General features: G+C 37.9%; 856 protein-coding genes, 21 tRNA genes, 3 rRNA genes, 3 other RNA genes, 22 pseudogenes, 1 CRISPR repeat array and 2 other annotated features (2 of these 908 running past the window's edge). Of the genes and pseudogenes, 511 read left to right on the top strand and 394 right to left on the bottom strand.

The window, feature by feature from the left end; translation table 11 throughout:
- The 12 genes in view from G0028_RS14115 to G0028_RS14060 are tightly spaced (at most 60 nt apart) and all read left to right on the top strand, a layout consistent with a single transcriptional unit that may run on beyond the window.
- Positions 1-2,084, top strand: partial view of a tape measure protein gene (locus tag G0028_RS14115; RefSeq protein ID WP_194088728.1) — the 3' portion only. It extends 2,218 nt beyond the left edge of the window; only the last 2,084 of its 4,302 coding nucleotides appear in the window; the start codon falls outside the window, past its left edge; its stop codon occupies positions 2,082-2,084.
- Positions 2,085-2,495 carry a hypothetical protein gene (locus tag G0028_RS14110; protein ID WP_194088727.1) on the top strand — a complete coding sequence of 137 codons (411 nt, stop codon included), beginning with the start codon at positions 2,085-2,087 and terminating at the stop codon, positions 2,493-2,495.
- A gap of 1 nt (position 2,496) precedes the next feature.
- Positions 2,497-4,566: a hypothetical protein gene (locus G0028_RS14105; protein WP_227554719.1), complete on the top strand. Its 2,070-nt coding sequence runs from the start codon at positions 2,497-2,499 to the stop codon at positions 4,564-4,566.
- A 10-nt stretch (positions 4,567-4,576) separates the two neighbouring features.
- Positions 4,577-6,196, top strand: a complete 1,620-nt coding sequence (locus G0028_RS14100; protein ID WP_180047908.1) for a hypothetical protein — start codon at positions 4,577-4,579, stop codon at positions 6,194-6,196.
- A gap of 55 nt (positions 6,197-6,251) precedes the next feature.
- Positions 6,252-7,547 (top strand): hypothetical protein, encoded by a 1,296-nt coding sequence (locus G0028_RS14095; protein WP_180047906.1) that lies wholly within the window; start codon positions 6,252-6,254, stop codon positions 7,545-7,547.
- Positions 7,544-7,840: a carboxypeptidase regulatory-like domain-containing protein gene (locus G0028_RS14090; RefSeq protein WP_180047904.1), complete on the top strand. Its 297-nt coding sequence runs from the start codon at positions 7,544-7,546 to the stop codon at positions 7,838-7,840. Before G0028_RS14095 ends, G0028_RS14090 begins: the two co-directional genes overlap by 4 nt.
- Positions 7,837-8,235: a hypothetical protein gene (locus tag G0028_RS14085; RefSeq protein ID WP_180047902.1), complete on the top strand. Its 399-nt coding sequence runs from the start codon at positions 7,837-7,839 to the stop codon at positions 8,233-8,235. Before G0028_RS14090 ends, G0028_RS14085 begins: the two co-directional genes overlap by 4 nt.
- A 14-nt stretch (positions 8,236-8,249) precedes the next feature.
- Complete coding sequence (locus tag G0028_RS14080; protein ID WP_194088726.1) at positions 8,250-10,145, top strand: hypothetical protein; 1,896 nt, start codon at positions 8,250-8,252, stop codon at positions 10,143-10,145.
- Positions 10,138-10,368, top strand: coding sequence for a hypothetical protein (locus G0028_RS14075; protein ID WP_180045718.1), 231 nt, complete (start codon positions 10,138-10,140; stop codon positions 10,366-10,368). The genes G0028_RS14080 and G0028_RS14075 overlap by 8 nt, the downstream gene beginning before the upstream one ends.
- Before the next feature lie 60 nt (positions 10,369-10,428).
- Positions 10,429-10,701 (top strand): holin, encoded by a 273-nt coding sequence (locus G0028_RS14070; protein WP_180045717.1) that lies wholly within the window; start codon positions 10,429-10,431, stop codon positions 10,699-10,701.
- Positions 10,691-10,894, top strand: a complete 204-nt coding sequence (locus G0028_RS14065; RefSeq protein ID WP_180045716.1) for a hypothetical protein — start codon at positions 10,691-10,693, stop codon at positions 10,892-10,894. The genes G0028_RS14070 and G0028_RS14065 overlap by 11 nt, the downstream gene beginning before the upstream one ends.
- Positions 10,891-11,436: a lysozyme gene (locus G0028_RS14060; protein WP_180045715.1), complete on the top strand. Its 546-nt coding sequence runs from the start codon at positions 10,891-10,893 to the stop codon at positions 11,434-11,436. The genes G0028_RS14065 and G0028_RS14060 overlap by 4 nt, the downstream gene beginning before the upstream one ends.
- A 96-nt stretch (positions 11,437-11,532) precedes the next feature.
- On the opposite strand, the gene G0028_RS14055 is transcribed toward G0028_RS14060, so the two are convergent.
- The 5 genes from G0028_RS14055 to ssrA form a co-directional block, all read right to left on the bottom strand.
- Positions 11,533-12,054 carry a hypothetical protein gene (locus G0028_RS14055; RefSeq protein ID WP_180045714.1) on the bottom strand — a complete coding sequence of 174 codons (522 nt, stop codon included), beginning with the start codon at positions 12,052-12,054 and terminating at the stop codon, positions 11,533-11,535.
- A gap of 50 nt (positions 12,055-12,104) precedes the next feature.
- A complete protein-coding gene (locus G0028_RS14050) occupies positions 12,105-12,350 on the bottom strand; it encodes a hypothetical protein (RefSeq protein ID WP_180045713.1) in 246 nt (81 codons plus the stop codon).
- A 15-nt stretch (positions 12,351-12,365) separates the two neighbouring features.
- The gene (locus G0028_RS14045) at positions 12,366-12,746 is read right to left on the bottom strand and encodes a hypothetical protein (RefSeq protein ID WP_180045712.1); all 381 of its coding nucleotides are present in this window, start codon (positions 12,744-12,746) and stop codon (positions 12,366-12,368) included.
- Positions 12,747-13,013: 267 nt separating this feature from the next.
- The gene (locus G0028_RS14040) at positions 13,014-14,150 is read right to left on the bottom strand and encodes a tyrosine-type recombinase/integrase (RefSeq protein WP_180045711.1); all 1,137 of its coding nucleotides are present in this window, start codon (positions 14,148-14,150) and stop codon (positions 13,014-13,016) included.
- A 194-nt stretch (positions 14,151-14,344) separates the two neighbouring features.
- Positions 14,345-14,705, bottom strand: a transfer-messenger RNA (tmRNA) gene (gene ssrA / locus G0028_RS14035).
- Between the two features lie 131 nt (positions 14,706-14,836).
- Here ssrA and glpK point away from each other — a divergent pair.
- Positions 14,837-16,318: a glycerol kinase GlpK gene (gene glpK / locus G0028_RS14030; RefSeq protein WP_180045710.1), complete on the top strand. Its 1,482-nt coding sequence runs from the start codon at positions 14,837-14,839 to the stop codon at positions 16,316-16,318.
- 77 nt (positions 16,319-16,395) lie between these two features.
- Here the strand turns inward: glpK and G0028_RS14025 are convergent.
- Positions 16,396-16,572: pseudogene (locus tag G0028_RS14025) on the bottom strand (5,10-methylene tetrahydromethanopterin reductase); the annotation flags it as partial.
- Between the two features lie 295 nt (positions 16,573-16,867).
- On the opposite strand from G0028_RS14025, the gene G0028_RS14020 reads away from it, so the two are divergent.
- Positions 16,868-18,118 carry an SfnB family sulfur acquisition oxidoreductase gene (locus G0028_RS14020; protein WP_180045709.1) on the top strand — a complete coding sequence of 417 codons (1,251 nt, stop codon included), beginning with the start codon at positions 16,868-16,870 and terminating at the stop codon, positions 18,116-18,118.
- A gap of 13 nt (positions 18,119-18,131) precedes the next feature.
- Entirely contained in the window at positions 18,132-19,385 is a 1,254-nt protein-coding gene (locus G0028_RS14015; protein ID WP_180045708.1) for an acyl-CoA dehydrogenase family protein, read from the top strand.
- 226 nt (positions 19,386-19,611) lie between these two features.
- Here the strand turns inward: G0028_RS14015 and panD are convergent, their stop codons facing one another.
- The 11 genes from panD to G0028_RS13960 all read right to left on the bottom strand — a co-directional run bounded on the left by panD (position 19,612) and on the right by G0028_RS13960 (position 25,754).
- Positions 19,612-19,992, bottom strand: coding sequence for an aspartate 1-decarboxylase (panD, locus tag G0028_RS14010; protein WP_004722504.1), 381 nt, complete (start codon positions 19,990-19,992; stop codon positions 19,612-19,614).
- 151 nt (positions 19,993-20,143) lie between these two features.
- Entirely contained in the window at positions 20,144-20,722 is a 579-nt protein-coding gene (gene pth, locus G0028_RS14005) for an aminoacyl-tRNA hydrolase (protein WP_130074594.1), read from the bottom strand.
- Between the two features lie 22 nt (positions 20,723-20,744).
- Positions 20,745-21,041 carry a 50S ribosomal protein L25 gene (gene rplY / locus G0028_RS14000; protein WP_130074595.1) on the bottom strand — a complete coding sequence of 99 codons (297 nt, stop codon included), beginning with the start codon at positions 21,039-21,041 and terminating at the stop codon, positions 20,745-20,747.
- A 100-nt stretch (positions 21,042-21,141) separates the two neighbouring features.
- Complete coding sequence (locus G0028_RS13995) at positions 21,142-22,095, bottom strand: ribose-phosphate pyrophosphokinase (protein WP_130074596.1); 954 nt, start codon at positions 22,093-22,095, stop codon at positions 21,142-21,144.
- A 36-nt stretch (positions 22,096-22,131) separates the two neighbouring features.
- Positions 22,132-22,206, bottom strand: a tRNA-Gln gene (locus G0028_RS13990).
- 102 nt (positions 22,207-22,308) lie between these two features.
- Positions 22,309-22,383, bottom strand: a tRNA-Gln gene (locus G0028_RS13985).
- A gap of 30 nt (positions 22,384-22,413) precedes the next feature.
- Positions 22,414-22,488, bottom strand: a tRNA-Gln gene (locus tag G0028_RS13980).
- A gap of 38 nt (positions 22,489-22,526) precedes the next feature.
- A tRNA-Gln gene (locus G0028_RS13975) sits at positions 22,527-22,601 on the bottom strand.
- Positions 22,602-22,606: 5 nt separating this feature from the next.
- Positions 22,607-23,437, bottom strand: coding sequence for a 4-(cytidine 5'-diphospho)-2-C-methyl-D-erythritol kinase (gene ispE, locus G0028_RS13970; RefSeq protein ID WP_180045707.1), 831 nt, complete (start codon positions 23,435-23,437; stop codon positions 22,607-22,609).
- Between the two features lie 21 nt (positions 23,438-23,458).
- Entirely contained in the window at positions 23,459-24,034 is a 576-nt protein-coding gene (gene lolB, locus G0028_RS13965) for a lipoprotein insertase outer membrane protein LolB (RefSeq protein ID WP_180045706.1), read from the bottom strand.
- A gap of 7 nt (positions 24,035-24,041) precedes the next feature.
- Entirely contained in the window at positions 24,042-25,754 is a 1,713-nt protein-coding gene (locus G0028_RS13960) for a tetratricopeptide repeat protein (protein ID WP_180045705.1), read from the bottom strand.
- A 77-nt stretch (positions 25,755-25,831) separates the two neighbouring features.
- On the opposite strand from G0028_RS13960, the gene hemA reads away from it, so the two are divergent.
- Positions 25,832-27,115, top strand: coding sequence for a glutamyl-tRNA reductase (hemA, locus tag G0028_RS13955; protein ID WP_180045704.1), 1,284 nt, complete (start codon positions 25,832-25,834; stop codon positions 27,113-27,115).
- A gap of 69 nt (positions 27,116-27,184) precedes the next feature.
- On the opposite strand, the gene G0028_RS13950 is transcribed toward hemA, so the two are convergent.
- Positions 27,185-29,083, bottom strand: coding sequence for a DNA primase (locus tag G0028_RS13950; protein WP_130074601.1), 1,899 nt, complete (start codon positions 29,081-29,083; stop codon positions 27,185-27,187).
- Positions 29,084-29,223: 140 nt separating this feature from the next.
- Positions 29,224-30,279: an outer membrane protein assembly factor BamD gene (locus G0028_RS13945; protein ID WP_180045703.1), complete on the bottom strand. Its 1,056-nt coding sequence runs from the start codon at positions 30,277-30,279 to the stop codon at positions 29,224-29,226.
- A gap of 71 nt (positions 30,280-30,350) precedes the next feature.
- On the opposite strand from G0028_RS13945, the gene rluD reads away from it, so the two are divergent.
- From rluD to G0028_RS13925, 4 genes are all read left to right on the top strand, one after another.
- Entirely contained in the window at positions 30,351-31,403 is a 1,053-nt protein-coding gene (gene rluD, locus G0028_RS13940; protein WP_130074603.1) for a 23S rRNA pseudouridine(1911/1915/1917) synthase RluD, read from the top strand.
- Between the two features lie 23 nt (positions 31,404-31,426).
- Positions 31,427-32,167: a peptidoglycan editing factor PgeF gene (gene pgeF / locus G0028_RS13935; protein WP_180045702.1), complete on the top strand. Its 741-nt coding sequence runs from the start codon at positions 31,427-31,429 to the stop codon at positions 32,165-32,167.
- A 39-nt stretch (positions 32,168-32,206) separates the two neighbouring features.
- Positions 32,207-32,761 carry a flavodoxin family protein gene (locus G0028_RS13930; protein ID WP_180045701.1) on the top strand — a complete coding sequence of 185 codons (555 nt, stop codon included), beginning with the start codon at positions 32,207-32,209 and terminating at the stop codon, positions 32,759-32,761.
- Between the two features lie 217 nt (positions 32,762-32,978).
- Positions 32,979-34,220 (top strand): hypothetical protein, encoded by a 1,242-nt coding sequence (locus G0028_RS13925; protein WP_227554821.1) that lies wholly within the window; start codon positions 32,979-32,981, stop codon positions 34,218-34,220.
- Between the two features lie 44 nt (positions 34,221-34,264).
- Here G0028_RS13925 and smpB read toward each other — a convergent pair whose 3' ends face one another.
- Positions 34,265-34,741 (bottom strand): SsrA-binding protein SmpB, encoded by a 477-nt coding sequence (gene smpB, locus G0028_RS13920; protein ID WP_130074606.1) that lies wholly within the window; start codon positions 34,739-34,741, stop codon positions 34,265-34,267.
- Positions 34,742-34,882: 141 nt separating this feature from the next.
- Here smpB and coaD point away from each other — a divergent pair, with 141 nt between their 5' ends.
- The 4 genes from coaD to G0028_RS13900 all read left to right on the top strand — a co-directional run bounded on the left by coaD (position 34,883) and on the right by G0028_RS13900 (position 36,190).
- Positions 34,883-35,374 carry a pantetheine-phosphate adenylyltransferase gene (gene coaD, locus G0028_RS13915; RefSeq protein ID WP_130074607.1) on the top strand — a complete coding sequence of 164 codons (492 nt, stop codon included), beginning with the start codon at positions 34,883-34,885 and terminating at the stop codon, positions 35,372-35,374.
- A 1-nt stretch (position 35,375) separates the two neighbouring features.
- Entirely contained in the window at positions 35,376-35,639 is a 264-nt protein-coding gene (locus G0028_RS13910) for a YfhL family 4Fe-4S dicluster ferredoxin (RefSeq protein ID WP_174492178.1), read from the top strand.
- Between the two features lie 28 nt (positions 35,640-35,667).
- An RNA gene (rnpB, locus tag G0028_RS13905) (RNase P RNA component class A) lies at positions 35,668-36,050 on the top strand.
- 63 nt (positions 36,051-36,113) lie between these two features.
- A tRNA-Met gene (locus G0028_RS13900) sits at positions 36,114-36,190 on the top strand.
- Positions 36,191-36,245: 55 nt separating this feature from the next.
- Here the strand turns inward: G0028_RS13900 and G0028_RS13895 are convergent.
- Entirely contained in the window at positions 36,246-37,184 is a 939-nt protein-coding gene (locus G0028_RS13895; RefSeq protein WP_180045699.1) for an RDD family protein, read from the bottom strand.
- Positions 37,185-37,686: 502 nt separating this feature from the next.
- On the opposite strand from G0028_RS13895, the gene G0028_RS13890 reads away from it, so the two are divergent.
- The gene (locus tag G0028_RS13890) at positions 37,687-37,842 is read left to right on the top strand and encodes a hypothetical protein (RefSeq protein WP_180045698.1); all 156 of its coding nucleotides are present in this window, start codon (positions 37,687-37,689) and stop codon (positions 37,840-37,842) included.
- 399 nt (positions 37,843-38,241) lie between these two features.
- Here the strand turns inward: G0028_RS13890 and G0028_RS13885 are convergent, their stop codons facing one another.
- The gene (locus tag G0028_RS13885; protein WP_174492180.1) at positions 38,242-38,649 is read right to left on the bottom strand and encodes a hypothetical protein; all 408 of its coding nucleotides are present in this window, start codon (positions 38,647-38,649) and stop codon (positions 38,242-38,244) included.
- A 163-nt stretch (positions 38,650-38,812) separates the two neighbouring features.
- Between G0028_RS13885 and G0028_RS13880 the strand changes: the two genes are divergently transcribed.
- A tRNA-Met gene (locus G0028_RS13880) sits at positions 38,813-38,889 on the top strand.
- Positions 38,890-38,972: 83 nt separating this feature from the next.
- Here the strand turns inward: G0028_RS13880 and G0028_RS13875 are convergent.
- The 3 genes from G0028_RS13875 to G0028_RS13865 all read right to left on the bottom strand — a co-directional run bounded on the left by G0028_RS13875 (position 38,973) and on the right by G0028_RS13865 (position 42,512).
- Positions 38,973-40,019 (bottom strand): hypothetical protein, encoded by a 1,047-nt coding sequence (locus tag G0028_RS13875; RefSeq protein ID WP_180045697.1) that lies wholly within the window; start codon positions 40,017-40,019, stop codon positions 38,973-38,975.
- A gap of 5 nt (positions 40,020-40,024) precedes the next feature.
- Positions 40,025-41,650, bottom strand: a complete 1,626-nt coding sequence (locus G0028_RS13870; RefSeq protein WP_130074637.1) for an NAD+ synthase — start codon at positions 41,648-41,650, stop codon at positions 40,025-40,027.
- A gap of 358 nt (positions 41,651-42,008) precedes the next feature.
- Positions 42,009-42,512 carry a hypothetical protein gene (locus tag G0028_RS13865; RefSeq protein WP_174492182.1) on the bottom strand — a complete coding sequence of 168 codons (504 nt, stop codon included), beginning with the start codon at positions 42,510-42,512 and terminating at the stop codon, positions 42,009-42,011.
- Positions 42,513-42,926: 414 nt separating this feature from the next.
- Here G0028_RS13865 and G0028_RS13860 point away from each other — a divergent pair, with 414 nt between their 5' ends.
- The 3 genes and pseudogenes from G0028_RS13860 (at position 42,927) to G0028_RS13850 (ending at position 46,536) form a co-directional block, all read left to right on the top strand.
- Positions 42,927-43,883: a metal-dependent hydrolase gene (locus G0028_RS13860; RefSeq protein ID WP_130074639.1), complete on the top strand. Its 957-nt coding sequence runs from the start codon at positions 42,927-42,929 to the stop codon at positions 43,881-43,883.
- A gap of 25 nt (positions 43,884-43,908) precedes the next feature.
- Positions 43,909-44,754, top strand: coding sequence for an SDR family NAD(P)-dependent oxidoreductase (locus G0028_RS13855; RefSeq protein ID WP_130074640.1), 846 nt, complete (start codon positions 43,909-43,911; stop codon positions 44,752-44,754).
- A gap of 22 nt (positions 44,755-44,776) precedes the next feature.
- A pseudogene (locus G0028_RS13850) lies at positions 44,777-46,536 on the top strand (NAD(P)-binding domain-containing protein).
- A 21-nt stretch (positions 46,537-46,557) separates the two neighbouring features.
- Here the strand turns inward: G0028_RS13850 and G0028_RS13845 are convergent.
- Positions 46,558-47,223, bottom strand: coding sequence for a DUF2306 domain-containing protein (locus G0028_RS13845; RefSeq protein WP_180045696.1), 666 nt, complete (start codon positions 47,221-47,223; stop codon positions 46,558-46,560).
- Between the two features lie 162 nt (positions 47,224-47,385).
- On the opposite strand from G0028_RS13845, the gene G0028_RS13840 reads away from it, so the two are divergent.
- The gene (locus G0028_RS13840) at positions 47,386-48,051 is read left to right on the top strand and encodes a YARHG domain-containing protein (protein ID WP_130074642.1); all 666 of its coding nucleotides are present in this window, start codon (positions 47,386-47,388) and stop codon (positions 48,049-48,051) included.
- A gap of 115 nt (positions 48,052-48,166) precedes the next feature.
- On the top strand, positions 48,167-48,808 hold the full coding sequence (locus G0028_RS13835; RefSeq protein WP_180045695.1) for a hypothetical protein: 642 nt from the start codon (positions 48,167-48,169) through the stop codon (positions 48,806-48,808).
- Between the two features lie 60 nt (positions 48,809-48,868).
- Here the strand turns inward: G0028_RS13835 and gltA are convergent, their stop codons facing one another.
- Positions 48,869-50,143, bottom strand: a complete 1,275-nt coding sequence (gltA, locus tag G0028_RS13830; protein WP_130074644.1) for a citrate synthase — start codon at positions 50,141-50,143, stop codon at positions 48,869-48,871.
- A 1,047-nt stretch (positions 50,144-51,190) separates the two neighbouring features.
- Here gltA and sdhC point away from each other — a divergent pair.
- From sdhC to G0028_RS13780, 10 genes are all read left to right on the top strand, one after another.
- The gene (sdhC, locus tag G0028_RS13825; RefSeq protein WP_130074645.1) at positions 51,191-51,589 is read left to right on the top strand and encodes a succinate dehydrogenase, cytochrome b556 subunit; all 399 of its coding nucleotides are present in this window, start codon (positions 51,191-51,193) and stop codon (positions 51,587-51,589) included.
- On the top strand, positions 51,589-51,954 hold the full coding sequence (gene sdhD, locus G0028_RS13820) for a succinate dehydrogenase, hydrophobic membrane anchor protein (protein WP_130074646.1): 366 nt from the start codon (positions 51,589-51,591) through the stop codon (positions 51,952-51,954). Before sdhC ends, sdhD begins: the two co-directional genes overlap by 1 nt.
- A 12-nt stretch (positions 51,955-51,966) precedes the next feature.
- Positions 51,967-53,865 (top strand): succinate dehydrogenase flavoprotein subunit, encoded by a 1,899-nt coding sequence (gene sdhA / locus G0028_RS13815; RefSeq protein ID WP_130074647.1) that lies wholly within the window; start codon positions 51,967-51,969, stop codon positions 53,863-53,865.
- Between the two features lie 14 nt (positions 53,866-53,879).
- Positions 53,880-54,590, top strand: a complete 711-nt coding sequence (locus tag G0028_RS13810; protein ID WP_130074648.1) for a succinate dehydrogenase iron-sulfur subunit — start codon at positions 53,880-53,882, stop codon at positions 54,588-54,590.
- Positions 54,591-55,168: 578 nt separating this feature from the next.
- The gene (locus G0028_RS13805) at positions 55,169-58,006 is read left to right on the top strand and encodes a 2-oxoglutarate dehydrogenase E1 component (RefSeq protein WP_130074649.1); all 2,838 of its coding nucleotides are present in this window, start codon (positions 55,169-55,171) and stop codon (positions 58,004-58,006) included.
- Positions 58,006-59,220, top strand: coding sequence for a 2-oxoglutarate dehydrogenase complex dihydrolipoyllysine-residue succinyltransferase (odhB, locus tag G0028_RS13800; RefSeq protein WP_130074650.1), 1,215 nt, complete (start codon positions 58,006-58,008; stop codon positions 59,218-59,220). Before G0028_RS13805 ends, odhB begins: the two co-directional genes overlap by 1 nt.
- A gap of 60 nt (positions 59,221-59,280) precedes the next feature.
- Positions 59,281-60,714 (top strand): dihydrolipoyl dehydrogenase, encoded by a 1,434-nt coding sequence (gene lpdA, locus G0028_RS13795; RefSeq protein ID WP_130074651.1) that lies wholly within the window; start codon positions 59,281-59,283, stop codon positions 60,712-60,714.
- A 165-nt stretch (positions 60,715-60,879) separates the two neighbouring features.
- Entirely contained in the window at positions 60,880-62,046 is a 1,167-nt protein-coding gene (gene sucC, locus G0028_RS13790) for an ADP-forming succinate--CoA ligase subunit beta (protein WP_180045694.1), read from the top strand.
- A gap of 12 nt (positions 62,047-62,058) precedes the next feature.
- On the top strand, positions 62,059-62,949 hold the full coding sequence (sucD, locus tag G0028_RS13785; RefSeq protein WP_180045693.1) for a succinate--CoA ligase subunit alpha: 891 nt from the start codon (positions 62,059-62,061) through the stop codon (positions 62,947-62,949).
- Between the two features lie 332 nt (positions 62,950-63,281).
- The gene (locus G0028_RS13780) at positions 63,282-63,638 is read left to right on the top strand and encodes a hypothetical protein (protein WP_180045692.1); all 357 of its coding nucleotides are present in this window, start codon (positions 63,282-63,284) and stop codon (positions 63,636-63,638) included.
- Positions 63,639-63,701: 63 nt separating this feature from the next.
- On the opposite strand, the pseudogene G0028_RS13775 reads toward G0028_RS13780, so the two are convergent.
- Positions 63,702-64,465: pseudogene (locus G0028_RS13775) on the bottom strand (3-oxoacyl-ACP reductase).
- 224 nt (positions 64,466-64,689) lie between these two features.
- Here G0028_RS13775 and G0028_RS13770 point away from each other — a divergent pair.
- Entirely contained in the window at positions 64,690-64,908 is a 219-nt protein-coding gene (locus tag G0028_RS13770) for a hypothetical protein (RefSeq protein ID WP_180045691.1), read from the top strand.
- Between the two features lie 41 nt (positions 64,909-64,949).
- On the opposite strand, the gene rsmD is transcribed toward G0028_RS13770, so the two are convergent.
- Together rsmD and mrdA are read right to left on the bottom strand one after the other, a co-directional pair.
- Entirely contained in the window at positions 64,950-65,510 is a 561-nt protein-coding gene (rsmD, locus tag G0028_RS13765) for a 16S rRNA (guanine(966)-N(2))-methyltransferase RsmD (protein WP_265088096.1), read from the bottom strand.
- On the bottom strand, positions 65,503-67,548 hold the full coding sequence (mrdA, locus tag G0028_RS13760) for a penicillin-binding protein 2 (RefSeq protein WP_180045690.1): 2,046 nt from the start codon (positions 67,546-67,548) through the stop codon (positions 65,503-65,505). Before mrdA ends, rsmD begins: the two co-directional genes overlap by 8 nt.
- Positions 67,549-67,829: 281 nt before the next feature.
- Here mrdA and G0028_RS13755 point away from each other — a divergent pair, with 281 nt between their 5' ends.
- From G0028_RS13755 to G0028_RS13735, 5 genes are all read left to right on the top strand, one after another.
- A complete protein-coding gene (locus tag G0028_RS13755; RefSeq protein ID WP_130074658.1) occupies positions 67,830-68,348 on the top strand; it encodes a hypothetical protein in 519 nt (172 codons plus the stop codon).
- A 52-nt stretch (positions 68,349-68,400) separates the two neighbouring features.
- On the top strand, positions 68,401-69,717 hold the full coding sequence (locus tag G0028_RS13750) for a hypothetical protein (RefSeq protein ID WP_174492189.1): 1,317 nt from the start codon (positions 68,401-68,403) through the stop codon (positions 69,715-69,717).
- 74 nt (positions 69,718-69,791) lie between these two features.
- The gene (gene adk / locus G0028_RS13745; protein WP_217431183.1) at positions 69,792-70,445 is read left to right on the top strand and encodes an adenylate kinase; all 654 of its coding nucleotides are present in this window, start codon (positions 69,792-69,794) and stop codon (positions 70,443-70,445) included.
- A gap of 90 nt (positions 70,446-70,535) precedes the next feature.
- Entirely contained in the window at positions 70,536-70,754 is a 219-nt protein-coding gene (locus G0028_RS13740) for a hypothetical protein (protein WP_174493563.1), read from the top strand.
- Positions 70,755-70,769: 15 nt separating this feature from the next.
- On the top strand, positions 70,770-71,132 hold the full coding sequence (locus G0028_RS13735; protein ID WP_227554729.1) for a hypothetical protein: 363 nt from the start codon (positions 70,770-70,772) through the stop codon (positions 71,130-71,132).
- A 100-nt stretch (positions 71,133-71,232) separates the two neighbouring features.
- Here G0028_RS13735 and nth read toward each other — a convergent pair whose 3' ends face one another.
- Positions 71,233-71,919, bottom strand: coding sequence for an endonuclease III (gene nth / locus G0028_RS13730; protein WP_180045689.1), 687 nt, complete (start codon positions 71,917-71,919; stop codon positions 71,233-71,235).
- 2 nt (positions 71,920-71,921) lie between these two features.
- Entirely contained in the window at positions 71,922-72,716 is a 795-nt protein-coding gene (locus tag G0028_RS13725) for an RnfABCDGE type electron transport complex subunit B (RefSeq protein ID WP_180045688.1), read from the bottom strand.
- 325 nt (positions 72,717-73,041) lie between these two features.
- Between G0028_RS13725 and gdhA the strand changes: the two genes are divergently transcribed.
- Complete coding sequence (gdhA, locus tag G0028_RS13720) at positions 73,042-74,385, top strand: NADP-specific glutamate dehydrogenase (RefSeq protein ID WP_130074664.1); 1,344 nt, start codon at positions 73,042-73,044, stop codon at positions 74,383-74,385.
- Positions 74,386-74,460: 75 nt separating this feature from the next.
- Here the strand turns inward: gdhA and G0028_RS13715 are convergent, their stop codons facing one another.
- The 5 genes from G0028_RS13715 to rlmH all read right to left on the bottom strand — a co-directional run bounded on the left by G0028_RS13715 (position 74,461) and on the right by rlmH (position 78,127).
- Complete coding sequence (locus tag G0028_RS13715) at positions 74,461-75,282, bottom strand: META domain-containing protein (RefSeq protein ID WP_174492194.1); 822 nt, start codon at positions 75,280-75,282, stop codon at positions 74,461-74,463.
- Positions 75,283-75,720 carry an META domain-containing protein gene (locus G0028_RS13710; RefSeq protein WP_180045687.1) on the bottom strand — a complete coding sequence of 146 codons (438 nt, stop codon included), beginning with the start codon at positions 75,718-75,720 and terminating at the stop codon, positions 75,283-75,285. It abuts the gene before it with no gap.
- Between the two features lie 93 nt (positions 75,721-75,813).
- Complete coding sequence (locus tag G0028_RS13705; protein WP_180045686.1) at positions 75,814-76,587, bottom strand: META and DUF4377 domain-containing protein; 774 nt, start codon at positions 76,585-76,587, stop codon at positions 75,814-75,816.
- A 158-nt stretch (positions 76,588-76,745) separates the two neighbouring features.
- On the bottom strand, positions 76,746-77,522 hold the full coding sequence (locus G0028_RS13700; protein ID WP_180045685.1) for a DODA-type extradiol aromatic ring-opening family dioxygenase: 777 nt from the start codon (positions 77,520-77,522) through the stop codon (positions 76,746-76,748).
- Positions 77,523-77,644: 122 nt separating this feature from the next.
- Positions 77,645-78,127: a 23S rRNA (pseudouridine(1915)-N(3))-methyltransferase RlmH gene (rlmH, locus tag G0028_RS13695; RefSeq protein WP_130074669.1), complete on the bottom strand. Its 483-nt coding sequence runs from the start codon at positions 78,125-78,127 to the stop codon at positions 77,645-77,647.
- A gap of 531 nt (positions 78,128-78,658) precedes the next feature.
- Here rlmH and G0028_RS13690 point away from each other — a divergent pair.
- Complete coding sequence (locus tag G0028_RS13690) at positions 78,659-79,591, top strand: IS5-like element IS17 family transposase (protein WP_174894013.1); 933 nt, start codon at positions 78,659-78,661, stop codon at positions 79,589-79,591.
- A gap of 123 nt (positions 79,592-79,714) precedes the next feature.
- On the opposite strand, the gene lon is transcribed toward G0028_RS13690, so the two are convergent.
- The 3 genes from lon to G0028_RS13675 all read right to left on the bottom strand — a co-directional run bounded on the left by lon (position 79,715) and on the right by G0028_RS13675 (position 83,517).
- Entirely contained in the window at positions 79,715-82,144 is a 2,430-nt protein-coding gene (gene lon, locus G0028_RS13685) for an endopeptidase La (protein ID WP_180045321.1), read from the bottom strand.
- Positions 82,145-82,279: 135 nt separating this feature from the next.
- Positions 82,280-82,879: a 5-formyltetrahydrofolate cyclo-ligase gene (locus tag G0028_RS13680; RefSeq protein WP_180045320.1), complete on the bottom strand. Its 600-nt coding sequence runs from the start codon at positions 82,877-82,879 to the stop codon at positions 82,280-82,282.
- Positions 82,880-83,097: 218 nt separating this feature from the next.
- The gene (locus G0028_RS13675) at positions 83,098-83,517 is read right to left on the bottom strand and encodes a hypothetical protein (RefSeq protein ID WP_180045319.1); all 420 of its coding nucleotides are present in this window, start codon (positions 83,515-83,517) and stop codon (positions 83,098-83,100) included.
- Between the two features lie 153 nt (positions 83,518-83,670).
- Between G0028_RS13675 and G0028_RS13670 the strand changes: the two genes are divergently transcribed.
- From G0028_RS13670 to tauD, 8 genes are all read left to right on the top strand, one after another.
- Entirely contained in the window at positions 83,671-83,841 is a 171-nt protein-coding gene (locus G0028_RS13670; protein ID WP_180045318.1) for a BapA/Bap/LapF family prefix-like domain-containing protein, read from the top strand.
- A gap of 25 nt (positions 83,842-83,866) precedes the next feature.
- Positions 83,867-91,645 (top strand): Ig-like domain-containing protein, encoded by a 7,779-nt coding sequence (locus tag G0028_RS13665; protein ID WP_194088725.1) that lies wholly within the window; start codon positions 83,867-83,869, stop codon positions 91,643-91,645.
- 367 nt (positions 91,646-92,012) lie between these two features.
- Positions 92,013-93,203, top strand: a complete 1,191-nt coding sequence (locus G0028_RS13660) for a putative solute-binding protein (protein ID WP_227554820.1) — start codon at positions 92,013-92,015, stop codon at positions 93,201-93,203.
- 265 nt (positions 93,204-93,468) lie between these two features.
- Complete coding sequence (locus tag G0028_RS13655) at positions 93,469-95,046, top strand: Na/Pi cotransporter family protein (protein WP_130074943.1); 1,578 nt, start codon at positions 93,469-93,471, stop codon at positions 95,044-95,046.
- A 189-nt stretch (positions 95,047-95,235) separates the two neighbouring features.
- Positions 95,236-96,270 carry a taurine ABC transporter substrate-binding protein gene (tauA, locus tag G0028_RS13650; protein WP_180045315.1) on the top strand — a complete coding sequence of 345 codons (1,035 nt, stop codon included), beginning with the start codon at positions 95,236-95,238 and terminating at the stop codon, positions 96,268-96,270.
- A gap of 10 nt (positions 96,271-96,280) precedes the next feature.
- Positions 96,281-97,066 carry a taurine ABC transporter ATP-binding protein gene (locus G0028_RS13645; RefSeq protein ID WP_180045314.1) on the top strand — a complete coding sequence of 262 codons (786 nt, stop codon included), beginning with the start codon at positions 96,281-96,283 and terminating at the stop codon, positions 97,064-97,066.
- Complete coding sequence (gene tauC / locus G0028_RS13640) at positions 97,067-97,942, top strand: taurine ABC transporter permease TauC (RefSeq protein ID WP_130074940.1); 876 nt, start codon at positions 97,067-97,069, stop codon at positions 97,940-97,942. It begins immediately after the preceding gene.
- Positions 97,943-97,952: 10 nt separating this feature from the next.
- Positions 97,953-98,798 carry a taurine dioxygenase gene (gene tauD, locus G0028_RS13635; protein ID WP_130074939.1) on the top strand — a complete coding sequence of 282 codons (846 nt, stop codon included), beginning with the start codon at positions 97,953-97,955 and terminating at the stop codon, positions 98,796-98,798.
- Between the two features lie 304 nt (positions 98,799-99,102).
- Here the strand turns inward: tauD and ssrS are convergent.
- The 3 genes from ssrS to G0028_RS13620 all read right to left on the bottom strand — a co-directional run bounded on the left by ssrS (position 99,103) and on the right by G0028_RS13620 (position 100,224).
- Positions 99,103-99,285, bottom strand: a non-coding RNA gene (ssrS, locus tag G0028_RS13630) — 6S RNA.
- Between the two features lie 100 nt (positions 99,286-99,385).
- Positions 99,386-99,670: a cell division protein ZapA gene (locus G0028_RS13625; protein ID WP_130074938.1), complete on the bottom strand. Its 285-nt coding sequence runs from the start codon at positions 99,668-99,670 to the stop codon at positions 99,386-99,388.
- 2 nt (positions 99,671-99,672) lie between these two features.
- Positions 99,673-100,224, bottom strand: a complete 552-nt coding sequence (locus tag G0028_RS13620; protein WP_130074937.1) for a hypothetical protein — start codon at positions 100,222-100,224, stop codon at positions 99,673-99,675.
- A gap of 64 nt (positions 100,225-100,288) precedes the next feature.
- Here G0028_RS13620 and G0028_RS13615 point away from each other — a divergent pair, with 64 nt between their 5' ends.
- From G0028_RS13615 to G0028_RS13590, 6 genes are all read left to right on the top strand, one after another.
- Complete coding sequence (locus G0028_RS13615; protein ID WP_130074936.1) at positions 100,289-100,921, top strand: UPF0149 family protein; 633 nt, start codon at positions 100,289-100,291, stop codon at positions 100,919-100,921.
- Between the two features lie 105 nt (positions 100,922-101,026).
- Complete coding sequence (gene pepP, locus G0028_RS13610) at positions 101,027-102,349, top strand: Xaa-Pro aminopeptidase (protein ID WP_180045313.1); 1,323 nt, start codon at positions 101,027-101,029, stop codon at positions 102,347-102,349.
- Positions 102,350-102,450: 101 nt separating this feature from the next.
- A complete protein-coding gene (locus G0028_RS13605) occupies positions 102,451-103,947 on the top strand; it encodes a hypothetical protein (RefSeq protein ID WP_180045312.1) in 1,497 nt (498 codons plus the stop codon).
- Between the two features lie 108 nt (positions 103,948-104,055).
- The gene (gene ubiH, locus G0028_RS13600) at positions 104,056-105,267 is read left to right on the top strand and encodes a 2-octaprenyl-6-methoxyphenyl hydroxylase (protein WP_180045311.1); all 1,212 of its coding nucleotides are present in this window, start codon (positions 104,056-104,058) and stop codon (positions 105,265-105,267) included.
- Positions 105,264-106,511: an FAD-dependent monooxygenase gene (locus tag G0028_RS13595; RefSeq protein ID WP_180045310.1), complete on the top strand. Its 1,248-nt coding sequence runs from the start codon at positions 105,264-105,266 to the stop codon at positions 106,509-106,511. The genes ubiH and G0028_RS13595 overlap by 4 nt, the downstream gene beginning before the upstream one ends.
- 170 nt (positions 106,512-106,681) lie before the next feature.
- Positions 106,682-106,930 carry a hypothetical protein gene (locus tag G0028_RS13590; protein ID WP_130074931.1) on the top strand — a complete coding sequence of 83 codons (249 nt, stop codon included), beginning with the start codon at positions 106,682-106,684 and terminating at the stop codon, positions 106,928-106,930.
- A gap of 78 nt (positions 106,931-107,008) precedes the next feature.
- Here the strand turns inward: G0028_RS13590 and G0028_RS13585 are convergent, their stop codons facing one another.
- The 7 genes from G0028_RS13585 to yhbY form a co-directional block, all read right to left on the bottom strand.
- Positions 107,009-107,644, bottom strand: a complete 636-nt coding sequence (locus G0028_RS13585; protein ID WP_180045323.1) for a CatB-related O-acetyltransferase — start codon at positions 107,642-107,644, stop codon at positions 107,009-107,011.
- Positions 107,645-107,711: 67 nt separating this feature from the next.
- Positions 107,712-108,596: a class I SAM-dependent methyltransferase gene (locus G0028_RS13580; RefSeq protein ID WP_174492210.1), complete on the bottom strand. Its 885-nt coding sequence runs from the start codon at positions 108,594-108,596 to the stop codon at positions 107,712-107,714.
- Between the two features lie 222 nt (positions 108,597-108,818).
- Complete coding sequence (gene greA, locus G0028_RS13575) at positions 108,819-109,298, bottom strand: transcription elongation factor GreA (protein ID WP_130074928.1); 480 nt, start codon at positions 109,296-109,298, stop codon at positions 108,819-108,821.
- A gap of 94 nt (positions 109,299-109,392) precedes the next feature.
- The gene (gene carB, locus G0028_RS13570) at positions 109,393-112,626 is read right to left on the bottom strand and encodes a carbamoyl-phosphate synthase large subunit (protein WP_130074927.1); all 3,234 of its coding nucleotides are present in this window, start codon (positions 112,624-112,626) and stop codon (positions 109,393-109,395) included.
- Positions 112,627-112,639: 13 nt separating this feature from the next.
- Positions 112,640-113,782 (bottom strand): glutamine-hydrolyzing carbamoyl-phosphate synthase small subunit, encoded by a 1,143-nt coding sequence (carA, locus tag G0028_RS13565; protein WP_130074926.1) that lies wholly within the window; start codon positions 113,780-113,782, stop codon positions 112,640-112,642.
- 843 nt (positions 113,783-114,625) lie between these two features.
- Positions 114,626-115,165, bottom strand: a complete 540-nt coding sequence (locus G0028_RS13560; protein ID WP_130074925.1) for a DOMON-like domain-containing protein — start codon at positions 115,163-115,165, stop codon at positions 114,626-114,628.
- 24 nt (positions 115,166-115,189) lie between these two features.
- Positions 115,190-115,513, bottom strand: coding sequence for a ribosome assembly RNA-binding protein YhbY (gene yhbY, locus G0028_RS13555; protein WP_130074924.1), 324 nt, complete (start codon positions 115,511-115,513; stop codon positions 115,190-115,192).
- A gap of 196 nt (positions 115,514-115,709) precedes the next feature.
- On the opposite strand from yhbY, the gene rlmE reads away from it, so the two are divergent.
- From rlmE to G0028_RS13530, 5 genes are all read left to right on the top strand, one after another.
- Positions 115,710-116,378, top strand: a complete 669-nt coding sequence (rlmE, locus tag G0028_RS13550; RefSeq protein WP_130074923.1) for a 23S rRNA (uridine(2552)-2'-O)-methyltransferase RlmE — start codon at positions 115,710-115,712, stop codon at positions 116,376-116,378.
- A gap of 295 nt (positions 116,379-116,673) precedes the next feature.
- Positions 116,674-118,572, top strand: a complete 1,899-nt coding sequence (ftsH, locus tag G0028_RS13545) for an ATP-dependent zinc metalloprotease FtsH (RefSeq protein WP_130074922.1) — start codon at positions 116,674-116,676, stop codon at positions 118,570-118,572.
- 127 nt (positions 118,573-118,699) lie between these two features.
- The gene (folP, locus tag G0028_RS13540) at positions 118,700-119,557 is read left to right on the top strand and encodes a dihydropteroate synthase (RefSeq protein WP_130074921.1); all 858 of its coding nucleotides are present in this window, start codon (positions 118,700-118,702) and stop codon (positions 119,555-119,557) included.
- A 284-nt stretch (positions 119,558-119,841) separates the two neighbouring features.
- The gene (locus tag G0028_RS13535; RefSeq protein WP_180045309.1) at positions 119,842-121,437 is read left to right on the top strand and encodes a vWA domain-containing protein; all 1,596 of its coding nucleotides are present in this window, start codon (positions 119,842-119,844) and stop codon (positions 121,435-121,437) included.
- A 79-nt stretch (positions 121,438-121,516) separates the two neighbouring features.
- Positions 121,517-121,831, top strand: a complete 315-nt coding sequence (locus G0028_RS13530) for a DUF5713 family protein (protein WP_130074919.1) — start codon at positions 121,517-121,519, stop codon at positions 121,829-121,831.
- A 115-nt stretch (positions 121,832-121,946) separates the two neighbouring features.
- Here the strand turns inward: G0028_RS13530 and G0028_RS13525 are convergent.
- From G0028_RS13525 to G0028_RS13510, 4 genes are all read right to left on the bottom strand, one after another.
- A tRNA-Leu gene (locus G0028_RS13525) sits at positions 121,947-122,032 on the bottom strand.
- A gap of 223 nt (positions 122,033-122,255) precedes the next feature.
- Positions 122,256-122,987 (bottom strand): hypothetical protein, encoded by a 732-nt coding sequence (locus G0028_RS13520; protein WP_180045308.1) that lies wholly within the window; start codon positions 122,985-122,987, stop codon positions 122,256-122,258.
- A gap of 312 nt (positions 122,988-123,299) precedes the next feature.
- Positions 123,300-123,385 (bottom strand) — tRNA-Leu (locus G0028_RS13515).
- 11 nt (positions 123,386-123,396) lie between these two features.
- Positions 123,397-123,470 (bottom strand) — tRNA-Cys (locus tag G0028_RS13510).
- Between the two features lie 152 nt (positions 123,471-123,622).
- On the opposite strand from G0028_RS13510, the gene folD reads away from it, so the two are divergent.
- The 3 genes from folD (at position 123,623) to G0028_RS13495 (ending at position 127,424) form a co-directional block, all read left to right on the top strand.
- Positions 123,623-124,471, top strand: a complete 849-nt coding sequence (gene folD / locus G0028_RS13505) for a bifunctional methylenetetrahydrofolate dehydrogenase/methenyltetrahydrofolate cyclohydrolase FolD (protein ID WP_180045307.1) — start codon at positions 123,623-123,625, stop codon at positions 124,469-124,471.
- Between the two features lie 73 nt (positions 124,472-124,544).
- Complete coding sequence (locus G0028_RS13500) at positions 124,545-125,213, top strand: class I SAM-dependent methyltransferase (protein ID WP_180045306.1); 669 nt, start codon at positions 124,545-124,547, stop codon at positions 125,211-125,213.
- Positions 125,214-125,330: 117 nt separating this feature from the next.
- A complete protein-coding gene (locus G0028_RS13495; protein WP_180045305.1) occupies positions 125,331-127,424 on the top strand; it encodes a DUF4034 domain-containing protein in 2,094 nt (697 codons plus the stop codon).
- A gap of 75 nt (positions 127,425-127,499) precedes the next feature.
- Here the strand turns inward: G0028_RS13495 and G0028_RS13490 are convergent, their stop codons facing one another.
- Positions 127,500-127,928, bottom strand: coding sequence for a hypothetical protein (locus G0028_RS13490; RefSeq protein ID WP_180045304.1), 429 nt, complete (start codon positions 127,926-127,928; stop codon positions 127,500-127,502).
- A 160-nt stretch (positions 127,929-128,088) separates the two neighbouring features.
- Positions 128,089-129,408 (bottom strand): annotated as a pseudogene (locus G0028_RS13485) (MFS transporter).
- A gap of 346 nt (positions 129,409-129,754) precedes the next feature.
- On the opposite strand from G0028_RS13485, the gene glpD reads away from it, so the two are divergent.
- Complete coding sequence (gene glpD, locus G0028_RS13480) at positions 129,755-131,272, top strand: glycerol-3-phosphate dehydrogenase (protein ID WP_180045303.1); 1,518 nt, start codon at positions 129,755-129,757, stop codon at positions 131,270-131,272.
- A 72-nt stretch (positions 131,273-131,344) separates the two neighbouring features.
- Here the strand turns inward: glpD and G0028_RS13475 are convergent, their stop codons facing one another.
- Positions 131,345-131,707, bottom strand: coding sequence for a hypothetical protein (locus tag G0028_RS13475; RefSeq protein ID WP_174492221.1), 363 nt, complete (start codon positions 131,705-131,707; stop codon positions 131,345-131,347).
- Positions 131,708-131,807: 100 nt separating this feature from the next.
- Positions 131,808-133,640, bottom strand: a complete 1,833-nt coding sequence (locus G0028_RS13470) for a phosphoenolpyruvate carboxykinase (GTP) (RefSeq protein ID WP_180045302.1) — start codon at positions 133,638-133,640, stop codon at positions 131,808-131,810.
- 407 nt (positions 133,641-134,047) lie between these two features.
- Here G0028_RS13470 and G0028_RS13465 point away from each other — a divergent pair, with 407 nt between their 5' ends.
- The 4 genes from G0028_RS13465 (at position 134,048) to groL (ending at position 137,901) form a co-directional block, all read left to right on the top strand.
- Positions 134,048-134,986 carry a diacylglycerol/lipid kinase family protein gene (locus G0028_RS13465; RefSeq protein WP_130074910.1) on the top strand — a complete coding sequence of 313 codons (939 nt, stop codon included), beginning with the start codon at positions 134,048-134,050 and terminating at the stop codon, positions 134,984-134,986.
- Positions 134,967-135,728 (top strand): metallophosphoesterase family protein, encoded by a 762-nt coding sequence (locus G0028_RS13460; protein ID WP_180045301.1) that lies wholly within the window; start codon positions 134,967-134,969, stop codon positions 135,726-135,728. The genes G0028_RS13465 and G0028_RS13460 overlap by 20 nt, the downstream gene beginning before the upstream one ends.
- Positions 135,729-135,915: 187 nt before the next feature.
- Entirely contained in the window at positions 135,916-136,206 is a 291-nt protein-coding gene (groES, locus tag G0028_RS13455; RefSeq protein WP_130074908.1) for a co-chaperone GroES, read from the top strand.
- Between the two features lie 60 nt (positions 136,207-136,266).
- Positions 136,267-137,901: a chaperonin GroEL gene (groL, locus tag G0028_RS13450; protein ID WP_130074907.1), complete on the top strand. Its 1,635-nt coding sequence runs from the start codon at positions 136,267-136,269 to the stop codon at positions 137,899-137,901.
- 578 nt (positions 137,902-138,479) lie between these two features.
- Here groL and G0028_RS13445 read toward each other — a convergent pair.
- Positions 138,480-138,854, bottom strand: a complete 375-nt coding sequence (locus G0028_RS13445; protein ID WP_174492225.1) for a hypothetical protein — start codon at positions 138,852-138,854, stop codon at positions 138,480-138,482.
- Between the two features lie 807 nt (positions 138,855-139,661).
- On the opposite strand from G0028_RS13445, the gene G0028_RS21110 reads away from it, so the two are divergent.
- Positions 139,662-141,539 (top strand): YadA-like family protein, encoded by a 1,878-nt coding sequence (locus G0028_RS21110; RefSeq protein ID WP_227554728.1) that lies wholly within the window; start codon positions 139,662-139,664, stop codon positions 141,537-141,539.
- An 83-nt stretch (positions 141,540-141,622) separates the two neighbouring features.
- Here G0028_RS21110 and G0028_RS13435 read toward each other — a convergent pair whose 3' ends face one another.
- Both G0028_RS13435 and G0028_RS13430 read right to left on the bottom strand, forming a co-directional pair.
- A complete protein-coding gene (locus tag G0028_RS13435) occupies positions 141,623-141,997 on the bottom strand; it encodes a diacylglycerol kinase (RefSeq protein ID WP_180045300.1) in 375 nt (124 codons plus the stop codon).
- A gap of 201 nt (positions 141,998-142,198) precedes the next feature.
- Positions 142,199-143,356: a glycerophosphodiester phosphodiesterase gene (locus G0028_RS13430; protein WP_180045299.1), complete on the bottom strand. Its 1,158-nt coding sequence runs from the start codon at positions 143,354-143,356 to the stop codon at positions 142,199-142,201.
- A gap of 253 nt (positions 143,357-143,609) precedes the next feature.
- Here G0028_RS13430 and G0028_RS13425 point away from each other — a divergent pair, with 253 nt between their 5' ends.
- The 4 genes from G0028_RS13425 to G0028_RS13410 all read left to right on the top strand — a co-directional run bounded on the left by G0028_RS13425 (position 143,610) and on the right by G0028_RS13410 (position 149,568).
- Positions 143,610-146,699 (top strand): multidrug efflux RND transporter permease subunit, encoded by a 3,090-nt coding sequence (locus tag G0028_RS13425; RefSeq protein ID WP_180045298.1) that lies wholly within the window; start codon positions 143,610-143,612, stop codon positions 146,697-146,699.
- Between the two features lie 173 nt (positions 146,700-146,872).
- Entirely contained in the window at positions 146,873-148,225 is a 1,353-nt protein-coding gene (mgtE, locus tag G0028_RS13420; RefSeq protein ID WP_180045297.1) for a magnesium transporter, read from the top strand.
- Between the two features lie 103 nt (positions 148,226-148,328).
- A complete protein-coding gene (locus tag G0028_RS13415) occupies positions 148,329-148,904 on the top strand; it encodes a DUF4112 domain-containing protein (RefSeq protein ID WP_180045296.1) in 576 nt (191 codons plus the stop codon).
- Between the two features lie 121 nt (positions 148,905-149,025).
- The gene (locus tag G0028_RS13410; RefSeq protein WP_180045295.1) at positions 149,026-149,568 is read left to right on the top strand and encodes a hypothetical protein; all 543 of its coding nucleotides are present in this window, start codon (positions 149,026-149,028) and stop codon (positions 149,566-149,568) included.
- Between the two features lie 53 nt (positions 149,569-149,621).
- On the opposite strand, the gene htpX is transcribed toward G0028_RS13410, so the two are convergent.
- Together htpX and G0028_RS13400 are read right to left on the bottom strand one after the other, a co-directional pair.
- A complete protein-coding gene (gene htpX / locus G0028_RS13405) occupies positions 149,622-150,527 on the bottom strand; it encodes a protease HtpX (protein ID WP_130074899.1) in 906 nt (301 codons plus the stop codon).
- A 255-nt stretch (positions 150,528-150,782) separates the two neighbouring features.
- Positions 150,783-151,661, bottom strand: a complete 879-nt coding sequence (locus G0028_RS13400; protein WP_174492231.1) for a lytic transglycosylase domain-containing protein — start codon at positions 151,659-151,661, stop codon at positions 150,783-150,785.
- Positions 151,662-152,151: 490 nt separating this feature from the next.
- Here G0028_RS13400 and ttcA point away from each other — a divergent pair, with 490 nt between their 5' ends.
- Together ttcA and G0028_RS13390 are read left to right on the top strand one after the other, a co-directional pair.
- Entirely contained in the window at positions 152,152-153,060 is a 909-nt protein-coding gene (gene ttcA / locus G0028_RS13395) for a tRNA 2-thiocytidine(32) synthetase TtcA (RefSeq protein ID WP_130074897.1), read from the top strand.
- A 221-nt stretch (positions 153,061-153,281) separates the two neighbouring features.
- Positions 153,282-153,665, top strand: coding sequence for an SCP2 sterol-binding domain-containing protein (locus tag G0028_RS13390; protein ID WP_130074896.1), 384 nt, complete (start codon positions 153,282-153,284; stop codon positions 153,663-153,665).
- Positions 153,666-153,729: 64 nt separating this feature from the next.
- On the opposite strand, the gene G0028_RS13385 is transcribed toward G0028_RS13390, so the two are convergent.
- The gene (locus G0028_RS13385; RefSeq protein WP_180045294.1) at positions 153,730-154,842 is read right to left on the bottom strand and encodes a transglycosylase SLT domain-containing protein; all 1,113 of its coding nucleotides are present in this window, start codon (positions 154,840-154,842) and stop codon (positions 153,730-153,732) included.
- Positions 154,843-155,204: 362 nt separating this feature from the next.
- Here G0028_RS13385 and greB point away from each other — a divergent pair, with 362 nt between their 5' ends.
- The 3 genes and pseudogenes from greB (at position 155,205) to G0028_RS13370 (ending at position 157,037) form a co-directional block, all read left to right on the top strand.
- The gene (gene greB, locus G0028_RS13380; protein ID WP_180045293.1) at positions 155,205-155,699 is read left to right on the top strand and encodes a transcription elongation factor GreB; all 495 of its coding nucleotides are present in this window, start codon (positions 155,205-155,207) and stop codon (positions 155,697-155,699) included.
- A gap of 90 nt (positions 155,700-155,789) precedes the next feature.
- Positions 155,790-155,879 (top strand) — tRNA-Ser (locus G0028_RS13375).
- Positions 155,880-156,073: 194 nt separating this feature from the next.
- Positions 156,074-157,037 (top strand): annotated as a pseudogene (locus G0028_RS13370) (IS5 family transposase).
- A 292-nt stretch (positions 157,038-157,329) separates the two neighbouring features.
- Here the strand turns inward: G0028_RS13370 and G0028_RS13365 are convergent.
- Positions 157,330-160,224 (bottom strand): valine--tRNA ligase, encoded by a 2,895-nt coding sequence (locus tag G0028_RS13365; protein WP_180045292.1) that lies wholly within the window; start codon positions 160,222-160,224, stop codon positions 157,330-157,332.
- Between the two features lie 371 nt (positions 160,225-160,595).
- On the opposite strand from G0028_RS13365, the gene G0028_RS13360 reads away from it, so the two are divergent.
- The 5 genes from G0028_RS13360 (at position 160,596) to G0028_RS13340 (ending at position 165,456) form a co-directional block, all read left to right on the top strand.
- On the top strand, positions 160,596-161,288 hold the full coding sequence (locus tag G0028_RS13360; RefSeq protein WP_180045291.1) for a hypothetical protein: 693 nt from the start codon (positions 160,596-160,598) through the stop codon (positions 161,286-161,288).
- Between the two features lie 87 nt (positions 161,289-161,375).
- The gene (locus G0028_RS13355; RefSeq protein ID WP_174492244.1) at positions 161,376-162,164 is read left to right on the top strand and encodes an SDR family NAD(P)-dependent oxidoreductase; all 789 of its coding nucleotides are present in this window, start codon (positions 161,376-161,378) and stop codon (positions 162,162-162,164) included.
- A 245-nt stretch (positions 162,165-162,409) separates the two neighbouring features.
- Positions 162,410-163,672, top strand: coding sequence for a tetratricopeptide repeat protein (locus G0028_RS13350; RefSeq protein WP_180045290.1), 1,263 nt, complete (start codon positions 162,410-162,412; stop codon positions 163,670-163,672).
- 96 nt (positions 163,673-163,768) lie between these two features.
- Positions 163,769-164,761: an NAD(P)H-quinone oxidoreductase gene (locus G0028_RS13345; protein WP_180045289.1), complete on the top strand. Its 993-nt coding sequence runs from the start codon at positions 163,769-163,771 to the stop codon at positions 164,759-164,761.
- A 191-nt stretch (positions 164,762-164,952) separates the two neighbouring features.
- Entirely contained in the window at positions 164,953-165,456 is a 504-nt protein-coding gene (locus G0028_RS13340; RefSeq protein ID WP_180045288.1) for a hypothetical protein, read from the top strand.
- Between the two features lie 70 nt (positions 165,457-165,526).
- Here G0028_RS13340 and G0028_RS13335 read toward each other — a convergent pair whose 3' ends face one another.
- Positions 165,527-166,852, bottom strand: coding sequence for a hemolysin family protein (locus G0028_RS13335; RefSeq protein WP_130074688.1), 1,326 nt, complete (start codon positions 166,850-166,852; stop codon positions 165,527-165,529).
- 125 nt (positions 166,853-166,977) lie between these two features.
- The gene (locus G0028_RS13330; RefSeq protein WP_111860377.1) at positions 166,978-167,967 is read right to left on the bottom strand and encodes a LysR family transcriptional regulator; all 990 of its coding nucleotides are present in this window, start codon (positions 167,965-167,967) and stop codon (positions 166,978-166,980) included.
- Positions 167,968-168,592: 625 nt separating this feature from the next.
- Here G0028_RS13330 and G0028_RS13325 point away from each other — a divergent pair.
- Positions 168,593-170,197, top strand: a complete 1,605-nt coding sequence (locus tag G0028_RS13325) for an isocitrate lyase (RefSeq protein ID WP_180045287.1) — start codon at positions 168,593-168,595, stop codon at positions 170,195-170,197.
- A gap of 95 nt (positions 170,198-170,292) precedes the next feature.
- Here G0028_RS13325 and G0028_RS13320 read toward each other — a convergent pair whose 3' ends face one another.
- Complete coding sequence (locus tag G0028_RS13320; RefSeq protein WP_174492249.1) at positions 170,293-170,778, bottom strand: copper resistance protein NlpE; 486 nt, start codon at positions 170,776-170,778, stop codon at positions 170,293-170,295.
- Positions 170,779-171,146: 368 nt separating this feature from the next.
- On the opposite strand from G0028_RS13320, the gene G0028_RS13315 reads away from it, so the two are divergent.
- On the top strand, positions 171,147-171,734 hold the full coding sequence (locus tag G0028_RS13315; RefSeq protein ID WP_180045286.1) for a 1-acyl-sn-glycerol-3-phosphate acyltransferase: 588 nt from the start codon (positions 171,147-171,149) through the stop codon (positions 171,732-171,734).
- A gap of 217 nt (positions 171,735-171,951) precedes the next feature.
- Here the strand turns inward: G0028_RS13315 and G0028_RS13310 are convergent, their stop codons facing one another.
- Together G0028_RS13310 and G0028_RS13305 are read right to left on the bottom strand one after the other, a co-directional pair.
- A complete protein-coding gene (locus G0028_RS13310; RefSeq protein ID WP_130074692.1) occupies positions 171,952-172,311 on the bottom strand; it encodes a hypothetical protein in 360 nt (119 codons plus the stop codon).
- A gap of 132 nt (positions 172,312-172,443) precedes the next feature.
- Entirely contained in the window at positions 172,444-173,175 is a 732-nt protein-coding gene (locus G0028_RS13305) for a sulfite exporter TauE/SafE family protein (RefSeq protein WP_180045285.1), read from the bottom strand.
- Between the two features lie 266 nt (positions 173,176-173,441).
- Here G0028_RS13305 and G0028_RS13300 point away from each other — a divergent pair, with 266 nt between their 5' ends.
- On the top strand, positions 173,442-173,966 hold the full coding sequence (locus tag G0028_RS13300) for a hypothetical protein (RefSeq protein WP_180045284.1): 525 nt from the start codon (positions 173,442-173,444) through the stop codon (positions 173,964-173,966).
- On the top strand, positions 173,963-174,349 hold the full coding sequence (locus tag G0028_RS13295; RefSeq protein WP_180045283.1) for a lysozyme inhibitor LprI family protein: 387 nt from the start codon (positions 173,963-173,965) through the stop codon (positions 174,347-174,349). Before G0028_RS13300 ends, G0028_RS13295 begins: the two co-directional genes overlap by 4 nt.
- A 585-nt stretch (positions 174,350-174,934) precedes the next feature.
- Here G0028_RS13295 and G0028_RS13290 read toward each other — a convergent pair.
- The 4 genes from G0028_RS13290 to gatC all read right to left on the bottom strand — a co-directional run bounded on the left by G0028_RS13290 (position 174,935) and on the right by gatC (position 179,125).
- Positions 174,935-175,735, bottom strand: coding sequence for an NYN domain-containing protein (locus G0028_RS13290; protein ID WP_180045282.1), 801 nt, complete (start codon positions 175,733-175,735; stop codon positions 174,935-174,937).
- A 70-nt stretch (positions 175,736-175,805) separates the two neighbouring features.
- Positions 175,806-177,281 carry an Asp-tRNA(Asn)/Glu-tRNA(Gln) amidotransferase subunit GatB gene (gatB, locus tag G0028_RS13285; protein WP_180045281.1) on the bottom strand — a complete coding sequence of 492 codons (1,476 nt, stop codon included), beginning with the start codon at positions 177,279-177,281 and terminating at the stop codon, positions 175,806-175,808.
- Entirely contained in the window at positions 177,281-178,759 is a 1,479-nt protein-coding gene (gene gatA, locus G0028_RS13280; RefSeq protein WP_180045280.1) for an Asp-tRNA(Asn)/Glu-tRNA(Gln) amidotransferase subunit GatA, read from the bottom strand. Before gatA ends, gatB begins: the two co-directional genes overlap by 1 nt.
- Positions 178,760-178,810: 51 nt before the next feature.
- The gene (gene gatC, locus G0028_RS13275; RefSeq protein ID WP_130074700.1) at positions 178,811-179,125 is read right to left on the bottom strand and encodes an Asp-tRNA(Asn)/Glu-tRNA(Gln) amidotransferase subunit GatC; all 315 of its coding nucleotides are present in this window, start codon (positions 179,123-179,125) and stop codon (positions 178,811-178,813) included.
- 134 nt (positions 179,126-179,259) lie between these two features.
- On the opposite strand from gatC, the gene G0028_RS13270 reads away from it, so the two are divergent.
- The 6 genes from G0028_RS13270 (at position 179,260) to G0028_RS13245 (ending at position 184,023) form a co-directional block, all read left to right on the top strand.
- Positions 179,260-180,300, top strand: a complete 1,041-nt coding sequence (locus G0028_RS13270) for a rod shape-determining protein (protein ID WP_130074701.1) — start codon at positions 179,260-179,262, stop codon at positions 180,298-180,300.
- Positions 180,301-180,331: 31 nt separating this feature from the next.
- Positions 180,332-181,189 (top strand): rod shape-determining protein MreC, encoded by an 858-nt coding sequence (gene mreC / locus G0028_RS13265; RefSeq protein ID WP_130074702.1) that lies wholly within the window; start codon positions 180,332-180,334, stop codon positions 181,187-181,189.
- Positions 181,176-181,673 (top strand): rod shape-determining protein MreD, encoded by a 498-nt coding sequence (mreD, locus tag G0028_RS13260; protein ID WP_130074703.1) that lies wholly within the window; start codon positions 181,176-181,178, stop codon positions 181,671-181,673. The genes mreC and mreD overlap by 14 nt, the downstream gene beginning before the upstream one ends.
- On the top strand, positions 181,661-182,227 hold the full coding sequence (locus G0028_RS13255; protein WP_130074704.1) for a Maf family nucleotide pyrophosphatase: 567 nt from the start codon (positions 181,661-181,663) through the stop codon (positions 182,225-182,227). Before mreD ends, G0028_RS13255 begins: the two co-directional genes overlap by 13 nt.
- 39 nt (positions 182,228-182,266) lie before the next feature.
- Positions 182,267-183,721: a ribonuclease G gene (rng, locus tag G0028_RS13250; protein ID WP_130074705.1), complete on the top strand. Its 1,455-nt coding sequence runs from the start codon at positions 182,267-182,269 to the stop codon at positions 183,719-183,721.
- Positions 183,722-183,849: 128 nt separating this feature from the next.
- Positions 183,850-184,023, top strand: a complete 174-nt coding sequence (locus G0028_RS13245) for a PA1571 family protein (protein ID WP_165353094.1) — start codon at positions 183,850-183,852, stop codon at positions 184,021-184,023.
- A gap of 93 nt (positions 184,024-184,116) precedes the next feature.
- Here G0028_RS13245 and G0028_RS13240 read toward each other — a convergent pair whose 3' ends face one another.
- Together G0028_RS13240 and G0028_RS13235 are read right to left on the bottom strand one after the other, a co-directional pair.
- Positions 184,117-185,508 (bottom strand): WS/DGAT/MGAT family O-acyltransferase, encoded by a 1,392-nt coding sequence (locus G0028_RS13240; protein ID WP_180045279.1) that lies wholly within the window; start codon positions 185,506-185,508, stop codon positions 184,117-184,119.
- Positions 185,509-185,680: 172 nt separating this feature from the next.
- Positions 185,681-186,415, bottom strand: a complete 735-nt coding sequence (locus G0028_RS13235; protein WP_180045278.1) for a phosphoadenylyl-sulfate reductase — start codon at positions 186,413-186,415, stop codon at positions 185,681-185,683.
- A 194-nt stretch (positions 186,416-186,609) separates the two neighbouring features.
- Here G0028_RS13235 and thrH point away from each other — a divergent pair, with 194 nt between their 5' ends.
- Positions 186,610-187,227, top strand: coding sequence for a bifunctional phosphoserine phosphatase/homoserine phosphotransferase ThrH (gene thrH / locus G0028_RS13230; protein ID WP_130074708.1), 618 nt, complete (start codon positions 186,610-186,612; stop codon positions 187,225-187,227).
- A gap of 77 nt (positions 187,228-187,304) precedes the next feature.
- Here the strand turns inward: thrH and G0028_RS13225 are convergent, their stop codons facing one another.
- Entirely contained in the window at positions 187,305-187,949 is a 645-nt protein-coding gene (locus G0028_RS13225) for an arylesterase (RefSeq protein WP_180045277.1), read from the bottom strand.
- Between the two features lie 16 nt (positions 187,950-187,965).
- Between G0028_RS13225 and G0028_RS13220 the strand changes: the two genes are divergently transcribed.
- Together G0028_RS13220 and G0028_RS13215 are read left to right on the top strand one after the other, a co-directional pair.
- Positions 187,966-188,697 (top strand): ABC transporter ATP-binding protein, encoded by a 732-nt coding sequence (locus G0028_RS13220; RefSeq protein WP_180045276.1) that lies wholly within the window; start codon positions 187,966-187,968, stop codon positions 188,695-188,697.
- Positions 188,694-191,201 carry an ABC transporter permease gene (locus G0028_RS13215; RefSeq protein WP_180045275.1) on the top strand — a complete coding sequence of 836 codons (2,508 nt, stop codon included), beginning with the start codon at positions 188,694-188,696 and terminating at the stop codon, positions 191,199-191,201. Before G0028_RS13220 ends, G0028_RS13215 begins: the two co-directional genes overlap by 4 nt.
- 464 nt (positions 191,202-191,665) lie before the next feature.
- Here the strand turns inward: G0028_RS13215 and G0028_RS13210 are convergent, their stop codons facing one another.
- On the bottom strand, positions 191,666-192,367 hold the full coding sequence (locus G0028_RS13210) for an IS1-like element ISPa14 family transposase (RefSeq protein WP_015586042.1): 702 nt from the start codon (positions 192,365-192,367) through the stop codon (positions 191,666-191,668).
- Positions 192,358-193,233 carry a rhomboid family intramembrane serine protease gene (locus G0028_RS13205; RefSeq protein WP_180045585.1) on the bottom strand — a complete coding sequence of 292 codons (876 nt, stop codon included), beginning with the start codon at positions 193,231-193,233 and terminating at the stop codon, positions 192,358-192,360. Before G0028_RS13205 ends, G0028_RS13210 begins: the two co-directional genes overlap by 10 nt.
- Before the next feature lie 75 nt (positions 193,234-193,308).
- Here G0028_RS13205 and mtgA point away from each other — a divergent pair, with 75 nt between their 5' ends.
- Both mtgA and ppk1 read left to right on the top strand, forming a co-directional pair.
- On the top strand, positions 193,309-193,986 hold the full coding sequence (gene mtgA / locus G0028_RS13200) for a monofunctional biosynthetic peptidoglycan transglycosylase (protein WP_180045586.1): 678 nt from the start codon (positions 193,309-193,311) through the stop codon (positions 193,984-193,986).
- A 121-nt stretch (positions 193,987-194,107) separates the two neighbouring features.
- Positions 194,108-196,183 carry a polyphosphate kinase 1 gene (gene ppk1, locus G0028_RS13195; protein WP_174492268.1) on the top strand — a complete coding sequence of 692 codons (2,076 nt, stop codon included), beginning with the start codon at positions 194,108-194,110 and terminating at the stop codon, positions 196,181-196,183.
- 76 nt (positions 196,184-196,259) lie between these two features.
- On the opposite strand, the gene oxyR is transcribed toward ppk1, so the two are convergent.
- From oxyR to rubA, 4 genes are all read right to left on the bottom strand, one after another.
- Positions 196,260-197,168, bottom strand: coding sequence for a LysR family transcriptional regulator OxyR (gene oxyR / locus G0028_RS13190; RefSeq protein WP_130074716.1), 909 nt, complete (start codon positions 197,166-197,168; stop codon positions 196,260-196,262).
- 13 nt (positions 197,169-197,181) lie between these two features.
- Complete coding sequence (gene estB, locus G0028_RS13185) at positions 197,182-198,120, bottom strand: esterase EstB (protein WP_130074717.1); 939 nt, start codon at positions 198,118-198,120, stop codon at positions 197,182-197,184.
- Between the two features lie 59 nt (positions 198,121-198,179).
- Complete coding sequence (locus tag G0028_RS13180) at positions 198,180-199,367, bottom strand: NAD(P)/FAD-dependent oxidoreductase (RefSeq protein ID WP_180045587.1); 1,188 nt, start codon at positions 199,365-199,367, stop codon at positions 198,180-198,182.
- Between the two features lie 77 nt (positions 199,368-199,444).
- Positions 199,445-199,609 (bottom strand): rubredoxin RubA, encoded by a 165-nt coding sequence (rubA, locus tag G0028_RS13175; protein ID WP_065994895.1) that lies wholly within the window; start codon positions 199,607-199,609, stop codon positions 199,445-199,447.
- A 599-nt stretch (positions 199,610-200,208) separates the two neighbouring features.
- Here rubA and G0028_RS13170 point away from each other — a divergent pair.
- Positions 200,209-200,751: an adenine phosphoribosyltransferase gene (locus G0028_RS13170; RefSeq protein WP_130074719.1), complete on the top strand. Its 543-nt coding sequence runs from the start codon at positions 200,209-200,211 to the stop codon at positions 200,749-200,751.
- A 55-nt stretch (positions 200,752-200,806) separates the two neighbouring features.
- Here G0028_RS13170 and G0028_RS13165 read toward each other — a convergent pair whose 3' ends face one another.
- Complete coding sequence (locus tag G0028_RS13165) at positions 200,807-201,298, bottom strand: YqiA/YcfP family alpha/beta fold hydrolase (RefSeq protein ID WP_174492270.1); 492 nt, start codon at positions 201,296-201,298, stop codon at positions 200,807-200,809.
- A 363-nt stretch (positions 201,299-201,661) separates the two neighbouring features.
- Positions 201,662-202,507 (bottom strand): hypothetical protein, encoded by an 846-nt coding sequence (locus G0028_RS13160; protein ID WP_180045584.1) that lies wholly within the window; start codon positions 202,505-202,507, stop codon positions 201,662-201,664.
- On the opposite strand from G0028_RS13160, the gene lysS reads away from it, so the two are divergent.
- On the top strand, positions 202,496-204,025 hold the full coding sequence (lysS, locus tag G0028_RS13155) for a lysine--tRNA ligase (protein ID WP_130074722.1): 1,530 nt from the start codon (positions 202,496-202,498) through the stop codon (positions 204,023-204,025). The genes G0028_RS13160 and lysS overlap by 12 nt on opposite strands.
- Before the next feature lie 56 nt (positions 204,026-204,081).
- On the opposite strand, the gene G0028_RS13150 is transcribed toward lysS, so the two are convergent.
- Positions 204,082-204,579, bottom strand: a complete 498-nt coding sequence (locus tag G0028_RS13150; RefSeq protein WP_180097308.1) for a DUF2059 domain-containing protein — start codon at positions 204,577-204,579, stop codon at positions 204,082-204,084.
- Between the two features lie 210 nt (positions 204,580-204,789).
- On the opposite strand from G0028_RS13150, the gene G0028_RS13145 reads away from it, so the two are divergent.
- Positions 204,790-206,247: a capsule assembly Wzi family protein gene (locus tag G0028_RS13145; protein WP_174493567.1), complete on the top strand. Its 1,458-nt coding sequence runs from the start codon at positions 204,790-204,792 to the stop codon at positions 206,245-206,247.
- Between the two features lie 185 nt (positions 206,248-206,432).
- On the opposite strand, the gene G0028_RS13140 is transcribed toward G0028_RS13145, so the two are convergent.
- The 4 genes from G0028_RS13140 to G0028_RS13125 form a co-directional block, all read right to left on the bottom strand.
- Positions 206,433-206,960 (bottom strand): hypothetical protein, encoded by a 528-nt coding sequence (locus tag G0028_RS13140; RefSeq protein WP_180045589.1) that lies wholly within the window; start codon positions 206,958-206,960, stop codon positions 206,433-206,435.
- 176 nt (positions 206,961-207,136) lie between these two features.
- Complete coding sequence (locus tag G0028_RS13135) at positions 207,137-207,538, bottom strand: tetratricopeptide repeat protein (protein WP_194088724.1); 402 nt, start codon at positions 207,536-207,538, stop codon at positions 207,137-207,139.
- A 24-nt stretch (positions 207,539-207,562) separates the two neighbouring features.
- Positions 207,563-208,030: a tetratricopeptide repeat protein gene (locus G0028_RS13130; protein ID WP_180045591.1), complete on the bottom strand. Its 468-nt coding sequence runs from the start codon at positions 208,028-208,030 to the stop codon at positions 207,563-207,565.
- Between the two features lie 160 nt (positions 208,031-208,190).
- The gene (locus tag G0028_RS13125) at positions 208,191-208,631 is read right to left on the bottom strand and encodes a GNAT family N-acetyltransferase (protein WP_180045592.1); all 441 of its coding nucleotides are present in this window, start codon (positions 208,629-208,631) and stop codon (positions 208,191-208,193) included.
- 146 nt (positions 208,632-208,777) lie between these two features.
- Here G0028_RS13125 and cysD point away from each other — a divergent pair, with 146 nt between their 5' ends.
- Both cysD and cysN read left to right on the top strand, forming a co-directional pair.
- Positions 208,778-209,686: a sulfate adenylyltransferase subunit CysD gene (gene cysD / locus G0028_RS13120; protein ID WP_171457503.1), complete on the top strand. Its 909-nt coding sequence runs from the start codon at positions 208,778-208,780 to the stop codon at positions 209,684-209,686.
- Between the two features lie 133 nt (positions 209,687-209,819).
- Positions 209,820-211,433, top strand: a complete 1,614-nt coding sequence (cysN, locus tag G0028_RS13115; RefSeq protein ID WP_174492277.1) for a sulfate adenylyltransferase subunit CysN — start codon at positions 209,820-209,822, stop codon at positions 211,431-211,433.
- A 173-nt stretch (positions 211,434-211,606) separates the two neighbouring features.
- On the opposite strand, the gene G0028_RS13110 is transcribed toward cysN, so the two are convergent.
- From G0028_RS13110 to G0028_RS13090, 5 genes are all read right to left on the bottom strand, one after another.
- Positions 211,607-212,011, bottom strand: a complete 405-nt coding sequence (locus G0028_RS13110; protein WP_174492278.1) for a DUF3106 domain-containing protein — start codon at positions 212,009-212,011, stop codon at positions 211,607-211,609.
- Positions 212,001-212,327: a hypothetical protein gene (locus G0028_RS13105; protein ID WP_130074730.1), complete on the bottom strand. Its 327-nt coding sequence runs from the start codon at positions 212,325-212,327 to the stop codon at positions 212,001-212,003. The genes G0028_RS13110 and G0028_RS13105 overlap by 11 nt, the downstream gene beginning before the upstream one ends.
- A complete protein-coding gene (locus G0028_RS13100) occupies positions 212,320-212,934 on the bottom strand; it encodes an RNA polymerase sigma factor (RefSeq protein WP_165353096.1) in 615 nt (204 codons plus the stop codon). Before G0028_RS13100 ends, G0028_RS13105 begins: the two co-directional genes overlap by 8 nt.
- 158 nt (positions 212,935-213,092) lie before the next feature.
- On the bottom strand, positions 213,093-213,869 hold the full coding sequence (locus tag G0028_RS13095) for a TrmH family RNA methyltransferase (protein ID WP_130074732.1): 777 nt from the start codon (positions 213,867-213,869) through the stop codon (positions 213,093-213,095).
- A 101-nt stretch (positions 213,870-213,970) separates the two neighbouring features.
- On the bottom strand, positions 213,971-214,945 hold the full coding sequence (locus tag G0028_RS13090; RefSeq protein WP_130074733.1) for a class 1 fructose-bisphosphatase: 975 nt from the start codon (positions 214,943-214,945) through the stop codon (positions 213,971-213,973).
- Between the two features lie 180 nt (positions 214,946-215,125).
- Here G0028_RS13090 and G0028_RS13085 point away from each other — a divergent pair, with 180 nt between their 5' ends.
- Complete coding sequence (locus G0028_RS13085; RefSeq protein WP_130074734.1) at positions 215,126-215,311, top strand: NF038105 family protein; 186 nt, start codon at positions 215,126-215,128, stop codon at positions 215,309-215,311.
- A gap of 66 nt (positions 215,312-215,377) precedes the next feature.
- Here G0028_RS13085 and pal read toward each other — a convergent pair whose 3' ends face one another.
- The 5 genes from pal to G0028_RS13060 form a co-directional block, all read right to left on the bottom strand.
- Positions 215,378-215,938, bottom strand: a complete 561-nt coding sequence (pal, locus tag G0028_RS13080) for a peptidoglycan-associated lipoprotein Pal (RefSeq protein WP_174492280.1) — start codon at positions 215,936-215,938, stop codon at positions 215,378-215,380.
- Between the two features lie 98 nt (positions 215,939-216,036).
- Positions 216,037-217,323, bottom strand: a complete 1,287-nt coding sequence (tolB, locus tag G0028_RS13075) for a Tol-Pal system beta propeller repeat protein TolB (RefSeq protein ID WP_130074736.1) — start codon at positions 217,321-217,323, stop codon at positions 216,037-216,039.
- Positions 217,324-217,460: 137 nt separating this feature from the next.
- Complete coding sequence (locus G0028_RS13070; protein ID WP_180045593.1) at positions 217,461-218,015, bottom strand: gamma carbonic anhydrase family protein; 555 nt, start codon at positions 218,013-218,015, stop codon at positions 217,461-217,463.
- Between the two features lie 95 nt (positions 218,016-218,110).
- A complete protein-coding gene (dacC, locus tag G0028_RS13065; protein ID WP_130074738.1) occupies positions 218,111-219,259 on the bottom strand; it encodes a D-alanyl-D-alanine carboxypeptidase PBP5/6 in 1,149 nt (382 codons plus the stop codon).
- A 135-nt stretch (positions 219,260-219,394) separates the two neighbouring features.
- The gene (locus G0028_RS13060) at positions 219,395-219,796 is read right to left on the bottom strand and encodes an MCR_0457 family protein (protein ID WP_130074739.1); all 402 of its coding nucleotides are present in this window, start codon (positions 219,794-219,796) and stop codon (positions 219,395-219,397) included.
- Positions 219,797-220,083: 287 nt separating this feature from the next.
- On the opposite strand from G0028_RS13060, the pseudogene surE reads away from it, so the two are divergent.
- The 3 genes and pseudogenes from surE to G0028_RS13045 all read left to right on the top strand — a co-directional run bounded on the left by surE (position 220,084) and on the right by G0028_RS13045 (position 222,850).
- A pseudogene (gene surE, locus G0028_RS13055) lies at positions 220,084-220,852 on the top strand (5'/3'-nucleotidase SurE).
- A gap of 119 nt (positions 220,853-220,971) precedes the next feature.
- On the top strand, positions 220,972-221,823 hold the full coding sequence (locus tag G0028_RS13050; protein ID WP_174492284.1) for a peptidoglycan DD-metalloendopeptidase family protein: 852 nt from the start codon (positions 220,972-220,974) through the stop codon (positions 221,821-221,823).
- Positions 221,824-221,917: 94 nt separating this feature from the next.
- Positions 221,918-222,850: a LysR family transcriptional regulator gene (locus G0028_RS13045; protein WP_130074742.1), complete on the top strand. Its 933-nt coding sequence runs from the start codon at positions 221,918-221,920 to the stop codon at positions 222,848-222,850.
- A 176-nt stretch (positions 222,851-223,026) separates the two neighbouring features.
- On the opposite strand, the gene G0028_RS13040 is transcribed toward G0028_RS13045, so the two are convergent.
- Entirely contained in the window at positions 223,027-224,238 is a 1,212-nt protein-coding gene (locus tag G0028_RS13040; RefSeq protein ID WP_130074743.1) for an aspartate aminotransferase family protein, read from the bottom strand.
- Between the two features lie 162 nt (positions 224,239-224,400).
- Between G0028_RS13040 and grxD the strand changes: the two genes are divergently transcribed.
- Together grxD and sohB are read left to right on the top strand one after the other, a co-directional pair.
- Positions 224,401-224,742: a Grx4 family monothiol glutaredoxin gene (gene grxD, locus G0028_RS13035; RefSeq protein WP_130074744.1), complete on the top strand. Its 342-nt coding sequence runs from the start codon at positions 224,401-224,403 to the stop codon at positions 224,740-224,742.
- Between the two features lie 238 nt (positions 224,743-224,980).
- Complete coding sequence (sohB, locus tag G0028_RS13030; protein WP_174493568.1) at positions 224,981-225,943, top strand: protease SohB; 963 nt, start codon at positions 224,981-224,983, stop codon at positions 225,941-225,943.
- A 62-nt stretch (positions 225,944-226,005) separates the two neighbouring features.
- On the opposite strand, the gene G0028_RS13025 is transcribed toward sohB, so the two are convergent.
- Positions 226,006-226,650 (bottom strand): DUF2238 domain-containing protein, encoded by a 645-nt coding sequence (locus G0028_RS13025; RefSeq protein WP_180045594.1) that lies wholly within the window; start codon positions 226,648-226,650, stop codon positions 226,006-226,008.
- 178 nt (positions 226,651-226,828) lie between these two features.
- Here G0028_RS13025 and G0028_RS13020 point away from each other — a divergent pair, with 178 nt between their 5' ends.
- Both G0028_RS13020 and G0028_RS13015 read left to right on the top strand, forming a co-directional pair.
- Positions 226,829-229,006, top strand: coding sequence for an Ig-like domain-containing protein (locus G0028_RS13020; protein ID WP_180045595.1), 2,178 nt, complete (start codon positions 226,829-226,831; stop codon positions 229,004-229,006).
- Between the two features lie 88 nt (positions 229,007-229,094).
- The gene (locus G0028_RS13015; RefSeq protein ID WP_180045596.1) at positions 229,095-229,337 is read left to right on the top strand and encodes a hypothetical protein; all 243 of its coding nucleotides are present in this window, start codon (positions 229,095-229,097) and stop codon (positions 229,335-229,337) included.
- Between the two features lie 64 nt (positions 229,338-229,401).
- Here G0028_RS13015 and purB read toward each other — a convergent pair whose 3' ends face one another.
- The 9 genes from purB to lipA form a co-directional block, all read right to left on the bottom strand.
- A complete protein-coding gene (purB, locus tag G0028_RS13010) occupies positions 229,402-230,790 on the bottom strand; it encodes an adenylosuccinate lyase (RefSeq protein WP_130074748.1) in 1,389 nt (462 codons plus the stop codon).
- A gap of 59 nt (positions 230,791-230,849) precedes the next feature.
- The gene (hflD, locus tag G0028_RS13005; protein ID WP_180045597.1) at positions 230,850-231,581 is read right to left on the bottom strand and encodes a high frequency lysogenization protein HflD; all 732 of its coding nucleotides are present in this window, start codon (positions 231,579-231,581) and stop codon (positions 230,850-230,852) included.
- A gap of 30 nt (positions 231,582-231,611) precedes the next feature.
- Positions 231,612-232,748 carry a tRNA 2-thiouridine(34) synthase MnmA gene (gene mnmA / locus G0028_RS13000; protein WP_180045598.1) on the bottom strand — a complete coding sequence of 379 codons (1,137 nt, stop codon included), beginning with the start codon at positions 232,746-232,748 and terminating at the stop codon, positions 231,612-231,614.
- 4 nt (positions 232,749-232,752) lie between these two features.
- A complete protein-coding gene (locus tag G0028_RS12995; protein ID WP_130074751.1) occupies positions 232,753-233,238 on the bottom strand; it encodes an NUDIX hydrolase in 486 nt (161 codons plus the stop codon).
- A 174-nt stretch (positions 233,239-233,412) separates the two neighbouring features.
- Positions 233,413-234,831, bottom strand: coding sequence for an amino acid permease (locus G0028_RS12990; protein ID WP_180045599.1), 1,419 nt, complete (start codon positions 234,829-234,831; stop codon positions 233,413-233,415).
- A gap of 251 nt (positions 234,832-235,082) precedes the next feature.
- A tRNA-Glu gene (locus G0028_RS12985) sits at positions 235,083-235,158 on the bottom strand.
- Between the two features lie 48 nt (positions 235,159-235,206).
- Positions 235,207-235,282, bottom strand: a tRNA-Glu gene (locus G0028_RS12980).
- Between the two features lie 430 nt (positions 235,283-235,712).
- Entirely contained in the window at positions 235,713-236,900 is a 1,188-nt protein-coding gene (locus G0028_RS12975; RefSeq protein ID WP_180045600.1) for a sensor domain-containing diguanylate cyclase, read from the bottom strand.
- 331 nt (positions 236,901-237,231) lie between these two features.
- Positions 237,232-238,245, bottom strand: a complete 1,014-nt coding sequence (gene lipA, locus G0028_RS12970; RefSeq protein WP_130074754.1) for a lipoyl synthase — start codon at positions 238,243-238,245, stop codon at positions 237,232-237,234.
- A gap of 194 nt (positions 238,246-238,439) precedes the next feature.
- On the opposite strand from lipA, the gene sthA reads away from it, so the two are divergent.
- A complete protein-coding gene (gene sthA, locus G0028_RS12965) occupies positions 238,440-239,855 on the top strand; it encodes a Si-specific NAD(P)(+) transhydrogenase (protein ID WP_130074755.1) in 1,416 nt (471 codons plus the stop codon).
- 115 nt (positions 239,856-239,970) lie between these two features.
- A complete protein-coding gene (locus tag G0028_RS12960; protein WP_180045601.1) occupies positions 239,971-241,071 on the top strand; it encodes an AAA family ATPase in 1,101 nt (366 codons plus the stop codon).
- Between the two features lie 50 nt (positions 241,072-241,121).
- Here the strand turns inward: G0028_RS12960 and G0028_RS12955 are convergent, their stop codons facing one another.
- Entirely contained in the window at positions 241,122-241,985 is an 864-nt protein-coding gene (locus G0028_RS12955; protein WP_180045602.1) for a pirin family protein, read from the bottom strand.
- Positions 241,986-242,091: 106 nt separating this feature from the next.
- Between G0028_RS12955 and G0028_RS12950 the strand changes: the two genes are divergently transcribed.
- Positions 242,092-243,003 (top strand): LysR substrate-binding domain-containing protein, encoded by a 912-nt coding sequence (locus tag G0028_RS12950; protein WP_174492295.1) that lies wholly within the window; start codon positions 242,092-242,094, stop codon positions 243,001-243,003.
- 200 nt (positions 243,004-243,203) lie between these two features.
- On the opposite strand, the gene G0028_RS12945 is transcribed toward G0028_RS12950, so the two are convergent.
- The 3 genes from G0028_RS12945 to map all read right to left on the bottom strand — a co-directional run bounded on the left by G0028_RS12945 (position 243,204) and on the right by map (position 246,989).
- Complete coding sequence (locus G0028_RS12945) at positions 243,204-244,433, bottom strand: MFS transporter (protein ID WP_180045603.1); 1,230 nt, start codon at positions 244,431-244,433, stop codon at positions 243,204-243,206.
- 315 nt (positions 244,434-244,748) lie between these two features.
- Complete coding sequence (locus tag G0028_RS12940) at positions 244,749-245,828, bottom strand: OmpW/AlkL family protein (protein ID WP_180045604.1); 1,080 nt, start codon at positions 245,826-245,828, stop codon at positions 244,749-244,751.
- 333 nt (positions 245,829-246,161) lie between these two features.
- On the bottom strand, positions 246,162-246,989 hold the full coding sequence (gene map, locus G0028_RS12935) for a type I methionyl aminopeptidase (RefSeq protein ID WP_180045605.1): 828 nt from the start codon (positions 246,987-246,989) through the stop codon (positions 246,162-246,164).
- Positions 246,990-247,219: 230 nt separating this feature from the next.
- On the opposite strand from map, the gene rpsB reads away from it, so the two are divergent.
- Both rpsB and tsf read left to right on the top strand, forming a co-directional pair.
- On the top strand, positions 247,220-247,972 hold the full coding sequence (gene rpsB / locus G0028_RS12930) for a 30S ribosomal protein S2 (protein WP_130074762.1): 753 nt from the start codon (positions 247,220-247,222) through the stop codon (positions 247,970-247,972).
- A gap of 142 nt (positions 247,973-248,114) precedes the next feature.
- Complete coding sequence (tsf, locus tag G0028_RS12925; RefSeq protein ID WP_130074763.1) at positions 248,115-248,993, top strand: translation elongation factor Ts; 879 nt, start codon at positions 248,115-248,117, stop codon at positions 248,991-248,993.
- 58 nt (positions 248,994-249,051) lie between these two features.
- Here the strand turns inward: tsf and G0028_RS12920 are convergent, their stop codons facing one another.
- A complete protein-coding gene (locus G0028_RS12920; protein WP_180045606.1) occupies positions 249,052-249,657 on the bottom strand; it encodes a hypothetical protein in 606 nt (201 codons plus the stop codon).
- Between the two features lie 68 nt (positions 249,658-249,725).
- On the opposite strand from G0028_RS12920, the gene G0028_RS12915 reads away from it, so the two are divergent.
- The gene (locus G0028_RS12915) at positions 249,726-250,277 is read left to right on the top strand and encodes a DUF3465 domain-containing protein (protein WP_180045607.1); all 552 of its coding nucleotides are present in this window, start codon (positions 249,726-249,728) and stop codon (positions 250,275-250,277) included.
- Positions 250,278-250,522: 245 nt separating this feature from the next.
- Here G0028_RS12915 and G0028_RS12910 read toward each other — a convergent pair whose 3' ends face one another.
- The 8 genes from G0028_RS12910 to G0028_RS12875 all read right to left on the bottom strand — a co-directional run bounded on the left by G0028_RS12910 (position 250,523) and on the right by G0028_RS12875 (position 258,122).
- A complete protein-coding gene (locus G0028_RS12910) occupies positions 250,523-250,969 on the bottom strand; it encodes a DUF962 domain-containing protein (RefSeq protein ID WP_180045608.1) in 447 nt (148 codons plus the stop codon).
- A gap of 295 nt (positions 250,970-251,264) precedes the next feature.
- Positions 251,265-251,876, bottom strand: a complete 612-nt coding sequence (locus tag G0028_RS12905; RefSeq protein WP_130074767.1) for a septal ring lytic transglycosylase RlpA family protein — start codon at positions 251,874-251,876, stop codon at positions 251,265-251,267.
- Between the two features lie 283 nt (positions 251,877-252,159).
- The gene (gene mltB / locus G0028_RS12900) at positions 252,160-253,161 is read right to left on the bottom strand and encodes a lytic murein transglycosylase B (protein ID WP_174492300.1); all 1,002 of its coding nucleotides are present in this window, start codon (positions 253,159-253,161) and stop codon (positions 252,160-252,162) included.
- Positions 253,162-253,817: 656 nt separating this feature from the next.
- Positions 253,818-254,666, bottom strand: a complete 849-nt coding sequence (locus G0028_RS12895) for a metal-dependent hydrolase (protein ID WP_373687876.1) — start codon at positions 254,664-254,666, stop codon at positions 253,818-253,820.
- Between the two features lie 265 nt (positions 254,667-254,931).
- Positions 254,932-255,582, bottom strand: a complete 651-nt coding sequence (locus G0028_RS12890) for a hypothetical protein (RefSeq protein WP_130074769.1) — start codon at positions 255,580-255,582, stop codon at positions 254,932-254,934.
- Between the two features lie 22 nt (positions 255,583-255,604).
- Positions 255,605-256,417: an NADPH-dependent 7-cyano-7-deazaguanine reductase QueF gene (queF, locus tag G0028_RS12885; protein WP_130074770.1), complete on the bottom strand. Its 813-nt coding sequence runs from the start codon at positions 256,415-256,417 to the stop codon at positions 255,605-255,607.
- The gene (locus tag G0028_RS12880; protein WP_130074771.1) at positions 256,417-257,190 is read right to left on the bottom strand and encodes an ABC transporter permease; all 774 of its coding nucleotides are present in this window, start codon (positions 257,188-257,190) and stop codon (positions 256,417-256,419) included. The genes queF and G0028_RS12880 overlap by 1 nt, the downstream gene beginning before the upstream one ends.
- On the bottom strand, positions 257,187-258,122 hold the full coding sequence (locus G0028_RS12875) for an ABC transporter ATP-binding protein (RefSeq protein ID WP_130074772.1): 936 nt from the start codon (positions 258,120-258,122) through the stop codon (positions 257,187-257,189). The genes G0028_RS12880 and G0028_RS12875 overlap by 4 nt, the downstream gene beginning before the upstream one ends.
- Before the next feature lie 187 nt (positions 258,123-258,309).
- Here G0028_RS12875 and G0028_RS12870 point away from each other — a divergent pair.
- Positions 258,310-258,385: transfer RNA gene (locus G0028_RS12870), tRNA-Arg, on the top strand.
- Between the two features lie 78 nt (positions 258,386-258,463).
- On the top strand, positions 258,464-259,183 hold the full coding sequence (locus G0028_RS12865; RefSeq protein WP_180045609.1) for a hypothetical protein: 720 nt from the start codon (positions 258,464-258,466) through the stop codon (positions 259,181-259,183).
- 332 nt (positions 259,184-259,515) lie between these two features.
- On the opposite strand, the gene G0028_RS12860 is transcribed toward G0028_RS12865, so the two are convergent.
- From G0028_RS12860 to G0028_RS12850, 3 genes are all read right to left on the bottom strand, one after another.
- Positions 259,516-259,863 (bottom strand): hypothetical protein, encoded by a 348-nt coding sequence (locus G0028_RS12860; protein WP_180045610.1) that lies wholly within the window; start codon positions 259,861-259,863, stop codon positions 259,516-259,518.
- Between the two features lie 204 nt (positions 259,864-260,067).
- The gene (locus G0028_RS12855) at positions 260,068-260,661 is read right to left on the bottom strand and encodes a hypothetical protein (protein ID WP_180045611.1); all 594 of its coding nucleotides are present in this window, start codon (positions 260,659-260,661) and stop codon (positions 260,068-260,070) included.
- A gap of 84 nt (positions 260,662-260,745) precedes the next feature.
- Positions 260,746-261,447, bottom strand: coding sequence for a PolC-type DNA polymerase III (locus G0028_RS12850; protein ID WP_130074776.1), 702 nt, complete (start codon positions 261,445-261,447; stop codon positions 260,746-260,748).
- 571 nt (positions 261,448-262,018) lie between these two features.
- Between G0028_RS12850 and lldP the strand changes: the two genes are divergently transcribed.
- The 4 genes from lldP to dld all read left to right on the top strand — a co-directional run bounded on the left by lldP (position 262,019) and on the right by dld (position 267,615).
- The gene (gene lldP / locus G0028_RS12845; RefSeq protein ID WP_171457501.1) at positions 262,019-263,689 is read left to right on the top strand and encodes an L-lactate permease; all 1,671 of its coding nucleotides are present in this window, start codon (positions 262,019-262,021) and stop codon (positions 263,687-263,689) included.
- A 31-nt stretch (positions 263,690-263,720) separates the two neighbouring features.
- Complete coding sequence (gene lldR, locus G0028_RS12840; RefSeq protein ID WP_130074778.1) at positions 263,721-264,464, top strand: transcriptional regulator LldR; 744 nt, start codon at positions 263,721-263,723, stop codon at positions 264,462-264,464.
- 3 nt (positions 264,465-264,467) lie between these two features.
- Positions 264,468-265,622 carry an FMN-dependent L-lactate dehydrogenase LldD gene (gene lldD, locus G0028_RS12835; RefSeq protein WP_130074779.1) on the top strand — a complete coding sequence of 385 codons (1,155 nt, stop codon included), beginning with the start codon at positions 264,468-264,470 and terminating at the stop codon, positions 265,620-265,622.
- A gap of 295 nt (positions 265,623-265,917) precedes the next feature.
- Positions 265,918-267,615: a D-lactate dehydrogenase gene (gene dld, locus G0028_RS12830; RefSeq protein WP_180045612.1), complete on the top strand. Its 1,698-nt coding sequence runs from the start codon at positions 265,918-265,920 to the stop codon at positions 267,613-267,615.
- 52 nt (positions 267,616-267,667) lie between these two features.
- On the opposite strand, the gene G0028_RS12825 is transcribed toward dld, so the two are convergent.
- Positions 267,668-268,669, bottom strand: coding sequence for a hypothetical protein (locus G0028_RS12825; protein WP_180045613.1), 1,002 nt, complete (start codon positions 268,667-268,669; stop codon positions 267,668-267,670).
- A gap of 91 nt (positions 268,670-268,760) precedes the next feature.
- On the bottom strand, positions 268,761-269,585 hold the full coding sequence (locus tag G0028_RS12820; RefSeq protein ID WP_180045614.1) for a hypothetical protein: 825 nt from the start codon (positions 269,583-269,585) through the stop codon (positions 268,761-268,763).
- Positions 269,586-269,761: 176 nt separating this feature from the next.
- Between G0028_RS12820 and G0028_RS12815 the strand changes: the two genes are divergently transcribed.
- The 3 genes from G0028_RS12815 (at position 269,762) to G0028_RS12805 (ending at position 272,844) form a co-directional block, all read left to right on the top strand.
- Positions 269,762-270,463, top strand: coding sequence for an IS1-like element ISPa14 family transposase (locus tag G0028_RS12815; RefSeq protein WP_015586042.1), 702 nt, complete (start codon positions 269,762-269,764; stop codon positions 270,461-270,463).
- 159 nt (positions 270,464-270,622) lie between these two features.
- Positions 270,623-272,656 carry an NADPH-dependent 2,4-dienoyl-CoA reductase gene (locus G0028_RS12810; RefSeq protein WP_130074789.1) on the top strand — a complete coding sequence of 678 codons (2,034 nt, stop codon included), beginning with the start codon at positions 270,623-270,625 and terminating at the stop codon, positions 272,654-272,656.
- A 98-nt stretch (positions 272,657-272,754) separates the two neighbouring features.
- A tRNA-Ser gene (locus G0028_RS12805) sits at positions 272,755-272,844 on the top strand.
- Positions 272,845-272,908: 64 nt separating this feature from the next.
- On the opposite strand, the pseudogene G0028_RS12800 reads toward G0028_RS12805, so the two are convergent.
- Positions 272,909-273,830, bottom strand: a pseudogene (locus G0028_RS12800) (IS5 family transposase).
- Positions 273,831-273,871: 41 nt separating this feature from the next.
- On the opposite strand from G0028_RS12800, the gene G0028_RS12795 reads away from it, so the two are divergent.
- The 4 genes from G0028_RS12795 (at position 273,872) to G0028_RS12780 (ending at position 275,920) form a co-directional block, all read left to right on the top strand.
- Positions 273,872-274,165 (top strand): hypothetical protein, encoded by a 294-nt coding sequence (locus G0028_RS12795; RefSeq protein ID WP_180046176.1) that lies wholly within the window; start codon positions 273,872-273,874, stop codon positions 274,163-274,165.
- The gene (locus tag G0028_RS12790; RefSeq protein ID WP_180046178.1) at positions 274,162-274,584 is read left to right on the top strand and encodes a hypothetical protein; all 423 of its coding nucleotides are present in this window, start codon (positions 274,162-274,164) and stop codon (positions 274,582-274,584) included. Before G0028_RS12795 ends, G0028_RS12790 begins: the two co-directional genes overlap by 4 nt.
- 160 nt (positions 274,585-274,744) lie before the next feature.
- Positions 274,745-275,197, top strand: a complete 453-nt coding sequence (locus G0028_RS12785) for a hypothetical protein (protein ID WP_180046180.1) — start codon at positions 274,745-274,747, stop codon at positions 275,195-275,197.
- Positions 275,198-275,308: 111 nt separating this feature from the next.
- Entirely contained in the window at positions 275,309-275,920 is a 612-nt protein-coding gene (locus tag G0028_RS12780) for a hypothetical protein (protein WP_180046182.1), read from the top strand.
- A gap of 116 nt (positions 275,921-276,036) precedes the next feature.
- Here the strand turns inward: G0028_RS12780 and G0028_RS12775 are convergent, their stop codons facing one another.
- The gene (locus G0028_RS12775; protein ID WP_180046184.1) at positions 276,037-276,969 is read right to left on the bottom strand and encodes a helix-turn-helix domain-containing protein; all 933 of its coding nucleotides are present in this window, start codon (positions 276,967-276,969) and stop codon (positions 276,037-276,039) included.
- A 158-nt stretch (positions 276,970-277,127) separates the two neighbouring features.
- Between G0028_RS12775 and G0028_RS12770 the strand changes: the two genes are divergently transcribed.
- The 3 genes from G0028_RS12770 (at position 277,128) to G0028_RS12760 (ending at position 280,967) form a co-directional block, all read left to right on the top strand.
- Entirely contained in the window at positions 277,128-278,366 is a 1,239-nt protein-coding gene (locus G0028_RS12770; protein WP_218946321.1) for an acyl-CoA dehydrogenase family protein, read from the top strand.
- Between the two features lie 111 nt (positions 278,367-278,477).
- Positions 278,478-279,341 (top strand): transporter, encoded by an 864-nt coding sequence (locus G0028_RS12765; RefSeq protein WP_180046186.1) that lies wholly within the window; start codon positions 278,478-278,480, stop codon positions 279,339-279,341.
- Between the two features lie 213 nt (positions 279,342-279,554).
- Complete coding sequence (locus tag G0028_RS12760) at positions 279,555-280,967, top strand: aldehyde dehydrogenase family protein (protein WP_180046188.1); 1,413 nt, start codon at positions 279,555-279,557, stop codon at positions 280,965-280,967.
- 133 nt (positions 280,968-281,100) lie between these two features.
- Here the strand turns inward: G0028_RS12760 and G0028_RS12755 are convergent, their stop codons facing one another.
- Together G0028_RS12755 and G0028_RS12750 are read right to left on the bottom strand one after the other, a co-directional pair.
- On the bottom strand, positions 281,101-281,307 hold the full coding sequence (locus tag G0028_RS12755) for a tautomerase family protein (RefSeq protein ID WP_174492326.1): 207 nt from the start codon (positions 281,305-281,307) through the stop codon (positions 281,101-281,103).
- A gap of 21 nt (positions 281,308-281,328) precedes the next feature.
- A complete protein-coding gene (locus tag G0028_RS12750; RefSeq protein ID WP_180046190.1) occupies positions 281,329-282,066 on the bottom strand; it encodes an SDR family NAD(P)-dependent oxidoreductase in 738 nt (245 codons plus the stop codon).
- Between the two features lie 108 nt (positions 282,067-282,174).
- Between G0028_RS12750 and G0028_RS12745 the strand changes: the two genes are divergently transcribed.
- Positions 282,175-283,083, top strand: coding sequence for a LysR family transcriptional regulator (locus tag G0028_RS12745; RefSeq protein WP_180046192.1), 909 nt, complete (start codon positions 282,175-282,177; stop codon positions 283,081-283,083).
- Here the strand turns inward: G0028_RS12745 and G0028_RS12740 are convergent.
- Both G0028_RS12740 and hpaA read right to left on the bottom strand, forming a co-directional pair.
- Entirely contained in the window at positions 283,059-284,279 is a 1,221-nt protein-coding gene (locus G0028_RS12740; protein WP_180046195.1) for a Bcr/CflA family multidrug efflux MFS transporter, read from the bottom strand. The genes G0028_RS12745 and G0028_RS12740 overlap by 25 nt on opposite strands.
- Complete coding sequence (gene hpaA, locus G0028_RS12735) at positions 284,272-285,177, bottom strand: 4-hydroxyphenylacetate catabolism regulatory protein HpaA (protein WP_174492329.1); 906 nt, start codon at positions 285,175-285,177, stop codon at positions 284,272-284,274. Before hpaA ends, G0028_RS12740 begins: the two co-directional genes overlap by 8 nt.
- Before the next feature lie 435 nt (positions 285,178-285,612).
- On the opposite strand from hpaA, the gene G0028_RS12730 reads away from it, so the two are divergent.
- Both G0028_RS12730 and G0028_RS12725 read left to right on the top strand, forming a co-directional pair.
- The gene (locus G0028_RS12730; protein ID WP_180046197.1) at positions 285,613-286,881 is read left to right on the top strand and encodes a p-hydroxyphenylacetate 3-hydroxylase oxygenase component; all 1,269 of its coding nucleotides are present in this window, start codon (positions 285,613-285,615) and stop codon (positions 286,879-286,881) included.
- Between the two features lie 14 nt (positions 286,882-286,895).
- Positions 286,896-287,837: a p-hydroxyphenylacetate 3-hydroxylase reductase component gene (locus G0028_RS12725; protein WP_180046199.1), complete on the top strand. Its 942-nt coding sequence runs from the start codon at positions 286,896-286,898 to the stop codon at positions 287,835-287,837.
- Between the two features lie 326 nt (positions 287,838-288,163).
- Here the strand turns inward: G0028_RS12725 and G0028_RS12720 are convergent, their stop codons facing one another.
- Positions 288,164-288,556: a DUF4440 domain-containing protein gene (locus G0028_RS12720; RefSeq protein WP_130073068.1), complete on the bottom strand. Its 393-nt coding sequence runs from the start codon at positions 288,554-288,556 to the stop codon at positions 288,164-288,166.
- A 480-nt stretch (positions 288,557-289,036) separates the two neighbouring features.
- Here G0028_RS12720 and G0028_RS12715 point away from each other — a divergent pair, with 480 nt between their 5' ends.
- The 4 genes from G0028_RS12715 (at position 289,037) to G0028_RS12700 (ending at position 293,726) form a co-directional block, all read left to right on the top strand.
- Entirely contained in the window at positions 289,037-290,395 is a 1,359-nt protein-coding gene (locus tag G0028_RS12715; RefSeq protein WP_180046201.1) for a spinster family MFS transporter, read from the top strand.
- 142 nt (positions 290,396-290,537) lie between these two features.
- A complete protein-coding gene (locus G0028_RS12710) occupies positions 290,538-291,548 on the top strand; it encodes an AraC family transcriptional regulator (RefSeq protein WP_180046203.1) in 1,011 nt (336 codons plus the stop codon).
- 83 nt (positions 291,549-291,631) lie between these two features.
- On the top strand, positions 291,632-292,738 hold the full coding sequence (locus tag G0028_RS12705; RefSeq protein ID WP_174492332.1) for an NAD/NADP-dependent octopine/nopaline dehydrogenase family protein: 1,107 nt from the start codon (positions 291,632-291,634) through the stop codon (positions 292,736-292,738).
- A 1-nt stretch (position 292,739) separates the two neighbouring features.
- Positions 292,740-293,726 carry a 3-hydroxybutyryl-CoA dehydrogenase gene (locus G0028_RS12700; protein WP_180046205.1) on the top strand — a complete coding sequence of 329 codons (987 nt, stop codon included), beginning with the start codon at positions 292,740-292,742 and terminating at the stop codon, positions 293,724-293,726.
- Positions 293,727-293,826: 100 nt separating this feature from the next.
- On the opposite strand, the gene G0028_RS12695 is transcribed toward G0028_RS12700, so the two are convergent.
- The gene (locus G0028_RS12695; RefSeq protein WP_130073073.1) at positions 293,827-294,294 is read right to left on the bottom strand and encodes a MarR family winged helix-turn-helix transcriptional regulator; all 468 of its coding nucleotides are present in this window, start codon (positions 294,292-294,294) and stop codon (positions 293,827-293,829) included.
- A gap of 145 nt (positions 294,295-294,439) precedes the next feature.
- Between G0028_RS12695 and G0028_RS12690 the strand changes: the two genes are divergently transcribed.
- The 10 genes from G0028_RS12690 to G0028_RS12645 all read left to right on the top strand — a co-directional run bounded on the left by G0028_RS12690 (position 294,440) and on the right by G0028_RS12645 (position 304,625).
- Positions 294,440-295,549, top strand: a complete 1,110-nt coding sequence (locus G0028_RS12690; RefSeq protein WP_130073074.1) for an amidase — start codon at positions 294,440-294,442, stop codon at positions 295,547-295,549.
- 19 nt (positions 295,550-295,568) lie between these two features.
- Complete coding sequence (locus G0028_RS12685) at positions 295,569-296,729, top strand: acyl-CoA dehydrogenase family protein (RefSeq protein ID WP_180046207.1); 1,161 nt, start codon at positions 295,569-295,571, stop codon at positions 296,727-296,729.
- 35 nt (positions 296,730-296,764) lie between these two features.
- Positions 296,765-297,295, top strand: coding sequence for a nuclear transport factor 2 family protein (locus tag G0028_RS12680; protein WP_130073076.1), 531 nt, complete (start codon positions 296,765-296,767; stop codon positions 297,293-297,295).
- A 24-nt stretch (positions 297,296-297,319) separates the two neighbouring features.
- On the top strand, positions 297,320-298,597 hold the full coding sequence (locus G0028_RS12675; RefSeq protein ID WP_174492335.1) for an aromatic ring-hydroxylating oxygenase subunit alpha: 1,278 nt from the start codon (positions 297,320-297,322) through the stop codon (positions 298,595-298,597).
- Between the two features lie 11 nt (positions 298,598-298,608).
- Positions 298,609-299,094, top strand: a complete 486-nt coding sequence (locus G0028_RS12670) for an aromatic-ring-hydroxylating dioxygenase subunit beta (protein WP_130073078.1) — start codon at positions 298,609-298,611, stop codon at positions 299,092-299,094.
- 9 nt (positions 299,095-299,103) lie between these two features.
- Complete coding sequence (locus tag G0028_RS12665; RefSeq protein WP_180046209.1) at positions 299,104-299,841, top strand: SDR family NAD(P)-dependent oxidoreductase; 738 nt, start codon at positions 299,104-299,106, stop codon at positions 299,839-299,841.
- 33 nt (positions 299,842-299,874) lie between these two features.
- Positions 299,875-300,828 (top strand): PDR/VanB family oxidoreductase, encoded by a 954-nt coding sequence (locus G0028_RS12660; RefSeq protein ID WP_174492336.1) that lies wholly within the window; start codon positions 299,875-299,877, stop codon positions 300,826-300,828.
- A gap of 56 nt (positions 300,829-300,884) precedes the next feature.
- A complete protein-coding gene (locus G0028_RS12655) occupies positions 300,885-301,847 on the top strand; it encodes a p-hydroxyphenylacetate 3-hydroxylase reductase component (RefSeq protein ID WP_180046210.1) in 963 nt (320 codons plus the stop codon).
- A gap of 509 nt (positions 301,848-302,356) precedes the next feature.
- Entirely contained in the window at positions 302,357-303,640 is a 1,284-nt protein-coding gene (locus G0028_RS12650) for a Rieske 2Fe-2S domain-containing protein (protein ID WP_180046212.1), read from the top strand.
- Positions 303,641-303,692: 52 nt separating this feature from the next.
- Positions 303,693-304,625, top strand: a complete 933-nt coding sequence (locus tag G0028_RS12645) for a PDR/VanB family oxidoreductase (RefSeq protein ID WP_180046215.1) — start codon at positions 303,693-303,695, stop codon at positions 304,623-304,625.
- A gap of 150 nt (positions 304,626-304,775) precedes the next feature.
- Here G0028_RS12645 and G0028_RS12640 read toward each other — a convergent pair whose 3' ends face one another.
- Positions 304,776-305,681 carry a helix-turn-helix transcriptional regulator gene (locus tag G0028_RS12640; protein WP_180046217.1) on the bottom strand — a complete coding sequence of 302 codons (906 nt, stop codon included), beginning with the start codon at positions 305,679-305,681 and terminating at the stop codon, positions 304,776-304,778.
- Between the two features lie 1,069 nt (positions 305,682-306,750).
- Between G0028_RS12640 and G0028_RS12635 the strand changes: the two genes are divergently transcribed.
- The 11 genes from G0028_RS12635 to hpaR all read left to right on the top strand — a co-directional run bounded on the left by G0028_RS12635 (position 306,751) and on the right by hpaR (position 317,795).
- Positions 306,751-307,410, top strand: a complete 660-nt coding sequence (locus tag G0028_RS12635) for a fumarylacetoacetate hydrolase family protein (protein ID WP_180046219.1) — start codon at positions 306,751-306,753, stop codon at positions 307,408-307,410.
- 2 nt (positions 307,411-307,412) lie between these two features.
- The gene (locus G0028_RS12630; RefSeq protein WP_180046220.1) at positions 307,413-308,177 is read left to right on the top strand and encodes a fumarylacetoacetate hydrolase family protein; all 765 of its coding nucleotides are present in this window, start codon (positions 307,413-307,415) and stop codon (positions 308,175-308,177) included.
- Positions 308,178-308,192: 15 nt separating this feature from the next.
- Positions 308,193-309,653 carry a 5-carboxymethyl-2-hydroxymuconate semialdehyde dehydrogenase gene (gene hpaE, locus G0028_RS12625; protein ID WP_130073087.1) on the top strand — a complete coding sequence of 487 codons (1,461 nt, stop codon included), beginning with the start codon at positions 308,193-308,195 and terminating at the stop codon, positions 309,651-309,653.
- 53 nt (positions 309,654-309,706) lie between these two features.
- Positions 309,707-310,567: a 3,4-dihydroxyphenylacetate 2,3-dioxygenase gene (gene hpaD / locus G0028_RS12620; RefSeq protein ID WP_130073088.1), complete on the top strand. Its 861-nt coding sequence runs from the start codon at positions 309,707-309,709 to the stop codon at positions 310,565-310,567.
- Between the two features lie 21 nt (positions 310,568-310,588).
- Positions 310,589-310,978, top strand: coding sequence for a 5-carboxymethyl-2-hydroxymuconate Delta-isomerase (locus G0028_RS12615; protein ID WP_130073089.1), 390 nt, complete (start codon positions 310,589-310,591; stop codon positions 310,976-310,978).
- A gap of 14 nt (positions 310,979-310,992) precedes the next feature.
- Entirely contained in the window at positions 310,993-311,796 is an 804-nt protein-coding gene (gene hpaH, locus G0028_RS12610; protein WP_130073090.1) for a 2-oxo-hept-4-ene-1,7-dioate hydratase, read from the top strand.
- Between the two features lie 26 nt (positions 311,797-311,822).
- Positions 311,823-312,623, top strand: coding sequence for a 4-hydroxy-2-oxoheptanedioate aldolase (gene hpaI, locus G0028_RS12605; RefSeq protein WP_180046222.1), 801 nt, complete (start codon positions 311,823-311,825; stop codon positions 312,621-312,623).
- Between the two features lie 11 nt (positions 312,624-312,634).
- The gene (locus tag G0028_RS12600) at positions 312,635-314,083 is read left to right on the top strand and encodes an NAD-dependent succinate-semialdehyde dehydrogenase (protein ID WP_130073092.1); all 1,449 of its coding nucleotides are present in this window, start codon (positions 312,635-312,637) and stop codon (positions 314,081-314,083) included.
- Positions 314,084-314,438: 355 nt separating this feature from the next.
- Positions 314,439-315,812, top strand: a complete 1,374-nt coding sequence (locus G0028_RS12595; protein WP_174492344.1) for an MFS transporter — start codon at positions 314,439-314,441, stop codon at positions 315,810-315,812.
- A 151-nt stretch (positions 315,813-315,963) separates the two neighbouring features.
- The gene (locus G0028_RS12590) at positions 315,964-317,196 is read left to right on the top strand and encodes an OprD family outer membrane porin (RefSeq protein ID WP_180046224.1); all 1,233 of its coding nucleotides are present in this window, start codon (positions 315,964-315,966) and stop codon (positions 317,194-317,196) included.
- Between the two features lie 170 nt (positions 317,197-317,366).
- The gene (gene hpaR / locus G0028_RS12585; protein ID WP_130073095.1) at positions 317,367-317,795 is read left to right on the top strand and encodes a homoprotocatechuate degradation operon regulator HpaR; all 429 of its coding nucleotides are present in this window, start codon (positions 317,367-317,369) and stop codon (positions 317,793-317,795) included.
- On the opposite strand, the gene G0028_RS12580 is transcribed toward hpaR, so the two are convergent.
- The 14 genes from G0028_RS12580 to G0028_RS12520 all read right to left on the bottom strand — a co-directional run bounded on the left by G0028_RS12580 (position 317,779) and on the right by G0028_RS12520 (position 329,146).
- Positions 317,779-318,984: an MFS transporter gene (locus tag G0028_RS12580; protein ID WP_180046226.1), complete on the bottom strand. Its 1,206-nt coding sequence runs from the start codon at positions 318,982-318,984 to the stop codon at positions 317,779-317,781. The genes hpaR and G0028_RS12580 overlap by 17 nt on opposite strands.
- Before the next feature lie 333 nt (positions 318,985-319,317).
- Entirely contained in the window at positions 319,318-319,791 is a 474-nt protein-coding gene (locus G0028_RS21375) for a cell envelope integrity protein TolA (protein WP_372403277.1), read from the bottom strand.
- 58 nt (positions 319,792-319,849) lie between these two features.
- A complete protein-coding gene (tolA, locus tag G0028_RS12570) occupies positions 319,850-321,358 on the bottom strand; it encodes a cell envelope integrity protein TolA (RefSeq protein WP_180046228.1) in 1,509 nt (502 codons plus the stop codon).
- A gap of 3 nt (positions 321,359-321,361) precedes the next feature.
- Positions 321,362-321,811 (bottom strand): protein TolR, encoded by a 450-nt coding sequence (gene tolR, locus G0028_RS12565; protein ID WP_130073098.1) that lies wholly within the window; start codon positions 321,809-321,811, stop codon positions 321,362-321,364.
- Positions 321,811-322,509 (bottom strand): protein TolQ, encoded by a 699-nt coding sequence (gene tolQ, locus G0028_RS12560; protein ID WP_130073099.1) that lies wholly within the window; start codon positions 322,507-322,509, stop codon positions 321,811-321,813. Before tolQ ends, tolR begins: the two co-directional genes overlap by 1 nt.
- Before the next feature lie 26 nt (positions 322,510-322,535).
- Positions 322,536-322,943 carry a tol-pal system-associated acyl-CoA thioesterase gene (gene ybgC / locus G0028_RS12555; protein WP_130073100.1) on the bottom strand — a complete coding sequence of 136 codons (408 nt, stop codon included), beginning with the start codon at positions 322,941-322,943 and terminating at the stop codon, positions 322,536-322,538.
- 452 nt (positions 322,944-323,395) lie between these two features.
- Entirely contained in the window at positions 323,396-323,518 is a 123-nt protein-coding gene (locus tag G0028_RS21235; RefSeq protein ID WP_257222243.1) for a hypothetical protein, read from the bottom strand.
- A gap of 129 nt (positions 323,519-323,647) precedes the next feature.
- Positions 323,648-324,349 carry an IS1-like element ISPa14 family transposase gene (locus tag G0028_RS12550; RefSeq protein WP_015586042.1) on the bottom strand — a complete coding sequence of 234 codons (702 nt, stop codon included), beginning with the start codon at positions 324,347-324,349 and terminating at the stop codon, positions 323,648-323,650.
- A gap of 351 nt (positions 324,350-324,700) precedes the next feature.
- Positions 324,701-325,705: a Holliday junction branch migration DNA helicase RuvB gene (ruvB, locus tag G0028_RS12545; protein WP_130073102.1), complete on the bottom strand. Its 1,005-nt coding sequence runs from the start codon at positions 325,703-325,705 to the stop codon at positions 324,701-324,703.
- Positions 325,706-325,750: 45 nt separating this feature from the next.
- Positions 325,751-326,353, bottom strand: a complete 603-nt coding sequence (gene ruvA, locus G0028_RS12540; RefSeq protein WP_180045083.1) for a Holliday junction branch migration protein RuvA — start codon at positions 326,351-326,353, stop codon at positions 325,751-325,753.
- 77 nt (positions 326,354-326,430) lie between these two features.
- Positions 326,431-326,931: a hypothetical protein gene (locus tag G0028_RS12535; protein WP_130073104.1), complete on the bottom strand. Its 501-nt coding sequence runs from the start codon at positions 326,929-326,931 to the stop codon at positions 326,431-326,433.
- 35 nt (positions 326,932-326,966) lie between these two features.
- Positions 326,967-328,307: a deoxyguanosinetriphosphate triphosphohydrolase gene (locus G0028_RS12530; protein ID WP_180045084.1), complete on the bottom strand. Its 1,341-nt coding sequence runs from the start codon at positions 328,305-328,307 to the stop codon at positions 326,967-326,969.
- A gap of 117 nt (positions 328,308-328,424) precedes the next feature.
- Positions 328,425-328,895 (bottom strand): hypothetical protein, encoded by a 471-nt coding sequence (locus G0028_RS12525; RefSeq protein ID WP_180045085.1) that lies wholly within the window; start codon positions 328,893-328,895, stop codon positions 328,425-328,427.
- Between the two features lie 59 nt (positions 328,896-328,954).
- Entirely contained in the window at positions 328,955-329,146 is a 192-nt protein-coding gene (locus G0028_RS12520) for a hypothetical protein (protein WP_180045086.1), read from the bottom strand.
- A gap of 92 nt (positions 329,147-329,238) precedes the next feature.
- Between G0028_RS12520 and G0028_RS12515 the strand changes: the two genes are divergently transcribed.
- Positions 329,239-329,826 carry a hypothetical protein gene (locus tag G0028_RS12515; protein ID WP_180045087.1) on the top strand — a complete coding sequence of 196 codons (588 nt, stop codon included), beginning with the start codon at positions 329,239-329,241 and terminating at the stop codon, positions 329,824-329,826.
- Positions 329,827-329,908: 82 nt separating this feature from the next.
- On the opposite strand, the gene G0028_RS12510 is transcribed toward G0028_RS12515, so the two are convergent.
- Positions 329,909-330,346, bottom strand: coding sequence for an NADAR family protein (locus G0028_RS12510; protein WP_257222168.1), 438 nt, complete (start codon positions 330,344-330,346; stop codon positions 329,909-329,911).
- Between the two features lie 352 nt (positions 330,347-330,698).
- On the opposite strand from G0028_RS12510, the gene purL reads away from it, so the two are divergent.
- The 5 genes from purL (at position 330,699) to G0028_RS12490 (ending at position 336,380) form a co-directional block, all read left to right on the top strand.
- Complete coding sequence (gene purL, locus G0028_RS12505; protein WP_180045089.1) at positions 330,699-334,535, top strand: phosphoribosylformylglycinamidine synthase; 3,837 nt, start codon at positions 330,699-330,701, stop codon at positions 334,533-334,535.
- An 80-nt stretch (positions 334,536-334,615) separates the two neighbouring features.
- Positions 334,616-335,068, top strand: a complete 453-nt coding sequence (locus G0028_RS12500; RefSeq protein WP_180045090.1) for a hypothetical protein — start codon at positions 334,616-334,618, stop codon at positions 335,066-335,068.
- Between the two features lie 164 nt (positions 335,069-335,232).
- Positions 335,233-335,358: a KGW motif small protein gene (locus tag G0028_RS21230; RefSeq protein WP_257222169.1), complete on the top strand. Its 126-nt coding sequence runs from the start codon at positions 335,233-335,235 to the stop codon at positions 335,356-335,358.
- A gap of 77 nt (positions 335,359-335,435) precedes the next feature.
- Positions 335,436-335,933, top strand: a complete 498-nt coding sequence (locus G0028_RS12495; RefSeq protein WP_180045091.1) for a hypothetical protein — start codon at positions 335,436-335,438, stop codon at positions 335,931-335,933.
- A gap of 3 nt (positions 335,934-335,936) precedes the next feature.
- Positions 335,937-336,380 (top strand): hypothetical protein, encoded by a 444-nt coding sequence (locus tag G0028_RS12490; RefSeq protein WP_180045092.1) that lies wholly within the window; start codon positions 335,937-335,939, stop codon positions 336,378-336,380.
- A 35-nt stretch (positions 336,381-336,415) separates the two neighbouring features.
- Here G0028_RS12490 and gltP read toward each other — a convergent pair whose 3' ends face one another.
- The 5 genes from gltP to G0028_RS12465 all read right to left on the bottom strand — a co-directional run bounded on the left by gltP (position 336,416) and on the right by G0028_RS12465 (position 342,857).
- Positions 336,416-337,705, bottom strand: coding sequence for a glutamate/aspartate:proton symporter GltP (gltP, locus tag G0028_RS12485; protein ID WP_130073111.1), 1,290 nt, complete (start codon positions 337,703-337,705; stop codon positions 336,416-336,418).
- Positions 337,706-337,982: 277 nt separating this feature from the next.
- Positions 337,983-339,101: an ABC transporter permease gene (locus G0028_RS12480; protein ID WP_180045093.1), complete on the bottom strand. Its 1,119-nt coding sequence runs from the start codon at positions 339,099-339,101 to the stop codon at positions 337,983-337,985.
- A complete protein-coding gene (locus tag G0028_RS12475) occupies positions 339,094-340,239 on the bottom strand; it encodes an ABC transporter permease (protein ID WP_180045094.1) in 1,146 nt (381 codons plus the stop codon). Before G0028_RS12475 ends, G0028_RS12480 begins: the two co-directional genes overlap by 8 nt.
- Before the next feature lies 1 nt (position 340,240).
- Entirely contained in the window at positions 340,241-341,395 is a 1,155-nt protein-coding gene (locus G0028_RS12470) for an HlyD family secretion protein (protein ID WP_180045095.1), read from the bottom strand.
- A 13-nt stretch (positions 341,396-341,408) separates the two neighbouring features.
- Complete coding sequence (locus tag G0028_RS12465; RefSeq protein ID WP_227554813.1) at positions 341,409-342,857, bottom strand: TolC family protein; 1,449 nt, start codon at positions 342,855-342,857, stop codon at positions 341,409-341,411.
- Between the two features lie 398 nt (positions 342,858-343,255).
- Between G0028_RS12465 and serC the strand changes: the two genes are divergently transcribed.
- Positions 343,256-344,335, top strand: coding sequence for a 3-phosphoserine/phosphohydroxythreonine transaminase (serC, locus tag G0028_RS12460; RefSeq protein ID WP_180045097.1), 1,080 nt, complete (start codon positions 343,256-343,258; stop codon positions 344,333-344,335).
- Positions 344,336-344,419: 84 nt separating this feature from the next.
- Here serC and G0028_RS12455 read toward each other — a convergent pair whose 3' ends face one another.
- From G0028_RS12455 to pyrC, 5 genes are all read right to left on the bottom strand, one after another.
- Positions 344,420-344,572, bottom strand: coding sequence for a hypothetical protein (locus tag G0028_RS12455; RefSeq protein WP_174492361.1), 153 nt, complete (start codon positions 344,570-344,572; stop codon positions 344,420-344,422).
- Positions 344,573-345,057: 485 nt separating this feature from the next.
- A complete protein-coding gene (locus G0028_RS12450) occupies positions 345,058-345,993 on the bottom strand; it encodes a hypothetical protein (protein ID WP_130073117.1) in 936 nt (311 codons plus the stop codon).
- Between the two features lie 199 nt (positions 345,994-346,192).
- Positions 346,193-346,268, bottom strand: a tRNA-Glu gene (locus G0028_RS12445).
- Between the two features lie 20 nt (positions 346,269-346,288).
- Positions 346,289-346,948 (bottom strand): ribonuclease T, encoded by a 660-nt coding sequence (gene rnt / locus G0028_RS12440; RefSeq protein ID WP_130073118.1) that lies wholly within the window; start codon positions 346,946-346,948, stop codon positions 346,289-346,291.
- The gene (gene pyrC / locus G0028_RS12435) at positions 346,933-347,967 is read right to left on the bottom strand and encodes a dihydroorotase (RefSeq protein ID WP_130073119.1); all 1,035 of its coding nucleotides are present in this window, start codon (positions 347,965-347,967) and stop codon (positions 346,933-346,935) included. The genes rnt and pyrC overlap by 16 nt, the downstream gene beginning before the upstream one ends.
- 570 nt (positions 347,968-348,537) lie before the next feature.
- Between pyrC and G0028_RS12430 the strand changes: the two genes are divergently transcribed.
- The 4 genes from G0028_RS12430 (at position 348,538) to epmA (ending at position 353,291) form a co-directional block, all read left to right on the top strand.
- A complete protein-coding gene (locus G0028_RS12430; protein ID WP_130073120.1) occupies positions 348,538-349,569 on the top strand; it encodes a L,D-transpeptidase family protein in 1,032 nt (343 codons plus the stop codon).
- A gap of 277 nt (positions 349,570-349,846) precedes the next feature.
- Positions 349,847-351,154, top strand: coding sequence for a diguanylate cyclase (locus G0028_RS12425; RefSeq protein ID WP_180045098.1), 1,308 nt, complete (start codon positions 349,847-349,849; stop codon positions 351,152-351,154).
- An 89-nt stretch (positions 351,155-351,243) separates the two neighbouring features.
- Positions 351,244-352,311, top strand: a complete 1,068-nt coding sequence (locus G0028_RS12420; protein ID WP_180045099.1) for a 4-phosphoerythronate dehydrogenase — start codon at positions 351,244-351,246, stop codon at positions 352,309-352,311.
- Between the two features lie 8 nt (positions 352,312-352,319).
- On the top strand, positions 352,320-353,291 hold the full coding sequence (epmA, locus tag G0028_RS12415; RefSeq protein ID WP_180045140.1) for an EF-P lysine aminoacylase EpmA: 972 nt from the start codon (positions 352,320-352,322) through the stop codon (positions 353,289-353,291).
- 129 nt (positions 353,292-353,420) lie between these two features.
- On the opposite strand, the gene G0028_RS12410 is transcribed toward epmA, so the two are convergent.
- From G0028_RS12410 to G0028_RS12350, 13 genes are all read right to left on the bottom strand, one after another.
- Positions 353,421-354,131 (bottom strand): hypothetical protein, encoded by a 711-nt coding sequence (locus tag G0028_RS12410; RefSeq protein WP_180045100.1) that lies wholly within the window; start codon positions 354,129-354,131, stop codon positions 353,421-353,423.
- Between the two features lie 18 nt (positions 354,132-354,149).
- Positions 354,150-354,572: a hypothetical protein gene (locus G0028_RS12405; protein ID WP_174492366.1), complete on the bottom strand. Its 423-nt coding sequence runs from the start codon at positions 354,570-354,572 to the stop codon at positions 354,150-354,152.
- Positions 354,573-354,583: 11 nt separating this feature from the next.
- A complete protein-coding gene (locus G0028_RS12400) occupies positions 354,584-354,793 on the bottom strand; it encodes a hypothetical protein (RefSeq protein WP_174492367.1) in 210 nt (69 codons plus the stop codon).
- A 58-nt stretch (positions 354,794-354,851) separates the two neighbouring features.
- Positions 354,852-356,093 (bottom strand): multifunctional CCA addition/repair protein, encoded by a 1,242-nt coding sequence (locus G0028_RS12395; RefSeq protein ID WP_180045101.1) that lies wholly within the window; start codon positions 356,091-356,093, stop codon positions 354,852-354,854.
- 79 nt (positions 356,094-356,172) lie between these two features.
- Positions 356,173-358,452 carry an NADP-dependent malic enzyme gene (locus G0028_RS12390; protein ID WP_130073127.1) on the bottom strand — a complete coding sequence of 760 codons (2,280 nt, stop codon included), beginning with the start codon at positions 358,450-358,452 and terminating at the stop codon, positions 356,173-356,175.
- Positions 358,453-358,587: 135 nt separating this feature from the next.
- Positions 358,588-361,446, bottom strand: a complete 2,859-nt coding sequence (locus tag G0028_RS12385) for an EAL domain-containing protein (protein WP_218946252.1) — start codon at positions 361,444-361,446, stop codon at positions 358,588-358,590.
- 159 nt (positions 361,447-361,605) lie between these two features.
- On the bottom strand, positions 361,606-362,319 hold the full coding sequence (locus G0028_RS12380) for a 16S rRNA (uracil(1498)-N(3))-methyltransferase (protein ID WP_130073128.1): 714 nt from the start codon (positions 362,317-362,319) through the stop codon (positions 361,606-361,608).
- Positions 362,320-362,458: 139 nt separating this feature from the next.
- Positions 362,459-363,295, bottom strand: a complete 837-nt coding sequence (metF, locus tag G0028_RS12375; protein WP_180045102.1) for a methylenetetrahydrofolate reductase [NAD(P)H] — start codon at positions 363,293-363,295, stop codon at positions 362,459-362,461.
- A 185-nt stretch (positions 363,296-363,480) separates the two neighbouring features.
- Complete coding sequence (ahcY, locus tag G0028_RS12370; RefSeq protein ID WP_180045103.1) at positions 363,481-364,863, bottom strand: adenosylhomocysteinase; 1,383 nt, start codon at positions 364,861-364,863, stop codon at positions 363,481-363,483.
- Positions 364,864-365,254: 391 nt separating this feature from the next.
- The gene (locus tag G0028_RS12365) at positions 365,255-365,764 is read right to left on the bottom strand and encodes a tetratricopeptide repeat protein (RefSeq protein ID WP_174492372.1); all 510 of its coding nucleotides are present in this window, start codon (positions 365,762-365,764) and stop codon (positions 365,255-365,257) included.
- A 299-nt stretch (positions 365,765-366,063) separates the two neighbouring features.
- Positions 366,064-366,450 carry a carboxymuconolactone decarboxylase family protein gene (locus G0028_RS12360; RefSeq protein WP_130073132.1) on the bottom strand — a complete coding sequence of 129 codons (387 nt, stop codon included), beginning with the start codon at positions 366,448-366,450 and terminating at the stop codon, positions 366,064-366,066.
- 175 nt (positions 366,451-366,625) lie between these two features.
- A complete protein-coding gene (gene paaI / locus G0028_RS12355) occupies positions 366,626-367,030 on the bottom strand; it encodes a hydroxyphenylacetyl-CoA thioesterase PaaI (protein WP_174492373.1) in 405 nt (134 codons plus the stop codon).
- Between the two features lie 208 nt (positions 367,031-367,238).
- Entirely contained in the window at positions 367,239-368,027 is a 789-nt protein-coding gene (locus G0028_RS12350; RefSeq protein ID WP_130073134.1) for a pseudouridine synthase, read from the bottom strand.
- A gap of 454 nt (positions 368,028-368,481) precedes the next feature.
- On the opposite strand from G0028_RS12350, the gene icd reads away from it, so the two are divergent.
- Together icd and G0028_RS12340 are read left to right on the top strand one after the other, a co-directional pair.
- Positions 368,482-369,735 carry an NADP-dependent isocitrate dehydrogenase gene (gene icd, locus G0028_RS12345; RefSeq protein WP_130073135.1) on the top strand — a complete coding sequence of 418 codons (1,254 nt, stop codon included), beginning with the start codon at positions 368,482-368,484 and terminating at the stop codon, positions 369,733-369,735.
- A gap of 148 nt (positions 369,736-369,883) precedes the next feature.
- A complete protein-coding gene (locus G0028_RS12340) occupies positions 369,884-370,219 on the top strand; it encodes a pentapeptide repeat-containing protein (protein WP_180045104.1) in 336 nt (111 codons plus the stop codon).
- Positions 370,220-370,274: 55 nt separating this feature from the next.
- Here G0028_RS12340 and G0028_RS12335 read toward each other — a convergent pair whose 3' ends face one another.
- Positions 370,275-371,462 carry a YbfB/YjiJ family MFS transporter gene (locus tag G0028_RS12335; RefSeq protein WP_180045105.1) on the bottom strand — a complete coding sequence of 396 codons (1,188 nt, stop codon included), beginning with the start codon at positions 371,460-371,462 and terminating at the stop codon, positions 370,275-370,277.
- Between the two features lie 372 nt (positions 371,463-371,834).
- On the opposite strand from G0028_RS12335, the gene G0028_RS12330 reads away from it, so the two are divergent.
- Positions 371,835-373,226, top strand: a complete 1,392-nt coding sequence (locus tag G0028_RS12330) for an L-cystine transporter (RefSeq protein WP_180045106.1) — start codon at positions 371,835-371,837, stop codon at positions 373,224-373,226.
- A gap of 69 nt (positions 373,227-373,295) precedes the next feature.
- Here the strand turns inward: G0028_RS12330 and G0028_RS12325 are convergent, their stop codons facing one another.
- On the bottom strand, positions 373,296-373,589 hold the full coding sequence (locus tag G0028_RS12325) for a hypothetical protein (RefSeq protein ID WP_174492377.1): 294 nt from the start codon (positions 373,587-373,589) through the stop codon (positions 373,296-373,298).
- 231 nt (positions 373,590-373,820) lie between these two features.
- Here G0028_RS12325 and G0028_RS12320 point away from each other — a divergent pair, with 231 nt between their 5' ends.
- Positions 373,821-374,651 carry a PhzF family phenazine biosynthesis protein gene (locus tag G0028_RS12320; protein WP_180045107.1) on the top strand — a complete coding sequence of 277 codons (831 nt, stop codon included), beginning with the start codon at positions 373,821-373,823 and terminating at the stop codon, positions 374,649-374,651.
- A 152-nt stretch (positions 374,652-374,803) separates the two neighbouring features.
- Positions 374,804-377,572 carry a M16 family metallopeptidase gene (locus G0028_RS12315; protein ID WP_180045108.1) on the top strand — a complete coding sequence of 923 codons (2,769 nt, stop codon included), beginning with the start codon at positions 374,804-374,806 and terminating at the stop codon, positions 377,570-377,572.
- 117 nt (positions 377,573-377,689) lie between these two features.
- Here G0028_RS12315 and G0028_RS12310 read toward each other — a convergent pair whose 3' ends face one another.
- A complete protein-coding gene (locus G0028_RS12310; RefSeq protein WP_180045109.1) occupies positions 377,690-378,142 on the bottom strand; it encodes a DUF2726 domain-containing protein in 453 nt (150 codons plus the stop codon).
- Between the two features lie 57 nt (positions 378,143-378,199).
- A tRNA-Asn gene (locus G0028_RS12305) sits at positions 378,200-378,275 on the bottom strand.
- Between the two features lie 535 nt (positions 378,276-378,810).
- Between G0028_RS12305 and mhpT the strand changes: the two are divergent.
- A pseudogene (mhpT, locus tag G0028_RS12300) lies at positions 378,811-380,014 on the top strand (3-(3-hydroxy-phenyl)propionate transporter MhpT).
- Between the two features lie 356 nt (positions 380,015-380,370).
- Here the strand turns inward: mhpT and G0028_RS21105 are convergent.
- Positions 380,371-381,366, bottom strand: a complete 996-nt coding sequence (locus G0028_RS21105) for a helix-turn-helix transcriptional regulator (protein WP_217431186.1) — start codon at positions 381,364-381,366, stop codon at positions 380,371-380,373.
- A gap of 234 nt (positions 381,367-381,600) precedes the next feature.
- Between G0028_RS21105 and G0028_RS12290 the strand changes: the two genes are divergently transcribed.
- The 4 genes from G0028_RS12290 to G0028_RS12275 are packed head-to-tail and all read left to right on the top strand — an operon-like array spanning position 381,601 to position 385,354.
- Entirely contained in the window at positions 381,601-383,160 is a 1,560-nt protein-coding gene (locus tag G0028_RS12290) for a circularly permuted type 2 ATP-grasp protein (protein ID WP_180045110.1), read from the top strand.
- 22 nt (positions 383,161-383,182) lie between these two features.
- Entirely contained in the window at positions 383,183-383,791 is a 609-nt protein-coding gene (locus G0028_RS12285; protein WP_180045111.1) for an alpha-E domain-containing protein, read from the top strand.
- Positions 383,788-384,570 carry a transglutaminase family protein gene (locus G0028_RS12280; RefSeq protein WP_180045112.1) on the top strand — a complete coding sequence of 261 codons (783 nt, stop codon included), beginning with the start codon at positions 383,788-383,790 and terminating at the stop codon, positions 384,568-384,570. The genes G0028_RS12285 and G0028_RS12280 overlap by 4 nt, the downstream gene beginning before the upstream one ends.
- Positions 384,571-384,619: 49 nt before the next feature.
- A complete protein-coding gene (locus G0028_RS12275; protein WP_174492382.1) occupies positions 384,620-385,354 on the top strand; it encodes a proteasome-type protease in 735 nt (244 codons plus the stop codon).
- An 86-nt stretch (positions 385,355-385,440) separates the two neighbouring features.
- Here the strand turns inward: G0028_RS12275 and alr are convergent, their stop codons facing one another.
- A complete protein-coding gene (gene alr, locus G0028_RS12270; protein WP_180045113.1) occupies positions 385,441-386,514 on the bottom strand; it encodes an alanine racemase in 1,074 nt (357 codons plus the stop codon).
- A 303-nt stretch (positions 386,515-386,817) separates the two neighbouring features.
- On the opposite strand from alr, the gene G0028_RS21225 reads away from it, so the two are divergent.
- From G0028_RS21225 to G0028_RS12260, 3 genes are all read left to right on the top strand, one after another.
- On the top strand, positions 386,818-387,066 hold the full coding sequence (locus G0028_RS21225; protein WP_218946253.1) for a DUF4259 domain-containing protein: 249 nt from the start codon (positions 386,818-386,820) through the stop codon (positions 387,064-387,066).
- A complete protein-coding gene (locus G0028_RS21220) occupies positions 387,063-387,212 on the top strand; it encodes a hypothetical protein (protein ID WP_213072953.1) in 150 nt (49 codons plus the stop codon). Before G0028_RS21225 ends, G0028_RS21220 begins: the two co-directional genes overlap by 4 nt.
- A gap of 315 nt (positions 387,213-387,527) precedes the next feature.
- A complete protein-coding gene (locus G0028_RS12260) occupies positions 387,528-388,097 on the top strand; it encodes a hypothetical protein (RefSeq protein ID WP_180045114.1) in 570 nt (189 codons plus the stop codon).
- Between the two features lie 54 nt (positions 388,098-388,151).
- Here the strand turns inward: G0028_RS12260 and dnaB are convergent, their stop codons facing one another.
- The 12 genes from dnaB to ppsA all read right to left on the bottom strand — a co-directional run bounded on the left by dnaB (position 388,152) and on the right by ppsA (position 400,443).
- Positions 388,152-389,600 (bottom strand): replicative DNA helicase, encoded by a 1,449-nt coding sequence (gene dnaB / locus G0028_RS12255; protein ID WP_130073150.1) that lies wholly within the window; start codon positions 389,598-389,600, stop codon positions 388,152-388,154.
- Positions 389,601-389,777: 177 nt separating this feature from the next.
- A complete protein-coding gene (gene rplI / locus G0028_RS12250) occupies positions 389,778-390,224 on the bottom strand; it encodes a 50S ribosomal protein L9 (protein ID WP_065995237.1) in 447 nt (148 codons plus the stop codon).
- Positions 390,225-390,233: 9 nt separating this feature from the next.
- Positions 390,234-390,461 (bottom strand): 30S ribosomal protein S18, encoded by a 228-nt coding sequence (gene rpsR / locus G0028_RS12245; protein ID WP_004719336.1) that lies wholly within the window; start codon positions 390,459-390,461, stop codon positions 390,234-390,236.
- An 11-nt stretch (positions 390,462-390,472) separates the two neighbouring features.
- A complete protein-coding gene (gene rpsF / locus G0028_RS12240) occupies positions 390,473-390,859 on the bottom strand; it encodes a 30S ribosomal protein S6 (protein WP_035267614.1) in 387 nt (128 codons plus the stop codon).
- Positions 390,860-391,068: 209 nt separating this feature from the next.
- Positions 391,069-391,671: an HAD family hydrolase gene (locus tag G0028_RS12235; protein WP_180045115.1), complete on the bottom strand. Its 603-nt coding sequence runs from the start codon at positions 391,669-391,671 to the stop codon at positions 391,069-391,071.
- A gap of 189 nt (positions 391,672-391,860) precedes the next feature.
- Positions 391,861-392,739: a heme o synthase gene (gene cyoE, locus G0028_RS12230; protein ID WP_130073152.1), complete on the bottom strand. Its 879-nt coding sequence runs from the start codon at positions 392,737-392,739 to the stop codon at positions 391,861-391,863.
- Positions 392,740-392,745: 6 nt separating this feature from the next.
- Entirely contained in the window at positions 392,746-393,075 is a 330-nt protein-coding gene (gene cyoD / locus G0028_RS12225; protein ID WP_065994860.1) for a cytochrome o ubiquinol oxidase subunit IV, read from the bottom strand.
- Positions 393,075-393,695 carry a cytochrome o ubiquinol oxidase subunit III gene (gene cyoC, locus G0028_RS12220; RefSeq protein ID WP_130073153.1) on the bottom strand — a complete coding sequence of 207 codons (621 nt, stop codon included), beginning with the start codon at positions 393,693-393,695 and terminating at the stop codon, positions 393,075-393,077. Before cyoC ends, cyoD begins: the two co-directional genes overlap by 1 nt.
- A 4-nt stretch (positions 393,696-393,699) precedes the next feature.
- Positions 393,700-395,694, bottom strand: coding sequence for a cytochrome o ubiquinol oxidase subunit I (gene cyoB, locus G0028_RS12215; protein WP_130073154.1), 1,995 nt, complete (start codon positions 395,692-395,694; stop codon positions 393,700-393,702).
- 3 nt (positions 395,695-395,697) lie between these two features.
- Positions 395,698-396,750: a ubiquinol oxidase subunit II gene (gene cyoA, locus G0028_RS12210; protein ID WP_130073155.1), complete on the bottom strand. Its 1,053-nt coding sequence runs from the start codon at positions 396,748-396,750 to the stop codon at positions 395,698-395,700.
- 305 nt (positions 396,751-397,055) lie between these two features.
- Complete coding sequence (locus G0028_RS12205) at positions 397,056-397,826, bottom strand: RDD family protein (RefSeq protein ID WP_174492388.1); 771 nt, start codon at positions 397,824-397,826, stop codon at positions 397,056-397,058.
- Positions 397,827-398,067: 241 nt separating this feature from the next.
- Positions 398,068-400,443 (bottom strand): phosphoenolpyruvate synthase, encoded by a 2,376-nt coding sequence (ppsA, locus tag G0028_RS12200; RefSeq protein ID WP_130073157.1) that lies wholly within the window; start codon positions 400,441-400,443, stop codon positions 398,068-398,070.
- 155 nt (positions 400,444-400,598) lie between these two features.
- Between ppsA and G0028_RS12195 the strand changes: the two genes are divergently transcribed.
- Complete coding sequence (locus tag G0028_RS12195) at positions 400,599-401,435, top strand: pyruvate, water dikinase regulatory protein (RefSeq protein WP_111859556.1); 837 nt, start codon at positions 400,599-400,601, stop codon at positions 401,433-401,435.
- A gap of 546 nt (positions 401,436-401,981) precedes the next feature.
- Here the strand turns inward: G0028_RS12195 and G0028_RS12190 are convergent.
- The 4 genes from G0028_RS12190 to G0028_RS12175 form a co-directional block, all read right to left on the bottom strand.
- Positions 401,982-402,758, bottom strand: a complete 777-nt coding sequence (locus tag G0028_RS12190) for a M48 family metallopeptidase (protein ID WP_130073158.1) — start codon at positions 402,756-402,758, stop codon at positions 401,982-401,984.
- A 108-nt stretch (positions 402,759-402,866) separates the two neighbouring features.
- Positions 402,867-403,172 carry a hypothetical protein gene (locus tag G0028_RS12185; RefSeq protein ID WP_130073159.1) on the bottom strand — a complete coding sequence of 102 codons (306 nt, stop codon included), beginning with the start codon at positions 403,170-403,172 and terminating at the stop codon, positions 402,867-402,869.
- A gap of 174 nt (positions 403,173-403,346) precedes the next feature.
- Positions 403,347-404,666, bottom strand: a complete 1,320-nt coding sequence (locus G0028_RS12180) for an adenylosuccinate synthase (RefSeq protein ID WP_130073160.1) — start codon at positions 404,664-404,666, stop codon at positions 403,347-403,349.
- A gap of 72 nt (positions 404,667-404,738) precedes the next feature.
- Positions 404,739-405,905, bottom strand: a complete 1,167-nt coding sequence (locus tag G0028_RS12175) for an ATP phosphoribosyltransferase regulatory subunit (protein WP_180045116.1) — start codon at positions 405,903-405,905, stop codon at positions 404,739-404,741.
- Positions 405,906-406,206: 301 nt separating this feature from the next.
- On the opposite strand from G0028_RS12175, the gene G0028_RS12170 reads away from it, so the two are divergent.
- Positions 406,207-406,779, top strand: coding sequence for an RNA 2'-phosphotransferase (locus G0028_RS12170; protein WP_180045117.1), 573 nt, complete (start codon positions 406,207-406,209; stop codon positions 406,777-406,779).
- Between the two features lie 148 nt (positions 406,780-406,927).
- On the opposite strand, the gene G0028_RS12165 is transcribed toward G0028_RS12170, so the two are convergent.
- Entirely contained in the window at positions 406,928-408,163 is a 1,236-nt protein-coding gene (locus tag G0028_RS12165) for a pyridoxal phosphate-dependent aminotransferase (RefSeq protein WP_180045118.1), read from the bottom strand.
- 220 nt (positions 408,164-408,383) lie between these two features.
- Here G0028_RS12165 and G0028_RS12160 point away from each other — a divergent pair, with 220 nt between their 5' ends.
- Positions 408,384-408,566, top strand: a complete 183-nt coding sequence (locus G0028_RS12160) for a hypothetical protein (protein ID WP_173911279.1) — start codon at positions 408,384-408,386, stop codon at positions 408,564-408,566.
- 357 nt (positions 408,567-408,923) lie between these two features.
- On the opposite strand, the gene G0028_RS12155 is transcribed toward G0028_RS12160, so the two are convergent.
- The 3 genes from G0028_RS12155 to G0028_RS12145 all read right to left on the bottom strand — a co-directional run bounded on the left by G0028_RS12155 (position 408,924) and on the right by G0028_RS12145 (position 412,849).
- Positions 408,924-410,363: a sensor domain-containing diguanylate cyclase gene (locus G0028_RS12155; protein ID WP_180045119.1), complete on the bottom strand. Its 1,440-nt coding sequence runs from the start codon at positions 410,361-410,363 to the stop codon at positions 408,924-408,926.
- Between the two features lie 226 nt (positions 410,364-410,589).
- Positions 410,590-412,002, bottom strand: coding sequence for a GGDEF domain-containing protein (locus G0028_RS12150; protein WP_130073166.1), 1,413 nt, complete (start codon positions 412,000-412,002; stop codon positions 410,590-410,592).
- Between the two features lie 64 nt (positions 412,003-412,066).
- A complete protein-coding gene (locus tag G0028_RS12145) occupies positions 412,067-412,849 on the bottom strand; it encodes a hypothetical protein (RefSeq protein WP_130073167.1) in 783 nt (260 codons plus the stop codon).
- Positions 412,850-412,969: 120 nt separating this feature from the next.
- Here G0028_RS12145 and G0028_RS12140 point away from each other — a divergent pair, with 120 nt between their 5' ends.
- The 8 genes and pseudogenes from G0028_RS12140 (at position 412,970) to G0028_RS12105 (ending at position 421,276) form a co-directional block, all read left to right on the top strand.
- Complete coding sequence (locus G0028_RS12140) at positions 412,970-413,872, top strand: tetratricopeptide repeat protein (protein WP_174492393.1); 903 nt, start codon at positions 412,970-412,972, stop codon at positions 413,870-413,872.
- Between the two features lie 73 nt (positions 413,873-413,945).
- Positions 413,946-415,967 (top strand): excinuclease ABC subunit UvrB, encoded by a 2,022-nt coding sequence (gene uvrB / locus G0028_RS12135; protein ID WP_180045120.1) that lies wholly within the window; start codon positions 413,946-413,948, stop codon positions 415,965-415,967.
- Positions 415,968-416,090: 123 nt separating this feature from the next.
- Positions 416,091-416,681, top strand: coding sequence for a lipocalin family protein (locus G0028_RS12130; RefSeq protein ID WP_320109287.1), 591 nt, complete (start codon positions 416,091-416,093; stop codon positions 416,679-416,681).
- A gap of 89 nt (positions 416,682-416,770) precedes the next feature.
- A complete protein-coding gene (gene rarD, locus G0028_RS12125) occupies positions 416,771-417,700 on the top strand; it encodes an EamA family transporter RarD (RefSeq protein ID WP_130073171.1) in 930 nt (309 codons plus the stop codon).
- 222 nt (positions 417,701-417,922) lie between these two features.
- A complete protein-coding gene (locus tag G0028_RS12120) occupies positions 417,923-419,380 on the top strand; it encodes a glyceraldehyde-3-phosphate dehydrogenase (RefSeq protein WP_180045121.1) in 1,458 nt (485 codons plus the stop codon).
- Positions 419,381-419,458: 78 nt separating this feature from the next.
- On the top strand, positions 419,459-419,680 hold the full coding sequence (locus tag G0028_RS12115) for a hypothetical protein (RefSeq protein ID WP_180045122.1): 222 nt from the start codon (positions 419,459-419,461) through the stop codon (positions 419,678-419,680).
- Between the two features lie 174 nt (positions 419,681-419,854).
- Entirely contained in the window at positions 419,855-420,592 is a 738-nt protein-coding gene (locus G0028_RS12110) for an MFS transporter (protein WP_130073174.1), read from the top strand.
- Positions 420,593-420,596: 4 nt separating this feature from the next.
- A pseudogene (locus G0028_RS12105) lies at positions 420,597-421,276 on the top strand (hypothetical protein).
- Between the two features lie 73 nt (positions 421,277-421,349).
- Here G0028_RS12105 and G0028_RS12100 read toward each other — a convergent pair.
- Positions 421,350-422,207 (bottom strand): SDR family oxidoreductase, encoded by an 858-nt coding sequence (locus tag G0028_RS12100; protein WP_180045123.1) that lies wholly within the window; start codon positions 422,205-422,207, stop codon positions 421,350-421,352.
- 117 nt (positions 422,208-422,324) lie between these two features.
- On the opposite strand from G0028_RS12100, the gene G0028_RS12095 reads away from it, so the two are divergent.
- Positions 422,325-422,702, top strand: coding sequence for a winged helix-turn-helix transcriptional regulator (locus tag G0028_RS12095; RefSeq protein WP_130073177.1), 378 nt, complete (start codon positions 422,325-422,327; stop codon positions 422,700-422,702).
- Positions 422,703-422,762: 60 nt separating this feature from the next.
- Here the strand turns inward: G0028_RS12095 and prfH are convergent, their stop codons facing one another.
- Positions 422,763-423,353 (bottom strand): peptide chain release factor H, encoded by a 591-nt coding sequence (gene prfH, locus G0028_RS12090; RefSeq protein WP_180045124.1) that lies wholly within the window; start codon positions 423,351-423,353, stop codon positions 422,763-422,765.
- A gap of 289 nt (positions 423,354-423,642) precedes the next feature.
- Here prfH and cgtA point away from each other — a divergent pair, with 289 nt between their 5' ends.
- The 12 genes and pseudogenes from cgtA to ssb (G0028_RS12030) form a co-directional block, all read left to right on the top strand.
- Complete coding sequence (gene cgtA, locus G0028_RS12085; protein ID WP_130073179.1) at positions 423,643-424,857, top strand: Obg family GTPase CgtA; 1,215 nt, start codon at positions 423,643-423,645, stop codon at positions 424,855-424,857.
- Between the two features lie 23 nt (positions 424,858-424,880).
- Positions 424,881-426,014 (top strand): glutamate 5-kinase, encoded by a 1,134-nt coding sequence (gene proB / locus G0028_RS12080; protein ID WP_174492401.1) that lies wholly within the window; start codon positions 424,881-424,883, stop codon positions 426,012-426,014.
- Between the two features lie 263 nt (positions 426,015-426,277).
- Entirely contained in the window at positions 426,278-427,468 is a 1,191-nt protein-coding gene (locus tag G0028_RS12075; RefSeq protein WP_180045141.1) for a tyrosine-type recombinase/integrase, read from the top strand.
- A gap of 142 nt (positions 427,469-427,610) precedes the next feature.
- Positions 427,611-428,717: a hypothetical protein gene (locus G0028_RS12070; RefSeq protein WP_180045125.1), complete on the top strand. Its 1,107-nt coding sequence runs from the start codon at positions 427,611-427,613 to the stop codon at positions 428,715-428,717.
- Between the two features lie 127 nt (positions 428,718-428,844).
- On the top strand, positions 428,845-429,138 hold the full coding sequence (locus G0028_RS12065) for a helix-turn-helix transcriptional regulator (protein ID WP_180045142.1): 294 nt from the start codon (positions 428,845-428,847) through the stop codon (positions 429,136-429,138).
- Positions 429,139-429,140: 2 nt separating this feature from the next.
- Positions 429,141-429,350, top strand: a complete 210-nt coding sequence (locus G0028_RS12060) for a helix-turn-helix domain-containing protein (RefSeq protein ID WP_180045126.1) — start codon at positions 429,141-429,143, stop codon at positions 429,348-429,350.
- Positions 429,347-429,853: a Bro-N domain-containing protein gene (locus G0028_RS12055; RefSeq protein WP_180045127.1), complete on the top strand. Its 507-nt coding sequence runs from the start codon at positions 429,347-429,349 to the stop codon at positions 429,851-429,853. Before G0028_RS12060 ends, G0028_RS12055 begins: the two co-directional genes overlap by 4 nt.
- Positions 429,846-430,214, top strand: a complete 369-nt coding sequence (locus G0028_RS12050; protein ID WP_180045128.1) for a hypothetical protein — start codon at positions 429,846-429,848, stop codon at positions 430,212-430,214. Before G0028_RS12055 ends, G0028_RS12050 begins: the two co-directional genes overlap by 8 nt.
- A gap of 227 nt (positions 430,215-430,441) precedes the next feature.
- A complete protein-coding gene (locus G0028_RS12045; protein ID WP_180045143.1) occupies positions 430,442-430,744 on the top strand; it encodes a hypothetical protein in 303 nt (100 codons plus the stop codon).
- 2 nt (positions 430,745-430,746) lie between these two features.
- Positions 430,747-431,058 (top strand): hypothetical protein, encoded by a 312-nt coding sequence (locus tag G0028_RS12040; RefSeq protein ID WP_180045129.1) that lies wholly within the window; start codon positions 430,747-430,749, stop codon positions 431,056-431,058.
- Positions 431,055-433,508, top strand: a complete 2,454-nt coding sequence (locus tag G0028_RS12035) for a DUF927 domain-containing protein (protein ID WP_194088722.1) — start codon at positions 431,055-431,057, stop codon at positions 433,506-433,508. The genes G0028_RS12040 and G0028_RS12035 overlap by 4 nt, the downstream gene beginning before the upstream one ends.
- A gap of 292 nt (positions 433,509-433,800) precedes the next feature.
- Positions 433,801-434,124, top strand: a pseudogene (gene ssb / locus G0028_RS12030) (single-stranded DNA-binding protein); the annotation flags it as partial.
- Positions 434,125-436,712: 2,588 nt separating this feature from the next.
- On the opposite strand, the gene G0028_RS12025 reads toward ssb (G0028_RS12030), so the two are convergent.
- From G0028_RS12025 to G0028_RS12010, 4 genes are all read right to left on the bottom strand, one after another.
- Complete coding sequence (locus G0028_RS12025) at positions 436,713-437,360, bottom strand: HAD-IB family hydrolase (protein ID WP_180045132.1); 648 nt, start codon at positions 437,358-437,360, stop codon at positions 436,713-436,715.
- Positions 437,327-438,532 (bottom strand): DUF1615 family protein, encoded by a 1,206-nt coding sequence (locus tag G0028_RS12020; protein WP_180045133.1) that lies wholly within the window; start codon positions 438,530-438,532, stop codon positions 437,327-437,329. Before G0028_RS12020 ends, G0028_RS12025 begins: the two co-directional genes overlap by 34 nt.
- A gap of 213 nt (positions 438,533-438,745) precedes the next feature.
- On the bottom strand, positions 438,746-439,762 hold the full coding sequence (locus G0028_RS12015) for a YccF domain-containing protein (protein ID WP_180045134.1): 1,017 nt from the start codon (positions 439,760-439,762) through the stop codon (positions 438,746-438,748).
- 56 nt (positions 439,763-439,818) lie between these two features.
- Positions 439,819-440,517, bottom strand: coding sequence for a hypothetical protein (locus tag G0028_RS12010; protein ID WP_180045135.1), 699 nt, complete (start codon positions 440,515-440,517; stop codon positions 439,819-439,821).
- Positions 440,518-441,035: 518 nt separating this feature from the next.
- Between G0028_RS12010 and G0028_RS12005 the strand changes: the two genes are divergently transcribed.
- Together G0028_RS12005 and rapA are read left to right on the top strand one after the other, a co-directional pair.
- Positions 441,036-441,680, top strand: coding sequence for an RluA family pseudouridine synthase (locus G0028_RS12005; RefSeq protein WP_180045136.1), 645 nt, complete (start codon positions 441,036-441,038; stop codon positions 441,678-441,680).
- Positions 441,681-441,819: 139 nt separating this feature from the next.
- Complete coding sequence (rapA, locus tag G0028_RS12000; RefSeq protein WP_180045137.1) at positions 441,820-444,657, top strand: RNA polymerase-associated protein RapA; 2,838 nt, start codon at positions 441,820-441,822, stop codon at positions 444,655-444,657.
- A gap of 148 nt (positions 444,658-444,805) precedes the next feature.
- On the opposite strand, the gene G0028_RS11995 is transcribed toward rapA, so the two are convergent.
- Together G0028_RS11995 and G0028_RS11990 are read right to left on the bottom strand one after the other, a co-directional pair.
- Positions 444,806-445,198: a DUF3144 domain-containing protein gene (locus G0028_RS11995; RefSeq protein ID WP_180045138.1), complete on the bottom strand. Its 393-nt coding sequence runs from the start codon at positions 445,196-445,198 to the stop codon at positions 444,806-444,808.
- A gap of 55 nt (positions 445,199-445,253) precedes the next feature.
- Positions 445,254-445,628, bottom strand: coding sequence for a DUF3144 domain-containing protein (locus tag G0028_RS11990; RefSeq protein ID WP_130073187.1), 375 nt, complete (start codon positions 445,626-445,628; stop codon positions 445,254-445,256).
- A 92-nt stretch (positions 445,629-445,720) separates the two neighbouring features.
- Between G0028_RS11990 and G0028_RS11985 the strand changes: the two genes are divergently transcribed.
- Positions 445,721-446,353 (top strand): hypothetical protein, encoded by a 633-nt coding sequence (locus G0028_RS11985; RefSeq protein ID WP_130073188.1) that lies wholly within the window; start codon positions 445,721-445,723, stop codon positions 446,351-446,353.
- 14 nt (positions 446,354-446,367) lie between these two features.
- Here G0028_RS11985 and G0028_RS21100 read toward each other — a convergent pair whose 3' ends face one another.
- Positions 446,368-446,517 carry a hypothetical protein gene (locus tag G0028_RS21100; RefSeq protein ID WP_227554725.1) on the bottom strand — a complete coding sequence of 50 codons (150 nt, stop codon included), beginning with the start codon at positions 446,515-446,517 and terminating at the stop codon, positions 446,368-446,370.
- Entirely contained in the window at positions 446,498-447,832 is a 1,335-nt protein-coding gene (locus tag G0028_RS11980) for a CHAD domain-containing protein (protein ID WP_227554724.1), read from the bottom strand. Before G0028_RS11980 ends, G0028_RS21100 begins: the two co-directional genes overlap by 20 nt.
- A 194-nt stretch (positions 447,833-448,026) precedes the next feature.
- On the opposite strand from G0028_RS11980, the gene G0028_RS11975 reads away from it, so the two are divergent.
- Positions 448,027-449,733: an ATP-binding cassette domain-containing protein gene (locus tag G0028_RS11975; protein ID WP_180045139.1), complete on the top strand. Its 1,707-nt coding sequence runs from the start codon at positions 448,027-448,029 to the stop codon at positions 449,731-449,733.
- Positions 449,734-449,752: 19 nt separating this feature from the next.
- On the opposite strand, the gene G0028_RS11970 is transcribed toward G0028_RS11975, so the two are convergent.
- The gene (locus tag G0028_RS11970; RefSeq protein WP_130073191.1) at positions 449,753-451,213 is read right to left on the bottom strand and encodes an inorganic triphosphatase; all 1,461 of its coding nucleotides are present in this window, start codon (positions 451,211-451,213) and stop codon (positions 449,753-449,755) included.
- A 259-nt stretch (positions 451,214-451,472) separates the two neighbouring features.
- Here G0028_RS11970 and G0028_RS11965 point away from each other — a divergent pair, with 259 nt between their 5' ends.
- On the top strand, positions 451,473-451,856 hold the full coding sequence (locus G0028_RS11965) for a DUF962 domain-containing protein (protein ID WP_174492412.1): 384 nt from the start codon (positions 451,473-451,475) through the stop codon (positions 451,854-451,856).
- A gap of 245 nt (positions 451,857-452,101) precedes the next feature.
- Here G0028_RS11965 and G0028_RS11960 read toward each other — a convergent pair whose 3' ends face one another.
- Both G0028_RS11960 and G0028_RS11955 read right to left on the bottom strand, forming a co-directional pair.
- The gene (locus tag G0028_RS11960) at positions 452,102-453,427 is read right to left on the bottom strand and encodes an ISNCY family transposase (RefSeq protein ID WP_180048085.1); all 1,326 of its coding nucleotides are present in this window, start codon (positions 453,425-453,427) and stop codon (positions 452,102-452,104) included.
- Positions 453,428-453,577: 150 nt separating this feature from the next.
- Entirely contained in the window at positions 453,578-454,519 is a 942-nt protein-coding gene (locus G0028_RS11955; protein WP_174492413.1) for an ankyrin repeat domain-containing protein, read from the bottom strand.
- 410 nt (positions 454,520-454,929) lie between these two features.
- Here G0028_RS11955 and thiE point away from each other — a divergent pair, with 410 nt between their 5' ends.
- The 5 genes from thiE to dusB all read left to right on the top strand — a co-directional run bounded on the left by thiE (position 454,930) and on the right by dusB (position 459,734).
- Positions 454,930-455,550, top strand: coding sequence for a thiamine phosphate synthase (gene thiE / locus G0028_RS11950; protein ID WP_180045652.1), 621 nt, complete (start codon positions 454,930-454,932; stop codon positions 455,548-455,550).
- Positions 455,551-455,591: 41 nt separating this feature from the next.
- Positions 455,592-456,893 carry a glutamate-1-semialdehyde 2,1-aminomutase gene (gene hemL / locus G0028_RS11945; RefSeq protein WP_130073195.1) on the top strand — a complete coding sequence of 434 codons (1,302 nt, stop codon included), beginning with the start codon at positions 455,592-455,594 and terminating at the stop codon, positions 456,891-456,893.
- Positions 456,894-457,044: 151 nt separating this feature from the next.
- Positions 457,045-457,464 (top strand): GlcG/HbpS family heme-binding protein, encoded by a 420-nt coding sequence (locus tag G0028_RS11940; protein ID WP_130073196.1) that lies wholly within the window; start codon positions 457,045-457,047, stop codon positions 457,462-457,464.
- 298 nt (positions 457,465-457,762) lie between these two features.
- Complete coding sequence (locus tag G0028_RS11935; RefSeq protein ID WP_174492415.1) at positions 457,763-458,365, top strand: GGDEF domain-containing protein; 603 nt, start codon at positions 457,763-457,765, stop codon at positions 458,363-458,365.
- Between the two features lie 343 nt (positions 458,366-458,708).
- Entirely contained in the window at positions 458,709-459,734 is a 1,026-nt protein-coding gene (gene dusB, locus G0028_RS11930) for a tRNA dihydrouridine synthase DusB (RefSeq protein WP_373687881.1), read from the top strand.
- Positions 459,735-459,818: 84 nt separating this feature from the next.
- Here the strand turns inward: dusB and G0028_RS11925 are convergent, their stop codons facing one another.
- Entirely contained in the window at positions 459,819-460,232 is a 414-nt protein-coding gene (locus tag G0028_RS11925; protein ID WP_257222224.1) for a DUF4291 domain-containing protein, read from the bottom strand.
- Between the two features lie 14 nt (positions 460,233-460,246).
- Complete coding sequence (locus G0028_RS21215; RefSeq protein ID WP_257222223.1) at positions 460,247-460,411, bottom strand: DUF4291 domain-containing protein; 165 nt, start codon at positions 460,409-460,411, stop codon at positions 460,247-460,249.
- 195 nt (positions 460,412-460,606) lie between these two features.
- On the opposite strand from G0028_RS21215, the gene G0028_RS11920 reads away from it, so the two are divergent.
- The gene (locus G0028_RS11920) at positions 460,607-461,113 is read left to right on the top strand and encodes a DinB family protein (RefSeq protein ID WP_174492417.1); all 507 of its coding nucleotides are present in this window, start codon (positions 460,607-460,609) and stop codon (positions 461,111-461,113) included.
- A 40-nt stretch (positions 461,114-461,153) separates the two neighbouring features.
- Here G0028_RS11920 and G0028_RS11915 read toward each other — a convergent pair whose 3' ends face one another.
- Positions 461,154-462,197 (bottom strand): NAD(P)H-dependent flavin oxidoreductase, encoded by a 1,044-nt coding sequence (locus tag G0028_RS11915; RefSeq protein WP_180045653.1) that lies wholly within the window; start codon positions 462,195-462,197, stop codon positions 461,154-461,156.
- A gap of 204 nt (positions 462,198-462,401) precedes the next feature.
- Here G0028_RS11915 and G0028_RS11910 point away from each other — a divergent pair, with 204 nt between their 5' ends.
- Both G0028_RS11910 and G0028_RS11905 read left to right on the top strand, forming a co-directional pair.
- Positions 462,402-463,661, top strand: coding sequence for a putative DNA modification/repair radical SAM protein (locus G0028_RS11910; RefSeq protein ID WP_174492419.1), 1,260 nt, complete (start codon positions 462,402-462,404; stop codon positions 463,659-463,661).
- Positions 463,661-464,440 (top strand): TIGR03915 family putative DNA repair protein, encoded by a 780-nt coding sequence (locus tag G0028_RS11905; protein ID WP_130073202.1) that lies wholly within the window; start codon positions 463,661-463,663, stop codon positions 464,438-464,440. The genes G0028_RS11910 and G0028_RS11905 overlap by 1 nt, the downstream gene beginning before the upstream one ends.
- Positions 464,441-464,504: 64 nt before the next feature.
- On the opposite strand, the gene G0028_RS11900 is transcribed toward G0028_RS11905, so the two are convergent.
- From G0028_RS11900 to ahpF, 4 genes are all read right to left on the bottom strand, one after another.
- Positions 464,505-465,716 (bottom strand): YeeE/YedE family protein, encoded by a 1,212-nt coding sequence (locus G0028_RS11900; RefSeq protein ID WP_130073203.1) that lies wholly within the window; start codon positions 465,714-465,716, stop codon positions 464,505-464,507.
- 141 nt (positions 465,717-465,857) lie between these two features.
- The gene (locus tag G0028_RS11895; protein WP_180045654.1) at positions 465,858-466,559 is read right to left on the bottom strand and encodes a VIT family protein; all 702 of its coding nucleotides are present in this window, start codon (positions 466,557-466,559) and stop codon (positions 465,858-465,860) included.
- Between the two features lie 123 nt (positions 466,560-466,682).
- Positions 466,683-467,027: a hypothetical protein gene (locus tag G0028_RS11890; protein ID WP_174492422.1), complete on the bottom strand. Its 345-nt coding sequence runs from the start codon at positions 467,025-467,027 to the stop codon at positions 466,683-466,685.
- 173 nt (positions 467,028-467,200) lie between these two features.
- A complete protein-coding gene (gene ahpF / locus G0028_RS11885) occupies positions 467,201-468,766 on the bottom strand; it encodes an alkyl hydroperoxide reductase subunit F (RefSeq protein ID WP_180045655.1) in 1,566 nt (521 codons plus the stop codon).
- Between the two features lie 404 nt (positions 468,767-469,170).
- Here ahpF and G0028_RS11880 point away from each other — a divergent pair, with 404 nt between their 5' ends.
- From G0028_RS11880 to G0028_RS11865, 4 genes are all read left to right on the top strand, one after another.
- On the top strand, positions 469,171-469,578 hold the full coding sequence (locus tag G0028_RS11880) for a roadblock/LC7 domain-containing protein (protein ID WP_130073207.1): 408 nt from the start codon (positions 469,171-469,173) through the stop codon (positions 469,576-469,578).
- A 264-nt stretch (positions 469,579-469,842) separates the two neighbouring features.
- Positions 469,843-470,199 carry a roadblock/LC7 domain-containing protein gene (locus G0028_RS11875; RefSeq protein ID WP_130073208.1) on the top strand — a complete coding sequence of 119 codons (357 nt, stop codon included), beginning with the start codon at positions 469,843-469,845 and terminating at the stop codon, positions 470,197-470,199.
- Between the two features lie 106 nt (positions 470,200-470,305).
- The gene (locus G0028_RS11870) at positions 470,306-470,518 is read left to right on the top strand and encodes a DUF1653 domain-containing protein (RefSeq protein WP_130073209.1); all 213 of its coding nucleotides are present in this window, start codon (positions 470,306-470,308) and stop codon (positions 470,516-470,518) included.
- 127 nt (positions 470,519-470,645) lie between these two features.
- Positions 470,646-471,239: an O-methyltransferase gene (locus G0028_RS11865; protein ID WP_174492425.1), complete on the top strand. Its 594-nt coding sequence runs from the start codon at positions 470,646-470,648 to the stop codon at positions 471,237-471,239.
- Positions 471,240-471,352: 113 nt separating this feature from the next.
- Here the strand turns inward: G0028_RS11865 and G0028_RS11860 are convergent, their stop codons facing one another.
- From G0028_RS11860 to G0028_RS11825, 8 genes are all read right to left on the bottom strand, one after another.
- A complete protein-coding gene (locus G0028_RS11860; RefSeq protein WP_180045656.1) occupies positions 471,353-471,559 on the bottom strand; it encodes a KTSC domain-containing protein in 207 nt (68 codons plus the stop codon).
- 157 nt (positions 471,560-471,716) lie between these two features.
- Positions 471,717-473,462, bottom strand: a complete 1,746-nt coding sequence (locus G0028_RS11855) for a hypothetical protein (protein WP_180045657.1) — start codon at positions 473,460-473,462, stop codon at positions 471,717-471,719.
- A gap of 14 nt (positions 473,463-473,476) precedes the next feature.
- Positions 473,477-474,154, bottom strand: a complete 678-nt coding sequence (locus G0028_RS11850) for an IS1595 family transposase (RefSeq protein ID WP_180045658.1) — start codon at positions 474,152-474,154, stop codon at positions 473,477-473,479.
- A 640-nt stretch (positions 474,155-474,794) separates the two neighbouring features.
- Positions 474,795-476,168 (bottom strand): nucleobase:cation symporter-2 family protein, encoded by a 1,374-nt coding sequence (locus tag G0028_RS11845; protein WP_180045659.1) that lies wholly within the window; start codon positions 476,166-476,168, stop codon positions 474,795-474,797.
- A 51-nt stretch (positions 476,169-476,219) separates the two neighbouring features.
- Positions 476,220-476,555, bottom strand: coding sequence for a hydroxyisourate hydrolase (gene uraH, locus G0028_RS11840; protein ID WP_180045660.1), 336 nt, complete (start codon positions 476,553-476,555; stop codon positions 476,220-476,222).
- Positions 476,556-477,056 (bottom strand): 2-oxo-4-hydroxy-4-carboxy-5-ureidoimidazoline decarboxylase, encoded by a 501-nt coding sequence (gene uraD, locus G0028_RS11835; RefSeq protein WP_180045661.1) that lies wholly within the window; start codon positions 477,054-477,056, stop codon positions 476,556-476,558.
- Between the two features lie 116 nt (positions 477,057-477,172).
- The gene (gene hpxO, locus G0028_RS11830; RefSeq protein ID WP_180045662.1) at positions 477,173-478,330 is read right to left on the bottom strand and encodes an FAD-dependent urate hydroxylase HpxO; all 1,158 of its coding nucleotides are present in this window, start codon (positions 478,328-478,330) and stop codon (positions 477,173-477,175) included.
- A gap of 202 nt (positions 478,331-478,532) precedes the next feature.
- Complete coding sequence (locus G0028_RS11825) at positions 478,533-479,249, bottom strand: FadR/GntR family transcriptional regulator (RefSeq protein WP_180045682.1); 717 nt, start codon at positions 479,247-479,249, stop codon at positions 478,533-478,535.
- A 155-nt stretch (positions 479,250-479,404) separates the two neighbouring features.
- Here G0028_RS11825 and alc point away from each other — a divergent pair, with 155 nt between their 5' ends.
- Positions 479,405-480,409, top strand: coding sequence for an allantoicase (alc, locus tag G0028_RS11820; protein WP_180045663.1), 1,005 nt, complete (start codon positions 479,405-479,407; stop codon positions 480,407-480,409).
- 63 nt (positions 480,410-480,472) lie between these two features.
- Positions 480,473-481,015 carry an ureidoglycolate lyase gene (locus G0028_RS11815; protein ID WP_174492431.1) on the top strand — a complete coding sequence of 181 codons (543 nt, stop codon included), beginning with the start codon at positions 480,473-480,475 and terminating at the stop codon, positions 481,013-481,015.
- Between the two features lie 165 nt (positions 481,016-481,180).
- Here G0028_RS11815 and puuE read toward each other — a convergent pair whose 3' ends face one another.
- Both puuE and G0028_RS11805 read right to left on the bottom strand, forming a co-directional pair.
- Entirely contained in the window at positions 481,181-482,146 is a 966-nt protein-coding gene (gene puuE / locus G0028_RS11810; RefSeq protein ID WP_180045664.1) for an allantoinase PuuE, read from the bottom strand.
- A gap of 120 nt (positions 482,147-482,266) precedes the next feature.
- Positions 482,267-483,214: a LysR family transcriptional regulator gene (locus G0028_RS11805; RefSeq protein ID WP_180045665.1), complete on the bottom strand. Its 948-nt coding sequence runs from the start codon at positions 483,212-483,214 to the stop codon at positions 482,267-482,269.
- A 162-nt stretch (positions 483,215-483,376) separates the two neighbouring features.
- Between G0028_RS11805 and G0028_RS11800 the strand changes: the two genes are divergently transcribed.
- Complete coding sequence (locus G0028_RS11800) at positions 483,377-484,432, top strand: aromatic ring-hydroxylating oxygenase subunit alpha (protein ID WP_180045666.1); 1,056 nt, start codon at positions 483,377-483,379, stop codon at positions 484,430-484,432.
- A gap of 121 nt (positions 484,433-484,553) precedes the next feature.
- On the opposite strand, the gene ahpC is transcribed toward G0028_RS11800, so the two are convergent.
- Positions 484,554-485,117 (bottom strand): alkyl hydroperoxide reductase subunit C, encoded by a 564-nt coding sequence (ahpC, locus tag G0028_RS11795; protein WP_130073220.1) that lies wholly within the window; start codon positions 485,115-485,117, stop codon positions 484,554-484,556.
- A gap of 339 nt (positions 485,118-485,456) precedes the next feature.
- Between ahpC and G0028_RS11790 the strand changes: the two genes are divergently transcribed.
- The 14 genes from G0028_RS11790 to pstB all read left to right on the top strand — a co-directional run bounded on the left by G0028_RS11790 (position 485,457) and on the right by pstB (position 502,174).
- On the top strand, positions 485,457-485,900 hold the full coding sequence (locus tag G0028_RS11790; protein WP_174492436.1) for a hypothetical protein: 444 nt from the start codon (positions 485,457-485,459) through the stop codon (positions 485,898-485,900).
- The gene (locus tag G0028_RS11785) at positions 485,890-486,339 is read left to right on the top strand and encodes a hypothetical protein (protein ID WP_180045667.1); all 450 of its coding nucleotides are present in this window, start codon (positions 485,890-485,892) and stop codon (positions 486,337-486,339) included. Before G0028_RS11790 ends, G0028_RS11785 begins: the two co-directional genes overlap by 11 nt.
- A gap of 10 nt (positions 486,340-486,349) precedes the next feature.
- Positions 486,350-486,775: a hypothetical protein gene (locus tag G0028_RS11780; RefSeq protein ID WP_180045668.1), complete on the top strand. Its 426-nt coding sequence runs from the start codon at positions 486,350-486,352 to the stop codon at positions 486,773-486,775.
- Between the two features lie 116 nt (positions 486,776-486,891).
- A complete protein-coding gene (gene hrpA, locus G0028_RS11775) occupies positions 486,892-490,713 on the top strand; it encodes an ATP-dependent RNA helicase HrpA (RefSeq protein WP_218946304.1) in 3,822 nt (1,273 codons plus the stop codon).
- A 47-nt stretch (positions 490,714-490,760) separates the two neighbouring features.
- The gene (locus G0028_RS11770; RefSeq protein ID WP_130073225.1) at positions 490,761-491,876 is read left to right on the top strand and encodes a beta-ketoacyl-ACP synthase III; all 1,116 of its coding nucleotides are present in this window, start codon (positions 490,761-490,763) and stop codon (positions 491,874-491,876) included.
- 210 nt (positions 491,877-492,086) lie between these two features.
- Positions 492,087-492,860 (top strand): lysophospholipid acyltransferase family protein, encoded by a 774-nt coding sequence (locus G0028_RS11765; protein ID WP_180045670.1) that lies wholly within the window; start codon positions 492,087-492,089, stop codon positions 492,858-492,860.
- Positions 492,861-492,951: 91 nt separating this feature from the next.
- The gene (locus tag G0028_RS11760; protein WP_180045671.1) at positions 492,952-493,350 is read left to right on the top strand and encodes a GFA family protein; all 399 of its coding nucleotides are present in this window, start codon (positions 492,952-492,954) and stop codon (positions 493,348-493,350) included.
- Between the two features lie 190 nt (positions 493,351-493,540).
- Positions 493,541-495,019, top strand: a complete 1,479-nt coding sequence (locus tag G0028_RS11755; RefSeq protein ID WP_218946302.1) for an OmpA family protein — start codon at positions 493,541-493,543, stop codon at positions 495,017-495,019.
- Between the two features lie 115 nt (positions 495,020-495,134).
- Entirely contained in the window at positions 495,135-495,914 is a 780-nt protein-coding gene (locus G0028_RS11750) for a Rossmann-like and DUF2520 domain-containing protein (protein ID WP_130073344.1), read from the top strand.
- A 79-nt stretch (positions 495,915-495,993) separates the two neighbouring features.
- On the top strand, positions 495,994-496,782 hold the full coding sequence (locus G0028_RS11745; protein ID WP_130073228.1) for a fatty acid desaturase family protein: 789 nt from the start codon (positions 495,994-495,996) through the stop codon (positions 496,780-496,782).
- A gap of 567 nt (positions 496,783-497,349) precedes the next feature.
- Positions 497,350-498,375: a substrate-binding domain-containing protein gene (locus G0028_RS11740; RefSeq protein WP_130073229.1), complete on the top strand. Its 1,026-nt coding sequence runs from the start codon at positions 497,350-497,352 to the stop codon at positions 498,373-498,375.
- Positions 498,376-498,475: 100 nt separating this feature from the next.
- Positions 498,476-499,855 carry a phosphate ABC transporter permease subunit PstC gene (pstC, locus tag G0028_RS11735; protein WP_130073230.1) on the top strand — a complete coding sequence of 460 codons (1,380 nt, stop codon included), beginning with the start codon at positions 498,476-498,478 and terminating at the stop codon, positions 499,853-499,855.
- Positions 499,852-501,246, top strand: a complete 1,395-nt coding sequence (pstA, locus tag G0028_RS11730; RefSeq protein WP_180045672.1) for a phosphate ABC transporter permease PstA — start codon at positions 499,852-499,854, stop codon at positions 501,244-501,246. The genes pstC and pstA overlap by 4 nt, the downstream gene beginning before the upstream one ends.
- 13 nt (positions 501,247-501,259) lie before the next feature.
- On the top strand, positions 501,260-502,174 hold the full coding sequence (gene pstB, locus G0028_RS11725; RefSeq protein ID WP_130073232.1) for a phosphate ABC transporter ATP-binding protein PstB: 915 nt from the start codon (positions 501,260-501,262) through the stop codon (positions 502,172-502,174).
- A gap of 86 nt (positions 502,175-502,260) precedes the next feature.
- Here the strand turns inward: pstB and G0028_RS11720 are convergent, their stop codons facing one another.
- Positions 502,261-504,906, bottom strand: a complete 2,646-nt coding sequence (locus G0028_RS11720) for a Lon protease family protein (RefSeq protein ID WP_180045673.1) — start codon at positions 504,904-504,906, stop codon at positions 502,261-502,263.
- A 182-nt stretch (positions 504,907-505,088) separates the two neighbouring features.
- On the opposite strand from G0028_RS11720, the gene G0028_RS11715 reads away from it, so the two are divergent.
- From G0028_RS11715 to rpmE, 4 genes are all read left to right on the top strand, one after another.
- Positions 505,089-507,260, top strand: a complete 2,172-nt coding sequence (locus tag G0028_RS11715) for an AmpG family muropeptide MFS transporter (RefSeq protein ID WP_373687880.1) — start codon at positions 505,089-505,091, stop codon at positions 507,258-507,260.
- A gap of 231 nt (positions 507,261-507,491) precedes the next feature.
- On the top strand, positions 507,492-507,893 hold the full coding sequence (gloA, locus tag G0028_RS11710; RefSeq protein WP_130073234.1) for a lactoylglutathione lyase: 402 nt from the start codon (positions 507,492-507,494) through the stop codon (positions 507,891-507,893).
- 207 nt (positions 507,894-508,100) lie between these two features.
- Complete coding sequence (locus tag G0028_RS11705; protein WP_180045674.1) at positions 508,101-509,099, top strand: bile acid:sodium symporter family protein; 999 nt, start codon at positions 508,101-508,103, stop codon at positions 509,097-509,099.
- Positions 509,100-509,320: 221 nt separating this feature from the next.
- Positions 509,321-509,548: a 50S ribosomal protein L31 gene (rpmE, locus tag G0028_RS11700; protein WP_130073236.1), complete on the top strand. Its 228-nt coding sequence runs from the start codon at positions 509,321-509,323 to the stop codon at positions 509,546-509,548.
- A 98-nt stretch (positions 509,549-509,646) separates the two neighbouring features.
- On the opposite strand, the gene G0028_RS11695 is transcribed toward rpmE, so the two are convergent.
- The 3 genes from G0028_RS11695 to epmB are packed head-to-tail and all read right to left on the bottom strand — an operon-like array spanning position 509,647 to position 514,667.
- The gene (locus tag G0028_RS11695) at positions 509,647-511,887 is read right to left on the bottom strand and encodes an EAL domain-containing protein (RefSeq protein ID WP_180045675.1); all 2,241 of its coding nucleotides are present in this window, start codon (positions 511,885-511,887) and stop codon (positions 509,647-509,649) included.
- Positions 511,869-513,623, bottom strand: a complete 1,755-nt coding sequence (locus G0028_RS11690; protein WP_130073238.1) for a GTPase — start codon at positions 513,621-513,623, stop codon at positions 511,869-511,871. The genes G0028_RS11695 and G0028_RS11690 overlap by 19 nt, the downstream gene beginning before the upstream one ends.
- 27 nt (positions 513,624-513,650) lie before the next feature.
- Positions 513,651-514,667 (bottom strand): EF-P beta-lysylation protein EpmB, encoded by a 1,017-nt coding sequence (gene epmB, locus G0028_RS11685; protein ID WP_130073239.1) that lies wholly within the window; start codon positions 514,665-514,667, stop codon positions 513,651-513,653.
- Between the two features lie 373 nt (positions 514,668-515,040).
- On the opposite strand from epmB, the gene efp reads away from it, so the two are divergent.
- The 8 genes from efp (at position 515,041) to G0028_RS11645 (ending at position 523,760) form a co-directional block, all read left to right on the top strand.
- On the top strand, positions 515,041-515,610 hold the full coding sequence (efp, locus tag G0028_RS11680) for an elongation factor P (protein WP_130073240.1): 570 nt from the start codon (positions 515,041-515,043) through the stop codon (positions 515,608-515,610).
- A 327-nt stretch (positions 515,611-515,937) separates the two neighbouring features.
- Positions 515,938-518,040, top strand: coding sequence for a carbon starvation CstA family protein (locus G0028_RS11675; protein ID WP_180045676.1), 2,103 nt, complete (start codon positions 515,938-515,940; stop codon positions 518,038-518,040).
- Positions 518,041-518,059: 19 nt separating this feature from the next.
- Complete coding sequence (locus G0028_RS11670) at positions 518,060-518,362, top strand: YbdD/YjiX family protein (protein WP_130073242.1); 303 nt, start codon at positions 518,060-518,062, stop codon at positions 518,360-518,362.
- Between the two features lie 170 nt (positions 518,363-518,532).
- Positions 518,533-519,492, top strand: coding sequence for an AAA family ATPase (locus G0028_RS11665; protein WP_180045677.1), 960 nt, complete (start codon positions 518,533-518,535; stop codon positions 519,490-519,492).
- A gap of 11 nt (positions 519,493-519,503) precedes the next feature.
- The gene (locus G0028_RS11660) at positions 519,504-520,442 is read left to right on the top strand and encodes a DUF58 domain-containing protein (protein ID WP_174492451.1); all 939 of its coding nucleotides are present in this window, start codon (positions 519,504-519,506) and stop codon (positions 520,440-520,442) included.
- Between the two features lie 11 nt (positions 520,443-520,453).
- Positions 520,454-522,448: a transglutaminaseTgpA domain-containing protein gene (locus tag G0028_RS11655; protein ID WP_180045678.1), complete on the top strand. Its 1,995-nt coding sequence runs from the start codon at positions 520,454-520,456 to the stop codon at positions 522,446-522,448.
- A 50-nt stretch (positions 522,449-522,498) separates the two neighbouring features.
- A tRNA-Val gene (locus tag G0028_RS11650) sits at positions 522,499-522,575 on the top strand.
- A gap of 171 nt (positions 522,576-522,746) precedes the next feature.
- Complete coding sequence (locus G0028_RS11645; RefSeq protein ID WP_180045679.1) at positions 522,747-523,760, top strand: tyrosine-type recombinase/integrase; 1,014 nt, start codon at positions 522,747-522,749, stop codon at positions 523,758-523,760.
- Between the two features lie 9 nt (positions 523,761-523,769).
- Here G0028_RS11645 and G0028_RS11640 read toward each other — a convergent pair whose 3' ends face one another.
- From G0028_RS11640 to G0028_RS11580, 13 genes are all read right to left on the bottom strand, one after another.
- On the bottom strand, positions 523,770-524,051 hold the full coding sequence (locus tag G0028_RS11640) for a hypothetical protein (protein ID WP_180045680.1): 282 nt from the start codon (positions 524,049-524,051) through the stop codon (positions 523,770-523,772).
- A 25-nt stretch (positions 524,052-524,076) separates the two neighbouring features.
- Positions 524,077-524,733, bottom strand: coding sequence for a Rha family transcriptional regulator (locus G0028_RS11635; RefSeq protein WP_194088721.1), 657 nt, complete (start codon positions 524,731-524,733; stop codon positions 524,077-524,079).
- Positions 524,726-525,361 (bottom strand): hypothetical protein, encoded by a 636-nt coding sequence (locus G0028_RS11630; RefSeq protein ID WP_180047950.1) that lies wholly within the window; start codon positions 525,359-525,361, stop codon positions 524,726-524,728. Before G0028_RS11630 ends, G0028_RS11635 begins: the two co-directional genes overlap by 8 nt.
- Positions 525,362-525,365: 4 nt before the next feature.
- Complete coding sequence (locus tag G0028_RS11625) at positions 525,366-525,731, bottom strand: hypothetical protein (protein WP_180047952.1); 366 nt, start codon at positions 525,729-525,731, stop codon at positions 525,366-525,368.
- Positions 525,731-526,243: an HNH endonuclease signature motif containing protein gene (locus G0028_RS11620; protein ID WP_194088720.1), complete on the bottom strand. Its 513-nt coding sequence runs from the start codon at positions 526,241-526,243 to the stop codon at positions 525,731-525,733. Before G0028_RS11620 ends, G0028_RS11625 begins: the two co-directional genes overlap by 1 nt.
- Positions 526,244-526,316: 73 nt before the next feature.
- Entirely contained in the window at positions 526,317-526,556 is a 240-nt protein-coding gene (locus G0028_RS11615) for a hypothetical protein (RefSeq protein ID WP_180047956.1), read from the bottom strand.
- Positions 526,556-526,807, bottom strand: coding sequence for a hypothetical protein (locus G0028_RS11610; protein WP_180047958.1), 252 nt, complete (start codon positions 526,805-526,807; stop codon positions 526,556-526,558). Before G0028_RS11610 ends, G0028_RS11615 begins: the two co-directional genes overlap by 1 nt.
- Positions 526,804-527,463, bottom strand: coding sequence for a hypothetical protein (locus G0028_RS11605; RefSeq protein ID WP_180047960.1), 660 nt, complete (start codon positions 527,461-527,463; stop codon positions 526,804-526,806). The genes G0028_RS11610 and G0028_RS11605 overlap by 4 nt, the downstream gene beginning before the upstream one ends.
- Entirely contained in the window at positions 527,463-528,410 is a 948-nt protein-coding gene (locus G0028_RS11600; protein ID WP_180047962.1) for a recombinase RecT, read from the bottom strand. Before G0028_RS11600 ends, G0028_RS11605 begins: the two co-directional genes overlap by 1 nt.
- A gap of 18 nt (positions 528,411-528,428) precedes the next feature.
- Positions 528,429-528,707, bottom strand: a complete 279-nt coding sequence (locus G0028_RS11595) for a hypothetical protein (protein WP_180047964.1) — start codon at positions 528,705-528,707, stop codon at positions 528,429-528,431.
- Between the two features lies 1 nt (position 528,708).
- The gene (locus G0028_RS11590; RefSeq protein WP_227554723.1) at positions 528,709-528,981 is read right to left on the bottom strand and encodes a hypothetical protein; all 273 of its coding nucleotides are present in this window, start codon (positions 528,979-528,981) and stop codon (positions 528,709-528,711) included.
- A 2-nt stretch (positions 528,982-528,983) separates the two neighbouring features.
- Positions 528,984-529,331: a hypothetical protein gene (locus G0028_RS11585; protein WP_180047968.1), complete on the bottom strand. Its 348-nt coding sequence runs from the start codon at positions 529,329-529,331 to the stop codon at positions 528,984-528,986.
- A 185-nt stretch (positions 529,332-529,516) separates the two neighbouring features.
- A complete protein-coding gene (locus G0028_RS11580; RefSeq protein ID WP_180097482.1) occupies positions 529,517-530,221 on the bottom strand; it encodes an XRE family transcriptional regulator in 705 nt (234 codons plus the stop codon).
- 120 nt (positions 530,222-530,341) lie between these two features.
- On the opposite strand from G0028_RS11580, the gene G0028_RS11575 reads away from it, so the two are divergent.
- The 33 genes from G0028_RS11575 to G0028_RS11420 all read left to right on the top strand — a co-directional run bounded on the left by G0028_RS11575 (position 530,342) and on the right by G0028_RS11420 (position 548,673).
- Entirely contained in the window at positions 530,342-530,557 is a 216-nt protein-coding gene (locus G0028_RS11575; RefSeq protein ID WP_180097485.1) for a hypothetical protein, read from the top strand.
- Between the two features lie 44 nt (positions 530,558-530,601).
- Positions 530,602-530,790 (top strand): hypothetical protein, encoded by a 189-nt coding sequence (locus G0028_RS11570; RefSeq protein WP_180097488.1) that lies wholly within the window; start codon positions 530,602-530,604, stop codon positions 530,788-530,790.
- The gene (locus G0028_RS11565; protein WP_227554722.1) at positions 530,787-531,626 is read left to right on the top strand and encodes a replication protein; all 840 of its coding nucleotides are present in this window, start codon (positions 530,787-530,789) and stop codon (positions 531,624-531,626) included. Before G0028_RS11570 ends, G0028_RS11565 begins: the two co-directional genes overlap by 4 nt.
- Positions 531,626-532,951: a replicative DNA helicase gene (locus G0028_RS11560; protein ID WP_180045379.1), complete on the top strand. Its 1,326-nt coding sequence runs from the start codon at positions 531,626-531,628 to the stop codon at positions 532,949-532,951. Before G0028_RS11565 ends, G0028_RS11560 begins: the two co-directional genes overlap by 1 nt.
- A complete protein-coding gene (locus G0028_RS11555) occupies positions 532,948-533,745 on the top strand; it encodes a hypothetical protein (RefSeq protein ID WP_194088719.1) in 798 nt (265 codons plus the stop codon). Before G0028_RS11560 ends, G0028_RS11555 begins: the two co-directional genes overlap by 4 nt.
- A gap of 82 nt (positions 533,746-533,827) precedes the next feature.
- Positions 533,828-534,076 (top strand): MarR family transcriptional regulator, encoded by a 249-nt coding sequence (locus tag G0028_RS11550; protein ID WP_180048100.1) that lies wholly within the window; start codon positions 533,828-533,830, stop codon positions 534,074-534,076.
- Positions 534,073-534,318, top strand: coding sequence for a hypothetical protein (locus G0028_RS11545; RefSeq protein ID WP_180048097.1), 246 nt, complete (start codon positions 534,073-534,075; stop codon positions 534,316-534,318). The genes G0028_RS11550 and G0028_RS11545 overlap by 4 nt, the downstream gene beginning before the upstream one ends.
- On the top strand, positions 534,315-535,106 hold the full coding sequence (locus tag G0028_RS11540) for an AP2 domain-containing protein (protein ID WP_194088718.1): 792 nt from the start codon (positions 534,315-534,317) through the stop codon (positions 535,104-535,106). Before G0028_RS11545 ends, G0028_RS11540 begins: the two co-directional genes overlap by 4 nt.
- On the top strand, positions 535,103-535,315 hold the full coding sequence (locus G0028_RS11535) for a hypothetical protein (protein WP_180047388.1): 213 nt from the start codon (positions 535,103-535,105) through the stop codon (positions 535,313-535,315). The genes G0028_RS11540 and G0028_RS11535 overlap by 4 nt, the downstream gene beginning before the upstream one ends.
- Positions 535,308-535,733: a hypothetical protein gene (locus G0028_RS11530; RefSeq protein WP_227554721.1), complete on the top strand. Its 426-nt coding sequence runs from the start codon at positions 535,308-535,310 to the stop codon at positions 535,731-535,733. Before G0028_RS11535 ends, G0028_RS11530 begins: the two co-directional genes overlap by 8 nt.
- Positions 535,690-536,043: a DUF1064 domain-containing protein gene (locus G0028_RS11525; RefSeq protein WP_320109286.1), complete on the top strand. Its 354-nt coding sequence runs from the start codon at positions 535,690-535,692 to the stop codon at positions 536,041-536,043. The genes G0028_RS11530 and G0028_RS11525 overlap by 44 nt, the downstream gene beginning before the upstream one ends.
- Before the next feature lie 47 nt (positions 536,044-536,090).
- The gene (locus G0028_RS11520; protein ID WP_180047390.1) at positions 536,091-536,525 is read left to right on the top strand and encodes a hypothetical protein; all 435 of its coding nucleotides are present in this window, start codon (positions 536,091-536,093) and stop codon (positions 536,523-536,525) included.
- 142 nt (positions 536,526-536,667) lie between these two features.
- Positions 536,668-536,743: transfer RNA gene (locus G0028_RS11515), tRNA-Arg, on the top strand.
- 176 nt (positions 536,744-536,919) lie between these two features.
- Entirely contained in the window at positions 536,920-537,324 is a 405-nt protein-coding gene (locus G0028_RS11510; RefSeq protein ID WP_180047392.1) for a Gp49 family protein, read from the top strand.
- Between the two features lie 39 nt (positions 537,325-537,363).
- On the top strand, positions 537,364-537,555 hold the full coding sequence (locus G0028_RS11505) for a hypothetical protein (protein ID WP_180047381.1): 192 nt from the start codon (positions 537,364-537,366) through the stop codon (positions 537,553-537,555).
- Between the two features lies 1 nt (position 537,556).
- Positions 537,557-537,742, top strand: coding sequence for a hypothetical protein (locus G0028_RS21095; RefSeq protein WP_180097386.1), 186 nt, complete (start codon positions 537,557-537,559; stop codon positions 537,740-537,742).
- Positions 537,720-538,217: a terminase small subunit gene (locus G0028_RS11500; protein ID WP_180047394.1), complete on the top strand. Its 498-nt coding sequence runs from the start codon at positions 537,720-537,722 to the stop codon at positions 538,215-538,217. Before G0028_RS21095 ends, G0028_RS11500 begins: the two co-directional genes overlap by 23 nt.
- Positions 538,201-539,442 carry a PBSX family phage terminase large subunit gene (locus G0028_RS11495; RefSeq protein WP_194088717.1) on the top strand — a complete coding sequence of 414 codons (1,242 nt, stop codon included), beginning with the start codon at positions 538,201-538,203 and terminating at the stop codon, positions 539,440-539,442. Before G0028_RS11500 ends, G0028_RS11495 begins: the two co-directional genes overlap by 17 nt.
- Positions 539,443-539,449: 7 nt before the next feature.
- Complete coding sequence (locus G0028_RS11490) at positions 539,450-540,898, top strand: DUF935 family protein (RefSeq protein WP_180047413.1); 1,449 nt, start codon at positions 539,450-539,452, stop codon at positions 540,896-540,898.
- A 2-nt stretch (positions 540,899-540,900) separates the two neighbouring features.
- The gene (locus G0028_RS11485; RefSeq protein ID WP_227554720.1) at positions 540,901-542,148 is read left to right on the top strand and encodes a phage minor head protein; all 1,248 of its coding nucleotides are present in this window, start codon (positions 540,901-540,903) and stop codon (positions 542,146-542,148) included.
- A gap of 1 nt (position 542,149) precedes the next feature.
- Positions 542,150-542,386: a hypothetical protein gene (locus G0028_RS11480; RefSeq protein ID WP_180047415.1), complete on the top strand. Its 237-nt coding sequence runs from the start codon at positions 542,150-542,152 to the stop codon at positions 542,384-542,386.
- Between the two features lie 52 nt (positions 542,387-542,438).
- Entirely contained in the window at positions 542,439-543,344 is a 906-nt protein-coding gene (locus G0028_RS11475; protein WP_180047417.1) for a hypothetical protein, read from the top strand.
- 11 nt (positions 543,345-543,355) lie between these two features.
- Complete coding sequence (locus G0028_RS11470) at positions 543,356-543,709, top strand: head decoration protein (RefSeq protein ID WP_180047419.1); 354 nt, start codon at positions 543,356-543,358, stop codon at positions 543,707-543,709.
- Between the two features lie 10 nt (positions 543,710-543,719).
- Positions 543,720-544,700, top strand: a complete 981-nt coding sequence (locus G0028_RS11465) for a major capsid protein (RefSeq protein ID WP_180047421.1) — start codon at positions 543,720-543,722, stop codon at positions 544,698-544,700.
- Positions 544,701-544,707: 7 nt separating this feature from the next.
- Positions 544,708-545,142, top strand: a complete 435-nt coding sequence (locus G0028_RS11460) for a gp436 family protein (RefSeq protein ID WP_180047423.1) — start codon at positions 544,708-544,710, stop codon at positions 545,140-545,142.
- Between the two features lies 1 nt (position 545,143).
- Positions 545,144-545,644, top strand: a complete 501-nt coding sequence (locus tag G0028_RS11455) for a phage virion morphogenesis protein (RefSeq protein WP_180047425.1) — start codon at positions 545,144-545,146, stop codon at positions 545,642-545,644.
- The gene (locus tag G0028_RS11450; RefSeq protein WP_180047427.1) at positions 545,631-546,086 is read left to right on the top strand and encodes a hypothetical protein; all 456 of its coding nucleotides are present in this window, start codon (positions 545,631-545,633) and stop codon (positions 546,084-546,086) included. Before G0028_RS11455 ends, G0028_RS11450 begins: the two co-directional genes overlap by 14 nt.
- 2 nt (positions 546,087-546,088) lie before the next feature.
- Positions 546,089-546,253, top strand: coding sequence for a hypothetical protein (locus G0028_RS11445; RefSeq protein ID WP_227554833.1), 165 nt, complete (start codon positions 546,089-546,091; stop codon positions 546,251-546,253).
- Positions 546,246-546,980, top strand: a complete 735-nt coding sequence (locus G0028_RS11440; RefSeq protein WP_180097389.1) for a hypothetical protein — start codon at positions 546,246-546,248, stop codon at positions 546,978-546,980. The genes G0028_RS11445 and G0028_RS11440 overlap by 8 nt, the downstream gene beginning before the upstream one ends.
- 134 nt (positions 546,981-547,114) lie before the next feature.
- Positions 547,115-547,288, top strand: a complete 174-nt coding sequence (locus G0028_RS11435; RefSeq protein WP_180047239.1) for a hypothetical protein — start codon at positions 547,115-547,117, stop codon at positions 547,286-547,288.
- 21 nt (positions 547,289-547,309) lie between these two features.
- Positions 547,310-547,888 (top strand): hypothetical protein, encoded by a 579-nt coding sequence (locus G0028_RS11430; protein ID WP_180097395.1) that lies wholly within the window; start codon positions 547,310-547,312, stop codon positions 547,886-547,888.
- Between the two features lie 60 nt (positions 547,889-547,948).
- The gene (locus G0028_RS11425; protein WP_180097398.1) at positions 547,949-548,230 is read left to right on the top strand and encodes a hypothetical protein; all 282 of its coding nucleotides are present in this window, start codon (positions 547,949-547,951) and stop codon (positions 548,228-548,230) included.
- A 2-nt stretch (positions 548,231-548,232) separates the two neighbouring features.
- Positions 548,233-548,673, top strand: coding sequence for a hypothetical protein (locus G0028_RS11420; RefSeq protein ID WP_180097401.1), 441 nt, complete (start codon positions 548,233-548,235; stop codon positions 548,671-548,673).
- A 44-nt stretch (positions 548,674-548,717) separates the two neighbouring features.
- Here the strand turns inward: G0028_RS11420 and G0028_RS11415 are convergent, their stop codons facing one another.
- Entirely contained in the window at positions 548,718-548,975 is a 258-nt protein-coding gene (locus G0028_RS11415) for an Arc family DNA-binding protein (protein WP_180097404.1), read from the bottom strand.
- Between the two features lie 137 nt (positions 548,976-549,112).
- Here G0028_RS11415 and G0028_RS11410 point away from each other — a divergent pair, with 137 nt between their 5' ends.
- The 16 genes from G0028_RS11410 (at position 549,113) to G0028_RS11335 (ending at position 563,773) form a co-directional block, all read left to right on the top strand.
- The gene (locus G0028_RS11410; protein ID WP_180097407.1) at positions 549,113-549,283 is read left to right on the top strand and encodes an Arc family DNA-binding protein; all 171 of its coding nucleotides are present in this window, start codon (positions 549,113-549,115) and stop codon (positions 549,281-549,283) included.
- 70 nt (positions 549,284-549,353) lie between these two features.
- A complete protein-coding gene (locus tag G0028_RS11405; RefSeq protein WP_180097410.1) occupies positions 549,354-549,725 on the top strand; it encodes a hypothetical protein in 372 nt (123 codons plus the stop codon).
- Positions 549,722-550,264, top strand: a complete 543-nt coding sequence (locus tag G0028_RS11400) for an antA/AntB antirepressor family protein (RefSeq protein ID WP_180097413.1) — start codon at positions 549,722-549,724, stop codon at positions 550,262-550,264. Before G0028_RS11405 ends, G0028_RS11400 begins: the two co-directional genes overlap by 4 nt.
- A gap of 202 nt (positions 550,265-550,466) precedes the next feature.
- On the top strand, positions 550,467-550,991 hold the full coding sequence (locus tag G0028_RS11395; RefSeq protein WP_180097416.1) for a Rha family transcriptional regulator: 525 nt from the start codon (positions 550,467-550,469) through the stop codon (positions 550,989-550,991).
- 2 nt (positions 550,992-550,993) lie between these two features.
- Complete coding sequence (locus G0028_RS11390) at positions 550,994-551,269, top strand: hypothetical protein (RefSeq protein ID WP_180097419.1); 276 nt, start codon at positions 550,994-550,996, stop codon at positions 551,267-551,269.
- A gap of 81 nt (positions 551,270-551,350) precedes the next feature.
- On the top strand, positions 551,351-554,329 hold the full coding sequence (locus tag G0028_RS11385; RefSeq protein ID WP_194088716.1) for a tape measure protein: 2,979 nt from the start codon (positions 551,351-551,353) through the stop codon (positions 554,327-554,329).
- Positions 554,330-554,740 carry a hypothetical protein gene (locus tag G0028_RS11380; RefSeq protein WP_194088715.1) on the top strand — a complete coding sequence of 137 codons (411 nt, stop codon included), beginning with the start codon at positions 554,330-554,332 and terminating at the stop codon, positions 554,738-554,740.
- 1 nt (position 554,741) lies between these two features.
- Positions 554,742-556,811 (top strand): hypothetical protein, encoded by a 2,070-nt coding sequence (locus G0028_RS11375; protein ID WP_227554719.1) that lies wholly within the window; start codon positions 554,742-554,744, stop codon positions 556,809-556,811.
- A gap of 10 nt (positions 556,812-556,821) precedes the next feature.
- Positions 556,822-558,441 carry a hypothetical protein gene (locus G0028_RS11370; RefSeq protein WP_180047908.1) on the top strand — a complete coding sequence of 540 codons (1,620 nt, stop codon included), beginning with the start codon at positions 556,822-556,824 and terminating at the stop codon, positions 558,439-558,441.
- 55 nt (positions 558,442-558,496) lie between these two features.
- Positions 558,497-559,792, top strand: a complete 1,296-nt coding sequence (locus G0028_RS11365; RefSeq protein WP_180047906.1) for a hypothetical protein — start codon at positions 558,497-558,499, stop codon at positions 559,790-559,792.
- On the top strand, positions 559,789-560,085 hold the full coding sequence (locus G0028_RS11360) for a carboxypeptidase regulatory-like domain-containing protein (protein ID WP_180047904.1): 297 nt from the start codon (positions 559,789-559,791) through the stop codon (positions 560,083-560,085). The genes G0028_RS11365 and G0028_RS11360 overlap by 4 nt, the downstream gene beginning before the upstream one ends.
- Positions 560,082-560,480, top strand: a complete 399-nt coding sequence (locus G0028_RS11355; RefSeq protein WP_180047902.1) for a hypothetical protein — start codon at positions 560,082-560,084, stop codon at positions 560,478-560,480. Before G0028_RS11360 ends, G0028_RS11355 begins: the two co-directional genes overlap by 4 nt.
- 14 nt (positions 560,481-560,494) lie before the next feature.
- Positions 560,495-562,390, top strand: a complete 1,896-nt coding sequence (locus G0028_RS11350) for a hypothetical protein (RefSeq protein WP_194088714.1) — start codon at positions 560,495-560,497, stop codon at positions 562,388-562,390.
- Positions 562,383-562,613: a hypothetical protein gene (locus tag G0028_RS11345; RefSeq protein WP_180047870.1), complete on the top strand. Its 231-nt coding sequence runs from the start codon at positions 562,383-562,385 to the stop codon at positions 562,611-562,613. The genes G0028_RS11350 and G0028_RS11345 overlap by 8 nt, the downstream gene beginning before the upstream one ends.
- A gap of 61 nt (positions 562,614-562,674) precedes the next feature.
- A complete protein-coding gene (locus G0028_RS11340; protein ID WP_130074588.1) occupies positions 562,675-562,980 on the top strand; it encodes a hypothetical protein in 306 nt (101 codons plus the stop codon).
- Between the two features lie 196 nt (positions 562,981-563,176).
- Positions 563,177-563,773 (top strand): lysozyme, encoded by a 597-nt coding sequence (locus G0028_RS11335; RefSeq protein WP_227554811.1) that lies wholly within the window; start codon positions 563,177-563,179, stop codon positions 563,771-563,773.
- Between the two features lie 96 nt (positions 563,774-563,869).
- Here G0028_RS11335 and G0028_RS11330 read toward each other — a convergent pair whose 3' ends face one another.
- Both G0028_RS11330 and G0028_RS11325 read right to left on the bottom strand, forming a co-directional pair.
- The gene (locus G0028_RS11330; RefSeq protein ID WP_180047868.1) at positions 563,870-564,052 is read right to left on the bottom strand and encodes a hypothetical protein; all 183 of its coding nucleotides are present in this window, start codon (positions 564,050-564,052) and stop codon (positions 563,870-563,872) included.
- A 4-nt stretch (positions 564,053-564,056) separates the two neighbouring features.
- A complete protein-coding gene (locus tag G0028_RS11325) occupies positions 564,057-564,479 on the bottom strand; it encodes a hypothetical protein (protein WP_180047866.1) in 423 nt (140 codons plus the stop codon).
- Between the two features lie 318 nt (positions 564,480-564,797).
- Between G0028_RS11325 and G0028_RS11320 the strand changes: the two genes are divergently transcribed.
- From G0028_RS11320 to G0028_RS11255, 14 genes and pseudogenes are all read left to right on the top strand, one after another.
- Positions 564,798-564,905: transfer RNA gene (locus tag G0028_RS11320), tRNA-Val, on the top strand.
- Positions 564,906-565,086: 181 nt separating this feature from the next.
- Positions 565,087-566,292 (top strand): tyrosine-type recombinase/integrase, encoded by a 1,206-nt coding sequence (locus G0028_RS11315; RefSeq protein ID WP_180047864.1) that lies wholly within the window; start codon positions 565,087-565,089, stop codon positions 566,290-566,292.
- Positions 566,293-566,436: 144 nt separating this feature from the next.
- Positions 566,437-567,396, top strand: coding sequence for a hypothetical protein (locus G0028_RS21090; RefSeq protein WP_227554718.1), 960 nt, complete (start codon positions 566,437-566,439; stop codon positions 567,394-567,396).
- 116 nt (positions 567,397-567,512) lie between these two features.
- Positions 567,513-567,722 (top strand): helix-turn-helix transcriptional regulator, encoded by a 210-nt coding sequence (locus G0028_RS11305; RefSeq protein ID WP_180047862.1) that lies wholly within the window; start codon positions 567,513-567,515, stop codon positions 567,720-567,722.
- A 3-nt stretch (positions 567,723-567,725) separates the two neighbouring features.
- The gene (locus tag G0028_RS11300) at positions 567,726-568,112 is read left to right on the top strand and encodes a hypothetical protein (RefSeq protein ID WP_180047860.1); all 387 of its coding nucleotides are present in this window, start codon (positions 567,726-567,728) and stop codon (positions 568,110-568,112) included.
- Positions 568,109-568,324, top strand: a complete 216-nt coding sequence (locus tag G0028_RS11295; RefSeq protein WP_180047858.1) for a helix-turn-helix domain-containing protein — start codon at positions 568,109-568,111, stop codon at positions 568,322-568,324. Before G0028_RS11300 ends, G0028_RS11295 begins: the two co-directional genes overlap by 4 nt.
- Complete coding sequence (locus tag G0028_RS11290; protein WP_180047856.1) at positions 568,321-568,827, top strand: Bro-N domain-containing protein; 507 nt, start codon at positions 568,321-568,323, stop codon at positions 568,825-568,827. The genes G0028_RS11295 and G0028_RS11290 overlap by 4 nt, the downstream gene beginning before the upstream one ends.
- Positions 568,820-569,188, top strand: a complete 369-nt coding sequence (locus tag G0028_RS11285; RefSeq protein ID WP_180047854.1) for a hypothetical protein — start codon at positions 568,820-568,822, stop codon at positions 569,186-569,188. The genes G0028_RS11290 and G0028_RS11285 overlap by 8 nt, the downstream gene beginning before the upstream one ends.
- A gap of 8 nt (positions 569,189-569,196) precedes the next feature.
- Positions 569,197-569,652 (top strand): hypothetical protein, encoded by a 456-nt coding sequence (locus tag G0028_RS21085; RefSeq protein WP_227554717.1) that lies wholly within the window; start codon positions 569,197-569,199, stop codon positions 569,650-569,652.
- Between the two features lie 2 nt (positions 569,653-569,654).
- Entirely contained in the window at positions 569,655-569,966 is a 312-nt protein-coding gene (locus G0028_RS11275; RefSeq protein ID WP_180047852.1) for a hypothetical protein, read from the top strand.
- A complete protein-coding gene (locus G0028_RS11270) occupies positions 569,963-572,098 on the top strand; it encodes a DUF3987 domain-containing protein (protein WP_194088713.1) in 2,136 nt (711 codons plus the stop codon). The genes G0028_RS11275 and G0028_RS11270 overlap by 4 nt, the downstream gene beginning before the upstream one ends.
- A 254-nt stretch (positions 572,099-572,352) precedes the next feature.
- Positions 572,353-572,592, top strand: coding sequence for a hypothetical protein (locus G0028_RS11265; RefSeq protein ID WP_180113115.1), 240 nt, complete (start codon positions 572,353-572,355; stop codon positions 572,590-572,592).
- 52 nt (positions 572,593-572,644) lie between these two features.
- Positions 572,645-572,968, top strand: a pseudogene (gene ssb / locus G0028_RS11260) (single-stranded DNA-binding protein); the annotation flags it as partial.
- Positions 572,969-574,064: 1,096 nt separating this feature from the next.
- On the top strand, positions 574,065-574,646 hold the full coding sequence (locus G0028_RS11255; protein ID WP_180045980.1) for a hypothetical protein: 582 nt from the start codon (positions 574,065-574,067) through the stop codon (positions 574,644-574,646).
- 276 nt (positions 574,647-574,922) lie between these two features.
- Here G0028_RS11255 and G0028_RS11250 read toward each other — a convergent pair whose 3' ends face one another.
- Both G0028_RS11250 and G0028_RS11245 read right to left on the bottom strand, forming a co-directional pair.
- Positions 574,923-575,270 carry a hypothetical protein gene (locus tag G0028_RS11250; RefSeq protein WP_180045978.1) on the bottom strand — a complete coding sequence of 116 codons (348 nt, stop codon included), beginning with the start codon at positions 575,268-575,270 and terminating at the stop codon, positions 574,923-574,925.
- A 129-nt stretch (positions 575,271-575,399) separates the two neighbouring features.
- Complete coding sequence (locus tag G0028_RS11245) at positions 575,400-576,425, bottom strand: AraC family transcriptional regulator (protein ID WP_130073260.1); 1,026 nt, start codon at positions 576,423-576,425, stop codon at positions 575,400-575,402.
- A 145-nt stretch (positions 576,426-576,570) separates the two neighbouring features.
- Here G0028_RS11245 and G0028_RS11240 point away from each other — a divergent pair, with 145 nt between their 5' ends.
- Complete coding sequence (locus tag G0028_RS11240) at positions 576,571-577,341, top strand: 3-hydroxyacyl-CoA dehydrogenase (protein WP_180045975.1); 771 nt, start codon at positions 576,571-576,573, stop codon at positions 577,339-577,341.
- Between the two features lie 181 nt (positions 577,342-577,522).
- Positions 577,523-578,659 (top strand): acyl-CoA dehydrogenase family protein, encoded by a 1,137-nt coding sequence (locus G0028_RS11235; protein ID WP_130073262.1) that lies wholly within the window; start codon positions 577,523-577,525, stop codon positions 578,657-578,659.
- Between the two features lie 140 nt (positions 578,660-578,799).
- Here the strand turns inward: G0028_RS11235 and G0028_RS11230 are convergent, their stop codons facing one another.
- Positions 578,800-579,318 (bottom strand): DJ-1/PfpI/YhbO family deglycase/protease, encoded by a 519-nt coding sequence (locus G0028_RS11230; protein WP_130073263.1) that lies wholly within the window; start codon positions 579,316-579,318, stop codon positions 578,800-578,802.
- 250 nt (positions 579,319-579,568) lie between these two features.
- On the opposite strand from G0028_RS11230, the gene pheA reads away from it, so the two are divergent.
- From pheA to G0028_RS11215, 3 genes are all read left to right on the top strand, one after another.
- Positions 579,569-580,675: a prephenate dehydratase gene (pheA, locus tag G0028_RS11225; protein WP_130073264.1), complete on the top strand. Its 1,107-nt coding sequence runs from the start codon at positions 579,569-579,571 to the stop codon at positions 580,673-580,675.
- Positions 580,676-580,699: 24 nt separating this feature from the next.
- A complete protein-coding gene (locus tag G0028_RS11220) occupies positions 580,700-582,946 on the top strand; it encodes a bifunctional prephenate dehydrogenase/3-phosphoshikimate 1-carboxyvinyltransferase (protein WP_180045973.1) in 2,247 nt (748 codons plus the stop codon).
- A 139-nt stretch (positions 582,947-583,085) separates the two neighbouring features.
- Positions 583,086-583,466: a hypothetical protein gene (locus G0028_RS11215; RefSeq protein ID WP_180045971.1), complete on the top strand. Its 381-nt coding sequence runs from the start codon at positions 583,086-583,088 to the stop codon at positions 583,464-583,466.
- Between the two features lie 281 nt (positions 583,467-583,747).
- Here G0028_RS11215 and rpsT read toward each other — a convergent pair whose 3' ends face one another.
- Positions 583,748-584,014, bottom strand: a complete 267-nt coding sequence (gene rpsT, locus G0028_RS11210; protein WP_111857950.1) for a 30S ribosomal protein S20 — start codon at positions 584,012-584,014, stop codon at positions 583,748-583,750.
- Between the two features lie 212 nt (positions 584,015-584,226).
- Here rpsT and G0028_RS11205 point away from each other — a divergent pair, with 212 nt between their 5' ends.
- The 8 genes from G0028_RS11205 (at position 584,227) to G0028_RS11170 (ending at position 593,270) form a co-directional block, all read left to right on the top strand.
- Positions 584,227-584,892 carry an NAD(P)H-binding protein gene (locus tag G0028_RS11205; protein WP_130073267.1) on the top strand — a complete coding sequence of 222 codons (666 nt, stop codon included), beginning with the start codon at positions 584,227-584,229 and terminating at the stop codon, positions 584,890-584,892.
- A 12-nt stretch (positions 584,893-584,904) separates the two neighbouring features.
- Positions 584,905-585,417, top strand: coding sequence for a ribonuclease E activity regulator RraA (gene rraA, locus G0028_RS11200; protein ID WP_130073268.1), 513 nt, complete (start codon positions 584,905-584,907; stop codon positions 585,415-585,417).
- Positions 585,418-585,451: 34 nt separating this feature from the next.
- Positions 585,452-586,237, top strand: coding sequence for a glutathione S-transferase N-terminal domain-containing protein (locus tag G0028_RS11195; RefSeq protein ID WP_174492459.1), 786 nt, complete (start codon positions 585,452-585,454; stop codon positions 586,235-586,237).
- Positions 586,238-586,370: 133 nt separating this feature from the next.
- Positions 586,371-586,727: a hypothetical protein gene (locus G0028_RS11190; RefSeq protein ID WP_180045969.1), complete on the top strand. Its 357-nt coding sequence runs from the start codon at positions 586,371-586,373 to the stop codon at positions 586,725-586,727.
- A gap of 72 nt (positions 586,728-586,799) precedes the next feature.
- The gene (locus G0028_RS11185; RefSeq protein WP_180045967.1) at positions 586,800-587,561 is read left to right on the top strand and encodes a hypothetical protein; all 762 of its coding nucleotides are present in this window, start codon (positions 586,800-586,802) and stop codon (positions 587,559-587,561) included.
- A gap of 88 nt (positions 587,562-587,649) precedes the next feature.
- Positions 587,650-591,111: a transcription-repair coupling factor gene (gene mfd / locus G0028_RS11180; RefSeq protein ID WP_180045965.1), complete on the top strand. Its 3,462-nt coding sequence runs from the start codon at positions 587,650-587,652 to the stop codon at positions 591,109-591,111.
- A gap of 226 nt (positions 591,112-591,337) precedes the next feature.
- Positions 591,338-591,772: an HIT domain-containing protein gene (locus G0028_RS11175; RefSeq protein ID WP_130073273.1), complete on the top strand. Its 435-nt coding sequence runs from the start codon at positions 591,338-591,340 to the stop codon at positions 591,770-591,772.
- 49 nt (positions 591,773-591,821) lie between these two features.
- Entirely contained in the window at positions 591,822-593,270 is a 1,449-nt protein-coding gene (locus tag G0028_RS11170) for an adenylate/guanylate cyclase domain-containing protein (RefSeq protein ID WP_180045963.1), read from the top strand.
- 118 nt (positions 593,271-593,388) lie between these two features.
- On the opposite strand, the gene fdx is transcribed toward G0028_RS11170, so the two are convergent.
- The 8 genes from fdx to G0028_RS11130 all read right to left on the bottom strand — a co-directional run bounded on the left by fdx (position 593,389) and on the right by G0028_RS11130 (position 599,604).
- Entirely contained in the window at positions 593,389-593,727 is a 339-nt protein-coding gene (gene fdx / locus G0028_RS11165) for an ISC system 2Fe-2S type ferredoxin (RefSeq protein ID WP_130073275.1), read from the bottom strand.
- A 16-nt stretch (positions 593,728-593,743) separates the two neighbouring features.
- Entirely contained in the window at positions 593,744-595,603 is a 1,860-nt protein-coding gene (hscA, locus tag G0028_RS11160) for a Fe-S protein assembly chaperone HscA (protein ID WP_130073276.1), read from the bottom strand.
- A 32-nt stretch (positions 595,604-595,635) separates the two neighbouring features.
- A complete protein-coding gene (hscB, locus tag G0028_RS11155; RefSeq protein WP_130073277.1) occupies positions 595,636-596,151 on the bottom strand; it encodes a Fe-S protein assembly co-chaperone HscB in 516 nt (171 codons plus the stop codon).
- Positions 596,152-596,255: 104 nt separating this feature from the next.
- Positions 596,256-596,576, bottom strand: coding sequence for an iron-sulfur cluster assembly protein IscA (gene iscA / locus G0028_RS11150; RefSeq protein WP_111857963.1), 321 nt, complete (start codon positions 596,574-596,576; stop codon positions 596,256-596,258).
- A gap of 44 nt (positions 596,577-596,620) precedes the next feature.
- Positions 596,621-597,007: a Fe-S cluster assembly scaffold IscU gene (gene iscU / locus G0028_RS11145; RefSeq protein WP_086209207.1), complete on the bottom strand. Its 387-nt coding sequence runs from the start codon at positions 597,005-597,007 to the stop codon at positions 596,621-596,623.
- Between the two features lie 108 nt (positions 597,008-597,115).
- Positions 597,116-598,333 (bottom strand): IscS subfamily cysteine desulfurase, encoded by a 1,218-nt coding sequence (locus tag G0028_RS11140; RefSeq protein ID WP_130073278.1) that lies wholly within the window; start codon positions 598,331-598,333, stop codon positions 597,116-597,118.
- Position 598,334: 1 nt separating this feature from the next.
- Positions 598,335-598,808 (bottom strand): Rrf2 family transcriptional regulator, encoded by a 474-nt coding sequence (locus tag G0028_RS11135; RefSeq protein WP_130073279.1) that lies wholly within the window; start codon positions 598,806-598,808, stop codon positions 598,335-598,337.
- A gap of 142 nt (positions 598,809-598,950) precedes the next feature.
- Positions 598,951-599,604 carry a hypothetical protein gene (locus G0028_RS11130; RefSeq protein WP_130073280.1) on the bottom strand — a complete coding sequence of 218 codons (654 nt, stop codon included), beginning with the start codon at positions 599,602-599,604 and terminating at the stop codon, positions 598,951-598,953.
- Positions 599,605-599,862: 258 nt separating this feature from the next.
- Here G0028_RS11130 and G0028_RS11125 point away from each other — a divergent pair, with 258 nt between their 5' ends.
- The 3 genes from G0028_RS11125 to G0028_RS11115 all read left to right on the top strand — a co-directional run bounded on the left by G0028_RS11125 (position 599,863) and on the right by G0028_RS11115 (position 602,710).
- Positions 599,863-600,294 carry a phasin family protein gene (locus tag G0028_RS11125; RefSeq protein ID WP_227554810.1) on the top strand — a complete coding sequence of 144 codons (432 nt, stop codon included), beginning with the start codon at positions 599,863-599,865 and terminating at the stop codon, positions 600,292-600,294.
- A gap of 148 nt (positions 600,295-600,442) precedes the next feature.
- Complete coding sequence (locus G0028_RS11120; RefSeq protein ID WP_065993948.1) at positions 600,443-600,715, top strand: HU family DNA-binding protein; 273 nt, start codon at positions 600,443-600,445, stop codon at positions 600,713-600,715.
- 129 nt (positions 600,716-600,844) lie between these two features.
- Complete coding sequence (locus G0028_RS11115) at positions 600,845-602,710, top strand: SurA N-terminal domain-containing protein (protein WP_180045961.1); 1,866 nt, start codon at positions 600,845-600,847, stop codon at positions 602,708-602,710.
- A 151-nt stretch (positions 602,711-602,861) separates the two neighbouring features.
- Here G0028_RS11115 and G0028_RS21370 read toward each other — a convergent pair whose 3' ends face one another.
- Together G0028_RS21370 and ychF are read right to left on the bottom strand one after the other, a co-directional pair.
- Complete coding sequence (locus G0028_RS21370) at positions 602,862-603,074, bottom strand: hypothetical protein (protein WP_130073283.1); 213 nt, start codon at positions 603,072-603,074, stop codon at positions 602,862-602,864.
- Between the two features lie 196 nt (positions 603,075-603,270).
- Positions 603,271-604,362, bottom strand: coding sequence for a redox-regulated ATPase YchF (gene ychF / locus G0028_RS11105; protein WP_180045959.1), 1,092 nt, complete (start codon positions 604,360-604,362; stop codon positions 603,271-603,273).
- A 124-nt stretch (positions 604,363-604,486) separates the two neighbouring features.
- On the opposite strand from ychF, the gene G0028_RS11100 reads away from it, so the two are divergent.
- Complete coding sequence (locus G0028_RS11100) at positions 604,487-604,861, top strand: hypothetical protein (RefSeq protein ID WP_130073285.1); 375 nt, start codon at positions 604,487-604,489, stop codon at positions 604,859-604,861.
- A 193-nt stretch (positions 604,862-605,054) separates the two neighbouring features.
- Here G0028_RS11100 and G0028_RS11095 read toward each other — a convergent pair whose 3' ends face one another.
- The 7 genes from G0028_RS11095 to G0028_RS11065 all read right to left on the bottom strand — a co-directional run bounded on the left by G0028_RS11095 (position 605,055) and on the right by G0028_RS11065 (position 612,612).
- A complete protein-coding gene (locus G0028_RS11095) occupies positions 605,055-605,714 on the bottom strand; it encodes a methionine ABC transporter permease (RefSeq protein WP_130073286.1) in 660 nt (219 codons plus the stop codon).
- Positions 605,695-606,765, bottom strand: coding sequence for a methionine ABC transporter ATP-binding protein (locus tag G0028_RS11090; RefSeq protein WP_180045957.1), 1,071 nt, complete (start codon positions 606,763-606,765; stop codon positions 605,695-605,697). Before G0028_RS11090 ends, G0028_RS11095 begins: the two co-directional genes overlap by 20 nt.
- A gap of 11 nt (positions 606,766-606,776) precedes the next feature.
- Positions 606,777-607,613 carry a MetQ/NlpA family ABC transporter substrate-binding protein gene (locus G0028_RS11085; RefSeq protein ID WP_130073288.1) on the bottom strand — a complete coding sequence of 279 codons (837 nt, stop codon included), beginning with the start codon at positions 607,611-607,613 and terminating at the stop codon, positions 606,777-606,779.
- A 4-nt stretch (positions 607,614-607,617) separates the two neighbouring features.
- A complete protein-coding gene (locus tag G0028_RS11080; RefSeq protein ID WP_373687883.1) occupies positions 607,618-608,463 on the bottom strand; it encodes a MetQ/NlpA family ABC transporter substrate-binding protein in 846 nt (281 codons plus the stop codon).
- Between the two features lie 211 nt (positions 608,464-608,674).
- Positions 608,675-610,123, bottom strand: coding sequence for an LLM class flavin-dependent oxidoreductase (locus G0028_RS11075; RefSeq protein WP_180045953.1), 1,449 nt, complete (start codon positions 610,121-610,123; stop codon positions 608,675-608,677).
- Positions 610,123-611,367 (bottom strand): SfnB family sulfur acquisition oxidoreductase, encoded by a 1,245-nt coding sequence (locus G0028_RS11070; protein ID WP_180045951.1) that lies wholly within the window; start codon positions 611,365-611,367, stop codon positions 610,123-610,125. The genes G0028_RS11075 and G0028_RS11070 overlap by 1 nt, the downstream gene beginning before the upstream one ends.
- Before the next feature lie 24 nt (positions 611,368-611,391).
- Positions 611,392-612,612 (bottom strand): SfnB family sulfur acquisition oxidoreductase, encoded by a 1,221-nt coding sequence (locus G0028_RS11065; protein ID WP_180045949.1) that lies wholly within the window; start codon positions 612,610-612,612, stop codon positions 611,392-611,394.
- Positions 612,613-612,989: 377 nt separating this feature from the next.
- Here G0028_RS11065 and G0028_RS11060 point away from each other — a divergent pair, with 377 nt between their 5' ends.
- The 3 genes from G0028_RS11060 to G0028_RS11050 all read left to right on the top strand — a co-directional run bounded on the left by G0028_RS11060 (position 612,990) and on the right by G0028_RS11050 (position 614,945).
- Complete coding sequence (locus G0028_RS11060) at positions 612,990-613,754, top strand: glutathione S-transferase family protein (protein WP_130073293.1); 765 nt, start codon at positions 612,990-612,992, stop codon at positions 613,752-613,754.
- Between the two features lie 382 nt (positions 613,755-614,136).
- Positions 614,137-614,607 (top strand): Lrp/AsnC family transcriptional regulator, encoded by a 471-nt coding sequence (locus G0028_RS11055; RefSeq protein ID WP_065993943.1) that lies wholly within the window; start codon positions 614,137-614,139, stop codon positions 614,605-614,607.
- A 26-nt stretch (positions 614,608-614,633) separates the two neighbouring features.
- Positions 614,634-614,945, top strand: coding sequence for a hypothetical protein (locus G0028_RS11050; RefSeq protein WP_180045947.1), 312 nt, complete (start codon positions 614,634-614,636; stop codon positions 614,943-614,945).
- Here G0028_RS11050 and G0028_RS11045 read toward each other — a convergent pair.
- The gene (locus G0028_RS11045; RefSeq protein WP_180045989.1) at positions 614,940-615,845 is read right to left on the bottom strand and encodes a LysR substrate-binding domain-containing protein; all 906 of its coding nucleotides are present in this window, start codon (positions 615,843-615,845) and stop codon (positions 614,940-614,942) included. The two genes, G0028_RS11050 and G0028_RS11045, sit on opposite strands and share 6 nt — an antisense overlap.
- 98 nt (positions 615,846-615,943) lie before the next feature.
- Here G0028_RS11045 and trpB point away from each other — a divergent pair, with 98 nt between their 5' ends.
- Together trpB and trpA are read left to right on the top strand one after the other, a co-directional pair.
- Positions 615,944-617,158: a tryptophan synthase subunit beta gene (gene trpB, locus G0028_RS11040; RefSeq protein WP_130073295.1), complete on the top strand. Its 1,215-nt coding sequence runs from the start codon at positions 615,944-615,946 to the stop codon at positions 617,156-617,158.
- Position 617,159: 1 nt separating this feature from the next.
- Positions 617,160-617,939: a tryptophan synthase subunit alpha gene (gene trpA, locus G0028_RS11035; RefSeq protein WP_180045945.1), complete on the top strand. Its 780-nt coding sequence runs from the start codon at positions 617,160-617,162 to the stop codon at positions 617,937-617,939.
- A 107-nt stretch (positions 617,940-618,046) separates the two neighbouring features.
- Here trpA and G0028_RS11030 read toward each other — a convergent pair whose 3' ends face one another.
- From G0028_RS11030 to purT, 5 genes are all read right to left on the bottom strand, one after another.
- Entirely contained in the window at positions 618,047-621,175 is a 3,129-nt protein-coding gene (locus G0028_RS11030; protein WP_180045943.1) for an efflux RND transporter permease subunit, read from the bottom strand.
- A gap of 1 nt (position 621,176) precedes the next feature.
- Positions 621,177-622,373, bottom strand: a complete 1,197-nt coding sequence (locus tag G0028_RS11025; RefSeq protein WP_130073298.1) for an efflux RND transporter periplasmic adaptor subunit — start codon at positions 622,371-622,373, stop codon at positions 621,177-621,179.
- A gap of 169 nt (positions 622,374-622,542) precedes the next feature.
- Positions 622,543-623,712: a succinyldiaminopimelate transaminase gene (dapC, locus tag G0028_RS11020; RefSeq protein WP_180045941.1), complete on the bottom strand. Its 1,170-nt coding sequence runs from the start codon at positions 623,710-623,712 to the stop codon at positions 622,543-622,545.
- A 49-nt stretch (positions 623,713-623,761) separates the two neighbouring features.
- The gene (glnD, locus tag G0028_RS11015; protein WP_174492475.1) at positions 623,762-626,428 is read right to left on the bottom strand and encodes a [protein-PII] uridylyltransferase; all 2,667 of its coding nucleotides are present in this window, start codon (positions 626,426-626,428) and stop codon (positions 623,762-623,764) included.
- Between the two features lie 31 nt (positions 626,429-626,459).
- Entirely contained in the window at positions 626,460-627,665 is a 1,206-nt protein-coding gene (purT, locus tag G0028_RS11010; RefSeq protein WP_180045939.1) for a formate-dependent phosphoribosylglycinamide formyltransferase, read from the bottom strand.
- Positions 627,666-628,453: 788 nt separating this feature from the next.
- Here purT and G0028_RS11005 point away from each other — a divergent pair.
- The 3 genes and pseudogenes from G0028_RS11005 to G0028_RS21365 all read left to right on the top strand — a co-directional run bounded on the left by G0028_RS11005 (position 628,454) and on the right by G0028_RS21365 (position 630,486).
- Entirely contained in the window at positions 628,454-628,834 is a 381-nt protein-coding gene (locus G0028_RS11005; protein WP_180045937.1) for a hypothetical protein, read from the top strand.
- 24 nt (positions 628,835-628,858) lie between these two features.
- A pseudogene (locus G0028_RS11000) lies at positions 628,859-629,897 on the top strand (IS3 family transposase).
- Positions 629,898-630,000: 103 nt separating this feature from the next.
- A pseudogene (locus G0028_RS21365) lies at positions 630,001-630,486 on the top strand (transposase).
- Positions 630,487-630,641: 155 nt separating this feature from the next.
- Here G0028_RS21365 and G0028_RS10990 read toward each other — a convergent pair.
- From G0028_RS10990 to cydP, 5 genes are read right to left on the bottom strand one after another with little or no spacing between them, the layout of a single operon-like run.
- Positions 630,642-630,938 carry a cyd operon YbgE family protein gene (locus tag G0028_RS10990; protein WP_130073304.1) on the bottom strand — a complete coding sequence of 99 codons (297 nt, stop codon included), beginning with the start codon at positions 630,936-630,938 and terminating at the stop codon, positions 630,642-630,644.
- A 4-nt stretch (positions 630,939-630,942) separates the two neighbouring features.
- Positions 630,943-631,044 (bottom strand): cytochrome bd-I oxidase subunit CydX, encoded by a 102-nt coding sequence (cydX, locus tag G0028_RS10985; RefSeq protein ID WP_002120988.1) that lies wholly within the window; start codon positions 631,042-631,044, stop codon positions 630,943-630,945.
- 23 nt (positions 631,045-631,067) lie between these two features.
- Positions 631,068-632,213 carry a cytochrome d ubiquinol oxidase subunit II gene (gene cydB, locus G0028_RS10980; protein ID WP_130073305.1) on the bottom strand — a complete coding sequence of 382 codons (1,146 nt, stop codon included), beginning with the start codon at positions 632,211-632,213 and terminating at the stop codon, positions 631,068-631,070.
- Positions 632,210-633,796: a cytochrome ubiquinol oxidase subunit I gene (locus tag G0028_RS10975; RefSeq protein WP_180045934.1), complete on the bottom strand. Its 1,587-nt coding sequence runs from the start codon at positions 633,794-633,796 to the stop codon at positions 632,210-632,212. Before G0028_RS10975 ends, cydB (G0028_RS10980) begins: the two co-directional genes overlap by 4 nt.
- The gene (gene cydP, locus G0028_RS10970; RefSeq protein WP_174492480.1) at positions 633,796-633,987 is read right to left on the bottom strand and encodes a cytochrome oxidase putative small subunit CydP; all 192 of its coding nucleotides are present in this window, start codon (positions 633,985-633,987) and stop codon (positions 633,796-633,798) included. The genes G0028_RS10975 and cydP overlap by 1 nt, the downstream gene beginning before the upstream one ends.
- A 277-nt stretch (positions 633,988-634,264) precedes the next feature.
- Between cydP and G0028_RS10965 the strand changes: the two genes are divergently transcribed.
- Positions 634,265-635,197: an IS5-like element IS17 family transposase gene (locus G0028_RS10965; protein ID WP_174894013.1), complete on the top strand. Its 933-nt coding sequence runs from the start codon at positions 634,265-634,267 to the stop codon at positions 635,195-635,197.
- A 340-nt stretch (positions 635,198-635,537) separates the two neighbouring features.
- On the opposite strand, the gene G0028_RS10960 is transcribed toward G0028_RS10965, so the two are convergent.
- From G0028_RS10960 to G0028_RS10950, 3 genes are read right to left on the bottom strand one after another with little or no spacing between them, the layout of a single operon-like run.
- Complete coding sequence (locus G0028_RS10960; protein ID WP_130073308.1) at positions 635,538-636,146, bottom strand: OB-fold-containig protein; 609 nt, start codon at positions 636,144-636,146, stop codon at positions 635,538-635,540.
- A 19-nt stretch (positions 636,147-636,165) separates the two neighbouring features.
- On the bottom strand, positions 636,166-636,477 hold the full coding sequence (locus G0028_RS10955) for a Rieske (2Fe-2S) protein (protein WP_130073348.1): 312 nt from the start codon (positions 636,475-636,477) through the stop codon (positions 636,166-636,168).
- Positions 636,478-636,496: 19 nt separating this feature from the next.
- Entirely contained in the window at positions 636,497-637,501 is a 1,005-nt protein-coding gene (locus tag G0028_RS10950; RefSeq protein WP_180046118.1) for an adenosine kinase, read from the bottom strand.
- A 488-nt stretch (positions 637,502-637,989) separates the two neighbouring features.
- Between G0028_RS10950 and G0028_RS10945 the strand changes: the two genes are divergently transcribed.
- From G0028_RS10945 to G0028_RS10935, 3 genes are all read left to right on the top strand, one after another.
- Complete coding sequence (locus G0028_RS10945; protein WP_180046120.1) at positions 637,990-638,754, top strand: hypothetical protein; 765 nt, start codon at positions 637,990-637,992, stop codon at positions 638,752-638,754.
- 331 nt (positions 638,755-639,085) lie between these two features.
- A complete protein-coding gene (locus tag G0028_RS10940) occupies positions 639,086-642,025 on the top strand; it encodes an insulinase family protein (protein ID WP_174492485.1) in 2,940 nt (979 codons plus the stop codon).
- A gap of 20 nt (positions 642,026-642,045) precedes the next feature.
- Positions 642,046-643,197, top strand: coding sequence for a phospholipase A (locus tag G0028_RS10935; RefSeq protein WP_180046122.1), 1,152 nt, complete (start codon positions 642,046-642,048; stop codon positions 643,195-643,197).
- 70 nt (positions 643,198-643,267) lie between these two features.
- Here the strand turns inward: G0028_RS10935 and G0028_RS10930 are convergent, their stop codons facing one another.
- Positions 643,268-644,620: a TrkH family potassium uptake protein gene (locus G0028_RS10930; RefSeq protein WP_180046124.1), complete on the bottom strand. Its 1,353-nt coding sequence runs from the start codon at positions 644,618-644,620 to the stop codon at positions 643,268-643,270.
- A gap of 8 nt (positions 644,621-644,628) precedes the next feature.
- Complete coding sequence (locus G0028_RS10925; RefSeq protein ID WP_130073314.1) at positions 644,629-645,282, bottom strand: potassium channel family protein; 654 nt, start codon at positions 645,280-645,282, stop codon at positions 644,629-644,631.
- A 320-nt stretch (positions 645,283-645,602) separates the two neighbouring features.
- Between G0028_RS10925 and G0028_RS10920 the strand changes: the two genes are divergently transcribed.
- From G0028_RS10920 to G0028_RS10845, 16 genes are all read left to right on the top strand, one after another.
- Complete coding sequence (locus tag G0028_RS10920; protein WP_130073315.1) at positions 645,603-646,142, top strand: hypothetical protein; 540 nt, start codon at positions 645,603-645,605, stop codon at positions 646,140-646,142.
- A 104-nt stretch (positions 646,143-646,246) separates the two neighbouring features.
- Entirely contained in the window at positions 646,247-646,747 is a 501-nt protein-coding gene (locus G0028_RS10915; protein ID WP_180046126.1) for a hypothetical protein, read from the top strand.
- A 103-nt stretch (positions 646,748-646,850) separates the two neighbouring features.
- Entirely contained in the window at positions 646,851-647,588 is a 738-nt protein-coding gene (locus G0028_RS10910) for a UTRA domain-containing protein (protein ID WP_373687887.1), read from the top strand.
- 150 nt (positions 647,589-647,738) lie between these two features.
- Positions 647,739-648,734 (top strand): putative 2-aminoethylphosphonate ABC transporter substrate-binding protein, encoded by a 996-nt coding sequence (locus tag G0028_RS10905; RefSeq protein WP_373687888.1) that lies wholly within the window; start codon positions 647,739-647,741, stop codon positions 648,732-648,734.
- Positions 648,735-648,778: 44 nt separating this feature from the next.
- Positions 648,779-649,990, top strand: a complete 1,212-nt coding sequence (locus tag G0028_RS10900) for an ABC transporter ATP-binding protein (protein WP_180046132.1) — start codon at positions 648,779-648,781, stop codon at positions 649,988-649,990.
- Positions 649,984-651,696 carry a putative 2-aminoethylphosphonate ABC transporter permease subunit gene (locus G0028_RS10895; protein WP_180046134.1) on the top strand — a complete coding sequence of 571 codons (1,713 nt, stop codon included), beginning with the start codon at positions 649,984-649,986 and terminating at the stop codon, positions 651,694-651,696. Before G0028_RS10900 ends, G0028_RS10895 begins: the two co-directional genes overlap by 7 nt.
- Before the next feature lie 123 nt (positions 651,697-651,819).
- A complete protein-coding gene (locus G0028_RS10890; RefSeq protein WP_180046136.1) occupies positions 651,820-652,974 on the top strand; it encodes a TIGR03364 family FAD-dependent oxidoreductase in 1,155 nt (384 codons plus the stop codon).
- A gap of 56 nt (positions 652,975-653,030) precedes the next feature.
- The gene (gene phnW / locus G0028_RS10885; RefSeq protein WP_180046138.1) at positions 653,031-654,143 is read left to right on the top strand and encodes a 2-aminoethylphosphonate--pyruvate transaminase; all 1,113 of its coding nucleotides are present in this window, start codon (positions 653,031-653,033) and stop codon (positions 654,141-654,143) included.
- Positions 654,144-654,200: 57 nt separating this feature from the next.
- Entirely contained in the window at positions 654,201-655,016 is an 816-nt protein-coding gene (phnX, locus tag G0028_RS10880; protein ID WP_180046140.1) for a phosphonoacetaldehyde hydrolase, read from the top strand.
- Positions 655,017-655,222: 206 nt separating this feature from the next.
- A complete protein-coding gene (locus G0028_RS10875; protein ID WP_180046142.1) occupies positions 655,223-655,630 on the top strand; it encodes a cation efflux protein, CzcI-like in 408 nt (135 codons plus the stop codon).
- Between the two features lie 50 nt (positions 655,631-655,680).
- Entirely contained in the window at positions 655,681-657,039 is a 1,359-nt protein-coding gene (locus G0028_RS10870; protein WP_180046144.1) for a TolC family protein, read from the top strand.
- Between the two features lies 1 nt (position 657,040).
- Positions 657,041-658,321 (top strand): efflux RND transporter periplasmic adaptor subunit, encoded by a 1,281-nt coding sequence (locus G0028_RS10865; protein ID WP_180046146.1) that lies wholly within the window; start codon positions 657,041-657,043, stop codon positions 658,319-658,321.
- Positions 658,311-661,469 carry an efflux RND transporter permease subunit gene (locus tag G0028_RS10860; protein WP_180046149.1) on the top strand — a complete coding sequence of 1,053 codons (3,159 nt, stop codon included), beginning with the start codon at positions 658,311-658,313 and terminating at the stop codon, positions 661,467-661,469. The genes G0028_RS10865 and G0028_RS10860 overlap by 11 nt, the downstream gene beginning before the upstream one ends.
- A gap of 191 nt (positions 661,470-661,660) precedes the next feature.
- Positions 661,661-663,439: an amidohydrolase gene (locus tag G0028_RS10855; RefSeq protein WP_180046151.1), complete on the top strand. Its 1,779-nt coding sequence runs from the start codon at positions 661,661-661,663 to the stop codon at positions 663,437-663,439.
- A 64-nt stretch (positions 663,440-663,503) separates the two neighbouring features.
- Positions 663,504-664,238 carry an SMI1/KNR4 family protein gene (locus G0028_RS10850; protein WP_180046153.1) on the top strand — a complete coding sequence of 245 codons (735 nt, stop codon included), beginning with the start codon at positions 663,504-663,506 and terminating at the stop codon, positions 664,236-664,238.
- A gap of 111 nt (positions 664,239-664,349) precedes the next feature.
- Positions 664,350-664,463, top strand: coding sequence for a hypothetical protein (locus G0028_RS10845; RefSeq protein WP_130073328.1), 114 nt, complete (start codon positions 664,350-664,352; stop codon positions 664,461-664,463).
- 181 nt (positions 664,464-664,644) lie between these two features.
- On the opposite strand, the gene ilvA is transcribed toward G0028_RS10845, so the two are convergent.
- Positions 664,645-666,183 (bottom strand): threonine ammonia-lyase, biosynthetic, encoded by a 1,539-nt coding sequence (ilvA, locus tag G0028_RS10840; RefSeq protein WP_180046155.1) that lies wholly within the window; start codon positions 666,181-666,183, stop codon positions 664,645-664,647.
- A 116-nt stretch (positions 666,184-666,299) separates the two neighbouring features.
- Here ilvA and rpiA point away from each other — a divergent pair, with 116 nt between their 5' ends.
- Both rpiA and G0028_RS10830 read left to right on the top strand, forming a co-directional pair.
- The gene (gene rpiA / locus G0028_RS10835; protein ID WP_107008774.1) at positions 666,300-666,971 is read left to right on the top strand and encodes a ribose-5-phosphate isomerase RpiA; all 672 of its coding nucleotides are present in this window, start codon (positions 666,300-666,302) and stop codon (positions 666,969-666,971) included.
- 130 nt (positions 666,972-667,101) lie between these two features.
- On the top strand, positions 667,102-667,779 hold the full coding sequence (locus tag G0028_RS10830) for a SprT family zinc-dependent metalloprotease (RefSeq protein WP_180046157.1): 678 nt from the start codon (positions 667,102-667,104) through the stop codon (positions 667,777-667,779).
- Between the two features lie 223 nt (positions 667,780-668,002).
- Here G0028_RS10830 and G0028_RS10825 read toward each other — a convergent pair whose 3' ends face one another.
- The 4 genes from G0028_RS10825 to G0028_RS10810 form a co-directional block, all read right to left on the bottom strand.
- A complete protein-coding gene (locus tag G0028_RS10825) occupies positions 668,003-668,560 on the bottom strand; it encodes a lipocalin family protein (RefSeq protein WP_130073331.1) in 558 nt (185 codons plus the stop codon).
- A gap of 532 nt (positions 668,561-669,092) precedes the next feature.
- Positions 669,093-669,563, bottom strand: a complete 471-nt coding sequence (locus tag G0028_RS10820; protein WP_180046159.1) for a hypothetical protein — start codon at positions 669,561-669,563, stop codon at positions 669,093-669,095.
- Positions 669,564-669,713: 150 nt separating this feature from the next.
- Positions 669,714-670,634 (bottom strand): ornithine carbamoyltransferase, encoded by a 921-nt coding sequence (gene argF / locus G0028_RS10815; RefSeq protein WP_130073333.1) that lies wholly within the window; start codon positions 670,632-670,634, stop codon positions 669,714-669,716.
- Between the two features lie 124 nt (positions 670,635-670,758).
- Positions 670,759-671,415: a TetR/AcrR family transcriptional regulator gene (locus G0028_RS10810; RefSeq protein WP_130073334.1), complete on the bottom strand. Its 657-nt coding sequence runs from the start codon at positions 671,413-671,415 to the stop codon at positions 670,759-670,761.
- Positions 671,416-671,651: 236 nt separating this feature from the next.
- Between G0028_RS10810 and prpB the strand changes: the two genes are divergently transcribed.
- Together prpB and prpC are read left to right on the top strand one after the other, a co-directional pair.
- A complete protein-coding gene (gene prpB, locus G0028_RS10805) occupies positions 671,652-672,536 on the top strand; it encodes a methylisocitrate lyase (RefSeq protein WP_111858393.1) in 885 nt (294 codons plus the stop codon).
- A gap of 2 nt (positions 672,537-672,538) precedes the next feature.
- Positions 672,539-673,675, top strand: a complete 1,137-nt coding sequence (gene prpC / locus G0028_RS10800) for a 2-methylcitrate synthase (RefSeq protein ID WP_180046160.1) — start codon at positions 672,539-672,541, stop codon at positions 673,673-673,675.
- Between the two features lie 135 nt (positions 673,676-673,810).
- Here prpC and G0028_RS10795 read toward each other — a convergent pair whose 3' ends face one another.
- Positions 673,811-674,734, bottom strand: a complete 924-nt coding sequence (locus G0028_RS10795) for an AraC family transcriptional regulator (protein WP_130075431.1) — start codon at positions 674,732-674,734, stop codon at positions 673,811-673,813.
- Between the two features lie 184 nt (positions 674,735-674,918).
- Here G0028_RS10795 and G0028_RS10790 point away from each other — a divergent pair, with 184 nt between their 5' ends.
- Complete coding sequence (locus G0028_RS10790; RefSeq protein ID WP_130075432.1) at positions 674,919-676,136, top strand: alkane 1-monooxygenase; 1,218 nt, start codon at positions 674,919-674,921, stop codon at positions 676,134-676,136.
- Between the two features lie 58 nt (positions 676,137-676,194).
- Here the strand turns inward: G0028_RS10790 and G0028_RS10785 are convergent, their stop codons facing one another.
- Together G0028_RS10785 and G0028_RS10780 are read right to left on the bottom strand one after the other, a co-directional pair.
- Positions 676,195-676,602: a hypothetical protein gene (locus G0028_RS10785; RefSeq protein WP_130075434.1), complete on the bottom strand. Its 408-nt coding sequence runs from the start codon at positions 676,600-676,602 to the stop codon at positions 676,195-676,197.
- A gap of 133 nt (positions 676,603-676,735) precedes the next feature.
- Positions 676,736-678,265, bottom strand: coding sequence for an acetyl-CoA C-acetyltransferase (locus G0028_RS10780; RefSeq protein WP_180046162.1), 1,530 nt, complete (start codon positions 678,263-678,265; stop codon positions 676,736-676,738).
- Between the two features lie 242 nt (positions 678,266-678,507).
- On the opposite strand from G0028_RS10780, the gene G0028_RS10775 reads away from it, so the two are divergent.
- The 4 genes from G0028_RS10775 (at position 678,508) to dnaX (ending at position 684,553) form a co-directional block, all read left to right on the top strand.
- Positions 678,508-679,899 carry a 3-oxoacyl-ACP reductase gene (locus G0028_RS10775; RefSeq protein WP_130075437.1) on the top strand — a complete coding sequence of 464 codons (1,392 nt, stop codon included), beginning with the start codon at positions 678,508-678,510 and terminating at the stop codon, positions 679,897-679,899.
- 164 nt (positions 679,900-680,063) lie between these two features.
- Positions 680,064-680,918 carry a MaoC/PaaZ C-terminal domain-containing protein gene (locus G0028_RS10770; protein WP_180046164.1) on the top strand — a complete coding sequence of 285 codons (855 nt, stop codon included), beginning with the start codon at positions 680,064-680,066 and terminating at the stop codon, positions 680,916-680,918.
- 76 nt (positions 680,919-680,994) lie between these two features.
- The gene (locus tag G0028_RS10765) at positions 680,995-682,257 is read left to right on the top strand and encodes a serine hydrolase domain-containing protein (protein ID WP_180046166.1); all 1,263 of its coding nucleotides are present in this window, start codon (positions 680,995-680,997) and stop codon (positions 682,255-682,257) included.
- 130 nt (positions 682,258-682,387) lie between these two features.
- The gene (dnaX, locus tag G0028_RS10760; RefSeq protein WP_180046168.1) at positions 682,388-684,553 is read left to right on the top strand and encodes a DNA polymerase III subunit gamma/tau; all 2,166 of its coding nucleotides are present in this window, start codon (positions 682,388-682,390) and stop codon (positions 684,551-684,553) included.
- Between the two features lies 1 nt (position 684,554).
- Here dnaX and G0028_RS10755 read toward each other — a convergent pair whose 3' ends face one another.
- Together G0028_RS10755 and G0028_RS10750 are read right to left on the bottom strand one after the other, a co-directional pair.
- Positions 684,555-684,989, bottom strand: coding sequence for an acyl-CoA thioesterase (locus G0028_RS10755; protein WP_174492512.1), 435 nt, complete (start codon positions 684,987-684,989; stop codon positions 684,555-684,557).
- 55 nt (positions 684,990-685,044) lie between these two features.
- Complete coding sequence (locus tag G0028_RS10750; protein ID WP_180046170.1) at positions 685,045-686,202, bottom strand: iron-containing alcohol dehydrogenase; 1,158 nt, start codon at positions 686,200-686,202, stop codon at positions 685,045-685,047.
- 120 nt (positions 686,203-686,322) lie between these two features.
- Here G0028_RS10750 and G0028_RS10745 point away from each other — a divergent pair, with 120 nt between their 5' ends.
- The 9 genes from G0028_RS10745 to rrf all read left to right on the top strand — a co-directional run bounded on the left by G0028_RS10745 (position 686,323) and on the right by rrf (position 695,917).
- Complete coding sequence (locus G0028_RS10745; RefSeq protein ID WP_130075448.1) at positions 686,323-686,826, top strand: low molecular weight protein-tyrosine-phosphatase; 504 nt, start codon at positions 686,323-686,325, stop codon at positions 686,824-686,826.
- A gap of 14 nt (positions 686,827-686,840) precedes the next feature.
- Positions 686,841-687,878 carry a UDP-N-acetylmuramate dehydrogenase gene (gene murB / locus G0028_RS10740; protein ID WP_180046172.1) on the top strand — a complete coding sequence of 346 codons (1,038 nt, stop codon included), beginning with the start codon at positions 686,841-686,843 and terminating at the stop codon, positions 687,876-687,878.
- A 4-nt stretch (positions 687,879-687,882) separates the two neighbouring features.
- A complete protein-coding gene (locus G0028_RS10735) occupies positions 687,883-689,007 on the top strand; it encodes a YdcF family protein (protein ID WP_130075452.1) in 1,125 nt (374 codons plus the stop codon).
- Positions 689,007-690,035 carry an alpha/beta hydrolase gene (locus G0028_RS10730; RefSeq protein ID WP_180046174.1) on the top strand — a complete coding sequence of 343 codons (1,029 nt, stop codon included), beginning with the start codon at positions 689,007-689,009 and terminating at the stop codon, positions 690,033-690,035. The genes G0028_RS10735 and G0028_RS10730 overlap by 1 nt, the downstream gene beginning before the upstream one ends.
- 486 nt (positions 690,036-690,521) lie before the next feature.
- A 16S ribosomal RNA gene (locus tag G0028_RS10725) occupies positions 690,522-692,058 on the top strand.
- Between the two features lie 59 nt (positions 692,059-692,117).
- Positions 692,118-692,194, top strand: a tRNA-Ile gene (locus G0028_RS10720).
- Positions 692,195-692,268: 74 nt separating this feature from the next.
- A tRNA-Ala gene (locus G0028_RS10715) sits at positions 692,269-692,344 on the top strand.
- Between the two features lie 404 nt (positions 692,345-692,748).
- A 23S ribosomal RNA gene (locus G0028_RS10710) occupies positions 692,749-695,641 on the top strand.
- 161 nt (positions 695,642-695,802) lie between these two features.
- Positions 695,803-695,917, top strand: a 5S ribosomal RNA gene (gene rrf, locus G0028_RS10705).
- Together the 16S, 23S and 5S rRNA genes with 2 tRNA genes alongside form the textbook arrangement of a ribosomal RNA operon.
- Before the next feature lie 637 nt (positions 695,918-696,554).
- Here the strand turns inward: rrf and pcaD are convergent.
- The 7 genes from pcaD to G0028_RS10670 form a co-directional block, all read right to left on the bottom strand.
- Positions 696,555-697,334 carry a 3-oxoadipate enol-lactonase gene (pcaD, locus tag G0028_RS10700; RefSeq protein WP_180045772.1) on the bottom strand — a complete coding sequence of 260 codons (780 nt, stop codon included), beginning with the start codon at positions 697,332-697,334 and terminating at the stop codon, positions 696,555-696,557.
- Positions 697,335-697,397: 63 nt separating this feature from the next.
- Positions 697,398-698,600, bottom strand: coding sequence for a 3-oxoadipyl-CoA thiolase (gene pcaF / locus G0028_RS10695; protein ID WP_180045770.1), 1,203 nt, complete (start codon positions 698,598-698,600; stop codon positions 697,398-697,400).
- Positions 698,601-698,733: 133 nt separating this feature from the next.
- Complete coding sequence (locus G0028_RS10690; RefSeq protein WP_174492519.1) at positions 698,734-699,384, bottom strand: 3-oxoacid CoA-transferase subunit B; 651 nt, start codon at positions 699,382-699,384, stop codon at positions 698,734-698,736.
- A 2-nt stretch (positions 699,385-699,386) separates the two neighbouring features.
- Positions 699,387-700,076, bottom strand: coding sequence for a 3-oxoacid CoA-transferase subunit A (locus G0028_RS10685; protein ID WP_174492520.1), 690 nt, complete (start codon positions 700,074-700,076; stop codon positions 699,387-699,389).
- A gap of 130 nt (positions 700,077-700,206) precedes the next feature.
- Positions 700,207-701,127, bottom strand: a complete 921-nt coding sequence (gene catA, locus G0028_RS10680) for a catechol 1,2-dioxygenase (protein WP_130073353.1) — start codon at positions 701,125-701,127, stop codon at positions 700,207-700,209.
- Positions 701,128-701,242: 115 nt separating this feature from the next.
- The gene (catC, locus tag G0028_RS10675) at positions 701,243-701,533 is read right to left on the bottom strand and encodes a muconolactone Delta-isomerase (protein ID WP_130073354.1); all 291 of its coding nucleotides are present in this window, start codon (positions 701,531-701,533) and stop codon (positions 701,243-701,245) included.
- A 14-nt stretch (positions 701,534-701,547) separates the two neighbouring features.
- The gene (locus G0028_RS10670; RefSeq protein WP_130073355.1) at positions 701,548-702,657 is read right to left on the bottom strand and encodes a muconate/chloromuconate family cycloisomerase; all 1,110 of its coding nucleotides are present in this window, start codon (positions 702,655-702,657) and stop codon (positions 701,548-701,550) included.
- Positions 702,658-702,775: 118 nt separating this feature from the next.
- Between G0028_RS10670 and catM the strand changes: the two genes are divergently transcribed.
- The gene (gene catM, locus G0028_RS10665; RefSeq protein WP_130073356.1) at positions 702,776-703,696 is read left to right on the top strand and encodes a cis,cis-muconate-binding transcription regulator CatM; all 921 of its coding nucleotides are present in this window, start codon (positions 702,776-702,778) and stop codon (positions 703,694-703,696) included.
- A gap of 126 nt (positions 703,697-703,822) precedes the next feature.
- On the opposite strand, the gene G0028_RS10660 is transcribed toward catM, so the two are convergent.
- The 5 genes from G0028_RS10660 to dnaE form a co-directional block, all read right to left on the bottom strand.
- Complete coding sequence (locus tag G0028_RS10660) at positions 703,823-705,829, bottom strand: alpha/beta fold hydrolase (RefSeq protein ID WP_180045768.1); 2,007 nt, start codon at positions 705,827-705,829, stop codon at positions 703,823-703,825.
- Between the two features lie 135 nt (positions 705,830-705,964).
- Positions 705,965-706,894 carry an ABUW_2363 family tetratricopeptide repeat lipoprotein gene (locus G0028_RS10655; RefSeq protein WP_130073358.1) on the bottom strand — a complete coding sequence of 310 codons (930 nt, stop codon included), beginning with the start codon at positions 706,892-706,894 and terminating at the stop codon, positions 705,965-705,967.
- 205 nt (positions 706,895-707,099) lie between these two features.
- A complete protein-coding gene (gene cysE, locus G0028_RS10650; protein WP_180045766.1) occupies positions 707,100-707,900 on the bottom strand; it encodes a serine O-acetyltransferase in 801 nt (266 codons plus the stop codon).
- Complete coding sequence (locus tag G0028_RS10645) at positions 707,900-708,736, bottom strand: RNA methyltransferase (protein ID WP_180045764.1); 837 nt, start codon at positions 708,734-708,736, stop codon at positions 707,900-707,902. The genes cysE and G0028_RS10645 overlap by 1 nt, the downstream gene beginning before the upstream one ends.
- Before the next feature lie 34 nt (positions 708,737-708,770).
- A complete protein-coding gene (gene dnaE / locus G0028_RS10640) occupies positions 708,771-712,343 on the bottom strand; it encodes a DNA polymerase III subunit alpha (protein ID WP_180045762.1) in 3,573 nt (1,190 codons plus the stop codon).
- A 176-nt stretch (positions 712,344-712,519) separates the two neighbouring features.
- Here dnaE and G0028_RS10635 point away from each other — a divergent pair, with 176 nt between their 5' ends.
- The gene (locus G0028_RS10635) at positions 712,520-713,410 is read left to right on the top strand and encodes a tetratricopeptide repeat protein (protein WP_130073362.1); all 891 of its coding nucleotides are present in this window, start codon (positions 712,520-712,522) and stop codon (positions 713,408-713,410) included.
- A gap of 75 nt (positions 713,411-713,485) precedes the next feature.
- Here G0028_RS10635 and G0028_RS10630 read toward each other — a convergent pair whose 3' ends face one another.
- The 3 genes from G0028_RS10630 to G0028_RS10620 all read right to left on the bottom strand — a co-directional run bounded on the left by G0028_RS10630 (position 713,486) and on the right by G0028_RS10620 (position 716,949).
- On the bottom strand, positions 713,486-714,544 hold the full coding sequence (locus tag G0028_RS10630; RefSeq protein ID WP_180045760.1) for a type II asparaginase: 1,059 nt from the start codon (positions 714,542-714,544) through the stop codon (positions 713,486-713,488).
- Positions 714,545-714,879: 335 nt separating this feature from the next.
- The gene (locus G0028_RS10625; protein WP_180045758.1) at positions 714,880-715,368 is read right to left on the bottom strand and encodes a hypothetical protein; all 489 of its coding nucleotides are present in this window, start codon (positions 715,366-715,368) and stop codon (positions 714,880-714,882) included.
- A gap of 150 nt (positions 715,369-715,518) precedes the next feature.
- Positions 715,519-716,949, bottom strand: coding sequence for a pyridoxal phosphate-dependent aminotransferase (locus G0028_RS10620; protein ID WP_174492526.1), 1,431 nt, complete (start codon positions 716,947-716,949; stop codon positions 715,519-715,521).
- 228 nt (positions 716,950-717,177) lie between these two features.
- Here G0028_RS10620 and msrB point away from each other — a divergent pair, with 228 nt between their 5' ends.
- The 3 genes from msrB to G0028_RS10605 all read left to right on the top strand — a co-directional run bounded on the left by msrB (position 717,178) and on the right by G0028_RS10605 (position 719,344).
- A complete protein-coding gene (gene msrB, locus G0028_RS10615) occupies positions 717,178-717,597 on the top strand; it encodes a peptide-methionine (R)-S-oxide reductase MsrB (RefSeq protein ID WP_130073365.1) in 420 nt (139 codons plus the stop codon).
- Positions 717,594-718,076 carry a glutathione peroxidase gene (locus tag G0028_RS10610; RefSeq protein ID WP_130073366.1) on the top strand — a complete coding sequence of 161 codons (483 nt, stop codon included), beginning with the start codon at positions 717,594-717,596 and terminating at the stop codon, positions 718,074-718,076. The genes msrB and G0028_RS10610 overlap by 4 nt, the downstream gene beginning before the upstream one ends.
- Positions 718,077-718,423: 347 nt before the next feature.
- Positions 718,424-719,344, top strand: a complete 921-nt coding sequence (locus G0028_RS10605) for a LysR family transcriptional regulator (RefSeq protein WP_180045756.1) — start codon at positions 718,424-718,426, stop codon at positions 719,342-719,344.
- 75 nt (positions 719,345-719,419) lie between these two features.
- On the opposite strand, the gene G0028_RS10600 is transcribed toward G0028_RS10605, so the two are convergent.
- The gene (locus G0028_RS10600) at positions 719,420-720,349 is read right to left on the bottom strand and encodes an alpha/beta fold hydrolase (protein ID WP_180045754.1); all 930 of its coding nucleotides are present in this window, start codon (positions 720,347-720,349) and stop codon (positions 719,420-719,422) included.
- Positions 720,350-720,357: 8 nt separating this feature from the next.
- Positions 720,358-720,909, bottom strand: coding sequence for a PadR family transcriptional regulator (locus G0028_RS10595; RefSeq protein ID WP_174493581.1), 552 nt, complete (start codon positions 720,907-720,909; stop codon positions 720,358-720,360).
- Positions 720,910-721,073: 164 nt separating this feature from the next.
- Between G0028_RS10595 and G0028_RS10590 the strand changes: the two genes are divergently transcribed.
- The 3 genes from G0028_RS10590 to G0028_RS10580 all read left to right on the top strand — a co-directional run bounded on the left by G0028_RS10590 (position 721,074) and on the right by G0028_RS10580 (position 724,979).
- Positions 721,074-723,098: an NADPH-dependent 2,4-dienoyl-CoA reductase gene (locus tag G0028_RS10590; RefSeq protein WP_180045752.1), complete on the top strand. Its 2,025-nt coding sequence runs from the start codon at positions 721,074-721,076 to the stop codon at positions 723,096-723,098.
- A 223-nt stretch (positions 723,099-723,321) separates the two neighbouring features.
- Positions 723,322-723,729, top strand: a complete 408-nt coding sequence (locus G0028_RS10585) for a nuclear transport factor 2 family protein (RefSeq protein ID WP_180045750.1) — start codon at positions 723,322-723,324, stop codon at positions 723,727-723,729.
- Between the two features lie 158 nt (positions 723,730-723,887).
- The gene (locus G0028_RS10580; RefSeq protein ID WP_130073371.1) at positions 723,888-724,979 is read left to right on the top strand and encodes a YheT family hydrolase; all 1,092 of its coding nucleotides are present in this window, start codon (positions 723,888-723,890) and stop codon (positions 724,977-724,979) included.
- Positions 724,980-725,076: 97 nt separating this feature from the next.
- On the opposite strand, the gene G0028_RS10575 is transcribed toward G0028_RS10580, so the two are convergent.
- Positions 725,077-725,589 (bottom strand): internalin, encoded by a 513-nt coding sequence (locus tag G0028_RS10575; RefSeq protein WP_180045748.1) that lies wholly within the window; start codon positions 725,587-725,589, stop codon positions 725,077-725,079.
- Positions 725,590-725,815: 226 nt separating this feature from the next.
- Here G0028_RS10575 and G0028_RS10570 point away from each other — a divergent pair, with 226 nt between their 5' ends.
- The 9 genes from G0028_RS10570 (at position 725,816) to G0028_RS10530 (ending at position 734,594) form a co-directional block, all read left to right on the top strand.
- Positions 725,816-727,456, top strand: a complete 1,641-nt coding sequence (locus G0028_RS10570; RefSeq protein WP_130073373.1) for a CTP synthase — start codon at positions 725,816-725,818, stop codon at positions 727,454-727,456.
- A 28-nt stretch (positions 727,457-727,484) separates the two neighbouring features.
- A complete protein-coding gene (gene kdsA / locus G0028_RS10565; RefSeq protein WP_180045746.1) occupies positions 727,485-728,342 on the top strand; it encodes a 3-deoxy-8-phosphooctulonate synthase in 858 nt (285 codons plus the stop codon).
- 61 nt (positions 728,343-728,403) lie between these two features.
- The gene (gene eno, locus G0028_RS10560) at positions 728,404-729,693 is read left to right on the top strand and encodes a phosphopyruvate hydratase (protein ID WP_180045744.1); all 1,290 of its coding nucleotides are present in this window, start codon (positions 728,404-728,406) and stop codon (positions 729,691-729,693) included.
- 270 nt (positions 729,694-729,963) lie between these two features.
- Positions 729,964-730,380: a hypothetical protein gene (locus tag G0028_RS10555; protein WP_180045742.1), complete on the top strand. Its 417-nt coding sequence runs from the start codon at positions 729,964-729,966 to the stop codon at positions 730,378-730,380.
- Positions 730,381-731,037: 657 nt separating this feature from the next.
- Positions 731,038-731,433 carry a septum formation initiator family protein gene (locus G0028_RS10550; RefSeq protein WP_130073377.1) on the top strand — a complete coding sequence of 132 codons (396 nt, stop codon included), beginning with the start codon at positions 731,038-731,040 and terminating at the stop codon, positions 731,431-731,433.
- Positions 731,405-732,127 (top strand): 2-C-methyl-D-erythritol 4-phosphate cytidylyltransferase, encoded by a 723-nt coding sequence (gene ispD / locus G0028_RS10545; RefSeq protein WP_180045740.1) that lies wholly within the window; start codon positions 731,405-731,407, stop codon positions 732,125-732,127. Before G0028_RS10550 ends, ispD begins: the two co-directional genes overlap by 29 nt.
- 86 nt (positions 732,128-732,213) lie before the next feature.
- Positions 732,214-733,350 carry a rod shape-determining protein RodA gene (gene rodA / locus G0028_RS10540; RefSeq protein WP_180045738.1) on the top strand — a complete coding sequence of 379 codons (1,137 nt, stop codon included), beginning with the start codon at positions 732,214-732,216 and terminating at the stop codon, positions 733,348-733,350.
- 110 nt (positions 733,351-733,460) lie between these two features.
- The gene (locus tag G0028_RS10535) at positions 733,461-733,952 is read left to right on the top strand and encodes a hypothetical protein (RefSeq protein WP_130073380.1); all 492 of its coding nucleotides are present in this window, start codon (positions 733,461-733,463) and stop codon (positions 733,950-733,952) included.
- Between the two features lie 18 nt (positions 733,953-733,970).
- On the top strand, positions 733,971-734,594 hold the full coding sequence (locus G0028_RS10530) for a protein DA1 (RefSeq protein WP_180045737.1): 624 nt from the start codon (positions 733,971-733,973) through the stop codon (positions 734,592-734,594).
- A 3-nt stretch (positions 734,595-734,597) separates the two neighbouring features.
- On the opposite strand, the gene ygaH is transcribed toward G0028_RS10530, so the two are convergent.
- The gene (gene ygaH / locus G0028_RS10525; protein ID WP_180045736.1) at positions 734,598-734,939 is read right to left on the bottom strand and encodes an L-valine transporter subunit YgaH; all 342 of its coding nucleotides are present in this window, start codon (positions 734,937-734,939) and stop codon (positions 734,598-734,600) included.
- Position 734,940: 1 nt separating this feature from the next.
- Positions 734,941-735,696: an AzlC family ABC transporter permease gene (locus G0028_RS10520; protein WP_130073383.1), complete on the bottom strand. Its 756-nt coding sequence runs from the start codon at positions 735,694-735,696 to the stop codon at positions 734,941-734,943.
- A gap of 103 nt (positions 735,697-735,799) precedes the next feature.
- Between G0028_RS10520 and G0028_RS10515 the strand changes: the two genes are divergently transcribed.
- Positions 735,800-736,276, top strand: a complete 477-nt coding sequence (locus G0028_RS10515; protein WP_180045735.1) for a hypothetical protein — start codon at positions 735,800-735,802, stop codon at positions 736,274-736,276.
- A gap of 58 nt (positions 736,277-736,334) precedes the next feature.
- Here G0028_RS10515 and G0028_RS10510 read toward each other — a convergent pair whose 3' ends face one another.
- From G0028_RS10510 to yegQ, 9 genes are all read right to left on the bottom strand, one after another.
- Positions 736,335-736,958, bottom strand: a complete 624-nt coding sequence (locus tag G0028_RS10510; protein ID WP_180045734.1) for an aminotransferase — start codon at positions 736,956-736,958, stop codon at positions 736,335-736,337.
- Between the two features lie 381 nt (positions 736,959-737,339).
- Positions 737,340-739,010 (bottom strand): FMN-binding glutamate synthase family protein, encoded by a 1,671-nt coding sequence (locus G0028_RS10505; protein ID WP_130073386.1) that lies wholly within the window; start codon positions 739,008-739,010, stop codon positions 737,340-737,342.
- 155 nt (positions 739,011-739,165) lie between these two features.
- Positions 739,166-740,029 (bottom strand): SAM-dependent methyltransferase TehB, encoded by an 864-nt coding sequence (gene tehB, locus G0028_RS10500; RefSeq protein ID WP_180045733.1) that lies wholly within the window; start codon positions 740,027-740,029, stop codon positions 739,166-739,168.
- Positions 740,030-740,090: 61 nt separating this feature from the next.
- Complete coding sequence (locus G0028_RS10495) at positions 740,091-741,257, bottom strand: cupin domain-containing protein (RefSeq protein ID WP_180045732.1); 1,167 nt, start codon at positions 741,255-741,257, stop codon at positions 740,091-740,093.
- 169 nt (positions 741,258-741,426) lie between these two features.
- A complete protein-coding gene (locus G0028_RS10490) occupies positions 741,427-742,122 on the bottom strand; it encodes a methionine ABC transporter permease (protein WP_180045731.1) in 696 nt (231 codons plus the stop codon).
- Entirely contained in the window at positions 742,119-743,144 is a 1,026-nt protein-coding gene (locus G0028_RS10485; protein ID WP_130073390.1) for a methionine ABC transporter ATP-binding protein, read from the bottom strand. Before G0028_RS10485 ends, G0028_RS10490 begins: the two co-directional genes overlap by 4 nt.
- Positions 743,145-743,218: 74 nt before the next feature.
- The gene (locus G0028_RS10480; protein ID WP_130073391.1) at positions 743,219-744,091 is read right to left on the bottom strand and encodes a MetQ/NlpA family ABC transporter substrate-binding protein; all 873 of its coding nucleotides are present in this window, start codon (positions 744,089-744,091) and stop codon (positions 743,219-743,221) included.
- Positions 744,092-744,868: 777 nt separating this feature from the next.
- Positions 744,869-745,126, bottom strand: coding sequence for a YfhL family 4Fe-4S dicluster ferredoxin (locus tag G0028_RS10475; protein WP_174492542.1), 258 nt, complete (start codon positions 745,124-745,126; stop codon positions 744,869-744,871).
- A 2-nt stretch (positions 745,127-745,128) separates the two neighbouring features.
- Complete coding sequence (gene yegQ / locus G0028_RS10470; protein WP_180045730.1) at positions 745,129-746,529, bottom strand: tRNA 5-hydroxyuridine modification protein YegQ; 1,401 nt, start codon at positions 746,527-746,529, stop codon at positions 745,129-745,131.
- A gap of 162 nt (positions 746,530-746,691) precedes the next feature.
- On the opposite strand from yegQ, the gene G0028_RS10465 reads away from it, so the two are divergent.
- Genes G0028_RS10465 through arsH form a run of 4 tightly spaced genes read left to right on the top strand, consistent with a single transcriptional unit; the run spans position 746,692 to position 749,275 of the window.
- Entirely contained in the window at positions 746,692-747,012 is a 321-nt protein-coding gene (locus G0028_RS10465; RefSeq protein WP_180045729.1) for an ArsR/SmtB family transcription factor, read from the top strand.
- A gap of 17 nt (positions 747,013-747,029) precedes the next feature.
- Positions 747,030-747,503, top strand: a complete 474-nt coding sequence (locus G0028_RS10460; RefSeq protein WP_130073395.1) for an arsenate reductase ArsC — start codon at positions 747,030-747,032, stop codon at positions 747,501-747,503.
- A gap of 10 nt (positions 747,504-747,513) precedes the next feature.
- A complete protein-coding gene (gene arsB, locus G0028_RS10455; RefSeq protein ID WP_180045728.1) occupies positions 747,514-748,548 on the top strand; it encodes an ACR3 family arsenite efflux transporter in 1,035 nt (344 codons plus the stop codon).
- A 22-nt stretch (positions 748,549-748,570) separates the two neighbouring features.
- Positions 748,571-749,275, top strand: a complete 705-nt coding sequence (gene arsH, locus G0028_RS10450; RefSeq protein WP_130073397.1) for an arsenical resistance protein ArsH — start codon at positions 748,571-748,573, stop codon at positions 749,273-749,275.
- Positions 749,276-749,361: 86 nt separating this feature from the next.
- On the opposite strand, the gene G0028_RS10445 is transcribed toward arsH, so the two are convergent.
- Entirely contained in the window at positions 749,362-749,769 is a 408-nt protein-coding gene (locus tag G0028_RS10445) for a Cd(II)/Pb(II)-responsive transcriptional regulator (RefSeq protein ID WP_180045774.1), read from the bottom strand.
- A gap of 92 nt (positions 749,770-749,861) precedes the next feature.
- Here G0028_RS10445 and G0028_RS10440 point away from each other — a divergent pair, with 92 nt between their 5' ends.
- The 9 genes from G0028_RS10440 to G0028_RS10400 all read left to right on the top strand — a co-directional run bounded on the left by G0028_RS10440 (position 749,862) and on the right by G0028_RS10400 (position 758,052).
- Positions 749,862-750,491: a cation transporter gene (locus G0028_RS10440; RefSeq protein WP_180045727.1), complete on the top strand. Its 630-nt coding sequence runs from the start codon at positions 749,862-749,864 to the stop codon at positions 750,489-750,491.
- A 154-nt stretch (positions 750,492-750,645) separates the two neighbouring features.
- Positions 750,646-750,894, top strand: a complete 249-nt coding sequence (locus G0028_RS10435; protein ID WP_130073399.1) for a hypothetical protein — start codon at positions 750,646-750,648, stop codon at positions 750,892-750,894.
- Positions 750,895-750,935: 41 nt separating this feature from the next.
- On the top strand, positions 750,936-751,118 hold the full coding sequence (locus G0028_RS10430) for a hypothetical protein (protein ID WP_174492547.1): 183 nt from the start codon (positions 750,936-750,938) through the stop codon (positions 751,116-751,118).
- Positions 751,119-751,361: 243 nt separating this feature from the next.
- Positions 751,362-752,000: a vWA domain-containing protein gene (locus G0028_RS10425; protein ID WP_130073401.1), complete on the top strand. Its 639-nt coding sequence runs from the start codon at positions 751,362-751,364 to the stop codon at positions 751,998-752,000.
- Positions 752,001-752,116: 116 nt separating this feature from the next.
- Positions 752,117-752,758, top strand: coding sequence for a TerD family protein (locus G0028_RS10420; protein ID WP_180045726.1), 642 nt, complete (start codon positions 752,117-752,119; stop codon positions 752,756-752,758).
- Positions 752,759-752,807: 49 nt separating this feature from the next.
- Positions 752,808-753,443 carry a vWA domain-containing protein gene (locus tag G0028_RS10415; protein ID WP_130073403.1) on the top strand — a complete coding sequence of 212 codons (636 nt, stop codon included), beginning with the start codon at positions 752,808-752,810 and terminating at the stop codon, positions 753,441-753,443.
- Between the two features lie 74 nt (positions 753,444-753,517).
- Positions 753,518-754,570, top strand: coding sequence for a TerY-C metal binding domain-containing protein (locus tag G0028_RS10410; protein ID WP_130073404.1), 1,053 nt, complete (start codon positions 753,518-753,520; stop codon positions 754,568-754,570).
- A gap of 42 nt (positions 754,571-754,612) precedes the next feature.
- On the top strand, positions 754,613-756,457 hold the full coding sequence (locus G0028_RS10405; protein WP_180045725.1) for a PP2C family serine/threonine-protein phosphatase: 1,845 nt from the start codon (positions 754,613-754,615) through the stop codon (positions 756,455-756,457).
- 65 nt (positions 756,458-756,522) lie between these two features.
- Complete coding sequence (locus tag G0028_RS10400) at positions 756,523-758,052, top strand: helix-hairpin-helix domain-containing protein (protein WP_174492552.1); 1,530 nt, start codon at positions 756,523-756,525, stop codon at positions 758,050-758,052.
- An 88-nt stretch (positions 758,053-758,140) separates the two neighbouring features.
- Here G0028_RS10400 and G0028_RS10395 read toward each other — a convergent pair whose 3' ends face one another.
- The 5 genes from G0028_RS10395 to G0028_RS10375 are packed head-to-tail and all read right to left on the bottom strand — an operon-like array spanning position 758,141 to position 763,135.
- Positions 758,141-759,073 (bottom strand): HpcH/HpaI aldolase/citrate lyase family protein, encoded by a 933-nt coding sequence (locus G0028_RS10395; protein WP_180045724.1) that lies wholly within the window; start codon positions 759,071-759,073, stop codon positions 758,141-758,143.
- A 4-nt stretch (positions 759,074-759,077) separates the two neighbouring features.
- Complete coding sequence (locus G0028_RS10390; protein WP_180045723.1) at positions 759,078-760,232, bottom strand: cysteine protease StiP domain-containing protein; 1,155 nt, start codon at positions 760,230-760,232, stop codon at positions 759,078-759,080.
- Positions 760,225-761,007 carry an HAD family hydrolase gene (locus G0028_RS10385; RefSeq protein ID WP_180045722.1) on the bottom strand — a complete coding sequence of 261 codons (783 nt, stop codon included), beginning with the start codon at positions 761,005-761,007 and terminating at the stop codon, positions 760,225-760,227. The genes G0028_RS10390 and G0028_RS10385 overlap by 8 nt, the downstream gene beginning before the upstream one ends.
- The gene (locus G0028_RS10380) at positions 760,997-762,118 is read right to left on the bottom strand and encodes a phosphoribosyltransferase domain-containing protein (protein ID WP_180045721.1); all 1,122 of its coding nucleotides are present in this window, start codon (positions 762,116-762,118) and stop codon (positions 760,997-760,999) included. Before G0028_RS10380 ends, G0028_RS10385 begins: the two co-directional genes overlap by 11 nt.
- 9 nt (positions 762,119-762,127) lie before the next feature.
- A complete protein-coding gene (locus tag G0028_RS10375) occupies positions 762,128-763,135 on the bottom strand; it encodes an ATP-grasp domain-containing protein (protein WP_130073411.1) in 1,008 nt (335 codons plus the stop codon).
- 359 nt (positions 763,136-763,494) lie between these two features.
- On the opposite strand from G0028_RS10375, the gene G0028_RS10370 reads away from it, so the two are divergent.
- The 7 genes from G0028_RS10370 to G0028_RS10340 all read left to right on the top strand — a co-directional run bounded on the left by G0028_RS10370 (position 763,495) and on the right by G0028_RS10340 (position 769,798).
- On the top strand, positions 763,495-764,700 hold the full coding sequence (locus G0028_RS10370) for a TerD family protein (protein ID WP_180047297.1): 1,206 nt from the start codon (positions 763,495-763,497) through the stop codon (positions 764,698-764,700).
- A gap of 48 nt (positions 764,701-764,748) precedes the next feature.
- On the top strand, positions 764,749-765,324 hold the full coding sequence (locus G0028_RS10365) for a TerD family protein (protein ID WP_130073413.1): 576 nt from the start codon (positions 764,749-764,751) through the stop codon (positions 765,322-765,324).
- A gap of 16 nt (positions 765,325-765,340) precedes the next feature.
- Positions 765,341-766,444 (top strand): DUF475 domain-containing protein, encoded by a 1,104-nt coding sequence (locus tag G0028_RS10360; protein ID WP_130073414.1) that lies wholly within the window; start codon positions 765,341-765,343, stop codon positions 766,442-766,444.
- A 3-nt stretch (positions 766,445-766,447) separates the two neighbouring features.
- Positions 766,448-767,026, top strand: a complete 579-nt coding sequence (locus tag G0028_RS10355) for a TerD family protein (protein WP_130073415.1) — start codon at positions 766,448-766,450, stop codon at positions 767,024-767,026.
- A 133-nt stretch (positions 767,027-767,159) separates the two neighbouring features.
- Positions 767,160-768,470, top strand: coding sequence for a vWA domain-containing protein (locus G0028_RS10350; RefSeq protein ID WP_180047299.1), 1,311 nt, complete (start codon positions 767,160-767,162; stop codon positions 768,468-768,470).
- Between the two features lie 11 nt (positions 768,471-768,481).
- The gene (locus G0028_RS10345) at positions 768,482-769,198 is read left to right on the top strand and encodes a TIGR00266 family protein (RefSeq protein ID WP_180047301.1); all 717 of its coding nucleotides are present in this window, start codon (positions 768,482-768,484) and stop codon (positions 769,196-769,198) included.
- Positions 769,199-769,210: 12 nt separating this feature from the next.
- Positions 769,211-769,798: a TerD family protein gene (locus tag G0028_RS10340; protein ID WP_107008671.1), complete on the top strand. Its 588-nt coding sequence runs from the start codon at positions 769,211-769,213 to the stop codon at positions 769,796-769,798.
- A 153-nt stretch (positions 769,799-769,951) separates the two neighbouring features.
- On the opposite strand, the gene benE is transcribed toward G0028_RS10340, so the two are convergent.
- The 6 genes from benE to catA (G0028_RS10310) form a co-directional block, all read right to left on the bottom strand.
- Positions 769,952-771,169: a benzoate/H(+) symporter BenE gene (benE, locus tag G0028_RS10335; RefSeq protein WP_180047311.1), complete on the bottom strand. Its 1,218-nt coding sequence runs from the start codon at positions 771,167-771,169 to the stop codon at positions 769,952-769,954.
- 397 nt (positions 771,170-771,566) lie between these two features.
- The gene (gene benD / locus G0028_RS10330) at positions 771,567-772,352 is read right to left on the bottom strand and encodes a benzoate diol dehydrogenase BenD (protein WP_130073419.1); all 786 of its coding nucleotides are present in this window, start codon (positions 772,350-772,352) and stop codon (positions 771,567-771,569) included.
- Between the two features lie 79 nt (positions 772,353-772,431).
- Complete coding sequence (gene benC, locus G0028_RS10325) at positions 772,432-773,448, bottom strand: benzoate 1,2-dioxygenase electron transfer component BenC (RefSeq protein WP_180047303.1); 1,017 nt, start codon at positions 773,446-773,448, stop codon at positions 772,432-772,434.
- A 78-nt stretch (positions 773,449-773,526) separates the two neighbouring features.
- Positions 773,527-774,027 (bottom strand): benzoate 1,2-dioxygenase small subunit, encoded by a 501-nt coding sequence (benB, locus tag G0028_RS10320; RefSeq protein WP_107008677.1) that lies wholly within the window; start codon positions 774,025-774,027, stop codon positions 773,527-773,529.
- A complete protein-coding gene (benA, locus tag G0028_RS10315; RefSeq protein ID WP_180047305.1) occupies positions 774,024-775,424 on the bottom strand; it encodes a benzoate 1,2-dioxygenase large subunit in 1,401 nt (466 codons plus the stop codon). The genes benB and benA overlap by 4 nt, the downstream gene beginning before the upstream one ends.
- Before the next feature lie 93 nt (positions 775,425-775,517).
- Positions 775,518-776,438, bottom strand: coding sequence for a catechol 1,2-dioxygenase (gene catA / locus G0028_RS10310; RefSeq protein WP_130073422.1), 921 nt, complete (start codon positions 776,436-776,438; stop codon positions 775,518-775,520).
- A gap of 238 nt (positions 776,439-776,676) precedes the next feature.
- On the opposite strand from catA (G0028_RS10310), the gene G0028_RS10305 reads away from it, so the two are divergent.
- From G0028_RS10305 to G0028_RS10290, 4 genes are all read left to right on the top strand, one after another.
- Positions 776,677-777,594 (top strand): LysR family transcriptional regulator, encoded by a 918-nt coding sequence (locus tag G0028_RS10305; RefSeq protein WP_130073423.1) that lies wholly within the window; start codon positions 776,677-776,679, stop codon positions 777,592-777,594.
- A 551-nt stretch (positions 777,595-778,145) separates the two neighbouring features.
- A complete protein-coding gene (locus G0028_RS10300; protein ID WP_180047307.1) occupies positions 778,146-779,519 on the top strand; it encodes an MFS transporter in 1,374 nt (457 codons plus the stop codon).
- Positions 779,520-779,620: 101 nt separating this feature from the next.
- Positions 779,621-780,922, top strand: a complete 1,302-nt coding sequence (locus G0028_RS10295) for a DcaP family trimeric outer membrane transporter (protein WP_174492562.1) — start codon at positions 779,621-779,623, stop codon at positions 780,920-780,922.
- Positions 780,923-781,301: 379 nt separating this feature from the next.
- Entirely contained in the window at positions 781,302-781,442 is a 141-nt protein-coding gene (locus tag G0028_RS10290; protein WP_180047309.1) for a hypothetical protein, read from the top strand.
- A gap of 10 nt (positions 781,443-781,452) precedes the next feature.
- On the opposite strand, the gene G0028_RS10285 is transcribed toward G0028_RS10290, so the two are convergent.
- Positions 781,453-781,890 (bottom strand): hypothetical protein, encoded by a 438-nt coding sequence (locus G0028_RS10285; RefSeq protein WP_130073426.1) that lies wholly within the window; start codon positions 781,888-781,890, stop codon positions 781,453-781,455.
- A 491-nt stretch (positions 781,891-782,381) separates the two neighbouring features.
- Positions 782,382-782,957, bottom strand: a pseudogene (locus tag G0028_RS10280) (phospholipase D-like domain-containing protein); the annotation flags it as partial.
- A 3-nt stretch (positions 782,958-782,960) separates the two neighbouring features.
- Here G0028_RS10280 and G0028_RS10275 point away from each other — a divergent pair.
- From G0028_RS10275 to G0028_RS10265, 3 genes and pseudogenes are all read left to right on the top strand, one after another.
- A pseudogene (locus G0028_RS10275) lies at positions 782,961-783,703 on the top strand (IS3 family transposase); the annotation flags it as partial.
- Positions 783,236-783,352, top strand: a sequence feature (AL1L pseudoknot). It overlaps the preceding pseudogene by 117 nt.
- 504 nt (positions 783,704-784,207) lie before the next feature.
- Positions 784,208-785,449, top strand: coding sequence for a group II intron reverse transcriptase/maturase (gene ltrA, locus G0028_RS10270; protein ID WP_004826931.1), 1,242 nt, complete (start codon positions 784,208-784,210; stop codon positions 785,447-785,449).
- A gap of 79 nt (positions 785,450-785,528) precedes the next feature.
- A pseudogene (locus G0028_RS10265) lies at positions 785,529-786,014 on the top strand (IS3 family transposase); the annotation flags it as partial.
- Position 786,015: 1 nt separating this feature from the next.
- Here G0028_RS10265 and G0028_RS10260 read toward each other — a convergent pair.
- Complete coding sequence (locus G0028_RS10260) at positions 786,016-787,005, bottom strand: phospholipase D-like domain-containing protein (protein ID WP_180046343.1); 990 nt, start codon at positions 787,003-787,005, stop codon at positions 786,016-786,018.
- A 192-nt stretch (positions 787,006-787,197) separates the two neighbouring features.
- Here G0028_RS10260 and G0028_RS10255 point away from each other — a divergent pair, with 192 nt between their 5' ends.
- Positions 787,198-788,307, top strand: coding sequence for an S-(hydroxymethyl)glutathione dehydrogenase/class III alcohol dehydrogenase (locus G0028_RS10255; protein ID WP_130073428.1), 1,110 nt, complete (start codon positions 787,198-787,200; stop codon positions 788,305-788,307).
- A 140-nt stretch (positions 788,308-788,447) separates the two neighbouring features.
- Positions 788,448-788,882, top strand: a complete 435-nt coding sequence (locus G0028_RS10250; RefSeq protein ID WP_180046345.1) for an I78 family peptidase inhibitor — start codon at positions 788,448-788,450, stop codon at positions 788,880-788,882.
- Between the two features lie 65 nt (positions 788,883-788,947).
- On the opposite strand, the gene G0028_RS10245 is transcribed toward G0028_RS10250, so the two are convergent.
- On the bottom strand, positions 788,948-790,153 hold the full coding sequence (locus G0028_RS10245) for an aromatic amino acid transaminase (RefSeq protein ID WP_180046347.1): 1,206 nt from the start codon (positions 790,151-790,153) through the stop codon (positions 788,948-788,950).
- Positions 790,154-790,443: 290 nt separating this feature from the next.
- On the opposite strand from G0028_RS10245, the gene G0028_RS10240 reads away from it, so the two are divergent.
- The 3 genes from G0028_RS10240 (at position 790,444) to G0028_RS10230 (ending at position 795,284) form a co-directional block, all read left to right on the top strand.
- Positions 790,444-791,208, top strand: coding sequence for an alpha/beta fold hydrolase (locus tag G0028_RS10240; RefSeq protein ID WP_180046350.1), 765 nt, complete (start codon positions 790,444-790,446; stop codon positions 791,206-791,208).
- A 502-nt stretch (positions 791,209-791,710) separates the two neighbouring features.
- Positions 791,711-793,843 carry a bifunctional diguanylate cyclase/phosphodiesterase gene (locus G0028_RS10235; protein ID WP_227554716.1) on the top strand — a complete coding sequence of 711 codons (2,133 nt, stop codon included), beginning with the start codon at positions 791,711-791,713 and terminating at the stop codon, positions 793,841-793,843.
- Between the two features lie 379 nt (positions 793,844-794,222).
- Positions 794,223-795,284, top strand: coding sequence for a 3-deoxy-7-phosphoheptulonate synthase (locus G0028_RS10230; RefSeq protein ID WP_130073432.1), 1,062 nt, complete (start codon positions 794,223-794,225; stop codon positions 795,282-795,284).
- Positions 795,285-795,371: 87 nt separating this feature from the next.
- Here the strand turns inward: G0028_RS10230 and G0028_RS10225 are convergent, their stop codons facing one another.
- Complete coding sequence (locus G0028_RS10225; protein ID WP_180046352.1) at positions 795,372-796,022, bottom strand: hypothetical protein; 651 nt, start codon at positions 796,020-796,022, stop codon at positions 795,372-795,374.
- A 510-nt stretch (positions 796,023-796,532) separates the two neighbouring features.
- Between G0028_RS10225 and G0028_RS10220 the strand changes: the two genes are divergently transcribed.
- Complete coding sequence (locus G0028_RS10220; RefSeq protein ID WP_180046354.1) at positions 796,533-796,775, top strand: hypothetical protein; 243 nt, start codon at positions 796,533-796,535, stop codon at positions 796,773-796,775.
- Between the two features lie 314 nt (positions 796,776-797,089).
- Positions 797,090-798,197: a CRISPR direct-repeat array (repeat unit 28 nt; unit sequence GTTCACTGCCGTATAGGCAGCTTAGAAA).
- 277 nt (positions 798,198-798,474) lie between these two features.
- A complete protein-coding gene (locus G0028_RS10215; protein ID WP_180046356.1) occupies positions 798,475-799,647 on the top strand; it encodes an MFS transporter in 1,173 nt (390 codons plus the stop codon).
- Positions 799,648-800,007: 360 nt separating this feature from the next.
- Here the strand turns inward: G0028_RS10215 and G0028_RS10210 are convergent, their stop codons facing one another.
- A complete protein-coding gene (locus G0028_RS10210; RefSeq protein ID WP_180046384.1) occupies positions 800,008-801,423 on the bottom strand; it encodes a GGDEF domain-containing protein in 1,416 nt (471 codons plus the stop codon).
- A gap of 320 nt (positions 801,424-801,743) precedes the next feature.
- Between G0028_RS10210 and G0028_RS10205 the strand changes: the two genes are divergently transcribed.
- On the top strand, positions 801,744-802,229 hold the full coding sequence (locus G0028_RS10205) for a hypothetical protein (protein ID WP_130073436.1): 486 nt from the start codon (positions 801,744-801,746) through the stop codon (positions 802,227-802,229).
- 91 nt (positions 802,230-802,320) lie between these two features.
- Here the strand turns inward: G0028_RS10205 and accC are convergent, their stop codons facing one another.
- From accC to aroQ, 3 genes are read right to left on the bottom strand one after another with little or no spacing between them, the layout of a single operon-like run.
- Positions 802,321-803,685: an acetyl-CoA carboxylase biotin carboxylase subunit gene (gene accC / locus G0028_RS10200; RefSeq protein ID WP_180046358.1), complete on the bottom strand. Its 1,365-nt coding sequence runs from the start codon at positions 803,683-803,685 to the stop codon at positions 802,321-802,323.
- 16 nt (positions 803,686-803,701) lie between these two features.
- A complete protein-coding gene (gene accB, locus G0028_RS10195) occupies positions 803,702-804,118 on the bottom strand; it encodes an acetyl-CoA carboxylase biotin carboxyl carrier protein (protein ID WP_130073438.1) in 417 nt (138 codons plus the stop codon).
- 18 nt (positions 804,119-804,136) lie between these two features.
- Positions 804,137-804,592 carry a type II 3-dehydroquinate dehydratase gene (gene aroQ / locus G0028_RS10190; RefSeq protein WP_130073439.1) on the bottom strand — a complete coding sequence of 152 codons (456 nt, stop codon included), beginning with the start codon at positions 804,590-804,592 and terminating at the stop codon, positions 804,137-804,139.
- Positions 804,593-805,723: 1,131 nt separating this feature from the next.
- On the opposite strand from aroQ, the gene G0028_RS10185 reads away from it, so the two are divergent.
- From G0028_RS10185 to G0028_RS10175, 3 genes are all read left to right on the top strand, one after another.
- Positions 805,724-805,915 carry a hypothetical protein gene (locus G0028_RS10185; protein ID WP_180046360.1) on the top strand — a complete coding sequence of 64 codons (192 nt, stop codon included), beginning with the start codon at positions 805,724-805,726 and terminating at the stop codon, positions 805,913-805,915.
- A gap of 135 nt (positions 805,916-806,050) precedes the next feature.
- Positions 806,051-806,389, top strand: a complete 339-nt coding sequence (locus G0028_RS10180) for a hypothetical protein (RefSeq protein WP_130073441.1) — start codon at positions 806,051-806,053, stop codon at positions 806,387-806,389.
- Between the two features lie 91 nt (positions 806,390-806,480).
- Entirely contained in the window at positions 806,481-806,837 is a 357-nt protein-coding gene (locus tag G0028_RS10175) for a hypothetical protein (protein WP_227554715.1), read from the top strand.
- A gap of 175 nt (positions 806,838-807,012) precedes the next feature.
- Here G0028_RS10175 and G0028_RS10170 read toward each other — a convergent pair whose 3' ends face one another.
- The 7 genes from G0028_RS10170 to G0028_RS10140 all read right to left on the bottom strand — a co-directional run bounded on the left by G0028_RS10170 (position 807,013) and on the right by G0028_RS10140 (position 812,778).
- Entirely contained in the window at positions 807,013-807,204 is a 192-nt protein-coding gene (locus G0028_RS10170; protein ID WP_130073443.1) for a ribbon-helix-helix protein, CopG family, read from the bottom strand.
- 131 nt (positions 807,205-807,335) lie between these two features.
- Positions 807,336-807,524, bottom strand: coding sequence for a ribbon-helix-helix protein, CopG family (locus G0028_RS10165; protein ID WP_180046364.1), 189 nt, complete (start codon positions 807,522-807,524; stop codon positions 807,336-807,338).
- Positions 807,525-807,948: 424 nt separating this feature from the next.
- Positions 807,949-808,485, bottom strand: a complete 537-nt coding sequence (locus tag G0028_RS10160; protein WP_174492575.1) for a DUF2058 domain-containing protein — start codon at positions 808,483-808,485, stop codon at positions 807,949-807,951.
- A gap of 15 nt (positions 808,486-808,500) precedes the next feature.
- Entirely contained in the window at positions 808,501-809,175 is a 675-nt protein-coding gene (locus G0028_RS10155) for a YoaK family protein (protein WP_174492576.1), read from the bottom strand.
- Between the two features lie 46 nt (positions 809,176-809,221).
- Positions 809,222-810,418 carry a serine/threonine transporter SstT gene (gene sstT, locus G0028_RS10150; protein ID WP_174492577.1) on the bottom strand — a complete coding sequence of 399 codons (1,197 nt, stop codon included), beginning with the start codon at positions 810,416-810,418 and terminating at the stop codon, positions 809,222-809,224.
- Positions 810,419-810,594: 176 nt separating this feature from the next.
- Complete coding sequence (locus G0028_RS10145) at positions 810,595-812,328, bottom strand: SulP family inorganic anion transporter (RefSeq protein ID WP_180046365.1); 1,734 nt, start codon at positions 812,326-812,328, stop codon at positions 810,595-810,597.
- Positions 812,329-812,469: 141 nt separating this feature from the next.
- Complete coding sequence (locus tag G0028_RS10140) at positions 812,470-812,778, bottom strand: ArsR/SmtB family transcription factor (protein ID WP_130073449.1); 309 nt, start codon at positions 812,776-812,778, stop codon at positions 812,470-812,472.
- A gap of 527 nt (positions 812,779-813,305) precedes the next feature.
- Here G0028_RS10140 and G0028_RS10135 point away from each other — a divergent pair.
- Genes G0028_RS10135 through G0028_RS10115 form a run of 5 tightly spaced genes read left to right on the top strand, consistent with a single transcriptional unit; the run spans position 813,306 to position 816,941 of the window.
- On the top strand, positions 813,306-813,935 hold the full coding sequence (locus G0028_RS10135; protein WP_180046367.1) for a 2'-5' RNA ligase family protein: 630 nt from the start codon (positions 813,306-813,308) through the stop codon (positions 813,933-813,935).
- Entirely contained in the window at positions 813,932-814,477 is a 546-nt protein-coding gene (gene cobU, locus G0028_RS10130) for a bifunctional adenosylcobinamide kinase/adenosylcobinamide-phosphate guanylyltransferase (RefSeq protein WP_130073451.1), read from the top strand. Before G0028_RS10135 ends, cobU begins: the two co-directional genes overlap by 4 nt.
- Positions 814,474-815,526, top strand: a complete 1,053-nt coding sequence (cobT, locus tag G0028_RS10125; protein ID WP_130073452.1) for a nicotinate-nucleotide--dimethylbenzimidazole phosphoribosyltransferase — start codon at positions 814,474-814,476, stop codon at positions 815,524-815,526. Before cobU ends, cobT begins: the two co-directional genes overlap by 4 nt.
- 46 nt (positions 815,527-815,572) lie before the next feature.
- Positions 815,573-816,199, top strand: coding sequence for a histidine phosphatase family protein (locus G0028_RS10120; RefSeq protein ID WP_130073627.1), 627 nt, complete (start codon positions 815,573-815,575; stop codon positions 816,197-816,199).
- 1 nt (position 816,200) lies between these two features.
- Positions 816,201-816,941: an adenosylcobinamide-GDP ribazoletransferase gene (locus tag G0028_RS10115; protein WP_180046369.1), complete on the top strand. Its 741-nt coding sequence runs from the start codon at positions 816,201-816,203 to the stop codon at positions 816,939-816,941.
- A 174-nt stretch (positions 816,942-817,115) separates the two neighbouring features.
- Here G0028_RS10115 and G0028_RS10110 read toward each other — a convergent pair whose 3' ends face one another.
- Both G0028_RS10110 and G0028_RS10105 read right to left on the bottom strand, forming a co-directional pair.
- Positions 817,116-817,811 carry an LrgB family protein gene (locus G0028_RS10110; protein WP_174492583.1) on the bottom strand — a complete coding sequence of 232 codons (696 nt, stop codon included), beginning with the start codon at positions 817,809-817,811 and terminating at the stop codon, positions 817,116-817,118.
- Positions 817,802-818,278 carry a CidA/LrgA family protein gene (locus G0028_RS10105; RefSeq protein ID WP_130073455.1) on the bottom strand — a complete coding sequence of 159 codons (477 nt, stop codon included), beginning with the start codon at positions 818,276-818,278 and terminating at the stop codon, positions 817,802-817,804. Before G0028_RS10105 ends, G0028_RS10110 begins: the two co-directional genes overlap by 10 nt.
- A 100-nt stretch (positions 818,279-818,378) precedes the next feature.
- On the opposite strand from G0028_RS10105, the gene G0028_RS10100 reads away from it, so the two are divergent.
- Entirely contained in the window at positions 818,379-819,278 is a 900-nt protein-coding gene (locus G0028_RS10100; protein ID WP_180046370.1) for a LysR family transcriptional regulator, read from the top strand.
- 46 nt (positions 819,279-819,324) lie between these two features.
- Entirely contained in the window at positions 819,325-820,026 is a 702-nt protein-coding gene (locus tag G0028_RS10095) for a hypothetical protein (RefSeq protein ID WP_227554714.1), read from the top strand.
- On the opposite strand, the gene G0028_RS10090 is transcribed toward G0028_RS10095, so the two are convergent.
- Positions 820,013-820,825, bottom strand: coding sequence for an alpha/beta fold hydrolase (locus G0028_RS10090; protein ID WP_180046374.1), 813 nt, complete (start codon positions 820,823-820,825; stop codon positions 820,013-820,015). The genes G0028_RS10095 and G0028_RS10090 overlap by 14 nt on opposite strands.
- Before the next feature lie 12 nt (positions 820,826-820,837).
- The gene (locus G0028_RS10085) at positions 820,838-821,593 is read right to left on the bottom strand and encodes a hypothetical protein (RefSeq protein WP_180046376.1); all 756 of its coding nucleotides are present in this window, start codon (positions 821,591-821,593) and stop codon (positions 820,838-820,840) included.
- A 431-nt stretch (positions 821,594-822,024) separates the two neighbouring features.
- Between G0028_RS10085 and G0028_RS10080 the strand changes: the two genes are divergently transcribed.
- From G0028_RS10080 to G0028_RS10070, 3 genes are read left to right on the top strand one after another with little or no spacing between them, the layout of a single operon-like run.
- Positions 822,025-823,392 (top strand): MBOAT family O-acyltransferase, encoded by a 1,368-nt coding sequence (locus G0028_RS10080; protein ID WP_306669459.1) that lies wholly within the window; start codon positions 822,025-822,027, stop codon positions 823,390-823,392.
- Positions 823,379-824,464: a DUF459 domain-containing protein gene (locus G0028_RS10075; protein WP_130073460.1), complete on the top strand. Its 1,086-nt coding sequence runs from the start codon at positions 823,379-823,381 to the stop codon at positions 824,462-824,464. Before G0028_RS10080 ends, G0028_RS10075 begins: the two co-directional genes overlap by 14 nt.
- Before the next feature lie 36 nt (positions 824,465-824,500).
- Complete coding sequence (locus G0028_RS10070; RefSeq protein WP_180046378.1) at positions 824,501-825,769, top strand: GDSL-type esterase/lipase family protein; 1,269 nt, start codon at positions 824,501-824,503, stop codon at positions 825,767-825,769.
- A 95-nt stretch (positions 825,770-825,864) separates the two neighbouring features.
- Here G0028_RS10070 and G0028_RS21360 read toward each other — a convergent pair whose 3' ends face one another.
- Entirely contained in the window at positions 825,865-825,981 is a 117-nt protein-coding gene (locus tag G0028_RS21360) for a hypothetical protein (RefSeq protein ID WP_372403037.1), read from the bottom strand.
- A 288-nt stretch (positions 825,982-826,269) separates the two neighbouring features.
- Here G0028_RS21360 and G0028_RS10065 point away from each other — a divergent pair, with 288 nt between their 5' ends.
- From G0028_RS10065 to G0028_RS10055, 3 genes are read left to right on the top strand one after another with little or no spacing between them, the layout of a single operon-like run.
- Complete coding sequence (locus G0028_RS10065; RefSeq protein ID WP_130073462.1) at positions 826,270-826,683, top strand: YeeE/YedE family protein; 414 nt, start codon at positions 826,270-826,272, stop codon at positions 826,681-826,683.
- A 2-nt stretch (positions 826,684-826,685) separates the two neighbouring features.
- Positions 826,686-827,099 (top strand): DUF6691 family protein, encoded by a 414-nt coding sequence (locus G0028_RS10060; protein WP_130073463.1) that lies wholly within the window; start codon positions 826,686-826,688, stop codon positions 827,097-827,099.
- Between the two features lies 1 nt (position 827,100).
- The gene (locus G0028_RS10055; RefSeq protein WP_174492590.1) at positions 827,101-827,970 is read left to right on the top strand and encodes an MBL fold metallo-hydrolase; all 870 of its coding nucleotides are present in this window, start codon (positions 827,101-827,103) and stop codon (positions 827,968-827,970) included.
- 56 nt (positions 827,971-828,026) lie between these two features.
- Here the strand turns inward: G0028_RS10055 and G0028_RS10050 are convergent, their stop codons facing one another.
- The 4 genes from G0028_RS10050 to G0028_RS10035 all read right to left on the bottom strand — a co-directional run bounded on the left by G0028_RS10050 (position 828,027) and on the right by G0028_RS10035 (position 831,665).
- Positions 828,027-829,436 carry a PLP-dependent aminotransferase family protein gene (locus G0028_RS10050; RefSeq protein WP_180046380.1) on the bottom strand — a complete coding sequence of 470 codons (1,410 nt, stop codon included), beginning with the start codon at positions 829,434-829,436 and terminating at the stop codon, positions 828,027-828,029.
- Between the two features lie 14 nt (positions 829,437-829,450).
- The gene (locus tag G0028_RS10045; RefSeq protein WP_165353049.1) at positions 829,451-829,612 is read right to left on the bottom strand and encodes a hypothetical protein; all 162 of its coding nucleotides are present in this window, start codon (positions 829,610-829,612) and stop codon (positions 829,451-829,453) included.
- Positions 829,613-829,788: 176 nt separating this feature from the next.
- On the bottom strand, positions 829,789-830,715 hold the full coding sequence (yddG, locus tag G0028_RS10040) for an aromatic amino acid DMT transporter YddG (RefSeq protein ID WP_180046382.1): 927 nt from the start codon (positions 830,713-830,715) through the stop codon (positions 829,789-829,791).
- A 248-nt stretch (positions 830,716-830,963) separates the two neighbouring features.
- Positions 830,964-831,665, bottom strand: coding sequence for an IS1-like element ISPa14 family transposase (locus tag G0028_RS10035; protein WP_015586042.1), 702 nt, complete (start codon positions 831,663-831,665; stop codon positions 830,964-830,966).
- A 145-nt stretch (positions 831,666-831,810) separates the two neighbouring features.
- On the opposite strand from G0028_RS10035, the gene G0028_RS10030 reads away from it, so the two are divergent.
- The gene (locus G0028_RS10030) at positions 831,811-832,698 is read left to right on the top strand and encodes a DMT family transporter (RefSeq protein WP_130073467.1); all 888 of its coding nucleotides are present in this window, start codon (positions 831,811-831,813) and stop codon (positions 832,696-832,698) included.
- 198 nt (positions 832,699-832,896) lie between these two features.
- On the opposite strand, the gene G0028_RS10025 is transcribed toward G0028_RS10030, so the two are convergent.
- Complete coding sequence (locus G0028_RS10025; protein WP_180046792.1) at positions 832,897-834,261, bottom strand: ATP-binding protein; 1,365 nt, start codon at positions 834,259-834,261, stop codon at positions 832,897-832,899.
- A gap of 11 nt (positions 834,262-834,272) precedes the next feature.
- A complete protein-coding gene (locus G0028_RS10020; RefSeq protein WP_130073469.1) occupies positions 834,273-834,941 on the bottom strand; it encodes a response regulator transcription factor in 669 nt (222 codons plus the stop codon).
- A 128-nt stretch (positions 834,942-835,069) separates the two neighbouring features.
- On the opposite strand from G0028_RS10020, the gene dsbD reads away from it, so the two are divergent.
- From dsbD to dsbG, 3 genes are read left to right on the top strand one after another with little or no spacing between them, the layout of a single operon-like run.
- Complete coding sequence (dsbD, locus tag G0028_RS10015; RefSeq protein WP_180046791.1) at positions 835,070-837,019, top strand: protein-disulfide reductase DsbD; 1,950 nt, start codon at positions 835,070-835,072, stop codon at positions 837,017-837,019.
- Positions 837,016-837,855 (top strand): TlpA disulfide reductase family protein, encoded by an 840-nt coding sequence (locus G0028_RS10010; RefSeq protein WP_180046789.1) that lies wholly within the window; start codon positions 837,016-837,018, stop codon positions 837,853-837,855. The genes dsbD and G0028_RS10010 overlap by 4 nt, the downstream gene beginning before the upstream one ends.
- 9 nt (positions 837,856-837,864) lie before the next feature.
- Positions 837,865-838,623, top strand: a complete 759-nt coding sequence (gene dsbG / locus G0028_RS10005; protein ID WP_130073472.1) for a thiol:disulfide interchange protein DsbG — start codon at positions 837,865-837,867, stop codon at positions 838,621-838,623.
- A gap of 85 nt (positions 838,624-838,708) precedes the next feature.
- Here dsbG and G0028_RS10000 read toward each other — a convergent pair whose 3' ends face one another.
- The gene (locus G0028_RS10000; RefSeq protein ID WP_130073473.1) at positions 838,709-839,590 is read right to left on the bottom strand and encodes a LysR family transcriptional regulator; all 882 of its coding nucleotides are present in this window, start codon (positions 839,588-839,590) and stop codon (positions 838,709-838,711) included.
- Positions 839,591-839,765: 175 nt separating this feature from the next.
- Between G0028_RS10000 and G0028_RS09995 the strand changes: the two genes are divergently transcribed.
- The 6 genes from G0028_RS09995 to G0028_RS09970 all read left to right on the top strand — a co-directional run bounded on the left by G0028_RS09995 (position 839,766) and on the right by G0028_RS09970 (position 847,028).
- On the top strand, positions 839,766-841,283 hold the full coding sequence (locus tag G0028_RS09995; protein WP_180046787.1) for a CoA-acylating methylmalonate-semialdehyde dehydrogenase: 1,518 nt from the start codon (positions 839,766-839,768) through the stop codon (positions 841,281-841,283).
- A gap of 38 nt (positions 841,284-841,321) precedes the next feature.
- Positions 841,322-842,212: a 3-hydroxyisobutyrate dehydrogenase gene (mmsB, locus tag G0028_RS09990; protein ID WP_130073475.1), complete on the top strand. Its 891-nt coding sequence runs from the start codon at positions 841,322-841,324 to the stop codon at positions 842,210-842,212.
- Between the two features lie 81 nt (positions 842,213-842,293).
- Positions 842,294-843,952 carry an AMP-binding protein gene (locus tag G0028_RS09985; protein ID WP_180046785.1) on the top strand — a complete coding sequence of 553 codons (1,659 nt, stop codon included), beginning with the start codon at positions 842,294-842,296 and terminating at the stop codon, positions 843,950-843,952.
- Between the two features lie 90 nt (positions 843,953-844,042).
- Positions 844,043-845,170 (top strand): acyl-CoA dehydrogenase family protein, encoded by a 1,128-nt coding sequence (locus G0028_RS09980; RefSeq protein WP_174492603.1) that lies wholly within the window; start codon positions 844,043-844,045, stop codon positions 845,168-845,170.
- Positions 845,171-845,216: 46 nt separating this feature from the next.
- On the top strand, positions 845,217-845,990 hold the full coding sequence (locus tag G0028_RS09975) for an enoyl-CoA hydratase (protein WP_130073478.1): 774 nt from the start codon (positions 845,217-845,219) through the stop codon (positions 845,988-845,990).
- A 12-nt stretch (positions 845,991-846,002) separates the two neighbouring features.
- Positions 846,003-847,028 carry an enoyl-CoA hydratase/isomerase family protein gene (locus tag G0028_RS09970; protein WP_180046783.1) on the top strand — a complete coding sequence of 342 codons (1,026 nt, stop codon included), beginning with the start codon at positions 846,003-846,005 and terminating at the stop codon, positions 847,026-847,028.
- Positions 847,029-847,078: 50 nt separating this feature from the next.
- On the opposite strand, the gene G0028_RS09965 is transcribed toward G0028_RS09970, so the two are convergent.
- Positions 847,079-848,110 (bottom strand): LD-carboxypeptidase, encoded by a 1,032-nt coding sequence (locus G0028_RS09965; protein WP_180046781.1) that lies wholly within the window; start codon positions 848,108-848,110, stop codon positions 847,079-847,081.
- Between the two features lie 132 nt (positions 848,111-848,242).
- Positions 848,243-848,680 (bottom strand): DUF2147 domain-containing protein, encoded by a 438-nt coding sequence (locus G0028_RS09960; protein WP_130073481.1) that lies wholly within the window; start codon positions 848,678-848,680, stop codon positions 848,243-848,245.
- Between the two features lie 348 nt (positions 848,681-849,028).
- Between G0028_RS09960 and G0028_RS09955 the strand changes: the two genes are divergently transcribed.
- Complete coding sequence (locus G0028_RS09955; protein ID WP_180046779.1) at positions 849,029-849,943, top strand: LysR family transcriptional regulator; 915 nt, start codon at positions 849,029-849,031, stop codon at positions 849,941-849,943.
- A 64-nt stretch (positions 849,944-850,007) separates the two neighbouring features.
- Here G0028_RS09955 and G0028_RS09950 read toward each other — a convergent pair whose 3' ends face one another.
- Positions 850,008-850,202: a heavy-metal-associated domain-containing protein gene (locus G0028_RS09950; RefSeq protein ID WP_130073483.1), complete on the bottom strand. Its 195-nt coding sequence runs from the start codon at positions 850,200-850,202 to the stop codon at positions 850,008-850,010.
- Between the two features lie 151 nt (positions 850,203-850,353).
- On the opposite strand from G0028_RS09950, the gene G0028_RS09945 reads away from it, so the two are divergent.
- The 7 genes from G0028_RS09945 (at position 850,354) to G0028_RS09915 (ending at position 859,307) form a co-directional block, all read left to right on the top strand.
- Positions 850,354-852,816, top strand: a complete 2,463-nt coding sequence (locus G0028_RS09945) for a heavy metal translocating P-type ATPase (protein WP_180046777.1) — start codon at positions 850,354-850,356, stop codon at positions 852,814-852,816.
- A gap of 64 nt (positions 852,817-852,880) precedes the next feature.
- Positions 852,881-853,282 carry a Cu(I)-responsive transcriptional regulator gene (gene cueR / locus G0028_RS09940; protein WP_130073485.1) on the top strand — a complete coding sequence of 134 codons (402 nt, stop codon included), beginning with the start codon at positions 852,881-852,883 and terminating at the stop codon, positions 853,280-853,282.
- 457 nt (positions 853,283-853,739) lie between these two features.
- Positions 853,740-854,729 carry a putative oxygenase MesX gene (locus G0028_RS09935; RefSeq protein ID WP_180046776.1) on the top strand — a complete coding sequence of 330 codons (990 nt, stop codon included), beginning with the start codon at positions 853,740-853,742 and terminating at the stop codon, positions 854,727-854,729.
- A 78-nt stretch (positions 854,730-854,807) separates the two neighbouring features.
- The gene (locus tag G0028_RS09930) at positions 854,808-855,851 is read left to right on the top strand and encodes a methionine synthase (RefSeq protein ID WP_180046774.1); all 1,044 of its coding nucleotides are present in this window, start codon (positions 854,808-854,810) and stop codon (positions 855,849-855,851) included.
- 137 nt (positions 855,852-855,988) lie between these two features.
- Positions 855,989-856,489 carry a flavin reductase gene (locus tag G0028_RS09925; protein WP_130073488.1) on the top strand — a complete coding sequence of 167 codons (501 nt, stop codon included), beginning with the start codon at positions 855,989-855,991 and terminating at the stop codon, positions 856,487-856,489.
- Between the two features lie 88 nt (positions 856,490-856,577).
- Positions 856,578-857,378, top strand: a complete 801-nt coding sequence (locus tag G0028_RS09920) for a sulfite exporter TauE/SafE family protein (protein WP_180046772.1) — start codon at positions 856,578-856,580, stop codon at positions 857,376-857,378.
- A gap of 606 nt (positions 857,379-857,984) precedes the next feature.
- Complete coding sequence (locus tag G0028_RS09915) at positions 857,985-859,307, top strand: condensation domain-containing protein (RefSeq protein ID WP_180046770.1); 1,323 nt, start codon at positions 857,985-857,987, stop codon at positions 859,305-859,307.
- Between the two features lie 25 nt (positions 859,308-859,332).
- On the opposite strand, the gene G0028_RS09910 is transcribed toward G0028_RS09915, so the two are convergent.
- Positions 859,333-860,106, bottom strand: coding sequence for an SDR family oxidoreductase (locus tag G0028_RS09910; protein ID WP_180046768.1), 774 nt, complete (start codon positions 860,104-860,106; stop codon positions 859,333-859,335).
- A gap of 147 nt (positions 860,107-860,253) precedes the next feature.
- Here G0028_RS09910 and G0028_RS09905 point away from each other — a divergent pair, with 147 nt between their 5' ends.
- Genes G0028_RS09905 through G0028_RS09885 form a run of 5 tightly spaced genes read left to right on the top strand, consistent with a single transcriptional unit; the run spans position 860,254 to position 865,298 of the window.
- On the top strand, positions 860,254-861,480 hold the full coding sequence (locus tag G0028_RS09905; protein ID WP_180046766.1) for an isochorismate synthase MenF: 1,227 nt from the start codon (positions 860,254-860,256) through the stop codon (positions 861,478-861,480).
- 9 nt (positions 861,481-861,489) lie between these two features.
- Positions 861,490-863,328 carry a (2,3-dihydroxybenzoyl)adenylate synthase gene (locus tag G0028_RS09900; RefSeq protein ID WP_227554713.1) on the top strand — a complete coding sequence of 613 codons (1,839 nt, stop codon included), beginning with the start codon at positions 861,490-861,492 and terminating at the stop codon, positions 863,326-863,328.
- The gene (locus G0028_RS09895; protein WP_227554809.1) at positions 863,229-863,861 is read left to right on the top strand and encodes an isochorismatase family protein; all 633 of its coding nucleotides are present in this window, start codon (positions 863,229-863,231) and stop codon (positions 863,859-863,861) included. The genes G0028_RS09900 and G0028_RS09895 overlap by 100 nt, the downstream gene beginning before the upstream one ends.
- Positions 863,858-864,097, top strand: coding sequence for a phosphopantetheine-binding protein (locus G0028_RS09890; RefSeq protein WP_130073495.1), 240 nt, complete (start codon positions 863,858-863,860; stop codon positions 864,095-864,097). Before G0028_RS09895 ends, G0028_RS09890 begins: the two co-directional genes overlap by 4 nt.
- A gap of 34 nt (positions 864,098-864,131) precedes the next feature.
- Positions 864,132-865,298 carry a type III PLP-dependent enzyme gene (locus G0028_RS09885; RefSeq protein WP_180046762.1) on the top strand — a complete coding sequence of 389 codons (1,167 nt, stop codon included), beginning with the start codon at positions 864,132-864,134 and terminating at the stop codon, positions 865,296-865,298.
- A 66-nt stretch (positions 865,299-865,364) separates the two neighbouring features.
- Here the strand turns inward: G0028_RS09885 and G0028_RS09880 are convergent, their stop codons facing one another.
- Positions 865,365-866,063 carry a DUF1826 domain-containing protein gene (locus G0028_RS09880; protein ID WP_180046761.1) on the bottom strand — a complete coding sequence of 233 codons (699 nt, stop codon included), beginning with the start codon at positions 866,061-866,063 and terminating at the stop codon, positions 865,365-865,367.
- 213 nt (positions 866,064-866,276) lie between these two features.
- On the opposite strand from G0028_RS09880, the gene G0028_RS09875 reads away from it, so the two are divergent.
- From G0028_RS09875 to G0028_RS09860, 4 genes and pseudogenes are all read left to right on the top strand, one after another.
- Positions 866,277-867,496, top strand: a protein-coding gene (locus G0028_RS09875; RefSeq protein ID WP_194088711.1) for an IS3 family transposase whose coding sequence is annotated in 2 segments (ribosomal slippage) — positions 866,277-866,553 and positions 866,553-867,496 — 1,221 coding nt in all. Because the reading frame shifts where the segments join, the coding sequence is not laid out codon by codon here.
- Positions 866,552-866,668 (top strand) — a sequence feature (AL1L pseudoknot). Its footprint overlaps the gene before it by 117 nt.
- A gap of 107 nt (positions 867,497-867,603) precedes the next feature.
- A pseudogene (locus tag G0028_RS09870) lies at positions 867,604-868,304 on the top strand (IS3 family transposase); the annotation flags it as partial.
- A gap of 513 nt (positions 868,305-868,817) precedes the next feature.
- Entirely contained in the window at positions 868,818-870,059 is a 1,242-nt protein-coding gene (ltrA, locus tag G0028_RS09865; protein WP_180047752.1) for a group II intron reverse transcriptase/maturase, read from the top strand.
- A 64-nt stretch (positions 870,060-870,123) separates the two neighbouring features.
- Positions 870,124-870,618: pseudogene (locus G0028_RS09860) on the top strand (IS3 family transposase); the annotation flags it as partial.
- Positions 870,619-870,788: 170 nt separating this feature from the next.
- Here G0028_RS09860 and G0028_RS09855 read toward each other — a convergent pair.
- Positions 870,789-871,007 (bottom strand): annotated as a pseudogene (locus G0028_RS09855) (IS30 family transposase); the annotation flags it as partial.
- 309 nt (positions 871,008-871,316) lie between these two features.
- Between G0028_RS09855 and G0028_RS09850 the strand changes: the two are divergent.
- Both G0028_RS09850 and G0028_RS09840 read left to right on the top strand, forming a co-directional pair.
- On the top strand, positions 871,317-872,249 hold the full coding sequence (locus G0028_RS09850) for an IS5-like element IS17 family transposase (RefSeq protein ID WP_174894013.1): 933 nt from the start codon (positions 871,317-871,319) through the stop codon (positions 872,247-872,249).
- Between the two features lie 378 nt (positions 872,250-872,627).
- A pseudogene (locus G0028_RS09840) lies at positions 872,628-879,722 on the top strand (PLxRFG domain-containing protein); the annotation flags it as partial.
- A 54-nt stretch (positions 879,723-879,776) separates the two neighbouring features.
- On the opposite strand, the gene G0028_RS09835 reads toward G0028_RS09840, so the two are convergent.
- Positions 879,777-880,394, bottom strand: coding sequence for a DUF4124 domain-containing protein (locus G0028_RS09835; RefSeq protein WP_180045208.1), 618 nt, complete (start codon positions 880,392-880,394; stop codon positions 879,777-879,779).
- A gap of 214 nt (positions 880,395-880,608) precedes the next feature.
- A complete protein-coding gene (locus tag G0028_RS09830) occupies positions 880,609-880,968 on the bottom strand; it encodes a hypothetical protein (protein ID WP_227554711.1) in 360 nt (119 codons plus the stop codon).
- Positions 880,969-881,772: 804 nt separating this feature from the next.
- On the opposite strand from G0028_RS09830, the gene G0028_RS09825 reads away from it, so the two are divergent.
- Positions 881,773-882,156 (top strand): hypothetical protein, encoded by a 384-nt coding sequence (locus G0028_RS09825; RefSeq protein WP_130073547.1) that lies wholly within the window; start codon positions 881,773-881,775, stop codon positions 882,154-882,156.
- Positions 882,153-882,779, top strand: a complete 627-nt coding sequence (locus G0028_RS09820; RefSeq protein WP_180045207.1) for a lysozyme — start codon at positions 882,153-882,155, stop codon at positions 882,777-882,779. Before G0028_RS09825 ends, G0028_RS09820 begins: the two co-directional genes overlap by 4 nt.
- A gap of 49 nt (positions 882,780-882,828) precedes the next feature.
- On the opposite strand, the gene G0028_RS09815 is transcribed toward G0028_RS09820, so the two are convergent.
- Positions 882,829-883,047: an excalibur calcium-binding domain-containing protein gene (locus tag G0028_RS09815; RefSeq protein ID WP_130073549.1), complete on the bottom strand. Its 219-nt coding sequence runs from the start codon at positions 883,045-883,047 to the stop codon at positions 882,829-882,831.
- Between the two features lie 120 nt (positions 883,048-883,167).
- Between G0028_RS09815 and G0028_RS21210 the strand changes: the two are divergent.
- Positions 883,168-883,345, top strand: a pseudogene (locus tag G0028_RS21210) (DUF4236 domain-containing protein); the annotation flags it as partial.
- 275 nt (positions 883,346-883,620) lie between these two features.
- Positions 883,621-885,492, top strand: a complete 1,872-nt coding sequence (locus tag G0028_RS09805) for a P-loop NTPase fold protein (protein WP_180045205.1) — start codon at positions 883,621-883,623, stop codon at positions 885,490-885,492.
- A gap of 7 nt (positions 885,493-885,499) precedes the next feature.
- On the opposite strand, the gene G0028_RS09800 is transcribed toward G0028_RS09805, so the two are convergent.
- Together G0028_RS09800 and G0028_RS21355 are read right to left on the bottom strand one after the other, a co-directional pair.
- Complete coding sequence (locus G0028_RS09800) at positions 885,500-886,099, bottom strand: hypothetical protein (RefSeq protein ID WP_165353052.1); 600 nt, start codon at positions 886,097-886,099, stop codon at positions 885,500-885,502.
- Entirely contained in the window at positions 886,092-886,553 is a 462-nt protein-coding gene (locus G0028_RS21355; RefSeq protein WP_130073553.1) for an Arc family DNA-binding protein, read from the bottom strand. Before G0028_RS21355 ends, G0028_RS09800 begins: the two co-directional genes overlap by 8 nt.
- Before the next feature lie 176 nt (positions 886,554-886,729).
- Here G0028_RS21355 and G0028_RS21070 point away from each other — a divergent pair, with 176 nt between their 5' ends.
- The gene (locus G0028_RS21070; RefSeq protein WP_227554710.1) at positions 886,730-887,545 is read left to right on the top strand and encodes a Bro-N domain-containing protein; all 816 of its coding nucleotides are present in this window, start codon (positions 886,730-886,732) and stop codon (positions 887,543-887,545) included.
- A 221-nt stretch (positions 887,546-887,766) separates the two neighbouring features.
- Complete coding sequence (locus G0028_RS09785) at positions 887,767-888,357, top strand: uracil-DNA glycosylase family protein (protein ID WP_180045204.1); 591 nt, start codon at positions 887,767-887,769, stop codon at positions 888,355-888,357.
- Between the two features lie 90 nt (positions 888,358-888,447).
- Here G0028_RS09785 and G0028_RS09780 read toward each other — a convergent pair whose 3' ends face one another.
- Positions 888,448-889,842, bottom strand: coding sequence for an aspartate ammonia-lyase (locus G0028_RS09780; protein WP_180045203.1), 1,395 nt, complete (start codon positions 889,840-889,842; stop codon positions 888,448-888,450).
- A 127-nt stretch (positions 889,843-889,969) separates the two neighbouring features.
- Here G0028_RS09780 and G0028_RS09775 point away from each other — a divergent pair, with 127 nt between their 5' ends.
- From G0028_RS09775 to G0028_RS09765, 3 genes are all read left to right on the top strand, one after another.
- On the top strand, positions 889,970-890,842 hold the full coding sequence (locus G0028_RS09775; protein WP_180045202.1) for a LysR substrate-binding domain-containing protein: 873 nt from the start codon (positions 889,970-889,972) through the stop codon (positions 890,840-890,842).
- 117 nt (positions 890,843-890,959) lie between these two features.
- Entirely contained in the window at positions 890,960-891,766 is an 807-nt protein-coding gene (locus G0028_RS09770) for a hypothetical protein (RefSeq protein ID WP_180045201.1), read from the top strand.
- 340 nt (positions 891,767-892,106) lie between these two features.
- Positions 892,107-894,302 (top strand): OsmC domain/YcaO domain-containing protein, encoded by a 2,196-nt coding sequence (locus G0028_RS09765; RefSeq protein WP_180045200.1) that lies wholly within the window; start codon positions 892,107-892,109, stop codon positions 894,300-894,302.
- A gap of 703 nt (positions 894,303-895,005) precedes the next feature.
- Here the strand turns inward: G0028_RS09765 and G0028_RS09760 are convergent.
- From G0028_RS09760 to paaZ, 5 genes are all read right to left on the bottom strand, one after another.
- Entirely contained in the window at positions 895,006-896,247 is a 1,242-nt protein-coding gene (locus G0028_RS09760) for an OprD family outer membrane porin (protein WP_180045199.1), read from the bottom strand.
- 20 nt (positions 896,248-896,267) lie between these two features.
- Positions 896,268-897,638, bottom strand: coding sequence for an MFS transporter (locus G0028_RS09755; RefSeq protein WP_174492628.1), 1,371 nt, complete (start codon positions 897,636-897,638; stop codon positions 896,268-896,270).
- A gap of 508 nt (positions 897,639-898,146) precedes the next feature.
- Positions 898,147-898,800 (bottom strand): 3-oxoacid CoA-transferase subunit B, encoded by a 654-nt coding sequence (locus tag G0028_RS09750; RefSeq protein WP_130073562.1) that lies wholly within the window; start codon positions 898,798-898,800, stop codon positions 898,147-898,149.
- A gap of 11 nt (positions 898,801-898,811) precedes the next feature.
- Positions 898,812-899,513 carry a CoA transferase subunit A gene (locus G0028_RS09745; RefSeq protein ID WP_180045198.1) on the bottom strand — a complete coding sequence of 234 codons (702 nt, stop codon included), beginning with the start codon at positions 899,511-899,513 and terminating at the stop codon, positions 898,812-898,814.
- A gap of 178 nt (positions 899,514-899,691) precedes the next feature.
- Positions 899,692-901,806, bottom strand: coding sequence for a phenylacetic acid degradation bifunctional protein PaaZ (paaZ, locus tag G0028_RS09740; protein ID WP_180045197.1), 2,115 nt, complete (start codon positions 901,804-901,806; stop codon positions 899,692-899,694).
- Between the two features lie 260 nt (positions 901,807-902,066).
- Between paaZ and paaA the strand changes: the two genes are divergently transcribed.
- From paaA to G0028_RS09680, 12 genes are all read left to right on the top strand, one after another.
- Positions 902,067-903,008, top strand: coding sequence for a 1,2-phenylacetyl-CoA epoxidase subunit PaaA (gene paaA / locus G0028_RS09735; RefSeq protein ID WP_180045196.1), 942 nt, complete (start codon positions 902,067-902,069; stop codon positions 903,006-903,008).
- Between the two features lie 56 nt (positions 903,009-903,064).
- Positions 903,065-903,355: a 1,2-phenylacetyl-CoA epoxidase subunit PaaB gene (gene paaB / locus G0028_RS09730; RefSeq protein WP_068975398.1), complete on the top strand. Its 291-nt coding sequence runs from the start codon at positions 903,065-903,067 to the stop codon at positions 903,353-903,355.
- A gap of 11 nt (positions 903,356-903,366) precedes the next feature.
- On the top strand, positions 903,367-904,122 hold the full coding sequence (gene paaC / locus G0028_RS09725) for a 1,2-phenylacetyl-CoA epoxidase subunit PaaC (protein ID WP_180045195.1): 756 nt from the start codon (positions 903,367-903,369) through the stop codon (positions 904,120-904,122).
- A gap of 27 nt (positions 904,123-904,149) precedes the next feature.
- A complete protein-coding gene (gene paaD / locus G0028_RS09720) occupies positions 904,150-904,650 on the top strand; it encodes a 1,2-phenylacetyl-CoA epoxidase subunit PaaD (RefSeq protein WP_180045194.1) in 501 nt (166 codons plus the stop codon).
- 40 nt (positions 904,651-904,690) lie between these two features.
- A complete protein-coding gene (gene paaE / locus G0028_RS09715; RefSeq protein ID WP_130073568.1) occupies positions 904,691-905,749 on the top strand; it encodes a 1,2-phenylacetyl-CoA epoxidase subunit PaaE in 1,059 nt (352 codons plus the stop codon).
- Between the two features lie 44 nt (positions 905,750-905,793).
- Complete coding sequence (locus G0028_RS09710) at positions 905,794-906,564, top strand: enoyl-CoA hydratase-related protein (protein WP_130073569.1); 771 nt, start codon at positions 905,794-905,796, stop codon at positions 906,562-906,564.
- Positions 906,564-907,355, top strand: coding sequence for a 2-(1,2-epoxy-1,2-dihydrophenyl)acetyl-CoA isomerase PaaG (gene paaG / locus G0028_RS09705; protein WP_180045193.1), 792 nt, complete (start codon positions 906,564-906,566; stop codon positions 907,353-907,355). Before G0028_RS09710 ends, paaG begins: the two co-directional genes overlap by 1 nt.
- Positions 907,356-907,357: 2 nt before the next feature.
- Entirely contained in the window at positions 907,358-908,926 is a 1,569-nt protein-coding gene (locus G0028_RS09700; protein ID WP_180045192.1) for a 3-hydroxyacyl-CoA dehydrogenase, read from the top strand.
- A gap of 12 nt (positions 908,927-908,938) precedes the next feature.
- Positions 908,939-910,150, top strand: a complete 1,212-nt coding sequence (pcaF, locus tag G0028_RS09695) for a 3-oxoadipyl-CoA thiolase (protein WP_180045191.1) — start codon at positions 908,939-908,941, stop codon at positions 910,148-910,150.
- 67 nt (positions 910,151-910,217) lie between these two features.
- Positions 910,218-911,528 (top strand): phenylacetate--CoA ligase PaaK, encoded by a 1,311-nt coding sequence (paaK, locus tag G0028_RS09690; RefSeq protein WP_180045190.1) that lies wholly within the window; start codon positions 910,218-910,220, stop codon positions 911,526-911,528.
- A 62-nt stretch (positions 911,529-911,590) separates the two neighbouring features.
- Positions 911,591-912,532: a PaaX family transcriptional regulator C-terminal domain-containing protein gene (locus tag G0028_RS09685; RefSeq protein WP_174492637.1), complete on the top strand. Its 942-nt coding sequence runs from the start codon at positions 911,591-911,593 to the stop codon at positions 912,530-912,532.
- Positions 912,533-912,591: 59 nt separating this feature from the next.
- The gene (locus tag G0028_RS09680; protein ID WP_130073575.1) at positions 912,592-913,185 is read left to right on the top strand and encodes a DapH/DapD/GlmU-related protein; all 594 of its coding nucleotides are present in this window, start codon (positions 912,592-912,594) and stop codon (positions 913,183-913,185) included.
- A 93-nt stretch (positions 913,186-913,278) separates the two neighbouring features.
- Here the strand turns inward: G0028_RS09680 and G0028_RS09675 are convergent, their stop codons facing one another.
- The gene (locus G0028_RS09675) at positions 913,279-914,397 is read right to left on the bottom strand and encodes a Fic family protein (RefSeq protein WP_130073633.1); all 1,119 of its coding nucleotides are present in this window, start codon (positions 914,395-914,397) and stop codon (positions 913,279-913,281) included.
- A gap of 590 nt (positions 914,398-914,987) precedes the next feature.
- On the opposite strand from G0028_RS09675, the pseudogene G0028_RS21065 reads away from it, so the two are divergent.
- Positions 914,988-915,276 (top strand): annotated as a pseudogene (locus tag G0028_RS21065) (site-specific integrase); the annotation flags it as partial.
- Positions 915,277-915,286: 10 nt separating this feature from the next.
- Here the strand turns inward: G0028_RS21065 and G0028_RS09670 are convergent.
- Entirely contained in the window at positions 915,287-916,000 is a 714-nt protein-coding gene (locus tag G0028_RS09670) for an SGNH/GDSL hydrolase family protein (RefSeq protein WP_180045189.1), read from the bottom strand.
- 128 nt (positions 916,001-916,128) lie between these two features.
- On the opposite strand from G0028_RS09670, the gene G0028_RS09665 reads away from it, so the two are divergent.
- Entirely contained in the window at positions 916,129-916,812 is a 684-nt protein-coding gene (locus G0028_RS09665; RefSeq protein ID WP_180045188.1) for a hypothetical protein, read from the top strand.
- A gap of 67 nt (positions 916,813-916,879) precedes the next feature.
- Here G0028_RS09665 and G0028_RS09660 read toward each other — a convergent pair whose 3' ends face one another.
- The 4 genes from G0028_RS09660 to G0028_RS09645 all read right to left on the bottom strand — a co-directional run bounded on the left by G0028_RS09660 (position 916,880) and on the right by G0028_RS09645 (position 920,828).
- Entirely contained in the window at positions 916,880-917,623 is a 744-nt protein-coding gene (locus tag G0028_RS09660; RefSeq protein WP_174492639.1) for an SDR family oxidoreductase, read from the bottom strand.
- 56 nt (positions 917,624-917,679) lie between these two features.
- Positions 917,680-918,378: a histidine phosphatase family protein gene (locus tag G0028_RS09655; RefSeq protein ID WP_130073579.1), complete on the bottom strand. Its 699-nt coding sequence runs from the start codon at positions 918,376-918,378 to the stop codon at positions 917,680-917,682.
- Positions 918,375-919,496, bottom strand: a complete 1,122-nt coding sequence (locus G0028_RS09650) for a phosphotransferase family protein (RefSeq protein WP_180045187.1) — start codon at positions 919,494-919,496, stop codon at positions 918,375-918,377. Before G0028_RS09650 ends, G0028_RS09655 begins: the two co-directional genes overlap by 4 nt.
- Before the next feature lie 93 nt (positions 919,497-919,589).
- Positions 919,590-920,828, bottom strand: a complete 1,239-nt coding sequence (locus G0028_RS09645; RefSeq protein WP_180045186.1) for an acyl-CoA dehydrogenase family protein — start codon at positions 920,826-920,828, stop codon at positions 919,590-919,592.
- 92 nt (positions 920,829-920,920) lie between these two features.
- On the opposite strand from G0028_RS09645, the gene G0028_RS09640 reads away from it, so the two are divergent.
- The gene (locus G0028_RS09640; protein ID WP_180045185.1) at positions 920,921-921,838 is read left to right on the top strand and encodes a LysR family transcriptional regulator; all 918 of its coding nucleotides are present in this window, start codon (positions 920,921-920,923) and stop codon (positions 921,836-921,838) included.
- A gap of 528 nt (positions 921,839-922,366) precedes the next feature.
- On the opposite strand, the gene G0028_RS09635 is transcribed toward G0028_RS09640, so the two are convergent.
- Together G0028_RS09635 and cydB (G0028_RS09630) are read right to left on the bottom strand one after the other, a co-directional pair.
- Positions 922,367-922,474, bottom strand: coding sequence for a DUF2474 domain-containing protein (locus tag G0028_RS09635; RefSeq protein ID WP_107007692.1), 108 nt, complete (start codon positions 922,472-922,474; stop codon positions 922,367-922,369).
- Between the two features lie 87 nt (positions 922,475-922,561).
- Positions 922,562-922,746: the 3' portion of a cytochrome d ubiquinol oxidase subunit II gene (gene cydB / locus G0028_RS09630; RefSeq protein ID WP_130073583.1), read on the bottom strand. 820 nt of this gene lie beyond the right edge of the window; only the last 185 of its 1,005 coding nucleotides appear in the window; its start codon lies beyond the right edge, outside the window — the gene reads right to left on this strand; it ends in the stop codon at positions 922,562-922,564.

Here is a 922,746-nt window from a genome sequence, read left to right as displayed (position 1 = left end):
GTAACGATGAACTAGCTCGTGAGATTATTTCAAAAATCAAAGAGATTGATGATTTTGAGGATAAGAACAATCAAGCGAGTGCGCAGCGTGATAAAGATCGCTTGAAGTCTGCTCAAGAGTTAGCAGAAGCCTCAATGCAGTTAAATAAAGGTAAATTGGATGACCTAACAAAAGAGGAGTTATTAAGATCAGGCATCATTGCTAAGATTGATGAACAAGGCAAGCTAGAGTTGTCTGTGCATGAAGATAATACCAAAGCCAATGCTGATCGTATGGCAAAGCTGGAAGCTTTATCCGTGAAAGAAAAGGAGCTTGAACAGGGTCGAGTGGTTGCAACACAAGAAACTGGCAATGCAATCGTTCAAAATGAAGCATTTATAGCATCTGAAAAAGTGCGTTTGAATGATGTGGCGAATGCAGCATTGAAGTCGGGTAATTTTGAAGCATACAGTCAAGCAAAGTTAGATTTGGATGCTTTAAGTAACGCTCAGACACAAGCAAATCAACAGCGTTTAGATCAACACCAGCAGTCAAATGATGAGATTCAGCAGATAGATGCATCTTCTTTTGCAATGCAAAAAAATTACTCAGATGAACAGGTTCGTTTATCACAAGTTGCAGCACAAGCGAAAAAAGATGGCAACTTTGAAGCGTATTCACAAGCAATGTTGCAGATTGATCAACTTACGGCATCACAAACCCAAGCTGATCAACTTGTTTCTCAAAGTGATTTAGATACATTACGCAAGAAAGAGGAAATTACCAAAGAAAAAATCACGCTTGCTCAGCAAATTATTGACTCAACAAATGGCATCATCACGAAAGAACAAGAGTTGCAATTTACATCGCAAGGCTTAGTGGTTGAGTATGATGAACAGGGCAAGGCTGCTATTAAGAGAAGTCAGACTTTTTCGGGAGCTGCTAAAGCACTAGGACTGGATGTTAGTCAAGCTTTAAATTTGGTTTCAGAGGAGTTTAATAAATCAGAGGAGAGCCTTGATACTGTTGTTGTTGGCTTAGGAGAAATGGGCGCTACAGGTCAGCAAGCCACTGATATGATTTACCAAGGTTGGCAAAAATGGGTTGAGCAGGCAAAAAACCAAGCTGAAATTGATGCTGCAAAAGCAAAATTAGTGGAGTTTGAAGAACAAGGTGTGTTTTCAGCGAAACAAGTTCAAATGGGAATGGAGTATCTTGACCAAGTAAATGGAAAGATACCTGAAAATATCTCTGAAATCGAAAAAGCCTACAAATTGCTTGGTGTGACTTCGAGTGCTGAAGCAAGCAAAATGGCATCCGCACAAATGAATGCTTTTAATGTAATGCAGCAGTCAGGCACTGCATCAACAGAACAAGTAAGAGAAGCACTCATTAACATGGCGGATAAAATTTATGCTTCAGGTGATGCTGCAAAAATCGCTTGGTATGAAGCAAAGCTTGCATCTGTTGGATTATCTTCTTCAGTAAACGAGGCGGGGAAAGTTACAGTGGATGCTGGAACTCAAATGGAACACTCCATGCACCGTGTCCGTGATGCAGCTCATGGTGCGCAACAAGGTTTTCGTGACCTTGGTGCCACAGCACGTGAAGAGGCATTATCAACAACCGAAGCGTGGGCAAAAGCACTTGATGCAAAAAGCACAGCCAATAGAGGTGTTAAAGGTTCAAAAACCCGTATGGCGTATAATGCTCAAGAAATTGCAGCAGAACTCGAAGCAATGGGGTATGACTCAAAGAAAGCGAAGCAAATTGCCCAAGGCATTTACAATAGTTCTAAAAATCCAATGGATGGATACAAGAGTGCATCTACAACATGGCTTGCTAAAAATGGGTATGATCCAATTGGTGCATTTGCAGGCGGTGGTGGTGGGATTTCTAACACTTATTTTGTCAAAGAAGCCCTGGAGAAGTACCAAAACTATGTACCAAACTCCAATGTTGCAAATTTGAGCGAGCCAAGTAAAACAGTGAAATATGAAATTGCAGCAGGCAATAAGTCAGCTGCTGTTTACGGAAATCCATCAACAGGAAAAGATCTTGAGTCAATGCTCTCAGAACTCGAAGCAATTAAAAAGAGTAGTTAAATGAAACTAATACGTGTAGAAACCAGTGAAACCGTTCAGATTGAGAACGGTTTTTTTTGGTCTGATGAATTTGATTACAAGCCGATTGAGCAGAAACAGCAGTTTGCAGTCGATGGCTCTTTAATTATTCAAGAGGGCAAAAAGAAGGCAGGGCGACCTATTACTTTAGTGCCAGCAAATGACGGAATGGGTTGGATCAAGCGTCGCGAGTTGTCAAAACTACAAGATTGGTCAGCACTGCAAGACGAACAATTCACACTTGAGTTTGATTACCCACACGACAATCGTCGCTTTAATGTGATGTTTAATCACCAAGAAGGTGCAATTTCAAACCCTAAAACGATCAAAGATATTCCGACCGTTTCTGAAGATGACTATTACTCAGCAACACTGAAATTCTTGGAGTTATAACATGCCAATTGAAACCAATAACCTTGTCATTTATAAGTCTGAACGTTTAACTGATACAACTGACGGTGGCGGCAAGTACTCAGGTCAACAGCTTATCGATGGTCAAAGTAATAATTTATTCAATGATATTTCAGAACTTGATCGTACGATGGGCGATGTGTCGATGCGGAAGATTTTCCCCGCTGTGACCACCAATGATACTGACACCTTGATGGGTGCTACGGTATTTATTTCTGAACTACCTGAAGATCCAAACGTTTCGGCAACACTGTTCAGTACTGAAGATTGGACAGACGAGCGCCAAAGTGCGCAAAACCGTGTTGAAAGCTATCTGGCAAAGGGCGGTCAAGCAGTTGGTTTGCCTCTCGATACCCATTGGAAAGGCATGAAGATTATGCAAACGGTGATGTTTCCGAGTGAAACGGAGCTGAGTGTGGGCGATTCATTCGTGGTTATTTCTAATGAAGGTGGTGCTTTAGAGTTTGAGCAATACGTGCGTATCACAAAAGTTGAAACGCGCATTGGTAAAATGATCATTGATAATAAGGAGGTCGAATATAAAGTTGCTACCTATACTTTGAATGACCCACTGCTTATGGATTTTGTTGGAGTATCGGTTAAGCAATGGTACAGCGGACAAAAATCTACTTCGATTTTACGTGAAACATTGGTTGCAGACACAGGCAATTATTATTCAAGCACAGGTGTTGCTGACGATGTAAATGTGGGTACATATACAGTCAATGCAAAGAGTATGTTTACTCAGTTGATTCCTGCTGCTCAGTCTGAAACCCCGATTATTGATGTGAACGTGGCAGGTGAAAGCATTACGCTAGTTGCAGGTAATAATGGAAAGATTACAGCAAGTTTTTCAACAACGGTGGGAACAACTCAAAGCTTATATATCGGCTCAAGCATAATGCCGAAAACTGTATCGTTCTCGCTATTTGGTCAAGAGATTACTGACCAAGGTGGATTACTTAAAAACAGTCAAGGTACACAGGTAGGCACAATTGATTACCAAAAAGGATTGATTCAATGGACTGCATCAGCAGGTACAGGTTCGACTACTCTGGTGATTTCATTTACCCCTGCTGCAACTCCAAAACAATATTTTCATAGCTACTCATTGCCTGTTACTCAAAACAATCAAAGCATGAATTGGACAGGGGTTTTAACGCCAACGCCTACACCTAGCGCTTTGTCTGTGTCATATATGTCGCAAGGCAAGTTTTATGAACTTAAAGATGATGGTTCAGGGCAGTTAAAGGGCGCAAACACTTCATTCGGCTCAGGAATGATTGATTATGAAACAGGGTCATGGGTGTTAACTTGCGGTGCTTTACCTGATGTTGATTCTCCGATCATGTTGTTATGGGGAACACCTATTGCGACTTTTACACGCTCGAATCTGCCTGTATTACCTGCAAAGGTTGAGTTTGAATTAGACAAGACAGGGATTAAAAGCGGCGTGACTGTTAAATGGATGTTGGATGGTTCTGAAAAAACAGCGACATGCAATAATCTAGGTCAATTCAGTGGTGACGCAACAGGCTTAATGAGCCTTGCAACGGGAAAAGGCTTTATTGTGCCGAACAAACTCCCACACAAAGGCACAGTGTTTAATTTTTCATTCAAATATGGCAATGGTGTTACGCAAGATATTCCGAAGATTGTCCCTGATGGTAGTGGTCAGCTTGCATTCACGGTGGGTACAGGCGCAGCTTTGCAACCTAGTTCTATATCGCTAGAAATCCCCGTTAAAGCACCTAACGGAAGGACAGCCGTCTTAGTTGTTACTGACAACGGAATAGGGGGGCTAATTGATGCGTTTGGAAACAATCAAGGCACAATTAACTATTCCACAGGCGCAGTTGCTGTTACTCCAAAAATATCATCAAACTATTTTTATGAAAAAGCGCCTATTACAGCAAGCGCATCTGAAAAAAGCCTTGTTTCAATTAGCGCAACAATAAAGCCGAATCAACCAAAACCACAGCCACCACAAGCAACTCCAGTAACAGAATACAAGCCAAAAGTTAACCCTTGGGCGAATTTAAAGTGGGTATGAGCAGGGTAATATGACTATTTATCAAAGTGATATAAGCAATGTTGCGCTTGCGACAACAACATATCAAGCTATTGGTGAAACCGATGGCATCGTTGCAAACTATCGAGATAGTGCAGATGAAAACTCAGGCATAATTTCAGTTGAAGCAGAGAAACTCAAATTCGATTTAACCTATGGTTTTAGTGAACAGATTTTATCAAGTTCTGTGCGCTTTAAACTTGGCAATGAAGTGTTTATCGACAGGACAGGAACGCTTTATAAAAACATTGATATGTCGAATGGCAGTGGTGTTTTAGCGGGTCAAGTGAATTACGGTAATGGCGAAATCAATATTGATTCGTGGCTTGCAGGTGCAGACAACAAGATTACACTTGAATCACTAACAACGACAACAGATATACCGCCAATCAGTCATGTTTCATTTAGAACACCGATTATCCCGATTCGTCCGCAGTCATTAACTGTTGTTGTGCCTACAATCGAGCATGGTCAACTGACCTTGCGTGCAGATGAAAACGGCATTATTGAAACGCCTTTTGCACATGGTTTTGTGAATTATATTAATGGCACTGTAGTTATTTATTTTTACTCAAAAACCGAAATCACGGATAGTAATCGTGATGAGATTATGGGTAAGGATTGGTACGATGCATTGCTTGAATATACTGAAAACTCAAGAACATACATCAATAAGCCTGTATGGGTTGACGCTTCAACGGCTCGATATAACGCGATTGCCTATACCTACATTCCGCTTGATCCTGAAATCCTTGGCTTGTCTGCAACACGCTTACCGCTTGATGGACGCGTTCCAATTTTTCGCGCAGGCGGTATTGGTATTATTAGTGCGACAAAAATGTATCAAATGGCTGATCATGTTGCGGGTAAAACCTATACATTGGATGACCAGCGGATTGCGTATTGCGAGTTACAAGATAGTGCTGGCACCAAAGTGCCTTATGACATGTATGTTGTAGATTATGATTACGGAAAATTCACGCTAAGCGGTGACTTTGCTTTAAATGCTTTGATTCCGCCTTTGTCTGCAAAATATCGCTATCAAGACATGGGTTTAATCAAGGATGTGCAAATTAATGGGCAAGTGACATTCACTAAGCCTGTAACACACAACTACAGTGCTGCCGACTCGATTGTTGGATCTGCGTTAGTGATTGGCGATATGCAAGCGCGCTACACTCGAAAGTTTGTGCAACAAACATGGAATAATGACTGGAAAGATGCGGCTGTGGGCGGTGCAATTTCAGCACAGTACAATGATGCATTATATCCAATTCAAGTCACCAACAATGGCGCGGCACAGGAGCGTTGGGCGTTGGTGTTCACCGACAATACGAATTTTAGAATCATTGGCGAAACATCTGGGCAAATTGGCACAGGCACTGTGAATACAGATTGTGAGCCAATCAACCCAGTGACAGGTGCGCCATACTTTAGCGTGAAAAAAGAAGGCTGGGGTGCAGGTTGGGTAAGTGGTAATGTTTTACGCTTCAATACGATTGCAGCCACGTTCCCAATTTGGTGTATTCGTACTGTAAAACAATCAGAACCAAGTCAAATTTCGGATCAATTCCAAATCATGTTACGTGGTGATATTGATCGCGTTGTTTGAGTATTAAATGAATTTTATGACCGCTTTGAGCGGTCTTTTTTATGAGTAAATAAAAATGGTCGCAAGTACAGATATCAAGTTTTATGTGCATACAAATACCAATGCTCCGCAACTGACCAATAATTTTGGCTGCATGATTGATGTGCTAGATGCGTGTCTAATTAATGGTTTTGGTGCTCAATCCGTTTCGACGCTTAAAGCCGCAGGCAAGGTGGTCACTGTGACTTTCGGTGCCGCACATAATTTGATGCAATACCAAGTCATTAAAATCACAGGTGCAAACCAATCCGAGTTTAACGGTGAGCATCGAATTTTATCTGTGCCAAATGCGAATTCATTTACTCTTGAACTCGCAAATACGGCAACAGTAACACAAGCCACAGGCACAATTGTTTGCTCGCTACCGCCATTGGGATGGGAGAAACCTTTTAGCAGCAAGCATAGTAGTGGCACAGGTGGGAAAGCAGCATATCGCTCCACTAACCCACTATTGCCGAGCCGCCCTTTTTTACGTGTTGTTGATGAGCTAGATCCTGCATACACAGCAACTTATGCGAAATACGCAAAGGTTGGAATTGTTGAAGATATGACTGATATTAATACAATGCTTGGGGTGCAAGCGCCGTATGATTCAACAAATCCTGATAAAAACTGGGTGGCAACAGGAAGTGGTACAAGTGTAATCAATGGGTGGGCGAGATGGTATTATACGAGAACTAATAATTTAGGTAGTGTAAATGATACTTTCACTATAACTGCTGGTAATCGTAATTGGCTTTTAGTAGGTACTAAAGATTATTTCTATATTTTACCTTGCATCACTCCAGATACGGAAACAGATGCTAGTAAGGCAGCAAGCCCGTATGGTTTTGGCGTATTTGAGCGTTATTATAATGATGATGTGAGTAATACTTTTCTAAGTGCTTCTATAAGGGATGTAGCGGCAAATAGCAATGCCTCCATTGGCTCTATGAGCGGTATATCTTCAAATAGTGTTTCTAATATTTTGTTATTTAAGCCAATTGAGCAGATAAGTAGTTATGCGACTGCTAGAGCAGCATATCAAATAACTAACACAAGTTATCTCTCTGGACGTACAAGCTACCTGTTGGGCAGTGTTGATAAAGTCCCTATTTACCCAATTTCGCTTGATGAAAGTCTAACTCCCTTTTCTAGCAACATAAAAAATATTAGAGGCGGGCTTATTGGTATCTATGCCTTAGCTCAAGTGATGCCTTTTAATGATTATCAGATATTTGTGCGTGATGGCAGTGTATTTATTGCTAAATTTTGCACAGTAAGTAGTGGTAATACCCCTGGTGAAATCGTTTTGAAAATAGGTGAGCTATGACAGAATATGTGGTAGTTGGCGGCGGTATAGTTAGTATTAGAAATCCTAATAGCGACCCTATAGAGAATGGGGAGTATTCAATCAAAGGGCAGGTGAAAGAATTGGGTAACAATATCCCTTGTCGTGTTCGCTTGTTTGAAAAAAGTACAGGGCGATTGATAGCAGATGTTGCAACAGATGAATTTGGGAATTACAAGTTTCTAAACTTAATAAAAGCCAGATTCTTTATTGTTGCCCATCACCCAGCATCTCAATTTAACGCAGTCATTCAAGATAACGTGGTGCCGAAATGAGTAAACCATCTTTACAGACAAGCCTAGCCATGCTGCAAGCAACAGCAAATTTTCTGGATCAGGGTAGCGCAAATGCTACCCTTATTTTTTATGATGATGTTAAACCCACATCAGTGAGTGTTAATGCAAATAGCTCAGCAAAACTTTTAGCGCTAGAACTTCAAAAACCATGTACCAAAGCAGTAAATGAAAGCAATATTGAGTTACACCCAACAAATGCAGGTATTGCAACCAAATCTGGTACTGCACAATGGGCAAGATTATTTAATGGTGAAGGAATTGCTGTTGTTGATATTGATGTAGGGATTGGAATGGATATTGTTTTAGATAATCATGACATCGTCATAGGATCAAGTACAAAACTTGATGTGATTTATTTAAGCCCACAGCTTTAAAAATGAGGTGGTAAATGTCTGACTACACACCACCAGATGCCTTAAATGTTGTTCTAAATTTCACCCAAGAATTAAAGCCAATTGATTCTCACAATTTGGTCTTAAATTTCGGTGCCGAAGATGGGTTTAATTACGCAAACATCAGCATTGATACATCATTTAGATTTAGGGCGATTGGAACAGTTGAGCCACCAATTGATGTACATGGTGCAGCAAATATCCATATTAACACTTCATTTGCTTTTGATGCTGTGGGTACTTTTGATATTAACCATATCGTGGGTGTGACACTAAATAGCGATTTGGGATTTCAAAGCGCTTTTCCAAATCTAAGTGCTGTAAAAGCATCTTGGTCAAAGCCGATTTTTAGAGCGCAAAATAGCGCTTTTTATTTTGAGCAAGCGCAAAGTCTGAGTCGTTATATTTCAAATCAATATGAGCAAACACAGGTTTTACAACGCGATATTCGGGCAGCCTTTGAAGAAATTACAGGTTTAAATGCTGCAAAAAGTGTGTCTTGGAATCATGCTGAAAAATGCGTTATTACTCGCAATGTATTGTTTGATGAAAGCAAAAAATTAAGAATTCAGCGCAACAATCATTGGGATGAATTGGTAAGAAAGCGCAAGCAGTTTACTTTTTCGCATCAAGTCGCTCATGTTTTTGAAAAAAGGATTGGTTTTAGTTGGGATAAAGGCTTAGAGCTCATCACTAAATCAAACATTCCTTGGCAACAAGCGCATTCAATTTATTATCGCAAGCATCCAGTTCTACCTTGGCCACAACCTGAAATCCCTCAATATAGTGGGTCAACCGATCTTAATTTTATCTGCTTACTACATGAAGTGGATTCGCACAATGTTGTTTTGAATTTTGGTGATGAGGACTGCATACCGAGACTTGCGCCTCGAAATTGGTGGTATATCGTGAATAAAGTAGAAGTTAGCCGTCTAGACAATGGTGAGCAAATAAAGGTCATTGATGGCAGCTACAATACAAGCCGCAGCCAGTGGTGCTGGTCTTACAACTTAACTGTACCTGCATCCGAGATTGCTAAACTTGAGCCAATCAATGCACAACCTGTCATTCTGAAAATTCAAGTGAATGACAATATTCATCACATGTTGCTTGAGAATCGTAGTCGCTCAAGACGTTTTGCTGAAGATGTTTGGACACTGACAGGGCGTAGTCAAACCGCATTACTTGACGCACCTTATTCACCAACACGCTCATTTCTACAAGAGAACGAACGTACTTCTGTGCAGTTAGCGCAAGCTGAATTGGATCGAGTGAATAGTGCTACACAATTAAATTGGCAACTAATTGATGAGCTTGGTTGGATCGTGCCAACAAACAGCCTGAGCTATGCCAATCAGACCCCGATTGCTGTGATTAAACAGATTGCAGAAGCAGGTGGTGGCTTTGTTTATAGTGAAAAGGGTTCTAACACATTAAGCATTCGACCCAAATACAAAAAGACATTTTGGGATGCAATGCAATTCGATGACTATGATCGACTACTTCCCGAAAGCCTAGTGACAAGCCAATCCACTGATTATGAGCCTTATCCTGACTATAATGGCGTAACTCTGACAAATGACCGCACAGGTTTTACAGGGCAAGTGAAGCGTACAGGTACAGCAGGTGATTTACTGCAAGAAACAGTAAGTAATCCATTGTTTACAGCAGTATCTATGGGCAGCTATGGCAAAGCGTTACTCGCAAAAGCAGGGATGATCGAAACGCATAGCTTGGAAATTCCTGTGCAAAAAGATGTTGGGGAATGCTTACCAGGTGAAGTCATTGCATTTAATGCAGAATGGTGGGGCATTGTAGAGAGTGTTTCAGTGTCATTTACGCATGCTGTAGTCAATCAAAACTTAACTGTGGAGCGTGTTCTCAATGAGTAATGTTTTACAGCGTTTAATTGATTTGATGCCAAAAGCACCTGAATTTGTTGGCACGGTTACAAGTGTGAATCACCCGAATTACAAGGTTTTAGTTGCAGATGATTCGGGCCTTGTGATGTGCACAAGTAGCACAGTGTACAAACTAAATGATCGAGTTTTTGTATCAAACCAAGAGATTAAACGACTCGCACCAAATGGTGAAGTTGTTCAAATAGAAGTTTAAAACTTAACAAATAAGCGCCCAGTAGGGCGTTTTTTTATTGCCAAAAAATAGGGGAAATGTATGTCTGAAACACAGGCGGTACTTGAAACAAGTGCTGTCGCAATTACTCAAAAAGTCACAGCAGCAAGCGGACTTACATCATTTTTTGCATTCTTAGGAAAGGTTGATGTGATTGCTTGGGGTGGTCTGTGCATTGCATTTTTTGGCTTATTAATTCAATTCTATTTTGCGATTGCTAAAAATAGGCGAGAAAAATTAGAGCACGAAATGCGGATGGATGAATATAGAGTGCGTAAAAACAATCTTAAAAAAGAGATTCAAAATGAACAGTGATCAAACCAAAACATACATCGCTTACATCACGTTAGCGTTATCAGTGCTCGTTGTTATTGGGCTTTTCTTTTTTAATGTGCCCGAAAAAAATAAAGACCTATTAAATATTGTCATTGGTTCACTGATCGGGTGGACAGGGGCAGTAGTGAGCTTTTATTTCGGCAACTCAGATCAAAAGGATAAAGAGAGATGATCAAACAATTCTTTGATGCAGCGCGCCAAATCGCTGGTGGTAAGCTTACACAATCACAAGTGGATCAGCTTAATGTTGTGGTTAGCGAGTTGGCATCAGGTAAAACCACAAGCGCCACAGGTATCGACTTGATCTGTTCTTTTGAAGGGCTGCGCTTGAGTGCCTATGACGACGGTGTGGGTGTATGGACCATCGGTTACGGTACAACGGTGATCAATGGTGTGAAAGTCAAAAAAGGCGACACTTGTACAGTTGAGCAAGCCAAATCCTACATGGCATCTGATCTTAAAAAATTCGAAGCTGCTGTGAATAAAGTCACTGTTGTTTTAAATCAAAATCAGTTCGATGCATTGGTTTCATTAGCTTACAACATCGGCACAGGTGCTTTTGCAGATTCAACATTGCTTAAAAAATTGAATGCAGGTGATTACAAAGGTGCTGCTGCTCAATTTGATGTGTGGAATAAAGCAGGCGGCAAAGTAATGAAAGGTCTTGTGAATCGGCGTGCTGCTGAGCGCAAACTATTTGAAAAGGCAGTCTAATGAAACTGCCTTTATTTTTACTGTGCATCTTACTCTCAAGTTGCACAGCTCATTCAATTGATACAAAAGTTCATGTGACTGTCTGTGTGCAGTGTGTTAATTAAGCGCCTTTTTAGCTGCTTGTTTAGTTAACTCATCAACAGATAATGTAAGCAAATCTATTGCATTTTCTACTTCTAATTTGCGCTGATTTGCTACTTTTTTTAAATCATTCCACACACCATTTGGCACAGGTCTAGTGCATTGAAGCCAGTGTGTTATTCTGCGCTCATCCACCTTTAATGCTTCCGCAAGTGCTTTTTTCCAAGACTTACCAAACAATGACTTTCCGATTTTTTCAAGTTTATCATTGTCACGAAAATTAAAATATTTATTCCAAAACCAATCGTAATGCTCTGAAATTACTATAAGGTTTTTCCCGAAATGATCTTGCTGGACCATTTCTAAAATTTCTTGATATTCGGTTTTGCTGATAGCTTTTTCAACTGCGCGAAGCCCGAGATAATAAATCCCTTTTTGATCATAAAGACGAATATTATCTTCCATATTCTTATGCTGTACGTATTGGATTTCAATATCAATGCGGTTTTCAATTTGTGCTGATATTTGATTATTCATTAATTTATTCCTGCTTTAAGCCCCGCTCAGTAACAAGCAGGGACCTTGTTTTAGTACTTGAAAAACGTAGTCGTTGTGTTTTGGTAATATTTAAAGAATGCTCCCTCATAAATTGCTTCACATGCGATCATGCGGAATGATGCTTTAAACCTATCTTGAATGCGCGATGCAACTGCAAAAACTTCTTGATAGCTCATATGTGAAACTGGGATATGAACAAATCGCATTTGATTTTGAAATTCATCTTGTGCATCCTGTGAGTTAAACTCTACGCGTGTGACTTCGATAGTTTCCATTTTTAATTCCTTTTATTAGATTGATAGTGCCGCAAAATCCATTACAGATTTCTCAGAGTATTTCGGATTTTTAGCTTGTAGTTTAGCTAGTTTAGTTGCAACTGCTGCTTTAAGGCGCTCTACATACGCAAATTCAACTTTAGAGTAGTTAAGTTTTTTACCTTCGATTAACACATAACCTAAATCATCGTTGCTATCTTCTAGGTTTAAGTAAACACGTAACTCGCCTTCTTTTTTATTCCAAGCTTTCAAAACTACTGTGATTTTTTCAACCGCAACAAAACCCTCTTTAACCGCTTTAATTGCTGCTCCGAAAGTTACACGGTAGTTATCGCCCGCTTTAATTACTGATTTAGCTAGTTTGTGTGCTGCTTTGAAAAGTTCTGATTTGTTCATTGGTTCCGCCTCGCGGTTCTGAGTGATGCACTGTGCTTCTCTCTATGTTGTTATTATGTGCAATTATAATTGCACAATCAAGCATTATTTTAATTTATCCTTATTCTCCCGACGAACGGTTAACTCCTCACTTTCGTCACAGCATACTTATCAATATCAGCATGAAATACAAACATTGGATTCATCACGCCATAGCCGTGATATTTAAAAAACGGCTTGGCGAATTTAAGGTTAAATTTTAGGTAGTGGTAAAGCCATGGTTCCATTTTATTTCATCCATTTATCAACTTCATTTGAATACCATTCCATTAATTCTTTTCGTTCTTCCCAATATTCGGCTCTATTATAAATGCCGCGGATTCGATCTTTAGGCACGTGTGCAATTTGGTATTCAATCACATCAGCTCTAAATTTTTGTGAATTATTTGCATGTGTTGAAAAGAGTGAACGAAAGCCATGTGTGACCATTTGTCCACCATAACCATTCCTTTTAATAATTGCTAAAATACTTTCTGATTTTGTTGGTAGCTCTGGATTTCTTGTATTCTTAAATACATAGCCGTTATCAATTCGATTGTCATACAAATCTTGGAACAATTTTTTAGTTTGTTTTGTGAGTGGCACGACATGATCTCTACGCATCTTCATGCGAGATGCAGGAATTACCCACTGATCATTTTTTAAATCAATTTCTCCTGTGTCCCATCGGGCGCTCAATAATTCAGAAATACGAACTGCTGTGTAACAAACGAGTTTCAATCCGTGTAACAGCTCAGGTGTAACATTTGACTGATTTACTCTGCGCCAAAATTCAGGCATTTGATCAGCATCAAGAGATGGCATGTTTTGCACTACTTGTTGCGGAATAACATCGGCAACCAAAGTGCATGGATTTTTTTGCGTGTAATCAGATGCAATCGCAAAATTAAATAACTCATTTAAAAGTCGAAGTGAGCGCTTCGCGGTTTCAAGCGTTCCCTTACTGACCATTTCTTTTACTTTCTTAACAACTTGCTTGCGATCTACTTCATCAATAGATTGTTCTGCAAAATCTTCAGTAATGTAATTCAAGCGATAAATAACAGTATTGATGTATTTTTCACTGGACCATCTTGGTGTCATCATTTTAAGCCATTCATCAATTACAGATTTAACAGTGGGTGAGTCTAAGACTTTGCCTTGAGCCTCTGCTTTATATTGACGTGCAAGTTGACGCGCTTCTTTGCAACCAACATCGGGATATTCACCTAAACTTTTGCGAGTCTGCTTTCCATGCACCCGGTACGACAACACCCATTTCTTTTTCCCAGTGGGATGCACATCAATAGACAATCCCTCACCATCTGCTAGCGAGTATCTTTTTTCTTTGGCTTTTAATGCTTTTACTTGAGAATCGGACAACATATCTTTTACCTGTTACACGCGTGTCACACCTGTGTAACACCTTATCATGATTAACCGTGATTGATAAATGTTGTGTGTGATTGATCGTGATTGATTATGATTAATGAAAGCAACTATAAATACTTGATATATAGTAAATAAAAGGCAAAAAAAATCAACCATGACGAATCATGATTGATCTTAATTAACAAATTTGGTGGAGATGGCGGGAGTTGAACCCGCGTCCGCCAACACTACACTCGAGAATACTACATGCTTAGATATCGTCTATTATTTTAACGCTTAAAGACCCGACGAACAGGATTAAAAACGCGATCCTCTAAGTTTGGTATAAAGCCCCGAGGCTTGACTCTATACGGACTTGTGTGCGTGCGCTTCGGTCGGGTTCACTGACCACAAGTATTCAGTGAAGCGGACAAGCGGCCCTTAGGCAGCTAGAGCGTAAGATTCGTCGTTTGCGACTATTTAAAATGCAAATTTTATTTACGAGAGGAAATGCGCTCTCGGCATGCATCTATGAGCTTCATCATCAGCGTCGAAGCCAAAAACATCCCCTAGATAACAATGCAATCATAACATAAATGTTGAAAATTACGCAGTGAATTTACGACATTTAAGTGAAATGATGCAATTGCTTACATCATTGCGTTAATATAAATATTTTTCAAGGGTCAAAAACAAAAAAGATGAGCTATTTACTCGCACTTGATCAAGGAACAACCTCTAGTAGAGCAATTATTTTTGATGAGCATGGAAAAATCCATGCAACCGCACAACGTGAAATACAAATCAAGACCCCTAAATCAGGTTGGGTAGAGCAAGATGCGCAAGAAATTTGGACGACTCAAATTGCTGTGGTACAACAAGCAATCGCATCTGCACGATTATTAGCCAAGGATGTCAAAGCTTTAGGTGTAACAAATCAACGTGAAACAACGGTGATTTGGGATAAACGCACAGGTCGAGCTTTAGCTCCTGCAATTGTGTGGCAAGATCGGCGGGCAGTAGAGTGGTGTAATGACTTACTACAAAAAAATTATTTAGAAAAAATACAACATAAAACAGGTTTAAGAATAGATCCTTATTTTAGTGCTGGAAAATTAGTGTGGTTATTGGAAAATATTGATGGACTCAGAACACTTGCAGAGCAAGGACATGTGGCTTTTGGTACGATTGATAGCTGGCTGATTTGGAACTTAACGCAAGGTTCAGAACATGTCATTGAAGTCAGTAATGCATCTCGAACAATGTTGATGAATTTAAAAAGTCAGCAATGGGATGATGAGCTAATTGAGTTGTTTAATATTCCAAAATCTGTTTTACCTAAAATTATTGATTCAGATCAATATATTTCCAATACGGCAGCAGGTTTATTGGGTGCTGAGATTCCGATTGCAGGTATTTTAGGAGACCAGCAATCTGCATTATTTGGTCAGTCATGTTTTGAAGTTGGAACAGCAAAAAATACCTATGGTACGGGCTGTTTTATGCTGTTTAATACAGGTTATGACATTCAATACAGTCAAAATCAATTATTAAGTACATTGGCATGGCGCTGTCAAAATCAGTCGAATTATGCACTTGAAGGCAGTGTGTTTATGGCTGGTGCGATTGTGCAATGGCTTAGAGATGGTTTAGGGATTATCCGAAATAGTACTGAAGTCGAAAAATTGGCGTGTAAGGTGAAAGATACCGATGGTGTTGTATTGGTTCCTGCATTTACGGGTTTAGGTGCGCCACATTGGGATAGTGAGGCGCGTGCTTTACTTTGTGGTATGTCACGAGGTACAAATAAATCTCATATTGCACGAGCAGCTTTAGAATCCATCGCATTTCAAGTTTCAGATGTACTGACTGCCATGCAATCTGATATTTCACAACCATTAAAAGAGCTGCGTGTAGATGGTGGTGCAAGTCAAAATGATATGCTCATGCAATTTCAAGCAGACATTTTAAATGTTCCTGTACTGCGCCCTAAACTTTTAGAGTCAACGGCTTGGGGTGCAGCAGCGATGGCAGGTTTGAAAATGGGAGTATTTTCAAATCTAAATGAAATATCTGAGTCTTGGCAATTAGACCGAGCATTTGAACCCAATATGCAAGAAGATGAACGACAGTTCCATTTGCAACAATGGAATGATGCTTTGCAAAGAGCAAAAAGTCATTAACTGATTTACAGGCACGTATTTCATTCATGAATCTAAAAAAGATGCTGATTATTCACAGCATCTTTTAGATCTTGGATTTAAACGGTATTGAGCGCTTCAAAGCGAAATGAAGCGACTCGGTGTTCTTCTGGTAAATACGCCCCACGCCCAAAAAGCTTTTCACGTAAAGTTCCTTCACGAAAATCTTTTTGATAGACGCCGCGTTTTTGTAGTTCAGGAACAACATATTCCACCACATCTTCAAAAGTTTGATAATAAAAATCTTAGTGGATATTTTAATCTTATAAAAAATAAACGCATTATTTTATATTTAAAGCTGAGATATAAATCTGTTTTTTTACTTATGAAAATATTTTTAAATGATATTAGTTAATCATTTAATTCATAAATAAAATCATTTATTTTATTTATAGTATTGATTATTAATGAAATATAACTTAATTTTTATTTTTATTTTATTTAAAGTGAATTACTTTTTATTTTAATATATAAGCGAATAAAAATATTGGTGCTAGTTTGAGTGTAGAAAATCAAACGATGGAAATCTAAATGACAGCAAAGATTAATATCCAATTAAATTCAGCAGAAAATATTCCAAAAGAATTTTATTTATTAAAAAATAAAGCACATATTATTCAAAATGATGCTGAGGCAATCCAAATTGCTCAAAACTTGGCGCAAGAATTTAAAAAGGAAGCAGCAATTCGAGACCACGAACGGCGTTTACCCTTAATCGAAATTGAAAAATATTCACAGTCTGGTTTATGGGGAATTACCATTCCTAAGCAATTTGGTGGAGCAGGCGTGAGTTATAAAACGCTTGCTGAAGTTGTGAAAACGATTTCGAGTGCTGATTCTTCATTGGGGCAAATCGCACAAAATCATTGGGCTTTTGTTGAACATATTCGTTTAGATGCAACACCTGAACAGCAAGCTTTTTTCTTTGATCAAGTGTTACAAGGACATCGTTTAGGTAATGCATTTTCAGAAAAAAGTTCAAAAACTGTTGCGGATTTAACCACAACAATTGAATTTAAGGAGGATCATGCTGTAGTAACGGGTCAGAAATTTTTTGCAACAGGTGCACTTTTAGCGCATTGGATTCCTGTCGTTGCTGTGAGTTCTGAAGGAAAACCTTTTGCCGCTTTGATTCCACAACATCGTGAAGGGTTAACCATTAACAATGATTGGAGTGGTTTTGGACAGCGAACAACGGTGAGTGGTTCTGTCACTCTAGATCATGTAAAAGTAGATTTAAACCATATTGTCCCTATTTACCAAGCCTTTGAACGTCATACTGCAGCGGGTGCTATTTCTCAGTTTATTCAAGCCGCAGTTGATGCGGGCATTGCACGTGGTGCAATTCAAGAAACGATTGATTATGTCCGCCAATATACTCGCCCTTGGATTGATTCTGGTTTAGAAAAAGCGACAGATGATCCTTATACCATTGCCAATATTGGCGAATTAAAAATAAAACTACGTGCTGCTGAAGCTGTTTTAGACTTAGCTGCATTGGCAATAGATGCGGCTTTAGCCGAACCTTCTGAGCATCATGTGAATGAAGCGACTTTGTTAAATGCTGAAGCGAAAGTATTAACCACCGAAATTGCGTTATTGGCAGCCAATAAATTATTTGAACTTTCAGGTACACGTTCTACTTTGTCAGAATTAAATTTAGACCGTCATTGGCGCAATGCAAGAACACATACTTTGCATGATCCTGTACGTTGGAAGTTAAATATCGTAGGCAATTATTATTTAAATGATATTCCACCACCACGTCATGCTTGGAGCTAATAGGAGAATAACAATGACAACATTTACACAAAATCATGAGCTTTCTTTGGGTGGGAACTATGAGCAAGTTGCCCAAAAGTTTCGTCCAATTTTTTCTAAAATTGCAGAGGGCGTTTTAGAGCGAGAAAAAAACCGTATTTTACCAACCGAGCAAATTGAGTGGTTGAAGCATGCAGGCTTTGGTGCTGTGCGTGTCCCTGTACAATATGGCGGTGAAGGTTTATCTCAACGTCAGTTATTTCAGCTACTGATCGAATTAGCAACGGCTGATTCAAATATTGTACAAGCATTGCGTGGGCATTTTGCTTTTGTGGAAGATCGTTTGGTTGCCCATAGAGATTCTTCCCAAGAAATTTGGTTTAAGCGTTTTGTACAAGGTGATTTGGTGGGGAACGCATGGACTGAAATTGGTAAAGTTGAAATTGGCGATGTCATTACACGTGTTTCACAAAATCAACAAGGTAGGTTAGTGGTGAATGGTGAAAAATTCTATTCAACAGGAACTATTTTTGCAGATTGGATCGACCTTTTTGCTTATGATGAAACTTTAGATCAACATGTGATTGCGGCTGTATCGACACATGAGCAGGGTATTGTGATAACAGATGATTGGGATGGATTTGGGCAAAAAACCACGGGCAGTGGCTCACTTAAAATTAATCAAGTTCCGATTGAGCGTGATCATATTTTGTCATTTGAACAGCGTTTTAAATATCAAACAGCCTATTATCAAGTCTTTCATTTAGCCACTTTGGCAGGTATCGCATTGAGTGCAGTTGCAACTTTTTCAGAGGAAGTTCGCCAACGCACACGTATTTTTAGTCATGGAAATGCAGATCTGATTCGCCATGATCCACAAGTCTTGCAAGTGATTGGTAAAGCATCTGCGCAAGCTTTTGCGAGTCAATCTATTGCATTAACAGCAGCAGAAGCCTTAGATGCAGCATATCTGAGCCATTTTCAAAATAATGATATTTTAGACCAAAAAGCCAACAATGCGGCTGAGTTAGAGTCATCACAAGGTCAGGTGGTGATTACAGATTTGGTTTTAGATTTAACTGCATCTTTATTCAATGCTTTGGGTGCATCTGCAAGTACAACAGCAAAACAATTAGACCGTTTTTGGCGTAATGCACGTGTGGTTTCTTCACATAATCCAGTTATTTATAAAGAAAAAGTGATTGGGGATTGGCTAGTAAATCAAACACCTTTGCCTTTTGTTTGGCAGATTGGAAATAGTCCAGCTGCTCGGAAAATTTCTATTTAGGTGAGTTTTGGGCATCAACACGGGTTTTCATCGGAAGGTGAAAACTCTTTTTTTGATGCTGAGCATCTAAAAAGTGAACTGATAAAATAAGTGTCAAATAGAAAATGAAAAAATGGACATTTCACATTCAAAATGTGGATGTGAGTCTAAAAGGTAACCATGAAACGAAAAATAAAACCCGCTTACTTGGGCGGGTTGAATTCAACTCTAGATGAGTATTTTTAGTTTAAGCAACTTGTACAGGAATACAGTTCGCTGTGTGATTGACTGTATTGTCTGGGTTTGCATATACAAGACGTGGTTTATGGGCATCTGCTTCTGCATTGGTAAAGTCACCAAATGTTGCGATAATCATTAAATCGCCAACATCAGCTTGAAGTGCAGCACCACCATTGACTGAAATAATGCCTGAACCTTCTTCACCACGAATTGCATAAGTTGTGAAACGCTTACCATTGGTGACATTCCACATATGAATTTCTTCGTATTCACGGATACCAGCTAAATCTAAAAGAATGCCATCGATTGCACAAGAACCTTCATAATGTAATTCTGCTTGTGTAACGACACAACGGTGGATTTTAGCTTTTAATAAACGAGATAGCATGGCTTGCGTCTCCTAGTTGTCCTACGACAGTTATATGTGGTTAAACAATAACTTTTGCAATGGATGCTTTTTGAAAAGCGCATTTTGCTCTTAAAATTAGCGTATGGCAAGAAAAATTGTTTAACAAAGCTTGATATTTAATGGCTGAGATTTACGGTTTATAGGCATTTATTTGATTCATTGCCTGTTGAATTTCACCGTTAACCAAAAGTTGAATTTTACTTAAAGCATGATCAATTGCATCATCCATTAAAGTCTGTTCACTACTTGGTGCTCGACCTAAGACATGCCCAGAAACTTTTTCTTTAGCACCTGGATGACCGATGCCAATACGTAGGCGATGAAAATTAGCACCAATATGTGGAACAATATCACGTAAACCATTATGACCACCATGACCACCGCCTGTTTTTAAGCGAATGACACCTGGGTTCATATCGAGTTCATCATGTGCAATCAGAATTTCTTCTGGTTTGATTTGATAAAATTTGGCGAAGGGGACAACACTTTGACCAGACAGGTTCATAAAGGTTGTGGGTAATAACAGACGAACGTCTTGACCTTCGATATTACCACGACCACTGATCCCTTTATATTTAGAATCAGTTTTGAGTTGGATGCCATATTGTTCTGCAAGGCGTTCTACGAACCAAAACCCTGCATTATGGCGGGTTTGGGCATACTCAGAACCTGGGTTGCCCAAACCAACAATCAGTGAAAGTTTACTCACACTCATTTACACCATTCAACACTTATGCGCGTTTGAAGTCAGCATGCATAGGTGTGTTTTTAGCAGGGTGACGTTGTAACGCTTGGATTTTAACGCTTTCAGCTTTACCGTCGATGTTTACTTCGATAACTTCTTCAAAGAATGCATTGCTTTCTAAAGCTTTAACAAGCTCACGAAGCTCTAAAGTTACAGCTACAGGTGCAGCGTCACCACCATAGATGATTGCAGGTACTTTGTTTTGAAGACGAAGGCGGCGGCTCGAACCTTTCCCTTGAATTGCTTCTTCACGTGCTACTGCATTTAATACGAAGTTTGCCATGATAGACATTCCTAATTTAAGTTTAATTGACTAGACCTTCGACCAGTCTAGTGATAGAAAGCCCCACCAAAAGGCAGGGCTTTTAAATTTTAGCGCTATATTATAGATAAGAATCAAACATTGCGCTAATAGATTCTTCGTTGTTAATACGACGAATTGTTTCAGCAACCATACTTGCTACTGAAACTTGGCGAATCTTACCAAGTTTTAAAGCTTCTTCTGAAAGAGGAATAGTGTCAGTAACAACCAATTCATCAATTACAGAATTTTTAAGGTTTTCAAGTGCTTTACCTGAAAGTACTGGATGCGTTGCATAAGCAACAACTTTACGTGCACCAAAAGTTTTTAATGCATCCGCTGCTTTACACAATGTACCTGCAGTATCCACCATGTCATCAACAATGACACAATCACGATCTTTTACGTCACCAATCAAATGCATCACTTGTGATTCATTGGCTTTTTGACGACGTTTGTCAATGATTGCAAGGTCAATATCACCCATTTGCTTAGCAACAGCACGTGCACGAACGACACCACCTACGTCAGGTGAAACCACCATCAAGTTGTGATGCTGTTGTTGACGTAAATCAGCAAGCAAAGCAGGTGTACCGTAGATGTTATCTACAGGAATATCGAAGAAACCTTGGATTTGGTCAGCATGCAAGTCGATCATTACCACACGGTCAATTCCGACTGTTGTCAGCATATCTGCTACAACTTTTGCAGTAATTGGCACACGTGTAGAACGAGGACGACGGTCTTGACGTGCATAACCGAAGTAAGGAATCACGGCAGTGATACGACCAGCACTTGCACGACGCAAAGCATCTGCCATCACCAAGATTTCCATCAGGTTATCATTGGTTGGGGCACAAGTAGGTTGTACGATGAATACGTCTTTACCACGCACATTTTCAGTAATTTCAACAGTGATTTCACCGTCAGAAAATTTACCTACAGCAGCAGCTCCCAATGGGATATGCAAATGGCTAACGACTTTTTGGGCGAATTGTGGATGAGCATTTCCACTAAAAACGACAAGATTGGGCATGAAGCACCCTTGGCGGTTGGCATGTATGAAAATAGATGGCAGGGGCGGCTGGATTCGAACCAACGGATGCCGAGATCAAAACCCGGTGCCTTACCACTTGGCGACGCCCCTAATGCGGCAGAACTTTAATATTTTTACTGATATTTGTCAAGGCATTTATGATTTAACCTATCAAAAAATACAGTAATGATGTTCTGTCTTTTTGAAAATAAATGGCAGGGGCGGCTGGATTCGAACCAACGGATGCCGAGATCAAAACCCGGTGCCTTACCACTTGGCGACGCCCCTAATATGATGTGAAATTTCAATGCTTTGTAATGGCAGGGGCGGCTGGATTCGAACCAACGGATGCCGAGATCAAAACCCGGTGCCTTACCACTTGGCGACGCCCCTATTACAAAGATGAAAAACTCATCTACAGATGAAAATGATGGCAGGGGCGGCTGGATTCGAACCAACGGATGCCGAGATCAAAACCCGGTGCCTTACCACTTGGCGACGCCCCTATCATTTATGCTGTGAAATGAACGAGTGGTGATTCATTTAAGCTATTGACCATGTAAGATTTACAAGGAGAATTTGCTAAAATATCATCAATATTCATATTCTCAGTCACCTCAACAAAAACACAAGCACCTGTACCTGTGAGTTTTGCTTTACCGAACTGATCTAAGTAACGCATAGCTTCATCAACTTCAGGATATAATTTTCGAGCAAGTGGCTCAAAGTTATTTCCAAAAACAGATGAGTTCTGTTGATAGGCGCAAAATTTAGTAGGCTTCGTATCTCTTGTCAATGTTTTTTGTGAAAAAAGTAGTTGAGTGCTGATAAAACAATCAGGTTTTAACACAATGTATTGTTTTTGAGCTAAGTCTATGAATGTTAAGTGTTCGCCGATACCTTCTGCCCAAGCATTTTGACCATAGACAAAAATGGGGACATCGGCCCCTAATTTGACTCCAAGCTTTGCCAATTCTGTCCTATTTAAACCACATTGCCACAGTTGGTTGACGACGATCAAGGTGGTTGCTGCATTAGAGGAGCCACCACCTAAACCTGCCCCCATGGGAATGTTTTTTTCTATTTTAATCTTCAAACCTGTCGCTACTTGGTGGGCAAAAGGTTTTAAAATTTGTGTGGCTTTATAGATTAAGTTTTGTTCCAAATTAACCTGATTTAAACCATCTATGATGATTTGATCGTTGTCGGTTTGTTGAAATTCCATCCAATCGCATAAATCAATGAGTTGGAAAATACTTTGTAACTCATGATAACCATTTTCACGGCGACCTGTGATGTGTAAGAACAAATTTAATTTGGCAGGGGAAGGCACACGAATCATAAGAATTTAAGCTTTTGCAAATTAACGATTTTGAATGATCATTGTAATACGATTTTCCTGACCTGCCTCCAACGCTTGTTTTAAAACCAGCTTATTGGGCAACTTTGCTGCATCGTTGTAACTTAAATCAACAGTCCAACCATCTTCTTCAATTTTGATGGGGCGTAGTTGTAAATCTTTTTGTAACGTGGCTGCTGTTGTTGCAGGTTTTGCTTGTACCCAGTCAATAATATGGGTAATGGGTGCAACCCATCCTGTCGCACGTTCAAGTAACTCTTCAGGTGTTTCTGCACTGATTTCACCTGTTTTGGCACTATTGAGCGTCACTTGACCAGGTTTTCCTTCAATAACCGTTTTACCAATGCCTAAAATACCCGTCAGTTGAATGTTAAAATTTTCATTGTCTTGTTGCCATGTATAAAATGCACTGCCTGATTGCTTAGGTGTTTTGACTCCAATTTTACCTTCAAGGCTAAAATGTTGCGCATCTTGCACTTGTGTTGTGGTGGTTGGTGCTTTGACATATTGTTGGCAGCCAGTCAGGGTAAAACTTGCCATTGCAATTGAGGCAAAGAATACTTGAGCAATAAAACGCATAAAAAAATTAACTCTTATTTAAGTGTTGAGGTAATAATAATGAATCAAGTTGCTGTAATTCAGCATCATTTGGGTGATTTTGTTTGAGTTGTTGTAACACTTGATTAAATTCTTCAAGTGCCCCTTGCATGTAGAGGGATTTTGCGTAACGCACACCAATATTGATATTGCCACTCATATTGTAAGCTTTGCCAAGAACCTTAGACGCTGTGCTAAAATCATTTTGTAAGAATGTAATATAGCCTAAAGTATCTAAAATAGAGGCTTGTTCAGGGGCGAAATCAAGTGCTTTTTCAGCATAGCTGCGTGCTTCTTGCAAGCGACGATTTTGTAATGCCAAGGTGTAAGCATAGGCATTTAGATAAGTTGGATTATTGGGTTCTAACTGAAGTAATTGCTTCAATGCTTTATCGAGTTGCTCTTTATTTTGATATGGATCGAGTAAGAGAACTTCTGAATACAAGAGTTCAGGATCATCTGGTAAATTTTGGACTGCTTCGCTCAGCAAGCGCAATGCAGCTTTTTTATTGTCCATTTTTTTTAAGATTTCAGCTTGTGCTTGATACAAAAAACTCGCATGCTGTGGATAATTAACACGTTCTTGGGTTAAAAAGCGTAAAACATCGTTCAATTTACCTTGACTGTCGTAAATTGAAATCAGGTTACGGCGAGATACAGTATAAAGATTGCCATCGACTAAGCGATAGTAAGCTTTGGCTGTTTCCAATTGTTGTTTGCGTTCAGCATTGATGGCTAAATAAAAATAAGCGTCATTTTGATATTTACTTGAATAACGTAACTCGACCAAATGTTGTTCAGCCAAATCATATTTTTTCAGATCAATGGCGGTTAGACCTGCAATAAACAATGCTTCTTCAGCATCAGGCCACACTTTGATAATTTTTTCTAACTTCTCTAACGCTAATTCAGGTTGATTAATTTTGGTTAAATAGCGTACTTCTGCTAAGCGCACTTCAAGATTATATTTGTGCTTACGGCTACTGCGTTCATACCAGTCTAGAGTTTGTTGTTCATCTCCTAAAGCCATGAGTAGATTGGCTTTCATGAGAATAAAACCAGTCACTTTAGGACGTTTACGTAAGGCTTTATTGATCGTTTCCAAAGCCGTTTCAATATTGTTATTTTGCGCTTCTAAGCCTGCGATAAGAATTAAAACGGAAGGATTATTTTTTTCTTTACTTGCATGTAAGGTGTTGAGGAGGTTAAGGCGATCTTCCTCAGATTCAGGGGTAATACCTGCTAAAATTTGTTCTAGATCGGCATTGGCATCAATGTTTAAAATCTGATCTAAGGTTTCGGCAGCAAGCTGATATTCATGTGCTTTGAGTGCAATATGTGCCAAATAAAATTTTGCAGGAACATCATCAGGCTCTTGTACCACCCAATGCGTGGCAATGTCTAAAGCGGCTTGTAGGTCATTGTGTTCAATCGCAATATCAAGTGCACGTTGTTTGATAGACGTAGAATTATTACGGATTGCAAGTACGGTGTAGTTATGCAAAGCTGTAGGTGTATCATGATAGGCCAAGGCAAATTCGGCAATCATGGTTTGTTTTAATGCTTCTGTATTATAATTTGCATGATACAATTCGCTAGCGGCTCGAATATGAGCGCTAGAAGCCATGCTACCGACAAGTAAGAATGTGGTAGAATATTGCCTAATTGTCGTGCCGTTAATGCGGCTGCTTATTTGACGCAATTTTTCTTTATCCAAGTATGCTTTTTATGACACCGTTATTGCACAATAACATAAATTTAGCGAAATGATGATCTGATATGTCTTTCTTTGCATTGGGTGTCAACCATCAAACTGCTTCTGTAGAGCTTCGTGAAAAAGTTGCGTTCAATCCTGAACGCTTAAGCACCTTGCTTGCAGAACAGTGCCAACATCATGAAATGAACGATATGGTGGTGGTTTCGACCTGTAATCGTACTGAAGTTTATGCCATGGCTGAAAATGCTGATATGGTATTAGAGTGGCTCGCTCAAACAAATGGTATTGATGTAAAACAATTGTCAAATCATGTATATCGTTATGAAAATAGCGATGCTGTTTCGCACTTAATGCGGGTCGCGAGCGGTTTGGATTCATTGATGTTGGGTGAGCCACAAATTCTAGGACAAGTGAAAACGGCTTTGGCTTTGGCTAAAGATGCAGACACCGTTTCGCAACAACTCAATCAAATTTTTGAATATGCCTTTTATGCAGCAAAACGTGTACGTTCTGAAACAGCTGTAGGAAGTCATGCAGTTTCAATGGGCTATGCCGTTGCACAATTGGCACTACAAGTCTTTAGCCGCCCAGAAAAACTGACTGTCATGGTGGTTGCTGCGGGTGAAATGAACAGCTTGGTTGCAAAACATTTAGCAGAAATGGGTGTTGCTAAAATTTTGATTTGTAACCGTGGGCGTGAGCGTGCTGAAAAATTGGCACAAGAAATTGCCCACCGTGTGGAAGTGGAAATTATTCCATTTAGTGAGCTTGCTGAAAACTTATACCGTGCAGATGTCATTTCAAGTTGCACGGGGAGTTTATATCAGGTGATTTCATTTGCTGATGTCAAAGCGGCTTTGAAAAAACGTCGTTATCAACAAATGCTGATGGTTGATTTGGCTGTACCTCGTGATATTGATTCAAAAGTCGAAAGTTTAGATGGCGTGTATTTGTATGGCGTAGATGATTTACAGTCGGTCATTGATGAAAATCTTGCCCATCGCCGTCAGGCTGCTGTTGAAGCAGAGGTGATGGTGAACCAATTGGTAACACAGTTGGTGACACAGCAAAAAATTAATAAAGCAGGTGAAACTATTCATCAATATCGTCAGCAAGGTGAGCAACAGAGTCGGCTTGAATTATCATATGCTTTACAGCGTATTCAGTCAGGTGAAAATGCTGAACAAGTATTAAAAGATTTTAATCATCGTTTAACACAAAAATTGTTGCATCCAACCTCTATTTTGCTACGCAATGCTGCCAAAGATGAAGATCCTTCGCATTTTGATTGGTTGAAAGAAAATATTCAGGATATTTTCGCAAGTGGTCGTAAAGTGAATTCTTAACTCAAAAATAAAGTTGGTTTTTATGATTGAAAGCCTGAATGATGAGTAAGTTTTGGATCTGTTCTATTTTTAACTATGCACCAATTTTAAACTAATTTTCTTGGTCAATTCATTGAGTTGTTGACGTAGATTGCGAGATTCACTTAAGGATGCAGGCGCTTTCATTTTCTGACGTAAATATTTTTCTTGCAAAGAAAGAGAGTATTCAGCGGCAACTTTGTCAGCAAGTTCAGGTGTTTCAATGAGGTTTTGAATATTGGTGCGTTGCATAATTTCAGCCAACTCTAAATGATAAGCACCGCAAGCGCCTAAAATATAATAAGTTGCGAGTTCTTGATCATCAGGTAGGTCATCAAAAATAATGTCGAATACAGCAAGTACTTTGGCAAGTAATTCATCGGACTGAATAAATGCACGTAACACTTCAAAATGAATATATAAGAAGGGGTGTTGCATCAAAATTGCCACAGCAAAGTCTTCATCTTTGGTGCGAATATTAAAAGACAAAGAGGCATCTAAACTGATTTGTGGCTGCCATTTTTTATTAAAGCCTAACTTTTCACGGAAAAATTGACGTAATAAATAACGATATGAGCCTTGCTTGGGCAGTAACTCAACCAATTGATTGAGTTCAGCCATCACCTGACTCTTACCTTCGGGTGTGGTAATGGCATAATTTTGACTGAGTAACGCAAACAAAAAATCAGACAACAGCGGTGCACTTTGCCACAAGCGTTGGAAAGTCTCCATGCCTTCTTTACGGATCAGAGAGTCGGGATCATGTTCTTTGGGTAAAACAAAAAACTTGAGTTCACGCCCATCATTGAGTAGTGGTAACGCGATTTCTAGTGTTCGGCGTGCGGCTTTTTGACCTGCGGCATCACCATCGAAAGCAATAGTGATTTGATTATTTTGTTTAAATAAAATGCCCAAATGGTCCGCATTACTTGCTGTTCCAAGTGTTGCGACTGCACCCGAAATACCATATTGCTGTAAGGCGATGACATCCATATAGCCTTCGACCATCAGCCAATCTTGTGCACGCTCTTTACGACCTTCATATAAGCCATAGAGCAATTGATTTTTATGAAATACTTCGGAGTCAGGTGAGTTGATGTACTTCGGTTTAATCTCGTCATTCAGTGCACGACCACCAAATCCGACCACACGACCTTTGGAGTCTCGGATTGGGAAAATAACTCGGTCACGCAGTAGATCAAAATCACGACCACTATCACTAGTACGGATGAGACCAAGCAGTTTTAAGCCTTCAATATCTTGTGGAAAAGCTTTTTCTAAATGTTGCCAATCTTCAGGTGCATAGCCTAAACGCCAATACTGAATGGTGGTTTTGGTTAAACCACGATGCTTAAAATAATGTTGTGCGCTTTTACTATGTGGGAGTTGTTTTTCATAAAACTGGGCGATATTTTCCAAAAGATCATATAAATTTCCATCTTGTGGAATTTGTTCATCGCTAAAATGATCAAACTGTGTTGGATCAAAGTTTTCAAAGTCAGGAGACTGATTGAATGCCTCAAATGGATCAATATCCATAGGCATTGTGTTATCTGTGCTCGGAACGATACTCGGTTGATCTAAAGTTTTATGTTCAATACTTGGTTGTGGTTTTGCTGCTTCACGCTTATATGACAGTTTTTTATTGTCTTGGTTGTCTTTAGGTAGTTCGATACCTGTTTGACTGGCAAGGTCTTTCATGACATCGACAAAATTACGATGGTCAATGTCCATTAAGAAACGAATGGCATTCCCATTGGCTTGACAACCGAAACAATGAAAATATTGTTTGTCACGATAGACATGGAAAGAGGGTGATTTTTCCTGATGAAAAGGGCAGCAACCTGAATAGGTACGACCTGTCTTTTTCAATTTCACACGTTGACCAATCAAATCGACAATGTCGGTTCGATCTAAAATCTGATCAATCGTATGCTGAGGAATAGCCATAAGTACAAGCCAAATCGGCAATAAAAAATAAGTGGGTCGACAAGTTTAGCTTAGATTTGGCAAAGCGTATATGTATATTGGATTTGCTTACACATAAAAAAGGCAGAATAAAAATTCTGCCTTTGTTGTGATCGGCTGACTTATTGTTGGGGTTGGGCAGGTTGTGTACGCTGACCATCGTATAAGCTTTCATTTGCAGAGGCATATTCGCCTGACGTTTTACGATCTGGACGGTCTAACAAACCAAAGGTTGCGCGATTTAACCAACTTGGTTTGTCTTCTGCGGCAGTGTCTTGCTGTATGTTTTTAGCATTCTGTTCGGCAGAACCTGTAGTTTTTTCCCCACGACCAAAAATACCTAAGGTTGCACGGTTCAATAAACTACCGTCTTTACGCGCAGCATTTAGATTTACTTCGCCATTTGACTTCACTAAGTTTGGATAATTTAACTTCAAAATATCAATATATTGTTTTGAAGTGGCTTGATCCCCAAGTTTGTCATAGCCATATGCCATAGTCGCTAAAGCTTCTGGAATTTGAGGTGTTTGTGGATAATGTTCAATCACCCATTGTGCACGTTCAACGGCTGCTAAGTATGCTTTACGTTTGATATTGAAACGTGCTGCATTCATTTCACTTTCAGCCAATTCTTGACCAATGAATTTCATACGTTGTGCAGCATCTACTGCATATTGGCTACTTGGATAGCGGCGAATAAAATCGACAAAATTTTGATATGCCACTTTTAAATAACTAATGTCACGATGCGATTGTTTCAATGAGGTATAACGCATGATGCCGTCATAGTTCATTTCCATATTCGCGACACCACGTACATAGTAGGCATAATCTACATTTGGATGTTGTGGATTTAAGCGAATAAAACGCTCAGCTTGGGCAATGGTTGCCTCATAATCTTTTTGTTTAAATTTTGTGTAAATTAATTCTAATTGCGATTGTTGCGCATATTGTCCAGTCGGGTAATAGGTATCAATCGCTTGTAATGACTTTTCAGCATCGCCATATTGACCTTTGTCTAAGGCTTTCATTGCTTTGTTGTAATAGCTTTGCTCGCTTGATTGAGGACCAGTATCAACCACTTCTTTTTTACTTGGATTGCTGCTACAGCCTACAAATGCCGTTGCGATGCTTAAAGATAAAGCAAGCATTGTAACTTTATAACGTGGTAGCGACATAAAAATTCCTCTGTTTATACGGGCAATAGGCTACAATTGCACTATTAAACCACTTTTGTCCGAATGAGCAAATGACTTCAGCACAATCTTCTAATTCTAATTTCTCAGAAAATGATTTCAATTTACTTGAAGATTCTGAGGATGCAGATAATCATACTTCAGCCTTAACTGCAACACGTTTATCGTTGCAATTTCAATTGGATGAAAGTTATTTAGGTCTACGCATCGACCAAGTTGCAGCCACCGTTTGGAGTGAATTTTCACGCGAAAAACTCAAGCAATGGTTGAAGGATGGTCATTTGTTGGTAAATGGTAACATTGTTAAGCCAAAGTACAAATGCGAAGGCAATGAATTACTCACTTTAGAGGTTGAGCTTGAGGCTCAAACTTCTGCACAACCTGAAAATATTCCATTAGATATTGTCTTCGAAGACGAAGATATTATCGTGATTAATAAGCCTGTGGGCATGATTGTTCACCCAGGTGCAGGCAATCCAAATGGAACTTTGGTCAATGCCTTGCTTTATCATTATCCAAAATCTGCCGAACTGACCCGTGCAGGCTTAGTGCATCGCATCGATAAAGACACCAGTGGCTTATTGGTGGTTGCAAAAAACTTAGAAGCACAATTTGCGCTCAGTAAACAACTGGCAAAAAAATCTGTTTACCGTATTTATGACTTGATTTGCTATGGCAATATTATTGCAGGTGGCACCATTGATGAGCCAATTAAACGTCATCCTGTTGATCGTATAAAAATGGCGATCCTTCCAGGTGGGCGTGATGCAGTGACCCATTATAATGTGAAAGAACGTTTTCAACATTTCACACGTGTACAAGCACAATTGGAAACAGGGCGTACCCATCAGATCCGTGTCCATTTCACTTATATTGGTTTTCCTTTGGTGGGCGATCCAGTGTATATGAGTCGCGTTAAAGTACCTGCGGGTGCATCTGAGCTACTCACAGACACTTTACGTGGCTTTAAACGTCAAGCTTTACATGCGGCAAAATTAGGCTTAGTTCATCCGAGAACCAAAGAAGAGATGTTGTTTGAGGCGCCGTGGCCAGCAGATTTCACCACTTTGGTTGAAGTTTTACGTACTGAAAATAAAGCCTATTAATTACCCGATAAAGGAAAAATCACATGCAATTTATTCAAGGTTTACCTCAAGGTGTATGTGTTGGACAGACACATATACAGCATGACAACGCTTTGCCTTCGGCAACGCCTGAGCTTGCGGGATTTAACTTGGCATTGCATGTGAATGATGACCCGAAACGTGTGCAAAAGCATCGTATGACTTTATTGGATGAGTTTGCGCAATTCGGTGTGGATAAAATCACATGGATGACGCAAACCCATAGCACCATTTGCCACACCATTAATCAACAGATGCCTTTTGAAGCATTGGTGGGTGATGGTTTGGTCACACAGCAAAAAGCCCATGCCTTGATGATGATGACAGCGGATTGTTTACCTGTGGTACTCGGCAATGCTGAGGGTACAGAGGTTGCGAACTTACATGCAGGTTGGCGTGGACTGGCAGGTGGCATTATTGAAAATACCCTTGCTGAGATGCAATCACCACCAACTTGGGCGTGGTTAGGTGCGGCAATCAGTCAGCCATGTTTTGAAATTGGTGCAGAAGTAAAAGCGGCCTTTTGTGATAAATATCCAGAGCTTGCAGTTGCCTTTAAAGATGGCGAGCAAGACGGAAAATATTATGCCGACCTCTATGCCATTGCACGGTTTATTCTCCAGTTAAATGGTATCACACAGGTGCTGGGCGGCGAGCAATGCTCGTATTTACAAGATCAGGACTTTTACTCTTATCGCCGAAATGCCAAAACTGGACGTATGGCGACATTCGTCTTTATGCAGTAATTCATGTAAACTTGAGTAAATCCCTTTGTTTTTATTGATATGTCTTTGAACGCTAAAACCCTTGCTATTGTTTATCATAGTCCCTATGGACACACTGCAAAAGTTGCACAGCATATTGCACAAGGTGCAGCCAAAGTGGGGGTTGCTGTTCATTTGATGAATATTGAACATATTGATTGGGACGTATTAGATCAAGCAGATGGAATTATTTTTGGTTGCCCAACCTATATGGGGAACCTCACCTCAGGCTTAAAATTGTTCATGGAACAATCCTCTAAACGTTGGTTGGCTCGTGCATGGCAAGGCAAACTTGCAGCAGGTTTTACCAATGGCGGCGGACTTAGTGGTGACAAACTTGCCGTCCTGCAACAGATCAATCTATTTGCAATGCAACATGGCATGTTATGGACAGGTCTACCGATGATGCCAACAGGACGTGGCATAGAAGATTTAAACCGTATGTCGAGTTTTTTGGGCTTAATGACCCAATCTGATAATGCATCTGTAGATGTCACACCCCCCAAAGGAGATTTGCAAACAGCGATCTGGTTTGGTGAATATGTTGCTTTATTGTTAATGAAGATAATTAAGTAAATTTTTATTTAAACAAACGGTTAAAAAACAATAAATGTGAAATATACCGCAAAGTAAACAAATTTTATGATTTATGTAAACTTATTAACTTTCATTTGTTTAGTTTTAATGCATAATGCTTCAACGTGTTGATGGAATCTACACGCCATAAATAAAATAAAAATTTGGAGTATTTGTAATGACTAAAATGAGATTGGTCATCTCTGGTGCTTTGCTTATGTTGACCATAGATTCAGCTTGTGCAGATGACACGACTTTCAAACCTCTTTCTGATGCAGAACTTTCTGAAGTGCAAGGTCAGGCACTTATGAATTTGACTTATACAGACCCTTCTAAAGCAAATTCTTCCATGGCATCACAAAATATTGGTTTTTATAAATTGGGTATGGAAGCTGAACTTGAATTAAATGCCAATATTAAAAAGTTACAACTAGGCTGCGGTGGTATCAATGGAGCAGGTGGCTGTGATCTTGATATTGATAATCTAAGTTTATCAGGCATTGCTGAAACACGAGAAGGACGTGCGAGTTCTTCTGCAAAAATGACCAATCCCTTTGTTGAATTTGCGATTAAAAATCCAAACTCAGCTTCTACTCGTGAAATCATGGGCTTTCGTTTGAGTGCAGAAAAAGTCTTGGGGATGTTAACTCTTGGTGAGGAAAACTCTGATAAACCTAATGGGATCAATAGCCTTAGTGGTTATATGAAAATTCAAGATACAACTGGGGTAGGATATACTCAACCAAGAACCATGAGCTACACTGATACAGGAATGAAAATAAATGGTAATGTGAGAGCATGCGTTTTAATTCTTTGTCCAACACTTGGTTTTGACTCTGATAATTATAGTCTGAATTTGGATTCCGCTTCTGCAGATATTTTTATTAATGGAACAACGATTAATGGTCGTAGATTAAATAGTGTTCAATTGAGTGGTTATGCAAATATCAATCAACTGAATTTTTCTGGTGATCTAAGGGCTTCAATCACTATTTTACTAGGATTATTAAAGCTTCAGAAAAAAGTAGATGGAAATATTACAGGCTTGAAGGCTGATATTACAGTTAATGAGAATTTAGGCTACATTCATAAACTTAAATTAAATAATCCTTTTTCACTCTCTATGCAGAAGCAAGATATTTTTTGGAATGGTGCTGCTGCTGCAGCTCAACGTGGATGGTGGTTAGCCATTGAAGATCCAATTGATATTGGTAATGTGAATCCAAGTAAAAAAATTGATATTACCAATGATGTTTTAAAACAAGTTGTGAATCCTATTAGTAACTATATAAAAGCAAATCCTCCAACTTGTGGTGTTATAGATTGTTTATTTGGTGACTCTTTAACTGTTGGAAATGTAAATTTACCAAACACACGTGTTGATTTTCCATTAAAAGACTTACAGCTTCAAAATCAAACATTTGCTCCAAACTGCTACGGTAGTCTAAAATTTTGCTAGTACTGATATAAGAAAACCTCCAATTTGGAGGTTTTTTACCGCTTTTATTTATGCATGATGCGAGCTTTATCACGTTGCCAATCACGGTCTTTTTCAGTTGCACGTTTATCGTGAAGTTGCTTACCTTTCACTAAAGCGATTTCGATTTTGACTAAATGACCTTTCCAATAACAGGCTAAAGGCACACAAGAATAGCCCTTTTGATTGACTGCACCTTGCAGTTTCTCAATTTCACGTCTAGACAGCAATAACTTACGTGTACGTGTTGCCTCAGGTACCACATGCGTAGATGCTGACAAAAGGGGTTGAATTTGTGAGCCAAACAAAAACGCTTCATTATTTTTAAAAATAATATAACTTTCTGTAATCGTCATGCGACCTGCGCGTAAAGACTTGACTTCCCAACCTTGCAAAGCCAAACCTGCTTCAAATTTTTCCTCAATAAAATAATCATGGCGAGCACGTTTATTCTGTGCAATGGTGCCACCATTATTTTTTTTAACTACAATATTTTTAGACATAATTCAAAATTTCCAAGATTAATCTTATTTTGCCTCAAACTTGGCTGTAGGTGAAGTGCTTTCATTTGCATTGAGATAGTTCGCTTAAAAATAAGTTTTTGTTAAACTATGCATCTACATAAACAACTAGAGTAAAAATGGATGTCTAAAACTCGTGTCATCTATCCTGGAACATTTGATCCTATTACCAATGGACATGTCGACTTAGTTGCCCGTGCTTCACGAATGTTTGATGAAGTTGTGGTCGCAATTGCAATAGGACATCATAAAAACCCTGTATTTACTCTAGAAGAGCGTGTGGCATTAGCACAAGAATCATTACGTCATTTACCCAATGTTGAATTTGTGGGATTTGATGGACTTTTAGTGAATTTCTTTAATGAGCAAAAAGCCACTGCTGTTCTGCGTGGTTTAAGAGCTGTTTCAGATTTTGAATATGAGTTTCAGTTAGCAAATATGAACCGCCAGCTTGATTATCATTTTGAAACAGTATTTTTGACGCCATCTGAACAGTTTTCATTTATTTCATCGACAATGGTGCGGGAAATTGCACGTTTAAAAGGTGATGTGCATAAGTTTGTACCACAATGTGTGGTCAATGCCTTTGCACACAAAATTCAACAAGGTTGGTAGAGTGTCTTTAATTATTACTGATGAATGCATCAACTGTGATGTGTGTGAGCCTGTTTGTCCCAATGAGGCGATTTTCATGGGTGAGCTCATCTATGAAATAAATCCTGACTTGTGTACAGAATGTGTGGGGCATCACGACCAGCCGCAGTGTGCATTATTTTGTCCAGTCGACTGTATTCCAAACGATCCCGATCATGTGGAAAGCGAAGAACAACTGATGGACAAATATAAAAAACTGATTGCTCAAAAAAGTGCGAGCAATTAACACAAAAATTTGTTAACATGCGCCCCTTGAAGTGAGCCAGACGATCGCTGCTGTGGAGATCTCCGTGATTGAAGCAGGGGAGGAAAGTCCGGGCTTCATAGGGCAGGGTGCCAGGTAACGCCTGGGCGGCGAAAGCCGACGGCAAGTGCAGCAGAGAGTAGACCGCCATCTTTGCAATTTCCTTTCGGGGAAACCAAGAGAGATGGTAAGGGTGAAAGGGTGCGGTAAGAGCGCACCGCGTGTCTGGTAACAGTTCACGGCAAGGTAAACCCCACCAGAAGCAAGACCAAATAGGAATCCTGAGGCACGGCCCGTGCTGGATTCGGGTAGGTCGCTTGAGCGTATGAGTGATTGTACGCCTAGAGGAATGATCGTTCACGACAGAACCCGGCTTATCGGCTCACTTCAAACAAATTTTTAAAATTAGTGCTTGACGTATTTATCAGAACAGCAGATAATGCGCCCACAGTTTTAGGCTATGTAGCTCAGTTGGTTAGAGCACCGCACTCATAATGCGGGGGTCACAGGTTCAAGTCCCGTCATAGCCACCATTTTTATAGACCATGTTTCCAAAAACATGGTCTTTTTTTATCTAAATTTTATGATTTAAAAATCCAAACTCGACATTTGTTCAACAGCAATGTTCTGTCCTTGCTCATTTTTGTCAACGCTATACATATTGAAATGACTTTTTGATGCTAAACCAAATTGAAATTTTGAAATGAGTACAATCATTGTATTGGTCTTTTCAGCAAATGCTGTAGGTCGAAGACGTTGTAAATTATCTACAAACTGTTGTGCAAAAAATGGATTATTCAAAGTTTTTGGGTCATTGACCTGAATTTCAAACATGCGCAATGTAAATTCAGGGTTTGGATCTCCAATTTCTTTAATCGAGATAATCTCTGGTTGCATACTTTTTAATTGAGGATTTTCAGTAGCACTGAAGTCACCCATCTCAATAAACATCCAAATGCTATAAGTGAAGCTGACAAGGACGAAGGCACCTGCAAAATAGAGATGTTTATTCCACATTTTAGCGACGGTTTGATTTGGCTGAGGTGAGGTGTTAATCACAACACTTTGTGCAATAAAATCATGTACTGAGCGGCGATTGTGGCGATTAAATAGATAAAAATAGACAATCAGGCATTGTAGTATCGCAAGTAGGCTTGTACAGCCCCATGCGAGAGTTGCGGGCATATAATTGCTGATAGACATCAAGCATGTAGGTGCAAATAAAATGGCAGCTCGTAGCAATGATGGCAAGACGGCTAAGTATTCTCCATTGATTTGCGTCACTTGAATTTTAAGTAATTGTTTGGCAAAAGTCTGCCCTTGATGTAAGCGGCTATTGAGTAAACCAAAATATAAAATAACAATGAAATAGCCAACAAAAATACTGACGATAGGGAATTTAAATAATAAATCACCTGAAACACTTGCGATGACCCAACAGAAAATACCAACGAGAATGCTATCAATGAAAAACGCGAAAAATCTGCGCCAAAAACCTGCAATATATGCTTGAGCTGAAGAAGACAAACGAGATCCCTTTAAATTTAATTAAAAATAAAATTGTTAGAATATATGGAAATTGTGCGATAGCTTAATGGATCAGTACATTTTTGTGAATATAACCATTTCATTGAATCATCATCAACATTGAATTGAAATTAGGGTGTGATGAATGGCTTTGCTTGCTCAGCTCCTTGACTAAAATTTATTTTGGTAGTTTTCTTGTTCTAGATGAAATTGCATCTGTGTTTGAAGTGTATATAAATCATGGAGATTTTTTGCTGCTGAGGCAAAGCAAAAAATTGTTGATCAACCAGATTGAGCTTTTTCATAGAAATTTGCTGTGATGCACAATAACGTCCTATAGCACGGTCATGGGTAAGTTGTTTTTTTATCTGTTATTTTTTGATAGGTGGATTTTTTCACCTAATATCTTATTGTTTGATGATTCATTATAAAAATACGAACTGAAATAAAAAAAGATGAGAAAAACGATGACACAAGCACAACGGGGATATTGTGCCACCATTTGAGCCCTGTTTTAGATGAGTTGGCTGAAAAATTAACAGAACAGAAAATTCAGGTGTTAAGTCAGTATTGTTATGGTTGTGAATCGTCTTATGAGGAATTTTTAGCTTATGATCTTTATGATGCAAAATCTAAGCTCATCAAAAATATGGATTGAAAAAGTTTTTCAGCATTTGGAATGAAGAAGATGCAAATAAGCGAAGGTAGGTAAATCTAAAAAATATTTGCATCCCATCGTTTGAAGAGAAAATTATACCATTCAGTAAAAGTGAATTAATATAAATTTAAAGTTTGCATTGCCTTATCCTACAGTGGAAATTTTAAATTTCTATGCGTAGGCGATGCCTTACTCTTGCGCTTCAAACAAAGCAGTGCTTTGTTCTTGCTCAGGATGAAAAGTAACAAAAATCCTTTGTTAGACAAAGGGTACATCCATGTAACCCTTGTCTAACGGCGACATCCCTGTCGCCTCACGATAGCATGATCCTGTTTAAAGCAATTGGTGCAGAAAAGCAAAAGTGGCTGAGTCATATGTAGTTAATTTAACAGATTGGTATTATTCACATTGAATGCTATTGGCATCAAGTTTAATTTTGGGAAATTGTTGATCATAGATGGTTAAAATACGTTGCATGTTTTTTTGATCAAACACCTGTTGTTGTAATTGCTGAATTTTATGTGTGTTGAGATGTTGCTGGGCACACTGTAGCGCAATGCTATTTTCTTTAGCAATGTCGAGCTTTTGATTCTCTTGAATCTGTTCAATGTGAACGAGTTTTTGTTGGGCCTTACTCAGTTGTGCAAGGCTTCTTTTTTGTTGCATGCTGAGCAAGTGTTGTTGATTAATCCAACGGGCAACATCCATACGCACGCCGTTATAATCGACAAAAATAGGGCTAATGAGTTGGCATGCGGGCAGTATCGGCATCAATAGTGCTAACATCAGTATTTTAATTTTCATCATCAAAAACCTAAATTCAATTGATTGGATTTATTTTGCCTGATCATTACAATAAAAATGTATTAATTTTAAACATTTGTTTTTTGGTTGTTTAAACTATGAGCGGTAGTGCATTACAGTGCTTGACGATGCATTAAAAAATTTACATAATGCGCACACAGTTTAAGGCTATGTAGCTCAGTTGGTTAGAGCACCGCACTCATAATGCGGGGGTCACAGGTTCAAGTCCCGTCATAGCCACCATTTTTATAGACCATGCTCACCGCATGGTCTCTTTTTTTTGTGCCGCATAAAAATTAAAAAAAGATCAATAAAATCAAAGAAAATTAGTTTTTATCAAGATATTGGTTGATATAATTTTCAATGAATTTCTGCGTGTTTTCATCTAAATAAAATGGTGCAATGAATGCACTGATGATGTCATCTAACATCCCATTTTTATCTAATGCTGCTAGACAGAAGGGGGCAAAACGTTGAGCTTCTTTGAACAAATCTGCCTGACTTAAACTGACCGCATGTAAAAGTTCTTGTAATGAATATTCGCTAAAATACTCATAAAAAGTATCCACGATATGAAGAATAATCTTTTGCATGTAGGGTATTTGACGTAAATGCTTCCATGTTTCATAGGCCAAAATAAAAAAATCTTCTAAATCTATGGCTTGAAACTGAGAAAATGTTTCTTGTAAGGTTTTAGTTTTAATTTCAGACCACAACTGTAAGGCTATTTCTGCTAATTCGTCATTGGGTAATAAAATAATATTGCCGATTTGATGACGGATTGCGGTGGCAAGTTGTTGCTCTAATTTAAGCTCAATGGAATGTTGTTGATCTTGCAAGTAATTTAATACTTTGCCGCCGATGCTTTGATTACGCACATTGAGTTTACGGAAATAATCTAACCAAGGTGTATTGCTTTCTAAAATCTGATTGGCAAGCTGCAAGCTGATGAGTTTAATTTGTGAATTTTCATTTAAATTTTCTTGTAGATATTGGCGTAATTGTTGTAATTCTAAAATTTTGTATAGCCAAAGCTCAAAATGTTCATCGGATAAAAAATCATTAAATTGAGCTGCACTTAGGGTTGCAGTTTGGTGAATTTTTTGTGCACTAAAACCGATGAACTCTAAAAGATCTGCACCTAGATTAAGTTCAAATGCATATTTTTGTACAACTTCATGCAAAGACTGACACTGAATGACATCTTTTAAATAGATTTTGTCAGCATGATTGTAGACTTTTTCAATAAAGTTTTGGAGATAGCTTTGGTCTTGAGGATCTCGTAATTTTCGTTTAATGAAATGGACTTGCTCAAGCAAAAGTGCTTGAGCAAAGTCTTGGTTAAAACTTGGTGAAAGCTTTAACAAGGGCATGAGGATTAGTTCCCTGCTTTCCAGCCATTGACAATTGGATAGCGACGTTCACGACTAAAAGCACGTGAGCTAATGCGTGGTCCAATTGCACCTTGGCGGCGCTTGTACTCATTGCGATCAACGAGTTTAATCACTTTTTCAACCACGTCTTTATCAAAACCTTTGGCAATAATGTCATCTTGACTTTGATCTTCTTCAATATAGGCATACAAAATGGCATCTAAAATGTCATATGCAGGTAAAGAGTCTTGATCTTTTTGGTCAGGACGAAGTTCTGCTGATGGTGGGCGCGTGATGACACGTTCAGGAATCACCGCAGTTTCACTCAAACTATTACGATATTTTGCAAGTTCAAACACAATTGTTTTATAAACATCTTTGAGGACTGCAAAACCACCGACCATGTCACCATAAAGTGTGCAATAACCCACAGCCAATTCAGATTTATTTCCTGTAGAAAGAACTAAATTTCCAAATTTGTTCGACAAGCCCATGAGTAATGTGCCACGAGCACGTGCTTGAAGATTTTCTTCAGTCGCATCCGCAGGTGAGTTACCAAAGAATGGATAAAGTGTTTGCATAAAGCTGTTGACGATCGGGTGAATTTCCGCGATGCCAAAAGTCACGCCCATACGTTTCGCTTGCTCTGCAGCATCTTCTACGCTGATTTGTGAGGTATAAGTATAAGGCATCATCACGGCTTGTACTTTGTCAGCACCAATGGCATCAACCGCGATGGCTAAAGTTAATGCAGAGTCAATTCCACCTGAAAGACCTAAAATCACACCAGGGAAACCTGAACGTTCGACATAGTCACGTGTAGACATGACTAAGGCTTGATAGATTTCAGCCATCGTATCTAAAGCAGGCGTGGTTTCTACTGCTTTATAGGCTTTGTTTTCAACTTCATAATCAACAATATAAAGTTGTTCTTTATAGCTTTCGGCACGTAAAGCAACATTACCTGTGTTGTTAATAACAAAGCTTGAACCATCAAAGATTAAATCATCTTGACCACCCACTTGATTGGTATAAATCAAGTGAATATTCATTTGTTTTGCTAATTCTTGCAGGGTTGCGATACGGTGCTGTGGTTTACCGACTTCATAAGGAGAAGCATTTAAAACTAAAACACTTTCAACATTTAACTGCGAAAGTTGCTGTACAGTATTGAGTGACCATACGTCTTCACAGATTAATACACCAAATTTATGACCTAAGTATTCAAAAACAAGGTGTTGATGACCTTCATTAAAATAACGTTTTTCATCAAAAACGCTATAATTTGGAAGATTTTGTTTATTATAAATGCCGAGAATTTGTCCGTCTTTCATCACAGCAGCAGCGTTGTAACGTTGACCATCTTCAGTTGCATTTACAAAGCCAAAAACCATCACAATATCTTTAACTGATTGTAATTGTTCAAAAGCTTGAGCTGTACGTTTGTTCACACTTGGGCGAAGCAATAAGTCTTCAGCAGGATAGCCAATAGTGGCAAGTTCTGGGAAAACGATAATATTTGCATTTTGTTTTTTTGCTTGATTGGCTTGTTCAATCATTTTTTGAACATTTGCTTCGATATTACCAATGTGTGGAGAGAATTGCGCGAGAGCAACTTTAAAACTTTTCATTTAAACTTTGTCCTATTCCTATAGGGTAGTAAGAACACAACAGGTTGATTTATATCTATATAGTTATTCAACTGTGTGTAATTTAACATTCACAAACACTGCCAAAAGGCGCAAAATAAAAAATGATTTTCATGATAAAAATCTTTATTTCTTGCATGGCAAAAACTACAGATTTAAGCTATTTTAACGAAAATAAAGCCAGATGCTAGAGATTTAAAAAAAATGTCAAAAACTTATCTATCATCTTGTTAAATTTAACAGATTTTTAATGAAAAAATGAAGAATTTTGAGGATTTATTTTTAAGAGGATCCTAGGTAAACAAGAGCAGGATTTGGGTTGTAAAAAGTAAGCAGTTATCTATTTTATATACATCGCTGAATTTAAAATAATATTGGGTATTTTTTTTAAGAAAATATCCTTGGCAATATCACCTTGTTGTTCAATATTGTACGCCCAGTACTTTTTATTGGCTTCTAGCGTGTAGTGATAAGGATTGTATTTACCATAACTTGCATATAATGCGATTTGTAAAATGGCACCTTTGAGTAGTACATTGACTTGATGTTGATATTGATAAATATGAGCCATTTCATGGATGAAAAGTGCTTGAATAGATAAACTTTCTTTTGAAAAATCATGACAAAAATCGGCATCTTTCATATGAATGCAGCCATTGGGCGCCATTAAAATTCCGACAGGTTGCCATGGGAGATAAGGCTGATTCATGACTAAAACTTTTGAGTAATCAATCAGATCACCAAAAACAGAACGGCTAATTCGGATTTCACCTTCAGTTAAATGACGACATTTAAATAATTCAATTTTTAAAGCTTTATATAGCCATTCATGAAAATCGAACACAGTATAAACCTTGTGATTTAGTGCAGTTAAAATTATAGCGAGAGTTAATGGAGAACTCGATATTTTTATCAAATTGTAATATTTAAAGTTTATGATTTTAAAATAAAAAAATAAATTCAAATACTCGGAATTGTTATCCTTATAATCTGTAATAAACAATAAAAATGAATACACACGCTCAGTTGAAAAATATCCTTAAGGGTCAAAATTTGTTAATAGGTGTTATTTCTAAAAAAATTGTCTGACAAAATTTAATAAAGTCACAAAATGCAAATTGAATGACCTGAAATGCTAATAGCATTTGATAAATCTTAGCGTAATTTTTCATGCATTAAATCGAGTTTTTACTCCAAACATGAGTAAGGCTTCACATAAAGCTGTGCTTATATTAATCCAATAAAAGAGTATATCGCCATGTTATTCGCTAATCCGGTTAAGTCTATATTTTCAAAGGTATTTACAGGTTCTCCATTTGACTTGGAAAAACAAACACCTATTATTCCAATTCGTCATATGAAATTTGATTTTGAGCCGCAGAAACTTGATCCAAAATTTTTTATGGATGCAGAGTTAGCGAGTGCATATTTTGCTTCATTATCAATCTTTTTAACTTATGGTGAAGATTTGGTGATTGATACTGCACGTTATCATCGTGACTTTATTCAAGACCCTTTACTGAAGCAGCGTGTTACCTCATTAATTGGTCAAGAGGCTATTCATTCTAAAATGCATGAGGAAATGAATGATGCATATATGGAAATTGATCTACCTGTAAAATTCTTTCGTTTTTTAGCGAGTAAAGTTTTTGATTATGGTTTTAATCGTTTACCTCAGCCTATGAAATTATCTTTAATGGCAGGTATTGAACATTTCACTGCTGTTTTAGCTGAGTATATGATGAACCATGAAGAAATTTTCTTCCGTTCTCATGATGAAAAACAACGTGCCATTTGGATGTGGCATATGTTAGAAGAATCTGAGCATAAAGATATTGCATTTGATGTTTTCCAAACATTATCAAATAATTATTGGTTACGTATTGCAGGTTTTTTCCCTGCATTAATTACCATTTTGGTATTAATTTCTGTCGCTTCAACCATTGTGCCTTTTTATCGTAAACCGTCTAATTTAATTAGTTGGAGTTATTGGAAAGATATTCCACACAGCTTTAGTTTAATTTTTGGTTTAAAAGATGGTGTTTATGGTAGTACAGTGAAACATATTTTTGATTACTTACGCCCAGATTTTCATCCAAATGACCATGATACAACCGAGTTCTTAGAATATTACAAAGACACTTTATTGAACCCTGAAACAGGTGTGTTAGCACCATATTTTGTTAAAGAATTTATTCCTGCATTACGTAATTAAGTTCATCAAGGATTGGAAAAAATATATGGGAATTTTCTTTAAAACAAAAAAGCCATCACAGAACTCCTATGCTGTCGTGACGGGTGCAGGCAGTGGTATTGGACGTAGTTTTGCTATGGAATTGGCAAAACGCGGTGGAACGATTGTTTGTGCAGATATTAATCTGGATGCTGCACAAGAAACAGTACATTTAATTGCAAGCCAAACTTCAGGTCAAGCATTTGCTGTGCAGTGTGATGTGACAGATCAGACACAAGTTAAAGCATTGTCTGAAAATGCTGAAAAGTTAATGAATCATGCAGTCACTTTAGTCATCAACAATGCCGGTGTAGGGTTGGGAGGCAAATTTGATGAGGTTTCACTTGAGGATTGGCAGTGGTGTGTCAATATTAATCTTTGGGGCGTGATTTATGGTTGTCACTATTTTGTCCCTAAGTTTAAACAACAAGGTTATGGTGCAATTATTAATGTGGCTTCAGCAGCAGGTTATACAGCAGCACCTGAAATGACTGCATATAACGTAACGAAATCAAGTGTGTTAGCACTTTCTGAAACGTTATCAGCTGAGCTACGTAAAGATAAAATCAGTGTTAATGTGCTGTGTCCAACATTGGTACCGACTAATATTATGAAGAATGGTCGTTTGCCAAAACAGTATGCAGGTGTTGCAGATGATTTGTTAACCAATCATGCATTTACAACGAGTGATAAAGTGGCACAGAAAACACTTGATAATCTTGATGCAGGCAAGCTTTATACCATTCCCCAACCAGATGCAAAACTCTTCTGGCTCATGAAGCGTGCATCCCCAAGTTTATATGCAAAAATGCTGGGTATTGGATACCCAATTTTTAATCGATATTTTAAGTAATCTAAAGTTTGAGTAAAGAAAAATGACAACAGAAACATCAGTAGACACTTTATCTGAAGAAAATACGACTGAGAAAAAGTTGAAACAGACCACCGTTGAAGATGTGAAAAAAGTGACACAACCTGAAGTGGTAAAAGCGGATCACACAGTTGCAAAAGTTGAACTACAAGAAAAAGTTGTAGAGAAAGATGTAGTAAAAGCAGAAGTGAAAGTAGACACTCAAGCTGAGCCTAAAGTTGCAGCAAAAGCGATTGAGAAAACACCAAGCAGTGAACAAAAATCAGCAAAAACAGTTGAACAAAAAGCAACTGCACCTAAAAAATCTGAACCAGTACGTGTCTTTGATACGATCGTAGTGGGCGCTGGGATTTCAGGTATTGCTGCTGCATATAAAATGAATCAGGCGGGTTATACCGATTACATCGTACTAGAAAAAGCAGATCGTGTCGGTGGAACCTGGCGCGATAATAATTATCCAGGCTGTGGCTGTGATGTGCCATCTGCATTGTATTCATTTTCTTTTTCACCAAGCCATAAATGGAGTCATTTATTTGCGAAGCAACCAGAAATTCTCAGTTATTTAGAGGAGGTTGTAGAAAAGCATAATTTGGGTGGGAAAATTGAATTTGGTAATGAGTTACTGAGTGCTCAATGGGATGAAGGGCAACAGGTTTGGAATTTAGAAACTTCAAAAGGGAAGTTTCAATCGAAAACAGTCATTTTTACAACAGGTCCAATTACTGAACCATCTATGCCAAAAGTGAAGGGCATTGAAGGCTTTAAAGGTAAAATGTTCCATTCTGCACGTTGGGATCATAATTATGATCTCAAAGGTAAACGTGTAGCTGTGATTGGTACAGGTGCATCAGCGATTCAATTTATTCCGCAAGTACAACCATTAGCAAAAAACTATTTGTATTTCAACGTACTGCACCTTGGGTTTTACCAAAAGCTGATCGTGAATTAGGAGATACCGCAAAGGGTATTGTGAGCCGTTTCCCTGTTATTCAACAAACTTGGCGTAATAGTATTGCACAAATTTTGAATGGTATTAATTTTGGTTTACGCCATCCAAAAATTTTAAAACCTGTTAATTTTTTAAGTAAGCAATTGCTTAAATTACAAATTCAAGATGAAAAATTACGTCAAGATGTAACTCCAAACTTTGATATTGGTTGTAAGCGTTTATTGTTTGCTAACAATTATTATCCTGCTTTACAACAAGATAATGTGAGCTTAATTCCACATGGTTTAGTTGAAATTGATGGTAATACGGTGATTGCTGCCAATGGTGAACGTCATGAAGTTGATGTGATTATTTGGGGAACAGGTTTTGAAGTTTCTCATCCCCCTATTGGGCAGCGTGTCAGGAACTCTGATGGTGTATTGTTATCTGAGTTGTGGAAAGATAGTTCTCCGGAAGCTTATTTGGGTACAAGTATTGAAAAAGTGCCTAATGCATTCTTGGTCTTGGGTCCAAATATTTTAGTGTATGACTCTTTCATTGGTATTGCAGAAGCGCAACTTGATTATATTATCAGTGGCTTATTAAAAATGCGTGACCAGAAAATTAAACGTCTTGAAATTAAGAAAAATGTTGTGCGTTATCATAATTTAAAAGTGCAAAAAAATCTGAAAACGACTGTATTTAATGCAGGTGGTTGTAAGTCTTATTATTTAGATCAAAATGGTCGTAACTTTGCAGCTTGGCCATGGTCATTGCAAGAGTTAAAAAACCAGTTAAAAGATTTAGATTTGAAGCATTACCATACAGCATCATAATTTATTTAAAAAATTTTAGCCCTAACTTAGTTTAGGGCTTTTATTTTTGTTTAATCTAAAAATAATGATTTCAGCAATCAAAAGATTAACTGTCCAACCTAACCATGCTTCAAGTTGGTAAATATGAAGTGGTGTAAGCCAGTCAAAATAGGGTTGTAGGTGATATAAAGCGATTTTCCAAGTTCTTAAACTTAAGGCTGAAAGTCCTAAGGCAAAACTGCGAATCATCCAATTGCGGTGAACTTTCCATTGTTTTTGAAAAATTTTATACAGAGCAATACAGGTAGTTACTCCCCATAAAATACTGAGGAGGATAAAGCATAGCTGTGTTTGCCAACCTCCTGCGGCTGAAAATGCCATAATAAAGCCGCTAGGTAAGGCAAAGGCTAAGACAGTTGTAATGTAAAGCCAACCACTATAACGATGAATTTTGGGAAGTTTTTGTCTAATTTGACTTGAAAATTGAGTGAAGCCAGCGATTAAAATCAATGAACTGACAATGACATGAGCTTGGAAGGCAAAGCGCCAAGGTTGCGTGTGAATGACATCTTGTTTTAAGGCTAGAAAATTAGTGTCATTTTGCCAAGGAAAATACTGTAGGCAAATTTTGACCATGAGTATACCCAAATATAAATAAATCATCAGTATAAAAATTAAGATGACTTGGTTGAATTGTATTTTTTTCATGGTTGTATTCTGCATAATTTATGCATGATTAATACGAGTAAAATAGCGGTGAAATGGTCGCTAAATATCTTGATAAATTTTTACGTTTTCAATCTTAAAAAATTTTAAAGTTGCATTAAAATTATAGTGTAAATTTATATAAATACATACATAGGTATAACAATGAAAAAGCAATTATTTATGTTTTGCTTGCCTTTATTTGCGATGCAATCAAGTTTTGCATTGAATATACAACAGCTTAAAACATCTTGGTCAGGTATTTATGATGGGCAAAAAATAGGAGTGTTTATTGAGTCAATTGATGGTAATCAGGTCAAGGGCTACAGCATTTTAGGTAAAAATAAGCAGAATTTTTCAGGAAAAGTTCAAGCAACTTCACAAGGTTATAAAATCACGGCGGTTGAAAGTGGTCCTAAGGCAAGTAGTGGTACATTTATATTTTTAGTCAATGCAAATCAGCCTAAAACATTACAATCGAGTTGGGAATCTACAACCGCTAAAGTAAAACCTAAATATTTTGAATTAAAACCACAACAGTGTCGTTATGCAAAAAATGAAGGTTCATTTGCAGAGGCTTCAAATCGTTTACTTAAAGATGCAGATTTACAACTTCCACCTGATGAGCTTGATTATATGCGTAATAGTATTTATGCACGTCATGGTTATTCATTTGCCAATAAAGAAATAGCAAATGCTTTTAGTGAAGCAGATTGGTATATGCCATGCAGCACCAATGTTGAAAATCAGCTTACACAAATTGAAAAGACCAATATTCAACGAATTAAAAAAGTTCGTCCTTATATGGAAAAGATGGAGTGGGGGCGCTAATAAAACTGAAATTAGGAAGGGACTTTTAATATTAATCTTTCGATCCATCAGTGATTATTTTGGTTTTTGCAAAAAGTCTATTGTGCTATTGATTTGAAATAGAGAAAGCAAAATTATGATGAAAAAAAGTATTTGTTTGATGGTTGGCATGTTTGTATGTTCTACAGGCTTTGCAGCAGCGCTTACAGCAAAAGACATTATCTCAACGATAACGAATCTAGATGATTCTTATGCGACACCCAAAAATGCAATTGATATTAATAAGACACAGGCTGTACGACTAAAATCAGGAGAAGTTGCCTATTTGTCTGGTGTAGAATTTGAAGATGCAGGACGCAATTTTTGGGGTGGTTATATTTTAACTCGACCAAAGTTAAAGCAGTCACAAATTCTTGAATATGGCGGGCAAGCCAATAGCTTTAAAATCTATAATGCTCAAGCTAAAACCAAGCCGATTCAACTTGTGCAATTGACCTCTGCAAGTTCTGGTCAGGGTGAAGTATCTAGTCGAGATGACTTAGTTTATTTTGATGGGTGGAAAGCTTATGTGGTAGCGACAGCTGAATCGTCAAGTTATCCAGGGCGTTATAGTGAAAAGCTAGGTGAGGAAGATTGTAAAACTGGCGAGAATATTGAAAGTACATTAAAGCTAGTGGCTGATGCAGATTATGTATTAAGAACCACTAAGACATCGAGTGCGTGTAAAGGCGCTAAAGTCACCATAAAAGAAGATAAAATACCTTTTAAAATACGCTAAATTGAAGTGATAAAAAAACCACCAAAAGGTGGTTTTTTTATGGTCAAAGCGTATAACGAATTAACGTTTGATATCGCGTTGAACTTCGCCAGTATAAAGCTGACGAGGACGACCAATTTTGTAAGGTGCGCTGTGCATTTCTAACCAATGGCTGATCCAACCAACAGTACGTGCAAGAGCGAAGATTACAGTAAACATTTCTGTTGGGATACCAATCGCTTTAAGGATGATACCTGAGTAGAAGTCTACGTTAGGGTATAAGTTACGTTTGATGAAGTATTCATCAGAAAGTGCAATACGTTCAAGTTCCATAGCAAGTGCTAATTGTGGATCATTGATACCAAGAGCGCTTAGAACTTCGTCACAAGTCTCTTTCATTACTTTCGCGCGTGGATCGAAGTTTTTGTAAACTCGGTGACCGAAGCCCATAAGTTTAACTTCTTTAGTTTTCACTTTTTCCATGAAGTCAGCAACGTTTTCTACAGAGCCGATTTCATCAAGCATCTTAAGAACAGCTTCGTTTGCACCACCGTGAGCAGGTCCCCAAAGTGCAGAGATACCAGCAGCAATACATGCGTAAGGATTTGCACCAGTAGAACCCGCTAAACGTACTGTAGAAGTAGACGCATTTTGTTCATGGTCAGCATGAAGTGTAAAGATACGATCCATTGCTTTAGCAAGGATAGGGTCTACTTTGTAATCTTTATCAGCAGGTGTAGCAAACATCATGTATAAGAAGTTTTCAGCGTAACTTAAATCGTTACGTGGATACATGAATGGTTGACCTACTGTATATTTGTAACTCCAAGCTGCAAGTGTAGGAATTTTTGCAATTAAACGGATTGCAGTGATTTCACGATGATTAACATCTTCAACATCGAAACCGTTGTGATAGAACGCAGAAAGCGCACCCACAACACCAACCATGATTGCCATAGGGTGAGCATCACGACGGAAACCGTTATAAAAGCGGCTAACTTGATCGTGAACCATAGTGTGGTTACGAACTTTTGCTTCAAATTCAGCTTTTTGTTCTGCTGTAGGAAGCTCACCGCTTAATAATAAATAACAAGTTTCTAAGTAAGATGCTTGAGTTGCAAGTTGGTCAATTGGGTAACCACGGTGTAAAAGAACACCTTTACCACCATCGATGAATGTGATTTTTGATTCACATGCAGCAGTTGCCATAAAACCAGGATCAAAAGTAAAGTGACCTGCGGCCAATACATCTTTAACGTCGATTACATCTGGGCCCAATGTACCACTGTAAATTGGTAATTCAATTTCTTTGCCATCAAGTTGTAAAACGGCTTTTTTGCCAGTTGCTGCAGACATTCAATTGATCTCCTGTCCTGGTGAATGTTTTATCTAACTTGTGATTGTTATTCATTACCAAACAAGTTAGACAGATCAAAAATTGCTATTAGCTTAGTGAGTACTGAAATTTTGTCAATTATACTTATGGATAAAAAGTGACATAAGCACAGTAGCTTAGTCATACAATTTCATTCAAATATTTTCAAATAAACTTGCAGTATCGGCTCAGTATAATAAGACAAATTCTCGAATTGGTGCATAAAAATAATTATTGTTGCTAGACAAAAAAAGCATTTAAAGCCCAAATTTGTTGAAATTTTAAATATTGTGGTGAAAGTGGGAAAAATTTAAAACCATCTAATAATCACAACTTACAAATAATAAAAAATGAAGATGAGTAAAAAATAAGCGTAAAAATAGCAGAAATATTTTTTTTCATTTTAAATATTGATTGACTAAAAAATGGTAAAAAAAAGATTTTAATTGAATGAAAAATAATCTTTGGGTTAAATTTTGAGCTAAAAATTGCTGTTAAAATAGGCAAATATATTTATTTAGCAGTGTTTATTTGATTTATTCACAAACTAAGTGCTTATTTCTAATGATAAACTATGAAGTCAAATCACTTCTTTGTGATGATAGGTATTTATTAAAAAAATAATTATCAAACTTTAATATATCAATACCATTATTTTAAATAAAATAGAAAATGATTATAAGTGATGATTTTTGAATCGAAAAATAGTCTAGGTAAAGTGTTGTGCTTTAGTCTTAATTTCAAGTAATTAAAAAAAGCGGATGGGTTTTTAAATATTGTTTTGAAAAATAATGACATAGCTTAATAAAGGTGGTTAAGTGTTGTGGAATAAGTGTTTAATTTTATGTAAATGATTCTTATTTAGGATTATTTTTATAAAAAAGCTAAATTGCATCGTTTGTATTTTGACAGTGCACGATTTATAATTCGGTGTCGTTTAAAAAGTTTAGGCAATTTGCTTGCCTAATAATGCCAGCTTTCCTTCGAATTAATTCCAACAAACTCCGGATGGAGTTTTTACTTACAGGATGCCCGCTGTGAAAAGCAACAGACCTGTCAATTTGTCCATGGGTCAAGTTTTAGATGTAAACTTAAAATCCCCTGTGGCTATTGCATCAATTCTACACCGTCTTTCTGGTGTCATCGTATTTTTACTCGTACCGGTACTATTGTGGCTTTTAGACAAATCTTTGTCTTCGCCTGAAGGTTTTGCGCAAGTGCAAGCAATCTTTGGCGGCTTTATCGTACGTTTTGTTGTATGGGTGTTTGTAGCCGGCTTATTATTCCATTTGATTATGGGTATTAAGCACTTACTTGCTGACCTCGGTTTTGCTGAAGAACTGCAAAGTGGTCGTGTTGCAGCTACAATTGCATTAATTTTGGCTGCGATTTCAATCATCGCATCATTTGTATGGATTGTTCTCTAATGAAAAGTGCTACAGGTTTAACGGGTTCAGGTTCTCGTGATTGGTATATCCAACGTGTGAGTGCTGTTGTTTTAGCTGTTTATACTGTTGTTGTGCTTGGTTGGATTCTTTGCAATGGCGGATTTGACTACGAACAATGGAAAGGCTTCATGATGACACTTCCAATGAAGATTTTATCTTTATTGGCTGTTTTCTCGCTTGTTGTACACGCTTGGATTGGTATGTGGCAAGTATTCACTGACTATGTGACTACGCGTCAAATGGGTCCTTCAGCTTCAGGTTTACGCATCGTGTTAACATCAGCAGTGATTATTGCTGTAATTGCATATGCAATCTGGGCAATCCAGATTTTTTGGGCGAATTGATAGGAAGATGTCATGGGCGCTATAACCCCTAAAGAAGATTACACAAATATTCCACATCAAACATTCGATGCAGTGATTGTTGGTGGTGGTGGTTCAGGTATGCGTGCATCTTACCAACTTGCTCAAGCTGGTTTGAATGTTGCTGTACTGACTAAAGTATTCCCAACACGTTCGCATACGGTTGCAGCACAAGGTGGTATTGGTGCATCTCTTGGTAATATGCAAGAAGATAATTGGCACTACCACTTCTATGATACGGTTAAAGGTTCAGACTGGTTAGGTGACCAAGACGCGATCGAGTTTATGACGCGTGAAGCACCTCAAGTTGTGTATGAGCTTGAACACCTTGGTATGCCGTTTGACCGTAATGCTGATGGTACAATTTATCAGCGTCCGTTTGGTGGTCATGCAGCGAACTATGGTGAAAAGCCAGTTCCACGTGCATGTGCTGCTGCTGACCGTACAGGTCACGCGCTCCTTCATACGCTTTATCAAAGCAACGTGAAAATGGGTACTCAATTCTTTGTTGAATGGATTGCACTTGATCTTATTCGTAATGAAGAAGGTGATGTCCTTGGTGTAACCGCGATTGACCAAGAAACAGGTAAAATTGCAGTATTCCAAGCAAAAGCAACATTGTTTGCTACTGGTGGTGCTGGTCGTGTTTACCGTGCATCTACAAACGCATATATCAATACTGGTGACGGTCTTGGTATGGCAGCTCGTGCAGGTATTCCATTACAAGATATGGAATTCTGGCAATTCCACCCTACGGGTGTTGCAGGCGCAGGCGTATTGTTGACTGAAGGTTGTCGTGGTGAAGGTGCAATCCTTCGTAATAAAGACGGCGAACCGTTCATGGAACGTTATGCACCAACTTTAAAAGACTTGGCGCCACGTGACTTCGTATCACGTTCTATGGACCAAGAAATTAAAGAAGGTCGTGGTTGTGGTCCTAAAGGTGATTATATCCTTCTTGATATGACTCACTTAGGTGCAGACACAATCATGAAACGTTTACCATCTGTATTTGAGATTGGTAAAAAATTCGCAAACGTCGATATTACTAAAGAAGCGATTCCTGTAGTACCAACAATTCATTATCAAATGGGTGGTATTCCTACGAATATTCATGGTCAAGTGGTTGTTCCTGAAAGCCGTGAAACGACACCGCTTGAAGCGAATTATAATAAATCGACTGATGTATATTCACATAATGGTGGTGAGCGTAACTTCACTAAACCTGTAAAAGGTTTTTATGCAATTGGTGAGTGTTCTTGTGTATCTGTACATGGTGCAAACCGTTTAGGTACGAACTCATTGCTTGACTTAGTTGTATTTGGTAAAGCGGCAGGTGAACACATCATCGACTACGTGACTAAACATCACGGCGATGAATATGCGCCATTGCCTACAACAGTGCTTCAAAATACTTTAAAACGTGTGAAACACCTTGATGAGTCAACTTCAGGTGAAAATGCACAAGAAGTTGCAGATGCAATCCGTGACATCGTTCAAGATCACGCAGGTGTATTCCGTACTCAAGCATTGCTTGACGAAGGTGTAAAACAAATCCTTGCGATTGAACCGCGTGTACGTAACATTCATTTGAAAGACAAATCTAAAGTATTTAACACTGCACGTATTGAAGCTTTAGAAGTTGAAAACTTGTATGAAGTTGCAAAAGCAACCTTGATTTCTGCTGCTGCACGTAAAGAATGTCGTGGTGCACATACGGTTGTAGATTATGAATTACCACCTGATCATGCAGATTACCCATATGGTCGTCGTGATGATGAGTGGATGAAACATACTTTATGGTTCTCTACAGATAATCATTTAGAGTACAAGCCTGTACGCTATAAACCATTACTTGTAGATCCAATTCCACCTAAACCACGTACATTCTAATTGGGAGAACTAAGATGAGTAGAGGTACTCGTACATTCGAAATCTACCGCTATGATCCTGATAAGGATAAAGCGCCGTATATGCAAACTTTTAAACTTGAATTGACAGACAAGCATCGTATGTTGCTTGATGCACTTCTTGCATTAAAAGTACAAGATGAATCATTAACATTCCGCCGCTCTTGCCGTGAAGGTATTTGTGGTTCGGATGGTGTGAATATCAATGGTAAAAATGGTCTTGCTTGTTTGTGGAACTTAAACGATTTACCTGAAAAAATCGTGATTCGTCCATTGCCAGGTTTGCCAGTGATTAAAGATTTAGTTGTGGATATGAATCAGTTCTACGATCAGTATGACAAAATTCAACCATTCCTGATTAACAATCAACCTGCGCCACCGAAAGAGCGTTTACAGTCTCCTGAAGAGCGTGAGCACTTAGATGGTTTGTATGAATGTATTCTTTGTGCATGTTGTTCAACTTCATGCCCATCATTCTGGTGGAATCCTGATAAATTCTTAGGCCCATCTGCATTGTTGAATGCATACCGTTTCATTATTGATTCACGTGACTCTGCAACACAAGAACGTTTGGCTCGTCTTGACGACCCATTCTCATTGTTCCGTTGTAAAGGGATTATGAACTGTGTATCAGTATGTCCTAAAGGTTTGAATCCAACAAAAGCAATCGGTCACATCCGTAGCATGTTGCTCGACCAAGCGGGTTAATATCCTAAAAATAAAAGAGCGCACCTCAAACCAAGGTGCGCTCTTTTTTTTATTTAAGTTAAAATAGTATTTTTATATGAATGGGTTGAATTTTTATATAAACAACTCCATATAGTAATAGATTATAATAGATATGTATTTCGCTATTTTATGAGTGGTATGTGTCAAAAAAATCAATTGAGGCTTAAGTTCATGTTAGGATTTAACAAATCTTTGTAAGTGGAAAAAATAGGGAAATATCGTACATTTTTTAACATAAGTGGGGCGCTGTTGAGTTTATAAAATAGAAATAGCTTATAAAATAAACCGCTTTAGAAAAAGTAAATCATTGCTTTTCTTTTTCTAAGTCGATTTGCAAAAAAATTGCTCAGCTGCGGTTGAGTATATAAGTGAGTGGTGATGCCATTGAGGGCGTTATGATTCATTGTCAGCATTAGTAAAATTCTAATGCCGTATAATGCCCTTTGGTCTTTGAGTAACGAAAGGGTGAGTGCCAATTTACCAGTTTGGCATGATCAATCTTGGGTTTGCTTAAAAAGCATCCTCTAATGTTTTTGCAATAGGAAATGGGTCCACAAATGCAAGAAGTTGCTGACGCACTGCGTCTTGACACTGAACTTTCCGCTGATAGTGCAGCGTATATTGAAGAGCTTTACGAGCAGTACCTGTCTTCTCCAACCTCAGTCGGTGAGGATTGGCAACAATATTTCGATAAATTCCCTAAAGGTGATCAGCCCCACGGTAACATTCGTGAGCAATTCTTATTATTAGGTCGTAACTCTAATCGTGTTCAACCTGTTGTACAAGGTGAAGTCAGTACTGAACATGAACGCCGCCAAATTGGCGTGTTGCAACTGATTGCTGCGTATCGTAATCGTGGACATCAAAAAGCAAAACTTGATCCTTTAGGTTTGGCAAAACGTGAAGACGTTCCAGATTTGGATCTTGCAGTGCATGGTTTAACCAAGTCAGATTTAGATACTGTATTTAATGCAGGTAATCTTGCGATTGGTAAAACTGAAGCAACTTTAGGTGAAATGGTTGAAGCGATGGAAGCAACATATTGTGCTTCTATTGGTGCAGAATATATGCACATTGTTGATACCAAAGAAAAGCGTTGGATTCAACAACGTCTTGAAGGTGCACGTGGTCAATTCGGTTTCTCTGCTGAACAAAAGAAACATGTTCTTGAGCGTTTAACTGCTGCTGAAGGTCTTGAAAAATACCTTGGTAATAAATACGTTGGTGCTAAACGTTTTGGTGTTGAAGGTGGTGAATCTTTCATTCCTATGGTCAATGAACTGATTCAACGTGCAGGTTCTGTGGGTTGTAAAGAAGTTGTTATTGGGATGCCACACCGTGGTCGTTTAAACCTTCTTGTCAATATCATGGGTAAAAACCCAGCTGACCTGTTTGGTGAGTTTGAAGGTAAGGCACTTAATAAGAAAGGTTCTGGTGACGTTAAATATCACCAAGGTTTCTCATCAAACGTCATGACTCCAGGTGGCGAAGTTCACTTGGCATTGGCATTTAACCCATCACACTTAGAAATCGTTGGACCTGTAGTTGAAGGTTCTGTACGCGCTCGTCAAGTACGTCGTAAAGACATCGGTGGTGATGATGTATTACCAATCATCGTTCACGGTGATGCTGCATTTGCAGGTCAAGGTGTCAACCAAGAAACCTTCCAAATGTCACAAACTCGTGGTTACACAGTGGGTGGTACGGTTCATATCGTTGTAAACAACCAAGTCGGTTTTACAACGTCTGATCCACGTGATGCGCGTTCTACAGAATACTGTACTGACATTGCAAAAATGATCCAAGCGCCTATCTTCCATGTGAATGGTGATGATCCTGAGTCTGTATTGTTTATTGCTCAATTAGCACATGATTTCCGTCATACATTCCGTAAAGACGTTGTAATCGATATGTTCTGTTATCGTCGTCGTGGTCATAACGAAGCGGATGAGCCAGCAGCAACACAACCAATGATGTATCAAGTGATCAATAAAAAAGCGACGACTCGTACGCTTTATGCAGATCAATTGGTACAAGAAAAAGTATTGGATCGTGCTGCAGCGGATGCGATGGTTGAACAATACCGTGCTGATCTAGAAGCAGGTAAACATGTTGCCAATGCACTTGTCTTAGAACCAAACAAAAAAATGTTTGTCGATTGGACGCCTTACCTAGGCCATGATTATACAGATGAATGGGATACACGTTTCCCGATCGAGCGTTTAAAAGAGCTTGGTCAAAAAATGCGTCAATTGCCTGAAGGCTTTGTGATGCAACGTCAAGTTCAAAAAGTCATTGATGATCGTTTGAAAATGCAAACAGGTGAAATGCCATTGAACTGGGGTGCTGCTGAAACTTTAGCTTATGCATCTTTACTTGATGATGGTTTCCTTGTGCGTTTAACAGGTGAAGACGTAGGTCGTGGTACATTCTCGCACCGTCATGCGAAACTGCATAACCAAGTAGATGGTTCGGTTTACATTCCACTTTGTCATATCAAAGAAAACCAACCACGTACTGCAATTTATGACTCATTATTGTCAGAATTAGCTGTACTTGCATTTGAATATGGTTATGCAACGACTTTGCCAAAAAGCTTAATCGTTTGGGAAGCGCAATTTGGTGACTTCGCAAACTGTGCGCAAATGGTGATTGACCAATTCATCGCTTCTGGTGAAACCAAATGGGAGCGTGTGTGTGGTTTAACCATGTTGCTTCCACACGGTTTTGAAGGTCAAGGTCCAGAGCATTCATCTGCACGTTTAGAACGTTATCTACAGCTTTGTGCTGAAGAAAATATGCAAGTGATCACACCGACTACACCTGCACAGATTTATCATGTTTTACGTCGTCAAGCGATTCGTCCTTTACGTAAACCATTGATCGTGATGTCACCTAAATCTTTACTTCGTCATAAACTTGCAACATCAACTTTAGATGAGCTTGCAAATGGTACTTTCCAAACTGTGATTGATGAAGTAGATAACATCAACAAAGCAGATGTAACACGTCTCGTATTGTGTGGTGGTAAGGTTTATTACGATTTACTTGAAAAACGTCGTGAACAAAATCTGAATATTGCAATTGTACGTGTAGAACAATTGTATCCATACCCAGAACAACGCATTGCTGAAGTTCTTGCAACTTATCCAAACATTAAAGAACTTGTTTGGTGTCAAGAAGAACCGAAAAACCAAGGCGCTTGGTTGTTCATTGCTCCTCGTTTATACGAAGGCGTAATCAACTCTGGTAAACAAATTCGTATTAGCTACGCAGGACGAGAGGCTTCAGCTGCACCTGCATGTGGCTCACCATACTTGCACGCAAAACAACAAGCTCAGCTCGTACTTGATGCACTTGCAATCGTAGCTGATCAATCAGGAGAATCTAAATAATGGCAACCGAAATTAAAGCACCGGTGTTCCCAGAGTCAGTTGCTGACGGAACAATTGCGACTTGGCATAAGCAACCAGGTGAAGCAGTATCACGTGATGAAGTGATTTGTGATATTGAAACGGATAAAGTTGTTTTAGAAGTTGTTGCTCCTGCCGATGGTTCTATTTCTGCAATCATCAAAAATGAAGGTGATACAGTTCTTTCAGCTGAAGTAATTGCAACGTTTGAAGAAGGTGCTGTTTCTGGTGCTGCGCAAACTCAAGCTGTGCAATCAGAAGAGAAAGTTGAGCAAGCTGCTGCACAAACTCAAGCAGGTAATGCGCCTGTGGTTGAGCGTGCACAAGTTGCTGACCAAGCACCTGCTGTACGTAAAGCATTGTCTGAAACAGGTATCGCTGCATCTGACGTAGAAGGTACTGGTCGTGGTGGTCGCATCACTAAAGAAGATGTCGCAAATCATCAAGCTAAACCAGCAGCTGCTTCTGTAACACCATTAAGTGTTGCCGTAGGTGAGCGTATCGAAAAACGTGTTCCGATGACTCGTCTTCGTAAGCGTGTTGCTGAGCGTCTACTTGCTGCAACTCAGCAAACTGCAATGTTAACTACATTCAACGAAGTGAACATGAAGCCAATCATGGAAATGCGTGCTCAATATAAAGACGCATTTGAAAAACGTCACGGCGCACGTCTTGGCTTTATGTCTTTCTTTGTGAAAGCATGTACTGAAGCATTAAAACGCTATCCAGCAGTAAATGCATCTATCGATGGCGATGATATTGTTTATCACGGTTTCTATGACATCGGTGTGGCAGTGTCTTCTGATCGTGGTTTAGTGGTTCCTGTACTTCGTGATACAGACCGTATGAACTATGCTGAAGTTGAAAATGGTATCCGTGGATTTGCTGGTAAAGCACGTGATGGTAAACTTTCGATTGAAGATATGACGGGTGGTACTTTTACTATTACCAATGGTGGTACTTTCGGTTCATTACTTTCAACACCTATTTTGAACCAACCTCAAACTGCTATCTTGGGTATGCATAAAATCCAAGACCGTCCTATGGCAGTGAATGGTCAAGTTGAAATTCTTCCAATGATGTATTTAGCACTTTCTTATGACCATCGTTTAATTGATGGTAAAGAAGCTGTAGGTTTCCTTGTAACAGTAAAAGAGTTGCTTGAAGAGCCAGCTAAACTGATCCTTGACCTTTAATTCTTTAGAATAACAACACGAGCTTAGGGCGATCCTCTAAGCTCGTTTTTGGAGATAAGCATGTCTCAATTTGATTTAGTGGTAATCGGCGGTGGACCAGGTGGTTATGAAGCAGCGATTCGTGCTGCACAGCTTGGTTTCAAAGTTGCGTGTATCGAAAAACGTGTACACAAAGGTAAACCATCTTTAGGTGGTACTTGCTTAAACGTAGGTTGTATCCCTTCTAAAGCACTTTTAGATTCTTCACATCACTATGAAGACACACTTCATGGCTTAGATGTGCATGGGATTTCTGTTGAAAATGTTCAACTTGATCTTCAAAAGCTTCTTGCACGTAAAGACAAAGTTGTTGATAACTTAACGGGTGGTGTTGCTCAATTATTAAAAGGCAATGGCATCGAGTGGTTACAAGGGACTGGTAAATTACTTGCAGGTAAAAAAGTTGAATTTACACCATTAGATGGTGGTGAAGTTCAAGTTTTAGAACCTAAATTCGTCATTCTTGCGACGGGTTCTGTACCTGTAAATATTCCTGTAGCTAAAGTTGATGAAGACCTTATCGTAGATTCAACTGGCGCATTAGAATTCCAAGAAGTGCCTAAACGTTTGGGTGTAATTGGTGCAGGTGTAATCGGTCTTGAATTGGGTTCAGTATGGCGTCGTCTAGGTTCTGAAGTTGTTGTGTTTGAAGCATTAGATGCATTCTTACCAATGGCGGACAAAGCTTTAGCAAAAGACTACCAAAAACTGTTGACTAAACAAGGTTTAGACATCCGTGTAGGCGCTAAAGTTGCGGGTACGGAAATCAATGGTCGTGAAGTGACTGTTCAATATACTCAAGGCGGTGAAGACAAAACTCAAACTTTCGATAAATTGATTGTTTGTGTAGGTCGTAAAGCTTATGCTGAAGGTTTATTGGCTGAAGATTCAGGCATTAAATTGACTGAACGTGGCTTGGTTGAAGTCAATGATTGGTGTGCGACATCTGTAGATGGCGTATATGCAATTGGTGACTTGGTACGTGGTCCAATGCTTGCACATAAAGCAATGGAAGAAGGCGTAATGGCAGTTGAACGTATGCACGGTCATGCTGCACAAGTAAACTATGACACCATCATTTCTGTGATTTATACACATCCTGAAGCGGCTTGGGTGGGTTTAACTGAAGAGCAAGCAGTTGCTAAAGGTCATGAAGTTAAAACTGGTCAATTCCCATTTGCAGTGAATGGTCGTGCTTTAGCAGCGAATGAATCTGCAGGTTTCGTGAAGTTTGTTGCAGATGCAAAAACTGACCGTTTATTGGGTATGCACATCATTGGTCCTGGTGCTTCAGACATCGTTCACCAAGGTATGATTGCGCTTGAGTTTGTATCTTCTGTGGAAGATCTTCAATTGATGACATTTGGTCACCCAACGTACTCTGAAGTGGTACATGAAGCTGCACTTGCAGTGGATGGACGTGCGATTCACGCGATTCAGCGTAAACGCAAATAAAAAAAAAGAGCGGTTTCGACCGCTCTTTTTACTTTTGATGGTTGTTTTTAAGTGAATAATCATCTATTAATAAAAGAACAAATTTTAATAAATGCCAATGTTTAATGCGATGGAAGTTTAAATATTGGTGGTAATAACAACGTGAAAAGTAGTAAAAGGTAAAAAATGAATCTACATGAATATCAATCGAAAACGCTGTTAAAAAAATATGGTATGCCAGTGCAAGAAGGCATCTTAATTACAAGCCCTGAAGAAGCATCAAAAGCATTTGAACAAATTGATGGCAAATTTGCTGTCATGAAAGCACAAGTCCATGCAGGTGGTCGTGGTAAAGCAGGTGGTGTAAAAGTTGTAAAATCTGCCGAAGAAGCGGCAGACTATGCTAAAAGTTTATTGGGTACAAATTTAGTTACCTATCAAACAGATGCCAATGGTCAACCTGTAAATAGCGTTTTAGTTTGTGAAGATGTTTATCCTGTAGAACGTGAATTATATTTAGGCGCAGTGGTTGATCGTTCAAGTCGTCGTGTAACGTTTATGGCATCGACTGAAGGTGGTGTGGAAATTGAAAAAGTTGCCGAAGAAACACCTGAAAAAATATTTAAAATTGAAGTAGATCCATTGGTGGGTTTATTACCCTTCCAAGCGCGTGAAGTGGCATTTAAATTGGGTTTAAAAGACAAACAAGTGAGCCAATTTGTGACCATTATGACAGGTGCTTACCAAGCCTTTATTGATAATGACTTTGCTTTGTTTGAAATCAATCCACTTTCAGTACGTGAAAATGGTGAAATTCTTTGTGTCGATGCAAAAATTGGCATTGACTCAAATGCGCTGTATCGTTTACCTGAAATCGCAGCAATGCGTGATAAATCTCAGGAAAATGAGCGTGAGTTGAAAGCATCTGAATTTGATCTGAACTATGTTGCACTCGAAGGTAATATCGGTTGTATGGTGAATGGTGCAGGTCTAGCGATGGCAACCATGGATATTATTAAATTGTATGGTGGTCAGCCTGCAAACTTCTTAGACGTTGGTGGTGGTGCGACCAAAGACCGTGTCATTGAAGCATTTAAAATTATTCTTTCAGATACATCTGTTCAAGCTGTGTTGATTAATATTTTTGGTGGAATAGTACGTTGTGACATGATTGCTGAAGCAATTATTGCAGCAGTTCAAGAAGTAAATGTGACTGTGCCTGTAGTTGTTCGCTTGGAAGGGAATAACGCAGAGTTAGGTGCAAAATTACTTGATGAATCGGGTTTAAAATTAATTTCTGCGACAGGCCTTGCCGATGCTGCAGAAAAAGTTGTTGCTGCAGTGAAAGCGTAAGGAGTATCAATCATGAGCGTATTAGTAAATAAAGACACCAAAGTATTGGTACAAGGTTTCACAGGTAAAAATGGAACATTTCATTCTGAGCAGTCGATTGCGTATGGCACAAAAGTAGTCGGCGGGGTAACGCCGGGTAAAGGTGGGACAACTCACTTAAACTTACCTGTTTTCAATACAATGAATGAAGCAGTGAAAGAAACAGGTGCAACAGCAACCTCAATCTATGTCCCTGCACCATTTGTATTAGATTCAATTGTTGAATCGATTGATGCCGGTTTGGAGTTGATCGTTGTCATTACCGAAGGTGTACCGACTTTAGACATGCTAAAAGCAAAACGTTATCTTGAAACATATGGCAACAATGCACGCTTAATTGGTCCTAACTGTCCAGGGATCATCACTCCGGGTGAATGTAAAATTGGAATTATGCCAGGACATATTCACCAAGCAGGTAAAATTGGGGTGATTTCACGTTCAGGTACATTGACTTACGAAGCGGTTGCACAAACAACGAAACTTGGTCTAGGTCAATCGACATGTATTGGAATTGGTGGTGATCCAATTCCAGGTATGAACCAAATTGATTGTTTAAAATTGTTCCAAGAAGACCCACAAACTGAAGCAATCATTATGATTGGTGAAATTGGTGGAACTGCGGAAGAAGAAGCCGCTGAATATATCAAATCAAATGTAACAAAGCCTGTTGTGGGGTATATTGCAGGTGTGACTGCTCCGAAAGGGAAGCGTATGGGGCATGCAGGTGCAATTATTTCAGGTGGTAAAGGTACAGCTGAGGAGAAGTTTGCAGCATTTGAAAAAGCGGGTATGGCATATACACGTAGCCCTGCCGAACTTGGTTCAACCATGTTGCAATTATTAAAAGACAAAGGTTTAGCTTAATCCAAAAATAATTTGGATGTTTAAAAATAAACCTTAGAGAGGAGAGGGCATAATGCTCTCTCTTTTTTATAGAAAACTGATTAAAAAATACATCTAGATTTTTCAAGAATGTTATAGTTTGAAAAGAATAACAAACTAGTTTTATTGGTTATGGGTGGCGCATGAACCTAAAAATATTATGCAGTATCTTGTTGATGTGTATAGGATACGATACATATGCCGATATTACTCTAACCCCTTCAAATAAACGGCTCGAAAATAATTCTTCAGTTAAACCTAAGCCATTCTATAAATATGATTTTTTTAAACAATTGAAACAAAAAAGAACGCAAATGACTGATCTAGAAACTGCAACGAACATTGCCAATGCTGATTTAAATCAGGAACAAAAGAAATTAGCAGAAGAACATGAACAGGGGTTAAAGAAATACTCGGTTTTAAGTAATCAATTTTATGAAGATGAGTATTTTAAAATTTTTAATTACACTGCATTTACTACGGATGATTTTAAAAATCGGGTGAGTGCAGGGCAGTCTGTGCAACAAGAGGTACAAGGTTTAAATATTTCAGTAGGTTATGGTATGGAGTTTAAAATAAATAAAAATAATCGTTTAGGTTATGAATATTTGTCTAGTTTTCCTTATGATCGAGGACAGATGGTGCGCTTATATTGGGTCAAAGCTTTATAAAATCCCTATTGCTACCTGTAGAATAGGTGGTTGAAATGAGGATCTCTAGGAAAATATAGAATATTAACCTTTGACTAAACCGCCATCTGCGATTAAATTTTGCCCTGTTAGTGCTCTAGACCAAGGTAATAAGAAAAATAAAATGACATCTGCAAATTGTTCGGGCGTTGTGACTTCCTTCAGTGGTTTTAAATCAGCAATTAAGTCAAAGACAAAGTTTGGTGTTGTGCCGCTTACATCAGTTTTTCTGAGTAAAGCACCTGAAAGTATATTGACATTAATCCCATATTGCCCCAAATCCTGTGCGGTGGTACGTGTATGCCAATAGGGCTGCTTTTGCTGTAGTGTAGTCATGATAAGGCACGACAGGGTTTTGCACGAGATTTGTTCCTATATTCACAATACAGCCAAAATGGTCTTTTTTCATATCATCTAAAGCGGCCTGTGTGGTATTTAACGTTGCTTTTAATGCGATTTCAATTTGTTGTTGCATGCTTTGCCAGCGCAGAGTTTCAACTTTGGATCTTTCATCTCCATTAAATTGGAAATTTAACAAAGCATTGTTGATCACAGAAGTAATTGCTTGCCCGAAATGGCGGTTGGTTTATGCAAACATATTGTGCACCTGTTCAGGATCAGTCACATCTGATTCATAAATAAAAAACGTGCTGAGGAAATTCTTGGCTTAATTTGAATGCTACTTTCTGTACTTTTCTAATAATTTACGACAACACGCATGCCTTATGCTAATAAACTATGGGTGGTGGCTAAACTAAGTCCACGTGTGCACCACCTGTGACCAAAACAATCTGATCGCAAATTTTCATAAGGGCTCTCTTTGAAAGAAAATAATAGATAACATCATACGGGATTTTAAAGCCAATATTGAGTGGGAAACTTGATCTTAAAAAACTAAGCAAATATCAACTCAAAGCCTGAAATGTGAAAAAATAATGTGCATTTTTCTACAAGATAAAACGTGATATTCAGTGGCTCTACATAACTTCACGTTATTTTGTCATGAGACAAAATAAATTAAGTGAGAAAAGTGATGATCAAGCAAATGATAGTGGTTGGATTACTTGGTGTATCTTTGACAGGATGTATTGTTGCACCATATGATGATGGTGGACGTCATCATTCAGGTTATGACCGAGATCGTACACATTGGAATAGTGATCGTGATCGTTCAAAATGGGACAGAGATCGTCCGAACCGAGCGCATGAAAATCATTTTCCAAATCATAGAGATGGATATAATCATCGTTAAATGAGAAAGATTTTACAGGCTGGGCTGTGATGCTCTGCTTTTTATACCTCATTTTTTTGGAATAGACCTGCTTGAACCACGCCTGCTTTACTTTGTTTAATTAACTGCCAATGTGCGGGTAGCTTTAAAGTATTTAAAGCTCGATCTGCTTCAACATAAATCATTGCTTTGGGGGCAAGTAAGATATCGACTTTTTCAGCAAGTTCGGTCCACAGATCTAAACTATAAGGTGGATCGAGAAACACCAAATCAAATTTTTCATCCAAACTCGCCATGGCTTGTTGTGCTGTTTGGGCTTTGATCTGGCAGTTTTCAGCTTTTAAAAGATGAATGTTTTCTTTTAAAAACTTTACTTGTTGTAAATTGGGTTCAACCATAATGACATGTCGAGCACCACGAGACAGTGCTTCAAAGCTTAAGGCACCTGAACCTGCACAGAGATCAAGCACTTTTGCATTTTGAATATCCCACATCAACCAGTTAAACAAAGTTTCGCGTACACGATCGGGTGTAGGGCGTAAACCGTCGATGTCAGCAAATGGTAAAACTCGACGTTTCCATTCACCCCCAATAATTCGAAGTTGATTTTTTACTTTAGTCACTGAGTTCTGTTCCATGTTGTTCAGGTGCAGGTCGAGCCTGATGGGTATGGGGTTGACGAGAATGTGTAGTCGCTTGACCTGAGGTTGTATTTGGCACGGCATTTGGATCTGCAGATAATGCAACATCACCACTTGGTAATTCACCAGGTTTAATCCCTGCCGTCATTAGACCTCCACTGATTTGATGATTGAGAGGGACAATTGGTTTTTTATTGCGTGTGAGTAACCAATAGTCGAATACAGGGCGTGCAAGTTGTGCAGCAGAACCACCGTGACGACCATTTTCCCAAATCACTGCAATCGCAATTTCAGGATTTTCTGCAGGTGCAAAACCAACAAATAAACCATGGTCAAGTTGTCGCTCAGTTAATAATGCTTCATTATAACGTTTTCCTTGCGCAATACTTTTGACCTGCGCTGTCCCTGTTTTACCTGCAATTTGATACATTGGTGTACGAATACCACGCCCCGTACCTGATTGAATTACGTCTACCATAGCATCACGCATTTTTACCCAGTCGGCATCCGTACCACTAAAATTGATTTTACCTGTAGGTGCATTGAGGACTTTATGTACTTTTGCACCTTTAGACTCACGTAATACATGGGGAATAACATGGGCACCATGGTTTGCAGTAATTGCTGTTGCCATTGCTAATTGCAACGGCGTTGCGGTAAATGCACCTTGACCGATACTCACAGAAATAGTTTCACCTTTGAGCCATTTGGTTTTACGTGTACGCATTTTCCATTCAGGGCTTGGATATAGACCTGTACTTTCACTCGGGAGATCAACGCCAGTTTTTTCACCAAAGCCAAATTGACGCATCCATGCATTCATCTTATCAATACCCATTTGATGGGCAAGAATATAAAAATAAGTATCACAAGAGACCACGATCGATTTGTGCATATTGACACTACCATGACCTGTTTTTTTCCAGTCACGGAACTTATGCGAATCGCCAGGTAAATGGAAATAACCAGGGTCAGAAATTGCAGTTGACCAATCTACAGTTTTATAGTGAATACCACCTAAAGCTTCCATAGGTTTAATGGTAGAGCCGGGTGGATAGCTTCCTTGTACAGCACGGTTATAAAGCGGTTGGTCTAAATTATCACGTAAAGCACTATAGTCTGTGTGTCCAATGCCTGTGACGAATAGATTTGGATTAAAACTTGGGCTAGAGACTAATGCTAAAATTTCACCCGTGCGTGGATCAATTGCAACAATTGCACCACGGCGACCTGCGAGTTGTTCAGCGGCGACAGTTTGTAAGCCATAATCTAAGGATAAAAATAAATCATTACCACGCGTTGATTCTTTACGACCTAAATGACGTAAGACATTACCATGAGCATCTGCTTCAATGGATTCATAACCAGGGCTACCATGGAGTAAATCTTCATAAGATTTTTCAACCCCAATTTTACCGATTAAGTTGGTTCCGGCATAACTGTCTTTATCAATTTCTTTGAGTTCTTTATCGTTAATACGTCCTACATAACCGATCACATGTGCAAATAATTCACCATGTGGATAATAACGTGTCATTTGCGTTTCAATATCGACACCAGGAAACTGAAACTTGACTTCACTGAATCGTGCAATATCGGTTTCAGTGAGGTTTAGCTTGAGTGTGACACGTTCGGTTTTCTTTGATGTTTTAATTCGGCTTGAAAAACGCTCAATATCCTCTTCGTTTAAATTTAGAATGGGAGTGAGGCGTTTAACCGTATCATCAATATCTTCAACATCAGATTTACTTAGTGTTGCTGTAAAAACAGGATAATTATCGGCAAGTAAAATACCATTGCGGTCATAAATATAACCACGTGCAGGCGCAATGGGTTGTAAGCGAATACGGTTTTTATCGGAAGCTTCACTAAATTCTTGGTGATGAAAAATTTGCAAATACGCATAACGTGAGACAAGTAATAGAAGAAAAAATGAAACAATGCCAATAGAAAAGAAAATGCGGCTTCGGAAGATGCGTTTTTCTTGTTGAACATTCTTTAAGGGAAACTGCTGTTTCATATAGACATCGACTTACTTGGCAAATAGGGGGGCAGAGTGCGGGCAGCTATTTTACCTTAGAATTAGGTAGAGAATGGTAATAATCGTTTTGAAACTACATAAAAATCTGTAAAAATGCATCTCTTCATTCAGATCGAACACAATATTTTAGTTGTCCGCTGTTGACCCTAGCGACACTAAATTTCTAGTGTTTTGTATATGAGTTGATTCATAATTCTGTTAAAGTCAGAAAAATATGGAAGATCTGGTTTGACCTCAGATTAGGGACAATGGAGAAAATAATGAAAAAAAGCTTTCCCTTAATATTATTATTAGGATTAGGGAATGTGACCCATGCAGCATGGCAAGATTACTTACCAGAAGCAAAATTACAAAATACAGATGCTGCAACATTTAATGTTGGTGCAGGTCTGACGCAAAAAATTGCTCATTTTAATGGTGAATGGGTAAATCCATACGGAATCGCCTATGCGAAAGTCGGTGCTTTTGTAAACAATGACCATGAATTTGCTGGGCAAGTCGGTTTTCGTTATCCTGCATTTTTAAATGGGGTGGACAAAAATGGCTTTTATGTCGGTGTTTATGGTGGTTCATTAAAAAGTAAAAAAGTTGATAATAAAGATGAGATTCAATATGGCGCAGGTGTAGACTTAGCTTATGTTTTATTGAATAAAGAACGCATCAGTACATTTAGTGTTGGTGTGGGCGCTGGAAGTGAAATACATGACAGTCGTGGCAAAATGATTGAAGAAACCAGACCACAACTGCAATTTGCTTATACTTTAAGTTTTGGGCTTTAAGTTTATATGTCGCCGTTTAGACCGCAAATAGAAATAAATATGAGAGTCATGCATGTTGGAATACGTTAGCGATTTGTGGCACACTTTTTTTAGTCGACCTGATCATCTTGCAATATTAAGTATTGTACCAGTGACAGCTTTTGTGACTTGGATCCATGTGTGGATGGCACTAAAAATGGTGTTTTACCCAATCAAGTTTTGGGGTTTTCATATAGGTCCTCTGCCTGTGGGTTGGCAAGGGATTGTGCCTCGTAAAGCGGGACGTATTTCAGGTATTATTACAGATAACACCTTATCTAAATTAGGTTCGCTCAATGAGTTTTTAAATGCCATGGAACCTGAAGACATGGCACGTATCATTGGTGAACAAGTGGGTTTTGAACTCGAACATCTCATTGATGAAGTGATGATGGATCGTAATGCTGTACTTTGGGAAAACTTACCGTATTCCATTAAGCGCCGTATTTATGCGCAAGCACACCAACAAATGCCTGAGATCTTAAAAGGGTTGGTGACAGAGTTAACCATGAATGTTGAGTCATTGGTGAACATGAAAGAAATGGTTGTACGCCAGATGGAAGGTGACCGCCGTTTAATGGTACGTATGTTCTTAAAAGTGGGTCAAAAAGAAATTAACTTTATTTGGCATATTAGTGCACTCATTGGAACATTCTTTGGTATATTCCAAATGGCGGTTTATATCTTAATTCCTGATCATCGCACTGTGCCCATATTTGCCGCGATTTGGGGCTTTTTAACCAACTGGATTGCTATTTGGATGGTCTTTAATCCAGTTTATCCACATTATGTGCGTTATCCTCAATTTTTTGAACGTACAAAAGATCGAAAATTTCCATGGATTAAACCCGTTATTCCACGTATTGGTACATATAATGTACAAGGCGCATTCATGAAACGTCAAGATGAGGTTTCGGATGTTTTCGCAAGTGTTGTGACAGAAGATTTGATTACGTTAAAATCGATCATGACCGAAATGATGTATGGACCAAAAAAAGACAAGACACGCCGTATTATTAAGCGCCATGTAAATAGTATTATGGAAACGCCATTAATACGAACTGCATTACAACTTTCTATTGGTCCGTCGGAATATGCTAAACTAAAAACAGACTTGATTGATCGTTCCATTGAAATTACGATGGTGCCTGTAAGCGACCCAGTCTTTAATGCGAGCCGTGCACAGAAAATCTTTCAAATGTTTCGAGAGCGTATCCGTGAACTGACACCAACAGAGTTCCAAAATCTATTACGTCCTGCTTTTAGGGAAGACGAATGGCTTTTGATTGTATTGGGTGGGGTCACTGGATTTTTGGCAGGTCTAATCCATTTGTTTGTTGCTTTCTTATAAATAGATGCCAGTGCTCCTCACTAGATGAGGACACCAAGGTATTATACATATTGTTTTAAAAGAGGATGTTTTTTATGCGCATTATCCTACTCGGACCACCTGGAGCAGGCAAAGGTACTCAAGCTCAGTTGATCTGTAAGCGCTACAATATCCCACAAATTTCAACCGGTGATATGCTCCGTGCTGCAATTCGTGAAGGTACTGAATTAGGTCTTAAAGCTAAAAGTGTGATGGAGTCTGGTGGTTTAGTATCAGATGAACTCATCATTGGTTTAGTAAAAGAACGTATTGCACAGCCAGACTGTGTTAATGGCTGTATCTTTGATGGTTTCCCACGTACGATTCCGCAAGCTGAAGCTTTGGAAAAAGAAGGCATTGCAATTGATCACGTGATTGAAATCGATGTGCCTGACGAAGAAATTGTAAAACGCCTTTCTGGTCGTCGTCAGCATGCGGCTTCTGGTCGTGTTTACCATACGATTTACAATCCACCAAAAGTGGAAGGTAAAGATGATGAAACGGGTGAAGACCTTATTCAACGTCCAGATGACCAAGAAGATACGATTCGTAAACGTTTAGGATCTTATCATACAGAAACTGAACAACTTGTTGGTTTCTATCAAGGTCGTGCTGCTTCAGGTGAAAATGCACCAACTTATGACAAGTTAGATGGTTTACGTGAGATCGAAGTTGTTCAGAAAGATTTATTTGCAATTTTAGATAAATAAAACCATTGATCAAAGTTGTTAAAACTTTGACAAAAAAAGAGTCCTGATTCATATTAGGGCTCTTTTTTTATGGCTAAGGAATATATTTTGATCAAAATTGCATTAATTGCCTTGGTTATTTTAAGTGTCGTGGTGGTGTTGAGTTTATTGATGATCAGTTTCAAACTTTTGCGTAAAACACAAAAAGAGGAACTTGCAGAACGTCGTGAAATGCGTAAATCAGGCGATTACCAAATGCATCCTCAAGTGGCTGAAGAGTGGAAAAGACTAGAACAAATGAAAAAAGATTTGGAAAATAAAAATAAATAATCGCTTTGGAGTTTCATGAAGATACAAGCGCTATGCTTATCATTAAGTTTGTTGTTAATGGCGTGTAGTCAAGAGATTGAGATTACACCGAACGTTTTGCCTCATGCTATCGTGGGGCAAGATTACGATGCGAAAATTGAGATTGAAAAAGTGACCTTGATCGATGGTTTATTTGTGGATACCTCTATTCCTATAAATTCTGGATTAAAGATTTATACAGGAATGGGACAGCGCCCTTATCATGATCATGTAATTAAAATCAAAGGCATACCCACTCAACTAGGGACATATCGAGTTGTTTTAGAAGGAGAAACTCGAAATGCGTATGGTGGGAATATTCATTTTCGTAAAGAATATACACTCGTGGTTGCGGACTAAATCAATAATAATAAATGATATTCATTTTATTCTCATGGCTTTGTGTTTAGTGCACAGTTTTATGTTTAACAGTGTGTATCTGAAAACTGAATTTGTATATTTATTCTATATTTTTCACCTTAATTTCTTTAATTGCACCAAACTCATATTTATCAGGCCAATTACATACATCCGACACAATACATTCAGCACATTTAGGTTTACGTGCAATACAACAATAACGCCCATGTAAAATTAACCAATGATGTGAATCTAAAATAAACTCTTTGGGAATGACTTTAATTAAGCGTTGTTCAACTTCAAGCACATCTTTTCCAACCGCTAAGCCAGTACGGTTACCTACGCGGAAAATATGGGTATCTACTGCCATGGTTGGCTGCCCAAAAGCTGTATTCAATACGACATTCGCTGTCTTACGTCCAACACCAGGCAAAGCTTCCAAATCTTTACGGTTGTCAGGGACTTGGCTGTTATGGAGTTCGATCAACATTTTACAAGCTTTAATGACATTTTCTGCTTTGGAATTATATAAACCAATGGTCTTGATATATTCCTTGAGTCCATCTACCCCCAAGGCATAGATTTTTTCAGGGGTATTTGCTACTGCAAAAAGCTTATCTGTGGCTTTATTGACACTGACATCAGTCGCTTGTGCAGATAAGGTTACCGCGACTAAAAGTTCAAATGGCGAGGAGTAATTTAACTCAGTTTCAGGATGAGGTCGTTGTTCACGTAAACGCTCAAAGAACGTCTGAATTTGCTTTTTGGTCATATTCTTTACAGCCATGATCATTCTCCTTGCACATCAGATAATTGCTGTAAAAGTGCCTCGAGTTGCTGCTGTTTTTTTGCATCAGGACGTACGGAAAGTTGCTTTTCTAATTTTTTAATTTGTGTGCGAATCTTTGCCAGTTCAATGGTGCTTTTTGCATCAAGGATTAATTTAGGTTGTTCTGATTTTTCAATGACTTCAATTGCAGTGAGTTGCTGATTTTGTTCAGTATATTGAGCGAATAACTCTGTATCTATTTCAGCACGTACGACAGGCCCTTTACGGTGAATACGACGATTTTCTTCACGTTGAATATGGGCATAATACCGTTGTCTGAGATCGGCTTGTTCATCAAGACGCTGTGACTCTGTAGGAATACTTTGCGTGTCTTCAACCAAATCAATACAGTCCACAGGGCATGGAGGAATGCATAGTTCACAGCCTGTACATAAGTCTGTCAAAATCGTGTGCATCAGCTTTCCAGAGCCAATGATCGCATCGACAGGGCATGCACTGATACATTTGGTACAACCGATACATTCATCTTCACGAATAATCGCTTTCATCCGTTGTGGACGCCCATCACTTTGGATCTCCCACACACTCGGTTCAGCCACTAATTTTGGACGGGACAATAAAGCAGCCAAGGCATCCGCAACAGGCTGACCACCAGGTACACATTTGTTAGCATCTTCTCCCTCAGCAATCGATTTGGCATAAGGCAAACAACCATCTCGATGTCCGCATAATCCACATTGGGTTTGAGGTAAAAGGGCATCAATCTGCTGTATGAGAGAAATAGAAGGAGTCATGTGCTTAAAAATATAACAAGGTGCCAGTTAGGTTTTTGAATTTTAGCATATTCTGAAGATTTTGTACTTGATCCAAAATGGTACAAAAAGTGCGCTGAATGTGGGCAAAAACACCTAAGTAATTTATTAAAAATAAGACTGAATAGACATAAATTTTTTTATTAATTAGAAATTATCACATTGAATTTAATAATTATTTAAAAAAACATTGGAAAAAGTGTTGTAGATTGTTAACAAAAGAGATTAAATACTTTGCGCCAAAATATATCATTCTTTTGAAAAATTTGACCAATTTTGATTCACCCCTTTTGCTGAGGATTGAGCGTTGAAATATACTAGCCTGAATGACTTCCTAAATTACGTTAAAGCACGTGATCCAAATCAACCAGAATTTCTGCAAGCTGTAGAAGAAGTAATGACCAGCTTATGGCCATTTATTGAAAAAAATCCACAATATGCAGATTATGGTTTGCTTGAGCGTCTTGTAGAGCCTGAACGTGCTATTCAATTCCGCGTTTCTTGGATAGATGACCAAGGTCAAACTCAAGTGAATCGTGCTTTCCGTGTTCAGTATAACTCTGCGATTGGACCATTTAAGGGTGGTATGCGCTTTCACCCATCTGTAAACCTTTCAATTTTAAAATTCTTAGGTTTTGAGCAAACTTTTAAAAATGCGTTGACAACATTGCCAATGGGCGGTGGTAAAGGTGGTTCTGACTTCAACCCGAAAGGTAAGTCAGAAGGCGAAATTATGCGTTTCTGCCAAGCTTTAATGGTTGAGCTATATCGCCATCTCGGTTCAAACACAGATATTCCAGCGGGCGATATCGGTGTGGGTGGTCGTGAAGTCGGTTATATGGCGGGTATGATGAAGAAGCTCAGCAATGACACTTCATGCGTATTCACGGGTAAAGGTTTATCTTTCGGTGGTTCATTGGCCCGTCCTGAAGCAACAGGTTTTGGTACAGTGTATTTTGCAGAAGAAATGCTCAAAACACGTAGCGACAGTTTTAAAGGTAAAATTGTCACCATTTCTGGTTCTGGTAACGTTGCACAATATGCTGCTGAAAAAGCAATGTATTTGGGTGCAAAAGTGGTTTCACTTTCTGACTCTAACGGTACGGTTTATGTGAAAGATGGTTTCACAACAGAGCTTTTATGTGAAGTGATGGAACTCAAAAACGTAAAACGTGGTCGTATCTCTGAATTTGCGTCTAAACATGGCTTTGAATACCTTGAAGGTCAACGCCCTTGGTCAATCAAGTGTGACATTGCGTTGCCATGCGCAACTCAAAATGAGCTAAATGAAGAAGATGCAGCAACATTGCTTGCCAATGGTGTGATCTGTGTTGCTGAGGGTGCAAACATGCCTTCTACACTTGGAGCTGTAGAAAAATTCGTCGAAGCGAAAATTCTTTATGCACCAGGTAAAGCATCAAATGCAGGTGGTGTAGCGACTTCTGGTCTTGAAATGTCACAAAATGCAATCCGTTTGGGTTGGACATTTGAAGAAGTTGATGAGCGTTTGCATGCGATCATGAAAGAAATTCACCGTAACTGCGTGAAATACGGTACCGAAGAAGATGGTACTGTGAACTACGTAAACGGTGCGAACATTGCAGGCTTTGTAAAAGTGGCTGATGCAATGTTAGCGCAAGGTGTATTCTAAGCTTTAAAACTTTGAATAAATCTAAAAACCGATGCTTTTGCATCGGTTTTTTTATGGCTTTGCATCAGGTTAATGTCAGGTCTTATTTTTAATGGCTTGAAAAATCATAGTGGGTTGATATTTGGACTCTAAAATTAATTTGGGTAAAGCCGTTGAAAAGTCAAACCTGATACTCATTGGCTTTGACATACTTTGAGCAATCTGTCGCTCATGTTGTCTATTGCCACAAAATTTCACTTGGCTTCTCAAGTTACCTTTTGGAATGATCGTCTTATTTTCAAGTATATAGTTTTGACTTTGACGATTACACCCTGCATAAAACAGCATATGATCGGCTGTGAAATTGATAAGTAAGGGTTGAATTTGGTCAAGGCTTGGTTCATCAGTTTGATGTTGCCATGTAAATTTTTTCAATAATTCAGCATCATAATGGGGGAGATCAGAAATAGAAGGAAGTGCCTGAAAGGTATATATAGCGCCATTTTTTAACGAAACATTCAGCTTTTTTTGGTCTTTGGCATGTGTTTGAATGTCTAAATGTGCATCCGTGAAAATTTGAGTCGCTAACTGTTCTTGATGCTCTAGTGCACCACAGCCCATCAAAGTTTGTACCTGAACAGGATTTGCTTTGAGGTGCTTGCCATTGAGTACATGCATTTTTGAGATTTGATTACAACCGCTATAGATTTGAGTACCTTGAGTTGAAATATTAACCAGAATAGGCACTGAGCTGTTTGGTGGAGTATAGCCCCATGTATATTGTGTTAAGGCATCAGTGAATTGCTGTGTGGATAGCGGAGCAGTAAGGTTTAGAGATTGATTTTGAGTGGGGGAATTTTGACAAGCTGAAACAGATAATAATGCACAGAAAAACAATAATGGCACGATTTTCATCATTTATTCTCCATGGGGGTTTTTATTTTTACTCAAAATTTTTGTACCGATAAATATATACTCTTGTTGGTCTTTTTGGAAAATAAGTTTTGGGTGATGACTTGAGCGTACTGTAATTTTAAAGGGGACAGCTTGCAAAAAAAACATACGAATAAAGTGTTCCTGTTGCATGATATTGGGTGTACATGCTTGGGCATCACCATAAAATAAAGGCGTACTCATTTTCTGTTCAATAATTTTATAAGCTCCTCCCATAGCGTTACAGGACGTATATGTATTGAGATGATCATTGCTAAACGTCAGTTCAATCGAAATGTTACTGTTGGGTGGTGTATATGCCCATGTATATTGACCAAGTAGCTTTTGAGTTTCTTGTGTAGATCGCAGTTTTTCAGTACAAGCCGTAGAGAATAGGACAAGTATCATTATTTTAGTTTTCATGTTCTAATCACACATATTGGAATTATTGAAAAGGATTAAAAAAACCGATGCCTAAACATCGGTTTTAAAAAAGTTATTTTGATATATAAGAAATTAAAGAGAACCTTTAACTGCTTCACGTTCAATGATCATGTCTTGTACATAAGCATATTTAGATTGATCAGCCGCAGGGTTTTTAATTTCATAACGTTTAATGCGTACCACTTGACGCTCATTTGGCGTATGGGTAAAACCTTCAATTTTGTCATAGAATAAAGTCCAATCTTTGTCGACTTGGCTTTTGACTCCATTGTCAGCATATTTAATTTCGCGTACTTGTAAACACGTTTGTGGTGCAACACCTGTACATTGTTTTGTTTCAGGGCTGATTTCTAAAAAGATCGTTTCACCTTGCGTGTTATATTTGGTTTCAGGTGTTAATTGACCTGTAAATACTACTTTTTCACCTTTAGCAGATGTCAGGGTTAACGTTGGTTTTTGTGGATTACTTGTGTTTAATACAAAAGCAGTTTTACCTTTTTCAAACAAGCTTGCAGCAAGACCTTCTTGTTTTGCTGCATCACCTGGACATGCCATAAGCGTAGATGCCACATTAGTGCTAACAATTTGATTATTTTCAATTTTCCAGCTCGTAGACATAGAGTTACAACTCGTAGAAATACCTAAGCTGCCATCTTGAGCAAAATTTAAGACCAATGGTTTAGCTGCGCCAGTATCTACTGACCATTGATAAGCTGGTAAAATTTTATCTGCATTTTGTTGTTGTAACACTGACACTGCTAAATCTCCAACTTTTTGAATATCACTTGATTGACATGCAGCTAAGGTTAAAGGAAATAGGGCAAGTGCAAGATATCGTAATTTCATAATATGATCTGCAAGTATTTGATTTAAATGATAGTAGAGAGCATAACTGATTTAACTTACAAAACAATGGATACATTCGGAGATTTTAGGTTTCAAAATGTATCCATGAATTTATATTTGTTAATTAATAAATATATTTTATGTATTTTTATTAAATATCAATCAAAACGATATATGTCCATGCCGAGCGCACCCATAGAAAAACTACTATGTACTATACTAAATCGCGTACCTGTGCCCATGGCAAAAAACAGCGGTGCGAAATGTTCAATTGTAGGGTGATTACGTTGAACAAAAGGTATATTTGACCAATCTAGTACAGCATCGTAGTCATTATGAGTGAGCTTATTGACCACATAATTACGGAATGTAGATGCCCACTCAGGCACATTCTGATTGTCATTATTCCAAGATAATTCACGTAAATTATGGGTAATACTGCCTGAACCAATCAGTAAGATTTGCTTTTCACGTAGTGGCGCTAAGGCTTGTCCAATTTTATAAATCTCATCCGCATTCATACTCATCGGTAGCGAGATTTCAACCACAGGAATATCAGCATCAGGATACATGTGCAGTAAAGGCATCCATACGCCGTGGTCACGTGGACGTGTACTGTTGGCATGTGCAGGTAGATGTGCCTCAGCAAGTAAATGCAAAATTTCTTCAGCTAATTCAGGATTTCCAGGCGCAGGGTAGCGTATTTCATACAATTCAGGTGGAAAACCACGGAAATCATGCCACGTTTCAGGACGTACCCCTGTACTGACTTCTAGTGCCTGACTCTCCCAATGTGCTGACATGACTACAATGGCTTGAGGTTTGGGTAAATTAAGACTTAAGCGATAGAGGGCTGGTCCCACTTGTTCAGGATTCAGTGCTAACATTGGCGAACCATGTGAAATAAATAAACCTGGAAGTGTTTGTAAATTCATTTGAGATTCACCTATGTTGAATGTAAATGAAGAGGATGCCAAAAAAATGTGCGGATGGAAAGATGAATTATTTCAACATATTGTTCTAAATGTAGAACGACTTATGTGGCATCCTATCTTGTTTAGCCAGCACGATGATAAGGATGGTTGTTATTGATACTCATCGCTCTATAGAGTTGCTCAATGAGCATGACACGTACCATAGGATGCGGTAAAGTTAATTTAGACAATGACCAATGCCATGCAGCCGCTTTACGTACCGCTTCAGAATGTCCATCTGGTCCACCAATTGCAAGGGCAACATCATTGCCTTCAAGCATCCATGTTTTCATGGTTTCAGCAAGCTTTTCTGTGCTAAATTCACGTCCACCGACTTCCAAAGCAATGAGTACTTCATTTTGTTTTAACTGAGTCAAAATACTATCACCCTCAAGATTACGATATTTTAAAATATCTGCTTCAGAGTCATTTTTAGCTCGTTTGGCCATCGGAAGTTCAATGATTTGAGTTTGTACAAAAGGTTGAATACGTTTGAAATAATCTTCAAAGCCAGTCAATACCCAAGCAGGCATTTTTTGACCGATGGTCAGAATGCGGATTTTCATATAAAACTAATCGTGACATGTATAGATCGATATTATAACCCGATATTTTAATGTTCTTAGATTTGGGGTGAAATTTACCAGCAGCAAAGCTAAAAATAATATCCAGTGGATTGTTATAGCAAAGTAGAGCTATGGAATTTTTCTATTGCAAAATAAAGGTGATTACACAATATAAGATGTTATATATCAACGATAAAATAAATTTTTAATAAATTAATTATTTGTAATTATATTTACGCAGTAATCATCATGATGGTTGAATAAAAAGCGCAGTCCTAAAGCCGTTAGGACTGCGTTTTAACATCAATCTATCTGGAGATTCAATTGATGTTAACGAAACGATCTTTGGATGTAGGATCGTATCTATACATTTTATTATGAGGGAAATTGTTGTTATTTCAAGCAAATATATTCAAAAATTTTAACAATCCTTAAAATAATTGCATTATTTTTAATTTTTACTTATCTAATTGAAAAGGCTTTGTTGCACAAACCTATCTGTAAAGGCTTTTTCAGCGATATAATTTTCAAATGAAGAAGCCTACACACAAAATCTACCGTACAACCAATTGGCCCGCATATAACCGAGCACTCATGAGTCGCGGAAATATTGCCATTTGGTTTGATCCTGCTACGCAATGGTATGCTCCATCAAAAGGCAAACAAGGGCGAAATCAAACCTACTCCGACGCAGCTATCCAATGCTGCTTAATGATTAAATCCTTATTCCGTCTATCTTTACGTATGGTCACTGGCTTTGTGCAAAGTCTGATTAAACTTTGTGGATTAAATTGGACCGCACCAGATTACAGTACGCTTTGTAGAAGACAAAAGCATATTGATATTGCAATCAGCTACCAAAAAAGTAGCGATGGGCTGCATCTACTCATAGACTCTACAGGCATGAAGTTTCTAGGTGAGGGCGAATGGAAACGCAAGAAACATGGACCTGAATATCGTCGCCAATGGCGTAAACTTCATATTGGTATAGATGCTAAAACCCTTCAAATACGCGCTATTCAACTCACTACAAATAATGTGAGTGATTCACAAGTGCTTGGTGATTTACTCGATCAAATTCCACAAGATGAGCAGATTGACTCTGTTTATACCGATGGAGCTTATGACACCAAGCAATGCCGTCAGGTCATTGCAGATCGGCAAGCGCATGCAGTGATTCCACCTAGAAAAAATGCGAAACCATGGAAAGATACAAAGAGTAGCTCGCTAGCGCGAAATGAATTACTTCGAACAGTTAAACGTTTAGGCAGGACACTATGGAAAAAATGGTCAGGCTATCATCGCCGCAGTTTGGTGGAAACCAAGATGCATTGCATCAAATTATTAGGCGATAAATTAATGGCAAGAAGCTTTCCTAGTCAGGTGAATGAGATTCATGCACGTGTAGCAGTCCTCAACAGATTTACGGAATTAGGTCGACCACTTACCCAAGTTACGCCTTAAATTTGGCTCAATTAGGGGCGCTTTGCATTTCAAATCTTTGTGCAACAAAGCCAATTGAAAATCATATATTTTAGGTACAATAAAAAAGAGCGCCGTAGCGCTCTCTTTCATTTTCTTTTTAAATTAATGACGAGCTGCTTTTTTGCCGTCATCCACTGCTTTGACAATCGGTGCCTTAACTAAAGGTTTTGGCATTTCAACCAAAGCCAAAGGTAAAATTTCATCGATTGATTTTACAGCTTTAATTTCTAAGCCTTCTTTGACGTTGTCTGGAATTTCTGCCAAATCACGTACATTTTCCTGTGGAATAAACACGAGTTTCACGCCACCACGATGTGCAGCTAAAAGTTTCTCTTTTAAGCCACCAATACGCATTGCACGACCGCCTAAACTGGTTTCACCTGTCATGGCAATATCAGGACGAATTGCAATACCTGTGAATGCAGACACAAGCGCAGTCGTCAGGGCTAAACCGGCCGAAGGACCATCTTTTGGTGTTGCACCTTCAGGTAAATGAACGTGTACATCGGTTTCTTCAAAACGAGAAGCTTCAATACCCAATTCATCGGCACGGGTACGAACCACGGTCATTGCTGCAGTAATCGATTCTTTCATCACATCACCGAGTGAACCCGTTGTAATGAATTTACCTTTACCTTTGACCGCTGCAACTTCAATCGTTAACAATTCACCACCGACTGAAGTCCACGCCAAACCATTAACACGGCCGACTTGAGCTTCTTCTTCAGCCATACCGAAGTCAAACTTATGCGGACCTAAGTATTCAGGAAGATTTGCTGAAGTGACATCCACTTGTAAGTTTTTAGATTTCTTACTTACTGCTTCCTTCACTACTTTACGTGCAATTTTGGACACTTCACGTTCGAGATTACGAACGCCTGCTTCACGCGTATAACGTTGTACGATGTCACGAATTGCTTCTTCATGAACAGTCAATTCTTTAGCACGTAAGCCATTGTTCTTGATTGCTTTCGGAACAAGATAGCGTTCTGCAATATTGATTTTTTCGTCTTCGGTATAACCTGGGAGACGAATCACTTCCATACGGTCAAGCAATGCTTCAGGAATATTCATACTGTTGGCAGTACAGATAAACATCACTTCAGATAAGTCGAGATCAAGATCGAGGTAATGATCATTAAACTTACTGTTTTGAGATGGGTCAAGCACTTCAAGCAATGCCGAAGCTGGATCACCACGGTAGTCTTGTGCCATCTTGTCAATTTCGTCGAGTAAGAATAATGGATTCTTTACGCCGACTTTAATTAAAGACTGCACAATTTTACCTGGCATCGCACCAATATAAGTACGACGGTGTCCACGGATTTCCGCCTCGTCACGTACACCACCTAAAGCCATACGAACAAATTCACGACCTGTTGCTTTTGCAACGGATTCACCAAGAGAAGTTTTACCCACACCTGGAGGACCAACTAAGCAAAGAATCGGGCCACGAAGCTTTTTCACACGTGATTGCACTGCAAGATATTCCACAATACGATCTTTGACATCATCTAAGCCATAATGATCTGTATCTAAAATTTCTTGTGCTTTTGCCAAGTTAATGCTGACTTTGCTCGCTTTATTCCAAGGTGTATCTAAAATCGCCTCAATATAGTTACGAACCACTGCTGCTTCACTTGAAGCGGGTTGCATTGACTTAAGCTTACGGAATTCACTTTCAGCTTTTTTACGAACATGTTCAGGTAGATCTGCTTCCGTAAGACGTTTTTCAATTTCAGCAACGTCATCTTCAGCACCACCATTCATGTCAGAAAGTTCGCGTTGAATGACTTTCATCTTTTCATTGAGAAAGTATTCACGTTGATTCTTTTCCATTTGGCGTTTTACAGAATCATGCAATGTTTGCTCAATCTGTTGTTCTTCAGATTGTTGTAGCAAATAAGTCATGAGTTCTTGTAAATGTGCTTCAAACTCATCGTGCTCTAAGAATTTTTGTTTAATATCGATATTCAAAGGTACACGTGTTGCGACAAAAAATAATAATTGCAATAAATCATCAATTTTATTCGCCGCTGTAATCAATTCACGTGCATTACGTAATTTTGCTTCTGCATATTGAGCAAATAAGGCACGTAATTCTTCAACACGTGTTTTTTGCGTATCTTCATCAATGGATACTGTCATTGGGCTTAAAGCATGCTCTGCTGATAAATACTCATCATTTTCGATGATTTGTACCAGTTTAGAACGATGTAAACCTTCAATTAATACTTTTATACAGTTTTCATCATTTTCGTGATTCACAACTTGTACAATCTTAGCGACAGTACCATATTGATATAAATTGTCGTGATCAATTTCTTCTGTAAGCGAATCTTTTTGCGCAACTACAAATACTAAATTGTCACTGTTACGAGCCACATCAACTGCATTGATCGATTTTTCACGACCTACAAATAGCGCAATTTGCATGTGTGGATAGACCACAACATCACGTAACGCTAAAAGCGGTAATACACTTGGAACCTGTGGCTCTAAGTTTTCTTGATTCATAATAATCTCAGACATGGGCACTCCTAATGAGTGACAACGGTGTTGCCATGTTTTTTATAGTGATGGGTATTTTAAAAATTACAAGGGCTTTAAAAAATAATTTGCATAAAAAATGCCAAGTATTTGTTTATAAATAAATCATAATAGATGCTATTGACTGATTTGACACTTAAAATGGACAAATTTTGTAGGTGTAATCAGTGCATGAAGGGGTTGATCCCAAGGATTTTTTTTCAACCTTTGCTGTAAAAATTGAAAATCATGTGCAAGTCCTAAACGATAGGGTTTAAATGGTGCTGAAGCTAAAGTCCGATCATAAAAACCACCGCCCATCCCCATACGTATTCCAACTGCATCACATGCTAATAACGGCATGAGCAATACATCTAAATGTGAAACATGCGAAGCGCGACTTGCCATGGGTTGTAACATGCCGAGTTTATGTAATACAAACCGTTTATTTCTATATTGTTGATGTGAAATTTTAACCCAACGCAAGGTTTTATTCATGTTACAAATGAGCGGTAAATACACATTTTTGTGATGTTTAAAACAATATTCAATCATTTTTCCAGTATGTAACTCACCAAAACTATGTAGATAAATACCGATATTGTGGGCTGTTTTAAATTTAGGATTTTTAATCAGGCGTTGTAATGTAAAGTTTTCACTATGTTTTTGTTCTAACATAGAAATTTTTCGGCGTTTTGTTCTTAAATCCTTACGCAGAATTTGGTTTTGATTAGACATAATAGTTAAATAAGTGTTAATTACATCACTAAATAATAGCAGATTAAAATGTTTAAAATAAAGTCTAAATAATGAAATGGAGTTTTTATTCTATTGTTGTTTATTTTAAAGTAATTATTCTAATTATTTTTAATATTATTTAGAGAAACTAATTATACTAAAGTGGTTGGTTTTAATTTAAACCCAATTTTCATTTAAATTGGGTTTAAATTTTAATATTATGATTTTTTATTAATAATGAAAGGGCGGTCTTCATTATCTAAAGATAATATAATATTTACACTTTGAAACTGATCATTAATAACAAGTTTTGTGTGATATGTTTTACATTCTTCTTTGCAGTTTTTAACAGATAGTACATATTCATTTGGTTTTAAATAGTAAGTCGTTGTATTGTTGATATAGAAATCACCCGCTTTAAAATCATCAATATAGAACTTAATTGGACAATCTTTATTGTTCTCTTTTTCTTCATCACATAATTTTCCATCACGTTGAACATGGATGGGTTTTGTATTTAATTCTTTGTTTATAAATAATAAATTTTTAGGTTTGTTCTTTTCGCTTACAGTTGTTAATTGTGTGCAAGCAGACAGAGAAGCAATCACTGCAATGGAAATGAAGGCATTCTTAAGCATAGTAGTATCCTGTTAGAAAAATTTAAATATCGACGATTAATATTTTACCAAATAGTAAAATACAAATTATATTGATATGTATTGTTGATTGTACAAAAAATATCGCTCTGATAATATACTTTACCAATTGTTACTAATAATTGGGCATTTAAAATGCAAAAAATCACGTTAATAGATAAGTCTTCACTTGAGAAAGTTAATGTAGAGTCTAATATAATAAAATTAGAAAAATCGATGATTATTCAGCCAAATATTAAAAAAGAAGAAATTTTAGAGATTATTCAGGAAGGTGATAACCTCATAATTAAATTTAAAAAATGGTGAAAACATCACAATAGAAAATTATTTTGTGAAAGCTGCTGATGGTGAAACATCTGATTTAGTTTTTGATGGTACGGTTTGTGCTTTTGAGCAATTGGTTTGGCAAGATGGAATTGCAAGCTTTAAAGAATTAACAGGTCTTGAAGAACTTCTTCCGATCATTACAGGCACAAGTACCGGTGGTGTTGGTCCTTTACCCTGGATTGTCGGTGGATTGGTAACAGGTGGAATTATTGCGGCGACTAATGATGATAAAAGCCATTCAGAGCCAGAAAATGAGCCTAAAGTTGAAATTTTAGATGCACCAAAAGTTGAAATTGCGAATGATCAAAATAATGATGGTCTATTAAATCGTAGTGAAACTGGTGGTGCGTCACAGCTCAATATTATTGTGACGATTCCGACTGGTGCAGTTACAGGCGATATAATCACACTCAAAGATCAAAGTGGCAAAGCTTATACGCATACTTTGACGCAAGCGGATATTGATGCAGGCAAAATCACAGTTCAAGTGGATAAACCTGCTGAAGGGACTGAGCTTAAAGTCACTGCAACCATCACCAATGAGGGGGGAACATCAGCAGAGTCAGTACCTGACCAAGCGGTGATCCATGAAACAGCACCTTCTGTCCAAGTAGAAATTGAAGCAGACTATGCCACAGGCAAAGGTAAAGTTACCTTTACTTTCTCCGAAGATATTGATGATTTTGATATTAACGATATTGTGATTAATGGCGGGAAAATTTATCCTGATTCTTTAGTTAAAAATCCAGATGGTACATATTCAGCAACTCTTTCAGATTTGAAAAAGGGTACTGCTGTTGAAGTTTCTGTCAAAGATGGCAGTTATACAGATCAAGCGGGTAATGCCGGCATTGAAGGTTCAGATGAGGATGTATCTGTAAAAGTCACTGCAATCAAACCTGATACAGTGGGTGGTGGTTCTATCGTGACAGGTGTGACCAAACCCAACACCGAAGTTACGTTAAAGGATCCTGCAACAGGTAAAACCTATACGACGACTTCAAATCCTGATGGAACATGGTCGATGACCACGACTGATCCGTTACAAGATGGTTCATCAATTACTGTCACTGTACCCAATCCAGATAGCTCAAATCCAGATCAAAGCGCATCTGATGAAGTACCTTTACCGTTTGTGAGTATTGATATTGTCGGTGGTGATAATTTTATCAATGAAGAAGAGTTGGCTGAATTAACTGACCCAGCAACTAGGACTGTAAAAATCACGGGTACGGTGAGTAATCCAACTGCTGATATGACCATTACTTTTAATGGTAAAAAATACTCTGGCATTGACGTTAAAGTGAATGCAGATGGAACTTGGGAAATCAATGTTCCTGTTGAAGATATCAATTTAAATGGTAAAAATACCATTATAGCCAAAGGTCAAGTAACTGATTCGACAGGTACGGTTTTCCCATCGAATGATGCAGAGAATCAAGTTGGTACAGATACGACACCTCCGAATGTCAATGTGAGTATTAGCCCAGAGGGTAAAATCACCATTGCTTATGATCCTGATGTAGATCCTTCAAGCATTGAAACAGGTAAAATTACGGTGATCGATCAGGATGGTAATCCTGTTACTGTAACACTAACGCCGAGCGAAGATGGTTTGACTTTTACAGGTCAAGTCCCAGATGGTTTTGATGGCAAAATTACGGTGACTGTCCCTGATGGTAGTTATCAAGATTTGAATGGCAATCAGGGTAATCCTGATCAAGAAAGCAAAGCTGTGGACACTCAACCACCGCAAGTGATTGTGAATATTGATCCAAATGGTAATATCACAGTGACATTTGATCCTGATGTTGATCCATCAACCATTGATCCGAATACTGATTTTGTGATTACGGATAAAGATGGTAACCCTCTGAAAGACAAAGATGAAAATCCAGTCACCGTTCCACCATTAACCTCAACAGATGGTGGGGTTACGTGGACAGGTAAAATTCCTGAAGGCGTAGAAGGCAGTGTTAGCGTCACTGTCCCTGAAGGAAGTTACCAAGATAAAACGGGTAATGAAGGTGGAAAAGGTACTGATACTGAAAATGTAGACACGCTTGCACCAAAATTGACTGTGACTATTGATGCAGATGGGACTGTACATTTTGATTTTTCTGAAGTTGTAAAAGGCTTTACTTCAGAAGATATTTTAGTTGCGGGTTCTAAGCTTGTACCGGGTTCATTGACTGATCTAGGTAATGGCAAATGGACTGCAAAACTAGACTCAATGCCAAAAGATGGCACCACTGTTGAAGTTACAGTAAAAGATGATACTTATACAGATTTAACGAATAACTTGGGTTCAGGTCATCAAGATCAAGTTATTACGATCAAAATTGACAGTGTTAAGCCAAATACCGATGGTAATGCGATTATTTCGGGTAAAACGGAGCCAAATCAAACGGTAACAGTGACTGTGCCAGGTTCAGACAAGCCTTTAATCACCACTTCTGATGTCAATGGTAACTGGACAGTCACCACAGATTTTCCATTGAAAGATGGTAATTTTGTGACAGCAACAACGCCTAACCAAGATCATGTCATTATTGAAGATAAAGTGAAGCTACCATTTATCACCATTGATGTTATTGCGGGTGATGATGTTATTGATCCTTCGGAACGTACTGATATTGACACTCAAACCACAATGAAAGTGACCGGTACAATCAGCAATCCTAATGCTAATGTTACAGTGACTTTTAATGGTGTTGAGTATTCGAGTAATTCAACAGATCCTGTTAAAAAAGTTACTGTGAATTCAGATGGTACGTGGTCTATTCAAGTCCCAGCAGATCAAGTTGGAAGTCAAAACTCTATCGAAGCAAAAGCTTCTGTGGTGGATAATGGTACAACAATTGATTCAGCACCTGCTGTCCGTGATCCAATTACCCAAGGCAGTATTACGGTTGATGTCGATAGTAAAGGTCATATTACAGGTACAACACTCGAAGTCGTTCCAGGTCAAACAGTCGAATTGATTGTGATTGGTAAAGACAAAAATGGCGTTGAAATTGAAAAGAAAATTCAAGCCACTGTAGATAGCAACGGCCACTATACAGCAAAAGTACCTACAGACTTTGAAGATGGTAATATCACAGTTATTGCGACAACCAAGGATGCAAACAATCATCCACTAGATGCAAAAGATGCTGAACCTGCATTAGATCGTACATCGGGCTCTATTACAGTAGATATCACGCCTGACGGTAAAATCACCGGTTCAACCACCGATGTCCCACCGGGTGCAACGGTTGAACTTGTGGTTGAAGGCAAAGATCCAAACGGCAACCCTGTCAGCGAAACCATTACCGTGACAGTCGACAGCAACGGTCACTTCACTAGCACAGTGCCACCAAGCATTGCCGATGGTGGTGTCGATGTCACAGGAACCACAACGGATCGCAATGGCAATCCACTGACGGATACAGACAACGAACCAGCACTTGATCGCACGCCAGGTCAGATCACAGTGGATGTGACCCCTGATGGACAAATCACCGGTTCAACCACCGATGTCCCACCGGGTGCAACGGTTGAACTTGTGGTTGAAGGCAAAGATCCAAACGGCAACCCTGTCAGCGAAACCATGACCGTGACAGTCGACAGCAACGGTCACTTCACCAGCACAGTGCCACCAAGCATTGCCGATGGTGGTGTCGATGTCACAGGAACCACAACGGATCGCAATGGCAATCCACTGACGGATACAGACAACGAACCAGCACTTGATCGCACGCCAGGTCAGATCACAGTGGATGTGACCCCTGATGGACAAATCACCGGTTCAACCACCGATGTCCCACCGGGTGCAACGGTTGAACTTGTGGTTGAAGGCAAAGATCCAAACGGCAACCCTGTCAGCGAAACCATGACCGTGACAGTCGACAGCAACGGTCACTTCACCAGCACAGTGCCACCAAGCATTGCCGATGGTGGTGTCGATGTCACAGGAACCACAACGGATCGCAATGGCAATCCACTGACGGATACAGACAACGAACCAGCACTTGATCGCACGCCAGGTCAGATCACAGTGGATGTGACCCCTGATGGACAAATCACCGGTTCAACCACCGATGTCCCACCGGGTGCAACGGTTGAACTTGTGGTTGAAGGCAAAGATCCAAACGGCAACCCTGTCAGCGAAACCATGACCGTGACAGTCGACAGCAACGGTCACTTCACCAGCACAGTGCCACCAAGCATTGCCGATGGTGGTGTCGATGTCACAGGAACCACAACGGATCGCAATGGCAATCCACTGACGGATACAGACAACGAACCAGCACTTGATCGCACGCCAGGTCAGATCACAGTGGATGTGACCCCTGATGGACAAATCACCGGTTCAACCACCGATGTCCCACCGGGTGCAACGGTTGAACTTGTGGTTGAAGGCAAAGATCCAAACGGCAACCCTGTCAGCGAAACCATGACCGTGACAGTCGACAGCAACGGTCACTTCACCAGCACAGTGCCACCAAGCATTGCCGATGGTGGTGTCGATGTCACAGGAACCACAACGGATCGCAATGGCAATCCACTGACGGATACAGACAACGAACCAGGACTTGATCGCACGCCTCCGGCTGTGACTGTTGAAATTACTCCCGACGGTAATATCAAAGTGACCTTTGATCCAGATATTGATCCAAGCACCATTGATCCAAACACGGACATCGTGATTACCGACAAAGACGGCAATCCACTTAAAGACAAAGATGGTAATCCTGTAACTGTTCCACCACTGACATCAACTGATGGAGGGATTACTTGGACAGGTAAAGTACCACCAAATGTTGACACTGAAGTAAAAGTTGAAGTACCTGCGAAGGACAAAGATGGCCATCCAACTTATGTCGATAAAATAGGTAATCCAGGTACGGGTGGGCAAGCTACAGTAATTGTGGATACCTTGCCGCCAACTGTAAAAGTTGCAATAAGTGAAGATAGAACTTCGGTGAATTTCATCTTTGATGAACTCATTCAAGGTTTTGATGCTTCTGATATCGTGGTTACAGGGGGACAATTAAAACCAGGGACATTAATTGAAAATGCTGATGGCACGTGGACCGCGCAACTTCAAAATACAGAACAAGGCACTACCGTTGAGGTAATGGTTAAAGATCAAAGTTATACAGACTTAGTGGGGAATGTAGGTCTGGGGGCTACCGATACAGATATCACCATCAAGATTACCAGTGTCACCTCAATTGTAGGCTCAAATGATAAGCTGATTACAGGTCTGACAGGGGCAAATCAAGACGTCACTGTAATTCTGCCGAATGGTACGGTAGTTGAAGGAATTCGCTCTGATGAACATGGATATTGGGAATTAACAACAGAAATTCTTGAAGGTACAAATGACCAAATTACTGCACAGACAAAAAATCAAGATGAAAAGCCTATAGCAGATACGATTAGCTTGCCATTTGTTTCGATTGATCTGGTGTCTGGTAATGATGTCATCAATGAAGCTGAATATGCTGATTTTGCTAATACTGTGACCATTACAGGTAAAGTCAGTAATCCAGATGTCAGCATGACAGTAACCATTGCAGGTAAGATATACACAGGTTCACAAGTGACAGTAAATGCTGATGGTACTTGGTCCGTGAATGTACCTAAAGCAGATGTTGCACAAGATTTTGATATTACGGCACAAGCGACATCTAATACATCGGGTGCGACTTCAGATGATGCTTCACGTGATGTAACCGTTGATATTGAACCACCAAAAGTGACTGTAGATATTGATACAACAGGTAAAATTACACTGAAATATGCTCCAGATGTTGATCCAACCAGTATCGATTTATCACAAGTTACTGTGAAAGATACCTTGGGTAATGTGATTCCTGTGAAATGGAACATATCTGACAGTAGTGCATTAAACTTTGACGCCATGATTGAGATGCCTGTCGATGACATTATCACAGTGACGGTGCCTAAAGGCAGTTATCAAGATTTAGTTGGTAACCTTGGTTTAGCAGGCTCAGATGCTGAAGATATTGATAATGCAGCTCCAGATATTCAATCATTTGTGATTAAAACAGATGAAGATACTTCTGTTGTGATTACTTGGGCACACTTAGGTATTCGTGATAACAGTACTGATTTAAGTAAGTTAACTATTTCATTCACGCAGTTACCAGCAAACGGGACTTTGTATTTAAATGGTCAGGCAGTGACCGATGTCAATGTGCTGACAGGCTTAACTAAAGCAGATCTTGATGCAGGTCAATTAAGTTTTCAACCTGATTTAAATGAAGCATCAACAACTGCCGATTCAGCATATACAACGCTTGATTTTGAGGTACATGATGGGATTAATACTTCTACAGGTTCTGTTGATGTGATGGTTGAAGCTGTTGCTGATACACCAAACCTATCACTTGACTTGTTGGATTGGAGTCCAACCGCACTTAATTTAAATATTAAAACATGGGAAGGTTTGAAATCTGTCACCATTGATGGAAAAACCTATAATTTGTTACAAGGTAATGGTAGTGGCATGCCAGCAGATACTTTGAAAACAGTATTTAACTATTTAACCAGTGATAAAAACACAACACATAAACCAGCAACGAGTGGTGAAACTTCAAGCTTGGCAGATAGTAATGTTGCAACCTATAAAGGGGTTGCGATTACAGGTTATGTCTATTTAGAAAAAGGGCATACCTATAATTACAAAGGTAAGGCAGATGACAGTGGTATGCTCATCATTGGGAATGAAGATCCAGTCTATGTAAGTTGGGGGGGATTAAATCAGTCTGTGGATTACAGCTTTGTCGCAGCAGAGTCAGGTTTCTATACCTTTGATTTTTATATGCATAATCAAGCGGGTCAAGGCAACTATGACTTCCAATTAATAGATCAGTCACATGGGGATAAAATCAGTTATTACCCTGATTTAGAGACTGCTTTGTCAAGTTTGAATGATTTTTATCATCAAGCGAATCCATCAGTGGAATGGAAAGTATCAGATCTGATTCAAGGCAGTGCAACTGATAAAGATGAAAATGGTTTCCATCGTCCATACTTCAACTTAAGTGGTGAAGTTGGACAAGATATTTCACTTGGATTGCTTAATACAAGTCTGAATGATATCGATGGCTCAGAAAGCTTGACCTTAAATTTCTCAGGTTTAGTTGAAGGCATGATGATTTATGCATTGGCTGCAGATGGCTCACGTCTTTTATTAGGTACAGCCAATGCCCAAGGGCAATTAAGTTTGGTTGCCGATGGCGTATCTTTAGATGGTGCAAGCTTGGTTGCTGTTGCTCCGGCAGATTTTGTGGTAACAGGTTCATCTTTGGGCTTAAAAGTGAAAGTAGAAGCCATTGCTACAGAACAATCTAATCATTCAGCAGCCAGTTCAGAACTTGAGTTTGATATGACCTTGTATCCATCTTCAAATGCAGCATTTAAAGCAATGGCATTTGTTGAGCATACAGCGGTTGAGCAAGATGCAGATCTAATTTTTAATGTATTAAATGATGATGATTTGGGTGGAAATCGCTTAACGCCTGTCAATGATTTTGCATCTACAGATCAGATAGATGTTTCGGCATTACTTGATCACAATGCGAGTCTTGAAAATATCAATGAATACTTAAAAGTAAGTTATGATGCAGAGCAAGACCAAGCGGTGATTTCAATTGACCGTGATGGTACTGGAACGAATTATCAGTCTGCTGATTTATTGATTTTGAGCAACCAAACGACCGACCTTACTCTTGAACAATTATTGCAAAATAATCAAATCATCATCTGATGATTTGATCAGCACAATATTTTTCTAAATATATAAGCTCCTTCGGGAGCTTTTTATCTTTGCCGAGTGATCACAGCATAATCGGATAAGTGGTAAGTTTTTTATTGGATTTAACATATTGATAAATCATTAAATAATCAAGTGTAAAAAATAAATTTAAAAATTTTACATTTTTGACAAAAGTTGGCTGTTTAGAGTCAATTGAATCTGTGGATACATCGCTTAACTTAAAAAGATAGATCAGGATGATGTACTCGTTGAAGATATTCACGAACATATTGATAAAATGGACAATAAAATGAACATACAAAACTCTAAAAAATGGACAGAATGTACAGTACAGCTGTGTAAAAACATCTCGTTGGCAATGGTTTTTTGGGTACCATTTGCGATGTCAAATTCAGTATATGCAGCGCCTGCTCCGAAGCTCGATTTAACTTTATCTGAGCATTCACAACAAAAAATTAAAAAATTGATGAACGATCCAAAAGTTTGGGCGCAAATTCCTAAACAAGTGACTTTGTGTGTCTATTCGCCTGATGGTGCCAATGGTGAAGCCTTTGAACAAGCAACGAGCTATATCAGTGAATTACCTCGCATTGCACAAGTGGCAAAGCAGTTTGGTGTTGATTTAAAAATTATCCGACCATCGAAGCTGCAAATGCGCATAGATATGGATTATCCACAATTAAAGAAAAAAGCCAGTACTGAACTCAACTTACGCGTATATACCGATGAGCGTGTTTTAACAGAAGATTTTAGAAGTAAACGTTGTGATGGCGCAGGAATTAGTAATTTACGTGCACGCCAATTTAACCCATTTGTTGGCAGTATAGATGCTATTGGTGCAGTACAAAGCTATAAACAATTGTCTGCCGTGATACAACTTTTAGCACGACCTGAGTATGATGCTAAAATGGTCAATAAAGACTATGAAGTGGTCGGAATTGTCCCTTTGGGTGCGGCTTATATTATGGTGAATGACCGCCGAATTGACACCTTAGCCAAAGCAGCAGGTAAAAAAGTTGCAGTGATGAATTTTGATGGTACACAAAAGAAATTGGTACAAAATGTTGGTGCACAGCCGATTTCTGTTGATTTACTCACTGTAGGTGGCAAGTTTAATAATAAAGAAGTTGACATCATGGCTGGCCCTGCTTTGTTGTTTAAACCCTTAGAATTACAAAAAGGGATGAATGATAAAAATGGCAAAACTGTTGGGGGAATTATTCGGTTTCCTCTTATTCAAGTCACAGGGACATTGATCATGCAACGCAATAAATTTCCTGCGGGAATGGGATCAATTGCCCGCGAAATCATTTCTAAACAACTGAGTCCTGCTTTTGAGTTTGTCGATAAAATTGAAAAAGAAATTCCCGCAAAATATTGGATGGAAATGCGTGAAGCAGATAAACCAGGCTATATCAAAATCATGCGTGAAGCGCGTATTCAGATGACCAAAGAAGGTTATTATGACCCTGCGATGATGAAAATTTTGAAGAAAGTGCGTTGTGCACAAAATCCGAGTAGTTTTGAATGTGCTTTAAATGATGAATAATTCATATTGGTTTTGAATGTCGTAATTTTAAATGCTCTGAAAATGGGCATTTTTATTTAAGTGAACTGAGACAATAGTTTGAGTTGCTTTACTTTACTTATTTTTAATATAAGGTTGATTTTAGCTGGTTGCTTGTTAAATCAAGGAACCTGATTTTATTTCACATTTATACATTTGGCTAATATTTAGTCTATACGATTTTCATTATATTGAGCTTTTAAATAGAACAGTTAAATAGATCAACACCATAGATTAAGGGAAAAATGTGTTTCAAGTATTTGCAGAGCTTTGTGGTGGTGTAGGATTATTTTTGCTTGGCATGACATTGATGACGCATGGGCTAAAAAATATTGCAGGCGAAACCTTAAAACATTTATTTACCCAATTTACCAATACTACGAGTAAAGCGGTATTGACAGGCATTGGCTTGACGATTTTGGTCAATTCATCCACTGCAACGACAGTTGCTACAGTGGGTTTTGTCAGTGCAGGGGTGATGACTTTTGCCCAAGCGATAGGTGTGGTTATTGGTGCAAATATTGGGACGACCAGTACAGGATGGCTGGTGGCATTTCTTGGTTTAAAATTTTCCATTTCAATGTTTGCACTGCCATTTATTGGTTTGGGTGCAATGCTGCATTTGATTGCTAAAGATCGCTTGAAACTGTTTGGGCTTATCTTGGCGGGCTTTGGTATGATTTTTTTTGGCATTGCGATTTTACAAGAGGCCATGACGGGGTTTTCAAATCGAGTTGATCTTTCATTTTTAAGTGCAGATGGATTTTGGGCAAAGGTACTGCTCGTTGCCATTGGTATCGTCATGAGCTTGATTTTACAGTCTTCAAGTGCTTCGATCACAGCCACTTTAGCTGCTTTAGCTAGTGGCGCCATTGATGTATCACAGTCTTTGTATTTGGTGATTGGACAAAATGTTGGTGCAGTGGGGATCACAGTGTTGTCTGCCATTGGTGCATCCATCAATGCGCAACGTACGGTTTTGGTCAATGTGATGTTCAATGTTGTGGCTGCACTGGTCGCTTTTTTATTTTTAGCACCTGCTTTGTTGTGGTTATATCAGCATGTGTCTTGGCTGAGTCGTTGGGACAGTTTAGTCATTGTGGCGTTATTTCACACTTTGTTTAGTGTGGTTGGTGCATTGATTTTTATACCGATATTGAAAAAAATTGAGCAATGGGTGATTCTGTTATTATCTGAAGATTCACCAAGTATTTTAAATTGTTTGGATACTGCAAATTTACAAATACCGATCGTTGCTATTGAAGCCGCAGAAACAGTACAGCATCATATTTTATTTGAAATATTTAAGACCTTACACAACGTATTTCGTGATGGTATTTTACCGAGTCCAAGTGAGCTGAAACTTTTAGATGAAATCATTTTACAATTAGAACGTTATTTAGAAAAAATTACCATCACCGATAATCCTGAGTTACAACAGCATTTTCTCGTTATTTTAAGAGTCATGGTGTATGTGAGAGTTCTGCGTAGCGATTTAGCACAAATTGAGAATGCACTTATTCTGCGAATGCATCCCGCAATTTTACAATTAGCATTGGATTATTCACACATTTTAGACAGTTATATTGAAGATATTGCCCATTTAAGTGAGCATCAACAAGTTGAAAAATTGCGTACAGAATTGAACAGTTTGAAGAAATGGGCGAGCAAACATCGAGCACAGATTCGTAGTGAAGTGTTGGAATATACGGTGTTAAATCAGCTGAATGCTGCAAAAAGTTTAGAATTACTGGCAGCACAGCGTTGGATTGAACGTCTGATTGCTCATACTTATCGTTTTTCCAATGTTTTATATGAAGGCTAAAAAACGGAACAATGAGAATATAGAGTCTAGGGTCTTAGCCTTTGTTTGCTATTGATTTCAGAATTTCATCCATTTAAATCATAAATTGATAAATACAAAAATGTGATAACTAAACGTAGTTAAGTTATTTTTCAATTGAAAGTAGAGGGGCTAGCATAATGCTTAGTCCTTGCTTTTCCTGAAAAATATATGAGTAAATCATCTAAACCACTAATTATTACTGCGATTGTTATTGTGGCAATTGTGGCATTTATTTATCTCCAAAAAAATAAAAATGTCACGCCTGAAGCTGCAAGTACTTCTACGCAAAAGTCTGATTCAGCTGTGGTTATTGCTTATCAAACGGGGGTAGATCCTAGTAAAGTTGCACAAGCAAATGGTGAGTATGAAAAAGAGAGTCAACAGGCAATTACGTGGAAAAAGTTTGATACGGGTGCAGATGTTGTGAATGCTTTAGCATCAGGCGATGTTGATATTGGTAATATTGGCACGAGCCCATTTGCTGCGGCTGCTAGTCGTAATTTACCTATTGATGTATTTTTCATTGCAGCAAAATTAGGGGCTTCAGAAGCTTTAATTGTTCGCAATCAAGCGAACATTCAAAAACCACAAGACCTTATCAATAAAACCATCGCAGTGCCTTTTGTTTCGACTGCGCATTACAGTCTATTGTCAGCGCTTAAACATTGGAAGATTGCAGAATCACAAGTAAAAATCATTAACTTACGTCCACCTGAAATTTCAGCAGCGTGGGAACGTGGTGACATTGATGCTGCTTATGTTTGGGAGCCTGCATTAAGCAAAGCAAAAAGTACGGGTCACGTGTTGACGGATTCTAAACAAGTCGGTGAATGGGGCGCCCCAACGTATGATGTTTGGGTGGTACGTAAAGAATTTGCAGAAAAAAATCCTCAATTTTTAAAAGCTTTTGTACAAACGTCTTTAAAGCAAATCGACCGCTATAATCAAGCACCAGAAAAATTTCAACAAGATGCCGAAAATATTAAGAAAATTTCTTCATTAACAGGTTCAGATCCAAAAGACATTGCTTTGTTATTGTCAGGTAATATTTATCTGAATCAGCAACAACAAGCACAACGCTTGCAACAGGAATTTGCCAAAAATATTTTTGATACAGCTACATTCTTAAAAGCACAAGGCAAAGTAGATCAAGTTAAACAAAGTTATCAGGACAATATTAACCCTAAATTTGTGCAGCCTTGAGGAGTAAGCCATGTCTGTTTTAAAAGCTGAAAACATTACATTGCATTATGCAAATCAAGATGTTGCTGTACTGAAAAATATTAATTTAGACGTCCCTGAGTCATCTTTGACGGTGGTTTTAGGCGAGTCGGGGTGTGGTAAAACCACCTTACTCAATATTTTGGCAGGTTTTCAGCACGTTGACGCGGGTGTGGTGAAAATTGATGATGAAATATTGACACAGCCCGATGCACGCCGTGCCGTTGTTTTTCAGGAACATGCTTTATTGCCATGGCTAAATGTGTCTGAAAATGTGGCTTTTTCACTGAAATTAAAAGGTCTAAAAGACTCAGAAATTACAGAGCAAGTTGATGCAATTTTGACAACAGTGGGTTTAGCGCATGTTGCAGAGGCGAATATTTGGCAATTATCGGGGGGAATGAAACAGCGTGTCGGCATTGCCCGTGCATTGATCAGCCATGCACCGTTTATTTTACTTGATGAACCATTTGCAGCGTTGGATGCGTTTACCCGTGAGAACATGCAAGAGTTGGTGTTGAATTTGTGGATTCAGAAAAATAAAGGCTTTTTCTTAATCACGCATGATATTGAAGAGGCTTTATTGCTGAGTCATCAATTGGTGTTGATGACAGCCCGACCAGGAACCATTGTGGAAACGTTGCATTTAGATTTTGCACAGCGCTATCGTCAAGGAGAATCTATTCGTTCAATTAAATCCGATCCGTATTTTATTCAACTACGTGAGCAATTATTTGAACGTTTAAAAGATCAGAAATTACATGCTTTGGAGCTTTAAATGAATAGTCAAATTCAGAAAATTGCTCAAAAATCGTTAGACGATACTACAGCAATTCAGGAGCATAGCACAGCATCAACACAGATTAAATTTCCAAAGTTTATGACGAAAAATTTAAGTCTTTTGATGAGTTTGGGCAGTATTAGTACGATTATTCTGCTGTGGTTCGGGATCAGCGCATTGCATTTAGTCCCTGAGCTCTTTTTACCTTCGCCAAGCGCAGTGTGGCAAAAGTTTGTGATTGTAAGCCAAGAAGGGTTTATGAAAGCCACGCTTTGGCAACATTTGGCAGAAAGTATTAGTCGAGTATTGACTGCATTGATTGCTGCGATCGTAATTGGTGTGCCTGTTGGATTATGGATGGGTTTAAATAAATGGGTACGTGCAGTGCTTGATCCTTTGGTTGAATTATTACGTCCAATTCCGCCGTTAGCATATTTACCTTTATTGGTCATTTGGTTTGGCATTGGTGAAACAACCAAAGTTTTATTGATTTTCTTTTCAATTTTAGCGCCCGTCATTATCAGTTCTGCACATGGGGTCTTGAGCCATCAAAAAAACCGTGAACGAGCAGCGCTTTCTTTGGGTGCAACACACTTACAAGTATTGAAATATGTGATTCTACCGACGGCTTTGCCACATATTTTAACAGGAATACGCATCGGTCTTGGGGTGGGATGGTCAACCTTAGTCGCGGCTGAGTTGGTTGCTGCAGATCGTGGTATTGGTTTTATGGTGCAGTCCGCAGCGCAGTTTTTAATTACCGATACAGTGGTACTCGGTATCATTGTGATTGCTATGGTTGCAGTGAGTTTTGAATTATTTTTACGTTGGCTGCAAAAGCAATTAGCGCCTTGGTACGGTCAACAATTATAGAAGATGCATCATGACATTACATATTCAGCCTATTCAAGCCAATATTGGCGCAGTTATTGAAAATGTGGATTTAAATTTGACCGATCCACAAATCTTGTCAGAGATACATGCAGCTTTATTGCAATATCAAGTGATTTTCTTTAGGAATCAACAGTTACAAGCACAGCAACAGGTCAAACTTGCGAAGTCTTTTGGTCAATTACACATTCATCCAATTTATCCATCGATGAAAGATGCACCTGAGGTGATTATTTTAGATAGTCATGAAACAGATCTGCGAGACAATGAACTGTGGCATACCGATGTGACATTTAGTCATACGCCACCGCTAGGTTGTGTATTGCAAGCCATTAAAATTCCTGAAGTGGGTGGTGATACCTTATGGACGAGTGGTACGGCAGCTTTTAAAGCACTACCTGAAGCACTACAACAAAAGTTACGTGGTTTAACTGCAACACATGATATCCGTAAATCATTTCCATTAGAGCGTTTCGGTACGACACCTGAATCACGTGAAAAACTTGAAGCATCTTTTCGGAACAATCCACCCGTCATTCATCCTGTAATTCGTAGTCATCCTGAAACAGGTGAAGATATTTTATTTATCAATGAAGGTTTTACGACACGAATCAATGAATTGTCTGAAACAGAAAGTGAGACATTATTAGACTTTTTATTTGACCACGCTGTGAAGACAGATTTCCATTTGCGTTGGAAATGGCAACAGGGCGATGTAGCGATTTGGGATAATCGTTGTACACAACATAAAGCATTGTTTGATTATGGCGATGCACATCGGATTATGCATCGTGCAACGATCAATGGCACTGTGCCATATTATCAACAAGCAAGTTAATTTCTTATGGATTATCGGGGCAGTAAATCTTGATTTTAGAGACTCGATTTATTGTCCTTATTGTAAGACTATAGGAGGACAGAGATCATATCTTATGATTTTTTTAAATAAAATAAATAATTGATTCATAATATAAATAAAATAAACTCTGATAGATTAGTTGAGATTAAATTTATTAAAAATATATAAAATAAATAATTGAATATTTTTTAGAGCCTACTATAAGCCTAGTTAATATTAAATTGAGATTTTACTAGATAGTGAAAGTGCGTATTTTTTTAAGTTGTTGTTATGTTTTAAAATCAATAGCTCCGAAGATGCCGCTGCATGGTCGTTACCCTGAACCCGATGAGTTCAAGGTGGACACGACGCGTACTTAATGGGTTTCCCACTCGAAGATGGGCATACACTCAAAATACACAGAACGCATCCGTAAGTTTAAGTATCGGCAGGGGAATAGACGTACTGGCGAACATCCCAGAGTTATACTAAGTATACATATTCTCAGTGAGCAGGCAAATGCCCATCCATATGAAAATGAGCAATTTTATGATCTATAGGAGTTAACTGCACAAACAAAGCTCAATTTATACTGTCTTTTCAACGTCTTTTAGAATCTCTTCTAGCAAACGTTCGCAATGTGTATATTCTTGTAAGGACTTGTTCATGCTTAATACTTCTTGCATGAGTTCCAAAGCCACCATGATCATCAGTTTGTTATGTTCCATGTTGGGCGCTTTACGGCGAAATTCTTGAAATTTTTCATTCAATAAATTACCGGCACGTTCTAACTCTGCTTTTTTTTCAGCAGTCGTGCTTAAACGAAAAATTTGTTCAATTAAACGTAATTCAACAACAACAACCTCAGACATGATTAAACTTCCTCATTGGTTTCAGATGGATGAGCAAGTTGTTGAATTTCTTGCGCATGATGATCTTGTTCAGTGCCTAAAATCGCTAAACGTTGAATAATGGCTTCAACTTTAGATTTGGCATGATCATTTTTCTGAATTAAACGTTCACGCTCATTTAACAAGTCTTTGATTTCTTGTTGCGAATGACGTTGTTCTGTCTGTAATTTTTCTTTGACTAGACGTAACTCGTTGCGTTCAGCCAAAATTTCTTGAAAGCGTGTTTTAAGGTCGGTGCAGCTTTTTTCTAAACGTCCATAACGTTCAGCTAACGAGGTTGCATCGGTATTGAGCTGATTAAACTGTTTTTGCAAAGCAGTGAGTTGTTCGTTCAAGCTTTCAATTTCATCTTGCTTTTGGGTGATAATGCCATTTTTCTGCAAGATCTGAGTATGTGCTTGTTCCTCACTGTGATCTTTCTCTTTTAACAGTGCTACATTTTCTTTCTCAGTCGTTTCGATACGTGTTTTTAAAACACCAATATGCGTTTGTAGACGCTGTAATTGTTCTAGCATAACGGGTCGCACAGATTTGCAATCAAAGGTAATATATACAGAAGTATAGAGATTGGATAAACGAATGCAAGACGATATTTCAGGTTGGTCAGATTGGGATCAAAATTTTGGTCAAATTGAAGAAATTTCAAGTCCAAGTGAGTTACATGGCTTACTCACGGGTATAGTTTGTGTTACCGAAGCACCATCTCGTGATGAATGGTTACAAATTTTATCGAGCATTGATGTACCAAAAGTCAACGAAGATGCATTGGCGATTTTAGCTGAAGAAGCAGAAGACATTGCACATGCCTTGTCTGAAGATGAATTGGACTATTTACCGTTATTGCCTGATGATGAACATCCTTTGGTAGAACGTGTACAAGCACTTGCTGATTGGTGTGCGGGTGTGGTTCTAGGTTTTGGTTTGGCTTCAGGTCATATTCGTTCTGACGAGCAAGAGTTGATTGAAAGTTTACAAGATGTCGCTTCGGTTGAATTTGACGAATCTGACAATGATGAAGAAGGCGAAGAAAGCTACTTAGAACTCTATGAGTTTGTACGTTTAATTCCCGTATCATTGTCAATGGGACGTAAGAAAATTCCTGTGCTAGAAAGTTCTTTGTTGCAAAATTTTCATAACAAAATGAAACCTATCATTGAGGCATCAGACAGTGGTAACGTGGTAGAGGTTTTTACACCGCACCGCCCAAGCTGAAATCTAAAACAAGACTTTTTGAATGAAGATTGTTTCTGATATTTGAAAGGTCTTGGAATTTTTTTAACTTAATTTTCATCCATCTAACAATAAGCTGAATCAATAATGAAATTAACCCAAGCCGATTTTCAAGAACGTCGTGACCGCCTTGCAGCACAAATGGGTCCTAACAGTATTGCGATTATTGCAACTAGTCCTGAAGTGATGCGCAATCGTGATGCAGACTATAAGTTTCGTGCAGACAGTAGTTTTTTCTATTTAACAGGCTTTGCTGAACCTGAAGCGGTTGCGGTCATTGAAACAGATGCGAGCTGTGAAGATTACACTTATAGTCTGTTCTGTCGTGAACGTGATCGTGAGATGGAAATTTGGAATGGTTATCGCGCAGGCATAGATGGCGCTGTGGATGATTATGATGCAGATGAAGCTTATGCGATTGATTTATTAGATGAAGAAATCATCGAAAAATTACTCAACAAAGACAAATTATTTTATCGCATCGGACAACGTGCTGAGTTTGATGCACGTGTGGCACAGTGGATTGCCAAAGCTACGGGTGAAACTCGCCGTGGAACGTCTGCACCTGCACAAATTGTGCAGTTAGATCGTATTGTAGATGAAATGCGTTTGCATAAATCAGCCGAAGAAATTCAGTTAATGCAAATCGCATCGAATATTAGTGCTGAAGCGCATACGCGTGCTATGCAAACGGTACAGCCTAATATGATGGAATATGCTTTAGAGGCTGAACTAAATTATATTTTTGGTAAAAATGGTTGTGTACCGTCCTATAACAGTATTGTAGGTGGGGGCGAAAATGGCTGTATTTTGCATTATGTGGAAAATAATAAACCGTTAAAAGATGGTGATTTGGTTCTCATTGATGCAGCGTGTGAATACGAACTTTATGCTTCGGACATTACACGTACTTTCCCTGTCAATGGCAAGTTTAGCCCTGAACAAAAAGCACTTTATCAAGTGGTATTAGATGCACAAATTGCGGCGATTGATGCAGTACGGATCGGGAATTCTTATAAAGAACCACATAATATTGCGGTACAAATTCTTGTTCAAGGCTTGCTTGATTTAGGTATTATGCAAGGTGATTTTGACGAGATTATTGAAACTGAAAGCTATCGTCAATTTTATATGCATGGTACAGGGCATTGGCTTGGGATGGATGTGCATGATGTTGGTACATATAAGCATGGTGAAGATTGGCGTGTATATGAAGAAGGTATGGTGGTCACAGTTGAGCCGGGGTTGTATATTGCACCCGATGATGAGACTGTGGATGTGAAATGGCGTGGTATCGGCATTCGTATCGAAGATGATGTGGTAGCAACTTCAAATGGTCCTTTGGTCTTGACCAAAAATGTGGTGAAGACTGTAGAAGATATTGAAGCATTGATGGCGAAGTCGAAGTAATTTTTAATGCTAGAGCCGATTTTAGGATCGGCTTTTTTGTACAAATAGGCTTCTAAAATCTTATTTTTAGAAATTATAAAACTTATTAAATACTTATAATTATGAAAACAAATATAGTAATTTTTATAGTCGTTATATCTATTTTTATTTTATCCTGCTCAAAAATAAAAAAAACCAAAATTCTAGGAGAAGGAGATATTGTTACTTGGAAAGTAGCAGAGGGTTCAGAATTAATTGTTCAGGCAAAATTAGGTACACAACTAAAATATTCAGATAAAGATAGAGAGTCACCATTTTACAGACCTAAAGAGGAAAAGTATCTTGGGCAATTCCCAATAAATTATCAACCCCCCAAACTTAAAAAAATAACTATATCAGAAGCAAGTAATTTACCAATTGATAAGGGTAATAAATTAAAGTTTAATCTAATGTTAAATGGTTCAACTGTACAAGCTTCAGGCTATGATTATACCGACAAAGAATTAGATCATTCTGAGCAAGTTAGAGTCATTGTTTCAAGTCAATCACTTAATTTTGATTTATCAGAAAAAACAGTGAACTATTTTGAGTCAATAATTAAAGATCCGAAAAATATACGTGATAACGAATACTCAGGTAAATATAAACTTGATTGTTATAGAAATATTGAAATAAATCAGCGTTATTGTTTTGGAAAATCAAGTAATAAGAACATTTCAGGAGTTTTATTTAGATTCACGGATCGGCATGAGGTTATAGCCCATTCATGGGAACCATTCTATGGTGCAATTGATATAGAATGGCAATTTGATCAACATAATATGCACCAGTGGAAAGAAATAGATCGAAATATCTGGCGTTTATTAGAAGCATGGAATATTTCACCTAAAGAATTAAACGACAATACAAAATATCAAGATAAATATAAAAAGGGAGATATGATTACTTGGCAGGTTTCACCCAAATTATTAATAAAAACGCAAGCAGGAGCATGCTTAGTCACAGACTATAAATATCCATCCAAAAAATATTTTTTAGGACAATTCCCAATATATTATGTTCCTAAGAAGCAAAAACTATTAAATATAGATCGAGTTTCAAATATTGCTGATAGTGAAAATCCTATGGAATTTAACTTGTTGTTGAATGGTCAAAAAGATGCTCAAATCCATGGGTTTTATAATAAAAATGTAGAAAACCAAGTCAAAGTATTAGTCCGAAATTTAAGTAATTTGGATCAAGATTCGCATTATATTAAAAATAAACGTACACCAAGGGATTGGATTAATTATTTGCTTTCAAGTGGATATAGTAAAAATGAAAAACTATCAGAAATGTATGATCTTGAATGCTATACCCCAAATTATCCTGAATACTTATTACCAGCAGATCAATGTATTGGTCGATCAGTAAGCCCAGAAGACAATGAATTTATTTTAAAAATTTACGAGGATTTAGATCATAAAATTATTGTGAGCAGTACAATTGAAACAAAAAAATATGGTCATATTGCTATTGATTGGCGAGTTCCTGTCGAGTCCTTGAAAGACTGGAAGGAAATAGATGCAAATATTTGGAGGTTATTAAAAGCATGGAATGTGAAAGCAGGATTAATATGATGACTTTAATGGTTTACGATATAAAAATTACTGACCTTGATGTAATATGAAATTAATCATCATTATAAGTATTCAGCATGCTGAATCGTATAGAGAAAGGGTCAAGACATGCAACAAGACGTCATTATTGTCGGTGGTGGAATGGTCGGGCTGAGTTTGGCACTCATGCTTGCAAAGTCAAATATCGCAGTGAAATTGCTTGAAGCCATTAAATATCCAAACTATGAAGATGGCACTGTTGCTCCTTACCACTCAAGTTTTGATGCACGAAATACCGCATTATCGCGTCGTACCGTACAGATTTATCAAAAGCTTGGACTTTGGGCGGCATTGCAAGAACATGCAACTCCGATTTTAGAAGTCCATATCACTGAGCAAGGCAGCTTTGGTAAAGCACGTTTAAAAGCGGATGAAGAAAAAGTCGAAAGCTTTGGGCAAGTGATCGAAAATGCATGGTTAGGTCGTGTTTTATTATCGCAAGTGCGCCAACAACCTTTAATTGAGTTGATTGATGGTGTACAAGTCACTTCATTGACACAAGATCAAGACGAAGTCTATATCGAAGCCACACGTGGTGAAGCGTATATCCATTCTTTAAAAGCAAAACTGGTGATTGCTGCTGATGGTCGAGATTCATTCTGTCGTCAGGCTTTGGGCGTGGGTGTGGACGTACATGATTATGAGCAAGTTGCCATTGTGACAGCGGTACAAACATCTAAGCCGCACAATCAAGTCGGTTTTGAACGCTTTAGCCATTTAGGTCCTTTGGCATTATTACCATTACCTGGAGAATGTCGCCGTTCTGTGGTTTGGCCTGTGACCAAAGGTACAGAACATGAATGGCTGGGTGAGGAAAATGACCAACATTTTCTTGATGCTTTGCAAAAAACTTATGGTGATCGTGCTGGGAAATTTATCAAAACAGGCAAGCGCTTTAGTTTTCCATTGTCACAAGTCTTGGCACACAAACAAGCAGTTGGACGTGTGATTTTGATGGGAAATGCCGCACATACTATTCATCCTGTTGCAGGACAAGGTTTTAACTTGTGCATGCGTGATGCGGATGTGTTAGTACGTTATCTCAACCAACAAATTGCCAACGCCCAAGATTTAGGTGAGCCTGAAATGCTGAAAGCCTATGAGCAAGCCCGTTTAGCAGATCAAAAACGTGTAATTAAATTCTGTGATTCTGTGGTGCGTGGTTTTAGTAATCAAAATCCAGTCTTAAAAATTTTAAGAAATACGGGTTTAGTGGCATTTGATGTGATTCCAGGCATTAAACCGTTAGTTGCCAATTATGCGATGGGGTTAAAAGCATGAGTGAATTCAATCCTCAAGATTTGTTAGATGTCGTGATTATTGGTGGCGGTTTGGTTGGTGGTTTAACGGCTTTGTTGCTTGCAGAAGGTGGTGTTCAAGCCACGGTGTTAGATGCTGCACCAATTTTAGATGCTGAAAAAACATTAAGCACTGCCAATCCTCGTGTTTTAGCTTTAAGTCAAGCCACAATTCATTTGCTGAAAACGGTACAAGTTTGGGAAAAACTTGCACGCCAAATGCCTTATACAGGGATGCAAGTGTGGAATAAAAATGGCTATGGTGAAATTAATTTTGGGCAAGCGTCTAATCAATTTCCCTCTGAGCAAAATTGCTTAGGGTCTATGGTCGAGCCGAGTGTTTTAAACCTAGCCATTCAACAGATGATGCTTGAAAAAGTGAAAGATTATCGAACAGAAGTGCGAGTAACTCGTGTTGAGCAGGGCGTAGGCTGTTGGATCATTCAATTGGCAGATGGCACAAAATTAAAAACCAAATTGGTTATTGGTGCAGATGGTGCAAACTCTTTTGTACGAGAACAAGCTTTTATTGATCTTGATGTTTTGGATTATAAGCAAGCGGGTTTAACTTGTGCCATTCGTACTACAGCACCACATCAATATGTCGCGCGTCAGATTTTCCATCCAACAGGACCTTTGGCATTTTTACCGATGGCGAGTTTAAAGCCTGAACAGGCTGAACACTGGGTTTCAATTGTGTGGACATTGCCTGATGATTATGCAGATGAATATGCAAGTTTAAATGATCAAGAATTTTACCAATTGCTCACGCGTGAAAGTCATTACATGTTGGGCGAGGTTTTGGAATCCACGCCTCGTGCCAAATTCCCACTCAAAGCTCGTGCTGCACAGCGTTATGTGAAAAATGGTTTAGCATTAATTGGTGATGCTGCGCATGTGATCCATCCGCTTGCAGGGCAAGGTGTGAATATTGGTTGTTTAGATGCCGCCGTTTTGTGTGATGTGTTATTAAAAGGCCGTGAACGTGGTGTTTGGGCACATGAACAAACCTTGAAGCGTTATGAACACCAACGTAAGGGACAAAATGATGCCATGATGCACGGCATGTCTGCGATTGGTTTCTTAGAAAGTGCTGAGCTTTTTCCATTGGTATGGGCGAGAAATTTTGGCTTAAAACAAGTGGAAAATATCCCTGCGTTAAAAGAACGCTTTATGGCACAAGCCAATGGTTTGGCAAACTTAAGCCATACACGTTATGCACTTTGAAACAAAAGTGATGATTTTTGGACAATCATTTAAAAAAAATGATGAATTTGGGTAAAAAAAATACGATTTTTGTGTATTTAGCACTAGGCGAATGCTTGAGAGATTGGTACATTTCTTCGTAATTAGAACCGACTTTGGTAAATGTATAGTCATTCATGGGGAGATCGTCAATGACGGACACAAATGATTACGATGAAAATACAGAAGACAGCGCTGTAGATGATGATGAAGCGAAAGCTGCCGAAAAAGGTGCGGCTGCGAGTGATTCAACGGTATCAGATGCGGACTTAGCTGAAGCTGAAACTTTAACGGTCACTGCTAAGCTGAAACAGCGTCAAGCATTGGAAGATGAAGTTGCTGCATTTTTAGCACGTGGTGGGAAAATTACTGAAGTGCCACCAGATGAGTCAAAAGACTAAACTGCTTTAGTAGAAATTGCCCAAAGATTTTAGGTAAATGCTTAAAATAGTTTGGGCTTTTTTATGTTTTGAATAAAATCATGATGAATATAAGTGAATGTCATGAAAATGTTGAACCAATTGATTCACATCATCCATCTGTAGCTGTTCTCGCATTTTCAAAAATTGCTTTTCATCGATTTCATACAGTTTAAGCGCAAGCAGTTTTTTAATCTCTTGTTCTGAAAAACGATATTTTATAATTTTTGCTGGAACACCACCCACAATGGCATAAGGTGGAACATCTTTGGTTACCACAGCACCTGTTGCCACCACAGCACCTTCACCCAGTTTTACCCCTTGCATAATCATGGCACGACTGCCAATCCAACAACCATCTGCAATGAATGTATCACCCGCAGGCAAAAAACAACGGGTATCAAAAGGAAAAGCTGAGATCCAATCGGTTCGATGTAGCTGATTACCACCCATCATGATGACGCATTCAGCACCAAAACAAACAAAATTACCGATATATAGCTGATCAATTGGCTTTTCAGGCGTAGACGGTTTGTCATGTAAATAACGTACCACACAACGCTCAAAACCCTGATCCCAATAAGCAGAGTAATAACTGTAATTGCCTTTAATGTGAATATTGGGGTTTTTCACAGTTTTAGAAATAAACTCAAATTCACACCAATGTTTTACAGGTGAGTTTATGGAATCAGTCATATAAAATGTAGCAGGCACGTGGTCACACCATTCTATATGACTTTAGCACAAAGCGTAAGAAAATAGCCTAAGCAACTCTTAAATGAATTAACTGTGCAGCCTTTGTATGTTCAATATAATCCGCACGTTGATAAAAATAACGTGTTGTAATGTCAATACCTGACAAATCTTCAACAACCTCATAACCCATTTTTTCAACGGCTTGATGCAAATCAGATGGAATAAAAGTACCTAATAATGGCTCTTTTAAGAAATGGGTAAAATGTGTTAGTGCAAATGCACCATACCGCTCGATGCCTTGTAACTGCTTATAATCAATAGAATAATCCATGACTAACTCACTGCCTGAGGGTGCAATAGAGACAATATTTTGTAGCGTCGTCAGTGTGGTTTCAGGTGTTAAATAATGAGTAGTGCCGAGCCATGAAAAAAATGCTGTTTCAGAGGGTTGATATTGACTACGAAGTAGGGCATCAGATAATTTTTCTTTTTCAAAATCAATACTGACAAATTCGACATTGGCAGGGAATCGATTTGATTTAGAAATCTTCTTTAATTTTGCAATCTTGGTTTTTTGTGTATCAGGATGATCCAATTCAAAAATTTTTAATTGTGGATATTGACTGGCTAAACGTAAAACAAAGGAATCTAAGCCTGCACCCACTAAAACATATTGTTGAATGTTATGTTGCTCAATGGCTTGAATAAGCAAATCTTCAGCATAACGTGAGCGTCCGACCACTTGTCCTGTAAGTTTACCAAAAGTTTGGTTCATAAAACTTGAATTTAAGGTTTTACGAAATAAACCATTTTTCAGTAATAATCGCCAACGCGCATTGGTGAGATCAAAAGCGTATGGGTCGGAAAATATTGGGTCATTGGCATAGAGATGGTGATTGGCACGTAAGGCTGCTGCGGCTTCGGCGGTACGACTGACGCGTCCTGCTTTCATAATAGTTTCCGTCAATTTTTATTTTCTAATAATTTAAATGAAATTACAGATTTAACAATGGCGAAATGATTTTATGTTGTGAATTTTATTGCAAATACATAAGCTTTAGAGACTTGCCGATTTGTGATTTGAAATGATTAATTTATATTATGGTGATGTGGTTAAAATAAAAAGGGCTGATCAATCAGCCCTAAATTTTATCAAAAATCTTTCATTTAACGCTTATGAAAGATATTCAACTTTTACGATTTCATATTCAACTTCACCGTTTGGTGTTTGAATTTTCGCTTCATCACCCTCATTTTTACCCAAAAGACCACGGGCAATCGGTGAGTTTACTGAGATTTTATTGATTTTAAAATCAGCCTCATCATCACCCACGATCCGATAGGTTTTTTGTTCTTCAGTATCTAAGTTTTCAATGGTTACAGTCACACCAAAAACCACACGACCTGTCTGCTCAAGCTCCTTAACGTCGATCACTTGACATGCACCGAGTTTACCTTCGATGTCTTGAATACGACCTTCACAGAAACCTTGTTGCTCACGAGCAGCATGATATTCAGCATTCTCTTTTAAGTCCCCATGTTCACGTGCTTCTGCAATTGCAGCAGTAATACGTGGACGGTCAACAGATTTTAACTGTTGCAATTCTTTCTCTAAGGCAACTTTGCCTTCAGGCGTCATAGGATAACGTTGCATTGTTGTCCCTCAAATTTGTTAGTTTATAAAAATATAGGTTTAGAAATGAAAAAAGCCCGCCACCGAGAGGTGACGGGACTTCTCGGAAAACGAATTAACCTACAGTTTGTAAATCTTGCAAACGGTATACATCCATTGGCAATTTAATCGCTAAAGCTTGGCATACAGCCTCAGCACCGTTCAAAGTTGTCGTGTAGTACACTTTACCTTGAAGCGCAGAGCGACGAATCGAGAATGAATCTTGCTGAGCTTGTTTGCCTTCAGTTGTATTGATAATGAGGTGAATCTCGCCATTTTTCAAGCGGTCGACAATATTTGGACGACCTTCTGTAACTTTATTCACACGTTCACATTCAATTCCCGCAGCTTTGATGACATCATAAGTACCGCCAGTAGCGATCACTTTGAAACCAAGCTCAGTTAATTGTTTTGCAATACCGACTGCACGAGGTTTGTCTGAATCACGTACGGATAAGAATGCGTGTTTGATTTCACCTTCAGTTGGAAGACCAGGTAAGCGATCATTTGAACCAAGCACTGCTTTATAGAATGCTTCACCAAATGTTTTACCTACGCCCATCACTTCACCTGTAGATTTCATCTCAGGTCCAAGTACAGGGTCGACACCAGGGAATTTGTTGAATGGGAATACTGCTTCTTTTACTGCAAAGTGAGTCGGGATGATTTCTTTAGTAAATCCTTGAGATTCTAAAGATTGACCCGCCATACAACGTGCAGCAACTTTTGCTAAAGATTCACCAATACATTTAGAAACAAATGGCACAGTACGTGATGCACGTGGATTCACTTCTAAGATGTAAACGTCATTACCTTTGACAGCATATTGAACGTTCATCAAGCCAACAACGCCAAGTTCTTTTGCCATTGCAATTGTTTGACGACGCATTTCGTCCTGAATCTCTTGAGACAGAGAATAAGGAGGAATAGAACATGCTGAGTCACCTGAGTGAATACCTGCTTGTTCGATGTGCTGCATGATCCCGCCAATCACAACATCTTTACCGTCAGATACGCAGTCTACGTCAACTTCGATGGCATCATCTAAGAAGTGGTCAAGAAGTACTGGTGCTTCGTTAGATGCTTGAACCGCATCACGTAAGTAGCGTTTCAACTCTTCATCGTTGTACACGATTTCCATCGCACGACCACCAAGCACGTAAGAGGGACGTACCACAAGTGGATAGCCAACTTTAGCCGCTTCAGCCATACCTTCTTCAGCAGATTTTACAATGCTGTTGTTCGGTTGACGAAGTTGTAGACGTTGAATCATTTGTTGGAAACGTTCACGGTCTTCTGCACGGTCGATTGCATCTGGAGATGTACCGATAATTGGCGCACCTGCTTCTTCTAAAGCACGAGCCAATTTCAACGGAGTTTGACCACCGTACTGTACGATAATGCCTTTAGGCTTCTCGATACGCACGATTTCAAGTACATCTTCAAGTGTGATTGGTTCGAAGTACAAACGATCAGACGTGTCATAGTCGGTAGAAACAGTTTCAGGGTTACAGTTCACCATGATTGTTTCATAACCGTCATCACGCATTGCAAGCGCTGCGTGTACACAGCAGTAATCGAACTCGATCCCTTGACCAATACGGTTAGGACCACCACCGATCACCATGATTTTGTCACGGCTAGATGGATTCGCTTCACATTCTTCATCGTAAGTTGAGTACATGTAAGCTGTGTCAGATTCAAACTCAGCAGCACATGTATCCACACGTTTGTACACTGGTGTTACGCCCAAGTTCCAACGATGTTTACGGAATTGTTTTTGTGAAATACCCATCAAGTTCGCAATGCGAAGGTCAGATAAACCTTTACGTTTGAATGAACGGATGTTGTCCGCATTCAAATCACCAAAACCTAAAGTTTTGATTTGATTTTCTGTTTTGATGATGTCTTCGATTTGAATCAAGAACCAACGGTCAATTTTAGTCGCTTCAAATACTTCATCAAGGGTGAAACCGTGACGGAATGCATCGCCTACATACCAAATACGCTCTGGACCTGGAACTTTTAATTCAACAAGAATTTTCTCACGTGCACCTTCCGTACCCACAGCGATTTTTTCATCAAAACCACAAGCACCCACTTCAAGACCACGAAGTGCTTTAGACACAGATTCTTGGAAGTTACGACCAATCGCCATGACTTCACCGACAGATTTCATCTGAGTCGTTAAAGTTGCATCAGCTTGTGGGAATTTCTCGAAGTTAAAACGAGGAATTTTCGTAACAACGTAGTCAATTGCAGGTTCGAATGATGCAGGAGTTGTACCGCCAGTAATGTCATTTTTCAATTCATCAAGGGTATAACCGACAGCCAATTTCGCCGCAATTTTTGCAATCGGGAAACCTGTTGCTTTAGATGCAAGGGCAGATGAACGAGAAACACGAGGGTTCATCTCGATCACAACCATACGACCGTCTTTCGGGTTGATACCGAATTGAACGTTCGAACCACCTGTTTCTACACCAATTTCACGAAGTACAGCTAAAGACGCATTACGAAGTAATTGGAATTCTTTGTCTGTCAATGTTTGTGCAGGTGCAACCGTGATTGAGTCACCAGTATGCACGCCCATTGGGTCAAAGTTTTCAATGGTACATACAATGATACAGTTGTCGTTTTTGTCACGAACAACTTCCATTTCGTATTCTTTCCAACCAATCAATGATTCATCGATCAATAATTGGTGAGTAGGAGAGAGGTCGAAACCACGTTCACAGATTTCAATAAATTCTTCTTTGTTATATGCGATACCACCGCCTGAACCACCCATAGTGAATGATGGGCGGATAATCACAGGGAAACCGAAACGCGCTTGAATTTCAAGCGCATGTTCCATGTCTTCTGCAACGTCAGCACGTGGACATTCCAAACCGATTTTGCGCATCGCGATATCGAAAAGTTTACGGTCTTCCGCTTTTTCGATCGCTTCTTTGGTCGCGCCAATCAATTCAACATTGTATTTTTCTAAAATACCGTTGGCATCCAGTGCAAGCGCACAGTTCAATGCTGTTTGACCACCCATTGTAGGAAGAACTGCGTCTGGGCGTTCTTTTTCAATGATGGCTGCAACAGTTTGCCAAGTGATTGGTTCGATGTAAGTTGCGTCTGCCATTGCAGGGTCAGTCATAATGGTCGCTGGGTTAGAGTTGACCAAAATAACACGGTAGCCTTCTTCACGAAGGGCTTTACATGCTTGTGCACCTGAGTAATCGAACTCACATGCTTGACCGATCACAATCGGACCTGCACCAATAATCAGGATGCTTTTAATGTCTGTACGTTTAGCCATGATCGCTCCTTAATTACTTCTTATATGCTTCGATAAGTTCGATGAAATGATCGAACAACGGTGCGCAGTCGTGTGGACCAGGACTTGCTTCAGGGTGACCTTGGAAACTGAACGCAGGCTTGTCTGTGCGATGAATCCCTTGTAGGGTTTGGTCGAACAATGATTTGTGCGTTGCTTTCAAGTTTGCAGGAAGCGTTTCAGCATCTACTGCGAAGCCGTGGTTTTGAGAAGTAATCATCACTGTACCATTTTCAAGGTTTTGTACAGGATGGTTTGCGCCATGGTGACCATGAGGCATTTTTACAGTTTTAGCGCCACTTGCTAAAGCAAGGATTTGGTGACCCAAACAGATCCCAAACACAGGCACATTACGTGCATCTTCAACAATGGTTTTTACTGCTTCAATTGCATAATCACATGCCGCTGGATCGCCAGGACCATTTGACAAGAATACGCCATCTGGATTTAACGCCAACACTTTTTCAGCAGGAGTTTGAGCAGGAACAACAGTCAGTTTACAACCACGGTCTGCGAGCATACGTAAGATGTTGGTTTTGACACCATAATCGTATGCAACAACATGGAACTGAGTTTCAGGTTGAGAGAAACCTTTGCCAAGTGTCCATGAGCCTTCAGTCCATTCGAAACCTTCAGGATCGCAACATTCTTTGGCAAGGTCTAAACCATTTAGACCACCAAAAGCACGTGCTTTTGCTAAAGCTTCTTCTTCAGTAATGTTTTCACCTGCAAGGATGCAACCATTTTGCGCACCTTTGTCACGTAAAATACGTGTGAGTTTTCGTGTATCAATATCTGCAATTGCAACAACATTGTGTTGTTGTAAATACTCAGCAAGAGATTGTTCTGCACGGAAATTGCTATGTAGTAAAGGAAGGTCACGAATGATTAAACCATTCGCCCAAACTTTATGAATACGACCAGATTCTGCATCTTCATTATTGCAACCTGTATTACCGATATGCGGGTAAGTTAAAGTTACAAGTTGTTGTGCATAACTCGGGTCAGTTAAAATTTCTTGATAGCCTGTCATGGCAGTGTTGAAAACGACTTCACCTGTCGTACTTCCCGTAGCGCCGATTGAAGTACCTTTAAAGATAGTACCGTCAGCGAGGGCTAAAATGGCGGGGATGCTCAAACCAAAGCTCCTGATCTAAAACCACAAAAATAGGGCTGTAAAAAAGCGAGTAGACGAAAAAAAAGGAAGGTTAATTAAATCCTACCCTCCTCATGTCTGCCCGCTTATAACTTAACACTGCATTATACGCACAAGTCGCCCCAAAGTCCATGTAAAAAACCATCAAAATGTGAGATATGCTGCTTGAATTTAGATAGATATTCTGCTTTAAAAAAAATGAATAATTCAGAACGATTTTGAAGAATTTATATATGAAATCAAAATTTAAAATTTATTGTTATAGTTTAGTTTGTTAGCGAATATTTTATCGTAAGTGTGGTGATAGATATAATTGAACGGTTGGTAAAAAATGATTTTTGCATTACTTAAAGTAGATAAAAAGTTAGCTTAAATATACATCATATTTTCCTCGATAGTTTGAATATTATTCTTATATGTGTGAATTTGTGCTATGGAAATAAAGAGGATAAGCCATAATTTTTGTATTGGAAAGTACATGTAAAATAAGCGAGAGGTAAGAATCACTACATCATCATCGTCGAATTTGGTATTGATTTTTAAATGAGTCGTGGGAAAAACATTCTAATTAGAACAAATAAATCTTCCAAAGACATGTATAGAAAAATAAGCGACATTACACGATTTTGCCTGATCGCTGTGATTTTTTGTGATGATCTATGGCGAGGCTAAATTTTGTAGTGTGATGTGGTGCTGTATCTGTGAATATCTGAAGCGTTGGTTAGAGGGTATTCTTTAATTAGAGCTTTATTTTTTTAATGTTTAAGTCGTTAATGCTGAGTGCAAGAAGATAAAGCAAAAGGGAGTACCTTTTGCTGATATATCTTAAAATGTATGCAACCAATCACGTTTGTTATGAAAATCAGCATTTGGACTGCTGTGTTGCATGGCAAAAAAATGTTTACCTTGGGTGGTATTTAAAACTGCCGTTAAGCCAATAAATAGATCATCCCATTTTAATTTATGTTTGAGCATAAACTCGGTCAGATCAAGGCTAACATTTAAACCATAATGCGTACGTTTGAGTTGATTGAGTTCAATATCTTCGGCAGCAACAGGTGGCATCAGCTCAGGATAGCGATATTCTTCAAAAGCATACGCTTGCCATGCCTGAGATGGGGAGAGGTTGATTTCGCGATAGAAATCTTCACCTTTAACCCCAATAAAGACTTCAAAACAGGTATTTTCCCATAAAAAGTCGATACGAGGATGAGAAGCCACTAATTCAGGATATTGAATAAATTGATTGGGATCACGTAACCAATAACCAACATTTAAGGTGAATGGGCTAATGTGTTCAATTGCACCAACCAAAGAAATACTTTGAAAACGGCGATCAAAAGCATTTAGTTCATAACTTGCCATAAGTTTTGCCAGTAAAATGTAATTTTAGTTTGACAAATGTGCGTGGCGAACTAAGTTAGACAACTTTGGATTTTGTTTAGCTGCTTTTTTATAGATCAAAGCAATTTTACCAATGGTTTGTACAACTTCAGCACCTGTAACCTTTGCAATTTCAGTAATCGCAGCAGCACGTACTTCACGGTCTTCGCCAGAAACTTTAATTTTGATCAACTCATGATCATTTAAAGCACGGTTTGTTTCTTCGATGACATTTTCTGATAAGCCTTTATCTCCAATCATCACCACTGGATTTAATGCATGTCCGATTTGACGTAAACGCTTACGTTCTTGGATTGATAAAGCCGCCATAAAGATAACCTAATTTTAAAAACGACTTAGTATAGCAAAACTCAAATTTAAACGCTGCACATTCTCACGAAATAATCGATCAAACTTATTTAAAAAAACATGTCAATAACAATGCATTTAGATACAGTTGTCTACTGCAAAAGCTCAGTTTTTCACGTACAATCTAAAGTTAAATGTCAATTTTATTTAGAGAGTTATGGCTACACGCATTACCAACCAAAAGTTATCTAAAAGTAGTCGTGCGTGGATGAGAGAGCATTTGGATGATCCTTTTGTGAAAAAAGCACAAAAAGAGGGTTATCGTGCTCGAGCTGCGTACAAGCTTCTTGAAATTCAAGAAAAATATAAAATGATTAAACCCGGTATGACCGTTGTTGACTTAGGTGCTGCCCCTGGAAGTTGGTCGCAAATTGCAGGCAAATTGGTCGGTGACAAAGGTTTAGTGATTGCTTCAGATATTCTTGAAATGGATGCTTTACCCGATGTGACCTTTTTACAAGGTGACTTTCGAGAAGAAGAAGTTTTTGAAAAATTGTTAAATATTTTAAATGGACGTACCGTAGACGTTGTAATTTCGGATATGGCCCCCAATACATCAGGTAATAAGGCAGTAGATCAACCTCGCCAAATTTATCTGTGTGAGCTTGCACTTGATTTTGCCAATCGTGTTTTAGGACCAAAAGGGCAATTTGTAGTAAAAGTTTTCCAGGGTGATGGTTTTGATGAGTTTCGTAAGCAAGTCGTCAGTAGTTTTGAGGTATTGAAAACGGCTAAACCTGCTGCATCTCGGGCACGTTCAAAAGAGGTCTTCTTAATTGGACAGGGTCGTAAAAAGGGTTCGCAGCAAGTACAGATTGATGATTAAAATGTGAATTTTTTAAGAATTCTCAGATGCATGTGTTATGTTTGAAATTGTTTCTTAGGGCGTTTGTCGCTTGCGTAATGCGTTAACATTATGCAGTTAAATAACTTTCTTTGAAAAAATTTAAATGAAAAATGTAAATCATGTATGAATTGTCAATAAGTCCTCTTGCCAAGTTGTTAAAAATTGTGCATTTTGTACGTTTTTAAAATTTATTGCGAAATTCATTACTCGCTTTTTTGTTAGGATCACCCTCTAATAGGGCATGATCAAATTAGATTGATATGGGAATAAAGCTTTGAGCGATCTCTTCAAAAACGCCGTTTTGTGGCTTGTGATACTCGGTGTACTGATTTTAATTTTCAGTAACATCAGCGACCGCAATAAGCCTGCTGCGATGAACTATTCTGAGTTTGTTGCTGCGGTAAATGCTGGTCAGATTAAACAAGTCACTATTGATGGTGAAAGAATAAGTGGCGAAAAAACGAATGGTTCAGATTTTGAAAGTATCCGTCCTGCGGTTCAAGATCCTGACCTTATGCCTACTCTAATCAAAAATAACGTTGTTGTTGAAGGTACTGCACCTCAACGCCAAGGTTTGTTGATGCAACTTCTTATCGCAAGCTTCCCTGTACTTTTAATCATTTTGTTATTCATGTTCTTTATGCGCAACATGGGTGGTGGTGCAGGCGGTAAAAATGGTCCAATGAGTTTTGGTAAGTCTAAAGCAAAAATGCTGTCTGAAGACCAAATCAAAGTGACCTTTACCGATGTTGCAGGCTGTGATGAAGCTAAACAAGAAGTTGTTGAAATTGTTGATTTCTTAAAAGATCCTGCGAAATTCAAACGTCTCGGTGCAACCATTCCGAAAGGTGTGTTGATGGTTGGTCCTCCGGGTACAGGTAAAACTTTACTTGCAAAAGCAATTGCGGGTGAAGCGAAAGTACCATTCTTTAGTATTTCAGGTTCTGACTTCGTTGAAATGTTTGTGGGTGTTGGTGCTTCACGTGTACGTGATATGTTCGAACAAGCAAAACGCCATGCGCCATGTATCATCTTTATTGACGAGATTGATGCGGTTGGTCGTCATCGTGGTTCGGGCACAGGTGGTGGTCACGATGAACGTGAACAAACACTGAACCAAATGCTTGTGGAAATGGATGGTTTTGAAGGTAATGAAGGGATTATCGTCATTGCTGCAACCAACCGTGCGGATGTACTGGATAAAGCTTTACTTCGTCCGGGTCGTTTTGACCGTCAAGTGATGGTGGGTCTTCCTGACATTAAAGGTCGTGAACAAATCTTGAATGTTCACTTGAAGAAATTGCCTTCTGTAACTGGTGTAGACGTAAAAGTACTTGCACGTGGTACACCGGGCTTCTCAGGTGCACAATTGGCAAATCTTGTGAACGAAGCTGCATTATTCGCTGCGCGTCGTAACAAGAACACTGTCGATATGCACGACTTTGAAGACGCTAAAGATAAAATCTACATGGGTCCTGAACGTAAGTCGATGGTGATTCGTGAAGAAGAACGTCGTGCAACTGCTTACCATGAAGCAGGTCATGCGATTGTTGCTGAAATTCTTCCAGGTACAGACCCTGTGCATAAAGTAACGATTATGCCACGTGGTTGGGCTTTGGGAGTAACTTGGCAATTACCTGAACATGATCAAACTAGCCATTATAAAGATAAGATGTTGAATGAACTTTCGATTCTTTTTGGTGGTCGTATTGCTGAAGAAGTATTCATTAACCAAATGTCGACAGGTGCTTCAAACGACTTTGAACGTGCAACGAAAATGGCGCGTGCGATGGTGACCAAGTATGGTATGTCTGACAAAATGGGTGTGATGGTTTACGAAGACGAAAACCAAAATGGCTTCTTTGGTAATGTGGGTAGCCGCACAATTTCTGAAGCAACACAACAAATGGTTGACCAAGAAGTTCGCCGTATTTTGGATGAGCAGTATAAAGTTGCACGTGAGATTCTTGAAAATAACAAAGATATCGCACATGCAATGGTGAAAGCATTACTTGAGTGGGAAACCATTGATCGTGATCAAATCCGTGACATCATGGAAGGTCGTGAGCCACAACCACCAAAAGTATATGTTGCAGAAAATCCTGTGATTGATGTAACACCGACAGATGGTGCTGAAACACCACCGCCATTACCGTCATTGCCAAAAGTTTAAAATGATTTAAATCAAACCACCTTCGGGTGGTTTTTTTATATATGGGGAATTTTCAAGTTGAAAGCTCACCACAGATCGGCATTAAAAAGTTAAAATAACATTGGTTATGATGAGGACATGTGGTGATATGAAATTAGTCGCTTTACCGAAACGGATTTTACAGTGTGGTGATCAACAACTTGATTTGTCACAACCACATGTGATGGGAATTTTGAATGTAACACCTGACTCATTTAGTGATGGTGGAAAGCATAATGAAGTTGAGCAAGCAATTGCATTTGCTCAGCAGATGATTGTGGATGGCGCAACTGTAATTGATGTGGGGGGAGAGTCAACAAGGCCTGGTGCTTCTCCTGTTTCTATTCAAGAAGAGCTACAGCGAGTGATTCCTGTCGTACAAGCATTGGCAAAATTAGATGTTGTGATTTCAATTGATACTTCTGAGCCTGAAGTGATTCAAGCAGCCGTGCAAGCAGGTGCACATATTTGGAATGATGTGCGTGCATTGACACGACCTCATGCTTTACAAGTTGCAGCTGATTTGAATATTCCTGTGATCATTATGCATATGCGTGGTGAGCCAACGACGATGAATCATTTAGATCAATATCAAGATGTCACAACTGATGTCATTGATGAGCTAAAGCAACGTGTCGCTGCTGCTTTAGATGCAGGGGTCAAGCCTGAAAATATTATGATTGATCCTGGTTTTGGTTTTGCAAAGAATGCTCAGCAAAATTTAAAACTATTGAATGAGTTATATAAGCTGAATGAAATGGGGTACCCCATACTGTCTGCGCTTTCACGTAAGCGCTTTATTGGTGAGGCATTGGGTGGGGCGGATGCACAAAATCGTGCAGTGGGTAGTGTGACAGCACATCTCATGAGTATTCAGCAAGGTGCATGTATGGTGCGTGCGCATGATGTTAAAGCGATGCATGAAGCTATTTTAGTGTGGAGAGCAACTTTAGCAACAGTGTCTTAACTTTTTGAATCTTGTTTAAAAAGCACGATAAAATTTCACACAATGAGAACATTGTTCTTGTTGTGTTTTTTATTTTGAAGTGAATTTATTAGATTTAGATGTATTTATTTTATTAAATATTTGAAAAATATTAATTTTAATAATATTACAAAAACACTATAAAATCGTGTCAACCTAAATGACATCGCATATTGCGAAAAAAATGTATTGTTATAATATAACAATTGAAATGTATCGATATAAATCAAAACAAATATGAAGAATGATGAATTGAGGGTTGAGTGATGAAAATGAAATATACAATTTTAGTGGCATCAATGCTGACGATATTACTTTCAGGTTGTTCTAAAAAAACCGAAGAAGCCGCAAGTGATCTAGCAGCTACAGAAGCGGTTGCGGCAGATACAAGTGTAGAAGCAGAAGCCTATGGTTCTGAGGGTAATACTGAAAACTATCAGAAAAATGAACAAAATACAGTGAAAAGTGTTGCAAAAGAGCCTGTGTCAACATTTAGTGCTGATGTGGATACAGGAAGTTATGCCAATGTACGACGCTTCCTGACACAAGACAAAACCTTGCCACCTGTAGATGCAGTGCGTGTAGAGGAGATGATCAACTATTTTAACTATCATTATCCGCAGCCTATAGGTCAACATCCATTTTCGGTCAATACTGAAACTGTAGATTCACCTTGGCAAGCCAATGCAAAAGTGATTCGTATCGGGATTCAGGCTAAAAATATTGATCAAAAACAACTTCCTCCTGCAAACTTGGTATTTTTAGTGGATGTTTCAGGCAGTATGGATGAGGAGAAAAAGTTACCTTTAGTGAAAAAAACCTTAACAATTTTAACTGAGCAGCTTCGTCCTCAGGATAAAGTGACTTTAATTACATATTCTGGGCATGAGGAGATTGTGCTTGAGCCAACTTCGGGAAATGAAAAAAGCAAAATTTTAAATGCCATTAATGAACTTTCAGCAAGTGGTTCGACTTCAGGTGAAAGTGCGATTCAAATGGCATATCAAGAAGCACAAAAAACTTTTATCAAAAATGGAATTAACCGTATTTTAATTGCTACAGATGGGGATTTTAATGTCGGTATTACAGATTTTGATACCTTAAAAAATATGATTGCTGAGAAGCGTAAAACAGGTATTTCATTTACCACCTTAGGGTTTGGTCGTGGTAATTATGATGAGCAGCTTATGGAGCAATTGGCGGATGCGGGTGATGGGAACTATAGCTATATTGATAATGAAAATGAAGCGAAGAAAGTCTTAAAGCAACAGCTGAGTTCAACACTGGCAACAGTAGCGCAAGATGTAAAAATTCAAGTGGAATTTAATCCTGCTACAGTCAAAGAATATCGCTTGATTGGTTATGAAAATCGAATGTTGCAGCAAGAAGATTTTAATAATGATCAGGTTGATGCGGGTGATATCGGGGCTGGGCATACAGTGACTGCTTTATATGAAATTATTCCAACAGGTCAAAAAGGTTGGTTGGCTGATTCTCGTTATCAGAATGAGGCGAAAGCACACGGGAGTAAGACAGAGTATGCTCATTTAAATTTACGTTATAAATTGCCAAATACAGCAAAAAGTATTTTGTTAACTCAGCCTATTGCTGCTTCATCTATGCCATTAACACAAGCCAGTGTGGATACACGTTTTGCACTTGCTGTTGCAAGTTATGGGCAGCGATTAAAAGGTGGTAAATATAATGGTGCGATGGGGTGGGATGATATTGTGCAATTGGCGCAATCTGCGAAACAACCTGATGAATTTGGTTTAAAAGATGAATTTATTGGTTTGTTGAAAAAGGCAAAAAGCTTAAGTTCTGATCAACCTACAGTGCAACAGGTGAATAGAGCCTCTTAATTTATGAGGGAGAAGTTTGTTGTTTTGTATGCATTATGTTATATAGATGCGCTTATCGAATGCTAAATATTAGGTTCATATGTTTAACGATTTACTTCTCCCAATGTTTGACGATGACTACTACCCAGATATTTTGGTTGCCGAAGTCAAACAAATGATTGAAAAATTTGCAAAAAATATTGCAAAATCAAGTTTAAGTGATGATGAGCTTTATCATGTAGCACACAGTACTGTGGTGGAAATTAATAAAATGAAGCCACAGTTTGAAGATCTTGATTCATCTTTGGATGATACGGCGGCGGACTATATTGCGGAAGCGATGATGATGGTGGCGCAAGATCAGGGTTATATGGATGTTGAAATGGAAGAATTGATTTCAAATAGAGAGTGGTAATCCGCTCTTTATTTTTGCTTAATTAAATTTATTTAACGTTAAACATAAATTTTAGATATAAAAAAACCTGCATATTGCAGGATTCTTTATTGCACCATTTTAAGAAATATTAAAATGGTGCCCGAGGCCAGACTCGAACTGGCACGCTTTGTGGGCGGGGGATTTTAAATCCCCTGTGTCTACCGATTTCACCACTCGGGCATGAGCGCAATAATAAAGAACAAAATAAATCTTGGCAAGCGCATTTGCGATTATTTGCTTTCTTTTCAATCAATTCGATCATGCTTGCTATAAAAATCAGCATTTTTATCGAAAAAATGCAAAATTTCGTGGAAAATTGAGTTGTATCCCTTTGGTTTGAATGGGGTGATTTGTCGAATTGCTTGGATGGTTGGATTGCGTGAAGGTGTGAGACTTGTTTAGCTTACATTAAACTATCCATATATTCATCTAAGTCGATAAATTTATAACTTTTACACAAATCATTTTCATATTTTAATAGCTTGATATGTAATTCAAGGTATTCGGTCAGTTGTGCTTGTGATTTTTGTGCTTCAGGTGAGTCTTTTTTAGCAAGCTTTAATTTTGATTTCGCTTTTAAGACTTGTTTATATGACCAAAAACAGGCACGGCGCATTTGTTGTAATTGGTAATAATCAATATCACAGGTATTTTCCCTAAACATATTTTCCTTATAAAACTTTACAAAGCCAAAACTTAGAGCGAAAAAGAACAGTACACCTTGTAAAAACATACTTTGCATAAAGGCGATATTGAGCGTTTGTAAAATAATAATAGCAGCAAGTTTTAGGGGGATATTTTTAAATTGCAGATATAAATGTGTGGAGCTGTGTTTAATTTGTTTGATAATGATCGGCACAATCAGCATGAAAAATAACATGATGATTAATATGGCAATACCTTTGGCTTGTGTGGCATCAAATTGTTGAAAATGAGTCTCTATGTAATGTCCAAGTACAAAATCAATGCTCACAAAAATCATTGCCGCAAGCACCCAAGGGATGAATTCCCGTAATTCATCCAAAATTCCTTTGGTTTTAATTTGACTATAAAATAAATAGTTGCGTTTAAACGCTTGCGGGTATTTTTTTTCTAATTGCTGTAAATAGAGAGTGGTTTGCTGGGTTTTGCTCATATTGCTCATGAGAAGTTAAATCGGGTAGAAATAGCTTCTTATCAAATTAGAAAGTTTAGTCGGTGAATATTGTACGTGTTGAATAGAAAAGAGGGCAAGAGATTATCAAGCATTACTGATTTTAAAAAATTGATGATGCGGAAAATTTAAATCATGATTTGCATAGAGATGGATCTGCTGATTTGGTTTTAATCGCTTAAGAGATGTTTTATTGTGATTGGGTTGAGAATGATGGCTGTTGATAAATTTTAGGCATAAAAAAACCTGCATATTGCAGGATTCTTTATTACACCATTTTAAGAAGTATTAAAATGGTGCCCGAGGCCAGACTCGAACTGGCACGCTTTGTGGGCGGGGGATTTTAAATCCCCTGTGTCTACCGATTTCACCACTCGGGCTTAACAAGATGTGGAGGTAGGAGCCGGAATCGAACCGGCATTTACGGAGTTGCAGTCCGCTGCATCGCCATTCTGCCATCCCACCATCTCTTGGTGATGCACATATTATCAATGTTTTAAAAAAAAACAATACTTATGTGAATGTGGATGCACATAATTTCGGCATATAGAATAAAATAGTCAAAATAATCATGTATTATGTGCGAAATTGATTCAGATCAACATTGGAGATGTGCCGTGGCATTAGTTTTAGATGGTCGTGCATTGGCAAAAAAAATTGAAGCTGACTTGTTAACACGTGTAGAAGCGTTAAAAGCAAAAACAGGTCGTACCCCAATTCTAGCAACAATTTTAGTTGGGGATGATGGCGCATCTGCAACGTATGTGCGTATGAAAGGAAATGCATGTCGTCGTGTCGGTATGGATTCTTTAAAAGTTGAATTGCCGAGTGAAACGACAACTGAGCAATTATTGGCTGAAATTGAAAAATTAAATGCCAATCCAGATGTACACGGTATTCTTTTACAACATCCTGTGCCTGCACAAATTGATGAGCGTGCATGTTTTGATGCAATTTCATTGGCAAAAGACGTAGACGGTGTAACTTGTCTTGGTTTCGGTCGTATGGCAATGGGTGAGGCTGCTTATGGTTCAGCAACGCCTGCCGGTATCATGACGATTTTAAAAGAAAACAACATTGAAATCGCAGGTAAGCATGCGGTGGTTGTAGGTCGTTCAGCGATTTTGGGTAAACCGATGGCAGCGATGTTGCTTGAAGCAAATGCAACAGTCACTATTTGTCATTCACGTACTCAAAACCTTGCTGAGTTTGTGAAGCAAGCTGACATTATTGTGGGTGCTGTAGGTAAAGCTGAACTCATTCAAAAAGATTGGATCAAACAAGGTGCTGTTGTGGTTGATGCGGGCTTCCATCCACGTGATGGTGGTGGTGTTGGTGATATCCAACTTGTTGGGATTGAGGAAATTGCATCGGCTTATACGCCTGTTCCAGGTGGTGTAGGTCCAATGACCATTACGACTTTAATTCGTCAAACTGTAGAAGCTGCTGAGAAAGCATTAGGTTAATAAAATACCTTACCCTAACCCTCTCCTAGTAGGAGGGGGACTTTCAAGATTAAAATGAATTAAAAGAAATCTCATGAGCTGTACTTTCCAATTGCCAAAAGCCCCGCAACATTTACTTGATGCTTTGCATGAAGTGATTCCACACTGTGAATTACTTGCACAGCAGTTGCCTGAAACACCGATTTCTTTATGGTTGATTCCGCCTGTATTTCCAACCGATCGTTTAGATGATGAAGTAATTCGTCGTATTTGGAATGATACGCCGTATTGGATCTTCTGTTGGGCTTCAGGTTTGGCAATGGCGCAATGGTTACTTGCTGAGCCTCATCATGTCAAAGATAAAGTCGTGTTGGATTTTGGTGCTGGTTCAGGCGTCGTTGCGATTGCTGCGAAAATGGCAGGTGCAAAGCGTGTGATCTGTTGTGATATTGACCAAGTTAGTCTAGATGCATGTCGTGAAAATGCCTTGCTGAATGATGTAGAACTGGAATATTTAGATGATTTATATCGAGCAGAGCAGGTTGATGTGTTGCTTGCAGCGGATGTTTTATACGATCAATGTAATCGTTTTTTCTTGGATGAATTTTTAAAATTTTCCCCAGAAGTCTGGGTGGCGGACAGTCGCGTGAAAAATTTTAGTCATCCTCATTATCAAAAGTTGGATGAACGTAGTGCCACGACTTGGCCAGATCTAGATGAAGCCAAAGAGTTTCGCAATGTAAGTTTTTACAAGACGCTATAAAAAGCGTCTTTTTTATGACAAGAATTCTTGTTAGATTGCTCAAGCTCACCGTATTGTGATGCAGTTATACCTTTTAAACGATCAATAATTTTAAGCTTACATACGAAGAATTTGAAAATGCTCGAACAAAGAAAATTAGAATTGCGTGAATATCGAGAGATTTTACAGCACATGTTGAATCTATTTCAAAATGCACAATTTACTCAATTAAATCATTTTTATGATGCGATTTATCCCATCAGTTTACAGGCTAAAGTAAAGTCTAATTTACCCATTCAACAGCAGTTTTTTGAATGGTGTGAGGTGGAAAAGTTTCAAAATATAGCCCATTGGGATCAGCAGCAGCTTGCTGCGCAGTTCAATCTATGGCATCAGCAAGCACCCAGTTTATATAGTGCTTATTTGTTAGGGCAGCTTTGGAGCAATATTGCTTCAGCAGAACGTGGCTCAGACTATGCGCATACTGTTAGCCAAGCAGCATGGGATCGGGCAGAAATTGCCAAAGATATGTCTTTTTATTGGTGCATGCAAGCGATTGAAATTGATGATAAATGTCCTTGGGTGTATTTAAGCTTATTACAATTAACCGGTTTTTTGCGTTTGCCGTATTGGTTTTGGAATAGCACTCATGTTGTTTCTGCACAAGAGCATTACAGTGCTGAAAGTTTGGCATTTTTACACAGTTTAGGGCAGGCTATTCCACAAAATCTGCGTGTGCCGAGTCAACTGCCTGCACCTAGTGATGAAGAAAAAGAATATCCTGTGTTGTATTGGTTAAATCGAGCTTTGGCATGCGATGCAGCGTTTAGTCCAATCTTGAGAAATTATGTTTATTATTTATACCCACGTTGGTATGGTCATGAACATGACAGCATAGATGCATTTTTACAAAGTCCAATTTGTCAAAATTTGCCACAAGAAAAATTTAATGAGTTATTAATTACCAAATATTATGATTGGTTGGAATGTGAATATCCTAATATTTCAGATCAAGCACGTGTGTTGCAATATGAAAAATTATTTGAAGACATTATTCAGTTTGACTTAAATAATTTTCGCCATACAGAGGTGCTACTGCAATATACACGCTTTTTAGAGTGGAATATAACCAATGATGAGCAGCAACTTTATGGGCGAAGTTCGCATTTTGCGCAACGTTTGGTTGAAGTGGTCGATTTTTTACTGAAAGAGCATGAGTATGATTTATTTTGGGCAGTAGATGCACATGAACGTTTGGTGAGCAATCTGTGTTGGTTATTTGTCAAATTTCCTGAAATTATTCAAGATCATCTGCATTTACGTTATCGTCTATTGAGTTTGGTGCAGCCTTTTGAAGATAGTGCATTTATCATGACGATTGTAGCAGCAGCTTCTGAGGCAGGTATTTGGGGATTCCGTAAAGGCGAATACGTTTTAGACCCTGAAAAAGTCATTGCACATGATGATGCAAACAGTACCTATACGGCTGAATATGCTTTGCGACTGTTTTATGTTGATCGTCAATATGTGACGGTACATAAAATTTTGTGTGCATTGGCCGTGCAGGGACATGCACATAGTGCCTATGAGCTCAGTCTATTGTTAAAAGGTCAAGGTTTTGGTGAACATAGTGAAATGGCACACTACCGTGATGAGGACTTGTCTCGACAATGGTTAGAACAAGCGGTTGCTTTGGGGCATCCAGAAGCAATTGCTGAGCAGGCTTTACAGCGATATAACACGTTGATGGCGCAAGACAGCAAGCCGCAAACACAAGTACAAGCTATTTTGCAGCAATTAGAGCAGGCAGCACAATTAAAACAAAGTCAGGTATTTAGTTCTTATATTCACCTCATGAATAATGAAGGTACATTCGAACAGCAACAGCGCCTTTTACAGGAGATTATCCCTGAAATCATGTTGCATCAAGATTATGAGCAACATGCATGGTTGGCATATTTATATGCTTTTAGTTGTGAAGATGGTATGGGAATTGAAAAAAATCGCTATTTGGCATTGTTTTGGATCGATCAAGCTTTGCAACTTGCACCAGATGAAGAGGAATATCGGGAATTATTTGAAAAATGGCATAAGCCATCGGGGATATTTTTTGCCAAATCTCGCTTTGAAGAAAAATTAAAGCAGGGCAAAGAACATATTCCTGACTGGATGCTGCATATTGCTGCGCAATTTATGCAATTAAAAGATACAGAAACGGTATATTTTGAATAATGAGAAGATGTGGTGAGTGTTTGTAAAAATAAAAGCGCAAATCAGTTTGCGCTTTTATGTCTAGCAGCAAGAAATTTATGAACAGGTATAGCGCACGACATGTAAGGTACTTGGGCGTGTTTCAAGTGCCTGACGTGTGGCATAATTTTCACTGCTATTCATGCTTTGGGTGTTGGATAAGCCAACAGATGTACGTGAATGCCCCAATTGTACGCCGTACTGTTCTTCTGGAATTGCAGCAGGATTTGCGATTTCATTGGCACTGAGTACTGAAATTTTATAGTTTTTATGCATTCCCAAAACTTTTTGGCAAGCACGTTGTAATTTATTGGCATCAAGTTGTTGGTTTGCTCGACCTGCTAATGTATAGGCAATTGTTGCTGAAGTTGCGGTTTGATTTTCAATTTGATAACCCGTGACACCGTTATATTGGCGTGGGGTAGTTTGACAAGCGCTTAACCCTAAAATAACGAATCCTAAACCTAATAATCCAATTTTTTTCATCTTTAGTCAGTTCCACACTATTATTGTTTTAAGTATGCCATAGCTCTACAGATTTAACGATGACTGATTTGCTTATTCAAAGCATATGACTTTTGAGCAATACGCTTTAAAAAGCCATATGTTTGATTTTAAATTAATCGATATATAGGTGAATATTCAATTAATTATCAGTGATTAAACTGTGTTTTTTGGTGTCACGCATAAAGATATATGTGATGAGAGATAAGCCAATCATAAATGTAATGTAATAAAAGAAATAATTTTCATGTCCTGCATTTTTGAAACTTAAGGCCACAAGTTCGGCTGTTCCCCCAAATAAAGTATTGGCAATTGCATAAGGCAATGCGACACCTAAAGCACGAATATGGGGTGGAAATAATTCAGCTTTTACAACGGCATTGATTGCGGTATAACCTGTCACAATGATCATGCCGCTCATACATAACAAGAACGCCGTGGTTGTATCTGTTGTTGAACCTAAGTGGTTGAAAATCGGTACAGTAAATATTACACCGAGTACCCCAAAGGCGATCATAATGGGTTTACGGCCGATTTTATCTGACAATGCACCAACAGCAGGTTGAATAAGCATAAAAATAAAAATAGCGGCAGTGGTGATTTCAGTGGCTGTGGTTTTTTCAAAACCTGATGTATTGACTAAATATTTTTGTAAATAGGTGGTAAAGGTATTAAATGCTAAAGTTCCCCCAGCGGTGAGCATAATCACAGTGAAAGCTTGTTTAGGATATTTGGTAAATAAAGCCAAAGCACCTGATTTTTCACCACCATTTTTAGTTTGTTCTTGGGCTTTTTTTGAAGACTCGGTTTCAACTAAACCACGACGAATCCAAAATACGACAATGGCAAGTAATGCACCGATAAGGAACGGAATACGCTAGCCCCAAGCATACAATGCTTCTTCACTTAAAGTACGTTGTAATAAGATCAGCACACATAATGCTAAAAGTTGACCTGAAATTAAGGTGACATATTGGAAACTTGAGAAGAAACCACGATGATTTTTTCCTGCCATTTCGGTCAAATATGTTGCACTTGAGCCATATTCACCACCTACACTTAAGCCTTGAATAAGACGTGCAAACAATAAAATGGCAGGTGCTAGCATCCCAACAGAATCATAGGTTGGCGCACAGGCAATCAGAAGGGAGCCGACACACATGAGCGAAACAGAGAGAGTTAAACCTGCTTTACGGCCCTTGCGATCTGCATAAATTCCCATAATCCATGCGCCAATAGGACGCATTAAAAAACCTAAAGCAAAAACAGCCGCTGCCTGTAAGAGCTTGACTGTATTATTACCGTCTGGAAAAAATTGTGATGCAAAATAAAGGGTAAACGCAGCATATACGTACCAATCATACCATTCAACAAGGTTACCTGCTGAACCACCAAGGATTGATTTAAAACGTGTTTTATTATCAAGTGGCGCAGTTGCAACTTGAGTGGAAGATTCTGACACAACAATTCTCCAAGAAATGTTGGCAAAATACATCCTTTTAAATTCTCTAAAGGAAAACTCAAAAAAATATATTTTGTGGGAAAGGGAGATTTACAAAGATCGTTATACGCCGATGTTTTTGAGAAGTCATTCGACTTTAGTTGTAAATTTGCTTTGTAATTGAGCATGTGTATTGATCTAAAATAAATATCAATCAGAGAATAAAAACGGAGGATGCTGATGGAAAATCAGGTATTAAAAAATTGCATGCTATAACAGAAAAATGTTGAAACTGTGTTAGATTGAATCAGATATTAAAATATAAACAATAAAACTATTTCACGATCACGGTTAAAAGGGGAAGGCAATGCAAGAACATTTAACAACATATGATGTCTGTGTGATCGGTGGTGGAATTAATGGCGTTGGAATTGCAAATGATGCTGCTGGGCGCGGGCTTTCAGTATTTTTATGTGAAAAAGACGATTTGGCGAGTCATACCTCTTCAGCGAGCAGTAAACTCATTCATGGTGGCTTACGTTATTTAGAGCATAAAGAATTTCGTTTAGTGCGTGAAGCATTGCTTGAACGTGAAGTGCTGCTGGCGAAAGCACCGCATATTATTCGTCCACTACGTTTTATCATGCCACATCAACCACATTTAAGACCTGCATGGTTGATTCGGACAGGCTTGTTTTTCTATGATCATTTAGGCAAAAGAGAGCAATTAGCAGGCTCAAAACATGTGAAATTTCACACAGAGAATAGCCCACTTAAAAATGAAATTAGCCAAGGTTTTGAATATTCAGATTGTGCAGTAGATGACAGTCGTTTAGTGATATTAAATGCATTACAAGCCAAAGAAAAAGGCGCAAAAATTGTAACACGTTCACGCTGTTCGGCTGTAAAAAGAGAAAATGGACTATGGAAAATAGACATTGAAAACGCAAAAGGGAGTTATAGCATCCAAGCTAAAGTTTTAGTTAATGCAACGGGGGCTTGGGTCACGCAATTTTTAGAACATATCGTCCAAGTCCAGTCTGAATATGCAATTCGTATGATTCAAGGTAGTCACATCATCGTGCCTAAAATGTACCCTGAAGATAAAGCTTTTATCATGCAAAATGATGATCAGCGCATCGTATTTGCGATTCCATATTTAGAAAAATTTACCTTAATTGGTACGACAGATCAGGAATATCATGCAGATCCGAATCGGGTTGAGATTACCCAAGATGAAATTGAATATCTACTCGATGTCTGTAATGATCACTTTAAAAAACAACTGACACAAGCTGATATTTTGCATACATTTTCTGGTGTGCGAGCGCTCTGTGATGATGAGTCTGACCAAGCTGCCGCAGTTACACGAGACTATACCTTAACGTTAGATGATGATGTCAATCAGGCACCACTCTTGGTGATTTTTGGTGGGAAAATTACCACCTATCGTAAGTTGGCAGAAGCTGCTTTAGCAAAAATTCAACCATTTTTTAATGCGGTTGGTCAAGCATGGACTGAAAAAGCTTTGCTTCCTGGTGCTGAAAATTTACATTCAGTTGATACATTGGTGGAGCAGATTTTAGTCAAAGTTAAAGCACTTGCAAAAGAAACAGCAATGCGTTGGGCACATGCTTATGGTACACGTGTCTGGAATTTTTTAGCGCATATTAATCATGCTCAAGAATTAGGACAGGATTTTGGCTTTGGTTTATATGCGCAAGAAGTTAATTATTTGGTTGAACATGAATGGGCAATGAAGAGTGAAGATATTTTAAAGCGTAGAACTAAGCTATATTTGGAGTTCAATGGCGAACAAATTCAAGCATTGAATACATATTTGATTGAACTACATGAAAGAAGGCTGCAAAAAGATGTTGCATAAGAAGAGCTTTATATTTTATTAAGTGGTTTTATTGTGAGGTGAAGGGGCGTTGTTAACACCCCTGAATTGACATTAAATTTCTGTTCCACCAAGGGCTTTACAATTAAATGCAGTATTAATTTTTACCATTGTTCCCATGCCAACAGGACGTACAATGCGCCAAGGCCAAAAGCCAAAACGTTGACTTGCTGTGTAGTTAATTACAGCATTGGCTTGATATTTGTCAGCAATTTGGTGTAAGCGTGGATACAAGTCGGTAAAGCCACCATAAGTACCTTTGCCAACTTTAATTTTTTTAATTGTTTTAAATTCTACAGACGGTGTGCCACTGAATAAGCAAAGTGATGACTGTATTGCTGATGATGTATCTTCATTTGCAAAGGCGAAGCCAGAACAAAGTGCTAGGCTGAGACTGATGAATACAACTTTTTTCATTGTGATCCCCATTAAAAATGTTGTTTGAATAATTTATAGGTGTTTCATCTATAATAAAAAAGACCGCACTTGGCGGTCTTTTATAACTTAATTGTCTAAATTAAGCAGATTTTTTAACAGCTTCTAAAAGTTCGTCTTGGCGAGCTTTAAGTGCTTTAGGTAAACGATCACCCAATTTATTGAACAATTCAGTGTGGCTTTCAAGTTCTTTGATCCATTGATCTTTGTCTTGAGAGGTTACGAGTTCAAATTGCTCTTTAGTGAAGTCAGAACCTGTCCAGTTTAATTGTTCAAATGTTGGAACACGCCCAATTGGTGTATCAACAGCAGTCGCACGACCTTCACAACGGTCAATGATCCACTCAAGAACACGCATGTTTTGACCGAAACCAGGCCATACGAAGTTACCTTCAGCATCACGGCGGAACCAGTTTACATTGTAGATCCCTGGAAGTTTGTTACCCGCAGCTTTCGCTTTAGCAGCAACTTGTTCACCAAGCTCTAACCAATGAGAGAAATAGTCAGCCATGTTGTAACCAGCAAATGGAAGCATTGCAAACGGATCACGACGAACAATACCTTGTTGACCAACTGCAGCAGCAGTCGTTTCAGAGCCCATAGTCGCAGCTTTATAAACACCGTCAACCCAGTCAAATGCTTCTGAAATTAAAGGAACAGTGTCTGCACGACGACCGCCGAAGATGAACGCAGAAATTGGAACACCTGCTGGATTTTCCCAGTCAGCATCAATAGAAGGACATTGACCTGCTGAAACTGTGAAGCGTGCATTTGGATGAGCTGCTTTTTCTTCACCTGTATGAGGTTGACCTTTCCAGTTTGTAAGGTTTGCAGGTACTTCTTTAGAAAGACCTTCCCACCATACTTCACCGTTGTCAGTGACAGCAACGTTGGTATAAATCACATCTTTATGAAGTGTTGCGATACAGTTTGGGTTGGTTTTGGTATTTGTACCTGGTGCTACACCAAAGAAACCAGCTTCAGGGTTGATTGCATATAGACGACCGTCTTCACCTGGTTTGATCCAAGCAATGTCATCACCTACAGTTTCAATTTTCCAACCTTCATAACCTGCAGGTGGAATCAACATTGCAAAGTTTGTTTTACCACAAGCAGATGGGAATGCAGCTGCGATGTAATGTTTTTCACCTTGAGGGTTTGTTACACCCAAGATTAACATGTGTTCAGCTAACCAGCCTTGTTGACGACCCATAGAAGATGCAATACGTAATGCTAAGCATTTTTTACCGAGCAATGCGTTACCGCCATAACCTGAACCAAAAGACCAGATTTCACGTGTTTCTGGGTAATGCACGATATATTTTTCAGGGTTGCAAGGCCAAGCAACATCTTTTTGACCTTCAGCAAGTGGTGCACCAACAGTGTGTACACAAGGGATGTACTCACCATCTGTACCTAACACGTCATAAACAGCTTTGCCCATACGAGCCATTTTACGCATACTTACTGCAACATAAGGAGAGTCGGTAAGTTCAATACCGATATGCGCAATATGAGAACCTAAAGGTCCCATAGAGAAAGGAACAACGTACATCGTACGACCTTCCATTGCGCCATCAAACAAACCGTTAAGACGAGCACGCATTTCTGCAGGAGCTTCCCAGTTGTTTGTCGCACCAGCATCTTCTTGTTTTTCAGAGCAGATGTATGTACGACCTTCAACACGCGCTACGTCGGACGGATCAGAATTCGCTAAATACGAACCAGGATGTTTTTCTTGGTTCAAAGCTTGCATAGTGCCGTTCGCGATCATCAAGTCGATATAACGTTGATTTTCTTCTTCGCTTCCGTCACACCATTCAATTTTTGCAGGTTTAGTTAATTTAGCAATCTCTTCAACCCATGCAATCAGCTTGGGATGACGAACGAATTCTGGTGCGTTCACTTGGGTCATGGTGAGGCCTATCTCAAAAGTGTACAATTGTGCTGTACAAAATAAAACCTAAATGAAGGGTGCTTCATCTAGATTTAAGTATGAAAAAAAGTGGGCGTATTAAACCATATATTCATAAAAAAAATAAGACTAAAGGCGTAAAAGATACTAAAAGTAATATTTTTGATAAACTAATGATTATTAATTAAATAGTGGTCTTTTTGTTGTGAAAATAATCATATCAATAAAAATAATGTATATTATTTTTTTTAGAAATGTTTTTAATTATCAATGCTTATTTATTGAAACATGATTAAGGATAATTATTGATTAAATAAATGGTGTTAATTCAAATTTTACATAAAGGTACTTTTAAACGCTTAAAAAAACATCAAAAATAAACAAGTTACTCTAAAAATAAATGAATTATGAACATTCAGTTAAGACCCCTCTCACTTATTTATAATGAAAAGTCGGGATTTCATGCTCGACATAAAGAACACTTCTATGAAGAAATGATGACGATTTGGACATTGCATGGTTTTGAAATTCAAGTTTTCGAAATTTCATCTCAACCCAATATTCAAAGTTTGATGAAGGAGGTCTTTCAGCGCCATCATCAATATGCACATCAAGGGATCATCGTTGCAGCAGGTGGCGATGGTACCTTGAATGCGGTGGCATCTCAGTTGATGCATCACGATATTCCCATGGGAATTTTACCTTTGGGAACATTTAACTATGTTGCACGGGTGTTAAATATTCCCTTAGACCTTTTAAAGGCAGCACAAGTCATTGCTACAGGGCAACCCCGTGCAGTGCATGTTGCGTGTATTAATGATCAGATTTATTTAAATAATGCCAGTTTAGGTTTATATCCGCTCTTTATTAAAAAGCGCGAAATTTATAATAGAAAATGGGGGAGATTCCCTCTAAATGCTTATACTTCAGGTTTAGATGTCTTAATTCGAGATCGTAAAGAATTAAAATTAGAAGTACAAGTGGATGGACAGAAGTATCCTGTTAAAACACCCTTAATTTTCTTTGGAAATAATCAGTTGCAATTACAAGAAATGAAATTAAAAATTGCCAAATGTGCTGAGGTTGGTTTGATTGCAGGGGTCGTGATTGCCAAAGGAGACAAAGCCACTTTATTTAAAACGTTGTTTCAAACCATACGTGGGAAATTGGAAAATGCTTCAGATGTGTATAGTTTTGGTGCACAAAAAGTCATTGTCTATTCAAAAAAGCCTAAACTTACCGTTGCATTAGATGGTGAAATTGTTGAAATGACGACGCCTTTAAAATTACATGTTGAAAAAAATGCGTTAAATATTATGGTGCCACATGTTACTTCATCTGTCTGACTTGCATTTTGGAACGGAGAGGCAAGTGTGTATTGAGGCCATACAAACATTTTGTGCCCAACATCGACCAGAAGTTATTGTAGTGAGTGGTGATCTGACTCAGCGTGCCAAGTTAAGCCAATTTTATCGTTGTAAACAATTTTTAGAATCATTAAATACGCCTTATGTAGTGATTCCAGGCAATCACGATATTCCGCTTTATCAGCTTTGGAAAAGAACTTTTCGTCCATTTACCTTGTATCAACTGTTTTTTGGCAGTTTAGAAAAAACCTTGATGACCCAGCATTTTTATATTGTGGGGCAAAATAGTATTCGTCGACGTTATCACACACGGGGACATATTTCTTTACAGCAGATTCAGAAAGTCTCTCAGTTGTTGAGTATTGCTCCACAAGATAAATTAAAAATTGTGACGACACATCAACCATTTTTTATTGAACCTACCAGTAAACATGTCAAAGACCGTCCTATTTTGGCAAGGTTGGCAGCAAAAGCATGGGGTGAGAAAGATGCTTATGCGATTTTGCATGGACATTTACATCAAGTCGCCGTACATGATTTAAATCAGATTTTTCATTTAGGACTTTCTCATCCTTTATATGATGTCATTGCGGCAACAGCAACTTCTGACCGTTTACATGGCGCACAACCCAATGGTTTTAATGTGCTGCATATTGATGGCAGTTTTATGCATTATGTTTTTGATGAACGCTCAAAAAGTTTTGTCATAAAAGAAATTTAACTGCCTGTTTTGTTGTGTTTGTTTAAAAAATAAACAAAATACTTGAAATATTTTTGCATTTCCCCTTGAAGCGTTTTTTTCCATCCCCACAACAGTGTCATATCAAAATTTTGTTGATGACCTAGGAATAAGAAGTCATCTTTTCCCTACAATCAATGGCATTTTTTAAATGTCTATGGAGTTTAAAATGAGCAATATTCGTCCTTTACATGACAATGTCGTTATTCGCCGTGTTGAAAAAGAAACAAAGACTGCGGGTGGGTTAATTCTTAGTACTTCAGCAGCAGAGCAACCAGCACAAGGTGAAATCCTTGCTGTTGGTAACGGCAAAATTACAGACAATGGTGTACGTGCATTAGATGTAAAAGTAGGCGATAACGTATTGTTTGGTGCATATGCGGGTACAAAAGTAAAAGTTGATGGTGAAGAACTTCTAGTGATGAAAGAATCTGATATTTTAGCCGTATTAGAAGGTTAATTTAAATTTTTTTCTCTCTCATTCTTGATTGTAAAAAACTAACAATATTTGGAGTTAAATATGTCAGCTAAAGACGTAAAATTCGGTGATTCAGCACGTTCAAAAATGATTGCAGGTGTTAATACACTTGCTGATGCAGTAAAAGTTACTCTAGGTCCTAAAGGTCGTAATGTTGTAATTGATCGTTCTTTTGGGGCACCGCACATCACTAAAGATGGTGTCACTGTTGCTAAAGAAATTGCGTTGAAAGACAAATTTGAAAATATGGGCGCGCAATTGGTACGTGAAGTATCAAGTAAAACCAATGATATCGCAGGCGATGGTACAACAACTGCAACTGTGCTTGCGCAAGCAATTTTGAATGAAGGGATCAAATCTGTAACTGCAGGTATGAACCCAATGGACCTTAAGCGTGGTATCGACCTTGCTGTAAAAGCTCTCGTTACCGAAATCAAAGCAACTGCTAAACCTGCTTCAGATACGAAAGCTATTGAACAAGTGGGTTCGATTTCTGCTAACTCAGATGAAACAGTAGGTAAGTTAATTGCGCAAGCAATGGAACGTGTGGGTAAAGAAGGTGTCATCACTGTTGAAGAAGGTTCAGGCTTTGAAGATGCACTTGACGTTGTAGAAGGTATGCAGTTTGACCGTGGTTATATCAGCCCATACTTTGCCAACAAACAAGACACTTTAACAGCAGAACTTGAAAACCCATTCATTCTTCTTGTTGATAAAAAAGTTAGTAATATCCGCGAATTGATTACAGTTTTAGAAGCTGTTGCGAAAACAGGTAAGCCGCTTTTAATCATCGCTGAAGATGTTGAAGGCGAAGCGTTGGCAACACTTGTTGTGAATAATATGCGTGGTATTATTAAAGTATGTGCGGTTAAAGCGCCTGGTTTTGGTGATCGTCGTAAAGCAATGCTTCAAGATATCGCGATCTTAACAGGTGCGACTGTAATTTCTGAAGAAGTAGGCATGACTTTAGAACAAGCTACACTTCAAGATTTAGGTACTGCACATAAAGTTACAGTGTCTAAAGAAAATACAGTGATTGTGGATGGTGCGGGTGATGCAAATCAAATTGCTGAACGTGTGACTCAAATCCGTGCGCAAATCGAAGAATCTACTTCAGAATACGACAAAGAAAAACTTCAAGAACGTGTTGCTAAATTAGCAGGCGGTGTTGCAGTGATTAAAATTGGTGCTGCAACTGAAGTTGAAATGAAAGAGAAGAAAGACCGTGTTGACGATGCGCTTCATGCAACTCGTGCTGCGGTTGAAGAAGGTGTTGTTGCTGGTGGTGGTGTTGCACTTGTTCGCGCTGCAAAAGCCCTTGATGGTGTTACTGGTGCAAACGATGATCAAAATGTTGGGATCAATATTTTACGCCGTGCAATTGAAGCACCTTTACGTCAAATTGTTGCAAACGCAGGTGATGAACCTTCAGTTGTGATTAATGCTGTGAAAAATGGCGAAGGTAACTTCGGTTATAATGCGGCAACTTCTGAGTATGGTGACATGCTAGAAATGGGTATTCTTGACCCCGCTAAAGTGACTCGTTCTGCGCTTGAACATGCTGCATCTGTAGCAGGTTTAATGTTGACCACTGAATGTATGATTACTGATATTCCAGAAGACAAACCAGCAATGCCTGATATGGGTGGTATGGGCGGTATGGGCGGTATGATGTAAGCTGCTCTGCGTCTGTAATGTCGAGAATCTAATTTTTAGTAGCGTAAGCTTTTGCACTTAATTCTACTTAAAATAATTTTCTTTTTAAAGAAAAAGCCTGATGTCAATCATCAGGCTTTTTTAATTGATATATTTATATTAATTTTAGATATACAAAAAACTGTATATTGTGATAAATTATTTTGAATAAATAAGAACTATATTGCTTATTTGGGTTTGTTTTTTGATTATAAGATGATATTAAGTTACTTGTTTAATGTAAAAAACTTAAACAGGTCTGACTAAACTTTTGTTATATTTAAATATATGAATTTATGAAAATATTTATAATGCTAGATAGGATTTTTTTGATGAATAGCTTGTATTTTTATCAAAATATGGTTTAAAATTGTATCAATGCAAATTTTCTTGACTAAAAATGAAAATTCAAAATAACGAAGATCACATAAGCAATGTACAACCTAGACTATTAGAGTTAGAGAAAGTTGTGATCCCCAAACAAGAGCTTCAATATTTATACTCAAAAATTAGAGAGTACGAAGTTTTAGTTAAAAACTATGAGGATCAGTTGAAAATTTTTATGGAAGGTAAAATTCATCAATCAAGTCTTTAATGATTCTTTTTTGATTTATTTTTAAACTTTTAAATTTGATGAAATAATCTAGATCTGTTGAATCAATAACATCAGAAATATTTGATATTGATGAACTATCTCCAAATCTAAGCCATTGACTGGATACTTTTAGCCAAATTGCTAAAAGAGCAAGTTTATCTTGGTTAGGAATAGCCTTACCTAGTAACCAATTATTCGCTGATTGGACGCTAATGGGTTGTCCACTATAGCGATTATTAAATTCATTGGCTAGAAAAGTAGGGCTAATAGGATGGTTAGATTCATTCAAGGCTTGCTTTAAACGATGTGAAAATAACAGTTTTTCCTGTTGATTACTCATGACAATTTCGAAAATGGGAGATAGTTTAATTTTATACTTTTTTTAAGCAATGTGTTTATATATTTGTATATGTTTTGCTTGTATAAAGAATATCTTAGAAGAATTGAACATAAAAAAAATTGTTAAAAGTGTTATTAAAAACTTATATAAATAGGCTTATATATTCATGATTTTTGTTTTTTATTATAATTATCAGATTCTTATATCTTATTTTTTATTTGCTTAAACATTTTAAGCTAAATCAGAATCACTTGTAAGTTATGTGTAACATTCAACAACCTTGTTATTGAATTTAAATATACAAAGTTTTTATGAAATTGTTTTGGTCTGGAGTCATCAATTGAATGTTTCATCTAATTAATAAATTCTTCAATGAGATGTCTACTTAATTAAATTCTATAAAGCGTATTTGTGCCATATATTTGTTGTTATTCATTATTAACTTTATCTTAATTTTTTTCATATTATTTAATAAAAAATTAATAAAAAGACGAAAAAATCCATTTTTAAACTAAAAGTTGAAAAATATAAGGTTTTTTTATACAAAATATACGTATTTTGTTTTTTTAAGTTATTGATTTATATTTTTTTTTAAAAAAAATATAAAAATAATTATTAATTGTATTTAATTTTAATCAAATTTTGATTGATATTGTAAGTGAATTTTTTTATGATGAGCGAGTTGTCGCTAATAGCGGCTGGGTAAGACGGCGAACTTCCCGAATAACCAAGCATTCGTCTCAGTTTTGCTGGTTTACATCAATCCTAGGGTAAGCCAGTCTTTTTATAAAAATTGAAGGAAATTGTATGAAATTCCAAAAAACGCTTTTAGCAATGAGTTTAGCTGTATTTGCTGTATCAACAGCTAATGCTGAGTTAGTAGCAAACCCTAATGTTCATTCTTACAAAATTAACGGAGTAGAGGTATCACCTCAGTACGCTCCTAAACAACTTAAATCACCTACAGCATCTATAACAGATACCAATAACTATTATGCTCCTACTTTGAGCCATGATATTCGACCTGGTAATTCTGCTCAAACTGGTGAGACTGCTTATACAGATTATGGCAGTGGAAATGTAGTAAATGGTAATGTTAATCAGATTAAGAGTAAATCTGACTTATATTTGTATACTGCTTCAAATGGAGAAACAGTTTACCAGTTTGAAACTCACTATGCGGATGGTCGTTCTACATCAGAATACTACACACGTAATGGTAATGACTTGATCGCATATAAAGGTGATGTAAATGCATTAACTAACTTACGCCAAGGTGGTCAAGTAGAGCGTGAGGATAAAAATGCTATTAGTGGTAATGAAATTAAACGTGTAAATAATGAAGGCGTAAAGTATGGCTATACTGATACTGTAACTGGTACTTCAGAATTTGCATATACAACAACAGATCCAAATGGTCAGACTACTAGTGACAAATTGAATCATACTGGCACACTTAACGCTAATAAAAAATTTGTTGAAGTCGGTATTATTGGTCAAACCAATCACAATGATCCATCATCAAATATCTATGGTATGAGTGCGCGTGATGGACAAAATGTTGTTGTTAGTACTGGTAATGGTATTGCACTTAATACATTCGATATTACTAATTCAGAAATGTTGACTGATGGTAGTGTTATTAAGAGAACTGTTGCACAAGGTTCACAAACTACTGCAACTCAAAAAGTACGTAAATATAACAGTAATGGTACAGAGGTTTATGAAGTATTTGGTGATAACCAACCTTCTAAATTCTATACAAACAATGCTGGTAACTTCACTGAGTTTAAAGGTGATACTTCAAACTTAGTTCCAACTAATCTAGCTGCGCATACATTGACAGGTACAGCAGATACCTCAACAGCTGTTTACAATATCAAAAATGAGCGCAATACAGTAACAAATAAAAACGTTACTTATAGTGAAAAAGATTCTATTGTAAATCAAACTATTGCTAATGTATCTGTAACTAAAGCGAATCAAGGTTCTGGTGTTGCTGACGAAACCTTCAAAGCTACTATTGCAAACGAACCTGAAAAAATCAAATTGGAACAATCAGTCCAAGCAGGTAAACTTCAAAATGAAAATAATGGCGAAGTTCGTAAAAATGAAGATGGGTCTAATCTTTATGGTGTAGAAGTTGTTCGTAAACAAGAAGGTAAAGATGTAGAAAAAACAACTATTACATCTAATGGTATCACTACTACTGGTACAATTAATGCAAAAGACTATCAAATCAATGGCGTAAGTATTGTTGATAACATCAAAACTTCTGTTGACGGTGCGGTAGCTGGTGCAACTGAAGCAATTGATAAAAAAGTTGCTCAAGTTGACGAAAAAATCGTTGAAGTTGATAAGCGTTTAACTGAATTTAATACAACTGCTAGTAATTTAAATAGCCGTGTTGATCAGTTAAATGGCCGTATCGATGATGTTGAAGAAACTGCTTACCGTGGTATTGCAATTGCGTTAGCTGCTCAACAAGCAATTCCTAACATTGGTGCAGGTCAAACTGCAGTATTTGGTGGTGTAGGTCACTATGAAGGTGAATCTGCTGGTGCACTTGGTGTAGCTACTGTATTTGCTGATGGTCGTACATCTGTAAGTGGTGCACTTGGTGTTGCTGGTGGTGGTGAAGTTGGTGGCCGTGTAGGTGTTGCTTATGTATTCGGTGGAAAATAATATTTTCTAAGCGAATGAAATATAAAAAATCCTCGCTTTATGCGGGGATTTTTTTATTGTGCTGTAAGACTTAAAACATTATTTTATAAAAATAAAATAATACACCAAGTGCTAAAAATAATGGTTAGAGCAACGAATTGTGCTGCACTGCCCATGTCTTTGGCATTTTTAGACAACTCATGACGTTCTAATGAGATTCGGTCGACCACTGCTTCTAAAGCTGAATTAAATAATTCAACAATGATTGCAAGTAAGCACACCGCAACCATGACAGCTTGTTCAGCGGCATTGACTTCTAAGAAAAACGTGATCGGAATTAAAATAATATTTAACAAAAGGATTTGTCGAAAAGCAGCTTCGTGTTGAAAAGCAGCTTTGAAGCCCGCAAGTGAATAGCCTGTTGCGTTTAAAATACGTTTAAAGCCTTTTGTACCTTTAAGAGGGGAATAGTCACTCATATTCTTTGTTGCGATTGGAGATTGAACGCGATTTTATAATTTTAAACTTAAAAGTGAATTAATTTTCTGAAGTTATTTGAAAAATATGGAATAAAAACTGCCCAATAGATCTATTTGGTCTATTGAGCAACTTATAAATCTGCGGTCTAAAAGCCCCCTAAGTGATTTAAACTGTCATTATGTACAGGTGCTTTATATTCTTTATTTTATTGATGGATTTTCTTTTAAATAGGCATTCAAGCTTTTACGACCTAAACCTGGATCATCAGTAAACACACCATCAACACCTGCTTTAAAGTACATTTCAAATTCTTTTGCTGCACCTGATTCACAGCGCTGTGCTGCATCTATTTCTTTTTGACTACATTTGAAGTCTTTGGCTAAGAAATGATTCTCAGGACGGAATGTATATGGATGAACTTTTAAACCAACAGCATGTGCATTTTTGACAAAGTCTGATGGTGCGGTAAATGTCTCATTGAAAATATAAGGTTTCCAAGGTCCAACGCCGTCAGCATATTCTGCCACCATTTTTAAACCTTGAGCTGTCGCCATGTCTGCATACTTGGTTTTATTGTTCTGTTCAACGAAGTCAGCAGGTTGTGTCTCTTTGTCATCATAAAGTTGAATGATTTTCGCATGTTTTAAGGTTTTATGGAGTGTAAGTTGATCTTTTAAATATTTTAAATTGCTGACTTCAAAGGATTGTAAGTAAATAGGTGCAATATCACGGGTATATTTATATTTTGCCAAAGTTTTCAGTAAAGTATCTTCCATGGCTAAATTTTGTTTTTGGAAATAAGTTGGATGTTTGGTTTCGATATATAAACCAATAATTTTTCCTGTTTTTTTATAATGAGCATCAGCTAGTTCAATAATTTGTTCTAAGGTTGGAATCGCAAATTGATCATTATATTGGGTATTTTCAGGTCGTTGTTTGGGAATACGTTCACGGGCTTTGACTTGATTAAGTTCAGCCAAAGTAAAGTCTTCGGTAAACCAACCTGTATGAGGTGTGCCATCAATCACTTTGGTTTTCTGACGATCGGCAAATTGTGCTAGGGCACTGACATTTGATGTGCCGCCTATTTCATTTTCATGGCGGGCAACCAATACACCGTCTTGGGTTGAAACTAAATCTGGTTCAATAAAATCTGCGCCATCATCAATGGCTTTTTGATAGGCTGCTAAGGTATGTTCTGGACGTAGGGCACTTGCGCCACGATGTCCCACAATAATAATTTTAGGTTCGCTATATTCGGGCTTTATTGGTGCAGATGTAGAATCATCATTGTTATCATCATTACAAGCAGTCAATGCAGCCAATAGGCTCAAACTCAGCATTGTTTTTTTAAGCATCGTATCCTCTATTTTAAAATCAGTTTAGTTCATTCAATGTGAGGTAATTTTCTTGCAAATTTATGAATTAGATTATTTTACTTACAAAAAATCATTTTTAAGCTTCTTCATATTTCCTACTTATTTGATTTTCTACACAGTTTTTCTGTTATTTATTCTTGTGTTTTTTATATAAGTCACAGAATATCCATATAAATGGAGTTAATGATCAAAACATTGCTACTTTATACAGATCTGACAAAGAACCACACTGATGCTCTCAAAATTTTTTATTCAACGACCTATTTTTGCTGGTGTACTTGCGATTATTGTCATTGCGGTAGGTATTTTTTCTGTCATGAATTTACCTGTAGAGCGCTATCCTGATATTGCGCCGCCTCGCATTACGATTTCGGCAACGTATACGGGTGCAGATGCTGAAACCGTTGAAGAAAGTGTAACTCAAGTACTTGAGCAACAGATTAAAGGAATCGACCATCTGCTGTATTTTAGTTCGAGTAGCGATTCTTCAGGGCGTGCTCGAGTTAGTCTAAGTTTTGAAAATGGCACGGATCCCGATACAGCACAAGTCCAAGTACAAAATAGCATTAATAGTGTCCTGAATCGACTTCCTGAAGAAGTGCAACGGCAGGGGGTGAGTGTCTATAAATCACTCGGTGACACTTTTATGGTGGTCGGTCTTTATGACGCCAATCATAAAAGTAGTAATATTGAACTCGGTGATTATGTTTCCAATCATATTGAACAAGAAATTGCTCGAATTGAAGGGGTGGGTGAAGTTGATGTTTTTGGTTCGTCGTATGCCATGCGTATTTGGTTAAATCCAAATTTATTACAACAATATCAACTGATGCCGAGTGATATACGCTCTGCGATTGAGGCACAAAATACGCAAGTGGCAGCAGGGGGAATTGGTGATTTGCCTGTCGTGGCAGACCAATATTTAAATGCTAAAGTCACCGCAGGTTCTCGTTTAAGAACAGTCGAAGAATTTCAAAACATTGTCGTTAAATCCAATGCAAATGGCAATTATGTCTATTTAAAAGATGTAGCGCGAGTTGAGTTAGGTGCAGAAAATTACCAATCTTTTAATACCATTAACGGTTATCCCTCTTCAGGAATGGGAATTTCTTTGTCTTCGGGGGCAAATGCTTTAGCAACATCGGCACTAATTAAGGCAGAGTTAGCAAAAATTTCTGAAAATTTACCTGATGGCTATAAGATTGTTTATCCAAGAGATAACACACCATTTGTACAAGAATCGATTAAAGAAGTGGTTAAAACTTTGCTTGAAGCAATCGTTTTAGTCGTGATTGTAATGTTCTTATTTCTACAAAGTTGGCGTGCAACCCTGATTCCAACAATTACTGTGCCTGTGGTGGTTTTGGGTACTTTTGCTGTGTTGTATTTACTTGGGATGAGTATTAATACTCTGACGCTTTTTGCCTTGGTCCTTGCCATTGGTTTGTTGGTTGATGATGCGATCGTGGTGGTTGAAAATGTCGAACGTTTGATGCATGAACAAGGCTTAGATGCCAAACAAGCCTCGATTGAATCTATGCAGGAAATTACAGGGGCTTTGATCGGGATTACCGTTGTACTAACCGCTGTTTTTATTCCAATGGCATTTTTTAGTGGTTCTACAGGAGTAATTTACCGACAATTTTCCATTACTTTGGTGGCTGCGATGAGTATTTCACTTATGGTGGCACTGATTTTAACGCCTGCTTTGTGTGCGATTATTTTAAAATCCAATGTGCAACCCGCAAAATGGGCGGTGTGGGTCAACCAAAAACTTGATCAGCTGAAGCATGTTTATATTAAATTGGTCAATAAAACCTTACAACTAAAAGCATTTATTTTGGTTATTTTTGTGGGTTTGGTTGCTGCATTTGGCTTAATTTATACACAGTTACCGACCAGTTTTATTCCAAGTGAAGACCAAGGCATCATTAGTGTCAATTTTCGACTTGCTGATGGTACACCGATGAGTCGTAGCCAAGTGGTGGGAGAAAATATTCGTCAATATTTCCTTGAACAAGAAAAGCAAAATGTCGATATTGTTCTAATGCGTTATGGTCGAAATTTTTCAGGTACAGGACAAAATTTAGGGACAGGTTTTATTGCACTTAAACATTGGGATGAACGTTCGGGAGCGGAAAATTCAGCGCAAGCCATTCGTGAACGTGCCATGAAACATTTTAAGAAAGATCCCAATGCGATTATTAATGTGAATTTACCTTCATCTGTCAGTGGTTTAGGAGATAGTGATAGTTTAGAGTTTTGGCTGCAAGATGTGGATGGTCAAGGGCGAAAATTTTTAGATCAGAAATTTGATGTGTTAAAACAAAATGCAGAACAATTTAGCAGTTTTGAAAATCTAGATAAAAAATCTAATCCTGATAAAGCAAAGTTGAAAGTTCATATAGATCAAAAATTAGCGATGGCAAATGGTCTCACTCAAACAGCCATTAATAGTACATTGGCTACGGCTTGGGGCGGTTCTTATGTTAATGATTTTATTGATCGTGGACGAATTAAACGTGTCATGATGCAAGGTGATGCCGAGTTTCGTTCAAAACCTGAAGATTTAAATAGGTGGACGGTACGAAATGCTCAAAATCAAATGATTCCATTTGGTAATTTTGCGACTATTGATTGGGAGGGGGGACCCGATGTGGTCAATCGTTTCCAAGGCTATACAGCATTACAAATGGAAGCCAATACTGCGGCAAATATCAGCTCAGGTCAGGCGATGCAAGATGTGCAAAAAATGATTGCAGCAGAAAATGGTATTGGCATTGCATGGAGTGGTTTGTCCTATCAAGAGCAACAATCAAGCAGTCAAGCGATTTGGTTGTATCTGATTTCAATTGGTTTTATTTTCCTTTGTTTGGCTGCTTTATATGAAAGTTGGTCGATTCCAACCGCAGTCCTTGCGGCAATTCCGCTTGGGATTGGGGGAAATATTATTTTCAGTACTTTGGCGGGTTTTCCAAATGATATCTATTTCCAAATCGCATTGCTCACCACCATTGGTTTGTCATGTAAAAATGCAATTTTGATTGTGGAATTTGCAGCCTTGGCACAGGAGAAAGGCAAAAGTATTGTTGAGGCCGCAATAGAAGGCGCAGGGTTACGGTTACGCCCGATTTTAATGACTTCTTTGGCTTTTGGTGCAGGGGTCATTCCTTTGGTCTTGGCGTTTGGAGCGGGCGCTGCTAGCCGTCAAGAAATTGGTGTGAGTGTTTTAGGTGGTGTAATTTTTGGGACAGTTTTGGTGCTGATCTTTATTCCCTTTATGTATGTCATGGTGCGCTCAATGTTTAAGAAGAAGGCTTAAGCTTAATACCACGTTATGAGTGGTAAATCTCTTAAGTTAGATGCATTTAAAGTTGCCCACTACAAATCGTCATTCATGTGGCGATTTTTGAGTTTGCTGCACTAAAAATGAGCTAAATTTGCTTTATGGAAACTGCTCATTTTATGATGTAGTAAAAAACGGGTGTGATATTGATGCAATTATCTTCTCAACTTATTTTAGACTTAGAACAAGCCATTCAAAATCACCAAATTGAGGAGATTAAGCGTTTAATTACCCAAGTTAATCGTGCCGATTTGGCAGATTTATTGGCAAATTTAACCTTAGATAAGCAATTAAAATTAATTGAATATTTACCGCATGCCGCTTATGTTTTTGAGTTTTTAAGCTTAACAGAACAACTTGAAATTGCACTGCGGTTACCCAAAGTCCAATTGGTACAATTGATTACAGAGATGCATTCAGATGACAGTACTGATTTATTTAAAACTTTGCCTCTAAAGTTACAACATGACGTCTATGCACAATTAACGACTGAAAAACAAAAACAAATTAAACAGCTTGCTCAATATGCTGAGGAATCAGCAGGGGCAATCATGAGTTCAGATTTTGTGATGTTATCATCTGATTTGACCATGACTGAAGCCATTGTACAACTGAGGTTGCAAGCGGCTGACCGTGAAACTTTATATTTAATTTATATTGTCGATCATGACTTAAAATTATTGGGCGTGGTGTCTTTACGTGAAATTATTTTAGCCGATCCTCATCAGATACTTGGTGAAATGATGACCACAGATTTGGTGGTGGGCTATGTGGATGAAGACCAAGAAAGCATTGCACAAAAACTCAGCCATTATGATTTTATTGCTTTACCTATTATTGATGCAGAACAGCATTTATTAGGCATTGTCACTTATGATGATGCAATGGACATTGCACAAGAAGAAATGACGGAGGACTTTTTGAAGTCAAGTGCTGTCAGTAGTGCGCCAAATTTTAGCTTAAAAACTGCACCAATTTTATTTCTTTATAAAAAGCGTGTGTTTTGGTTGGTCATTTTAGTTTTTGGTAGTCTATTGTCTGGCATTGGTATTGCACATTTTGAAGATATTATTGCTGCAAATATTGTTTTGGTGTTCTTTTTACCTTTATTGGTGGGCAGTGGCGGGAATGCAGGTTCTCAGTCAGCAACACTGATGGTACGTGCTTTGGCAATGGGAGATGTGCAATTAAAAGACTGGCTCCAGTTGATTGGTCGGGAAAGCTTAGTGGCACTCTGCTTGGGGGGCACTATGGCATGTGCAGTATCGATTTTAGGGTATTTTCGTGGTGATGCCATGGTTGCTTTGGTCTTGGCACTGAGTATGATGGGCATTGTATTATTGGGCTGCCTCATTGGTATGAGTTTGCCTTTTATTCTAAATCGTTTGAAGCTTGACCCAGCAAGTGCTTCTGCACCTTTGGTGACTTCCATTTGTGATGCAACAGGTGTGATTGTGTATTTATTTATTGCTTCAATTTTTTTAGGTCAAGTTGCGGCGTAAATTTTAAAACACACCTCATATCGAATATAAATCTATACACAACATGCTGAATTTATTGGCTATCATACTTTTAATAAAAGTCTAAATTGGATTATTTCCCAAGATGAGTATACAAAAAAAATTATCGACTCAAGAAGTGATTCGACTAGAGCGTGACTTGGCAAAATTTGCCAATATGATGGATTCGGTGGTTCGAATTCCATTTACCAAACAAGGCGTTGGTGCAGATGCTGCCTTAAGCACAATTCCTGTGGCGGGCGATGTCGCAGGCTTTGTTTTAACTTGTTACGCCGTGTATAAAGCTAAACAACTAGGTGTACCACAGTCAAAACTTAATGGCGTGATGAAGCTGGCTGTCATGGATGCAGTGGTTGGTTTTGTGCCTGTCGTGGGTACTGTATTTGATATTTTTATTCGCCCAAGTCGTAAAGCTTTAGATGTGGTTCATGAACATATTCAAACAGAATATCAAATAAAAACTGAAGATCATGTGATTCATCCATTTTTACATGAACGTTTAGAGCAAAAACAACAGCATTCAGCTTTTTGGCGTAATCCTGTGGTGGCATGGTTGTGGCTGCATATTCCAGACCTTTTAGGTGCAATCGTTTTAGTTATGATTGGTATGGCAATGTGGTTGGGGCTGACATGGTTATGGGATGTGTATCAAACTTGGTAAAATGATCTCTAAATACATCCTGGGTGTGAGTTACAAATGTCTTTGATTCTAAAATAAATCTTTTGGACGTGTTGAATAAATGTGGTTAATATGCAGCATTTATTTTAAATGGACTTTTTTGATGAAAAATAAGCTATTCACTATGTCATTATTTGCATGTATGGGATTACAAGGCGTTTATGCTGTTGATGAAGTAAATCAAAAAAATTCGATGATTGGTGAAGATGAAAAAGTGATTCAATCTAATACCACAGGTTATATTGCAGGGAAAGCATACAATTATCATGATCATACATGGGAAAATAAGCAATATCGTATCGTCAGGAAAAATAATGAAATGCTTGGTGCTTATACCATTGATCAAGTCGGAGGGGATGGTGAAAGATTAGGTATTTTGTATATGAGTAAATATTTAAAGGATATTCAATTGGCAAGAAGCATAATTAAAAAAGATACCATTGAATATACGCATTTTTATCTGCTGTGTAATAAAGAATTTAAGAAAAATAATCAATTAAAAAACAAATATTATGAAAATGAAAACTTTAAAAGTGCTATTTTTGATGAGAATATGTCTACAGAAATTACGCCAAGCTATGCACAATATCGAGATTTTAATTTAATTTGTAAACATACGTATATAGATAAAACCAATCAGATTTAAAACCTAAAGAAGGTCTTTTAAAAAGACCTTCTTTATGAATAGAAAATAAAAAATTAAGGCAAGTTGAGTTGGCGTAAAGCAGCAACACGTTGCTCAATACTCGGATGCGTTTGGAACAATGCAGCTAAACTGAAACCTTGTTCCTTACCTTCCGCAATCGCAAAAGCTTTCATTTCTTTTGGCATTTGATCAGGCATTTCTGATTCAGCTTGTAAACGTAACAACGCAGAAATCATCGCTTCTTTACCTGCTAAACGTGCGCCTGCTTCATCAGCACGATATTCACGATGACGAGAGAACCACATCACGATGGCAGAAGCTAAAATACCAAACACAATATCTAATACAATAGAAATAATGAAATATGCCATACCCGGTGCTTCACCATCTTCACGACCAAAGACATTACGGTCAATAAAGTCACCGACCACACGTGCAAAGAACATGACGAACGCATTCACAACACCTTGAATCAGCGATAAGGTGACCATGTCACCATTGGCAACGTGACCAATCTCATGAGCAAGTACTGCACGTAGTTCATCCTTATTCATGCGTTCAAGCAAACCTGTCGATACAGAAACGAGCGCATCGTTTTTGTTCCAACCTGTTGCAAAGGCATTCGATTGATAAGATGGGAAGATCCCGACATCAGGCATTTTAATACCCGCGTGTTGAGAAAGTTGTGCAACCTCTTGGACTAACCATGCTTCAGCTTGGTTACGAGGTGCATTAGGATCAATTAATTCTGTACCTGTTGTTTTTAACGCCATCCATTTAGACATGAACAGTGAGATGAGAGAGCCCACCATACCAAAGACAAAACAGATGACCAATAGGTTACCTAAGTTGAGGCCGCCAGCGCCGTGGTAACTGCCAACACCTAAAACTGATAGGATAATGCCAGCTACAACCAGTACCGCGAGGTTGGTAAGCAGAAACAAACCAATCCGCATCATCGAAAAAATCCTCTTAATAATAAAATAGTTTGATCTATAAATGATAAATCTATCAAGGAATATGAGGATAATTATGTGAAAATTCAAGAAGAATTGAAAAAAACCATGTTGATAATTTTATATTGATTTTGTTATGGGTAGAGTCAAGCCAAAAAAATAGCCAAAATAAATCGACTATTTTTATGCATTCTCTTGATGAGAGAATGGGGTTTATTTTTAGATTATTTATTTAAGACATCACTTTAGAATATTTTTTTAATTGGAAATGTAGATTTTAGCCGTTGCACTGGCATTGTTGGTGGTATACGTGCCAGCTGGTGCATCTGTAAAACTATTACCACTTGCGACAATAATTTGCCGCTGTGAATATTGAGGTTTAGTCACTGTAGTATTTTCATTTGACGTATTGTAGTTATTTGACTGGGCAATGACTTGGGGTTGTGATGTACTTGTCGTACTATTCGTTGTATTGCTTGAGCTTAAACCTACGCCATTCGCATATAAATTACTGTAACGGCTTGATACACGTCTTACATAATCTTGGGTTTCACGAAACGGTGGGACATCGCCATATTTTTGCACATTGCCTTCACCTGCATTGTAGCCTGCCAACGCCAAACGAGTACTATTATTAAAACGTTTGAGTAGCCATGCCAGATATTTGGCACCTGCCATAATGTTTTGCTGTGGATCATAAGGATTATTCACATTAAAACGGCGTGCTGTAGCAGGCATCAGTTGCATTAAGCCTTGAGCACCCACAGGGGAGCGTGCGTAAGGATTAAAACCTGATTCAGTATGAATAACCGCTTTAATTAATCCTTCAGAAACGCCATGGGTTGCTGCTGCTTGTCGAATGATATGGTCATAGGTATTTTTGTTGCGGCTGTAGCTTGGTAATACCGATGCTTCAGATTTGCCCCAATTGCTATAACTATGAATATTACTGTCTGGATAATAGGTCACTTTTACTTTTTGTAGTGAGCGATCTGAGCTTTGTTTATTGGTGAGTAAGGTGCTGCCTTGTTCATCTTTATAGATATACATTTGCCCTGCAAAACTCGGCGTAGTCCAGAGTGTAACATTTAAGCAAGCGACACAGCATAAAACCGATGTACGGATAAAATTATTCATTTTAATATTATATTTGTCCCCAATATGCTTGGAGTGTAGCAAAATTCGATACAGAGTAAAACTGTGAATTGTTTTTTATCAATACAAATAGAAAAAATCAAGCACTAACTGTTGTGCATTTGAACAAAAAAAAATTTAATTTTTTTTTAATTCAGATTGCTTGACTATCATAAATAATTGAAAAATATAAATAAAAAACATTGGTTAAAAAATAACCAATCTAAAGAGAACGCCCATCACCGCGGTCATATCGTGTGTCAAGCCCTGAACAATCCACAATTTTATCCACAGCTTTTGTGGAAAACTGTGGAAAAGTTTAAAAGATAAACACTTAGTCGATTATTTATACGCAACAGGCTATTTTAAATGCTGCTATGCGACAACAAAATGACAAATACACATCAGGACAAAAAAACAAAAATCTTTAGATGTCATATGTCGACAAATCAGCTAAAATTGCGCAGTATTTTTTTATGGGTAATTTGCCTCTATGTACTCGCCAGTTGAGTCCGAACAAGGATTTAATTTCAAACCAGAACTTCCTACAAGTTCAGCGTATTATCGTTTGTTAAAAAAACTTCGTCGTCAGGTTGGTCACGCCATTCGTGATTTTAAAATGATCGAAGAAGGTGACAAAGTGATGGTCTGTGTCTCTGGCGGTAAGGACAGTTACACATTACTTGATATTTTGTTGCAGTTTAAACGCATCGCACCGATTAATTTTGATGTCGTTGCCGTAAACCTTGATCAAAAGCAACCAGGTTTCCCTGAAGACGTGTTGCCACGTTATATGGAAGAAAACAACATTCCATATTATATTTTGGAAAAAGATACCTATAGCATTACTAAACGTTTAACGCCTGAAGGTAAAACGTACTGTGCAGTATGTTCACGTTTGCGCCGTGGTTCATTATATGGTTTTGCACAAGAAATTGGTGCAACCAAGGTGGCTTTGGGGCATCATCGTGATGATATTTTAGCCACTTTCTTTTTAAACTTATTTCATGGTGGTAGCTTAAAAGCAATGCCACCTAAATTATTGTCTTCAGATAAAAAGAATATCTTAATTCGTCCACTTGCGTACGTGGAAGAAAAAGACATTATTAAATATGCTGAAATGCGTAAGTTCCCAATTATTCCATGTAACTTATGTGGTTCACAGGAAAACTTACAACGTGCGATTTTAAATGATATGTTGCGTGATTGGGACAAACAGTATCCGAAACGTTTACATAGTATTTTTGGTGCTTTACAGAATGTTTCACCATCGCAATTGGCAGATCGTGATTTATTTGATTTTGAAAAATTAGATGAAGAACGTGAGTTTGATCTGAAATGTGATACTGAAGAAGCGAAAAAACGTTTAGATGTTGTAAATTTAAGTTTCGCAGCAGATTGAGCATTTTTGCTATTTAAATGAAAAAATCAGACATTTATATTGATATGAGTGTCTGATTTTTAAATATAAAACGATAAAATCAATAAAAATAGAATAGCCAGTACAAAAAACTTTAGCCTAAATTGAAATTATCGTGTTATAACCTTTAGCAAGCGAAAAGCTTCATGATGTTGTTCGGATAGACAACACAATAAATGAATAAATATTTTTGAGGAATGAACATGCCTGCATTTTTAACTGATGATTGGTTTGCAACTGTAGAAAAACTAACTGCTGAAGCGGGTGATCTTAATTTACCACCAGCATTGTCTGGTTTGGCAATTAACCTCGTAGTTGCAGATGCAGCTGGAAATACTGAGCTTGCACTTGATGGCGGTAAGATCGTAAAAGGAACTTCGCCAAATGCAAAAACAACTTTAAATATGGATGCAGAAACCTTACGTAAAGTATTCCTAGAATTTGATATGGCTGCTGCAATGCAAGCATTCATGACAGGTAAAATTAAAGTAACAGGTGATATGTCGCAATTGATGGCATTACAAACTGCTAAGCCAAGCCAAGAGCAAAAAGATTTATTTAAGAAAGTACTTGAGCAAACCGCTTAAGTGCATTTTTGAAAAAAGAGCTTACATCAATGTAAGCTCTTTTTTTTCTGCGTTATTACCCAGCTTAGATCGTCATTAAAGCAGGGGTATTTTTAATATGTTCTAAATAGGCACGAATACGTGTGACATATTGAACAGCCTGTTTGTAGCGCCCATTACGTGTTTGATTCTTATTTAAAAACTCATACATATTGATCCAATCATTTGGGTCTTTACCTTGAGATTTTAAACGTTTCTGAATCGAATCCACAGCACCTGGCCCCATATTATAGGCGACCAACGCATACCAGTGACGATCAGGGTTCTGGATATAGTTATAACGCGTTAACATTTGATTAAAGTACTTCGCACCACCTTGAATACTTTGAGTGGGGTCTGTACGGTTAGATACCCCCATGGCACGTGCAGTTGAATTGGTTAACATCATTAAACCACGGACACCTGTGGGAGAAACAGAGTCTGGTTTTAGGTAAGATTCTTGATAACCAATGGCAGCGAGTAAATGCCAATCCATATCGTATTGCTGTGCAGTTTTTTTGAAACTGGCTTTATAAATCGGTAAGCGTTGCTTTAAATCACGTTGAATGACATTCCAATCATTTTGCTTCACCACGTTGCGGTTATAAAAAGAAGCCAAATGTTGAATAGCACCATTTTGTTTGCTTTGACAGACGAAACCACTTGCAGCTTCAGTAAGTGGGTCATCTGCGTGTTTAAATACCCAATTAATTTCAGGATTTAACCCATTTTTTTGCAAACTGTTCAAATCACCACAGGTGGCAGAAAATGAAGTCAATTTCTTGGCTTCAATACGTTCCAATGTTGCAGTCGTGATAGCGAAATTCGCTTTACCTTGTGCAACTATTTTCAATGCTGTTGCATTGTCTGAAACAGTTTTAAAATTGAGTTTTACATTTAAATTTTGCGCATAGTTATGTGCTAAATCATAGCCAAAACCGTGTTGGTATTGACCTTCTTTAAAGACAATTGTTGGTGTAGATACGGCAACAACAGTTAGAGTGTTGGTATTGACAACAGCATTGTATTGATTGGTTTTTGTTGCATTAATGGTATGAAATGGAACAAAAACACTTGCGAGTACTAAAGCTTTCAGTGGGAGTGTGGAAAAAAAAGAATCGAAGTTTAACCTCGACCCAGATGTTGAATTACTGTGCATGTTGTCTCCGCTACAAGCAATTTATGCCCAAAAAGCCGTAGCAAAAAGCTACTCAAACTTTTTAAAGTTGATAAATTCGATAAGGGTGGGCAGGCATGGACGTCATTCAAAAAATGACATTTGGGAAATAAAAAACTTTATGGAAAAACCATAAAGTATAAAAAATAGACAATCTAAAACATGTGCGAATAATAAAGTTGAAAATTTGAAATGTCAAATTTTGTACTAAAAATATTTATTTTATGTGACATAATCTACTGATTTAATTGGTAAAAAAGTTTTATAATATTTTTATGTGTAGAAAATGTGCATTTTTCATTTAAAAATGTTGAGATTATCAGCTGAAATAATAGGGCGAAATCATGAAATCAAACCTAATTACACGCGCTGGACACGATCAATTGGTGGCTGAATTGCAGCATTTATGGCACGAAGAACGTCCAGAAATTACCAAAAAAGTGAATTGGGCTGCAAGTCTCGGTGATCGTAGTGAAAATGCAGATTATCAATATAATAAACAAATACTTAGAAAAATTGATCGGCGTGTACGATATTTAGGTAAGCGTTTGGAAGAACTACGCATTATTGATTTTTCTCCTGAGCAAGAAGGTAAGGTTTATTTTGGTGCATGGGTCGAAATTGAAAATGAGGAAGGGGAACAAAAAAAAATTAGAATTGTTGGTGTTGATGAAATTTACGATCATCATCCACAAAATATTTCTGTTGATTCACCGATGGCACGTGCTTTGTTGTCGAAAGAAGTAGATGATGAGATCGAAGTACTGACACCATTGGGTAAAAAAACTTGGTTTATTAATAAAATTGAATATGAAAAGCCTGAAAATTCATCAAATTAATGATTTTTGATTTTATTTTGTACATTTAAATGCATTTTGATAGAAAAACATTTGCCAAAATTAATTTTTATTTATATGATAGCCGCCATTGGAAGCGTGGCAGAGCGGTTTAATGCACCGGTCTTGAAAACCGACGAGGGTGTGAGTCCTCCGTGAGTTCGAATCTCACCGCTTCCGCCAAATATCTAAATAAGCCCTTGTTTTTACAAGGGCTTATTTTTTGTCTGTAGTTTTACCCCACAACCTACCCCTCATCAAATTTTGGACTCATTTAGCTTTGATCAAATCGCTTTGTATTGAATTAGATTTTAGTTACAGATGGCTTTGTTGCATAAACCTACTCTTAAAGGCTTATTCAACATTATAATTCTTAAATGAATAAGCTCACACCTAAAATCTATCGTACAACCCATTGGTCTTCTTAGAACAGAGCATTAATAAATCGAGGAAATATTTCTATTTGGTTTGATCCCAAAACTCAATGGTACGCTCAACCAAACGGCAAACATGGTCGAAATCAAACCTATTCTGATGTCGCTATCCAATGCTGTCTGATGATTAAATCTCTATTCCGTCTGTCTTTACGTATGGTCACAGGCTTTGTTCAAAGTCTGATTAAACTTTGTGGATTAGATTGAACAGCCGCGGAATATCAGCGATATTCGTATTGCACTGTTTGTAGAAAACAAAAGCATATTGATATTGCGATTAACTATCAAAAAAGCAGTAATGGTCTCCATCTACTCGTTGATTCTACTGGCTTAAAGTTTTTAGGTGAAGGCGAATGGAAACGTAAAAAACATCAGCCTGAATATCGTCGCCAATGGCGTAAATTACATATTAGTATCCATGCTGAAGCCCTTCAAATACGAGCTATTCAGCTCACAACCAACAATGTGAGTGATTCACAGGTGCTTGGTGATTTACTGAATCAGATTCCACAAGAAGAACAGATTGAATCCGTCTATACTGATGGGGCTTATGACACCAAGCAATGCCGTCAGGTCATTGCAGAGCGACAAGCGCATGCGGTGATTCCACCAAGAAAAAATACGAAACTTTGGAAAGATACAAAGACCAGCTCGCTAGAGCGAAATGAATTACTTCGAACAGTTAAACGTTTAGGGAGAACACTATGGAAAAAATGGTCAGGCTATCATCGCCGAAGTTTGGTCGAAACCAAAATGCATTGCATCAAATCTTACGAAACAGTGTTTCTCGGGCGATAAACTCAGTGCAAGAAATTTCCAAAGCCAAGTCGATGAGATGCATACACGTGTGGCAGTATTAAATAAATTTACGGCATTGAGTCGACCTCATACCCGAGTTGTCACTTAAATTTGGATAACTTGGGGGGAGTTTAGCTTTTGAATGTTTGTGTAACAAAGTTAATTTGAATCATAATAATCATTGATATTAATTTTTGAGCCATTCAAGAATAATTTTATAGCCAATAATACAAATCATATGTGAAGGTTTTAAATCGATATTTTTAAGACTTCGACAGTTTTTAATACGTATTTTTGAAATTTTCATCATTAAATATCTGATTAATTTTAATAGATATATTTATAAATCATAAAGCAAAAAAAGCCACCTAAAGGTGGCTTTCTAAGATCAAACTACAGCATCAAAGCGCTGCAATCTGCTCCATATTCGCTTTAATCTTCGCTAACTGGTCAGCAAATTCAGCAAGTTTCACTTTCTCGCCTTCAACCACAGCAGCAGGTGCTTTCGCGACAAAACCTTCATTGGCCAGTTTAGTGGCAATTTGGTCATGTTGCTTTTGAACCTTGTCGAAGTCTTTTTGTAGACGACCCAATTCCGCTTTCGGATCAATTAAACCCTTCATAGGAACGAATACAGACACATGACCGACTACAGAAGACGATGACAATGGCGGTTGCTCAGCATCTGCAAGGAAAGTAATGCTTTCAACTTTTGCCAACGCTTTAAACAACGGTTCAATACGAGCAATCTGTGCTTTTTCAGCTTCAGTGGTATTTTGTAGAAGTACAGGTAACAAACGCGCATTACCTAAGCCCATTTCACCACGAATATTACGCACAGCACCAATCAAACCTTGAAGCCATTGCATATCTGCTTCAGCTTGTTCATTGATTTTTGCTGCGTCGGCAACAGGGTATTGTGCCAACATGATGCTTTCACCTTGCAGACCAATCATTGGGGCAAGCGTCTGCCAAATTTCTTCAGTCAAGAACGGCATGATTGGGTGAGCAAGACGTAAAGATGCTTCCATCACTGCAAGAAGAACACGACGAACTTCCGCTTTACGCTCTTCAGGCACATTTTCATCATTCAGAACAGGTTTAGTCAGCTCTACATACCAGTCACAGTATTCATTCCAAATGAACTCGTAAATCGCTTGTGCAGCCAAGTCTAAACGATAAGTCGCAAAGGCTTGCTGAACCGCTTGTTCCGCTTTTTGTAAACGGCTCACGATCCACTGTTCAGGCAGTTCCCAAAGGTCTTGACGAACGTCTTGACCAATGGTTTGACCTTCAACATTCATCAGAACGAAACGGGTAGCATTCCAAATCTTGTTGGCAAAGTTACGGTAACCTTCAACACGTTTCATGTCGAACTTGATGTCGCGACCCGTATTTGCAAGCGCACAGAACGTGAAACGAACCGCATCTGTACCATAAGCTTGAATACCTTCAGGGAATTCTTTACGGGTAGATTTCTCAATTTTCCCAGCTTGTTTCGGGTTCATCAAACCTGTAGTACGTTTTTGTACCAAAGTTTCAAGGTCAACACCATCAATCAAATCGAGTGGGTCAAGTACGTTGCCCTTAGATTTCGACATTTTTTGACCTTCACCATCACGGACTAAACCATGTACGTAAACCGTTTTAAACGGAACTTGTGGCGTACCATCTTCATTTTTCATGAAGTGCAACGTAAACATAATCATACGTGCAACCCAGAAGAAGATGATGTCAAAACCAGTCACCAATACATCCGTCGGGTGGAAAGTATTTAAGAAATAGTTTTCTTTATCTTTCTCAGCATCGCCAGTCCAACCTAAAGTTGAGAATGTCCATAGCGCAGAAGAGAACCATGTATCAAGTACATCTTCATCTTGGCTCAGTGCAAGATCAGCAGGCAGATTGTGTTTTGCGCGAACTTCGGCTTCATCACGACCGACATAGATGTTGCCATCAACATCATACCAAGCAGGGATACGATGACCCCACCACAATTGACGAGAAATACACCAATCTTGAATGTTGTTCATCCACGCCATATACATATTGCTGTATTGCTCAGGCACAAATTTAATGTCACCGTCTTTAACCGCTTTAATCGCAGGCTCAGCAAGTGGTGCAATTTTCACATACCATTGGTCTGTGAGTAGAGGTTCAACAATCACGCCTGAACGGTCACCACGAGGTGGTTTCAATGTATAAGGTTGAATTTGATCTAACCAGCCTTCAGCTTCAGCTTGTTCAACCAATTTTTTACGTGCAGCAAAACGTTCTAAACCTACGTATTCCGCAGGCGCAGGAATAGTTTTAGAAATTTGTTCGCCCGCTTTTGCGATATATTCAAACTCAGCCAATACTTCAGCATTTTTGTTGAAAATGTTGATGATCGCGAGTTCACAACGTTTACCCACTTCATAGTCATTGAAGTCATGCGCAGGGGTGATTTTTACACAGCCTGTACCGAATTCTTTGTCTACATACTCATCTTTAACAATGGCAACCGCACGACCTGTAATTGGGAGGATAATGTTTTTACCCACAAGGTGTGCATAACGCTCATCATCAGGTGCAACTGCAACTGCTGTATCGCCAAGTAATGTTTCAGGACGAGTGGTTGCCACCACGATATAATCTTTACCATCGTGTGTGCGTAGTGACTTATCTTCAAAGAAATATTTGAAGTGCCACAATGAACCTTGTTCTTCTTTATCAGACTCAACTTCTAAGTCAGACAACGCAGTTTGTAGTTTTGGATCCCAGTTTACAAGGCGTTTACCACGGTAGATTAAGCCGTCTTCGTGCAGTTTTACGAAAACTTCTTTGACTGCATTAGATAAACCTTCATCCATAGTGAAGCGTTCACGTGACCAATCTACAGATGAACCCAAACGACGAATTTGACGCGTGATGTTACCACCAGATTGTTCTTTCCATTCCCAAACTTTTTCAATGAACTTTTCACGACCTAAGTCATGACGGCTAATATTTTGTGCGCCCAATTGACGTTCAACCACCATTTGCGTTGCAATACCCGCATGGTCTGTACCTGGTTGCCATAAGGTATTTTTACCAGACATACGGTTATAACGTGTCAAGGCATCCATGATGGCATTGTTAAAACCATGACCCATGTGCAAGTTGCCTGTGACGTTTGGTGGCGGAATCATGATACAGAATGAGTCGCCTTTACGAGAAGGTTGGAAATAACCATTCTCTTCCCAAGTCTTGTACCATTTTCTCTCGATCTCAGTCGGATCGTAGGTTGTAGCAATATTTTGCGCTGAATCAGTCATAGTAAAAACAGATCAAAAGTGAGTGAAAAATTAGATTCATTGTAGCAAATAAATTTCCTAAGTGGGGGATTCTCATCAAGTGTATAGAACGTGCTGGTTGGGGAGTAAGCTTCACTGAGCGAGTATCAAAGTTTGCGCAACAAAATTTTATCGATGAATAGAGTCATCACAACAGTCATGCAAGTTGAAAAATGACATGAAAAGTTGGTCAGTATTACAATAAATATTTTTAAAAAATAGATAAATCAGTGACTTAATGTATTTTTAAAATGTAAAAACAATGAAGAAAAGCCAATGCATATCATGATAAGCTTTGCTAATATTTTGTCACCATTGATTGCCCCATAATATTAACAAAAAGGAAAATTCGTATGACTTATAAAATTAACTTAGCAATTGAAACTTCAACTTATCAAGCACTGCAAAATGTCACTGAACGTTTAAATCAGGGCGATAAAGAAAATTTATCTAAACAATTAGGCACGATTTTTACAGATATGTCTTGTCAGGTTTTAGATCAGGTTTTTGGGCGTTTGATCGAAGAAAAACGGGGCAAAAACTTAGATGCGAAAGCCCAAAAAAGTTTAAAAGAAGCCGAACAAATTTTTGAGCAAATTGAAAGTGCATTACGAAAATATATGCCATGGTCGATTTCATTTTTTGGAAATGATCGGCTAAAGCCTGTGGCAAATCATATTTTGCAGAAATTTGACCCCTCTAATTCTGAACAGATTTATATGTACTATATGTTAGACCGTCATTTAGGTGAGCAAGCGAGTCAAAATATTCAACAGGTTTTAGACGGGAATCTTCAAGCGCTCCCCGCTACTTTAAAAAATTTAATCAAAATTATTGATTTGGGCATTTCTGAGTTTATTCGAGATCCAAAAACCTTATTAAAATTTAATTTTGTGGTCGATAAAACTTTAAATGGTGTCATTAATATGATTACCAGTACAGGGTATAAACGCCTAGAAAAGGTAGGGGATGAATATAAAACAGGTGATGCTGAAAAAGCACAGCATTATGCAAAACATTTTAACAGCTTCTTGGTACGTGTATAGTTGAGTGGATGCTAACATTTTATAAATGACTTTGCTGGTCATATTTTTCATGGCATATTTAAAATCAAAGCTTTAGAGAGTAGTTTCATGGAAGGAAAAGTAGTTTGGATTACGGGTGCTTCATCAGGTTTAGGTAAAGCATTAGCTAAAGAATGTGCTTTACAAGGGGCACAAGTTGTGCTGAGCGCACGCCGTTTAGACGAGTTGGAAAATGTTCGTGTGAGTTTGCTCAATCCAGATCGTCATATTTCAGTTGCCATGGACATCACCAATGAATCACAAGTTCGACATGCTTATGAGCAAGTGCTCAAAGAAACGGGTCGAATTGATTGGTTGATTAATAATGCGGGTCTCAGTCAACGGGCATTGATTGCAGATACGACTATGCAAACTGAACGTGCTATTATGGAAATTGATTATTTTTCACAAGTCTTTTTAACGAAAACGGTATTACCGACCTTTTTAAAACAGAAATCAGGTCGAATTGCATATGTGTCGAGTATTGCGGGTTTACTTGGTACGCAATATCGTGCGTCATATTCGGCAGCAAAAGCCGCGATTCATATGTGGGCAAATAGTTTGCGTGCCGAAGTTGCCAAAGACGGTGTGAATGTTTCGGTGATTTTTCCAGGTTTTGTCAAAACCAATGTATCTTTTAATGCATTGAATGGTGAAGGTAAGCCGCAAGGTCATCAGGATGAAGCCATTGAAAATGGTTTAGATGCAGATGAGTTTGCACAACAAACAGTAGAGGCTTTACAAAAAGGTGAGGAGTTTATTGTGGTTGGGGGACGCAAAGAAAAACTGGGTGTATTGGTATCGCGCATTTCACCGAAAATTTTATATAAAATGATTCGGAAAATGAAAGTGAAATAAATTTATTGATTGAAACAGGGTGGTAGAAATTTACACGAATATCGTTCTAAAAATAATGTGTGAATTTCTCTTTCACACTTGTCATCGCAACAAAAAATGATCCTATGGTTGGACGGTCACCAGTATCAAGTACTTACATTATATAAGCATAATTATGTTTATTCGATATAAGACGCAGTGGTTAGAGTTTTATATTGTAAAGTTTTTTTATATGATAAAAATTGAATTAAGTGAAAAATGGTAATATGTTAAATAGTGAAATGACCTTAGCACAACTTAATCAATTTTTGGCCAGTAAAGCGCAGCAGATCCAAAAGGCATTTAAAAATCGTGATTATTTGAGTGCTAATCAACAACTTTTAGAGCTGATAGAAGTTGTTCCTTCACATCAAAATGTTTTGTGTGATTTAGCGATCACAGAAATGCGATTAGGAAATTATCAAATCGCATATGATTATTTGCAACAAGCGATACAATACCATCCTCATACTGTAGAAATTAATACTTACGATGCAATGAGTGAAGTATGTTATTTTTTAAATGACAGAAAGCAACAAAAATATTATGGACGTTTAGCAAATCAAGCAAAAAAAGATGCAGTGCAGCATGAAAAAAGATTAAGCCTTCCTCAGACTGCACCACCACAATTCAACCCACAAGAACCATCTGAAAATATTATTAGTTACTCTCTATATGGTGATTTACCACGTTATTGTGAAGGGGCAGTATTAAATACTCAATTTGCGAAGGACATTTTTCCTGAATGGACATGTCGTTTTTATATTGATGAAAGTGTACCGCTCAAAATTGTAGAACGATTAAAAGCATTAGGTGCACAAATTATTTATGTGAATGAACAGCAAAAACAGCTTTCAGGTTTATATTGGCGCTTTTTTGTCATGCATGATCCACAAGTAAAACGTTTTTTAGTCCGTGATGCTGACTCATTTTTATCTTATAAAGAGCGTGCGGCGGTTCAAGCATGGATTGAGTCAGATTGTTATTTTCATTGTATGCATGATTCTTATGATCATGTAGAGTTATTATTAGCAGGAATGTTTGCCGGTTGTTCAGGTATTTTCCCTGATATTGAGCAAGATATACGCCAATTTTTAGCTCGGGATCGACATCTGATTGAACGGGTAATGGATCAGCACTATCTACGATATTGTATTTGGCCTACAGCCGCACAAAGTATTTTGATCCATGATAGTCAAGAGTATGATGCTACAGCGTTAGATTTTCCATTACAAACAAATGAATATGATGAAAATTTTCATATTGGTCGTATTGAAGCGAGATGGAAGGTACAAGTAGAACATTCATTTGAGCCAAATACATGGTTAATTTGGTCTTTAAAAGATGAAAATCAACACACAATTTGTGAATATGATGTTTATGTTGAAAGTAACGTATTTAATATTATGCTTCCTAAAATTTATACCGATCATTTGAATCGTGGTGAATGGTATATTGAAACTCAACCTAAGAAAATAAATAGTTACTGATGTAAGATAAATATACATAAGTCCATTGTTATTCAAACTTATGTGGCTTTATGTTCAAATAGGCATAACTTGAAAAGTTATTTATAGGGAAAATAGATGTCACAAACAAGCATGCAACAGATCATTATTACTGAGCCGGGCGGCGTAGAAAAACTTGCCTATGAAACAGTTACAGTGCCAACAGCACAAGTAGATGAGGTCTTGGTTAAAGTACATGCTTTTGGGATTAATCGCCCTGATATTTTGCAGCGTCAAGGTTTATACCCAATGCCAAAAGGTGTTACACCTGTGCCAGGTTTGGAAGTTGCAGGCGAGGTTGTGGCTGTAGGCAGCGATGTCACTAAGTTTAAAGTGGGTGACAAGGTCTGTGGTCTAACCAATGGTGGAGGCTATGCTGAATATTGTGTTGTACCTGAAAGTCAAACGATTCAAATTCCACAAGGTGTTAGTTTTGTACAAGCAGCAGCGATTCCTGAAACATTTTTTACCGTATGGGCAAATGTATTTCAAATGGGCAATGCCAAAGCAGGTGAAACAGTGCTTGTACATGGTGGTGCAAGTGGGATTGGTACAACTGCATTGATGTTATGTAAATCTTTGGGTCTAAAAAGTTTTGCTACAGTAGGTTCGGATGAAAAAGTCCAAGCCATTTCAGACTTAACAGATGCAATTAATTATAAAACGCAAGATTTTGAGCAAGTCATTAATGAAAAAAATGGCAACAGTGGGGTGGATGTAATTTTAGATATGGTGGGTGCGCCATATTTAGAAAAAAATCTCAATTTGTTACGCCGTGATGGGCGTTTGGTCTATATTGCATTTTTAGGTGGAGCCAAAGCCAAAGATGTGAAATTAGGTCAAATTATGATGAAGCGTTTGACGATAACAGGTTCAACGATGCGTGCCCGCAATACCGCTGAAAAAGCTGAAATTGCCAAAGGATTGATGGAGCATGTCGCTCCACTTTGGGCGAAAGGTGAATGTCTACCGATGATTTATCGCACCTTTAAATTTGACCAAATTCAAGCTGCACATGCCTGTATGGACACAGGCGAGCATATTGGTAAAGTTGTGGTTGAAGTGCTTTAAAACTTAAAGCATTTCAACGTGAAAAGTGTCTAAATGTGTTCTGTGTAGGGGAATGTAATCTACACAGACTAGACCAACGCTATAACAATGCTGTGATGTGTGGATACTACAATTTTCAAATTTTAACTCTGATTTAATTTTAAAATTATGCGAAAATAGCCATTCAAATTTTTTGTATTTTTAGGACTCCCATGACAGATTTTTCTGCTGCACTCAGCGATATTGAAATTTTAGATATTTTACAGTCAATGAAATCTGACCAATTAAATATTGAAGCACAAAAAATCATTCGTGAAGGCGGAAAAGCAGGACGTCAAGAAGCACATAAACAGGCATTGGTAGCCCTTCATCAAAGTTTTGAAGATAAATTCGTTGAAGCAGTTACAATGGCTTTGCATTTAAATGATGCGCAAGCTAAAAAAATTCGTTATAAAAAAGACCGTATTCGTATTTTAAAAGCCAAAGGTATTGATTACTTAGCGATTGATGGTGCCGAAACAGCACAAGTATTAGGACAAGTTGCACAAGCAATTTTACGTGAAGATGCAACAGTCACTCATGATTTACATAATATTTTTCCCTTCTGGAAAGAAGGTTGGCCAATGGTGCAATTTGACAGCGCATTCAAAATTTTAGATGAAGATATTAATATTCACTATCAAGCGGTGTTAGATCGTTTAATTGAAAAACATTAAAAAAGACAAATGAAAAAAGCGCCATTAGATGGTGCTTTTTTTAGACATTGGCGTTATGCGAAAAATCTCGTTATGCACTTGTCTCAGGCGGTTCGACTTCACTTCTTTCTAGTAAGCGTGTGACGAGTAATTGGTCAATTTTAAAATGATCGACATCGACAACTTCAAATTTATACCCATCAAAAATAACTGTATCGGCAGGGCGTGGGATTTTACGTAGTTTATACATCATAAAACCTGCGAGAGTTTCATAATTTTCTTCGTCAGGCATTTCATCAAGTGCGAGTGCATGTTTTAAATCTTCAATCGGGGTGCTGCCATCGATCAACCAAGAATTATTATCGCGCTTAATGATTTGTTGGTCTGCTTCAATCGGTGTTACCCAGTCTCCCATCACCGTGATCATAATGTCTGAAAGTGTGATGACACCGACAACAAGCGCATATTCATTAATCACCACAGCAAATTTTTCTTTGGTTGAACGAAAACGGTCAAGTAATTCAGATAAAGTTAATGTGTCGGGAATGGTTAAAACGTTACGAATAGTATTTTCATTAAGTTGTAATAAAGACTGATTATTTAAAATACGAACCAAAATATCTTTAGCATCAACATAGCCAATGACATCATCAATGTTGTTATTACACACCAAAAACTTAGAATAAGGATATTCGGCAAGTTTTTGACGAATACTTTCTTCTGATTCTTTTAATGTAAAAAATACAACATTTTCACGTGTGGTCATACTTGATGGAACATTACGTTCTTCAAGCTCGAATACATTTTCAATAAAATGGTGTTCCTGTTTTTGCAAGACACCTGCTTGTGCACCAGCATCCATCACAGCTGAGATATCATCAAAAGTGATATTGTCATCTCGAGTCGTATTGATCTTAAATAAACGAAATAATAAATTGGCAATCATGTTAATAAACCAAGCCAAGGGTTTACAAATCACGATAAAAATTTGAATCGGTTCAATCACTGAGACGGCAATTTTTTCAGGTGCAATCATCGCCAAACGTTTCGGCATCAGATCTGCAAATAAAATAAATAATGACGTCACCAAAGTGAATGATAGTGAAAAACTGATGGTGTCAGCCCAAGGACCTGTATAAAAATGAGATACAAACTCAAGGAAGTAAGGTCGGAAAGCACCTTCACCTAAAATACCACCTAAGATGGCAACGGCATTTAAACCAATCTGAGATGCTGCAAAAAAATCTGCTGAATTTTCTTGTAAATCTAGAACCTTTTGTGCTCGTTCATCTCCAGCTTCAGCAAGAATTTTGAGTTTAACTTTACGTGCACCCGCAAGTGCAATCTCAGTTAAAGAGAGAAATCCTGCACCTGTAATGAGGAGTGCCATAATGACAATATTTTGAAATAGGCTCACGAATCCACCTGTGGATCTTGATTATTATGAATATTTTTAACACAAAAGCACCCAAGAGCATAAATTATTTATCCTCTTGGGTGCTTAGTATAAGCTGAAAATGAAGAATCGTAATAATTAGATCATTAATAATGTGAAAATTGTGAGTTATTCAACATAAATTCACGATTTTCTTCTTCGATCATTTGACGTGCAACATATAAAATAAGTTGGCGTAACCAACGATGTGCAGGATGATGGTGAAGTAAAGGACACCAAGCCATTTTTAACTCAAACTCTGGAATATAAAACGGTGGATCTTTGATTAATAAGTTTTGGCTTTTGGCTTGTAAACGTGCAATACGAGTCGGGAGAGTGGCAACTAAGTCAACATTAGATGCCAATAACGCAGGCATTTGATAATGACGGGTAAATACCGAAATTTTACGTTTTTGACCAATCCGCTCAAGTGCTTGATCAATCCAACCTAAGCCTGCTTGTTTCTCAGGATTTACGCCAAAGCCAACGCCCATACCTGTTTTAGATACCCAAATATGTTGTGCATCTAAATAACTTTTTAAGTTTAAATTATTGGCAGCAGGGTGTTTCCCATTTAAAAGACAAGAGAAGCTATCACGCCATACTAAAACTTGGTGAAAACTTTGTGGAATTTCATTAAAACGGTTAATGGCTAAATCAACTTTTCCTTGTTCCATATCACGATAGGACACATCACTCGGTGTTAAAAAGTCGAGTACCACATTCGGTGCTTCAGAACGTAAGGCTTTGACAAGGCGAGGCACTAAAGTTGCTTCAGCATAGTCAGAGGTCATGATACGAAAAACACGATTAGATGTATAAGGTCGGAACTCGGTACGGGGTTCCAAAATCATGGATAAATCTGAGAGCGCATCTCGAATACGAGGCTGTAATTCTAAAGCACGTTCTGTCGGAGTCATCCCTTCAGAAGAACGAATCAAAAGTGGATCATTAAACAAATTACGTAAACGACGTAAAATATTACTCATTGCCGGTTGAGTGACACCCAATTGCTCTGCTGCACGTGTAACATTTTTTTCACGTAACAACACATCAAGATAAATTAAGAGATTGAGATCAACCCGCTCAAGATTCATATAAAAAATACCGAAAATAAATTTTTAAAATCACGAGGATTATGCCATAAGCAAATAGTTTTGTGTTAAATCGAGATAAAAAAACTCAGCTTTGACTTTATTCTAGATTCTAGTGTGGTCAATCTACTTGAAGTGATCGCCTAATAAAGCAATCGTTCATTTCTAATGATTTTAACCTCTATAAAGTTAATTTACATTGAACCATAGTATTTTATTGCTCTATATATGGTGTGAAAAATATATATTTTTTGCAGTCGAAATTATCGGCTGTGAATAAATAGGTATTTAAAAGACAATTTCAACAATTTTTTGCCGCCCCAAGACTTAAGTATAATGCGGTTTAAAATTTAAAAATGCATGAAAATTACACAAAATTAAAAAGTTGTTTAATTTTTAATTTAAATAAAAACAATGAATTAATATTTTGTAATATAATTATAATACGACTTTGATCTACATATTTTTTAAATAAATACTGAGAATTAACGCAAAATATTGGATTAATTTTAGAAGTCACTCTAAGCTAAGTCCATAACAACGAAGCGTACTAAATCTGAACAAATAGATAGTACTAGATTTAGCGATTCGATGGGATGAAATCCTAATATTAAGACAGGAAAAAATCATGACTACATACCAAACAGCGATTGATGCAATCCGCGAATTAAAAGCAAAATTCGGCAACACTTGGGCAGACATCAGTCCTGAAGATGCTGCACGTATGCAAATGCAAAACCGTTTCAAAACTGGTTTAGACATTGCGAAATACACAGCTGCGATTATGCGTCGTGATATGGCTGAGTATGATGCTGATTCTAGCAAATACACTCAATCATTAGGTTGCTGGCACGGTTTCATCGCACAACAAAAAATGATTGCGAACAAAAAATACTTCGGTACTACAAACAAACGTTATATCTATCTTTCAGGCTGGATGGTAGCTGCGCTTCGTTCAGAGTTTGGTCCACTTCCTGACCAATCTATGCATGAAAAAACTTCAGTTCCTGCATTGATCGAAGAAATCTATACTTTCCTTCGTCAAGCTGACGCAAAAGAATTAAACGATTTATTCCGTGCGCTTAAAAAAGCACAAGATGCTGGTGATACTGCAAAAGCTGCTGAAATCACTGCACAAATCGATAACTTTGAAACTCACGTTGTGCCAATTATTGCGGACATCGATGCTGGTTTCGGTAACGAAGAAGCAACTTACTTACTTGCTAAGAAAATGATCGAAGCTGGTGCTTGTGCACTACAAATCGAAAACCAAGTATCTGATGCAAAACAATGTGGTCACCAAGCTGGTAAAGTAACTGTTCCACACGAAGACTTCATCGCTAAAATCCACGCATTACGTTATGCATTCTTAGAAATGGGTCTTGACGACGGTATCATCGTTGCACGTACTGACTCTGAAGGCGCTGACTTGACTCAAAAAATCCCAGTGGTTAAAGAGCCAGGTGACATTGCTTCTCAATACATCAGCTACTTAGACACTGTTGAAATTGATATTGCTGATGCTCAAGAAGATGAAATCTTGATCAAACGTGATGGTAAATTACACCGTCCTAAGCGTTTAGCTTCTGGTTTATATCAATTCCGTGAAGGTACTCAAATTGACCGTGTTGTACTTGACTGTGTAACTAGCTTACAAAACGGTGCTGACCTTCTTTGGATCGAAACTGCAACGCCTAACGTTGAAGAAATTGCTCACATGGTTAACCGTGTACGTGAAGTTGTTCCAAATGCGAAACTTGTTTATAACAACTCTCCATCATTCAACTGGACATTAAACTTCCGTCAACAAGCGTACGATCGTTGGGTTGCTGAAGGTAAAGACGTATCTGCATACGACCGCGCTAAATTAATGAGCGCTGAGTACGATAACACTGAATTAGCTGCTGATGCTGATGAAAAAGTACGTACATTCCAAGCGGATGCTTCTCGTGAAGCGGGTGTGTTCCATCACTTGATCACACTTCCGACTTACCACACAGCTGCTCTTTCTACGCATGAGCTTGCTCAAGGTTACTTCGGTTCTGAAGGTATGTTGGCTTATGTTGCTGGCGTACAACGTAAAGAAATCCGTGGCGGTATCGCTTGTGTTAAACACCAGGCAATGGCTGGTTCGGACATCGGTGATGATCACAAAGAAATCTTCTCTGGTGATAACGCGCTTAAAGCACACGACGATGCTAAAAACACAATGAACCAATTCGCTGCTCACTAAGTCGCGAACTGATTCGAAAAAACCCAGCGAAAGCTGGGTTTTTTATTGTGATCTCATCATTGTAAATAAGTTGTAATGAATTAGACCAAGATGAATTAATTTAATTCTTTTGCTAATTTATAATGTTCAGCGATAGGACCTTCAATTTTTGTACCTGTTTCACGATTGCGCGCCTCAAGAAAATTTTCTCCTACAAAGAATTTTCGTTCATCTGCATTTTTATCTAAAGTAATGATTGAGCCTGTTGAATCAAAAGTAAACTTGCCTTTAGATTCAAATTTTTTCTCGTCACCTTTGCCGCCTTTGTATTCTTCTTCTAATTCATAGGTTTTATCTGCATTTAATGTTAATTCCGTTTCTATGCCTTCACAGTCAGCACAAGGGAGTAAACCTTTATATTTTCCTGCCCAGTCCAAACTATTTTCTGCTTGATGAGCAGAGTCCGCTGCAGTTGTTGTTTGAGTCTGGGTTGTAGTAGCTTGTGTTTTATTTTCGACTTGGTCTGTATTTTTTTCAGTAGATTTGGAACAAGCTGTCAAAACAAGACCTGATAATATTAAAATAAGTACTGTTTTTTTCATACTATTTACTCACTATAAAGATATTCCAAAATTTAAAAGTTTTCTTTTTGGGAAAATAGACAATAAATGTAAGCACTTTGGTGATTTTGTATAAGTATGATTGGTAAGTAGAACTAAAATAAGTCAGATTTAAAATGATTTATTACAAAAAAGAGATGATGGATTTTTATAGATTAATTCTCAATATACGCAAAATTTACATCTAGAATATGTTGGATTAAATCAAAACTTTAAGATAAAAATCATTTGGAAAAATATAATGTACAAATGTGATTTAATTGTTTGAAAAATAATCAAATTTAAGTTTTATATTATGATGATATTGTTACAATCCGCGAAATTTTTATCTTTATAAGTGCGGAATTGTCATGTTCGAAAAATTGGCAGAACAAAGTCTTGGGGCAATGGGGTGGGAAATTGATAATCATTGGGATTTAACCATTGATCAATGTGTCATGATTGCAGCGCCACATACCAGTAATTGGGATGCTTTATATGCACGTTTAGCACTGAAAGCTTTAGGCGTGAATGTACGTATTACCATTAAAGATAGCTATATGAAATTTCCATTTGGACCATTTGTTCGGGCAATGGGAGGAATTGGTATCGATCGTCGACCTAAAAAAGAAGGTGAAGCACGCCCAAGTATGGTTGAGCTTATGACGGATTTATTTAAAACGCATCCTAAATTAGTGATGTTGGTGACACCTGAAGGGACACGTTCAAAACAAGAAAAATGGAAAACAGGTTTTTATCATGTTGCTGTCAATGCAGGTGTACCGATTGCATTGGCTTACATGGACTATGACAAGAAAAAAACAGGTATTGGAAAGATTGTTTATCCATCAGGAGATTATGAAAAAGATATGGCAGAAATCATGGCATTTTATGCACAAATCAATCCAAAATTCCCTGAATTATTTAGTGTTGATACACGTTATTATACTGATAAATAAATAGTCAAGTAAAAATAAAAGACAGGGTTTATTCTGTCTTTTTTCTCATTATTCTATAAATAATTTTTGATCTGCTGTTAGGTGTGTTTACGTCGGTAATAGCATGTGCTGTAAACGAAGTTGTAATTTTTGTTTGATGACTTTGGTGGTTTTTTGGAACGCCACAGCACAGAGATTTAAATGAGGCATAACCACAGCTTTTTATGAAATTGGTCTTTTATTCCTTTTCAAGATTTTCATTTATTTGTGTAGATATTTTTTCACTTTGCACGCCACCTAAAGCCTCACAAGAAGATTTATATACATCATATTGTTGTTGTACAACATGATCTAATGGAATTTGAAATAAAACATCACCTGATTTATAGCTATCAATATATGACATGGCTTTTTCACGGCTTACTGCAAGAGAACGCTCATGGTAAGAGGTGATGGGACTATGTGCCAGTTCTGCGCTTTCGATATTTTTACATTCAAATTGACTGAGTAATTTTTCTGCTGATTTTATTTCGCTAGATGTGCCGATAGCACAACCTGTTAAGATGACAGCTAAACTTAACAAAAATGAGGATTTCATCACATTAGTAGTATAAAAATGAGGATTGAAATTATATGCGTAATATTTTGAATTAAATAGCTAAATTTGATTAAAAATTGACATATTGATCATCTTTTGTCTTAGGGTTTATTTAAAATTGTAAGTAAATATTTATAGCAGTGTAGAAGTGCTTAAAAATAGACCAGACATAAATAATAAACTAAGCACAATTTGTTTAAATTGTTGTTCAGAAATTTTATAAAACAATTGTGCACCTAAAATTGCAGGCATGCTGACGGTAATCATCAAAACAATAATATAAGAAAGATGACTGCTATTGAGCGTGCCATGCCAAAGATAAACCAATAAGGTGAATAATTGAATGGCAAAATTAAAGTGTCGCAGGATATAACGTTGTTGCTCTTTAGAGAGTTGTTTGAGCATGACCCACGCGGAAGGCAGTGCGCCACAGAAACCGCCTAAGCCGCCCAAGATCCCACCGAGAAATCCAACGATACGGTCAGCAGTTTTGCCCATTTTTTTGAGTCGTGGTAAGGCGGGTGCAAAATAGATGATTGGGCACCAAAAAATGAGAAATACACCTAACACAATTTTAAAAATATCTTGGTGAATATAATGTAAAAGTGCTGTACCAAGCGGAACGCCAATTAAACCTGCAAAGATATACGGCTTGACCAAACAAAAGGGTAATGTGTGTTTTTGTTCTTTGCCAAGTGAAATGCAATGACTCCAAAGAGATGCAAAGACTAATAATGGTGCCGCAACTTGTGCGGGAAGCACCCAGATCCAACATGACATAGCGATCAAGGCGAAAGCAAAACCTGTTAAACCTTGTACAAAACCAGCAAGCATGGCACCGATACAAAAAACGACCCAAATCATATGTTATGCCAAGCAATGAAGACATAAAATCGTAGAGATAGAAATTTAGACATGCAACTTTATCGATTTAAATAGACTTTTATTTTAAATGATTTTGATCATTGAACGTATTTTTCATCAAATAACAGGTGATCTATTTGTACTTTATGAAAAATTGAATCTTGATATAAAACTGAACTTATTCTTCACATAAGTTACATAGTTCTAACAGGTCTATTTCAATAAATTATGCTACAAAGAAAGCATATTTTATTGGAATTTGATCTATGTCACAGTTTGTTTTTTCTCATTTAAATCAAACAATTTTACATTATGCAAAATCTGCGTTATTGGTTGGTACTTTATTGGGAACGACTCAATTTGCAGTTGCAGGACAGGCAGTAGATCAACTGAGTGAGTGTTTGGTGAAATCAACGACTGCCGCCGATAAAACGACCGTTTTGCAATGGACATTTACTGCATTGGCACAGCATCCCGATTTAAAAACTTTTGCGCATGCCACAGATGAACAAAAAACGGCTTTAGATAAAAACTTAGCACAAACCTTACAACGCATTTTAACGGAGCAATGTTCTACGCAAGCACAAGCGGTGATTAAGGCTGAAGGTTTACAAGCGGTTGGTGAGAGTTTTCAAGAGCTAGGGAGTATTACTGGTGAGGAAATTTTAAAAACCCCTGAAATTAAACAGCAGTTAAATGGTGTGTTGAAATATATCGATTTAAATAAATTGGTGATGACATTCTTAACCCCTGATATTTGGAATAAATTGGGTGTGGTGAGAGATAAATGATGAAAAAATTAATCATAGTAAGCTCCTTATTCATGCTTGGCTTACAAGCAAGCTACGCTGATTCTAAAATCAGTCAGCAATACACAGCGTGTATGAATAAAGCAAGCAGTACCATTGGTATGGTGCAGTGTACTTCGGCTGAAATTGCTCGTCAGGATGCGCGTTTAAACAAAGCCTATAACGCTTTAATGTCAAAGCAGACTAAAACCCGTAAGCAAGAATTACAAGCAGTACAGCGTTTATGGATCAAATATCGTGATGCCAATTGTAAATTTTATGTAGACCCGAATGGTGGCTCAATTGCTCAGGTTAAAGCTGCGAATTGTGTGATGAATGAAACGGCAAATAGAGCGACTGAGTTGGAGAATTTGGCTGCGCTTTGATCTTTAATTACTTTTTTTATGATTTTAAAAATCTCTCTCCTTGCGAAGCCGTGCTTCTTATCTTCTAAAAGGAGAGAGAACTTTCATTAGTTAACAAATAGCAGAATTAAGTGAGTGATAGAGGTTAGTTTTGCAACTAGGATGATACGCGTAACTTTTGTTAATAATAAATAAACCGACTGCTCTATATAGGTATTTACGTGGGATTTGTTTTAAATTGGGAATACGAAACAGGGCAAATAGCAATACCTCACTTAAGCTATACATAAACAGGACGGCTAAGTCTGCACCAATGTTTGCGTTGACTTTTTTAGTAATCCAATAATGGTTGACCAAAGGAAGATGGTGCTAAAAATGATGAGGGTCGCGAGGTTTTTGTTCATGGATGAGGAGATGTAAAAGGTTGGGAGTGATTTACGCATTTTTGAATGCTCTTTCTCTTGCGAGTTATAACGTTCAGCCTTTAAAAAGGAGATGAAACCACGAATATCAAGAAGGCTAATGTGCAAAATCCCCCTTTTTTAAAGAGGGGGTAGAGAAGATTAGACGTCACATATAAAAAAATGGCTTTAATATTTAAATGTATTATTTAAGTTTTACATATAAATTTTTATGATCGTTGTTCAATCGTTCTTCTGTTTTAAAAATTTGAGGAAAACCTTTTACTAAATCACCTAACTTTTTAAATCCATATGTACGTGGATCGAAATCTACTTGTAATAGTTTCCATTGAGAACCAAGTGATGCAACACTAATCCATTCAGTATCATGGTTATCAAAAACTTGCTTAATAATATTTAAAGGTAGAGTAGAGGTTGTATCATTTTTTATTTCCTGTTTAGGTGCTTCCTTAACAATGTTCTCTTGTTTAACTTCTTTTGTTATAGGTGTAGATGGTTCTTTAATTACTACTGGTTCTTCATAATTACTTAAATTTTCAACATAAGTGAAATGTGAGCAAGCATTTCTAAAAGCTTCAGGTGTCTGCTTTTTACCAAAACCGTAAACAGTTGCACCTTGTTCTTTGATGCGGATGGCTAAAGCAGTGAAATCGCTATCACTTGATACTAGGCAAAAACCATCAAATCTTCCTGTATAGAGTAAATCCATAGCATCAATAATCATAAAACCATCGGTTGCATTTTTACCTGTGGTATATGCGAATTGTTGCATGGGTTTAATGGCTAAGCTATTGATAGCTTGTTTCCAATTCCCATTTTGATTGACAAAATTTCCATAAATACGTTTAACCGTTGCTTCACCATATTTCGTGAGTTCATTTAAAATATTTTCGATATCTTTTGCTGAAGCATTATCTGCATCAATTAAAACTGCTAATTTTGCTGTTTTTTCTTCTGAAACATTAAAAATTGTTTTTAAAGCCATTCTTCTCTCAAAAATAAAACCCCACACGAGGTAGGGGTTTTATCTCATGAATTTATAAATTAATCAATAATCAACCAATCAATTTCTTCATTAATTCATTTACTTGTGCAGGGTTAGCTTTACCTTTCGCTGCTTTCATCACTTGACCAACAAGACCGTTAAAGGCTTTCTCTTTACCAGATTTATACTCTTCAACCATCTTCTCGTTAGCAGCAAGTACGTCTTTAATGATTGCTTCAATTGCACCTGTATCAGTTTCCTGTTTCAAGCCTTTTTCAGCAATAATCTCGTCCGCAGTTTTGCCTTCTTCCCACATAAAACCGAACACTTGTTTCGCAATCTTACCGTTAATGGTGTTGTCCACAATACGTGCAATCATGCCACCCAATTTTTCTGCTGATACAGGAGAGTCCGCCAACTCTAAGCCCGCTTTGTTCAGCGCCCCTGAGAATTCACCCATCACCCAGTTTGCAGCAATCTTACCTTGTGCAGCACCGCCAGCAGCTTTTACCACGTCTTCATAAAACTCTGACATTTCACGAGTCAGCGTAAGCACGTGAGCATCGTACTCAGTCACGCCAAAGTCAGCGACAAAACGTTCACGGCGGGCTTTTGGTAACTCAGGCAGGTTGGCTTTTGCTTCAGCAATTTGCGCATCGGCAATAATCACAGGCAACAAGTCAGGATCAGGGAAGTAGCGGTAATCGTTCGCTTCTTCTTTAGAACGCATTGAACGCGTTTCCATCTTCACAGGGTCGAACAAGCGTGTTTCTTGGTCGATGGTGCCATCCCATTCCAAGATTTCCATTTGACGTTCAATTTCAACATTGATCGCTTGTTCAATGAAACGGAATGAGTTGAGGTTTTTAAGCTCACAACGTGTACCAAATGGCTGACCTGGACGACGTAAAGACACGTTACAGTCAGCACGGAACGAACCTTCTGCCATGTTACCGTCAGAAATACCTAACCAACGTACAAGCGTGTGAATAGCTTTAATGTAGGCAACAGCTTCTTCAACAGAACGCATATCAGGTTCAGAAACGATTTCAAGAAGTGGTGTACCTGCACGGTTTAAGTCGATGCCTGACATACCTTCGAATTGGTCATGGATCGATTTACCTGCATCTTCCTCAAGGTGTGCACGTGTCACGCCGATGCGTTTGACTGTGCCATCTTCAAGTTGAATGTCGATATGACCTAAACCCACGATTGGATTGTCCATCTGGCTGATTTGATAGCCTTTAGGCGAGTCAGGGTAGAAGTAGTTTTTACGTGCAAATACAGAGGCTTGGTCGATGTAGGCATCAATACCTAAACCGAAGCGAATCGCTAAATCCACCACTTCTTTATTTAATACAGGTAGAACCCCTGGCATTGCCAAGTCAACAAGGCTCGCTTGGGTGTTGGGATCTTGACCAAATTCAGTAGAAGAACCTGAGAAGATTTTAGATTTTGTCGCAAGCTGAGTATGAATCTCGATACCAATAACGACTTCCCAACCATCAATTAAGTTTGACTTAGGTTTAGCAGCATTTTTTGACATTATGCGTTCTCCTCAGCAATTGCAGCGCGTTTGGTGTGCCAATCCGTTGCTTGTTGGTATTGATGCACCACAGACAACAATTGAGATTCTGACCAGTAGTTACCAATCAACTGTAAGCCAACAGGTAAATTATTTTGATCAAAACCAACAGGCGCGTTAATCGCAGGAAGACCTGCAAGGTTGACCGCGATGGTATAGATATCGCCCAAGTACATTTCAACTGGAGAAAGGTTTGCACCAATCTTATACGCTGTGGTTGGTGCAGCAGGGGCAGCAATCACATCAACCGATTCAAATGCTTTTAAGAAATCTTGTTGGATGAGACGACGTACTTTTTGTGCTTTGACATAGTAAGCATCGTAATAACCCGCAGATAGCGCATATGTTCCGATCAAGATACGGCGTTGAACTTCTGCTCCAAAACCTTCAGAACGTGAACGTTTATATAAGTCTAAAATATCTTTTGGATTTTCAGCACGATAACCGTAACGTACACCATCATAGCGCTGTAAGTTTGAAGATGCTTCGGCAGGCGCAATCAGGTAATAAGTCGGTACATAAGCGTCAGTCATGTTGAGGTCGATTTCAACCAACGTTGCGCCCATCTCTTCTAATTTTTTCAAAGATTCTTCAACACGTGCTTTAACGTCAGCATCCAGACCTTGTACATTGAAGTATTGTTTTGGAATACCAATACGTAAACCTTTGACTGTCGTTGCATTTAAGTCAGCAACATAATCATCAACGTCTTTGTTGACTGATGTTGAGTCTTTTTGGTCATGACCTGCCATGACATTCATCAAATAGGCACAGTCTTCTGCCGAACGTGCCATTGGCCCACCTTGGTCAAGTGATGATGCATAAGCAATCATCCCGAAACGGGAAACACGACCATAGGTTGGTTTTAAGCCTGTTAAACCACAGAATGATGCAGGTTGACGAATTGAACCCCCCGTATCAGTCCCTGTTGCAAAAGGAGCAAGGTCTGCTGCAACTGCTGCGGCAGAACCACCAGATGATCCTCCCGGTACGCAGTCTAAGTTCCATGGGTTCTTAGTTGCACCATAGTATGAGCTTTCAGAGGTTGAACCCATAGCGAATTCATCCATATTGACTTTACCTAAAGTCACTAAGCCAGCTGCTTTGGCTTTGCTGACTACAGTTGCGTCGTATGGAGAAATGAAGTTGTCTAAAATTTTTGAACCCGCAGTGGTTTTGATGCCTTGGGTACAGAAAATATCTTTATGCGCAAGCGGAACACCTGTTAGTGCACTTGCCATTCCTGATTTCAATAAACCATCAGCAGCATCAGCTTGGGCAAGTGCATGTTCAGGGGTAACCGTTACATAAGATTTCACGTATTGGTCAATCTTTGCAATACGGTCTAAATAATGTTGTGTCAATTCACGAGATGAAAACTGAGCGCTTTTTAAGCCTTCAGCCATTTCACGAACAGATAAGCGATGTAAATCAGTCATGGGAACAATTCTTTACGATTAATTTGGGAAATAGATTTAACTGTTTAAATTTTATTCAATCACACGTGGTACGAGATACAAACCGTCCTGTACAGCAGGAGCAACGGCTTGATATTCTTCACGATGATTACTTTCAGTTACAACGTCTTCACGCAAAGGTTGTGGATTGTCAAATGGACTCTTAAGTGGCTCAACACCTTCGGTATCAATGCCTTTCAGAGTTTCCATCATCCCTAAAATTTTATTTAAACTTTGAGCATATTCAGTAGATTGCGCATCATCTAGCGACAATCGAGCGAGGTTAGCAATCTGCGATACAGTTTGCGCATTTAAGTCTGCAGAATGCTGAGCATCTGAAGTTGACATGATGTCTCACCTAATCAGTTTTAAAAAAAGTTAAAATATCGTGCGTTATAATAAGCGATTGACTTGTCCAAAGCATCACATTTAGTTAAAGTTGCCATCTTGCGTCCATACTAAAGTTTAACTGAGAACGACCCGTGATTCTAAAACGACTAATTGGCTTGTTTTCGCCAGATCTTGCCATTGATTTAGGTACTGCTAATACACTGATTTATGCACCAGGACGGGGCATTATATTAAATGAACCGACGGTTGTGGCAATTCGCCACAGCGGTTCACAAAAAATTGTAGCAGCTGTAGGCTTAGATGCTAAGCAGATGCTAGGCCGTACCCCTGCAAACATTTCTGCTATTCGTCCAATGAAAGATGGTGTAATTGCAGATTTTGAAGTCACTGAAACCATGTTAAATCAATTTATTGGCAAAGTGCACGAAAAACGTTTATTTCCACCTGCGCCACGTGTAGTTGTATGTGTTCCATGCAAATCTACACTAGTTGAGCGCCGTGCGATTCGTGAGGCTGTATTTAATGCTGGTGCGCGTGATGTGCGCTTAATCGAAGAACCAATGGCAGCAGCAATTGGTGCAGGTATGCCTGTTGAACAAGCATGTGGTTCAATGGTCGTTGATGTGGGTGGTGGTACCACTGAAATAGCCATTATTTCGCTACAGGGTTGTGTGTACGCAGATTCTTTACGTATTGGCGGCGATGTATTTGACGAACAAATTATTAACTATGTCCGTAAAGCACATGGTTGTGTGATTGGTGAAACCACAGCTGAAATCATTAAGAAAGAAGTGGGCATGGCGATTCCTGAAGAAAAACCTTTAGAAATTGAAGTGCGTGGTCGTAACTTGGCAGAAGGTGTGCCACGTGCCATTACTGTCACTTCAGATGAGATCTGCCAAGCGATTGCTGATCCATTACAAAGTATCGTTTCTGCTGTCAAATCAGCACTTGAACAAACACCGCCTGAATTATCTTCAGATATTGCAGAACGTGGAATTGTGTTGACTGGTGGTGGTGCTTTATTACGTAATTTAGATAAATTACTGGCTAAAGAAACAGGTTTACCTGTAGTCGTTGCCGAAGATCCTTTAACATGTGTCACCCGTGGTGGTGGAAAAGTCTTAGAATTCTTTGATAATCCGAACCATGATATGCTTTTTGTAGGCTAATCTTCTGTAGACTAAGTTTAAGGACGAGGCGGTGCAACCGAATCTCTTTTCAAGACAACCGCCATCTTTTCGTTCATTCATCATTGCGGTGATTACATGTGTGGTTGTGCTGTTTTTTAATTGGCGTATGCCCCATGTGATTCAACCTGCAAGAGATGTCTTGTATGCCGCATATAACCCCATTTATGCGCTTGCGAGTTATCCTGTATTATCGAAAGAATGGCTTAACCAGCAAACTAAGTCTGAAGCCCAATTGCGCCGTGAAAATACTGCGATGCAAGCGGAATTGCTTCAGGCACAAGTGCGCCTACAGAAATTGTCCGAGCTTTCTGCGGAAAATACTCGTTTGCGTGGATTACTCGATACGCCTTTGATTATTGATGGACGCATGGAAATTGCAGAAGTGATTGGTACAGATGCAGATCCACTACGTCACATCATTATTATTAATCGCGGTTCGTCTAGCCAATTACGTGTTGGGCAGACGGTATTGGATGATAAAGGCATTATGGGACAGATTATTAATGTCTATCCACATAGTAGCCGTATCATGCTGTTATCTGACAAAGAGCATTCGCTTTCTGTGCGTTTAGAACGTTCAGGTATGCGTGCAATTGTGACGGGTACAGGTGATTTGGGGCGCTTGAAAATGGAATATGTTCCAACCAGTGCCAATATTAAAGTTGGGGATAAAGTCTATAGTTCAGGTTTAGGACAACATTTTCCAGCAGGTTATTTAGTGGGAACAGTGTCGAAAGTAATGCGTCATAACTCAGGTGAGTTTGCGAGTATTGATGTTGCGCCTGCAGCACAATTAGCAGGGGGGCATCATGTGGTGGTATTATTTTCTGACTCATTAGCGATGGAGCAGCCGCATGTTGATCGCTAAAAAATTGTCTTCGCAACGTCAGCGTAAAGATCCATTTATTATCATTATCTTGTCGGTGGTGATTGCCTCGATTTTAGTGGTCTATCCTTTGTCTTATGGCATTGCAGGCTGGCGACCTTTGTTTATGCTGTTAATCACCTTATTTTGGGTGTTGTGTCAGCCGACATGGTGTGGTGTTTGGTTCGCATTTTCGATGGGTTTGTTTACAGACTTGTTGCTTGATGCACCACTGGGAATGAATGCGCTGAGTTACGTGGTGTTGGCATTTTTGACACGCTATTTTATTCGAGAAAGACGTGTACTGACGTTTAGTAATTTATGGGTCATTGTTAGTTTAGCTGTGATTGCGCATCTCGTCTTTACCTTGTTGGCACAAACCATGTTTGGGATCAACTTTTCTTTAACACGACATTGGCAACCTTTAGTTGCAAGTATTTTAAGTTGGCCAATCTTATATTATCTTTTGAAAAAATGGCGAATTTAATATTAGCCTCTAGTTCACCTAGACGTAGAGAACTGTTGCAACAATTGGGTTTAAGCTTTGAAGTTTTAAGCCCAGATATTGATGAATCTGTTTTAGAAAATGAACATATAGAACAGTATGTACGCCGTTTGGCAGAAACGAAGGCGAAAACTGTACTGGCAAGTCAACCGCATGCTGTCGTGCTTGCAGCAGATACAAGTTTAGTATTCAATGATCAGATCATTGGTAAACCTGAATCTAAACAGCATGCTTTTGAAATTTGGTCATTATTATCTAATAATGAACATGAAGTTTTGACTGGAATTTCTGTCGCGACAGCTGAAAAATCAGTAACACAAGTGGTTAGCACACGTGTTCAATTACAAAAATTAAGCCTAGAAGATATGGAATATTATTGGGCAACTAGAGAACCTTTAGGTAAAGCAGGTGCTTACGCCATTCAGGGGATTGCTGCACAATATGTCACTCGTATAGAGGGGAGTTATACGAATGTGGTGGGGCTTCCTTTACACGAGACTGTACAGTTATTAAAAGCGGTTAAGGCATTAAATTAACCACTTCAAAAGAATTTTTATAATGTTTTGAGTTTTATTATGTCTGACGAGTTATTGATTAACGTCACCCCTATGGAATGTCGGGTAGCGCTAATCCAAAATGGCACGGTCAATGAATTATTTGTTGAACGTACAGTAAAGCGTGGTCTTGTAGGCAATATTTACAAAGGAAAAGTTGTGCGTGTGCTGCCCGGAATGCAGGCTGCTTTTGTGGATATCGGGCTTTCTCGTACAGCATTTTTACATATTAATGATATGGTTTGGCAAAAAAATCAGCCTACACCCAATGTCTTTGAGTTATTACAACCCGGACAAATCCTGACCGTTCAAGTCATGAAAGACATGTTAGGAACGAAAGGTGCTCGGCTCAGTACAGACCTTTCTATCCCTTCACGTTATTTAGTATTAATGCCATATGGAAGTCATATTGGTGTATCGCAACGAATTGAATCAGAAGAAGAACGAGACCGTTTGCGCTCGATTATTGAACGTATTCAGGGTGAGCATAAATTACCTGGTTCAGTGATTGTACGAACTGCGGCGGACGGTATAGATGAAGCATCCATTGCGCAAGATATGTGCTATTTGGTTAAGCTTTGGGAATATATTCAACGTAAACAAAAAGCGATTGCTGTACCTTCGTTAATTTTTGAAGAATTGCCTTTGCCGCAGCGTGTGATTCGAGATTTGGCAAATGAAAATACGGCTAAAATTTATGTAGATTCACGTGAAATTCACAGTAAATTACAAGAGTTTGTCAAAGAGTTTGTACCGAATATGGAGCAACACTTGCTGCATTATCCGGGTGAGCGTCCATTATTTGATTTATATAATGTTGAAGAAGATATTCAAAAAGCATTGCAAACTCGGGTTGCTTTGAAGTCTGGTGGTTATCTGATGATTGATCAGACAGAAGCCATGACGACCATTGATGTGAATACCGGCTCTTATGTGGGTGGGCGTACACTTGAAGACACCGTATTTAAAACAAATATGGAAGCGACGCAAGTGATTGCACGGCAATTACGTTTACGTAACTTGGGCGGCATTATCATTATAGATTTTATTGACATGCAAGAGGCAGAGCACCGCGAAGCCGTGATGCAGCATTTCGATAAAATGTTGGAACGAGATCATGCTAAAACCAAGATTACCCAAGTGTCGGAACTTGGCTTGGTGGAGATGACGCGTAAGCGTACCCGCGAGTCTTTAGAGCATCTGCTGTGTGAGTCTTGCCCAACCTGTCAAGGGCGTGGTTATGTTAAAACTGCCGAGACAGTATGTTACGAAATTTTTCGAGAAATTTTGAGATATGCGCGGGCTTTTGAGTCACAAAGTGGTTTTACTGTCGTTGCACATCCATCTGTGATTGACCGTTTATTAACAGCAGAAGCGCCTGCTGTGGCGGATTTGGAGCATTTCATCCATCGTGTGATCAAGTTCCAAGTCGAAAATTTATATACGCAAGAGCAATACGATATCATTTTAAGTTAAAATTGTAACAGGATATCGTTAAACACTTGTTACAACTGACATTTTACTTTCTAGCAGATTAATTTCACAATACTAAGCATAACAAGTAGCCATAGATTCGGATTTGAATCTTAGCAAGTGAGGTAAATATGACAGTAAGTGAAAAAATTATCACACGTAATCTACAACATGTGTTGGACAACCAACCGAAGAATACCTGTGTAATGTTAGATGAAAATGGCAAAGAAGTGAGCATTACTAAAGATATGGTCGTGACCATGTGTCATCAATTGCTCAAACAATGTCGTAATATTAAAAACTAAGGGGCAATTTAATCGCCCCTTAATTTATTTGTATCGTTTCAACATCATTTTTCAAAAATAGCAATCAGAAAAATAATTTTAAAATTGCACATTTTAAGCCGATACTGTCTTGGCAATATCTTCCACTTGATCATGTTCTGCAATAAGCTTTTCAAAGCGTTGAATCTCATCTTCTAAATGAGTCAACAGATTTTGCATTTTAGGCAAAGTACGGCGGCAACCCGTTAAACCCACTTCAAGTTTATCTAAATAACTCGTCATTGTGATATTGAGGGCTTGTCCATCGAGTACGATTGATGCAGGGTAGAGGGCATCGAGTTTGGCACCATTCCAATAGAGAGGTTCGCGAGGGCCGGGAACATTGGAAATAATCACGTTAAATGCTTGGCGTTTAGGCAATATCCCTGAAGCAATATTTAAACCTGCAGGCCCATATACAAAGGCACTATAATTTAAAATTTGATTGGCATTCATGCGTTTAAAACGATTTTTTGCATTTTGTACACTGCGTTTAATAATGTCTAAACGCTCTAAAGGCTCATCTTTATGCGTCCCTAAATTTGCCAAAATCATCGTGATCCGGTTACTTACGTCTGAATCATCATCACGTAATGAAGCCGGCACCATTGCAATCAAAGGCTTTTTAGGTAAAGCGTTTTGACTGGTCAAATATTCACGTAAAGCACCTGAACAAACAGCTAAAACCACATCATTAATGGTGACATTTAGGGCTTTGGAAATGGTGCGAAAACGATCTAACTCAAAAGACTGAGCTGCAAAACGACGAGACGAACTTACCCGTTGGTTAAAAATACTACTTGGTGCTTGAAAACTTGATACATAGTCAGGATTTTTGCCCATTTCTTTAAAAATAGTTTGGCAAAGTTCTTGGGTAACTTTTGGTGTAACCTCAATTTGCCCTTTAATGGTGGATAAAATATTTTTAATTTTACTGACTTTAGGTGCTTTTAAGCGTTTGGCACGTTTGCCTTCCACACACCAAGGAGGAATGATTGATTTTGAATTGGGATCTTTGGAAAATGATTTTTCCAATAAACGCATACCTGCGACACCATCGATCATGGCATGGTGGATTTTAAAATACATGGCAAAACGATTACCTTCAATGCCTTCAATGATATGGCATGTCCATAATGGTTTAGCACGGTCAATTAAAGCACTATGTTCTTGTGAAATATAAACCAATAATTCGCGTATTCTTCCGGGATGTGGCAGTGCGATATGGCGAAAATGGTGGTCAATATCAAATTCTTCATCTTCATCCCAAAATAGACCATTTAAACGATTATTAAAGGGTGGAACAGGAATAGATTTCGAGTTTCGTATGTCTGCAACGAGGTCTTGAATAAAAGTAGAGGGTGCATCATCGGGGATTTGAAATAAAAACAATCCTCCAACGTGCATGGGTTGTTGGCGCTTTTCTAGATTTAGAAAAATAAAATCAAGAGGGTGTAATGGTCGCATGGTAATGATTTGCCTCACTGCAAAAACAACAACGACTCAGATAATTTGAGCGCTGATTTTTTAGAATTATCCATCTGATTTTAGTATAAAGTGAAACAAAAAAGAATAGTGAATAAAGTGTGAATACTAGGGCTATAAAAAAAGCCACTGAATATCAGTGGCTTTTTTTGAACTACTTTTTAAGGTTGCCTGCGTGTAAACCACACTCTTTATGGGTTGCTTCTTCCCACCACCAGCGACCCTCACGTTCATGTTGATTTGGCAGTACAGCTCGAGTACAAGGTTCACAGCCAATGGAAATAAAGCCTTTTTCATGCAGGGGATTAAATGGTACTTCCATCATACGGATATAACTCCATACGTCAGCACTTGACCAATTGGCTAAGGGATTATATTTAATCAATTGTTTGCCTTCGCCTGAAAATCCTACATCTGCTTGAATCACAGGAATTTCTGTACGTGTTCCTGGACTTTGATCTTTACGTTGACCTGTAATCCAACCATCTAGCGTTGCAAGTTTTTTGCGTAAAGGCTGAACTTTACGAATACCACAACATTCTTTATGTTCGTCTTGATAAAAGCTAAATAGCCCTTTTTCAGTAACAAGTTTTTGAACGGCTTCTGCTTCAGGAAAGCAGATTTCGATTTGAATATTGTAATGCTTACGAACAGTTTCAATGAACTGATAGGTTTCAGCATGTAGACGCCCCGTGTCTAAGCTAAACACGCGAAAGGGCTTGCCTAAATTTGCAGCCATATCAATCAGTACGACATCCTCAGCACCTGAAAAAGAAATGGCAATTTCACCGTGTTGTGAAAGGGCTAAGGCAAGAATGTCTGATGGAGATTTATCAGCATATTCTGCTGCAAGCGCATCTACATGATCAATTGTAGGAATAACAGTCATTTGTTGCCTCTGGCTTTAGCTTGAAGCTATGTTGTACTTTGAAATTGATCATATTTTAAAGTAAATGAAATAAACTGCTTAGCAGATTAAATACAATGCTTATGAATAAAATAGATTTATAAAGTTTCGTTAAATTGCGCAATCTTTAATGCTATGATAGCGCCAAAATTTACAATTGGCATTTGGGAGAACCCATGGAAATCGTATGTCTTGATCTTGAGGGTGTATTGGTACCAGAAATCTGGATCAATTTTGCTAAGAAAACAGGAATCAAAGAACTAGAAGCAACAACTCGTGATATTCCTGACTATGATGTGTTGATGACACAGCGTTTGAATATTTTAAAACAGCATGGTTTAGGCTTAAATGATATTCAAGCTGTCATCGCAGAGATGGGACCTTTCGAAGGTGCAAAAGAATTTGTGGAATGGGTGCGTACTCATTTTCAACTGATTATTCTTTCTGATACATTCTATGAGTTTGCACATCCTTTGATGCAACAATTAGGTTGGCCAACCATTTTCTGCCATAAATTAGAAACGGATGAAAATGGCATGATCACTGCGTATAAATTGCGTCAGCCAGACCAAAAGCGTCAAGCTGTAAAAGCGTTGCATGGTTTAAATTATCGTGTGATTGCAGCAGGTGATTCTTATAATGATACAACCATGCTAGGTGAAGCAGACCAAGGTTTCTTGTTTGATGCACCTGAAAATGTAATTCGTGAATTCCCTCAATTTCCACCGATTCATGGTTATGCGGCATTAAAAGAAGCGATTCGTAACGCTTCTGTACGTGATATTCCAGCATAAGCTTGTTGCATGAAAAAAGACGCTAAGGCGTCTTTTTTTGGTTTGAGTTTATGAAAAATCATACAGCATGTGCTGAGTTATAATGCCCCTTTGATGATTGGGTAAGCATTATTTAATAAAATTTTCTGTGCAGTTGCATTGGGATGTACTAAATCTTTTTGCATTAAATTTTGATGACCTGCAACTCCTTGCATAAAGAATGGATGCATTTTCACTTTATATTGTTGGCTAAGGATTTTGTAATTATTTTCAAAGGCTTTGCTATAGGCTGTGCCATAATTGGGTGGAATTTTCATTCCCAATAGTACGACAGTGGCTTTACTTTGTTGACTTTTTTGAATCAGTTGCGCCAAATTTTTTTGAATCATTTGTGGTGGCTGACCGCGTAAACCATCATTTCCACCGAGTTCAATAACCACAACTTGTGGTTTATGCGTTTGTAGCAGTTTTGGCAAACGTGCCAAAGCGCCGCTGGTGGTTTCTCCGCTCACGCTGGCATTTACGACTTTATGCTGCTTTGGAAACTCTTGATTTAGGCGTAATTGTAATAAATTGACCCAACCTTGTTGCGGATTTATTCCATAACCTGCACTTAAACTGTCTCCCAAAATCATCACAGTTTTTGCAAAACTACTAACAGGTAGTAGCCAGATCGTGCTAAAAAATAAGCAAGCACTTATTTTTTGAACTTTTTTAAACTGAATTAAATTTTTAGTTTGCATATAGGGTTTCTTTGCCATGTCTTCGGTTTTGCCAAATTCGACTTTTATCATGCCACAAGCAATTATTTCTGCACAGCAACTTACACAAAGCATTCAATTACCACATCAAACTTTAACGATTTTTGAAAATTTAAATTTGGATATTTTAGCAGGGCAGCAGGTGGCGATTACAGGACGTTCAGGTTCTGGAAAATCAACGTTATTGGGTATATTGGCAACCTTAGACCAAGCCAGTTCTGGGCAATTGTCGATCTGTGGTGAAACTGTCCATAATTTAGATGAAGAACAACGGGCTTTGCTACGCCTTAAACATATTGGTTTTGTATTTCAGTCTTTTCAATTATTACCGCATTTATCGGCACTTGAAAATGTGATGTTGCCTTTGCGTTTACATGCCAATTTTAGCTATGCTGATGCCGAAAAAAAAGCGCTAAAACTATTACAACGCGTCGGCTTAGAGCGACAAAGTACACACCCCCCCAAAGTCTTATCAGGTGGTGAACAACAGCGGGTTGCAATTGCACGGGCACTCATTTCTGAACCTAAAATCATTTTTGCAGATGAACCTACAGGGAATCTAGATGGACATACAGCACAAGAGATTGAGCAATTATTATTTGAACTGAATCGTGAATTAGGCACAACTTTGGTGTTGGTTACGCATGATCCCAAGCTTGCTGCACAATGCCAAAGGCATTTTGAACTTAAAGAGGGTCAACTGATTGAGCAGACAGAGGTGTCGCGATGATGGCATTATTTAAGCCGTTGTTTCGACAGAGTTTCGGTACAACAGGTATTTATTTGTTGATCATTGCATTAAGTATTGCCATTAGTGCCACAACCGCCTTGAAATTTAGCAATGAACAAGTACAAGATGCGGTGTCTTTACAAGCAGCAAAAATGCAAGCTGCGGATTTGGTACTCAGTGATAATGCACCTATTGCAGCGCCATGGATCAAGCAAGCAGAACAACTTGGGTTGAAACAGTCGCATGTCACGATGTTTGGTACGATGGCATCTACCGATGATCAATTTGTTATGGTGAATGTCAAAGCCATTGATCAAGCTTTTCCTTTACGTGGTGAATTACGCATTCAACCGCAAGCGCAATATTTACAATCTGGGCAAGTGTGGTTGAGCCCACGTGCGATGGATTTACTCAAGGTGAACGTGGGGGATCAGATTCAAATTGCGGATGGAAAATTCAAAGTGACAGGCAAGATTGAACGTGATTCGAATCAAGAGCTTGGCTTTTCAGCATTTTCTCCTACCGTGATTATCTCCCAAGCCGATGTGGCCAAAACGAACGCCATTCAAGTGGGTAGTCGTATTGACTATCGTTTATTGCTTGCAGGTGATAAACCCCAAACACAGCGCTATGAGCAAATTTTTCAGGCTTTTCAAGATAAACAAAAACAACGTTTAGCAGCCTTACAACACAGTTCGACAGCCCAAGAAAATTTGGCGCAACAAGACATTGCAGCCGCATCAGATTTAAAACTACGTAATGCGAATGAAGGCAATACACGTCTTATTAAACCGATTGAAAATTTGGATACTTTTCTACAATTGGCAAATATCATGACGATTTTGCTTTGCGGTTTAGCGATTGCTTTAACCAGCCAACGTTATGTACAGCAAAATCAAGATTATATTGCTTTGATGCGGTGTATGGGGGCAAGTAAAAAGCAGATTTTTCAAACTTTTATGGCATTGCTTGCGGTGGTGATCGTTATTTCAATGGTGCTTGGCAGTGTTTTAGGGATGCTGTTGGGTTATGGGTTGTTACAACTGATGTTGCAATTGATCCCATCGCTTGAGTTGCAGTTTTCAGTACTTGGCATGTTGTTTGGACCTTTACCTATTGCGATTTTTACCAGTGCAATTGTATTGTGCGGTTTTATTTTGCCAAGTTTATGGCAACTGTTGCGTACCCCCCCGATTCGGGTAATTCGTCAGCAAGAACAGTCGAAAAGTTCTTTATTATGGATATTTGTAACGGGCTTATGCAGCCTAGTGATTTTTAGTTTGGTGTTGACTGAAAATCTAGTCTTGACCAGTGTGGTGATCGGCGCAATCATCGTGCTGAGTATAGTGTTATTTGTTGTGGTTTATGCGATTTTAAAACTGATTAAATCTTTGAAAAATCGTTGGTCAAGTTATGTACGTATCCCTACGCAAACGGCGATTCAGATCACGGCTTTGGCTTTAGGGCTGAGTTTAATTACTGTGTTGAGTGTGTTAAGAACGGATATTTTAGAGCGGTGGCAACAGCAATTGCCTATGGGTACACCGAATCAATTTATTTATGGTTTACCGCCTCAAGATGTTGCAGATTTTAAACAACAGATTGCAGCACACAACTGGACAGCGACACCGTTATATCCCAATGTGCGCGGACGTTTGATTGCGAAAAATGGGCAAGCATTTCCCAATGCTTTGGTGGAAAAGAATAATGCTTTAAAAAGAGAATTAAATCTCACCCAAGCAGATCATTATCCTAAAGACAATGTGATTGTAGAAGGACAAAGCCAATTAGCGGCAGGTGAAGTCTCAATTGAAGCCAAGCTTGCACAAGATTTGGCGATCAAAATTGGTGATCGTTTAACGTTTAGTTTGCCTGAAGGACAGTTTGAGGCTCAGGTGACCAATTTACGCAGTGTGGAATGGCAAAGTTTTAGCCCAAATTTCTTCTTTATTTTTGCACCCAATACTTTGGATGAAAATGCAGGCAGTTTCCTCGGCAGTTTTTATGTACCACCTGAGCAAAAGGGTCAATTGGTAAAGGTTATTCAACAGTTTAGCAATACTGTTTTTATTGATGTCTCAGTGATTTTGGATGAGATCAAGCGTTTGGTGAATGTCTTGGTGCAAATCATTACTGTATTGGCTGTGTTGGTGACGATTTCAGGTATTTTAGTTTTGGTCGCATGCATTAATTTACTTTTAGATGAACGTAAACGAGAAGTCGCATTGTTGCGTTCCTTTGGGAGCACCAAGGCACAATTAAAAAATAGACTCACGATGGAAATAGGTTTTATTGGTTTCATTGCAGGCATTGTTTCGTGTTTCTTTGCTGAAATTATCAGTGCAATTGCCAGTCATCGTATGGATCTGCAGATACAAATGCATTGGCAAATTTGGATGATTCTGCCGATTTTAATGACGGTGATCTGTGCTTTGATTGGGCGTTATCGTTTGAGCTACTTAAGTGATATTCCGCCCTTACAAAGTCTAAGAGAAATGAATTAATCTGTGTAAATGTAGAAAAAGCCAATGGCCCAACCATTGGTTTTTTTATGCATCCATTTTAATTATATTTTGCTGAGTTTAATTGATCTATATGTTTAATACCATTCGATTAAAGTTAGATAATATAATTAAAAGTTTGCACAGACTCGAAATACATTGAGAGGTTTAAATTACTTTGCGTAGTCGATGCCTCACTTTTGAAGGATCAAAAGTGACAAAAATCCTTTATTGGACAAAGGGGATATTCATATCACCCTTGTCCAACGGCGACATCCTTGTCGCCTCACCATAGCATCACCCTGTTTAAATCAATTGATGCTGAAAAGCAAAAGCAACTAAGCTATATAAAGTTAATTTAACAGATTGGCATAAGCTTGCTTCTAAATGTGTTCTAGACTCAAAACAGAAGTGCAAGACATAGTCTGTGTTAAAGATTTGGTGGTGTTTCAAAAAGTATGCTGACATTAAATGAAGCCATTATTGATGTAAAAAAAGGTTAAGTCGAAAGCTTTAAAATGGTTTTCAATCTTTTTTGAAAAATTACAACTCCTTCTAAAACCGCGCCTAATTCGATGCCTTATTTTGCAATTATTACCTTCAATACCTACAGTAAAAAATTTACCAATACTTTGCTTGCAGTTTTTAAAAGCAGTTATGAAACTGTCCCAATGATCACTTGCAATTCGGGTGTAGTGAATACCTAATTGTTTAAGCTTTGCCTTCAATCGTTGAACTGTAGCTAAGTCTCTTTTACCCCAAACATAAGCAACAATCTCACCTGTTTCTCGATGGTAGGCGTAAATAAGCCATTGTTTATTATTTTTATTTCCCACAAAAGTCCAAAACTCATCAACTTCAAGAGACTCATAATGACTTTGTTTAGGCTGAATTTGGTAGGTCGATTCGGTTAAAGTACGTAAAACTTTACCGATACTGATTCGCTCAACTTCAGCGATATCTCGTATACCACTACCTCTGACCATCAACTGTAATATTTTTCGAGTAATGCCTGAATGACATCCTAGATAGCTCAGAGCATGGTCACCAATAAACTGACGTTTACAGTCTTTGCACTGATAGTTTTGTTTCCCATCTACTTTGATGCCATTTTTCTTTATACTGTCACTGAGGCAGGTTGGACATTTGATTTCTAGAGTTATTCGCATTTCTCTATTTTATCAAAATTCAACCTGCTTTGTTTCAGCATACTTTTTGAAACACCACCAAGATTTAATTGGCTTTTTATCTGGATGACTGCATCTTTCCATAAAGGCGTAAGTGGTTGAATTAAATATTGTAAATACAGGTAAATAACATAAGTTATAGCCGCCGCAATGATGAGAATGAGCATCTTTAGTAGAGTGTTGTTTTGATGACGCTGTGTCAAATACCACAATAATGCCAAGATCGCGCCCATGATCATGCCGCCAATATGTGCAGCATTGTTGATGCCTGAGGTGAAAAAACCAAATGCAAGGTTAATTGCTAAAATCGTGAGTAAAGACTTTTTATCTAAAATATAGCGTTGTTGTGGTGTGGGTGGAAAGAGGGACAATAACGTCAGTGCGCCACCGAGTCCCATAACGGCACCTGATGCACCTGCAGATACACGGGGAATTAAGCTTTGATCGAAACTTTGTAACAGTTCATAGCTGTTACGAATATCAATATAACCACTGAGCAAGCTGCCCATTAAACCTGCCAATAGGTACAAGCCGAGATAATAAAATTTGCCAAAGCTTTCTTCTGCAACATTGCCAAATACATAGAGCGCCCACATATTAAAGCCCAAATGCATTAAGCCGAAGTGAAAAAACATACTGCTAAATAAACGAAAAGGTTCTTCTAAAAAGGTTAAAGGTGCATAATCTGCACCCCAAAGTAATGCATCTCGGATACTTGGGTCACTAATGTTGACACCTGAAACAATTTGCCAAGCAAATAAGCCCACATTGAGTACGATTAACATCAAGGTGATTTTACCAATGGCTTGTCGTGGTTGGACTTGGAAGGGTTGTTGCATTTCTGACATAACATTATATTCTGTGCTTTGTTATACACTTAAGCTTAGCATGGATTTTTGATCATTCAGGAGTAACAGACTGACGTGAAAGCCTTTATTGTTCGTACTTTGTTAATCATTGTCAGTATTCTTATTCTGATTCAATTGTGGATTTTTTCAAGTTTGGTGTACTGGCGTAGCCATCCTGTCGAAACCACAATGTTTATGCGTTGGACATACTTATCGGATTTTGAACCGATCAAGCACCAATGGCGTGATTATGATGACATTAGTGATAATTTCAAACATGCTATTGTGGCTGCAGAAGATGCGAAATTTGTTGATCATCATGGTTTTGACTGGGATGGCATTGAAAATGCGCTTGAACGCAATATGAAAAAAGAAAAAGTGGTGGCGGGTGGTTCAACCATTTCTCAGCAGTTGGCAAAAAATTTATTTTTTTATAATCGTCGTTCTTATATTCGTAAGGGGCAAGAAACCATTGCGACCATTATGATGGAGCGTATGTGGTCGAAACAACGTATTTTAGAAGTCTATATGAACTCAGTTGAGTTTGGAGATCACATTTACGGTGTAGAAGCTGCAACACGACATTATTATGGTAAAAGTGCGCAAAGTTTAACCCGTGAACAAGCTGCATTTTTGGCTGCGATTTTGACCAATCCTAAGTATTATCAAGAATATCCTGATGATCGTAAAGTGCAGTACCGTAAAGGCTTAATTTTAAAATATATGCGTTCTACACGGATTCCAGCGGCTTGATAAAGTCTTGCAATTTAAATAAATTGCTCAAGAAAAAGTGCAGTCGATGCACTTTTTTTTATGAAATTGTCACAAAATTGAAGCATACTAAGAGAAAGATTTTTAAATGCAGGCAATTTGCATGACTACCGCAGTAAATCATACAGCAACTGAATATACCTATAATGAACGCTATATTAATCGTGAATTGTCAATTTTAGACTTCCATCTACGTGTGTTAGAACAGGCGGTTGACCCTTTACATCCTATTTTAGATCGGATGAATTTCTTATTGATCTTTTCACGTAACATGGATGAGTTTTTTGAAATTCGTGTTGCTGGGGTGATGGAACAATTGGCTTTAGGCAATGAAAGTCGTAGTCCAGATGGTTTAACGCCAAAACAAGTTTTAGAATCGATTTCAAAAACTGCACATGCTGCAATTGAACGTCAATATCGTATTTTAAATGATGAAATTTTTCCAAAATTACGTGAAGAAGACATTTGTTTCCTACGTCGTGGTGAGTTAACACCTGCACAGTCTGCGTGGATTAAAAAATATTTCCAAGAACAAGTTGCTCCTGTTTTAACTCCAATTAGCCTTGATCCTGCACACCCATTTCCACGTTTAGTGAATAAAAGTTTAAACTTTATTGTGACTCTAGAAGGAAAAGACGCTTTTGGGCGTCAAATTGATCTTGCTGTTGTACCTGCGCCGCGCTCATTGCCACGTGTTGTACGCTTGCCTGATGAACTCACAGGGGGGAAAGAGCACTTTGTTATGCTGTCTGCGATTATTCATGAACATGTGTCTGATCTTTTCCCAGGTATGACAGCAACGGGATGTTATCAATTCCGTGTTACACGAAATGCTGACTTGGCATTGAACGAAGATGTTGAAGACCTCGCGAAAGCCTTAAAAGGTGAATTAAGTTCGCGCCGATTTGGTCGTGCTGTGCGCTTAGAAGTGACTGAAAATTGTCCACAGCATATTTATGAGTATTTACTCGATGAGTTCGATTTAGAAGAAGAGCAATTATATAAAGTAGATGGACCTGTGAATTTGGCACGTTTGGTGTCGAACTTTAAACGTCCGCACATGCGTTATGATGCACATATTCCTGCTATTCCGAAAGTGCTAAAAAAGACTGAAAATATTTTTGCGGCAATGCAAAAGCAAGATATTTTACTACATCATCCGTTTGAATCTTTTGCCCCAGTCATCAACCTATTGCGTGAAGCTGCACGTGATCCACAAGTGTTAGCGATCAAACAAACGTTATACCGTAGTGGTGCGGATTCTGAAATTGTGCAAGTGCTTGCTGAAGCAGCACGTAATGGTAAGGAAGTCACTGCGGTGATTGAGTTACGTGCACGCTTTGATGAAGAATCAAATATTGCAGTCGCCAATGTTTTACAAGAAGCAGGTGCAGTGGTCGTATATGGGATTGTGGGCTATAAAACCCATGCCAAAATGATTTTGGTGGTACGCCGTGAAAACAATAAATTGGTGCGTTATGTGCATTTAGGAACGGGAAATTACCATGCGACTAATGCGCGTATTTATACAGACTATGGTTTAATGACCACAGACAAAGAGCTGTGTGAAGATGTGCATCGCATTTTTCAAGAACTGACAGGTATGGGGAAAATGGCGAAGTTGAAGAAGCTTCTTCATGCACCATTTACTTTGCATGCACAGTTGATCGCATTTATTGATGAAGAAATTGCCAATGCGAAAGCGGGTAAGCCTGCGCAGATTATTGTGAAAGTCAATGCACTCACTGAAGTACAATTGATTAATAAACTTTATGAAGCATCTCAAGCAGGTGTGCAAATTGATTTGATTATTCGCTCAATTTGCTGTTTGCGTCCGGGTTTACCAAATCTGTCGGAAAATATTCGTGTACGTTCAATTGTGGGACGTTTCTTAGAACATACGCGTGTTTATTATTTTAGCAACAATGGTGATGCGCGTATTTATTGTTCAAGTGCGGACTGGATGGATCGTAACTTATTTAATCGCGTTGAAGTTTGTTTTCCAATTGAAGATCCAGCATTGAAAAAACGTATTTATCAACAAGGTTTATTGAATTATTTACAGGATAATCAACAGGCTTGGTTGTTGCAAGGAAATGGTACTTGGGTGCGTGCAGAGCCTAAAGAAGGTGAAAAACTACATAATGCACAACGTGTTTTACTTGAAGCATTTAAATAGATAAAAAGTACGCAAAAAAAATGGAGTCATTAGACTCCATTTTTTTAATCATATTTTCAAAATTGAAAACTTAAGCTTAGTGCAATTCTACAGCAATAATTTTTTGTAAAATTTGGATTAAGACATCAAACTCACTTTGTAGAGGAGTACTTTTACGTGTGACTAAAGCCAACGTGCGTGAGGGTGCATTTTCAATAGGTTTAACGACCAATTGCTCATTACTTTTCAGCATGTTTGTATGCACAGCAATTTCCGGCAGTAAGGTAAAACCTAAGTTAGAGTTAACCATTTCCACCAAAGTTGGCAAAGAGCTTGCTTTTAAACGATGATCATTTTTACGCTCACCGATTGGGCAAGCACTTAAAGTATGATCACGTAAGCAATGACCTTCTTCTAACAACATAAGATGTGATAAATCTAAGTCATCTAAAGAGCGTGCATTGACTGCATTTTGGTCGGCTTTATTACACACTAAAAATAAATTTTCTTTGGAAATTTCAGCAACTTTTAAACCACGTGTGTCAAAAGGTAGTGCTAACATGATCATGTCTAAATTGCCATGCTCAAGTTTTTCTACGATTTTTTCACTTTGTGCTTCATGCAAATGTAACTGAATTTTTGGAAGTTGTTTATGAACTTCACTCAACAGTTGCGACAAAATAAACGGAGCAATCGTTGGAATAATCCCAAGATGTAAATCGCCAGTCAAAGGCTCACTCATCTCACGACTCAAACGCATTAAGTCTTGAGCATCAGCGAGTAGAACACGGGCTCGGGCAACGACTTGCTCGCCAAGTGGGGTTAAACGTACATTTTGGCGGTCACGTTCAACGAGTACGCCACCCAATAAACGTTCTAACTCCATAATCCCGCCTGAAAGGGTGGACTGAGTGACAAACGAACGGCGCGCTGCTTCAGTAAAGTGCAACGTCTCGGACAGCGTTACGAGATATGACAGCTGTCTTAGGGATGGTAATGCAGCCATAGTGTCCTAATGTTTATAATTTAAAATGATGCGCAAATAAACCGCTCAGTTGGGGAATGAAGTGCGGTGGTATATCATGCCCCATTCCTTGAATTAATTCAAATTTAGCGCCTTGAATTGCTTTTGCTACCGCCTTGCCATGACTTGGCGGAAGTAAACGGTCACGAGAACCATGTACCACGAGCGTCGGCTTTTGGATTTGTTTATCCAGTTTCAATAATGAACCTGTACATAATATTGCTAAAAACTGTTGAAGTACACCCGCAGGATGGTAACTACGTTGATATAATTTACGTGCCATCTGCATGGCTTCGACTTGGTTGAGATAACCCGGTGAGCCAATGGTCTTAAAAACTTTCAAAGAATGGTTAATAATGCCATCTTCATCGTGAGATTCGGGTTTGCCGATAAGACTAAAGAGTTGCTTTGGAAATGGTGGCGGTAACAAGGGTTGATTATTACTGGTAAAGAGTAAACCCACTTTTTCTATTTTTTCAGGATATTTTGCTGCTAAGATTTGGGCAATCATTCCTCCCATCGACGCACCAATAATATTGATTTTGTCGAGACCCAAGCGTTCAATCAAGAGGGCAACATCATTTGCCATGTCAAAGAGATTATACGGAGCACCTTGATTTGGCATACCAAAGGCAAAACGTCCCATCATTTTCATCGTATTGAGGCGTGGTCCTTGATGGCGGACTTTAGAGGATAAGCCAATATCACGGTTATCAAAACGAATCACGTGATAGCCTTGATCAATTAAGGATTTACAAAAAAAATCAGGCCAAAATAACATTTGCGCACCCAAACCCATGACCAAAAGAATAGTGGGATGTTCAGGATTACCTCCAGACTCAACATGCAATTGGATGCCATTGCCTAAATCGACTTTGGTCTCTTGCATAAATGTTGTGTAGGGGGAAGCTTCAAATTGGAGTGCGCTATTCATTTTTATTTTCCTTATAGAATGTTCTATTGCTAGAACATTCTTGATTATATCACTTTAACTTATGTTGCAGGAATGAGGTCTGGCACTAGTTTAGTGAGTGCTAAACGTTGTTTACCTGCGGTTGCACCGAGTAGTACAAAGCCACGTAATGTACCGTCAGCATCGGTTGCTTTGGATAACATACCATCATCAAATTCTTCATTGTCCCAAGTGACATCGACACCGATTGGAGCGGGTAATACAGTCAATGGCGCAGCAGGGGTTTTGACGGCAACAGGCATCGCTGGATAATGTACATGGGTACTTTGACCACTGAGTGTTTTTGCCAAGGCACGTGCTTGTTGCATTAATGGCATAACATATGGAAGTAAGGTTCCATTCACTTCAGCACAGTCACCAATCGCATAAATATCGGGTTGGTTGGTTTCTAATAAAGTATTGGTAATGACACCACGACTGGTGGCAATTTCTGCGCTTTTTGCAAGGTTAATATTCGGTTGTAAACCAATTGCAGATAAAACCACATCAGCAGCAAGAGATTGACCATTTGCAAGCGAAATTACATAACCATGTTCAACTTTAGAGACTTTTTCAACCGTCGTGCCTAACGCAAATTTGATGCCTGATTCTTCCAGATTTTGTTGGAAAGCTTGTGCAACATGATTGGGTAATAGGCGACCTAATGGTTGAGGTGCTAAATCGATGACAGTCACTTGATGGCCTGTGTTCTGTAAATCATTGGCAAATTCACAACCAATTAAACCAGCACCTAAAATCACAACACGTTTGTCATCACATTCACCTGTTGCGCAATTTTCAAGGGAATCACGGAATGCACGGTAGTCGATGAGCGAGTTCACCACATGAATGTCATCACTGCCATCACCTGCAATAGCAAGGCGAATTGGGTTTGCACCCACTGCTAAAACCAGTTTTGAATAGTCTTGTGTAGATACTTGCCCATCTTTTTCAATGGTTAACTGATGCTTTTCTGCATCAATTGATTTTACCCATGTTTCTTTTTCGATCCGCATGTTTAATTGTGCTGCCATTTTTTCAGCATCACCTAAACCAATTTGATCAGGTGCTTTTTTGCCCACAAGTGCATTGGAAAGCGTAGGTTTTGCATAATTCACCGCATCATCTGCGCAAATCATCACAAGCTCTTGTTCTGTGCTTAATTTACGAAATTCTCTTGCTAGGGTATAACCCGCCATGCCTGAACCTACGATGACGACTGGTTGCATATGATTCTCCATACTATTGCAATATTATATACGTGATAAAAAAGACCATGTGAACATGGTCTTTTCTGATGTACTGATTACACTTCTACCATCTCAAAATCAGCTTTAGATACACCACAATCTGGGCAAGTCCAATCATCAGGAATATCTTCCCATTTTGTTCCAGCTGCGATGCCATCTTGTGGCCAGCCTTCTGCTTCGTCATAAATCCAACCACAAACGATGCATTGATATTTTTTCATCTAATTCTCCAAAATCTGACAGATGGCTTATGTTTGCTGTCAGTCAAAAATCTTGCTACTACATTGACTCTAGTGATATGCATTGCAATGGGTACATATTCAAATAAATTTTTACGCAGTTCAACAACGAATGTAAAGTAAATATTGGAGTTTACCCAACTAATTGTAAAGCTGAATGGCAGAGTAGGACAAAAGCGTGGTTGTTTGGGCGAATTTCACAGTTTTTTTTGAGTTAATCTGGGTGGATGATATGTGATTTTTCATTTATTTTACGATGTATATAAAATAAATTTTTATGTAGAATTAGAATATTTACACTAAAATCAAACTATTTATCAAAATGTTTGAAATTTGAGTTCTATCTTGATTGCAATACATTAGATGAAAATTACGCTATTTAGACGATGGTCTAAAAGCTTTTTTCTTTAATTTTTAATATAATGGATTATATAAATCTATACCTAATATTTTTTAAATAAATGGTTATTGTTAAATCAATAACTTATAAAAATGAATTGTGCTTTCATTGTCTTAGCGACTTTTAAAAATACATCAATCAAGTTAAAATTGCAGCATCCTTTCATTCATACAGTCTCCCCATTATGAACACGTCTACAGCTTTGTGGTCTCACATTCGTACGGTCCAAGATTTTCCTAAACCAGGTATTTGTTTTTATGATTTAACGCCACTTTTTATGAAAAATCTTGAGCCATTGACAGACGCATTGGTGGCAAGTATTCCTGTTGAGCAATTGGCAGAAGTGGAAAGTTTTGTGGCTGTAGAAGCACGTGGTTTTGTTTTGGCAAGTTTATTGGCACAACGTACAGGCAAAGGTTTATTGTTAGTGCGTAAAGCAGGTAAGCTTCCACCTCCTGTGATTGGTGTGGGTTATAGCCTTGAATATGGTCTAGATCGTTTGGAAATGTCTGCTGATATTCAACCGCAAAAAGTCATGATTGTGGATGATGTGTTGGCAACAGGTGGTACTTTAAAAGCCGTTAAACAGTTGATGAATAAATGTAATCATACTGTATTGGGTGCAAGTATCTTCCTTGATTTGCAAGACTTACATGGCGATTTAGGTTTAACTATTTGGTCAGTTTTGGATGAGCAATCTAAACCTGAAGCAGCAGTTGCTTAAATATTACATAAAGAGATTTTAAAAAGCCTTGTAAACATGATTTACAAGGCTTTTTTTATAGCGCAAAGGTCTTTTGCATATATTCCAGCATGCGATTTAAATTATCTGGTGAGGCTAAGCGATGATGTCCACCTTGCATCATTTCAACATGCATATAAGACTCTAAAATATTTGAAGTTTCATACATATCAAGAATTTCATCACCTAATTCAATATACGCTGTTTGTGGAATATCATGTTCTAAATCATGCACGGTGATGGGAGCATAGTCTGTACGGAAATCAGGCTGCAAACTTGGATTGGCAATAATGGCAGGAATACGAAAAAGTTGTGACATTTTTAATGCCCAATATCCCCCTAGACTATGTCCAACGATGAGTTTGGGTTGAATTTTATGGATAATATTCTGATAGAGCTCTGCGACAGTGTCATAGTTTAAATTGCGATAATCAATATCTATACAATATTTTTGTGCAGCATCTAATGCATGAAATTTGGTTGAATCTTTTGATGAGTCGAGCCCGTGCATAAATAATATTTTTGACATATACATATTCATTTTTTTCACTTTTAAAACTGTCTTTATTCACAAAGATAGAGAAATTGATATGGTTTACTTTTCAACTATTTCTAAAATTATTGTACTCAGTCACTTTAAAAAGCCTAGTTAGATTTTGGTCTAAGATAAAGATTTTCAGTGATAGCGATTGATTGTTTGTAAAAAAATCTTTTTAAATTAAATAATATTTTTTTAAGTAAATTTATGTTTTTAAATATTATTTAATAGTTATTTGGTTGGAATATCTATGTGTTTTATAACGTAAAGGAATGTAGTCCTGTTGCATATTGAGTATTTTGCTCAGTTGAAGCCGACTAAAGTCCTATATGAAGATAGTCATTTTTAGATTTTTTAAGAATGCGGACAAACCAATTGTATCGGTTGTTCGGCTTCAAACTCTATAGGAATACCATTTTCATTGTAGGGTTGAAATTGGGAAGACTTAAGCTCTTCATATACTAAATTATTTAAGCTTATATTAGAGGAAGGATTGAGTAGCTTGACAGAATTCACGACACCGTCGTGGTTGATATGGAGTTTGGCTTTAAAAGTATAGTCACGATCTTTACGGATGATTGCTTGCTCATAAAAAGGATCATCGGCACGCAATTTACAAAATTTTGCTGAAATTTCAGCTAAGCGTTGAAAGCGAGGTTGCTTTTTCCAAGCAACACCTAAAGGGAATTTAACATGTAAAATATAACTTTTTGTGGGTTGTGCTGTGCGGTGTATTGTATTTTGTGTTTGCTCTTCAATAGCAGGGATATTGCTTAATTTTTCCAGCTCTTCAGCACTATAATTTTGTGCGAGTTCTAAAGCACGTCGATCTAACATTGGAAATTTTGCATTTGGGTTGAGTAATTTGTGGGAAATGCTTTTATTCTGTGTATCTATCATTAATTCAATTTGCCAAACATAATTTTCAGTCTTTAAATTGGTGTGTTCGACTTGATTTAAGCTGTAGATGTAGGGGGCGGAAGTGATTGTTTGAGTAGAATTATTTTGCTCAATTGCCCATGCAGCTGTGGTAAAAAGTAACTGACTTAGAAAAATAATAGAAAATTTAGACATAGCTTGAATATTTAATTGGGCTTTATTAGAAATTGCTGCAATTGTGTGCTGCTTATTATGATGTAAATCTGCTATGCTATGCAACTTCCGTTTTTTATTACAATCGAGGCAGAGATGACGCAACATAACGCTCAATCGACTTCTGAACAACACATTTCCGAAAACGATTTAATCGCACAGCGTCATGCCAAGCTCAAGCAAATCCAAGATCACGCCAAGGAAACAGGTGTTAGCCCGTGGCCAAATACATTTAAGCGTGAACATTATGCGCAAGATTTACAAGACCAATTCGCTGATAAATCTAAAGAAGAAATCGAAGCTGGCGAACATGTGCATGTAAAAGTTGCAGGTCGTGTGATGTTGAACCGTGGTTCATTCATCGTGATCCAAGACATGACAGGTCGTATTCAACTGTATGTTGCACGTAAAGAACTTGCTGCTGAAGTATTAGACACGATTAAAAGTTTAGACCTGGGTGATATTATCGCCGTAGAAGGTTATATCGGTCGTTCAGGCAAAGGTGATCTTTATGTTCATATTGAACATTTTGAATTACTCACGAAGTCATTACGCCCACTTCCGGACAAATTCCATGGTTTATCTGACACTGAAGCGAAGTATCGTAAACGTTATTTAGACTTAATTGTGAATGAAGAAACACGTAAAACTTTTGAAATTCGTGCAAAAGTGGTGTCAGGCATTCGCAACTACTTAACCAATGAACGTTTCATGGAAGTTGAAACACCAATGATGCATGTGATTCCAGGTGGTGCATCTGCACGTCCATTTGAAACACATCATAATGCATTAGATATGCCATTGTTCTTACGTATTGCACCTGAGCTTTACTTAAAACGTTTGGTTGTCGGTGGTTTCGAGCGTGTATTCGAAATTAACCGTAATTTCCGTAATGAAGGTGTGTCTACACGTCATAATCCAGAATTCACCATGATCGAATTCTATCAAGCTTATGCAGACTACAAAGACTTGATGGAATTAACTGAAAAGATGCTTGAAAAATTAGCCATTGACATCTTGGGTTCAACCGATGTGCCTTATGGCGAAGAAGTGTATAGCTTCAAAGGTCCATTCAAGAAAATCTCGATGTTTGATGCAATTCTTGAACACAACCCACAGTTCACTCCTGAAAATGTAGCCGACCGTGAATTCCTAGCAGACTTCGTGAAAAATGAACTGAAAGAACAAGTGAAACCAGGTTTTGGTTTAGGTAAATTACAAACCATCGTTTTTGAAGAAACGGTTGAGACTCAACTGCGTCAACCGACATTCATTACGGAATATCCTGCAGAAACTTCTCCATTGGCTCGTCGTAACGATGATAATCCACATATCACAGACCGTTTTGAATTCTTCATTGGTGGTCGTGAGTTGGCAAATGGTTTCTCAGAGTTAAATGACCCGATTGACCAAGCAGAGCGTTTCCAAGCACAGGTTGCTGAGAAAGATGCGGGCGATGATGAAGCAATGCATTATGATGCGGACTTCATTGAAGCGTTAGAATATGGTTTACCTCCTACAGCAGGTGAGGGTATTGGTATTGACCGTTTGGTGATGTTATTTGCCAATGCTGCAAGTATCCGTGATGTGATTTTATTCCCACATATGCGTATTAAATCAAATTAATTTTTAAGTTAAATAGAGAAAAGTCACTGAAATCAGTGGCTTTTTTTGTGTATTGCTTAGTGCGGTGTGGTTAAGTTTTTGAGTTTTTCAATGAACTGTGGCATAAATTTATCAATTTTGCCTTGTACAATGGCATTGCTTTTTTCAGTAGCGAGCGGCATTTTTTTTAGAATACTTTGTCCCATCGGTGTTTGATAGTATTGAATCATGCTATTGATTTCTTCTTGGGTATAAATGTCTTGCCAAATTTGAATGGTTTCAGGTTCAACCTGTGTCCATTGTGATTCTTGCATCATTAAATCAAGCATTTCTGCGCTAAATGTTTGAAACTTCTTTTGTTTGTCCTCATCTAAGTGTTTTGCTTGGCTATCAAGTACTTGTTGCATCATCTCTTGATAACTTTGTTTACTATATTCGAGTTCTTGTTCGTACTGGGTTTGAGCATCAAGCAGTTGCATCAGTTGCTGAATAGACGCCTTTGATGGTGTTTCAGCAAAAGCGCTTGTTGAGAACATAGAGCACAACAGGATTGGATAAATATATTTTTTGAGCATAATCAAAATTCTTTGTCATAGAATAGAAGTTAAGCGTTTTGTATCGTCATTTATAGGGTGTTGAGATGAGATGAAGTATATCGATGTGATGAATTTAATCGTCATTGATAGATTATCGGTAGAATCATAATGATAATACAGTTTCACCATTGAAAAATAGTGTCAAAAAAACTATGGTGGTGCTCAGCAATGTTTAGAGAATAAATGCGCATGTTTTTAAAGAAATCATTATATGCTGCTGTATTGGCAAGCTTATCTTTGCCTATTTTTGCACAAGGGTTGGTGCTCAATAATGAAGATATTCGTACAGATTTAAACTGGTTAAATCAACAAGGCGTGATTCAAATCAGTACATCAACTTGGCCAATGAGCGGTGATGAGATTCAACGTGCGCTCTCCGCAGCTAAAGTGACCAATAACACCCAACAAAAAGTGATTGCTTCAATTCAAAATGCTTTGAAAGCAGACAATCAAATGGCGAAGTTGGGCTTATTTGCTGAAACAGATCAAAAAAATGTGCCGCAGGCATTTGGTGATAGTCAAAAAGCACAATATGTCGGTTCTTTAGAGTTTAATGCGGGCGGTGAAAATTGGGATGCAAAAATTCGTGTCAATGGTGAGAAAGACCCACAAATTGACAATGGTCAAGATGTCAATGTTGAAGGCTCTTATCTTGCAGGTAAACTTTTTAATCAATGGTTAATTGCGGGTCAAATTCCAACCTATTGGGGGCCTGGACATGATGGTAGTTTGATTCGTGGTGATGCAAGTCGTCCTGTTTATGGTTTCACTGCGCAGCGTGCACAGCAAAATGCCTTTGAGTCTAAGTGGTTGTCTTGGATTGGTCCTTGGCAATATCAAGCATTTGCAGGTCGTTTGGATGATTACAAAGCAGTACCAGATGCGAATTTAGTGGGTTTACGTTTAACTGCGCAACCTTTGCCGTATTTAGAGCTAGGTGCCTCACGTACATTCCAAATTGATGGTGAAGGACAACCTGGTAGTGCAAAAGCGTATTGGAATGCATTTATTGGTAAAGATAATGAATGTAATGCACAAGGTTGTTCAGGAGAAGGAAATGCATCAAACCAATTGGCAGGTTTTGATGCTCGTTTGAATTTGCAACAATTAGCCAATGTTCCGATGAGCCTATATGGGCAATTTATTGGTGAAGATGAAGCGGGTTTATTACCTTCTAAAAAAATGTATCTAGCGGGTGCGGATTATTCTTCAGCATATAAAGATATGCCATTCCAAGTGTATGCCGAATGGGCGAATACTGAAACTAATGGTGATGCAAAAGGTATTTCTTATAACCATCACATTTATAAAGATGGGTATTATCAGCATGGTTTCTCATTGGGTCATGCGATGGGGGGCGATGGTGAAATGGTCTCAGTTGGTGGTGATATTCGTTTAGATCTTATGAATCGTTTAAGCGGTCGCGCGATTTTTGCGAAAGTTAATCAATCAAATCGTTTAACCAATGCTGCTTTCCCTGAAGATGATAAAATTAAAGCATTGGATTTAACATGGACGCATTATCTAAAACCGACTGTTCCGTTAAAGATTAATGGTTGGGTAAGTGACTCTGATCGCGAAGGTAATGATGCTGGAGCTTCTATTGGTGTGGAAATTCCATTAGATAAAGCTATATTTGGTTACTAAGTAGACAATTGTCTTTTAGAAATACCTGATTTCAGGGATAGATTGAAAGCAGGTACTGAAATAAAATGATTTTACTTCTTTAATGACCATAAAGAAGTAATTCCTACCATTAAAAATATGATGTTAACGTTATATTTTTAATCGTTTTATAGCTTATCCTATGGATAAGCTTTTTTTTTGCTTCTTTATAAGATGGCTAATTGGATACGTACTTTCATTTCCAGTGCTTGTCTTAACATGAAATCTTTGATCCACGGGATATTGTGCCCATGTGGATCTGTTTTTAAAGCAGTATCTAAAAATTTTAATTCTGTTCGATGAAAGAGTTGCATCTCAAAAACAGCATTAAATTCAGTAGTGTCCGCTGTAAAAGGCATTTTAAGCAGATAAAACTTTTTTGGAAAATTATAAAATGCATAAATTAAGTTAAAAGCACGTTGTTCGCCTTTTAAATTACCTGGCGCAATTTCATAAAGTCGGTCTTGGTTGCTCAAGGTGATCCCAATTAAATAATCGATATGTTGTTCATTGATTTGAATTGCGAACTGTAAACCAATTTGCTCCCCCGAATGTTCATGTTGAGCGAAAACATTGAGTGCTGAACCATCATCTTGATAAGGGGCTTGTAGTACGAGAATGTTGTCTTGTCGATAAATATGACCTGCAAGTTGAGCACGTTCTAGTTGTTGTTGAATTTGAAGTAGATCGAACATAAGTACTTTTAGTTAAATGTTTTAGCGTAAAAAATATGGTACACAAAATTTGCAACTGTATTGAGATTTGATTTTAATAGAAATTAATTTTTTAAGTCTAAATCAACACTATTTGTTGGTGTAGATTAGGTGTAATTTTTATCATAAAGTTATGATTTTCATAAGTAAAAATAAATTTATTTTAAATTTTTTAATCTCTCTTTTGCCTCACGGAGTCCAAGATTTGCGGCATTTTGATACCATTGTCGAGCGAGTTGCAGATCTAAAGGGAAGTCATTTCGACCATAGTGATAGCTTTCTGCCATAAACATAAAGGCTTGAACAGATTTGGAGTCTATTTTTTCTTGGTACATGTCTTGCGCTAAAGCTTTATTTTCAGGTGTAGTTGTACCATAACCGAGCTGATAAAGATTGACGAGATGGAGTTGAGCGGGAGAGTAACCTAAATTGGCTGAATATTTGTACCAATAGATGGCTCGATCAAGGTCTTTTTGAATAATTTTACCCTCATGATAAATGACTCCTAAATCATAAGATGCCACTCGATTGTCATTGTGAGCAGATTTTGTGATCCACAAGATAGCTTTTTGAGGATCTTTTTGTTAAAAATGATCATTCAGATAGAGCTTGCCTAACAAAAATTGTGCTAAAGCATCGTTTTGTTCAGCGGCTTTTGAAAGCCATTTGAAGCTTTGATTTAAATCCCTTTTAACTATTTCACCTTCAGCATAGATCGTTGCGAGTTCTGTTTGTGCCTGAGTATGACCATTTTCAGCCGCTTGCTGATAGTATTTAAACGCCAGTTGATGATTAGTTATACCTTCGAGTCCAAGTCTGAATTGTTCTGCTTTTTCAAAAATTTGATCATTGTCATTTACGACTAGCTCAGGTGTTTGTGCTAAAAAATCTTCGATACATTGGTTAAATTCTTGCATTTTATTTTGATCATCATATGCTTGGCATATGTCTTTAAATTGCAGTTCTCCATTATTTCCAGCATGACTTAATAAGGGCAAAATCAAGCTAAACAGCAAAACGAACAAACGTGTATGAGGATGATGCTGAGGCATGACTGCTCCTTTTATTTTAAATTTTTTAATATGGAATAAAGTGGGTTTTGCTGCCTAAGTGCTTGTAAATCAATTTAAATGTGCAAATCCAACAATAGCGATTCTTACATCGCATGACAAAGCTTGAAAATATATGTATTTAAGCATTCAAATATTGTATTTATAAGCTTTTTTTGTATTGTATAAAGCCTGTTTTACTGGCAATACGATCATATAAATACTGTGCAGTTTGATTGGTTTCATGGGTGAGCCAATACACACGGTCAAAATCTTCTTGGCAATAGGCGTAGACATATTCAATGAGCTGACGTGCTAAACCTTGCTGACGATAGTTTTCATCGACATAAAGGTCTTGTAGGTAGCAATAAGGTAATGATGTCCATGTGCTTAGATGCGAGACTAAGTGTACAAAACCCACAAGTTGATCCTCTTTAAAAATACCAAAACCAAACAGATCTTGTTGTGCAGGATTTGTGATTCTGTTCCAAGAAGTTATGCTTTGTATTCTTGACATTTCTGCTTTATAAAATTTGAGGTAACTCTGCCACAGGGCGAGCCATTGATTAAAGTGAAGATGCTGTAAGGGCTGAATGCTGATCATGCTAAAAACCTTTTTTGTTTATGATGATTTTATATATGTATATAAAAAAACAAGCAAATCAAATCATCTGCAAATCACTATAATGAATATAAATTTTAATATGTGTAATAAGTACACCTTTTTGTGAGCTGGTGCTGTCAATGTCTATATCTGAGGAAAGACTTACTCATCTCAAACAGCTTGAGGCTGAGAGTATTCATATTATCCGTGAAGTTGCTGCTGAGTTTGAGAACCCAGTGATGCTTTACTCAATCGGGAAAGACTCAGCGGTTATGCTGCATCTTGCTTTAAAAGCATTCTATCCTGCAAAACTTCCATTTCCACTGTTGCATGTCGATACAGGTTGGAAGTTTAAAGACATGATTAAGTTCCGCGACAACATGGCGAAAGAACATGGTTTCGATCTGATCGTGCATCAAAATAAAGAAGGTAAAGATGCAGGTGTAAATCCATTTGATTATGGTAGCTCAAAATATACAGACATTATGAAAACTCAGGGCCTAAAACAAGCGCTTGATAAATATCAGTTTGATGCTGCTTTCGGTGGTGCACGCCGTGACGAAGAAAAGTCTCGTGCTAAAGAGCGTGTATATTCATTCCGTGACTCTAAACACCGTTGGGATCCAAAAAACCAACGTCCTGAACTTTGGAATCTTTACAATGGTAAAGTGAACAAAGGTGAAAGTATTCGCGTATTCCCATTGTCAAACTGGACTGAGTTAGACATTTGGCAATATATCTACCAAGAGAATATTCCTTTGGTGCCATTGTATTTGGCTGCTGAGCGTCCCGTGGTTGAACGTAGTGGTACGCTCATTATGGTAGATGATGAACGTATGCGCTTAAAAGAAGGCGAAGTTCCACAAATGAAATCGGTACGTTTCCGTACTTTAGGTTGTTATCCATTAACAGGTGCTGTTGAGTCAACTGCAAATACCTTACCTGAAATTATCCAAGAAATGCTTTTGGCTACAAGTTCAGAGCGTCAAGGTCGTATGATTGACCATGATGAAGCTGGCTCGATGGAAAAGAAAAAGCAGGAAGGTTATTTCTAAATTAATCTCTCCCCTTGCGCAGCAGTGCTGCTCATCTTTAAAAAAGAGAAGAGATTGTCCTTCCTTTATAAGAGGGGGAAACAGGGGGATTAAAAGAAACCGATTTCTAAAGAATATTGTGGAGCTTTGAGCAATGTCTCATCAATCAGAATTGATTAGCCAAGATATCTTGGCATATTTAAAACAGCATGAAAATAAAGACCTTTTGCGTTTTTTAACTTGCGGTAATGTCGATGATGGTAAATCGACTTTAATTGGCCGTTTACTTTACGATTCAAAATTGATTTATGAAGATCAATTACAAGCCGTGACGCGTGACTCTAAAAAAGTCGGTACAACGGGTGATGCACCTGACTTAGCGTTACTTGTCGATGGTCTACAAGCTGAACGTGAGCAAGGGATTACTATTGATGTGGCTTACCGTTATTTCTCAACTGAAAAACGTAAGTTCATCATTGCAGACACCCCAGGGCATGAGCAATATACTCGTAACATGGCGACTGGTGCGTCTACTGCGGATCTTGCGATTATCTTGATCGATGCACGTTATGGTGTACAAACTCAAACACGTCGTCATACTTTTATTGCGAGCCTTTTAGGGATTCGTAATATCGTGGTTGCGATCAATAAAATGGACTTGGTTGAATTCTCTGAAGCGCGCTTCAATGAAATTCAAGCAGAATACAATGCATTCGTGAACCAATTGGGTGACCGTAAACCTGCAAATATCATATTCTCGCCAATTTCTGCGTTGAATGGTGATAACGTTGTCAACAAATCACCAAATACGCCGTGGTATCAAGGTAAAACCTTGATGGAAACGTTGGAAACTGTTGAAATTACACGTGATACTAGTGCGCACGAATTCCGTTTCCCGGTGCAGTATGTCAACCGTCCAAATCTTGACTTCCGTGGTTTCTGCGGTACGATTGCTTTGGGTGAAGTGAAAGTTGGCGATGAAATCGTGGCTTTACCATCGGGTAAGAAATCAACTGTTAAAGAGATCGTGACTTTTGATGGTAATTTAGATCATGCGATTGCAGGTCAAGCGGTAACGTTGACGCTGAAGGATGAAATTGATGTTTCCCGTGGTAATGTCTTGGTGAAAGCGGGTGAGCAACCATCTTTGTCACGTTCTGTACGTGCGACCGTAGTGTGGATGGCAGACCAGCCTTTGGTGGTGGGTAAGTTATATAACATCAAAATTGGTACGCAAACTGTTCCTGCTAAAGTTGAGAAAATTAACTACCGTACCAATGTGAATACTTTGGAAAAAACTCAGGTCGATCAACTGGATTTAAATGCGATTGCAGATGTTGAAATCGAGTTTGATGCACCCGTATTGTTTGACCGTTATCAGGACAGCCGTTATACAGGTTCGTTCATCTTCATTGACCGTTTAAGTAACGTGACGGTGGGTGCGGGTATGGTTGAGGCAGCAGTGGAATGGACTGCGCACAATGAACCTGTGACTGCTGAAGCGCGTGCTGCACGTTTAGGTCAAAAACCTGCTGTCATCACTGTTTCTGCGAAAGTCCTTGAAAATGCACAAGCACTGGAAAGTTTATTGATTCAACAAGGTGTAGTCGCAATTGCTAAAGTAGGTCTGTCTACTGAGCAAGTTGCTTTGCTTCGTGAAACAGGTGTGGTTGTGATCACTGATGTTGAGCAAGGTTCAGATGTGACTTTTGCTCAAGAAACAGTTGAAGAATTGGCTGAGAAAATTGTAGAAACAGTTCGTCTGTAAAAGATTGGATTGATATAAATAAAACCCGCGAAAGCGGGTTTTTTTAAATGCATTATGATGAGAAGAATATACCATAATCAAACTAGCAGTGAAGTTGTAAAAAATGGATCTCATAAAATATTGACGGGTATGATTTAAAGTAGCAATAAAAAAGCCTCTTTCGAGGCACATAGTCAATGTGAACTGACCGAAGAAAGATATTTTTGAATATATTCTTCACGTAACTCATTTCGCTGTACAGCTGTTGTTGCTTTTTGCATTTTGTTGCGCATTTCATTGCGTTCAGAGCTACTCATTTGTTGCCAAACTTCACGCATTTTTTGCTTTTCTTCTTCAGGAAGTTGTGTAAACCAATCCATTCGCTGCTGCAAAGCCACACTTTGCGACTCAGGAATTTCTTTTAGATTTTGATAACGCTTAATTAAAGCACGTTGTTCATCGTCAGATAAGGTATCCCAAGTATCGTTTACTGGTGTATCTGCATCTTTAGAAAAAATCCAAAGACGCTCAAAGCCTGCAAAGCTTGTTTGCAAAAAACCAATCGCACAAAAAGCCAAAACGAATTTTTTAGCTGCCATGGGAATGACTATCCTCACCAAATACAGACAACATCTCTAAATCCTCCATCATTTGTGGTGAAAGTTTAGGGGTAACAACAACATGCTGTGTAGCAGGCGTTGTTTGTTCAGAATGAAAAGCATTCGGTAAAATGACAATGCCTGTTAATGCTGCTGCCAAAGCAAAGCCTGTCATTTTCCAATGAGCAAAACGAGAAGAGGGCTTGTCATGGATATGCTCAAGTACATTATTCATCACCACCGCTTTGTTGCGATGATTACGAGCAAGACCATCAAGTTTAGATGTAACTTGTTTCGTGAAATCATCATTATTCATCCGATGATCCTCCATAAGGATTTAAATGCGATAACATAGTTCTCAATCCTTGAATTGCCCTATGGTAATGGGTTTTAACGCTACCTTCTGTACAGTTCATAATTTCTGCTGTAGTTTGAGTATCAAAACCTTCCCATGCACGCAACATAAATGCTTGTTGTTGACGCACAGGCAAGCGACTGATCGCTTCCTGAATTTCTTCAACGGTCAAATCTTGATTTAAAAACTGTAAAGGATTGGGCGTGGACTCATCTACAATGTCCATTACTTCTTCATCGTCGCTGTTTATATCGACTTTTCGAAACAATGAAAAAGGTGAGGCACGACGAGCTTCTTTACGGCGCCAATCCTGTAACTTATTGTTTAAGATTGTATAAAATAGGGGATACCATTCATCGGTTGACTTTTCAGCATAGGATTTGTGTAAAGAAATAAAGGCTTCTTGTACTAAGTCCATGGCAATACCATTATGACCCTGAGTTGCACTTTCCATCATCACCAAGGCACGACCTGTCACGTCTTGCATAAAAAACTTCAGACGTTGCTCAGCCGTACTCTTTAGAGCAGCAGTTGTTTCAGACTGTGACTTCTTTGGTGCTAAATCCATAGAGATGGAAAATCCCGTCATTGGGCACCCACCATAATTTTATAAACCTACACATATAACGTTTAAAAACTCGGGTGGGTTGACAAACAATACAATTATTTTTATCAGTTTAAAGGATTTTTAAAGTTACAGTTCAAACAATAAAATAATTTAACGAATTAAAGGCGTTGACGTACCATTTCAAAGAAGCAGATTGAACCTGCAACAGCAACGTTGAGCGATTCTTGTCCACCAGGTTGAGGAATAGTCACAGCTTCAGCTTGTTGAAGTGCAAATTCAGATACCCCTTGACCTTCATTGCCTAAGATCCAAACGCACTGTGGGCGTAAGTTTTTGCTGTATAAACTTTCAGACTCGTGGGAACTGGTGACATAGACAGGAATTTTAAACTGTTTAAGAATGTCTTCTAAAACAATATTTTCATAAGTTTGTAGAGAAAAATGAGCGCCCATGCCTGCACGTAGTACGCGTGGTGACCATAAAGAGGCAGAACCTTTGGTGCAGACAATTTGTTCAATACCTGCCGCAGCTGCAGAGCGGAGCAGTGTACCGACATTGCCCGGATCTTGTACATTTTCCAAAATCAGTGTGTCTTCTTTAAAATTTAACGCTTGAGTTGATGTCGGTAAGTCGACAATTGCTAAGCAGGCTAAAGTTGTCCCTAATGTACTCAAGTCTTTGTATAAGGTTTCACTGAGTACAAAAATAACACCTTGATAATATTCTGCAATTTTTTCAAAATCGGCATGTTCAAGGGCATGTTCAGTGGTAAAAATTGATTTGATTTGGCGCTTTTTTTCTAACCACGATAGGCAAAGATGAGTGCCTTCGAGTACGGTTTGACCTTGTTTTTTTCGATAAGCATTTTGTTCAATCAAACCACGTAAATGTTTGATTTTTGGATTGTCGCGAGATTCTAGAAAAATAGTGGGCATGGGAGTGCATCCAAGAGATGTAAATCGGGGTTGTGCAATCGCAACAACCCCTGAATGGACTTACTCCCTGTAATAGAGAGTAAAATAAAAAAGATTACAATTTAGTTGTGATAGCTTGTAACGAGCTCAACTTCATTTTTAGAACCGATCACCACAGGTACACGTTGATGTAATTCAGTGGGTTGAATATCTAAAATACGTACTCGACCTGTAGTAGAAGCACCACCTGCTTGTTCCATCAGCATGCTCATTGGGTTTGCTTCGTACATCAAGCGTAAACGACCTGCTTTTTTTGGATCTTTGGTATCGTATGGATATAAGAAAATACCACTACGGCAAAGGATACGGTGAATGTCACCCACCATACACGCCACCCAGCGCATGTTAAAGTCTTTTTCACGGACAGATGTCTTACCTGCTTGTAATTCATCAATATAACGTTTTACAGGTGCTTCCCAATGACGTGCATTTGATGCATTAATTGCATATTCTTTCGTGTCAGCAGCGACTTGAATGTTTTCAGAGGTGAGTAAAAATTCTTTTGATTCAGGGTCAAACGTAAAGAATACAGTGCCTGCACCGACAGTTAACGCCATCATTGTAGATGGACCATAAAGTACATAACCTGCAGCCGCTTGATCTTTACCTGCTTGCATAAAGTCATCCGCTTGAGTCACGGCATTTTTGGCATTTAAAATAGAGAAAATGGTACCAACACACATGTTAATGTCGATATTACTTGAACCATCAAGTGGGTCAAATAATACGAGGTATTTACCATTTTCTTGTGCAGCAGTGAATTCATCTAATTCTTCAGAGGCTAAGCCACCGACATTTTTATTCACTTTTAATGCATCAATCAAATAATCATTTGAGATAACATCAAGTTTTTTCTGTTCTTCGCCTTGAACATTTTCATGTTGCGCACTTCCTAAAACACCAGCCAATGCACCTTTTTGTAGGAGTTGGTCAATAGATTTACATGTGTTGGCAATGGTTTCAATCACATCTGCAAGTTCAGGTGTTAAGTTCCCTTGTTGTAGTTGTAAATACTGGGATAAAGTGCGATTTGACATAGCAAAGCTGCTCCAATAAAAGCGATAATGTTCTAACAAATTAAACAATCGGGCTATTTTAGATGAGTTTGACACAAAATAAAAATCATCCTGTGTTATTTGTCGTGATTTTGCCCTTGAAAGTATTTTATAAAGTGCTATGTTGAAGGTACAAAAGGATAATATTAAAGGAGCACTGTTATGACCACGCAAAAGTTTGAAGCGACTCCAACACCAAATGATGGTATTGATTTAAATGAAATTAGTGCCGAAAATGTAAAAGATGCATGGAAAGATTACGAAGCAAAACCTGAGTATAAAAAATTCAATAAGCATGACCTTATTGAATCCATGCAAAGTCCCAAGCAAACGGAAACAGAGTCTTAAGTTATAAAAAAGCGCCCATTTAAAATGAGCGCTTTTTTATTCTGATCTATTTTTATTCAATGATCATTATTTTAATAAGGGTGGAACTGCTTCATAGTTAAGTTCTACACGGCGGTTTTCTTTCCAAGCTGCTTCATCATGTCCAGCATTGATAGGCATTTCTTTACCATAACTTACCGCTTCTAATTGACCTGGGTTAACACCGTTGGTGATTAGGTAGCTTTGTACAGCTTTAGCACGACGCTCACCCAAAGCCATATTGTATTCACGTGTACCACGTTCATCTGTATGACCTGTTAAGGCAATTTTAGAGTTCGCATTTGCCACTAAAAATTGTGCATGTGCTTGTAAGGTTTGATAATCTTCGTTTGAAAGATCGCTACTGTCATAGTCAAAATGTACAACACGTTTTGCTAAAAATGCTTTATTGGCTTCAGTCACACCTTTTGATGAAGCACCTGCAAGGTTTTGCGCATTTAATGCTGCATCTTCACTCAAACCTGTTGTATTTACGGTACTTGGGTTTGTTGTTGCATTGGCATCAGTGGTTGGTTTGCGGTTTGCACAACCTGTCATTACCAAAGTTGCGGTAAGTAAAGGTAGTGCTAAGTATTTCATCGTATTCATTATTAACTCCATAAAGTTTTTTAAGTTACAGCATATTTTTGATTAAAGCATTGAAAGTAAAAAATTATCACAATATTAAAAAGTGATATTTTGTTAAGCTATTTCGGAGCCCAAGCGGGTTCACGAACTTCACCTTGTTCACTTGGTAAATTCATACGGAAACGACCATCGGTAGACATAATCGATAACAGTCCTCGGTTGCCTTCACGTGTTGCATACACCACCATTTGTCCATTCGGTGAGAAGCTTGGGGATTCATCTAGGCTTGTCGGTGTCAGAATATTGGTAATGCCTGTTGAAATCTCTTGGATCGCGACTTTATAGTTGCTGCCTGAAGGACGATGTACCAATGCCACGTATTTACCATCGGCACTTAAAGAACCTCGTGCGTTAAATGCGCCACGGAAGGTGAGACGTTTGGTTGTACCATCTGCCAAGTTATAACGATAAATTTGTGCTGAACCACCACGGTCTGAAGTAAAGATAAATGATTTACCATCAGGTGCATAACGTGCTTCAGTATCAATAGCACTATCATGGGTCATACGTTTAACTTGACGTGTTTCTAGGTCCATTTGGTAAATTTCAGGATTGTCATGCATAGACGCTGTGAATAGCATGAATTTACCATCGGGTGAAAAACTTGGTGCGCCGTTCAGTCCACGGAAGCTCGCGTATTTTTCACGTTGACCTGTTGCGAGGTCTTGTACATAAATTGCGGGGCGTTTAGTTTCAAAAGACACATATGCAATTTTTTGTGCATCAGGTGTCCATGCAGGTGATAAAATTGGATCACGAGAAGTCAAAATCGTTTTTGGCTGTTCACCATCGGTATCTGCAATTTGTAAAGTATAACGCTGTTCAGGTGTCGCTGGATTACGTAATACATAGGCAATGCGCCCACTGAAATCCCCTTTAATTCCTGTCAATGCTTGATAAATTGCATCAGAAATCATGTGCGCTGCAGAACGTACACGAGATGCTGGAACAGTCAGTAACTCATTCAATAAAAAGCTTTGTTTTTCGACATCATAGAGTTGGTAATGTACAGCCAATGAACCATCAGGATTGGTTTTAGTATCACCCACAACAACATAAGGTACACCACTGGCTTTCCAAGCTTCTGCATTAATATTGTTTAAACTCGCAGTTGCAGGTAAATTTTTTGATGAACTGCTGAAACGACCTGAACGATTTAAGTCATTTTCAACAATGGGATAAATCGTTTGATCATTGCCAAAAGGGAGAATCGCAATTTTAGGCGCTTCTTCAGGTGCTTTAGCAATTTCTAAATGCAATTGAGCATATACAGGAGTGATCAAGGCAGGGCTAAAAGAAGCCAATATGACTGCCAAACTGAGTAAGTGTTTAGGCGTGATCTTCATGGGTATTCATGTACTCAAATATTGATTTTTTAACTATAAATAGCTTTGTAGCATAAAGACATGATTTTAATCTATATAAAGCATGTAATTATGAATGTTCAGTGAAATGTTGAATGCAAATGTACATTCTTATGATTTTATGATGATTTCGATGCGTCATTCTCTAAATAGTTGTTGGCAACTTTGACATAATGATGCGCTGAATAGGGTAAGAATGCTTTTTCAGCATCGGTGAGCGGTCTCACTTGTTGTACAGGACTCCCCACATATAAGTATCCACTTTTAAGGACTTTACGAGGCGGAACTAGACTTCCAGCGCCAATCATCACGTCATCTTCAATAATCACATCATCCAAAACCACAGTATTAATGCCAATCAGAACACGATTACCAATGCGACAACCATGTAAAGTTACATGGTGTCCAACCGTAACATCTTCACCAATGATGAGTGGAGAACCTTCGGGCTTAGACTCTTTTTTGTGGCTGACGTGTAACATGCAATGATCTTGCACATTGCTATTTTGTCCGATTTTAATCGAATTCACATCACCACGAATCACTGCAAAAGGCCAAACAGATACATTTTTAGCGAGTGTAACTTCACCAATAATGACACTCAAATCATCAATATAGCAGGTTGAGTCGATTTTAGGATGTTGGTCTAAGTACGCACGAATATTCTTTTTCATAAGACCTCGCTATTTATAAATGTAATTGAATTCTATTATAAAAGAAAAGCACTCATATCTTAGACATGAATGCTTTTTTATACTTTTAGATGAACTTAAAATAAGTTGCTAAAGAACATTTTAATGTGGTCAATCATACGCGAGAAGAAACCTGCTTCTTCAACAGCAGTGATTGCGACCAACGGTTTTTCAGTAATGACTTTACCATTTAAAGTTGCAGTCAATTTACCAATGACTTGTCCTTTTTGCAGTGGTGCATTTAAGTTCGGTTGTACCGTAATTTGCGTTTTAATTGCATCTGCTTGACCTTTAGGCATTGTCACATTAAATGCTTCAGGTAAACCTACTTGTACTTCGTTTTCTTTACCAAAGTAAACTTTGGCTTTTGCCATCACTTGGTTTGCAGGTTGTACATTGACGGTTTCAAAGTTTGAGTAACCCCAAGAGAGTAATTCACGTGTTTGAGATGCACGTTCATTCATTGATGGTGCACCAAAAATTACCGAGATTAAACGCATTGGACCACGCTTCGCAGATGTTGTTAAGCAATAACCCGCTTCGTCCGTATGACCTGTTTTTAAACCATCGACACTTGGGTCAGTATAAAGAAGGGCATTACGGTTACCTTGTTTAATTCCATTAAAGGTAAATTCTTTTTCTGAATAAATCGGATAATATTTAGAACTGTCATGAATAATATGTTTAGCAAGGTTTGCCATATCTTTTGCAGTTGAGTAATGGCCTTCAGCAGGCATACCTGTCGCATTGATAAAGTTCGTATTGGTCATGCCGATACGTTTAGCTTCTTGATTCATTTCATGGGCGAAGGTGCCTTCATTGCCTGAAATATGCTCAGCCATTGCTTTTGATGCATCATTTCCTGATTGAATGATAATCCCGCGCAACATTTCTAGTACTGTTGCTGTGCCATTTAAAGGAACATACATACAAGATTCTGTGCTACTGCCACGACACCAAGCAGACTCATTCATACGAACTTTTTCGTCTTCGGTGAGGTCACCTTTTAGTAATTTTTGTTCAATAATATAACTCGTCATCATTTTCGTCATTGAAGCAGGTGCGAGTTTCTCATTTTCATTCTTAGATGCAAGGATTTGCCCTGTTTCATAATCCATCAAAACGTAAGATTTATTATTTAATTCTGGCGGATTCGATAAAACAGTTGCTGCATAGGAAAATGAAGGAAGGAGTAACAATGCAGCGAGGGCGCTTTTTCGGGTCATTCTAGGTAGTTCCAATCTTTGTACGAGCACTAAAAGAGCCTAGCATTTTAGGACAAAGCAAAGCCGACTTCTACGGGTTAAGTCGGCTTATTTGACAGGATTTGTAACTAATTGGTGTATTGGTGAATCGGTCAATTAATTTTGTGGTTGATAGTTGAGCACATCTTCACAAACACCTGTATTGGCTTCTTTTCCTGCTTTTTTCGCATCACTTTGTGCTTCTTTTAAAACACTTTTAAATGATTTCTCTTTTGCTAATTTTTTTATTTCAGCTGCAGGGTCGGCTGATTCTGGTAAAAAGTCTTTGAGTAAACGTGCATAACCTGCTTCAAAAGCATCATTATCTTTGACTAATTTGGGGCAAATATCAGAAAGTACATAAATTGCAGCCAATTCTTCATTGGTGACGCTATGTTGAGTAACTTCAATATTTTCATCTTGTGCATCTGCATTTTTATTGGCAGCAAATGCAGTTGGCATTGCCATAAAAGATGTTGATAAAATCCCCACAGCAAGAGTTTTTAAAAGCGTATGCATAATGAACCTTGTTAACTTAATGATTTGACTAGAATAAACCTATTCTATGAAAATAAAATAGAGAAAATGTATTGAAGATGTTGGATTTAAATAAAAACGGATCATGAGAGAAGGCTACATTGAAAATATGAAATACATCCGTACCACACGGTATTCAAACTTGATCCTATTTTATGTTCAATATTAAATCCATGAAAATCTATCGCTATTTCAAGCTGAAATGATGAGCCACTATTTTTGTTACTATAGCTTGTAATTGTTCAAATTTATTTTTAAAGAGACGTTTTGTGAATATCTTAATTGCCAATGATGATGGTGTATTTGCACCTGGAATACAAGCTTTAGCACAAGCACTGAAACCGTTAGGGCGTGTTGTTATTGTTGCACCTGAAAGTGAGCGCAGTGGTTTTTCGAGTGCTTTAACTTTAGATCGACCATTGCGTCCCGTTGCTATTGCTGAAGATGTTTGGGCGGTAAATGGTACACCTGCGGATTGTGTGTATTTGGCAATGAATGGTTTATTTGATTTTGAATTTGACCTCGTCGTGAGTGGTATTAATAGTGGTGCGAATTTAGGTGACGATGTTTTGTACTCAGGCACTGTGGGTGCAGCATTTGAAGGGCGATTAATGAAACAAGCGGCTATTGCTGTGTCTTTAGCAGGCAGTAATGTGCGCTCGTATCAAAGCCCTGATGATTATGCGGTTGCTGCAAAATGGGTATATGATTTTATTGCTAGAGGGATGCCTATTTTACCTGAACGCCATATTTTAAATATTAATATTCCAGATGTTGCACAACTCAAAGGTGCACAGGTGACTTATCAGGGACGTCGTATTCAATCTAAACCGATTACGAGTCAAGTAGACCCTCGTGGTCGTCAAGTGTATTGGATTGGCTTATCAGGTGAAGCAGTGACTGATCCGAAAAAGAGCGATTTGCACGTTCAGTCTGATTTTTTTTGCCGTTGCCAATGGCTATGTCAGTATTACACCGATTCAAATGGATGCGACCAATTACGGTATTTTAAATCATTTGCAGCAGCAGTTATTTTAAAGCCTGCGTAAGCTTATGTTATAAGTTTGTGAAAAAGCTGGCTTAAACCATCAAAAGCTAAGCTTTTTTGCTAATCTTAGTCGAAATATTTTACAAACTATTTTCTGGAGAGGGAATCAATGCTTTCGTTAGGATCACAGCAACTTTATCTATCACCACGAGGCTGGATAAATGCACTCGTTTTATCATCCGCTGTGATTACAACTTTAGTCATGACAGGATGTGCTTCAAAACCACAAATTAATAATTCTGTCCGTTATGCCAATGCTCCTGACTATTATACAGTTCGTGCAGGTGATACATTGAGTGGTATTGCAGCACGTTATGGATTAAGTTATATCAGTGTGGCAGAAATGAATGATATTGCACCTCCGTATCGAATTTATGTGAATCAATCCATTCGCTTGAAAAAGGGCAGTGGTTCGAATATTCGTCCAACGACACAAGCATTAAATAACAACAATAATGAAATTCAGCGTCAAACCATTAATTTACCAAATAATCAAACAGTAAATACAGTTCCTAAACCTGTGACACCTACACCTGTGCCAGTTGTACCGACGCAGCCGAGTGCGCCTGTTACTGCACCATCTACTTCTAGCAATTTACGTTGGGTGAAACCTTCAAATGGTGCTGTGATCGCTAATTATAATTTAGCACAAAATATTAAAGGTATCCGTTTTGGGGGGAATGTGGGTGATCCTGTACTTGCCGCAGCCAATGGCCAAGTGGTGTATGCCGCAGATGGTCTTAAAGAATATGGTAATTTAGTCTTAGTTAAACATGTGGATGGCTATATCACAGCATATGCACATAACAGTAAAATTCTTGTGAAAAGTGGCGATAACGTCACAGCAGGACAAAAAATTGCCGAAATGGGCTCATCTGGTACGACAAGAACGATGCTTGAGTTTCAGGTTCGTCTTGATGGAAAACCTCTTAACCCAGCAAATATTTTACCATTGTTTTAATTTATTTGGTGCAAATATAAATTTTCTTCGTATAATACAATGAGTTGCTTTTAATAAAAAGTGTGAAGCATCTCATAATTTCAGAGGGAAATTTATGTTAGATCAACTTCGAGCGATGGGTGTTTTTGCTTGTGTCGTTGAAAAAAGTTCTTTCAGTGGTGCCGCGCGTGAACTCGGCATTACGACGAGTGCCGTTAGCCAACAAGTTCGATCATTAGAACAAGAAATGGAAGTGACGCTTCTACACCGTTCTACACGAAAATTGAGTTTAACAGAAGCTGGTCAAGCTTTTTTTCATAGTTGCCAAGAAATGCTCGCTGCAGCAGAACGTGGAAAAATCCGCATTAATGAGTTGCGTGACGATTTGGTCGGAGAGTTACGTATTGCGACAACGCCTGAATTAGGTGCAACTCATGTCGTGCCAGCCTTGTCACATTGGATTTCTGCGCATCGTGGATTAATGGTACATTTTGAAGCAGATAATCAATTTATTGATTTGATTCAAGAGCGTATTGATATTGCGATTCGTATGTGTTCAAAAGACGATGAGTCAAATAATTTGTTATCTATACCTCTAGCACGTGTTGATCAAGTGCTGGTAGCATCACCGAGTTATTTAAACCAAACAGCGCCAATCGCACGTCCAGAAGATTTAAGTCATCATGATTTAATTCCGATTAACGTGATGAAAAATTATCAAAACTTTTCATTTCAACATGTGGCATCGGCTGAAAGTGTAAATGTAGAAATGCAGAATCGCTTGCAAACCAATAATGTCTTTATTGCGAAATCTTTATGCCAAAATGGTCATGGTATTGCACGTATTTTATATTTAGATGTGCAAAAAGAACTTATGAATGGGACATTGGTAGAAGTATTACCAGATTGGAAATTACCAACCTTTACCTTAAATGCAATGACCTTAAAACGTGAACAACAACCGATGAAGATTCATCGTTGTTTAGATGCTTTGAAACAATATTTTAGCCAGTTACCGGGCGGACGCATTTATCAAGAAGCGTCTTAAGTATTAAATTTTTATATAATTAATGCAGTATAACAATACGATTAATGAATTAGCCGAGTTATTTGAATAGCTCGGTTTTTTATGTTTTTATTTATAAAATATCGAGATGAAAAAATGAGTATCAGTGCGATACTCATTTTGATGTGATCAAAATTTCAAATGTTGATGCTTGAAACTTATGCAATAAAGTTTTTGATTGCAGGCACTAAACGTTGAAGTAAATCATCAGCTTGTTCTTTGTTCATGTTTAGTGCAGGGAGTAAACGCACGACATTACCTGAAGTCACATTGATAATCAGTTTATATTCATCACGTGCAATGTTGACTAAATCACCACAGTCTTTTGGTAGTTGAATTCCAATCATCATACCGAAACCACGTACCGTTACATTTTGATCTGCAAGTTGTAAACGGAATTGGTCGACGAGATATGTACCGATTTCAGCAGCATTTGCAACAATATTTTCTTTTTGAATCAAATCAATCACGGTATAGACGATACGAGAACCTAGGTGTGTACCACTATACGTAGAACCATGATTTCCAGCAGTCAACACACCTACACCACGACCTTGCGTCATTACTGCACCAATTGGAAAGCCATTTCCTAGACCTTTGGCAGTTGTTAAAACATCAGGAATGATATTGGTATGTTGATATGCAAAATATTTACCTGTACGACCATTACCTGTTTGCACTTCATCGAGCATCATTAACCAATTATGTTGGTTACAGATATGGCGAATTTCTTCTAAATAGCTAAAGCCCTGAGGTGCAGTATTAACACCGCCTTCACCTTGAATCGGCTCAACCAAGATCGCCACAATATCGGGATGATTGATTGCAGCTTCTTCAATCGCTTCAATATCCCCAAATGGAACACGGATAAAACCTTCAACCAAGGGTGCAAAACCTTCTTGAACTTTTTTGTTGCCTGTTGCAGACAATGTTGCAAGGGTACGACCATGGAAAGAGTGATCTGCGACAATGATTTTTGGATTTGCTACACCTTGCATATGCCCAAATTTACGTGCAATTTTAATTGCGCCTTCATTGGACTCTGCACCGCTGTTAGAGAAGAAAACTTCTTCCATGCCAGAAACTTCGGCAAGTTTTTGTGCAGCAGCAGTTTGCCAAGGGATTTCATAAATATTACTGGTATGAATCAAGGTTGCAGCTTGATCTGCAATAGCTTCTGCTAAAACTGGATGTGCATGACCTAGACCGCATACTGCAATACCTGTTAAAGCATCTAAATACTCAGTACCATCTTCAGTATAAAGATAAGAACCTCGTCCTCGTACAAAGCTGATCGGCTGACGGCTAAATACAGGCATCAAATGCGATGGTTGATCAGGTTGTACCGGAGCGAGGGTAATGTTGTTCATGACTAACTCTTATCTGAGGAGTGAAAAATTAAAAGATTATATAAGCAAAATATGACACAGATTTAAAGTCTAAATACAAATAAAAGTGGAAATAATCTTGAAGACATACTCTTTGCGTTGGATTTAGGTATAATGCACGCAGATGAGTTGAGGATTTAATCAATGACTGAACAAGCGCGTGATACAGAAGCGTTAATTCGCGATCAAATTGCTAAACATGCTGTACTTCTTTATATGAAAGGTACACCACAATTCCCACAATGTGGTTTCTCTGCACGTGCGGTAGAAGCGCTTAGCCAAATTGGTCGTCCATTTGCTTATGTAAATATCTTGGAAAATCCAGATATTCGTGCAACTTTGCCACTAATTGCAAATTGGCCTACATTTCCACAATTATGGATCAATGGTGAGTTGATCGGTGGTAGTGATATTATGCTTGAAATGTTCCAAAATGGTGAGTTAAAGCCATTGGTTGAACAATACAGTCCAGCACCTGAAGCTTAATTATATTGAGCCAAAGTTGTTAAAAAGCACCGATTTCGGTGCTTTTTTATTGTTTATTTTTTGACTGATATCGGTATTTTAATATTCTAAAATCAAATTTTTATTTCAAATCACAAAAATCAATATAGGGTGATGCAATTTTATTCACTGAAATTTTGCAAAATAGTCATTGAATTTATATCTATTTGACCACATCTTAATGGAAAAGCATTTTCTTATTTTAGAGACTAGAATTTATATGTTATTTCATTTACCTAAATTACCTGCTGAAATTCGTGTCAGCCATTTAAATACACGTATTAATGAACAAAGAAAAAAAATTGCGCAAACCACAGCATCGAAGCTTGAGCTTTTACAACTGAGCCAACAATTTGCTAAAGAAGCACGTGCACGTAAAAAAAATAATCAAAAGGTATATGTCTTAGACTTTAAAGGTGATGTGCAAGCTTCAGCCGTTGAAAATTTACGTGAAGAAATCACTTTGATTTTAGCCACTGCAAAAGCAGGGCGTGATCGTGTAGTGTTACGCCTAGAAAGTCCAGGCGGAATGGTACATGGTTATGGTTTGGCAGCAGCGCAGTTGGTGCGTTTGCGAGATGCAGGCTTCCATTTAACCATTTGTGTTGACAAAGTTGCGGCAAGTGGCGGTTATATGATGGCGTGTATTGCATCTGAAATCATTTCTGCACCATTTGCAGTGGTGGGCTCAATTGGTGTGGTTGCACAAGTTCCTAATTTTAATCGTTTATTAAAAGAACATAATATTGATTTTGAACTATATACGGCAGGGCAATATAAACGTACTGTGACCATGTTTGGGGAAAATACTGAAGAAGGTAAAGCGAAGTTTGAAGAAGAGTTACAGCAAACACATGCTTTATTTAAACACTTTGTTGAAAAATACCGTCCGCAACTCAATGTAGAAAAAGTTGCGACAGGTGAGCATTGGTATGGTGAGGATGCTTTAAATCTGAATTTGGTAGATCAGCTACAAACCTCTGATGAATATCTACTTGGTTTGTTGCCACAACACGATGTTTATGTGATTCAAACTCGCCGTAAGCCGACTTTGGGGGAAAAGTTAGGTTTACAAGCGGCGCAAGTGGTAGAGAGTTTGATTCCATCTGTAGTGAATAAATTGGTGGATACTTTGAGTAAAGCCAATGCAAGCTTAGTGCAAATGCGTGATCCAAAGCTTTAATCATCATTTATTTGATATGTTATTTATCAAAAAAGCCAATCTTTAAAAGATTGGCTTTTTCATTAGGTAGAAGTTAAAGGTGATCGGGTGGATTTGTAATAGATAATGAGACCGGTAAATATTGCTCCTACTGTTGCTAAGCACATATCTTTATTTGCATCCCAAATATCCCCTTGTTGCCCATTATAATTTTCAGCTTGTTCTGGAGATAAGCCAATCGCAATCCACCATTCAATCCATTCATACAACAGGCTACTTGCCATAATAAATTGGATCGTGATGAAAAGCAGAGCTTTAGGGCCTAAGTTAGGTAAGAAAACTTGAAATAAGCGGTAAAAAAAAGGATATAAAAAGAGTCCATAAACTAAATGAACCAAGCGATCATACATATTACGTTGCCAGCCCATGGCTTGATTTAAATCAAAATGAAAAATAGATTTAATCCAATCATTATAAGGTACGTATGAGTAGAGGTAATGTGCTGCTGAAACATGAATCAGTAAAAATAAGATATATAATAAAAATGAAGAATAACTGAGTCCAATTTTTTTTAAACAAACCAACAGCATAATAAGCATTAATGCAGTACCGACCTGATGTAAAAGGTAGGATTCCAACTCTAAAGGTTGAATGCTCGCAATGATGATTGCAATTGCAAGTACCGCCAAAGTGAGCCAATGTTTTGTGGTTAATTTATAATAAATCATGTAGATTTTTTCTTGGTCCGATGTTCAGTAGTGTAATAAAAATTTAAATTAAGTGTAGATTTAAATTGAACTTAAATTAGATTTAATTGTTAAGTATTCACGTGTTATTGATTGTACTTTGTAAGGGCTTTTGTTAGCGTAAGCATTTATTTAAATTGCTGTTTTCAACGAGGATATAATGACTGGTATAGTCGTTTTAGATAAATCAACTTTAGTCACATTGCAAAATTCAGAAAATAAACATATTCCTTTAAATCAGCCATCTATTATTCGTTTAGGGTATACCAAAGAACAAATTGCATCCGTTGAGCATATGGGTGATAAAGCTATAATTATTCTAAAAAATGGTGAAAAAATTATACTAGACAATTTTGTTCATCAAGGAAATGAAACACCTCACCAGATTTTACTCAGTAATACGCAAGGAATTTTTGAAGAGCTGGTCATCACTGCTCAAGGTTATCAGATAAATTATGATCCTAAACGAGTGATACAAGAACTTGAAGCAAGTCAAACTTATTTAGCACCTGAAAATATGCAAACATCACAAGTTGCTGAAGAAACCGTTGCTTGGTATGAAAAAGACTTAGTGAAACCTGCTTTAATTTTATTGGGTTTAGAGGGGATTTATCTAGCTGCATTTCATGACAATGATGATGACGGTCATGCAGCAAATACTGATCTAGTTGCACCTTCAGTCCCTACAGCAACTTTAGATTCTGATGGAAAAGTGGTTACAGGTAAAGCAGAAGCAGGTGCGATAGTTTATGTAAAAGATGTGTCAGGCAAGACACTTGGACAGGCAGTCGCTGATGCAGAGGGCAATTTTAAGCTCACTTTAGATCGCGACGTGATCAATAATGAAAAAGTTTTAATCTATGCAAAAGATGCAGCGGGCAATGAATCTCAAGTCACTGTGATTACAGGGACAAAAGACACCCTTGCCCCTGATGCAGCACAGGTGCAAATCAATGAGACAGGCAGTATTGTATCTGGTCAGGCTGAAGCAGGCGCAAAAGTGTATGTCTATGATGCAGCAGGTAAAACAGTCTTGGCAGGGCCTGTCACTGTGGCTTCAGATGGAACATTTTCAATCTCTATAACACCTGCTTTAGCTACAGGTGCTGAAGCTAAAGTAGTTGTAAAAGATGCTGCTGGGAATGAGTCAGATGCAAGTACAGTGATTGTCGGGAAAGATACTTTAGCACCAAAGCAGCCAAGTATTGAAGTCAATGCCCAAGGTGACCAAGTGACGGGTTATGCTGAGGCTAACAGTAAAATTACAATAAAAAATAGCCAAGGTGAAGTAATCGCATTTGCAACTGCTGATGATCAAGGCTATTTTACGGCTCAAATTAAACCTGCTTTAGCCAAAGATGAAACAGCAAATCTGACTGTAACAGATGCGGCGGGCAATGCTTCGAAAGATTTGGTGATAAAAGCAGGAATGGACACGATAGCTCCTGATGCTGTGACTGCAAAGCTTAATGCCGAAGGTAATGAAGTTACAGGACAAACGGGTGCCAATCAAAAAGTAGAAATTTATAATAAAGAAGGGACTTTAATTGGTTCGACTGTCAGTGATGCAGCAGGGAAATTTAGCATAACTTTAAAGAGCAGTTTGACAGATCAAGCGATTGCTCATATTTATACCTTTGATGCTGCAGGTAATAAGTCCGAAAGTACCCAAGTGATAGGTACAAAAGATACCATTGCGCCCAATAAAGTGGTTTTAAAAACGGTCACAGATGATGTTAATGGGGATGGTGATCAAGGTAAAACCATTGCAAATCATGGAGAAACAGATGATGCACGCCCTGAGTTTGCAGGGACAGGTGAGTCTGGCGCCATAGTGACGATTTATGATAATGGTCAGGCAATAGCAACTGTCAAAGTGGAAAGTGGAAAATGGACATTTACCCCAAGTCATGATTTGGCTTTAGGTGAGCATAGTTTTACATTTACACAAATGGATGCAGCAAATAACAGTAGTGTGATGAGTGAAGGCTTTGGTTTTACAGTCATCGCAGCAGAAGCAACAGCGAAAATAGCATCTGAAGCATATGTGGATGAACATGCGATTGCTGCAGTGTTAAACAATGTCGCAGTCTTAGATATTGCACCTGAAAATCAATATTCTGAAAATGCAGCAGTGAATATTTCAAGCTTAATGCAACAAGAATCTGTATCTGAAAATCAAGACATTGAATCAATATTGCAAGATGTGCAGGCGGCGAAAATGGACGCGAATACAGTACAAAGTGCGATCTCAAATCCAAAGAGCGATGTTTTAGCACATATTCGATTCAATGCATTGAGTGATGAGTTATTTATACCTGTACTTGGTTTGGGTTAAAGTTTAAATATGAGTAAGCGATGATTGACATTGTTTTTTCTACTTTTTAAACAGTATGTATGGCATTTCGTAGAATTAGGGATTATGTATGGCGGTTATTGAAGCCTTTATTGCGACGCAAAATTGTTATTTTAATTATGATTTTGAAGAGCTTGATCAACTCGATGGAGATTTTCCTGAAGAGCTTTTAGTGTCTTTACGTGGCATGCTCTATCGACATAAAATCCAATATCCAGATACGACTTATTTTATTTATTATAGTGATATATTGACGGGTGATGAATTAGAAAAAATGAAAGCAGATTGGATGCATTATTGCCCATTACCATAGTGTATACAATATGATTGATAAAAAAAGCGAAGCCTAGGCTTCGCTTTTTATTTTTCTTAATCGATTAGATTTTAGAAATCAAATCTTTGATTTGTTTTGCTTGTTCAGCAGCATTTCCTGTATACGTTGCAGGAGTCATTTGGGCTAAACGTGCACGATCTGCAGCAGGAACGGCTTCAAGTTCATTACCATTCACAAAATCAACCATCATGTCACGTGTCATCGCTTGACCACGTGTTAATGCTTTTAATTTTTCGTATGGTTTTTCAACGTTATAACGACGCATAACGGTTTGAATTGGTTCAGCTAAAACTTCTTGAGCATGGTCTAAGTCTTCAAGAATACGTGCAGCATTTAATTCAAGTTTACCAATGCCTTTTAAGCAAGCTTCAAACGCGATTAAGCTTTGTGCCAAACCAACACCCATGTTACGAAGAACTGTAGAGTCAGTTAAGTCACGTTGCCAACGAGAAATTGGAAGTTTTTCACCAAGGTGAGCCAATACCGCATTTGCAATACCCAAATTACCTTCTGAGTTTTCAAAGTCAATCGGATTCACTTTATGTGGCATAGTCGAAGAACCAACTTCGCCTTCTTTCAAACGTTGTTTGAAGAAACCTAAAGAGATATAACCCCAAACATCACGGTTAAAGTCAATTAATACGGTATTGAAACGACGTAAAGCATCGAACATTTCTGCGATATAGTCGTGTGGCTCAATTTGAGTTGTATATGGGTTAAATGTTAAACCTAGTGATTCAACAAATGCTTGCGAGTGAGCAGGCCAGTTGATTTCTGGGTAAGCAGAGTAGTGCGCATTGTAGTTACCTACAGCACCGTTGATTTTACCTAGAAGTTCAACATTGTTGAATTGTTTGATTTGGCGTGCAAGGCGGTAAGCCACGTTCGCCATTTCTTTACCCAAAGTTGTTGGGCTTGCTGTTTGACCATGTGTACGTGATAACATTGGTTGTTCAGCATGAGTTTCAGCCAAAGCAGCAATCGCATCGACAATTTGTTGCATAGATTCAACAAGAACAGCACGACCATTTTTGAGCATTAAAGCATGTGAAAGGTTATTAATGTCTTCTGAAGTACAAGCAAAGTGAATAAATTCACCTGCATTTTTAAGTTCATCAATATTGGCAATCTGTTCTTTTAAGAAATACTCAACGGCTTTCACGTCATGGTTCGTGGTACGTTCAATTTCTTTAATGCGGTTCGCATTGTCTTCAGAGAAGTTCGCAACAATTGCATCTAAAGCAGCATTTGTTGCAGCTGAGAATGGTGGAACTTCAGTAATTTCAGGACGGTTAGCAAGCGCTTGTAACCAACGCACTTCAACAGTCACACGAGCGTGGATTAAACCAAACTCAGAGAGGAAAGGACGGAGAGCATCACATTTGCTCGCATAGCGTCCATCTAATGGCGAAAGTGCAGTTAAAGCGTTCATAGAGATTCCTTAGACTTTGGAATTAAACGAAAAGCGAAAAAGATGCTGCTTCATTCAAGTTAGGTAACCTGATATTGAAGGCGAGCAAGGTCTTGAAGATCCTGTAGCAATTTACGTTTGCTAAAAATCATTGCCCAAGAACTACCACCGAGCTGACGCCAAAGGTGCGCCATTTGCAAACCTGTAAATAGACAAGCGCGAATACGATTGGTATGTGTAGGGTCTTTAAATGCTTCGGCATTACCACGCACTAAAATACGTGGATTGATTTGTCCTGCGGTATCGACATAGGTCTGTGCAAGATTAGCAATAATACTTGGATGAGTATAATCATTATCAAAAAAAGACAGCTGTTTTAAGATTTTTTGCTGAGATTTTTCAATGATTTCGACAAATTCGGGATTGCTATAAACTTTTTTTTCCAAGCTTAATAATGCCATGGCATAGGACATAGGCAGTTTAGCATTGGATAATTTTGGAATTCTTGACTTTGGTGCAGAATTAAAGGGTTGGGTAATGCTGCCTTCTAAGGTCTTTAAACCCAAAGAAATATCAGATAATTGATGAAAAAAATCTAAAGTTTTTGAGGATTGATTGTCTTGAGGGCGGATATTTAGGCTAGCTTTGATGAGTTGTTCAAAATAGAAATTACCACTTTCACCAATACTTTGACGTCCTGACATTGCAGTCATATGGGTGAGCTGTGTGGCTTGAAACACAGCTGCTAACGCCAAAGTTTTATTTTGGAGTGGATTCAAAGTTTGAGGCTGTTGAAAGGGTAGATCAACCATGCCTAAATTCCTTGCAGTTTGTTGAATGACTTAATCAATAAAATCAGGTTTTGGTGCATTGGTATGATGAATCACACCACCACCTAAGCAGACGTCATCTACATAGAACACGACGCTTTGACCTGGTGTGACTGCACGTTGTGGTTCATCAAACTCTACGCGTACACCATTGGGTGTAGTTGGGTCTTTAAACAAAGTACAGGTCTGATCAGGCTGACGATAACGTGTTTTTGCCGTACATTTAAAACCAGCTTCAGGAATGTCTTGTTCACCAGCGACCCAGTCAATCGCTTCAGACCATAAAATGGTGCTTTGCATGAGTGGATGTTCATGACCTTGACCAATCACTAAACGGTTATTTTCAATGTCTTTATGTAAAACGAACCATGCACCTTCTTCAGCACCTTTGAGACCGCCTAAACCAATCCCACCACGCTGACCGAGCGTATAGTACATTAAGCCATGATGTTCACCAACCTCTTTTCCTGTATCAAGGACAATTTTTCCAGGTTGAGCAGGTAAATATTGCTTTAAAAAGTCATTAAAACGACGTTCGCCAATAAAACAGATCCCTGTAGAGTCTTTTTTCTTGGCTGTGGCTAAACCGAGTTCTTCAGCAATTTTACGTACTTGTGGTTTTTCAATTTCACCGACAGGGAACAAGGTTTTATTGATTTCACGACCATGAACCGCATGGAGGAAATAGGTTTGATCTTTATTTTGATCTACACCACGCAGTAAGGGTGCGTATTGTTCACCACGAGCGTTGGTTAATGTTTCACCACGACGACAATAATGTCCAGTCGCAATAAAGTCTGCACCTAAGTTTACGGCATGGTCTAAAAATGCACGAAATTTAATTTCTTTATTACATAAAATATCTGGGTTAGGTGTACGACCTGCGGCATATTCTTGTAGAAAATGCTCAAATACGCGATCCCAGTATTCCATGGCAAAGTTGGCTGTATGTAATTTGATACCGATTTTGTCACACACAGCTTGTGCATCGGCAAGGTCTTCCATTGCAGTACAATATTCCGTGCCATCATCTTCTTCCCAGTTTTTCATGAAAAGCCCTTCAACCTGATAACCCTGTTGAAGTAAAAGTGCAGCAGAAACAGAAGAATCTACACCACCCGACATACCGACGATGACACGTTGTTGCATAGGACTAGGCATCCAAATTTGAAATGAAAGGAGAGTTTTGATGCTCATAGATGAGCGAAAGTGGGTATTTTTGCCCAGAAAGTGCATCTTGTACAGCTTTAATCACCAATGGACTACGGGCGCGGGCTGACTCGATGAGTTCGTCAAGTGTCATCCACTTTGGTCCAACAATGCCTGTATCAAGCTCGGCTTCTGGGAAATAATCTAAAACATGGGCTAAAAAGCAAAATCTAAAATAGGTGCGGTCAGGAAACATCGGAGGTGTATACGTATACATACCGAGTAAAGCGTCTACTTCGACTGCATGACCTGTTTCTTCCATGGTTTCACGAATTGCTGCTTGTACAATGGATTCACCGCACTCGACATGTCCTGCGGGTTGGTTAAATACCGTATGTGTTACACCTTCCGTATGTTCTTCAACAAAAAGGAATTTTCCATCTTTTTCTACAACTGTAGCGACAGTAACATGAGGAGTCCAAGAGGTCATAACCAAAACCATGGGAAATAAAGCGCTATTCTACAAAATTTAGCCCTTGATGGCTATGTTTGCATTCATTTGAAATGGTATTTAAAAATTACCAATTGATTGGTAGATAAAAAAGAGCAGAGGGTTAGTCTGCTCTAAAAGATTTAGCTAGGAAATAAATGTGCAAGAACATTATTATTCTGAGTCTTTATACAAATATGCATAACTTGCATAACAGCAAGTGATAAAAATTAAACAGCAGATAAAACCCACCACCATGTCAGGGTCGAATACCATACTGATACAAGTAATGAAACAGAACACAAAACCTAAAATCGGTACGATGGGAAATAACGGCGCAGCAAAACCTAATTCTTCTTTACGACGACCTGATTTATACCATTCACGGCGGAAATTAAACTGACTCCAACAAATACTCATCCACACGACGACCATCGTAAATGCCGCAACACCAAGTAAGTTTTTGAAAATGGTTTCAGGTGCAAAATGTTCAGACAATAAACCCGGTAATGCCCCCAGCATAGTGACCATAACTGCAATATAAGGAATACCACGTGCATTCAGTTTAGAAAAAACAGTCGGCAGTTGTTTTTTTGCAGATAATGACCACATCATGCGAGAGGCTGCGAATAAACCTGAATTGGCAGCAGATAACAAGGCGGTAATGATGACGAAACGAATAATGTCTTCTGCATATGGGATACCAATATGATTAAAGACGGTGACAAAAGGACTACTGCTGACACCTTCTGCATTTAAACCTGCCATTTCATGCGGTAAGAGCGCACTAATCACAATGATTGTTCCGACAAAGAAAATCAATAAACGCCAGATAGCAGTATTGATGGCTTTGGGAACATTTTTTGCAGGATCTTTAGTTTCACCTGCTGCAACACCAATTAACTCTGTGCCTGAAAATGCAAAATTAACAATCAGCATGGTGGTAAAAATAGGAATTAGCCCATTAGGAAACCAATCATTACCCGTTAAGTTGCTAAATAATGGCGCGGAACTATAACCTTCATAATTGACCAGACCAAAGATTGCTAACAAGCCTAATACAATAAAGGCAATAACCGTGATGACTTTGACCAAAGATAGCCAAAATTCAGACTCAGCAAACCAACGTGTTGAACTCATATTGAGACCAAACACTACGCCTGCAAAAATAATCGTCCATAGCCACATAGACACTTGTGGAAACCATTCCTGCATCAATAATGCTGCAGCGGTAAATTCAGTGCCTAGGGTTGCTGACCATGTGAGCCAATATAGCCATGTCACCGTATAACCTGTTGCAGGGCCAATATATTTTTGTGCATATGTTCCAAATGAACCTGATTCTGGCATATGCACTGCAAGTTCACCTAAACATAGCATCACCATATAGGCGATGATCCCACCCAAAATATAAGAAATAATGGCACCAATCGGTCCTGTTTGTGCAATAACTTCACCTGAACTTAAAAATAAGCCCGTACCAATGGCACCACCCAGTGAGATCATCACCAAGTGTCGCGTGCTCATAGCACGTTTTAATGGTGCAGAATGTCCTTGATTTGGAGCATCATGCTGTGTGTGAGGTGACTGCATAAAAGTAATTTAGCTAAATAACGAAGCGCAACATTGTAGGTGTTATTGATGCAGAGTTCAAAGAAGAATTGATAAAGTAAAGACAATTGTCATTATTGACAAAGAGGAGTTAACGATTATGAGTGAATAATCATTTGGAAATGCGAGAACATACACAAAGAATGAATGATTAAATTCATTGCGAGAGATTTAAAAATAAAAAAGCATGAATACTAGAATGCTTATGTATTAAGCACAGTATATTAGATATATGGCGACCCTACGGGGATTCGAACCCCGGTTACCGCCGTGAAAGGGCGATGTCCTAGGCCTCTAGACGATAGGGTCAATAAGATGAGGCGTACCTTTGAATTTAGAAACTAAACCATGAATTAATGGCGACCCTACGGGGATTCGAACCCCGGTTACCGCCGTGAAAGGGCGATGTCCTAGGCCTCTAGACGATAGGGTCGTTTCAGAGGTGGGCGTATATTAGGGTGGATATTTAAAAGTGTCAAATATTTTTCTGCATTTAAAATCAAAAAAATAAATAACTGTTTAAAAATAAAACAATATTCACAGCTTTAAAGCATTTGAGTTTAAAAAATACCTATTTTAGGGTGTCATCTAAGTTGTGAGTGATACATCCATTGCTTATATATTGCATCAGTGACAACACTACACTTAAAGAATATGCTGTTGTTCTCAAGGTTTTATTCAGATATTAGTATTTTGTGGAACGACACGACTGCGTGAAAAATCTGAGCGCTTGATTGTTATTAGGTAATTTTTTTGATTGTATGTGACCGATGATACCAAGCTTATCGGCATGTTTGCTTTTTAAGCAGATTCCTGTAACAAATGGATAAATTTTTATCGGTTTTAAAGGCAGATCAAAGTGGTTAAGTTAACGAGTTAGATAAAACCACTCGATCACGTCCCCTTTGCTTAGCAAGATACATTGCCTCATCAGCAACTGCAACCAATGATTCCCACGTACTATTTTGTGTTGGGATGCAGCAGTGTACACCCACGCTAATGGTGATATTTAATTGTCGTGTTCCATCTAAGTCCACCATGATCGAACGAACATGATGACATAGACGTTCTGCTAAAATATGTGCTTCATCTAATGTGGTATGAGGTAAAAGTAGAATAAACTCTTCACCTCCGTAACGGGCAGCTAAATCCATTTCTCGGCATTGTTGTCTTAATATTTGTGCAACGACTTGAATGACACGGTCACCTGCTAAGTGTCCATATTCATCATTAAATTTTTTAAAGTGGTCAATATCAATTACCATTAAAGACAAGGGGGTTAGCTGCTTGGATGCTTGTAAGGTCGCTTCTCGTATTGCTTCAACTAGCGTAGCGCGATTAGGGAGTTGGGTTAAATAATCAAGCCTTGCTTTATCTTCTTCAATTGCGGCTTGACGGTCTCGAAGCATAATTAAAAAACCAAATGACATCACCACCATTTTTAAAAATAAAATTAGACAAATTGCCCACATCGCTAAAATATCTTGTGTAGAGGCTTGTATTGTAAATTCAGGATTTGGGCGAGCTGCTATAAACATAAGGGGGAGTATTGTGGCAAGATGAATTAAGGCACCACCGCTGACCAACAGCCAACCTGTACCAGGGGTCCGTGAGCGCATGCGAAATAAAACCAAAATGGTATATATGGTTTGTAATACGGTGATTACACTTTGCAGCATGTTAAACCATGCAATATTTTGGGGTAGACAGCTTATGGCTAAAGTAAGCGTGGCGAATATCGGAATTAAAATAACAGCACAATCACGATTCCATTGAGTACTTTGGCAAAAGCGTTCTAAAGCGACTGTAAAGGTTGCAATCGCAAAACTGATGAATAATTTGGAAATGACAGGAATGACGAACCATTCCAATATATTTTGTAAAAGGAAACTGATGTAAGCAAAAGCATATAATAAAGTGCTTATCACAGCCCAAGACATGCCTTGTTTCCAATAGTGCTTGCCCAATGCCCACATCACCCATGACACTGTAAAAGCTGTCAATGCTGCCATACTAAATGCAGTTAAAAAATCAGGGGATGGTAGGTTCATTGTGCGACCTAAAGACACGAGTTTATAGAGCATATAATTTTACTTCATGTAATTTTTTTTTATAAGATAATGATTTTTTTAATTTTTATAATTTGATGCTGTTATATTTTATTGAAATTAATGTGATTTTCGTTGCAATAATTGATCAATTTTTTGCACTGCTGTTATATTCAATATGCATGTTTAGTCTTTCGCTGTGCGTATGGTATTTTGTGTCATAAATTGAAGTATTCAATCATTTTATTGTCAATAGCTTGATTAAATAATGTTGTTGATATCAAAAAGCCCATCTTTTTAGATGGGCTTTTTATTTTAAGCTATATATTTTTAATTAAGCTTCAATAGTTTGCACTGCAATTTTCTTCGCAGGATCAGTCTTGCGACGTACTTGTGGAACAGGCTCACCATAATATTGACGGTCTGCAAAATAACTTGAACGCACCATTGGCGCTGCCCAAATGTTTCTAAAACCAAGCTTTTGACCATGTGCTGTATAACGCTCAAACTCTTCAGGCGTGACAAAACGGTCTATCGGTGCATGTTCTTTCGAAGGTTGTAAATACTGACCAATGGTCACATAGTCCACGCCATGTGCGTGAAGATCATCAAGCAAAGCAATGACTTCTTCTTCAGTTTCACCAATTCCCACCATCAAACCACATTTGGTTGGAATTTCAGGGCAGTATTCTTTAAACATTTTTAATAAGTTTAGAGAATGCTGATAGTCAGAACCTGGACGCATGGCTTTGTACAAGCGGGGTACAGTTTCAATGTTGTGATTAAATACATCAGGTGGACATTCAGTCATGATGCGTAAAGCCACATCCATACGACCACGGAAGTCAGGCACTAAAATTTCCAATAAAGTTTTAGGACTTAAAGCACGAGCTTCTTTAATACAATCGACAAAATGTTGCGCACCTCCATCGAGGAGATCATCACGGTCTACAGAGGTAATCACGGCATATTTTAAACCAAGATTGGCAATGGTTTCCGCCATGTGACGTGGCTCATCAGGGTCAAGTGCATTTGGGCGACCATGTGCGACATCACAGAATGGACAGCGACGGGTACAAATATCACCCATGATCATAAAGGTTGCAGTACCACCACCAAAACATTCAGGGAGGTTGGGACAAGCTGCTTCTTCACACACGGTATGTAATTTTTGAGCGCGAAGTGTTGTTTTGATACGCTGAACTTCATCAGGCGCAGCCATTTTCACCCGAATCCAGTCTGGCTTTCGAGGTGCTTCAACCGTTGGTACAACTTTTACAGGAATACGAGCAACTTTTTCTGCACCACGTAATTTTACACCCTGTTCAGGTTTACGGTTTTCTGACATATTCAACTTTTCCACTGTTTTTGACGGTAGGTATTTCGCTATATTATAGCGGAATTGGAAAATGAAAGGGTAAAAACACTATTCATTTTCTAAATGTAGTTATCACAGAATATATGCATGGGAAATACAGAAAATTATGTGAGTTTAGTTCATAATATACATTGCATATAGACAGAATTCGGAAGGAGCTTTGAATGCCACGTAAAAAAGAAGTCGTTAGTGGGAATTATGTGAAATACGATGCAGTCGTACTTGGCTCAGGTCCTGCTGGTGAAGGCGCGGCAATGAAGCTTGCTAAATCCGGTAAGCGTGTTGCAATTGTGGATGTGCGTGAGCAGTTGGGTGGTAACTGTACTCATGTCGGCACAATTCCAAGTAAAGCACTGCGTCAAACGGTATCGAGTATTATTCGTTACCAGCGTGATCCGATGTTTAAAAAGGTTGGGGATTGGAAACAATTCACCATGAAACAAGTATTGCGTAATGCACATAAAGTGATTCAACAACAAGTCGATACGCATTCACGTTTTTATGACCGTAATAATATTGATGTATTTCATGGTCAAGCCTATATTCAGGATAAAAATACAGTCATCATTTTTGGTGAAGATGGCATTAAAGAAACATTAGGTTATGGTCAATTGGTTGTAGCAACAGGTAGCCGTCCATATCATCCACAAGGTTTAGACTTTAATCATCCTCGTGTATTTGATTCAGACAAAATTTTAGACCTTGATTTTACGATTCATAAAATCATTATTTATGGTGCGGGTGTGATTGGTTGCGAATATGCATCGATTTTTATTGGTCTAGATCATAAAGTTGACTTGATTAATACCCAACATCAACTTTTAAGCTATTTGGATGATGAAATTGCTGATGCCTTGTCTTATCATTTGCGTGAACAAGGTGTATTGATTCGCCACAATGAGCAAATTGACCATTTAGAAACCTTTGATGACCATGTTGTACTGCATTTACAAAGTGGTAAAAAAATCAAAGCAGATGCGATTTTGTGGTGTAATGGTCGTTCAGGGAATACCGATGGCTTAGGTTTGGAAAATGTAGGGATCACACCAAACAGTCGTGGTCAGCTTGCTGTGAATGATCAATACCAAACTGAAGTTGAAAATATTTATGCGGCGGGTGACGTCATTGGTTGGCCATCTCTTGCATCGGCTGCCTATGACCAAGGTCGCTGTGCTGGTTCAAATATGTCTGGTGAAAAAGACATTAAACCCGTGAAGGACATTCCAACAGGAATTTATACTATTCCTGAGATTTCATTCTTTGGTAAGACTGAAAGTCAGTTGACTGAAGAAAAAATTCCATATGAAGTGGGGCAAGCATCATTCCGTCATTTAGCGCGTGCACAAATTACGGGCGATACCGTGGGAGAGCTTAAAATCTTATTCCACCGCGACACTTTGGAATTATTGGGTGTGCACTGTTTTGGTAATAATGCAGCTGAAATTATTCACATCGGTCAAGCCGTGATGCAAAGTGGAAATAACACCATTAAGTATTTTGTTGAAACGACATTTAACTATCCAACGATGGCTGAAGCGTACCGTGTAGCGACACTCAATGGTATGAATCGTTTATTCTAAAACGATTTTAAAATTTTTATATCGTATTTCACCCGTAAGTTTAGGCTTGCGGGTTTTTTATGAATTGAGTACAACCATTAGCGTCTCACAAAAAATAGAAGATGTGCACAATACTATGACCATTCAATCTGTCATGATTCAAGGCTTTCGTTCAGTTCGCAAGCTTAACTTGCCCTTAAAACAATTAAATATCATCAGTGGTGCAAATGGTTGTGGCAAATCTAATCTTTATAAAGCGATGCGTTTGTTGCATGAAGCAGCCAATGGACGCTTATCACAAGCGATTGCTGAAGAAGGCGGGATTCAAAAAGTAATGTGGGCAGGTGGTCATCGAGTAGGAGATCGGGCGAAAGATCCAAAACGAATGATTTTAGCTGTAGACATGCAATATTATGAATATCAGATAGAAATCGGTTTTCCTGAGCCATTAATTAGTTTATTTGCTTTAGATCCATTGGTGAAAAAAGAAAACATTTGGTTGAGTGGCTATCAACGTCGCGGTATGAGTGAGCTGATGCAACGGGTTAATCAAGCTGCATTTTTAAAAAATGTTGAGGGTGAAAAAATGAGTTACCCGATGACGTTAACGCAGGAAGATTCTATCTTTGGACAACTGTCTGATCCACATTTATATCCTGAAGTGTCACAAGTACGAGAAAGCATGAAAAATTGGCGTTTTTATCATGAGTTTTCGGTGAGTACTCATTCTCCGATGCGGATCCCTCAGGTGGGTATTCGATCACCTGTTTTGGCGCATGATGGTGCAAATTTGGCAGCGGCTTTTGAGACTTTACGAGAGCGTGGGCAAACAGAAACTTTATATGCGATATTAGAAAAAGCATTTCCTAATACTCAGTTTTATGTGGAAGAATTGGGTGGACGTTTTCAAATGATGATGAAGCGCGAGGGGATTTTGAGACCTTTGGAAAGTGCTGAATTTTCAGATGGGACATTACGCTTTTTGTGTTTAGCAGTGGCATTGCTGAGTCCACGCCCCCCCAACTTTATGGCATTGAATGAACCTGAAAATAGCTTACACCCTGAGTTGTTACCTGCGCTGGCGATGTTGATTGCTGAAGCGAGTCAGTTTACTCAATTATGGGTGACAAGCCATTCATCTGATTTGGCTAAAATGATTAGGCAATATCGTGAATTTCAACATATTGAGTTGGGTCAGAAAAATGGGGAAACGGTTGTTACAGCTGTATCAGGATGATAATCAACCTGCCAAGACAGGTTGATTATTTTATTACATTTGATCTAATTTTAAGCGAGTAAACCACGTTTAAAATCTAAAAATGCCTGTTGAATTTCAGCTTCAGAATTCATCACAAATGGCCCATGAGCAACAATGGGTTCATGAATGGGCTCGCCACTGGTGATTAAAATTTTTGCATCTTCGAGACACTCGATTGCAATTGAATCGGCATCATGGGTTAAATATACAGTTTGCATGCCTGAAAACTCTTGTTCATCAATTTTTACTTTGCCACTTAAAACAAAAATAATATTGTTCCAAAGGGGATTAAACTCAAAGTGTTCAACAGCATGTTGATTTAAACGCACATCTAACAGATTGATTGGGGTGAAAGTGTGAGCTGCCCCTTTGACGAAGCGTTGTCCATTCACATATTGACCTGCAATAACACGCACAATGCCATGGTCATTCGCAAGTTGAACTTCGGGAATATTTTGCTCAGTTAGCTCTTGATAACGTGGTTCAGTCATTTTTGCATGACTTGGTAAATTTACCCAAAGTTGTACCATATCTAAATCACCGCCTTTTTTGGCAAAATCTTTGGAATGATGTTCTTCGTGCATAATGCCTCGACCCGCAGTCATCCATTGCACTTCATTTTTGCCAATTTTACCTTGATTGCCTTTTGAATCATGATGTTCAAGTTCACCATCATAGACAATAGTCACTGTTTCAAAGCCACGATGCGGATGCATACCTACACCTCGCTGATGTGTAGTAGGTGTAAAAGCATATTTACCTGTATAGCCCATCAAAATAATAGGACTAGTGGCAGTGCTGATTTCGTGTATAGGTAACATTGAGTGGGTTGGGAAACCATCACCGACCCAGTTGCTACGATGACTGGTATATACTTTTTCAATAGTTTTCATTGTAATATTCTCAAATCTATATTTCGCTTAATATTTATTATCGAGGTATAAAGACAGGATTAAAGAGCGAAAATAACAACAGATTTTTCTATTTATAGGATAATGAATGCAAAATCTCAATGACTATTACTATTTTGTTCAAGTTGTTAAATATCAAGGTTTTACAAAAGCAAGTGAAACGTTGGGGATAACCAAGTCCAAACTATCTAGACGTATTTCAGATTTGGAAGCTCGTTTAAAAATTCGTTTGATTCAACGCAATACTCGACAATTTACAGTCACTGAGGTTGGGCAACAATTTTATCAATATTGTCTAAAAATCTTAGATAATGTGGATAACGCTGAAAATTTTATTCAAAGTACCTTGTCAGATGAGCCAACAGGTTTGGTGCGTATCTCATGCCCAATCGCATTGGTTGAAATGCCTGTGGGTGAGATGATCGCTGATTTTATGCAGACCAATACGCATGTACGTGTAGATTTGGTGGCAACGAATCGACGGGTAGATTTGATTGCCGAGGGAATTGATCTTGCGATCCGTGTCCGTAATACACCTTTAGATGATAGTGATTTGATTGTACGAGAATTAGATGCATGGGAACATGCTCTCGTGGCAAAGCCTCATTTGTTTCAACACCTGGCGATTCCACAAAGTCCAGAAGATTTAGCACAATTGCCAAGTATTGGTTTTCATGCAGCAAAAGCCATGTGGACATTACATAAATGTGGTGAGGCTAATCTTTTTCATGATATTGAATTTCAACCCCGATTGAAAACTGATAATTTTAGTGCAATGAAAGCCGCCGTATTAAAAGGGGTGGGTATTGCATCTTTGCCACGCGTATTTGTGCATGAGGAGTTAAAACAAGGGACTTTAATTGAATTATTACCTGAATGGCATTTACCAAAAGGTGTGATTTATATTGTTTATACTTCTCGTTTGGGCATGTTACCTGCGATAAGAGTGTTGTTGGAACATTTACTTACGGCGTTTAAGGACTTGAAGCTTGAGTCGTGAAGAGATTTAAAATTTATCAAAAAAGCCTGAATGACAGACACTATTTGATGTGTTTGCCATTCACATGATCATCTTAATGCGCACAGAATGCCATATTAAAATATTCAAAAAGTTCAGGCGTATTTAGCCAAAGCACTGCGGAAAGAGTGAATAAAAAAATTAGCCCAAGTGTGATGCTCAGTTTTAACCATGAAAATGCGTTAGTCATCGACCACAGACTCCTCATTGACAAAGAAATGAACCATTACCCCGAAAACACTCAAGACAATTGAACAAGCCCACATCATATTATAATTACCTGTTAAATCATGATTCAAGCCACCTAGCCAACCACCAAAAAATGAGCCAACTTGATGGGTGAAAAACACGATGCCACTGAGCATGGTTAAATATTTAACCCCAAACATATTGGCCACAATGCCGTTTGTGAGGGGAACCGTCGATAACCATAAGATGCCCATGATGATGCCAAAGCTATAAATTGTCCATATACTCAGAGGTAACATCAAAAACGCGACAATTGCGATACCACGCAAGCCATATAACCACATCAGTAAATGTGGTTTAGAAAATTTATCGCCTAAATAACCTGCACCATAAGTTCCCACGATATTAAATAACCCAACCAAAGCGAGGAAAACAGTACCATTAGAGGCATCAAAACCATGATCGACCAAATATCCAGGCAAATGAATGCCTAAAAATACCACCTGAAAACCGCATACGAAAAAGCCTAAAGCCAAAAATAAAAAGGGTTTATGGGAAAATGCAATTTTGAGAATTTGTTTAAATGTCAAAGCAGGTTGAGTGATTTTTGAAACTGTAGCAGGGGCATTATACGTAGGTGCTTTGAGCATCCATGCTAAAGGAACGATGAATGCAACTAAAATAGCACTGATCACCAAGGCAGATGACCAACCCACATTCTTAATCAATAATAATGTGGTCGGGAGCATGATGAATTGCCCAAAAGAACCTGCAGCACTGGCGATTCCCATTGCCATGCCACGTTTACTTGGGTGTGCAGCACGTCCCACCGCAGACAATAAAACCGAAAATGAGGTGGCAGAAAGTGCAAGTCCAATAATCAATCCAGCACTTAGATCAAGCAGCCATGCTTCGGAGCTGACAGACATCAGGAGTAGACCGATGGTATATAAAACACCACCCACAGCGACCACGATTTTACTGCCATATTTGTCGGCTAATGCACCTGTGAAAGGTTGCACAGCACCCCATAGGAGGTTTTGCATGGCGATAGCAAGGCTAAATACTTGGTGATTCCACTGAAACTCATGACTCATCGGAACAAGATATAGCCCAAAACCGTGTCTCACACCTAATGACAAAGCGAGTATGAAAGCACTGCCAATCAGCATATAAATTAAGGGTTTAGAAAATTTAGTTTCATCAATAGTGTGTGCAGTCATACAACATCCATGGCATAAGGCTGAATAAATTGTATCGGATTCATCACTTTAAAACGACAAAATAAAAATTTAATAATCAATAAAATAAAGTTATCTAGAATATTATGTGGGTGAGGCAAGGGATTTAATTTTTACCTGCATGTATGTTTATCATTTAAGCGACTTTGTCGTGATTTGATTCTTTTAATTTTTCGATGAGATGGGCGTAGTGTAATCTTCTTTAGAAATGATCAGCCTAAGATGAGGTGAATTTTGCAATCAAAACGCCTCATCTATTCCTCTTATTTTGGTTAGATCATCTATTTATTCATAACCTTAGAAGCGATAACCTATTCCTGCATAACCTAAAATGGGGTTAATTTCGATATCGGTTTTAGCATTGATCAGTTCACCTAGTTTTTCATCTTTAACCGCAATGTTTGCTTCAGCGGTCAGTTGTGCATAACTCACAGAGCCCACTGCAAACCAACGATCATTAAAATCATAGGTAAAACCTACAGTGGCTACAGGTGCAATGACATCATTTGCATCCAAACTAACTTCAGGTTTTGCCTGACTTACTTTGCCATCAAGGGCTGAACCTGCTTGTCCTTGTTTAATATTTGCGATCATATGTCCTGCATCAATCAAATCTTTTTCTAGACTTGGATTCATTTCCAGTTCATTAAAATAGGCATACATCACACCTACACCAATATAAGGACGGAATTTATTGACCCCTGTTTTGCCAAAATGATATTGCAACTCTGCAGCAGGTGTCCACGCTCGGGCTTCGGCAACTGCACCCCCATGATTTTCTAAATCAGTGATGAGCAAATTATTTTTCATATCAATTTGGGGCAGTGGAATGCCAATAACCTCAGGTGTCGCTGATGCTTCAAAAGGGGCATAAATTTTTCCTTTACCTTGAATGTCAACTTTTGGGGGAATACCTGCTTTCACTTCTAAGGAAATATGGTCAGTCAAAAAATAATTACTCATTAAGCCTAAAGTGGTGACATCATCTGCCTCCAAACCTGTTCCAGCACTTTCCCATTGACTTAAGCCATGGATTTCAGCCGTACCACTCAAAGCACCCGGCAAAGTATCCATGCCTAAGCCATCTAGAAAATTGACAAAGATTGAAGATAAATTGGGGTCCATATCTGGATCCATATTGTTTTTGACGGAATCAATGGAGATGTCCCCAACTTTGGATTTTTCACCTTCTTTGACAGCAGTATTGATTTGAATAGGCTGTGCTTTGCCTTGAGGCATGACGTGTAAAGCGCCCACCGATACGGAAAAACGCTTAAAGCCATCGCCATCTTTTAAGCTGAAATAAGGAGAATCGGCATAAGACCATGTTGAGAATAGAGGAATGCTACTCATAAAGCATAAAAGTACTTTTTTCATAAAATGGACTCCATGTCCGCTGTTACTCATTGTTATCAGCTTCATTATTTGATTGTTTTGCGGCAGAAGAATGTTGCATTTAACAAGGACTTTATTTAATAAATGTTCTCGTTTTAGGGCTTTTGTTGATGAATTCCTTAATTTTTATAAGGCTTTGTAATGATGTTACAGTTAAATTACATTGTAAAATTCACATGATTATTTTTTCAATATTTTGAAAAATAGATCATTTAACCAATATACACACGCTAAGCAATAAAAAAGGTCACTTAAAAGTGACCTTTTCGACCTAGTGACGAGCAAAACTAGTCAATGACAATCGAATTGTTCAATTTATTGGCCAAAACGAGATAAATCTTCTTCAGGACGAGCAGTCAGCACTTCAATGCCTGTTTTAGTCACTAAAAGGGTATGTTCATATTGTGCAGATAAACTATGGTCTTTGGTAACGACTGTCCATTTATCACCAAGTAGTTTAGTTTTCCAGTCGCCGCCATTGATCATTGGTTCAATAGTAAAGGTCATGCCTTCTTCTAAAATCATCCCAGAGTTTGGCTGACCATAGTGCAGCACTTGTGGTTCATCATGGAAAACTGTACCGATCCCATGACCGCAATATTCACGTACCACTCCAAAACGCTCTGACTCAACATATTTTTGAATCGCAGCGCCAATATCACCAATCGTTGAACCAGGTTTAACTGTTTCCATACCTTTATACATGGCTTCTTGTGCCACTTTACATAAACGTTCAGCAAGAATAGATGTTTCACCACCCACGATATACATCATGTTGGTATCGCCGTGATAACCATCTTTAATGACAGTGACATCAATATTTAAAATGTCACCTTTTTTCAAAATTTTTGATTCTGACGGAATACCATGACAGACCACATGATTCACTGAAGTACAAATCACATGTTGGAATGCAGGACGACCAGGTGCTGCACCATAGCCTAAACATGCAGGAATGGCATTTTGTTTATTGATAATCCAGTCATGACAAATCGTATCCAATTCAAGTGTCGATACACCTGGTTTGATATGCGGTTTGATCATATCCAGAATTTCGGCTGCAAGTCGTCCCGCCACACGCATTTTTTCAATTTCATCTGCGGTTTTGATTAAACGACGGGGAGCTTCGTAAGTACTGTTCATGATCTTTAAAAACTTTTGGAAATTTGTATGTGACTATGGTATAAATAGCCGCCCAAATTATCAAATGCTTTTCGTTACTTTCTCAATGAAAGTCAGACGGGAAAATTGATTAGGGTAATTTAAAAATCCGCACATATGTCGACACATTGCTCTGGGTGCCTTTGTTTTTTAAACCTAGGTGGAGAATGCGGACATATGGAGGCCTAACCCAAACTTTTAAGGTAAAGAAAATGGCAGATTACAACGTAAGTATGCGTGACCTTCTTCAAGCAGGCGCGCACTTTGGTCACCAAACTCGCTTCTGGAACCCAAAAATGCGTCAATACATTTTTGGTGCGCGTAACAAAATTCATATCATTAACCTTGAGCACACTGTTCCTGCGTTAAACGATGCTTTGAACTTTGTTAACAACCTAGCTAGCAAAAAGAACAAAGTATTATTCGTTGGTACTAAACGCGCTGCTTCAAACATCATCCGTGAACAAGCTCAACGCGCTGGTCAACCCTATGTAGATCACCGTTGGTTAGGTGGTATGTTGACGAACTGGAAAACACTTCGTCAGTCAATCAACCGTCTAAAAGACCTTCAAACTCAATCTACTGACGGTACTTTTGCTAAGCTGACTAAACGTGAAGCTTTAGAACGTACTCGTGAAATGGAAAAACTTGAACGTGGTCTTGGTGGTGTTAAGAACATGGGTGGTTTACCTGACGCATTGTTCATCATTGACGTTGACCACGAAGCGATTGCAATTAAAGAAGCTAAGAATCTTGGTATTCCTGTAATCGGTATCGTTGATACAAACTCTAATCCAGATAACGTAGATTTCGTTATTCCTGGTAACGATGATGCGATCCGTGCTGTAACGCTTTATGCGTCTGCTATGGCTGATGCGATTATTGCTGGTAAAGAATACGCTCAAACTCAAGCAAATGCACAAGCTAAAGGCGAAGAAGCTGCTAAAGAAGCGCCTGAGGCTTAATGCGTTTTTGACGCAGGCTTGTCATTTTTGCGACATGTAATGGTGGCAAATTAAGCGTCGAAACAGCAAAACGGCCCAGATTTCATGTTTGGGCCGTTTTTGTTAACAGAATTCAATTTTCTACCGTATTTAGGAGAACAACATGACTGCAGTTACTGCGAGCATGGTAAAAGAATTACGTGACCGTACTGGTCTTGCAATGATGGAATGCAAAAAAGCATTAACAGAAGCAGACGGTGACATCGAGTTAGCGATTGATAACCTTCGTAAATCAGGTCAAGCAAAAGCAGCTAAAAAAGCGGGCAACATTGCTGCTGATGGCGCAATCACAATTGCTCAAGAAGGCAACAAAGCACTTCTTTTAGAAGTAAACTGCCAAACTGACTTCGTTGCAAAAGACGAAAACTTTGCTGGTTTCTCTGCAAAAGTTGCTGCTGCTGCTTTAGCTGCAAACGAAACTGATGCAGCTAAAATTGCTGAATTGAAACTTGAAGATGGCCACACTGTAGAAGAAGCGCGTATTGCACTTGTTCAAAAAATCGGTGAAAACATCCAAGTTCGTCGTGCAACAATTGTTGAAGGTGAAAACCTTGCGGTTTATAAACACGGTTTACGAATCGGTGTTGTTGTGTCTTACACAGGTGATGCTGAAACTGGTAAAGGTATTGCAATGCACGTTGCTGCGTTCAACCCAGTTGCTGTAAATGCTGAAGGTGTATCTGCTGATCTTATCGCAAAAGAGAAAGAAATTGCAGAAGCAAAAGCGATTGAATCTGGTAAGCCAGCAAATATCGTTGAAAAAATGGTGACTGGTTCAGTTGAAAAATACTTGAACGAAGTTGTTCTTGAGCGTCAAATGTACGTGATTGACAATGAGAAAAAAGTTGCTGATGTATTGAAAGCAACAGGTACTACAGTTGCTCAATTCGTTCGCTTCCAAGTAGGTGAAGGTATTGAGAAAAAAGCAGAAATGAGCTTCGCTGACGAAGTTGCTGCTGCTCAAGCTGCTGCTGCACAATAATTTTACTATTTCAGTAAAATGAAGGAACCCCTCATATATTGAGGGGTTTTTTATGCATTCATGTTTGGTTTTTTAATAAAGATTCAAAGGAATAATCTTGCTGATGTGTATGATAGTAAAGTGTGACATCGCTATTGTCATAGATCATTTTGAGTATTTTTTCTAATTTAGATAAAGTTTCAAAAGTCGCCTGACTTAAAATAAAATCAATATTTTCCCCATGCTCAATCACAAGAACGCTTAAATCATGCTGAAGAATATCTGATGTAATATTATCGATTGCAATCGCATATTGTTCTTCAAAACTCAGCTCATCATCGTCAAAAAATGAAGCATCATATTCTAATTCATTCAAGTCAATTAACGCATGATCAGTATGATCTTTAAACTGTTCAATATAGGAAAATATGTCTTTTAAAATATTTGAAACATTATATCCTGATGATTTTACTATTGTTAACTTTTTAAAATTTTGTTCTAAAAGCCAACTGAAATTTGAAAATTCACAGCTCGCAATGATTTTCTCAGAACATTCATAATTAGTTTTCCAATCCATCAACCATGTGCTGCTACTGTCTTTAGGGTTTATTTCAGGAAAATCTTTAATTCTTAGTTCTGGGAAAATTTCGATGAGTATTGTTCTTAATTGTTCTTGTTCAGACATTTGGCTTTCTCATTGTTAGGGAAGTTTATATAATTCGGGTAATATTTTTTAGCATAGAATGATTGTAGATGGCAAATAAGACCAATCTAAGTATCGGCGCGGCGATCGCAGTTCTTGTTGCAGCATATTTTGGGATTGATTTAAAACAAGATCAGCAAAATCCTTCTGCTACAAGTGCTGAAAATGCGCATTTAGAATCACAAAATTTGCAAAAACCACAGCAACAAGCAGTAAATCATCAAAATTCTAGTCAAATAAATGCGACACAAAGTAGTCAAAATCGACATGGCTTAGCGGTGATTCAAAAATCTTTTGAACGCAAACTCAGCAATGTTCAAGTTCAGTCTGAGGGTAAAGTCAAAGCAGTATTGCGTGATGATCACGAGGGTTCACGGCATCAAAAATTTATTTTGACTTTAGATAACGGCTTAACCTTACTTGTTGCACATAATATTGATTTAGCACCACGATTGGAAAATTTGAAGAAAGGTGATCTTGTTGAATTTTTTGGTGAATATGAATATAGCCCGCAGGGTGGGGTGATGCATTGGACTCATCATGATCCACAAGGTCGTCATGAAGATGGTTGGCTAAAACATAATGGTCAAATTTCTCGTTAATTTACAAATGCAGTAACAATTTTTTGCTGTGATACGAGATGCTGTAAAAATAAAATGTCGTACTCAATATCTAATTTTTTTATATTATTTTGCACTTAGATGAAGACAATTGAGTCAGTATATTCTAGAACATGGAAAATCAAAAATAAGCCTGAGATTATTGCATTTTTGATCGCTTATTCGTAGTTTTTTATAAAAAACAAAGGGTAAATTCACTGGTGAAATTTCCCCCTTGTTTATTTGCGCTAAAAAGCCAGTTTTTGGCGACTTTTCCATTTTGGTAGTACTTTACTTAGATAGGCGTCCATGCACCATACAGGGCCAATGAGAAGAAACTGGAGGTCTTTAAAAAATGATGGCTTTTTACCTTCTACTTTATGACCATAAAACTGACCAACCCAAGCCAAAATAAAGACACCGATATAAAATCCTGCACCAACAGGAAGTAAGTAAATGACCCAAGCCATGACTGTCACAAGAGCAACCATTGCGACGGCTAAAACTAAATCTAAGCGAGCATAAAAAACTAATGTGAGAACAATAATTAAAGCAGTCAGTAAGGCGCTAAAATGTGCAAGGATGCCAAGAATAGAAAAGAGGATCGCAGGGACACAAACCCAATGGATCATTTTATTGGTTTTATTTTGATGACTTTCACTGTATTCATCAAACCATTCGGTAATTGATTTCATATTGCACTCCGTGCGCTAGACTTCTTTCATTTATTTTTTAGTCACAATGAAAATATAGATGAGAAAAGACAAATGGTCAAAGGTCAAATGTGCAAAGTTTTGAGTCTTTTAAGCCAATGCAATTTATACACATAAAATAAGGCACTTTAAATATGAGAATAGGTGCTAAATCATGGCGAAGTGTTTTGTTTTAGAGAGCAGGAAAGAATTGAAATGCGGAATGAAATAAAAAATGCCATTTAATTAAAAAAGCCACAGGAGATGTGGCTTTTTCCGTTAAATGGGGAGAGCAAACTTAAGAGTTTGGACCATCCACACGTTCGATACTTACACGACCCGTACCAGAGTTGGTAATACCCAGACGTTTAGCAGCACCGTAAGACAAATCAAGTACACGGTTACCATGGAAAGGACCACGGTCATTTACTTTTACGACCACACTTTTACCATTGTCTTTGTTTGTGACACGAATGTAACAGTTTAACGGTAAGCTACGATGTGCTGCTGTGAGTTGATTCATATCAAATGTATCGCCACTTGCAGTCTTACGACCATGGAATTGACGACCATACCAAGATGCAACACCTGTTTGTGAGAATTTACGAACAGTATTTGATGCAACAGCATTTAATTTATCAATGACTGAAGGCTCGTCTTCTTGCACTTGAACTTTGGCTGCGAGTGTATCACGGCGGATTTTATCGCTAGAACGTTCAGTAATTGACAAACTGTTTAAGTTTGAAAAGTGTGAATTAAAGTTCGTTGAATCTTTGTTCACAACACGTGACGCAAGGCTTGAACTATCTGAATCGTTGTTTAAGTATGATGACTGGACCATTTCTGAGTTGACTTGCGTCATACCTAAACCCATGGTCAGGGCGATCATATATTTTAGTGAAGCATGCATTGTTTAACTCCTGGGAACCTTAAAATCTATTTTTGAACACTCAAAAATAAAAACTAAAGTCTGTAAATTTACTTTTGCAACCACATTTAACGGTAGGGGATAATATTCATGCAGTAACGAATGTGTCTACTAATATTTGATGAATAGTTACAAAAAGGACAAAAACTTACGAATTTTGATTAATAAATATACGTAATTGTAACTAATTATTTAAAATGGTTGTAAAACAACCATTTTAATGGAAAAAAATCTTGACTTATTTAAGCGGGAAGAAAATTAAGCCTCAGCGATTGACAATTTCTGTGCCTAAAAGCCATAAAGCAGTCGCATACATTCTGCTTTTGTTATAGGTCGTGATGACCTGAAAATTAGGGTAAGTAATGTAATATGCAGGCCCATAACTTTCTTGTAATTGGATGACATTGACCAGATCTAAATCATCAATTTTTACAATGGGGTTCATGGGTGCGATGCCTTGATTTTTCAGGACACCATAGGGTGTTGGCTGGGTTAAATCTTTCGCAATAATGGCATCAGGATTGTTTCCTGTGTAACGTGCTTGGAATGCAATGGGTTGATTTCGTTGCCAACCTTTTTGAGCAAGATAATTTGCGATTGAACCAATGGCATCTATAGCCGAATTTCGTAGGTCAACATGACCATTGCCGTCATAGTCTACGCCATAAAGAGGAATGTTGCTGGGCATAAATTGCGGATAACCTACAGCCCCTGCATAAGAACCCACAATCGAATTGGTGGGTACGCCATCTTTATAGGACCAAGCAATTAATGCAGAAAGTTCATCTTGGAAATATTGCGCACGACGTTCATAACCAAAACCTAAAGTTGCAAGAGCATCACGCGTGATAAAAGAGCCTTTATTTGCGCCATATCCTGTTTCAACCCCTAAAATTCCCAGAATAATGGCTTGTGGAACGCCATATTGCTGTTCTGCACGATTTAGGGTGTCGGCATATTGGTTTTTAAAGCGTACACCACGTTGAATTGTACCTTCTGCTAAAAAATTGGTTTTATATTGATACCAAGGTTTACTTTCACCTGGTCTATTCATAATGTTGATAATATTGGGTAAATTTCTTGAACCATTCATTGCCCAATCGACTTGTTCACTGCTCAGACCATAGGTTTGCATTGTTTTTAATTTAAAATTGTTATAGTTCGGATCATTGGCAAAGTCATTTGCTTGACAAAAACTGGTAATAGATAATGCAGCCGCACAGAAGCCAATATTTCTTACTTTCTGAAAAAGCCCAAAATTTAACATGAAAGATAATTTCCTAATTTTCTATGGGTATAAATACGTGTAAATGTGAATGGACATCACCATACCAAAAGTCGCTGATAATGTAATGCTTTGTATGATCAAGATCATGCTAAAAACAGCATAATGAAACGACTTTTGCTAACATATCATTACCGCAGTGCTCATTTACAAATACATAAACAAAACATGACAAAGTCCATGCATCTATCAGCATATTTTTGTGAATTATGAATATACGATGATTTAAATGCTAAATTTATGAAAATTATATGAAAAATAGAGAATATTGTTTAAAATAACGACATTGATTCATGATATTTATCAAGATTCTTATTTATTGAGCGATAAAGTATGTATAAGCTCTGATTTAAAAATGTAATAGTTGAATATTTGGTAAAATATTGTATTTGTATTATGCAACAGCATAAAATTTCATACTTTCATTGAAGTTAAATCTTTTCATTGATGTGTATTGGATATGGATATTTTATTGATCGTTTAATAGAATTTATTTTGCTAATAAGTCGTCTGATCAAATGTGCATGTTATAAAAGTCAAAAAATTAAATACCAACTCAAAATTGTACTTCAATCAAAAGTTGCGCCTTGCAAAAATAGATTGAAATAAAAAAAAATCAAGAGTTTAGAGCTTAAATTTTAATTGGGGTAGAGTAATTGACGTCCCATATCTAATAGATGTTGTTGGTCAAGTTGTTGGGGATGAAAGTCCTGATCATAAAATGCGATATATTCAGGAAATAATCGTATCATCATCAAGCATAACTCACTCAAAGCTTTGATATTTTTCATGAGCTCCACGGGTCGATGCAAGCTATGTTTACGATCTTGCCACAGTAGGTCTGCAGTCATCATGGCTGTGCCACTGATAAAGCCAATACTAATGGTACGCATACTTCTACGACGCTGTGCCAAATGATTAAAAATTGTTTGATAGACATCAAAAGCCACATGTTTATGCTCAATTTCTTCAATAGCATGCCACAACCACAGCTGTTGCATATTTGCAGATAAACCTTTAAACATAACTTCAGGGTGTTTGAGCATATAACCTGCCATCAGCGCAGTAAAATGTTCTAAAGCCACGGTTGCAGCCAATTGACGGCGTTGACTGAGCGTTCTTAAACGTTGCATTTCTTTGTTTAAAGCGGCCTCATACTTTTTTAGATGATAATGTTTAGATTGCACCGCAGCATTAAATTGTTCGTGTGCTTGGGCATGATGTGCTTCTTGACCAATAAAAGCTGAAATATCGGCTTGTAGCTGCGGATCTTCAATTTGATCACGTACATTTCGTACAGTTTCAACAAAAAAGCGTTCGCCTTGTGGAAAGGTGATCGAAAGTGCAGTGAGAAAGTGTGAGATTAAGGTGGCATCAGTATAGTGATGTTGTATCGATTGGGCATTAAAGCGCGTTTTACGGATTTGAATTGCAGAACTTAAACGCTGTTGGTATTTTTGCGAGTTTTGAGCCATATTTTTAAGCATCAGTTCACCTATAACATTTTTGTTTTACTGTATATGTATGGATCGAATTCTTGATCTGTTTTAATTTGCCATGATTGTTCCATTAAGCATTGGCTATAACTTTTTATTTGTAGCAGTATTGGGTAAATTTGCTGAGCTTCTCTATATGACTGAGTTTACCTATATATAGTATAGATAAATTGGAGGCATAAAAAATGCCCTGATAAAAAGAGCATTTTTTGAGAATAGCTTAACTTTGTAAAGCAAGACTTATTGCTAAAAAGACTTAGTTAAAGAACAAAGTATCGTGATATTCCGCAACAGCTTTTAATTCATCTCGGCTGAGATTCGGGATGAGTTTATTGATAGCAATATGCACCGCTTTAGTGACAGCAGCAGCACCGATGTCAGAGGCTTTACGCTTAATCATGCCAAGGTCTAAGGTTTTATTGAAATCAATCATAAAATGACGAATTGCAGCATCAGCAAACTGTTTATACAGTTCAGCTAAAGCTTCTTTATCGACTTTATTTCCTGCTTTAATTTCAGCAAAAGTATGTTTTAAGCTCGTGACTAAACTTGCATCGAGTGTCGTACCAATATGATATGCACCTGTTGGCGCTTTGAATAAACTACGTTCAGAAAACTCAATAGACTGACGAACTACATTATTGTCGGCTTTACTTAAAAGTTGTTTAAGTAAAACAGAAACTGTAGATTTGACATAACCTGCTAATTTTTCCGCCGTATCACGCTTTTCACTAGCAGGAAAGTGCTGCACTAGTTTTACGAGCAATGCATCTATAATTTCATCGTTAATTAATAGCGCAGTTTGGTCACGTAATGGGTACAGTGGTTCATTAGAATTTTTTTTCTCAATACCAGTCTGAATGTTCTTTAAAAGTTCATCAGAAGGTACAAAACCAAAAAAGGGCATGTTAAAACCTCAATGTTTTATCTTATTGTCTCGCCAATCGGATTGGGCTTGGCATCCATGATTCATCGGACACACGGCATGGATTAATATCTAAACCACCACGGCGCGTATAAGTTGCATAGACCATCAACTTTTCAGGTTGTAAATTTTGCCAAATATCGGCAAAGATTTGCTCCACGCATTGTTCGTGAAAACCGTTGTGCTGACGATAAGAGATAATATAAGCTAAAATGCTACGATAACAAGGTTTTTTACCGCGATAACGGATAAAAATCGTTCCCCAATCAGGCTGTCCTGTCACAGGGCAATTACTTCTTAAAAGATGTGAAAATAACTGTTCTTCAACAACTTTTTCTGAATCGTCCAGTTGCAATAATGAGGCATCAGGATGATTGACTAAGCAGTCAGGTTGTTGTTCATCTAGACAAATGCCTTGTGGTTGAGCAATGTCTAATTGATCGACTTGAAACAAGGTTAAAGTGACAGGCGCTTGCGCAGCATGTGATAAGTCTTTTTCTACAGTGTCAATAAAGGCTTGTTGAGAAGCAAACTGAGTAAAGTTCATACTGTTAAAATATAACTTTAAAGACTTTGATTCGATCAAAAATTCAGAACAAGCAGGCAAGGTCATCCGACCAATTGCAACTTGAGGGATGCCATGATCATTTAACCAAGAAATTTCAAAAATATGCCACCAATCTTTGCCTTTATAGATGCCTTCTACATGTTTGTAGTTTTCACGTGCTTGGGCACGTGAAATAGGAAATAAAATATCAGGCTGATAGCTGGTTGGATAATTGGTTTCTTTACCTAAAAGAGAATGTTCAACAGTCATTATTCACGCATTCCTGAACCACGAGAAAGTAAATAGTACGCAATACCATACAGTACAGCACAGAATAATGTCACAACGATGAGTGATAAAGATACATTGACATCACTATGACCTAAAATGCCGTAACGGAACGCATTTACCATATAGACAATCGGGTTGATTAAAGAGAGATTTTGCCAAAATGGGCTTAAAGCACTAATCGAGTAGAATACACCACCTAAGTAGGTAAGGGGGGTAAGTACAAAGGTTGGAATAATTGAAATATCATCAAATGATTTGGCATATACCGCATTAATGAAACCACCTAAAGAAAATAGGAGGGACGTAATGATGACGGTATAGATTGTCACAAAAATATTATGAATGGCTAAGTCGGTAAAAAATAGGCTCATCATGGTGACAATCAAACCCACCAAGACCCCACGACAAACGCCACCAATCACATAGCCACACAGTACCATATGCAGCGGAACAGGACTCATAATGAGTTCTTCAATACTTTTTTGAAATTTTGCACTGAAAAAACTTGATGATACGTTGGCATAACTATTAGTAATCACAGCCATCATGATCAAGCCTGGTACGATAAATTGCATATAGCTGAAACCGCCCATTTGTCCAATACGAGAACCGACTAAGTTCCCGAAAATGACAAAGTACAGACTCATGGTAATCGCAGGTGGTAGTAAAGTCTGTGGCCAGATTCGCATAAAACGGCGAACTTCTTTATGTACAAGGGTAAAGAGCGCAACTTTTAATTGATTAAAATTCATTGCGCAGCTCCTTCAAGGTTTTTCTCTACCATTTTCACAAACAATTCTTCTAAACGGTTAGATTTGTTACGCATACTGCGCACACGAATGCCTTGAGCTTCTAACAGTTGGAATAAATCATTCATTGAATGTGCTTTGTCCATGGTCACTTCAAGTGTGACAGGATCAATCAAGTTAAATTTGACGCCAATAATGTCAATCTTGATCGGTTCAATGGCACTTTCTAAGTCAAAGATAAAAGATTCTTCATTGAGCTGATTTAAAAAGGCCTTCATTGAGGTGTCTTCTTTAATTACGCCTCGGTCGATGATGGCAATTTGACGGCACAACATTTCAGCTTCTTCTAGATAATGTGTAGTTAAAATAATCGCTGTGCCTTTTTCATTCATTTCAGTGAGAAAATCCCACATTGAACGGCGCAATTCGATGTCTACACCTGCTGTTGGTTCATCTAAAATCAATAATTTAGGTTCGTGCATCATAGCACGTGCAATCATTAGGCGGCGTTTCATACCGCCTGAAAGCATGCGTCCTTGGGTGTGTCTTTTTTCCCAAAGTCCCAATTTTTCTAAATATTCTTCAGCACGTTGTTGCGCAATTTTCTTTGGAATACCGTAATAACCTGCTTGTGTTACTAAAATATCAAAGGTTTTTTCGAATTGTCCAAAGTTAAATTCTTGTGGAACGACACCTAAACATTGTTTGGCTTTGGATGGGTTGGTATCTAAATCATGCCCGAAAATTTCAACTGTCCCTGAAGTTTTACGTGTAAGAGAGCTGATAATCCCAATCGTTGTTGATTTTCCTGCACCATTTGGTCCTAAGAGTGCATAAAATTCACCTTCGGGCACTGTTAAATTAATGCCTTTGAGTGCTTGAAAGCCGTTGCGATAAGTTTTAGATAAATCCCTTAACGTCAATGCATCAGTCATGAAATTCTCACATGAATTGGGGAGGGTATATTGTGAGCGAACTTGGCAAATAAACCAAGGGCATTACATGGAATTGTGCATTGCAGAAATAGAACATTGTATAAAGCTTAGACAGCAAGTCATGAGAATGGTAGATATATACTTTACCTCTGTTATTTTTTTGATATGATGTGCGCACTTCTCTTATGCGCTCTTAGCTTAACTGGATAGAGTACGGGTTTCCGAAGCCTGTGGAGTGGGTTCGAGTCCCGCAGAGCGCACCATTATAAAAAATTGCTTATTCAACTAACAATGACATGTAAATTTTATCCATAATTAAAATCACGCTAGGTCAAAATTTGATGAAGAAATTATGTTTTCTACTGTCTGCACTCACATTCTCAACACTTTCATTTGCTCAAGATTTAAGGTGTACACAGGATTATTCGAAGCTTGAACAACAAATTCAAGATGAAGTTAAAATCATCCAAACAGGCACGATTGAAGACTTGATCAAACATTATCAAGCTACAGATTATGCTCAAGTTTTTCGGGCACAGCATGGTGGACAAGTATTTGATGGTGAAGATTGGATAGATGAAAAAGCATATTTAGAAAATACAGAAGAAAGTTTTCATCTGCTCAAAGATGCTTATACTTCACAACATCTTCAGTTTCATGCCGCAAAAGCCAATTTTTTGGCAGCGTATGGTGAAGTCTGTGTGATTCCTATTTCTGCGATAGATCAGATTTACCAAGAAAAAATTTATTCGCAGTATGATGCAATTTTTGTACGAGATTTAAAAACCAATCAGTGGCGAAATTTAGTCTACAGTGGTGTGGAATTAAAAGCGGATATGGACGAGTTTTTTCCTCAATTATCGCAAAAAGTTAAACTGGCGGCTTTTACCACGGATGATGGTCAAAACTATGCGGATCTATCTGAAAAACTAGCCTATTTAATTTTTCCTAAAATCGGCATTGCCATGACCAAAGACATTGTACAAGGGGTGAAACAGGAAACAGATCCCTTAAGACAGCGTTTAAAAGAAAATGGTTTTAATTTAAAAGGTTATTTTTAAATTTGCTGTCTAAATTAAATTATATTTTATCAACTTTAAATGCAATGATTTAAAGCTTGCAAAATTATAATACTCTATAAAATGTGATTCAATGAGATTTTGATAGAGTGTTCGTGCTGAAATGTTAAGCAATCTTGCGCACTTTGCGTGGTAGATTTATATTAAAACTACAGTAGATCATTAAGATGCTACGAAGAAGTTGGACAGATCAATGACAGCTTATTGAGTTTGCAACGTTTAGTTCAGATAAGAAATAGGCACTAGCTTTCCAACATAAAAAGCTCGCAGCGATGCGAGCTTTTTTATTGCTCAGTTTTTATGACCAACGTCTTTTATGCATAATGCACTTCAACATCATAGCGGGCAAAATCATCAATGAGTTGCTGAATAAAATTTTCGGTTAAAGTTGAATTTAGATCTGCTTCGTTCATTTGATCATGTGTACTATCAAAATATTCAATTTTGAGTAATTGCCAGCTGAGTTCTTGTGGTGTTTGTTGAATATGTAATGTACGTAGTTGTAAATCATTAGATATTTGACGCGGGATGACATGGGTAATGGCAAGTTGAATTGGGGCTTTCTCTGCTGTATCTAAAAAAGTAATCACCCAATTTCCAACTTTACTCAACTGTGTTGGATTATCAAATGCTGAAAAGTGTAAGCAGTGTGTCGAATTCATAGCAATCATCCTTCTTTATCAAGCTTATAAAAGTTTCTGACTAGATTGTGGATCATGCTTAAGTGGTATAAATAGAATGATGTGTATATATAAATGCATATAAATTCTTTAAATACATGTTTTAAAAATAAATTTTAAATTTTATTGAGATGTAAAAGCTCTAGGCTAAGCGAAATCAACAATAATTTGTTAGTACACATCAAACTAAAAATGACGCATTGAGTAATTGATGGTTTGCAAATTTTTATTTAATTCTAGAGGGGAAATACGCGTTTCTTGTAAAGCTGTTAACCACTGCATTTGGCAAAGTTTTAAGGCTTGAGAATGTTCAGCATTTTCTATTTTTTGAATGAGTATTTTTGCCATCAAACCACAATTTTGGTGAAGGAGTTGAATCATCAGCTTTTTGGTTTCATAAAAATTTAATTTTGGCAAAATGATTTCATTTTCAAAGGCTAGGTTGACTTGGGCTGCTGAAGCAAGAGGGGCTTGTGAGCGTACAGGTATGTCTTTTGTTGCGGCATCTTCATGTTTTTCTTGAGGACGAACGATTTCTTTTATTTTGCGACTTTCTTGTATATGTGTTTGGTTTTGGGTTTGAATATTTTGGATTAAGCCAAGTTGCTCTAAGTGTTGCAGCATCTCTGGTGTCGCAATATTTTGTTGTAATTGTATTGTTAATTTTTGGAAATCAGGTGTGCCAATTAAAAGTAAGAGTCGTCTGAGTTTTGGGCTTAAACCGAATAAGCGTTGTTGTAAAGCCTGTATACCAAGTTCAGTTTTTATATAATGTTTCATGTTGCTCTATCCCCCGAAAAGCAAACGTTAGGATAGAGCATCAAAATGACATTCAGGTGTCATTTTGATGACAAATACTATAATTTATAACGTAATAATTGCGCTATTTTCGAGTGCTTTACGCAGATATGGATCAAGGTCATCTTGTTTTAATAACCATTTTGTATAATCCGCAGGAAGTTCAGCAATCGCTGTACCACGATGTTTACCAAAATTAATGGTACGTGGAATACGTGCATCTTCAGATGCTGCAAATAGTTGTTCAATATTTTGAATATTTAGTTGATGGATAATATGCATCAAAATATTTGCAGTCAAAATAATATCTGCATCTGCACGATGTGCACCTTTGAGCATACTACGGGCTTTGTCACTGCCTTTGCTGATCTGATAAATTAATGCAGAAATATTATGTGCTTCAGCATTTGGCCAAACTAAACGTGCCAAGGCAAGCGTGCAAATCGCTTTGATCTTTGAGGTATCTACACCGCATTTTTCAATGGCGTGAATATCGTAATCAATATTATGACCGATGATATAGGTTGTTTCGGCAGGCAGGCTAAATGTTGAAAAATCAGGTTGACCCAGTAAATCAGACTCTAAAATATGATGTACAGCCATTGAAGCATAAGAAATTTTCTCATCGCCAATACTATAAAGCTGATCAAAAATTTGCTTACGGTCTAAACTGAGTTTACCTTGTTCTATTTGAATAGGTGCATAAGCAATCTCAATGGGTAAACCATTTAATGTATGGGTTTCTGTATCAAGAATAATGGCTTGCATAACCTATTCCACATCTATAAAAGTCAATTGGCTTACTTTAACATTCAGTTTTTCTTTATGCACAGTTTATTACGGCTTGCTTGCATCATTGAGTGAAATAATACCCAAAATACGAGTGAAATATAAATCAAAATAGCCTAAGTATTTCTAGTGAAAAGTGTGAAGAAACTTTTGGGTTAAGAGCAGATAAATCAATAGAAATTTTAGCCAAACCCTGTAAAAGTTAAAAAGTGGTTAACCAATTTTTAAGAATGCTGGGTGGATCTAATTTAGACAGAAAAATTAGACTAGACTAAAGTCTAATGTGTTGCGGTTTTTAATATTCAATGTAAGAAAAATCAATAATTTATTACATGATTTGTAAGATAAGATATTTAAAAAGTAAGCATATATTGGTATGACCAATTTTTATATTTAATTTTATTATTGATCTTTTATTCTGCGATAAATTAATATTGGTTGATTCTATGGCTGTATATTAATTGTTTATTGAAAAATTGGTATGACCAATTTTAAGATTTTGTATATACATTTAGATCAATTTTAATGTTTTAGCAAGCATTTCAAGGAGATGACAATGCTTCAACAATGGCAACAGATTTATGATCCTATGGGCAACATCTGGATTTCCAGTTTGATTGCTTTGATCCCGATTATTTTCTTCTTTCTCGCACTCGCTGTGTTCCGTATGAAAGGAAGTGTTGCGGGCACAATTACAGTGGTATTGGCACTTTTAGTGTCGTTATTTGCTTATCAAATGCCCGTTGCAATGGCATTTGCATCAATGGTCTATGGCTTTTTATACGGTTTATGGCCGATTGCATGGATCATTATTGGGGCAGTATTTCTTTATAAAATTTCGGTGAAAACGGGGCAGTTCGATATTATTCGTTCTTCGATTCTGTCTATTACTGAAGATCAGCGTTTACAAATGCTGTTTGTGGGTTTTGCCTTTGGTACTTTCCTTGAAGGTGCGGCAGGTTTTGGTGCACCAGTAGCCATTACTGCAGCTTTGTTGGTTGGCTTGGGTTTTAAACCATTGTATGCCGCAGGTTTGTGCTTGATTGTCAATACAGCACCTGTGGCATTTGGTGCAATGGGGATTCCAATTATTGTGGCAGGGCAAGTTTCAGGTGTTGAAACTATGGAAATTAGCCAGATGGTGGGTCGTCAGTTGCCATTTATGGTGATTATCGTGTTGTTCTGGATCATGGCAATCATGGATGGTTGGCGTGGTGTGAGAGAAACATGGCCTGCGGTGATTGTCGGTGGTGGTTCTTTTGCTTTAGCACAATACTTGACTTCGAACTTTGTTGGTCCTGAACTGCCTGATATTACCGCAGCGATTGCAGCATTGGTTTCACTGACTATTTTATTGAAATTTTGGCAGCCAAAACATATTTTCCGTTTTGCCAATGAAGACAGCTCGATTGATGAAAATCTTGCTGCACAAAAACAGCAAAAATACAGCATTGCTCAGATTGCCAAAGCATGGTCACCATTTGCAATTTTAACTGCAATGGTGACAATCTGGAGCGTAAAACCATTTAAGGATTTATTCACCAAAGATGGCGCACTGCATGACATGGTGATTTCGATCAAAGTGCCATTCTTGCATCAAATGATTCAAAAAATGCCGCCTGTAGTCAATGAAATTAAAGACTACGATGCCATTTATAAATTTGACTGGTTGTCTGCAACAGGCACAGCGATTTTTATTGCTGCAATCATTACTATCATTTATTTAAAAATGAAGCCGAAAGATGCAGTCGTCACTTTTGCAGAAACAGTGAATGAATTGAAAATTCCAATTTATTCGATTGGGATGGTGTTGGCTTTTGCCTTTATTGCCAACTATTCAGGTATGTCTGCAACGCTTGCACTTGCACTTGCACATACAGGTCAGGCATTTACCTTCTTCTCACCATTTTTGGGATGGCTGGGCGTGTTCCTGACAGGTTCAGATACATCGGCAAATGCATTGTTTTCTGCATTGCAAGCAACGACAGCTCAACAAATTGGTGTACCTGAGGTTTTACTTGTTGCCGCCAATACCAGTGGTGGTGTGACAGGTAAAATGATTTCACCACAATCTATCGCAATTGCCTGTGCGGCAGTCGGTTTGGTGGGTAAAGAATCTGATTTGTTCCGTTTTACCGTCAAGCACAGTATTACCTTTACGGTGATGATTGGTATTATTATCACATTACAAGCCTATGTGTTCCCATGGATGATTCCATAACACGACATTGAATGTGAGCTGAGGAAAGCAGATGAAAGTCTCTGACAAGATTGTACAAAATTTAAAGTTGTTGATTGAAGACAACAATATGCAAGTCGGAGACCGTTTACCTGCGGAACGTAAGCTATGTGAACAGCTCGAGGTATCCCGTTCCTCTTTGCGTGAGGCCATTCAACAACTGACCAGTACGGGCATGCTGGTCAGCAAAGTTGGAGCGGGAACATTTTTGCAACAGCTCCCAAGTCATTGGTCACAACATCAAATTGTTGAACCTTTGAGTGGTTTGATTGATGAAGATCCAGCTTATCGTTTTGATGTACAGGAAGCTCGAATGGTTTTGGAAGGTGGCACAGCATGGTATGCCGCACAGCGTGCCACCCCACAGGATTTGGAAAATATCCGTCAGTGCTATGACCAAATTACTTATTTTCAAGCATTGGGGGATGACCATCAGGCAGCCATTGCCGATGCCAAATTTCATTTAGCCATTGCTGAAGCCTCGCATAATCTGGTGCTGATTCAGATGATGCGCAGTCTCTTTGATTTGTTGCAATACAACGTGGTTTTAGGCAGACGTAAAGTCTATACCGAAGCCAAACGTTATGATCAGTTGCGTGATCAACACTTTCAAGTGATGGATGCAATTGAACGACAGGATGCCGATGCTGCACGAGTTGCAGTCTGTGGACATATAGAATTTGTAGTACAGCAGGTACGTATGATTGATGAAGAAGAAGCTCGTCGTCAGCGTGCTAGCCGATTGAACAGGATATAAAATATGATTATTTCTTCTGCGAATGACTATCGTGAAGCCGCACGACGTCGTTTACCGCCATTCTTATTTCATTACATCGATGGTGGTGCCTATGCTGAATATACTTTAAAGCGTAATGTGGAAGATTTATCAAAGATTGCACTTAGACAGCGTGTACTCAATGACATGTCACAGCTCAGTTTAGAAACGAAGCTGTTTGATGAAACTTTGTCGATGCCTGTTGCACTCTCACCTGTGGGTTTAACAGGAATGTATGCACGTCGTGGCGAAGTCCAAGCTGCAGTGGCTGCAGATAAAAAGGGTATTCCTTTTACCTTGTCCACAGTGTCAGTTTGTCCGATTGAAGAAGTAACGCCTGCCATTAATCGTCCAATGTGGTTTCAATTGTACGTGTTACGTGATCGTGGCTTTATGAAAAATGCCTTGGAACGTGCCAAAGCGGCAGGTTGTTCCACATTGGTCTTTACCGTGGATATGCCTGTACCGGGCGCGCGATATCGTGATGCACACTCAGGTATGAGTGGTCCTAACGCTGCAATGCGCCGTTATATGCAGTCTTGTTTCCATCCACATTGGGCATGGAATGTTGGATTACTAGGTCGTCCGCATGACTTGGGTAATATTTCAAAATATTTGGGCAAACCAACAGGTTTAGAAGATTATATTGGCTGGTTGGGCAATAACTTTGATCCATCCATTTCATGGAAAGATCTTGAGTGGATTCGTGAATTCTGGGATGGTCCAATGGTGATCAAAGGGATTCTTGACCCTGAAGATGCCAAAGATGCAGTACGTTTTGGTGCAGATGGTATCGTGGTGTCGAATCATGGTGGTCGTCAGCTCGATGGTGTTTTATCTTCTGCTCGTGCGCTTCCGCCTATTGCCGATGCTGTGAAAGGTGATATTAAAATTCTTGCCGATTCGGGTATTCGCAATGGTTTGGATGTGGTGCGTATGCTGGCTTTAGGTGCAGATACCTGTATGCTTGGTCGTGCCTTTGTTTATGCGCTAGGTGCAGCAGGCGGTGAAGGTGTTTCTAATCTACTTGATTTGATTGATAAAGAAATGCGTGTGGCAATGACTTTAACAGGTGCCAACACCATTGCAGATATTACCTCTGATTGTTTGGTCAAGTTAGAGAAAGAGTTAGTAGGATAAATTTTTTTTGATTTTTCAAATATATACTACATCTTTGTATTTGATACGCGTTAAGGTCATCCGCAACTGTTCGAGGCAGGATTATTTTAAAAGAAAATGTTTCTGCGAGTTATTGGATGAAAAAGTGGTATTTAACGAGTTTTGCGGATGACAATGGTTTTGCCTACTTTTCCCGAAAGAAAAGTAGGTCGAACCGAAGGTTTATCCCTACATATAATTAATATTGAAAAGACTCCACTGTAATGAATATTCGCCTCATTTTATTGAATGAGTATTTATGAATAGGATAGGGAAAATGCAAGCCAATTTTGATTCACAACACACCATCCAAAACCTCATTAACATCGTGGGTCAACAACACGTTCTGACGAGTGATCACGACACACGCCTATACCGCCAAGGTCGTCGCTATGGTTCGGGTCAAGTGTTGGCTGTGGTGGTGCCGGGGACTTTGCTAGAACAATGGCAAGTGTTGCAGGCTGCGGTGAATGCAGATTGTATTGTGATTATGCAGGCGGCAAATACGGGTTTGACGGGCGGTTCAACGCCATTTGGTGATGACTATGATCGTGCTGTGATTTTAATGAGTACTCGTCGTTTGGCAGGTATCCAAGTGATTAATGAAGGTAAGCAAGTGATTTGCTTACCGGGTGCAACGCTGGATAAACTTGAAAAAGATTTGGCGCAGTACAACCGTGAACCACACTCGGTGATTGGTTCATCGTGTATTGGTGCATCGGTTTTGGGTGGTGTGTGTAATAACTCAGGTGGTGCATTGGTACGCCGTGGTCCTGCCTATACTGAGCTTGCACTTTATGCACGAGTGAATGAGTCGGGCGAATTGGAGTTAGTGAATCATTTGGGGGTGAATTTGGGGCAAACACCTGAAGAAATTCTGTCGAATCTTGAAAATAAAAACTATCAAACTCAAGATATTGTGAATAATTCAAATTGCTGTGCATCGGATCAGCGTTATTCACATGATGTGAAACAGGTCGATGAAAATACCCCTGCACGTTTCAATGCAGATCCGACACGTTTATTTGAAGCATCGGGTTCAGCAGGTAAAGTTTGTGTTTTTGCAGTACGTTTGGATACCTTTGAAAAAATTCCAAGCCAGGTGTTTTATGTCGGGACAAATTCACATGATGATTTGACTGAAATTCGCCGTTTCTTGCTGAAAGATTTGTTACGTCTGCCGATTGCAGGCGAATACATTCACCGTGTCGCTTATGATATTGGTGCAGAATATGGCAAAGACACGTTCATGTTCATTGAAAAATTCGGCACAGCAAAAGTGCCTGCTGCATTTGCCATGAAAGACAAAGTCGATGGTTATCTGGAAAAGCTGCATTTACGTGGTTTATCCGATAAATTTTTGCAACTGGTCACGAAATTTATGCCAAATCATTTACCAAAACGGATGAATGAATTTCGTGATTTGTATGAACATCATTTGGTGATTCGTATTGAAAATCAAGATGTAGATCAGGTCGACAATTTCCTGAAAGATTATTTCAATAATAAAGCATCGGGCAATTATTTCCGTTGTACCGATGAAGAAGGGCGTAAGGCATTTTTGCATCGTTTTGCGGTGGCAGGTGCAGCCATTCGCTACCGTGATACCCATCGTTCAGAGGTTGAAGATATTGTCGCATTGGATATTGCACTACGTCGAAATGACCGTGAATGGGTGGAAACGCTGCCAAAAGAGATGGATGAGCAAATCATTCATAAACTCTATTATGGGCATTTTTTATGTCATGTGTTTCATCAGGATTATATTGTTAAAAAAGGTGTAGATCCTTTGGCAATGGAGCATGCAATGTGGCATTTGCTTGATGATCGTGGTGCGGAATATCCTGCTGAACATAATGTCGGGCATTTATATGTGGCAAAACCTGCATTGAAAAACCACTATCAAAAACTTGATCCAACCAACAGTTTTAATGTGGGGATTGGGCAGACAAGTAAGTTAAAGTATTGGAAGTAAAAGATAATGAAAAGAATAAGGGATTTTAAAATCCCTTATTCTTGAGGGTAGATTAAAATTTAACTGCAGAAGCAATAGTTTGAGCTGCTTTAGCATTATACAAATGACACATGTTTTGTGTTGCAGCTATAACATAGTTGGCATATGCTTTTTCTTCAGCAGTTCCAGTTTTCAAATCATCTTGATAGCTTTTTAACCACTCATTCATATTGAATTCAAGACCTTTTGGTGTTAAGAACGCAGAATAATAGTTATTTTTATATAAAGCATAACCATATGGGGAATCTGAGTTTGTATTTTCTTTTAAGTAAGCAGTCGTATCCTTGAAGTTTCGTAAGGTTGTTGTCGTATCATTTTTAAATTCAAGCCAACCTTGAGCCAATTGATTTTGCTGTTCTTTATTTTTTAAATCAGCATCTAAATCTAAATATTCTTGAGTATTTGAAAATTCTTGTAGCTGTAGGCAACTTGAACCTTCAGGAAATTTTACTTTAGAAATATTGGCATATAAATCCAATAAGTAGTGTTTAACTGGGTATTTATCAGTTAAATTCCGAGTGATTGCATAGTAATCCGCAGGTGATAACACTTCTAAAAGATTTTTACCACTTAAATTTAAAGTTGTGTATTTCTGTGTATATTGTAGTCCTTTAGAACCAATACTTGAGTATGGGCTTAAAGTCCATTGTGTATTTGAAGCTTGAATGGTACCTGAGTAATGTCCTAATTGAGCATCTACAGGGGCATTAACTTCATCATAGAGACCATCACTTGTTACAGTTATACCTTTATACGAATGATAAGAAGGATCTGTACTGGTTTCTTTTGAATAAGCTTTACCATCTTTAACTGTTAAAACTTCTTTATCAATGAAATAGCCATCTTTCTGATCGGTATAAAAATCATAAGAAGTCCATTGCTGATTACTCGTATTTCCAGAGGTTTGGCCATTGCCAGATGATGGTTGTGATGAATTATTTGAGCTAGATCCTCCTCCACAAGCAGTTAACATAATTGATGATAAGATTGTAAAAGATAATAGTTTTATTTTCATATATTTCTCAATTTTTTGATTTTAGTTGGTGAGTAAAAATCACTCAGGTTTATCTTATTCAAAATGTAAAAAAATACAATTACTCTTAAAATTATTTTTTTTGAATTTTGGACGAAATAAATCCCAAAACAAATGCACTGACAAAAAATACAATCGCTGAATACAGTAGAGAGTGACTGCTAAAATAAACGGCTAGAGTTGCTAAAACGACAATGGCAGTACATAGCCAAATTGCTAAACTTGAAGATCGCGTATCTTGTGTTGTCATGGAAGTAAAACTTTCTGAATTTTCAAAGGGATCGATCTGATTTTTAAGGTCTGATTCTAATACGATTGTTGGAGTTTCACCATAAAAAAAGTAAGACTGATCTTCAAAACGGGCAAAATCTTCACGCTGAAATTCTGCGAAATCTGAGTTTTGTGCTGTATTTGATTGATAATTTTCAAGTTGTTGTAAGGGATGCAGTAAAAATTCAGCATCATCAGGATCTAAAGGCAAGCCACTGGTTCTAAGCAAAATATACTGAGGAAAATGCTGTTCGATCATTGCTTGAAAATCTGCAAAATAGCCTAAATGCTCTGCACCAAAAATTTCAAGAAAAACCGATTTTTGCTGTGCTAAATTAACTAAAGCCTGCTGCTGATCAATGACTAAATAGGCATAGTGTTCATCAGCATATTCCTGTTGATATTCTTCGAAATCATTTTGGTGATGAATATCGTTAAAATCTAAATCTTCAATATATTTTGCCCAATGAAGATTGTCCTGTTTAAACAGCATGAACCATAAAATTGGAATAAAAGCATTTGCTTCAAGTTCAAAAGAAGCAGTCTGAAAAAAATCTTGCCATTGATTTTGGCTGCCTAAAGGCATATGACTAAAGCTTGAACTGGTTAAAAATACAGGATGGCTCATGATCTTGGATGCTCTATTTTTAAGTTTTATGATGATGTGATTTAGCCTAGCCTAACTTTATGATAACAATTGTTGTAAAGCTGTAGGGTTCCGTATACAAGAATCAGTTTTATTTTTGGTGGTGTTTCAAAAAGTATGCTGAAACAAAGCAGGTTGAATTTTGATAAAATAGAGAAATGCGAATAACTCTAGAAATCAAATGTCCAACCTGCCTCAGTGACAGTATAAAGAAAAATGGCATCAAAGTAGATGGGAAACAAAACTATCAGTGCAAAGACTGTAAACGTCAGTTTATTGGTGACCATGCTCTGAGCTATCTAGGATGTCATTCAGGCATTACTCGAAAAATATTACAGTTGATGGTCAGAGGTAGTGGTATACGAGATATCGCTGAAGTTGAGCGAATCAGTATCGGTAAAGTTTTACGTACTTTAACCGAATCGACCTACCAAATTCAGCCTAAACAAAGTCATTATGAGTCTCTTGAAGTTGATGAGTTTTGGACTTTTGTGGGAAATAAAAATAATAAACAATGGCTTATTTACGCCTACCATCGAGAAACAGGTGAGATTGTTGCTTATGTTTGGGGTAAAAGAGACTTAGCTACAGTTCAACGATTGAAGGCAAAGCTTAAACAATTAGGTATTCACTACACCCGAATTGCAAGTGATCATTGGGACAGTTTCATAACTGCTTTTAAAAACTGCAAGCAAAGTATTGGTAAATTTTTTACTGTAGGTATTGAAGGTAATAATTGCAAAATAAGGCATCGAATTAGGCGCGGTTTTAGAAGGAGTTGTAATTTTTCAAAAAAGATTGAAAACCATTTTAAAGCTTTCGACTTAACCTTTTTTTACATCAATAATGGCTTCATTTAATGTCAGCATACTTTTTGAAACACCACCTTATTTTTATATATTGATGAAATTGACATTATCAACATGGAAAAAAATAGAAGTAGTCATCCTAAAATTTCTAAATTTCGATACAGTAGTATGCAACAAGTTGCAAAGCCAAATATTAAAAAAGGATGTGCCATGACAACTCGCTATGCCAATATTTTAAAACCGTTGCATTTAGGCTTTACCACCATTAAAAACCGTGTGGTTATGGGGTCAATGCATACAGGTTTAGAAGACCGTTTTTATAATTATCCAAAACTCGCTGCTTATTTTGGTGAGCGTGCCAAAGGTGGTGTAGGGCTGATTATTACGGGTGGGATTTCACCCAACCGTCAAGGCTGGTTATTGCCTGCTGGCGGTACTATGAATACCTTGGGTGATGTTGCACCACACCGTTTGGTCACCCATGCAGTACATAAGCATGGTGCCAAAATTCTCATGCAAATCCTGCATGCAGGTCGTTATGGTTATCAACCTTTTGTGGTTTCATCAAGTCCAATCAAGTCCCCCATTTCGCCTTTTAAACCACGTCAAATGAGTGATCGTCTGATTTTAGACACCATTCAGGATTATGCCAAAACTGCAAGTTTGGCAAAAAAAGCGGGTTATGATGGTGTGGAAATCATGGGTTCAGAAGGCTATTTGCTGAATCAATTTTTAAGCCGTCATGTCAATCAGCGTGAAGACCGTTGGGGTGGGCCGATTGAAAACCGTATGCGTTTTGCCGTGGAAATTGTCAAAGCCATTCGTGAACAAGTCGGTGAAAAATTTATTATTTGTTTCCGTTTGTCTTTGCTGGATTTGGTTCATGATGGCAACACCATGGATGAAGTCATTACTGTAGCACAAGCATTGGAAAAGGCAGGAATTACACTGCTAAATACAGGCATCGGCTGGCATGAAGCCCGTGTTCCAACGATTGTGACTTCGGTACCACGTGCAGCTTTTGTCGATTATACCGCTGAAGTGAAAAAACATGTTTCTGTACCTGTTATTGCATCAAACCGAATCAATATGCCTGATACAGCAGAAGAAATTCTGGCAGCAGGCAAAGCGGATATGGTGCAGATGGCACGTCCATTACTTGCCGATGCATTTTGGGTGAATAAAACGGCAACTAATCGTGTTGATGAAATTAATACTTGTATTGCGTGTAACCAAGCATGTTTAGACCACAGTTTCCAAAATAAACGGGCGAGCTGTTTAGTGAACCCACGTGCTGCACATGAAACAGAACTGGTCTATCTAAAAGCCAAAAAACCGAAAAAAATTGCGGTTGTGGGTGGTGGTGTAGCAGGCATGTCTGCAGCAACAATTGCGGCTGAGCGTGGACATCAAGTGACTTTATTTGAAGCAGCGAATGAAGTTGGCGGACAATTTAACTTGGCAAAAGTGGTTCCGGGTAAAGAAGAGTTCCATGAAACTATTCGTTATTTCAAAGTTCAGATTGAAAAAACAGGGGTAGATTTACGTTTAAATACCAAAGTCAACCGTGAGCAACTTGAACGTGAAGGCTTTGATGAAGTCGTGATTGCGACGGGTGTGGTGCCTCGTGCATTAAAAATTGAAGGCAGTGATGCACCGCAAGTGTTGTCTTATGCGGAAGTATTACGTGGTGCACCTGTGGGGCATAGTGTTGCGGTCATTGGTGCAGGTGGGATTGGTTTTGACGTATCTGAGTTTTTATTGAAACCAGAACATCAACCTCAGCCACAACCTTTGGCAGACTGGCAACGTGAATGGGGTGTCGACTCAAATCCAAACTATATGACTGAAGGTGGGGCTGTTCCTGCTGAGGTTGAAGCGCCGATTCGCCAGATTTACCTCATGCAACGTAAAACAACCCCGTTGGGCATAGGCTTGGGTAAAACGTCTGGTTGGGTTCATCGTGCACAATTGAAAAAACATGCTGTGAAAATGATGCGTGGTGTGCAATATAAAGCTGTGACCAATGAAGGTCTATGGGTTGAGCTTGATGGTCATGACCAATTATTGCGTGTGGATACGATTGTTGTGTGTGCAGGTCAGGAATCAGTGAAAGATTTAGTGCCAACTGAAGGTGAAAATACCTTAGCAAATTATCATGTGATTGGTGGTGCTAAGTTAGCTGGTGAGTTAGATGCTAAGCGTGCAATCCGTGAGGGTGCTGAAATTGCAGCCAAACTTTAAGCAAAATCTTTGATTTTGATGAAACATTATGCATTTGAATGCTTTGGATGTAATTTTTACTTGTCAGAATTGAAAAAGCTCCGTATTATGGCGCACATGGAAGCGTGGCAGAGCGGTTTAATGCACCGGTCTTGAAAACCGACGAGGGTGTGAGTCCTCCGTGAGTTCGAATCTCACCGCTTCCGCCAAATATTTAAAAAAGCCCTTGTTTTTACAAGGGCTTTTTTATTGTCTATATATTTACCCCACAACTTACCCCAACTCCGTAAATTTATTTAATACTGCCACACGTGCATGCATCTCTTTGACTTGGCTTTGGAAATTTCTTGCACTCAGTTTATCGCCTAATAATTTGATGCAATGCATTTTGGTTTCGACCAAACTTCGCTGATGATAGCCTGACCAGTTTTTCCATAGTGTCCTGCTTAAATTTTTAACTGTTCGAAGTAATTCATTTCGCTCTAGCGAGCTGGTCTTTGTATCTTTCCAAGGTTTCGCATTTTTTCTTGGTGGAATCACTGCATGCGCTTGTCGCTCTGCGATGACCTAACGCCATTGCTTGGTGTCATAAGCCTCATCAGTATAGACGGAGTCAATCTGTTCTTCTTGTGGAATCTGATTCAGTAAATCACCAAGCACCTGTGAATCACTCACATTGTTGGTTGTGAGCTGAATAGCTCGTATTTGAAGGGTTTCAGCATCGATACTAATATGTAATTTACGCCATTGGCGACGATATAAGGCTGATGTTTTTTACGTTTCCATTTGCCTTCACCTAAAAACTTTAAGCCAGTAGAATTAACAAGTAGATGGAGACCATTACTGCTTTTTTGATAGTTAATCGCAATATCAATATGCTTTTGTCTTCTACAAATAGTGGAATACGAATATCGCTGATATTGGGGGCTGTCCAATCTAATCCACAAAGTTTAATCAGACTTTGAACAAAGCCTGTGACCATACGTAAAGACAAACGGAATAGAGATTTAATCATCAGACAGTATTGGATAGTAACATCAGAATAGGTTTGATTTCGACCATGTTTGCCGTTTGATTGAGCATACCATTGAGTTTTGGGATCAAACCAAATAGAAATATTTCCTCGATTTATTAATGCTCTGTTATAAGAAGACCAATTGGTTGTACGATAGATTTTAGGTGTGGGCTTATTCAATTGAGAATTATAATATTGAATAAGCCTTTAACGGTAGATTTGTGCAACAAAGCCATGCTGATTTAAAGGCTATGCGAAATGGGGAAGAGCTAATTATTGATAATGAGTTTATAAAGGTAAATGATCGCATATACTCAACAAAAGGTGATGGTAAACTAAAATTCAAACCTATTTCTGGTCCTGGTATTAATAGGAATGAATATGCAGCATTTAAAATATTGAAAATCAATAAAGGTGATTTAGATAAAGCTATGCTTCAATTGAAAATGCAGTTTAAACAAAATCCTGAAGCTGCTAAAAAAGCAATTGAAGTTTATAAGGAAATTTTTAAATGATGAGTTCATTCGGTGTTATAGTTAAGGAAGTTGTTTCTAATGAATATATAAGAAAATTTAGCTCTTTTATATTTAATGTCACTTCGGATAAAATATTGATACTTTCAAGTGGTGAAATTGAATCTTTTTTTATGATGGAGGAAGGTGAGTTTATTAAAGCTGGTTATGATAAATGTATATATTGTACTATTATCTATCTTGAATGTGATGTTTTTTTGCAGCTTAATTTTAATAATAGCATTCCTAAAGAGGTTGATTTTTTTTATATAAAAAATCGAATAAATCATTGGTCAAAATTAAATGGAAATTTTTTTTATATCGAAGATATTAATACTCCTTGGTATGAAGATGTATATATTGAAATATCTAAATTTGATATAAAGAAAAAATATTGCTGGAAGATAAAGAAAATAATATAAGATTTATTGATATATGAGTGCCGTAGTTGAAGTAAATATTTGTTGGTAGTGATGGTTCAATGTGGTATTCACCAAATCATTATGGTGATATTAGACCAGATATGAGTAAACCAATCTCATCTACGAATAAACCTTATGGCAATACATGGAGAAAACTGAAATGATTAATCAAAAACTATATGGATTATTTTGTGCTGAGAATTGTTATATTGAAGATGAATTTGTTATTAGGATTGATAATAAATTCAATACTATTTATGAAATTTATTCTTTTTTTGGTAGTCAAATATATAAAAAGTATAAATATATAAACTCTATAATGCCAGATAGAATTGGTTTTTTCGGTGGAAGTCCAGATGGATTTTCTGATTGTTTAACTGATTTTCTGAGTCAGAATAATAGAGAGATTTTACGCATTGAAATTATTGAAAAGGGGAATGAAATTTCAGAAGAAGATATTTATATTTTTTTATATATTTTGTCTAGTATTATGGTCAGTTATGATTCCAAATTAAGAGTATTAATTTCAAAAGAAATATTAGATATTTATTTAAAAGAATCAAAACGATTAATTGATCTAGATACTGATCCTAATGATTTTGTGCAGTATTAAATGCTAGTTATTGCCTCGTTCCATCCTTGTAGGGTGGAATGCCAAATAGTTTGGCGTATGATTTATAAAATTCATTTTATATTAAAGAGGTAAATAAAGGTGTTGTTAAACATGATTGATAAGAGAGTATTAATAGATTTTTTTGCATCTAAATGTTCAGAAGTTAAAAGCGTAAATAGGGATGAGGTAGATGATTTCTTACAACTAAATAATATTAAAATACGTTCTGATCATCGTGATTTTCTTGTTAATTTTGGTAATAGTTCAAATTTAATAACTGGATACTTTGGTGATTGTACATTTAATCGATTTAAAAAATATAATTCGGAACCGCTAGAATATTTAGATGGTGATTTACCAAGTGATACAGTTTATTTTGGTCAAGATTTTTCAGATGAACCTATTTGTATATTGAATAGTGATGGTGGGATATATAGTTATGATGGTGAAGAAATTTCAATGTTGTATTATTTAAATGTGGATAGTTTTATATTTTCTTGTTTGATTAACAATTTGTTTTCAAATAATTTTTTTGAAAAAATTACTAGTGATATGAAGATTGGAGATACTCGAGAGTTTGAAATTGAAAATAGTAAGTATAAATTAAAAGATTTAGAAACTTATGAATATAGATATTATTTAAAAAACAATGAGTTTATAGTTTTGGATTATAGACAGGGGTATGTGAATAAATATTTTAATCGTTTATTAGATAGCTTGTAATGGAGTAAATGTTTCCTTCCATCGCTTTGATAGCAATGATCAGTTTGATGAACATTTGACAAATAAGCGCTAAGGTGAAATGTGCAATGGTAAAATGCTAATTTAAAAATATAATTTTATAATTGATTCTTGAAATAGTTTTTAGGTGTTTCATTGAATTTTTTCTTGAAAACTTTATAGAAGTTTGAAAGATCATTAAATCCACTTTTATAAGCAAAGTCAGTGATATTTCCATGATCACCTTTCATATATTCAAAAAATATTTTTAATCGAATATCCGATATGGTTTTACTTAAACTTAGCTCTTCTCTTTCAAAGAGTTTATATATATTTCTTTCTGAAGTATTAAATGCTTTTGCAATATCATTGCAACGTAAATTATGATTTTTAGCATTGATTTCAATGAATTTTAAAATATTGTTTAGTAAGTGGTTTTCTTTAATATGTGTGTTTTCAAAGTTAGATAGAATTAAATCAATGGTTGTTTTAGTGATGATAGTATTGGTTTTTTCGGATAAATCTTTTCCTATAATTTTCTCTAGCGTTAAAATGTTTTCATATAAAATAAAGCCATCAGCCGAATTAATATTATCAATGATTTTAGATAATGGAATCATGCAATTTAAAGCATGATCTAGGGGTATTCTTAAAGATAAACTTTCCCAATTATTTTCAAATTGTTCAATTTCATAAGGATAACGAGTATCAAGTATATAAAGGTCACCAGCTTGTATATGCGTTACCATATTATTTTGTTGGATGCAGGCAAGCCCTTTTTTTTGTAAATTGAAAAATAAATAATGATCTTTAGTATGTGATATTTCAGATTCTGTACGGTGAATTTTTTGTTTTTGGGAAGACAATGACGAAATAATCAACCCTTCAGATAAACTTTGAGATTGAATTTCACACTTAAAATCCTTTTTATCTAATGTTGTTTCAGGTCTTAAGTCTGTAAAAGCATCACACAGCATTTCTCGCCAAAATAAAAACTGTTTATTTGGGACGAGGTCAAGATTACTCCACGTTTTAAACATTTTATTATCCATAAATTTTAACCCAATCCTTTGGGGAAGCAAATTTGATGCCATTATTAAAATAAATTTGTTCAGAATTTACCAAAAAATAATGCGGAATTTGCCAAGCAAAAAAAACCTATATTCTTAATGATTACATTACAACATTGATCAAATTAAGGACAATAGTCGTGTTAAAAAATCTATCAAGTCAGCAATTAGAACTAAGAAATCGATCAAGACAATTCGCCAATGATGTATTAAGTCAGGTGAATCCTGCTATCAAATCATTACACACATCTAGAGAGCGCTTTTTGGCAACAGCCCCTTTTTACGAATCTTTAGTGAAAGAAGGTTTTTTATTTAACATGATTCCACAACCTTTCGGTGGTGGTGCAACCAGTTGTTTAGACATGGCCGTCATGGCAGAAGAGTTTTATGCGGTCGATTCCAATGTTTCATTGACTGCTTTTGCAAGTATTTTGGGGCTTTCTCCTATTTTTATTGCAGGTAATCCTCAACAAGCTGAAAAGCATTTGAGCATATTCTTGAAAAAAGAGGGTAAGCCAATTGCAGCTTTTGCTTCCTCTGAACCAGGTGGTAGTGCCAATGTAAATGCACCTCGACCTGCAGTAGGTTTGAGTACGCGTATTGACGCTGCAAAAGATGGTTGGGTGCTGAATGGCTCAAAACAATGGGTGTCAAGCAGCTGTGGCTGGGACAATAAAGGTGCTGATTTACTGTGTGTTTCAGGCCGCTCTGAATTGAGTGAAACTGATGATCCAGAAGTTTCAATTGTGATTTTACCCAAAGAAAATATCAACATTGAAGTGGAGGACATCTTTGAAACGGTTGGACATACTGCACACATCACACCGCGTATTTCACTTCATGACTGTCATATTCCAAAGGATTATTTACTAGGAAGTCTAGGGCAAGGAAAGCAAATTATTGAGCAAGCCTTTACGGCAACAGCGGCATTGGTCGGTGTTTTTGCCGTGGGTTTAATGCGTGCAGCCTTTGATTTCACTTTGAATTACGCCAAGTCCGAAAACAAAGGCGGTTTACATCGAATTTTAGATTATCAAGCAGTGGGTTATGCACTGAGTGATGCAAAAATGCAAATTGAGGCTGTGCGTGGTTTGGCTTATCGCGCATGTATTGCACAAGATAACAATGAAAAAGGTGCGCATGAATTGGCATTGTGTTCAAAAGTTTATGGCTCGGAAACCGCTGTAAAAATGATTACAGATTTGATGCGTGTGGTTGGTGTGGATAGTTACAACAAGGACTTACCTTTGTCACGTTACCTGATGGATGCATTGGCGTTGCCATTATTCGATGGAGGCAATATGGGCGTACGTCGTAATCAATATCATCAAATTTTAATGTCAGACTCATACAACAGTTTGGATACCTTGTTGGAGTGATCAATCGCATGTAAGGACATAGAATCAAACAATTTTAGGAGGCTTAAAGCAAGCCTCCGAAGCAAGAAATGAAATAAAACAACAATGATATTCACATCAAGGGAAAAGATTATGAATAGACAAATGCTACATAAAGGACTGCTAACTGCTCTGTTTTTATTGCCGCTACAAGGACATGCTTTGGATATTGATGCACAGGATTATCGCCGTGCGCCTAATGGAACCAATATTTTTTTGCTGTATGGGCAATATGCAAATCGAGATGCTTATTACGCAGGCAGTGATAAAGTTAATAATGGGGAATTGGAATCACAAATCGGAATTGGTCGTTTTGTGCATTATTCCGAAATTGGTGGTATCAAAATGGCTCAACAGTTTCTTGTGCCTTTTGGTAAATTAAAAGCATCGGGTGATAGTGCGGCTTTAGGAGAATCATCAGGTGTTTTAGGCGATATCATTTTGGCCAATACTTTTTGGTTGATTGATAAACCACAGGATAAATACCTTGGTTTTACGCCTTTTTTCAGCTTTCCTACAGGAAGCTACAAAGATGAAAATGCTTTAAATATTGGCGAAAATCGTTTTAAAACCATACTCCAAGCCAGTTATTTACAGTATTGGAATGAAAGATTTGGTACCGATTTAACTGCAGATGTGACCTTTTATGGTGATAACAAAGATGATGTCAAAGGAAGAATTGAACAGGATATGGGATATCAGTTACAAGCTGATGTTTTCTATAATTTAAATCCTAAATTTACTTTGAGTGCAGGCGTGTCTTATATGGATGCAGGGGATACGACTGTTCAGGGTATTGATCATGCTGCGAGCACGCAGTCTAAGCTATGGGCAGGTACGACTTATAATATCAATCAACGTTCAAATGTGTTGATGACTGTGGGTCGTGATATTGATGTTGAGAATACCTTTAAAGAAAATTTTCGTTTTAATTTCAGATATGTGTACATCTTTTAAAGGTTTATTTTAAATGATTTGGGTCTGAAAATTAAATCACTGGGAACAAGTTATTCTTAGGGCAGAATTAATTTTAACATATCAACTCATAATATATGACTCAAAAATACTGTAATAATATGCATTTAGTTAATATGTTAAGTAGATAGGAAGGCTTTTTCTAAATAATAGAAGAGTTGGGAAATATTATTTTATATAAGGATTGGAAAAACAATGAATACTGATCTCCTCATTCATGGTGAACGAATTCAAGGTGCAGGTGAAGCTGTGGCTGTGCTTAATCCAGCAACTGAAGATATCATTACTCGCGTAAATTCAGCGACAGCAGAGCAGGTACAGCAGGCAGTGAATGCCGCAAAAACAGCATTCCAAATTTGGAAAAATACTGATGATGAAGAACTTAAAGCAAATTTACTGAAAATTGCTGCAGGTATTGAAGCAGAACGGGACAGTCTTGCGGCCTTAATTACACAGGAGCAAGGTAAGCCTTTATTTTTAGCCAACGCAGAGGTGCATTTAGGTCTGCAATGGATTCAATATATTGCTCAGCTTGATATTCCCGTAGAACATTATACAGAAGCCTCTGGCAAACAAATTCAGGTCTTTAATCGTCCATTGGGGGTAGTGGCTTCAGTGACGCCTTGGAACTGGCCATTTATGATTGCAATTTGGCATTTGTTGCCTGCATTGCGTACCAAAAATACAGTGGTCATTAAGCCGTCAGAATATACGCCGTTAAGTACCATTCGTTTGGTGGAAATTATGAATTCAGTATTGCCAAAAGGTGTGTGTAATATTGTCTTAGGTAAAGGTGATGTAGGTAAATTGTTGACAGAACACCCTGATGTGAACAAAGTTGTTTTCACAGGTTCAACCAAAACAGGAAAATTCATTTTAGGCAGTTCAGTAGACACTTTAAAAAGTGTTGTATTAGAACTCGGTGGAAACGATGTCGGTATTGTTTTGAATGATGTGAATGTGGATCAGGTTGCAGAGAAACTTTTCCAATCTTCATTCTTAAATGCAGGGCAAACTTGCGCATGCCTAAAACGCCTTTATGTACATGCGGATATTTATGACGCATTGACCCAAAAAATAGCAGCGATTGCAGACCAGCAAACGGTAGGAAATGGTTTGGATCAGCAAACCAGCTTTGGGCCTGTACAAAACAAGATGCAATATCAGAAAGTCAAAGACTTGCTTGCAGACGCGTTAGACAAAGGTGCAAAAGTTTTAAATGTAGGCGCAAAGCATCCCGAAAAAGGCTATTTCATTTCACCGACAGTGGTTGTCGATATTCAAGATGGTGTGGCTTTGGTGGATGATGAGCAGTTTGGTCCAGTGCTGCCAATCGTAAAATATACAGATATTGAACAAGTATTACGTGTAACCAATCAAAGTGAGTTTGGTTTAGGTGGCTCTGTTTGGAGCAATGACTTAGACAAAGCGCAAAGCATTGCAGCACGTATGCAAACGGGCTCCGTATGGGTGAATAGTCACGGCGATTTATCACCTGAAGCTGCGTTCGGTGGTTGGAAACAGTCAGGTTTGGGCTATAGCTTTGGCTTGGGAGGTCTGTTGCAGTTTACCCATAAGCAATCGATTCATGTGAGTAAATTGGGATAAGCAATCGTTCCAGATGAACTTTTCATAATCACTACATGAGTGAATCCATGTAATATAAGAATAAGGACTAAAAAAGAGAGAGTGGGGAAACCACTCTCTTTTTAGTATGATTTAGAATGCAGTTTAAAACTGATCAATCTTGCTTGGATTGCAAAATTTCACTCATCATTTTTCCGCCGACACCCCAATTATTGGTATTGATTTCATCAATGATGACATCGACTGTTTCACGTGGTTTATTTAAGACTTGAACCAATAAATCTGTCGCACCTTCAATCAGTGCTTTCTTTTGTTCTATACTCATGCTCTGATCTGTGACTTTGATATTAACGATTGGCATTGAATATTCTCCTTATTGAACTTACCAAACACCTGAAGTAGAACCACCATCGACAGGTAAAATCGTGCCAGTGACAAAGCTAGAATCTGTAAGATATAGAACCGCATTGGCAATATCAGCAGGTTGTCCAACTTGATGCATCGGAGACATGCCTTTTAAAGCATTTCTCACTTCTTCATTTGCACCATGCATCGGTGTTTCAATCAGACCAGGAGCAACAGCATTCACTTGAATATTCAGTGGAGCAAGCTCTAAAGCCAATCCTTTGACTGCGCCATTTAAGCCACTTTTGGTTAAAATTGGGAGTAATGCAGGTTGCTTCGCATTGGGTTGAATTGCTAAGGCTGCTGTAATCACAACAAGTTTTCCACCAATTGTTGCCATATTTTTAGCAACAGCTTGAGAGATATAGATAAAACTGCGTAAATTGATATCAATCATACTGTTGATATCAGTTTCACTATATTCCGTTACAGGCTTACCGATAAAAATACCTGCATTATGGACAACAACATCGACGCGTGAAAATTTTGCTTGAGCAAACTGGAAAAGCTCTTCTACCGTTTTTTGTTGAGAAATATCTCCTGCAAGATAGTGAAAGTTTTCAGCATTGCCTAAGGCTTTATGTGCATTGACTAATTTATCAAGATTTAAACCTGTACCAATCACGTTGTCACCACGATTTATATATGTTTTGGCAATTTCAAAACCAATACCACCTGAAGCACCTGTGACAATCACTATTTTTTGACGATTCATTTTCAACTCTTTACTGATTTATTTAATACAAATGTACGCTGAAGAGACAGCTTGAAAAATTGTCAATTTTGCATTTAACTTATTACATGGTGTAATGAATAAAATAAAATGAACCGACATTTCGATGATTTACAAATTGGTAGTTTAGAAATTTTTTGTTTAACTGTAGAGCTAGGAAGTTTTACAGCGGCAGCAGTGTCGTTAGGGTTGACGCCTGCGGCTGTCAGTCGGTCGATTTCACGTATTGAGGAACGTCTCGGGGCAAAATTATTTGTTCGAACAACAAGGCAATTGCGGGTCACAGAGGAGGGTAAGAATTATTATTATCATTGTAGAAAAGCACTTGAATATTTAATTGATGCAGAAAGTTTGATTTCTGGTAAGCAGCAAGAACTATCAGGAACGTTGCGTATCAGTGTCCCGACAGCCTATGCCCACTATAAATTACTACCTAATTTGTATCATTTTTCTGAGCAATATCCAAAGCTTAAGTTTGAAATTCATGTCAGCAATCAAAATGTTGATTTGATTGCACAAGATTATGATCTCGCGATTCGAGGAAATTATTTACCTGACTCTGGTCTTATTGCTCGCAAGTTGGAAGATGCCGCACTCTGTATTGTTGCGACACCAAACTATTTAAAAAAACATCCTGCACCTTTACACCCAAGGGAATTAAAAGATCATGAATGTATTCAATTTGAAATTCCGAGCACAGGTAAATCAGCAATGTGGACATTTTATGAATCAGGTGCTGAAATTTCTGTTGCAGTTCAAGGACGGATGTTATGTCAAGATGATTATTTATCGACTTTAACTTTGGTCAAAACAGGGGTTGGTTTAATGCAAGTCTATCGGTTTACCGTTGAAAATGAGTTAAAACAAGGGAGTTTGGTCGAGGTCTTGCAGGAGTATAATCAGACCTCAAGACCATTTTATTTGCTCTATGCACAAGCAAAGTATCAACCTTTAAAAGTAAGAGTATTTATGGATTACCTCTTGAGTTCAGTGTATTGAGCATCTAATGAATGCTCTTTATAGCCTCGACAAAATAAATATAGACTGATCGAGCAGAGTAATCCAGCAATACAAATCACTAAATTCATTGCAGTGGGATCATTATTGCGAAATAAAAGACTGACGATATAGCTTAACAATGCGCCCATGAGAAATTGCAGCGACACTGCTAGACCCGATGCTGTACCTGCTTGTTGTGGCAAAAGTTTAAGCAGATTGGCAATAGAATTGGCACCAATCGCACCTGTGACGCCAACGAAAATCATTAAACCAGGAATTAAAAATTGTACGGATGTCAGTTTAAACAGAGTAATGGTTGCTAAATAAACACCTGCGATCGCTGAAATTATTGACATGATTTTTAATAATTGAAATGCGGTATAGCGACGTAAAGCTCGACTATTGATGCTGGTAAAAATAATGATTGAAAAGATATTCAGCGCAAATAAGCCTGAATACTGTTGTGGACTAAACCCGTAATAATGAATAAATACAAAAGAAGACGCTGTAATGTAGGCAAACATGCCACCAAATGAGAAGCTATTACATAATATAAAGCCCCATGCATAACGATTTTTTAAAACGCTCAAATAGTTGTCTATCAAACTCATCTGAATGCGCCTTGGTGGCGGTGCATCAATTTGAAAATTCACCCAAACCATACACAGTAAAGAATAAATGAATAGAAAAATAAAAATACCCGTCCAATTAAAATATTGAATAATGATTGCGCCTGCAAGTGGAGCAACGAGAGTCGCAATCATAGTAATAATATGCATGAGCGAGAGTATTTTAGGAATTTCTTGATTGTTAAATAAATCTCGAACAAGGGCACGTGCTAATACAGATGCGCTCGCGCCTCCCATTGCTTGCAAAAATCGAAATAAAAGTAGCTGTTCAATATGCTGTGAAAAAATACAGCCTAAAGTTGCGGATACGTACAGTACCATCCCAATTAATAAAAGCTTTTTTCGACCGAAACGGTCTGAGAGTGGACCATAAATCAGCATGCCGATACTAAAACCCAATAAAAAAATGGTGATGGTTTTCTGTGTTGCTGCGACAGTTGAATTTAAGTCATGTGCTATTGATGGTAGTGCTGGAAGGTACATGTCAATTGATAAAGGTCCAAATGCGACTAAGGCACTGAGTAGTACAATCAGGAGCTTAGATTGTTTCTTTATAAATTCATTCATATGATTCATCAGATGTATTTAGATGGTGTTGACGATAGTCTGAAGGGGGCATCCCTGCATGCCGAATGAAAAAGCGACTGAAATAGGCTGGATCTTTAAAACCCAATTCATAACAAATTGAATTAATGGATGAGTCTGAAAAAATTAACAATCGTTTTGCCTCTTGCATCAGCCGATAGAAAATTAATTTTTTAGACGAAATATTGGCGATTCGACGACATATGTCATTCAACCGAGTTTCTGTAATCGCTAATTTTTCAGCATATTGCTGTAATGACCAATGTTCATTAAAGTGATTTTCAACCAACTGGTTAAATTGACGGAAAAATTTAAGATCTCCATTGTTATTATTGAGCTGCGGCGTAGTGACATCGTTAAAGCGCATAATTTGAATAAAAATCAAACTCACTAAACTTTTTAAAGCAGCTAATCGATTAGATTTATTGTGCTTAAATTCAATTTCAATATCATCAAAATAGCTTTGAAGTTGTTGTAAATCGGCATGATAGGATGGGTCTAAAGATTGTGTTGAAATGCATAAAGGTGCGACATGCTGAACTTTAAGTTCATTGTGTAATAAAGGCCAAATGATATTCTGCTGAACAGTTAAAACATGTCCTTCACAAATGGGGTCAGTGATAAAAGCATGTACGACCGAGGGCGGGGTCATAAAGCAAACGGGAGCATCATAGACATATTTCACATCATCTAAAAACACTCGTACAGAACCTTTGGTCACGAAGTGAATTTGAAAATAGCCATCGTGACGATGAGCCAATACATTCAGCCCAAAAAATTCTTGTAGCTTCACCAGCTCTTCATAATACACATCCGAGTTAATGTACTTTTGATCGTACACTTCACCCAATTTAATATTGGGAATATATGACTGACTCATACCTTTTGTTCCATAAATAGTATGATGAATATGATTTATTCAATGAGCATACCATGCTCGTTGATAAGTTAATATATTCATTATTACCCTAATTTCTAATCATAAGTACAAATCAAGAAAAGTTATTCAGCATTTAATTTGATCTGTATAAATTAATTTATGCATATTTTTATTTTTTCTATATTTAAAACAATAAATTACGAACTGATATTTTTGATTTAAAAGTTTTTAAGTGGAAAAAAATCAATTATATTTCACTTAGAGATTTTTTATAAAACCATGGAAAGTACAAATTTAAGTTGGGAAAATACATTAAGTTTGCAGAAATAATCCTGAATAATAGGTTTAAATCATCAACATATTGGATGTTGATCAGCAATAAAGGATAGAGCATGTTCTAAATGATAAAGAGCATGCGTATAAGGAAAATAAGTTATGGAAAATACAATGGATTTTAATACCAGTATGGTGAGCACTGAGCTGAGTGACTCGACTCAAAGTGAGATTAAGATGTTTTATACAGAAGCAAAATCTGTGTCATCTGAAACGCCTATGTTGGAAAAAATAAAACAAATTTTGCCACAAATTGCAGCGAATGCTGAAAAAGCAGAGCAACTGCGTCAAGTCCCTGACGAAAATATTGCGCTGCTCAAAAGTATTGGATTACATCGTGCATTTCAACCCAAAGTATATGGTGGTTTGGAAATGAGCCTGCCTGAATTTGCAAATTGTATTGTGACGCTTGCAGGTGCATGTGCGGGGACGGCTTGGGCATTTAGTTTGTTATGTACACACAGCCATCAAATTGCAATGTTTCCAAAGCAATTACAAGATGAAATTTGGTTAGCAAATCCTGATGCAACAGCAAGTAGTTCCATTGCGCCTTTTGGTAAAGTTGAGGAAGTCGAAGGTGGAGTGAAACTGTCTGGCGACTATGGCTGGAGCAGTGGATGTGACCATGCTGAATATGCCATTGTCGGTTTTAATCGTTTTGATGCCGAAGGTCAAAAAATCTATTCATTTGGTGTGATTCCTCGTAAAGATTATGTCATTCATGACAATTGGTTTGCAGGTGCGATAAAAGGAAGTGGCTCAAAACAATTACAGATCCGAGATTTATTTATTCCTGAATATCGAATTCAAAAAGCCAAAGACATGATGGAAGGAAAGTCGGCAGGATTTGGTTTATATCCAGACAGTAAAATATTTTATTCTCCATATCGTCCATACTTTGCCAGTGGTTTTTCTGCAGTCAGTTTGGGTGTTGCAGAACGTATGTTGGAAGCATTTAAAGAAAAACAAAAGACCCGAATCCGAGCATATACAGGTGCAAATTTAGGTGCATCTACGCCTGCGCTCATGCGTTTGGCTGAATCAACGCATCAGGTGGCTGCGGCACGTGCTTTCTTGGAAAAAACATGGGAAGACCATCGTGTACATGGGGAAAATAAAATTTATCCAAACGCAGAAACATTGGCATTTTGGCGTACCAACCAAGCCTATGCTGTGAAAATGTGTATTGAAGCAGTCGATCGTTTATTTGCTGCAGCAGGTGCAACCAGTTGGTTAGATGGACAAGAATTACAGCGTTTATTCCGTGATTCACATATGACAGGGGCACATGCTTATACTGATTATGATGTATGTGCACAAATTTTGGGTCGTGAGTTGATGGGTCTTGAACCAGATCCAACGATGGTTTAAGTGGAGTAATGTCAATGAACTCAATGAATATTCAAATCGAGACTGGCTTCGACTCAAAAGCTTTTCGCCGTGCACTGGGTAATTTTGCGACGGGTGTAACCATCATGACCGCACAAAATGAACAAGGTGAGAAAGTCGGTGTTACAGCCAATAGTTTTAACTCTGTTTCACTCGATCCACCGCTTATTTTGTGGAGTATAGACAAACGATCTTCAAGTTTTGCCGTTTTTGCTGAAGCGACACACTTTGCTGTAAATATTTTATCTGCTGATCATATTGAGCTATCAAATCAATTTGCTCGTTCAAAAGACGATAAATACGCTAACGTAGACTTTGATTTAGGGGCAGGCAATGCACCTTTATTAAAAGAATGTTCAGCAGTATTTGAATGCGAGCGTTATAATATTTTAGAAGGTGGAGACCATTGGATCATTCTTGGGCGAGTGGTGAATTTTCAAGACAATGGTCGTTCACCGTTGCTGTATCATCAAGGTGCATATTCTTCAGTATTGCCACATCCGAGTTTAAATGCGAAAGCTGAAAATGACGCGGAGATTTTCCCAGGTCGTTTATATAACAATCTGTATTATTTATTAACTCAAGCGGTTCGTGCCTATAGTAACGATTATCAACCTAAACAATTAGCATCAGGTTTTAGGACCAGCGAAGCGCGCATGTTGTTAGTTTTAGAAAGTAAAACTGCAACCTGTAAAGATGATTTAATTCGTGAGGTGGCTATGCCGCTGCGTGAAATTGAACAGGCAGCTGAAATCTTAGTACGTAAGGGCTTACTTGTAGATACAGGTCATGCTTATGAATTGACTGAAAAAGGCATAAAAACTGCTCAAATGCTTTATCATATTGGTGAAAGTCATCAAGAAGATGTCTTTGGTCATTACTCTGAACAAGACAAAGCGCTATTCAAAAATATGTTGAAAGATCTGATTGGGATTTAGCTGCAATGGGCATTGGATTATTTCAGAATAGCGCATTAATCCATTGCCTAAAGGATACATCATTTATTGTTCTCTTCAACGTTGATATAAAACTACACACTGAGTTAAAAATATATTGTGTAAGTTAAAAGAGTCTAGAGAGTAATAGGATATGACAAGCTAAAGTAGAGTGAGAAGAGGTAATTGTGCTTTAGCTTGTATATTTATTGGATTACCCTTGTGGGGAAAATCTATATTTAAAGTATCAATAAACCCTAATATTTTACTTTAAATAAATGAGTTGAGTCATTGATTTAAAATAGAATAAATACTGTGTTGATACTCAATTAAGATAAAAATGTTTCTTGTAGGTAACGCCAAAGCATTTTGCCATTAATCTCTTCAATGAGAGCACAAGAACGACGAATGAGTATGCCTGATTCTTTCGTATGTTTTTCAGTATAGGTTAATACGATAGTGTGTTCGGATTGTGAAATAATTTCCTCATCATAGATTTCGATTTTAATATCGGGCATTTTACTTTGATTGTTTGCAAATAATTGTTTAACTTCATCAAACTTAAATTTTTTTCCTGCTGCACCAACCATTTCAAATTGTTCAGAAAAATATTGATTCAATTGTGCTAGATCTTGTTCGGCATGGCGTCCACTAAAAATTTTTTCGATAAGTACATGCATTGTATGAATACTTTCGATTGCCTGAGTTGCTGAAAGAGCCATATATATTTCCTTATGAGAACAGTTAAAAAGAATTGTTTTAGATAATAAATCAAAATTCCATGTAAATTTCAATAATAATTTTATCGATTTATATTTTACTCATTGAGATAGGATATATTAACCTTTTAAGTTTTTGATTTTATTTATTAATAAAGGACAAAGTTATCCAATTAACTCGACTCCTAACAAACATTTTAAATGCTAAAAACATGACTTTGATTTTGGAGGGGGAATCACTCAGATGTTTAGGTGAATTAAAAATCAGATGGAAGGTATGAAATTATACTTAAAAAGATATTGAAAATTACATATAAAAATGAATATATTTTTATTGCTAGTTTTCAAACTAAAGCATTAGTGATGGTTTATTTGAGTTTGATCATTAATCTGATGATGAAAAAGAGTGTGAGTAAGAATTTTTTATGCAAATAAAATATCAACTTATAAGGAATATAAGTTGCCATATAAGGATAAAGCGATATGAATAATTCGACTTATAATCAAGATCAAGATAAACCCATATCCAAGATATCGAGTACTTATGCATGGTACGTTGTTTTACTTTGTATGTTGGCGTATATCTTTTCTTTTATAGATCGTCAAATTTTAGCGTTGATGATTGAACCCATTAAAGCAGATCTGAATCTAACAGATACACAATTTAGCTTATTGCATGGTCTGGCATTTTCGCTTTTTTATGCATTTATGGGAATACCTTTAGCATATTTGGCGGATCGATTTTCACGCCCCAAAATTATTGCGGTTGGTATTATTTTCTGGAGTTTTGCAACAGCATTATGTGGCTTGAGTAAAAGCTTTATTCAATTATTTTTTAGCCGAATGGGAGTAGGTGTGGGTGAAGCTGCTTTATCTCCATCTGCATACTCAATGTTTAGTGATCTATTTTCCAAGGAGAAGTTGGGTAGAGCAGTCGCTGTTTATTCGATCGGCTCTTTTGTCGGAGGTGGTGTTGCATTTCTTGTTGGAGGGTATGTCATTGGTTTATTAAAAGATATGACATTAATCCAAATTCCTGTTTTTGGGGCAGTGAAGGCTTGGCAAATGGCTTTCATTTTGGTTGGACTGCCTGGTGTTTTTATTGGTTTATTATTTCTTCTTACTGTTCGTGATCCTAAACGCAAGGGGCAGCGTTTGGATGCTCAAGGTCAAGTTGAAAAAACATCTATACAGGAAACATTCAAATTTATTAAAAAGCATGGAAAAACATTCACTTGTCATTATTTGGGTTTCACTTTTTATGCTATGGCGTTGTATTGTTTGATTAGTTGGTCACCTGCATTCTTTATGCGTAAGTTTGGCTTAACTCCAACAGAAGCGGGGTATATGTTGGGGACGGTTTTATTGATTGCAAATACATTAGGTGTTTTTTGTGCAGGCTGGCTCAATGACTTTTTTATTCAAAAAGGGCGTCAAGATGCACCAATGATTACAGGGGTAATTGGTATTGTGGGTTTAATTTTACCATTAATCGCCTTTACTCAAGTTTCTCAACAATGGTTAGCGGTGACTTTACTTGCGCCTGCGATGTTTTTTGCATCTTTTCCAATGCCAATTTCAACGACTGCCATGCAGATGTTGGCACCCAACCAATTACGCGCTCAAATTTCTGCTGTATTTCTTTTAATTAGTAATTTAGTTGCAGTCGGGATCGGGACAACTTTGGTTGCCTTAATTACAGACAAGATATTTGAAAATCCATTAATGGTGGGTTCTTCTTTATCCATCGTTGGAGCTTGTTCATGTGTTTTAGCTTATATTTTATTAAAGAAAGGTTGTGCTGCATTTAGTAAAAGTATGCAAGAAGAACATTCTACTTAAAATATTTTTATTGACATGATGCATTGGAAAACACTCCTCTAGTGTTGAGTGTTTGTCCAAGGTATTTGCCTGGTTGGATGCAGAAGCCTGCTCAGTAAAATAATGAATGTTATTCAGTTATTTGCAAGTATGGAGTATTGTGATGAAAAATGCTTTAAATTTAAACCACTTGCATTATTTGGATGAATGTTTATTGTTTAGTTCAGATGACTATCAAACCATTAAAGATCAAATCAGTCATTATCTATGCCCGCATGAGTTTGATGTAGATGGAGCGCGTGATTTAAATACGAGGTTGAATGGTTTCTGTTTTGGTCATTCAGCTTTATATGATCTGAAATATAGTACATCTGTTGTGATTACGATTGATCAAACATCACAGAATTATTTATTTCGAATAACTTTGGAGGGGCAGTGTCAGGTGGGTAGTCAGCATCATCCTGTGTTGCAATCGGTAGGGATCATGACGGTCACTCATCCTAATCAAGCCCATCGGATTGTCACAGATCAGTGTTGTCGAAATATTATTTTAAAGTTAGCAAGAGAGGCTGTTGAAACTCAATTATTTAAAATGTTAGGTGCAAGTCGACAGGAAATGGTGATTTTTGATCAGGCATTGTCCTGTACCAACGAGGGGATGAGTTCGATTGTTGAAACATTAAATTATTTATGTCATGCCTATTATCATATTGAAAATTGGAGTTTTATTTCAGAGAGTTTTACACAATATCTGATTGAACTCATTTTATTGAAAGTCCCTAATAATTATAGTGAGCAGTTAAATGCACAACGTTTAAATGTATTGCCGCATTATTTAAAAAAAGCACAACACTATATTGATGAAAATATTAAAAATAGCATCACTCTTGCAACCTTAAGTGAATATTGCCATGTATCGATTCGTACTTTACAAAAAGGTTTTAGTCAATATTTGCAGCAAACACCAATAGAATACATACGTGATCAGCGGCTCGCTGTCGTGCATCATGCCTTACAAGAAGCAGCTTCATCTCTCACTGTAACAGATATCCTTTTGCAATATGGTATTCAAAGTATGGGGCATTTTTCCACATTGTATAAAAAGCGTTATGGATGCCTGCCATCACAAACTTTAAAACAACAACTTTATGAGAAAGAAGCAACATCTGCGTAAATGGAATGCTTTGTGCGCATTTGGATGAGCGTGCGGCCTTTATATCTTCTATGCTGATTTTATTCATATCAGGAAGATGAAAAATGAAAATTACAGTACTCGGTGGTGGACATGGGTGTTATGCAGCGGCGGTGGATATGGCCGAGAAAGGTCATGATGTGGTGTTGTGGCGTCGTGACCAAGATGCATTGATTGAACTTGCTCAAGCCAAGATAATGAATATTAAAGATTTTAAAGGTAATCGTTCTGTCTCTGTGGGTTTTGAAAATAGCCAAATTAATTTATCAGTGGATTTGCAGCAGGCAATTCAACATGCCGAATTGATTATTATCCCACTTCCTGCGACGACACACTTAGAGTTGTCAAAACAAGCCGCTCCTTATTTTAAAGATGGTCAAGTGGTTTACTTACCTCCTGCAACATTTGGAACATTTATCTTCGCAAAAGCAGTCCACGATAGTGGAAATACTGCAAAAGTTGCTTTTGCAGAAACGGGTACTTTGCCTTATTTGGTACGTAAACACGGTATAAATCAAATTATCGTCAGTGGTTATGCGACGCGTTTACCCACGGGCGTATTTCCAAGTCAATTTGCAGAACATGCATTTAAAATTTTAAAACAGGCTTATCCAAGTATAGAGCCAATTGAAGATGCTTTAAGTGGCGCATTAATGAATGCAGGACCGATTATCCATCCACCATTGATTATGATGAATGCAGGACCACTTGAGCATTTTGAAACATGGGACATTCATAATGAAGGGACACAACCTGCTATTCGTCGAGTAACTAATCAATTAGATGCAGAGCGTATGCGGGTACGTGAGGCTTTAGGATATGGTGCACCGCATTTTCCACTCTCAGATCACTATAATAAGGAAGGTGAAGGTGATGAGTGGATGTATGGTCGTGGAGCTCACGGTAAGTTGACTGATAGTGGTGATTGGAGAGAAGACATTAATCTGCAAACGCATCGTTATATGCTCGAAGACACACGGTTAGGTTTATCATTTTTAGTTTCAGTAGGTCGTTGGGCTGGTGTTAAAACACCGATTGCAGAAGGCCTACTTAGCCTTGCTTCAGCGATTACAGGTCGTGACTTATATGCAGAAGGTCGTACTTTTGATCATTTGGGTTTGGCGACAAAGTCAAAACAAGAAATGCAGCAGATCTTGCAACAGGGGCTGTGAAATGAATAATCTTCAACAGGTTGCAGTACTTGGTGCGGGGCGTATGGGGAAGGCAATTGCGATTGCTTTTGCTTATGCAGGTCTTCATGTGAAATTAATTGATGCAAAACAACGTTCGGCGCAAGAATTTATACTGTATCAGCAACAGCTTGAGCAAGATCTTGAACAAGAATTAATGTTATTACAAAGGATTCAATTTGTACAAGCAGATCAAATTGCAGAAATTAAACAAAAGATTCAGTTGGTCGCAAAAATGGAATCGACTGAGTTTTTGAAACAGTGTGATTTAATTATGGAAGCTGTACCCGAAAAAATACACACTAAACAAGAAATTTTCAGTTGGTTGGATCAGTATATTTCTCCCCAATGTATTGTTGCTTCAACCACATCAACATTTTTAGTGACTGATATTGCGTTGATGTTGTCACATCCTGAACGTGTGATTAATGCACATTGGTTAAATCCTGCATATTTAATTCCTCTGGTTGAGCTGAGTCGTTCTGAGCAGACCGCAGACGAAGTTGTGGTTGAACTTAAGATGTTTTTAACAACAATAGGTAAGATTCCTATGGTTTGTAATGCTAAAGCAGGTTATATCGTACCAAGGATTCAGGCATTAGCAATGAATGAGGCAGCACGTATGGTTGAAGAAGGGGTGGCATCTGTTGAAGATATTGATATTGCGATCCGCACGGGGTTTGGTTTACGTTTTTCTGTTTTAGGTCTCCTTGAGTTTATCGATTGGGGTGGTGGTGATATTTTGTATTATGCTGCGCAATATTTACAAAAAGAGCTGGGTGAGCGGTATCAAACACCCAAAATAATTGCTGAAAATATGCGTAATAATCGAAATGGCTTAAGAGAAAAGCAGGGTTTTTATGATTATGCAACGAAAGATATTGAGGCATATAAATTATCGGTACTCAAGACTTTTGCAGAACGCATTGCAACAGCAGGTTTAAAACCAAAATTTAATTGTCTCTCATAAGTCATTCGCTTATAGAGATGTAAATGATGATTTTATTTGTTGAAAAAACCATTGTCTTGACAATGGTTTTTTAGTGTTTTTTGAATCTAGTGTGTTGATTTTAGCTTGAAGGCATGAGATCAAATATTTTTTGTAGCTGAGAATTTAAAAGTTTTAATTCATCTTCTTCAAATGCGTGCAAAATCCCTGATAGTGTCACCTGACTAATTAAATTAATTTGTTCTACCATCGCTAAACCTTTTTCGGTGAGTTTCACCATTGAAATCCGCTCATCTAGCTCAGAAGAAAAAACTTCAACAATTTGATCTTCCACCAAGCGATAAACGGCTTTAGTTGCCGTTGTGAGTTTAAGTGTCGATAAATTTGCAATGTCTGTAATACTTGCCTGCCCCAAAGCGTTGGTACTGAGAATGATTTTACGTCGAGTATTGTCAATTCCTAATTTTTTGATTGATTTTTCAATAAGCTGTGAGTATTTCCCATTCACTTGTGAAATCCAGAAAAAAGGATAGTTTTTTAAACTTGCAGGTTCATTATTTGGTAGAAACTGTTCTAAATTTTGGAGCATAGTATTAATTTAGTTAAAAAAATAATATTTTCAATTATACAAAAAAATAAGAAAAAAACTTAGATTTTAAAATAAAAATAACTTGACAATTACATGGCTTTTTCTATTATTGTATTTATATAAATAAAAATACATGGAAAAGTGAATGAATATTATCGCAGAAAAAATGCAAATAGGATCAGGAAAATTCACGGTGATGGTGAAAGATTCTATAGATATTCAAGGTTATAAAACAAAATCAGGTAGCCGTTCACTTGAAAATAGTGCTGTGGCTCAGGTACATGCTCAAGTCATCAAAAATCTTTTGGCACATGATTGCACTATCACGGCAAAAACCAATCTACACGAACTTGCATTTGGAATTACAGGGATTAATCATGCATTGGGCACACCGATTAACCCTAAGTACCCGGAGTTGATTCCTGGTGGTTCTTCAAGTGGTTCAGCAGCAGCCATTGCAGCTCATTTGGCAGATTTTACGCTAGGCACAGATACAGGTGGTTCTGTACGTATGCCAGCAGCATGTTGTGGTGTATATGGACTTAAACCGACTTTTGGTCGAGTGAGTCGTAAAGGTGTACATCCTGAACATAGTTCATTGGACTGTGTGGGACCCTTTGCAAATTCGGTGGAAATGATTGAAACCGCAATGCAATTTATTGATCCTAGTTTTCATGCGATGACACAGGATGATTTACCTCAACTGGCTATTTTAAATGTTCAGGCAGATGTTGTTGTTCAAGACACAATTCAAGATTTTTTAAAAAAAGCTCAAATGCAGCTACCCACTGTAGATATAAAGACTTTCAATTCAGCTTATGACGCAGGCATGCAAATCATCAATTATGAAAATTGGCAAGCCTATGGTGAGTTAACAAAAACAGGTTTGATTGGTGCTGACGTACAAGGGCGTTTATTAAAAGCTGCAGATACAACATTGGTTCAAGTAAAACAGGCAGAAAAAGTGAAAGCCCAATTTACTCAAGAAATCGATGCCTTACTTGAAAAATATGATGCATTGCTATTACCCACTTTACCTCAGATTCCCCCACGCGTTATCGATGCAGAAAATACCGTAGCATTTTTGAATTTAACTGCATTAGTTCGTCCTTTTAATCTATCTGGACATCCTGCCATCACTATTCCGTTGGAAACAAAGCAAGGTTTACCTGTAGGGCTGCAAATTATCACTAAAAGATCTGCAGACGAGCAATTGTGTGCGATTGCAAAATTTATTGTTAACGCAGCACATTAAAGAAACAAGGAGTTAGCGAATGAATGATTTATCTAAAGTGTTTAACTCTGATCAGAGCGGTGCTGTTGATATTCTCTGTCAGGAAATACGTGAACGTGCAGTGACAGGAGAGTTTGATGATCAGGCTTATGTCAGTCAGGATATTATTGAAAAACTAAAAAAAATTGGTGTTTATCGCGCTTTGGTACCAAAGCGATTTGGTGGTATGGAAGTATCACCCAGTGAATTTTGTCAATTAATTGAAAAATTATCTATGGCAGATGGTTCTGTGGGATGGGTGGCAAGTTTCGGTATGAGTCCAGCTTATCTGGGGAGCTTACCTGAAGAAACACTTAATATTTTGTATAAGAACTCACCAGATATCGTATTTGCTGGTGGTATTTTCCCTCCGCAACCTGCAGAAATTACGGACGAAGGTGTTGTTGTTAAAGGTCGCTGGAAGTTTTCAAGTGGTTGTATGGGAGCAGATATTGTCGGTGTGGGTATTTCTCCACGTAAAGATAATGAAGCGCAAGGTTTACCACGGATGGCTGTGATGCCAGCTAAAAAAGTAAAAGTCGACATGACTTGGGACACAGTGGGGCTAAAAGGTACAGGTAGCCATGATTTAGTTGTGGACAATGTACTTGTGACCAAAGCGTGGACATTTGTTCGTGGAGAGCCATCAAAACTGCCTGAACCCTTTTTTAAATATCCTTCATTGTCTTTAGCCACCCAAGTTTTAACTGTCGTCGGAATAGGTGTCGCAGCAGCAGCTTTGGAAGAGTTTAAATTGCTGGCACCTGGTAAATCTTCTATTACAGGCGGTGCTGAAATCGCAAATCGTCCTGTCACACAATATGAATTTGCACAATATGAAGCGGAATTTAAAGCTGCGCGCACTTGGTTTTATCAAGCCATGGATATTGTTTGGCAAGAAATTTTAGCGGGTAATCAACCTACGGAACAACAAATCAGTGATATGCGTTTGTCATGTACTCATGCGGCACGTGTCGCAGCACGTGTTGCACGCAAAATGCAAATGCTCGCAGGTATGACCGCAATTTACTCAAACAATATATTCAGTCGTTTTGTGAACGATACTAATGTTGTCACACAGCATGCTTTTATGGGAGATGCAACTTTATTAAATGCGGGTTCCATTAGTTTTGGTTTAAAGCCAACACCTGGTTATTTATAAGTTTGTATGGCAACAGATGAAGTGAGTATTGCGTGATGAATGAAATGAATTTGACAGCTATTCTAGCGCGTTTAAATCAACTAGAAGCCGAAACTGCTATTCGAAATTGCATCAATCGTTACATGGAAATTTGTGATGGCTTGGATGCTAGTACTGACCTAAATGAATTAATGGATTTATTTGACCAAAACAGTATTTGGGAAGGTATTGGTGAAAAATATGCGAAATCATTTGGACGTTATGAATCATGGCAAGACATCTATGCCATGTTCAAAAGCTATACGCAACAACAATCGCATTTTGTTATGAATGCTCATTTTGTGAGTTCGGAGCAAATTTATGTTGTAGAGCAGCGAGCTCGAGCTTCATGGCTAATGTTGCAAACCTCTACTTTTCGTGATGGGCAAAGCCATCTTAATGCAGCCAAGTTGACCATCAAATTTCAGCAACAAGAGGATGGGACTTGGAAAATTAAACATTTTCAGACTGAAAATATTTTTAGTCGCCCTATATCACACTGGAATAGCACTGCCGAATTGCCAGTACCAAACCAGAACGAAGCTTAGAATCAATTGATAAGGATCATGGATATGAACAGTATTATTCCAATGCACAATGCTGAACACGATTATAACGAACTTGTACAAAGTGATCGTGCCCATACTTCACTTTATAAAGATGCACAAATCTTTGAAGATGAAATGGAAAAAATTTTCTATAAAACTTGGGTTTGGGTAGCACATGCCAGTGAAATTCCAGATGCAGGCAGTTATAAAACCATGAATATTGGGAAACAACCTGTCGTAGCAGTACGAGACCGAAAAAAGAAAGTGCATGTGTTATTAAACCGCTGTCGTCACCGTGCTGCGACAGTGTGTGAACATAAAAAAGGTAAGACCAATAGTTTTGTTTGTCCATATCACGGGTGGAGCTATGCACTTGATGGTAGTTTACGTGGTGTACCATCTCCTGAAAGTTATGGTGACTGCTTAGATAAATCAGAGTTTCCATTAATCAGTCTACGTGTTGAAGAATACAATGGGATGATTTTTGCTTCATTCAACCATGATATTGAACCCTTGGAAGATTTCCTTGGTGGTGCAAAAAAATGGATCGATTTGTTTATGAAACAAGGAGCAGGTTATCCGATAAAAGTTCTTGGTGAGCATCGTTTTACATTCCCAGGCAATTGGAAAATTCAGCTCGAAAATACGACGGATGCATATCATTTTCCATTGGTACACAAATCATTCCTGAGTTCTGTTGATGAAAAAACAGAAGAGCTATTTAACTTTGAAAATCAACCAGGTTTTGTTGAAGACTTAGGTAATGGTCACAGTGTGATGGTGATGATTCCAGAATTGGTTGATTTAGATGAAGAGTTGATGGAGCGTCCGATTCAAGAGCGTTTTGAAGACTTAGCACAAGCGCTACGTGATGAAGGTCATGAAGAACTTGAAGTACGTCGTATTGTCCGTGCAGTTGGTGGTACAGGCTTTAACCTCAATATTTTCCCGAATATTGCATGCTCTATGGCGTTCTTCCGTGTGATGCAGCCAATTTCTGTAGAAAAAACCGAGATTCACCATTCTGTAATTACGATGGATGGCGGTCCACAAGTGGCGAACCAATATCGTTTACGTTTACATGAGCATTTCCAAGGTCCGTTTGGTTTCGGTACACCGGACGATGCGGAAGCATGGGAGCGTGTACAACACGGTGCAAATGCAGGGAATGATTTATGGATCATGTTGAACCGTGGCTTACCGGGTGAAGTGAAAACTGAAGATGGTGTAAAAAGCGATGTAAGTGCAGAAACGGGAATGCGCGCTGCTTATCAGCAGTGGAAAAAGTTGATGACGGCTTAAGGTGGAATAGCATGAAAATTGATTTAAATTTACTCAATGAAGTAACGGCTTTTATTTGGGCTGAAGCAGATATGTTGGATCATTCTGAGCATCATGCTTGGTTAGATTTATGGAATGAAAAGGGTGTTTATATCATTCCGATTGATCCAACATTGACGGATTACGAAAATAATTTGAACTATGCTTATGACGACCATCACATGCGCAAACTACGTGTTGAGCGTTTAGAAAATGGTGAAGCGATTTCAACGGCACCTAAGGCCAATACTGTACGTAGTGTATCTCGTGTGCGTATTTTAAAAGATGAAAATGGTGAAATTATTTTACGTTGTGCACAAAACTTACGTGAGTTTCGTAAAGAAAATTTAAAACATTATACCGCTGATGTCACTTTTCATTTAGTACGTGATGAAGCACAAGGTTTTAAAATTAATCGTAAAATTATTAATTTAGTTAATTCTACCGATACTTTAGCGGGTATCAGTTACATTCTCTAGGAGAAAAAAATGAAACAAGTTGTTTTAGTGACGGGTGCCGCTTCAGGTTTAGGCAATGTCATTGCAGAATATTTCGCAGCTCAAGGGCACCAAGTGATTTTATCAGCAAGTACATTGGAAAAAGCTAAAACTGCTCAAGGAAAAAGCCAATTTGCTGAAAACTTATTTCCATTGAAATTGGATATATCTGTCGAAGCAGATTTTTATGCAGCAGTGCAGTGGATTGAGCAAAAATTTTCAAAACTAGATGTTCTAATTAACAATGCAACTGTGACTAAGGCAACGCCTGTACTTGAAATTACTGCTGCTGACTTTGATTGGGTAACACAAGTCAATCAGCGTGGTACGTTCCAAGCATGTCAGATTATTGGTCAATATATGGCTGACAAGGGATATGGTCGTATTGTCAATATGGCGTCTTTAGCTGGGCAAAATGGGGGAACTGCAACAGGTGCGCATTATGCAGCCACTAAAGGCGCCATTGTGACCTTAACCAAAATTTTTGCCAAGGAATTCGCAGCCAAAGGTGTAACAGTGAATGCGATTGCACCTGGACCAATGGAATCTCCTATTGTGCATAGTGTGGTTTCAGATGAAAAGATGACCCAATTTATCCAAAATATTCCAGTGAAAGCATTGGGAAGCATGGAGTTTATTGCGGAAACTTGTGCTTTGTTGGCGAGTCCAACTGCTGCATTTGTGACGGGAGCAACTTGGGATATCAATGGCGGATTATTTATGCGTTAAGCCTTGAGCTGATGCATTGTTGGGAGATAAAAAATGACTACACTTTATGATGTCGTTGTTAAAAACCGCCATGTAGAAGGGGGAAATGTTGCTGTCATGGAATTTGAGTCAGCAACTGCTTCTGCATTGCCGAAAATTGAAGCGGGTGCACACATTGATGTATATCTACCGAATGGTATGGTGCGTCAATATTCATTGTGCCAAAACCCAGATCAGCAAGGTATTTTTCGTTTAGGCATTTTACGTGATCCTGAATCACGTGGTGGATCAGTTTCTGCATTTGATGATCTCAAAGATGGGATGCAGATACAGGTGAGTGAGCCCAAAAATTTATTTCCTTTAGCTAAAGCGAAACATTCTGTTCTGATTGGTGGTGGAATAGGAATTACGCCATTAATCACTATGGCATATCAATTGGCACAAGAGGGTGCATCATTTGAACTACATTACTGTGGTTCAAGTCCTGAACGATCTGCTTTCGTTGACGAGCTTAAGCAAGGTCAACTTGCTGAGTTCACAACCTTTCATTTTAAATCTGAAGGTGCAAGCCACCGTGAGTTTTTTGAATCCGCAATTCAAAATATTGATGCAGAAAGCCATATTTATACCTGTGGTCCAAATGGATTTATGGATTGGGTGATTAATTTAGCAACTACTCAACATTTTCCTGAGCATCAAATCCATAAAGAATATTTCCAAGTAGATGTGGAAACAGGTGGTGATGCATTTGAAGTTGTTGCGCAACAAAGTGGCAAAATTATCATGGTGAATGCTGAAGAAACGATTTTACAGGCATTAGCACGTGAAGGCATTGAAATAGAAATGTCATGTGAGCAAGGTGTATGTGGCACGTGTATGTGCGATGTGATTGAAGGTGAGCCTGATCATCGAGATGTGTATTTTACCGATGAAGAAAAAGCCAGTAATGAACAAATCCTTGTATGTTGTTCACGTTCAAAATCTGCACGTTTAGTGCTTGATATATAACTGATGAACGACACTAGATTCTAGTAGGAATTGGATTAAAGCTTGAGGAGACAATAATGAATACATTACCAGCCAAGGAAACAGCAACAATAGATCCAATAAAATTCCGTCGAGCACTCGGCAACTTTGCGACAGGTGTCACTATTATGACTGCGCAAAGTGCAACAGGAGAAAAGGTGGGTGTTACGGCAAATAGTTTCAACTCTGTTTCGTTGGACCCTGCATTAATTTTATGGAGCATAGATAAAAATTCATCTAGCTTTCATGTGTTTGAGCAAGCCACACATTTTGCTGTAAATATATTATCGGGTTCGCAAATTGAGTTGTCTAATAAGTTTTCACGCCGAAATATAGATAAATACGAAGGAACAAGCTACCGTGAAGGGGTAGGTTCAGTACCTATTTTAGATCATTGTTCTGCAGTTTTTGAATGTGAACGTCATCAGATTATAGAGGGAGGGGATCATTGGATCATCATAGGAAAGGTGGTTGATTTTCATGATGAAGGTCGCAGTCCGCTCGTTTATCATCAAGGTGCATACTCAGGTGTTACGCCACATCCATTGTTACAGGTGAAGGATACTGTAGAGCCAACAGCGGATAGTGTAGGTGAAATGCATCATGGTCATTTATATCGCAATGTTTGCTACCTGATGAGCCGCGCTTTTAAATTTTATCAGAATGATTATATCCCTAAGCAGTTAGTTACAGGCTTTAGAACAAGTGAGGCTCGTTTATTACTCGTTTTGGGCAGCGGTACTTCGTCTAGTAAAGCTGATTTACCGCGTGATATTGCTATGCCAATGCGTGAAGTAGAGCAATCCGCAGCAATTTTAGCAAAAGAAGGTCTTTTAACTGAACAGAATGGTTTTTATCTTTTAACTGAAAAAGGGAAAAAGACAGCACATTATCTTTTTGATATTGCAGACAGCCATCAAAATGATGTATTTGAAAAATATCCAGAAAGTGAAAAGGAAATTTTCATTAAAATTTTAATGGATATTGCTGGTGTTGTATGAAATGTATTCCGATAAGTGTTTTAGGCGCTTATCGGAATTCAAAATTAGATCTTTTAAGTTGGGTGAGGTGTACTATTTTATATAGGCATATCTCACAAGCTTTATTTGATGGATTTTATAATTTTGGCGTTAAATTTGACTGCAGAAATTTTTACTTTTTTACTGATGTTAAGCTTCGAAAGCATATATTTACCTCACGAAGTGAAAGCCTCTGTTTTGCATAGCCATTAATTTATTCCCCTTATTAATATTTAGAAATTTTTTGAAATAATATGCTCGAATAAAAAAATAAATTTTTAAAGGAAAGAATAGTTTAATTTAAATCAAATGATCAAAAAAAATATTTAAATATGTATTTATAAAACAATATTTTATATTTACTTTTAAATGTGGTATTAATTATTAAAAAGTCTCCATTTGTTAAAAAGTCTCATTCGGCAGTCTATAGGTGAATTTTTCATAGACTTGTAATTTATAGTGATTAGACATTGACAAAGGAGCTAGTCATTATGCTTACCAAAGAACAAAATGAGTTAATTACGGATGTAAGTCCAGGTTCAGCATTAAACAAATATTGGAAAAGATTTTGGTTACCTGTATTACGTGGTGCTGCGCTCGAAGCAGGCGGCACACCTAAAAAGGTAGAAATGCTGTGCGAAAAATATGTGGCTTTCCGTGGTGACAATGGCAAAGTAGGTTTTCTTTATGAAGCGTGTCCACACAGAGGTATTTCCTTGGCGATGGGGCGTAATGAAAACAACCGTTTGACCTGTATTTTCCATGGTTGGAGTTTCGACGCAGAAGGAAACTGTACCAATATGCCTACAGAAAAAGACCAATCTTTCTGTAGTAAAGTCAAAGGACAAGGATTCCCCGTAAGGGAAGCGGGTGGAATCGTATGGGTGTATCTCGGTGAGGGTGAGCCGCCTAAATTTAATGATTATGCATTTACTCAAGTAGACAGCATTCATGTACGTCCACGTGCATCTTATAATGAAGCGAATTGGTTCCAAAATGTTGAAACATTAATGGATTCGGCGCACATTAATTTACTGCATAACGATTCAACTGCAAATGCAGATATTCCACAACATGGTTTACAACTGACAGCTGGAAATAACACACCAAAATATACTTTTGAACCTCGTCCATACGGTCTACGTTCTTATTCACTTCGTGAAAATCCTACGGGTAATCAAGATTATCTGCGTGTGACTGAGTATGTTGCACCAGGAACCGCTTTTATTGGGACAACAGATGCAGAAGCAGGTTTTGTGATCATGGTGATCCCTGTTAATAATACGCGTAGCTTACAGTGGTATGTGTATTGGGATGCTAGACAACCGATTAATGATAATCTTCCTGATTTCTCTATGGATGGTACGGATGAAGACGATGATAACTTTGCTGCTTCACGTCAAGGCTTGCCATTTTATGGACAAGACCGTGAAGCAATGAAAGCAGGCAAAAGTTGGACTGGTGTTCCAGGGGTAATTTTTGAAGATTATGCCGTTGCTGAAAGTATTCCGATTGTAGACCGTACTCGTGAATTTTTAGGGAGTGGTGACTTAGCCATTGTTCGTACGCGTCGTATTTTATTAGAACGAATTAAATTATCTACTGAAGATAAAGAATGCGTTTTTGCAGATGAAATAGATTATCGTTCATTACGTGCCTTGGCTGATTTAATTCCAAAAGGTGCAGACATCAAAGAACATGCTTATGCACGTGAAGCTGAGCGTCGTATTAAATTATATCCTGCGGATGAAAAAACAGAGGAAGCAACAGCTTAAATAGCGGGTTGATTTGTGTTTTTTCACTCAATATTTAGGTAGGAGTAAAGTTATGGAGCGACTAAAGGTTAGAGTAAAAACAATTACTTATTTAGCCGATGGTATTTTGGGTTATGAGTTTTCTGCTGTGGATGGTGTGCAATTGCCATCATTTTCAGCTGGGTCAAATATTGATTTAATTGTAGAGGGTATTCCTGTTCGTAGTTACTCTCTATATAACAACTTTGATGTGACTAACACATATAAAGTTGCGATCAACCGCGATGAAAACAGTCGTGGTGGCTCAATTGGATATCAAAATAATCTAAAAGCTGGACAGATTATCGAAATTTCTGAACCACGTAATAATTTTGAATTTCATGGCGACAAAGATGAAATTGTGTTTATTGCGGGGGGAATTGGGATCACTCCAATCCTTTCGATGATTGAACAAGTCAAGACCGATTATTGGAAGCTCTATTACTTTGCTCGTGCTCAGGATAAATGTGCTTTTTTTGATGAATTAAAAGCACAATATGCAGATCATGTTGAAATTATTCTTAACTCAGAGGGTACAAGTAAACGGATTTCGCATGTTTTTGAAGCACATTCTCCTGAAAATACAGAGTTTTATTGTTGTGGTCCAAAGGCGATGATTGATGATTTTAAATCTCATCACACGTCGTACCCATACTGCTATTATGAATCATTTGTTGCAGAGCATGAAGTATCAACAGAAAACTCCTATACTGTTGAGTTGCGTAAAAGCAATAAATTGATTGAAGTGGTGCAAGGAGAGACCTTGCTTGATGCTTTGTTAAAAAATGGTTGTGATGTGATGAATTCTTGCCGTGAAGGGGTTTGTGGTGCTTGTGAAACACCAATCCTAGAAGGAGAAGCAGATCATCGAGATTCTATTTTAACCGATGATGAAAAAGCAGAAAATAAAACTATTTTCCCATGTTGTTCAAGTGCAAAAGGCAAGCTGCTTGTCCTTGATATTTAAGCCATGTATTTGAGGCTAGATCAGATTATTTTTTATTATTAAAAGATATCTGATCTAGATGATATGGTAGTAATGCTCCTAAGCCCAAATTTGAAAGAGAGATTTTAGTATGGAGGATATTGGGCTTAAATTTTTGAGCTTAGATCAGCACTAAAGTTTTTCTTTGGGATTTTGTTGTAGATATTCTTTTAAAGATATACCCATATGCTTTTGAAATAAATAATTAATCTTATTTATATTTTCAACCCCAGAGTTTTGACAGACTTGATCTATCGGCTGACCTGCTGCAAGTAACTCTTTGATAATACTGAGGCGTTTATGACTCAGAAAATTGTAAGGTGTTGTTCCAAAAGTTTTTTTAAATTCACGAAATAAATGTGAGCGTGACCAATTCATCGTGTTACAGAAGTCTTCGATATTAATTTTAGACATGTAATTGTGTTCTATAAATTCTTGTAATTTTTTGACCTGAAAAGAAGTAAAACCTCCTGTGATGACATTTTTTTCTTGAAAGTTATCTAAATATTTGTCTTTAAGATGGACAAAGCATTCCTGATACATTTTTAAAATAAAGGTTTTTCGTTCTTCGCTATTTTTATAAGATAAAATCATTTTGAATAGACCTTCAACCCAATTATCTTTAATCCCATGTAATTCATTGTTTTGTAGGGCATGTGCAATTTCTTCGGGATTAAAGGCCACAATGTCTTTCCAAAAGTATAAATGGGCATAGCGTAGTTTATTATAGAGATTCCACTCATAACTATTTAAGCCATAGAGCGCGATTGAATTGAATTTAACGTTATTGTGTCCAATCACATTATTTCGTACACGAATGCTCCCTGTAATATGAAAGGTCAAGCAGATTTCTTCTAATTGAGGTTCAATCAATTTGATGTTGTTGGTTTCCCAAATTGCAAAAATGGGTTGCTCACCAACAAAAATACTTTCTAATAAGGTAGCATTGGGATTATTTAAGATGGTTTCGAAAGCAGTTTTACCTTGACTGCTGACTAATTTGCTCGCCGGGAGAGAAGAATCGTTGAGATTATCCATTATCATCCTTGAGATCAATATTTAAAACGATCATTATGGTGGTGTAGCATAATGTTTTATTCGAAACTGTTTTAGGATTCATGTCTGTATTGAGGATAAAATCGACAAAAATAAGCTGGATCTTTAAAGCCCAATGGCTAAGCGATACTCCAGATGGGCAGTGAGGTTGTACAGAATAAACATTTTGCCGCATGAATTGTTCGTTGAGCAATATATTTTTACAGGATTGACTTATTAAATGCTTGAATAAACCATTTAAGCGTAAATCACTGATATACAATATGTTGCTGTGTTCAGATACACACCGATGTTGATCATAATACAGTTCAAATAAGTTTGAAAACTGTAAAAATAGAAATTGATCATCTATGTCGTGTGCTGTAGAGCCCTTGTGTTTGGAAAATGAGCCAATAAAAGCGAATAGCTGTTTTAGGGTTTGATTGAGAAAATTAATCTCAGCATGTGCTTTATTTTTTTGTATTTTATTAATAAATTCAATATATTGCTCAATGCCTAACCAAGTCTGTGCATCAGTCGTTGTTAAATTTTCAAGTGATACAGAGCATGCGCATAATACCCTAATGTCATTATATATCGTTGCAATTTGTAACCATAATATTTCTTCAATCTATATACATAAGCCTGATGTGAATGTATCGGTTTCGTTTGAGGTGCTATAGTTTGTTCTGCAGGGGATGAAAATTAAAGCCCATTTCCATATGTATATCACTGTTTATTGAGCATCAAGTCTGGTTTAAATGCTTTGAAAATAAAAATGTCAATAATACAGTAGTCTGCATGCAAAGTAATGTTGTATAGATCTAGAGCATGTAAAGGATTTGGAAAAGATAGAAAAACTTCGTTATTTATGCTCTAGTGACAGGATTTTCAAAACATAAATTTAGATATTTATTGATTTTCATGCATTTATACCCTTTGGAAACATGATTTTTACAATAATATGTAAAAAGCACTTGCAAATCGTTAATATATTAACTATAAAGTTAATATGTTAACTAAATTGTTTCTTGTCTAGTAGGGAACACTGGAATTTAAGTCGAGAACATAAATGAATGATTTGAACCAAATTGTAAAACAAGGGAATATTTTTGGTATTGCTTTGAATTATAAAAACCTGTACAGCACATTGCAGGCACAATTTAATGAAAAACCTTATGTAAAAGAACCCATTAAACCAGTTCTTTTTATTAAGACACCGAACACACGTAACCAATCAGGTCAGCTTGTGGTTAAGCGTGTGGGTGAGGTTTTACAAGCAGGCGCTGCGGTCGGTATTGTGATTGCAAAAGCAACAAGTCGTGTCAAACAGGCAGATGCCAATGATCATATCGCAGGCTATGTGGTGATCAATGAGCTGAGCTTACCTGAAGATAGTTACTATCGTCCTGCAATTAAAGCAAAGTGCCAAGATGGCTTTTGTGTCATAGGTGATGTGGTTGCTCAAGACCAAGTCAACAATGTTGCAAATTTAGAACTACGTGTCTATGTCAATGGTGAGTTAAAACAGACAGGGAATACTTCGGATTGGATTCGTAGTCCTGCGCAAATCATTGAAGAAATTTCAGATTATATGCCGCTCAATGAAGGTGACATTATCATCACAGGTACACCACTTGGTCGCCCTGCTTTATTAAAAGGTGATGTGGTTCGTGTTGAAGTGGATCAATTGGGTGCTGTGGAAAATACCGTTCAGGAACAGGGAGTGTAATCATGAAAACTGCACGTATTCGTTATAATAATGAAGTTTTAAATGTTGAAGTTCTTGATGATTTACAAGTGAAGTTAGCTTCAGGTGACGTGTTGACTGAGCAACAAGTGGAATGGCTTCCACCTGCACAAGGTACCATGTTTGCACTGGGTTTAAACTATGCAGACCATGCGCGTGAATTGGCTTTTGAACCACCTAAAGAACCCTTGATCTTTATTAAAGCACCGAACACGTATACAGGTCACAACAAAAATACATGGCGTCCAGACAACGTGGACTATATGCACTATGAATGTGAATTGGTTGCGGTGATTGGTAAAACGGCAAAAAATGTCAAACGTGAAGATGCGCTGGATTATTTAGCGGGTTATACCTTGTGTAATGACTATGCGATTCGTGACTATTTAGAAAATTATTATCGTCCAAACTTACGCGTAAAAAACCGTCATTCAACGACACCAGTTGGACCGTACATCATTGATGCTGCCTCAGTGCCGACACCAAATAACTTAAAACTGCGTACCTGGGTGAATGGTGAACTTCGTCAAGAAGGGACGACTGCAGATATGATTTTTGATGTGCCATTTTTAATTGAATACATCTCATCATTTATGACTTTACAACCAGGCGACATGATCGCGACAGGGACACCAGAAGGGTTGTCAGATGTAGTCCCAGGGGATGAAGTTGTGGTTGAGATTGAAGGTGTGGGGCAGTTACGTAACCACATTATTTCTGAAACAGAATTTTTTGCACAAAACGCATAAGAGAAGGAATTTGACATGATTAAGCATTGGATTAACGGTAAAGAAGTTGAAAGCCAAGAAACATTTACCAACTATAACCCTGCAACCATGGAAGCGATTGGTGAAGTTGCAAGTGGCGGACAAGCTGAAATTGATTTAGCCGTTGCAGCAGCAAAAGCGGCAGCACCTAAATGGGCAAGAACGCCTGCCAAAGAACGTGCACGTTTGATGCGCAATTTGGGTGATTTAATTGACCAAAACGTAGCAAAAATTGCAGAGTTAGAAACGTTAGATACTGGTTTGCCGATTCATCAAACCAAGAATGTATTGATTCCACGTGCATCGCATAACTTCAACTTCTTTGCGGAAGTGTGTACCCGTATGAACGGTCATACTTATCCTGTGGATGACCAATTTCTAAACTACACATTACATCAACCTGTGGGTGTATGTGGTTTAGTGTCTCCGTGGAATGTCCCGTTTATGACGGCGACATGGAAAACTGCACCATGTTTAGCATTGGGTAATACTGCTGTACTCAAAATGTCTGAACTTTCTCCAATTACGGCGAATGAATTGGGACGCTTAGCACTTGAAGCGGGTATTCCTGAAGGTGTATTTAACGTAGTACAAGGTTTAGGTTCAACTGCGGGTGATGCACTTGTTAAACATCCTGATGTCCGTGCTATTTCATTTACAGGTGGTACAGCAACAGGTCGTAAGATCATGGCCAATGCGGGTCTGAAAAAATACTCTATGGAGCTTGGTGGTAAATCTCCAGTGCTTATTTTTGAAGATGCTGACTTAGAACGCGCTTTAGATGCAGCATTGTTTACTATTTTCTCTTTAAATGGCGAGCGTTGTACTGCGGGTAGCCGTATTTTCATCCAAGAATCGGTTTATGATGAGTTTGTCAAAGAGTTTGCGCGTCGTGCTAAAAATATCATTGTCGGTGATCCGCAAGATCCGAACACACAAGTGGGTTCAATGATCACGCAAGCACACTATGACAAAGTCACAGGCTATATCAAAATTGGTCTTGAAGAAGGCGCAAACATGGTTGCAGGTGGTTTAGAGCGTCCTCTGAATTTGCCAGCGCATTTACAAAAAGGGCAGTTCATTCAACCGACGGTATTTGCTGACGTAGACAACCGTATGCGTATTGCACAAGAAGAAATCTTTGGCCCTGTCGTGTGTTTAATCAAATTTAAAGATGAAGCCGATGCGCTTCGCTTGGCTAACGATACCGAATATGGTCTAGCGTCTTATATTTGGACACAAGACATTACCAAAGCACATCGTTTAGCGGCAGGCATTGAAGCAGGTATGGTGTTCATCAACAGTCAAAACGTGCGTGATCTTCGTCAACCATTTGGTGGTGTAAAAGGTTCGGGTACAGGTCGTGAAGGTGGTGAATATAGTTTTGAAGTATTTACCGAGCTTAAAAACGTCAGTATTTCAATGGGTACACATCATGTACCAAAATGGGGTGTGTAAACGCCCCCTTCGGGAAATAAATACAGTATTTTAAAATTTCAGGAAGAAAGAATATGGGTAAGCTCGCTTTAGCTGCAAAAATTACACATGTACCGTCCATGTATTTATCAGAATTGCCGGGACCGACCAACGGAATTCGTCAGGCAGCCATTGATGGACATAAAGAAATAGGTCGCCGTTGCCGTCAGTTAGGTGTCGATACCATTGTGGTCTTTGATAGTCACTGGTTAGTCAATAGTGCCTTTCATATCAATGCTGGTGCACATTTTGGTGGTGTCTATACCAGTAATGAATTACCGCATTTTATTCAAAATATGGAATTTGATTACGATGGTAATCCAGAACTTGGTCAGTTGATGGCTGAGGAAATCTGTAAAACAGGGATTCGTGCCCAAGCGCATAATATTGAAAGCTTAGAATTAGAGTATGGCACATTGGTTCCGATGCGCTATATGAACCAAGATAAACATTTTAAAGTGGTCTCTGTTTCTGCATTTTTAACTTCACATGATTTACAAGACAGCCGTAAATTTGGTGAAGGTTTGCTCAAAGCGATTGAAAAATATGACGGTACAGTGGCGGTATTTGCTAGTGGTTCATTATCACATCGTTTTATTTGGGATCGTGAATATAAGCGTGGTATGGATGAATATACCCGTGAGTGGGATCGTCAAGTCGACAAGCACGTGGTAGGCATGTGGGAACGTGCGGAGTGGAAAGAATTTACTGACATGTTGCCTGAATATGCAGAATACTGCTATGGCGAAGGTGGTATGCATGACACGGCAATGCTGCTTGGACTCTTAGGTTGGGATCAATACGACAAAGCTGTAGAAATTATTACACCTGCATTTCCAAGTTCAGGTACAGGGCAGATTAATGCGATTTTCCCACTGCCTGATTCAATGGCTTAAATCATAAAAAGGAGATTTTTGATGCCACATTTTATTGCGGAATACAGTGCAAATTTAGAAGATGCTGTTGATTTTCAGGATTTATTCGAGCAAGTGAATAATTTCTTAGGTGGCACAGGAATCTTCCCTTTAGGTGGCATTCGTAGCCGTGCAATTCGTATGGATAAATTTCGAATGGCAGATGGTTTACATGATTACGCCTTTGTCCATATGACCTTAAAGGTCGGTTCTGGGCGAGATTTAGAAACCCGACAGCGTGTTGCAACAGCATTATTTGAAAAAATTGAAGCATTTTTTCAGCCATTGAAAGATCAGCGTTTATTGGCGATTTCTTTTGAAATGACAGAACTTGATCCTGTTCTTAATTTTAAATCCAATAATATTCACCAGTTTTTAAAAAATAATGGCTAGATAAGGATATCGAGATGTTAGAGAAAGCAAAAATTCAGGAACTTGCGTTACAACTGGATCAAGCAGAAAAATCAGGTACGCAAATGCGTCAGTTTTCTTTGCAATATCCTGAGATCACCATTGAAGATGCCTATGCAATTCAAAAAGCATGGGTGGCGCATAAAATTGCCAATGGGCGTAAATTGGTTGGGCACAAAATCGGTTTAACTTCACGTGCGATGCAAGTGTCATCGAATATTACCGAACCTGATTATGGCGCATTATTAGATGATATGGTCTTTGAGGAAGGCTCTGATATCCCGATGTCACGTTTTATTGTGCCACGTGTGGAAGTAGAGTTAGCGTTTATTTTAGGTAAGCCACTTTCAGGGCCAAATTGTACGATTTTTGATGTGTTGGATGCGACAGATTATGTTATTCCTGCTATCGAAATTATTGATGCACGTTTACACAATGTTGATCCTGAAACTAAAATTACCCGTAAAGTATTTGATACCATTTCTGACAACGCAGCCAACGCAGGTATTGTGTTAGGTGGTCGTCCAATTAAACCGAATGAACTCGATTTACGTCGTATTTCTGCGATTTTATACCGTAATGGCGTGATTGAAGAATCGGGTGTATCCGCTGCAGTACTGAATCATCCTGCTAAAGGCGTAGCATGGTTAGCCAACAAATTACATCCTTATGGTGTGACCTTGGAAGCAGGACAAATTATTTTAGGCGGTTCGTTTACCCGTCCTGTGGCTGCACAAGCAGGTGATACTTTTCATATTGATTATGACCAACTGGGTTCAGTGGCATTTCGTTTTATGTAATTGCGTATTCAGTTGAGGTATAGATCATGTTAAATCCGAAAAATACATTTAAACAAAAGCTTAAAACACAACAACAGATTGGCATGTGGGTCGGTTTAGCAAATAGTTACTGTGCAGAAATTGCTGCCAATGCAGGCTATGATTGGTTGTTGATCGATGGTGAACATGCACCAAATGACATTCGTAGTATTTTAGAGCAGTTACAGGTGATAGCACCCTATGCAAGTCAGGCCGTTGTACGCCCTGTGACAGGCAGTGTGCCACTCATTAAACAATTGTTAGATGTGGGTGCACAAACTTTACTGATTCCGATGGTTGAGTCAGCAGAGCAGGCAGAGCTGATGGTTAGTGCAACGCGTTACCCACCTGAAGGTATTCGTGGTGTGGGCGCAGCATTAGCCCGTGCATCACGTTGGAATAATATTGGTGATTATTTGCAACATGCCGAGGATGAAATTTGTGTTTTAGTGCAAATTGAGTCGAAAAAAGGTTTAGAAAATTTAGATGCAATTTTAGCCGTTGAAGGTATTGATGGCGTCTTTATTGGTCCAGCTGATTTATCCGCTGCTCTAGGCTATCGTGGCAATCCGGGTCATCCTGATGTACAACAGATTATTGTCGATACCATTGCAAAAATTCGACAAGCAGGCAAAGCGGCAGGTATTCTATCTGCAGATGAAAGTCTTGCAAAACAATATTTAGCGTTAGGTACAGAGTTCGTTGCAGTCGGTGTAGATACAAGTTTGTTAATGAAGTCAATGAAGCAACTTCTTGGTAAATTTAAAAACATTGAAGAAAAAGCACCACAAGGACCGAGCGTCTATTAAGGAGAATGTAGATGCAATTGTCAAATTCAGCATTATTGAAAAACCAAGTATTTATTGATGGTCAATGGGTTTCTGCTACAGATCAAAAAACTTTTGTGGTCACTGATCCTGCAACAGGTGAAGAAATTGCACGTGTACCATCGGTCACGACTCAACAGGTAGAACAGGCTGTTGAAGCAGCAGATGAAGCACTTAAAACGTGGAAACTAACTACAGCAAAAGAGCGTTCACTTTTACTTAAAAAATGGTATCAATTGATGATCGATCATCAAGAAGATTTAGCGATTATTTTAAGTACCGAGCAAGGTAAATCGATTACCGAAAGTCGTGGTGAAATTTTGTATGGTGCGAGTTTTATCGAATGGTTTGCTGAAGAAGCTAAACGTACTTATGGCGATGTGATCCCACACGATAAACAAGGTCGCCGTTTGGTGGTGATTCGTCAACCTGTGGGGGTGGTGGCTGCCATTACACCATGGAATTTCCCCAATGCCATGATTACTCGTAAAGTCGGTCCAGCCTTGGCTGCGGGTTGTACGGTAGTGATTAAACCAGCATCAGAAACACCTTTATCTGCATTAGCTTTGGTGGCTTTGGCTGAACAAGCAGGTATTCCAAAAGGCGTTGTCAATGTCGTGACAGGCAGTGCACGAGAGATTGGTGCGGTGTTAACTTCTCATCCTGCGGTGAAAAAAGTTTCATTTACGGGTTCAACACAAATTGGCAAATTGTTGATGGAACAGTGTTCATCCACCATGAAAAAAGTCAGTATGGAACTGGGTGGAAATGCACCTTTCATTGTGTTTGATGATGCTGATTTAGATCGTGCTGTTGAAGGTGCGATTGCCTCAAAATTCCGTAACAGTGGTCAAACCTGTGTCTGTACCAACCGCCTTTTGGTGCAAGACAAAGTTTATGATGCCTTTATTGAAAAATTAGCTATTGCGGTGAAAAAATTGAAGGTTGCACCTGCATTTGAAGAAGGGGCAGAACAAGGGCCTTTGATTAATGAAAAAGCAGTTGAAAAAATTCAGGAACATATTGAAGACGCAACATCAAAAGGGGCAAAAATTGTGGCGGGTGGTCATCGCCATGCTTTAGGTAAAACATTCTTTGAGCCAACCATTTTAGCGGATGTTACACCTGAAATGTTGGTGGCAAACGATGAAACTTTTGGACCATTAGCACCTGTTTTTAAGTTCTCTACCGAAGAGCAAGCCATTCAAATGGCAAATGATACAGAATTTGGTTTGGCTTCTTATTTGTATACTCAAAATTTAAGCCGTGCATGGCGTATGGGCGAGGCACTTGAGTATGGTATGGTGGGCATCAATGAAGGAATTATATCCACAGAAATTGCACCATTCGGTGGGATTAAAGAGTCTGGTGGAGGTCGAGAAGGATCCAAATATGGTATTGAAGACTATATGGAACTAAAATATATGTGTATGGGAATTTAATAGTTTTTTAAATATTTTAAGTAGTATTTTAAAAGCTTAAATCACTCTGAATTAACACAAAAATTCTCTATATATGAGAATTTTTGTGTTTTAATCGTGATTAATTATTAAAAATAAAATTATTAAATATTGCGTATATTTAGTTAATATGTTAAATATATTATTCGCAACCATATACCTTGAACGGATTTTAAGTGTATATGTTGAGTTTTAGAAAAGGGTAGAATTTTTATTTAATTATATAGTTAATATATTAATTAATATTAAATTCTTAGATTTTTAGGTTCGTACGGCTTATTAAACAAGACGACCTATTAATGAAATGGAATATCTGAAAAGGATATGGGAGAAGGAAATGACAACATCATCAGTATATGTTGCTCCTACAGATAAAATGACCACAGATGAAAAGAAAGTTGCATTTGCAACGATTATTGGGACAACTGTCGAGTGGTATGATTTTTTTATTTACGCAGCTGCCGCAGGTTTAGTATTTAAAACTGCATTTTTTGCACCAGCAGGTAATGCACTAGGTACTTTATTGGCTTTTGCAACTGTTGGCTTAAGTTTTCTATTTCGTCCATTAGGCGCATTTTTAGCAGGCCATTACGGTGACAAATATGGTCGTCGTGTGATTTTGGTCTTGACTCTTGTTTGCATGGGGTTATCTACAGCATTGATTGGTTTATTGCCGACTTATGAAACCATTGGTGTAATGGCACCAATCTTGTTATTGATATTACGTATTTTACAAGGTTTGTCGGCAGGTGGTGAATGGGGCGGTGCAGTATTGATGGCCGTAGAACATGCACCTACCCATCGTCGTGGACGTTTTGGTTCATTTCCACAAATTGGCGTGCCATTAGGCTTATTACTTGCATCTGGTATGTTTGCATTGATGAGTGGCGTGATTGCACCAGGTGATGCATTCATGGAATGGGGATGGAGAATTCCATTTTTATTCAGTATTGTCTTATTGTTTGTTGGACATTGGATTCGCCGTACAGTAGAAGAAAGCCCAGTCTTTGAAGAAATTAAAGAACGTAAATCTGCATCTGAAACACCAATCCTTGACTTATTTAAAAAACACTCAACACTATTATTTCTAACGGCTTTATTGTTTGCAGGTAATAGTGCTGTAGGGTATATGACGACAGGTGGTTTTATTCAAAACTATACAACCAATCCTGATGGTGCTTTGCATATGGCACGTACGCCAATTTTGATGTGTGTGGCATTATCAGCAGCAGTTTGGTTGTTATTTACTTGGGTCTCAGGTGGATTATCAGACAAAATTGGGCGTAAAAAAACTTACATCATTGGTTGGATCATGCAATTGGCAGGTGTATTGGCATTATTCCCATTAGTGAACATGGGGACAGTGGCTTCCGTTGCTGTGGCATTGAGTATTTTATCCATGGGAATTGGTTTAACGTATGGCGTAATGTCTGCATATTTTTCTGAATTATTTCCTGCATCGATTCGTTTCTCGGGAGTATCTATTGCCTATGCTATTGGTGCAATCTTAGGTGGTGCATTCTCTCCTTTAATTGCAACATGGTTGATTGATTTGACAGGGAGTACTGCTTCTGTTGCGATTTATCTTTCTGTGATGACCTTGATCGGTTTAGTTGCAACATTATCTTTACGAGACCGTACAGGTATTCCATTAGGCCCTGATCATGAAGCGGAACAAGCTGTTTCTCCCGTGGTCTGGCATAAAAAATAATTTTTAATCAATTCAGGGGTGATTATGCTAATAAACTTAATATGTTAATTATATTTTATTGGCATAATAATTTTAGAAAAGGAAATCTATTGTGTTTGTGCATAAGTGAAAGTTTAAGTTTCACTTAAAAACATAGTAATAAGGATAGATTATGAATAAGAAAATCATCGTTTCATGCATTTGTGTTGCGCAAGGATTAGTGCTAACAAATGCTCATGCTGACTTTATCAAAGATTCAGAAACGACATTACAATTACGTAACTTTTATGTTGATCGAGATTACGATGGTAATGTGGTAAAAGACCATGAAAACTGGTCACAAAGTGTAAGCCTGATTGCGAAATCAGGCTATACCGATGATGAGCTTGTGCAAGTCGGCTTAGATGCATCTATACGCTATGCGGTACGTTTAAATGAAGATAAACATGCACCAAATTACATTATGCCGTATGACCCTGTCACTCAAACGCAAGACCCAGACCAACTAAAATTGGGGGGAACGCTGAAACTGAAAAAGAGCAAGTCTGAGTTAAAAATAGGTGAAATTATTCCTAAAAACCCAGTACTACACACAGATGAATCTCGTCAATTACCGACCACATTTTTAGGTGCGGTATTTGAAAGTAGTGATATTCAAGATACGAAACTTACACTTGGGCATATTACCAAAGTAAATGCACGTGATGATGATCATTATAAAGACCTCAGCTTAACCAATGGTAAAATCGTGGCTCATAGTGATGGCTTTAATATGTTTGGTGTCGAACATAAATTTACCCCGCAAATTACTGGTACTTATTTTTATGGTGGTTTAGAAGATATTTATAATCAGCACTTTGCTGGTGTTTCATATCAACCAAAGTTTTCAGATAATTTATCATTGCGTTCAGATTTGTATTATTTTAATACAAGGGACACAGGGGACAGTGCAGCAGGAAAAATTGATAATGATGTGATTTCAACGCTGAATGTACTGACGTATGGTAACCATAAATTTGGTTTGGGTTATCGTCAACAATTTGGCGAAACAGGATATCCTGCATTAAATGGTTGGGTACCTCAACTTTACCTTGCCAATTGGACGGTTTCAGTATTTTCTAAGCCGAAAGAGCGTTCATTTCAGTTCCGTTATGATTATGATATGAAAGGTATTGGCTTGGATGGATTAAACTTATTATTACGTTATTACACAGCAGATAATGCACATGTAGGTGAAATTCGTGATGGTAAGGAAGATGAATTGGATGTGTTATTGTCTTATAAAATCCCTGAAACTTATATTAAAGGGCTAAATTTCCAATGGTTATATGCGAAAGCAACAACTGATTTTGGCCCTGATTTTACAGAAAATCGTGTTGCATTGACTTATAATTATAAGTTTTAAGATATCCTAAAACATCATTAGGGAAATAGCCACTATTTCCCTTATTTTTGAATGAAATTGCTTTATTTAATTTTTATAAATTGATCTATATGATTATTTAGAGTAAATCCAAGATATATTTCAGATCTGAAAATGTTAAAATCAATTGTGTTTATTGAGAAAATGACTTCATGAAAAAAATTCGTCCTTCATTAACCTTAGCGCTTTTACAGGCAAGAGAAGCGGCAATGTCTCATTTTAGACCTGCTTTAAATGAAAGGGGTTTAACGGAACAACAGTGGCGAATTATTCGTATTTTGTACCAATATGGAACTTTAGAAAGCAATCAACTTGCTGAATTGGCTTGTATTTTAAAACCTAGCCTAACAGGAATTTTAAACCGGATGATCGAACAAGGGAATATCCAAAAAGACAAAGATATTCATGACCAACGAATCAATTTGATTAGTTTAACTGATGCTGGAAAGGAATGCTTTGAACTACAGGCAACCAAAATGGAAGCATCGTATAAAAATATTCAGGAACAATTTGGACCTGAAAAAATGCAACAATTGATGGAATTGTTAAATGATTTATCTAAGATCAAAATGAATTCTTAAGAGCTTTGTTTTGAAAGAAACACACGCATAAATAGATCGTTAAAATCGCACAAAAGCCAAGCATAGTGTATTTTGCACCGAAGAAAGAGGCAATGAAACCCGCTGCCAATCCACCTAAAGCATCAAAGCCAAAGCGGGTAGATGTATAAATTGAGACTACGCGCCCTCGAAACTCTGCGGGTGTATTTTTTTGAATGAGAATGTTGGTGGAAACATTGGCTGTGGAAATGCCGAAACCTAATAAAAATAATGCAATATAATACGAAAATTGTAGATTGAGCGTGCCAAGTAAGAGCAGCCCAATCGCACAAAACCCCATGTTGTATTGAATGCGAGTTTGAGTTTTTTCAAAGTTTTGTGTTTTGGCTAAAATTAAGGAAGAAATCAAAGAGCCAATACCTGCCATTCCCCATAAATAGCCCAAAGTGGTCTCATTGCCTTTTAAATAGTCCTTTGCAAATACAGGAATGAGTGCCACATAGCTGGATGCTGTGAGATTTAATACAGCAATATTTAGCATCATTTTTCTATATTCTTTATTTTTAAAAACAAAGCTATAACCTTGTAGAAATACTTTTTGTATATTCTCCGTTACACGGTGAACTGCTACATTTTTCATTAAGAGCAATGCAATGATTAAAAATAAATAGGAAACAGCATTAAAAATAAAACAGGTCAAGGCATTGCTGACAGCTAAAATCAAACCTGCAATAGGTGGACCAATGAAACGGCATGCATTAAAAATCATGGCATTTAACGCTAATGCATTGGCAATATTACTTCTATCATCAACCAAATCACTGATAAATGACTGCCGTAAAGGAGTATCAATTGCAGTTAAAACACCCAATAAAATCGATAATGCCAAAATGCCAAGCTGATTTAATAGACCCAAATAGGTCAAAACTGCTAACAGCAGTGCTTGGATCAGAAAAAGAAATTGAACAAAAATCAATGCCTTTCTTTTATTGAGTTTATCTATGACTGCACCCACAAATGGACTCACTACTAGTTGTGGTGCTAAAGCAAAAAAAGCAATTAAACCCAATATAGAGGCTGAGTGGGTTAATTCATACGCAAGCCAAGCAAGAGCAACTTGTTGTATCCATGTCCCAAGTGTAGAAAACGTATGTCCAATAAAATAATTTCTGAAATTAGGATAACTTAAACTAGAAAATATGGATGACATATTATTTGGGGACTTGAAATTAAATTAACATGTTAACTGATTTGTGAGGGTATGAATATTAGAATTTATGTAAATTTTAGAGCGCGTTAAATGAAATTGATCAGTTCAACCTGCAGATCAACGAAAGGTGAATCTACCTATAGTTTTATTTTAAAATAAAAGAATTAAAATGGGAATTAAATCAGGGTTATATCATCAACTGATATCTGATATTTAATGATTTAAACACGCATATTCGTTTATTTTCTTATAACAGGATATTGATTTGCAGAATAATGTGATTTTTTGCAAAAAATAATCAACCCGATCGAAGTCAGGTTGATTTTTACCTGATTATTTTACAGTAAAGCTTGCTGTAAAACTGCGTGCTTCACGCCGTGCATCAGGGTCTGACGGCATTGGGAAGGGTGCAGCTGAGTAAACGGCTTGTACTATGCTTTCTTTTAGCATTGGATCAGAGGCATTTACAAGAATAATAGAAGATACAGCACCACTTTCGGTTAAAATAATACGAGCAGTTGCTTTTTGCGCCGAAAGACCTACTGGTATGCTCCAAGCATTATGAATTTTATTTACAAAATCACGTTTGGTAGAAGGTACGATTATTTGAGTTTCAGCTTTTTTATTTACTTCCATAGCTACATTTTCTGTAGTTTGATTTTTAGTTTGGGTTGTAATATCGGACTCAATTAGATTAGATGTATCCAATAGCTTAGAGTAATTCATTTGAGTGAAGTGATCAGTGCTACAACTCTGGATTAAAAATGCTAAAGATAAAATAAACAATACATATTTTTGAATATTCAATATATTTGTCCTGAGATACTAAAAAGAAACCCTGCCGAAACAGGGTTTAATTTCTAAATCATTTTGTTGATGTAAATGTTGATGTAATAACTAAAGCTTCTCTTCTTGCATCAGGGTCTGAAGGCATAGGGAATGGTGCAGCATTATTGATAGCTGATTTAATACTAGCGTCTAATACTTCATCACCACTAGATGAAGTGATGACTATGGATTTAACAGAACCTGATTCAGACAAGGTAAAACGGACTGAAACCCTTTTACCAGTAGTATTATTTGGAACTCTCCATGCTGACTGAACTCTATTTGTAAAATCACGTTTTGCAGAAGAAGCAATTTTTTTCGCTTCAGCACGTTTAGCTGCAGCTTCTTCTTTGGCTTTTTGGGCAGAAGATGCTTTTGCTTCAGCAGCAGCTTTTTCTTTGGCGTCTGCATCTGCTTTACGTTTTGCCTCTGCGTCAGCTTTGGCTTTTTCATTTGCCTCTTGTTTAGCTTTTGCAGCAGCGTCAGCTTTGGCTTGGCGTGCTTTTTCGGCAGCCTCTTGTTTGGCTTTTGCAGCAGCATCGGCTTTGGCTTGACGCGCTTTTTCGGCAGCGTCTTGTTTGGCTTTTGCAGCAGCATCGGCTTTGGCTTGACGTGCTTTTTCGGCAGCCTCTTGTTTAGCTTTTGCAGCAGCATCTGCTTTGGCTTGACGCGCTTTTTCGGCAGCGTCTTGTTTGGCTTTTGCAGCAGCATCGGCTTTGGCTTGACGCGCTTTTTCGGCAGCCTCTTGTTTAGCTTTTGCAGCAGCATCGGCTTTGGCTTGACGTGCTTTTTCGGCAGCATCTTGCTTGGCTTTTGCAGCTTGCGCAGCCTTTTCTTGTGCTAATTTTGCTGCACGATCTTGACGTGCTTTTTCAGCAGCATCGGCTTTGGCTTTTTCATTTGCCGCTTGTTTAGCCTTTGCAGCAGCATCAGCTTTAGCCTGACGTGCTTTCTCATTGGCTTCTGCTTTGGCTTTTTCCGCAGCTTCACGTTTGGCAGCGGCGGCAGCTTCTGCTTTAGCTTTGGCATTTGCTTCAGCCTTCGCACGTTCAGCTTCATTTTTTGCTTGGCGAATTTTTTCATTCGCCTCTTGCCGTGCTTTTTCAGCTTCAGCAGCCTTTAAGCGTGCGGTTTCAACGGCTTTGGCTTGTGCTTTTGCTGCATCTGCTGCCGCTTTTTGTTCAGCTTCAGCGGCTTTTGCCTCCGCTGCTGCTTTTTGCATGTCAACTTTAGGCGTTGGTGTGGGAAGAGGTGGAGATGTAATTGGAATATTGGGTGCATCCACGACAGGTTCCGCAGTTTGCTGTATATTTTCAGCAATATGCGTGTCTGCTGTTTCAACTGAATCTGAGATTTCTAAAGGTTCAGCTTCTAGCGGTGGGATGTCCTCAGGCTTGACCAATACAGTTTTGATCTGCTTCGGTGGTTCAAGTGGTTTACTCATGCCAAGAAAAAGTAAGCCAACAATTGCCACCACATGGACACCAAGGGTGAATCCAAGTGCAATCGCATTTTCTTTCGATTGTGGCTGATTAAAATCTTTCATAGCTTATTTTAAAGGCTCAGTCAGTAGTCCAACTTGGTTCAGTCCAGCTTCTTGCAGGGTAGACATTAAACTCATAACTTCACCATAAGGACGAGATTCACTACCATTAATTAGAACATTAAACTGCTTGTTATTTTCTTGTGCTTCCGCTTGTGAATCAGTTAAGGCAGTTTTCAGCTCTTCTAAGCTCATTACATCATTTTTATGCTGACTATCTTCGAGTTTAATTGTCCCATCTGCTTCTAAAGTCACAATTGCTGGCCGATCTTGTGATTGAATCGGTGTGCTATTGGCTTGAGGTAGGTCGACTTTGACTCCAGTAGTGATCATGGGTGCTGTGACCATAAAGATCACCAAAAGAACTAACATGACATCAATATAAGGAACGACATTCATATCGCTCTTTAACGGTTTTTTGACGCGCTCAAAGCGTCCCGAACGTTGAATTGCCATTAGTCATTTTCCTGTGTTGAACCCACAGACTGACGTTGTAATAGCGCCACCATTTCTTCAGCAAATAATGCACGATCAGAATAGATTTCCTCACCTTTGGCTGTGTAATGGTTAAATGCCAAAACTGCAGGAATTGCTGCAAAAAGACCAATTGCAGTTGCAATTAAAGCTTCAGCGATACCAGGTGCAACGGTTGCTAAAGTCACTTGATCGACTTGTGCAAGACCAATAAAGGCATTCATAATTCCCCAAACGGTACCAAATAAGCCAACATAAGGTGCAACAGAACCAATACTGGCTAAAGCACTTAAGCCTTGTTCTAAGCGACCTTGATCACGGCTTAAACCGACACGTAAAATTCGTTCAGTTCCTTCAATCATTGGAGCTGTGTCTGCATGGCGTTTTTTTAATTTTAAAAATTCACTGAGACCTTGATAGAAAATATCTTCTAAACCATCACGCTTAGAGTTAAGTTGAGCATTGTTATATAAGGTGTTTAGTTCTGCACCAGACCAGAAGATTTTTTGAAAATGATCATCGCCTTGGCGGGCTTTTTTATAGCCCATATGTAACTTGGCAATGAGATACCAACTAAATAAAGACGCGAGTACCAAAACCAGCATGACCAGTTGTACCACAGGACTTGCTTGTAAAATTAAATCAGAAACGTGAAGAGAAGATTCGAGTTGAGTTGCCATAGTTACATGTGCCAAGTAAATTTTTTTTATTCGTGAGCCAATTCTTTTTGAATCAACTCGCGGATTTCATCAGGAATACGACGAGGTTTCATTGCTGTACTTAGACATGCTAATTCTACCTCACCAGAAGCAAGCATGATTTCACCACGATAAATATTTTGTTGCAATACAAAAGACGTTGCTTTACACGAAACTACACGAGCTGTAACAGTAATTAAATCATCCATGAGGATCGGGCGCATATATTTCACATTTATTTTATGCACCACAAAGTGATAGTCTTTTTGATGCCAATAATGATCAATGCCTGATGCCCGTAGCCATTCAGTACGGGTACGTTCCATAAAGCGGATATGATTGGCATGGTATACGATCCCACCTGCATCAGTGTCTTCAATATATACACGGATTTGAAACTCAAATTTGTTTGCCATGACCATTTCCAATTTATACATTTACAATGAAATAAGCATTTGCATTTTGATGTAGTTTAATTGATTGAAAACTATACAAAACGAAGTGCTACAATGGTTTGCAGTTTAGCATTCTGATTTTATTGTCCAATGGCACAAGATTTCAATGCTTAAAAAAATTCTCATTTGTACGATGTTCAGCCAAATATAAAATTTGGAGGATTATTTTTATTTAGGGGTGTTGGATGTTAATAAATGCAATGTATTACCGATGTGCCATAGCAGATTCTGACGTATTTCTATGCAACAATTATATTTGTTTTATGTATATAAATCAGTATAGAAGAATCAACCTATACCTAAAAATGCATCATTGTTAAGTCATGAAAATAAGCAGTTAAAAAAAGAATATACGATGCATATGGTCTGCTTCGTATATTCTTTTTAGGTGAGTAAATGGTGTTAAATATAAATTAACCTAATGATTTCGAAGATAAATATTTTTCTGCATACTCATTGGTTAAGCGTTCTTTTTCAGATTCAGATAAATGTGGATTATTTAAAATTTTATTGATTTCAATATCAAACTCAAGCAAATCATCTGCAATTGATTGTTGAGGAGGAATAGGAGTTGCTTCTAGATGAATTTGATTTGAATGATGATAACGATAAAATAAAAAAACAAAAATAAAAAAACTGGTGGTGTTTCAAAAAGTATGCTGACATTAAATGAAGCCATTATTGATGTAAAAAAAGGTTAAGTCGAAAGCTTTAAAATGGTTTTCAATCTTTTTTGAAAAATTACAACTCCTTCTAAAACCGCGCCTAATTCGATGCCTTATTTTGCAATTATTACCTTCAATACCTACAGTAAAAAATTTACCAATACTTTGCTTGCAGTTTTTAAAAGCAGTTATGAAACTGTCCCAATGATCACTTGCAATTCGGGTGTAGTGAATACCTAATTGTTTAAGCTTTGCCTTCAATCGTTGAACTGTAGCTAAGTCTCTTTTACCCCAAACATAAGCAACAATCTCACCTGTTTCTCGATGGTAGGCGTAAATAAGCCATTGTTTATTATTTTTATTTCCCACAAAAGTCCAAAACTCATCAACTTCAAGAGACTCATAATGACTTTGTTTAGGCTGAATTTGGTAGGTCGATTCGGTTAAAGTACGTAAAACTTTACCGATACTGATTCGCTCAACTTCAGCGATATCTCGTATACCACTACCTCTGACCATCAACTGTAATATTTTTCGAGTAATGCCTGAATGACATCCTAGATAGCTCAGAGCATGGTCACCAATAAACTGACGTTTACAGTCTTTGCACTGATAGTTTTGTTTCCCATCTACTTTGATGCCATTTTTCTTTATACTGTCACTGAGGCAGGTTGGACATTTGATTTCTAGAGTTATTCGCATTTCTCTATTTTATCAAAATTCAACCTGCTTTGTTTCAGCATACTTTTTGAAACACCACCAAAAAACTAATAGAAATAATCACGATTATTGGAAAGTTTAGCATGTGTATGCTCCTTTTTTATATTTGTGCAAGACTATTTGAAAATTTGATTTAAAAGATTGTTAATTATAATTTAATAAATGGGTGGAGTGTTATTTTTTTGTAAGAAAACGACGACTAGCTGAATGAACTACACTTTATTTTTTAATAAAAAAGCATTAATAAATTCAAATGCTAATGTTACATAGGTTTTATAGTCTTAAAAACTGAAGAAGCCTGTATACAGGCTTCCGATGAAAGATTTGATATAATCAGTTCTTGGGTTCGGGTGGTGTCAGACCAAACTGCAAATAGGCTTGATTGGTGGCAATCCGTCCACGTGCAGTACGCATGACATAACCTTGTTGAATCAAATAAGGTTCAATCACATCTTCCAAGGTTCCAGAGTCTTCCGCCATAGCGGCAGCTAAAGCTTCTACACCCGCAGGACCGCCATCGAAACGTTCCAATAACATACTTAAATAACGACGATCCAATGTGTCTAAACCATCTTTATCGACATTGAGCATATCTAAAGCGCGTTGCGCCATTTCCTGTGTGACTTCGCCTGTACCTTTGACTTGTGCGTAGTCACGGACACGACGTAATAAGCGATTTGCAATACGAGGTGTACCCCGTGCACGACGAGCAATTTCTTTTGCACCATCGGAAGTTGTAGGTACATCCATAAGAGAGGCAGAACGTGAAACAATATGGGTCAGATCTTCAACCGAATAAAACTCAAGTCGTTGCACAATACCGAAACGATCACGTAAAGGCGAAGTCAGTAAACCTGCTCGTGTTGTTGCAGCAACGAGGGTAAATGGTGGTAAATCCAGTTTGATGGAGCGTGCCGCAGGTCCTTCACCAATCATGATATCGAGTTGGTAGTCTTCCATCGCAGGATAGAGAATTTCCTCAATGACAGGGGATAGGCGGTGAATTTCGTCAATAAAGAGTACATCACCTTCTTCGAGATTGGTCAGCATGGCTGCCAAATCACCCGCACGCTCCAATACAGGACCTGAAGTAGATTTCAGATTGCCCCCCATTTCACGGGCAATAATATTGGCGAGTGTGGTTTTACCTAAACCCGGTGGTCCAAAAATTAAGGTGTGATCAAGGGCTTCACCTCGTCCGCGCGCTGCACCAATAAAAATTTCCATTTGCTCACGCACCACAGGCTGACCAATATAGTCATCGAGTGAAGTTGGACGAATGGCGCGATCAAAATGATCTTCGGGTTTTTCAGAACCACTGATTAAACGGTCTTGCATTGGATGATTAATCTAACTCTTTATCTTTAATGTATCAGGATTGACTTATTTATTCATTGACTTCAAAGCGGCACGGATGATATCGCTTGCTTCAGTAAAATCACCTTTGGCAGCATTAACCAGCTTTTGTGCTTCCGCAGGTTTATAACCCAAAGATTGTAAAGCGGCTTCGGCTTCTGCAACAGCGGAGTTGCCTGTAAATTGAATTTGTGTGGTACTTGTACCGCTTGCCGCAGCACCTGTGGAAAATGCTTTAAAACGATCACGTAGTTCGATCATTAAGCGTTCAGCAGTTTTTGCACCTACACCCGGAACTTTGACTAAGGTTTTCACATCGCCATTTTCAACAGTATGAATCAGCATTTCCACACTTAAAGTTGAAAGAATGCCTAAAGCCATTTTAGGTCCAACGCCATTTACTTTTAACAAGGTACGGAAAATGATTTTTTCTTGTTGGTTTAAAAAGCCGTAGAGGAGTTGTGCATCTTCACGGACGGCTAAATGCGTCCATAAAGTGACTTTTTGCCCTTTTTGCAGTTGGCAAAATGTGGAAAGTGGCGTGTCGATTTCATAGCCAACACCATTTACATTTAAAAGTACAGTAGGTGCTTCTAAAGCTAAGACTTCACCAATAAGACATCCGATCATTGCATGTGTTCACTTATTTTGTTCATGGTTGAATACTAGTTGCCATTTGCTCTAAACGCAAAAAAATCATTGCTAATTTACAGACAAACACTTTTTTCAGATTTAAATTCTATATACCAACTATTTGCAGTTTTGATGTTGGGTCGGTAAATGCAGCTCAGGGTATGGTTTTTTTCTTGAATAAAAATCATGATTCCAACATTCTTTTTTTCAACCCAACCATTTTTCTTGAATTTAGGAATATAAATTTGTTCAAATTCTATGATGCTGAGTTCATTTTGAGGAATAGTAATTTTCAATGTATGGTTTTTACCATGTGGACCTCCTAGTGATAATGAGAAATTTACGTTATTAGGAGTATGAATAAACTTTGGAAAAATACTTAGTGCCTCGTTATATAATGTAAGAAAAATATCAGGCTTACCCTTTAAAATTTGTTCGATTGTTTGATCTACTACAGGTTGTTTATTCTCAGATTTTATATGCACTAATAAATAGAATGTACCAAAACATATAGAAAAAACTAAAGCAAATGGCAAAAGATAATAAACAAAAGGCGGAAGTTTTCGTTCATTCATTTAATCATATCCGAGATATTGAGTTTTCAATCGAATTAAAAGAACCCAACCTTATTGCCTTGTAGTTCTTGAGCCAAATTATACGCTTGATGATCTGAAAACTTACTCACAATATCCAAAACTTGCATAATATTGTCATAATGATCATCACTAAAACGAGCACCAAAGCGATCTAAAATTGACATTAAACGACCATCTTTAAAACTCAAAGTCTTATTTGGTGTAGTGAGTGGGATAAAGGCATCTAAAATATGTTGCAAACTTTGATGGGCAATAATTTCTAAACCCGACTTTTGCGGATGTTCAAAGATTTTTTCACGTGCTAAATTCTTTGCTTTTTCAATCCCAATTTCAATATCTTCAGCACAATACTGCAATAACGAACCTTTGAGCTGCCCTGAGAGGATTTGGAAATGGTTTTTAGCAAAAGCCGTGGTGACTTCATCAACTAAGCGTTTCATGACACGTCCACGCAAAGCCGCGATTTTTTGTTGCCAAGTGGTATAAGGCATACTCAACTCCGCAGGCACACCATAATCACCCAACAAATTGAGGAAAATTGGTTCAACTTCTTCATAAGACAGCATATTTAAAATAATGCCATCTTCAAGGTCAATGAGGGCATAACAAATATCATCAGCCGCTTCTAACAAATATGTCAGCGGATGACGACACCATTGATATTCACCGAGTTGAATCAAACCGAGTTGATCTGCAATCTGCTTTAAAATTTCTTTTTCTGCTTGGTAGCAACCAAATTTAGCTCGTTTGTTGGCAGGTGTATTGCCTTGTGACTCGATGGTCTTAGATAGCCAAGGGTATTTTAAGTAAGCCCCTAAGGTTGCGTAAGTCAAACGCATACCCCCATCGTTGGGATGATAATCAATTTTAGTGAGTAAACGTAGACCTTGCGCATTGCCTTCAAACTGACGCACATCGGCTTGTTGTTCAGGGCTTAAATCTTTTAGAAAGTCGGTATGTGAAGCATCGTCAAACCATTCACGAATGGCATATTCACCTGCATGTCCAAAGGGCGGATTACCAATATCATGCGCTAAACAAGCCGCTTGAATAATGGCACCCACATCGGCAGGAGAGATCCACATCGGGAGTTCATCTTGAATTTTTTCTGCCGCAAGCATGCCGAGTGAACGACCAATACATGATACTTCTAAGGAATGCGTAAGTCGTGTATGAATGCCATCGTGTTGCGTGAGTGGATGAACCTGAGTTTTACGATTCAATTGTCGAAAACTTTGAGAAAATATAATGCGATCATAGTCTTTATGAAATGGGCTACGTGCCTGTTCTGTACTTTGCTTTTTGCTGCCTAAACGAACTGTGGAAAGCAGTTCTAACCAACGCATTTGAGTCATTTATCATGCTTCAGTATTTTACTTCAATTGATCATGCCAAATTTAGCGTGAATGTACTAGGGTAGTCGTTGGGTTGTGCGACATAATTTGTCTTTTAGGCTTAAATAAAATTTAAATTTAAGGGGATGGTGTTACATGCCCAAAGAGATAATCAAAAGGGCTACATTCTAAAAGTACGAATGTGTCTATAGAGGGTAATGTGTGTTGCTGATATTGAGGGTCAAGCAGAAAGAACGTGACTAAATAACAAAACTCGTCCATAAAGGCAAAAAGATGTTGTTGAAATTGCAAGGTATTTACACGTAGGCAAGGTAAACTGCCTGAAAAATATAAAATGCTCTGAGTCGTTTTCAAAATGCTAAAATGATGATGTTGAATCAATTGTTGTACAACATCATGATCAATAGGGACATTACATGAGAATTCAATTTTTTGTGCAGATGCGCAAGATGAAAAATCCAGTTGAGCTTGCGATCCTCGCCATAAGGGCTCAAGTAAAGTATTGATGTGCGTAGTCACTTCGAATGGAAGGGCTTGATGGTCGATGTGATGGCTGTTTAGAAAGTCTAGTATGTCGTTGTATAACATGATTATCCCAATGTATTGAATGTGTGCTGATGGGGTGCTTTGAAGTGGTGTTGGTATTCTTATGCGTATAAATAGCTTGCCTCACCAATTTTGACCACTGCCATCTTCATTACAGCAAAGGTCGCTTTACGAATTTTTTCCTGATAGGCTGAATCAGTAGTTTTTTTGTACTTGGAAGCAATGTTCTGTGCTATATCATATTTTTTCATCAAGATGAATGGGGACGCAGGTAAAATTGGAAAATGCTCCAAAATCTATCTATCCTCGATAGCAATAAAAATAAAGGCGTTGAGTTGCATAGCATATTCCAATATTCAGATTAAAAAAGAGTAGGAGAGATAGGATGTCAGATGGGCAAGATCCTCATCAGCAATTTCCTGAAGATGATGGCAATATTGTGGATGAGTTAAAAGCACAATTCTTTGCTTTTGCGATCTATGGACTGATTGCATTGTTCTTTTATGGGTTTGTACAATTTTTAGCATCTTTCGAGCCAAAAGTACGCTTAAAATACGATGATATTCCTGTCGAACAGCGTTTAGAACAATTACCCTCACGTTTTTCTTATTTTTATCAGCAAGCACAATTGGGTTTTAGTACCGCTTTACCAACCATAAAGTATTGGGATTTTAGATGGCAACATCAAAAGATGTCATACAAGTTATTTCAGTTTAGTATCGCTGAGCAAAATATGACAGAACAACAGTTTATGCAGAACATAATGCCTCGTTTGATTGCACAAGGTTGGACATTGTTGACACCGCCTTATGAGGAAGAAGTTCATCTTGCACCTGCTGATTTTATATTTTTAGATACAGAACATAATCGTCTATTTGTGACGAAGCCTATGCATAACAAAGAAAATCCACAGTATTGGCAAGTCTCTTTTGTGGAAAATTCAGGGATTTATGAGTATCTAGCACCTGTTTAAAGCGCAAAATAAATTTTCATGCAGATGACGATGAACGTAAGCGACGCTTTGATCCTTATCTGTTGGTTGTTCTATATACAATTTAAGGCGCAATTTCCTTGCGCACTTGCATCAGTAAAAGACCTAACCAATTTTTACCTTTGCCATCACCACCATCGCCCCAATAAGCATCATTTTCTGTATGCTCAATCAGCTTTGCCTCACCTGTAGAAATTAACAAATTTTTTAAATCTTCATGTTGAGTAAATTTAGCAATCAGGACTTTTTTCATCACATTATTTTTTATAGATTCCCAATCGTTGCGAAGCTTTTGTTTACGGTCACGTCCTAGACGTGCTGCAATCATCGGAGATCTTTCCGCACGAATTTTTTCTTGATATTGTGGATCAGCAAATTTCTGTGCTTGAAAATAGTGTTCAGTGGTGTGCCATATTTTTCCATCAAGTTTGATCGGAAAATGTGCAAAGTTGGAAAACTCGCCAAATTCATCTTGTGTGCTATAAAACTTAATTTTGGTCATAGTCATTTCAATTTTTGTTGTGATTTAATAGGTGTTATAGTGACACTATATGGGTTGAAATGCAAATTAAAAAGAATAAAGTAGCTAGATGGCAACGATTTATTAAAGAAGTGACTGAGGGAAAATAAACATAATAAACTGAAAAATGGGCTTATCGTTCTATATTAATCAATTGTTACTAATCATGTTTGAACTTGAAAGTCAAAGTAAATAGCGCATTTTAAATAAAGAAAACTTAATTTTTTAAGCTGTAGATGACTAGCTGAAAATGCGCTTTCACAGTAGAATATGCGCTCTCTTCAAGTCACATTGCGGTGGGTTGTCTAAACCTGCCCGTGGAGCCAAAAACAGCATGTTTATCATTGCCGGTGCACCCGCACATTCTTCTTTTAAGCAAACACAACTATTAACACGTTTATCGTCTATCAGTTCTGTTCAATCAATAGAAAGCCAATGGGTCTATCTGTTTGACCAAGCGCTCAGCGAGCAGCAACAGCAATCTGCGTTACAGCTTTTAAATGACGGTGCTTCATTTGACATTCGCCAAGCTGCAAGTGATGAAGTGCAAATTTTAGTGACACCTCGTGTCGGTACGATTTCGCCGTGGTCATCAAAGGCAACTGATATTTTTGCCAACTGTAATACGCCTGTACACCGCTTAGAACGCGGTGTTTTGTTTACTTTAAAGGGTATTTCTGAAGTATCAGATGCAGTTAAGCAAGTTCTACATGACCGTATGACAGAAAGCGTATTCAATCAAATTGATGACGCAACTACATTATTCTCAGAAACTGAACCAAAACCGTTAAATGCCATTGATATTCTCGGTCAAGGTAAAGATGCATTAGTAAAAGCCAATTCTGAGTTTGGTTTTGCTTTATCTGATGAAGAAATTGACTACTTAGTTGCTGCATTTAATAAATTGGGTCGTAACCCACACGACATCGAACTGATGATGTTTGCTCAAGCGAACTCTGAACATTGCCGTCATAAAATTTTTGGTTCTGAATGGACAATTGATGGTGAAGTTCAACCATTGTCCTTGTTCCAAATGATTAAAAACACGTATAAAGAATCACCTACAGATGTCTTGTCAGCGTATAAAGATAATGCTTCTGTGATCGTAGGCTTTGACACACAACGTTTCTATCCGAAAAAAGATGAAGCGACAGGTCACCACGTTTATAAATACAAGAGCCAAGCGGCTCACATTCTCATGAAAGTGGAAACACATAACCATCCGACTGCGATTGCGCCATTTGCAGGTGCAGCAACAGGTTCAGGTGGTGAAATTCGTGATGAAGGTGCAACAGGTCGTGGTGGTAAACCAAAAGCTGGTCTAACAGGTTTTACCGTTTCAAACTTAAATATTCCAGGTTTTGAACAGCCTTGGGAAGAAAACTACGGCAAACCATCTCGTATGGCTTCACCTTTACAGATCATGATTGATGGTCCTTTAGGTGGTGCAGCATTTAACAACGAATTTGGTCGTCCTGCGCTCAACGGTTACTTCCGTACTTTTGAACAAAATGTCAATGGCGATGTAAAAGGTTTCCATAAACCAATCATGATCGCAGGTGGTTACGGGAATATCCGTCCTGATCACGTTGAAAAAGATGCCATTCAACCGGGTGATTTACTGATTGTACTCGGTGGTCCTGCAATGCTCATCGGTTTAGGCGGTGGTGCAGCGTCTTCTGTAGACAGCGGTAAACTCGGTGAAAACCTTGATTTCGCATCTGTACAACGTGAAAACCCTGAAATGGAACGCCGTTGCCAAGAAGTGATCGATGCATGTTGGAGAATGGAAGACTTTAACCCAATCGTATCTGTACATGATGTCGGTGCGGGCGGTATTTCCAATGCAATGCCTGAACTCGTAAATGATCACGAACTTGGTGCAATCCTTGACTTGCGTAAGATTCCGTCTTTAGAGCCGGGTATGTCGCCAATGGAAATCTGGTCAAACGAAGCACAAGAGCGTTATGTATTGGCGATTCGTCCAAGCTCTTTAGAATTGTTTGAATCATTATGTGCACGTGAACGTTGTCCGTTTGCTGTATTAGGTGAAGCAACTGAAGCACGTCAGTTGACTGTCAATGATCCATTGTTTGACAACAAAGCTGTGGATATGCCAATGCAAGTGATGCTTGGTGGTACACCGCGCATGAGCCGTTCATATGAAACCATTGAGCGTAAAGGTGATGACTTCACTGCTGCGAAAGTAGTGGATTTAAAAGACGCAATTTTCCGTGTTTTGAAAAATCCAACAGTTGCATCTAAATCATTTCTCATCACCATCGGTGACCGTTCAATCACAGGTATGGTTGCACGTGACCAAATGGTTGGTCGTTGGCAAGTTCCTGTTGCCGATGCAGCAGTGACAACCACAAGCTTACAAGGCTACACAGGTGAAGCGATGGCAATGGGTGAACGTCCACCTGTCGCATTGTTAAATCCTGCTGCTTCTGCACGTTTATCGGTTGCAGAATCGATTTCAAATATCATGTCTGCAAAAATCGACCAAATCAGTGACATTAAATTGTCTGCAAACTGGATGGCGGCTGCAGGTCAGCAAGGTGAAGATCAGGCACTGTTCGAAGGCGTAAAAGCCATTGGTATGGAAATGTGTCCTGCACTGGGTATTGCAATTCCTGTCGGTAAAGACTCATTGTCAATGCGTACCACATGGAATGACGAAGGTGAAAATAAATCGGTGACTTCGCCAATGTCAGGTGTGATCACTGCATTTGCACCTGTGACTGATGTACGTAAGACATTAACACCTGAACTTAAAAATGAAGATTCAGTGCTTGTACGTATTGATTTGTCTAAAGGTCAATTCCGTTTGGGCGGTTCGATCCTTGCGCAAGTGTATAAAGCCATTGGGTCTGTTACCCCAGATGTAGATAGTTTTGATGACTTCAAAGCTTTCTTTGCATTGGTACAAGACTGGAACAATCGTGGCTTGATCAAAGCGTATCATGACATCGGTGATGGTGGTTTACTGGCAACAGTTGCTGAAATGATGTTTGCTGCACGTCTTGGTGTAGCTTTAGAAGATCAATCAACTGAAAGTCTATTTGCCGAAGAAATTGGGGCTGTATTGCAAATTTCTAAAGCGGATTGGGCTGCATTGGCAGACGAAGTTGCAGCATCTAAATTAAAAGATGCAATAGCAGTGGTGGGTACGGTTAATGATACAGACACTTTAACTGTGAATGGTTTAAGTTTAAGCCGTGCTGAGTTACAACAAGCATGGACTGAAGTTTCTCATCAAATCCAACGCTTACGTGACAACGTAGAAACGGCAGATCAAGAATACAGCCTAATTGCTAATATAGAACATAAAGGTCTGATTGCATTACCAACATTTGACTTAAATGAACCTGTCGAAGCGCCATACATCAATGAACGTCGTCCAAACATGATGATTTTACGTGAACAAGGCGTAAATGGTCATGTGGAAATGGCTGCGGCATTTGACAAAGTGGGCTTCAACACTGTCGATGTTCACATGAGCGATTTACTCTCAGGTCGTATTGATTTAGACGACTTTGAAGGTCTAGTGGCATGTGGTGGTTTCTCTTACGGTGATGTATTGGGCGCAGGTGGCGGTTGGGCGAAATCTGTATTGTTCAATCCAAAACTACGTGATCAGTTTGAGAAATTCTTTAGCCGTGACAATACCTTTTCTGTGGGTATTTGTAATGGTTGTCAAATGCTTGCACAACTTGCGCCATTAATTCCGGGTGCAGACAATTGGCCACGTTTCCGCCGTAATACTTCAGAAATGTTTGAAGCACGTGTGGTGAATGTAAAAGTTGAAAAATCTCCATCGATTCTTTTAGAAGGTATGGAAGGTTCGATTCTTCCAATCGCCGTGGCACATGGTGAAGGTCGTGCAGAAACGTCTGCTGAAAATTTTGCATCATTGAATGCAGGCAACCAAGTAATTTTACGTTATGTAGATAGCTTGGGTAATGCAACGCAACACTATCCATTGAACCCGAATGGTTCACCTGAAGCAATTTCAGGTGTAACTTCGAAAGATGGTCGTGCAACGATTATGATGCCGCACCCTGAGCGTAACTTCCGTGCAATTCAGCATTCTTGGAAACCTGAAGAATGGACTGAGGATGGTGCATGGTTACGTATGTTCCGTAATGCCCGTAAGTTTATTGGTTAATTGATCCATTCAATTTGCTATAGAAAAGCCCCGAAAGGGGCTTTTCTATGCATAATACATAGATAAAAAGGATGAATATAATGAAAATAAAGCACATGCTTTCTATTATTTTAATGTGTGGGCTATTACAAGCTTGTTATCCTGTTTATAAAACTATTCGGACTCCTGTTCAAGTTGAAGTCGTTGATGAGCAGGGAAAAGCGATCAAAAATGCAAAAGTTGTGATGGAAACCACACAGCGTCCAGCACGTGTTATGCCTGTTTTTAATCGTTTATTTACAGATGCACAAGGTAAAGTTGAGTTCAAAAGACAAAGAAAATGGGTAATGGAAACTTTATTCATACATGGTTTTCAGGTCTATAGTTGGAATCTATGTATTTCAAAACAAGGTTATGAAATGCCTAAATCAATTGATTTGAAAAAGCAAAATGGAAAGTCTATACGTATTATCTTGAAACAACAAAAAGTCATAAAAACTGAAGGAAATGAGTGCTTTGATGAAACGATGGATCCAACACAGATGGCTTATTAACATCGTGTTTCCATTAGAGATGAATGAAGATTGAATATGTATAGGTATTTAAATTGTTACACTTCAAAACTTGGTTTATTTTTTGCTTAATTTACATTGTTTTTATATAGACAGATTTTGCTCCAAAACTTATCAATTCAGTAAAGAATGAATGAGGTGCCAAAATGATTAAAACAGTTAATGATCAAAGTATAGATCGCGTTGCATTGCGCCAACAAGGATGGAAATGGTTTGCAGTCGTTTTAGGATTGCAAATGTTAATCATCATCACTGCTTATATATTGGCATAATTTTTTAAAATCACAAAAACCACAGGTTTGTGGTTTTTTATTGGCTATAATTTATTGAAAATTAAAAAGGTCTTTCTATGTTAAGAATAATATTGGCATTTGTATGTCTTTGGACAACGCAATTTACAACAGCGAAAGATATAAAAATTGAAAGTCTGATTAATCGCCAATCCATAAACTGTGAAATGCCCAATCCTATGATCAACTTTATAAATGATGTGAATCAGCAAAATAAAAAACACATCCAAGTAAATAAAGCTTTGCAAACAGTACAGTTGGATAAAAATAAGTATTTAGGAGTGCAGGGCTACCAACATTATAAAACCAAGAATGTAGATCAAGATGACTTTGCCGTAAATACGCAAGTATATGGTGTAAAGCTGATTAAAATTGCGTTGCAAGGAATACGTACTGTAGAAAGTGAATCAGGTGCTTATTATTTTATTTTCGAGGGTAAACCGTCTACTGTGACGTATCACATACGCAAGGCAATGGCTAATGACTGGAATATTGAGAATACTTTACAAGAAACACCTCAGGGGAATTCCAAGTTAGTATGTGTCTATGCAGGTTAAAGCATGAAGAATGCACTTTTATTTATCATTTTAGCGTTAGGATTGACAGCGTGTTTTCCTGTCTATAAAAAATTAAAACCTGAATTTGAGGTGAATGTCGTTGATGAAAATGGTCAAGCAGTAGCAAATGCGCAAATTATTTTACTGACAGAGGTTCATCCTGCGATAAATACCATAGCAAAGATTCAAAAATTGACAGATGCACAAGGAGTAGCAAAATTTTCAGGACAACGAGAATGGAAAGTTGAGAGTCTAATGATACATGGTTCGAAATATTATCATTGGTCGATTTGTGTGCGAAAATCAGGCTTTATCACTCAAGGTATGATAGATGCAGATCAAAGCAAGATTAAAGTTGTTTTATTGCCACAGAAAGCAGATATTTTGTTGAGTGAGAGTGAAAAAGTATTACAAGACACAGTTGATATTTTATGTGCTATAGAATAAAAAACCACCCGAAGGTGGTTTTTTGATCTTAAAAATTAATGTGTTGCATCAAAGTTATAAGATTTTTGCTTTTCTGTATCGAACTGACCTTCCCATTTACTGATGACAAGAACAGCCAATGCATTACCAATGACGTTTAATACAGTACGTGCCATATCTAAAATACGGTCAATACCTGCAATAAATGCTAAGCCTTCAAGTGGAATACCGACACTACCGAGAGTTGCCAATAGCACAACGAAAGATACACCCGGTACACCAGCAATACCTTTAGATGTAATCATTAAGGTCAATACCAAAACAACTTGTTGAGTAAGCGTTAAATCAATACCGTAAAGCTGTGCAATAAAGATCGCAGCAATACTTTGATAGAGTGTTGAACCATCTAAGTTAAATGAATAACCGATCGGAACAACAAAACTGGTGATTGATTTCGGCGCACCATAAGCTTCCATTTTTTCCATCATACGTGGTAAAACGGTCTCAGAGCTTGCAGTTGAATATGCTAGAATCAATTCATCTTTTAAGATTTTGATAATGGTCCAAATACTGAAACCACAGAATTTTGCAACAAAACCAAGCACGATAAAGATAAAGAAGAAGATTGCACCGTAAACTAATAATGCAAGTTTAATGAGTGGGACTAAAGAACTAAAGCCAAAGTTAGCAACGGTTGCAGCGATCAAACCGAAGACACCAAATGGTGCAAACATCATGATCATGTGCGTAACTTTGAACATGGTTTCAGAAACAGCTTTCAATACATCAATTAGTGGTTGTTTGGTTTCTTTAGCCAAAGAACCTAAACCAATACCGAATATCACAGCAAAGAAGATGATGGGCAACATATGTCCATCATTCATTGCCGCAAAAATATTAGACGGAATCAATGAAAGAACAGTATTGACCAAGCCATGGGCATGTTCACTGACTTCTTGTGTGGTTTGTTGATATTGTGAAATGTCAGAAGTCGTTAACTTCGACATATCAATCCCAGCACCAGGTTGGAAGATATTTGCTGCAACTAAACCAACGATGATGGCTACAGTCGTAATCACTTCAAAGTAGACAATGGTTTTAAAACCCAATTTACCTACACTTTTGGTATCCCCAGCATTTGCAATGCCCAAAATCAGCATAGACAGCACAAGTGGGATCACAATCATTTTAATAAGATTAATAAAAATCTTACCTAATGGTTGTAAAAAATTCGCAACAATATCATCACGTATTTCAGGAGAATTGTGCAAAAATGCCCCGACGATAACACCGAGGAAGAGCGCAATAACAATTTGCCAAGCAAGGCTAATTTTCATTTTCTTCATACTGAGCCCTTAAAATTCAGATTTTGGCGAAAAAGTAAAACTCTATGAAACACACACAAAAAATCCCCCGACAAGAACTGTGGGAGTTATATTTGGGGGCTTTTGAGCGTTTAGAGTATTTCGAAAATGCTGCATTTTGCGCTTATTTAAGTAGTGAGCATAATTTTTTTATGTAAATTTGTTATCAATTGCATAAAAATAATTCAGTTTTATTTAATTATTCAATTCTATTTGTAAGATTAATTAATTTTATAAATTATAGTTGGGCTTTTTATTCTTATTTTTTATACATATAAGCGACCCGATAAAAAGCTAAAACCAATAAAATCAATGCCAAAGTGCTTAAATAAATCAGTTTAGGCATGATCAGAGCGAAGGGGACACCCATTTGATTAAGTTGAATAAACAGATTAATGCCTTGTGTAGAAGGTAAAATATGTGAAAAATATTGCATCCATGTCGGCATAGCAGAGATCGGCCAAGCTGCACCAGACAATAAAAATAATGGAATAGAAGTAAAAACCAACAGATGCCCTGCACGCTCAGACACGTCCAAAAAGCTTGCAAGCAGCATCGCAAGTCCAATCACACAACTGAGATAAATTGGAACAGCAATCAGCATTCCTGTGAAATTTCCACCATGGGGATAATCATACAGCCAATAGGTAAAACCAAATAAATAAAAACAGCCTAGGCAACCAATGGTGAGTGCTGCAAAATAAATTCCGCAGAACTCACTGAGCGATGCACGCCAAAATTTTTCACGATAACCTGCAATGAGCATGCATAAGCCAAGTAAAATGGTTTGGTGAATGATCAATGGAGCTATGGCAGGGAAAATATAACTGCCATAGCCTGAAAGAGTATTAAATAAAGGAATTTGATGGATTGAAAGTGCAGCTTTAAAATGCGAAATTTGTCCAAATTTTGCAGCATGTTCGGCAAGTGTATTTTCGATGGATGTTGCTAAACCTAAACCGATTTGTTTGGTTTTTAAAAAATATGCTGCGCTAAGATAAAGTCCAATCCCACCTGTTTCACCGCGTGCAATGCTATTCGATAAATTTTGAGGTAAATACAAAATCCCATCGGCTTTTTGTTGTTGTAGCAAGTGTTTTGCTTCTTCAAAATTACCTGTGATATCTTGAACTTTCACATTGGGACTTTTATAGACTTGGCTAATAATGGCATGCGTTAAATAACTTTGTTCTTCATCGACAATCACAATAGGCAATGCTTCTGCTTGTTGTGCCTTGTAAGCGGTTGGGTAGAAAAAACTATATAAAAAAATTGACAATACCATTGTGGTTAAAATTGATGAATTTGCTGCAATATTCTTAAAAGTTTGTAGATAATCACGAAAAAGCTGTTTTAAAAAGTTGCTGAACTTAGACATGTGCAGCTCCTTGTGATGATTTCTGTGTCATTTTTTTCAATAAGATTGCCGAGACGAATGCATAAAAGATGCAATATACAGCAAGGATCAGTAGTGGAATGAGTGAAATACTGATTGGGCTACCAACCACCCATTGTTCAGTTTGTAATTTTGCATAAGGCGTGTAGGGAATAATATTCGCCCAAAATTGTGTGAAAATAGGGGCATTATTTAATGGTAATGTCACACCTGCAAAACTCAGAGATGAACCGCCATATACAGCGATAAATCCAAAACTTTTCGACAAATTTTGTGTTGCAAGGACCACTGTGGTACTGATTAAGGCATAAGCCAAATAAAACAAAAATTGCCCAATCAAAATGAGCCACACTTGACCTGCTACAAACCAACCGCGGATTTCAATGAGCCAAAACATCCAAAGCCATGTCCAAGCACTAAAAATGAAAACATAGACTAAATTTTTTGCCAAAATTGCGTGTAGAAAGCCTTGATGATGCTGCCATGTTGAAATGCTTTTAGATTTGAGTTCCTGTCCTACAGCAAATGCGACACAACAACATAGCAGCAAATGCAAGATTGCAGGAATCATAAAAGGTTCTAAATAAAATTCGTAACTGAGGTCTGGATTATATAAAGGAGAAATTTTAATGCTGGCTGTGGGGACATTGGCATAGGGAAGTGTATTTGCCAAATAAGTGTTTTTACTAAAATCTGCCACACCTTGTAAAGTTGATACTAACATGGCTGAAGAAATCGTATTGCCAATACTAAAATAAGACTGATTAAAGGCAATGCTAATACCAGCATCTTGTGCTTGTACGAGACGTTGTTCAGCACCCTCAGGAATATGCACATAGCCCCACACTTTGGTCTGGTTAATCAACTTTTCGATATCATCGACATTGTCAGAAACTTCATAGATTTGTAGTGTGCTGCTATGACTTAAATATTTTTCAATATTTAAACTGAGCTGGCTATGATCCTGATCAATGATTGCAATGGGTAAATGTTCTGCTTTACCTGTATAAAACATGCTGGCAAATAAAATCAGTAAACACAGTGGGGCAAGCGTCACCAGTGCGAGATCCCATTTATGACTGATCAAATAGCGCAGTTCACGCAACATGCAGGCAAACATATTATTGTTGCTCTGGTAGCTTAAAAATGACACTCATGCCAATTTTTAGGTGATCAATCTTTTCCACAGGAAGTAACTTTATTTTAAAACTACGTACATCATAACCTCCTGTTTGACGTGTATTTTTGATGGTGGCAAATTCTCCTTCAGCATCGATACTTTCGATTTTAAAATGGGCAGTTCGGTTTAAAGCAGGAATAAATCCTTGTAGCATTTTGCTCTGATAAACTTGCGCATATTGGTCTTCACGGACATTTAAACTGACCCATTGTTCATCGGTTTCAAGCAAGCTTACGACAGGTACACCCATTGCAACGAGTTCAGAAGGTTTACCATAGATTTTAGAAATTGTACCTGATGAGGGTGCGCTTAACGTGGTTTCAGCTTCTAGTGCATTGGCTTCTTTTACCGCAGCTTGGGCGATTTGCACTTGTGCATCGGCACTCGATTTTTGTTGTGTGGTACTGCCACGTTTGGCACGTGCATATTGTTGATAAGCAGCTTCAGTCATTTGATGAGAGGACTGTGCTGCAGCATGCATTTCATCTCTGCGTTGACGGGAAATAACCCCTTCCTTAAATAAGTTTGCACCACGTTGATAAGTGGTATATGCGAGCGCTTCTTGTGCTTTTAAAGCCTGCCAGTTGGCATATAAACTGTCGATATTTTCCTGTTGTGAGCCACGTTCTGCGGTGGATTGTAAAGCCAATGCCGATTGTAATGTTGCCAGTGCTTGTTGTTTTTTCGCTTCAATTTCAGGACTGGTTAAACGCACCAAAACCTGACCTTGTGTGACATTTTGCCCTTCTTTGACCAAAATTTCTTCGATACGGCTTGGAACTTTAGTGCTGATATGGATGGTTTCAGTTTCTACTCGACCTTGTACATCAATAGTTTTCGGTTGATAAGCTTTCCATAAACCAAAAGCAATCAAGCCGAGAAGGGCAATCAGAAGAATTAAACCGATGATCAATAATCGTGTTTTTTTCGCTGCCTTTTCAGTAGATGTTGTTTGTACTGGTGTGGGGTCAGCATGTATTTGCTCTGATTGTGCGCTATTGGGTGCCGTTAAATCTGGATGCTGTTCAGCAGTCTGCTCTATAGCTGCATCGGTCTTTGCAACTTTATCAAGTTTTGGGTCATGTTGTTGTGTCATTATTTTCCCCATTTTAGCGAATATAGTCAGTATTGGATTGGTTTACATAAGTTTTAAACTGATCAATAGAGCCATGACTCTGTAAAAGTGTGGCTAAAGACATCACGTATTTATAGGCATTGATGGCCATTTCTGTTTGAAGGGCGCTGAGTTGATTTTGTGCATCAATGACTTGTGTGGCTGTACCCATAGCTTCTTTAAAAGATAAACTTTGAATGCGTAGGTTTTCCAATGCTGCTGCTTCATTTTGACGTAATAATTGTTGATTCATTTGTGCTGTTTGCATCGCCTGATAGGCACTATAAATCACATTTTCAATTTCTTGTTTGGTACGAGCCGTACCGAGTTCGGCTGCATAGCGCTGTAGTTCAGCTGCTTGTACATTTTTATTTTTATCAATCCCTGAAAATAAATTATAGCGAGCAGCCACGCCTACAATCCAATTTTGATCTTGGTCTAAACTATATTCGCCAAAAGCAAAAACAGTCGGTTTTTTCGCTGCTTGTTGCAGTTTGATATTTTCATCTGCTAAGCGCATATCCATTTGCATTTTTTGTACTAAATGAGAACTTTGCGGATAAGATGCTAATAGTTGATCAATATTCTGCTGTTGTGAACGGTTAATAAAAAGAGGTGTGGTGAGTTGATCAACCGATGATTTATTCAGTAAATTCTTTAACTGAAATTGACTGGTCGCTAAGTTTGCTGTGGCATTCTGATCGGCACGAGTTGCATTATTTCTAGCAACTTCAAATTGCATACGTTGCCCTTTGCTAATAAAACCTTGCCTTTCAAGTTTTAAAGCATTGTTATAATGTTGTTGCATTGCATTTAAATTAAAAGCACTGGCATTGTGTAATTGTTGTTGTAATTGCACATTAAAATAAGCCTGAATCATTTCAAAGCGTTGCGTATCTTGTTGTTGCTTACTGTTGAGTTGGCTGCGTTCTGCTTTGAGATTGACAATATTTTTGGTGGTGGTGGTTAAGCCACCCGTATAAATGGGCATCATCACTGACACGGTTGGGCGTATGGTTTCATCTTCCATCACCACATGAGTGCTATCTGGAATTAAACCAATACCATTATGAATGCCTTGATTTAAACCTTCTTTTAAAGGGTCTGTGATGGTGTTGGGTATATTCTGCTGTGTTTGCCATTGATCTACTTTTTCATTTACACCATAAGACAATGTTTGTTCTAAATTATTTTTAACACCATCCAAAGGAATATCTGTTTCTGCATGAAATTTATAGGCACGTACATTTAAGTCTATACGAGGTAAGCCGATATTTTTCACAGCATCGGCTTGTAATTTTGAGGCCTGATCTAATGCTGTATTGGCTTGAGAGGTATATGAATTTTCAAGTAAATACTGTTCAGCTTGAGCATAGCTAAGATTCTCTGCATATGTCGGGATCGCTAAACTTAAATTTAGTACACATAAGCAACCCAATTGCATCGATGTATATAACATTTTTTTAGGATAATACGTCGTTAATTTCATCTGCAAAATCATCAGTATTTGTTTAAATTTAAAACTATTCTAACCTTGAATGACTAGAATAAATAATCTAAAAGCGACATTTATCATGTGTAATTTTTGTAGTTAAACACAAGTAATATATAGATCATTATGATGCTTAGTCACCACAATAGCGAGAATGGCTTGGAAAGATCAAAATAATAAGTCGAGTCATCATATTGTGAAAAAATAAGCAGTTGTATTTTTCTTATTGAAATATCAACTCTAAATTCAGAAACATATTGAAAGATTGACTAACAAAGCTGCTGCAACAAAGGGCGATTTGTGGTTAAATGCGCCTATTTCATTCGTTTCACTTTAATAAGGGAAAAATCATGCGCGCGTACAATTTCTGTGCTGGTCCTGCTGCATTACCTACTGCCGTTTTAGAAAAAGCTCAACAAGAGATGTTAGATTGGCGTGGTAAAGGCTTATCCATCATGGAAATGAGTCACCGTAGCAAAGACTATGTGGCTGTCGCTGAAAAAGCAGAAGCAGATCTTCGAAAATTAATGAATATTCCTGACAACTACAAAGTGTTGTTCTTACAAGGTGGCGCATCATTACAGTTCTCTGCGATTCCTTTAAATCTATTGGGCAAAAACTCAAAAGCAGATTATATCCATACGGGCATTTGGTCTGAGAAAGCGACCAAAGAAGCACAGCGTTATGGTGAGATCAATATCATTGAAGCAGGAACAAGTATTAATGGTAAATTAGCCATTGCTGATCAAAGCCAATGGAACTTATCAAATGATGCTGCTTATGTGCATTATGCAGATAACGAAACCATTGGCGGAATTCAATTTGCCAATATTCCTGAAACAGATAAACCATTAGTGTCTGACTTTTCTTCAAGTATTTTGTCTGCACCATTAGATGTGTCTAAATTTGGTTTAATTTATGCAGGTGCGCAAAAAAATATTGGTCCAGCGGGCTTAACGCTTGTCATCGTACGTGATGACTTATTAGATCAAGCAAAACCTGAAATTCCAAGTTTATTGAAATATGCGTCACAAGCGAAAAATGATTCAATGGTGAATACACCTGCAACCTATGCATGGTATTTATCAGGTTTAGTTTTTGAATGGTTACTTGAGCAGGGCGGTGTGGATGCCATGCATCAAGCCAATCTTGCTAAAGCTAAATTACTTTATGGTTATATCGATTCAAGCGATTTTTATGCAAATCCAATTGCAGAACAAAATCGTTCAATCATGAATGTACCATTTACTTTAGCAAATGCTGATTTGGATAAATTATTCTTGAAAGAAGCTGAAGAAAATCATTTGCTTAACCTTGCTGGTCACCGTTCAGTAGGTGGTATGCGTGCAAGTATTTATAATGCTGTACCATTAGAAGGCGTACAAGCATTGGTTAACTTTATGGATGACTTTGCAAAACGTCATGGTTAATTGATTGAATTAACCATTCAAACATCAAGTTATAAAAAATCCCGCATTTCATTTGCGGGATTTTTTTGCATATTCTTGAAAAATTTAAGTTGTTGGGAAGATCCCAAAAATATGAAAAATAATGGCAGCTAAAAATATGCCTAAGACAAAAAAGCAACATGCGCCTTTATCCCAAGGTAAACGAAATCCACTATTTTGTTGAATGAGATGGGGTGATTGTTCAGGTATAATTTTCATCACTGAGCCTGGATTTTAAATTATTGTTAAATCTATCGGTTCGGGCTATTTGTAACATAAAAAAATGTGCAAATAAAGTGCTTATTTATCTGAGTTTTAAAATCAATGCTGCTTTATGCCAAAATAATGATGCAATACTCTTCATTTAAAATGTGTTCAGATATTTATATGGCGTATGTGAATGTCTAAAAATATATTTATTTTATGAAAGATAAATCTTTAGTTTTGATTATTTTAATTTAAGTTTTTGAAAAATATGTTGTTTATTTTTATATTTAGATGCGACAAATGATCTGATAGGTTGATGAATAGGTGTTAAAAAATAATACTGTAGCGTTATCAAGATATTTTGTTCTTGTCTTTTTTTAACATAAAATAAACAATAAAATTAAGCATTGATATTGATGAATTCTGTCCATGATCTTACATAATTAAATTAAAAAGCCCAAATCTAGTCTGGGCTTTTTAATTTAATTGGCATTAGATTAAGCATTTTTAGTTTCAGTATAAATATTGGCCTGAATCCAAATATTGCCACGGATATATTGTCCAATTGCAAAATCTTTATATTCAGGATTTTTTGTAGCGATTCGTACTAAAATTGCAGGCTGATTTTCTTCTAAAATCAAAGTAACGTCATAAAGTGTATAGTCTTGCTGCATAAATTGCATGTGGGTTTTGCCCACGACTTTTCCTTGAAACCACGCCTCATCTTCTTGACCTAACGTTTCACCGTAGAGATAAGCCACCATTTTTGAAAAATCGACCGTCACAGGCTCTTTGTCTGCTTCTGTTTTAGGCTCCCACGCATCTAAGAGTTCTTGTAGATTCTCAGGAGCTACGCCATTATTTTCAGATAAAATATCGTTTAAAGCACGATGGTGTTTAATTGAAGCAGGATCATCAACCACGATTTGTTCGTGATCAGAAACTTTTTCTAACTCATATGCCCATGCATTGAGTTGAACTTGATAACTTTGAGATTGTTGATAATGCGCATGGTTAACACTGTAAAGGCTGTCAAATGCATAGACGGTACTTTGACCGAGTTGGAGTTGTAAAACGGCTTGTGTGTTGGTTTTACAGGTAATAATACGGTCAATTTTAGCTTGGATGGAATAAGGACTTTCAAAACTTGGAAAAGCTGTTTTAACGGCTTTAGGTTTATTATTTTCGACAGCAATAATTTGACTGACTTGGATTTTTTCGCCATTTGGTCCTTGGATGAGCCACGCACTTTCATCCATCTCACATTCTTTTTGGCATAAACCCATCGGCATCACAGGTGCATCTAAAGCAAGACCTAACCATTTTGGTACTTCTGTAGTGGGGTTGTCCGTGAGTAAACTCCAATGTTCAACATGACTACCGAAGTTCTGATCATCAATGGTAATTATTTCAGGTCTGTTTTGATTGTTCATATCATTTCATTTATGCAAAAAGCTTGTCTTGTTCTATTAAATCGAGGGTGATTGCTATTTTTCAAGTCCTGCAATGTAAATTCATCATTCAAAGCAGTGATTTATTGAAATTTGGAGGTAAAAATAGTGCATAAATCATGCAAATGTAAATATGTGAAAATAAAATTGAAAAGTATTTTAAATGCTGAAGCAAAATAGATGGCGACCCTACGGGGATTCGAACCCCGGTTACCGCCGTGAAAGGGCGATGTCCTAGGCCTCTAGACGATAGGGTCGTTTAGAAGATGGCGCTATCTTATTGATCCGCCATCAAAGTGTCAAGTAGATGAGGAGACAGTTTGTTCAAAATATAACAAAACAGTTCAGCCGTCTTTTGCGTATCATATAAAGCAGAATGCGCTTCCTTACCGTCAAACTCGATTCCTGCTTGGATGCATGATTTTGCTAATACCGTTTGCCCAAACATCACAGCACTTAAAGTGACTGTGTCAAAAACAGAAAAACTATGGAAAGGATTCTGATTTTTAGTCCCTGTGCGAGCAATTGCTGCTTTGAGGAAACCTAAATCAAAATGTGCATTGTGCCCAACAAGTACAGCATGTGTGCATTGCTGCTGACGACGAACTTCATTCACGGCCTTAAACATACGTTTTAATGCTGTTTTTTCGTCTTCAGCCATCGCAATGCGCATTGGATTCGAAGGATCGATCCCAATAAAGTCTAATGAACGCCGATCTAAATTTGCACCTTCAAAGGGGTTGATGTGCGCATGATGCGCTTCACCTGGTACAAATTCACCCTCGGCATTATAGATGATTGGAATACATGCAATTTCGAGTAATGCATCTGTATCGGCGTTAAAACCTGCTGTTTCAACATCAACGACGACGGGTAAAAAACCACGAAATCGTTGTGCAATTACAGGCTGTATTTCAGTTGTCACACTTTTCTCCATTGAATGGTCTTACCCGCATACAACGGAATAATTTTTTCGCCATCCAAATAGTCAAAACTTTCAGGAATCACTTGATCTTCTTTTACAAGTGTAATGGTTTCAGTATTTCGAGCTAAACCATAAAAATCTGCACCAAAATGACTTGCAAAACCTTCTAAACGTTCGATTTTATTCACTTGGTCAAAGGCTTGTGCATACAGTTCAATCGCTGTCGGTGCACTATAGCAACCTGCACAACCACATGCATTTTCTTTGGCATTTTTAGAATGTGGTGCACTGTCAGTTCCTAAGAAAAATTTAGGATTACCGCTCGTTGCAACTTCTAATAAAGTTTGTTGATGTGTTTGACGCTTTAAAATAGGTAAGCAATAAAAGTGGGGTTTAACACCACCAACTAACATGTCATTGCGGTTAAATAATAAATGCTGTGGGGTAATGGTTGCTGCAACATTACGATCTTGTTCAAGCACAAAATGCGCTGCTTCACTGGTCGTAATATGTTCTAGAACCAATTTTAAGTTTGGAAACTGTCTTAATAATGGTGCGAGGACCTCATCAAGGAAACGTTTTTCACGATCAAAAATATCAACGTGATTATGTGTAACTTCGCCATGTAACAATAACGGAACTTGATGTTCTTCAAGTTGTTCGATGACTGCATATACTTTGCGAATGTCACTTACACCATTATCTGAATTGGTGGTTGCACCTGCAGGATAAAGTTTAATGGCATTAACATGTGCTGAGTCTTTAATTTTTTTAACTTCAGAAGGTTCGGTATGGTCGGTAAAATACAACACCATACGTGGGTCAAAAGTTAAACCTTCAGGGACGTGCGCCATAATACGCTCACGATACGCCAATGCCTCTTCAACTGTTTTTACAGGAGGAACAAGATTTGGCATACAAATCGCACGTGCGAATTGACGAGCTAAATCTGGAACAGTACGTTTTAAAGCAAGTCCATCACGTAGATGTGCATGCCAATCATCGGGCTGAAGAAGAGTAATCGTGTTCAAGGCAGTTCTTACTGAAAAATAAGGTAGATGATAATCCATTCCAACTAAAATGGTAACCGCTATTTTGGACTTGCTAAAAATCAAACCGATTTGTAGGTCTTAAACAGATATTTTTTAATCAATCTGTAGTTGTTGGTTGATTATATACGCTGAGTTTTGAAAATAACGATGATATATAAGATGACAGGCATACAATTATATTGAAAACAATGGAAAAATGTTTAGATAGAGTACGTATGATTTTATATCAAAACTTTATATTAAATGATCGCAAAAATTAGTTGATTTTTGAATGATAAAAAAGTGAAATAATCGTTCACTTTTTACTTAATAAAGTGTTAAATATGTCGCACTTTTGTAGTGTTTTTGATTTGGGTGATTATTGTGCTTTTTTGAATATTTAGTACAATTAACAAATTGATATTAAATAAAATATTTTAATAAGTTTTACTTTGAATAAAGTATACTATATTGATAAGGTATTTTAGAAAATTGATCCTATATACTGCATATAAGTAGCTAAAGATTTGTTTTTTAATATTTTAAAATGGGATGAATAGAGAGTAAAAAATGCGCCAAACTGTGCCATTCATCATGTTACTTACATGCTTCACGATGTTGAATTCATCTGCTTATGCAACAACAGGCAATACAGCACAAGATGAGAAGAAAACAACACAAGTCAAACCTGCTGCAACTGTGAGTTGGAGTAAAGATGCGATTAACAATGCAGTATGGTCTGCACAACTGGCACGCGGGCAATATCCTGCTTATGCGCGTGCACAGGTGATGCTGAATAATTTGCATGCGTCACCTGGTCCGATTGATGCAAAAAGTGGTAAAAATTTTTTAAAAGCCATTTCCGCTTATCAACAGATGAATGGTCTAGAAATTACAGGTGTGTTAAACCAAACAACTTGGAATAGCCTTGTTGCACGCCAAAAACAGCCAGCATTTATTGAATATAGTATTACTGCGCAAGATCTCAAAGGTCCTTTTGCCAAAAGTATTCCGCGTAATTATGCATTACAAGCCAAAATGAAAGGGTTGTATTACACGCGCATTACTGAGTTATTGGGTGAAAAATTTCATATCGATGAAGATTTTCTAAGACAAATCAATCCCAAAGCTAATTTTAATCAAGTAGGGCAAAAAATTATTGTGCCTAATGTGCGTAATGATTTACCAGATGATATTACTTTGATTGTTGCACATAAAGGCGCACGTCAACTTTACTTATTTAACCATTTAAATCAGTTGGTGGGCTCTTTCCCTGCCACAATTGGTGGTGCAGATACGCCTTCTCCGAAAGGAACGCATAAAGTCGTTAAAGTGGCTGCAAATCCATACTATGGTTATTCACCTAAAAACTTTGTGCAAGGTGGCAATAAAAAGCCTTTGACTCTACCACCCGGTCCAAATGGTCCTGTTGGCAATATGTGGATCGCATTAAGTAAGCCATCTTTTGGGATTCATGGTACTCCCAATCCGTCCTTAATTTCGAAAACAGCATCACATGGCTGTATTCGCCTGACCAACTGGGATGCAAATGATCTAGGGCGAAAAGTACAAGAGGGCGCTGTGGTTAAGTTCTTGGAATGATTAAGCTATTGAATGATGTTGAGATATAGAGGTATTCATATACCTCTATTTTTCTTTTAAAACCACTACATTGGTTAATATTATTTAATTATTATTTAAATTTATTTTTATAAAAAATGTGATTTATATTTTGTTGTAATTTAAAACTGTGATTTATTTTTTATTTTTGTATTATATTCATGTTTTCATTGTATTATTTATAATGTTAATCTTAAGGGGACATGATTTTATTGATCGTTAAAAAATAAAATATAAGATAATGGAATGTATAAAATAAATGGATAATCAATTAGAAGGTGGTGGAGCAAACATTCAAGCATTAGCACGACAACGTGAAGAATACGAGTGCTTACTCAAAAAACAATCAAAATGTATGATGTCTCTTTTTTCTAAAACGCTAGAAGATAAATTTTGGAAAGATCGGGAAGAACGTTTAACAAAGTTAATTATACGTGCATTTTTTCCAGCAACAATTTGCTATTTTTTATTTGAAGTCATCAGCTTACCTATTAACTATTTTACTACAGAAGCGATTTATCGAAAGCATGATGTATTGATGACACTTATTTCCTATACCACAGGTTGGATTGCCTTACTCACTGTATATTTGATGGCAAAGCATCCTATTTGGCGAGCCTATTATTGTTATGTCGTAACAGCTGTGGTCATTGTTGGGCTGAGTATTGTACAAGTCGTTTTATTTTCGATGCAATCAGGCGCTATGACATGGCGCGGCACATTAATTATCATTTTTGCATTAATGTTTGCTTATATTTGTTCAGGTTTACGTCCAAGTCATACGTTTATTGCAGGTATGGTGTCCGCAGGGATTACGTGCCTTTGTCTATGGATGATAGGAAAGTATATTCCACAATGGGTTTTGTTTAATGTCTTGATTTTGGGAAATTTAGTCGGTTTAGGACTTGCCGTTTTGACTATTTCTACAGATCGAATTCGTTTTTTACAGTCCATTATCATTGGTTTAGATAAGAAAATATATGCGGCTTTAAATCAGCATTTAATGCGTTTAAGTCATCAGGACACTTTAACTTTATTGGATAATCGTAGGAGCTTTGAACAAAAATTTGCACAGAGTTTATATCAAGCCAGAAAGCGGCATCGCCCTTTGGCATTATTGTTTATCGATGTTGATTTTTTTAAATTGTTTAATGATCATTATGGGCATCAACAAGGCGATATTGCATTAATTTCGGTGGCTGAAGTTTTAAAAAGTAATATTCGAGAACAGGATATTGCGATCCGTTACGGAGGCGAAGAGTTTATCATTTTATTAAATAATTCTACTGCTCAAGCTGCGATCAATGTGGCACAAAGATTATTAGAACAAATTCGTAAACAAAAAATTCTGCATCAATACTCTAAGATTTCTGAGTATTTAACCATTAGTATCGGGTTAACGTTATATACAGGAAAAGAAAATATTTTAGGAAAAGATATTTTGAAGATTGCAGATAATGCTTTGTATCAAGCGAAAAAACAGGGAAGAAATCAGTACGTTTTTATGCCCATCAATGAATATTGTTATGATTCGGATGTGAATAATCACTCACTGCAAAGTTTCTAGCATAATTCTGTTTGATATTGCACGGTATTCACATAGTCAGTGTTCTTACAAAGCGTTATCATAGTTGTACTATTGCATTGGAATGAATTATGAAAATTATTGCAGATGAAAATCTTGCATTTACAGATTACTTTTTTTCAGAATTTGGGGATATTCAACAAGCAGCAGGGCGTACTTTGAAACATGAGGATGTGAAAGATGCTGAAGCGTTGTTGGTGCGTTCTGTTACAAAAGTGAATGCGGCTTTGATTCAAGATACTGCAATTAAATTTGTTGGTAGTGCCACGATTGGTACAGATCATTTAGATATTTCAAGCTTAGAAAAGCATCATATTGCCTGGTCAAATGCGGCAGGATGTAATGCTCAAGCTGTGGCAGAATATGTGATCACAGCATTATTGCATCTTAACCCACAATTTTTAGATCAGGGTAAACAGTTTACTTTGGGTATTATTGGTTTGGGGAATGTTGGTTCACGTTTGGCGTATATGGCCCAACTTTTAGGTTGGAAAGTGATAGGCTTTGACCCATTGGTTCAGCATGAGAATATTCAACACGTTGCACTCGAAGACTTATTAAAACAAGCCGATGCTGTGACGACACATGTTCCCCTGACTAAAACAGGTGAGCATGCGACTTATCATTTAATCAATGCTGAAACTTTGGCAATGATGAAACCTGAGACAATTTTGATCAACTCAGCGCGTGGTGAAGTGGTGGAAGAAGCAGCTTTGATTGAGGATATTCTCAACACAGGGCGCAAAGTTGTACTTGATGTATTTGAACATGAACCTGAAATTTCAGAACGTCTTTTAGATTTAATTACGATTGTTACACCACATATCGCAGGTTATAGCTTGGAAGGTAAAGCACGTGGTACACAGATGATTTATGAGGCATTTTGTAAAACCTTTGGTTATAGTGCTTATAAAAAATTTGAGTCGCAGTTACCTGTAAGTGAACAATATTTTTACGGGAATAATATTAAAGAAACACTGAAAAAATACCTAACGACCATTTATGACATTTCAAGAGATGATGCAAATTTAAGGGCGACGTTGAAGGAGGGTAAGGTTGATCAAAAAGCCTTTGATCATTTGCGCAAAACCTATCCTTTACGCCGTGAATGGGCTGCACATGGTGGGCCAAAAGCATGAGTGATTCTATGGTGAATTATCAACCGACCTGTGATTTAAAAGCACTGAAAGCACGTGCAAAAATGTATGCTCAGATTCGCCAGTTTTTTACTGAGCGTGATGTATTAGAAGTTGAAACGCCTGTTTTATCACAAGCAGGGGTCACCGATGTTCATTTAGCATCCATTCAAGCGCAACGTCATGTCCAAGGTAAAAAACAAACACATTATTTACAGACTTCACCTGAATTTGCCATGAAGCGTTTACTGGCAAGTGGCAGTGGGGCGATTTATCAAATCTGTAAAGTATTCCGTGATGATGAGCATGGGCGTAAACACAATAGCGAATTCACGATGCTGGAGTGGTACAGACCTGCTTTTTCACTGAAAGATTTGATGCTTGAAGTGACTGATTTACTTAATGTTGTTTTGGCGCAGCGTTTCGGTGAAGTTCGTCCAACCATTTATAGTTATAAACATGCTTTTATGGATCGTTTGGATCTCAATCCACTCAAAGCGACTTTGCAAGAGTTGAAAGATGCTTGTCGCCGTGTAGGTCTAAATTTAGATTTGGGTGATGATCGCTTAGGTTATATAGACCTATTGTTCTCGCACATGGTTGAGCCGAGTTTAGGTTTTGATACACCCGTTTTTTTAACGGATTTTCCACCTGAATTAGCTTCGCTTGCAAAGACACGTACCGATGAAGATGGTGAATTGGTTGCTGCTCGCTTTGAGCTTTATATCGAAGGTTTAGAGCTTGCCAATGCTTATGATGAGCTGATTGATGCCGATGTGTTACGTGGGCGTTTTAAGGCAGATAATGATGAACGTGAGAAGCTTGGTTTGCATGTGATGCCAATTGATGAATATTTACTAGCAGCTTTGCCAGATATGCCTGAATGTTCAGGAATTGCTTTGGGTATAGACCGTTTGTTGATGGTGGTGCAAAATCAGATGCAGCTAGAAAAAGTGGTGAGTTTCACAGCGGATGTGTCGTGATTGAATAAATGAAAACATGTCTGATTGATGGAATTGGACATGTTGATTTAAAAAATAAGATTTTATTTTTATTCAATATGATGATGGGAATGATTGTAGTCTAAGGTGGTATTTCAGCCATTCATAATTTTATGAATAAAAATTAACACACAAAATTTGATTCGAACCATCAAAATGTAAAATCGTATCATTACCGTCAGTAAAAAATTCATATCCTATAATTGAACCAATCACTTTAAAAGTATCTGCGTGATTAATTTCAGGCATTTCATAATGATTCAAACGACCTTTTAAAGTATTTGTGGTTTCATCATAAACGATAGGGCTTGTCTTATTCCCATTAGACCAGTCATCAATAACAGCTCTGAATGTGCCAAACTCTTGATTTAATTCAAAGCAAAGTTTGTTAATAGAAAATTCATAAAACGTTTGTAAATAGTAGTCTAGATCAAAATCATCATGTTTTTTTAAATTTAGATTCCGTTTTTGTTGGTCAATATAGACTTCCGTTTTTAATTTACTTTTCAAATATAATTGACCATTGCGTGTGAAATCATTTTGCAAGTCATGGAAAATATTTTTCGCATGTTCAAAGCCTTGATATAACTTTACATCACCATGAAATTTATATTTATGATCGATAATTTCAAATAGGGTATATTGGAAAGTATTATGTTCAGTTTCAAAATTTTCATTCATCCATAACCCATTGGAAGAAATAAAATGAAAAATTTGATTTGGATATTGATCAAGTATGACGCTACATAAAGGATAGAAAATTCCTTTTAGTGTTTCATCAGTAAAGACGTCGTTAAAGTTGGGATATAGTTCTATTTTCATTTATTTTTACCTTTTGAATTAGATATTTATCAGCTTTTGTAAGAAATTATCTTCTTTAGATAGAAATTCATCAACTGAATGATTGTAAGAGTATGCTGTAAAAATATGGTTTAATATCAATAAAATAATGTCTTTAGTCAATATTCTTGTTTTAGTCAATTTTGCAAAAGCTTCGGATATTTCATTTAAACTCAAACAATATTCACCTTGTCCAATTTCAATCATTTCTAAAATTTCAGGTTGAATTTGATCAATGGAAAAAGATGATTTTGTAATTAAGTTCTCTAAATCATCTGCAACTTGCTCTAATACATCAAATGGATAGTTGCGTTGATAACGAATTGCATATTGAATGAGTGGCTGACGTAAATGTTCAAAATTTTCAAGTTTAGAAGAAGAAATGATTTGCCCGATCTGAGTCCCAGCAACAAAATTTTCCATTTTTCTATTCCTTAATTATTTTGCATATAGTGATTTAGAAATGACTCTGGAACAGCAATCGTTTCATAAAAACGATTTAAATGATCAATAAACTCAACCTCATAGGCAATCTCTAGTTCATGATTATGAATGAATAAAATAGTCCCTATTGTACCTGTAGGAATATTTTCAAAAGCCTTGATCGTTTTAACGACTTGCAATTCTTTAAATTTAGCAATCATTTTTATAAAAGTATTGATTAAAAAGTTAGAACCCTCCCATCACTGAGAGGATTTTTCATTAAACCGTATGATTGTGATGTCCCAACTCATGCTTTAAATGACCAATGGCTTCAATTCGTTTTTGAATCAACATCTCACCAATATCGGGACCTTTAACCTCAACAGGTAGATCTGAAGCTTTGATTGATCGAACTGTTTTCATGGCTTCTAGAATGTACTGAGCTTGAGGATATTCACGTTCTTCTAAACCTAGACGACCCTTGGCATCACATTCACAAGCCTGAACAAAAGCTTCGATACGCTCAGGTCGTCGTAAAACATCTAAACGTTGTAACAATCGCCATAAAGTACCTGCCTTCAAAGTAAATGCTTGATGGCATTTTAAATGTTCCTTACAAACAGCAAGTGCGAGTTGCTTAGTTTGAGTAGGCACTCGTAGACGATCACAAATATCCGTGACAGGTTGAATGCCACGTTCTTCATGTTGAATATGACGAGGTAATTCATCTTTCGGCGTTAAAGCTTTACCGAGATCATGCACAAGTACTGCAAAACGAACGTCTAAAGAATAGTTGGCTTTACATGCTTGTTGCAATGACATCAATGTATGAATACCACAATCAATTTCAGGATGGTATTCAGGACGTTGAGGAACGCCGAACAAGGCATCAATTTCAGGAAATAGCACTTTTAAAGCACCACATTCGCGCAATACTTCAAAATAAACATCAGCACGATCTTCCATCAAAGCGCGTGAGGTCTCTTTCCATACACGTTCAGGAGTTAAAGCTTCTAACTCACCAGATTCAGCCAATTGACGCATTAGTAGCAGAGTTTCTTGTGCAATACTAAAACCATATTGAGTATAACGTGCAGCAAAACGGGCGACACGAAGTACACGTAAAGGATCTTCTGCAAAAGCCTCGGATACATGGCGTAAAATTTTATTATTCAAATCTTCTTGACCGTGATAGGGGTCATAAACCTGTCCAGCTTCATCCATTGCCATCGCATTGATGGTGAGATCACGGCGAATGAGGTCTTCTTCTAAGGTGACAGAGGGGTCGGTAAAAAACTCAAAACCATGGTAGCCATGTCCCGCTTTTCTTTCCGTACGGGCGAGGGCATATTCTTCTTTTGATTCGGGATGCAAAAACACAGGAAAATCTTTGCCCACAGGTTGATAACCTTGAGCAAGAAGTTGTTCAGGTGTTGCACCAACAACGACATAATCTTTTTCGTGATAGGGATGTCCGAGTAAATGATCTCTGACGGCACCGCCTACTAAATAAACTTGCATGAAAAAACCTCTATTCTTCAAGCCATGATGCTACAGAATAGAGGTTTTCTCAAGTCACAAGATGTGAGTAAACGTGCAATTAAAGAGCAGCTTTCTCATTTTCTTGAATTTCAGCAACCGTTAATGCAGTCATATTGACTAAACGGCGAGTTGTCGCAGTTGGAGTCAAGATATGTACTGGTTTCGCGGCACCAAGTAAGATCGGGCCAATCGTGACATTATTACCTGAAGTTGATTTTAACAAGTTGAATGAAATGTTTGCTGCATCAAGATTTGGCATGATCAACAAGTTTGCAGAACCTTTGAAGCGTGAGTTCGGGAATGCAAATTGACGAATATTTTCATCCAAAGCTGCATCGGCATGCATTTCGCCTTCAACTTCAAGCTCAGGTGCGATTTCAGTCAAGATTTCAAATACTTTACGCATTTTTTGTGCGCTAGGATCATTTTGATCTGAACCAAAACTTGAGTGTGACAATAAAGCAACGCGAGGAGTCATACCAAAACGACGAACTTCTTCAGCCGCTAAAATGGTCATTTCAGCAAGTTGTTCAGCAGTCGGATTCGTATTTACATAGGTATCAGCAATAAATAAGTTTCGATCTTCAAGCATTAAAGCATTCAAAGTAAAGAAATTATTACGACCCTCTTTAAGACCAATGATATTTTTAACAAAGTCTAAGTGAATGTCATAGCTTGAATAGGTACCACATAACATGCCATCAGCTTGTCCAAATCTGACTAACATTGCTGCAATCAAGGTTGAACGACGGCGTGATTCACGTTGTGCGTATTCAGGTGTTACACCTTTACGTTGCATGATACTGTAGTATTCGTCTGCAAATTTTTCATAATCAGGATTGTTTTCTTGATCAACAATGGTGATATTGACACCATTTTCAAGACGCAAGCCTAATTTTTTGATATTCGCTTCAATGACTGCGGTACGACCCACCAAAATTGGTTTCGCTAAATCTTCATCTACTGCAATTTGCACAGCGCGAAGCACGCGTAGATCTTCACCTTCTGCATATGCAATACGTTTAGGGTCAGACTTTGCTTGAGCAAAAATTGGCTTCATCATGAGTGCAGAGTTATAAACAAACTCAGACAAACGTTGACGATATGCAGAAAAATCTTGGATTGGGCGGCTAGCAACACCAGAGTCCATTGCTGCTTGTGCAACAGCTGGCGCAATTTCAAGAATTAAACGTTGATCAAGTGGGCGTGGAATTAGATAATCACGACCAAATGATGCAGATTTTTCACCATAAGATGCAGCATCTGCCTCAACATGTGCCATACGTGCAATTGCATGTACACAAGCAATTTTCATGTCTTCGTTAATGGTGGTTGCACCAACATCCAAAGCACCACGGAAGATATAAGGGAAGCACAGTGCATTGTTCACTTGGTTTGGATAATCCGAACGACCTGTTGCCATAATCACATCAGGACGAACTTCATGTGCATGTTCAGGCAAAATTTCAGGATCTGGGTTTGCTAATGCAAAGATGATTGGATCAGCCGCCATCACTTTAACCATCTCTTTGGTTAAAATACCTGCAGCAGAAAGACCGAGGAACATATCTGCATCGGTAATTACGTCTGCAATTTGGGCGCCATCAATATCTTGTACATAACGCTTTTTAGACTCATCTAAACCTTCACGTTTAGTGGTTAATAAACCACGTGAATCGGCGACAATGATATTTTCTTTCTTCGCACCTAATGCACAAAGTAAATCTAGGCAAGACAGGGCAGCAGCACCTGCACCAGATGCAACGATTTTAATTTCATCAATTTTTTTACCATTGAGTTGTAATGCGTTTAAAAGTGCAGAACCTACAATGATTGAAGTACCGTGTTGGTCGTCATGGAACACAGGAATATTCATGCGTTCGCGAAGTTTTTGTTCAATGTAGAAACATTCAGGCGCTTTAATATCTTCTAAGTTAATACCACCAAATGTTGGCTCTAAAGCGGCGACAATGTCTACAATTTTATCAGGATCATTTTCAGCAATTTCGATGTCAAATACATCTACGCCTGCGAATTTTTTAAATAATACACCTTTACCTTCCATTACAGGTTTTGAAGCTAAAGGACCAATATTTCCAAGACCTAAAACAGCAGTACCATTACTGACAACAGCGACTAAATTTCCACGTGCAGTATAAAGTGCAGCTTTTGATGGATCTTTCTCAATTTCCAAACATGGCGCAGCAACACCTGGAGAATAGGCAAGTGCAAGATCATGTTGGTTAACGAGTTGTTTGCTAGGCGTGACACTGATTTTCCCTGGGTTTGGGAATTCATGGTAATAAAGGGCTTGCTGTTTTAGTGATTGATCGTCCATTTACATCTCGTTTGTTACAGTGTACCAGCGGGAGCTGGTGATTTTGGCTAAATTTTCTTGAATATACCATTTGTTGAGCAATACGGACAGTCAGAAAACCACCTTTTTCAATAAGAAGTATATGTCATATCTATATTAAGCATCATAAACTGAAGCAAGTTTGAATTTTAACAGATAATCAAGACATTCCTGTGCAGAGAGCGGTTTTGAATAATAATAGCCCTGTATAATATGACATCCATGTTTTTTTAAGAAGTTGATTTGTTCAATGGTTTCAACACCTTCAGCAACAATACTCATCCCCATGGCTTGACCCATCGCAATAATCGCACTCACAATGGCTTGATCTTTTTCTTGTTCTATTTTTGAAATAAATATTTTATCGATTTTTAACGTATCAATGGGATAATTAGTCAGATAGGCTAATGATGAATAACCTGTACCAAAATCATCCAATGAAATCGAAATATGACGCTGTTTAATTTGTTGTAATAAGTTAAGCACATTATCTGATTTTGCAATGAGGGAAGATTCAGTGATTTCAAGTTCTAACATATCACCTGAAATTTGATATAGCTCTAATGCTTGATCTATATCCTGAATGAGTTCACCACGATGAATTTGCTGCGCGACTACATTCACTGACACACGTAAGAAATCGAAGTTTAAATCTTGCCAAATACGAATTTGTTTACATGTTTCGAACAGTACAAAGCGCCCAATTTCAGTAATGAGGCTAGATTCTTCTGCGATAGGTAAAAATAGGTCAGGCGTGATTAATCCAAGTTTAGGATGTTGCCAACGAATAAGTGCCTCAAAACCGTAAATTTTTTCAGTTTTTGTACAAATTTTTGGTTGATAATATACAAGTAGCTCTTTATTTTTCAGTGCTTGTCTGAGGTCACCTTCTAAGTTCAAACTTTTTTGTAAAAGTTGAGAATTTTTGCTGGTATAAAAATATGCCGTATTACCCCCTAAGCTTTTTGCTTCCGCCAATGCTTGTTCAGAGTGGCTATTGAGTGTATCAACTTGACGACCATGTTCTGGATAAAGGGCGATGCCTAAAGAAATTGAAATAAAATGCTCCTGATTTTGGATATTAAATGGATGTTCAAAAGCAGTTAATAGTTTTTTTGCAATTTGATGAATATTTTTTTTATTTTGTCCATAATTATAAATAATCGCAAAATCATCATTATTTAAATACGAAATTAGTAATGCATCAGGACAAGATTGTCTTAATCGTTTGGCACAGATTTGTAATAAAATATCTCCCGCTTGAGTACTTGCAAACTCATTAAATGAACGGAAACGATCAATATTAATACGGATAACTGCAAGGTTTTGTAATAAATTATTAGGGTCTGTTAAATGATGATGTAATTGTAAATTAAAATAAAAACGGTTAGGTAAATCAGTTAATAAATCATAATTCTCTAAATAAGAAACACGTTGTTCTTGTTTTTTGCGTTCAGTTAAATCAGTAATAATACCAATATAGTGAATAACTTTGTTTTTCTCATCATTTACAGCATTAATATGAATCCATAGTGTTAAATTCTTTCCTGTTAAAAATTCAATTTGCAACTCTCCATCATATTCACCATCATTAACTAATTGTTTTGTAATGTCAAAATGTTGCTCAATAATTTCTTTTTTATTATTTACAGTGATATCAAATAGATGTTTACCCATTAAATCATTTTGACTATAACCAATGAGTTTTTCAAAATAAGGGTTCACTTCTAAATAGCATAAATTATTGTCAAGTACAAAAATACCTTCGGCGACATGTTTAAAAACATTTGCTGCAAGTTTAAGTTGTTCTTGATCATTTTTCTCTTTTTGAATATCACGGTGAATACCCACCATACGAATCGGTTTATAGGAGATTGGATGTCGAGCAATGACCTTACCTGTATCTTGAATCCAACACCATTGATCGTCTTTTTTGATGCGATAACGTGCTTCGAAACGTTCAGACTTACCTCGTAGATGTTGTCGCATTTGATGTTGATAATGTTCAAGATCATCAGGATGAATGAGAGAATCAATTTGAGTATGATGTTCATCAAATTGATTGAATAAAATTTTATTTTTAGTATCAAAAATCTCAATCGTACGTTTTTCGATATTCCATAACCACGAATTAATGCGCGCAGTTTCATGTGCAAATGCTAAATTGGCTTGATGGTTTTCTAGACGAGCATTAATTTGATGAATATCAAAGGTACGTTCTTTTACTTTTTGCTCGAGGAGTTGATTGTTGAGTAATAATTCATTTTGCATCTCAGCAGATTTATCAATTTCATGTTTTAATTTGTTTTGTAATTGATTTGTGTCTTGTATTTGTTGTTTAAATTTAATGAGTAAATTATCATAATCGAAAGAAATTAATCCTAGTTTTTGATGTAGTTTGTGGGTAATAAAACCAATAAGCAAAATAAATAATAAAATAAGATTGAAAGTAAGTTGATAATAAGTATTTAATGGATTTGTAATGATAAAATTATAGAGTAAGCAGGGCGTGATGGATGGAATAAGTAAAAATAAAAAGTAACGAAAACGACAACTCAAATAAAAAATCGCAGTGATTGATGTTAAATACACTAAAATAGTTGATAAAATAAGCAAATGTGTTTCTGTAATTTGAGGTGTATCTAGAATGACATAATAATGTAATGTAAAAAGACCAAAACCTAAGCTACATCCTACAACTAAACAGATCAACTGACATAATGTATCTAAATTAAAGCTATTATAAGCTGCTGTATTTAAATTTGAGCGGATGAATAACCAAGAAGCGCCCAGAAAGAGGCTAACAATAATGCTCCAAAGTGTAAATGAGAATGATAATTCTTCAAAATAACTATAATAGATACTCTGGTTATAGATAATAATGGCAAATAGCCATACAAGAAAACGTTGCAAAAGAATGGCTGCACTTTTAACTTGTGCAGCATATAAAAGTTCATCTTGAACATCTATGACCATTCCTAATGCCTTTTTCTTAATATGGATATTTTTTAACTTTGGTTTTGTATATAACATTTAATATTACTTAAATATTCCATTCTAAAACATGTAAATTACTTATATTCTTTGGCGAAATCAATAGTTTTTGCGACACAACTCACAAAAAAGTGACAAAATTTATTGAAATTTATAGTTTAAAATAGACAGTGCAACGACGGGTGCTGTTTCAGTTCTGAGTACACGCTCTCCTATACACCAATTAGTAAAACCATTTTTGTTTGCAAGTTGGATTTCAGTTTCACTTAATCCTCCTTCAGGACCAATAAGAAGTACTAAATTTTTAGTTGAATTTTCAAGTATATCCAACTGTTCTTTATTTGGGGCAAGCACTAACTTTGTTGTTGGTAACTCAGTTTTGAACCATTGTTCTAAACTGATTGGAGATAAAATTTTGGGAATAATATTCATTCCGCATTGTTCACATGCTGCAATGGCAATACCTTGCCAATGATCCAATTTTTTCTGATCACGGTCATATTTAAGACGCATTTCACAGCGTTCTGAAGTTAAAAGCTGAATTTCAGAAACACCGAGTTCTACAGCTTTTTGAATGGCATAATCCATACGATCCCCTTTACTCATGACTTGACCGAGTAAGGTCGTAAAAGCAGGAGTACGGTTATTGGGATTAAATGCATTGATGGAAACAGAGGCTGATTTCTTGGAAATATCTGTTAGTATCACTTCATATTCGCCACCTTGTCCATTGAACAAAGTGGCTTTTTCACCAGCTTGTGCACGTAAAACTTTTACCCAATGATGAAAAACTGTTTCAGTCAGTTCAACCGTAGTATTTACAGCTAAATCAGTTTCGATATAAAAACGGGGCATTTGGTTTTACTCTCAAAATAGGTGAAATAAAAAACTTCTTTCACTTTTATCCCTCATTCAGTTTCTCTCGCGCTTCATTGAAATACATTTCAATTTGCTCAGGGAAAAAAGAGATTAGGTATGAAAGAAGTTTAAAAACTTATGCTAAACCAAGATCTAGCACAAGTTGGCGGTTGGGTTCTGTGTGGTTCATGGTGTAGAAGTGCAAACTTGGGGCACCACCTACAATGAGACGTTCGCAGAGTTTAACAACGACTTCATGACCAAAGGCTTTGATTGAAGCGGTGTCATCACCATAAGTTGCGAGTTGTTTACGAATCCAACGTGGAATTTCTGCACCTGTACCATCTGCAAAACGAATCAAATTGCTTGCATTGGTAATTGGCATAATGCCGGGTGCAACAGGAATATCCACACCTTCTTTTTGAATGCGATCTACAAAATAGAAATACGCATCTGGATTAAAGAAGAACTGCGTCAGTGCTGCATTTGCACCTGCACGGACTTTATCGCAAAAACGTTGAATATCTTTGTCGAAGCTGTCTGCTTGAGGATGCATTTCAGGATAAGCTGCGACTTCGATATGGAAGTGGTCACCTGAATGTTCACGGATAAAGCGAACTAAATCCTGCGCATACGGTAATTCGCCTAAACCAACTTGACCTGATGGTAAGTCACCGCGGAGTGCAACAATACGATCAATACCTTGAGCTCTATAGATATCTAACAGTTCTGCAATACGAGCCTTGTCATCACCAATACATGAAAGGTGAGGGGCTACAGGTGTACCTTTCCCGTTAAAGTCAGCAATGGTTGATAGGGTACGTTCACGTGTTGAACCCCCTGCACCATAGGTTACCGAGAAAAATTCTGGGTTGAGCAATTGAAGTTCTTGATGAACCACTTTAAGCTTTTCCGCACCAGCATCAGTTTTGGTTGGGAAGAACTCAAAGGAAATCGGGACACGTTTCGTCATGTTTAAGTCCTTTTTTATAAATACTTTTTATTTAAAAAAATCCCCTCATCCTAACCTTTTCCCAGAGCCATATATGGCGCAAGAGAAGGGACTTTTACAATGAAGAGTTCCCTTTCTTGCGCTTAGCTTCAAAGCAGTGCTTGAAGTACGCTCAGGAGAGGGTTAGGGAGAGGTATTTATAAAACTTAGTATTTATAAGCTTCAGATTTAAATGGACCTTCAACAGCAACACCCAAGTAATCTGCTTGCTCTTGAGTTAATGTTGTTAATACACCACCAAAACCTGCAACCATTGCCGCAGCAACTTCTTCATCTAATTTTTTAGGAATAAGTTCTACGCGGATTTTTGCCGCTTTTTGGTCTTCAGGAAGATCAGCAAATTTTTCAGCAAATAAGTGCATTTGACCGAGTACTTGGTTCGCAAAAGAACCGTCCATTACACGTGATGGGTGACCTGTTGCGTTACCAAGGTTGACCAAACGGCCTTCTGAAAGAAGGATTAAATAATCGTTTTCGTTTTCTGAACGATACACTTGGTGAACTTGAGGTTTGACTTCAACCCATTTGTAACCACGTAAGTAGTTTGTGTCGATTTCAGTGTCGAAGTGACCGATGTTACACACAACTGCACCCGCTTTTAAGCTGTCTAACATCGCAGCGTCACATACGTGGTAGTTACCCGTTGTTGTGACGATCAGGTCAGTGTTTTGAAGAAGATCTAAGTTGATGTCTTCTTTCTTGCCAGTTTGTACGCCGTTTTTGTACGGAGCAACAACTTCGTAGCCGTCCATGCATGCTTGCATTGCACAGATAGGGTCAACTTCAGTGACACGTACAATCATGCCTTCTTGACGAAGAGATTGTGCAGAACCTTTACCCACGTCACCATAACCGATGACAAGCGCACGACGACCAGATAAAAGCATATCTGTACCACGTTTGATTGCATCGTTCAATGAGTGGCGGCAACCGTATTTATTGTCATTTTTAGATTTAGTCACAGAGTCATTTACGTTGATCGCAGGAACTTTTAAAGTACCATCGCGGTGCATTTCATACAGACGTTGAACACCTGTTGTTGTTTCTTCGGTAATACCGTGGATTCTAGCAATCACTTCAGGATATTTTTCATGAACAAGCGCAGTTAAGTCACCGCCATCGTCCAAAATCATGTTGGCATCCCAAGGTGTGCCGTTGACATTAATTTGTTGTTCTAAACACCAAACGTATTCTTCTTCAGTTTCGCCTTTCCAAGCAAATACAGGAATACCTGCAGCAGCAATTGCAGCAGCAGCGTGGTCTTGCGTAGAGAAAATATTACAAGATGTCCAACGAACTTCTGCGCCTAATTCAACCAGTGTTTCAATGAGAACAGCAGTTTGAATGGTCATGTGGATACAGCCAAGAATTTTTGCACCTGCAAGTGGTTTTGCAGCAGCATAACGCTTACGAAGACCCATTAAAGCTGGCATTTCTGCTTCAGCAAGTTTGATTTCTTTGCGACCATAGTCTGCAAGTGAAATATCGGCAACTTTATAATCTGTAAATGAAGCATTAACCGCGTTCATCACGATCTCCTTAATAAAAATAAAAATTGATCAGTATGTTCGCGGATGCCGTTGTTGGTATATCTGAATAGAATACCGATGGTCGAGCCTAGCGATCTTACATTTAGTGCCTGTAAGAAAGTCGCAGCATCCCTCGACTGTGGCGTATTGTACTTGGAAATTGCTTTGATTCCAATGTGATCTTGTTGCTTTATTCATCGAGCTGTATCTCAATGCCTAATTTTGTAAGCTGAGATTAGATAGCTTCTTCTATTCTTTGAAATCACAATGTTCGTTCTGTTAAATTATGTCTTTCATTATATTTTTGAATTAAGCGATCAGTTTAATCTTGAAGCTTTTTGATCAGAATGAATAAGCTCATTGAAAAACATATTCAATGAGCCTATTACCTTTATTCTGCAGCTTGCACTTTTTCTGCCCAAAAATCAGCTTTTGCTTCATTAATATCCACACCCAAACCATGTTCATAAATGGCGACAAGATCACGCATGGCTTGTACTTCGCCAAGTTTAGCGGCTTGTTCTAGCATTTCGATGGATTTAAGCACATTTTTTTCTACCACATCACCACGGCGGTAAAAATTGGCTAATTCAAAAATGGCAGCAGGGTGATTGTGTTTAACAGCTTGTTCTAACCAACGATGTGCATGTTCAAAGTAGGCTTTCGCTTCTTCAGGATCTTCTTCTAACATGTCTTTTGCATAGACTGCATAGCCTTCGCCCAACCAGTACATCGCTTCAACATGCCCCAATTGTGCGGCTTTGAGTGCCCATTCTTCTGCCAATTCAACATGTTCATCTTTTTCACTTTGCATATAAATTTCAGCAAGTTCAAATTGAGCATTACGGTTGCCAGCCATTGCACGGTTATATAATTCAGTTGAAATAGGGAGATCAGACATATTCAAAAATCCAAAGCATTAGAGCGTTATAGCCTAAAAGGTTACCACAAAAAAGCCAATCCGAAGATTGGCATCATTAATAGAATGAGTTGGATCATTGAAGACTAAAAATTAAGATCATGATCATAGTCACCTTTGGACGATTCTGAAGTAATTTTAAGTCAGATAATGAAACCCTCTATAAAGATATTGACTCATTAAATGATGTGTATTTTGGGGGCTTAAAACTACAATTTAGATTTAAAATATATAGTTTATGAAGGCTAGATTGGAACTAGCCTTATTCTGTTATTTCTATTCTATTTAGTTTGTGAGTATTCATTAATTACTTCTAGTGCCGCACGAAAAGCTTCTTGCGTGGCAGGTGCTCCACAATAAGGAAGGCTATGCAACAGAACTTCTTGGATTTCTTCAACAGTTGCTCCATTGTTTAAGGCGCCACGCACGTGGCCTTTTAATTCAGTTGGGCTTTTTTGCGCCGTTAAAAAAGCAATGGTAATGAGAGAGCGATATTTACGTGGTAACACGCCTTCACGTTGCCAAGTAGAACCCCATGCATGTTCATTAATCCAATCTTGTAAAGGTTGTGTGAAAGGCACAGTATTTTCTTGTGCACGTTTTACAAAACTTTCGCCCATGACTTCTGTGCGAACTTTTAAGCCATTTTCATAATCTTGTTGTGACATTGACCTTGATCCTGATCATTTAATAGTATGTGCTATAGCCTAAAGCTTTTTATACAGAAAACCATAAGCGGAACGTCTAAGTTCAGAAAACTATTGTACTTGAGTGCTGTAAAAAAGCTCAAAGGTTTACCGCAATATTGAGTGATCTGTTCTGTCTTATCTGCTTTTGGTCATATTAAGTGTTTTGAATCTTCTTGACCATGCGTGATACACCTCGAAATTCTGCAATAATTTCATTGTGTTGGTTGGTAAGCGTAATATCGTAAATTTCAGAACGACCGCTAGGGGCTTTGAATAGCGCTTTTGCAGTTAATGTATCGCCGACTTTTGCTGGTTTTAAATAGCTAATCGTACAATGTTGCCCAACCGCAGTCGTTTCAGAATTACAGGCAACCGCAAATGCACCATCTGCAAGCGTAAAGATGATACCACCATGGCATGTTCCATGTCCTTGCGTGTGTTGAGTCGTAATGGTTAAGGAAAGCTGTGCTGTTTTATGTGCATAGTGATCAAGATGAACACCTAAATTTTGCATCACGGCATCATTTTCAAAAACATTTTTTTGCAAATCCTGTGTCATATTAAAATCCTATTAGTGATACTTAATTATTTTTAAATATAAAATAATGTATCATAAATAACATTTTGCTAGCGCTAAGACAAGATGAATAGCTGCTGAAATTTAGAGGATTGAAAATCGGTGTATTACAATGATGATCAAAATATGGGCTTATGGGAGTGAGAAAATTAAAAAAGCCCACTGTGTGAGCTTTTTAAAAGCTTAAAAATTAACGTCCGTTACGCCCCCGACCACGTGGTGCTTTAGTGTTTGGACGTGTGGTGCCATTAGTTTTACGTTTTGGTCTTTCACTTTCATCCATCTGCCAAATACGCTTTGTCCCTGACTTTTTCACAGAGCCATCTTTATTTTTACGAACCATCGGTTTACCGCCTGTACCACCCGGTTTTTTCACATAAGAACGTGAACGATAAGGTTCTTCCGCAGGTACATTTTGAAAGTCAGGATATAAAAGAGGTTCGATTTCTTTAGTTTCCCCTGGTTGTAAAGCCATTTGTACTAAATCAATCGCACCAATTTTCGTCCGAATTAAACGCAAAGTTGGAAAACCCACAGCCGAAGTCATACGACGAACTTGGCGGTTACGACCTTCACAGATTGAAATTTCAATCCAAGAGGTTGGAATATTGGCACGGAAACGTACAGGAGGATCACGCTCCCATAACCATGCTGGTTGCTCAACTTTTTCAGCTTTAGCAGGCAAAGTCATACCATCTTTGAGTTCAACACCTTGACGCAGTTGCTCTAAAGCTTCATCAGTCACGTCACCATCGACTTGAACTAAATAGGTTTTAAATTTTTTATTGGCAGGGTTGGTAATATATTGGTTGAGTCCGCCGTGATCGGTAAGAAAGACCAAACCTTCTGAGTCCATGTCCAAACGACCTGCCAAACGCAAAGTCGAATCTTGGACGAAGTCAGACATGGTCATGTGGGCTTCATCTTTACGGAATTGGGAGAGAACCCCATAAGGTTTATTGAGAATAACAATTTTCATAAAATTAACTGTTTAAATAGAAATATCGTGGGGTATGAACGAGGTGAACCGTTGACTTACCCATTTAAAAAAAGGGGCGTGGGAGTGCGGAAAAATTGAAGCCCACAGAATGTTATGGATTATAACAGAATTAAATTTGATGCTCTGCACATTTCTCTATAGATATTTGCTCTTAGAAAGGCTTGACTTAAATAGACATGAGCAATTTGGGGCTATAAACCCTGATGTGATATTGAATTTAAAATAAAAATGATCATAGAAATAGACGTGAATTGAGATCAATGTAAAAACAATGTATTTCATTCAATAGAGAAATGTAGTTATTCCTGATATAAATCTCAAAAGTATGCAAATTCGATTAATCTGTTATAAATAAACACAGATGGAACAAATCGTTTCTGAGCAATTATTTTTATTTTACAAATGCTAATTATAAAAAGGGAGCACCTGCACAATGGGTTATCAAAAGATCGTTGTACCTGCGGATGGCAGCAAAATTACAGTTAATGCAGATTTATCCTTAAATGTTCCCAATCATCCCATTATCCCATTTATTGAAGGCGATGGTATTGGCGTCGATATTACCCCAACCATGAAAAATGTGGTGAATGCAGCCGTACAAAAAGCTTATGGAAGTAAACGTTGCATTGAATGGATGGAAGTGTATTGCGGTGAAAAAGCCAATAAAATTTATGGCACTTATATGCCAGAAGAAACTTTTGAGGCCTTGCGTGAATATGTAGTCTCAATCAAAGGGCCTTTGACTACTCCTGTTGGCGGGGGAATTCGCTCGTTAAATGTAGCATTGCGCCAAGAATTAGACCTCTATGTCTGTGTACGTCCTGTACGTTGGTTTAAAGGTGTACCATCACCAGTACGTCATCCTGAATTGACGGATATGGTTATTTTTCGTGAAAATTCAGAAGATATTTATGCAGGCATCGAATGGCAAGCTGATTCACCTGAAGCGAAAAAAGTCATTAAATTTTTAAAAGAAGAAATGGGTGTTACAAAAATCCGTTTTGAGGACAATTGCGGTATTGGCATTAAGCCTGTGTCTAAAGAGGGTACACAGCGTTTGGTGCGTAAAGCCATTCAATTTGCCATTGATCATGATAAGCCGAGTGTGACGTTAGTTCATAAAGGCAATATCATGAAATATACCGAAGGTGCATTTAAAGAGTGGGGCTATGAACTTGCGATTGAGCGTTTCGGTGGAGAGCTAATCGATGGTGGTCCTTGGGTGAAAATTAAAAACCCTAAAACGGGTAAAGATATTGTCATTAAAGATGTGATTGCCGATGCCTTTTTACAGCAAATCCTGATGCGCCCTGCAGATTATTCAGTGATTGCAACCTTAAATTTAAACGGTGACTATGTTTCTGATGCCTTGGCTGCAGAAGTGGGAGGAATCGGGATTGCACCAGGGGCAAATATTGGTGGTGCAATAGCTGTATATGAAGCCACACACGGCACAGCACCAAAATATGCAGGTCAGGACAAAGTGAACCCAGGTTCAATCATTTTGTCTGCAGAAATGATGCTGCGTGATATGGGGTGGATTGAAGCTGCTGATTTGATTATCAAGGGTATTTCAGGTGCAATTGCAGCGAAAACTGTGACTTATGATTTTGAGCGTTTAATGGAAAATGCTACATTGTTACGTTGTTCTGAGTTCGGAAATGCGATCATACAACATATGGATTAAGATTTAGAACGCAAACAGAGCCTGCAAAATTTGCGGGCTTTTTATTGACGCTGAACTTGTAGAGATAGATGATCAATTGGATTAAGTCTTTCAGTGATTTAAAACTAAGTAATTTAAAAATAATGAGATAAAACGATGAGGGGAGGTAATGATGTATGATTTTATGTTTGAACAAAATTTTAGAAGTTCTGTGTTTATTGGAAAATATCAATTTAATGCGATGAATTTACATCGAGTCAGATTGAATCAGCTGAATTTAACAGGTTTTACATGGGTGAAGAGTAATTTACGCGGTGCATTTATTGCTCAGTCAGAATTTAAAAATTGCCATTTTATTGGTGCGCATTTGATTACACTGATGATTAATGACTGTCATTTTGAAAATTGTATTTTTGAGAATTGTGTGATGAAACATATGCAAATCATCAAAACAAATTTTGTGAATTGTCGTATAAATTCACTGCTTGATTTAGATTTTATGTAGGAAATAGATGGAATATTTCCTACACAGTTCAAATATTTTTGGATCAGAAAATCTCTTAATGCTGTGTATATTTAGGCAAAATAGTTCGTGAACTATAGAAAAAAAACTGTACCGTTCCCAATAATAAAACTGTTGCCGCCAAAACAAATTGTTGATGATAAGACACACCAAAATGTTGCAAAGCACTAAAACATAAACCACCAATCAATTGCGTCAATGCAAAACATAAAGTCGCCATACTCCATAGTTTTTTATATGCTCCACCATATAAATGCATAATGGTATAGGAGGTCAAAAATACCACCGCAGGATTCAGCAGACCTGTAAAAAATGATGAGGTATAAGTCAATATAGGGTGAATATTGAACACCGCAATGATAATTGCAATCACATAAGCGCTATATAAAAGTTTCAAAGCGCTAAAATGCCCAAACTTTCGTGCACAGAGATACGCTGTCACCGCACCTAAGGCACTACCTGAACCGTATAAAATCCAATTTAAATTAATATGATATAAATCAAGACTCAATGTATTCCTTAAATAATCAATCCAAAATAATGAGTGTGGTACATAGGCAAAAGCACTGCATGAATAGACGATCAATAAGCAAAAATACATGCCATCAATGATGCTGCCTTGTTGTGTCACTTTCTGAATACGGCTTAAATGCTGTTGGAAAATGTTGAGTAAATAAGAAAGAATGAAGCAAATAAATAAGGCAAATGCAAATAAAATGAGCCATGCCATCTGTGTGGAGATGCGGTCTAAAAATGGCATAAATAAAGTTGCTAACAGCACCCCAATGCCTATACCACTAAAACCAATAAAATTAATTTTTAAGCGATCTTGAGCAGCACAACATTGCACAACAACACTGGGTGCAAGAATCATCAGCAAACCACCACTGATGCCTGAAATCGTGCGCCAGACGATATACCAAAGCTTGGGAAAGTCAGCAAAGGCACAGCTTAACAGACTGATTGTTCCGGTAAAAGCAGCGTAGCGTAGATATTTTGCCATGCTTTGATTTTGTGGTAATTTCATCGCAACAAATGCACCAATCAAATAACCGAATAAATTGGCACTACCCAAAATACTGGCAAAATTTGTTGTCCATTCATAACTTTCGCGCGTTGAGGGTAATAGGGCTGTGTAGGAAAAGCGAAATAAGCCGATGCCTAGGCATGTACTTAAGCACAGGAAAAGGCTGAGTTTAATTTTACTAATTTGAGTGTCATCCATGCTATTTTTTATCTTTCGGTCAATATTTAAACTCACCCTAAATCTCTTCGTGGTACTTGGCAAGTCATAAACATGATTTATTTAAAGGATATTTCTGTTGTACATGAACGGAGCATCAATGGTGTGAAATATTCATTTCTTTCAATGTAGAAAAATGTGATTGTGGTTTGAGTTTTATGTTAGATTTTTTGCATGATTTATTTTATTTTCAGAAAAGCTTAGCAATTTTTTAGATATATAGTCGAATATATTGATATTGCAAATAATTCATCTGCCAATAAAAAGTACAGTGTTATATATAAAAGTGCTAAAAAATCATGGCTACAGCTGAATTGCAATATAATAGGGCAGTACGAAATTTTGGAAAATTAAATGAATTATCCACTCGTTTTGAATATTTTAATATTCTTAGCTCTCATTTATTTACTTTCACAAACCCGAAAAACCGACTGGAGTTTAGCCAAAAAGGTTTTTGCTGGTTTGTGTTTAGGTGTCGTTTTTGGCTTAGCATTACATTGGATCTATGGCGCACAACCTGAGATTTTAGCTGAATCTATTCAGTGGTTTAACATTGTAGGTAATGGTTATGTGAAACTTTTACAAATGGTGGTGATGCCGTTGGTCCTGGTTTCAATTTTAAATGCGGTAATCAAATTACATGATGCCTCATCGCTCGGAAAAATAAGTATTTATAGTATTGGTACTTTATTAACTACAACATTTATTGCAGCATTAGTGGGAGTATTTGTTACTAATTTATTTGGTTTAAGTGCAGCAGGTTTGATACAAGGTACACAAGAAACAGAACGTTTAGCCAAAATTAATGCCGAATATGTCGGTAAAGTCACTGATCTGAATGTTCCTGATTTTATTCTTTCTTTTGTTCCAACTAACCCTTTTGCCGAAATGACAGGTGCACATCCGACTTCAATTATTAGTGTGGTGATTTTTGCGACTTTTTTAGGTTTGGCAGGTATACAGCTGATCAAAGATGCACCTGAGAAAGGGCAACGTATTGTCACCGCCATTGATACTTTACAAGCATGGGTGATGAAACTTGTACGTTTGGTGATGTTACTGACTCCTTATGGCGTATTTGCTTTAATTACCAAAGTCGTTGCCAGCTCTAAAATGGTGGATATTATTAATCTGGGCGGATTTCTTGTTGCATCCTATCTTGGATTGGCAATCATGTTCGCTGTCCATGCGATTATTTTAACTTTGACAGGAATTAATCCGCTGCGATTCTTTAAAAAAGTATTACCCGTGTTAAATTTTGCGTTTACCAGTCGTTCAAGTGCAGCAAGTATTCCTTTAAATATTGAAGCACAAACACAACGTTTGGGTGTGCCTGAGTCGATTGCCAGTTTTTCAGCATCTTTTGGGACCACGATTGGTCAAAATGGGTGTGCAGGTTTATATCCTGCTATGCTTGCGGTCATGGTCGCGCCAACAGTGGGGATTAATCCTTTAGATCCAGTGTGGATTTTGACGCTGGTTTGTATCGTCACTTTAAGCTCGATTGGGGTTGCGGGTGTAGGTGGTGGTGCAACATTTGCTGCTTTGATTGTATTGCCTATTATGGGCTTACCTGTGACTTTGGTTGCATTACTGATTTCAATTGAACCTTTGATTGATATGGGACGCACAGCATTGAATGTCAATGGTTCAATGACGGCAGGTATGGTCACCAGCCAATTTATGGGGCAAACAGATCAGGCTATTTTGAGCAATGATGCTGATTTGGAATTATCAAATCGTTAAACTTTTGCGTTAAAATGACTAGAATATAAAGTCATTTAAGCCCGTGGAGCATCAGTAAATGAGTGAAATTTACTGATGCTTTTTTGTGTGTACTGCATTACACTGCGCCAATTCAGCAGATTTATAACTCCAAATTTGACCGTGAGTATTTTTATAAAATCGCAAGGGTCCTGTATGTCTTACCAAACCTTGACATGCTTCAAGTGACAACTGCTCACCAAAAGAACCTGTCACACGACACACACTGCCATTACATTTCCATAGTAGCTTTGCATGATTTTGCATGACGACCGTTACTTGTCCTTTATAGCGAGTTCCTGCCATCCATGTGGTATTTTTTGCATGGACAATGGGGCTAATCATAAAAAGACTCAGTATTAAACTGGGTATTAGATGATGGATTATTCTCATAAAATATCTACTATTTTACCAACAATACTGAGTTATAACATTGATTGATCTCTAAAGCAGCGGCTGATTATGACAATAAGTTTAAGTGCATAGGACTTAGATCTGTATCTATTTAAAAACAAATGTTGTATCTGTATTCATTTTTGATTTGGCTTAAAATAAGTGGAAATGAGGAGTTTTACCATGAAAATGTACCAAGTCGATGCTTTTAGCCAAAACTTATTTAAGGGAAATCCTGCTGCTGTATTGGTCTTAGATGAGTGGCTAGAGGATGCTTTGATGCAGAATATTGCTTTAGAAAATAACTTAGCAGAAACTGCTTTTGTGAAAAGAATTGATAACAGTCATTTTGAAATACGTTGGTTTACTCCTGTACTTGAAGTTGATTTTTGTGGACATGCGACTTTAGCAGCTGCATTTGTATTATTTAAAGATTATACCGTTGAAAAAACTATTCATTTTCATGTTAAAAATCTCGGAATATTTATCATTGAGCAAGCTGAAGATGGCAAAATCAAAATGAATTTTCCGATTCGTGCAGCACAACCGCTAAAGGATTATCCAGACTTACTTCATCATGTTATTGATCAGCCTATTCAAGCGGTGTATGAAAATGCACAAGCATTTATTTTAGTGCTTGAATCAGCACAAGCGGTCATTGATGCTGTGCCAAATTTAGTTGCTATCCAAAAGTTAGCAGAAAGTTATAAAGTAAGTACCACGATTACTGCACACGAAGATCAGCCTGATGTCACCATTACGGCCGCATCTGATCAATATGATTATGTTGCACGTTATTTTGCACCTCATAAAGGTATCAATGAAGATCCCGTGACTGGTTCTATGCATACAGGTTTAGCCCCGTTATGGGCTGAAAAATTAGGCAAAAATCAACTGATTGCTTATCAAGCATCTGCACGAGGCGGACAACTATATTGCAAAATTTTGGATGAAAATCGTATTGAAATTTCAGGCTATGCCAAACTGTATATGCAGGCAGAGCTTTATATTTAATCTGAATTTAATTTTCATGTAGCAAGAATAGAACAAAAGCCGTTGAAAAAAACGGCTATGCTTTCAAAAAATTACTGTTTATTTGTTTCAGGCTTTTTTAAGATAAGCTATCTATAAGTTTTTAAAATTTCTCAAAAAAATCTGGAATTTCTATGTTAATGCGGTTCAAAAAACTCACTTTATCACTTTGTTTGTTGGGAATCAGTGCAACAGGCTTTGCACAAACGGTTTTAGTTAAAACTGAACATAATATTGAAGAATATAAGCTAGACAACGGCTTTCGGGTGTTATTGGCACCCAATGATAAAGAGAGTAAGGTCTTTGTGAATACTGTGTATTTCACAGGTTCTTTAAATGATCCCAAAGGCAAAGGCGGTTTAGCACATTTACTTGAACATTTGGCATTTAAAGGCACAGAAAATGTCAAAGGCGAAGAATTTCAGCGCCGTTTAGACCGTTATACCTTAATGACCAATGCAAGTACGGATTATTATTCAACAAAATATACCAATATCGTACGTCCTGAAGCGGCTGCTTTAAATGAGATCATTTATTTAGAAGCTGAACGTATGGATAAATTAGTTCTACAAGAAAAATATGTACCGTCTGAAATTAACATCGTCATGCGTGAGCGTGAAGTGCGTATGGATCAGCCTTTTGCGGTGTTGATGGATCAAATGTGGAAAGCCGCTTATGGTAATCAGTCCTTAGGGCGTTTACCTATCGGTGATTTATCTGAATTACAATCGATTAAAATGAATGAGTTAAATAAATTTTATAAAGATTGGTATGCACCGAATAATGCGGTGATGGTGATTTCAGGTAAGTTTGATAAAGCCGAAGTGTTAAAGCAAATTGATAAAAACTTTAGCCCGATTCCTGCACGTGCCTTACCACAGCAAGCGCAAGTTCCGCTGTTAGATTCTGCGGTCGTGAAAAGTCGCCAATTTTTAGTACAAAAGGGCAGTGATTTAGCCAAGTTTAATATCTATATGAATGGGAAAAACCAAGCGATTCAGCCAGCACTTGCACTAGCGCCTTATTTATATACCTTACAACCCAGTGGTCATTTATATTCCAATATGGTGGAAACAGGCATTGCCACCAATGTGCAATCGACCACATGGTTAGATGATGACTTTAACTTGGTCTTTATGGGGGCAATTTATTCACCAAAACATGATGAAAAACGCATTAGTCAATCTTTGATTTCAGAGATTGAAAAAAATCCAAGCTTTACTGAGGTTGAGTTAAAGCGCGTAAAAAATCTTATGAAAAATGCCCAAGATAATCTGCTGAGTAGTGCCACTTCTGTCGGTTCTATGCTGAGTGAATATGTGGTGTCTTCGCATGGTGATTGGGCGCAATATTTTAAAGATCAGCAAGCGATTCAAGCCCTAACCGTAGAGCAAACCAATAAAACGTTGAAAGAATTTTTAAGCGCACAACATCGTTTTAGCGGTGACATTCAACCGACACCTGAAGCACAAAAGAAAGCCTTGGAACAGAAACAAAGCACTGAAAGTAGTAAAACTTTAGATCAGCAAATGGTTGCAGAAGAACCATTAAAATCAGTCGATGAATATAAAAGCGAAGTTGCTGACTATGTAAAAACGTCTCAGCAATTGTTAAATCAAACTGAGCAAAAAATTCAGCGTGGTACGCTAAAAAATGGCATGCAATATGCGTTATTTCCAACCACAACCCGTGATGACAAAACCTATGCCACAATAAATATCGGTTTTGGTACAGCGGAATCTTTATTTAATAAAGATGAAATTATTGAATTTACATCTTATTTATTATTAAGAGCGTCGGATAAATATAGTTTGCAAGACATTGCCGATAAATCGATTGAAGCAGGTGGCTTGGCGACAGCAACTTCGGCAGACAATGGGATTCAGATCCAAATTTCAGCGAAAAGTGAAAAATTTGACGACTTTTTCCAATATATTGTTGAGGTGTTGAAAAATCCTAAATTTGAACAATCACAGTTTGATTTGATTAAATTGCAAAGTTTAGCCACTTTAGATCGACCTTATACAGAGCCTGAAACAGTGGCAGCTTTGACCATTTCTCGTTTATTGGAAACCTATAAAGCGGGGGATTTGCGTTATCACTATGAACCTGAGCTTGCAAAAAAACAAATTAAGGCAATGACCAATCAGCAAGTGAAGGATTTGTATAAAAAATTCTTTGCAACGCAACATGCCCAAATTGCGATTACAGGTAAATATGATGCAAAGCACATTGAAAATATTTTGAATCAGCAACTTGGAAATTGGAAAAGTAAAGAAAAATATGTGCGTTTAAGTGGCGATTTTGATCAGTACAAAGCACAAAAAGTACATGCTTTATCAGAGCAACGAGAGTTTGGTAATTATCAAAGTATTTTAACGATTCCTGTTGGCGCATATCATAAGGATGCTCCAGCTTTGATTGTATTGGACAGTATTTTAGGTGATTCACAACTGTCTTCACGTTTAGGTAAAGAATTACGTGAAAAGAATGCTTTGGTATATGGTTTTGGTAGTCAGTTACAACTAGATGATGTGGTTGACTCGGGTGCAATTAAAGTTGAAGCCAACTATACAGCAGGTAAATCTGCACAAGTTTCACAAGTGATTCATCAAGTCTTTACTACACTTTTAAATCAAGGTGTAACCGAGCAAGAAGTGGAAGCAGCCAAAGCACGTATTATGAAAAAACGAGTCACTTCACTTGAAGATGATCGTATTATTCATCAAATGCTTGTGCCACAAATGCAAAACCAAAAGACTTTAAAAGATCGGGCGATACGTGATCAAGAATTTGCTCAGTTAAGCAAAGCGGATATTGATGCGGTGATTAAAAAATATATCAAATTAGATCAATTGGTTGAAGTCATGGCAGACCAATATGGCACTGCGCAAAAGCCTTAATTAAATGAAATAAATATTCTCTCCTTGTAAAGCACTGAAATATGCTTGAGCAAGGAGAGTTTTTTATGTATTGAGTCATGAGCTCAAAGTTATATACGACCCATGAGGGGGGTGACCTTATTGTATATTTTTAAAATCTTTTCTTAATTGTTGCAAGGTTGGAATTTGGGTATATCGGAACACGGTATAACCCGCTTCATGCAACATGTCATCGCGTTCTGCATCTCGTTGCTCTTGTCCGATGTGGCTTGGGTCATCTAACTCAATAATTGCTAAGACTTGAAAATGATCATTCACAATCACAAAATCAGTGACTTTACGATTAAAACGAGCACGAAACTTATATTGTTTACTGGTCAATAGCGCACTAAAAGCAACTTGAGCCAAGATATGATATTGGGGGAAGGCATCTTTTAAACGCACAAACATTTTTTGTTCAAAATGGGTAAGAATAGGTTTTGAATAATATTGTTGTTTTTTAAATAAATGGTGACCAAAACAAATCATGAAAAAAGCGAGGCAAGCAGCACAGCCGATAACAAAAAATACAATTTCATGTAAATCAAACATAAAAGACAATCTTAAAAAAGAAAAAACCCACTCAATCTAGAGTGGGTTTTTAGAATTTGGCTCTCCAACCTGGGCTCGAACCAGGGACCTGCGGATTAACAGTCCGTCGCTCTACCGACTGAGCTATTGGAGAATCTGAGACGCATTTTAGTGATGGAACTGAAGATGGTCAAGGGAAATATGCAATATTTCCCTATAATTGCTTGCGTTTGATATAAATTTAACCATTTCAAGGGGTTTATAGACAATGGCGGTGAAGAATTGGCTGAAGAATTGGTTTTAAATACAAATTCGAATGAGATGAGGATTATTCTTACGTTGTTCTAAGAATATCGTGGAGAATTTATTGAAAAAATTATTGCAATCGTCATGACAACGTCGATGAACTTGCAATTCATCAACGAAAAGTAAGTGTATAGATTTTATCTATGGCTCAATTAGTGAAAGCTTTTATTTGAATAAGTATTTGAATCATAATATAAATATATCTATTTATTTGTAATAGCGATTAATAATTTAATTTTTAAGTCTTATTTATTTGAAAAATTAGGCTATTTCCTACGGCAAATCCGACCATTGTCGTGCTATGTCTTCTTGGGATTTGATTCCACAATAGCCGAGCAAATCACTTAGGTATTCGGTTTGTTCACTATTGATGGAGATCAATCATGGCACAACAGTCAACAAAGGTGCAAAAAATACTCACTGTATTTTTATGTTTCTGGGTCGCATTTTTTGAGGGATTCGATTTACAAGCACCTGGCATCGCTGCAAAAGGAATCGCAGCGACATTTGGTTTAGACCAAGTACAAATGGGCTATGTCTTTAGTTTAGGTGTTTTTGGAATGCTTTTTGGGGCATTCTTTGGGGGACGCATCGCAGATTATTTAGGGCAAAAGAAAGTATTGATGCTATCTATTGCAATTTTTGGTGTGTTTTTCAGCTTATCTGCACTCGCGCCCAATTTAGAAGTTTTATATATTTCACGTTTTGTAACGGGTTTAGGTCTAGGGGCAGCAATGCCGACGATGATTTCAGTCGTAGGGGGATGAAGCCACTGAGACGAATCGAGGCAAATTAAATAGTCTCATGTATTGCGGTTTGCCTGTCGGTGCAATTTTTGTGGCAGGGCTCGCCATTTTCTTTCCAAATATACAATGGCAAACGATTTTCTTGATTGGTGGAATTACCCCTCTGATTTTGCTTCCATTTATGGCAGTGATTTTAAAGGATAAAGTAACATCAGCGGAAAATGTTACAGTAACAGCAGAACCTGTTCCAGCCATGCACGAGATTTTATTTAAAAATAATACTTATAAACAAACATTGCCATTGTGGGTGAGCTTCTTTTTCACCTTAATGATTAATTATATTTTAATCAGTTGGTTACCAAATTTATTGATGGATCAAGGTTTAAGTAAAAGCGAAGCATTTACGGTAATGTTAGTATTCCAAGTGGGTGCTGTCATTGGAACCTTAGGACTTGGATATTTACTAGATCGTCTTAAATTGTGGCAAATGGCTGTGATTATTTATACGGGTTTATTTGTTGCTGTGTTGATTTTATTTACCACACATTCGCTGGCGCTGTTGATTGTAGCAGGGGTGTTGGGAGGTATGTTTTCTACGGGTGGTCAGTCAATTTTATATGGTATTTCCCCAATTTTTTACTCACCTGCTGGCAAGGTAACGGGCGTGGGGAGTGCAATTTCTCTTGGACGTTTGGGGGCAATGACAGGACCATTATTAACAGGGAAAATTCTAGCTTTAGGCTTAGGAACGACAGGTATTTTAATCGCAAGTGCACCAGGCATTATTTTATCTGCGGTCGCAGTGACAGTACTCTCACGTTATAAAGCCAAGCAAAAGTAATTCATGGATTTTGCAATGTTGAGTGAATAGTGATCATGAAAATGGTCACTTTTTTATTTGTAAGATAAAAATATCAGGATAATTGTTTAAGATAAATTAAGAATAGAATTTCTAAATTGGTTATTTCACAATCAAAATAAACTCGGCTAAATTAAAATTACATTCAAACGAGAGGTAACAGACATGACAATGAAGAGCATTCGATTTAATACAGGCGATTTAGCTTGCTGATATTCAGGCGCTATTTTTCATTCTCCAATATTTTAAATGCAAGTATCAAATGAAAATTTGAAACTCGCATCTTTTAAAACAAGAATAAATTAAGAATATTGAAGAGCCTGCGGGGGCTCTTTTTTTTATTCTATTTCATGCACTGCATTAAACACTTCTACAGGTTCAATACGAATCAATTTTTTACCAAAACTCCTTAGCCACCAAACCAATTGTGAGGTGAAAGGAACAACCGCGCTGACTTCGTAAAGTTCATCATTGAGCTTCTTCACTTTTTGTGCCTTACTCAGCTGGCTCTCAGTAAAATATTGAGCATCATCTTCATGCATGACCAATTTTAATTCAATATTTTCAGTGGGTTTATTGAAATTAACACGGAAACCCAATGCGCCTGAGTCAATATAGACATCAATATCAAAATCCACAGGATGCAGGGCCCGGCTGTCTAAAACATGTGCTGATTTAAAACGATGTAATGCAAAAGTTTGCACTTCGGATTTGTCATGACGGGTACAGATCAGGTAAATAATGGCTCCTTTTTGCACCAAGCCAAGTGGATTTAAAATATAGGTTTTCTCTTCACCTAGATGTCCACGCGCACGATAAACGCATTCGATTTGTTTGTCTTGTAATAAACCTTCATAAATCGCTTGTTGTGCTTGACGTTCGACCATTGGGGGAATCACAGGTTGATTGGCAGGGACGATGCGTACTCGGTTAACCCACTGACGCACATTATTTTGTGTGGAAAGACTCCGCCGTGCGAGATCAAACCATGGATTCATTTCTTCGATCAGACTCGGTGGTAATAAATGGTTAAGATGTTCTTCAACCATCATAAAGGTCACTGCCTGTGAACTGGTCATGTGTGGTAAGCTCTGAATCGGTGCATCTGAGCGCCAACGCCAACCTTGTGGCACTGTTTTGTTGTTTTCGATTGGAAAGCGCTGTGAGATTTGATTCAAGTCACGTTGAATGGTACGTAAGCTGATTTCAATACCTTCACGTTCTAAAGTTTCTTGCAATTCACGGGTGCCCATCCATTTTCCAGTAGAAAGGCGAGATAAAATTTGCCACTGACGGTACAGGCTGTTTGAAGTTTCTTTTTCTTGGGAAGACATAATCCGATTACGAAAATAAGTGAATGAAAGATAAAACCTGAATAACAATAGAAAATATCAGCTCGTTAAGCAAGGCTTATCCCTAAAAAGTCTGTCTATATTTTGAAACAAGTTCATGCAAAATTGCACTTGAGTCTTTAAATAAATGCTGAATAAATAATCAATGTGTTTAGTCTATTTGGCATTGTTTTTGCTACTACAAAGTAACATTTTATAACAAAAGTAGAGGTTTATATGTTTAAAGAAGATCACCCTACAAATTTAAGTCTTGAACATTTTGCACTGCCTGTAGAGGCATTAGACAATTTAGAAAAACAAACTACTTTGGATGTAAACATAGCATCCATATATCAAGGCAAAGCTTTATTGGCGCAAATTCAAACCCAATTTTTTAACGAATTGACAGATGATGTACATTTGTCGGTTGAGATCCGTCAAAAATTAGAAACTTGGTTAGCACAACATAGTTTAGATGAATTGCATCAACTCAATGATTTGTCTAAGTCTCATTTTATGTATCACGGCATCACATTTGCAGTGTATAGCGAGTCTGAAAATATTGAACGTACCATTCCATTTGACTTGATCCCACGTATTATTGCGAAAAAACAATGGGTGAAAATAGCAGCAGGCTGTACGCAGCGGATTCAAGCATTGAATTTATTTTTAGATGATATTTATCATCATGCTGAAATTCTAAAAGCTGGAATTATTCCAAAACTACAAGTGTTTAGTCATGAAGCATTTCAACCCCACATGTTGAATTTTCAAGTCAAAGGTAAAGTGTATAGTCAAATCAGTGGTGTGGATTTAGTACGAGATCAAGCGGGTGAGTTTTATGTACTGGAGGATAATTTAAGAACACCTTCAGGCGTATCTTATATGCTTGAAAGTCGTAAAATTAGCCAAAAGATCATGCCTGAATTGTGTCAACTTAACTTACAAGGTATTGAGCATTATCCAAATTTATTAAAGCAAATCTTGACCGAAAGTGCTTATGTCGACTCACCTTGTATTGTGGTTCTTACCCCAGGTCGTTTTAACAGTGCCTATTATGAACATGCTTTTTTAGCAAGGGAAATGGGTATTCCTTTAGTAACATCAAGTGATCTTTATGTTGAGAACGACAAGGTTTATGTGAAAACAGTCCGAGGTAAACAACGAGTTGATGTAGTTTATAGGCGAATTGATGATGCCTTTCTTGATCCATTGTGCTTTAAACCTGAAAGTGTATTAGGTGTGGCGGGACTCATGTCCGCATATTTAAAACAACAGGTTGTAATTGCCAATGCACCTGGTACAGGTGTTGCTGATGATAAATCGATTTATCCTTATGTGGATAAAATGATCGAGTTTTATTTAGGTGAACAAGCGATTTTAAAGAATGTTCCAACCTATTCATGCCGAGATCCACAACATTTAGATTATGTTTTATCGAATATGGAGCGTTTAGTGGTCAAGGAAGCACAAGGTTCAGGTGGGTATGGGATGCTCATAGGTTCTCAAGCTACTGATGCTGATATTGCTTGTTTTAAACAAAAGTTGATTGCTGAACCACATGCTTATATCGCTCAACCTATTTTAGATTTATCTATTTCGCCAACATTGACAGAATATGGCATTGACGCACGTCATGTTGATTTACGTCCTTTTATTTTAAGCTCGCCTGAACGGACAGAAATTGTACCTGGTGGTTTAACGCGTGTCGCGATGCAAAAGAACTCATTGGTGGTTAATTCTTCCCAAGGTGGTGGAATTAAAGACACGTGGGTATTGGATCAATTGCATAACTGACACTCACCTGAGGAGAATAACAATGATTTTATTAAGCAGTAATGCACAACATATTTTTTGGTTAGGACGCTATCTGACACGCATTCAATATACATGCAGTTTATTTCCATTTACAGAAGATGAATCAGCAAGGCACTATGCCCATGCATTTTGTCTGCCTGCGTTTGATGCATGTTCATTAAATGAATTGATTTTAGACCCAGAACAACCGTTTTCATTTCACCAACAATTTCAAAATGCCAAGAATAATATTCATGATTTACGTGGCGTATTGTCTGCACATTGTTTTGCTGAATTGAATCAATTGTTACGACAAGCTGAAAATCATGCGGGTTATATTTGTGATGTTGCTGCTGAGTGTAATGATGTACTTGATGCAGAAGCTGATGAAGATATCTTTATGTTTTTCTGTTTAGGTCAAAAAGTGGAACAATTAGATCGCCATATTCGCTTACAACAAAACCGACAAGCCGTATTAACAGAATTAGATGTGTTGATTGAACAATTCAGGGTGTTGGGATGGACAAGTTTAGCTGCAGCTTGGCAACAATTAAAAGAGAAGCCTGATTGTAATCATTTTTATCATTTTAGCGACCACATACAAAACCTTTTTGAGATGGATGCCGCATGAAACTTATGATCAATCATCAGACCTATTACCAATATACTGCACCTGCAAAAAACAGTATTCAGTATATTAAAATGATGCCACAGAGTAATCGGCATCAGGAAGTATTGCATTGGAATATCAGTGTTCCTGGGCAAAATACTTGTCAAAAAGATCAGTTTGATAATATGTGGATGACTGCAACACAGCATTTTGAATATATGGACTTGATGATTATGGCGCAAGGTGTGGTGGATATTGATGAACATAATTTGTTTGGCATAGACACGGCATTGGATCCGATGCACTTTTTACAAGTGACCCCATTTACGCAGTGTTCATCTGAAATGTTGCAATTTGCTCAGCAATATGTGACGCACATTAATGTGCAAAATTTACAGCGTTTAGCGGCAGCGATTTTAAATGAAATGCCATATATGCCTGCGACAACTACAGTGAGGCATCAGGCAAGCGAATCTTTTGCTGCAAAACAAGGTGTTTGCCAAGATCATAGCCATGTATTTATTGCGATGGCAAAGGCATTGGGTGTACCTGCACGTTATGTTTCAGGTTATTTGTTTGTCAATGATCAGGCACACTTAGCGAGTCATGCATGGGCAGAGGCTTTTATTCAAGGAAAATGGTATTGCTTTGATGTGAGTAATCAAATTTTTCAGCCAAATTCACATATTTATATCGCAACAGGACGAGATTATTGGGATGTTGCACCTGTACGAGGAGTACGTTCACATGGGGGACTCGAGTCGATGCATTCTATTGTACAAGTCTTGGCTTGTGCCTAGAATATGGGTGAATAAAATCTGTATCAGTAAGAAAAAATAAGGAAGATCTATGACCTATTGTTGTGCGCTCCGTTTAAAAGATGGCTTGGTCTTTATCAGTGATACGCGAACCAATGCAGGCGTCGATCATATTTCTGTTTATCGAAAATTGTATACCTTTGGAGTTGACGGTGAGCGTTTTATTTGTATACAGACTTCAGGCAATTTGGCGACAACACAAGCAGTGATTGGGCATTTAAATAATCATTTAACCTTAAAACAAGAGCCGAATCTCTATAGCGTCAATACCATGTTTGATGTGGCCGGTTTGGTTGGACAAACTTTGCGTAAAGTCATTGCTGATGTTACAGAAGATACACAGGAACAGAGTAACTATTTTTGTAGTTTATTGGTCGGTGGTCAAATTAAAGGTGAAGAGATGCAGCTTTATAATATTTACCCACAAGGTAATTTTATCTCTGCGACTAGTGATACGCCTTATTTTCAAATTGGTGAAAGTAAGTATGGTAAACCAATTTTAGACCGTGCTTTAAGCTATGAAATGCCTTTAGATGAAGCCTTGCGTTGTAGTCTTATTTCGTTTGATTCAACGCTACGTTCAAATGTCTCAGTGGGTATGCCATTAGATAGCTTGGTGTATCAAAAAGATGCTTTTAATATTCCGCAAGGGAAACGAATCAATGAAGAAGAGCCTTATTTTCAGCATATTAGTAAGCAATGGTCAGAAACTTTGAAAAAGGGTTTACAGGATTTACCAAAACCAAATGAGGATTTTTTTCAGTAACTAAAAATATTCTAAACTTAAACTTTTTACTGAAAATTGTGAAGAAAAATCCAAGCATTTGCTTGGATTTTTAAGTCAATAAATATTTAGATTTTCTTACGAACAGGGCGGTTACTTAGGCGACAGAGTAATTCATAACCAATTGTACCATTGGCTTCTGCGACATCATCAACCCAACGATTTTTACCCCAAAGTTCAACTTGGGTTCCTAAAGGTGCATTTAAACCCGTAATATCGATCGCAATCATATCCATGGCAACACGACCAATCACTGGAGTGAGTTTCCCGTCGATTGCGACATAATTTTGCTTTGGAAATGCGCGTGGGTAACCATCGCCATAACCAATTGAGACAATGGCAATATCCATGTCTGTTTCGGCAATAAAGGTAGAGCCATAACCGACAGATTCACCTGCTTGAATCGAATTTAAGGCAATAATTTCAGCCGTAAAAGTCATCACTGGTTTGATATCTAAATCTTGGACAGACTGATCTGCAAAGGGTGATGCACCGTACAACATGATGCCCGGACGGACAAAATCAAAATTAAGCTCAGGCCATTTAAAAATAGCAGCAGAGTTACAGCAAGACCCCATGATGGGCGCGCAGGCTTCTTTTACATGAAGAAATTGATTTTTTTGTTGTTCATTTAAGGGATGATTTTCAGCATCTGCATTGGCAAAGTGCATGGCAAGTACACAGGTAAAACCATCGGCTTTGAGTGCGTTGATGACGTCAATAATTTCAGGTACTTTAAAACCCAAACGATTCATTCCGCTATTCAATTTGACCCAAACTTTTAAGCCTTTAGCAATATAGGCATCTTTTTGAGTGCGTAACCAGTCCAATTGTTCTTGCTGATGTACGATCACTTCAATGTTATTTTCAACCACCACTGCCATTTCATCGGCACTAAAAATACCTTCGATTAAAGTAATGGGCTGTTGATAACCCAACGCACGAATTTCTAAGGCTTCTTCAAGACAAGCAACACCAAATGCATCTGTTTCAGCGAGGGCGGCTAAACAGTCTTTTACGCCGTGCCCATAGGCATTGGCTTTGACCATACTGACAATTTTAGCAGTTGGGGCAAGTTGTTTAACACGGTTTAAATTATATTGCAGAGCTTCGCTATCAATATAAACTGTTGCTTGGCGCACCCTGATTACTCCTTCAGGAAGATGAAAAACATAAACGAGCAGTCAAAGCTGCACGTTTTTTGAATGATCAGATTGGATCTTTCTACTAGCGTCTATTGTATGCCGTTCATTATGAAATAAACATCAACATTTATGTTTTTGATGATCTCCATATTTTATATCGGGAAAATAGAAAATCATTTATCTATCATCACCATGATTTTACATTTGCTTAAATAAATAAAACGCTTGGCTCTATTGTATCCGTTGATTTTTTAATACGCTATCAATTTGAAAATACATCATTGTATATGAGGAATAAAAATGGGCGCTTGGTCACACGAACCGTTTGGAAATGATGATGCTTTAGATTGGGTGGATCAGCTTGTCGAGGGTGGAAATGATGAGTCTGTTTTAGCCCGTGTTTTTAATCGTGCAATTGAAAATCAAAAAGATTATTTAGAGGCAGATGAAGCTTCTATGATTGTGGCTGCTGCTGAAGTTGTGGCTAAATTATTAGGTAAAGGAATACAAAAGATAATGCTTCAACAGCACAAGTTGATGAATGGGTGAGTTCTATTGGGTTTCAACCCTCAGTAGAAGTATTAGAAAAAGCGCAAACTGCATTAGATTTGGTTTTAAGTGATGACTCAGAATTAAATGAACTTTGGGGTAAACCGAAGATTATGCTGTTTGGCGTAATAGTATTGAACGTCTAAAAGCAGCATTATCAATCTTGTAGATTTAAAAATCGAATGGGAAATCATCAGGCTGTTAACACAAGGCGATAAAGCATTTTTAGATGAAATGTTGAAAATGGCTGATGCAGTATGTGTATAATGATCGATATTGGATCAAATTTTTGAAAATATGGACAATGCTGGAATGCGGAGTTTGATATGTATTTATAACGATAAAATATTGATTTGAATCACTAAAATTTTTATAAAAATAGAGTCTACTTTATGCAGCTTTATATTTTGTTAGTTTTTTCATTGTTTACGATATTTTCAATACAACAAAGCATGGCTTGTATGCCGCATACTCCAAAAGATGTTTTTATCGCACGTTTCCAAGCCTCTCAAGCTGCACAGGGGGATTCAAGAAGTTTTACAGTTCAATTGAGTGCAGATCAATTTATTTTTCGTTCTTGGATTGATCAATTTAACTATGCAAAACCTACACAATGGCAAAGTACATTTTCTAGTCAAAATATTAAAAAGGACAGTTTGATCATAGGTTTAGCCTATACTCCCGATGGCGCTAAACCTGAGCAATATCAAATTGCTTCATTTGCAACTTTGAGTTGTGCTCATAATCAGCTCAGTGTTTCTAAACCCGTGCAGCCGTTTTTAGCTTGGAATCGACAGACAGCAAATTGTGCAATTGGGGATCGGAAAACGATTGGTATCTTAGACGGGTTTATACAATACGATCAATCGCATTACTTAGCACAACTTCAACAAAAATATCCAACATGTGAACAACTCAATAAAGCATTTCCACCGCTAAAAATGAATGAAAATATTCAGCATCCTCAATCATTTTTAAGTTTTAAACGATGGTGGAAAGACTTTGTAAATAAGTTGCAGTCACTGTTTTAAAGTGAAGATTTGAAAAAATAGGTTTAAAAAGTAAGCAAGATTTATGCTTCATTTTTACTCTTCATCATCATATTGTGCGTAATATTCAGGTGATAAATTACTAAAACGGGTATATTGACCTTCGAAAGCTAAACGAACAGAACCAATAGGGCCATTACGTTGTTTACCAATAATAATTTCCGCTGTGCCTGCTTCTTTTGATTCTTTGTTATAAACCTCATCACGATAAATAAACATAATCAAATCGGCATCCTGCTCAATCGCACCTGACTCACGTAAGTCTGACATGACAGGACGTTTGTTTGGACGGTTCTCTAAAGAACGGTTGAGCTGTGACAATGCGATCACTGGACATTGCATTTCTTTCGCCAGTGCTTTTAAGCTTCGTGAAATTTCACCGATCTCACCCACACGGTTATCACCCATGCCAGGCACTTTCATCAGCTGAAGATAATCGACCATGATACAGCCAAGCTTACCGCCATGTTGTTTGGCAATACGTCGTGCACGTGCGCGCATTTCTGTTGGGGGTAGGGCAGAAGAGTCATCGATATACAGATGCTTTTCTTGCAGTTGTAAAATGGTTCCTGTGACTTTTGACCATTCATCACCATCGAGTTTACCTGCACGTAAATGACCTTGGTGGACTTTACCGTATGAGGAAATCAAACGCATGGCGATGGAGTCGGCAGGCATTTCCATTGAAAAAACGAGGGCGGGTAAATCACAGTTAAAGAGAACACTTTCGACCAAATTCATGGCAAACGTGGTTTTACCCATCGATGGACGTGCTGCCACGATGATCATGTCACCTGCTTGCATGCCCGAAGTTTTATTATCAAGTTCAACAAAGCCTGTCGTTAAACCCGTGATATTACCTTCGAGTTGAGAAAGTTCATTGAGTTTGTCAAATACATCTGCTACAACCGAAGTAATCGGCTTTGGACCTTGTGCTTTGGCATTGTTATTATGTTGTTCAGCAATCGAGAAAATATTAGTTTCAGCTAAATCTAAAATTTCACTGACTTCACGACCTTTGGTGTCATAAGCATTTTGTAAAATTTCATTGCCCACTTTAATCATATTTCTTAAAGTCGCAAATTCACGAATTTTAGTGGCATAAGTTTCTAAGTTATAGAAACTTGCAGGAGAGTCTGCCATTAATTGAACAAGATATTCTTCACCACCAATCGCTTCGAGGAGATTTTGTTTGATTAGCCAGTCATTGACCAAAACGGCATCATAGGGTGAACCATCTTTGTTAAGTTGTTCAATGGCACGAAAAATATATTTATGGCGAGATGCATAAAAGTCATTTTCATGTAAAACATCACTGACTTGTTCAAACGACTCAGCAACGGTCATGAGTGCCGCAAGTACCGCTTGTTCAATGGCTAAATTATGCGGAGGCGTGCGAAATTCTTTGAGTTGTTGTGATGCCTCGGTAGATTTTGCATCTTTGTTAAAAGGAGTTGCAGAAGCTTTGGCTGGTGCCTGAGACATAGCGTGAGAACCTTTGGTCAAATGATTAGTCAGTTTGACTGTATTTATTCAAAATAGGCTAAGAGCATAACCTAAATAGGGTCATAAATGGGATATAAACTACGAAATAAAAAAGAGGTTAAAACGTGTAGATAAAAAAAGAGCATACTAAAGTATGCTCTTTTTTTTGGTACGAAATTACTCAGATACGATAGTAACGAGAACTTCTGCAACAACATCGTGATGCAATTGGATTGCGATGTTGAATTCACCAGTGTTACGAAGTGCACCGTTTGGTAAACGAACTTCTGCACGGTCAACTTCAAGACCAGCATTTGTTAACGCGTCAGCGATGTCGCGCGTACCGATTGAACCGAATAATTTACCTTCGTCACCCGCTTTCGCAGTGATTACGATATTTACTTCGTTCAATTGGTCAGCACGAGCTTGAGCAGCAGCTAATACTTCAGCTTCTTGTTTCTCAAGTTCAGCACGACGTGCTTCAAAAGCAGCAGTATTTGCTTCAGTCGCAGCAACTGCTTTACCTTGAGGGATCAAGTAGTTACGGCCGTAACCAGCTTTAACTGATACTTTATCGCCTAATTTACCAAGATTTTTAATACGTTGTAATAAGATAATATCCACAGCTCAACCTCACTTATGATTGTCAGTGTAAGGAATCAACGCTAAGTAGCGAGCTTGTTTAATCGCAAGCGCTAATTGACGTTGGTAACGAGCTTTAGTACCTGTAATACGGCTAGGAACGATCTTGCCATTTTCAGTGATGTACTGTTTTAAAGTGTCGATATCTTTGTAGTCGATGTACGTAACGTTCTCAGCTGTAAAGCGGCAGAACTTGCGACGACGGTAAAAACGTGCCATGTGTGTTCTCCTTATGCTTCAGCAGAGTCTTGAGCTTGTTGTGCTTCTTCACGTTGAGCTTTACGCGCACGTTTTTCTTCAGCACTCTTAGCCAATAAAGACTCTTCAGTGATAGCGTTTTCACGACGAATAATAACGTTACGAAGAATAGCATCGTTGTAACGGAATAATTCTTCCAATTCGTTAAGCGTAGTTTGATTACATTCAACGTTCATTAAAATGTAGTGCGCTTTGTGAATTTTGTTAATTGGGTAAGCCAATTGGCGACGGCCCCAATCTTCAAGACGGTGAATTTGACCTTCAGCATCTTTAATGTGAGAGATATAGCGTTCTACCATACCTACCACTTGATCGCTTTGGTCTGGGTGTACCAGAATTACGATTTCGTAGTGACGCATTGTCAGCTCCTTACGGTTTATGCAGCCCCATCCAAATATGAATGAAGCAAGGAGTCACAACTGAACTGTAAACAGACAGGTTGTGTCGCAAAATTTGCGAGGGCTCATTATAGGAAAGTTTGCTATTAAATACAAATAAATCGTGAAATATTTATCAATACATCGTATTGAAGTGGAGAAAATATAAGTTAATGTCTTTTCCTTAGGTTTTATAAATAGTCGTTTAAAACATCATGTAACGTTTGACCATTTTTACGGTCAATTAATTTGGCAGACATCCCAAAGGCTGTTGGACCTTGAATATCCGCCAGTGGTGTATCACCAACAAATAAGACCTCTTTGGCTGTGCAATGGAGTTGATCTACAATAAATTGATAAATATTAGGATCTGGTTTGCAAGCATGGACTTCATAACTCCATGCATATATGTCAATCTCTGTAATCAATGAACGAATGTGAATCCCATAAGGAGTTGCTGAATTGGAACACAGCACGATTTTATAACCATTTTCTTTTAGCTGGTTTAAGGTGGGAAGGGTATCTGCAAAAAGTTCAATTTGCGCTAATTCTGTCTGAAGTTCAGTATTGAGTTCATCTAAAAATGCTGGTGGAATTTGATAACCTAAATGTGTCGCAATGTCTTGAAAATCACCATTTATAGACATGACGGTGACAGCATCGCTTATTTGTGATGTATGTCCTTGCCTGTGTAACCATTGAATGAATTTTTTATAAGGGGATATTTTCTGTTTTATTCTAGCGAGTGTGCCAAAAACATCGAAAGCAATGACTTTGATCTGGTTTTGTGACATTGGATTGATCCTCTCATTTTATTGATATTTTATTTTCCAGTGTTTATATAAACTAAAAGACTTAGGGGGGCTTTGGAAGTTATTTTCAAGTGTGATTTATTGATGTATTTGAATTGATAAAAAAGAAAGGCTGAGTTTCTTTTGGTAAGAGATTACATTGATAAAAAAGATAGAGTGACCTCTATCTTTTTAAAACAGGGGTAAATGTGGTGCAGGGGAGGTGTAAGTAAAACTAAAGCTAAAACTTAAAGCCGTAATCAGAATTACTGAATATAAGAAATAACGTTTTGCCCAAACTTGGTCATTTTCAGCTTTGAAGCCAATAATCGACAGATAGACCCAATATGCAGACATCGCATTAAAGATAATCAAGAAGAAAATATTGGTATAGCCAAAACAATATAAACCATTCAACACCGCAGCAAACAAAATCACATAAATCAAACTTTCAACTTTAGTGCGATAAATTGAACGTGCCACAGGAAGGATGGGAACACCCGCATTTTTATAGTCATCAAAACGGTAAACTGCAATTCCCCATGAATGTGGCATTTGCCAAAGCGCGTAAGCTAAGAAAACCAATAGCGCAGCAACATCAAATTCATTTGAAACAGCGGTATAACCGATTACAGGAGGACTTGCACCAGAAATACTGCCAATCACAGTTTGGTGAATGGTTGTACGTTTTGTCCAAAGACTATAAAAAATCACATAAACGACAAAGCCCAATACCGCAAAGCCAAATGCGTAGGCGTTGACAAAAAACCACAACAAGCCAAAGCCTAAAAGACCTAAAACTGCTGAAAAGATTAAAGCAATTTGTGGGCTAATGGTTTTTTTGACTAAAGCACGGTTCATCGTGCGTTGCATTTTTTGGTCAATGTCTTGGTCAATGACATTATTCACTACACAACCTGATGCAACCACCAGTGTTGTACCGAGTAATGTAATGAGAAGTAAGAGGAAATCTACAGAACCTTGAGCGGCTAAGAAAAAGCCGCCCAAAGTGGTAACGAAGTTACCGAAGAGAATTCCTGGCTTAGTCAGGAATAAATACTTCTTCAACATGACACCCTAGAGCATCATGTTTGAATGTAAGTAGTTCATGATCCATACAGAACCAATCAGAAGAACTGCGATACACAAGATTGTGTAAATGAATGCAATTACGTTCCAACGTTGTTCTGATGAAGAGTTCATGTGCAAGAAGAAGACTAATTGAACAAGAACCTGTGCTACAGCTGTAATCGCAATGGTCGCTACAATTGCACCACGACCGAAGTCAGCTGGATGCATTGCCATATAGAATGGAACAATGGTCAGTAATACAGAAACAATAAAACCAATCGTATATTGTTTCACATTACCATGTGAAGCACCTGCAGAATTATGATCGTGACTCATTAGATAACTCCCATTAAGTAAACGACGCTGAATACACAGATCCAAACGATGTCAAGGAAGTGCCAGAACAAGCTTAAGCAAGCAAGACGACGTGTATTTGGTAGAGTCAAACCATTTTTCTTGATTTGAATCATTAACACGAGCATCCATACCAAACCAGAAGTCACGTGAATACCATGCGTACCCACTAGAGTAAAGAACGCAGATAAGAACGCACTCGTGCTTGGACCATGACCAGCATGAACTAAATGATTAAACTCATAAAGTTCCATACCGATAAAAGATGCACCAAATACCCAAGTAATTGCTAGCCAAGTTAAAACTTGACCTACATTTTTCTTGTATGAAGCAAGTACTGCAAAACCAAAAGTCACAGAAGAGATCAAGAGAGCAAAAGTTTCAGTTAAAACGAAACCTAAAGACTCACCAAATAAATCTTTTGGACTTGGTGTTCCAGGTGGAATATGACTGCTTAATACAGCGAACGCGATGAAGAGTGTACCGAATAAAATCAAGTCACTCATCAAGTAGGTCCAAAAACCAAAGACAGTGATGTCGGTATCATCGTGGTGATGATGTTCATCATGTCCATGGTTATCGTGATGAAGTACTTCAGCCATCGTCTTAGTCCTTCTTCAAGTGTTTTTCAAGTAAAGCATAACGTTCATTTTCGATACGTTCTACTTCAGCAGCAGGTACATAGTAATCCACTTTTTTCGTAAATGAACTTACGATGAAACTGATTACGGCACCTAAGAAAGTTGCAATAACAAGCCACCAGATGTGCCATACCAAAGCTAAGCCCATTACTGTGATGAACATTGCTATCACAAAGCCAGCAGCTCGGTCAGTTGGCATATGAATATCTTCATATTTCGTAGGACGTGCATATGCTACACCATTTTCTTTGTCATTCCAGAAAGTATCAATACCATTGATCTTAGGAAGTTGCGCAAAGTTATAGAATGGCGCAGGTGATGAAGTAGACCATTCAAGAACACGACCATCCCATGGGTCACCTGTGTGGTCCATGTTGTTTTCGCGTTGTAAGAAGCCCACAACAATTTGCATAACGAAGCAGAAGATACCAATTGCAACAAGGATAGAACCAAAGAATGCAATTGCAAGGTATGGATCCCATTCAGGGTTGTCATATGTATTCAGACGACGAGTCATACCCATGAAACCAAGGATATAAAGTGGCATGAATGCAAAATAGAAACCGAAGAACCAGAACCAGAAAGAAGCTTTGCCCCAAGTTTCATTTAACTTCCAACCAAACATTTTTGGCCAGTAGAAAGTGATCCCTGCGAACATACCGAATACCACACCACCAATAATTACGTTATGGAAGTGAGCAATCAAGAATAATGAGTTGTGTACTAAGAAGTCAGCTGGTGGAACAGCCATTAATACACCAGTTAAACCACCGATACCGAAAGTCACAAGGAAGCCAAGTGTCCAGTACATTGGTGATGTAAATGTAATACGACCTTTATACATGGTGAATAACCAAGAGAAGATTTTCACACCTGTAGGGATCGCAATAATCATGGTCATGATACCGAAGAACGCGTTAACGTTGGCACCAGCACCCATCGTAAAGAAGTGGTGTAACCATACCACGAACGCAAGAACTGTGATCGCGATAGTCGCATATACCATTGATTTGTAACCAAACAATGTTTTGCGAGAGAATGTTGAAACGATTTCTGAGTAAATACCAAAAGCAGGTAAGATCAGAATATATACTTCTGGATGACCCCAAGTCCAAATCAAGTTCACATATAGCATTGGGCTACCGCCAAGCTCATTGGTGAAGAAATGGAAATCGAAGTAACGGTCAAGCGTTAACATTGCAATTGTTGCAGTTAACACAGGGAAAGATGCAATGATCAATACTGCTGTACAAAGTGCAGTCCAAGTAAAGATCGGCATATCCATAAGACCCATGCCAGGTGCACGCATTTTGATGATGGTAACAAAGAAGTTAACACCTGTTAAAAGCGTACCTAAACCTGAAACCTGAAGTGCCCAGATATAGTAGTCAACCCCAACACCAGGAGAATATTGAATACCTGAAAGAGGAGGATAAGCCATCCAACCTGTTGCAGCAAATTCACCCAATACAAGTGATGCCATCATCAGACCCGCAGCACCAGCAAATAACCAGAAGCTTAAAGAGTTCAATAATGGGAATGCAACGTCACGTGCACCAATTTGTAAAGGTACAGTGATGTTCATCATACCAACAACAAGACCCATTGCTACGAAGAAGATCATGATCACGCCATGCGCGGTAAAGATCTGGTCGTAATGGTCAGGATGTAAGTAACCTTCACCGCCACCTTTTGCAAGGAACAGTTGAAGACGCATCATGATCGCATCCGCGAAACCACGCACAAGCATGACAACAGATACGATAATATACATGATACCAATTTTTTTATGGTCTACAGAAGTGAACCAAGTATTCCACAAGTAGCCCCATTTTTTAAAATAGGTGATACCACCAAGAAGCGCAGCAGCACCGATTGCCATGATGATCATGGTCACCAGTACGATAGGCTCTTGATAAGGGATCGAGTCCCAGTTGAGTTTACCGAATAATACAGACATGTCTTATTCCTCTACTGAAGCAGTTGCATGTTCAGCATTAACATGTTCAGCGCCCGCTTGCGCAGAATGATCTGCACCGTGGTAGTTGCTCATGTATTTATTGATAATGCTTTCGAACAAATTAGGCTCAACTGAAGAATAGTAAGTTACAGGATACGGCTTAGTAGGGAATGGACCTTTACGTTCAGCTTCTTCTGCAAGTGCTTTTTCTTCTGGAGTATGCGCATTTTTGACCATGTTCTCAATCTGATGTTTTGAACGGTCACCATCTTTAAGCGCTGCAAACTCTGCTGCATCTAAAACAGTTTTTTGTTGAGCTTCAGGATTAATTGAAGTTCCTTGACCTGTTTTAACTGCTTCTACCCAGCTGTTGAATTCTGGTTCAGTAACAGAATGAGCCAAGAAGCGCATTTGTGTGAAACCATAACCACTATAGTTAGAAGAGAAACCACGATATACGCCAGTTTCATCAGCTAATACGTGTAACTGAGTTTGCATACCTGCCATTGCATAAATTTGACCTGCTAACTTAGGAATGAAGAAAGAGTTCATTGTAAAGTTAGAGGTAATTCTAAAGTTAACTGGCGTTTTTTCAGGGAAACGAATTTCGTTAACAGTTGCAATTTGTTGTTCAGGATAGATAAAGATCCATTTAAACTGTTCAGCAATAACTTGAATAGTTACAGGCGCTTTGTCAGATTCGAGCGGACGGTATGGGTCATATTTATGTGAACCCCACCATGTTAAATACGCAAGAATACCAATAATAATTACAGGAACACCCCATACTACAATCTCAATTGCAGTTGAATGTGCCCATGTAGGTTTATAGTCTGCGTCTTTATTCGATGCGCGATATTTCCAACCAAACCACAATGCCATAATGATCGAAGGAATTACAACCAATAGCATTAAATAGATCGCAGTCATCATCAGGTTACTTTGACCTTCAGCAACTGGACCTTTAGAGTTTAGAAGTACCATATCACCACCACACCCTGTTAAAAGTGCGGCAATCGTAGATAAAGACAATACAGCTAAAATCGTTTGTCTCATTTTACAACCTCGGTGAAGAGTCCCATTCCCTATTAAATATGGGATAGCGATTAAAGTGTCGCATGATTGAAAATGACTATTAATTACAAATAGTAAACATTCTCAATGATCTGACACCCAGACGTTGTAGGGCATTATGCCTCATATCAACAAACTTAGCTATATGTAAAAAGGCTTTAAATAACTGTAACAAAAACCAATTTTTTTACTCGGATTTATTTGTTTATCTAGTATTTTGTATTTTCAAATCAAAGCTATAGCATTAAAAAAGGATGCATTTGCATCCCTTAAAAAAAACTAAAAAATTATTGCTTAATGACTTTGGTCTTAACTAACTTATCATGTAAAGTTTGTCGTTTTTTACTGAATGCGAATAACAAATCGACAATCGCAAATAAACCTAAAAAGCGATAAATCACAATAAACAAAATCGAACGTAAAACGAACACGCGTAAAAAGCTGACCTTTTCATTGCTTTCTTCATCGACAATTTTAATTTTTAATGCTTTTTTACCAATGCTTTGTCCGGATTTTGAAAGAAAATAAGCTTGTACTGCTAACATGATAAAAATATAACCAAACATTGCAATCCATGCTTGATCAGGGAAGAGTGCAAGCATTTGCGATTGGATTTCCAAAACTTGGTTGACATCATTGCTTTGTGCTTTGCTTAGCATTTGGTCTTGCAAGCTAGTAAGCTTTTGAATTTCGGTGGTGTTTAAAAATAAGCCTAAAATAATTGATGTGGGTAACCAAAGTAAAAGGTCAATAATTTTGGCAAAAAAACGAGAATGCAATGGTGCAAGTTCAACATTTTGCTGTGTTTTGCTAGATTGGGTTGGTGTAGACGTATTTGAAAAAGGCTCAGTTTTATTCAATGAAATAGGAGCCGTATAACCTACAGGTTCATAAACAAGTTTACCTTGCGTAAGTTCACCCAAAGCTTTCCATTCCGTCATCCCTTGATGCCAAGCCAAATCGGTAAGTAAGATTTGTTGGTCGGCAAGCATCTGGTTGACTTGCTCTAGTGTATATGGTCCAGCCTGTTGATTATTTCTCGCCAAGTAAATTTGCATAAAGCGTCATTCTCAAAAAAATCTAAAACGTAAAAATTGTAGATAAATAGGTATATCGTAGCATTAAATTAACCCATCTACTTTTTTGAACCCTTATGTATACTCGATTTTTCACCTGATGAAAATTAAATTTACATCAAATTTAAAATATCGATGAAAAATAAAAAAATTTACTAGAACTTATTATTTATGTTTACACATAAAAAAAGACCCTACGAGAGGGTCTTTTGATGGTGCTTAATTAAGCTTTAGATTTTTCTTCAGCAAGGAAGAACCAAGTGTCGAGCACTGAGTCAGGGTTCAATGAAACTGATTCAATACCTTGTTCCATGAGCCATTTTGCAAGATCTGGGTGATCGGAAGGACCTTGACCACAGATCCCTACATATTTACCTGCTTTACGACATGCGTGGATTGCCATAGAAAGTAATACTTTCACAGCAGCATCACGCTCATCAAACAAGTGAGATACGATACCAGAGTCACGGTCTAGACCAAGTGTTAACTGAGTTAAGTCATTAGAACCGATTGAGAAACCATCAAAGTGTTCAAGGAATTGTTCAGCCAATAATGCATTGGTTGGTAATTCACACATCATGATCACTTTAAGACCATTTTCACCACGTTTTAAGCCATTTGCAGCCAATAATTCAATCACACGTTTCGCTTCGTTTACTGTACGAACGAAAGGAATCATGATTTGAATGTTGGTTAAGCCCATTTCGTCACGTGCTTTTTTCAACGCACGGCATTCAAGCTCAAAACAGTCACGGAAGTTGTCTGATACATAACGGCTTGCACCACGGAAGCCTAACATTGGGTTTTCTTCTTCAGGTTCGTACAATTTACCGCCGATCAAGTTCGCATATTCGTTAGATTTAAAATCTGACATACGAACAATGACAGGTTTGTCAGCAAATGCAGCAGCAAGTGTAGAAATACCTTCAACTAATTTTTCAACATAAAATTCGATCGGTGAAGAGTAGCCCGCAGTACGTGCCATAACAGCAGCGCGAGTTTCACGAGGTAAGCTGTCAATGTTCAACAACGCTTTAGGATGCACACCGATCATACGGTTGATGATGAATTCTAAACGCGCTAGACCAATACCTGCGTTTGGAATTTGTGCAAAGTCAAATGCACGGTCAGGGTTACCGACGTTCATCATTACTTTAAATGGAAGTGCAGGCATAGACTCAATTGAGTTACGTTGAATTTCAAAATCTAATGCACCTTCATAGATAAAGCCAGTATCACCTTCGGCACAAGAAACAGTCACTTCTTGACCATCAGTGAGGACTTCAGTTGCGTTACCACAGCCTACAATCGCAGGAACACCTAATTCACGTGCAATAATTGCAGCGTGACAAGTACGACCACCACGATTCGTTACGATTGCAGCAGCACGCTTCATCACTGGTTCCCAATCTGGGTCAGTCATGTCAGATACAAGAACGTCACCTGGTTGTACTTTGTCCATTTCTTTAATAGACGTAACAATACGCACTTTACCAGAACCGATACGTTGACCGATTGAACGACCTTCACAAAGCACTGTACCTTTTTGTTTAAGTAGGTAGCGTTCCATTGTGCCGACATTTTCACGGCTTTTTACTGTTTCAGGACGGGCTTGAACGATATAGATTTGACCGTCATCACCGTCTTTCGCCCATTCGATGTCCATTGGCGCTTTATAATGCTCTTCAATAATGAGGGCTTGTTTAGCCAATTCTTGAAGTTCTAGATCATTTAAAGCAAATTGTTGACGTTCAGCTTTTTCAACGTCGACCACAACAACAGATTTACCTGCAGCACCTTCTTCACCATAAATCATTTTTTGGTGTTTAGAGCCAAGGTTACGACGGATTACTGAATGTTTACCTGCACGTAGAAGTGGTTTAGAAATATAGAATTCGTCAGGGTTGACTGCACCTTGTACTACCATTTCACCCAAGCCATAAGAAGCTGTGATAAATACAGCTTCACGGAAACCAGACTCTGTATCCAGTGTAAACATGACACCTGCAGCACCTGTTTCAGAACGTACCATGCGCTGAACACCTGCAGATAATGCAACAATGTCATGTGCAAAGTTTTGGTGTACACGGTAAGCAATCGCACGGTCATTATAAAGTGATGCAAATACTTCTTTAATCGCGATCAGAACGTTGTCTATTCCACGGATGTTTAAGAACGTTTCTTGTTGACCTGCGAATGAAGCATCAGGCAAGTCTTCGGCAGTTGCAGAAGAACGTACAGCAACGGCAATGTCTGGATTACCATTTGAAAGTGCAGTGAAAGCTTCACGGACTTCTTGTTCAAGTCCCGCTGTAAGTGGAGTATCTACAATCCATTGACGAATTTTTGCGCCTGTTTCAGCAAGTGCGTTTACATCGTCAACATTTAATGTCGCAAGTTCAGCATTAATTTTAGCATTAAGACCGCTTTGCTCTAGGAATTCACGATAAGCGTCAGCAGTTGTTGCAAATCCACCAGGTACGGATACACCAGCATTTGCTAAATGACTGATCATTTCTCCAAGTGAAGAGTTTTTACCACCCACGATCTCAACGTCGTGTTTCCCTAGTTTTTCTAGACCGATTACGCGTGCTTCCAAAGTTGTTACTCCACTTATGCAGTATTAATCACTATTTTGGCGTGAAATTATAACAAAAAACTCAGCTTTTTGATTCAACTAAGTCATAGTCATGTAAGATGGGCATTACTATAAAGATTATACATCGCTAAGACAAATGTTTGAGGAGATTTTTAATGTCAGAAAGTAACCAAATAAAGCGTAGCGTTTTTTTTATTTCTGATGGTACTGCGATTACTGCTGAAACCCTTGGGCACTCATTGTTAGCACAATTTCCTCATGTCAAGTTTGATATACATATTATTCCATATATTAGCTCTGAAGAAGCAGCCATGAATGTAGTAGAGGAAATCAATATTCGCGCAGAAAAGGACGGTCAACAACCTTTAGTTTTTGATACTTTGGTTGACCCTTATGTACGAGATATTATTAATACTGCAAATGCTGTAAATCTTGATGTTTTTGAAGGACTTATTAGTAAGTTGTCAGATGTTTTGGGGACACAACCTACAACTTTAGTCGGACAAACCCATGCGGTGACTGATTCTGAGTCCTATAAGGCGCGTATTGATGCTGTGCATTTTGCTTTGGATAATGATGATGGTGCCCGCACTCGCCACTATGATAAAGCAGATTTAATTTTGATCGGTGTATCCCGTTCAGGTAAAACTCCAACCTCAATTTATTTGTCATTACAATTTGGAATTCGTGTTGCAAATTATCCACTTACGGAAGAAGATTTGGATGATAATCGCTTGCCAGCAGTGCTGAAAGAGCATAAACATAAGTTGTTTGGATTGATGATTGATGCTGAACGTTTGGTTGCAATTCGTACTGAACGTAAGGCAAATAGTCGCTATGCAAGTTTTTCACAATGTCAAATGGAACTACGTGCAGTTGAAGGAATTTACATTTCTGAAGGAATTAAATACTTAAATGTATCAGAAATGTCAATCGAAGAAATCTCGACGCGTATTTTACAGATGACAGGTTTGAAACGTAGAATTGTTTAAATAAAATACAATTTTATGGTTGTTTTAGGTGGAAAAAGCTGAATGTAAATTCAGCTTTTTTGATTAAAATGATCAATTTTATAATATAAAATTTCTATTAATTTGAGTGTGAAAATTAACTTTTTGAGGTATTTTTTGTTTAATAAATAGGCATTTTATGTCAAGAATCTCGGTAAGTTTAAAGTAATATTACTTAAAAAAATAGCTCATAATTATATAAAAAATGGTATTAGTATTATTTATTATGATATTAAGTATCACAACTATTTAAAATCTAAATAGTGAAAATCGCAAAATAGAATCATTTTTGTATATTAAATGCACAATTTTTTAAAAAGAAATTATCTAAAATAAGTGTTGTAATTTTTTTGATGCGATAAAAAATCATTTTTTAGTCCATGTCCAATGGTATTAATTCTCATGGAGCTGTATTGAAAGATAATAATGAGCTGATTACATCAATTTATGTGCAAAATCCTCATTAAAAAACCGAGCAAAAGAGGCTCGGTTTTTGTAAAAAGCAAAGTTTCTATCTTGAGTGGATCATTAACGTTTGTTGTAAATTGCTTGTGCCGCAGGTAGGTTTTCACGCATTGCAGCGATACGTTGAGCGTTAGATGGGTGGGTAGATAAGAATGATGCACCACCTGCACCTTCTAATTTATTCATTTTTTCCCAAAGTGTAATAGCAGCTTGCGGGTTATAGCCTGCTTTTGCCATCAGCATTAAACCACCTTGGTCGGCACGACTCTCTAAGCTACGTGAATAAGGTAAACCCACGCCAACTTGTGAGCCTAATTGTGCTGCAGCTGTACCAAGTTGACCTACACGATCACCTGCTGCACTTAAGCCAATTTGTAAGGCTAAATCAGTCAATGCTTGCGCACCAATTTTACTTTTTGCATGTTCTTCTAAGGCATGAATCATTTCATGTCCCATGACAGCTGCAATTTCAGCATCGGTGAGTGCTAATTTATTGACAATGCCTGTATAAAATACAACTTTACCCCCTGGGGCAACATAAGCATTGACTTGGTCTGATTTGAGTACAGCCAATTGCCAATCAAATTTTGTCCCTGTTTGGTTCATTTGATCTGCATAAGGTTTTAAACGTAAAAATACTGCATTGATACGTTTGTAGGTCGAGGATGATGTATCCAATGTCTTATTGCTGCGTGCTTCTTGCACAGTTTTATTAAAACCTTGCGTTGCTGCAACATTGAGTGTTGCGCTATCGGCACCTGCCATATCAGCCATGGTGGTACAGCCAGAAAGCGAAATTAAACCTGCTGCACAAATGCCCATCATGAGTTTATTATTCATTATAATGTGCTCCAACAAATATAAAGTAATAAGTATGATTATATTGATTTTAGCTGTGAACGAGTATGTAAAATTGCTTCATAATCATAGTATTTGTGTAAATTTCACTTATAAAAACTGAATTATTAACCAATACACTAGGCATAGGGCATCAAGGACGAAATAGAATGTGCATAGGGGTTTAATTTTTTCATTTAGATTGGGCTTGTTGCGATGAAAAAAGATGATGCTGTTTTGAATGAGAATAATCGGAATCAAAAGGCATGCTAATGAAATTGTTAAACTTAACAGAACATTTTGAATAATTTCAGGGTTATTGGTTTGTGCTTGGATGATTAACATCGCCAGTGTTGGTGCACCCCCGATGGCAAAGAGGGATGAATAAAAAATGGTTCCTGAAATATTTTTTTGCATTCCATATTCTCAAAATTTTAGTAGGGGAAAAATCTGATTTAAGATTTATTGTAACAAGCTCATGCGTAGGATATAAGGCATAGAGCGCCTAACTTTAGTCTTGAATTTTCACATATTTTTATTAAGACAAAAAAAGAGCCTCATAGAGAGGCTCTTTTTAAAAACTGATCTGTATTAAGCATCAAATGGATGACGTAATACGATTGTTTCATCGCGGTCAGGACCAGTTGATACGATGTCGATTGGACATTCGATCAATTGTTCAATACGTTTGATATAGTTGATTGCATTTTCAGGCAATTGATCAAGTGATTTTGCACCGAAAGTAGATTCAGACCAACCTGGCATTGTTTCATAAATTGGTTTTAAAGTTTCAAATGCAAGCGCATCAGAAGAACCCACACAACCAGAGTCAGCAGCTTCATAACCTACACAGATTTTTACTTCTTCTAAACCATCTAAAACGTCAAGTTTAGTTAAGCAAATACCAGAAAGTGAGTTTACATCAACTGAACGGCGTAAGATTTCAGCGTCAAACCAACCACAACGACGTTGACGACCTGTAGAAGCACCAAACTCAGCACCTACAGTACCGAGGTGTTTACCAATTGCATCGCCGACATCGTTCGCAGCGTCATAAACCAATTCTGTTGGGAATGGACCTGAACCAACACGTGTTGTGTAAGCTTTAGTAATACCCAATACATAGTCAAGGTGCAAAGGACCTAAACCAGAACCCGAGCTTACACCACCCGCAGTTGTATTTGATGAAGTTACATATGGATATGTACCGTGATCCACGTCAAGAAGTGAGCCTTGAGCACCTTCAAACATCACGTTTTGACCATTTTTACGGTAGTTGTGCAATTCAGTTGTGACATCAATCACTAACGGAGCAACCACTTCACGCCATTGGTCACAAAGTGCAAGTACGTCTTCAACTTTAACCGCTTCAACACCAAAGAATTGAGTTAACTGGAAGTTATGGTACTCAAGTAATTCTTCAAGTTGTGCTTTAAGATGTTCGCCACCACGGACTAAATCTGCAACACGGATCGCACGACGAGCAACTTTATCTTCATACGCAGGACCAATACCACGACCTGTCGTACCGATTTTCGCATTACCACGTTTTTTCTCGCGTGCTTGGTCTAACGCAATGTGATGCGGAAGAATCAAAGGACAGTTTGGAGAAATACGTAAACGCTCACGAACAGGAACACCTTCTTTTTCAAGAATGTCCATTTCTTTGATCAAAGCTTCAGGAGAAAGTACAACACCATTCCCAATTAAGCACAGTACGTTTTCACGTAAAATACCAGATGGAATGAGGTGAAGAACTGTTTTCTTACCACCTACGACGAGCGTATGACCTGCGTTATGTCCACCTTGATAACGAACAACCGCAGCCGCCTGATCTGTGAGCAGGTCAACGATTTTACCTTTACCTTCGTCGCCCCATTGGGTACCAAGTACCACAACATTCTTGCCCATAATAGCCTCATTACATCATGCTGTTAAAATTGAAAACCACACACCAATGACATGAACATTGGTGTGAAGCGATTAAATTTGTTCGACTTTCCATTCACCTGCAACATTCACTAACTGATGTGTTGCATTGGGAATTGATGTTAAGTCATCTTCACCTAATAACTGGATTACGCTTAGACCGTTGTGACGTACTTGTGCAATTGCGGCAAGTAGAGCAGTGTCTGTGCCTTTAGGTGCAACAACTTGCTTCATTGCTTGGAATTGACCTGCGCTGAGTGCATATAAGTCACACGAGAAACCTGTTGCAGGACGTGCACGACCAAAGTGCTCGCCAATACCATCATAACGACCGCCCTGTGCTAATGGTGCAGCACGATTTGGTGCATACACGGCATACATTAAGCCTGTGTGATAATGATATGAGCGTAACTCAACAACATCGATGCCGATGTGAAGATTTGGCCAGCGTGCTTGAATTTGTGCTTGTGTGGTTGCGAGTGCATTGAAGGCTTGCTTAAATGCTTCGTCTTGTAAAATTTCAGCACTTAAATTGCTTTGTAATGCAGTTAAATCACTTGCATAACGACCTAAAGCATAAAAATCTGAACCGAATTTTAATGCTTGGGTAAATTCGGCAAGTTCTGGGAGTGCTTTACGTTGATATAAATCTGAAAGTTGACGCTCAGTGGTTTTGCTCAAATTGGCATGTTTCACTAAACTGCGGAATAAACCGACATGCCCTAAATCGAGATGAACACCTTCAACTAAATTTGCGGTTTCGATCAAACTGAGCATGACATCGATCATTTCAACGTCCGCGTCAATGCTGTCCGAACCAAATAACTCTGCACCCAACTGAAGTGGGGCACGTGTGGTATTAAAACCCTGTGGTTTAGTATGAAGTACTGTTCCTGCATAGCAGTAACGAGCCACACCTTCTACTGGATGTACATGCGCATCAATACGAGCCACTTGTGGTGTCATATCGGCACGCACACCAAGTAAACGACCTGAGAGTTGGTCGATGACTTTAAAAGTGGCTAAGTCTAAATCTTGATTCGATTCTGAAAGAGAAGAGAGAGATTCGATGTATTCGATAAACGGCGTGTACACCAATTGATAACCTCGAGAAGCGAGGAAATCTAAAGCGCTACGGCGCAAAGTTTCAATTACTTGCGCTTGCTCTGGTAATACATCAGCTACACCATCAGGTAATAACCATGTCTCTGAAATGGGCATGTTGTAAACCTAAATCCTGTCAGCGCGGAAGTAATCCGCATAAAAAAATCGGGAGCACACCCGATTTCTCTTATTTTAGCACGATCATTGTTGCTCTGCATTAGACTTTTGCAGAAAAGATGCTTTTCGGTGCTAATTAAATCTTTTTTGTGGGTAGAAAATTGATATTTTAAATTTTATATATAAAATTTGAAATCTTTAATGTTCGAATTTATGACGTGATAGTTGATCACTTTAGACTGTTTACTTAACTAATAATGTGTCATAATAACACTATATTTTTAAAAAATAGAAAACAAAAATGAAACCGAATGAAAAAGTGATTCGACAACGCAGTAAATTTTTAAGCCTTGTCCTGCGTCATCAGCCTGCAAGTATTGGTATACAACTCGATCGCGAAGGTTGGACAGACATCCAAATTCTCCTCAGTCAAATGAGTAAGCATCGGCAAAAAATGAGTTTTGGTGAATTACTTGATATTGTAGAAAATAATGATAAAAAGCGCTTTCAATTTTCCGCAGATGGTCAAAAAATTCGCGCAGTGCAGGGACACTCTTCTGCACAAGTACAACGTGATTACAACCCTATTACTCCGTCCGATGTGCTTTACCACGGCACAGCAACGCGCTTTGTTGAGTGCATTTTACAACAGGGTTTAATCGCAGGTACCCGGCATCATGTGCATTTATCAGCAGATTTAGTCACTGCTAGGAAAGTCGGTCAACGACATGGCAAAGTGGTGATTTTTCAAGTTGATAGCATTCAAATGCATCAAGATGGCTTCAAATTTTATCAAGCTGAAAATGGTGTTTGGTTGACTGAGCATGTACCCGTCAGCTATTTAAAAATATTAGACAATGACTGGAGCAAATGATTTCATTAAAAAGAGATTGAAATTTTTATCTCATTAGCTGTTGAGTGGTATTTTTGATTTTTGAACAGCTAAAATAATTTTGAATGAATGTTCTTTATGTAATAAAAAATCCGCCAACGTTGACGGATTTTTTACTTAAATCTTTAAATTATTTTGCAGCTTTTTCAGCAGCAATTGAAGCAATCGCAGCGTCTACGCCTTCGATTGAGTCAGCGGCTTTTTTGATACGCGCAAGTGCATCAACTAACACTTCGTCAGCAGTTGCATAAGAAATACGCATGTAACCACCTAAACCGAATGCATCACCCGGAACAACGGCAACACCAGTTTCTTCCAATAACCACGCAGAGAATTCTGTGCAAGATTTTAAACCTTTGGCACGAATCAATGGACGGATGTTTGCATAGGCATAGAATGCACCATCAGCAGGAAGGCAAGTAATACCGTTGATGTCGTTCAAGCCTTTAACCACTAAGTCATGACGACGTTTGAATGCTTCAATCATTGGCTCAAGAACGTCTTGAGGACCATTTAATGCAGCTTCAGCAGCAACTTGTGAAATTGAAGTTGGGTTTGAAGTTGATTGTGATTGGATTTTTTTCATCGCACCGATGAGCTTAGCAGGGCCTGCTGCATAACCAATACGCCAGCCTGTCATTGCATATGCTTTAGATACACCGTTAAGCACGATCACGCGGTCGTAAAGGTCTGGTGCAACAGTTGCAATGTTATAGAACTCATCATCCCAACGGATTGGTTCATACATATCATCAGACGCAACCATAACTTCAGGGTATTTACGAAGCACTTCAGCCAAAGCTTCTAATTCAGCTTTAGTGTAGATCATACCTGTTGGGTTTGAAGGGCTGTTCAATACCACTAAACGAGTTTTGTCTGTGATTGCTGCTTCAAGCTGCGCTGGTGTGATTTTGAAGCGTTGTTCTTCACCACACTTCACAATAACAGGCACGCCTTCAGCGATGATCACCATATCTGGATAGCTTACCCAGTAAGGTGCAGGGATGATCACTTCATCACCTTTGTTTAACAAAGCAAGTGCCAAGTTAAAGAAAGATTGTTTACCACCACAAGACACCAAAATTTGGTTTGCAGCGTATTCTAAGTTGTTATCACGTTTTAATTTCGCAATGATTGCTTTTTTAAGGCCAGGCGTACCGTCAACAGCAGTGTATTTGGTAAAACCATTATTAATCGCTGCAATTGCTGCGTCTTTGATGTGTTGTGGGGTATCAAAATCAGGTTCACCAGCGCCCAAGCCAATAACATTCTTGCCAGCCGCTTTGAGTTCAGCAGCTTTATTGGTCACAGCAAGCGTTGGAGACGGTTTGATGGCATTTACACGATCAGAGAGACGTACGTCCACGGCAGTATTCCTTCTTATAGGGATTTAAAAATAAAAAGCACATTATCATAGCTTAAAAAGCTGCTTTGAGTCGCCCGAAATTTAAGCAAATTCGCCAAATAATCACGAAAATCAAACTTTAATGTATCAATAAAATACAAATGAATATGAATGTGAATGAGAACTCGCATCATTTCTAAAATTTTCGTACAATGTGCGCAGTTAAAATTGAGTGAATCTGATGAGCACCCAAAATACTCCCAAGAAAAAAGCTGTGGCAAAGTTACCTTTCCCAGTGAAACAAGCCAATGATGCCAAGCCAGCAGATGAGGATGTGGAGGGCATGCGCCCAAAACCACAACAATATGCAGATCGGACATGGATGCCACCGCGTGGTACACGCCGTTCGATGGGTAAGCGTTAATAAAAAACAGGCAATTGCCTGTTTTTTTTATCTATGATTTTTTACTCTCCGTAATGATATTCGATATTTAATTTTTTTTAGCTGCTATTTTAGTTGTGTTTCTCGTTGGTCTGAGCTATGACGGGTTGATCAGGAGAAATGAGTGAATGTTCGAGGCTTTGTGATCGTTGGTTATTTCCCTTTTGAGATTTTAGTTGATCATATTCAACCTCAATCAAAGCTTGAATCATATTTTCTTGATGAGGTGTGATGAGTTGAGCAGAAGTATTTCAACTTATTCAATAAAATAGAAACAACAGACAAGGTTTCATGACTTTTATTTTCATTTTTAAACTACATTAATATAGAGCATATAGTTTAGGGGATGAGGTTTAAATTTGCATAATATGCTTTTTTCTTTTGATACATAAAATGATCGGCACGTTTAAGCATGTGTTCAATGGTTTCGGTGTTTTGTGTTGTCGCATAGCCAATCGCAATGTTAATCGGTTGAGAAGCATAATATTGATTATCAATATTGAGTAATTCTTTAACAATTAACTTTTGATTTTTAACCATTTCCTCATCTGCACCTGCCATTAAAATAACGAATTCATCGCCACCAATGCGTGATGCTGAGAATGGGGTGTTGGTAATCGCACGATTTAAAAGATTACCCATGCGACGCAGTTGTTCATCACCAACATCGTGTCCAAATTCATCATTAATATATTTTAAGCCATTCATATCAATGAAAATTGCAGAGATTGGGCGAACTAAACTGCGTTCTAAACGGTTAATTTCTTCGGTATAAAAAGAACGATTGGTCAGTTTGGTGAGTACATCATGTTTACCTAGATACTCTAAGTAACTTTCAGCTTTTTTACGCGCTGTAATATCTGTCAGGGCGAGTTGCACTAAACCCCAATTGTCTTCATAACCAGGAAAAACGGTAAATTGCAGCAACACATGACGAATAGAACCATCTAAAGCATAATTGATGGCTTCACGCTGATGATGAATATTGCCATTCCATAGCTCGATGAGTTGTTCACGAAAAGTTTGGTGCATTTCTTTAGATAAAACTTTATGTAAATTTTTAAATAAAGTGTCTTTATCTGGGGCTTTTAATAAATCTAAAGTAGCTTGATTGACATCAAGTAAAATAATGTCATCGACACATTGATTAATAAAATCTGCATGTACATCTAAAAAAGTGACAAAATCGTCAATTCCGAGTCTACGTAATTGGTCAAGTCGCATTTTAACTCGGCTAAAATCTTCTACCCATAAGGACGTTGGGGAATAAATAAAACGTGACTCTGCCAAACGACGATTTTTTTCTTCTAAACGACACGCATTTTGATAGTCGCTAATGTCTTCTGTGGTAAGTAAAACACGTGATAAATCGTGTTGTGCATCGGGCAAAACCACACCACGTAGTTTGATGTCTAATTTTTTACCTGAAATAGTATAATTGGTGGTCGTACTTGAAAACTCTGTTTCATCTTGCCATAAAGCGACTAGCTCTGAAATATGTGAAGGAAACATTTCTTGCTGAAAAATAATATGTAAATTTTCACATAAATGTTGTTGATCTTGTGCTTCAAAAACCGCTAAGGTTTTAGGGTTGACTTGTAAAATTTTAATTTTATGGGCGCATTGGGTCACCCGTTCTAAATCTTCTTCTAAAAAGGCTTTTAAGTCTGTGATGCCTTGCTCTTGCCAAATTTCAAACTGTTTTTTAACGTCACTATAGTCTTCTAACCACATAGGAATAGGTGAAAGATTAAAAATTGATGATTCTAAAATCTCCATTTTATATTCCTAGTAATTGAATGAGTTTGTTGAGTGATGTTGGAAATATATCATTAATTATAACGTGATAGCAAAGAACTTTAGAGTGAAAAATGAGATTTAAGCCTCATTTTATTAAAGTTATATGGTTATATTTAATTGATATTAAATTTACATTAACAATTTGTTTAGAATATATTTATAATCAACATAGTGTGAAAAATCACATAACAAACTCATGTAAAATTCAAGAACGATAATTTTGATAATACTGATTTTTTTGTTCATACATGTCTAAGTCGGTCATACGGACTAAATTTTCAATATTCGGCTCGGCATCTGTACATCCAATACCTGCAGCAACACTGATTATGGTATGTTCATGCAGTCGATTATCTTCGTTAATATAATCCTGAATTTTTTCAAATAATTGATAAGCCATGCTGGCCGTGGCTTGTGGCATTAAAATCACGAATTCATCTCCCCCAATGCGAGAAATAGAATAAGCTGTATTTTCCGTAGCTTTACGTAAAATATTGGCAAAACGTTTTAACAATAAGTCACCACAGTGGTGACCTTTAAGGTCATTAATGGTTTTGAGCCCATTAATATCTAAATAAATACATGCCGTTGGGAAAACTGTTTCGTGTTGTAAGCGTTTTATTTCAGCATTAAAAAAGTTACGGTTATATAACTGTGTGAGTTCATCGCGATGACTCATAAATTCTAAATATTCTTCAAGTTGTTTACGTGCGGTAAAATCGGTATAGGCGATTTGTACCGTATCCCATGTGTGATGTGCATTTGGGAAAATCATAAATTGTTCACGCACATGAATGGTTTTGTCATCTAAGGTTTTATATTCACAGTCACGTTCTAAATGGTAATGTTCTTGCCATAAATACAGGAGTTCATTTTGAAAATGCTGTTTGCTATTTTCATTCAACAATGTATGTATGTTTTGATAAAAATGCTGTTTACTGCTGGCATGAAAAAGATTTAATAAAGCTTGATTGACATCAATAGAACGAATGTTTTGGAAGCACAGCATTAAAAAATCAGGCTGTTGTTGTAAATAAAGCTCTAAATTTTGAACACCTTGAGTTTGTAACTGAGTAAATAATGTTTTGATCCCGCTATAATCTTTGACCCAAAGTGCCGTAGGTGAGTGAATAAATAATGATTCTGCAAAACGGCGTGCATTTTGATAGTCAGATACATTTTCAGTCGTGAGCAATAAGCGTTCCCAACTGTCTTCATAACCCGGTAGAACACTGGCTTTAAGCAAAATATCAATTTGTTTACCTTTGCAGGTAAAGTTAATTGAAGGGCAGATGCATTGTGCTTCTTTATTCCAAAGAGCAACAAAGAATTTGACTTTTTCAATGCTAATTTTTTCGTAATGCAAGCGTGCAAAACTTTCTAAGATTTCATTTAAATCTGCTGCATCATACAACTCTAAAGTACTTTGATTGACCTGAATAGTCTTGATCACCCTCAAACAAGGTTGTAAACGTTCAGGGTCTTCTAATAAATATTGTTCTAAATCTTCAATACCTTCATCTTGCCATTGTTGGAAGATTTTTTTGACCGCACTAAAATCTTGAATCCACATTGCCATGGGAGCTAAGTTGAAAATGGATAAATTAATCTCTCCCATCGTAAAACTCCTTTAAATTTGTATGATTCAAGTGATATAAAAATTATGTAATAAAAGTAAATAACTATTTTTGAGCATGGTGCGCTGCCTTGGGAGGCATGATCGCTTTTTGCCCTTGCCAAGCTTCTATGAAATCATGTTCATTGATATTATACAATTCTAAAATTGCTAAAATAACACCTCCTAGTGTTTTCGTTTCATCACTGCGTAAGTCTAATTCTAAAACATGTTTATTGTTAAGTGTATTTAAAATATCACTAATTTCATAGCTACGATCACGCCCATTACTGTCGGTTGGGTACATTGGGGTATTGATCACGATTTGTGCTAATGCTTTTTCAGCTTCACTAAGATCTAAAGCTTGTACGGCTTGCGCAATATCTTCATTAAAAATAACAGAACTTTGAATAAAAGACTGCAATACATGTTGGTTGAGTTTAGGCAGTGTTTTTTCGACAAAAGGGCGAAAAGATATTGGAAAAATAACATTGTGTGAAATGCCTTTAAACATTGGGGCAATTTCTTCAACTTTATAACCAGCAACCCCACAGCCAACCGCAGTCACAAAATATTTGGTTTTAAGATGATTTTTGGTATAAATTTTAAAATCTTCAACATAATGTTGTATTTGTGATAAGGGCATTTGTTGTAAATGCTCATTCATGGTTGGAATGGCAAAACTTTGACCTGCCCAACCTCGTCCTACACCTTTGGTGGCTCCAAAATGATGGAGTGCGATTTTTGCTGCACCACCTTGATGTGTACCTGCCATATTACTGCCAAAAACAAAAACCGTATCTTCAGGTAAGTTTTTAATAATACTTTCATCATGATATTGATAAGTCATTTTGCTATAATTCCATAATATGGCTATGCTTCATGTTGCAATTGAATTGCGCAATGGTCAAGTGATCTGATGATGATATTGAAAGAAAATAACATATTGAAAATAAAAAAGAGACATGAAATGCGAACTGATTCATATTCTCAACTCGGTTTTAATCGAGATGATTTTGCCATATTGATTGATGCTGAGAACAATAACCGTTTTGGTGTACCTATTCAGATTATTGAGTTTTTAGGAGAAGATGCTGAAGCATCTGTACATTTTAAACAACTTGGGCAAAACAATAAGCGCATTCTTTCTGAACAATTAAGGCTTGAATACTTTGCATCGAATGCAGGGACTTTGGCTGAGTTTTATCGTGATTATCTGCAATATTTACAAGAGATTGCAGATAAAGGAGAGGTTGACGCTATTCTTCAAGCGGCGACATTATTTTATACATGGGCATTTCGAGGGACTGAAGATTGTATGCAGGCAATGGGGTTCGCCCTTGAATATTTTCAGCGTGCAAGTGAGCAAGGTGCTGCCGAAGCCAGTTATCAGTTGGCTGAGATGTATCGACGGATTATTAATCCCGATTATGATCTGTATTTTCAGCATCATCGTGAGAAAAATTTACAATATTATTTACGTCAAAGTGCGCAGCAAGGGCATTGTATCGGGCAATATCAGTTGGCTTATAGCTTCGAGTATGGTCAACATGGCTTTACCCAAGATGATGGAAAAGCATTATATTGGTATCAACAAGCTGCAGATCAGGATAATCCACAAGCTTTAAATAATTTAGGTGATAAATACGAACGAGGAAAAGGCGTCAAACGAGATTATACACAAGCTGCTCATTATTATCAGCGTTCGGCAAATCATGATATTGTCGAAGCAATCTATAATTTAGGTCGTCTATATTTGCGTGGTTTGGGTGTGGAGAAAGATGAAGTGAAAGGGCGAGCGTTACTGACCCAAGCAGCAAATCGTTATTATCTACCCGCGCGACGCAAGTTAAAAAGCTTAGATAAAAAGTAGCGTAACGTGATATTGTATCTAGCAACTTTGCCCTCATAATAAAGGCATTGTCATTTGATGCCGAAGTATTTATATGCAAGAAGGTCAACCTTTTCAACTTGTCACTCATTATCAACCTGCGGGTGATCAGCCACAAGCAATTCAAAAATTAGTGGATGGTGTCAATAGAGGCTTGCATGATCAACTTTTGCTTGGGGTAACAGGTTCTGGAAAAACCTATACCATGGCAAATGTCATTGCACAAACGCAGCGTCCAACCATTGTCATGGCACATAATAAAACCCTTGCTGCACAGCTATATGGTGAATTTAAAGCATTTTTCCCCAACAATGCGGTGGAATATTTCGTCAGTTATTATGACTATTATCAGCCTGAAGCTTATGTGCCATCGTCTGATACTTTTATCGAAAAAGATTCTTCAATTAATGATCATATTGACCAAATGCGACTTTCGGCAACCCGTGCATTATTGGAGCGTCGAGACAGCATTATTGTGGCATCAGTTTCAGCGATTTATGGTTTGGGTGATCCAAATGCCTATATGAGTATGTTATTGCATGTCGTACAAGGGGATCGGATTGCTCGTGATGACATTATTCGCCGTTTGGTCGAAATGCAATATACCCGTAATGAACTTGAGTTTTTGCGTGGTACATATCGTATTCGGGGTGAAATTTTAGATATTTTCCCTGCGGAATCGGACCAGCATGCCATTCGTATTGAACTGTTTGATGACGAGGTCGATTCAATTCGTTGGTTTGATCCTTTAACTGGAAAAATGGTGCGTAAAGTGCCACGTATTACCATTTATCCAAAAAGCCATTATGTAACACCTAAAGATAATTTGCAGCGTGCAATTGGTACTATTCAAGAAGAACTCAAGGAACGCCAAGCTTATTTTAAGGCGCATGATAAATTACTTGAATTACAGCGCATTGAGCAACGTACACGTTATGACTTAGAGATGATGCAACAGCTAGGCTATACCAATGGCATTGAAAATTATTCACGGCATTTATCGGGACGTCCATCAGGCGAGGCTCCACCGACTTTATTCGACTATGTACCTGAAGATGCATTATTGATTATTGATGAGTCACATGTCACCGTGCCACAGATCGGTGCAATGTACAAAGGTGACCGTTCACGTAAAGAAAATTTGGTCAATTATGGTTTTCGTTTGCCAAGTGCATTGGACAATCGTCCAATGAAATTTGAAGAATGGGAAAGAATTGCGCCAACGACCATTTATGTCAGTGCCACACCTGCCAAATATGAACTGGAAAAATCAGAGCAAGTTGCTGAGCAAGTGGTGCGTCCAACAGGACTGATTGATCCTGAAATTGAAATTCGTCCTGTATTAACCCAAGTCGATGATGTTTTGTCGGAAATTAATATTCGCAAAGATTTGAATGAGCGTGTTTTAGTTACGACATTGACCAAACGTATGGCAGAAGATTTAACTTCTTATTTGAAAGAATATGGGATAAAAGTAGCTTATTTACATTCTGATATTGATACTGTTGAGCGTGTAAAAATTATTCATGAGTTGCGTTCAGGTGTGCATGATGTCTTGGTCGGGATTAACCTTTTACGTGAAGGTTTAGATATGCCAGAAGTGTCTTTGGTTGCTATCTTAGATGCTGATAAAGAAGGTTTTTTACGTTCTGAACGATCATTGATTCAAACCATTGGTCGTGCAGCACGAAATGTCAAAGGTAAGGCGATTCTATATGCAGATCGAATTACTGATTCGATGCAAAAAGCGATCGATGAAACGGAACGCCGTCGTAATAAACAAATTCAGTTCAATGAACAGCATGGTATCGTACCACGGAGTGCAGTACGTCAAGTGATCAAAGAGATTGATACAGGTGAAGTGTTAGATGACGATCAAATCGATGAAAAAATTATTGATCAAGCACAAGTGATGAATGCAGATGAGCGGCATTTATTGTCTAATCCAAAACTACTCGCCAAACACATTGCCAAGCTTGAAAAAGAAATGTTAAAAGCGTCGAAAGAATTACAATTCGAGCAGGCTGCTCGAATTCGTGATGAAATCGTGCGTTTAAAAGCCTTGATGTTACAATAGTCGAACTCAGCTTTACTTGGATTGTGGCTTTGATGGAATCAAAAGATACATAAAGCTACAATTTAAGCTTAAATTTATGATTATTTTAATAATTATTATTCTGAATAAATGTGAGGATAGCGTGTGAATTTAATCAAAAAAATACCCATAATCTGTCCTAAAAATAGCCAAATATTTTTACAGTGTATATTGTTGGCAAGTGTAGCAATGAGTTCATCATTGTATGCACAAGACCGTTCGCTACCCACTGTACCCCGTGTTGAATTAGATAAATATTTAGGGCTTTGGTATGAAATTGCACGTAAGCCATTATTTTATCAAAAAGATTGTCATAAAAATGTCACTGCACGTTATACCATTAATGAGTATGGTAATGTTGAAGTCGATAATCGTTGTCTCAATCGAGAGGGCAATGAATTACGCTCTTTGGGTGAAGGCTTTGTGAGTAATGCACCGTACAATTCTAAGATCAAAGTCAGTTTTTTACCCGAAACCATTCGTTGGATGCCTTTTGGGCGTGGCGACTATTGGATTTTAAAAATAGATCCTCAATATCAAATGGCACTGGTGGGTGAGCCTAAGCGTAAATATCTTTGGGTTTTGTCGCGGACACCACATCCTGACGAGCAAAAAGTCACGGAGTATTTACGTTATGCACAAACCCTCGGTTTTAGTATCAAAGATTTAGTGCGCTCTGAGCAAACGCAACCTTAGTTTTAACTGAATTATTTATATTTGAATGTGCCATTAGATGGGTATAAATATGCTTATAATACCTCTGTAAAATAAATGAGAGGTGATAGATGTTTAAAGGTGTTGCATTATCCATTTTGGCATCGATCACTTTTGGGGTTTTATATTTTTATAGTCAGTTACTTCATGTTTTTGATAGTCAGCAAACCTTTGGTTGGCGCATCATTTCTACTTTGCCTTTTTTAACACTTTTTATGTTTTATAGTGGCGATTGGCAGCATGTTAAAACCATTTACCAACGCATTATTGATCAACCAGCGCTATTACTCATTTTAATGATGACTTCAGCTTTAACCTGTTTTCAACTGTGGTTATTTTTATGGGGGCCGATGAATGGGCGCGGGCTACAAGTATCATTGGGCTATTTTCTATTGCCGCTGTTTTTGGTACTGATGGGGAGCGTCTTTTTTAAGGAAAAATTATCTAAGTTGCAAATACTGGCGGTACTGTGTGCAGGATTTGGTGTTGGACATGAAATTTGGCGTTTAGGAAGCATTGCATGGGAAACCATGGCAGTCGCAGTAGGTTATTCATTGTATTTCCTGATTCGTAAGCATATTCAAACGGATAATTTGGGTGGTTTTTGGTGGGATATTCTCATTTGTATGCCTGTCGCAATTTATTTGGTACAAATCGGGCATACGCCTTTTCTGATGTTTGCTGAGCGTTGGTATTTATGGCTTGTGGTGGCAGGTTTGGGTTTACTTAGTGCGATTGGTTTAGGCAGTTATATTTTAGCGAGTCGTTATTTGCCTTTGGTGTTATTTGGTTTGCTGAGTTATTTAGAGCCTGTGTTGTTGGCATTGGTCTCTTTGGCGTTGGGAGAAAATATAAGCCAAGATGAATGGTTAACTTATATTCCAATTTGGTGTGCAGTGGGGATATTGGCCATCGAAGGTAGTCTGCATTTGTATAAACAAAAGCGAAATGCGCAAAATTTAAAAAGAAATGTTGAAAACGTAGAGCAACGCCTTGGATAAAGTAGGTTAGGCTTTGTTATGGTAGATGTATTTAAATATGTGATTTGATGATTAAAATGAGAAATCATTAAAATAATGACGACTATTTTGTAAAATTATAATGAATATACAACAAAAAGTACTTTGCTTGATCAGCTTTCGATTCATTCTTTGACAGAATTCCATTACAATGTTGGGGTTTTTAAACTAAGTCTAGATATACATAAAATAGAGGACGTATCTGTGAGCAAAGACACTATCATCGCCCTACACGCAGAGCATCAAGGTCGTTGGAAAAACCGCGAAGAAATCGCGGAACGTATGATTGCTTTAATTGGGCAATTATACCGTGAAAAAAATATTGTCACTTCTGTTTACGGTCGTTCTTTAGTGAACCGTTCAGTGATTCAGATTCTTAAAACACATCGTCGTACACGTGTGTTAGATGTTGAACTTTCTGTCGTTCAAACTTTCCCAATTTTAGAAGCTTTGGCAAAAATTGAAAACATTGGTTCTGCTGAGGTTGACTTAGGTAAACTTGCAGTTGAATTTAAAGAAAAAGGCGGCGATGTTGACGCATTTGTTGCAAACGCTGTTCAATCATTAGCGGGTAATGCTGCATCTGTAGAACCGAAAGATGTTGTTCTTTATGGTTTTGGTCGTATCGGTCGTATTCTTGCACGTTTAATCATTAGTCAATCTGGTTTGGGTCGTGGTTTAAACTTAAAAGCAATCGTTGTACGTAAATCATCTGACGGTGACTTAGAAAAACGTGCGTCTTTATTACGTCGTGATTCTATTCATGGTCCATTTGCAGGTACAATTTCTGTAGATGAAGAAAATGAAGCAATTATTGCAAATGGTAACTTCATTAAAGTGATCTATGCATCTAGCCCTGCTGAAGTAGATTACACAGCATACGGTATCGAAAATGCATTAGTGATTGATAACACAGGTAAATGGCGTGACAACGACGGTCTTGCACAACATTTACAATGCCCAGGTGCTGCACGCGTGATTCTGACTGCACCAGGTAAAGGTGACATGAAGAACGTTGTATTTGGTGTGAACCAAGCAGATATCTTAGATGAAGACAAAATCATCTCTGCTGCAAGCTGTACAACCAATGCAATTACACCAACATTAAAAGTATTGCATGACAAATACACCGTGATTAATGGTCACGTTGAAACAGTTCACTCGTTCACAAACGATCAAAACTTAATTGACAACTATCATAAAGCTGATCGTCGTGGTCGTGCTGCAACATTAAACATGGTGATCACTGAAACTGGTGCTGCAAAAGCGGTTGCAAAAGCATTGCCTGCACTTCAAGGTAAATTGACAGGTAATTCTGTACGTGTACCTACACCAAACGTTTCTCTTGCAATCTTAAACTTAACTTTAGATAAAGAAGTTGATCGTGAAGAAGTGAACGAATACATTCGTCAAATCTCAATCAATTCAAACCTTCAAGGTCAAATTGGTTATACAAATTCGACAGAAGTTGTATCGTCTGACTTTATCGGTTCGCGTACTGCAGGTGTATTTGATGCGCAAGCAACAATTACTTCAGGTAACCGTTTAACTGCATACATTTGGTACGATAACGAAGTGGGTTATAGCTGCCAAGTATTGCGTATTGCTGAACAAATGGGCGGCGTAAGCTATCCAAAAGTTCCTGCTGAAACAAATGCTTAATTTGTAAATCAGTGATAAAAAAAGAGCTTCAATTGAAGCTCTTTTTTACATCAATAGCAACGATGTAATGACATTAAAATGTTTTATAACAGCTTAGCTGTAAAAAATGAAATTCTCATGGGGAAATCTCGTAATTTAGGTGAATTTTTATATTTCGATCTTTCTACACCAGCGGCAAAACAACAGTTGAATCAAATTAAATCGAATAAAAACCAACAAGCAGAAGGAGCAGGCTTAGTGATTGCTAAAGATGGTAAGCTTACAACAGTACAATGTTATTGGTCTGAAGTTTTTCACTAAAACAAGGCTCCCATTATTTATAATGATGAATAATGGGGTAAAGTAAAAAATGAATATAATTAGATTGTTTTATGCACAAATAGACATTTTATACACACAATAAAACGATAAAAATATCACATTTATGGATAAAATAATGATAAGTAAAACAAATGTTGAATTTAAGGATAAATTTTGCAAATTAAGCATATTGTCGGTGGTCTATTTTTTATTGTCTGTGCTGCAATTTGCGGTGTAGCCATTGCGATTTGGGTATTTAAAAATTTTAATATTTACATTCCACTTGAAAACCAAGCCGTCAATATCGACTTGAAAGAACCTTTACAAGCCAAAGTTAAAATTCATGAGGCTTTAGATGTCGATGTGACGGGACGTGTGAATGCAGAAATTCCAATTAATGAAAATTTAAATTTACCTGTAACACAGGCTCTTACACCTCATGTGTATTTTGATAATATTGTTCCAATTCAAACCACAATTCCTGTTAAGGAAGTGTTGAAAGTCGACCAAAATATGCCGATTGACACTAAAGTTCAGGTTAGAGTGATGGGGCGAGATATTACTTTACCATTGAAGGGGATTATTCCCATTAAAATTGAGGTGCCGATTGACCTGCAAGTGCCTTTAAATCAAAGAGTACATTTAAAGTTTGATGCCCCTGTACGGACAGTGCTCAAAGAAAATTTGAATATTCCACTGCAAGCGACTTTAAAAACCAATATCCCGATCCAAGGACATCTCAATGTACCAATCAAATCAAGTTTGGATGCAACTGTAGATGTAAAAAATACTCTACCTGTAAAAATTCAAAAGGGTGATTTAAAAATTCCTTTAAATAGTATTCGACTTTCTCAACATGAAGCAGAAAATATCAAAGCTGTAAGTCCAGCTCCTGAGTCTGCAAAGGAGTAAGTCCATGGCTGTGTTTTTGACTGTACGTAATTTGCTGATCAGCTTTATTTTGATTGTGCTATTGGTGGCGGCTTTATTTTGGCTGTATTTAAATATGCAAGCGTCTTTGCAGGTTTCAGCTCACAATGCAGAAATTCAACTCTCTAATGAGTTACCTACACAAATTCATGTCGGCAATTATTTAGAAACCCAAGCCATGGGGCAATTAGATACGGAATTGGATATTGACCGTAAGCTTCAATTACCTTTAAAAGGGCGTTATGCAGCAGATTTAAGTTTTGTGGTGGAAACGCCAATTTCAGTAGATATTGATTATCAAACTAGTATTAAAATTAATACCATCATGCCTTTAGATGCTACAACAGATTTAATTTATCAAAGTAAATTATTACCAAAATTTCCAATCAAGGTGGATATCCCGATACAACTTGATGTGCCATTTCATCTTAAACGAACGTATCAATTACCGATTAAGATTATGTTTAGCGGGCAAGTTTTTTTGAATTTAATGAGATGTTAAATGTTTATGTGAAGCATAAATTTAAACCTATGTTAAATATTAATGACCCAATGACCATGAAAAAAATCGCCAAATTCAATGCAACGATGTACAACAGTAAACGCCAATCATTGGCAGATTTAGATTTACAGATCAATTTGCCTGTAAAAAATATTCACCCATAACTGAGTCAAAATCACAACCAATACGCCCTTACTAATCGAGGGGTATTGGTTGTTTTAAGATATTGAAAATGATTTAGGCTTTAAAGAGCGCTTGGATTTGATCTTGAATAGGTGTTGTTTTACGTCCAATTAAATTTTCTAAATCTTGGCTTTGACTATACATTGCACCTTTTGCTGTTTGCACATCTGCATCCACAATGACATCCACCAAAGCAGGAGCTAAACCTGCAGCATTTAAGGCTTGGGTATAATCTTGCGCACTGATATTTTGATAGCTGACAGGTCTATTTGCTGCTTGCGAAATATAGCTTGCAAGATCTGTTAATGTAAAACTTGCTGAGCCTGCTAATTCATAAGTTTTATGGTCATGTCCGACACTGGTCAAAACTTTGGCAGCAGCTTCAGCATAATCTTCGCGGGATGCTGAACTGATTTTTCCATTTTCTGCACTGCCATAAAGTATGCCTGATTCAGCAGTGTGTTGCACATTTGCTAAATAGTTTTCACTATACCAATTGTTTCTTAAAAATGTGAAAGATAAACCACTTTCACGGATCAATTGTTCAGTTTCACGATGTTCCTGCGCTAAACCGAGCGGATTGCTATCGGCATTTAACAAACTTGTATATGCAATATATTGAACATTGGCTTGTTTGGCTGCATCGATGATCGCTTTATGTTGTGGTGTGCGGCGACCAATTTCATTGGCAGAAATCAGTAATAATTTATCGATACCAATTAAGGCAGGTACCAGTGTTTCAACGTGATCATAATCAAAATGACGAAGTTCAATGCCTTGATTTTTTAAATCTTGAGCTTTTTGTTGGTTACGCACCAAAGCCACAATATTTTCAGCTTGTGTGTGTTGAAGTAATGCCTTGATGACTAAGGTACCGAGTTGACCAGTTGCGCCTGTAACTGCAATTTTCATATTTTCACCATTTTAGTTGTGTGTTTTTTAAACTTGGTGATATGATCTTAAACCTATAACTAACAAATTGTAAGTACGTACCTAAAAGTAAGTTATTTACCAAATGGAGAGATTTTGATGAGCGCTTATGGTCATAGTGATTTGATTGGTGAAGTTTTATCCAGTGAATGTCCTTCCCGTGAAATTTTAGAGCATGTGACAAGTAAGTGGGCTGTGCTTATTTTAAAGAGTTTAAGTGAAGGGGTATTGCGTTTTAGTGAACTGCGTAAGCGTATAGAAGGGGTGAGTGAAAAAATGTTGGCACAAACACTGAAAACTTTGGAACAAGATGGGTTTATTTTGCGGACGGTTTATCCTGAAGTGCCCCCCAAAGTAGAATATCAATTGACTTTCTTGGGGGCACAAGTGGCTGAAAAGTTAAATTATTTGATTGCGTGGATTGAGCGTAATTTACCCGAAATTTTGCAGAATAAACAAAACCTTGTCCAAGCCTGAGTACATTCATATTGCGCTCTATTCGTTTGTTTAACTTGTATATGCTGCAAGTGATAACGTTTATTTTTTAAAGCTGCGTATCGGATTGCCACGTTCAATCAAAGCATGTTGCTGATGTTGTAATTGCTTCTGATTTGCTTTGGTGCTTTGACTGTGCTGTTGAAGTTTGAGCATAATCAGTTCTTTCGCCAACCGTTTGTTGGCATGTTGACTGCGCTCAGACATGACTTTTACGCTGATGCCAGATGCAATATGTGTGGCATGAACAGCAGAATCGGTGGTATTGACATGTTGTCCACCTGCACCTGAGGCGCGACAAGCTTGGAAGTGAATCATGTCATCCGTAGGAAGTTGTTGTGGTGTGTCAAATTGACTAATGCCCACAAACCAGTTTTTACGTTTATGCTGTGGACGAATTTTACTTTGAAATGTCCATTGAATTGTACCAAGCCACGTATTTAACCATATTTGTGCATCTTCAGGAACATTACATAATATAGAAGAATAACCCTGTTGGGTTTCATGAGATTCAAGGATTTCAAAAGCTATTTTTTGATTTTTTGCTTCTTTTTGCATTTCTTGAAGCGTGTATTTTACAGCAAGCTCACATTCTGCAGGTCCAAGTGCAGCACTTATTTGCACGATCGGCAATCTTTTTTCCTTATCAGTATGAATTTTCATTGGTGATTTTACGCACAATTAAATGTGCTGTCAAAATGGAGTTGGAAAGTGAGCAATGGTGTAAATTTCATCTTATGAAATCATTTGAAAATGCAAATTATGCATGCGAGCTAAACTGTATTTGTATGAATTTAAGAAATTTATGTCTTAACTTTCATAAAATGAATCAAATTTAGGGTTTTGCTGAATAATACTATTCGAGAATTTTTTCAAAATATGGCAGAATATGCGGTTTTAAAGATTTTAGAGGATTGGCAGCATGCGCTTTGTTGATGAAGCAGTCATTACCGTAGAGGCTGGCGACGGTGGCAATGGCGTAGCTAGTTTTCGCCGTGAAAAGTTCGTACCGTTTGGTGGTCCAGATGGTGGTGATGGTGGTCGTGGTGGTAGCGTTTATATCGAAGCCGATGACAACACCAGTACACTTGTAGATTATCGTTATACCCGTAGATTCCGTGCTGAGCGCGGTAAGAATGGTGCGGGTGCAAACTGTGCAGGTCGTAGTGGTGAAACAGTTACGCTAAAAGTACCTGTAGGAACAACCATTGTTGATACTGAGTCAGGCGATATTATCGGTGACTTGGTTGAAAATGGTCAAAAAGTTTTGGTTGCACAAGGGGGGGATGGTGGTTTAGGCAATACCCATTTCAAATCATCAACCAACCGTTCTCCACGTAAGTGTACACATGGCATCAAAGGCGAGTTTCGTGAAATTCGTTTAGAGCTGAAAGTATTGGCAGATGTAGGTTTACTAGGTATGCCAAATGCGGGTAAATCGACGTTTATTCGTGCAGTATCGGCAGCGAAACCAAAAGTTGCAGATTATCCATTTACCACGATGGTGCCAAATTTAGGCGTAGTCGATGCAGATAGTCATCGCTCATTTGTTATGGCGGATATTCCAGGATTGATCGAAGGTGCGGCAGAAGGTGCAGGTTTAGGGATCCGTTTCTTGAAACACTTGGCACGTACACGTATTTTATTACATATCGTAGATGTGCAGCCAATTGATGGTTCTGACCCTGCTTATAATGCTAAAGCAATTTTGGAAGAATTGAAAAAATTCTCTCCGACATTGTCAAAGTTACCGATTGTGTTGGTGCTGAATAAACTTGACCAAATCGCTGAGTCTGAACGAGAAGAATGGTGTAATCATATTCTTACAGAATTACAGTGGGATGGACCTGTATTTAAAACTTCAGGCTTAACGTCTGAAGGGACAAAAGATGTTGTGTATTACTTAATGGATCAAATCGAACAACAACACGAACGTGAAGTTGAAGATCCTGAATATGCAGCAGAAATCAAAGCTTTCCGTGATCAGCTTGAAGCTGAAACACGTGAGCAAACAATTGCTGCAAAAGAAGCTTATCGTGAAATGCGCCGTCAACAACGCCTTGCAGGCATGTTGGGTGATGACGACGAAGATGACGATGGTGATGATGGCGAAATGGAAGTGTATTACGTACGTTAAGCAAACGTACAACTGAGGACAAGATGATAGAAGTGGTAGATGGGCAACGTCAGCTCAAGGCTTTAAAACGTATCGTTGTTAAAATCGGATCATCTTTACTCACAGCAAATGGGCAAGGTTTAGATTTGGATGCTATTTCGCATTGGGCGAAACAAATTGCAGATTTACACGACGCAGGACATGAAATTATTCTCGTGTCATCAGGTGCTGTGGCTGAAGGTATGGTTCGCATGAAGCTAGAGAACCGACCCACCGATCTACCCAGTCTGCAAGCTTGTGCTGCCATTGGTCAAATGGGTTTAATCCAAACTTGGTCAAGCGTTTTGGAAAATCATGCCATTCAAACTGCGCAAGTGTTACTGACCCATGATGATTTGGCAGATCGTCGTCGTTATTTAAATTCATGTGATGCTTTACAACATCTGATTGACTGGCGTGTCATTCCTGTGATCAACGAAAATGATACGGTTTCTACCGATGAAATTCGCTTCGGGGATAATGACACGCTTGCGGCAATGGTTGCAGGGCAAGTGCATGCGGATTTACTGATTATCTTAACCGATCAGCAAGGGATGTTTGACTCTGACCCTCGTTCTAATCCAAATGCAAAATTGTTCCATACAGTTCGTGCGATGGATGAATCGCTGTTTGATATGGCAGGCGGTGGTGGTAAGTTTGGTCGTGGTGGTATGTTGACCAAAGTACGTGCGGCACGTTTGGCTGCAAAATCAGGCTGCCCAACTTTAATTGCCAGTGGTGAAAGTGACAATGTACTTGCTCGTTTAATGTCGGGTGAGTTGTTGGGTACTTTATTCATCACCGATGATGATCGTGTCACGGCACATCAACAATGGCTCGCAGCACATTTGCAAACAGCAGGGCGTTTGGTTTTGGATGATGGTGCTGTTAAAGCCATCAAAGAAAACCATCGTAGTCTGTTACCTGTAGGGGTGAAAGCGGTAGAAGGGCATTTTGATCGTGGTGATGTAGTTGAATGTGTTGATACACTTGGACATCGTGTTGCGGTGGGGCGTGTGAATTTTAGTTCTCGTTCGGCTGAAATCGTGAAAGGCTTAGCTTCAGATAAAGTCCATCAGGTGTTAGGTGAAGCACGTTCTTTGGAAATGATTCATCGCAATCATATGGCAATTTACTAGCAAAAACCCACCATAACCAAACATAACGCTAAGGCTTGATTCTATAAGGGATTAAGCCTTTTTTGTTGTGTGGTGCAATAACATGCAATAGACTAGGAGGAGGTTAAAGTTGGAGGTTAAAATGGAGGTTAAAAATTATTAATCGCCATAATTGAGGCAAAACCATTCATAAATGAAATTATTTCTCTTAAATCTCATATGAAAAAATTAATTGCCATAAATTTAAAAGCTTCTTAACTATATGAATTATTGAGGAAATAATGATGCTGTCTAAATTGCAAATTGACGCTATAAAACCAACCTCCAAGCTACAAAAAATCAATGATAGTGAGATGCTGTATTTATTCGTATCTCCGACAGGTCGAAAAACTTGGAAAGTGCTATATACGCTCGATGGAAAGAAAAACACCATCACTTTGGGCGAATATCCAAAGGTGCTGAATGCTAAAGATGCACGTTTAAGACGTGATGAGATAAAAAAACAAATATCAGAGGGCATTAACCCGACTGAGCAAAAACGACAAGAAAAGATTAAAGATTTATCAGAAATGAGCTTTGCCGACTTGATAAGGCTTTACATGGAAAAGGTCACACCACACAAAAGGGGTGGACGTGTGGAAACCATTATTTTGAGTAACTATATAAAATCATTTCCCCGATTGATGAAAAAACCAGTAAACCAACTGGGGCAGCTAGATATGATTCAATTTAGGGATGAACGGCTAAAAAAGGTTAAGGGCGCAACAGTCGCTAGAGATTTAGGCTTATTGAGTGCTGTATTCAAGTATGCACGACAAGAACTAAGAATTATGACCAACTCCCCATTGGACGACATAGCAAAGCCGAAGCAGTCAGCAAGTAGAAATAGACGTATATCACAAGATGAGATAGATCGAATCTTAGAGGCATTTAAATATAATGGGCGTTCACAACCTATCACTAAGAAACAACAAACGGCGTGGGCATTTCTTTTTGCAATTGAAACAGCAATGAGAGCAAGTGAAATTACAGGCTTAAAGTGGGCGGATGTTTACGACAAGCATGTTGAACTTGAAATCACAAAGAATGGCACGGCGAGAAAAGTCCCATTATCAAAAAGAGCAATTGAGCTTTTGAGTTATATGCGTGGCATTGATGAAATAGATGTTTGCACTGTCAAAAATAAGGTTGCTGATGGTGAAACAGGTAGGGGAAATCTATCTGCATATTTTAATCAAGTGGTCACAGGTCAATTAAAAATAGAAGATTTAACTTTTCACGATACACGACATGAAGCCATTTCCCGAATGGTTAAAAATGCAAAGCTCCCAGTAGAGGTATTAGCAAAGATTACAGGGCATAAAACAATAAGTATTTTAATTAATACCTACTACAACCCTGATATTGAAGAACTTGCCAACCATCTACACAAAGAAGATGACCCAGATATTATCCCATTTAAAAAGTCTGTTTAATGCGACAAGCTAGGGCGTACAATGACTAGCAATGAAGTAGTTTATTGATTAAGATCAGGTGGCTAGGTATAGGAGGCATCCGACAAGCACATACCCAATGTGTTTACCTAGTCAATTTTTTGGGGTGCTGTGGGAGGCATGAGTGGGCTTAGCTCAAACTATATTTAATTCTATTAAGAAAAATTACTTTTCGGTATGGGATATTATTTCCTTAATAGAGCAGAAAACTAATAATGATTTATTTGATATTGGGCTATTTTTAGGTCATATCAATATAGAAGAACATATAGCTATATATCAAAGAGATAGATTCTATAATTTGCATGAAATTGACATTAACTATAATAAAAATCCTTTAGGGGAAATTATTGATTGTTTAATGAATATTATGCCTTTTGATTCCGATGAAGAACAACAAGAGGGTAGGATGAGAGTACGCTCGGAATCTGATAAATTATTTTTTTCTAAGCAAGATATTTATAATTTTAAGCCTATTATGGATTTAGGCTTTATTGAAAAACCAGTACCTCAGGTTATTGAAGCTGAATCAATACAAGAAGCAGAGCCAAAAGATAAGTATAAATTTCTTTTATATAAACAACACCTATTTAGTATAGATGAATGTGCGTGCATAATTTCAGATTATGACCCATTAGAAATACAAAAGTTTCCTCATAATGATGTTGATGAAATTGCCCCAGACTACTCAAGAGCTTACAGCTTTATCGGATCGGCAATAGAGGCAGATAAGTTAAATGTGTTTAACTATAAAATTTATGCTGATGAGTTTAGGGAGTATTTAGTCAGTGAAAATATAATTATTGCTGGCTTTAATGATGACCTACAGGGTGCTGAATTAGAGAAAAATACAGGTGCAAACAACACCGAGTTGCAGCAGTTAAAACTAGAAAATGAAAAGCTGAAAGCAGAACTTGCAGAGAAAGACCAAAAAATAAAAGAGCTTGAATCATTAAAACCAAAAAATGATATGGATTTATTGAGTTTAATTTTTAATGAATCTGCTACAGAGATTTACGCCCCTGATTTAGCCAACGCCATTAAGTTATGGAAACACCTTTATGTGGAAAATAAAGGTGTAAAGGATAGTCACAGCAGCAGAGCAAATCACTGGATAGACAAGAACACCCCGTATAAAGGCGAATCCAGTGTTGAGGTAAAAAGGCTGAGAGAGGTAACTTCACCCTTTAATAGTTGGCACAGTGAAAGAAAAAATAAGCTAAATAAGTAATTGATATTTAATAAGGTAGCTAAGGTTAGGTTAGCTACTTTTTTCATTTAGGTAGCTAGGCTACCTTTATTTTTATTTGTTCTCATGCACCCAAGCAATAACGCTTTACAACTTGCAAGGGTGCAATATGTCAGCACATGAAAAATACGCTCGAATTAAACAATTAGCGAGCGCACCACCTACCCCCGAAAAAATCTACACCATTAAGACAGGCGAGAACGCAGGCATGAAGCGCAAAGTTAATGCCAAGCCTGAGCGCATCGGACTGTTACCAGTGACCGAAAAAACTATATGGACTTGGGTGCGTGAGGGGAAATTTCCGAAGCCTCTAAAACTCTCAAGCAACGTCACTGTATGGCGCATGTCAGAGGTTGAGGCTTGGATTGAAGAACAAGCCGACATTGTAACGATGGAGGCTTAAACATGAACCACCAAACCCAAGTTTTAGACCACCTCAAACAGGGTAAAACCTTGAGCCAAGCAGAGGCAATACATCACTTTGATTGTTATCGCCTGAGTGCTGTTATTCAGCGTTTACGCCGTTTAGGTCATGACATTGTGACCCACCAAGAGCCGAACTTAAACAACAAAGGTACACACGCTCGATATGAATTAAATGAGATGCAAGCATGAACCCATCTATTTTTAATTTTAATGAACACGGCGTTCGAGTTGCCTTTGATGAAAATGGACAGCCTTTATTTTGCTTGGCTGATGTTTGTAAGGCATTAGATATGCAAAGAGCAAACCCAAGCCGATTTAATTTAAATCCAAAGGGTACACATAGTTTGTGTACCCCTACCACAAGCGGAAATCAATTCATTACTTTCATCAGTGAAGAAAATCTTTACCGCATTGTTTTCCGATCTACCAAAAAAGAAGCATTAAATTTCCAAACTTGGGTATTTAAAGAGGTATTACCAAGCATTCGTAAGACTGGCAGTTATTCAGCGCGACAAACCGCCTATGAAGAATTAAACCGCTTATGTATGCAGGCAAAGACCCAAAAGGCTAAAGGATCATTTCATGGCACTGGATTAGTGAACCATCGTTATTCAATGCGAGATTTAAACCTAAGAATTGAAACATGCAAAAACAATTTGCAGCTAACTTTTGAGGGGTTACACAATGACTGAGCATGTAAACCCTGAGTTTTTCAAAGCCTTTGACCACTATAAAGCCATGATTGAACAGTATGGGGAACACCACCCCATCACTGAACAGGCTTTTATGATGACCTTGCATTACACGCCTGAACACATCAAAGCGGAAATGAATGCCAAAGCCAAAGAATTAAACCTACTACCACCGCCAAGCGGATACACCGATGAGGGCGACCCGATGTATAGCCTTGAAGATATTGCCAAGCATTTTGGTATCAGTTTTGAAGAAGCTGAACAGCAGTTATTGAAAATGATGGACAACCGTCAACAGATCGGGCTATCCAATGACGGCATTTTGATTAATTCAGACATTCATATTAACCGTGTGCAGTAGGTGAAAGTATGAATCAAATAATAGATTTTAAAGCCAAAACTCAAGCCTTAGATGCACTCAGATTTGAGCGTATCTATTTAGATATGAGCAAATTTGCTCACATTTATTCTGACAGTATTTTAAATCCTATGGGGGTATGCCCAAAACTGGATACACCCCTACAATATTTTGAGGCATATAACATGCTGTTTTCAAAGACCAATCCAAAATTGGCTTTACGCTTAAACATGAAAAATAAATCACTTAATATTGCCAACATGCCCAAGTATGGTTATATTTGTCGGGCTTTGAGCAAAATCTCAAAGTTAGCTTTAGCAGGCTATAAATTCTCACTAGGCGTACAGTCCGTAAGGGCTTTTTTTGTACGTAATATCTCTATGCGTCCGCATATTTGTTATGTGGAGCTTGGGAGGGACATCTTTGGATGTGCAGGTAACCTAGTGAGCCTGTCTGCTAACCCTTTCAGGCTTCACACCAATCATTTAGCAGTGATTTGTGAAGCTCCCTTTAATACACTAGGAGCGCATTAATCATGCCTAATCAAATCAATTCTACAAACACGCCTAAAATTTATAATGCTGGTGACATGCATGATTTAGCTTCAATGGCTGAGTGCGATATGGATTGGATGAGTACCGCCCTATCAGATGTGCAACTCAAAGTTAAACAAATCAAAAAAGATTTAATGGCTCGCTATCCAAATGCTGAATACCATTTTTCCGACTTGGAGAAAGTCTTAGAAATGTTTGTATATTTAGCAGAAGATCGTTGCCGTTATCATGAAAAAGAAGCTGAAAGATTCAGAGAAGAATACGAAGCAAATAAAAAGGCGGTGACACTATGAATATCACCACCTCCACCATCAAACCCGATTCGATTCTAGCAAATTGTACGTTGCTTAATCCATCGGATGACACATATTTAAACCACCCCATCATTGAACGCTTTGGCAGCCCATCACAGCCGATCTATGTCGATCAATGCAAGGTAGACATTAACGGCGTGACCTATGAACAGCCTTTGATTCTACCTATCGTCAATGGACAGCTTAAGCTTGTACAATGCGCCGTATTGCAGAATGAACAACGTATTCAAGTCATACCTGATGGTTTAGCAAAAGGCTTTGCTTGCTATGGTGAAATGCAGAAAGATAAACCTGTAATCATCACCCATAACTTAGAGGCATTTTTTAAACTTGCCTCCAGTATTGCCATTGGTTTTGAACCACCATTACAGCCGTTTTCCGTTGTATTGGTGATATTGCCTAACCTATGCAATATCAACCTAACAGAACTCAAAGCCTTTGATTTTGAGCAAATACAATATGTTATTCAGCAGTTATCTAAAGCAGGCTATCAACAGTTATACATGCCTGTTAGACCTGAACAGATGCAGCTTGAGCCATTTAAACAGCTTGAGCAAAACACGGCTGGACGTTTACTAAATCAATATTTGAGATATGGCGAAAATGAGTTTTTCACTGAACTGATTAAAGAAAATGATGCTGCAGAAGCACAGGCATTTATTCATGAGGCAATCAGTCAATTACCTGAACTCGACCCATTACCTAAAGGACATTTAGCCAAGCCATTTCGTTATGGTGATGGTGTATTTCATCTTTTAGACAGTGGTTTGTATTACATTGAACAGACCAAAGATGATGAGTATAGACGCTATATCTCCAGTCCGATTCGAGTATTGGCACAAACAAGGGACACCACCAATAACGCATGGGGTCGCTTGCTTGAATGGTACGATGCTGACGGTGTAAAGCACACACAAGCCTTATCAATGGAGCTATTTCAATCTGATGGTGTGGAACTCCGCAAGGCTTTGGCTTATCAAGGGGTCATCATTGCACCCGATGGCAAAGCAAGGAACTTATTGCAAAGTTATTTGATGAGCTACCCGACCCATACAAGGGCATTATGTGTTGACCGTGTTGGATGGCATGACCATGTATTTGTGTTGCCCAATGAGCAGATCGGACAGCATGAACAGGATGATTTAATTGTTTATCAAACCACACAAGGCATTGATAGTAACTATCAGATCAAAGGCAGTTTAGAACAATGGCAAAGTCATATTTCTATGCCACTTGCTGCTCATTCCAAATTAGTTGTGGCGTTGAGTTCGGCTTTTGCAGGGCAATTACTCACACCACTGGAACAGCAGACAGGTGCAGGCGTTCACTTCAAAGGGCAATCCTCTAAAGGCAAAACCACCGCTTTATATGTCGGTTGTAGTGTATGGGGAAAGCCTAGCCAATATTGCAAAACATGGAAATCAACAGGCAATGCTTTAGAACATACCGCATATATTCACAATGACGGATTCCTCGCCTTAGATGAGATTGGAGAGGTCGCCAATCCTAAAGAATTAGGTAACATTGCCTACATGCTTGCCAATGGTAAAGGCAAAGCAAGGCTAACTAAGGAAATCAAAGCCAAGCCCTCTTATGCTTGGAAAGTCATTTTCCTATCTACAGGTGAAAAGAGCCTGAAAGAAATCATGCAAGAGAACGGACAAAAGACCAAACTAGGGCAAGAAATCCGTTTGATTGATATTGATATAGATCAGTCTGAATATGGTTTATTTGATCAGATCGACTTTGCCGAAGATGGTGCAAAACAATCAAGGGTATTGGTTGAGCGTTCTAATCAGTTCTACGGCGTTGCAGGCATGGCATGGTTGAAATACCTCACCCATGACAAAGACACTGTCATGCAACAGGCTAAACAGCTATTAGAGCAATATCACCGTGAATTAGTAGCAGAACACAATCAAGGTCATATTGTCCGTGTTGCAAATGCCTTTGCCTTGATTGCCGTTGCAGGTGAACTCGCTACACAGGCAGGAATTACAGCGTGGCAAACAGGTACAGCATTCAACGCCGTGAAAGACGTATTCAATGCTTGGGTCAATGACTTTGAATATGTCGGGGACTACCAAACCAAAGAATATATTTTGCATGTTAAGGCATTCTTTGAGGCAAATGAATCAAGTCGTTTTGAATCTATCACCCCTGACCCTGACCAAATCGAAAAGATCATTAACCGTGTGGGGTACTGGAAGATCGAGAACGGCGAAAAATTATTTCTTGTGTTGCCTGAACAATTCAAAAATGAAGTGTGTAAAGGGCATGACAATAGAAAAGTGGCAAAGGCTTTATTGCTTGAGCAACTCTTAGAGCATGACACAGGCAAGACCAGTAAGACAGTTAGAATCCCATCAAAGAAAAATGCCGTTAAGGTTTATGCCGTTAAAGAAGCTATTTTTAGTTGGGAAGCCTAAAAAAGCGAGGTAACAGAGGTAACACAGGTAACAACCTTATAAATAAAGGCTTTGAGGGCGTTACCTATAGTAAAAATGGAGAGGTAACAACAGGTAACAAAGGTAACACGTTAAGAATTTATTAACACTAAGTTTAATTTTTTATCGCTTGTTACCCATGTTACCCCACGTTACCTATTAAAAAATCAGTAGGTAACAGGCTGAAACCCTTTAGTAGCAAGCATGTTACCTATGTTACCCATGTTGCCCCTTAAAAATAGACATTCTGAGAGAATTTAAGAGATTTAGAACAATGCCAAATGTGAACAAAGTTATTTTAATGGGCGTTTTAGGTCGTGACCCTGAAACAAAGAATTTTCCCAATGGTGGCAGTATTACCAATTTCAGCATAGCAACGACTGAGCAATGGAAAGACAAAACCACTGGAGAACGTAAAGAACACACCGAATGGCATCGAATCAGTACCAATAACCGATTGGCAGAGATTGCAGGCAAGTACCTTAAAAAAGGCAGTAAGGTTTATATTGAGGGCAGTTTAAGGACACGGAAATGGAAAGATCAAAGCGGTGCAGATCGGGAGATAGTCGAAGTTCGGGCGGATGTATTGCAGTTGATTTAAAAAAGAAGCTCCTTAAATATGAGGAGCTTTTTAGTATCTGCATGGTCATTTTAACCATTGAGGCTTAACTTGCTGCGATTCTAAATGTGACCAAGTGGATCTATCACTGAAATCATGATGATTGAAAGCTCGTCTTTTTTGACGACCTTAATAAACTACAAAACGTATTTTTGCGCTTTGGTATTAAATCAATCATTTAGTGAAGTGGGATAATTTCATATCACAAAGCTCAATTTTGAGCTTTGCTATGAAAACAATAATTTGATTCTTAATTTAGGTTGACAGACCACAAATCAAAACACGCCCAAAAGAGCCTTAAACGATTACATAGAAAGGCTTTCAGCTATTTTTCATAACATACGTTTCGTCAACCTACGTCAACGTAAATTATTTAAATTTAGCAATACAGCACCTTTGAAATCTACCTTGACAGCAACTCGCCAAAAAATACTATAAAACTCGACCAAACCCTTGTTAGACAAGCATTACAGCTATTTTATTAAAACTGCATTCCATCAAGGTACATCAAGGTAAATAGATTAATTTCGTATCACTACGTATCACAAAATCTTGCATGACAGACCTAATTATATTTCCTTGACAAAGTACTCAGAAAAGCACCTATAGAAACACACTCAAAGTCAAGCTATATAAGGCTTACATCATTTTTCATAAATATTCTTTTTGTCAAAGTATGTCAAAGAAAAAAGTGGTTTTGTCATGCTACGTCAAGCAAGATTCACCAGTAATCAATAAAACAGCACAGCATAAAAACATGAATAGTTTTCTATTTCATCAACGTACATCAACGTAATTTTTTTGTTTTACGAGAAAACCCTATAAATATAGCTCAAGCCTATATACATCAATGCTTACAGTAGCTTTTTAAATATCCCATTCGTAAAACTACGTAAAACAAGATTGATTTAATGACTGGTGCAGTATGGTGGATATGTGCATACCATGAGCGTGTTTTATTTTGCTTTACAGCCTCTATTAATAATTCTTATAAAACTACCCTCTAAGCCATACACACCAATGCTTTCACACACTTTTATAAATTTTCATTTCGTAAAGCTACGTAAAGCAAAAATAGCAAGAACACGCCCTATTAGATTTGAAATCTCAAAGGGTCACATTTCAAATGGCATCCAATACGTTTATTTATTATTCAATTAAAAGTTGTTGTTTTAGGTTTAAAAATTTTATATATATTAGTAATTGTAAGTTATTGAAAACATTATTTAAAAGGGGTAAAAAATGTTTTTAGATATATTAAAATCTTTGTTTTGCGCTCATAAGTATGAGGTAGTGAAAACCCTAGATGGGAAGCAAGTCTATCATTTCGATGCAGTCAGTGAATGGAAATGTCATAAGTGCAATAGAATAACCTACAGTAAACACATGGATAGGCTTAGTTAATGCACTGGTCACATTTCAAATGGCATCCTATATTTAGTCTTACAACCCAATGCTAAAAATCATCTTAACTTATGCTCAAAGCTATATGGTGTAACCTTTACGCCACCTTTGACGAATATTCATTTTGTAAGACTAAATGTAGGTACATGCTATGAGGGTAGTATTTTGATGAGCCATAAATAAAAACAATTAAACGCACCCTATAACCTACATACAGTAAGGTTTACGCTTAATTTGACGGTTATCTATTTCATCAAGAAAACTGGTGTAATTACACCTAATTCAAACCGATAGATATTTTCCTTGATGAGCTATCAATTAAAAATGATATAAAACAGCCTATAAGCTATACGTGGCAAGGTTTAATCCTATTTGATGGTTGTTTGATTTTTTCAAGGAACTTCAAGGAAAACTGTCATTAAGCGAGTTCAAGTCAAGCAACAGGCAAATATGTTGTTACCATCACCGATATGGTTTTAAAGGTATCGAATTCGATAGGTTTAAATAGAGTGAACTTACTGTTATGTGTCATTTCTACTATTCCATCCAAGAAGAATGAAAAAGCACTGCCGATAAATGGTACTGCTATTATCTCATCCTCCATTTAAGGGAGCAGCTTGGATATACCTGTCCGTCTTTTTTGACGACAAGTTCTTAGGCGGTTGTTTATAGTTGTCATTGCCTACAGATCAAGGCGATTGAACTCACCATTTTAAATGTGAAAAACATAATGAACCCGAACAAGTCACCAGTAGAATAAAATGCACTGGAGCGCATGAGGGATAGCATTCCAACCACTCATTTATTATTCATCAAGTCAAGACCCTCAATTTTTAATTTCGGGCGTATAAAAATATGTTTATAGGTGCGGTCATTTACTAAATGGGTGCTGAGTATTTGAATATCCCCCCTATATCTACACTTGAATATCTATTTTTTGTACAGTAAATAAAAATAATTTTTCCTCATAAAAGAGGGGAGTATAGAACACGATTGGAGGTTAAAATGGAGGTTAAAAAATTAAAGTTATATAAATAATATAATTAAAACAATATCTTATTAAAATAATATATCGCAATCATATGGCGATTTATTAAAACCTATTGTCTTAAAGATATGATTAAGGCTTGATTCTGTAAGGAGTCGAGCCTTATTTGATTTAACTAAGCCAATTTCATTTTATTCTCTAAACTGGGTAACTGTGTATCCTCACCCACCATAAATTTATAATCTGCCAAACTTAACATCTCTAAATCCTCAATGCTATTGCCATAAGCATAAATTTTATCATATTGATCTAGATCATATTTTTCTAAAATTCGGATTTTTTTCTGCTCGCTACTACAATCAAGTGTGGAATAATTCCCCGTATATTTTCCAGCAACGATTTCTGTTTGAGTACAGATCAAATCAATATCTAGTAGATGACAAATGACTTCTAAGTAAATATCGACAGAAGCCGAAACTAAAACAATATGATCACCTTGTTCTTGGTGCTCTAATAACTGTTGATAAATTTTAGCATCAAGTTGTCCTATCAACTGATAGGCATATTCTTCGGCAATATCTTGAATTTCTGAAGCCTTGGCATCTTTAAACATGGCTTTAAATAACTTATTTCGCATTGAGTGTGCTGGGTAAATATTTAAATAATAAGCTTGAATCCAAGGTAAAATTTTAATGCCCTGTTTGACGATGTGACGCTTTTTTAGGGCATAGAAAATGAACCCTGTGAAACTGTCTTTTTTGCACAAGGTTCCATCAAAATCAAATAAAGCTAAGTTCTTATACGTTTTGCGCGTTGCATGCATGTTTCATAGCGTCCATTTACACGACTTGCATACCAGTTGGTATTGTAATCACGACTGAGTTTAGGGCCTGAAATCACCACTTCAGGCATGATTGCATACATTGGCTCTTTGCCTGTTTTCTCTTTATACAGTTTTGAAATAGCAATATAAGTTTGCGTTTTTTCAAAGCCTTTTTCTTTCTCTTTTTTTAGGTCATTACGTAACTGACGCGGTGTTACTAAAATATTATTTTTCGCAAATAAACTGATAATGGTTTTTTCAGTCGTGGTTGTTGCTGCCCGAGGGTTGCCATTTTTATCATAAGAGAGTAAATCACCATCTAAAGCTAAATCAGCATCGGCAAGTTTATCAACCATTTTTTGAAAAGCAGCATTTCGACTTGAATACATACCTGAATTGTAGTCAGCAAAACGATAAATCGCTTTATCATAATCTGCAGGGTATAACATGAGACGATGAATGCCATAATATAAACTGCCATATTCTGTATAGAGGTCATCACGTAATTCATTGGTGCTCATACTACTGCGTTTGTTATCTTTTGCATAATTGATATGGACTTGCATTGAACCCAATGTGGTGATTGGATTCATTTTTTCACCAATATCTTGTCCCACCAATTTTGCTGCACCTGTTAAAGCACTGACATGATAATGCTTGGCCATATACGCAAAAATTTCACGATACAACACGTCTAAGTCTTTTTCAGTTCTGACTTTACGCATTTGTTTGAGATAGTTGTCTTCAGGTGTTGGTTGGGTTTTGAGTACTTGTTCAAAATAAGTGGCAACGGTACCACCAATCGTTTCACCGAGTTTATCTTCAAATTTTTCATTTAAACGCGTTGTGACTTCTTTTACAGCTTTGTCGCCTAAGCCTGGTACAACAGGATTGGCAACAAAATTTGATTCCTGATCAACGACGGCGATCATGGTACAAACATTGTCTTTGGTAGTTGGAATATTGAGTTCTTGGGAAATATCAAACATATCTTTTGCCCAAGACTCACGGTTTTGGACACGATTAGGAATTAATTTTCGGATTTGCTCGCTTTCAAGTTGTGGCTCATCATCGCCAAACCATGAGCCTTTCCCACATGCAATCAGACTGACGGAAATTGATAAGATACTGAAAGATTTAATAAAAGTTTGCGATAAACTGGAATTTTTCATAGCGATGAAAATGCACTCAGAAAGAGATGAGCTAAATAGGTTCTAGCAGTATACTATGTCGAATGAAAAATGTAAGAAAATATATGTATAACAATTTTGAATGAACTCAGAAGCGAAATATGTATTCAAATAAATTTCACATGCGTGATTGTATGAGAAACCAATCTTTAATTTGTATGTATCACATTGAAAAAATAATATCATGGTTTTTATTTAATGATTGCTTCTGCGGTACATGATGCTGTCATCATAAGCACTGAGAACTTTTAAAACTTGCCCATGACTAGTGTGTAAAATCGCTTGTTGATCTGTATAAGTCGTGCCATCTTTGGCTTTTGCTGTTTGGTTTGTAGGAGGGATCAGTAGCCAAGTTTCTTGGTCTTTGAGTAATGGGTGTAGTAATAAACTCAACTCAGTACCTTTCGGGTAGTCAATTCCACCTAAATGCATTTCATTGGCAAGCGTACCATTTTCTATACCCAGCACTTTATGATGTGTATCTAAATAGACTGTAGCCCATTCTAAGGACATATTTTTATAGTGGGTGATTGGATTTTTAATCTGCCACAGATCTCGGGCGATGAAGCCATCGGGATATTTCGGATATTGGCTGCGTTGAATCTCTGCTTGAGCTTGCAAAGTGATGTGTTTCAGTTTGACAGGATGGGCCAAAGCGCAATATTCCAAACCTGAAATATTAGCTTTTTCATCTAAATAGACTTTTATATAATTTTCGAGCTTACATTGCCAACCTTCGACTTGATCTGTGCCTTTACCACGTAAAGTGATTGAACGATCATCAAACATTTCTAACTCAAATCCTCTTGGGATTTGTACATTATCAATTTGAAAATTGCCAAAAGCCACAGGGGTAGGAAAAGTCGCTTCACGAAATGAATTTAAATTGTTGGGTTCGAATAAATACAGCTCTGTGCCTGTAGGCATGGGAATGCCTAAAATGGTTTGTGGTGCAGTCAGCGTTTTATAGGTTGCTTCATGTTCAGTTTGACTTTCACGTTTTGCTGTTTCAACTAAAAAAGCGAGTCCAAACGCAAGCACTACACATAAACAACTACTGACAAATAAAGACTGTATAAAAATATTGCCATTTTTAAGTTTTATACGGCATTGTTTACTGAACACTAGTCCAATGGCAAACAGGCAAAAAACCAAACTGCCAATTGCTGCAACTAGAAAAATCCACAAATATGCAAATGAAAAAGGAATCATAAATAGATGGGCATGATGCAGGAAATCTGATGATCATCCTGCATAGATTTAAGGGATTAATCAAATATTTTATGAATGGCTTGGAAAGGTAAAGTCACCACATCAAATGCGACAGCAAATGGGAATAACATCAGTTTATTTGCAGCATTGCTGCTTGCTTGAGAATAGTCCTTTTCCTGTGTTTGCGTATAAATACTAATGCGATAAGGTTTACTCAAGGCTTTGAAAGAGTCACGGTTGCTTGCAGCAGGGTAGACCACACCTGCGAGTTTAATATCGAAACAAAAACGTTGTGCCTTTAAGCGCTGATCACTTGAGTTGGTACATTCTTCGGCACCATTTTCAATGAAAAACTCTCGGTCAGCTTTGCTGACATCTTCAGCGAGTTTGATATAAGACAGATCCAATGAACCTGAAAAATTTCCATCATTTTTTGCTGAATAAAAGTCGAGGGAACGGGTGACTTGAATGTTTTTCGGGTCAAGGGCTGAGATGACTTTAGCAAATTTTGCACCGCCGTGTGTAAGGACATAGTTATATTGTTGACCCACAATAACAATGCTGTCTTGTGGAATGTTGGGGAGTGTTTGTGCAGGCTTTCCAAAAGCAACAACATAGTCATTAATTAAGACATTTTTAACAGTTTTGGTGCGAATACCATCATCTTTATCAAGAAGGGTTGCTGTTGCACAGCCTGTTAAAATGCTAGATGTGCCAAGTGCAAGTGCAACAAGAGAATTTTGGATCAACTTCATTATTATACTCATCAGTTTGTTCTAACCTATTTATAGCAGCTCATGGTGAATGAAATAAGTTTGAAAGATGCCAAAATTTGCTATAAATAAGCCAGTTTTGAGCATTTTTTATCAATTTCTTGGCAAAAGATATGATTTTGTCTCTGGCTGTTCATATGTTGATTGCATCAAAGTACAATAACGATATTGATGCTTTTGTTTGTCATACGATCTTTTTGTGTGGAAGTAATCAATGATTTTCAAAATTTTTTCAAAGGCTATTCAATCAAATTTTTGATGTCGTTGTGATGTTCCTATGATGCATTTTTATTTTTATGGTGTGAAAGCTTAGGATATTTTAAAACTATTTTTTATTGTGATAGCAGCAATTAAAACCCTGTAGAGACTTAAAAGCATTTTCTATTTTTTAGATGAGGAAAATTGACGTAATCAATCGAAAAAACGAAAATATTCATTGTATTTTTAGGCTAAGATTCTTATCATTGCCTGCTTGTTTGCACGATCAGCGGAATTGAACCTTGAGTAATTTTCTTACCGAACACCTGATACATCGTGATGAAGATTTTATGGTGATCGCAAAACCAGCAGGTATACTCACAGTTCCCGGAAAAACAGCAGATTTACAAGATTGTGTGATCAATCGCTTATTAAAAATAGAACCCAAAACTTTACTGATCCATCGTTTAGATCGTGATACTTCAGGCATTTTAGTGTTTGGACTGTCTAAATGGGGACAAAAATGCATTTCTCGTCAGTTCCAAGAACGTCAAACCTCAAAAATTTATCAAGCTGTTGTGGCTGGACATTTACAAGGTCAAGGGATCATCGATGTCCCTGTGGTGTATGATCCAAGTCGTCCTCCTTTACATATTGCTGACCCTGAGCACAATAAACCTGCCATTACTGAGTGGCAGGCAATAGAACATTTTGAAATACAAGAACAGCCTGTCACGCGTGTCAAATTAACACCGATTACAGGACGTTCTCATCAACTGCGTGTACATTTACAGTTTTTAGGTCACCCCATTATTGGTGACACGTTATATGCAACAGTTGAGCAACAAGCGCTCATGCCACGTCTGTGCCTACACGCAGAACAGCTGCGCTTTCATCATCCTAAAACAGAGGAGCCTGTACAATTTCATTGTCCTGTGCCTTTTTAGGTTGTTTTATTAATCAAGATTGAAAATGCTCATTATTTTAGTGGGCTTTGTGTCAAAAAGTATTGCGTAATGGGGTAAAACTTTGTTCAAATATTCTCCTGATTTGAGCAACTGTTTTCAGTCCTAACATGAGATAAAGGTGGAAAAATTGCAACAATTTGCTATAGGTCAACGTTGGTTATCTGATACAGAAACAGAACTTGGTTTAGGTGTTTTAATTGACGTTGATGAGCGTTCAATTAGCATTCTCTTTCCCAAAAGTGACGAAACACGTGTTTATGCACGCAACAACGCGCCTTTATCTCGTATTGTTTTTAATGCAAATGATGAGCTGCAAGATCAAGAAGGCGTGACTTGGACTGTCGAGTCGGTTGAAGATCGTCATGGTGTATTGCGATATAATGTGATTCGCACACTTGCGGACGGTACACAAGAACGTAAATCACTCAATGAAACCCGTATTGGGGCATCTATTCAGCTTTCAAAACCGCTTGATCGTTTGCTTGCGAGCCAAGTCGATTATAAAGAATGGTATGACTTGCGCATCGAAGCCATGCAAATGCAAGCCAATATGCAAAATTCTCCTTTACGTGGCTTGATTGGCGCACGTGTCGGGTTGATTCCACATCAGCTTTATATCGCCCATGAAGTCGGTAAACGTTTTGCACCGCGTGTCTTACTTGCCGATGAAGTGGGTTTGGGTAAAACCATTGAAGCAGGTTTGATCATTCACCAACAACTAAAAACGGGTCGTTCTGAACGTATTTTGATTTTGGTGCCTGATTCATTGCAATATCAGTGGATGATTGAAATGCGCCGTCGTTTCAATTTGAATTTTTCATTGTTTGATTTGACGCGTACTGCTTCGATCAAAGAGCATGATCCTGAACTTAATCCATTCCTCACTGAACAATGCATCATTGCCTCTGTTGACTTGATGATCGACCATGATGATTTACGTGAGCAAGCGATTGAAGCAGGTTTCGATTTACTTGTGGTCGATGAAGCACATCATTTGATGTGGAGCGAAGAAGAAGGTGGTAATGATCGTTATGACCTTGTTGAAGAGTTTGCTGAAAAAACCGCAGGCGTTTTATTGTTAACCGCAACACCTGAACAATTGGGTGTAGAAAGTCATTTTGCACGTTTGCGTTTACTTGATCCACAACGTTTTAGCTCGCTTGATCGTTTCTTAGATGAAGAAGAGCAATATCATCATACTGCGAAAATTGCAGAAGCATTGATGTCTGATCTGCCGCTTGAAGCTGAACATTTGGCTGCGGTAGAAACTTTACTTGGTCATGCGATTGAAGATCAACCTGAACAACGTTTCCGTGCCATTCATGAGTTGTTAGACCGTCATGGAACAGGGCGTATTTTATTCCGTAATACCCGTGAAGCAATTCAAGGTTTCCCTGGTCGTGACTGTCAACCTGCGCCACTTCCTGCACCAGAAAATTGGTCGAAAGATGGTAAATTACGTGAACAAATGTGGCCTGAAGAAGCTCAACTTGATGGGGCTTGGATGGAAACTGACCCACGTGTAATGTGGTTGATGGAGCGTTTACGTACAGATTTAAAACATAAAAAAGTATTGCTAATTGCACGTAGTGGCCCTGTGGTTGAAGCTTTGGAAAATGCTTTACGTATCCATGCTGGGATCCGTACTGCGATGTTCCATGAAGGTATGAGCCTACTTGAGCGTGACCAAGCCGCAGCTTATTTTGCTGAAGATTCTTATGGTGCACAGATTTTACTTTGCTCTGAAATTGGTTCAGAAGGACGAAACTTCCAGTTTGCTTCAGATTTAGTCTTATTTGATTTGCCTGCAAACCCAGATGTACTCGAGCAGCGTATTGGTCGTTTAGACCGTATTGGTCAAGAAAACCGTATTCAAATTCATGTGCCTTATTTACTTGGTACCGCACAAGAGCGTATGTTCCGTTGGTATAATGAAGCATTGAATATTTTCAGTAATATTTCACCAACTGCACAAACCTTACAAGAAAACTTTATTGTTGACCTTAAAGATTGTCTATTGACCGACAAAGGTCAAGCATTTGAAGATTTACTTGAAGCTGTAAATGTACAACGTCAAGCGCTTGAAGATGAACTGCAAGAAGGGCGTGACCGTTTGCTTGAGTATAATTCTTGTCGTCCAATGGTGGCACAAGAGATTGTCAATGCACTTGAAGATTACGATGATAATACCTTATTGCCAATGTTTATGAAGCGCTTTATGGCATCTACAAACATTGATTTTGATGAGCAAAGCAATGGTACAGTGATCATCAAGCCAACGGATCAAATGCAAGTGCAAGGCTTAGACATTGATGAAGAAGGGATGACCGTTACTTTCTACCGTGACCAAGCACAAATTCGTGAAGATGCACAATACATCACTTTAGAGCATCCATTTACTGAAAGCGTGATGGAAATGATCCGTACACAATCTTTTGGTAGTACCAATGTTGCTGTGCTTAAATCAGCGGCTTTACCACAAGGTTCAGTTCTGCTTGAAGTGTGGTTTAAAGTTGATGTTGTTGCACCTAAGGCCTTGAATTTACCTTCAAGTTTGCCAAAGCAGTTGATTCGCGTATTGTTAAGTGAAAAAGGTCAGGATCTATCCAATAAAATCGCGCCTGAAATTTTAAAACCTTATTTACATCATTTAGATAGTAATAGTTGTCGTCAAGTGGTGAAAGCACGCCGTGAAGTGATCGAACAGCGTTATGCACAGGCACTTGAGCTTGCTAAAGGTGCATTACCTGAGCTGAAACAACAAGCCAAAGAAATGTATGGCAGTAAATGGCAATACGAGATTGACCGTTTGACTTATTTAAAACAGTTCAATCCAAGTATTCGTGAAGATGAAATTAGCCGTTTGCAAAAGCTGCAAAAAGAAGGTTTAGATCTGTTAGAAGGTTTGGCAGTTACACCTGAAGCGATTCAAGTCTTGGTTGTTGTAAAACCTTAATCACCTCATAAAATTAAAGCTCCCTCGGGAGCTTTTTTATTTTTCATAGACGATGAGTATAAATAGTCGATCTATAGTGACTGATGATTTAGAGTTTTATAAAAAAGCCCTGCATGGTGCAAGGCTTTTCAATAATATAAGAACGAAATTAATGATGATCGTGATCATGTTTATGTGTATGAAATTCTTCATTTTTACGGAAACGTAAATAATTTTCGAATTGTTCACAATATTCATCATAATTGTCTTCTAACATCATTTGAAACTGTTGAAGAATATAAGACATCACTTGTTCTTTCGCATCACGCATTTCGTTGCCATCTTTAAAGGTATTGGCTGCTACCCAAGTGTTAAAGCGGGCAGTACCAAACAACATCGCTGCACTCACTTGTCCACGTAACTCATTTGGATCAGGCTTTTGCCCTTTAGGCGGACGACAAAACTCATTGGCTTGTTTAATAAATTCGTCAGCACGCTCAAAAAAAACCGCATTTAACGCTTCTTCTTCGGTGACATCCGTAGCATCAATTTTTTGAGACATGAAAATTTCCACAACAATGATTTAAATATGACAGCATTATAGGATAATCTTACGATTAAACGAAATGTTTCACTTCATCTTCAGGTGGATTCATATATTCATCAAAATTGTTGGCATATTCATCAAAATTGTCTTCAAGCATCAGTTGATATTGTGCTAAAAAATAACTCAAAACTTGTTCTTTATTGGCTTTTAAATCTTCAGCTTTACTATAACCACATGCAGTTAGCCAAATATTAAAGCGAGCATTGGCATACATCAATGAAGCACTGACTTTAGAGGCTGATGTTGCAAATTCTTCATTATCTGTATTGTCTGAAAGTTCATTGGCAAGGGCAATAAATGCATCTGCACGTTCATAAAACTGTTCATCGGCAACGCTTTCAACAGGTTCTAATAAACCATCAAAATCATTTGAATTTTCAGCCATTTTAAAATTTCTCAATTACTTGTATGTATAAGCGAACTATAGCATACTTAAAATAGCCTAAGTAATTAAATCAAGCTTTTTAAGGATTTCTCATGCAAGATGCAATCGCAGTACAAAGTTTAAAAAGTGACATTGCTTTATTACGTCAAAATATTTGGCCACCTGTGGATTTGGCAAATGTTGAAGGTTTACCGATTTATTATGGTTCTAAACAACAAGTTGCAGATTATTATCAACAATGGACAGGTTTGATTGAACGTGCACAGGATTTGTTTCAACCCTTTATGGAAGATGAAGTCCTAGATGCCATTCATCTGCCCAGTCATTTAAATTTACCCTTATTTTTCTTTCATGTAGACCGTATACGCATCAATAAAACACGTGCTAAAGAGTCAAAAACCTTTCGTGGTCTTGCCAGTTTAATGGAAAAATGCGGGCAGTTTGAGCCTGAACAAGTACTTGCGATGAAGCAATGGTTAGAAAGTGATGACACGGCTGCATTGGTTGCACATCGTGAATTTATTGATTTACGTACTTATATTTTCCAACATGGACAAACAGAATATACACGCACGCGTTTTTATGTGAATGGTTTAGTGCTCAGCACAGAGCAGCATTTTGAATTGGTCGACGCACGTGATAAACCAAGAAAACAGCGTAATGATAGCTATAGTGACCCTTTAGCAGACAACAATACTTGGAAGGTTTTTGGGAAATATCGCTAGGTATATTGTCCCAATCATGACCAAAAAGGCTGTGTCGCTGAAAAATGCGATAAATCTTGTGCAGTTTGTTCTAATAAACGTTGTTCACGTGCAGCAAGCCAACCGATCGCAAACCATGCTTTAGGCTCTTGTTGCACAATGTTTTTAAAGACATTTTTCAGCAACGATTACATCATTATATTGACCTAAACTTTCCTGTACAGGTTTAAGCGTTTTAAGATATTGATTCACTTTTTTAGGCGGGTAAATTGATGCCATAAACTCAATACTATAACGCAGACGTTTTAAACGTTTACGGGTACGATGACGCTCATCAATACTTAAATCTAAATAATGTTGTGCATCGTGCATAATTTGTTGATGCAGTTTATTGATCTCTTTTCTAAATTTTTTCTTTAAATTTGCTTTGTTTGCTTGATGTATATCTTCATTAACAAATTGAATGAGAGATAAAATCAACAGATTAAACGGCGTAGACTGAAACACCATCTCTAAGTGAGCGCTATTTTCATTTATATCTTGTGGTCGTTCAACATCAGGAGCACCTGCTGCTTTGAGTTGCGGGCATAATTCTTCTTCAATCATATCAAGATCACGACGTGTACTGAGTTGTCTAAACAATTGTGCAAGTTGTTCTGTCCAAGTAGGGTCAATATGATTCGACCATGTCGAAAACGTTTTGAAGGCACTACGCAAACGTCGAATCGCAACACGTGCTTGGTGCACATGTTCACTGCGAAAATTTCCTGACGCGATTGCGCTACTATTGGGTAATAAATGCTGTAAGGTATTGTTAACTATATCTTTTAAGGCTTGCTCAGGTGGGTCGTCAGCATGCAAGATAAGCGGTGATTGAAATTCGATAGGAGAATCAGCATGATTTTGTGCCAATAAAAAACCACGTTGCGCTTTACTGCGTACATCTATCCAGAGCCCATAACGTTTTACCCGTGGTAGAACAAAGGAAATTAAATCTTGAATAGAGCCTTGCTTTAACTCAAATTCAATTTCACATACTTCAATCATTTGCTCTTGGTGTTGGATGTTCCCAACATCGATACTGACTTCTATTTGGCTGTTTTGAAAATTAAATAATGTGTTGGATCGCTTGATTCGAGTTTCAAACTGCACATGTAAATCAGCATGCATACTGTTTAGAAGTTTCAGGGTTTTTTTATCGATGTGCTTTTGTGTTTGATAAAAAGCCAAATTTAAAGCCGTAGGTTCTACCTCACTGAGCTTATTTTCAAACTCTGCGCGTTGTAACTGCTGTGCTGTGGGTAGTTTAAGGGTTTGAATCCATATTGTATTTTCTAAACGTTGGCGTAGCGAAATGTGTTTGCCTGAAAGGGTAAATGTATTGGTATCAAAATATTTTGCGTTCAAATTTAAGATCTTTGGATTTTTTCTTTGTAGTGTTTTAAGTAATACATTCTGTTGATCTTTGGCAATTTGAAATTTTAATTCAACTTCAAACATCGTAATCCATCCTTTTTTGAGAACAATGGCTTAACTTAACAATACCTGACTGTTCGCTATAGGTGACTAAAATATTGTATGTAAACATGTCGATCTGCTTTTGTTTTGATTGGTTATTTAAAGCGCATTTTGCTGTGCTTTTATACAATTTGGTGGTGAAATAAAAGTAAACCATGATAAAAAACAGGTTAAACATGGATTTGAAAATATTTAAAACTTACCGTTTAGTTTGGAATGTGGTCAAAATTCAATATCAGCATCCGTTCAAAGACATGCTGATTCTCGGCATTATTTTACTCATTCATACCTTATTGTCGGTTGCAGTGCCTTATATTTTAAAAGAAATTGTGGATCAATCGAAATCAGGCTCAACACAACTTGAAATCGGACAGTTTTTTTCATGGATGAATTTATATATCTTGGCAACCGCATACGCATTGGGCTGGTTGTTGATGAATATTTTAAATCATGTACAAAATTTTTTGAGTGCAAATTTACAAACGAAATTTAAAATTGCATTACTACATGGTGGTGTACAACAATATTTTAAGACGACTTTTGCAGAACAGAAGAAAATTGAGCTAGGTGTCTATCAAACCGATATTTTGCGTGGGGCGGCCTCATTTGGCACAATTACCTATGTCATCCTTTTTGTATTAATTCCCATTATTTTTCAAATACTCAGTATGGTGTGGGTGTTAGCACAGTCTATTGCTTTAAATTATGCGATTTATTTTATGTTATTTGCCTTTGTTACATTTGCATTGAATATTTATTTTACAGCCAAAGGCAATGATATTTTTACTGCGATGTACAATGCACAAAATCAAGTTGGGCAGTTCTTTGTAGAAAAAATTCAAGCTAATTATGATATTAAGGTCAATGGTGCACAGCAATATGAAATGAATTTATATGAGAAGCGGTTGAGCAGCTATAAAAATGAAATGGTCAAAAGTTATAGACGATTAGCTGTGATTATGATGATACAGGTCTTCTTTGTGGGCACATTCCTGTTGACATTCATGCTTTTTACGGTCTATTTATTTAAACATCAAAGTGTTACTTCGGGTGATTTTGTACTGATCAGTACTTATATTATTGCTCTGACCATGCCTTTACTCATGGTGTCACAAAGTATTATCCACTTAAAAGGTGACTTTATTGCCATCGAAAAATTTTACCAATATTTTGACTTGGACACCGATCAATTTAGCTGTGAAACGATTATTGATTTGCCAATTTTATATCACTTTGAAAATGCAAAATTTTATTTAGGTAAAAACCTCATTGAAAACTTTAATTTAGACATTGAACAAAATAAAACCTATGTCGCAATTGGACAAACAGGCATAGGAAAAACCAGTTTTATCAACTATTTAATTGGCTTAGAACGTATTCAAGCAGGGCAATTGTTCTATAAAAATATCGAGATTAGCCAGCAATTTTCGAAAAATATTTTTCAAGAAATTGCTGTTGTGAGTCAAACACCGGTGGTGTATTCGGGGACATTACGAGAAAATTTAATTCATAATAGTCAGTATTGTTATCGTGATCATGAATTAATCATGTATTTATCAAGATTTAATTTATTGAATCTGCTAGAGAAAAATAATTTAACTTTGGATGATGATTTAAAACATATTTATAAAAGTTTTTCAGGTGGTGAAAAACAAAGAATTAGCATTATTCGGGCGCTATTAAAAAAACCAAAATTACTCATTATGGATGAGCCGACAGCAGCTTTAGACGAGCAGACCAGTGTGGAGGTGATGCAATTTATACGTACCGAAGTGCCTTCAATTTTTATGATTTCTCATGCAAATTTTGCCATGCAGTATGCAGACGAAGTCATTAATTTTGATGAATGGGTAGCAAAAAATCAATGCAGCGTAGATCCGTAGATGACGCTGCAAAATAGATTTATTTTAAGAATTTACGGCTCACTAAAAATTGCTCAGTCGCTTCAAGTAACTTTTCTGCATAGACTTCTTGTTTCGCGGTGAGCCAACCTAAGGCAAACCAATCACTCGCTTCTAAATCGGTTTGTTGTAAATACGATGAAGATGATGCAAGCACCTGATATTGCTCAGATGCATGTTGTGCATCATTGAGTGCTTTGCCATATTTCTGTAGATTTTTCACATCATAAATAGCAGTTAAAATGGGGAAGCTAAATTTTAACTCACTGAGTCTTAATGCCAGTTCCTCTAAGGTTTCGAGGTCAGCAAGATCGGCATGATTTAAGCTGTCTTGCAGTTGTTTATATTGATTTTGCAAAGTATTTTGTGCAAACCATTTTAAATCGTGGCTTTGGGTTTTCTTTTCATTATTTAAACTAAACATTAAAAGTTCTAAATAATGTTGAACGTTCAGTGTAGATTTCACTAAATTATTCAATTTTTCTTTGGCATATAAAATGTCTTTGTCCAAACTCTCTGCTGTTTTCGGATTTTGTAGCAATGCACCTAGGGTATTTTGCATATGTTCAAAATGCGCAAGATTTTGGAAATGGCTTTTAAATGCTGCCAATTGATATGCCCATTTATCCGAAATATCAGTACTCCATTCTTTGAATAATGAAATGCTTAAATGTAAATGATGTAAGGCGATTTGTGCTTGTTGTAAGTGTTCAGGTTCAGCAACATGTGCTGAAATTGCGGCAATATTGGGCAGTAAATGCTGTAATTGATTGGCAATCAATAGTCGTAAATTAAAATCAGCAGATTCTTTTTTATTTAACATGAGCTCTTTGGCAAATTTAGCTGGGCTGACCGATTTATTTTCAACCAATAAATGACCAAATTCAGCTTTGCTACGTACATCGAGCCATAGTTGATATTTTTTTACCCATTCAAAACTAAACGCGAGTAAAGACTGGATTGAACCACTTTTGAGTTCAAATTCAACTTCATAAATCTCTTGTTTGGCAGTTTCTGTGCGAATTTCACCGACATCGATACTGATTTCGATTTCGGCATCTTGATATTGCATCACACGAAAGGTACGTTGAATGTCAGTTTCAAACTGTAGTTTGAGTTGCTCTGTGTGTTCGCCGAGGGTATTTTTTAAAATCTCTAATGCTTCGGGATATTCTTGATAAATGTCTAAATTTAATTCAGGGGCTGTTTCTAGCTCACCAAGATCATGATTATGTTCAAAACGGTGCAGCTGAGTTTTACCCATGGCTTTGAGCGTTTGAATCCAACGTGTGCCTTCGAGGCGTTGACGCAGTGCAGCCGAATGTTGTGACAATAATTGGTTTTCAGTATCGTAATATTTAGCTTGTAGGTGAACGGTTTCAGATTTTTTGGGGTCTAATGCTTTGAGTAATGCATGGCGGCGAGCTTCTGGAATCTGAAATTTTAACTCAACTTCAAGCATGAAATTTTCCTAAACAACAAATAATGAAAACAATAAAAATATAAATTTGAGCAAATTTTTCAATAACAACGTTGAAAAATGACTGCGCAACATTTTACGACTGATCTTGTTAAATTGTAACGGATATTCACACAATAAAGCAGTTCAATCCTGTGCCGATTTTGCTGCTATGGATGATATTGTGCCGAAAAAGGACATTGCCTTTTTTAAATGCAAACTATACAGTGAAAGGCATAAAAAATATTCAAAAGGATCTACGATGAATAGCCAGATTGAGCCAAAACGGGATGTATCTGTTCAGCCACAATTTCAACTTCCAATTAAAAACTATGCTGAATTTTACCGTTTTTATTTAACAGAGCATCGTAATATCACGAGTCGCCGTCTACATGCGGTAGGGAGTAGTGTCGGGATTTATTTTTTTAGTAAAGCAATTCGTCAACGCAAAGCGAAATATTTTGTGTATGGATTAGTGTCTGGCTATGCCTGTGCATGGGTGGGGCATTTTATGTTTGAAAAAAACAAACCCGCAAGTTTTAAACAACCATTATATAGCTTTATTTCAGATTGGCGCATGTTATCGGATATTGTTCGAGGTAACTTAAGTCTGAAAGATCGTCAGTTGGATAAGATCGAGAGTTAGATTTTATTTTTAATAAAGGCTTAGTATGTTTTAGCATTTTAAATTTCATCCGATAATTAAATTAGGCTAAACAAAAATGTGGAATAATCCATAAGAAGTAAGCGTGGAACGTGATCAACCATATAAAAAGTCTGATTTGCACAAGTCAGACTTTCATGGACTTCAACTTATTGAAATAATTAAATTAATATAGATGTGTTATTCCCAAGTAGAAATGTCCTACCTAATAACCAAATAGAAATGTCCTATATGGACATTTCCAAGTCAAGCACAGGATTCAGATTTCGTTGTTCAATCGCTGTTTTCTGTGCACGTCTACTTGGCATCTTTTGAGAACGATTGCGTTTGTTTTGTTGTTCCAGTTCTTCATGCTGTTGTTGGATATGATTCAGAACAGCACCCAACCGTTTATTCTCAACAATCTCTCGCTGATTCAGCTGACTTAATTTATCGAATAGGCTGTAATTGATCTTTCGGCCATCATGCATGAGGGCTACAGTACCATCCGGGTATTCCAGGAACTCAAGATACTTACCGATCAACCTTTGATTTTCTTCGGTGTTTTCTAGGAGATATACGCATTTATCATAAGTAATCGTCAGGCTATTCGTGACTCTGCGGGGTTCACGCCAAGTAAAAATATCATCTAATTCTTCGGCTGTTTCAGTGATAGGCCGATGTAGATTCTTAGGATTAAAAGCCATCTTGGCGAACTTCTGATTGAACTGCTCAATGAAGCAGGGTAGCCAGGCATTCGCTTGCTCAATCGAACAGATACCTTCCAAGCGCATTTCTTTGATCAGACGGTCCTGAAGCGTTCTATTCGCCCGTTCTACACGGCCTTTAGCTTGTGGTGAGTTGGCGAAGATGATATCGATATTGAGGGTACTGAGCACACGTCCAAATTGCGTGATCTTGGTGTCTTTATTGCTGCTTTGATTCACCCTGAAGACTGAATGTTTGTCGCTGTAAAATGCTAAAGGCTTACCGTGCTGTTCGACATATAAGCGTGTTGAAATCATATAGTCAAAGGCTGATTCTGATTCACAGAAGCGTAAATGCTGTAATTTTCCTGTGGCATCATCGATAAATACCAGTAGGCAGCACTTGGCAGAACGGCCTTCAAACCAGTCATGATATGAGCCATCAATCTGGATCAGTTCACCGACGCAATCTCGGTTATAACGAGGCTGATACGGTCGTTTCAGACGCTTGGCGCGAGGAATCCATAAATTAGCTGCAATCATCCAAGAACGTAGTGTTTCCACTGAAATATCAAATCCATGAACAGTGGTGAGCTTTTCATGCGCTAAAGTGGGTCCAAAACCGTGGAATTGCTCAGCAACAAGATTGAGGCACTTGAGCCTGATTTCTTCAGGAAGCCTGGAGTTGCTGGTTTGGCCACGTGCAGCATGTGCTAATGCAGCTGGGCCTTGAGCTTTATATTTCTGCAGTAATCGTCTGATTTGACGTTCTGAGATATGAAGTAGCTGAGCAGCCTGAGGTTGAGTTATGCGTTGATCGCAGATTTCCTGCAAGACCGACAATCGTTTAAGTTCTTTATCCGACATAGACACCAACATATCAAACCGTCCGCTTAGATAATCGCAAAAGCGCATATTCTAAAAGCGGACATTTTTACTTTGGAGAAACCGGACATTTCTATTTTGGAGTTACATAGATGCTTTCGCATAAGGTGTATTATGTTAATTTTAGAAAACCTAATTAAACGCTTCTAGGTAGTTCATTAATTCAGTTTTTCCTTGCTTCTGTGCTCTTTCAAATGCTGTTTCCTTGTATTTATTTTTGTGTTTCATATCTATTCCATATTCAGCTAAGAACTGTAATCCGTATAAATTATTATAATCTACGAAAACATGAGGCATTTGGAAAACTGGATCTTTACCGAGTGGATTACAACCTAAATCTATTAATAATTTATAAATTTCAGTATTTTTATTGAGCCCAGCAATAGCTAAGCCCTTTTGTGTTATCGTTTTAATAAAATATTCTTTAAAATGCTCAAAAAAATAGAATACCATTTCATCTGAATATCTAAAGGCCAATTCAAGTGGCGTATATACAAATGATTTTTTCTTTGGGTCTGCACCAAGTTCTAATAATTTCTTAGCTAAATCAGTATTATTTTCCTGAATGCTCAATCCTAAAGGAGTTCCTACACCTTTAAGCTCTCTATTTAACTCACCTTTACTTATTTTTTTTGATAATAAAAAATCTATCTGATCTACTAAATTAAGATAGCAAGCATATACTAGGGTCTGCTTTATTTTTTCTTCTTGAAGGCTTGTCTGTAATTGAATTTTTCTTTCTTCATCAGATGGCGTTACCCCATAAGTTTGATATAAGATCAATTCCATTGCATCATCCCAAAATAACTCAGGATTGTAATCAGTATGATGTATTACTTTTTTATCAATAGAATAATAGCTATAAATTCCATTATCTAATTCTGAACTATCCATAAGGTCATATATTTCTTGAAATATATCTTCAGTATTCCCTAGATTTCTGAATCCTATTTCATCTGTTTCATAAATAGTTGCATACCTTAAGTGAATGGTTTTATTCATCACAAAGAAGAAATCTTGAGTAAGCTTTAATCCATCTACTTTTCTTAAAATTGTATCTATTGTTGGATTCATAAGTTGAATTAAATATCATAAATTTTGTTTTAGTATAAAAGAAAATTACTCGAATATTGATTTCATTTAACATAATGGGGGGAGGTTGTGCGAAATTATTCATTAAAATTATTTTTATTTCAATGGTTTATGTTGTTTAACAACCGCTACTCATCCGCAAAAAAAAGCCGATCCAGTTACATTTCAGCCCTTTTAACAGTTTTGGTAGCTTTTTTTTATAAAATTGATCATAAAGTCGTCTTTTTGCCTAATTTACTATGAGTCAAATTACTGAAATTATTTGCAGTCAGTTTTATCAATAAGTTCAGTAAATGATTAAGTTTTTTAATTTCTACATTTAATCAATGTGTTCTCATAACGCTTTGTCTTATAATAATCAAAGTTTTGTATTTGTTTTGAGTTTTTGACTTATGCGCGGTTTATATTTAATCACCAATGATGATCCAATTGAGCTTTTATTGGCAAAGCTTGAAGGTGCAATGTCAACTTATGAAGTGGCAGTATTGCAATATCGCCGTAAAAAAGTGGCAAAACAAGATCAGGACTATGAAATCGAATATATGAAGTCGATGTGTGCGCAATATAAAGTCCCTTTTGTCATTAATGATGACTTAGATGCTGCGGTAAAATATGGTGTGGGTGTACATTTAGGGCAAGATGATGGTTCTATCGTAGAAGCAGTTACTCGTCTGCCGAAAAATATTTTGATTGGTCGTAGTTGTAATAATTCGATTGAACTTGCAGAACAAGCCATTGCTGATGGTGCAAACTATGTAGCTTTTGGTGCAATTTATGCGACTGAAACCAAGCCTGAGGCAGGTAATATTGGTTTAGAGACTTTAAAACAAGCCAAAGCAAAATTTAATGTGCCAATTTGTGCGATTGGTGGTTTAACTGTTGAAAATTCAAGTGAAGTGATTGATGCTGGTGCCGACCTTTGTGCCGTGATTAGTGATATATTGGGACAATCATTATCAGGCGTTACTGTGCGTACCCACGAATGGGCTGATTTATTTGCATCAAAAGCATAAGCTTTTTTGAATGCCATTGTATTTTTAAGTTGAGCATTTCCATGACTTTATCTGCCAAGCAAGAACAATTGTTTAAACAAGCAAGCAAACACATTCCAGGTGGGGTGAACTCTCCTGTACGTGCGTTTAATGGTGTCGGTGGTACGCCAGTTTTTATTGAAAAAGCCAAGGGTGCTTATTTGTACGATGTCGATGGCAAGCGTTATGTCGACTATGTGGGTTCATGGGGGCCGATGATTTTAGGGCATGCGCATCCTGACATTATCAAAGCAGTGCAAGATGCTGCTGTCGATGGTTTAAGTTTCGGTGCACCGACTGTGCATGAAACAACACTTGCAGATATTATCTGTGAAATTATGCCTTCAATTGAATTGGTTCGTATGACCAACTCAGGGACTGAGGCGACCATGACGGCGATTCGTTTAGCGCGTGGTTATACAGGGCGTGACAAAATTGTCAAATTTGAAGGCTGTTATCACGGTCACTCAGATTCATTGCTTGTAAAAGCAGGTTCAGGTTTATTAACCAAAGGTGAAGGGGAAGCGACTTCTGCTGGTGTTCCTGCTGATTTTGCTAAACACACTTTAACATTGCCATACAATGATATTCCCACTTTAAAAGAATGCTTTGCCAAGTTTGGTGCTGAAATTGCAGGGGTGATTGTTGAACCTGTCGCAGGCAATATGAATCTGGTTAAACCGATTGATGGATTCTTACAAGCCATTCGTGATGTGTGTGACGAGCATGGTTCAGTTTTCATCATTGATGAAGTGATGACAGGTTTCCGTGTGGGCCTGGGCGGTGCGCAAGCACATTATGGTGTAACCCCTGACTTAACCACTCTGGGTAAAATCATTGGTGCAGGTCTGCCTGTAGGTGCCTTTGGTGGTAAACGTGAAGTGATGGAATGCATTGCGCCACTTGGTAAAGTGTATCAAGCAGGGACATTGTCAGGCAATCCATTGGCGATGCGTGCAGGAATTGAAATGTTTAAGCATTTACGCCAAGACGGCTTTTATGAAAATATTACTGCACAACTCGAAAAATTACTTATAGGTTTACAAGCTGCTGCGAATGAAGCAGGCATTGCCTTTAAAACTCAGCAAGTGGGTGCAATGTTTGGCTTGTACTTTACAGATCAAGAAGATATCACAAGCTTTGACTCGATGTTGAAATGTGATGTCGACGCTTTCCGTAAGTTCTTCCACGGTATGTTAAAACGTGGTGTCAATCTTGCGCCATCGGCTTTTGAAGCGGGCTTTATTTCAGCTGCACATAGTGATGAAGATATTCAATTTACCATTGATATGGCAAAAGAAGTTTTTGCAGAAATGAAAGGTTAATGACTCACTTATATTGCATTTAAGGCATTGCTTTAAATGCAATTGAGTATTTTACCTTTGGCTAACCCTCACTTTGGCATCATTTTTAAAGTAGTGCTTAAAAATTCGCTCAGGAGAGGGAACTCCTTTAAATTTTAACAGGAATGAATGGATGCAAACCAAACATTATTTGACCTTGGCTGATGCCGAGTTTTTATTGGATCAGGCATATCAATATGCAGTTCAAAAACAATTTAATGTCAGCATTGCAATTGTCGATGAAACAGGCAATTTACTTGCTATGAAGCGTATGGATGGTGCTTCACCAATGACTGCAAATTTATGTTTAGAAAAAGCCAAATGCTCTGCGATTAGCCGTCGTCCTTCGGGCTTATTTGAAAATTTAATTAAAAATGGTCAGATGGGTTTTCTCACTATGGATACCTTTTCGGGCATGTTAGAAGGTGGTGAGCCGATTTTATACCAAGGACAGTTGGTCGGTGCTGTGGGGGTTTCAGGTGTTAAATCATTTGAAGATGCAGAAATTGCACAACATGCTATTGAATTATTTTTAGCACAATGTGGCGCTTAGCAGTATTTGGGTTATTGGCTGTAAGATTTTGATCATCATTTTGTTTCGATTATATGAAATTCTCTGCTTTGAGTTGATGACTGATAAAAGTCAGAGAACAATGATGATGAGAAAATGAAAAACATATATCCATAATATTTTTATTAAATTTTTAAACTTTATGTGATATGTTTCGCTTAAATTTTTTTTACTATTATGTGTGTCAGTAATTTGTAGGAAAATAAGTTTGGAAATTTTTGAATAAATTGCTACATTTATGCGATGAAAACAAAAAAAATGTCACCGCTAGGGGATTGTTATGAGAAATAAAATCTATTCAGAAAAGCGCCGTAAACTGTATAGATTTGTGAATCAGGTTTTGAAAAATTCATTTATTACGAAACTGATTCATAAAGATACAAAAGATCAAAGTATAGAAATTGACGCTTTGACTGGGGTTTACAATCAGTTTGGAATTAATCAATTTGTCAAAGAATTGCACCCACAAGAAACAACGCATTATGGCATTCTATTGATTAATATTGATAATTTAGATGAAATTCGTACGCAATACAATCAAAAATCTGGTGATAAAGTAATCTACGAAGTTGCTCAAAAACTTGCTCATAATATTCGTGAAACTGATTTGATTGGGCGTTTGAGTGATTCAGAATTTATTTTGATTTTAAATGATATTAACCAAGCCCAAATGGCGCAAATTGCAGGACGTTTATTGAATGCAATTCAGGCACATCCTATAAAGCTCAAAAATAAAGAAATTTTACCAATGTTGAGTTACGGTATTTCTGTTTCAGATCATCAGTCTAAGAGTCAGGATGTATTACAACAAGCGGATCACAATCGCTTTATGATGAAAGATCAATCAAATCCATTCTATGCAGAGTCACAAACTTTGTCTTAAATGAATGCGCTTAAAAACTTTAGGTTTCGGTGACAACTCAACAATCCTAAACTATCTGTCAGATGACTTATATTTTAAAAAACTATAAGTCATGCTTTTGCGCGATTAATTATTCCAAAGTTTTTTACACAAATATAACGTCAAGATTTACAATAGCCTAATAAATGATTAGCGCCAATGTTGATTGGGATGCTAAGCCCTTTTTTGTGCTGTGTAAATAACGATTTAACCACTTTTGGCAGGGTATTCTATCTATGCAAATTGTATTTTAAATAGAATATGAAGAGGGTGTAGTGGATTTAAAACGTTAAATGAGGTTATACAATTGAGTCAATATCAGGTCATTCAAGACTTATTTGATAGATCAAAGCATTCTCCTGTTTTTGTTGCCCCGATGGCAGGTGTCACTGATCGGCCATTTCGCACATTGTGCAAATACTTTGGTGCAGGACATGCGGTCAGTGAAATGATGACCTCTGATCAAACTTTACGTATGACCAAAAAAAGTTTATATCGTGCCAATTTTGACGGTGAACTTGCGCCTATTTCAGCGCAAATTGCAGGTTCAGAGCCTGAGCAGTTGGCTGAAGCGGCACGTTATCAAGTCTCGAATGGCGCTCAAATTGTCGACATTAATATGGGGTGTCCTGCTAAAAAGGTTTGTAATAAATTGGCAGGTTCGGCATTACTCAAAGATGAAGACTTAGTGGCTCGAATTTTGGATGCAGTTGTCGCTGCGGTCGATGTACCTGTGACCTTAAAGACCCGTTTAGGTTTTTTAAATGGGCATGAAAATATTATGCGTGTGGCAAAACGTGCAGAAGAAGCAGGGATTGCAGCACTTGCTTTACATGGGCGTACTCGTGAGGATATGTATTTAAATACAGCACGTTATAGCTTGATTAAAGATGTAAAAAGCATGCTGTCGATTCCTGTGATTGCCAATGGTGACATTGATAGTCCTGAAAAAGCCAAATATGTTTTGGATTATACAGGGGCTGATGCCGTGATGATTGGACGTGCTGCCCAAGGTCGCCCGTGGATTTTCCGTGAAATCGCACATTATCTCGAAACAGGTGAACATTTAGTCGCACCTGATATTCAGGAAGTGAAAGATGTGTTGCTGGGGCATTTGTCTGAGTTATATGAATTTTATGGTGAGTATTCAGGCTGCCGTATTGCACGAAAACATATTGCTTGGTATACCAAAGGTTTACGTTCAAGTAATGAATTCCGTCAAAATATGTATAAAGTGGAAAGTACAGCAGATCAAGCAAAAGTTGTTGAGGCCTATTTCAATCATTTATTAGAACAAGGAAATATCATGAGTGATGTGCAAGTTGAGAAAGTGAATTTACTTGATGTCTAACTGTGTTCTGTCTTAGCGGATTCTATGGAAGATAGAATGGGAGCATGCTCTCATTCTATAAATGCTCATCTCAGCAAGACGGATTTAATCAATCCCTAAATGCCTTTTCAGTGCAGTGCTTAAAGGATAGATACGTTCTTTGGGCAGCAGTTTTTCTGCATGTTTATATTGTCCATCTTTACGCAACTGTGCCATTTTTCGAACCAAAGGCGTGATGTCATCGATGGCAAGAATTGCCTCATCGTTAAACTTTTGAATCAGAAAACGACTGATGCCGATCTGAATACTACGATGTTCCAGTTTGGCACTTTTCAGATTACGTTCAGGATCCCATTGAACACGAACCTGTGCCTGCTCAAAAAGATCAATCCATTGTTGATCTTTGTGTGTTTGGAATAAGCTCGGATTAGTATGTACGCTTTGAGCAAGTAGACGTTCCCAAAAATATGTTTGATGCGTATGGCAAGAATGTGTTCTTGCCCTGATTGACGTGCCCAATGACTGCGTCCCATTCACCATAGAAATGAGGGTTTAATCCATGTCATTCTGTGAAAGGAAAATGGCGCAACAAATTTCTGATGTTGCACTGCCAGTTGAGCGATCTGTTGATTATAGGCTTGATAGACCGCGATGCTGTCACGATCATATACTGCACGAATTTCATGATATGCAGGCATGATAAATCTCACTTAAACATTGAACCAAGTTTTTGAAAAATAAAAACCGAGTTAAATAAGTGGGAAATGATTTACCGCAAGGCAAAAAATTGGATTTATCATGAGAGAAATATGGTAATAATAAAAATATGTTGTTATTTTAATCAAAATTGTGTTTGTATCAAGATAAATTACAAGTATTGATGACGTGAAAAAATGAATAAAGAGACATTTCAACTTTTTGCCGAATACAATGTATGGGCAACTCAGCGTTTGGATAAGCACTTGGCTGAAATGTCAGATATAGATTTTAATCAAAATGTTGGATTATATTTTAAGAGTATTGCAGGAACTTTAAATCATTTATTATTGGGCGAACATAGCTTATGGTACGCACGTTTTAAACATGGTATTTCACCCATTGTGTCTTTAGACACCATTTTACATACGGAAAAACAGCGATTATTGAATGAGTTGGTACAAAAAGCTCAGCATTGGGTTGAATTTGTCGATGGTTTAGATGACACAAAACTCAAAGGAAATTTAACTTATCAGCGAGCCTCAGGTACACCAATGAGTTTACCTTATGCAGCAACATTATTGCATGTATTTAATCATGGCACGCATCATCGGGGACAGGTCACGGCTGCCATGACAGCTTTGGAATATCAATGTCCTGAGTTAGATTTAGTGTATATGCTGGCGGAACGATATCAGGTCTAAATCCAATTAAGACTTAGACCTGATTGTTGCAATCATCAATTTAAGCTTGATTCATTTCCAAGACCAATTGATTGATTAAATCTTGTGCTTCTAATGGGCGGATTTGAGCAACATTTGAACCTGCCCAAAAAGCTCCATAACCAACCTCACCATTTTGCACAGCTAAAGCATTCAATTGTTTTGCTAAATCATAAGCATAAGGATATGGTGCAACAGGTGGACGATCAGGTAGATCAATAAAGGAAGCCCATTGATTAATTAGACCACGTGCAGGACGTCCTGAAATACTTGCTGTGATTTGGGTAATTGGGTGGTCAAATAATGCTTTGCGATAGGCTGTATTGGCATTAGAGCTTTTACATTGAACGAAAGCGGTGCCGAGTTGTACAGCTTCCGCACCCAAGTTCAGTGCTTGTTTGGCTTGTTGACCGTTCATAATACCGCCCGCAGCGACGACAGGTGTCTGACAGTATTTTTTAATCAGTTGAATGAGATCAAAAGTTTTAATTGCACCATCCAAATCAGGATTAAAAATACCACGATGCCCACCTGCTTCTACACCTTGTGCAATGATGATATCAATACCTGCTGCTTCGATGGCTTTGGCTTCTGCAAGATTGGTGGCAGACACCATGGTAATAATATTTGCATCTTTTAATTGTTGAATTTGATAAGCATGTGGAATGCCAAAATGAAAACTAACGGCTTTGGGTTGTGTCTGCAAAACTAAATTTAAAAAATCATCATTGTCCAGAAAACTAGGGTAAATGCATTTCAAATCTTGTGGCGCTTCTGCATTAAACTTTGCAAATTCAGGTTTTAAATGTTCAATCCATCTTTGATTTGCTGTTTCATTCAATGCTTCAGGCTGATGGCAAAAAAAGTTCACTTGAAAGGGCAAACTTGTCAACTCTTGGGTTTTTAAGATTTGCTCACGAGCAGCACTGACTGAATTTGCCCCTAAACCCAGTGAGCCAAGACCTCCTTGATTTGCCACTTCGGCTGCCAATTCAGGTGTGGAAACACCTGCCATTGGGGCTAAAAAAATAGGGTGCCGGATTCCTAAGCGTTCTAATATATTCATCACTGTGCTCCTTCAAGATATTCCTAAATTAGCTGAACTAGATGAAGGATGGCAAATAATAATCGTTATTTAGTCATGAAATGTTTATCCACTCATACTTAAAATTTAAAACGACACAATACGACGTTCAAAAGATAAGAGAACACATGATCTTGCCTATGAATTTTATAATACATTACCCTTAAGCAAAACAGGTGACAATGTATGTCTGATCGTATCAGTGAAAAATTACAGATTTTAGCTGATGCTGCCAAATATGATGTGTCATGTTCGTCGAGTGGCAGCAATCGCAAAAATAAAGAAAAAGGTTTAGGGAACACAGGCTCAGGTATATGTCATAGTTATACCGAAGATGGTCGTTGTGTTTCTCTACTCAAAATTTTGTTTTCAAATGTCTGTATTTATGACTGTTCTTATTGTGTGTCTAGGCGTTCTAATGATGTGAAACGAGCTTCTTTTACTGTACAAGAGGTGGTGGACCTCACCATTAATTTTTATCGTCGTAATTATATTGAAGGATTATTTCTGAGTTCAGGGATCTTTAAGTCGGCGGATTTTACGATGGAACGTATGCTACAAGTGGTTAAAAAACTCAGACTTGAAGAAAATTTTAACGGCTATATTCATCTCAAAACCATTCCAGGTGCCTCGTCTGAGATTATTCATGAAGCGGGTTTATATGTAGACCGTATGAGTATTAACTTGGAAATGCCGACAGAAGCAGGACTGAAGAAATTTGCACCTGAAAAAACCCATCAAGAAGTTCAAAAAGATTTAGGAATTGTGCGTGATCGTCTCATTCAATTGAAAGATGAGCGAAAAATGATTAAATCTGTACCTAAATTTGTGCCAGCGGGTCAGACCACGCAAATGGTGATTGGTGCACATCACGAAACAGATCAAGATATTATTTTAATGGCAGATCATCATTACAAAGCATTTAACTTAAAACGCGTATATTTTTCAGGTTATATTCCTATTAATGATGATGAAAAAATGTTACCTGCCATTGGCTCAGCGCCCCCATTACTACGTGAAAATCGCTTGTATCAATCTGATTGGTTAATGCGTTTTTATGGTTTTGATGCCACTGAAATTGTCGATGATCAGCATCCTTATTTGGATTTGGATGTTGATCCTAAGCTAGGTTGGGCGTTAAGGCATCCGGAACAATTTCCTGTGGATATTAATACTGCCGATTATCGAATGATTTTACGTGTACCTGGTATTGGTGTACGTTCCGCAAAAAAAATTGTGCAGGCACGGCGGTTTGGTAAAATTCATATTGATCAATTGAAACGTTTAGGTGTGGCTTATAATCGCGCACAACATTTTATTTACTGTGTAGATACGCCGAAATTTTTAAAGCAGCAGTTACCAAGCCAAATTCGTCAACAGATTTTGCAGTCAGGTCACTCGAAATACCAGAAACAACTTTCGCCACAGTTAGGTTTTGGTTTTTAATGACAATTTATATTTTTGATGGAACACTCACGGGACTATTGTGCTGTGTATTTCGAGCATTTCAATTTAAAGAATTTGAGATTGAAATTTGTCATCAAGCTCAATCACAAAATAGCTTATTGGGTGATACCATTGTTGTACCTTCAGATGATGTGCAAGCGCAGCGGGTGTGGCAAGGTTTAAAGCAAAAAATTTCCATAAGTGCATTAAGAAACTTTTATTACACTTTTTTATCTGAAAATGCAGAAGCTTTTCAGCATTTATTCAATTTTAGTGTCTATGTATTTTCATCACAAAAAAATATTGATCAAAATTATGGGCATCCTTCAGTTTTAGCTTTATCAAAATGGGCAAAACAAGTTGGACGTGAAAAGCACCGCATGGAAGCTTTTGTAAGATTTAAAAAGTGTAAAGATGCTTTATTTTTAAGTTTGATTAAACCCGATTTTAATGTGCTACCTTTAATCGAGCGGCATTTTAAAGCCCGTTATCAAGATCAAAAATGGTTGATTTATGATGAGCAGCGTAAATATGGGATTTACTATGATTTAAATGAAATCCATCAAATCCAGATGAATGCGTGTGAAATTGACTCAAATAATATGATTGGATCAAGTCAGAATTTTACGATTGAATTGGACGATGAAGAAGTTTTATATGACAAACTTTGGAAAGATTATTTTAATAGTGTCAATATTCAAGCACGACAAAACATGAAGTTGCATATTCAATATGTGCCAAAACGTTATTGGCGCTATTTAAATGAAAAAATACTATAAATCATAATTTTAATCTGTTAAAAAATGCCCACTCTGATGGGCATTTTTTAATGGCACTGAGTAGCTAACATCCGCTGAGTTTGGTTGGCAGGGGTTTTTCATTTGGAAAGAACGTCGGGCGCAGTTTTACCCCGACACTATTGCCTATAAATGCAAAAACGAGCCATAGCCAACCATGTAAACTACCTGATGCAATACCACTAAAATACGCACCAATATTACAACCATATGCCAAACGTGCGCCGTAACCCAACATTAAACCGCCGAGTACAGCAGCAAGTAATGAACGTTTTGGAATATTTAAATTTGGTGCAAATTTTCCAGCCAAACTTGCTGCAAGTAATGCACCAAGCATGATGCCAAAATTCATCATTGAGGTGACATCAAACCACAGGGACTGTGTTAAAGCTTTAGCATTTGAAGCTTGTTGCCAATATGCCCAAGATGCGACATCGACACCTACAAAACTTGCAGTTTTTGCAGCCCAAACAGCAAGTGCAGAGGTGACACCCCATGGACGACCCGCCAATGCTAAGGTAGCAAAGTTAAGTAAAGTGAGAATAATACCACCCCACACCAAAGGCCAAGGTCCACGTAAAAAACGACGAAAGCCGCGTTGCTTGGTTTCAGGTTCTGATTCCAATTGACCATGACGTTTTTTCTCAACATAAATTGTAATTGCAGCAATGATAGAAAAAATGACAAGATTCAGTACAAGCGCAGGTATCACTCCCAAACTGTGTACCAATGAAATAGGTGCAAGATGAGGTAGATTAAACCACCAATCCAAATGCGATGTTGCGATCAAAGAACCTAAACAAAAGAAGATGAGTGTGACCACCATACGTGCGCTACCACCTCCTACCGTATAGAGTGTACCAGAAGCACAGCCACCGCCGAGTTGCATGCCGATCCCAAAAATAAAAGCACCGATCATGACGGAGATAGACACAGGATTGACATTGCCTTTGACAGGATTGCCAAATAACTCTCCTGCACCAAGTGCAGGGAAAAATAATAATACCGCTACAGCAAGCATGATCATTTGTGCACGTAAACCACGTCCACGGCGTTCGTTTAAAAAGACACGCCAACTGGAGGTAAAACCAAAAGAAGCATGATATAAGGTCATACCTAAAGCACCGCCAATTAAAAATAACAGTGCTTGTGTGGTACCAACAACATGATAAGCACCTAAGGTGCCTAAAATGATAAGAATAAATGCGACCCAAACCGAAGAATTTGATCGATCGGATTTCGCTGCAACAATAGACATGGGAGTAGTAAATATAACGAATTGAGTGAGCGTATTTTAAGTGATAATTATGTGATTAATATATTGAATAATCACATATTATGAAGTATTTAATTGAGAATATCTGATGGTATAAATAAGATATTCTGATAATAAAATGTTTTACAGTGGAGTGACATCAAATAAAGAACCGATCCACATGGCAAAGAGCATAGCAATTAATCCCCAAACCGTAACACGGGCACTACCACGGAACATCGAAGTACCTGCAAAATAGCTAGATAACGCACCTAAAATTGCTAAAGAAAGAATGCCCACAACCATTACAATTTGTGCCATCCACTGTTCAGGACTGAGGAGTATTGCTAACATTGGACATAGCGCACCCAATGAAAATGAAAGTGCAGAAGAGCCTGCGGCTTGCAATGGTTTGGCTGTCGTCATTTCATTGATACCAATTTCATCCCGAGCATGGGCTTCGAGGGCATCTTTTTCACTCAGTTGTACTGCAACTTCATGTGCAAGTTCAGGCGTTAAGCCTCGTTGGATATAAATTTGAGTCAGTTCCTTAAGTTCATGATGAGGATTTCTGGCTAACTCTCTTGCTTCAACAGCTAAATCTGCTTCTTCAATATCCACTTGAGATTTAACTGAAATATATTCACCTGCTGCCATTGAGGTTGCACCAGAAATTAGACCTGCTACACAAGTAATAAATAGTGTTTGTGCGGATGCACCGCTTGCTGCCATTCCAACAACTAAACTTGTGACGGAAATGATGCCATCATTTGCCCCTAAAACTGCGGCACGAAGCCAACCTGCGCGTTGGATTAAATGATGCTCATGATGGGGGAGATATGACATAGTATATATTCAAATGAGAAATATTCTTATCAATATAGTAGAACACACATAAAAATCAAATACTTTATTCGATTTTGATCATAAAAAAACTCCCGCAGGAGTTTTTTTATTGTTGGAATGATTTTAGTTTTTAGCAGCTTCTTTTACATTTGCAGCACCTTGCTCAACTGCACCAGCAGTTGCAGCAGTTGCATCTTTTGCAGCATCTACAGTAGCATCAGCAGCATGAGCGGTCGCCGTTGCAGCATGATTTGCAGCATCAACAGTTGCGCTTGCAGCATTGTCTACAGCAGTTGCAGTTGCGTTAGCAGCATTCTCAGTTGCATTTGCAACATCGTGACCTGCTTGTTGGGCAGCATTTTCTAAATGTTCACCAGTTGATGCACCTGTTTCAGGTGCTTTGTCTTTATTACAACCCACAAGTGCAACGGTAGCAGCAAGACCTAGAGCAACAAGTAATTTATTCATTTGTTTTACCTTCTTAACCTATTATTTTTCATCCAAACATATGGATATTTTCAATATAAACAAAATAATGAGAAATGAATATTAAAAATTGTTAATGTCGCAAAAATATAAAAGCTCTTCATTTCTAAAAATAAAGAGCTGATTGATTGGATTATGCTGTAACTTTGAAAATATTATTGTCCTGAACGAATGATATAATCAAATGCAGACAATGCTGCTTTCGCACCTTCACCTGAGGCAATAATGATTTGTTTATAAGGAACAGTCGTACAGTCACCTGCAGCAAATACACCTTTGACATTGGTTTCGTTACGATCATTGACGACAATTTCATTGCGGTTTGAAAGTTCAACTGCTGTGTCTTTCAAGAAGTCAGTATTTGGTAATAAACCGATTTGTACAAAGATTCCAGCCAATTCAATCGTTTTGATCTCATCCGTTGCACGATCTTTGTATTTCAATGCAGTCACTTGTGAACCATCACCAACCACTTCAGTTGAAAGCGCATTCATAATCACAGTGGTATTTGGTAAGCTGTTCAATTTGTCTTGAAGCACTTGGTCTGCACGTAATTTAGTATCAAACTCCACTAACGTGACATGTTCAACAATACCAGCAAGGTCGATTGCTGCTTCAACACCTGAGTTACCACCACCGATGACCGCAACACGTTTACCTTTGAAGAGTGGACCGTCACAGTGAGGGCAGTAGGCAACACCACGTGTTTTATACTCTTTCTCACCAGGAACATTCATTTCTCTCCAACGTGCACCTGTAGATAGGATCACAGTTTTCGATTCAAGTTTAGCACCATTTTCAAGTTCAATTTCGACTAAACCATTGGCAGTTTGGTCTGCACCAACAATATGTTTTACTTTCTGTAAGTTCATGATGTCCACACCGTATTCACGGACATGGGCTTCCATATCAGCTGCAAATTTAGGACCTTGTGTTTTTTGCACTGAAATAAAGTTTTCAATGTCCATAGTATCCATCACCTGACCACCAAAGCGTTCAGATACAACACCTGTACGGATCCCTTTACGCGCAGCATATACAGCGGAAGTCGCACCTGCAGGTCCACCACCAATCACGAGTACATCAAATGCATCTTTGGCATTTAATTTTTCTGCATCTTTTGCCGCCGCACCTGTATCCAATTTAGCAACAATCTCTTCCAATGTCATACGACCTTGGCCAATGTGTTCACCATTTTGGAAGACCATTGGTACAGCCATGATTTTGCGTTCTTCAACTTCATCTTGGAAGAAAGCACCATCAATCATAGTCGCGGTTGTACCTGGGTTATTGATCGCAATCAAGTTCAATGCTTGAACAACATCTGGACAGTTATGGCAACTTAAAGATACAAATACATCAAAGTTTGCTGTTAAGTTTAAACCTTTCACTTGAGCCAAAATTTCATCTGAAACTTTAGGTGCATAACCAGAGACTTGTAATAAGGCAAGAATTAAAGATGTGAACTCATGCCCCATTGGTAAGCCAGCAAAATATACACGTGGTTGCTCACCAACTTTCGCGATACCAAAACTTGGTTTACGATCATTTTGACCATCAAAACGTGCAGTCACTTGATCAGATAGTGCAGCAATTTCTGTCACCAATTCTTTAATCTTGTCTGATTTATCAGAACCATTTAAAGAAGCAACAATTTCGATTGGGCTTTCGAGACGCTCTAACAACGTTTTTAATTGAGCAGAAGTATTTGTATCTAACATGCTAACAATCTCCAAGGGAGTAAATTTATTCATTGAGCTTATAGTAAGCTAAAATCATTAACAGGTAAAACAGTTTGTTTTTATTTTAATAATCTGTTTTTTCGATTTTATTTTAATTGTATTTTAATTTTATATAAGTGAAGTAATGATAAGGTACTTATGTTTATTTCTTCTACATAATTGTGTTAGAAAAGTAGAAAAATAAATTAATTTATTTTAATGTGCTCATAAAGAGCAGAAAAAAATAACTGAAATTTACTAAAATATATGTGATAAATATATTTTAAATTACAAAATATGTGATATATTTTGCATTAATTGGGGCGAATAATAAATTAACAACTTAATCATGGAAAAAAAATCTATGAAAAGTGTATTAATTTAAATAAATTTATAGGTGGATTATGTTAGATGTAAATCTATCAAGAAAAATTCCAGAAGACTTTGCAAAATATGGGGAACAAAAAATCCGAGAACTGCTGAACAGCGTTTCTGGTGTGGATTTTGTGATGCTGTGTTCTTCAGATGGATTTGAGATAGCCTTGGCAAATAAAAAAAATGTGGCTAACTCAAGTAAAATTGCGGCAGTTAGTAGTTCTATTTTAGCGATGGTCACCGCATTTATTTCTGAAATTAATCTTGTAGGTTGTCAAACGATTACGTTGGATGCTGATAATGGTAAAGCACTCTTAACGGCAGTACCTCATGCGCAATATCCAATGGTTTTAGTATCCTTAACATCGAAAGATATTTTAATTGGACAGATGTTGTATGAAACCAAAGAAACTGTTGAAAGTTTGGTGAAATATTGAATTTTATTCAATGTTTGTATGAATGAATGTGTGGACTAAAAAATTTCAAAATAAACTATATACAGACAGTTATATATTGATATAGTAGTTAAAAATTAAGTAGAGATAAAAATTTAATATTGATGTGGATAACATTAAAGAAACTCAATATTAGTTTTTAAGAAAGAGCTCGATTAACGATCGAGTGTGGATCGCTGTAATGATATTGTAAGAATATCACTATAGCAAAATAACATGTTAAACAAGAAAACAATGGGGAATCCTATGGCTCGTATTACTTTAGAACCTTTATCAGATATTGATGGTTTTGTTTGTGCTGCACTCGTTGACAGTGAAAGCGGTTTATCACTTGCAACAGCAGGTGCAGGAATTGATTTAGAACTAGCTGCTGCTGGTAATACAGAAGTTGTTCGTGCTAAACGTAAAGTTGCAAAAGCATTAAAATTAGATGACCAAATTGAAGATATTTTGATTACTTTAGGTAAACAATATCATTTAATCCGTCCTTTAGAAACAAATGAAAATCTATTCCTTTATTTGGTATTAGATCGTTCTAAATCAAACTTAGCAATGGCTCGTCACGAGTTAAAAGGTTTTGAAAAAGAATTAGATTTCTCTTGAGTTAGAGTTTCAAAAAATCCGCTCTCGTAGCGGATTTTTTGTGATTAAAATTTGTATAGCGTAATGCTTAACTTTATACTGACCTTTTATTAAGTAGTGAAGGCACATGGAACAGGGTATTTATCGTCATTATAAGGGCAAGCTATATCAAGTATTGCATGTTGCACAGCATAGTGAAACACAAGAAAAATTGGTCGTTTATCAGTGTTTATATGACGATTATTCGATTTGGGTGAGACCGCTTGATATGTTTAAAGAAACTGTCGAATTGGAAAATGGTCAAATCGTCTCTCGTTTTGAATTCTTACATAAAGTCTAAGCATTGCTACAAATTATTTGCATAGAAAATACTTGAATAACAGGAATTAAATATAAGGTATAGTTGTCATTGGAATGACGTAAATAATTGAAATAATACGAATAGAAAAGATGAGGATGATCTGAATATGAGTTTAAGTAGCCCATTTTTACAACGATTAAATGAGTTATACCAATCCTTTATCAAATTTGATGCTACGCAATGTGAGCGTATCAAGCGTTATCGAAATATAGAGCCAGAGTCGGCATTATTTCTCGCCATGCAGATTCGAATTCAGCAGTCTAAACGTATTTTAGAAATCGGCACGTCGACAGGTTATTCAACTTTATGGTTAGCAGATGCAGCACAAGTTACAGGGGGAAAAATAACAACGCTTGAAATTGAAGAATGCCGTACTGAACAAGCCAAGAGTTATGCAAAAGAATTACAGGTCGATGATGTTATTGATTTTTGGGTAGGAGATGCAGAACAGTTTCTAGCCAATGCAGCAGAAAAATATGATTTTATTTTATTAGATGCGGAGCGTGAGGCATATCTAAATTATTGGGTATATTTGCAAAAAATGATTTCGGAACAGGGCGGCGTGTTGATCGTAGACAATGTGATTTCACATGCTGCTGAAGTAAAGAGTTTTATTGCTGAAGTCAAAAAAGATGAACGTTTTATGACTACGACTTTGCCAATTGGTGCAGGTTTATTTGTGGTGACATTTAAAAAGTAAAAGTTTGAACTTATAACATTGCCAACTTTAATTTTATTCAGTTGGCATCATCGAGATCAGGGAAGGAAGTTCCCTGATCTATTAAAAAATAATGATTTGAATAAATGTATAAATTATAAAATCAAAAGCCTTTTAAAATGTAAGTCATATTCTAAATATTTATGTACAAAGGCTGTTTTATCACTACATCGAAGTAAATTATCATAAATAAATTCTGGTACAGGATGGTAAAGTTCACCAGAACCATTGTTATAAAAAATTTTCAAATACCGCGAAGAAGCATTGTACTTCCAAGAAGTCACGGTAATCATTGATCCCATAAGCAACCCCTTCATTTCTGATTGTTTTTACAGAAAAATATTTTCTGTATACGTTGAAAGTAGTCTATTTGAATCAATGAATGTATTGCAGATTTGTAATAAAAAAGCTTCGTATTCATTGATGGAATACAAAGCTTAGTAAAATATGGAAATGAATTTATACTCCCATAGTTGCTGTCCACTTTTGATTCATTTTACTTAAATCAAACTCCATTGTTCGATAAAGTTCTTGTGGGTTGAATAAACTTCGATCTTCAGGTAATTGAACAAGAATAGGAAGACGTGTAATCCAATTTTTCCCAGTTGGGAAAGCATAATGCCGCTCTTTATCATTAAGTGAGATCAGAGACTCAAACTCTAAATATACTGTCATCGATGGGTATTTTTTAGGGATACGTACAATTTCAAAATAAGTATTTTCTTTTAAAGTAAAAGTCTGATGTTTTAAATCATCAAGTTGGGCCTGAACTTTAGCTTGGTTATTTAATATTTTGCTGAAAAAAGAGTTTTCCTTTTCTTTTAAACTTCTTTGTTTTTCTTTGATTTCTGTAACTAGAACTTTATTTTGATCAAGACCATCTTTACAAACTGTCTTGAGTTGAGCAATAGGCTCAGAAATCAATTCTATTGCTTTAAGCCAGTCTTCATCTGTTGAAACTACAAAAACATCATATTTACGTTTAGAAATGAGAGTGAGATATGCTGTTAATCGCGCTGAAAAAAGATCAGCTTGCTGATCAAACATAATTGCTGGTTGGCTCTGAAAATCTTTGTAATAACTAATAATATCTGCAAGTAATTGACGCATACTAATAAATAAATATTCTGCTTCATCGTTATTTTGCATGATATGACGTAGAGCATTTTCTAAAGGTTCTAAAATATTGACACTCAACATCTGCTCAAAATCCCACAAACGTTGTTGTACCACTTTTTCAGCAATAAGTCCTGATGCATCAAGAGGTTGAAATAGAAGAGGGAAAAGATGGTTAACACTATATAGTTCAAACTTATCAATTAAGTCAATGATTTGTTGGGAAATAAGTTTTTCTATTGTAATAATCCGAATGATTTGTTCTAAAAAAGTCGTGGTAGCATTATTGTCTTGAAGCTGTGTTAAGTCAAAAGCAACGCCATTTAAGTAAACATTATGAGAAAAAGCAATTTTTTCTTCTAACAAGAAACGACGGATTGAAAAAGGATTTACATTAAGGTCACGACTAGGTGCGAGTGCAAAAATAAATTTGGAGGTTTTGACGACTTCAAGTTGGCGAATTTTTTGTTCTTTCAGTAAATGTTCGTTAAATAATGGATGGGATTGCCCTTTTAAATGACGTGGACGTAATGTTTTGAACCAAAAACCTAATAACTGTTGTTTAAGATAGACTTCTAAAATAAACGATTTGACGCATTCTAAAGTTAAATTTCGATAATTTGGAGGAATAATGAGTTCAGATTTATTTTTGATAATAGCACCAGCTGCATAAATAAATTCTTTTCGAATGCTTAATTTTAAACGTTGTAATTCAATATTTTCTTCAACATCAATTTTATCAATTTGATTAAGAATACTTTCTAAATAATCCGCAACTTCTATGACACTGTTATATTGCTTTAATTGTTCTAGAGACAGTAAAATTTTTTGAGCAAGAGTTTTCATGCCTGTGTGAGGGATTTGTTTAATAATACTTTCTAAATCATTTCTTATATGGTGGGAGAAACGATGTTGTTCACGATCCCAGCGAATATCTTTGGGTTGTAGAATTTGTTGAAAAATATTTTCTTGATCTTTTGGATCTATTTTGGTGAAAATGGTTCTTAAGTTATCTTCCCAATACATATCTAATGAAGGATCAATTTGTATAACAAGTGTTCTCAGTTGAAAAGGGATATAGTTTTGCATAGGGGCTTAGGAAGCTAAAGAGGATTTTCACGGAGTAGTTTAAGCAAATTGAGGTACAAATTATTGTGCCGATGATTGAAGCGATACTCCGTCTCTTTAAGATGCAGATAAAACATTTTCTTGTCAATTCCATTGAATTTAATTAAACGCTTTTTTGCATATCCCCAAAATGATTCAATCCCGTTTATATGCCGATCACCACATGCAAACTCATTGTTGCCATGATTAACACGTAGATGTTTATTGAAGCCCAAATCTACCAGACCATCATAACCACGCCATCCATCAGTATTAATCACTGAGTCCAGCTCAATATGACCTCTGACAATCCCTTGCAGCGTGGCTTTGGAGCAATCGGGTATAATTTCTGTGTAGACATTACCTTCTCGTTTTAACAGTCCAAAAACGATAGTTTTTCCTGAAGCACCACGTCCCCGTTTACCACGAACACGACGTGCCCCAAAGTAAGATTCATCAAGCTCAACCACACCTTCAAAAGGAGAAACCTCTTCACAAGCTTGGGCTATTTTATGACGAATTTTGATGAAGATCGAATTGATGGATCGGACAGAAATATTGGTTAATTCAGCGGTGTCTGTAGCAGTAAAATCCATGGCAAAAAAGTGAATAATCTGTCTGAATTTCGCTTCTGTAATTTTAGAACGTAAATAGTATCTATTTTTATGTTTCATATTAGGAAGTTACCATATAATTTAGATATGTTTGCTTCCTAAGCCCCTTGCATATTATCTAAGATCTTATATATGATATTTAACTAAAATATGGAAACAAAACCAACTATTTTGGTTGTAAATAAATTATACATTTATTCAATATTTTCTGTACAGTATGTTAGGGTAGTATTTAATTATTTATAACTAAAAAACTGTAATAAAAATAAATGATATTCACTTTTAGTTATAAATAATTTTTGAAGTATTAATTCATTGAGTTTTTAATAATAATGACATCATTGTTAAACAACTAGCTTATAAAAATACTGGTTTTTTATTCGCTTATTTAAAAAATATAAAGGCCTAACACCGATCCAATGACGAGAACGTTATGCTTAAAATAATTCAAAAACTCCCCTAAAAGCGTAGTTTTTTATGAGTTCAATCTAATTCATTCAAATGAATAATTAGATTTTACCTGTCTAGTCGATTGAAGGAGCTAAAGTAGCGTTGTCTTTTTTCCATTGAGTAGGGCAACTTCACTTGAATGTATGTACAACACTAAACTATTTTTAACTTTAAAAAATAGTTTAGAAATATCACGACAGATACCAGTTTATAATTTGCATTGTTTGTATTTACATTGACTATAGATCAGTTAATGACTTGAATTTACCGTTAAAGTAGTCACATTGGGTGTTTTTTTGGTAAAGGGTAAATGGTTAAAAATAATATTCAGTAAGATAGCACTGAGACAAGCTGAACTGATGCCAGAATGCAGTAAAGTTTTGACCCAAGTTGGAAATTGTGCGTAAAATTCATGATTTATAATCGGAATCATGCCAATTGCAAGTGAAGTTGCCACAATAATGAGGTTTTTATGATTGTCATAGTCGACTTTTGCCAGCGTGCGGATTCCACTTGCAGCAACAGTACCAAATAACACAATGCCTGCACCACCTAAAACAGGTAGTGGAATGGCTGCGACTAAACGTCCAACGATGGGTAATAAACCTAAAACAATTAAAATACAGCCTGCTGTCGCCACAACAAAGCGGCTTTTAATGCCTGTAATTGCAACTAAACCTACATTTTGTGCAAAAGCTGTTTGCATAAATGAACCGAAAATAGGGGAAATAGCACTAGATAACATATCAGCACGTAAGCCATCACCGATGCGTTTCGCATCTATTGGAGTGTCTACAATTTCTCCAATGGCAATAATATCTGCTGTGGTTTCAGTCATAATGACTAAGGTGACGATCACCATGGCTAAAATGGCAGAAAACTCAAACACAGGTGCACCAAAATGAAAAAAACTGGGTAAGGCAAATACTGCCCCAGTGGTGACATGTGAAAAATCAGCAAAACCTGTCATATAGGCAAACAGTGTACCCAGTACAATGGCAATAAGGATCGCAAGGCGGCGTAGAATTTGGTGTTGAAGCATACTAAAAATGATGACAATGGCTAAAGTAAGTACCGCTAAGCCGACATTGGTCGGATCACCCCAATTCGCAGCTTGAGGATTTCCCCCCATAATCCAGCGAATGGCAACAGGGATCAGTGAAATACCAATCATGGTAATCACACATCCAGTCACAACAGGAGGGAAAAACCGAATAATTTTTGCGAAAAAAGGCGTGAGTAATAAGCCAATGACCGATGCGATAATCACGGCACCAAAGGCAGATGCAAGTCCACTACCTGTGCTGACAATGGCTAAAATTGTGGCAACCCCTGCGAAAGAAACCCCTTGAACAATTGGAAGTTTTGCACCAAAGTGTTTAAAACCAATCGTTTGTAGAATTGTTGCAAGACCACCTACAAAAAGTGCAGCAGCAACCAATAATCCAATTTCTGTTGCATCTAAACCAGCAGCCGAACCAATGATTAAAGGTGGAGCAATAATACCGCCATACATGGTTAATACATGCTGCAAACCATACATGATATTTTTGTGCATGCCTAAATTTTCATGTTCAGCACTGAGGCTATTCTCATCGTGAGTTTGTGTTTTATCGTGATGCATGGGGGAGTTCCTTAAATTTAAATCATCATTTTTCCGCTGAGTTACAAGAGATTAGCTACCACGGTAAGTGGAATAAGAGAATGGGCTGATTAATAACGGGACATGATAATGTTGCTCAATGTCTTTTACATAAAAATCGATACAGACTTTCGGGTAAAAACTGTCCACATTTAAAGATTGGAAATATGCTGCAACTTCAAAGCATAATTGGTAACTGCCACATGGTGTTTGATCGATTTGAAATGTCTGAATCCGACCATCAGCATTGGTAAATTGTTGATCAACTAAAGTACTTTGATCGGCTTGAATGTAAAATAATTTCACTAAAACTTGCGGCGCAGGCTGACCCAGAGAAGCATTTAAAATATGTGTACTGATGGTTAACATTTATTGAATCTCCTGTTTTAAGCGCAACATTGCGATTTCAGTCAATTGTTTTTTGACTTCAACTTGTTCTTTTTCAAACGTATTTTTTAACCTGTGTTGTAGTGCTGATAATATTTCCTGTCCAGTACGACCAGCAGCTCGTATTAAAAAAATATGTCCAAATTTATGCTCATACGCTAAGTTACCTTGATAAAGTGCTTGTTGTAATTCTTCATCTGTGCTGACCTGAGCTTGCTCATGTTGAGAAAATTGTTGTTCTTTTTCAGATAGCTGTACTGCTGCTTTTTTTTCGCCAATGCGGGGATGTAGTGCCAAAGCTGCCGCAATTTCCGCCCATTGCCAAGTTAAGGCATGTTGGTCAGCAGTTTGATATAACTGTTCTAAAGCCGCATAAGGTCGCTGATCGCTAAGATCTGATATCCAACGCGGAATATGTACGCAAGCTTTTAAAACAATGTGAGCTTCATGGGCTTCGAGTTGATTAAATGTTTCTAAATGCATATTTGTTCCACTTCGACTTATTTTAATGTCTGACAGGTCAGACCAGATATTTTAAATACGCAATGACTATGCCATTTTGAGTGATCATTGATTTTTAAGATCGGTAGAATGATGAATCAATCGAGTGGATTACCCACAATATTACTGATAATACCTTGCATAATATGATTGCCTTGTTCTTGATATAAAGATTGATACCATTCTTGGGTTATTGCTGGGTCTTTCATGTGGGTAACATCACAGCGTTTACGTGCTCTTAAAACCATTTCTTTTGTACGATCATTACGTTTATTCTGATAACGAGCCAAAGTATCTTCCAGTCCAAAGGTATTGATTTGTAGGGCACGTGCGAGATAAATCGCATCTTCCATCGCTTGGCAACCTCCTTGACCAATATCAGGTGTTGTGCTGTGAGCTGCATCACCGAGGAGTACGACACGATCTTTATAGAAATTCATAAAAGGTTCGATATCATGGATTTCGACACGGTTGGTTTTTTGTTCATCTAAATGATCAATCAATGTTTGTACAGGTTCACACCATTCAGAAAAATATTTTTTTAAATCTTGTTTGTATCCTTCACGCTGATTGGGTTGTCCAAGTTCAAGAGGAACATCAAAGAAGAAATAAAAACGATTTTGTGCTACAGGCATGAGAGAGACACGCTTTCCTTCGCCAATAAATGTCGTCCATTGTGTGGCAGGAGCAATATTTTCATTGATCTCAACTAGTCCATTCCAATTGACATATCCTGCGTAGCGACGCTCAACTTGATAGCCTAGGACAAATTGACGTGTGAGTGAATGTGTACCATCTGCACCAATGAGTAAGTCGGCTGTGATCTCTGTACCATCTTCAAAATGAATATTGACATGGTCGGGATGGGAGGAAATATCTGTCATTTTCATTCCAAGCTGAATGTCATCAAGCCCAAAATATTGCATCAATAAATGTTGTAAATCGGCTCTAGCCACAGGATAGGCACGTTGTCCAACTTCTTGATATAGCGGTGTTAAACTAAATTGAGTCATGGTTTTTTGACTCAGTCCATCCACATAGGCGAGTGTATCCATTTGCCCACCTAAGGCCTGAATTTGATCGGTTAAACCCAAATAATTGAGGCATTTCACCCCATTAGACCAAAGTGAAATCGCAGCACCAACAGGTAAAATTTCTGCGGCTTGTTCATAAATAGTGACTTGATGCCCAAATTTTTTTAAGGCAATACCTGCGGTTAAACCGCCCATTCCTGCACCAATAATCGCAATTTTCATTATTTAGACCTTCAATCATTATCAAAATTTCTAAACAGTATTAAGCGAGAAGCGTGCCAATTTTTAATCACTGGTTTTACTGGTCTTACCAGTAAAATTGCCTTATGACGAAGCAGAAAATTTGAAATATGGACTTACTGCTCAAATTTTGAAGCAAAAAAGTGCATGTTTTAGGGAATGAGGTGAATTGAGTAATTGCGGATTATATTGTGTTGTCGTAGCGTGAAAAATATACACCTGCTCTTTGAGCTGCACCAATAATATGTGCTCGCATGGCTTTTTCAGCAGCTAAACCATCTTGTTGACATAAGGCTTGTAAAATCAACTTATGTTCTTGAATGGTTTTAAAAGCTAAATTGGCTTGAGTAAACGGTAAAATTTGACTTTTTTTAATGTGATCGATGTGTAATTTAAGGGTTTGAATAATAGTCTGGTTATGACTTAACTCAATTATATATTGATGAAAAGCATAGTCATATTCAGATGCTGCCTGCCAATTTTTCTCATGAATAGACGCTTCAAGTCGTTGCTCATATTGCTGAAGTGTCGCTTTGTCTTGCTCACTTAAATATTCACAAGCAAGTAACGCACAAAAACTTTCGAGAATATAGCGTAATTGATAAAAATCTTTGAGTGAAACAGGATATTCAAGATCCCATTGTTCAGCCATTTGACTATGCTGAGCAATCACATAGACCCCTTTACCTGCTTTGATTTCTAATAAACCTAAAGCGGCTAAACGCGTTAAAGCTTCTCGTAATGAGGCACGACTGATGCCAAACTGAGTTGCAAGTTCACGTTGAGCAGGCAATGCAGCGCCTATAGGGTAAATGCCTTGTTGTATACGTTGGTGAATAAGCTCCACAGCTTGCTCAGTGACCTGAGATGTTTTTCCATTGAGCACGGCGTGTGGATTTATCATACATTTAGCCTAAAATTTAAATAGCATGATTATTCTACACAAAATTTAAATCAGTATTGATGGGCACGATAAAAAATAAATTTTTATAACAGGTCAGACCAGTTGGACTAGATTTTGCATAACACAATGAAAATAACGTTTAGGACTGACCTATGACTGTGCATATTGCAAAAGCGATTACTTTACCTACGCATTTACAGAAACTTACCAATCTTGCCGATGAGCGTATTGGTGCAACCATTGTCAGTTGTTCTGATGAGTTTTTTGCGCAAGCAGAAAGAATATTACACAGTGCATTGCCGCAATTTATTGAGGGGAAATACGATGCGCATGGTAAATGGATGGATGGTTGGGAAACACGACGCAAACGAGAAGCAGGTTATGACTGGTGTATCGTCCGTTTAGGTGTGACGGGGATGGTGTCAGGTTTTGATATCGATACTTCATTTTTTACAGGCAACTATCCAGCTTCGGCATCGATTGAAGGCTGTTATGCACCTGATGGTGCGCTCGAAGGTGCAAAATGGATTGTCTTATTAGAAAACTCAAATTTATTGCCTGATCAGCACCATTTTTTTGATTGTGTGCCACATAAAATCACTCATATTCGGCTCAATATTTTTCCTGATGGTGGAATTGCACGTTTAAAAGTGTACGGCAGCGTGGTGATGGAGCATGTAGATGTGACACAACAAATTGATTTGATCGGGCTGAAAAATGGAGGACGAATCGTGGCCTTTAGTGATGCGCATTTTGGGCATCCGAATAATTTACTCAGCCCTGAAGCTGGATTAAATATGGGAGATGGTTGGGAAACCAAACGACGTAGAGCTCCTGGATTTGATTGGTGCATTATTGCTTTGGGGCAAGCAGGACAAGTTGAAAAAATTGATATTGATACCGCACATTTTAAAGGCAATTTCCCCGCATTTTGTTCGATTCAAGCCGCTTATGTCGAAGATGCAACGGATGCGCAATTGGTCCCACAAAGTATGTTTTGGTCATTTTTACTTGAACAACAACCGTTAAGTATGGATTGTGTGGCGGAGTTTAGTACCGAAATTTTACAGCAGAAAAAAGTAAATTATATTCGGGTCAATATGATTCCTGATGGTGGAATCAGTCGTATTCGTTTATGGGGAAGGGTTCAGTCCTGATTTTTGTGCATGGATCACCTTACTTCTAAAGTGATTGAAAATAAAATGAAAGAGCAAAGGCAGATGATTGAAAAGCAAATCATAATACAGCGCTTAACTCAAGAAAAATTTGCGCAATTTGGTGATGTGATTGAGATCCAAGGAAATGATTTTTTTCCAATCAATCAAGGTTTAACCGAGCGCTATCATGCTTTGGCATTGGCAAAAATAGTTGGAGAAAATGCTGAGGTTGGCATGAGTATTTTCCGCAATTTACACGTCACCCAGCTTCCTTTTCAAGTTAAAATGTTGGAAAGGCATCCTTTAGGTTCACAGGCATTTATTCCTTTGCATCAACAGCCATTTATTTTGGTTGTTGCCCCCTGTTTAAATGATAATCAACCTAATGAACAACAGATTCAGGCATTTATCAGTAATGGGCAGCAAGGTGTGAATTATCATGTCGGTGTTTGGCATCATCCTTTGATGACGTTGGAGTGCCCAAGTGATTTTTTGGTCGTTGATCGAATTGGGACAGGACAAAATTGTGATATTCATTCATTATCACAACCGTATTGGGCAGTAGATGTAGTAGATATTGAGGCATTACAAATATTGAACAAGTAGGTTCTTAAATCATCCCCCGTTTATCTGTACTCGCTCATCATTTTTGAACACGGTTTAATACATGTTATAAAGTTGTATAGCGGCATGTTTCAAATGATTTATTGCAAAAAAATACCGACTTCAAGCACACGTCTTGAAGTCGGTATTTTTATTTCGAGCCTAAGTTCATTCATCTGTAGCATCGGCTGAATATGGATGATATTGATACCAATGTTCTGCAATCTCTTGCCGAGTGCAAATCCAGACATGTTGATGACTTTGGATATAGTCTAAAAACTTTTGTAAGGCTTTAAAACGGGCAGGGCGACCTAAAATCCGACAATGCATTCCGATCGATAGCATTTTCGGATGCGTTGCACCTTCTGCATATAAAACATCAAAAGCATCTTTTAAATATTCAAAAAAATCTTCACTGCGATTAAAACCTGTCGGTGAAGCAAATTTCATGTCATTGCTGTCTAAAGTATAGGGAATAATCAGGTGTGGACGAGTGCGCCCTTGTTGATTACAGAGTGTTGTCCAAAAAGGCAAGTCATCACCATAATAATCACTATCATATTGAATATGATGATATTCAGCCAATAATTGACGTGTATTGGGACTATCACGACCTGTATACCAACCTGTGGGCATTTCACCAAATAGTTCCGTTAAAATTTGTATCGCTTCAGCCATATGGGCTTGTTCAGTTTCGATGTCAATATTTTGATAATGTAGCCAACGTAGTCCATGTGAAACAACGTCATATTGGTGCTGTTTAATGGTTTCGACCACACGAGGGTTACGTTGTAAAGCCATAGCAACAGCAAAAATTGTTAATGGCAGATTGCGTTTGGCAAATTCTTGCTGAATACGCCAAAAACCAACACGTGAACCATATTCATAAATTGAATCCATCGACAGATGGCGAGCAGGGTAGCTTTCTACACCACTCATTTCAGATAAAAATTGTTCTGAACCTTCATCACCATGCAAAATATGTTTTTCCCCACCTTCTTCATAGTTGAGAACAAATTGGACGGCAATTTTAGCTTGGTTGGGCCATTGTGCGTGTGGAGGATGGTCTGCATAACCGATCATATCTCGTGGATATTTTGCGGATTGATGAATAGTGTTTGGAGCGTCTTTCATAGCAATGCCTTAAATTATGCTGTATTCACGTCAGAAAAGGATCATCTGAAATGAGGTTATTGAATGTTTTGATTTCATGCATAAAGATCTAAAGTTAAATATTTATGTGATTGGGTTGAGTCAGGAAAGCTGGGTTTCTTGTTGAAAATACTGCTGTATGTGCGATTTGAGTACTTCCATGTGTTCAATGCTTTGATTCATCATGATCTGAGAAATTTTGGAAAGTTGCCGTTTTGGTGCAACGCATAATGCAACTGTGATCATGTGTAGACCATTTTCAGAGATTGGACGAAATATAAATTCACCTTGTTCAATATAAGGATCAGCATCGAGATAACTCATCATGCCGATGCCTAAATTTTGTTTGAGTAAAGAAATCATCATGCGAATATCGTTACATTGGATTTTATGGGGCGGATTAAAATCGTGCTTTTTATATAACGAAACCACTAAGTCATGAATAATCAAGGGAGCAGCAGGTAAAATATGTGTGCATTCCAAGATATCTGAAAAATAGATTTTGGCTTTGTTGGCTAAAGGGTGCGATTTGGGAATGAGAAATCCCAAGGGTAATTCGATAAAACTATTGATTTGTAATTGATGTTGCTGTTTAGGATTAAGAATGATGCCAAAATCCAGCTCAGCATTCATGACAGCATGCGCAACTTGGTCACTTTCCATGACATGAATATTGAAATTAATCCACGGATATTGTTGATGCATGGAATGGATGACAGTACTGATAAAACTGTCACTCATTGCTGAAATAATGCCAAAATCGATGGCACCACGTTGTAAACCTTGTATTTCATTTAAACGTTTTTGGGTGATTTTAAAATCTTTTTGCCAATTTAAAACATCTGCAAATAAAAGCTCTCCGGCCAAAGTCAGTTTGAGCCCATTCGGCAAGCGTTCAAATAATGCAATGCCTAACTCTTCTTCAGCTAATACGATTTGTCGATGTACCGCGGAAACAGAAATATAAAGTTGATCGGCTGCTTTACGTAAGCTCCCTGTTTGCGCAACCACCATAAAATATTCAGTAAAGCGGGAAAAAGGCAGTACCATCATTTTTCCTTAAAATAAATCTTTCTCATCAAGTACTAAGCAATTTTAATGCCTGAGTGTTCTGATTTTTAGAATGAATCATATAAATCATTCTAATAGACGAAAATAAGGATGTATTCCACACTGCTCAATAGAACAAATATCTTTTAAAAGAGCCAATTTATGAATGCCATTCCGATGCTTCAGCTTCCGAACAAACCTTGTCATAGCCAGTTTAATGATCAAGATTGGTCAATATTGGCGCAACATTGGTATCCTGTGGCTCGCGTGGAAGATGTCAGTCAGCAACCGCAGCAAGTGACATTATTGGATCTGAATTTGGCGCTATATCAAACTGAAAATGGTCAGATTTATTTGGTTCGTGATATTTGTCCTCATCGCGGTGTCCCTTTGAGTAAAGGCTGGGTCGAAGGTGAGACGATTATTTGTCCTTATCATGGTTTACATTTTGATGAAGCTGGAAAATGCATCAAAATTCCAGCTCAACCTGAACTCACCAAGATTTCTGAACGTTTTTCACTGAGCAAATTTCCAGTTGTGATCAAATATGGTTTGGTTTGGACCAGTATTTTAGGGCGTGATGAAAGTTTGGCAAATTTACCCGTGCTAGATACGTGGGAAGCAGAAGGACATCAAGCGATTTTACCGCCATATGTTGATATTGCAGGTTCGAGTGGACGCCAGTTGGAAGGTTTTATTGATGTTGCGCATTTTGCTTGGGTACATCATCAAGCTTTTGCTGATCGGGAAAATCAAGTTGTCCCTAAATATTCAACCGAAAGGACGGACTATGGTTTGCATACGAACTATGTGAGTAATGTGAGTAATTATCCGCATGGCATGCAACATTTAGCACCTGAGGGTTTTTTATGGGAACGCATTTTTGATGTTTATCCCCCATTTTCGGCAGTATTAACAGTACATTTTCCTCATCACGGTATTTTAAAAATTTTAAATGCGTGTTGTCCTGTATCGCATAATAAGACACGTTTATTTGTACCTTTAACCCGTAATTTTGATACAACAGGTGATTTACAGGCAGTTTATGACTTTAATGCGCAGATTTTTGCTGAAGATCAAGAGATGGTTGAAGCTCAAAAGCCTGAAGAGTTACCTTTAGACATCAGTATGGAGGCGCATTTTGAGGCAGATCGTTCTTCTACCATGTACCGCCGTATTTTGGCTGAATGGGGTTTGAGTAAAAATTATACAGTTTAAAGCTGAGTGGGTAGAATAAATTTTCGTGCTTGTCTTTAAATGTATAGTGCAAAATAGATTGAGTTCAATAAAAAACCACGCTAAAAGCGTGGTTTTTTGAATCGGTATGATCTAATAAAAATTAGATTTTACCAACTAAGTCGATTGAAGGAGCAAGAGTTGCTTCGCCTTCTTTCCATTTAGCAGGACATACTTCACCTGGGTGAGCATGTACGTATTGAGCAGCTTTAACTTTACGAAGAAGTTCAGAAGCATCACGACCAATACCACCAGCATTGATTTCGATGATTTGGATTTTTCCTTCTGGATCGATAACGAAAGTACCACGATCAGCAAGACCATCAGCTTCGATTAATACTTCGAAGTTTTTAGCAAGTGTCCAAGTCGGATCGCCAACCATTACGTATTGAATTTTTTTGATTTCTTCAGAAGAATCATGCCAAGCTTTATGCGTGAAGTGAGTGTCAGTAGAAACTGAGTAGATTTCAACACCTAATTTTTGGAATTCAGCATAGTTGTCAGCAAGGTCGCCAAGTTCAGTTGGGCAAACGAAAGTGAAGTCTGCTGGATAGAAGAAAACTACAGACCATTTACCTTTAAGATCAGCTTCTGTAACTTCGATGAATTGACCGTTTTGGAACGCTTGTGCTTTAAATGGTTTAACTTCAGTATTAATTAAGCTCATCATTATCTCCATGATTGAAGTGAGTATCTAATTTATGGAATTAGCATAAAGTATATTTCTTTATTGGGGAAATAGTATTTTTTTATGGTTAATATCGGAAAAAACGAATTAACCAAGCACTAGAACTATTTCTTCAAAAGATCATTTTGTTCATACAAAACTATTTTCAATACTGATTAATATATTAAAAATATGTTAATTGAATGACAAAACAATCGAATTAAATATCTCAATAACATGCAGCCAGTGACAGCACTTTTCAAGGGGATGGTTGCAAAAAAGAAATAAAAAATATTTTAGTGTATATATTTTATTCAGATAAGATGCTCATGGTTTGGCATGAAATTGTATAAAATGATCATTGATCAAAGTATTCGCATTGTTGCTGTATTGGCTTTGCTGATCGCAGCATTATGTATGTTGGGAGGAAACAGTACATTCTGTCTGTATGAATATATGGGGCAGAATACCGTTTGGTCATTGGACGAATTGAATGGGGGCATCAGCAAAGATCCGAATATATTTGATATGAGCGCCATGACGGCATTGATTTTCTTGATCCCCTTACTGTGGTCTTATCATCGGGGATGGTATCTGTTGTTTTTTGTCACACTGATTCTTCTGCAAACGATTTTCCTGAGTAGTATGATCGATTCACCTTCAGTCTTTGGCTTGGTCTATGACAGTATTGTGTATTGTCAAAATTATTGGCTGTTGGCGTGGGTGATTGGAGAATTACTCTTTTTTATTTTAAGTTTAGTGTTTGTTTTTCATGAATTTTAAAAATACAAACATATTTGAAATTAATACCTATAAAATCATCATTTTAGTTTTCTTATATTTGGCTAGTTATTGTGCTTTGCAAGTTGAAGATGCGGGTCTGTGTGTCATGAGCTTTTATGAAGAAGGTATTTTGACCCACTTTCATGAAATTCAAGGTTCTGAAATTGATGATGCTGCAGTTTTTGGTGCTGCGGGACTGTTGGGTTTGATCTTTTCTCCTTTATATTTTTTCAGACTTTCTCGTCCGTGGTTCATTAGATTATTGACTACATTGTGCCTGTTGCAATTCTTTTGTTTAAGTATGGTGGTGATTCCACTCAATCTCATTATTCATGACAGTATAAAATATTGTGACAATGTTTGGTTGCTTGAATGTCTAATTTGTCAATTGATTTTTATGATTTTAAATTTGATATATATCAATATTTCAGCGTATTGAGAATAGAGCAATGACTGCGAAAAAATATCATTTTCTTGCTATTTCTATATTGATGATTGCTTCACTGAGTACCTTTGTCGCATTTGTTTATGATAACGCTTTTTGTGTAACAGGTTATGGTGTTGAAGGCGTAACCTATTTTCGTCAACTGAATGGCTTTACATCAGATGAGCCTTTACTTTTTGTTTTTGCAGGAATCATCGGACTATTTTTTGCTATTTTTCTCGGTTTTACTCAAACTAAAATTTGGTTTTTGGTCATCAATGTGTTCTTACTCGTGTGCCTTGCAATGCCAATGAATATGTTTTTTACAGCACCTTTTTATCAAGTGATGTATGACAGTATTTTTCTTTGCGGTCATTTTATTTTAGCTGTGACTACTGTGCTTTTTTATCTGTATTGGCTTTTTGTAGCTCTCTATTTATTTAAAATCTGAAAGCAAATTCAATTCATCTTTTATTCAAAACGCTTACAGCGTAAAATGTTTCGTTCAAAATTTATCTTTAGGAAAATCTATCTGTGCCAAATCAGTTTAATGTCGATCAATTGGTCATGGTTCGGGATCGTCATCGTTTAAGTCGGCTGAAAAAAGGCAAAGAGGCGAATCCTGAAAAATTTCAAGAATTATTTGAAAAATCTAATCAGCAAGTCAAAAAACGACTGGCGAGTTTACCGACGATTAAACTGAATCAGGATTTGCCTGTTACACAATATGCAGACAGATTGATCAAGGCGATTCAAAATAATCAAATCATCATTGTGGCAGGGGAAACGGGTTCAGGTAAAACCACTCAGCTCCCTCAGATTGCGATGCTCGCCGGGCGTGGCCTGACAGGTATGATTGGTCATACTCAACCGCGTCGACTAGCTGCACGAAGCGTGTCACAACGTATTGCAGAAGAAGTCGGGCAAAAGCTTGGTGAATCGATTTCTTTTAAAGTCCGTTTTAATGAACAAGGCTCGAATGATTCAATCGTTCGTTTGATGACGGATGGGATTTTGTTGGCTGAACTGTCCAATGACCGTTATTTAAATAAATATGACACCATTATTATTGATGAAGCACATGAGCGTTCGCTCAATATTGACTTCATCATGGGCTATTTAAAAACGATTGTAAAAAAACGCCCTGATCTAAAAATTATCATTACCTCTGCAACTTTGGACGTCAATCGTTTTAGTCAGTATTTTAATGATGCACCGATTTTTGAAGTTGAAGGGCGTAGTTTTCCTGTAGAAGTCCGTTATCGTCCAATTTCAGAAATGACAATCGGCGGTAGTGATGATGATGACTTTGATGATTTTGAAGAAAATCTACCGCGTGCGGTGGTCAGTGCGGTAGAAGAATGTTTTCATGATGCGGAAAGTAAAGGGCATCCTGAACATGCCGATATTCTAATATTTGCCAGTACAGAACAAGAAATCCGGGAATTACAGGAAACTTTACAAAAGTATGGTCCTAAACATACTCAAATTTTGCCCTTGTATGCACGTCTAGCACTGGCAGAACAACAAAAAATCTTTAATCCATCAGGTGGTGGACGTCGAATTATTATCGCCACCAACGTTGCAGAAACGGCTTTAACTGTTCCCAATATTCGCTATGTGATTGATAGCGGGTTTGCCCGTATTTCACGTTATAACTACCGTTCTCGTGTGCAACGCTTGCCGATTGAAGCAATTTCTCAAGCTGCTGCCAATCAACGTAAAGGGCGTTGTGGTCGTATTGCACCGGGCGTGTGTATTCGTTTATATAGCGAGGAAGACTTCCAAAGTCGTCCTGAATTTACTGAGCCTGAAATTAAACGAACCAATTTGGCATCGGTGATTTTACAGATGCAAAGTTTAGGGCTTGGTTCAGTTGAATCTTTTGATTTTATTGAGCCGCCTGACCATCGTTTAGTGAATGATGGTCGTAAGCTTTTGATTGAGTTGGGGGCTTATAACGAACAAAAAGATGATTTGACCAAAATTGGTTTGCAAATGGCGAAAATGCCAATTGACCCACGTCTTGCTCGGATGATTTTAGGTGGTGCGCATTTTGGGGTATTGAATGAAGTCCTCATTATCGTTGCCGCCCTTGCTGTACAAGATCCAAGAGAACGTCCTGCTGATAAGCAAATGCAAGCGGATCAAAAGCATGCCTTATTTAAAGAAGCGGATTCAGACTTTTTATTCTATATCAAATTATGGAATACATTGGCTGAGAACCGTGAAAATTTAAGTGAAAATAAGCGTCGTAATTTCGCAAAACAGCATTTTTTAAGTTGGTTGCGTCTGCGTGAATGGAAGAAAACCCATGAGCAATTACTCGATTTAGCACAAGGGTTAAAATTGTCTTTCAATGAAAAGAAAGCCAGTTATGAGAATTTACATCGTGCGTTGCTGACCGGGTTATTGTCTTTTATTGCCAATAAAACCGATGAACGTAATACATTTATGGCAGTACGTCAGCAAAAAGCACGTATTTTCCCTGCATCAACTTTACATAAGACCAATACCCCATGGGTGATGGCATTTGAAATGGTTGAAACCTCACAAGTTTATCTGCGAACTTTGGCAAAAATTGAGCCAGAATGGATCTTGCTGGCTGCACCGAATTTGCTAAAACATCATTACTTTGAACCACATTGGGCAAAAAAACCGGGTGTGGTGAATGCTTATGATCAAATTTCACTGTTTGGTTTAATCATTGAACCAAAACGTGCCACCAACTATGAAAAGGTGGATCAGCCTGCGGCACATGAAATTTTCTTACGTGATGCTTTGACCACAGGAAATTTGGGTACGACACCGCCATTCTTAAAACACAATTTACTGAAACTTGAAGAAGTTGAACGCGTTGAAGACAAATTGCGTCGCCGTGATTTGGTGGTGGATGAAGAGACCATTTATCAATTTTATGCTTCTAAAGTACCTGCTGAAATTGCCAGTCGACGTAGTTTTGAAGATTGGCGTGCAACAGTAGAGCCAAAAAATCCACGTTATTTGTTTGTCGATGATGATGATTTGTGGATGAATGATCGTCCAACGACGCAACAGTTTCCAGACTACTTGCATAATGGTCAGTTACGTTTAGCAGCCAGTTACCGTTTTGATCCAAGTCATGATGAAGATGGGGCGACAGTCAAAATTCCTGTACAAGCCTTGCCACAAGTCGATGAAAATATTTGGTCGTGGGGAATTCCGGGATGGCGTCAGGATTTAATCGAAGCCTTATTAAAAGCTTTGCCTAAAGATAAACGCCGTAACTTGGTGCCGATTCCTGATACAGCAAAAAAATTGATGCAAGCGGTAGATGCACAGCATTTACGTGAGCATATTTTCGACTTTTTAGCATTTCAATTGCGTGGCGAGCAAATTATTGCCAAAGATTTTTCGTTTGAACGTATTGATCAATACCTGATTCCATTCATTAAAGTCATTGATGAAAAAGGCAAATTGATTGAAAAAGGACGTGATCTTGACGAGTTGAAAGCACGTTGTCGCACTGAAACCCATAGTCCTGTCAAACAGTTGAAAGGTGAGTTTAAAACGTTTCCTGAGCAGTTTGTGTTTGAAGCCTCGCAAAAAGTCACAGGCGTGGTGGTGAAGCAGTATCAGGCATTGGTGGCAACCAAAGTATTTGCCCAACTTGATTCTAAAGATGAGTCGGGTGTGGTGATTCAAACCTTTAATGATCAGGATGAAGCGATTAAACAACATCGTGAGGGTGTAATTCGCCTGATTCATATGCAATTGGGTGATTTGATTCGTCAGTTGAAAAAGCAAATTTCCAAACCTTTAGCGCTTGCCTATTCCCCACTGGGTGATCGCGCTCAGCTTGAGCAAATGTTGGTCTATGCAACCTTACAAATGAGTATTGAAAAGTTACCCATTAATGCAGAAGAATTTACGACATTAACAGCAGATGTGAAAAAGTCATTTTTAAGTCATGGTCAGGAAGCATTGAAACTGATCAGTGACATTTATATTCAGTGGCAACAGATTCGTCAGCAGTTGCTGATGCTGGATCAGGATGTATTTGGCAAAAATATGGATGATATTGAAGATCAACTCGATTTGATGAGTTTGGCGAATTTTGTCTATACAAAATCAGCTGACATTTGGCAAGAATATCCACGTTATTTAAAAGCATTGTTATTGCGTTTGGATCGTTTGCCGAATAATCTTAGTCGAGATGATGCTGCAATCAAAGAAGTTGATCCGTGGATGGATAAATTGTTTAAGTTTAAACAGGATCCACGTGTTAAAGATGTGTATTTTATGGTGGAAGAGTTACGGATTTCTTTATTCTCTCAACCGATGAAAACCAAGATGCCAATTTCAGCAACTCGTATACAAAAAGTATGGGAAAAGCTTGGAATCAGTTAGAATAGAAATAATTTGAAATATTTGTGAATTTAGAAAAGGAGTTTTCCATGGGCATCCGTATTACAGGAACAGGCTTGTATCATCCCGAGGAAATCATTACCAATGAAGAATTGGTTGAAAGCTTAAATGCTTATGTAGAACAATTTAACAGTGAAAATGCTGAAAAAATTGAAGCAGGCGAAGTCGTTGCACGTCGCGGTTCGAGTGCAGAATTTATTGAAAAAGCATCAGGTGTCAAACGCCGTTATGTGATTGAGAAATCAGGTGTGTTGGATATTAATCGTTTACGTCCACGTTTGGAAGAACGTTCAGAAGATGAGCTTTCTATTCAGGCAGAATGGGGCGTGATTGCAGCCAAGCAAGCGATGGAAAATGCGGGTGTGACGGCTGAAGATATCGATGTGGTAATTTTAGCATGTTCAAATTTACAACGTGCATATCCTGCGGTTGCAATTGAAATCCAAACTGCGCTGGGTATTCAAGGCTATGCTTATGATATGAATGTTGCATGTTCTGCGGCAACTTTTGGTTTAAAACAAGCCTATGATGCAGTGAAAACAGGTGCGCGCCGTGTGTTGTTGGTCAATGTAGAAATTACTTCAGGTCATACGGACTATCGTTCACGTGATTGTCACTTTATTTTTGGTGATGTGGCAACAGCGTCGATCATTGAAGACACTGAAACTAAGACAGGTTTTGAAATTGTGGATACGCACTTATTCACGCAATTTTCAAACAATATCCGCAATAACTTTGGTTTCCTGAATGGTTCAGAACTGACCTCTCGTGATGATAAACAATTCCGTCAGGATGGTCGTAAAGTCTTTAAAGAAGTTTGCCCATTGGTTGCGAAAATCATTTCTACTCAATTGGAAAAGAACAGCATTCAGCCTGAAAATGTGAAGCGTTTCTGGTTGCATCAAGCCAATGCCAATATGAATGAATTGATTTTAAAACTGATTGTGGGTAAACAAGTGGCGGAAGCTGATCCTGATTTAGTGCCAATTATTTTGGATGAATTTGCCAATACATCTTCTGCAGGTGTGATCATTGCGTTGCATCGGACTGCAGATCAGGTCAATGATGGTGAATATGGCGTACTGTGTTCATTTGGTGCGGGTTATTCGGTAGGTTCGATTCTTGTGCAAAAGCATGTGGTTTGATTTATTCATAACAGATCTTGCGTGAATACTTATACGTAATTGTTATGAAATATAGATTAAAAGTCCCTTCTCCTTGGGGATGAGGACTGAAAGTCAGCAAGAGGATGAGGGAGCTTGATTTAATTAAAACCTCTCCCTAGCCCTCTCCTAAAAGGAGAGGGGACTTCTGGTATAAATATGGAATTATTGAAGTTTTTGTAGGGATACAGTATGGTAAAAAAACAATTAGAAATTAAACATAATTCCAAATTATTACGTGCAATCAGTGCATTGCAACGTTTTTATTTTCGTCCCACTTTTTTAGGCGCAGAAAATCTCAATCCTCAAAAACCTGCCATGTATGTGGGAAACCATACCATTTATGGCGTGCTAGATTCTCCGATTCTCATCGACTATTTATATAATGAACATAAAATTGCCATTGTCAGTTTGGCAGATCATATGCATTTTCATATTCCAATTTGGAAAGGAATGGTTAAGCGAGTCGGAGGGATAGACGGAACTCGAGAATTTGCTAGACAGGCGATGCAACAAGGCTATTCTATTTTGGTTTTTCCTGGTGGTGGTCGTGAAGTCATTAAACGAAAAGGCGAAGCTTATCAACTCATTTGGAAACAACGCTATGGCTTTTTAAAACTGGCGCAGGAATTTGGCTATGACATTGCGCCATTTGTGGCTTTGGGTGGGGATGAAGTTTTTGAGCTGGGTTTTGATGTCAACGTATTGCTTAGACAAAAATGGTTTAATAAAATTTTATCCAATCCTAAAATAGGTTCATTTTTGAGAAATGGCGAGGTGATTCCTTCGATTCCAAGGCATATTATCCCCAAACGAATTCCATTTTATTTTAAATTTATGCCACGTTTAAGTATTGATCAGATTGAAACGATGGAAGATATGATTCAGTTTCGTGATGATTTACAGCAACTGATTTATGCTGAAATTGAAGCTTTAAAAGTGTATCGAGAAAGTGATTGTAAATAAATAATCAAAATTTTCTCTATGGATCATACTTTCATTTACATCAATGTGAGCTAATCTAGTTTGAATCCAAATAAATTAAAATGATGAAATTATGTATACAGCTTCATGTCTCTGTGGCGGAATTCAACTTAAAATTAATACAGAAATTCCTCAAGTGTTCGTTTGTCATTGCGGGCAATGTCAAAAAGCACAAGGTTCAGCTTTTGTTGCCATTGCACCCATTGAAACTAAATACTTAGAAATTTTACAGAGGCAAGCATTATTTTCAGAATATTTTGCTACTGAGAATAAAAAACGCGTGTTTTGTAAAGTATGTGGCTCACCTTTATTTAGTGTGCGTTTAGATTTACCAGAGCTCGTTCGTTTAAGAGTTGGAATCATCAATGAACCATTAAGTGCACATATTGCATCACATGCTTTTACTGACTATAAAGCTGTATGGTTTGAGATTTTAGATGAGGCTAAAAAATTCCACGAAGGGCTCAATTGAAAATGAAAAGAAGAAGACGTTGTTAGGGGGAATTTGTTTTGTTTCTAGTGAGGGAATACGCCATTCGATATTTATATAAGTTTAAGGAAAATAACAAAACTTAAAGAAAATGATGGTTTTTTAAGCGCATACTCATGTAGGTTATAAAAAATTTACATAACAAATAAAATCTCATGTGAGGAGTATAGAAATGGATCTGATTTCATTATTGAAAGAAAGAGTGACCCCGATCGTATTAAAAGGTGAAACAACATATTTAACAGAAAAAAGTACAGCATTGGCTGAGTTTTTTCCTTTTTTGTTAGCGATTTTAAAAGCAAATCCTAATTTAATTTCTGCCCTTCAAAATAATTTAAATCCGAGATTAGCTGATTTATTTCATACACAAAGTACGTTGAAGGAGCAGTATGTAGAGAGCGTGGGTCAACACGTCCCTCATCATGACATTGAAAATGTTTTAAATCGGTCAATTCCAGCAACATTAAATGTATTAGAAGATGAAGCAGGCTCTCATGACCCTGTAGTGATACAGCATTTTTTAGAACAAAATTATGATGCAATTTCTACTGGTTTAGCCCCTTGGGCGCGAGGGATTTTAGCCGCTTTAGGGCTAGGTACTTTAGCTGCAACAGCAAATACCACATCACAGGCTGTTCCTCCAGTTACACCAACACCTGTTGTGGAGGAAAAGAAAAAATCAAGCTTCTGGCCAGCATTAATTGCTTTATTAATTCTATTGTTTCTGGCTTTTTGGTTATTACGTAGTTGTAAGACAGAAGAGCCAACACCTGTTACCAATAGCACAATGACAAGTTCTAGTCAGCAACCTGCATATTTCCAAATCTCAACAGACCAAGCAGGTGCATTAGTCACATGTCAGGCAAAAATCGGTGATGCAAAGTATATTGATATTTTACAAAAAGAAGTCAAACAAATTTTTAGCCATCAAAATGGTTGTGGCGTAGATTCAAGTAATAATTTTAATGCAGCTTTAGTGGATCAGAATGCTTTAGTGAGTGTATTAAAGTTGTTGAAAGGTGTACCAAATGTCAATTTGGTGTGGACAGGAAATCAAATCAGTTTACAAGGTGCAGATACTGCGAGTTTAAAAGCGTTAGCAGATAAAATCACACCGTTGGTTAAAGATGTGCAAGTCGTTGTGGGTGAAGCAGCAAGTTTAGATGAGGGTGCGGCGGTGACAAGCAGCATTGACAAAGCGAAAGCGGCTTTGAGCAATATTGACCCAAATCAAGTTCGTCCCTTAGATATTGCGACTGCATTAAACTTACAGATCATTAACTTTGCGACAGCATCTGCTGAGATTCCTGATGTGAATAAGTCAGTATTAGACCAAGCCGCAGCATTAATGAATAAAGTACCGAATGTACAATTGGTTGTAAAAGGCTATACCGACTCGACAGGAAATGCCGAAGCCAATAAAGCATTATCACAAAAACGAGCGAAATCGGTTGTAGATTATTTGGTTGCAAAAGGTGTAGACCCAAGTAAATTACAAGCGCAAGGTTTTGGACAAGACCAACCTGTCGCAGATAATGCAACCAAAGAAGGGCAATTTAAAAATCGCCGCATTGAGTTTGAAGTGATTAATACTGAAACAGGTACAGTGCGTGAAGTAGATAACAACGGGGTTGAAGAAAAAACGCAATAATCGGCAATAGCATTAAAACGGGCGATTTAGGTCGCTCGTTTTTATTTGCTTTCATTTTAGATTATCTTGAAAATATGCAGCTAGAAATAAAGTCTAAAATTGAGAAATTGACATGATGCGTATAAGTTTTATTGGTTCGGGGCGAGTTGCAACCCATTTGGCACAGGCTTTTGCTCGGCAGTATCAAATCGTACAAATTTTTAGTACTCATTTTGAAAATGCACAAAAACTTGCCAGTCTTGTGCAAGCAGAAGCAATCCATCATCTTCAAGAGTTTCAAGATAATATAGACTTATGTGTCATTGCTGTAAGTGATCAAGCCATTGCGCAGGTGATACAGCAGCTTAAACCTTATTTAAAAAATACACTGGTTGTACATAGTTCTGGAAGTACACATTTAAAAGTATTGGCTGACCATTATGAGAATGTAGGCGTATTTTATCCTTTACAAACCTTCAGTTTTGAACGTGAAATTGACTGGGAAAATACCCCTTTATTTATTGAAGCACAGGCAGCAGCGAGTCAACAAAAACTAGAAATATTAGCAAATAGCCTAAGTAATAGAGTTTATCTCTATTCTTCAGAGCAGCGTTTGAGTTTACATTTAGCTGCTGTATTTGCTTGTAATTTTAGCAATGCATGTTATGACATGGCAAAACAAGTTCTTGATGCTCAACAGGTAGATTTTAGTTTATTGTCTCCTTTGATTTTAGAAACCGCTCAAAAAGCTGTTCAAAATGAACCTAGATTGATGCAAACAGGTCCTGCCATGCGTGGAGACCATGTGATTTTGAATATGCATGAAGCAATGTTAGCTGCTTCACAACAACCTTATTTGACTCATATTTACCGTATGTTAAGTGAGCAAATTATGAGTCGACAAAAAATAGAATAGTCTGAAAGAATATTTGAGCTTGCAATGAAGATTTGTTCATTTTATAGTCACCTAATTCTCTTTATAAAAATTTATAAAAATGAATGATCAGCAATATTTATTAAAAGTCGTGCAATGGAAAGATTTAGTACATTTACGAACAAGAGACGTTATTTCTGAATTATTGATTTCAATACCTTGGTTATGTGCATCTTTGGCTTTTGCGTATTTGGCTTGGTATCCATTGGCATTATTGTGTTCATTTATGTTTTTTTTAACAGGCTTACGTCAAGTGCATAATGCTTTTCATTTTGCGCTTGGAATAAGCCGAGAAAAAACACATTGGGTGATGTGGATACTAAGTATTGTCATGTTAGGTTCAATGCATGCTGTGCAAATTAATCATTTACGTCATCACCAATTTTGTATGCAAGATGAAGATGTTGAAGCCAAAAGTGCACGTATGAAATGGTGGCAAGCATTTTTATTTGGGCCATTTTTTCCAATTATGTTACATAAAAAGGCATTTGCTGTTGGGACAAAAACACAAAGAAAATGGATGAGTGCTGAACTTTTAGCAAATATTATTTTAGTGATTGCGGTGTTTTTTATTTTAGATGTCACCATTTTGAAATATCACGTTGTTGCAATGTTGATTGGGCAATGTATGACAGCATTTTTTGCAGTGTGGACGGTGCATCATGATACTGAAGATCATATTTATATGGCACGAACTGTGAGAAATGAATTTAAGCGAGTTGTGACGTACAACATGTTTTATCATGTTGAGCATCATTTATTTCCTGCTGTACCCACTCGGCATTTACATGTTTTGGCAAAGCGTTTGGATGCTTATGATCCCAATGTGGAAATTAGAGAAGTTTTTTAGTGATCACAATAGAATAAATCTTAAAAGCACATGGCTTGAAAATGAAAATATAGGAACAGGTTTTAAGTCATGCTGCTGAATTTATATCATTTTTTGAGAAAGCCGATGGCTTTAAATTCCCTTTTCTTCGAGATGCAAAGGAAAATCTAAAAAGGCATTGAGTCGTTTTTTCAAATTAATAGAAGCTCTTTTAATATCATTGCCTATGTTTCATATTAGATTTTAAGATTTTGATGTAATTGATCCCATAATCATCTAAAAGTGCTAAAAGATATGTTGTATTGCATCCTATTTACTATTAGTTTGACTTAGATCATCATGACGCTTTCATGAAGGGTTACAATTCAAATCAAAAAATATGAGAAAAATAAATATTGAGTAAAATGTCTTTACACATTGAATTTTAAAGAATTTTAATTAAATCAAAAACAAGTCATTAATTATCATAAAAGCGTCATAAAGCTGTAACTTATTTGTCATATTTTAAAATCAAAATGCAGTTATCCAAAAAGTACGCCATTGTGGAATTTAAGTACTTATAATTGCAATTAAGAAAGAGAGAAAAGAATGCGCTTAAATCATATCGCAATTGCTTTAGCAGTTTCAGGGGCAGCAGTAGCATCTACAACACACGCAGCTCGTGATACGATTCAAATTGCTGGTTCTTCAACAGTACTTCCATACGCAAGTATTGTTGCTGAAGAATTTGGTAATACATTCCCACAGTTTAAAGCACCTGTTGTTGGTTCTGGTGGTTCATCTGCTGGTTTAAAACAATTCTGTTCGGGTGTGGGCGACAATACGATTGATATCGCAAACGCTTCTCGTAAAATTAAAGACACTGAAATTGCTGCATGTAAGAAAGCAGGCGTAAATCAAATTTTAGAAATCAAAATTGGTTATGATGGTATCGTATTTGCTTCAAATTCACATAAAGCAGCTTACAAATTACGTCCACAACATGTATTTGCAGCTTTAGCAGCTGAATTACCTTCAAATGGTAAAATGGTACCAAACCCATATACACGTTGGAATCAAATTGACAAAGCGCTACCAAATGAGCCAATTACTTTAGTCATCCCTGCATCAAATCACGGTACACGTGAAGTATTCCAAGAAAAAATGGTGGATGCTGGTTGTGAAACTTATCAGGCGTTCAAAAACTTAGATAAAGATGCATTAAAGAAAACATGTTCTAATTTCCGTAAAGATGGAAAAGTGATTGAAATTTCTGGTGATTACACTGAAACATTAGCACGTTTAAAAACATCTCCAAGTGCTGTGGGTGTATTTGGTTTAGGTTTCTATGATCAAAACCGTGACAAATTACGTGTTGCAACAGTAAATAATGTTTCTCCATCTGAGCAAACAATTCTTAATGGTTCATACCCAGTATCTCGCCCATTATTCTTCTATGTGAAGGGTGAACACTTGAAATCAATCAAAGGCTTACCACAGTTTGCTGAGTTCTTCTTAAGCAAGAAAGTATCAGGTAAAGGGTCTAAGTTAGAAAGAGCAGGTCTAATTTCTATGTCTGATGCTGAGCGTGCAAAAGTGCTTGCAGCATTTAAAGCAGGTAAGGGTGTTAAGTAATTTTTAAAGATGAAAAGGCTAATGGTAGGAAACTGCCATTAGCGTTTTTTGCTAAGCAGTGTTTTTTCAAGTATGACATTGAGAAAACGGTGGAGAATGCATGAATCTGCTACTTATTGGCGTGTTATTGGCTCTCGTAGCAATCGCGTATCAAATTGGTTTAAGTAAAAGTCGAAACATCGCGGGTAAGGGGAAAAATTCAGCTACCTTACACTCACGTCCAGGCTACTATGGTGCATTGGTTGCATTATGGTGTGGTATCCCTGCATTTTTGATTTTAGTGGTATGGAATCTGGTTGAACCGAATCTATTAAAACAAATTATTTTAAATCATGTTCCTGCATCAATTGTTGCATCTTCAGATCATGCCAGTATTCAAGTTCTCGTTGAGCGTGTCAAAGCCATTGCTTCTGGTTTCGGGGTGAGTGATACACCAGCTGCATACGAAGTTGCGGCAGCTGCAGAATTAAAGAAAGTTCAAACGATTGGCGCGTTTGCCAAGTTTGCAGTGGTGATCTGTGCAGCATTGCTTGGTTTAGTTTGGGCAAAAAAACGTGTCGAAAAACAATACAGAGCACGTAACCAAGTTGAAAAAACGATTAATGTTGCATTAGCACTCTGTTCAGGTGTTGCGATTTTAACAACCGTTGGCATCGTGATGTCAATGTTTAGTGAAGCGATGCGTTTCTTCCAATTTGTGAGTCCTTTAGACTTTTTCTTAGGTACAGAGTGGAATCCTGGTTTTAGTACCTCAGGAAGTGCAGAAGGAAGTTATGGGCTATTACCACTGCTGTGGGGCACACTCATGGTTAGTATCGTGGCACTTCTTGTTGCTGTACCTGTGGGTTTAATGATTGCAATTTATTTAGCCGAATATGCCTCACCGCGCTTACGTGCGTGGGCAAAACCTGCAATTGAGATTTTGGCGGGTATTCCAACCATCGTATATGGCGTTTTTGCCTTAATGATCATTGGACCATTTTTTAAAATGGCAGGTGATCTGGTTGGACTGAATATTAATGCAACGAGTGCATTAACTGCAGGTTTTGTCATGGGCATCATGATTATTCCATTTGTTTCTTCATTATCGGATGACATTATTACCCAAGTACCAAGTGCTTTACGTGATGGTTCTTTGGGACTGGGTGCAACCAAATCTGAAACCATTCGCCGTGTGGTGATGCCTGCTGCATTGCCGGGTATCATTGGTGCATTCTTACTGGCTGCATCACGTGCAATTGGTGAAACTATGATCGTGGTACTTGCAGCTGGCAATAGTCCTTTATTGCATGTCAATCCGCTTGAAGCGGTTTCAACTGTGACGGTCACCATTGTTAATCAATTAACAGGGGATACAGACTTCGCAAGTCCACAAGCATTGGTGGCATTTGCTTTAGGTTTGACCCTCTTTGTCATTACCTTAGGGTTAAATATTGTTGCACTTTATATTGTGCGTAAATACCGTGAGCAATACGAATGAGTACATCAAATACATCTCCAGTGGATCAAAATGTATTTGATCCTCGTGTGGCAGAAGAATTACGTCAAAAACGTAAAGCAAAAATTGAAAAATCGTTGGCATCACGTCATCGTACTGAAAAATCATTTCGATTTTTTGGTTTAGCGTCAGTGATCATTGGTCTTGCATTTGTTGTATTACTCTTTGGTAGTATTTTAGCCAAAGGTCTACCTGCATTTTGGCAAGCAAGTGTGAATATTCCTGTTTATTTTGATCCAAAAATAATTGATGTAGGACCACCGCCGACCCAATCTCAAAATGAATCTCCTGCACAGTTTCAAGAACGTTTTGTTGATTGGCAAACTAAAATGGGCATGGTGGATTGGGATGCATTACTTGTAAATGGCATGATTGCAAAAGATCCAAAGCTGGCAGCACATCGTGATGAATTGGGCAGTATTTACACCAGTTCTGAAGCTTATCGTTTACGTGATATGGTGATGCAAGATCCTGCATTGATTGGTCAAAAGAAAGATGTCAAAGTCTTGGCTGATGCCAATGTAGATGTCTGGCTTGCAGGCAATATTGATCGTAATTTACCAGATGATCAGCAACAATTAAGCCCTGAAGTACGTAAGTTAGCCGATTCGATGAGTGCATCAGGTGATATAGATCGTACCTTTAATATGCAGTTATTCACCAACCCAGATTCACGTAGTTCACCTGCAACAGCAGGTTTAGCGGGCGCATTCATGGGCTCATTGTTCATGATGTTGATTGTGATTTTTATCTCAATACCTATTGGGGTAGCATCTGCGATTTACCTTGAAGAATTTGCTAAACAAAACTGGTTAACCGATGTTATTGAAGTGAATATCAATAACTTGGCTGCTGTTCCTTCGATTGTCTTCGGTTTACTCGGCGCATCGATCTTTGTTAGTTGGATGCACATGCCAATTTCTGCACCATTGGTTGGTGGTTTGGTGTTAAGTTTAATGACTTTACCAACCGTTATTATTACCACACGTGCATCATTAAAAGCAGTTCCACCTTCGATTCGTCAGGCAGCTTTAGGTTTGGGTGCATCACGTGTACAAACTATTTTCCATCATGTTTTACCCTTGGCTTTACCAGGTATTTTAACGGGTGCGATTATTGGTGTGGCACAAGCACTCGGTGAAACTGCACCATTATTGTTGATTGGCATGAGCGCATTTGTTGCCAATATTCCTGCAACACCTTTAGATCAATCAACAGCTTTACCTGTACAAATCTTTTTATGGCAAGGCAATGAACTGCGTAACTTCTTTGAAGGGCGTACAGCGGCTGCCATTATTGTTTTACTTGCCTTAATGATTTTACTGAATAGTCTTGCAATTTGGTTGCGTAAGAAGTTTGAAGTACGCTGGTAATTGAGAACAAACTATGAGTATTCTAGATATTAAAAATTCCTTAGAAAAGGATCCGTCAGTGAATCAAGATCACACACAATATACATCTCAACAAACTGAGCAAAAACGTCCAACGACTTCGTTCGTTTCACAATTTGACTCAAATAGCAGCTCTAAAAAAGAACCAGCGACAACTGTAAAAATCAGTGCTGAAGATACCCATGTTTATTATGGTGATTTTGAAGCAATTAAAGGAATTGACTTAAAAATCTATGAGAATGAAGTCATTGCATTTATTGGACCATCAGGTTGTGGTAAATCAACATTCTTACGTACACTTAATCGTATGAATGACACCATTGATGGTTGCCGTGTTACGGGTAAAGTGACCTTAGATAATCAAGATATCTATGATCCAAACCTTGATGTGGTGCTACTTCGTGCACAAGTTGGGATGGTTTTCCAAAAACCAAACCCATTCCCAAAATCAATTTTTGACAATGTCGCATATGGTCCAAAACTGCATGGTTTGGCACGTGACAAATACGATATGGAAGAAATTGTTGAAAATAGTTTGCGTAAAGCAGGTCTATGGGATGAAGTAAAAGATCGTTTAAACCAACCAGGTACAGGTTTATCAGGTGGTCAGCAACAACGTTTGTGTATTGCACGTACCATTGCGGTGAGTCCTGAAGTGATTTTGATGGATGAACCATGTTCTGCACTAGATCCAATTGCAACGGCAAAAGTGGAAGAGTTAATTTCTGAGTTGTCTAATCAATATACCATTGCAATCGTGACTCACTCGATGCAACAAGCTGCACGTGTATCTGACCGTACAGCATATTTCCATTTGGGTGATTTGATTGAAGTCAACTCAACTGAAAAAGTATTTACGCAACCAGATCATCAATTAACAGAAGCTTATATTACAGGTCGTTTTGGTTAATCATGTCGTTTTAGAATTGACTAAATTAATAAAAAAGCCCCTGCATTGATCAGGGGCTTTGTTTATGGACTTAACTTTATGACTTTTTAGTCTGCTTCTGCTTGCGTCATAGTATTTGCTTCAGCCATCACTTCATCCTTGCTTTCAATAGATGATTCAACGGCTTTTTTCTTGGCAGATTTTTCTTTATTTTTCTTCTTTTTTTTGTTCTTTTTCTTTGGCTCTTCCTCGATTTCGACACCATCTTCAAGTGCTTGCCAATATTCAAGTTGAGCCATTACTGCTGCATAAATCGAGCCTTTGCTATAACGACCTTTTTTATCGAGTGTGCCGACAGGGCGTGCCATTAAAATTTCTAAGGCTTGGTCAATGGTATCAATCGCATGAATGTGAAATTGTCCTTGTGTCACGGCATCAATCACATCTTGTCTAAGCATTAAATGCTGCATGTTTTGACGAGGAATAATCACGCCTTGTTTGCCTGTGAAGCCTTGTAATTTACAAGCATCAAAGAAGCCTTCGATTTTGGCATTCACACCGCCAATTGGTTGTACTTGACCGAGTTGGTTCATTGAACCCGTAATCGCCCAAGATTGGTCAATCGGCAGTTGGCTGATCGCAGAAATGAGTGCAGATAATTCGGCAACCGTTGCACTATCACCATCCACTTGACCATAGCTTTGTTCAAAGGCAAGTGCAGCAGAGAAATGTAAAATTTGTTCACGACCAAAATGTGCTTTAAGGAAACTCGACATGAGTAACACACCTTTGGCATGGAGTGAACCACCGAGTTCTACACTGCGTTCGATGTCTAAAATATCTCCGCCGCCTTGATAGACTGAGGCAGTTAGGCGTGAAGGTAAGCCAAATTCAACATCGGCATATTGAATCACTGAAAGTGCATTGATTTGTCCTAAACGGTGACCTTTGGTTTCAATCAGTTGTGTCCCACGTGATAGATCTTGCCAATATAATTCTCTCAAATAGCCTAAGCGATATTGACGATGTTTTAATGCGGTATTGATATGCTGCGCTGTCACCATTTTTTCTTGTTGCTGTACAGCATGGTGATGTGATTCACGAATCAAATCACCTAAAGTTGAAGCATGTAGCGATAAGGAGCTTTGGTCTTCTGCTTGGCGGCTCGAATCTGTCAGTAGTGCAGATAAGGCAGAGCGGTCAAAAGGCAATAATTTATCTTGCTGAACATAATCAGCAATCAATTGCATATAGGCTTGTTCATTTTCATCATTGCGTTGCAACGTGTCTGTGAAATCAGCACGAATTTTAAATACACTGCCTAATTCGGGTTCTACTTCTAAAATCTCATAATAAATTTCAGGTTCAGCCATTAAAATAACTTTGAGATTCAGAGGAATAGATGCAGGCTCAATGGAAATACTCCCGGTTAACGTCAGCATATGCTCAAGCGATGAAAGTTTGAGTTGTCCAGATTTTAAAGCACGTTTTAAACCTTGCCATGCATAGGGTTGTTCAAGCAGCTGTTCTGCTTCAAGCATCAAAAAACCGCCATTGGCTTGGTGTAAAGTGCCAGGGCGAATCAAGGTGAAATCTGTAGTAATGGTGCCATTTTGCGTGAGTTGTTCTACATGACCCAATAAATTGTAATGGGTTGGGAAATCTTCAAAGATGACGGGTGCACCTGAATTGGCTTTATTGCTAATCACCACATTGGCTTGATAGCGGGCAGGTACTCGATTAAATAAAGAAGGAGAAAACTCAACACCTTCTTGGTCAATCACCGTTTCAACATTGTCGATGATATCTTGTGCGTACAGTTTTAAGTATTGTTCTAAACCTTGCACAGCCTCAAATTTATTTAAAATTTGTTCCATACGTGGAATGATGACTTGTTTAGCAATATCACGGTTGAGCTCAGACACTTGGTCGCGGGCATCATCTTCAAGGTCGCCAAGTTGTAAGCCTAGACGTTCCAGTTTTTTATCCATATAGCGAATATTGGCATTGATTTCTGAACGTTCTTTATTGCTGAGTGCATTCATGTCTTCTTGTGACATTTCTTGAATTTTGTCATCCACATAATGCACAGGTACAAACATATGCTCATCATGGCGATTGATGAGTTTTAAATCTAAAATTTCACCTTCTTTGGTGAGTTCAACCAAAGCTTGTTGTTGTTCATTGCCTGTAATTTGACGAATTTGTTCAATGCGATTGTGATAAGTTTCAGCACTAAAACGACGTTCAAGTTGTTTTAAAATGGTTTGCCAAGCTTGATGCAGCAACGTTTGGAATTTACTGCCTTGTCCTGCGGGAAAACAGAGGGCCAAAGGCTGACGTGCATTTTTAAAATTATTGACATAAACCCAGTCATCAGGGGTTGGCATGGTTTTGGCGTGTTGTTGAAGTAAACGCTTAATCATGGTGCGTTTACCTAAACCTGCTGTACCCACCGCAAAAATATTGTAGCCTGAATAAGGTAGGGCAATACCTGCTTCAACCGAAGCACGAGCGCGATCTTGACCTAAGAAATTATTTAGCGGTTTAATGCGTTTGGTGGAAAATGGAATATTGGAACTGTTGGGAATATGCGTCAGCTGTTCAGGTTTTAAGGCTGTTTTCGTCAAGGTATTTTGAATTTCCGTCTGGTCAAAGACTGAAGTTAAAGTGGATTCGATTTGTTTTGAATGATTTGTTGTGGTTACAGTTGAAACAGTGGTTGAACTTAATTGGTCGTGTCTTTGGGTCACAGGTGAAATCCAAAACTAAATAGAAGTTGAAAGCTTTAAGGTATACAGGTTTACCCTAAAAGATCAAGCATTGATGTTGTAAATAACAACAAATTTGCAGCTTGGTTTCATAAAAGTGATTGAAACCATTTGCATTAAGCGGTTGAATAGCATTATTTCATTTTGCAGAAAATAACAACCGAATGTCTACGCAAAACTCAGCTCAATTGCCTGAGCAAAAAACAGGCTGGAAATCTGCTTTCCAAGCATTTTTAGATCGCCGTGCTTTGATCATGTTGTTCCTTGGTTTTTCAGCAGGGATACCGATTCTACTGATCTTTTCAAGTTTGTCTTTGTGGTTAGGTGAAGCAGGCATTGATAAAAGTGCGGTGACTTTTTTTAGTTGGGCTGCTCTCGGCTATTCATTTAAATTTGTGTGGGCACCCTTAATTGATGAAATTCCACTGCCTATACTGACCAAAAAATTAGGACGTAGACGTGCTTGGTTGTTAATGGCACAAATCCTGATTATTTGTGCGATTTGTATTATGGCGTTTTCTGACCCTGCGCTTGGACAGAGCTATTTATATCAGATGGCAGCAGGTGCGGTTTTACTCGGTTTTTCTGCAGCAACACAAGATATTGTGATTGATGCTTATCGTATTGAGCTGGCTGAAACAGAAATGCAAACAGTTTTGGCATCTACTTATAATGCAGGTTATCGCATCGGGATGATTATTGCTGGTGCGGGCGCATTATTTTTAGCAGCTAAACTGGGCACAGCCAAAGGTAATTATATTTATGAGGCGTGGAAATATACCTATTTAGCCATGGCTGCTGTGATGTGTGTAGGGATTGTGACCACATTAAGCATACGTGAACCGCAGGTGAATCGTGTACATAAAGATTATCAGCGTACAGATTATTTCCGTTTGGTTGCTGTTTTTTTTGTGGCGGTCAGTAGTTTTGTAGCCAGTTACATTTTATCAGGTTGGTTTACATCTGCTTTAATTGAACAATTCACCATTAAAGACAGTTTCTTATTATTTGCGGTGGAAGCAATCCGTTTCATTGGTTCAGGTGCAGTTGCTGTTTTTGCCGCCTATCTATTGATTCAGTTGGGCGCTGTGAACAAGCAAATGGCACATGAAACATGGGTGAATCCAATTGCAGACTTCTTTAAGCGTTATGGGGTCAAACTTGCATTAGTTTTATTGTTATTGATTGGTTTTTATCGTATTTCTGACATCATTGCAGGTGTTATTTCGAATGTGTATTACCAAGATTTAAACTTTACGAAAGAACAAATTGCTGAAGCAGTTAAAATTTATGGCGTGATCTTTAGTTTGGTTGGTGGTTTTTTAGGTGGTTTGCTTGCTCAACGTATGAATATCATGAAATTGATGTTTGTCGGCGCCGTACTTGCGAGCTCAACCAATTTGATTTTTATTGGTTTAGTCAAATCAGGCAAACCGATGGATCAAGTGACTGTGCAAGTGGGGCAGCAACAATTTCAAGCCACACCTGATGAAGTCGGGTATTGGAAAGTTCAAGTGCCGAGTCAAGCTTTAGCTGCAGCATCTGAGTTAAAAATTAGTTCACATTATCAAGACCAATCAGAACGTGTTCATGTGACGATGCCCTATTTACAGGATAATGGCACAGCACAAATTCAACTATTGCCGATCAGCAGCGATAACACGCTCTCGCAGGTTGAGTTAAAGCAAAATATTGTCGTTAAAGGACAATTACTTGGTGTAGATGCGGCAGGTTTAGTGGATGAACAACCCATTACTTTAAAACTGGATACGCAAGAATTCCCTGCAAAATTAGACAAAGATGGGGTCTTTACAGGTTCAATTGACGCGCAAACTTTGCAAAACTCTCCGACTAAAACCATTACAGCTTCAGTGAATTTTAAACAGGCAAGTGAACCGCTTAGTACACAAACAGGTTATAAAATTGCTGAGACACAAGGTACTTTAGCGATGGATGTCAATCCTATTCAAGCAGTCAAAGTAAATGGTGATGATAGCGTTGAAATTAAAGGGAAGCTGATTGAACCGTATAGCTCAGGTTGGTTATATTTTGCAATTATTGTGGATAATATGGCATCAGGTTTGGCAGGTGCAGCATTTATCGCTTTCCTTTCTAGTTTGACCAGTGTTTCATTTACAGCAGTGCAATATGCGATTTTTAGCTCGTTAATGACTTTAACACCGAAAATTTTAGGCGGGTATTCAGGGACGATCGTGAGTAATATTGGTTATCCAAAATTTTTCTTGATGACCACATTTATTGGTATTCCGATCTTAATTTTGGTGGTTTGGGTGGCGAAGCTGTTAAAAGAGCATCAACAGTCACATCATTCCTAACATATGCATTTTAGTCACTAAGTTATTTTTATTTTAATGATGAGCTCATTTTATCCGATGATGAAATGAGCTTTTTTATGTGCAGATGATGAGGATAGGGCAACTCACTTTTTCATGCTTAATAAATAGCAAATAGGTGTGTATTCTCATCGTACTCTAAGGCTATAAATTGAAATTTTAGTCAGTTTTGCCTATATTGATCTGAATGATTTCACCAACGGGAATACAATGATGCGCATGCTACATACCATGTTACGTGTAGGCAATTTAGAACAATCGTTAAAGTTCTATACTGAAGTACTTGGAATGACATTGCTTCGTAAACGTGACTATGAGGAAGGTCGTTTTACTTTAGCTTTTGTGGGTTATGGTGATGAAGAAAATCATACCGTACTTGAGTTAACTCATAATTGGGATACGACAAGTTATGAATTAGGCAATGCCTATGGTCATATTGCGATTGCTGTCGATGATGCTTATCAAGCATGTGAAGCAATCAAAGCTCGTGGGGGCAATGTGGTACGTGAAGCTGGTCCAATGAAAGGCGGCGTGACTGTAATTGCCTTTGTAGAAGATCCAGATGGTTATAAAATCGAGTTAATTCAACAAGACGCTAATGCACGTAATAATTAAGTTATCACGACTTTTATATGTGGTTCATGACGAGATTTAAAACACTTTCATTAATACTTAAGTGTCAGAATTAAATACTGAACATTTAGTGTAAAAAGTAGCTTAATTTGCTGAGCTCAGTAGGATTGAAGTTTACCTTTAGGTAAGTTCATCTTGCTGAGCTTTTTTAATGCCGATCCAATTCATAGATAAGACAGGATGTTCACAATGAATATGTTAAAAATACTAGCCTTAGATCGCTTCACCATTCTTTTAATTGTGATGGTAGTTTTAGCGACTTTTTTGCCTGTTCATGGGCAAGTTGCAGATATTTTTGGTAAAATTACCACGATTGCGATTGCCATTTTATTCTTTTTGCATGGTGCTAAGCTCTCTAGAGAAGCCATTATAGAAGGCGTGTTGCATTGGAGATTACATGCAGTGGTTTTTGCATTTACCTTTGCTGTCTTTCCAATTTTAGGTTTATTGGCTAAACCAATTTTATTGCCACTACTTGGACAGGCGTTATATTGGGGCTTCCTGTTTATGTGTTTTTTACCATCTACAGTACAGTCATCGATTGCTTTTACCTCTGTTGCCAAAGGAAATGTAGCAGCAGCAGTTTGTAGTGCATCCTTTTCTAATTTAATTGGTATGTTTATTACCCCAATTTTAGTGAGTTTTTTTATTTTTGGTCAGTCTAAACATGACTATGATCCAACCTCATCGATTATTGAAATTACTTTGCTATTACTTGTGCCTTTTATTGCTGGACAGTTACTACGACCTTATGTATTTCCATATATGCAAAAAGCACCAAGTATCGTACGTACTTTTGACCAAGGAACCATTTTAATGGTGGTCTATGGTGCATTCAGTGGTGCAGTGGTGGCAGGATTGTGGCATCAAGTGAGCTGGACGACGTTGTTTTATTTAACATTAGTATGTTCAGTTTTTTTGACCATTATTATGTTTCTGGCATTTTATATTCCAAAATGGTTGGGCTTTAACAAACAAGATCAGATCGCAATTTTCTTCTGCAGTTCGAAGAAAACGCTGGCTAGTGGTGTGCCGATGGCGCAAATTTTATTTATTGGACAGCCGCTTGGGATGATTGTATTGCCCATTATGATTTTTCATCAGATTCAGTTAATGGTTTGTGGTGTGATTGCAAACTATTGGTCTAAGCGTAACAGTACCGCTAAAGAACAAGAATCGGGATGGTAATTTAATTATTCGCATATTTATAAAAATTGCCGTATAATACTGCCCACTTGTTGTGCTTAGCTCTGACACTTATAGTCTCGGTGGGCTCAAAAGAAATGGTCTGTTATGGTGTTAGCCTGTTGAATTAATTTTTTAATTTATTCAACCTTGCCTCAGCATTTAAACTGAGAGTGGTTAATTGCGATGACAGCAAAACCTTTCTTAACTTAGGAGAATCGACCATGCGCGCCGATATTCACCCAAAATACGAAAAATTAGTTGCTACTTGTTCATGCGGTAACGTCATTGAAACTCGTTCTGCTTTAGGTAAAGAAACAATTTACCTAGACGTATGTTCTGCTTGTCACCCATTCTATACTGGTAAACAGAAGAATGTTGACACTGGCGGTCGTATCGACAAATTCAAACAACGTTTTGCAGGTATGTCACGTTCTATCAAACGTGGTTAATACAGCAAAACCAAAAAAACGGGCATTTGCCCGTTTTTTTATGACTCTATATTGAGTTTAAAATCGGGTTTATCGTAATATCCCCGATTTTTGAATAGTTATTGATCTTGTACGTCTGTCAATTGATCCAATTTCTTTTGGAAGTATTCACCCTGTAAGAAACGTACATCTACATTCCATGCATTTGCAAAAGAGTTCATATCATCTAAATGAGTCAATAAAAACTCTACAGGTCTGATTTCTATATATTTATGAATCATTTCTTGCAATGATTGCGTTGTGGTCTCTTTGTCTAGCATATGTGTATATTTTTCATCTAGGGTGAAATGGGTAATATCACTTTGCTTTAAGATCGCTTCGCTTGAAATCGTAGAGCCAAAACGACGAATGGCAATATCAGCGCCATATTCACGTAGTATCGAAATATTTTTTTGTGCTTCAATGATGTTTTTAGCAATATCCTCTTCATCAAACTGTAGAATAATAGGATGCGCTGTTCGACTTCCAACAATGGTAATGAGCTTAGCAATAAGTTCAGGGAATTGTTTGTCATGGAATAAAACATGGCGGTTTAAATTAACAATGATTTTTGCCGTCGGGCATTGATGGATAAAGTTATGTAGTTGCTTACAGGCTTCAACCAAAATCCAACGGTCTAATTTAATGGATAATTCAACGTCATCATCGAGTTCAACCAAATTGCTGATTTTTTTCCAGTGATTCTCATAAATAAAACCACTTGTGACTTCATAAGTATACAGATTGGTATCTTGTTTATCATAAAGTTGTTGGTATTTAATACGAATTTCACCTTGTTCTAATTTTTCCGCAATTTGGCGTAGAATAGGTGAATCTGTGAGTTGTACTGTGGTCGGTACAATTTTTTCCTCAGCGATGCTTGGCGTTTCTAGACTGATATTTGCTGTTGGTATTATTTGAATATCTTGTGCCAGTGTTATGCTTTCTAATGCGGGGATATTGTATGGTGCGGTTTCTTCAAGACGAATTTCTTCATGCAGCAATGGGGTCAGTTCAATTTGTGTAGTGTGTAGAGACGCACTCATTTGTAAATCTGATTCAGATGGTTGAGTTGACAATCGTGAATTATACGCTTGAATCAATAATGCGGAAAAATGCGCTTCATTAAACTGATCTGTATCAATCACAGCACAACCAATTTTTAGATAAAATTGATAAGTTTTTTGATCAATTTCAAGTAACTGGGGTTTTTGCAAAACGTTTAAGTTAGAGATGCGTGATTCTAATAATGTATCCGAACCTGCTTGTAATAGAATACCATAGACACCAACATCAATTTGAAGCACAGTTTGATTGGTTTGTTCTTTGATAAATTTTTGAATTCCTTCAAAGTAACGTGAAATATTTTGCCAAGTTAAATTGAGAACTTCATTTGGGCATTGTGCCAAACTAAACACAATCAGCGCATTTACTTTAGCAGGTTGGTCAATCATCGCACGTTGAAGCTGTGAAAAAGTTTGAGCCCTTGTAGAGGTATGTCCTGCCACTTGATCGTTTTGAGAAGACATTTCAATCGTGAGATGTAAGACATCTTCTTCTGAACCTGGTAAAAACTCAATTTTTAAAGGATTTTGTGTTTTTGCATTTTGGTTGAGAGTTTGAATATCAAAACGTGCGTAATCGAACTGTCCTTGGGTAATTTTCTTAAAACGATTTTTAAAATCGTTCAAATCTTCAGGTTTTAAAATATCTAAAACAGGCAAACCAATAATATCATCTTCACGTTTTAAACCGAAAAGTTGTAAATATTCAGGGTTTGCTTGCGTATGTATACCTTCCTCAAGTACAGCACAGGCTTTATGTTGTTCTTCAACTAAGCTTTGTGCTTGGGTCTTAGCACTTTCTAAGTCTTTGAGTAAATGTTGTTTAGACTGAAGCGCACGACTATAAGATAATGCACGGACTAAGCTGATATAACAATGCTCAGGTGCTGTTAAATCGATAATGTCATAGATCCCTTTATGAATAAAATATTCATATTGTTCAGGTTGATACTCTGTTGGGCGTAATAAAATGACAGGAATATTGATTTGTTCAGAGTTTTGAATCAAGGTGATGACTTGTTCCATTTTTAAATCATAAGCACGACCAAAAATGATTAAGTCCCAAGACGTATTGAGTTGTTTTTCAAAACTTTTTAAGTCATCTAATAGCAGACCTTGTGCTAAATGTTCTTTACTTGCAAAAAGTTCCATTAATGAATTATATCGAATTTGATTGTCATCAATAATCAGTACTCGTGTTTCAGAGAGTTTTAACTTTTTAGATAATAATAAATTTCTCACTTCAAACTGTCCCATAAGTCATGATGATTTGAATCATATAATTGTTGTTGGATAAACTGGTCAATCAAGAGCTGCTCTTCATCATTGAGCAATTCAAAATCAAACTGCACAAAACTCTGTGAAATAAATAAGGACTTCAATAAATACACTTTAATTTCTTGATGATTAAAACGTAAGTGCAACGCTTGTTGTTCTTTAAAATTCGGTAAATTCGGTAAAACTAAAGATAATTTTGTCAGTTCATCTTGATCTGTTTGTACCAATAAACAAGGTTGATAAATATAACTATTAATCTCAGAAGGCACTTTAATAGCACAAGGATAGATATCCTGTGACAAAATTTCCACGCCGACCTCATAGCTTTTGCGCTCGGCTTGTTTAATCCAACGAATGACTGCACATTTCCATTTATTTTGTTGTGTTTCACTGACTAAAATCAGTTCACCTGTACGTAAATTTTTCGGTACTTCACCTGACCAAGCAATACGATAACCATTAATACTGATATCTAAGACTTCGGCTTGATAAATTTGTTTAACTTCACGGTCAAGCTGCTTAATTTTTTGCGTTTGCGAGGTATCATGCGCGTTATTTGAAATATTGCCTTGTAAATTGGTTTCGGATCTAAAACTGAAATTTTGTTTGAGTTGTAAGGTTTCATCAAAATTCTTAGCATGAGACAAATAAAAATGTGCAGTTTGTAAGGTAAAGCAAATTTCTAACTGTGCAGAATATTCATAACGTTCATGTTGACGTTCAGAGTGAGTCCCTAACACATTGAGAACATGAAACTTTAAAGCTGAGGATAAATGATCTTTTTCATTTGCAGACAAATATGCAGATTCATTTTGAATCGTGTCATTAATATGTTCAAGTAATTGTTGCGTTGAAATAAAAACATTGGGCTTAAAATCTTCATGATGCTTACGATTGTAAATCGGAGAGTGGTCTTTGCTCGTATCTACAATATAGCGAGAAAGTGAACTTTCACGGGGTAAAATTTGTGCTAATTTCGCCCAATCTAGACTGCATTCATAAAGTGCCTGAATCTCATTTGGACGAATCTGATGCGTATTAAATACATCTAATAACAAAACTTGTGCATAAGCTTGTTGGATGTTTTGCACAGAAAAATGTGTACCCTGTAAATGATTGACATTAATGAGCAGCTCATTATTTTTCAATGCCAATTCATATAGTTGATGAATGGTTTGCCACTGATGAGAAAGTGCAGGGCTATATAACATTTGCTGTTGGGTTAATAACAATCCCAGTTGTTGTAAAGCATAATAATTTGCTAAAATACGTGCCGTTTTAAAACTACGATTTTGAGCAAATTTCAAAATCGAATATTTTTGCTGTGTAAGTTGTTGTGAACTACGGTGTGCAATATTGACATAAATTTTCACAAAAAAAGCGCGCATCAAAGTGGTGAGCTCAATAATGTGCTCATTGCGATCAGAATGTGATAAGCCTTGATCTAGAAAGTATTTTTCTAAACCAATGAGCACATTTTCGATGCTCGGATGCAATACTTGCAATAAATCAAAACGTAAAGTTTCTGAGCAATTTAATTCTGCAATTTCATACATCGCATTTAACAAAGCTTCAGACGTATCTCCTAACTTCATGATGGATAAGCCTGACACCCATTGGTGCAGTGCTTCTACTGAAGCCGAGGAGAAGCTTAACTGTTCACGATTTAAAACCGTTGAAGAGTGGAAAATATTGGAAATTTCCTTATTTATCATATTTATATTAAACTCATTTAAAGAAATCTAAAAAGTTATAGCCCCAAACAGCGGTGTTTTATTTTTCTCTCCCGCAATCTCTCGAACCAACTTTGGAACTAAATATCCAGGGAGGTTGGCCAGAAGATCTGTATAAATCTGATCAATGGTATCTGCTTGTAGATCAAAGTGATGTGCACCTTTAACTTTGTCTAATACATGTAAATAATACGGTAATACACCTGCCTCAAACAAGCGTTGACTGAGTTCAACCAACACTTCTGTGGAATCATTCACACCTTTAAGCAACACAGATTGGTTTAAAACCAAAACTTGCTGTTGAACCAAACTTGAAAGTTTACTACAAGTCGTTGAATCAAGTTCCGCAGCATGATTAGCATGCACCACTAGGATGACACGTAGCCGACTGTTTTTCAATAAGTAAGTTAATTCCTCATCGATTCTTTCAGGAATAACAATCGGGACACGTGAGTGAATTCTTAAAATCTTAATTTGTTGCAAAGATTCAAGACGTTCTAACCATAGCGCTAATTTACGATTGGATAAAGTCAGCGGATCTCCACCACTTAAAATCACTTCATTAATGTCAGGATGATTGAGTAAGTAATTTTTGATATGCTGCCAATCCTCATTTTTAGGCAAATTCTCTTGATAGGGAAAATGACGGCGGAAGCAATAACGACAATGTATTGCACATGCGCCTGTCAGGGTCAATAAAAAACGAGATTTGTATTTATGTAATACCCCAGCCAATTGATTGGCAGCTTCTTCCCCCAAAGGATCTGTAACAAAGCCCGCATGTTCTTCAAGTTCTAAATGATGTGGCAAAACTTGCAATAGGAGTGGGTCGAATGGATTCGACTTTTGCATTTTTGCAACAAAAGCACGTGGCACACGTAATTTAAACTGTTCACTGGCTAAAATTGCGCCTGATAACAATTGTTCAGGTGAAAGTTGTAAAATATCGAGCAGCTCATGAGGATCAGTAATTAACTGATTCATTTGAGATTGCCAGTTTTGCTCTTGGTATAAATAGTTTATCATGCCACATACTAGTTGAAAAAGTTGAGGGTCAAACACGGTTTCACATCGTGATGCTGTATAAAACCTTGAAAATTGATATAAATGTGTAACGAATTAATCTATCGTTCCTAGTTTTACATCCCAGCAAGAGTTGATTTTAACGTGAACAAGATCAAGGATAAATAGTGTTTATTTGTGTCTGTATGCATGATGATCAGCCAGTTTTACAGTGTAACAGAAGAATTTAACATTGCTTCATGACTACTTGCTCATTTACAATATTCTAAAATGACAATTTTAGCTTTTGCTAAGCACTTTTTTTGTTGTTGTACGTTCTCTAACACGGTTTGGACTGTGTTAATAGATTAAGATTAAAGTTTGGAGTGAGCCTTTCATGGCCTATTATTCTACAAATGATTTCAAGTCAGGCCTTAAGGTCATGCTTGACGGTAACCCATGCGCAATCATGGAAAATGAATACGTTAAACCTGGTAAAGGTCAAGCGTTTAACCGTGTAAAATTACGTAACTTACGTTCTGGTAAAGTTTTAGAAAAAACTTTTAAATCAGGCGACTCATTAGAAGCTGCAGACATCGTAGAAGTTGAAATGGACTATCTATATAACGATGGTGAAATGTGGAACTTCATGGATCCTGTAACATTTGAACAGATCGCGGCAGATAAAACTGCAATGGGTGATGCTGCAAAATGGTTAAAAGATGATTCAAATGAAAAATGTACGATCATGTTGTTCAATGGCGTACCTTTAACAGTGAATGCACCAAACTTCGTGGTGTTAAAAATTGTTGAAACTGATCCAGGTGTTCGTGGTGATACATCTGGCGGTGGCGGTAAACCTGCGAAACTTGAAACAGGTGCTGTGGTACGTGTTCCATTATTCGTACAGCAAGAAGAAAGCGTTCGTGTAGATACCCGTACAGGTGATTATTTAGAACGTGCATAATCGTTGAAAAATAGATTATGATCGAAGGGATGATGAAAATCATCCCTTTTTTATTGGGATATTTTCAGAATGCAAATGATTTTGAATCAACTTGTGTATGGAAAGGTATAAGGATTTTACTAAAAGGCATAAATTGTTCGGTACACTCAAAGTCAACGTCATCATCTAGTCATGCTAAATGGGCATATTAGAGCCAATTTGTATGCCAAAGTCGTAGATGAAAATAAAAAATCAAGGAGTAAAGTCATCAGGGAAATGGATCACATAAACTGTATTACGTACATAAAAACAAAGGAATTGCTTTTGTAATCAAGATGTGAGGTATGAATGGAAAATATTCAAAAAAAATCAGGACCATTATCAAAACTGATATGGGTTATCGTTGCGATCGTAGGCGCAATCTCATTTGGAATTTTAGCTGTAAGTCGAGGTGAACATGTCAATGCTGTATGGTTAGTTTTAGCTGCCATTTGTGTGTATAGCATTGCTTATCGTTTTTATAGTTTATTTATTGCAAATAAAGTCTTTGAACTTAATCCCAGACGTCTCACACCTGCACACCGTTTGGCAGATGGCTTGGATTATGTTCCTACCAATAAATATGTGTTATTCGGACACCATTTTGCAGCGATTGCAGGGGCAGGACCTTTAGTCGGTCCGATTCTTGCTGCACAAATGGGTTATTTACCTGGCACAATCTGGCTTCTCGTCGGTGTTGTGCTTGCAGGTGCAGTACAAGATTTCTTGGTTTTGTTCATTTCGACACGCCGTGATGGTCGTTCACTCGGTGAAATGGCAAAACAGGAACTGGGTTCATTTGCTGGTGTCATTGTTATGCTTGGTGCTTTAGGGGTAATGATCATTATCCTTGCAGTTTTGGCATTGGTGGTCGTGAAGGCATTAACCAATAGTCCATGGGGTGTTTTCAGTATTGCTGCAACCATTCCTATTGCCATTTTTATGGGCATTTATATGCGTTATCTGCGTCCGGGAAAAATCGCAGAAGTGTCGATTATTGGTTTTGTGTTAATGATGGCAGCCATTATTTATGGTGGTGATGTCGCGGCACACCCATATTGGGGGCCATTGTTTACCTTGACTGGTACGCAGTTAACATGGGCATTGATCATTTATGGTTTTATTGCATCGGTTCTACCAGTTTGGTTGTTGTTAGCACCACGTGATTATTTATCTACCTTCTTAAAGATCGGTGTGATTGCAGGTTTAGCAATTGGTATCATGGTGGCGATGCCAATGCTAAAAATGCCATCTACAACGCATTTTGTTGATGGTACAGGCCCTGTCTTTGCAGGTTCAATGTTCCCATTCTTATTCATCACCATTGCCTGTGGTGCGATTTCAGGTTTCCATGCTCTAGTTTCTTCAGGTACAACCCCGAAATTGGTCGACAATGAAGTGAATATTCGTGTCATCGGTTATGGCGGTATGTTGATGGAATCATTTGTCGCAGTCATGGCGATGATCTGTGCAACGGTACTTGAGCCGGGTGTATATTTTGCAATTAATGCACCTGCTGCCGTACTGGGTACAACGGTTGAGTCTGCTGCGGAAGCTGTGCGTAACTTAGGTTTTGTGGTGACACCAGAAACTTTAACGCTTTTAGCTAAAGAGGTTGGTGAAACAACGATTCTTTCTCGTACAGGGGGGGCACCCACTTTTGCGATTGGGATGGCACATATTATTACAGAAATTTTTAATAACCGTTCAATGATGGCATTTTGGTATCACTTTGCAATTTTATTCGAAGCATTGTTTATTTTAACTGCTGTAGATGCTGGTACACGTGCATGTCGTTTTATGGTGCAAGATACAGTCGGTATCGTGGTTCCTGCACTTAAAAATTCACACAACTTTGTGGGGAATATGCTAGGAACTGCCGTTGCAGTAGCAGGTTGGGGGTTCTTCGTTTACCAAGGTGTGGTCGATCCACTCGGTGGTATTAACAGCTTATGGCCACTATTTGGTATTGGTAACCAAATGCTTGCGGCGATGGCATTGACTCTAGGTACGGTCATCTTGTTTAAAATGAAGAAAGAAAAATATGTGTGGGTGACGATTCTCCCAACTATTTTCTTAATCATTACTTGTATGACTGCAGGTTGGCAAAAAATCTTCCATGAAAATCCGAAAATCGGTTTCTTGGCACAAGCCAATAAATTCTCTGATGCAATTGCCAAAGGTGAGATTTTAAAACCTGCTAAAACACTGGAAGAAATGCAAACCATTGTATTGTCAAATCAAATTAATGCAGCTTTATGTGCATTCTTTATGATTGTGGCGATTATTATGATTTTTGCTGCGATTGGTGTGATTCGTCGTGCCTTGGCGAGTCCAACACCAACTGTAAATGAAGCGCCTGCGGTTTATGCAGACCCTGAAGATACGGTTGTAACTTCGGCGAAACATTAATGTTTGAGAGGTAAGTCAGATGAATCTTAAATTTGCCAAAAGTGGTAAAACGGTGATTTATAAAATCATCAAAATGACCATCATGTCGCAAAAAGACCTGATTTTTAATCCCAAAAATTGGTCGAGAATCGCAACTTTGTGGACACGTTTGCAGCAGAGTTTTCGGTTAATGGTGGGCGTGCCTGATTATCAAAATTATCTGGAGCATATGAAAAAGCACCATCCTGATATGGATGCGATGGATGAAAAAACCTTTCATCGTTATTGTGTCGATGCACGCTATCCATCGGCAAAAGGTGGTTTGAAGAAGTGTCCTTGTTAATCATTTATGATTAGTTCGCATGAAATGAATGGCATCGTAAGATGCCGTTTTAATTAGAGTTCTATACAAACACTATGTAAAGTTGAAGTCATTATTGTATTCGCTTTGAGTATTCCTTAAAACCGTGTATGTTAATCAAATTGCTTAAAATTTTTATTGGGGAATAAAAAGTGATTTGGGGAAAAACGACACCAAAAGTTATAGAACAAAATAAGACAAATGAACATTTAGATTTAGGTGCATACTACCCAAAAATTGATCAATTCTTAACAAAAATCAATCGTATTATTTTAGATAAGCCTCAACAAACAAAACTTGCTTTGTGCAGCCTACTCGCAGGTGGGCATTTATTATTTGAAGACTTGCCAGGGTTGGGGAAGACGACACTCGCGAGTAGTTTGTCACGCCTTGCTGGCTTAGATTTTCAACGCATTCAATTTACCAATGATATGCTGGCAAGTGATGTGATAGGGATTAATATGTTTAACCAAAAAGAACATCAATTTGAGTTTAAATATGGTCCTATTTTCACGCAAATATTATTAGCAGATGAAATTAACCGTTGTAGTCCTAAAACTCAAAGTGCACTGTTAGAGGCAATGGAGGAGGGTAATGTTACGGTCGATGGAACACGTTATGAATTACCCAAACCATTTTGGGTCATTGCCACACAAAACCCATTATTCCAGAGTGGAACCTACAGCCTACCTGAATCTCAACTCGATCGATTTCTCATGCGACTATCCTTGGGCTATCCATCACGTGCTGCGGAAAAGAGCTTATTACAGCAGGATTCACGACAGAATTTGATTAGCCAATTGCAATCTATTTTTGAACAGCAGGAAATTTTGCAATTACAAAGTCATGCCAATAAAATTACAATAAATGATTTGGTTTTTGATTATTTACTTGATTTGGCGGAAGAAACTCGTAAAGGTCGTCATGGCTTATCTACACGTGGACTTTTGGCATTAAAGAAAGCAGCTCAAGCATATGCACTGATTGAAAAACGTCAGTTTGTCATTACGGATGATGTGCAAGCGGTATTTGTGGCTGTGGTTTCGCATCGAATTGGATTGGGCGAAGCAGAAACACAAGCATTGATGCAAAAAGTTGCAGTAAAAGGTTGACAGGACTGACCATGTTAAAAGAAAGGTTTGTCCGCTGGCTACATTTGCGTTTTCGCTATACAGGCATCCGTACATTAAAACAAAATGAAGTCTTAGTTTTTATCTACCAACAAGGCTTTTTATATTTGGTCTTAATATTCATCACTTTTATAGCGGGAATCAACTATGCCAATAACCTGATTTTAGCTTTCTGTTTTTTAATCAGTGCGATTTTGTGTATCAGTTTTTATTTGAGTTTTAAGCAGTTGCATGGTGTTACTTTACAAGTGGTGGTCGATGAAGTTGGCAAAGTTAATGAAGTTTTTAAGGTTAAAATTATTTTGCAACAAGCACAGGCAAGCGCAAAGTATTTAAATTTTAAAATCAGTGATCCTGAGTACAAAGCATCAAATAAGGATGCTCAAATTCATAGTTTTTTATTTCAAGACAAACAACAAAGCTTTGAAATCCATTTGATCCCAGATCAGCGTGGTCAATTAAAAATCCCACCGATTCAAATTTATTCTACGTATCCGCTCGGTTTGGTGCGTGCGTGGACCTATATTTATTTAACTGAAAACTATTGGGTCGCACCTGAAGCTCAAGCTTTTTCACAGAATTTGCAGCACTTTTCACATACAGGTGACCCTGATTTAGATGAGTTTAAGGAACTGCGTAACTTTAAGTTGGGAGATTCTTTACAAAGCGTTTCGTGGAAACAAGCAGCCCGTGGGCAGGGACTATTTGTTAAACAATTTGAAGATTTGGTGGATCAGCATGTGATGCAGATTGAATATCATCAAATGCCGAGTGCAGACCATGAAAAAAAACTGAGTTTTATGATGGAGTTGGTAGATCAATGTGAGCATTCCCAAACGCCGTATTGCGTGATTTTACCGCATGCACAGATTGAGCAAGGTGTTGGTGAGCGACATTATATTCAAGTCAAAACTTTGTTGGCACAGGCTTAGGGGTGTTGAACATGAATAAATCCATTCAAATTTCCATTCTGTGTGCATTGGGTTTAATTTGGTTAGCACAAGTGGCATTTATGCCGATCGCATTGTCAATTTTATTTTTGCTGAATATTATGGGTTTAGCAGCGTATTATCATAAGAAAAATCAGCATGAAATTTTTGATTTCCCCAAATATCCCAAAATTATTTTTGCTATTTTAGCTTTAGTGATTATTTATTTAGATGCTGGAACATTTTTGGGTGTGGAGGCAGGCACTGCTGTTTTATCGACTTTTTTATTTGCTAAAGCTTTAGAAACTAAAAGTAAACGAGATTTTATTATTCTGTTTAATTTTGCATTATTTGTGAGTGCAAGTTTATTTTTACACAGTCAAGCCTTTTGGATGGCATTATTGGTTTTATGTTGTTTAATCAGTTGTTTGGTTGGGCTTTATCGAGTGCAAACGGTAAATTTTGAAACTTCACAGCCTGTATTAAAATCGCTTAAAACAGATGCTTTACATATTTTAAAATTTATTGGTTTAGCATTACCATTTTTTATTCTACTGTTCTTATTTTTCCCACGATTACCGCCACTTTGGCAGATTCCTATTCCACAAAATAAAGCAGTGACAGGACTTAGTGATAGCATGTCACCTGGTGATCTCGCGGAGTTATCGCAGTCGAGCGCTTTGGCTTTTCGTATTATTGCTAATATGCAAGCACTGCCAGCACGTTCTGAACTGTATTGGCGGGCAATGGTGTTAGATCATTATGATGGTACACGTTGGACCAGTAGTTTTGTGAATCAACAAGTAAAATCGACGCCATCTCTTGTGGCAAATATAGGATTTGATTATCAATATTTGCCCAGTGATCCAAGTCAAACGTGGATTACTGCTTTAGAAAAATCAGTGCCAACGGGAAATAAATATATTTTGCGTGAAGATTGGTCAATTATTCCACGGCGTATGGTGCAGCGAACGCAACCCATTCAGTTGCAATGGATTGGGAATGATGGGTTTGATGTAGAAAATGGCGTAACAAACCAATATATGCTAAAGAACAGTTTGAATTATCCTTTAGATCGTGATGTACAAGCGCAGAAGCTAGCACAAAAATTATATCAACAAAGCCAACACAACCCTGAACGATATATTCATAATGTATTGAATTGGTATAAAAAAGAAAAATTTGTTTATACCCTTGCACCAGGAAAGTTAGCGAATAATCGTATGGATGAGTTTTTATTTCAATCCAAACAAGGTTTTTGTGAACATTATGCTGCAAGCTTTACATTGCTGATGCGTTATGTTGGCATTCCTGCCCGTGTGGTGACAGGTTATCAAGGTGGAGAACTTGCCCCCGATGGGCAAAGTTGGGAGGTTCGTCAACTCGACGCACATGCATGGACGGAAGTTTATGTACAAGGAAAGTGGCACCGTGTTGACCCTACAGCAATCATTGCACCAATGCGGGTGGATAATGGCATGCAAAATATGATGAAGGATGATCAGGTAATTTTTGGGGATACGCATTATTCGAGTTTAAAATTACAACATTCTTCGATTTTGCGTAGTTTCAGAGTGTGGAGTGATTACGCAAGCTTTCAGTGGCAAAGTAAAGTCGTGGGTTATGATGCCGAGAAGCAAAATAGTTGGATGAAAAAACTGGGTTTAACATCAAGCTACAGTTTTGGCTTGGTTTTAATTTTGGGAATGATGGGACTGTTGTTGCTCTATTGGGGAATGAACAAAGTTTTAAATATTCAAAAAATGTCGACTGTGGAAAGACTCATTTTGAACTTTAACCGCCAATTAGATGTGCACCATCAAAAAGCGATCTCTGAAACTTTTCAACAGTGGATGAGTCGTTTGTCTCAGCAGTCACAGCGAGCAGAACTGTTTATGCAGACCAATGAGATGTTTCAAAAAATTGTGTATTTAGCTGATAAAAATCAAAATGATATTCAGAAATTTAAATTTTTGCTTAAAGAGTGTGCGAATGATTTAAAGAGATGAAATTAATACTTGTCAGATGATAGAAAAATGAATAATATTCTCAGCACCTCAGGTTTATAGCTCAGTTGGTTAGAGCGCTACGTTGACATCGTAGAGGTCACCAGTTCGAATCTGGTTAAACCTACCAAGATACAAGCCTTACAGCATAAGGGTTTTAAGACATTTCAATGACTTAAAGCCCTTTTTTTATGCCTGCGATTTATATGTTATTATCCGCAATATCGGCATAATCTGCGCTTTTTACCGATTTTGCGGTTTAATTTACGTCAAATTTACGTCAAAGATTTTGGGCTTTAATATGAAATTACCGAAACCAAGAAAGCGTGGTGAAGCTTATTACATAGAAATAATGATCAACGGCAAACGTTCATCTGCCACACGCGATACAGCAAAAGAATGTGAACAATGGGCAGCGCAAAAATTACTTGAAGTCAAAGCAAATCAAGTTACCGAGGATTTGGGTGTAAAACCGCACTATCCATTCAAGACACTTTTTTATAAATACTATGACGAAGTTGGTAAGAAGATGCGTGGATCTTCATATATCAAACAACAGTTAAATCCATTCGATTTAAAATTTGGTGCACTCGCTGATATGTCAATTCACGACATCACACCAAAGCACCTGACCAATTGGCGGAATAAAAGAGCAAAGGAAGTAGGAGCTAATACTTTGCTGCGAGAGATGGCTTTATATAGTTCTGTCTTTACTTATGCAATTAAAGAGCTATTTATACTAGATGACAATCCGTGGTCAACAGTGAAGAAACCTGTAAAACCAAAAGCTCGACACCGCAGAATCAGAGATGATGAGATTAAAATAATTATAAAATCCTTGGATTATGTCGAGGGTAAAATACCAACAACAAACGAACATTATGTAGCGTGGGCATTTTTATTTGCACTGGAAACAGCAATGCGTCGAGGTGAAATACTCGGTATCAAAATGTCAGATATTTATGATCGTCATGTGCATTTACCAAAAACCAAAAATGGTGATGCACGCGATGTACCGCTAACCAAAAAAGCTTTGGCACTTTTAGAGTTAATCAACCACGATGGCGTTAAATTAATTCCACAATCTGAAAATGCTTTTCGATTAATGTGGGAACGAAGAAAGGCAAAAGTAGGTCTTGAGGATATTCATTTCCATGATGCTCGACATGAGGCTATTACGAGGTTTGTAAACAATCAGAAATTACCTGTGGAGGTTTTGGCAAAAGTGACAGGGCATAAAAACATTAAAATTCTTGTGAATACTTACTACAACCCCGACGTGAATGATATTGCAGACATGCTTGATCGTGAATAAAAAAGAGAGCTAATTTGCTCTCTTTCTGCCTCTTTTTGCTACAGGTTTTGCTGTAAGCATGATGTGTGCTTGATTGGGGTCGTATAGGCATTTGCCTTTTGTGCCTTTATTGATTTCAGCGCAACGATCCCGGACAACATCAGCACTCATATTATATTGCTCAGCAAGTTCGGATGCAGATACAAGTTTTGGACTTACATCCTTGATTGCTACAATCTTTGCACCACCAATGTCAGAACCAATAAAAAGTTGAGGCGCATCACCTGTAACAGTAATTTGAAAAACCCCCATCAACCTTCCTCCTTTTCTTTTACCATCATGCCTCCAACACTCCCTCACTCACCAACTTTTCAATAACCCACGCTTCACCCAAAGTAGTAAACATTGGCTGTGAAAAACCAAGTTCAGTCTGTTTCACTTCACCTAAACCCTTGTCAATAAACCATTGCTGAAAAAGTCGAGCGCGCTTAACACCACGATGATAAACATTGAGCGAATCTAGAATTTTATTCATCTTGATTGCTGACATTTTAATTTTTTGAGCAACTTGTGAAGCATTGAGCAGGGTAGAGCGCTCAACAACAGTGTCATAATAAGTAACTTTTGGCGCAGCAAGTTCAAGTTGTTTTGCCTGATCTGCTGCAAGTTGCAATGCTTCCGAGAAAGTTTGAGGAACCGCACTTTTAGCACAATTCTCCAATTCATGTAATCGTTGAATAACCTGATAGCGCAATTTAATGCTATACCCAGTAATAAGTGTTTCCACTAAATTTTTAGGTAATAAATATTCAGTATAAGTTTGACCATTTTGGGGGTGTATCCAGTTTTGGATATACCCCTTTGGATCTAAATCCAATTCACTAAACATGGTTTCACAATCACGCTTTACATGAAAATGCTCTTTACCTGTCAGCTCTGCAATTAAGCGAGTGGACATAGTGAGCTGCGAACTTTTAACAATTAACTCATTCATGCCCTTGCTCCTGTGCTTCAATTATTGCTTTGAATTCCTCAAAATCGCAATTTTCAGGATCTGTATCAGTAAGTAATTCTTGAATTTTGCAAGCTGTACGCCACCATTCCACCACACGTGGATTTTCAGATTCAAAGGGGTAAACTTTGCTTTTCGGATCACGCTGAAAAACATTTGTTGATGATGCTAAAAGATCAACTAATTTTAAAGTTTGCTCAATGATTTCAAAGTCTGTGCGATATGGATCTGAACCACTTTCTCCAATAAAGCGCTTCTGTTTTTCATGATCAAGAACAACAAATTGTTTAGCAGACTCTTTAAACTCAGATGCCATGTAATTTAAATGATAAAGAACAGTGTCTTTCTCATCTTGATGCTTAAAGCTAAGTTCAGGCACTTTGTTAAATAAGTAATTAGCTGAAAGCTTTGGCACCAAAACAAACCCTTCTGGTACGGCTTGGGCTTTAGATCTTCTCAATCCGATAAGCCATGAGTCCCACGCAACCCGAGTTGGTTCATGCAAATACTCATCACACTCATCAACCTCAAATCCATACCCTGCAAATTCAACAAGACCTGCATCTGTTATATGTTCCTCAAACGCTTCACGTTCTTTATTAATTTCCATCTCATCACCCTAATATCTGAAAATTATGATGCTTCAAGTTGATTGCTGTCATTTTGGTACAGTGTTGGCAGCGTGTTCTTGAGCGCTTCTTTAATTCAGCTTCATCTTCTTTTAGCCTTTCGCGCTGGTCCGCAATATCTTGCTGAATACGAGTGAAATAACTTACTGAATCTTTAATCCATAAAACTGGATTAACTTTTGTGCCACATTTCTTACAAACCAATTCAAGGGCTTTGGTATCAATTTCAACAAACATGTGTTGGCATTTCTTGGTATTTTTTCTAGGAAATTCCAACACATTGTTTTCAATATCAACAACCAAGTGATCTTGAAGTGGATATCTGCTATTCGGTGGGTATGTTTTTTCCATCACGCCACCTTCTTTGCTGCAATATGCAACTTAGATAAAAGTAAGCAAGTTTCGTTGGTTTCAGCATTGGAAACCTTTGAAAACTTGATATTTTTAACAGCAAGCTCCGCATCACTAACAAGCATTAAATTATCAATGCGAATATCGGTTTTATCTTCATTAATAAAAACGATTTTATGATTTTCTGGGATAGGTCCTTTGACCTGCTCCCACAGCCAACGATGTTTTAAAACAAATTGAGGGTGTTCTTCGCGAATCTTTATCAAGACATAACCATCTTTTGCACATGTGCGCTCACTAAATAAAGGCTTGGTGTTGTGTGGTACATTGCCTTTTTTAAAGCTTGTAGCATTTGCGCCCATGTAACCAGTTTTCCCATCATTCCATGCACTTTGACCCTTGATAAATCTTCCTGTGTTTGGAACACCTAAAAAATTATTTTTACTGCACCAGCGCTGCATAGAATCATTTGTGCGATTCTCACCAAATTTGGCATTAAATTTTTCAGCCATTTGAGTACGTGGCAGGTGTGCAATCGACTTTAAAAACTCAACCTGGTCGACTGTAAAGTGTTTTCGACTCATGTCACACCTCAATATTGCCAGTTTCAATGCGTGGCGCTTCTTGGTTTGGATTTAAGCCTTTATAGCCAGCAACAAGCTTTACTGCTTCAAGTTGTGTATTGTGTGCTTTAATGATTTCAGCACTCACAACCTGCATTGTTTCAGCACGCTTTACTTCCATTTCCAAATTGTCTTTGCTAGCAGTAGCAAGTCGATCCAATTGATCGAATAAGTGTTTGTTCAAATCTTTTAATGTGCTCATCACGCCACCTTCCTTAATTCACTGATAAATTCTTTACCAATCGCAAGCCAATGATTTAAATAGTCTTGCCATAAAATTTGACAAGCTTTATTCATTTTTCCGCTTGCCCACAAAACAATTTGTCTGCGCTCTTTCGGCATTTTTGGATTAATACAAAGCATCGAGCCATCGCCATTCATTTTCGCTTTGTAGCCAATTACCGTGAGGAATGCAGCGAATAATTGAAAATGAGTTTTAGGGATTTTTTTCATGCCGCAATTCTCCCTTTGCTTCGTTCAGCAAATAACTTTTCGTAATAAGCCTGACAGTGTGGAATTTTGTCTTTTATCTTCTGAATTATTGACTCATCACGCTCAATAACAACAGTCGTAAGACGTTCACGAATATCGATCATTTCAACAAGATCAATTAATTGCTCTCGATCATCCCAATCTTTTGTAAGTTCAATAGGACAAGGGAATAACCAAAAATCAATGTTTGCTACTTCACAATCGTAAAGCCACATATACGCCTGCATCTGAATGTTGTAACCCGCTTTTTTGACTTTTTCTTGCGCCTCATCCTGGAAAAATGGGTGAGTACCAATATCCCAAGTGCATTTAGTGTCGATGATCAATTTTTTGCTTAAATCAAGAACATCACATTCACCAGTGATCAAATCATTACTGATTCGACCATTGTGTTTTTGATAGTTACGCTTACGTGTACGACCTGACATTTGAATTGCAATATCTTCAAGCATATTGCCTTTTGCTGTGTAACTATTGCCTGTAAATGATCGGAAAGTGTATAAATCCTCTTTAACAATTGAGCGAATTTCTGACTTTGCTGTATCACTAATGGCAGCCGATTTTACTCGACTATCACCAATTAATTTATGCAGAGATGAGGCACGGAATAGTTTCATTATTGAGCCTCCACCGCTACTTTTTGAGCATCTGTCAGCTCGTAACTATTAGAAATGTATGCTTTATCAATTGCACCTGCATTTAATTGTTCGAGTAAATCATTAAATTCACCATCTAAAAGCACAAGCTTCGGAGCTTCGATAGGGGTGACTACTGACTTATTATCAATGTAGTCGGGCGCTTGCTCACCATTAACAGTGCGCATTACTGCCTGATCTGAATCAATGGCTTTTTGAAGATCAACTGACAGTGGTGCCCAGTGAGTTAATAATTTTTTGAGTACAGTTTTCTTGCTCATAGCATCAAAATTTTGATGCCAAGTGCTGTAGTTTTTATCATCATCTACAGCTTTTTTATAAGTCTTGCTGTAGTTGTAAGCATGATTCTTCAGCTCATCAAGAGTCATATTTTCATGAGCTTCAAACCCATCCAATAACTTAAACCAAGCCACATAACCAACAATTTGACCACCGTCAACTCTAGGTGGGAAAAGTGATGTTAAACGACTCATAATCATTTCATTTGTATCACCATAAAATACAGGGCAGACATTGATTGATTTAAACTGATTTGAGCGTAGAGCTAACTGAATGAAACCTTTATAGCCAATTTGCAATTGTGCCTCAGTGTGCCATTCATCCTTCCAACCATTTGCTTTGCACTTTTTATTTACGTTGTAAGGCAAAATATAAGCAAACCCAAAATTTGGATTAACAGGCAAGTCTAGTGTGGCAGCGGTTACAGCAGCAGCATAAACAGTTTCAGGATTTGCACTAGCAAGTTGACTATTTGTTGCTGTTAATTGCAAAACTGTAGTTACAAAGCTTTTTGCTTTTTCACCCAAAATACTTTGAATCTTTTTTAACGCACCTTGATCTTTGAAGTATTGCTGAACAGGGTTGACTTGTGGAGTTGCCACTTGATTTGTATTCACTGGCGCATTCATATTCATCTCCAAGGCGGACTATGCCGCACATTCCAAAATATAGTTTTTGATTTTATTCAATTGATTTAAAACATCAGTCATGTAATAAATTTTTGATTTCAAAGTGAATTCATTACTCAAATACAAATGAATGCTTTCAAATCCACGACCTGTATATGTCATATGTAAAGAACCACCAACCATCTCAATGATGGTGTCATTTGGATCAGAAAGAGCGATTAGTTCATCAGCAATTTGTGATACAAGTGACTCAAGGCGAGCTACTTCGATTGAATCAGTATTGACTTGAATGTTCATCTCAATCCCCTTGATACGCACCCACGACGTTTTTACGTGGGTAAATTGGGTTGTCATAAACAGGTGTTGGATAATATGCACGACCTGAATATTGATTTTTTTCAGTCACTTTTTGCATATTTTTTAAGAAGTCTTGAGCTGAACAACGAATGTCTAACTCAACCCAAGATGCACCATTCCATTTTTGAACCATGTCACCAACTTGGCGATACAAGAATTCACCGTAGCCAGTGCATTCCTTGTGTGTCGCAAGGAGTGAAAGAGGGAGAGGCATGTTCACTTCACACCCCCGACAATCGCTGCGCTGATCCGCTCATATTCAGAGCGATCAAGATAAACTTCGCTTAACTCTTTCGAGTTTTTAAACACGGTTACATCGTCAATTTGCTGCACAGAACCATCAACAAGTTCATAATCCAAGTTGATTGTCAGGTCATCAGCTTTAAGTTGAGCAGGGCAGAAGCCTTTGCAATTTGGCAAGTAGGTCAACACTTCGTACTTGCTTGGGTGGATGTTTACAGGCAATTCCTGAGCTGTTGGCTCCAATGCCCAAGCAGTTGCAAGGATTGCGGAAAGACCAAGGGCGGTGACCGCAGTCTTGTAATGTTGTTTGAATAGAGTCATACTTATCTCACTCTTTGAGTAAAAGCACATTTGATTTCGAGGTCGGTGTGCTTTTTTGTTGTTTGGTGAGATAAATATAAGACAGATTATAATCTTATTCAATAAGAAATCTTATAAAAATATAATTTTTTTTATTCTAAATATAAAAAATGCCTCAAAAGAGGCAATATTTTATAAGCTATATTTTAAAGAGTTCCACCTTTCCAACAAACGCGACCCTCAATCTGTATTGCATGAATTTTATCTGAGCTAATTTCTATATCTGGGTATTGATTTTTATCTGGGTTATCAGATCTTATCACCCAGTGTGTAATCATATTAATCAAGCGCTTAATGTAATACTCACCATCGATACAAAGAAAATAAATTTTTGAATTTTTTGGAATTGTGTCAGATGTATCAACCAATAGAACCTGCCCATCTTCAACAGATGGGTACATACTGTCACCAATCGCATGAATAACAACAAGTTTCTCAATATTAAGATTTTGAGATTTAATCCAATTTTCACTAAAAACCAAACCGCCATCCACATCGACATGATCTATAATAGACCCTGACCCACATGATCCAGCAACATCAAACTTAGGAATTAGAACATACTCATCACTATTTGGCGCTTGACCTTTCTTCCCTCCATTAACAACAATAAAGTCATCAAGGTTTCCTTTTTTCCTATCAATATACTCCTGACCGCTAAGCAGAAAATCAACAGAAACACTTAGAGCTTTTGCCAATTGAGGTAGAAACTTAGATTGATCACTACTGTTATTTTCAATATGAGAAATAGTGGCTTGAGTGACCTGAGCCTCTTTAGCTAGCTTTATTTGCGACCACCCCTTTTGTTTGCGGCACTGGCGAACTCGATCACCAACAGTTAAGCCAACCATGAATATCCCCACCTTTATAAAACTCCTTATAATTTATCAGTAATATTTATAAAATAATTTATTGATTAATCATAAGTCAAGTTATAATATATAATATAGGTTATAAAATGAGTGGTCTTTATGGAAAAGCCTGACTGGTCTTTCTTAATTAAGAGTCTGTTGAGCGAGAAGGGCTTTACAGAGAAAAGCATTGCTGATCGTGTAGAAACTTCTCAAGCAACGATCAATTATTTAAAAAAAGGTTCAATTCAGGAGGCTAAATACAGCACAGGAGTAATGTTGATTGCTTTGTGTATCACAAATGGAATACCCATCAAAACAAAAAACCTCAGCTGATCAGAGCTGAGGTTTCTTTAATTCAAACTTTAGAAGGCATGAATATGAAATCAAATTTAGCACATGAACCACCAAAGCTGCAAGCGACTTATCGGGAGCGAATGATTGATCAAAAAATCAAGCTTCTTGAAATTGCGCTCAAAGCGAATATGGAAAATCCAAATTTAGACAATGCTGTTGGTGTTGCCAAAGCACGTTATGACCTTTTTGATTTTTTAAGAGGTGGGGCATGAATACTGCAATGAAAATTGAACCTGTCGATAATATTGACGTTCACCCAAATACAGTCAAGAGGATCGAGCGGCAAGCTATGGCAAAAAAAGAGGATGGTTATACACCTTTGCCGAATTTCGTTTGTGATGAGGGTTATTTAGCTGTGTTAAGTGGTGAAGCTATTAAATGCTTGATATTTCTTAATCGTCATATCAAGGGATTTCACAAAGAAAACAGTGCTTTTAGTGAGGCATTTATTCTGAAATTAACTGGCTTTAAAGATAAGCGTACTGTTCGCAAGGGCATGTCAGATTTAGCTAAATATAATCTTGTAAAAATCACAAAAGATTTGGGTAAATCTACCACTTACCAAGTAACTTTTGAGTCTAGGTTATCAATTGAACTAGTAACATTAAATGATACTAGTGCATCAAAAGCGGTTACATCAAATGTACCTACACTAGTAACATTAAATGATACTGGAACTAGTAGCATCAAATGTCACTCTGTTAAAGAAATAGTAAAAGAAAATATTAAAGAAAGGGGTGCGCAAGAAAATTCAGTCGATGAAGTTTTGGAAATTTGGAAACCAAACTTACAAGATCTCAATTCTTGGCTACAACGTTCAGGATTACCAAAAATCAATCAAGCCCAAGTGGAAGAAATTTTACTTGAAGTAAATCCTTGTTACGAAGATCGTATTCGAGATGGTTTGTTGAACAACACTCAGATGTATTCAAACTTTGTGAAGTGGATTAAGCGTGACACCAAACTCACTGAGAAACTTTTTGAACAGGCTGCTAAATCTCAACCTGTAATCCCTCAAAACTTCACTGAAGACATGGGGGACTGGTAATGTCACATATTCACAATATCCCGATGGAACAGGCTGTTTTAACTGCATTGATGACTGTTGCTGAATCATTTGAAACTGTTGCGAATGATATTGATGTGGATTGTTTCTTTCCTGAACGTCACAAGCAAATTTTCAACGCAATTCAAGAATTGGCACATGAAAACAAGCCATATGATTTGGTGATGGTTGAGCAGCAACTTAACCAAAAAAATGTAATCCATTTGATCGGTGGCTCTGAATACCTATTTCAAATGACCAGCGAAGCGCCTTCAAGTTTTTACAATCTTGAAACCTATGTTGCTGAACTTAGTAAATTTAAGGCACATCGTGAGGTTGAGAAGATCGGGCATAGTATTTCAGAGATTGCCAAAGATTTAACAATCTCTGATGTGCATATTGCAGCAGAGACCATTCTTGATGGATCAACAGCAAGTGAAAAAGCTGAGAAATCAAGTTTTACTTTTGAGGAAGCTTTGATTTTGTCGGGTAAGCAACTGATCGAAAAAGCAGAAGCAAAGGCAAGCAAAACATTCTCAGGTGTGCAGTTCAATTTGAAATCTGTTGATGATTTGGTGGGTACGATTCAGAAAGGTCATTTTTGTGTCATTGGTGGCAGACCAGGATCAGGTAAATCTACTTTGGCTCAAATGCTGACGATCCAAACAGCGTTGCGCTATCAAGAATCGGTCTTAGTGGTATCGGCTGAGATGGACGTTGAGACGTTCACAAATCGCTGTATTTCGGCTTTAACCAGTATTCCGTACGACAACATCCATAACGCTGAACTTTACGATGGAATGCTTAAGGATTTCGCAGAAGCACAACATAAATTTAGCAAGTTGAAAATTCATATTGAAGATAAGCAAAAGCCAACGATTGCGGAAATTCATTCTTATGCACGTAAAGCGAGACGTAAATACAAAAAGCTTGGTTGCATCGTAATTGATTACTTACAGCTTGTTCGTGATCCAAGCAAGAAAGATCGCTATCAAGAAGTCAGCTCAATCAGTCGTGATTTAAAAGCATTGGCAAAAGAATTTAATTGCCCAGTGATTGCTTTGGCTCAATTGAATCGTGAATCAGAAAAAGGCAAACGCCCAAAGGCTTCTGACCTAAAAGAATCAGGGCAGATTGAACAAGACGCAGATCAGATCATTTTGGCTCACCCAATCAACGGTGAAGATGAGCTGCCAACTGGTGTGACTGAAATTATTGTGGCTAAAAATCGACATGGCAAGCGTGGCGTAGCGAGAGTTAGGGACCGCTTAGACATTTGCCGTTTTGTGTCAATTGTTGAAGGTGGAATGCAAGGAGACGCAGCGTGAAAAATATTGAACGAATCGTTTGTTGGTTTAGTTGTGGTGCTGCATCTGCTGTTGCAACAAAAATCATGCTTCAACAAGCATCGAAGATTTTTCCAAATGTTCCCGCTGTCATTGCGAATAGTCCGATTCAAGAAGAGCACTCAGACAATAAGCGTTTCTTTGGTGAGTGTCAGCAGTGGTTTGATCAAGAGATTATCAAAATCTTTAATCCGAAATATCCAGAAGGTCAAAACTCAATTTTTGAAGTATTTAAAAAAGGATATTTAAAAGGTGTGAATGGTGCGCCATGCACGACTCAACTGAAACGCATCCCTCGCGGCTCATTTCAAAAAGAGGGTGACTTGCATGTTTTTGGGTACGACTTGGATGAAATTGATCGAGCGCAAGATTTTGAAGAAAGAAACCCATCTTTGAATGTGTATTTCCCGTTAATTGAATCTGATTTAACAAAAGCTGATTGCTTAGCGATGCTTCAAGACGCAGGTATTCGCATTCCAAAAATGTATGAGCTTGGGTACATGAATAATAACTGCATTGGCTGTGTGAAAGGGGGGGCAGGATATTGGAACAAGATTCGTAAAGATTTTCCTGAGACTTTTGAGCGCATGGCAATCGTTGAGCGTGAAATTGGGCATTCAATTTTAAAGAATGAAAACGGTCCTATTTTTCTTGATGAGTTGAATCCAAAAATGGGGCGATACAAAGACGAACCAGATATTGACTGTTCTTTCAGTTGTCAGATTGCGAAAGAAGATAACGACTGGAAAGTATTGAAGTTTAAGGAAGAAGCATGAAACAACTCCTAATTTTAATCGCAGTTTGCGCCCTAGTTTGGGTTAGTGGTCAGTGTGAGAACGTTATGCATGGGGGTGGGGTGTGAGTGAGGCTAAAACTTTTTTTGATAATCAGTTGTATTTGCTTTTGTTTGCTTGTCATGCGACTGAGCCATTTTCAGTCAAAGATGTGCAAGAAGCAGTGTTTGATTTTCATCGTGCAACGGTTCACAAGATGCTTCAAAACTTTGAAAAATGGAACTACTTGGAGCGTGTAACTAAAACACATTACAGGGCAACACAGTACGCAAAAGACATCATGAATGTGAACAAGGATGAGGTGGCGCTATGACAACTATAAACAACCTTATTGATCGGGTTGGTGGCATTGATACGGCAAAATCAATGCTTAAAAGAGCTAAAGCAAAGAATCTAACAAAGATTAGCTATCAAATCATGGTTGGTAATGTGCAGTGCACCACTGGTGTATTTGTTGACGATCTCCGCACCGCCATTGCTCAGTATGACTGCATTGATACATGCAGTGATATTGCTAATCACATCTCGCCACTAACTAAGGTGACTGAAAGATGAATGAATTAAATTATGAAGGGAAAATATTTAAGACTAATAACTATGGGTCTTTGATTGTTACCAAGTATATCAATGGCTCCAAGGTACACATTAAGTTCATTGATACAGGCTATGAAACAGTTGCTGATATGGGGCAGATTAAAAAAGGCAATGTTAAAGATAGATTGGTGGCAACTGTGTGGGGTGTGGGTGTTTTGGGCGATGAGCCTGCTTGCGTTAATGGCAAGACACCAAAGGAATATATGCTATGGGGGTCAATGCTGCAACGTTGTTATGACGATAAATATCACAGTAAGCATCCTACTTACAAAGATTGCTATGTATCTGAAAAATTCAAATATTACCCATATTTTAAAGACTGGTGCTCTGAACAAATTGGCTTCAATCAAACTGGGTGGGATCTGGATAAGGACATACTTGTGAGGGGTAATAAATCTTACAGTGAAGACACTTGTGTATTTGTCCCACAGGAGATCAATAAACTTCTTAATAGGCAAGATAAAAACCAAGATAAATATCCACTTGGGGTTTATTACGACAGTCGTGAGAATAATTTTCAGTCGAAAATTCATAATGGAAAAAAGCCCGTCAGACTTGGTAGATTTAGCACGGCAGAAGAAGCTTTCCAGGCTTATAAGCAAGCCAAAGAGGCTCAAATCAAAGCCGTAGCCAATAAATGGAAAGATCAAATTGACACAAGAGCCTATGAGGCTTTGATGGCTTATCAAGTTGAATCACAGGTTGACCCTAGAAACATTAGCCCAAATACGAAGGTGGTGGAGTTATGAATATTAAGATGATTTTTATAGTTTTAAATACTCAATTAATCACGGCTTGTCTTTTTAGTAATGATGCATCAATAACTCGGGATACTGCATTTTTATGGGTTTTTGGCAGCATTATTGTTGATTTGGTTGTGTTTGGTTTATGGGTGAAGTTCGCACGTAAAAGTAACAGCATACCAAAAGCAATCTTGGAGGCGGAACGTCGTGGATGAGTTTAAATCATGTCCTTCCTGTAGAGAACAATTGAACCAATGCCTTTCTTGCGCTTCTTATGTTGTGGATGGTGAGCGCATTTACTACGAGAAGCTAAAGGATTTTGGTGCAACTCAAGATCATGAATTACGTTTTATTAATCGTATTCAAAAACATCGTACAACAGCATTTTTTCATAATGGGAAATTATACATCCCAAGTCGACAAGGCAGATCAGTTCCTCTTGCTATTGGTTTGCAGTGGGAGGCTTGGCAAGAGCAACAGGCTGAGATTGACGAGAAAGATAAGCGGATTGAAGAGCTGCAAGCAAAAGTTGATGCAGTTGAGCATGTTTTAGGTTGCGCAATGATTGCGCCTAAAGAGGTTTTTCAATATGCGGATCGAATTGCTAAAGCTTTGCGAGGCAACGATGCTTAAACCCTGCAAGAAGCCAAAATTTAGAAATAAGAAAGTAGTGCTAGAGGGCGCTACTTTCGATTCTCGTAAAGAAGCAAGGCGATATAGGGAATTGCAGCTATTAGAGCGTACAGGTGAAATCAGTGAGCTACAGACGCAGTTTGCGTTTGTACTTGCTGAGTCGGTCAAGTTTAAGAGTGAGCCGAGAAGAAAGCCTGCTGTGAAGTATGTAGCAGACTTTGTGTATGTCAAAGATGGTCGTCAGGTTGTCGAAGATGTGAAGAGTGTTGCTACTCGGAAAGATAAGTATTTCAGATTGAAAAGCACTTGATGATGTCAGTGCATGGGATAGAAATTTTAGAGGTTTAAGGGGAAATCATGAACGCAGCGGTGACGATTATGGATTGGTCTAAATACACAATTGATGGATGGCTTGAGCAATTTGGTGCTTGGTGTGAAACCGCTCGAATGAAAGGCGGTGAACTACCAGATGGTTTACATATCAATCAAATCTATTGGTTGATTCGTGAAGCAGATAAAACGCCACGTTCTGCAAAATGCTATATCACTTGTGAGATTACAGATTATGAAGCAGGGCAAGTGCAAGCTTTGTTGCGAAGTGTTTTTAAAAGTGAGTCAGTGGACTATCAAGCAAAGTATGCAGTGATGTGTTTGGTAAAGCATAAGGTGGAGAATCGTAGTGTTCAGGCTGTTGCGGACATTACAAATCAGAGTAAACCCATTGCTCACATGATGATTAATTGTGGACGATATTTCATGCATTCGCGTGATAATCGTTTGAAAATTGGTTAAAAGTTGACGGGTATACCGCGCAATGCTATATTTCAGTTATAGTGCACGAAGTATGTAAGTTGCACGGTAAGAAGCTCATCGAAAGGTGGGCTTTTTTGTTGTCTGAATTAAGGGTGTGGCAGATTGCCATACCCTTTTTAATACACCATTAGCTCAGTGGATAGAGCATCCGCCTTCTAAGCGGATGGTCACAGGTTCGAATCCTGTATGGCGTGCCATTTTTTAATAATTTGATCACCACCATTATTTGTATATAAAACATATATTTATGTGAGGTTTTTATGGTTTTGGTCACCACCTTTAATTATGGCGAATCTGCCATTTTTAAACCCATCGAATTCGAAACCTTTAACCCCACATGTTGGGGTTTTTTAATGTCTAGGGGAAAGTGAAGATGTCAAATGAAAAACAAATTGAGCAAGAAATTCAAGCGAAAGGTTTGAGTGCACCACGATTAACGCCTAATCATATTGATTCAGTTGTTCAAAGTGTTCACTACTTTACGGCTGGTGATGGTTACGCAGGCGCGCTTGCATCTTCTGAAGAATTTAACTCATTGCCTGAAGGTGAGCGATTCATCAATCCACCACAGCAACTTGATCTATTAATCTTCTGTGTAATTGTTTTGAAAAATGGTTTCACAGTTACAGGTGAATCAGCATGTGTAAGTCCTGAAAACTTTGATCCTGAAATTGGTAAAAAGATTGCGTACGAAAATGCACGCAACAAAATTTGGATGCTTGAAGGTTATCTATTAAAAGAAAAACTATACCAAGCTGAATTGGATAAACGGTTTTAAATACCCAGAAAGGGGTTTTATTTTGTCTTGGAGGAAGTCATGCGTTTAGGTCGATTTGGGTTGGGTTTTGTTACAGCAATGATGGGTTTTAGCGCTTCATTTCAAGGGTTTACTGATAGTTTCAAGCGCTTATCTGCTCCACATATTTGGACTAAACCACCTAGTTATAAATCAAAACCAAACCGTGTGAGTCAAGCGAAATGTCGCAAATATAAACGGCAGGGTCGATAGTATGGACAAAATCGAAGCACGTAAGAATCTCAACATTCTCAAAGCAAATCGCAAACGTCTTGAAGAATACAATCATTTGTTTAGTAGTCATGCGTTTAAGCAAGAGTGTCAGATTGCTTTAAGAAAAGTGTGTGAACAGATTGGGAATATTGAGGTGAAATTAAATGGAAGACATTCCGCTCGGTAGTTTGCCGCTTGATAACGAGCAGCATGAGCGATTAGCTCAAGGTTACTTTGAAACTGCAAACAAGAAGATTGCAGGTGAGCGCGCAGGCTACACAGACAAATCAAACGCGTGGCGCGCAATACATCGTGAAGATGTTCAGGCACGTATTAAGTTTCTTCAAGATGAGCGTGCTGAGGAATTGGGGCTTGATGCTTATTATGTTTTAAAGAATCTCAAATCTATTGCTGATCGCTGCATGCAAGGTGAGCCTGTGACTGATCGAGATGGTGCACCTGTTTTTGTTCAGGGTAGTGATGGTGAATATGCAGCGCTTTATAAGTTTGATGCACCAGGTGCGACCAAGGCGGTTGAGTTGATTGGTAAACATATCGGGATGTTTAAGGATAAGTTGGAGATTACAGGTGCAAATGGCAAAGATTTAATGCCTCCAACTTTTAATATTATTGGGGTGAAGCCAAATGGGGATCGAGAATGATATTGAAATCCCTGAAAAGCTGTTGCCGGCATTCGATAATCTAAGTAAAGCAATTTATGATGCAATTGTGTGGGAAGGTGGTCGAGGTGGTGCTAAATCAGAAGCCTTGGCCCACATTGGTATCATGGAATCCTACATTGATGATGGTGTAATTCTTTGCTGTCGTGAGATTCAAAAGTCTATTGATGACTCTATTTACTCAATGCTCGTTGCGAAGATTTCACAACTTGGTTTGGATAAACAATTCAAGATTTTAAACAACGAAATCACCAACCTTGTCACAGGTGCTCGCTTTATTTTTGCGGGCTTAAAGTCAAATGTAACCTCTATTAAATCAATCACAAAATTACGAGTTGTGTTGGTAGATGAGGCTGAAAGCGTCTCTCAAAATTCATGGGATGTGCTAAGACCTACGCCACGATACGGAAAAGTCCGTATTTATGTGGTGTTTAACCCGAAGTTTGAAACCGACCCAACTTGGCAAGAGTTTGTCGCTAAAAAAGATGAGCGCACACTGCATATCAATATTGGGTGGCGTGACAATCCTTGGTTTCCTGAGTCATTAAATAATCAGCGTTTGCGTGATGCTAAGGGTGACGCGGGGCGTTATCTGTGGATTTGGGAAGGTAAGTTTTTAAAACTTTCAGAAGCGTCAATCTTTGGTAAAAAACTAAGACAACGTGAATTTGAAATTGATGAAAGTTTTGGTGATCCATTGCTTGGTGTGGATTGGGGGTTTAGTACCGACCCCGTTGCAGCAATCGAGGCTTATGTAAAAGATAGGACGCTTTATATTCGCAATGCTGCAAGTCGAGTGGGCTTGGAATTAGATGATACTGCTGCATGGCTATATCGACATGTTCCAAAACTTAAAACCAATACATCAAGGGCTGATAGCTCAAGACCTGAAACGATCAGCAAGGTTCAAAAAGATAAAGAATGCCCGCTACCACTATTGAAAGCTTGCGTGAAATGGTCAGGATCTGTTGAAGACGGTGTTGTCTATATTCAATCCTTTGATGAGATTGTAATTCATCCTGATGCGGATGACTGTTATGCGGAGTTAATGGCGTACAGCTACAAAAAAGACAAGTTTGACGAGGTTACGACGGAAATCTTGGATAAGGACAACCATTATGCTGATGCGTTGAGATACGCATTGGAACCAAAGATCAAAGGCAAGAGACGAACCAAACCAAAAGGCGCGGGTTCACGAACATATTGAGGCAATTATGGCAAAGTCAAAAAAAGACAAGGTAAAAAATAAGGCTTTGTCTAACGGTGCTTTAAATACACATGAAGCGGTAACGCAGTTTTTTAATAACGTTGGTCGCTTGCCCGACTTGGATGAAACTTTAAGAAAGGCAGGTATTCAGCGTCATAAATTAGATGTATTGCTTACAGATGATGAAATTGCACAAGCAACTGAAACAAGATTAGATGCTTTACTTGCAATGCCATTTCGTATTGAGCCAAGCGACACGCCTGAAGCTGTTTATTTAATGCAAGAACTAAAAGAATGGTTTAGCGAGATTGCTACAGCCTCTTTAAATGCATTGTTTTTCGGGTATTCAGTTCAAGAAGCGATTTGGGATGAGAAAAATGGCTATGTTGGTTTAACATGGATTGGTGAAAAGCCAATGGAGTGGTTTGAGCCTAAAAATGATGGGCGCTTGATTTATCGACCTGATTCAACTGGTGTTGAGCGCGAAGTGGATCAAAAAGTTAAGTTCTTTCTCACCCGAAGGAAAGCCACATACAAACAACCGTATGGCAAGGCTTTGCTGTCTTCACTGTATTGGTTGTTCTTCTTTAAACAAAATGGCTTTAAGTTTTGGGCCAAGTTTTTAGAGCGCTTTGGCACACCTATTTTACTTGGAAAAGTAAAAGACGGTGACAATGATGATATTGATGCAATGAATAATGCGCTTTTATCGGCACACGCGCAGTCTGTTTTATCGATTGGCTCTGAAGATGATGTGCAGATTTTAAGTAATTCACAGGGTAATGCAGGTTCAGCATTTGATACTTTTAACACTGTTTTGCTGCGTCAAATTCAAAAGCTTGTGTTAGGTCAGACGCTCACAAGTGGTACAGATGGTGCAGGTAGTCGAGCGCTTGGTCAAGTGCATGAAAATGTACGTAAAGATAAGCTTAAATCTGACATTCGCTTAGTCACTCCAACACTTCAAGCAATTGTTAATGCAATGTGTTTGCTTAATGGCTGGCAAGACCACAAAATCATTATTGGTGAAGATAAAGCGCTTAATGAAGATCAGGCAAAGCGTGATGTGGATCTGAAGAACTCAGGTGCTGAGTTTACAAATCAGTATTTTATTCGTGAATACGGCTTGCAAGATGGTGACTTAAAGGAATCTACATCTGTGCCTATGCAGTTTAATGCATTACCAAGTCAGGCTTTTAGTTTTGCTGCATCAGTAAACAAGATTGATGCAGGTCAGCAAGAATTAGACACTCTAATTACCAAGCAAAATACCAAGCTGCTTGATGAAAAAGAAATTGAAGCGATTGTATTGAAGTCTGAAACACATGAGCAATTGATTCAAAATCTTTATAGCGCAAACACTCAAGCATCAATTGAAGAGTTTGAGATTAATCTATCCAAGGCTTTGTTTAAAGCTGATGTGATGGGGTATGTGCAAGCAAACAAAGGTAAATAACAATGACTGATTACAGTGATGCGCTGCGTTATGCGCGTGGCCGCAATGTTGTTTTGCCTGATGAGTTTTACATGATGGATTTGGATGCAAGGGCGAATGCTGCAACGATTAGTCGTTTAGCTTCGCTTGACCAAATTAGTCATGTACTTGAGCTTGTAAATAAATCGCTTGAGAGCGGTTCGACTTTTCATGATTTTAAAAAGTTAGTCGAAGAGTCAGGTATTGATTTGCCTGAATATCATCTTGCGAACGTGTACCGGACCAATATGCAGAATGCGTATGCGCATGGACGATGGATTGAACAACAAGCAAATAAAGATTTAAGACCTTATTTGCAGTATTCAGCGATTGTGGATAGCCGAACTAGACCAACACATTTAGCATTCAATAACATTATTCGACATATCGATGATGATTTTTGGAAAAAATACTATCCGCCCAATGGGTTTCAATGTCGATGCACAACACGCTCACTCAGCGAGAAAGCAGCAAATCGAATTGGTATTACACCTGATGACAAGCTATCTGAGTTGCCAGCGAATAAATATGATTGGGATTTCCATCCGAGTCGTCAAGCAACGCATTTAAATGATGTTGTTAATAGCAAATTGGATGATATTGGGATTGAGCGCAATCGAGCGCAAGAACTGCTTAAAATCAAAGATGATGCGATTGTACAGCAAGAAGCAAATCAGGCTGTAAAAGGCGCTCTGAGCGAGTTGGATCAACAAAATAAAAAGCATTTGGATGATTTTCTAAGTCAAAACAATATTGAGCCAAGTTCACCACGTATTATTTTCGAGTTTGCTCAAGATGAAGAAAAGTTGACTGAGCTTGCGCAAGAAGCATTGATTCGTAAATCGCATGATAAAAAATCAAATTCAATTTGGAATACGATTGCAAATGCATTTACTGCAATGTTGAGCAAAGCAAAGAACCTAAAAAACAAGCTTACAGGCAATAATCTAAAAGGCTTTGATGCGTTTAACTTACAAGTGGGAAATGTGATTGGTATTCAAACCCCAACACTTTTTAAAACAGCAGAAAGCACAGGTAAGAGCATCACAATTTTAGACATGAAAGGTCATGCAATTGATTTGTCCAAAATTAATGGCTTGAATGGCTCATTGCTTGCGCCAGATTTAAACCTTGAAGTTGTGAGTGTGACTGATACCGATATTGTGTTGAAGCGCACAGATGAAATTGCGAAGCGGTTGTTTGTGGCGAACAATCAATTGTGTGAGAGATAAAATGAAGAATCTTTTAAAAGGCATTAAACAAGGTGACTTGGTTGAATTCGATCTAATTACCAATCCTATTGAAATTGATGAAGTAGATGATTCAAACGAGCATTATGTGAAACTAACTTTTAAATGCCACTCAGGTTATTGGGTGCTGGATTATAAGTGGGATGGAACACAGAGTAATTGTCTTGCTGAAACTGGCATCCATGATGCCTTTGATATTGTTAAAGTCACTCGAAAATAGAACGAAATAAACAAATGACCACCTTTGGGTGGTTTTTTTATGGAGCATGAAAATGTCTGAACAAGACGAACAAAATAAATACTTATTTGCTCTGTCTGCGATTGATATACCAAAAGCCAAAGATGGTCAGCGACGAGTGTTTGCGGGCACAGCTTACGCAGGTGGTCGAGTGGATGGGCATTGGTATTGGGGGCGAGCAGGTGTTGTATTTGATCTTGATGGTATTGAGATTGCAACACCTACACCGCTGCTTGAAGAGCATTTTAGCGCAAATCGCATCGGTGTTGTAAAACAGGTCAGCACAAGCGGCAGCATCGAAGTTGCAGGACATTTTTTAAAGAACAAAAAAGCTTTGGAAATCATTCAGGATTCTGATGATGAGTTTCCTTTTCAAATGTCTATGTTTATTGATCCTGGTTCGATTGAAGAAGTTTTGCAGGGTCAAACAGTCAATGTGAATGGTCAATCGTTTACAGGCCCAATCGCTGTATTTCGTAATAACCGAATCCGTGAATTTACGATTTGCTCAACAGGCGCAGATCGAAACACATCCATCAAAGCCTTTTCAGGCAAACCAAATCTAATTCAACAAGAGGACACAAGCGTGGACCTAGAACAAGCCAAAGCTCGTATTGTCGAGCAAGATGCAGAAATTGCAGATCTCAAAAAAGAGATGCAGGAATTTAAAGCAAATAAGCGTAATGAAGATATTGCCGCACTTGCAAAAGATGCGGGCAAAGAATTTAGCGCAGACGAAGTAAAAGAAATGCAGGATTTAGATGAAAAATCTTTCGCATTTTCAGCAGCACAGATTCGTAAATTTGCATCAAAGCCTGAACCACAAAAACCAACATTGCCAAGTTACTTGACGCAGCATCAAGCAGTTGGGGATGGACAAAATCAATTTAATGCAGGTCAGCCAAAATCATTGGCGGACATGGCAGCAGAACGAAAATAAGGTGAATACAAATGGTTAAAACTGTAGAAAAAGCGGGTGTTACATCTGATTGGTTGGCTTGGGAGTTGGATGGTAATCACCGCCCAAGTCGTGAAAATGTAAGTGTAGCTGCAAACCAAACAATTAAAGATGGTCAGCCGATTTCATTTGATGCATCAGGTGATGCGGTTGCATTTGATGGTACGGGTGCGGTTGCGGGCGTGATGATTAATGGTGTCACAACCAAAACTGAAAAAGGCGCAGGGGTAATTTTGGCGCGTCAAGCTCGAATTGTTCCTGAAAAACTTGTTGGTGTGGCGGGTGATTTAGCAACAGTGGTTGCGGGTCTTAAAACTTTGGGTATTACTGCTGTACGTTCAGCATAGGATAAAAAAGATGGATGAATTAATTTTTACAACAGAAGAGCTGAGCACAGCAATTACACAATTGCCGACACGCATTGGCAACCCAAATGACATTAATTTGTTTCGCAATATTCCAGGCACTACAAACAACTTTTCGGTTGAGTTTTACTCTGATTCAAACGTGTTAGTGCCAACAACCGAATGGGGTGGTGTGCCGCCTAAAAATTCAAGTGGTAAACGAATTGCTAAATCTTGGGTGGTGCCACACATGCCGCTTGAAGACACTGTACTTGCATCAGATGTGATTGGTGTTCGTGCATTCGGCTCGACTGCTGCTGAAACCGTGCAGGGCAAAGTGTTGGATAAGCTTCAACAAATGAAGAACAAAATCGACACTACACTTGCATATCGTCGCACAAAAGCAAAACAAGGCATCATCTTGGATGCTGATGGTGAAATCATTGTCGACTACTTTGTGGACTTTGGTGTGACTGCGCAAACAGTTGATTTTGAATTGGGTGTTGTGACCACAAACGTTTTAGCAAAATGCCAAGATGTAATTGACTTGGTTGAAGATGGCTTGGGGCAAGAGCTGTATGGCTCAATCGAAGCAGAAGTGGATCGTCAGTTTTATGATGCATTAACTGCACACAAAAACGTGCGTGAAGTATTCTTAAATTGGTCTGGTGCAGAGCAACGTTTAGGTCGTTCAAATACATCAGGTTTTGAATTTGGTGGCATCAAATTTATTGTAAATCGTCAAAAAGTAGGTGAAGTGCCGCTTATTGGCGTGAAAGAAGGGCATGCATACCCAACAGGTACGCAAGATGTATTCTTAAATGCCTTGGCTCCTGCGGATTTCAACGAAACTGTAAACACTTCAGCATTGCCGTACTACGCAAAACAAGAGCCTAAAAAGTTCAATCGTGGTTTTGACTTGCATGTGCAATCTAACCAATTGCCTGTGGTTGCGAAACCTAAAGCATTGGTGAAGCTTACTTCAACAAAATAGGTGATCTATGTACGCAAGCCGTGATGACATGGTCTTGCGTTACGGCTTGACACATATCGCTCAATTAGAAAGAAATCTTACTGTAAATGAGTCTGTGCAATCTTATATCCAAGACGCTTCAGACATTGCAGATGGTTTTATTGGTGTTGCATACACTGTTCCGCTTGAACATCCTCCCAAAAATCTCACGATTTATATTTGTGATATTGCTCGTTACCTGCTTCATCGTCAGCAAGCGCCCGATGAAGTAAGACAGCGATATGAGGATGCTATTGCTTTTTTAAAGCGCGTGGCGGATGGTAAAGCAACACTTCTAATTAAGCGTGAAGACACTCAAGAAGTAACTCAAGCAAAGAAAGTCAAAGCTGTTGCGCCACTTGGTACGACGTACCGAGGCGGTGTATTTGGGGATGATATTTTAAATAACATGCCGAGCGTGTGATATGGCTGACTCTATTCAAATGCATGGGCAGGAAAAGCTACGAGAGTTTTTAGCTAAAGTTCATGCAAAAGTTGAAAATCCTGAATTGCTGTATAGAAAGCTTTCAGTATTACTGTTAGATCAAACTGAAAGACGATTTGATACAAGCATTGGTACTGATGATAAACCTTGGAAACAATCATGGCGCGCAGAGGTTCAGGGTGGGAAAACACTGAGAAATACAGGGCGTTTGCAAGATTCCATTGTTTCTAGGATTCAGGGCAATCGGATCACAATTGGTACAAATGTTAAATATGCGGCATTAATGCACTTTGGCGGCACTGTTAAACCTAAGGGTAAAAAATTTTTAAAGTTTAAAACCCCGCTAGGTGGCTGGATGTTCTTGAGGTCAGTCAAGATTCCTGCGCGTCCATTCCTAGGTATCTCAGTGGATGATTCTCAAGAAATCTTGTTCGAGATTGAAGAATACTTACATGAGGTTTTGACCGATGCAAAACATTGATAATTATTTTGCTCTTGAAGATGACATTTTAAAGCGAATCAAGTCAGAAATTCCTGAAGTTGAGGAAATCGTCACACCTTTTGAAGTAGAGGATTTATTTCAAGCGATTGTAGGTGATGTGGGTATCGGCATTATTTACGTTGGTGATCGACTTGCATCAACCACAGGTGATGGTAAAGCAAATGCAATTTATCAGCAGTGGCTTGTAGCGCTTAGTGTTGCAGATGCTTCAGCACAACTACCTGAAACGGCTTCAATTCGCCAATTGGCAGACCCGATTATTCGGAAGATTCTTGCAGCAATGCAAGGTTATCAACCACAAATTGTGGGATTTAAGCGCTTTCAACGTGTGGATGCAGGTATTTCGGTTGGGAAATCTGTTACCACTGGTCGAGCTTATTTCCCATTTTTATTCGAATCTCAAATGATCAAAGTATGGTGATTATGAAAACATACAAAGCATTAAAACCTGTAGGTCGCTTTAAAGAAGGCGATACGGTTGGCGGTCTGTCAGATGAACAGATTAAAAAATTAGTAGTAGATAAAGTCATTGAAGAAGTGAAGTTATCTGCAACAAAAACCACCAAAGAGGTAAAAACAGATGGCTAATAATTATATCTCGTTGCAAGGTAAATTCTATTTATCTGAAATTGTAAACGGTGTTGCGGGTGCAATGCGCCACATTGGTAATGTTCCTGAATTTGAACTTGAAATTACTACAGATCAAGTAGAACATCAGGAAAGTACTTCTGGACAACGTACAACTGACTTTGTGTTGACAAAAACTACAGGCGTGAACTTTAAAGGTCAGCTTGAAGAAGTTGACGAAGCTAACTTGCAATACATTTTATCAGGCATGAAAACCGAAGTAGCAAGCAAGACTGTTGCAGATCAGGCGCTGGGAACTGTGAAAGTTGGGCAAGAAATTAAACTTAATGGTTATGCATTAACTGATGTGACTTTTAATGCAGGTGCTACACCTGTAGCCAAGGAAAAATACACGCTTGATGCAGTCTTTGGGACTGTGATTTTTCACGAAGCAATCGTAGAACCTGTGACAGCAAGTTACACCACAGGGGTGGTAGGCAATACCACGATTGCAAGTGATTTTGGTAAAGAATATGAGCTATTCTTCAAGGGTATCAACACAGCCACAGGTAGCCACATGGCTGTTAGTTTGTGGCGCACCAAAAAGTCACCTGAAACAACATTCCCATTAATTCATGAGGGATTAGGTCAATATGAAATTTCAGGGCAAGCGCTTTCACATACTGAAAAAGGCTTAGATCCAACGCTTGGCTTATATGGGCATGTTGTAAATATTCCAGCAGCATAAAAAATTATAGGCACAAACGATGGCGCATTTAGCGTCTTTTTTTTGTGCTCTTAAAAAGCAAAAACCCAAGACTGAGAATCTTGGGTTTTTTGTTTTCCGTTGAACAGAGCAAGAACAAGAGGAAAAGATTTTACATGTCAGAAAAGAATACCAAATTTTTAGTGAAGTTTCTAGGAGCAACTATGGAAGCTATGAACTTAAACCCCGAAAGTTTTGTAAAAATATTTTGGAATATTGCATTTATTGTAGCTTTTATCATGATTGTAAATTTCATTTTAAAAGCTACATCACATTATCTAGGAATGTAGTTAAAATAGTGAGTAGAATTAATGAATGATTTTTTTCTTGCTGAAAATAGAACATATTCTGTTGAGCTTGATGAAGATAGCTCGGTTGAGCTTCGTCAATTTATTGTGGGTGAAATTGATAAGATTGAGGTATTTGCATATCCGATTCGCAAGGCATTAAAAAAAGATTGGGCAACTGAAGACCTACATACTGTGGTTGATAATAATCAAATTGCAGCAACAATGTTGTTAGAATCATTATCAAATTTAACTTTTGAAGCAGCATCTAAAATAAAAGACGCAGCACCCGACAAATTTATTGAAATTTTTGAAATGCTTTTGATTGTGAATAAGACATATTTTGAACAAGATGAAGTTAAGAAAAATAATAAGAATGATGATAAGTTTTCTTGGTTTGATTCGTTTCAAACATTGATTAGTAAAGGGCATAAACACGAGGATATTTTAAATTATAGCTTTGGTGCTTTTATGGAATACTTAAAAGCAGCTCAACGTCATGAGCAAAACCATATCTTAAGTCGAAGTGTTGCAATGCGTGTCGCTTATCATGCTGATAAAAAAGGCTTTAGTAGCTATACAAATGAAGTGAATAAAGACTAAGTGGGCATTGCTCAAAAATTAACTTTTAGGTACTCTGCTTTTATAACAAAGGGGAGTTATATGAAAAATTTATTATTAGCATCTTTATTATGTGTTTCTACGTTTGCTGCAGCTACAGAAGTTCGATCAATTCGCACATCAAATGATTTTGTTGAAATCGGTAATTCACAAGCACAAGTACAAAGTAAGCTCGGTAGTCCAAACAATGTTCATCATTATGTGTTGAGAGATCGTCAGGATCGACCACGTGCAGCAACTGACCTAAGCTATACGGTTGATAATGAAAAATACATCGTCACCATTGTAAATGGTAATGTTTATAAGATTGAGTGGGTGCGTTGATTATGAGTAAATGCTCTGCTTGTAATTCAAGTAATACAAAAAAAATGCACATGGTCTGGGCAGGAGGTACGCGAACTGGGCGAAGCAAATCAACAGGGATTGGCTTGTCTTCAAGAGGGACTATTGGTTTAGGTGTTGGTCAGGGGCAGTCATTCTCCCAATCGCATCTTGCTGCTGCGTGTACTCCACCTAAAAATAGTAAAATGCCAACAATTATAGTAGCTATCTTGTTTTTTATGTTTGGTCTACCGTTATTACAAGTTTCACTGAGCGGTTTTGGTGAAGGTAGTATTTTAAGCACTATTTTTGGATTACCACTGTTTGCGTTGGTCTTATATGGTTTATACAAGCTTTATACATACTTATCCCTTAAGAATAAGCAAAAACAAGAACAGTATTTAAGAACTTGGATTTGTTTAAAGTGTGGCAATACTTATGAGTGATCCGTTAATAAATAAAGCACCCTAGGGTGCTTTTTTTATTGAAGTTAATAACCTCTTCCATCAAGGTTGTTCAAGCGGCCTTCTGTTTCGCTTTGGAATGATTCAAGATACTCAACAGCTTCTTCTAATTTTTCAATCCTTTCCCTTAAATCTAGAATTTGATCATCGTGTTCAAAAGTCATTTCAAGACGAAGAATTAATTCAGCAGTTAGGGTTCTACCGTTTTCTTTAGCAGCATTATCTAACTTATCTTTCAGTTCAGCAGGAATTCTAAAATTAACTTGCGGGTCTGTACGTGCCATAGCATTTTCGGTCAATGTTTTTGGCTAACTATAGTGTGCTATAAAAAAATAGTCAAAAAAATATTGACGCCAAATAAAGCAGGTGATTTAATGTGATTGTGATGTTGTTTTACATCATGTGCTATAAGGAGTTAAAAATGGCAAGAAATGACCCACAGGTAAATATTCGTATACCTGAGCAAACTTTGGAACGATTTAAAAAGGAAACTCAAAAAGATCGTAGAACTATTACAGCTCAAGTAAACATGATCATTGAAGAGTGGCTTGAGAAAAGAGCAAAGAAAGAAGCGCAATTATGCAATCAATAGGCAACAAAAAAGCCCGTGATCTTGGCGGACAGGGCTTAATTGAAGTCATCACTTTAGGAAAGTAACTAATATGAATATACCATTTACAATTGAATCTAACAATACTCTTGATATTGAGGACTTGTTACCCAAAATTCCACCTGAGATTATTCTTAAAAGTCTTAAAAACACGGAGCTTTCAGAAAGCGAAGAATCATTGATTAAAAAAATCAATGTTGCCGCTGAAAATGCTATCACTCCTCTGCCATTGGGTATTAGCGCAATTGGTGAACTATTAGCCCACAGTGCTGAACAAGTAGAACCAAATACTATTTGCAACATTGGTTGGTTAATTGAATCTTTGGGTCGCCAAATGTCAGCACTTGGTACTTTAGTTGAAGTGAGCGAGTCAGCACTATCTGAAAATAAAAATATTAAAGGCAAAGGGGGCTTGATGTCATGAATGCAATTGTTAGTCAGAATTCCTTGATTCCAGTTATCGAGCATGAAATTGATGGTGAATTACAACCATGCGTGGATGCCAGAACTTTACATGAATGGCTTAAAAATGGTGACCGCTTTGCTACATGGATAAAAAGCCGTCTAAATACTTATGGTTTTATAGAGAACCAAGACTTTGTTTGCCTTTCGGAAATTTCCGAAACCCAAACCAAGTTAGGTCGAAAAGGAAAATCCATAAGGAGGCAATATATCTTAACCCTTGATACAGCTAAAGAGCTTTCAATGGTTGAGAATAATGAACAGGGGCGAACAGCAAGGCGATATTTTATAAATTGTGAAAAAACCCTTAGACAAACTGCATTTGGTCTTATGAATCAATTTAATAAAGCTTTTTTGGAGGTAGAAAAATTTTCAGAAATTGCATCCAATGCAGGACGTACACTATGTTTGGTTGGCAAGCAATTCAAACCTCAAGCAATTGAGCGCCTAGAAGAGTTAAAGAACAAGATACAACCAATGTTACCACTTGAAGACAAGTAATTAGAAAACCACCTTCGGGTGGTTTTTTACCACCTGAATTTGATCTTTTTCTAACCCTGATCTTTAATTAGTTCAGGGTTTTTAATGCCTGAAATATGGCAACCAAGCCGACTAGGGTAGCTCCTGAAACAATGCATTTTTCATGTTCAATGTATTTGTCGGCTCTTTTCTTTTGAACATGACTTTGTAAGAGGAAAATTTTATGAACATGATAGTCAATTTAAACTTAAAGGCTTTGGTCTCCAATGAGAATGGGGAAGCTAAAACGACAAGTTACGCAGTGGCAGAGGCATTTGGAAAACTACATAAAAACGTAATACGAGATATTGAAAAACTAAGATGCTCCGACAAATTTAAAGCGCTCAATTTTGAGCTTTGCTATGAAAACAACAAGTTACAGAACGGAAAGCCTAGAAAATTTTATCAAATGACTAAAGATGGCTGGATGTTTCTAGTGATGGGCTTTAATGGCGAGAAGGCTGATGCTGTAAAAGAGCAATTTATTGATGCCTTTAACTGGATGGCAAGCCAATTAACCCAAGTCTTTCAATCTAAATGGGCTAGATATAATCATATTGTCGGTTATCGCGAAAATCGCAAACAGCAAGTTAGTTGCTCAGCTAGAGACATGAACGTGTGGAAGCATGAAAAGCATCCACTTGATGATGAAATAGCGCAATTGGAAAGAGAGTTGCAGCCGTCATTGCCATTTGCTAGTGGGGTTTAATCATGAATATTGCTTATGTGGTTGTAGAATGCCGACCAAGCACAGACGAAGAAAATTATGCTGACATTAATATTGGTGATGATAGCTATGTGTTTTGCTCAATAGAGCCAGTACCAAACACAGGTGATTGGCAGAAAAATATTGAAGCAGCCATATTGATTGGAATTGATATAGAGCGAACTAAACCAAAGCATAAGCACATCACACTACATGCTGAAAGCATCTTGAAATTATGCAATGGCATACAAGGTGAGACCATAGATTCAAATCAACATTAAAACCCGCCAAGTGCGGGTTTAATTTTATCCACCTCCTTAGCGGAGGTTTTTTATTGCCTATAGAAAAGTTGAGGATACAAAATGGCTGCAGGATCAATGGATTTTCGCTTAAACCTATTAGCCAACACCACCAGCTTACAACAGGGTATGAATGGCGCAAAGTTTGCTGTTAATGCCTTGGTTGCTGCGATGGCGGCAGTGGGTGTTGGTCTAAGTGTACAAGGTTTAGCGCAAGCAGCCGATTCATACACTAATCTTTCAACACGCATCAATATCGCAACAAAAGAAAGCGGTAATTTTGAGCAAGCGATTTCAGGTGTGCATCAAATCGCACTCAGCACAAACTCAAATCTAACTACGACTGCTGACTTATTTACACGCTTAAATACTGTCACCAAAGACATGGGGATGTCGCAACAACAAGCATTAGACCTAACCAAGACGGTCACGCAAGCGATCCAAATTGGCGGTGGATCTGCTGAAGCAGCCGATGCAGCCGTAACTCAGTTTATCCAAGCGATGCAAGGCGGTGTGCTGCGCGGTGAAGAATTTAACTCAATCATGGAAGGTGGTTACGGTTTAGCTGAGGCACTAGCAAAAGGTCTTGGTGTAACTACAGGCGAACTGCGCAAAATGGCAGAGGCGGGCGAGTTATCTTCTGAACGTGTTGTAACAGCAATTAGTAGTCAAGCTGCATCTGTTCAAGCGACATACGATAAATTCCCAACAACGATTAGTAATGCTTTACAAAGAATTTCTACAAGTTGGGAGATTTTGATTGGGCAGATGGATCAAGCGAGTGGAACATCATCGCAAGTAGCGCAATGGCTAACGATGCTCGCAGACAACATTCAAAACCTAAAAATATTTATTGATGATATTGGGGAGGGTTTTGTTTGGATTGGGGACAAGCTACAGAGCATTGATTCATCCACAATAGACACGCTTAAATCATTACTTAGTGATGTATATGAGAATATTAAGAATAATATATCTGAGGTAGCTATATTTGGAGAAACCATTTGGAGTGCTTTTACATCAGCTTTAGATGCGGTGTCGCCACTTTTTGCCGCTTTATTAAGTGGTGGGGATGATGTAAGCGGTCTTACTACTTTATTAAATTTTTTAAGAATGGCGTTTGCTGCGGTCTCAGATGTAGCTACAGGTTTTAATATTGGCTTAAAGCTGCTTTTATCAGGCATTCAATTTCTTTCGGGTGGTTTGTATGCACTTAGTTCGCAAGTCTTAGGTTTCTTGGGTTTCGATACTTTAGCGCAACAAGCCTTAAATGCATCAGACCGAATGTTTGCTCAAGCCGAAAAGAACGGTAGCGAAGCGGTCAAACTCGCAGAAAACCATAAATGGGCTGTAGTAAAAACCTATGAGGATATTGGAAAAACTGAGGAGCAGAAAAATCAAGAATCAATTGCTAATAATCAAAAAAAATTAGATGAATTAAAGGCACAAGAATCAAAACATGCTGCTGACTATAAGGCTATTAGTGATCAGAGGCTTGCTTTAGAACAGCAATTATTTGAAGCACGAAAGACTGGAAATCAAGCATCTATAGATTTAGCAATGAAAGGGTTGGCTGACCTAGATGCCAAAGAAAAAGCCTATCAGGGTGAAAGTAAAAAGATTCAGGATGCGAAAATCAAAGCAGCTCAAGACTGGGTAAATGCACAGTTAACGGCTGCTGATGGTACGCAAAAAGCTGCTGATGCTGCAACACAAAAAACCTTGCAAACCGCAATGGCAGCACAGGGCTTGAAGGTTGAATTTGATAGTGCAGGGAAAGGCATTGTGTCAGCAATGACAACTGGAACTGATGCTATTAACACTCAAACTGATACCTTGACGAAAGCAAGGAAAGGAGCAGAAGCGTTAGGGCTTGATCTTGACGTTGCTTTAAATAGGGTTTCAGAAAAGTTTGCAGCAAATAGAGTTCATTTAGATAACTACGCAACTGGTATAGAGCAACTAGGCGGTAAAGGAGTTCAAGCAACAGAAGCTTTGTATCAGGGCTGGGAAAAATGGGCTTCAGCAGCCAAGAATCAATCTGAAATCGATGCCGCAAAAGCCAAGTTAGTTGAGTTTGAAAAACAAGGCGTATTTTCAGCAAAACAAGTTCAAATGGGAATGGAATATCTTGATCAGGTAAATGGAAAGATTCCTGAAAACATCTCTGAAATTGAAAAAGCTTACAAATTGCTGGGTATAACTTCGAGTGCCGAAGCAAGCAAAATGGCATCTGCACAAATCAATGCTTTTAATGTGATGAAACAGTCGGGCACTGCATCAGCGGAACAGATTAGACAAGCATTAATTAACATGGCGGATAAAATTTATGCTTCGGGCGATGCTGCAAAAATTGCTTGGTATGAGAGTCAGTTGGCTGCAAGTGGTTTGGCATCAACAGTGGATGAAACTGGTAAAAAATCAGTTCAATCAATGGATAAGCTTACATCATCTGTTGAGCGTCTAAGTCGTACAGCAGGTGGTAGTGCTGTCCAAGGTTTTAGAGCCATGGGCGATGCTGCTAAAGACGCTGCGAGAGAAGCTAAAAACTCTATTGATGAATGGAATGATGCGCTTACAGCAAAATCAGATGCTCAGAAAGCTGAACGTGAAAAAAGTAGCAGCAGCAAGGCTATGGGCGGTTCTTTTAAATCGTATAGTCGAGCAGAAGTACTCGCTGAACTTAAGAGCATGGGGTATGACGAGGCGCAAGCCAAAAAACTTGCTGGATCGATTATGAGTTCAGCACGTGATGCAGACCGAGCAACGATGAGCAAGAATGTTGATCCATTTATTAATGCTCAATTTAACAAATTGCTTGGGCAGGGCTTAACAGCATCAGCAGGTTCAGCGGAAGTACAAAAACGATTGGCAGCTTTAGCAAATGGTAATGGCTTGGCAACAATGGCAAGCCCTAAATCAACTCGTCGATTAGAAGTGTCTAATGGAAAACAAACAGCAACCCTAGAAGGCTCTGATCAAGACGTAGATGTTATGGAAAAAATCATGAGTGAATTTGAAATGCTTAAAAAGAGTAGTTAAATGAAACTAATACGTGTAGCAACCAATGAAACCGTTCAAATTGAGAACGGTTTTTTTTGGTCTGATGAATTTGATTACAAGCCAATCGAACAGAAACAGCAGTTTGCAATTGATGGCTCTTTGATTATTCAAGAAGGCAAAAAGAAGGCAGGGCGACCTATTACTTTAGTGCCAGCCAATGAAGGCATGGGGTGGATCAAGCGTCGCGAGTTGTCAAAACTACAAGATTGGTCAGCACTGCAAGACGAACAATTCACACTTGAGTTTGATTACCCACACGACAATCGTCGCTTTAATGTGATGTTTAATCACCAAGAAGGTGCAATTTCAAACCCTAAAACGATCAAAGATATTCCGACCGTTTCTGAAGATGACTATTACTCAGCAACACTGAAATTCTTGGAGTTATAACATGCCAATTGAAACCAATAACCTTGTCATTTATAAGTCTGAACGTTTAACTGATACAACTGACGGTGGCGGCAAGTACTCAGGTCAACAGCTTATCGATGGTCAAAGTAATAATTTATTCAATGATATTTCAGAACTTGATCGTACGATGGGCGATGTGTCGATGCGGAAGATTTTCCCCGCTGTGACCACCAATGATACTGACACCTTGATGGGTGCTACGGTATTTATTTCTGAACTACCTGAAGATCCAAACGTTTCGGCAACACTGTTCAGTACTGAAGATTGGACAGACGAGCGCCAAAGTGCGCAAAACCGTGTTGAAAGCTATCTGGCAAAGGGCGGTCAAGCAGTTGGTTTGCCTCTCGATACCCATTGGAAAGGCATGAAGATTATGCAAACGGTGATGTTTCCGAGTGAAACGGAGCTGAGTGTGGGCGATTCATTCGTGGTTATTTCTAATGAAGGTGGTGCTTTAGAGTTTGAGCAATACGTGCGTATCACAAAAGTTGAAACGCGCATTGGTAAAATGATCATTGATAATAAGGAGGTCGAATATAAAGTTGCTACCTATACTTTGAATGACCCACTGCTTATGGATTTTGTTGGAGTATCGGTTAAGCAATGGTACAGCGGACAAAAATCTACTTCGATTTTACGTGAAACATTGGTTGCAGACACAGGCAATTATTATTCAAGCACAGGTGTTGCTGACGATGTAAATGTGGGTACATATACAGTCAATGCAAAGAGTATGTTTACTCAGTTGATTCCTGCTGCTCAGTCTGAAACCCCGATTATTGATGTGAACGTGGCAGGTGAAAGCATTACGCTAGTTGCAGGTAATAATGGAAAGATTACAGCAAGTTTTTCAACAACGGTGGGAACAACTCAAAGCTTATATATCGGCTCAAGCATAATGCCGAAAACTGTATCGTTCTCGCTATTTGGTCAAGAGATTACTGACCAAGGTGGATTACTTAAAAACAGTCAAGGTACACAGGTAGGCACAATTGATTACCAAAAAGGATTGATTCAATGGACTGCATCAGCAGGTACAGGTTCGACTACTCTGGTGATTTCATTTACCCCTGCTGCAACTCCAAAACAATATTTTCATAGCTACTCATTGCCTGTTACTCAAAACAATCAAAGCATGAATTGGACAGGGGTTTTAACGCCAACGCCTACACCTAGCGCTTTGTCTGTGTCATATATGTCGCAAGGCAAGTTTTATGAACTTAAAGATGATGGTTCAGGGCAGTTAAAGGGCGCAAACACTTCATTCGGCTCAGGAATGATTGATTATGAAACAGGGTCATGGGTGTTAACTTGCGGTGCTTTACCTGATGTTGATTCTCCGATCATGTTGTTATGGGGAACACCTATTGCGACTTTTACACGCTCGAATCTGCCTGTATTACCTGCAAAGGTTGAGTTTGAATTAGACAAGACAGGGATTAAAAGCGGCGTGACTGTTAAATGGATGTTGGATGGTTCTGAAAAAACAGCGACATGCAATAATCTAGGTCAATTCAGTGGTGACGCAACAGGCTTAATGAGCCTTGCAACGGGAAAAGGCTTTATTGTGCCGAACAAACTCCCACACAAAGGCACAGTGTTTAATTTTTCATTCAAATATGGCAATGGTGTTACGCAAGATATTCCGAAGATTGTCCCTGATGGTAGTGGTCAGCTTGCATTCACGGTGGGTACAGGCGCAGCTTTGCAACCTAGTTCTATATCGCTAGAAATCCCCGTTAAAGCACCTAACGGAAGGACAGCCGTCTTAGTTGTTACTGACAACGGAATAGGGGGGCTAATTGATGCGTTTGGAAACAATCAAGGCACAATTAACTATTCCACAGGCGCAGTTGCTGTTACTCCAAAAATATCATCAAACTATTTTTATGAAAAAGCGCCTATTACAGCAAGCGCATCTGAAAAAAGCCTTGTTTCAATTAGCGCAACAATAAAGCCGAATCAACCAAAACCACAGCCACCACAAGCAACTCCAGTAACAGAATACAAGCCAAAAGTTAACCCTTGGGCGAATTTAAAGTGGGTATGAGCAGGGTAATATGACTATTTATCAAAGTGATATAAGCAATGTTGCGCTTGCGACAACAACATATCAAGCTATTGGTGAAACCGATGGCATCGTTGCAAACTATCGAGATAGTGCAGATGAAAACTCAGGCATAATTTCAGTTGAAGCAGAGAAACTCAAATTCGATTTAACCTATGGTTTTAGTGAACAGATTTTATCAAGTTCTGTGCGCTTTAAACTTGGCAATGAAGTGTTTATCGACAGGACAGGAACGCTTTATAAAAACATTGATATGTCGAATGGCAGTGGTGTTTTAGCGGGTCAAGTGAATTACGGTAATGGCGAAATCAATATTGATTCGTGGCTTGCAGGTGCAGACAACAAGATTACACTTGAATCACTAACAACGACAACAGATATACCGCCAATCAGTCATGTTTCATTTAGAACACCGATTATCCCGATTCGTCCGCAGTCATTAACTGTTGTTGTGCCTACAATCGAGCATGGTCAACTGACCTTGCGTGCAGATGAAAACGGCATTATTGAAACGCCTTTTGCACATGGTTTTGTGAATTATATTAATGGCACTGTAGTTATTTATTTTTACTCAAAAACCGAAATCACGGATAGTAATCGTGATGAGATTATGGGTAAGGATTGGTACGATGCATTGCTTGAATATACTGAAAACTCAAGAACATACATCAATAAGCCTGTATGGGTTGACGCTTCAACGGCTCGATATAACGCGATTGCCTATACCTACATTCCGCTTGATCCTGAAATCCTTGGCTTGTCTGCAACACGCTTACCGCTTGATGGACGCGTTCCAATTTTTCGCGCAGGCGGTATTGGTATTATTAGTGCGACAAAAATGTATCAAATGGCTGATCATGTTGCGGGTAAAACCTATACATTGGATGACCAGCGGATTGCGTATTGCGAGTTACAAGATAGTGCTGGCACCAAAGTGCCTTATGACATGTATGTTGTAGATTATGATTACGGAAAATTCACGCTAAGCGGTGACTTTGCTTTAAATGCTTTGATTCCGCCTTTGTCTGCAAAATATCGCTATCAAGACATGGGTTTAATCAAGGATGTGCAAATTAATGGGCAAGTGACATTCACTAAGCCTGTAACACACAACTACAGTGCTGCCGACTCGATTGTTGGATCTGCGTTAGTGATTGGCGATATGCAAGCGCGCTACACTCGAAAGTTTGTGCAACAAACATGGAATAATGACTGGAAAGATGCGGCTGTGGGCGGTGCAATTTCAGCACAGTACAATGATGCATTATATCCAATTCAAGTCACCAACAATGGCGCGGCACAGGAGCGTTGGGCGTTGGTGTTCACCGACAATACGAATTTTAGAATCATTGGCGAAACATCTGGGCAAATTGGCACAGGCACTGTGAATACAGATTGTGAGCCAATCAACCCAGTGACAGGTGCGCCATACTTTAGCGTGAAAAAAGAAGGCTGGGGTGCAGGTTGGGTAAGTGGTAATGTTTTACGCTTCAATACGATTGCAGCCACGTTCCCAATTTGGTGTATTCGTACTGTAAAACAATCAGAACCAAGTCAAATTTCGGATCAATTCCAAATCATGTTACGTGGTGATATTGATCGCGTTGTTTGAGTATTAAATGAATTTTATGACCGCTTTGAGCGGTCTTTTTTATGAGTAAATAAAAATGGTCGCAAGTACAGATATCAAGTTTTATGTGCATACAAATACCAATGCTCCGCAACTGACCAATAATTTTGGCTGCATGATTGATGTGCTAGATGCGTGTCTAATTAATGGTTTTGGTGCTCAATCCGTTTCGACGCTTAAAGCCGCAGGCAAGGTGGTCACTGTGACTTTCGGTGCCGCACATAATTTGATGCAATACCAAGTCATTAAAATCACAGGTGCAAACCAATCCGAGTTTAACGGTGAGCATCGAATTTTATCTGTGCCAAATGCGAATTCATTTACTCTTGAACTCGCAAATACGGCAACAGTAACACAAGCCACAGGCACAATTGTTTGCTCGCTACCGCCATTGGGATGGGAGAAACCTTTTAGCAGCAAGCATAGTAGTGGCACAGGTGGGAAAGCAGCATATCGCTCCACTAACCCACTATTGCCGAGCCGCCCTTTTTTACGTGTTGTTGATGAGCTAGATCCTGCATACACAGCAACTTATGCGAAATACGCAAAGGTTGGAATTGTTGAAGATATGACTGATATTAATACAATGCTTGGGGTGCAAGCGCCGTATGATTCAACAAATCCTGATAAAAACTGGGTGGCAACAGGAAGTGGTACAAGTGTAATCAATGGGTGGGCGAGATGGTATTATACGAGAACTAATAATTTAGGTAGTGTAAATGATACTTTCACTATAACTGCTGGTAATCGTAATTGGCTTTTAGTAGGTACTAAAGATTATTTCTATATTTTACCTTGCATCACTCCAGATACGGAAACAGATGCTAGTAAGGCAGCAAGCCCGTATGGTTTTGGCGTATTTGAGCGTTATTATAATGATGATGTGAGTAATACTTTTCTAAGTGCTTCTATAAGGGATGTAGCGGCAAATAGCAATGCCTCCATTGGCTCTATGAGCGGTATATCTTCAAATAGTGTTTCTAATATTTTGTTATTTAAGCCAATTGAGCAGATAAGTAGTTATGCGACTGCTAGAGCAGCATATCAAATAACTAACACAAGTTATCTCTCTGGACGTACAAGCTACCTGTTGGGCAGTGTTGATAAAGTCCCTATTTACCCAATTTCGCTTGATGAAAGTCTAACTCCCTTTTCTAGCAACATAAAAAATATTAGAGGCGGGCTTATTGGTATCTATGCCTTAGCTCAAGTGATGCCTTTTAATGATTATCAGATATTTGTGCGTGATGGCAGTGTATTTATTGCTAAATTTTGCACAGTAAGTAGTGGTAATACCCCTGGTGAAATCGTTTTGAAAATAGGTGAGCTATGACAGAATATGTGGTAGTTGGCGGCGGTATAGTTAGTATTAGAAATCCTAATAGCGACCCTATAGAGAATGGGGAGTATTCAATCAAAGGGCAGGTGAAAGAATTGGGTAACAATATCCCTTGTCGTGTTCGCTTGTTTGAAAAAAGTACAGGGCGATTGATAGCAGATGTTGCAACAGATGAATTTGGGAATTACAAGTTTCTAAACTTAATAAAAGCCAGATTCTTTATTGTTGCCCATCACCCAGCATCTCAATTTAACGCAGTCATTCAAGATAACGTGGTGCCGAAATGAGTAAACCATCTTTACAGACAAGCCTAGCCATGCTGCAAGCAACAGCAAATTTTCTGGATCAGGGTAGCGCAAATGCTACCCTTATTTTTTATGATGATGTTAAACCCACATCAGTGAGTGTTAATGCAAATAGCTCAGCAAAACTTTTAGCGCTAGAACTTCAAAAACCATGTACCAAAGCAGTAAATGAAAGCAATATTGAGTTACACCCAACAAATGCAGGTATTGCAACCAAATCTGGTACTGCACAATGGGCAAGATTATTTAATGGTGAAGGAATTGCTGTTGTTGATATTGATGTAGGGATTGGAATGGATATTGTTTTAGATAATCATGACATCGTCATAGGATCAAGTACAAAACTTGATGTGATTTATTTAAGCCCACAGCTTTAAAAATGAGGTGGTAAATGTCTGACTACACACCACCAGATGCCTTAAATGTTGTTCTAAATTTCACCCAAGAATTAAAGCCAATTGATTCTCACAATTTGGTCTTAAATTTCGGTGCCGAAGATGGGTTTAATTACGCAAACATCAGCATTGATACATCATTTAGATTTAGGGCGATTGGAACAGTTGAGCCACCAATTGATGTACATGGTGCAGCAAATATCCATATTAACACTTCATTTGCTTTTGATGCTGTGGGTACTTTTGATATTAACCATATCGTGGGTGTGACACTAAATAGCGATTTGGGATTTCAAAGCGCTTTTCCAAATCTAAGTGCTGTAAAAGCATCTTGGTCAAAGCCGATTTTTAGAGCGCAAAATAGCGCTTTTTATTTTGAGCAAGCGCAAAGTCTGAGTCGTTATATTTCAAATCAATATGAGCAAACACAGGTTTTACAACGCGATATTCGGGCAGCCTTTGAAGAAATTACAGGTTTAAATGCTGCAAAAAGTGTGTCTTGGAATCATGCTGAAAAATGCGTTATTACTCGCAATGTATTGTTTGATGAAAGCAAAAAATTAAGAATTCAGCGCAACAATCATTGGGATGAATTGGTAAGAAAGCGCAAGCAGTTTACTTTTTCGCATCAAGTCGCTCATGTTTTTGAAAAAAGGATTGGTTTTAGTTGGGATAAAGGCTTAGAGCTCATCACTAAATCAAACATTCCTTGGCAACAAGCGCATTCAATTTATTATCGCAAGCATCCAGTTCTACCTTGGCCACAACCTGAAATCCCTCAATATAGTGGGTCAACCGATCTTAATTTTATCTGCTTACTACATGAAGTGGATTCGCACAATGTTGTTTTGAATTTTGGTGATGAGGACTGCATACCGAGACTTGCGCCTCGAAATTGGTGGTATATCGTGAATAAAGTAGAAGTTAGCCGTCTAGACAATGGTGAGCAAATAAAGGTCATTGATGGCAGCTACAATACAAGCCGCAGCCAGTGGTGCTGGTCTTACAACTTAACTGTACCTGCATCCGAGATTGCTAAACTTGAACCAATCAATGCGCAACCTGTAATTCTCAAAATCCAAGTGAATGACAATATTCATCACCTGTTGCTTGAAAATCGCAGTCGCTCAAGACGTTTTGCTGAAGATGTTTGGACACTGACAGGGCGCAGTCAAACTGCATTACTTGATGCACCTTATTCGCCCACACGCTCATTTTTACAAGAGAATGAGCGCACATCTGTACAACTCGTACAAGCTGAATTGGATCGAGTGAATAGTGATACACAATTAAATTGGCAACTAATTGATGAGCTTGGTTGGATCGTGCCAACAAACAGCCTGAGCTATGCCAATCAGACCCCAATCGCAACCATTAAACAAATTGCAGAAGCAGGTGGTGGCTTTGTTTATAGTGAAAAGGGTTCTAACACATTAAGCATTCGACCCAAACACAAAAAGACATTTTGGGATGCAATGCAATTCGATGACTATGATCGACTACTTCCCGAAAGCCTAGTGACAAGCCAATCTACCGATTATGAGCCTTATCCTGACTACAATGGCGTAACTCTGACAAATGACCGCACAGGTTTTACAGGGCAAGTGAAGCGTACAGGTACCGCAGGTGATGTACTGCAAGAAACAGTCAGTAATCCACTGTTTACAGCAGTATCTATGGGCAGCTATGGCAAAGCGTTACTCGCAAAAGCAGGGATGATCGAAACGCATAGCTTGGAAATTCCTGTGCAAAAAGATGTTGGGGAATGCTTACCAGGTGAAGTCATTGCATTTAATGCAGAATGGTGGGGCATTGTAGAGAGTGTTTCAGTGTCATTTACGCATGCTGTAGTCAATCAAAACTTAACTGTGGAGCGTGTTCTCAATGAGTAATGTTTTACAGCGTTTAATTGATTTGATGCCAAAAGCACCTGAATTCGTCGGCACAATTACCAGTGTAAATCATCCAAATTATAAGGTTTTAGTTGCAGATGATTCTGGTCTTGTGATGTGCACAAGTAGCACAGTGTACAAACTAAATGATCGAGTTTTTGTATCAAATCAAGAGATTAAACGACTTGCACCTGCAGGTGAGGTTGTTCAAATAGAAGTTTAAAACTTAACAAATAAGCGCCCAGTAGGGCGTTTTTTTATTGCCAAAAAACTTGGAGAAACCGATGTCAGAAACCACAGCCGCAGTTGCAGAAACCTCAGCAGCAATTGCGGGAAAAGTAACAACAGCAACAGGCACAGGGGTCACATTGGTGTCTTGGGCGGCAGCATTGGATTGGGGGTTTTTAATTGGTGTTGGTATTGGTTTGGCGGGCTTAATTATTAGCTTTATGAACTTTTTATCAAATCGTCAATTTCAAAAACGCAAAGACAAGCGCGAACAAGAGTTACATGAAATTGAAATGTATGAAGCCAAGCATAAACAACGAATGAATGATTTAAAGAGTGAGTTAAAAAATGAAATTGATTGATCAAAATGCGTGGAAATATCTTTCCGTAAAGCTCCCTGCATTGGGAGCTTTTTTATTGCTTGTTGTTATACCAGCTTTGCAGTGGGCAATAGATTTTAAGTTAATTCCTGAAGAATATCATGCATTTATTACGGGTGTTGTGATGGTGGTTTTAGGATTTATTGGTAAGAAAATCTACCAACCTGAATTGCACCAAATCCAAAAATTTACTGCCACACCAAGTACAGGAGCTAATCTAGAAAATCTATTCAATATTTTTCGTCAAATTGCAGGTGGATCGCTCAATAAAAATCAAGTCAATCAGATAAACGAGCTGATTGATTCTTTGAAAAAAAATAAATCCGTATCCAGTAAAACCACAAGCGCCACAGGCATTGACCTAATTTGTTCTTTTGAAGGTCTACGCTTGAATGCTTATGACGACGGTGTTGGTGTATGGACCATCGGATATGGCACAACTGTCATCAATGGCGTGAAAGTCAAAAAAGGCGATACGTGCACACTTGAGCAAGCCAAAAAATACATGGTATCTGATCTTAAAAAATTTGAAGCTGCTGTAAATAAAGTAACTGTTGCTTTAAATCAAAATCAATTCGATGCCTTGGTTTCATTGGCTTACAACATTGGAACAGGTGCTTTTGAGAAATCTACATTACTCAAAAAATTGAATGCAGGTGACTATAAGGGTGCAGCTGCTCAATTTGATGTTTGGAGCAAGGCGGGCGGCAAAGTAATGAAAGGTCTTGTGAATCGGCGTGCTGCTGAACGTAAATTATTTGAAAAGGCAGTCTAATGAAACTGCCTTTATTTTTACTGTGCATCTTACTCTCAAGTTGCACAGCTCATTCGATTGATACAAAAGTTCATGTGACTGTTTGTGTGCAGTGTGTTAATTAAGTGTCTTTTTAATCAACTCATTTATTGCTTCTTCATCTGTAGCATTAAACTTGTCTTTATACGCTTCAATTATTTTCATAGTTTCAGGTAAGAGCCAAATAGCTTTTTGGGTCATACCTAAGGATTTCTTTTCTTCACGTTCCTTTGCTTTACGCTCTGCTGCTGTTTGAGCCATTTCACTATTCCTTAACTAAAATTGATTCACGCCCAAGCATAGGAATGATATAAACACCACCTTGCTCATCTTCATCTAAACAACCATCAAAGCCCATTTTTTTAGCACATTCGCCACGTTTTGCTTGAATATACCAATCATTCTCAGCATCAGCAAAATCATGATTCCAAACACTATCAGAACCATCCAAAAGACTTTCAGCATCATCTAAGTCAATATCGAAACGTTCCGAAATCTCTGCAACGATTTCATCATCAGCCAAGTCGCTGGCATTAACAAAGCTCATGTTTTCAGCATCAATTGAATAAGTGATTACTTCGCCTGCTGACATTGAATAAGGCTCTACTGAGAAGAATAAACAATCATCAAAAGTTCCAAAGCGGTCAATTTTTGTAATTTCTCTTGGGCTTGTGTGAAATAGTTTCATATGTTGCGCTCCCTTGGTATGTCTTAATAATATATTGTGACTAGTCACAAGGCAAGCATTATTTTTAATTTACCGACAAACGGTTAACTCCTTACTTTCGTCACAGCATACTTATCAATATCAGCATGAAATACAAACATTGGATTCATCACGCCATAGCCGTGATATTTAAAAAACGGTTTAGCAAATTTAAGGTTGAATTTTAGGTAGTGGTAAAGCCATGTTTCCATTTTTTGTTTCGCAATTTTTCTCTTTGACTTTATAAAATAAATGGTAAAATGATCTTACACAAGAATCAAAAGGCTTGTGGATAACTCTGTGTTTACGTCAAAATTACGTCAAATTAAATTAAGTCATTGTTTTTACTTGAAAGATACTACGTTGACATCGTAGAGGTCACCAGTTCGAATCTGGTTAAACCTACCAAATTCCTAAAATCGTATAAACTTATATAGTCTTATATGTATATTAAAGCCTTGAATTATAACGGTTCAGGGCTTTTTTATGTCCTCTTATAACCTATCTTAAACTCATATAGCAATAGAATCCGTGTACACAGTGGTGTACACTGAAAGACTACCTTAACTCAGTGTACAAGGTTGTGAGTGTGAAAAGACAAGATATTAAGAAAAGACCTTTATCCGATACAGTTCTAGATAGTTTAGAACCCGAAGACAAAGAATATCGGGAGCTTGACGGCAATGGCTTATATTTTCGTGTACAACCCAATGGCAAAAAGGCTTGGCTATTTCGCTATAAAAAAGACAACGGTAAATGGTCATGGCTTGGGCTTGGTACTTATCCAACTATAAAAGGAGCTTTAGCGAGAAAGAAAGCTGCTGAGTTCTCCGAAAAGATTTCTAACGGCGAATCATTAACGACCAAAAATATGGTTAAACAACAAAATATAGAAAATGAAAATCTACGTTTCAAAGTTTTAATGTTTGACTGGTTAGATACTAAAAAATCCAATTGGGGGACTGACACTTATGATAAGGCAGTGAAGTCGATCAAACGCCACATCATACCAGCGTTTGGAGAAAGGGATTTTACAGCCATATCACCAAAAGAATGGTTTGATTTTTTTCAGGGCTTGCAACGTGATTTAGGAATATATACCCAAGTTGAGAAATTAACCTCGTATGTCCGTAATGCTTATGATTGGGCTAAGTTCCAAGAGAAAATTGTCTTTAATCCACTAGAGGGTATCACTAGGCATTTAGACAAGAATAACGGCGGTAATATGAAATTTGTTGAAATGAACGAATTTCCATCTTTGATCCATGCGATTAGAAGATACCCTAAAAGAGATATGGCAATCGGTTTGGAACTATTTGCCTTGTTATTCCCTCGTCCTGTAGAGCTAAGGTATGCCACTTGGGAACAATTTGATTTTGATCAAGCTGTATGGATTAAGCCAGCCGAAATTATGAAAAAGGATATTGCTCATGCAGTACCTTTACCTAAACAAGCAATTAAGCTGTTAAAAGAATTAGAAACGTATCGAACTGAATCAAATCTATTGTTTGCAGGGAGGGGTAGTCTAACCGAGCCAGTGTCAGATAATACATTCAATCAGGCTTTAAACCGTCTAGGTTATCAAGGGCGACAAAACCCACATGGTTTTAGACATATCGCCAGTACACAGTTAAATAATAAATTCAGTGATAAAGAGCAGGTTGTAGAAGCGTGTTTGGCACACCTGAAAAAAGGCGTGAAAGGGGTATATGACAAAGGCGCACATTTTGAGGAGCGTATAGGAATGATGCAGTGGTGGGCAGATGAAATAGATCGTATGACGAATACGCCGTAATATGTCGTACTAAATAGCCTTATATATTCTTATTTAACTTTTTATCGTTTATATTCAGTTTGCTAAGTCTAGCCTGACGGGGCGAAAGTCGGACACCCATCCGATTGACTTAGTTATTTTATTGGGATGCTTGGGAGGCAAAAGATGAATTTACCACTAAAAATATTTTATACATTAAAAGAAGCATCTGCGGTTTTGAATGAGAGATTAGATTGTACGGAAGTAAACGAAGATTATTTTTTTCATTTAGGCATTAAAGGCAACATACGTTTAGGAATTTTTGCAGACCCTAGTTTTTCAGATGGTAGCAGTGGTGTTTTAATCTTTGATAGTTTTGACGATTTTAATGATTTAAATAAATTAAATTATCTCAAGGCTGTTGACGCAGTAGCTAGAAGTCTTGAAGAGGCTGGGTCGATTCTAATTTTAAATAGTGGCTCAGTGAAAGATATTTATTTTAATTCACTCATTAAGCTTAATGAAACTTATTTTGATAATGTTTATTCTATTGATGCACTTGAGTTTGCAGTAAGTGGCGAGCTAGAAAAAGATTTTAATTGCTGTCAATTCTTTGATGAGTTATCAACCTTAGAAGCTTATGATATTGTTTTTTATTCAAACAAGCATAATGCAATTCATAATGCCACTATGCGTGAAAAATATCTTTCATTTCCTGAACATGAAGAAGATGATGATTGGAAAGTAGCCTTTTGGTTTAATGATGATTTTTCTTTAAGTAGTCAGGATATAAGTACCCTCCAATCTGAAAGAGAGATACATAGGGATAATTGTCTTATATTAGGTGAAGATTTACAGTTATTGCTTGATGGCAAGTGTAGAGAGCCAACAATCAAACATCCCCGCAAACATCTAAACGGAACAAATAACTTAGAACATGATTCTAGGTTGCATCCTAAGCGTGAAAATTCAATAAATAAAATAGTATTAGCCTTAGCTGAAAAGGCTGGCTTGGATTTATCTAATCACATGACTGCTTATGAGAGATTGGATGTATTTGCCAAGAATAATAAATTACCACTACCTAATAAAGATACTTGTGGGAGATTATTTAAAAGTGCATTTGAATCGAAAGAATCTAATTAGATTCTAAATTCCCTATCTAGAATTAATTGACTTCTAAATAGAATCTATTTAGAACAAAGTGATTAAAATCACAAACATACTAGCTCCACGTTATACAACTATGTGGAGCTATGCACATGCAACCTATCCGAGTTACATTCAATCAAACATGCGAGTTATTAAGTATTAAGCGTAATACTTTGCGTGAACTCACGTTGAATGACCCAACATTCCCGAAACCATACAAGGCAGGTACAACACGCCAAGCACCTGTCTATTTTGACTATGCCCAATTAATCGAATGGCATAACAATCAAATGAAAAGCCTTGCTGTAATGGAGGCTTAATCCATGACTAAAAATCAAATCAAAGCCATTGGTTTAACTGCCAGTCGTCAATTAAATGTCATCCAAAAGGACGTTTATAACCGTGATTTAGTTACAGCAATTAATCATGATCAATTAAAAACGGTATCTGCATCACTGGACGATCTATACGGCGTACTCGATACGTTCTATGAGCGTAACCTTAAATCATGTTTTACAGAGGCTATGGAATATACCGAGCTTGTTAAAAAACGCATTGATGCCTTAGCTGAATATATCCGACCAACTCGCCTTAAAACTACGCATATATCACCTAAGCAAGTGATTCAAATGCTTGATACAGAGCAGCAGGCAATGCACCACCTTTCTACCCTTTTGGATGCAATAAAAATAGGGAGTACAGCAACATGAGTACAAACCATCAAACCCAAGTTTTAGCCCACCTCAAACAAGGTAAAACCTTGAGCCAAGCAGAGGCAATTCATCACTTTGATTGTTATCGCCTGAGTGCTGTTATTCAGCGTTTACGCCGTTTAGGTCATGACATTGTGACCCACCAAGAGCCGAACTTAAACAACAAAGGTACACACGCTCGATATGAATTAAATGAGGTGCAAGCATGAACCCATCTATTTTTAATTTTAATGAACACGGCGTTCGAGTTGCCTTTGATGAAAATGGACAGCCTTTATTTTGTCTGCCTGATGTTGGTCAAGCCTTAGAGATTAAGAACGCAACAGCAAGCCGTTTTAAGTTAAATCCAAAGGGGGTACATGAAATGTATACCCTTACAAATGGCGGTAATCAAAAGTTGACTTTTATCAGTGAGGAAAATCTTTATCGCATAGTTTTCCGATCTACCAAAAAGGAAGCATTAAATTTCCAAAACTGGGTATTTGCAGAAGTATTGCCAACCATTCGCAAGACTGGCGGTTACTCAGCAAGACAGACCGCTTATGAAGAATTAAACCGCTTATGTATGCAGGCAAAGACCCAAAAGGCTAAAGGGTCATTTCATGGCACTGGATTGGTGAATCATCGTTATTCAATGCAAGATTTAAACCTAAGAATTGAAACATGCAAAAACAATTTACAGCTAACTTTTGAGGGTATACACAATGACTAAGCATGTAGACCCTGAGTTTTTTAAAGCCTTTGACCACTATAAAGCCATGATTGAACAGTACGGCGAAGATCATCCCATTACTGAGCAGGCTTTTATGATGACCTTGCATTACACGCCTGAACACATCAAAGCGGAAATGAATGCCAAAGCCAAAGAATTAAACCTACTGCCACCAGTAAGCGGATATACCGATGAGGGTGAACCAATGTATAGCCTAGAGGATATTGCCAAGCATTTTGGAATCAGTTTTGAAGAAGCTGAACAGCAGTTATTAAAAATGATGGACAACCGTCAACAGATCGGGCTATCCAATGACGGCATTTTGATTAATTCAGACATTCATATTAACCGTGTGCAGTAGGTGAAAGTATGAATCCAATAATAGATTTTAAATCCAAAACTCAAGTCTTAGATACGCTCAAATCTGAGTGCATCTATTTAGATATGAGCAAATTTGCTCACATTTATTCTGACAGTATTTTAAATCCTATGGGAGTATATCCAAAACTGGATGCACCACTAAAATACTTTATTGTTGTTTTTCTTGTTGCACTACGAAACTTTCGTAGTTATATTTGTCGGGCTTTGAGCAAAATCTCAAAGTTAGCTTTAGCAGGCTACAAACTACGAGGCGTACAGCCCACTTTCCATAGTGGCTTTTTTGTGCGTTATATCTCTATGCGTCCGCATATTTATGTGGAGCTTGGGAGGGACATCTTCGGATGTGCAGGAAACCTTGTAGTCCTGTCTGCTAACCCTTTCAAGCTTCACACCAATCATTTAGCAGTGATTTGTGAAGCTCCCCAACTACAAGGAGTGCATTAATCATGCCTAAACAAAACAACACTACAAACACGCCTAAAACTTATAACGCTGGTGACATGTGTGATTTAGCTTCAATGGCTGAGTGCGATATGGACTGGATGAGTACCGCCCTATCAGATGTGCAACTCAAAGTTAAACAAGTTAAAAAAGATTTAATGGCTCGCTATCCAAATGCTGAATACCATTTTTCAGACCTAGAGAAAGTCTTAGAAATGTTTGTATATTTAGCAGAAGATCGTTGCTGTTATCATAAAGAAGAAGCTGAAAAATTCAGAGAAGAATACGAAGCAAATAAAAAGGCGGTGACACTATGAATATCACCACCTCCACCATCAAACCCGATTCGATTCTAGCAAATTGTACGTTGCTTAATCCATCGGATGACACATATTTAAACCACCCCATCATTGAACGCTTTGGCAGCCCATCACAGCCGATCTATGTCGATCAATGCAAGGTAGACATTAACGGCGTGACCTATGAACAGCCTTTGATTCTACCTATCGTCAATGGACAGCTTAAGCTTGTACAATGCGCCGTATTGCAGAATGAACAACGTATTCAAGTCATACCTGATGGTTTAGCAAAAGGCTTTGCTTGCTATGGTGAAATGCAGAAAGATAAACCTGTAATCATCACCCATAACTTAGAGGCATTTTTTAAACTTGCCTCCAGTATTGCCATTAGTTTTGAACCACCATTACAGCCGTTTTCCGTTGTATTGGTGATATTGCCTAATCTCACCAGTAAGAAATTAACGGAACTCAAGACGTTTGATTTTGAGCAAATACAATATGTTATTCAGCAGTTATCTAAGGCAGGCTATCAACAGTTATACATGCCTGTCAGACCTGAACAGATGCAGCTTGAGCCATTTAAACAGCTTGAGCAAAACACGACTGTCTGTTTACTAAATCAATATTTGAAATATGGCGAAAATGAGTTTTTCACTGAACTGATTAAAGAAAATGACGATGCCGAAGTACAGGCATTTATTCATGAAGCGATAGAGCAATTAAATAAGCCGACTTTATGGGGCGAATTATTACCATTGGCACAAGATGACATAGTGATAAAACCTTACCCTATTGATGCTTTACCACCACTGGCAAAAGAGGCAGTGCAAGCCATATCAGAGCATGTGCAGTCGCCCATTGCCATGACTGCCCAATGTGTTATTGGTGCTTTATCACATATTGCACAAGCCAAAGTAAATGCCCCTCATCCGTTCCAAACACAAGGCGAGCCATGCAGTTTGTTTTTACTTACTGAGGGTCAAAGTGGAAGCCGTAAAAGCACAAGTAAGAACCTAGCAGATCAAGCCATTATTAAACATGAGCGTAAGCAATATGAAGAATATCGCCGTGACCTAGAGCAATGGAAAAGCGGACAGGCATCATTGAGTAAAAAAGACCGTGAGGCTTATTGTGCTGAGAACCCACCACCCAATGACCCAAGTACAATATTCACAGATATTACGCTTGAATCAATTGCAGGCTTATACATTGACGGCATTTTAAGTAATGCTTCAATTTCCAGTGATGAAGCAGGTCAATTCTTTGGCGGTCATACAATGAAAGCCGATACACGGAACCAAGCACTAGGAGGCTATGCCAAGTTATTTGATGACGGTTTTATAGAGCGTACTCGATCTAAGTCAAACTTAAATGGTAGCGGTCGTGCTTATGATGTGAGAGCTACATTTAACCTGCAGGGGCAGCATGAAGTGTTAGCCAGTGCATTAAAAGACCCAGTGTTAAGAGGACAAGGCTTTTTACCTAGATTTATTTTAACCGTACCCGAAAACCTTGCAGGCACACGCTTACAGGATGCGATTCATAGAAATAAGAATGCAAGCATTGACCATAGGCTTATAGCTTACTGGACACGTTGCGAATATCTACTCGATGACTGCCCTCATCTAAAGCCTGAACATGAATTACATAATGGGCGTTTCGTTATGCCTATGAGTGAAGAAGCAGAAGCCATAGATATAGAGTTTTATAATCAAATCGAAGCACTACAAAAGAGAGGAAAGCGTTTTGAATACTTGCAGGCATTCGCAAGCAGAGCAAGCCAACTAGCACGGCGTTTAGCTACTGTATTCGCTTATTTTGAGGGGGCGCAGTGGATTGATGCCAAAACCTTACAGGGAGCTAGTGAGGTTGTAAATCATTCATTAAACGAATGGGCAAGCTATACAGATATTGAAATCAAAACAGAAAGTGAGGCGGAGCGTCTTGCACGTTATTTGATTGATAAGTGTATGGAAGATAAAAGCAACCTATTTTCTAAGACTTTAGCTTTAAAGGGTGCGCCATCAAAACTAAGAACAGTTAAGGAGTTTAACCGCTATTTAGACACATTGATTAATCATAACTATGTCAGATTGGTTACGATTAACAAGACACAATACATAGAATTAAATCCTTTATTGTTAGAATAGCTGCGATTCTGCGATTTTTAGGATGAAAGCCTCTAATAGCAAGGCTTTTAGTGTCGCAATTAGCCTGCGATTCGGTTGCGACACGTTGCGATTCGTAGGGTAGCGATGATGAAAATCTAAATTATGAATCGCAAAGTCGCAATAAATCGCAAATGGATTCCGACACCAAGAGGCAAGCTATACAAGCGATACGGCTATAAAATCGCAAAATCGCACGATTTCCTAGAAGTGAAAAAAATTAAGGCATACAAGATATGAAAAATACGACAAGAACAGAGTTCTTAAAATTAATGAATGATAACTTTGGTTATCCAACAGATAGTTGGAAAAGATTAAAAGATGGTGATGTACTACCTCTTAATGCTCAAGTGATGACAATTGGTAAAGATGATGACGGATATTTTTACCACCTTTGTTATGACACATTTAACGGCGTAAATGTATTTCTTAAAAATATGGGGGTAACTCATTGGCACATAGTAATTAATCGTTAAGCCATTAAGCCACGATTTGATAGATAAGAAAGAATTTAAGAGATTTAGAACAATGCCAAATGTGAACAAAGTTATTTTAATGGGCGTTTTAGGTCGTGACCCTGAAACAAAGAATTTCCCCAATGGTGGCAGTATTACCAATTTCAGCATAGCAACGACTGAGCAATGGAAAGACAAAACCACTGGAGAACGTAAAGAACACACCGAATGGCATCGAATCAGTACCAATAACCGATTGGCAGAGATTGCAGGCAAGTACCTTAAAAAAGGCAGTAAGGTTTATATTGAGGGCAGTTTAAGGACACGGAAATGGAAAGATCAAAGCGGTGCAGATCGGGAGATAGTCGAAGTTCGGGCGGATGTATTACAGTTAATTTAAAAAAAAAGAAGCTCCTTAAACATGAGGAGCTTTTTAGTATCTGCATGGTCATTTTAACCATTGAGGTTTAACTTGCTGAGATTCTAAATGTGACCAAGTTGATCTATCACTAAAATCATAATGATTGAAAGCTCGTTTCTTTTGACGATATTAATAAACTATAAGCACATTTTTGGGGTGGTGGTATTGCTATCTTTCATGAGTTGCCAGTACCTAGACCGCCCACCATCTCACTTATAAAAAAAATTCTGTTTTAGGTTAAAAGTTAAAGCTGATATTGATTAAGTTATTGATTTACAAGTTTTGTCTTTTAACTCTTATATTAAAAGTTAATTATTGAGGTTAAAGAAAGTTAAAGACTTACAAGGCTCAATTTTGAGCTTTGGTATTAAATCAATTATTTAGTGAAGTGGGATAATCTCATATCACAAAACGCAAATTTGCGTTCACCTTAAAAATCATGAATGGATAGATTTTAAATGCTGCCTTTTATTCACCCTTAAAAGGGGTAATTGGCTTATCGTCAAAAGTGACGACAACCCAAAGGGTCGCATTTCAAATACCACCCTCAAATTGAGGTTAAAACCTCCCTAATCCCTAAAATCTTTTCTGAATGGTTGTTTATAGTTGTTATTGGCTACAGATCAAGGCATGGAACTCGCCATTTTAAATGTGAAAAAACATAATGAACCCGAACAAGTCACCAGTAGAATAAAACGCACTGGAGCGCATGAGGCAGAGCAGCCGAACCAATCATTTATCATTCATCAAGTCAAGACCCTCAATTTTTAATTTCGAGCGTATAAAAATATGTTTATAGGTGCGGTCATTTAGCTTTAAACCTCTAGCTTTTTAGCTCCCCCCTACCTATTTACCTAAATCATTAGGAAAAAAATGCAACGAAAACACGCTTAAATTCCTTGTAAGTGTTGCTATATATGGCTTAGAGCCTTGTTATACAAAGTGCAATCCGTCAAGGAAAAATAGCCTGTTTTTAGCTATTCTGTAGGTACTTTTAGCGAGTTCTAGTCATTTTTAACCCTATTTTCATCAAAAATAAGCTTTTTTTAGTCAAAAATAGTGAGTTTTAAGTATGTTTAAGCAATCAAAAATACAAGTTGAGAGCCTAAGAGCAATGGATAGCCGAATAATGCAGAAACAAGGCATTTTTAAAAATGGTACAGGTTCATATAGTTGGTGGGATGCAGATACCAAAAAAATACGCTCATCCATTGATTACAGTTATCAAGATCAACAATTAACGCTTTCTTATCATTGTAATGGTGAATCTTATGACTATGTCATTCGTATAGATCGAACAGCCTGTCACTACGGCGGAACACGGTCATGGTTTATATGCCCATCTCCAGAATGTAGGAAGCGAGTTGCTAAGCTGTATTTATCAGAAAGTGGATATTTCACATGCAGACATTGCAATAATGCAAACTATGCCATTCAGCAAATGAGCGAAAAAGATAAGCCACGTTATCACATGCACAAAATGAGGGATAAGTTAGGTTGGAGTTATAACCATGTGCCATTTATTAAAAGAATAAACAAGCCTTTAAATATGCACCACAAGACATTTAAGGCTATGGTCGCCAAGCATGATGAATATGAAAGGCAATTTTTAGTAAACTTTCAAGCATTCATAGATAAGTTTGAGAATATGTGAATGAGGTATTTAATTTAAAAATAATAAAATGACCATACCTTTAATGTTATGTATTAGGCTTATTATAAAACCTAGCAACAGATAATTTGTACACTGTGGTGTACACTAGAATTTAACTTAAAAATAATTAAATATAAAACAATTATTTATATTAAAGTTCGGTAGAGGTTAAACCTACCAAGATTTTTATTGATATTTGATCAATATTAAAAAAAGGAAAATCATCAAGATTTTCCCTTTTTTATTGTTTAACTTTATAAAATAATTTTTCAATCTTTACATGGGAAAGTCATTCAAAGATTCAGCGATATTCAGTTTTTTCAGAGAATTGGTTTCTAATGCTAAACATAATGCGACAATCTTTGCAGCGTCGGCTAAATGTTCTTTTTGCAATGCAAGACCATTTTGAATTGCATTTAAGTTTTCTTTTTGAATATCTAAAGCACGTGCCAAATCATGACTTTCTTGGCTTGCAATAAACTGCACAATCGCTTGATTTAAATCATGTTGTGGTGCATTTAACATGGCATCAATAATTTCATCGAGTTGTTCAGTTTGAGCAGATAAAGAAACAACAAAATTTTGCACAAGTGAGCGTTCAAGCACGTCAGAAATTTTATTCATGGAAGAACCTGTAAAAACAGTAAGACTAAAGAGGGAGAGATAACTAGCCATAAAGAAGCTAGAAATTGAATGAAAAATAACCTATTTTAATGATTGAATCAACTTGATTCGGACGAATGAACAGTTTCTTTAAAATATTAGGGATGAGTCTCGATAAGAGCCTGGATTTACACCAGTCCATTTTTTAAATGCACGATGAAATGCACTCGGGTCTTGGAAATATAATTCACTACTGATTTCTTGTAGTGTTTTTTGTGTGGTTGTTAAAAGTTCAATCGCAGTATCACGGCGTATTTCATTTTTGAGTTGCTGATAACTTGTGCCTTCGTTTTTTAAGCGGCGTTGTATCGTCGCTTCCGACATATTGAGTTGTTTTGCCAAAACATTCAGCTCAAGCCACTGCTCAGGTGACTGTTGCATGAGGGATTTACGGATGATTGAGCTCAGAGCATGTGGATTTTTAAAACGAACCAATAAGTTTTCAGGGGTATTTTTTATAAATTCATACCAAGACTTTTGGTCTTGTTTGATGGCGATTTTTAAATAATTAGCATCAAATTGGATGTAATTTTCATCTGAATGATAATGAATGTTTTCACAAAACCGTACTTTATAATCATGATCATCTTGTGGAGCGGCACATCGCAGTTGAATTTTGTTAATGATTAAACGTTGTCCACTGAGCCAACAAATTAAACCATGAATTAGCATGAGATAGGTGGCATATGCAAACATATTTTTAGGTGCTTGCCGATCATAAATGACAATATAAGCATAATTTTCTTCAACAAATAGCGTGCTCGAAAAGTCATCTAAAATTGCATTTAAAAACTGTAAAATTTGTGTCAGTGCAATTTTGACATTTTCAGCTTGCATCAGCATTTTTGACAAGAGTTGAAAACTGCCTCTACGCATCGCATGGCTGTCCATACCAAAAAACTCATCATTCATTTGATTTGCGATTTCTGTCCAAAGTAGGGCAAATGTATGAACGGAAACTCTACTTTTATCTGATTGCATTAATTCTGGAGAAATGCCCATTTTTTGGATTAATTGTGCTAAGTCTAAATTTTTATTTTGTGCAGTGGCTAGGGCTTCTTGTACCAATGTAATAGAAATCGTTCCCTTACTGTACTTGGGTAGTTGATTATCCATAGGTTATTCCATTATTTTGTAGCACGACGTCATTGTCCAAATGCATCATTTAAAATGCAACTTTTGGGAATTGTACTGAAGTATTTCTATGTTTACTCTGCTGCTTAAGTCGAGTGCTCATTCAAAAAATGAATAGGAAAATAATATGAAAATTGCAGGAAAAGTTTTTGTTGTCACAGGTGGTGCATCGGGTTTGGGTGCAGCGACCGCAGCTTTTTTAGTTGAGCGTGATGCTAAAGTCATCATTGTCGATATGAATAATGAATTGGGGCAGCAAACACAGCAACAACTGGGTGAAAATGCCAAGTTTGTGCAACTTGATGTGACAGATGAGACCACCGTTGAACAATTTTTTAATGATGTAGAACAAGAATATGGACAGTTGAATGGTCTCGTGAACTGTGCAGGCATTGGTCCATCTGCCAAAGTTCTGGGTAAAAAAGGCATTCATGCATTAACAGATTTTCAGCGCGTATTAAACATCAATGTGTCAGGCACATTTAATATGCTGCGTTTTGCTGCCAATTTGATTGCAAAATATGAGTTACAAGCAGGTGAGGAAGACCGTGGTGTAATTATCAATACGGCTTCAGTTGCGGCATTTGATGGACAAATTGGACAAACTGCTTATTCAGCATCAAAAGGTGCAGTTGTGGCAATGACTTTACCTTTAGCACGTGAGCTTGCACAACATGCTATTCGAGTGATGACCATTGCACCAGGAATCATGGAAACACCTATGCTTAAAGCATTGCCACAAAATGTCCAAGATGCGTTGGGGCAAATGGTACCATTCCCACCACGTTTGGCAAAACCTGAAGAATTTGCATCATTGGTTGGGCAAATTTGTGAGAATAGTTACTTGAACGGTGAAACGATTCGTCTAGATGGTGCAATTCGTATGCAACCTAAATAATGCATTAAAACAAGATTTTTCTAAATTTAATCATCTATTTTTATTTATATACTTCTTTGTATTTAATGAAGAAGTATATGAATTTCTCGTCAAAATCTTAATTTATCTTTGATTCTCTTGGTTATTTTATGGACCAAGTTAGTCAGTTTTTGCCTAAAAAATGTATAGACAGGATGCTGCCATGATTTTAAATGAAGAACAGAAAATGATTCAGGAGATGATGCGTGATTATTCACAAAATAAGCTTAAACCGAGCGCATCAGAACGTGATCAAACATCGCATTTCCCTGCACAAGAGCTCAAAGAACTAGGTGAATTGGGGGCGTTGGGGATGACGGTGTCGGAACAATATGGCGGTGCAGGTTTAGATTATATTTCTTTGGTACTGGCTTTGGAGGAAATTGCCGCAGGGGATGGTGCAATTTCTACCATTGTGAGTGTGCAAAACTCTTTACCCTGTGGCATTACTCAGCGTTATGGTACAGAACAACAAAAGCAAAAGTATTTAACTAAACTCGCAACAGGGGAATGGTTGGGTTGTTTTTGTTTGACCGAGCCACAAGCAGGTTCCGATGCAGGTGCATTGCAATGTAAAGCAGTGCGTGAAGGAGATGAATGGGTACTTAATGGTACAAAACAGTTCATTACAACAGGAAAAAACGCGCAGATTGCTATTGTTTTTGCGGTAACTGATCAAGCCGCAGGCAAGCGAGGGATTTCTTGCTTTTTGGTTCCTACGGATACTCAAGGTTATATTGTTTCACGTATTGAAGATAAAATGGGGCAGCATTGTTCCGATACCGCGACCATTATTTTTGAAAACTGTCGAATTCCTGCTGAAAATTTATTGGGGCAGGCAGGGGAAGGTTATAAAATTGCCTTGTCAAATCTAGAATCAGGTCGCATTGGGATTGCATCACAATGTGTGGGTATGGCGCGTGCAGCATTAGATGCAGCGGTAGAATATGCCAATCAGCGTAAAACCTTTGGTGTCGAGTTGGTGCAGCACCAAGCTGTCGCTTTTCGTTTAGCCGATATGGCAACGCAAATTGAAGCAGCTAGACAGTTGGTTTTACATGCGGCAAGTTTAAAGGATGCAGGATTACCTTGTTTAAAAGAAGCATCTATGGCAAAACTTTTTGCTTCAGAAATTGCTGAAAAAGTGTGTTCAGATGCGATTCAAATCCATGGCGGCTATGGTTATGTTTCTGATTTCCCTGTAGAACGAATTTATCGAGATGTACGTGTGAGCCAAATTTATGAAGGGGCTTCTGATATTCAACGTCTTGTGATTGCTCGTGAAGTCATTCAAGCATAAAAATAATATGCTGTGGGTTGAGGTGACATGTGGGGCATGTTGCCTCAAGGAATAGCTGATGATTTTGCTTGATTTTAACAATGCGTAAAATGCACTTCATTTAAATAAAGTCATTTAGCGTTGAACATACAGCAAAATAATCAAACACTTAAAACATTGAGACATTCACGAATAAATCTAGGTAATTCTTGGGTGGAGCGAGAAGAAATATATAAATTATTGTCATTCACTACGTCATCATCAAAAACTACAGCACCTGCATTTTTTAAGTCGTGAATGATAGTTTGGATAGACGTTAGCCTGCGTCCAATTGCAATTTGTGCATCAATAAGTAAATGTGGACTATAACAAGATAAAAAAATGGGTTTTTGTGCGTTGGCAAAATTACGTAGATATTCAATAAAACGCATATCTTGTTTGAGTAAGTAAGTTGAATTTCCGCCCGGAATCATTAAAGCATCGAAGTCCTGAACTGAAATTTCATCAATTCCATAATCAATGCTGACGGCAGATTTGCGTTGTTGACTATAGACGATATTTCCTGCTGTTTTTTCGATATTGCGTACCGAATGGCTTGCCGCTCTAAATGCTTCAACAGGATCGTGATATTCCACATCTTCAAAATCATGGGTTATCAAAACAGCGATTCTCTTATTCATCTTTTTAGTGCTCGAGTTGCGCTTAACTTATTTATCATAAATGCTGTGGCTTAAACTTCTATAGAGGCTTTGTAAAGTTGAAGGTCTTTGTTGCTTCACTTTGTAGGAAGGAATGAATGTCAGGAAAGGGATTTAAAACGTACATAAAAGCAGTATTGTGCAACAAATTCGCATGAACTATTGTTATACTGTGAGTGGTTTAAAATTTAAACCATCTGTAATTCTAGACTTTTAAAAGGGCGATATAACAATGATCAACGATGATCAAAACACGACTTCTCTCGATCTTGCTCAAATCCGTGATGATATTGATTCAGTAGATCAACAAATCCAGCAACTGATTAATCGCCGCGCAAAGTTGGCAGAAGCAGTGGCTAAAGCAAAATTTGCTGCAGAAGAGAATCCGTTGTTTTATCGTCCTGAACGTGAAGCACAGGTATTGCGTAATGTGATGGAGCGTAATGAAGGTCCATTGTCAGATACAACGATGGCTCGTTTGTTTCGTGAAATTATGTCCGCTTGTTTAGCACTAGAAGCACCACAAAGTATTGCATTCTTAGGACCTGTCGGTACTTATACGCATTCCGCAGTGTTGAAGCATTTTGGTCAAGATGCAGTGGTTCGACCCCTTCCAACCATTGATGAAGTGTTCCGTGAAGTTGAGGCGGGTAGTGCTCACTATGGCTTAGTGCCTGTAGAGAACTCATCTGAAGGTGTGGTGAACCATACTTTAGACTGTTTTAAAGCATCGCATTTAAATGTTATTGGTGAAGTTGAATTGCGTATTCATCACCAGTTCTTGATTTCTGCAAATACCCGCAAAGACAGCATTAAACAAATTTATGCACACCAACAAACACTTGCACAATGTCGTAGTTGGTTAGATGCACATTATCCAGGTGTAGAACGCGTTGCGTTAAGTTCAAACGCTGAAGCGGCACGCCGTATTCGTAATGAATGGCACTCTGCTGCAATTGCATCGGACGTTGCTGCAAGCATTTATGATTTAGAAATTTTACATAGTAATATTGAAGATAATCCTGAAAATACCACACGTTTCCTGGTCATTGGTCGCGAAAAAGTGCCGCAATCAGGTAATGACAAAACTTCATTATTGGTTTCTGCGCATGACCGTGCAGGGGCGTTATTGGAAATTCTTGCACCATTTGCGAAACATAATATTAGCTTAACCAGTATTGAAACGCGTCCTGCATTGCCTGAGAAATGGGCGTATGTGTTCTTCATTGACTTAGAAGGTCATGTTGAGCAAGACAATGTTAAAGCGGCGATTGAAGAAATTCGTCCATTGGTGAAAGAAGTGCGTGTATTGGGTTCATACCCGATTGCAGTACTTTAAAACTGAAGGTCTGAAAACAAAGTCATGACACAAGCTTTATTTAAAAAAGTTGCTTTTATCGGACTTGGGCTGATTGGTTCAAGTTTGGCTCGCGTGATTATTGCAGAGCAACTTGCAGAAAAAATTGTCGCGTCAACACGATCTAAACGAACTTTGGACGATGCAAAAGCACTTGGCATTATTTCAGAAGGGTTTAGTGATCCTGTTGAAGCGGTAAAGGATGCAGATCTAATTGTATTGGCTTTACCTGTACGTGCAACACAAAAAATTCTTGAAACCATCAAACCTTATGTTTTGGAAAATGCCATCATCACTGATGTTGGCAGTACCAAAGGCAATGTGGTTGCTGCTGCCAAAGCGGTTTATGGTGAAAATTTACCAGTGGGTTTTGTTCCAGGGCATCCGATTGCAGGTGCAGAGCATACAGGTGTGCATGCAGGCAAAGTAGATCTTTTTGCCAACCACAAAGTGATTTTGACGCCATTACCAAGCAGTGCGGATTGGGCGGTGGAAAAACTGATCACACTTTGGCAGGCAGCCAAAGCTGAAGTCATTTGTATGGATGTCGATAAGCACGATGAAGTGCTTGCACATACCAGTCATTTACCACATTTAATGGCATTTAACTTGGTTGAGCAACTGGCAAATCGTGAAGATAATCTCGATATTTTCCGGTATGCCGCAGGTGGATTTCGTGACTTTTCACGGATTGCGGCAAGCGATCCGCAAATGTGGCACGATATCTTTTTTGCCAATAAAACTGCCATACTCAAAGCAGTTGATGGTTTTGAAACACAACTCAGAACTTTACGTCAATTGATTGAAAATGAAGATTCACAAGCATTGATGGGTTTGCTCGGTCATGCACAAGCAGCACGACAGCATTTTAATCATATGCTCGCTAAAAAACCTTTGATGGAGAAAAATAAGGTGACACAACAATTTACCATTTTGCCAGGTGAGAAGACATTTAAAGGTAAATTTACCGTGCCGGGTGACAAATCAGTGTCACATCGCTCTATCATGTTTGGTGCGATTGCCGAAGGAACAACACATGTGACAGGTTTCCTTGAAGGTGAAGATGCTTTGGCAACACTTCAAGCTTTCCGTGATATGGGGGTGAGCATTGAAGGTCCTAAGAATGGTGAAGTGACCATTCACGGTGTTGGTATGAATGGTCTAAAAGCACCAAAAACTGCGCTGTATATGGGTAACTCAGGGACATCAATGCGTTTGCTTTCAGGTATGTTATCTGCGCAGGCTTTTGATTCTGTGATGACAGGTGATGCGTCATTGTCAAAACGCCCGATGGAACGCATTGCAAAGCCTTTGCGTGAAATGGGGGCGCAAATTCAGTCTACAGGTGAACGTGGTACGCCACCGATTTCGATCACGGGCGGACAAAAACTTAAAGGTATTCACTACGATTTACCAATGGCATCTGCGCAAGTAAAATCAGGGATTTTATTGGCAGGTTTATGGGCAGAGGGTGAGACATCTGTGACTGAGCCTGAACCGACGCGTGATCATTCTGAGCGTATGCTCCGTGCTTTTGGTTATGACGTGAAAACGGAAGGCAATCGCATTTCACTACAAGGTGGTGGAAAACTCGTTGGAACAGATATTCAAGTGCCTTCTGATATTTCTTCAGCTGCATTCTTTATGGTGGGTGCTGCGATTACTGAAGGTTCAGATGTGACCCTTGAAGCAGTAGGCATTAACCCAACCCGTACAGGTGTGATTGAAATTTTAAAACAAATGGGTGCTGATCTCACTGTTGAAAATGAACGTATTGCAGGTGGTGAACCAATTGCAGACATTCGTATTCGTGGTACACGTACGCTTAAAGGTATTCATATGCCTGAAGATCAAGTGCCATTGGCAATTGATGAATTCCCATCATTGTTCATTGCTGCAGCTTGTGCTGAAGGGCAAACGATTTTGACGGGTGCGGCTGAGTTACGTGTGAAAGAATCTGACCGTATTCAAGTCATGGCGGATGGTTTAAAAACCATGGGCATCGACTGTACACCGACTGATGATGGCATCATCATTGAAGGTAAAGGCAAATCTGGCGAATGGGGTGCAATTTTCACTGGTGGTGAAATTGAATCACATCACGACCATCGTATTGCCATGAGTTTCTCGATGGCAGGTTTGCGTACTTCAGGTGAAATTAAGATCATGGGTACTGAAACGGTTGCAACCAGTTTCCCGACATTTACTCAATTGACAAATCAAGCAGGTTTGCACATTCAAGTCGATGAGTAATCTATGACCAAATACGGGTGACTGAGTAATTGGTCTAATATTTGTATATTTATTCAACAATAGCCAAGCAAATGCTTGGCTGTTTTGTTTATATTGCTTATTCTAAACCCATACAACTATAAAGCCTTTGGATGAAGCAATGAGAACATTACAATTTACAGCAAACTGTGAGAAGCATAGCCCAACGAATGCAAAGGGTGAAAATGCCTGTCTTGTCACTCAAGCCTATGTGACGGATTTATTATCTAAACAGCTTACAGAATATGGTTTTAAAGCTGAGTTGACCCATTCAGAAGAACGTTTAGCGGTCAGTGTGGGAAATCATCCAATTGGTTTGGGCGTGCATTGTCATTTAAATGATGACGGTTTACTGACGTGTCAGATTTCAGCCCATGCCAATGAACAACAAGCATGGTTTAAAAAAATAGAAACGCAAAGCATGGTTAAACAACTTGCAAATGCCGTAGAAAATACCTTGAAAAAAGATGCTTTATTTAGCCAGTTTCAATGGAAAGCATAAATAAAGAATAGGATTTTAAAACATGCTGCTTTAAAAAAATGTTTTGAAGTGGCTGAGGACTTTTGAGGTCGAACAAAAAACTTTTTTCTCGGTGTATGGGTTAAGCCAAAATAAATACTGCTTTGCGCCGTAGGTTAGGATAGCTGCGAGACAAATTTATTTAAATTTCTGAAAAGAGAAGTCTATTTATTCAAGACTGGGTTGGATTGTTTTAAATGAAACAGGATAAATATATTTTTAGGCATAAAAAAAGCCCCAAGGGGCTCTTTTCATGCAACAAATTAGTTAGCTAAAGCTTTAACTTGTGCATTTAAACGGCTCTTATGACGAGCAGCTTTGTTTTTATGGATGATGCCTTTATCAGCCATACGGTCGATTACTGGTACAGCTGTTTTATAAGCTTCAGTAGCTGCAGCATAATCACCAGCAGCGATAGCCGCTACTGTACGTTTAAGATAAGTACGAACCATAGAACGTAAGCTTGCGTTGTGTTTACGTGCTTTAACGTTTTGTTTAGCACGTTTTTTAGCTTGAGCAGAGTTTGCCACTCGTGCACTCCTTGAAATAGATTGGTCTGGGCGGGCTGAAATTACATCTGAAAACCCACATCAGAGAATTTTCACCAGCCCGTAAACAAGTGCCATATTTTGATTAAAGCGCTTAGTAAAGTCAAGTCTTGACATGCTTTGACACCAAATAGATGCAGAAAAAAAGAAAAGAAAGCGGTAGATTATTTCTAAAAGTAGGAGATTGTTTAAAAATGACACAAACGATTAAAAATGCGATCGTTATTGGGGCAACAGGTTTGGTCGGTAAAATATTGGTCAAAAAGCTGAGCCAGTTAGCGCAATGTGAAAAAATTACCGCGATTGTGCGACAAGAAGATATGGAACTTAAACAATTGCCAAAAGTTGAACAATTGGTCTTAGATGATTTTTTATTATTAAATGATCAAGATGTAAATGGTTTTAGTCATGCATTTAGTTGTTTGGGGTCTACTCAGAAAAAAGCAGGTTCTAAAGAAAAATTTTATGCCATTGATTATGAAATTAATGCACATTTTGCAGATCTTTTTGAAAATACCGATACACAATTGATTTTGGTCAGTGCGATGGGGGCAAACGCTAGCTCTAAAATATTTTATAACCGTGTCAAAGGCGAACTAGAAAATTATTTACAAAGTTTAGATTTATTACGTATTTCAATCATTCGTCCCTCTTTACTGATCGGTGAGCGGGACGAGCAACGTGTTTTGGAAGATGTAGGACAAAAAATCTTTCAGAAATTCTCGCATTTCATTCCAAATACATTTAAATATAAGCCAGTGACAGCTGAACAAGTGGCTCATACTATGGTCGAGGTTGCACAAACTCAAACCGATAAATTTGAAATTTATGATAATTTATACATACAAAATGCTAAATAATGGAGAATTAAATTGAGTTCACCCGCTTTTGTAACTTGTGATTTATTGGATGATCATCCTGATAAAGAGATTCAAACTTTAATTCCATCTTTGGATGGTCGCTTCTTTCAAAGTTATGGCGCACGTAAAAGTTTTGGTGGTCAAATCGTCACAGTGAAATGTTTTGAAGACAATTCACGTGTCAAAGAATTGTTAGCAACAGATGGTACAGGGAAAGTCCTTGTTGTAGATGGTGGGGCATCAATGCGCTGTGCCTTGATGGGGGATATGATTGCTGCATCGGCAGTTAAAAATCATTGGAATGGTGTGGTGATTTACGGTTGTGTGCGTGATGTAGATGCTCTCGCTGAGCTTGATTTAGGTATACATGCATTGGCTGCAATTCCACAAAAAAGTAACCGTAAGGGCATAGGCGAAGTGGATCTACCCTTGTATTTTGGTAGCGTAACTTTCAATGCTGGTGATTTTATTTATGCGGACAATAACGGCATTGTAGTTGCAAAAGAAAAATTAGTAGATCTTTAAAATTTAGGGTTAGTCAAACCCCAAGGATAACAAAATGGTGCATCATCAGATTAAAGTTGCTCAAGCATTGGTTTCAGCAATTACCGAGGGTGGACGTGGCGCAAATGGTACGCCATTTCCCAATCAGCCTGAAAAAGCGTTAAAGCTGTACGAGTTTGAAGGTTCACCATTTTGTCGCCGTGTTCGTGAGGTGATGACTTTATTGAACTTGGATTATGAGGTATATCCTTGTCCAAAAGGGGGAACTAAATACCGTAAAATTGTCAAAGAACAAGGTGGAAAAGCACAATTTCCATTTTTAGTCGATGAAAATACAGGCGAAAAGTTGTATGAATCGCAAGATATTGTGCATTATCTTTTTAAAAATTATGGCAAAAATGGTCAAATACCCAAGAAATATGCACATTATCCAAAATTACCGCTTGTAGCATTTGCGGGTACATTGATTAATGGTGCACGCGGTGTGTGGATCAATAAAAAAATTATTCATCGTGCAGCACCTGAGCAACTTTTAGAGTTGTGGGGCTTTGAGGCAAGTCCATATACCCGTGTGGTACGTGGGGTGTTAACTGAACTAGAAATTCCTTTTATTTTTCATAATGTGGCAAAAGAGCGTTGGCAAGATCAAGGGCCATCAGTATTGCGTTTAAAGCCTGGTAAATATGTGCCTTTGGCGGGCGGTAAGCGTGAAAAAGTTGTTCCTGTGATGGGGCGGGTCAAAAAGGATATTCAAGTCCCTTATTTAGTTGATCCAAATACAGGTGCTCAACTATTTGAATCTGAATCAATCGTAAATTATCTACAAAAGCAATATGGTTGAAATAGTACAAAATGAAGCATCCGAAAGGATGCTTTTTTATCATAGAATTTAAAATAGCCTAAGATCTTTGATACTTTAATCTTGGTCTAAATCTGACTAAACTACATGGATTGTTAAAACGTTGGAATACATTATGTTTGCCAAAATTGCTGATTTATTTAAAGGTAAAGAGGCGAAAGCTGAAGTTGAATTTTTAGAAAAACATAATATTCAAATTGATCCTGAGCAGGGTTTTATTGTTGATGGCATCGTTTTAAATACTGAATTGAAAGAACGCCTTGAGTATTTTTCTAATCGTAAGCTTAAAAATTTTGATGATTTAAAAGAGTTGTTTTATAAAGCTATTTTGATTAATGAAAAAATTGATTTGGAAATTGCATCGGGTCGCTATGTCGCGAGATTGGGGAATACTGAAGAAAATTTGAAACAGTTTAAGCTAATTGTGCAAAAGTTAAATGATTATTATAAAGCGTTTAAAAGAGAGCGATAAGTAAAAGTGATTGTTAGGTAAATAATTGTCAAATAACAAAAATCATATAAAGAAGTATATTGGGGAGTTGTAATGGGAACGAATGTTGGTGGAATGATATTGCCATTTAGCGGTAATGAATTACAGGCGGTTGTGTTTATTGAGCAATTAGAAGGGAAAGTTTTATACAAAAGAGAGCATTGGACATCAGATTTCAATACTGGAAGTGAAGAGTATTTTAGCTTTTGTTTGGTGAATGGGTATTTAATATTACATCATGCTTATTATGTTCATAGCATGTTTTATACACCTGAAATTTGGCAAGAAAAATTTAAACAGTTAGGTTTAATGGATCGAATGATTATTTTTCTACGAGTAGATAGTGCTAATGCAGTGGGCTATGCAGTTTATGAAAATGCTAAACAAATTCGTTGTTTTGAACAAAGTGATGGTAAAACCTATCAATTAGGTGAAGAGCTATCGTTTGAACAGCAATGGCTGAATGCTCCTGCTTTTTATGTACATGAATTTGAAGATGAATATGGTGAGTGGCAAACCCAAAATATTCCTGAATCTGAATTTAATGAAGAAAAAATGGAAGAATGGGCAGATTATTATAAATGTCGTTATTTAGATGATTATGAAAATTCAGTACATGAGTCTGGACTGGCAGGCGTCATACTCAATGAACTGTTATTTGAAATGTTTCAGATGGAGTACACGCTAGATAATCTTTATCGTGAAACATTTTTATATAGCACATTGTCTGGACCCCAACAAAGCAAACAATCACATGCTAAGCAAAATTCTAAAAGTAGTTTGTGGAGAAAATTGACAGCCCTATTTAACAAGTAATTTTATTTAACAAGTGATTCAATCATTGCCTAAATTGCAAATTTTGCATGTTAAACTATCGTCCATGTCTTTTTGACCTGATGCGATTATGTTTAAACAAGAAATCTCAGACCTTAATTTAACACAACTGAAAGCGGGTGAAAAACGTTGGATTGGTTCAATGTTGGGTTCATCAGCAGCACTATTATTCAAAGAGATTTCAGAGCAATCTGAGCAATTGTATGTTTTAGTTGCTCGAAACAATCAGCATTTAAACCAACTTGAAAGCGAATTAGAGTTTTATGGCATAAAACCAACCGTATTTCCAGACTGGGAAATTTTGCCATACGATCGATTATCACCACATCAAGATATTGTATCTGAACGACTTTCAATTTTATCTAATATGCCAAGCAAAGGTATTTTACTTGTTTCCGCAACGACTTTGGCACAACGGGTCGCACCAACGTCATGGGTGCTTGGTGAACACTTTGATATCAAAGTCGGGCAGAAATTTGACTTAGAACAACAAAAAATGCGTTTGATTCAAGCGGGTTATCATTTGGTTGATACCGTTTATGATCATGGCGAGTTTGCGGTACGAGGCAGCATCATGGATATTTATGCCTCAGGGCAAAATGCGCCGATTCGTATCGATCTATTTGATGATGAAATTGACAGCTTAAAATTTTTCGATCCTGAAACACAAAGAACAACAACAAAGTTGGATCATTTTACGGTTTTGCCTGCTAAAGAGTTTCCACTTAAAGAAGCACGCTCTACATTTCGTGACCGTTATGCTGAAAGTTTTCCCACAGCAAATCCAAAGAAAAATCCAATTTATACCGATGTTTTAGATGGTATTGCCTCAGCAGGTTTGGATTTCTATTTTCCATTATTTTTTAGTAAAGAGGCGATGCAGTCGCAAAGTAGCCTTATAGCGTACTTACCAAAGCATTGCATTGTCATTACAGATGAGCATCTCGATGATGGATTAACCCAATTTTGGAAAGATGTGACGCGTCGTTATGAAGACCGTCGTCACAATGTTGATCAGCCTTTATTAGCACCTGAAGAATTGTTTATTCAACCGAATCAGGTTTTTGAATATCTCAATAAATTTCCGAGAATTATTGCTTCTGTTGCATCTGTAGATGCTTTGAAGTCAGGTGCAATCAATTTAGCGACAGAACAACCTGCTCAACTTCCTGTTGATCCTAAACAGGAACAACCCTTTAAAGCTGTTAAACAGTATATTGATCATGCGAATCATCCTGTGTTGTTGGTTGCAGAAAGTGCAGGTCGTCGTGAAACCTTAAAAGATGCGTTACGTTCGAGTTTGGGCGAAATTCCTGTGGTTGAAAGCTTTTCAGCATTTCAACGATCTCATTTTTCAGTTGCAATTACCCATGCACCTTTGGATCGTGGTTTGCTGATCACTGATCATTTGTCAGTCATTTCAGAAAATCAGTTGTATGAGCATCGTGTTGTACAGCGTCGTAAAAAACGTCAACAAGAGGTTTCAGAAGAATTTTTAATTAAAAGTCTTACTGAATTAAATATCGGTGCACCTGTGGTACATATTGATCATGGTGTGGGGCGCTATGCTGGTTTAGTGACGCTGAATATCGATGAGCAAGACTATGAATTTTTACAGCTCAATTATGCTGATGAAGCTAAAGTGTATGTGCCTGTGACACATTTACACCTGATTAGCCGTTTTAGTGGTGGTGATCCTGATCTGGCACCTCTGCATAAATTGGGTGCAGATGCATGGAGTAAAGCCAAACGTAAAGCACTTGAGCAAATTCACGATGTTGCAGCAGAATTACTGCATATTCAGGCACGCCGTCAGTCTAAGCCTGGCATCAGTTTTGAGCTTGAGCAAAGCAGTTATATGCAATTTTCAAGTGGTTTTGCTTATGAAGAAACGCTTGATCAGGCCAATGCCATTGAGGCGACTTTACACGATATGCAACAAGCCAAACCGATGGATCGCTTGGTCTGTGGTGATGTGGGCTTTGGTAAAACAGAGGTGGCGATGCGAGCCGCTTTTGTTGCAGTGCAAAATAATAAGCAGGTCGCGGTTTTAGTGCCAACGACTTTGCTCGCACAGCAACATTATGAATCGTTCAAAGACCGTTTTGCAGATTGGCCAATTCGAATTGAAGTGTTATCCCGTTTTGGTACAAGTAAAACCCATACTAAAACTATTGAAGATTTAGCCGACGGTAAAGTTGATATTGTCATTGGTACACATAAAATTCTTCAACAAAATGTCCAATTTAAGAATTTGGGTTTAATGATTGTCGATGAAGAACATCGTTTTGGTGTGCGTGACAAAGAGCGTATTAAAGCAATGCGAGCTGATGTCGATATGTTAACGCTGACAGCAACGCCGATTCCACGTACTTTGAATATGGCATTTTCTGGAATGCGTGATCTTTCGATTATTGCGACACCCCCTGCACGCCGTTTGGCAGTCAAAACATTTGTCAATGAACAGACTGATGAAACGATGAAAGAGGCGATTCTACGTGAATTGCTGCGTGGTGGTCAGGTCTATATTTTACATAATGAAGTCGATAGCATTGAGCGTGCTGCTGAAAATATTCGTCATTTAGTTCCTGAAGCACGTGTGGCAGTTGCGCATGGGCAAATGCGTGAACGTGAACTTGAGCAAGTCATGCAACAGTTTTATCACAAAGAATATAACGTCTTGGTGTGTTCAACGATTATTGAAACAGGTATTGACGTACCAAATGCCAATACGATTATCATCGAACGTGCGGATAAGCTTGGTTTGGCGCAGTTACATCAATTACGTGGTCGTGTCGGTCGATCACATCACCAAGCATATGCTTACCTCATGGTGCCTTCAATCAAGGGCTTAAAAGGTGATGCTGAAAAACGTCTGGATGCGATTTCACGTGCCTCAACTTTGGGTGCAGGCTTTATGTTAGCAACCGAAGATTTGGAAATTCGTGGTGCAGGTGAGCTACTTGGCGAACAGCAAAGTGGTTCAATGAATGCAATAGGTTATAGCCTATATATGGAAATGCTGGAAAAAGCGACCAAAGCTATTCAACAAGGTAAAACGCCAAATTTTGATGCACCATTGTCGCTAACCTCTGAAATTAGCTTACATATGCCTGCATTAATTCCTGATGAATATTTAGGTGATGTGCATCAACGTTTGATGTTCTATAAACGCATTAGTAATACGGATACCCAAGATAAACTTGATAATATTCGTATGGAGTTGATAGACCGTTTTGGCATGCCACCACTTGCCGTCAAACAATTGTTCAGTGTGCATCAAATTCGCATTCAAGCTGAACAGTTGGGTATTACTAAAATTGATATTGGGGCGAATGGTGGTGCGATTGAATTTTCACCTGACACACCTGTACAAGCCATTACCATGATTCAATTGATGCAGAAACATCCAACTTGGTTCCGTATGGAAGGTGGACAACGTCTTAAAGTTATGGTGATGTTAGAAGAAAATCAAAAAAGGATTCAGTTTATTTTAGACCTACTTAGTACGCTTTTAGGTGATTTAAAATAAGCTTAGATTTCTCGTTGTTACATTTTTGAAAAGTGTAATAACGAGAAGGTGAAATAGGCAAAATGGATCAAGAAAATTTTTTATAACTTTTCCTGTCATAAATTTGTGATTGTGTTCAAAACAAACTGTATTTATTTGTACCAAAACACAAGTCTAACAATATTCACGTTAAAACTGATGTGTTAGTATTAGGCATCCTTTTTAATTTTATGTCATTTATAAAGATATGTTTAGTCTGCATCCTCAACTTGCTCAAGATACTTTTTTTGTCGGCGATTTTCCGCTGTCTACATGTCGTTTAATGAATGATATGCAATTTCCTTGGTTAATCCTGATTCCACGTGTACCGGGCATTACAGAGCTATATGAGCTGAGTCAAGCTGACCAAGAACAATTTTTACGTGAATCAAGCTGGTTGTCGAGCCAACTTTCTCGTGTATTCCGTGCAGATAAAATGAATGTCGCGGCGCTTGGCAATATGGTTCCACAATTGCATTTTCATCATGTTGTACGTTATCAAAATGATGTGGCATGGCCAAAACCAGTCTTTGGTTTACCTGCGGTGCCATATTCAAACGAAGTTTTAGCACACATGCGCCAAACCTTGATGTTGGCATTGCGTGGTCAAGGAGATATGCCTTTTGATTGGCGTATGGACTAAACGCTATTGCATATGAATATAAATAATCAATAACGTTCGAGGTTCTCTTTTGCCATTAGATCGTATGTTGGATAAACAACCCAAGCAATTTGAAATATTCCAACGGTTGATGGGGTATAGCATACTTGCAATGTTGTTGGTTATTTATAGTTTTACTACACCGAATGCATATAATCAGCTTTATGTGCCTATTTTTATTTTCTTTATTTTATTAATTAGTCCAAGGTTATCGCGCTGGTTGGAATATCAATATGGTGCATTAGTACGCCGCAATGTTTATTTTTTAATTGATATTATTGTGATTTCAACAGTTTTGGCAGCTGTATATTTAAGTTTAGTGATTACCTTTATCTTGTTGTTTGTCATTATTTATATTGCTGTTAATTATAAAATTTCAATGATGATTAGTTCATTGGCGATTCTAATTAGTATTATTGTTTTCTATTTAAATATTATTTTTGTTTTTGGTTTTGATGATTATTTTCAACAGACTTCAATTGAATTAACAATTTTTAGTTTTATTGGGCTGATTATTTTTATCAATATTGCTAATTATTATCAAAATAGAAGAATAAAGCGTATAAATACACAGCGTCAAAATTATTTTAATGAAATGAATCGTTATATTCAGTTATCTAATCAGTTGAGTCGTTATGCACCTCTGCAACTTTGGCAGTCCATCATGCGAGGTGAAACTGAGGCGAAGCTTGAGTATAAACGTAAAAAAATTACAGTTTTTTTCTCTGATATTCAAGGATTTACTGAATTATCTGAAACATTGATTCCTGATGATCTCGCCTTCGTATTGAATGATTATTTAAGTCACATGACAGAAATCGCTAAGCAATATGGTGCAACGATTGATAAGTTCATGGGTGATGCAATTTTAATTTTCTTTGGTGATCCTGATTCGCAAGGTGTGGAGCAGGATGCGAAAAATTGTCTAGATATGGCACTTGCTATGCGTCAACAGATGAAGTTTTTGCGTGCACGTTGGGAAAAAATGGGGTATGCACCATTACATATTCGTATGGGAATCAGTACAGGATATTGTCACGTTGGGAATTATGGGGCAATGCATCGCATGGCATATACTATTGTTGGGCGTGATGCAAATTTAGCTGCGCGTTTACAGAGTGCTGCAGAAATAGATGAAATTTTAATTTCAGATGAAACTTATAAGTTGGTCAAAAGTAGTTATTTATGTGCACCTAAAGAGCCAATGGAACTGAAAGGCATTCAAGATGCTGTTAAAACTTGGCAAGTGATGGAAAAATATAGCAATATTCATAATGAAAATGAACAATGGTTTGATTATGAATATAAAGGTTTTCATTTGGTTTTAAATATGCAGGAAGTGCAGAATTTTGAATATACAGAATTGGTCAGTGTTTTAGAAAAAATGATCGAACGTATTCAGTTACAACAACAATTAACGAATTCTATGGGTGTTGCACAATTAAATAGCGAAGATGAAATTATTGCTCCGCCTCATTAATTTATTTGTTGTTTGTATTATTTGATTGATTTAGTGCTAAGTTAATTACAAACTCAGAATTAAGTGGAATAAAAAATAAGCTACTTTAAAGGGTAGCTTATTTTTTTATCTTGGAAAATCAGTGATTTTCAGAAGCATGGTTGAGTGTATATTTTGGAATTTCGATTTCCATATCTTCATCAGTAATTTTTACTTGGCATGACAGACGTGAGTCGGGTTCTAACCCCCAAGCACGGTCAAGTAAATCAGCTTCAATATCATCCATTTCTTCAAGATTGTCAAAGCCTTGACGTACGACAACATGACAGGTTGTACACGCTTTTGACATATCACAAGCATGTTCAATTTTGATTCCATTGTCCAACAAGCTCTGACAAAGATTGCTATTTGCTTCAGCTTCAAACTCAGCACCATTTGGGCAAATTGTTGCATGAGGTAGTACTTTAATACGTGGCATAGTCTTTACCTATAAATTAGTTTGAGTTTGACCAGTCATCAAGTTTTGTGCCTTTGAGTGCATGATCAATATGTTGATTCATACGTTCAGCAGCAAAAGCATCACTATGAATTTTGAGTTTTTCCACAGCATCTTCGATGGCTTGAATATCATCTGTTGCAAGTTGAACAATTAAATGAGCTTGAGCTTGTGTGAGCGCATTTAATTGTTCCTTACTCAGCAATTGTGCATCCGCTTTTAGTGCTTGTGTTAATGCTTCGACTTCACGTTGTGCTTCTACTTTGGTTTCATGTAAGTGACGTAAATGTTTGTCTTCTTCGGCAAACTTATAGCCATCTAACAATAAACGCTCAGTATCTGTCTCTGACAAACCATAAGATGGTTTGATGTCAATTTCAGCATGTACACCTGACGTTGTTTCTTTGGCAGACACAGTGAGTAGACCATCTGCATCGACTTGGAAAGTGACTTCAATACGCGCTTGACCCGCAGTCATTGGTGGAATGCCACGTAGTACAAAACGTCCTAGGCTACGACAATGTTCCACCAAATCACGTTCACCTTGTACAACATGGATGAGCATTGCTGTTTGACCATCTTGATATGTGGTGAATTCTTGACGGCGTGCAACAGGGATTGCAGTATTACGTGAAATTAAACGCTCTACCAGGCCGCCCATGGTCTCTAAACCAAGAGAAAGAGGTGTGACATCTAACAGTAATGATCCATCTTGACTATTGCCAATCAATTGATTTGCTGTAATTGCTGCACCAATGGCAACTACTTCATCAGGATTAATCGTACACAATGGTTCTTGGTTAAATACTTCTGCAACAGCTTTTTGTACTGCGTATGAACGGGTAGAGCCACCCACTAAAACGACATTTTGAATATCATCAAGTTCAAGTTTGGCATCACGCAATACACGCTTGCATACGCTAATCGTCTTATCTAAAGCAACTTTAATGATCTGTTCAAAATTTTCACGGTCAAGTGTGAGAACTTGATCTAAAAGTTTAAGTTCAACAGTGGTATTGTCAGACAGTGCTTCTTTGGCTTTACGTGCGGCAACAACAAAATGTGCGTATTCTGTATCATCAAGTTTTTCAATGTTGAGTTGTTTTTTTGCCCACTTGACAATTAAGCGGTCTAAATCATCACCACCCAATGCTGTATGACCACCTGTAGCTAAAACTTCAAACACACCTTGTGCAAAACGTAAAATGGAAACGTCAAAAGTACCACCGCCTAAGTCATAAATGACATAATTACGATTGGTTGCAAGGTTAGTCTCTTGATCTAAGCCATAAGCAACCGCAGCAGCAGTAGGTTCATTCAATAAACGTAAAACATTTAAACCTGCAAGCTGTGCTGCATCACGTGTTGCTTGGCGCTGGGCTTCATCGAAATATGCAGGAACTGTAATGACGGCACCATTTACAGGATTTTTTAAACTAGATTCAGCACGCTCTTTAAGTTGTTGTAAAATTTCAGCAGAAATTTCGACAGGTGTTTTACGACCTTGTGCTGTTTCAAATGCAGGCATTTGATTGTCTTCACCAACAAGGGTGTACGGGTGCTGAAACTTAATATCTGCTTTTGAGCGACCCATAAAACGTTTCACTGAAACAATGGTGTTTTTTGGGTCGGTGGTGATGGATGGTTTGGCTGCATCACCATATTCTGTTGAATTTTTTGAATAATGAACGATAGAAGGAAGTAACACGCGACCCTGTTCATCATTGAGAACTTTAGCTTTGCCTGAAAGCACCGTTGCAACTAAAGAATGTGTGGTTCCTAAGTCGATGCCAATGGCAATACGGTGTTCATGTGGCGCACTTGATTGTCCCGGTTCTGCAATTTGCAAGAGTGCCATTGTGTTACATCCTTAATAAAAAAATAAATAAATTAAAAATCATCATCTAAGTCAAAATCTTCATCATCTAAAAGCCGATCCTCAGCTTTATCAATGTCATTCATGACTTTTTGGAAAAAGCGCAATTTGCGTACAGTGTCACGAGCATCTGCCCAGTCTTCATCGGCATAATCAATTTTGAACTCACGTACTAAACCATCAATCCATTGCTGAACTTCATTTTTGAGTGAATGTAATTGTTCAATATCGTGAGACTCATCCAATTGTTCACGAATTTCTAAAGCTGATTGTAGAAATTCAAAATCATTGATAGATTGGTCTAAATGATGATCTTGCTTTTTCAAAGAGAGAAGATAAGCAGCACGACTGTCAACATTAGATAAGACTTTATAAGCTTGGTTAATCTCACTCGATTTAATCAAGGCTTGGTCTTTATCTTCGGCTTTATCAGGATGATATTGTTGCTGCAATTTTAAAAAATTTGATTTTAATGTTGCTAAATCAATATCGAGTGCTTCTGGGAGATCGAACAGCTCAAAATGACTCATGGGAAATATTCATCCACGATTGGGTTTGCATAAAATAGCAGAATTAAATGTGATTAAAACAGTGTAGGACACTGTTTTAATGCGAAACAAAGCTGAAAATGCTTTTAAACGGTAAAAGATTCACCGCAACCACATTCACCTTTTTTGTTTGGATTGTTAAATTCGAAGCCTTCATTGAGACCATTTTTTACATAGTCCATTTCCATGCCATCCAAATACACCAAACTTTTCGGGTCTACAAAAACTTTTACACCAAACTGCTCGAACATTTGATCATGTGTGTCTGCATCATCTACAAACTCAAGTACATAAGCCAAACCAGAACAGCCTGAAGTCTTCACGCCCAGACGAATACCTTCACCCTTACCGCGATTTTTTAAATAATTGCTGATATGAGTTGCAGCATTTTCAGTTAAATGGATCATGAAAACTCCGTTAATTCATTTTCTGTAAATGGTCAAAAGCAAAGTTAAGCTTTAGATTTTTTGCTGCGATAGTCTTCAACAGCGGCTTTAATTGCATCTTCTGCAAGTACAGAGCAGTGGACTTTGACTGGTGGTAATGCAAGTTCAGTTGCGATGTCAATATTTTTGATCGCTTGTGCTTCGTCTAAAGTTTTACCTTTAAGCCACTCCGTCACTAAAGAACTCGATGCAATTGCAGAGCCGCAACCATAGGTTTTAAAACGTGCTTCTTCAATAACACCATTGTCATCTACTTGAATTTGTAGACGCATAACGTCACCACAAGCTGGTGCACCGACCATACCTGTACCTACGTTTTCAGCATTTTTATCTAATACACCAACATTACGAGGGTTTTCGTAATGATCAATTACTTTTTCACTATAAGCCATGATGCTTCTCCAAACCTCGGGGTCAGCGTTGATAATAAATAATATTGGGGCATCTTTTTGATTTTCAATCAGAACAGCTCAAAAAGATGCGATCAATAATATCTGGAATTAATGTTCAGCCCATTCAACTGAATTTAGGTCAATACCTTCTTTATACATGTCCCAAAGTGGTGAAAGGGCACGTAATTTTTCAACTGCAGCTTTGGTAATTTCAATGACATGGTCAATATCTTCTTCAGTGGTATAGTGACCGAAACTGAAACGAATTGAGCTATGTGCAAGTTCGTCTGAAAGACCTAAAGCACGAAGAACATAAGAAGGTTCTAAAGTTGCAGATGTACATGCTGAACCACTTGACACAGCAACATCTTTTAGTGCCATCATTAATGATTCACCTTCAACAAAGTTGAAGCTTACATTTAAATAGTTAGCAACATTAAATTCTGGGTGACCATTTAAGAATACTTGCTCTAAGTCTTGTAAACCATTCCAAAGTTTGTCACGCAGTACACGTAAACGTGCTTGTTCAGCGTGTAATGATTTACCTGCAAGTTCAAAAGCTTCGCCCATACCCACGATTTGGTGAGTAGCTAATGTGCCTGAACGCATGCCACGTTCATGACCACCACCATGCATTTGTGCTTTGATACGAACACGTGGTTGGCGACGAACATAAAGTGCACCGATGCCTTTAGGACCATATACTTTATGACCAGAGAAACTCATCAAATCAACTTTCATGGTTGAAAGGTCAATTTCAACTTTACCCGCAGCTTGTGCAGCATCTACGTGGAAATATGTTTTATTTGCACGGGTCAATTCGCCGATTGCAGCAACGTCAGTAACTGTACCAATTTCGTTGTTAACCATCATCAGTGAAACAAGAATCGTGTCAGGACGTAAAGCGGCTTGTACCATTTCAGGTGTAATTAAACCTGTACGTTCTTCAGGCTCTAGATAAGTAATCTCAAAACCTTCTTCTTCAAGCTCACGACAAGTATCTAAAATCGCTTTATGCTCAATTTTAGAAGTGATGATGTGTTTGCCTTTCGATGCATAGAACTGCGCAATACCTTTAAGTGCAAGGTTGTCTGACTCAGTTGCACCTGATGTCCACACGATTTCACGTGGGTCAGCTTTGATCAAGTTTGCGACTTGTTCACGTGCATATTCAACTTTTTCTTCTGCTTGCCATCCATAAGCATGTGAACGAGATGCTGCATTACCAAAGATACCATCAAAGGTTAAGCATTCCATCATACGCTCAGCAACTTGAGGGTCGACAGGAGTAGTTGCTGCATAGTCAAGATAAATAGGACGTTTCATGTCAAATACCTGTAGCCGATAAAAGGGCTGAATCTAAACTTGGAGTGTTTTGGCGTAGAGCAACAGTTTGTACGTTGTCTCGTGAAACGAGATCGGCAAGTGTAATATTCGCTAAATAATCGGCGATATGATGGGAGAGTTCTTGCCATAAATCGTGTGTTAAACACATTGCACCATTTTGGCAGTTGCCTTTGTGGTCACAACGCGTCGCGTCAACGGTTTCATTTACGGCTTCAATGATTTCTAATACTGTAATTTCTTCAGCATTGCGCGCAAGAAGATAACCACCGTTGGCACCACGAACACTAGAAACTAAACCATGGCGTTTTAGTTTGGCAAATAATTGCTCAAGATAAGCGACAGAGATAGTTTGGCGAGCTGCAATTTCAGCAAGCGTGATCGTTTTTTCAGTTGGCTGCAAAGCTAGATCAAGTAGAGCAGTCACTGCGTAGCGACCGCGAGTAGTAAGGCGCATGATTCGATACACATGTTATTAGACTAGATATACCGATTTTATGAATCCTGACTAAAATAGTCAAGTATTTTTAAGTTTAATTCAGACTAATTTGGTAAGGTATTTTTACACGAACTTATAATTTATTGTTTCAATAGACTTATTAGGAAAATATCTGCCATAAATTATACACAATTAACGTAATAAAAAGAACCGAAATTACAGATAACAATATATTTACTGTTTTTTGTTTTTGTTCCATGCGGCGAATACGATTTTGATACTGCTTAACTTCAACTTGTAGTGTATTGATTTTAGAGCGTTGTTGATCAATTTTTTCTAAAAGTGGGGCAATACGTTTTCTAGAACCAACACCTGTTTCGTCATGCTTTGGATTTGTAAGCCATTGTTTCCAATCAGCCAATAATTTAGGAATTGTAAAAGGCAGAATTAAATCACGAAATTGGTCTTTGAGTAGCTCATTGCCTTCAATGCGTAATTTTTTCATACTGCGGCGGTTGGCAAATACAAAAATTTGAATGAGGTCTAAGACGGTACTGCTTACAGTTAAATCTACAGGTTTTTCAGGTTCTTTTAGGTCAAATAAAATACCTTTGTCGGTAAATTGAATATAAAAGTCTATGTATGGGATGTAGCTATTTATTTTAATGGTGATTTGTTGTGCTACAAAATGTTTAGCATGCAAGCGAACCACGCGGTCGTGTTTTAATACAAATGAATAGAATGTTTCTAAAATAATCATCAATGTATTAAGCAACAAACGACTTTGGCCTTGATTTTGTTGCGATTCGCTCATAAAGAAATCCTATAATTGATACAGACAATCCGATCTCGTGTTATATGTATGGAGAACTGGTTCACATTTAAATTAAATAAATTACTTTGCTTTGTAGAACAGTTTTGCAAAAGGTTCAAGTAATTTATTTGTTATTATAACGATATTTCACATTTTAATGATGATATTGTATATCAAAGTATACAGGAGAAAAATAGAATGGATTTGGAGCAGCAGAGATCGAAAGGCGATCTAAATACATTGGTTGCAAAAGAAAAAATGTCGATAAAAGAAAAATCTTTACGTAAATCTCCACTTGATTTTAGAAAATATACTAAACAAATTTGGCTTGCAGGTTTAGGCGCTTTTTCACGTGCTGAAGAAGAAGGAAATAAACTCTTTGACTCCCTAGTCAAGGTGGGTGAGGAATTAGAATCAAAAAGTGTTGAAGATCAAGATTCTGATCAATCTAGCAAAAATGTGGTTGAAAAAACCAAAGAAACAGTGACTGAAACCAAAGAAAAAGTTGAAAAAACTTTAGATCAGCACTTAAATCATTCATTAAATCGTATTGGTCTAGTGACTGTTAAAGATATGCAGCATTTAGAGACTTTGATCTTACAATTGCATAAGAAGGTCGATAGTTTGGTGGAAGAAAACCAAAAATTGTCAGATCAGATACAAAAAATGGTCAGTCAGAGAGTTGAATAAATTAATTTTGCATTTTTTGCAGATTATTTTGATGAAAAGCGTTGTTGTAGTCTTGCGTTTTCCCCCAAAGCATTGCTATAAAGTCTGCATGGCCTTTGAAACCACAACCTTAGATCTTAAACGAACGATATAAGAGGACTTAATCTTCATGAATAAATCAGAATTAATTGACGCGATTGCAGAAAAAGGGGGATTGTCTAAGACTGATGCTGGTAAAGCATTGGATGCGACTATTGCTTCAATTGGTGAAGCGTTAAAAGGCGGTGATACTGTAACTCTAGTTGGCTTTGGAACGTTCAGTGTAAAAGAGCGCGCAGCGCGTACTGGTCGTAACCCGAAAACTGGTGAAGAGCTTCAAATTAAAGCAAGTAAAGTACCAAGCTTCAAAGCTGGTAAAGGGCTTAAAGATTCAGTTGCTTAATCTTTGATGCTCCAAAACGCGCCGTAGGGCGCGTTTTTTTATGGAATAAACCAATTAATTGGGCTGAGCACATTCATTCAGATCTGAATATCAGTTAAACTCCCTAGCAAATAAAATATTGGAAGATTTATGGAATCGTTTCGTAAAGTCATAAGAGGTTGGCTCGGAAAAGTCCTACTCGTTTTATTTTTAACTCCATTAGCATTAGTTGGTATCGAAGGTTATTTTAGTGGGGGAAATAAAGCAGATGTGGCGAAGACTGTAAATGGTCAAGAAATATCTAAAAAAGATTTAGAAGCACAGACCAAAGGTTTAAAAGACCAATATTTGACAATGGTCAATGGGGATGAGTCTTTATTAAATAATTCTTTCATTCAAAATACAGCTTTAGATAGTTTAATTGCACGTACTTTGTTGGTTCAGCAAGCTGAAAAATTGGGCATCTCGTTAAGTGATGCGCAAATTGAACAGATGTTGGCACAACAACCGAGTTTTCAAGAAAATGGTCAATTTTCTAAAGCTTTGTATGAAAACTATCTACGTTCTGTAGGCACAACAAGTGCAGGCTTGATTGCAAATCTTCGTCAAGATCATGCATTAAGAATGTTGATGAGTACATTTACAGACAATGCCTTAGTCAGTAAATTAGACTTAGCACAAATTGCCAATTTACAGACTGAGCAACGCAACCTTTATTTGGCAAGCGTAAATCTTGATGAATATAAGCAAAATGTAAAAGTCTCAAATCAAGAAATTGCAGATTACTACAATAAACATCAAAATAAATTTAAACAGGTGGCATCTGTTGATGTGGATTATGTACTTTTAACGCCTGCAATGTTGCCACAAGCGAGCACAGAGGTTTCTGCAGTTGAGTTAGATAAAGCATATGCAGCATTTGTCGAGCAGCAAAAGAAAAATGCAAAACGTGATGTGAAGCATATTTTAATTACCACAGATAATCGTGATGCACAGCAAGCTGAAAAATTAGCCAATGATGTGTATGCAAAAATTAAAGGTGGCATGACATTTGCGCAAGCTGCTGCACAATATTCTGAAGATCCTTCATCTAAAACCAATGGTGGTACATTAGATTATATCGAAGGTGCTTTTGGCAGTAGCTTTGATAATGCGGTGAAATCTGCAAAAAATGCTGAAATTACGCGTCCTGTAAAAACGCAATATGGTTATCATCTGATTGAAGTACACTCTACTGTAGGTCAAATTCCATCATTTGAAGCGAAAAAAGCGGACTTAACAGCAGAAGTATTAAAGTCTAAATCTGCGAATTTATTTGCAGATACAGTGAATAGCCTAAATGAGCAAGTGGTGAGTAATGATGCTTTAGACATTATTCCAAGCGAAGTGAAAGCTGCAAAAATAGAATCTGCAAAAGCAGTGACGATTGCAACCACCAATGCGGTATTGGCTGATCCAAGTGTCAAAGCAAAAATATTTAGCGATGACGTGAAGAATGGTGATAAAAACGTATCAAGTAGTATCCAATTAAAAGATGGTAATACGGTTTGGGTGAAAGTACGTGAGTATCATGCAGCAGGTGTACAGCCTTTAGCACAAGCAACAGCACGTGTAAAAGCGAAATTGATCCAAGAGAAAGCAGCACAAGCTGCAAAAGCGAAAATTGCAGCAATGCTTGAGGATTTCAAAAAATTACCTGCACAGCAAGTTTTAGCAAAATATCCATTTCATTTTGAATCTGCGGGAACATTTACTCGTTCTCAGGGTTTAAAACGTGAAATTGAGCGTGCTGCCTTTAGTGTACCTGCACCGAAAGCAGGTATGTGGTCTGTAACGACGACATCATTGTCTAATGAAATGGTGGTGGTTGCAGTGGCTGAAGTGAAAAAAGCATCTATAGATAGTTTAGATCCTACAGAAGCGAAAGAGTTAACACAGCTTTATCAAAGAATGCGTGGTCAGCAATTATTGGATGACTATACGCAATATTTAAAATCGAAAGCAAAAATTAAGTAATTTTATACTTTAATTTAAACAAAAAAACCTCAGTTTCAACTGGGGTTTTTTATTTGATTTATGATAATAAGTCATGCTTTTCAGCAATGAAACATAGCTTAGGTATTAAGTTGGTGTATGTGTATTTTTTGTTTGCGGATGTAGCGTATTTTCATACTTTATGAACAGGCGGTTGTGCTGTTGTTTTATGAGTGATTTGTTGTTTGGTTGAATGCTGATTATTTTGAATAAGAACGCATTTTCCTCCTTTATGTTTAGGTCCTGTGCCACCTGAGAGTGTTGTTCCTTTGGGGCAGGCAAATGCGGTAGCACTTAATAAAGTAGCAAGAATGCCGACTGAACAAAGTTGTGTGAGTTTTTTCATTATTAGACCTGCATGAAATAAGGTGAAAGTACCTTAAAGCAAATATAAGATAAATGAATGTAGGGTATTAGCTATATATTGTTGTTTAATTATATTGAAAATTTTATATATTACAGTTGCTTAAGTTTGTTTTAAGGATTTAAAAATTAAAGCATCCATGAAGGATGCTTTAAAGACAAAATGAGCGCTTGGGCAATTAAACGTTGAAGCGGAAGTGTAATACATCACCGTCTTGAACGATATATGTTTTACCTTCTAAACGCCATTTACCTGCTTCTTTCGCGCCGTTTTCACCGTTGTATTGAACGAAGTCATCATAAGCGACACATTCAGCACGGATGAAGCCTTTTTCAAAATCAGTGTGAATCACACCTGCCGCTTGAGGTGCTGTTGCACCAATTTTTACAGTCCAAGCACGGACTTCTTGTACACCTGCTGTGAAGTAGGTTTGTAAGCCAAGAAGACCATAACCTGCACGAATCACGACATTTAATCCAGGCTCTTCCATACCTAAAGCTTCAAGGAACTCAGCACGATCTTCATCTTCAAGAAGTGAAATTTCAGCTTCGATTTGGTTACAAAGTGGAACCACAATTGCATTTTCTTCAGCAGCTAATTTTTTAACAGCGTCTAAATGTGGGTTATTTTCAAAACCATCTTCTGCAACGTTAGCGATGTACATGGTCGGTTTTAAAGTCATTAAACCAAAACCACGCACAAGTTTACGCTCATCGTCATCTAAGTCAGCTGCGCGTGCTGGTTTACCTTCTTCTAGTAAAGGTAAGATTTTGTCTAAAACAGCTTTAGTCGCGATTGCTTCTTTATCGCCACCTTTTGCAGATTTTGCTAAACGTGTGATTGCTTTGGTAATTGTGTCTAAGTCAGCAAGTGCAAGCTCTGTGTTAATGGTTGCAATATCATCTAATGGATCAATTTTACCATTGACATGAATCACATTTTCATCTTCAAAACAACGAACGACGTGTGCAATGGCATCTGTTTCACGGATGTTGGCAAGGAATTGGTTACCTAAGCCTTCACCTTTAGATGCGCCTGCAACTAAACCTGCAATATCAACGAATTCCATTGTGGTAGGAATGACACGTTGAGGTTTTACAATCGCTGTTAATTTGTCTAAACGTGGATCTGGTACAGGTACGATGCCTGTGTTCGGTTCAATGGTACAGAATGGGAAGTTTTCCGCAGCAATAGCAGCTTTAGTCAATGCATTGAAAAGTGTAGATTTACCAACGTTCGGCAAGCCGACAATACCGCAATTAAAACCCATGAAATGACTCACAAAGTGTTATCTAAAAATTGTGGATGATTTTACATGAAAGCCATGACAAAGTCAGGTCTAAGACTTAAGATTTAAAGCATTCAAAAAATGACACAGGGCTGCGTATATAAAAATGGCGACTTTCAATTTGCAGGAATACATCGAACAAATAAAATTGGAGTTTCGCAAAGTAGAGCGTTCTTCACGTTTGCAGTGGCTTTTTGAGCATTACCCAATCAGTGCCAAAGATTATTATATTGCCTATTTTTTAATTGCTAGTGATACATGGAAGAAATTCGAACGTAAGGCGATTTTGGAATATTATTTACAAACACTTCCGCATGCATCTGATCAATATTATTTGAAGCTTTTAAAAGTGATTCCGTTGGCTGAATTTATTGAGGTTGTTGATCAAATCAAAACACATTTAGATGATTCGAAATTGGATTTGCTGAACTATTATTTAGAGCCGATCATCAAAAACTCAACGGGAAATATTGATGAATGATCACGTTTATCTTTTATGTTAACTGACAAACTCGATCTAATAAATCCGTTGCATATAAATCATTGTCTGTATAAGGAGGAGAAACCTATTTGAATAGGGTAATCGTCATTTATATTCAAAGATTGCGTTATTTTTTAATCAAAATAGTTGCTCATCTAATGTATCTTTAAACAAATAGATGAGCAATCTAAAATCAAACCTTCCTTTTATCCAACTGACCCGCCAAATGATCCCCAAACGCTTGAACCAACATGACCAGCGCGACTAATACGACAATCACTGCAACCATTATTTGCATGTCAAAACGTTGGTAGCCATAACGATAGGCAATATCACCCAAACCACCTGCACCAATTGCACCTGCAATCGCTGAGGAGTTAATCATGGTGACGATGGTCACGGTAAAGCCTGCGACAATTCCTGGTAAAGCTTCAGGAAGAAGGACATGCCAAATGATTTGTTTGCGGTTACATCCCATGGCTTGAGCTGCTTCAATCAAACCCTGATCAACTTCACGCAAACTCACTTCTGCAATACGCGCAAAGAAAGGTGTTGCTGCTAAAGTCAGTGGAACAACCGCCGCCCAAACCCCATAACTTGTACCGACAATCCAACGGGTCAAAGGGATTAAAGCCACCATTAAGATTAAGAATGGCACTGAACGAGTAATATTAATCACAGTTCCTAAAGCATGATTAATTTTTTTTGATGGATAAATGCCTTGTTCAGAGGTATTGACCAAAATCACAGCCAAAGGCAAGCCGATTAAAAAGGCAACCAATGCAGAAACACCGACCATAATTAAGGTATCAATCGTACCTGTGAGCAATAAATCAATGAGTTGGTCGTGCATAGCCAAGTCCCTCTATTTGTGCGATGTCATGTTTTAATTTTTCTTGTAAATATTCAAGATCGAGATCGGTTTGAGCAATACCCACGATGAGTGTGCCAATCAAATGTCCTTGTATGTTGTCAATATGGCTTTGATACAAATGTACTGAACTTTCAAAAACTTGAAACAATTTGGTTAAATCGGGTGAATGCTTTGGATCGGTTTCATAACGTAGTTTTAAAATGCGATGTGTTGAATCTTCTTGTAAGTCACGACTCACTTGGAAGGGTAAATCCAATTGTTCAAGATTGAGCAGTTCTTGTGTGATTTTTTGCTGTGGTTTTGAAAATACTGACCAGACCTGACCTGATTCCACAATTTCACCATGTTCAATCACCACAACTTGGTCACAGATTTCACGAATCACCTGCATTTCATGGGTAATTAAAACGATGGTAATACCGAGTTCACGATTGATTTTTTTCAATAAAGCTAAAACCACCGAAGTACTTTCAGGATCAAGTGCGGAGGTGGCTTCATCACAAAGTAAAATTTCAGGGTGATGTACCAGTGCCCGTGCAATACCAACACGTTGCTTTTGACCACCAGATAATTGAGCAGGGTAGTTATGTGCCTTATTTTCCAAGCCAACCAGTTTTAAAACTTCATTGACACGTGTTTCGATTTCAACTTTATTTACACCTGAAATTTTCAAAGGCAGTGCAACATTTTCCCACACTGTTTTAGCTGACATGAGATTGAAATGCTGGAAAATCATGCCAATTTTTTGTCGCGTTTGAATGAGTTCAGCATGACTCAGCTCAGATAAACTCTGTTGATGAATATGAATACTGCCTTCAGAAATACGTTCTAAACCATTTAATGTGCGAATGAGTGAGGATTTCCCAGCACCACTTTTACCGATGATGCCGAAAATCTTTCCTTGGGGAATATCGAGATTAATATTTTTTAGCGCATGGATCTGTTGATCTTGTCCGTCATAATATTTATTTAAGTTACGGATTTTAATATGTGGGATTGAAATATCCACCTGTGAACCGAAACTCACCATCTTATTTCTCCTTATTTCCAGCCTGCAAACCACATATCTTTTCCGAAATCTTTATCTAAGATTTCACGGACTTTTTGTGAATTTTGGAAAGCATGAATAAATTTTTCTAACTTTTGATTTTGGTCTTGATAATCGGTACGCGTTACAAAAAGAATGGCGTATTTTTTATCAATAGGGTCTAAAAATAATGCGCTATGTGGATCAGCTTTTTTTGCCATATTTAAATAGTGAGGAAAGCCGAAAATTAAATCTGCATCGTCATAAGCCAAAGCGGTTTGAGGACCTTCAACTTCTAAAAATTTCAATTGTTTAGGATTGGATACAATATCTTGTAGGGTTGAAAGTTCGTTATTTACATCTTTGATTTTTATAAGTCCAGCTCGATCTAGCAAAATCAGTGCTCGTGCAGAATTTACAGGGTCACTTGGAATCACCACACGTGCATTTTGTGGCAATGCATCTAAAGATTTATATTGTTTTGAATATAAACCGACATGGCTACCACTACCTATACCAAAAGCGTGCAAGTCATAATTGGTTTGTTTAATGGCATTTTTTAAAAATACACTTTGTTGGAAAAAATTAGCGTCAATATCTCGGTTTTGAACCGCGATATTGGGCGCTTGCCAATCTGAAAACTCTACCAATTTGACATGGATACCATCTTTTTCAACTTCATTAGCAACGGTTTGTAAAAGCTCTGCATAAGGCGGGCTAATACCAATGCTAAGTACGTTATCTTGCTGCGTCTTTTGGGTATAGCGATAGGCAGCTAAACCCAATATAACAACTACGACAGCAACGCCAATCAGGATTTTCTTTAAATTTGCTTTAGATGTTTGCGACATGATCTTATTTCCAACCTGCAAACCAAAGTTTTTCACCAATATCATCGTTCAGCGCTTTTTTAACTTTGTCTGAAGTTTGGTAAATGTGAATAAACTCTTTCAGTTGTTTGGCTTTTTCAGGATGGGTTTGTTCATAATCATCTTTAACAACAAACAAGATGGCATAACGGGTATTAGTGTTGTCATCCAAAAGCAGTGCTTTATTTGGATCAATGGTTTTAGCAAGACGTAAATAAAGCGGGTAGCTAAATACTAGGTCTGCATCGTCTACGGCACGGGCAGTTTGTGGACCTTCGACTTCAATAAAATTGAAATGTTTAGGGTTCGCTGTAATATCTTGAAGATTAGACAAATGATTTTCAGGATCTTTGAGTGTAATCAGCTTTGCTTGTTGTAAAAGTAACAATGCTCGACCTTGGTTCACTGGATCATTTGGAATAACCACACGTGCATTTTCAGGTACGGCATCTAAAGAATTGTACTTTTTAGAATATAAACCGACATGGGTTGCAACACCTGTTGCAATCGGTTTGAGTTTAAAACCTGTTTCTTTCAGCGCATTGCTTAAAAAGGGTTGGTGTTGGAAATAATTGGCATCAATATCGCCATGATTCAGCGTAATATTGGGTGTATTCCAATCTGAAAATTCAACCAGTTTGACATTAATCCCTTTTTGTTTTGCTTCATCTACAGCAACTTGTAAAGGCACAGCAAAAGGCGGGCTAATACCAATAGTGATTTCTTCTGAGCCTGCTTTTTTATGATGCTTCCAATAGAAAAGCCCTGCAATCACTGCGATGATGATAATGCCGAGAATAATAAATTTATTCTTGGATGCATTATTGTGTATAGAAGAATTTGTTTGAGTCATAAAGTTTCCCGAAATCTGTTAAATCTGCGATATAAAATGTATAAACTCGCTTTAAAGTTTTTTAAATAATGGATATTCCCTCTCCTCAAAGGAGAGGGTTGGGGAGAGGTTCATTTTATAAATACCCCTCATCCTAGCCTTCTCCCAAAGGGAGAAGGAACGCTCATTACTTACTCATATTTCATTTAAATTAAGCACTTTGCTTATGCACATTTACCGAATTTGGCTCGGTGTTTTGTTTATCGGTTGAGCTTTGACATCGAAAGTGTGAGGCAGGGTGTTGTGCTGTTAAATGATCGCCGTGATTGAAAATTTTGCTTCTTAATGTTCCGCTGGCGTATTCAGTTTTAAATCTGCCACGTTGTTGAAGTTCAGGAATCACCAATCGAATAAAATCATGGTGAGATTCAGGTGCGACAGTTCGTGTTAGGTTAAAGCCATCAATCCCAGTTTCATCAATCAGTTGGATTAGGCGTTTTGCTACAGTTTCACCACTGCCAACGATCAAAGGATAACGACCACCAAGTTTATGCTGTGCTTTTAGATCATTGGGCGTGATCTTATTTTCCTTAAACTTGTTATTTACTGACGCAATGCTATTGGTTTGTTGATAGGGAATGGCTTCATCATCTGCATATTTGGAAAGATCAATACCCACAGAACTTGAAAAATGAGCCAAACCTGCTTCAGGACTTGCATAGCTTGCATATTCTGCTAATTTTTCTTGCGCCAATTGATCAGTTTCTGCCGTAACTACGGTGATACCAACAAAGATTTTAATATCTTCAGGATTTCGCCCTTGCTGTACCGTCAATTCACGGATTTTATCGACTTGCTGTTTAATCTTTTCAGGTTGATCACCGCCAATAAATACACATTCCGCATGACGGGTTGAAAATGCCAAGCCACGTGGTGAAGCACCTGCTTGGAATAAAACAGGCGTACGTTGTGGAGATGGTGAAACTTGGAATACGCCTTCACTTTGGTAAAACTTGCCATGATGTTGAATTTGATGAACTTTACTAGGGTCAGTGAAAATACGATTGGTTTTATCTTTTAAAACAGCATCATTTTCCCAAGAACCTTCCCAAAACTTATAGCAAAGCTCTAAAAATTCCTCAGCCTGTTCATAACGTAGATCATGGTCTTTTAAACCTTTTTGACCAATTAATCGTTCGGCGCTGTCTAAATAACCTGTGACAATGTTCCAACCAATACGACCTTGTGTAAGATGATCTAAGCTCGCAAAGCGCCGTGCAAATTGATAAGGCGATTCATAACTTAAATTCACCGTAACACCAAAACCAAGATTTTGAGTGATGCTTGCCATTGCCGAAATCAGGGTGGAAGGATCGTGGCTTGGTAATTGAATCGATTCTTTTAAAGTTAAATCAATGCCATGCTGATAGACATCATAAACTCCTGTAATATCAGCGATAAACAAGCCATCAAATAAACCATCTTCTAAAGTTTTAGCAAGATCAGTCCAATAATTCAGTTCATTAAAACGATGTGATTCATCTCGTGGATGTGTCCATAGTCCATGATTGATATGACCTACACAGTTCATATCAAATGCATTGAGTAGGATCTGTTTTTTCGAGTTATGATTTTCGGGAGTCTGATTTAATTGCGTCATTACAATGTCCCTCTACGTGGTGGAAGGATATTGTTTAAGGCATAGTTCCCAATAAAATAATATTTCCAACGTGATGCATCATGTAGGGTATGCACACGGGCATTACGCCAATGACGATCTAAACCATCGGTACGTTGGCTACCGCGGCTACCTGCAAGTTCAATCAATTTTGACGATGCTTTGAGCGCTGTTTCAGTGCTGTGCGCACGTACTTTTGCAACATCAATTGAAGCTTTGGCAATGTTTTCATCTGTTGGATGGGGCTTGGCTGCATCTATGGACTGAGCCGCTTGTTTTAATAGAACTTCACTGGCACGTACATCCGCAGCAATGCGACCAATTTCATAAATGGTCAGTGGGTCTTGGTCAGCACGTTCAACATTGGAATCGATCCAAGCGCGCGCTTTTTTGACACGTTCAATGGTTTCTTCAAATGCAGCTCGGGCAATGCCTGTTTCAATGGCAGCATGCATGATTTGCGCAAATGGGCCAACTAAGGTTGGAGTCGTAAAGGCAGTATCAAAACGAACTACATCTTCGGCTTCGACAAAGACTTGGTTGAATTTAACCGTGCCACTACCTGTAGTTTTTTGCCCGAAACCCGTCCAATCATTGATGCGTTGTACGCCTTGAGCATCCGATGAAATAAAGGCTAAAAACTCACGCTCTTGATCATCACGCACCAATGTCGGGATACGATGGGCAAATAAGCTCCCTGTGCAATAAAATTTTTCACCATTTACAAGGTATCCATGCTGATTTTTACTTTGAGTTTGCGTGATTTGGGTATGCTTTTGGGCTGCCGTTTTTGTTTTAAATTCTGCTAAAGCATTACCATAACGTGCACCTGCAAGAACCTCTGCATAAAATTTCTGCTTTTGTTGTTCTGTACCATTATTGCGCAATACTTCTAAAGCATAAAAATGGTTTTGCGGAATTTGCCCAATCGAACCATCAACACCGCTGAATAATGCAATGATTTTTGCAACCGTAAGACTTGAGACCTCAGCACCGCCATATTGTTTTGGCACAGTAATCGCCCATAAACCAGACTGGCTAAAGGCTTCAATTTCATCAAAAGGTAAAATACGATTAGCATCACGGAGTACCGCATTTTGTTTAAATTGTTGGCTGAGTTGTTGCGCAATTTCCAACGCTTCTGCATCCGTTTTGATGATGTGTGCTTTGCCAAAAGGTTGGTTTTGAGCTTCTAAAGTTTTGTTAATATTTTGAAATGTGGTCATTTGATTCTCCCTGATTTTTAACCATTAAATCCATGCATGACGTTGGTTTTGGATGCCATTTAAGTAGTAGTTACCAATTGCATAAAATTTCCAACGCACAGGGTCATGTAAGGTATGAACACGGGCATTACGCCAATGTTGATCGAGATTATGTGTTTCTAAACTTGAGCGACTGCCACCGAGTTCGATCAATTTTTCTGAAATGATCAGTGCCGCATTATTGGCATAGACTTTAGCTTCTGCCACGATGATTGAGGCTTTACTGGCTTGTTCTACACTAATACCTGTTTCAGTACTTTGTGACAGGAAATCCAGTTCATCAAGATAGTCAGCGGCTTCATCGAGTAGTAAAATGGCAGCATCCAATAACACATTTAACTTGCCAACTTCTTGTAAGGTATAGGCTTCAAAACTGGCTTTTTCGACATTAGCATCAACAATTGGGCGTGCTTTATGAATGGTAGAAATAGTTTCAGCAAATGCGGCTTCTGCGATCCCGACATCAATTGCGACTTGGATGAGCTGTGAATAGGCCCCACGGTATTTTGTTGCATCTGCTAATACGTGTTCATTCATGATCAGTTCAGGATTGACCACGACATTTTTAAGGCGAACTGTGCCACTCGCTGTAGTACGCTGACCAAAACCATCCCAGTCATCGACAATTTCAACTCCTTGAGATTTGGCATCAATAATAATTAATACAATATGCCCTTCAGGATGGAGGGCGCGAATGGCTAAATAATCAGCAAAATATGAACCCGTGGAATAGAACTTTTCACCATTTAAAAGGTACTGACCATTTTCAAAACTTAAACGCGTTTCGATGGTTTTTGTGTCTTTGCTATAACGTTCAGGCCCACCGTTAGCAATGCGTTTACCTTTTAAAATTTCGCTGTATATAAACTGTTTTTGCGTTTCACTTGCAATACTTTCAATGGCATTGAGTAAACCAAATTGATTCTGAGGAATCTGTCCAACATTTGCATCAGCTTTGCTTAAAATACGAAAAACATGCGCCAAAGTTTTATTAGAAACTTCAGCACCGCCATATTTTTTTGCAATGCGAATTCCACCTAGCCCTTTTTGACTAAATTGCTCAATAACATCAACGGGCAAAATACGTTGTTGATCACGAATATTTCTTTCAACCAATGCAAAATCAGCCACTTGAAAAGCAGAGTTAATCGCTTGTTGATCATTTTCAATGTGATGTGCGAGTTGTGCTGAATTAATATGAGTCATATCGATACCTTTCAATAGATATCAAAACGCTAAGCACAAAAGCATGAAAAATTAAACGAACTATTATGCTATTCTTATATGAATAAAGTTTTAAAATTAAAATTGCATAAAAAATATTTTTTAATTATAAGTTAAGTATTTGTTTAGTATGATGAAAATTAATTTCAAGCGATTAAAGTGGGTCGCGTTGAGAAACTCATATTCAATTTAAGAATAAAGATTGATTAAACTCATATAAATTGATGATGACAATTTGAATAATTGCCCATTTTTTTGAACAAAAAGTACATTGTAATTTTTTAAGTGAAAAGTTAAAGTAGATGTAATCGCTTGGTATTATTCTAAAGCTTTGATTAAAAAAATAATTTGGAGATTATATGCGCACCCTTTACCAATTTCCTTTGTCGCATTACTGTGAAAAAGCACGTTGGTTACTTGATCATAAAGAAATCGATTTTGTAGCACAAAATATGATGCCTGGGGTGCATCGAGCATTTGCTCAATTGAAAACAGGGCAAAATAAACTACCGATTTTAAAAGATGGTGAGCGCTGGATTGCCGACTCTACCCAAATTGCATTGTATTTAGATGATCAGTATCCAGAACATACTTTGCTTCGTTTAGATACGCAACTTCGTCAACACGCATTAGAAATCAATGCGATTGCCAATGAATTGGGATTACATGTACGCCGTTGGGGTTTAGCACAGGCTTTATCGACCAGTGATGAACCTTTAGAGATTATGTTGGGTGAAAAAGGTTATTTACGCCAATTCGAAAAATTTTCCAAACCTATTTTAAAAACGTTGGTTTCAAAAAGCTATCAATTGGATGTGGAAAAAGTTGCTGAATCTAAACGTAAAATCGATGAAATTACGCAACAACTTAATAGTAAACTTGTTGAAAATCAATGTCGCTATTTGGTGGGCGACCGCTTAGGTTTGGCAGACATTGCCGTCTGTTCTATGCTTGCACCCTTGTTATTTTTAAATGGAACACCGTGGGAAGTTGAGTCTGAGCAAAGTGTATCGGAAGAGGTTAAAAATTATAAAAATGAGTTGCTGAATTTGCCAATAGGGCAATATGTACAGCGTATTTATATGACTGAGCGGAACGCACGAGTCGATTGGCGCGGGATCTAATCGTTACATCATCATGTCAGTTAGTGAACAATATGAGGGTGAATTGCGTAGAATCGAGTTATGCATTTTTGCTTACAGGACTAGATGATTTGAAAAATGATCATTTTATTTTGAGTATGACATTATTGAATTAAGCTTATTTTGATTTACCACAAATATTCATGATTGATTTTTTCATATACATATTTTGTTTTATGACGATGGTATCCGAGATATAAACATTAAAATTTGGAAAAAATTATCTTAAAAAGACCATAATAAGAAAAAAATTCTCAGAAACATTGCGATATACTGAAGATCAGAATGAATTTTAAATCAATCCAAAAAGACGATTAGATTCAAAAATACAGATGATTAAATACGGGCTAAGCTGGAGTCAATAATGGAACTAGATCGTTACGATAAGCAAATTTTAGAAATTTTGACGCATGAAGATATTAATCTAAATGAGCTATCTGAGCGGATCAATTTATCGGTCAGTTCTGTACATCGTCGTATTAAGCATTTAATCGAAACAGATATTATGACCAATTTAAAACGTGATATTAATTACGAGAAATTAGGTTTTAAATTACATGTGATTTTGCAAGTCTCACTCAGTAAACATGACACCGATACTTTTGCAAAATTTTTAGAAGAATTAGAAAATATTCCCGAAGTCATTAATGCATTTTTAGTGACAGGTCAGTCGGCGGACTTTTTAGTCGAAGTCGTTGCAAAAGATATGGAAAACTATAGTGAAATTTTACTGAAAAGGATTGGTAAAATTGAGTTTGTCGTGGCACTGCACTCGAGTTTTGTGATTAAAGAATATAATGTTTTTAACTGTAGCGGCTTATTAAGTCGTGTTTAACACCTTAACATGATAAGAAAAATAAGATGAAAATGACGTTGAGATTTTTTGGGGTTGCAAACCTGATTTTGCTGATTTGGTTTGCGGTTGATTTTATGACTGTATATGAAATCATTCCTCATTTTTCAGGTATTTTTAATCTCATTTTTAACGTCATTTTCTTTGTGGTGATGTATTTAATATGGCTATGTGCGACATTAGACTTGTTTCAAAAATACGATAAAATTGAGCGTATTTTTTATAGAATATTACTCGCATTATGTTTATGGATTTGCTCAACTGTTGTGGGCGGTATTTTAGTTGTATGGTTGCATATAAAAATGGGATGGCAACTATAATGAAGCAGAACATGCGCTTGAATTTTGCGTGATCAGCCAATGTTGTAGCGATTGAATATGCTCATTTTTTATTGATTTTTTTAGGTAGCATAAAGAAAATAATAAACCACATTCGACAAAGCCAAATGGAGCAATCAACCGTCCGCTTAAAAGTTCTTTTTCCACTAAACTCTGCGGTGCGATGGCAATGCCAAGATCGGATGCCGCCGCTTCAATCATCAAATTGAGATGTTCAAAATAGCGTTGTTGTTTGGCTTGCGAAATATCGAGTTTATGTTGTGTCGCCCACAGTTGCCAAGCCTGTTGGTTGGATTGGGTGTGTAATAGCGTATGCTGAAAAATATCGGAAATGTGATGTAATTTTCGTGCACGTTGTGGTGTACATACAGGTCCGATCCGGTCTTGAAATAAAGTAATATTTTGAATATGTTCTGGGAGTTTATCCAGTTGGCTATGGCTAAGAATTAACGCATCAATTTGATTTTTTTCGAATAATTTTAGATCATTACTACTCATCAGTTTGATGCAAATTTCAGGATATTGCGCTTCAAAATTTTCTAATTTAGGAATTAGCCAATGTGCCATAAAGCTTGTGGGCGTAGCTAAAACTAACTCATGTTGTGTGGGTTGTTGACGGATTTGTTCAAGGCACTGATCTAATCCGCTAAAAAGTTGTACACAGCTACTAAATAATGCCTGCCCATCTACAGTTAAGGCTGCACCATGTGCATGACGAATCAGTAATTTTTTTCCAACCCAAGCCTCAAGTTGTTTGATTTGATGACTCACTGCGCTATGTGTGACACATAATTCATCTGCCGCCATGCTAAAACTACTATGACGTGCTACAGCTTCAAACATGCGTAGTGCGTTGAGTGGTGGAAGTTGATATTTAGGCATGATGTTAGTTTTTTTCACATAATGATCTGAGTTTATATCAATTTTAATATTCTACAAAATCCATAAAATAACCATCATAAAGTTATAGGATCGTGGTAATGACAGATTTATATACAGGCGATGGACCAGATGAACTTGGGCGTTTTGGGCAGTTTGGTGGTAAATATATGCCTGAAAGCTTGATGTTAGCAATTAATCAACTTGAAACTGCATTTAATGAAATCAAACATGATCCTCAATTTTGGGCTGAATATCAGCAATTATTAAATGATTTTGTCGGGCGTCCAAGTCCATTATTTTATGCAAAAAATCTAACAGCTTTGTGTGGTGGTGCAAAAATTTATTTAAAGCGTGAAGATTTAAATCATACAGGTGCACATAAAATCAATAATTGTATTGGACAGATTTTATTGGCACGCAAAATGGGGAAAAGCCGCATCATTGCTGAAACAGGTGCAGGGCAGCATGGCGTAGCAACGGCGACAGTATGTGCCTTATTTAACATGAAATGTGTCATTTTTATGGGGGAGACAGATGTACAGCGTCAACAGATGAATGTTGAGCGGATGAAATTGTTAGGTGCAGAAGTCCACAGTGTGAAAAAAGGCAATGCAACCTTAAAAGATGCCATGAATGAAGCCTTACAGGATTGGATTCGTCATGTAGACAGTACTTATTATCTGCTCGGGACAGGCGCGGGGCCGCATCCCTATCCGATGATGGTACGTGAATTTCAAAAAATTATTGGAAAAGAAGCCCGTGAGCAAATTTTACTAAAAGAACAAAAACTTCCGGATGCTTTAGTGGCATGTATTGGTGGGGGTTCAAATGCAATTGGTTTAATGCATGCCTTTTTAAAAGATGAACAGGTGCAATGTTTTGGTGTTGAAGCTGGCGGTAAAGGTTTAGATACTGCTTATCATGCAGCTTCATTGTCAGGGGGCAAGCCCGGTGTTTTACATGGAAATTTGACCTATTTATTACAAGATGAGGATGGTCAAATTATTGAGGCACACTCTATTTCAGCTGGTTTAGATTATCCAGGTGTAGGTCCTGAACATGCTTTATTAAAGGAAACAGGACGAGTTAATTATGTCAGTGCAACCGATGACGAAGCCATTGCTGCCTTTAAATTACTCACGCAAAAAGAAGGTATTATTCCTGCATTAGAAAGTTCACATGCCATTGCTTTTGCATGTAAATTGGCGAAAAGCATGCATTCCGAACAGGTCATTATTGTCAATTTGAGTGGTCGTGGTGATAAAGACATGCATAGCGTGAAAAATTACGACAATAACAATAAGGAAGTATAAGATGAATCGTTTAGATGTTCGTTTAGCGCAATTAAAGCAGCAACAACGTAGTGGTTTGGTGTGTTATTTCACGGCAGGGGCGCCTGACTATTCAAGTAATGTCGCATTACTAACCCAAATTGGGCAAGCAGGCGCAGATATTATTGAATTAGGTATGCCATTTTCAGATCCTGTTGCTGATGGTGAAGTGATTGAAGCGGCACATCATCAGGCGATTTCACAAGGACATACATTGGCAAAAACCTTACAATTGGTCAAAGAAATTCGTCTGAAAGATGAGCAAACACCAATTGTGCTCATGGGCTATGTCAACCCAATTTTGCAATATGGCTTTCAACAATTTTTACAAGATGCCAAAGGCTTGATTGATGGGCTTTTGATTGTAGATTTACCTTATGAATATCAAAGTGAATATTTACATGATGTAGAACAGAATCAAATCCACTTTATTTGTTTAACTGCACCTTCAACCCCCAAAGAACGTTTGGCACTGATTGCTCAAAATGCACAAGGATTTTTGTATCACGTGGCAGAAAATGGGGTCACAGGTATGCAGCGGCAGCAGCAAAACTTGGATGAAAAAATTGCTCAGTTAAAGCAATATTTTACGATTCCAATTGGTATTGGTTTTGGTATTAAAACCGAACAGGATATTGCAGCATTAAAAAATAAGGCAGATTTGGTGATTGTAGGAACAACGCTTGTAGAGTGTTTGGCACAATCAGGTGTAGCTGCAACTTTGCAAAAAGTCCAGAAATTTGCAAAAGTTTTAAGGGATTAGACCGAGCCCCCCTACCATTGCCAAAAGATCTAAAGCATATAAACAATAAACGCCTTCTTAAAAAATGAAGAAGGCGTTTATACGATGTAGATCAAAAATGACCTGTCTCAGGCTTTGGACTTTTTAAAGCCTTTGATGATGCGGTAAAGATCATCAATAAAGGTATAAATCACAGGGATGACCAAGAGAGACAAGAATGTACTAGTAATGAGTCCACCAATGACAGAAATTGCCATGGGTGCACGAAAACTTGGATCTGTGCCGATACCAAGCGCAATCGGTAACATACCTGCACCCATTGCCAAGGTTGTCATGATGATAGGACGTGCACGTTTATGACACGCATCCAATAAGGCATTAAAACGAGAGTAATTTTTTTCACTTCTCGCAATAATGGCATAATCGACCAATAAAATTGAGTTTTTACTGGCAATGCCCATCAGCATAATCAGACCAATAAGACTCGGCATGGATAAACTACTTTTAGTTAAAATCAACAACACAAATGCACCACCTAAAGAGAGTGGTAATGCCACCAAAATGGTGATGGGCTGTAAAAAGTCTTTAAATAAAAGAACCAAGACAACATAGATACATAAAATACCTGTGAGCATGGCTAAGCCAAAACTAGAGAATAACTCCTGCATGACTTCAGCATCACCAATGTCTGTACGTTTCACTGTTGGTGGTAAATTTTGCATGGTCGGGAGTTGATCAACTTTAGCCGTGATGTCGCCCAAAGGTTGATTATTCAATTCAATATTAAAATTAATATTGCGCATACGGTTAAATCGATCAATTTGTGATGGACCACTTTCAATATTAATGTCAGCAATCGTGCCGAGCATGACAGGGCCATGACTGCCTTTGACCATAAGCCGTTTAATCAGGTCTTGGTCTTGGCGTGCTTCGAGGCTGAGTTTGATGACCACAGGAATTTGTCGTTGTGATAAATTCATTTTGGCAAGGTTTTGATCAAAATCTCCTGCTGTTGCAATACGCAAAGTTTCTGCAATATCTTGTGTGGTTACACCTAAATCTGCTGCTTTGGCAAAATCAGGACGAATCACCAGTTCGGGGCGCACTAAGGCTGCACTCGAAGTAATACTGCCGATATTGGGAATAGTGCGTAATTCACGTTCTAGTTTTAATGCCGTTGCCATGAGGCTTTCTGAATCATCACCTGAAAGCGCCAACTGATATTGACTATTATTTCCTGCTAAGCCGACTTGAATACGTGCACCGGGAATGGGTGCAAGACGTTGCCGAATTTGCTCTTCAATGCTTTGTAAACTTGTAGAACGATCACTACGTGGTGTGATTTGAATCGTTAAGGTTGCTTTGCGTGGCTCAGAGGATGCACCACCTGAAAAGGGATCTGTACCCGCAGCACCGCCACCAATAGTGGTATAAATACTTTTGATTTCGGGATGATTCTGAATTAACTGTCGTGCATATTCTGCTGTTTTTAAAGTTTCATTAAACTGAGAACCCGGTGTTAACTCCAAACGGACTTGGGTTTGTCCTGTATCTGGCGGTGGCATAAAACCCGTCGGTAATAGACCAATTAAGGAAAGAGAACCAATAAAAAATAAAATAGCAGCCGATAACGTTAACCACCGATGATGTAGACACCATGTCACCATCTGCATATAGCCTTGCATGACACGACCATCTTTTTTTCGGTCTTTTGCAAGCGCAGCTTGACCTTGATCGATTGAAGAATCTTCAGTGGCTATTTGTGCATCTTCGACTTTATGTACCCACGGTTTTAAAATATAAGCTGACATCATGGGGGTGAGTAAACGGGCAACCAATAATGAGGCAAAGATGGCTAGAGCGGCTGTCCAACCAAACTGAACAAAGAAACGACCTGCGATTCCACTCATAAAGGCTGTTGGTAAAAAGACAGCAATCAGGGTAAATGTTGTCGCAATCACAGCTAAGCCAATTTCATCCGCCGCTTCCATGGCTGCTTCATAGGGCGTTTTGCCCATTCGTAGATGCCGTATGATATTTTCAATTTCAACAATCGCATCGTCGACCAAGATTCCGACGACCAAAGACATTGCCAATAATGTGACGACATTTAAAGTAAACCCCAAATAATACATGCCAATCAAAGCAGGTAAAATCGACAAGGGGAGTGCAGTTGCGGCAATAATGGTTGCTCGCCAATCGCGTAAAAATAACCACACCACTAAAATCGCTAAAATTGCACCTTCATACAGTAAGGACATTGAGCCTTTATAATTGTCAGCAACAGGTGTGACAAAGTTAAATGCTTCAGTGATTTTAATGTCCGGATGCGCAGCTTTTAACTTGTCTAAGGCTACTATAACGCCTTTTTCAACATCAACTTCACTTGCGCCTTTGCTTCGGGTAATTTCAAAACCAATCACAGGTTGACCATTGAGCAAAGCGGCTGAACGCCGTTCGGCAAAGCTGTCTTTTACTGTGGCAACTTGGTCTAAACGAATATGTCGTCCATCATTGAGTGCAATGTCCATCGCTGCAATTTCATCTGCAGTCTTGACGGTGGCAATGGTACGAATTGATTGTTCACTACCGCCAATTTTCGTTTGACCACCAGAGGCATCCTGTTGGGTTAGGCGTAGCTGTCGAGTAATTTCGGTGGCTGTAGCATTCAGTGCCAATAATTTTTCAGGTTGAATTTCGACGTCAACTTGACGTGTTACACCACCGACACGTGCCACAGCACCGACACCTTTGACTTGCAGCATGGCGCGTGTAACGTCGTAATCGACAAACCATGACAGTGCCTCTTCATCCATACGGGGTGACTGAATGGTGTAGGTTAAGATTGGTGACCCTGATAGATTGATTTTACTGACAATCGGATCACGTACATCTGTCGGTAAGTCAGAACGTATTTGTGAAACGGCATTACGTACGTCATCGACAGCTTCTTGTAAGGGTTTTTCAAGCTGAAACTCTGCGGTGATGACCACGACACCATCTTGAATATTGGCATATTGGTTCTTTAAACCTTGAATGGTGGCAATCGAGTTTTCAATTTTACGCGCCACTTCTGTTTCAAGTTGTGGTGGAGCTGCACCTGGTAAACTCGCAGTCACTGTGACCATGGGGAGTTCAATGTCGGGGAATTGTTGTATTTTCATCCAATGAAAACACATCAATCCCGCTAGTCCCAACATGATAAACAGTAAAATCGCAGGAATTGGATTTCGGATTGACCATGCAGAAAAATTCATGTTAATTCTCCTGCTGAGTCATCAGTTGTTTGCTGAGAGGTGTTTCAGGAATATTGGCAGCCACTTTGACTAAGTCACCATCGCTAAGAAAGCCTGTACCTGAAGACACCAATTTGACATTTTCAGGCAAATCTAGAATTTCAACCAAATCATTTTGACGACGTCCAACGGTCACTTTTTGCTGTTTCACACGGTTGTTTTGCTGCACGACAAATACATAAGAAAAACCATCACGCAGTAACAAAGCCGACTGTGGAATGGTCAGTGCAGATTGTTCACCGAGTTCAAATTCTCCTTTAACAAACATACCCATACGTACCGCTTGCGTGAGGGGTAAATCCACATAAACTAAACCATAACGTGTTTGTGGGTCGATCACAGGAGCGATCATTCGGACTGTTCCTGTAACCGCATTTTGGTTGGGATCAGGAGAAATGATTTTCGCCTTCATGCCTTGTTTAAGTTTATACAAATCTGTTGTGGTAATTTCTGCACGCCATTCAAGACGATGATCACGGATAAGACGAAAAAGTTCTTGTCCGGTTTGTGCCAATGAACCTACCGTTGCTGAGCGTGCTGAAATCACACCATTGTCAGGCGCGATGACACGAGTTTGAGCTAAGCGCAGTTCATTACTTTTAATTTGTGCATCTGAAGCTTCTAAGCGTGCTTGCGCGGTGGCTTGAGAAGTTTGGTATTGGGTTGACTCTTGGGCTGAAATCGCACCTGTATTGCGCAGTTGTTGAATACGTTTATTGTTAATCACTGCATCATTCAGTACAGCTTGTGCTTCTTTATAATTGGCTTTGGCTGTGGCTAATTCTGCACGAATCGTATCACTATTGATTTCAGCAAGCACTTGACCACGTTTTACTTGATCACCTACATTGACATACACTTTGGTAATACGTTGTCCAGACAGCTCACTGCCGATGACAACTTCTTGCCAAGCGGCAATATTGCCATTGGCTGTGAGTGTTTGTTGCCAATTTTGACGTTCAGGTTGAATGACGGTAACGGTTAAAGCTGCTTTAGGTTGACTTTTTTCAGCAGGTTGCGTGACAAGCGTTTGTTCTGACTTTTTAGCTTGAGATTGCCACCACCAAATTGTCACTAAAATGACAAGAATAAGAACAGCTAAAATAAGCCAATGTTTACGACTAAAACCTTGATGAGAAGAAGGTTCTGAATGATTCATTGTGTTTTTTCAGAGTTATTTACATTTAAGCAGTATAGACAAATTTATGAAAAATGTTGATGTATCGTGTAATCGTTTTGGAAATAAAAAAATCCCCGACAGGTCGAAGATTTTTTAACGCTTGATCTACTGAAATTTAAAGATGTAAGGTGTTTCTAAAATGACACGCTTACAAAATGGCTTTTAAGCGCTGAATGACTTGTTCACACTGTGCAATGTCAGCAACTAATGCCATACGGACATGATTTTCACCTGGATTCCCCTGTGCTGTATCACGAGATAAATAACGTCCCGGCAGCACTTTGATATGCGCTTTTTCCATCAACATTTTGGCAAAATGTTCATCATTGTCGACTTTTAGCCAATAATAAAAGCCTGCATCAGGTTTTTGTAAAGGTAAAAGGTGACCTAATTCATTTTGAAATAATTCAAATTTGGCACGGTACAATTGACGGTTTTCTTCGACGTGTTGCTCGTCATCCCAAGCAGCGATGGATGCTAACTGATGTTGTACAGGCAATGCTGCACCGTGATAAGTACGGAATTTTAAATAAGGTTGTAGTAAGTTGGCATCACCTGCCACAAAGCCTGAGCGCATCCCAGGTAAATTTGAACGTTTAGACAAAGAGTGGAACACGATACAATTTTTGTAATTATCACGCCCTATTTCAGCACAGACTTCAAGTAACCCTACAGGAGCTTCATCGAACCATAATTCTGAATAACATTCATCCGATGCAATGACAAAATTATATTGATCAGACAATGCAATGAGTTTTTTAAATTGTTCTTTTGACAGTACTGCACCTGTTGGATTGCCCGGTGTACAGACAAATAAAAGTGCTGTTTTTTGCCATACTTCGGCAGGTACAGCATCAAAGTCACCTAAATAACCATTTTCTTCAGTACAATTAATGAAATAAGGAGTTGCACCTGCAAGTAGCGTTGCGCCTTCATAAATTTGATAAAACGGATTGGGCATCACCACATATGGGTTTTCATCTCGGTTAATTAATGCTTGTACAAAAGAGAAAATCCCTTCACGTGTGCCTGAAACAGGCAAAATTTGAGATTCAGCACTGATTGTATTGAGTTTAAAGCGGCGCGTTAACCAATGCGCAATGCTTTGGCGTAATTCAGGCAAACCTTTACTATTTGGATAAGTGGAAAGATGCTTAAAATTATCAATAATCGCTTGTTTCACAAACTCAGGTGCAGGATGCTTTGGTTCACCGATGGAAAGAGGAATCAAAGGCATTGCTGCGGGTTGTACATCCTGAAATAACTGATTAAGTTTTTCAAATGGATAAGGATGTAATAAAGACAAACTTGAGTTCATGAAACAATTACCATGATGTGAAAATAAAATTAAATGATCACACTAAACATTAGTGTGGGTGTGAAACTTGATGAGAAGCTTCATCTAAAGCTGCCTTTAACTGTGAGGCAAACAATTCAGCTTCCTCCTCATTTAAAGGTGAGCCATCTTTTTTGGTGACAAAGAAAATATCTTCTGCACGTTCACCTAAGGTTGCAATTCTAGCAGAGTGAATGTCCAAACCTTGCATCATAAATAGACCACCTACTTTGGCAAGTAAACCTGGGTGGTCTAAGGTTGCAATTTCAACCATATTTTGCTGTAAGGCTTCATTCAAGCTGACATCCACAGTATTTTCAATGTCAAAGTGACGCAGTTGGCGTGGAATACGGCGTTGCATTACCCCAGGATATTTATCTGACTGACTTAAGGCTTTCACCAGCGCTTCTTTGACTGTTTCTTCACGATCAGGATCTGTTAATAAAGTTCCGAAACGGTCTAGAACCACATAAGTATCTAAACTAAATGCTTTGGTCGCAGTGATAATCCGCGCATCTTGTACATCTAAATTCATACGATCAAGTACAGCCACCGTGGTTGCAAATAAATTTGGTTGATCACGTGTATAAATAAACAGCTGCACAGCATCTTGTGCTGCTTTTCGGTGCGCACGTAAGAGCACTAATGGTGCAGGATTATCACCATGCTGCAAAATGGCGCGTGTGTGCCATGCAATTTCATCGGCTGATTCTTTAAGGAAATACTCATCGCCCAGTTCTTGCCATACTTTTTCAACTTCATCTAAGGCAAATTCATCGACTAAAATTTCACTGGCTGCAAATTTACTGTCTTCGATCAGCATTTGATAATCGACAGGACGCCCTAAACCTGAGCGAATCACATCGCGCGCATGTGTGTAGAGTTGACGCATTAATGATGAACGCCAAGTATTCCAAAGCTTTGGATTGGTTGCGTTAATATCGGCAACAGTTAAGGTATATAAATAATCCAGATGTTCCATGTCGCCAATTTTTTCAGCGAATTCTTTTACCACATCAGGGTCTGAAATATCTTTTTTCTGTGCTGTGATAGACATCAATAAATGATTTTGAATCAGGTAAGCCACAAGGTTACATTCACGTTCAGTAAAACCATGTGCACGACAGAACTCAATCGCATCGACTGCACCCAATTCACTATGATCACCACCACGACCTTTGGCAATGTCATGGAATAAGGCTGCAAGGAATACAATATCTCGGCGGTTTAAACGTTGGAACACCGAGCTGACCACAGGATAATCTTTAGCGAATTCAGGTTCTTTAAAACGATTTAAATTACGGAGCAACAATAATGTATGTGCATCAACGGTATAAATATGGAATAAATCATATTGCATCAAGCCCATAATTTGTCCAAATGCTGGAATATAATTTCCTAAAACACCATAGCGTTTCATCGCGACCATCGTGTCATACAAACGATAAGGTGAACGAATAATTGCCATAAATAAGGCTTGATGAGTAGGATTACTACGATAATTTTGGTCGATACGTTTAGCCGCCAAAGTCAATAAACGTAAGGTTCTTGCACGAATCCCTTGAATCTCAGGGCGATTTGCCAACAGATAGAAAATTTCTAAAATGGCACTCGGATTTTCAGAAAATATCTTGTGATGTTGTACGGCAAGTTTGCCATCGACCAATTTAAAATGTTCATTGATGATTTCAATATTACGTTCATAATTGGGCAAACGTGGTGTAATGACTGACTCATTAAAATAGGCAAGTAGCATTTCATTTAAGGTAGACACTTGCTGCGCAGTCCGATAATAGCGTTTCATAAACTGTTCAATTGGATAATTGATATGTTTACCTTCTTCTTTTTTATAGCCGAAAATACCTGCAATTTCACGTTGATAATCAAACAATAAACGATTTTCATCACGTTTGGTTAAACGGTGTAAATGGTGGCGAATTTCCCAAAGGAAATTTTCAGATTCTTCTAAAACACCAAGTTCAAACTCTGAAATAAACCCTAAATGGACGAGGTCATAAATGCGATTGACACGGAAATGACGTTTTGCAATCCAACCAATTTGGTTGATGTCGCGAATGCCGCCTGGTGCATTTTTAATATCGGGTTCTAAATTACTTTCAGTATTATTATGTTGCGCATAACGGCGAGCTTGTTCATCCATCTTTGCATCAAAGAAGGTTTTATCTGTCCATGTCTGTGAAACCACACGGCGTGGCCATTTGATCAAGTGCTGATTGCCTGTAATCAAACGCGCTTCGATTAATGCCGTCGCGACTGTGAGATCATTGGCAGCTTGTTCAAAACAAGTTTGAATGCTACGAACGCTAACTCCTGGTTTAAAGTTACCAACGTCCCATAAAGAGGAAATAAAACTCGAAACAATGTGTTCTTGTTCAGCGGTTAAATCATTTTCTGACAAGATCATAATGTCTACGTCAGAGTAGGGTAACATCTCACGGCGACCATAGCCACCGACCGCAAAAAGACTCAAATCTGTTTGATCGAGTCCTGCATGTTGCCATAAAAAAATCAGCGCTTCATCAATAAAATTAGAACGGGTATGGATCACCTCACGAATGGGCTGTCCTTGTTCAAACGCCTCCTGCAGTTGTTGTTCTACATCGGTACGCCATTGGTTAATGGCTTGAATATCATGATTACTACTGACGTAATTCAACAGAGGAGACGTGTTGATCATAAAATTATTGTCCGTAAATTTTTCTAAAACATTAGTTCTGTTGCACTGTGACTTTTGAAGCCGTTTCAAATGCTAACTCACGTGCTTGTTCTGTTGTTTCAGCACGTGCTGTTGCCACACCCATGCGGCGACGTTTAAAACCTTCAGGTTTACCAAACAGTCTTAAATCTGTATTTGGATTTTCTAAAGCAAGATTTAAGCCAGAAAATTCTAAATTTTTCGCATCGACACCTGCATAAATCACAGCACTTGCTGCAACGCTATGACGTGCTGTATTGACAGGTAAGCCCAAAATTGCGCGTGCATGAAGTTCAAACTCACTTTGGAATTGTGAAGCAAGCGTGACTAAACCAGTATCATGCGGGCGTGGTGATACTTCACTAAACCATACTTTGTCACCTTTGACAAATAGTTCTACCCCAAAAATACCACAACCACCGAGTGCAACAGTCACTTTATCGGCAATACGCTTGGCTTCAGTTAAGGCAGCATCCGTCATGGGTTGCGGTTGCCAACTTTCTACATAGTCACCTGCATCTTGGCGGTGTCCAATTGCATCGCAAAAATGGGTTTCAACTTCGCCTGTTTCTGGATTTTTAGCACGTACAGTCAGTAGGGTGATTTCAAAGTCAAAATCAATCTGTGATTCAACAATGACGGTACCTTGGTTAACACGACCACCAGTTTGTGCATATTCCCAAGCAGCATCAACTTCAGCAAATGCTTTAACGCGTGATTGACCTTTACCTGATGAAGACATGACAGGTTTAACGAAGTTTGGATAGCCAATATCATCACATGCTGCACGGAAACTTTCTAAACTATTTGCAAAACGATAAGCAGACGTCGGTAAACCGAGTTCTTCAGCAGCCAAACGACGGATTCCTTCACGGTTCATGGTGAGATTGACCGCTTTGGCAGAAGGAATGACGGTTGCAATATTTTGTTCTTCGATTTCAATGAGGACTTGTGTCGCAATGGCTTCAATTTCTGGCACGATCAAGTTTGGTTTTACTTTTTCGATGAGTTGTTTTAATTGTTCAGGGTCTGCTATATTTAAGGCATAAGCAAAATGTGCAACTTGCATTGCGGGCGCATTTTCATAACGATCTGCTGCATGTACTTCGACACCTAGGCGTTGTAATGAAATCACGACTTCTTTGCCCAATTCTCCTGAACCCAAAAGGAGTACTTTAAAAGCAGAAGATTGGAGTGGAGTACCAATAGTTACGCTCATGCGATTCTTCCGTGTTTAATTATTTATAACCCTAAGCATAGCAGAACTGGGGGAGGTGTTAAGCTTAGATTGAAAGAATTATCAAAGATTTTGTTAGACAATTTTAAAAATATAAATATGTATGTTAATTCAGAATAAAAGTTCCTAAAATATCCGCCTGCACATCAGTGATGATATAAAACAAGATTAGTTATGAGCTTTGACAGAGGTTTAAACAGTGAATGAAATTCGCTCTAGTTCAAATTTTGATTTTTAGTTTGGTTTTTTGTGGTCTGTGGGGTTTTGCTTTGGCTCAGATTCGCACTTTTCAAATTCTAAAAAATCTTAAAAATAACGATCCAATTCTATTGAAGTTGGGCTTAACCATTGCTGTAGGCTTTTATATTGTTTTTTGGGCAAAGACATATTTCCATATCGTATTTAGATGTTTTATGGGTGAACGTTGTCATGCTACACAAAATAGTGAATTAATTTATTTGGCGTTATTTGGTTGTTATGTCGTATTTTTTAAAATAGTATTTTGGCTCTTATATAAGATCTATAAAAAATGTCTTCATCTAAGTTCAAAATACATGGTCTACCTTTTATAGGAACATGTAATTTGAGTTCATTTAACATGACATTAAAAGTTGACCAAGAAATGCCTGTTAGTCTCTTAAATTGAATATCTGTAAGCTTTTGAATATCAATATATCTCATTCTTAAATTATGCATGAAATTTAAGAAATATTGTGATTTAAAAATAAGCAATTAACTGAGCATTTTTTGATTTATGAAAGAGACCTATTGTGAATATAAAAAATATATCAGATAAAAAGATGGCGATTTTATTTATTTTAATAGTCGTTATTTTTTGTATTTCCGAATTTGGTGAAAATTATTTTTTCAAGAAAAAGGCTATGTATTTGGCTGAGAAAGAGTACTTTATACATGGGTGTTTGTCACTACAGAAAGTCTATTTTTATAAAAATTCTTTTAAAGAGTATGATGTAAATATTGATGGAAAAGTTTATTATTATTTGGATGTAAGTTCAATTAATTTCCCTTTTTCAAAGAAAAGTTTTTATTTTTATAAAAATATTAAAAGTAGTGTGAAATGTTACCCTATAAAATATATTGAAGTTGATATTTTAAATAGTCGGAGGGTGTATATTTATGATTTGATTTAAATATCATTATTTTTATATTTAATCATGAGCATTCTAAAACAAGCTGAAGCAGGCACACCTGTACCCAATCTTTGCCGAGAGCATGGAATGAGTACAGCAACATTTTATAAATGGAAGACGAAATACAGTGGTATGGATCTCTCATTGATGACCCGTTTGAAAGAGCTCGAAGCTGAAAATGCACGTTTAAAAAGAATGTATGCTGATGAGCGACTTAAATCAGATGTACTACAAGATGCATTATCAAAAAAGTTTTAAGGCCACGACAGCGCAAATTACTTGCTCAGCAAGCCATTGAGCAATTTAATATTTCAGTCTGCATGGCCTGTTTGGTCTTCAACGTGAGTCAAACCTGCTATCGTTATCAGGCTCGTTTGGATGATGAGAATCAGCAGATTGCGGAATACTTAATACAACTGACGAATACTCATAAAACATGGGGTTTTAAACTGTGCTTTCTATATTTATGCAACGTTAAGCAGTACAAATGGAACCATAAGCGAGTTTATCGAATATATAAGGAGCTTCAGCTAAATTTAAGAATCAAACCAAACGAACGAATACAACGTGAAATCCCTGAGAAGCTTACGGTGCCTGTTGTTCAGAATGAATCATGGTCGATGGATTTTATGTATGATCAGTTGAGTGATGGACGAAGTTATCGTGTCCACAATGTCATTGATGACTATATCGTGAGTCTTTGATCATGGCAGTAGACTTTTCTATGCCTGCCCAAAGAGTTCTGAGAGACTTGGATCAATTGATCGAATGGCGAGGTAAGCCTAAGCGAATACGTAGCGATAATGGTCCAGAATACATTAGCGAATTAATGGATGAGTGGTGTAAACAGCATGAAATTGAGCATGTCTTTACCCAACCAGGTAATCCACAGCAGAATGCTTATGTTGAACGTTTTAATCGAACAGTACGTTATGAATGCTTAAATCAGCATTTATTTGAAAATATTGAGGAGGTTCAAAACTGTACAACAGCGTGGCAGTACTTCTATAATCATGAAAGACCTCATATGGCGATTGATGGTAGGCCACCTAACTTTAAATGATAACAATGGCTTAGAACTTTCTATTTTTGACCTCAATTAATAATGGGGGTATTACCATTTGATTTACAGAAAAAATTACCTAAGGGAGAAGGATTCGATTGGAATGTTATTATTGTCGATGCAACAGAAATTCCAATTCAACGCCCTAAAAAAACAGAAAATAAGCTATAGTGGTAAGAAAAAAGCCCATACGTTTAAAGTTCAAGCAATAATTCATTATAAAACACAAGAAATATTAAGCTTGAGTATGTGCAAAGGTAGTCAACATGATTTTGAATTGTTTAAGAAAAACTTGAAATTGATACCAAAAGATTCATTTATATTAGCAGATAAAGGCTATCAAGGGATTTACGATATTTATGAGAATAGCCTAATTCCAGTGAAGGCAAAAAAGGGACAAAAGTTAGCAGAAGAGCTGAAGTTTTATAACTGAGAAATCAATAAAAGACGTATAGGGATTGAACATGTATTTGGGAAATTAAAAACATTCAAAATTCTATGTGAAAGATACAGAAATAGAGATAAACGTTTAGGATTGAGATTCAATTTAATTGCTGGAATTTACAACTTTCAATTGGCTAAAAAATGATTTATGAAAGAGACCTAATATCCATTTTTATATAAATTGTATAAAATACTTTTTAGTACATGAACTTTCATAACGCGAATATTAAGCCAGCTTACAATCTTAATGATTATCAAAAATAAAAAACCCTGAATAAATCAGGGTTTTCTTTTAAAGGATCAGGTCAAGAACCACGTGTAATAGCCCCAAAGCATGAGTGGCCATGCAACATAAGGGCTAAATAACCATTTCCATAACCAAAACCGTGGCAGAAATCCTACGCCATGAATAAATCCACCTGAGATCCCGATCATCACCAACATTAAAACCGTATGGTTATAGTGACCATTGGCATCGAGCATCATTGCAGGATGGAGTAATAAAACCGCAGCTAAAGGCAATGCCATTAAAAATGAAACTGCCATAGCAAATTTGTTAGGCTTACTTTCTTCTGTTGTCATTGCGATTTCTGTCATGTTGTTATTCCTCATCTAAATCTTGATGATGTTCAATGTAGAGCGCACTGAGCACACCTGCAAAACATGCCATCAAAATCCCAAGAATCCAAGCAAAATACCACATATTTGTTCTCCTTCGACTTTAACTTAGTAAAGACTGTGTGAATTTTCTTGTACATGTTTGTTGGTGATCACACCCCACATTTTGTAATAACACCAAGTGGTATAACACAAAATGATCGGTACAAAGATACATGCAGCAACAGTCATGACAGTTAAAGTATTTTTACTTGAAACAGCATCCCACATGGTCAAGCTTGCAACTGGGTTGATGCTTGATGGCATAAGGAATGGGAACAATGCAAAACCAGCAGTGAGGATTGCACCCACAATCATGAGTGAAGTACCTGTGAAACTCAAGCCTGCTTTGCCTTTAGCCGCTGAGGCAATCACGATTAAGCTACCCAAAATTGCCATAATCGGTGCAATCATGGTAATTGGATAAGTTGAATAATTATTCATCCAACCGTGGTTGTTGTTGGTAATGACTTCTTTAGCCAAAGGATTAGCAACGCCATTGGTATCAAAAGGTTGAGCAAGTGTATAACCTTCGATATTACCAAAGTATAACCATGCCCCCGCACCTAAGAAACATACGAGGAATACGATACCCATTAATTGTGTTGCTTTCGCAGAACGTTGGCGTAATGCACCATCTGTACGGAGCATAAGCCACGCACCGCCGTGGGCATTCAGCATAGAAAGGCTGACTAAACCACAAATTAAAGCAAATGGGTTTAAGAGTGCAAAGAAGCTACCTGTGTAAGTTGAACGTACAGTTTCATCTAAAGTGAACGGTACGCCTAGGAACATATTACCAAATGCAACACCAAATACCAGTGCAGGAACAGCACCACCGATGGCTAAACCCCAATCCCAAGATGTACGCCATTGGGTATTTTCAAGTTTAGAACGGTAGTCAAAGCCTACTGGTCGTAAGAACAGGGCAAACAGTACGAGTAATAATGCCCAATACATACCTGAAAAGGCAGTTGCATAAACCATCGGCCATGCAGCGAATAAGGCACCACCTGCGGTAATGAACCAGACTTGGTTGCCGTCCCAGTGTGGGGCAATCGTATTGATTGCCGCACGACGTTCGTCATCTGTTTTGCCTACAAATGGCATGATGGCCATAGAACCCATGTCGAAACCATCGGTGAGGGCAAAGCCAATCAGTAGAACACCAACAAGCACCCACCAAATGATTTTCAGTAATTCATATTCGATCATGATTGAGCCTCCCCAACAGCTTGGTTTTGAGCTTCTAATTTTTCAAAATGATATTTACCTGTATGCAAAGAACTTGGTCCTAAGCGCGCAAATTTGATCATTAAGTACATTTCGATGATGAGAAGAACAGTATAGAACGCTGCAAGTGCAATGATTGAACCCCAAACGTCACCTGTACTTAAGCTAGATGCTGATAAATGTGTTGGTAATACTTCACCAATGGTCCATGGTTGACGACCACCTTCAGCCACATACCAACCTGTTTGAGTTGCGATCCAGGGTAAAGGCAATGCATACAGTGCAAATTTAAGCAACCACGGTTTATTTTCTGCATTACGTTTAGCCACTGCATATGTTGCCAGAATGAACAGTAATAACATTAAGAAACCAGAAGCGACCATCGCACGGAATGAGAAGAACAATGCAGTGACATTTGGAATCGTATCTTTTGTTGCTGCTTTAATATGATCTTCAGACGCATCTACAACAGTGGGTGTGTATTTTTTAAGAAGTAAGCCGTAACCTAAGTCTTTTTGATTTTGTTCAAATGATGCCAACAACTCAGGAGAGCGATCACCCGCACGTAATTTTTCAAGTTCACTATATGCCACCATACCGTTACGGATACGTGCTTCATGTTGAACCATCAAATCTTTAATGCCCATCACTTCTTTGTCTAAAGAACGTGTCGCAATGATCCCCATCACATATGGAATACGGATAGCATAATCAGTACGCTGTTCTTCTTGGTTTGGAATACCAAACAAAGTAAATGGTGCAGGCGCAGGATGGGTATCCCATTCAGCTTCAATGGCTGCAAGTTTAGTTTTTTGAACATCACCCAACTCATAACCAGACTCGTCACCCAGTAAGATCACAGACAATGTCGATGCTAAACCGAAGATGGCAGCAATGGCAAAAGAACGGCGTGCAAAAGGCATGTCACGTTTTTTCAGCAAGTAAAAACTTGAAATAGCTAAAACGAAAATTGCACCAGTCACATAACCAGAAGAAACCGTATGAACAAATTTGACTTGGGCAACCGGGTTGAAAATCAACGCACCGAAGTCTACAAGTTCCATACGCATAGTTTCATAGTTAAATGCAGCCCCGACAGGGTTTTGCATCCATCCATTAGCGACTAAAATCCACAATGCCGACATGTTGGAGCCTAGGGCGACGAGCCATGTCACGGCTAAATGTTGAACTTTAGAGAGGCGATCCCAGCCAAAAAAGAACAAACCAATAAAAGTTGATTCCAAAAAGAATGCCATTAATCCTTCAATAGCAAGCGGCGCACCGAAAATATCGCCCACATAATGTGAGTAATACGCCCAGTTTGTACCGAATTGAAACTCCATGGTTAAGCCTGTAGTTACACCTAAGGCAAAGTTAATACCAAAGAGTTTTCCCCAGAATTTAGTCATGTCTTTATAAATTTCTTTACCAGAAATCACGTATGTGGTTTCCATAATGGCAAGAATAAAAGCTAAACCTAGAGTTAAAGGCACAAAAATAAAGTGATACAACGCGGTCATTGCAAATTGGAACCGCGAAAGATCGACCACGCTTTCAGAAATCATCAACGTGTCTCCTTAGTTTGGGAAGGACTGCCAGCAATACGCTCAGCAACTTGGTTATCAAAATCTTTAGGAATCGTCGGAGCATCAAACCAAATATGTTTGATGATAAGTAAAAGAATGACCTTAATTATTAAAATGATCGTAATTTCTCTGACTAGACGACGATTTATATCAGTGCGTTTAAAGCTCATAACAAAGCCTATTTTTAAACTCTGTTTATATTATTAAACAAAACACAACAGAAAATAAATAGATAAAATAATTAAAATAAAAATATATTATTATTTTCAATATAAACAATGGTTTGTATTTTAATTAATTAAAAAATAAACTAAAAAATAAAGTTGATTAAAATACTTAGAATTAAAAAATAAAGTAGACTAAAATAGTCTAAATTCATATTTTAAATCAAACGGCTTTGTTGCACAAACCTATCTGTAAAGGCTTTTTCAGCGATATAATTTTCAAATGAAGAAGCCTACACACAAAATCTACCGTACAACCAATTGGCCCGCATATAACCGAGCACTCATGAGTCGCGGAAATATTGCCATTTGGTTTGATCCTGCTACGCAATGGTATGCTCCATCAAAAGGCAAACAAGGGCGAAATCAAACCTACTCCGACGCAGCTATCCAATGCTGCTTAATGATTAAATCCTTATTCCGTCTATCTTTACGTATGGTCACTGGCTTTGTGCAAAGTCTGATTAAACTTTGTGGATTAAATTGGACCGCACCAGATTACAGTACGCTTTGTAGAAGACAAAAGCATATTGATATTGCAATCAGCTACCAAAAAAGTAGCGATGGGCTGCATCTACTCATAGACTCTACAGGCATGAAGTTTCTAGGTGAGGGCGAATGGAAACGCAAGAAACATGGACCTGAATATCGTCGCCAATGGCGTAAACTTCATATTGGTATAGATGCTAAAACCCTTCAAATACGCGCTATTCAACTCACTACAAATAATGTGAGTGATTCACAAGTGCTTGGTGATTTACTCGATCAAATTCCACAAGATGAGCAGATTGACTCTGTTTATACCGATGGAGCTTATGACACCAAGCAATGCCGTCAGGTCATTGCAGATCGGCAAGCGCATGCAGTGATTCCACCTAGAAAAAATGCGAAACCATGGAAAGATACAAAGAGTAGCTCGCTAGCGCGAAATGAATTACTTCGAACAGTTAAACGTTTAGGCAGGACACTATGGAAAAAATGGTCAGGCTATCATCGCCGCAGTTTGGTGGAAACCAAGATGCATTGCATCAAATTATTAGGCGATAAATTAATGGCAAGAAGCTTTCCTAGTCAGGTGAATGAGATTCATGCACGTGTAGCAGTCCTCAACAGATTTACGGAATTAGGTCGACCACTTACCCAAGTTACGCCTTAAATTTGGCTCAATTAGGGGCGCTTTGCATTTCAAATCTTTGTGCAACAAAGCCATTTTAAATCAAACTAAAATGGTATGGATTTAAATTTAAGTCGATTAATTTACACTGGGATAATTTGAAAATTAAGTGTAATTAAATAAATAATGATAATTGATCTTATAAAGATTGTTATATTAAATTCATTGATTGTTGGTTTCTAAAAAATTGAGTACAACATCACCAGGATTAAATCCTCTAACGGGTTTGCCAAAGACAAGATTTAAATTTTTCTGGGAAAATTTAAATTTAACTTAAGATTTTTTAGAGCAATGGATACTGAAGCGCTGTGTTGATTGAAAATTATTCTAAGCTAAATAAATCATTAGAGACTGAGATTTTTTTGGCAATGTAATGTGATTTACGAAAACGGATCAAAATAATTTGCGACTGAAACTCTAATTCACCAAATTCAGGTTCAACTTGTACATAGTGCAGTTGACCAAATTCGTCACGGACACGCGCTTGTGCTGAAAAACCAGGGCGAGCATTGCCACTCGATACGGTTGCTAAACGACCTAACAAATTGACGGTTGTTGAACTGAACTTGGGCTTGATCACCTGATCTAAACAGTGAATCATAAACACCGTAAAGAAAATGGCGATGACTGAGGCAGGTAAAATGACATAATACCAAGGGAAAAACTGTTGTTGACTAGCAAAAATACACAGTTGTAAAAAATAGCCTGCAAAGCTGAAATTAATCAATAAAAATACAAAAATCAGAACTTTAGCAAACTTTACCTGTAGTAGTGGGGCACGGGACAGCCAATGTGGCAAAATACGTTTCAGAAAAGTGCTGGGTCTTAAGCCTACATAATAACCAATCGTTTCCGCCATGCTTAGCAAAATTAAAGCGAGTACACTTAAATGAAAAGGCATTAAGTCATATTCTAAAAAAAATGCAAACATGGCGGTCCCTGCGAATCAATTATTCTTCTACGATGTAAATGCCACCGTCAGAATGTACTTTGATATTCACTTTTTCAAGCGTATCGCCCAAACAAGGGCCAGAAATACATTCGCCTGTTTCAACATTAAATAAAGCACCATGTGTTGAACATTCAATGTATTCACCATCACGATCTAAAAACTGATTTTCTAAAAACTCAAGCTCAGTTTGTAGGTGAGGGCAAACATTTTGATAGGCATAGAATGCACCATCACGCTGAGTAATGAAAATCGTATCACCTGTCATGGTGTCAAATGCACGTGCTTCACGTTCTGGAATTTCTTCCATCATGGCAATTTTTTCAGACATTTTATGCACATTCCTTTTTAAAGCTTGCAAGCAAGTTTGCATAATCTGCAACTGCTAAACGAGGACCAAACTGAGAAACCACTTCACTTGAGATTAAAATTGCCAATTGTGCAGCTGTTTGTAAAGATTCACCCGCATTGAGCGCATATAAGAATGAACCTGCGAAAGCATCACCTGCACCGTTCGCATCTACTGCCACCACTTTACGTCCTTGAATATGGAAATGTTGTTCTTGATTAGCAACAAGCGCACCTTTTTCACTGAGTGTAATGACAACGTCATGGCTAAGTAATTTCAATTTTGCCAAGGCTGCTTCAACTGAATCAGTTTCGGTATACATCATGGCTTCTTGTTCATTACAGAAAATGAGGTCGACACCATCATCAATTAATTCGTCTAAGCCTGTACGTGCATATTGCACCATTGCAGGGTCAGATAATGTGAGTGCGATTTTAACACCATTTTCACGCGCAATTTGTCGAGCAATTTTGACTGCTGCACGTGCAGAGTCACTTGTTGATAAATAACCTTCAATATACAGCCATTTTGCTGTTTTTAAGGGTTCAAAATCCATTTGTACATCTGACAATTCAGCTGTAATACCCAAATACGTATGCATGGTGCGTTCAGAGTCTTCGCTCACTAAAACCATACAGGTTCCTGTTATGCCTTCGCTGATAGACTTTTCTGAGGTTTGAATACCTGCTTCATTTAAACCATTTAAATAAATTGCACCGAGTTCATCATTTCCTACACGGCATGCATAAAATGCAGAAGCACCTAAGGCACTAAATGCCACAGTCGTATTGGCAGCAGAACCACCTGAAGCTTGGCCTTTATAAACTTGACTGGCTTTTAAATTATTATAAAGTTGAGTTTGGGTTTCACCATCGGTGAGTTGCATGGTGCCTTTTTGCAAATTTTGTTCAGCTAAAAATGTATCAGATACTGTAAATTCTTGGTCAATGAGTGCATTACCAATTGCAAAAAGATCAACTGTAGCCATGTTATTCATCACATCTAGGGTTTTAAAAAGCTAAAGTTTACACGAATGCTCAGTTTTACCATAGTTTGTTGAAGAAAATTCAGCTCAATCAGCATTGTTCAGATGGTTTATTCATTTGTGAAGTAAGCAGTTAAATCTAAAAACTTAAATTTTACATTTAAACTACAACTCAAAAAATAAATCAAAGTTCACAATTAAAGCCAATGCGTATTTTACCAACACAATGGTTTGAGCATGAAATCATGTAATTAGATGTTGCTGTAAATCGTGATCAAGTGCAAATGATCGATATTTTATGTGTAGAAAATTGACAACAAGCATGATACGGCTCAGGGAGAGGGGTGGGATTGAGGGCGATTTTTAATGGATAAAGTCTTGATGAGTGTATTAGGTTAAAAATAAAAAAATATTTGTACTTTGAAAATCTTAAGCTCAGATTAAGTTGTTCAGCGAATGATGAGACTTTCTTCGATATTTAGCATACTGTCATGGAAAATCTCAAATCCGAACTTATTTCAAAAGTTCCTCAAGTTACTTTGCTGTTTTGGATCACTAAAATATTTGCCACAACATTTGGTGAAACAGCAGGTGATGCTGTGTCGATGTCCATGAATTTGGGCTACTTGGTCAGTACTTTTATTTTTGCATTTATTTTCATTGCTTTTGTATTTTTTCAAGTCAAGGCTAAAACTTATCAGCCATATTTGTATTGGTTTACCATTATTGCCAGTACGACAGTGGGGACGACTTTAGCGGACTTTGTTGACCGTTCGTTGGGCATTGGTTATTTGGGAGGAAGTACATTATTACTAAGTTTGGTGCTAATTTCATTATATAGTTGGTACAAAGTTGAAGGGACAATTTCTCCGCATTCGATTGATCATCCTCGTACAGAATTGTTTTATTGGTTGACCATTACCTTTTCACAGACTTTAGGTACAGCTTTGGGTGATTGGTCATCAGATACAGCAGGATTAGGATATACAGGTGGTATTTTCTTATACGTGGCTTTATTGGCCGTGATCGTGGCTTTATATTTTTGCACCAAAGTCTCTCGAACTTTATTGTTTTGGGCAGCCTTTGTACTTACACGTCCTTTAGGTGCAGTTGTTGGCGATTTCTTAGATAAACCATTAGATCATGGTGGTTTGGATTTAAGTCGTTTCGCTGCATCTACGGTGCTGTTAATTGCGATTTTAGTCTGTATTTTTCTATCAAAAAAACTCAATCAGACTCAAATACAGCAATCCTAATCTGATTTTTAAAAGTACATAATGACGTTTATTTAGCCTAAGTAATTAGGCTTTACGTTTGTGGTTTAAAACATTTATATGAGGTATTTGTATATTCGGTTCAATTTAAAGCCATAAGACTTTGTAAATGTGCTGATCTGACCTGTTAGTTTGCTAAAAGCAGTCATTTTAAAAGTGTGATCAATAACCTGAAAAATAATTACATTTACAATTCCGAGCATAGAACTAGGGATTTTTGTAATGGCATCATCTTTAATAGATGAATTAGATTGAATTCTGAATGTATAATGCCATATTAAATGTAATATTTTTTTAAATTTTAGGAGATCACATGACTGTAGATGTCACTGAAACCTTAGCCCAACCTGTTCATCCTGCGTTTCAGTTGGTACGTCAACACCATGTTGAAGCTTTAGATATTTTAGTTTCAGAATATAAGCATAAAGTGACAGGTGCTGTACATTTTCATCTGGCAACTGAACATGATGAGAATGTATTCTTAGTTGCCTTCCGTACACAGCCAATGGACTCTAAAGGCGAAGCGCATATTTTAGAGCATACTGCATTATGTGGGTCTGAAAAATTCCCTGTACGTGATCCATTTTTCTTGATGATTCGCCGTTCACTGAATACGTTCATGAATGCGTTTACCGCAGCGGATTGGACAGCTTATCCATTTGCAACACAAAATAAAAAGGACTTCCAAAACCTTTTAGAAGTGTATATGGATGCAGCATTTGCAGCGAATTTGAATCCATTAGATTTTGCCCAAGAAGGCATTCGCATTGAGCTGGAAAATGGCGAACCTGTGTATAAAGGCGTGGTTTTTAATGAAATGAAAGGGGCTATGAGTTCTCCTTCAGATCAGCTTTATCACCAATTGGCTCATCATTTATTTCCCAAAACGACTTATCACTACAACTCAGGCGGTGACCCAAAAGATATTCCTGACCTAACTTATGATGAATTGGTAAGTTTCTATAAATCTCACTATCATCCAAGTAATGCGGTCTTTATGACCTTTGGTAATCAAACTGCTTATGATTTACAAGCGCAATTTGAAACTTTAGCCTTATCAAAATTTGAAAAAGGTGAGACTTTATATTCAAAACCTGAACAACGTTTGACTGCACCGATTGCCGTACAAGAGACTTATGCACTTGATGGTGATGATTTAAAAGATAAAACCTATCATGTTTTGTCTTGGTTATTACCTGAGGCAAGCAACATCAAAGTGCGTTTAGGTATGCGTTTAGTTGAAGGAGTTTTGCTAGAAAATTCGGCTTCACCACTACGTCATTATTTAGAAACGTGTGGTTATGCACAGTCTACAGGTCCGTTTATGGGGGTGGATGATTCTAATTTTGAAATGACATTCTACTGTGCGGTACAAGGTTCAAACCCTGAACATGCGGAAGAATTTAAAAATGGTGTGTTGAATATTTTACAACAGGCTGCGTCTAAACCTGCCGATCCTGAGATTGTTGAAGCAATTTTACATCAAATCGAATTGCATCAACGTGAAATCAATGGCGATGGTACACCGTATGGTTTGTCTTTGATTTTAAATGGTTTAGGCAGTGCGATTCACCATAATGACCCCGTGCATGTTTGGGATGTCGATACCGCCATTGCTGAAGTAAAAGAAGAGCTTAAAGACCCAATGTGGTTGTCAAACTTGATTCAAACTTATCTTTTGGACAACCCACATCGTGTACAACTGACTTTAGTGCCTGATGCACATAAATCAGCACAAGAAGCAGCAGATGAAAAGGCACGTTTAGCGAAAATCGGTGCAGCATTAACAGAAGCTGAAAAAGCAGAAATTATTGCACAAACTGAAGCGTTAAAAATCCGTCAAGAAACACCTGATGATTTAAATTTATTGCCAAAAGTCGGGTTAGAAGATATTCCTGCAGACTTGACCATCGTACAAGGTCAATTGCGTGAAATCATTTCAAATCAGGTGGATACACCTTTAAATCTGTACCATGCAGGAACTAATGGTATTTACTATCAACAAGTGTTGATTCAAATTCCTGATCAAATTGTGAAGTCACCATATTTTAATTTACTGTCGATTTTGATGGGTGAAGTGGGTGCAGGCCAATATGATTATCTTGAGTTACAACAACTGCAAACAGCAGTTAGTGGCGGCTTAGGTATGGGGGCATCTTTACGTTCAAAAACTGATGATAAAGGCAAAATTACGGCTTGGTTGACATTAACCACTAAGTCTTTATCCGACAAACTTGATGCAATTGGCTTATTAAAGTTGGCATTTGAGCAATTACGTTTCGATGAAAAAGACCGTATTTTAGAGCTATTGCAGCAACGTAAAACCCGTTGGGCATCTCGTTTGTCAGGTTCAGGTCATAGTTATGCGATGCAAATTGCCTCTCGTAACAGCAGTGCTTTGGCACAGCGTGATTACCAAAATACAGGTTTAGGGGCATTAAATTGGTTAGCTGAACTTGTGACTAAAATCGAAAATGATGCAGCTGAGTTTGATGCTTTAATTGATGAGTTAAAAGCAATTCATCGCGGTTTAATGTTGGCGCCAAAACAATTTTTGTTGGTGTGTGAAGAACATCATTCTGAACGTTTACTTGAAGAAATTCAAAATGTTTGGGATAAATTAGATGTAGATCAGACCCCTGTTTTATTGACAGAAGTTGAGCGTTCATCCAGTGATGCAGATGAAGCTTGGCTGATTCAAGCCAATGTACAATTCTGCGCCTCGGCTTATCAAGCAGTAGAAGTGTCACATCCTGATGCTGCGCCACTCATGATTTTGGCAGCATACTTACGCAATGGTTTCTTGCATAGTGCGATTCGTGAGAAAGGCGGTGCCTATGGTGGTGGAGCAAGCTATGATGGCAATGCCTGTGCATTCCGTTTCTATAGCTATCGTGACCCTCGCTTAGCAGAAACATTTGCCGACTTTGAAGCAAGTTTAAACTGGTTGATGAATGAAGAACAAAAACCACATCAGCTGGAAGAGGCCATTTTAGGTTTAGTTTCAAGTATGGATAAACCAGGTTCACCTGCGGGTGAAGCAATTACGGCTTGTTATGCGTTATTGCATGGACGTACACCTGCATTTAGACGTCAAATGCGTGAACGTTTACTGAAAGTGAGCTTGGAAGATTTAAAACGTGTTGCACAAACTTACTTAATCGGTCAAAAGCCAACAAAAGCAGTGGTTGCACCATTCGCCAAAAAAGAGGCTTTAGAACAGTTAGGTTTTGAAATCAAAAAAGTCAATTAAAACCCTTTTTGGAGAAGACTATGTCGTTCAAAAATTTTGAACGCACACCATTGAATCTGAGCATCTTAATGATGCTCAGTTTTGGTTGGGTGACAGCGACACATGCTGAGGATACAGCATCTGTTAATCCTGCAAGCACACAAGCCTGTGTGGCTTTAGAATCAAATGCAGATCGTTTGGCATGTTATGATGCACTTTTTAAAGTGGGGACATCTGAGCCAGTTCCTATCATTGTTTCGGAACAACGCGCTGCAAAAGAATTAGAAGCACCAAAAGCTGAGCCACAAGGCATCAAAGCTAAAATTGAAGATAAAGTAGAAAATTTATTCTCAGTACATGGGGCAAAGATTGATCCGAATACCTCACTTTTAGATAAGCGTTGGGAACTTTCGCCAGACAGTAAACTCGGAACATGGAACATTCGTGCACACCAACCTGTGTATTTATTACCTGCTTATTGGACAAGTAATAAAAATGAATTTCCACACAGTCCAAATCCACAGAATACCGTGGAAGAAGCACAAGATTTAAAATCAACCGAAGCGAAATTCCAAATCTCGTTAAAAACCAAAGCGGTTGAAAATATAATCGGTGATAATGGTGATTTATGGGTAGGCTATACTCAGTCATCACGTTGGCAAGTTTATAATGAAGACGAGTCGCGTCCATTTCGTGAAACCAATTATGAGCCTGAAGCGAGCTTAATTTTTAGAACCAATTATGAAGTGTTGGGACTCAATGGACGTTTATTGGGACTGACATTAAATCACCAATCTAACGGGCGCTCAGATCCATTGTCGCGTAGTTGGAACCGAGTGATCATGAATCTTGGTTTTGAAAAAGATAACTTTGCTTTGATGATTCGTCCTTGGTATCGTTTAGATGAAGATGCCAAAGATGATAATAATGCTGATATTGAAGACTATGTTGGACGTGGTGATGTCACTGCATTTTATCGCTGGAAAGACAATGAGTTTTCTTTGATGTTGCGTCATTCGCTCAAAGGTGGTGATGATTCACATGGTGCAGCACAGTTTGATTGGGCATTTCCAATTAAAGGCAAATTACGTGGACATTTCCAACTGTTTGATGGTTATGGTGAAAGCTTGATTGATTATAATCATCGTGCAACTTATGTTGGTTTAGGTGTTTCATTGATGAATGCGTATTAAAAGATACAGCATAAAGAAAACCGTTCAAAATTGAGCGGTTTTTTATTGATTAAGAACAAAAGTTGATATTTTAACCCACCTGAATTTCAGCATTAGGATGGCTAACACGGCTTTTATTGGGTGTTGCAATTAAATATGCCAAGGTTAAAGGCCCTAATCGCCCTGCAAACATCAGCAGCATTAATGTAATTAAACTACCTGTATGTAAGTCTTCTGTAATACCACGAGATAAACCGACAGTACATGCCGCAGATACGGCTTCAAATAATAAATCTAAGAACTTTTTATTCGGTTCAAGCAGCAAAAGGGTAAAGAAACCGATCAGAATCAATAAGGAATTGATGGCAATTACGGCAAGTGCTTTAAATGTCGCTTGATGTGAAATGGAATGTCCAAACACCCTAATTTCATCTGAACGCTTTAAGAAAGTCACCACACTTAAAATCATAATAATAAATGTGCCCACCTTAATACCGCCTGCGGTACTTAAAGAGCCTCCACCAATAAACATGAGTACCATGGTCACTAAGGTGGATGCATTACTCATGTTGCCAACTTCGAGACTGTTAAAGCCTGAAGAACGAGGTACAGTTGCGTGGAACCATGCATTTAAGGCTTGATCTCCTATCGACATAGGGGCAAGCGTTAGAGGGTTGGATGCTTCAATTAACCAAATCGTTACAAAAGCAAATAAGTTTAATCCTGCAATGGTGGAGAGCACTAGCTTACTGTTGGCAGAGAGTTTTTTCCATTTTTGAGCACGTCGAATATCCATTAATACGACAAAACCAATCCCACCAATCATATACAACATACTAATGGTGAACGTGACCATATACTGATCAGAGAAACTCATTAAACTATTGGGGAATAAGGAAAATCCACCATTATTAAAGGCGGAAATACTATAAAACAGGGCGTAGAAAAAGGCATGTTCAATATCGTAGTGATTTGACCATGCAATGGTTAAAATAATCGTTCCAATGGCTTCAAAAAACAAAGAATAAATCAGTACGCCTTTGATGGTCGTTGTGGCTTTAGATAGGCTGGTTTGCCCAATGATTTCTTGTGCCATCACTTGTTGTTTAAGACCAACACGTGAGGACAAACTGAGTGCAGCCAAAATAGCAAAGGTCATAAAGCCTAAACCACCACATTGGATCAGCAACATAACCACCACTTTGCCAAAAGTCGTGAAGGACTCACCAATATTGACCACTGACAAACCTGTAATCGTGACGGCTGACGTTGCAGTAAATAAGGCATTAATCCAAGAAAGTTCCCCGTGATGCGCAAAAGGAAGCTTCAGCAACAAAGTACCAATGATAATGAAACTTAAAAAACCTAAGGCTAATAAACTCGGCGGACTGAGATTAATGCGATTATGCTTTTTATTGATCAATTCTTTTTTAGATAAACGCATAATTCATTCTATAAGAAGCGATTAGAAAGTTGTCGTAATTGTTCCACAGGACCTTCAACAATCAAAATATCTTTTTCTTGTAAAATGGTACCTGGTGCAATCTGATAGAGTACATGCGAGCCACGTTGCAATAACAAGGTATGAATTTCATTATTGCTATCATCCATTAATGTTTGGAATTGTGCACCTTGTAAATTGGATGCAATTTCAATTTTGACAATATAACGCTCATTATTAAGTGCCATATAACGGCGTACCATCGGATAACTTAATGACTGTGCAACACGGATTCCCATGTCTTCTTCAGGATGAATAATTTGATCTACACCCAAATGCGATAAAATCATGTGGTGTGCTTTGGATTTGGCTTTGACCAAGATTTGGTGAATGCCTAAATTTTTTAAATGAAGAACACATAAAATACTGGCTTCAATATCATCACCAATGGCAACGACAACAGCATCACAATTTTGAATATTGAGTTCTTCGAGGACATGTTCATCGGTCGCATCAGCAATCACGGCGTGACTGATTTGATCTGCGATATTTTCGACATTCTTTTTTAGGGTATCAATCCCAATCACATCGTGATTTAAGTGGGTCAATTCTAGCGCTACTGTGCCGCCAAAACTCCCTAAACCAATGACTGCAAATAGTGCCATAATGAATTTATCCTTACGCTTATAGATCAATCAATTTGCATGCTTAAAAGTGTTGATCTGGTATTTTCTCGGGCTATTTTATCGTTAAAGCGAGATTGAGCCAATGAATTCAGGATTTAAACTTTAAAAAACAGTAATTTAATTGTTTTTAAATGAAAAAGATGATTAAATTCAATATTATATTTTTATTTCTATTTTTTAAATAGCATTCATGTGGCTACAGAAAAACAACGCTTTGCGGCTTAAAATCGACATCATGTCATCAGAGTTAAATGCATTTGTCATAAAATTCAAGCACGAAAAAGACTAGAGTTTTTGCCATGGATGATAAAAAAATTTATAAAATTCTACAACATTGGTTTCCATTACTTAAAAATGCTGAGATTCCCAAGAAAAAATATCGGAAAAATTTTTCTGATTTTCTACAATGGATCAAAGAGGAAAATTTTGCCACGCTATTGTATATGATGAAAATGCAGCCTGATTGTTTGTTTGAAAATGAAATGGAACAATCTGCTGTTTTACAAGATTTTCAGATCGATTTAACTGTATTAAAAGACAACATTGCAGCCAAAGCAGATCCAATTTTAGCGTATTTTGAACAGCATAAAGCGGTGATTGGGCGCTATTATGATGTAAATGAACAAATTTTAGATATTGTGTTAGAGGAAGTTCTCACGGTCGCAGAACAGATTGATTACCAACTTTTATTGGTGTATGCCGAAGCTTATTATTGGTTATTGGTACCGAATGATGAAGCTAAAATAGAAAAATTTTGTAAGTCATTCAATCAGCAATTTAAAGATCACAATATTCTGATTGAACATTACGAGCGTTATGTCTGTAGCCGTTCAACCTAATATAAACTGTATTAAAATGAGTATTTTACAAAAAATAATGGTATTTAAGAAATAATTTTGTTTAAATCATCTTTCATTTTTATAACAAACTGAAGCTTAAAAATATGACTCAAAATATTTATGAAATTTTTCAAGAGATTTTTCCTGAATTAAAACAGCAAGATTTACCCGATGATCTAACTGAATTTACTACGTTTAGAGATTGGCTCAATCAAGATCATTCGTTTATTCAATATGTTGAAATCAAAGAATATGAGGACAATGGTATTAATGAAAGTACTGTATTTCAACAAAAACAAGTGGATGCAGAAGCTTTAAATCAAGCGATTGAAAATGAGATTGATATCTTTTTTGAGTCATTTGAATATGAAGACGAAGATGATGATGCAGATGATATTGAAGTACAGCAACAAAAAGTTGAAGCAATCTTATTTGATCAAATCAAACTTTTTGCTGAGCAAAAACAATTGTCATTACTGGTTATTTTTCGAGAAAATCCGTATTGGTTGGTGGTGCCAACGCAAGATGAATTGCAACTACAACGGATTGTAGATGTATTTAATCAAAGTTTTAAACGTGATGATCTCACGATGGGAATGTATTAATTTTTATATTCACTATAGCCTTAAAATCTAAAATAAATATTTTGAGAATTTCATCGCTTGGACATGATATTTGAGTATATTAGAAGAAATTTTCAAAAAATAAATGTTTATGTCTGTTCGTGAAAACACTGCTGCACGTATTCCTAAGTACATTGCCATTCGAGATGCAATTGCCCATGAAATTGAGTCTGGGCAATTAACTGCTAATACTAAACTCACTTCTGAGCGTGCGCTTTCTGAACAGTTTGTAACGACACGTGTTGCAGTTCGGGAAGCACTTTTAGCTTTAGAAATGGATGGTTTAATTTATCGTTTAGACCGCCGTGGTTGGTTTGTACGTGCACCACGAATTATTTATCGTCCACAATCGACTAAAAGTTTTAACCAATATGTGACAGAGCAAGGCGGCATACCAAGTACTGAGTTGATTTCAGCAGAGTTATTACCAGCAACACAGTGGGATGCAACCCATTTGGATATCGCAGTTGGTGATGAGATCTATTCCATTTGGCGTCGACGTAGTATCAATGGTCGTCCTGTTGTTGTTGAGCATTTGCGTGTAAATGCGCGTTTATTTCCTGATTTTTTAACACAATCATTAGAAGATTCAATCACCATCTTGATGGCTGAACATTATCAGCGTCAATTAACACGTGCGCATATTAACCTATATCCAACCGCATTTTCAGAGCAGCAAGCAAAAGCTTTGCATGTCAATGTCGGCAGTATGGGCTTATATATTTGCCGTACCAATTGTGATCAAAATGGTGTAATTACGGATGTCGATCAAGAATATTGGTTACATGATGTGCTTGATTTGCATTTTGAAGCATCAGAATAATATATAAAATAATTAATCTGGTTTAAACCAGATTAATTAAACTGTCATAAACTTTTGTTGAAATACGTATTATCAAGAAGCAGCATTCGTTAGGAATGTCACATGATTCAGTATTTCAAACAGCATCAAAAAAACTTTTTTAGCTTAACGATGAGTCTTACAGCAGCGTGTTTGTCGGTTGCTTGTACTACCTCATCAAGCTCAAATGAGGTTGAGCAAATTACCGTTTATACCGCAGTGGAAGCGGATCAGCTTAAGCGTTATCAATGGGAATTACGCAAGGCACATCCCGAATTAAAAGTAAAATGGGTGCGCGATTCTACAGGTGTTATTACGGCTAAATTATTAGCTGAACAAAAAAATCCACAAGCTGATGTGGTCATGGGTTTGGCATTGACCAGTTTATTGGTTATGGAAAAAAATGACTTATTACAGCCTTATCGCCCTAAAAATGTCGAACAATTAAAAACAGATTTTTATAGCCAAAAAGAGATTCCAACATGGACAGGAATGACAGCTTGGGAGTCGGCAGTATGTGTCAATACCGTTGAGCTTGCCAAGAAAAAATTACCGATTCCATATACATGGCAAGATTTAACCAAACCGATCTATAAAGGTTTAATCGTCATGCCAAATCCTGCATCAAGTGGGACAGGTTATTTAGATGTAACTGCATGGATGCAAATTTTCGGTGAAAAACAAGCGTGGCACTATATGCAAGCGCTCGATAAAAATATTTCCCAATATGTACATTCAGGCTCTAAGCCTTGCAAGATGGCTGCACAAGGTGAAACGGTCATCGGTATTTCGTTTGGCTATCCCGGTTTTAAACTCAAATCTCGTGGAGCACCCTTAGAAATTGTCTATCCAAAGGAGGGTTTAGGTTGGGAAATGGAAGCTTCAGCGATTGTGAAAGGGACGAAAAACCGTAGCAGTGCAGAAAAATTTATGGATTGGACAGTGAGCCAAGCAGCAAATGAAGCCTATGCACAAAATTTCTCCATGGTTGCACATCAAAATGTGCACAGTCAAAACCAAGATTTCCCTAAAAATCTTGCTCAGCAGTTGGTGAAAAATGATTTTTATTGGGCAGCTGAGCAACGTGAATCCATTCTAAAACAATGGTCAGCACAATTTGAAAAGTAATTGAACCATTGATACAAAATAAGGTCTTCAGTCTTAGGTGCAATATGCAAATCCCATCGCATTTACAAAAGAGTCAAACAGGGCATGTTATGCCAAACACAGCAGGACATCTGCTTGCAACGCTTAGAACATTTAAAATGACAGAATCAAAAACAGTGCTTGAAGCGGTTGATATTCAAAAATCTTTTGGGAAAACCAGAGTTTTAGAACATATTAATTTAGATTTAAAAGCAGGTGAATTTGTTAGTTTTTTAGGACCTTCGGGCTGTGGGAAAACCACATTATTACGCATTATTGCGGGGCTAGAACAGCCTGATTATGGAAAAGTCATTAAGCAAAAGATTGATATTACTCATTTTAATACGGCAAAACGTAAATGTGGTATTGTTTTTCAAAATTATGCGTTATTTCCAAACTTAACAGTCACGGAAAATATTGCATTTGGTTTGCATAAAAAACAATGGTCTAAACCGCAAATTCAGGCAAGGATCACTGAAATGCTCGATTTGATTGAGTTACCAAACATTGCTGAGAAGTATCCCAATCAATTGTCAGGTGGGCAGCAACAGCGTGTTGCTTTAGCACGCGCGATTGCACCAAAACCTGATTTGTTATTGTTGGATGAGCCTTTGTCTGCTTTGGATGCCTTGGTACGTTTAAACTTACGTCAAAAAATTCGAAATATTCAACGGTGGTTGAATCTACCTGCCATTATGGTTACGCATGATCAAGAGGAAGCTTTGAGTATTTCTGACCGTGTCGCAGTGATGAATAAAGGTGTGATTGAACAACTGGATACACCACATAATATTTATTACAAACCACAAACGCGTTTCGTGGCGCAGTTTATTGGCAGTATGAATTTTATGCAGGCGGTAGCAGTAGATGCACATTGTTTAAAAATTGCAGCGCAAGATGTACTGGAGTTTCCACATTTAACATGTGCTCAAGGTGAACATTTTGAAATTGCATTTCGACCTGAAAATATAACGTTATTTACACAGCACGATCTTACTGATTTGCAGCAGCAAGCGACAGGTTTAAAATTGCCCATTCGTATATTAAATATGGAGTTTTTAGGGGCAAAGCGTCGTTTATTTTGTGAGTTAAAAAACCAAAATTTACAAGAAAAAGCGACTGTCATTCAGGTCGATATTGATCATCAGCACATGGCAGCGATCGCAGATGATATGTATTTATATGTGCCTATGCATGCTTTACATGTGTTTGATTCACGAGGGCATGCAAGATGTTAAATCAATCTGCGGCAGACGCTTTGTTAAAAAGTCAGACAGCACAGCGTTCTCGTTATTCTTTGCGTTCAAGTCTGGTGCTGGCGGTTGCTGTTATTTTATTGACTTTAAGTTTAATTGCACCGTTATTCATGCTGATGCAAAGCGCATTTTTAAATGAACAACGACAATTTGTCGGCTTAGAAAATTTTATTCAATATTTTGCCAATCCTGCCTTAATGTCATCCATTTTTAATTCAATATGGGTGTCCTTGACGGCGATGTTGATCGCAGTCAGCTTGGCAAGTGTTTATGCTTTTGCACTGACCAATTGTAATATTCGCGGCAAAGCTTTTTTTAAAACCGTGGCATTTTTACCGATCCTTGCACCCTCTATTTTACCCTCTTTGGCATTGGTGTATTTATTTGGGCAACAAGGTGTTTTGAAAGGTATTTTAGGTGATGTCGAAATTTATGGTCCGCTTGGTATTTTAATCAGCTATTGCTTTTGGTTATTTCCAGCCATGGTCATGTTAATGATGGGCGCATTTCGTAATATTGATCAGCGTTTAATTGAGGCATCGCATTCTTTAGGCAAAAATACGTGGCAAACGCATAGGGCAGTGACTTTACCTGCGATCCGTTATGGTTTGGTCAGTGCCTGTTTGGTGGCATTTACTTATGTCATTACCGATTTTGGTATTCCTAAAGTCATTGGTGGCTCATTTAATATGATGGCTTTGGATGTTTATAAACAGATCATTGGTCAACAAAATATGAATATGGGCGCAGTGATTTCAATTTTATTGTTATGTCCTGCGGTGTTGGCATTTATTTTTGATCGTTACCAAAGTCGCCGTCAAGAACGTTATCAAAATTTTCAAATCCAACCTTATCGTATGCACAGTCATCCTACACTTGAAAAAGCTTTAATGGTGTTTTGTAGTTTGATTTCTGGCGGCATTGTACTGATTATTGTGACCGCAGTTTTGGCATCTTTTATTCGCTATTGGCCATATGATTTGTCTTTAACACTCAGTCATTACCGTTTTGATTATGTTGATGGCGGTGGTTGGGCGAGTTATTTTAATTCGATTAAATTGGCATTGTTAAGCACTGTAGTCGGGACGATTTTAATCTTCATCATTGCTCTGTTTACGGAGCGTTTTAAAAGTCATCCGATGTTAAAAAATTATGTACAAATATTGGTGCTATTGCCTTTGGCTGTACCTGGTTTGGTACTCGGAATTGCCTATATCTTATTTTTTAATACACCTGAAAACCCATTGTCATGGCTATATGGCAGCATGATGTTATTGGTGATTTCAACCATTATTCATTATTACACTGTGCCACATTTGACTTTGAGTAATGCCATTAAACAAATTCCGACACAGCTTGATCATGCTGCAAAAAGCTTGGGGACTTCACATTGGAAAATGTTTCATAAAGTGTATTTACCACTTACTTTTCCTGCTTTATGTGATGTATCGGTGTATTTATTTGTCAATGCTATGACCACTGTTTCCGCAGCAATTTTTCTGTACTCGCCTGATACCAACTTGGCTTCAGTGGCGGTGCTGAATATGGATGATGCGGGTGATACCGTGGCAGCGGTTGCGATGAGTATTTTGATTTTACTTACATCATGTGCTGTTAAGTTGGTGCATTGGTTATTCACTCGAAAAATGATGGCGTCAACTCAGCGATGGCGTGAACAAAGCCACTGATCATAGACTGATCATTCAACATTAACTCTTAAATTTTTTAAACCATTTGCAATGAATTAAACGCTTGTTTTTAGGCGCTTGGGATTTTGCGTCCTGAAAAAAGTAAATAAGGTGAAAAGTAGCATGAATACAGCACAATTTGACTTAATTATTGTCGGTGCAGGCATTTTAGGATTATCAGCTGCAATTCAAGCAGCAGAGCAAGGACTAAAAGTACAAGTCTTTGAAAAAGATGCACAACCCGTTGGCGCAACACGGCGTAACTTTGGCATGGTGGGGACATCAACACTGAGCCGCCCAGATGCAAAATGGCGTGAATATGCTTTAGCAACTCGTGAATTTTATCAACGGATTCAGGCACAAACCGATATTTCATTTCAACAACGTGATGGTTTATATGTGGCAAATACGGAACTAGAATGGCAAGTTTTAAACGAGTTTGCACAGGCAGCACCAAATTATCAGATTCCTGTGACCTTATTATCTAAACAGCAACTGTTTGATCAATATCTTTATTTAAATCCTGAAACAACGCTACGTGGTGGCATGCTATTTCATGAGGATTATTCAGTTGAACCACATTTGGTCGGGCTATGTTTATTGCAATATGCAGAAAAGCTTGGGGTACACATTCAGTGCAATGCTTGCGTGGTACAGACGCAGTCGAGTCAAGGTAGAGCGCACATTCGTTTGGCAACAGGGCAAACATTCACAGCAAATAAAGTTTTAATCTGTCATGGTGAAGTGACTCAATTACTTTATCCCGATCTATTACAACAAAAAGGGTTATTGCGTTGTACTTTGCAAATGGCGATGACGAAACCCTTAAAAGTCACTTTGAATGCTTCAATTTATTCAGGTTTATCAATCTCTCGTTATCCTGCTTTTGAAATTTGCCCAAGTCATCAAGAGTTAAAAACTCAATCACAAACAGGCTTAGTCGAAAAATACGGTATTCATATTTTGATCAAGCAAAATCAATTTGGACAACTCATTTTGGGCGATAGCCATGAATATTACTCGATTGATGAAACGCCACAATTTAATCAACGCGAAGAAATTAACCAATTTATTTTGCAATATTGTAAAGAAAATATTGGCTTAGAACTGCCTGAAATTGAGTCACGTTGGAATGGTTATTATCTCACGCATCCTACTGAATTGGCATGTGTGACAGAGGCTGAACCAAATATTTTCTTGGTGAGTGCGATTGCAGGTAAGGGTATGACCACAGGTGCAGGATTTATGAAAGAAATGTTAGAAAATCATGTTTTGTAATCTGGTTTAAACCAGATTGTATTATACTGTATTCAATTGAACAAAGGTTAAGCAAAATGAACGCACATATTGAGTTGGAAAATAAATATTTATTATTAACACCAGGACCATTGTCGACATCTGCAAGTGTTCGCCGTGTCATGCAGCGAGATTGGTGTACATGGGACAAAGAATATAACGCATTGGTGCAAGACATTCGTCACCGTTTGGTGACGTTGGCAACACAACATACTGAAAAATATAGTGCAGTATTGATGCAAGGCAGTGGCAGTTTTTCAGTTGAAGCGGTTTTAGGTTCCGCTATTCCACACAATGGCAAAATTTTAATTCTCAATAACGGTGCTTATGGCGCACGTATGGTGCAAATGGCGCGTTGTTTAAACATTGATGTGGTGGAATTGGCATATGCTGAAACACAAATGCCAAATTTAGCAGACATTGAAAAAGCACTCGAAGATGACAGCATCACACATGTGTCGTGTGTGCATTGTGAAACCACGACAGGTTTACTTAACCCGATTCAAGAGATTGGTAAAATTGTCAAAGCGAAAAATAAAGTGTGGATCGTAGATGCGATGAGTTCATTCGGTGGCGTGCCGATGGATATTGCAGATTTAGAGATCGACTTTTTAATTTCCAGTGCCAACAAGTGTATTCAAGGTGTACCAGGATTTGGTTTTATTATTGCAAAAAATGAACAATTACAATCATGTAAAGGCTTGGCGCGTTCAGTCAGTTTAGACTTATATGATCAATGGAACACCATGCAACAGCATGATGGAAAATGGCGCTTTACATCACCTACACATGTGGTACGTGCATTTTATCAAGCACTTTTAGAACTTGAACAAGAAGGTGGTGTGGCTGCACGTTATCAACGTTACACAAATAATCAACAGCGCTTGGCCGCAGGCATGCAGGCATTGGGCTTTGAATTGGTCTTAGATTCAAACCAACCTCAATCACCGATTATCACCACATTTTTATATCCAAATGAAGCAGATTTTAGCTTTCAAGCCTTGTATGAAAATCTGAAACAAGCAGGGTTTGTAATCTATCCAGGTAAAGTCACCGATTTAAATTGTTTCCGTATTGGCAATATTGGTGAGGTTTATCTAGATGATATTGAAAGACTTTTAAATGCAGTTGAGCAATATCGTCAGGCTTAATTTTATTTTTTACTTATTTATTGATCAATTTAAGACATAAACTTTTAGGACAAACTTATGAACACTTCAAATTCATTATTACAAGCCGTTGTTTTTGATTGGGCAGGTACAACGGTAGATTTCGGATCACGCGCACCAATTTTGGCATTTATGGCATTATTTGCAGACAATAAAGTTGAAATTTCAATTGAAGAAGCACGTGCGCCCATGGGTTTAGAAAAACGTGATCATATTGCTGCTGTGTTAAAAATGCCACGTGTTGCAGACGCATGGCAACAGGCACATGGCACAGAAGTGACAGTGGCGGATATCGACCGTTTATATCAAGACTTTATTCCATACCAATTAAAAACCATTCCACAATGTTCACAATTGATTCCGGGTGCATTGGAAGCATTTGCAGATATTCGTGCACGTGGTGCAAAAATTGGCAGTAACACAGGTTATGCGTCGATGATGATTGGTCAGTTAGTCCAAGATGCTGCTGATCAAGGTTATGTACCTGACTGTATTATTACTGCAAGTGATGTGAAGCATGGTCGTCCATATCCTGAAATGCTCTGGAAAAACCTTATTGAACTTGATGTTTCTGATATTAAAACAGTCATGAAAGTTGATGATACCGTGGTGGGGATTGAAGAAGGCTTAAATGCTGGTTGCTGGACAGTCGGCTTGGCAGTCAGTGGCAATGAAGTCGGTTTAAGTTTTGATGAGTGGTCAGCGCTTTCTAGCGCTGAACAAGCAAACTTAAAAGAAAAAGCCTATGCAAAAATGAATGCTTCAGGTGCGCATTATATCATTGATAGTATTGCTGATCTGCCTGCGGTATTAGAGGCAATTGAGCAGCGCCTAGCAAATGGTGAAAAGCCTTAATGCAGTTTTTGTATAAAAAATACCAGTCTTGATGGCTGGTATTTTTTGTAAAGATTTAGATTGATAAAATATCTCTCATCATGAAGTCTTTGAATAGATGTAAAGTGTTCATTTGTATTTAAAGGTGAGCTAATTTCACGTTTGTAATTTTATAACAAAGCAAATTTCGCTATGCTATAGCGGTTTATAGGTACATTGATCTAAAAATGTTGAAACGAAGTGGTTGGATTACATTGCTCTTTGCTTTGCTGACGTTCCAAAGTCTTTGGAATGTTGCGGCGGCATTTTGCGTGCATGAAGAAACCACATTCAGCCAGAGTTCAACGCAACATTTTGGTCATCATCAAATGACTCAGTCTTGTCAAAGTGAATTTAAAATCTCACATGCACCTAGTCATCTTTCCAGTGATTTTTCATTTTTAGAGGATGATCATCAAGATCATTTACCCTCATTTAATGCCCTGATTTTGGTCGAAGAACAAGACCATTTTATATTTTCAAATCGTCAAATCATTGCATTAGTCAATGCATTGCCTTGGTATAATTTTTATCAATCGCCTGATCTGACATTAAATAACCCGCCTCCAATTTTAGCCCCACTACAGGTGGGGTAGTCGCAAACAGCCCACCACTTTTCTTTATTTTTTAAAAGTGGGGCATGTTCATGTCAAAAAAATATTTTCAACAACAATCACATGTTGTTGCACAGCAATGCTTTAGGCTTAAATATATTGCTTGTAGTGTCGCTTTATTTACACTCGGCTCGTGGGTCAATGCGGCACCAATTTCATTGGAGCAAGCACTTGAAAAGACACAGGCTTATCAAGCATCACAGCATATTTGGACGATACAAAACAATATTGATACTGCCAATGTGAAGCAAAGTCAGTTATGGAAAAACCCTGAGCTGAGTATAGAACAAACAGGTTTTGATTCTCATCAAGAACAAGAGTTATCCATTGGTATTTCACAAGAACTGGATGTGTTTGGTGTCAGAAAAGCCAATCGTCAACTGGCGGTATTGGCACAAGATCAAAGTGCATTACAGCAGCAGATTTATCAGGCACAACTCGAACTCGCAGTAAAATATCTATGGTCACAATTGGCGATTGCTGAGTTAGAAAAGCAGATTACACAAGCTCAATTGAGTGTCAGTGAGGCAAATGTCAATGCGATTCAAAAAAGGTTTCAAGCAGGCAGTGTCGCAGAAGTTGATTTAAAGCGTGCAAAACTCAGCCATAGTGAAAATATGCGTTTATTTAAACAAGCGGATTTACAAGTTCAATTGGCACAGCAACAACTGTCCAGTGTGTGGGGCGACTCAGATAAAACATTAAGTGTGACAATGCGTCCATCATTGTTGTGGCCGAGTGCTAGTCATGACAATGTGCAGCGTTATTTGACAGAAAATTATATTGAAAAGTCTCGTCAATTACAGCTAAAAATCTCCAATGCGCAAATAGCACAAAGTAAGGCAGTCAGTCGTCCAAATCCCACAGTCAGTTTTGGTGTGAATCGTAGTAAATCACCCGAAAACTCAACTGAAAACCAAATGATGTTAGGGCTAAGTCTGCCACTTAATATTTTTGATCGTCAACAATATCGCGTGCAGGTTCAACAACAAAAACAAGAGGCGCTTACCCAACAACAGTCTTTTTATACACAGCAAAATGCTTTACGCATTGGGACTTTATTGACCGAATTACAAGGTTTAGAAGTGCAGTTTAAAGAGATTGAACACACTCAACTTGTGCTTGCCACTGAAGTACAGCAAAAAACTCTACTTGGATTTAGTGCAGGAAAATTTGCTTTAACAGATGTACAGCAAGCGACTTTGCAACTGCAAGAGATTCGTCAACGTAAAGTTGAATTGTTAAAACGCGCATGGCAAAACGCGATCACAGCTGAAAGCTTAAGTCTTGGTTTAGAACCCAGTGCTGTCATGTCAAATGATGGCTTAGCTGGAATCAATCAAAGTCTTTGGGACAATATTCAGTCATTGCCAACGGTAGGGGGAAACTAAAATGATCAAACAAAAATTAGATTTAAATACACAATCAGGAAAAGTTTCTCAGTCTATTTTGATCCTCATTGCGGTCATCAGTACTGCAATTTTAGCCGCAGCATTGATTTGGTGGACGAAAGATCAAGCCAAAACAGATGAACATGGGCATGGTACAGAAGAATCACATGCGGAGGAAAAAGAACATGAAGAAGGTGAAGAAGGGCATGAACATGATGAAGGTGAAGATACAGAACAAGGACATGCTGAAAGTATTGCTTTAACCGCACAACAGTTGGTTGAACAAGGTATTCAGTTAGCTAAAGTTGAACAAGGCAGTGTAATGAAGTTGGCAACTTATCCTGCAAAATTGAAGGTGAATACCGACCAGCAAGCCCATGTTTCACCTAATTTTAGTGGTCATGTTGAGGCAGTTTATGTGCAGTTGGGACAATCTGTTCAGAAAGGGCAAGTGTTGGCAACTTTACTTGTTCCCGATTTGGTCGACCAACAAGCTAACTTAAAATTAGAGCAAGCCAATTTACAACTAGCAAAACAAGATTATGAGCGTGAACGTCAACTTTGGCAGCAAGGTATTTCTGCTCAACAAGATTATCAACGTGCATATAACGCCTATCAACAAGCACAAATTCAAGTACAAGCAGCTCAATCTCGTTTAAGTGCTTTTGGTGCGGCGAGTTCCAGTCGTGGGCAATATCAGCTTAAAGCACCTATTTCAGGTGTGATCAGTAAAAAAGATTTGGTCGTAGGTGAAAATGTGCAACTTGCAGATCAGCTTTTTGTGATTGATCAGTTGAATCAATTATGGCTTGAATTTATTGTGCCGCATGCCGATGTACAACATTTTAGTCCAAACCGAAAAATTAACTTTAAATCATTACAGTCAGGCAATCATTTTCAAGCAGAAGTGCAAAGTTTAAATACTGAAGCAGATGCACAAACAGGACGTTTACAAGTCAGAGCTAAAGTCTTGTCACAGTCGGCAGAGTTGAAGCCAAATTTAATGGTCAATATTTTATTAGAACAAGGCACGACACAAGGCATTCGTATCCAAAAAAGTGCAATACAGCAAGTTGACGGACAAGGTGTTGTATTTATTGCGAAAAATCATGATCAAAAAATCGAGTTTAGCGCCCAGCCTGTACAATTAAATACTGAAATTGATGATCCTGAATGGGTCAGTGTAATTTCTGGCGTTAATGTCGGACAGCAATACGCAGCGCAAGGGAGTTTCTTACTAAAATCAGAATTAGAAAAAGGAGAGGCGACCCATGAACACTAACTCGCCTCAAAACGAACATCATTTACCCAAGCCCGAAGGCTGGTTTGACCGTATTATTCAGTTTTCTATTCAAAATGCGATTTGGGTCATGCTCTTTGTGGTGGCGTGGATGGGTGTAGGAATTTATAGCTATCAAAAATTACCCATCGATGCTGTTCCTGATATTACCAATACGCAAGTGCAAATTAATACCCAAGCCAATGGTTTTACGGCTTTAGAAACTGAGCAACGCATTACCTATCCGATTGAAAATGCGATGTTAGGTTTGCCAAAACTCGAACAAACACGTTCGATTTCACGTTATGGTCTATCGCAAGTCACCATTATTTTTGAAGATGGAACCGATATTTACTGGGCACGGCAGTTGATTAATCAACGTTTACAAGAAGCTGCAAGTGAAATTCCAGTTGGTATTCAGCCCACGATGTCCCCGATTTCTACAGGCTTAGGTGAAATTTATCAATGGGTGATTAAAGCTGAGCCAAATGCAAAAAAACCAGATGGAACGCCCTATAGCGCAATGGATTTACGCGAAATCCAAGACTGGGTAGTACGTCCACAGTTACAGCGAGTTGCTGGCGTTGCTGAGGTTAATAGTATTGGTGGCTTTAATAAAACCTTTGTTGTAACCCCTGATTTAACACGTTTGCAGCAATTACAAATTCCATTAAGTGATTTGCAAACAGCTTTAACTGAAAATAATGAAAACCGTGGTGCAGGTTATATTGAAAAAAATGGGCAACAACTCACTGTTCGTGTACCGGGAACACTTAATAGCCTAAGTGATATTGAGAATATCAGTATCACCAATAAAAATGGTTACCCAATTCGTGTTGCAGATATTGCGACAGTTTCTGTTGGGCACGACTTACGCACAGGTGCAGCAACCTATAATGGCGAAGAAGCTGTACTTGGAATCGCCATGATGATGATGGGAGAAAATAGTCGAACTGTTGCCCAAGCGATTGATGCGAAAGTACAAAGTATTCAAAGCAGTTTACCCAAAGGTGTGATCATCGAAACGGTTTATGATCGTACTCATTTGGTTGATCGTGCCATTAAAACTGTACAAAAAAATTTGGTTGAAGGTGCAATCTTAGTCATCATCATTTTGTTCTTATTTTTGGGAAATATTCGTGCAGCTTTAATCACTGCGTGTGTTATTCCTTTATCCATGTTGTTTACCTTGTCAGGCATGGCAGAACAAAAAATTAGTGCCAACTTAATGAGTTTAGGGGCATTGGATTTCGGGATTATTGTGGATGGTGCGGTGGTCATCGTCGAAAACTGTATTCGACGCCTTGCTGAAGCACAAAAACATCGAGGGCGTTTATTGACACGTTCCGAACGTTTTACTGAGGTTTTTTTAGCAGCGAAACAGGCACGACGTCCTTTAATTTTTGGTCAATTGATTATTCTCGTTGTGTATTTACCGATCTTTGCTTTGTCTGGGGTTGAGGCAAAACTCTTTCATCCGATGGCAATGACGGTGGTTTTAGCCTTACTTGGTGCAATGATTTTATCCGTCACTTTTGTTCCTGCGGCTGTGGCATTATTTGTCAATGGTGCTGTAAAAGAAACTGAAAGTCGTTGGATGCATGGTTTAAAAACACGCTATGAAAAAATGTTGGATTGGGCGTACGAATTTCGAGGTTTTGTTTTAACAGTTGCATTATGTATTTTAGTTTTAACGGGAGTTTTAGCCACAAAAATTGGAAGCGAGTTTGCACCACAACTGAGTGAGGGAGATTTTGCAGTACAACAAATGCGCTCACCAAGTACAGGGCTAGAGCAGTCCTTACGGATGCAAGAAAATACAGAAAAATTATTGTTAAAAAAATTCCCTGAAATAAAAGCAATTTTTGCCCGAACAGGAACAGCAGAAGTTGCAACGGATGTCATGCCACCCAATATTTCTGATGCTGTTCTATTATTAAAGCCACGTGATCAATGGTCAAATCCAAAAGAAAGCATTGATGAATTACGTCAACGTATGATTGCATTTTTGGACACTTTACCTGGAAATAACAGTGAGTTTTCACAGCCGATTGAGCTACGTTTTAATGAACTGATTTCAGGTGTACGTAGTGATGTCGGAATCAAAATTTTTGGTGATGATATAGAAGTTTTGAACCAAGAAGCCAATCGTATTGCACAAAAAGTTCGGGCTATTTCAGGGGCAACAGCCGTCAATGTTGAACAAACCAGTGGGCTGCCTTTATTAAATATTGATATTGATCATACCAAAGCAGCACAATATGGTTTATCTGTAAAATCTATTCAAGACTTAGTGGCGATGAGTATGGGTGGACAAAGTGTGGGCATGATTTTAGAAGGAGACAAACGCTTTGATTTTGTAGTGCGTTTAGATGAAGCACAACGCACACCTGAGCAATTGGCACAACTTCCAATTCAACTACCCAATGGTGGTTTGATCCAACTGCAAGATGTCGCAAAAGTTGAAAATATTTTAGGCATCAACCAAGTCAGTCGTGAAAATGCCAAACGTCGAGTGGTGGTGACTGCCAATGTAGAAGGGCGTGATTTAGGTTCCTTTGTCAAAGAATTACAGAGTACTTTAGCCAAAGATACTTTACCTAGTGGTTACTGGTTAGATTATGGCGGTCAATTTGAAAATCTGATGTCAGCAAAAGCACGTATGCAATGGGTTGTACCTTTGGCTTTGATCACGATTTTTATTTTATTAATGGCTGTATTCCACAGTATAAAAGAAAGTCTTTTAGTGTTTTCAGGTGTGCCATTTGCATTATGCGGTGGGCTTGTTGCACTTTGGCTCAGAGATATTCCATTATCAATGTCGGCAGGGATTGGTTTTATTGCTTTATCGGGTGTAGCTGTGTTAAATGGTTTGGTAATGTTGACGTTTATTAAAGAATTACGTCAACAGTTTGATATTCATCATGCCACATGGCAAGGTGCAGTGATGCGTTTACGCCCTGTATTGATGACGGCTTGTGTCGCAGCTTTAGGTTTTGTGCCGATGGCATTGGCAACGGGTACAGGTGCCGAAGTACAACGTCCATTGGCAACTGTCGTGATTGGTGGAATATTGTCATCTACAGTATTAACTTTAGTGCTTTTACCTGTGCTTTATCGTTGGATCAATGAAAGAAAAGTAATGAGATAAGGTTTTGAAATATTTGAAAAGAGCATAAACGAGGGTTTATGCTCTTTTTCTTTATACATTTAAATCTATTGATCATGAATAAATACAAAAAATCATTTGATAAATCAAGTTTATTTTCGACATGAAAAATAAAAAATATGTTTATAATCAATCAAGCGATAAAAAATGATAATGAAATGAGGATGAGACAAATGATGCAAAATAAATTTTCTCTAGGTTTAAGTGCTTTATTATTTTCACATGTTGCATTGCTCAGTGCATGTAGTTCTACATCTTTTCAAACACAGCGAGATTTGCCACATACTTTATCAGACCAACCGCAAAATCATGGCACAAGCTCACTTCTTGTCTATGGTGGCTCTATTTTAACCATGCAGGGGGATCAGCCGCAGTATGTAGAAGCCATGTTGATTGAAGATGGAATCATTCGTTTTACTGGAAAATTAGTCGATGCTGAAAAAATAGCAGCCCAAGCGCAACGCTTAGATTTAAAAAATAAAACCGTGATTCCTGGCATTATTGATGCACATAGTCATTTAAACTCTGTAGGTATGCAACAAACGGTCGCAAACTTATATTCACCTCCTGATGGTAATGTGGTTAATATTGTAACTTTAGTTCAGGCAATGAAAAACTGGGCAGCACAAAACCCTGATTTTATTCAAGCGACTTCAGGCTGGATCATTGGTAATGGTTATGATGATGCACAATTACAAGAAAATAAGCATCCTACAGCAAGTGATTTAGATCAAGTTTCAACCACACAGCCGGTTTTGATTTTACATCAATCAGGTCATCTTGCTTCTGTGAATCATAAAGCTTTAGCATTGCTCAATATTACTTCTGCGACGAAAAATCCAGATGGGGGTGTCATTCGTCGTGTAAATGGTACAAATGAACCGAATGGCGTATTAGAGGAAAGTATTGTCATTCAAGCGATGATGCAAGCATTTAAAACTGTGCCTCCACAAATGATGGAAAAAATGGCATTAAAAGCAGTCAACACCTATGTAGAAAATGGTTATACCACTGTACAAGAAGGACGTGCAGATCATGGAACCACTGAGTTATGGCGTAGTCTAGCCAATCGAAATCAATTACCAATTGATGTGGTGTCATATCCAGATATCAGTTCTGAACAAAGTTATATGTTACAACACGGTAGCAGTAAAAATTACCAAAATCATTTTCGCATAGGTGGGGTGAAAATCAGTTTAGATGGTTCACCACAGGGTAAAACCGCATGGCTAACACAGCCTTATATAATTCCATCTGAAGGGCAAGATAAAAATTATCGGGGTTATCCTGCATTTGCACAACAACAAGATGTACAGAAAATGATTGATTTAGCATTTCAACATGATTGGCAAATTTTAGCACATGCCAATGGTGATGCAGCGATTGATCAATATCTCAGTGTGATTACAAATTCACAGAAAAATTTTCCAACAGCACAACGCCGTGATGTGATTATTCATGCACAAACGATGCGTGAAGACCAGTTAGACCAAGCTAAAAAATTAAAGCTTATTCCTTCATTTTTTTCATTACATACTTATTATTGGGGCGATTGGCATGTCGCACAAACCTTAGGTGAGCAACGTGCATCACGTATTTCGCCTACAGGTTCAGCACTTAAACGTGGCATGATCTTTACTCAACATCATGATGCACCTGTGATTCCGCCAAAAAGTATGATGGTGTTAGATGCGACGGTAAATCGCACGACACGGAGCGGTAAAGTGTTAGGTGCAGAGCAGCGAGTCAGTCCTTATATTGCCTTAAAAAGTGTGACAGATTGGGCGGCATATCAATATTTTGAGGAAAAGAAAAAAGGTACATTAGAGCAAGGGAAATATGGTGATTTTGTGATTTTAAGTGATGACCCATTGAAAATAGACAGTCAAAAAATTAAAGACATTCAAATTTTGGCAACGTATAAAGAAGGTCAACTGATTTATCAGCGCTAACTTTATATTGAACGAGTTAGCGTAGGTTATAAAATTTGCAGCGATATTGACTAAAATGGATGGCATGATGTCGGTAGTTTTACCCAAAGATTTAATTGATTTTTTAGCGATGCCATTTGAAATGGAAATGATGTGTCTACCTTGTCATTATCCAGATATCGCTTCATTTTTGGACTTTCAAGAGGGCTATCGATTTTGTGGAAACTCAGCAACTGATTTAACTGGACATCAAGCAGGGGATTGGCATCCAGATGCTTATGTTATTGCAGTGAATTATTTTGCTGATCCCTTTGTGATTTATTTGACAACGTCTGCGCAAGGTTTCCCTGTGTATTATGCTCAACATGGCGCAGGGCGTTGGGATTTTGAGAAAATTGCTGAAAATTTAGATCAGTTTCAGCAAGATTTAAAATATTTTCAAACTTTACAACAAGATAAACTAAAATTTGCAGCATATATTCAACAGCATAAAGATTTAAAAATAGAACTATGGAATGAGTTATATTGCTCATTGCAAAATACTCAAACTTCACAGTTAAATGAAAATACTGTTGTTGAAGAATATACACCTTTGATTTATGGAAAATTAATATTAACTGAAATAGGTCAGCATAAATTAAAAGTCGTGAGTTTTATCAAACAGCATTTGAAGCTAACAGGTGCTGAAGCTTTACATTGTATTCAGCAACTTCCTTTAGAGATCGACACAGGTTCACAGCAACATTGTCAATGTATACAAATACAACTCGAAAATATCGGTGCGACGACTGAATTTTTAGTCAATGAAAATCAATTTTAAATACATGTTTTATTATATGATAATGAAATATAAAGTTTTTATTTTTAATATTCGCTTTTTTGAAAACAAATAGTTAGTATGTTCATGCTGAATTTAAATTTGGATTGTAGTATGAATTTTTTAAAAAAGAAAAATAAAGCCAGTTTTGTTTTTTTCATTATTACGCTTTATTCATTTCTTGGTTTTGCTTTAGGATATATCATTTGGGAATTTATCTTAAAGTAAAATAATATTTGAAGTTTGAGTTTCTCTCCCGACCATCAAACTCAATGAAAATGAGTGTATTTCAATATGCTCATTTTTTTATTGTATAAATTTAATGACGATACATAAAAGCAATCAATAAAAAAGCCAGTCTATGATCTATAAACTGGCTTTAATATTTAAAACAATATTTGGATCAATATTATTTTAAGAAACGTTGATAACCTAAGTTATTGGTAATCTCAACATAAGGATAAGTAATCGTTTCCAATGTTTCGACTAAACCATCTGGGTTTTGCTGCGCATCTTCTGCTTCTAAGCCGACTAAAACACGTCCTTCTGCAGCACCGTGATTACGATAGTGGAACAGGGTAATGTTATGTGTTGGACCTAGACGCTCTAAGAACGTCAACAAGGCACCCGGACGTTCAGGGAACTCAACACGGAATAAACGTTCATTTTCAATGTCGGCATGACCACCGATCAAGTAGCGAATATGCAGTTTTGCCACTTCATCATCAGATAAATCATCTACGTCATAATGAAGTTTTAAAGCTTCATAGATATCGTGACGTTCTTTTTCCCCTGATTTTAAGCTGATGCCGACAAAGACTTGTGCAGCGCTCGCATCACTTGCACGGTAGTTAAACTCAGTGATATTACGCCCTTGTAAGGCACGGCAGAAATTCAGGAACGAACCTTTTTCTTCAGGAATAGTCACTGCAAAAATGGCTTCTTTACGTTCACCCAATTCTGTGCGTTCTGCGATATAGCGTAAACGGTCGAAGTTCATGTTTGCGCCACAAACAATCGACACCATGTTTTTATTTTCTAAGCCATGTGCTTCAACGTATTTTTTAATACCTGCCAAAGCCATTGCACCTGATGGTTCAACGATACTACGACATTCATCATAAGTGTCTTTGATCGCTGCACAGATTTCATCGGTATTGACCAATACAACTTCACGTTCAACGATTGGACCTGAGTTATCTGATTTTTGTAATTGAATGACTTCAAAAGGTTTTTCACCAATTTGTGCGACTGCTGTACCATCCGCAAATAAACCGACAGAAGGTAAAATCACGCGTTCATTGGCTTCAAACGCTGCTTTTAAACATGCTGACTCATCATATTCCACAGGGATTACTTTAACATGTGGCGCAACATCGCCTAAATAAGCTGCAACACCTGCGATGAGGCCGCCACCGCCGACAGCAACGAAGACATAATCGACATCACGCCATTGACGTAAAATCTCATTGGCAATGGTGCCTTGTCCAGCCATCACCAATTCATCATCATAAGGTGGAATGAACGCCATATCTTCATCTTTGGCACGTTGGATGGCATATTTATTGGCAACATCAAATGAGTCACCATGTAAAACCACTTCACCGCCTAAGCGTTTTACAGCTTGGACTTTAATGTCAGGTGTGGTTTTTGGCATCACAATAATGGCGCGAATACCCAACTTTTGTCCAGATAATGCCACGCCCTGAGCATGGTTACCCGCAGAAGCAGTAATAACGCCACGTTCCAACTGAGATTTCGGTAATTGACTGATACGGTTATAAGCACCGCGCAGTTTGAAGGAAAAGACAGGTTGCAAGTCTTCGCGTTTAAAGCGAATGTTGTTGTTTAGTTTTTCACTAATTCGTGGCGCTGCTTCGAGTGGGGTTTCGATTGCAACGTCATAGACCGTTGCCTGTAATATTTGTCGAACCAAACGAGACAGCATGTTAATTTTCCATATAACAGTTTAAAATGAGCTTTGATTGTAACAAACCCCCTGCACATTTGCGTTTTTAAATTATGCAAAAAGTGCAGAAATTTGAAAATTTATTGAGAGAAGTCATGAGCCTTTATGCATCCCAAGATGAGAAAAAACAAGCAGCAGCCAAAGCAGCTTTAAAACACTTGCCAAAAGGGGGCATTTTAGGAGTCGGTACAGGCAGTACTGTAAATTTTTTAATTGAACTTTTACCTGAGCTGCAACTTGAAGCTGCTGTGGCGAGTTCAGAAGCAACGGCTCAACGTTTGAAAAAACTCGGCATTGAAGTTGTCGATATGAACCATGTCGGTGGTTTAGATGCCTATGTCGATGGCGCAGATGAGATTGATCGTCATATGCATATGATCAAAGGGGGTGGTGCTGCGCTTACTCGTGAAAAAATTGTAGCATCCATTGCCAAGAAATTCGTGTGTATTGTGGATGATTCTAAATGGGTAGAGCAGTTAGGACGTGAATTCCCGCTACCAATCGAGGTGATTCCAATGGCGCGTTCTGCTGTGGCACGTAAAATTGTCTCTTTAGGTGGCGACCCTGTCTATCGTGAAGGCGTTGTGACTGACAATGGTAATGTGATTTTAGATGTGCATAACCTGAATATATTGAATGCTTTAGAGCTTGAAAAAACCATCAATGATATTCCGGGTGTGGTGTGTAATGGTATTTTCGCCATTAACAAAGCGGATATTGCGGTTGTTGCAACTGACAATGGTATTGAAGAGCGTACAGCGGTTTAACATGCCGTTAGTTCCCTCTCCTTTATAAAGGAGAGGGATAGGGAGAGGATTTATATGAATAATCCCCTCATCCTAACCTTCTCCCTGAGGGAGAAGGGACTCAAAATCAAATGATAAAATTTTAGAATAAATGACCCCAAACCTCCCCGAAATCCAAATCACCCATCATGCACGTGCTACTCGATTACGCTTACGTGTCGAACCGACACAGATTCGTTTAACAGTGCCTCGGTTTTGTACAAAACGTCAAATTACAGATTTTTTAAAACAATCCGAGCAATGGATGATTGAAACATGGCAGAAACAACAGGAAAAAGTCGGGAAAGTTGAGAAAGTATTGCCGACTGAACTAAAACTTTTTAATTTAAATCGTCCTTTACACATTATTTACCAAGATCAGAAAAATTCTTATATTTTTGATGATAAAAATCATCAACTTTTGATCAGTGATCGTGATTCTGCACGTTATTTAAAAGCTTTTGTGATCGCTTATGCCAAGCATTATTTACCGATTTATTTAACACAAGTTAGTGATGAAATTGGTTTAAAGTTTGCTGATTGCTCGATTCGCCAACCTAAAACCCGTTGGGGAAGCTGCACAGCTCGGCACGATATTATGTTGAATAGTGCTTTGGTTTTAGTCGATCAACATATTACTCGTTATGTTTGTGTGCATGAGTTAGCGCATACACGGCATTTTGATCATAGCCCTGCATTTTGGGCAGAAGTTGAAAGACATGATGTGCATTATAAGAATCATCGTAAAATTTTAAAAAGTGGTGTGATGCCATGGTGGTGGGTGGTTTGAATAATTACATTCAATACATAGTTTTCATATTACATAATTTTAGATAGATTTATTGGGTGTATGAAAAATATTCAGATTTACTTTGATTTAAAATAATAGGGTAAAATGGATATTAAAAAATAAACTATTAAATTCAGTTGTTTTATAGATTGTAAATAAGCAGTTTCAAGTCTATTTTCTGAAAAAAGATAGTAGGGAAAATAGACTTGAATAATAACTTTAATTATTTATGTTGAGTGTAAATAATATCATTTAATTCATAGCCTAGAGTTTTTGCATAATTAAGATATTCATCAAGAATAGATTGATCGAGTTGTGGTGTACGACTTAATACCCAAAGGTATTTTTTATTTGGTGTTCCCACTAAAGCAGTTTGGTAGTTTTCATCAAGTTTTAAAATCCAGTAGTCTCCACGTGCGATAGGCAACCAACGGATAATACTAGGTAAAAAACTCACTTTTAACTTTGAGTTTTTAGGTGTATTTTGAACAAAGGCTTCACCAATAGATTGATTTAATTTTCCATTTTTATCAAAGCATTTATTATCAACTTGGACATTACCATTGCTGTTTAATGAATAATTGGCTGTTACATTATAGTCACACATTTTCTGAAAATATAAGGGCTTGCGTGCGACTTCATGCCATTCACCTAAATATTTATTTAAATCGACTTGTTGAACAGTTGGAATGTCATCATTTCCAGCATGTACCAAAGCAGCACTTGCTAATACGATCACACCACCGATAAGTAATAATCTTCTAAAATTTGATTTTAACATGAATAATACCTATGTAAATTTTATATAGATTTAATTTAGCTGAATAAACTCAATTTTAAATTGATTTTTTATAGAGTTAAGGTAAAAATTTGTGACTATATGATTTTTTATCTATGTACATTGATGGATATTTAGATTTCTTAAATAAATTAAAATATTAACTACTAGCCTATGATGGTTATAGGTGTTATAGATATTTTTCATTAAATTTTTTAATATATTTATGATGAAGAAGTGGGGGTGATAAATTTAAATAAATTGGTATTAGTTGATTTTTTTTATATTGTAATATAATGGTTTTATTTAAATGAATATTAATGCTTTGGGTTGTATTAAATATATGAATAAAGATTATATTTCACTATATTTTTTTGTATAACTAATCATTAAAAATATATTTTACGTAATGCAAATAATGGTATGAAAACCTTCATCTAAGCAAGGGCGTTCTAGTGCATAATAATTTTTAATGCCAGAGTTTCTCTGTGGCCAAAGATAATGATTTCACAGAAAAACCCACATTATTTTCAGTTCAAAATTGACAAGAAGAATTCTTCAATTCAACAGAATATTGTTTGTCATCAGTCGATAATTTCATACGTACTTCATACGGATTTACACGTTGAAATTGATGTTCAAATAAATGAGCGCAATTTTTTGTGAGATTATCCGTAAATAGTTTTTTAATTTCTTGTGAACTCATATCTTGGCTAAATTGTTTAAAATCAGGTGAGGTAATAATGCCTTCAATTTCAATGTAATTTGGGTGTAAACGTAATTTTTCAATCAACGTGTTTTGATCAATTTGTAAAGGCAAAGTCCGAGAGTCTTCATCACTTAAATAACTGAGAACATCTTTTAATCTTTGGTTGTTTTTGATTTTATAATTGGCATCCACGATTTTGTGTTGAACTAAATAATCATCAAGTTCAGTCGCTTGGATAGTGGTGAAAAATGAGCCGATCAAAAGGCTAGAACTGAGCAAAATTGTTGTAAGTTTCATAATTAAGTCTTATTCAAAGTATGGTTTTATTATATGCAATATAGAGATGAATACTAGTGTGAAAAGTTAAGTTTCAAGTATTATTGTTTTTTGAGTCGTTGCAAAAAAAAGGCTTTGATTTACAAAGCCTTTTTAAAGTATGTTAAATGCTTATGCTTTTTTTAAATTTTCATTAATTAAAAATTCAACTAAAGCTTTCTGTGCATGTAAACGATTTTCTGCTTCGTCCCAAACCACAGCATTTTTATGGTCAAGCATATTTTCAGAAATTTCTTCACCACGATGTGCAGGGAGGCAATGCATAAATAAGCAATCAGGATGAGCTAAATCCATTAATTTCTCATTAACTTGATAGTCTGCAAAGGCTTTTTCACGGATTTTTTGCTCTTCTTCTTGCCCCATACTTGCCCAAACATCAGTGACAATTAGGTCAGCGTTTACAGCAGCATCTTCAGCAGAATCAACAAGTTCAACACAATGCCCAAATTCAGATAAAAACTCATCCTTAGGTTCATAGCCTTTTGGAGATGCAATCTTGAGTTTAAAGCCCCACATGTGCGCAGCTTCAATATAAGAATTACACATATTATTGCCATCGCCAATCCAAGCAACGGTTTTACCTTGGATTGAACCACGGTGTTCAACAAAAGTTTGAATATCAGCTAATAATTGGCACGGGTGATGGTCATCAGTTAAGGCATTAATGACAGGAACTTTTGAATATTCAGCAAAACGCTCTACGATGTCATGACCAAACGTACGGATCATCACGATATCTAACATACTTGAAATCACACGTGCCGAATCTTCGATTGGCTCACCGCGACCCAATTGTGTATCACGAGAAGATAAGAAAATCGCACTTCCACCAAATTGGCTCATACCCGCTTCAAAAGAAACACGTGTTCGCGTACTCGACTTTTCAAAAATCATTCCCATGACTTTACCAACAAAGGGTTGGAATGTTTCATTGTTATGTTGTTTTCGCTTCAGTTCTTGAGCACGCTCAATAATGCGGTTCAATTCAGCAGTAGATAGGTCACGTAGTGTTAGAAAATGTCGTAGAGCCATGGTTACTCCACAATAATTGTATAGCCAAAACCAATAAGGAGATTGACCAACAATTCATTGTTGGTTGATTAAAAACAAAGAAGAATTTTCTAATATACTATAAGAATGTTGAAATGCAAAAAAACTAGACTTTTTGATGACCTTTTAGAAAGTGATCAACGCAATATTCGATATGTTTGATGACTTCTTGTTCGGGTTTATCTACTTCTAAGCCCATCAGAACACGCCACTCAAAATCTCTTAAAATACCAAAATACATCATGGCAGAGCTATATGGATTAGTGCAGTTTAATATTCCTTGAGCATGTGAATGCTCTAAAGCTTTTGCAATAGTTAATTGAATATAATGCGCTCCCTTTTCATGAATATATAAGGCTAAATTGGGATTTTTTTGAGCTTGTTCGATAATAAGTCGAATAAAGGCAATATTTTCGGGTTTTTTAAGATGAAGATAAAAATTAATTAAGGTTTGAACAAGATAATGGCGTAAATGATCTTCTTCTGAATTATAACAAGCACAAATATCTTTAAAGAATAAGTCACGACGATAATCACAAATTGCGGTAAATAAACCTTCTTTATTACCAAAATATTTATAAATAGAGGTTTTAGAGCCACCTGCATGATTCACAATATCATCTAAAGATACAGCTTCGTAACCATGTTCTAAAAATAATTCATTCGCACTCAATAAAAGCGCTAACCGCCGTTGTTGACCTCGGCGAGTTTGTGGTTGTTCACCACAACTTATAGCGTTAATTTCTGCGAAATGTTTTTGCATAAAAATAATCGAAATACAGAATCTTTGTCATGATTATAGCAAAGAAGTCAAGAAATTTCTGTTGATAAATATAGGCTTTATTTTGTCGTGAAATACTACAATTAAAATAATGAATATAAATTCATTAATTCTTTGACTAAAGTTTTAGAGCTTTTCCCCTAAAAAGTCATGGCGGAGTAAATTTTTATGGATATACTCAAACCTCGATAAATAGATAGACCACTGTGGAAAGGAACATGACACAAGAAACGTCTGCAGGCTTAAGATTTAGACAAGCACTGGAAGTGGAAAAACCATTACAAATTATCGGTACAGTCAACGCTTATGCAGCGATGATGGCGAAACAAGTCGGCTACAAGGCGATTTATCTTTCGGGTGCGGGTGTTGCCAACTATTCTTATGGTTTACCTGACTTGGGTATGACCAGCTTAGACAACGTATTAGAAGATGTGCGTCGTATTACCGAACGTGTAGATACTCCCTTACTTGTCGATATTGACACAGGTTGGGGCGGTGCATTCAATATTGCACGTACTGTGAAACAAATGATTGCCGCAGGTGCAGCCGCTGTTCATATTGAAGACCAAGTGGCACAAAAACGTTGTGGACATCGTCCAAACAAAGAAATTGTGTCTCAACAAGAAATGGTAGATCGGATCAAAGCTGCAGTCGATGCAAAAACTGATTCAAATTTCGTAGTGATGGCACGTACAGATGCTTTACAAAAAGAAGGTTTGCAAGCGGTGATTGACCGTGCATGTGCATGTGTAGAAGCGGGTGCAGATGCAATCTTCGCTGAAGCGATGACGGATATCACCATGTATAAAACAGTCTGCGATGCAGTGGGTGTTCCTGTATTGGCAAATATTACAGAATTTGGTGATACACCGTATTACACAACGCAAGAACTCGGTGAGCAAGGGATTTCAATGGTGTTATATCCATTGTCAGCTACGCGCGCAATGCAAAAAGCAGCACTCGAAGTATTCCGTTCTATTCGTGAAAATGGTACGCAAGTGAATGTGTTAGATACCATGCAACAACGTAAAGAACTGTATGAATTCCTTGATTATCATACATTTGAAAATACATTAGACAAACTATTCACAGAAGGAAAATAAAAATGGCTGAAGGAAAAGTACTTACAGGCGCAGGCTTACGTGGTCAAGTTGCAGGTAAAACAGCATTATCTACAGTAGGTAAGAGCGGCGCAGGCTTAACTTACCGTGGTTATGATGTGCAAGATCTTGCTGAAAATTGCCAATTTGAAGAAGTCGCTTATTTAATCTTCTTTGGTGAATTGCCTACAACTGAACAGTTGACTGCATATAAAGCAAAATTGAAATCACTTCGCCAATTACCACAAGCATTGAAAGAAGTTTTAGAACGTATTCCTGCTGACTCACACCCAATGGATGTGATGCGCACAGGTGTTTCAATGCTGGGTAACCTTGAAACTGAAAAATCATTTGCTGAACAGCAAGATGTTGCAGACCGCATTTTAGCGACTTTACCTGCAATCATTTGCTACTGGTACCGTTTTAGCCATGATGGCGTACGTATCGAAGAAAATACAGATGACGATTCAATTGGCGCGCAATTCTTACATTTACTTCGTGGTGAAAAACCAAACGAATTGCATGAACAAGTGATGAATGTATCACTGATTCTGTATGCAGAGCATGAGTTTAACGCATCGACATTCACAGCACGTGTATGTGCTTCGACGCTTTCTGATATGCATTCTTGTATTACAGGTGCAATTGGTTCACTTCGTGGTCCACTCCATGGTGGTGCAAACGAAGCTGCGATGGAAATGATCGAAAACTGGACGTCACCTGAAGAAGCTGAACGTGAAATGTTGGGTAAACTTGAACGTAAAGAAAAGATCATGGGCTTTGGTCATGCGATCTACAAAGATAATGACCCACGTAACGGCATCATCAAAATCTGGTCTGAGCGTTTAGCGAAAGATGTCGGTGACACTGTACTTTATCCAGTATCAGTACGTTGCGAAGAAGTGATGTGGCGTGAGAAGAAATTATTCTGTAACGCAGACTTCTTCCATGCATCTGCTTATCATTTCATGGGAATTGCAACCAAACTGTTCACACCAATCTTTGTGATGAGCCGTGTAACAGGTTGGGCCGCACATGTAATGGAACAACGTGCAGACAACCGTATTATTCGTCCAAGTGCAGACTACACAGGACCTGAACTACGTAAAGTTGTCCCAATTGCTGAGCGTTCTGCTGCGTAATTTGTATAAAGTTTAGGGTTTGAATAGTTAAAATAGAGCCTCAAAATGAGGCTCTATTTTTATATTAATGGAGAGAAAAATACTGGTTTTTATTATTATAAATAATCTCAGTATTTTTTAGCATTCGTAGTAATTTTAATTGATTTGATTGCGATATTGACTTGGACTGATTTCAAATTGTTTTTTAAAGGCTTGGCTAAATGCAGTTTCTGACGAATAGCCGACTTGATGAGCAATTTGCTGTATGCTAAGTTGCCCTTGTTTTAACAGTTGACTTGCAAGACGCAAACGATGTTGTTGTAAATAAGCAAGTGGTGTTTCACCGACGACTTGATTGAATAAATTGGCAAATTTTGAACGTGACATGCAACATTGTTCCGCTAAGCTTTCAACCGTCCATGCAATATGGGGTTGACTGTGAATGACAGCTAAGGCATTCGATAGTTCAGGATGAATTAAGGCATTTAACCAATTATTTTGATCTTGTAGCTGCTCAATATAGTCACGTACACATTCAATCATCATAATACTCACCAGATGATCTAAAATTTTATTTTTACCTGCCAAAGTCCGTTGTGTATCTGAAGCCACAAAATATAAACCGATACGTAACCATTCAGGTGCTGAATCACTTAAAGCATTTTTAATATGTAAATAAGGGGGAAGCGCATTGACGAGCGGGCGTGCCATGATGGCATTAAGATGGCATCTCACCGTAAGAATTAAAGTTTTTTCATTGCTACCTTGTCCAAATTCAATCGCATCTTGCCTTAAGCCACAAAATAAAGGTGCAATATCTAAAGATTCTAAGAGCTTATGTTCAATTTGATTAGATACTGAATGTGTTAGACCTGCTGGGATTAAAATCATATCTCCAGTGTTTAAATCAATCGTTAAGTTTTTAGAAAACTGTAGATGTGCTGTACCATATAAAACAATATGTGTAATGACAGCATCTTGTGCGCAACTATGGAATGCCCAATCTCCTTGTGCTTGTAGATACAGGTATTCCGAATGGTTGAGATGAATATCATCAAAAATTTTACTGAGCGCATCCATAAACAAATAATAATTTAAATTTCAAGAATAAAATATGAGGTGGATATTAAAACATGTGCTTGAAGGACAATCTCTAGCTTAAATAAGCCAAGGACTTTTTCATAGCTTTTTTGGACGCTGACAACTGTTTTGTCTCGCCTAATTGCATAAATATAGCGATAAGAAATATAAGGAAGAATTTACGATGAATGCACCTATTTCATTGAGTGAACAGCAGTTACAGGAAATATCGACTAAATCTGTTTTACAACTCGACAAAAAACGCTATTTATGGGCAATTAGTCCTGCATTGCCCATTATTGGTATTGGAATTTTAGCAGGCTATCAATTTGCACCAAAGCCATTTAAAAAAGTTTTTGCTTTGGGTGGTCCCATTGTTTTGCATATCATCATTCCAACGATCGACACCATTGTTGGACAAGACAATAATAATCCTTCAACTGAAGATATTAAATTACTTGAGCAAGATCCTTATTATTCACGACTCGTGAAAACGTTTATTCCTCTGCAATATGTTGCCAATATTTATGCATGTTATTTAACGAGTCGTAAAACAACTTCTTTTGTTGATAAAATTTTATTGGGTATTTCAATGGGTGCAATTAATGGTATTGCAGTGAATACCGCGCATGAATTGAGCCATAAATCGAATCGTATTGACCATATTCTATCACATTTGGCGCTTGTACCTACAGGTTATAATCATTTCCGTGTTGAACACCCGTATGGTCATCACAAACGCGCTGCAACCCCTGAAGACCCAGCATCATCTAAAATGGGCGAAACTTTTTATGAGTTTTTACCTCGTACAGTCGTTGGTTCGTTTAAATCAGCGATTGAAATTGAAAAAAATCGTTTAAAACGTAAAGGCTTAGAGTTTTGGTCTAAAGAGAATGAACTTTTACAAGGTTGGGCGATGAGTGCAGGTTTTCACGCTTCAATGCTGAAATTATTTGGAACATCAACGCTTCCTTATTTATTGACGCAATCGGCGTATGGTATTAGCTTATTTGAAATTATTAATTATATTGAACACTATGGTTTACTGCGTCAGAAAGATGAAAATGGTAAATATGAACGTACCATGCCTGAACATAGTTGGAATAATAACAACATCGTGACCAATCTATTTTTATATCAATTACAACGTCATTCAGATCATCACGCATATCCAACACGTCCATTCCAAGCGTTGCGTCATTTTGACGAAGCGCCTGAGTTGCCAAGTGGTTATGCAAGTATGTTATTGCCTGCATTGATCCCATCTTTATGGTTTAAAATTATGGATCAGCGTGTATTTGATCACTATAACGGCGATTTAAACAAAGCCAATATTTATCCAAAACGTCGTGCAAAATTATTTAAAAAGTTTGGTGTCATTGATAAACTATTGAATCAATAGTGCTGTATTCTTGAGTGAAAAAGAGACCCATATTGTAGGTCTCTTTTTATTGAAATTTTTAAGATAATTTTTGAATATGAACGGATAAGTTTCTCTCGTCATCATTAACAACAAAAATAATTTTTTGATTAAAAACAGTCAAATCATATCCTTGATTTAAAATTTTCCATGATTTTATGAAATCCCGCATATTTGAAAATTGAAATTCAACAAAAAACACTCGCTCAAAAGCAATATAGTAGTAATCATATATATCTAATAATTTACTCATTTCCTCCTCTAACTCAATACAATTTAAGATCACTTTCCCTACGGAATTAATTTTATAATATTCTTTAATTTTCTCATAAATTTCAGGATAACCATCAAAATACTCTTTTATGGAAATATTTTCCACGCCTTCAAGTTGGCTCATAAAATGTTTAATTTTGTTTTTCAATACTAATACTTTTAATCTTTCATTCATAGGTAACCTGAATATCACACCCAAAATCAGCCACTCTTAAAAAGTGATAATTTCATTATTAGAAGAATAAAAATCCCCACAAGATTGATCTTATAGGGATTCATATATTCGGGTTTATTTCAAAAGTAGAAGATTATTTCTCTACAATCGCTGTTACACCTTGACCGCCCGCAGCACAGATCGACACTAAAATCTTACCTGAACCTTTTTGGTTTAAGATTTTTGCAGCAGTTGCCAAAATACGACCACCTGTTGCAGCAAATGGATGACCCGCAGCAAGTGAAGAACCATGGATATTGAGTTTCGCCATATCAATTGAACCTAAAGGTGCGTCTAAACCTAAACGTTCTTTACAGAATTTTGGATCTTCCCAAGCTTTTAATGTAGATAACACTTGTGATGCAAATGCTTCATGGATTTCATAATAATCAAAATCTTGAAGTTTCATATTTGCACGTTCAAGCATACGAGGAACTGCATAAGCAGGCGCCATGAGTAAGCCTTCTTTTTTACCCACAAAGTCAACGGCAGCCGTTTCTGAGAATGATAAGTAAGCAAGTACTTCATGACCATTGGCTTTTGCCCATTCTTCAGATGCGAGTAAGACCACAGAAGCACCGTCAGTTAATGGCGTAGAGTTACCTGCAGTCATCGTTGCATTTTCGCCTTTACCAAAAGCAGGCTTTAATTTTGCAAGTTTTTCTACAGAAGAATCAGCACGTAAGTTGTTGTCACGCTCAAGACCCATAAATGGTGTGATTAAGTCATCAAAGAAACCATCTTCGTAAGCTTTTGCCATTTTTTGATGTGAAGATGCAGCAAGCTGATCTTGTGCTTCACGAGAAATACCCCATTCAAGCGCAGTAATCGCTTGATGGTCACCCATAGATAAACCTGTACGTGGCTCACCATTTTTAGGTGCATCTAATAAATCTTTTATGTTGATTTTTGTTAATGCTTTTAGACGATCTTTACCCGTTTTTGCAATATTCAACTCTAGTAAAGCTTTACGTAAACCATCACCAAATGCAATTGGTGCATCAGAAGTTGTATCTACACCACCTGCAATACCGACTTCAATTTGACCTAAAGCAATTTTATTGGCAACGGCAAAAGCAGCTTGTAAACCTGTGCCACACGCTTGTTGTAAATCATAAGCTGGTGTTTCTGGTGCAAGTTGAGTGTTTAATACACATTCACGTGTCATGTTAAAGTCACGGCTGTGTTTAAGCACTGCACCCGCAACAACTTCACCTAAACGTTGATCTTGTAATTTATAACGCTCAACTAAACCATTGAGTGCAGCAGTTAACATGTCAATGTTGGTTGCTTTAAAATAAGCGCCATTTGAACGTGCAAATGGAATACGGTTGCCACCAAGAATTGCAACACGGCGAATAGTATTTTGACTCATGATTTTTCCCTGTGAAACAGAAGTTTGAGACGTCGATGGAGATGTTGCTGGATCAGCTTTTTGTGTTGTAGAAGCAGTGCTTTTACGTGTAGTAGTACTTGTTGTACGGCGTGGTTTACTGTTGCTATTTGTTGTACGAGCAGCAGTGCCAGTGCTTTTAGTTGAACGAGTACGTGGCTTTGATGTATTTGACACTTCTTCCGCAGTAGAATTTTGAACTGTTGGATTTTCTTGAGTTGTTTTGCTCATAAGGCTTTTCCAAGCATGTGGCTAATCTTCTTGATGTTAACATTACCATAATTGAAGAAGTGCGGAATTGACTAAAATGACATTTGCCAAAGCATTCAGGTCAAGACATGAAGTCTTTAACTCAAGTATTATTTAACTGAAACATAATAAGTCTATTAAAATATAAGTATCTGACATTAAACTTGAAGTTAATGGATACCTGCAGACTTATTAAAAAATTTATTTACTGAGAGATTATTACCATGACTGATCAATACCAAGCATTTTCTAAATCCCCAATTGGTAAATTTGTCATCAAAAATTTAGGTTTACCATCACCTGTTTCTTTAGATCGTTTTGAATCAGCAACACCTGTTATCAAAGGTGCAGTGTTGCTAGGTGCTGCACCGAATAGCCTATTTTCAAGTGAAATTGCGCAAGTATTAAGTAATATTCATGCAAATAGTTATGTGGGTAATAATGTTGAGCTACAGCAAGAAGCGGCAAAAGTAGGTTTAACTGTTGGTGCATTTAACGAAGGTGATAAAGAGTCTAAATTTAAAGCTGTTGTTTTTGATGCTTCAGGTATTCAAAACTCAGAACAATTACACGAACTCCATAAATTCTTTAATCCAATCGCACGTCAAATTCAAAACTCAGGGCGTGTGATCGTGATCGGTCTAACACCAGAATCTGCACCTACAGTGAAACAAGCAATTGCTCAGCGCGCTTTGGAAGGTTTTGTAAAGGCAGTAGGTAAAGAATTTAAAAAAGGAATCGCTGCGGATTTAATTCTTGTCGATGCTGATGCGGCAAAAAATTTAGAATCTTCATTACGTTTCTTGATTTCACCACGTTCTGCTTATGTTTCTGGTCAAGTGATCCATGTTTCAAATGCAAAAGTTGTTGATGTTGATTGGGCAAAACCACTTGCAGGTAAAACAGCGTTGGTGACAGGTGCAAGCCGTGGGATTGGTGAAGCAATCGCCCATGTACTGTCACGTGATGGTGCGCATGTGATTTGTTTAGATGTCCCACAACAACAAGCAGATTTAGATCGTGTTGCAAGTGAAATTGGTGGATCAACATTAGCCATTGATATTACAGCAGCAGATGCAGGTGAAAAAATTAAAGCGGCTGCGGCTGCACAAGGTGGTTTAGATGTGATCGTGCATAATGCAGGGGTTACACGTGACAAAACTTTGGCAAATATGAAACCTGAAATGTGGGATCTTGTAATTAACATTAACTTGTCTGCGGCTGAGCGTATCAATGACTATTTATTGGCAAATGAAGGTCTAAATGCCAATGGTCGTATTGTATGTGTCTCTTCAATTTCAGGTATTGCAGGTAATTTAGGTCAAACGAACTATGCGGCGTCTAAAGCAGGTGTGATTGGTTTGGTGAAATTTACTGCACCTATTTTAAAAGATGGCATTACCATTAATGCGGTTGCACCTGGTTTTATTGAAACGCAAATGACGGCTGCAATTCCATTTGCAATTCGTGAAGCAGGTCGTCGTATGAACTCGATGAGCCAAGGTGGTCAACCTGTTGATGTTGCTGAAACTATTGCACTCTTTGCTGCAACAGCTTCTACAGGTTTAAATGGCAATATTGTTCGTGTATGTGGTCAAAGCTTGTTAGGTGCTTAATAACGAGCCTCTAAATTTCCTTTCCTGATCTTTAAAGGAGAGGATTAGGCAGAGGTAGGGTTATTTATAAATTAAAAATGAGATAGTTTTGCCCCTTATCCCAGTCTTCTTTCTGAGGGAGACGGGGTTTTAAATATCGAAATAAAACATTTCAAAGGTCTAGTATGAATACTCGCCATTTTAGTCAACTGCCAAAACCTTATGTTGCTTATGCAAAAGTTGTACAAGGTTTAATCATTAAAAAGCCGAAAGGTGAAAAAGTGCTACCACAAGTTGAATATGTGGTGGATTCTTTACAAGTCGACCAACAACATTTAAGAGCATATAACGAAGTTTGTGGCTTTAAAAATAATGGTTATATTCCAGCGATTTATTTGGCTGTATTGTCACAAAGTTTGCAAATGCATATGATGACAACAGAAGCATTTCCATTTGCAATTTTAGGTTTGGTACATATCCGTAACCAAATTAAACAGACACGTAAAATTGGTGTGAATGAAAAGATCACGTTGTCATGTCAATTTGGTGAAGTACAACCGCATGATAAGGGTCTACAATTTGATTTTATTACCACTGCAAAAGTGGGTAATGAAGTGGTGATGGAAGGATTAACCACCTATTTATCACGCCAAAAAACCGATGGGGCTGCTGTAGAAAAAGCCAAAGAAAGTAAAGCGCCTAATTATCAAGTACAAGCGGTATGGGATGTTCCAGAAAATACAGGTCGCCGTTATGCAAAAACTTCGGGTGACTTTAACTTGATTCATATTCATGCGTTGACAGCAAAAGCCTTTGGTTTTAAACAGGCGATTGCACATGGCATGTGGAGTAAAGCACGTGCTTTGGCAAGCTTAACTTTACCAGAAGCTTATGAAGCCGATGTGTATTTTAAACTACCAATGTTCTTACCTTCAAAGGTTGAGTTTTTGACAGCGACTCAAGGATCAGCAACTGATTTTCTGATTCAAAATGAAAAATCGCATAAACCACATGTTACAGGTGTAGTCAAAGCACAATAAAATCAAATAAGATAGAAAGCCTAAGTCGAGATGATTTAGGCTTTTTTTTGAGTGGAATAAAAATAAGGGTTTGAGTATGAGTGCAATTAAGGAAATTATATTTGCCGATAAGAAAAACTATCAAGGCGATGTTGATGAAAGATTTATAGATTTAGCAGAACAATTTAGTCGTTTACAAGATGGTCGTACTCAATTTGGTGGCGCTGCATTAGTGGTGTATTTTCAAGGTCAAAAAGTTGTAGATATTTTTACGGGTAAAAAATCAGAAACGGAAAATTGGAACAATCAAACATTATCGGTTTGTTATTCAACAGGAAAAGGTGTCTTAGCCACATTAGCACATATTTTAGTGAGTGAAGGTTTTTTAGACTATGAGACGCCAGTGGCGCAATATTGGTCTGAATTTGGTCAAAATGGTAAAAAACAGATCACGTTACGTCATATTCTCAGTCACCAAAGTGGTTTGTTCGATATTCGTAATTTGATTGAACAAGCAAAAGAGATGGCCGATTGGCAACATATGTTAAAAGTGATGGAGCAAGCGACTCCGCGTTTTGCTGTAGGTGAAGATATTGCCTATCAAGCACTTACTTTTGGTTGGCTCGTGGGTGGTGTGTTGGAAAAAGCTACAGGACAACCTTTAAGATGGTTAATGCAAAAGTATTTAGTCGATCCTTTAGCACTTGATGGCGCTTATTTTGGTGTGCCGAGTGGGGAATTGGCACGAGTTGCACGATTAATTCCACAAGTAAAAGCGCACGTGGCAGAGCAGAGTAGCAAGCCTAAGCATCATAAGAAGAAACATAAAACATCATTTTCAGACAAACTGATTGAACTGAGTGGGCAAAATCCACAAGACTTTTTAGATGCAATGGTGCCCAAAGGTATGCGTGATTTTAGCTTTTTTAGTGATGAAGGCTTACAAGCCATTATTCCTGCTGCAAATGGTGTTTTTACTGCTGAAAGTCTAGCGAAAATCTATGCAATGTTAGCCAATCAAGGTGTTTGGAATGATCAAACCTTGATTAAACCTGAAATTTTTAAAGAATTAAGCACGATTCAAACGATCAAACGTGATCGTGTTATGCCAATTCCAATGAAGTGGCGTTTGGGGTATCACCGTGTCATTACCATGGGGAAACGTGCGAAAAAAGGCTTCGGACATATGGGATATAATGGCTCGGGTGCTTGGTGTGACCCACAGCGAGGGCTCAGTTTTGCCTATACACATAACTTTCAAATTGCTTCAATCACAGGTGATTATCGCTTGTGGGGGCTGACTCAAGAAGCTTTGCGTTGTGCTGATGCTGAACTGAAAGGCAGTAAAGGGTGGTTTTAACATCCTTTGATTTTATATTTTACTGATCATAAGATTGTTAGATATTTCAGCGATTACCATCTTCAAAGACATTCTTCATTCACTAATGAGCAAAAAAACAGTATCCTTAACGCTGTAATGAGGAGCTTTCATGTATCAGGTACTTGCACGTAAATATCGCCCGCGAAATTTTAATGAATTGGTTGGACAAAATCACGTTTCACGTGCATTAACCAGTGCATTGGATCGTGGTCGTTTACATCATGCTTACTTGTTTACGGGAACGCGAGGTGTGGGGAAAACCACCATCGCTCGTATTTTAGCCAAATGTCTAAACTGCGAAACGGGCGTAACGTCTACGCCGTGTGAAGTCTGTGCAACCTGTAAAGCAGTCAATGAAGGTCGTTTTATTGACCTAATTGAAATTGATGCGGCGTCACGTACCAAAGTTGAAGATACTCGTGAATTATTGGATAACGTTCCTTATGCACCGACACAAGGGCGGTTCAAGGTTTATCTGATCGATGAAGTGCATATGTTGTCTACGCATTCTTTTAATGCTTTATTGAAAACATTGGAAGAACCGCCTGCACATGTCAAATTTTTATTTGCCACAACAGATCCACAAAAACTTCCGATTACGGTGATTTCGCGTTGTTTGCAATTCACCTTGCGCCCTTTGGCCGTCGATGAAATTACTCATCATTTAACGGATATTCTAGCCAAAGAAAGTATTCAGTCTGAACAAGATGCGATTTGGCAAATTGCGGAATCGGCACAGGGTTCCTTACGTGATGCATTGTCTTTGACCGATCAAGCGATTGCCTATGGTCAAGGTGCGATTCATCATCAAGATGTCAAAGAAATGCTGGGGCTGATTGATCGAACCATTATCTATGATTTGATTCTGGCGATTCATCAAAATCAGCGTGAGCATGTCAGTCAGCTTTTATTGCAATTTAGACAGCAAGCTTTGGATGTCTCGTTGGTTTTAGATCAATTTATTTCAACATTACATGAATTAGCAATGTTGCAATATCTACCTGATTTAAGCTTGAAATATAGTGCTGAGATCAATAAAAAAATCATGACATTATCACAATTGGTTTCTGCACAGGACATCCAGTTGTATTATCAGATTGCCTGTAAGGGACGTGCAGATCTGCAATTGGCGGTGACGCAGGAACAAGGCTTTGAAATGACGGTCTTGCGTTTATTGGCATTCCGTCCTTTGCAAGCCAATGAAATTGTGGTTTCAGAGCCAAGAACTGTTCAGTCGTCTTTAGTTGTGGAACAAGCTATTGAATCTCATCCCATCATTGAGCAAAACCTTGAATCTGAAACAAAACCTGATATTCAAGAACAGCATAACGCTGAACAAAATTATTTTGTTGAACATGTTGATGATCATCAAATTCAGACAGCGACTACACTTTCACATATTGAGCATTCACCTGAAAGTATTGCGCCTGTCGCTGAACAGCTTGAGCCTGTTGAACTAACATCGACAACTGAAATGCCAAATACGCAAGATTTAGCAGCTATTGCAGAATCTGCAAACATTGAGCAGGCTCAGGACTTAAGTATTGGCATTGAATCTGAAACATCGTTAGTACAACGCACTGAAAATATTGAAGTGCTCAATGAAACTCAAGGTTTACAGGATACAGATGAACTCGCTTTAACTTCATTTGGCACGGATTTTTCTGAAAATGTTGCAACAACAAATACTGCCGCAACTGAAGAAGTTTTCTTCCTTGCCTCAGAAATGGATGAAGCAAAACCTGTAGCACAGTTGCATGAGGTGGTTGATGTTGGGACTGAATCCATCACCAAAACTCAGCCGCAGAATCCAGTTACCGCCGAGATCGAACCACATCAACATCATTCACAGCAAACGCCACAAGACATTTTACAGCTTGCGCCACAGCAACTCGAAGGTGAATGGGATGTCAATAAATGGGAATACTGGTTTAGAAACAGTGATTTGTCACCTGCAGTGCAGGAGTTGGCACAACATGGTTTGATGATTGGAATGATTAATGGTCATTCTACGTTTCAAATTTCCAAGCAATATGAAAATTTATTAAATCAAACTCAACATGCGCTAGAGTCATCACTTAAACAACAATGGTCGAGTACTGTGTTTAATGTGCAATATGGTGAGGTCGAAAGTACCACACCATTTCATATGCAAAATGAACGTAAGGCACGTGCCTATGATCGAGCAACAGAGATGTTACATGCTGAGCCTGTGATCAAAAGCTTATTGCAAGCTTTTGAGGGTGAGTTGCAAAATATTCAATTGAAAGTTTAGGTTATTTCATTAAATAATCCTGTAAAGCATCTCGCATTTGATGTGGAATCGGGGTGCTTTTTTTTGTTTCACGCTCAACGAATACATGTACAAAGTGACCTTGTGCAGAGGCTTCATTTTGCCCTTGTTTAAAAATGGCTAAATCATAAGTCAATGAAGAAGTACCTATTTTAGAGATTGCTACACCGACTTCAATGACTTCTGGATAGGTGAGTTCTTGTAAAAAGTCGCAAGCTGAATTGACAACTAAACCAATAATGGGGGACTGGTGAATATCAAAACCTGTTTTTTGAATCAAGAGAGCATTGGCTGCGGTATCAAAATAACTATAGTAAGTGACATTGTTGACATGCCCATAAATGTCATTATCAGCCCATCGGGTTTGAATCGGGAATAAAAAACAATATTGAGTGCGAGTTTTAACTTCTGGTTTCATATTTTTCATCTAATTTAATTAATAATAATTTGGTACGTTACTAATAAATATTCACTTAATAAATTTCTTGGTAAATTTTTAAAGCGTGTGATTGAGTCATTTCTCTTGGATTGTTTTGTAATAAACGTGTTTGTAACATGGCATCTTCAGCTAACTGCTCTAACATATTTTCAGGAACATGGAGTTGATTGAGCTTTAAGGTTAAACCACTGCTGTCTAAATGACGTTGCATATGATCAATAAATAAATCACATAAACCATCTGTACTACCTTTGCTATAAGGGTCTAGATATTGCATTAATTCAGCATAGAGTTGCTTGGCATGTGGAGCATTAAACTTTAAAACTTCTAATAAAACTAAGGCATTGGTATGTCCATGGGATAAATGAAAATGTCCGCCAAGTGGATAAGCCAAAGCATGTACAGCGCCCACAGGCGCATTGGCAAATGCCTGACCTGCAAGCATGGAACCCAATAACATATTTTGTCGCGCTTCTGAGTTTGAGCCATCTTTGAGCACCAAGGGTAAATTTTTATTTAACAGCTTCAAGGCTTGTTTAGCGAGCATATCTGCATAAAAATTCTTTTTAATTTTAGAGGTATAGGCTTCAATCGCATGTACCATGGCATCAATACCCGTTGCCGCAGTAATATGTGCAGGTAAACCGACTGTGAAATTGGCATCCAAAATTGCAATATCTGCATATAAAATAGGTGCCACAATACCTGTTTTGGTGGTTTCTCCAGTCGTCACAATGGAAATAGGTGTGACTTCGGAACCTGTACCCGCAGTTGTTGGCACTAAAATTAAGGGTAAGCGAGGCGCCTGTGCGTTATTTACACCATATAAGTCTTGAATACTTTGTTGTTGTTTTGGGTCTGCTAAAATCGCAATGACTTTTGCGACATCCATTGAGCTGCCACCCCCAAACCCGATGACGACATCCACCTGTTCACGCTTTGCATAACTGACCGCATCTAAAATAATATCTTCAGCAGGGTCGGCTTGTACCTCTGAATAAATCACATAATCTAAGCTTAATTGTTCAAGGATCTCTAAAATTGGACGATGCAAATGATGTTGAATCATCCCAGCATCCGTGACGAGTAAGAGTTTTTTATAATTTTTTATTTTTAAAATGTTGTGTAATTCTTGAATTGAGCCTAAACCTGAAATGATATTGGCAACAGTTTGAAATTGAAAATGACGCATATGTATTATCCTTAATCTATCATCATAAAATAAACATTATTGTTTTGTCGTACTATGGGATTCATTCGTTAAATAACTTAACATAAGCCCTGAAAAAATAAATGATCAATTGAGGTTGTTATGTCATCCAAAACGCCATACAAGGTGTTATGTGTGTGTTTAGGAAATATTTGCCGTTCTCCAACTGCTGAGGTTGTGTTGCGACATTATTGTGATGAGCATCAACTCAATATTCAAGTTGATTCAGCAGGAACAAGTAATTATCACCCTAATAAAGCACCTGATGAACGTAGCCAAAAACATGCGAAAGCACGCGGATATGATTTATCCGCATTACGCGCGCGTCAGTTGCAACAAAATGATTTTTATGAATTTGATTTGATTTTAGCAATGGATTTAGAAAACTTAAAAAATATCTTAAATTTAAAACATGAAGCTGAGCAAAATCTTCAAGGACATCAAGTTCGTGCTGCAGTTGCACTTATGAGCGAACATGATCCGAACTACCTTCAACAAGCATTACCCGATCCTTATTATGGGGGTGCAGAGGGTTTTGAGCGCGTGCTTGATCAGTGTGAATCAAGTAGCCAAGCATGGGTCGAACATTTTAAACGTCAAGCGTAACACTAAGGTTTTGTATGAATATTCAAAAAAACGTTTCTCTAAAAGAATTTAATACATTACGTTTAGATGCAGTAGCGTCACATTATGTGAAAGTTCAATCCAAACAAGTATTGACTGAAGCGCTTGCTTATGCAAAAACACAACATTTAAATGTATTGATTTTATCGGGTGGTAGCAACATGTTACTGCCACAAAATATTCATGCACTTGTCATGCATATGGAGATTCAAGGCATTGAGTTTTTATCCGAAGATGATCATACACAGACTTTAAAAGTCGGTGCGGGACAGGTGTGGCATGATTTTGTATTGTGGACGACCACGCAAAAGTTATATGGTTTACAAAACCTTGCCTTAATTCCAGGGCTTGTAGGTGCGGCACCTGTACAAAATATTGGTGCTTATGGGGTTGAGGCAGGTGAGTTTATTGAATCTGTTGAGGTCTATGATCGTCAGCAGCAACAGTTTAAATTGATCGATGCTGAGGATTGCGATTTTTCTTACCGTCATAGTATTTTTAAGGATGAGCCAAACCGTTATGTCATTGTAGGCGTCATTTTTAAACTGTTAAAACAAGCAGATTTAAAAATCAATTATGGTGATTTGAAAACGGCAATGCAGGATGATCTTTCTGCGGAAAATTTACAAAAACAGGTGATTCATATTCGTCAAAGTAAATTGCCCGATCCTCAAGAATTTCCAAATGTAGGTAGTTTTTTTAAAAATCCGATTATTTCAAAAGATCAATTATCACAATTAATTGTAGAATTCCCTAATATTCCACATTATCCTCAAGCAAATGAACAGGTTAAAATTGCTGCGGGTTGGTTAATTGATCAAACAGGTTGGAAAGGTAAAAAACTGAATCAAGTAGGAATGTTTGAGAAACAAGCACTTGTTTTGGTCAACTATGCTGATGCAACTTTGCAGGATATACAAGCGACATATCGTGCAGTACAGCAGGATGTTTACAATAAATTTAATGTGTTACTTGAGCCAGAACCTGTATTGTTTAATACATTAGGTTTAATTCAGTCTCATTTAGGTAAATAAAAAAATGAAAAAACAGCATTGGATGGTCAAAACAGTACGATGGATTGCAATCCTATTCGTCTTTTTGGCTGCTCTAATGGTTTTTTGGTATACGCCGTTCTATTCCAATATGATGGTGAAATTACTTAATACTTTTGTGCCTGTAGAGGTTAATCAGTTGGCAGCACAAAGCCAACAAAATGCTGCATTGTCTGAGTCGGAAAATTTAGAACCAGGTTCACAACTTTGGATAGCTCGACAAGCCTATTTAAAATTGATGGAACAGGAAATTAATAGTCAAGATGCACAAGGTCTAAGCACTTTGCAGCTTAGATATAAAGCCTTGCAAGAAAAAATTATCGAAAAACAAAAAGAAAAACAGGAAAATGAAGATAAACCCGTTATTCCTTTACTTATAGAACAAGCTGCTTCTGATGTGCAGCACGATGAAAGTACAACAGTCAAAGCTTTACTGGATTTAAACAATGAAAATAATAAAGTATTGATGGATCAATACTTAAAATTTTTGAAAATGCATCATGTCAAAGAAGAACATGTGAAAAGTGAATTGGCAAGTTCTGCCGTTCAAGCAGATATTGAAAGTTTACAAAATCAAAATACTGTTAAAAGCAAGGTGACCAATCAACCTTATGCCATCGTTGTTTTAGGTGGCGGATTAACGCTAGATAAAAATCAAAAAGATATTATCGTCAATGCCTATACCCGTTTAAGATTAGAAACGACTGTGGCTTTAGAAAAAAAAGTTAAATTACCGATTGTACTCAGTGGTGTAGAAGCACCTTATATGCAAGCGTGGCTTAAAGAACGTGGTGTAGATGCTAATCTACTTGAAAATAGAAGTATGAATACCTGTGAAAATACCCGCTTTAGCTCATTACTTTTACAAAAGAAAGGTGGTGCACCCACCGTATTATTGATTACTGACCGTTATCATATGCCAAGAACACGTCGATTATTTGCTTTAAATGGTATTGAAACCATTCCTATTGAAGCACCTATGCCAACGCCATTGACCGACTGGCAACCTAGTCAACAAAATTATAATCACAGCCGCCGTGCCAATTATGAAACATTAGCAACAATTCGAGATGTTTTATTTGGTTCAAGCGGTTGTCGTGAGGTGCCATAATGCCAGACATCCCATTTTTAAATCCAACCATTCTAAAACAGCTCGATTTACCTGTTCCAAATCGAGAGCAAACACCACAACTTTTAGAAGCATTAAATTTAAATAAAGCTTATCAGCCTTCAAGAGAAATCCAAGCTTATCGCCGTTTATATGGTTTAGATCAATTACAAGGGCAGCATTGGCAAGGTTTTATTGAAATGCCATTATTTAAATTACATGTACAGGTTTTTCAACCGAATGTTGAAAAAATAAAAGGCACAGTGTTTTTATTGCATGGTTATCTTGAACATAGTGGTATTTATCAGCCAATTATTCAAGAAATTTTAGAACAGGGCTTTAGCGTACTAACCTATGATTTACCTGGGCATGGTTTAAGTAATGGTTCACCTGCCAATATTGAAAATTTTGACCATTATCAACAGGTATTACAGGCGGTATATCAATACGTTAAAAATGCAGATCAACTTGCTAAACCGTGGGTCGGTATTGGGCAAAGTACAGGTGCAGCAATTTTAATGCATCATTTACTTGACTATGCACAGCGCCGTGAAAACCCAATTGTTGAGCGTGTTTTATTATTATCACCGCTTATTCGCCCAGCAAAATCGGCATGGTGGCATAACTCAGTCGGGCTAGGCATTATTCGTAGAATTAAACGCGAAGTGCCTCGACACTTTAGACGTAACAACCACAATCCTGAATTTTTAAGATTTGTACGTTTAAAAGACCCTTTACAGCCACGTATGATGGGAATGGATTGGATCTTAGCGATGTCTAAATGGATGCAGGAAATGGAAAATCGTCCTGCGTGTCGTATTCCCGTTTGGCTTGCTCAAGGTGCGCAAGATCAAACAGTAGACTGGCGTTATAATATCGAATTTATTCGTCATAAATTTAGATTACAGACTTTGCTCATGTTAGAAGAAGGTTCACATCAACTTATTAATGAACGTGCAGATATTCGTGCAGCTTTAACAGGATTAATTCCTGCTTTCTTACATGCGCACTCTGTTGGTTCATATTACTAAACCTAAATTTAGAAAAATAAAATGATATTTTGAGTCTAAAATATAGAAAATTTGCTCAAAATGACTAAAAAAAGATCACTTGATGCATAAAATTAAAAAACTTTAAAAAAAGGGGTTGCGTCGTATCTGAAATACTGTAGAATGCACATCCATTGGCGGTGATGAAGATTAAAACTTCTGATAAAACAATGACTTGGTTGAATTGATTAAGTTGGGTTTTAGAAGGAAGGATTAAAAATAATTTTCATTACATGTTGACTTTCTAAAGATAGAGAGTAATATAGCCGACCTAGCTTGATGCTGACGAAGCATTAAGAAGATCATTAAGAGAATATGAAGAACAACTTGTGTGGATTTTTACTGGTTGATTGATCGAAATTATTTTCATTGATTGATGGTAGAAATTACTCGAAGTTTATTTGAGAAATTAATGTCAGAAAATTGATGAGCCAGATTTGGTGTTTAGAATAAAACACTATTGATTTTAAACTGAAGAGTTTGATCATGGCTCAGATTGAACGCTGGCGGCAGGCTTAACACATGCAAGTCGAGCGGGGAAAGGTAGCTTGCTACTGGACCTAGCGGCGGACGGGTGAGTAATACTTAGGAATCTGCCTATTAGTGGGGGACAACGTTTCGAAAGGGACGCTAATACCGCATACGCCCTACGGGGGAAAGCAGGGGATCATTTGACCTTGCGCTAATAGATGAGCCTAAGTCGGATTAGCTAGTTGGTGGGGTAAAGGCCTACCAAGGCGACGATCTGTAGCGGGTCTGAGAGGATGATCCGCCACACTGGGACTGAGACACGGCCCAGACTCCTACGGGAGGCAGCAGTGGGGAATATTGGACAATGGGGGGAACCCTGATCCAGCCATGCCGCGTGTGTGAAGAAGGCCTTATGGTTGTAAAGCACTTTAAGCGAGGAGGAGGCTACTTTGGTTAATACCTAAAGATAGTGGACGTTACTCGCAGAATAAGCACCGGCTAACTCTGTGCCAGCAGCCGCGGTAATACAGAGGGTGCGAGCGTTAATCGGATTTACTGGGCGTAAAGCGTACGTAGGCGGCTTTTTAAGTCGGATGTGAAATCCCTGAGCTTAACTTAGGAATTGCATTCGATACTGGGGAGCTAGAGTATGGGAGAGGATGGTAGAATTCCAGGTGTAGCGGTGAAATGCGTAGAGATCTGGAGGAATACCGATGGCGAAGGCAGCCATCTGGCCTAATACTGACGCTGAGGTACGAAAGCATGGGGAGCAAACAGGATTAGATACCCTGGTAGTCCATGCCGTAAACGATGTCTACTAGCCGTTGGGGCCTTTGAGGCTTTAGTGGCGCAGCTAACGCGATAAGTAGACCGCCTGGGGAGTACGGTCGCAAGACTAAAACTCAAATGAATTGACGGGGGCCCGCACAAGCGGTGGAGCATGTGGTTTAATTCGATGCAACGCGAAGAACCTTACCTGGTCTTGACATAGTAAGAACTTTCCAGAGATGGATTGGTGCCTTCGGGAACTTACATACAGGTGCTGCATGGCTGTCGTCAGCTCGTGTCGTGAGATGTTGGGTTAAGTCCCGCAACGAGCGCAACCCTTTTCCTTATTTGCCAGCACTTCGGGTGGGAACTTTAAGGATACTGCCAGTGACAAACTGGAGGAAGGCGGGGACGACGTCAAGTCATCATGGCCCTTACGACCAGGGCTACACACGTGCTACAATGGTCGGTACAAAGGGTTGCTACCTAGCGATAGGATGCTAATCTCAAAAAGCCGATCGTAGTCCGGATTGGAGTCTGCAACTCGACTCCATGAAGTCGGAATCGCTAGTAATCGCGGATCAGAATGCCGCGGTGAATACGTTCCCGGGCCTTGTACACACCGCCCGTCACACCATGGGAGTTTGTTGCACCAGAAGTAGGTAGTCTAACCGCAAGGAGGACGCTTACCACGGTGTGGCCGACGACTGGGGTGAAGTCGTAACAAGGTAGCCGTAGGGGAACCTGCGGCTGGATCACCTCCTTAACGAAAGATTGACGATCGGTAAGAATCCACAACAAGTTGTTCTTCATTGAAGTATCTGAGGGTCTGTAGCTCAGTTGGTTAGAGCACACGCTTGATAAGCGTGGGGTCACAAGTTCAAGTCTTGTCAGACCCACCATTCTGACGAACACATTATTTAATTGAAAAATTAAATATTGAGTACAGGGAATTAGATATTTTAGATCTTAAGCTGGGGACTTAGCTTAGTTGGTAGAGCGCCTGCTTTGCACGCAGGAGGTCAGGAGTTCGACTCTCCTAGTCTCCACCACATTCTTACGGAATGTTAACTAGCTAATAAACAAGCAAATAAAATGATAGCTTATAGAGCTTAGTGATAAAGAAGCGTATAATACGCTGCATTGTTATTAAGCTCTGTGATTTATCACAGTTGACTGCGATCTGACGAAGACGTAGTGAATCATTAACAGAATATATTTGAGTTGAAATAAATTGTTCATACTCATTGAAATCAAAAACGAAGAAGCAATTCTAAGTTTGAGAGATTGATGAGTAACTAGCGATAAAACTGAATCAAGCGTTTTGGTATATGAATTTAGATTGAAGCTGTACGGTGCTTAAGTGCACAAGACGCCAACTGTATGATTGACTGAGTAATTGGTTGATCTGTTGCTCATCCTACTTGTAGGGATGAACGACTGTTTGGGGTTGTATAGTCAAGTAATTAAGTGCATGTGGTGGATGCCTTGGCAGTCAGAGGCGATGAAAGACGTAATAGCCTGCGATAAGCTTCGGGGAGGCGGCAAATATCCTGTGATCCGGAGATTTCTGAATGGGGAAACCCACTTACCATAAGGTAGGTATCGTATGATGAATACATAGTCATACGAGGCGAACGAGGGGAAGTGAAACATCTCAGTACCCTTAGGAAAAGAAATCAATTGAGATTCCCTCAGTAGCGGCGAGCGAACGGGGATCAGCCCATTAAGTTATATGTGTTTTAGCGGAACGCTCTGGGAAGTGCGACCGTAGAGGGTGATAGTCCCGTACACGAAAGGGCACATATAATGATGACGAGTAGGGCGAGGCACGTGAAACCTTGTCTGAATATGGGGGGACCATCCTCCAAGGCTAAATACTCCTGACTGACCGATAGTGAACCAGTACCGTGAGGGAAAGGCGAAAAGAACCCCTGTGAGGGGAGTGAAATAGATCCTGAAACCGCATGCATACAAGCAGTGGGAGCCGACTTGTTCGGTGACTGCGTACCTTTTGTATAATGGGTCAGCGACTTATATTCAGTAGCAAGGTTAACCGTATAGGGGAGCCGTAGAGAAATCGAGTCTTAATAGGGCGTATAGTTGCTGGGTATAGACCCGAAACCGGGTGATCTATCCATGAGCAGGTTGAAGGTTGGGTAACACTAACTGGAGGACCGAACCCACTGTCGTTGAAAAGCCAGGGGATGACTTGTGGATAGGGGTGAAAGGCTAATCAAACTCGGTGATAGCTGGTTCTCCCCGAAAGCTATTTAGGTAGCGCCTCGGACGAATACCATTGGGGGTAGAGCACTGTTTCGGCTAGGGGGTCATCCCGACTTACCAAACCGATGCAAACTCCGAATACCAATGAGTACTATCCGGGAGACAGACTGCGGGTGCTAACGTCCGTAGTCAAGAGGAAAACAATCCAGACCGCCAGCTAAGGTCCCAAAATCTATATTAAGTGGGAAACGATGTGGGAAGGCATAGACAGCTAGGAGGTTGGCTTAGAAGCAGCCACCCTTTAAAGAAAGCGTAATAGCTCACTAGTCGAGTCGGCCTGCGCGGAAGATGTAACGGGGCTAAAATATAGTACCGAAGCTGCGGATGTATACTATGTATACGTGGTAGGGGAGCGTTCTGTAAGCCGATGAAGGTGGATTGAGAAGTCTGCTGGAGGTATCAGAAGTGCGAATGCTGACGTGAGTAACGACAAAACGGGTGAAAAACCCGTTCGCTGAAAGACCAAGGGTTCCAGTCCAACGTTAATCGGGGCTGGGTGAGTCGACCCCTAAGGCGAGGCCGAGAGGCGTAGTCGATGGGAAATTGGTTAATATTCCAATACTTCTGTGTAATGCGATGAGAGGACGGAGAAGGTTAAGTCAGCCTGGCGTTGGTTGTCCAGGTGAAAGGTTGTAGGCATGTATCTTAGGCAAATCCGGGGTACTCTATGCTGAGAACTGATAGCAAGCTGTACTTGTACAGTAAAGTGGCTGATACCATACTTCCAAGAAAAGTCTCTAAGCTTCAGTTACACAGGAATCGTACCCGAAACCGACACAGGTGGTCAGGTCGAGTAGACCAAAGCGCTTGAGAGAACTCTGCTGAAGGAACTAGGCAAAATGGTACCGTAACTTCGGGAGAAGGTACGCTGCTTTTGGTGATGGAACTTGCTTCCTGAGCTGAGAGCAGCCACAGAAACTAGGCCCCTGCAACTGTTTATTAAAAACATAGCACTCTGCAAACACGAAAGTGGACGTATAGGGTGTGATGCCTGCCCGGTGCTGGAAGGTTAATTGATGGGGTTAGCGTAAGCGAAGCTCTTGATCGAAGCCCCAGTAAACGGCGGCCGTAACTATAACGGTCCTAAGGTAGCGAAATTCCTTGTCGGGTAAGTTCCGACCTGCACGAATGGCATAATGATGGGGGCGCTGTCTCCAGCAGAGGCTCAGTGAAATCGAAATCGCCGTGAAGATGCGGTGTACCCGCGGCTAGACGGAAAGACCCCGTGAACCTTTACTGCAGCTTGACATTGAACTTTGATCTTACTTGTGTAGGATAGGTGGGAGGCTTTGAAACCGAGACGCTAGTTTCGGTGGAGCCAATCTTGAAATACCACCCTGGTAATATTGAGGTTCTAACTCTGTCCCGTGATCCGGGACGAGGACCATGTCTGGTGGGTAGTTTGACTGGGGCGGTCTCCTCCTAAAGAGTAACGGAGGAGTACGAAGGTGCGCTCAGCGTGGTCGGAAATCACGCGTAGAGTATAAAGGCAAAAGCGCGCTTAACTGCGAGACCCACAAGTCGAGCAGGTACGAAAGTAGGTCTTAGTGATCCGGTGGTTCTGTATGGAAGGGCCATCGCTCAACGGATAAAAGGTACTCTGGGGATAACAGGCTGATACCGCCCAAGAGTTCATATCGACGGCGGTGTTTGGCACCTCGATGTCGGCTCATCTCATCCTGGGGCTGAAGCAGGTCCCAAGGGTATGGCTGTTCGCCATTTAAAGAGGTACGCGAGCTGGGTTTAGAACGTCGTGAGACAGTTCGGTCCCTATCTACCGTGGGCGCTGGAAATTTGAGAGGATCTGCTCCTAGTACGAGAGGACCAGAGTGGACGAACCTCTGGTGTACCGGTTGTGACGCCAGTCGCATCGCCGGGTAGCTATGTTCGGAAGGGATAACCGCTGAAAGCATCTAAGCGGGAAGCCTACCTCAAGATAAGATTTCCCTAGGACTTTATGTCCTCTAAAGAGCCGTTGAAGACTACGACGTTGATAGGTTGGATGTGGAAGTGCAGCGATGCATGAAGCTGACCAATACTAATTGCTCGTGAGGCTTGACTATACAACACCCAAACAGTTGTATGTTTCAATGAATTCAAAGCAAAATGCTTGATTTAGTTCAAAAGCTAGTTACAATAGCAACTCAAATTATCCTGTTAATAACTCATTTGGTTGAAAGCCGTGGCATCTAAATAAGACCATAGCGAGTATCCATAACAGTTTGCTGGCGACAATAGCAAGAGTGAACCACCTGATCCCTTCCCGAACTCAGAAGTGAAACCTCTTAGCGCTGATGGTAGTGTGGGATTACCCATGTGAGAGTAAGTCATCGCCAGCTTTTAAATTTAAACACCCCCAACTGTAAGGTTGGGGGTGTTTTTTTATGGCGGGTGGGAAAGTTTTAGACTAATTAGAATATAATGAATATTAAATAGCCATCAATAACAGAAACAGGTGATAAAAATTATGCTAAAAATTATTTTAATTGAAATATTTTTTAAATCTTCCTAAGTCCTTAAAATAAATTAGATATAAAAAAGAAACCCCATCATCCTGATGGGGTTCTTTCATATTAGTGAGTTAGATCTGACTCCTGTCGAATCTCACATTCCTGGTGCTCAGACTGTTTATTGTTGTTTTGTGTCTGGGAAACGTCCTGTTCCCTATGTTTATAGAATATGAAATTCATGCTTCTCCGAAAAGCTGCAATTTGCACCACTAACTGTAAGCATTTTCTTACATCGTCATATTATAAGTTTCCACTAAAAAAGCAGATCCTATGATCTGCTCTTTGTTTTCTTCTTGGTCTATTAAATCTTAGAAATGTGCATCTAAGCCTGTATAATCATTGAGTTTAAATTTTAGATTAGGTTTGTCCTGTTTCTCATTTGATATTCATCATAAAGTAGATGCAATATAGAAATATTGCTATTGCACCTTGGGTAAAGACAGAACCAAGACCTTATTATTATCCTTTACAGAGAGATAAAGTTTTTTACCGCCTGAGTAAACTCATTTGGACATTCAATATTTGATATATGTGATGCATTAATTTCAAATAATTCGCTATTTGGGATGCGATCAATCATATATTGACCATCTGTAATTGTGGTTACAGGGTCTTGCTGACCTGCAATCACAAGTATTGGAACTGTAATATTTTTCAATTCTTCACGTAAATCTGCTTTAGCCAAAGCTTCGCAACAACTTGCATAACCTTCTGCGCTGCCAGCTGCTAAGTCGTTACTTAAAGATTGTACAGTTGCGGCTTGGCTTTGGATAAAGCTTTCCGTAAACCATCTTGATGCCGCAGTTGCAGCAATGGTTTGCAGACCTTGTTGGCGTACTAAAGCAGCACGCTCATTCCATGCTTGTTCTTGTCCAATTTTTGCTGCGGTATTACACACAATAATATGATTAAAACGTTCTGGCTTATAAATAGCCAGCCATTGACCTGTTAAACCACCCATTGAAATGCCACAGAAATTTGCTTTTTCAACCTTTAAATGGTCAAGTAAATTTACCACATCTTGTCCAAGTTGTTCAATTTGATATGGCCCTTGAGGTGCAGAAGAGGCACCGTGTCCACGGGTATCATAGCAAATAACAAAAAAATCATTTTGTAATGCATCAATTTGTGGTTGCCACATGGTGTATTTTGTACCCAATGAATTGGAAAAAATAATCGCAGGGTTGCTTGCATCACCAAAAGTTTGGTAATTGATTTGGGCATCATTCGATGTAAAAGTTGGCATTTGAATTCCTAAATCTTTATTTTAAGTTCCTCCCTTTTTTAAAGGGAGGTTAGGAGGGATTCCTTAAACTCTTTCAATAATCAAAGCAATGCCTTGACCCACACCGATACACATTGAGCACAGGGCATATTTGCCACCTGTTGCTTCAAGCTGATTTAGTGCTGTGATCACCAAACGTGCACCTGATGCACCGAGTGGATGACCCAAAGCAATCGCACCACCATTTGGATTGACTTTCTCTGAACCATCAGCAAGACCTAGGTCACGCGTCACAGCCAATGCTTGTGCTGCAAAAGCTTCGTTTAGTTCAATCACATCCATTTGCTCAAGGCTTAAACCTGTTTGAGACAATAGTTTTTTGATCGCAGGTGCAGGACCAAAGCCCATAATGCGTGGCTCAACACCGACTGTTGTTGCACCAATCACTTTGGCACGGGCTTTTAAACCATAAGTTGCAACGGCTTCATCAGAAGCGATGAGCAATGCTGCTGCACCATCGTTAATGCCTGAAGCATTGCCTGCAGTCACTGTACCTTCGGCTTTCACTACAGGTTTTAACTTGGTTAACGCTTCAATCGTGGTTGCACGAGGATGTTCATCTTTTGCAACAACAATAGCATCACCTTTGCGCTGTGGAATGGTCACAGGAATAATTTCTTTGTCGAAGAAACCTTTTGCCTGTGCAGCCGCAGTACGTTGTTGACTGGTCAAAGCAAACTGATCCTGATCGGCACGGCTAATGTTGAATTGCTCAGCCACGTTTTCCGCAGTCTGTGGCATGGTTTCAACACCATACATTTCTTTCAGTTTTGGATTGATAAAACGCCAACCCATCGTCGTGTCTTCAAGCTTTTGTGCACGACCATAAGCAGATTCAGATTTACCCATCACAAATGGCGCACGTGACATACTTTCGACACCACCTGCAAGAATCAAATCTGCTTCACCTGCTTTAATCGCACGTGCTGCCATTGCCACAGCATCCAGTGATGAACCGCATAAACGGTTGATTGTGGTTGCAGGCACTTGATATGGCACACCTGCCAATAGTGCAGACATACGACCGACGTTACGGTTGTCTTCACCTGCTTGGTTGGCACAACCATAAATCACATCATCGACTTTTTCCCAGTTCACAGATGGATTACGTTCAATTAAAGCTTTAATTGGTAATGCACCTAAGTCATCTGTACGTACAGGTGCAAGTCCACCTGCATAGCGACCGAAAGGTGTACGGATGGCATCAATAATATATGCGTTTTTCATTTTTAAATCCTTTACCTCCCTTAATCCCTCCTGAAATGAGGGAGACTTTCCAATGAAAAATAAATATTTATTGGTCAAAGTTCCCCTTTGAAAAAGGGGGATTTAGGGGGATTCTGTATATTTCTAAAGTGCCTTAAGCAGTCGCATCAATCAATTTTGCACCTGTCATCGACTGCAATTCTTCAAATGAAAGACCTTCCACTTTTTCAATCACTTTCATGCCCTCAGCAGTGACATCAATCACGCAGAGGTCAGTATAAATACGGTCTACACATTTTAAACCTGTGGCAGGATAAGTCAGTTCAGCCACAATTTTAGGCTCGCCTTTTTTGGTCACATGATCGGTGGTGATAAATACTTTTTTCGCACCAACGGCTAAGTCCATGGCACCGCCAACCGCAGGAATCGCATCAGGTGCGCCTGTGTGCCAGTTTGCTAAATCACCATTTTCAGCAATTTGGAAAGCACCGAGTACCGCGATGTCTAAGTGACCACCACGCATCATGGCAAAGGAGTCACCATGATGGAAGAAACAACCCCCCGTCAGCATGGTGACAAATTCTTTACCGGCATTAATTAGTTCAGGATCACGATCTTCTTCAGCAGGTGGTGGACCAAAAGCCAAAAGACCATTTTCAGAATGTAAAAATACATCTTTGTCAGAGGGTAAATAATTGGAAATCTTCGTCGGTAAACCAATGCCTAAGTTGACATATGCACCATCAGGAATGTCTTGTGCCACACGCTCAGCAATTTGATCACGGCTTAATTTTGTATAACTCATGTTTAATTCTCCGTAACCAATGATTGAGCAGGTTTTACTTGTACAACGTGTTGTACAAAAATACCTGGTGTGATGATATGTTCAGGATCTAAAGCGCCTAGCTCTACAACTTCAGACACTTGTGCAATCGTTACGTCTGCTGCCATTGCCATGATCGGGCCAAAGTTACGTGCAGATTTACGGTACACGAGGTTGCCCCAACGGTCGCCTTGTTGTGCTTTGATGAGGGCAAAATCCGCTTTAATTGGGTTTTCTAAAACGAAATCTTTACCTTCATAGTTTAAGGTCGGTTTGCCTTCAGCAAGCAACGTCCCAAAACCTGTCGGTGTGTAGATTGGACCTAAGCCCATGCCCGCGGCTTGGATACGGCAAGCCAAGTTACCTTGTGGTACAAGTTCTAACTCAATTTTTCCCGCACGATAAAGCTCATCAAATACCCAAGAGTCAGACTGACGAGGGAAAGAGCAAATGATTTTACGGACAGCACCCGCTTTGAGCAGTTTAGCTAGACCATAGTCACCATTGCCTGCATTGTTATTGATAATGACAAGATCTTTCACACCGAGTTCGATCAAGCCATCGATGAGCTCTGCAGGTTGTCCTGCTGTGCCAAATCCACCAATCATGATGGTTGAACCATCCTTGATTTGGGAAAGTGCTTCTTTCAAAGAAGCTGAACTTTTATCAATCATGTGAATAACCTTGTCTACATTTTCATAAATTGCTATGCATAAATATTTTGAATAAATACTTATGCATAAAAAATTATGGTACAGGGAAATACTGTGAAACTAAGCAAGTCTCACAGTATTCAGGTCAGCATTATGCACTTGCACGGCGACGATCAATTTCAGTTGTTGGTGCAGCTTCTTGATCTTTCACAAGTTCTACATTGAATGTGATGTGTTTGAATGCTTTATCTACACCACGACGTGCAATTTCAGCTTCATCTGTCACATCAACAGCCTCTGCAACAAGACCTTCACGTGTAGCGAATGCAAAGTCATCCCAAAGATATTGGTCACCCTCAATATTGAATTGAGTGGTGAGTTTGCGATAACCCGGTGCAGAAACGAAGTAATGAACATGAGAAGGGCGGTTACCATGACGACCAAGCTTGTTAAGTAATGCTTGAGTTGTGCCTTCAGGTGGGCAGCCATAACCGACAGGCATTGTTGTTTGAGCAACATATTGTCCATTGTTGTCTGATAAAATCGTACGACGTAAGTTAAAGTCAGATTGGGATTTATCAAAGAATGAATAGTTCCCTAAGCTGTTAGCATGCCAAATTTCAACTTTAGCACCTTCGATTACACGGCCTTCAGTATCTGTTACAGTGCCCTCGATAAATAAAGTATCAATTTTGTCAGATTCAGAACCGTCATCCATACGAGCAAAACCTACAGATTCAGGTGCCCCTGCAACGTATAAAGGACCCTCAATGGTACGAGGTGTACCGCCTGTGATTCCTGCTTTAGCATCAGCTTCATCGGCACGTAAGTCCAAATAATGCTCTAGACCTAAACCAGCAGCAAGTAAACCTAATTCATTTGCTTGACCTGCGTCAGTCAGATATTCAAGACCTTTCCACAATTCAGTTTGTGAAATATCGAGGTCTTCAATAGCTTGAAAAAGATCAGAAACTAAACGTACAACAATTTGTTGAACACGAGCATCAACAGGACCTGTTGCTGTGTCTACGTTCATTTTTTTTACTAATTGATCGATCTCTTGACGGTTCATACGGATTCTCCTTAAGTATGAAAAGGTTGCTGTGGGGCTGTGCTTGCTAAATGGTTTTGGCTTACGTCCTTGCCCCAACAATCCTTGTTTTATTACTATAAAATGATATTAAAAATCAGGTGTCATCTTCACGAATTGATGAAGGATGACGGTTTAATGCAACAACTTCGATATCCATGTATGGATACAATGGCAAACCTTGTAAAATGTTGTGTAATTCTTCATTACTCTCAACATCAAAAATACTGATATTTGAGTATTGACCTGTAATACGCCAAATATGACGCCATTTCCCTTGTCGTTGCAAATCTTGAGAATATGCTTTTTCAACGGCTTTAATTTCATTGGCTTTTTCAGATGGCATATCTAAAGGGATATTTACATCCATTTTTACTTGGAAAAGCATGACGACTCCTTCAATTATTGACGACGTAGGTTGTCGATTTTGTCTTCATCTAATTCAATACCTAAGCCCAAACCTGTTGGGATTTTGAGCTCAAAATTTTCATATTGAAGTGGTGTTTTTAAAATTTGTTCAGTCAGTAGTAATGGACCAAATAGCTCAGTTCCATATGCTAAATTACTGAATGTTGAAAATACGTGTGCAGACGCAATCGTGCCCACAGGACCTTCAAGCATGGTGCCACCATACAGGTCAATGCCAGCAAGATTTGCAATTTTGGCAACTTCGCAACCTTCAATTAAGCCACCAGATTGGGCGACTTTGACTGCAAAAACAGAAGCTGCATTGCGTTTAGCAAGTTCATAAGCACTTTGTGGACCCATTAAAGATTCATCTGCCATAATGGCGATATCAAACTTACGAGTTAAGCGTTCCATTGCATCAATGTTATTAATGGCACAAGGTTGTTCAATTAAGTCTATGCCACCGTCTTGTAGGAGCTGAATGCCTTTAATCGCACTGAGTTCAGACCAAGCACGGTTGACATCAACACGAATTGAAACGTCATTGCCTAAGGCTTTTTTGATGGCTAAAACATGTTCTACATCTTGTTCGACAGGGCGAGAACCAATTTTGAGTTTGAAAACATTATGACGCTTGCTTTCAACCATTTTTTGCGCTTCAGCGATATCTTTTTCTGTATTACCAGATGCTAATACCCACAATACTGAAATGCTGTCACGTAAACGACCACCCAACACTTCACTTAAAGGCAAACCTAAACGTTGTGCTTGAATATCCAATAACGCAGTTTGAATGGCACATTTTGCAAAACGATTGCCGTTAATATTACGGTTAATGATTTGCATGGTTTGTGCGACATTTAAACCTGCTAAAGTTTTTAATAATGGAGCAAAATAAGTTTCAATATTGGTTTTTACACTTTCAGGGCTTTCTTCGCCATAGCCTAAACCGCCAATTGTGGTTGCCTCTCCCCAACCCACAAAGCCATCATCTGTGCTGACTTTTACCAATACTAGGGTTTGTGTTTGCATTGTTGCAACCGCCATCTTGTGTGGACGGATGGTTGGGATCTCAACAAGCAATGTTTCTATAGATGTATACATTGCAAATATTTCTTAAGTGTTTAACTGTTTATATACCCTAAATTAATGTAATATCTTAAACTAGAGCTAAATTGGTATTTTTAAATACTTAAAAGGTATATAAAGGGAGTTTGATACAATGGAGTTACGTCATTTACGTTATTTTGTGACGGTTGTTGAAGAACAAAGTATTACCAAAGCAGCAGAAAAGCTGTGTATTGCTCAACCGCCCCTAAGTCGCCAAATTCAAAAATTAGAAGAAGAACTTGGTATCTTGTTATTTGAACGTGGTTCACGCCCTGTGAAAACCACCGAAGCAGGACAGTTTTTTTACCAACATGCTGTACAGATTCTTACGCATACAGCACAAGCCACCTCAATGGCAAAACGCATTAGTTCGGTCAATAAAGTGGTGCGGATTGGCTATGTGAGTTCATTGTTATATGCGTTATTGCCACAAATTATTTATTTATTTCGACAAAAAAATCCTGATACAGAAGTGGAATTGATCGAATGCGGTACCAAAGATCAGATTGAGGCACTTAAACTTGGGAAAATTGATATTGGATTTGGACGTTTAAGAATCAGTGATCCTGCGGTAAAACGTATTTTGATGCGTAGAGAAAAATTATGGGTTGCAGTACATAAAAACCATTTTCTTGCACAACATATTGATAGAGGTGTGTATTTATCTGAGATTAGCAATGAGCTGATTTTTTCTTATCCTGCATCACAAAAACCAAACTTTTCAACTTTAATTCAGTCGATTTTTACTGAGCTTGCCTTAGTGCCTAAAAATATGCAGGAAGTACGTGAAATTCATCTTGCTTTAGGTTTAGTTTCATCGGGTGAAGGTATTTGTTTAATTCCGCAAAGTGCGAGTGAAATCGGGATGCGAAATTTGGTTTATATTCCAATCTTAGACTTAGAAGCTTATAGTCCGATTTCCATGTCAATCCGAAATATGGACCAAAGTGCTTATATTCCAAAGATTTTGGATTGTGTAAAAGAAGTGTTTGAAGCTGAAAATATGACTTTGTTAATGGATGTGGATGAGTAGTTTTTGCAGTTTTACACGTGTTTCACAAATGTAAAATGCAAATAAACAGTTATAAGGGTTTCTTTTATAAATGAAAATGAGTTGTATATAAATTAATAGCCCACATGTTGTGGGCTATTATGTGCTTTATTCAGGTTTATACAAGCCGAGCTGTACAAGGTGTTGACGTAAAATACGTCTCAGTTCTAATACTGCTTCAGGTGTTTCTTGGATCGAATGTCCACCTTTAATAATTTTTTCAGATGCAGCGCCATCTAAATGTGCACTCTGATAAGGGACAATACCATCTGTCATGAGCTTTTCATCTGTGGTATCGGAGTTATTGCCCATAATGGAATGAAAAATCATACCTTGTTTAGGCATGACATTTTTAGTGAGTTTGGTAAATTTGGAATTATGACTTAAATCACTAGGACCATTTTGAATCAATCCATCGCCAACTTCATTCACAAAATTTTTCATATTTAGATTTTGATCTGTCACAGAGTCGGCTAAAGCACCTAAAAAAGCACCTGGGAGCTTAATAATTTTTCGTGCTGCCAATGTAAACCAACGATCTGCAAAAGCTGTACCTCGATGTGGTGCAGAGAGAAAAATTGCACGATCAAAGTTAGGTACAGGTTTAATGATTAGACGTGCCTTGAAAACATCATCATCTTTAAAACGATCAAATTTACGATTATTCAACATTTTTAACGCAGGTTGAGTTAAATCGGCATCACTGACCAATAAACGTGCGATGATGCCGCCCATACTATGACCAATCAAGACAGCATCCTTCGCCGCTGATGTATCTTGACCAATATAGTCAAAAGTTTGATTAATAATGGCATTAATTTGGTAGCGACTTTCTAAAATTGGCATATTGGTTGAATAAAAAACTTGCCAAACTTGATAATGCTCACGTAGAACCTGATCTCCCATAATATCGTTGGTTAAACGAATCCAAGCCTCAGGACTGCTGGCTAAACCATGTACCAATACAATCACTTTTTTCTTTGGATTGAAGGGTTCTAACATGTATAAATGGGGCATGGTCAAACGTTGATCACGGTCAATCAAAGTTAAATATGCTGCAGCACCCAGATTATTTTCTGCTAACCATAGACCATAAGGTGCAGAGAAGTTTGCAGCGAGTGGATAGTCTTTATCTGCGACTTTAATATTTTCAATTAAATAAGGATCATAAATTTTTAAACTAAAATTAGGATTATGTAAAATATCGTTTACGCTGTTGCCTGATTTTGGCTGTGCGGTAATACTAACCGATAAATAACGAGGATCATGAATATTGGGATTAATGCCATTTTGATAATGGTGATGTAATGGATCGACGATGTATTTATTTTCCTCAGCACGTTCAGAATCATCTAAAACTGCAACAAACTCAGCACCGAAACCATCTCTACGGTTCAGAGAGCGTAAACCTGAAAAGTTTAAGTTATAACTCGAAAGAAGGTTTTGAATCTTTTCGGTATTGAGCTGCGGATAATGACTATAGTCAATGCTATAAATACTTTTGCCAATTTTAATTTCTTTAGGAACGGATTTACCTTCGCTACGTAGACCATAGGTGGTAATCATTTTTGCTAAAGCTTGGTTATAAAAGTCTCGAATTTGAACTTGTCTGTTGTCAAAAATACGATCTTGTGGTTGACGTTTAGTTTCAAATAAATAGGCATAACTATAACGAATACTTTTGTCGAGCATGTCTAATTGTTGGTCTAAACAATTGTTATAGTTGGTTTTATTGATTTTTTGTTTTTCTTCTGATTGATGTTTAGACAGGGTGCTGACCTTACAACTTGAAGAATCATTTAAAGCGATTGCTTTGGCAAGATAAATTTCACTTGCAGTTGATAATAATTGCTCATCTTGAATCTGTGGAATTTTTTCCAAGTCTTGTACACACTGATCAGGTTGGTCTGTGCATTTTTTCGCCTCACTACCTGTCATTGACAGTACATTGAGGCTCGCTTCACTCATTTTATTGCGTGTCAGGATACTGTCACGTTCATTGGCAATGGTGACATTGACTTTTTGGCTTTTCACACTAACAACTTGACAGCCACTTAGCAGTAAAGGCGCCATCGCAGTAAGGACTAGCAGTATATTTTTTTTACTGTGCTGCATAAGTATCCTCGATACACATTACATTTAGCGAAATCATACGATATTGCATAGAAAATTCAATTTTTTTTGCAAAAAAATAGGCTGACTCGGATCAACCTACTTTTATATGATGAAATAGTGAGAAATACTGCGTAATTATTTAGATTGGGCAGGATTTTTCAAAATTTGCCATACGTTGTAACGACCTTCTTTTTCGACTTCTTGTACTAAACGGTCAACCACATCAGCTTCTTCTGGATATTTTGTTTTATAATTTTTTAAGGTTTGAATGGCATTTTTTTTCTGATCCATCCATAAATAATTGTTGGTGGCAGATAAATAAGCTTCTTGTACCTCAGATTTCATTGCATTGTTTAAATATGGCATCGCTTCTTTTTGACCGCCACCTTCAGACAATGAGAAACCGAACCATAAGTTGGCTTCTTGGTCATCTTTGTTAATTTTTAAAATGCGTTGTGCATAGTCTAAAGACTTGGTGGTATAAGATGAACCTAAATCTAAGTTACGTCCCATAACACTGGCTTTAAATGCACGAATAAGAATATCGAACGAGGCATTCGGATTTGCAGCAAGAGTGTCTAATTGGGTTGATACTTCTTTAAGTTTGCTTTCAAAACCACGGCGTTCTTGACGGTCAGTAAATTGTGGTGGATAGTGGCGTGCTTTACCTTCTACCATTTGTAAAAAATCATCAATATTGGTGATGTCTATTTCATCTTGACCTGCAATTACCGCATATTTCATTGCGCGTTGCGTACTGTTGACTGTAGGCACGATCAATTTATTGGTATCTAAAATAATTTTAGCATTTAGATTATTTGGGTCAGGCACTTCCATTTTTTGTACAGGTGCTGCAGCAGCTTTTTGTAATTCAATTTCAAAAACAGGAGGTTGGTTATAATTAAATGGATTAAGTGCGTAAAATGGTGGCGAAATTTCAGGTTCAGTGTAGACGATTGGTTCATTATTGACGACTTGATTTTGAGTTTTGTTTATCGTAGTCGTTGAGCAAGCTGCAAGTAATGAAGCTGAAAAAAGAGCGACTGCTAGAGGCTTAATCGTCATATTTATCTTCCAAAGATTTGTTGTATAAGTCAAAAATTAAGTATATGTAGCAGTCTAAGAAAACTTATTTAAACATGCAACGCTTAAAGCTTAAAGTTTTAAAATTTATACAGAAAGCAAACGTGTTTAACGCAATTATTGTTATTTTTTTGTAGATTCAATAACATGAAGAGGGGAGTGCCTAGATCAACTAGGCACTTTGACGCTATTTACTTTGTGCTTCACACTCACGGCGTACATCTTCAATAATTTTTAGTTCTTCTTCACTAAAAGGCGTTTCTTTGGCTTGTTGTTGATTAAACGTCGGGTCAAGCAATGATAAACGATGACATAAATTATTCATTCGCATTTCATTTTGTTGAATACGTTCAAGTAAAACACGCATACCATCAAGCATTGGATCAGATTGATCTTGTGTTGCTGCATAGGGTTGAAAACCAATACTTTCTGCATAATCACGACGTTGTTTTTCTTGCTCGTTGTGATTTTCTTTATCTTTGAAAATTAAACGGGCAGCACTGCCGACAGCCGTTGCACCTTCAGGAATGGCTTTTGTTACAACGGCATTGGAACCCACTTTAGCATTTTTACCGACAGTGAAGGGACCTAAAATTTTTGCACCTGCACCGACAACAACACCGTCTTCTAAAGTCGGGTGGCGTTTGCCTTTATTCCATGTTGTACCACCCAAAGTTACGCCATGATACAAAGTGACATCATCACCAATTTCAGCCGTTTCTCCAATCACCACACCCATACCGTGGTCAATGAAAAAGCGTTTACCAATTTTTGCACCAGGATGAATTTCAATGCCTGTGGCAAAACGACTAAAAGAGGACAATATGCGTGCTGAGGTTTTACACTCTTTTTTCCATAGTTCATGGGCAACACGATGCATAATGAGTGCATGAATCCCTGGATAAGTGGTTAAAACTTCAAATGTATTGCGTGCGGCAGGATCACGCGCAAACACAGCTTGGATATCTTCTTTGAGCTGTTTCAGCATTAGTTTTGATCCTCTTTGGGTTTTGAACTTTTCCATGTGCCATTATTCAAGGCTTGAACTCGGCTAAAAATGCCTCGAAGTAAATGATATTCCATTTTATCTAATTGTATACGTCCAAATAAACGGCGCAAGCGTAATGGTAATAATCTTGGATTTTGAGGATCCATAAACTCAATTTCTGCCAACATTTTTTCAATATGTGGGTAGAATTGTTCCATTTGTTCATGTGTTACAAGTGGTTCATCCCAATGCATGTCTTCAGAATCAGTGACATGCATAACAGCTTGATCGTCATGCTGTTTATCTGCAAAAGCTAAAGTAGCCATACGCATTTCGTAACAGAGTACTTGAATGGCCTGTGCAACATTGAGGACGCCATAGTCACTATTTACAGGAATAGTCACATGATAATTTGCTAAAGCCAATTCTTCGTTGGTGAGCCCTCGATCTTCGCGACCAAAGACAATGGCAATTTCTTGTTGATCATGAATCACGGCTTGCATCGATTTTTCTGCAGCAGGGCGCGCATCAAGCAGTGGCCAAGGAATGGTACGGCTGCGTGCACTGGTACCAAAAACCAAATGGCAGTCTTTGATAGCATCTTCTAAAGTTTCAACAATTTCAATCTGCTCGATCAGATCTGTTGCACCTGCGGCAAGTGCATCAATATCGGGGTGTGGATAGGTCTTTGGTGCAACCAGCACCAATTTAGATAAGCCCATCGTTTTCATTGCACGTAAAGCACTACCAATATTTGCAGGTAAAGTGGTATTAACCATGACAATACGCACATGGCTTAAATGCTGTGAAATAGCAGCATTATCAATAATATCCATGATATTTCCAAAATTTAGCTTGAATGAGAGGATCTTAAGAAAATTGATTGACTTCAGCGTTATACACATCCATTGCATCATCCATGCTCATATTCTCTGGCGGAGGAGCAACTTGGGTGGGTTGTGCAAGTTCACGATGATCTACAGATTTGGCTGCTTTAGATTTCACTTGATAGTGCACATGAATACTTTCTTTACCAAAATATTCACGTAGCTTAAACAGCAGATCATCTAAAGGCGCAACTTTCCATTGCGCACCCAAATGCAGATCTGCACTGGCATAGTCATAATCAATTTGAATTTGGAATGGGATATGCTGACACATATCAACATGACAAAATGGGAGAAGAATTTTTTGTAAATCAGATGCTAAGGTTTTACTGATAACTTCAGGATTTAATTGAATCGAGATCGCATTGGCTCGTTTTTGGCGAATTTCATTGAGACTAAATGCTTTGGTTAGACGTCCCATTGGGCGGTCAAAACCTTCACGTTCATAAATTTCACCTTCGATGACCACGACTTTTTCATTTTGTAAAATGTCTTTAAAACGTTGGAAACGTTCGTGATTTGCAGAGACTTCGATCCGTGCTGTGCCATCATCTAAGGTGATCATCATACGGTTCGGGAAGTTAGCCACATCCACAACTAATCCTGCAAATACAGTCGTTACCCCACGGCGTGTAGGTGTCAATTCATTGATGCGTTGTGAAATAAAGGCTTTTAACTCAGGACGATAAACATCAATAGGGTGACCTGTTAAATACAAGCCTAAAGTATCTTTTTCACCTTTTAAACGGACTTCATCTGACCATGGTTTTACAGGTTTTGCAGGTTTACGCTGAACTTCTTCAACTTCACCAAATAAATCCATAATCCCTGTTTCACGGTTAGAACGCGCTTGTTCTGCGGCTTGGACAGCTTCAGGCAGTTGCGCCATGATGGTTGAACGTTCCATGTCTAAACAGTCTAAAGCACCTGCACGAATGAGTGCTTCAAGGGTACGTTTATTGATTTTTTTCAGGTCAATACGATGACAGAAATCGAATAAATCTTTATAAGGACCGTCTTGCTCGCGTGAGTCAATGACCGATTGCATGGCTTGTTCACCCACACCTTTGATGGCACCTAGACCGTAAATTATGGTTTTTTCATCACTGGCATGGAAATGATAGAATGACATATTAATCGAGGGTGGTAATACCTCTAAACCATTAATTCGGCAGTCATCAATTAAAAATACAATATTGTCAGTATTTTGCATTTCTGAAGACATGACGGCAGCTAAGAACTCAGAAGGGTAATGAGCTTTGAGCCATGCCGTTTGATAAGCCACTAAAGCATATGCTGCCGCATGGGATTTGTTAAAACCATAACCTGCGAATTTTTCCATATAGTCGAAAATATGGTTGGCAGTTTTTTCATCAATGTCTTTTTTAGCAGCACCTTCAATAAAGGTCGCACGCTGCTTGACCATTTCTTCGACTTTCTTTTTCCCCATGGCACGGCGTAGTAAATCTGCACCACCAAGGGTATAGCCTGCACAAAATTGTGCAGCTTGCATAACTTGTTCTTGATACACCATGATGCCGTAAGTCGGTTCGAGCACGCTTTCCAGCAAAGGATGTAAATATTCAAACTCACCACCATGCATACGGTGAATAAAGTCAGGAATCAGATCCATTGGACCAGGACGGTACAAAGATACAAAGGCAATAATTTCCTCGAACTTACTTGGGCGTGCTTCTTTCAGCATTTTTTTCATGCCCACGGATTCAAATTGGAAGACCGCCGTGGTGTTGGCTTCTGCAAAAATTAAATAAGCATCTTTATCGTCTAAAGGAATATGTGCAATATCTAAAGGTGTTTCTGACTGAACACGTTTATTGATATTTTGAACAGCATCCTCAATTACGGTTAAATTTCGTAGACCCAAGAAGTCAAATTTAACCAAGCCTGCGGCTTCTACATCATCTTTGTCGAACTGTGCAACACGGTTTGTTCCATCATCATCACATAAAACAGCGGAATAATCGGTAATTTTGGTAGGTGCAATTACCACACCACCTGCATGTTTTCCTGTATTACGCGTAATACCTTCAAGTTTGAGTGCCATTTCCCAAATTTCAGCAGCATCTTCATTGTCTGGATTTGATGGATTGGTGACAATATCTTTGAGTTGTGGTTCAGCTTCGAGTGACTCTTCCAAACTTAAGCCTAAAGGTTTGGTTGGAATCATTTTTGAAATACGGTCCGCCAAACCATAGGATTTACCTAAGACACGCGCCACATCTCGAATTGCACCTTTTGCGGCCATGGTACCGAATGTTGCGATTTGTGAAACAGCATCACGCCCATAGTGACGTGCCACATAGTCAATGACTTTGTCTCGACCTGCGATACAGAAATCGACATCGAAATCGGGCATAGAAACACGTTCAGGGTTTAAGAAACGTTCAAATAGTAGGTCATAACGAAGCGGGTCTAAGTCCGTAATTTTTAAACTATATGCAACCAATGAGCCTGCACCTGAACCACGACCTGGACCAACGGGAACGCCGTTATTTTTTGACCATTGGATAAAGTCCATGACGATGAGGAAGTAACCTGGGAATCCCATCTTATTAATAATGCCAAGCTCATAGGCAAGACGCTCATCATACGGTTTACGGATTTCAGCCCAGTCTTCATCACGTTTTTCAACGGGATATAAAACCGCAAGACGTTCTTCTAAGCCTTCTTCAGACAAATGCTCAAAGAAGGTATCAATGGTATGACCTTCAGGAATCGGATAATCAGGTAAGTCATGGAAACCTAAACGTAAAGAAACCGTACAACGTTTAGCAATCTCTACGGTATTTTGAATCGCACTTGGAATATCTGAAAAGAGTTCAACCATTTCCGCAGCGGTTTTAAAATACTGCTGTGGACTATAATTTTTTGGACGTTTATCGTCACCTAAAACATAACCGTCAGCAATACATACACGTGCTTCATGTGCTTCAAAATCTTCAGATTTAATAAAATGTACATCATTGTGTGCAACCACACCGATATTATATTTACACGCTAATTTAACTGCTTCTTGGTTAAATTCTTCTTCTCTTGGACGATCAGTACGGGTGAGTGCAAGATAAACACGATTGCCAAATTTTTCGATCCATTCTTCAAGTAAAGGCTCAGCTTTTTGAGGATTAGAGGAGATGAGCATTTGTCCCACATCGCTGTGTAAACCTAGCAGAACAATAATGTCTTGTTGTTGTTCTAAAATCCATTCTTTTTGAATACATGGGATGGACAGTTGTTGCCCCTCAATAAAGCCACGCGACACAATTTCAGTGAGTCCACGCCATCCTTTTTTAGTCATTGCAAGCAATGTAGCTTTATGATGAGCATCGTTGAGACGAATGGTACTGCCGAAAATAGGTTTAATACCTTTGCCTAAACACTTATTATAAAATTTGACAGCGGCATGTAAATTAGAGAGATCTGTGATTGCAAGAGCAGGCATTTCATCCTTTGCAGCAGCCGAAATCAGATCAGGTATACGTACAATCGATTCTGTAATCGAAAACTCTGTATGAATACCAAGATGAACAAACTGCATAGATGAATCCCTTTTATAACAGCCGATGATTTTACCACGCTTCATTTAGATATGCAGACGAAAGTTGATTGAAGTGATTTTGTTAATGAATAGTTGAATATTTTGCAATCAGGAGAAAATATTCATATCATTGATATTAACAATAATTTGACTCAAACTTTCTGAAAAGGAAACAAATGAAAATTAAAACACTTTTACTCTTGGGTTGTTTAGCATTACCTGTTAGCACAATGGTCAATGCTGAAGAAGTACAATACAGCGCGACTTTAGTGAAAAAAGCTGAGTCAGGAGATGCACAAGCACAATATGAATTAGGGGAAGCCTATTATCAAGGTTATGGCGTTGAAGAAGATTTGCATAAAGCCTTAGAGTGGTATAGAAAATCAGCAGCAAAAGGCAATTTAGAAGCGATTTATTCTATCGGTTATATGTACGATGAAGGCGAAGCTGTCGAAGAAAATAATGTAGAGGCCATGAAATGGTTGCTCAAAGCCGCTGAAAAAGGGCATTTGTTGGCACAGTATCGCTATGGGCAAACCTTAGAAACAGGTGAGGAAGGCGTGAAAGCTGACGCCAAAAAATCGATGCAATGGATCAAAAAAGCGGCTGATGGCGGTTTGGCTGATGCTCAATATCATCTAGGTTATAATTATGAAATGGGAGAATACGTTACTAAAGATCTAAATCTTGCTGTGAAATATTATAAAATGGCAGTAGATCAAGGGAATCGTGATGCACAAAATAACCTTGGTGTTTTATATCATGATGGTGAAGGTGTTGCACAAAATTATGCGAAAGCACTTGAACTGTATAGTGCAGCATCTGAGCAAGGCAATGAACTCGCTTCTTCAAATATTGGTCTGTTGTATGAAAATGGCGAAGGCGTGAAAAAAGACTTTAAACGTGCTGCTCAATACTATGAGTTGGCATACGAGCAAGGTGATCATGATGCGCTCGAAAGTCTAGCAAACTTGTATGAAACAGGTGGTTTTGGTTTGAAAAAAGATTTAAGCAAAGCCAAAGAATATCGTGAGGCATCTGAAACATCTGCTGCTGCAGCAGAATAAGCAATTACATACGATCAAGTCAAAATAAGCGCCACATTGGCGCTTATTTTTTATTTGTAATAACAATATGTTGAATTAATATTCCCAAAACATGCGTTGAATTTCTTTGGCATCTTTGGTTTTAGTCAGTGCAAGCGTGGCAAGTAGTTTGGCTTTTTGCGGATTAAAATCGTGAGCAACGACCCAACCGTATTGATCATCAGGTTGCTCAGCATTACGTAATACAAAACCTTGAGGAACACGTGACGAGCGAATAATTTGCACACCTTGTTTTTGTAGATCAGTTAATGTTGGTACAAGGTATTTTGCAACAGAGCCATTTCCTGTTCCTGCATGGATAATGGCTTTTGCACCCGCTTTGGCATATGCCAAATAGGCATCAGGCAGCATATTGCCTGAACCATATACGATTTGGACGAGTGGTAAGGCATCGCCTTGAATATTCTCAATATTAAATTCAGAGCTATTGTTAAAACGCTTAGCGACACTTCTAAACCAATAGGGTTTCGCTTCAACCAATGTGCCTAAAGCACCCCATTGGCTTGCAAAAGCATCGGTGTGAATATTGATGGTCTTGGTCACATCACGTGCTGCAAAAATACTATCATTCATCAGTACAAGTACGCCTTTAGCTTTGGCGCTATCCGCAGCAGCAAGTGCAACTGCACTATAAAGGTTCAAAGGGCCATCGGCAGACAAGGCTGAAGGTGGGCGCATTGAACCGACGACGACGATGGGTTTATCGGTATGGACAGTAAGGCTTAAAAAAAATGCTGTTTCTTCTAGGGTATCTGTGCCATGTGTAATGACCACACCATTGACATCAGGCTTTTTAACCAATTCGTTGACTTTACGGGCAATGGTTAAAAGTTCTTTATCTGTAATGCTTTCAGATGCCACTTGCAGTGCTTGCACGCCTGTGACATTGGCAAGGTTTTGAATTTGTGGGACAGCATTCAGTAAGTCATCGACAGGAACTTTGGCTGCTGTATAGGTTGCACTATTGGTAGAGCTTGCGCCTGCACCTGCAATCGTACCGCCCGTTGCAACCACAACAACATTATTTTTTGCAAAGGTTGAAAAGGGCAATAATAAACCGAGACTTAAAGTCAGAGCAGTCAGTGTTTTTTTCATCTTCTATCCTTATAAAAGTTCTGTACATTCCAAGCATTTTTTGTACCATTTTTAAATTAATATAAAAAATAGGCTTTTGCCCATACTGAATTTAAAATATGTTTTTTTGAATGATCATTCAAATTTATAGTTAAAAAATTGAGTCATGTGAAGGATCCGAGGAACATTTAGCTGGAACTAAAAAAATGACAATTTATAAATGAGTGGAGCTTCGAAATGTAAAACAAATTTTCTATACTAGGCAGAAAACGATTTTGATTAAAAATTAATAACTTCCTTAAAATTAATCGTATTTAAGGAAGCAATTTTAGAGCAAAGCAGTTAACTTTTTGAGGTTATCGCTTACGTGATGAAGTTTCCTGCTTTTTTAAGATATAAATAAAGCCGAATTCGGGGGTAATGTATAAAGCCAACTGTTCATTAATAAATAAAAAGTGTGTTCTGTCTTCTGAATATTCTTGTGCGCGAAAACTAATCGCAGAATATTGTTTCTTAGGGGTAATCATTTTGAGATATTTAGGGGGAATATAAAACTCAGACTCAGGATGCGTATTCATTTGTTGTTTATTAATCTGATCAATAATTTTTTGACCTTGAATATAAACAATCTTTTGATCCATGCTTGCAGGGAAGTTGGTTTCAGATTTGGGGATAGAAGGGTAAGGTGGATAATCTTCCATTCCGTATTTTGATACTTCAATGGTGTCAGTATCGGGATAACCTACCCATTTTCCATAAGAACCAGAGACATGATTAAAGTCAGCAAATATTAAGGTACTCTGGAACATGATGACTGTGAAGAGGAGTATTTTAATTTTTTTCATAGTTAGTGATTTTTTTTAAGTGTTTGGTTTATATGTTTAATTTAGTTTTTAAATAAAATGGATCTAAGCTGATTGTAACGCGTTTTTCTCAATCGTAAAATAGAAGCTAAGTTATTGACTTAACTTCTATTGCATGAATATCTTTGAATCTTAACGCATTTTAGACAAGAAACGACCTAAACGAGTGAGTGCTTCACGTAATTCATTTTCAGCAGGCAAGAATACGACACGGAAATGATCAGGTGTAGGCCAGTTGAAACCAGTCCCTTGTACTAACAACACTTTTTCTGCTTTTAACAAATCCAACATGAATTTTTCATCATCTTCAATCGGATAAATTTCAGGATCAAGTTTAGGGAAGCAGTACATTGCACCTTCAGGTTTAACACAACTTACACCTGGAATATCATTCAACATTTCCCACGCAATATTACGTTGTTCATACAAGCGACCACCGGGGCGAATCAAATCATTAATTGATTGATACCCGCCAAGTGCCGTTTGAATCGCATATTGTGCTTGGTGGTTGGCACATAAACGCATAGACGCAAGCATGTCTAAACCTTCAATATAATCCGCTGCACGTGATTTATCACCTGTGATTGCCATCCAACCTGAACGGTAACCCGCGATACGATAAGCTTTTGATAAACCATTGAAAGAAATACAAAGTTGATTGCCTGCTAAAGCAGCAACAGATACATGTTCAATGCCGTCATACACAATTTTGTCGTAGATTTCATCTGCAAATAAAATCAAATCATATTTTTTAGCGAGTGCAACAATTTGTTCTAATACATGGCGTGGGTAAACTGAACCAGTTGGATTATTTGGGTTAATAATCACGATCCCTCGAGTATTGGGTGTGATTTTACTTTCCATGTCTGCAATGTCGGGATACCAATAATTTTGATCATCACATTTATAGTGAATTGCAGTACCACCTGAAAGGTTGACCGCAGCAGTCCATAAAGGATAATCCGGCATTGGAATAAGCATTTCATCGCCATCATCCAATAAACCTTGCATTGCCATCACAATGAGTTCAGACACACCATTGCCCACATACACATCTTTGACATGCAGGTCTAAAATGCCTTTTTGTTGGTAATACTGACAAATTGCTTTACGTGCAGGAAAAATTCCTTTTGAGTCGGTATAACCAATTGCATTCGGTAAGTTTAAAGCCACGTCATTAATGATTTCTTGTGGCGCTTCAAAACCAAATGGGGCTGGGTTACCAATATTAAGTTTGATAATTTTATGACCTGCTTCTTCCATCTCGTTGGCCGCGCGTAACACAGGTCCACGAATGTCGTAGCATACATGATCGAGCTTAGACGATTTTTTTATTTCGCGTGGGGTTTGGATACTGTTCGGCATTTTGAGATTCTCGGAAAGAGTGGGGTTCACTTTTGCATAACGATATAAGTAACTTTTAAATGTTTCTGTTGTTACGAGATCAAGATTATGTTTGTCTTTGAGTAAAGCAACAATTTTTTCATGTGTAAATCCATCCTGTTGATATTGCTTAATGACAGGGAGTAGATTTTTAAAAATAACGCTCTTTTTTTGTGACATTTCTTCATCCTGAGCAAGAACACGTCTAAGATTAACACTAAAGTTGCTTACAAAAAAGCATTAATTGAATAAATTTGCTCACTTTGTTTTTATATTTGCTTTCTTTTTGCTATTAATGTCGTTGTGAGTCTTTTGTAAATTGTGAATTTAGTACTAGAAATTTTTAGATGAATCACGTAAATATAGGATTATCCTATTTTAAGTGGCATGATGTTAAAGGAAATAATCATGGGAAAACTCAATAAAACAGAAAGAGAATGGCAAAGAGAGTTGTCGCCAGAAGAATTTAAAATAACACGCCAAAAGGGGACTGAGCCGGCATTTACAGGGAAATATTGGAATACCAAGCAGCAAGGTACGTATGTGTGTCGTTGCTGCGGCACGCCTTTATTTTCTTCAGAAACCAAGTATGACAGCGGCAGTGGTTGGCCAAGTTTTTATCGACCGATTATAGCGGCTGCGGTGGAAGAGCATGATGATACAACGCATGGTATGCAACGCACAGAAATCGTTTGTCATCATTGTGATGCGCATTTAGGGCATGTGTTTGAAGATGGTCCGCAACCTACAGGTTTGCGCTATTGTGTCAACTCGGCTTCTTTAGAATTAAAAACAGAAGAAAAAAATGATGAGGAAACCTATCCATGACGAATATTTATCAGTTTGAAGCAGAATTATTAGAAGGAGAAAATAAAGCTTTTTCAGACTATAAAGGGAAAGTTTTATTGATTGTAAATACTGCAAGTAAATGTGGTTTTACACCACAATTTGCAGGCTTAGAAAAATTATATGAAAAATATCATGAGCAAGGTCTTGAAGTTCTAGGTTTTCCATGTAACCAATTTGGTGGGCAAGATCCGGGTTCAAATGAACAAATTGGAGAATATTGCCAACGTAACTATGGTGTGAAATTTCCAATGTTTGCCAAAGTGGATGTTAAAGGTCCTGAGGCACATGTGATCTTTCGTTATTTGACCAATAACAGCAAAGGTGTATTGGGAAATGGAATTAAGTGGAATTTTACTAAATTTTTAATTAATAAAAACGGTGAAGTGATTAACCGTTACGCACCCACGACGAAACCTGAAGCTTTAGAAGAAGATATTGAAAAAGCATTGGCGGAGTGATAGGTATTACTAGATTCCATTCCTACTGAATAATAACTTTATTTATATGCGAACCCTGCATGTGCAGGGTTTTTTTATATGGTTGGATTAAAATAATCATGAAGGTTTATTGATGAGGTGTAGTAATCGCTGATTTAACGGTGAATGGGAAGATGTGGGTTTAGGTTTTTATTGAGTCATCATAATAAATACATTTGTAATGAAAAAATGATGGGCTTTTATTATACGTTTAGATTTTAAATGGTTTATAAATACATCTCTTTAAAATAAATTCATGAATTATATGTTAAGATGAGTGTTATTCATTTTTTACTCAATGTATTACATCTGTCTAATTGGATTTGCTCATGTTGGAAATTCGCCATCTGAAAACTTTAATTGCTTTGCGTGAGCACGGGTCACTTGTTGCAGCAGCAACTGATTTATGTTTAACACCTTCTGCAATTTCTCATCAACTCAAAGAGTTGGATCATTGGTATGGGATTGAAATTGTGAATCGGCGGACACGACCTGTGACATTTTCCAATGTTGGGCAGCGTTTGTTGAAACTTGCAGATGATATTTTGCCGCAAATTCAAATTGCACAAACGGACATCACACGCATTGTACATGGACAAACGGGACGCATTATTTTCTCTTCAGAATGTCATAGTTGTTTTGATTGGTTAATGCCTTTGTTGAATCAGTATCGTCAGCAATACCCTGATGTAGATCTAGATTTCGCTTCAGGTTTTGAGGCGAATCCACATGAATTATTGCAAATCGGTGAGTTCGATTTATTGATTACTGCTGATCCAATTGCACTCAAAGGGATTGAATATTTTCCAATTTTTGAATATGAGTCACGTTTAGTTTTGTCTAACACGCATCCTTTAGTGCGTGCTGAAAATATTACGGTGCAAGAGCTTGCTGACGAAACTTTAATTACTTACCCAGTGGATAAGCATCGTCTAGACATTATGGCAAAGTTGTTTTTACCTGCAAATATCCAACCAAAACAAGTACGAACAACCGATTTAACGCAAATGTTGATTCAATTGGTTGCGAGTGGTCGTGGCATTGCTGCTTTGCCAGATTGGGTGGTGAATGAATATGAACAGAAGGGCTGGGTAACATCCAAGCGTTTGAATTGTGTATCAGAAAATGGCTTGCGCCGTACTTTATATGCAGGTTATCGTATTGATGAAAAAGAAAAAAGCTATTTTGAGGGGTTTTTAAAACAGCTCGATCGTTTTTCAAAAAAACGTGTGATTTATTATTCTGCTTAGAGATGTGATTGCAAATCACCAAGCAAATATAAATTTTGATCAGTTTTTATTTGCTTGGGTGAAATATATTCATGTTTATTGTGTGGGTTTGGATTGTGTGTTTTTAGCTAAAAATGCAGAGATTTCTTTGCCAAATTTCAAAGGTTCAGTGATTAAAGGAGTGTGTCCTGAGTGCTCAAAGATAATACTTTGTGCATTCGAAAGTTGATTGGCGATGCGTTTTTGTCCTTCAGAAGGATATAAAGTTGATTGTTCACCAATAAAAAATGTGGTTGGACAGTCCAGTTGTGCAAGGGCAGTCCGATAATCTTCCTGATGATTGAGATAATTGTCGATATACCAAGTCATATAATCAAGGCGTCGAATCGGGAGTAAATGCTTTTGTAATTGTGGGCGCCTCAGTGCCAGATTGAAAATAAACGGACTGACTTTATTACTGCCTTGAATTTTAATAAAATTAATCCACATTTGCACCAATTCAGTACGGGGTTCAGCAGGTAACTCATCTACAAAGCGATAGTTTTGGTATTGATGCAAAAAGTCTGAATAATCTTTAAGAAAACGTTTGAATTTTAAATGTTTTTTGCCAAATAAACCAAATTTCCAAGACGCATCTGTGGTGATTTTTGGGGTTTGGTCAATATGTAAATAAGCTTTGAGTTTTTCTCTTAAGTTGCCATATTGCATGCCATGCATGGCTGTGGTTGCCCCCATTGAATAAGCAATCACAATAAAATCATCGAGTTGCATTTGTTCAATCAGGCTGTCAATGTCACGCCAATGATTATGAATGGCATCAAGCTCTTGAGGAATTTTACAGGTCTTTGAACCGCCAAAGCCACGCCAATCCGGGATAATAAATTTAAATTTTTTGATATTGGGAAGTAAAAATGGAAGCCATTGCCAACTTTGCATGCCTAAACCGGACAGAACCAATACGGGTTCACCTTGTCCAATTTCTCGAACAAATAATTTTTCACCATCAGGCATTGTATAGTGTGGCATAGTAATCCTTAAGTTTTTTCTTTGTTTTCAAATTCTTTGAGTTGAGGGATGAGTTGACTGAGCCAATCAATCCAGCCATTTTCTAGATCAATTCCCAATTGTAAAATCATTTTATGAATATATAAAGTTCGATCTTGTGGGTCTGCATGAGCAAAGTCTTTATTGAAAATTTGCTGATACAATTTTAAATTTTCTTGATGTAACAGTAAATGACGCTCTAATTCAGGCAAAATGGTATTGCCTCCAAATTGTGCCTCAAGTCTTAATCGCACCATAATTTCTTCACGAAGCTGTGCAGGTTCACCTTGTTTGACCATCCATTCGGTTAACTCTATACGTCCAAGTTGTTCAACCTGATAGGTTTTTTTGCGTCCTGTGTCGGCTTGATCTTCTAAAGTGGAAATCCAGCCTTTTTTCAGCATGCCACTTAATTCACGATAAATTTGTTGGTGTGTGGCATTCCAGAAAAAGCCCATAGAGCGGTCAAAACGGCGTGCCAACTCAAAACCTGTACTCGGTTTTTCAATCAGACTCGTCAATAAAACATGGGCTAAAGACATTTGAGTAATATTTCGCACATAAAATGGGTGTAAATTCATTATGCAACATGTTGCATAAAAATCAAATCTCGATTATAAATAAATTGCATTATGCAACTTGTTGCATTAAAAATTAACTGAGAAATTATAAATATTAGCCAGCGAAAGCACGCCAAGGAGTTCACATGTCTAATTACCCGCATTTACTTGCGCCATTGGATTTAGGCTTTACCACTTTAAAAAATCGCGTATTGATGGGTTCTATGCATGTAGGGCTTGAGGAAGTTGACGGTGGTTATGACCGTATGGCTGCATTTTATGCAGAGCGTGCAGCAGGTGGCGTTGGTTTAATTGTAACAGGTGGTATTTCTCCCAATGATGATGGTGTGACATTTGCTGGTGGTTCAAAATTAGACTCTTTAGAAGAAGCAGAAAAACATAAAGTGATTACGCAGGCGGTACATGATGCAGGTGGGAAAATTGCCTTACAAATTTTACATACGGGTCGTTATTCTTATCAGCCTGAAAATGTTGCACCATCAGCCATTCAGGCACCAATTAACCCAACCAAACCACATGCTTTAACTTCGGCTGAAGTTCAGCAAACCATTGCTGACTTTGCCAACTGTGCCAAGTTGTCACAAATTGCAGGCTATGATGGTGTTGAAATCATGGGTTCAGAAGGTTATCTGATCAATGAATTCATTGCAGCACGTACTAATCATCGTGATGATGAATGGGGCGGTAGCTATGAAAACCGTATCCGTTTCCCGATAGAAATTGTAAAACGTACTCGTCAAGAAGTGGGTGAAAACTTCATTATTATCTATCGTTTATCCATGCTGGATTTGGTCGAAGGCGGCTCAACTTTAGAAGAAGTGATTCAGTTAGCGAAAGAAATTGAAAAAGCAGGCGCAACCATTATCAATACAGGAATTGGTTGGCATGAAGCGCGTATCCCGACGATTGCAACCAAAGTTCCACGTGCTGCATTTACATGGGTGACCAAAAAATTAAAAGGTTCTGTGAATGTACCTTTAATTACCTCAAACCGAATCAATACCCCTGAAATGGCTGAACACGTTTTGGCGCAGGGCGACGCAGATATGATCTCAATGGCACGTCCAATGCTTGCCGATTCGCACTTTGTGGCAAAAGCTGAGCAAGGTCGTGCAGACGAAATTAACACCTGTATCGGTTGTAACCAAGCCTGTTTGGATCATATTTTCTCAATGAAAATAGCAACTTGTTTGGTCAATCCTCGTGCATGTTATGAAACTGAACTCATTTTTAAAGAGAGTGCAACAGTTAAAAATATTGCAGTGATTGGTGCAGGTCCTGCAGGTTTAAGTTTTGCGACCTACGCTGCTGATCGTGGGCATAAAGTCACGATTTTTGAAGCATCCAATCAGATTGGTGGTCAGTTTAATATTGCCAAAACAATTCCGGGCAAAGAGGAATTTTATGAAACTTTACGTTATTTCAAACGTAAAATTGAGCTTCAGCCAAACATTAAATTGGTGTTGAATCACACGGCAACCTATGAAGAACTCAGCGCTGAAAATTTTCATGACATTGTGGTTGCAACAGGGGTTACACCACGTCATTTAAATATTGAAGGTATTGATCATCCTAAGGTTTTAAGTTACATCGACGTGCTGCGTGATCGTAAAGCTGTGGGTCAAAAAGTGGCAATCATTGGTGCGGGCGGGATTGGTTTTGATACTGCGGAATATCTTTCTCATGTAGGTGAGAGCGGCAGTCTGAACCCACAAAAATTCTATGATGAATGGGGTATTGATACCAACTATGCGCATGTCGGTGGTTTAAAAGTCCCTAAAGTTGAGCAATCACCACGTGAAATTTATTTACTGCAACGTAAAACCAATTCAGTCGGTGCAGGCTTAGGTAAAACCACAGGGTGGATTCACCGTACAGGTTTAAAACATCGTCATGTCAATATGATTCCGGGTGCAAGCTACGACAAGATTGATGATCAAGGCTTACATATTACTGTGGCTGATAAAGTCATGGTACTGGATGTAGATAATGTCGTGATCTGTGCAGGACAAGAATCTTATACTGCGATGTTTGATCAGCTCCAAGCAGATGGTAAGTCTGTACATTTGATTGGCGGTGCGAAAGAAGCAGGCGAGTTGGATGCCAAACGTGCCATTCGTCAGGGTGCTGAATTGGCGATGGTGATTTAGTTTTTTATACCTCTCTCTTGCCAAGTACACTTCTCATCTCCTGAAAGGAGAGAGGACTTCATTAATTTTTTAAGAATCTCCCTTAACCCCTCTTTAAAAAGAGGGGAAAGCTCCGTTTTATTAAGGTTATAAAATTCGTGGAGCTCCTCCCTTTTTTAAAGGTGAGAAGCTTGCTTCGCAAGGGGAGGGATTACTGTTCAAAGGATATCAAAAGGACATTAAAATGAGTTACACCCATACAAAAGCTGCGATTCAAAAATGGCACGACATGATTGCAACGCGTGACATGAGTATTTTGAATGAATTATTGGCAGATGATGTGATTTTTCGTTCGCCTGTCGCATTTAAGCCCTATGAAGGTAAGCAGGTTGTGTATTTTATTCTGACGAATGTAATTCAAGTATTTGAAAATTTTACTTATCATCGCGAGTTCTTCACTGAAGATGAGCAAAGTGTTGTTTTAGAATTTTCAGCTGTAGTCACAGAGAAGCAACTCAAAGGAATCGACATGATTCGTTTTAATGAGCATGGTCAGATTGTTGAATTTGAAGTCATGATTCGTTCATTAAGTGGTTTACAGGCATTGGGTGCTCAGATGGGCGAGCGTTTTGCAAAGTATCAACCATCATGATTTGATAAATCTGTTTTGTTTAAATATTTTTACATGAAATGATTTTGAGATTGAGCATGTATGCGTACATGCTCAATCTCATTGATAAACGATCACTTATAACAAACCTGTAATTGAATTATGAATGATTTTGATGTGATCAGTCATAGGAAATCAAAATGTCTATTCTGAATTCTGCATTAAATAAAGCAATACAACTCACGCAAACTGTACTTGATCAAGTGACAGGTGCAGAGCAACCGAAATTGTATTTTAACCCACAAGGTGGAATGTCGAAAATAATTCCACAGTTATCGCAACTGCATGATAAATATCGACCTACGCTGTGGTTGGTCAATACACATGTACATCTTTTGTATTTCGACTTAATCAAGAAAAAAACAGTCAAATTGGATTACGACCGAATCGATCAGCTGACCATGCAAGATGGTGGTATTACCGCAGTCGCGTGGTATGGCTATGATTTACCACACGATACGCCAACCATTGTGATCATGCATACCATTACAGGAACGCCTGAAAGTATGTGTGAGTTAGTCAAAGATTTGCATGAACATACTGGGTGGCGCATTGCATTGTGTCTGCGCCGTGGTCATGCAGGCTTACCGATGCCTGTAGCACAAATGTCGATTTTTGGTTCAACTTCTGATTTAAAAGAGCAATTAAATTTTATTCAGGCACAATTTCCACAATCTGAGCTATATGCTGTCGGCTCCTCCGCAGGAACAGGATTGTTAGTGCGATATTTGGGGGAAGTGGCTGAACATACACCCTTTAAAGCTGCATTTGCCTTGTGTCCCGGCTACAACACGAAAGATGGTTTTGAAAATGTACATCCTTTCTATAGCAAAGTGATGACAAAAAAACTATTTAAAGCCTTTATTCAGCCCTATGAAAGCACATGGCAACACACTCAATCGATTTCACTGGTGCTTAAAACCAAAACTTTACAAGAGTTTCAACAACATTATTTTGAAATGGCAGGTTTTAATGATTATGAAAGTTATGACCAAGCCATTAATCCTATTTATGTGTTCGAAAATGTGAAAATTCCACTGATGATTTTAAATGCAGAGGATGATCCTATTTGTTCAATTAAAAATTTTGAACCTTATAAGCAGATTGTACAAGAGATGCAAAACATCGTAGTTGTGACGACAAAGAAAGGCAGTCATTGTGGTTATTATGAAGGTTTAAATACCAAATCATGGGCAGCGAAGTTGATTGCGGATTTCTTAAAGCAATTTTAATGCGGTCTGAAAAATTTCAGTTGAGCTTGTAGATTTATAGTAATAAAAAACCAGTCACAACAAAGAGACTGGTTTTTGTACCGATGAAAAGCTGAGCTTAGTTTTTCAAAGCAGGTGTAGCCGCAGCAATTGCCGCAGCAACAGCATCATCTTCAGTTTGTGCAGTACCTGAGCTTGCTTTTGGTGCAGCAGGTTTTGGTTGCTCAGCACGTGCAGTTTCGACAGGTGCAGGTTTTGCCTCAGGCTTTGGTGCAGCAGGTTTCGGCTGTTCAGTACGTACAGTTTCAGTGTGTTGAGCAGGACGAGGTTGTTCAACACGTGGTGCAGGCGCAGCAGTTGCTGGTTGTGCAGAATGTTGAGTTTGTGCTGTTTCAGACGAGTGAGTATTCACTTGTTGTGAAGGCGCATCTTGACTCACTTGCGGTTGATCATTTTGATCATGTTCAGCAGTTTCAAGATTTTCAAACTGAGCAGGCTGTTGTGCAGGTTGCTGCGTTTGCGTTGTTTCAACTTTTTCAGTTTCATCGTTTTTAGGTTCTTCTTTTTTCACACATGCTGTTAAAACAAGACCTGTTGCAATTAAACCACAAATTAAAAGTTTCTTATTCATATTGACACAAAATATAGCTTCTAGAGAGTAAGCCTATTATAACAGTAAAATTAGAGATAAAAATCATGTACTGTAATGTTAATTTTTGATTGGAAATGCTGATAGAATAGCCAATTGTTTATTGTTCTATGAATTGATGTGAATTGACTTTGCTTTCTAGGTACAAGGTAAAGTAAAATCGCACAACATTGTAGGCCAATTTAGGCTCCATTGTACGAGAAACTTAATGACCCATTTTATATTCGTCACTGGTGGTGTTGTATCATCACTAGGTAAAGGTATTTCAGCTGCTTCAGTTGCTGCACTTTTAGAAGCCCGTGGTTTAAAAGTGACCATGGTCAAAATGGATCCATACATTAATGTCGATCCAGGGACTATGAGCCCATTCCAACACGGTGAAGTTTTTGTTACAGAAGACGGAGCTGAAACGGACTTAGATTTGGGTTATTACGAGCGTTTCTTACGTCGTGCTAAAATGACCAAATTGAATAACTTTACCTCTGGTCGTGTTTATCAGGATGTTCTGAACAAAGAACGTCGTGGTGATTACTTGGGTGGTACAGTACAAGTTATTCCACATATTACGGATAATATTAAAGAGCGTGTACTTCGTGCTGGCGAAGGCTATGACGTTGCGATTGTTGAAATCGGTGGTACAGTCGGTGACATTGAATCTCTCCCATTCATGGAATCTGTACGTCAGTTAATGGTTGAACTTGGTCATAAACGTACTATGCTCATGCATTTGACTTTATTGCCATATATTAAGTCTGCGGCTGAGTTGAAAACTAAACCGACTCAACATTCTGTAAAAGAATTATTGTCGATTGGTATTCAACCTGACATTTTGATCTGTCGTACAGAACATGATGTCGATGCAGACACGACCCGTAAAATTGCATTATTCACCAATGTGGAAGCACGTGCAGTTGTGGTATGTAAAGATGCCCGTTCTATTTACCAAATTCCACGTACATTCTATGAGCAAAATGTTGATGATTTAATCTGTGAACGTTTTGGTTATGACAATTTGCCAGAAGCGGATCTTTCAGATTGGGACAATGTGGTCGAAGCATTGTTAAATCCGGAATATATCGTTCGTGTTGCGATGGTGGGTAAATATGTCGAACTTCCAGATGCATATAAATCTGTGAATGAAGCACTTTTACATGCAGGTATTCAAAACCGCGTTAAAGTTCAAATTGACTATGTCAATGCAGAAGATCTAGAGGGTCAAAACCCTGCTGAAGTATTGAAAGATGCAGATGCAATCCTCGTTCCGGGCGGTTTTGGTGAACGTGGTACTGAAGGCAAAATGAAAGCAATTCAGTTTGCACGTGAAAATGGTGTGCCATTCTTGGGTATTTGTTTAGGGATGCAATTGGCTGTGATTGAGTTTGCTCGTCATGTTGCTAATATGCCTGAAGCAACGTCTACAGAGTTTAATCGTTCGACTAAATTCCCACTGATTGGTTTAATCACTGAATGGTTAGATGAGCGTGGCGAAATTCAACATCGTTCTGTAAATTCTGACCTTGGTGGAACGATGCGTCTGGGTGCTCAAAAATCAGAATTGGTTGAAGGGACTAAAACGCGTGAAGTTTATGCCAAAGCAGAGATTATCGAGCGCCATCGCCATCGTTATGAAATGAATGATCGTTTTATTCCAGTGATTGAACAAGCAGGGATGAAAATTTCAGGTTATTCAGCAGATCAACATCTAGTTGAAACTGTGGAAATTCCTGAACATCCTTGGTTTATTGCGGTACAATTCCACCCAGAATTTACCAGCTCACCACGTGATGGACATCCATTATTTGCAAGTTTTATTGATGCTGCAAAAAAACAGTATCAAAAAAGCAAATAAGCGAGCAAAACATAACTAGGAAGTTTAAATGTCACAATTAAAACCACAAGAAATTGTACGTTTAGGCGATATACAAATGGCAAATCATTTGCCATTTGTACTATTCGGCGGAATGAATGTACTTGAGTCGAAAGACTTAGCTTTTGAAATTGCAGAAACCTATGTTGAAATCTGTAAACGTCTAGACATCCCTTACGTTTTTAAAGCGAGCTTTGATAAAGCTAATCGTTCGAGTTTATATTCGTTTCGTGGTCCAGGCTTAGAAAAAGGCGTTGAATGGTTAGCAGACATTAAAAAGCATTTTAATGTGCCGATCATTACTGATGTTCACGAACCTTATCAAGCTGCACCCGTTGCTGAAGTTGCTGACATTATTCAACTTCCTGCTTTTTTAAGCCGTCAGACTGATCTTGTTGAAGCGATGGCAAAAACTCAAGCCATCATTAACATCAAAAAAGCACAATTCCTTTCTCCACGTGAAATGAGTCATATCCTGAATAAGTGTTTAGAAGCAGGGAATGACAAACTCATTTTGTGTGAACGTGGTACATCTTTTGGCTACAACAATCTCATTGTAGATATGTTAGGCTTTGATATCATGAAAGAAATGAATGTTCCTGTATTCTTTGATGTGACTCATGCATTACAAACGCCTGGTGGTCGTTCAGACTCAGCAGGTGGTCGCCGTGCTCAAATTACAACTTTGGCACGTGCAGGTATGGCAACAGGTCTTGCAGGTTTGTTCTTGGAAGGTCACCCTGATCCTGAAAAGGCGAAATGTGATGGACCTTGTGCTTTGCGTATGTCTCAACTTGAGCCATTCTTAGCACAACTGAAAGAATTGGATACCTTGGTCAAAGGTTTCAAAAAGTTAGATACACACTAAGTTTTATTCATTAACGCTGCCAATATAAGGCAGCTTTTATTAATCAACTGAGGAATTGTTCATGAGCCAAATCGTTGACATTCGTGCACGTGAAATTTTGGACTCTCGTGGTAACCCAACCATCGAAGCAGACGTTATCCTAGACTCTGGCGTTGTTGGCCGTGCATGTGCACCATCTGGTGCTTCAACTGGTTCTCGTGAAGCTTTAGAACTTCGTGACGGTGATAAATCACGTTACTTAGGTAAAGGTGTTCGCAATGCAGTTCAAAACGTAAATGGTCAAATTAAAGACTTATTAAAAGGTCAAAACGTTTTTGAACAAAAAGCAATTGATGACAAAATGATTGCCCTTGATGGTACTGAAAATAAAGAAAAATTAGGTGCTAACGCAACTTTGGCTGTTTCTTTAGCTGCTGCACGTGCTGCATCTGCTGAAAAGAAAACTGAATTGTTCCAATATATCGCTGACTTACGTGGTCAAACAACTTTGTCTATGCCTGTACCAATGATGAACATCATCAATGGTGGTTCGCATGCAGACAACACTGTAGATATTCAAGAATTCATGATCGAGCCAGTAGGTTTCACATCTTTTGCTGAAGCTTTACGTGCAGGTGCAGAAATTTTCCATTCTTTAAAATCTGTACTTAAAAAACAAGGTTTAAATACAGCAGTGGGTGATGAAGGTGGTTTTGCACCGAATCTTCGCACAAACGAAGAAGCGATTACTGCGATTCTTGAAGCAATTGGTCAAACTGGTTATAAAGCAGGTTCTGACATCATGCTTGCACTTGATTGTGCATCTTCAGAATTCTATAAAAATGGTCAATATGTACTTGCAGGTGAAGGCAACAAAGCATTCACAAGCAACCAATTTGCTGACTATTTAGCAGGTCTTGTGAAACAATATCCAATTATCTCAATTGAAGATGGTTTGGATGAGTCTGACTGGGAAGGTTGGGCTTACTTGACTTCTATCCTTGGTGATAAAATCCAATTGGTTGGTGATGACTTGTTCGTAACTAATCCTAAGATTTTACAACGTGGTATTGATGAGAAAATCGGTAACTCGATCTTAATCAAATATAACCAAATCGGTACGTTGTCTGAAACTTTAGACGCAATTTACCTTGCTAAAGCAAATGGTTATACAACTGTAATTTCTCACCGTTCTGGTGAAACTGAAGATTCTACAATTGCAGATCTTGCTGTTGGTACTGCTGCGGGTCAAATCAAAACGGGTTCACTTTCACGTTCTGACCGTATTGCGAAATATAACCAATTGCTTCGTATTGAAGAATTAACACATGCGGTTTACCGTGGTAAAGCTGAATTTAAAGGTTTAAATTAATCATTATTGATTGATTTAGATTGAAAGAACCACTCTGAAAAGGGTGGTTTTTTATTATTTGTACAATATTTGTCAAATTAAGTTTTACGAAATCTACAATTAGCACTGACTATATTTTAAAATTTTTTTGGCTCATTTAATTCAAATATTTCATTCTTATCATTCAATGTAATGTATTAACATAATAGTTGTTCGCTACACCGTAAAATGATGGAACTAAGCCAAATTTATGCATATTGGCATTAGTAATTCAGGTTTTTGGAGAAAATAGTGGCTTTTTCACTTTATTGTTTAATTAACGAAAATTCAAATCGCTTTTCAATAGAATTTTTTGAAAAGGAATTAAAGAAGTATTTTTTTAAAATGGAGGGATTAAGTCTTAGTTATGAGGAGGATCCATTTGACTCTTCGAATATACATTTATTGCTTTCTTGGGAAGGTTGGTGGATTAGATTTTTTTATGAAACTGGTCAACATGTAATTGATGATTCAGTAGAAATTGCTAAGCATGCTAAAAAAAATCTATCTAGTGAAATTTCTAATATTGATAAAAGAATTATTGTTAGATTTGCTGATGATGAATCAAAGATTTATACAAATCATATAATTTTGATGATGGATTATTTACAAGATATTCCTAATATAATTATATTTAACCCTCGAACTAAAAAATTTATAGTCAGTTAATCATAATTTTAAACAATAAAAATTACTTATTGTACGTAGTTGATATAAATTCAAAGATAATCAAAATATTCTCATTATGTGATAAGAACAATTGCAGCTTAATCGGTTGTATATTAAAGTCCAATTAGTACGTTAGATAGCGGATTAAAATTGACTTATTGATGTTATATACAATCTTATACCATTCAGTAAAAGTTAATTAATATAAATTTAAAGTTTGCCTTGCCTTATCTTACAGTGAAAAGTTTAAATTCCTATGCGTAGGCGATGCCTTACTTTTCAGGGATAAAAAGTAACAAAAATCCTTTGTTAGACATGAGAAGCGAAGCTTCGCAAGATATCCCCTTGTCTAACGGCGACATCCCTGTCGCCTCACGATAGCATGATCCTGTTTAAAGCAATTGGTGCAGAAAAGCAAAAGTGGCTGAGTCATATGTAGTTAATTTAACAGATTGGTATTAAATTCAAAATGAATGGATTTAAAAGTGATATTACATTGTGCTATACCATTTTGATTGATTAATTTTATCAAGTAAAAATCAGAAATATCTTGATTCTTATCCTTTTGCATATTTACCACAGTAAAGCGTTCTCCATCCCTCTGATTTGATGTATATTGAACGCATAATTCAATGTTGCTCTTAACCCACATACACTATGCCAGAAGTCCTCAAATCAACTTCAAGTAAAATTATCCTTGTTATTGCATTGATCATTGTTGCAGTACTCCAATACCGTTATTGGTTTGGTGAAGGGGGATATTTTCCACACCAAGCACTACTACAGCAAATACAGCAACAAACCGAAGTCAATAATGAGCTAAAAGAGCGCAACCGCATTTTAGCAGCAGAAGTGTATGACTTAAAAAATGGTGCTGAAGCCATAGAAGAACATGCTCGCCTTGACCTCGGTTTAATCAAGCCTCATGAGACATTTTTACAAATCAGCACGCTTAGTACGCATTATAAACCGATTTATATCGATCCAAATGCAGATGTAGATAACAGAACCAATGAAGATGAAGATGCAGAAACCATCCCTCAACAACCGTAAAATTTGGGCAATTGTTCCTGCTGCTGGGGCTGGAAGTCGGTTTTCAAAAACAGAATTAAAACAATACCAACGCATTCAAGATCTCACTGTTTTAGAACATACCGTGAATCGTCTGAATCAATTGCCTTTGGCAGGTTGCATCTTAGCTATCAGTGAACAAGATGATGTTGCTCGTCAGCTCAACTTTGAGAAGAATGACAATATTCATTTTTGTTTGGGTGGAAGAGAGCGAGTAGATTCGGTTTTAAATGCATTAATCTATCTGAGCGATATTGCCGCACCTGATGATATCGTCCTTGTTCATGATGCTGCACGACCTTGTGTGACAGTAGAATGTTTAAATGATCTTGTATATACAGTCACTCATCTTGCTACGAGTGCAATTTTAGCGATTCCTGTAAGAGATACTTTAAAACGTGTTGTACAGCAGCAAGAAATCCAACAGACAGTCAGTCGTGAATATCTGTGGCAAGCACAAACCCCGCAAGCTTCAAGCTTAAGCCAACTGAAAAATGCCATTGAAACAGCATTAAAGAATGACGTTGTCATTACAGATGAAGCCAGTGCTTTAGAGTTTATGGGGGAGATTGTACAGGTTGTTCAAGGTCGTTCTGACAATTTGAAAATTACTTATCCTGATGATTTAGAATTGGCACGTTTGATTCTAAATGCACAACATGGCAAAACTGCCTAAATCAAAGAAATATACAGGGAAGGCGCTGTAATCTTGGCTATTTCTCTTTATAATTTTGTTTCCCCGTTTTTGTTGTAGAAAATATCATGCCACCGAATGAGCAATATCGCTTTCTACGGCAGTCTGTAAGAGATGGTCGTAGTTTTAATGAAAGTACATCAAGATGGGATAAATTACATTTAGATCCGTGGTTATTGGTATTTTTGATTATCAATACAATTTTGGGTTTGTTAATGGTTTATAGCGCCTCGGATCAAGATGTTGGAATGTTAGTGCGTCAAGGTTTGAGCTTTGTTGTTGGCTTTATTCTACTGTTCCTGTGTGCGCAAGTTCCCCCAAAAGTTTATCAAGCCATTAGCCCATGGTTTTATGGTATTGCAATTTTATTGCTGATTTTGGTGTTGCTGGTGGGTGATGTTCGATTAGGGGCAAAGCGTTGGTTGACCCTACCGGGGATCGGGAGTATGCAACCAAGTGAATTCACTAAGTTTGCAATGCCGATGATGATGGCATGGTATTTTTCGCGACAACCTTTACCACCTAAATTTAGACATGTGATCGGTGCGCTGATCTTGATGGTTGTGCCTTTTGGCTTAGCATTATTGCAACCCGATTTAGCGATAGGGATTGTCATTGGTGGTGTTTTTGCGTTATTTCTTAGTGGTATGTCGTGGACATTAATCATTGGTGCGATTGCAGCAGCAGGCATGGCCTTGCCTTTAGTGTGGATGTTTGTTTTACAAGCGTATCAAAAGAAACGTATTTTAACTTTGTTTGATCCTGAGTCGGATGCTTTGGGCGCAGGTTGGAATATTATTCAATCTAAAATTGCCATTGGTTCAGGGGGATTTACTGGCAAAGGTTACTTAGGTGGAACCCAATCACAGTTGGGCTATTTGCCCGAACATCATACTGACTTTATCATGTCAACTTATGCAGAAGAATTTGGTTTTATCGGGGTTCTCTTATTGTTTGTATTATATGCAGCAATTATTTTTCGTTGCATGATGATCAGCCTAAATTGTTTCCATAATTATGGTCGAATTTTGGCAGGAACCATTGGTTTATCCTTATTTTTCTTTGTTTTTGTGAATTCAGGTATGGTCAGTGGCATCTTGCCTGTGACAGGTGATCCACTACCGTTGATGAGCTATGGTGGAACGGCTGTCATTACACTGTTAGCGAGTTTTGGGATTGTCATGTCGATTCATACGCATCGATAATCAACAATAAAATGGGGATATTCAAACAATATCCCTATTTTTTTGCAAAATAAATTGAAACTGTGGTTTATTTCATATAATTATTTATTAAAAAATAAAAGGAAATTTTGATGCTTCGCCAATTGTTATGTACAAGCACGCTTATTTTAAGTGGTTTAATTTTTACTACTACCTATGCAGCACCAACGCAACTGGATGGTGTGCAAACACAAAGATCACACGTCAGTCAAAATCATCAAGCAGATTTTAATTTATTTATCAGTTTGATGGAGCAAGTTGACATGCAAAAAATGACGATCATGGCAGAAGAAGACAATGAAAATATAACACAAGAGCAGAAAGCACAAGTGGCTGACGTAATCAAGAATTTACAAGCGTTAAGCCAATCTTTAGCTCAAGCTCAATTTATTACAGTTGAAGGTCAAAAAGTTCAGGCTGCTTTTATGGCTTATAATGATGATTCAATTTATTTACTAAAAAATCAACAGAAATGGGAAAATGATCAAAAACAGAAAGAAAAGTTAATAGCACATTCAATGCAATTAAATCAAACTTTAATCGATGCTTTGCAAAACTTAAAAGTGCTTGCAGGGCAAGAATGATATGCTGAAATCATACCTATGTGGCTAAATTCAAAAACTTTATATCCTTGCTATTACTGCCATCATCAGCATTTTAAACACGATATTTCAAGTTATGCAGATGGTCGGATGCTGTGTAAAGATTGTGTCAGACATATTATTGTGAGTAGTGAAAATTTAAACATTGTGGCGCAATGGGTATTGCAACAAATCGAGAATTTAGGCTTTAAATTTACGCGAGGTTATACTCACGTGAGCCTCATCAGTAAAGAAAAAATGAAAAATTTGGGTTTTGATCATGCAGAAGGTTTAGCAACCAATACCGTGAGTCATCATCTATTTTTGCAAGATCAACATATACATGCACAAATCAATGTGATTTATGGGATGCCTACGGCAAATTTGGTTTGGGTGCTGAGTCATGAGATTGGCCATGTTTTGGTATCCCAACACCAATATAAATTTAACTCTATGGCACAGGAAGAAGGGTTTTGTCAGCTCATGGCTTTATTGGTCAGTCAAAAATCACAAAACCCGTTAATGCCTAGAGTGTTACATAAAGAGTTCAATAATCCTGATCCAATCTATGGCGGGGAATTGAGAAAAGCCTATGCCCAATACCAACAACAAGGCTTTTCAGTTTATTTTAAAAATTTTATTTAAGCGTTAAAGTGGTATATAGGTATAGACCAAACCATAAGAAACAGCCGCAATTAGAGTGGCTAGGACAATTTTTTTAAATTTAAAATAAATACCAATGAGCACCAAAAAACCGATCAGCATGGCAAAGCTTTTATTGGGTGTTTCAATTAAGGGAGGCAAGGTAGCAACGACTAGCATAGAACTAATAGCTGCAATCCCGATGCTACCCAAAGCTATTTTTAACCATGTTGCACCACGTGTTTGCTGATTTTTTTGACTTTTTTGAATGACAAATAATGGACCAAAACGTGAAGCAAAATTGGCAATACCGACAATAATTCCGACTAAAATAATTTCTAGATCCACATTATTCTCCTGAATGACTGATGGCAATTTCATCATGTTGTTTTAATACATAATGTTTAAATATTCCTGCAAATATTCCTGCAAGTATGCCAATAAAAATCGCAGCAGATAAATTGATCAGATAACACGAAATTGCGGCAACAAGCAAAGAGACACAAACCACAAGCGTATGTTTCTTTTCAAAGGCAGCCAATAAAAAACTGAGGAAAAGCGCAGGCAGTAAGAAATCGAGTGCAGCTTGTAAAAATTGAGGTAAATTGGCAACTTGGTCTGAAAATAAACCACCTAAAAGGGAGCCTAAAGCCCAAGACATCCAACTAAATAGGCTTAAACCCAACATCCAAGATTCTGACCATTCTTGGCGTCTTTGTGATAGTTTAATCATACCTGCGGCAAAAACTTCGTCGGTTAAGCCCCATGCCCAAACCGCAGTTTTCTTTAAATTTAAGCGATCTTGAATCAGGTTTTGCAAAGCAGGGCCATATAAAACATGACGAATGTCCAATGCAATCACGGTAAGTGCAGTCATCCAAATAGAGGTGCCACTCCCTAGCAATGCCACCACTAAAAATTGACTGGCGCCAGCATACATAGAGCAGGATAGAAACAAAGCTTCCCAAGGCGTAAAGCCAAATTGGGTTGCAGATACACCAAAAGCAAAAGACACAGGCAGATAAGTAAAAATAATCGCTTGACTATCTTTAGCACCTTGCCAAAAACCTGCAGGTTTGACGGAGGAAGTTGTGTGTTGGGACACGTAACACCTAATTGGGAGTATAAAACAAAAGGTAAAATCAACATTGTGTATTGTACCCGAATTTACTAGCATAGTGCTCAATTGTTTAATTTGGCGATGTGCTATGTTTGCGGTGAAATTTCCTTTGTTGCTTAAGTCAGGCTTAATACTTGGTATTTTGCTATTACAGGGCTGTGGTCATTCATCTTCTGAGCCAAAAGAACCGATTCAGCCTGCACCAAAGCTGAGTAATGATGCAACGGCATATGCACAAGAAGCATGGAAATTACTGAATGATGTAGAACCTTTTGTATATCGTAAGCAGTTGAATTTAATAGAAGAAAAAGTCAGGAAGCCGGTTCGAAAACTCAGTACTGACTGGCGAATTAATGTCAAAATGACAGATTCTGTGACGGAAGGAAAATACGCTTTGTGTCGAAAATCTTTAACGAGTTTGGATAATTTTGCACGTGCAACACTTGAAAAAGATCATGCATTGAGTCAGAAAAAAGCAGATTACGAGCGTGATAAAGCACAATGTAAAGATGCAATTGATAATCCAAATTTAGGCAACACCAAAGCTTACACCAATTTATTTTAAAATAATGGGTTACTGAAAAAGAAGAGATAAAAATGCGCTGATAGAGCGCATTTTTAATTTATTGAGTCGGTAATAATAATACGGGGTCTTCTATCGTATAACCTGTTTCAAAAGGAATACCCAGATATTTTACAGTCACCAGAACTTTATTTTGTTGAGGAATCAGAAATTGCTGTGAGATTGTTAATGGCTGCTGATATGCAGTTGCTTGTTGTTGTAAGCTTTTAAAATTTTGATTTTTCACATGATAGGTATAATGAAACTCAGGTTGTTTTTGTTTGGGATCATACCAAACTGGGACATGTTGAATCGTTTTTTTGTTAATCACAATACGATATTGAGAAGATGTGGCAGTTAATGGTTGTAAACGCTTTGTGATTTTGGCAAGTTCTTGATTAAAGCGAGTATCCTCCTGATCATAATCAATTTTTTTCGTTTTAGGATGGATATATAAAGAATTAACTTGGATCAACTTGTTGGGCTTAGCATTATTTTTAAACTGATAATAATACAATTGTGGCAGTCGACCACGTCCATCTTCATAGTGTTTAAGCAAATAAACTTTCTGCTCTTTGGCTTCGTAGCCCAAAACTTCAATCGTTTGTGGACCACCCACTGTGGCAAATACAGGTAAAGAACAACTAAGACAGCTTGTAAATATTAACTTTTGCGTAATATGCATATTTTTTTACTCACATTTAAATCTGACTTTGATCCTGTCAAAAAATAACCAATAGACCATGGATATAATGTAGATGTTTTGCATCAAATCAGGATGAATTATTGGCTGTGTAGGGGATTAAAACAGCATCATCAATCACATATCCCCGTTTCATAGAGCATCCCTAGATATTGAACAATCACAAGAAAAGTATTGTGTTGGGTAATATGATATGCACCAGTGACATTTAATTCAGCATGGTGATAGCTAACAATTTTTTGCACTGAACAGAACAGCTTTTACACTTAAATCTTAGTCTAGTTTGCATTATTGATATAAAAATAAAAGAGGATTTTTCCTCTTTTATTTAAAATGATTATACAAAATAAGGTATAAATAAAATTAAAACTTTTCAGCAGCAGCTAGATTCCACATTCTAAAATAGAAGTTTTCTTCATCTTTATTTTCACATGAAAGCAATTCGCCATCTTTCATCCAAAAATGTAATTGTGCATAGTTTTTAATTTCACGGTCATTGATACGTTGAGCTAAGTGGTGCGGTTTAATTTCGGTTGGATGCTGTAAACCTGCCGCTGCGATCATTTCAGCTAAAGCTTTGAGCGTATTTTGCTGGAAATGGAAAACACGTTCTGACTTTGTTGGCACATCTAAGGCTTTTTGGCGTTCTTTGTCTTGTGTTGCAACCCCGACAGGGCATTGATTTGTATGGCAACTTTGCGCTTGGATACAGCCTACAGCAAACATAAAGCCACGTGCTGAATTCACCCAATCTGCGCCCATCGCCATGGTACTTGCAATGTCAAAAGCAGAGATAATTTTACCACTGGCACCAATTTTTATTTGCTCACGTAAGCCTGCACCGACCAAAGTATTGTGAACAAAAAGTAAGCCTTCACGTAATGGTGTCCCCATGTGGTCAATTAACTCAATTGGAGCAGCACCTGTACCTCCCTCAGAACCATCAACCACGATAAAATCAGGCACGATTTTAGTGGCAAGCATGGCTTTAACAATACCCATGAACTGCCAAGGTTGTCCGATACACAGTTTAAAACCCACGGGTTTTCCATTGGATAATTCACGTAATTTTTGAATGAAATGCATCATTTCAATTGGGGTACTAAAAGCAGAATGTGACGCTGGTGAAACACAGTCTTCATCGCGTGAAACACCACGAATTTGGGCAATTTCTTCACTGATTTTATTTTTAGGTAAAATCCCGCCATGTCCAGGTTTAGCACCTTGTGAGAGTTTGATTTCAATCATCTTAATCACAGGGTTAGCGGCTTGTTGTTGAAATTTTTCAGGATCAAATTTCCCATCTAGAGTTCGGCAACCAAAATAACCACTGCCCAGTTCCCACACAATATCCCCACCATTTTCAAGATGATAAGGACTTAGGCTGCCTTCGCCTGTGTCATGGTAAAACTGCCCCATTTGAGCACCTTTATTCAATGCACGGATGGCATTCGCACTGAGACTGCCAAAACTCATTGCTGAAATATTCATGATTGAGGCACTATAGGGTTGCGAACATTGCTCATTACCAATATGGATCCGGAAAGTTGTATGATCAGCAGGGTGGCAAGGTGCTAAAGAATGGGTCAGAAAACGGTAATCTTGTTGATAGACATCAATGATTGAGCCAAAGGGTTTGTCGGCATTTTCATTTTTTGCACGTTGGTACACTAGACTGCGTTGTGAACGTGAAAAAGGTAGTGCATCTTCATCGGATTCAATGAAATATTGACGAATTTCAGGACGGAAACTTTCAAAGAAAAAGCGGAAATGTCCCATAATGGGGTAGTTTCTGAGAATGGCATGTTTACTTTGAAGAATGTCATAAATCCCGACACCGCTTAGTGCAATACTGATGACCCACGCAATATTGAGGACTGTATCGGAAAAGAAATAGTAAATAAAATGGGACTCATGTAAAAAAATCGTCCATGTCAGATAAATTGCGATGAATAAACACAAGAACCAAACAGAATAACGTGAAAAGAAAGTATTAAAAAATTTACTTCTTATTGCTTGAGCAGGGCTTGCCATAGGAATAGTTTGTCCAACTTAATATTATGCTGCTAAGTTGCCAATTTTATGCTGTTTTCTCAAGTATTGAATTGTTAGAAATAAGAAAGATTCTATTTTAAAAATCAGAGAGTTCATCCTGAGTGCTCAGCATGGTAGTGAGCATGAAAAAGAGCTTAAATTTTTTGCGCCAATAAGGTTGCGAATCGTTGTTTGATGCGCTTGCCGTGTTCATCTGTCCGATGTAATTCACCGACATTTTCATTGTATTTTAAAATGTTCCATGCTTGATAATATTCACGTAATTGGTTGCTTTTAAATGTGAATGGAAAATCAGCTTGGGCAGGGTAATCCTCTGTATCCATTGCACAGGCGATCAAGTTATAACCATTGGTTTGGGTGACATTTTGCATATTTTGAATTAAAGGTGGAATGGTTTCTGGCTGTAAAAACATCATGACTACAGTAGAAAAGACAAAATCATATTGGCCATTTAAGTTTTGATCTTGATTTAAATCGCGAATAGTCGTGTGAATATGCTCTAACTTTTCCGTTTGAATGATCTCGTTGAGTTTATGGATACTCGTAGGATTGACATCAAAAGCATCTAGCTCAAAGCCATGTTGATTTAAATATAAAGTATTCCGTCCATGACCACAGCCAATGTCTAAAGCCTTACCTATATTGAGGTAAGGCATTGCCATGAGAATTTCGGAATGCGTTGCAGCTAGTTGATATTTTTTAGAAAAATAATTCTCTACATCACAGTAGAAGCTCAGTTGGCACTTTATATCAGCACTTGCCGAGATAATCTTGTGCCAAGTTTGTGGTGCAATAAAAGGGGGTTGGTGTTCTGCATTAAATTGCTGTTGAGAAAGAACATCGCCGTGTTCATTCAGCAGGGCAAAGTCTAGGTGACCTTGTAGAATATCTAATTTTGCCCAAGTGCCTATTTGAGTGTTGTGCGCTTGTTTAAAGCCGTCAGGAATATTGGCAAAATGCCATACAGGTAATTGTTGATAACAACGTAAATCTTGCATTCAATATTCCTTTAGCATGTAAAACTATGTGCTAAATACAGATCTCGGCACATGAAAGATTCTATTCTTCTGCGGTAGGGACGAGCATTAAAATAGATTCATTTAAAAGCATAACCAAGTCTTCTAAAATTTCATCATCGGCTAAATCGAAATTTAATTCAATGCTGTGACCATCTGCAATTTGCTGTAAAAATGGCGTGAATTGTTCAGAAATACACAAAGCTTCACCATTTGCCCAAAATAAAATGTCATGATCTTGGTCAGAATAAAGTAAGCGTGATGCAGGCTCAAGTTGAATGATGTAGCCTTGATCAATGGCTTGTTCTAAATCACCTGTGCCAATTTCTTCAGCTTCTGGAATATTTTCAGGATATTTCGAATCAGACACTAAACTCATAATGGCATCATCTAATACCATTGAGTTTTGCAATTGTTCTAAAATTTTTTCTTTCAAATAAGTGAGTTCATTTTCAGTGACTTCACCTGCACGCGATACTTGGTCACGGATAATATCGACGAGAGGATTTTTCAATTCCACATTTTCTGAAAATTTATCACAAATACGATCCATCATGTCAGGCACATTTGGCATACGGAAGCCAAAAGAATAAGTCAGACAATGGTCTTCTGCCACACCATAATGTGACAGTCCAGGTGGCACATATAGCAAATCACCCGGTGCGAGGACTTCATCAAAATGAACATCCATTTCAGGTAATAATTTGAGTGGTTGACCTACTACAAATTCTGTTTCAGCATCACACATTTGACCCAATTGCCAACGGCGATGACCAAAACCTTGGACTAAAAATACATCATAAAAATCAAAATGTTGACCAACAGAACCACCTTGAGGTGCATAAGACACCATAATATCATCACGACGCCATTGTGGAATAAATGGAAATTTTTTCCAAAGCTCAGCTAAATCAAAAGAGTAGTGGTCTATCGCTTGAATAAGAAGCGTCCAAAGTTTTGGCATTTTTTGAAAATCACCTTTAATCAATGGTGAATTTTTCACTGTCCACTGCTTTGGATCTTTGTCTTTTTGTTTGATCAGACGCGCTGTGATATTTTCATCGAGTGCGAGTTCCATGACATCTTCAGGAACCAAAATATTGATAATTTCAGGGAGTGCATTGCGGACTAAGAGTGGTTTTTTTTGCCAATATTCTGAGAGAAATTGTTCTGCGGTAATCCCGCCTAAAACGTCCAAGGGTTGTGACATAAAATAGCCTAAGCAAATTTAAAACAATAATATGATATTGTCGTATGAGATGCAGTAGGGTGCAAGTTTTGATTTGATTAGAATGTCGAAGTTCAAAAGAATAATTTGATGATCAATTAAAAAACCAGTACATGAAGTACTGGTTTTTAGTTTTGTTTAAAAATAGACATTATCTTAATTTAGATAACCAATCCCCTAGACTTTGTACAAGTTGAACTAAAATCAACAGTACAATCACAGTAAGAATGACTACACTCGTATCAAAGCGTTGATATCCATAAGAAATTGCGAGATCACCAATACCGCCTGCGCCGACAGCGCCTGCCATAGCTGTTGCACCGATGAGGCTAATGGTTGCCGTCGTCAAATTTAAGATGAGTGAACTACGTGCTTCAGGAATGATGAATTTAAAAATAATTTGCCAAGGTGATGCACCCATCGCTTGTGCTGATTCAACAATACCTTCATTGACTTCTAACAGTGACGTTTCAATCAAACGTCCAATGTAAGGTCCCACATAAATAGTTAAAGGGACGATTGCCGCCCAAGTCCCGATGGATGTACCGACAATCATTTTGGTCAGAGGAATAACTGCTATTAACAAAATGATGAATGGAAGTGAACGTAGTGCATTTACAATTGGATTAAGCACATGATAAATCAATTTATTTGGCAAAATTCCATTTGGACGCGTAACCAATAAGATGATGGCTTGAATAAAGCCCCAGATACCACCAAACAGCATTGCAAAAAACACCATATGCATGGTTTCTTGCATGGCCGTCACAAATTGGTCGATAGACAATGAACTTTGCCAATAAGGCGCTGTGACTTCAGTGAGCCATTGAACGATGAGATCTCTCATTCTGCTACTCCTGATTGAGACACTTTAACCCCTTGTAAAGCAAGAAACTGTACCGCTTGTTGGATCACAATCGGATCGCCGAGTAACTGCACAAACATTTGCCCAATCACTGAACCATTGATTTCAGTCATATTGGCAAAGACAATATTAAGGCTAATATCAAATTGTTGAATTAGTTTTTGAATCACGGTTTCTTGAGCAGATGTACCTAAAAATTGTAGATTATAAATGCTATTATGATTTTTATTTTCTAAATTATTCAATATATTAACAGGTAACTGTTGTTGTAAAACAGTTTGAATAAAATTGCGTGTCGTCGCTTGTTTTGGGCGGCTAAAAATATCTAGGGTTGAACCTGTTTCAATAACTTTGCCAAACTCCATCACAGCAACATGGTCACAAACTGACTCAATTACATCCATTTCATGGGTGACCATTACGATAGTAATACCTTGTTCTTTATTGATTTTTTTCAATAATGCTAGGACGGATTTGGTAGTTTGTGGATCAAGAGCAGAAGTTGCTTCATCACAAAGTAAAATTTTAGGATGGTTGGCTAAGGCACGTGCAATTCCGACACGTTGTTTTTGCCCGCCAGACAGTTCATCAGGAAAAGCATTTTTTTTATGTTTAAGGTCAATGAATTCAAGCAATTCATTTAAACGCTTTTCACGTTCAGCCTTAGAAAAACCTAATAATTTCATTGGCATTTCAATATTGGCAGCAACAGTTTTGGTTTCAAGCAAATTAAAATGTTGAAAAATCATGCCAATATTTGCACGTTCTTGACGTAATGCGCGTGCATCTAATGCAGTGAAGTCCTTATCATTGATGATGACTTGCCCTTGGCTTGGACGTTCCAAGAGATTGATCATACGGATTAAGGTGCTTTTTCCTGCACCACTATAACCAATAATGCCAAAAATACTGCCATTCGGAATCTGTAGATTAATGTCATCCAAGGCACGTACGGTTTGACCTTTGAGATCATAATGTTTTGAGATATTTTTAAATTCGATCATGTTGTCAAAAACTATACAAAAATGAAAAAACAGGCAAAATCATTTTGCCTGTTTCATGGACATCAAAAAAGATGTTATTTGTTTTCTGTTAAATAGCTAACAGGTTTATTTACATCTACTTTAGTGCCACCAAAATGTTCTTGAACATATTTGCCTACAGCAGCAACATGGTAGAGTTCACCGACTTTTTTCAAGATTGGATCATCTTTACGTGACTCAGCAACTGCAAGAACATTCACGTTCATTTTGGTGCTTTGGTCAATTGGTTCATAATAGATCGAATCTTTTAATACGTTCAATCCACCTTCCATTGCTAAGGTATTTCCAAGAACGATGGCATCGACTTCATCTTTTGCACGTACCGCAGTTGCCATTTGAATGGGTTTGATCACAATTTTTTTACTATTTTCAATGATATCAGCAGGTGTACCCTTGACGTTATCAAAATCAGCTTTTAATTTTAACAGACCTGCAGATTGTAATAACAATAAGGCACGTGATTCATTTGCACCATCATTTGGAATGGCAATAGTTGCGCCTTGAGAGAACTCTTCAACTTTTTTTACTTTGCTTGAGTAAATGCCCATTGGCTCTAAATAGGTAGTTGAAATGGGTGCAATTTTATCTTTGTTTGAGTCGTTAAATGCAACCAAATATGCATAAGATTGGAATGCATTGATGTCAATTTCTTTGTTAGCAACAGCGGTGTTCATAGACACGTAGTCTGTAAAGTTCTTAACTTCAAGCTTAATACCTGCTTGTTTGGTTTCAGGCAAGGTTGCGATATAACGCCATACATCTGCATCTGAGCCTGTAGACGCCATAACCACTGTATGTTCTTTTGCATCACCTGTAGATGCGGTTTCTGTTTTAGGTGCTTCTTGTTTACCACATGCTGCAAGAGAAAGCACAGATGCACTGAGTAAAACACCAAACAACTTGTTCATGTTTAAATCCTGAATAATAAAATGCACTTAAATGAATACACTTATAAATTAAATCGCTTAATTACCCAATACAGCTTAAAACAAATTTGTGTCTTCTCTAGAAGGCTGATACGACAAGCAAAAATTTTTCAATTTGAAATTGGTTTTGCGTGGCTCTTTATTGACTGCAATTGAAATCAAACAATAAAAATTCAAAAACAATATTTGAACTGAACCATGACGAAAATTTTAATTATCATACCAATAAATTTAACTTATACATAGTCGTGCTAAAGATTTGTATTACTTAGGAAAAAAACTTATAAAAGAATGAATTTACTAAAAAAATAAAGAAAACAAAAGCTTTTGTTGAATTGTGTGGTAAATACGCAAGACTTTCTACTTATTCTTAATATATAAAATATAGTAAAAAGCTTAGCTAAAAAATAAATAAGCCCATTAAATACAATAGTTCAAAATAATCATCTTTTTTATGTTGCCCTTAATTGAGAAAAATGGCGAATAAATTCTGCATTGTTATGCAGTCAGCATGATTGAACTTTATCGTATGTCAAATCATGAGATTTAATGATTGTAAAGTGTATAGAATGATTAGATGTCATATGTGAATTTTTGTGTACGAAAAGACCTAATTTTATTGTTAAATTGAAAGCCAAAGTGTTCCCCAAATTCCCCCAATAACACTTTGGCTTTCGTTTCCCCTACTAAATTTATTGTTTTTGGCGTGAAGTTGATCCAATCAACTTTTTTTATTATTTATCGTTATCTTACTGAGATTTAAGAACGATGAAATAAATTTAAACCATGAAATTTTTCTAACAATTTTGCGTGAGTTTCTCTATATTCGGGATGTGGTTCAATACATTCAATCGGGCAGACATTGACACAGGTTTGATGCTCATAAAAACCAACGCATTCAGTACAGCGCTCAACATCAATTTCATAGAATTTTTCACCTTCAAAAATGGCTTGGTTTGGGCATTCGGGCACGCACATATCGCAATTTGTGCATTGATCTGTAATGAAAAGTGCCATAATTAGCTCGCTATATAGGCTAAAGAAGCAGCAGAAATATCTGCGCTTGAATTGGGGAGATTGCGGATCAGTAATGCAAAATTCATGTCAACATCAGCAGGAATCGGAATTTTAACAATATGCCCTGAGCCTTTGGCATGGGGAATGAGTGTATCTTTCATATCTTTCATTTCTGTTAAAATGAATGTGATATTTCCACTAGTTGTCATGAGCTCTAAGGTGTCGCCTACGACAAAGCGATTTTTCACATCAACCACGATATAGTCTCCATTACGCTCTAAAACCTCACCGACAAATTGTTGATGATCAAAGCGGGATGAACCTGTTTCATAATTTTGATATTCACGATGTATATGACGACGTAAGAAACCTTCGGTATAGCCACGATTTGCTAAACCTTCAAGCTGAGTCATTAGTGCAGGGTCAAACTCTTTGCCTGCATGTGCATCATCAATCGCTTTACGATAAATTTGTGCAGTTCTAGCACAGTAAAAGTATGATTTGGTGCGTCCTTCAATTTTTAAAGAATGTACGCCCATTTGAGTTAAACGATCCACATGCTGTACAGCACGTAAATCTTTAGAATTCATGAAGTAAGTACCATGTTCATCTTCTTCAGCAGCGAACATCTCTTCTTCATTGCGTTGTAGTAAAACCGGCTCGCCAAATTGATGTTGATTTTGGGCGTGTTGCTCGTCGGCATCTTTATTAGTGCAGCAGCTTGATGCTGTCTCCAGTGATTGGACTGGAATGACATCCCCAAATGCATCTTCTGCTGCTTCGTGAACTTTATAATCCCAGCGACACGCATTGGTGCAAGCGCCTTGATTGGCATCACGTTTATTCATATAGCCTGAAAGTAAGCAACGACCGGAATAAGCCATGCAAAGTGCGCCATGTACGAAAACTTCAATTTCCATATCAGGAACATTTTGCTTAATTTCTTCGATCTCTTCGAGGGATAATTCACGTGATAAAATCACACGAGTTAAGCCCATATTTTTCCAAAACTTGACTGTCGCCCAGTTGACTGCATTGGCTTGAACAGATAGGTGAATCGACATGTCAGGGAAATGTTCACGTACCATCATGATCAAACCAGGATCAGACATAATGAGTGCATCAGGTTGCATTGCAACCACAGGTTCAAGATCTCGGATAAAGTTTTTTAGCTTTGCATTGTGTGGTTGAATGTTCACCACAACATAAAACTTTTTACCCAAAGCATGTGCTTCGGTAATGCCAATTTTCAAATTATCATGATCAAATGCATTGTTACGAACTCGCAAGCTATAACGTGGCTGACCTGCATATACAGCATCCGCACCATAGGCAAATGCATAGCGCATATTCTTGAGTGAACCAGCTGGCGAGAGGAGTTCAGTAACGTGGCAAATAGTCATATCACAAAAGGCATAAAAACTTTATGGGTATTATTCTAGTGATAAAAAAAATAGATTCAACCTAGTAAAAAACTCGGAATTTAAAATGATGTGTTGGAAAAATTGGCATTTTGATCATTTAAAGTTTAGTATATATGGAAATTCGTATATCCATATATAAATATGAATCAAGTCGATTTTTTTAAATGCCTTGCCGATCAAACTCGGCTCGATATTTTAATGATGATTGTTAAACAAGGTGAGCGTTGTGTTTGTGATTTGACGGTAGGACTAGATTTGAGTCAGCCGAAAATTTCACGACATTTAGCGCTGTTACGTAGTGCACAAATTTTGCAAGATCGCCGTCAAGGACAATGGGTCTATTATCAGTTACATGATGATTTAGCCCTATGGTGCAAAGAAATTTTACTGCAACTTTCAGCACAGGATCAGCGTTTTGAGTGCGCTCAAGATGCATGCGCTGAAAATCCAAATTGTTATTAATAAATAGTTGAATTAATATGAAAATTTTATTCTTATGTACAGGGAATAGCTGCCGCAGTATTCTTTCGGAAGCTTTATTTAATGCTCAAGCACCAACAGGATTTCAGGCATGCAGTGCAGGTAGTCATCCTTCAGGTCAGGTACATCCATTGACTTTGAAAACCTTACAAAGTTTGAATATCCCGACTGAGCATTTGTCGAGTAAAAATATGCAGGCATGTGAAGCATTTGCGCCTGAGATTGTGGTGACCGTGTGTAGCGAAGCTGCCAATGAAGCATGTCCACTCTATTTAGGAAATGCTTTAAAAGTGCATTGGGGGTTAGATGATCCATCGCATTTAAATTTGCCAGAAGAAGAAAAATTACAAGCATTCAATTTAACTGTTCAACATATTCAGCGCCGTTTTGATGCATTTTTTGCACTAAATTTTGAGCAAATGGATGCACAACAATTAACCAAATCGCTCGAAAATATTGCTCTAATTGGATGAATATTCAACTATGTCAGCTCAGAAACTTTCTTTTTTAGATCGCAATCTTACGCTTTGGATTTTTATTGCGATGGCAGTAGGGATAGCCATAGGACTATTTTTCCCAAAATCTGCACAAAGTTTAAATCAGATGAGCATGGGAACAGTAAATTTGCCCATTGCCATTGGTTTAATTTTGATGATGTATCCACCTTTAGCCAAAGTGGATTATAAAAATTTAAGTCAAGTTTTTCAGGATAAGCGAACCTTAGTTTTGTCTTTAGTACAAAATTGGTTGATTGCGCCATGTCTTATGTTTGCACTCGCGATTCTATTTTTACAGGATTATCCTGAATATATGACAGGGTTGATTTTAATTGGCTTGGCACGTTGTATTGCGATGGTGTTGGTCTGGAATAATCTTGCTTGTGGTGATCAGCAGTATGTTGCGGCGTTGGTCGCATTCAACAGTATTTTCCAAATTCTGTTTTTTAGTAGCTATGCGTGGCTATTTTTAACGTATTTACCGCCATTTTTTGGTGTTGAAGCGCAAGTGATCAATGTGAGTTTTTGGACGATCACGCAAGCGGTATTGATTTATCTTGGTATTCCATTCCTACTTGGTTTTTTAACGCGTTTGATTTTGGTCAAACAAAAAGGCTTAGATTGGTATCAAAATACTTTTATTCCTAAAATCAGCCCACTGAGCTTATTGGCATTGCTATTTACGATTGTTGCGATGTTTAGCCTTAAAGGTGCGGATGTGGTTGCATTGCCACTGGATGTATTGCGAATTGCCATTCCGTTAACGCTGTATTTTATCCTAATGTTTTTCATTAGCTTTTTCATGAGTAAATGGATGGGTAATGATTATCCCAAAACCACCGCAATTTCATTTACCGCCGCAGGTAACAATTTTGAGTTAGCACTTGCAGTGGCAATCGCAACATTTGGTTTGGCTTCTCCTGTGGCATTTACCACTGTGATCGGGCCATTGGTTGAAGTGCCTGTATTGATTCTACTGGTCAGTGTTTCCTTGTGGTTTAGAAAGAAATTTTTTGCCTAAGTGATTTTTAAAGGTTTTAGAAATGAATCTTCCAAATATTGATTTAAATCTGCTTGAGCATCCAACGTTTGAAAAAGTTCAAGCAAGAGAAAATGAGCATCCACCTCGAATTTTATTGCTGTATGGTTCAAATCGAGCGCGTTCGTTTAGCCGTTTAGCTGTACTTGAAGCAGGGCGTATCCTAGAACAGTTTGGTGCTGAAGTGAAAATTTTCCATCCTAAAGCTTTACCTTTACCTGAGGATGCCGACACTTCACATCCAAAAGTGCAGGAGTTACATGAACTGTTAGCATGGTCGGAGGGAATGGTTTGGTGTTCACCTGAGCGTCATGGTTCCATGAGTTCTATTTTTAAAGCGCAGATTGATTGGATTCCATTGGCAGCTGGGGCAATTCGTGCCACGCAAGGAAAAACTTTAGCTTTGATGCAAGTAAGTGGCGGTTCACAGTCATTTAATACAGTCAATCAACTGCGGATTTTAGGGCGTTGGATGCGTATGATCACGATTCCAAATCAGTCATCTATTCCAAAAGCATTTTTAGAGTTTGATGAAAATGATCGGATGAAACCATCATCTTATTATGACCGCATTGTGGATGTCATGGAGGAGTTATATAAGTTTACATTGTTGACACGTGGGCAAGCCGCATATTTGACAGATCGTTATTCTGAACGTAAGGAATCTGCCGAAGCATTGTCAAAGCGGGTAAATCAGAAGTCGCTTTGATATCTAGCATAGACAATCAGCAAAGTCATCTTTTGTGTTGGGTGCAGGCGTATTCCTTAATCCTGTATCCAACGGAAACTTTAGATCTATTCGATTGCAGCGGCTAAATTTTTCACAATCTGACAATGATCAATGGTGCTGTCCGAAGCACAAGATTGGCGCAAAGCAACAAGCTGTGTTTTAAAACTTTGTAATTCTAAAATCCGTGTTTCAACATGTTGAATATGTTCTGCAATTAACTGATCAACAATTTTACAACCTCGTTCAGGGTGTTGAACTTGTTCCAATAAGGCGATGATCTCTTGTAAGGTCATATCCAATGCACGACAACGCTTAATGAAAATTAAACGTTTTAATGTTTCATCATTATAATATTTATAGTTATTTTTAGCTCGAAAACTGGCTTGAATCAAATTTTTCTTTTCATAAAACCGAATCGTATCTGTACTCAATTGGGTCTTTTTAGCCAAATCGCTGATGAGATATTGTTGCATCATGTATGCTCCACAAAAGTACTTGACCTTGGAGTTAGTCCATAGTTTTAAATAGCATAATACAGATAAATCTTTAAGCAAGGGGAATCAGCATGGCATGTACGTGTAGTCATGAACCTGCACCACAAAAACCAAATAGTAAGTTCCGTACTGCGTTATGGATTGCACTCATCATTAACCTTACGCTGTTTTTTGTGGAGTTGGTTGGCGGTGCTTATGCACATTCATCTGCACTTTGGGCAGATTCACTCGATTTCTTTGGTGATGCTGTGAACTATGGCATTTCGCTGGCGGTATTGGGTGCGAGTTTATATTGGCGTGCGACTGTTGCGTTGATCAAAGGCTTGACCATGGCATTGTTTGGTTTTGTGGTGATTGGTAAATCAGCTTATGCCTATATGCAAGGTATTCCCCCTGAAGCCATGACAATGGGAGCAATTGGGATATTAGCATTGATCGCCAATGTGATTGCAGCCGTGATCCTTTATGCATTTCGCGATGGTGACGCTAATATGCGGTCAGTGTGGTTGTGTAGCCGTAATGATGCGATTGGCAATGTTGCGGTGATTTTTGCAGCAGTAGGTGTATTTGGTACAGGCAGTTTATTACCCGATATTATTGTTGCTGTGATCATGGCAACTTTAGGTTTAACAGGCGGGTATCAGGTGATCAAAAAAGCCTTACAAGAAAGACGTGAAAATAAACCAATATTAAATACTTAAAGCGCATATATTTAAAAACCACTTTCGAGTGGTTTTTTATTATGTATTAAAAATAATCCTTTACAGTTTAAAAATAATAGATAAAATTCGCTCCAATTAAAAATAAATAAATAATTTTTATAAATTATTTAATTAAACTGAAGTAGGGGTTAAGGTGAGTTTTAAAAAGTATTTTATAGCAAGTCTTTTAGTGTTTCTGAGTGGTTGTAGTGCCAAAGTCATTACTTATGATGCCGCAGGAAATGCAATTGGGGCGTGTAAAGCCACGCAAGGTTTTATTTTTGGGGCAAAAGCGGTTTGCTATGGTCATGGAAATGCCAAAGGCATTGATTATCGACAAGTGAATATTAAAACAGGCTTATTACCGATTCCACCAGCAAGCACGCAAATTCAATTGGATTAATTGGGTTTATTGACAATTCGTCAGGATTTAGAGGAAAGAAAATGAAAATTTCAGGATTAATTGCACTTTTTACTGCGCTAGTCATGACAGGATGTGCATCAACAGTGACAACGTATGATTCACGTGGGCAAGTGATTGGTTCATGTAAAGCAGAACGTGGTTTTGTCATTGGTGGTGGAGCACATTGCTCAGGTCATGCAAATCAGGAAGGTCGCACAAATTAATTAAGATGTTTTAACTGAGGTTTCGACTTCGGTATGCGCAATATGATGACAAAATCATCATGTTGCTGCTTGAAAATAACAATAATTTTAAAGTAATAAACACAAATTAATGTTGAAATGTGTCCTAAAGAGAAATGATATTAAATTGAAAATTAGAAAATCAGGATATTCTACTATTTTAATATTTAAGCTAAGATGCTTATAACAACAAAGTTTATAAATTGATAACAAGGACAGATAAGCATGAGAAGATTGCCCGTTTATTTATTGCTTGATACATCAGGCTCGATGTTAGGTGAACCTATTGAAGCTGTTAAAAATGGGGTGGAAATGTTGGCCTCCTCTTTGCGACAAGATCCCTACGCCTTAGAAACCGCTTATTTGTCCATCATCACTTTTGATACGACTGCCAAACAGTTGATGCCATTGACTGAACTGGCAATGTTTAATACGCCGAATTTACAAGCAACAGGAACAACACAGCTTGGTGAAGCGTTGTCATTATTGGCGGATAAAATTGAACAAGAAGTGCAAAAAACAACACCAGATACGCGTGGAGATTGGAAACCTTTGGTCTTTATCATGACCGATGGTGCACCAACAGATGACTGGAAGAAAGGTTTTGAAAAACTAAAAAAAGTCAAAACGGGTATGGTCATTGCATGTGCTGCAGGACACAATGCTGAAACAGCAATTTTAAAGCAAATTACGGAAGTCGTGGTGGAGCTTGCAACCGCAGATTCAAATACCATCAAAGCATTTTTTAAATGGGTGTCTGCAAGTATTTCTACAGGCAGTCAAAAAGTCGATGCAGGACAAAAAGAAGTGACAGGTTTGAGTGATTTGCCACCACCCCCCCCTGAAGTCAATGTTGTACTTTAAGTATATAGATGATTTTAGACTTCACTTAAAGATAAAAACGATAGATCGGATGGCTGAAAATTAAGATATTTCGCTGTCCCTAAAGCTTTCAACTAAAAGAAAAAAAGGAAAATAACATGGGGATTACATTAGCAAAAGGACAAGGTCTGACATTAGAAAAGGCAGAAAATAATCTGTCATTGGTCACCATTGGCTTGGGTTGGGACATCGCCGAGCAGAAAAAGGGCTTTTTAGGGGGATTATTTGGCGGACAAACTGCAGAATATGATTTGGATGTGATCGCTTTTTTATGTGATGCTAATGGTAAAGTGCAAAATCTCGGGCGAGATACTTCGGGGCATCCGACTTTAAACAATAGTGACGTTATTTTCTTCAATAATCTTAAGCATCCCTCTGGTCATATTTGGCTCACAGGAGATAACCGTACGGGGGCAGGTGATGGGGATGATGAGCAAATCATTGTTAAATTAAATTCATTAGCACCTGTTTATCATAAAATTGTATTTATTGTGCAAATTTACGAAGGCAATAAAAACAAGCAGCATTTTGGACAGGTACAAAATGCGTTTATTCGTGCTGTTGATGCTTCTGGCAAAGAAATGGTCCGTTTTAATTTGTCAGGTCAGGGACAATATGAACAACAACGTTCCTTACTTTTTGCTGAACTCATGCGTGAGAATGCTGGTTGGAAATTTAACGCCATTGGCTCATCGTCTGAGTCAGATAACTTTGTGGAATGGCTAAAACAATACGTTTAATCATGTGAATGATCCATTTAATCACGACAAATCATCACGAGGAAAAAATATGCGTCGACTACCTGTTTATATTTTATTAGATACCTCAGGCTCTATGCGTGGAGAGCCAATTCATTCGGTAAATGTGGGCTTGCAGTCGATGCTGAGTGCGCTCAGGCAAGATCCTTATGCATTGGAAAGTGTACATCTTAGTGTCATTACCTTTGATATGCAGGCAAAAATTTATTTGCCTTTAACGCCGTTGGATCAAGTGCAATTGCCTGAAATTGAAGTACCGAGTGTTGGTGCAACATTTATGGGGGCAGCCTTGGAGCTGTTAGCAGAAGATGTGCAAAAAAATATCAAGAAAAGCACAGAAGAGCAAAAAGGCGATTGGCGACCACTCTTGTTCCTCATGACGGATGGTTCACCCTCAGATGTATATGCCTATCAACAGATTATTCCAACTATTCAACAGCTTAACTTTGCAACGATTGTGGCATGTGCTGCGGGTCCAAAAGCCAAAACTGAAGCATTACAACAATTGACTTCTCAAGTTGTGGTGTTGGATTCGATGGATTCGAACTCATTTGCCAGTTTCTTTAAATGGGTTTCTGCAAGTGTGGTAGCGGGGAGTAGTAGTGCAGGTGTCGCAGATGCAATTGAGTTGCCGCCGCCGCCTTCGGAAATTCAATTGGTGCTATAAAATCATTCTGAAATGCAATTGAATGTAAGTTTAATAAAAAGGCTTGAAATAATAACAATGAACAAGGTGAGTTTATGCGTCGATTACCTGTATTTTTCGTGATTGATTGTTCCGAATCTATGGCGGGGCAGCCTTTAGTTGCTGTGCAAGAAGGTGTTGACTTTATTATGCGTAGTTTATGCACCGACCCTTATGCACTAGAAACAGTCTATGTTTCATTGATTGCTTATGCGGGAATTGTGCGTACTTTAGTACCACTCACAGAATTATATGCCTATCAACGATGTGAATTACCTTTGGGCGGCGGGACGCATCTAGGCAAAGCACTGACCCATTTAGGTAAAGAAATAGATCGCTCAGTGATCAAAACCACTGCAGATGTTAAAGGTGACTGGAAACCCGTCGTTTATTTATTTACCGATGGTCGCCCGACGGATGATTATCAAGATGCTATTCAACAATGGAAAACGAAATATAGCCATCGTGTGACTTTGATTGTGATTGGTCTTGGACAAGATGTTGATTTTTCTATCTTAAAAGAATTAACGGAACACTGTATTTCGGTTGATCAAATTAACCAAGAATATGTCAAAGGTCTATGTAAATGGATCAGTGCTTCTGTGGTGTCACAAAGTGTTAGCGTGGCAAATTTTCAAAACTCAGAAGAATTAATTCCACTTGATCAGCGTTATATGAACTTAGCTAAGTCAAAACTCACGTTCCGAAAAAGCCATGCTGATGATCGTGTCGTTACTTTTATTGGGCGTTGTCAAAAATTACAACACCCTTATCTGTTGAAATATAGCAGAAATTTACAATATGGCGGTTTATCTGACTTAAATATTAATTTATACAATTTTAAATTAGAGACTTGCGAAGCGATCAGTGAGGAATATTTTAGTTGGACGGATCATAGTGCTGAAAAACCACAAATTAATACATCAAAATTAGAAGGATGGTCGCAATGTCCACATTGTTATGCAGATACTGCTTTTGCCATGTGTGGTTGTGGCAATCTGATGTGTTATGACGGCTATAGTGAATATGTCGTTTGCCCATGGTGCCGCCGTCAAGTGAGTTTTAGTACGGAAGGTGGGGATTTTGATTTGACCCGTGGTCAAGGTTAAATTTTTGATAAATAAAATGATTGATCATTGAAAGGGGGCAGTATGCAAGAATTATTATGTAAAATTAAAAAAATTTTGGCAGTCAATGAACTGGGTTTAGATGATCAATTTATCGAGTTTTTTAAAACAGATGAGCAATTACAACAACTCTCAAAATTAGTGTATGAACTCAAAAAGCAATCTGCAACGCCACCTTTACTGACTGAAATCTTAGAACCCATATATTTTGAGAATAAAGAACATTCACATGAAAATGAGCCGCAGATTCAACAAGCGCAATTAGATTTGGATGACAAGGAGATCTTACCGACTGAACAGAGTGCGCTAACATTGCTTGATGATGCTCAACGTCAAGAACAAAATATTTCTGATCAAATTACTGATATTTTAAAAAATAGCCTAAGTAATACAGATGTTGAGCAAGATCGCTCAGCACAAACTGTACCCGCACACTCAGTCCTATCTGAGACGATTATTTCGCATCAACAACAAGATGATGTACAAGCAGCTCATGAAAATATGTCTGTTGCAGTTGCAGGAGTCAGTGCCCCGATAATGGCGATAGAAGAGATTCTTATTGATTCTGAAGCGCAACAAGTTGAACAAGAGATCTCCATACAGCAACAACAAGCACAAATCGAACAAAATAGAACCGAGATTACAGACGTGTTTATACAGCGCAAAGTAAATGATGTGAAGTTTCAAGTTGATAATGCACGTGCAGGGCAACCTTATACTTCAAAAATTCAAATCTTATCGAGTCAAAAACCTGAAAATATAGAATATATTGAGGAAAGTTTTAAATTTCCAAATGATATTTTTTATTTTGATCAAGCGACACAAAGTATTCAAGGTCAACCCAACCAAGCTGATGAGTTTAATTTTTCATTCCAATATCGTGTCAATGATGAAGTCTATACAGGACAATGCCGTTTAAACGTGATTCCTGATCCACGTAGTTTATGGAAAGTGATTGAACCTGAGGCAGGGCAAGCTTTTGTTAAAACGCATACAGATCAACTGTGTATAGATACAGCAGACTATCAGCTCATTGCGGCAAGTCGCCGTGGTCGTTCCCATGAACATGCAGGAAGTTTCCGAGATGATGATTTTTCATTGATGCACATTGCAAATAGCGATTGGTCGGTATTGGCGGTTGCAGACGGTGCAGGTAGTGCGGAATATTCTCGTGAAGGTTCAAGAATTGCAGTTGAGATTGTACAGAAAGAATTTCAACGTTATTTCAATGAACATACGATTGATGCTTTAAATGAAGATATTAAACAATGGCAATTAGATCAGCCTCAACATGCGGATACACAACGAATTGCCAATAAATTAAATCAACAGTTCTATCATGTTTATTATGAGATTTATCGCTCAATTCTCACACAACTCGATCAGCTTGCAGCTGAGCAGCATGTCGCAACTAAAGCATTTTCAACCACACTTTTGGTTGCGGTGGTCTATCAACATGCAGATAAAAACTTAATTAGTACATTCTCCGTGGGTGATGGTGCAATCGCTGCATTTACTCAAGACACGGTACGATTGATGAATGTTGCCGATGGGGGGGAATATGCAGGACAGACTAAGTTTTTGGATCGTAGTATTCATCAAGAGTTGGGTAATCGGGTCAAAATAGGCTGTTTTAAAGACTTAAAAGCTGTTTTATTAATGACAGACGGTATTTCAGATCCAATTTTTGAAACCGATGCTGGACTTGCAAATCAACAGAAATGGCTAGATTTATATACAGAGCTTGAACCTGTTTTGCAACACGATCAGCCAGAGCAGGCTTTATTAGAATGGATGCATTTTTTTAAAACAGGCCATCATGATGACCGAACTTTAGCGGCTTTATATAAGAAAAATCAAGTAAATTAAAGCTTGAAAAAGTAATCAATTCACACTATTTAGAGACAAAAATTTTAGAAATTAGGTGTTAGCACATGTCGGCAAAAATCGTAAAATGTACTACAGTCGATGGACGTCCAATCGAATTTGTAGATGAAGTGATCGGTTCAGGGGCAATGAAAGATGTGTATTTTTCACCTGACCGCAGTTATGTGGTGTGTTTTTTTAGTAAAGAAAAAAATAAATTTTATCAATCTAAAGCAGCATTTGAACAGCAAAAAGACCGTTTAAAAGAAATTGTTGGTAATAAATGGCAAGGTATTTTTAATGGTGTTGGTGGTGACTATTGGAAAAATATCTTTTGTTGGCCTGATGGCTTGGTTGAGTACAATGATTTATTGGGCATTACCGCACCGACCTATAAAAAGCAATTTTTCTTTGATTATGGCTCAAAGAATAATGATTTTTTAAACATTAAAGGTAAAGAAAAAGAAGGAAAATGGTTTGCGAGTGCCAATAACCAGAACCGTTTTTTAGATGATCGTGAAAAAGGGACATGGCTTAATTATTTAAAAATCAGTATTTTAATTTCACGTGCGGTGCGCCGTATGCATGCAGCAGGTTTGGCACACTCAGATTTATCCTATAAAAATGTGCTCATCGACCCTGTGACAGGGAGTGCATGTGTGATCGATGTGGATGGCTTGGTTGTGCCTGGAAAATACCCACCAGATGTGGTGGGAACGCCTGACTTTATTGCACCTGAAGTCGTGATGACCAGTCATTTAAATAAAGATGATCCAAAACGAATTTTGCCAAGTATTACGACAGATAGACATGCACTTGCAGTATTGATTTATATGTATTTATTGTATCGTCATCCATTGCGAGGCGGTAAAATCCATGACATGGATGATCCTCAAAAAGATGAAAATCTTGCCATGGGAGAGCGCGCATTATTTGTTGAGCATCCAGACGATCAAAGTAATCGGGTTAAGGCCAATCAACTTAAACCTTCGCAGCTCCCTTGGGCTGACCCTGCACAAATTCCTTATACCGTAACAGGTCCTTATTTAACTGAATTATTTAATAAAAGTTTTATTGAGGGCTTGCATGAACCGAGTAAACGTCCATCTGCCAATGATTGGGAAATTGCATTGGTTAAAACAGTGGACTTGGTACAACCGTGTTTAAATCCAGCGTGTAGTCATAAATGGTATGTATTTGATAATACAACACAGCCGAGCTGTCCATTTTGTAAAACCACATTTAAAGGCAAACTACCGATTTTAAACTTATATTCAGCACGACAAGGCTCAAGCTATCGTCCTGATAATCATCGTTTAATGGTGTGGACAGGGCAGTCTTTATTTGCATGGCATGCCAATAGTATGATTGCACCGAATGAGCGTTTAACACCAGAGCAAACCAAACGTAAAGGTTATTTTGTTTTACATCAAGATCGTTGGTGGTTGGTGAACGAAGATTTGCCTGATTTAACCGATGTGACGACGAAGACACCCATTCCAATTGGGGGGAAAGTAGAGTTAAAAGAAGGCGCACAAATCTTATTGTCGAAACAGGATGGTGGGCGTTTGGTTGTCGTACAGATGGTCGAAGTTTGATATTTTTTGAGTAAGCTGAAGTTTATTTTTAAATGAATGGCGAATAGAGACCGCCATTTTATTTGATTATTTCGATTTGCTTTGTGATTTAAGCATTAAATTTAAATACATCACCGTGATGATTTAAATGGGATTTATTTAAGCCAAATGTTTTATAGCGTAATAATACCATTTCAGCCCAATTACGATGTGTTGCAGGTTCTAGCATAGAACCTTGGCTTTTAAATACACTTTTTGCATCCATTGCTAATACTTGCTGTGCTTCTTGAAATTCTTCAGTCGACACTTGAAATGCTTCATGAATAAAATCAATTTGTGTTGGATGAATGGCAGTTTTGGTATAAATTCCATTATTCATATCTTGGATCAGTTCATTGGATAAAATCTGTATATTTTCAATATGTTCACAGACAGGTGAGCTGAGTTGAAAGCCTGCGGGAATATATAAGCCTGCCAGTTGAGAAATTAACATACCTACAGGTGTTTGATAAATAGTGGTATTTTTTGGACGACGCAGGTATAAACAGGAGAGTAAATCATTACCGCCAATCCTTAAACACAAGGTTTTATGAAAGTCATACTTGAGTGCTTGCTGTAATTCAACATTATGCCCCATATCAAAAATTTCTTTGGTTTCAAAGGTTGGCATTAAATTTATATGAGAAGGTAAAACCTCCATCCATTGTTTTAAATTATGTAAGGTAAATTTCGGTAAAATCATACCGCTAATGGTATGGTGTAAATCCCAATCGATAATATATTTCGCCATTTCGATATGACGTGGGCGAATAAACAATGCAGGTGTTTTTAGGTTTGGGTTTTCTGCACGTTTTTGCAAGAGTGCTTTTAAATTGACCATTGCCGTTTGTACATCTTTTTCTAAAACAGCATCTTCCAAGCAGACTGCAATCGATTTTAAATTTGAAAATTTGATGCCCTCAGTCACGTCCCATAAATGTTGATGCGTGGCAGGGATATACATGGTCGCACCAAGCTCAATGGCATGTTGTAATTGTTTCATTGTATTATTTTCCAAAGTTTTTAATTAAGGTCACTGCATGATATGGACCCAATTTTGAACCTAAAATGTCGACTGAGACGTGCTGTTGTTGCGCAAAGTGTAACAGTAACTGAACGTGAGGATTATGTTCATCTCGGATTAAAATACGTTCAGGCACACGTCTAAGTACGGCACGCGTGGCTTCAGCAATACTTGGTTTAATATGGTTAATGTTATTGATTTGGTAGTGTGCAGCAATCCAATCTACCGTGTCTAAGCACAATTTTTGCTGAGTTAGTCGAATCTCGTTATTCCATTCAATCCTCTGTTGAATGGGATGTTGTTCAATAATATTTAAAATATTTTGAATGAATTGTACAGATAAATCGTGTTGTTGAAGATGAGTATAAACGACACAATCATGCCATTTCTCTGGATTAAAACAGTCCAATTTTGCTTCAGCTTGATCTATATCTGCTCGTAAGATACTACGAGAAGTTAAACCTGAAATGACTGAACCTAAGATGCCAAAAGGAATCAGCCAATCTTCACAACTGGCACTAAGCCAAGAATAACCACCTAAATCTGACAATGTTACAAGGCGAGGAATTTCCCAACCTGCATCAAATAATTCAGGATAGTCTTGTAGATTTTTCGTCAGTTCACGGCAAATCGCCCCTTTGCCTGTCCAGCCATCTACAAAGACAATATTTTCAGCACCATGTTGCTGAATGATGGCATTGAGCGCAGCAAAATCAATGCCGCGGTCTCGAATAATACTAATACCATAATGAAAACATGCTTGTTGTTTGGCAATGCAATGTTTTAACAGAACCCCTAAAGGTACGCCTGCTCGAACTAAACTCACTAAAACAATAGGTTGCTTTGGAAAACGTGTCATCAAAGCTTGGCTAAGTTGTTGTACTTCTTGCGCTAGACGTGCTGAACCATGCGTAAAAGCATGCTGAAAATGTTTTAAATGTTCAGGCGAGGGGGCATTTTCTTCACTGATCATTTCAGAATAATGTTTTTGACCAGATTGAATTAAACGTTCTTTTTCTGCGACTGAGGTTGGTGTTAAATCCGTGATATTCAGTAAAAAAGTAATGTCTTGTGGGCGATATGAGCCGTGAAAACCGATATTTGCTAGTCTTTGATCAATCTGATTTAAATTAGACATGCCCTAAGAATCCTTTCTGTCGATGATCATTGCTTAAGTTGTGTGCTAAAAATTGGTCAAGCTGACTGTTTTTTGGCATACCAAACCAATCACAACAGCCTAAGAAGCCCGCATCGGATAGACTGTCACCCCAACCCAAAATGACACGCTCCCCTTGTGGGTCATATTTTTCGATAAAAAATTCAACGGCTTTTTGCTTAGAGACAAACTTTGGAATGACGGCCAAATTATTGCCGTTGATATGTACATAGCAATGTTCTAACACATCTTTGGGTAAATGTTGTACCAATTGATCTAAAAAAAGCCCATCTTCTGGCTGGTTTTGCTTGGCGACAGTATAGATTTTGAGGTCATTTTCCTCGACTGTCCATGTACGAATCGAGCCTAAGTCCTGTGCTGTTTTCAGTAAAATCTCAGGTAATTCATCCAATAAATCATTTAAGTTTGCAACAGCATTTTTTTGAATATTAAACCAATCCATATCGATATTTTGCTGTGCGTCAATAATCGTACCACCATGTGAACATACTGCACCAGATTGAAAAGGTAAATGCACACGTTGTAAGGCTTCAACTGAACGCGCAGTCACAGGCACAACTTCAGCCGAATCTAATAACCAATTTACAAAAACTTGTTGTTTCGGTTTCATATAAGACAGGGGTTGCCCAGACTTATCTGTGGTGGCAATTTTATGTAAATCAGTCGGTGCAGACTTGCGATTGGTCTGAAATAAAGTATCGTCTAAATCGACAAAAACCAAAGGCTTATGGTTCATAATGAATCACTTCCAAATTTTCAATTTGCTCAAAAAGCGTAGGGTCTACACTGTGTTGTTCTGTTTCGATGACCAATAACACACGGTCAAATTGTTGATGTCGAACGTTATAGGCATAATTGTTGATATTGAGCCCATAATTGTCGGTAAAGGCACAAATGCTTTCAATGGCATGCCCTTGCATAATCGGAGAGCGTGTGGTGGAGCTATAATAAACTTCTGCACCTTGTTGCTCTAATTGTTCTGCGATCAGGAACGGAATCCAACTGAACTCCCCTGAGCCTAAGACTAAAATTTTTTCATTCGGTTGGTTAATGTGTACATTTGCCCAAGCTTTGCAATCTAAGTAACTAGGTTCACGTCCCCAATCATGTGGTGCAATAATGCGCTGTGCTTCTTGATTGGTTTTATTGACATCAGGCATATGGATTTCAATCTGATTTTGATTGGCTTGCCAATGCCACGAACCATGCAACAGTGAAACCACTTCAATGGGAATACCGACGTTGAGATCATTCAAATGTTCTTCTGCCCAATTGACCAACGTCACTAAGATAATGTGCTCAACCTGTTCAAGCCCCGAATTTTTCAGGCTCATGATCAGATTTTTAAAAGTTTTACCTGTAGAAATTTCATCATCCACCAAAATTAAAGTTTTTGATTGGATTAAATGTTGATGTTTTTTCGGATCATGACTACTCAAAATAAACTGATCTTGCGCATGGCTATGTTCTTCTAAAAATAAGCCTAAGGTGGGCAACGCATCGACAGGATGACGTGTTGTTGTCACAAAAAGGGCATTTTCAGCAAAATCTTTTTTTAATTCACGATAAACACCTGCACCTAAACCTACCGCCGTTTCCGCCATACCAATCACAGTAATGGGATAAGGTACATCTTTGGGAACTAAAGCACATAAATCTACGTAACTGCGTTGCATGGTAGAGGGTGCAACAGGAATATGCTTGCCTAAGACTTTGGACACAAATAAAAAAGCACGTTTTGGATTAATTCTTTCTGCAAAACCTAATAATTGATCTAAATCCCAATGCGGGTGATGTTGACGAACCGAAACACGAATGCAACCACGACTTAATTCAATTTCTTTCATTAATTAATCTTAATCCATTTTAAAACTTTGTACTAAAGGCAGTACTTTGACGGGTGATATTGTGTTCTCACGCTGTAAATTGAGCGATAACTTTTGTGCAAAAATTTCTGCAACCAAATTCACGCCAGTATGCAAGGTATATGCAAATCCGCCTGCTGGGCGTGCATTAATTTCTAAAATATGCCACTGCTGTTGTTGGTCTTTTTTAAATTGAATATTAATCAAACCGTCACAATTGAAATGTTGAACCAATTGTGTGCAAATTTCATGACAGGGATGTTGTAAAAAACATTCTTGATGAAATTGATATTTAATACGGGTGACTTGAGCCAAGATTTTGCCTTGATGACAGGCAATGTCAACCGAACATTCTCCACCATTCAAATAAGGCATAATTAAGTATTCGATGCCTTGTTCGAGTTGAGCATAAGCTTCGATAAACTGTTGTGTATTTGCAATAAAAGGTGATTTAAAATGTTGAAAATAATCAATATCATCTTTTAAACGGACAAAACCAAAACCATAAACACCATGCACAGGTTTAGCACAAATTTCACTAAACTGTTGTTTCGCTTGTAAAATAGCGGTTTTTAATGTGTCACTTGAATCTGCTTTAATAGCAGGAATATAAGGTAAGTGTAGTGCCTTACATTGCTCCGTAAAAACAAATTTATCATCAATGTCTTCAAGCGCTTGAAGAGACATAGCACCTGTGATCAGTTGAATATTGTGCTTTGCAAATTGTTCACGATAAGGTTCGATACAGTGTGCTTTTTTGCCACAAAATAGTAGGTCTACCTTAAATTGAATGCATTGTTTTAATAACCACTCAGCCGCGTCGAGAATATCAGGTTGTTGAATAAAAAGATCAGCAATATGTTGCAGTTCAGGGCGTAGCAAATGATGTGAGCAAATGATTTTCAAATGGGAAGCAAGAGAAGAATCTTTTAAGGCTTGAATAATATCTTTTTGACAAGAAAAACTTTCAGCAATCCAAACGGTATAATGATCTTTCACGGTAAAATTTATTCTCAATAAGCAAATTTTTTAAAATCAAATCATAAAATATCTTGTTCATCTTTAGTTATTTCTCAATATGAGAGAAAATAAACCATTCAAACAGGGTGTAGACGTTACATTTTAATTAAATGTTTAAAAACTAGAGAAATATATAATTAAAATAGAATAACTTGCAATCTTTTTTTACAGCTTCTTTGTTTATATTTTTGTTAAAAAAAATATTTTTATACTATGGCCTGTCATATTTTTATGGTAAAACTAAGTGATGCAAATATATTAAACTGACTTAGTTTAAATTTTGATTTCATTCAAAAAATCATTTTTTATAGATTTATAACAACGTATTTGAGGATAATATGCAATTGATTGCAGGTGGTAATATTGGTTTAACCCAACAAAATGTGGATATATTAATAAAAACAAACGTTCCTGCGCATATCGATTTAGACATTACAGCCTATCAGTTGGCGCAAACAACACAAAAAGTTCGTGGTGATCAGGATATGATTTTCTACGGGCAAAAGCAGACAATAAATCAAAGCGTAATATTAACTGAATCAAGCAGTAAAGCACCTTATCAAAGTAAATTAAGCTTTAATACGGCTTTAATTGATCCTCAAATTGGTAAAATTGCAATTTGTGCAACTTTAAATGAGCCACATGCAGTCAATAGGCTTGCCCCCATCCAAATCGAATTACAGGAAAATGGGCAAACTGTTGCCACAGCCATTGTGGAAACACAGCAAAAAACTGAAAAAGCTTTGATTTTAGCTGAAGTGTATAAACATAATGAGAAATGGAAATTTCGTTTTGTAAATCAGGGTTTTAATGGTGGTTTAAAGCCATTGGCTGAAAATTTTGGTGTTGAAATTGCAGCAGAAACAACACAAGCTACGCCAACGCCAACGCCAACGCCAACGCCAACGCCAACGCCAAACTCAAGTTTAAATTTATCTAAAATCAAATTAGACAAGACCAATTCCAGTATTAATTTGACTAAAAAAGGCTCAGGTTTCGGTAAAATTTCAGTAAATCTCAACTGGAATCAAGGTCAACAAGCCCAATCAGGTTCATTCTTTAAAAAATTAGTCGGTGGAAATAAAACCATCGATCTAGATCTCGGCGCCATGATTCAGTTTAAAAGTGGTCAAGTTGCTTTAGTTCAACCACTGGGTAATCAGTTTGGTCATTATGACCGCCCCCCATTTATTCATTTAGACGGTGATGATCGTACAGGTGCGACAACGACAGGTGAGAACTTGCATATCAATGGTGATCGTTGGGATGAAATTGAACGGATTGTTATTTATACCTATATTTATTCAGGTGTGGCGCAATGGGCTGCAACAGATGGCGTAGTGACCATTCGTATCCCAAATCAGCCTGAAATAGAGGTTCGTTTAACCGATGGTAATCATTTAACCACCTGTGCCATTGTTGAACTGAAAAATGTGGGCGGTAGTATTCGAGCCAATCGTGAAGTGCGTTATTTCCAAGATCAACAATATTTAGACCAACATTACCGCTTTGGTTTTCGTTGGACACAAGGGTCAAAAGATTAATCTTTAACTTTTTTAACAATCAATTTCATAGATAAAAGGATATGCAATATGGCAATTTCTTTAAATAAAGGTGGTAATTTATCACTAAGTAAAACAGATCCATCACTTTCTCAAGTTCTTGTTGGTTTAGGCTGGGATGCACGTGCAACAGATGGTGCAGATTTTGACTTAGATGCGTCGGCATTTTTATTAGGTGCAAACGATAAAGTTCGTGGCGAACATGACTTTATTTTTTATAACCAAACACGTTCTCCTGAAGGTTCTGTTGAGCATACAGGCGATAACCGCACAGGTGCAGGTGATGGTGATGATGAAGCCGTTAAAATTAATTTAGGTCTTGTTCCTGCAGACATTCAAAAAATTGCAATCACTGTGACGATTCATGATGCAGAGCAACGTGGTCAAAACTTTGGTCAAGTACAAAATGCATTTATTCGTGTGGTCAATGATCAAAGTAACGTTGAAATTGTACGCTTTGATTTAAACGAAGATTATTCAACCGAAACAGCAATGGTATTTGGTGAGTTGTATCGTCATAACGGTGAATGGAAGTTCCGCGCTGTAGGTCAGGGTTATGCAGGCGGTTTGCGTGCCATGTGCCATCAGTATGGCATTAGCATCTAAACGTTGAGTGGAATGAATGAAGCATTTTAGATTTTCGATAATTTTCACCATTATCTGTTTAGCAATTTCTGCCTATTGGGGATTTACCCACGGTCCTGAAGCAGGGCTGATGATGATGTTTAAGGTACTGGCAATTACAGGTATTTTAGCCATCATGGAAGTGTCATTGTCATTTGATAATGCCGTTGTGAACGCCTCTGTGCTTAAACATTGGGATATGTTTTGGCGGAAGTTATTCTTAACCGTCGGGATCATTGTTGCTGTATTTGGTATGCGCTTGGTTTTCCCATTGCTCATTGTTGGCGTCACCGCAGATATGAGTATGGTTGAAGTGGCTAAGTTAGCATTGAATGACCCTAAAACTTATTCAGAAAAACTGATGGCACATCATGCGGAAATTGCTGCTTTTGGTGGTATTTTCTTATTACTTGTGTTTTTAAACTTTCTTTTTGATGATGAAAAGGATGAACATTGGTTTCATTGGGTTGAGTCTAAATTAGCAGATTTAGGCAGTATTCAAGCGATTTCAGTATTTATTTCACTGATTGCATTGTTGGTCATTGCAGGTTTTGTACCTGAGGCACAGCGTTTAGTTGTGGTGATGGCAGGCATCTGGGGGATCGTGGTCTATGTGGGTGTGCAGGTCATTGGACATTTACTTGAAGGCAGTGGTTCTGATGATGAAGCAGATGATGAAAAATCTTCAAATGGCAACGCAACAGTTACAGGTACAGTGGTGAAAGGTGGTATCGGGGGCTTCTTGTATTTAGAGGTTTTAGATGCTTCATTTAGTTTTGATGGGGTTATTGGTGCTTTCGCAATTACCAATGATGTTGTTGTGATTATGTTAGGTTTGGCAATAGGTGCGATGTTTGTTCGTTCTATGACCATTTACCTCGTTGAAAAAGGCACATTGGATGCCTATGTATATTTAGAGCATGGTGCGCATTATGCGATTGGTGCTTTAGCATTGATTATGCTCGCAAGTGGTACAGGTGTGCATGTACCTGAAGTTGTCACAGGATTGATTGGTGTAGCGTTTATTGTATGGGCGGTATTATCATCAATTTCGTATAGCAAGAAACAGCAAAAGTTAGAATCAACACAAGAAGGAAATTAAGACATGGCGATTAGCTTATCTAAAGGCGGTAACATTAACTTATCTAAAACTGCACCTACGATGAATAAAGTAGATTTAGGTTTAGGTTGGAACCCACGTGTAACTGATGGTAAAGCATTTGACTTAGACGCAGTCGCATTTTTAACAGATGAAAATGGCAAAGTCACAGGTGATGGCGATTTTATTTTCTTTAACCAGAAAGTATCTCCATGTGGTTCTGTAACGCATCAAGGTGATAACCGTACAGGTGATGGCGACGGTGATGATGAAACGATTTCTGTAGACTTGTCTAAAGTTCCTGCAAATATTGCGAAAGTTGTCTTTGCAGTTACCATTCACGAAGGTCAACAAAACGGTCAAAACTTTGGTCAAGTGGATAAAGCGTACATCCGTGTAATTAACCAAGATGCAAATGGTGAAGAGCTTGCACGTTTTGACTTGTCTGAAGATGGTAGCACTGAAGTTGCAATGATCTTTGGTGAATTATACCGTCACAGTGGCGAGTGGAAATTCAAAGCTGTAGGTCAAGGCTTTAACGGTGGCTTAGGCGCATTGGCTGCAAGCTACGGTGTTGCCGTTTAATCTGTAAAAATAGTATAAAACAGAGTACTAAAAGAGCAATCTTTTAGTACTTGAAAATAATTTTGCAATCTTTGTATTTTATAAAAATGCTTTTAAATCGATTATTTTCAAGTACTAAAATAGAGAATGATATATGCAACTGGTTTCAGGACAAAAGTTCGCATTGACCCAACTGTTACAATCTACATCAGAATTGAGTGTACGTGTTCAAGTGCAAGCAAGTTTTGAAATTGATATTTCTAGTTTTGGCTTAGGGCGGCATGATCAGCTTTATCATGATGATTATATGACTTTTTATAATCAGCCAAAAACGCCTGAAAATGAAGTGCAATATTTTCAGCAAGCACAGCAACATATTTTTAAATTTGATCTCAGTCAAATTGATACTGAAAAAACGCCCCGTTTTGTGATTTGTGCGACAACAGATCAAACAACTTTAAATCATATCCAATCTATTCAAGTTGATTTAGTCAATGCTAAGCAGCAAGTTTTGGCAAGCTACCACCTGACAAGTGCACATTTTCAGCAAGAAAAAGCGGCTATGTTGTGTGAAATCTACTTTAAAAATGACGCTTGGCGCATGGCGGCGGTTGGGCAAGGTTTTAATGGCGGTTTAAAAGCGTTGGTTGAGCATTTTGGTGGGGAAGTTGCAGATGAAACGGCTCCTACTCCTATCGAAAATACGGTAACTCAAAACCATGTACCTGCAACGACATCCACTTTAGATTTAAAGAAAAAAGTGGTTTTAGATAAAATTGAGAAATCTGCTCCGCAGCTTTTAGAACTCACTAAAAAATCTTTGATCAGTTTAGAAAAGAATAACTTACTCAATGTGAAAGCACGGGTAGCACTTGTTTTAGACTATTCAGGTTCAATGAATCAGCAATATAAAAAAGGTGATGTACAAAAAGTCCTTGATCGGATTATGCCTTTAGCGGTGAATTTTGATGATGATGGGCGTTTTGAATGTTGGGCATTTGCACAGCATGCTTTACGTTTAAGCGATGTACATTTAGGTAATTTAAAAAACTATATCAATACCGAACAGGGCGGGCATAAAAAATGGGATGCTGGCGCACGTTTTAATAATGAACCTGCGGCACTGAATGCGGTGATTGATTATTTTATTCAAGAAAGCCCATCCGATTTGCCTGTTTATGTGGTGTTTATTTCAGATGGTGGTGTATCTGAAACCAAAAAAATTAAACAAATTTTAAAAGATATATCCAATCAAGCAATTTTTTGGCAGTTTGTGGGCATTGGTGGTCGAAATTATGGTGTTTTAGAACAGTTAGATGAGATGTCGGGACGTGTGATTGATAATTGTAATTTTTTTGCAATGGACAATATCGACAGTATGCCTGAGTCGCAACTTTATGATTTGTTATTAAATGAATTTCCAATGTGGCTCAAAGCTGCGCAACAAAAAAATATAATCAAGTAGGACCAAGAGCAATGGCAACATTTACTTTAGTGGGTAGTCCAGAACCTTTTTTACATGTCAGTATGAAACGTGGTGAATCGATTTATTGTGAATCGGATGCCATGGTCATGGTGGAGCAAAATCTCGAAGTGACAGGTAAGTTACGTGGCGGTGTATTTCAGGCGTTTATGCGTAAATTTACCTCAGGTGAGTCTTTGTTTCAGCAGCAAATCAAAGCTTCAAATGGAGATGGTGAATGTTTGTTATCACCAAATTTAGATGGAGATATGCAAATTTTAGATGTTGGGCAACGGCAATATATTTTGTCAGACGGTGCATTTGTCGCTGCAACTGAACAGACCAATATTAAAGCGAAAGTACAGAGTAATATTGGTGGTGCATTATTTGGCGGCACAGGTGGCTTTGTAGTGATGGAAACAGGTGGGCAGGGGCAAGTCTGTATTTCAGGCAGTGGCACCTTGCTTGAGTTAGATATTACCCCTGAACAAGGCGAGGTCACCATTGATAATGGTCATGTTGCAGCTTGGGATGCGTCTTTAAACTATAACATTGGCATGCCGACTTCAGGCGGTGGTGGTATTGTTGGCAATATTTTTAATAGCTTAACCAGTGGTGAAGGTTTAGTGATTAAGTTTCGTGGGCATGGCAAAGTGATTGTATGCTCTAGAAATCGTGCAAGTTATTTACAATGGTTGGCATCGGCTTTAGGTCGTGGAAACTCAAACTGAAGGAAACAATAAATGGGTATTAGTCTAGTAAAAGGTCAAAAAATTTCGTTAGAAAAACCAGATGGTTCTTCATTAACAAAAATTTATTTGGGTGCAGGTTGGGACGTTGCTAAAGGCGGTGGTTTTTTAGGTGGTCTATTTGGCGGCGGTGGTGGCTCTATTGATTTAGATGCTTCAGCAATTTTATTTGATGCCAATAAACAAGTGCTTGATAATGTTTGGTTTGCTCAGCTTCGTAGTCGTGATGGCAGTATTCAGCATTCTGGTGACAACTTAACAGGTGAAGGCGATGGTGATGACGAGAAAATCTTTGTAGATTTGACGCGTGTTCCTGATCAAGTTCAGCAAATCGTATTTACGATTAGTAGTTTTCGTGGTCAAACTTTTGAAAAAGTAGAGAATGCCTTTTGTCGTTTAGTCGATGAAACCACCAACACTGAAGTTGCAAAATATAATTTGTCAGCACAAGGCAATTATACTGCTTTGATTATTGCGAAAGTATATCGTCATAATGGTGCTTGGAAAATGTCAGCGTTGGGTGAGTCTTGTCAAGGTAAAACGATTCATGACATCGTACCTTCGGTACTGCCATTGTTATAATTGATTATTTTTTATGATATAAAAGCCTAATTTTTAGAAATTAGGCTTTTTCTAAAGAGGTTGAATATTTTAACCTTGGTATTATATTCATGGTAAAACTGAGCAAGAATAAAGCCCACCCAAAACTGATTTGAGTGAGCTTCATGCTATTTTTTATTTTGAACTGACAGCTTCAGTCTGGCTTTGTGCTGTGTTCTGATGTTTTGTCAAAATGACATGTGCCACGATACCAATACAAATGCCCCAAAATACTGAACTGAGACCTAAGAAGCTCATCCCTGAAGCCGTTGCTAAAAAAGTCAGTAAAGCAGCATCGCGTTGACTTTCATTTTTCATTGCAGCAGAGATGTTAATCGCAATTGCACCGAGTAAGGCTAAACCTGCTAATGCAGCGACTAACTCTTTGGGCAATAATGTAAAAAGCATCACAATACTTCCTGCAAATAAACCACCTAAGATATAAAAGATCCCATTGGCAATCCCTGCAATATAGCGTTTTTCTTTCAGTTCATGTGCATCTTTACCCATACAAAGTGCCGCAGTAATTGAAGCAAGAACAATGGTAATTCCACCCACGCATGCAACAGCCATAGATGTCAGACTGGTTGCTGTGATGATCGGTTTAGCAGGGGTGTCGTAGCCACTTAACTTCATAATCGCCATACCGGGTAGAAATTGGCCAGATAAGCTCACCAATGTTAGCGGAATAGCAAGGTTAAGCGTTGAGTTCCATGTCCATTCAGGCGTGATAAACTGCGGAATAGCGAGAGAAAAATCGACATCAACAGGATTCATTTTCCCTAAAGCTAAACTTAAAATGACACCTGAAATAAGTACAAAAACCATGGCATAACGAGGGCTGAGTCTTTTTGCCACCAAATAAACTAAAAGCATGCCAAAAACAATCATTGGCATGGTATCTGTGGCTTTAAATAAACCTAGCCCAAACTGAAATAAAATACCTGCCATCATGCCTGCGGCAACATCTTGTGGAATCCACTTGAGTAATTTATCAAAAGAACCTGAAATTCCAATTAAGAAAATAATCACTGCGGACGTGATATATGCAGCAACAGCTTCATTGAGTGAGATATGTGGAAATAGTGTGACCAATAAAGCCGTGCCAGGAGCAGACCAAGCGGTGATCACAGGAACCTTAAACTTAATGGATAAAAATATGCCAGCAACTGCAGCACCAATAGAAATACCCCAAATCCATGAAATCATCATGGCATTGCTGACATGGGCTTGTTGTGCTGCTTGAAAAAAGATAATGAGTGGGCCTGAATATGAAATCAGGACTGCTAAGAAACCAGCAACTGTGGCTGAAATTGACCAATCTTGTTTTAAGGTCTTAAACAGGGTTGCCATTGGCATCTGCCTCCATGCGTGTTTAATTCAATGATCCTGCTGAATTGTGTTTTAAATCATATGTTTTAGAGAAAAAGGAAAATCTACATTGTCATATAGATTTTCTTACTATGCTGTCAATACTTATTCACTTTGATGCTTCGATGGGCACAGCCACATTTTATTTATTCAAAATAAAGACTAATTTATGTAGGCAATCCCTTTCTTTTGACGGATCAAAGTGACAAAAATTCTTTGTTGGTCAAAATGTACATCCATGATACGTTTGACCAACGGCGACATCCATGTCGCCTCATGTGATTAAACCAATGGCATTGGAATTGCTATAAAAGCAACTCATTTTTTATTTGTTTAATCATAAAAAGTGGCATGAAATCTTTTAAAATAAAAGATCAGTTTAACCTTGATCTCCGCCACCCACAGGAACAACAGTACCTGTCATATAAGATGAGTCATCTGAGGCTAAAAATAAAATCGCATTCACTTGTTCTTGGATCGTGCCGTAGCGTCCTAAGAAAGTTCGATCAATGGTTTGATCAACCACTTGTTGCATCCATTGTTTTTCATTTTCAGATAAAGGATTACTATTGCGAGGTACTTTTCGAGGTGGTGCTTCGGTGCCGCCTGTTGCTACAGCATTGATACGGATACCATCTTTTGCATGTTCAAATGCCATTGCAGCAGTTAAGGCATTTACACCACCTTTAGATGCAGAATAAGGTACACGGTTAATACCACGTGTCGCGATTGAAGATACATTAACAATCGTACCTTTCTGATTTTTCAACATTTCTGGTAAAACTGCACGGCAGCACCATAATGTTGGGAATAAAGAACGATTCACTTCCTTAATAATTTCTTCTTCAGAAAATTCTTGGAAGGGTTTCATCCAAATTGCACCACCGACATTGTTGATTAAGACATCAACACGACCGTATTTTTCAATTGCTTTAGCCACAACAGATTGAGCGCCTGCAAAAGTTTCTAAATCTGCATTAATTGTGATCGCATCACCTTGATGCTGCAAAATTTCAGCTAAAACTTCATCTACAATTTCAGCGCGATCTGCGAGGATCACTTGTGCGCCTTCAGCAGCAACTTGCAGCGCAACACCACGACCAATCCCTTGAGCAGCACCTGTAACAATAACAACTTTATTTAAAAATCTTTGACGATCTGACATTTTTTTCTCCATGCTCAATTTTTTAAAACCGAATATTTAAAAACCTCGTTTTGAGTGCAAAACGAGGTTTGTGGAAAGCTTAGTTCGCAGAGAATTTTTCAAATAAGAAGTTTGCAGGTTTTACACCTTCTTGGTCTAACCAGCCACGAACGGCTTCGACCATTGGAACTGGACCACAAAGGTAAACGTCAACATCACCACCATTGAGCCATTCATTGTCAATATGACCTGTCACATAACCTTTACGTTCATGCGTAGAGTCAGCATGTGCTACAACAGTGCGATATTCAAACCATGGTAATTTTGCTTGTAACTCGTTAAGTTTTTCAATGGCAACTAAGTCAAAATCATTGGTTACACCAAAAACAAGACGTACAGGTTGTTCAGAACCTTTTTCTTCTAGAACTTGTAGCATTGACATAAATGGTGCAATACCTGTACCCCCTGCAAGCATAAGAACAGGGCGAACAACATTACGTAAATAGAAGCTACCAAAAGGACCTGTGAATGTCATTTTGTCGCCAGCTTGAGCATTGGCACTTAAAAACTCGCTCATCTTACCATTCGGTACATTACGCACAACAAAGCCTGTTAAGCGGTCGCCTGGTTTTGAACTAAATGAATAAGAGCGTGTTTCTGCTGTGCCTGGTAGCGCAACATTGACATATTGTCCTGCAAGGAAATGAATATCTGGCTGACCTTCATCAAGTTGAATATCAAAGGTAATGGTCGATTCAGATAAGTTTTCTACACGTGCTAAAGTGCCTTGGAACTCGTGAATCTGAGTTTTACAGACATCAGAAGTTGCTTGAATCTGGAATACTGCGTCTGAAGTTGGTTTACATTGGCAAGCTAAAATATAGCCTTCTTCTGCTTCTTCAGGTGTTAAAGCATCTTCAATATAGTTTTCTTCAGGCATGTCATAAGAGCCAGACTCACAAAACGCGCGACACGTTCCGCAAGCACCATCACGGCAATCTAAAGGAATGTTAATTTTTTGACGATATGCAGCATCTGATAAGGTTTCACCTTGAGCGACACTGATAAAACGCGTTACGCCATCTTCAAATTGAAGTGCAACATTATGGTTTGACATGGCTAGAATCCTACTTAAATTTTGATACTTCTGACATTCGCCAAATGGGAGTTTGACGAATGCCATCCTTGTTTGTTTTTAGAGGTGGTAGATATCAATGACTTGATTGATATAGTCATTTTTAAGTACAACGTATTTACTTAAAATCTGTGGTTGTTCACCTGAAAAATCAATTTCATAGCGAGACATACCAAAATAGCTATAACTGTTTTTATAACGGAAGCTCAATGTATTCCAGTTAAAGCGAACAGTCACTTTATCGCCATCACGTTCAACAACTTCTACGTTAGCAATGTTGTGTGCTGTACGTGTATTTGGCATGGTTGCAGAAGAGCGTTCAGTTTTAATACGGAACACACGGTCTTCTAAACCTTGACGGTCAGGGTAATAAATCAATGAGATCTCAGCTTGAGGATCTTCAGTAAGTTTGTCATCGTCATCCCAAGCTGGCATCCAAAATGATGCAGATGGTGCATAACACTGTAACCATTCATCCCATTGTTCATCGTCTAAAAAACGAGCTTCACGATAGAGAAATTGTGCAATATTTTCTAATGATGCTTTGTCTTGCGCGCTCATGCATTTTCTCCTTGTGCAGACGTTTCTAACTCAGCCAATTCTTTTTCAGCTGCGATGGCATGTTTCATGGTTTTTAACCAATATTGATGTTGAGCAAGGTATAAGCCTTCATCTTCAGTTTTGATACAGCTTAATGCTGGTTTTAAACCAATTTCATTTGCAGCATCATCTGGACCTTGAATCCAATGTTTAGAACCACGGCACATGTCGTTCCATTCAAGTTCAATACCTGCATAACCTGCTTGACATGCACGGAATTCTTCAAGGTCATCTGGTGTTGCCATGCCTGAAGCATTAAAGAAGTCTTCGTATTGGCGAATACGACGAGCACGTGCTTCAGTTGCTTCACCAACAGGCGCGATACAGTAAATCGTGACTTCAGTTTTATTGACAGAAATAGGGCGGAGTACGCGGATTTGTGAACCGAATTGATCCATCAAATATACGTTAGGATATAAACATAAGTTACGTGAACGCTCGATCATCCATTTAGACATCGCCGCGCCATATTTTGCGGTATATTCTTCAGCCTTCGGGAAGTTTGGACGGTCCTCTGGATTTGCCCATTGTGTCCAAAGTAACATATGACCGTGATCAAAACCGTAAGAACCACCGCCTTGTTTACCCCAAGAACCTGCGCTCATTGCACGAACATTATCAAGCTCTTGTTGTTTTTCTTTACGTTGTTGCGTTGTTGCTGCATAGTTCCAATGTACCGCAGACACGTGATAACCATCTGCACCATTTTCAGCAGTGAGTTTCCAGTTACCTTCATAGGTATAGGTTGATGCACCACGTAAAACTTCTAAACCTTGTTCAGATTGATCAACAATCATGTCAATGATTTTTGTGGTTTCACCCAAAAATTCTTCTAATGATGGAACATCTGGGTTTAAGCTACCGAACAAGAAACCTTTATAATTTTCAAAACGCGCAACTTTTTTCAGATCATGAGAGCCTTCTTGGTTAAAGCAATCTGAATAACCTGCATCGGCTGGATCTTTAACTTTAAGTAATTTACCTGAGTTATTAAATGTCCAGCCATGGAAAGGGCAAGTATAAGTGGCTTTATTTCCACGTTTATTACGGCAAAGCTGAGCACCACGGTGTGAACACGCATTAATCATTGCGTTCAATTCACCATTACGGTTACGTGCGATCAGAATCGGTTGACGACCAATATAAGTTGTATAGTAGTCATTGTTTTTTGGAATTTGGCTTTCATGTGCCAAATACACCCAATTTCCTTCGAAAATGTATTTCATTTCTAGGTCAAAAAGGGCTTGGTCTGTAAATACTGAACGATGAAGTTTAAATTCACCTGTTTCATAATCATCTACAAGAAGCTCATCAATACGATCAAGATGGCTGGTATTAATCACAGGAATACGTGGCATGTCCGTTCTCCGACTGTCCAAATGTGGGCAAGTCACCGAAATATGTTTTTAAATATATTTCGGTTCCAAAAGTATTTTTAAATAAAAGGGAAATTATGCAGAAGCTCGACGACGATCAACTTCAGTTGATGGTGCTTGAACTTGTTCTTTGACTAACTGAATATTGAATGTAATGTGTTTGAACGCTTTGTTTAAACCACGGCGTGCGATTTCAGCTTCGTCAGTGATGTCGATTGCTGTTGCGACTAAACCGTCACGTGTTGCAAATGCAAAGTCATCCCACAGGTACTGATCACCTTCGATATTAAATTGAGTGGTGAGTTTGCGATAACCTGGTGCAGAAACAAAATAATGCACATGTGAAGGACGGTTACCATGGCGACCTAATTTGTCCAATACAAATTGTGTAGTGCCTTCAGGTGGGCAACCATAGCCAACAGGCAGGGTGGTTTGCGCTGTATAGTGACCATCTTGATCCGAAATAATCGTGCGACGTAAGTTAAAATCAGACTGTGATTTATCAAAGAATGAATAGTTGCCTAAGCTGTTGGCATGCCAAATTTCAACTTTAGCGCCTTCAATGATATTACCATCAGTATCCGTCACTGTCCCTTCAATGAACAAGGTTGGGATTTTATCGGTTTCTGTGCCGTCATCCATACGGGCAAAACCAACAGATTCAGGTGCACCAGCGACATAGAGTGGACCTTCAATGGTACGTGGTGTTCCGCCTAAGACTCCAGCTTTGGCATCGGCTTCATCGGCACGTAAATCTAAATAATGTTCTAGACCTAAACCTGCTGCTAAAAGACCAAGTTCATTGGCTTTACCTGCATCGGTAAAATACTCAAGTCCTTTCCAAACTTCAGTTGCAGATAAATCAAGGTCTTCGATGGCTTGGAATAAGTCACTGACAAGACGAACAACAACTTGTTGTACACGAGCGTCAACATCACCTGTAGCAGTGTCAACATTCATTTTTTTAACAAGTTCATTAATTTCTTGACGATTCATACTATTCTCCTAGAGTATGAGGTCATCCTGAGCGACAAGCATTCCTTTTTGTAGCTGGCTAACAGGCTGGCCCAAATGTGATCGCAATTACATTTAGATTTTTAGATCTGAAAAAATCAGTTTAAAAAAACTTCACTTTGTTGCTAATTTACTTCATGCTATATACCTTAAATGAATAAATTAGGTCTTGTCGAAGATCAATTACGTATTTTTTTATACTTTAAAGGTATTCGTTGTCATGGAACTTAGACATCTTCGTTATTTTGTTGCAGTGGTGGAAGAGCAAAGTTTCACCAAAGCTGCTGAAAAATTATTCATTGCACAGCCGCCATTGAGTCGGCAGATTCAAAATTTGGAAAATGAGCTGGATGTTCAACTATTTATCAGAGGAAGCAGACCATTAAAAACAACAGAAGCAGGTCAATTTTTCTACCAACACGCTGTTAAACTTTTGTCTAATGCTGAAGAAGTAAAGTCTATGACCAAGCGGGTAGGTTTGGCAGATCGGACCTTAAATATTGGTTTTGTAGGTTCATTATTGTTCGGCTTGTTATCAAATATTGTCTATTTATTCAAACAGCAAAATCGAGATGTTAAAATTGAGATGGTCGAAATGACCACAACAGATCAAATTGAGGCATTAAAAGAAGGGCGTATCGATGTGGGTTTTGGGCGTTTACGTATTTCTGATTCTGCGGTCAAACGCGTGTTGTTACGTGAGGAACCCCTCATGGTAGCTGTACATGCGAGTAGCCCTTTAGTACGTCAATATAAAGAAGGCGTTTATTTGGCAGATTTGTTAGATCAACATATTTTATTATATCCAAATCATCATAAACCTAATTTTTCCACTCAAGTACGTCATTTATTTTCTGAATATGGTTTAGATCTAAAAAATGTTCGTGAAGTACGAGAACTGCAACTCGCACTGGGTTTTGTGGCTGCTGCTGAAGGAATCTCAATTGTCCCAAGTAGCGCCCAAAATATTCATTTATCACATTTGCACTTTATACCTTTATTAGATGATGCAGCGGTGAGCCCAATTTTTATGGCAATGCGTAATATGGATGAAAACAATGATATTCACTCATTATTTGACTGTGTTTATCAAGTATATGACCTCGAACATATCGGCTATGAGCGCCGTGTGCTCTAAAGCAAAATCATTTTTTGCTTGAAAATTAAACATATGTGCTTTTTATTGAAAGATAATGAGCACTTGTTTTTTATTATTGTTTATTTTTAGTACATATTAAGTTTGAAGTAGAATAATATTTCACCAGTTATTATAGACCTTTGTCGCAATATAATGATGAACTGATTAGAAAATCGATTCAATATGATTATATTTATAAAAAATATTACAAAAAAGTAGAAGATAATAAAATGAGTTATTTAAAGATTAAAAAATCATATAACAAGAATTAAAATAAAAATGATTTAGAAAAATTGCGAAAAAATACCATTTAAATTCTCTTTCTATGATTTTTTTTAAACAAAATAAAAAAGTGTTGTTAAAACCGTTCATGATTTTATATAAAGGCTTAAAAAACATTTTTTTGATATAAGTTATTGTTATTTAATGAATAAAAATAAAGCCTACTTTTTAGGTATAGATTTATGCGTAATCGGTTTTGGACATTAAAAACACTTTAATTCATTGTTTGATAAATTTTCTACCGTTCACGCGCAGGAGGCGCAAAGTGTATGGCGAATTTAAATATAAATACAATTGTGGATGAAGCGAAGTTCACCCCATTTCATTGGAATGTATTAATTTGGTGTTTACTGATTATTATTTTTGATGGTTACGATTTAGTTATTTATGGCGTTGCATTACCTTTATTGATGCAAGAGTGGGGGTTATCTGCTGTACAAGCAGGTATGCTCGCAAGTACCGCCTTATTTGGCATGATGTTCGGTGCAATGTGCTTTGGAACTTTGTCAGACAAACTTGGTCGTAAAAAAACCATCATGATTTGCGTTGCAATTTTTAGTGGGTTTACTTTTTTAGGTGCATTTGCTTCCAACCCAATTGAATTTGGTATTTTACGTTTCCTTGCAGGCTTAGGCATTGGTGGGGTCATGCCAAACGTTGTGGCACTCATGACCGAATATGCACCCAAAAAGATTCGCAGTACATTGGTGGCTGTGATGTTTAGTGGTTATGCCATTGGTGGGATGACATCTGCATTATTGGGGGCGTGGTTAGTGACAGACTATGGTTGGAAAATCATGTTCTACATTGCCATTATTCCATTTGTTGCTTTACCATTAATTTGGAAGTTTTTACCTGAATCCATCATGTTCTTGACCAATAAGGGGAAAACTGAACAAGTCCGTCAAACTGTACAAAAAATTGCACCAGAAAAAACGATTTCTGTTGATACCGTATTTGTATTGAATGAAACCACTGTTGGCGATGAAGCGCCATTACGTGCTTTATTTCAACAAGGGCGTACGTTCAGTACATTGATGTTTTGGATCGCTTTCTTTATGTGTTTACTGATGGTGTATGCATTAGGCAGTTGGCTACCAAAATTAATGATTCAAGCAGGTTACTCGCTTGGTGCAAGTATGATTTTCTTATTTGCATTAAATATTGGTGGTATGGTGGGTGCCATTGGTGGCGGGGTATTATCAGACCGATTCCATTTAAAACCTGTATTGACCATTATGTTTGCAGTTGGTGCAATCGCATTAATTTTACTCGGATTTAAAAGCCCACAAGTGGTTTTGTATACACTGATTGCAATCGCAGGTGCAGCAACCATTGGCTCACAAATTTTACTTTACACTTTTGTTGCACAGTTTTATCCAGCCGCTGTTCGTTCTACAGGCATGGGATGGGCTTCAGGTATTGGACGTATTGGTGCAATTGTAGGACCTGTATTAACAGGGGCATTATTAACTTTACAATTGCCACATCAAATGAATTTCTTAGCAATTGCAATTCCAGGGGTAATCGCAGCACTCGCAATTTTCTTGGTGAATTTGAAAGTATCGGTAGACCAAAGCAAAGAGACTCGTTCTTCTGCTTCGCTTAAAAATGAATCAGTAATAGAGTCATCTGTCAATTAAACCAAAGAAAAATATTTTAAGTTTTCTTATATTATTTAATCAGATAAATTTATTCATGGCATCAAAGGATGATGCCATAATCATCAAGAAATGAGGTTTGGATGAATACTCATAACAAATTTTTTAAAGTAAAAACGCTTCTATTGGCTATGGGCGTATGTAGTACTGCACTAACGCATGCACAAGATGTGAATCCTGAAATTGAACAATTACGTAATGAGATTAATGAATTACGCCAACTGTTAAATCAGCAAACACAACAGCAACAGCAGCAAGCGGTACAACTGCAAAACTATCAGGAAGAAAAAGCTCAACATGCAGCGAAAGATCATCTTGCACAACGAGGGAGTTTAGCGTTGACGAAAGGTGGGGCTGAAATCAGTGTATATGGAAATGTACGTGCGGATCTTCAATATCAAATAGAAGGTGGTCCAGCAAGTCGAATCTATAACCAAATCAGTACAGTTGCTTTAGATGGCGTTAATGAAAATAGCGACAATCTGAAATCAACCTTGTCGGCGACACGTTTAGGTTTTGATTTTAAAACACCAACCCAAGTCGGGGATGTAGGTGGTAAGCTTGAGGTTGACTTCTTAGGTGGCTCGTCTTTAGATACATTACGTATTCGTCATGCTTATTTAACCTATGGAAATTGGTTGATTGGTCAGACATGGTCAAACTTTGCACCTGTTGATTTTATGCCTGAAGTCGTTGATGCACTTGGCTTTGTCGGTGGTTCAGTCAAACGTACACCACAGCTTCGTTATACGCAAAAATTAAATGCGGATACTAATTTTGTCTATGCTTTAGAAGACCCTAAAGATAGCAGTTCAGATATGCGCTTACCTGCTTTGACAGCACGACTTAACCATAAAATCGTGGATAATCTATCGCTTGGTGCACGTGCAATGGTGACTGAAAAACGTACCAAAGCAGATGAGCAAACAGCATGGGGTGTAGGTGTAGGTTTAAAATATGATGTAACACCAACTACAACATTGAAGGCGGACTACTACCATGTCAATGGTGACAGTAGTTTCGTGTCATGGACGAACCAAGGTTTTGTGACTGATGCGAATAATCAGATTCTTGAAACCAATGAATTTGATTCTATTACTCTAGGTATTACTCAACAATTCAATGAAAAATTGCGTGGTACTTTGGCTTATGGTTATATGAAAGCGGATAAAAATGACCGTTATATCAATGCCCTTGCGGATAAAACCAAAGCCAATAAAGACTTATGGCAAGCATGGGGTAACGTTTTTTATAGTCCAGTTAAGCCACTCAGCTTTGGTGTTGAATATGTTTACGGTGAGCGTGAAGCATTTGGTGCAGCACCAAATGGCAGCAAAACAGGTGAAGATAATCGTGTAAATGCGGTGGCAATGTATAACTTCTAACTTGAAGTGATATGAGTTGAAAAAGTTCCAATAAGTCGAGGTATAACTCTATTTTGGCTTATTGGACTTTTATTTTACATATGATATTTATTAAAAATAACTACATTTTTTAGATAAAAAGTTAAGCATATTTCTTTGCAAGTAGTACACAAATGAAGACCAGACAACTGACCATAAGCATGCTCATCGTGACTTTTTCGCCCAATAAAAAAGCTGAAAGCATTAAGCCAATCAAAGGCTGTAATCATTGAATTTGCCCTATTTTTGCGATACCCCCAAGTGCTAAGCCTTTATACCAAAAGAGAAAACCGATTAACATACTAAAGATAGCAACATAAAAGAGCGCTAAAAATTCAGTAGTTTTAATGCCTGTAAAACTTTGAGGAAAGTAGTTAAGGGTGCCATTAGTCAGTTACCTGATGCAGGACAATTTATGCGTTTTAATGTTGCACAATGTGGGCATAAAAAAGTATTTGATGTTTTAGAAAATGCAATGGAGGAAATGAAGAATATTCAATGAATATCATTGTTTAATCAGTATATTCTACATAATCCCAAAGATTTAAACGGGCTTTAATTTCACTACGAATATTGGGCAATAGGGGTAACAGTGTACCATCGATCCATAAACTAAGTGCTTGAGTTGAGATTTTTCGTTGTGTAGCGTCAACAAGATGTGCACCTTTGACCACAATCAAAGTTTGTTCAGACACAATAGTTTCAATTCCTTTAAACAGAACCTGTAAGCTGTGACCTGTGTCCATGATTTGCCACTCTAGTTCTATTTCTATGTTTTTATTCGACTTTAAAATAGCTTGACCTTCGAGAAAATCATGTGTAGATAGACAGTCATGATCTACTCTTACTTTACTTAAAAACCACTCCTGCATTTTTAACTCATCTAAAGTGTGGTGGGGGACTAAAATATCATCAAGATTAAATTTTTGGCTTAAATCGAAAAATTGCATGGGAGGAAAACTTATAACAAAATAAACAATGAAAAATCATATTTTATGCCAAGCATCGTTGAGAGTAAAACCTTTACAGTATTTGACTATTCTTCTGTATAAAGAAACATCACTGACTGATTGGATTTTATTTTGATGGCGACACAAGACGTTGCAAGCCCTATAGATCTTCATATATTAAAAAGTGTGAAAATATTCATTATAGTACTTTAGATTTTTCTGAAGCCATGCATGAATTTCGACATAAATTTTATGCCTTAAACTTTGATTGTTAAGTCAGAAAATTATTAAAACCTATTAACATTTATTTGGTATGGAATCATATTTTACATCACATGTGATGTAAAATCATGGGTTATATATGTCTACACGAAAACACGTTCAAAGTCAGCAGGTTTCAAAGACATCGACTTGGTAATGCAAAAAGAAAGCTTATGTTTGTTTGAGTGCAAAGCTTGACTGTGATGCCTAACTTTAAATATATGAATAAGTTACATCATCCATTCAATTGGCAAATACGACACACTATGCATCACACCACGCTGAAAACGCGTTGTTTCAGGTTCTTGAGTGTATTTTTTGATACTGCCATCGGGTTGGTGGTCATACCAATTAATTTTGCCTTGTGAGTCGAGTTTAAGTTCATAAGCAACTTTTAATAAATAGGTGTCAAGTAAGAATGACACTTGTTCTTGCAGTTGATCTGACTCAACCACTAAGCCAACTTCAGTATTTAAGTTAAAAGAACGAGGATCAAGATTAAAAGAACCAATAAAAACTTTATTGTCTATATCAATAAATTTGGCATGTAAACTCGATTTGTTTTTACCTTTTTTAGGAATGACATTGCCTGTAACCACTTCATACCAGGTTCGATTTTTACGCTCAATATAAGGTTTAAACTCATAGAGTTTTACACCACTTTTCAATAAATCTGTACGATATTTTTGATAAAAAGCATGTACTAGTGCAACATCATTGGCGACAAAGGAGTTGGTCAAAACGCGAACATCAACGCCTTGAACCGTACCGGGTTTGTCGGAGACCAAGCTTTCTGAGAGAATGTCCCGATGAAAAAAGTAAAATATACCCCTGAAATCAGAGAAAGAGCGGTTGAATTATTGATTGAATCCGAGAAAGATTATCCATCGAATTGGGCTGCGATCACCGCTATTGCTCCCAAGATAGGTTGTACTCCTGAAACTCTACGTGTTTGGTATCAAAAATATTTAGATAAACAAAACCCAATTAAAGTACAGCAACTTTCAGATCAAGAACGTATTAAACAACTCGAACGTGAAAATAAAGAACTGCAACGTGCTAACGAAATTCTACGTAAAGCAGCCGCTTTTTTCGCCCAGGCGGAGCTCGACCGCCCACACAAATAATGGTAGATTTCATCCATAACAATAAGGCGTTATATGGTGTTGAGGCGATTTGCAGGATTTTACCGATCGCGGCTTCTACCTATTATCGAACACTAGATTTCGTTGAAAACCCAGAACATCGAGCAAAGCGAGATCTACATGACTTGCATCATGCTGAACAAATTAAACGAATTTGGAAGGAAAGTTCAGGTCGATATGGTGTGCGTAAAGTTTGGCAAAAATTGAAACGTGAAGGCTATGTTATTGCTCGCTGTACAGTTGCTCGATTGATGCAAAAACTAGGTATACAAGGTGTTTGGCGTGGTAAGAATAAACAAACTACCCGTAGCCGAGAGGATCAAAAACGAGCAGATGACTTGGTGAAACGCAATTTTAGTGCTGATCATCCTGACCAGCTATGGGTCGCTGACTTCAGTGTGCCGCAGCAAGCGGCGTAAGAGATGAGGGTATGGCCCCTCGCTATCGGCTTGCAGGAGCAGGTAGCAAACCACCATAAGCGGCTTGGATCAAAAGTCCCGGTCGTGAGCGTTATGGAAAAGGCGTTGTATAGGCGTCAGGTAAGAATTAGGAAGGCGAACACCAGTGAACTGCCGTTCAAGTGTCGAAAGTACTCAAATGACATCAAAACCGGGGATGGATGTTGCCCCGCGATCAGTTTGGCCGTTACCTGCTTACGGGCCATTCGGTGTCCGGCGTAGAGGCAGCGCGATCCTAATTCAGGCTCTTACGTTGAACTGCGGGAACCTTCGGTGGCGATGTCAAGCGAAAGGCACAAGCTCAAAAGGCAAGGCTGATAATAGCAATGCGTCACCAAGGGGCGGAGCAACTCGTAGTAGTGTTGAAGTTACTGTAATGGTAATGGAGCGAAGGGGTTGCATTATCCAGGTCTACGGATTTGTCAACTGTGCAAGCAGGAGGAGCAAAACTTTATGACCAAACCATTTAACATTCCTAAAGCGTTAATCTGGGAGGCATTTAAAAAAGTCAAAGAGAATGGTGGCGCTCCAGGCGTTGATCATGAATCTATTGAGCAATTCGAAAAGCATTTAAAGAACAACCTATACAAACTATGGAATCGACTTTGTTCTGGCAGTTATTTTCCACCGCCAGTTAAGGCTGTTCCGATTCCAAAGAAGTCAGGTGGCGTGCGTATACTAGGTATTCCAACAGTTGCAGATCGAGTCGCGCAAACAGCAGTTAAGCTCTTATTAGAGCCGAAAATTGATCCATTATTTCATCCAAACTCATATGGATATCGTCCGGGGCGTTCTGCCCATGATGCAATTGCGATAGTGAGGAGACGAAGTTGGGATTATGACTGGGTTGTGGAATTTGATATCAAAGGTCTCTTTGATAACATCGACCATGATTTACTAATGCGTGCACTCAAGAAACACTGTGAAATTCCATGGATTCTTTTATATGTGCAACGTTGGTTAAAAGCACCAATGCAACACATAAATGGCCATCTTTTAGAAAGGAATCGCGGCACACCACAAGGTGGTGTTGTGAGTCCTTTATTGGCGAATTTATTTATGCATTATGCTTTTGATATGTGGATTACGAAACATCTTCAAAGTGTACGGTTCTGCCGTTATGCAGATGATGGCGTAATTCATTGTCGGAGTTTATCTCAAGCCAAACTTGTTTTACAAAAGATCGATGCACGATTTCGTGAATGTGGTCTCGAATTGCATCCAGACAAGACAAAGATTGTTTATTGCCAAGATATTAATCGTCGTAAAGCATATCCCGATGTTCAATTTACTTTTCTCGGGTACACGTTTAGGCCCCGTAAGGCTGTGGACAAGTATAAAAGAGTTTATGTAAATTTCTCTCCTGCAGTCAGTCGTGATGCACTTAAAGCAATGCGACAGACTATTCGGAAATGGCATCTACATCTGATGTGTAATCGCGAATTAAGTGATTTATCTGCAATATTCAATCCAATTCTTCAAGGTTGGCAGCAATACTATGGTCGATTCCATGGTTCAGCAATGTCAGCGATCTGGCAACACATGAATGCTTATCTTATACGCTGGATGAGGCGTAAGTATAAAAACTTGGCCCGTCATAAAAGACGGGCTAGATATGCCTTAGGGCGACTTGCGCGTGATTTTCCAAATGCCTTTGTGCACTGGAAAATGGGATGTTTACCATCGGTTGGATAATGGGAGCCGGATGAGCTGAGAGGTTCATGTCCGGTTCTGCGAGGGGCTAAGGGTGAAATTCCCTTGGTCTACTCACCCGTATATTCAAACAAATTCAGGTTGGGTTTATACTGCATTTATTATTGATGTCTTCTCACGAGCAATTGTTGGATGGAAAGTATCGACACGGATGAATACAGATATGGTGCTCGATGCACTTGAGCAAGCGTTACATGCTCGAGACATGCCAAAGAATGTGATTCACCATAGTGACAGAGGGGTTCAATATCTTTCCATTCGCTATACCAATCGTTTAGAAGCAGCAAATTTACGAGCATCAGTCGGTACGACCGGTGATTCATACGATAACGCTTTGGCTGAAACAGTGAATGGCTTATACAAAACAGAGGTGATTGAATATTTAAAAGCAGACTGGCAAGGTTTAGCGGATGTACAACTTGCGACATTAAATTGGGTAGATTGGTTCAACAAAAAGCGTGTACACAGCGCATTGGGTTATGTATCGCCTTTTGAGTTTGAAGCAATGTACTATGATAAGATTAACCCGTTAGGTCACGTGGCCTAACTTAAATAAAAAGTCTCCGACAAACCCGGTACGGTTCACCTTGCTTGGGGAACTGTGCTAAATATTGTGTACCTATTTTCGTTGGCACAAAATAAGCTGAAATTAAGTCCATTTCTTGTTTTGGTTCACCTAAATGTTGACGAATTTGGTGAGAAATTAATTCGCCATTTTGGGCTTGTCCTAAGGTTTTTTTAGGTGAATCTGCAAGGAAATGAGCACGTGCCCAATTGATACGATTTTGCTTCAGCTCATTTGCGAGTTCTCGTTGTTCAGTATCCACTTTTGTATCGGTTTCAGGTTCTTTTTGTTCTAGTTTTTGATAGTCTAATCTTAACTTTTCTAGATCTTTAGCATTGCCTTGAGTAATAAATTGCTGATTTGGATAGCTTAAATCATTATTCCAAAAGTTTGAAAATACAGTGTTTGCACCATGTACTGCTGTACCAAAAAATAAAATATCCATATCTGTAAACTGGAAGGATTCACTGGCATCAAAATATTCGCTGCTAATATTACGCCCACCAGTGACTGCAATAATACCATCGGCAATGATGAGCTTATTATGCATACGATGATTAATTTGTTTTAAACGAAAAATATAATCTAAGACTCTGAAGTGTCTAAATTTATAAGGATTATAGAGTTTAATTTCAATATTGGGATGCGTGCTTAATGCTTTTAATTGAGGGTCTATTTTTGTACCATTTTGGTCATCAATCAACACACGAACTTTTACGCCACGATCAGCCGCTTTAAGTAATTCATGTAGCATCAGATTGCCAATAAAATCATCAGCCCAAATGTAATACTGTAAGTCTAGACTATATTTCGCTTGACGAATCAGGTGGATGCGAGCAGCAATACTTTGGAATGCATCACTCATTGCTAAATAAGCAGTCAAACCCCGTTGTAACTGAGTTTTAGTATCCTCTCCATTCAGCCAGTGTTCACTGTGAATCTGAGGTTCATTGGTAGGTTTAGACTGATTCATAGGCAAACTGCATCCTGACAAAAAAGTGAAGCTAAGCGTGATGGCGATAAAAGATGGTGAATATTTCATTCTTATTGAATAAATTGTTAAATTTTTATAAATCATAACACTAGTTATTGGTTGAATCATTAAATGAAAAAAGGTTACTGTAGCTAATCTGTTAAAGAACGACCCCATGAAGGATGATGCTATATGAAATCACGTGCAGCGGTGGCATTTGCGCCAGGAAAACCTTTGGAAATTGTGGAGATTGATGTTGCTCCACCACAAAAAGGTGAAGTGTTGGTTAAAATTACCCATACAGGTGTGTGCCATACAGATGCATTTACCTTATCTGGTGAAGATCCAGAAGGTGTATTTCCCGCAGTACTGGGACATGAAGGTGCAGGCATTGTGGTGCAAGTCGGTGAAGGAGTAACCTCTGTTGCGGTGGGTGATCATGTTATTCCACTTTATACCGCAGAGTGTGGTGAATGTTTATTTTGTAAATCAGGCAAAACCAACTTATGTACAGCCGTCCGAGCAACCCAAGGTAAAGGTGTAATGCCTGATGGTACAACACGTTTTTCATATAATGGCGAGCCAATTTATCACTATATGGGATGTTCAACCTTTAGTGAATATACCGTTGTTGCAGAGGTGTCATTAGCAAAAATCAATCCTGAGGCAAATCCTGAGCAAGTATGTTTACTCGGTTGTGGTGTAACTACAGGTATTGGTGCAGTACACAATACAGCGAAAGTACAAGAAGGTGACTCAGTTGCAGTCTTTGGTTTGGGTGGAATCGGTTTGGCTGTAGTGCAAGGTGCTCGTCAAGCAAAAGCAGGGCGTATTATTGTTGTAGATACCAACCCAGAGAAATTTAAACTGGCTGAAGAGTTTGGCGCAACTGATTTCTTAAACCCAAAAGATTATGATCAACCTATTCAACAAGTGATTGTAGAAATGACAGGTTGGGGTGTGGATCATTCATTTGAATGTATTGGTAATACCAATGTGATGCGTTCAGCACTTGAATGTGCCCATCGCGGTTGGGGGCAATCTGTGATTATCGGTGTTGCGGGTGCAGGTCAAGAAATTTCAACGCGTCCATTCCAATTGGTGACAGGACGTAAATGGATGGGAACTGCATTTGGTGGGGTTAAAGGTCGTAGTCAATTGCCAGGTATGGTTGAAGATGCAATGAAAGGTGAGATTCAATTGGAGCCTTTTGTCACACATACGATGAGCTTGGACAAAATCAATGAAGCATTTGATTTAATGCATGAAGGTAAGTCAATTCGTACAGTGATTCATTTTTAAACTTCAAATCACAATTGTTAAAACTTTAAAATGAGCAGAGCTAAAGTTCTGCTCATTTTTATATTAATTTTGCAAGAATTTGACATTAAATTTGTATAAGTTAGCTAGTCTAGAGCCTTTATTTTGACTTTAAATTATTTATGAAAAATATTGCATTTTTAGGTTTAATTATTTCTTCATTAAGCGCATGTTCTATCGTTCAAAATCAACAGGAAGCAGCACCATTGATTGGGATGTCAAATCCTGCAAGTCAATACTGTGTTGAGCAAGGTGGCAAACTTGAAATTGTGAAAGAAGCACAAGGCGAAGTTGGTTATTGTTATTTGAAAGATGGGCAAAAAGTAGAAGAGTGGGCATTGTTTCGTCAAAACCAAGCACAATGTGTTGCAGATGAAGCTAAAAAACTGATTGGGAAAGTTGCTACAGACGATGCTCAGTTAAAGCAACAAACTAAAGCGCAAAGTATTCGTCGTGTTGCACCTCAGCAACCGATGACAATGGATTTTCGTTCAGAGCGTTTAACCTTGGTGATTGATCCAAATACGAAAAAAATTCTGCAAGCGAGCTGTGGTTAAGTAGAAAAATTATCGTTGACGTAAAAAACCCAAGTGAACTTGGGTTTTTTGATCTGATGTAAAAATTAAGCTGTTGCTTTAATGACTGCAGCAAATGCGTTTGCAACTGTGTCAATATTATTTAAGTTTAGACCTGCCGCACACATACGACCGCTACGTACTAAATAAATACCGTATTGATCTTTTAATGTATCCACTTGTTCAGCAGTTAAACCTGTGTAGCTGAACATACCTTGTTGTTTCACAAGATAGCTAAAATCACGTTCAGGCAATGCTGCTTCAAGTTTTGCCTTTAATAGCTCACGCATTTTGATAATACGTTCACGCATTTCTTGTAGTTCAGCTTTCCAGTTTGCAGCCAAAGCTTCATCGTGCAATACATTATCTACAATCAAAGCGCCTGTTGTTGCTGGGCTTGAATAGATACGACGTACAGTTGCTTTTAATTGACCCAAAACTTTCTGTGCAGTTTCTGCATCATCACAAACGAAGCTTAAGCCACCAACACGTTCACCATACAATGAGAAAATTTTAGAAAAAGAGTTACTCACAATAAAGTTCATACCAGATTGGTCTAAGGCACGAATTGCATAGGCATCTTCTTCTAAACCTTGACCAAAACCTTGATATGCAATATCCAAGAATGGAATGAGATCACGTGCTTTTAATACTTCAATCACACGATCCCATTGTGCAGGGGTTAAATCTGCGCCTGTTGGATTATGACAGCATGGGTGCAGCAAAACGATGCCTTTTGCTGGAATTTGATTTAAATCTTCGAGCATTGCTTCAATGTTGACACCATTGGTTGCAGCATCAAAATAGCGATAGAAATGAGAGTTTACACCTGCACCATTAAAAATAGCGATATGGTTTTCCCAAGTCGGTTGGCTCACCCAGATATCAGATTCAGGAAAGTATTTTTTTAAGAAATCTGCACCGACTTTAAGCGCACCTGAGCCACCTAAAGTTTGAATCGTCACAACACGACCGTCTTTACGTGCTTGTGAATTTTCGCCAAATACAAGTGCTTGTGTTGCTTGATTATAAGTTTTAGAACCATCCATTGGTAAGTAAAGTTTTACTTTATCATTTAAAGGTTCAATATTTTTAAGTGCAGTTTTAACCGCTTCAAGCTGAGGAACAATATTGTCCTCATTATAATATAAACCGATACTCAAATTTACTTTTTGAGTACGTGCATCCTTAGTATACTCTTCCATCAACGAAAGAATTGGATCACCTGCATAAGAATCGACGTGTTGAAACATGGTGAAAATTCCTAAATCAAACAAAGTTATTGTGTTTAGATAATATAAGCGAAATTTTGACTGACTCAACTCAGGATTGAAGATAAATTCTTATAAATGATTCAACTTTAGTTTATATCGCGAGTAAATTTTATGCTTTTATAGCAAAAATATAAATTAAAGCTATATTCTTCTTTCAATCACTTTATTTAGACAGGAACATTACGCTATAGATACAATAAAATATTGTTCAAGTTCAGCGATATTCCGATCATAATAGCGGTCTAATTTTGCAAATATTTGGAATTCCTATGTTATTAAATTATCAATGGCATCAACCTGAAGATGATCAGCAACGTACGCCGCTTGTGCTTATTCATGGTTTGTTTGGCAGTTTGAGCAACTTAGGTGGAATTGCACGTGCTTTGTATGCCACACATCCTGTCTTGCAAATTGATGTGCGTAATCATGGTCAATCACCCCATTCGAGTGAAATGAACTACCAAGTGATGGCACAAGATATTTTAGAAAGCTTAGATCATTTAAATATTCAGCAGTTTTCTGTCATTGGTCATAGCATGGGCGGAAAAGTGGCAATGAAACTGACAGAGCTTGCCGCCGAACGTTTAGAACAGTTGGTGATTTTAGATATTGCACCATTTGCCTATCAAGAAAATCATCATGATCAAATTTTTAAAGCTTTATTTGCCGTTAAAAATGCCGCTATTCAGAGTCGCAAAGAGGCGACAGAAATTATGCGTGAATTTTTGAAAGAAGAAATGGTCATTCAATTCCTTTTAAAATCATTCAATAAAGGGCAATGGTTGTTTAATGTTGATGCCTTATATGCACATTACCAAGATATTTTGTCATGGAAAGACATTCCACAATGGACAAAACCAACGCTATTTATACGCGGTCAGGCATCGCCGTATATCGGAAAATCTTTGCATATAGATGCAATTGATTCTCAATTTGAAAGTGTGGAAATTCAAACTGTAGAAAATGCTGGACATTGGTTACATGCAGAACAACCTGAAAAAGTGAATTATTTAATTCAGCATTATTTAAATTAAAAATTAGAATTATTTAAAAAAAATAATAGATGATGTTTTTTGATTAAACTTAACTTAACGTAAACAATAATATTTTATGTAAAGTTAAGTTTATATTGTTTATAAAAAAATATAATGATATTAATGTTTTGAAAGGATAATACTTATATTTTTTATATAGTGTAGAAAATATCATTTTATTTTAAATAAATGTGGTATATTTCACATTATTATTTACTTCGTATTGGGTGAGAAAGTTAATTCTATCCAAAGGCTTAACTTCTTGTATTGTACAAATTTTACAAATCATTTTATCCTGAAGGTTGATTAAGCATCTTTTTAAAACTAAAATTTAGGTAATTTAAAACTTTAAATTATTTTTTATAAATCAAAGTTTAAGGTTTTGAAGCTTATATTGGAAAAGATAGTATAAGTCATGCTTAAATGTTTAGCTTTTAGCTAGACGTTGTAAGATGAAATGTTAGTAAATATATCAATTTAGTTTTTGCAAAAAGGATCGGATATGACTCGATTAGATTTGCTTCATGATACACAAATGGGTCAGACGGATACGTCTAAAACAACGATTGTTCCTGCAAAAACAGTAATTAGTGATGAAGTTAAACTGACATTAGATTTATTGCCTCATCTTGTTTGGATTAAACGAGGCGATGCGGTCTATGGTAACACTGCACTGAGAGAATATTTAGGTGCAGAGCAATCCCTACAGGATTGTGAGTGGTTGAAATTCGTTTATCAAGAAGATGCTGAGCATTTATATAATTTGTGGAATAATGCTCAAAAAACTGGACGAAAATTTGAAAAAGAATGTCGTATTCGTGATGTTAATGATCAATACCACTGGTTTTTATTTGTAGCGCAAAGCCATATTGGCAATGGGCGAGAGTTTGATTGGACGATTACTTGTACTAATATTCATGAACGAGCACTGATGCTACGTGAAACGGCAGATACTTTGCGTGCGCATACCGATATGCTCGATGTGAGTGTTGATTGTATTAAGATTGTACGCCCAAATGGTACAGTTTCACATATGAATCGTTCTGGCTGTATTGCATTATTAGGGCAAGAAAAAGTCAAAAAATTTGATATGGAATGGCTCAGCCTTTTACCTCCAGAAGTACGAGATAAAGGACAAATTGCCATTACTTCGGCTGCAAAAGGTAAAAATGCACGTTTTGCAGGCATGAGTGGTGAAGGTGATGCACGTCAATATTGGGATAATATTTTAACGCCTGTTGTGAATGATGAAGGTCAAACCACAAGTATTTTATGTGTTTCTCGAGATATCACTTTACAGCGTATTGCCGAGAATAAATTACGGATCAGTAGTGAGCTTGATGAATTAACAGGTTTAATGAATCGTCGTTCTTTTAAGCAAAATCTCAAAAAATCTCTAATCAAAGCGAAAAGAAATAAACAAAAAATAGGTTTAATGCTGATTGACCTAGATCACTTTAAACATATTAATGATACGCTTGGTCATCCTGCGGGGGATCATTTGTTACGTATTTTATCTAAGCGTTTAAATCGTAGTTGTGATGAAAATACCTACGTCGCACGCTTAGGTGGTGATGAATTTGCTGTTGTAGTGAATGATTTAAAAGATATTGAACATTTTAAGAGAGCAGCACAAAATGTTTTAAAACAGTTAGATCAACCTATTACTTATTTGGGTAAGTTAATTAATGGTGGCATGAGTATTGGGGGCGCTTTATATCCAGATGATGCGAAAGATAGTTCAAATCTCTTAAAATTTGCGGATACTGCTTTAAATAGCCTAAAAGAAGGTGGCCGCGGAGGGGTACGTTTCTTTAATCAAGAAATGTTAGACATTACCATCCAAAAAGCAGCTCAATTAGAAACAGCCCGTCAAATTGTTCGTGACAATAGCATCCACCCCTATTATCAACCTAAAGTAAATCTGCAAACAGGAAAAATCATTGGTTTTGAAGCATTATTGCGTTGGGAACATCCAGAATTAGGGATTCAATTTCCTAGTTCTGTGGCTGAAGCGTTTAATGATTATGAGCTCGCGACAAAAATTGCTGAAACAATGCATGTTAAAGTTTTTAGTGATATAGAGCAGTGGATTCAATCTGGTTTAGACGTTGTTCCAGTTTCCATTAATGCCTCACCTGTTGAATTCATGCGGGATAATTATGCTGAAATTTTATTGAAACGTCTTGAAAAATACCAAGTCCCATATCATTTGATAGAGATTGAAATTACTGAACATATTTTAGCAGAGCGTGGTTATATTTATGTTGCGCGTGCGCTCAAAAAATTGAAACAAGTGGGTGTTCGCATTGCATTGGATGATTTTGGGACAGGTCATTCATCTTTAACTCATTTACATGATTATCCTGTAGATAGTTTAAAAATTGACTGTGGTTTTGTGCATCGAATGAATAGTGAATTACCTATTCATGCCATTGTGCAGGGTATTTCTCAACTCGGTCCAATCTTATCATTAGATATTATTGCTGAGGGCATTGAAACAGAAGAACAGCTTGAAAGTTTAAAACAAGTAGGGTGTAACCTTGGTCAAGGTTTCTTATTTAGTCGTGCAATTGATGCATCTACTGTTGTTAAGATGTTGAGCAACAAAAAGCTGCAAATAAAAATGAATTAATTTTTCAAAAAGTACTTGTCAAATGAGGTAAGTACGAGTATTTTAATTTCATACAGATTTTTTATGTGAATAAAATGTTAGTTAAACCTTTGATCAATAACGTATCTTATTATTTTTGGCAGTTCTTTAAGTAATTGCCTGAATACGTTTGGGCATAAAGTTGCCCTTCAAAGTTAATACCTGATCGGCAACCCCGATCAGGTTTTTTTATGCATTTAATTTTAGATTTTTGGAGAATACAATGAACACATTTAACAATACATACTTTAGCTACTTTTATTGGTTTCACTTTAGCCGCGCGATGACACGTATTTTGCAATCGAATAGACCCCATAAGCTCAAATAAAAGATTGGACTTGAAGTCCCAAAGGAAAAAATGATGAATATGTTAAACCAAGCTTTACAACACACAGCCAAAGTAGAAACACAACTCAGCACACCCATTCAATTAAAACAACAATTTCCATTAACTCATTCTCTTGCTGTGCAAATTGCAGAACAGCGTCAAACAATTAAAAATATTCTTTCAGGTCAAGATTCACGTTTAATGGTGATTACAGGACCATGTTCGATCCATGATCCTGTTGCAGCTTTAGAATATGCACAAAAATTAAAGCATTTACAAAGCTTGGTATCAGATCAAATTTTCCTTGTTATGCGTACATATATTGAAAAACCAAGAACCACAGTAGGTTGGAAAGGTTATATGTATGACCCTCAGTTAAATGGTTCTTCAAATTTACAATTAGGTTTAGAAAAATCACGAGAATTATTCTTAAATATTATTGAAATGGGATTGCCTATTGCCAGTGAAATTTTAAGTCCAATGGCGACAGGATATTTTGATGATTTACTGGCTTGGGGTGCGATTGGCGCGCGTACAAGTGAGTCACAGATTCATCGTGAAATTTCGAGTCATATGCCTTTCGCGATTGGATTTAAAAATGGTACAGATGGTTCAATTCAGATTGCTTTAGATGCAATTCAATCTGCAATGCATTCACATCAATTTTTGGGAATGGGTCAACATGGCTTACCTTGTGTGTTGGATAGTCAAGGTAATCCTTTGGCGCATTTAATTTTGCGTGGCTCAAACTCAGGCTCAAATTATGATTTAGCTTCAATACAAGCAATTCGTAAACGCCATCAGGGTAATTTACCTGCATTGGTGATTGATTGTAGTCATGGTAATAGTGCAAAAAATCCATTGAAGCAGCCAGAAGTTTTAGCTCAAATTATTGCTGAGCGTAAAGAAAGCCATGTGCGTGGTGTGATGTTGGAAAGTCATTTAGTCGATGGTCAACAGAAAATTTCTGATGATATGATTTATGGTCAGTCTGTGACAGATGGCTGTTTAGGTTGGGAGAAAACGCAAAATTTATTGTTAGAAATGCATGACAATATGCAGACTGCCCAACAAATCATGACTTGTTCTGCTTAAAATGAGAATGATTAAAGCTCTTCTATGGAGCTTTAATCATTTGTTTGTTCTTGCTATTTAATTTTAGCTTGTGATTATTTTACAATTTTATTGCTGAATAATTTTATACAGGAAAAATCCTATCAAAATAAAAAGATATAATGGCCAAATTGAAATCAGAAGAATAAGAAAGTCGAGTAGGAATTGCCAACCGAATTGAATTGCGTAGCGTATTCTATTCCCAAAATGATCACCATTTAATTGAGCAATATCATTAAGATTGACATCTATGCGTTCACGTACAATCGTGGGTTGATCAATGTTTAGATGAATGGTACTAAAATGAATACGGTCTTGTATTTCGAGTTGGGTTAAACGAGAAATTTCATTCAGTTGGGCATTTGATTGTGCCGTAGTTGATATTTGGCTTTGTTGTACTTTTTCTTCTAGAAGCTTTAACTCATAACGCTTTGCAGAGTATTGTTGTTGATTGAAGAAATACATCAGTGGTAAAAGTTGATTCACAAATGTTGCTGCATTTTCACTTGGGATTCTGATAATTAAATCTGCCTCAGGACGGATTTTTTCAAAAATTTTGATTTTACCCTCAGAAATATTTTGAGATTTTGCTTCTAATACTGTGTAATTCACATTTTTGTGTTCAATAAAACCACCCATTTTTAAACCGAGCTGTTCAATGACAAGTGTCGTTTTTACAACATCTTGGGCAGAAAAATTTACACTCGCTTCACGAACCATCTGCCGTGTTGTGTCAACAGTATTTGCTTCTGGGTTTAAGATCGTTTCGGTTTTTTGTGTTGTTATTGGTGTTGTTTGGGCTTGTGGGGGGGTGAAGTATCCAGCTGATTATTTGATGCTGCATGAATAGAGTTTTCTTGGGCTTCATTGCCAGATGGCTCAGCTTCTTGTTTTTTGAGCAAGCCATTAAACATAGACAAGAGAGCGTGATGATTAAAAAGTTGTTTTTCATTTTTTGAATAACTTTAAAATGTTTAGAGGAATTATAATGAAAGCTAAACATTAAATATTATTATTTTGTGAATCGTTGTTCTTGAGAATTTTTAGGTGGGTATACCTCTAATGAGTTTGTGGCTGGTTTTTTAACTGTCGCGCTTGTTCGTTGAGTCCATCATCATATATTAACGAGATATTCTCAGTTTATGCCCACAATCTTTCCACAAAGTTGTGGGTTTTTTTATCAAAAAAATTATTATATATTGATAATAATAGTATGAATTGGAGTGTAAGATGAATATCTGTATAGGTGGTTGTTGGCATGGAAGTAAACTGTTAGTAGATCAGAAATCGGATTATTTTTTAGCGAAAGACAGAGTGACGAGCAAACCTACAAGATATGAAAGATTACAGATATTATGTACGAATGAAATCAAAAATTTTTGGGTTGCAGATAGTTTAAATCGTTTAGAGATTACTCACAAGATACAACCTTATTTGGATAATTTACGCTCAAATTTAGATTATCAAATTTAAAGAATAATTTTTTAAAATGTATATTGAGGCATGTTGAGCATCAAATGGGTGTTAGGAGTGCACTAACATCCTATACGCTTAGCAAAAGAGTGAAGTGATTCATCATGTAAAATAATACAGCTATGTATGATTTTTTATGATAATAGATTGTTAAATTAAGTTATTGGGTAAGAGAAGATTTTAACCAATATTTTTTGAATATTTAATACGTTAATAAAATCAATAATTTATAGACCTGGTTCAAAACTTGGGTATTTTGATATTTTAAGTTTTAACTCACTGTTATATCTTCTTTTTTTTGCTATATTATTACTGTTCACTGCCGTATAGGCAGCTTAGAAAAATTGATGGTTATTTTTATAAGGGTAAAAAAAGTTCACTGCCGTATAGGCAGCTTAGAAATGTTGCGTGTGCGTATGTAATTCTCACCCATCGTTCACTGCCGTATAGGCAGCTTAGAAATGCTAAAGTTGTTTCTTTCGATGCTGCAACGCGTTCACTGCCGTATAGGCAGCTTAGAAACCCGCATCCGAGTCATGTGCATAACTTGGGATGTTCACTGCCGTATAGGCAGCTTAGAAATTATCAAAACAAATCCTTTATTTTTTGTTGTTGTTCACTGCCGTATAGGCAGCTTAGAAAATAACGCAACCAACGATTTACATTTTCCTGTTGTTCACTGCCGTATAGGCAGCTTAGAAATAAACCTGAACCACAACGACCACAGCAACAGGGTTCACTGCCGTATAGGCAGCTTAGAAAGCCAAGCGGAAATATTGAATACGCAAGGGAAGGTTCACTGCCGTATAGGCAGCTTAGAAATTGGGGATGATATGACAATCAAGACAGTACACGTTCACTGCCGTATAGGCAGCTTAGAAATCTTTTGAGGGTTATTATATATCAACGATACTGTTCACTGCCGTATAGGCAGCTTAGAAAATAAGTAAAAGTATATAATTCAACATTCATGGGTTCACTGCCGTATAGGCAGCTTAGAAAACCGAATCTGCTGCATCTAAATACCCTTGCAAGTTCACTGCCGTATAGGCAGCTTAGAAACCCCAAATAAAGATAATGCAAACATTTTAATCGTTCACTGCCGTATAGGCAGCTTAGAAATCAACTTTAAAACTACACTCAACTTTAATCTGGTTCACTGCCGTATAGGCAGCTTAGAAATCTTGCTGACGCTGTGCTGCATTCGCTGCCGAGTTCACTGCCGTATAGGCAGCTTAGAAAAAGTGGTGAGAAATTTCCAACTGGTGAAGATTGTTCACTGCCGTATAGGCAGCTTAGAAAAGACGGTTTACATATCAATCAAATTTATTGGTGTTCACTGCCGTATAGGCAGCTTAGAAATGTACCGCTGTTAGTCTTGACAGAGAGGTCAAGTTCACTGCCGTATAGATAGCTTAAAGTTTGCTTTATGGCCTTAAGTATTTTCTTCACTTGCACGGTGAGAGATTGTTTTAGATAATAGATCATAATTTAGATTTGATTTTGAATAAAAGTAAATATTTTAACTATAATAAGGCTACTCTCCCAAAATGATTGTTTTTGTATGCGTATTCATCAGTCTGAAAACTAAATAATTTTATGATTTATAGATTTTTGAATTACATCCAATGCATTTAAGTGCATATGTATACAACTATTATTTTTATAATTAATTGTAAATACAAAGGTTTACAGCTGAATGCAACCAATGCCAATCCAACACAAACTTGGTGCTTTTTATTTTTTCTACTATTCGATTGTTGGTACATTCATGCCTTATTGGAGTTTATACCTACAAGATCAAGGCTTTGATTTTAATGAAATAGGAATTTTGTCTTCCATCGCTATTATTACCCGATTTTTTGCACCTTTTATTTGGGGATGGATTGCAGATAAATCAGGTAAACGTATGCTTTTAGTCCGTATTGCAACATGGATGGAAGCTGTCATTTGGTTACTGATTTTTATTATTCCCAATAATTTTCAATCAATAGCTTTACTCATGCTGATTTTTAGCTTTTTTCAAAATGCGATTTTGGCACAATTTGAAGGTGTTACCTTATTTTGGTTAGGTGAAAAAAGAGCAGAATTGTACGGTAAAGTGCGTAAATGGGGATCGGTTGGTTTTATTGTTGGGGTTTTTAGTATTGGTCTGTTATTGGAAATTGTTCCAATTTCAATGTTGCCAATTATGCTTTTATGCATTTCATTTACTGCTTTTCTTTGGTCTTTTACCATTAAAGAACCGCGTCATGCACCTCAATCACAAACACAGCTTGAGCCTTTATTGCTGATCTTAAAACGACCTGTTGTGGCTGCATTTTTTAGTATCGAATTCATTATGCTGTTCGCACAAGCGCCATTTTATAGTTTTTATAGCAATTTTTTAAAACAGTCAGGTTTCAGCACGACAGAAATTGGATTGTTATGGTCAGTTGGTGTGATTGCTGAAATTATCATGTTCGCTTATTCGGCATTGTTTCTTAATAAATTTTCGTGGCGTTTTTTGATCAGTCTATGTTTGATCATGACTGGATTGCGTTTTATTGTGGTGGGATTATTCCCTGAATTATTTGTTGCACAGTTTATTGCACAGACTTTTCATGCTTTTAGTTTTGGTCTTTTTCATGTGATTGCGATGCGTATTATTTTCCAAAATTTTAGTTTGGGGCAGCAAGGGCGAGGGCAGGCATTATATAGCACGATGTGGGGTTTAGGGGTAGCAAGTGGCAGTGTGTTGGCGGGACATTTTTGGCAGCAATTGTCAGGTCAGTGGGTGTTTATAATCGCAGGTTGTACAACCATTTTAGGATTTTTATTTCTACAAGCTTTACCCGAGGTGGTTGAACACAATGCGGAGCATTCATCATAATTTATTCCTTTGTCTAAATATAAATAACACTATCTATAATTTTTTTAATCAATCAATCTATTGATGCATATACTCAATCAAAAAAATGACAATATCTTGCTCTTTGTGATGTAGATTTTTTAGTAAAATAGGGTACTTATAAAGATTTTCTAGAAGAATTTTTGCACATTGTATTGTTATTATGTATACAATGTAATGACAATGAGCTTGCATTTATGTGTGATACATTGATAGTTCTGCTAATCACTGTATAGGATCACGTGATTAATGTGTATATGTTTTATAAGCGAATTCTAAATCATCATATTGAATATATTAAGAAAATATTATCTTAATCTTTAAATATATTATGCTAATGAATCAAAACTGTGCGTGTAAGCGATCGGTTGGTTTTTGCAATGCATTCTCTAAACAGAGTTGATTACGACCTTTTTCCTTGGCTTGATAAAGTGCTTCATCCGCACGCTTAATCAGTTGTTGAAAAGGAACACAATAAGGGAGAGTTTGATAGCTTAATCCAATGCTTACACTGATATTTAGACATTCACCTGTTTCCAAATAAATCGGTGTTGCAAAAACTTTATTGCAAATTCTTTGCGCCATTTGAATACTCTGTTGTAAAGTCATATCCTTGAGTAGAATCGCAAACTCCTCTCCACCTAGACGACCAAATAAATCATCGCTGCGAATTTGTTCGCGTACTTGACGACTGAACTCTTGTAATACTAGGTCTCCCGTATGGTGTCCATAAGTGTCATTAATTTTTTTGAAATGGTCTAGATCTAATAATAAAATCGTTACAGTCTGCGCCTGTTTTTTTTGTGGGATTGTTGTGACGGTACGTTCACTTTCTTCATAAAAGAAACGACGGTTCATGGTGGTGGTGAGTCCATCATGGTTGGCAAGGTATAAAATTTGATGATAGAGTTTCTGTCGATTTAGACTGATGATTGTGAGGGTGAGTGGCCCCAGTGCGAGCATCATTAACCCAATACGTACTGAAATTGTGGTCGCAAGATAAGCATTTGGAGACTGTGCAATATAGTATTCTGTTAAAGAATTATAGAGCATCATACAGACAATGCAGTTAATGATCGCAATAAAGAATAAATTATACGTTAATGCAGCCCAAATTAAAGCTGCAATGGGAAACATAATGGCACCGGGACCGACAAAAAAGTGGGTCAAAATTACTGAACCAATAATTGCAAGTAAAGGCATCATTGTGTTGATTTGGATAGGGGCTAGCTGTTGTTTATGCCAATAATTTTTAAAAGTTTGAGTATCAGGAATGGCGAGTAAAATAGGTAAAAATGCAATGACATTGATGATTTCACCTGTCCACCACATACCAAAATCTGTCCATACACGCTCAGGCTTCATAAATGTGTTGGGTACATGAGGAATGGTCAGTGCAGCGAAACTAGCGGCCGCTAAACAGCCGCCAAAGGCAGAGATAAGAAAAAGAAAAAGGAAAGTTAAACCTTTATTGTATTGTTTAAAATCAAGTTTGAAAAAATGTAATAGAGTCAAAGTACATACTGCATGAAGCATATTAGAAATGGTGAGAAAAACAGTAAGGACGAAATAATTGCCTGTCATGAGATCTGCAAGCATAAAGCCACAAAAAGCTCCTAACCATCCACCGATATTGCGTAACGTTGGAAAACGCAAAAACAGCCCTAGTAATACAGCGTTTGCTGGCCAAAAAATCGCGAGGAAAAATAATGGTCGTCCTAAAATTCCAATGAGTGCACAGACGAAAATAATTCCCATGACAATTGCAAAGGCACGGAAGTTGTTAGATAGAAATTGTGCTGATTGATGAATAAATATAGACAATTCAAGATCCTATATATTGCTAAATGTTGCAAAGCACTTTGTTTTTATGACCTCATTTACATGTATTAAAGTATTTCACATAAATGGCTATTTTTATATATGAATTCGATATTTTGTAAAGTGAAAAAGTATATTTTTTATCAATAGAAAATTTTGTCAAAAAAGAAAAATTGTTCATATATGGTTATTTTTACATGCATTATTAATTAAATATGTTAGTTTAAATAGGAACACACTGTAATATACATTTAAGTATGAAAAAAACATTATTATGCATTTCTTTGTTGTTAAGCGCATCACCTTTAAGCTTTGCTGAAACGACAGCGAAAGCAGCACCAGTGGGAGCTGAAAAAAGTACTTTGGCTGAGAATACGATTCGTATTTCCACACGTCCAGAAATTTTAGGCTTATGGGGAATGCAGATTCCAAATAATAAAAAATGTGTTGAATATTATAACTTCCGTGGTGGAAATGAAGTTGTTGTCAATAGTGGCAAAGAATGGTCAGCGGGGCTCTATGACTATCAAGCTTCGCCTGATAATACTCAGGAGAAATTACCTGCATTGATCATGCAAATTAAGTATGAGAATAATGAAGTGGATTGCTCAGGGCGACAGGAAAATCAAGCAGGTGAAGTTTCACAGTATTTTGTACGTTGGCAAAATAGTAATACGATTAATTTCTGTGCTTCAGAAAAAGCAGATCAGTGCTTTGCAACATTGAATCGTGTTTTACCTTAGAGATGAACATAAAAACTGAGATTTGAGAAATAAAGTTGACAATAAAAAACCTCTGCTTTGACAGAGGTTTTTTATTAATTAAATGCTTTTATTAACTATCATTTTCATGACCTTGAACTTGCTTAAGTAAGTGTTTTTCAAGGTAATGAATATCCATGGCTTGTTGACAGAATTTTTTATCTTCTAGAATTAAATCTTTATGCAATGGAATATTGGTTTTGATACCTGTCAAAATCATCTCATCTAAAGCTTGTTTCATACGGGCAATCGCAGTATCACGATCTTTACCATATGAAATAAGTTTAGCAATCATTGAGTCATAATAAGGTGGAATACTATAACCTTGATAAATATGAGAATCTAAACGAATCCCTGCACCACCTGGCGCATAAAAACTTTCAATTTTACCTGGTGATGGTAAGAAAGTTGAAGGATCTTCTGCATTGATACGACATTCAATAGCATGACCTTTGATTTGAATATCTTCTTGTTGAAGGTTTAGCCCAAGCCCCGCAGCAATACGGAGTTGTTGTTCAATAATATCGATGCCTGTCACTTGTTCAGAAACAGGATGCTCAACTTGAACACGCGTATTCATTTCAATAAAGAAGAATTCACCGTCTTCAAATAAGAATTCAAAAGTACCAGCACCACGGTATTGCATGAGTTTACACGCATTTACACAGGCTTCTAAAATGTGTGCGCGAGCTTCCTCAGGCAAGCCTGGAGCAGGTGCTTCTTCAAGTACTTTTTGGTGACGACGTTGTAAAGAGCAGTCACGGTCATAAAGGTGTACAGCATGACCATTACCATCTGCTAAGACCTGTACTTCGACATGACGTGGTTTTTGTAGGAAACGTTCCATATAAACCGTATCATCACCGAACCACATTTCTGCATCACGTTGAGCAGCTTGAACAGATTCTAAAAGTGTGTCGACACGTTCTACAATACGCATACCACGACCACCACCACCTGAGGCAGCTTTGACGATCAATGGAAAGCCAATTTCTTTGGCTTCAGCTAAAGCATTGGTTGGTGTGACAGCATGAGCAGAACCTGGTACAGTTGGAACACCTGCTTTACGCATTGCCATAATCGCTGAAACTTTATTCCCCATGAGGCGAATATGTTCAGGACGTGGACCAATGAAAATAAAACCTGAACTTTCTACAATTTCAGCAAATTCAGCATTTTCAGATAAGAAACCATAACCTGGATGAATGGCATCTGCACCCGTGATTTCTGCTGCTGTAATAATCGCAGGAATATTTAAGTAGCTTTCACTGCTTGCGCCTGGACCAATACATACCGCTTCATCAACAAAGCGTAAATGCATTAAATCTTTGTCAGCATCAGAATAAATACCAACAGTTTTGATCCCTAAAGTTTTGCAAGCACGCGTGATGCGAAGCGCAATTTCACCTCGGTTTGCAATTAAAACCTTTTGCAACATATCAACCCCCTAGCGATTACGCGCGGTAGCGGAATAAAGGTTGACCGAATTGGATTACATCACCATTTTTAACTAAAATTTCTTCAATCACGCCGCTTTGTGTTGCTTCGATTGGGTTCATGATTTTCATTGCTTCGATGATCCCTAAAGTTTCACCTGCAGAAATCGTTTGACCAACATTGACAAATGGAGGCTCTCCTGGATTCGGTGCCGCATAAAATACACCCACCATAGGAGAAGTTTCTACAGCACCACGTGCAGCAGCTTTAACAACAGGTGCTTCAATAGCAGGAGCTGAAACAGGAGCAACGCCAGCAACAACAGGATTACGACGCGTCAATGCAATCGATTGATCTCCTTCTTTAACCTCAATTGCCTGAAGGTCAGATTCGATCATCAAATCGATGAGCTTTTTGATTTTGCGAATATCCATGGATTCGTATTCCTAATGTTATGAATGAGTTGAAGGTTGAATTTTTTCGATCGCATAGTTCAATGCAAAAGAATAACCTTTTGCACCAAGACCACAGATCACGCCAACGGCTTTATCAGATAAATAGGAGTGATGTCGAAATGATTCTCGTGCATGAACATTCGACAAGTGAACTTCAATAAAGGGTAAGGCAACGCCAAGTAGGGCATCACGTAGAGCAACTGAGGTATGCGTAAGCGCAGCAGGATTAATAATGATGAATTGCACACCATCTTGTTGTGCTTGATGAATACGATCAACGATTGCGCCTTCCCAATTACTTTGGAAAGTTTCTAACTGAATATGGGACTGCTGGGCTTGTGCAGTGAGTTGCTGATTAATATCTTCTAAAGTAAGGTGACCATAGACTTCTGGTTCACGCTTTCCTAGCAAGTTTAAGTTTGGTCCGTGAATGACCAAAATGGTCGAACTCATTGAGCCTGCTCCAATTCAAAAGTTGCAAAAAATCTTTGCAAGATCGCTACAAAGTTTGCGTATTATGGCATAATTTTCTACATGTATTTTATAATTTCTTTTAATTGGTGTAGAAATCAGATACCGACTATGCGCTATATATTGAGAACTTTGCGACTAAATAACAATGTTAAAATATGACAAATTTTTTATTTTTTATTTTTGAATGAGTTTAAACCGAATTGACCAAAACTGTTGATGTGATTTATGTAACTATAGCCCAAAGAAGTGTGCTTTTGTAGTTTTCTAGATGGTTTCTGATCTTCTAAAATTTAATAGGTCTAAAGTTCTGATGTGTTTTTATCAATACCAAATTGTTATTTATAGAGATGATATTCAACTATGAACTTTAAAAATAGAGTTGATCATCATTTTGTATACATCACAGTTTGTTCTATAAATTTGAGTTGATTGATTTTTTATTTATCTAAATATTTAATTTTTATTTGTTTTATGAGAGGTTTAGATAAGGTTTTATAGAATATCTTGTTCAGTGAATTTTAATGGATTGAAAAATACTGAGATTCTTAAGATAAAGTGATTTATTAAGAAATTTGCGCTGATTTTTTTGATTGTCAGAAAACAATAAAAGCCAGCATGGTGGCACCTAAATAGCTGAAAAAGCGGAGTGATTTACTTATTTTTCTACAACTTGGTTATTCATTGTATTGTCTGTAAATTCGGCATGAGATTGACCGAATTGCTCAATCTGTGTATGACAAATGAACAGTCAATCAGACCAAGAAAAATTATAGGATTGGCAAAACTTCCATATCATGCAGGGTTACATTTCTTTCTATGATAAAAATGTTGAGCAAGATAAAAATTAAGCCTATTTTTTGTACTTTATTTGCTGAATAAAATGTCAATCAAATAAAATGATGTAAAGAAATAATAACATTTGGCTAGATTGGGTAACCAAAGTAATTATGTCATTTAAAAGTCATCAACATTTGAAGGGCTTATATTTTAAGCTTTACATTGTCTGAAAATGACACATCTATTGGCTTGTTCAAAGAGAAAAAAGTTTTAAAGTAGATTTTGTCGTTGTTCATACGGCATTCCCCTAAATTGCAAAGGAAGATGATGAAAATGGCTAATCAACAAAATCAATCGAACCAACAAAATGATCAACAGCAACAACAATCTAATCAACCGAATCAACAAAATCGTCAACAGCAACAACAATCTAATCAACCGAACCAACAAAATCGTCAACAGCAACAACAATCTAATCAACCAAACCAACAAAATGATCAACAGAAACATAATCAACAGCAATAACTGTTCAATATCGTCCTTAAATGATGCAAAGCCCCGAATGTTCGGGGTTTTGCTATTTTTATTTCATCAAGTTGCATTGTGCATTGAGCATGAAATGCTTAAAATTTGAAATCTAATAGATTGATGTAAAATATTATGTTGCAAGATTTTATTGAAGAACAAAAATTGGTATGTGAAGAATTTGATTCTCGTTATATCAAAGTAAATGAAACAGATGTGATTGCGATTGCCAAACATACCTTAAACCAAGAACCGATTGTAGGTTTACGTAAAGCACCTGATGAGAATCAAGTTGCATGGTTTATTTATGGTGGAGAGTTAGCTGCTGAGCAAGATGACTTTGAATTGGTGACTGTGAAAGAGCTAGAAGATATTTTTCCAGATGCAATTCCATATTTAGCATTGGAGCAGGGGTTTCGCTTCATGATCGATGCGGATGACTATGAAGATGTTTGGAAAGCTGATGCATTTTAATCGAATAAAAAACAAATATTTATCAATTGTTTTGACACAAATATTTTGTATTTGTGGAATATTGTTTACCAGTTCACTCGCTGCACGAGACGTGCAAACTTTAGCGAATCAGTCATTAACACAGCAACAGTATAATCAACTGATAACGCATTTTACCAATCAAGTGAATGCAACCAAAAAGATATTGGATCAGTCTGAAAATGCAGATGCAACTGCACAAAGGCAGGCATTTTGTAGTCGTTTAGAGGCTTATCAGCACATTGCTGCGTTATCAAAAGATAACCTTCAATTAGAAACAGCAAGTGTGATGTTAATGGTTGCTAATCAATTTTTAGATCGACAAAAGCAATCTTTAATTGATTCAGGAATGACAGAACAGGTATTTTGTGCAGCAAAGCCATCTAAATTGTCAGAAAATGATATAAAAATGGCTGAAAATGATAAATAATTCAAAGTAAATTTTAGTGATAATATCTTTTGTTAAAACAAAGCCATAAAGATTTTCCCTGGTCTTATTGTGTCATGTTTTACACATCAACGTCCAAGTTGATGATTTAAACCTGCCTTAAAAAGCGGGTTTTTCTATTTTGGCTTATAAAAGGCATTATGTAAAAAAAGCCCGATTAATTAGGCTTTTTTACATGTGCTACATAGCATTTTAATGCTTCAGCAATGATTTGACCCTGTGATCTATTTAGCTCGCAGGATAGGTCTTTAATATGCTGAACTGTTGATGTGTGTAATTTATATGATTTACTTACAAAACCTCTATTTGCATCACTATCTGCGTTAATTTGGATTCTTGATTTAGCCATTATATTGTCCTCAATTTATTATTTGTGGTGGATCCGATAGTGGAATTTCTTAGTGTATTGTCCCTAGTATATTGATTGATTCATCAGAACGAGGATGACAATGGTGTACTTACCATAAAATGCTCGAAAACTTAGGGCTTTTTTAAGTTTTGCTCATACATTTTTAAAGCTTCGGTAATAATTTGAGCTTGTGAAATTCCTGTTTTTTCAGCTAGATCTTTTACTAGATCTACTGTGCTTTCGTGTAGCTTAAATGCTTTATTTACAATGCCTCGTTTAGCATTACTTTCTTCATTAATTTGAGTTCTTGATTTAGCCATTATATTGTCCTCAATTTATTATTTGTGGTGGATTAGGATGTGCGATCTATTTTGTAACCCTTTGTCCCTATACATTGTTTGATTGACCAGAAATAGAATGACGCTAACAATGAGTTGGGTAAAAAGTTTCATCATGTTTATTCAAGTTTGTAATATTTAACAGCTACTTATCATCAAAACAATACCTAATCTAAAAAAATCCTAAAACAAAGGTACCCAAGTGATTTACAAGCCAAACATGAGTGCGTAATTAAGTACGACCTAAATTGAACGATAATAATCTCTGCGATGCATATACTCGAAAAAGTACACCCACCATATATGCGGTGGGTGTACTGATTATTAAGAATACAGAGCAAGGTACTATATTGAGCAATTTATTTCGCAAGCGTCAATTTGCATAAAAATTGTATTCATGTGGGTATTACCACATTAAATCATCAGGAATGACATAAGCTGCATATGGGTCTTCTTCATCAGTGGTTTGTTGATTATTTTCGGCGTTATTGACAATAATAAATCCTGTCATTTTTTCATTAATACGGTCTGCTAAAGCTTTGGGTAACAATGCATAGCTATTATTTTCTTTGGCAATCACTAAGCTACCCGATACAAGAGCATTATAAACTTGTTGATGAATATAGACTTTTTTGATTTTGCCATCATCAATAAATTGATAGCTGATATCACCATCAGTGTCTTTAATTTTGTGTTGTGCAATCATTTGAATAATCGCAGCAACGAGGGCTTTTTCATCTAAAATACGTTGTTTTTCTTGGTTGAGTGCTTGATCTTTTGCAAGTTTTTCTTGCTTATCTTGCTCAATTTTGGCTTTTATTTCAGCGTCATTGTTTTGACCCGTACGCTGTTCATGTTGTGCTTGTTTCGACAACTTTTTTGCCTTTTTATTATCGACTAAGCCCGCTTTTAATAATTGAGCTGCTAAAGCATTTTTAACCATGTGAACAACCTACCATCACTTTGTAAGATAATGAATACGAAAATAAATAACCCAATAAATGCAACTTAAACTAAAACTGAGTAGTGCTGGCATTAGAAAGGTGTTTAATTTTAAATAAGGATAGACTCCTGTGGCAATTACTCCACCGAAGATAAATCCAAATAAAATCAGTAAATGTAAAATAATGCGCTTTTTTTCAACATAAAGCCCACGAAATAAATAGCCTAAGGCAAGCCCTAGGTCAGTTAAAACGCCAGAAAGATGCGTAGTCCGAATAATCGCACCCTGATAATGGCTCACCATAGCATTTTGGATCCCCATTGCAGCACATGCCCAAAGCAGTCCATAGCGTGGATAATCCTTAATAAAATACCAACTGAGCACAATAAATAATGAAACTAAGCTTAATGGTAATCCATAACGTCGCCCCATTTGAAAGTGACTATTACCTAAAATAAAACCACTATAGCTTGAGCCCAATACATAACTCAGAATCACTAAAATAAGGAAAATGATATTAGGCACATCACCATGTATGATGCTGATTGCCAACATACTGGCATTGCCTGTCATATGCGAAACAGATTGATGCAGTAAAGTGATTAATCCAATCACATTGATCATGCCCGCATTTAATGCAAGCATGAAAGCACCAAGTTGAATCCAAAGAGGGAGCTGTTGAAAAGGCATTAAACTAACTGAATCAAATCTTGATTTGATTCAGTATAGAATGAGATTATTTTTTAGCAAGGTCTACAGCAGCAGTAAACAATACATCGGTCGAAGAGTTTAGCGCGGTTTCAGTTGAATCTTGTAACACGCTAATCACCATACCGATAGCAACCACTTGCATAGCGATTTCACTCGGAATACCAAATAAGCCACATGCCACAGGAATGAGTAATAAAGATCCCCCTGCAACGCCTGATGCACCACATGCAGTCACTACCGCAACCACGGATAAAATCACCATAGTCACCAGATCAACATGAATACCTAAAGTATTTACAGCTGCTAAGGTTAAAACAGTAATGGTCACTGCTGCACCTGCCATGTTAATAGTTGCACCCAAAGGAATGGCAACACTTGCAGTCGCTTCATTTACACCTAAACGTTTTGCAAGGTCTAAATTTACAGGGATATTTGCTGCAGAACTACGTGTGAAAAATGCGGTAATCCCACTTTCTTTTAGACATTTAAAGACCAAAGGATAAGGATTACGGCGCATTACAATTGCAACCAATAATGGGTTAATAACCAATGCGACAAAGAACATGGTTGCCACAAGTACTGCAATTAAATGCGCATAATTTTCTAAGGTTTCTAAACCAGCTTGTGCAAACGTTGCGACGACCAAACCAAAAATACCAATCGGTGCAAGGTTAATCACGATACGAATGATCGAATTAATTGCATCAGCAACATCAGTAATGACTTGTTTTGTTGTATCAGAACCATGACGTAATGCAGCACCCAAACCAACTGCCCAAGCAAGGATTCCAATGAAGTTTGCTTCAGAAAGTGCAGTGACTGGGTTGGTAATAAAGCTTAACAATAAATTTTTCAAGACTTCAGCTACGCTACCAGGTGGTTGTAATGCAATATCACTAGCACTTGTAAAAACCAAGGTACTTGGAAACACGATACTCGCAAAAACAGAGCTGAATGCTGCTAATAGCATGCCCACAGCGTAAAGCATCAAAATAGGTTTTAATTGACGGTTACTTTGTCCTACTTTGAAATTAGCGATGGACGACATCACTAAAACAAAGACTAAAATCGGGGCAACTGACTTTAATGCCTTAATGAAAATATCACCTAAAATACTGACGTATCCAGCAGAATTAGGGAAAAGATATGCAACTATAAAACCAAGTATGATGGCAATAAGAATACGTGTGACTAAACTTAAACGTGCTAGGGCAGCGAACATATTAAAACCTGAGTTGCCTTAAACTGGACTAAAATCAATAAACAAGCCGACTATTCTATACCTAAAAGTGCTTGGAGAATGAAACAATTTCACATAAAAAATAAGATACTAAAAAATATATAATTTTTTAAAAATGAGAAATTGTAGCAGTTTATTGATTCACCAATAAAGAAAAATTAAACTGAATTAAAGGTTTGTGCATCCAATTCATGCATTGCTTGATAATGCGTCAAATAAATATTACCACTGAGTTCGTCCAATAAATTGGATACCTTCAAGCGATCCATCACTGGGCCTTTAATTTCAGATAGATGCAATTTAATTTCGAGTTTAGCAAGTTCAGCATTAATATCCTCGAGGGCTTCTAAAGCGCTGATGTCAATATTACTGATACTTGAGCAATTGATTACAACATGATGTAAATGCTGATTTTTACTGACTTCGGCAATAATAAATTCTTTTAACGTATTGGCATTTAAAAATGTTAAATTTTCATCAATACGAATCGAAATAATATTGGCACTGGTCACAACTTCATGTCGTGAAATATTACGAAAATGTTGTGTTCCTTCAACCAAACCAATTACAGCAATATGTGGACGACTGATTCGCCAAAGCAATAATATAAAGGTTGAAACAATACCAATAATTAAACCTGTTGAAATGTCAATACACAGTACGCCAAAAAAAGTTACCCACATTGCAATACCATCGGCTTTAGAGTAACGCCAAGCTTCAATAAAAGGCTTAAATTCAACCAATTTCCAAATTGAAACAATAATGGTTGCGGCAAGCACAGCCAAAGGTAAGGCTTTGAAAACACCTGTGAAATACAAACTAACGATAACAATCAATAGAGAGGAAAAAACTCCTGCCATCGGCGTTTTAGCGCCTGCATCAGCATTCACTACTGTACGTGACAAACTACCTGTTACAGGAAAAGATGAACTAAAACCAGCACTTAGGTTTGCTAAACCTAAAGCGACCAATTCTTGGTTACTGTTGAGTTCACTTCTTTTTTGAAATGCGGTCGCTTGAGCGATCGAAATAGATTCAACAAAACTGACCATCGTAATCATCGCGGCACCCGGTAATAGTTGCATCACCAAATCCCAAGACCAAAATGGCATTGAGAGTGGGGGAATACCCGAAGGAATTTCCCCTACAGTTTTGATACCAAACTGATCAAGGTTTAAAAGCTGTACCAGTGCAATCGAAAAAAATACCAGTAATAATGGCAATGATTTATTGATAAAAATAATGCTATTTTTATTTAATTTTGCTAAAGAAAAACCAATGATTTTAGGGGCGTAAATTAAGAGTAAAATGGCAAAGCCACCAAAGATTAAACTCGGAAAATGAATCAATGAAATATATTCGGCAGCAGAAATTACAAATTCAACGACATTGCCCGATTGTAACGGTAAATTGACTAAAAATTTAAGTTGACTTAGTGCAATCAAAACAGCAGAGGCAATAATAAAACTTTTGATGACAGGATGACTAATTAGTCGAATTAAAAAACCGAAACGCAAGATTCCCAATAAAGTCGATAAAACTCCGACCAAGACTGCCAATAAACACGCTGCTTGAATATAAACAGGTGAACCTACTTCATACAAGGGTTGTAAGGTCGCAAATGTCATCATTGAAATCAGTGCGACAGGACCAATCGACAATGTTGGACTACCACCGACAATAGCATACACAATCATTGGTAAGATACTGGCATACAAACCTGTGATCGGTGGTAAACCAGCCACCATGGCATATGCCATACCTTGCGGAACAAGCATTGCAATGACAATGAGTGCTGCAAGTAAATCTGCTTTAAAGAAAGGAGCATTATAATATTGCAGCCACTGCCAAGCAGGGATGATAGCATTTAATTTAGATTGAGATTTAGGCATAAAAATCTATATCATATTTTTATATATATTATGCAGAAAAAATGCTAAGGATTATAGTCCCATTTTAAAATACAAATTTTGATCAACTTTAAATGCTTGATTTTCAATTTATTCAAAGTTGATCTGACTACAGATTAAAAATCACTGAGGACAATACAAGTCATAAAGTGTATTTAAAACAAGACTTAGCTTTGGATCTTTAATTGAATAATAAATTTGTTTACCATCACGTCGCGTACTGACCATATCACTTTTACGCAGCATCATCAGTTGTTGTGACAACGTTGGCTGGGTAATTTGAGTATGTTGCTCGATTTGCGAAACATTCAGTTCTTGTTGAACCAAATGACATAAAATCAATAAGCGATCGGTATTCGCCAAAGATTTTAAAATTGAAACCACATCAGTGGCAGATGCTCGCATTGCATCAATTTGAAAACTCTGACTCATAAAGATCAGAAACTCCTAACATTGCCTAATGAGAATAATCGAATACATATATATCGTAAACAGATCAGGCTATTCTATTGCAAGCTCCATCCTAACACGAATACTTTCATATTTATTTCTGATTAATCTTAAGTTTTTTTTATAAGGGATATTATTTTTATGCAATTTAAATATAAATATATCCATATGATAATTTTATATAAGTTTCAATAGATTAAGGTACTATGACCATAATCTGATTGATCCATACTTTACATTGGTGCGTGTGGGTGCGATGGTATTAATATGATGGATTATCGTGTAAATAGCCTAAGCATATTCGTACATGAAAATCGTCGCAAATTGTTATAAATTTAGCATTGGTACGATGCAAAATTTAAAGCAAGCACAAAAAATGAAAGCCAAGCTTAGAATTTAACCTAATGTGAAGATTATTCAGTTTTAAGTTGAAGATTACTCAATGATGATGCGTAGTAATTATTTAAATTTATGTTCTAATAGCATTATTCATTTATGTAAAAATCATCGTGCTGCTACAACCTTTATCCTATGTCATTCCTACACTTTCCCATGACTATGCCGAATGGCATCAGGGCAGGGAAGATTATGCGTTATGGTATATCGAAATTACAGAGCCGACTTTATTAGAATATCTAAATAGCCTAAGAAAATATTTTTCAAATTTTTTATTTCAACCTAATATTCGTCAGTTCCATATTACCTTATTTGTTTGTGGATTTTTAACGGAAAAACAACCTATTTTAAATGATGATTTTTCAATTGCGCAATTTAAACAACAGGTGCAATACATCATTCAACAACAATTTCAAAGTTTTAAGATATTGACGGGAAATCTGCAAAGTTTTGATAGTGCCTTATTTATTGAAATTTTTGATTTTGAAAATAGCCTAAGCAAATTTAGAGATTTATTTTCAAAAACTCAGCACGAAATAGCACCTTTACAATATCTACCACATATTACTTTAGGACTTTACAACCAAGCCTATCATTCCTCAGAGATCTTTCAAACAATTGAAAAGATTCATCAAAAGCATTTTGAAATTCACATCGAGCATTTAACATTTGGTTACTACAAAGCCAAAATGATCCAAGGGCAGTTATATGCCCATCAACAAATACATTTAGGTCAACTATGATTCGACTTATTTTAGGTGGTGCACGTTCAGGCAAAAGTCGTTTGGCAGAACAATTGGCTCAATCCTTTGCTTTGGATGTGACTTATATTGCAACAGCGCAGGCATGGGATGCAGAAATGCAATCACGAATTGAGCATCATCAAAATCAGCGACCAACGGATTGGACTGTGCTGGAAGAACCCATTTATTTGGCAGATTTATTAGAAAAAATAGATCAGCCCGAGCAGGTAATTTTAGTGGATTGTTTAACGTTATGGATGACCAATTTGTTGTTAAACCAAGATGAAAATTCACAGGATGTGCATCTTGCTGAATTACAAATACAAGAATGTGAAAAGTTACTAAAAATATTACCCACTTTACAGGCACACATTATTTTAGTCAGTAATGAAACAGGGCTTGGTGTCGTGCCGATGGGTGAAGTGAGCCGTAAATTTGTGGATGAATCAGGTCGTTTACATCAACAACTCGGAAAAATTGCCGATCAAGTGATTTTTTGTGTCGCAGGTTTTCCAATGTATTTGAAAGGAGAGAAAGAATGAATTGGTGGTTAGATGCATGTAAAAGCCCAAATATTGAAAAGAAACAAGAGGCGGAACAACGTCAATTACAATTGACTAAACCCACAGGTTCACTTTCTACCTTAGAAAATATTGCTGTGCAATTGGCGAGTTTACAAGGTCAAGCTAAACCCAATGTGGATTTTCCTTGGATCTGTATTTTTGCAGGTGATCATGGGGTAATGGAAGAAAATATCTCTGCATATCCACAAGCTGTGACACGACAAATGTTACAAAATTTCGCTACAGGTGGCGCATGTATTAGCGTGATTGCAAAAGAATATAATGCAAAACTACAAGTCATTGACTGTGGCTCTGTAGGCGAAAGCTACGAGTACCAAGGTGTTGAACGACATTGTATCGCTGAAGGTACTGCAAACTTTGCCAAAACAGTTGCGATGACTGAAGCACAATGCCACGCAGCGATGCAACTCGGGAAAGATAGTGTTGACCAAGCATTTACACAAAATGCTTCAATTTATGTCGCAGGTGAAATGGGCATTGGAAATACTTGTTCGGCGTCTGCGGTTGCATGTTTTTTATTAAATGAATCGCCTGAGAAGTTAACAGGTGTCGGCACAGGTATTCGTGCAGAACAATTAGAACATAAGAAAAATATCATTCATCAAGCGCTTGAACTCCATAAAAAGGATGTGAATGGTGATGTGTTTAAGGCACTTTGTGCGGTGGGTGGCTTAGAAATCGCTGCGATGACAGGTGCTTATATTCGTTGTGCACAAGTCGGTTTACCTGTGGTGGTCGATGGTTTTATTAGTAGTGTTTCGGCTTTAATCGCCGTGCGTTTAAACCCTGATGTACGTCAATGGATGTTATTTGGGCATCAATCGGCAGAATATGGGCATCAACGTTTATTGCAAGAACTCAATGCTGAACCTTTATTGAAATTAAATTTACGTTTAGGTGAAGGCAGCGGGGCCGGTGCATCTTTGGGAATTATTAAACTTGCCTGTAGTTTACATAATAATATGGCAACTTTTGCAGAAGCTGCCGTCATCGGTGAAAAAATTTAAGCTTCCGATTAAGTTTATGTTGAATTTGTAGGATGATGCAATGATCGTGGAGATTGATTTACTTCGGCATGGTGAAACCACATTGAGTCATACGCTCAGAGGTTCGACCGATGATGCCTTAACTGAACAGGGACAATTGCAAATGCAGACGACAGTTCAGGATTTTTTAGATCAATCTTCACACGGCGTTCCGTGGCAGGCAATTTATAGTTCGCCATTACAGCGTTGTCAGTTATTTGCTGAACAATTAAGTGCACAGTACGGCAAAAGCTTACGAATCGAACCGAATTTACAAGAAATGCATTTTGGAGATTGGGAAGCAAAATCAACACAATGGATTTATGAAAATTTTCCAAATGAATTGAGTTTATTTTGGCAAAGCCCAACGCAATATACACCGCCCAATGCAGAAACAATGCAGCAGTTTTATTTAAGAATTTGCACAGCATTGAAAAATATACAACATGCAATGCAGCAACAGCATTGGCAACGAGTTTTATTGGTTACACACGGTGGAGTCATTAAATTATTAAAATGTCTTGCAGCACAAAAAAACTTAGATGAAATTTTAACGTTGTCGGCTGAATTGGGCACATTGCATCGCTTTGAAATCGATATTGAACAAAACTCAATACTTTATTTATCAGATACTTTAAACAGTAAAGAACTTTAACATGACCCCTTTTTTAATTGCATTGCAGTTTTTAACAACCTTTCCTATTCAGTTAAAAGCGATGCCCAGCCCACAGCAAAATGGACAATCATTGTTGTTTTATCCCGTTGTGGGTTTATTAATTGGTGCTATTTTATGGGCGATAGCGATATTATTTCAAAGCTTACCAATCATTTTATTGACTTCTATCGTGTTGTGTACATGGATTTGGTTGACAGGCGGATTGCATTTAGACGGTTTGGCGGATACTGCTGATGCCTGGGTCGGTGGTTTTGGTGATCAAGCACGTACTTTAGCCATTATGAAAGATCCAAATTGTGGCCCGATTGGCGTTTTAAGTTTAGTGATGATTTGTTTGTTGAAGTGGTCTGCAATTTATGTGTTACTCCAAGAAAAAATGTTACTCGCTTTACTTATATTTCCAGTCCTTGGACGTATTGCACCTCTGATTTTATTTCTGACCACGCCTTATGTGAGAAAAAATGGTTTGGGTTCGGCATTGGCAGAATTTATTCCGCAAAAAACGGCTGTTTTGCTTATTGTGGTGTGTTTAAGTTTTCCTTTGGTTTTTTCATGGCTTGGTCTTGTCAGCAGTTTTGTATTTCTATTAAGTTTATATTATTTACGGCATAAATTTATACAACGTATTGCAGGGATTACGGGAGATACTGTCGGGGCAAGCATTGAAATTTTAGAAACAGCCACTTTGTTGTGTTTTGTGATTTTAAGTTTTTATTTTTAATCTTATAAATTTGTGTGAAAAATAGAAGAAGAACGTCCACAGCATTTTAAATCTTTATAGGATCTATCACATAGAGATTGGTAAACTTTTTATTGGACATTTTGATGCTTTGTATTTAATGAAATACCAAACATCAACCAAATAGTAGATGATTGGTCATTTCAATTTTCCCGGTCAACCTGCAAACACTAAAATCATTTGTACCAAATAAGGCCCTACAATGACCATGAAAATACCAGCAAGTACCATGGTCAAACTTGCAATCACACCTTCTTGTTGATGACGCATATAGGCTTTGCTTGTGCCAAAACCATGTGCTGCATTGCCTAAAGATGCACCCATGGCAAAGTGCGATTTTAAGTGAATCATTCTTAAAATCACATCACCAAAACACATTCCGACCAGTCCTGTAATAATGGTAAATAAAATCACCAATTCCACCGAGCCACCAATATGTTCCGCCAGTTCCATCGCAAAAGGCGTAGAGATTGAACGTGCCATTAAGCTATACGTGGTCATCTGATCAAAGCGAAATAATTTTGCCAAATAAAATGCACTCAGCATCCCTGCGAACATGCCAAAGATCACCCCCATTGAAATAGATAAAATATGTTGGTAGATCACTTTGCGATATTCATAAATAGGAATCGCAAAAGCCACTGTGGCAGGTCCGAGCATCCATACGATCCATTGACTGTCCAGCATATAAGTTTCATATGTGGTATGAGAACACAGTAAAATCAGGATAATCATCACAGGCACAAGGATTGCAGGTGAAAAAACCAAGTAAGGTAATTTACGATACAGTTTTTTGGCTAAAATGTAGGCAAGTAATGTTCCAACAAAACAGACCATGGAAATTAAAGACATTTATGCTTCTCCTGATCATGTTGCCATTTGTTCTGATGCTCTAATCGCCGTTGCTTAATTTTATGCTCAAGTTTAAAACCAAAATGTACGCTATACGCTGTACAGACCATGACACAAATTGTTCCGATAAACACGGCGATCAGCAGTTGCCAACCTTCAGTCAAAAATAAATCTTTGTATTTCATCAGCCCGATGAAACAAGGAATAAAGAAGAGCACTAATTCTGCCAAAATCATGTCAGAACCTGTCTTAATCCAGTTTAATTTTAAAATACCGCTGAATAAACAGAGCAGTACAAGCATTAAACCAATAACAGCGGCTGAAATAGGGAGATTGAAAGCGTTTTTGATCACGCCACCCATTGCGAAGAAGACCAGTAGTAAAAGAATTTGTAAAAAGACTATGCCGATAAAACTGAACTTTGCAGAGAAATTCAGCTTAGAAAATAAATGGCGTGAATGCGACATAATATGCGGCTTGTTGCGAACAGATGTCTTATTTTATTATGCACTTTTATGTTAAATTATGAATAATTAAATTAATATTATTCTTAAAAAGGAATAATTTATGGATTTAAAAAGCTTAAAAATTTTTCGGACAGTTGTAGATGTACAAAGCTTTTCACTAGCAGCAGAGAAGTTATGTATGACCCAACCTACAATCAGTAAGGCAATCGCACATTTAGAATATGAATTACAGACTGCATTATTTAAAAAGGGTGAAGCAGGGCGTAAACGTGAGGTGTATTTAACCTATACAGGTGAATTAATTTATCAACATGCTGTCACAATTTTGCAAGAACAACAAAAAATTTATGACACGATTCAACATGTACATCATTTAAAAAAAGGCAAACTCACCCTTGGCTTACCGCCTTTAGGTTCAGTCTTATTCAGTCCATTAATTGCATTATTTCATCAACAATATCCAGAGATTGAACTCAAATTTTTAGAAGTAGGTGCAAACGGCGTAGAGGAAGCGATTGCAGAAAAAACAGTTGATGTTGGGATTTTACTCGGAAATCTAAGACCAAACTTTTCAGCGATTCCTGTTTTGGACTCGCCTTTATGCTTATTGTCAGCGAAAAACGCTAAATGGAAAAATCGTAAAAATGTCGATCTAATTGAACTAAAAGAGGAATCTTTTTTACTCTATGCCGACTCTTTTACCTTAAATAATGTGATTATCGCAGCAGCACAAAGCGTTGGCTTTGAACCACATGTGGTATGTAAAAGTGGACAATGGGACTTTATTTCAAAAATGGTTGAGTTTGATATGGGTATTGCACTTTTACCTCAAATCTATTGTGATCAGTTAGATCAAACACATTATCAAACCGTGCTTTTGACACAGCCAAATTTAAATTGGACACTCAGTATGGCATGGAATACCTCTGTCACCATGAGCCCAGCAACACGTGCGTGGTTAAATATTGTCGATCAGCATCGTGATAAAATTCATTTTTAAAATTTTTAAATTTCAAATTATTGAGAAACTGCAAAATTAAAAAATTATGACTTATAGTAAAGATAAAAATAGAACATTCCATGCAATCTTGTTCTACTTTTTCATGCTCAATGTATTTATGGGTATGAAGTTAATTTCAAATGCTGAACATTATCAAAATATTGCCTTTGGGGAATATCGTTTGGTTCATTACCATATTCCGCAACAGTTACAATATGTAGAAAATGATTGGAAAGGAGATCGGAGGCGACTTTATTTTTCTATTAATGGAAAGCAAATTTATGAATTACAGTGTGTTAAATTATCTCAAGACATTTGCAATGAATTTGATCATCCGCAATATAAAATTCAAAACGTCAGTTTTTATGAGCGTTATTTTGCGCAGACACCTCAGCATACGAGAGAATATGAATTAAAACAATTTCAATATTTAGATGAGCATAACCAATTAGTCCAAGTCGATCTACCAATAAAACCATACGAAAATTCACGGCATTTATTGCAAGCCAAATATGATTTGGTATGGACAGCTGTATTTTACAGTGCAGGCATCATATTATTGGCAGGCTTTGTATTTTTTATAAAGTTTGATAAAACACAAGTCGAAAATGCTCAAAAACGACAACGAATTCAATTGGCAGCTACATTTCAATGGCAGCGTAAAGCAATGCTGTTCATCATGTCCATCGCAATGCTTATGGTATGGACTTATGTCATATTTATATTTTATGGATTTAGTCCCGTATAAACGATCTAATCAACTCAACAACAACTTTGGGTTGTTTGAGCCAAACACTATGTTGATGACCTTTTAAACTCTGTGTTAAGTCTAACTGTTGCACTTTGGGCGTGTAAAAATAGCGACTTAGTCCGAGTGTCGAAGACATTGGGGCAAAATCATCTTGTTTGAATTGGATAAATAATGCTGGATTTTTCGATAGAGATTCTTTTGGTAAAATATGGCGATAATTTCCAGTAAAAATCACTTTAGACCAATCATGCATTAATGTTTTTGCTTCTTTATTTCCAAAGCCAATTTTATAACCTGCCAAATACCCATCTTTTAAAATCATGGCATTAAAAATTGCTGCAGCTTTTAAAATATTCAATTTGCCTTTGTAATCCCAATATTTTAAACCAATATTACCTGTGGCAATACCAATGACTTTAACGGTATGATGCTGAGCATAGAGTGTTGCTAAATGTCCACCTAAGCTATGTCCTAATAGGATGGGCGTTTGTGGTGATAATTCTTGTGCAATGTTGACTAATTGTGGAATGAAATACCCCAATAAATCCGCATAACCAAAATCAAATGTTGCAGAAACGGATGGGGTATTACGTCCACATCCGGGATAGTCCGCTGCAATGACATTAAAGCCTTGTTCAATTAAATGTTGAATCAGTGGTTCATATTTTTGAATAGCAACACCAATGGCAGGTAACACAATAATGACATGCTGTTGCTGAGCAACTTGATAAATATCCACTAAAATTTTATCGCTTTGTGGAAATATCAGTTGTTTTTGTAAAGTAGTTCTATTCATCTAGGTATTGCCTTATTTTAATTGATGATTGAATTGAATCATTAATTTTAGCCCGAACGCATTCATGAATGCCGGTCTGGCATGTGGATGGCGTTGAGCTTCTTGTAGCATTAAATCTTGAAAACGTGTTTTGAACTGTGTTCGAGGATAATGCTTTAAAATTTCTGTTTGATAGTGGTGAGAAATGTATTGGGCTTCGCTACCAATCGCATCATAGGCAGTGGCTTGTTGTAAAAGTAAACTTTCTTTTGCCAAACGATGGTCTTTTTCATCCAAATAGCCATTCATATGTAAACAGATTGCATCTGAAATTTTTTGACTTTTATGGGCAGGATAATCATGCCGATGGCAAATGCTTTCTGAACGTAAGGCACTTTCAAAAGTAAAGCATTGGCAACTTTGATATTCAGTTTTTGGATCTGCCAAAGCAACATCATGCAGTAAACTTGCAATTAAAAAAATTTCATCATCAAATTGCCATTGTTTACTCTGCGCAATTGCGACACCCCAAAAATAACAACGCCAAGAATGTAAAATGGTTGCTTGGCAATGGGTCTGTTCTAATTCAAAGAGAGCGTCTTTAACAATCGCGGTGTCAGGAATTTTAATCTCTTGTCGTGTTAAATGATGTGAAGTCGATGTCACATTAAATTGAGATTTTGCAAAATTGAATGTTGCAGGAAGCATAAATTTTTTTAGCAACGTGATTTTGTCTTTAAAGTTTAATTTGCCTTGCGTTAAGGTCATCCATGCACGATCACCAAGCATTTTTATTCCTTTTCTTAAAATTAGAGTAATTACTCTAATTTATTGTGCGTCGAAATTTTCCAAAATGCAATTCTAAAAATAGATTAAAGGCTGAACAGCATCATGCTGTGTGTGCACTTAAATTTGATTAAATTTTAATGCGCTAAAATGTTTTGTATATAAAATGTACAAAATCCACATATTTTGTCTAACAGTTCGATTAAATAAATTTAAAATATTGATAATAATAATTTTATTTTTGTTTTAAAATTGTAACGCAAGTGCTATATTTGCGTCGTTATCGCAGTGCAGTAGCTGAAATGTTTTCGTTTTTGTCCATCGAGTTTTGTCTGTTTTTCATTGCTTTTTTTTGTATTTATTGGTCATTTCGTTTTAGTCCGAAAATACAAAATTTGATTTTGATTCTGTTTAGCTACACAGTGATCTATCTGATGGCAGGTGAATTACCTGTCTTCATTTTATTTGGATTTACCTGTGCTGTTTTTCTAATAAGCGTTTTGATGGAGCGCTATGCACAACATAAAAAGACATTATTATTGATTGGTATTTTGCTGACCATTGCTCAATTATCTTTATTTAAGTTTTATGACTTTTTTAAAGCACAAATCAGCTTTGCATTGAATCATTTAAACTTAGACAGCTCAGGTTTGGTGGCAAACCTGATTCTACCTTTAGGGATTTCATATTATTCATTTCAAGCCATCAGTTATTTAGTCAGCCGTTATCGTGAAGAAGTGGATGTACCTCGTTTTAAATTGAACGAATTATTCATGCACTTTTCATTTTTTGCGACCATTACGGCAGGGCCCATTGCTCGTGCACAAAGTGCCAAAGGCTTAACAGATATTCAAGGACATGCTTGCGGGATGAGTGAACAAATTCGTTCATCGCAGCGTCGTCATATTTTATTTCCAAGTTTAGCTTTTTTATTCATCGCATTGGCATTGGTTAAAAAATGGTGGATTGCAGGGTGGTTGGCAGACAATTGGGTCAATCCTGTCTTTGCAAATCCGATGCAATATCATAGTTTAGAAGTACTTGCGGCGATTTATGGTTATACCTTACAGCTATTTTTAGACTTTTCTGGCTATAGTGAAATGATGATCGCTTTTGGTCTACTGCTCGGTTTTAAACTCCCTGTTAACTTTAGAGCACCTTTGCTTGCACACAATATCCGTGATTTTTGGGACAAATGGCATATCAGCCTGTCAACATGGATTCGTGATTATATCTATATTCCATTGGGTGGTAGCCGTGGCGGTTTTGTACGTACGCAGTTTAATTTACTTCTAGCGATGGTACTTTCAGGTGTATGGCATGGCTCAGGTTGGAATTTTTTCTTATGGGGATTATTTCACGGTTTGGCTTTAGTACTGCTTAATGTTGCCGATAAACTCTATGAAAAAACTTTTAAAGTTTCAGCGAAAGAAGCCCGTGATGCACTCTACAAATCGAGTTGGATCGGTAAGGTTTTAGGTGTATTTGTCACTATTCATTTTGTCTGTTTTTGTTTTGTATTTTTCCGAGCAAAAACTTTTGAAGAAGCAATGCAAGTATTTCAAGCCTTATTCACCAATTATGTTAATGTACAATGGTCGAATAATCCTTTGTATTTACTGACTTTATTGACCATTTCTTGGATTGCCTATCCATTTGTGAAGCGTTTGTTTTCAACGCAAAGAATGCGTTTTGAAGTCTTACCGAAATATGCTCTATTTGTGCCTTTACTCATTGTTTTTATTGTCATTGTGATTTGTGCCCCATCAGGCATTCCAGGATTTATTTATGCCAACTTCTAATCCAAGCGAAATGACACGCTTAAATTTTGACTACGATCACGCAACAACACAGGATCATATTGAAAATGATCATTGGCAAGGTGTGCTGTATACGGTTGTATTTTTAGTGGTCACTGCTGTTTTAGGTATTTGGATGATGCAAAATTCAGTGAATGCCTATTATCAACAGACCTATCATCAAGACAGTCCCCTCAAGGTTTTGGATAAATACCCAATGTGGCAAAAAGGGGGAGAACTAGGCACTTTGTTCTATGCTGAACATAATGCTGTAAAAAATTCAATTCAGCAGCATAATCAATATATTGTTGACACATTTAACCATGATTATGCGTATACCACAGAATATAAACAGCAATTGGCTGAAAAAGCCAAACAGGAAAAAATCCGTTTAGCCAAAGAAGCGGCTGCGCGTGAGCATCAAAATTTACTCAATCAATTTAGTTTAACAAAAAATGATCAAGTATTTTTTGCAGGAGATTCTTTAATGCAAGGGGTTGCACCGTTTGTACAAAAGTATTTACTGGAAAATTATGACATTAAAACCGTGAATTTGAGTAAACAAAGTACAGGTTTATCTTATCCAAGCTTTTTTGATTGGCCAAAAACCATTCAAGAAACCATTGCAAGTCATCCTGAAATTAAAATTTTAGTGGTTTTTTTAGGACCGAATGACCCTTGGGATATGCCCAACCCGAAAGGCGGAACATATTTAAAATTTAAATCGCCTGAATGGGAAGCGGTCTATCGTTCACGAATTAAGGAAATTATTGATACGGCTCAGCAACATAATGTACGTGTCATGTGGTTAACCCCACCAAACATGCGTAAACCACAATTAAATGAGCAGATGATCTACTTAAATCAAGTGGTTGCAGATCAGGTACAAAAAAGCAAAGCATTCTTCATAGATTCTCGCCCTATTTTGGGTAATAAGAACAATGTTTATAGTGATTATTTGGTCAAAGATGGTCAATCCATCAAAATGCGCAGTGCGGACGGGATTCATTTCTCTGCAGAAGGACAAAAAGCGATTGCCAATGTGATCAGTCAGCATTTAAACGTCATTCAGTAGTCGATATTTAATTAGAAATTCGGTTTAGGTACATTCATGACAATGATTAAAAAAGTTTTAAATGTCAGTATTTTAGCAACGCTTGCGATTGGACAAAGTTTTGCAAGCAATTTAAGCAATTTTAATGAACCCAATACGGCCAAGTTAAATGCAGCGATACAAAATCGTGATGTGCATGTTGTGCAATTGGGTGATTCACATACTGCCGCAGATGAAATGACGCATGTTTTACGTCAACAATTACAAAATGCTTTAGGTGATGGTGGCATGGGCTGGGGTATGCCGATGTATTTCTCAGGTCAACGTATGGCACGATTTGGTTATGACAATTCAGGTTGGCGACCTGTTTCAAGCCGCACCCAGCGCAATGATAATTATACTTTAGGTGGTTTAAATGCTGTACCTCAATATGCAGGTGCAACACTCACCATCAAAGCTAAGCAGGTTGAGCAAGTTCAAAAAATTTTAGTCAGTATTCGTCAAGCAGCAAATGATATGCCATTTACAGGGATAGATGCAGACGGAAAAACATTTACCCTCGAAGCACCTGTTAAAAATAACCATTGGCAAACCGTTACTTTTACCGCCAAACTACCGTTTACCATTACAGCACAAAATACTCAAAATTCAGCTTTAGGCGGATGGTGGGCAAAGAACCAAAATGGTTCAGGTGCTGTTGTGTCTGCATTGGGGATCAATGGTGCTGAGTTGTCTTATTGGAACCGTTGGAGTAATGATTGGCAAAATGAGCTGACAGCCGTTGCACCAAATTTAGTGATTTTGGCATACGGCACCAACGAAGCCTATAATGATAATCTGGATGTTGAACAAGCACGTTCTATTTTAGTGGATAAAATTCAAAAGATTAGAGCAAGTTCACCACAAACAGCCGTCATGATTGTGTCTGCACCTGAAAGTTTAAAACGTACAGCAGGTGAATGTGGTAGTCGACCGATCAAATTAAGCGCCGTACAAAGTATGCAGTTGCAAGTCGCTCAGTCGATGCATACTTTGTATTGGGATTGGCAAAAAGCGATGGGGGGAAGTTGCTCAATGAAATCTTGGATTAATCAAGGTTTAGGACGTGCAGACGGCGTACATTTTTCAGCGTCAGGTTATCAGCGTTTAGGACGCACTTTAGCTTCAGACTTGCTCAATCTTTCAGGTGTGAATATTGATACTCGTCCTGCATCAACGACTGAGCCAAATCAGACAAATTCGACACCGCTCACAAATTATGGACAACTTGGCTTTGCACAAATTTGTTTAGAAGGTTCGAGCGAATGTAAAAGCATTGGACGTTAAAATAGACACATAAACCTATAAAATAAACGTAATTGACACGATGTATAAGATTCAATTACGTTATTTTATTCAGGACAATGTCATGCTTACTTTACTTATTTGGAAAGAATAAATTCCCAAATAATATAGCCCAGTGCGAAGCCAAGCAATGAATATGCCGTAATAATAAAAAATACAAAACTTGCTGTATTATGTTTTCTCAAAAAATCCATAGCAACCAGCCTTGAAAAGTTGATCACTTATTGTGGCCGATTCTACTCAAAATAAAAGATATAGAAATACATTAAAAAACTATAACAGACGATGATTTTTGTATCTATTCTATGATTTTATTGATAAATTTTAAGGAAAATAATACATATGTTTAGATTTTTATGCATTAAAACACCTCAAGTTTCAATTTTTTGTCATTCAATAACTATAAAATTACAAATCAAGGGTTGAATAGATATAATAATAATATATTATAAAAACATATAATGTTTATTGAGTGATCAAGTATGCATCCCTATTTAAATGCCTTGCTTGGCGGTGCGCTGTTAGGTATTGCTGTGGTTGGCTATTTATATGTCAACGGTAGAATTGCTGGAATCAGTGGCTTAATTGGACAGCTTTTCAATAAAAAAGGCTTTTTTCAACGTCCTGCAACATGGTTCTTATTGGGTTTATTTGTGACGCCTTTTGTGTATGGTCTATTTTTTAGTCCTGAGATTCAAATCGACGCATCACCCTTAGCCATGATTGTTGCAGGTGTTTTGGTTGGTTTTGGGACACGCTTAGGCTCTGGATGTACCAGTGGGCATGGGATTTGCGGTATGAGTCGTCTGTCTACGCGTTCTATGGTTGCAACGAGTCTATTTATGCTCGCAGGTTTCATCACCGTCTACGTCATGCGTCATTTACTGGGGCTATAAACATGAAAAATATTCTCGCTTTTATTTTTGGTAGCTTATTTTCTATTGGTTTAATGTGGTCAGGCATGGCAAACCCCGAAAATGTGCTGAGCTTTTTAGACTTGTTCGGTGAATGGAATGCAAGCCTCATGTTTGTCATGATTGGTGCAATTTGTGTGGCATTTATTCCATTTCAAAAAGCGATCCGTAAACCTGTAACGCTCTTTCATGAAAAAATTGAATTGCCAACATCAACACAAATTGATAAACGTTTATGTATTGGCGCATTGATTTTTGGTACAGGTTGGGGAATTGCAGGAATTTGTCCAGCACCCGCATTTACTTTAATTGGTTTAGGGTATTATCAAGCCATTTATTTCATTGCCGCGATGTTCTTTGGTGTGTGGTTGTATCGTAAATTTGATGGAGCAAAATAATATGCAAAACATTGTGATACAAGATTTCTTTGATGAAAATACAAATACTTTCAGCTATGTTGTTTCTGATCCCATCACTTCACAATGTGCCATCATCGACAGTGTTCTAGATTATGACTCAGCTTCAGCGAGTACCACTACTACACATGCAGATTTCATTATTGCTTACGTTCAAGCCAATGATTTGAAAGTTCAATGGATTTTAGAGACCCATGTACATGCCGATCATCTGACTGCCTCGCAATATTTAAAAGAAAAATTAGGTGGGCAAGTTGCAATGAGTGAAAAAATCAGTGAAGTACAGAAAACTTTTGCTGACATTTATCATTTTGAAAATACTGCACATTTTAATGTTGCTTTTGATTATTTATTTGAAGCAGGCGAGAAATTTAAAATTGGGCAATTAGAGGCTTATAGCATTGCCACCCCCGGACACACACCTGCATGTTTAAGCTATGTGATTGAAGATTGTGTATTTGTTGGTGATACATTATTTATGCATGACTATGGTACAGCACGTTGTGATTTTCCTAAAGGAAGTGCATCACAACTTTATGATTCCATACAGAAAATATTTGCATTACCTGAACATTTCCGTATATTTTTATGTCATGATTATTTGCCTAAAACACGTACAGAATATCAATGTCAGAGTACGGTGAAAGCACAGAAATTAAAGAATATTCATGTGCATATTGGCATTGAAAAAGCAGATTTTGTGCAGATGCGTGAACAACGTGATGCAACCTTAAGTATGCCCAAGCTGATCTTACCTGCGATTCAAATCAATATGGTGGCAGGGCATTTTCCTAAAGCCGAAAGTAACGGAATCCGTTACTTGAAAATTCCCTTCAATTATTTTAAATCCTAGAATATTCTAGGATTTAGATTTATCTCTTGTGTATCCATGATTTTGTGATTTTTAATCTATTGAATTTTATCTTGGATACGCTCAATTAAACAATCTAAACCATGCTGAATGTCTGTTGTCCATGTAAAAGAACAATTTAAACGCAAATAATGTTGCTGAGAACTCAACATATTAAACAGTTGGCTGGGTGTGACATCTATATTTTGTTGAATAAGATCGTGATAAATATCCATGCTATTCACAAAAATAGGGAGTTTGATCCAAAGGAAAAATCCGCTCGCATAGGAAAAAATTTGACATTGCTCAGGTAAGTTTTTTTCAAGGTAATGAAACATTTGTTTCTTATTTCGTTCTAGGTTGCGTCTTAGTTGACGCAAATGTTTTTCATAATGGTGATGTTGTAAAAACTCAACTAAGGCATTTTGTAGAAGTGAATTGGTTGAAATGGTGCTCATGAGTTGTAAGTGTTGAATTTTATTTGAAAATTTACCTGCATGTACCCAACCTACTCGAAAGTTAGTCCCCAAAGTTTTAGAAAAAGAAGAACAATGTAAAACCCAATTATGCTGATCAAAATGTTTGACTGAAAGTGGCTTTTTTTGACCAAAATACAATTCTTCATAGACATCATCTTCGATCAAATACACTTGATATTGGTGTAAAAGTTCAGCAATTTTTTGCTTGGTTTCATTGTTTGCAGTAAACCCGATCGGGTTATGACTATTGAGCATTAACCAACATACTTTAATCGGGTAGTTTTTTAAAATATGTTCAAATGCATCTAAATCAATGCCCAGACGAGGGTGTTCAGGCACCGTAATGACTTTTAATCCCAATCTTTCAGCGGCTTGCCAAGCGCCGTAAAATATCGTTTCTTGTAAAACAATATAGTCACCGGCTTGTGCAACGGCAGCCAGCGCCAAATTGAGTGCCTCCAAACAACCTGACGTAATGACCAAATCATCGGCTTGAGTCGCAATGCCATGCAGGCTATAGCGCTGTGCAATGATATTTCTCAGCTCAATATTGCCTGGAGGAAAACTATCAACACGCAAATAACTCTGTTTAGCGCGAGAAAGTTGCCCCATAATTTGGGTTAATTTTTGTGAATAGACCAATTCTGATGATGGAAATGCTGAACCTAAACCTAAATTGGTCGAAGGTTGAATTGATTTCAGATATTTAAAAATCAGAGAGTTAATTTCAATTTGATGATTGATTGAGACAATAGTTTGAGAATTTTGTGATTTTTCATTTAAATAATCATTCACAAAATAACCAGATTTTGCTTTTGAATAAATTAACCCTTGTGCTTCTAAGGCTTGATAAGCATTCATCACGGTCATTAAGCTAAAACCCGAACGTTGTACCTGATCCCGTAAGGACGGCAGTTTTTCGTTGGGTTTTAACGTGCCATTTTCAATGAGCTGTCGAAGATGTTGTGCTAACTGGTCAGCTTTATACATAAATTCTCAAAATATTAATTTAAATATGCATGGTCTGCACCGACTGTCAAAATAACACCGATACAAAATAATGCGCAGTAAATAAAAAACCAAATAATCATACGCTTAAATACTTTATCTGAAATAGAGCTGTCTGCGTATTGTGGTACTTTTTTTGAATCATGATCTTGCTTCATCGGTGTGATCTCATTTCAATCTATAAATATAGTATGAAAAAGATGAAAACAAATCACTAGAAACAGAACTGTACTAAAAAAATATAACAGATGAGTCAAATAAAGCGTATCTGTTATATCTACATGTCATTTATACTGAATATTGTTCTACTGTACGATATACCATGTTGGCAAAATTAGAATTGCATTTTAAAGCGTTGAATCCGTGGTTTAATGTGTTCCCAACTCGTTGAAATCCAACAGATCAGTGAACCTAAGGTAACGAGACATACACCGTGCCAAAATTCGATGGATAATGCTGTTTGTAAAATAAGCATGGAAAATAAAGTTGAAAAAATAGGGCTAAAATAAGAAAGTGTGACCAAAAACGTGATATTTCCTTTGATAATACCAATATTCCATGCCGCATAGCCCAAAGCAGTTGCAAAACCAACAGCAAATAAATAGGGAAGCACTGTTAGATCAAGACTTGGCAATGTCTCAAATGGATGTGCCATGAGTAATTTTGTCCATAAAACTACAGTGATCATGATGAAATACAAGGAAATAGGATTATGTCCTTGGCTATATTTTCGGGTGATTACACAATAAATTGCCCATAAAGTCGCGCCGATGAAAGCTAAAATATAACTTAATGGATTTGACATGAAATGCGAGATGAGTAGAGATAACGAAAATTGGTTATTGCCTGTTTGAATCAAGATGATGCCACTCATACTCACCATTAAGCCCAGTACCACAAAAAGGCTAAATTTTAATTCTTTAAAAATGATCAGCATGACTACGGTGAGGCTTGGCCATAAATAATTCACCAAACTAATTTCAATGGCTTGCTGTGGCGTTTGCGCCAGTGCAATCGCATAAGAAAAGCACAACTCGTAGACTAAGAATAATAAAGATGCACAAATCAAATATTTTTTGGGAATGACTCTTAAATTTGGAATTCTAAATATCAGTAATAAGATGACCGCACTTAAACTATACATCAGGGTCACAGCATAATCGGCACCTAATAGACTACTCAGTTTTTTTAATAATCCAACCAAAGAAGACCAAAGCAAAATAGCACTAAAGCCAAGAAGCGTAGCAAGATTTTTTGACATGACAAGACTGCTTTGCCTAGGAAATAGGCTGTTTTAGGGTCAGAAGTGGATGTGCATAGTATAGTGTTTTTTGATTTAATTAGAGGACGGATTTTAAGATTGAAAACGGCTTTTAAATGGTTTATTTGAATGTTTGGTAAAAACTAAACCAAGCAAAATAAACTGACCATGTGATAGGAAAATACGAAAAATTTTAATGCTTGGAAAATAAAGAAAATTTTGGTGGTGTTTCAAAAAGTATGCTGACATTAAATGAAGCCATTATTGATGTAAAAAAAGGTTAAGTCGAAAGCTTTAAAATGGTTTTCAATCTTTTTTGAAAAATTACAACTCCTTCTAAAACCGCGCCTAATTCGATGCCTTATTTTGCAATTATTACCTTCAATACCTACAGTAAAAAATTTACCAATACTTTGCTTGCAGTTTTTAAAAGCAGTTATGAAACTGTCCCAATGATCACTTGCAATTCGGGTGTAGTGAATACCTAATTGTTTAAGCTTTGCCTTCAATCGTTGAACTGTAGCTAAGTCTCTTTTACCCCAAACATAAGCAACAATCTCACCTGTTTCTCGATGGTAGGCGTAAATAAGCCATTGTTTATTATTTTTATTTCCCACAAAAGTCCAAAACTCATCAACTTCAAGAGACTCATAATGACTTTGTTTAGGCTGAATTTGGTAGGTCGATTCGGTTAAAGTACGTAAAACTTTACCGATACTGATTCGCTCAACTTCAGCGATATCTCGTATACCACTACCTCTGACCATCAACTGTAATATTTTTCGAGTAATGCCTGAATGACATCCTAGATAGCTCAGAGCATGGTCACCAATAAACTGACGTTTACAGTCTTTGCACTGATAGTTTTGTTTCCCATCTACTTTGATGCCATTTTTCTTTATACTGTCACTGAGGCAGGTTGGACATTTGATTTCTAGAGTTATTCGCATTTCTCTATTTTATCAAAATTCAACCTGCTTTGTTTCAGCATACTTTTTGAAACACCACCGAAAATTTAACTGTAAAATCATATTTTTTAAATTGAAAGGTGTATATTCAAGCCTGTTTTGAATTTTATGTTTAAAGTTACCGCTTATGACATCATTTTGGATTTTTTTTACAGTTATGGCTGCCTTTATGCAGGCATGGCGCAATGCTTTTCAAAAGCAATTGAGCCTCACGGTTGATGTCTATGGCGTGACTTTAGCACGTTTTATTTTTGGTTTACCGTTTGCGATTGTCTATATTTTTATTTTATATCTACAACAACCTCTAAGCACACACGTTGAATTTACCTCTCGTTATTGGCTATATGTCATCATTGCAGGTATGAGCCAAATTGCTGCCACTGCATTGATGGTAAGGTTATTTAAGCAAAAAAATTATGCGATTGGGGTTGGTTTAGCCAAAAGCGAAGCCATTTTAGCAGCGATGATTGCTGTAGCAGTTTTACATGAAAAGTTAACTGTATTGGGCTGGTTTGGTGTTATGTTGGGGGGAATTGCTGTATTTTTACTGAGTAATGGCAAACAAAAACAAGCGATTTCATTACAAACTTTGACCATAGGTATAGGCAGTGGATTGTGTTTTGCCATTACTTCATTGCTCGTTCGTGAAGCCAGTTTGGAGTTGACGAATTTGCCATACTTACATCGGGCAGCATGGGTATTGCTCAGTATTATTGGTTTTCAGTGTTTGTCTATGTTGTTGTTTTTGATTGTCTTTAGTCGAAAAACATTGCTTGCGATGTGGCAAAAAATTGGACTCACATTTAAAGTGAGTGTCTGTAGTTTTTTAGCTTCTTTGGGGTGGTTTACGGCGATGAGCATGCAATCTGTCGCAATTGTGAAAACATTGGGACAGATTGAAATCTTATTTAGCCTGTTGATTTCAGTGTATTTCTTTAAAGAAAAATTAGCCAAAAAGGAGCATATAGGACTTTTTTTAGTGGTCATTGCTGCAATTTTGGTAATTTGGGCTTAAAATTTTATACTTGAAAATGGCAAATGCCGTCATCAATGATAAAATTTAAATCTTATCCCAAGATATATCCACAGAATTTGTGGATTTATTTTTAATTTAAGTATTTAAAATATAGTTATAAATTATATTTTTGATCAATTATTCATCTGCAATTATTTTGTTTATGATCTGCTGACGATACTGCCAAAATATGACATCTTAATTTTCAATTTTTGAAATCATGACTTTTAAGCCATGAGGTTGATGATGTTGAAAATGGATGGCATAGCCGTTTTTATTTAAAAGCACATTGACTAAAGCTAAGCCTAAGCCATAACCTGTATTTTGTGCAGATTTACGCCAAAAACGTTTGGTTAAGAGTTGTAGTTCTGTATCATTTAAACCGATACCATTATCTTGAATAATCAAGTGATTATTCTGCATGTAAATATCAATCACAGTATAGGATTGGGCATGTAAATAAATATTTTCAAGCAAATTTTTTAAGATAATATGCAAGCTAGAGGCAGGCAATTGTAAGCTTGTCAGTGTGTTCCATTGGATGTGTAAATAGGTGCTTTCAAGCGCATATTTTAGGCTTAATTCTTGAATGACCTGTTTAAGTATGTCTGCAATCAGCGTGTTTTCGTGCGATTGTGTAGGATGTAATTCAGTCTTACTCAGTAACAGTAATTGTTCTAAGAGCTGTTGATAACGTTGAATACTATGATCAGCCTGTTGTAAATTTTGTGCAAGTTTAGACTGCTGTTGACCAGATTGTTGCAGCATCAAGAGACTCAATTGCACGTTGGTTTTGATCGATGTTAAAGGACTACGTAGCTCATGGGCTGCAAAAGCGCTAAAACTTTTTTCATTTTCTAAACTTTCGTGTAAATTGTGAATCAGTTCAATCAGACTGTCGACAAAAGGCTGTATTTCAGTGGGAATATTTTGAGTTTTTAATGCCGATAAATAACTTGCTGCTTCAGATAAACTTTGCTTTTTTTGCGTGACATGTTGTGCAATTTGATCTAAAGGCTGAAATTCCACACGGATAATCCATAAAATTAGAAAAACACATAAAATTAAGGTAAAAATTAAAGGAATGAGCACGGACTTTAAGATTTGAGCTAATAGCGTCGAGCGTAATTGTAATTTTTCAGCAGAAACAACCTGAATCTGTCCCTTTTTCAATGTATAACTGCGCCATTCAGTGCCATGATGTGTCCATGTGCTAAAGCCTGAACTTTGGTTACTCAGGTTATCTGGTGCATCTTGGGTGCGTGCAATCACTTTTTGCGCTGTCGAAATATGTGAACTAAAAAATGAAACTTCACATGCAATTAAGTTGGGATTGGCATTTTCAGCATTTACAGATTCTAAAACATTGGGTAAATCATGCACAGGTAAATGACGAATTAAACGGGCAACCATGTGTGCAGATGCTGACAGACGTTCATCTAAGGTCAGTTGTAATTGTTTTTGTAAATCATAGTATAACCAGCAAAAAACCAGCGACCAAAGTAAAATAAACACCATTAATAAGGTCGACACTAAACGCCATTTTAAGCTATAACTTTTCATGGCTTTGCTTCTCATTGTTCAGTCGGTACTTTTAAAATATAGCCCACACCACGCACGGTCTGAATCAAATCGGGATGGGTTTTTTGTCTTAAATGATGGATATGTACATTAATGGCATTACTTTCAATGCTGTCTTGGAAGCCATAAGTTTTATCAATTAATTGTTCTGTTTTTAATACCTGATTTGGGTAGAGCATAAAAGTTTCAAGTAGGCTATATTCTCGACGTGATAGACTCAAAACTTGTTGTTGATAGTAAGCTTGCTGTGTATCTTGATTAATTTCTAAATCCGCAATACTTAAAACATTTGATGAATAACCACGATGACGCCGTGTTAATGCATGAATACGCGCAATTAGCTCGGTTAAATCAAAAGGCTTGGTCAAGTAATCATCGGCACCTGCATTTAATGCTTCAACACATTGTTGAGTTTGATTACGTGCGGTGAGGACAAGAACGGGGACATGCAATTGATCTGTACGCCAATTTGACAATAACTCAAGACCGTCTTGGTCGGGTAAACCCAAATCCAATAAACATAAATCTACCGCAGTTTTACGAATAAAATAGTCTGCTGCTTGAGCAGTACTGACATGTTCAATTGAAATATTTAAATAATCCAATGCCGCAACAATACTTTGTGCAATAAATGGATCATCCTCGACCAAGACAACAAACATGAAGGTTCCTTTTTATGTAGATAAAATGCCTATAGACCCTAGATTTTACAAAGAAAAACAAGTCTTAATGTTCTCTTAACCCATTTTCGATGATAATGCATTCAGTCACATTATTTAGATTGATAGATATGTTTATCAAAACCTTAACAGGTGTCGTACTGAGCTTAGCTTCGACAGCTATTTTTGCGAATGAGGATTTTTTACCCCCAGATCAAGCGTTTAAATTTCAGGCGCACTCGATTTCACAACAACAAGCTGAACTGAATTGGCAAGTTGCACCACATTATTATTTATATCATGACCAATTTAAAGTCAGTGTAGCGCAAAAAGAGCTTGCACTGAAATTACCACAGGGAAAAGAAAAAGATGACCCCACCTTTGGTAAAACCAATGTGCATTATCATCAAGTGACAACAACCCTTAATGTTAAGCCTAATCAAGAATATCGTGTGCAATGGCAAGGCTGTTCGGAGGATGGGTTATGTTATCCTTTGCAACATACAACAATTCAAACGGATGCATCGGGTTTATTGCCACAACAAAAATTAGCCAAAGTGGGTATAAATCCATCTGCGCCGTTGTTAGAAAATAATACCAGTGAAAATAATCGCTTACTAAAGAATACAGTTGCAGACGATGCTGTGCCGATCAAAGAACAAACAGCTGAATTAGATAAAACAAAAAATATCCCTCCTGAAACAACACTTGTGCAAGAAGATGACTCATCTGCAAGCCAAGTACAAACGATTCAAGCAACATCGAGCAATGCAGCAACACCAATACCTGAGCAACAAAATGAATCACTGCAAAATGAGTTAAACAACGATCAATTTTTCTTAAAACTATTGAATCAGCAAAATATTTTCTTAAATATTTTATTGTTTTTAGCATTAGGAATTTTACTGGCATTTCTGCCGTGTTCTTTACCATTGATTCCTATTTTATCAGGCATTTTAGTACAGCGTAGTAAGGGGTACAAAGCGGCAGCGATTGCCTCAACCTTTGTGATCTGTATGGCTTTGGTCTATGGCTTGATGGGAGTGGTGGTCTCACAGCTCGGTTTCGGTATTCAGCGTTGGTTTCAAAATCCAATATTTATCAGTGTTTTTGCGATTTTATTTGTAGTTTTTGCATTAAATTTATTTGGGCTGTATCAAATTTCTTTACCGCGTGGACTGTTACAACGTTTAGATCAGTTACAACAACGTCAAAAGGGCGGAACCTTAGTCGGTGCAGGTATGATGGGCGCAATTTCCGCACTGATCGTGGGTCCATGTATGAGTGCGCCTTTGGCTGGGGCATTATTGTATGTTTCGCATCTTGAACAGCCTGTCTGGGGGGGCTTTTATCTGTTCTTACTAGGCTTAGGTATTGGTATTCCATTGTTTGTTGCGAGTGTATTTGGTTCGAAATATTTACCTAAGCCTGGATTATGGATGGATCGTTTAAAGTTTAGCTTTGGTTTTGTCATGTTGTTGATGGCAGTTTACTTTGCACGTCCTTTATTACCGTCCATGATCTACTTTGTTTTACTGGCAATTTTACTGTTTGCGATGACGATTTATCTGTTTGCGATCATCCGTCATGTTGTTCAATTACCCTATAAAATCTTGGTGCTAGTGATTGCTTTAGCAACAGCCAGTGCAGGAATTTGGCAAACACGTCAAGCACTTCAACAAATGAATGCTGCGGAAAAATTAGCGCAATTACATCCTTGGATCAAAGTGAGCAATGCACAGCAACTTGAACAAGTATTGGCACAAAATACACAAAAATCCATCATTATAGATGTTTATGCAGATTGGTGTGTGGCATGCCAACCGATTGAAAAAGAAGTTTTTCCTCGTGCAGATGTACAAGCTGCTGTGCAAGATGTGGTACGGATTAAATTGGATTTAACTCATCCTGAAGCTTCACAAGATGCGTTGTTGAAAAAATGGCAAATTTTGGGTCCACCGACCATGATTTTCCTTAATGCACAGCAGCAAGAAATGCGTGATTTACGTTTAACAGGCACATTTACAGCACCACAATTTTTGCAAAAACTTGTTCAGTTAAAGCAAGAGAATACGCAATGATTTCTGCTGAAGCCATTCATTTAGGCCCTTTTATGTTGCCATTTCCACTGCTGTTGGTACTCTTAGGTTTAATTTTGGTCTACATTGTTGGCAAAATTTTACAGAAGAAACAACACTGGTCGGCTGAAACTTGGCAGACTTTTTCTGATTCTTTATGGACGACACTGTGGGTGGGGCTGATTGCAGCACGATTGGTTTTTGTGTTGTTCAATCTAGAGGTGTATTTGGCATCTCCCATCGACATGCTTAAGGTTCAAGACAAAGGCTTCCATTTATATGGTGGTGTAATTGTAGGTATTGTGTGGTTTTTATGGAAAAATCGTGCATTTAAACTTGAAAATAAAGTCATTTTTGTGACTATTTTCACTTTAATTTGTGCGTTCAGTTTGGGCTTAAAACAGTGGCAGAAGCCACACCGTTTTTACCCTAAAATGCAATTTTATAGCCTTGAACAGCAACAAATTCCGTTAAAACAATTTATAGGTAAGCCGACTGTTGTCAATCTTTGGGCGAGTTGGTGTCCACCATGTCATCGTGAGATGCCTGTTTTGGCACAAGCGCAAACTCAATTTAAAAATGTCAATTTTGTCATGCTGAATCAAGGTGAAAATGTGGTGACAATTCAGCAATATTTAAATAAACATCATTTTTCTTTTCAATATGTTTTGATGGATTCGCAAGGTCAACTTGCCAAAGAAATGAAGATGTTTGGTTTGCCAAGTACACTATTTTTTAACTCACAAGGACAATTGATGGATCGTCATATGGGCGAACTGAGTCCTGCCATGCTGCAACAGTATTTAAAGAAAATTTCGAATTCTGATCATTTAAAATAGGTAGAAATTATGCAAAATATTCGTTATTTATCACAAAAAATTGCTTTAACTTTATGTGTATTTGGTAGTGCAAGTACAAGTTTTGCGCTCACGCCATTGCAGCAACAAATTGCAAATGAAGGCTTTGAATTTGTGAAGGAAATTCCTGCACCTACAAATATGACAGGTTGGGCAGGACATAGAGATCAATATCCTGCGACAGTATTCATTTCAAATGATCAAAAATATTATATCGTGGGAGATTTATATAATGCCAAAGGGGAAAATTTATCTGTCGAAGCATTAGAAAAGCATGTCAAAGGCGCTGTTTTAGATGATGTATGGCAGTCATTGGAAAAATCAACGTATATTCAAGATGGTAAGAAAGATGCACCACGTATTGTTTATGTTTTTTCTGACCCGAATTGTCCTTATTGTCATCAGTTTTGGCAAAAGGCACGTCCTTGGGTAAATTCAGGAAAAGTTCAATTACGTCACATTCAAGTGGCTGTGATCCGCAAAGAAAGTCGTGGGCAAGTAGCAACTTTATTAACATCGAAAAATCCTGAGCAAGTTTTTAGCCAACTCAATTTAAAATCAGGTGATCAATCCTTAAAACCAATGCAAAATATTCCTGCTGAAATTGCCAAAAAAATTGATGCTAATCAGGAACTCATGGATAAATATGGTTTCTTTGCAACGCCTGCGGTGATTTGGAAAGACAGTAAAGGTGAATTTAAGTCTGCTCAAGGGATGCCGAAAGACTTAAAAGAAGTTTTTGAACAGTGATGTTAAAATCATCACTTTTTTTAAGTATTTGAAATATAAGACCCTAAGTTTAGGGTCTTATGGAAGTTGTTTAAAAAATAAAAAATTAGTCCATCAATAAATGTTGATATTCATCCGCTTGCGCTCTTAGAAAATCCCAGACCAATTTAATGCGTGGTTCATGTTGTAAATCGACCAAAGTCAGCATCCAAAAAGTATGTACAAAGCGCACTTCATCATGCAAAACTTGTTCAAGTTCAGGCTGATCATTGGCTAAAAATTTGGGCAATATTGCCAATCCTGCGCCTGCGCTGACTGCGATTTGCTGTGCCAAAATACTGCTACTTCTAAAGTTGGCAGCAAGTTGTAATGGTAGCCGTTCTAAACAATATAATTCTGGGCTGTAGACTAAATCATCAATATAATTAACAAAACGATGTTGTTTTAAATCTTCAAGTTTATGAATGGGTTGGGTTTTTGAAAGATAGTCTTTACTGCCATAAATTTTTAAGCAATAGTCGGTCAAACGAGTGATGATATAAGGTCCAGATTTAGGACGGTCAATCGAAATCACAATGTCAGCTTCACGATGTGACAACTTAATCATTTTTGGTACAGGGATTAAATCAATGGTGAGTAAGGGATATTTTTTGGACAATTCTGCCAATAATTTAGCTAAAAATGCAGTGCCAAAACCTTCTGGTGTGCCAATACGCACACGACCTTGTAAAGGTTGATGTGGTTTTTCAATTTGTAAAAAAGCGTGTTCCATTTGCTCTACACGTGGCACAAGTGCTAAACCCTCTATGGTCAGTTCATAACCCGTTGCTTCACGTTTAAATAATGGCGTTCCTAAAGCCAGCTCCAAAGCCTGTATTCTTCGAGAAACGGTACTATGTTCAACACCAATCATACGTGCTGCATTGGTCAGTGTTTTTGCACGTGCCAAGACTAAAAAATATTGTAAATGATCCCAATCCACTTTCATTGTTGCTGTTCTTCCATGTGCATTTTTGCACAACAATCGTGCGTGAATTTCTATTGGTCGTCAAATTTTTCTTTGTTAGTCTCAAATGAAACAGCAATACAGAAAATAAGCTGAATTGAGTTTCAAACTATTTTCAAACAATGAAACAACAAAAAATATTACCTATGGAGAGGTTATGAACAGCATCACAAATATTCAGTCAACGACGGCTAAATTATTAATTAACGGACAGTTTGTAGAATCACAAACTTCGGATTGGCAAGACATTGTTAACCCTGCAACACAGGAAGTGTTAGGTCGTGTGCCGATGGCAACACTGGATGAAGTTGATGCTGCCATTGCTGCTGCCCAAGATGCTTTTAAAACATGGCGTTTAACACCAATTCAAGCACGTATGCGTATCATGTTGAAGTTACAGGACTTGATCCGTGACAACATGAAAGACATTGCAAAAGTATTAACGGCTGAACAAGGCAAAACCTTGGCTGATGCTGAGGGCGATATCCAACGCGGTTTAGAAGTCGTTGAGCATGCATGTTCAATTGGTACGTTGCAAATGGGTGAATATGTCGAAGGTGTTGCACGTGGTGTAGACACGTATACGCTGCAGCAACCACTTGGCGTGTGTGCAGGCATTACACCATTTAATTTTCCTGCGATGATTCCTTTGTGGATGTTCCCAATGGCGATTGTCTGCGGAAATACTTTTGTATTGAAGCCTTCTGAACAAGATCCATTATCGACCATGATGTTGGTTGAGCTTGCCGTACAAGCGGGTGTACCTGCAGGCGTATTAAACGTTGTACACGGCGGTAAAGCAGTGGTTGATCGTTTATGTACCCATCAAGCTATTAAAGCGATTTCTTTTGTTGGTTCAACGGCTGTCGGAACGCATGTATATAACCTTGCAGGACAACATGGTAAACGTGTTCAGTCGATGATGGGCGCAAAAAACCATGTCGTGGTGATGCCTGATGCCAATAAAGAACAAACTTTAAACGCGCTTGTCGGGGCGGCATTTGGTGCGGCAGGTCAACGTTGTATGGCACTTTCTGTTGCAGTGATGGTCGGTGAAAGTAAAAACTGGGTAGATGAACTGGTCGAAAAAGCCAAAACTTTAAAAGTGAATGCAGGACATGAGCCAAATACCGACATTGGTCCAGTGATTTCTCCTCGTGCCAAAGCTCGTGTGATGGACTTAATCAATAGCGGTGTAGAGCAAGGTGCAGAGCTGTTACTCGATGGTCGTGATGTACAAGTTGTGGGCTATGAAAATGGCAACTTTGTTGGTGCGACCATTTTCAATGATGTCAAAACAGATATGCGCATTTATAAAGAAGAAATCTTTGGTCCTGTGCTTGCCATTATCAATGTAGACACTTTAGATGAGGCGATTGAACTGATTAATGCTAATCCATTTGGTAATGGTGTGGGCTTATTTACCCAAAGTGGTGCAACTGCACGTACATTCCAAAATACCATTGATATCGGTCAAGTCGGTATTAATATTCCAATTCCTGTACCTGTGCCATTTTTTAGCTTCACAGGTTCACGTGGTTCAAAACTTGGCGACTTAGGTCCTTATGGTAAGCAAGCGGTACAGTTCTATACACAAACCAAAACCATTACCAGCCGTTGGTTTGAAGACACTCAAGAAAAAGGTGAAGTCAACACCACCATTAACCTACGTTAAAACCTGCGTGTAAATACACAAAATTTAGGAGTTCAAGGATGAATATTGCTTTTATTGGTTTAGGGAATATGGGCGGTAAAATGGCTCAAAACCTCCTCAAATCAGGTTTAACGGTATACGGTTTTGACCTCAGTGAAGTGGCAATTCAGCACTTCACCGAAGCTGGTGGGATTGTGTGTGACAGTCCTCAGGCAGCGGCGCAACATGCTGATGTGGTGATCAGCATGTTACCTGCAGCAAAACATGTAAAAGAGGTGTATTTGGGTGAAAATGGCGTATTGTCCGTGCTTAAAGCAGGTAGCTTATGTATTGATAGTAGTACCATTGACCCACAAACGATCAAAGATATCGCAGAGGTTGGTGCTGAAAAAGGCATTAAAATCTGTGATGCACCTGTGTCAGGCGGTACGATTGGAGCGCAAGCAGGGACATTGACCTTTATGGTCGGTAGCGATGATGCGGTATTTGAACAAGCGAAAACAGTATTGCAGCACATGGGTAAAAACATTGTACATTGTGGTGATGTTGGCGCAGGGCAAATTGCTAAAATCTGTAATAATTTGATTTTAGGCATTTCAATGGCTGCGGTTGCTGAAGGAATGGCATTGGGTGCAAAACTCGGTATTGACCCACAAGCACTTGCAGGTGTCGTGAATAGTTCAAGTGGTCGCTGTTGGAGTTCGGAAGTGTGTAATCCTTGGCCTGATATTTCAGCCAATGCACCTGCGGGTCGTGGCTATACGGATGGTTTTGCTACGCAACTCATGCTGAAAGATTTAGGTTTAGCCATCGAAGCGGCAGGGCAAGTCAAACAACCGATTTTATTAGGTGGTTTGGTGCAACAAATGTATCAACAGTTGTGTTTGCAAGGTAATGCGCACTTAGATTTTTCCAGCATTATTCAGCAATATTTACCACCACAAGCTTAATAGTTGCATGCCAAAGGATGGCATAACGATAAATATTCACTCATGTCATGAATAACAACAAATCTAGACGGAGCTTAAACGATGTTGAATTATCAAGATGTAGCGGCAGCATTTGATTTAAATCAAGCTGCTCAAGAAATGCTTTCGGGTTCATTAGATCAAGTTAATGCTTGCTATGAATGCTGTGACCGTCATGCAGAAGCAGATGCGAATAAAGTCGCATTATATTGGCAAGGAAAAGATGGGCGCAAAGAACAATATACCTTTAGCCAATTGAAAACATGGTCAAGCCAATTTGCCAATTTTTTAAAATCGCAAGGTATACAAAAAGGTGATCGAGTTTCGGGATTATTACCCCGAACACCTGAACTTTTAGTGGTGATTTTAGGGACTTGGCGCATTGGGGCAGTGTATCAACCGTTATTCACCGCTTTTGGACCGAAGGCGATTGAGCATCGTGTGCAGTTAGCACAAAGTAAATTGGTAATTTCCGATGTGGGAAATCGTAGCAAACTGGATGAAATTGCTCATTGCCCACAAATCGTGACAGTGGCAGATCGTGACGGTCATGGGGTTGAACAAAGTGATTTAAACTTTTGGGATGTGGTCAATGCACAATCTGATCAATGTGAATTGGTCATGCAAACGATTCAAGACCCATTTTTACTCATGTTTACTTCGGGTACGACAGGTCCTGCAAAACCGTTAGAAGTACCATTAAAAGCTTTAATCGCTTTTGGCAACTACATGAAAGATGCGATTGGTTTAAAAGCAGATGATTCATTTTGGAATATTGCTGACCCCGGTTGGGCGTATGGTTTGTACTATGGCATCACAGGACCATTACTGTTAGGTCATGCGACTTTATTCTACGAAGGTGGTTTTAGTATCGACAGCTTGTGTCAGATTGTTGATGATTACCAAGTGACCAATTTGGCAGGTGCGCCAACAGCCTACCGTATGATGATGGCGGCTGATCCTCAGCAAATGGCAAAACTCAAAGGTAAATTCCGCGTGGTCAGTAGCGCAGGTGAGCCATTAAATCCAGAAGTGTTTAGATGGTTTAAACAAGTTCTAGATGCCCCAATTTTTGACCACTATGGGCAAACTGAAACAGGCATGGTGGTCTGTAATCATCATGCACTCAGTCATGATGTTCGAGCAGGTGTCGCAGGCTATGCAAGTCCAGGGTATCGGGTGGCGGTTGTAGATGAGCAAGGCAATGAGCTGCCGACAGATACACCGGGAATCCTTGCAGTGGATATCGAACAATCCCCAATGATGTGGTTTGGTGGCTATAAAGAAAGCCGTAAGTCTCCATTTTTAAAGCATTATTATTTAACTGGAGACACCGCAGAATTACATGCAGATGGCAGTATGAGTTTTGTTGGACGTAGTGATGATGTCATTACAACGTCAGGCTATCGTATTGGTCCTTTTGATGTAGAAAGCGCTTTGCTTGAGCATGATGCGGTGATTGAAGCTGCTGTGGTGGGTGTGCCTGATCCTGAGCGAACTGAAATTGTGAAAGCTTTCGTGATTTTGGCAGAAGGCAAAACAGCATGTGATGAACTTGCAGAACAACTTGGACAATTTGTCAAAAAACGTTTATCTGCACATGCTTATCCACGTCAAGTCGAATTTGTTCAGGAATTACCAAAAACCCCAAGTGGTAAAATTCAACGTTTTTTACTGCGTAATCAAGAGATTGCCAAACAAACGGCAAAGCAAGCAGGTTAATCAATATAAGACTTTCATCGAGTATTCAGCGTAAAAAATAATGTGTTAAAACTTGATGAAAGTTAAGGAATTTTTGTAAAGGAAAACAAGATGCAATTTACCGAAGAACAATTGTTAATTCAGGATATGGCGAGAAATTTCGCACAAGAGCAAATTAAGCCAAATGCAGCAGATTGGGATCGTCATGGCACATTTCCAAAAGATGCATTGTCACAAATGGGACAATTGGGCTTTTTAGGTATGTTGATCTCTGATGAATGGGGCGGCTCAGCAACTGGAAATTTAGCCTATGTTTTAGCGCTAGAAGAAATTGCCGCAGCAGATGGCGCAACCTCAACCATTATGAGCGTACATAACTCTGTCGGTTGTGTACCCATTGCCAAATTTGGCACAGATGAGCAAAAAGAAAAATATTTAAAACCTTTGGCACAAGGTGAAATGATCGGCGCTTTTGCTTTGACCGAACCGCATACTGGTTCAGATGCTGCTGCGATTAAAACCCGTGCAGTTAAAGACGGTGATCACTGGGTGATTAATGGCGCAAAACAATTTATTACTTCAGGTCATAACGCAGGCGTGATTATTGTTTTTGCTGTGACAGATCCAAGTGCAGGAAAAAAAGGCATCAGTGCTTTCATCGTCCCGCGTGAAACAGCAGGTTATGAGGTGATTCGCACGGAAGAAAAATTGGGCTTACATGCGTCTGATACCTGTCAAATTGCGCTGACCGATGTACGCGTTCATGAAAGTTTGATGTTAGGTAAAGAAGGTGAAGGTTTAAAAATCGCCTTGTCAAATCTTGAAGGTGGGCGCATCGGGATTGCAGCACAAGCGGTGGGTTTGGCACGTGCCGCACTTGAAGAAGCAACGCAATACGCCAAAGACCGAATCACTTTTGGAAAACCTATTTTTGAGCATCAAGCGGTGGCATTTCGTTTAGCTAGTATGGCAACGGAAATTGAAGCAGCACGTCAGTTGGTACATCATGCAGCACGCTTAAAAGAAGCAGGACAGCCATGCTTAAATGAAGCTTCGATGGCAAAGTTGTTTTCTTCGGAAATGGTGGAGCGTGTTTGCTCAGCAGCGCTGCAAATTCATGGTGGATATGGCTATCTCAAAGACTTCCCTATCGAGCGAATTTACCGTGATGCGCGTATTTGTCAGATTTATGAAGGTACGAGCGATATTCAACGTTTGGTGATTGCACGTAGTTTATAAAGTATTTAAAAAATAAGAGATTAGATTCAAAATCAAGGAATGAAAAATGCAGTTTGAAACGATTTTATTAGAAAAGAAAAATGGTGTAGGTTTAATCACGTTAAACCGTCCAAAAGCACTCAATGCGTTAAATACTGAACTCATTCGTGAAGTCAATTTAGCACTGGATGATCTAGAACAAGACCGTGAAATTGGGTGTATCGTCCTTGCAGGCTCAGAAAAAGCGTTTGCTGCGGGTGCAGATATTAAAGAAATGGCAAATTTAACATTCCCCAATATTTATTTTGATGATTTCTTTAATTTGGCTGATCGTATCGCACAACGTCGTAAGCCATTGATTGCTGCGGTGAGTGGCTATGCCTTAGGGGGTGGCTGTGAATTGGCATTGATGTGTGATTTTATTTACTGCGCAGATAATGCCAAGTTTGCCTTACCTGAAGTCACCTTGGGTGTTATTCCTGGGATCGGGGGGACACAACGTTTGACACTTGCAATTGGCAAAGCGAAAACTATGGAAATGTGCTTAACCGCACGTCAAATGGGCGCAATAGAAGCAGAGCAAAGTGGATTAGTGGCGCGTGTTTTTGCAAAAGAACAGTTATTGCAAGAAACTTTGCAAGCGGCTGAGAAAATTGCTGAAAAATCACTTGTAGCCACCATGATGATCAAAGAATCGATTAACCGTGCTTTTGAAGTTAGTTTGGCTGAAGGTTTACGTTTCGAACGCCGTACTTTCCATTCTATTTTCGCTACTCTCGACCAAAAAGAAGGCATGCAAGCCTTTGTTGAAAAACGTCAAGCGCAGTTTAAAAATCAATAAGAGAATGCTGACATGAATACAGAAAATCACTTAATTATTGAACAACAAGGTGCATTGGGCATGATCACTTTAGATCGTGTACCGAGTTTAAATGCTTTATCTTTAGAGATGATCAATGGCATTCGCAGCCAAGTTGAATATTGGCAAAATGAAGATAGTGTGCAAGCCATTTTAATTAAGTCAAATAGCCCTAAAGCCTTTTGTGCAGGTGGTGATATTCGCTATCTTTATGATAGTTATAAAAATGGTACTAAAGACCATAAAGCTTATTTTAGTGCCGAATATGACATGCTAAATAGCATTCGAGCATCAAAAAAGCCTGTTATTGTTTTACTTGATGGCTATGTTTTGGGTGGCGGTTTTGGTTTGGCTCAAGCATGTCATATCATTGTCAGTAGCGAAAAATCACGTTTTGCCATGCCTGAAACGGCAATAGGCTTTTTCCCTGATGTGGCGGCAACACACTTCTTATCTCGCTTAGATGATATTGGTGTTTATTTGGCAACGACGGGTGATCAAATTAGCAGTAGTGATGCCTTATATTTAGATTTGATTGATTATCATGTGCCAAGCGAGCAACTTGAAGCTTTACAACAAGCTTTAGTTCAAGCTGAACATTTAACGAAAGAAAATATTGGTCAAATGATTACGAAGTTTATTACCCATCCAACACAGAGCGAATTAAGCTTGTTGGCTGAAAATATTCGTAAGCATTTTGGTTTTGAAAGTCTAGCAGAAATTGAAAATAGTCTGGAAAATGAGACTGATACAGAATATCAAGCATGGGCAAGTAAAGTGCTGAATACTTTGCAGCAACGTTCCTTAATTGCTAAACAAGCGAGTTTAAAGTTGCAACATCTTGGACGGAGTTTGTCTCTACAGCAGTGTATGCAAATCGAGCGTGATTTACAGGATATTTGGTTCGAACATGGCGATATTGTTGAAGGTGTTCGTGCTTTGATTGTTGATAAAGACAAACAACCAAAATGGCAACAAAGTAATCCGACACTGGATAAAATTTTAGCTGAGCTGGGTTAATGTCTGTAAAACCGAGTTGATCTAACTCGGTTTTTTATTTTGAAAACGATTTAAAGTTTTTCTTGAAAGATGGAACAATAATCTGAGTCCTGAGGACAAGCAATATGTGCTTTTCCACCTAAAATAAAAGGTTTATTGATTTTTCCATGTCCAAAATAAGGATAATAATACACAGGAATTTGACTTTTTTCGGCAAATGTTCGAATCACTTCTTTGTAAATTAAACGTTCACCATCATTGGTTTTACTTGGATAAAACTGCCCAAACACGATGGCTTTAGGGTGAAAATCCTGCTTAAATAAAATTTGATGTAATAAGCGGTCAAGTTGTTTATAGGTGACGCTAATATCTTCAAGTAACAGAATTTTATTTTGCCAACGACGTTCATATTTGGTCGAAAATAACGTTTGTACGAGCGTTAAATTTCCCCCTGTTAAGGTACCTTGCTCAAAGTGGTTTTTTGCTGCGTGATTTAACGGTAAAAGCCCTTGATAATGCACACCATTTTGTAAGGTTGAAAAGATTTCATCAACTACATCTTTTTGATTTTCACTAGTATCATTTATATTTGTGATTGCTGCCGTTGTTTCAGTAGAAGCAGCAGTCGGTGCATTGATAATTTTACCTGTTGCGGCGGTGGTTCCATGAATACTTTTCCAGCCAATTTCATTGTTGATAAAATAATGAATGGCTGTTACATCACTAAAGCCAATGAGAACTTTCGGTGTGCTTTGCTTGATTGGGTTAATTTCTGCATGTAATTCAGGCAATAAATTTAAAGCCCCCGAGCCACCCCGTACAAACCAAAGATATTTCACGTGATCATTTTTTAAAGCAGCAATCAGATTTTTAGCGCGTTCATGGTCAGTGTTTACATAGCCAAAGTCTGAAAGCTGCTGGTTTAGATATTGTGTATTCACACTAAAGCCTTTACTTTCAAAAGCCTGAGTTATTTTAGGGATGTAACTTTCATCATAGGCAGATGAACTAGAAATGAGGTAGATCGTATCTTTCGCATGTGAAGAGATCGAAACGTAAAGTGAAATTGCCCATATAGATATAAATTTCAAACTTTTCATCATTTCGAGATCGACTTTATTTTCAAAGGTAGAATTGTATGCAAAGGATCAGTATTACAGCTAGATAAATTGCATAAATTAAACAATTTCACTGAGTTAAATATGTCTTTTGTCCACAGCAAAGATAGTGTAATCCTAATTTACCCTTAACCATGTTTGTGAACGTCCAAATGCAGATACACCGATAAAACCACGTCCTTTTAAAACTTGCCCATTTTCAGATAAATTGGCATTAAATTTATATGTTTTACCTGTTTGTGGATCTGTAATACTTCCCCCTGTATATTTCAGATGACCTGAGTTTTTTAAATTGGAAATGATCTTAAGTCCAATTAAAGGCTTATTTTGATATTTTCCGATACATTTTGTACATTTTTGTGCTTGGCTCGCTTCAAAAACTTTTTGAATGCTAGCAGACAATGTGCCATTAGCATTTTCTTTAAATTGGACAAGTGACATGGGTTTTTGTGTTCGATCATCGATGGTTTTCCATACCGTACCGTTTAAGGGGTCACTCGCATAACTGTGTACAGAAATCATAAATAAGGTCAACAAGCTGAAAAGAGGTTTCATTTTTAATCTCTTATAGGATAATAAGGACAGATTATTAAAAAAATATTGAGTTTTTTATTTAATGGCTGTTAATTTTTGAAAATTAATAGATGAATTTTGTATGTGTATAAAGCTTCGCTTTTTGTATAAATAGTAGGTTTAACTGCTGCGTATCAATAGATTGTTGATTAAATCTAAATTTTGAATATTCAAATCTTTGATTATTTCAAGATTGAATTGAATTTCTGTACTTAAGATTCATTTTTACTGAATAATTTTTTTTTATATCTAAAAATAGATTATTCTTTAATGTCAAATCAATATATCAACGATGCTTGATTCAGAAATTTTAAACAGGGATATATAGACATGGAGCTTAGACATTTAAAATATTTTGTGGCAGTGGTTGAGGAACAAAGTTTTACGAAAGCTGCTGAAAAATTATTTATTGCTCAGCCACCTTTAAGTCGACAAATCCAAAACTTAGAAGCAGAACTGGGTGTTCAGTTATTTGAAAGGGGCAGTCGACCCTTAATCACGACTGATGCCGGGGGATTTTTTTATAATCATGCTTTACACTTATTAAGTCAAGCCGATGAATTAAAAAGTATGACAAAAAAAATCGGTATGATTGATCGAACGATTACTTTGAGTTTTGTTGGATCATTATTATTTGGTTATTTATCTAAAATAATTTTTTTATTTAAACAAAGAAATGCTCATCTAAAAATTGAGTTGGTGGAACTGTCTTCAATTGAACAGGTGGAGGCATTAAAAAATCGAAAAATTGATATTGGTTTTGGTCGGATCAATTTTGATGATCCTGAGATTATTCGAACTAAATTACGAGATGAACCTTTAGTATTAGCGATACATGCTGGTCATCCATTAGCATGTAAGAAAGGTATTTTTTTAGAAGAATTGGTCGATGAAGATTTAATTTTTTATCCAAAAGATGATCAGCTTAATTATTCACATTATATAGCGACCTTATTTGAACAGCACAATTTAAAGCCTAGGCATGTGCGTTATGTACGAGAAATGGCTTTGGCATGTGGTTTTGCTGCTGCTGGTGATGGTATGGTAATTGTACCTGAAAGTGCTAAAAATATTTGTTTAACCAATTTGAAATTTATTCCTATTCTAGATTTGAATGCGATCACACATGTCGTTATGGCTGTTCGTAAAGAACAATATACAGAAGATATTAAATCTTTTTTTGATTGTATTTACCAAGTTTATGATTTAGAAGGGATTTCATATAATAAGCATCTCGGTTTTTGATCATTTTATGATGTAAAAAAGCCAAATTAGATGAACAGTTGGCTTTTTAATGAAGTGTAGCGAATTACTGAACTTTGGCAGGAAAACCATCTTCTGCTAAAGCCGCAGTTATTTGATCTGTACTCGCAGTTGTGTCAACAGTGACAATTTTACTTACCAAATCAACCTCAACTTTGGCATGGCTATCCACATCTTGAATGGTTGCAGTGACACCACGCGCGCAACCACCACAGGTCATATTCTCGATCAATAATTTCATGGTTATTCTCCAAGAGAAGTATCGTTTAAAGCAAGTCTAAACCTTAACACCATGGTAAGGTCAAGCTTTAAATCTATTTTTAAAATTCACTTGACCTTACCATGATGTCAATCTGTATGCTTAAAACAGAATTTTAAATGAGAGGTCAAATATGAGCTCACAACAGTATCAGGAAACTTTGTCAATTGAAGGCATGACTTGTGCCTCATGTGTGGGACGAGTCGAAAAAGCCTTGAAAAAAGTCGAGGGGGTAGACACTGCACATGTGAATCTAGCGACTGAAAAAGCCGTTATTCAATCATCTCATCCTTTAGACCGTGAATTGCTGATCAAAGCTGTGGAACGAGCAGGCTATGATGTGACAGCAAGCCCTGCCATTGAACTGACCATCGAAGGCATGACTTGTGCTTCTTGTGTAGCACGTGTGGAAAAGGCACTCAAAAAAGTGGAAGGTGTGCAACAAGCCAATGTTAATTTAGCCACTGAACAAGCTTGGATTCAGGCAGATGCCCATGTCAGCAGTGATCGTTTAATCCAAGCTGTGCAGAAAGCAGGCTATGATGCCAAACTTGTTTCAAGCAATAAAACTCAACAACAAGATAAAAAAAATAGTGAGTTACAGGAGTTAAAACGAGATCTCATTATTTCACTGGTTTTAGCCTTACCTGTTTTTATTTTAGAAATGGGTTCACATATGATTCCTGCATTTCATATGTGGGTGATGCATCATATCGGACAATATCAAAGTTGGCTGATTCAATGTGTACTGACGACCTTAGTGTTAATTTTTCCAGGGCGTAGATTTTATCAAAAAGGGATTCCTGCATTATTGCGCTTTGCACCAGATATGAATTCCTTAGTGGCAGTTGGAACATTGGCAGCCTATAGTTTTTCCTTGGTGGCTACATTTTTACCGCAGCTTTTACCGCAAGGTACAGTGCACGTTTATTATGAAGCCGCTGCGGTGATTGTGAGTTTAATTTTATTGGGGCGTTATTTTGAAGCCAAAGCCAAAGGACGAACATCTCAAGCTATTCAACATCTTATCGGTATGCAGCCAAAAACTGCCCGTATTCACCAAAATGGACAGATTCTAGAAGTACCCATTGCTAATGTAACGAGTGATCTTATTGTCGAAATTCGCCCAGGTGAGCGTGTACCTGTCGATGGTGAAGTTGTTGAAGGGCATAGTTATATTGATGAGTCGATGATTACAGGTGAACCCATCCCTGTTGAAAAATCTGTAGGTCAATCGGTTGTCGGTGGGACGATTAACCAAAATGGGACATTGAATATTCGTGCCACGGCGATTGGCGAAGCATCTGTTTTGGCACAAATCATTCATATGGTTGAGCAAGCACAAGGTTCAAAGTTGCCCATTCAAGCTGTAGTCGATAAAGTCACTATGTGGTTTGTTCCTGTGGTGATGGGTTTAGCACTGCTCACTTTCTTTGTTTGGTTAATCTTCGGTCCTGATCCTGCACTGACTTTCGCCTTGATCAACGCCGTTGCGGTACTGATTATTGCCTGTCCGTGTGCTATGGGCTTAGCAACACCAACGTCCATTATGGTAGGGACAGGTCGTGGTGCAGAAATGGGGATATTGTTCCGTAAAGGTGAAGCCTTACAACTTTTGCAAGATATAAACGTGGTTGCAGTCGATAAAACGGGGACATTGACCGAAGGAAAACCTACTTTAACTGATTTTCAAGTGATGGATAGTTTTGCTCGTGAGCAAGTTTTACAAATTGTCGCATCGGTTGAAGCCAAGTCTGAACATCCGATTGCGTTGGCAATTGTCGATGCGGCACAACAGGAGAATATCCATTTCTTGCCTGTAACCGCTTTTGACTCGGTGACAGGTTCAGGGATTCAAGCTGAAGTTGAGGGTCAAGCAGTCCAAATTGGTGCTGACCGTTATATGCATGAAATTGGAGTCAATGTCAGTGTATTTGCAGCCGAAGCTGCACGTTTAGGCAATGAAGGCAAAACTCCTATTTATGTGGCGATTGATCAAAAACTTGCCGCAATTGTTGCTGTTGCCGATCCGATTAAAGACTCGACCTATGCTGCGATTGATGCTTTACATCAACTTGGTTTGAAAGTTGCCATGATCACAGGCGATCACCGTCATACAGCTAACGCTATTGCCCAAAAGTTAAAAATAGATCAAGTCGAAGCTGAAGTTTTGCCTGATGGTAAAGTTGAAGTGGTGAAACAGTTACAGCAAAAATATGGTCGTGTGGCATTTGTTGGTGATGGCATCAATGATGCACCCGCATTGGCACAAGCAGATGTTGGTATTGCGATTGGCACGGGTACAGATGTTGCGATGGAAGCTGCTGAAGTGGTTCTTATGTCTGGTAATTTGCAAGGCGTACCCAATGCAATTGCGCTGAGTAAAGCGACTATTCGTAATATTCAGCAAAACTTATTTTGGGCATTTATTTACAACATTGCCTTGATTCCCATTGCCGCAGGGATTTTATATCCAAGTTTTGGTATTTTACTGTCACCAATTTTTGCCGCAGGGGCGATGGCGCTGTCTTCCGTATTTGTCTTGGCTAATGCATTACGTTTAAAATATTTTCATGCACTTAAATTTGACGCATAAAAAGTCTTATATTCAGAGTTTAAATGCTTGGATTTAAACTCTGAATATTTATTAGGAGTGGAAGATGAATATCGGTCAGGTGTCTAAACAGTCAGGCATTTCCAATAAAATGATTCGTTATTATGAGCAAATCGGCGTGTTGGATACAGCAAAGCGTGCGGCTTCAGGTTATCGTATCTATTCAGAACAAGATTTAAAAACCTTAAATTTTATTCGACATGCGCGTGATTTAGGTTTTTCCTCTGAGCAAATGAAAGAATTATTATCGCTGTGGAAAAATACCGAACGTCAAAGTGCTGAAGTGAAACAACTGACTTTACAGCATATTCAAGTGTTAAATGACAAAATTGCCCAATTGCAAGCGATGGTTGACTTACTACAACATTCTGCGAATTGTTGTTCTGGCAATGATCAGGCAGATTGTGCGATTTTAAAAAATATTGAGTTGGGTGCTGTTGAAACGTAAAAGCTGTATTGAGCTTGAGTGACACAATATTGATATTTTTTCATCTTAGCAGTATGGACATCCCCCGTTTTTACAATGATCATTGGTTTTTTTCACCCCAATTCAACATGATATTCATGTATCTATTTTAGAAAATGGCGCATTTGAATCGTTAATTTTTTACATAGCATAAATGTAAATACTCAAAATTTCATAAGATTGATCAGTAACAACGTATTTATTGCAAGAAGAATAGATTTTTTATTTGCCTATGGGTGAAAGTTTAATTTATAAAAATAATTAATTATTTCAATGTTTTATAATTGTATTTTTAGGTTTTGTTGTTTCATTTTTATCTTACATGAATTTTACTCAGCTTTACCTTAGATTAAATCATTTTTATTCATCTTGGCTTTGAAGTATAAATATCCTCATTGAAAACATTTAAATTTATTTTTGAAATTCGGTGGTATTTCCCATGAGTAACGCATTTGCATGTTCACTTAAACGTATTCGTTTTGATGAAAACTATAAACCAGCTGACAGCACACGTCTGACCACTAATTTTGCCAATTTGGCACGTGGCGAACACCGTGAAGAAAATCTGCGCCGTACCTTGGCAATGATTAATAACCGTTTTAATAGTTTGGCTAGCTGTGACAATCCGAATGCTGATCGTTATTCACTTGAAATCGATATTATTTCTGCCGAGATTGACATTGAGGGCAATGGTCAAACTTTCCCATTTATTGAAACTTTAAAAAGCACCATCATCGACCATAAAACCAATGAACGCATTGAAGGTATGATCGGCAACAGTTTTTCATCGTATGTACGTGACTATGACTTCAGCGTGGTATTGCCAACTCTCGGCTGCAAATTCAATGAAAAACCTGAAGATTTTGGCGATTTACATGGCAAGCTGTATCAGCACTTGATCAATTCAGAGGTATTCAAAGCTGAATTCAAAAAACAACCTGTCATTTGTTTAAGTGTTTCAACGACAAAAACCTATTATCGTACTGCAAATGTACATCCGATCTTAGGCGTGGAATATACCAATGATGACTATTCACGTACTGATGAGTATTTTGCAAAAATGGGCTTAAGCGTTCGTTATTTCAAACCTGAAAATGCGACTGCGCCATTGGCATTCTATTCTGCTGACAACTTACTGAGCGACTATACAGATTTTGAATTGATCAGTGCGATCAGCACCATGGAAAGCTTCCAAAAAATCTACCGTCCTGAAATTTACAACACCAATGCGACAGCAGGCTTAGTGTATCAACCAAGCTTAAGCTTTGGCGATTACTCATTAACCCGTATTGTGTATGACCGTGTTGAACGTGGTCAGTTGGCGGTTAAACAGGGCAAATGGACGGAAGAAAACTTTATTAAGCCATATCAAAACATTCTGAATGAGTGGGCTGCCAATTTTAATATTGAAAATGCAGACGCAGCTTAATTTTAAATCACGTAAATAGATGAAACACGGGTGAGTTAAACCACCCGTTTTAAAGAAAATAGAGATAGAAGATCGAATATGGCTCATTCAACACATCAAAAGTTACTCCCAACGTCAACTGCTGGCAGCTTACCTAAACCGTCTTGGCTGGCTGAACCAGAAAAACTGTGGTCAGCATGGAAACTTGAAGGCGAAGAATTATTAGATGCAAAACGTGATGCGTTGAAATTATCTTTGCATGAACAAATCCATGCAGGCATTGATATTGTGAGCGATGGTGAACAAACCCGTCAGCATTTTGTGACCACATTTATTGAACATCTTGAAGGGGTAGATTTCGAAAAGCGTGAAACGATGCGTATTCGTAATCGTTACGATGCAAGTGTACCGTCTGTGGTTGGTGAAGTATCTCGTAAGAAAGCAGTGTTTGTTGATGATGCAAAATTCCTACGCAGCCAAACCCATCAGCCGATCAAATGGGCTTTGCCTGGCCCGATGACGATGATTGATACTTTGTATGATGGTCATTACAAGAGCCGTGAAAAATTGGCTTGGGAATTTGCTAAAATCCTGAATCAAGAAGCTTTAGAGCTTGAAGCGGCAGGCGTGGATATTATTCAATTTGATGAACCTGCGTTTAACGTATTTTTTGATGAAGTCAATGACTGGGGGATTGCGACCTTAGAGCGTGCGCTTGAAGGTTTGAAATGCGAAACTGCAGTTCACATTTGCTATGGTTATGGCATTAAAGCCAATACCGATTGGAAACAAACTTTGGGTAATGAATGGCGCCAATACGAAGAATCATTCCCGAAACTGCAGCAATCGAAGCTCGATATCATCTCGCTTGAATGCCAAAACTCTCGTGTACCCATGGATTTAATCGAACTCATCCGCGGTAAAAAAGTGATGGTTGGTGCCATTGATGTCGCAACCAATGTGATTGAAACACCTGAACAGGTTGCAGATACCTTGCGTAAAGCTTTACAGTTTGTAGATGCAGATAAGCTATATCCTTCAACAAACTGCGGTATGGCGCCTTTACCTCGCCAAGTGGCGCAAGGCAAACTAAATGCGTTAAGCGCAGGTGCAGAGATTATTCGTCAGGAATTAGCTCGATAATTCAACATTTAACTTATATGTAAAGTTCCTTTTTCTAAAACGAAGAAGGAACTACAAAGCAATATTTACATCTGAACGGCACAGTATTTTTAACATTACAGTCAAATACAGCGTTTTAGGCGAACAGGAACACGGTCATGGTGAATGCAACAGACTTTAAAAATGCAATGTCTTCGTTAACAAGTGCGGTCAATGTGGTGACCACCGTTGGCGAATCTGGTTTTCATGGTTTTACAGCATCTGCTGTGTGCAGTGTGACGGATACACCACCGACATTATTGGTCTGTATGAATAAGTCATCACGTTCTCATACGCATTTTGTTGAAAATAAAGTGTTGACGGTAAATGTGCTCGGTGCCCAGCATGAAAAACTGTCTAATGCATTTGCTTCATCTAAACTCAATTCAGATGAGCGCTTTGCTTTGGGAAAATGGACTGAGCTTGAAACAGGATCACCTGTGTTAGCTGATGCTTTGGTTAGTTTTGATTGTGAAATTTCAGATATTCAGGAAGTGGGAACACATACGATTTTTATCTGTCCAATTGTCGCAATTCAAAAGAATCAAGAAGATCAGGCTTTGGTTTATTTTAATCGTGCTTATCATCAAGTGGGTCAAACACAGGTTGAAATTGCTTAACTGTGTATGAATGCAATTGGCTATAGAGGTTTCTTGTTATAGATATTTCTCACTTCATTTTTTAATCCCTTTTAAAAGTTAGTATCTTGTGGAACTCATTATATTTTTAGTCATCGGGGCTTTGGCTGGTTTTGCAGCAGGGCTGTTTGGCGTCGGTGGCGGCACCATCATTGTGCCATTGTTATACATTGTCTTTACGCAAATGGGCTATGACCCTAATGTCATCATGCATTTGGCTTTAGGCACGTCATTGGCGACGATTATTGTTACATCAATCAGTTCACTTATGGCACATCATAAAAATGGCGCTGTGATTTGGCCTGTATTTAAAAATTTAGCCCCGCCGATGGCGATTGGCTGTTTTGCAGGTGCTGGGATAGCAGGTTGGCTGTCAGGTGTACATTTACAATTTATTGTTGGTTTGTTTTTACTTTGGGTTGCCTACAATATGTTTATGGGCGCTAAAAAAGCGGTTGATTCCACCAAACAGTTACCCTCTACAGCAAAGCAAATGGGTGCTGGTGCAGGCATTGGGATTGCCTCGGCAATTTTTGGTATTGGTGGAGGAAGTTTAACGGTGCCATATCTGACACATTATGGTGTCGTCATGCAAAAAGCCGTAGGAACATCTGCAGCATGCGGTCTCCCGATTGCCATCGCTGGTGCTTTGGGCTTTATGGTCTTTGGTATGAATGCACAAGTGAACGTGCCAAATACCATTGGTTTTATTCATGTTTATGCTTTTTTAGGCATTAGTATCATGAGTTTCTTTACCGCAAAATACGGTGCAAAAGCAGCACATGCTTTATCACCAAGCGTATTAAAAAAATGTTTTGCTGTGTTATTACTGTGTGTTGGAAGCTTCTTTTTAGTCAAAGGTTTTTTTTAATATTTTGATGCTCAATGAACGTTTCATGTAATATCGTTTCAACAAATGATTCCTTCTCCTCTTAGGTTGCCTCGGGGCTTACGCTAAGAGGAGAAGGGGGGTTGTGATCAATTCAGTGTGGTCATCATCACTTGTTGAGCTTTTCATTAGGCTAATGATAAAATTTTAGAAACAAAAATTCAGTGACGATGACCGTGACCCATCCACTGATCATTAAGATTAAAATAATTTCAAATTTTAAATTCACATTTATGCCTTAAAAAAATCACGGATCGTATACGTGCTTGTAATCGTTTTTTACCTTTAGCCCAAATGATTTTTCTTTGTTCATTACGTGTGGGAAGTATCGTGCTGAGGGAATAGATCTCGACATGTGTCGTCTACTCTTTGAAAAAATGTGGTTCAAGGTCTCATGATTTAACCATCGAAAACGAATCATGTTGGTTTATTGTAATGATAATAAATATCATTTGCAAATAATAATGATTATATTTAATAATTTACATCAATGCTTCCGACACAAAAGTATTCATCATTTTTCTTCAATATATATCGTTCAAATTTTTATAGATCTTGATAAAAATTGTTTGATTTAGGCAATGACTCATGCAAAAAATGCAATCTCTCGTTCCCTTAACTCGTGCACAACACAGTATGTGGAAAGGGCATCATTATCACGGCAGTTATCCATTTCATACCGCAGAATGGTTGGTGATCGAAGGTCCGCTTGATCGGGAAATCTTTCACCAAGCCATTGCATCTACGTTCAAAGAAGCCAAAGCATTACATTGGCGTGCGCTTGACATAGACGGTAAAGCCTACCGCGTTGATGATGTCGCTGTACGAGCAGCACAATTTATTGATTTATCACATTTAGATGAGCAAGCTGTTTTAGCTTGGGCAGATCAAGCCGTTGAACCACCGTTCGATCTCAGCACAGGGCATCTCTACGATTATATTTTTGTACACTTGGATGATGAAAAATACGGTTTATTTTTTAGAGCACATCATGTGGCATTGGATGGTTATGCCTATGGGTTGATGATTCATCGTTTTTTAGATTATTACCAATCTTTAAAAAATTCCACGGCATTGAAGAATAAAGCTTTTGAGCATTTTGATCGCTTTTTGGCAGAGGAACAGCGTTATTTACAATCGCCAAAAGCGCAGCAAGATTTAGCATTTTGGCGTGAAAATTTTTCCAACGAACTTGCTCCAAAGAAACGCCTCAAACGAAAATTAAAACAGCCTTTTTATCAAGGTCCTCGCTATGAAGATGTGATTGATTGGGAAACACAGCAGCACATGAATGATTTAGCTGCACAACTAAAATTACCTAGTGCGATGGTGGTAATGGCAGTCATGATGCGCTATTTAACCAAACAGTCAGGAGATCTTCAGCAATGTTTTGGCGTGCCCATGATGTCACGTTTAGGTACGGCGGCGATGCGCATTCCATGTTTAGTAATGAATATTTTGCCTTTACGTTTGGCAGGTACAGGACAGGAAAATCTAGCGCAAACGGTACAACTATTAGCACAGCGTTTTAATGAAATTCGTCCACATCAGAACAGCTATTTTGAGCAAATGCGTTATGTGCTAGACGGTTTTGAACCAATGGAAAATATTTTATTTGGTCCGATTGTCAATTGGATTCCTTATCCTTTGCCTGAACAATTTGAAGGGTGTAAATTAACCAAAACGACCATTTCTGCAGGTCCAATTGAAGATTTTGATATTGCCATTACCAATAAATTTGTCGATGGTGTCGAGCGTCTATACCTTGCTGTAGATGGTCACAAAGAACTTTATGATGTCGAGGCTTTAGCTGAATACTGGCATGATTTTATGCGGATGTTACGCCTATGGTTACAGCAACCTGAGCTAAAAGCAGACGATTTAACAATTGAAAAAAAACTGCCAGAGTAAATCTGGCAGTGGTGCTGGAAACTCATCAAACCCCAAGTGTTGCACCACCATCTACGACGAGTTCATGCATGGTGATTTGTTTGGCTTGATCTGAAAGTAAGAACAAAACAGCGTTGGCAATATCTTCGGGTTCAGCCATTTTCCCGAGTGGAATACCATTACGGTATTGTTCAAGATTTCCTTCAACAATGCCACGTGGTGGTTGCTCATCTGTCCATAATTGTTTTTGCATTTGTGTTAGGGTTGAGCCAGGCAATACCAAATTACAGCGAATACCATGCGGTGCAAGTTCTAAGGCAAGATTTTTAAAATAATGACTGACTGTGGCTTTGGTGGTGGCATATAGTCCCATATTCATACGTGGAATCAATGCGGCATTGGAGCTGATACTGACGATAGCCCCTGTTTGATGTGGCATCATTTGTTTGGCAACCCACTGTGACAATAGCGCAGGGCCTAGAAAATTGATGGCTAAATTATGCTGCCATTGGGTGGCTGTAGTATCGAGCAAACTGCCCATTTCCAAGATACCCGCAGCATTGACCAAGCCTGTAATGGTTTGATCAGCCCAAGGTGACTGTTGAATCTGTTCAATCAAACCATTTGTTTGAGCAATGTCATGCGCAATCGCATAAAAATTTTGTTGTTGCGATGGCGTAATTTTCTGCATGATTTCCCATGCTGTAAGTTCAGGATTGAGATCAATTCCAATCACTTGATGGTTTTGTTGCAGTAATTTCGCTGCAACAACAGCACCAATACCTTGTGCGGCACCCGTCACAATAAAGACTGAAGACATATTTAAGTCCCTCTGATTTTTACAAAAGATAACAATAATCATTAATAAATGAGAATAATAATCATTATAGTAGTTGCGTTCAGCCCCTAGAGTCAAATGGCTTTAGGCTGAATTGTTAAAAACATAACTGAAAATGCGAGAGCAAATATGTTGCCAGTAGAACCATCAGTATTTAAAAACATGATTGGAATAACCAAGGAAGATTTAATTGAAACCGATGTCGCAGGGTTTGTATTTGCAACACCTACAGGGGCAATTTCAAGCCAAAAGTTACTTGAAAATATTCAATTTGACCGTAATACGGCACTTTCTTTCGAGCAGCAGCAACAGGCATGGTTGCAACATGCACAACAAAAACTTCAACAAAAAATTCAGCAAACAGGAAATGCTGAACTGATTTTGGTTGGGAGTTTACCTTTTGATCATCGTGACTTACCTGAGATGTCCGTTGCTGAAGCGAAAAACAGCTATGTCAGTGATGGTTTAGCGCATTTAGCCGAAAGTAAAGGGCATTCAAACGTTCAAGCCACGTTGGTACCGCCACAAGTAGATTATGTCAACGGCGTGGCTAAACTCGTGGAATTGATGAAAAAGACAGACTTAGAAAAAGCCGTGTTAGCGCGTGCGATCGATCTAAACAGTACGCATAAATTCTCAGTGGTTAAATTATTCTATCGTTTATTTCATAACAATCCCGAAGGCTATACCTTTGCTTTGGCGCAAGATCCGAAAAAATCAGGTTGGTTTATGGGAGCAAGTCCTGAATTACTGGTTGCCAAACAAAATCAATATGTCTTTAGCAATCCTGTTGCGGGTACCTTAGCAAGAAGTGCTGACCCTCATGAAGACCAAGCACAGGCACAGCGTTTACTCGCATCGAACAAAGATCAACATGAACATGCAGTGGTGATTGAAGCTATTGCAGATCAGCTTTCACCTTTATGTCAAAGTTTAACGATTCCAAAAACACCATCGCTGATTAAGACTCAAACGGTATGGCATTTAGCCACACAGATTAAGGGCACATTGAAAGATCCTGAAATGCATGTTTTTGATCTTATTTCTATTTTACATCCTACACCTGCGGTATGTGGTCAACCTGCACCTTTAGCACGTCAGTTAATTTCAGAACTAGAGCCCTTTCAAAGAAATTTATTTGCAGGAACCATGGGCTGGAGTGATGTCCAAGGCAATGGTGCGTGGGCAGTAAATGTACGTTGTGGTCGTATTTTTGAACATTCCGCGCGCTTATATGCGGGTGCAGGAATCGTGGAGGCATCGCAACCGACCAGTGAATTAAATGAAACTATTGCCAAGTTTAACACCATGCTGAATGGCTTAGGTTTAAACGCTGATCAACTCAGCTATCAATAAGGTGAAGCCATGTCTGAATCAAGCGTATTAGAACAAAAGCTGTGGGATGGCATTGTGCAATATCCACCTGAGTTTGTGGACAAATATATTGCAAAGGGGTATTGGCGTGGGCAAACCTTAACTGAGTTTTTCATCGAATGTGCAGATCAATATGCCGAGAATACCGCTTTAATTTGTGGTCAGCGTCATTTTAGTTATCGTCAATTACAAGAACGTATTGATGCGTTCGCCGTCTATTTAACACAAAAAAACTATCAAGTTGGCGACAGTGTGGTGATTCAACTGCCCAATATTGCAGAATTTTTTATTGCTTATTTTGCTGCGTTACGAATTGGTATGCGTCCTGTGATGAGTTTACCTGCGCACCGTCATGCAGAAGTCAGTCATTTTATTACCCAAACGCAAGCAAAATTGTATATCTGTGCCGATCAATTTATGGGTTTTGATTATCGTAAATTAGCGCGTGAATGCTTAAATCGTTGTGAAAGTTTAAAACAGGTTTTAGTGGTCGGTGATGTAATGGGTGATGAATCATGTTTTGAAGCATGGCCAAATACACAGGCATTTCAAACACCGTGTGTGATTGCACCTCAAGTGAGCGCGCGTCATGTCGCATTTTTTCAATTGTCGGGTGGTAGTACAGGCACACCAAAATTAATTCCACGTACACATGATGACTATTTATATAGCGTGCGTGCCAGTGCGGAAATTTGTGAACTGAATCCTCAGACCAAAATGTTAATGGTGCTGCCTGTAGCACATAATTTTAGTCTAAGTTCCCCAGGCTCATTGGGGCTGTTCTATGCAGGTGGCACGTTGGTTTTATCGCCAGATCCTTCAGTAAGCACGTGTTTTGCGCTGATTCAACAGCACAAGATCTCACATGTGGCATTGGTTCCTGCCTTGGCTGCAACATGGGCAGAAGCTGTGCAAAAAGGTGCAGACAATATCTTCGCTCAATTAAAAGTTTTACAAGTGGGCGGTGCCCGTTTGGCAGATGCTTTGGCACAACAACTGATAGAACAATATCAATGCCGTTTACAACAGGTTTTTGGTATGGCTGAAGGCTTGGTGAATTATACCCGCTATACAGATGATGTTGAGCAAATCATTGCTACACAAGGCAGTCGAATCAGTGCGGATGATGAAATCAAAGTGGTCGATGATGATGATCAAGAACTGGCTCAAGGTGAGTTAGGACATTTACTGACGCGAGGGCCTTATACCATTCGTGGTTATTTTAATGCACCAGAACATAATCGGAATGCATTTACTGTCGATGGTTTTTATCGCACAGGAGACTTAGTACGGATTAATGCGGCTGGCAACATCATTGTGGAAGGGCGTAGTAAAGAGCAAATTAATCGGGGCGGTGAAAAAATCGCGACCGAAGAAGTTGAACAAGTCTTAAATCAGCACCCTCAAGTGATTCAGTCGGCGTTGGTGTCGATGCCTGATGCAATGTTAGGTGAAAAAAGTTGCGCTTATATTCAATGGCGTAGCGATGCACAAGACCCGAGTACAACACGCTTAATGATGCAACTTCGACAGTACGTTCAAAACTATGGGTTGGCGATTTATAAGATTCCTGACCGTATCGAATTTGTTGCCGATATGCCTTATACCGCTTTGGGTAAAATCGATAAAAAAAGCGCTCAGACAACGTTTAGTGGCGTAAAAATATTTTTAAATTTTATAAATTACAAGGTAAATCACACATGGCTATTCCACGTATTGCAAGTTATCCGATGCCACAAGCACAAAATTTCCCAACAAACAAAGTCAACTGGACGCTTGATCCAAGTCGTGCCGTACTATTGGTGCATGATTTACAACAATATTTCTTAGATTTTTATGATCAAAGCCAAGCCCCTATTCCTGAGTTGATTCAACATTGCCGTCAGTTGATCGATCAATGTCATGCGCAAGGCATTCCTGTGTATTACACCGCTCAACCTGGCGATCAGAGTGTAGAACATCGTCAATTATTAACCGATTTTTGGGGCAAAGGCTTGGCTGCAGATCCGAATATTGTGCAGATTATTCCGAGTTTACAACCTACAGCACAGGATATTGTGTTGACCAAATGGCGTTATAGTGCATTTAAGAAAAGTGATTTTGAACAACGCATGAAAGATGCAGGGCGTGATCAACTGATGATTTGTGGGGTGTATGCACACATTGGTTGTTTACTAACTGCCGCTGAAGCCTTTATGTTGGATATACAAGCCTTTTTAGTGGGGGATGCGCTCGCAGATTTTAGTTTAGCAGAGCATGAAATGGCACTGAAATATGCGACAGGTCGCTGTGCCAAAGTCGTAGATACAGCAACGGTATTAACTGAATTGCAAACAGAAGCACTCACGATGGAGGCTGTATGATGCATGCAGATTTAACTTTGGAAGGACTGCGTCAAACCATTGCCAAACAACTCGAAATCGACGCAAGTGAAATTCAAAATGATGACAATTTATTCATGCTCGGTCTTGATTCGGTGAGCCTGATGACCTTGGTTGGCCAATGGCGTGAACTTGGTATCAGTGTCGAATTTCAAGATTTAGTTGAAGAACCTACGCTGCAAGATTGGCAGTGCCGTTTAAAACACAATCTCGCTTGATTCAAGCGCCACAAAAAAAGCGAGTAAATGTTTGATGAACTTAGAAAATTATTATTCTTCACAACAATGGCAAAAAATCCAAAATTTTGCTGCAAACAAACCGAGTCCATTTTTAGTGGTGGATTTAGAGCGAATTGAATTTAAATATCAGGAACTGCAAGATAGCTTTCCCAAAGCACATCTATTTTATGCAGTCAAAGCCAATCCAAGTTGTGAAATTATTCAACGTTTAGACCAACTGGGTTCATATTTTGATATTGCCTCCATTTATGAATTAGATCGCGTGATGGCATGTGGTATTGGCGCTGAACGTATTTCCTTTGGTAATACCATTAAAAAAGCAGCAGATGTGAAATATGCATATGACAAAGGTGTTCGCTTATTTGTGACCGATGCACAGGCCGATTTAGAACAAATCGCGCAATTTGCACCCAATGCTCGAGTATTTGTCCGTGTGCTAGTAGAGTCGGGTACGACTTCAGATTGGCCATTATCACGTAAATTTGGTTGTGACCCTGATATGGCGATTGATCTGATGGTGAAAGCCAAACGGATGGGGCTACAACCATATGGCGTATCTTTCCATGTTGGCAGTCAGCAAAATGATGTCACGGTATGGCGGACTGCACTGAAAACCGTAAAGCATGTGTTTGAGACCCTTGAGCAACAACATGGCATTCAGCTTGAATTGATCAACGCGGGTGGTGGTTTTCCTGCACAATATTTGGCAGATATTGATAGCATTCAAAGCTATGCACAGCGAATACAAAGCTATTTAGATGAATATTTTCAGCAAAAAATCACGCTGTTTTTAGAGCCAGGACGCTCACTTGTGGGGGATGCGGGTGTGATTGTCTCAGAGATTGTCCTCATTGCACATAAATCGGAGCAAGATGAAAAACGGTGGATTTATACCGATGTTGGGGTATTTAATGGCTTAATTGAAACATTAGGGGAAATGATTAAATATCCGATTTATACACCCAAAATGCAGAATAATATTGCAAAATCTAACGTCATTTTGGCAGGCCCAACCTGTGACTCGACGGATATTATGTATGAGAAAATCGCTTATCCTTTGCCGCAAAATTTGGTCATGGGAGATCGTTTATATTGGCTCAGTACGGGTGCCTATACCACATCTTATGCATCCGTTGAGTTTAATGGCTATCCACCATTAAAAACCTTTTATTTAGAGTAGCATGTTGATTTAGAACAAAATTAACCCAATCCGCTGATGATTGCATTATCGTATTGGGTTAATGCATTAACAAATTAACAATAGGCGATATTCATCTTCATTTTCCTGAGGCGCGCGATGCACACAAGGCAAAACATGTTGTGTTGGATGGTCTACAGCTAAACGCCAAAGATGTCCTAGACCTAAATTGATTGGTTTGGCATCTGCTTTAGGTTCATAATGTAGATCAAAGAAATATTCTTCAAGAAAGTTTTCAAATTCTGCATCTGTACCATCATGAAGTTCTTTCAGTTTTGCTCTAATTTCAGGGATCAAGATTTTTTGCTGAACCTGAGCATTGGGTAAAATATCACTCGCAGCACCATAATAAGTACATAAAAAAGTATCTGTTTCAATGGGCGAACGGTCTACATGATAGGAATAGACATCGGTTGAAATAAAATCAAGCTCATTGTCACGTTCATAATTTTTTAATAGATTGAGACACGGAGAAGCACCAAAATCGGTCAGTAGTTGTATATCATTGATGATGCGTTCTCGGGCAAGATGGGCATTTTCTGTGAGTTTTAAGGCACACAGATCATCCACAGAAACTTCGGTAATATTTTCAGTCAATTTAAGTTTGTTGACAATTTCTTTAAAATCACCAACTAAATTTCTTTGCCAACACATGGCGTTGACAGCGCCGTGAAACTTTAAGGTGGTGAGTTCAGAAAAAGTAGAAACCACATCAATTTGATGGTGATCAAAAAGTGTATTTTTCATATCAGAATTAAATGGATAAATAACGTTGCATCATACACGCAGCGTCTTATAAATGGAAAATGAGATACGGATATGATGTGTATATAGATTGGAATCAATAGGTTTGCTTTTTGACTATTGTTTATATATAAAAATCAACCAGTTTAGCATTCCACCTGAGAAGTGAACCGTACCGGGTTTGTCGGAGACCAAGCTTTCTGAGAGAATGTCCCGATGAAAAAAGTAAAATATACCCCTGAAATCAGAGAAAGAGCGGTTGAATTATTGATTGAATCCGAGAAAGATTATCCATCGAATTGGGCTGCGATCACCGCTATTGCTCCCAAGATAGGTTGTACTCCTGAAACTCTACGTGTTTGGTATCAAAAATATTTAGATAAACAAAACCCAATTAAAGTACAGCAACTTTCAGATCAAGAACGTATTAAACAACTCGAACGTGAAAATAAAGAACTGCAACGTGCTAACGAAATTCTACGTAAAGCAGCCGCTTTTTTCGCCCAGGCGGAGCTCGACCGCCCACACAAATAATGGTAGATTTCATCCATAACAATAAGGCGTTATATGGTGTTGAGGCGATTTGCAGGATTTTACCGATCGCGGCTTCTACCTATTATCGAACACTAGATTTCGTTGAAAACCCAGAACATCGAGCAAAGCGAGATCTACATGACTTGCATCATGCTGAACAAATTAAACGAATTTGGAAGGAAAGTTCAGGTCGATATGGTGTGCGTAAAGTTTGGCAAAAATTGAAACGTGAAGGCTATGTTATTGCTCGCTGTACAGTTGCTCGATTGATGCAAAAACTAGGTATACAAGGTGTTTGGCGTGGTAAGAATAAACAAACTACCCGTAGCCGAGAGGATCAAAAACGAGCAGATGACTTGGTGAAACGCAATTTTAGTGCTGATCATCCTGACCAGCTATGGGTCGCTGACTTCACGTATATTCAAACAAATTCAGGTTGGGTTTATACTGCATTTATTATTGATGTCTTCTCACGAGCAATTGTTGGATGGAAAGTATCGACACGGATGAATACAGATATGGTGCTCGATGCACTTGAGCAAGCGTTACATGCTCGAGACATGCCAAAGAATGTGATTCACCATAGTGACAGAGGGGTTCAATATCTTTCCATTCGCTATACCAATCGTTTAGAAGCAGCAAATTTACGAGCATCAGTCGGTACGACCGGTGATTCATACGATAACGCTTTGGCTGAAACAGTGAATGGCTTATACAAAACAGAGGTGATTGAATATTTAAAAGCAGACTGGCAAGGTTTAGCGGATGTACAACTTGCGACATTAAATTGGGTAGATTGGTTCAACAAAAAGCGTGTACACAGCGCATTGGGTTATGTATCGCCTTTTGAGTTTGAAGCAATGTACTATGATAAGATTAACCCGTTAGGTCACGTGGCCTAACTTAAATAAAAAGTCTCCGACAAACCCGGTACGGTTCAAAGTGATGTGTGCTGATAAAAATGGAGACTTTAACTTGGTAAACTAAACTTACTCAACAGGAGTTTACCATGAGTAAAAAGCAAAAAATTTATACAACAGAATTTAAAGCTGAAGCAATAAAAGCCATTGAAGAAAACAAAGGTAATGTTTCCGAAACAGCACGACAACTCGGTATTTCCATGCAAACGCTATCGAATTGGCATAAAAAAGCAAAGGCAGGAACATTAGCTGGCACACAACAATATTCGCCTGATCTCGTTGCTCTACTCGAAGAAAATAAGAAGCTGAAACAACAACTTAAAACTTCCGAAATGGAAAGAGAATTTCTAAAAAAAGCAGCGGCGTACTTTGCCAAGGAAAATCAGTGAAGTACGCTTATATGAAAGAGCATAAAAACACATATCCAACAATAATGATGGCTAGGTTGCTAAAAATTTCAATATCAAGGTTTTATGATTGGTTAAAGCGGGGCTTAAGTAAACGAGTTATTCAAAGAAACCAACAGACCATCTTGGTCAAAATTGCCCATCAAGAAACTAAAGAAAGTTATGGACATATTCGCTTAACAAGGTATTTACAGTCACAAGGCATTCAAATTAGCGAGTATGCAGTACGTTGCATTAAACAGCAGAATCATCTGTATTGTAAGCGTCATAAGCGTTTCAAAAGGACAACAAATAGCGATCACAATCGTTCTGTTTACAATAATTTGTTAGAGCAAAACTTTATAGAGACTACCCCAAACATTGCGTGGGTAAGTGACATTAGTGTGCCGCAGCAAGCGGCGTAAGAGATGAGGGTATGGCCCCTCGCTATCGGCTTGCAGGAGCAGGTAGCAAACCACCATAAGCGGCTTGGATCAAAAGTCCCGGTCGTGAGCGTTATGGAAAAGGCGTTGTATAGGCGTCAGGTAAGAATTAGGAAGGCGAACACCAGTGAACTGCCGTTCAAGTGTCGAAAGTACTCAAATGACATCAAAACCGGGGATGGATGTTGCCCCGCGATCAGTTTGGCCGTTACCTGCTTACGGGCCATTCGGTGTCCGGCGTAGAGGCAGCGCGATCCTAATTCAGGCTCTTACGTTGAACTGCGGGAACCTTCGGTGGCGATGTCAAGCGAAAGGCACAAGCTCAAAAGGCAAGGCTGATAATAGCAATGCGTCACCAAGGGGCGGAGCAACTCGTAGTAGTGTTGAAGTTACTGTAATGGTAATGGAGCGAAGGGGTTGCATTATCCAGGTCTACGGATTTGTCAACTGTGCAAGCAGGAGGAGCAAAACTTTATGACCAAACCATTTAACATTCCTAAAGCGTTAATCTGGGAGGCATTTAAGAAAGTCAAAGAGAATGGCGGTGCTGCAGGCATCGATCATGAATCTATTGAGCAATTCGAACACCACTTAAAAGGCAACCTGTATAAACTATGGAATCGACTTTGTTCAGGCAGTTATTTTCCATCGCCAGTCAAAGGTGTACCGATTCCAAAGAAATCAGGTGGGGTACGTATGTTAGGCATTCCAACAGTAGCGGATCGAGTAGCACAAACAGCTGTCAAGCTTATATTGGAGCCACGGATTGATCCTCTATTTCATCCAAACTCTTATGGCTATCGTCCAGGGCGTTCTGCCCATGATGCGATAGCTATGGTGAGGCGACGAAGTTGGGAGTATGACTGGGTTGTGGAATTTGATATCAAAGGTTTATTTGATAACATTGATCATAATCTACTCATGCGTGCACTTAAGAAACACTGCGAAATTCCATGGATTCTTCTCTATGTAGAACGCTGGTTAAAAGCACCTATGCAAAATGTAGATGGTCAAGTTTTAGAAAGGAATCGCGGCACACCGCAAGGTGGAGTTATCAGTCCTCTATTGGCTAATTTATTTATGCATTATGCTTTTGACATGTGGATTACCAAGAATCTTGCGAGTGTAAGATTCTGCCGCTATGCGGATGATGGAGTAATTCATTGCCGAAGTTTATCTCAAGCCAAACTTGTTTTACAAAAGATTGGTGCACGATTTCGTGAATGTGGACTCGAATTACATCCAGATAAGACAAAGATTGTTTATTGCCAAGATGTGAATCGTCGCCAAGCATATCCCGATGTTCAATTTACTTTTCTCGGGTACACGTTTAGGCCCCGTAAGGCTGTGGACAAGTATAAAAGAGTTTATGTAAATTTCTCTCCTGCAGTCAGTCGTGATGCACTTAAAGCAATGCGACAGACTATTCGGAAATGGCATCTACATCTGATGTGTAATCGCGAATTAAGTGATTTATCTGCAATATTCAATCCAATTCTTCAAGGTTGGCAGCAATACTATGGTCGATTCCATGGTTCAGCAATGTCAGCGATCTGGCAACACATGAATGCTTATCTTATACGCTGGATGAGGCGTAAGTATAAAAACTTGGCCCGTCATAAAAGACGGGCTAGATATGCCTTAGGGCGACTTGCGCGTGATTTTCCAAATGCCTTTGTGCACTGGAAAATGGGATGTTTACCAACGGTTGGATAATGGGAGCCGGATGAGCTGAGAGGTTCACGTCCGGTTCTGCGAGGGGCTAAGGGTGAGATTCCCTTGGTCTACTCACCCATATATATGGACAGCTGAAGGCTGGCTGTATTTAGCTGCGTTAAAAGACCTTTGCACTAAACAAGTAGTTGGGTATAGCTTGAGTGCAAGGATGACAACACAACTTGTTTGTAATGCACTGAGTATGGCTATTCGCAATCATAAACCACCTCGAAACTTAATTATTCATTCGGACAGAGGCAGTCAATATTGTAGTCATGAATATCGGAATATGCTTGAAAAATATAGTTTTCAAGGTTCGATGAGTAAAAAGGGTGACTGTTTTGATAATGCACCAATTGAAAGTTTCTCGGGTGAGGAACAACGTTCCGCAAGTAAGAACGAACTTGTACATCATCGGAACTATAAAACGAGGGAAGAAGCTAAGGCAGATATTACAAAATACATAGAGCTCTTCTATAATCAGCAGAGAATTCAGAAAGGACTGAATTTTAAGACACCAAATCAAATGGCAGAGGACTTTTACAAGTTAGTTGCCTAGAATCTCCCAAGTGGAAGTGTCCTGTTATTTCAGCACACATCAATATCATGTATGGTTAATCAATCTAAGCTAGGGGCGTTAGCCTTACAGACTTATCGTAGTATTGTAGAAACTAAAACTCCATCATAAAATGCTTATATCAATTCATTCTTTCAAGCTGATCTTTTAAAACGGATCGCTTCAACAATAAATTTCCAAAGGATTGAATCGATTTTGAGTTTTCTATGACCACGTCTACGTCTAGCGAAGGTGTTATCAGAAGCATATCGAGCTTGATAAACGTCATTGATACTATTTCTTTTAAGTTCACGATAGATCATACTAGGATGTCTTTTAATAAGTTCAGCAAATTTTCTGGGTGAAAAGCCTTCTTTTCTTGATTCAAGCATTAATGCAGTACGATCTTCAAAGTTAAGATGATGGTATGACAATTTTATATACTCCATAAACCTTTTAAATTAATTAGGTGGTTTATGTCGCACTTCAAGTTTTACTCTGCCCAGATACCATACTAATAAAATCAGTGGCCCAAAGTATTAAAGATGTATACGTCTCCTTTTCATCAGTTTTTGAATTATTTATGGCTGACCACATATTATTAAGAGAACTTACAGTATCACCTAAATCTGAAAGCTTTGCATCTCGGCTTTGTTGCACAAACCTATCTGTAAAGGCTTTTTCAGCGATATAATTTTCAAATGAAGAAGCCTACACACAAAATCTACCGTACAACCAATTGGCCCGCATATAACCGAGCACTCATGAGTCGCGGAAATATTGCCATTTGGTTTGATCCTGCTACGCAATGGTATGCTCCATCAAAAGGCAAACAAGGGCGAAATCAAACCTACTCCGACGCAGCTATCCAATGCTGCTTAATGATTAAATCCTTATTCCGTCTATCTTTACGTATGGTCACTGGCTTTGTGCAAAGTCTGATTAAACTTTGTGGATTAAATTGGACCGCACCAGATTACAGTACGCTTTGTAGAAGACAAAAGCATATTGATATTGCAATCAGCTACCAAAAAAGTAGCGATGGGCTGCATCTACTCATAGACTCTACAGGCATGAAGTTTCTAGGTGAGGGCGAATGGAAACGCAAGAAACATGGACCTGAATATCGTCGCCAATGGCGTAAACTTCATATTGGTATAGATGCTAAAACCCTTCAAATACGCGCTATTCAACTCACTACAAATAATGTGAGTGATTCACAAGTGCTTGGTGATTTACTCGATCAAATTCCACAAGATGAGCAGATTGACTCTGTTTATACCGATGGAGCTTATGACACCAAGCAATGCCGTCAGGTCATTGCAGATCGGCAAGCGCATGCAGTGATTCCACCTAGAAAAAATGCGAAACCATGGAAAGATACAAAGAGTAGCTCGCTAGCGCGAAATGAATTACTTCGAACAGTTAAACGTTTAGGCAGGACACTATGGAAAAAATGGTCAGGCTATCATCGCCGCAGTTTGGTGGAAACCAAGATGCATTGCATCAAATTATTAGGCGATAAATTAATGGCAAGAAGCTTTCCTAGTCAGGTGAATGAGATTCATGCACGTGTAGCAGTCCTCAACAGATTTACGGAATTAGGTCGACCACTTACCCAAGTTACGCCTTAAATTTGGCTCAATTAGGGGCGCTTTGCATTTCAAATCTTTGTGCAACAAAGCCGTTTGGATGCTTAAAATAATACTGACAAATCTCAAACTAGTGGCATTGCAGATCAACTTGCGCAACTAGAGCAAAATTTTAATGCGATAAAGGGAAATAGTCTTAAACAGGCTATTGAAAAAAGTAAAATCAAAAAACAAATTGATCAGCTTAAATCTCAGCAGCCTGAAATTACTACAGCACCATTTGGTTCTGAGCAAATTCAAAAACAATATGGTGATACAGCCGAAAGTGTAATGTCTGATGTTGAAATTTTGGGTGATGATTTCACAATTGATTTGCGTGATAAAAATAAAAAGACCAATGCATTAAATAATCCTAATTATAATGCTGTACAGAAAGCTGATGGTTCAGTAGAAATTGTAGGCATGAAACACCCAACTACAGGAGAATGGGTAGGTAAAAAGCCTAATGCTATGAGTATTGATGAAAATGCACATCAGGCTGCAACAAGTTCACAAAACAATACCCCTGAACCAACTCAAGCCCAGATTGAAGCTGGTAACTATAAGAAAGGTCATATAAAAGTTCATGGCTTAGATATATCTATTGAAAATCCAAAAGGTTCAGAACGTCGTGGTACTGATCCCAATGGGAAAGAATGGGCTCATACGATGAGCGATCATTATGGTTATATCAAACGTACCAAGGGTGCTGATAACGAGCATATTGATACCTATATCGGTAATAATCCAGATTCTAATCAGGTATTTATCGTAGATCAGGTTGATCAAGAATCAGGTAACTTTGATGAACATAAAGTTATGCTGGGCTTTGACAGTCAGGAAGAAGCGGCTACAGCATATAAATCAAACTTTGATAAAGGCTGGAAAGTAGGTCCTATTCGTAACATGGATATGGAACAATTCAAAGATTGGCTTAAAAATAAGGATACTTCCAAACCAGCAATACAGAAGAATGTAAAAGACAGTATTGAAAATATACGTGCCGAAAAAATCCGCCAAAAAGATTTAGCTGATATGCACAACAGTGTTTATGGTTTGGCTACAGATGAACAATTACAGGAATCACTGAAACATTTAAATAAAGAAATCAAAAAAGCACAAAAGCAAAGTGAGAATGAAGTTGTCAATGGAAAGCGTAGTACACGTAAAGCTGTTGCTGCAGGTGCTTTGGATCGTTTTTTAAAAAATCGTGTGGATTTGGAAACTTATATTAAGGCGCGTAAGAATGGGGAACTAAAGCAAAGAACAAAAAATATAAAAGATTTTAGCCGTAAAATAGCAGAACAAACACAGGTAAACGTTACAATTCAATCGGATTCTGAAATTGGGCAAGATGGGGTAAAACGACTAGATAACATATTTACTGAAATTTCTACCAACCAATTTAAAGAGAAAGAGAATGATCGATTTACCTCACGAAGTAAAAGTCAGCAGCAGAGTCGAGATCGCTCAGATCATTTACCAACAAGCGACACCAGAGCAAAAAATTCAAATGGAATCACTGCTGAAGCGAGTGATGGAACTTCAAGTGCTGGCCCAAACAGTGACCCAAGGACGCAAGAAGATTCAACACGAACTTCTCAATCTGATATTTCAGATGGGTCATATTTTCACCACAGACAGCGAAGTATTCTTCAAGATTCAGAAAGAGGTCGTGGACAAGCACTGGCAGGAGTATCAGAAAAAAATCAGCGATTAAATTCAACTTTTGGGGTTTTTAATCTGAGTCGTGCTGTTAAGCACATTATTTCGCTTTTTAATCATCTCAAAATGACCGCTACACAAGATGCGTCTTCTAGTGGACGTATCAATGTCAGTCTTCATGATAGGATCAGGGTCAGCAAAGTTGGGGATATGAATACCAATGGGTTTAGTGTTCAGGTTATTTCTAGTTTTATTGATCTTCCGAAAGTCATACAAGATAAGGCAATCTACCAAAATGAAAATGGCGAAACCCAAAATTATGATGTAAGCGGTGTTTGGCATGATGGCACGCTTTATGTGGTTGCTGATCAGGTTTACGGGGATAGCAATAAACAGCTTACTACATTTGATGCTTATGAGGAATTATTGGCACATGAAATTGTTGGGCATTTTGGTGTACAACAGATATTTGGTCGAGAATATAAAACCAAGTTACAACAATTGTTTAATGCACTTGGTGGGCTGGAGGGGATCCGCAAAATAGCCAAAGATAATGGCGTGAATATGCAGCAATTTGAAAGTGCATATATTGAACCATATATCCAAGGTGTAAAAGATGAAATTTATACTGAATATAATGTTCAGCAGGCTTTGGTCGGTGAGCTATTTGCATTTGTTGCACAGAATGCTGAAAAGAAACCCTTTGTGCGTCAGAAATTAAAAGAAGTGCTTGGTTATATCCGCCAATGGTTTCGTGATCGTGGTTTTGATAAATTCCTTTCACGTTATAATGATGCTGACCTCATGATGTTTTTGGCAGAAGCTCGTAAGGCTGTGGTCGATCAACGTTATTTTGGAAAGTATAAAGATCAAAAAATAGAAACAAAACAAGATTCTAATATTCCTCAATATAATCGAAATATCAAACCTACCACGCCTATAGCTATTCAATCTGATTCTGAAATTGGGCAAACGCATTTTATTCCAAGCCACCTAATGGACTCGGTGAATAAATTGGGTGATGTCGTTGATGATTTGGCATTGATGAGAACGGAAGGAGTTGAATATGATCACGACTATGCTGTTCAGTTGCTCAATAAAATTGCTACTTTAAATCCAAATATAGAGGTTATTTTTACACGTAATCCTAAGCTCGCAACAGGATTATCAGAAGGTGGCTATTATCCTTTTAGTCAAGATGGTACTGAAAAAATCTATATCTATCCACAGGGTAATTGGGAAAGTGATATTTTAAGCTTGGTAAATCATGAACTTGTACATGCTGTGACATATCAGGCAATCGCCCAAAATAAAGTTACCAAAGACGATCTAAATTTTTTAAAAAAAATGAGTGAGACGCTTAGAAATTGGATGTTTAAAAATCCAATGGCGTTAGATGAGTGGATAGAATATCGTTTTGATTATGGTATAAATGATCAATATCATAATGAATTAATAGCAGTATTTACCGCTGAATTTGATGTGCGTCAGTCATTTTCTTCATTACAGGAGCAACTTTTCAATGAGTCAAAAGAGCAAGCAACAAATTTTGCAGGAACACAAAAAAATGACCATGCAGAATTTCAACAGACTCCCTCAAGAGATCCAGCAAGTACTGAAAGATCTTCCTCAGCAAGTCGAGAAAGCGCAGAGAATAGGGCAAGTCAATCTGAACGACAGAATAATTCAAATAGAACTAGAGAAACTAGGACTCAAGTACACTTTTTAGATGAGTTTGACGATATTGTTCAAAGAATCATGGCGTTAAACCATGAGCAACACAAACAAAACAGAAGTGCTGAAAAGAATAAGGATAAACCTTTATACAGTCGTCAATCAGCGAGTAACTCAGGTTCTACAACCCAACAAGTACGTGATGTTCTTGTAGATCGTTTTGGTAAAGACACTATTAATGAGTTAGAGCGTCAAGGTAAACTTGAAATCATTCAAGACTATCAGGTTGAAGGTGTTGAGGGCTTTTATCACAATGGTAAAGCTGTACTCGTTGCATCAAATCTGACCGCTGAAAGCACAGTACCAACATTCTTACATGAGTTGGGTGGTCACGCTGGTTTTCAAAATATGATGAACCAGAAGCAATATAATGAGTTGATGCGTCAGTTTGATAAGTTGGTTGAACAGCGGCATCCTGTTGCTTTGGCTGCAAAATTACTTGCGGAGCGTGAACAAGGCTCTGAACGTCAGCAGCTTGAATATTTGCCCTATTTATTGACACTTTCAGCAACAATGCAACAACGCAATGTGATTCAACGAAATGCACTGCAAAAGTTGATAAATAATATCGTTTCGTTTGTCAAAGCATGGGTATTTGATCATTTTGGTATCAATCTTAATTTGAATCCTCGCGATATGCTGGCATTGTCAGAGCGCATGATTGGGCAAATTAAACATCAATCATCGTTGGATCTAGTTCGTCAAAAATATCATGGTACACATCAATGGATGAAAGCACCAAACGGTGCAGCTACCCATCTTTCAGAACAGCAATGGTTACAAGTCCGTACACCCGAGTTTAAAAAATGGTTTGGTGATTGGGAAAATGATGCTGCAAATGCTTCACAGGTATTAGATGAAAATGGAGAACCTAAAGTTGTATATCATGGCACAGCATCTGAGTTTAATGAATTTAAACAAGGCCATGGCATATTAGGTGATGGTATTTACTTAACCGATAGTTTTGATACAGCTGATGTGTATGCCAATATTCGTGGAAAAAATGGCTTTGTATTGCCTTTATTTGTCAATATTCGTAACGCATTTCAGACTACAGCAAATGTATCAAGAGATGAAATTATTAAGGCGACAAGTACTGGAAAATATCAAGGCGTTATTCATCATTTTGATGATCAAGAATATATTGTTGCATTAGAGCCTAATCAAGTAAAAATGGCTGAGGGCAACACTGGCACATTTAATAGTGAAAGTGCAGATATGCGATTTAGTCGATCTACTCAGGGTATGACAGATCGTCTAAGTGAAAATATTAAAAATTTGTACAGTGGCAACTTTAAACTACCAAGTATGGCTGATGCAATGAAATATGGTTTGATGTTTCTGAGTCGTATGCAGATCACAGATATTTATAAAAAAATTCTACCTCAGTTATCTGTATACAATGACTTGGTGCATCAGATGGATGCTGATAAAAATGATATAGCTGCTCATGCAGATAATATTGTGCGTGAATGGGCTAAGTTAAATAAAAGAATCGATAAGAATGACCCTAACTCTAAAACAGAAGAAGAAGCATTGGCTGACTTAATGCATGAAGCCACTTTGGCTCAGATCGACCCAGCCAAGCCACACCAGTCAGGTGATGATAAAGTTAAGTATCAGCAATTATATAAAGCTTACAACGCTTTATCTCCTGAAGCTCGAACAATGTATAAAAAAGCACGTGATGCTTATAGTGGGCATTATGCCAAAGTACGTGAGGCGGTCAGGGAGCGTATTCTACGATCAGCGTTAAGCAGTCAGAAAAAATCAGATTTGCTAAAAAATATAGAGGGTTCTTTTGGTCAAATTAAAGGTGTTTACTTCCCTTTAGCTCGTTTTGGTGAATATATTATTGTAATGCGTAATAAAAATGGTGATGTAGAAAGCGTCAGCCGCGCGGAAACTAACAATGAAGCTGAATCTATACGTTCTGAATTAATGAAAAAATATCCACAATTTAAAGTGGATCCTGTGAAATTAGACAAAGAGTACAATGCAAGTCGTGATGGTGTTGAGCGTGGCTTTATGTCTGAACTTTTTAATGAAGTTGAAAATTTAGGCTTAAGTACGGAAGCTCGGGCAGAATTTGAAGATACTTTAAGTCAATTATATCTATCATCTATGCCTGATTTATCCTGGGCAAAACATGGCATTCATCGAAAGGGTACTGCTGGGTTCAGTCAGGATGCTCGTCGTGCATTTGCTCAGCATATGTTTAGTGGTGCAAATTATTTGGGGAAACTGCGCTATGGAGATCAGTTAGCCCAACAACTTACTGATATGCAGAAACATGCAGACAATGAATTTAATAAAGACATTGGTTACGATCAGCGTTCTGCACAACGCGTTATTAGTGAAATGGAAAAAAGACATGAGCTTTTAATGAATCCTAAAGGGAATCCATTATCAAGTTTTCTCACAAGTGTTGGTTTCATGTATTACATGGGTTTATCTCCTGCTGCAGCTATGGTCAACCTATCTCAGACAGCTTTGATTGCTTATCCAATCATGGGTGCGAAATGGGGTTTTGATAAAGCTGGAAAGGAATTGTTAAAAGCATCACAAGACTTTGGAATTGGTTTAAAAAGTGGATATAAAACGCCAGACTTTTCAAACTTGGAGGGCTTTAAAAATAGTGTTGGTGATATTTATAACCCAGATATCGCATCGATATTAAAAGGTGATGAACTAGTTGCGTATGAAGAAGCTGTAAAGCGTGGTGTGATTGATGTTACGCAAGCTCATGATTTAGCAGGTATTGCTCAAGGTGAAGATAGTAAGGTAATGTGGTATTTCCGACCAGCTATGCGTTTGGCAAGTGGCATGTTTCATCATGCAGAACGGTTTAACCGTGAAGTAACTTTCATTGCAGCCTATCGTCTAGCACGTCAGCATGTTAGTACTAATGGTTCAAAAGCAACACACAGTGAAGCTTTTGAACAAGCAATCGATTCTGTATATAAAGGTCATTTTGATTATTCAACAGGAAACCGAGCACGTTTTATGCAAGGTAATATTGCAAAAGTGGTATTACTATTTAAACAATATGCTCAGAATATGATTTATACCTTGGTACGCAATGCCCATCAGTCAATTTATGCGCTCGACCCTAAGGAACAAAAAGAGGCTCGTCGTGCTTTGGCTGGTATTTTGGGTATGACGACTTTGGCAGCTGGTGCAATTGGATTACCAATTACAGGAATGCTTTTCACTGCCTCTGTTTTAATCGCAAAGAAAAGTAAACTCGGTTCTGCTGCATTTTTTGCGGCTTGGGCTGTGGGGTTCTTTGGTGCTGCGGATGGTGATGACGATGATCCCTATGAATTAGAAATTGTTATTCGAAATTGGTTGGCAGATATTCATCCTAAGTTTGCTGATTTAGTATTTAGTGGTTTGCCTCGTGCATTCAGCCCAGTAGATTTATCTGGTCGAGTTGGTTTAAATAACTTAATTTTCCCTGATGTTCAGGATGGGCTTGAAGGTGCTGATTGGGCTAAAGGAATGCAATCGGCATTACTGGGGCCAGTAGTAGGAATTGGAACAAATATTGCTAAAGGCTTTCAGGAAATCAATGATGGTGATTATGGTCGTGGCATAGAAACCATGTTACCCGTGGTACTAAAGAATGCAATGAAATCTATGCGTTTTGCAAATGAAGGTGTATTAACTAAAAATAAGGATGTGATTCATAATGAAGAAGTGACAGCGGTTGAGTTGTTTTCTCAAGCTATTGGTTTTTCTCCCTCCGATATTAAGACTTCAATGGAGGGGCGTTCAGCAATTTATAAATATAAAACCAAACTTTCAAAACATCGCAGCGAATTAATGCATAAGTGGGTTGTTGCTAGGCAGAATGATGATAGTGATGGAATGAATAAGGCATGGGCTGAAATTTTAAAATTTAATGAAAATGTCAGTGAGAAAAATCCAAAAATGCGGATTAATCGCATGAACCTTATGCAAAGCTATAAAGCTACTGAGCGTAAAGCAAAAGAAACTGGTGATGGAGGAGTATACCTTACTAAACGGCAGAAAGGTGCTGAGGAGCAAGGTGGGTTTGCGTTTAATCGTTAAAGGGAAAAGCCACCTAAAGGTGGCTTTTTTTATTCTTAATTTCTACTCAAATGATTAATTACACTGCATTTGCCCACCAACACTTTGGCATGAGCCACCTGTAGAAGGGAAATAAGTATCACCTGTACCACGATTATAACGTGCACCATCTGATCCCCAGCATCCCGCACTATCACAGTTTGTTATTGTGGATGGTTGACGTTGTGTCACGGGGACAGAGTAAGAGCTATTTGAGTTGGAGTAACTATCACTACTAGATACATTTACACCATTCATTGCTGCTAATGTATTACGTTGGTTGGAGGTTAAACCTCTAGCTCCTGTATATAGTGTGCTAGCTTCCTGAATAATTTTTTGGCGCAATGCTTCATTTTCAGGTGTCCGTTGTGGAGTCATGGCTTTATAAGTAGGTCGATAATATGTTTCACTTGCACTACGATAAGTTGTGGGAATAGATGAATTTGATTTAAATTCATACGGTTTATCTGTTGAATGGCTTTGTGTGGTGCCTAGGGATCGAATGGTTTCGATAGGCTGTTGTTTTACGCCATTTGGTGGTCGTTTACTTGAATATGTAACATTCCCTTTTGCATCGACCCATTTGTAAACTTCTGCATATAGATTTACTGGGATACACAGTAAAAGAAATATTGTAATTTTTAATAAACTCATGTGCATCTCAAAGATAATAATTCTATGAAATTACGATAGATTACTTTTAGAGTAGTATCAATACCTTGAAAGATTTACTAGCTTACTAAATCCTTAGTTTGGCATACACCGTATTGAACAAATAATTTATCACAGAATTTTCAAGATATAAGTGAAGGGAGTCACCTTACTTTTGTGGAATAAAAAGAAGCCACTACTAAGGTGGCTTTACTTCTTATACAGCTAGATCATCTACAAAAGTTTTTACTAAATCAGGATGCTGTTGTTTGAAGTCATTTAATTCTTCTGAACATAGATCACAAAAATTATTTGCCATACTCGACGTTATGCGAGCCAATGTTTGTGCTGTAGAAAAATCATCTGACTTTTCAGCAACAATACTCGCTAATACTTGAATTTCATTAAATTTATGATTTGATGCACTAATAAATGCTAGCAAATTTCGCAATTGCTGTTCACTGACCTGAACTTGCCGACCTTGAGTAAGTTGAGGTATATTACTCAGTGTTGGTATCTCTTTGTCAACTGCAACTAAGCCCCGATCCGCCAAGATATTGTGGGCTTTTTTGTGCAAAAAAATTAATGCTGAATATAAGCAAAAATTTCTTTTTAATGCATCCTTTATTTTGAATATCACATTTATTCCTCTACATGAAATTAAGATTATTAAATTTCTAAAACGTTATTTTGTCAATACGTAAATTTATTATTTTTCCAATGAATCTGTTTTTCTAATAATAAGTACATTATTTTAAATTTTTCCGTTTACTTATTTATTTGGTAATTTTGATGAAAAAGTAAGTCACCGCTGACTTACTTCCATGAAATCATAAATATGATTAACTATAAATATAGTTTTATAGTTTTATAGTTTTATAGTTTTATAGTTTTATAGTTTTATAGTTTTATAGTTTTATAGTTTTATAGTTTTATAGTTTTATAGTTTTATAGTTTTATAGTTTTATAGTTTTATAGTTTTATGATTAATCATAAAATACATTGGCTTAAGGTTTAATTGGTATTTTTTAATACAGCTTTATCTATTGTTTTATTATTAAGATAACGAATGTTTAATTTGTTTCTTTAATTATAAAAAAGCATTCTAATTAATAAAACAAAAATTAATTTTATTTTTTAAATAATAGATACTACATAACATTTATTAAATACAATTAGGAATCGCTTAATATGTTTTTAAAAATAATCAGGTATTAAATAATAATTTATTGAATGTAATTAAGGTATTATTTAATGGTTATTAATATATCTATATTTTAATATAGATTATGTACATATGGCTCCCCCTGTAAGCCTAACTCTATGTTTAAAAATGTTCCTAAGATAAATCACATTTTTTAAAAAAGTTTTGGGGCAAGTCATGCAAGAAAACACAATTCCTTGGATTATCAAAGTCGTACCAGCTGTTGTCGGTGCAATTCTTGCTCTAGTATTGAGTGGTGATATTGATAAAGATGGAAAAATTAAGGTTTCTTTCGGTGTAATTGGTAAGTTTTTAGCAAGTGTAACAGTGAGCTTATATGGTGGTTCAGCCTTTATTGAGCATTTTAATTTATTAACAAAATCGATTATGTACCAAGGTTTTGTAATGCTCATTTTTGCAGTTTTTGGACTATTAGCAATCGGCATTTTTTATCAATCAATTGCATTATTAAAAGGTAAAACAATAGCCGAAATCATTAGTGAAATTAAAGCTGCCTTTATTGCAATTTGGGGTAATGGTAAAGGAGGAAAAAGCGAATGAGCATTCATCAAGATAAGCAAATTGCACAAGCTTTTTCATGGTTACGTGCAATGTCAGGTGGCAAGCTTACCCAAGAACAAGTTATTGCTGGTGATCAAATTATTGCACAAAATGGTTTGAATGTATTTGCACAATTAATTGGCTTTAATGTTCCAAAAACTATGGTTTATGGACAACGAGATATTTCTGAGTGTGGTTATGCAATCATTAGAGATGCTGAGGGATTTCGTTCAAAAGCGTATTTGGACACGGGAGGCGTTTGGACAATTGGCTTTGGTACCATCAAGTACCCAAATGGTACATCTGTTCAAAAGGGTGATGTATGTACGACTCAACAGGCTGAACAGTGGTTAAAAAATGACTGTAAATGGGTCGATGCTTGTCTTGATAAAAATGTCAAAGTTAATCTTAATCAAAACCAATTTGATGCATTGGCTTCTTTTGTCTACAACATAGGCGAAACTGCATTTGTAAAAAGCACAATGCTTACGCTTATTAATCAAAACAGTTTGACCTTAGCTGCAAATCAATTTGATCGCTGGGTGTACGATAACGGTAAAAAGATTCAAGGATTGGTGAATCGTCGCAGTAAGGAAAAAGAATTGTTTAAAAAAGCCCTCTGATGAGGGCTTCCGTTAAGCGAGATCTATTAAAAAATATTTATAAAAATGACTATTTGTTCTTCGGGCATTTTGTCCCGTTTCCACCAGGCAGGCAATCACATGCTTGACCATCGCCATCACGGTCTAAACTTTTCCAACCTGTTTGTCCTGATTTTTTGCGTTGTTCATACCAAGCCTGTGCCTCTTTTTGTGTTTTAAAGTCAGCACATTTTTTGGCATAAGCTTGGATAGAGGTGAATCCCAAAACTAAAATAAGTAAAAATTTCATAAATTATTTTAAAGTCAAAATATTATGTGAAGTCTAGCATTTATTTTGATATGTGGTAAAAATGTAAGAATTTTATTGTGTTATGTAAAAAAATATAAACCTTAATATATGGGGTAAAACATGGGTTTTAATTTTAGAAAAAGTTTAAAGATCGCACCTGGTGTGCGTTTAAATATTACTAAAAAGGGTATTTCGAGTGTTTCACTTGGTGGAAAAGGCGCACGTGTAAATCTTGGGAAAAAGGGAACAAGAACAACCGTTGGTATACCAGGCACTGGGCTTTCATATAGCAGCTTTAGTCCCAAGCGAGCAAAAAAGGAAACTACGCGTAGTGAGTCTGTAAAATCTAGTATGCAAATGAATATGTCTCCAATACAGCAACAGGGGTCACCATTACCATTTATGCCAAAATTTGAGCGGAAAGTTTCGATTCTTTTAGGCATAGGTATTTTTATGATGCCTTATATCTTTGCTTGGTTTACTTTACGTGAGGGTCACTCCAGATCGGCAAGGTTTATCAGCTTTGGATGGCTTTTATTTTTAATATTTTTTAGTATGCAAAAAGATTAAATTATGTTTGAAATCCTTAAGAAAATATATTTCTTTAATAAACCAGAATTTAGAGAGTTACTAGTGTTAGATTTTATTTCAGAACCAAACAAGCATATTGAAGAATACTTAGATTATTATTGTGAAGATAAATTAAATGATTATGCAGTCTTGATCAACGGGAGTTGGGGGTCTGGAAAGACATGGTTTATCAGTAGAATAGAAAAAAAACTAAAAGCTAAACATAAAAATGTCATTTATATAAGTCTAAATGGCGTTGCAAAGAAAGAAGTAATTGATGATGAAATATTCAGATTTTTACATCCGTTTTGGACGGATAAAAAAGTTAAATTTCTTGGAAAGGTTGCTTCAGGATTGGTTAAAGCAACATTTAAATTTGACTTAAATAGTGATGGAAGTGATGATGAGAGAGTAAATCTTTCAATACCATCAGTTAATATAGATGATATTCTTAAAAAAGGAGAAAATTTGGTATTAATTTTTGATGATGTTGAAAGATGCCAAATACCAATATCAGAAGTACTTGGTTATATAAATTATTTTGTGGAACACTTAAATTCTAAAGTAATTTTAATTGGTAACGAAGATGAAATATCTAAAAAAGAAATAAATAAAAACTATTATAATGAAAAAGAAAAAATAATTGGAACAACATTCCTTTTTAATGGAGATATAAATAGTGCTTTTGATTCTATAATTGAAGAATTTTTAGATTCTAAATTTAAAGAAAAAATTTCACATTATAAAGAAAATATTATTGAAGTGTATAATTCTTCGAAATACAATAATATTAGAGTATTGAAGCAGTCTATTCATGAATTTAATAGACTTTTTCAGACGAAAACATTTCGAGATGATGATAAATTATTTCAAGAATTATTAAGACTGTTCTTAATTTTTTCAATTGAAAATAAAAAACATGGATTCAAAGATAGTATATTGAAATTTGAGGACAAGGATGATGAAAAAAAAATTTATGCAAAGTATAATTTAGATAGGTATTCAAAATATATTTTAGATATACCAATTTGGAGTGATATAATTATTAATAATGTTTTAGATAAGGATTTAATTAGTAATAATCTAGAAAGAAATTATTTTTCATATAAAAATGAAAAGCCTGAGTGGTATAAATTATGGCATTATTATGATTTAAATAATATAGAGTTTAATCAATTAATTAATTCTTCAATAAAAAAACTTGAAACAATGAAATATACAGAGTTTGGTGAGGTTTTTCATGTTGTTTGTGCTGTTATTTACTTCAATCAAAGTTTCATTACATCATTTGATTCAGATGAGGTGAAGATTAAAGGTTTAAAAAATATTGAAGTAATTTGTAGTACAATGAAAAGATCTGATTTAAATAACTATATAAAATTTCAGGACAAAACACATTGGGGGGGATATTCCTATTTAGGTTATGATTTAGAAGAAATTAAATCATTTATAAGAGAAGCTTTTGAAAAAATAAAAGAGTTTAAAAACTCTGGTATTCAAGAAGAAGCGGAAGAAATATTACAATTATTATATAAAAATAGTAGCCTTTTTCTACATAGAATTTGTTTAACTAATAGTGCAGACAACATCTACTTTAATGTACCAATATTAAAAGAAATTAAACCAGAAATCTTTTCAAAAGCTCTTTTAGACTTAGACTCGAATAATGTTAGAGTAGTTTTATCAGCGTTAGAGACACGTTATAACGTAGATAAGTATACTCTGAACGATATTCTTGTAGAGAAGGAATGGCTGAAAAGTGTTCTAGAAAATTTAAAATATATAGCAAATCAAAGAACTAGTATTGAAAAATATAGAATTGATAATATTCTTATCTCTCAAATAAATAGAATACTCACAGAATATCTAAATTAAAAGCACCTCACGGTGCTTTTTTACTTAACATTAATTTTTTTAATTGTTTAAAAAATTCTAATTGAATATTATTTAGCTTCTGAATAAGTAGTGCATCTTGAGTGTTAAAATTAGGAATACTGAATCCTGAGTTAATGACTAGAAGTTTCATATAGCTTTGCATAATTTCTTCCATTTCGCTAAAAATAATATCATCCTGAGCAATTTCAAAAAAAATTTCTAATTTTTGTTGGGAGTAGTAATACTTTGTAATTTTATTATTAGTAATATCAAAAAGTCGATATAAATCAGCACTGATATTGCTACTATTTTTATTTATTTCATCTACATTCTCTTTTAATGAAACTAAATTGATTTTTAAATCACAAAAGTTCTCCCATGTTTGATTTATAATTTCTTTGTCTAATTCATATCGAGCTTGATCTTTCCAATTATTGTATAAAAGTACAGCAGTACATGCAGCAGTAAATGTTGAAAAAGCGACAAATAAATTAGTTAGTGTAGATATTTGATTAGAATCTAAATTCACAAAATAAATAGCAAATATATAAATTAATATGAGAACGAAAATAATAGTAAAGCAAAGCCAACCTAGTTTATTAATCATTTTTAGCATCTCTATTACCATAATGATCTTCAATAACCAACCAACCTAAACCTTTCTTACCATTGTCCACAATATTTAGATGACTATTGCCTTGAGCGACAATTACATCTTTAGTGAGGAATTGTAGAGCTTTCCAAATAGAAGAACGGCTTAAAGTCTCAAGTGCCAATTCAATATCAACTTTAAGATCACTGAGTGATTGGGTGTAGTCTAAATCTAATGTGTTTAACAATTTCCCGTAGATAACACGCTTCTTCCCATTACTTAATGGAATAATTTTTATATCAGCTTGTGAATTAGCTGTATCAACTGTTGCTAAAAAACTATCCTCCAAACGAGCCACAATATCCGCATTCATAGAGCGGTTGTGTTCTTTTGCTGATTCAACGATCTTATCTTTAAGATCTTGAGTCATACGCATTTTGTATTCAACATCTGCTAGATTTTTACCCATATCTATTTCGCTTGCAAAAATTCGATTTATTAAATTAATAATAATATCCCTAGTAGGGATTGACAATAGGGTGTGATAAGAATAAATTGAAAAAATCCCTAGCAGGGATATAAAAACGCCCCGAAACTTTGGACGGCTACGGGGCGAGTTACCAATCATTTTCGAGAACAATTGATATGAACAGTCTAACATTTAATGCAACACAATTTCATCCAATTCAACGAAATGATGGTCAAATTTGGATTACATCGTCTGATCTTGCTCGTGCATTGGGTTATGCACGCGAAGATTCAGTTTCACGTATATATGATCGTAATTCTGATGAATTTGCTTCTGATATGACCTTGACCGTCAAATTGACGGTCAAGGGTTTTGGTAATGGTAACTCTGAAAAAGAAACTCGTATTTTTTCATTACGTGGTTGCCACTTAATCGCGATGTTTGCCCGAACCCCAATAGCCAAAGAATTCCGCAAATGGGTACTTGACGTACTAGAAAAAGAAGTCATGCAGCAGCAAATCGACACTCGAGTAAAAATTAACGCAGAACAGCAAGCTGAACTCAAAGAGATCGTAGATCGACGTGCCCAAGGTGAACGTAAACTTCATGCGGAAATATGGTCACGACATAACAAGCATTTCCGTATACCACGCTACAATGAACTTTTGGCAATACATTTCCAAGATGCTGTAGATTACCTAGAAACTTTAGAGATCAAGGCAAAAGGGCAGATTCATATAGATGACACTCAATCTATAGAAACACTGTGTATACATGCCAAACTATTTCAAGCATGGTGGAAAACACACAGTCCAACATTGGGTAAATTAAATCCAATCCTTGAGTCAATGTTACATAACAATATGTTTTATATGACGACTGCCATAAAAGATCTATGTAAAAAATATGATTTAAAACTGCCAGATTATGACTATGAACATATGTTTGAGCTGAATAAGTTACCGCATCAAAGGTACTTATTATTGAAGTAAAAATAGACCGCCTTAAGGCGGTTTTTTTATGATTTTATTTTAATAAAGCACTGTCATTTAAGCTAATGAAATCAATCTTTATAAAAAGCATTTTGTGAAAATATTGTGAAAATTTTGTGAATGACAAAATTAAGGAGCATTCTTAAAAAATAAAAACCGATGTTTATGCACTAAAAGTGCTATGATTTAAGCCATAAATATCAATTTTTGAATTTATTTAAATGTCTGATTTAACTATAGAAACCCATCCTTTAGAACCATTTTTACCTAAAAATGCCAAGCTTTTGATGTTAGGTAGTTTTCCACCACCCAAAACGCGTTGGAAAATGGATTTTTATTATCCGAACTATCAAAATGATATGTGGCGGATTTTTGGTTTAATTTTTTTTCAGGACAAAAACTACTTTTTAGATTTAGCCAATAAAAATTTCAAAGAACAAAAAATACGTGATTTTTTAAACGAAAATGGCATTGCAATTTTTGACACGGCGTATCAGGTCATCCGTTTACAAGGGAATGCTTCAGATAAATTTTTGCAGATCGAAACGCCAACCAATTTAAAATTATTGTTAGATCAGATGCCTGAATGTAGCAACATCATGACCACAGGTGATAAAGCCACAGATACTCTGATGTTGTCCATGCCTGAAGGTACTGACAAACCACAAATTGGTCAGGCGGTACACACGATTTTTGATCAACGACATCTCACTTTATATCGTATGCCGTCATCCTCTCGAGCTTATCCTTTGGCTTTAGATCTGAAAGCAGCAGCATACCGAAATTTATTTCAAGAAATCGGGCTGTTGTAATAGATGAAAACGTAGAGATTCAGATCTTCAACGCAGAACAAAAAAGGAAATGTCCTGACATTTCCTTTTTATTGACTGAATTGCTGATGTTTAGAAATTGACTAGATTTTTAATTGAAAAAATATCATCTAAAGATTGTTTACTCAGGAGTTTTTCATCTTCAATAATCGTAAAAATACTTTTACCTGTTTCATTGGCAGCTTTAGCAATGCGAGTGGTGGTTTCATAGCCCAAGTATGGATTCAGCGCGGTAATAATACCGATGGAATTATCCACGAAATTTTTACATTGCGATGCATTCGCCGTCACGCTATCAATACAATAATTTTTAAACATTTTGACGGTCTTTTCTAACAGATCAATAGATTCAAATAATTTGAGTGCAATTAACGGTTCCATCGCATTGAGTTGTAGTTGTCCTGACTCTGCCGCAAGGGTAATGGCTAAATCATTAGCAATAATTTGATAACATGCAATGTTCACGGCTTCAGGAATAACAGGATTCACTTTACCCGGCATAATTGAACTGCCCGGTTGACGAGGCTCCAAATTAATTTCGTTGATACCCGTGCGTGGTCCACTTGAAAGCAAACGTAAATCATTGGCAATTTTCGATAATTTGGTTGCTGTACGTTTGATTAAGCCTGACAGTAGAATAAAATCACCCATATCAGAACTTGCTTCGATTAAGTGTGGTGCCGTCATCATGGGGCGTTGGGTGATATTCGACAATGCTGCAAGTGCTTCTTTCTTATATTGTTCAGAAGCATTAATTCCTGTACCAATCGCAGTGCCGCCAAGATTTACATAGCAGAGGGTTTCAGATGAAATATCGATGATTTTATCAATGTCTTTCTTTAAAGTGACTGAAAAACCTGAAAATTCCTGTCCGAGTGTCATCGGTACAGCATCTTGTAATTGGGTACGCCCCATTTTAACCACATTTGCAAACTCAATTCCTTTTTGCGCTAGACTTTCTACTAAGGCATTGAAAGGTGGTGTTAATTTTTCCAAGCTTAACAACAACCCAAGTTTAATTGCGGTTGGATAGACGTCATTGGTCGACTGCGACATATTGACATCATTATTGGGATGCAAATATTGGTATTCACCTTTTGCATGCCCCATAAACTCTAAAGCAATATTTGCAATGACTTCATTGGCATTCATATTGGTCGAAGTCCCAGCACCCCCTTGTAACATGTCAATTTGAAATTGATCTTGGTATTTGTCTTGTATTAATTCATTGCATGCAAATTGAATTGCTTTTCGCTTATTTTCAGGGAGTAATTCGGTACGATGGTTGGCTTCTGCACATGCCGATTTTACCATGGCAAGTGCTTTGATAAATAAAGGAAAGTGATATAGTTTTGTTGCACTTAAATTAAAATTTTCGAGTGCTCTTAATGTTTGTACGCCATAATAGGCTTGCGCAGGAATTTCTTTTTGACCAAGTAAATCTGATTCTAAACGATGCTGAGACATGAAGATTGTCCAATGAAGATTTAATAAAAGCATAAAATTAAAAAATCAGCCTGACCAATGCAAAAAATGAAAAATGTATGCATTTTTTGCATACAATGAAGGTGTTTTAACCAAAGGAAAACGTAAAATGAGTTTAGATATTCGATGGATTGAAGATATTTTGGCACTGCATACAATGAAGTCGATTTCTAAAGCGGCAGAAATTCGTTTTGTCACGCAGTCGGCATTTACACGAAGAATCCAGCAAATTGAAATGGATTTAGGGCAAGAAATTCTGATAAGAAACGGCAAAAATATTGAATTTAATGAAGTTGGACAAGTGCTTTTATCCACGGCGAAAAATATCAAAGATCAACTCGATCTGACTTTAGGCTTGCTGAATAAACTCAATACACAAGATAAAATTATTAAATTTTCGGTATCTCATTCATTAATGTCGAATTATTTCTCACAAGTTGTGAAATTTTTACCCGAAAAATTAAAGGATTTTCATCTTGAAATCATTACCAATAACGTAGGTGAAGGATTAAAAAATTTAAAGGAGGGAGGTTGTCATTTTTTAATTTGTTATGCAGATGCCACCTTATTAAATGCTTTGGATGACAGTTTGATTAGTCATTGCAAATTAGGGGAAATGGATATTATTCCTGTATGTACGGTAGAACAAACTTATGATTTTGAGAAAGATAAGCACATCCCATTGTTGATGTATGGCGCTAAAGCTTATTTAAGGAAATATGTAGATCAGATTGTTCATGCCTTGGATTATAAAATTTTATATGAAACTGATAATGCATTAGATTTAAAAGAATTGGTTCTACAGGGCTTAGGAGTGGCTTGGCTGCCTAAAAATGTGGTGAATAATGAAATTAAGCAAAATAAATTAAAAATAGTGGGTAATGCATCTTATTATTCAAGACAAGAAATTCACATTTTAAAAAGTAAAATCAATGCCAATCCCAACTTGCAATTGGTGTGGGAGAGTTTGACGCAACATTAAACAGATCAGTGGAAAAAGTGCATCTGTTATAGGAAATTAGCCGAAATCTGTCTATAGATGAAAGACTATAGGCTTTTTATACTATAACAGTGCAAAATGAATACATTGGAATTATGTATGTTTAAAACAAAAATACTTCAGCAAATCAGCGAAGTTTTTGCAGGTGAAATCTGCTTTAAAACGATTTTAGACCAACAAGATTTCACTCAAGATCGTCTTGAGGCTCAATTATTGCATGCGGCTCAACTTAGAAATCAACAACCTTCTCATTTTAATGCAATTATTCAAAGTGCGATTCATCCTTTCAGTCATGATATTGCCTATTTATTTGCACCTTTTATTTTGTCAAATTTAAATCTAAAAACGCTTTATACCACCCCGAAAACCCCAACGGTATTGACGGTTTTTAATTCATATTTCAATACCAGTGAGATGCAACTGGCACAGCATACTGAAATTTTAAAAGATTTAAATTTTTCCATTCAATTGAGTGATGTAGCGCAAAATGAGGCTGAATTTTTATATCAATATTTACTCGCTGCGTTATGTAATGAAAAAATCAATCATATTTTTATCATTTCAGATGTTCAGCCCAATTTAACTCAATTAAAAACTTTAGAAATACAACTGGGAGTTAGAATTTTTACACTGGCTAAAGTCACTAAAAAATTAGACATTGCAGTGTTAGATATGCGTAAATTATTATTTAAAAACAAAGATACGCAGTATATGCAACTGTGTGCAGATTTTGCAGAAATCAATGCTCAAATTTTAGTTCCTTTGATGACGTTAACGCAGCATCAGGCACAACATTTGATTGATGATATGTTTTATTCAGAGCATATTTTTGAAAAATTATCTGTCTATAGCGAATATATGAGCACCTGTATTTTTAATGCCCAGCAATTGGCTCGGGCACCATAATGGACAGACAAGGAAGAACGATAGAATGTCTTTTTTTGATCGTTCTATCACTTTTCAACTCGCTTTGTTGGTTTTGCCTGCTCAGTAATCGATCTGATAGGGGGAAGCATAAATTTTATAAAATTTAAGCAAAATGATACGGAATTACAGACAAACATTATCAACTGCTTAAAATCCCTTTATAATAGTGCCCATTCTTTTTGAGTGATGGAAATTGAAATATTTCAATTTCATTCATTCGCTCATTTTTCTATTTTTAGTCAATTGCTAAAATTCGACTGATTTAAATATTTTGCAATTTATGTGCTTGTAAATACACATAAAAGCTTTAGGTGCTCACATGGAAATCAAAGTCAATTATCTCGACAATCTTCGACAAGAGGCGAAGTTTGATGACTTCACGGTGATTGCCGATCAGCCGATTCGCTACAAAGGCGATGGCTCTGCACCAGGACCGTTTGATTATTTCCTTGCATCTTCGGCTTTATGTGCAGCGTATTTTGTAAAAGTGTATTGTGCAGCACGTGACATTCCCACTGATAATATTCGCTTGTCGCAAAATAATATTGTTGATCCTGAAAATCGTTATAAGCAAATTTTTAAAATTCAGGTGGAATTGCCTGCCGATATTTCAGACAAAGACCGTCAGGGTATTTTACGTTCCATTGACCGTTGTACCGTCAAAAAAGTGATTCAGACGGGTCCAGAGTTTGTCATTGAAGAAGTGGAAAGCATTGATGCAGATGCTCAAGCTTTGCTCATGCCAGACCTCGCCAAAGAAAGTACCACCTTTATTGCGGGTAAAGACTTACCTTTAGAAGAAACCATTGCCAATATGTCAGCAATTTTGGCAGGTTTAGGTATGAAAATTGAGATTTCTTCATGGCGTAATATTGTCCCAAATGTATGGTCTTTGCATATCCGTGATGCACAATCGCCGATGTGTTTTACCAATGGTAAAGGCTCCACCAAAGAAAGTGCCTTGGCATCAGCTTTAGGCGAGTTTATTGAGCGTTTAAACTGTAATTTCTTCTATAACGATCAGTTTTGGGGAGAAGACATTGCCAATGCTGCATTTGTACATTATCCAGATGAAAAGTGGTTCCAACCGGGGCCAAATGGTGAATTACCGACTGAAATCTTAGATGACTATACCCGTGAAATTTATGACCCTGAAAATGAGTTATTAGGTACACATTTATATGACACTAACTCAGGCAATAAAGCCCGTGGTATTTGTTCATTGCCCTTTGTACGTCAGTCAGATGGTGAAACAGTCTACTTCCCATCGAATTTGATTGAAAATTTGTATCTTTCTAATGGTATGAGTGCAGGCAATACTTTGGCTGAAGCACAAGTACAATGTTTGTCTGAGATTTTTGAACGTGCCGTGAAACGTGACATTATTGCAGGTGAAATCGCATTACCTGATGTTCCTGAAGACGTTTTAGCGAAATATCCGCGTATTGTTGAAGGCATTAAGGGTTTAGAAGAGCAAGGTTTCCCTGTTTTAGTCAAAGATGCTTCACTTGGTGGAAAATATCCTGTGATGTGTGTCACTTTGATGAATCCACGTACTGGTGGTGTTTTTGCTTCGTTTGGTGCACATCCAAAACTTGAAGTTGCATTGGAACGTAGCTTAACAGAGTTGCTACAAGGACGTAGTTTCGAGGGTTTAAATGACTTACCAAAACCGACTTTTAGTCGCAATGCAGTGACTGAACCTAATAATTTTGTTGAACATTTTATTGATTCAAGCGGTGTGGTGTCTTGGAAATTCTTTAGTGCACAGTCAGATTATGAGTTTGTGGAATGGGATTTTACCGGCAAAGGTGATAATGAAGCCGAGGCTGCAATCTTGTTCAAAATTTTAGAAGATATGGGTAAAGATGCCTATATGGCGGTATATCAGCACCTTGGTGCAACAGCTTGTCGTATACTGGTGCCTGATTATTCTGAAATTTATTTGGTTGAAGATTTAATTTGGGACAACACCAACAAAGCCTTAGACTTCCGTGAAGATATTTTAAATATTCACCGTTTAGATGAAGAACAGCTTGAAGCTTTGGTGGAACGTTTAGAAGAAGTTGAAGTTGATGACTACACCGATATTGTCACCTTGATCGGGATTGAGTTTGATGACAATACCGTGTGGGGACAATTGACCGTTTTAGAACTTAAACTTCTAATTTATATTGCATTGCAAGAATTTGAAGCAGCTAAAGATTTGGTGGAACAATTCTTACAATACAATACCAATACGGTAGAGCGTGGTTTGTTCTATCAATGTATGAATGTGGTCTTAGAAGTTGAACTTGATGATGAGCTTGATCTCAATGATTACGAGCACAATTTCCGCCGTATGTTTGGGGATGAACGGATGGATGCAGTGATTGGTTCAATGGATGGCAGTATTCGTTTTTACGGATTAACTGAAACCAATATGCAACTTGAAGGTTTAGATCGTCATTTGCGTTTAATTGAAAGTTATAAAAAACTACACGCAGCACGTGCAAAATTTGTTGCCGCTTCTTAAAAATTAGTAGCGATTTATCTGTAAATAAAACGTCCTATGGGGCGTTTTATTTTTGTAATTTGAGCATCAAATGTTTCGCTTAAATCGGAAATCGTTCAGTCGTCATGATATGACTCATCATTTTAAAAATAAAACTGCTTGAGGCTAAATCCTGTTCAATACAATATTGCTCAACCCAATCATAATAATCTTCAGGTAAATCAGAAGAAACGCCTCGTTCCCAATAATTATTTGCATAAAAAAAGAAACATTATCCAATGATATTCATAATCATGGGAAATCATTGCAGCTCCTAACGCTCCACGAATAGGCTGTTGGCAAACACTTGATTCAGCGACGATTTTGTGCTTCTTGTAGGTTTTTTTGCGCATATTTCGCAATGGTTGCTTCTACAATTCTGACCTATGTATAAAAGTTGAAAATGATTTTTTCATTTGGATCATCTTCACCATTAAAAACCAAGTTATCTTTAATTTCTTGCTGCACTATTTTCCTTATCTTTGTTTTAATTAAATATTTTAAGTATAGAGAATTTTATTCCTGTTTTGAATGGATTAGACATTATCATGAAAAATAGCTAAGTGTACGGTCATAAAAATGTGGAAAATAATTATGGAAAAAATTGAGTGAATTTATTTGAGTTTGGATGTTATGAGTAACCGAATCACATTCTCTATTGACTCAGTTACTCATATATGTGAACTTAAAACTTATATTGATAGTTAATAAAGAAACGATTTTCCATAAAGTCATTGCCATGATCTTGATCATATTTAGCAAATAGATGCTGTATAGAAAGACCTTTTAACTTGGGGGTTTGAAAGTTGTAACTTGTAAATAAGTTAAATTCAGATTCTTCATTTTTCTGCCCATTGGCCATTTTGATATCGCGTCCTGAGGCGTATTTCGCAGTACTTATTAACCCTGGAATATAGTCTTTAAAGTCATAACTATAAATAAAATGCCAGGATTTTTCATTTTTCTTGAAAAAACCTGTAACATTCCAGTTAATAAAATACAGTTCGGGCAAAAAACCATCAGGTAACGGATAGGCATCACCAATAATTTGTTGATAACCCACGCTAACACTATGATTATTTAACTTAACTGTTTCTAATAGCCCAATATTCTGACTGTCAATATTCAAAGCACTGTTATTGTCCTGTGAATTAAAATAGCGCAATTTAGAATGTAGTGCGATATTTTTCGCAATCGGATACTGATATTCGATACCTAAATAATGTTTGTCATACAAATTATCCAAATGCCCATAGTAGTAATTCACATTCAAATCTCTATTTGCATCATAAACTAAGTTGATATAATCCAAACCATCTGAATAGTGTTTTACACCATTCTGCGTATAAGAAAATTTATAAAAATCTTCTTGGTTGCGTGGTGAGTTTTTCGTAACACGCCCAAGCTCAACTTTTAATTTATCCATTACGGGAAATTTTAAATTTGCACCCAAATAAGAAGTTAAAAGTTGGCGACTTGTGTCGACTGTAGTCATGGGAAGATTGAGCCATAGCTCACCCACTCGTAGTTCTGCCTGATCATATTTAAGCTTTAGCGTTCCGCCATATTTCAAATAATCATCTGCTTGTTCTTTTTTGATAGGATCAAAAGGCAATACGGTATCATCAACATGTTTGTCACTGCTGAGGCGTACAGCATATTGCACTGAACCATCAACCCCGATTTGAATAGGCTGATCTAAAATTTGTAACGGTGTATCATGAAATTTTGAATTGTAAAATAATGAGATACCTTGTGACCAACTGCCTGTGTCTTTGATATTTCCCTGATCAAAATTGCGGTCAATATAGGCATTTTTCAAGGTGATTTTCCATTCATCTTCGGCATGCAATTGCTGCATCAAGGCACAAGTGTTGATGAGGATGAGTGCTGAAAAAAGTGTTGAGAATGAGCGTTTTGTTAACATAAGACATCCTTGACTTAAGTTTATTTCCAAATAAAAGGAGATTGTTTTTGAATATCTTCAGCATCAGGCTCTAAAGCTATTCCCGAGCGGTCTTTGAAAATACAAATGGCAAGGAAGGCGATCACCGACATCACTGTTAAATAGGCACTGACCAAATAAATTCCATTTACTTTACCAATCAATGCGGCTGCAATGAGTGGTGCAAATGCGCCACCGATGATTGAACCAATGGCATAAGTAATCGAAATCCCTGAGAAACGGATGGAAGCAGGGAATAGCTCTGAGTAGAAAACCGCTTGTACACCATAAGTCATCCCAATTCCCATGGATAACAATGTCAAGCCCAGCATGATCAAACCGTAACTGCCTGTGCTGATCAGAGGAAATAAGGTAAGAGCAGTAATGACTTGAATGACTGAACCGATGATATAAATCGGTTTTCGTCCAAATTTGTCCGAAAGTACCGCAGATAACCACGTGAAAAATGTCCAGATCACGGCTGAAATACTCACCAAACCTAAAATGGTTGGGCGGTCTAAGTTTAAACCTTTGGGATTGGTGGTGAAGCTTTGAATAAAACCACCCGCCGTCATATAGCCCAATGCAGTCGTGCCTGCAATCAGTAAAGCTGAGCTGAAAATGACTTTTTTGTATTGAGCAAATAATTCACGGATCGGTTTTTGGGTAGTGCCTTTTTGCTTTAATTCCTCAAAAATAGGGCTTTCTTCAACTGAACGACGAATCCAATACCCCAAAGCAAACAGAAAAATGCTGAGTAAAAAGGGGATGCGCCAGCCCCAAGCCATAAACTCTTCACCCGGTGAGACATAGCCTGTCATTACTACAAGCACCAATGATGCAAGCAATAAACCCAATGGCACACCAAGCTGTGGAAATGCACTAAATAGTCCTCGTTTTTCAGTTGGTGCATGTTCAACCGCCATTAATACCGCACCTCCCCATTCACCACCTGCGGAAATGCCTTGTAAGATCCGCAGTAAAATTAACATGATCGGGGCAGCGATACCGATGTGATCATAAGTGGGTAATAAGCCTATCAAGGTAGTGGTACCGCCCATCATAATCAAAGTAATGGCAAGTACCGTTTTACGCCCAAATTTATCGCCAAAATAACCTGCGATAAATGCGCCAAAAGGACGAAAAATAAAACTAATTCCCACCGAAGCAAACACTAAAAGTGTGGCAAATATGGGACCTGCGGGTTTAAAGAACAGTTGATTAAAGACTAAGCCTGCGACTGCGGCATAAATAAAATAGTCATACCATTCGATGGTAGTGCCAACAATGGTCGCCATCGCAATTTTTCGGGTACGTGACGCATGGGGCTGTGCAAGCGTCGGGTTGTGCAGTTCTACGTGAGAATGTTCCATAGCATTTCCTTTTTTTGTACTGTGCGAGTGGTTTCAATCTATTTTTTAGTTTTTTGATTGAACCCAAGTCCTTATCGCCATGATTCGTCATGAATCAAGTGATTTAATTATGCTGAATATTTTTAAAAAAGATACACTATAAATAATATTTATTTTAAATAGTATCTTTTATTTGAATTTAAGAACTTTGTTTTATAGATATTTTTTAATAAATAAAACAATATATATAGATACTTATTGATTTTCATTAAATGAAAATTTTCATTTATTAAAAAATTATGATTTAAAAATAAATATAAATATTTAAATATGTATCATATATTTTTATTTTAACCACAAAAAATCCCCAGATAAAAGAACTTTATCTGGGAGAAAAATGAGAGTGTATTTTATATACATCACATGAAATGTATGCTGAAAGTCAAATCATGGTGATGTTGTTAAGCATAAGGCGTTAGATCCTGATTCCTTTGTCTATGACTATTCAGTAATATAAATAATCACGTCATTATGCAGCATCTTCAGCAATTTCTGCATGTATTAAAGTGGTTCCTGTGGCTTGAATGACCGCTTCAAGGCTGATGTCAGGGGCAAGTTCAACGATATGTACAGTATTTTCAATAATATCGAATACACCATAATTACTGATGATGCGACTGACCACACCTTGTCCTGTTAAGGGGAGTGTGCATTGCTCCAATATTTTGGCTTCGCCATGTTTATTGCAATGCTGCATCATCACTACAATTTTCTTAGCACCTGCGACCAAGTCCATGGCACCACCCATACCTTTGACTTTTTGCCCCGGAATCATCCAATTGGCAATATCACCATTTTTGGAAACCTGCATTGCGCCCAAAATCGCGACATCGACATGACCGCCACGGATCATGGCAAATGAGTCTGAACTTGAAAAAAATGATGCACCTGATTTGGTGGTGACGGTTTGTTTACCTGCATTGATCAAATCGGCATCCACTTCATGTTCTAGTGGAAATTCACCAATGCCCAATAAACCATTTTCTGATTGCAGCCAAATATGTAATTCAGGGTCAATATAATTTGCCACCAATGTGGGTAAACCGATGCCTAAATTGACATAATCACCATCGTTTAACTCTTGTGCAGCACGTTGTGCCATCTGTTCTTGTGTCCAAGCCATGAGCGTCTCCCTTATGCCGCACTTTTAACGGTTCGAATTTCAATATGTTTGGCTGGATTCGGATTGACGACAATACGATCCACATAAATACCGGGCAGGTGAATGTCATCCGGATCTAATTCACCAATTTCAACAAGTTCTTCCACTTCTACAATGGTGAGTTTGGCGGCCATAGCACAGTCGGGGTTAATATTGCGGGCTGTTTTGCGGAAGACCAAATTGCCTGCTTTGTCGGCTTTATAGGCTTTAACTAAGGCGAGGTCAGCATTTAAAGCCTCTTCAAGTAGGTAGTTTTGTCCTTTAAAATTACGCACTTCTTTGCTGTCTTGCACCGCCGTTCCCACGCCTGTTTTGGTATAAAAAGCGGGGATTCCTGCACCTGCAGCACGAAGTTTTTCAGCCAGCGTCCCTTGTGGAGTGAGTTCAACTTCAAGCTCGCCCGCTAAGTATTGGCGTTCAAATTCTTTATTGCCACCAATATAGGACGAAATCATTTTTTTAACCTGACGTGATTCAAGCAATAAACTTAAGCCGATACCATCAATGCCAGCATTATTACTGATACAAGTTAGTTGTTGGGCATTGGAGTCACGTAAGGTTTGAATAAGCAACTCAGGAATGCCACATAAACCAAAACCACCGACAGCAATCAGCATATTGTCCTGAACAATATCAAACAGTGCTGCCTGACTATTTGGGTAAACTTTATTCATTTTAAAATCCTTGTGTGATGCTCCAAAATCCATATTTGGAAGGGTATATTTTTATCCATATGACTCTGAATTCAATATTTTAAAATCTCCCCACTTGCACAGCGGAACACGCCTCCTTTTTAAAAGCTGAGGAACATGTTCGGCAAGAGGGGGATTAAAAACATGAAATCACATAACTTTAGTCACGATTAACGAGTGTTAAAATATCGTAAGTTGCGACCAATTCATTGCGTTGGTTTTTGACTTTAATATCCCAGACCACCACACCATGCGGTTTTTGTTCAGGATCACGCAAGGGTTTAGGGGTTTTTTGCTTACAGGTCAGTTCGACTTGAATGGTGTCACCAATTTTTACAGGTTCAACAAAGCGTAAATTGTCCATACCATAATTGGCAATGACAGGTCCCGGAGCTGCATCGACAAATAAACCTGCTGCTGCCGAAACGATAAAGTAGCCATGTGCAACCCGATCACCAAAGAGTGAGTCTGCTGCTGCAATTTTATCCATATGGGCGTAGAAATGATCACCACTTAAGCAGGCAAAATTGACAATATCTGCTTCAGTCACCGTACGGCGAGCCGTCAACAGGCGTTCACCCACACGCAACTCATCAAATGATTTTTTAAATGGATGTACACGATCTTCAAATACTTCTGAGCCAATGGTCCAACTGTGCCCAATTTGAGTCATTGCATTCGGTGAGCCTTGAATTGCAGTACGTTGCATATAATGTTTCACTGCACGTAAACCGCCCAATTCTTCGCCGCCGCCTGCACGACCCGGACCGCCGTGTACAAGGAGTGGAAGTGGTGAGCCATGACCTGTACTTTCTTTGGCATTTTCAGCATCAAGTACATGTACACGACCATGCCAAGGTGCGATTTTCGCAATGATGTGTTCAACATTTTCATCCGTATTGCGAACAACTGAAGCTACCAGGCTGCCTTCACCTTTAGCCACCAATTGCGCCAATTCTGTCAGGTCACTATAAGGCATTAAGGTGACCACAGGGCCAAATGCTTCAACTTGGTGAATGGCTTGAGCGGTATTGGGTGATTTGCAGACCAAAACCGTTGGTGGATAAAACGCACCTTTTTCAGGGTGTTCCGCAACAATATTAAAGTCTTGGCGTAAATGGCTACCAAAAACAATGTCAGCGTCTTGGCTTAATTGTTCAACCTTTTTAGCCACATCATGTTTTTGTTGAATACTTGCTAATGCACCCATCGTCACATTTTCAAGTTCAGGGTTTCCGACCACGACTTTTTGTAGTTTGGCAATCAGGCGACTTTGTACGGTATCCAATAAATTTTCAGGCACAAAGGCACGGCGAATTGCGGTACATTTTTGACCAGCTTTGGTGGTCATTTCACGGAAAACTTCACGTACAAACAGGTCAATGGTTTCATCATTAGCATGTTGCGTCAAAATTGCACTATTGACTGAATCTGCTTCCATGCTGAATGGAATTGAATATTGATTTAAATGTGGATGCGCACGTAATTTTTGCCCTGTAGCGGCTGAGCCTGTAAAAGTGACGGTATCTTGTGCATTTAAATGTTCAAACAAATCATAAGTCTGACCACAAATGAGTTGTAAAGCACCCTCAGGTAGGAAACCACTTGCCAAAATATCAGCAACCACTGCATGGGTCATTTCTGCACCTTCGGTGGCAGGTTTAACAATACATGGAACACCTGCCAAAAGGGTCGGTGCAATTTTTTCCAGCATGCCCCAAATTGGGAAATTAAAGGCATCAATATGTACTGCAACACCTGCTTTGGGGGTCAGAATATGCTTTGCACCAAAGCTGCCATGCTTAGACAATGGAATCCATGCATCTTCAACCCATGCGGTTTCATCGCTCAGTTCACGACGGACTAAACTTGAGTAGGCAAATAGGGTGCCAATGCCGCCTTCTATATCAATCCAAGCGTCTTTGCGGGTACAGCCTGTTGCTTTGGCAAGCTCATAATAATTTTCTTTGCGTTCAAGTAGATACTGTGCAACTTGCTTTAAGGCATGGGCACGTTCATGAAACGTCATCTGAGCAATTGCAGAACCTTTGCTTTTTGCAAATTCGACAATGGCTTTGTTGTCAATGCCTTGGCTACTGACTTGATAAATTGCATCACCTGTAATGGCATGATGAACCATACGGAAATCTTGCTGTGCAATAAAGCTTTGACCACAGACCAAAGAACTTAATTTTTTCAGCTGAGATGTTGGTGTAGAAACAGTGTCATCTGTCGTGTGCTCGGTTGGATTTGATCCTGCATCTAGCTCAAGCATGGCTAACTCCTTTTATGATACGTGTTACATAATTTTTTAATTTTGATGATTCATAATTTGTTCTTTTATTTTTAAATTGTCAAATATTTTTCCAAAAAAATGCTGTAACAGCAAATAATTAAAAATAAATAATGTTAAAATACAATATCTTAAGTTATTTTAATTAAAAATTAAATATGATACAAATAAAATAGTATTGATTTTTTACACGTATCGTTTTAACTTAAGATGCATAAGCACTTGGGATAAGTGAGGACACAATGAAAAATTATCAGCAAGATTTTGATCAAGCCATGGAAAAGGATATTTCAATTGAACCTAAAGATTGGATGCCTGATGCTTACCGTAAAACTTTAATTCGCCAAATTGGACAACATGCACATTCAGAAGTGATTGGTATGTTGCCTGAAGAGAATTGGATTACCCGTGCACCAAGTTTAAAACGTAAAGCGGTATTGTTGGCTAAAGTGCAAGATGAGGCAGGACATGCACTGTACTTATATAGTGCGGCAGAAACCTTGGGTGCAGATCGTGACGACATGATGGATAAACTCATCGCAGGTCGTATGAAATATTCGTCTATTTTTAACTATCCAACTTTAACTTGGGCTGATGTTGCCGCAATAGGCTGGTTGGTCGATGGTGCAGCAATTGTCAATCAGGTGGCGTTATGTCGTACTTCTTATGGTCCTTATGCCCGTGCCATGGTACGTGTTTGTAAAGAAGAAAGTTTCCATCAACGTCAAGGTTTTGAAGCGATGATGCAACTTGCAAATGGCACACCTGAACAAAAACAGATGGCGCAAGACGCAGTTAATCGTTTTTGGTGGCCTGCGCAAATGATGTTTGGTCCAAGTGATGATAATTCACCAAACAGTGCACAAAGCATGCAATGGAAAATTAAATTATTTAGCAACGATGCCTTACGTCAAAAATTCGTAGATAACACTGTGCCACAAGTACACATGTTGGGTTTGACTGTGCCTGATCCTGACTTACGTTTTAATGAAGAAACAGGACATTACGAGTCAGGAGCAATCAATTGGGCTGAATTCAATGACATCCTTGCAGGCAAAGGTCCATGTAACCACGAGCGTATTGAGGCACGTCGTAAAGCGTGGGAAGGCGGTAAATGGGTGCGTGATTCAGCTGCGGTATATGCACAAAAACAGCATGTAGAAGAAGCTGCAAAAGTCGCTTAATTCACAGCATATTAGATTAGTTCATTATCGTTTTAAATTTCAGGAAGGATTCTCTCATGAACAATAAAAACAACTGGTCATTATTTGAAGTCTTTGTACGAAGTAAACAAGGTTTAAGTCATCGTCATGTGGGCAGCTTACGTGCCCCTGATGCGGAAATTGCTTTGCAAAATGCCCGTGATGTATATACCCGTCGTAATGAAGGGATCAGCATTTGGGTGGTGAAATCTGAACTGATTACCTGTTCACAACCTGAGGAAAAAGAAGAATTTTTCGATCCTGCTTTGGATAAGGTTTATCGTCATCCGACCTTTTACCATATCCCTGATGGCATTGAGCATATGTAAGGAGTAAGCAGATGAATCATTCCGTATTTTCTCAGTATCTTTTGCATTTGGCAGACAGCCAACTGATTTTATCGCACCGTTTGTCTGAGTGGTGTGGTCATGCACCTGAATTAGAACTTGATATTGCACTTGCCAATATTGGTCTGGATTTATTGGGTCAGGCTCGTACTTTACTGAGCCTTGCTGGTGAAGTGGAAGGACTTGGACGTGATGAAGACCAATTGGCATTTTTTCGTACTGAACGTGAATATCGCAATTTATTGTTGTGTGAACAGCCGAACGGTGACTTTGCACAAACCATCGTACGCCAATGGTTGATGGATCATTATCACCATTTACTCTTCGGCGCTTTGACCAATAGCAACCATGCAGAATTACGTGCCTTTGCCGTTAAGTCTTTACGTGAAGTGAAATATCACTTGCGTTTTTCAACAGCTTGGATGGCGCGTTTAAGTTTGGGTACAGCTGAAGCGCATGACAGAACTCAAAATGGTTTAAATGAATTATGGCGTTTTACTGAAGAACTTTTTGATTTAAGCGCAGATGAACAACAATTGGTGAAAGAGGGTGTGATTCCCAATATCACCTTGTTAAAAGCCGAGTGGCAAAATGTGGTGAATGCTGAGGCTGCACATTATGGCTTGATGATTCCTGAACTGGGTGCGTATCGCCGTGGTGCAAAACAAGGTTTACATACCGAACATTTGGGCTATGTTTTGGCTGAAATGCAATATATGCAACGCAGTTATCCAAATATGAATTGGTAATTTGAGTCAGAACAAGGAGCGAGTTCCATGAATTTAATTCGACAATGTACTGATCAATGTTGGGATATATTGGCACAAATTTCCGATCCTGAAATCCCGGTATTGTCTGTGGTGGATCTGGGCATGATTCGTGGTGTGGAATTGAATCAAAACAATGAACTTGTGGTTCGCCTGACACCGACCTATAGCGGATGCCCTGCAACAGATGTGTTAAAAGCTGAGATTGAACAGGCATTTATCCAACATGATTTAACGCCTGTCAATGTCGTGGTGGATTTATCTGAGGCATGGACAACCGATTGGATGAGCCAAAATGGCAAAGAAAAATTGAAAAAATACGGTATCGCACCACCCAAAGGTGAAGCGCATAGCTGTGGTACACATGTCGCATTGACTGATGGCATCGAATGTCCGCATTGCCACAGTGTACAGACCAAATTATTAAGTGAATTTAGTTCGACTGCATGTAAAGCCTTATATCAATGCAAAGACTGCTTAGAACCATTTGACTATTTTAAATGTATTTAATGACGCATTTTTAGAGTCAAACAGAAAGAGGGATTTTCAAATGAGTCAATTTATACCATTAACCATAAAATCAATTACGCCTCAAACTGAGCAGGCCATTTGTATTGCATTTGATGTCAGTCCTGAGCTACAAGCTGATTTTCAATATCAGCCAGGGCAGCATTTAACCATTCGTCATTTAACTGAGGCAGGTGAAATTCGCCGTTGTTACTCAATTTGCAGTGACCGCAATGAAGACATGAGTATTGCCATTAAAAAAATAGATCAAGGGCAATTTTCAACCTGGGCAAATGAGCATTTAAAAGCAGGCGATCAGCTTGAAGTGATGCCACCACAAGGCGTATTTTTCCAAAAAGCAGCCAAAGTCGGTGGAAAAAATTATCTTGGTTTTGCGGCAGGCAGTGGTATTACCCCAATTTTATCCATTGTGAAAACGGTGTTGTTACAACAACCAGATGCCAATTTCACGCTAATTTATGGCAACCGTTCATGGAAACAAACCATGTTTGCAGAGCAAATTATGGATTTGAAAGACCGTTTTCAGTCACGTTTTCAATTGGTGAATATTTTCTCACGTGAAATGAATGACAGTGCTTTGTTTAATGGTCGTATTGATGCTGAAAAATTGCAGTTGTTATTTAAAGCCGATCTGATCAATGCGGACTTTGATCACTGTTTTGCTTGTGGTCCTGACGAGATGATGGATGCAATTGAAACTGTATTGCCTGAACTTGGGATCGGACGTCATAAAATTCACACTGAACGTTTTAATACGGGTTCAAGCAAGAAAGCTTCGGCAGAGCAGATCGAAAGCCGTAACGAAGAAAAGGTCAATATTGTGCTAGATGGTCGTGAGTTAATCATTGAAGTGTCGAAAGAGGATGACAGTATTTTAGATGCAGCATTGCGTGCAGGTGCAGATTTACCTTATGCATGTAAAGGCGGTGTTTGCGCTACCTGTAAATGTAAGGTTTTACAAGGTCAGGTTGAAATGGCAATTAACTACAGCTTAGAGCCTGAAGAAGTTGAAAAAGGTTATGTTTTAAGTTGTCAGGCACGTCCAACAACACCCAATGTACGTTTAAGTTTTGACGAGTAATTTTTAAATACCAACAGAAATACAAGCAAACTTGGAGCGCTGAGATGGAATTCTTAAAAAGCCAACAGGTCAAATCAGGCGTGATGCTGATTGAACTGAATCGCCCTGAAAAGCGTAATGCCTTAAATAATGCCACATTACAAGAATTAGTGACTTTACTTAAACACATCGATGCAGATATCAGTATTAAAACCGTGGTGATTACGGGCAATGAACAGTGTTTTGCGGCGGGTGCGGATTTAAATGAACTGGCAGCTTTGGATGTGGTGTCGATTCAACAAGATCAACGTCCATTGTTATGGAAACAAATTGATGAGTTTTCCAAGCCGATCATTGTGGCGGTCAATGGTTTTGCTTTTGGCGCAGGTTTTGAGTTGGCTTTGCATGGTGACATCGTGCTTACAGGTGAAAATGCACAATTTGCCTTACCTGAAATTGGTTTGGGCATGTTGCCAGGTGCAGGGGGAACACAGCGTTTAGCCCGTTTGGTTGGACAGCAACTGACCATGCGTTGGGCAATGACTGGTGAACGCATTTCAGCGCAAACCGCTTTGCAACACGGCATTAGCAGTCAAATTTGTCCCACCCCGTTGACTGTGCAATATGCGATTGAACTTGCAGAAAAAATTGCCAAGCAGGCACCGCTTGCCATCCGAGTGATTAAACAATCTTTGAAATCCATTCATGAAGTAACTTTAAGCCAAGGCTTGAAGCAAGAACGTCAGCATTTTGTCTGGCTTGCAGCGACTCAAGATCGTCAAGAAGGCATCAATGCATTTTTAGAAAAAAGACAACCAAAATTTAGAGGTGTGTAATGGATTACCAAACAATTCTTGCAGAAGAAAAAAATGCAGTCGGTTATTTAACGTTTAACCGCCCAAAACAACTGAATAGCTTTAATGAAAGCATGCATCAGGAAGTTTCACAGACTTTAAAAGCATGGGCAAAAGATCCAAACATTCGTGCCGTGGTGATTTCGGCAGAAGGTCGTGGTTTTTGTGCAGGGCAGGATTTAGGTGATCGTGTGGTCGATCCAAATGCCGATGCACCTGACTTGGGTTTATCGATTGAAAAATATTATAACCCCTTGATTAAGCTGATTACTGAAATGCCAAAACCTGTCATTTGTGCGGTGAATGGTGTTGCAGCAGGCGCAGGTGCCAATATTGCCTTGGCATGTGATGTAGTGATTGCCGCACAATCTGCTTCTTTTATTCAGGCATTTTGTCGCTTAGGCTTGGTGCCTGACTCTGGTGGCACATGGTTCTTGCCTCGCTTGGTAGGGCGTGCTCAAGCCATGGGGCTTGCCATGTTGGGCGATAAAATCCCTGCTGAAAAAGCGGTGCAATTGGGCATGATTTGGCAATGTGTTGCAGATGATCAATTAAAAGCTGAAGCTGCAAAAATGGCGGAACATCTAGCAACTCAACCGACCTATGGTTTGTCATTGATCAAAAAAGCCATCAATGCCGCAGCAGGCAATAATTTAGATGAGCAACTGCTTTTAGAACGTGATTTACAACGTTTGGCAGGGCGTTCAAGTGACTATAAAGAAGGTGTACAAGCATTTATGCAAAAACGTACTCCTGAATTTAGAGGATGCTGATCATGCAAAGACTGAATTTACAGCAAGCAAGAGTCGCTGTGATTGGTGCAGGGACAATGGGCATGGGTATTGCCCAACTTGCAGCCATGCATGGTCACGACACCTATGTTTTTGATTTGGATGTTGAAAAATCCAATGCTGCATGTGTGCAACTAAAAACACAACTCGAAAAACGGGTGCAGCTGGGTAAAATGACTCAAGCGCTTGTGGATGCAACACTTGCCAATATTCACATTGTTGCAGATTTACAGCAGTTATCAAATGCAGACTTAATTGTTGAAGCAGTGGTAGAAAAGAAAGAAGTCAAACAAAGTTTATTTCAACAACTTGCTGAAATTTGTTCGGAACATACTATTTTTGCTTCAAATACCTCTTCAATTTCAATCACAGCAATTGCCTCCGTGATTCCACATCCTGAGCGCGTGGTTGGGCTACACTTTTTTAACCCTGCACCTGTGATGAAATTAGTGGAAATCATTCGGGGTTTAAAAACCTCGGAACAGGTTGCACAGGCATTATTTGAGTTGATGCACGCATGGAAAAAAGTCCCTGTGACTGCAAAATCCACGCCAGGTTTTATTGTGAACCGTGTTGCACGTCCTTATTATGCTGAAGCATTTCGGGCATTACAGGAAAATGTCACCACGCCTGAACAGCTGGATTTTATCCTGCGCGAATGTGGTCACTTTGCCATGGGGCCATGTGAACTTACCGATTTAATTGGACAGGATGTCAACTTTTCTGTGACACAAAGTGTCTATCAGGAATTCTTTTATGAGCCACGCTATCGTCCATCGTTGATCCAGAAGGAATTGGTTGATGCAGGCTGTTATGGTCGTAAAAGCGGACAAGGTTTTTATGACTATCGCCAAGCGCAACGAAGTCCTGAATATATTTTGCCTGCATTACAACCTGAACTCAGCACGAGCTTTAAAGTGCAACTTTCAGGACAATGGTTACACGATACAGGACTGATTCAACGACTCAAAAATACTTCAAGTGTCAATTCTGTGCAGATCCAATCAGAAATAGACAAAATTCTGATTGATGACATAGAAGTGATGTTGACGCAAGGTCAGTCTGTAGACATTGATCATAGCCATGAAAAAGTGGTGTTGATGGATTGGCATGCAGATTGGGCGACAGCCACAGCAGTGGTTTTAAGTGCTTCGCCATTATGTACACGTTCTGATTGTGACAAGGTTAGTCAATTATTTGCAGCATTGGGTGTGAGCAGTATTTGGGTGAAAGATCATCCTGCATTATTTGTCATGCGTAGTATTGCCATGTTAGTCAATGAAGGCTGTGAAGCGGTATTACATGGTATTGCTACAGAGCAAGACATTGATGCAGCAATGAAATACGGTGTGAATTATCCGCAAGGTCCATTTCAGTGGGCAGCACAAATCGGAACGACCCAGATTTTAACCACGCTTGAAAATTTATACCGTCTTTATGGTGAAGAGCGTTATCGCCCAAGTTTGTATTTACGTCAAAAAGTCGCGCTTGAATCTGTGAAAAATGCACAGCATATGGCAACACAAGCACACACACTGAAACAGGCAGGCTAAGGGAGAACAATAATGGAACAGGTTTTTATTTGTGATGCAATTCGGACGCCAATTGGCCGTTATGCCGGTGCTTTAAGCAGTATCCGTGCCGATGATCTAGCAGCCTTGCCCATCGAATATTTAAAACAGCAACATCCTGACTTGCCTTGGGAACAGTTAGATGAAGTGATCTTGGGTTGTGCCAATCAGGCAGGTGAAGATAATCGTAATGTGGCACGTATGGCAGCATTATTGGCTGGTTTGCCTGATACTGTCCCTGCAATTACAGTCAATCGTTTATGTGCTTCGGGTTTGGATGCGGTCGGTTTAGCAGCCCGTGCGATCAAATCAGGTGAGGCACAATTTGTTTTGGCGGGTGGTGTCGAGTCAATGAGCCGTGCACCCTTTGTACAGTCCAAACCTGAAGCTGCTTTTAGCCGCACCCCAAGTATTTACGATACAACCATTGGCTGGCGTTTTATCAATCCTAAATTCAAAGCCAACTTTGGTGTCGATAGCATGCCTGAAACGGCTGAAAACGTGGCTGAAAAATATCAAATCAGTCGCGAGGATCAAGATTTATTTGCATTGAACAGCCAACAAAAAACCGCAAAAGCTCAGCAAAATGGTATTTTTAAAGCGGAGATTCTGCCTGTAAACATCACAGATCGTAAGAAAAATACCCTTCAGGTGACTGAAGATGAACATCCCCGTGCGGATACCACGCTTGAAGCATTGGCCAAGTTAAAAGCGCCATTTCGTAAAGAAGGTGGTTCTGTGACGGCGGGTAATGCATCAGGTGTGAATGATGGTGCAGCATGTGTGCTTTTAACAAGTGAACAATTTGCCCAAGACTATGCTTTACAACCGCTTGCCAAAGTAATCGCAATCGCAAGTGCAGGGGTAGAAGCGAAATATATGGGCATTGGCCCTGTGCCTGCGGTGCACAAAGTACTGAAATTAGCAGGATTAAGTTTAGCGCAAATGGATGTGATTGAGCTGAATGAAGCTTTTGCCGCACAGTCTTTGGCGGTGATGCGTGAGCTAGGTTTAGATGATGAAGATCCACGCGTTAACCCTAACGGTGGTGCAATTGCACTTGGGCATCCTCTTGGTATGAGTGGTACACGGCTGGTGATCACGGCAATGCATGAGTTAAAACGCCGTCAAGGCAAATACGCACTGTGCACCATGTGTGTGGGTGTAGGACAAGGTGTTGCGCTCATTTTGGAAAATGTTGCGTAAAACAGATTTAAGGACAAAACAGGATTGTAAATGACAGCCAAAGGATGGCTGTTCAAGGAGAAATAAGATGAATAATAATGCTTTGGAACACATCGAAACCGCATCTATAGATGAATTACGCAGTCTGCAATTACAACGTCTAAAAAAGACCTTGCAGCATGCTTATGCTAACAGTAGCGTGTATAAAAAGAAATTTGATGATGCAGGCGTGCATCCTGATGATTTAAAAAGTCTAGCAGATTTAGCGAAATTCCCATTTACCACCAAAAAAGATTTACGTGACAATTATCCGTTTGGCATGTTTGCTGTCCCACAGGAACAAATTGTACGTGTCCATGCCTCTTCAGGGACTACAGGTCAGCCTACAGTCGTGGGTTATACCCAAAATGATATTCAAATTTGGTCAGATGTGGTGGCACGTTCATTACGTGCTGCGGGTCTCAGTCATAAAGACATCATTCAGGTTTCCTATGGTTATGGTTTATTTACGGGTGGTTTAGGCGCGCATTATGGTGTTGAGCGCTTGGGCGCAACGGTCATTCCAATGTCAGGTGGACAAACCGATAAACAAGCGCAATTAATCAATGACTTTAAACCTACAGCGCTGATGGTCACACCTTCATATTGTTTAAATATCATTGAAGCTTTAGAGAAAAAATTTGGAACGGCAAAATGCTCTATTAAAACAGGCGTATTTGGTGCCGAGCCATGGACCAATGAAATGCGTAAAGAAATCGAGGATCGCTTTGGCATTGATGCATTAGATATTTATGGATTATCTGAAGTGATGGGACCTGGGGTGGCGATGGAATGTCTTGAAAGTAAAGATGGCCCGACCATTTGGGAAGACCATTTCTATCCTGAAATTATCAACCCGGAAACAGGTGAAGTATTGCCTGATGGTGAATTAGGCGAATTGGTCTTTACCACTATTACCAAAGAAGGGATGCCTGTCATTCGCTACCGCACCCGTGATTTGACTCGACTTTTAGCAGGCACGGCACGTTCAATGCGCCGTATGGATAAAATTGTGGGGCGTAGTGATGATATGATGATTATTCGTGGGGTGAATGTATTCCCTACACAGATTGAGGAGCAAATTTTACATATCCCACAGCTTTTACCTAATTATGAAATTCAAATTTGTAAACAAGGTCATTTAGATACATTGCATATTCGTACGGAAATGCGTCAGGATATTCATCCTGATTTAACACAACAACTGGCAGCACAGTTAAAAAGTCAGATTAAAACCATGGTAGGAATTTCAGTCAGTGTAGAAATCTTACAGGAAGGAACTTTGCCGCGTTCGGAAGGTAAAGCACAACGTGTATTTGACATTCGACATCTAGTTCAGGAACACTACAAGTCAGCGTAGTGGGTGTATATGCAAATGATGCACTGAATGGGTTGAAAAATATAAGGTAATAGTGAAACAATATGAATCCAAAACTCAAACAAGCAATTGATGATTTTATTGCCAAAGAAGTGCTCAGTGGGACGTCTTTGATCATGACGGTATTTGGTGATTGTGTGTATCACCATGGTGGTATTATCAGTCTTGCCAGTCTGATTCAATTGATGGATGTATTTGGATTCAATGAACGTTCAGTACGCACTGCTGTATTTCGCTTGGTGCAAAATGGCTGGCTAGTGTCCGAAAAAATTGGACGCACCAGCTACTATCGAGTGACTGAAACGAGTCGACAACGGTTTGTGCAGGCCGATGCCAAAATCTATAATTTCACCCATATTGAATGGGATCAGAAATGGGACTTGGTTTTACTAAGTTCGGTTGAGCTTGAAAATAAACTGGTATTGAAGAAAGAATTGGAGTGGTTAGGATTTGCCAATATTGCCAGTAATGTAATGGCGTATCCGGGATGTGATCATTTAAAACTGCAAAATTTATTGCTCAATCTAAAAATGACTGACCAAGTGGTGATTTTCAAAGCGGAAACATTACAACTTTGGCAGGAGTCTTATCCTACTGTGAAACGCATGGTGGAAACCAATTGGCCTGTGGCAGAGTTACATGCGCGCTATGATAAATTTATCAAAGACTTTCGAGAATTTATGAATTTAGTTGAAAATGCCGATGATTTAGATGCCATTCAAGCCTTTCAAATTCGGATTTTATTAATTCATCAATATCGCCGTATTTTACTTAAAGACCCTGATTTACCATCAGAATTATTGCCATCTCATTGGTTGTCTTTAAATGCTCGTAATTTGAGTAGTAATTTATATCAATTGGTGGTCGCAACAGGTGAAGAGTTTTTTATGCAATATGCCCGTACTTCAGAAGGGGCTATGCCACCGCTGCACCCGCAATTTTATAAACGCTTTGGTGGCATTAAGCAAGAAGAGTTAACTGACTGATTTTTAGATATTCTATCTAAAAGATAAAAAAAGATAAAATCGATTTAATGGACTAAAATATGACCTGTTATGCAATTGATGGTGTAATTCCTGTAGTGAGCCCTAAAGCTTATGTGCATCCCACAGCAGTATTGATTGGTGATGTCATTATTGAAGAAGGTGTCTATATTGGTCCTTTTGCATCTTTACGTGCAGATTTTGGCGGCATTCACATCAAAAAAAATGCCAATGTGCAAGATAATTGCGTGATTCATGGCTTCCCCAATAAGGTGACGGTGGTGGAAGAATATGGACATATTGGACATGCGACGATTTTACATGGCTGTCATATTGGTAAAAATGTTTTGGTTGGCATGAACAGTGTCATTTTGGATGATGCAGATATTGGCGAAAATACCATCATTGGCGCCAACAGTACCGTCAAAGCAAAAGCTGTAATTCCAGCGCATGTTTTGGCTTTAGGTAGTCCTGCCAAAGTTATTCGTGATTTGGAGGAAAAAGAAATTGAGTGGAAAAGAAAAGGGACGCAAGAATATATTGTATTGGTACAGCGTTGTTTGAATACATTGCAAGAAGTGATGCCCGATCCACAGGTGAAAACAGGGCGCTTAACACATGAAGTATTTGGTGCAAAGCATGTCTATAAATCATAAATTTTGGCGTAATGAATAGGATATGAGTTGGACCTCAATCACCAAATATAAAAACCCCTACAGAATATTGGGGTTTTTAACTGACTAAAATATCTATAATTGAGTGTTAATCTGATAGCGTGTATTACGGCCACCACCTTCTAATTTTACAATGCATTCCTTTTCTAGTAAGTCTGATAAGTGGCGCGTAGCTGTTGCCTTACTGACTTTCGCAACCTTTTGGTATTGTGAAGCACTGATCCCATGCTCAAATCCATTTTCTCCGCCGTCTAATAAACGGTTTATCACTTTACGTTGTTCTGCACTTAAAGTTAAATTTGAATGTTTATGCCAAAACTGACTTTTAAAGAGTGTTCGATTGATCTGAGCTAAAGTATTTTCAAGGCTATCATCTAAGGTATCTAAGAACCAAACCAACCAATCTGTAATATCAGAATCATTTTTTTGCGTTTTTTCTAATATCTCATAATAACTTTTGCGCTTATTTAATATTGCGGTAGACATTGCATATAAACGAATGCTCTGTTCATCCATTTGAGCCAGAGCAAGGTCGGTAAGTGTACGGGTAATACGTCCATTACCATCATCAAAAGGGTGTAATGTCACAAACCATAAGTGGGTAATACCTGCACGTAATAAAGGATCAAGTAATGAATCATTCAAACTCTGATTAAACCATACGATGAAATGATTTAAACGATGTTCTAAGCCTTCTCTTGGAGGGGCTTCAAAATGTACAGTAGGGTAATCCAATCGACCTGAAACGACTTGCATGGGCTCTGATCCTCTCAATTGACCGATCCTTAAGCGTTGCATTGTCCAATCAGGATCATTGAAAAGCCAATGATGCCATTGTATGAGACGTTCAAATGTGAGGGGTTGCTGAACGTCATTTAGTGCATCCAACATAATATTTGCTAGACCTTCTGAGCGATCTGAGCTGGGATAAGGTTGTTCTAATGTCACTCCTAAACGTTGAGCTAAAGAAGATCGCAACGAGAAAACATTGAGCGTTTCATTTTCAATTGCTGATGAGGCAATAAGATTAGCAAGTAGAGTATCTAGAGTGAATCGCTCTTTGGCTAAATTATGCTGACTTTGTCCAAGAAGAATGCCTATTTTTTGATGTATCTGTCTAGTTTTAGGTAAGATTACTGAATCTTGCCATGTGAAATTGGTCCAATTTTCTGCCTGCCAAATCCATTGCTGCATTTCAATTTCTCTCATCTAAAATCTATGATGAGCTGAATATAACACATATTTGGCTCATTATTTGATTCGAATGTGTTATTGAATTGGCTCGCATCTTTGTCTAAGACTTTTTACTTGGGAATAACATAGTTGTAAGAATTAATTATCTTGATCAAAAAGTACTTAAAAGTACTACATAGTAGTATTTGTACAAACAATAGAGGTAAGAAGAGAGACTTCATATATTTCTAGTCTTATTAGAGATAAATTTGCTAAATAATAACTGAGAAAAAGTGGTATCTATATCATCAGTTCCTCAAAATTCCAACTGGTGTATACGTGAGTTTAAAAACAAGTTAGTAAAACAATTTTATTTTATGTTGTAGAACATGTATTTAATAAAAGGATTATTAGTAATGAAACTATCTAAGCTTTTGGCGATTAAGGCTTAAATATATAATTTCGCATAATGTATATTATGTTAAATACGATACACCTAATAATAACTTCATATCCTTCTTACTTAAACCAAAATTCAATAACTTAAGTGATTTCTATTTCACTTATAAAATATGATATGTTGACCTTAAGAATACTTCATAAACTTTACTATCTTTGCTTTAAAAATAATTCATTTAGAAAAGAAAGTCTCAAACGAAAATCAAATTATTCTTTTATTTGATCTGGATTCATCTTGTTCATGTTTGTACCCTATGCTGTACACAACGAAGTTTCTTAGATTTCAAAGCCTATCTACACAACATGCAGATTTAATAGCACTAAAATTTTGGTATCAGAAATATATTCCACTTTGTTCTGTGAGTCATTTAAAATAATAAGAAGTTAGGAACAAATCTGATTAGGCTTAGATCAAATATAGATGCTAACTATATGACTATTACCTAGCGTTTCAAAATCGAGCCTTGATTTTCCCAATCAATTCACTTGCCCAAAGCTGATAAATTTCTGCACTTGGGTGAAAACCATCTTTTGCCATCTCTAAATTTAATGCTCTAAAATGTGCTAAATCAAATTGAACCAATTGATAGTTCTTTTTTTGTAAAATAAATTTCGTTAGTTTTTGATTCATCGCCGTGGAATATTGTCCAAATAACCATGCCAATGGATTGGGTAATGAAGGAAATAAATGCATGGGCGGTACAGCAGTGACAAGGACTAAATCAGGAGAAAATTTTTGTTCTATCTCTTGATAAAAAAGATGTTGCTGTTGAATCCATTTTTTGGGTGAAATTAATTTGGTGACATCATTCACGCCCACAGAAGTCATCACTATATCAAAATGCTGGTTATTCAATAACTTTGTTCTTTGCAATACCTGTAAAGTGGTATCACCTGTTTTTGCTTCTAGTTGGTAGCGAACCGTAAAGTGATTTTTTAACTCAGATAATAGCGCACCTAATAATGCATCTTCTTGTTTTTGTACTCCCACACCTGCTGCTGCAGAATCTCCCAAGATTAAAATCGACAATGTTTGCCCCTGCCCAATTAAACCTTTGCGCTCCCCGGATGCTTCAGCTAAACGAGGGGTATTTTTTTTGACTTGATAACCTTGCCATAAAAGTGAAGGAAGTAAGCCAAAGGTCAGCATTTTAAGTCGTAGCATAGTGTTGTTTGAAATAAAATTATTGCAGGAGTATTGTTAATTATATGGTAAAAGCTTAGAATATTTGCGTATTTTATCTTGATAATTAAAAACCTACACTCTCTCCGCTATGTTCAAGGAGCACGATCTTGGCTAAAAAACTTGAGCATCATGCAATAGAAGATGAAGTCAATAGCTTTATTCATACGATTGATCGAGCGGATTTAAAACCATTTATTGAAAAATTAAAACAATTTATTCGTCATACCGAAGCAATACCAAGTATTCAGCTACAAGTTGATGATATTTTAAAAAATATTAATGAAATTAAGGCACAGCCTTTTATTTCCATACAATTACAACGTTTGTGTGATGCTGAAAAGCTATCTTCTGATGTACAAAAACATGAGGCGCAATTTAAAGAGATTTTAGCAGACTATGACATTCAAATGAGTGTAGCGTCCAAACTCAGTTTAGATCCTCATTTTAAAACGGATTTATATAATTCTGCTGTCGCAAAATATCAACAGTGGTTATTGGATTTACTCTTTTTATTGTATTGTTTTAATTTTAGTCAGTCTGTATTCAATACATATTTTATTGAATCTTATCTGATTTTTATGCATGAAATTTATCCGGCATCTGTGACGACCAAAATATCCTTACGTGATCAAGCATCTGTGAATGGGACAGTGTTAATTGAGATTCCCCGCAATAGCTTGGTTCATGTTTATGGCAATATCATCAATGACTATTGGTTAAAAATTTCTATTCATATCAATAATTTAGAAATAGAAGGCTATGTGCAAGCGATTTATTTAAAGAAAAAATAATTTTTAGATAAAGGAAAGTGCAAGACTCTCCTTTATATAAATTTTTTGATCTTAAAATTTGAAATCATCAACCAAGTTTATTGACAATTTTCAAGGGTAAAACTTTCATTGCCAAACCAAGTGGTAACCATGGCCATTGAGGGACATAGGCTTTAATGGGCTGTTTTTCAATGGCTTTAACCAATAAATGCGAACCTGTTTCGACATCCACTTCAAAAGGTAATTTTTTTGCACCTTCATTAATTTCGGTACGGATATATCCTGGGAAAATCGTGGAAACTTTGATTTTGGTATCAATCAGTTCCGCACGAATGCCTTCAGCCAATGCAGCAACTCCTGCTTTACTTGCACCATAAGCGGTTAAATGTTTTGGCATACCACGAATGGCACTCATAGAAGAAATTACCACCAAATGTCCAAATTTTTGTTCACGGAAAATTTCAACTGCCGCTTCACATTGTGCCAAAGCAGAAATGAAATTGGTTTCAACGGTCGCACGGTTAATTTCAAATTTGCCATTGCCAATACGACGTCCATCGCCTACACCTGCATTGACAATAATACGGTCAATGGTGCCAAAGTCTTGTTTAAACTCACGGAATACTTGAAATACTTGTTCGTAATCCGTCACATCCAAAACTTTAGCAATGACTTTTACGCCGTATTTAGATTCGAGTTCTTGCTTTAAATCTTGTAAGCGTTCTAAACGACGTGCGCACACTGCCAAATTATAGCCTTTTTGGGCAAATTCACGTGCCATTCCTGCACCAATTCCTGAACTTGCGCCTGTAATTAAAATTGTTTTTGCCATGATATTTTCCTGAATATTTTCTGTTAATTTTTTCAATCTGTTTTAATAAATGAATATCAGATCCAAGTCAGCAACTGAAAATCTTCTGCCTTGATAAAATGATGTTCGTTTAAGCTCAAGAGCTGCGGTTCATTACCCACTAAACGTAAGGTCGTTAAACTTGTATTGGCAATTGCCCAATTGAGAGCAAAGGTTTTATTTGGGCTGAGTTCCAGTAATTTTCCTGCGGCAACCGAAATGACCCCGCCTGAAGTAAACACCACAGCATAACGTGGCTTGCTTTGAGCGAGTTCATTACATAGATTTTGTAAGGCTGTTTCGACACGGTTTTTAAAATTCGGCCATGATTCATCATATTCATGATGATAGTCATCCCCTGTCCAACGTCCAATTGCACCTTCAAAAATTTTGGCTAAATATGCGCGAGGGCTTTCTTCTTTCGCCACTTCTTCACGCAATAAATGCGGCTCATTAAAACGTGGGTCATATTGGGCAAAAACTTGCTGATGATTAAACTCATTCCAAGCGCTGTCTGTGACAATATTGGCTTCAGGAAAACATTCAGCCAATGCAAAATTCGCCGTTTGTTGATGGCGTTGCATAGAACCTGCCACCACATAAGGTTCTTCTTTCAAAATTTTATTGAAATATTGACCCAATACTTTTGCTTGTCGCTCGCCATTGGGTGAAAGTTTGTCATAACTTTCTGCACCGAATGATGCTTGTCCGTGACGAACCAAATAAATCGTGGTCATTTTGCTAAAAGTTCCTTCATTTTTTCCATATATTTGTGTGCAATTTCATTGGCTTCGAGTTTTTGCAAGCCGATTAGTTTCAGCGCACGAATATGTAAGGCATGAATCACAATCCAAAAATCTTTAAATGCAGGATTATTGGTTTGTTTATGATAGTAACGATAATAAATTTGTTGTGCGATTACTGCTAAACGGAAAATACCGAACACTTCATAGAATGTCCAATTTTCAGGCTGTAAACCTGTTTTCTGCAAATAGTAGTCCACCACTTCTTTACGGGTAAACATCCCTTTTAAATGAGTCGGTTGGCGACGGGTCGATTTAAAAATTTGATTGTCAGTGTCTTCGACCCAATAGGCTAAAGCTGCACCTAAATCCATGAGTGGATCGCCAATGGTTGCCATTTCCCAATCCAATACACCAATAACTTGTGTCGGATTTTTCGGATCAAGAATGACATTATCAAAACGCCAATCATTGTGAATTAAACAGCTTGTTGAATCAGCAGGAATATTTTCATTGAGCCATTTACGCACAAACTTAAAACTTGGCACATTGAGGGTATGGGCTTTTTCATAGCGAGAGTCCCAACCCTCAACTTGACGACGACAATATCCATCCCCTTTGCCTAATTGTTCAAGTGGTGTACCTTGATATGGAACTTGATGTAATTCAATCAGTTTGTCCAAAACATTGATGCAGAGTTCACGGACTTCGGTTTCACCAAATTTTAATTCAGATGGCAGTTTGGCACGTGGAATAATGCCTTCAATGCGTTTCATGACATAGAAATCACAGCCAATCACGGATTCATCCTGACATAGTGCCACCATTTCAGGCAAAACAGGATAATATGGTGCAAGCCAAGTCTGAACGTTATATTCACGTGCCATATCATGTGCAGATTTGGCTTTAGTGCCTTTGGGTGGACGACGTAAAATTAAATCGGCATTTTCGTATTTTAAGCGATACGTCCAATTAGAAGCGCCACCTGAATATTGAGTGACTTCTACAGGTCCTGAAATTTCAGAACCATTTTCAATGAGCCAATTACCCACTGCACGAATATCGAGTTCTTCGCCTTCACGGACATTTCCACCAACATCAATCACTGACATGCTTTTTCCCTAATTTTGTAAATTTTGAATGGTGTGTATTTTCCTATGTCTATATTTACATAGGAAAATGACATTTCAAATCATTTAAATAGCTTACTTTTTACTTGAACCATAACCACGTTTTTTAAGTTCGAGTTTGGCAATCATACCTTTATGCACTTCGTCAGGACCATCGGCTAAACGTAACGCACGAGCCTGTGCAAAAAATCCTGTCAATGGTGTATCACGCGATACACCTGCACCGCCGTGAATTTGAATTGCCATATCCACCACTTTTTCAAGGACTGATGGCGCAACGACTTTAATCGCAGAAATTTCAGTCAATGCTGCCATGTTTCCTAAAGTATCCATTTTATATGCAGCATACAAGGTTAATAAACGTGCCTGGTCAATGGCTACCCGTGCTTCAGCAACGCGTTCGAGATTGCCACCGAGTTTTAAAATTTCTTTACCAAAAGCATGACGACTCATGCCACGATCAATCATGAGTTCCAGCGATTTTTCAGCCGCACCGATACAACGCATACAATGGTGAATACGTCCTGGTCCTAAGCGACCTTGTGCAATAGCGAAACCTTGTCCCGCACCGCCAATAAAGTTGGCTACAGGTACACGAACATTGTCAAAACTGACTTCGCCGTGACCATGTGGTGCATCATAATCTCCAAAGACAGGCAACATACGTTCAATGGTCACGCCTTGCGTATCTACAGGAACCAATACCATCGAGTGTTGTTGATGGCGACTTTTTGTTTCGTCAGGTGTATGCGCCATAAAAATAATGATTTTGGCATTGGGATCGCCCAAACCTGAAGACCACCATTTTCGACCATTTAGAACAATTTCATCACCATCTACCACAGCAGTTGCTTGCATATTGGTTGCATCAGATGAGGCAACATCAGGTTCAGTCATACAAAAGACAGAACGGATTTTTCCATCAAGTAATGGTTTCAGCCATTGTTCTTTTTGTGCATCTGAACCATAACGCCACAAGACTTCCATATTGCCACTGTCAGGCGCGTTACAGTTAAACACCGTGGGTGCAATTAAACTGCGTCCTGAAAGTTCTGCAATATGGGCATATTCTTGTACAGATAACCCCTGACCCAGTTCAGGACAAGGCAGAAACATATTCCAAAGCCCTGCTTGTTTGGCTTTATTTTTTAAAATTTCAAGTTGTGTAGGCCATTGCCATTTGGTCCAATCCCCGCCTTGATTAAGATGATGAACTTCATTCCAGAACTCAGTTTCTACAGGTTCGATTTCATTTTTTATAAATACTTTGGTGCGTTCGACAAAATCCTGTGCACGTGCTGAAAGTTCAAACATTTTTGATATATCCTTAAAAGTGCATATGTTGCTTTACAACAGCATACGATCAACTTTACTATGAATAAAATGATTTTATTAGATATACATCTATGAATACAATTCATAATAAAAGTGAGTTAGATTTATCCCTCTTTCATCGTATTGATATTAATTTATATCCACTTTTTGTTGCGATTTATGAACATAGTAGTATTACACAAGCAGCAACAATGTTATGTGTTAGCCAATCTGCAGTTAGCCATGCGCTGCAACGCTTACGTTTACTTTTAAAAGATGATTTATTTGTGCGTCATCAACAAAAAATGCGCCCCACTCCATTTGCTGAACAAATCTATCCGCAAATTGTGCAAGCTTTGGCTTTACTACAACAGCTTTCCAATACACAGCAAGAATTTAATCCCAGCATGGTAAAAACTTTAAAAATAGCCATCCATGATGAAATTGAACCATTAATTTTTCCCAAACTTTTTCAACATTTCCAAAATTTAAATTTGGATATTCAATTTTTGAGTAGCAAACTCGATCGTAAAAATATCCAAACAGAACTTGCTACGCAGCAAATTGATTTTGCAATTGATCTACAACAAAACTATGGGACACATATTGCCTTTAAAAATTTGATTCAGGATCAATTTGTGGTTTGTACACAGCAAAAAACGATGGGTAAGGCACAATATTTTTCGGCAAAGCATATTGGTGTTTCATCGAGACGGACAGGAATTTTATTAGAAGATTTTTTTATTCAACAGCATAATTTCTCACGGCAGATCTTATTGCGTTGTCAGCACTATTCTACAGCTTTACAAATTTTAGCTAGTGATTCTCATGCTGTGCTTACTATTCCAGAACAAGTTTTACAGCATTTATCAATTTCAGAAAATATTCAAATTTTTAAACATCCATTGGATTTACCTTCTGTGAATATTGGTATGTTTTGGTTGAGGGATTTAGATTTAAATTTGAGGCATCAATTTTTGAGAAATGAATTAAGTTCTATTTTTGCTTAGGCTATTTTAAAAGAAAATTTTTTCAGTTTGATAAATCTGCTTATTTTTATATCATTTAACTTTAAAGAATGACTCGCCAAATTTTGAGGATTTAAATGCCATCAAGCATGTAGTCAGTCATCATACTTGATGACAACTTATATGTTGAGTTGAAGTCGATACAGATTGTTTGTCTCTATAAAATTGATGTTTTAATGGAAGCTTATATCCATAATAGCGGTACTCATGCAGAGATACCTGCTCTTTAGACAGCGTGACTGGTGGTTCACATACGATGATGTTCTACATATCTCCTTTTTCGACCCTTGATTAAAATCAAAAATATCGCAGCACAAAAGAGAAAAAGATGAAAATAATCAATTTTTTATCCATGAAACATCAATGATCATACGGCGTTAAAAATAAAAATAAAAAGAAGGACATGATTATTGCTCTTTAGTCGATCTAATGTTTTGATTTTTAAAAATAGCTTAGGCTATTTGTCTTAAAATAAAAGAGCAAACATGCCATATGTCTGCCCTTTCATTTTTAATATGCCAACTGAATCAGCATTCTAAAAAATCCTGCAATGATTAATAAAGTCAGAAAACCACCGATCCAAAGCACAATAAACCATTGAGTCTGAGATAATTTCAATTTTCATCTCCTTTGCGTTTATTTAAGGTGAATGTCTTTGTTTTTAGTCAATCAGACATTCACCCAATTTAAAATAACAACATCTGATTAATGATAACCTTCATCACCGACACGAACTTTGTCACGGAATACCCAATACGACAGTCCTGTATAAATCAAGATGATTGGAATCAAGATTAATGCACCAATCAAGGCGAATAATTGGCTACTTTGCGGTGCTGCTGCTTCCCAAATGGTAATTGACGGCGGAATAATGTATGGCCATAGACTGA

The organism is Acinetobacter piscicola, from assembly GCF_015218165.1.
Lineage (GTDB): Bacteria > Pseudomonadota > Gammaproteobacteria > Pseudomonadales > Moraxellaceae > Acinetobacter > Acinetobacter piscicola_A.
Note: the sequence above shows the minus strand (reverse complement) of the source record. Positions and strands in the feature narration are given on the sequence as shown.

What these genes read in the sequence shown, in the direction of transcription:
- G0028_RS14110 (WP_194088727.1), top strand. Translation starts at nt 2,085, where the DNA reads ATGAAACTAATACGTGTAGAAACCAGTGAAACCGTTCAGATTGAGAAC.
- G0028_RS14105 (WP_227554719.1), top strand. Translation starts at nt 2,497, where the DNA reads ATGCCAATTGAAACCAATAACCTTGTCATTTATAAGTCTGAACGTTTA.
- G0028_RS14100 (WP_180047908.1), top strand. Translation starts at nt 4,577, where the DNA reads ATGACTATTTATCAAAGTGATATAAGCAATGTTGCGCTTGCGACAACA.
- G0028_RS14095 (WP_180047906.1), top strand. Translation starts at nt 6,252, where the DNA reads ATGGTCGCAAGTACAGATATCAAGTTTTATGTGCATACAAATACCAAT.
- G0028_RS14090 (WP_180047904.1), top strand. Translation starts at nt 7,544, where the DNA reads ATGACAGAATATGTGGTAGTTGGCGGCGGTATAGTTAGTATTAGAAAT.
- G0028_RS14085 (WP_180047902.1), top strand. Translation starts at nt 7,837, where the DNA reads ATGAGTAAACCATCTTTACAGACAAGCCTAGCCATGCTGCAAGCAACA.
- G0028_RS14080 (WP_194088726.1), top strand. Translation starts at nt 8,250, where the DNA reads ATGTCTGACTACACACCACCAGATGCCTTAAATGTTGTTCTAAATTTC.
- G0028_RS14075 (WP_180045718.1), top strand. Translation starts at nt 10,138, where the DNA reads ATGAGTAATGTTTTACAGCGTTTAATTGATTTGATGCCAAAAGCACCT.
- G0028_RS14070 (WP_180045717.1), top strand. Translation starts at nt 10,429, where the DNA reads ATGTCTGAAACACAGGCGGTACTTGAAACAAGTGCTGTCGCAATTACT.
- G0028_RS14065 (WP_180045716.1), top strand. Translation starts at nt 10,691, where the DNA reads ATGAACAGTGATCAAACCAAAACATACATCGCTTACATCACGTTAGCG.
- G0028_RS14060 (WP_180045715.1), top strand. Translation starts at nt 10,891, where the DNA reads ATGATCAAACAATTCTTTGATGCAGCGCGCCAAATCGCTGGTGGTAAG.
- G0028_RS14055 (WP_180045714.1), bottom strand. Translation starts at nt 12,054, where the DNA reads ATGAATAATCAAATATCAGCACAAATTGAAAACCGCATTGATATTGAA.
- G0028_RS14050 (WP_180045713.1), bottom strand. Translation starts at nt 12,350, where the DNA reads ATGGAAACTATCGAAGTCACACGCGTAGAGTTTAACTCACAGGATGCA.
- G0028_RS14045 (WP_180045712.1), bottom strand. Translation starts at nt 12,746, where the DNA reads ATGAACAAATCAGAACTTTTCAAAGCAGCACACAAACTAGCTAAATCA.
- G0028_RS14040 (WP_180045711.1), bottom strand. Translation starts at nt 14,150, where the DNA reads ATGTTGTCCGATTCTCAAGTAAAAGCATTAAAAGCCAAAGAAAAAAGA.
- glpK (WP_180045710.1), top strand. Translation starts at nt 14,837, where the DNA reads ATGAGCTATTTACTCGCACTTGATCAAGGAACAACCTCTAGTAGAGCA.
- G0028_RS14020 (WP_180045709.1), top strand. Translation starts at nt 16,868, where the DNA reads ATGACAGCAAAGATTAATATCCAATTAAATTCAGCAGAAAATATTCCA.
- G0028_RS14015 (WP_180045708.1), top strand. Translation starts at nt 18,132, where the DNA reads ATGACAACATTTACACAAAATCATGAGCTTTCTTTGGGTGGGAACTAT.
- panD (WP_004722504.1), bottom strand. Translation starts at nt 19,992, where the DNA reads ATGCTATCTCGTTTATTAAAAGCTAAAATCCACCGTTGTGTCGTTACA.
- rplY (WP_130074595.1), bottom strand. Translation starts at nt 21,041, where the DNA reads ATGGCAAACTTCGTATTAAATGCAGTAGCACGTGAAGAAGCAATTCAA.
- G0028_RS13995 (WP_130074596.1), bottom strand. Translation starts at nt 22,095, where the DNA reads ATGCCCAATCTTGTCGTTTTTAGTGGAAATGCTCATCCACAATTCGCC.
- ispE (WP_180045707.1), bottom strand. Translation starts at nt 23,437, where the DNA reads ATGATTCGTGTGCCTTCCCCTGCCAAATTAAATTTGTTCTTACACATC.
- lolB (WP_180045706.1), bottom strand. Translation starts at nt 24,034, where the DNA reads ATGCGTTTTATTGCTCAAGTATTCTTTGCCTCAATTGCAATGGCAAGT.
- hemA (WP_180045704.1), top strand. Translation starts at nt 25,832, where the DNA reads ATGTCTTTCTTTGCATTGGGTGTCAACCATCAAACTGCTTCTGTAGAG.
- G0028_RS13950 (WP_130074601.1), bottom strand. Translation starts at nt 29,083, where the DNA reads ATGGCTATTCCTCAGCATACGATTGATCAGATTTTAGATCGAACCGAC.
- G0028_RS13945 (WP_180045703.1), bottom strand. Translation starts at nt 30,279, where the DNA reads ATGTCGCTACCACGTTATAAAGTTACAATGCTTGCTTTATCTTTAAGC.
- rluD (WP_130074603.1), top strand. Translation starts at nt 30,351, where the DNA reads ATGACTTCAGCACAATCTTCTAATTCTAATTTCTCAGAAAATGATTTC.
- pgeF (WP_180045702.1), top strand. Translation starts at nt 31,427, where the DNA reads ATGCAATTTATTCAAGGTTTACCTCAAGGTGTATGTGTTGGACAGACA.
- G0028_RS13930 (WP_180045701.1), top strand. Translation starts at nt 32,207, where the DNA reads ATGTCTTTGAACGCTAAAACCCTTGCTATTGTTTATCATAGTCCCTAT.
- G0028_RS13925 (WP_227554821.1), top strand. Translation starts at nt 32,979, where the DNA reads ATGTTGACCATAGATTCAGCTTGTGCAGATGACACGACTTTCAAACCT.
- smpB (WP_130074606.1), bottom strand. Translation starts at nt 34,741, where the DNA reads ATGTCTAAAAATATTGTAGTTAAAAAAAATAATGGTGGCACCATTGCA.
- coaD (WP_130074607.1), top strand. Translation starts at nt 34,883, where the DNA reads ATGTCTAAAACTCGTGTCATCTATCCTGGAACATTTGATCCTATTACC.
- G0028_RS13885 (WP_174492180.1), bottom strand. Translation starts at nt 38,649, where the DNA reads ATGATGAAAATTAAAATACTGATGTTAGCACTATTGATGCCGATACTG.
- G0028_RS13875 (WP_180045697.1), bottom strand. Translation starts at nt 40,019, where the DNA reads ATGCCCTTGTTAAAGCTTTCACCAAGTTTTAACCAAGACTTTGCTCAA.
- G0028_RS13870 (WP_130074637.1), bottom strand. Translation starts at nt 41,650, where the DNA reads ATGAAAAGTTTTAAAGTTGCTCTCGCGCAATTCTCTCCACACATTGGT.
- G0028_RS13860 (WP_130074639.1), top strand. Translation starts at nt 42,927, where the DNA reads ATGTTATTCGCTAATCCGGTTAAGTCTATATTTTCAAAGGTATTTACA.
- G0028_RS13855 (WP_130074640.1), top strand. Translation starts at nt 43,909, where the DNA reads ATGGGAATTTTCTTTAAAACAAAAAAGCCATCACAGAACTCCTATGCT.
- G0028_RS13845 (WP_180045696.1), bottom strand. Translation starts at nt 47,223, where the DNA reads ATGAAAAAAATACAATTCAACCAAGTCATCTTAATTTTTATACTGATG.
- G0028_RS13840 (WP_130074642.1), top strand. Translation starts at nt 47,386, where the DNA reads ATGAAAAAGCAATTATTTATGTTTTGCTTGCCTTTATTTGCGATGCAA.
- G0028_RS13835 (WP_180045695.1), top strand. Translation starts at nt 48,167, where the DNA reads ATGATGAAAAAAAGTATTTGTTTGATGGTTGGCATGTTTGTATGTTCT.
- gltA (WP_130074644.1), bottom strand. Translation starts at nt 50,143, where the DNA reads ATGTCTGCAGCAACTGGCAAAAAAGCCGTTTTACAACTTGATGGCAAA.
- sdhC (WP_130074645.1), top strand. Translation starts at nt 51,191, where the DNA reads ATGCCCGCTGTGAAAAGCAACAGACCTGTCAATTTGTCCATGGGTCAA.
- sdhD (WP_130074646.1), top strand. Translation starts at nt 51,589, where the DNA reads ATGAAAAGTGCTACAGGTTTAACGGGTTCAGGTTCTCGTGATTGGTAT.
- sdhA (WP_130074647.1), top strand. Translation starts at nt 51,967, where the DNA reads ATGGGCGCTATAACCCCTAAAGAAGATTACACAAATATTCCACATCAA.
- G0028_RS13810 (WP_130074648.1), top strand. Translation starts at nt 53,880, where the DNA reads ATGAGTAGAGGTACTCGTACATTCGAAATCTACCGCTATGATCCTGAT.
- G0028_RS13805 (WP_130074649.1), top strand. Translation starts at nt 55,169, where the DNA reads ATGCAAGAAGTTGCTGACGCACTGCGTCTTGACACTGAACTTTCCGCT.
- odhB (WP_130074650.1), top strand. Translation starts at nt 58,006, where the DNA reads ATGGCAACCGAAATTAAAGCACCGGTGTTCCCAGAGTCAGTTGCTGAC.
- lpdA (WP_130074651.1), top strand. Translation starts at nt 59,281, where the DNA reads ATGTCTCAATTTGATTTAGTGGTAATCGGCGGTGGACCAGGTGGTTAT.
- sucC (WP_180045694.1), top strand. Translation starts at nt 60,880, where the DNA reads ATGAATCTACATGAATATCAATCGAAAACGCTGTTAAAAAAATATGGT.
- sucD (WP_180045693.1), top strand. Translation starts at nt 62,059, where the DNA reads ATGAGCGTATTAGTAAATAAAGACACCAAAGTATTGGTACAAGGTTTC.
- G0028_RS13780 (WP_180045692.1), top strand. Translation starts at nt 63,282, where the DNA reads ATGACTGATCTAGAAACTGCAACGAACATTGCCAATGCTGATTTAAAT.
- G0028_RS13770 (WP_180045691.1), top strand. Translation starts at nt 64,690, where the DNA reads ATGATCAAGCAAATGATAGTGGTTGGATTACTTGGTGTATCTTTGACA.
- mrdA (WP_180045690.1), bottom strand. Translation starts at nt 67,548, where the DNA reads ATGAAACAGCAGTTTCCCTTAAAGAATGTTCAACAAGAAAAACGCATC.
- G0028_RS13755 (WP_130074658.1), top strand. Translation starts at nt 67,830, where the DNA reads ATGAAAAAAAGCTTTCCCTTAATATTATTATTAGGATTAGGGAATGTG.
- G0028_RS13750 (WP_174492189.1), top strand. Translation starts at nt 68,401, where the DNA reads ATGTTGGAATACGTTAGCGATTTGTGGCACACTTTTTTTAGTCGACCT.
- adk (WP_217431183.1), top strand. Translation starts at nt 69,792, where the DNA reads ATGCGCATTATCCTACTCGGACCACCTGGAGCAGGCAAAGGTACTCAA.
- G0028_RS13735 (WP_227554729.1), top strand. Translation starts at nt 70,770, where the DNA reads ATGAAGATACAAGCGCTATGCTTATCATTAAGTTTGTTGTTAATGGCG.
- nth (WP_180045689.1), bottom strand. Translation starts at nt 71,919, where the DNA reads ATGGCTGTAAAGAATATGACCAAAAAGCAAATTCAGACGTTCTTTGAG.
- G0028_RS13725 (WP_180045688.1), bottom strand. Translation starts at nt 72,716, where the DNA reads ATGACTCCTTCTATTTCTCTCATACAGCAGATTGATGCCCTTTTACCT.
- G0028_RS13715 (WP_174492194.1), bottom strand. Translation starts at nt 75,282, where the DNA reads ATGATGAAAATCGTGCCATTATTGTTTTTCTGTGCATTATTATCTGTT.
- G0028_RS13710 (WP_180045687.1), bottom strand. Translation starts at nt 75,720, where the DNA reads ATGAAAACTAAAATAATGATACTTGTCCTATTCTCTACGGCTTGTACT.
- G0028_RS13705 (WP_180045686.1), bottom strand. Translation starts at nt 76,587, where the DNA reads ATGAAATTACGATATCTTGCACTTGCCCTATTTCCTTTAACCTTAGCT.
- G0028_RS13700 (WP_180045685.1), bottom strand. Translation starts at nt 77,522, where the DNA reads ATGAATTTACAAACACTTCCAGGTTTATTTATTTCACATGGTTCGCCA.
- rlmH (WP_130074669.1), bottom strand. Translation starts at nt 78,127, where the DNA reads ATGAAAATCCGCATTCTGACCATCGGTCAAAAAATGCCTGCTTGGGTA.
- G0028_RS13690 (WP_174894013.1), top strand. Translation starts at nt 78,659, where the DNA reads ATGAAGAAGCCTACACACAAAATCTACCGTACAACCAATTGGCCCGCA.
- lon (WP_180045321.1), bottom strand. Translation starts at nt 82,144, where the DNA reads ATGTCTGAGATTATTATGAATCAAGAAAACTTAGAGCCACAGGTTCCA.
- G0028_RS13680 (WP_180045320.1), bottom strand. Translation starts at nt 82,879, where the DNA reads ATGTCTAATCAAAACCAAATTCTGCGTAAGGATTTAAGAACAAAACGC.
- G0028_RS13675 (WP_180045319.1), bottom strand. Translation starts at nt 83,517, where the DNA reads ATGCTTAAGAATGCCTTCATTTCCATTGCAGTGATTGCTTCTCTGTCT.
- G0028_RS13670 (WP_180045318.1), top strand. Translation starts at nt 83,671, where the DNA reads ATGCAAAAAATCACGTTAATAGATAAGTCTTCACTTGAGAAAGTTAAT.
- G0028_RS13660 (WP_227554820.1), top strand. Translation starts at nt 92,013, where the DNA reads ATGGTTTTTTGGGTACCATTTGCGATGTCAAATTCAGTATATGCAGCG.
- tauA (WP_180045315.1), top strand. Translation starts at nt 95,236, where the DNA reads ATGAGTAAATCATCTAAACCACTAATTATTACTGCGATTGTTATTGTG.
- G0028_RS13645 (WP_180045314.1), top strand. Translation starts at nt 96,281, where the DNA reads ATGTCTGTTTTAAAAGCTGAAAACATTACATTGCATTATGCAAATCAA.
- tauC (WP_130074940.1), top strand. Translation starts at nt 97,067, where the DNA reads ATGAATAGTCAAATTCAGAAAATTGCTCAAAAATCGTTAGACGATACT.
- tauD (WP_130074939.1), top strand. Translation starts at nt 97,953, where the DNA reads ATGACATTACATATTCAGCCTATTCAAGCCAATATTGGCGCAGTTATT.
- G0028_RS13625 (WP_130074938.1), bottom strand. Translation starts at nt 99,670, where the DNA reads ATGTCTGAGGTTGTTGTTGTTGAATTACGTTTAATTGAACAAATTTTT.
- G0028_RS13620 (WP_130074937.1), bottom strand. Translation starts at nt 100,224, where the DNA reads ATGCTAGAACAATTACAGCGTCTACAAACGCATATTGGTGTTTTAAAA.
- G0028_RS13615 (WP_130074936.1), top strand. Translation starts at nt 100,289, where the DNA reads ATGCAAGACGATATTTCAGGTTGGTCAGATTGGGATCAAAATTTTGGT.
- pepP (WP_180045313.1), top strand. Translation starts at nt 101,027, where the DNA reads ATGAAATTAACCCAAGCCGATTTTCAAGAACGTCGTGACCGCCTTGCA.
- G0028_RS13605 (WP_180045312.1), top strand. Translation starts at nt 102,451, where the DNA reads ATGAAAACAAATATAGTAATTTTTATAGTCGTTATATCTATTTTTATT.
- ubiH (WP_180045311.1), top strand. Translation starts at nt 104,056, where the DNA reads ATGCAACAAGACGTCATTATTGTCGGTGGTGGAATGGTCGGGCTGAGT.
- G0028_RS13595 (WP_180045310.1), top strand. Translation starts at nt 105,264, where the DNA reads ATGAGTGAATTCAATCCTCAAGATTTGTTAGATGTCGTGATTATTGGT.
- G0028_RS13590 (WP_130074931.1), top strand. Translation starts at nt 106,682, where the DNA reads ATGACGGACACAAATGATTACGATGAAAATACAGAAGACAGCGCTGTA.
- G0028_RS13585 (WP_180045323.1), bottom strand. Translation starts at nt 107,644, where the DNA reads ATGACTGATTCCATAAACTCACCTGTAAAACATTGGTGTGAATTTGAG.
- G0028_RS13580 (WP_174492210.1), bottom strand. Translation starts at nt 108,596, where the DNA reads ATGAAAGCAGGACGCGTCAGTCGTACCGCCGAAGCCGCAGCAGCCTTA.
- greA (WP_130074928.1), bottom strand. Translation starts at nt 109,298, where the DNA reads ATGCAACGTTATCCTATGACGCCTGAAGGCAAAGTTGCCTTAGAGAAA.
- carB (WP_130074927.1), bottom strand. Translation starts at nt 112,626, where the DNA reads ATGGCTAAACGTACAGACATTAAAAGCATCCTGATTATTGGTGCAGGT.
- G0028_RS13560 (WP_130074925.1), bottom strand. Translation starts at nt 115,165, where the DNA reads ATGGCAAGTTATGAACTAAATGCTTTTGATCGCCGTTTTCAAAGTATT.
- yhbY (WP_130074924.1), bottom strand. Translation starts at nt 115,513, where the DNA reads ATGGCGGCTTTATCAATCCAAGAACGTAAGCGTTTACGTCAAATCGGA.
- rlmE (WP_130074923.1), top strand. Translation starts at nt 115,710, where the DNA reads ATGGCTACACGCATTACCAACCAAAAGTTATCTAAAAGTAGTCGTGCG.
- folP (WP_130074921.1), top strand. Translation starts at nt 118,700, where the DNA reads ATGAAATTAGTCGCTTTACCGAAACGGATTTTACAGTGTGGTGATCAA.
- G0028_RS13535 (WP_180045309.1), top strand. Translation starts at nt 119,842, where the DNA reads ATGAAAATGAAATATACAATTTTAGTGGCATCAATGCTGACGATATTA.
- G0028_RS13530 (WP_130074919.1), top strand. Translation starts at nt 121,517, where the DNA reads ATGTTTAACGATTTACTTCTCCCAATGTTTGACGATGACTACTACCCA.
- G0028_RS13520 (WP_180045308.1), bottom strand. Translation starts at nt 122,987, where the DNA reads ATGAGCAAAACCCAGCAAACCACTCTCTATTTACAGCAATTAGAAAAA.
- G0028_RS13500 (WP_180045306.1), top strand. Translation starts at nt 124,545, where the DNA reads ATGAGCTGTACTTTCCAATTGCCAAAAGCCCCGCAACATTTACTTGAT.
- G0028_RS13495 (WP_180045305.1), top strand. Translation starts at nt 125,331, where the DNA reads ATGCTCGAACAAAGAAAATTAGAATTGCGTGAATATCGAGAGATTTTA.
- G0028_RS13490 (WP_180045304.1), bottom strand. Translation starts at nt 127,928, where the DNA reads ATGAAAAAAATTGGATTATTAGGTTTAGGATTCGTTATTTTAGGGTTA.
- glpD (WP_180045303.1), top strand. Translation starts at nt 129,755, where the DNA reads ATGCAAGAACATTTAACAACATATGATGTCTGTGTGATCGGTGGTGGA.
- G0028_RS13475 (WP_174492221.1), bottom strand. Translation starts at nt 131,707, where the DNA reads ATGAAAAAAGTTGTATTCATCAGTCTCAGCCTAGCACTTTGTTCTGGC.
- G0028_RS13470 (WP_180045302.1), bottom strand. Translation starts at nt 133,640, where the DNA reads ATGACCCAAGTGAACGCACCAGAATTCGTTCGTCATCCCAAGCTGATT.
- G0028_RS13465 (WP_130074910.1), top strand. Translation starts at nt 134,048, where the DNA reads ATGAACATTCAGTTAAGACCCCTCTCACTTATTTATAATGAAAAGTCG.
- G0028_RS13460 (WP_180045301.1), top strand. Translation starts at nt 134,967, where the DNA reads ATGTTACTTCATCTGTCTGACTTGCATTTTGGAACGGAGAGGCAAGTG.
- groES (WP_130074908.1), top strand. Translation starts at nt 135,916, where the DNA reads ATGAGCAATATTCGTCCTTTACATGACAATGTCGTTATTCGCCGTGTT.
- groL (WP_130074907.1), top strand. Translation starts at nt 136,267, where the DNA reads ATGTCAGCTAAAGACGTAAAATTCGGTGATTCAGCACGTTCAAAAATG.
- G0028_RS13445 (WP_174492225.1), bottom strand. Translation starts at nt 138,854, where the DNA reads ATGAGTAATCAACAGGAAAAACTGTTATTTTCACATCGTTTAAAGCAA.
- G0028_RS21110 (WP_227554728.1), top strand. Translation starts at nt 139,662, where the DNA reads ATGAAATTCCAAAAAACGCTTTTAGCAATGAGTTTAGCTGTATTTGCT.
- G0028_RS13435 (WP_180045300.1), bottom strand. Translation starts at nt 141,997, where the DNA reads ATGAGTGACTATTCCCCTCTTAAAGGTACAAAAGGCTTTAAACGTATT.
- G0028_RS13430 (WP_180045299.1), bottom strand. Translation starts at nt 143,356, where the DNA reads ATGCTTAAAAAAACAATGCTGAGTTTGAGCCTATTGGCTGCATTGACT.
- G0028_RS13425 (WP_180045298.1), top strand. Translation starts at nt 143,610, where the DNA reads ATGCTCTCAAAATTTTTTATTCAACGACCTATTTTTGCTGGTGTACTT.
- mgtE (WP_180045297.1), top strand. Translation starts at nt 146,873, where the DNA reads ATGCAATTATCTTCTCAACTTATTTTAGACTTAGAACAAGCCATTCAA.
- G0028_RS13415 (WP_180045296.1), top strand. Translation starts at nt 148,329, where the DNA reads ATGAGTATACAAAAAAAATTATCGACTCAAGAAGTGATTCGACTAGAG.
- G0028_RS13410 (WP_180045295.1), top strand. Translation starts at nt 149,026, where the DNA reads ATGAAAAATAAGCTATTCACTATGTCATTATTTGCATGTATGGGATTA.
- htpX (WP_130074899.1), bottom strand. Translation starts at nt 150,527, where the DNA reads ATGATGCGGATTGGTTTGTTTCTGCTTACCAACCTCGCGGTACTGGTT.
- G0028_RS13400 (WP_174492231.1), bottom strand. Translation starts at nt 151,661, where the DNA reads ATGAATAATTTTATCCGTACATCGGTTTTATGCTGTGTCGCTTGCTTA.
- ttcA (WP_130074897.1), top strand. Translation starts at nt 152,152, where the DNA reads ATGTACTCGCCAGTTGAGTCCGAACAAGGATTTAATTTCAAACCAGAA.
- G0028_RS13390 (WP_130074896.1), top strand. Translation starts at nt 153,282, where the DNA reads ATGCCTGCATTTTTAACTGATGATTGGTTTGCAACTGTAGAAAAACTA.
- G0028_RS13385 (WP_180045294.1), bottom strand. Translation starts at nt 154,842, where the DNA reads ATGCACAGTAATTCAACATCTGGGTCGAGGTTAAACTTCGATTCTTTT.
- greB (WP_180045293.1), top strand. Translation starts at nt 155,205, where the DNA reads ATGAAATCAAACCTAATTACACGCGCTGGACACGATCAATTGGTGGCT.
- G0028_RS13365 (WP_180045292.1), bottom strand. Translation starts at nt 160,224, where the DNA reads ATGACTGATTCAGCGCAAAATATTGCTACAACCTACGATCCGACTGAG.
- G0028_RS13360 (WP_180045291.1), top strand. Translation starts at nt 160,596, where the DNA reads ATGACTTATAAAATTAACTTAGCAATTGAAACTTCAACTTATCAAGCA.
- G0028_RS13355 (WP_174492244.1), top strand. Translation starts at nt 161,376, where the DNA reads ATGGAAGGAAAAGTAGTTTGGATTACGGGTGCTTCATCAGGTTTAGGT.
- G0028_RS13350 (WP_180045290.1), top strand. Translation starts at nt 162,410, where the DNA reads ATGTTAAATAGTGAAATGACCTTAGCACAACTTAATCAATTTTTGGCC.
- G0028_RS13345 (WP_180045289.1), top strand. Translation starts at nt 163,769, where the DNA reads ATGTCACAAACAAGCATGCAACAGATCATTATTACTGAGCCGGGCGGC.
- G0028_RS13340 (WP_180045288.1), top strand. Translation starts at nt 164,953, where the DNA reads ATGACAGATTTTTCTGCTGCACTCAGCGATATTGAAATTTTAGATATT.
- G0028_RS13330 (WP_111860377.1), bottom strand. Translation starts at nt 167,967, where the DNA reads ATGAATCTTGAGCGGGTTGATCTCAATCTCTTAATTTATCTTGATGTG.
- G0028_RS13325 (WP_180045287.1), top strand. Translation starts at nt 168,593, where the DNA reads ATGACTACATACCAAACAGCGATTGATGCAATCCGCGAATTAAAAGCA.
- G0028_RS13320 (WP_174492249.1), bottom strand. Translation starts at nt 170,778, where the DNA reads ATGAAAAAAACAGTACTTATTTTAATATTATCAGGTCTTGTTTTGACA.
- G0028_RS13315 (WP_180045286.1), top strand. Translation starts at nt 171,147, where the DNA reads ATGTTCGAAAAATTGGCAGAACAAAGTCTTGGGGCAATGGGGTGGGAA.
- G0028_RS13310 (WP_130074692.1), bottom strand. Translation starts at nt 172,311, where the DNA reads ATGAAATCCTCATTTTTGTTAAGTTTAGCTGTCATCTTAACAGGTTGT.
- G0028_RS13305 (WP_180045285.1), bottom strand. Translation starts at nt 173,175, where the DNA reads ATGATTTGGGTCGTTTTTTGTATCGGTGCCATGCTTGCTGGTTTTGTA.
- G0028_RS13300 (WP_180045284.1), top strand. Translation starts at nt 173,442, where the DNA reads ATGTCACAGTTTGTTTTTTCTCATTTAAATCAAACAATTTTACATTAT.
- G0028_RS13295 (WP_180045283.1), top strand. Translation starts at nt 173,963, where the DNA reads ATGATGAAAAAATTAATCATAGTAAGCTCCTTATTCATGCTTGGCTTA.
- G0028_RS13290 (WP_180045282.1), bottom strand. Translation starts at nt 175,735, where the DNA reads ATGGCTTTAAAAACAATTTTTAATGTTTCAGAAGAAAAAACAGCAAAA.
- gatB (WP_180045281.1), bottom strand. Translation starts at nt 177,281, where the DNA reads ATGTCAAAAAATGCTGCTAAACCTAAGTCAAACTTAATTGATGGTTGG.
- gatA (WP_180045280.1), bottom strand. Translation starts at nt 178,759, where the DNA reads ATGACTGATTTACATCGCTTATCTGTTCGTGAAATGGCTGAAGGCTTA.
- gatC (WP_130074700.1), bottom strand. Translation starts at nt 179,125, where the DNA reads ATGTCAACTTCAGATGCTCAGCATTCTGCAGACTTAAATGCGCAAACT.
- mreD (WP_130074703.1), top strand. Translation starts at nt 181,176, where the DNA reads ATGTTGATCGCTAAAAAATTGTCTTCGCAACGTCAGCGTAAAGATCCA.
- G0028_RS13255 (WP_130074704.1), top strand. Translation starts at nt 181,661, where the DNA reads ATGGCGAATTTAATATTAGCCTCTAGTTCACCTAGACGTAGAGAACTG.
- rng (WP_130074705.1), top strand. Translation starts at nt 182,267, where the DNA reads ATGTCTGACGAGTTATTGATTAACGTCACCCCTATGGAATGTCGGGTA.
- G0028_RS13245 (WP_165353094.1), top strand. Translation starts at nt 183,850, where the DNA reads ATGACAGTAAGTGAAAAAATTATCACACGTAATCTACAACATGTGTTG.
- G0028_RS13240 (WP_180045279.1), bottom strand. Translation starts at nt 185,508, where the DNA reads ATGCGACCATTACACCCTCTTGATTTTATTTTTCTAAATCTAGAAAAG.
- G0028_RS13235 (WP_180045278.1), bottom strand. Translation starts at nt 186,415, where the DNA reads ATGACTGTTATTCCTACAATTGATCATGTAGATGCGCTTGCAGCAGAA.
- thrH (WP_130074708.1), top strand. Translation starts at nt 186,610, where the DNA reads ATGGAAATCGTATGTCTTGATCTTGAGGGTGTATTGGTACCAGAAATC.
- G0028_RS13225 (WP_180045277.1), bottom strand. Translation starts at nt 187,949, where the DNA reads ATGCAAACTAAAAATTTAATTCAGTTTAAAAAAGTTCAAAAAATAAGT.
- G0028_RS13220 (WP_180045276.1), top strand. Translation starts at nt 187,966, where the DNA reads ATGTCTTCGGTTTTGCCAAATTCGACTTTTATCATGCCACAAGCAATT.
- G0028_RS13215 (WP_180045275.1), top strand. Translation starts at nt 188,694, where the DNA reads ATGATGGCATTATTTAAGCCGTTGTTTCGACAGAGTTTCGGTACAACA.
- G0028_RS13210 (WP_015586042.1), bottom strand. Translation starts at nt 192,367, where the DNA reads ATGCGAATAACTCTAGAAATCAAATGTCCAACCTGCCTCAGTGACAGT.
- G0028_RS13205 (WP_180045585.1), bottom strand. Translation starts at nt 193,233, where the DNA reads ATGTCAGAAATGCAACAACCCTTCCAAGTCCAACCACGACAAGCCATT.
- ppk1 (WP_174492268.1), top strand. Translation starts at nt 194,108, where the DNA reads ATGACTACCGCAGTAAATCATACAGCAACTGAATATACCTATAATGAA.
- oxyR (WP_130074716.1), bottom strand. Translation starts at nt 197,168, where the DNA reads ATGGCTGCATTACCATCCCTAAGACAGCTGTCATATCTCGTAACGCTG.
- estB (WP_130074717.1), bottom strand. Translation starts at nt 198,120, where the DNA reads ATGAATAGCGCACTCCAATTTGAAGCTTCCCCCTACACAACATTTATG.
- G0028_RS13180 (WP_180045587.1), bottom strand. Translation starts at nt 199,367, where the DNA reads ATGCAACCAGTCGTCATCGTAGGTTCAGGCATGGCGGGTTATACCCTA.
- rubA (WP_065994895.1), bottom strand. Translation starts at nt 199,609, where the DNA reads ATGAAAAAATATCAATGCATCGTTTGTGGTTGGATTTATGACGAAGCA.
- G0028_RS13165 (WP_174492270.1), bottom strand. Translation starts at nt 201,298, where the DNA reads ATGTCAAAAATATTATTTATGCACGGGCTCGACTCATCAAAAGATTCA.
- lysS (WP_130074722.1), top strand. Translation starts at nt 202,496, where the DNA reads ATGACGCAACATAACGCTCAATCGACTTCTGAACAACACATTTCCGAA.
- G0028_RS13160 (WP_180045584.1), bottom strand. Translation starts at nt 202,507, where the DNA reads ATGTTGCGTCATCTCTGCCTCGATTGTAATAAAAAACGGAAGTTGCAT.
- G0028_RS13150 (WP_180097308.1), bottom strand. Translation starts at nt 204,579, where the DNA reads ATGCTCAAAAAATATATTTATCCAATCCTGTTGTGCTCTATGTTCTCA.
- G0028_RS13145 (WP_174493567.1), top strand. Translation starts at nt 204,790, where the DNA reads ATGTTTTTAAAGAAATCATTATATGCTGCTGTATTGGCAAGCTTATCT.
- G0028_RS13140 (WP_180045589.1), bottom strand. Translation starts at nt 206,960, where the DNA reads ATGTTCGATCTACTTCAAATTCAACAACAACTAGAACGTGCTCAACTT.
- G0028_RS13130 (WP_180045591.1), bottom strand. Translation starts at nt 208,030, where the DNA reads ATGCCTCAGCATCATCCTCATACACGTTTGTTCGTTTTGCTGTTTAGC.
- G0028_RS13125 (WP_180045592.1), bottom strand. Translation starts at nt 208,631, where the DNA reads ATGATCAGCATTCAGCCCTTACAGCATCTTCACTTTAATCAATGGCTC.
- cysN (WP_174492277.1), top strand. Translation starts at nt 209,820, where the DNA reads ATGTCTCATCAATCAGAATTGATTAGCCAAGATATCTTGGCATATTTA.
- G0028_RS13110 (WP_174492278.1), bottom strand. Translation starts at nt 212,011, where the DNA reads ATGGCAGCTAAAAAATTCGTTTTGGCTTTTTGTGCGATTGGTTTTTTG.
- G0028_RS13105 (WP_130074730.1), bottom strand. Translation starts at nt 212,327, where the DNA reads ATGAATAATGATGATTTCACGAAACAAGTTACATCTAAACTTGATGGT.
- G0028_RS13100 (WP_165353096.1), bottom strand. Translation starts at nt 212,934, where the DNA reads ATGGATTTAGCACCAAAGAAGTCACAGTCTGAAACAACTGCTGCTCTA.
- G0028_RS13095 (WP_130074732.1), bottom strand. Translation starts at nt 213,869, where the DNA reads ATGCCCACTATTTTTCTAGAATCTCGCGACAATCCAAAAATCAAACAT.
- G0028_RS13090 (WP_130074733.1), bottom strand. Translation starts at nt 214,945, where the DNA reads ATGTCAAATCGCACTTTATCCCAGTATTTACAACTACAACAAGGGAAC.
- G0028_RS13085 (WP_130074734.1), top strand. Translation starts at nt 215,126, where the DNA reads ATGACCACGCAAAAGTTTGAAGCGACTCCAACACCAAATGATGGTATT.
- pal (WP_174492280.1), bottom strand. Translation starts at nt 215,938, where the DNA reads ATGAATACGATGAAATACTTAGCACTACCTTTACTTACCGCAACTTTG.
- tolB (WP_130074736.1), bottom strand. Translation starts at nt 217,323, where the DNA reads ATGAAGATCACGCCTAAACACTTACTCAGTTTGGCAGTCATATTGGCT.
- G0028_RS13070 (WP_180045593.1), bottom strand. Translation starts at nt 218,015, where the DNA reads ATGAAAAAGAATATTCGTGCGTACTTAGACCAACATCCTAAAATCGAC.
- dacC (WP_130074738.1), bottom strand. Translation starts at nt 219,259, where the DNA reads ATGACCCGAAAAAGCGCCCTCGCTGCATTGTTACTCCTTCCTTCATTT.
- G0028_RS13060 (WP_130074739.1), bottom strand. Translation starts at nt 219,796, where the DNA reads ATGCATACGCTTTTAAAAACTCTTGCTGTGGGGATTTTATCAACATCT.
- G0028_RS13050 (WP_174492284.1), top strand. Translation starts at nt 220,972, where the DNA reads ATGCTTTCGTTAGGATCACAGCAACTTTATCTATCACCACGAGGCTGG.
- G0028_RS13045 (WP_130074742.1), top strand. Translation starts at nt 221,918, where the DNA reads ATGTTAGATCAACTTCGAGCGATGGGTGTTTTTGCTTGTGTCGTTGAA.
- G0028_RS13040 (WP_130074743.1), bottom strand. Translation starts at nt 224,238, where the DNA reads ATGAACAACATTACCCTCGCTCCGGTACAACCTGATCAACCATCGCAT.
- grxD (WP_130074744.1), top strand. Translation starts at nt 224,401, where the DNA reads ATGACTGAACAAGCGCGTGATACAGAAGCGTTAATTCGCGATCAAATT.
- sohB (WP_174493568.1), top strand. Translation starts at nt 224,981, where the DNA reads ATGTTATTTCATTTACCTAAATTACCTGCTGAAATTCGTGTCAGCCAT.
- G0028_RS13025 (WP_180045594.1), bottom strand. Translation starts at nt 226,650, where the DNA reads ATGATTTATTATAAATTAACCACAAAACATTGGCTCACTTTGGCGGTA.
- G0028_RS13020 (WP_180045595.1), top strand. Translation starts at nt 226,829, where the DNA reads ATGACTGGTATAGTCGTTTTAGATAAATCAACTTTAGTCACATTGCAA.
- G0028_RS13015 (WP_180045596.1), top strand. Translation starts at nt 229,095, where the DNA reads ATGGCGGTTATTGAAGCCTTTATTGCGACGCAAAATTGTTATTTTAAT.
- purB (WP_130074748.1), bottom strand. Translation starts at nt 230,790, where the DNA reads ATGAACGCTTTAACTGCACTTTCGCCATTAGATGGACGCTATGCGAGC.
- hflD (WP_180045597.1), bottom strand. Translation starts at nt 231,581, where the DNA reads ATGGTTGATCTACCCTTTCAACAGCCTCAAACTTTGAATCCACTCCAA.
- mnmA (WP_180045598.1), bottom strand. Translation starts at nt 232,748, where the DNA reads ATGCAACAACGTGTCATCGTCGGTATGTCGGGTGGTGTAGATTCTTCT.
- G0028_RS12995 (WP_130074751.1), bottom strand. Translation starts at nt 233,238, where the DNA reads ATGACCTCTTGGACTCCTCATGTTACTGTCGCTACAGTTGTAGAAAAA.
- G0028_RS12990 (WP_180045599.1), bottom strand. Translation starts at nt 234,831, where the DNA reads ATGCAGTCACCTCACACACAGCATGATGCTCCAAATCAAGGACATTCT.
- G0028_RS12975 (WP_180045600.1), bottom strand. Translation starts at nt 236,900, where the DNA reads ATGAACCTACCATCCCCTGATTTTTTAACTGCATTTAGTATGGCAGCA.
- lipA (WP_130074754.1), bottom strand. Translation starts at nt 238,245, where the DNA reads ATGTCAGAAAACCGTAAACCTGAACAGGGTGTAAAATTACGTGGTGCA.
- sthA (WP_130074755.1), top strand. Translation starts at nt 238,440, where the DNA reads ATGCCACGTAAAAAAGAAGTCGTTAGTGGGAATTATGTGAAATACGAT.
- G0028_RS12960 (WP_180045601.1), top strand. Translation starts at nt 239,971, where the DNA reads ATGACCATTCAATCTGTCATGATTCAAGGCTTTCGTTCAGTTCGCAAG.
- G0028_RS12955 (WP_180045602.1), bottom strand. Translation starts at nt 241,985, where the DNA reads ATGAAAACTATTGAAAAAGTATATACCAGTCATCGTAGCAACTGGGTC.
- G0028_RS12950 (WP_174492295.1), top strand. Translation starts at nt 242,092, where the DNA reads ATGCAAAATCTCAATGACTATTACTATTTTGTTCAAGTTGTTAAATAT.
- G0028_RS12945 (WP_180045603.1), bottom strand. Translation starts at nt 244,433, where the DNA reads ATGACTGCACACACTATTGATGAAACTAAATTTTCTAAACCCTTAATT.
- G0028_RS12940 (WP_180045604.1), bottom strand. Translation starts at nt 245,828, where the DNA reads ATGAAAAAAGTACTTTTATGCTTTATGAGTAGCATTCCTCTATTCTCA.
- map (WP_180045605.1), bottom strand. Translation starts at nt 246,989, where the DNA reads ATGAACAGTACTTACGAAGCTCCCCGTCGTTTAATCAAAACCGCAGAT.
- rpsB (WP_130074762.1), top strand. Translation starts at nt 247,220, where the DNA reads ATGGCAGATTACAACGTAAGTATGCGTGACCTTCTTCAAGCAGGCGCG.
- tsf (WP_130074763.1), top strand. Translation starts at nt 248,115, where the DNA reads ATGACTGCAGTTACTGCGAGCATGGTAAAAGAATTACGTGACCGTACT.
- G0028_RS12920 (WP_180045606.1), bottom strand. Translation starts at nt 249,657, where the DNA reads ATGTCTGAACAAGAACAATTAAGAACAATACTCATCGAAATTTTCCCA.
- G0028_RS12915 (WP_180045607.1), top strand. Translation starts at nt 249,726, where the DNA reads ATGGCAAATAAGACCAATCTAAGTATCGGCGCGGCGATCGCAGTTCTT.
- G0028_RS12910 (WP_180045608.1), bottom strand. Translation starts at nt 250,969, where the DNA reads ATGAAATCAATTACCGAATGGTTTGATGAATACAGTGAAAGTCATCAA.
- G0028_RS12905 (WP_130074767.1), bottom strand. Translation starts at nt 251,876, where the DNA reads ATGCATGCTTCACTAAAATATATGATCGCCCTGACCATGGGTTTAGGT.
- mltB (WP_174492300.1), bottom strand. Translation starts at nt 253,161, where the DNA reads ATGTTAAATTTTGGGCTTTTTCAGAAAGTAAGAAATATTGGCTTCTGT.
- G0028_RS12895 (WP_373687876.1), bottom strand. Translation starts at nt 254,666, where the DNA reads ATGCTTAAAAATATGGCTCAAAACTCGCAAAAATACCAACAGCGTTTA.
- G0028_RS12890 (WP_130074769.1), bottom strand. Translation starts at nt 255,582, where the DNA reads ATGCCCTTTTTTGGTTTTGTACCTTCTGATGAACTTTTAAAGAACATT.
- queF (WP_130074770.1), bottom strand. Translation starts at nt 256,417, where the DNA reads ATGACTGTTGAACATTCTCTTTTAGGTAAAGAAACCAATTATCCAACC.
- G0028_RS12880 (WP_130074771.1), bottom strand. Translation starts at nt 257,190, where the DNA reads ATGAATTTTAATCAATTAAAAGTTGCGCTCTTTACCCTTGTACATAAA.
- G0028_RS12875 (WP_130074772.1), bottom strand. Translation starts at nt 258,122, where the DNA reads ATGACTGATGCATTGACGTTAAGGGATTTATCTAAAACTTATCGCAAC.
- G0028_RS12865 (WP_180045609.1), top strand. Translation starts at nt 258,464, where the DNA reads ATGAAGAAATTATGTTTTCTACTGTCTGCACTCACATTCTCAACACTT.
- G0028_RS12860 (WP_180045610.1), bottom strand. Translation starts at nt 259,863, where the DNA reads ATGAATTCGACACACTGCTTACACTTTTCAGCATTTGATAATCCAACA.
- G0028_RS12855 (WP_180045611.1), bottom strand. Translation starts at nt 260,661, where the DNA reads ATGAAACATTATATAAAAACTGAACTTGGTATACAGGCTTTACAACAA.
- G0028_RS12850 (WP_130074776.1), bottom strand. Translation starts at nt 261,447, where the DNA reads ATGCAAGCCATTATTCTTGATACAGAAACCCATACATTAAATGGTTTA.
- lldP (WP_171457501.1), top strand. Translation starts at nt 262,019, where the DNA reads ATGACAATGCTTCAACAATGGCAACAGATTTATGATCCTATGGGCAAC.
- lldR (WP_130074778.1), top strand. Translation starts at nt 263,721, where the DNA reads ATGAAAGTCTCTGACAAGATTGTACAAAATTTAAAGTTGTTGATTGAA.
- lldD (WP_130074779.1), top strand. Translation starts at nt 264,468, where the DNA reads ATGATTATTTCTTCTGCGAATGACTATCGTGAAGCCGCACGACGTCGT.
- dld (WP_180045612.1), top strand. Translation starts at nt 265,918, where the DNA reads ATGCAAGCCAATTTTGATTCACAACACACCATCCAAAACCTCATTAAC.
- G0028_RS12825 (WP_180045613.1), bottom strand. Translation starts at nt 268,669, where the DNA reads ATGAAAATAAAACTATTATCTTTTACAATCTTATCATCAATTATGTTA.
- G0028_RS12820 (WP_180045614.1), bottom strand. Translation starts at nt 269,585, where the DNA reads ATGAGCCATCCTGTATTTTTAACCAGTTCAAGCTTTAGTCATATGCCT.
- G0028_RS12815 (WP_015586042.1), top strand. Translation starts at nt 269,762, where the DNA reads ATGCGAATAACTCTAGAAATCAAATGTCCAACCTGCCTCAGTGACAGT.
- G0028_RS12810 (WP_130074789.1), top strand. Translation starts at nt 270,623, where the DNA reads ATGACAACTCGCTATGCCAATATTTTAAAACCGTTGCATTTAGGCTTT.
- G0028_RS12790 (WP_180046178.1), top strand. Translation starts at nt 274,162, where the DNA reads ATGATGAGTTCATTCGGTGTTATAGTTAAGGAAGTTGTTTCTAATGAA.
- G0028_RS12785 (WP_180046180.1), top strand. Translation starts at nt 274,745, where the DNA reads ATGATTAATCAAAAACTATATGGATTATTTTGTGCTGAGAATTGTTAT.
- G0028_RS12780 (WP_180046182.1), top strand. Translation starts at nt 275,309, where the DNA reads ATGATTGATAAGAGAGTATTAATAGATTTTTTTGCATCTAAATGTTCA.
- G0028_RS12775 (WP_180046184.1), bottom strand. Translation starts at nt 276,969, where the DNA reads ATGGATAATAAAATGTTTAAAACGTGGAGTAATCTTGACCTCGTCCCA.
- G0028_RS12765 (WP_180046186.1), top strand. Translation starts at nt 278,478, where the DNA reads ATGAATAGACAAATGCTACATAAAGGACTGCTAACTGCTCTGTTTTTA.
- G0028_RS12760 (WP_180046188.1), top strand. Translation starts at nt 279,555, where the DNA reads ATGAATACTGATCTCCTCATTCATGGTGAACGAATTCAAGGTGCAGGT.
- G0028_RS12755 (WP_174492326.1), bottom strand. Translation starts at nt 281,307, where the DNA reads ATGCCAATCGTTAATATCAAAGTCACAGATCAGAGCATGAGTATAGAA.
- G0028_RS12750 (WP_180046190.1), bottom strand. Translation starts at nt 282,066, where the DNA reads ATGAATCGTCAAAAAATAGTGATTGTCACAGGTGCTTCAGGTGGTATT.
- G0028_RS12745 (WP_180046192.1), top strand. Translation starts at nt 282,175, where the DNA reads ATGAACCGACATTTCGATGATTTACAAATTGGTAGTTTAGAAATTTTT.
- G0028_RS12740 (WP_180046195.1), bottom strand. Translation starts at nt 284,279, where the DNA reads ATGAATGAATTTATAAAGAAACAATCTAAGCTCCTGATTGTACTACTC.
- hpaA (WP_174492329.1), bottom strand. Translation starts at nt 285,177, where the DNA reads ATGAGTCAGTCATATATTCCCAATATTAAATTGGGTGAAGTGTACGAT.
- G0028_RS12730 (WP_180046197.1), top strand. Translation starts at nt 285,613, where the DNA reads ATGGAAAATACAATGGATTTTAATACCAGTATGGTGAGCACTGAGCTG.
- G0028_RS12725 (WP_180046199.1), top strand. Translation starts at nt 286,896, where the DNA reads ATGAACTCAATGAATATTCAAATCGAGACTGGCTTCGACTCAAAAGCT.
- G0028_RS12720 (WP_130073068.1), bottom strand. Translation starts at nt 288,556, where the DNA reads ATGGCTCTTTCAGCAACTCAGGCAATCGAAAGTATTCATACAATGCAT.
- G0028_RS12715 (WP_180046201.1), top strand. Translation starts at nt 289,037, where the DNA reads ATGAATAATTCGACTTATAATCAAGATCAAGATAAACCCATATCCAAG.
- G0028_RS12710 (WP_180046203.1), top strand. Translation starts at nt 290,538, where the DNA reads ATGAAAAATGCTTTAAATTTAAACCACTTGCATTATTTGGATGAATGT.
- G0028_RS12705 (WP_174492332.1), top strand. Translation starts at nt 291,632, where the DNA reads ATGAAAATTACAGTACTCGGTGGTGGACATGGGTGTTATGCAGCGGCG.
- G0028_RS12700 (WP_180046205.1), top strand. Translation starts at nt 292,740, where the DNA reads ATGAATAATCTTCAACAGGTTGCAGTACTTGGTGCGGGGCGTATGGGG.
- G0028_RS12695 (WP_130073073.1), bottom strand. Translation starts at nt 294,294, where the DNA reads ATGCTCCAAAATTTAGAACAGTTTCTACCAAATAATGAACCTGCAAGT.
- G0028_RS12690 (WP_130073074.1), top strand. Translation starts at nt 294,440, where the DNA reads ATGAATATTATCGCAGAAAAAATGCAAATAGGATCAGGAAAATTCACG.
- G0028_RS12685 (WP_180046207.1), top strand. Translation starts at nt 295,569, where the DNA reads ATGAATGATTTATCTAAAGTGTTTAACTCTGATCAGAGCGGTGCTGTT.
- G0028_RS12680 (WP_130073076.1), top strand. Translation starts at nt 296,765, where the DNA reads ATGAATGAAATGAATTTGACAGCTATTCTAGCGCGTTTAAATCAACTA.
- G0028_RS12675 (WP_174492335.1), top strand. Translation starts at nt 297,320, where the DNA reads ATGAACAGTATTATTCCAATGCACAATGCTGAACACGATTATAACGAA.
- G0028_RS12670 (WP_130073078.1), top strand. Translation starts at nt 298,609, where the DNA reads ATGAAAATTGATTTAAATTTACTCAATGAAGTAACGGCTTTTATTTGG.
- G0028_RS12665 (WP_180046209.1), top strand. Translation starts at nt 299,104, where the DNA reads ATGAAACAAGTTGTTTTAGTGACGGGTGCCGCTTCAGGTTTAGGCAAT.
- G0028_RS12660 (WP_174492336.1), top strand. Translation starts at nt 299,875, where the DNA reads ATGACTACACTTTATGATGTCGTTGTTAAAAACCGCCATGTAGAAGGG.
- G0028_RS12655 (WP_180046210.1), top strand. Translation starts at nt 300,885, where the DNA reads ATGAATACATTACCAGCCAAGGAAACAGCAACAATAGATCCAATAAAA.
- G0028_RS12650 (WP_180046212.1), top strand. Translation starts at nt 302,357, where the DNA reads ATGCTTACCAAAGAACAAAATGAGTTAATTACGGATGTAAGTCCAGGT.
- G0028_RS12645 (WP_180046215.1), top strand. Translation starts at nt 303,693, where the DNA reads ATGGAGCGACTAAAGGTTAGAGTAAAAACAATTACTTATTTAGCCGAT.
- G0028_RS12640 (WP_180046217.1), bottom strand. Translation starts at nt 305,681, where the DNA reads ATGGATAATCTCAACGATTCTTCTCTCCCGGCGAGCAAATTAGTCAGC.
- G0028_RS12635 (WP_180046219.1), top strand. Translation starts at nt 306,751, where the DNA reads ATGAATGATTTGAACCAAATTGTAAAACAAGGGAATATTTTTGGTATT.
- G0028_RS12630 (WP_180046220.1), top strand. Translation starts at nt 307,413, where the DNA reads ATGAAAACTGCACGTATTCGTTATAATAATGAAGTTTTAAATGTTGAA.
- hpaE (WP_130073087.1), top strand. Translation starts at nt 308,193, where the DNA reads ATGATTAAGCATTGGATTAACGGTAAAGAAGTTGAAAGCCAAGAAACA.
- hpaD (WP_130073088.1), top strand. Translation starts at nt 309,707, where the DNA reads ATGGGTAAGCTCGCTTTAGCTGCAAAAATTACACATGTACCGTCCATG.
- G0028_RS12615 (WP_130073089.1), top strand. Translation starts at nt 310,589, where the DNA reads ATGCCACATTTTATTGCGGAATACAGTGCAAATTTAGAAGATGCTGTT.
- hpaH (WP_130073090.1), top strand. Translation starts at nt 310,993, where the DNA reads ATGTTAGAGAAAGCAAAAATTCAGGAACTTGCGTTACAACTGGATCAA.
- hpaI (WP_180046222.1), top strand. Translation starts at nt 311,823, where the DNA reads ATGTTAAATCCGAAAAATACATTTAAACAAAAGCTTAAAACACAACAA.
- G0028_RS12600 (WP_130073092.1), top strand. Translation starts at nt 312,635, where the DNA reads ATGCAATTGTCAAATTCAGCATTATTGAAAAACCAAGTATTTATTGAT.
- G0028_RS12595 (WP_174492344.1), top strand. Translation starts at nt 314,439, where the DNA reads ATGACAACATCATCAGTATATGTTGCTCCTACAGATAAAATGACCACA.
- G0028_RS12590 (WP_180046224.1), top strand. Translation starts at nt 315,964, where the DNA reads ATGAATAAGAAAATCATCGTTTCATGCATTTGTGTTGCGCAAGGATTA.
- hpaR (WP_130073095.1), top strand. Translation starts at nt 317,367, where the DNA reads ATGAAAAAAATTCGTCCTTCATTAACCTTAGCGCTTTTACAGGCAAGA.
- G0028_RS12580 (WP_180046226.1), bottom strand. Translation starts at nt 318,984, where the DNA reads ATGTCATCCATATTTTCTAGTTTAAGTTATCCTAATTTCAGAAATTAT.
- tolA (WP_180046228.1), bottom strand. Translation starts at nt 321,358, where the DNA reads ATGAAAGATTTTAATCAGCCACAATCGAAAGAAAATGCGATTGCACTT.
- tolR (WP_130073098.1), bottom strand. Translation starts at nt 321,811, where the DNA reads ATGGCAATTCAACGTTCGGGACGCTTTGAGCGCGTCAAAAAACCGTTA.
- tolQ (WP_130073099.1), bottom strand. Translation starts at nt 322,509, where the DNA reads ATGGCAACTCAACTCGAATCTTCTCTTCACGTTTCTGATTTAATTTTA.
- ybgC (WP_130073100.1), bottom strand. Translation starts at nt 322,943, where the DNA reads ATGGCAAACAAATTTGAGTTTCAAATCCGTGTATATATTGAAGACACT.
- G0028_RS12550 (WP_015586042.1), bottom strand. Translation starts at nt 324,349, where the DNA reads ATGCGAATAACTCTAGAAATCAAATGTCCAACCTGCCTCAGTGACAGT.
- ruvB (WP_130073102.1), bottom strand. Translation starts at nt 325,705, where the DNA reads ATGCAAGACCGTTTAATCAGTGGTTCTGAAAAACCCGAAGATCATTTT.
- ruvA (WP_180045083.1), bottom strand. Translation starts at nt 326,353, where the DNA reads ATGATCGGATGTCTTATTGGTGAAGTCTTAGCTTTAGAAGCACCTACT.
- G0028_RS12535 (WP_130073104.1), bottom strand. Translation starts at nt 326,931, where the DNA reads ATGAATGAACGAAAACTTCCGCCTTTTGTTTATTATCTTTTGCCATTT.
- G0028_RS12530 (WP_180045084.1), bottom strand. Translation starts at nt 328,307, where the DNA reads ATGACTCAAATGCGTTGGTTAGAACTGCTTTCCACAGTTCGTTTAGGC.
- G0028_RS12525 (WP_180045085.1), bottom strand. Translation starts at nt 328,895, where the DNA reads ATGTTATACAACGACATACTAGACTTTCTAAACAGCCATCACATCGAC.
- G0028_RS12515 (WP_180045087.1), top strand. Translation starts at nt 329,239, where the DNA reads ATGTCAGATGGGCAAGATCCTCATCAGCAATTTCCTGAAGATGATGGC.
- G0028_RS12510 (WP_257222168.1), bottom strand. Translation starts at nt 330,346, where the DNA reads ATGACCAAAATTAAGTTTTATAGCACACAAGATGAATTTGGCGAGTTT.
- purL (WP_180045089.1), top strand. Translation starts at nt 330,699, where the DNA reads ATGTTTATCATTGCCGGTGCACCCGCACATTCTTCTTTTAAGCAAACA.
- G0028_RS12500 (WP_180045090.1), top strand. Translation starts at nt 334,616, where the DNA reads ATGAAAATAAAGCACATGCTTTCTATTATTTTAATGTGTGGGCTATTA.
- G0028_RS21230 (WP_257222169.1), top strand. Translation starts at nt 335,233, where the DNA reads ATGATTAAAACAGTTAATGATCAAAGTATAGATCGCGTTGCATTGCGC.
- G0028_RS12495 (WP_180045091.1), top strand. Translation starts at nt 335,436, where the DNA reads ATGTTAAGAATAATATTGGCATTTGTATGTCTTTGGACAACGCAATTT.
- G0028_RS12490 (WP_180045092.1), top strand. Translation starts at nt 335,937, where the DNA reads ATGAAGAATGCACTTTTATTTATCATTTTAGCGTTAGGATTGACAGCG.
- gltP (WP_130073111.1), bottom strand. Translation starts at nt 337,705, where the DNA reads ATGAAGAAAATGAAAATTAGCCTTGCTTGGCAAATTGTTATTGCGCTC.
- G0028_RS12480 (WP_180045093.1), bottom strand. Translation starts at nt 339,101, where the DNA reads ATGTCTAAGTTCAGCAACTTTTTAAAACAGCTTTTTCGTGATTATCTA.
- G0028_RS12475 (WP_180045094.1), bottom strand. Translation starts at nt 340,239, where the DNA reads ATGTTTGCCTGCATGTTGCGTGAACTGCGCTATTTGATCAGTCATAAA.
- G0028_RS12470 (WP_180045095.1), bottom strand. Translation starts at nt 341,395, where the DNA reads ATGACACAACAACATGACCCAAAACTTGATAAAGTTGCAAAGACCGAT.
- G0028_RS12465 (WP_227554813.1), bottom strand. Translation starts at nt 342,857, where the DNA reads ATGCAATTGGGTTGCTTATGTGTACTAAATTTAAGTTTAGCGATCCCG.
- serC (WP_180045097.1), top strand. Translation starts at nt 343,256, where the DNA reads ATGCGCGCGTACAATTTCTGTGCTGGTCCTGCTGCATTACCTACTGCC.
- G0028_RS12455 (WP_174492361.1), bottom strand. Translation starts at nt 344,572, where the DNA reads ATGAAAATTATACCTGAACAATCACCCCATCTCATTCAACAAAATAGT.
- G0028_RS12450 (WP_130073117.1), bottom strand. Translation starts at nt 345,993, where the DNA reads ATGAACAATCAAAACAGACCTGAAATAATTACCATTGATGATCAGAAC.
- rnt (WP_130073118.1), bottom strand. Translation starts at nt 346,948, where the DNA reads ATGGAGAAAAGTGTGACAACTGAAATACAGCCTGTAATTGCACAACGA.
- G0028_RS12430 (WP_130073120.1), top strand. Translation starts at nt 348,538, where the DNA reads ATGCGCCAAACTGTGCCATTCATCATGTTACTTACATGCTTCACGATG.
- G0028_RS12425 (WP_180045098.1), top strand. Translation starts at nt 349,847, where the DNA reads ATGGATAATCAATTAGAAGGTGGTGGAGCAAACATTCAAGCATTAGCA.
- G0028_RS12420 (WP_180045099.1), top strand. Translation starts at nt 351,244, where the DNA reads ATGAAAATTATTGCAGATGAAAATCTTGCATTTACAGATTACTTTTTT.
- epmA (WP_180045140.1), top strand. Translation starts at nt 352,320, where the DNA reads ATGGTGAATTATCAACCGACCTGTGATTTAAAAGCACTGAAAGCACGT.
- G0028_RS12410 (WP_180045100.1), bottom strand. Translation starts at nt 354,131, where the DNA reads ATGAAAATAGAACTATATCCCAACTTTAACGACGTCTTTACTGATGAA.
- G0028_RS12405 (WP_174492366.1), bottom strand. Translation starts at nt 354,572, where the DNA reads ATGGAAAATTTTGTTGCTGGGACTCAGATCGGGCAAATCATTTCTTCT.
- G0028_RS12400 (WP_174492367.1), bottom strand. Translation starts at nt 354,793, where the DNA reads ATGATTGCTAAATTTAAAGAATTGCAAGTCGTTAAAACGATCAAGGCT.
- G0028_RS12395 (WP_180045101.1), bottom strand. Translation starts at nt 356,093, where the DNA reads ATGCAAGTTTATTTAGTAGGCGGTGCCGTCAGAGATCATTTACTCGGA.
- G0028_RS12390 (WP_130073127.1), bottom strand. Translation starts at nt 358,452, where the DNA reads ATGGACGATCAATCACTAAAACAGCAAGCCCTTTATTACCATGAATTC.
- G0028_RS12385 (WP_218946252.1), bottom strand. Translation starts at nt 361,446, where the DNA reads ATGGTCATAGATGTTCAAGATGAACTTTTATATGCTGCACAAGTTAAA.
- G0028_RS12380 (WP_130073128.1), bottom strand. Translation starts at nt 362,319, where the DNA reads ATGCCCCGTTTTTATATCGAAACTGATTTAGCTGTAAATACTACGGTT.
- metF (WP_180045102.1), bottom strand. Translation starts at nt 363,295, where the DNA reads ATGACGAAACGTGTCCCGATTTCCTTTGAGTTCTTCCCAACCAAAACT.
- ahcY (WP_180045103.1), bottom strand. Translation starts at nt 364,863, where the DNA reads ATGAACGCGGTTAATGCTTCATTTACAGATTATAAAGTTGCCGATATT.
- G0028_RS12365 (WP_174492372.1), bottom strand. Translation starts at nt 365,764, where the DNA reads ATGTCTGATCTCCCTATTTCAACTGAATTATATAACCGTGCAATGGCT.
- G0028_RS12360 (WP_130073132.1), bottom strand. Translation starts at nt 366,450, where the DNA reads ATGTCACAACAAGATTATGAAAATGGCTTAAAAGTTCGCACAGAAGTC.
- paaI (WP_174492373.1), bottom strand. Translation starts at nt 367,030, where the DNA reads ATGACACAGGATTTGCAAAAAAATGTTTTTGAAAATGATGCCGTGATG.
- G0028_RS12350 (WP_130073134.1), bottom strand. Translation starts at nt 368,027, where the DNA reads ATGAAAATTGTTATTCTCAATAAACCTTATGGGGTTCTCTCCCAATTC.
- icd (WP_130073135.1), top strand. Translation starts at nt 368,482, where the DNA reads ATGGGTTATCAAAAGATCGTTGTACCTGCGGATGGCAGCAAAATTACA.
- G0028_RS12340 (WP_180045104.1), top strand. Translation starts at nt 369,884, where the DNA reads ATGATGTATGATTTTATGTTTGAACAAAATTTTAGAAGTTCTGTGTTT.
- G0028_RS12335 (WP_180045105.1), bottom strand. Translation starts at nt 371,462, where the DNA reads ATGGATGACACTCAAATTAGTAAAATTAAACTCAGCCTTTTCCTGTGC.
- G0028_RS12330 (WP_180045106.1), top strand. Translation starts at nt 371,835, where the DNA reads ATGAATTATCCACTCGTTTTGAATATTTTAATATTCTTAGCTCTCATT.
- G0028_RS12325 (WP_174492377.1), bottom strand. Translation starts at nt 373,589, where the DNA reads ATGATTAGCCCCATTGTCCATGCAAAAAATACCACATGGATGGCAGGA.
- G0028_RS12320 (WP_180045107.1), top strand. Translation starts at nt 373,821, where the DNA reads ATGAAAATGTACCAAGTCGATGCTTTTAGCCAAAACTTATTTAAGGGA.
- G0028_RS12315 (WP_180045108.1), top strand. Translation starts at nt 374,804, where the DNA reads ATGTTAATGCGGTTCAAAAAACTCACTTTATCACTTTGTTTGTTGGGA.
- G0028_RS12310 (WP_180045109.1), bottom strand. Translation starts at nt 378,142, where the DNA reads ATGTTTGATTTACATGAAATTGTATTTTTTGTTATCGGCTGTGCTGCT.
- G0028_RS21105 (WP_217431186.1), bottom strand. Translation starts at nt 381,366, where the DNA reads ATGTCTTCCCAAGAAAAAGAAACTTCAAACAGCCTGTACCGTCAGTGG.
- G0028_RS12290 (WP_180045110.1), top strand. Translation starts at nt 381,601, where the DNA reads ATGTTTAAAGAAGATCACCCTACAAATTTAAGTCTTGAACATTTTGCA.
- G0028_RS12285 (WP_180045111.1), top strand. Translation starts at nt 383,183, where the DNA reads ATGATTTTATTAAGCAGTAATGCACAACATATTTTTTGGTTAGGACGC.
- G0028_RS12280 (WP_180045112.1), top strand. Translation starts at nt 383,788, where the DNA reads ATGAAACTTATGATCAATCATCAGACCTATTACCAATATACTGCACCT.
- G0028_RS12275 (WP_174492382.1), top strand. Translation starts at nt 384,620, where the DNA reads ATGACCTATTGTTGTGCGCTCCGTTTAAAAGATGGCTTGGTCTTTATC.
- G0028_RS21225 (WP_218946253.1), top strand. Translation starts at nt 386,818, where the DNA reads ATGGGCGCTTGGTCACACGAACCGTTTGGAAATGATGATGCTTTAGAT.
- G0028_RS12260 (WP_180045114.1), top strand. Translation starts at nt 387,528, where the DNA reads ATGCCGCATACTCCAAAAGATGTTTTTATCGCACGTTTCCAAGCCTCT.
- dnaB (WP_130073150.1), bottom strand. Translation starts at nt 389,600, where the DNA reads ATGTCTCAGGCACCAGCCAAAGCTTCTGCAACTCCTTTTAACAAAGAT.
- rpsR (WP_004719336.1), bottom strand. Translation starts at nt 390,461, where the DNA reads ATGGCACGTTTTTACCGTCGTCGCAAGTTCTGCCGCTTTACAGCTGAG.
- rpsF (WP_035267614.1), bottom strand. Translation starts at nt 390,859, where the DNA reads ATGCGTCACTACGAAATCGTAATTCTGGTACACCCAGACCAAAGCGAT.
- G0028_RS12235 (WP_180045115.1), bottom strand. Translation starts at nt 391,671, where the DNA reads ATGTCACAAAACCAGATCAAAGTCATTGCTTTCGATGTTTTTGGCACA.
- cyoE (WP_130073152.1), bottom strand. Translation starts at nt 392,739, where the DNA reads ATGTTGAAGAAGTATTTATTCCTGACTAAGCCAGGAATTCTCTTCGGT.
- cyoD (WP_065994860.1), bottom strand. Translation starts at nt 393,075, where the DNA reads ATGAGTCACGATCATAATTCTGCAGGTGCTTCACATGGTAATGTGAAA.
- cyoC (WP_130073153.1), bottom strand. Translation starts at nt 393,695, where the DNA reads ATGGCTGAAGTACTTCATCACGATAACCATGGACATGATGAACATCAT.
- cyoB (WP_130073154.1), bottom strand. Translation starts at nt 395,694, where the DNA reads ATGTCTGTATTATTCGGTAAACTCAACTGGGACTCGATCCCTTATCAA.
- cyoA (WP_130073155.1), bottom strand. Translation starts at nt 396,750, where the DNA reads ATGAGACAAACGATTTTAGCTGTATTGTCTTTATCTACGATTGCCGCA.
- G0028_RS12205 (WP_174492388.1), bottom strand. Translation starts at nt 397,826, where the DNA reads ATGCAAATTTACTTGGCGAGAAATAATCAACAGGCTGGACCATATACA.
- G0028_RS12195 (WP_111859556.1), top strand. Translation starts at nt 400,599, where the DNA reads ATGTCAGAAAGTAACCAAATAAAGCGTAGCGTTTTTTTTATTTCTGAT.
- G0028_RS12190 (WP_130073158.1), bottom strand. Translation starts at nt 402,758, where the DNA reads ATGAATAATAAACTCATGATGGGCATTTGTGCAGCAGGTTTAATTTCG.
- G0028_RS12185 (WP_130073159.1), bottom strand. Translation starts at nt 403,172, where the DNA reads ATGCAAAAAAATATTTCAGGAACCATTTTTTATTCATCCCTCTTTGCC.
- G0028_RS12180 (WP_130073160.1), bottom strand. Translation starts at nt 404,666, where the DNA reads ATGGGCAAGAATGTTGTGGTACTTGGTACCCAATGGGGCGACGAAGGT.
- G0028_RS12175 (WP_180045116.1), bottom strand. Translation starts at nt 405,905, where the DNA reads ATGCCCATTTCAGAGACATGGTTATTACCTGATGGTGTAGCTGATGTA.
- G0028_RS12170 (WP_180045117.1), top strand. Translation starts at nt 406,207, where the DNA reads ATGAAACCGAATGAAAAAGTGATTCGACAACGCAGTAAATTTTTAAGC.
- G0028_RS12160 (WP_173911279.1), top strand. Translation starts at nt 408,384, where the DNA reads ATGAGCACCCAAAATACTCCCAAGAAAAAAGCTGTGGCAAAGTTACCT.
- G0028_RS12155 (WP_180045119.1), bottom strand. Translation starts at nt 410,363, where the DNA reads ATGGAGATTTTAGAATCATCAATTTTTAATCTTTCACCTATTCCTATG.
- G0028_RS12150 (WP_130073166.1), bottom strand. Translation starts at nt 412,002, where the DNA reads ATGGGAGAGATTAATTTATCCATTTTCAACTTAGCTCCCATGGCAATG.
- G0028_RS12145 (WP_130073167.1), bottom strand. Translation starts at nt 412,849, where the DNA reads ATGACTTATCAATATCATGATGAAAGTATTATTAAAAACTTACCTGAA.
- G0028_RS12140 (WP_174492393.1), top strand. Translation starts at nt 412,970, where the DNA reads ATGCGAACTGATTCATATTCTCAACTCGGTTTTAATCGAGATGATTTT.
- uvrB (WP_180045120.1), top strand. Translation starts at nt 413,946, where the DNA reads ATGCAAGAAGGTCAACCTTTTCAACTTGTCACTCATTATCAACCTGCG.
- rarD (WP_130073171.1), top strand. Translation starts at nt 416,771, where the DNA reads ATGTTTAAAGGTGTTGCATTATCCATTTTGGCATCGATCACTTTTGGG.
- G0028_RS12115 (WP_180045122.1), top strand. Translation starts at nt 419,459, where the DNA reads ATGTTTTATAACAGCTTAGCTGTAAAAAATGAAATTCTCATGGGGAAA.
- G0028_RS12100 (WP_180045123.1), bottom strand. Translation starts at nt 422,207, where the DNA reads ATGAAAATTGCAGTTACAGGCGCAACTGGTCAACTCGGTACCTTAGTC.
- G0028_RS12095 (WP_130073177.1), top strand. Translation starts at nt 422,325, where the DNA reads ATGAGCGCTTATGGTCATAGTGATTTGATTGGTGAAGTTTTATCCAGT.
- cgtA (WP_130073179.1), top strand. Translation starts at nt 423,643, where the DNA reads ATGCGCTTTGTTGATGAAGCAGTCATTACCGTAGAGGCTGGCGACGGT.
- proB (WP_174492401.1), top strand. Translation starts at nt 424,881, where the DNA reads ATGATAGAAGTGGTAGATGGGCAACGTCAGCTCAAGGCTTTAAAACGT.
- G0028_RS12075 (WP_180045141.1), top strand. Translation starts at nt 426,278, where the DNA reads ATGCTGTCTAAATTGCAAATTGACGCTATAAAACCAACCTCCAAGCTA.
- G0028_RS12065 (WP_180045142.1), top strand. Translation starts at nt 428,845, where the DNA reads ATGTCAGCACATGAAAAATACGCTCGAATTAAACAATTAGCGAGCGCA.
- G0028_RS12060 (WP_180045126.1), top strand. Translation starts at nt 429,141, where the DNA reads ATGAACCACCAAACCCAAGTTTTAGACCACCTCAAACAGGGTAAAACC.
- G0028_RS12055 (WP_180045127.1), top strand. Translation starts at nt 429,347, where the DNA reads ATGAACCCATCTATTTTTAATTTTAATGAACACGGCGTTCGAGTTGCC.
- G0028_RS12050 (WP_180045128.1), top strand. Translation starts at nt 429,846, where the DNA reads ATGACTGAGCATGTAAACCCTGAGTTTTTCAAAGCCTTTGACCACTAT.
- G0028_RS12045 (WP_180045143.1), top strand. Translation starts at nt 430,442, where the DNA reads ATGAAAAATAAATCACTTAATATTGCCAACATGCCCAAGTATGGTTAT.
- G0028_RS12040 (WP_180045129.1), top strand. Translation starts at nt 430,747, where the DNA reads ATGCCTAATCAAATCAATTCTACAAACACGCCTAAAATTTATAATGCT.
- G0028_RS12035 (WP_194088722.1), top strand. Translation starts at nt 431,055, where the DNA reads ATGAATATCACCACCTCCACCATCAAACCCGATTCGATTCTAGCAAAT.
- G0028_RS12025 (WP_180045132.1), bottom strand. Translation starts at nt 437,360, where the DNA reads ATGCATGCAACGCGCAAAACGTATAAGAACTTAGCTTTATTTGATTTT.
- G0028_RS12020 (WP_180045133.1), bottom strand. Translation starts at nt 438,532, where the DNA reads ATGAAAAATTCCAGTTTATCGCAAACTTTTATTAAATCTTTCAGTATC.
- G0028_RS12015 (WP_180045134.1), bottom strand. Translation starts at nt 439,762, where the DNA reads ATGATTCCTTTTTCATTTGCATATTTGTGGATTTTTCTAGTTGCAGCA.
- G0028_RS12010 (WP_180045135.1), bottom strand. Translation starts at nt 440,517, where the DNA reads ATGAAGTTGATCCAAAATTCTCTTGTTGCACTTGCACTTGGCACATCT.
- G0028_RS11995 (WP_180045138.1), bottom strand. Translation starts at nt 445,198, where the DNA reads ATGTCTCAAAAAATTGATGCTACGGATGTCACCGAAGAAGAAGCGTTA.
- G0028_RS11990 (WP_130073187.1), bottom strand. Translation starts at nt 445,628, where the DNA reads ATGGCTGAAAATTCAAATGATTTTGATGGTTTATTAGAACCTGTTGAA.
- G0028_RS11985 (WP_130073188.1), top strand. Translation starts at nt 445,721, where the DNA reads ATGCAAGATGCAATCGCAGTACAAAGTTTAAAAAGTGACATTGCTTTA.
- G0028_RS11980 (WP_227554724.1), bottom strand. Translation starts at nt 447,832, where the DNA reads ATGTTTGAAGTTGAATTAAAATTTCAAATTGCCAAAGATCAACAGAAT.
- G0028_RS11975 (WP_180045139.1), top strand. Translation starts at nt 448,027, where the DNA reads ATGGATTTGAAAATATTTAAAACTTACCGTTTAGTTTGGAATGTGGTC.
- G0028_RS11970 (WP_130073191.1), bottom strand. Translation starts at nt 451,213, where the DNA reads ATGCTTGAAGTTGAGTTAAAATTTCAGATTCCAGAAGCTCGCCGCCAT.
- G0028_RS11965 (WP_174492412.1), top strand. Translation starts at nt 451,473, where the DNA reads ATGAATAGCCAGATTGAGCCAAAACGGGATGTATCTGTTCAGCCACAA.
- G0028_RS11960 (WP_180048085.1), bottom strand. Translation starts at nt 453,427, where the DNA reads ATGTCGGATAAAGAACTTAAACGATTGTCGGTCTTGCAGGAAATCTGC.
- G0028_RS11955 (WP_174492413.1), bottom strand. Translation starts at nt 454,519, where the DNA reads ATGAATCCAACAATAGATACAATTTTAAGAAAAGTAGATGGATTAAAG.
- thiE (WP_180045652.1), top strand. Translation starts at nt 454,930, where the DNA reads ATGCGCGGTTTATATTTAATCACCAATGATGATCCAATTGAGCTTTTA.
- hemL (WP_130073195.1), top strand. Translation starts at nt 455,592, where the DNA reads ATGACTTTATCTGCCAAGCAAGAACAATTGTTTAAACAAGCAAGCAAA.
- G0028_RS11940 (WP_130073196.1), top strand. Translation starts at nt 457,045, where the DNA reads ATGCAAACCAAACATTATTTGACCTTGGCTGATGCCGAGTTTTTATTG.
- G0028_RS11935 (WP_174492415.1), top strand. Translation starts at nt 457,763, where the DNA reads ATGAGAAATAAAATCTATTCAGAAAAGCGCCGTAAACTGTATAGATTT.
- G0028_RS21215 (WP_257222223.1), bottom strand. Translation starts at nt 460,411, where the DNA reads ATGCCTGCATATCATGAAATTCGTGCAGTATATGATCGTGACAGCATC.
- G0028_RS11920 (WP_174492417.1), top strand. Translation starts at nt 460,607, where the DNA reads ATGAATAAAGAGACATTTCAACTTTTTGCCGAATACAATGTATGGGCA.
- G0028_RS11915 (WP_180045653.1), bottom strand. Translation starts at nt 462,197, where the DNA reads ATGAATATATTAGAACGCTTAGGAATCCGGCACCCTATTTTTTTAGCC.
- G0028_RS11910 (WP_174492419.1), top strand. Translation starts at nt 462,402, where the DNA reads ATGTCTGATCGTATCAGTGAAAAATTACAGATTTTAGCTGATGCTGCC.
- G0028_RS11905 (WP_130073202.1), top strand. Translation starts at nt 463,661, where the DNA reads ATGACAATTTATATTTTTGATGGAACACTCACGGGACTATTGTGCTGT.
- G0028_RS11900 (WP_130073203.1), bottom strand. Translation starts at nt 465,716, where the DNA reads ATGTCTATTGTTGCAGCGAAATCCGATCGATCAAATTCTTCGGTTTGG.
- G0028_RS11895 (WP_180045654.1), bottom strand. Translation starts at nt 466,559, where the DNA reads ATGTCATATCTCCCCCATCATGAGCATCATTTAATCCAACGCGCAGGT.
- G0028_RS11890 (WP_174492422.1), bottom strand. Translation starts at nt 467,027, where the DNA reads ATGAATAAATTACTTGTTGCTCTAGGTCTTGCTGCTACCGTTGCACTT.
- ahpF (WP_180045655.1), bottom strand. Translation starts at nt 468,766, where the DNA reads ATGTTAGATACAAATACTTCTGCTCAATTAAAAACGTTGTTAGAGCGT.
- G0028_RS11880 (WP_130073207.1), top strand. Translation starts at nt 469,171, where the DNA reads ATGTTAGATGTAAATCTATCAAGAAAAATTCCAGAAGACTTTGCAAAA.
- G0028_RS11875 (WP_130073208.1), top strand. Translation starts at nt 469,843, where the DNA reads ATGGCTCGTATTACTTTAGAACCTTTATCAGATATTGATGGTTTTGTT.
- G0028_RS11870 (WP_130073209.1), top strand. Translation starts at nt 470,306, where the DNA reads ATGGAACAGGGTATTTATCGTCATTATAAGGGCAAGCTATATCAAGTA.
- G0028_RS11865 (WP_174492425.1), top strand. Translation starts at nt 470,646, where the DNA reads ATGAGTTTAAGTAGCCCATTTTTACAACGATTAAATGAGTTATACCAA.
- G0028_RS11860 (WP_180045656.1), bottom strand. Translation starts at nt 471,559, where the DNA reads ATGGGATCAATGATTACCGTGACTTCTTGGAAGTACAATGCTTCTTCG.
- G0028_RS11855 (WP_180045657.1), bottom strand. Translation starts at nt 473,462, where the DNA reads ATGCAAAACTATATCCCTTTTCAACTGAGAACACTTGTTATACAAATT.
- G0028_RS11850 (WP_180045658.1), bottom strand. Translation starts at nt 474,154, where the DNA reads ATGAAACATAAAAATAGATACTATTTACGTTCTAAAATTACAGAAGCG.
- G0028_RS11845 (WP_180045659.1), bottom strand. Translation starts at nt 476,168, where the DNA reads ATGCATCACGATAAAACACAAACTCACGATGAGAATAGCCTCAGTGCT.
- uraH (WP_180045660.1), bottom strand. Translation starts at nt 476,555, where the DNA reads ATGTTAACCATCAGTACACATATTTTAAATGCTTCTCTGGGTCAGCCT.
- uraD (WP_180045661.1), bottom strand. Translation starts at nt 477,056, where the DNA reads ATGCATTTAGAAACATTTAATCAACTCGAAGCCCATGAAGCTCACATT.
- hpxO (WP_180045662.1), bottom strand. Translation starts at nt 478,330, where the DNA reads ATGAAAATTGCGATTATTGGTGCAGGAATGGGCGGTTTAACCGCAGGT.
- alc (WP_180045663.1), top strand. Translation starts at nt 479,405, where the DNA reads ATGACTGTGCATATTGCAAAAGCGATTACTTTACCTACGCATTTACAG.
- G0028_RS11815 (WP_174492431.1), top strand. Translation starts at nt 480,473, where the DNA reads ATGATTGAAAAGCAAATCATAATACAGCGCTTAACTCAAGAAAAATTT.
- puuE (WP_180045664.1), bottom strand. Translation starts at nt 482,146, where the DNA reads ATGAAAGACGCTCCAAACACTATTCATCAATCCGCAAAATATCCACGA.
- G0028_RS11805 (WP_180045665.1), bottom strand. Translation starts at nt 483,214, where the DNA reads ATGGTACTGCCTTTTTCCCGCTTTACTGAATATTTTATGGTGGTTGCG.
- G0028_RS11800 (WP_180045666.1), top strand. Translation starts at nt 483,377, where the DNA reads ATGAATGCCATTCCGATGCTTCAGCTTCCGAACAAACCTTGTCATAGC.
- ahpC (WP_130073220.1), bottom strand. Translation starts at nt 485,117, where the DNA reads ATGAGCTTAATTAATACTGAAGTTAAACCATTTAAAGCACAAGCGTTC.
- G0028_RS11790 (WP_174492436.1), top strand. Translation starts at nt 485,457, where the DNA reads ATGAAATTGTATAAAATGATCATTGATCAAAGTATTCGCATTGTTGCT.
- G0028_RS11785 (WP_180045667.1), top strand. Translation starts at nt 485,890, where the DNA reads ATGAATTTTAAAAATACAAACATATTTGAAATTAATACCTATAAAATC.
- G0028_RS11780 (WP_180045668.1), top strand. Translation starts at nt 486,350, where the DNA reads ATGACTGCGAAAAAATATCATTTTCTTGCTATTTCTATATTGATGATT.
- hrpA (WP_218946304.1), top strand. Translation starts at nt 486,892, where the DNA reads ATGGTTCGGGATCGTCATCGTTTAAGTCGGCTGAAAAAAGGCAAAGAG.
- G0028_RS11770 (WP_130073225.1), top strand. Translation starts at nt 490,761, where the DNA reads ATGGGCATCCGTATTACAGGAACAGGCTTGTATCATCCCGAGGAAATC.
- G0028_RS11765 (WP_180045670.1), top strand. Translation starts at nt 492,087, where the DNA reads ATGGTAAAAAAACAATTAGAAATTAAACATAATTCCAAATTATTACGT.
- G0028_RS11760 (WP_180045671.1), top strand. Translation starts at nt 492,952, where the DNA reads ATGTATACAGCTTCATGTCTCTGTGGCGGAATTCAACTTAAAATTAAT.
- G0028_RS11755 (WP_218946302.1), top strand. Translation starts at nt 493,541, where the DNA reads ATGGATCTGATTTCATTATTGAAAGAAAGAGTGACCCCGATCGTATTA.
- G0028_RS11750 (WP_130073344.1), top strand. Translation starts at nt 495,135, where the DNA reads ATGCGTATAAGTTTTATTGGTTCGGGGCGAGTTGCAACCCATTTGGCA.
- G0028_RS11745 (WP_130073228.1), top strand. Translation starts at nt 495,994, where the DNA reads ATGAATGATCAGCAATATTTATTAAAAGTCGTGCAATGGAAAGATTTA.
- G0028_RS11740 (WP_130073229.1), top strand. Translation starts at nt 497,350, where the DNA reads ATGCGCTTAAATCATATCGCAATTGCTTTAGCAGTTTCAGGGGCAGCA.
- pstC (WP_130073230.1), top strand. Translation starts at nt 498,476, where the DNA reads ATGAATCTGCTACTTATTGGCGTGTTATTGGCTCTCGTAGCAATCGCG.
- pstA (WP_180045672.1), top strand. Translation starts at nt 499,852, where the DNA reads ATGAGTACATCAAATACATCTCCAGTGGATCAAAATGTATTTGATCCT.
- pstB (WP_130073232.1), top strand. Translation starts at nt 501,260, where the DNA reads ATGAGTATTCTAGATATTAAAAATTCCTTAGAAAAGGATCCGTCAGTG.
- G0028_RS11715 (WP_373687880.1), top strand. Translation starts at nt 505,089, where the DNA reads ATGTCTACGCAAAACTCAGCTCAATTGCCTGAGCAAAAAACAGGCTGG.
- gloA (WP_130073234.1), top strand. Translation starts at nt 507,492, where the DNA reads ATGCGCATGCTACATACCATGTTACGTGTAGGCAATTTAGAACAATCG.
- G0028_RS11705 (WP_180045674.1), top strand. Translation starts at nt 508,101, where the DNA reads ATGAATATGTTAAAAATACTAGCCTTAGATCGCTTCACCATTCTTTTA.
- rpmE (WP_130073236.1), top strand. Translation starts at nt 509,321, where the DNA reads ATGCGCGCCGATATTCACCCAAAATACGAAAAATTAGTTGCTACTTGT.
- G0028_RS11695 (WP_180045675.1), bottom strand. Translation starts at nt 511,887, where the DNA reads ATGGGACAGTTTGAAGTGAGAAATTTATTATTATCTAAAAAGTTAAAA.
- G0028_RS11690 (WP_130073238.1), bottom strand. Translation starts at nt 513,623, where the DNA reads ATGATAAATAAGGAAATTTCCAATATTTTCCACTCTTCAACGGTTTTA.
- epmB (WP_130073239.1), bottom strand. Translation starts at nt 514,667, where the DNA reads ATGATAAACTATTTATACCAAGAGCAAAACTGGCAATCTCAAATGAAT.
- efp (WP_130073240.1), top strand. Translation starts at nt 515,041, where the DNA reads ATGGCCTATTATTCTACAAATGATTTCAAGTCAGGCCTTAAGGTCATG.
- G0028_RS11675 (WP_180045676.1), top strand. Translation starts at nt 515,938, where the DNA reads ATGGAAAATATTCAAAAAAAATCAGGACCATTATCAAAACTGATATGG.
- G0028_RS11670 (WP_130073242.1), top strand. Translation starts at nt 518,060, where the DNA reads ATGAATCTTAAATTTGCCAAAAGTGGTAAAACGGTGATTTATAAAATC.
- G0028_RS11660 (WP_174492451.1), top strand. Translation starts at nt 519,504, where the DNA reads ATGTTAAAAGAAAGGTTTGTCCGCTGGCTACATTTGCGTTTTCGCTAT.
- G0028_RS11655 (WP_180045678.1), top strand. Translation starts at nt 520,454, where the DNA reads ATGAATAAATCCATTCAAATTTCCATTCTGTGTGCATTGGGTTTAATT.
- G0028_RS11645 (WP_180045679.1), top strand. Translation starts at nt 522,747, where the DNA reads ATGAAATTACCGAAACCAAGAAAGCGTGGTGAAGCTTATTACATAGAA.
- G0028_RS11640 (WP_180045680.1), bottom strand. Translation starts at nt 524,051, where the DNA reads ATGGGGGTTTTTCAAATTACTGTTACAGGTGATGCGCCTCAACTTTTT.
- G0028_RS11635 (WP_194088721.1), bottom strand. Translation starts at nt 524,733, where the DNA reads ATGAATGAGTTAATTGTTAAAAGTTCGCAGCTCACTATGTCCACTCGC.
- G0028_RS11630 (WP_180047950.1), bottom strand. Translation starts at nt 525,361, where the DNA reads ATGGAAATTAATAAAGAACGTGAAGCGTTTGAGGAACATATAACAGAT.
- G0028_RS11625 (WP_180047952.1), bottom strand. Translation starts at nt 525,731, where the DNA reads ATGGAAAAAACATACCCACCGAATAGCAGATATCCACTTCAAGATCAC.
- G0028_RS11620 (WP_194088720.1), bottom strand. Translation starts at nt 526,243, where the DNA reads ATGGCTGAAAAATTTAATGCCAAATTTGGTGAGAATCGCACAAATGAT.
- G0028_RS11615 (WP_180047956.1), bottom strand. Translation starts at nt 526,556, where the DNA reads ATGAGCACATTAAAAGATTTGAACAAACACTTATTCGATCAATTGGAT.
- G0028_RS11610 (WP_180047958.1), bottom strand. Translation starts at nt 526,807, where the DNA reads ATGAAAAAAATCCCTAAAACTCATTTTCAATTATTCGCTGCATTCCTC.
- G0028_RS11605 (WP_180047960.1), bottom strand. Translation starts at nt 527,463, where the DNA reads ATGAAACTATTCCGTGCCTCATCTCTGCATAAATTAATTGGTGATAGT.
- G0028_RS11600 (WP_180047962.1), bottom strand. Translation starts at nt 528,410, where the DNA reads ATGAATGCGCCAGTGAATACAAATCAAGTGGCAACTCCACAAGTCAAC.
- G0028_RS11595 (WP_180047964.1), bottom strand. Translation starts at nt 528,707, where the DNA reads ATGAACATTCAAGTCAATACTGATTCAATCGAAGTAGCTCGCCTTGAG.
- G0028_RS11590 (WP_227554723.1), bottom strand. Translation starts at nt 528,981, where the DNA reads ATGCCTCTCCCTCTTTCACTCCTTGCGACACACAAGGAATGCACTGGC.
- G0028_RS11585 (WP_180047968.1), bottom strand. Translation starts at nt 529,331, where the DNA reads ATGACTCTATTCAAACAACATTACAAGACTGCGGTCACCGCCCTTGGT.
- G0028_RS11580 (WP_180097482.1), bottom strand. Translation starts at nt 530,221, where the DNA reads ATGGTTGGCTTAACTGTTGGTGATCGAGTTCGCCAGTGCCGCAAACAA.
- G0028_RS11575 (WP_180097485.1), top strand. Translation starts at nt 530,342, where the DNA reads ATGGAAAAGCCTGACTGGTCTTTCTTAATTAAGAGTCTGTTGAGCGAG.
- G0028_RS11570 (WP_180097488.1), top strand. Translation starts at nt 530,602, where the DNA reads ATGAAATCAAATTTAGCACATGAACCACCAAAGCTGCAAGCGACTTAT.
- G0028_RS11565 (WP_227554722.1), top strand. Translation starts at nt 530,787, where the DNA reads ATGAATACTGCAATGAAAATTGAACCTGTCGATAATATTGACGTTCAC.
- G0028_RS11560 (WP_180045379.1), top strand. Translation starts at nt 531,626, where the DNA reads ATGTCACATATTCACAATATCCCGATGGAACAGGCTGTTTTAACTGCA.
- G0028_RS11545 (WP_180048097.1), top strand. Translation starts at nt 534,073, where the DNA reads ATGACAACTATAAACAACCTTATTGATCGGGTTGGTGGCATTGATACG.
- G0028_RS11540 (WP_194088718.1), top strand. Translation starts at nt 534,315, where the DNA reads ATGAATGAATTAAATTATGAAGGGAAAATATTTAAGACTAATAACTAT.
- G0028_RS11535 (WP_180047388.1), top strand. Translation starts at nt 535,103, where the DNA reads ATGAATATTAAGATGATTTTTATAGTTTTAAATACTCAATTAATCACG.
- G0028_RS11525 (WP_320109286.1), top strand. Translation starts at nt 535,690, where the DNA reads ATGCGGATCGAATTGCTAAAGCTTTGCGAGGCAACGATGCTTAAACCC.
- G0028_RS11520 (WP_180047390.1), top strand. Translation starts at nt 536,091, where the DNA reads ATGAACGCAGCGGTGACGATTATGGATTGGTCTAAATACACAATTGAT.
- G0028_RS11510 (WP_180047392.1), top strand. Translation starts at nt 536,920, where the DNA reads ATGTCAAATGAAAAACAAATTGAGCAAGAAATTCAAGCGAAAGGTTTG.
- G0028_RS11505 (WP_180047381.1), top strand. Translation starts at nt 537,364, where the DNA reads ATGCGTTTAGGTCGATTTGGGTTGGGTTTTGTTACAGCAATGATGGGT.
- G0028_RS21095 (WP_180097386.1), top strand. Translation starts at nt 537,557, where the DNA reads ATGGACAAAATCGAAGCACGTAAGAATCTCAACATTCTCAAAGCAAAT.
- G0028_RS11500 (WP_180047394.1), top strand. Translation starts at nt 537,720, where the DNA reads ATGGAAGACATTCCGCTCGGTAGTTTGCCGCTTGATAACGAGCAGCAT.
- G0028_RS11495 (WP_194088717.1), top strand. Translation starts at nt 538,201, where the DNA reads ATGGGGATCGAGAATGATATTGAAATCCCTGAAAAGCTGTTGCCGGCA.
- G0028_RS11490 (WP_180047413.1), top strand. Translation starts at nt 539,450, where the DNA reads ATGGCAAAGTCAAAAAAAGACAAGGTAAAAAATAAGGCTTTGTCTAAC.
- G0028_RS11485 (WP_227554720.1), top strand. Translation starts at nt 540,901, where the DNA reads ATGACTGATTACAGTGATGCGCTGCGTTATGCGCGTGGCCGCAATGTT.
- G0028_RS11480 (WP_180047415.1), top strand. Translation starts at nt 542,150, where the DNA reads ATGAAGAATCTTTTAAAAGGCATTAAACAAGGTGACTTGGTTGAATTC.
- G0028_RS11475 (WP_180047417.1), top strand. Translation starts at nt 542,439, where the DNA reads ATGTCTGAACAAGACGAACAAAATAAATACTTATTTGCTCTGTCTGCG.
- G0028_RS11470 (WP_180047419.1), top strand. Translation starts at nt 543,356, where the DNA reads ATGGTTAAAACTGTAGAAAAAGCGGGTGTTACATCTGATTGGTTGGCT.
- G0028_RS11465 (WP_180047421.1), top strand. Translation starts at nt 543,720, where the DNA reads ATGGATGAATTAATTTTTACAACAGAAGAGCTGAGCACAGCAATTACA.
- G0028_RS11460 (WP_180047423.1), top strand. Translation starts at nt 544,708, where the DNA reads ATGTACGCAAGCCGTGATGACATGGTCTTGCGTTACGGCTTGACACAT.
- G0028_RS11455 (WP_180047425.1), top strand. Translation starts at nt 545,144, where the DNA reads ATGGCTGACTCTATTCAAATGCATGGGCAGGAAAAGCTACGAGAGTTT.
- G0028_RS11450 (WP_180047427.1), top strand. Translation starts at nt 545,631, where the DNA reads ATGCAAAACATTGATAATTATTTTGCTCTTGAAGATGACATTTTAAAG.
- G0028_RS11445 (WP_227554833.1), top strand. Translation starts at nt 546,089, where the DNA reads ATGAAAACATACAAAGCATTAAAACCTGTAGGTCGCTTTAAAGAAGGC.
- G0028_RS11440 (WP_180097389.1), top strand. Translation starts at nt 546,246, where the DNA reads ATGGCTAATAATTATATCTCGTTGCAAGGTAAATTCTATTTATCTGAA.
- G0028_RS11435 (WP_180047239.1), top strand. Translation starts at nt 547,115, where the DNA reads ATGTCAGAAAAGAATACCAAATTTTTAGTGAAGTTTCTAGGAGCAACT.
- G0028_RS11430 (WP_180097395.1), top strand. Translation starts at nt 547,310, where the DNA reads ATGAATGATTTTTTTCTTGCTGAAAATAGAACATATTCTGTTGAGCTT.
- G0028_RS11425 (WP_180097398.1), top strand. Translation starts at nt 547,949, where the DNA reads ATGAAAAATTTATTATTAGCATCTTTATTATGTGTTTCTACGTTTGCT.
- G0028_RS11420 (WP_180097401.1), top strand. Translation starts at nt 548,233, where the DNA reads ATGAGTAAATGCTCTGCTTGTAATTCAAGTAATACAAAAAAAATGCAC.
- G0028_RS11415 (WP_180097404.1), bottom strand. Translation starts at nt 548,975, where the DNA reads ATGGCACGTACAGACCCGCAAGTTAATTTTAGAATTCCTGCTGAACTG.
- G0028_RS11410 (WP_180097407.1), top strand. Translation starts at nt 549,113, where the DNA reads ATGGCAAGAAATGACCCACAGGTAAATATTCGTATACCTGAGCAAACT.
- G0028_RS11405 (WP_180097410.1), top strand. Translation starts at nt 549,354, where the DNA reads ATGAATATACCATTTACAATTGAATCTAACAATACTCTTGATATTGAG.
- G0028_RS11400 (WP_180097413.1), top strand. Translation starts at nt 549,722, where the DNA reads ATGAATGCAATTGTTAGTCAGAATTCCTTGATTCCAGTTATCGAGCAT.
- G0028_RS11395 (WP_180097416.1), top strand. Translation starts at nt 550,467, where the DNA reads ATGAACATGATAGTCAATTTAAACTTAAAGGCTTTGGTCTCCAATGAG.
- G0028_RS11390 (WP_180097419.1), top strand. Translation starts at nt 550,994, where the DNA reads ATGAATATTGCTTATGTGGTTGTAGAATGCCGACCAAGCACAGACGAA.
- G0028_RS11385 (WP_194088716.1), top strand. Translation starts at nt 551,351, where the DNA reads ATGGCTGCAGGATCAATGGATTTTCGCTTAAACCTATTAGCCAACACC.
- G0028_RS11380 (WP_194088715.1), top strand. Translation starts at nt 554,330, where the DNA reads ATGAAACTAATACGTGTAGCAACCAATGAAACCGTTCAAATTGAGAAC.
- G0028_RS11375 (WP_227554719.1), top strand. Translation starts at nt 554,742, where the DNA reads ATGCCAATTGAAACCAATAACCTTGTCATTTATAAGTCTGAACGTTTA.
- G0028_RS11370 (WP_180047908.1), top strand. Translation starts at nt 556,822, where the DNA reads ATGACTATTTATCAAAGTGATATAAGCAATGTTGCGCTTGCGACAACA.
- G0028_RS11365 (WP_180047906.1), top strand. Translation starts at nt 558,497, where the DNA reads ATGGTCGCAAGTACAGATATCAAGTTTTATGTGCATACAAATACCAAT.
- G0028_RS11360 (WP_180047904.1), top strand. Translation starts at nt 559,789, where the DNA reads ATGACAGAATATGTGGTAGTTGGCGGCGGTATAGTTAGTATTAGAAAT.
- G0028_RS11355 (WP_180047902.1), top strand. Translation starts at nt 560,082, where the DNA reads ATGAGTAAACCATCTTTACAGACAAGCCTAGCCATGCTGCAAGCAACA.
- G0028_RS11350 (WP_194088714.1), top strand. Translation starts at nt 560,495, where the DNA reads ATGTCTGACTACACACCACCAGATGCCTTAAATGTTGTTCTAAATTTC.
- G0028_RS11345 (WP_180047870.1), top strand. Translation starts at nt 562,383, where the DNA reads ATGAGTAATGTTTTACAGCGTTTAATTGATTTGATGCCAAAAGCACCT.
- G0028_RS11340 (WP_130074588.1), top strand. Translation starts at nt 562,675, where the DNA reads ATGTCAGAAACCACAGCCGCAGTTGCAGAAACCTCAGCAGCAATTGCG.
- G0028_RS11330 (WP_180047868.1), bottom strand. Translation starts at nt 564,052, where the DNA reads ATGGCTCAAACAGCAGCAGAGCGTAAAGCAAAGGAACGTGAAGAAAAG.
- G0028_RS11325 (WP_180047866.1), bottom strand. Translation starts at nt 564,479, where the DNA reads ATGAAACTATTTCACACAAGCCCAAGAGAAATTACAAAAATTGACCGC.
- G0028_RS21090 (WP_227554718.1), top strand. Translation starts at nt 566,437, where the DNA reads ATGAATTTACCACTAAAAATATTTTATACATTAAAAGAAGCATCTGCG.
- G0028_RS11305 (WP_180047862.1), top strand. Translation starts at nt 567,513, where the DNA reads ATGCAACCTATCCGAGTTACATTCAATCAAACATGCGAGTTATTAAGT.
- G0028_RS11300 (WP_180047860.1), top strand. Translation starts at nt 567,726, where the DNA reads ATGACTAAAAATCAAATCAAAGCCATTGGTTTAACTGCCAGTCGTCAA.
- G0028_RS11295 (WP_180047858.1), top strand. Translation starts at nt 568,109, where the DNA reads ATGAGTACAAACCATCAAACCCAAGTTTTAGCCCACCTCAAACAAGGT.
- G0028_RS11290 (WP_180047856.1), top strand. Translation starts at nt 568,321, where the DNA reads ATGAACCCATCTATTTTTAATTTTAATGAACACGGCGTTCGAGTTGCC.
- G0028_RS11285 (WP_180047854.1), top strand. Translation starts at nt 568,820, where the DNA reads ATGACTAAGCATGTAGACCCTGAGTTTTTTAAAGCCTTTGACCACTAT.
- G0028_RS21085 (WP_227554717.1), top strand. Translation starts at nt 569,197, where the DNA reads ATGAATCCAATAATAGATTTTAAATCCAAAACTCAAGTCTTAGATACG.
- G0028_RS11275 (WP_180047852.1), top strand. Translation starts at nt 569,655, where the DNA reads ATGCCTAAACAAAACAACACTACAAACACGCCTAAAACTTATAACGCT.
- G0028_RS11270 (WP_194088713.1), top strand. Translation starts at nt 569,963, where the DNA reads ATGAATATCACCACCTCCACCATCAAACCCGATTCGATTCTAGCAAAT.
- G0028_RS11265 (WP_180113115.1), top strand. Translation starts at nt 572,353, where the DNA reads ATGAAAAATACGACAAGAACAGAGTTCTTAAAATTAATGAATGATAAC.
- G0028_RS11255 (WP_180045980.1), top strand. Translation starts at nt 574,065, where the DNA reads ATGTTTAAGCAATCAAAAATACAAGTTGAGAGCCTAAGAGCAATGGAT.
- G0028_RS11250 (WP_180045978.1), bottom strand. Translation starts at nt 575,270, where the DNA reads ATGAATAAAATTTCTGACGTGCTTGAACGCTCACTTGTGCAAAATTTT.
- G0028_RS11245 (WP_130073260.1), bottom strand. Translation starts at nt 576,425, where the DNA reads ATGGATAATCAACTACCCAAGTACAGTAAGGGAACGATTTCTATTACA.
- G0028_RS11240 (WP_180045975.1), top strand. Translation starts at nt 576,571, where the DNA reads ATGAAAATTGCAGGAAAAGTTTTTGTTGTCACAGGTGGTGCATCGGGT.
- G0028_RS11235 (WP_130073262.1), top strand. Translation starts at nt 577,523, where the DNA reads ATGATTTTAAATGAAGAACAGAAAATGATTCAGGAGATGATGCGTGAT.
- G0028_RS11230 (WP_130073263.1), bottom strand. Translation starts at nt 579,318, where the DNA reads ATGAATAAGAGAATCGCTGTTTTGATAACCCATGATTTTGAAGATGTG.
- pheA (WP_130073264.1), top strand. Translation starts at nt 579,569, where the DNA reads ATGATCAACGATGATCAAAACACGACTTCTCTCGATCTTGCTCAAATC.
- G0028_RS11220 (WP_180045973.1), top strand. Translation starts at nt 580,700, where the DNA reads ATGACACAAGCTTTATTTAAAAAAGTTGCTTTTATCGGACTTGGGCTG.
- G0028_RS11215 (WP_180045971.1), top strand. Translation starts at nt 583,086, where the DNA reads ATGAGAACATTACAATTTACAGCAAACTGTGAGAAGCATAGCCCAACG.
- G0028_RS11205 (WP_130073267.1), top strand. Translation starts at nt 584,227, where the DNA reads ATGACACAAACGATTAAAAATGCGATCGTTATTGGGGCAACAGGTTTG.
- G0028_RS11195 (WP_174492459.1), top strand. Translation starts at nt 585,452, where the DNA reads ATGGTGCATCATCAGATTAAAGTTGCTCAAGCATTGGTTTCAGCAATT.
- G0028_RS11190 (WP_180045969.1), top strand. Translation starts at nt 586,371, where the DNA reads ATGTTTGCCAAAATTGCTGATTTATTTAAAGGTAAAGAGGCGAAAGCT.
- G0028_RS11185 (WP_180045967.1), top strand. Translation starts at nt 586,800, where the DNA reads ATGGGAACGAATGTTGGTGGAATGATATTGCCATTTAGCGGTAATGAA.
- mfd (WP_180045965.1), top strand. Translation starts at nt 587,650, where the DNA reads ATGTTTAAACAAGAAATCTCAGACCTTAATTTAACACAACTGAAAGCG.
- G0028_RS11175 (WP_130073273.1), top strand. Translation starts at nt 591,338, where the DNA reads ATGTTTAGTCTGCATCCTCAACTTGCTCAAGATACTTTTTTTGTCGGC.
- fdx (WP_130073275.1), bottom strand. Translation starts at nt 593,727, where the DNA reads ATGCCACGTATTAAAGTACTACCTCATGCAACAATTTGCCCAAATGGT.
- hscA (WP_130073276.1), bottom strand. Translation starts at nt 595,603, where the DNA reads ATGGCACTCTTGCAAATTGCAGAACCGGGACAATCAAGTGCGCCACAT.
- hscB (WP_130073277.1), bottom strand. Translation starts at nt 596,151, where the DNA reads ATGAGTCATTTTGAGCTGTTCGATCTCCCAGAAGCACTCGATATTGAT.
- iscA (WP_111857963.1), bottom strand. Translation starts at nt 596,576, where the DNA reads ATGATCCATTTAACTGAAAATGCTGCAACTCATATCAGCAATTATTTA.
- iscU (WP_086209207.1), bottom strand. Translation starts at nt 597,007, where the DNA reads ATGGCTTATAGTGAAAAAGTAATTGATCATTACGAAAACCCTCGTAAT.
- G0028_RS11140 (WP_130073278.1), bottom strand. Translation starts at nt 598,333, where the DNA reads ATGAAACGTCCTATTTATCTTGACTATGCAGCAACTACTCCTGTCGAC.
- G0028_RS11135 (WP_130073279.1), bottom strand. Translation starts at nt 598,808, where the DNA reads ATGCGCCTTACTACTCGCGGTCGCTACGCAGTGACTGCTCTACTTGAT.
- G0028_RS11130 (WP_130073280.1), bottom strand. Translation starts at nt 599,604, where the DNA reads ATGAGCGAATCGCAACAAAATCAAGGCCAAAGTCGTTTGTTGCTTAAT.
- G0028_RS11125 (WP_227554810.1), top strand. Translation starts at nt 599,863, where the DNA reads ATGTCGATAAAAGAAAAATCTTTACGTAAATCTCCACTTGATTTTAGA.
- G0028_RS11120 (WP_065993948.1), top strand. Translation starts at nt 600,443, where the DNA reads ATGAATAAATCAGAATTAATTGACGCGATTGCAGAAAAAGGGGGATTG.
- G0028_RS11115 (WP_180045961.1), top strand. Translation starts at nt 600,845, where the DNA reads ATGGAATCGTTTCGTAAAGTCATAAGAGGTTGGCTCGGAAAAGTCCTA.
- G0028_RS21370 (WP_130073283.1), bottom strand. Translation starts at nt 603,074, where the DNA reads ATGAAAAAACTCACACAACTTTGTTCAGTCGGCATTCTTGCTACTTTA.
- ychF (WP_180045959.1), bottom strand. Translation starts at nt 604,362, where the DNA reads ATGGGTTTTAATTGCGGTATTGTCGGCTTGCCGAACGTTGGTAAATCT.
- G0028_RS11100 (WP_130073285.1), top strand. Translation starts at nt 604,487, where the DNA reads ATGGCGACTTTCAATTTGCAGGAATACATCGAACAAATAAAATTGGAG.
- G0028_RS11095 (WP_130073286.1), bottom strand. Translation starts at nt 605,714, where the DNA reads ATGCACGACCAACTCATTGATTTATTGCTCACAGGTACGATTGATACC.
- G0028_RS11090 (WP_180045957.1), bottom strand. Translation starts at nt 606,765, where the DNA reads ATGGTGAGTTTCGGTTCACAGGTGGATATTTCAATCCCACATATTAAA.
- G0028_RS11085 (WP_130073288.1), bottom strand. Translation starts at nt 607,613, where the DNA reads ATGTCGCAAACATCTAAAGCAAATTTAAAGAAAATCCTGATTGGCGTT.
- G0028_RS11075 (WP_180045953.1), bottom strand. Translation starts at nt 610,123, where the DNA reads ATGACGCAATTAAATCAGACTCCCGAAAATCATAACTCGAAAAAACAG.
- G0028_RS11070 (WP_180045951.1), bottom strand. Translation starts at nt 611,367, where the DNA reads ATGACCACATTTCAAAATATTAACAAAACTTTAGAAGCTCAAAACCAA.
- G0028_RS11065 (WP_180045949.1), bottom strand. Translation starts at nt 612,612, where the DNA reads ATGACTCATATTAATTCAGCACAACTCGCACATCACATTGAAAATGAT.
- G0028_RS11060 (WP_130073293.1), top strand. Translation starts at nt 612,990, where the DNA reads ATGCGCACCCTTTACCAATTTCCTTTGTCGCATTACTGTGAAAAAGCA.
- G0028_RS11055 (WP_065993943.1), top strand. Translation starts at nt 614,137, where the DNA reads ATGGAACTAGATCGTTACGATAAGCAAATTTTAGAAATTTTGACGCAT.
- G0028_RS11050 (WP_180045947.1), top strand. Translation starts at nt 614,634, where the DNA reads ATGAAAATGACGTTGAGATTTTTTGGGGTTGCAAACCTGATTTTGCTG.
- G0028_RS11045 (WP_180045989.1), bottom strand. Translation starts at nt 615,845, where the DNA reads ATGCCTAAATATCAACTTCCACCACTCAACGCACTACGCATGTTTGAA.
- trpB (WP_130073295.1), top strand. Translation starts at nt 615,944, where the DNA reads ATGACAGATTTATATACAGGCGATGGACCAGATGAACTTGGGCGTTTT.
- trpA (WP_180045945.1), top strand. Translation starts at nt 617,160, where the DNA reads ATGAATCGTTTAGATGTTCGTTTAGCGCAATTAAAGCAGCAACAACGT.
- G0028_RS11030 (WP_180045943.1), bottom strand. Translation starts at nt 621,175, where the DNA reads ATGAATTTTTCTGCATGGTCAATCCGAAATCCAATTCCTGCGATTTTA.
- G0028_RS11025 (WP_130073298.1), bottom strand. Translation starts at nt 622,373, where the DNA reads ATGAATCATTCAGAACCTTCTTCTCATCAAGGTTTTAGTCGTAAACAT.
- dapC (WP_180045941.1), bottom strand. Translation starts at nt 623,712, where the DNA reads ATGAACTCAAGTTTGTCTTTATTACATCCTTATCCATTTGAAAAACTT.
- glnD (WP_174492475.1), bottom strand. Translation starts at nt 626,428, where the DNA reads ATGATCAACACGTCTCCTCTGTTGAATTACGTCAGTAGTAATCATGAT.
- purT (WP_180045939.1), bottom strand. Translation starts at nt 627,665, where the DNA reads ATGAGCGTAACTATTGGTACTCCACTCCAATCTTCTGCTTTTAAAGTA.
- G0028_RS10990 (WP_130073304.1), bottom strand. Translation starts at nt 630,938, where the DNA reads ATGACAGAAATCGCAATGACAACAGAAGAAAGTAAGCCTAACAAATTT.
- cydX (WP_002120988.1), bottom strand. Translation starts at nt 631,044, where the DNA reads ATGTGGTATTTTGCTTGGATTCTTGGGATTTTGATGGCATGTTTTGCA.
- cydB (WP_130073305.1), bottom strand. Translation starts at nt 632,213, where the DNA reads ATGATCGAATATGAATTACTGAAAATCATTTGGTGGGTGCTTGTTGGT.
- G0028_RS10975 (WP_180045934.1), bottom strand. Translation starts at nt 633,796, where the DNA reads ATGATTTCTGAAAGCGTGGTCGATCTTTCGCGGTTCCAATTTGCAATG.
- cydP (WP_174492480.1), bottom strand. Translation starts at nt 633,987, where the DNA reads ATGAGCTTTAAACGCACTGATATAAATCGTCGTCTAGTCAGAGAAATT.
- G0028_RS10965 (WP_174894013.1), top strand. Translation starts at nt 634,265, where the DNA reads ATGAAGAAGCCTACACACAAAATCTACCGTACAACCAATTGGCCCGCA.
- G0028_RS10960 (WP_130073308.1), bottom strand. Translation starts at nt 636,146, where the DNA reads ATGTTTGCATTTTTTTTAGAATATGACTTAATGCCTTTTCATTTAAGT.
- G0028_RS10955 (WP_130073348.1), bottom strand. Translation starts at nt 636,477, where the DNA reads ATGATGGAAGAAATTCCAGAACGTGAAGCACGTGCATTTGACACCATG.
- G0028_RS10950 (WP_180046118.1), bottom strand. Translation starts at nt 637,501, where the DNA reads ATGGCTACAGTTGATCTTTTTGCAATTGGTAATGCACTCATTGACCAA.
- G0028_RS10945 (WP_180046120.1), top strand. Translation starts at nt 637,990, where the DNA reads ATGGAAAATCTCAAATCCGAACTTATTTCAAAAGTTCCTCAAGTTACT.
- G0028_RS10940 (WP_174492485.1), top strand. Translation starts at nt 639,086, where the DNA reads ATGACTGTAGATGTCACTGAAACCTTAGCCCAACCTGTTCATCCTGCG.
- G0028_RS10935 (WP_180046122.1), top strand. Translation starts at nt 642,046, where the DNA reads ATGTCGTTCAAAAATTTTGAACGCACACCATTGAATCTGAGCATCTTA.
- G0028_RS10930 (WP_180046124.1), bottom strand. Translation starts at nt 644,620, where the DNA reads ATGCGTTTATCTAAAAAAGAATTGATCAATAAAAAGCATAATCGCATT.
- G0028_RS10925 (WP_130073314.1), bottom strand. Translation starts at nt 645,282, where the DNA reads ATGGCACTATTTGCAGTCATTGGTTTAGGGAGTTTTGGCGGCACAGTA.
- G0028_RS10920 (WP_130073315.1), top strand. Translation starts at nt 645,603, where the DNA reads ATGGATGATAAAAAAATTTATAAAATTCTACAACATTGGTTTCCATTA.
- G0028_RS10915 (WP_180046126.1), top strand. Translation starts at nt 646,247, where the DNA reads ATGACTCAAAATATTTATGAAATTTTTCAAGAGATTTTTCCTGAATTA.
- G0028_RS10910 (WP_373687887.1), top strand. Translation starts at nt 646,851, where the DNA reads ATGTTTATGTCTGTTCGTGAAAACACTGCTGCACGTATTCCTAAGTAC.
- G0028_RS10905 (WP_373687888.1), top strand. Translation starts at nt 647,739, where the DNA reads ATGAGTCTTACAGCAGCGTGTTTGTCGGTTGCTTGTACTACCTCATCA.
- G0028_RS10900 (WP_180046132.1), top strand. Translation starts at nt 648,779, where the DNA reads ATGCAAATCCCATCGCATTTACAAAAGAGTCAAACAGGGCATGTTATG.
- G0028_RS10895 (WP_180046134.1), top strand. Translation starts at nt 649,984, where the DNA reads ATGTTAAATCAATCTGCGGCAGACGCTTTGTTAAAAAGTCAGACAGCA.
- G0028_RS10890 (WP_180046136.1), top strand. Translation starts at nt 651,820, where the DNA reads ATGAATACAGCACAATTTGACTTAATTATTGTCGGTGCAGGCATTTTA.
- phnW (WP_180046138.1), top strand. Translation starts at nt 653,031, where the DNA reads ATGAACGCACATATTGAGTTGGAAAATAAATATTTATTATTAACACCA.
- phnX (WP_180046140.1), top strand. Translation starts at nt 654,201, where the DNA reads ATGAACACTTCAAATTCATTATTACAAGCCGTTGTTTTTGATTGGGCA.
- G0028_RS10875 (WP_180046142.1), top strand. Translation starts at nt 655,223, where the DNA reads ATGTTGAAACGAAGTGGTTGGATTACATTGCTCTTTGCTTTGCTGACG.
- G0028_RS10870 (WP_180046144.1), top strand. Translation starts at nt 655,681, where the DNA reads ATGTCAAAAAAATATTTTCAACAACAATCACATGTTGTTGCACAGCAA.
- G0028_RS10865 (WP_180046146.1), top strand. Translation starts at nt 657,041, where the DNA reads ATGATCAAACAAAAATTAGATTTAAATACACAATCAGGAAAAGTTTCT.
- G0028_RS10860 (WP_180046149.1), top strand. Translation starts at nt 658,311, where the DNA reads ATGAACACTAACTCGCCTCAAAACGAACATCATTTACCCAAGCCCGAA.
- G0028_RS10855 (WP_180046151.1), top strand. Translation starts at nt 661,661, where the DNA reads ATGATGCAAAATAAATTTTCTCTAGGTTTAAGTGCTTTATTATTTTCA.
- G0028_RS10850 (WP_180046153.1), top strand. Translation starts at nt 663,504, where the DNA reads ATGATGTCGGTAGTTTTACCCAAAGATTTAATTGATTTTTTAGCGATG.
- G0028_RS10845 (WP_130073328.1), top strand. Translation starts at nt 664,350, where the DNA reads ATGAATTTTTTAAAAAAGAAAAATAAAGCCAGTTTTGTTTTTTTCATT.
- ilvA (WP_180046155.1), bottom strand. Translation starts at nt 666,183, where the DNA reads ATGCTGTCTCGTTTGGTTCGACAAATATTACAGGCAACGGTCTATGAC.
- rpiA (WP_107008774.1), top strand. Translation starts at nt 666,300, where the DNA reads ATGAGCCTTTATGCATCCCAAGATGAGAAAAAACAAGCAGCAGCCAAA.
- G0028_RS10830 (WP_180046157.1), top strand. Translation starts at nt 667,102, where the DNA reads ATGACCCCAAACCTCCCCGAAATCCAAATCACCCATCATGCACGTGCT.
- G0028_RS10825 (WP_130073331.1), bottom strand. Translation starts at nt 668,560, where the DNA reads ATGTTAAAATCAAATTTTAGAAGATTATTACTTATCGGTGGTGTGATC.
- G0028_RS10820 (WP_180046159.1), bottom strand. Translation starts at nt 669,563, where the DNA reads ATGAAACTTACAACAATTTTGCTCAGTTCTAGCCTTTTGATCGGCTCA.
- argF (WP_130073333.1), bottom strand. Translation starts at nt 670,634, where the DNA reads ATGGCTCTACGACATTTTCTAACACTACGTGACCTATCTACTGCTGAA.
- G0028_RS10810 (WP_130073334.1), bottom strand. Translation starts at nt 671,415, where the DNA reads ATGCAAAAACATTTCGCAGAAATTAACGCTATAAGTTGTGGTGAACAA.
- prpB (WP_111858393.1), top strand. Translation starts at nt 671,652, where the DNA reads ATGACACAAGAAACGTCTGCAGGCTTAAGATTTAGACAAGCACTGGAA.
- prpC (WP_180046160.1), top strand. Translation starts at nt 672,539, where the DNA reads ATGGCTGAAGGAAAAGTACTTACAGGCGCAGGCTTACGTGGTCAAGTT.
- G0028_RS10795 (WP_130075431.1), bottom strand. Translation starts at nt 674,734, where the DNA reads ATGGATGCGCTCAGTAAAATTTTTGATGATATTCATCTCAACCATTCG.
- G0028_RS10790 (WP_130075432.1), top strand. Translation starts at nt 674,919, where the DNA reads ATGAATGCACCTATTTCATTGAGTGAACAGCAGTTACAGGAAATATCG.
- G0028_RS10785 (WP_130075434.1), bottom strand. Translation starts at nt 676,602, where the DNA reads ATGAATGAAAGATTAAAAGTATTAGTATTGAAAAACAAAATTAAACAT.
- G0028_RS10780 (WP_180046162.1), bottom strand. Translation starts at nt 678,265, where the DNA reads ATGAGCAAAACAACTCAAGAAAATCCAACAGTTCAAAATTCTACTGCG.
- G0028_RS10775 (WP_130075437.1), top strand. Translation starts at nt 678,508, where the DNA reads ATGACTGATCAATACCAAGCATTTTCTAAATCCCCAATTGGTAAATTT.
- G0028_RS10770 (WP_180046164.1), top strand. Translation starts at nt 680,064, where the DNA reads ATGAATACTCGCCATTTTAGTCAACTGCCAAAACCTTATGTTGCTTAT.
- G0028_RS10765 (WP_180046166.1), top strand. Translation starts at nt 680,995, where the DNA reads ATGAGTGCAATTAAGGAAATTATATTTGCCGATAAGAAAAACTATCAA.
- dnaX (WP_180046168.1), top strand. Translation starts at nt 682,388, where the DNA reads ATGTATCAGGTACTTGCACGTAAATATCGCCCGCGAAATTTTAATGAA.
- G0028_RS10755 (WP_174492512.1), bottom strand. Translation starts at nt 684,989, where the DNA reads ATGAAACCAGAAGTTAAAACTCGCACTCAATATTGTTTTTTATTCCCG.
- G0028_RS10750 (WP_180046170.1), bottom strand. Translation starts at nt 686,202, where the DNA reads ATGCGTCATTTTCAATTTCAAACTGTTGCCAATATCATTTCAGGTTTA.
- G0028_RS10745 (WP_130075448.1), top strand. Translation starts at nt 686,323, where the DNA reads ATGTCATCCAAAACGCCATACAAGGTGTTATGTGTGTGTTTAGGAAAT.
- murB (WP_180046172.1), top strand. Translation starts at nt 686,841, where the DNA reads ATGAATATTCAAAAAAACGTTTCTCTAAAAGAATTTAATACATTACGT.
- G0028_RS10735 (WP_130075452.1), top strand. Translation starts at nt 687,883, where the DNA reads ATGAAAAAACAGCATTGGATGGTCAAAACAGTACGATGGATTGCAATC.
- G0028_RS10730 (WP_180046174.1), top strand. Translation starts at nt 689,007, where the DNA reads ATGCCAGACATCCCATTTTTAAATCCAACCATTCTAAAACAGCTCGAT.
- pcaD (WP_180045772.1), bottom strand. Translation starts at nt 697,334, where the DNA reads ATGCCAACTTTTACATCGAATGATGCCCAAATCAATTACCAAACTTTT.
- pcaF (WP_180045770.1), bottom strand. Translation starts at nt 698,600, where the DNA reads ATGAAAAACGCATATATTATTGATGCCATCCGTACACCTTTCGGTCGC.
- G0028_RS10690 (WP_174492519.1), bottom strand. Translation starts at nt 699,384, where the DNA reads ATGAGTTATACAAAATTAAGCCGTGATCAAATTGCTGAGCGTGTGGCA.
- G0028_RS10685 (WP_174492520.1), bottom strand. Translation starts at nt 700,076, where the DNA reads ATGATTGATAAAAGTTCAGCTTCTTTGAAAGAAGCACTTTCCCAAATC.
- catA (WP_130073353.1), bottom strand. Translation starts at nt 701,127, where the DNA reads ATGAACCGTCAAGAGATCGATCAATTAGTAAAAAAAATGAACGTAGAC.
- catC (WP_130073354.1), bottom strand. Translation starts at nt 701,533, where the DNA reads ATGCTTTTCCAAGTAAAAATGGATGTAAATATCCCTTTAGATATGCCA.
- G0028_RS10670 (WP_130073355.1), bottom strand. Translation starts at nt 702,657, where the DNA reads ATGTATACATCTATAGAAACATTGCTTGTTGAGATCCCAACCATCCGT.
- catM (WP_130073356.1), top strand. Translation starts at nt 702,776, where the DNA reads ATGGAGTTACGTCATTTACGTTATTTTGTGACGGTTGTTGAAGAACAA.
- G0028_RS10660 (WP_180045768.1), bottom strand. Translation starts at nt 705,829, where the DNA reads ATGCAGCACAGTAAAAAAAATATACTGCTAGTCCTTACTGCGATGGCG.
- G0028_RS10655 (WP_130073358.1), bottom strand. Translation starts at nt 706,894, where the DNA reads ATGACGATTAAGCCTCTAGCAGTCGCTCTTTTTTCAGCTTCATTACTT.
- cysE (WP_180045766.1), bottom strand. Translation starts at nt 707,900, where the DNA reads ATGCTGAAACAGCTCAAAGAAGATATCCAAGCTGTGTTTGCGCGTGAT.
- G0028_RS10645 (WP_180045764.1), bottom strand. Translation starts at nt 708,736, where the DNA reads ATGGATATTATTGATAATGCTGCTATTTCACAGCATTTAAGCCATGTG.
- dnaE (WP_180045762.1), bottom strand. Translation starts at nt 712,343, where the DNA reads ATGCAGTTTGTTCATCTTGGTATTCATACAGAGTTTTCGATTACAGAA.
- G0028_RS10635 (WP_130073362.1), top strand. Translation starts at nt 712,520, where the DNA reads ATGAAAATTAAAACACTTTTACTCTTGGGTTGTTTAGCATTACCTGTT.
- G0028_RS10630 (WP_180045760.1), bottom strand. Translation starts at nt 714,544, where the DNA reads ATGAAAAAAACACTGACTGCTCTGACTTTAAGTCTCGGTTTATTATTG.
- G0028_RS10625 (WP_180045758.1), bottom strand. Translation starts at nt 715,368, where the DNA reads ATGAAAAAAATTAAAATACTCCTCTTCACAGTCATCATGTTCCAGAGT.
- G0028_RS10620 (WP_174492526.1), bottom strand. Translation starts at nt 716,949, where the DNA reads ATGTCACAAAAAAAGAGCGTTATTTTTAAAAATCTACTCCCTGTCATT.
- msrB (WP_130073365.1), top strand. Translation starts at nt 717,178, where the DNA reads ATGGGAAAACTCAATAAAACAGAAAGAGAATGGCAAAGAGAGTTGTCG.
- G0028_RS10610 (WP_130073366.1), top strand. Translation starts at nt 717,594, where the DNA reads ATGACGAATATTTATCAGTTTGAAGCAGAATTATTAGAAGGAGAAAAT.
- G0028_RS10605 (WP_180045756.1), top strand. Translation starts at nt 718,424, where the DNA reads ATGTTGGAAATTCGCCATCTGAAAACTTTAATTGCTTTGCGTGAGCAC.
- G0028_RS10600 (WP_180045754.1), bottom strand. Translation starts at nt 720,349, where the DNA reads ATGCCACACTATACAATGCCTGATGGTGAAAAATTATTTGTTCGAGAA.
- G0028_RS10595 (WP_174493581.1), bottom strand. Translation starts at nt 720,909, where the DNA reads ATGTCTTTAGCCCATGTTTTATTGACGAGTCTGATTGAAAAACCGAGT.
- G0028_RS10590 (WP_180045752.1), top strand. Translation starts at nt 721,074, where the DNA reads ATGTCTAATTACCCGCATTTACTTGCGCCATTGGATTTAGGCTTTACC.
- G0028_RS10585 (WP_180045750.1), top strand. Translation starts at nt 723,322, where the DNA reads ATGAGTTACACCCATACAAAAGCTGCGATTCAAAAATGGCACGACATG.
- G0028_RS10580 (WP_130073371.1), top strand. Translation starts at nt 723,888, where the DNA reads ATGTCTATTCTGAATTCTGCATTAAATAAAGCAATACAACTCACGCAA.
- G0028_RS10575 (WP_180045748.1), bottom strand. Translation starts at nt 725,589, where the DNA reads ATGAATAAGAAACTTTTAATTTGTGGTTTAATTGCAACAGGTCTTGTT.
- G0028_RS10570 (WP_130073373.1), top strand. Translation starts at nt 725,816, where the DNA reads ATGACCCATTTTATATTCGTCACTGGTGGTGTTGTATCATCACTAGGT.
- kdsA (WP_180045746.1), top strand. Translation starts at nt 727,485, where the DNA reads ATGTCACAATTAAAACCACAAGAAATTGTACGTTTAGGCGATATACAA.
- eno (WP_180045744.1), top strand. Translation starts at nt 728,404, where the DNA reads ATGAGCCAAATCGTTGACATTCGTGCACGTGAAATTTTGGACTCTCGT.
- G0028_RS10550 (WP_130073377.1), top strand. Translation starts at nt 731,038, where the DNA reads ATGCCAGAAGTCCTCAAATCAACTTCAAGTAAAATTATCCTTGTTATT.
- ispD (WP_180045740.1), top strand. Translation starts at nt 731,405, where the DNA reads ATGCAGAAACCATCCCTCAACAACCGTAAAATTTGGGCAATTGTTCCT.
- rodA (WP_180045738.1), top strand. Translation starts at nt 732,214, where the DNA reads ATGCCACCGAATGAGCAATATCGCTTTCTACGGCAGTCTGTAAGAGAT.
- G0028_RS10535 (WP_130073380.1), top strand. Translation starts at nt 733,461, where the DNA reads ATGCTTCGCCAATTGTTATGTACAAGCACGCTTATTTTAAGTGGTTTA.
- G0028_RS10530 (WP_180045737.1), top strand. Translation starts at nt 733,971, where the DNA reads ATGTGGCTAAATTCAAAAACTTTATATCCTTGCTATTACTGCCATCAT.
- G0028_RS10515 (WP_180045735.1), top strand. Translation starts at nt 735,800, where the DNA reads ATGTTTGCGGTGAAATTTCCTTTGTTGCTTAAGTCAGGCTTAATACTT.
- G0028_RS10510 (WP_180045734.1), bottom strand. Translation starts at nt 736,958, where the DNA reads ATGCATATTACGCAAAAGTTAATATTTACAAGCTGTCTTAGTTGTTCT.
- G0028_RS10505 (WP_130073386.1), bottom strand. Translation starts at nt 739,010, where the DNA reads ATGGCAAGCCCTGCTCAAGCAATAAGAAGTAAATTTTTTAATACTTTC.
- tehB (WP_180045733.1), bottom strand. Translation starts at nt 740,029, where the DNA reads ATGCAAGATTTACGTTGTTATCAACAATTACCTGTATGGCATTTTGCC.
- G0028_RS10495 (WP_180045732.1), bottom strand. Translation starts at nt 741,257, where the DNA reads ATGTCACAACCCTTGGACGTTTTAGGCGGGATTACCGCAGAACAATTT.
- G0028_RS10490 (WP_180045731.1), bottom strand. Translation starts at nt 742,122, where the DNA reads ATGAGAGATCTCATCGTTCAATGGCTCACTGAAGTCACAGCGCCTTAT.
- G0028_RS10485 (WP_130073390.1), bottom strand. Translation starts at nt 743,144, where the DNA reads ATGATCGAATTTAAAAATATCTCAAAACATTATGATCTCAAAGGTCAA.
- G0028_RS10480 (WP_130073391.1), bottom strand. Translation starts at nt 744,091, where the DNA reads ATGAACAAGTTGTTTGGTGTTTTACTCAGTGCATCTGTGCTTTCTCTT.
- G0028_RS10475 (WP_174492542.1), bottom strand. Translation starts at nt 745,126, where the DNA reads ATGGCACTTTTCATTACAGATCAATGCACAAATTGCGATATGTGCGTG.
- yegQ (WP_180045730.1), bottom strand. Translation starts at nt 746,529, where the DNA reads ATGACTATTTGCCACGTTACTGAACTCCTCTCGCCAGCTGGTTCACTC.
- G0028_RS10465 (WP_180045729.1), top strand. Translation starts at nt 746,692, where the DNA reads ATGAATCAAGTCGATTTTTTTAAATGCCTTGCCGATCAAACTCGGCTC.
- G0028_RS10460 (WP_130073395.1), top strand. Translation starts at nt 747,030, where the DNA reads ATGAAAATTTTATTCTTATGTACAGGGAATAGCTGCCGCAGTATTCTT.
- arsB (WP_180045728.1), top strand. Translation starts at nt 747,514, where the DNA reads ATGTCAGCTCAGAAACTTTCTTTTTTAGATCGCAATCTTACGCTTTGG.
- arsH (WP_130073397.1), top strand. Translation starts at nt 748,571, where the DNA reads ATGAATCTTCCAAATATTGATTTAAATCTGCTTGAGCATCCAACGTTT.
- G0028_RS10445 (WP_180045774.1), bottom strand. Translation starts at nt 749,769, where the DNA reads ATGCAACAATATCTCATCAGCGATTTGGCTAAAAAGACCCAATTGAGT.
- G0028_RS10440 (WP_180045727.1), top strand. Translation starts at nt 749,862, where the DNA reads ATGGCATGTACGTGTAGTCATGAACCTGCACCACAAAAACCAAATAGT.
- G0028_RS10430 (WP_174492547.1), top strand. Translation starts at nt 750,936, where the DNA reads ATGAAAATTTCAGGATTAATTGCACTTTTTACTGCGCTAGTCATGACA.
- G0028_RS10425 (WP_130073401.1), top strand. Translation starts at nt 751,362, where the DNA reads ATGAGAAGATTGCCCGTTTATTTATTGCTTGATACATCAGGCTCGATG.
- G0028_RS10420 (WP_180045726.1), top strand. Translation starts at nt 752,117, where the DNA reads ATGGGGATTACATTAGCAAAAGGACAAGGTCTGACATTAGAAAAGGCA.
- G0028_RS10415 (WP_130073403.1), top strand. Translation starts at nt 752,808, where the DNA reads ATGCGTCGACTACCTGTTTATATTTTATTAGATACCTCAGGCTCTATG.
- G0028_RS10410 (WP_130073404.1), top strand. Translation starts at nt 753,518, where the DNA reads ATGCGTCGATTACCTGTATTTTTCGTGATTGATTGTTCCGAATCTATG.
- G0028_RS10405 (WP_180045725.1), top strand. Translation starts at nt 754,613, where the DNA reads ATGCAAGAATTATTATGTAAAATTAAAAAAATTTTGGCAGTCAATGAA.
- G0028_RS10400 (WP_174492552.1), top strand. Translation starts at nt 756,523, where the DNA reads ATGTCGGCAAAAATCGTAAAATGTACTACAGTCGATGGACGTCCAATC.
- G0028_RS10395 (WP_180045724.1), bottom strand. Translation starts at nt 759,073, where the DNA reads ATGAAACAATTACAACATGCCATTGAGCTTGGTGCGACCATGTATATC.
- G0028_RS10390 (WP_180045723.1), bottom strand. Translation starts at nt 760,232, where the DNA reads ATGTCTAATTTAAATCAGATTGATCAAAGACTAGCAAATATCGGTTTT.
- G0028_RS10385 (WP_180045722.1), bottom strand. Translation starts at nt 761,007, where the DNA reads ATGAACCATAAGCCTTTGGTTTTTGTCGATTTAGACGATACTTTATTT.
- G0028_RS10380 (WP_180045721.1), bottom strand. Translation starts at nt 762,118, where the DNA reads ATGAAAGAAATTGAATTAAGTCGTGGTTGCATTCGTGTTTCGGTTCGT.
- G0028_RS10370 (WP_180047297.1), top strand. Translation starts at nt 763,495, where the DNA reads ATGCAATTGATTGCAGGTGGTAATATTGGTTTAACCCAACAAAATGTG.
- G0028_RS10365 (WP_130073413.1), top strand. Translation starts at nt 764,749, where the DNA reads ATGGCAATTTCTTTAAATAAAGGTGGTAATTTATCACTAAGTAAAACA.
- G0028_RS10360 (WP_130073414.1), top strand. Translation starts at nt 765,341, where the DNA reads ATGAAGCATTTTAGATTTTCGATAATTTTCACCATTATCTGTTTAGCA.
- G0028_RS10355 (WP_130073415.1), top strand. Translation starts at nt 766,448, where the DNA reads ATGGCGATTAGCTTATCTAAAGGCGGTAACATTAACTTATCTAAAACT.
- G0028_RS10350 (WP_180047299.1), top strand. Translation starts at nt 767,160, where the DNA reads ATGCAACTGGTTTCAGGACAAAAGTTCGCATTGACCCAACTGTTACAA.
- G0028_RS10345 (WP_180047301.1), top strand. Translation starts at nt 768,482, where the DNA reads ATGGCAACATTTACTTTAGTGGGTAGTCCAGAACCTTTTTTACATGTC.
- G0028_RS10340 (WP_107008671.1), top strand. Translation starts at nt 769,211, where the DNA reads ATGGGTATTAGTCTAGTAAAAGGTCAAAAAATTTCGTTAGAAAAACCA.
- benE (WP_180047311.1), bottom strand. Translation starts at nt 771,169, where the DNA reads ATGGCAACCCTGTTTAAGACCTTAAAACAAGATTGGTCAATTTCAGCC.
- benD (WP_130073419.1), bottom strand. Translation starts at nt 772,352, where the DNA reads ATGTCAGATCGTCAAAGATTTTTAAATAAAGTTGTTATTGTTACAGGT.
- benC (WP_180047303.1), bottom strand. Translation starts at nt 773,448, where the DNA reads ATGTCAAACCATAATGTTGCACTTCAATTTGAAGATGGCGTAACGCGT.
- benB (WP_107008677.1), bottom strand. Translation starts at nt 774,027, where the DNA reads ATGAGCGCGCAAGACAAAGCATCATTAGAAAATATTGCACAATTTCTC.
- benA (WP_180047305.1), bottom strand. Translation starts at nt 775,424, where the DNA reads ATGCCACGTATTCCTGTGATTAATACCAGCCATCTTGATCGTATTGAT.
- catA (WP_130073422.1), bottom strand. Translation starts at nt 776,438, where the DNA reads ATGAATCGTCAAGAAATTAATGAACTTGTTAAAAAAATGAATGTTGAC.
- G0028_RS10305 (WP_130073423.1), top strand. Translation starts at nt 776,677, where the DNA reads ATGGAACTTAGACATCTTCGTTATTTTGTTGCAGTGGTGGAAGAGCAA.
- G0028_RS10300 (WP_180047307.1), top strand. Translation starts at nt 778,146, where the DNA reads ATGGCGAATTTAAATATAAATACAATTGTGGATGAAGCGAAGTTCACC.
- G0028_RS10295 (WP_174492562.1), top strand. Translation starts at nt 779,621, where the DNA reads ATGAATACTCATAACAAATTTTTTAAAGTAAAAACGCTTCTATTGGCT.
- G0028_RS10285 (WP_130073426.1), bottom strand. Translation starts at nt 781,890, where the DNA reads ATGCAATTTTTCGATTTAAGCCAAAAATTTAATCTTGATGATATTTTA.
- ltrA (WP_004826931.1), top strand. Translation starts at nt 784,208, where the DNA reads ATGACCAAACCATTTAACATTCCTAAAGCGTTAATCTGGGAGGCATTT.
- G0028_RS10260 (WP_180046343.1), bottom strand. Translation starts at nt 787,005, where the DNA reads ATGAATCAGTCTAAACCTACCAATGAACCTCAGATTCACAGTGAACAC.
- G0028_RS10255 (WP_130073428.1), top strand. Translation starts at nt 787,198, where the DNA reads ATGAAATCACGTGCAGCGGTGGCATTTGCGCCAGGAAAACCTTTGGAA.
- G0028_RS10250 (WP_180046345.1), top strand. Translation starts at nt 788,448, where the DNA reads ATGAAAAATATTGCATTTTTAGGTTTAATTATTTCTTCATTAAGCGCA.
- G0028_RS10245 (WP_180046347.1), bottom strand. Translation starts at nt 790,153, where the DNA reads ATGTTTCAACACGTCGATTCTTATGCAGGTGATCCAATTCTTTCGTTG.
- G0028_RS10240 (WP_180046350.1), top strand. Translation starts at nt 790,444, where the DNA reads ATGTTATTAAATTATCAATGGCATCAACCTGAAGATGATCAGCAACGT.
- G0028_RS10235 (WP_227554716.1), top strand. Translation starts at nt 791,711, where the DNA reads ATGACTCGATTAGATTTGCTTCATGATACACAAATGGGTCAGACGGAT.
- G0028_RS10230 (WP_130073432.1), top strand. Translation starts at nt 794,223, where the DNA reads ATGAATATGTTAAACCAAGCTTTACAACACACAGCCAAAGTAGAAACA.
- G0028_RS10225 (WP_180046352.1), bottom strand. Translation starts at nt 796,022, where the DNA reads ATGGTTCGTGAAGCGAGTGTAAATTTTTCTGCCCAAGATGTTGTAAAA.
- G0028_RS10220 (WP_180046354.1), top strand. Translation starts at nt 796,533, where the DNA reads ATGAATATCTGTATAGGTGGTTGTTGGCATGGAAGTAAACTGTTAGTA.
- G0028_RS10215 (WP_180046356.1), top strand. Translation starts at nt 798,475, where the DNA reads ATGCAACCAATGCCAATCCAACACAAACTTGGTGCTTTTTATTTTTTC.
- G0028_RS10210 (WP_180046384.1), bottom strand. Translation starts at nt 801,423, where the DNA reads ATGGGAATTATTTTCGTCTGTGCACTCATTGGAATTTTAGGACGACCA.
- G0028_RS10205 (WP_130073436.1), top strand. Translation starts at nt 801,744, where the DNA reads ATGAAAAAAACATTATTATGCATTTCTTTGTTGTTAAGCGCATCACCT.
- accC (WP_180046358.1), bottom strand. Translation starts at nt 803,685, where the DNA reads ATGTTGCAAAAGGTTTTAATTGCAAACCGAGGTGAAATTGCGCTTCGC.
- accB (WP_130073438.1), bottom strand. Translation starts at nt 804,118, where the DNA reads ATGGATATTCGCAAAATCAAAAAGCTCATCGATTTGATGATCGAATCT.
- aroQ (WP_130073439.1), bottom strand. Translation starts at nt 804,592, where the DNA reads ATGAGTTCGACCATTTTGGTCATTCACGGACCAAACTTAAACTTGCTA.
- G0028_RS10185 (WP_180046360.1), top strand. Translation starts at nt 805,724, where the DNA reads ATGGCTAATCAACAAAATCAATCGAACCAACAAAATGATCAACAGCAA.
- G0028_RS10180 (WP_130073441.1), top strand. Translation starts at nt 806,051, where the DNA reads ATGTTGCAAGATTTTATTGAAGAACAAAAATTGGTATGTGAAGAATTT.
- G0028_RS10170 (WP_130073443.1), bottom strand. Translation starts at nt 807,204, where the DNA reads ATGGCTAAATCAAGAATCCAAATTAACGCAGATAGTGATGCAAATAGA.
- G0028_RS10165 (WP_180046364.1), bottom strand. Translation starts at nt 807,524, where the DNA reads ATGGCTAAATCAAGAACTCAAATTAATGAAGAAAGTAATGCTAAACGA.
- G0028_RS10160 (WP_174492575.1), bottom strand. Translation starts at nt 808,485, where the DNA reads ATGGTTAAAAATGCTTTAGCAGCTCAATTATTAAAAGCGGGCTTAGTC.
- G0028_RS10155 (WP_174492576.1), bottom strand. Translation starts at nt 809,175, where the DNA reads ATGCCTTTTCAACAGCTCCCTCTTTGGATTCAACTTGGTGCTTTCATG.
- sstT (WP_174492577.1), bottom strand. Translation starts at nt 810,418, where the DNA reads ATGTTCGCTGCCCTAGCACGTTTAAGTTTAGTCACACGTATTCTTATT.
- G0028_RS10145 (WP_180046365.1), bottom strand. Translation starts at nt 812,328, where the DNA reads ATGCCTAAATCTCAATCTAAATTAAATGCTATCATCCCTGCTTGGCAG.
- G0028_RS10140 (WP_130073449.1), bottom strand. Translation starts at nt 812,778, where the DNA reads ATGAGTCAGAGTTTTCAAATTGATGCAATGCGAGCATCTGCCACTGAT.
- cobU (WP_130073451.1), top strand. Translation starts at nt 813,932, where the DNA reads ATGATTCGACTTATTTTAGGTGGTGCACGTTCAGGCAAAAGTCGTTTG.
- cobT (WP_130073452.1), top strand. Translation starts at nt 814,474, where the DNA reads ATGAATTGGTGGTTAGATGCATGTAAAAGCCCAAATATTGAAAAGAAA.
- G0028_RS10115 (WP_180046369.1), top strand. Translation starts at nt 816,201, where the DNA reads ATGACCCCTTTTTTAATTGCATTGCAGTTTTTAACAACCTTTCCTATT.
- G0028_RS10110 (WP_174492583.1), bottom strand. Translation starts at nt 817,811, where the DNA reads ATGTCTTTAATTTCCATGGTCTGTTTTGTTGGAACATTACTTGCCTAC.
- G0028_RS10105 (WP_130073455.1), bottom strand. Translation starts at nt 818,278, where the DNA reads ATGTCGCATTCACGCCATTTATTTTCTAAGCTGAATTTCTCTGCAAAG.
- G0028_RS10100 (WP_180046370.1), top strand. Translation starts at nt 818,379, where the DNA reads ATGGATTTAAAAAGCTTAAAAATTTTTCGGACAGTTGTAGATGTACAA.
- G0028_RS10095 (WP_227554714.1), top strand. Translation starts at nt 819,325, where the DNA reads ATGACTTATAGTAAAGATAAAAATAGAACATTCCATGCAATCTTGTTC.
- G0028_RS10090 (WP_180046374.1), bottom strand. Translation starts at nt 820,825, where the DNA reads ATGAATAGAACTACTTTACAAAAACAACTGATATTTCCACAAAGCGAT.
- G0028_RS10085 (WP_180046376.1), bottom strand. Translation starts at nt 821,593, where the DNA reads ATGCTTGGTGATCGTGCATGGATGACCTTAACGCAAGGCAAATTAAAC.
- G0028_RS10080 (WP_306669459.1), top strand. Translation starts at nt 822,025, where the DNA reads ATGGCAGGTGAATTACCTGTCTTCATTTTATTTGGATTTACCTGTGCT.
- G0028_RS10075 (WP_130073460.1), top strand. Translation starts at nt 823,379, where the DNA reads ATGCCAACTTCTAATCCAAGCGAAATGACACGCTTAAATTTTGACTAC.
- G0028_RS10070 (WP_180046378.1), top strand. Translation starts at nt 824,501, where the DNA reads ATGACAATGATTAAAAAAGTTTTAAATGTCAGTATTTTAGCAACGCTT.
- G0028_RS21360 (WP_372403037.1), bottom strand. Translation starts at nt 825,981, where the DNA reads ATGGATTTTTTGAGAAAACATAATACAGCAAGTTTTGTATTTTTTATT.
- G0028_RS10065 (WP_130073462.1), top strand. Translation starts at nt 826,270, where the DNA reads ATGCATCCCTATTTAAATGCCTTGCTTGGCGGTGCGCTGTTAGGTATT.
- G0028_RS10060 (WP_130073463.1), top strand. Translation starts at nt 826,686, where the DNA reads ATGAAAAATATTCTCGCTTTTATTTTTGGTAGCTTATTTTCTATTGGT.
- G0028_RS10055 (WP_174492590.1), top strand. Translation starts at nt 827,101, where the DNA reads ATGCAAAACATTGTGATACAAGATTTCTTTGATGAAAATACAAATACT.
- G0028_RS10050 (WP_180046380.1), bottom strand. Translation starts at nt 829,436, where the DNA reads ATGTATAAAGCTGACCAGTTAGCACAACATCTTCGACAGCTCATTGAA.
- G0028_RS10045 (WP_165353049.1), bottom strand. Translation starts at nt 829,612, where the DNA reads ATGAAGCAAGATCATGATTCAAAAAAAGTACCACAATACGCAGACAGC.
- yddG (WP_180046382.1), bottom strand. Translation starts at nt 830,715, where the DNA reads ATGTCAAAAAATCTTGCTACGCTTCTTGGCTTTAGTGCTATTTTGCTT.
- G0028_RS10035 (WP_015586042.1), bottom strand. Translation starts at nt 831,665, where the DNA reads ATGCGAATAACTCTAGAAATCAAATGTCCAACCTGCCTCAGTGACAGT.
- G0028_RS10030 (WP_130073467.1), top strand. Translation starts at nt 831,811, where the DNA reads ATGACATCATTTTGGATTTTTTTTACAGTTATGGCTGCCTTTATGCAG.
- G0028_RS10025 (WP_180046792.1), bottom strand. Translation starts at nt 834,261, where the DNA reads ATGAAAAGTTATAGCTTAAAATGGCGTTTAGTGTCGACCTTATTAATG.
- G0028_RS10020 (WP_130073469.1), bottom strand. Translation starts at nt 834,941, where the DNA reads ATGTTTGTTGTCTTGGTCGAGGATGATCCATTTATTGCACAAAGTATT.
- dsbD (WP_180046791.1), top strand. Translation starts at nt 835,070, where the DNA reads ATGTTTATCAAAACCTTAACAGGTGTCGTACTGAGCTTAGCTTCGACA.
- G0028_RS10010 (WP_180046789.1), top strand. Translation starts at nt 837,016, where the DNA reads ATGATTTCTGCTGAAGCCATTCATTTAGGCCCTTTTATGTTGCCATTT.
- dsbG (WP_130073472.1), top strand. Translation starts at nt 837,865, where the DNA reads ATGCAAAATATTCGTTATTTATCACAAAAAATTGCTTTAACTTTATGT.
- G0028_RS10000 (WP_130073473.1), bottom strand. Translation starts at nt 839,590, where the DNA reads ATGAAAGTGGATTGGGATCATTTACAATATTTTTTAGTCTTGGCACGT.
- G0028_RS09995 (WP_180046787.1), top strand. Translation starts at nt 839,766, where the DNA reads ATGAACAGCATCACAAATATTCAGTCAACGACGGCTAAATTATTAATT.
- mmsB (WP_130073475.1), top strand. Translation starts at nt 841,322, where the DNA reads ATGAATATTGCTTTTATTGGTTTAGGGAATATGGGCGGTAAAATGGCT.
- G0028_RS09985 (WP_180046785.1), top strand. Translation starts at nt 842,294, where the DNA reads ATGTTGAATTATCAAGATGTAGCGGCAGCATTTGATTTAAATCAAGCT.
- G0028_RS09980 (WP_174492603.1), top strand. Translation starts at nt 844,043, where the DNA reads ATGCAATTTACCGAAGAACAATTGTTAATTCAGGATATGGCGAGAAAT.
- G0028_RS09975 (WP_130073478.1), top strand. Translation starts at nt 845,217, where the DNA reads ATGCAGTTTGAAACGATTTTATTAGAAAAGAAAAATGGTGTAGGTTTA.
- G0028_RS09970 (WP_180046783.1), top strand. Translation starts at nt 846,003, where the DNA reads ATGAATACAGAAAATCACTTAATTATTGAACAACAAGGTGCATTGGGC.
- G0028_RS09965 (WP_180046781.1), bottom strand. Translation starts at nt 848,110, where the DNA reads ATGATGAAAAGTTTGAAATTTATATCTATATGGGCAATTTCACTTTAC.
- G0028_RS09960 (WP_130073481.1), bottom strand. Translation starts at nt 848,680, where the DNA reads ATGAAACCTCTTTTCAGCTTGTTGACCTTATTTATGATTTCTGTACAC.
- G0028_RS09955 (WP_180046779.1), top strand. Translation starts at nt 849,029, where the DNA reads ATGGAGCTTAGACATTTAAAATATTTTGTGGCAGTGGTTGAGGAACAA.
- G0028_RS09950 (WP_130073483.1), bottom strand. Translation starts at nt 850,202, where the DNA reads ATGAAATTATTGATCGAGAATATGACCTGTGGTGGTTGCGCGCGTGGT.
- G0028_RS09945 (WP_180046777.1), top strand. Translation starts at nt 850,354, where the DNA reads ATGAGCTCACAACAGTATCAGGAAACTTTGTCAATTGAAGGCATGACT.
- cueR (WP_130073485.1), top strand. Translation starts at nt 852,881, where the DNA reads ATGAATATCGGTCAGGTGTCTAAACAGTCAGGCATTTCCAATAAAATG.
- G0028_RS09935 (WP_180046776.1), top strand. Translation starts at nt 853,740, where the DNA reads ATGAGTAACGCATTTGCATGTTCACTTAAACGTATTCGTTTTGATGAA.
- G0028_RS09930 (WP_180046774.1), top strand. Translation starts at nt 854,808, where the DNA reads ATGGCTCATTCAACACATCAAAAGTTACTCCCAACGTCAACTGCTGGC.
- G0028_RS09925 (WP_130073488.1), top strand. Translation starts at nt 855,989, where the DNA reads ATGGTGAATGCAACAGACTTTAAAAATGCAATGTCTTCGTTAACAAGT.
- G0028_RS09915 (WP_180046770.1), top strand. Translation starts at nt 857,985, where the DNA reads ATGCAAAAAATGCAATCTCTCGTTCCCTTAACTCGTGCACAACACAGT.
- G0028_RS09910 (WP_180046768.1), bottom strand. Translation starts at nt 860,106, where the DNA reads ATGTCTTCAGTCTTTATTGTGACGGGTGCCGCACAAGGTATTGGTGCT.
- G0028_RS09905 (WP_180046766.1), top strand. Translation starts at nt 860,254, where the DNA reads ATGTTGCCAGTAGAACCATCAGTATTTAAAAACATGATTGGAATAACC.
- G0028_RS09900 (WP_227554713.1), top strand. Translation starts at nt 861,490, where the DNA reads ATGTCTGAATCAAGCGTATTAGAACAAAAGCTGTGGGATGGCATTGTG.
- G0028_RS09895 (WP_227554809.1), top strand. Translation starts at nt 863,229, where the DNA reads ATGCCACAAGCACAAAATTTCCCAACAAACAAAGTCAACTGGACGCTT.
- G0028_RS09890 (WP_130073495.1), top strand. Translation starts at nt 863,858, where the DNA reads ATGATGCATGCAGATTTAACTTTGGAAGGACTGCGTCAAACCATTGCC.
- G0028_RS09885 (WP_180046762.1), top strand. Translation starts at nt 864,132, where the DNA reads ATGAACTTAGAAAATTATTATTCTTCACAACAATGGCAAAAAATCCAA.
- G0028_RS09880 (WP_180046761.1), bottom strand. Translation starts at nt 866,063, where the DNA reads ATGAAAAATACACTTTTTGATCACCATCAAATTGATGTGGTTTCTACT.
- ltrA (WP_180047752.1), top strand. Translation starts at nt 868,818, where the DNA reads ATGACCAAACCATTTAACATTCCTAAAGCGTTAATCTGGGAGGCATTT.
- G0028_RS09850 (WP_174894013.1), top strand. Translation starts at nt 871,317, where the DNA reads ATGAAGAAGCCTACACACAAAATCTACCGTACAACCAATTGGCCCGCA.
- G0028_RS09835 (WP_180045208.1), bottom strand. Translation starts at nt 880,394, where the DNA reads ATGAGTTTATTAAAAATTACAATATTTCTTTTACTGTGTATCCCAGTA.
- G0028_RS09825 (WP_130073547.1), top strand. Translation starts at nt 881,773, where the DNA reads ATGCAAGAAAACACAATTCCTTGGATTATCAAAGTCGTACCAGCTGTT.
- G0028_RS09820 (WP_180045207.1), top strand. Translation starts at nt 882,153, where the DNA reads ATGAGCATTCATCAAGATAAGCAAATTGCACAAGCTTTTTCATGGTTA.
- G0028_RS09815 (WP_130073549.1), bottom strand. Translation starts at nt 883,047, where the DNA reads ATGAAATTTTTACTTATTTTAGTTTTGGGATTCACCTCTATCCAAGCT.
- G0028_RS09805 (WP_180045205.1), top strand. Translation starts at nt 883,621, where the DNA reads ATGTTTGAAATCCTTAAGAAAATATATTTCTTTAATAAACCAGAATTT.
- G0028_RS09800 (WP_165353052.1), bottom strand. Translation starts at nt 886,099, where the DNA reads ATGATTAATAAACTAGGTTGGCTTTGCTTTACTATTATTTTCGTTCTC.
- G0028_RS21355 (WP_130073553.1), bottom strand. Translation starts at nt 886,553, where the DNA reads ATGGGTAAAAATCTAGCAGATGTTGAATACAAAATGCGTATGACTCAA.
- G0028_RS21070 (WP_227554710.1), top strand. Translation starts at nt 886,730, where the DNA reads ATGAACAGTCTAACATTTAATGCAACACAATTTCATCCAATTCAACGA.
- G0028_RS09785 (WP_180045204.1), top strand. Translation starts at nt 887,767, where the DNA reads ATGTCTGATTTAACTATAGAAACCCATCCTTTAGAACCATTTTTACCT.
- G0028_RS09780 (WP_180045203.1), bottom strand. Translation starts at nt 889,842, where the DNA reads ATGTCTCAGCATCGTTTAGAATCAGATTTACTTGGTCAAAAAGAAATT.
- G0028_RS09775 (WP_180045202.1), top strand. Translation starts at nt 889,970, where the DNA reads ATGAGTTTAGATATTCGATGGATTGAAGATATTTTGGCACTGCATACA.
- G0028_RS09770 (WP_180045201.1), top strand. Translation starts at nt 890,960, where the DNA reads ATGTTTAAAACAAAAATACTTCAGCAAATCAGCGAAGTTTTTGCAGGT.
- G0028_RS09765 (WP_180045200.1), top strand. Translation starts at nt 892,107, where the DNA reads ATGGAAATCAAAGTCAATTATCTCGACAATCTTCGACAAGAGGCGAAG.
- G0028_RS09760 (WP_180045199.1), bottom strand. Translation starts at nt 896,247, where the DNA reads ATGTTAACAAAACGCTCATTCTCAACACTTTTTTCAGCACTCATCCTC.
- G0028_RS09755 (WP_174492628.1), bottom strand. Translation starts at nt 897,638, where the DNA reads ATGGAACATTCTCACGTAGAACTGCACAACCCGACGCTTGCACAGCCC.
- G0028_RS09750 (WP_130073562.1), bottom strand. Translation starts at nt 898,800, where the DNA reads ATGGCTTGGACACAAGAACAGATGGCACAACGTGCTGCACAAGAGTTA.
- G0028_RS09745 (WP_180045198.1), bottom strand. Translation starts at nt 899,513, where the DNA reads ATGAATAAAGTTTACCCAAATAGTCAGGCAGCACTGTTTGATATTGTT.
- paaZ (WP_180045197.1), bottom strand. Translation starts at nt 901,806, where the DNA reads ATGCTTGAGCTAGATGCAGGATCAAATCCAACCGAGCACACGACAGAT.
- paaA (WP_180045196.1), top strand. Translation starts at nt 902,067, where the DNA reads ATGAAAAATTATCAGCAAGATTTTGATCAAGCCATGGAAAAGGATATT.
- paaB (WP_068975398.1), top strand. Translation starts at nt 903,065, where the DNA reads ATGAACAATAAAAACAACTGGTCATTATTTGAAGTCTTTGTACGAAGT.
- paaC (WP_180045195.1), top strand. Translation starts at nt 903,367, where the DNA reads ATGAATCATTCCGTATTTTCTCAGTATCTTTTGCATTTGGCAGACAGC.
- paaD (WP_180045194.1), top strand. Translation starts at nt 904,150, where the DNA reads ATGAATTTAATTCGACAATGTACTGATCAATGTTGGGATATATTGGCA.
- paaE (WP_130073568.1), top strand. Translation starts at nt 904,691, where the DNA reads ATGAGTCAATTTATACCATTAACCATAAAATCAATTACGCCTCAAACT.
- G0028_RS09710 (WP_130073569.1), top strand. Translation starts at nt 905,794, where the DNA reads ATGGAATTCTTAAAAAGCCAACAGGTCAAATCAGGCGTGATGCTGATT.
- paaG (WP_180045193.1), top strand. Translation starts at nt 906,564, where the DNA reads ATGGATTACCAAACAATTCTTGCAGAAGAAAAAAATGCAGTCGGTTAT.
- G0028_RS09700 (WP_180045192.1), top strand. Translation starts at nt 907,358, where the DNA reads ATGCAAAGACTGAATTTACAGCAAGCAAGAGTCGCTGTGATTGGTGCA.
- pcaF (WP_180045191.1), top strand. Translation starts at nt 908,939, where the DNA reads ATGGAACAGGTTTTTATTTGTGATGCAATTCGGACGCCAATTGGCCGT.
- paaK (WP_180045190.1), top strand. Translation starts at nt 910,218, where the DNA reads ATGAATAATAATGCTTTGGAACACATCGAAACCGCATCTATAGATGAA.
- G0028_RS09685 (WP_174492637.1), top strand. Translation starts at nt 911,591, where the DNA reads ATGAATCCAAAACTCAAACAAGCAATTGATGATTTTATTGCCAAAGAA.
- G0028_RS09680 (WP_130073575.1), top strand. Translation starts at nt 912,592, where the DNA reads ATGACCTGTTATGCAATTGATGGTGTAATTCCTGTAGTGAGCCCTAAA.
- G0028_RS09675 (WP_130073633.1), bottom strand. Translation starts at nt 914,397, where the DNA reads ATGCAGCAATGGATTTGGCAGGCAGAAAATTGGACCAATTTCACATGG.
- G0028_RS09670 (WP_180045189.1), bottom strand. Translation starts at nt 916,000, where the DNA reads ATGCTACGACTTAAAATGCTGACCTTTGGCTTACTTCCTTCACTTTTA.
- G0028_RS09660 (WP_174492639.1), bottom strand. Translation starts at nt 917,623, where the DNA reads ATGGCAAAAACAATTTTAATTACAGGCGCAAGTTCAGGAATTGGTGCA.
- G0028_RS09655 (WP_130073579.1), bottom strand. Translation starts at nt 918,378, where the DNA reads ATGACCACGATTTATTTGGTTCGTCACGGACAAGCATCATTCGGTGCA.
- G0028_RS09650 (WP_180045187.1), bottom strand. Translation starts at nt 919,496, where the DNA reads ATGTCAGTGATTGATGTTGGTGGAAATGTCCGTGAAGGCGAAGAACTC.
- G0028_RS09645 (WP_180045186.1), bottom strand. Translation starts at nt 920,828, where the DNA reads ATGTTTGAACTTTCAGCACGTGCACAGGATTTTGTCGAACGCACCAAA.
- G0028_RS09640 (WP_180045185.1), top strand. Translation starts at nt 920,921, where the DNA reads ATGAATACAATTCATAATAAAAGTGAGTTAGATTTATCCCTCTTTCAT.